Source organism: Pseudomonas sp. LB3P93 (genome assembly GCF_054898025.1).
Map to the genome: position 1 here is coordinate 519,045 of NZ_CM142713.1, position 922,746 is coordinate 1,441,790.

Annotated in this window: 790 protein-coding genes, 9 tRNA genes, 3 rRNA genes, 1 other RNA gene and 13 pseudogenes (1 of these 816 cut by a window edge); 441 read left to right on the plus strand and 375 right to left on the minus strand. The window is 58.7% G+C overall.

Annotation, left to right across the window (positions count from 1 at the left end; all coding sequences use genetic code 11):
- The 6 genes from motB to ACYZT8_RS02290 all read left to right on the plus strand — a co-directional run.
- Nucleotides 1–984, plus strand: partial view of a flagellar motor protein MotB gene (gene motB, locus ACYZT8_RS02265; protein ID WP_461978902.1) — the 3' portion only. 45 nt of this gene lie to the left of the window's left edge; the window shows 984 of its 1,029 coding nt (coding positions 46–1,029); its start codon lies off the left edge, out of view; the stop codon is at nt 982–984.
- 293 nt (nt 985–1,277) lie between these two features.
- Nucleotides 1,278–3,371 (plus strand): type VI secretion system tip protein TssI/VgrG, encoded by a 2,094-nt coding sequence (gene tssI, locus ACYZT8_RS02270; protein WP_461978904.1) that lies wholly within the window; start codon nt 1,278–1,280, stop codon nt 3,369–3,371.
- Nucleotides 3,368–3,934, plus strand: coding sequence for a DUF4123 domain-containing protein (locus ACYZT8_RS02275; RefSeq protein ID WP_461978906.1), 567 nt, complete (start codon nt 3,368–3,370; stop codon nt 3,932–3,934). Before tssI ends, ACYZT8_RS02275 begins: the two co-directional genes overlap by 4 nt.
- Nucleotides 3,931–6,624, plus strand: a complete 2,694-nt coding sequence (locus ACYZT8_RS02280; RefSeq protein WP_461978908.1) for a toxin VasX — start codon at nt 3,931–3,933, stop codon at nt 6,622–6,624. Before ACYZT8_RS02275 ends, ACYZT8_RS02280 begins: the two co-directional genes overlap by 4 nt.
- Entirely contained in the window at nt 6,621–7,559 is a 939-nt protein-coding gene (locus ACYZT8_RS02285; protein ID WP_461978910.1) for a hypothetical protein, read from the plus strand. Before ACYZT8_RS02280 ends, ACYZT8_RS02285 begins: the two co-directional genes overlap by 4 nt.
- Before the next feature lie 378 nt (nt 7,560–7,937).
- Nucleotides 7,938–8,207 (plus strand): hypothetical protein, encoded by a 270-nt coding sequence (locus ACYZT8_RS02290; protein WP_461978912.1) that lies wholly within the window; start codon nt 7,938–7,940, stop codon nt 8,205–8,207.
- A 42-nt stretch (nt 8,208–8,249) separates the two neighbouring features.
- On the opposite strand, the gene ACYZT8_RS02295 is transcribed toward ACYZT8_RS02290, so the two are convergent.
- The 4 genes from ACYZT8_RS02295 to rsgA all read right to left on the minus strand — a co-directional run bounded on the left by ACYZT8_RS02295 (nt 8,250) and on the right by rsgA (nt 11,349).
- A complete protein-coding gene (locus tag ACYZT8_RS02295; protein WP_461978914.1) occupies nt 8,250–8,735 on the minus strand; it encodes a toll/interleukin-1 receptor domain-containing protein in 486 nt (161 codons plus the stop codon).
- On the minus strand, nt 8,735–9,694 hold the full coding sequence (locus ACYZT8_RS02300; protein WP_461978916.1) for a caspase family protein: 960 nt from the start codon (nt 9,692–9,694) through the stop codon (nt 8,735–8,737). The genes ACYZT8_RS02295 and ACYZT8_RS02300 overlap by 1 nt, the downstream gene beginning before the upstream one ends.
- Before the next feature lie 3 nt (nt 9,695–9,697).
- Nucleotides 9,698–10,105 carry a TIR domain-containing protein gene (locus ACYZT8_RS02305; protein ID WP_461978918.1) on the minus strand — a complete coding sequence of 136 codons (408 nt, stop codon included), beginning with the start codon at nt 10,103–10,105 and terminating at the stop codon, nt 9,698–9,700.
- A gap of 212 nt (nt 10,106–10,317) precedes the next feature.
- A complete protein-coding gene (rsgA, locus tag ACYZT8_RS02310) occupies nt 10,318–11,349 on the minus strand; it encodes a small ribosomal subunit biogenesis GTPase RsgA (protein WP_461978920.1) in 1,032 nt (343 codons plus the stop codon).
- 107 nt (nt 11,350–11,456) lie between these two features.
- Between rsgA and orn the strand changes: the two genes are divergently transcribed.
- The 3 genes from orn to ACYZT8_RS02325 all read left to right on the plus strand — a co-directional run bounded on the left by orn (nt 11,457) and on the right by ACYZT8_RS02325 (nt 14,063).
- A complete protein-coding gene (gene orn / locus ACYZT8_RS02315; protein ID WP_046056848.1) occupies nt 11,457–11,999 on the plus strand; it encodes an oligoribonuclease in 543 nt (180 codons plus the stop codon).
- Between the two features lie 236 nt (nt 12,000–12,235).
- The gene (locus ACYZT8_RS02320; protein WP_007945604.1) at nt 12,236–12,847 is read left to right on the plus strand and encodes a trimeric intracellular cation channel family protein; all 612 of its coding nucleotides are present in this window, start codon (nt 12,236–12,238) and stop codon (nt 12,845–12,847) included.
- Nucleotides 12,848–13,013: 166 nt separating this feature from the next.
- Nucleotides 13,014–14,063, plus strand: a complete 1,050-nt coding sequence (locus tag ACYZT8_RS02325) for a Fic family protein (protein WP_461956890.1) — start codon at nt 13,014–13,016, stop codon at nt 14,061–14,063.
- Nucleotides 14,064–14,071: 8 nt separating this feature from the next.
- On the opposite strand, the gene queG is transcribed toward ACYZT8_RS02325, so the two are convergent.
- Entirely contained in the window at nt 14,072–15,148 is a 1,077-nt protein-coding gene (gene queG / locus ACYZT8_RS02330; protein ID WP_461978923.1) for a tRNA epoxyqueuosine(34) reductase QueG, read from the minus strand.
- Nucleotides 15,149–15,211: 63 nt separating this feature from the next.
- Here queG and ACYZT8_RS02335 point away from each other — a divergent pair, with 63 nt between their 5' ends.
- The 12 genes from ACYZT8_RS02335 to ACYZT8_RS02390 all read left to right on the plus strand — a co-directional run bounded on the left by ACYZT8_RS02335 (nt 15,212) and on the right by ACYZT8_RS02390 (nt 30,217).
- On the plus strand, nt 15,212–16,711 hold the full coding sequence (locus tag ACYZT8_RS02335) for an NAD(P)H-hydrate dehydratase (RefSeq protein WP_461978925.1): 1,500 nt from the start codon (nt 15,212–15,214) through the stop codon (nt 16,709–16,711).
- A complete protein-coding gene (gene tsaE, locus ACYZT8_RS02340; protein WP_461978927.1) occupies nt 16,699–17,169 on the plus strand; it encodes a tRNA (adenosine(37)-N6)-threonylcarbamoyltransferase complex ATPase subunit type 1 TsaE in 471 nt (156 codons plus the stop codon). Before ACYZT8_RS02335 ends, tsaE begins: the two co-directional genes overlap by 13 nt.
- 48 nt (nt 17,170–17,217) lie before the next feature.
- The gene (locus tag ACYZT8_RS02345) at nt 17,218–18,597 is read left to right on the plus strand and encodes an N-acetylmuramoyl-L-alanine amidase (RefSeq protein ID WP_461982350.1); all 1,380 of its coding nucleotides are present in this window, start codon (nt 17,218–17,220) and stop codon (nt 18,595–18,597) included.
- Nucleotides 18,594–20,504 (plus strand): DNA mismatch repair endonuclease MutL, encoded by a 1,911-nt coding sequence (mutL, locus tag ACYZT8_RS02350; protein ID WP_461978929.1) that lies wholly within the window; start codon nt 18,594–18,596, stop codon nt 20,502–20,504. Before ACYZT8_RS02345 ends, mutL begins: the two co-directional genes overlap by 4 nt.
- The gene (gene miaA / locus ACYZT8_RS02355) at nt 20,504–21,475 is read left to right on the plus strand and encodes a tRNA (adenosine(37)-N6)-dimethylallyltransferase MiaA (RefSeq protein ID WP_461978931.1); all 972 of its coding nucleotides are present in this window, start codon (nt 20,504–20,506) and stop codon (nt 21,473–21,475) included. The genes mutL and miaA overlap by 1 nt, the downstream gene beginning before the upstream one ends.
- 94 nt (nt 21,476–21,569) lie before the next feature.
- Nucleotides 21,570–21,830, plus strand: a complete 261-nt coding sequence (hfq, locus tag ACYZT8_RS02360) for an RNA chaperone Hfq (RefSeq protein WP_007902656.1) — start codon at nt 21,570–21,572, stop codon at nt 21,828–21,830.
- Between the two features lie 12 nt (nt 21,831–21,842).
- The gene (gene hflX / locus ACYZT8_RS02365) at nt 21,843–23,144 is read left to right on the plus strand and encodes a ribosome rescue GTPase HflX (RefSeq protein ID WP_461978933.1); all 1,302 of its coding nucleotides are present in this window, start codon (nt 21,843–21,845) and stop codon (nt 23,142–23,144) included.
- A gap of 96 nt (nt 23,145–23,240) precedes the next feature.
- The gene (hflK, locus tag ACYZT8_RS02370) at nt 23,241–24,413 is read left to right on the plus strand and encodes an FtsH protease activity modulator HflK (protein WP_131058812.1); all 1,173 of its coding nucleotides are present in this window, start codon (nt 23,241–23,243) and stop codon (nt 24,411–24,413) included.
- On the plus strand, nt 24,413–25,282 hold the full coding sequence (gene hflC / locus ACYZT8_RS02375) for a protease modulator HflC (RefSeq protein ID WP_131058813.1): 870 nt from the start codon (nt 24,413–24,415) through the stop codon (nt 25,280–25,282). The genes hflK and hflC overlap by 1 nt, the downstream gene beginning before the upstream one ends.
- 315 nt (nt 25,283–25,597) lie before the next feature.
- Complete coding sequence (locus tag ACYZT8_RS02380; protein ID WP_461978935.1) at nt 25,598–26,785, plus strand: ATP phosphoribosyltransferase regulatory subunit; 1,188 nt, start codon at nt 25,598–25,600, stop codon at nt 26,783–26,785.
- Nucleotides 26,786–26,839: 54 nt separating this feature from the next.
- Entirely contained in the window at nt 26,840–28,132 is a 1,293-nt protein-coding gene (locus ACYZT8_RS02385) for an adenylosuccinate synthase (protein ID WP_010464193.1), read from the plus strand.
- A gap of 150 nt (nt 28,133–28,282) precedes the next feature.
- On the plus strand, nt 28,283–30,217 hold the full coding sequence (locus tag ACYZT8_RS02390; protein WP_461978937.1) for a methyl-accepting chemotaxis protein: 1,935 nt from the start codon (nt 28,283–28,285) through the stop codon (nt 30,215–30,217).
- A gap of 123 nt (nt 30,218–30,340) precedes the next feature.
- Here the strand turns inward: ACYZT8_RS02390 and ACYZT8_RS02395 are convergent, their stop codons facing one another.
- From ACYZT8_RS02395 to ACYZT8_RS02410, 4 genes are all read right to left on the minus strand, one after another.
- Nucleotides 30,341–31,906, minus strand: coding sequence for an ABC transporter permease (locus ACYZT8_RS02395; protein WP_461978939.1), 1,566 nt, complete (start codon nt 31,904–31,906; stop codon nt 30,341–30,343).
- Nucleotides 31,906–32,916: an extracellular solute-binding protein gene (locus ACYZT8_RS02400; protein ID WP_461978941.1), complete on the minus strand. Its 1,011-nt coding sequence runs from the start codon at nt 32,914–32,916 to the stop codon at nt 31,906–31,908. Before ACYZT8_RS02400 ends, ACYZT8_RS02395 begins: the two co-directional genes overlap by 1 nt.
- A gap of 217 nt (nt 32,917–33,133) precedes the next feature.
- Nucleotides 33,134–33,220, minus strand: a tRNA-Leu gene (locus ACYZT8_RS02405).
- Between the two features lie 166 nt (nt 33,221–33,386).
- Nucleotides 33,387–33,473: transfer RNA gene (locus ACYZT8_RS02410), tRNA-Leu, on the minus strand.
- A gap of 224 nt (nt 33,474–33,697) precedes the next feature.
- Between ACYZT8_RS02410 and rnr the strand changes: the two genes are divergently transcribed.
- The 11 genes from rnr (at nt 33,698) to ACYZT8_RS02465 (ending at nt 50,528) form a co-directional block, all read left to right on the plus strand.
- Nucleotides 33,698–36,328, plus strand: coding sequence for a ribonuclease R (gene rnr / locus ACYZT8_RS02415; protein ID WP_461978943.1), 2,631 nt, complete (start codon nt 33,698–33,700; stop codon nt 36,326–36,328).
- Nucleotides 36,325–37,092 carry a 23S rRNA (guanosine(2251)-2'-O)-methyltransferase RlmB gene (rlmB, locus tag ACYZT8_RS02420; RefSeq protein WP_461978945.1) on the plus strand — a complete coding sequence of 256 codons (768 nt, stop codon included), beginning with the start codon at nt 36,325–36,327 and terminating at the stop codon, nt 37,090–37,092. Before rnr ends, rlmB begins: the two co-directional genes overlap by 4 nt.
- 314 nt (nt 37,093–37,406) lie before the next feature.
- Complete coding sequence (gene rpsF, locus ACYZT8_RS02425) at nt 37,407–37,829, plus strand: 30S ribosomal protein S6 (protein ID WP_461978947.1); 423 nt, start codon at nt 37,407–37,409, stop codon at nt 37,827–37,829.
- Nucleotides 37,830–37,857: 28 nt separating this feature from the next.
- On the plus strand, nt 37,858–38,088 hold the full coding sequence (gene rpsR, locus ACYZT8_RS02430; RefSeq protein WP_002551829.1) for a 30S ribosomal protein S18: 231 nt from the start codon (nt 37,858–37,860) through the stop codon (nt 38,086–38,088).
- Nucleotides 38,089–38,124: 36 nt separating this feature from the next.
- Nucleotides 38,125–39,018, plus strand: coding sequence for a hypothetical protein (locus ACYZT8_RS02435; protein ID WP_461978949.1), 894 nt, complete (start codon nt 38,125–38,127; stop codon nt 39,016–39,018).
- A gap of 19 nt (nt 39,019–39,037) precedes the next feature.
- Complete coding sequence (gene rplI / locus ACYZT8_RS02440) at nt 39,038–39,484, plus strand: 50S ribosomal protein L9 (RefSeq protein ID WP_003197251.1); 447 nt, start codon at nt 39,038–39,040, stop codon at nt 39,482–39,484.
- A 120-nt stretch (nt 39,485–39,604) separates the two neighbouring features.
- A complete protein-coding gene (dnaB, locus tag ACYZT8_RS02445) occupies nt 39,605–40,999 on the plus strand; it encodes a replicative DNA helicase (protein WP_131058822.1) in 1,395 nt (464 codons plus the stop codon).
- 184 nt (nt 41,000–41,183) lie between these two features.
- Nucleotides 41,184–43,487, plus strand: a complete 2,304-nt coding sequence (locus ACYZT8_RS02450) for a YgiQ family radical SAM protein (protein WP_461978951.1) — start codon at nt 41,184–41,186, stop codon at nt 43,485–43,487.
- A gap of 300 nt (nt 43,488–43,787) precedes the next feature.
- Nucleotides 43,788–47,063 carry a transglutaminase family protein gene (locus ACYZT8_RS02455; RefSeq protein WP_461978953.1) on the plus strand — a complete coding sequence of 1,092 codons (3,276 nt, stop codon included), beginning with the start codon at nt 43,788–43,790 and terminating at the stop codon, nt 47,061–47,063.
- An 88-nt stretch (nt 47,064–47,151) separates the two neighbouring features.
- Complete coding sequence (locus ACYZT8_RS02460; RefSeq protein ID WP_461978955.1) at nt 47,152–49,638, plus strand: circularly permuted type 2 ATP-grasp protein; 2,487 nt, start codon at nt 47,152–47,154, stop codon at nt 49,636–49,638.
- Nucleotides 49,638–50,528, plus strand: coding sequence for a transglutaminase family protein (locus tag ACYZT8_RS02465; RefSeq protein ID WP_461978957.1), 891 nt, complete (start codon nt 49,638–49,640; stop codon nt 50,526–50,528). Before ACYZT8_RS02460 ends, ACYZT8_RS02465 begins: the two co-directional genes overlap by 1 nt.
- Nucleotides 50,529–50,781: 253 nt before the next feature.
- Here ACYZT8_RS02465 and ACYZT8_RS02470 read toward each other — a convergent pair whose 3' ends face one another.
- Together ACYZT8_RS02470 and ACYZT8_RS02475 are read right to left on the minus strand one after the other, a co-directional pair.
- Entirely contained in the window at nt 50,782–50,970 is a 189-nt protein-coding gene (locus ACYZT8_RS02470; protein WP_007947526.1) for a hypothetical protein, read from the minus strand.
- A 68-nt stretch (nt 50,971–51,038) separates the two neighbouring features.
- On the minus strand, nt 51,039–51,626 hold the full coding sequence (locus tag ACYZT8_RS02475; protein ID WP_461978959.1) for an LOG family protein: 588 nt from the start codon (nt 51,624–51,626) through the stop codon (nt 51,039–51,041).
- Between the two features lie 343 nt (nt 51,627–51,969).
- Between ACYZT8_RS02475 and azu the strand changes: the two genes are divergently transcribed.
- Nucleotides 51,970–52,416 (plus strand): azurin, encoded by a 447-nt coding sequence (gene azu, locus ACYZT8_RS02480; RefSeq protein ID WP_461978961.1) that lies wholly within the window; start codon nt 51,970–51,972, stop codon nt 52,414–52,416.
- A gap of 235 nt (nt 52,417–52,651) precedes the next feature.
- Entirely contained in the window at nt 52,652–53,836 is a 1,185-nt protein-coding gene (locus ACYZT8_RS02485; protein ID WP_461978963.1) for a hypothetical protein, read from the plus strand.
- 82 nt (nt 53,837–53,918) lie between these two features.
- Here the strand turns inward: ACYZT8_RS02485 and nadE (ACYZT8_RS02490) are convergent.
- Nucleotides 53,919–54,178 (minus strand): annotated as a pseudogene (gene nadE, locus ACYZT8_RS02490) (ammonia-dependent NAD(+) synthetase); the annotation flags it as partial.
- 145 nt (nt 54,179–54,323) lie between these two features.
- Between nadE (ACYZT8_RS02490) and ACYZT8_RS02495 the strand changes: the two are divergent.
- Entirely contained in the window at nt 54,324–55,220 is an 897-nt protein-coding gene (locus ACYZT8_RS02495) for a hypothetical protein (protein WP_461978965.1), read from the plus strand.
- Nucleotides 55,221–55,290: 70 nt separating this feature from the next.
- On the opposite strand, the gene nadE (ACYZT8_RS02500) is transcribed toward ACYZT8_RS02495, so the two are convergent.
- The 3 genes from nadE (ACYZT8_RS02500) to ACYZT8_RS02510 all read right to left on the minus strand — a co-directional run bounded on the left by nadE (ACYZT8_RS02500) (nt 55,291) and on the right by ACYZT8_RS02510 (nt 58,435).
- Nucleotides 55,291–56,118: an ammonia-dependent NAD(+) synthetase gene (nadE, locus tag ACYZT8_RS02500; protein ID WP_461978967.1), complete on the minus strand. Its 828-nt coding sequence runs from the start codon at nt 56,116–56,118 to the stop codon at nt 55,291–55,293.
- Nucleotides 56,119–56,122: 4 nt separating this feature from the next.
- A complete protein-coding gene (gene pncB, locus ACYZT8_RS02505) occupies nt 56,123–57,358 on the minus strand; it encodes a nicotinate phosphoribosyltransferase (RefSeq protein WP_461978969.1) in 1,236 nt (411 codons plus the stop codon).
- Nucleotides 57,359–57,523: 165 nt separating this feature from the next.
- Nucleotides 57,524–58,435: a LysR family transcriptional regulator gene (locus ACYZT8_RS02510; RefSeq protein ID WP_461956998.1), complete on the minus strand. Its 912-nt coding sequence runs from the start codon at nt 58,433–58,435 to the stop codon at nt 57,524–57,526.
- A gap of 175 nt (nt 58,436–58,610) precedes the next feature.
- Here ACYZT8_RS02510 and amaB point away from each other — a divergent pair, with 175 nt between their 5' ends.
- From amaB to ACYZT8_RS02550, 8 genes are all read left to right on the plus strand, one after another.
- On the plus strand, nt 58,611–60,101 hold the full coding sequence (amaB, locus tag ACYZT8_RS02515) for an L-piperidine-6-carboxylate dehydrogenase (protein ID WP_461978971.1): 1,491 nt from the start codon (nt 58,611–58,613) through the stop codon (nt 60,099–60,101).
- Nucleotides 60,102–60,255: 154 nt separating this feature from the next.
- Nucleotides 60,256–61,539: an L-pipecolate oxidase gene (gene amaA / locus ACYZT8_RS02520; protein ID WP_461978973.1), complete on the plus strand. Its 1,284-nt coding sequence runs from the start codon at nt 60,256–60,258 to the stop codon at nt 61,537–61,539.
- Between the two features lie 365 nt (nt 61,540–61,904).
- Entirely contained in the window at nt 61,905–63,038 is a 1,134-nt protein-coding gene (locus ACYZT8_RS02525; protein ID WP_461978975.1) for an ABC transporter substrate-binding protein, read from the plus strand.
- Between the two features lie 172 nt (nt 63,039–63,210).
- Nucleotides 63,211–64,125 (plus strand): ABC transporter permease subunit, encoded by a 915-nt coding sequence (locus ACYZT8_RS02530; protein ID WP_230151632.1) that lies wholly within the window; start codon nt 63,211–63,213, stop codon nt 64,123–64,125.
- 3 nt (nt 64,126–64,128) lie between these two features.
- On the plus strand, nt 64,129–65,412 hold the full coding sequence (gene livM, locus ACYZT8_RS02535) for a high-affinity branched-chain amino acid ABC transporter permease LivM (protein WP_131058839.1): 1,284 nt from the start codon (nt 64,129–64,131) through the stop codon (nt 65,410–65,412).
- Entirely contained in the window at nt 65,409–66,284 is an 876-nt protein-coding gene (locus ACYZT8_RS02540; RefSeq protein WP_461978978.1) for an ABC transporter ATP-binding protein, read from the plus strand. The genes livM and ACYZT8_RS02540 overlap by 4 nt, the downstream gene beginning before the upstream one ends.
- Complete coding sequence (locus ACYZT8_RS02545; protein WP_213940976.1) at nt 66,281–66,997, plus strand: ABC transporter ATP-binding protein; 717 nt, start codon at nt 66,281–66,283, stop codon at nt 66,995–66,997. Before ACYZT8_RS02540 ends, ACYZT8_RS02545 begins: the two co-directional genes overlap by 4 nt.
- Before the next feature lie 842 nt (nt 66,998–67,839).
- Complete coding sequence (locus ACYZT8_RS02550; protein WP_090176198.1) at nt 67,840–68,607, plus strand: SDR family oxidoreductase; 768 nt, start codon at nt 67,840–67,842, stop codon at nt 68,605–68,607.
- Between the two features lie 134 nt (nt 68,608–68,741).
- Here the strand turns inward: ACYZT8_RS02550 and ACYZT8_RS02555 are convergent, their stop codons facing one another.
- The 7 genes from ACYZT8_RS02555 to ACYZT8_RS02585 all read right to left on the minus strand — a co-directional run bounded on the left by ACYZT8_RS02555 (nt 68,742) and on the right by ACYZT8_RS02585 (nt 73,940).
- Complete coding sequence (locus ACYZT8_RS02555) at nt 68,742–69,869, minus strand: AGE family epimerase/isomerase (RefSeq protein WP_461978980.1); 1,128 nt, start codon at nt 69,867–69,869, stop codon at nt 68,742–68,744.
- Between the two features lie 167 nt (nt 69,870–70,036).
- Nucleotides 70,037–70,609: a HupE/UreJ family protein gene (locus ACYZT8_RS02560; RefSeq protein ID WP_461978982.1), complete on the minus strand. Its 573-nt coding sequence runs from the start codon at nt 70,607–70,609 to the stop codon at nt 70,037–70,039.
- Between the two features lie 29 nt (nt 70,610–70,638).
- Nucleotides 70,639–71,253 (minus strand): urease accessory protein UreG, encoded by a 615-nt coding sequence (ureG, locus tag ACYZT8_RS02565; RefSeq protein WP_059405780.1) that lies wholly within the window; start codon nt 71,251–71,253, stop codon nt 70,639–70,641.
- Between the two features lie 23 nt (nt 71,254–71,276).
- A complete protein-coding gene (locus ACYZT8_RS02570; protein ID WP_461978985.1) occupies nt 71,277–71,951 on the minus strand; it encodes an urease accessory protein UreF in 675 nt (224 codons plus the stop codon).
- Entirely contained in the window at nt 71,948–72,448 is a 501-nt protein-coding gene (gene ureE, locus ACYZT8_RS02575; RefSeq protein WP_461978987.1) for an urease accessory protein UreE, read from the minus strand. Before ureE ends, ACYZT8_RS02570 begins: the two co-directional genes overlap by 4 nt.
- Nucleotides 72,449–72,750: 302 nt before the next feature.
- Nucleotides 72,751–73,383, minus strand: a complete 633-nt coding sequence (locus tag ACYZT8_RS02580; RefSeq protein WP_010464134.1) for a TetR family transcriptional regulator — start codon at nt 73,381–73,383, stop codon at nt 72,751–72,753.
- Between the two features lie 173 nt (nt 73,384–73,556).
- Complete coding sequence (locus tag ACYZT8_RS02585; protein ID WP_461978989.1) at nt 73,557–73,940, minus strand: hypothetical protein; 384 nt, start codon at nt 73,938–73,940, stop codon at nt 73,557–73,559.
- Nucleotides 73,941–74,326: 386 nt separating this feature from the next.
- Between ACYZT8_RS02585 and ACYZT8_RS02590 the strand changes: the two genes are divergently transcribed.
- Complete coding sequence (locus ACYZT8_RS02590; RefSeq protein ID WP_461978991.1) at nt 74,327–76,402, plus strand: AsmA family protein; 2,076 nt, start codon at nt 74,327–74,329, stop codon at nt 76,400–76,402.
- A 175-nt stretch (nt 76,403–76,577) separates the two neighbouring features.
- Here the strand turns inward: ACYZT8_RS02590 and ACYZT8_RS02595 are convergent, their stop codons facing one another.
- Nucleotides 76,578–77,480: a LysR substrate-binding domain-containing protein gene (locus ACYZT8_RS02595; RefSeq protein ID WP_461978993.1), complete on the minus strand. Its 903-nt coding sequence runs from the start codon at nt 77,478–77,480 to the stop codon at nt 76,578–76,580.
- Nucleotides 77,481–77,603: 123 nt separating this feature from the next.
- Here ACYZT8_RS02595 and ACYZT8_RS02600 point away from each other — a divergent pair, with 123 nt between their 5' ends.
- From ACYZT8_RS02600 to ACYZT8_RS02610, 3 genes are all read left to right on the plus strand, one after another.
- Nucleotides 77,604–78,242, plus strand: a complete 639-nt coding sequence (locus ACYZT8_RS02600; RefSeq protein ID WP_461978995.1) for an FMN-dependent NADH-azoreductase — start codon at nt 77,604–77,606, stop codon at nt 78,240–78,242.
- A complete protein-coding gene (locus tag ACYZT8_RS02605) occupies nt 78,243–78,548 on the plus strand; it encodes a DMT family transporter (protein WP_461978997.1) in 306 nt (101 codons plus the stop codon).
- A 108-nt stretch (nt 78,549–78,656) separates the two neighbouring features.
- The gene (locus ACYZT8_RS02610; protein WP_461978999.1) at nt 78,657–79,547 is read left to right on the plus strand and encodes an alpha/beta fold hydrolase; all 891 of its coding nucleotides are present in this window, start codon (nt 78,657–78,659) and stop codon (nt 79,545–79,547) included.
- A 42-nt stretch (nt 79,548–79,589) separates the two neighbouring features.
- Here the strand turns inward: ACYZT8_RS02610 and ACYZT8_RS02615 are convergent, their stop codons facing one another.
- A complete protein-coding gene (locus tag ACYZT8_RS02615; protein ID WP_461979001.1) occupies nt 79,590–80,477 on the minus strand; it encodes a DMT family transporter in 888 nt (295 codons plus the stop codon).
- A 98-nt stretch (nt 80,478–80,575) separates the two neighbouring features.
- Here ACYZT8_RS02615 and ACYZT8_RS02620 point away from each other — a divergent pair, with 98 nt between their 5' ends.
- From ACYZT8_RS02620 to ACYZT8_RS02635, 4 genes are all read left to right on the plus strand, one after another.
- Nucleotides 80,576–81,358, plus strand: a complete 783-nt coding sequence (locus ACYZT8_RS02620; protein ID WP_461979003.1) for an AraC family transcriptional regulator — start codon at nt 80,576–80,578, stop codon at nt 81,356–81,358.
- A 152-nt stretch (nt 81,359–81,510) separates the two neighbouring features.
- Nucleotides 81,511–85,929 (plus strand): dermonecrotic toxin domain-containing protein, encoded by a 4,419-nt coding sequence (locus ACYZT8_RS02625; protein WP_461979005.1) that lies wholly within the window; start codon nt 81,511–81,513, stop codon nt 85,927–85,929.
- 98 nt (nt 85,930–86,027) lie between these two features.
- Nucleotides 86,028–86,333, plus strand: coding sequence for a PsiF family protein (locus ACYZT8_RS02630; RefSeq protein ID WP_461979007.1), 306 nt, complete (start codon nt 86,028–86,030; stop codon nt 86,331–86,333).
- 178 nt (nt 86,334–86,511) lie between these two features.
- Entirely contained in the window at nt 86,512–87,525 is a 1,014-nt protein-coding gene (locus ACYZT8_RS02635) for an AI-2E family transporter (protein WP_282376737.1), read from the plus strand.
- Between the two features lie 143 nt (nt 87,526–87,668).
- On the opposite strand, the gene ACYZT8_RS02640 is transcribed toward ACYZT8_RS02635, so the two are convergent.
- Nucleotides 87,669–88,943 carry an Hsp70 family protein gene (locus ACYZT8_RS02640; RefSeq protein ID WP_461979009.1) on the minus strand — a complete coding sequence of 425 codons (1,275 nt, stop codon included), beginning with the start codon at nt 88,941–88,943 and terminating at the stop codon, nt 87,669–87,671.
- A 297-nt stretch (nt 88,944–89,240) separates the two neighbouring features.
- On the opposite strand from ACYZT8_RS02640, the gene ACYZT8_RS02645 reads away from it, so the two are divergent.
- Nucleotides 89,241–90,191, plus strand: coding sequence for a DnaJ C-terminal domain-containing protein (locus ACYZT8_RS02645; protein WP_461979011.1), 951 nt, complete (start codon nt 89,241–89,243; stop codon nt 90,189–90,191).
- A gap of 23 nt (nt 90,192–90,214) precedes the next feature.
- The gene (locus tag ACYZT8_RS02650; protein ID WP_461957018.1) at nt 90,215–90,520 is read left to right on the plus strand and encodes a chaperone modulator CbpM; all 306 of its coding nucleotides are present in this window, start codon (nt 90,215–90,217) and stop codon (nt 90,518–90,520) included.
- Between the two features lie 157 nt (nt 90,521–90,677).
- Here the strand turns inward: ACYZT8_RS02650 and ACYZT8_RS02655 are convergent, their stop codons facing one another.
- Complete coding sequence (locus ACYZT8_RS02655; protein ID WP_461979013.1) at nt 90,678–91,805, minus strand: sensor histidine kinase; 1,128 nt, start codon at nt 91,803–91,805, stop codon at nt 90,678–90,680.
- Nucleotides 91,806–92,042: 237 nt separating this feature from the next.
- Here ACYZT8_RS02655 and ACYZT8_RS02660 point away from each other — a divergent pair, with 237 nt between their 5' ends.
- Nucleotides 92,043–97,331, plus strand: coding sequence for a dermonecrotic toxin domain-containing protein (locus ACYZT8_RS02660; RefSeq protein ID WP_461979015.1), 5,289 nt, complete (start codon nt 92,043–92,045; stop codon nt 97,329–97,331).
- A 48-nt stretch (nt 97,332–97,379) separates the two neighbouring features.
- Here ACYZT8_RS02660 and ureC read toward each other — a convergent pair whose 3' ends face one another.
- The 11 genes from ureC to urtA all read right to left on the minus strand — a co-directional run bounded on the left by ureC (nt 97,380) and on the right by urtA (nt 107,675).
- A complete protein-coding gene (gene ureC / locus ACYZT8_RS02665; protein ID WP_461979017.1) occupies nt 97,380–99,080 on the minus strand; it encodes an urease subunit alpha in 1,701 nt (566 codons plus the stop codon).
- A 164-nt stretch (nt 99,081–99,244) separates the two neighbouring features.
- On the minus strand, nt 99,245–99,553 hold the full coding sequence (locus tag ACYZT8_RS02670) for an urease subunit beta (protein ID WP_461979019.1): 309 nt from the start codon (nt 99,551–99,553) through the stop codon (nt 99,245–99,247).
- Nucleotides 99,553–100,086, minus strand: a complete 534-nt coding sequence (locus ACYZT8_RS02675; protein ID WP_461979021.1) for a GNAT family N-acetyltransferase — start codon at nt 100,084–100,086, stop codon at nt 99,553–99,555. The genes ACYZT8_RS02670 and ACYZT8_RS02675 overlap by 1 nt, the downstream gene beginning before the upstream one ends.
- Before the next feature lie 6 nt (nt 100,087–100,092).
- Nucleotides 100,093–100,626, minus strand: coding sequence for a GNAT family N-acetyltransferase (locus ACYZT8_RS02680; RefSeq protein ID WP_461979023.1), 534 nt, complete (start codon nt 100,624–100,626; stop codon nt 100,093–100,095).
- A gap of 9 nt (nt 100,627–100,635) precedes the next feature.
- Nucleotides 100,636–100,938: an urease subunit gamma gene (ureA, locus tag ACYZT8_RS02685; protein WP_103495230.1), complete on the minus strand. Its 303-nt coding sequence runs from the start codon at nt 100,936–100,938 to the stop codon at nt 100,636–100,638.
- Nucleotides 100,939–101,112: 174 nt separating this feature from the next.
- On the minus strand, nt 101,113–101,952 hold the full coding sequence (locus ACYZT8_RS02690; protein WP_461979026.1) for an urease accessory protein UreD: 840 nt from the start codon (nt 101,950–101,952) through the stop codon (nt 101,113–101,115).
- Nucleotides 101,953–101,982: 30 nt separating this feature from the next.
- Nucleotides 101,983–102,681: an urea ABC transporter ATP-binding subunit UrtE gene (gene urtE, locus ACYZT8_RS02695; protein ID WP_461979028.1), complete on the minus strand. Its 699-nt coding sequence runs from the start codon at nt 102,679–102,681 to the stop codon at nt 101,983–101,985.
- Nucleotides 102,682–102,820: 139 nt separating this feature from the next.
- Nucleotides 102,821–103,690 (minus strand): urea ABC transporter ATP-binding protein UrtD, encoded by an 870-nt coding sequence (gene urtD, locus ACYZT8_RS02700; protein WP_461979030.1) that lies wholly within the window; start codon nt 103,688–103,690, stop codon nt 102,821–102,823.
- Nucleotides 103,687–104,766, minus strand: coding sequence for an urea ABC transporter permease subunit UrtC (gene urtC, locus ACYZT8_RS02705; RefSeq protein WP_461979032.1), 1,080 nt, complete (start codon nt 104,764–104,766; stop codon nt 103,687–103,689). The genes urtD and urtC overlap by 4 nt, the downstream gene beginning before the upstream one ends.
- Nucleotides 104,766–106,268 carry an urea ABC transporter permease subunit UrtB gene (gene urtB, locus ACYZT8_RS02710; protein ID WP_461979034.1) on the minus strand — a complete coding sequence of 501 codons (1,503 nt, stop codon included), beginning with the start codon at nt 106,266–106,268 and terminating at the stop codon, nt 104,766–104,768. Before urtB ends, urtC begins: the two co-directional genes overlap by 1 nt.
- A gap of 141 nt (nt 106,269–106,409) precedes the next feature.
- Nucleotides 106,410–107,675, minus strand: a complete 1,266-nt coding sequence (gene urtA / locus ACYZT8_RS02715) for an urea ABC transporter substrate-binding protein (RefSeq protein ID WP_461979036.1) — start codon at nt 107,673–107,675, stop codon at nt 106,410–106,412.
- A 293-nt stretch (nt 107,676–107,968) separates the two neighbouring features.
- On the opposite strand from urtA, the gene ACYZT8_RS02720 reads away from it, so the two are divergent.
- Nucleotides 107,969–112,525: a hypothetical protein gene (locus ACYZT8_RS02720; protein ID WP_461979038.1), complete on the plus strand. Its 4,557-nt coding sequence runs from the start codon at nt 107,969–107,971 to the stop codon at nt 112,523–112,525.
- Between the two features lie 58 nt (nt 112,526–112,583).
- Here the strand turns inward: ACYZT8_RS02720 and ACYZT8_RS02725 are convergent, their stop codons facing one another.
- The 10 genes and pseudogenes from ACYZT8_RS02725 to ACYZT8_RS02770 form a co-directional block, all read right to left on the minus strand.
- Nucleotides 112,584–113,594, minus strand: a complete 1,011-nt coding sequence (locus tag ACYZT8_RS02725) for a FecCD family ABC transporter permease (protein WP_461979040.1) — start codon at nt 113,592–113,594, stop codon at nt 112,584–112,586.
- On the minus strand, nt 113,591–114,538 hold the full coding sequence (locus tag ACYZT8_RS02730; protein WP_461979042.1) for an ABC transporter substrate-binding protein: 948 nt from the start codon (nt 114,536–114,538) through the stop codon (nt 113,591–113,593). The genes ACYZT8_RS02725 and ACYZT8_RS02730 overlap by 4 nt, the downstream gene beginning before the upstream one ends.
- Nucleotides 114,535–115,323, minus strand: coding sequence for an ABC transporter ATP-binding protein (locus ACYZT8_RS02735; protein WP_461979044.1), 789 nt, complete (start codon nt 115,321–115,323; stop codon nt 114,535–114,537). Before ACYZT8_RS02735 ends, ACYZT8_RS02730 begins: the two co-directional genes overlap by 4 nt.
- A 142-nt stretch (nt 115,324–115,465) precedes the next feature.
- A pseudogene (locus ACYZT8_RS02740) lies at nt 115,466–115,610 on the minus strand (hypothetical protein); the annotation flags it as partial.
- 145 nt (nt 115,611–115,755) lie between these two features.
- The gene (locus tag ACYZT8_RS02745) at nt 115,756–117,135 is read right to left on the minus strand and encodes a PepSY-associated TM helix domain-containing protein (protein WP_461979046.1); all 1,380 of its coding nucleotides are present in this window, start codon (nt 117,133–117,135) and stop codon (nt 115,756–115,758) included.
- A 142-nt stretch (nt 117,136–117,277) separates the two neighbouring features.
- Entirely contained in the window at nt 117,278–119,395 is a 2,118-nt protein-coding gene (locus ACYZT8_RS02750; protein ID WP_461979048.1) for a TonB-dependent copper receptor, read from the minus strand.
- Between the two features lie 84 nt (nt 119,396–119,479).
- Nucleotides 119,480–119,929 carry a DUF2946 domain-containing protein gene (locus ACYZT8_RS02755; protein ID WP_461979050.1) on the minus strand — a complete coding sequence of 150 codons (450 nt, stop codon included), beginning with the start codon at nt 119,927–119,929 and terminating at the stop codon, nt 119,480–119,482.
- A gap of 20 nt (nt 119,930–119,949) precedes the next feature.
- Nucleotides 119,950–120,429 carry a copper chaperone PCu(A)C gene (locus tag ACYZT8_RS02760; RefSeq protein ID WP_461979052.1) on the minus strand — a complete coding sequence of 160 codons (480 nt, stop codon included), beginning with the start codon at nt 120,427–120,429 and terminating at the stop codon, nt 119,950–119,952.
- Nucleotides 120,430–120,477: 48 nt separating this feature from the next.
- Nucleotides 120,478–120,876, minus strand: coding sequence for a DUF2946 domain-containing protein (locus tag ACYZT8_RS02765; protein ID WP_461979054.1), 399 nt, complete (start codon nt 120,874–120,876; stop codon nt 120,478–120,480).
- 48 nt (nt 120,877–120,924) lie between these two features.
- Nucleotides 120,925–121,236 carry a hypothetical protein gene (locus ACYZT8_RS02770; protein ID WP_461979056.1) on the minus strand — a complete coding sequence of 104 codons (312 nt, stop codon included), beginning with the start codon at nt 121,234–121,236 and terminating at the stop codon, nt 120,925–120,927.
- 256 nt (nt 121,237–121,492) lie between these two features.
- On the opposite strand from ACYZT8_RS02770, the gene ACYZT8_RS02775 reads away from it, so the two are divergent.
- On the plus strand, nt 121,493–122,551 hold the full coding sequence (locus tag ACYZT8_RS02775) for an IS110 family RNA-guided transposase (RefSeq protein ID WP_461982331.1): 1,059 nt from the start codon (nt 121,493–121,495) through the stop codon (nt 122,549–122,551).
- Between the two features lie 381 nt (nt 122,552–122,932).
- Here the strand turns inward: ACYZT8_RS02775 and ACYZT8_RS02780 are convergent, their stop codons facing one another.
- The 3 genes from ACYZT8_RS02780 to cbiE are packed head-to-tail and all read right to left on the minus strand — an operon-like array spanning nt 122,933 to nt 125,959.
- Nucleotides 122,933–123,661 (minus strand): cobalt-precorrin-6A reductase, encoded by a 729-nt coding sequence (locus tag ACYZT8_RS02780; RefSeq protein ID WP_461979058.1) that lies wholly within the window; start codon nt 123,659–123,661, stop codon nt 122,933–122,935.
- The gene (locus ACYZT8_RS02785) at nt 123,658–124,755 is read right to left on the minus strand and encodes a cobalt-precorrin-5B (C(1))-methyltransferase (RefSeq protein ID WP_461979060.1); all 1,098 of its coding nucleotides are present in this window, start codon (nt 124,753–124,755) and stop codon (nt 123,658–123,660) included. Before ACYZT8_RS02785 ends, ACYZT8_RS02780 begins: the two co-directional genes overlap by 4 nt.
- Complete coding sequence (gene cbiE / locus ACYZT8_RS02790; protein ID WP_461979062.1) at nt 124,748–125,959, minus strand: precorrin-6y C5,15-methyltransferase (decarboxylating) subunit CbiE; 1,212 nt, start codon at nt 125,957–125,959, stop codon at nt 124,748–124,750. The genes ACYZT8_RS02785 and cbiE overlap by 8 nt, the downstream gene beginning before the upstream one ends.
- Before the next feature lie 247 nt (nt 125,960–126,206).
- Here cbiE and ACYZT8_RS02795 point away from each other — a divergent pair, with 247 nt between their 5' ends.
- From ACYZT8_RS02795 to ACYZT8_RS02825, 7 genes are all read left to right on the plus strand, one after another.
- Nucleotides 126,207–126,860, plus strand: coding sequence for a hypothetical protein (locus ACYZT8_RS02795; RefSeq protein WP_461979064.1), 654 nt, complete (start codon nt 126,207–126,209; stop codon nt 126,858–126,860).
- Between the two features lie 157 nt (nt 126,861–127,017).
- A complete protein-coding gene (gene cobG, locus ACYZT8_RS02800; RefSeq protein WP_461979066.1) occupies nt 127,018–128,325 on the plus strand; it encodes a precorrin-3B synthase in 1,308 nt (435 codons plus the stop codon).
- Nucleotides 128,318–128,944 (plus strand): precorrin-8X methylmutase, encoded by a 627-nt coding sequence (locus ACYZT8_RS02805; RefSeq protein WP_131058887.1) that lies wholly within the window; start codon nt 128,318–128,320, stop codon nt 128,942–128,944. The genes cobG and ACYZT8_RS02805 overlap by 8 nt, the downstream gene beginning before the upstream one ends.
- On the plus strand, nt 128,944–129,675 hold the full coding sequence (locus tag ACYZT8_RS02810) for a precorrin-2 C(20)-methyltransferase (RefSeq protein WP_461982352.1): 732 nt from the start codon (nt 128,944–128,946) through the stop codon (nt 129,673–129,675). Before ACYZT8_RS02805 ends, ACYZT8_RS02810 begins: the two co-directional genes overlap by 1 nt.
- The gene (gene cobJ / locus ACYZT8_RS02815; RefSeq protein WP_461979069.1) at nt 129,675–131,378 is read left to right on the plus strand and encodes a precorrin-3B C(17)-methyltransferase; all 1,704 of its coding nucleotides are present in this window, start codon (nt 129,675–129,677) and stop codon (nt 131,376–131,378) included. Before ACYZT8_RS02810 ends, cobJ begins: the two co-directional genes overlap by 1 nt.
- A 289-nt stretch (nt 131,379–131,667) precedes the next feature.
- A complete protein-coding gene (locus tag ACYZT8_RS02820; protein WP_461979071.1) occupies nt 131,668–134,319 on the plus strand; it encodes a TcdA/TcdB catalytic glycosyltransferase domain-containing protein in 2,652 nt (883 codons plus the stop codon).
- A complete protein-coding gene (locus tag ACYZT8_RS02825) occupies nt 134,204–138,763 on the plus strand; it encodes a TcdA/TcdB pore-forming domain-containing protein (protein ID WP_461979073.1) in 4,560 nt (1,519 codons plus the stop codon). Before ACYZT8_RS02820 ends, ACYZT8_RS02825 begins: the two co-directional genes overlap by 116 nt.
- Nucleotides 138,764–138,783: 20 nt before the next feature.
- Here ACYZT8_RS02825 and ACYZT8_RS02830 read toward each other — a convergent pair whose 3' ends face one another.
- Nucleotides 138,784–139,380 (minus strand): MarC family protein, encoded by a 597-nt coding sequence (locus ACYZT8_RS02830; RefSeq protein WP_007937197.1) that lies wholly within the window; start codon nt 139,378–139,380, stop codon nt 138,784–138,786.
- Between the two features lie 247 nt (nt 139,381–139,627).
- Here ACYZT8_RS02830 and ACYZT8_RS02835 point away from each other — a divergent pair, with 247 nt between their 5' ends.
- Entirely contained in the window at nt 139,628–140,416 is a 789-nt protein-coding gene (locus tag ACYZT8_RS02835) for a hypothetical protein (protein ID WP_461979075.1), read from the plus strand.
- 57 nt (nt 140,417–140,473) lie between these two features.
- The gene (locus ACYZT8_RS02840) at nt 140,474–141,211 is read left to right on the plus strand and encodes a hypothetical protein (RefSeq protein ID WP_461979077.1); all 738 of its coding nucleotides are present in this window, start codon (nt 140,474–140,476) and stop codon (nt 141,209–141,211) included.
- On the opposite strand, the gene ACYZT8_RS02845 is transcribed toward ACYZT8_RS02840, so the two are convergent.
- From ACYZT8_RS02845 to gcbA, 14 genes are all read right to left on the minus strand, one after another.
- Nucleotides 141,199–143,976 (minus strand): hybrid sensor histidine kinase/response regulator, encoded by a 2,778-nt coding sequence (locus ACYZT8_RS02845; RefSeq protein WP_461979079.1) that lies wholly within the window; start codon nt 143,974–143,976, stop codon nt 141,199–141,201. The genes ACYZT8_RS02840 and ACYZT8_RS02845 overlap by 13 nt on opposite strands.
- 99 nt (nt 143,977–144,075) lie before the next feature.
- Complete coding sequence (gene purD, locus ACYZT8_RS02850) at nt 144,076–145,371, minus strand: phosphoribosylamine--glycine ligase (protein WP_461979081.1); 1,296 nt, start codon at nt 145,369–145,371, stop codon at nt 144,076–144,078.
- 153 nt (nt 145,372–145,524) lie between these two features.
- Nucleotides 145,525–147,132, minus strand: coding sequence for a bifunctional phosphoribosylaminoimidazolecarboxamide formyltransferase/IMP cyclohydrolase (gene purH / locus ACYZT8_RS02855; protein ID WP_461957052.1), 1,608 nt, complete (start codon nt 147,130–147,132; stop codon nt 145,525–145,527).
- Between the two features lie 81 nt (nt 147,133–147,213).
- On the minus strand, nt 147,214–147,534 hold the full coding sequence (gene fis, locus ACYZT8_RS02860; RefSeq protein ID WP_007907419.1) for a DNA-binding transcriptional regulator Fis: 321 nt from the start codon (nt 147,532–147,534) through the stop codon (nt 147,214–147,216).
- A complete protein-coding gene (gene dusB, locus ACYZT8_RS02865) occupies nt 147,531–148,541 on the minus strand; it encodes a tRNA dihydrouridine synthase DusB (RefSeq protein WP_438659739.1) in 1,011 nt (336 codons plus the stop codon). The genes fis and dusB overlap by 4 nt, the downstream gene beginning before the upstream one ends.
- Nucleotides 148,542–148,726: 185 nt before the next feature.
- Nucleotides 148,727–149,944, minus strand: a complete 1,218-nt coding sequence (locus ACYZT8_RS02870; RefSeq protein WP_461979083.1) for a DUF3426 domain-containing protein — start codon at nt 149,942–149,944, stop codon at nt 148,727–148,729.
- 30 nt (nt 149,945–149,974) lie between these two features.
- Nucleotides 149,975–150,853 (minus strand): 50S ribosomal protein L11 methyltransferase, encoded by an 879-nt coding sequence (gene prmA, locus ACYZT8_RS02875; protein WP_461979085.1) that lies wholly within the window; start codon nt 150,851–150,853, stop codon nt 149,975–149,977.
- Between the two features lie 203 nt (nt 150,854–151,056).
- Nucleotides 151,057–152,610: a Fic family protein gene (locus tag ACYZT8_RS02880; protein WP_461979087.1), complete on the minus strand. Its 1,554-nt coding sequence runs from the start codon at nt 152,608–152,610 to the stop codon at nt 151,057–151,059.
- A 156-nt stretch (nt 152,611–152,766) separates the two neighbouring features.
- A complete protein-coding gene (accC, locus tag ACYZT8_RS02885) occupies nt 152,767–154,125 on the minus strand; it encodes an acetyl-CoA carboxylase biotin carboxylase subunit (RefSeq protein ID WP_131058899.1) in 1,359 nt (452 codons plus the stop codon).
- Nucleotides 154,126–154,142: 17 nt separating this feature from the next.
- On the minus strand, nt 154,143–154,604 hold the full coding sequence (gene accB, locus ACYZT8_RS02890; protein ID WP_054044024.1) for an acetyl-CoA carboxylase biotin carboxyl carrier protein: 462 nt from the start codon (nt 154,602–154,604) through the stop codon (nt 154,143–154,145).
- Nucleotides 154,605–154,650: 46 nt separating this feature from the next.
- The gene (gene aroQ / locus ACYZT8_RS02895; RefSeq protein ID WP_109627783.1) at nt 154,651–155,103 is read right to left on the minus strand and encodes a type II 3-dehydroquinate dehydratase; all 453 of its coding nucleotides are present in this window, start codon (nt 155,101–155,103) and stop codon (nt 154,651–154,653) included.
- Nucleotides 155,104–155,234: 131 nt separating this feature from the next.
- On the minus strand, nt 155,235–156,986 hold the full coding sequence (locus tag ACYZT8_RS02900; RefSeq protein ID WP_461979090.1) for a protein-disulfide reductase DsbD: 1,752 nt from the start codon (nt 156,984–156,986) through the stop codon (nt 155,235–155,237).
- Between the two features lie 190 nt (nt 156,987–157,176).
- Nucleotides 157,177–159,123: a methyl-accepting chemotaxis protein gene (locus tag ACYZT8_RS02905; protein ID WP_461979092.1), complete on the minus strand. Its 1,947-nt coding sequence runs from the start codon at nt 159,121–159,123 to the stop codon at nt 157,177–157,179.
- A gap of 52 nt (nt 159,124–159,175) precedes the next feature.
- Nucleotides 159,176–160,846, minus strand: a complete 1,671-nt coding sequence (gene gcbA / locus ACYZT8_RS02910; RefSeq protein WP_461979094.1) for a diguanylate cyclase GcbA — start codon at nt 160,844–160,846, stop codon at nt 159,176–159,178.
- Nucleotides 160,847–161,254: 408 nt separating this feature from the next.
- On the opposite strand from gcbA, the gene ACYZT8_RS02915 reads away from it, so the two are divergent.
- The 6 genes from ACYZT8_RS02915 (at nt 161,255) to ACYZT8_RS02940 (ending at nt 167,920) form a co-directional block, all read left to right on the plus strand.
- Nucleotides 161,255–162,322 carry a DUF2333 family protein gene (locus tag ACYZT8_RS02915; RefSeq protein ID WP_461979096.1) on the plus strand — a complete coding sequence of 356 codons (1,068 nt, stop codon included), beginning with the start codon at nt 161,255–161,257 and terminating at the stop codon, nt 162,320–162,322.
- Between the two features lie 3 nt (nt 162,323–162,325).
- Entirely contained in the window at nt 162,326–162,883 is a 558-nt protein-coding gene (locus ACYZT8_RS02920) for an NUDIX hydrolase (protein WP_131058908.1), read from the plus strand.
- 178 nt (nt 162,884–163,061) lie between these two features.
- Complete coding sequence (locus ACYZT8_RS02925; protein WP_131058909.1) at nt 163,062–163,433, plus strand: translation initiation factor Sui1; 372 nt, start codon at nt 163,062–163,064, stop codon at nt 163,431–163,433.
- A 223-nt stretch (nt 163,434–163,656) separates the two neighbouring features.
- Nucleotides 163,657–165,570 carry an arginine decarboxylase gene (gene speA / locus ACYZT8_RS02930; RefSeq protein ID WP_461979098.1) on the plus strand — a complete coding sequence of 638 codons (1,914 nt, stop codon included), beginning with the start codon at nt 163,657–163,659 and terminating at the stop codon, nt 165,568–165,570.
- A gap of 233 nt (nt 165,571–165,803) precedes the next feature.
- Nucleotides 165,804–167,126, plus strand: coding sequence for a contractile injection system protein, VgrG/Pvc8 family (locus tag ACYZT8_RS02935; protein WP_461979100.1), 1,323 nt, complete (start codon nt 165,804–165,806; stop codon nt 167,124–167,126).
- The gene (locus ACYZT8_RS02940; RefSeq protein WP_461979102.1) at nt 167,123–167,920 is read left to right on the plus strand and encodes a DUF4123 domain-containing protein; all 798 of its coding nucleotides are present in this window, start codon (nt 167,123–167,125) and stop codon (nt 167,918–167,920) included. The genes ACYZT8_RS02935 and ACYZT8_RS02940 overlap by 4 nt, the downstream gene beginning before the upstream one ends.
- A gap of 38 nt (nt 167,921–167,958) precedes the next feature.
- On the opposite strand, the gene ACYZT8_RS02945 is transcribed toward ACYZT8_RS02940, so the two are convergent.
- The gene (locus tag ACYZT8_RS02945) at nt 167,959–169,308 is read right to left on the minus strand and encodes an MATE family efflux transporter (protein WP_461979104.1); all 1,350 of its coding nucleotides are present in this window, start codon (nt 169,306–169,308) and stop codon (nt 167,959–167,961) included.
- A gap of 339 nt (nt 169,309–169,647) precedes the next feature.
- On the opposite strand from ACYZT8_RS02945, the gene ACYZT8_RS02950 reads away from it, so the two are divergent.
- The gene (locus ACYZT8_RS02950; protein WP_461973989.1) at nt 169,648–170,916 is read left to right on the plus strand and encodes an IS110 family RNA-guided transposase; all 1,269 of its coding nucleotides are present in this window, start codon (nt 169,648–169,650) and stop codon (nt 170,914–170,916) included.
- A 101-nt stretch (nt 170,917–171,017) separates the two neighbouring features.
- On the opposite strand, the gene ACYZT8_RS02955 is transcribed toward ACYZT8_RS02950, so the two are convergent.
- Entirely contained in the window at nt 171,018–171,311 is a 294-nt protein-coding gene (locus ACYZT8_RS02955) for a hypothetical protein (RefSeq protein ID WP_109627794.1), read from the minus strand.
- A gap of 260 nt (nt 171,312–171,571) precedes the next feature.
- Between ACYZT8_RS02955 and ACYZT8_RS02960 the strand changes: the two genes are divergently transcribed.
- The 5 genes from ACYZT8_RS02960 (at nt 171,572) to ACYZT8_RS02980 (ending at nt 176,580) form a co-directional block, all read left to right on the plus strand.
- Nucleotides 171,572–171,874 carry a MazG-like family protein gene (locus ACYZT8_RS02960; protein WP_461979106.1) on the plus strand — a complete coding sequence of 101 codons (303 nt, stop codon included), beginning with the start codon at nt 171,572–171,574 and terminating at the stop codon, nt 171,872–171,874.
- Nucleotides 171,874–172,623 (plus strand): methyltransferase domain-containing protein, encoded by a 750-nt coding sequence (locus ACYZT8_RS02965; RefSeq protein WP_461957064.1) that lies wholly within the window; start codon nt 171,874–171,876, stop codon nt 172,621–172,623. Before ACYZT8_RS02960 ends, ACYZT8_RS02965 begins: the two co-directional genes overlap by 1 nt.
- 12 nt (nt 172,624–172,635) lie before the next feature.
- Nucleotides 172,636–173,253 (plus strand): DUF4136 domain-containing protein, encoded by a 618-nt coding sequence (locus ACYZT8_RS02970; protein ID WP_461979108.1) that lies wholly within the window; start codon nt 172,636–172,638, stop codon nt 173,251–173,253.
- A gap of 54 nt (nt 173,254–173,307) precedes the next feature.
- Nucleotides 173,308–173,862 (plus strand): DUF4136 domain-containing protein, encoded by a 555-nt coding sequence (locus ACYZT8_RS02975; protein ID WP_461979110.1) that lies wholly within the window; start codon nt 173,308–173,310, stop codon nt 173,860–173,862.
- A 330-nt stretch (nt 173,863–174,192) separates the two neighbouring features.
- Entirely contained in the window at nt 174,193–176,580 is a 2,388-nt protein-coding gene (locus ACYZT8_RS02980; protein ID WP_461979112.1) for an autotransporter family protein, read from the plus strand.
- A 148-nt stretch (nt 176,581–176,728) separates the two neighbouring features.
- Here the strand turns inward: ACYZT8_RS02980 and ACYZT8_RS02985 are convergent, their stop codons facing one another.
- Nucleotides 176,729–177,583, minus strand: a complete 855-nt coding sequence (locus tag ACYZT8_RS02985) for a MaoC family dehydratase (RefSeq protein WP_461979114.1) — start codon at nt 177,581–177,583, stop codon at nt 176,729–176,731.
- A gap of 3 nt (nt 177,584–177,586) precedes the next feature.
- Nucleotides 177,587–178,939, minus strand: a complete 1,353-nt coding sequence (locus tag ACYZT8_RS02990; protein WP_461979116.1) for a 3-oxoacyl-ACP reductase — start codon at nt 178,937–178,939, stop codon at nt 177,587–177,589.
- Between the two features lie 282 nt (nt 178,940–179,221).
- On the opposite strand from ACYZT8_RS02990, the gene ACYZT8_RS02995 reads away from it, so the two are divergent.
- Nucleotides 179,222–180,499 (plus strand): acetyl-CoA C-acetyltransferase, encoded by a 1,278-nt coding sequence (locus ACYZT8_RS02995; RefSeq protein WP_461979118.1) that lies wholly within the window; start codon nt 179,222–179,224, stop codon nt 180,497–180,499.
- On the opposite strand, the gene ACYZT8_RS03000 is transcribed toward ACYZT8_RS02995, so the two are convergent.
- Nucleotides 180,486–181,514, minus strand: coding sequence for a bile acid:sodium symporter family protein (locus ACYZT8_RS03000; RefSeq protein WP_461979120.1), 1,029 nt, complete (start codon nt 181,512–181,514; stop codon nt 180,486–180,488). The two genes, ACYZT8_RS02995 and ACYZT8_RS03000, sit on opposite strands and share 14 nt — an antisense overlap.
- 84 nt (nt 181,515–181,598) lie before the next feature.
- On the opposite strand from ACYZT8_RS03000, the gene ACYZT8_RS03005 reads away from it, so the two are divergent.
- Entirely contained in the window at nt 181,599–182,390 is a 792-nt protein-coding gene (locus tag ACYZT8_RS03005; RefSeq protein ID WP_461979122.1) for an AraC family transcriptional regulator, read from the plus strand.
- Nucleotides 182,391–182,518: 128 nt separating this feature from the next.
- Here ACYZT8_RS03005 and ACYZT8_RS03010 read toward each other — a convergent pair whose 3' ends face one another.
- Both ACYZT8_RS03010 and ACYZT8_RS03015 read right to left on the minus strand, forming a co-directional pair.
- Nucleotides 182,519–183,286 (minus strand): methyl-accepting chemotaxis protein, encoded by a 768-nt coding sequence (locus tag ACYZT8_RS03010; RefSeq protein ID WP_370655161.1) that lies wholly within the window; start codon nt 183,284–183,286, stop codon nt 182,519–182,521.
- Between the two features lie 138 nt (nt 183,287–183,424).
- Nucleotides 183,425–184,465: pseudogene (locus ACYZT8_RS03015) on the minus strand (cache domain-containing protein); the annotation flags it as partial.
- A 447-nt stretch (nt 184,466–184,912) separates the two neighbouring features.
- Between ACYZT8_RS03015 and ACYZT8_RS03020 the strand changes: the two are divergent.
- Both ACYZT8_RS03020 and ACYZT8_RS03025 read left to right on the plus strand, forming a co-directional pair.
- Nucleotides 184,913–185,806, plus strand: a complete 894-nt coding sequence (locus tag ACYZT8_RS03020; RefSeq protein WP_461979124.1) for a PA4780 family RIO1-like protein kinase — start codon at nt 184,913–184,915, stop codon at nt 185,804–185,806.
- A 218-nt stretch (nt 185,807–186,024) separates the two neighbouring features.
- Entirely contained in the window at nt 186,025–187,245 is a 1,221-nt protein-coding gene (locus ACYZT8_RS03025; RefSeq protein ID WP_461979126.1) for an MFS transporter, read from the plus strand.
- Here the strand turns inward: ACYZT8_RS03025 and cueR are convergent.
- The 3 genes from cueR to ACYZT8_RS03040 all read right to left on the minus strand — a co-directional run bounded on the left by cueR (nt 187,199) and on the right by ACYZT8_RS03040 (nt 190,600).
- Nucleotides 187,199–187,612 carry a Cu(I)-responsive transcriptional regulator gene (cueR, locus tag ACYZT8_RS03030; RefSeq protein ID WP_461957074.1) on the minus strand — a complete coding sequence of 138 codons (414 nt, stop codon included), beginning with the start codon at nt 187,610–187,612 and terminating at the stop codon, nt 187,199–187,201. The genes ACYZT8_RS03025 and cueR overlap by 47 nt on opposite strands.
- A complete protein-coding gene (locus ACYZT8_RS03035) occupies nt 187,609–190,002 on the minus strand; it encodes a heavy metal translocating P-type ATPase (protein ID WP_461979128.1) in 2,394 nt (797 codons plus the stop codon). Before ACYZT8_RS03035 ends, cueR begins: the two co-directional genes overlap by 4 nt.
- Before the next feature lie 214 nt (nt 190,003–190,216).
- Nucleotides 190,217–190,600 (minus strand): hypothetical protein, encoded by a 384-nt coding sequence (locus tag ACYZT8_RS03040; protein ID WP_074873510.1) that lies wholly within the window; start codon nt 190,598–190,600, stop codon nt 190,217–190,219.
- A gap of 148 nt (nt 190,601–190,748) precedes the next feature.
- On the opposite strand from ACYZT8_RS03040, the gene ACYZT8_RS03045 reads away from it, so the two are divergent.
- Entirely contained in the window at nt 190,749–190,946 is a 198-nt protein-coding gene (locus tag ACYZT8_RS03045; RefSeq protein ID WP_461979130.1) for a heavy-metal-associated domain-containing protein, read from the plus strand.
- 217 nt (nt 190,947–191,163) lie between these two features.
- Nucleotides 191,164–192,360 carry a multidrug effflux MFS transporter gene (locus ACYZT8_RS03050; protein WP_461979132.1) on the plus strand — a complete coding sequence of 399 codons (1,197 nt, stop codon included), beginning with the start codon at nt 191,164–191,166 and terminating at the stop codon, nt 192,358–192,360.
- Nucleotides 192,361–192,368: 8 nt separating this feature from the next.
- Here ACYZT8_RS03050 and ACYZT8_RS03055 read toward each other — a convergent pair whose 3' ends face one another.
- The 3 genes from ACYZT8_RS03055 to ACYZT8_RS03065 form a co-directional block, all read right to left on the minus strand.
- The gene (locus ACYZT8_RS03055; protein WP_461979134.1) at nt 192,369–192,542 is read right to left on the minus strand and encodes a hypothetical protein; all 174 of its coding nucleotides are present in this window, start codon (nt 192,540–192,542) and stop codon (nt 192,369–192,371) included.
- Between the two features lie 151 nt (nt 192,543–192,693).
- On the minus strand, nt 192,694–193,707 hold the full coding sequence (locus tag ACYZT8_RS03060; RefSeq protein WP_461979136.1) for a zinc-binding alcohol dehydrogenase family protein: 1,014 nt from the start codon (nt 193,705–193,707) through the stop codon (nt 192,694–192,696).
- A 32-nt stretch (nt 193,708–193,739) separates the two neighbouring features.
- A complete protein-coding gene (locus ACYZT8_RS03065; protein WP_461979138.1) occupies nt 193,740–194,033 on the minus strand; it encodes a putative quinol monooxygenase in 294 nt (97 codons plus the stop codon).
- A gap of 117 nt (nt 194,034–194,150) precedes the next feature.
- On the opposite strand from ACYZT8_RS03065, the gene ACYZT8_RS03070 reads away from it, so the two are divergent.
- On the plus strand, nt 194,151–195,080 hold the full coding sequence (locus ACYZT8_RS03070) for a LysR family transcriptional regulator (RefSeq protein ID WP_461979140.1): 930 nt from the start codon (nt 194,151–194,153) through the stop codon (nt 195,078–195,080).
- A 317-nt stretch (nt 195,081–195,397) separates the two neighbouring features.
- The gene (locus tag ACYZT8_RS03075) at nt 195,398–196,132 is read left to right on the plus strand and encodes an ArsR/SmtB family transcription factor (RefSeq protein ID WP_461979142.1); all 735 of its coding nucleotides are present in this window, start codon (nt 195,398–195,400) and stop codon (nt 196,130–196,132) included.
- A gap of 151 nt (nt 196,133–196,283) precedes the next feature.
- Here the strand turns inward: ACYZT8_RS03075 and ACYZT8_RS03080 are convergent, their stop codons facing one another.
- From ACYZT8_RS03080 to ACYZT8_RS03090, 3 genes are all read right to left on the minus strand, one after another.
- A complete protein-coding gene (locus ACYZT8_RS03080) occupies nt 196,284–197,237 on the minus strand; it encodes an adenosine deaminase (RefSeq protein WP_131058934.1) in 954 nt (317 codons plus the stop codon).
- A gap of 82 nt (nt 197,238–197,319) precedes the next feature.
- Nucleotides 197,320–198,285 (minus strand): 2-oxoglutarate and iron-dependent oxygenase domain-containing protein, encoded by a 966-nt coding sequence (locus ACYZT8_RS03085; protein WP_461979145.1) that lies wholly within the window; start codon nt 198,283–198,285, stop codon nt 197,320–197,322.
- Nucleotides 198,286–198,423: 138 nt separating this feature from the next.
- Nucleotides 198,424–199,506, minus strand: a complete 1,083-nt coding sequence (locus ACYZT8_RS03090; protein ID WP_461979147.1) for a BMP family ABC transporter substrate-binding protein — start codon at nt 199,504–199,506, stop codon at nt 198,424–198,426.
- A gap of 296 nt (nt 199,507–199,802) precedes the next feature.
- On the opposite strand from ACYZT8_RS03090, the pseudogene ACYZT8_RS03095 reads away from it, so the two are divergent.
- Nucleotides 199,803–200,129 (plus strand): annotated as a pseudogene (locus tag ACYZT8_RS03095) (calcium:proton antiporter); the annotation flags it as partial.
- Nucleotides 200,130–200,682: 553 nt separating this feature from the next.
- Nucleotides 200,683–201,603, plus strand: a complete 921-nt coding sequence (locus ACYZT8_RS03100; RefSeq protein WP_461979149.1) for a DUF808 domain-containing protein — start codon at nt 200,683–200,685, stop codon at nt 201,601–201,603.
- Nucleotides 201,604–201,682: 79 nt separating this feature from the next.
- Here the strand turns inward: ACYZT8_RS03100 and ACYZT8_RS03105 are convergent, their stop codons facing one another.
- Nucleotides 201,683–202,156, minus strand: a complete 474-nt coding sequence (locus tag ACYZT8_RS03105; protein WP_461979151.1) for a helix-turn-helix domain-containing protein — start codon at nt 202,154–202,156, stop codon at nt 201,683–201,685.
- Nucleotides 202,157–202,509: 353 nt separating this feature from the next.
- On the opposite strand from ACYZT8_RS03105, the gene ACYZT8_RS03110 reads away from it, so the two are divergent.
- The 4 genes from ACYZT8_RS03110 (at nt 202,510) to ACYZT8_RS03125 (ending at nt 204,644) form a co-directional block, all read left to right on the plus strand.
- Nucleotides 202,510–202,980 (plus strand): hypothetical protein, encoded by a 471-nt coding sequence (locus tag ACYZT8_RS03110; RefSeq protein ID WP_461979153.1) that lies wholly within the window; start codon nt 202,510–202,512, stop codon nt 202,978–202,980.
- Between the two features lie 17 nt (nt 202,981–202,997).
- Nucleotides 202,998–203,726, plus strand: coding sequence for a metallophosphoesterase (locus tag ACYZT8_RS03115; RefSeq protein ID WP_461979155.1), 729 nt, complete (start codon nt 202,998–203,000; stop codon nt 203,724–203,726).
- Nucleotides 203,727–203,833: 107 nt separating this feature from the next.
- On the plus strand, nt 203,834–204,238 hold the full coding sequence (locus tag ACYZT8_RS03120) for a DUF6957 family protein (RefSeq protein WP_461979157.1): 405 nt from the start codon (nt 203,834–203,836) through the stop codon (nt 204,236–204,238).
- A 49-nt stretch (nt 204,239–204,287) separates the two neighbouring features.
- Nucleotides 204,288–204,644, plus strand: a complete 357-nt coding sequence (locus ACYZT8_RS03125; RefSeq protein WP_461979159.1) for a hypothetical protein — start codon at nt 204,288–204,290, stop codon at nt 204,642–204,644.
- Between the two features lie 110 nt (nt 204,645–204,754).
- Here ACYZT8_RS03125 and ACYZT8_RS03130 read toward each other — a convergent pair whose 3' ends face one another.
- The 3 genes from ACYZT8_RS03130 to ACYZT8_RS03140 all read right to left on the minus strand — a co-directional run bounded on the left by ACYZT8_RS03130 (nt 204,755) and on the right by ACYZT8_RS03140 (nt 206,834).
- A complete protein-coding gene (locus ACYZT8_RS03130; protein WP_461979161.1) occupies nt 204,755–204,970 on the minus strand; it encodes a hypothetical protein in 216 nt (71 codons plus the stop codon).
- Nucleotides 204,971–205,438: 468 nt separating this feature from the next.
- Nucleotides 205,439–206,143: a DUF5677 domain-containing protein gene (locus tag ACYZT8_RS03135; protein ID WP_461979163.1), complete on the minus strand. Its 705-nt coding sequence runs from the start codon at nt 206,141–206,143 to the stop codon at nt 205,439–205,441.
- A gap of 94 nt (nt 206,144–206,237) precedes the next feature.
- On the minus strand, nt 206,238–206,834 hold the full coding sequence (locus ACYZT8_RS03140) for a hypothetical protein (RefSeq protein WP_461979165.1): 597 nt from the start codon (nt 206,832–206,834) through the stop codon (nt 206,238–206,240).
- 493 nt (nt 206,835–207,327) lie between these two features.
- Between ACYZT8_RS03140 and ACYZT8_RS03145 the strand changes: the two genes are divergently transcribed.
- The 5 genes from ACYZT8_RS03145 to ACYZT8_RS03165 all read left to right on the plus strand — a co-directional run bounded on the left by ACYZT8_RS03145 (nt 207,328) and on the right by ACYZT8_RS03165 (nt 213,220).
- Nucleotides 207,328–207,762 (plus strand): LexA family protein, encoded by a 435-nt coding sequence (locus ACYZT8_RS03145; protein ID WP_283188608.1) that lies wholly within the window; start codon nt 207,328–207,330, stop codon nt 207,760–207,762.
- Nucleotides 207,749–209,029: a translesion error-prone DNA polymerase V subunit UmuC gene (gene umuC, locus ACYZT8_RS03150; protein WP_461982354.1), complete on the plus strand. Its 1,281-nt coding sequence runs from the start codon at nt 207,749–207,751 to the stop codon at nt 209,027–209,029. The genes ACYZT8_RS03145 and umuC overlap by 14 nt, the downstream gene beginning before the upstream one ends.
- 282 nt (nt 209,030–209,311) lie before the next feature.
- Nucleotides 209,312–210,307: an AAA family ATPase gene (locus ACYZT8_RS03155; protein ID WP_461979168.1), complete on the plus strand. Its 996-nt coding sequence runs from the start codon at nt 209,312–209,314 to the stop codon at nt 210,305–210,307.
- Nucleotides 210,308–210,326: 19 nt separating this feature from the next.
- On the plus strand, nt 210,327–212,819 hold the full coding sequence (locus tag ACYZT8_RS03160; protein WP_461979170.1) for a S8 family peptidase: 2,493 nt from the start codon (nt 210,327–210,329) through the stop codon (nt 212,817–212,819).
- 35 nt (nt 212,820–212,854) lie between these two features.
- On the plus strand, nt 212,855–213,220 hold the full coding sequence (locus ACYZT8_RS03165; protein ID WP_461979172.1) for a histone-like nucleoid-structuring protein, MvaT/MvaU family: 366 nt from the start codon (nt 212,855–212,857) through the stop codon (nt 213,218–213,220).
- A gap of 207 nt (nt 213,221–213,427) precedes the next feature.
- On the opposite strand, the gene ACYZT8_RS03170 is transcribed toward ACYZT8_RS03165, so the two are convergent.
- On the minus strand, nt 213,428–213,676 hold the full coding sequence (locus tag ACYZT8_RS03170) for a hypothetical protein (RefSeq protein ID WP_461979174.1): 249 nt from the start codon (nt 213,674–213,676) through the stop codon (nt 213,428–213,430).
- 1,565 nt (nt 213,677–215,241) lie between these two features.
- Between ACYZT8_RS03170 and ACYZT8_RS03175 the strand changes: the two genes are divergently transcribed.
- Together ACYZT8_RS03175 and ACYZT8_RS03180 are read left to right on the plus strand one after the other, a co-directional pair.
- Complete coding sequence (locus ACYZT8_RS03175) at nt 215,242–217,482, plus strand: hypothetical protein (RefSeq protein WP_461979176.1); 2,241 nt, start codon at nt 215,242–215,244, stop codon at nt 217,480–217,482.
- Between the two features lie 444 nt (nt 217,483–217,926).
- On the plus strand, nt 217,927–220,332 hold the full coding sequence (locus ACYZT8_RS03180; protein WP_461982356.1) for a DEAD/DEAH box helicase: 2,406 nt from the start codon (nt 217,927–217,929) through the stop codon (nt 220,330–220,332).
- A gap of 305 nt (nt 220,333–220,637) precedes the next feature.
- Here ACYZT8_RS03180 and ACYZT8_RS03185 read toward each other — a convergent pair whose 3' ends face one another.
- Nucleotides 220,638–221,090, minus strand: a complete 453-nt coding sequence (locus ACYZT8_RS03185) for a hypothetical protein (protein WP_461979178.1) — start codon at nt 221,088–221,090, stop codon at nt 220,638–220,640.
- Between the two features lie 50 nt (nt 221,091–221,140).
- Nucleotides 221,141–221,752, minus strand: a complete 612-nt coding sequence (locus ACYZT8_RS03190) for a hypothetical protein (protein WP_461979180.1) — start codon at nt 221,750–221,752, stop codon at nt 221,141–221,143.
- A gap of 515 nt (nt 221,753–222,267) precedes the next feature.
- Between ACYZT8_RS03190 and ACYZT8_RS03195 the strand changes: the two are divergent.
- Nucleotides 222,268–222,493: pseudogene (locus tag ACYZT8_RS03195) on the plus strand (hypothetical protein); the annotation flags it as partial.
- A 14-nt stretch (nt 222,494–222,507) separates the two neighbouring features.
- Here the strand turns inward: ACYZT8_RS03195 and ACYZT8_RS03200 are convergent.
- On the minus strand, nt 222,508–223,554 hold the full coding sequence (locus tag ACYZT8_RS03200) for a hypothetical protein (protein WP_461979182.1): 1,047 nt from the start codon (nt 223,552–223,554) through the stop codon (nt 222,508–222,510).
- A gap of 284 nt (nt 223,555–223,838) precedes the next feature.
- On the opposite strand from ACYZT8_RS03200, the gene ACYZT8_RS03205 reads away from it, so the two are divergent.
- Genes ACYZT8_RS03205 through ACYZT8_RS03225 form a run of 5 tightly spaced genes read left to right on the plus strand, consistent with a single transcriptional unit; the run spans nt 223,839 to nt 232,437 of the window.
- On the plus strand, nt 223,839–224,036 hold the full coding sequence (locus ACYZT8_RS03205) for a hypothetical protein (RefSeq protein ID WP_461979184.1): 198 nt from the start codon (nt 223,839–223,841) through the stop codon (nt 224,034–224,036).
- 2 nt (nt 224,037–224,038) lie between these two features.
- Entirely contained in the window at nt 224,039–225,808 is a 1,770-nt protein-coding gene (locus ACYZT8_RS03210) for an N-6 DNA methylase (protein WP_461979186.1), read from the plus strand.
- Nucleotides 225,809–225,860: 52 nt separating this feature from the next.
- Nucleotides 225,861–227,930 (plus strand): HsdM family class I SAM-dependent methyltransferase, encoded by a 2,070-nt coding sequence (locus ACYZT8_RS03215; RefSeq protein WP_461979188.1) that lies wholly within the window; start codon nt 225,861–225,863, stop codon nt 227,928–227,930.
- Entirely contained in the window at nt 227,927–229,210 is a 1,284-nt protein-coding gene (locus ACYZT8_RS03220) for a restriction endonuclease subunit S (protein ID WP_461979190.1), read from the plus strand. Before ACYZT8_RS03215 ends, ACYZT8_RS03220 begins: the two co-directional genes overlap by 4 nt.
- Nucleotides 229,207–232,437: a type I restriction enzyme subunit R domain-containing protein gene (locus ACYZT8_RS03225; RefSeq protein WP_461979192.1), complete on the plus strand. Its 3,231-nt coding sequence runs from the start codon at nt 229,207–229,209 to the stop codon at nt 232,435–232,437. Before ACYZT8_RS03220 ends, ACYZT8_RS03225 begins: the two co-directional genes overlap by 4 nt.
- Before the next feature lie 207 nt (nt 232,438–232,644).
- On the opposite strand, the gene ACYZT8_RS03230 is transcribed toward ACYZT8_RS03225, so the two are convergent.
- Together ACYZT8_RS03230 and ACYZT8_RS03235 are read right to left on the minus strand one after the other, a co-directional pair.
- Nucleotides 232,645–233,973 carry an anti-phage deoxyguanosine triphosphatase gene (locus ACYZT8_RS03230; RefSeq protein WP_461979194.1) on the minus strand — a complete coding sequence of 443 codons (1,329 nt, stop codon included), beginning with the start codon at nt 233,971–233,973 and terminating at the stop codon, nt 232,645–232,647.
- 661 nt (nt 233,974–234,634) lie between these two features.
- Nucleotides 234,635–235,021, minus strand: coding sequence for a hypothetical protein (locus ACYZT8_RS03235; protein WP_461979196.1), 387 nt, complete (start codon nt 235,019–235,021; stop codon nt 234,635–234,637).
- Nucleotides 235,022–235,305: 284 nt separating this feature from the next.
- Here ACYZT8_RS03235 and ACYZT8_RS03240 point away from each other — a divergent pair, with 284 nt between their 5' ends.
- From ACYZT8_RS03240 to ACYZT8_RS03250, 3 genes are all read left to right on the plus strand, one after another.
- On the plus strand, nt 235,306–235,779 hold the full coding sequence (locus ACYZT8_RS03240; RefSeq protein ID WP_461979198.1) for a hypothetical protein: 474 nt from the start codon (nt 235,306–235,308) through the stop codon (nt 235,777–235,779).
- Nucleotides 235,780–236,263: 484 nt separating this feature from the next.
- A complete protein-coding gene (locus ACYZT8_RS03245) occupies nt 236,264–237,304 on the plus strand; it encodes a hypothetical protein (RefSeq protein ID WP_461979200.1) in 1,041 nt (346 codons plus the stop codon).
- A gap of 194 nt (nt 237,305–237,498) precedes the next feature.
- Nucleotides 237,499–237,729 (plus strand): hypothetical protein, encoded by a 231-nt coding sequence (locus tag ACYZT8_RS03250; RefSeq protein WP_461979202.1) that lies wholly within the window; start codon nt 237,499–237,501, stop codon nt 237,727–237,729.
- 175 nt (nt 237,730–237,904) lie between these two features.
- Here the strand turns inward: ACYZT8_RS03250 and ACYZT8_RS03255 are convergent, their stop codons facing one another.
- The 8 genes and pseudogenes from ACYZT8_RS03255 to ACYZT8_RS03290 form a co-directional block, all read right to left on the minus strand.
- On the minus strand, nt 237,905–239,095 hold the full coding sequence (locus tag ACYZT8_RS03255) for a hypothetical protein (RefSeq protein WP_461979204.1): 1,191 nt from the start codon (nt 239,093–239,095) through the stop codon (nt 237,905–237,907).
- Nucleotides 239,096–239,370: 275 nt separating this feature from the next.
- Nucleotides 239,371–241,422 (minus strand): DUF262 domain-containing protein, encoded by a 2,052-nt coding sequence (locus tag ACYZT8_RS03260; protein ID WP_461979206.1) that lies wholly within the window; start codon nt 241,420–241,422, stop codon nt 239,371–239,373.
- A gap of 46 nt (nt 241,423–241,468) precedes the next feature.
- A pseudogene (locus tag ACYZT8_RS03265) lies at nt 241,469–241,748 on the minus strand (type ISP restriction/modification enzyme); the annotation flags it as partial.
- A 79-nt stretch (nt 241,749–241,827) separates the two neighbouring features.
- Entirely contained in the window at nt 241,828–242,769 is a 942-nt protein-coding gene (locus ACYZT8_RS03270; RefSeq protein ID WP_461979208.1) for a protein NO VEIN domain-containing protein, read from the minus strand.
- A gap of 106 nt (nt 242,770–242,875) precedes the next feature.
- Nucleotides 242,876–243,085: a hypothetical protein gene (locus ACYZT8_RS03275; RefSeq protein WP_461982358.1), complete on the minus strand. Its 210-nt coding sequence runs from the start codon at nt 243,083–243,085 to the stop codon at nt 242,876–242,878.
- Nucleotides 243,086–243,142: 57 nt separating this feature from the next.
- Nucleotides 243,143–243,400, minus strand: a pseudogene (locus tag ACYZT8_RS03280) (hypothetical protein); the annotation flags it as partial.
- 68 nt (nt 243,401–243,468) lie between these two features.
- On the minus strand, nt 243,469–244,335 hold the full coding sequence (locus tag ACYZT8_RS03285; RefSeq protein WP_461979210.1) for a patatin-like phospholipase family protein: 867 nt from the start codon (nt 244,333–244,335) through the stop codon (nt 243,469–243,471).
- Between the two features lie 854 nt (nt 244,336–245,189).
- The gene (locus ACYZT8_RS03290) at nt 245,190–246,155 is read right to left on the minus strand and encodes a Fic family protein (protein ID WP_461979212.1); all 966 of its coding nucleotides are present in this window, start codon (nt 246,153–246,155) and stop codon (nt 245,190–245,192) included.
- A 50-nt stretch (nt 246,156–246,205) separates the two neighbouring features.
- Between ACYZT8_RS03290 and ACYZT8_RS03295 the strand changes: the two genes are divergently transcribed.
- A complete protein-coding gene (locus ACYZT8_RS03295) occupies nt 246,206–246,643 on the plus strand; it encodes a GIY-YIG nuclease family protein (RefSeq protein ID WP_461979214.1) in 438 nt (145 codons plus the stop codon).
- A gap of 111 nt (nt 246,644–246,754) precedes the next feature.
- A complete protein-coding gene (gene parS / locus ACYZT8_RS03300) occupies nt 246,755–247,216 on the plus strand; it encodes a type II RES/Xre toxin-antitoxin system antitoxin (RefSeq protein WP_461979216.1) in 462 nt (153 codons plus the stop codon).
- A gap of 18 nt (nt 247,217–247,234) precedes the next feature.
- Here the strand turns inward: parS and ACYZT8_RS03305 are convergent, their stop codons facing one another.
- Nucleotides 247,235–247,642: a hypothetical protein gene (locus ACYZT8_RS03305; protein WP_461979218.1), complete on the minus strand. Its 408-nt coding sequence runs from the start codon at nt 247,640–247,642 to the stop codon at nt 247,235–247,237.
- The gene (locus tag ACYZT8_RS03310; RefSeq protein ID WP_461979220.1) at nt 247,642–247,848 is read right to left on the minus strand and encodes an AbrB/MazE/SpoVT family DNA-binding domain-containing protein; all 207 of its coding nucleotides are present in this window, start codon (nt 247,846–247,848) and stop codon (nt 247,642–247,644) included. Before ACYZT8_RS03310 ends, ACYZT8_RS03305 begins: the two co-directional genes overlap by 1 nt.
- Nucleotides 247,849–248,153: 305 nt before the next feature.
- Between ACYZT8_RS03310 and ACYZT8_RS03315 the strand changes: the two genes are divergently transcribed.
- Entirely contained in the window at nt 248,154–248,396 is a 243-nt protein-coding gene (locus ACYZT8_RS03315) for an AbrB/MazE/SpoVT family DNA-binding domain-containing protein (RefSeq protein WP_461979222.1), read from the plus strand.
- Here the strand turns inward: ACYZT8_RS03315 and ACYZT8_RS03320 are convergent, their stop codons facing one another.
- From ACYZT8_RS03320 to ACYZT8_RS03335, 4 genes are read right to left on the minus strand one after another with little or no spacing between them, the layout of a single operon-like run.
- The gene (locus tag ACYZT8_RS03320; protein WP_461979224.1) at nt 248,397–249,902 is read right to left on the minus strand and encodes a hypothetical protein; all 1,506 of its coding nucleotides are present in this window, start codon (nt 249,900–249,902) and stop codon (nt 248,397–248,399) included.
- Nucleotides 249,899–250,450 carry a hypothetical protein gene (locus ACYZT8_RS03325; RefSeq protein WP_461979226.1) on the minus strand — a complete coding sequence of 184 codons (552 nt, stop codon included), beginning with the start codon at nt 250,448–250,450 and terminating at the stop codon, nt 249,899–249,901. The genes ACYZT8_RS03320 and ACYZT8_RS03325 overlap by 4 nt, the downstream gene beginning before the upstream one ends.
- Nucleotides 250,431–252,725, minus strand: a complete 2,295-nt coding sequence (locus ACYZT8_RS03330) for a hypothetical protein (protein WP_461979228.1) — start codon at nt 252,723–252,725, stop codon at nt 250,431–250,433. The genes ACYZT8_RS03325 and ACYZT8_RS03330 overlap by 20 nt, the downstream gene beginning before the upstream one ends.
- 9 nt (nt 252,726–252,734) lie before the next feature.
- Nucleotides 252,735–254,648: a hypothetical protein gene (locus tag ACYZT8_RS03335; RefSeq protein ID WP_461979230.1), complete on the minus strand. Its 1,914-nt coding sequence runs from the start codon at nt 254,646–254,648 to the stop codon at nt 252,735–252,737.
- A 489-nt stretch (nt 254,649–255,137) separates the two neighbouring features.
- On the opposite strand from ACYZT8_RS03335, the pseudogene ACYZT8_RS03340 reads away from it, so the two are divergent.
- Nucleotides 255,138–255,920, plus strand: a pseudogene (locus ACYZT8_RS03340) (calcium:cation antiporter); the annotation flags it as partial.
- Nucleotides 255,921–256,040: 120 nt separating this feature from the next.
- On the opposite strand, the gene ACYZT8_RS03345 reads toward ACYZT8_RS03340, so the two are convergent.
- From ACYZT8_RS03345 to ACYZT8_RS03355, 3 genes are all read right to left on the minus strand, one after another.
- Nucleotides 256,041–257,399 carry an 8-oxoguanine deaminase gene (locus ACYZT8_RS03345; protein ID WP_461979232.1) on the minus strand — a complete coding sequence of 453 codons (1,359 nt, stop codon included), beginning with the start codon at nt 257,397–257,399 and terminating at the stop codon, nt 256,041–256,043.
- 286 nt (nt 257,400–257,685) lie between these two features.
- On the minus strand, nt 257,686–258,372 hold the full coding sequence (locus ACYZT8_RS03350) for an SDR family oxidoreductase (RefSeq protein WP_461979234.1): 687 nt from the start codon (nt 258,370–258,372) through the stop codon (nt 257,686–257,688).
- 25 nt (nt 258,373–258,397) lie between these two features.
- Nucleotides 258,398–258,748 (minus strand): MerR family transcriptional regulator, encoded by a 351-nt coding sequence (locus ACYZT8_RS03355; RefSeq protein ID WP_438659797.1) that lies wholly within the window; start codon nt 258,746–258,748, stop codon nt 258,398–258,400.
- Between the two features lie 83 nt (nt 258,749–258,831).
- Here ACYZT8_RS03355 and ACYZT8_RS03360 point away from each other — a divergent pair, with 83 nt between their 5' ends.
- On the plus strand, nt 258,832–259,266 hold the full coding sequence (locus ACYZT8_RS03360; protein WP_461979236.1) for a hypothetical protein: 435 nt from the start codon (nt 258,832–258,834) through the stop codon (nt 259,264–259,266).
- 44 nt (nt 259,267–259,310) lie between these two features.
- On the opposite strand, the gene ACYZT8_RS03365 is transcribed toward ACYZT8_RS03360, so the two are convergent.
- The 6 genes from ACYZT8_RS03365 to ACYZT8_RS03390 all read right to left on the minus strand — a co-directional run bounded on the left by ACYZT8_RS03365 (nt 259,311) and on the right by ACYZT8_RS03390 (nt 265,819).
- The gene (locus ACYZT8_RS03365; protein ID WP_461979238.1) at nt 259,311–260,237 is read right to left on the minus strand and encodes an ABC transporter permease; all 927 of its coding nucleotides are present in this window, start codon (nt 260,235–260,237) and stop codon (nt 259,311–259,313) included.
- Entirely contained in the window at nt 260,237–261,343 is a 1,107-nt protein-coding gene (locus ACYZT8_RS03370) for an ABC transporter permease (RefSeq protein ID WP_461979240.1), read from the minus strand. The genes ACYZT8_RS03365 and ACYZT8_RS03370 overlap by 1 nt, the downstream gene beginning before the upstream one ends.
- An 11-nt stretch (nt 261,344–261,354) precedes the next feature.
- Nucleotides 261,355–262,920, minus strand: a complete 1,566-nt coding sequence (locus ACYZT8_RS03375; protein WP_461979242.1) for an ABC transporter ATP-binding protein — start codon at nt 262,918–262,920, stop codon at nt 261,355–261,357.
- A 531-nt stretch (nt 262,921–263,451) separates the two neighbouring features.
- Entirely contained in the window at nt 263,452–264,033 is a 582-nt protein-coding gene (locus tag ACYZT8_RS03380; RefSeq protein WP_461979244.1) for an IMPACT family protein, read from the minus strand.
- 7 nt (nt 264,034–264,040) lie between these two features.
- Nucleotides 264,041–264,691 carry a TetR/AcrR family transcriptional regulator gene (locus ACYZT8_RS03385; RefSeq protein ID WP_109627829.1) on the minus strand — a complete coding sequence of 217 codons (651 nt, stop codon included), beginning with the start codon at nt 264,689–264,691 and terminating at the stop codon, nt 264,041–264,043.
- 207 nt (nt 264,692–264,898) lie between these two features.
- Entirely contained in the window at nt 264,899–265,819 is a 921-nt protein-coding gene (locus ACYZT8_RS03390; protein WP_008006295.1) for a LysR family transcriptional regulator, read from the minus strand.
- 124 nt (nt 265,820–265,943) lie between these two features.
- On the opposite strand from ACYZT8_RS03390, the gene aptA reads away from it, so the two are divergent.
- The 13 genes from aptA to ACYZT8_RS03455 all read left to right on the plus strand — a co-directional run bounded on the left by aptA (nt 265,944) and on the right by ACYZT8_RS03455 (nt 286,563).
- Entirely contained in the window at nt 265,944–267,293 is a 1,350-nt protein-coding gene (gene aptA, locus ACYZT8_RS03395) for an omega-aminotransferase AptA (protein ID WP_208670133.1), read from the plus strand.
- A gap of 65 nt (nt 267,294–267,358) precedes the next feature.
- A complete protein-coding gene (locus ACYZT8_RS03400) occupies nt 267,359–268,852 on the plus strand; it encodes a CoA-acylating methylmalonate-semialdehyde dehydrogenase (protein ID WP_461979247.1) in 1,494 nt (497 codons plus the stop codon).
- Between the two features lie 627 nt (nt 268,853–269,479).
- A 16S ribosomal RNA gene (locus ACYZT8_RS03405) occupies nt 269,480–271,018 on the plus strand.
- A gap of 82 nt (nt 271,019–271,100) precedes the next feature.
- Nucleotides 271,101–271,177, plus strand: a tRNA-Ile gene (locus ACYZT8_RS03410).
- Between the two features lie 30 nt (nt 271,178–271,207).
- Nucleotides 271,208–271,283 (plus strand) — tRNA-Ala (locus tag ACYZT8_RS03415).
- A 248-nt stretch (nt 271,284–271,531) separates the two neighbouring features.
- Nucleotides 271,532–274,423, plus strand: a 23S ribosomal RNA gene (locus tag ACYZT8_RS03420).
- 159 nt (nt 274,424–274,582) lie between these two features.
- Nucleotides 274,583–274,698 (plus strand): 5S ribosomal RNA (gene rrf, locus ACYZT8_RS03425).
- The 16S, 23S and 5S rRNA genes sit together here with 2 tRNA genes alongside, the layout of an rRNA operon.
- Nucleotides 274,699–274,852: 154 nt before the next feature.
- The gene (gene recC, locus ACYZT8_RS03430; RefSeq protein ID WP_461979249.1) at nt 274,853–278,305 is read left to right on the plus strand and encodes an exodeoxyribonuclease V subunit gamma; all 3,453 of its coding nucleotides are present in this window, start codon (nt 274,853–274,855) and stop codon (nt 278,303–278,305) included.
- Nucleotides 278,302–281,991 (plus strand): exodeoxyribonuclease V subunit beta, encoded by a 3,690-nt coding sequence (gene recB / locus ACYZT8_RS03435; protein WP_461979251.1) that lies wholly within the window; start codon nt 278,302–278,304, stop codon nt 281,989–281,991. Before recC ends, recB begins: the two co-directional genes overlap by 4 nt.
- Nucleotides 281,988–284,096: an exodeoxyribonuclease V subunit alpha gene (gene recD, locus ACYZT8_RS03440; protein ID WP_461979253.1), complete on the plus strand. Its 2,109-nt coding sequence runs from the start codon at nt 281,988–281,990 to the stop codon at nt 284,094–284,096. Before recB ends, recD begins: the two co-directional genes overlap by 4 nt.
- A gap of 117 nt (nt 284,097–284,213) precedes the next feature.
- A complete protein-coding gene (locus tag ACYZT8_RS03445; protein ID WP_461979255.1) occupies nt 284,214–284,789 on the plus strand; it encodes a YfiR family protein in 576 nt (191 codons plus the stop codon).
- Nucleotides 284,786–286,057, plus strand: a complete 1,272-nt coding sequence (locus ACYZT8_RS03450) for a diguanylate cyclase domain-containing protein (RefSeq protein WP_461979257.1) — start codon at nt 284,786–284,788, stop codon at nt 286,055–286,057. Before ACYZT8_RS03445 ends, ACYZT8_RS03450 begins: the two co-directional genes overlap by 4 nt.
- 53 nt (nt 286,058–286,110) lie before the next feature.
- A complete protein-coding gene (locus ACYZT8_RS03455) occupies nt 286,111–286,563 on the plus strand; it encodes an OmpA family protein (RefSeq protein WP_461982360.1) in 453 nt (150 codons plus the stop codon).
- Here the strand turns inward: ACYZT8_RS03455 and ACYZT8_RS03460 are convergent.
- A complete protein-coding gene (locus ACYZT8_RS03460; RefSeq protein WP_109627838.1) occupies nt 286,560–287,507 on the minus strand; it encodes a LysR family transcriptional regulator in 948 nt (315 codons plus the stop codon). The two genes, ACYZT8_RS03455 and ACYZT8_RS03460, sit on opposite strands and share 4 nt — an antisense overlap.
- Before the next feature lie 149 nt (nt 287,508–287,656).
- Between ACYZT8_RS03460 and ACYZT8_RS03465 the strand changes: the two genes are divergently transcribed.
- Nucleotides 287,657–289,183, plus strand: coding sequence for a CoA-acylating methylmalonate-semialdehyde dehydrogenase (locus ACYZT8_RS03465; protein ID WP_461957110.1), 1,527 nt, complete (start codon nt 287,657–287,659; stop codon nt 289,181–289,183).
- Nucleotides 289,184–289,193: 10 nt separating this feature from the next.
- A complete protein-coding gene (mmsB, locus tag ACYZT8_RS03470) occupies nt 289,194–290,081 on the plus strand; it encodes a 3-hydroxyisobutyrate dehydrogenase (RefSeq protein WP_461979260.1) in 888 nt (295 codons plus the stop codon).
- 47 nt (nt 290,082–290,128) lie between these two features.
- On the opposite strand, the gene ACYZT8_RS03475 is transcribed toward mmsB, so the two are convergent.
- Nucleotides 290,129–290,473, minus strand: a complete 345-nt coding sequence (locus ACYZT8_RS03475) for a cupin domain-containing protein (RefSeq protein WP_007946320.1) — start codon at nt 290,471–290,473, stop codon at nt 290,129–290,131.
- A 531-nt stretch (nt 290,474–291,004) separates the two neighbouring features.
- Here ACYZT8_RS03475 and ACYZT8_RS03480 point away from each other — a divergent pair.
- The 11 genes from ACYZT8_RS03480 (at nt 291,005) to ACYZT8_RS03530 (ending at nt 305,704) form a co-directional block, all read left to right on the plus strand.
- On the plus strand, nt 291,005–291,574 hold the full coding sequence (locus ACYZT8_RS03480; protein ID WP_461979262.1) for an acyl carrier protein: 570 nt from the start codon (nt 291,005–291,007) through the stop codon (nt 291,572–291,574).
- 8 nt (nt 291,575–291,582) lie between these two features.
- A complete protein-coding gene (locus ACYZT8_RS03485; RefSeq protein ID WP_461979264.1) occupies nt 291,583–292,857 on the plus strand; it encodes a beta-ketoacyl-[acyl-carrier-protein] synthase family protein in 1,275 nt (424 codons plus the stop codon).
- A 1-nt stretch (nt 292,858) separates the two neighbouring features.
- Nucleotides 292,859–293,917: a beta-ketoacyl synthase gene (locus ACYZT8_RS03490; RefSeq protein WP_461979266.1), complete on the plus strand. Its 1,059-nt coding sequence runs from the start codon at nt 292,859–292,861 to the stop codon at nt 293,915–293,917.
- Nucleotides 293,914–295,209, plus strand: coding sequence for a beta-ketoacyl-[acyl-carrier-protein] synthase family protein (locus ACYZT8_RS03495; RefSeq protein WP_461979268.1), 1,296 nt, complete (start codon nt 293,914–293,916; stop codon nt 295,207–295,209). Before ACYZT8_RS03490 ends, ACYZT8_RS03495 begins: the two co-directional genes overlap by 4 nt.
- Entirely contained in the window at nt 295,206–296,423 is a 1,218-nt protein-coding gene (locus tag ACYZT8_RS03500) for a beta-ketoacyl synthase N-terminal-like domain-containing protein (protein ID WP_461979270.1), read from the plus strand. The genes ACYZT8_RS03495 and ACYZT8_RS03500 overlap by 4 nt, the downstream gene beginning before the upstream one ends.
- A gap of 46 nt (nt 296,424–296,469) precedes the next feature.
- Nucleotides 296,470–299,340: an aminotransferase class III-fold pyridoxal phosphate-dependent enzyme gene (locus tag ACYZT8_RS03505; protein WP_461979272.1), complete on the plus strand. Its 2,871-nt coding sequence runs from the start codon at nt 296,470–296,472 to the stop codon at nt 299,338–299,340.
- A 9-nt stretch (nt 299,341–299,349) separates the two neighbouring features.
- Nucleotides 299,350–300,087: a 3-oxoacyl-ACP reductase family protein gene (locus tag ACYZT8_RS03510; RefSeq protein WP_461979274.1), complete on the plus strand. Its 738-nt coding sequence runs from the start codon at nt 299,350–299,352 to the stop codon at nt 300,085–300,087.
- The gene (locus tag ACYZT8_RS03515) at nt 300,084–300,848 is read left to right on the plus strand and encodes an SDR family NAD(P)-dependent oxidoreductase (RefSeq protein WP_461979276.1); all 765 of its coding nucleotides are present in this window, start codon (nt 300,084–300,086) and stop codon (nt 300,846–300,848) included. The genes ACYZT8_RS03510 and ACYZT8_RS03515 overlap by 4 nt, the downstream gene beginning before the upstream one ends.
- 2 nt (nt 300,849–300,850) lie before the next feature.
- Entirely contained in the window at nt 300,851–302,149 is a 1,299-nt protein-coding gene (locus ACYZT8_RS03520; protein ID WP_461979278.1) for a DUF1302 domain-containing protein, read from the plus strand.
- Nucleotides 302,150–302,218: 69 nt separating this feature from the next.
- Nucleotides 302,219–303,055, plus strand: coding sequence for an outer membrane lipoprotein-sorting protein (locus ACYZT8_RS03525; protein WP_461979280.1), 837 nt, complete (start codon nt 302,219–302,221; stop codon nt 303,053–303,055).
- A gap of 33 nt (nt 303,056–303,088) precedes the next feature.
- Entirely contained in the window at nt 303,089–305,704 is a 2,616-nt protein-coding gene (locus ACYZT8_RS03530) for an efflux RND transporter permease subunit (RefSeq protein WP_461979282.1), read from the plus strand.
- A gap of 66 nt (nt 305,705–305,770) precedes the next feature.
- Here ACYZT8_RS03530 and ACYZT8_RS03535 read toward each other — a convergent pair whose 3' ends face one another.
- The 3 genes from ACYZT8_RS03535 to ACYZT8_RS03545 all read right to left on the minus strand — a co-directional run bounded on the left by ACYZT8_RS03535 (nt 305,771) and on the right by ACYZT8_RS03545 (nt 307,900).
- Nucleotides 305,771–306,181, minus strand: coding sequence for a MerR family transcriptional regulator (locus tag ACYZT8_RS03535; RefSeq protein WP_461957122.1), 411 nt, complete (start codon nt 306,179–306,181; stop codon nt 305,771–305,773).
- A 197-nt stretch (nt 306,182–306,378) separates the two neighbouring features.
- Complete coding sequence (locus ACYZT8_RS03540; protein ID WP_461979284.1) at nt 306,379–306,954, minus strand: NAD(P)H-dependent oxidoreductase; 576 nt, start codon at nt 306,952–306,954, stop codon at nt 306,379–306,381.
- A 55-nt stretch (nt 306,955–307,009) separates the two neighbouring features.
- Nucleotides 307,010–307,900: a LysR family transcriptional regulator gene (locus tag ACYZT8_RS03545; RefSeq protein ID WP_461979287.1), complete on the minus strand. Its 891-nt coding sequence runs from the start codon at nt 307,898–307,900 to the stop codon at nt 307,010–307,012.
- Nucleotides 307,901–308,108: 208 nt separating this feature from the next.
- Here ACYZT8_RS03545 and ACYZT8_RS03550 point away from each other — a divergent pair, with 208 nt between their 5' ends.
- Complete coding sequence (locus tag ACYZT8_RS03550; RefSeq protein WP_461979289.1) at nt 308,109–308,873, plus strand: sulfite exporter TauE/SafE family protein; 765 nt, start codon at nt 308,109–308,111, stop codon at nt 308,871–308,873.
- Here ACYZT8_RS03550 and ACYZT8_RS03555 read toward each other — a convergent pair.
- The gene (locus ACYZT8_RS03555; protein WP_461979291.1) at nt 308,863–309,177 is read right to left on the minus strand and encodes a putative quinol monooxygenase; all 315 of its coding nucleotides are present in this window, start codon (nt 309,175–309,177) and stop codon (nt 308,863–308,865) included. The two genes, ACYZT8_RS03550 and ACYZT8_RS03555, sit on opposite strands and share 11 nt — an antisense overlap.
- A 160-nt stretch (nt 309,178–309,337) precedes the next feature.
- Here ACYZT8_RS03555 and ACYZT8_RS03560 point away from each other — a divergent pair, with 160 nt between their 5' ends.
- From ACYZT8_RS03560 to ACYZT8_RS03595, 8 genes are all read left to right on the plus strand, one after another.
- Nucleotides 309,338–309,928 carry an NAD(P)H-dependent oxidoreductase gene (locus ACYZT8_RS03560; RefSeq protein WP_461979293.1) on the plus strand — a complete coding sequence of 197 codons (591 nt, stop codon included), beginning with the start codon at nt 309,338–309,340 and terminating at the stop codon, nt 309,926–309,928.
- Nucleotides 309,929–310,152: 224 nt separating this feature from the next.
- Nucleotides 310,153–311,064 carry a LysR substrate-binding domain-containing protein gene (locus ACYZT8_RS03565; RefSeq protein ID WP_461979295.1) on the plus strand — a complete coding sequence of 304 codons (912 nt, stop codon included), beginning with the start codon at nt 310,153–310,155 and terminating at the stop codon, nt 311,062–311,064.
- 103 nt (nt 311,065–311,167) lie between these two features.
- Nucleotides 311,168–312,061: an NAD-dependent epimerase/dehydratase family protein gene (locus ACYZT8_RS03570; protein ID WP_461979297.1), complete on the plus strand. Its 894-nt coding sequence runs from the start codon at nt 311,168–311,170 to the stop codon at nt 312,059–312,061.
- Between the two features lie 202 nt (nt 312,062–312,263).
- Complete coding sequence (locus ACYZT8_RS03575; RefSeq protein ID WP_461979299.1) at nt 312,264–313,709, plus strand: SulP family inorganic anion transporter; 1,446 nt, start codon at nt 312,264–312,266, stop codon at nt 313,707–313,709.
- Between the two features lie 314 nt (nt 313,710–314,023).
- Complete coding sequence (locus ACYZT8_RS03580) at nt 314,024–315,373, plus strand: GntT/GntP/DsdX family permease (RefSeq protein ID WP_461979303.1); 1,350 nt, start codon at nt 314,024–314,026, stop codon at nt 315,371–315,373.
- A 15-nt stretch (nt 315,374–315,388) separates the two neighbouring features.
- Nucleotides 315,389–316,249 (plus strand): MurR/RpiR family transcriptional regulator, encoded by an 861-nt coding sequence (locus ACYZT8_RS03585; RefSeq protein WP_461979305.1) that lies wholly within the window; start codon nt 315,389–315,391, stop codon nt 316,247–316,249.
- A 1-nt stretch (nt 316,250) separates the two neighbouring features.
- Nucleotides 316,251–317,726 carry an N-acyl-D-amino-acid deacylase family protein gene (locus ACYZT8_RS03590; RefSeq protein ID WP_461979307.1) on the plus strand — a complete coding sequence of 492 codons (1,476 nt, stop codon included), beginning with the start codon at nt 316,251–316,253 and terminating at the stop codon, nt 317,724–317,726.
- Between the two features lie 158 nt (nt 317,727–317,884).
- Nucleotides 317,885–318,253 (plus strand): glyoxalase superfamily protein, encoded by a 369-nt coding sequence (locus tag ACYZT8_RS03595; RefSeq protein ID WP_461979309.1) that lies wholly within the window; start codon nt 317,885–317,887, stop codon nt 318,251–318,253.
- A gap of 12 nt (nt 318,254–318,265) precedes the next feature.
- On the opposite strand, the gene ACYZT8_RS03600 is transcribed toward ACYZT8_RS03595, so the two are convergent.
- The 6 genes and pseudogenes from ACYZT8_RS03600 to ACYZT8_RS03625 form a co-directional block, all read right to left on the minus strand.
- Nucleotides 318,266–321,058: an RHS repeat-associated core domain-containing protein gene (locus tag ACYZT8_RS03600; protein WP_461979311.1), complete on the minus strand. Its 2,793-nt coding sequence runs from the start codon at nt 321,056–321,058 to the stop codon at nt 318,266–318,268.
- Nucleotides 321,055–325,557 carry a SpvB/TcaC N-terminal domain-containing protein gene (locus ACYZT8_RS03605; RefSeq protein WP_461979313.1) on the minus strand — a complete coding sequence of 1,501 codons (4,503 nt, stop codon included), beginning with the start codon at nt 325,555–325,557 and terminating at the stop codon, nt 321,055–321,057. Before ACYZT8_RS03605 ends, ACYZT8_RS03600 begins: the two co-directional genes overlap by 4 nt.
- Nucleotides 325,554–329,402: a Tc toxin subunit A-related protein gene (locus ACYZT8_RS03610; protein WP_461979315.1), complete on the minus strand. Its 3,849-nt coding sequence runs from the start codon at nt 329,400–329,402 to the stop codon at nt 325,554–325,556. The genes ACYZT8_RS03605 and ACYZT8_RS03610 overlap by 4 nt, the downstream gene beginning before the upstream one ends.
- A 20-nt stretch (nt 329,403–329,422) precedes the next feature.
- Nucleotides 329,423–332,392, minus strand: a complete 2,970-nt coding sequence (locus ACYZT8_RS03615; protein WP_461979317.1) for a Tc toxin subunit A — start codon at nt 332,390–332,392, stop codon at nt 329,423–329,425.
- A 211-nt stretch (nt 332,393–332,603) separates the two neighbouring features.
- On the minus strand, nt 332,604–333,467 hold the full coding sequence (locus tag ACYZT8_RS03620; protein ID WP_461982362.1) for a methyl-accepting chemotaxis protein: 864 nt from the start codon (nt 333,465–333,467) through the stop codon (nt 332,604–332,606).
- 42 nt (nt 333,468–333,509) lie between these two features.
- Nucleotides 333,510–334,523 (minus strand): annotated as a pseudogene (locus tag ACYZT8_RS03625) (methyl-accepting chemotaxis protein); the annotation flags it as partial.
- Between the two features lie 262 nt (nt 334,524–334,785).
- Between ACYZT8_RS03625 and pmrG the strand changes: the two are divergent.
- Both pmrG and ACYZT8_RS03635 read left to right on the plus strand, forming a co-directional pair.
- Entirely contained in the window at nt 334,786–335,457 is a 672-nt protein-coding gene (gene pmrG, locus ACYZT8_RS03630; protein WP_461979319.1) for a lipopolysaccharide core heptose(II)-phosphate phosphatase PmrG, read from the plus strand.
- A gap of 26 nt (nt 335,458–335,483) precedes the next feature.
- Entirely contained in the window at nt 335,484–336,347 is an 864-nt protein-coding gene (locus ACYZT8_RS03635) for a phosphatase PAP2 family protein (protein ID WP_461979321.1), read from the plus strand.
- Here the strand turns inward: ACYZT8_RS03635 and ACYZT8_RS03640 are convergent.
- From ACYZT8_RS03640 to ACYZT8_RS03680, 9 genes are all read right to left on the minus strand, one after another.
- On the minus strand, nt 336,298–337,737 hold the full coding sequence (locus tag ACYZT8_RS03640) for an ArnT family glycosyltransferase (RefSeq protein WP_461979323.1): 1,440 nt from the start codon (nt 337,735–337,737) through the stop codon (nt 336,298–336,300). The two genes, ACYZT8_RS03635 and ACYZT8_RS03640, sit on opposite strands and share 50 nt — an antisense overlap.
- 83 nt (nt 337,738–337,820) lie before the next feature.
- A complete protein-coding gene (locus tag ACYZT8_RS03645; protein WP_461979325.1) occupies nt 337,821–338,408 on the minus strand; it encodes a GNAT family N-acetyltransferase in 588 nt (195 codons plus the stop codon).
- A gap of 57 nt (nt 338,409–338,465) precedes the next feature.
- A complete protein-coding gene (locus tag ACYZT8_RS03650) occupies nt 338,466–339,488 on the minus strand; it encodes a sensor histidine kinase (protein WP_461979327.1) in 1,023 nt (340 codons plus the stop codon).
- 9 nt (nt 339,489–339,497) lie between these two features.
- Nucleotides 339,498–340,955 carry an ATPase domain-containing protein gene (locus ACYZT8_RS03655; protein ID WP_461979329.1) on the minus strand — a complete coding sequence of 486 codons (1,458 nt, stop codon included), beginning with the start codon at nt 340,953–340,955 and terminating at the stop codon, nt 339,498–339,500.
- Nucleotides 340,952–341,386 (minus strand): hypothetical protein, encoded by a 435-nt coding sequence (locus ACYZT8_RS03660; protein WP_461979331.1) that lies wholly within the window; start codon nt 341,384–341,386, stop codon nt 340,952–340,954. The genes ACYZT8_RS03655 and ACYZT8_RS03660 overlap by 4 nt, the downstream gene beginning before the upstream one ends.
- Before the next feature lie 263 nt (nt 341,387–341,649).
- Nucleotides 341,650–343,989, minus strand: a complete 2,340-nt coding sequence (locus tag ACYZT8_RS03665; RefSeq protein ID WP_461982364.1) for a TonB-dependent siderophore receptor — start codon at nt 343,987–343,989, stop codon at nt 341,650–341,652.
- A gap of 175 nt (nt 343,990–344,164) precedes the next feature.
- Complete coding sequence (locus ACYZT8_RS03670) at nt 344,165–345,127, minus strand: FecR domain-containing protein (RefSeq protein ID WP_461979333.1); 963 nt, start codon at nt 345,125–345,127, stop codon at nt 344,165–344,167.
- On the minus strand, nt 345,124–345,645 hold the full coding sequence (locus tag ACYZT8_RS03675; protein WP_461979335.1) for a sigma-70 family RNA polymerase sigma factor: 522 nt from the start codon (nt 345,643–345,645) through the stop codon (nt 345,124–345,126). Before ACYZT8_RS03675 ends, ACYZT8_RS03670 begins: the two co-directional genes overlap by 4 nt.
- Before the next feature lie 90 nt (nt 345,646–345,735).
- Nucleotides 345,736–347,142 (minus strand): DUF2252 domain-containing protein, encoded by a 1,407-nt coding sequence (locus tag ACYZT8_RS03680; RefSeq protein ID WP_461979337.1) that lies wholly within the window; start codon nt 347,140–347,142, stop codon nt 345,736–345,738.
- A gap of 132 nt (nt 347,143–347,274) precedes the next feature.
- On the opposite strand from ACYZT8_RS03680, the gene ACYZT8_RS03685 reads away from it, so the two are divergent.
- Nucleotides 347,275–348,204 carry a YeeE/YedE thiosulfate transporter family protein gene (locus ACYZT8_RS03685; RefSeq protein WP_461979339.1) on the plus strand — a complete coding sequence of 310 codons (930 nt, stop codon included), beginning with the start codon at nt 347,275–347,277 and terminating at the stop codon, nt 348,202–348,204.
- Between the two features lie 85 nt (nt 348,205–348,289).
- Here the strand turns inward: ACYZT8_RS03685 and ACYZT8_RS03690 are convergent.
- The 5 genes and pseudogenes from ACYZT8_RS03690 to ACYZT8_RS03710 form a co-directional block, all read right to left on the minus strand.
- Nucleotides 348,290–348,698: pseudogene (locus tag ACYZT8_RS03690) on the minus strand (PIN-like domain-containing protein).
- Nucleotides 348,695–349,336 (minus strand): DUF433 domain-containing protein, encoded by a 642-nt coding sequence (locus tag ACYZT8_RS03695; protein ID WP_461979341.1) that lies wholly within the window; start codon nt 349,334–349,336, stop codon nt 348,695–348,697. Before ACYZT8_RS03695 ends, ACYZT8_RS03690 begins: the two are co-directional and overlap by 4 nt.
- Nucleotides 349,333–350,664: an IS4 family transposase gene (locus ACYZT8_RS03700; protein ID WP_461974571.1), complete on the minus strand. Its 1,332-nt coding sequence runs from the start codon at nt 350,662–350,664 to the stop codon at nt 349,333–349,335. Before ACYZT8_RS03700 ends, ACYZT8_RS03695 begins: the two co-directional genes overlap by 4 nt.
- A gap of 490 nt (nt 350,665–351,154) precedes the next feature.
- Complete coding sequence (locus tag ACYZT8_RS03705; protein WP_461979343.1) at nt 351,155–351,412, minus strand: hypothetical protein; 258 nt, start codon at nt 351,410–351,412, stop codon at nt 351,155–351,157.
- A 34-nt stretch (nt 351,413–351,446) separates the two neighbouring features.
- Nucleotides 351,447–351,830 carry a DUF6124 family protein gene (locus ACYZT8_RS03710; protein ID WP_461979345.1) on the minus strand — a complete coding sequence of 128 codons (384 nt, stop codon included), beginning with the start codon at nt 351,828–351,830 and terminating at the stop codon, nt 351,447–351,449.
- Between the two features lie 546 nt (nt 351,831–352,376).
- Between ACYZT8_RS03710 and ACYZT8_RS03715 the strand changes: the two genes are divergently transcribed.
- A complete protein-coding gene (locus tag ACYZT8_RS03715) occupies nt 352,377–353,135 on the plus strand; it encodes an NYN domain-containing protein (protein WP_461979347.1) in 759 nt (252 codons plus the stop codon).
- A 61-nt stretch (nt 353,136–353,196) separates the two neighbouring features.
- On the opposite strand, the pseudogene ACYZT8_RS03720 reads toward ACYZT8_RS03715, so the two are convergent.
- Nucleotides 353,197–353,659, minus strand: a pseudogene (locus tag ACYZT8_RS03720) (cysteine hydrolase family protein).
- A gap of 247 nt (nt 353,660–353,906) precedes the next feature.
- On the opposite strand from ACYZT8_RS03720, the gene ACYZT8_RS03725 reads away from it, so the two are divergent.
- The 9 genes from ACYZT8_RS03725 to ACYZT8_RS03765 all read left to right on the plus strand — a co-directional run bounded on the left by ACYZT8_RS03725 (nt 353,907) and on the right by ACYZT8_RS03765 (nt 367,627).
- Nucleotides 353,907–354,839 carry an NAD-dependent epimerase/dehydratase family protein gene (locus ACYZT8_RS03725; protein WP_461979349.1) on the plus strand — a complete coding sequence of 311 codons (933 nt, stop codon included), beginning with the start codon at nt 353,907–353,909 and terminating at the stop codon, nt 354,837–354,839.
- A gap of 62 nt (nt 354,840–354,901) precedes the next feature.
- Entirely contained in the window at nt 354,902–357,715 is a 2,814-nt protein-coding gene (locus ACYZT8_RS03730) for an endo alpha-1,4 polygalactosaminidase (protein WP_461979351.1), read from the plus strand.
- Nucleotides 357,693–361,286, plus strand: coding sequence for a tetratricopeptide repeat protein (locus ACYZT8_RS03735; RefSeq protein WP_461979353.1), 3,594 nt, complete (start codon nt 357,693–357,695; stop codon nt 361,284–361,286). Before ACYZT8_RS03730 ends, ACYZT8_RS03735 begins: the two co-directional genes overlap by 23 nt.
- Before the next feature lie 28 nt (nt 361,287–361,314).
- Nucleotides 361,315–361,833: a penicillin-binding protein activator LpoB gene (locus tag ACYZT8_RS03740; protein WP_461979355.1), complete on the plus strand. Its 519-nt coding sequence runs from the start codon at nt 361,315–361,317 to the stop codon at nt 361,831–361,833.
- Nucleotides 361,834–361,838: 5 nt separating this feature from the next.
- Nucleotides 361,839–363,206 (plus strand): PelD GGDEF domain-containing protein, encoded by a 1,368-nt coding sequence (locus tag ACYZT8_RS03745; RefSeq protein ID WP_461979357.1) that lies wholly within the window; start codon nt 361,839–361,841, stop codon nt 363,204–363,206.
- Entirely contained in the window at nt 363,184–364,173 is a 990-nt protein-coding gene (locus ACYZT8_RS03750) for a HEAT repeat domain-containing protein (protein WP_461979359.1), read from the plus strand. The genes ACYZT8_RS03745 and ACYZT8_RS03750 overlap by 23 nt, the downstream gene beginning before the upstream one ends.
- The gene (gene pelF / locus ACYZT8_RS03755) at nt 364,170–365,684 is read left to right on the plus strand and encodes a GT4 family glycosyltransferase PelF (protein ID WP_461979361.1); all 1,515 of its coding nucleotides are present in this window, start codon (nt 364,170–364,172) and stop codon (nt 365,682–365,684) included. Before ACYZT8_RS03750 ends, pelF begins: the two co-directional genes overlap by 4 nt.
- The gene (gene pelG, locus ACYZT8_RS03760; protein ID WP_461979363.1) at nt 365,685–367,055 is read left to right on the plus strand and encodes an exopolysaccharide Pel transporter PelG; all 1,371 of its coding nucleotides are present in this window, start codon (nt 365,685–365,687) and stop codon (nt 367,053–367,055) included. It begins immediately after the preceding gene.
- A 149-nt stretch (nt 367,056–367,204) separates the two neighbouring features.
- Nucleotides 367,205–367,627, plus strand: a complete 423-nt coding sequence (locus ACYZT8_RS03765) for an organic hydroperoxide resistance protein (RefSeq protein ID WP_461979365.1) — start codon at nt 367,205–367,207, stop codon at nt 367,625–367,627.
- A 118-nt stretch (nt 367,628–367,745) separates the two neighbouring features.
- On the opposite strand, the gene ACYZT8_RS03770 is transcribed toward ACYZT8_RS03765, so the two are convergent.
- From ACYZT8_RS03770 to ACYZT8_RS03825, 12 genes are all read right to left on the minus strand, one after another.
- On the minus strand, nt 367,746–368,141 hold the full coding sequence (locus ACYZT8_RS03770; protein ID WP_461979367.1) for a DUF6124 family protein: 396 nt from the start codon (nt 368,139–368,141) through the stop codon (nt 367,746–367,748).
- Nucleotides 368,142–368,526: 385 nt separating this feature from the next.
- Nucleotides 368,527–368,730, minus strand: a complete 204-nt coding sequence (locus ACYZT8_RS03775) for a hypothetical protein (protein WP_461979369.1) — start codon at nt 368,728–368,730, stop codon at nt 368,527–368,529.
- Nucleotides 368,731–368,854: 124 nt separating this feature from the next.
- On the minus strand, nt 368,855–369,622 hold the full coding sequence (locus ACYZT8_RS03780; protein ID WP_461979371.1) for a DUF1828 domain-containing protein: 768 nt from the start codon (nt 369,620–369,622) through the stop codon (nt 368,855–368,857).
- Nucleotides 369,619–370,113, minus strand: coding sequence for a DUF6978 family protein (locus ACYZT8_RS03785; protein WP_461979373.1), 495 nt, complete (start codon nt 370,111–370,113; stop codon nt 369,619–369,621). Before ACYZT8_RS03785 ends, ACYZT8_RS03780 begins: the two co-directional genes overlap by 4 nt.
- Before the next feature lie 194 nt (nt 370,114–370,307).
- Nucleotides 370,308–370,511 (minus strand): hypothetical protein, encoded by a 204-nt coding sequence (locus tag ACYZT8_RS03790; protein WP_461979375.1) that lies wholly within the window; start codon nt 370,509–370,511, stop codon nt 370,308–370,310.
- 115 nt (nt 370,512–370,626) lie between these two features.
- Nucleotides 370,627–371,024, minus strand: a transfer-messenger RNA (tmRNA) gene (ssrA, locus tag ACYZT8_RS03795).
- 95 nt (nt 371,025–371,119) lie between these two features.
- Nucleotides 371,120–371,395 (minus strand): hypothetical protein, encoded by a 276-nt coding sequence (locus ACYZT8_RS03800; RefSeq protein ID WP_461979377.1) that lies wholly within the window; start codon nt 371,393–371,395, stop codon nt 371,120–371,122.
- Nucleotides 371,396–371,607: 212 nt separating this feature from the next.
- Nucleotides 371,608–374,418: an FAD-binding and (Fe-S)-binding domain-containing protein gene (locus tag ACYZT8_RS03805; protein ID WP_461979379.1), complete on the minus strand. Its 2,811-nt coding sequence runs from the start codon at nt 374,416–374,418 to the stop codon at nt 371,608–371,610.
- A complete protein-coding gene (locus tag ACYZT8_RS03810; protein ID WP_461979381.1) occupies nt 374,415–375,086 on the minus strand; it encodes a LutC/YkgG family protein in 672 nt (223 codons plus the stop codon). The genes ACYZT8_RS03805 and ACYZT8_RS03810 overlap by 4 nt, the downstream gene beginning before the upstream one ends.
- Nucleotides 375,086–376,540 (minus strand): LutB/LldF family L-lactate oxidation iron-sulfur protein, encoded by a 1,455-nt coding sequence (locus tag ACYZT8_RS03815; protein WP_461979383.1) that lies wholly within the window; start codon nt 376,538–376,540, stop codon nt 375,086–375,088. Before ACYZT8_RS03815 ends, ACYZT8_RS03810 begins: the two co-directional genes overlap by 1 nt.
- Nucleotides 376,537–377,361 carry a (Fe-S)-binding protein gene (locus ACYZT8_RS03820; RefSeq protein ID WP_461957168.1) on the minus strand — a complete coding sequence of 275 codons (825 nt, stop codon included), beginning with the start codon at nt 377,359–377,361 and terminating at the stop codon, nt 376,537–376,539. Before ACYZT8_RS03820 ends, ACYZT8_RS03815 begins: the two co-directional genes overlap by 4 nt.
- Nucleotides 377,362–377,512: 151 nt before the next feature.
- Nucleotides 377,513–379,207, minus strand: coding sequence for a lactate permease LctP family transporter (locus ACYZT8_RS03825; RefSeq protein ID WP_461979385.1), 1,695 nt, complete (start codon nt 379,205–379,207; stop codon nt 377,513–377,515).
- Between the two features lie 262 nt (nt 379,208–379,469).
- Here ACYZT8_RS03825 and ACYZT8_RS03830 point away from each other — a divergent pair, with 262 nt between their 5' ends.
- Entirely contained in the window at nt 379,470–380,237 is a 768-nt protein-coding gene (locus ACYZT8_RS03830; protein ID WP_438657954.1) for a GntR family transcriptional regulator, read from the plus strand.
- 173 nt (nt 380,238–380,410) lie between these two features.
- Here the strand turns inward: ACYZT8_RS03830 and smpB are convergent, their stop codons facing one another.
- Complete coding sequence (gene smpB / locus ACYZT8_RS03835) at nt 380,411–380,893, minus strand: SsrA-binding protein SmpB (RefSeq protein WP_131060797.1); 483 nt, start codon at nt 380,891–380,893, stop codon at nt 380,411–380,413.
- Between the two features lie 118 nt (nt 380,894–381,011).
- Here smpB and ACYZT8_RS03840 point away from each other — a divergent pair, with 118 nt between their 5' ends.
- Genes ACYZT8_RS03840 through ACYZT8_RS03850 form a run of 3 tightly spaced genes read left to right on the plus strand, consistent with a single transcriptional unit; the run spans nt 381,012 to nt 383,164 of the window.
- On the plus strand, nt 381,012–382,415 hold the full coding sequence (locus tag ACYZT8_RS03840) for a sodium-dependent transporter (RefSeq protein ID WP_461979387.1): 1,404 nt from the start codon (nt 381,012–381,014) through the stop codon (nt 382,413–382,415).
- Nucleotides 382,416–382,422: 7 nt separating this feature from the next.
- The gene (locus ACYZT8_RS03845) at nt 382,423–382,857 is read left to right on the plus strand and encodes a type II toxin-antitoxin system RatA family toxin (protein WP_461979389.1); all 435 of its coding nucleotides are present in this window, start codon (nt 382,423–382,425) and stop codon (nt 382,855–382,857) included.
- On the plus strand, nt 382,850–383,164 hold the full coding sequence (locus tag ACYZT8_RS03850) for an RnfH family protein (protein ID WP_461979391.1): 315 nt from the start codon (nt 382,850–382,852) through the stop codon (nt 383,162–383,164). The genes ACYZT8_RS03845 and ACYZT8_RS03850 overlap by 8 nt, the downstream gene beginning before the upstream one ends.
- A gap of 61 nt (nt 383,165–383,225) precedes the next feature.
- Here ACYZT8_RS03850 and ACYZT8_RS03855 read toward each other — a convergent pair whose 3' ends face one another.
- Nucleotides 383,226–383,753, minus strand: a complete 528-nt coding sequence (locus ACYZT8_RS03855; protein ID WP_109627901.1) for an outer membrane protein assembly factor BamE — start codon at nt 383,751–383,753, stop codon at nt 383,226–383,228.
- 97 nt (nt 383,754–383,850) lie between these two features.
- Here ACYZT8_RS03855 and fur point away from each other — a divergent pair, with 97 nt between their 5' ends.
- The gene (gene fur / locus ACYZT8_RS03860) at nt 383,851–384,255 is read left to right on the plus strand and encodes a ferric iron uptake transcriptional regulator (protein WP_003197684.1); all 405 of its coding nucleotides are present in this window, start codon (nt 383,851–383,853) and stop codon (nt 384,253–384,255) included.
- Nucleotides 384,256–384,330: 75 nt separating this feature from the next.
- On the opposite strand, the gene recN is transcribed toward fur, so the two are convergent.
- Nucleotides 384,331–386,004 (minus strand): DNA repair protein RecN, encoded by a 1,674-nt coding sequence (recN, locus tag ACYZT8_RS03865; protein ID WP_461979393.1) that lies wholly within the window; start codon nt 386,002–386,004, stop codon nt 384,331–384,333.
- Nucleotides 386,005–386,244: 240 nt separating this feature from the next.
- Here recN and grpE point away from each other — a divergent pair, with 240 nt between their 5' ends.
- The 8 genes from grpE to ACYZT8_RS03905 all read left to right on the plus strand — a co-directional run bounded on the left by grpE (nt 386,245) and on the right by ACYZT8_RS03905 (nt 396,709).
- Nucleotides 386,245–386,811 carry a nucleotide exchange factor GrpE gene (grpE, locus tag ACYZT8_RS03870; protein ID WP_461979395.1) on the plus strand — a complete coding sequence of 189 codons (567 nt, stop codon included), beginning with the start codon at nt 386,245–386,247 and terminating at the stop codon, nt 386,809–386,811.
- Between the two features lie 102 nt (nt 386,812–386,913).
- Nucleotides 386,914–388,830, plus strand: a complete 1,917-nt coding sequence (gene dnaK / locus ACYZT8_RS03875; protein ID WP_461957175.1) for a molecular chaperone DnaK — start codon at nt 386,914–386,916, stop codon at nt 388,828–388,830.
- A 296-nt stretch (nt 388,831–389,126) separates the two neighbouring features.
- Complete coding sequence (gene dnaJ / locus ACYZT8_RS03880; RefSeq protein ID WP_059403177.1) at nt 389,127–390,251, plus strand: molecular chaperone DnaJ; 1,125 nt, start codon at nt 389,127–389,129, stop codon at nt 390,249–390,251.
- A 10-nt stretch (nt 390,252–390,261) separates the two neighbouring features.
- Nucleotides 390,262–391,065, plus strand: a complete 804-nt coding sequence (dapB, locus tag ACYZT8_RS03885) for a 4-hydroxy-tetrahydrodipicolinate reductase (protein WP_109627907.1) — start codon at nt 390,262–390,264, stop codon at nt 391,063–391,065.
- A gap of 258 nt (nt 391,066–391,323) precedes the next feature.
- Nucleotides 391,324–392,460: a glutamine-hydrolyzing carbamoyl-phosphate synthase small subunit gene (carA, locus tag ACYZT8_RS03890; protein WP_461979398.1), complete on the plus strand. Its 1,137-nt coding sequence runs from the start codon at nt 391,324–391,326 to the stop codon at nt 392,458–392,460.
- Nucleotides 392,461–392,581: 121 nt separating this feature from the next.
- Entirely contained in the window at nt 392,582–395,803 is a 3,222-nt protein-coding gene (carB, locus tag ACYZT8_RS03895) for a carbamoyl-phosphate synthase large subunit (protein WP_461979400.1), read from the plus strand.
- Nucleotides 395,800–396,276 (plus strand): transcription elongation factor GreA, encoded by a 477-nt coding sequence (greA, locus tag ACYZT8_RS03900; protein ID WP_131060787.1) that lies wholly within the window; start codon nt 395,800–395,802, stop codon nt 396,274–396,276. Before carB ends, greA begins: the two co-directional genes overlap by 4 nt.
- Nucleotides 396,277–396,304: 28 nt before the next feature.
- Nucleotides 396,305–396,709 carry an MFS transporter gene (locus ACYZT8_RS03905; RefSeq protein ID WP_461982367.1) on the plus strand — a complete coding sequence of 135 codons (405 nt, stop codon included), beginning with the start codon at nt 396,305–396,307 and terminating at the stop codon, nt 396,707–396,709.
- 9 nt (nt 396,710–396,718) lie between these two features.
- Here the strand turns inward: ACYZT8_RS03905 and ACYZT8_RS03910 are convergent, their stop codons facing one another.
- Nucleotides 396,719–397,027: a YhbY family RNA-binding protein gene (locus tag ACYZT8_RS03910; RefSeq protein ID WP_008057408.1), complete on the minus strand. Its 309-nt coding sequence runs from the start codon at nt 397,025–397,027 to the stop codon at nt 396,719–396,721.
- A gap of 105 nt (nt 397,028–397,132) precedes the next feature.
- Here ACYZT8_RS03910 and rlmE point away from each other — a divergent pair, with 105 nt between their 5' ends.
- From rlmE to ACYZT8_RS03990, 16 genes are all read left to right on the plus strand, one after another.
- A complete protein-coding gene (gene rlmE / locus ACYZT8_RS03915) occupies nt 397,133–397,762 on the plus strand; it encodes a 23S rRNA (uridine(2552)-2'-O)-methyltransferase RlmE (RefSeq protein WP_008005470.1) in 630 nt (209 codons plus the stop codon).
- A gap of 202 nt (nt 397,763–397,964) precedes the next feature.
- Nucleotides 397,965–399,878, plus strand: coding sequence for an ATP-dependent zinc metalloprotease FtsH (gene ftsH / locus ACYZT8_RS03920; protein WP_109627910.1), 1,914 nt, complete (start codon nt 397,965–397,967; stop codon nt 399,876–399,878).
- Between the two features lie 8 nt (nt 399,879–399,886).
- The gene (gene folP / locus ACYZT8_RS03925; RefSeq protein WP_461979403.1) at nt 399,887–400,738 is read left to right on the plus strand and encodes a dihydropteroate synthase; all 852 of its coding nucleotides are present in this window, start codon (nt 399,887–399,889) and stop codon (nt 400,736–400,738) included.
- A 16-nt stretch (nt 400,739–400,754) separates the two neighbouring features.
- On the plus strand, nt 400,755–402,092 hold the full coding sequence (gene glmM / locus ACYZT8_RS03930) for a phosphoglucosamine mutase (protein WP_461979405.1): 1,338 nt from the start codon (nt 400,755–400,757) through the stop codon (nt 402,090–402,092).
- A gap of 66 nt (nt 402,093–402,158) precedes the next feature.
- Nucleotides 402,159–402,914, plus strand: a complete 756-nt coding sequence (gene tpiA / locus ACYZT8_RS03935) for a triose-phosphate isomerase (protein ID WP_461979407.1) — start codon at nt 402,159–402,161, stop codon at nt 402,912–402,914.
- Between the two features lie 4 nt (nt 402,915–402,918).
- Nucleotides 402,919–403,302 (plus strand): preprotein translocase subunit SecG, encoded by a 384-nt coding sequence (secG, locus tag ACYZT8_RS03940; RefSeq protein WP_017336473.1) that lies wholly within the window; start codon nt 402,919–402,921, stop codon nt 403,300–403,302.
- Between the two features lie 22 nt (nt 403,303–403,324).
- A tRNA-Leu gene (locus ACYZT8_RS03945) sits at nt 403,325–403,410 on the plus strand.
- 96 nt (nt 403,411–403,506) lie between these two features.
- Nucleotides 403,507–403,583, plus strand: a tRNA-Met gene (locus tag ACYZT8_RS03950).
- 138 nt (nt 403,584–403,721) lie between these two features.
- A complete protein-coding gene (gene rimP / locus ACYZT8_RS03955) occupies nt 403,722–404,180 on the plus strand; it encodes a ribosome maturation factor RimP (RefSeq protein WP_010463487.1) in 459 nt (152 codons plus the stop codon).
- A gap of 47 nt (nt 404,181–404,227) precedes the next feature.
- A complete protein-coding gene (gene nusA, locus ACYZT8_RS03960) occupies nt 404,228–405,709 on the plus strand; it encodes a transcription termination factor NusA (protein ID WP_008024459.1) in 1,482 nt (493 codons plus the stop codon).
- Between the two features lie 27 nt (nt 405,710–405,736).
- On the plus strand, nt 405,737–408,265 hold the full coding sequence (gene infB / locus ACYZT8_RS03965; protein ID WP_461957184.1) for a translation initiation factor IF-2: 2,529 nt from the start codon (nt 405,737–405,739) through the stop codon (nt 408,263–408,265).
- Between the two features lie 159 nt (nt 408,266–408,424).
- Entirely contained in the window at nt 408,425–408,826 is a 402-nt protein-coding gene (rbfA, locus tag ACYZT8_RS03970) for a 30S ribosome-binding factor RbfA (RefSeq protein ID WP_461979409.1), read from the plus strand.
- Nucleotides 408,827–408,829: 3 nt separating this feature from the next.
- Entirely contained in the window at nt 408,830–409,747 is a 918-nt protein-coding gene (gene truB / locus ACYZT8_RS03975) for a tRNA pseudouridine(55) synthase TruB (RefSeq protein ID WP_429513668.1), read from the plus strand.
- A 117-nt stretch (nt 409,748–409,864) separates the two neighbouring features.
- Nucleotides 409,865–410,134 (plus strand): 30S ribosomal protein S15, encoded by a 270-nt coding sequence (gene rpsO / locus ACYZT8_RS03980; protein WP_003176135.1) that lies wholly within the window; start codon nt 409,865–409,867, stop codon nt 410,132–410,134.
- 195 nt (nt 410,135–410,329) lie between these two features.
- Nucleotides 410,330–412,435 (plus strand): polyribonucleotide nucleotidyltransferase, encoded by a 2,106-nt coding sequence (gene pnp / locus ACYZT8_RS03985; RefSeq protein ID WP_007942868.1) that lies wholly within the window; start codon nt 410,330–410,332, stop codon nt 412,433–412,435.
- Between the two features lie 137 nt (nt 412,436–412,572).
- Nucleotides 412,573–412,648: transfer RNA gene (locus ACYZT8_RS03990), tRNA-Thr, on the plus strand.
- Nucleotides 412,649–412,656: 8 nt separating this feature from the next.
- On the opposite strand, the gene ACYZT8_RS03995 is transcribed toward ACYZT8_RS03990, so the two are convergent.
- Nucleotides 412,657–413,214: a hypothetical protein gene (locus ACYZT8_RS03995; protein WP_461979412.1), complete on the minus strand. Its 558-nt coding sequence runs from the start codon at nt 413,212–413,214 to the stop codon at nt 412,657–412,659.
- A gap of 315 nt (nt 413,215–413,529) precedes the next feature.
- Here ACYZT8_RS03995 and ACYZT8_RS04000 point away from each other — a divergent pair, with 315 nt between their 5' ends.
- Nucleotides 413,530–413,835 carry a DUF6388 family protein gene (locus ACYZT8_RS04000; RefSeq protein ID WP_461979414.1) on the plus strand — a complete coding sequence of 102 codons (306 nt, stop codon included), beginning with the start codon at nt 413,530–413,532 and terminating at the stop codon, nt 413,833–413,835.
- Between the two features lie 40 nt (nt 413,836–413,875).
- Here ACYZT8_RS04000 and nadC read toward each other — a convergent pair whose 3' ends face one another.
- A complete protein-coding gene (gene nadC / locus ACYZT8_RS04005; RefSeq protein WP_461979416.1) occupies nt 413,876–414,724 on the minus strand; it encodes a carboxylating nicotinate-nucleotide diphosphorylase in 849 nt (282 codons plus the stop codon).
- Between the two features lie 284 nt (nt 414,725–415,008).
- Between nadC and ACYZT8_RS04010 the strand changes: the two genes are divergently transcribed.
- From ACYZT8_RS04010 to ACYZT8_RS04025, 4 genes are all read left to right on the plus strand, one after another.
- On the plus strand, nt 415,009–417,216 hold the full coding sequence (locus ACYZT8_RS04010) for a DUF1631 domain-containing protein (protein ID WP_461979418.1): 2,208 nt from the start codon (nt 415,009–415,011) through the stop codon (nt 417,214–417,216).
- Nucleotides 417,217–417,280: 64 nt separating this feature from the next.
- A complete protein-coding gene (ampD, locus tag ACYZT8_RS04015; RefSeq protein ID WP_461979420.1) occupies nt 417,281–417,841 on the plus strand; it encodes a 1,6-anhydro-N-acetylmuramyl-L-alanine amidase AmpD in 561 nt (186 codons plus the stop codon).
- Complete coding sequence (gene ampE, locus ACYZT8_RS04020) at nt 417,838–418,674, plus strand: regulatory signaling modulator protein AmpE (protein WP_461979422.1); 837 nt, start codon at nt 417,838–417,840, stop codon at nt 418,672–418,674. The genes ampD and ampE overlap by 4 nt, the downstream gene beginning before the upstream one ends.
- Nucleotides 418,675–420,312: 1,638 nt before the next feature.
- A complete protein-coding gene (locus tag ACYZT8_RS04025) occupies nt 420,313–421,017 on the plus strand; it encodes a methyl-accepting chemotaxis protein (protein WP_371928437.1) in 705 nt (234 codons plus the stop codon).
- 128 nt (nt 421,018–421,145) lie between these two features.
- Here the strand turns inward: ACYZT8_RS04025 and ACYZT8_RS04030 are convergent, their stop codons facing one another.
- Both ACYZT8_RS04030 and cra read right to left on the minus strand, forming a co-directional pair.
- A complete protein-coding gene (locus ACYZT8_RS04030) occupies nt 421,146–421,922 on the minus strand; it encodes a TatD family hydrolase (protein WP_461979424.1) in 777 nt (258 codons plus the stop codon).
- Nucleotides 421,923–421,925: 3 nt separating this feature from the next.
- Entirely contained in the window at nt 421,926–422,921 is a 996-nt protein-coding gene (gene cra / locus ACYZT8_RS04035; protein ID WP_461982369.1) for a catabolite repressor/activator, read from the minus strand.
- Nucleotides 422,922–423,204: 283 nt separating this feature from the next.
- Here cra and ptsP (ACYZT8_RS04040) point away from each other — a divergent pair, with 283 nt between their 5' ends.
- From ptsP (ACYZT8_RS04040) to ACYZT8_RS04055, 4 genes are all read left to right on the plus strand, one after another.
- Entirely contained in the window at nt 423,205–426,066 is a 2,862-nt protein-coding gene (gene ptsP / locus ACYZT8_RS04040) for a phosphoenolpyruvate--protein phosphotransferase (protein WP_461979426.1), read from the plus strand.
- Entirely contained in the window at nt 426,066–427,007 is a 942-nt protein-coding gene (gene pfkB / locus ACYZT8_RS04045; protein ID WP_461979428.1) for a 1-phosphofructokinase, read from the plus strand. The genes ptsP (ACYZT8_RS04040) and pfkB overlap by 1 nt, the downstream gene beginning before the upstream one ends.
- A gap of 11 nt (nt 427,008–427,018) precedes the next feature.
- Nucleotides 427,019–428,758: a PTS fructose-like transporter subunit IIB gene (locus ACYZT8_RS04050; RefSeq protein WP_461979430.1), complete on the plus strand. Its 1,740-nt coding sequence runs from the start codon at nt 427,019–427,021 to the stop codon at nt 428,756–428,758.
- A 186-nt stretch (nt 428,759–428,944) separates the two neighbouring features.
- Nucleotides 428,945–430,486 carry an alkaline phosphatase D family protein gene (locus tag ACYZT8_RS04055; RefSeq protein WP_461979432.1) on the plus strand — a complete coding sequence of 514 codons (1,542 nt, stop codon included), beginning with the start codon at nt 428,945–428,947 and terminating at the stop codon, nt 430,484–430,486.
- Nucleotides 430,487–430,636: 150 nt separating this feature from the next.
- Here ACYZT8_RS04055 and ACYZT8_RS04060 read toward each other — a convergent pair whose 3' ends face one another.
- Both ACYZT8_RS04060 and ACYZT8_RS04065 read right to left on the minus strand, forming a co-directional pair.
- Nucleotides 430,637–433,165, minus strand: a complete 2,529-nt coding sequence (locus ACYZT8_RS04060) for a PepSY domain-containing protein (protein WP_461979434.1) — start codon at nt 433,163–433,165, stop codon at nt 430,637–430,639.
- Nucleotides 433,166–433,333: 168 nt separating this feature from the next.
- Nucleotides 433,334–435,658 carry a TonB-dependent receptor gene (locus tag ACYZT8_RS04065; RefSeq protein WP_461979436.1) on the minus strand — a complete coding sequence of 775 codons (2,325 nt, stop codon included), beginning with the start codon at nt 435,656–435,658 and terminating at the stop codon, nt 433,334–433,336.
- A 206-nt stretch (nt 435,659–435,864) separates the two neighbouring features.
- Here ACYZT8_RS04065 and ACYZT8_RS04070 point away from each other — a divergent pair, with 206 nt between their 5' ends.
- The 4 genes from ACYZT8_RS04070 (at nt 435,865) to ACYZT8_RS04085 (ending at nt 440,770) form a co-directional block, all read left to right on the plus strand.
- Complete coding sequence (locus tag ACYZT8_RS04070; protein ID WP_461957201.1) at nt 435,865–436,545, plus strand: Fe2+-dependent dioxygenase; 681 nt, start codon at nt 435,865–435,867, stop codon at nt 436,543–436,545.
- The gene (locus ACYZT8_RS04075; RefSeq protein ID WP_461979438.1) at nt 436,542–437,297 is read left to right on the plus strand and encodes a tetratricopeptide repeat protein; all 756 of its coding nucleotides are present in this window, start codon (nt 436,542–436,544) and stop codon (nt 437,295–437,297) included. The genes ACYZT8_RS04070 and ACYZT8_RS04075 overlap by 4 nt, the downstream gene beginning before the upstream one ends.
- Nucleotides 437,298–437,634: 337 nt before the next feature.
- The gene (locus ACYZT8_RS04080) at nt 437,635–439,845 is read left to right on the plus strand and encodes an alpha-xenorhabdolysin family binary toxin subunit A (RefSeq protein ID WP_461979440.1); all 2,211 of its coding nucleotides are present in this window, start codon (nt 437,635–437,637) and stop codon (nt 439,843–439,845) included.
- Between the two features lie 88 nt (nt 439,846–439,933).
- Entirely contained in the window at nt 439,934–440,770 is an 837-nt protein-coding gene (locus tag ACYZT8_RS04085) for a hypothetical protein (RefSeq protein WP_461979442.1), read from the plus strand.
- Between the two features lie 41 nt (nt 440,771–440,811).
- Here ACYZT8_RS04085 and ACYZT8_RS04090 read toward each other — a convergent pair whose 3' ends face one another.
- From ACYZT8_RS04090 to ACYZT8_RS04110, 5 genes are all read right to left on the minus strand, one after another.
- Nucleotides 440,812–441,975, minus strand: coding sequence for a type III PLP-dependent enzyme (locus tag ACYZT8_RS04090; RefSeq protein WP_438658037.1), 1,164 nt, complete (start codon nt 441,973–441,975; stop codon nt 440,812–440,814).
- 469 nt (nt 441,976–442,444) lie between these two features.
- The gene (locus ACYZT8_RS04095; protein WP_438658036.1) at nt 442,445–443,602 is read right to left on the minus strand and encodes an osmoprotectant ABC transporter ATP-binding protein OsmV; all 1,158 of its coding nucleotides are present in this window, start codon (nt 443,600–443,602) and stop codon (nt 442,445–442,447) included.
- Nucleotides 443,599–444,252 carry an ABC transporter permease gene (locus ACYZT8_RS04100; RefSeq protein WP_007942812.1) on the minus strand — a complete coding sequence of 218 codons (654 nt, stop codon included), beginning with the start codon at nt 444,250–444,252 and terminating at the stop codon, nt 443,599–443,601. Before ACYZT8_RS04100 ends, ACYZT8_RS04095 begins: the two co-directional genes overlap by 4 nt.
- 12 nt (nt 444,253–444,264) lie before the next feature.
- Entirely contained in the window at nt 444,265–445,158 is an 894-nt protein-coding gene (locus ACYZT8_RS04105; protein WP_461979445.1) for a glycine betaine ABC transporter substrate-binding protein, read from the minus strand.
- Between the two features lie 20 nt (nt 445,159–445,178).
- The gene (locus ACYZT8_RS04110) at nt 445,179–445,895 is read right to left on the minus strand and encodes an ABC transporter permease (RefSeq protein ID WP_461979447.1); all 717 of its coding nucleotides are present in this window, start codon (nt 445,893–445,895) and stop codon (nt 445,179–445,181) included.
- Between the two features lie 492 nt (nt 445,896–446,387).
- On the opposite strand from ACYZT8_RS04110, the gene ACYZT8_RS04115 reads away from it, so the two are divergent.
- The 3 genes from ACYZT8_RS04115 to ACYZT8_RS04125 all read left to right on the plus strand — a co-directional run bounded on the left by ACYZT8_RS04115 (nt 446,388) and on the right by ACYZT8_RS04125 (nt 449,842).
- Complete coding sequence (locus tag ACYZT8_RS04115; protein WP_461979449.1) at nt 446,388–447,971, plus strand: peptide chain release factor 3; 1,584 nt, start codon at nt 446,388–446,390, stop codon at nt 447,969–447,971.
- A gap of 233 nt (nt 447,972–448,204) precedes the next feature.
- The gene (locus ACYZT8_RS04120) at nt 448,205–449,440 is read left to right on the plus strand and encodes an MFS transporter (protein ID WP_461979451.1); all 1,236 of its coding nucleotides are present in this window, start codon (nt 448,205–448,207) and stop codon (nt 449,438–449,440) included.
- A 156-nt stretch (nt 449,441–449,596) separates the two neighbouring features.
- A complete protein-coding gene (locus tag ACYZT8_RS04125; RefSeq protein WP_461979453.1) occupies nt 449,597–449,842 on the plus strand; it encodes a hypothetical protein in 246 nt (81 codons plus the stop codon).
- Between the two features lie 191 nt (nt 449,843–450,033).
- On the opposite strand, the gene ACYZT8_RS04130 is transcribed toward ACYZT8_RS04125, so the two are convergent.
- The 8 genes from ACYZT8_RS04130 to ACYZT8_RS04165 all read right to left on the minus strand — a co-directional run bounded on the left by ACYZT8_RS04130 (nt 450,034) and on the right by ACYZT8_RS04165 (nt 460,813).
- A complete protein-coding gene (locus ACYZT8_RS04130) occupies nt 450,034–451,014 on the minus strand; it encodes a peptide ABC transporter ATP-binding protein (protein WP_123365247.1) in 981 nt (326 codons plus the stop codon).
- Nucleotides 451,014–451,982 (minus strand): ABC transporter ATP-binding protein, encoded by a 969-nt coding sequence (locus ACYZT8_RS04135; RefSeq protein ID WP_461979455.1) that lies wholly within the window; start codon nt 451,980–451,982, stop codon nt 451,014–451,016. The genes ACYZT8_RS04130 and ACYZT8_RS04135 overlap by 1 nt, the downstream gene beginning before the upstream one ends.
- Nucleotides 451,983–451,992: 10 nt before the next feature.
- On the minus strand, nt 451,993–452,922 hold the full coding sequence (locus ACYZT8_RS04140; protein WP_371928440.1) for an ABC transporter permease subunit: 930 nt from the start codon (nt 452,920–452,922) through the stop codon (nt 451,993–451,995).
- 7 nt (nt 452,923–452,929) lie between these two features.
- A complete protein-coding gene (locus ACYZT8_RS04145; protein WP_131063110.1) occupies nt 452,930–453,940 on the minus strand; it encodes an ABC transporter permease subunit in 1,011 nt (336 codons plus the stop codon).
- Between the two features lie 74 nt (nt 453,941–454,014).
- Nucleotides 454,015–455,610, minus strand: a complete 1,596-nt coding sequence (locus ACYZT8_RS04150) for an ABC transporter substrate-binding protein (RefSeq protein WP_461979458.1) — start codon at nt 455,608–455,610, stop codon at nt 454,015–454,017.
- Nucleotides 455,611–455,688: 78 nt separating this feature from the next.
- The gene (locus tag ACYZT8_RS04155) at nt 455,689–457,107 is read right to left on the minus strand and encodes an OprD family porin (RefSeq protein WP_461979460.1); all 1,419 of its coding nucleotides are present in this window, start codon (nt 457,105–457,107) and stop codon (nt 455,689–455,691) included.
- A 172-nt stretch (nt 457,108–457,279) separates the two neighbouring features.
- Nucleotides 457,280–458,881 carry an ABC transporter substrate-binding protein gene (locus tag ACYZT8_RS04160; RefSeq protein WP_461979462.1) on the minus strand — a complete coding sequence of 534 codons (1,602 nt, stop codon included), beginning with the start codon at nt 458,879–458,881 and terminating at the stop codon, nt 457,280–457,282.
- Nucleotides 458,882–459,187: 306 nt separating this feature from the next.
- Nucleotides 459,188–460,813: an ABC transporter substrate-binding protein gene (locus tag ACYZT8_RS04165; RefSeq protein WP_461979464.1), complete on the minus strand. Its 1,626-nt coding sequence runs from the start codon at nt 460,811–460,813 to the stop codon at nt 459,188–459,190.
- 1,371 nt (nt 460,814–462,184) lie between these two features.
- On the opposite strand from ACYZT8_RS04165, the gene ACYZT8_RS04170 reads away from it, so the two are divergent.
- Both ACYZT8_RS04170 and ACYZT8_RS04175 read left to right on the plus strand, forming a co-directional pair.
- A complete protein-coding gene (locus ACYZT8_RS04170) occupies nt 462,185–463,453 on the plus strand; it encodes an IS110 family RNA-guided transposase (RefSeq protein ID WP_461973989.1) in 1,269 nt (422 codons plus the stop codon).
- Between the two features lie 454 nt (nt 463,454–463,907).
- Nucleotides 463,908–464,279: a DUF6124 family protein gene (locus ACYZT8_RS04175; RefSeq protein WP_461979466.1), complete on the plus strand. Its 372-nt coding sequence runs from the start codon at nt 463,908–463,910 to the stop codon at nt 464,277–464,279.
- Between the two features lie 221 nt (nt 464,280–464,500).
- Here ACYZT8_RS04175 and ACYZT8_RS04180 read toward each other — a convergent pair whose 3' ends face one another.
- Entirely contained in the window at nt 464,501–465,217 is a 717-nt protein-coding gene (locus tag ACYZT8_RS04180; RefSeq protein WP_461979468.1) for an SIMPL domain-containing protein, read from the minus strand.
- A gap of 374 nt (nt 465,218–465,591) precedes the next feature.
- On the opposite strand from ACYZT8_RS04180, the gene ACYZT8_RS04185 reads away from it, so the two are divergent.
- From ACYZT8_RS04185 to ACYZT8_RS04200, 4 genes are all read left to right on the plus strand, one after another.
- The gene (locus ACYZT8_RS04185; protein ID WP_131063121.1) at nt 465,592–466,854 is read left to right on the plus strand and encodes an ATP-binding protein; all 1,263 of its coding nucleotides are present in this window, start codon (nt 465,592–465,594) and stop codon (nt 466,852–466,854) included.
- On the plus strand, nt 466,847–467,407 hold the full coding sequence (locus ACYZT8_RS04190; protein WP_109627955.1) for a response regulator transcription factor: 561 nt from the start codon (nt 466,847–466,849) through the stop codon (nt 467,405–467,407). Before ACYZT8_RS04185 ends, ACYZT8_RS04190 begins: the two co-directional genes overlap by 8 nt.
- 96 nt (nt 467,408–467,503) lie before the next feature.
- Nucleotides 467,504–469,231: an ABC transporter ATP-binding protein/permease gene (locus ACYZT8_RS04195; protein WP_461979471.1), complete on the plus strand. Its 1,728-nt coding sequence runs from the start codon at nt 467,504–467,506 to the stop codon at nt 469,229–469,231.
- Between the two features lie 192 nt (nt 469,232–469,423).
- Nucleotides 469,424–470,170 (plus strand): FadR/GntR family transcriptional regulator, encoded by a 747-nt coding sequence (locus tag ACYZT8_RS04200; RefSeq protein WP_461979473.1) that lies wholly within the window; start codon nt 469,424–469,426, stop codon nt 470,168–470,170.
- An 8-nt stretch (nt 470,171–470,178) separates the two neighbouring features.
- Here ACYZT8_RS04200 and ACYZT8_RS04205 read toward each other — a convergent pair whose 3' ends face one another.
- The 3 genes from ACYZT8_RS04205 to ACYZT8_RS04215 form a co-directional block, all read right to left on the minus strand.
- Nucleotides 470,179–470,526: a hypothetical protein gene (locus tag ACYZT8_RS04205; protein ID WP_461979475.1), complete on the minus strand. Its 348-nt coding sequence runs from the start codon at nt 470,524–470,526 to the stop codon at nt 470,179–470,181.
- A 298-nt stretch (nt 470,527–470,824) separates the two neighbouring features.
- Entirely contained in the window at nt 470,825–471,016 is a 192-nt protein-coding gene (locus ACYZT8_RS04210) for a hypothetical protein (protein WP_461979477.1), read from the minus strand.
- A 14-nt stretch (nt 471,017–471,030) separates the two neighbouring features.
- Complete coding sequence (locus ACYZT8_RS04215) at nt 471,031–472,332, minus strand: phospholipase (protein WP_461979479.1); 1,302 nt, start codon at nt 472,330–472,332, stop codon at nt 471,031–471,033.
- A gap of 234 nt (nt 472,333–472,566) precedes the next feature.
- Here ACYZT8_RS04215 and kdgD point away from each other — a divergent pair, with 234 nt between their 5' ends.
- The 5 genes from kdgD (at nt 472,567) to ACYZT8_RS04240 (ending at nt 479,195) form a co-directional block, all read left to right on the plus strand.
- Entirely contained in the window at nt 472,567–473,478 is a 912-nt protein-coding gene (gene kdgD / locus ACYZT8_RS04220) for a 5-dehydro-4-deoxyglucarate dehydratase (protein ID WP_461957223.1), read from the plus strand.
- Between the two features lie 57 nt (nt 473,479–473,535).
- The gene (locus ACYZT8_RS04225; RefSeq protein WP_461979481.1) at nt 473,536–474,981 is read left to right on the plus strand and encodes an aldehyde dehydrogenase family protein; all 1,446 of its coding nucleotides are present in this window, start codon (nt 473,536–473,538) and stop codon (nt 474,979–474,981) included.
- A gap of 160 nt (nt 474,982–475,141) precedes the next feature.
- Nucleotides 475,142–476,512: an MFS transporter gene (locus ACYZT8_RS04230; RefSeq protein ID WP_461979483.1), complete on the plus strand. Its 1,371-nt coding sequence runs from the start codon at nt 475,142–475,144 to the stop codon at nt 476,510–476,512.
- An 11-nt stretch (nt 476,513–476,523) separates the two neighbouring features.
- On the plus strand, nt 476,524–478,077 hold the full coding sequence (garD, locus tag ACYZT8_RS04235) for a galactarate dehydratase (RefSeq protein WP_461979485.1): 1,554 nt from the start codon (nt 476,524–476,526) through the stop codon (nt 478,075–478,077).
- A gap of 176 nt (nt 478,078–478,253) precedes the next feature.
- Entirely contained in the window at nt 478,254–479,195 is a 942-nt protein-coding gene (locus ACYZT8_RS04240) for an AEC family transporter (RefSeq protein ID WP_461979487.1), read from the plus strand.
- Between the two features lie 153 nt (nt 479,196–479,348).
- Here the strand turns inward: ACYZT8_RS04240 and ACYZT8_RS04245 are convergent, their stop codons facing one another.
- From ACYZT8_RS04245 to gatC, 6 genes are all read right to left on the minus strand, one after another.
- Nucleotides 479,349–479,729 (minus strand): carboxymuconolactone decarboxylase family protein, encoded by a 381-nt coding sequence (locus tag ACYZT8_RS04245; RefSeq protein ID WP_095129461.1) that lies wholly within the window; start codon nt 479,727–479,729, stop codon nt 479,349–479,351.
- A complete protein-coding gene (locus ACYZT8_RS04250; protein ID WP_461979489.1) occupies nt 479,726–480,784 on the minus strand; it encodes a calcium/sodium antiporter in 1,059 nt (352 codons plus the stop codon). The genes ACYZT8_RS04245 and ACYZT8_RS04250 overlap by 4 nt, the downstream gene beginning before the upstream one ends.
- Nucleotides 480,785–480,834: 50 nt before the next feature.
- Nucleotides 480,835–481,209: a septal ring lytic transglycosylase RlpA family protein gene (locus tag ACYZT8_RS04255; protein WP_461979491.1), complete on the minus strand. Its 375-nt coding sequence runs from the start codon at nt 481,207–481,209 to the stop codon at nt 480,835–480,837.
- A 190-nt stretch (nt 481,210–481,399) separates the two neighbouring features.
- On the minus strand, nt 481,400–482,845 hold the full coding sequence (gene gatB / locus ACYZT8_RS04260) for an Asp-tRNA(Asn)/Glu-tRNA(Gln) amidotransferase subunit GatB (protein WP_461979493.1): 1,446 nt from the start codon (nt 482,843–482,845) through the stop codon (nt 481,400–481,402).
- A 10-nt stretch (nt 482,846–482,855) separates the two neighbouring features.
- A complete protein-coding gene (gatA, locus tag ACYZT8_RS04265) occupies nt 482,856–484,307 on the minus strand; it encodes an Asp-tRNA(Asn)/Glu-tRNA(Gln) amidotransferase subunit GatA (protein ID WP_461979495.1) in 1,452 nt (483 codons plus the stop codon).
- A gap of 16 nt (nt 484,308–484,323) precedes the next feature.
- Complete coding sequence (gene gatC / locus ACYZT8_RS04270) at nt 484,324–484,611, minus strand: Asp-tRNA(Asn)/Glu-tRNA(Gln) amidotransferase subunit GatC (protein ID WP_008026876.1); 288 nt, start codon at nt 484,609–484,611, stop codon at nt 484,324–484,326.
- Between the two features lie 214 nt (nt 484,612–484,825).
- Here gatC and mreB point away from each other — a divergent pair, with 214 nt between their 5' ends.
- The 9 genes from mreB to tldD all read left to right on the plus strand — a co-directional run bounded on the left by mreB (nt 484,826) and on the right by tldD (nt 497,666).
- Complete coding sequence (gene mreB, locus ACYZT8_RS04275) at nt 484,826–485,863, plus strand: rod shape-determining protein MreB (protein WP_002555108.1); 1,038 nt, start codon at nt 484,826–484,828, stop codon at nt 485,861–485,863.
- A 188-nt stretch (nt 485,864–486,051) separates the two neighbouring features.
- On the plus strand, nt 486,052–487,179 hold the full coding sequence (gene mreC, locus ACYZT8_RS04280; protein WP_461982371.1) for a rod shape-determining protein MreC: 1,128 nt from the start codon (nt 486,052–486,054) through the stop codon (nt 487,177–487,179).
- Nucleotides 487,179–487,670 carry a rod shape-determining protein MreD gene (gene mreD / locus ACYZT8_RS04285; RefSeq protein WP_461979497.1) on the plus strand — a complete coding sequence of 164 codons (492 nt, stop codon included), beginning with the start codon at nt 487,179–487,181 and terminating at the stop codon, nt 487,668–487,670. The genes mreC and mreD overlap by 1 nt, the downstream gene beginning before the upstream one ends.
- A 42-nt stretch (nt 487,671–487,712) precedes the next feature.
- Entirely contained in the window at nt 487,713–488,309 is a 597-nt protein-coding gene (locus ACYZT8_RS04290) for a Maf family protein (RefSeq protein ID WP_461979499.1), read from the plus strand.
- Nucleotides 488,310–488,366: 57 nt separating this feature from the next.
- On the plus strand, nt 488,367–489,824 hold the full coding sequence (gene rng / locus ACYZT8_RS04295; RefSeq protein ID WP_131061223.1) for a ribonuclease G: 1,458 nt from the start codon (nt 488,367–488,369) through the stop codon (nt 489,822–489,824).
- 75 nt (nt 489,825–489,899) lie between these two features.
- Complete coding sequence (locus ACYZT8_RS04300; protein ID WP_461979501.1) at nt 489,900–493,703, plus strand: YhdP family protein; 3,804 nt, start codon at nt 489,900–489,902, stop codon at nt 493,701–493,703.
- A 179-nt stretch (nt 493,704–493,882) separates the two neighbouring features.
- Nucleotides 493,883–494,941 (plus strand): IS110 family RNA-guided transposase, encoded by a 1,059-nt coding sequence (locus ACYZT8_RS04305; RefSeq protein WP_461982331.1) that lies wholly within the window; start codon nt 493,883–493,885, stop codon nt 494,939–494,941.
- A gap of 417 nt (nt 494,942–495,358) precedes the next feature.
- Nucleotides 495,359–496,219, plus strand: a complete 861-nt coding sequence (locus tag ACYZT8_RS04310) for a carbon-nitrogen hydrolase family protein (protein ID WP_461979503.1) — start codon at nt 495,359–495,361, stop codon at nt 496,217–496,219.
- 4 nt (nt 496,220–496,223) lie between these two features.
- Nucleotides 496,224–497,666, plus strand: a complete 1,443-nt coding sequence (tldD, locus tag ACYZT8_RS04315) for a metalloprotease TldD (RefSeq protein ID WP_461979505.1) — start codon at nt 496,224–496,226, stop codon at nt 497,664–497,666.
- Nucleotides 497,667–497,714: 48 nt separating this feature from the next.
- Here the strand turns inward: tldD and yjgA are convergent, their stop codons facing one another.
- Entirely contained in the window at nt 497,715–498,239 is a 525-nt protein-coding gene (gene yjgA / locus ACYZT8_RS04320) for a ribosome biogenesis factor YjgA (RefSeq protein WP_007901505.1), read from the minus strand.
- A 108-nt stretch (nt 498,240–498,347) separates the two neighbouring features.
- Between yjgA and pmbA the strand changes: the two genes are divergently transcribed.
- The 6 genes from pmbA to ACYZT8_RS04350 all read left to right on the plus strand — a co-directional run bounded on the left by pmbA (nt 498,348) and on the right by ACYZT8_RS04350 (nt 503,698).
- Complete coding sequence (gene pmbA / locus ACYZT8_RS04325; RefSeq protein ID WP_010463346.1) at nt 498,348–499,694, plus strand: metalloprotease PmbA; 1,347 nt, start codon at nt 498,348–498,350, stop codon at nt 499,692–499,694.
- Nucleotides 499,695–499,940: 246 nt separating this feature from the next.
- Nucleotides 499,941–500,348, plus strand: a complete 408-nt coding sequence (locus tag ACYZT8_RS04330) for a FagA protein (RefSeq protein WP_461979507.1) — start codon at nt 499,941–499,943, stop codon at nt 500,346–500,348.
- A complete protein-coding gene (locus ACYZT8_RS04335; protein ID WP_461979509.1) occupies nt 500,329–501,705 on the plus strand; it encodes a class II fumarate hydratase in 1,377 nt (458 codons plus the stop codon). Before ACYZT8_RS04330 ends, ACYZT8_RS04335 begins: the two co-directional genes overlap by 20 nt.
- Nucleotides 501,706–501,732: 27 nt before the next feature.
- The gene (locus ACYZT8_RS04340) at nt 501,733–502,161 is read left to right on the plus strand and encodes a hypothetical protein (protein ID WP_131061215.1); all 429 of its coding nucleotides are present in this window, start codon (nt 501,733–501,735) and stop codon (nt 502,159–502,161) included.
- Nucleotide 502,162: 1 nt separating this feature from the next.
- Nucleotides 502,163–502,774, plus strand: coding sequence for a superoxide dismutase (locus ACYZT8_RS04345; protein ID WP_461979511.1), 612 nt, complete (start codon nt 502,163–502,165; stop codon nt 502,772–502,774).
- A gap of 30 nt (nt 502,775–502,804) precedes the next feature.
- Nucleotides 502,805–503,698, plus strand: a complete 894-nt coding sequence (locus tag ACYZT8_RS04350) for a ZIP family metal transporter (RefSeq protein WP_461979513.1) — start codon at nt 502,805–502,807, stop codon at nt 503,696–503,698.
- A 170-nt stretch (nt 503,699–503,868) separates the two neighbouring features.
- On the opposite strand, the gene ACYZT8_RS04355 is transcribed toward ACYZT8_RS04350, so the two are convergent.
- The 10 genes from ACYZT8_RS04355 to ACYZT8_RS04400 form a co-directional block, all read right to left on the minus strand.
- On the minus strand, nt 503,869–504,144 hold the full coding sequence (locus ACYZT8_RS04355; protein WP_461979515.1) for an HPr family phosphocarrier protein: 276 nt from the start codon (nt 504,142–504,144) through the stop codon (nt 503,869–503,871).
- A 15-nt stretch (nt 504,145–504,159) separates the two neighbouring features.
- Entirely contained in the window at nt 504,160–505,017 is an 858-nt protein-coding gene (gene rapZ, locus ACYZT8_RS04360; RefSeq protein WP_461979517.1) for an RNase adapter RapZ, read from the minus strand.
- Nucleotides 505,018–505,019: 2 nt separating this feature from the next.
- Nucleotides 505,020–505,484, minus strand: coding sequence for a PTS IIA-like nitrogen regulatory protein PtsN (gene ptsN / locus ACYZT8_RS04365; protein WP_131061210.1), 465 nt, complete (start codon nt 505,482–505,484; stop codon nt 505,020–505,022).
- A gap of 12 nt (nt 505,485–505,496) precedes the next feature.
- Nucleotides 505,497–505,805 carry a ribosome hibernation-promoting factor, HPF/YfiA family gene (gene hpf / locus ACYZT8_RS04370; protein ID WP_007941242.1) on the minus strand — a complete coding sequence of 103 codons (309 nt, stop codon included), beginning with the start codon at nt 505,803–505,805 and terminating at the stop codon, nt 505,497–505,499.
- Nucleotides 505,806–505,879: 74 nt separating this feature from the next.
- Nucleotides 505,880–507,373: an RNA polymerase factor sigma-54 gene (locus ACYZT8_RS04375; protein WP_401356199.1), complete on the minus strand. Its 1,494-nt coding sequence runs from the start codon at nt 507,371–507,373 to the stop codon at nt 505,880–505,882.
- A gap of 184 nt (nt 507,374–507,557) precedes the next feature.
- Entirely contained in the window at nt 507,558–508,283 is a 726-nt protein-coding gene (gene lptB, locus ACYZT8_RS04380) for an LPS export ABC transporter ATP-binding protein (RefSeq protein WP_109627985.1), read from the minus strand.
- Entirely contained in the window at nt 508,283–508,831 is a 549-nt protein-coding gene (lptA, locus tag ACYZT8_RS04385; protein WP_461979519.1) for a lipopolysaccharide transport periplasmic protein LptA, read from the minus strand. The genes lptB and lptA overlap by 1 nt, the downstream gene beginning before the upstream one ends.
- Nucleotides 508,818–509,390 (minus strand): LPS export ABC transporter periplasmic protein LptC, encoded by a 573-nt coding sequence (lptC, locus tag ACYZT8_RS04390; protein WP_461979521.1) that lies wholly within the window; start codon nt 509,388–509,390, stop codon nt 508,818–508,820. The genes lptA and lptC overlap by 14 nt, the downstream gene beginning before the upstream one ends.
- An 8-nt stretch (nt 509,391–509,398) precedes the next feature.
- Nucleotides 509,399–509,923: a KdsC family phosphatase gene (locus ACYZT8_RS04395; protein ID WP_461979523.1), complete on the minus strand. Its 525-nt coding sequence runs from the start codon at nt 509,921–509,923 to the stop codon at nt 509,399–509,401.
- On the minus strand, nt 509,923–510,897 hold the full coding sequence (locus tag ACYZT8_RS04400; protein WP_403101191.1) for a KpsF/GutQ family sugar-phosphate isomerase: 975 nt from the start codon (nt 510,895–510,897) through the stop codon (nt 509,923–509,925). The genes ACYZT8_RS04395 and ACYZT8_RS04400 overlap by 1 nt, the downstream gene beginning before the upstream one ends.
- Before the next feature lie 277 nt (nt 510,898–511,174).
- Here ACYZT8_RS04400 and ACYZT8_RS04405 point away from each other — a divergent pair, with 277 nt between their 5' ends.
- From ACYZT8_RS04405 to hisC, 10 genes are all read left to right on the plus strand, one after another.
- A complete protein-coding gene (locus ACYZT8_RS04405) occupies nt 511,175–511,984 on the plus strand; it encodes an ATP-binding cassette domain-containing protein (protein ID WP_131061203.1) in 810 nt (269 codons plus the stop codon).
- Complete coding sequence (gene mlaE / locus ACYZT8_RS04410; RefSeq protein ID WP_010463310.1) at nt 511,984–512,781, plus strand: lipid asymmetry maintenance ABC transporter permease subunit MlaE; 798 nt, start codon at nt 511,984–511,986, stop codon at nt 512,779–512,781. Before ACYZT8_RS04405 ends, mlaE begins: the two co-directional genes overlap by 1 nt.
- Nucleotides 512,781–513,248 carry an outer membrane lipid asymmetry maintenance protein MlaD gene (gene mlaD / locus ACYZT8_RS04415; protein WP_010463308.1) on the plus strand — a complete coding sequence of 156 codons (468 nt, stop codon included), beginning with the start codon at nt 512,781–512,783 and terminating at the stop codon, nt 513,246–513,248. The genes mlaE and mlaD overlap by 1 nt, the downstream gene beginning before the upstream one ends.
- Before the next feature lie 11 nt (nt 513,249–513,259).
- Nucleotides 513,260–513,901 carry an MlaC/ttg2D family ABC transporter substrate-binding protein gene (locus tag ACYZT8_RS04420; RefSeq protein WP_461979526.1) on the plus strand — a complete coding sequence of 214 codons (642 nt, stop codon included), beginning with the start codon at nt 513,260–513,262 and terminating at the stop codon, nt 513,899–513,901.
- Nucleotides 513,898–514,203: an STAS domain-containing protein gene (locus ACYZT8_RS04425; RefSeq protein WP_461979528.1), complete on the plus strand. Its 306-nt coding sequence runs from the start codon at nt 513,898–513,900 to the stop codon at nt 514,201–514,203. Before ACYZT8_RS04420 ends, ACYZT8_RS04425 begins: the two co-directional genes overlap by 4 nt.
- 113 nt (nt 514,204–514,316) lie before the next feature.
- Nucleotides 514,317–514,556 (plus strand): BolA family protein, encoded by a 240-nt coding sequence (locus ACYZT8_RS04430; RefSeq protein WP_007912386.1) that lies wholly within the window; start codon nt 514,317–514,319, stop codon nt 514,554–514,556.
- Between the two features lie 22 nt (nt 514,557–514,578).
- Nucleotides 514,579–515,844 carry a UDP-N-acetylglucosamine 1-carboxyvinyltransferase gene (gene murA, locus ACYZT8_RS04435; RefSeq protein WP_461979530.1) on the plus strand — a complete coding sequence of 422 codons (1,266 nt, stop codon included), beginning with the start codon at nt 514,579–514,581 and terminating at the stop codon, nt 515,842–515,844.
- Nucleotides 515,845–515,972: 128 nt separating this feature from the next.
- The gene (gene hisG, locus ACYZT8_RS04440; RefSeq protein WP_007901570.1) at nt 515,973–516,608 is read left to right on the plus strand and encodes an ATP phosphoribosyltransferase; all 636 of its coding nucleotides are present in this window, start codon (nt 515,973–515,975) and stop codon (nt 516,606–516,608) included.
- A 125-nt stretch (nt 516,609–516,733) separates the two neighbouring features.
- Nucleotides 516,734–518,059, plus strand: a complete 1,326-nt coding sequence (hisD, locus tag ACYZT8_RS04445) for a histidinol dehydrogenase (protein ID WP_461979532.1) — start codon at nt 516,734–516,736, stop codon at nt 518,057–518,059.
- Between the two features lie 2 nt (nt 518,060–518,061).
- The gene (gene hisC, locus ACYZT8_RS04450; protein ID WP_461979534.1) at nt 518,062–519,114 is read left to right on the plus strand and encodes a histidinol-phosphate transaminase; all 1,053 of its coding nucleotides are present in this window, start codon (nt 518,062–518,064) and stop codon (nt 519,112–519,114) included.
- Between the two features lie 70 nt (nt 519,115–519,184).
- Here hisC and ACYZT8_RS04455 read toward each other — a convergent pair whose 3' ends face one another.
- From ACYZT8_RS04455 to algW, 4 genes are all read right to left on the minus strand, one after another.
- Nucleotides 519,185–519,586 (minus strand): hypothetical protein, encoded by a 402-nt coding sequence (locus ACYZT8_RS04455; protein WP_461979536.1) that lies wholly within the window; start codon nt 519,584–519,586, stop codon nt 519,185–519,187.
- 142 nt (nt 519,587–519,728) lie between these two features.
- Entirely contained in the window at nt 519,729–520,457 is a 729-nt protein-coding gene (locus tag ACYZT8_RS04460) for a DUF4198 domain-containing protein (protein ID WP_461979538.1), read from the minus strand.
- 12 nt (nt 520,458–520,469) lie between these two features.
- Nucleotides 520,470–522,575, minus strand: a complete 2,106-nt coding sequence (locus ACYZT8_RS04465) for a TonB-dependent siderophore receptor (RefSeq protein ID WP_461979540.1) — start codon at nt 522,573–522,575, stop codon at nt 520,470–520,472.
- An 86-nt stretch (nt 522,576–522,661) separates the two neighbouring features.
- The gene (gene algW / locus ACYZT8_RS04470) at nt 522,662–523,822 is read right to left on the minus strand and encodes a Do family serine endopeptidase AlgW (protein ID WP_461979542.1); all 1,161 of its coding nucleotides are present in this window, start codon (nt 523,820–523,822) and stop codon (nt 522,662–522,664) included.
- Between the two features lie 102 nt (nt 523,823–523,924).
- Between algW and ACYZT8_RS04475 the strand changes: the two genes are divergently transcribed.
- The 3 genes from ACYZT8_RS04475 (at nt 523,925) to cysN (ending at nt 527,764) form a co-directional block, all read left to right on the plus strand.
- Nucleotides 523,925–524,683, plus strand: coding sequence for a Nif3-like dinuclear metal center hexameric protein (locus ACYZT8_RS04475; protein ID WP_461979544.1), 759 nt, complete (start codon nt 523,925–523,927; stop codon nt 524,681–524,683).
- Nucleotides 524,684–524,938: 255 nt separating this feature from the next.
- A complete protein-coding gene (cysD, locus tag ACYZT8_RS04480; RefSeq protein WP_090175435.1) occupies nt 524,939–525,856 on the plus strand; it encodes a sulfate adenylyltransferase subunit CysD in 918 nt (305 codons plus the stop codon).
- 9 nt (nt 525,857–525,865) lie between these two features.
- Complete coding sequence (cysN, locus tag ACYZT8_RS04485) at nt 525,866–527,764, plus strand: sulfate adenylyltransferase subunit CysN (protein WP_461979546.1); 1,899 nt, start codon at nt 525,866–525,868, stop codon at nt 527,762–527,764.
- A 173-nt stretch (nt 527,765–527,937) separates the two neighbouring features.
- Here the strand turns inward: cysN and ACYZT8_RS04490 are convergent, their stop codons facing one another.
- Genes ACYZT8_RS04490 through ACYZT8_RS04500 form a run of 3 tightly spaced genes read right to left on the minus strand, consistent with a single transcriptional unit; the run spans nt 527,938 to nt 531,339 of the window.
- Nucleotides 527,938–528,840: an acyltransferase gene (locus ACYZT8_RS04490; protein ID WP_461979548.1), complete on the minus strand. Its 903-nt coding sequence runs from the start codon at nt 528,838–528,840 to the stop codon at nt 527,938–527,940.
- Complete coding sequence (gene pta, locus ACYZT8_RS04495; protein ID WP_461979550.1) at nt 528,841–530,940, minus strand: phosphate acetyltransferase; 2,100 nt, start codon at nt 530,938–530,940, stop codon at nt 528,841–528,843.
- Nucleotides 530,941–531,000: 60 nt separating this feature from the next.
- Complete coding sequence (locus ACYZT8_RS04500; protein WP_131061185.1) at nt 531,001–531,339, minus strand: DUF3565 domain-containing protein; 339 nt, start codon at nt 531,337–531,339, stop codon at nt 531,001–531,003.
- On the opposite strand from ACYZT8_RS04500, the gene ACYZT8_RS04505 reads away from it, so the two are divergent.
- From ACYZT8_RS04505 to ACYZT8_RS04515, 3 genes are all read left to right on the plus strand, one after another.
- The gene (locus tag ACYZT8_RS04505; RefSeq protein WP_027924551.1) at nt 531,308–531,793 is read left to right on the plus strand and encodes an FKBP-type peptidyl-prolyl cis-trans isomerase; all 486 of its coding nucleotides are present in this window, start codon (nt 531,308–531,310) and stop codon (nt 531,791–531,793) included. The two genes, ACYZT8_RS04500 and ACYZT8_RS04505, sit on opposite strands and share 32 nt — an antisense overlap.
- Before the next feature lie 123 nt (nt 531,794–531,916).
- Complete coding sequence (locus tag ACYZT8_RS04510; protein WP_461979552.1) at nt 531,917–532,399, plus strand: glutathione peroxidase; 483 nt, start codon at nt 531,917–531,919, stop codon at nt 532,397–532,399.
- Nucleotides 532,400–532,556: 157 nt separating this feature from the next.
- A complete protein-coding gene (locus ACYZT8_RS04515) occupies nt 532,557–533,660 on the plus strand; it encodes an NADH:flavin oxidoreductase (protein ID WP_461979554.1) in 1,104 nt (367 codons plus the stop codon).
- A gap of 111 nt (nt 533,661–533,771) precedes the next feature.
- Here the strand turns inward: ACYZT8_RS04515 and ACYZT8_RS04520 are convergent, their stop codons facing one another.
- Nucleotides 533,772–534,977 carry a glycosyltransferase family 4 protein gene (locus ACYZT8_RS04520; protein WP_461979556.1) on the minus strand — a complete coding sequence of 402 codons (1,206 nt, stop codon included), beginning with the start codon at nt 534,975–534,977 and terminating at the stop codon, nt 533,772–533,774.
- Nucleotides 534,978–535,017: 40 nt separating this feature from the next.
- Nucleotides 535,018–535,770, minus strand: a complete 753-nt coding sequence (cysZ, locus tag ACYZT8_RS04525; RefSeq protein ID WP_461979558.1) for a sulfate transporter CysZ — start codon at nt 535,768–535,770, stop codon at nt 535,018–535,020.
- Between the two features lie 316 nt (nt 535,771–536,086).
- On the opposite strand from cysZ, the gene trxB reads away from it, so the two are divergent.
- Nucleotides 536,087–537,049 (plus strand): thioredoxin-disulfide reductase, encoded by a 963-nt coding sequence (trxB, locus tag ACYZT8_RS04530; RefSeq protein WP_461979560.1) that lies wholly within the window; start codon nt 536,087–536,089, stop codon nt 537,047–537,049.
- 96 nt (nt 537,050–537,145) lie between these two features.
- On the opposite strand, the gene ACYZT8_RS04535 is transcribed toward trxB, so the two are convergent.
- From ACYZT8_RS04535 to ACYZT8_RS04565, 7 genes are all read right to left on the minus strand, one after another.
- Nucleotides 537,146–538,396, minus strand: a complete 1,251-nt coding sequence (locus ACYZT8_RS04535; RefSeq protein WP_461979562.1) for a 2-aminoadipate transaminase — start codon at nt 538,394–538,396, stop codon at nt 537,146–537,148.
- A 219-nt stretch (nt 538,397–538,615) separates the two neighbouring features.
- On the minus strand, nt 538,616–538,954 hold the full coding sequence (locus ACYZT8_RS04540; RefSeq protein ID WP_461979564.1) for a HopJ type III effector protein: 339 nt from the start codon (nt 538,952–538,954) through the stop codon (nt 538,616–538,618).
- The gene (locus ACYZT8_RS04545; protein WP_095129425.1) at nt 538,947–539,243 is read right to left on the minus strand and encodes a DUF1244 domain-containing protein; all 297 of its coding nucleotides are present in this window, start codon (nt 539,241–539,243) and stop codon (nt 538,947–538,949) included. The genes ACYZT8_RS04540 and ACYZT8_RS04545 overlap by 8 nt, the downstream gene beginning before the upstream one ends.
- Before the next feature lie 68 nt (nt 539,244–539,311).
- Nucleotides 539,312–539,683 (minus strand): dihydroneopterin triphosphate 2'-epimerase, encoded by a 372-nt coding sequence (gene folX / locus ACYZT8_RS04550; protein ID WP_007970304.1) that lies wholly within the window; start codon nt 539,681–539,683, stop codon nt 539,312–539,314.
- Nucleotides 539,684–539,685: 2 nt separating this feature from the next.
- On the minus strand, nt 539,686–540,261 hold the full coding sequence (folE, locus tag ACYZT8_RS04555; protein WP_046045887.1) for a GTP cyclohydrolase I FolE: 576 nt from the start codon (nt 540,259–540,261) through the stop codon (nt 539,686–539,688).
- A gap of 21 nt (nt 540,262–540,282) precedes the next feature.
- The gene (gene folM / locus ACYZT8_RS04560) at nt 540,283–540,993 is read right to left on the minus strand and encodes a dihydromonapterin reductase (protein ID WP_461979567.1); all 711 of its coding nucleotides are present in this window, start codon (nt 540,991–540,993) and stop codon (nt 540,283–540,285) included.
- Between the two features lie 81 nt (nt 540,994–541,074).
- On the minus strand, nt 541,075–541,644 hold the full coding sequence (locus ACYZT8_RS04565) for an antibiotic biosynthesis monooxygenase (RefSeq protein WP_461979569.1): 570 nt from the start codon (nt 541,642–541,644) through the stop codon (nt 541,075–541,077).
- Nucleotides 541,645–541,855: 211 nt separating this feature from the next.
- Here ACYZT8_RS04565 and ACYZT8_RS04570 point away from each other — a divergent pair, with 211 nt between their 5' ends.
- On the plus strand, nt 541,856–542,815 hold the full coding sequence (locus ACYZT8_RS04570) for a MerR family transcriptional regulator (RefSeq protein WP_461979571.1): 960 nt from the start codon (nt 541,856–541,858) through the stop codon (nt 542,813–542,815).
- A 2-nt stretch (nt 542,816–542,817) separates the two neighbouring features.
- Here ACYZT8_RS04570 and ACYZT8_RS04575 read toward each other — a convergent pair whose 3' ends face one another.
- Nucleotides 542,818–543,423, minus strand: a complete 606-nt coding sequence (locus tag ACYZT8_RS04575) for a hypothetical protein (protein ID WP_461979573.1) — start codon at nt 543,421–543,423, stop codon at nt 542,818–542,820.
- Nucleotides 543,424–543,477: 54 nt separating this feature from the next.
- The gene (locus tag ACYZT8_RS04580) at nt 543,478–543,957 is read right to left on the minus strand and encodes a PAS domain-containing protein (RefSeq protein ID WP_461979575.1); all 480 of its coding nucleotides are present in this window, start codon (nt 543,955–543,957) and stop codon (nt 543,478–543,480) included.
- Nucleotides 543,958–544,059: 102 nt separating this feature from the next.
- Here ACYZT8_RS04580 and ACYZT8_RS04585 point away from each other — a divergent pair, with 102 nt between their 5' ends.
- The 5 genes and pseudogenes from ACYZT8_RS04585 (at nt 544,060) to ACYZT8_RS04605 (ending at nt 547,470) form a co-directional block, all read left to right on the plus strand.
- Nucleotides 544,060–544,515, plus strand: a complete 456-nt coding sequence (locus ACYZT8_RS04585; protein WP_461979577.1) for a flavodoxin — start codon at nt 544,060–544,062, stop codon at nt 544,513–544,515.
- Between the two features lie 3 nt (nt 544,516–544,518).
- Nucleotides 544,519–544,632 (plus strand): annotated as a pseudogene (locus ACYZT8_RS04590) (LrgB family protein); the annotation flags it as partial.
- Between the two features lie 132 nt (nt 544,633–544,764).
- The gene (locus ACYZT8_RS04595; RefSeq protein WP_461979579.1) at nt 544,765–545,547 is read left to right on the plus strand and encodes a class II aldolase/adducin family protein; all 783 of its coding nucleotides are present in this window, start codon (nt 544,765–544,767) and stop codon (nt 545,545–545,547) included.
- Nucleotides 545,547–546,449: an alpha/beta fold hydrolase gene (locus ACYZT8_RS04600; RefSeq protein ID WP_461979581.1), complete on the plus strand. Its 903-nt coding sequence runs from the start codon at nt 545,547–545,549 to the stop codon at nt 546,447–546,449. Before ACYZT8_RS04595 ends, ACYZT8_RS04600 begins: the two co-directional genes overlap by 1 nt.
- A gap of 109 nt (nt 546,450–546,558) precedes the next feature.
- Nucleotides 546,559–547,470: an SDR family oxidoreductase gene (locus ACYZT8_RS04605; RefSeq protein ID WP_010463212.1), complete on the plus strand. Its 912-nt coding sequence runs from the start codon at nt 546,559–546,561 to the stop codon at nt 547,468–547,470.
- 45 nt (nt 547,471–547,515) lie between these two features.
- On the opposite strand, the gene ACYZT8_RS04610 is transcribed toward ACYZT8_RS04605, so the two are convergent.
- Complete coding sequence (locus tag ACYZT8_RS04610; protein WP_461979583.1) at nt 547,516–547,776, minus strand: bacteriocin immunity protein; 261 nt, start codon at nt 547,774–547,776, stop codon at nt 547,516–547,518.
- Between the two features lies 1 nt (nt 547,777).
- Complete coding sequence (locus tag ACYZT8_RS04615) at nt 547,778–550,183, minus strand: S-type pyocin domain-containing protein (RefSeq protein WP_461979585.1); 2,406 nt, start codon at nt 550,181–550,183, stop codon at nt 547,778–547,780.
- Between the two features lie 895 nt (nt 550,184–551,078).
- Between ACYZT8_RS04615 and ACYZT8_RS04620 the strand changes: the two genes are divergently transcribed.
- The 4 genes from ACYZT8_RS04620 (at nt 551,079) to ACYZT8_RS04635 (ending at nt 560,851) form a co-directional block, all read left to right on the plus strand.
- Nucleotides 551,079–552,872 carry a DUF1302 domain-containing protein gene (locus ACYZT8_RS04620; RefSeq protein WP_461979587.1) on the plus strand — a complete coding sequence of 598 codons (1,794 nt, stop codon included), beginning with the start codon at nt 551,079–551,081 and terminating at the stop codon, nt 552,870–552,872.
- Between the two features lie 23 nt (nt 552,873–552,895).
- Nucleotides 552,896–554,263 (plus strand): DUF1329 domain-containing protein, encoded by a 1,368-nt coding sequence (locus ACYZT8_RS04625; RefSeq protein ID WP_461979589.1) that lies wholly within the window; start codon nt 552,896–552,898, stop codon nt 554,261–554,263.
- Between the two features lie 140 nt (nt 554,264–554,403).
- Nucleotides 554,404–556,959 carry a LuxR C-terminal-related transcriptional regulator gene (locus ACYZT8_RS04630; RefSeq protein ID WP_461979591.1) on the plus strand — a complete coding sequence of 852 codons (2,556 nt, stop codon included), beginning with the start codon at nt 554,404–554,406 and terminating at the stop codon, nt 556,957–556,959.
- Between the two features lie 394 nt (nt 556,960–557,353).
- Complete coding sequence (locus ACYZT8_RS04635; protein WP_461979593.1) at nt 557,354–560,851, plus strand: dermonecrotic toxin domain-containing protein; 3,498 nt, start codon at nt 557,354–557,356, stop codon at nt 560,849–560,851.
- Between the two features lie 54 nt (nt 560,852–560,905).
- Here the strand turns inward: ACYZT8_RS04635 and ACYZT8_RS04640 are convergent, their stop codons facing one another.
- The gene (locus tag ACYZT8_RS04640) at nt 560,906–561,709 is read right to left on the minus strand and encodes an IclR family transcriptional regulator (protein ID WP_461979595.1); all 804 of its coding nucleotides are present in this window, start codon (nt 561,707–561,709) and stop codon (nt 560,906–560,908) included.
- 164 nt (nt 561,710–561,873) lie between these two features.
- Here ACYZT8_RS04640 and hmgA point away from each other — a divergent pair, with 164 nt between their 5' ends.
- Genes hmgA through maiA form a run of 3 tightly spaced genes read left to right on the plus strand, consistent with a single transcriptional unit; the run spans nt 561,874 to nt 565,140 of the window.
- A complete protein-coding gene (hmgA, locus tag ACYZT8_RS04645; RefSeq protein WP_461979597.1) occupies nt 561,874–563,178 on the plus strand; it encodes a homogentisate 1,2-dioxygenase in 1,305 nt (434 codons plus the stop codon).
- A 3-nt stretch (nt 563,179–563,181) separates the two neighbouring features.
- Nucleotides 563,182–564,486, plus strand: coding sequence for a fumarylacetoacetase (gene fahA, locus ACYZT8_RS04650; RefSeq protein ID WP_461979599.1), 1,305 nt, complete (start codon nt 563,182–563,184; stop codon nt 564,484–564,486).
- Between the two features lie 12 nt (nt 564,487–564,498).
- Nucleotides 564,499–565,140, plus strand: a complete 642-nt coding sequence (gene maiA, locus ACYZT8_RS04655; RefSeq protein WP_461979601.1) for a maleylacetoacetate isomerase — start codon at nt 564,499–564,501, stop codon at nt 565,138–565,140.
- 112 nt (nt 565,141–565,252) lie between these two features.
- Here the strand turns inward: maiA and ACYZT8_RS04660 are convergent, their stop codons facing one another.
- On the minus strand, nt 565,253–566,056 hold the full coding sequence (locus tag ACYZT8_RS04660) for a SirB1 family protein (RefSeq protein ID WP_461979603.1): 804 nt from the start codon (nt 566,054–566,056) through the stop codon (nt 565,253–565,255).
- A gap of 183 nt (nt 566,057–566,239) precedes the next feature.
- Between ACYZT8_RS04660 and ACYZT8_RS04665 the strand changes: the two genes are divergently transcribed.
- Nucleotides 566,240–567,259, plus strand: a complete 1,020-nt coding sequence (locus tag ACYZT8_RS04665; RefSeq protein ID WP_223516616.1) for a Glu/Leu/Phe/Val dehydrogenase family protein — start codon at nt 566,240–566,242, stop codon at nt 567,257–567,259.
- A 160-nt stretch (nt 567,260–567,419) separates the two neighbouring features.
- Here the strand turns inward: ACYZT8_RS04665 and ACYZT8_RS04670 are convergent.
- A pseudogene (locus tag ACYZT8_RS04670) lies at nt 567,420–567,674 on the minus strand (YebG family protein); the annotation flags it as partial.
- Nucleotides 567,675–568,009: 335 nt separating this feature from the next.
- Here ACYZT8_RS04670 and ACYZT8_RS04675 point away from each other — a divergent pair.
- Entirely contained in the window at nt 568,010–568,510 is a 501-nt protein-coding gene (locus tag ACYZT8_RS04675) for a phosphate-starvation-inducible protein PsiE (protein ID WP_461979605.1), read from the plus strand.
- On the opposite strand, the gene ACYZT8_RS04680 is transcribed toward ACYZT8_RS04675, so the two are convergent.
- The 3 genes from ACYZT8_RS04680 to ACYZT8_RS04690 all read right to left on the minus strand — a co-directional run bounded on the left by ACYZT8_RS04680 (nt 568,507) and on the right by ACYZT8_RS04690 (nt 571,781).
- On the minus strand, nt 568,507–568,824 hold the full coding sequence (locus tag ACYZT8_RS04680) for a DUF3509 domain-containing protein (protein ID WP_461957283.1): 318 nt from the start codon (nt 568,822–568,824) through the stop codon (nt 568,507–568,509). The genes ACYZT8_RS04675 and ACYZT8_RS04680 overlap by 4 nt on opposite strands.
- 216 nt (nt 568,825–569,040) lie before the next feature.
- A complete protein-coding gene (locus ACYZT8_RS04685) occupies nt 569,041–570,342 on the minus strand; it encodes a serine/threonine transporter (RefSeq protein ID WP_461979607.1) in 1,302 nt (433 codons plus the stop codon).
- A gap of 62 nt (nt 570,343–570,404) precedes the next feature.
- Entirely contained in the window at nt 570,405–571,781 is a 1,377-nt protein-coding gene (locus ACYZT8_RS04690; protein ID WP_461979609.1) for an L-serine ammonia-lyase, read from the minus strand.
- 135 nt (nt 571,782–571,916) lie between these two features.
- Here ACYZT8_RS04690 and ACYZT8_RS04695 point away from each other — a divergent pair, with 135 nt between their 5' ends.
- A complete protein-coding gene (locus ACYZT8_RS04695) occupies nt 571,917–572,864 on the plus strand; it encodes a LysR substrate-binding domain-containing protein (RefSeq protein WP_461979611.1) in 948 nt (315 codons plus the stop codon).
- A 213-nt stretch (nt 572,865–573,077) separates the two neighbouring features.
- On the plus strand, nt 573,078–573,485 hold the full coding sequence (locus tag ACYZT8_RS04700) for an HPF/RaiA family ribosome-associated protein (protein ID WP_461979613.1): 408 nt from the start codon (nt 573,078–573,080) through the stop codon (nt 573,483–573,485).
- 267 nt (nt 573,486–573,752) lie between these two features.
- On the opposite strand, the gene fecA is transcribed toward ACYZT8_RS04700, so the two are convergent.
- The 3 genes from fecA to ACYZT8_RS04715 form a co-directional block, all read right to left on the minus strand.
- Nucleotides 573,753–576,086 (minus strand): TonB-dependent Fe(3+) dicitrate receptor FecA, encoded by a 2,334-nt coding sequence (gene fecA / locus ACYZT8_RS04705; RefSeq protein ID WP_461979615.1) that lies wholly within the window; start codon nt 576,084–576,086, stop codon nt 573,753–573,755.
- Nucleotides 576,087–576,317: 231 nt separating this feature from the next.
- Complete coding sequence (locus tag ACYZT8_RS04710) at nt 576,318–577,256, minus strand: FecR domain-containing protein (RefSeq protein ID WP_461979617.1); 939 nt, start codon at nt 577,254–577,256, stop codon at nt 576,318–576,320.
- Nucleotides 577,253–577,741 carry a sigma-70 family RNA polymerase sigma factor gene (locus ACYZT8_RS04715; protein WP_461979619.1) on the minus strand — a complete coding sequence of 163 codons (489 nt, stop codon included), beginning with the start codon at nt 577,739–577,741 and terminating at the stop codon, nt 577,253–577,255. Before ACYZT8_RS04715 ends, ACYZT8_RS04710 begins: the two co-directional genes overlap by 4 nt.
- A gap of 178 nt (nt 577,742–577,919) precedes the next feature.
- On the opposite strand from ACYZT8_RS04715, the gene ACYZT8_RS04720 reads away from it, so the two are divergent.
- From ACYZT8_RS04720 to ACYZT8_RS04745, 6 genes are all read left to right on the plus strand, one after another.
- Complete coding sequence (locus ACYZT8_RS04720; protein ID WP_461979621.1) at nt 577,920–578,225, plus strand: DUF3649 domain-containing protein; 306 nt, start codon at nt 577,920–577,922, stop codon at nt 578,223–578,225.
- A complete protein-coding gene (locus tag ACYZT8_RS04725; RefSeq protein ID WP_461979623.1) occupies nt 578,222–579,802 on the plus strand; it encodes a PepSY-associated TM helix domain-containing protein in 1,581 nt (526 codons plus the stop codon). The genes ACYZT8_RS04720 and ACYZT8_RS04725 overlap by 4 nt, the downstream gene beginning before the upstream one ends.
- Nucleotides 579,803–580,126, plus strand: coding sequence for a DUF3325 domain-containing protein (locus ACYZT8_RS04730; protein WP_461979625.1), 324 nt, complete (start codon nt 579,803–579,805; stop codon nt 580,124–580,126).
- The gene (locus ACYZT8_RS04735) at nt 580,126–580,689 is read left to right on the plus strand and encodes an RNA polymerase sigma factor (RefSeq protein WP_461979627.1); all 564 of its coding nucleotides are present in this window, start codon (nt 580,126–580,128) and stop codon (nt 580,687–580,689) included. The genes ACYZT8_RS04730 and ACYZT8_RS04735 overlap by 1 nt, the downstream gene beginning before the upstream one ends.
- Nucleotides 580,686–581,675: a FecR family protein gene (locus tag ACYZT8_RS04740; RefSeq protein ID WP_461979629.1), complete on the plus strand. Its 990-nt coding sequence runs from the start codon at nt 580,686–580,688 to the stop codon at nt 581,673–581,675. Before ACYZT8_RS04735 ends, ACYZT8_RS04740 begins: the two co-directional genes overlap by 4 nt.
- 247 nt (nt 581,676–581,922) lie before the next feature.
- Nucleotides 581,923–584,352 (plus strand): TonB-dependent siderophore receptor, encoded by a 2,430-nt coding sequence (locus ACYZT8_RS04745; RefSeq protein ID WP_461979631.1) that lies wholly within the window; start codon nt 581,923–581,925, stop codon nt 584,350–584,352.
- A gap of 63 nt (nt 584,353–584,415) precedes the next feature.
- Here the strand turns inward: ACYZT8_RS04745 and ACYZT8_RS04750 are convergent, their stop codons facing one another.
- Nucleotides 584,416–584,895, minus strand: coding sequence for a hypothetical protein (locus tag ACYZT8_RS04750; protein WP_461979633.1), 480 nt, complete (start codon nt 584,893–584,895; stop codon nt 584,416–584,418).
- A 133-nt stretch (nt 584,896–585,028) separates the two neighbouring features.
- Nucleotides 585,029–585,901, minus strand: a complete 873-nt coding sequence (locus ACYZT8_RS04755) for a helix-turn-helix domain-containing protein (RefSeq protein WP_461979635.1) — start codon at nt 585,899–585,901, stop codon at nt 585,029–585,031.
- A gap of 283 nt (nt 585,902–586,184) precedes the next feature.
- Here ACYZT8_RS04755 and ACYZT8_RS04760 point away from each other — a divergent pair, with 283 nt between their 5' ends.
- The gene (locus ACYZT8_RS04760; protein WP_461979637.1) at nt 586,185–587,087 is read left to right on the plus strand and encodes a DMT family transporter; all 903 of its coding nucleotides are present in this window, start codon (nt 586,185–586,187) and stop codon (nt 587,085–587,087) included.
- Between the two features lie 21 nt (nt 587,088–587,108).
- Here the strand turns inward: ACYZT8_RS04760 and ACYZT8_RS04765 are convergent, their stop codons facing one another.
- Nucleotides 587,109–587,618 (minus strand): DUF2165 family protein, encoded by a 510-nt coding sequence (locus ACYZT8_RS04765; protein WP_461979639.1) that lies wholly within the window; start codon nt 587,616–587,618, stop codon nt 587,109–587,111.
- A 145-nt stretch (nt 587,619–587,763) separates the two neighbouring features.
- Nucleotides 587,764–588,738, minus strand: coding sequence for a 2-hydroxyacid dehydrogenase (locus ACYZT8_RS04770; protein ID WP_461979641.1), 975 nt, complete (start codon nt 588,736–588,738; stop codon nt 587,764–587,766).
- A gap of 786 nt (nt 588,739–589,524) precedes the next feature.
- Here ACYZT8_RS04770 and ACYZT8_RS04775 point away from each other — a divergent pair.
- On the plus strand, nt 589,525–590,793 hold the full coding sequence (locus tag ACYZT8_RS04775) for an IS110 family RNA-guided transposase (protein WP_461973989.1): 1,269 nt from the start codon (nt 589,525–589,527) through the stop codon (nt 590,791–590,793).
- A 1,297-nt stretch (nt 590,794–592,090) separates the two neighbouring features.
- On the opposite strand, the gene ACYZT8_RS04780 is transcribed toward ACYZT8_RS04775, so the two are convergent.
- Both ACYZT8_RS04780 and ACYZT8_RS04785 read right to left on the minus strand, forming a co-directional pair.
- Nucleotides 592,091–592,468 (minus strand): DUF6124 family protein, encoded by a 378-nt coding sequence (locus tag ACYZT8_RS04780; RefSeq protein WP_461979643.1) that lies wholly within the window; start codon nt 592,466–592,468, stop codon nt 592,091–592,093.
- Between the two features lie 325 nt (nt 592,469–592,793).
- Entirely contained in the window at nt 592,794–593,762 is a 969-nt protein-coding gene (locus tag ACYZT8_RS04785) for a LysR family transcriptional regulator (protein ID WP_010463147.1), read from the minus strand.
- A 237-nt stretch (nt 593,763–593,999) separates the two neighbouring features.
- Between ACYZT8_RS04785 and ACYZT8_RS04790 the strand changes: the two genes are divergently transcribed.
- The 6 genes from ACYZT8_RS04790 (at nt 594,000) to ACYZT8_RS04815 (ending at nt 600,208) form a co-directional block, all read left to right on the plus strand.
- Complete coding sequence (locus ACYZT8_RS04790) at nt 594,000–594,305, plus strand: transposase (RefSeq protein WP_461973777.1); 306 nt, start codon at nt 594,000–594,002, stop codon at nt 594,303–594,305.
- Nucleotides 594,302–595,138, plus strand: a complete 837-nt coding sequence (locus ACYZT8_RS04795; RefSeq protein ID WP_461973779.1) for an IS3 family transposase — start codon at nt 594,302–594,304, stop codon at nt 595,136–595,138. Before ACYZT8_RS04790 ends, ACYZT8_RS04795 begins: the two co-directional genes overlap by 4 nt.
- 178 nt (nt 595,139–595,316) lie before the next feature.
- Nucleotides 595,317–596,816, plus strand: coding sequence for an efflux transporter outer membrane subunit (locus tag ACYZT8_RS04800; protein ID WP_461979645.1), 1,500 nt, complete (start codon nt 595,317–595,319; stop codon nt 596,814–596,816).
- 138 nt (nt 596,817–596,954) lie between these two features.
- Nucleotides 596,955–599,147: an FUSC family protein gene (locus tag ACYZT8_RS04805; RefSeq protein ID WP_461979647.1), complete on the plus strand. Its 2,193-nt coding sequence runs from the start codon at nt 596,955–596,957 to the stop codon at nt 599,145–599,147.
- Entirely contained in the window at nt 599,137–599,337 is a 201-nt protein-coding gene (locus ACYZT8_RS04810) for a DUF1656 domain-containing protein (RefSeq protein WP_007896379.1), read from the plus strand. Before ACYZT8_RS04805 ends, ACYZT8_RS04810 begins: the two co-directional genes overlap by 11 nt.
- Nucleotides 599,338–599,347: 10 nt before the next feature.
- Nucleotides 599,348–600,208 carry an efflux RND transporter periplasmic adaptor subunit gene (locus tag ACYZT8_RS04815; RefSeq protein ID WP_461979649.1) on the plus strand — a complete coding sequence of 287 codons (861 nt, stop codon included), beginning with the start codon at nt 599,348–599,350 and terminating at the stop codon, nt 600,206–600,208.
- A 48-nt stretch (nt 600,209–600,256) separates the two neighbouring features.
- On the opposite strand, the gene ACYZT8_RS04820 is transcribed toward ACYZT8_RS04815, so the two are convergent.
- From ACYZT8_RS04820 to yaaA, 17 genes are all read right to left on the minus strand, one after another.
- Complete coding sequence (locus ACYZT8_RS04820; protein ID WP_461979651.1) at nt 600,257–600,946, minus strand: NHL repeat-containing protein; 690 nt, start codon at nt 600,944–600,946, stop codon at nt 600,257–600,259.
- A gap of 206 nt (nt 600,947–601,152) precedes the next feature.
- Nucleotides 601,153–601,551 carry a DUF4440 domain-containing protein gene (locus ACYZT8_RS04825; protein WP_461979653.1) on the minus strand — a complete coding sequence of 133 codons (399 nt, stop codon included), beginning with the start codon at nt 601,549–601,551 and terminating at the stop codon, nt 601,153–601,155.
- A gap of 119 nt (nt 601,552–601,670) precedes the next feature.
- A complete protein-coding gene (locus ACYZT8_RS04830) occupies nt 601,671–602,495 on the minus strand; it encodes an SDR family oxidoreductase (RefSeq protein ID WP_461979655.1) in 825 nt (274 codons plus the stop codon).
- A 33-nt stretch (nt 602,496–602,528) separates the two neighbouring features.
- Nucleotides 602,529–602,993 carry a multidrug transporter gene (locus tag ACYZT8_RS04835; RefSeq protein WP_131063464.1) on the minus strand — a complete coding sequence of 155 codons (465 nt, stop codon included), beginning with the start codon at nt 602,991–602,993 and terminating at the stop codon, nt 602,529–602,531.
- A 260-nt stretch (nt 602,994–603,253) separates the two neighbouring features.
- Entirely contained in the window at nt 603,254–604,705 is a 1,452-nt protein-coding gene (locus ACYZT8_RS04840; protein WP_461979657.1) for a mannose-1-phosphate guanylyltransferase/mannose-6-phosphate isomerase, read from the minus strand.
- A gap of 211 nt (nt 604,706–604,916) precedes the next feature.
- Nucleotides 604,917–605,570 carry an alginate O-acetyltransferase AlgF gene (locus ACYZT8_RS04845; RefSeq protein ID WP_461979659.1) on the minus strand — a complete coding sequence of 218 codons (654 nt, stop codon included), beginning with the start codon at nt 605,568–605,570 and terminating at the stop codon, nt 604,917–604,919.
- Nucleotides 605,571–605,587: 17 nt separating this feature from the next.
- Nucleotides 605,588–606,763 carry an alginate O-acetyltransferase gene (locus ACYZT8_RS04850; protein WP_461979661.1) on the minus strand — a complete coding sequence of 392 codons (1,176 nt, stop codon included), beginning with the start codon at nt 606,761–606,763 and terminating at the stop codon, nt 605,588–605,590.
- A gap of 11 nt (nt 606,764–606,774) precedes the next feature.
- Entirely contained in the window at nt 606,775–608,340 is a 1,566-nt protein-coding gene (locus tag ACYZT8_RS04855; RefSeq protein ID WP_461979663.1) for an MBOAT family O-acyltransferase, read from the minus strand.
- Nucleotides 608,341–608,550: 210 nt separating this feature from the next.
- Nucleotides 608,551–609,675, minus strand: a complete 1,125-nt coding sequence (locus tag ACYZT8_RS04860; protein WP_461979665.1) for a mannuronate-specific alginate lyase — start codon at nt 609,673–609,675, stop codon at nt 608,551–608,553.
- Between the two features lie 7 nt (nt 609,676–609,682).
- Entirely contained in the window at nt 609,683–611,131 is a 1,449-nt protein-coding gene (locus ACYZT8_RS04865; protein WP_461979667.1) for an alginate O-acetyltransferase, read from the minus strand.
- A 10-nt stretch (nt 611,132–611,141) separates the two neighbouring features.
- Nucleotides 611,142–612,731: a mannuronan 5-epimerase AlgG gene (algG, locus tag ACYZT8_RS04870; protein WP_461979669.1), complete on the minus strand. Its 1,590-nt coding sequence runs from the start codon at nt 612,729–612,731 to the stop codon at nt 611,142–611,144.
- Nucleotides 612,732–612,757: 26 nt separating this feature from the next.
- The gene (locus ACYZT8_RS04875; RefSeq protein ID WP_461979671.1) at nt 612,758–614,245 is read right to left on the minus strand and encodes an alginate export family protein; all 1,488 of its coding nucleotides are present in this window, start codon (nt 614,243–614,245) and stop codon (nt 612,758–612,760) included.
- On the minus strand, nt 614,242–615,744 hold the full coding sequence (gene algK, locus ACYZT8_RS04880; RefSeq protein WP_461979673.1) for an alginate biosynthesis TPR repeat lipoprotein AlgK: 1,503 nt from the start codon (nt 615,742–615,744) through the stop codon (nt 614,242–614,244). Before algK ends, ACYZT8_RS04875 begins: the two co-directional genes overlap by 4 nt.
- Nucleotides 615,745–615,759: 15 nt before the next feature.
- Nucleotides 615,760–616,929, minus strand: a complete 1,170-nt coding sequence (locus ACYZT8_RS04885; RefSeq protein WP_461979675.1) for a PilZ domain-containing protein — start codon at nt 616,927–616,929, stop codon at nt 615,760–615,762.
- A 36-nt stretch (nt 616,930–616,965) separates the two neighbouring features.
- Nucleotides 616,966–618,447, minus strand: a complete 1,482-nt coding sequence (alg8, locus tag ACYZT8_RS04890) for a mannuronan synthase (protein ID WP_461979677.1) — start codon at nt 618,445–618,447, stop codon at nt 616,966–616,968.
- 121 nt (nt 618,448–618,568) lie between these two features.
- On the minus strand, nt 618,569–619,885 hold the full coding sequence (locus ACYZT8_RS04895) for a nucleotide sugar dehydrogenase (protein WP_109628077.1): 1,317 nt from the start codon (nt 619,883–619,885) through the stop codon (nt 618,569–618,571).
- Between the two features lie 808 nt (nt 619,886–620,693).
- A complete protein-coding gene (yaaA, locus tag ACYZT8_RS04900; RefSeq protein ID WP_461979679.1) occupies nt 620,694–621,473 on the minus strand; it encodes a peroxide stress protein YaaA in 780 nt (259 codons plus the stop codon).
- Nucleotides 621,474–621,784: 311 nt separating this feature from the next.
- On the opposite strand from yaaA, the gene ACYZT8_RS04905 reads away from it, so the two are divergent.
- From ACYZT8_RS04905 to ACYZT8_RS04930, 6 genes are all read left to right on the plus strand, one after another.
- A complete protein-coding gene (locus tag ACYZT8_RS04905; RefSeq protein ID WP_461979681.1) occupies nt 621,785–622,909 on the plus strand; it encodes a polysaccharide deacetylase family protein in 1,125 nt (374 codons plus the stop codon).
- Between the two features lie 349 nt (nt 622,910–623,258).
- Nucleotides 623,259–624,653, plus strand: a complete 1,395-nt coding sequence (locus ACYZT8_RS04910) for a PhoH family protein (protein ID WP_461979683.1) — start codon at nt 623,259–623,261, stop codon at nt 624,651–624,653.
- A gap of 237 nt (nt 624,654–624,890) precedes the next feature.
- A complete protein-coding gene (moaC, locus tag ACYZT8_RS04915) occupies nt 624,891–625,364 on the plus strand; it encodes a cyclic pyranopterin monophosphate synthase MoaC (RefSeq protein WP_461979685.1) in 474 nt (157 codons plus the stop codon).
- A complete protein-coding gene (locus ACYZT8_RS04920) occupies nt 625,361–625,603 on the plus strand; it encodes a MoaD/ThiS family protein (RefSeq protein WP_461979687.1) in 243 nt (80 codons plus the stop codon). Before moaC ends, ACYZT8_RS04920 begins: the two co-directional genes overlap by 4 nt.
- Before the next feature lie 2 nt (nt 625,604–625,605).
- Complete coding sequence (moaE, locus tag ACYZT8_RS04925) at nt 625,606–626,058, plus strand: molybdopterin synthase catalytic subunit MoaE (RefSeq protein ID WP_461979689.1); 453 nt, start codon at nt 625,606–625,608, stop codon at nt 626,056–626,058.
- A gap of 306 nt (nt 626,059–626,364) precedes the next feature.
- Nucleotides 626,365–627,141, plus strand: a complete 777-nt coding sequence (locus ACYZT8_RS04930; RefSeq protein ID WP_461979691.1) for an ABC transporter substrate-binding protein — start codon at nt 626,365–626,367, stop codon at nt 627,139–627,141.
- Nucleotides 627,142–627,274: 133 nt separating this feature from the next.
- On the opposite strand, the gene ACYZT8_RS04935 is transcribed toward ACYZT8_RS04930, so the two are convergent.
- From ACYZT8_RS04935 to ACYZT8_RS04955, 5 genes are all read right to left on the minus strand, one after another.
- Nucleotides 627,275–627,916, minus strand: a complete 642-nt coding sequence (locus ACYZT8_RS04935) for a helix-turn-helix transcriptional regulator (RefSeq protein ID WP_131062850.1) — start codon at nt 627,914–627,916, stop codon at nt 627,275–627,277.
- Between the two features lie 90 nt (nt 627,917–628,006).
- A complete protein-coding gene (locus tag ACYZT8_RS04940) occupies nt 628,007–629,134 on the minus strand; it encodes an NAD(P)/FAD-dependent oxidoreductase (protein ID WP_461957327.1) in 1,128 nt (375 codons plus the stop codon).
- Nucleotides 629,135–629,287: 153 nt separating this feature from the next.
- On the minus strand, nt 629,288–630,235 hold the full coding sequence (locus tag ACYZT8_RS04945; protein WP_461979693.1) for an ornithine cyclodeaminase family protein: 948 nt from the start codon (nt 630,233–630,235) through the stop codon (nt 629,288–629,290).
- A 126-nt stretch (nt 630,236–630,361) separates the two neighbouring features.
- A complete protein-coding gene (gene rhlB, locus ACYZT8_RS04950) occupies nt 630,362–631,849 on the minus strand; it encodes an ATP-dependent RNA helicase RhlB (protein WP_461979695.1) in 1,488 nt (495 codons plus the stop codon).
- Nucleotides 631,850–631,934: 85 nt separating this feature from the next.
- Complete coding sequence (locus ACYZT8_RS04955; RefSeq protein ID WP_461979697.1) at nt 631,935–632,591, minus strand: alpha/beta hydrolase; 657 nt, start codon at nt 632,589–632,591, stop codon at nt 631,935–631,937.
- A gap of 468 nt (nt 632,592–633,059) precedes the next feature.
- Here ACYZT8_RS04955 and ACYZT8_RS04960 point away from each other — a divergent pair, with 468 nt between their 5' ends.
- The 4 genes from ACYZT8_RS04960 (at nt 633,060) to ACYZT8_RS04975 (ending at nt 637,218) form a co-directional block, all read left to right on the plus strand.
- Nucleotides 633,060–634,088, plus strand: a complete 1,029-nt coding sequence (locus ACYZT8_RS04960) for an amino acid ABC transporter substrate-binding protein (RefSeq protein ID WP_461957330.1) — start codon at nt 633,060–633,062, stop codon at nt 634,086–634,088.
- 65 nt (nt 634,089–634,153) lie between these two features.
- On the plus strand, nt 634,154–635,335 hold the full coding sequence (locus tag ACYZT8_RS04965; RefSeq protein WP_461979699.1) for an amino acid ABC transporter permease: 1,182 nt from the start codon (nt 634,154–634,156) through the stop codon (nt 635,333–635,335).
- Nucleotides 635,336–635,345: 10 nt separating this feature from the next.
- Nucleotides 635,346–636,443 carry an amino acid ABC transporter permease gene (locus ACYZT8_RS04970; RefSeq protein WP_461979701.1) on the plus strand — a complete coding sequence of 366 codons (1,098 nt, stop codon included), beginning with the start codon at nt 635,346–635,348 and terminating at the stop codon, nt 636,441–636,443.
- Between the two features lie 10 nt (nt 636,444–636,453).
- Nucleotides 636,454–637,218: an amino acid ABC transporter ATP-binding protein gene (locus ACYZT8_RS04975; RefSeq protein ID WP_149628833.1), complete on the plus strand. Its 765-nt coding sequence runs from the start codon at nt 636,454–636,456 to the stop codon at nt 637,216–637,218.
- Nucleotides 637,219–637,273: 55 nt separating this feature from the next.
- Here the strand turns inward: ACYZT8_RS04975 and ACYZT8_RS04980 are convergent, their stop codons facing one another.
- Together ACYZT8_RS04980 and ACYZT8_RS04985 are read right to left on the minus strand one after the other, a co-directional pair.
- Nucleotides 637,274–637,756: a type II toxin-antitoxin system MqsA family antitoxin gene (locus ACYZT8_RS04980; protein ID WP_461979703.1), complete on the minus strand. Its 483-nt coding sequence runs from the start codon at nt 637,754–637,756 to the stop codon at nt 637,274–637,276.
- Nucleotides 637,753–638,064, minus strand: a complete 312-nt coding sequence (locus ACYZT8_RS04985) for a type II toxin-antitoxin system MqsR family toxin (protein ID WP_461979705.1) — start codon at nt 638,062–638,064, stop codon at nt 637,753–637,755. The genes ACYZT8_RS04980 and ACYZT8_RS04985 overlap by 4 nt, the downstream gene beginning before the upstream one ends.
- A 166-nt stretch (nt 638,065–638,230) precedes the next feature.
- Between ACYZT8_RS04985 and ACYZT8_RS04990 the strand changes: the two genes are divergently transcribed.
- Both ACYZT8_RS04990 and ACYZT8_RS04995 read left to right on the plus strand, forming a co-directional pair.
- A complete protein-coding gene (locus ACYZT8_RS04990) occupies nt 638,231–638,890 on the plus strand; it encodes a FadR/GntR family transcriptional regulator (protein WP_461979707.1) in 660 nt (219 codons plus the stop codon).
- The gene (locus ACYZT8_RS04995) at nt 638,880–640,181 is read left to right on the plus strand and encodes a CynX/NimT family MFS transporter (RefSeq protein ID WP_461979709.1); all 1,302 of its coding nucleotides are present in this window, start codon (nt 638,880–638,882) and stop codon (nt 640,179–640,181) included. The genes ACYZT8_RS04990 and ACYZT8_RS04995 overlap by 11 nt, the downstream gene beginning before the upstream one ends.
- Nucleotides 640,182–640,362: 181 nt before the next feature.
- On the opposite strand, the gene ACYZT8_RS05000 is transcribed toward ACYZT8_RS04995, so the two are convergent.
- From ACYZT8_RS05000 to ACYZT8_RS05025, 6 genes are all read right to left on the minus strand, one after another.
- Nucleotides 640,363–640,983 (minus strand): DUF1120 domain-containing protein, encoded by a 621-nt coding sequence (locus tag ACYZT8_RS05000; RefSeq protein ID WP_461979711.1) that lies wholly within the window; start codon nt 640,981–640,983, stop codon nt 640,363–640,365.
- An 81-nt stretch (nt 640,984–641,064) separates the two neighbouring features.
- Nucleotides 641,065–642,207: a DUF1120 domain-containing protein gene (locus ACYZT8_RS05005; RefSeq protein WP_461979713.1), complete on the minus strand. Its 1,143-nt coding sequence runs from the start codon at nt 642,205–642,207 to the stop codon at nt 641,065–641,067.
- Nucleotides 642,208–642,217: 10 nt separating this feature from the next.
- Nucleotides 642,218–644,674, minus strand: coding sequence for a fimbria/pilus outer membrane usher protein (locus ACYZT8_RS05010; protein WP_461979715.1), 2,457 nt, complete (start codon nt 644,672–644,674; stop codon nt 642,218–642,220).
- A 117-nt stretch (nt 644,675–644,791) separates the two neighbouring features.
- Nucleotides 644,792–645,508 carry a fimbria/pilus chaperone family protein gene (locus ACYZT8_RS05015; protein WP_461979717.1) on the minus strand — a complete coding sequence of 239 codons (717 nt, stop codon included), beginning with the start codon at nt 645,506–645,508 and terminating at the stop codon, nt 644,792–644,794.
- 52 nt (nt 645,509–645,560) lie between these two features.
- On the minus strand, nt 645,561–646,181 hold the full coding sequence (locus ACYZT8_RS05020) for a DUF1120 domain-containing protein (protein WP_461979719.1): 621 nt from the start codon (nt 646,179–646,181) through the stop codon (nt 645,561–645,563).
- A 66-nt stretch (nt 646,182–646,247) separates the two neighbouring features.
- Nucleotides 646,248–646,877, minus strand: a complete 630-nt coding sequence (locus ACYZT8_RS05025; protein WP_461979721.1) for a DUF1120 domain-containing protein — start codon at nt 646,875–646,877, stop codon at nt 646,248–646,250.
- Nucleotides 646,878–647,230: 353 nt separating this feature from the next.
- Here ACYZT8_RS05025 and ACYZT8_RS05030 point away from each other — a divergent pair, with 353 nt between their 5' ends.
- From ACYZT8_RS05030 to ACYZT8_RS05045, 4 genes are all read left to right on the plus strand, one after another.
- The gene (locus ACYZT8_RS05030; protein ID WP_461979723.1) at nt 647,231–647,863 is read left to right on the plus strand and encodes a response regulator; all 633 of its coding nucleotides are present in this window, start codon (nt 647,231–647,233) and stop codon (nt 647,861–647,863) included.
- A gap of 103 nt (nt 647,864–647,966) precedes the next feature.
- On the plus strand, nt 647,967–648,437 hold the full coding sequence (locus ACYZT8_RS05035; protein WP_461979725.1) for a nuclear transport factor 2 family protein: 471 nt from the start codon (nt 647,967–647,969) through the stop codon (nt 648,435–648,437).
- Between the two features lie 39 nt (nt 648,438–648,476).
- Nucleotides 648,477–648,788 carry a GIY-YIG nuclease family protein gene (locus tag ACYZT8_RS05040; protein ID WP_461979727.1) on the plus strand — a complete coding sequence of 104 codons (312 nt, stop codon included), beginning with the start codon at nt 648,477–648,479 and terminating at the stop codon, nt 648,786–648,788.
- Nucleotides 648,789–648,876: 88 nt separating this feature from the next.
- A complete protein-coding gene (locus ACYZT8_RS05045; protein WP_461979729.1) occupies nt 648,877–649,812 on the plus strand; it encodes a glutathione S-transferase family protein in 936 nt (311 codons plus the stop codon).
- A gap of 147 nt (nt 649,813–649,959) precedes the next feature.
- Here ACYZT8_RS05045 and ACYZT8_RS05050 read toward each other — a convergent pair whose 3' ends face one another.
- The gene (locus tag ACYZT8_RS05050; protein ID WP_461979731.1) at nt 649,960–650,310 is read right to left on the minus strand and encodes a glutaredoxin family protein; all 351 of its coding nucleotides are present in this window, start codon (nt 650,308–650,310) and stop codon (nt 649,960–649,962) included.
- The gene (yejK, locus tag ACYZT8_RS05055) at nt 650,310–651,314 is read right to left on the minus strand and encodes a nucleoid-associated protein YejK (protein WP_010463075.1); all 1,005 of its coding nucleotides are present in this window, start codon (nt 651,312–651,314) and stop codon (nt 650,310–650,312) included. Before yejK ends, ACYZT8_RS05050 begins: the two co-directional genes overlap by 1 nt.
- Before the next feature lie 394 nt (nt 651,315–651,708).
- Here yejK and ACYZT8_RS05060 point away from each other — a divergent pair, with 394 nt between their 5' ends.
- On the plus strand, nt 651,709–651,990 hold the full coding sequence (locus ACYZT8_RS05060) for an HU family DNA-binding protein (protein ID WP_007905514.1): 282 nt from the start codon (nt 651,709–651,711) through the stop codon (nt 651,988–651,990).
- 207 nt (nt 651,991–652,197) lie between these two features.
- Here ACYZT8_RS05060 and rlmF read toward each other — a convergent pair whose 3' ends face one another.
- From rlmF to ACYZT8_RS05085, 5 genes are all read right to left on the minus strand, one after another.
- A complete protein-coding gene (gene rlmF / locus ACYZT8_RS05065; RefSeq protein ID WP_461979734.1) occupies nt 652,198–653,220 on the minus strand; it encodes a 23S rRNA (adenine(1618)-N(6))-methyltransferase RlmF in 1,023 nt (340 codons plus the stop codon).
- A gap of 177 nt (nt 653,221–653,397) precedes the next feature.
- Nucleotides 653,398–656,244 carry a valine--tRNA ligase gene (locus ACYZT8_RS05070; protein WP_461979736.1) on the minus strand — a complete coding sequence of 949 codons (2,847 nt, stop codon included), beginning with the start codon at nt 656,242–656,244 and terminating at the stop codon, nt 653,398–653,400.
- 266 nt (nt 656,245–656,510) lie between these two features.
- Nucleotides 656,511–656,897 (minus strand): DNA polymerase III subunit chi, encoded by a 387-nt coding sequence (locus tag ACYZT8_RS05075; protein WP_461979738.1) that lies wholly within the window; start codon nt 656,895–656,897, stop codon nt 656,511–656,513.
- Nucleotides 656,898–656,905: 8 nt separating this feature from the next.
- Nucleotides 656,906–657,334: a DNA polymerase III subunit chi gene (locus tag ACYZT8_RS05080; RefSeq protein WP_131062823.1), complete on the minus strand. Its 429-nt coding sequence runs from the start codon at nt 657,332–657,334 to the stop codon at nt 656,906–656,908.
- Between the two features lie 60 nt (nt 657,335–657,394).
- On the minus strand, nt 657,395–658,885 hold the full coding sequence (locus tag ACYZT8_RS05085; RefSeq protein ID WP_461979740.1) for a leucyl aminopeptidase: 1,491 nt from the start codon (nt 658,883–658,885) through the stop codon (nt 657,395–657,397).
- Nucleotides 658,886–659,193: 308 nt separating this feature from the next.
- Between ACYZT8_RS05085 and lptF the strand changes: the two genes are divergently transcribed.
- The 8 genes from lptF to pdxJ all read left to right on the plus strand — a co-directional run bounded on the left by lptF (nt 659,194) and on the right by pdxJ (nt 667,618).
- Nucleotides 659,194–660,312, plus strand: a complete 1,119-nt coding sequence (gene lptF / locus ACYZT8_RS05090) for an LPS export ABC transporter permease LptF (RefSeq protein WP_461979742.1) — start codon at nt 659,194–659,196, stop codon at nt 660,310–660,312.
- Nucleotides 660,305–661,366, plus strand: a complete 1,062-nt coding sequence (lptG, locus tag ACYZT8_RS05095) for an LPS export ABC transporter permease LptG (RefSeq protein ID WP_461979744.1) — start codon at nt 660,305–660,307, stop codon at nt 661,364–661,366. The genes lptF and lptG overlap by 8 nt, the downstream gene beginning before the upstream one ends.
- 171 nt (nt 661,367–661,537) lie before the next feature.
- Nucleotides 661,538–663,337 carry a translation elongation factor 4 gene (gene lepA, locus ACYZT8_RS05100; RefSeq protein WP_149628819.1) on the plus strand — a complete coding sequence of 600 codons (1,800 nt, stop codon included), beginning with the start codon at nt 661,538–661,540 and terminating at the stop codon, nt 663,335–663,337.
- Nucleotides 663,338–663,342: 5 nt separating this feature from the next.
- Entirely contained in the window at nt 663,343–664,197 is an 855-nt protein-coding gene (gene lepB / locus ACYZT8_RS05105) for a signal peptidase I (RefSeq protein WP_367372863.1), read from the plus strand.
- A 184-nt stretch (nt 664,198–664,381) separates the two neighbouring features.
- Nucleotides 664,382–665,071 (plus strand): ribonuclease III, encoded by a 690-nt coding sequence (gene rnc, locus ACYZT8_RS05110; protein ID WP_010463056.1) that lies wholly within the window; start codon nt 664,382–664,384, stop codon nt 665,069–665,071.
- Nucleotides 665,064–665,966 (plus strand): GTPase Era, encoded by a 903-nt coding sequence (era, locus tag ACYZT8_RS05115; RefSeq protein WP_059403406.1) that lies wholly within the window; start codon nt 665,064–665,066, stop codon nt 665,964–665,966. Before rnc ends, era begins: the two co-directional genes overlap by 8 nt.
- Nucleotides 665,967–666,137: 171 nt before the next feature.
- Nucleotides 666,138–666,824 (plus strand): DNA repair protein RecO, encoded by a 687-nt coding sequence (gene recO, locus ACYZT8_RS05120; RefSeq protein WP_461979747.1) that lies wholly within the window; start codon nt 666,138–666,140, stop codon nt 666,822–666,824.
- A 47-nt stretch (nt 666,825–666,871) separates the two neighbouring features.
- Nucleotides 666,872–667,618 carry a pyridoxine 5'-phosphate synthase gene (pdxJ, locus tag ACYZT8_RS05125; protein ID WP_461979749.1) on the plus strand — a complete coding sequence of 249 codons (747 nt, stop codon included), beginning with the start codon at nt 666,872–666,874 and terminating at the stop codon, nt 667,616–667,618.
- 128 nt (nt 667,619–667,746) lie between these two features.
- Here the strand turns inward: pdxJ and mltF are convergent, their stop codons facing one another.
- Nucleotides 667,747–669,207, minus strand: coding sequence for a membrane-bound lytic murein transglycosylase MltF (gene mltF, locus ACYZT8_RS05130; RefSeq protein WP_461979751.1), 1,461 nt, complete (start codon nt 669,205–669,207; stop codon nt 667,747–667,749).
- Nucleotides 669,208–669,481: 274 nt separating this feature from the next.
- Between mltF and purL the strand changes: the two genes are divergently transcribed.
- From purL to ACYZT8_RS05145, 3 genes are all read left to right on the plus strand, one after another.
- Nucleotides 669,482–673,378: a phosphoribosylformylglycinamidine synthase gene (purL, locus tag ACYZT8_RS05135; protein ID WP_461979753.1), complete on the plus strand. Its 3,897-nt coding sequence runs from the start codon at nt 669,482–669,484 to the stop codon at nt 673,376–673,378.
- 5 nt (nt 673,379–673,383) lie between these two features.
- A complete protein-coding gene (locus tag ACYZT8_RS05140) occupies nt 673,384–673,695 on the plus strand; it encodes an NGG1p interacting factor NIF3 (protein WP_461979755.1) in 312 nt (103 codons plus the stop codon).
- 186 nt (nt 673,696–673,881) lie between these two features.
- Nucleotides 673,882–674,169, plus strand: a complete 288-nt coding sequence (locus tag ACYZT8_RS05145) for a hypothetical protein (protein WP_461979757.1) — start codon at nt 673,882–673,884, stop codon at nt 674,167–674,169.
- Nucleotides 674,170–674,257: 88 nt separating this feature from the next.
- Here the strand turns inward: ACYZT8_RS05145 and nagE are convergent, their stop codons facing one another.
- The 7 genes from nagE to ACYZT8_RS05180 form a co-directional block, all read right to left on the minus strand.
- Nucleotides 674,258–675,973, minus strand: coding sequence for an N-acetylglucosamine-specific PTS transporter subunit IIBC (gene nagE / locus ACYZT8_RS05150; RefSeq protein ID WP_461979759.1), 1,716 nt, complete (start codon nt 675,971–675,973; stop codon nt 674,258–674,260).
- A 32-nt stretch (nt 675,974–676,005) separates the two neighbouring features.
- Nucleotides 676,006–678,522, minus strand: a complete 2,517-nt coding sequence (gene ptsP, locus ACYZT8_RS05155) for a phosphoenolpyruvate--protein phosphotransferase (RefSeq protein ID WP_461979761.1) — start codon at nt 678,520–678,522, stop codon at nt 676,006–676,008.
- 35 nt (nt 678,523–678,557) lie between these two features.
- Nucleotides 678,558–679,580, minus strand: a complete 1,023-nt coding sequence (locus tag ACYZT8_RS05160; protein WP_461979763.1) for an SIS domain-containing protein — start codon at nt 679,578–679,580, stop codon at nt 678,558–678,560.
- Nucleotides 679,561–680,667: an N-acetylglucosamine-6-phosphate deacetylase gene (nagA, locus tag ACYZT8_RS05165; protein WP_461979765.1), complete on the minus strand. Its 1,107-nt coding sequence runs from the start codon at nt 680,665–680,667 to the stop codon at nt 679,561–679,563. The genes ACYZT8_RS05160 and nagA overlap by 20 nt, the downstream gene beginning before the upstream one ends.
- Before the next feature lie 31 nt (nt 680,668–680,698).
- Nucleotides 680,699–681,430, minus strand: coding sequence for a GntR family transcriptional regulator (locus ACYZT8_RS05170; RefSeq protein ID WP_010463034.1), 732 nt, complete (start codon nt 681,428–681,430; stop codon nt 680,699–680,701).
- Nucleotides 681,431–681,881: 451 nt separating this feature from the next.
- Nucleotides 681,882–682,385, minus strand: a complete 504-nt coding sequence (locus tag ACYZT8_RS05175) for a L,D-transpeptidase family protein (RefSeq protein ID WP_461979767.1) — start codon at nt 682,383–682,385, stop codon at nt 681,882–681,884.
- A 64-nt stretch (nt 682,386–682,449) separates the two neighbouring features.
- Entirely contained in the window at nt 682,450–683,001 is a 552-nt protein-coding gene (locus tag ACYZT8_RS05180) for an NUDIX hydrolase (RefSeq protein ID WP_461979769.1), read from the minus strand.
- Between the two features lie 146 nt (nt 683,002–683,147).
- On the opposite strand from ACYZT8_RS05180, the gene ACYZT8_RS05185 reads away from it, so the two are divergent.
- The 5 genes from ACYZT8_RS05185 (at nt 683,148) to purT (ending at nt 686,501) form a co-directional block, all read left to right on the plus strand.
- Entirely contained in the window at nt 683,148–683,747 is a 600-nt protein-coding gene (locus tag ACYZT8_RS05185) for a CoA pyrophosphatase (protein ID WP_461979771.1), read from the plus strand.
- A gap of 57 nt (nt 683,748–683,804) precedes the next feature.
- Entirely contained in the window at nt 683,805–684,329 is a 525-nt protein-coding gene (locus ACYZT8_RS05190; protein WP_150701971.1) for a gamma carbonic anhydrase family protein, read from the plus strand.
- Nucleotides 684,326–684,541, plus strand: a complete 216-nt coding sequence (locus ACYZT8_RS05195; protein WP_461979773.1) for a DUF1289 domain-containing protein — start codon at nt 684,326–684,328, stop codon at nt 684,539–684,541. The genes ACYZT8_RS05190 and ACYZT8_RS05195 overlap by 4 nt, the downstream gene beginning before the upstream one ends.
- A 211-nt stretch (nt 684,542–684,752) precedes the next feature.
- Nucleotides 684,753–685,220 (plus strand): preQ0 transporter, encoded by a 468-nt coding sequence (locus ACYZT8_RS05200; RefSeq protein ID WP_461979775.1) that lies wholly within the window; start codon nt 684,753–684,755, stop codon nt 685,218–685,220.
- Between the two features lie 99 nt (nt 685,221–685,319).
- Nucleotides 685,320–686,501, plus strand: a complete 1,182-nt coding sequence (gene purT / locus ACYZT8_RS05205; RefSeq protein WP_461979777.1) for a formate-dependent phosphoribosylglycinamide formyltransferase — start codon at nt 685,320–685,322, stop codon at nt 686,499–686,501.
- Between the two features lie 114 nt (nt 686,502–686,615).
- Here the strand turns inward: purT and ACYZT8_RS05210 are convergent, their stop codons facing one another.
- From ACYZT8_RS05210 to ACYZT8_RS05220, 3 genes are all read right to left on the minus strand, one after another.
- Nucleotides 686,616–687,929, minus strand: a complete 1,314-nt coding sequence (locus ACYZT8_RS05210) for an MFS transporter (RefSeq protein ID WP_461979779.1) — start codon at nt 687,927–687,929, stop codon at nt 686,616–686,618.
- A 402-nt stretch (nt 687,930–688,331) separates the two neighbouring features.
- Complete coding sequence (locus tag ACYZT8_RS05215) at nt 688,332–689,567, minus strand: HlyC/CorC family transporter (RefSeq protein WP_461979781.1); 1,236 nt, start codon at nt 689,565–689,567, stop codon at nt 688,332–688,334.
- A gap of 12 nt (nt 689,568–689,579) precedes the next feature.
- Nucleotides 689,580–690,392 carry a cytochrome C assembly family protein gene (locus tag ACYZT8_RS05220; RefSeq protein WP_131062577.1) on the minus strand — a complete coding sequence of 271 codons (813 nt, stop codon included), beginning with the start codon at nt 690,390–690,392 and terminating at the stop codon, nt 689,580–689,582.
- Nucleotides 690,393–690,602: 210 nt separating this feature from the next.
- Between ACYZT8_RS05220 and ffh the strand changes: the two genes are divergently transcribed.
- The 11 genes from ffh (at nt 690,603) to ACYZT8_RS05275 (ending at nt 700,995) form a co-directional block, all read left to right on the plus strand.
- Entirely contained in the window at nt 690,603–691,979 is a 1,377-nt protein-coding gene (gene ffh, locus ACYZT8_RS05225; protein WP_461957372.1) for a signal recognition particle protein, read from the plus strand.
- Nucleotides 691,980–692,229: 250 nt separating this feature from the next.
- Nucleotides 692,230–692,481 (plus strand): 30S ribosomal protein S16, encoded by a 252-nt coding sequence (rpsP, locus tag ACYZT8_RS05230; RefSeq protein ID WP_007944872.1) that lies wholly within the window; start codon nt 692,230–692,232, stop codon nt 692,479–692,481.
- Between the two features lie 5 nt (nt 692,482–692,486).
- Nucleotides 692,487–693,023 carry a ribosome maturation factor RimM gene (rimM, locus tag ACYZT8_RS05235; protein WP_010463008.1) on the plus strand — a complete coding sequence of 179 codons (537 nt, stop codon included), beginning with the start codon at nt 692,487–692,489 and terminating at the stop codon, nt 693,021–693,023.
- On the plus strand, nt 693,005–693,778 hold the full coding sequence (trmD, locus tag ACYZT8_RS05240) for a tRNA (guanosine(37)-N1)-methyltransferase TrmD (protein ID WP_461979783.1): 774 nt from the start codon (nt 693,005–693,007) through the stop codon (nt 693,776–693,778). Before rimM ends, trmD begins: the two co-directional genes overlap by 19 nt.
- 45 nt (nt 693,779–693,823) lie before the next feature.
- Nucleotides 693,824–694,174: a 50S ribosomal protein L19 gene (gene rplS, locus ACYZT8_RS05245; protein WP_003175895.1), complete on the plus strand. Its 351-nt coding sequence runs from the start codon at nt 693,824–693,826 to the stop codon at nt 694,172–694,174.
- Nucleotides 694,175–694,273: 99 nt separating this feature from the next.
- Complete coding sequence (gene xerD, locus ACYZT8_RS05250) at nt 694,274–695,170, plus strand: site-specific tyrosine recombinase XerD (RefSeq protein ID WP_461979785.1); 897 nt, start codon at nt 694,274–694,276, stop codon at nt 695,168–695,170.
- Between the two features lie 252 nt (nt 695,171–695,422).
- Nucleotides 695,423–696,154: a bifunctional protein-disulfide isomerase/oxidoreductase DsbC gene (gene dsbC / locus ACYZT8_RS05255; RefSeq protein ID WP_131062580.1), complete on the plus strand. Its 732-nt coding sequence runs from the start codon at nt 695,423–695,425 to the stop codon at nt 696,152–696,154.
- 133 nt (nt 696,155–696,287) lie between these two features.
- Complete coding sequence (locus ACYZT8_RS05260) at nt 696,288–697,592, plus strand: homoserine dehydrogenase (RefSeq protein WP_027924910.1); 1,305 nt, start codon at nt 696,288–696,290, stop codon at nt 697,590–697,592.
- Nucleotides 697,593–697,658: 66 nt separating this feature from the next.
- Nucleotides 697,659–699,068, plus strand: a complete 1,410-nt coding sequence (gene thrC, locus ACYZT8_RS05265; RefSeq protein ID WP_401363818.1) for a threonine synthase — start codon at nt 697,659–697,661, stop codon at nt 699,066–699,068.
- A 121-nt stretch (nt 699,069–699,189) separates the two neighbouring features.
- Entirely contained in the window at nt 699,190–700,545 is a 1,356-nt protein-coding gene (locus tag ACYZT8_RS05270) for a transporter substrate-binding domain-containing protein (protein ID WP_461979788.1), read from the plus strand.
- Nucleotides 700,546–700,707: 162 nt separating this feature from the next.
- On the plus strand, nt 700,708–700,995 hold the full coding sequence (locus tag ACYZT8_RS05275; RefSeq protein ID WP_461979790.1) for a DUF3509 domain-containing protein: 288 nt from the start codon (nt 700,708–700,710) through the stop codon (nt 700,993–700,995).
- Nucleotides 700,996–701,164: 169 nt separating this feature from the next.
- On the opposite strand, the gene ACYZT8_RS05280 is transcribed toward ACYZT8_RS05275, so the two are convergent.
- Together ACYZT8_RS05280 and ACYZT8_RS05285 are read right to left on the minus strand one after the other, a co-directional pair.
- Nucleotides 701,165–702,124 (minus strand): TIGR02285 family protein, encoded by a 960-nt coding sequence (locus tag ACYZT8_RS05280; protein WP_461979791.1) that lies wholly within the window; start codon nt 702,122–702,124, stop codon nt 701,165–701,167.
- Complete coding sequence (locus ACYZT8_RS05285; RefSeq protein ID WP_461979793.1) at nt 702,072–703,271, minus strand: CaiB/BaiF CoA transferase family protein; 1,200 nt, start codon at nt 703,269–703,271, stop codon at nt 702,072–702,074. Before ACYZT8_RS05285 ends, ACYZT8_RS05280 begins: the two co-directional genes overlap by 53 nt.
- Nucleotides 703,272–703,418: 147 nt before the next feature.
- Here ACYZT8_RS05285 and ACYZT8_RS05290 point away from each other — a divergent pair, with 147 nt between their 5' ends.
- The 3 genes from ACYZT8_RS05290 to ACYZT8_RS05300 all read left to right on the plus strand — a co-directional run bounded on the left by ACYZT8_RS05290 (nt 703,419) and on the right by ACYZT8_RS05300 (nt 707,204).
- Nucleotides 703,419–703,961, plus strand: a complete 543-nt coding sequence (locus ACYZT8_RS05290; protein ID WP_008151638.1) for a YaeQ family protein — start codon at nt 703,419–703,421, stop codon at nt 703,959–703,961.
- A 67-nt stretch (nt 703,962–704,028) separates the two neighbouring features.
- Nucleotides 704,029–705,738, plus strand: coding sequence for a single-stranded-DNA-specific exonuclease RecJ (recJ, locus tag ACYZT8_RS05295; RefSeq protein WP_461979795.1), 1,710 nt, complete (start codon nt 704,029–704,031; stop codon nt 705,736–705,738).
- Nucleotides 705,739–706,097: 359 nt separating this feature from the next.
- Nucleotides 706,098–707,204, plus strand: a complete 1,107-nt coding sequence (locus ACYZT8_RS05300) for an NADH:flavin oxidoreductase/NADH oxidase (protein WP_461979797.1) — start codon at nt 706,098–706,100, stop codon at nt 707,202–707,204.
- Nucleotides 707,205–707,410: 206 nt separating this feature from the next.
- On the opposite strand, the gene ACYZT8_RS05305 is transcribed toward ACYZT8_RS05300, so the two are convergent.
- Nucleotides 707,411–709,036: a glucan biosynthesis protein D gene (locus ACYZT8_RS05305; RefSeq protein ID WP_461979799.1), complete on the minus strand. Its 1,626-nt coding sequence runs from the start codon at nt 709,034–709,036 to the stop codon at nt 707,411–707,413.
- Between the two features lie 392 nt (nt 709,037–709,428).
- On the opposite strand from ACYZT8_RS05305, the gene ACYZT8_RS05310 reads away from it, so the two are divergent.
- Nucleotides 709,429–709,614: a hypothetical protein gene (locus tag ACYZT8_RS05310; protein ID WP_438662641.1), complete on the plus strand. Its 186-nt coding sequence runs from the start codon at nt 709,429–709,431 to the stop codon at nt 709,612–709,614.
- A 59-nt stretch (nt 709,615–709,673) separates the two neighbouring features.
- Here ACYZT8_RS05310 and ACYZT8_RS05315 read toward each other — a convergent pair whose 3' ends face one another.
- The gene (locus ACYZT8_RS05315) at nt 709,674–710,186 is read right to left on the minus strand and encodes a BRO-N domain-containing protein (RefSeq protein WP_461979801.1); all 513 of its coding nucleotides are present in this window, start codon (nt 710,184–710,186) and stop codon (nt 709,674–709,676) included.
- Between the two features lie 442 nt (nt 710,187–710,628).
- Here ACYZT8_RS05315 and ACYZT8_RS05320 point away from each other — a divergent pair, with 442 nt between their 5' ends.
- Nucleotides 710,629–711,879, plus strand: coding sequence for an AAA family ATPase (locus ACYZT8_RS05320; RefSeq protein ID WP_461979803.1), 1,251 nt, complete (start codon nt 710,629–710,631; stop codon nt 711,877–711,879).
- A 2-nt stretch (nt 711,880–711,881) separates the two neighbouring features.
- The gene (locus ACYZT8_RS05325) at nt 711,882–712,508 is read left to right on the plus strand and encodes an RloB family protein (protein ID WP_461979805.1); all 627 of its coding nucleotides are present in this window, start codon (nt 711,882–711,884) and stop codon (nt 712,506–712,508) included.
- Between the two features lie 50 nt (nt 712,509–712,558).
- On the opposite strand, the gene ACYZT8_RS05330 is transcribed toward ACYZT8_RS05325, so the two are convergent.
- From ACYZT8_RS05330 to ACYZT8_RS05375, 10 genes are all read right to left on the minus strand, one after another.
- A complete protein-coding gene (locus ACYZT8_RS05330) occupies nt 712,559–714,043 on the minus strand; it encodes an APC family permease (protein ID WP_461979807.1) in 1,485 nt (494 codons plus the stop codon).
- Between the two features lie 248 nt (nt 714,044–714,291).
- A complete protein-coding gene (locus tag ACYZT8_RS05335; protein WP_461973779.1) occupies nt 714,292–715,128 on the minus strand; it encodes an IS3 family transposase in 837 nt (278 codons plus the stop codon).
- Nucleotides 715,125–715,430, minus strand: a complete 306-nt coding sequence (locus ACYZT8_RS05340; protein ID WP_461973777.1) for a transposase — start codon at nt 715,428–715,430, stop codon at nt 715,125–715,127. Before ACYZT8_RS05340 ends, ACYZT8_RS05335 begins: the two co-directional genes overlap by 4 nt.
- 96 nt (nt 715,431–715,526) lie before the next feature.
- Complete coding sequence (locus tag ACYZT8_RS05345; RefSeq protein ID WP_461979809.1) at nt 715,527–716,951, minus strand: gamma-aminobutyraldehyde dehydrogenase; 1,425 nt, start codon at nt 716,949–716,951, stop codon at nt 715,527–715,529.
- 161 nt (nt 716,952–717,112) lie between these two features.
- Complete coding sequence (locus ACYZT8_RS05350) at nt 717,113–717,922, minus strand: ABC transporter permease (protein ID WP_461979811.1); 810 nt, start codon at nt 717,920–717,922, stop codon at nt 717,113–717,115.
- Complete coding sequence (locus tag ACYZT8_RS05355) at nt 717,912–718,859, minus strand: ABC transporter permease (RefSeq protein ID WP_461979813.1); 948 nt, start codon at nt 718,857–718,859, stop codon at nt 717,912–717,914. Before ACYZT8_RS05355 ends, ACYZT8_RS05350 begins: the two co-directional genes overlap by 11 nt.
- 1 nt (nt 718,860) lies before the next feature.
- The gene (locus ACYZT8_RS05360) at nt 718,861–719,898 is read right to left on the minus strand and encodes an ABC transporter ATP-binding protein (protein ID WP_461979815.1); all 1,038 of its coding nucleotides are present in this window, start codon (nt 719,896–719,898) and stop codon (nt 718,861–718,863) included.
- A 209-nt stretch (nt 719,899–720,107) separates the two neighbouring features.
- Nucleotides 720,108–721,259 carry a putative ABC transporter substrate-binding protein YdcS gene (gene ydcS / locus ACYZT8_RS05365; protein ID WP_461979817.1) on the minus strand — a complete coding sequence of 384 codons (1,152 nt, stop codon included), beginning with the start codon at nt 721,257–721,259 and terminating at the stop codon, nt 720,108–720,110.
- 82 nt (nt 721,260–721,341) lie between these two features.
- Nucleotides 721,342–722,829, minus strand: coding sequence for a gamma-aminobutyraldehyde dehydrogenase (locus ACYZT8_RS05370; protein WP_461979819.1), 1,488 nt, complete (start codon nt 722,827–722,829; stop codon nt 721,342–721,344).
- Between the two features lie 100 nt (nt 722,830–722,929).
- Nucleotides 722,930–723,844, minus strand: coding sequence for a LysR family transcriptional regulator (locus ACYZT8_RS05375; protein ID WP_461979821.1), 915 nt, complete (start codon nt 723,842–723,844; stop codon nt 722,930–722,932).
- A gap of 175 nt (nt 723,845–724,019) precedes the next feature.
- Here ACYZT8_RS05375 and ACYZT8_RS05380 point away from each other — a divergent pair, with 175 nt between their 5' ends.
- The 15 genes from ACYZT8_RS05380 to ACYZT8_RS05450 all read left to right on the plus strand — a co-directional run bounded on the left by ACYZT8_RS05380 (nt 724,020) and on the right by ACYZT8_RS05450 (nt 740,704).
- Nucleotides 724,020–724,742, plus strand: coding sequence for a tellurite resistance TerB family protein (locus ACYZT8_RS05380; protein WP_461979823.1), 723 nt, complete (start codon nt 724,020–724,022; stop codon nt 724,740–724,742).
- Between the two features lie 321 nt (nt 724,743–725,063).
- Nucleotides 725,064–726,686 (plus strand): methyl-accepting chemotaxis protein, encoded by a 1,623-nt coding sequence (locus tag ACYZT8_RS05385; RefSeq protein ID WP_461979825.1) that lies wholly within the window; start codon nt 725,064–725,066, stop codon nt 726,684–726,686.
- Nucleotides 726,686–727,222 carry a chemotaxis protein CheW gene (locus ACYZT8_RS05390; RefSeq protein ID WP_461979827.1) on the plus strand — a complete coding sequence of 179 codons (537 nt, stop codon included), beginning with the start codon at nt 726,686–726,688 and terminating at the stop codon, nt 727,220–727,222. Before ACYZT8_RS05385 ends, ACYZT8_RS05390 begins: the two co-directional genes overlap by 1 nt.
- Nucleotides 727,219–728,484: a CheR family methyltransferase gene (locus tag ACYZT8_RS05395; protein ID WP_461979829.1), complete on the plus strand. Its 1,266-nt coding sequence runs from the start codon at nt 727,219–727,221 to the stop codon at nt 728,482–728,484. Before ACYZT8_RS05390 ends, ACYZT8_RS05395 begins: the two co-directional genes overlap by 4 nt.
- Nucleotides 728,481–729,164, plus strand: a complete 684-nt coding sequence (locus ACYZT8_RS05400; RefSeq protein WP_461979831.1) for a chemotaxis protein CheW — start codon at nt 728,481–728,483, stop codon at nt 729,162–729,164. The genes ACYZT8_RS05395 and ACYZT8_RS05400 overlap by 4 nt, the downstream gene beginning before the upstream one ends.
- On the plus strand, nt 729,161–731,449 hold the full coding sequence (locus tag ACYZT8_RS05405; RefSeq protein ID WP_461979833.1) for a response regulator: 2,289 nt from the start codon (nt 729,161–729,163) through the stop codon (nt 731,447–731,449). Before ACYZT8_RS05400 ends, ACYZT8_RS05405 begins: the two co-directional genes overlap by 4 nt.
- Complete coding sequence (cheB, locus tag ACYZT8_RS05410; protein WP_461979835.1) at nt 731,446–732,456, plus strand: chemotaxis-specific protein-glutamate methyltransferase CheB; 1,011 nt, start codon at nt 731,446–731,448, stop codon at nt 732,454–732,456. Before ACYZT8_RS05405 ends, cheB begins: the two co-directional genes overlap by 4 nt.
- A 48-nt stretch (nt 732,457–732,504) precedes the next feature.
- Nucleotides 732,505–733,506 carry a diguanylate cyclase domain-containing protein gene (locus tag ACYZT8_RS05415; protein WP_461979837.1) on the plus strand — a complete coding sequence of 334 codons (1,002 nt, stop codon included), beginning with the start codon at nt 732,505–732,507 and terminating at the stop codon, nt 733,504–733,506.
- 271 nt (nt 733,507–733,777) lie between these two features.
- Nucleotides 733,778–734,873, plus strand: a protein-coding gene (prfB, locus tag ACYZT8_RS05420) for a peptide chain release factor 2 (protein WP_102593528.1) whose coding sequence is annotated in 2 segments (ribosomal slippage) — nt 733,778–733,849 and nt 733,851–734,873 — 1,095 coding nt in all. Because the reading frame shifts where the segments join, the coding sequence is not laid out codon by codon here.
- 71 nt (nt 734,874–734,944) lie between these two features.
- Nucleotides 734,945–736,447 (plus strand): lysine--tRNA ligase, encoded by a 1,503-nt coding sequence (gene lysS, locus ACYZT8_RS05425; RefSeq protein WP_461979839.1) that lies wholly within the window; start codon nt 734,945–734,947, stop codon nt 736,445–736,447.
- 102 nt (nt 736,448–736,549) lie between these two features.
- A complete protein-coding gene (locus ACYZT8_RS05430) occupies nt 736,550–737,266 on the plus strand; it encodes a TetR/AcrR family transcriptional regulator (protein WP_461979841.1) in 717 nt (238 codons plus the stop codon).
- Between the two features lie 152 nt (nt 737,267–737,418).
- Nucleotides 737,419–737,985, plus strand: coding sequence for a hypothetical protein (locus ACYZT8_RS05435; protein ID WP_461979843.1), 567 nt, complete (start codon nt 737,419–737,421; stop codon nt 737,983–737,985).
- 36 nt (nt 737,986–738,021) lie between these two features.
- A complete protein-coding gene (locus ACYZT8_RS05440) occupies nt 738,022–739,299 on the plus strand; it encodes a flavohemoglobin expression-modulating QEGLA motif protein (protein ID WP_461979845.1) in 1,278 nt (425 codons plus the stop codon).
- Nucleotides 739,300–739,463: 164 nt separating this feature from the next.
- On the plus strand, nt 739,464–740,378 hold the full coding sequence (locus ACYZT8_RS05445) for an alpha/beta hydrolase (RefSeq protein WP_461979847.1): 915 nt from the start codon (nt 739,464–739,466) through the stop codon (nt 740,376–740,378).
- Nucleotides 740,375–740,704 (plus strand): hypothetical protein, encoded by a 330-nt coding sequence (locus ACYZT8_RS05450; protein WP_461979849.1) that lies wholly within the window; start codon nt 740,375–740,377, stop codon nt 740,702–740,704. The genes ACYZT8_RS05445 and ACYZT8_RS05450 overlap by 4 nt, the downstream gene beginning before the upstream one ends.
- A gap of 204 nt (nt 740,705–740,908) precedes the next feature.
- On the opposite strand, the gene ACYZT8_RS05455 is transcribed toward ACYZT8_RS05450, so the two are convergent.
- The 3 genes from ACYZT8_RS05455 to ACYZT8_RS05465 all read right to left on the minus strand — a co-directional run bounded on the left by ACYZT8_RS05455 (nt 740,909) and on the right by ACYZT8_RS05465 (nt 742,885).
- A complete protein-coding gene (locus ACYZT8_RS05455) occupies nt 740,909–741,697 on the minus strand; it encodes an OmpA family protein (RefSeq protein WP_461979851.1) in 789 nt (262 codons plus the stop codon).
- A gap of 55 nt (nt 741,698–741,752) precedes the next feature.
- The gene (locus ACYZT8_RS05460; protein WP_461979853.1) at nt 741,753–742,166 is read right to left on the minus strand and encodes a DUF4398 domain-containing protein; all 414 of its coding nucleotides are present in this window, start codon (nt 742,164–742,166) and stop codon (nt 741,753–741,755) included.
- A gap of 374 nt (nt 742,167–742,540) precedes the next feature.
- Nucleotides 742,541–742,885, minus strand: coding sequence for a pilin assembly protein (locus ACYZT8_RS05465; protein WP_094468905.1), 345 nt, complete (start codon nt 742,883–742,885; stop codon nt 742,541–742,543).
- A gap of 215 nt (nt 742,886–743,100) precedes the next feature.
- On the opposite strand from ACYZT8_RS05465, the gene ppc reads away from it, so the two are divergent.
- From ppc to ACYZT8_RS05500, 7 genes are all read left to right on the plus strand, one after another.
- A complete protein-coding gene (ppc, locus tag ACYZT8_RS05470) occupies nt 743,101–745,731 on the plus strand; it encodes a phosphoenolpyruvate carboxylase (protein ID WP_461979855.1) in 2,631 nt (876 codons plus the stop codon).
- A gap of 287 nt (nt 745,732–746,018) precedes the next feature.
- The gene (gene adk / locus ACYZT8_RS05475; RefSeq protein ID WP_218437095.1) at nt 746,019–746,666 is read left to right on the plus strand and encodes an adenylate kinase; all 648 of its coding nucleotides are present in this window, start codon (nt 746,019–746,021) and stop codon (nt 746,664–746,666) included.
- Nucleotides 746,667–746,759: 93 nt separating this feature from the next.
- Nucleotides 746,760–747,434, plus strand: coding sequence for a tRNA (adenosine(37)-N6)-threonylcarbamoyltransferase complex dimerization subunit type 1 TsaB (tsaB, locus tag ACYZT8_RS05480; protein ID WP_461979858.1), 675 nt, complete (start codon nt 746,760–746,762; stop codon nt 747,432–747,434).
- Between the two features lie 278 nt (nt 747,435–747,712).
- Nucleotides 747,713–748,018 carry a hypothetical protein gene (locus tag ACYZT8_RS05485; protein WP_461979860.1) on the plus strand — a complete coding sequence of 102 codons (306 nt, stop codon included), beginning with the start codon at nt 747,713–747,715 and terminating at the stop codon, nt 748,016–748,018.
- Complete coding sequence (locus tag ACYZT8_RS05490) at nt 748,018–748,878, plus strand: DUF72 domain-containing protein (protein ID WP_461979862.1); 861 nt, start codon at nt 748,018–748,020, stop codon at nt 748,876–748,878. Before ACYZT8_RS05485 ends, ACYZT8_RS05490 begins: the two co-directional genes overlap by 1 nt.
- 33 nt (nt 748,879–748,911) lie before the next feature.
- A complete protein-coding gene (locus tag ACYZT8_RS05495; RefSeq protein ID WP_461979864.1) occupies nt 748,912–749,733 on the plus strand; it encodes an isocitrate lyase/PEP mutase family protein in 822 nt (273 codons plus the stop codon).
- Nucleotides 749,734–749,735: 2 nt separating this feature from the next.
- Nucleotides 749,736–750,431 (plus strand): extensin-like domain-containing protein, encoded by a 696-nt coding sequence (locus ACYZT8_RS05500; protein ID WP_461979866.1) that lies wholly within the window; start codon nt 749,736–749,738, stop codon nt 750,429–750,431.
- Nucleotides 750,432–750,434: 3 nt separating this feature from the next.
- On the opposite strand, the gene ACYZT8_RS05505 is transcribed toward ACYZT8_RS05500, so the two are convergent.
- Nucleotides 750,435–751,055, minus strand: coding sequence for an energy transducer TonB (locus ACYZT8_RS05505; RefSeq protein ID WP_461979868.1), 621 nt, complete (start codon nt 751,053–751,055; stop codon nt 750,435–750,437).
- Nucleotides 751,056–751,148: 93 nt separating this feature from the next.
- On the opposite strand from ACYZT8_RS05505, the gene ACYZT8_RS05510 reads away from it, so the two are divergent.
- Complete coding sequence (locus tag ACYZT8_RS05510; protein ID WP_461979870.1) at nt 751,149–751,931, plus strand: class I SAM-dependent methyltransferase; 783 nt, start codon at nt 751,149–751,151, stop codon at nt 751,929–751,931.
- Between the two features lie 107 nt (nt 751,932–752,038).
- Here the strand turns inward: ACYZT8_RS05510 and ACYZT8_RS05515 are convergent, their stop codons facing one another.
- Nucleotides 752,039–752,683 carry a TetR/AcrR family transcriptional regulator gene (locus tag ACYZT8_RS05515; protein ID WP_461979872.1) on the minus strand — a complete coding sequence of 215 codons (645 nt, stop codon included), beginning with the start codon at nt 752,681–752,683 and terminating at the stop codon, nt 752,039–752,041.
- A 94-nt stretch (nt 752,684–752,777) separates the two neighbouring features.
- Between ACYZT8_RS05515 and ACYZT8_RS05520 the strand changes: the two genes are divergently transcribed.
- From ACYZT8_RS05520 to ACYZT8_RS05530, 3 genes are all read left to right on the plus strand, one after another.
- Nucleotides 752,778–753,878, plus strand: coding sequence for an efflux RND transporter periplasmic adaptor subunit (locus tag ACYZT8_RS05520; protein WP_461979874.1), 1,101 nt, complete (start codon nt 752,778–752,780; stop codon nt 753,876–753,878).
- A gap of 6 nt (nt 753,879–753,884) precedes the next feature.
- The gene (locus ACYZT8_RS05525) at nt 753,885–756,950 is read left to right on the plus strand and encodes an efflux RND transporter permease subunit (RefSeq protein WP_461979876.1); all 3,066 of its coding nucleotides are present in this window, start codon (nt 753,885–753,887) and stop codon (nt 756,948–756,950) included.
- Between the two features lie 547 nt (nt 756,951–757,497).
- A complete protein-coding gene (locus tag ACYZT8_RS05530) occupies nt 757,498–757,887 on the plus strand; it encodes a DUF6124 family protein (protein ID WP_461979878.1) in 390 nt (129 codons plus the stop codon).
- 69 nt (nt 757,888–757,956) lie between these two features.
- Here ACYZT8_RS05530 and ACYZT8_RS05535 read toward each other — a convergent pair whose 3' ends face one another.
- From ACYZT8_RS05535 to plsB, 5 genes are all read right to left on the minus strand, one after another.
- Complete coding sequence (locus tag ACYZT8_RS05535; protein WP_461957417.1) at nt 757,957–758,646, minus strand: DUF4197 domain-containing protein; 690 nt, start codon at nt 758,644–758,646, stop codon at nt 757,957–757,959.
- A 27-nt stretch (nt 758,647–758,673) separates the two neighbouring features.
- Entirely contained in the window at nt 758,674–759,072 is a 399-nt protein-coding gene (locus tag ACYZT8_RS05540) for a YbaY family lipoprotein (RefSeq protein ID WP_461979880.1), read from the minus strand.
- A gap of 76 nt (nt 759,073–759,148) precedes the next feature.
- Nucleotides 759,149–759,514 (minus strand): YbaY family lipoprotein, encoded by a 366-nt coding sequence (locus ACYZT8_RS05545; RefSeq protein WP_461979882.1) that lies wholly within the window; start codon nt 759,512–759,514, stop codon nt 759,149–759,151.
- A 153-nt stretch (nt 759,515–759,667) separates the two neighbouring features.
- Nucleotides 759,668–760,270, minus strand: a complete 603-nt coding sequence (locus tag ACYZT8_RS05550; RefSeq protein WP_461979884.1) for a hypothetical protein — start codon at nt 760,268–760,270, stop codon at nt 759,668–759,670.
- A gap of 105 nt (nt 760,271–760,375) precedes the next feature.
- Entirely contained in the window at nt 760,376–762,862 is a 2,487-nt protein-coding gene (plsB, locus tag ACYZT8_RS05555; RefSeq protein ID WP_461979886.1) for a glycerol-3-phosphate 1-O-acyltransferase PlsB, read from the minus strand.
- A gap of 235 nt (nt 762,863–763,097) precedes the next feature.
- Between plsB and ACYZT8_RS05560 the strand changes: the two genes are divergently transcribed.
- A complete protein-coding gene (locus tag ACYZT8_RS05560; RefSeq protein WP_010462862.1) occupies nt 763,098–763,307 on the plus strand; it encodes a cold-shock protein in 210 nt (69 codons plus the stop codon).
- A 135-nt stretch (nt 763,308–763,442) separates the two neighbouring features.
- Here the strand turns inward: ACYZT8_RS05560 and ACYZT8_RS05565 are convergent, their stop codons facing one another.
- The 4 genes from ACYZT8_RS05565 to ACYZT8_RS05580 all read right to left on the minus strand — a co-directional run bounded on the left by ACYZT8_RS05565 (nt 763,443) and on the right by ACYZT8_RS05580 (nt 768,670).
- Entirely contained in the window at nt 763,443–763,820 is a 378-nt protein-coding gene (locus tag ACYZT8_RS05565; RefSeq protein WP_461979888.1) for a hypothetical protein, read from the minus strand.
- Nucleotides 763,821–763,895: 75 nt separating this feature from the next.
- Nucleotides 763,896–764,705 (minus strand): putative RNA methyltransferase, encoded by an 810-nt coding sequence (locus ACYZT8_RS05570; RefSeq protein WP_461957423.1) that lies wholly within the window; start codon nt 764,703–764,705, stop codon nt 763,896–763,898.
- The gene (gene dapE, locus ACYZT8_RS05575; protein WP_010462857.1) at nt 764,705–765,856 is read right to left on the minus strand and encodes a succinyl-diaminopimelate desuccinylase; all 1,152 of its coding nucleotides are present in this window, start codon (nt 765,854–765,856) and stop codon (nt 764,705–764,707) included. The genes ACYZT8_RS05570 and dapE overlap by 1 nt, the downstream gene beginning before the upstream one ends.
- Nucleotides 765,857–766,078: 222 nt before the next feature.
- The gene (locus ACYZT8_RS05580) at nt 766,079–768,670 is read right to left on the minus strand and encodes a glycosyltransferase (protein ID WP_461979891.1); all 2,592 of its coding nucleotides are present in this window, start codon (nt 768,668–768,670) and stop codon (nt 766,079–766,081) included.
- Nucleotides 768,671–768,887: 217 nt separating this feature from the next.
- On the opposite strand from ACYZT8_RS05580, the gene tcdA reads away from it, so the two are divergent.
- Nucleotides 768,888–769,697: a tRNA cyclic N6-threonylcarbamoyladenosine(37) synthase TcdA gene (gene tcdA, locus ACYZT8_RS05585; RefSeq protein WP_461957426.1), complete on the plus strand. Its 810-nt coding sequence runs from the start codon at nt 768,888–768,890 to the stop codon at nt 769,695–769,697.
- Between the two features lie 116 nt (nt 769,698–769,813).
- Here tcdA and ACYZT8_RS05590 read toward each other — a convergent pair whose 3' ends face one another.
- From ACYZT8_RS05590 to map, 9 genes are all read right to left on the minus strand, one after another.
- Complete coding sequence (locus ACYZT8_RS05590; protein ID WP_461979893.1) at nt 769,814–770,218, minus strand: SufE family protein; 405 nt, start codon at nt 770,216–770,218, stop codon at nt 769,814–769,816.
- On the minus strand, nt 770,215–771,420 hold the full coding sequence (locus ACYZT8_RS05595; RefSeq protein ID WP_461979895.1) for an aminotransferase class V-fold PLP-dependent enzyme: 1,206 nt from the start codon (nt 771,418–771,420) through the stop codon (nt 770,215–770,217). Before ACYZT8_RS05595 ends, ACYZT8_RS05590 begins: the two co-directional genes overlap by 4 nt.
- A gap of 186 nt (nt 771,421–771,606) precedes the next feature.
- Entirely contained in the window at nt 771,607–772,641 is a 1,035-nt protein-coding gene (gene dapD / locus ACYZT8_RS05600; RefSeq protein ID WP_200667793.1) for a 2,3,4,5-tetrahydropyridine-2,6-dicarboxylate N-succinyltransferase, read from the minus strand.
- 32 nt (nt 772,642–772,673) lie between these two features.
- Nucleotides 772,674–772,982, minus strand: a complete 309-nt coding sequence (locus ACYZT8_RS05605) for an arsenate reductase (RefSeq protein ID WP_461982373.1) — start codon at nt 772,980–772,982, stop codon at nt 772,674–772,676.
- 449 nt (nt 772,983–773,431) lie between these two features.
- Nucleotides 773,432–774,187 (minus strand): M12 family metallopeptidase, encoded by a 756-nt coding sequence (locus tag ACYZT8_RS05610; RefSeq protein ID WP_461979898.1) that lies wholly within the window; start codon nt 774,185–774,187, stop codon nt 773,432–773,434.
- A gap of 32 nt (nt 774,188–774,219) precedes the next feature.
- Complete coding sequence (locus tag ACYZT8_RS05615) at nt 774,220–774,867, minus strand: zinc metalloprotease (protein ID WP_461979900.1); 648 nt, start codon at nt 774,865–774,867, stop codon at nt 774,220–774,222.
- A gap of 373 nt (nt 774,868–775,240) precedes the next feature.
- Nucleotides 775,241–776,440 carry a succinyldiaminopimelate transaminase gene (dapC, locus tag ACYZT8_RS05620; RefSeq protein ID WP_461979902.1) on the minus strand — a complete coding sequence of 400 codons (1,200 nt, stop codon included), beginning with the start codon at nt 776,438–776,440 and terminating at the stop codon, nt 775,241–775,243.
- A 154-nt stretch (nt 776,441–776,594) separates the two neighbouring features.
- Nucleotides 776,595–779,297: a [protein-PII] uridylyltransferase gene (locus tag ACYZT8_RS05625; RefSeq protein ID WP_461979905.1), complete on the minus strand. Its 2,703-nt coding sequence runs from the start codon at nt 779,295–779,297 to the stop codon at nt 776,595–776,597.
- 50 nt (nt 779,298–779,347) lie between these two features.
- Nucleotides 779,348–780,130, minus strand: a complete 783-nt coding sequence (gene map / locus ACYZT8_RS05630; protein WP_461979907.1) for a type I methionyl aminopeptidase — start codon at nt 780,128–780,130, stop codon at nt 779,348–779,350.
- Between the two features lie 373 nt (nt 780,131–780,503).
- Here map and rpsB point away from each other — a divergent pair, with 373 nt between their 5' ends.
- From rpsB to ispD, 23 genes are all read left to right on the plus strand, one after another.
- Nucleotides 780,504–781,241: a 30S ribosomal protein S2 gene (gene rpsB, locus ACYZT8_RS05635; protein ID WP_007907989.1), complete on the plus strand. Its 738-nt coding sequence runs from the start codon at nt 780,504–780,506 to the stop codon at nt 781,239–781,241.
- Between the two features lie 191 nt (nt 781,242–781,432).
- A complete protein-coding gene (gene tsf, locus ACYZT8_RS05640) occupies nt 781,433–782,296 on the plus strand; it encodes a translation elongation factor Ts (protein WP_010462832.1) in 864 nt (287 codons plus the stop codon).
- 209 nt (nt 782,297–782,505) lie between these two features.
- Nucleotides 782,506–783,249: a UMP kinase gene (pyrH, locus tag ACYZT8_RS05645; RefSeq protein ID WP_003172271.1), complete on the plus strand. Its 744-nt coding sequence runs from the start codon at nt 782,506–782,508 to the stop codon at nt 783,247–783,249.
- Nucleotides 783,246–783,803, plus strand: coding sequence for a ribosome recycling factor (gene frr, locus ACYZT8_RS05650; protein ID WP_338585033.1), 558 nt, complete (start codon nt 783,246–783,248; stop codon nt 783,801–783,803). The genes pyrH and frr overlap by 4 nt, the downstream gene beginning before the upstream one ends.
- Nucleotides 783,804–783,816: 13 nt before the next feature.
- Nucleotides 783,817–784,572: a polyprenyl diphosphate synthase gene (gene uppS, locus ACYZT8_RS05655; protein ID WP_461979908.1), complete on the plus strand. Its 756-nt coding sequence runs from the start codon at nt 783,817–783,819 to the stop codon at nt 784,570–784,572.
- Entirely contained in the window at nt 784,572–785,378 is an 807-nt protein-coding gene (locus ACYZT8_RS05660) for a phosphatidate cytidylyltransferase (RefSeq protein WP_461979910.1), read from the plus strand. The genes uppS and ACYZT8_RS05660 overlap by 1 nt, the downstream gene beginning before the upstream one ends.
- Nucleotides 785,375–786,565, plus strand: a complete 1,191-nt coding sequence (gene ispC, locus ACYZT8_RS05665) for a 1-deoxy-D-xylulose-5-phosphate reductoisomerase (protein WP_461979912.1) — start codon at nt 785,375–785,377, stop codon at nt 786,563–786,565. Before ACYZT8_RS05660 ends, ispC begins: the two co-directional genes overlap by 4 nt.
- Nucleotides 786,566–786,618: 53 nt before the next feature.
- The gene (gene rseP / locus ACYZT8_RS05670; protein WP_461979914.1) at nt 786,619–787,971 is read left to right on the plus strand and encodes a sigma E protease regulator RseP; all 1,353 of its coding nucleotides are present in this window, start codon (nt 786,619–786,621) and stop codon (nt 787,969–787,971) included.
- Nucleotides 787,972–788,045: 74 nt separating this feature from the next.
- Nucleotides 788,046–790,436 (plus strand): outer membrane protein assembly factor BamA, encoded by a 2,391-nt coding sequence (gene bamA / locus ACYZT8_RS05675; RefSeq protein ID WP_461979916.1) that lies wholly within the window; start codon nt 788,046–788,048, stop codon nt 790,434–790,436.
- A gap of 45 nt (nt 790,437–790,481) precedes the next feature.
- A complete protein-coding gene (locus ACYZT8_RS05680; protein ID WP_010462812.1) occupies nt 790,482–790,985 on the plus strand; it encodes an OmpH/Skp family outer membrane protein in 504 nt (167 codons plus the stop codon).
- A gap of 3 nt (nt 790,986–790,988) precedes the next feature.
- A complete protein-coding gene (gene lpxD, locus ACYZT8_RS05685; RefSeq protein ID WP_109628213.1) occupies nt 790,989–792,044 on the plus strand; it encodes a UDP-3-O-(3-hydroxymyristoyl)glucosamine N-acyltransferase in 1,056 nt (351 codons plus the stop codon).
- Between the two features lie 108 nt (nt 792,045–792,152).
- A complete protein-coding gene (gene fabZ / locus ACYZT8_RS05690; RefSeq protein WP_008154051.1) occupies nt 792,153–792,593 on the plus strand; it encodes a 3-hydroxyacyl-ACP dehydratase FabZ in 441 nt (146 codons plus the stop codon).
- A complete protein-coding gene (gene lpxA / locus ACYZT8_RS05695; RefSeq protein ID WP_131059164.1) occupies nt 792,590–793,366 on the plus strand; it encodes an acyl-ACP--UDP-N-acetylglucosamine O-acyltransferase in 777 nt (258 codons plus the stop codon). The genes fabZ and lpxA overlap by 4 nt, the downstream gene beginning before the upstream one ends.
- A 2-nt stretch (nt 793,367–793,368) precedes the next feature.
- Complete coding sequence (lpxB, locus tag ACYZT8_RS05700) at nt 793,369–794,499, plus strand: lipid-A-disaccharide synthase (RefSeq protein ID WP_461979918.1); 1,131 nt, start codon at nt 793,369–793,371, stop codon at nt 794,497–794,499.
- Nucleotides 794,496–795,134, plus strand: coding sequence for a ribonuclease HII (gene rnhB / locus ACYZT8_RS05705; protein ID WP_461979920.1), 639 nt, complete (start codon nt 794,496–794,498; stop codon nt 795,132–795,134). Before lpxB ends, rnhB begins: the two co-directional genes overlap by 4 nt.
- Nucleotides 795,135–795,210: 76 nt before the next feature.
- On the plus strand, nt 795,211–798,732 hold the full coding sequence (dnaE, locus tag ACYZT8_RS05710) for a DNA polymerase III subunit alpha (protein ID WP_461979922.1): 3,522 nt from the start codon (nt 795,211–795,213) through the stop codon (nt 798,730–798,732).
- A 139-nt stretch (nt 798,733–798,871) separates the two neighbouring features.
- Nucleotides 798,872–799,819 (plus strand): acetyl-CoA carboxylase carboxyltransferase subunit alpha, encoded by a 948-nt coding sequence (locus ACYZT8_RS05715; RefSeq protein WP_010462799.1) that lies wholly within the window; start codon nt 798,872–798,874, stop codon nt 799,817–799,819.
- A gap of 133 nt (nt 799,820–799,952) precedes the next feature.
- Nucleotides 799,953–801,281, plus strand: coding sequence for a tRNA lysidine(34) synthetase TilS (tilS, locus tag ACYZT8_RS05720; RefSeq protein ID WP_461979924.1), 1,329 nt, complete (start codon nt 799,953–799,955; stop codon nt 801,279–801,281).
- 274 nt (nt 801,282–801,555) lie between these two features.
- Complete coding sequence (locus ACYZT8_RS05725; RefSeq protein ID WP_131059170.1) at nt 801,556–803,187, plus strand: CTP synthase; 1,632 nt, start codon at nt 801,556–801,558, stop codon at nt 803,185–803,187.
- A 5-nt stretch (nt 803,188–803,192) separates the two neighbouring features.
- Nucleotides 803,193–804,038, plus strand: coding sequence for a 3-deoxy-8-phosphooctulonate synthase (gene kdsA, locus ACYZT8_RS05730; protein WP_461979927.1), 846 nt, complete (start codon nt 803,193–803,195; stop codon nt 804,036–804,038).
- Between the two features lie 156 nt (nt 804,039–804,194).
- Nucleotides 804,195–805,484 (plus strand): phosphopyruvate hydratase, encoded by a 1,290-nt coding sequence (eno, locus tag ACYZT8_RS05735; protein ID WP_131059171.1) that lies wholly within the window; start codon nt 804,195–804,197, stop codon nt 805,482–805,484.
- 170 nt (nt 805,485–805,654) lie between these two features.
- Complete coding sequence (gene ftsB, locus ACYZT8_RS05740) at nt 805,655–805,933, plus strand: cell division protein FtsB (protein ID WP_046029215.1); 279 nt, start codon at nt 805,655–805,657, stop codon at nt 805,931–805,933.
- On the plus strand, nt 805,930–806,637 hold the full coding sequence (gene ispD / locus ACYZT8_RS05745; protein WP_461979930.1) for a 2-C-methyl-D-erythritol 4-phosphate cytidylyltransferase: 708 nt from the start codon (nt 805,930–805,932) through the stop codon (nt 806,635–806,637). Before ftsB ends, ispD begins: the two co-directional genes overlap by 4 nt.
- Nucleotides 806,638–806,771: 134 nt before the next feature.
- On the opposite strand, the gene ACYZT8_RS05750 is transcribed toward ispD, so the two are convergent.
- Entirely contained in the window at nt 806,772–807,668 is an 897-nt protein-coding gene (locus tag ACYZT8_RS05750; RefSeq protein ID WP_461979932.1) for a LysR substrate-binding domain-containing protein, read from the minus strand.
- Nucleotides 807,669–807,775: 107 nt separating this feature from the next.
- Here ACYZT8_RS05750 and ACYZT8_RS05755 point away from each other — a divergent pair, with 107 nt between their 5' ends.
- From ACYZT8_RS05755 to rpoS, 8 genes are all read left to right on the plus strand, one after another.
- Nucleotides 807,776–808,888 (plus strand): S-(hydroxymethyl)glutathione dehydrogenase/class III alcohol dehydrogenase, encoded by a 1,113-nt coding sequence (locus ACYZT8_RS05755; protein ID WP_027924991.1) that lies wholly within the window; start codon nt 807,776–807,778, stop codon nt 808,886–808,888.
- Nucleotides 808,889–808,896: 8 nt separating this feature from the next.
- Entirely contained in the window at nt 808,897–809,742 is an 846-nt protein-coding gene (fghA, locus tag ACYZT8_RS05760; protein ID WP_461979935.1) for an S-formylglutathione hydrolase, read from the plus strand.
- Nucleotides 809,743–809,795: 53 nt separating this feature from the next.
- On the plus strand, nt 809,796–810,269 hold the full coding sequence (gene ispF / locus ACYZT8_RS05765) for a 2-C-methyl-D-erythritol 2,4-cyclodiphosphate synthase (protein WP_010462780.1): 474 nt from the start codon (nt 809,796–809,798) through the stop codon (nt 810,267–810,269).
- Nucleotides 810,266–811,324, plus strand: a complete 1,059-nt coding sequence (gene truD, locus ACYZT8_RS05770; protein WP_461979936.1) for a tRNA pseudouridine(13) synthase TruD — start codon at nt 810,266–810,268, stop codon at nt 811,322–811,324. The genes ispF and truD overlap by 4 nt, the downstream gene beginning before the upstream one ends.
- Nucleotides 811,312–812,061, plus strand: coding sequence for a 5'/3'-nucleotidase SurE (surE, locus tag ACYZT8_RS05775; RefSeq protein ID WP_131059177.1), 750 nt, complete (start codon nt 811,312–811,314; stop codon nt 812,059–812,061). The genes truD and surE overlap by 13 nt, the downstream gene beginning before the upstream one ends.
- 41 nt (nt 812,062–812,102) lie before the next feature.
- Nucleotides 812,103–812,738 carry a protein-L-isoaspartate(D-aspartate) O-methyltransferase gene (locus ACYZT8_RS05780; protein ID WP_172901226.1) on the plus strand — a complete coding sequence of 212 codons (636 nt, stop codon included), beginning with the start codon at nt 812,103–812,105 and terminating at the stop codon, nt 812,736–812,738.
- 211 nt (nt 812,739–812,949) lie between these two features.
- Nucleotides 812,950–813,807: a peptidoglycan DD-metalloendopeptidase family protein gene (locus ACYZT8_RS05785; RefSeq protein WP_461979937.1), complete on the plus strand. Its 858-nt coding sequence runs from the start codon at nt 812,950–812,952 to the stop codon at nt 813,805–813,807.
- A 105-nt stretch (nt 813,808–813,912) separates the two neighbouring features.
- Entirely contained in the window at nt 813,913–814,920 is a 1,008-nt protein-coding gene (gene rpoS / locus ACYZT8_RS05790; protein ID WP_056856224.1) for an RNA polymerase sigma factor RpoS, read from the plus strand.
- Nucleotides 814,921–815,390: 470 nt separating this feature from the next.
- On the opposite strand, the gene fdxA is transcribed toward rpoS, so the two are convergent.
- Together fdxA and mutS are read right to left on the minus strand one after the other, a co-directional pair.
- On the minus strand, nt 815,391–815,714 hold the full coding sequence (fdxA, locus tag ACYZT8_RS05795; protein ID WP_109628227.1) for a ferredoxin FdxA: 324 nt from the start codon (nt 815,712–815,714) through the stop codon (nt 815,391–815,393).
- A gap of 142 nt (nt 815,715–815,856) precedes the next feature.
- On the minus strand, nt 815,857–818,436 hold the full coding sequence (gene mutS / locus ACYZT8_RS05800) for a DNA mismatch repair protein MutS (protein ID WP_461979938.1): 2,580 nt from the start codon (nt 818,434–818,436) through the stop codon (nt 815,857–815,859).
- Between the two features lie 199 nt (nt 818,437–818,635).
- On the opposite strand from mutS, the gene ACYZT8_RS05805 reads away from it, so the two are divergent.
- From ACYZT8_RS05805 to recX, 24 genes are all read left to right on the plus strand, one after another.
- A complete protein-coding gene (locus tag ACYZT8_RS05805; protein ID WP_461982376.1) occupies nt 818,636–819,370 on the plus strand; it encodes an XRE family transcriptional regulator in 735 nt (244 codons plus the stop codon).
- Nucleotides 819,371–819,957: 587 nt separating this feature from the next.
- The gene (locus ACYZT8_RS05810) at nt 819,958–820,326 is read left to right on the plus strand and encodes a tail fiber assembly protein (protein ID WP_461979939.1); all 369 of its coding nucleotides are present in this window, start codon (nt 819,958–819,960) and stop codon (nt 820,324–820,326) included.
- A gap of 134 nt (nt 820,327–820,460) precedes the next feature.
- A complete protein-coding gene (locus ACYZT8_RS05815; protein WP_461979940.1) occupies nt 820,461–820,811 on the plus strand; it encodes a phage holin family protein in 351 nt (116 codons plus the stop codon).
- 47 nt (nt 820,812–820,858) lie between these two features.
- Nucleotides 820,859–821,371, plus strand: a complete 513-nt coding sequence (locus tag ACYZT8_RS05820; protein WP_461979941.1) for a hypothetical protein — start codon at nt 820,859–820,861, stop codon at nt 821,369–821,371.
- Between the two features lie 3 nt (nt 821,372–821,374).
- Nucleotides 821,375–821,986 (plus strand): phage baseplate assembly protein V, encoded by a 612-nt coding sequence (locus ACYZT8_RS05825; RefSeq protein ID WP_461979942.1) that lies wholly within the window; start codon nt 821,375–821,377, stop codon nt 821,984–821,986.
- A 10-nt stretch (nt 821,987–821,996) separates the two neighbouring features.
- The gene (locus ACYZT8_RS05830) at nt 821,997–822,329 is read left to right on the plus strand and encodes a phage baseplate protein (protein WP_461979943.1); all 333 of its coding nucleotides are present in this window, start codon (nt 821,997–821,999) and stop codon (nt 822,327–822,329) included.
- The gene (locus tag ACYZT8_RS05835) at nt 822,326–823,321 is read left to right on the plus strand and encodes a baseplate J/gp47 family protein (RefSeq protein WP_461979944.1); all 996 of its coding nucleotides are present in this window, start codon (nt 822,326–822,328) and stop codon (nt 823,319–823,321) included. The genes ACYZT8_RS05830 and ACYZT8_RS05835 overlap by 4 nt, the downstream gene beginning before the upstream one ends.
- On the plus strand, nt 823,318–823,977 hold the full coding sequence (locus ACYZT8_RS05840) for a phage tail protein I (RefSeq protein ID WP_461979945.1): 660 nt from the start codon (nt 823,318–823,320) through the stop codon (nt 823,975–823,977). Before ACYZT8_RS05835 ends, ACYZT8_RS05840 begins: the two co-directional genes overlap by 4 nt.
- 71 nt (nt 823,978–824,048) lie before the next feature.
- The gene (locus tag ACYZT8_RS05845) at nt 824,049–824,579 is read left to right on the plus strand and encodes a hypothetical protein (protein WP_461979946.1); all 531 of its coding nucleotides are present in this window, start codon (nt 824,049–824,051) and stop codon (nt 824,577–824,579) included.
- A gap of 80 nt (nt 824,580–824,659) precedes the next feature.
- The gene (locus ACYZT8_RS05850) at nt 824,660–825,280 is read left to right on the plus strand and encodes a hypothetical protein (protein WP_461979947.1); all 621 of its coding nucleotides are present in this window, start codon (nt 824,660–824,662) and stop codon (nt 825,278–825,280) included.
- Between the two features lie 10 nt (nt 825,281–825,290).
- Complete coding sequence (locus ACYZT8_RS05855) at nt 825,291–825,548, plus strand: tail fiber assembly protein (RefSeq protein ID WP_461979948.1); 258 nt, start codon at nt 825,291–825,293, stop codon at nt 825,546–825,548.
- Between the two features lie 87 nt (nt 825,549–825,635).
- Entirely contained in the window at nt 825,636–825,821 is a 186-nt protein-coding gene (locus tag ACYZT8_RS05860) for a hypothetical protein (protein WP_461957464.1), read from the plus strand.
- 2 nt (nt 825,822–825,823) lie between these two features.
- The gene (locus tag ACYZT8_RS05865) at nt 825,824–826,990 is read left to right on the plus strand and encodes a phage tail sheath protein (RefSeq protein ID WP_461979949.1); all 1,167 of its coding nucleotides are present in this window, start codon (nt 825,824–825,826) and stop codon (nt 826,988–826,990) included.
- Nucleotides 826,990–827,496, plus strand: a complete 507-nt coding sequence (locus ACYZT8_RS05870) for a phage major tail tube protein (protein WP_461979950.1) — start codon at nt 826,990–826,992, stop codon at nt 827,494–827,496. The genes ACYZT8_RS05865 and ACYZT8_RS05870 overlap by 1 nt, the downstream gene beginning before the upstream one ends.
- A gap of 179 nt (nt 827,497–827,675) precedes the next feature.
- Nucleotides 827,676–828,260: a phage tail assembly protein gene (locus ACYZT8_RS05875; RefSeq protein WP_461979951.1), complete on the plus strand. Its 585-nt coding sequence runs from the start codon at nt 827,676–827,678 to the stop codon at nt 828,258–828,260.
- A gap of 263 nt (nt 828,261–828,523) precedes the next feature.
- The gene (locus ACYZT8_RS05880) at nt 828,524–830,452 is read left to right on the plus strand and encodes a phage tail tape measure protein (protein ID WP_461979952.1); all 1,929 of its coding nucleotides are present in this window, start codon (nt 828,524–828,526) and stop codon (nt 830,450–830,452) included.
- On the plus strand, nt 830,452–830,835 hold the full coding sequence (locus tag ACYZT8_RS05885) for a phage tail protein (RefSeq protein ID WP_461979953.1): 384 nt from the start codon (nt 830,452–830,454) through the stop codon (nt 830,833–830,835). Before ACYZT8_RS05880 ends, ACYZT8_RS05885 begins: the two co-directional genes overlap by 1 nt.
- Nucleotides 830,828–831,040, plus strand: coding sequence for a tail protein X (locus ACYZT8_RS05890; RefSeq protein ID WP_461979954.1), 213 nt, complete (start codon nt 830,828–830,830; stop codon nt 831,038–831,040). Before ACYZT8_RS05885 ends, ACYZT8_RS05890 begins: the two co-directional genes overlap by 8 nt.
- Nucleotides 831,041–831,049: 9 nt before the next feature.
- Nucleotides 831,050–832,066, plus strand: a complete 1,017-nt coding sequence (locus tag ACYZT8_RS05895) for a phage late control D family protein (protein ID WP_461979955.1) — start codon at nt 831,050–831,052, stop codon at nt 832,064–832,066.
- Between the two features lie 65 nt (nt 832,067–832,131).
- Nucleotides 832,132–832,695: a glycoside hydrolase family 19 protein gene (locus ACYZT8_RS05900; protein ID WP_461979956.1), complete on the plus strand. Its 564-nt coding sequence runs from the start codon at nt 832,132–832,134 to the stop codon at nt 832,693–832,695.
- Nucleotides 832,677–833,213 carry a lysis protein gene (locus ACYZT8_RS05905; protein WP_461979957.1) on the plus strand — a complete coding sequence of 179 codons (537 nt, stop codon included), beginning with the start codon at nt 832,677–832,679 and terminating at the stop codon, nt 833,211–833,213. The genes ACYZT8_RS05900 and ACYZT8_RS05905 overlap by 19 nt, the downstream gene beginning before the upstream one ends.
- Before the next feature lie 80 nt (nt 833,214–833,293).
- Nucleotides 833,294–833,794 carry a CinA family protein gene (locus tag ACYZT8_RS05910; RefSeq protein ID WP_461957474.1) on the plus strand — a complete coding sequence of 167 codons (501 nt, stop codon included), beginning with the start codon at nt 833,294–833,296 and terminating at the stop codon, nt 833,792–833,794.
- An 83-nt stretch (nt 833,795–833,877) separates the two neighbouring features.
- A complete protein-coding gene (gene recA, locus ACYZT8_RS05915; protein ID WP_282376924.1) occupies nt 833,878–834,930 on the plus strand; it encodes a recombinase RecA in 1,053 nt (350 codons plus the stop codon).
- Nucleotides 834,931–834,938: 8 nt separating this feature from the next.
- Nucleotides 834,939–835,406 (plus strand): recombination regulator RecX, encoded by a 468-nt coding sequence (gene recX, locus ACYZT8_RS05920; protein WP_219096805.1) that lies wholly within the window; start codon nt 834,939–834,941, stop codon nt 835,404–835,406.
- Nucleotides 835,407–835,450: 44 nt separating this feature from the next.
- Here the strand turns inward: recX and ACYZT8_RS05925 are convergent, their stop codons facing one another.
- Nucleotides 835,451–836,569 carry an LOG family protein gene (locus ACYZT8_RS05925; RefSeq protein WP_461979958.1) on the minus strand — a complete coding sequence of 373 codons (1,119 nt, stop codon included), beginning with the start codon at nt 836,567–836,569 and terminating at the stop codon, nt 835,451–835,453.
- Nucleotides 836,570–837,050: 481 nt separating this feature from the next.
- Here ACYZT8_RS05925 and ACYZT8_RS05930 point away from each other — a divergent pair, with 481 nt between their 5' ends.
- Entirely contained in the window at nt 837,051–837,245 is a 195-nt protein-coding gene (locus ACYZT8_RS05930) for a hypothetical protein (protein ID WP_094468832.1), read from the plus strand.
- Here ACYZT8_RS05930 and ACYZT8_RS05935 read toward each other — a convergent pair whose 3' ends face one another.
- A complete protein-coding gene (locus ACYZT8_RS05935; protein ID WP_131059206.1) occupies nt 837,246–837,671 on the minus strand; it encodes a PA3611 family quorum-sensing-regulated virulence factor in 426 nt (141 codons plus the stop codon).
- Between the two features lie 189 nt (nt 837,672–837,860).
- Here ACYZT8_RS05935 and ACYZT8_RS05940 point away from each other — a divergent pair, with 189 nt between their 5' ends.
- From ACYZT8_RS05940 to ACYZT8_RS05950, 3 genes are all read left to right on the plus strand, one after another.
- The gene (locus ACYZT8_RS05940) at nt 837,861–838,619 is read left to right on the plus strand and encodes a tRNA-uridine aminocarboxypropyltransferase (RefSeq protein WP_461979959.1); all 759 of its coding nucleotides are present in this window, start codon (nt 837,861–837,863) and stop codon (nt 838,617–838,619) included.
- A 209-nt stretch (nt 838,620–838,828) separates the two neighbouring features.
- Entirely contained in the window at nt 838,829–839,479 is a 651-nt protein-coding gene (gene erdR / locus ACYZT8_RS05945; protein WP_010462704.1) for a response regulator transcription factor ErdR, read from the plus strand.
- Nucleotides 839,480–839,554: 75 nt separating this feature from the next.
- Nucleotides 839,555–839,917 carry a diacylglycerol kinase gene (locus ACYZT8_RS05950; RefSeq protein WP_008010143.1) on the plus strand — a complete coding sequence of 121 codons (363 nt, stop codon included), beginning with the start codon at nt 839,555–839,557 and terminating at the stop codon, nt 839,915–839,917.
- On the opposite strand, the gene ACYZT8_RS05955 is transcribed toward ACYZT8_RS05950, so the two are convergent.
- Nucleotides 839,914–840,840, minus strand: a complete 927-nt coding sequence (locus ACYZT8_RS05955; protein ID WP_461957480.1) for a LysR family transcriptional regulator — start codon at nt 840,838–840,840, stop codon at nt 839,914–839,916. The two genes, ACYZT8_RS05950 and ACYZT8_RS05955, sit on opposite strands and share 4 nt — an antisense overlap.
- 123 nt (nt 840,841–840,963) lie before the next feature.
- Here ACYZT8_RS05955 and fpr point away from each other — a divergent pair, with 123 nt between their 5' ends.
- A complete protein-coding gene (fpr, locus tag ACYZT8_RS05960; RefSeq protein ID WP_003443014.1) occupies nt 840,964–841,743 on the plus strand; it encodes a ferredoxin-NADP reductase in 780 nt (259 codons plus the stop codon).
- A 183-nt stretch (nt 841,744–841,926) separates the two neighbouring features.
- Here fpr and tsaA read toward each other — a convergent pair whose 3' ends face one another.
- From tsaA to rimO, 6 genes are all read right to left on the minus strand, one after another.
- Nucleotides 841,927–842,625 (minus strand): tRNA (N6-threonylcarbamoyladenosine(37)-N6)-methyltransferase TrmO, encoded by a 699-nt coding sequence (tsaA, locus tag ACYZT8_RS05965; protein WP_461979960.1) that lies wholly within the window; start codon nt 842,623–842,625, stop codon nt 841,927–841,929.
- 186 nt (nt 842,626–842,811) lie between these two features.
- Entirely contained in the window at nt 842,812–843,582 is a 771-nt protein-coding gene (locus ACYZT8_RS05970) for an SDR family oxidoreductase (RefSeq protein ID WP_109628252.1), read from the minus strand.
- Nucleotides 843,583–843,775: 193 nt separating this feature from the next.
- The gene (locus tag ACYZT8_RS05975) at nt 843,776–844,246 is read right to left on the minus strand and encodes a YehS family protein (protein ID WP_461979961.1); all 471 of its coding nucleotides are present in this window, start codon (nt 844,244–844,246) and stop codon (nt 843,776–843,778) included.
- 75 nt (nt 844,247–844,321) lie between these two features.
- Complete coding sequence (locus ACYZT8_RS05980; protein WP_010462687.1) at nt 844,322–845,032, minus strand: rRNA pseudouridine synthase; 711 nt, start codon at nt 845,030–845,032, stop codon at nt 844,322–844,324.
- Nucleotides 845,033–845,223: 191 nt separating this feature from the next.
- Entirely contained in the window at nt 845,224–845,697 is a 474-nt protein-coding gene (locus ACYZT8_RS05985; RefSeq protein WP_461979962.1) for a GNAT family N-acetyltransferase, read from the minus strand.
- 112 nt (nt 845,698–845,809) lie between these two features.
- Nucleotides 845,810–847,147, minus strand: a complete 1,338-nt coding sequence (gene rimO, locus ACYZT8_RS05990) for a 30S ribosomal protein S12 methylthiotransferase RimO (RefSeq protein ID WP_131059214.1) — start codon at nt 847,145–847,147, stop codon at nt 845,810–845,812.
- A gap of 289 nt (nt 847,148–847,436) precedes the next feature.
- On the opposite strand from rimO, the gene ACYZT8_RS05995 reads away from it, so the two are divergent.
- Entirely contained in the window at nt 847,437–849,338 is a 1,902-nt protein-coding gene (locus ACYZT8_RS05995) for a potassium transporter Kup (protein ID WP_461979963.1), read from the plus strand.
- A gap of 187 nt (nt 849,339–849,525) precedes the next feature.
- On the opposite strand, the gene ACYZT8_RS06000 is transcribed toward ACYZT8_RS05995, so the two are convergent.
- The 5 genes from ACYZT8_RS06000 to ACYZT8_RS06020 form a co-directional block, all read right to left on the minus strand.
- Entirely contained in the window at nt 849,526–849,852 is a 327-nt protein-coding gene (locus ACYZT8_RS06000) for a DUF3077 domain-containing protein (RefSeq protein WP_461979964.1), read from the minus strand.
- A gap of 571 nt (nt 849,853–850,423) precedes the next feature.
- Entirely contained in the window at nt 850,424–851,719 is a 1,296-nt protein-coding gene (locus tag ACYZT8_RS06005) for a virulence factor family protein (RefSeq protein ID WP_461979965.1), read from the minus strand.
- Entirely contained in the window at nt 851,719–854,361 is a 2,643-nt protein-coding gene (mprF, locus tag ACYZT8_RS06010) for a bifunctional lysylphosphatidylglycerol flippase/synthetase MprF (RefSeq protein ID WP_461979966.1), read from the minus strand. The genes ACYZT8_RS06005 and mprF overlap by 1 nt, the downstream gene beginning before the upstream one ends.
- 278 nt (nt 854,362–854,639) lie before the next feature.
- Nucleotides 854,640–854,716: transfer RNA gene (locus ACYZT8_RS06015), tRNA-Met, on the minus strand.
- A gap of 207 nt (nt 854,717–854,923) precedes the next feature.
- Nucleotides 854,924–855,000, minus strand: a tRNA-Met gene (locus ACYZT8_RS06020).
- A 300-nt stretch (nt 855,001–855,300) separates the two neighbouring features.
- Here ACYZT8_RS06020 and dinB point away from each other — a divergent pair.
- Nucleotides 855,301–856,362: a DNA polymerase IV gene (gene dinB, locus ACYZT8_RS06025; protein WP_461979967.1), complete on the plus strand. Its 1,062-nt coding sequence runs from the start codon at nt 855,301–855,303 to the stop codon at nt 856,360–856,362.
- Nucleotides 856,363–856,504: 142 nt separating this feature from the next.
- Here the strand turns inward: dinB and ACYZT8_RS06030 are convergent, their stop codons facing one another.
- The 4 genes from ACYZT8_RS06030 to ACYZT8_RS06045 form a co-directional block, all read right to left on the minus strand.
- Nucleotides 856,505–857,458, minus strand: coding sequence for a hypothetical protein (locus ACYZT8_RS06030; RefSeq protein WP_461979968.1), 954 nt, complete (start codon nt 857,456–857,458; stop codon nt 856,505–856,507).
- A gap of 17 nt (nt 857,459–857,475) precedes the next feature.
- Nucleotides 857,476–859,191, minus strand: coding sequence for a proline--tRNA ligase (locus ACYZT8_RS06035; RefSeq protein WP_461979969.1), 1,716 nt, complete (start codon nt 859,189–859,191; stop codon nt 857,476–857,478).
- Nucleotides 859,192–859,321: 130 nt separating this feature from the next.
- The gene (locus tag ACYZT8_RS06040; protein WP_461979970.1) at nt 859,322–860,881 is read right to left on the minus strand and encodes an AmpG family muropeptide MFS transporter; all 1,560 of its coding nucleotides are present in this window, start codon (nt 860,879–860,881) and stop codon (nt 859,322–859,324) included.
- Between the two features lie 44 nt (nt 860,882–860,925).
- Nucleotides 860,926–861,306, minus strand: a complete 381-nt coding sequence (locus tag ACYZT8_RS06045) for an MGMT family protein (RefSeq protein WP_461979971.1) — start codon at nt 861,304–861,306, stop codon at nt 860,926–860,928.
- Nucleotides 861,307–861,442: 136 nt separating this feature from the next.
- Here ACYZT8_RS06045 and ACYZT8_RS06050 point away from each other — a divergent pair, with 136 nt between their 5' ends.
- Entirely contained in the window at nt 861,443–862,450 is a 1,008-nt protein-coding gene (locus ACYZT8_RS06050) for a DUF481 domain-containing protein (protein WP_461979972.1), read from the plus strand.
- A gap of 109 nt (nt 862,451–862,559) precedes the next feature.
- Here ACYZT8_RS06050 and ACYZT8_RS06055 read toward each other — a convergent pair whose 3' ends face one another.
- Nucleotides 862,560–862,769 carry a cold-shock protein gene (locus ACYZT8_RS06055; protein ID WP_002554837.1) on the minus strand — a complete coding sequence of 70 codons (210 nt, stop codon included), beginning with the start codon at nt 862,767–862,769 and terminating at the stop codon, nt 862,560–862,562.
- A gap of 354 nt (nt 862,770–863,123) precedes the next feature.
- Here ACYZT8_RS06055 and dcd point away from each other — a divergent pair, with 354 nt between their 5' ends.
- Both dcd and ACYZT8_RS06065 read left to right on the plus strand, forming a co-directional pair.
- On the plus strand, nt 863,124–863,690 hold the full coding sequence (gene dcd / locus ACYZT8_RS06060) for a dCTP deaminase (protein ID WP_010462661.1): 567 nt from the start codon (nt 863,124–863,126) through the stop codon (nt 863,688–863,690).
- Between the two features lie 106 nt (nt 863,691–863,796).
- Entirely contained in the window at nt 863,797–864,006 is a 210-nt protein-coding gene (locus ACYZT8_RS06065) for a hypothetical protein (protein WP_017336784.1), read from the plus strand.
- A 47-nt stretch (nt 864,007–864,053) separates the two neighbouring features.
- On the opposite strand, the gene pdeM is transcribed toward ACYZT8_RS06065, so the two are convergent.
- The 11 genes from pdeM to ACYZT8_RS06120 form a co-directional block, all read right to left on the minus strand.
- Nucleotides 864,054–864,710: a ligase-associated DNA damage response endonuclease PdeM gene (pdeM, locus tag ACYZT8_RS06070; protein ID WP_461979973.1), complete on the minus strand. Its 657-nt coding sequence runs from the start codon at nt 864,708–864,710 to the stop codon at nt 864,054–864,056.
- On the minus strand, nt 864,707–867,196 hold the full coding sequence (locus tag ACYZT8_RS06075; RefSeq protein ID WP_461979974.1) for a ligase-associated DNA damage response DEXH box helicase: 2,490 nt from the start codon (nt 867,194–867,196) through the stop codon (nt 864,707–864,709). The genes pdeM and ACYZT8_RS06075 overlap by 4 nt, the downstream gene beginning before the upstream one ends.
- Nucleotides 867,197–867,377: 181 nt before the next feature.
- Nucleotides 867,378–868,142 carry an ABC transporter ATP-binding protein gene (locus tag ACYZT8_RS06080; RefSeq protein ID WP_461979975.1) on the minus strand — a complete coding sequence of 255 codons (765 nt, stop codon included), beginning with the start codon at nt 868,140–868,142 and terminating at the stop codon, nt 867,378–867,380.
- A gap of 13 nt (nt 868,143–868,155) precedes the next feature.
- On the minus strand, nt 868,156–869,274 hold the full coding sequence (locus ACYZT8_RS06085; RefSeq protein ID WP_461979976.1) for a succinylglutamate desuccinylase/aspartoacylase family protein: 1,119 nt from the start codon (nt 869,272–869,274) through the stop codon (nt 868,156–868,158).
- A gap of 9 nt (nt 869,275–869,283) precedes the next feature.
- On the minus strand, nt 869,284–869,994 hold the full coding sequence (locus ACYZT8_RS06090) for an ABC transporter permease (RefSeq protein ID WP_131059230.1): 711 nt from the start codon (nt 869,992–869,994) through the stop codon (nt 869,284–869,286).
- On the minus strand, nt 869,991–870,719 hold the full coding sequence (locus ACYZT8_RS06095; protein ID WP_131059231.1) for an ABC transporter permease: 729 nt from the start codon (nt 870,717–870,719) through the stop codon (nt 869,991–869,993). Before ACYZT8_RS06095 ends, ACYZT8_RS06090 begins: the two co-directional genes overlap by 4 nt.
- A gap of 56 nt (nt 870,720–870,775) precedes the next feature.
- Nucleotides 870,776–871,558 (minus strand): transporter substrate-binding domain-containing protein, encoded by a 783-nt coding sequence (locus ACYZT8_RS06100; RefSeq protein WP_461979977.1) that lies wholly within the window; start codon nt 871,556–871,558, stop codon nt 870,776–870,778.
- Nucleotides 871,559–871,782: 224 nt separating this feature from the next.
- Nucleotides 871,783–873,471, minus strand: coding sequence for an ATP-dependent DNA ligase (locus ACYZT8_RS06105; RefSeq protein WP_461979978.1), 1,689 nt, complete (start codon nt 873,469–873,471; stop codon nt 871,783–871,785).
- The gene (locus tag ACYZT8_RS06110; RefSeq protein WP_461979979.1) at nt 873,468–874,502 is read right to left on the minus strand and encodes a ligase-associated DNA damage response exonuclease; all 1,035 of its coding nucleotides are present in this window, start codon (nt 874,500–874,502) and stop codon (nt 873,468–873,470) included. Before ACYZT8_RS06110 ends, ACYZT8_RS06105 begins: the two co-directional genes overlap by 4 nt.
- 224 nt (nt 874,503–874,726) lie before the next feature.
- Entirely contained in the window at nt 874,727–877,177 is a 2,451-nt protein-coding gene (locus tag ACYZT8_RS06115; protein ID WP_461979980.1) for a penicillin acylase family protein, read from the minus strand.
- Nucleotides 877,178–877,451: 274 nt separating this feature from the next.
- Nucleotides 877,452–878,096 carry a glutathione binding-like protein gene (locus tag ACYZT8_RS06120; RefSeq protein WP_461979981.1) on the minus strand — a complete coding sequence of 215 codons (645 nt, stop codon included), beginning with the start codon at nt 878,094–878,096 and terminating at the stop codon, nt 877,452–877,454.
- A 146-nt stretch (nt 878,097–878,242) separates the two neighbouring features.
- Between ACYZT8_RS06120 and ACYZT8_RS06125 the strand changes: the two genes are divergently transcribed.
- Nucleotides 878,243–878,800 (plus strand): cysteine hydrolase family protein, encoded by a 558-nt coding sequence (locus tag ACYZT8_RS06125; protein ID WP_461979982.1) that lies wholly within the window; start codon nt 878,243–878,245, stop codon nt 878,798–878,800.
- A gap of 201 nt (nt 878,801–879,001) precedes the next feature.
- Here ACYZT8_RS06125 and ACYZT8_RS06130 read toward each other — a convergent pair whose 3' ends face one another.
- Genes ACYZT8_RS06130 through ACYZT8_RS06145 form a run of 4 tightly spaced genes read right to left on the minus strand, consistent with a single transcriptional unit; the run spans nt 879,002 to nt 880,727 of the window.
- The gene (locus tag ACYZT8_RS06130; protein ID WP_007906737.1) at nt 879,002–879,211 is read right to left on the minus strand and encodes an SEC-C metal-binding domain-containing protein; all 210 of its coding nucleotides are present in this window, start codon (nt 879,209–879,211) and stop codon (nt 879,002–879,004) included.
- Nucleotides 879,208–879,702 carry an LEA/WHy family protein gene (locus tag ACYZT8_RS06135; protein WP_461979983.1) on the minus strand — a complete coding sequence of 165 codons (495 nt, stop codon included), beginning with the start codon at nt 879,700–879,702 and terminating at the stop codon, nt 879,208–879,210. Before ACYZT8_RS06135 ends, ACYZT8_RS06130 begins: the two co-directional genes overlap by 4 nt.
- Before the next feature lie 46 nt (nt 879,703–879,748).
- On the minus strand, nt 879,749–880,225 hold the full coding sequence (locus tag ACYZT8_RS06140) for a YchJ family protein (RefSeq protein ID WP_461979984.1): 477 nt from the start codon (nt 880,223–880,225) through the stop codon (nt 879,749–879,751).
- A 4-nt stretch (nt 880,226–880,229) separates the two neighbouring features.
- Nucleotides 880,230–880,727, minus strand: a complete 498-nt coding sequence (locus tag ACYZT8_RS06145; protein ID WP_461979985.1) for a DUF6231 family protein — start codon at nt 880,725–880,727, stop codon at nt 880,230–880,232.
- Between the two features lie 189 nt (nt 880,728–880,916).
- Here ACYZT8_RS06145 and ACYZT8_RS06150 point away from each other — a divergent pair, with 189 nt between their 5' ends.
- From ACYZT8_RS06150 to ACYZT8_RS06165, 4 genes are all read left to right on the plus strand, one after another.
- Nucleotides 880,917–881,612 carry an OmpA family protein gene (locus tag ACYZT8_RS06150; RefSeq protein ID WP_461979986.1) on the plus strand — a complete coding sequence of 232 codons (696 nt, stop codon included), beginning with the start codon at nt 880,917–880,919 and terminating at the stop codon, nt 881,610–881,612.
- A gap of 90 nt (nt 881,613–881,702) precedes the next feature.
- On the plus strand, nt 881,703–882,416 hold the full coding sequence (locus ACYZT8_RS06155) for an OmpA family protein (protein ID WP_461979987.1): 714 nt from the start codon (nt 881,703–881,705) through the stop codon (nt 882,414–882,416).
- A gap of 146 nt (nt 882,417–882,562) precedes the next feature.
- The gene (locus ACYZT8_RS06160) at nt 882,563–882,841 is read left to right on the plus strand and encodes a DUF1145 domain-containing protein (RefSeq protein WP_461979988.1); all 279 of its coding nucleotides are present in this window, start codon (nt 882,563–882,565) and stop codon (nt 882,839–882,841) included.
- On the plus strand, nt 882,834–883,592 hold the full coding sequence (locus tag ACYZT8_RS06165; protein WP_461979989.1) for a collagen-like triple helix repeat-containing protein: 759 nt from the start codon (nt 882,834–882,836) through the stop codon (nt 883,590–883,592). Before ACYZT8_RS06160 ends, ACYZT8_RS06165 begins: the two co-directional genes overlap by 8 nt.
- Before the next feature lie 109 nt (nt 883,593–883,701).
- On the opposite strand, the gene ACYZT8_RS06170 is transcribed toward ACYZT8_RS06165, so the two are convergent.
- The gene (locus ACYZT8_RS06170; RefSeq protein WP_461979990.1) at nt 883,702–884,160 is read right to left on the minus strand and encodes a CopD family protein; all 459 of its coding nucleotides are present in this window, start codon (nt 884,158–884,160) and stop codon (nt 883,702–883,704) included.
- A gap of 99 nt (nt 884,161–884,259) precedes the next feature.
- On the opposite strand from ACYZT8_RS06170, the gene dinG reads away from it, so the two are divergent.
- The 5 genes from dinG to pdxH all read left to right on the plus strand — a co-directional run bounded on the left by dinG (nt 884,260) and on the right by pdxH (nt 892,303).
- Nucleotides 884,260–886,404, plus strand: a complete 2,145-nt coding sequence (dinG, locus tag ACYZT8_RS06175) for an ATP-dependent DNA helicase DinG (RefSeq protein ID WP_017336806.1) — start codon at nt 884,260–884,262, stop codon at nt 886,402–886,404.
- Nucleotides 886,405–886,498: 94 nt separating this feature from the next.
- A complete protein-coding gene (locus ACYZT8_RS06180; RefSeq protein ID WP_461979991.1) occupies nt 886,499–889,009 on the plus strand; it encodes a beta-galactosidase in 2,511 nt (836 codons plus the stop codon).
- A gap of 231 nt (nt 889,010–889,240) precedes the next feature.
- A complete protein-coding gene (locus ACYZT8_RS06185; protein ID WP_461982378.1) occupies nt 889,241–890,386 on the plus strand; it encodes a serine hydrolase domain-containing protein in 1,146 nt (381 codons plus the stop codon).
- Between the two features lie 114 nt (nt 890,387–890,500).
- On the plus strand, nt 890,501–891,631 hold the full coding sequence (locus ACYZT8_RS06190) for an OmpA family protein (RefSeq protein WP_461979992.1): 1,131 nt from the start codon (nt 890,501–890,503) through the stop codon (nt 891,629–891,631).
- A 24-nt stretch (nt 891,632–891,655) separates the two neighbouring features.
- Complete coding sequence (pdxH, locus tag ACYZT8_RS06195) at nt 891,656–892,303, plus strand: pyridoxamine 5'-phosphate oxidase (protein WP_461979993.1); 648 nt, start codon at nt 891,656–891,658, stop codon at nt 892,301–892,303.
- A gap of 5 nt (nt 892,304–892,308) precedes the next feature.
- Here pdxH and ACYZT8_RS06200 read toward each other — a convergent pair whose 3' ends face one another.
- Entirely contained in the window at nt 892,309–892,545 is a 237-nt protein-coding gene (locus ACYZT8_RS06200) for a hypothetical protein (protein ID WP_461979994.1), read from the minus strand.
- 165 nt (nt 892,546–892,710) lie between these two features.
- Here ACYZT8_RS06200 and ACYZT8_RS06205 point away from each other — a divergent pair, with 165 nt between their 5' ends.
- Nucleotides 892,711–893,175: an outer membrane lipoprotein gene (locus ACYZT8_RS06205; protein ID WP_461979995.1), complete on the plus strand. Its 465-nt coding sequence runs from the start codon at nt 892,711–892,713 to the stop codon at nt 893,173–893,175.
- Between the two features lie 98 nt (nt 893,176–893,273).
- Here the strand turns inward: ACYZT8_RS06205 and ACYZT8_RS06210 are convergent, their stop codons facing one another.
- From ACYZT8_RS06210 to nhaA, 3 genes are all read right to left on the minus strand, one after another.
- Entirely contained in the window at nt 893,274–893,576 is a 303-nt protein-coding gene (locus ACYZT8_RS06210; RefSeq protein WP_461982380.1) for a colicin E3-like toxin immunity protein, read from the minus strand.
- Complete coding sequence (locus ACYZT8_RS06215; RefSeq protein WP_461979996.1) at nt 893,536–894,762, minus strand: colicin E3/pyocin S6 family cytotoxin; 1,227 nt, start codon at nt 894,760–894,762, stop codon at nt 893,536–893,538. The genes ACYZT8_RS06210 and ACYZT8_RS06215 overlap by 41 nt, the downstream gene beginning before the upstream one ends.
- Before the next feature lie 120 nt (nt 894,763–894,882).
- Nucleotides 894,883–896,070 (minus strand): Na+/H+ antiporter NhaA, encoded by a 1,188-nt coding sequence (nhaA, locus tag ACYZT8_RS06220; protein ID WP_461979997.1) that lies wholly within the window; start codon nt 896,068–896,070, stop codon nt 894,883–894,885.
- A 247-nt stretch (nt 896,071–896,317) separates the two neighbouring features.
- On the opposite strand from nhaA, the gene ACYZT8_RS06225 reads away from it, so the two are divergent.
- Nucleotides 896,318–897,415: a PLP-dependent cysteine synthase family protein gene (locus tag ACYZT8_RS06225; RefSeq protein WP_461982382.1), complete on the plus strand. Its 1,098-nt coding sequence runs from the start codon at nt 896,318–896,320 to the stop codon at nt 897,413–897,415.
- Between the two features lie 159 nt (nt 897,416–897,574).
- On the opposite strand, the gene ACYZT8_RS06230 is transcribed toward ACYZT8_RS06225, so the two are convergent.
- The 3 genes from ACYZT8_RS06230 to ACYZT8_RS06240 form a co-directional block, all read right to left on the minus strand.
- Nucleotides 897,575–899,188 (minus strand): NAD(P)/FAD-dependent oxidoreductase, encoded by a 1,614-nt coding sequence (locus ACYZT8_RS06230; RefSeq protein ID WP_461979998.1) that lies wholly within the window; start codon nt 899,186–899,188, stop codon nt 897,575–897,577.
- 94 nt (nt 899,189–899,282) lie between these two features.
- Complete coding sequence (locus ACYZT8_RS06235; protein WP_461979999.1) at nt 899,283–899,939, minus strand: COG3650 family protein; 657 nt, start codon at nt 899,937–899,939, stop codon at nt 899,283–899,285.
- A gap of 182 nt (nt 899,940–900,121) precedes the next feature.
- Entirely contained in the window at nt 900,122–900,721 is a 600-nt protein-coding gene (locus ACYZT8_RS06240) for a short chain dehydrogenase (protein ID WP_461980000.1), read from the minus strand.
- Nucleotides 900,722–900,826: 105 nt separating this feature from the next.
- Between ACYZT8_RS06240 and ACYZT8_RS06245 the strand changes: the two genes are divergently transcribed.
- Entirely contained in the window at nt 900,827–901,735 is a 909-nt protein-coding gene (locus ACYZT8_RS06245; protein WP_461980001.1) for a LysR family transcriptional regulator, read from the plus strand.
- Between the two features lie 157 nt (nt 901,736–901,892).
- On the opposite strand, the gene ACYZT8_RS06250 is transcribed toward ACYZT8_RS06245, so the two are convergent.
- The 9 genes from ACYZT8_RS06250 to ACYZT8_RS06290 all read right to left on the minus strand — a co-directional run bounded on the left by ACYZT8_RS06250 (nt 901,893) and on the right by ACYZT8_RS06290 (nt 909,676).
- A complete protein-coding gene (locus ACYZT8_RS06250) occupies nt 901,893–902,387 on the minus strand; it encodes a DoxX family protein (RefSeq protein WP_461980002.1) in 495 nt (164 codons plus the stop codon).
- Complete coding sequence (locus tag ACYZT8_RS06255) at nt 902,384–903,145, minus strand: HvfC/BufC N-terminal domain-containing protein (protein ID WP_461980003.1); 762 nt, start codon at nt 903,143–903,145, stop codon at nt 902,384–902,386. Before ACYZT8_RS06255 ends, ACYZT8_RS06250 begins: the two co-directional genes overlap by 4 nt.
- Nucleotides 903,142–903,996, minus strand: a complete 855-nt coding sequence (gene bufB, locus ACYZT8_RS06260) for an MNIO family bufferin maturase (protein WP_461980004.1) — start codon at nt 903,994–903,996, stop codon at nt 903,142–903,144. The genes ACYZT8_RS06255 and bufB overlap by 4 nt, the downstream gene beginning before the upstream one ends.
- Before the next feature lie 26 nt (nt 903,997–904,022).
- A complete protein-coding gene (locus ACYZT8_RS06265) occupies nt 904,023–904,331 on the minus strand; it encodes a BufA1 family periplasmic bufferin-type metallophore (RefSeq protein WP_461980005.1) in 309 nt (102 codons plus the stop codon).
- Between the two features lie 342 nt (nt 904,332–904,673).
- Nucleotides 904,674–905,375, minus strand: a complete 702-nt coding sequence (locus ACYZT8_RS06270; RefSeq protein ID WP_083374874.1) for an ABC transporter ATP-binding protein — start codon at nt 905,373–905,375, stop codon at nt 904,674–904,676.
- Nucleotides 905,376–906,143 (minus strand): high-affinity branched-chain amino acid ABC transporter ATP-binding protein LivG, encoded by a 768-nt coding sequence (gene livG / locus ACYZT8_RS06275; protein ID WP_461980006.1) that lies wholly within the window; start codon nt 906,141–906,143, stop codon nt 905,376–905,378. It abuts the gene before it with no gap.
- A complete protein-coding gene (locus tag ACYZT8_RS06280; protein WP_461980007.1) occupies nt 906,140–907,396 on the minus strand; it encodes a high-affinity branched-chain amino acid ABC transporter permease LivM in 1,257 nt (418 codons plus the stop codon). Before ACYZT8_RS06280 ends, livG begins: the two co-directional genes overlap by 4 nt.
- Nucleotides 907,393–908,316 (minus strand): high-affinity branched-chain amino acid ABC transporter permease LivH, encoded by a 924-nt coding sequence (gene livH, locus ACYZT8_RS06285; protein ID WP_461980008.1) that lies wholly within the window; start codon nt 908,314–908,316, stop codon nt 907,393–907,395. The genes ACYZT8_RS06280 and livH overlap by 4 nt, the downstream gene beginning before the upstream one ends.
- Nucleotides 908,317–908,548: 232 nt before the next feature.
- On the minus strand, nt 908,549–909,676 hold the full coding sequence (locus tag ACYZT8_RS06290) for a branched-chain amino acid ABC transporter substrate-binding protein (RefSeq protein WP_461980009.1): 1,128 nt from the start codon (nt 909,674–909,676) through the stop codon (nt 908,549–908,551).
- Nucleotides 909,677–910,027: 351 nt separating this feature from the next.
- Between ACYZT8_RS06290 and ACYZT8_RS06295 the strand changes: the two genes are divergently transcribed.
- Nucleotides 910,028–910,333, plus strand: a complete 306-nt coding sequence (locus ACYZT8_RS06295) for a DUF2288 domain-containing protein (RefSeq protein WP_461957533.1) — start codon at nt 910,028–910,030, stop codon at nt 910,331–910,333.
- Between the two features lie 310 nt (nt 910,334–910,643).
- On the opposite strand, the gene ACYZT8_RS06300 is transcribed toward ACYZT8_RS06295, so the two are convergent.
- A complete protein-coding gene (locus tag ACYZT8_RS06300) occupies nt 910,644–912,845 on the minus strand; it encodes a hypothetical protein (RefSeq protein WP_461980010.1) in 2,202 nt (733 codons plus the stop codon).
- A 197-nt stretch (nt 912,846–913,042) separates the two neighbouring features.
- Between ACYZT8_RS06300 and ACYZT8_RS06305 the strand changes: the two genes are divergently transcribed.
- Nucleotides 913,043–913,939, plus strand: a complete 897-nt coding sequence (locus ACYZT8_RS06305) for an NAD(P)-dependent oxidoreductase (protein ID WP_461980011.1) — start codon at nt 913,043–913,045, stop codon at nt 913,937–913,939.
- Here ACYZT8_RS06305 and ACYZT8_RS06310 read toward each other — a convergent pair.
- Together ACYZT8_RS06310 and ACYZT8_RS06315 are read right to left on the minus strand one after the other, a co-directional pair.
- A complete protein-coding gene (locus ACYZT8_RS06310) occupies nt 913,830–916,112 on the minus strand; it encodes a putative bifunctional diguanylate cyclase/phosphodiesterase (RefSeq protein WP_461980012.1) in 2,283 nt (760 codons plus the stop codon). The two genes, ACYZT8_RS06305 and ACYZT8_RS06310, sit on opposite strands and share 110 nt — an antisense overlap.
- Nucleotides 916,113–916,243: 131 nt before the next feature.
- The gene (locus ACYZT8_RS06315; protein ID WP_461980013.1) at nt 916,244–916,609 is read right to left on the minus strand and encodes a YkgJ family cysteine cluster protein; all 366 of its coding nucleotides are present in this window, start codon (nt 916,607–916,609) and stop codon (nt 916,244–916,246) included.
- A gap of 273 nt (nt 916,610–916,882) precedes the next feature.
- On the opposite strand from ACYZT8_RS06315, the gene ACYZT8_RS06320 reads away from it, so the two are divergent.
- Nucleotides 916,883–918,232, plus strand: coding sequence for a spinster family MFS transporter (locus ACYZT8_RS06320; RefSeq protein WP_461980014.1), 1,350 nt, complete (start codon nt 916,883–916,885; stop codon nt 918,230–918,232).
- A 173-nt stretch (nt 918,233–918,405) separates the two neighbouring features.
- Here the strand turns inward: ACYZT8_RS06320 and rapA are convergent, their stop codons facing one another.
- Nucleotides 918,406–921,252 carry an RNA polymerase-associated protein RapA gene (gene rapA, locus ACYZT8_RS06325; RefSeq protein ID WP_461980015.1) on the minus strand — a complete coding sequence of 949 codons (2,847 nt, stop codon included), beginning with the start codon at nt 921,250–921,252 and terminating at the stop codon, nt 918,406–918,408.
- 218 nt (nt 921,253–921,470) lie between these two features.
- Between rapA and ACYZT8_RS06330 the strand changes: the two genes are divergently transcribed.
- The 3 genes from ACYZT8_RS06330 (at nt 921,471) to ccoM (ending at nt 922,303) form a co-directional block, all read left to right on the plus strand.
- Nucleotides 921,471–921,812 (plus strand): aspartate-semialdehyde dehydrogenase, encoded by a 342-nt coding sequence (locus tag ACYZT8_RS06330; RefSeq protein WP_131059291.1) that lies wholly within the window; start codon nt 921,471–921,473, stop codon nt 921,810–921,812.
- A 72-nt stretch (nt 921,813–921,884) separates the two neighbouring features.
- Complete coding sequence (locus tag ACYZT8_RS06335) at nt 921,885–922,046, plus strand: hypothetical protein (RefSeq protein ID WP_007935839.1); 162 nt, start codon at nt 921,885–921,887, stop codon at nt 922,044–922,046.
- A gap of 143 nt (nt 922,047–922,189) precedes the next feature.
- Entirely contained in the window at nt 922,190–922,303 is a 114-nt protein-coding gene (ccoM, locus tag ACYZT8_RS06340; RefSeq protein WP_010462558.1) for a cytochrome c oxidase subunit CcoM, read from the plus strand.
- The last annotated feature ends 443 nt before the right edge of the window (nt 922,304–922,746 follow it).

Here is a 922,746-nt window from a genome sequence, read left to right on the forward strand (position 1 = left end):
GCGGGCGGGCATCACGGGGGCTCCTGGAAAATCGCCTTCGCTGACTTCGCGACGGCGATGATGGCGTTCTTCCTGGTGCTGTGGCTGCTGTCCACCGCAACGCCGGAACAGAAGATCGCCATCGCCGGTTACTTCAAGGACCCGGTCGGCTTCACCGAAAGCGGCACGCCGTACATCATCGATCTGGGCGGTTCCCCAACCCTGGCGCCGGAGAACACCCTCAACCCCGAAGTGAAGTCTCAGCCGCAACCCGACCGAGTCACCGTCGACACCGAACAGGTCGAAGGCATGGCCGAGCAGGTCGAGAAGGAACGCCTGGAACTGTTGCTGCAAGAGTTGCAGAACAAGGTCGATGAGAACCCGCAGCTGCAAAAATTCAAAGACCAGATCCTGTTCGAGATCACTCAGGACGGCTTGCGCATCCAGATCATGGACGCGGAAAACCGGCCGATGTTCGACTCAGGTTCAGCGCGCCTGAAACCGTACTTCGAAGACATCCTGCTGGCCATGGCCGACACCATCAAAGCGGTGCCGAACAAGATCAGCATCAGCGGCCACACCGATGCCAAGCCGTACTCGGGCACCGGTGATTTCGGCAACTGGGAACTCTCGGCCAACCGTGCCAACGCCGCCCGCCGTGCGCTGGTCGCCGGCAGTTATCCGGATCAGCAAGTGGCGCGGGTGGTCGGTTATGCCTCCTCGGCGCTGTTCGACCGCGAGAACCCGTTCAACCCGGTCAACCGCCGGATCGACATTGTGGTGTTGACCAAGAAGGCCCAGCGCGCCATCGAAGGTTCGCAAGGTGCTGAACCGGCACCTGCGCCAGCCCAAGGGCAGGGTGGTCCGGGCGAAGTGCCGACCACGCCAGTCGATCCGAACGCATTGCCGGCGGATAAACAACCGCTGCCGGCCCATGAGCTGCGCGAGCGACTGAATATCTTCGAAGACCCGGCACCGAAACCGGCGGAACCGCCGAAGCAGTGACCCTGCTGCCGATCATTTTCGTGGCGTCACGAAAATGATCGAGATCAGCAAAACAGCACAAAAAAGCCGACAGAGATGTCGGCTTTTTTGTGCCTGTCATATCTGAGGTCTGGGTATGCCAGTCATTTGTTGAGAGGCCAACCTTAGGTAGAGAAAATTCCTTCCTGGTTTAAAGACGGGTCTTACATCTATCCGTTTTTTTCGTTGTTAACGTGCCCGCCAGTTTCGCGTGCACAGACCATGGACGGTTTGGACATCGCGCTTTTACATCCTCTTTGCTTAAGGATAAGCGTATGTTCGGTTCGGCCAATACGGTGCATTTTGCGCTGCACATCCCCGATGTTCGTCACGATTTCAAGGTTCTCGCCTTTGACGGTGTCGAGGTCATCGGCGCCTTGTACGCGATTCACGTTGAGCTGGTCAGCGAACACCCGGATTTTGATCTGGAGAGCCTGCTCAGCCAGCCCGCCTTTCTCCAGTTCGGTCATAACGGCGAAGGCCTTCATGGCCGTATCGAAGAGGTGTTCGTCGGGGAGTCCGGCAAACGCCTGACCCGTTACCACTTGACCCTGGTGCCTGCGCTGTATTACTTGCAGTTCAGCCACAATCAGCGGATTTTCCAAAACCTGGCGGTTCCGCAAATCATCGCTCAGGTGCTCAAAGGTCACGGCATTCAGGCCGATGCCTTTACCTTCCATGTCAGCACCAGCCCCGAGCGCGAATACTGCACGCAGTATGGGGAAAATGACTTCGAGTTCGTCCAGCGGCTGTGCGCCGAGGACGGCATCGCCTGGCATCACCAGCATTCGGCAGAAGGTCATTTGCTGGTGTTCACCGACGACCAGACCTGCTTCCCCAAACTGGGCAAAACCCCCTATCAACAAGACTCCGGGATGGTGGCGGAGCACCCGGTGGTCAGCCAGTTTTCCATGGGCTTTCGCAGCCGCACCAGCACGACAACGCGCCGACATTACGACTTCCAGCGCCCCAGCCTGCTGCTGGAGAGCCGCTTCACCGCCGAGTTCAACCCAGAGCTGGAAGACTATCGCTATCCGGTTTTGATCGAGAATGAAAAACGCGGCAAACAACTCGCGCGCCAGGCCCTGGAGCGCCACCGTGCCGATTACCAAGTGGTCGAGGGCGCCAGCGATCAGCCGTGCCTGCGCAGTGGGCACTTTTTTGACCTGGCCGAGCACCCGCGCAAAGCCTGCAACGATCTGTGGTTGTTACTCAGCGTGTCGCACGCTGGGAAACAACCCCAGTCACTGGAAGAGGCCATTACCAGCAACATCAAACCCGAAGACGGTTTTACCCAAGGCTATCGCAACCGCTTCAGCGCCGTTCCCTGGGATGTGTTTTATCGGCCACCGCTACCTGCACCAAGACCGGCATTGGTCTGCCAGACTGCCCGCGTTACCGGCCCGGCCGGTGAGGAGATCTATTGCGACGAATATGGTCGTGTGAAGGTCGAATTTCCTTGGTGCAGGGCCGAACTCAACAGTGAAAAAAGCAGTTGCTGGCTGCGGGTTTCCTCCAGCTGGGCGGGTGACAGCTTTGGGGCGGTGACCGTCCCGCGCATCGGCATGGAAGTGGTCATCACTTATCTGGACGGCAATCCTGACAATCCGCTCATTACCGGGTGTGTACCGAACAAGGTCACGTCTGTGCCGTATGCGTTGCCCGAGCACAAAACCAAAACCGTCTTGCGCAGCCACAGCTCCCCGCATACCGGCGGTTACAACGAGCTGTCGATTGAAGACCGCGCCGGGCAGGAACGCATCTACCTGCGCGCCCAACGAGACATCGAGCAACTGATCCTCAAAGACAGCAACACCAAGATAGGCAACGACCGCCGCGAGCAGATCACCCGCGACAGCCACAGCCTGATCAGCAACGACCGCTTCGAACAGGTCGACAACCACAGCGCCAGCCTGATCAAGGGCGACGAGTTGCACACCACTCAGGGTGAGCGCAACACGGTGATCGGCGGTAATGAACTGATCACCATCGCCGGCAATAGCAGCACCTCGGCAGAGGGCACGTTGGTGATTCAGGCTGGGGCGCATGCCCATGTCAGCGCCGCCAATGTGGTCATTAATGCCGGAACGAGCTTGACGCTTACGGCCGGTGGTCAGCACATCGTCATTAATTCCAACGGGATTTTCAGCAGTGTGGCCATTGCCGAGGGCGGTTCGCCGGTCGCGGGCCTGCCGGGGCAGGCGGCACTGTCAGTAGTTCCCCAAGCTGCCGAGGCAGTGGTTATCGACACCCTCCCCATGGAAGTCCTGCTCAAACAGAACATCGTCTTTCGTGAGGCCGATACCGGCATTTGCCCGATATGCGATGCCGCCCCGGAACATCAGTTAACAGAGAGGGCTGAAGCATGACCCCGATCACCCCGAACAAAGGCCTGCTCCTGCTTGACGGTTCCCAGTATGAGGACGCTTTCGATTGGCTTCACGAGCACTACGGCGCAGACGCTCCTCAATCGCTTTTCAAGGGAACCGCCTACGAGCGGATTGGCCCAGCGGGGCCATTTCTGCTCAATGCCTCACTGGGTAGCTCAGCCTACGCCGCTTGGTGGGGTGGCTCTGATTTGCAACACAGTGTTTGGCTGGCTACTCCACAGAGTGCCCAACAATGGCAACCGATCCTGCAGCGTCGGTTGCGCATATTTGATGAATACCAGCGAGAGCTATGGCTGCGTCTGGCGGATAGCTCGGTGCTGCTACGTGGCTGTTTGGCCGGAGCGCAATGGCCAGCAGGCTTTTGGTTTGGTGTGGAAAGCGTCTGGCTACGCCATGGCAACGCGCCAGTGTGCGCTTGGGAAAACCAGGCGCCGGAATTCGACTCAGCACCGGCCAATAAAGGTCTGGCCGCGCAAATCACCCTGCCTGAGCCGCTTCTGCATGCACTGAGCCTTCCCGCCAACCCGGAGAAAAACCCATGAGCGCCCAGAACAAAATCCGTGTTGGAACGTGCCCGCTGTTCGCTGCCGTTTTGCCACTGCGATACGCCCTCGGCCCAACCGTCGCGGTCGATACCGAAGCCTACGACTTGCCGGCGTTGAGTGGCTCGTTTCCCGAGTTGGGGCCTCGGCATCCTGATTTGACAGGGCACGCGCTCAGCTACACCTCGCGCTTGTTGCGCGACGGTTGGCTTTATGTCTTGGAGAGCAGTCCACCCAAGTTGGTGGAGTATCAGGTCGAAAAAGCTCAGCTTACCCAAACCCCACGTGCAGGCAGGGTGATCGACACCCGGATCAAACCGCATCTGGTGTTAAGAGCTGGCGACCCTGTCGGATTGGTCTGGTCGCCCGTTCGCTGGAGTGAGGTCCAATATCAGGCCGCCAGGAAAGACCCAGCGGTGCGTCAGCGCATCATGCGCAGTTTTGTGCCGGGCGTTGCGCCGTTCAGTGGCAAGGTTGACACCATCGCCAAGCGAATTGGCGAATACAACGATGCGAAGAGCTATGGCTGGAGCGCGGAGCCCGAGACGGAGCACGCACCCGATCGGTTGAAATTGCAGCGTCAGATGAAGGCCTGCGAGCAACAAACCTACGCGGTCATTGATGACGCATGGGGCGTTCTGCTCGACCTCGCTGCGCTGATGCGTGTGCGTAAAGAAGCGTTCGACAATTACCAGGAACATCACGTTGAAGAGTGGGCGATGGCCAGCGTCATCAAATCACTGAGCGAAGGCGACCGCCAACTGAGTGCACAACTGCCGTCTATCACTCGCTATGACGAACTCCAGCAGGCGTGGAAAGATCAAGAGATCCAAAACAATCGGTATACCGCCGACACGCGGCATCTGGCCCAACTCTGGGTGGCGTGGTTCAACACCCTGCAAGTGACCGGTCCATCGAGCATGGACACGGCTTGCGGTCATTTCGACATCACTCAGTCGATGGCGCGTGAGGCACTGGAATTGCATTTCGCAGCGGCGTGCCTGGGGGCGGCCAGCACCAGTATCGGAGCCGAGGCCATTACCCTCAGTCTGGAGAGTGACAAGGCCGGTAAGCCATGGCTGCTTTGGGCATTGCTCGGGTTGCCGTCACGGCTGGGTGTTGGCGAAATCAAATACCTTGTGGACTTCAGTGATGTGGCCCGCGATAACCAGGCTGCTGTTCAAGAAGGCGCCAGCAAACTCGCCAGAGCCTTTGGTTATGCCGATGCGCTGAACAAGACCGCCGACAAACTCAAGCAACACAAACCTGCAGCCAGCATCGAAGCGCTGTTTTTGGCCGTTGCGCCTGTCGCGGCGCTGCAATTGCACCACGCGGACAATGTCACCAGCCCAGTCGGGCGGGTGTACATGGCGGCAGCCCTTGCCCGCAGCGACCAACGCATCCAGACCTCCGGCGTCACACCGCGCCAAATGGGCGAGTGGTACAGCGATTTGATGGGGACTCGCCAGGCATTGCCCGCTCATCTGAACGTCGCGCCATTGGCCAGTGGAGTGACGGGCGGAATCCCGTTCATGCACCTGGTGCCAGCCAGTACCAAGCTGCCGCCGTTGCCGGTGAATCTGGCGGTGGGTGTTGAATTGGGCAGTGTGTTTGATTTGAAAAGTGCGCTGAGCAAGGCGCCGATCAAGTCGATTGTGACGTTGGTGGCGGGGGTGAATTTTGTTTGGGCTATGGATCAACTGGTGGATAGCGAAACGGCTAAAAAATGGATTGGTGGTTTTGGGGCCTTGGTTGGCGTTGGGGCAGCAGGTGCGGCCGTAGTTCAGCGAGTGGCGGAGGTTGATTGGGCTTCGGCTGTTCGCCAGAGCGGAAGCACGTCCATTTCATCACGTCTGCTTTTGGCCAGAGCGTTGGGCCGAGCAGCCAATGCAGCACTGGCACAAGGTGCTTTCCTTGCCTTCGACGTCGTACTTTATGGGATAGACGCCTTCGAGGCGTACCAAGCGGGTGACTTCGACACTATGTCTGCCAACCTGGCAGTAGTCGGTGCTTCGCTGGCTAGTATCAAAATCCAGGTCGAGGCTTTTCGCGCATTGCGAATCGCTCGGGCTGCGGTGTTAGCTGGGGATGCAGCGACGATTGCCCAAGGGCTAAATGCAGTGCCGCACTTTGGAGTCAAGCTGCTGGGGCTGACGGTCGTGATTGTCGGCGGGGTCATTGCCCGTCTCTACACGGCTGACTCGCGGCTGGAAAAGTGGGTAAAAAACAGCCACTTTGGTATCCGTCCGGACGACACTTGGTCCAACAGCTATGCCCTGTCCATGGATAATCTGTACCCCATTTTGTTCCCCATCAGTTTTGATGCCCGCCGGCTGGCAGAAATGCACCCCTACCAAGGCCAGGTCACCTCCACCTATCTGATGCTGAATCTCCCCGGAGAAAATGTGCCGTTGACAGATGCCATGATTCACTTCAAGGGACAGGAAGTCTGGGGCGATACACTCGGCTACCACCCTGAGCAGATAAAAAAGGTCGAGTGGACGGGCAAAGACTTTGCGCCACATAGCGGCACTCGTATTCCTGTACGAGCCGGCATCACCCCTTACCGTCGTGTCTACCATGAGAATGGTGTGCGGGACCTGCAACGTATCGAAGGCGAATTAATCTATTCCCCACAAGAAGGACTGACGCTGCCAGCGGTCAAAATCATGGAACGAGCTTGGATATGAATACGCCAGAACAATCGCACTTCAGTGCTGCACCCACGGCAATTCTTGAAGCGAACAAATCCACGGGTGAACAGCCGATGGAGTTGTTCATTACCGATGAGCACACCGAACATTACTTGGCGTTGCAAGCAGGTGGCGACTCGGATCGGGGGCAATTTACAGGTCTCGGCGGGTGGATTGGATTGGGTGGGCTAGGAATGGCTTTTTTGTTAATGATCAATGGAAAGTGGGAAAGCGTTCCCACGGGGCTGATCATGTCGGCAGCTTTTTTTCTTGTTCCTTTTCTATGGGAAACCCTGCGCCCTTTACCCCTGCCCATCCTGTTCAACCGCCGCACCCGCGAAGTGTATTTCGATCACGAAGGCGAGCTGTTTCACACCCCGTGGGATGGCATCTCAGCCGTAGCAAATGAATTTCAACTGGTGGGCGCCCAAATCGGTGCCATACAAAGCGCATCGCTTGAAATTCGAGTGTGGAAATTTGAACAACCGGAAACTGCATTGATGATCAGCCTCGGTGCACCTTTTGGAAAAACACTGGTGATGCAAAAAGGCTTTTGGGAATACATCCGTTCTTATATGAACAATGGCCCTTATTTTGACGAACAGGGCAATCACAGTGAGTCTGATGCATTCGTAAAAAGCCAATTGGCCGTGCGATTTAAAATGAGCGACAGCTTCAAACACACACTGGCGCAGTTGAAACAGGCGAAAAAGGAGGCGGGCGGCAAGAACTACTTGGGCGCCAGTGATGTTGCAAAGCTGATACTCGAACCGATGTTTTACCCCCAGGATCGAATTCAGGAATTCACCTACAGCCTCGCCAAACGCCGCTCCCGCAACTTGTGGCCTAAAGTTGTCACTGAACGCCTGAAAGCCAATGGCCCAGCTACGCGTCTTGTCGATCTGGAGCGTGAAAAAGCAGCGCCGAACTGAAGTCGATTGCTCATTTCTCCGCATGGGTCTGAATCTACCGGTGCGCAAAATTCAAGGTGTTAGCCAGTTTCGGAGAACGTTGTAGGACGTCTCCGAGACGCACAAACCGGGTTTTACTTCACCTAATGGCTCGCTTATAGTTCGCCCGTCGCCGACGAATCGGTGATCGATCTTAGCCGGTCAAACAAAGAGTGCACGGGCGCCCCCTGAAAGGAGGCGCTTTTTGCTGCCTATGTTTTTATATCTATGGCGGCTGTGCGTGGGACACCTTCGGGTGTGCCGGAGTTCTCTTTGTCCGGTCGGCTAACCCGCGTACAGCTGTCACCTAATTTGCTTAGCCGCAAATGGTGGGAGCTCTTAACTCAAAGAGAAGTCCCCATGTCCAAATACCACCCGCTCCAAGGCAATTTCAGCGTCGGCCCGACGTTGTTCATCGATACCGAAGCCAAAGCTTCCGACCTTCTTGAAACCGCCACACACCGCATAAAAGCCGCCCGTAATCTGCTCAACAGCGTGGTGTGTCTGTGTATAAAAGACGCCGAAGGTCACGACCTGGAGCATTTCGCCAATGCAGCCCATATGTTGCTTCAAGACGGCTGTGACGCCTTGGATGCCTTAGACTGGAAACTGGAAAAAGCCGTACTCTGAAGATCAGAAAGCCGCGAGATGATCGCGGCTTTTTTGTGCCTGTCAAAAGCCGCGACGGATGCGGTTTTTGAGCTGGTCGTGGAATAGATCGGCATCACTCTTGTAGGTGCCGCGAACGGATTCGCTGAAGGACTCCATGCCTATTGAACGTTTGGACATGGACTCTTTGCGGTAGGCATCGATGAAAAAGCTGAGGTCGACATCGTTGCTCAGTTTCGGCCATTTATCGAGGTACAGCGGCAGCGCGCTGGCCCCGATCTTGTAGGAGCAGATCCTTCGATCACTGATGGTCGCTTCACCGATTTCGAACGGCACCCACCAGGACATGGCAGTCTCCTGCGAGACCACTGCCAGCAAGTGCGTGCATTCGGTAATGTTGCGGGTGATGACGGTGGTAATGTCGTCGGTTTGCTGGGATTCGGTGTCCAGCACGTCGAGATAGGTTTTGATGTTCGCCTGTTTCAGGCGCGCATTGATGACCATTGCCTGGGCGCGGTCGGTGTGGCGGTAGCTGATAAATACTGGCATCAGAAATGTCCCTTGATCGCGAGTTCGCGGTAATAGGCGCCGAGGGCGGTGAGTCGGCAGCCGGTGGAATTCAGGGCGGCGTAATACATGTGCTCGGCGTCCACCGGCTCGATCAGGCTGTGTCGGTTGCACTTTTGCAGCTGGGCGAAAACTTCGCCGTGGTCCGGGTCGAAGGATGTTTCGGTGGGTTCGTAGCTGGGGTCGAGCGCAAACACCGATTCTGCCTCGGCGAACCAGTCGGGGAGCTTGCGCAGTATTTCCTTGGGGATCAGTGGTGAGACCTCACGCAATGAAATGAACTGCGACACATTGGTCTTGAATACCGGCCGCTGTTCCCAGGCATCGAGCGCGTTGTCGACGAAGGAATAAAGGCTGCCGGGGGTGATTTTCCCCAGAATATTGGCGGCGCCACCGTGCAATGCCTGAAGCAGCAGCCCGGTGAAGACGCCGTGACCTGAACCTTCCATTGCCGGTTGTTCTTTTTTACAGGCCGTGAGAATGGTCATGCCCTCGCCGATCACACTGCTTTCGCTACGCAAGGCCCGCATTTCCCCGGCAGCGCCGCCCTGACAGCAATCGAGAATGATGACTTTGTTTTTGATTTTCGTCGCTTTGGTGGCCCAGTTCAGAATGTCACTGAGCCGGATCCCGTCCTTGGCCGACTTGTAGTCTTGGGGCAGCAGCATGCCTTCGTCGGTATCGGTGTCGAAATTGCCGTGGCCGGCGAAATACAACAGGGCCACATCACAGTCCCCGGAAAACAAATCCTGGATGTGGCCTTCGAGTACCTCGCGGCCCAAGTGGTCTTCGGCTGAGGTCAGCACGATATTCTTGAAATTCGGGTCCCCGTCGGCGTCGGTTTTCAGCACCGAGGCCATGGCCATCGCGTCGTTGTTGCAGCCACTCAATTGGGAAACATGGCTGTAGTTGTTGATCCCGATGAACAATCCCTTGCGCATGGTTCAGCCCGCCGCGTGAGTGCGAATGGCACTGATGATGCTGTTGGTGTTCCAGGCGCACTCAGCATGTGCCGCCTGGCGTACTACGGTAGAAATCCGCTCCGCACCAAACGGTTTGACCGCAATGATCACCTTGCCCATGCGCCGGGCGATCTCGATTTCCTTGTTGATCCACTTGCTGTACGTCGAATACATGCCCGCCATGATCAGGACCGCCGAGCAGGGCCTGATCTTGTTTTCGATGGCTTCCTCCAGCTGTTTGTCGGTCTGGGCACCTATGATCGGGTTATGCGGAGGTACGGAGAAATTCTTGAAGGTGAACGTTGGATGCGCGGTCAGCAGTCTCACCAGATTGTCGTGGGCATCGGAGTAGTTCCACGAGTGGCTGATGAACAAATGATAGGTTTGCATGGATATCCCTCGGTATCGCCGGAATGCGAAGAGGGCTTGAATGTATGCACTTGGATGGCCGCAACAAGGCCTGTCCGGTTAAAGAGACGGGTCCTTCAAGCAGGCGCGCAAATGCCCTACAGAGCTGTCTGACGTTTAATCGGTGGGGGGATTTGCAGGGCGCAATGAACAACCCGCCGCTCCGTCTGCATCGGAGCGGCTGGAGTGTCTGTTTAGTAGCTGGTTTCGGGCAGGCTGGCGATGATCGAGCGGTAGCTGTTCATCCGTTGCTGCTGCACGCGGCCTTCTTCCAGTGCCTTGAGCAGGGCGCAACCCGGCTCGCGGTCGTGCTTGCAGTCGCGGAAGCGGCAGGTGCCGATCAAGTCGTTGAACTCGATGAAGCCGGCTTCGACGTCGCCGCGGCTGACGTGGCCCAGGCCGAATTCGCGGATGCCCGGGGAGTCGATCAACTCACCGCCACCGGGGAAGTGGAATAACCGGGCGGTCGTGGTGGTGTGGGTGCCCTGGCCGGACAGTTCAGACAACGGGCCGACACGGGCTTCGACTTCCGGCAGCAGGCTGTTGACCAGCGAGGACTTGCCGACGCCGGACTGGCCGACGAACACGCTGATGCGTCCATCCAGCTGCTTCTGCAGTTGCTCCATGCCGTTGCCGTGGTGCGCCGACACTTCCAGCACCGGGTAACCCAGCGTGCGGTAAACCGCCAGCAAGGCATTCAGCGCCGGAGCGTTCTGCTCGTCGATCAGGTCGAACTTGTTGAGCAGCAGCAGCGGACGAATACCTGCGTGCTCAGCAGCAACCAGGTAACGGTCGATCAGGTTCGCGTGAGGCTCGGGCAGCGGGGCGAAGACGATGACAATCATGTCGACGTTGGCGGCTACGGGTTTGAGCTGACCACGGCTGTCCGGACGGCAGAGTTCGGTTTTACGCGGCAGTTGCGCCACGATCACACCGATGCCCTGGTTGCCGGCACGCCAGACCACCTGATCGCCGGTCACCAGCGCAGGCAGGTTGGCGCGCAAGTGACAGCGGAACACCTCGCCGGCCAAATCGCCATCGAGCGCTTCGACTTCGACCTGCACACCGAAGTGCGCAATCACCAGGCCCGTCTGTTCCGGACCCAGGTCGCCACCCTCGAGTGCCTCGACAGCCGAGGACTCGCGTTTGGCGGCGCGGGCAGCGCGTTCGCCTTGGATCTTTTCGATGCGCCAGTTTTGACGACGATTGAGTTGGCGTTTGGCCATGGGTGTTCCGTATCAAGAATGCAGCGATTAGGTAAAACGGCCGCGAGTTTAGCACGCCCGGGCGCCGCCCTAGGCTAAACTGCGCAGCATTGCCTAGGAGCCGACACATGCAAAACCCGCAGAATCTGATCTGGATCGACCTGGAAATGACCGGTCTGAACCCTGATACCGACGTCATCATCGAGATGGCCACCATCGTCACCGACAGCGACTTGAACACCTTGGCCGAAGGGCCAGTGATCGCTATCCACCACAGCGACGAGATCCTCGCCGGCATGGACGAGTGGAACACCCGTCAACACGGCGGCTCGGGCCTGACCCAGCGGGTGCGCGACAGCCGCATCAGCATGGCCGAAGCCGAAGCCCAAACCATCGCCTTCCTGGAGCAATGGGTACCGAAGGGCAAGTCGCCGATCTGTGGCAACAGCATCTGCCAGGACCGCCGCTTCCTTTATACCCACATGAAATCCCTGGAAAGCTTCTTCCACTACCGCAACCTCGACGTGTCGACCCTTAAAGAGTTGGCCGCACGCTGGGCGCCGGACGTGCGCGACAGCTTCAAGAAGGGCAGCACGCACCTGGCCCTGGACGACATCCGTGAATCCATCGCCGAGCTGCAGCACTACCGCAAGCATTTCATCAAGTTCTGATTTGGCACCGAGAGGGCTTTTGTGGCGAGGGAGCTTGCTCCCGCTCGGCTGCGCAGCAGTCGTAAAGTCAGCAGGCACGGTTTATCTGAAGGAATGCGTTGTCAGGAAATAGGGGCTGCTGCGCAGCCCAGCGGGAGCAAGCTCCCTCGCCACAGGTATTCGGTGTCTGTTCTGGCCCTCTTTTGGTGCCGCGACTAAATGGCTAGACTGCGCGCCTTTCTGCAAGGACCGCCACCATGTTGCTGATGCTTTACCTGATCGCCATCACCGCCGAAGCCATGACCGGCGCCCTGTCTGCCGGCCGTCGCGGCATGGATTGGTTTGGTGTGGTGCTGATCGCGTGCATCACGGCGCTTGGCGGCGGTTCGGTACGTGACGTGCTGCTCGGCCACTACCCGCTGACGTGGGTCAAACACCCGGAATACCTGGTGCTGACCTCGATCGCGGCGATGTTCACCGTCTTCGCTGCACGTTGGATGCGCCACCTGCGCTCGCTGTTTCTGGTGCTCGACGCCGTGGGCCTGGTGGCATTCACCCTGATCGGCTGCATGACCGCCCTGGAAATGGGCCACGGCATGCTGGTGGCGTCGGTCAGCGGCGTGATCACCGGGGTTTTCGGCGGCATCCTGCGCGACATCTTCTGCAACGACATCCCGCTGATCTTCCGCCGCGAGCTCTACGCCAGCGTCTCGTTCGCCGCGGCGTGGTGCTACATGCTCTGCATCTACCTGCAATTACCCGGCGAACAGGCGATTCTGATCACGCTGTTTGGCGGCTTCCTGCTGCGGTTGCTGGCGATTCGTTTTCACTGGGAAATGCCGAAGTTCGTTTATAACGACGAAGCTTGATTTCAGTGGGTGCATGGACGGATAGGGGGATCTTCGAAATATCCTGTCGAGGAAGTCTCTTAGGTTGCTCGGAGAAAATAGGGTAAAAAGCTCCTAAATAGGGTAGTTAGCTATTTAGTTACCCTATTTAGCTTTGAATTACCCTATTTGGCAGGTAAAAACATAAATGCGATCACTCACTCCCGAATTTCTCGCAACGCTTCGCTACGACGGACTGCAGGTCGCGACGTTGCGGGCTCTCGGGGAGTACCGGGGCAAGCAACAATTGTTCGTTTCCCAGTCCCCAGAAATTCTCCAGGACCTGAAGCAGCTTGCAGTCATCGAGTCTACAGAGTCATCGAACCGATTGGAGGGAGTGGTTGTTTCGCCAAGTCGTCTGAAGTCGTTGATTATCAAAAATGCCGACCCGAAAAGTCGCTCCGAGCAAGAAGTCGCGGGGTACCGCGATGCGCTTTCTCTTATCCATGAAGCGGCAGAGGGGATGCCATTCTCCGAGGGCGTCATTCGGCAGTTGCACGGCATGCTTTATCGCTATTTACCGCAGGATGGCGGGGAGTGGAAAGCAACGAACAATGACATCATCGAGCGCCATCCGGACGGTAGTTCACGCATCCGCTTTCAACCGGTTGCGGCACATCTGACACCCATTGTAATGGTCGACATGGTCATGCAGTACCGAAAAGCATTGGATCAAAATCTGGCAGACCCGCTCGTATTGGTCCCGCTGAGTATTCTCGACTTTCTCTGCATCCACCCCTTCTCAGATGGCAACGGGCGCGTGGCTCGACTGCTTACCTTATTGTTGCTTTACCAGTTTGATTATCGCGTGGGCCGTTTCATAAGCCTTGAGCGGATCTTCGAGGAGTCAAAGGAAAGCTATTACGAAACACTTGAGGTCAGCTCTCAAGGTTGGCATGAAGGCAGACACGATGTTCAGCCATGGCTCAACTATTTCTGGGGTGCGCTACTTCGCGCTTACAAGGAGTTTGAGGAGCGTGTCGGTAAGATCGATAAGCGCCATGGAGGCAAAAGCGATCGAGTTCGAGTTGAAGCGTTGAAGCGCTCCCTACCGTTTTCCATTACTGAGCTTGAAGAAGCTTGCCCGGGCGTGAGTCGTGACACTGTACGTATGGTTTTGCGTTCATTGAAAGCCGAAGGGTTAATTGAGTCGACAGGGAAGGGGCGCAGTGCCAAGTGGATAAACTTGCATCGCTAAAGGCGAGTTTAGTGGCTGCCAGCGCGCTGCTCATGTTGTTTCAGGGCCCACTCGACGTGTTCACGAACCAGCTCTGACGGATACTCCCGTCGCGCCTTCAACGCTTCCAGCACCGGAATACTCGATGGCGCGTTCCCCAGCCCTACCGCGAGGTTTCGAAGCCAACGCTCGTAACCCGCGCGCCGCAGCGGTGAACCTTCGGTGCTGCTGAGGAACTTTTCCTCATCCCACATGAACAGTTCGGCCAGTTCGGCATTGTCCAGGTTGTGCCGTGGCTTGAAGTCGCTTTCGCCGGAGGGGCGGGCGAAGCGGTTCCACGGGCAGACGATCTGGCAGTCGTCGCAGCCGAACACCCGATTGCCGATTAGCGGACGCAAGTCTTCGGGGATCGCGCTTTTCAGTTCGATGGTCAGGTAGGAAATGCAGCGCCGGGCGTCCAGCACGTACGGGCCGACGAAGGCGTTGGTCGGGCAAATGTCCAGGCACGCGGTGCAGCGGCCGCAATGTTCGGTGATGTGCGGTGGATCGACCGGCAGCGGCAGATCAACAAAGAGCTCGCTGAGGAAGAAGTAACTGCCGGCCTTGCGATTCAACACCAGGGTGTTTTTGCCGATCCAGCCCAGGCCGGCCTTCTCAGCGATGGCTTTTTCCAGCACCGGCGCGCTGTCGACGAAGGCGCGGTAACCGAACGGCCCGATGACTGCCTGAATCTTTTCTGCCAGTTGTTGCACGCGTTTACGGATCAATTTGTGGTAATCGCGGCCCAAGGCATAACGCGATACGTAGGCTTTTTCCGGTTGGGCCAGCAATTGCGCCATTTGGGTATCGCCTGGCAGGTAGTCCATGCGCAGGGAAATTACGCGCAAGGTGCCGGGGACCAGTTCTTCCGGGTGCGAGCGTTTGCTGCCGTGGGCGCCCATGTACTCCATTTCGCCGTGGTAGCCGGCCGCCAGCCAGCGCTCCAGGTGCTGCTCATGCTCGGCGAGGTCCAGGCCGCTGATGCCGACTTGCTGAAAGCCCAGCTCGCGGCCCCAGTCCTTGATGGATTGGGCGAGGGCGGGCAGGTCTGTAGTAATAGCGGGCATGAGGCGAGAGAAACCGGAGCTGAGGTGCGTATAATTCTGCCAGACATCGGAGCCCGAAGACGCATGCCGCACACTAAAGATGATTTACCCGACGCGCTGTACAGCGCCGCGCACGTGCGAGCCCTCGATGCGAACCTGATCGCGGCCGGTACGCCGGGCTTCGAATTGATGCAGCGCGCAGCGCGGGCGACCTGGCGTGCGCTGGTCCGTCAGTGGCCGTCGGCGAATGAATTGACGGTGGCGGCCGGTCATGGCAACAACGCCGGTGACGGCTACCTGGTTGCGGTGTTGGCCCGGCGTGCCGGTTGGCATGTGCGTGTGTTGGCGGCTGGTGATCCTCAGCGTTTGCGGGGAGATGCTGCATTGGCCCATGCAGAGGCCATGTCCGAAGGCGTCGCGGTCCAAACCTTCACGATGCAGTCAGAGTTGCGCGGTATCGTGCTGGACGCCTTGCTCGGCACCGGTTTGACGGGGGAGGTACGAGAGCCCTACGCCAGCGTAATCGCGGCGATCAATGCCAGTGGCCTGCCGGTAGCGGCGGTGGATATCCCTTCGGGCTTGTGCGCCGATACGGGGCGTTTGCTTGGTGCGGCCGTTCGAACTGATCTGACAGTTACTTTCATTGGCTTGAAATTGGGATTGTTCACGGGCGACGCTGCGGATGTGGTTGGCGAGCTGGTGTTTAACGATCTGCAAGCCTGCGCCGAGTCGTTTAGCGGAGTTGTCGTGGATGCACGTCGCTTGACGGCCGGCAACTTGCCGCGGCTGGCGGGCCGCGTGCCAACCGCCCATAAAGGCAAATTCGGCCATGTATTGCTGATTGGCGGTGATCGGGGTTTTGGCGGTGCCATTCTGCTGAGCGCACAAAGTGCCCTGCGCAGTGGTGCGGGCATGGTGTCGGTGGCCACGCGCAGTGAACACGTGCCGGCGGCGTTGGCGAGAATCCCTGAAGCGATGGTGCTGGGGACGTCGTCGGCCAATCAGCTGATGGAACTGCTTCAAAAGGTTTCCGTGCTGGTGGTCGGTCCGGGCCTGGGGCAGGCTGCCTGGGGGCGCAGCTTATTGTCGGCGGCGGCCAATGCGCCGCTGCCGCAAGTCTGGGACGCCGATGCGTTGAATTTGCTGGCTTCAAATTACGTGAGTTTGCCCAAGGACTGCGTGATCACGCCGCATCCCGGTGAAGCCGCGCGGTTGCTGGGGATCAGCACCGCCGAGGTTCAGGCGGATCGCCCGGCGGCAGCTCACGCATTGAGCGAAAAATATACAGCTATCGTAATTCTCAAGGGCGCCGGCAGTCTCATCGCCAGCCCCGATGGACGCCTTTCGTTATGTCATCAGGGTCATCCTGCCATGGCCACCGCCGGTTTGGGTGATGTGTTGGCCGGTCTGGTCGGCGCTTTGCTGGCCCAGGGTATGGACGCGTTCGACGCGGCGTGCCTGGCGGTCTGGCTGCACGCCAATGCCGGCGCGCAAGAAGGTAAATCGGGCCGTGGGCTGGCGGCCAGTGATCTGATCCCAGCCATTCGTCAGTTGTTGGAGGAGCAAGCACCGTGTCTGAAGTAATCCTGTACCTGGCCGATGAAGAGGCGATGACCGCATTTGGCGCACGCATCGCACAAACCACCCAAGGGCATGGTCTGATTTTTCTGGAAGGTGATCTTGGGGCGGGGAAAACTACGCTGTCACGGGGCATCATCCGTGGTTTGGGGCATGTCGGGGCGGTCAAGAGCCCGACGTTCACCCTGGTTGAGCCTTACGAGATCGGCGACGTTCGGGCCTTCCATTTCGACCTGTATCGACTGGTCGATCCGGAAGAGCTGGAGTACCTCGGCATCCGTGACTACTTCGAAGACGACGCGTTGTGCCTGATCGAATGGCCCCAGAAGGGTGCAGGCTTTTTGCCAAAGCCCGACCTGACCATTACCATTAGGCCGCAAGACAGCGGGCGTTCGTTGAAAATTTTGTCCCAAGGCTCGCGTGGCGAGTCGTGGTGTGCCGCTTTGGCATTGGAAACCAATTAAATGATGGGGTCTGGTATGCGCTTTCGCGCGATGGTAGCTGCCGTAGGGATGTTGTTTTTGGCGGTGACCGTCGACGCTGTGGCCGAGACTAAGGTCAACAGCGTTCGCCTGTGGCGCGCGCCGGACAACACACGGCTGGTGTTCGACTTGTCCGGGCCGGTGCAACACAGCGTGTTCACCCTGACCGCACCGGATCGGCTGGTGATCGACATCAATGGCGCCACCCTGGGTGCGCCGTTGAACGTCAACAGCGCCAATAGCCCGATCACTGCCATGCGCTCGGCTCAACGCACGCCGACCGATCTGCGGGTGGTCATCGACCTGAAAAAAGCCGTCACGCCAAAAAGTTTTACCCTGGCGCCAAACGCCCAGTACGGCAATCGCCTGGTGGTCGATTTGTTCGATAACGCCGCCGATGCCGCGCCAATACCGGCGCCGACCAACGTCGCGACGGTGGCCCCGGTGCCAGTCACTCCGGTGGAACCCGCGGTCAAGCTGCCGCCTGCGCCTGCCGGCAAGCGCGACATCATTGTGGTGATCGACGCCGGCCACGGTGGCGAAGATCCGGGTGCCTCGGGCTCTCGCGGTCAGCGTGAAAAAGACGTGGTGCTGGCCATCGCCCGCGAATTGCAACGCCAGGTCAACGGCATGAAAGGCTTCCGCGCCGAACTGACCCGTACCGGCGACTACTTCATTCCGTTGCGCGGCCGTACCGAAATCGCCCGCAAAAAAGGCGCCGACCTGTTCGTGTCGATCCACGCCGATGCCGCGCCTTCGGCTGCTGCGTTCGGTGCGTCGGTGTTCGCCCTGTCTGATCGCGGCGCCACATCGGAGACCGCCCGTTGGCTGGCCGACAGCGAAAACCGTTCCGACTTGATCGGCGGTGCCGGCAACGTCAGCCTCGACGACAAGGACCGCATGCTCGCGGGCGTGCTCCTCGATTTGTCGATGACCGCCTCCCTGACGTCCAGCCTGAACGTTGGCCAAAAAGTCTTGAGCAACATCGGTCGCGTCACGCCGCTGCACAAACAACGCGTGGAACAGGCCGGGTTCATGGTGCTGAAGTCGCCGGACATTCCATCGATCCTGGTGGAAACCGGGTTCATCTCCAACGCCAACGAAGCCTCCAAACTGGCTGCCGCGAACCACCAGCAGGCGCTGGCGCGTTCGATCAGCAGCGGCGTGCGCCAGTTCTTCCAGCAGAACCCGCCACCGGGCACCTACATCGCCTGGCTGCGTGACTCCGGCAAAATCGCCCAGGGCCCACGTGACCATCGGGTAAGCCCGGGCGAAACGCTGGCGATGATTGCTGTGCGTTATCAGGTGTCTCCGGCCACCTTGCGCAGCGCCAATAACCTGCAAAGCGACGAGCTGAAAATCGGTCAGAACCTGACCATTCCCGGCACTGAACTGGCGTCCAAAGAATGAACCAGGTGCTGACCAATACGGCTCGCATCGAGCTGCTCAGCCCGCGACTGGCGAACCAGATTGCTGCCGGTGAGGTGGTTGAACGTCCGGCCTCGGTGATCAAGGAGTTGCTGGAAAACAGCCTCGACTCCGGCGCCAGGCGCATCGATGTCGATGTGGAGCAGGGCGGCGTCAAGCTGCTGCGGGTGCGGGATGACGGCAGCGGCATTTCTGCCGATGACCTGCCGCTGGCCCTGGCGCGACACGCCACCAGCAAGATCCGCAACCTCGAAGACCTCGAACAGGTCATGAGCCTCGGGTTTCGTGGTGAAGCCCTCGCTTCGATCAGCTCCGTGGCGCGTTTGACCCTGACGTCCCGCACCAAGGATGCCGATCAGGCCTGGCAGGTCGAGACCGAAGGTCGGGACATGGCGCCTCGCGTTCAACCGGCGGCGCATCCGGTGGGCACTTCGGTGGAAGTGCGCGATCTGTTCTTCAACACCCCGGCGCGACGCAAATTCCTCAAGACCGAAAAAACCGAATTCGATCACCTGCAAGAAGTGATCAAGCGTCTGGCGTTGGCGCGTTTCGACGTAGCGTTCCATTTACGTCACAACGGCAAAACCATCCTCAGCCTGCACGAAGCCCATGACGACGCGGCCCGCGCGCGGCGTGTGGCGGCGATTTGCGGTTCGGGTTTCCTCGAGCAGGCGCTGCCGATCGAAATCGAGCGCAACGGCCTGCATTTGTGGGGTTGGGTCGGGTTGCCGACGTTCAACCGTAGCCAGGCGGACTTGCAGTATTTCTTTGTGAACGGCCGTGCCGTGCGCGACAAACTGGTGGCCCACGCGGTGCGCCAGGCGTATCGCGACGTGCTGTTCAATGGTCGGCACCCGACGTTCGTGCTGTTTTTCGAAGTCGATCCGGCCGGTGTCGATGTCAACGTGCATCCGACCAAGCACGAAGTGCGCTTCCGTGACGGGCGCATGGTTCACGATTTCCTCTACGGCACCTTGCACCGCGCCTTGGGCGATGTGCGGCCGGATGATCATCTGGCGGCGCCTGTTGCGACGGCGATTGTTCGCCCGTCCGGTATCGATGCCGGCGAGTTTGGTCCGCAGGGCGAAATGCGCCTGGCGGCCAATGCGTTGCTGGAGCAGCCACAAGCGCAACCGTCGTTCAACACCGCGGCGGGCTCGGGCGCAGGCGTCGGTTATCAGTATCAGTACACACCGCGGCCTCAGTCCGGCGTGCCGGCGGCTGAGGCTCAGGCTGCGTACAAGGAGTTTTTTGCACCGCTGCCAGAAGCAAACGCTGCTGCACTTCCGGCCGGGCAGGACGATATTCCACCGCTGGGTTACGCCTTGGCGCAACTCAAAGGCATCTACATTCTTTCGGAAAACGCCCAGGGCTTGGTGCTGGTGGACATGCACGCCGCCCACGAGCGGATCATGTACGAACGCTTGAAAGTCGCCATGGCCAGCGAAGGCCTGAGCGGCCAGCCGCTGTTGGTCCCGGAATCGCTGGCTGTGAGCGAGCGTGAAGGCGATTGCGCCGAAGAGAACGTCGCATGGTTCCAGCGCCTGGGCTTTGAATTGCAGCGTCTCGGCCCGGAAACACTGGCGATCCGGCAGATTCCGGCGTTGCTCAAACAGGCAGAAGCCAACCGCTTGGTCAGTGATGTTCTGGCCGATCTGATGGAGTACGGCACCAGCGACCGCATTCAGGCGCACCTGAACGAACTGCTCGGCACCATGGCCTGTCACGGCGCGATTCGGGCGAATCGGCGTCTGGCGTTGCCGGAAATGAACGGTCTGCTGCGGGACATGGAAAACACCGAGCGCAGCGGTCAATGCAACCATGGCCGACCGACCTGGACCCAACTGGGTCTGGACGATCTGGACAAACTGTTCTTGCGCGGTCGCTGATGAGCCAGCTCCCTCCTGCGATTTTCCTGATGGGCCCGACCGCAGCGGGCAAGACCGATCTGGCCATCGAGCTGACCAAGGTCCTGCCTTGCGAACTGATCAGTGTCGATTCGGCGCTGGTCTACCGCGGCATGGACATCGGCACCGCCAAACCCTCGAAAGAGATTCTGACCGAGTTTCCGCACCGCTTGATCGATATTCTCGACCCGGCCGGGAGCTATTCGGCCGCCGATTTCCGTCGCGATGCGCTGGAAGCCATGGCCGAGATCACTTCGAGAGGCAAAATTCCGCTGCTTGTAGGCGGCACGATGCTCTACTACAAGGCTTTGGTCGAAGGGCTGGCAGAAATGCCGGCGGCCGATCCCGAGGTTCGCGCGCAGATTGAAGAAGAGGCTGAACGCCTTGGCTGGCAAGCCCTGCACGAACAGTTGGCGGTCATTGATCCGGTATCTGCGGCGCGGATTCATCCGAACGATCCACAGCGACTCAGTCGAGCACTGGAAGTTTATCGCGTCAGCGGTCAGAGCATGACCGAGCTGCGACTGAGACAAAGTGCGCAAAGTACTGAAGCAGCCGCTTCGGGACTGCAACAATTGCCCTATACTGTCGCGAACTTGGCCATTGCTCCGGCAAATCGCCAGGTACTGCACGAACGAATTAAACAAAGATTCACAGTTATGTTGGAACAGGGATTCATTGACGAGGTCGTAGCCCTGCGTAAACGCAGTGACCTGCATTCAGGGTTGCCGTCTATACGTGCGGTAGGCTACCGACAAGTCTGGGACTACCTGGATGGCAAGCTGACGCAAGCCGAGATGCAGGAGCGTGGAATCATTGCCACGCGCCAATTGGCAAAGCGTCAGTTCACCTGGCTGCGCAGTTGGGCTGATTTACACTGGCTGGACAGCCTGGATTGCGACAATCTGCCGCGCGCCTTGAAATACCTGGGGACCATCTCCATATTGAGCTGAGTCCTTGCAATTGCCGTCTATCCTTGGGGGTGTGACGGCCACAAGCCATCTGTTTACCTATTTTTTATATTGAATCCTTAAAGGAGTGCGGCACATGTCAAAAGGGCATTCGCTACAAGACCCTTACTTGAATACTTTACGTAAAGAGAAAGTTGGGGTGTCCATCTACCTGGTCAACGGGATCAAACTGCAAGGCACGATCGAGTCTTTCGACCAGTTCGTTATCCTGCTGAAAAACACCGTCAGCCAGATGGTTTACAAACACGCTATCTCTACAGTGGTGCCGGTTCGTCCAATTCGTCTGCCTAGCGCAACCGAATCCGAAGCAGGTGACGCTGAGCCAGGTAACGCCTGATAGGAGTCTCCTTTGTTCTTTGAGCGCCACGGTGGTGGTGAGCGAGTAATCCTCGTTCACTTGGATGGACAGGACCCTGAGGCGCGCGAAGATCCGCAGGAGTTTCAGGAGTTGGCTAATTCGGCCGGCGCCGAGACCGTTGCGTTTTTTAACGTGCCGCGTCATCGGCCAACCGCCAAATTCCTGATCGGCAGCGGCAAGGTCGAGGAACTACGCGACCTGGTCCATGCCGAAGAGGCCGATCTGGTGATTTTCAATCACATCCTCACGCCCAGTCAGGAACGTAACCTCGAACGTGTTTTCGAGTGTCGCGTGATCGACCGCACCGGTCTGATTCTCGATATTTTCGCCCAGCGTGCCCGTACCCATGAAGGCAAGCTCCAAGTAGAACTGGCCCAGCTTGACCACATGAGCACCCGCCTGGTTCGTGGCTGGACTCACCTTGAGCGTCAAGGTGGCGGTATCGGCATGCGTGGCCCGGGTGAAACCCAACTGGAAACCGACCGCCGTTTGCTGCGGGTTCGCCTGCGACAGATCAAAGGCCGGCTGGAAAAAGTGCGCAGCCAGCGCGAACAGTCGCGACGTGGTCGTATGCGTGCGGATATCCCTACCGTGTCTTTGGTGGGGTATACCAACGCCGGTAAATCCACGCTCTTCAATAACGTGACGAAATCCGACGTGTACGCGGCTGACCAGCTGTTTGCCACGCTGGACCCGACCTTGCGCCGTCTGGAACTGGACGACCTGGGGCCGATTGTCCTGGCCGACACTGTGGGTTTCATCCGCCACTTGCCCCACAAACTGGTCGAGGCATTTCGGTCTACGCTCGAAGAGTCGAGCAACTCCGACCTGCTGTTGCACGTGATTGATGCGGCCGAACCGGATCGCATGTTGCAGATCGAGCAGGTGATGGTGGTGCTGGGCGAGATTGGTGCCCAGGACTTGCCGATCCTCGAGGTCTATAACAAACTCGATTTGCTTGAAGGCGTGGAGCCACAAATCCAGCGCGACGAAAACGGCAAGCCCCAACGGGTCTGGCTTTCGGCGCGTGATGGCAGTGGTCTGGAATTGCTTGAGCAAGCCATTGCCGAGTTGCTGGGCAGTGAGATGTTTATCGGTACCTTGCGCTTGCCGCAACGATTCGCTCGACTGCGTGCGCAGTTTTTCGAGCTCGGAGCGGTACAGAAAGAAGAACACGACGAAGAAGGTGTCAGCTTGCTGGCCGTTAGATTGCCGCGCTCGGAGCTCAATCGACTGGTCAGCCGTGAAGGCGTTGTGCCGACGGAGTTTATCGAGCAACACACTTTGCAATAAAAGCCTGAGAAAGCGGTTGTGCCGCGGTGACAGGCATTCTGTAGCATTGGTCGGCGCGCCGTGGGTGCGTCTTTGCTTTATCAGATGGAGAGCGCTATGGCTTGGAATGAGCCGGGTGGCAACTCGAATAATCAGGATCCATGGGGTGGCAAGCGCCGCAATAACGGCGACCGCAAGGGACCACCGGATCTCGACGAGGCCTTCCGAAAGCTGCAGGAAAGCCTGAACGGGTTGTTCGGTGGTGGTAAGAAACGTGGTGATGACGGCGGTGGTTCGGGCAAGAGTGGCGGCTTCGGCGGCATTCTTGGCATCGGCCTTGTCGTGCTGGCAGCTGTTTGGCTGTACAGCGCGGTCTACGTAGTCGACGAGCAGGAGCAAGCCGTTGTGCTGCGCTTCGGCAAGTACTACGAAACCGTCGGCCCGGGCCTGAACATCTATTTTCCGCCGCTTGATCGCAAGTACCTGGAAAACGTCACGCGTGAGCGTGCCTATACCAAGCAGGGTCAAATGCTGACTGAAGACGAGAACATCGTCGAAGTGCCGCTGACCGTGCAGTACAAGATCAGCAATCTGCAGGACTTCGTGCTGAGCGTCGACCAGCCGGAAATCAGCCTGCAGCACGCGACCGAAAGTGCCTTGCGCCATGTGGTGGGTTCCACCGCGATGGACCAGGTGTTGACCGAAGGTCGTGAATTGATGGCCAGCGAAATCAAGGAGCGTCTGCAACGCTTCATGGATACCTATCGCACCGGTATCACCGTCACTCAGGTCAACGTACAGAGCGCAGCGGCACCGCGTGAAGTACAGGAAGCCTTCGATGACGTGATCCGCGCCCGTGAAGACGAGCAGCGTTCGCGCAACCAGGCTGAAACCTACGCTAACGGCGTCGTGCCGGAAGCCCGTGGTCAGGCCCAGCGCATCATCGAAGATGCCAATGGTTACCGTGACGAAACCGTCTCGCGCGCCAAGGGTGAGGCCGATCGCTTCACCAAGCTGGTCGCCGAGTACCGCAAGGCACCTGAAGTCACCCGCGAGCGTCTGTACCTGGACACCATGCAGGAAGTCTTCAGCAACACCAGCAAGGTTCTCGTGACCGGCAACAAGAATGGCCAGAGCAATCTGCTGTACTTGCCGCTGGACAAAATGGTCGAGAGTGGTCGTAGCACCGGCACTTCTGTGACCGGCGCGGCGGCAACCAGCAATGAAGCGAGCGCGCGTGCGGCAGCTGATCTGCAGCAACAGCCAGCACGTACCAGGGAGAGTCGCTGATGAGCAATAAATCGCTGATCGCCCTTATTGTCGGCGTCGTCGTGGCCATCGCTGCCTGGAACTGCTTCTACATCGTGGCTCAGACCGAGCGTGCGGTGTTGCTGCAGTTCGGTCGCGTGGTTCAGGCTGATGTCCAGCCAGGCCTGCATGTGAAAGTGCCTTACGTTAACCAGGTGCGCAAATTCGACGCACGCCTGATGACGCTGGATGCACCGACACAACGCTTCCTGACGCTGGAAAAGAAAGCCGTCATGGTCGATGCCTACGCCAAGTGGCGCGTGAAGGACGCTGAGCGTTACTACACCGCGACTTCCGGTCTCAAGCAGATTGCCGACGAGCGTCTTTCCCGTCGTCTGGAATCGGGCCTGCGTGACCAGTTCGGTAAGCGAACGCTGCACGAAGTGGTGTCCGGTGAGCGCGATGCGCTGATGACCGACATCACGGCTTCGCTGAACAAGATGGCGGAAAAAGAGCTGGGCATCGAGGTCGTCGATGTTCGGGTCAAGGCCATCGATCTGCCGAAAGAAGTGAACCGCAGTGTGTTCGAACGTATGAGCTCCGAGCGTGAGCGTGAAGCTCGCGAGCACCGCGCCAAGGGTAACGAGCTGGCAGAAGGCATCCGTGCCGACGCCGATCGTCAACGCCGCGTGCTGCTGGCTGAAGCCTATCGTGAATCTGAAGAGGTTCGCGGTGACGGTGATGCCCAGGCTGCTGCGATCTACTCTAAGGCCTACGGTCAGGATCAGGAGTTCTACGGTTTCTATCGTAGCCTGCGTGCCTACCGTGAAAGCTTCGCGAACAAATCCGACGTCATGGTCCTGGACCCAAGCAGTGACTTCTTCCGTTACCTGGAAAAAGCCAAGCCTTGATACGACGTTGACCTGAATCATCCCCCGCCTGGCGGCTAAAGCCTCGGGCGGGGTGATCCTTTGGGAAAACGTGTGTATGATGCGGCAGCCGGGAAATTCCCGGCTTTTTTGCGTCTGCACGTTTGATTGCTGTTTTTAAGCGGGCGCCCGAGTTGAATGACTCGACAGGTTTTTCGAGGAAAGTGGTGGGCGAAGCCGGTTTCAGGCTTTTCGCCACGTTGTTTATGCGCGTGGTTTGCACATGAGCCGATCATTTTCTGCTTCACTCAAGGCTCGCCCAACGGCTGGCCGCCCGGATCATAGGGGAATGGCGTAATGGCAACGGTAGACCGCTGGCTGCTGCCAGATGGCATCGAAGAAGTACTGCCACCAGAGGCGGCGCGCATTGAAGTAGCGCGTCGTCAGGTGTTGGATCTGTTCCAGAGCTGGGGTTACGAGTTTGTCGTGACTCCCCATATCGAGTACCTCGAATCCCTGCTGACCGGCGCGGGCTCGGACCTCGATCTGCGTACCTTCAAGGTCATCGACCCGCAATCGGGCCGGCAGATGGGCTTTCGTGCCGACATCACACCGCAAGTGGCGCGCATCGATGCGCACACCCTGCGTCGCGAAGGTCCGAGCCGTCTGTGCTATGCCGGCAGCGTGTTGCATGCCCAGCCACGCGCCTTGTCGTCCTCGCGCAGCCCGATCCAGCTGGGCGCTGAGTTATACGGCGACGCCAGTCCGAGCAGCGATGTGGAAGTTATCAGCCTGATGCTGGCCATGTTGCAACTGGCCGATGTGCCGGATGTGCACATGGACCTCGGTCATGTCGGCATCTACCGCGGCCTGGCCCGTGCGGCCGGTTTGTCCGGTGAAGTTGAACAGCAGTTGTTCGATGCGTTGCAACGCAAGGCAATCGACGAGGTCATTACCTTGACCGAAGGCTTGCCTGCCGATCTGTCGGGCATGCTGCGAGCGTTGGTCGATTTGTGTGGCGGTCGTGAAGTTTTGAGCGCTGCCCGCGAGCGTCTGGCGAAAGCACCGGCACCTGTTCTGGCAGCGCTGGACGATTTGCTGGCGATTGCCGAGCGTCTGTCCACGCGTTTCCCGGAATTACCGCTTTACTTCGATCTGGGCGAGTTGCGCGGCTACCACTACCACACTGGTGTAGTGTTCGCGGTGTTCGTACCGGGCGTTGGCCAGTCCATTGCCCAGGGCGGTCGTTACGACGACATCGGCGCCGACTTCGGTCGCGCGCGCCCGGCAACCGGCTTCTCTACCGATTTGAAAACCCTGGTGACCCTGGGGCGTGCTGAGATCGAGCTACCGTCTGGCGGTATCTGGATGCCTGACAGTACGGATGCGGCACTCTGGCAGCAGGTTTGCCAGTTGCGCAGTGAGGGTCAGCGTGTCGTTCAGGCGTTGCCTGGACAACCTTTGGCCGCCGCCCGTGAAGCGGACTGCGACCGGCAATTGATTCAGCAGAACGGGCTTTGGCAAGTATCGCCACTGGCTTCTTGAGTTTTCCCGCCGGCCGCGGCCGGCACCAAGTTTGCGCGAATGAGGACAAGTGTTATGGGTAAGAATGTCGTAGTCCTGGGCACCCAATGGGGTGATGAGGGCAAAGGCAAGATCGTTGATCTGCTGACCGAACATGCTGCCGCCGTAGTGCGCTACCAAGGTGGCCACAACGCTGGTCACACCTTGGTGATCGATGGCGAAAAAACCGTCTTGCACCTGATCCCGTCGGGCGTGCTGCGCGAAGGCGTGCAGTGCCTGATCGGCAACGGCGTGGTGGTTGCACCCGACGCTCTGCTGCGGGAAATCATCAAGCTGGAAGAGAAAGGCGTACCGGTGCGCGAGCGCCTGCGTATCAGCCCGTCCTGCCCGCTGATCCTGTCCTACCACGTGGCGCTGGACCAGGCCCGTGAAAAGGCCCGTGGCGAGCTGAAGATCGGTACTACCGGTCGCGGCATCGGCCCGGCTTACGAAGACAAGGTTGCACGTCGCGGTCTGCGCATCGGTGACCTGTTCCACCGTGAGCGTTTCGCCGCCAAGCTGGGCGAGTTGCTGGATTACCACAACTTCGTCCTGGTCAATTACTACAAAGAGCCGGCAATCGACTTCCAGAAGACTCTGGACGAGTGCATGGAATACGCCGAGCTGCTGAAGCCGATGATGCTCGACGTCACCGCCGAGCTGCACGAGCTGCGCCGCGCTGGCAAAGACATCATGTTCGAAGGCGCCCAAGGCTCCTTGCTGGACATCGACCACGGTACCTACCCGTACGTCACCAGCTCCAACACCACCGCGGGCGGCATTGCCACCGGTTCGGGTTTCGGTCCGATGTACCTGGATTACATCCTCGGCATCACCAAGGCCTACACCACTCGCGTCGGTTCGGGTCCGTTCCCGACTGAGCTGTTCGACGACGTTGGCGCCTTCCTGGCCAAGCGTGGCCACGAGTTCGGTGCTACCACCGGCCGTGCCCGTCGTTGCGGCTGGTTCGATGCCGTCATCCTGCGTCGTGCTATCGACGTCAACAGCATCTCGGGCCTGTGCCTGACCAAGCTGGACGTGCTGGACGGCCTGGAAACCATCAACATCTGTGTTGGCTACAAGAACCAGGATGGTGCAGTGATCGACGCACCGACTGACGCCGACAGCTACATCGGCCTGGAGCCGGTGTACGAAGAGATGCCAGGCTGGACCGAATCCACCGTCGGCGCCAAGACGCTGGAAGAGCTGCCGCAAGCTGCTCGCAACTACATCAAACGCGTCGAAGAGTTGGTCGGTGCGCCGATTGACATTATTTCGACGGGCCCGGACCGCAACGAAACCATCGTTTTGCGTCACCCGTTCGCTTAATAAGTCGTTGATGTAAAAAGCAAAGGGTCCTTAATTGGACCCTTTGTCGTTTATGCCTGCCGGACGGCATGACCTTTGCTGTGATGTTGAATAAAAGCATCGCTTCCAGCGCGCCATCAATTTAATGGCGCCAAAGCAGAGGGATTCCAAGTGTCGGCCGTTCTCTCATTGTTACAAAGCCGTTTGTTGCGGCCTGTGTTCGTTACCCTTGGTATCGCCCTTTTGGTGCAGGTGCTGGTGGCTGTCGCCCTGACTCGGAGCACAGTGACTGCGCTTGAGGCCGAACTCGGTGTGCGCCTGGGTGCCGACAGTCAAAAACTCTCTGGCGAGCTTGAGCAGGCCGGGCGTGAAGTCACGTCGAGCCTGGACAGCCTCTCCACCAGCACCCGTCAGCGACTCACTGCCGGCCTGTCTACGCGATTGAAAGACGAGCAGGTGCAACTGCGTGCAACGTTGGAAAAGGATCTGAAAGATTCTGCCAACGACATGGCGCAACTGTTGGCCTCGGTCGCCCCTCGCGCCATGTGGGACAGCGACGTTCCAACCCTGTCCGAATTCGCCCGCCGGGCGCAGCGCAATCCCAACGTGTTGTTCGTGGTGTATGACGACGCGACGGGTCAGCACCTGACGCGCTACCTCAACCGCGAAAACCCGATCAACAAGGCATTGCTGGAGAAAGGCCAGGGCGAGCGTGCGCTGGACAAGGTGCTGGATGCGGCGAAGAACGATCCGTCGGTCTACTACCTCGAAGCCTCGATCAACCCCAACGGCGTGGAAATCGGCAAGGTCTTGATGGGCGTTTCCACCGCTTCGGTGGAAACCGATCTGGCGGCTCTGGATAAACGTTTTGCGGCGCTGATCGCCAGTGGTGATCAGCTGGTCGGCGACAGCCTCAAAGGTGCGGCTGCCGACAGTGCCACGGCGATGCGTGCGCGTCTGACGTCCGCGCAGGCCACGGCGTCGGAAATGAAAGCCAACACCACCAGCACCGTGCAGGAAGCGGCGTCGACGTTGCGCTGGCGCATCGGGATGTTCCTGGCGTTGGTCGGTTGCGGTGTGCTGCTGTTGCTCGCTGTGGTGTTGGGCCGTCGAGTGGTCAATCGCTTGAAATTGCTCATCGCCGCGATGGATGACCTGGCGGCGGGCGAGGGTGACCTGACCAAGCGTGTGCAGATCAACAGCAAAGACGAAATCGGCGACATGGCCGCGGCGGTCAACCGCTTTGTGGATAAGTTGCAACCAATCGTGCGCGAAGCGGGCGATGTGGCTCAGCGCACCGGCGTGGAAATCGGCGCCATGACCCTGCGCAATGCCGGAGCCGATAAGGCTGCGGGCATGCAGCGCGATGAAGTGGCCGAGAGCTTGCGCGCGCTGTCGCAGATGGCGGATGAAGCGCAGTCAGAAAGCCACGCCATGCAGGCAGCGTTGCAGCAGGTGGTGGACATTCGTTCGGCCACCGATGAGAACACTCGGACCTCGGCGAAAGTCGGCAGCCTGATCGAGGCGTTGGCCGGGCAGGTCGATACCGGGTCGAAAGTCATCGAGCGTCTGGCGCAGCAGAGTGAGCAGATTGAAGTAGTGCTGACCGTGATCCACGGGATCGCCGAGCAAACCAACCTGCTGGCGCTGAACGCGGCCATTGAAGCGGCGCGTGCCGGCGAGACCGGTCGCGGCTTTGCGGTGGTGGCGGACGAAGTCCGGGCATTGGCGAGCAAGACCCAGAGCTCCACCGGCGACATCCAGGCGCACATCGTCGCCTTGCAGCAAGGTGCGCGCGAGGCGGTGGCAGCGATTGGCCAGGCCGGGCGTCAGGCCAATGAAGGTTTGCTGGTGTTGCGTGATAGCGCAAGGTTGCAGCAATCGGTGCAGGCGTCGGTCGAGCAGGTTCACGCGGCGATTGGTCTGGCGACGCAGGCAGCGGCCCATCAGGCTCAAGGCGCGCAAGCGGTGCGGGGTCGGGTCGAGACCATTCACGCGCAGGCCGAGAAAGCGGCTCAGGCGGTGGTGGAAACCACGGCCAGTGGCAAGGTGCTGGATGGCTTGGCGGCGCAGTTGAAGGCGAGCCTGGGGCAGTTCAGGGCTTAGGGTTTGTATCGGCTGGTCTGACGCCTTCGCGGGCAAGCCCGCTCCCACAGTGATTTCTGTCGAGCACACATTGTGTGTTCACTGGAGAACATTGTGGGAGCGGGCTTGCCCGCGATAGCGGCTTCAGCGACTCAGATACATCCGTGTCGTGAGTAGATAAACCGGCAACCCCGACACCAATATCAACAACGCCGCATAAGGCGCCGCCGCCGCAAACTCCACGTTCGCGGTATGCGCCCACACCTCAGTTGCCAACGTATTAAGCCCGGTCGGACTCAGCAAAAGCGTCGCCGTCAGTTCCTTCATCGCATCCAGAAACACCAGCGCGAACGCCGCACCCAGCGCCGGGAAGATGATTGGCAGCGTCACCCGACAAAACGCGTTGAAGGACGACGCCCCCAGCGTGCGTGCCGCCTCTTCCAGTTGCGGCGCGGCCTTGTTCAGTGCAGTACGAATCGGCGCCTGAGCCAGTGGCAAAAACAGCAGCGCATAGGCGATCAGCAGCAGTGCTGAAGTCTGGTACAGCGCCGGCACGTAGTGCAGGGCGAAATACACCAGCGTCAGCGCAATCACCAGACCTGGCAGCGCGTGCAGCAGATAGGGCAAGCGCTCGGCCCAGATCGCCAATCGGCCTTTATGACGCACCACCAGCAGTCCCACCGGCACCGCCAGCGCCAGGCACAGCGCCGCGCCACCCAGTGACAACGCCAGGGAGGACAGCAGCGCCTCGCTGATCGCCGCCACCGGGAATGCCGCCGAAGATCCCACTGCCAGCCAGTACGCGAGCATCCCCAGCGGAATACCGCTGCCGATGATTGCCAGCGCCAGACAATAAACTTGTCCGGCAACCGTCCACGGCCCCAATCGAACCTGCTCCGCACGCCGCGCAGCACCTTGGCCGGTGCGCACATGCCGACCTTTGCCGCGTACGCGCAGCTCAAGCCACAGCAGCACCAGGCAAAGCGCCAGAAGCACCGCCGACAGCATCGCCGCGTTGGCGTTGCTGAATTCGAGTTCAAATTGCTGATAGATCGCGGTGGTGAAAGTTTGTAGGCCAATGATCGACAGGGCGCCGAATTCCACCAGCATGTGCAGGGCGATCAGCAGCGAGCCGGCCAGTAATGACGGCCAGAGCAGCGGCAGGGTGATTCTGAAAAACACGCCCCAGCGATTCTGCCCCAGGGTCCGTGCGGACTCCTCAAGAGAGGGATCGAGATTGCGCAGGGTTGCCGCAACGGGCAGAAATATCAGCGGGTACTTCGACAGGGTCATCACCAGGATCGCCCCGCCCAAGCCTTCGAAATGCGCGCTCAGGGACACCCAGGTAAAACTGCTGACGAACGCCGGCACAGCGAACGGCAAGCACAGGATCACGCCCCACAACCGCCGTCCCGGCAGATTGCTGCGTTCCAGCAACCAGGCGAGGGACAAGCCGATCACGCCGCAAGCGACCGTCACGCCGACCATCAGCGCCAGCGAATTGCGCAGCAGCCCGAACACGTAAGGCCGCCACAGCAGGTGCAATGCTTCGGCCCAACCGGCCTGCCAGGTCTTGAGCCCGACATACGCCAGCGGCAAAAGGCTGAGCACCACCAACAGCAAAACCGGCAGCAGCAGCCAGATCGACGGCCGCTTGCGCCGTGGCACGTATCCCCCGCGCGAGGCGGGGGCGGATAACGAAGCGCTCATCAGTTCAAGCCAACGTCACGTTCCAGGTCCAGGGCTTCTTCGGCGTTGCCGAGGTCGGCCGGGGTAACTTTCGGTGCCTCGAGTTCGCTGAATGGCTTGAGCCCGCGATCGGATTGCATACCTTTGTGCAGTGGGTATTCGGCGGTGGTCTGGGTGATCACGCGCTGACCTTCTTCGCTGGCCATGTAGGCGAGGAATTGCTGGGCTTCCTTTGGATGTTTGCTGGATTTCAGCACCGCGGCGCTGGAAACGGTGATCAGCCCGCCGACATCGCCGCCGGTGAAGTAATGCAGTTTCGAATCGAGCTGGCCTTTTTCACGCTGCAAGGCGAACCAGTAGTAATTGTTCACCAGCACGGTGGCGACTTCGCCATTTTCCACGGCCTTCAGTGCAACCATGTTGTTGCTGTAAGTCTTGCCGAACGCGCGCAGCCCGGTCAGCCATTCTTCGGCCGCGTCCATGCCGTGCACTTTGATGATTGCCACGGCCTGTTCCTGGAACGCGCCGCTGGTAGGCACGAAGCCGACCTTGCCTTGCCATTTCGGATCGGAGAATTCCATGACCGACTTGGGCAGGTCTTTTTCATCGATCAGTTTCGGGTTGAACGCGACGACGCGAACCCGGGCAGTGATGCCGATCCAGGTGCCATTGCCGGCGACGTAGTCTTTCGGCAGAACGGCAAGGGTGGCGGCATCGGTCTGGGCCAGCAGGTCTTGTTCGCCGAGCTTGTTCAGTGGTGGCGATTCTTCGGTGTAGATCACGTCGGCAGGGGAGCGATCACCTTCTTCAACGACCTGGCTGGCGAGCTGGTTACTGCTGCCTTTACGTACGTTGACGTGAATGCCGGTCTTGGCTTCGAAGGCTTTGGCGATGGCGTCGCCGACTTCCTTGTGTTGGCCGTTGTAGAGAGTCAGGGAAACCGGGTCAGCAGCCTGGGTGAGGGGAGTGGCGAGGGCCAGGCCGAGGAGGGTGAAGGTCAGGCCTCGGCGCAGGGTATTTCGAAACATCATTCGCAGGGTTCCTCACTGTCGCATTGCAAAAACTTGAAACAATGATAAACGATATTGTTTCTCAAGTGCGCCTTGCGGGGCTGGGAAGCGTTTGCTAGAGCGGCTGCTACAGGTCGTGTGTTTCTCAGTGGGGGAGATTGTTTTCGGATGCCAGAAACGCAAAAACCCGCTTTCGCGGGTTTTTGTGAAATTCAAGATCGTGACCTTGAATTTGAATTGGTGCCCAGAAGAAGACTCGAACTTCCACGACCTTGCGGTCACCAGCACCTGAAGCTGGCGTGTCTACCAATTTCACCATCTGGGCATAATCTTCAGCGTTGCCGCTGTTGATGTGGCGCACTATACGGAGAGCATTTTGATCTGTAAACCCCTGATTTGGTTTTAATAAATCAGAACCTCAGAATGCAAAAAACCCGCTTTCGCGGGTTTTTGTGTGAGCCTTGAAATTGATCTAATCTCAAGCTCTGAATTGGTGCCCAGAAGAAGACTCGAACTTCCACGACCTTGCGGTCACCAGCACCTGAAGCTGGCGTGTCTACCAATTTCACCATCTGGGCAGTATCGGCAACGTCTCCGTCGTCGATGGCGCGCACTATACGGAGCGTCTTTTTAACTGTAAACCCCCGACATCAAAAAAACCTGGAAAATTTTACCAACGGCATTTAAATCAGCTTTGCGCGGTCGATATAAGGCTTTAGATGGGCTGTCACAGCCTGAAATTTCCCGTTTCATTACGCCTATGCCAAACTAACCCGCATATAGACAAGGTGAAAACTCTCTAATGGCCGATTGGCAGTCCCTCGATCCCGAGGCCGCTCGTGAAGCGGAAAAATATGAAAACCCTATTCCTAGCCGCGAACTGATCCTTCAGCATCTTGCTGATCGGGGTTCGCCTGCTAACCGCGAGCAACTGGTCGAAGAGTTTGGTCTGACCACAGAAGACCAGATCGAAGCCCTGCGCCGCCGTCTGCGCGCCATGGAGCGCGATGCTCAACTCATCTATACCCGTCGCGGCACGTATGCGCCGGTGGACAAGCTCGACCTGATCCTCGGCCGCATCAGCGGTCACCGTGACGGCTTCGGCTTCCTGGTCCCGGACGACGGCAGTGACGACCTGTTCATGAGCCCGGCGCAAATGCGTCTGGTGTTCGACGGCGACCGTGCCCTGGCCCGTGTTTCCGGCCTCGACCGTCGCGGTCGCCGCGAAGGCATGATCGTCGAAGTGGTCTCCCGTGCCCACGAGACCATCGTCGGCCGCTACTTCGAAGAGGGCGGTATCGGCTTCGTCGTTGCCGACAATCCGAAGATCCAGCAAGAAGTGCTGGTCACCCCGGGTCGCAACGCCAATGCCCACGTCGGTCAATTCGTCGAAGTGAAGATTACTCACTGGCCGACGCCACGCTTCCAGCCGCAAGGCGACGTGGTTGAAGTCGTGGGCAATTACATGGCACCGGGCATGGAAATCGACGTTGCCTTGCGCACCTACGATATTCCTCACGTCTGGCCTGAGGCAGTGCTCAAAGAAGCCGCCAAGCTCAAGCCTGAAGTCGAAGAGAAAGACAAAGAGAAGCGTATAGACCTGCGCCATCTGCCGTTCGTAACCATCGACGGTGAAGATGCGCGCGACTTCGATGACGCGGTTTACTGCGAAGCCAAACCGGGCAAACTGCGCCTGTTCTCCGGCGGCTGGAAGTTGTACGTGGCGATTGCCGACGTTTCCAGCTACGTGAAAATCGGTTCGGCCCTGGATAACGAATCCCAGGTTCGCGGCAACTCGGTGTATTTCCCTGAGCGCGTAGTGCCGATGCTGCCTGAGCAGCTGTCCAACGGCCTGTGCTCACTGAACCCGCACGTCGATCGCCTGGCCATGGTTTGCGAGATGACCATCTCCAAATCCGGCGAGATGACCGACTACTGCTTCTACGAAGCGGTGATTCACTCCCACGCTCGCCTGACCTACAACAAGGTCAGCGCCATGCTGGAAACGCCGAAAATCACCGAGGCGCGTCAGCTTCGCGGTGAATACAACGACGTTCTGCCGCACCTCAAGCAGCTCTATGCGCTGTACAAGGTTCTGCTGGCTGCTCGTCACGTACGTGGCGCGATCGATTTCGAAACGCAGGAAACCCGGATTATCTTCGGGACCGAGCGCAAGATTGCCGAGATCCGTCCGACCGTTCGTAACGACGCGCACAAGCTGATCGAGGAATGCATGCTGGCGGCCAACGTGGCCACCGCCGAATTCCTGAAAAAGCACGAAATCCCTGCGCTGTATCGCGTCCACGATGGTCCGCCACCGGAGCGTCTGGAAAAGCTGCGCGCCTTCCTCGGCGAGCTCGGCCTGTCCCTGCACAAAGGCAAGGACGGCCCGTCGCCGAAGGATTACCAGGCTTTGCTGGCCAGCATCAAGGACCGTCCGGATTTCCATCTGATCCAGACCGTCATGCTGCGCTCGTTGAGCCAGGCGGTGTACAGCGCCGATAACCAGGGCCACTTCGGCCTGAATTACGAAGCCTATACCCACTTCACCTCGCCGATCCGTCGCTACCCGGACTTGCTCACGCACCGGGCGATCCGCAGTGTGATCCATTCCAAGCAGGACACGCCGCACGTTCGCCGTGCCGGCGCGATGACCATTCCGAAAGCGCGCATCTATCCGTACGACGAAGCGGCGCTGGAACAGCTCGGCGAGCAATGCTCGATGAGTGAGCGCCGTGCCGACGAAGCAACCCGCGACGTGGTGAACTGGCTCAAGTGCGAGTTCATGAAAGACCGCGTGGGCGAATCGTTCCCGGGTGTGATCACCGCCGTGACCGGTTTTGGCCTGTTCGTCGAGCTGACCGATATCTACGTCGAAGGCCTGGTGCACGTCACCGCGCTGCCGGGCGATTACTACCACTTTGACCCTGTGCATCACCGCCTTGCCGGTGAGCGTACCGGTCGCAGCTTCCGCCTTGGCGACACCGTTGAAGTGCGTGTGATGCGCGTTGACCTCGACGAACGCAAGATCGACTTCGAGATGGCTGAAAAAACCATCAGCGCGCCGATCGGTCGCAAGAAGCGCGGTACTGAAAAGGCTGAGCCAGCTGCCAAGTCCGCAGCTAAAACCGCTGCAGAGCCGGCACCGGCGAAAACCGGTCGTCGTCCTGCCAAGGAAAAGGCTGTCGAAGCCTATCGCCCAAGCGATGCCGCGGCGAAGAATGCCGAGCTGCGTAAAAGCCGTGAATTGAAACAGGCGTTGCTGTCTGAAGCGAAAAGCGGCGGTAAAGCGGCGTCTGGGGGAAAGACCGGACGGTCGGCGCCTGACAAGGCTCCCGGCAGCAAGCCAAGCAAACACCGTAAAGGCCCGCCGAAAGCGGGTTCGGCTCCAGCCAAAAGCGGCGGGGCGCGTAAACCTAAGGCCAAGTCATGAGTAATTTGGAAAAGATCTACGGCGTGCACGCGGTAGAAGCATTGCTGCGTCACCACCCGAAACGCGTCAAGCAGATCTGGCTGGCTGAAGGCCGCAGTGATCCGCGTGTGCAGACGCTGATCGAGCTCGCTGCCGAAAACCGCGTGGCCGTCGGTAATGCCGAGCGTCGCGAGCTGGATGCCTGGGTTGATGGTGTGCACCAAGGCGTGGTCGCGGACGTGAGTCCAAGCCAGGTCTGGGGCGAAGCAATGCTCGACGAGCTGCTCGATCGCACCGAAGGCGCACCGCTGCTGCTGGTGCTTGATGGCGTGACCGACCCGCACAATCTCGGCGCTTGCCTGCGTTCGGCCGATGCGGCCGGCGCGCTGGCGGTGATCGTGCCGAAGGACAAGTCAGCCACCCTGACCCCGACCGTACGAAAAGTCGCTTGTGGCGCGGCGGAAGTGATTCCGTTGGTCGCCGTGACCAACCTGGCGCGCACCCTGGAAAAACTCAAGCAGCGCGGCTTGTGGGTCGTCGGTACGGCGGGCGAGGCTGAGCAGAGTCTGTATCAGCAAGACATGACCGGACCGACCATCCTGATCATGGGCGCGGAAGGCAGCGGCATGCGTCGTCTGACTCGCGATCTTTGCGACTACCTGGTGCACTTGCCGATGACCGGTAGTGTCAGCAGTCTCAACGTGTCCGTGGCTACTGGAGTGTGCCTGTTCGAGGCGCAGCGCCAGCGCAGCGTAAAAGCTGCTGGAGCCACCAAAAAGTCTTAAGTCAGTTGTAATCCCTGTGGGAGCGAGCCTGCTCGCGATAGCGGTGTAACATTCAGCATAAATATTGAATGTGATGCCCTCATCGCGAGCAAGCTCGCTCCCACAGTGGTTTGTGGTGTGGCGAAAATGGGTGAGTGAGCGAACTGCTCAAATAATCACCAATTGCCTTGCACCTCTCCTGTCCCTTCTCTACAATTGCGCCCCTTGCTGTGACGGCAGGCACTCATGTGTCTATCGCAAGCAAGTCCATAAGTGTCATTCACTCCTTGTCTGACCGCTTTTGAGCGGCAGGCTACAACCCGTAAGGAGCATTCATGCGTCATTACGAAATCATCTTTTTGGTCCACCCGGATCAAAGCGAGCAAGTCGGCGGCATGGTAGAGCGTTACACCAAGCTGATCGAAGAAGACGGCGGCAAAATCCACCGTCTGGAAGATTGGGGCCGTCGTCAACTGGCCTACGCAATCAACAATGTTCACAAGGCTCACTACGTGATGCTGAACGTTGAGTGCACTGGCAAGGCCCTGGCCGAGCTGGAAGACAACTTCCGCTACAACGATGCAGTGATCCGTAACCTGGTCATCCGTCGCGAAGAAGCCGTTACCGGCCAATCCGAGATGCTCAAGGCTGAAGAAAACCGCAGTGAGCGCCGTGAGCGTCGCGACCGTCCTGAGCACGAAGGCGCTGAAAGCGCTGATAGTGATGACAGCGACGCCAGCGATAACGCTGACGAGTAATCCACGGACCTTTTAAGGAGCCTATCAAATGGCACGTTTCTTCCGTCGTCGTAAATTCTGCCGCTTCACCGCTGAAGACGTGAAAGAGATCGATTACAAAGATCTCAACACTCTGAAAGCCTACGTATCCGAGACCGGCAAAATCGTTCCAAGCCGCATCACCGGTACCAAAGCTCGTTATCAGCGTCAGCTGGCCACCGCTATCAAGCGCGCCCGCTTCCTGGCCCTGCTGGCCTACACCGACAGCCACGGCCGCTGAGACCGGGCAGTCGACACGTAGCAAAGGATTGAATGCATGCGCGCCTTAGCTGAGTTCATCATGCGCGGCCGTATGCAGGCCACTCTGGTAGTGGCCGGATGCGCAATATTGCCGTTGTTGTATTGGTTGGGTGCTGCCGCTGGATGCCTCGTGCTTCTGCGGCGCGGATTGAAGGACGCCATTGGCGTACTTGCTCTGGGACTGCTGCCGGCGTTGATCTGGTGGCTTTACTCCGATGACCCACGGGCACTTCTGGTGCTGCTGGGGTCTTCGAGCCTTGCGTTGGTTTTGCGCGCAAGCGAGTCCTGGAACCGCGTGCTGCTGGTCAGCATAGCGATGGGAGTGGTGTTTGCAGTGGTGCTGGGGACAGTTTTTGCTCCCCAAATCGAGATGCTGGCGCAGGCTTTGATAAAAGTCATGCCGTCGCTCCTCGGTGATGTCTACCAGAAGTTGTCGGTAGACGAGCAAGCGCATTTTGCGTCCCTGATTGCACCGGTCCTGACCGGCCTGATTGCGGCCTTGTTGCAAATCGTCAGTGTGCTGAGCCTGCTTGTCGGGCGCTACTGGCAGGCGTTGTTGTACAACCCGGGTGGTTTTGGTCGCGAGTTTCGCGCCATCCGATTCCCGCTTTTACCAGCGATGTTGCTGCTGGCGTTCATGCTTCTGGGGCCGAACATCGGTCCACAGATGGCCATGTTGACGCCGTTGTGCAGCGTACCGCTGGTGTTCGCCGGGCTGGCCCTGATTCACGGGCTGGTGGCGCAAAAGCGACTGGCCAGGTTCTGGCTGGTGGGGTTGTACGTCACGCTGTTGCTGTTCATGCAGCTGATCTATCCGTTGCTGGTGGTCTTGGCCATCGTCGACAGCCTGATTGATTTTCGCGGTCGTTCGGCGCCGAAAGACGCCGATAGCGCGAACGGTGAAGGTTAAAAGTTAAGAGGATTTTCACATGCAACTGATCCTTCTGGAAAAAGTCACCAACCTGGGCAACCTGGGTGACAAAGTAAACGTTAAGGCTGGTTACGGTCGTAACTACCTGCTGCCTTACGGCAAAGCTACCGCTGCGACCGCTGCCAACCTGGCTGCGTTCGAAGAGCGTCGCGCTGAGCTGGAAAAAGCCGCAGCAGACCGTAAAACTTCGGCTGAAAGCCGTGCCGCCCAACTGGCTGAGCTGGAAGTGACTATCACTGCCACCGCTGGTGACGAAGGCAAGCTGTTCGGTTCGATCGGTACTCACGACATCGCTGATGCACTGACCGCCTCTGGCGTTGAAGTTGCAAAAAGCGAAGTTCGTCTGCCGAACGGCACCATCCGCAACGTAGGCGAATTCGACGTAGCCGTGCACCTGCACGCCGAAGTTGAAGCCACCGTACGCGTTGTCGTGGTAGCAGCTTAAGCAGCACTTGTCGGCTGGCACCCTCGGGTGCTTGCCGGTAACATCGGGCACGATCCTGTTTACAGGTCGTGCCCTTTGTCTTTCTGAACTCCCTGCTTTTCTCAAATAAACCAAGTGGCCATGAACGATATCTCCGCTCCCGAGCAATACGATCTACAAACCGCTTCCCTGAAGGTGCCGCCGCATTCCATCGAGGCCGAACAGGCCGTGCTCGGTGGTTTGATGCTGGACAACAACGCCTGGGAACGCGTGCTGGATCAAGTGTCGGACGGCGATTTCTATCGACATGACCACCGCCTGATCTTCCGCGCGATCGCCAAGCTCGCTGACCAGAACTCCCCGATCGACGTCGTGACCCTTGCCGAGCAATTGGACAAGGAAGGTCAGACCTCGCAAGTTGGTGGCCTCGGTTACCTGGGTGAGCTGGCGAAAAACACGCCGTCCGTCGCCAACATCAAGGCGTATGCGCAGATCGTCCGCGCGCGGGCGACGCTACGACAGTTGATCGGCATCGCCACCGAAATTGCCGACAGCGCTTTCAACCCGGAAGGCCGCACGGCTGAAGAGATCCTCGACGAAGCCGAACGGCAGATCTTCCAGATCGCTGAGGCCCGGCCAAAAACCGGCGGCCCGGTGAGCGTGAATGACCTGCTGACCAAGGCCATCGACCGCATCGATACTTTGTTCAACACCGACAACGCCATCACTGGCCTGTCGACTGGTTACACCGACCTCGACGGGATGACCAGCGGCCTGCAGCCTTCCGACCTGATCATCGTCGCCGGCCGTCCGTCCATGGGTAAAACCACCTTTGCGATGAATCTGGTGGAAAACGCCGTGTTGCGCAGCGACAAGTGCGTACTGGTTTACTCGCTGGAGATGCCAGGCGAATCGCTGATCATGCGTATGTTGTCGTCGCTGGGCCGTATCGACCAGACCAAGGTCCGCGCCGGACGCCTGGAAGACGACGATTGGCCGCGCCTGACCTCCGCGGTCAACCTGCTTAACGATCGCAAGCTGTTTATCGACGATACGGCGGGCATCAGCCCTTCGGAAATGCGCGCGCGGACCCGGCGTTTAGTCCGTGAGCACGGCGATGTCGGCCTGATCATGATCGACTACCTGCAGTTGATGCAGATCCCGGGTTCGGGCGGCGACAACCGGACCAACGAGATTTCCGAGATTTCTCGTTCCTTGAAAGCCCTGGCCAAGGAATTCAACTGCCCGGTGGTGGCGCTGTCCCAGCTCAACCGCTCCCTGGAGCAACGACCGAACAAGCGCCCGATCAACTCCGACCTCCGGGAATCCGGAGCGATCGAGCAGGATGCCGACGTGATCATGTTCGTGTACCGGGATGAGGTATACCACCCGGAAACCGAGCACAAAGGCATCGCCGAGATCATCATCGGCAAGCAGCGGAACGGCCCGATCGGCACGTCGCGGCTGGCGTTCATCGGCAAGTACACCCGCTTCGAAAACCTCGCGCCGGGCAGCTACAACTTCGACGACGAGTAATTCTCGTCGTCTGAACGGGCCCCATCGCGGGCAAGCCCGCTCCCACAGGGTTTCACTGTACCTGTGGGAGCGGGCTTGCCCGCGATGGGCGCGCCGCCGATTTCCGACCATAGCCGTCGGAATTGGTTGTTTTTTGTGCTATATTCCGCGCCCGCGATTTTTCATCTCAACACCGGTCATCGTCATGCAAACAGCCAAGCCGTTATTTGACTATCCCAAGTACTGGGCCGAATGTTTCGGTCCAGCGCCATTCCTGCCGATGAGCAGGGAGGAGATGGATCAGCTTGGCTGGGATTCCTGCGACATCATCATCGTCACCGGTGATGCGTACGTTGACCACCCGTCTTTCGGTATGGCAATCATCGGCCGGCTGCTGGAGTCGCAAGGCTTCCGCGTCGGGATCATTGCCCAGCCAAACTGGCAGTCCAAAGACGACTTCATGAAACTCGGCGAGCCGAACCTGTTTTTCGGCGTCGCGGCCGGCAACATGGATTCGATGATCAATCGCTACACCGCCGACAAGAAAATCCGCTCCGACGACGCCTACACCCCCGGTGGCATGGCGGGCAAACGTCCGGACCGCGCGAGCCTGGTTTACAGCCAGCGCTGCAAGGAAGCCTATAAGGATGTGCCGATCGTACTCGGTGGCATCGAAGCCTCCCTGCGCCGCATCGCCCACTACGATTACTGGCAGGACCGGGTGCGCAACTCGATCCTGATCGACGCTTGCGCCGACATCCTGCTCTACGGCAACGCCGAGCGTGCGATCGTCGAAGTTGCCCAGCGCCTGTCCTACGGTCACAAGATCGAAGACATCACCGACGTACGCGGCACTGCGTTTATCCGTCGCGATACGCCGAAAGACTGGTACGAAGTCGATTCCACGCGTATCGACCGTCCGGGCAAGGTCGACAAGATCATCAACCCGTACGTCAACACCCAGGACACCCAGGCCTGCGCCATCGAGCAGGAAAAGGGTCCGGTTGAAGATCCAAGCGAAGCCAAGGTTGTGCAGATTCTGGCCAGCCCGAAAATGACCCGCGACAAGACCGTGATCCGTCTGCCGTCGGTTGAGAAAGTCCGTGGCGACGCCGTTCTTTACGCTCACGCCAACCGCGTGCTTCACCTGGAAACCAACCCGGGCAACGCCCGTGCGCTGGTGCAGAAGCACGGCGAAGTCGACGTCTGGTTCAACCCACCGCCGATTCCGATGACCACCGAAGAAATGGACTACGTGTTCGGCATGCCTTACGCACGAGTCCCGCACCCGGCGTACGGCAAGGAAAAAATCCCGGCCTACGACATGATCCGTTTCTCGGTGAACATCATGCGCGGCTGCTTCGGCGGCTGTACTTTCTGCTCGATCACCGAGCACGAAGGCCGGATCATCCAGAACCGTTCCGAAGAGTCGATCATTCGCGAAATCGAAGAGATCCGCGACAAGGTGCCAGGCTTCACCGGCGTCATTTCCGACCTCGGCGGCCCGACCGCGAACATGTACCGCATCGCCTGCAAGACCCCGGAAATCGAATCCGCGTGCCGCAAGCCGTCGTGCGTGTTCCCCGGCATTTGCCCGAACCTGAACACCGACCACTCGTCGCTGATCCAGCTCTATCGCAGCGCCCGGGCCTTGCCGGGTGTGAAGAAGATCCTGATCGCTTCCGGCCTGCGTTACGACCTCGCGGTCGAGTCGCCGGAATACGTCAAGGAGCTGGTGACTCACCACGTCGGTGGTTACCTGAAGATCGCCCCGGAACATACCGAGGAAGGTCCGCTCAACCAGATGATGAAACCGGGCATCGGCAGCTATGACAAGTTCAAGCGCATGTTCGAGAAGTACACCAAGGAAGCCGGGAAAGAGCAGTACCTGATTCCATACTTCATCGCCGCCCACCCGGGCACCACCGATGAAGACATGATGAACCTGGCCCTGTGGCTCAAGGGCAACGGCTTCCGTGCCGATCAGGTGCAGGCGTTCTACCCGTCGCCGATGGCCACCGCCACCGCGATGTACCACTCGGGCAAGAACCCGCTGCGTAAGGTCACTTACAAGAGCGACGCCGTGACCATCGTCAAGAGCGAAGAGCAGCGTCGTCTGCACAAGGCGTTCTTGCGTTATCACGACCCGAAAGGCTGGCCGATGCTGCGCGAAGCGCTGACCCGCATGGGCCGCGCCGACCTGATCGGGCCGGGCAAGAATCAGTTGATCCCGCTGCACCAGCCGGCGACCGACAGCTACCAGAGCGCTCGTCGCAAGAACTCGACACCGGCCGGCAGCCATAAAGTGGCTGGCGAAAAAACCACCAAGATCCTGACCCAGCACACCGGCCTGCCGCCGCGTGCCAGCGATGGCGGCAATCCGTGGGACAAGCGTGAACAGGCCAAGGCGGCGGCATTCGCCCGGAACCAGCAGGCGGCCAAGGAGCGCAAGGATGCGGCCAAAGGCAAAGGTCCCAAACCTGCGCGCAAGCCGGTTGTGCCGCGCTAAGCCTCGCTTGAGCTGAACAGAACGCCAACCTGATCGTTCCCACGCTCCGCGTGGGAATGCCTCAAGGGACGCTCCGCGTCCAGTGACGCGGAGCGTCACGGGCTGCATTCCCACGCGGGAGCGTGGGAACGATCAAGCCTCTCTTCGCAACATTTCCGTGCAACTCCTCCCAACCAATTTCCCGCATCGCCCGATTTTGGTGCTGTACTGCCTCAAGCAACCGAAGAAAGCGCCAGCGCCGCTGGATGGCATAAGTCTTGCGCGCTTTCCAATACGCTTAAGGCTCGCAGGAGGCACGCCGTGTCGATTCATGTCGCATTGCACCACGTCACGCATTACCGCTACGACCGCGCCGTCGAGCTCGGTCCGCAGATCGTTCGCCTGCGCCCGGCTGCCCACAGTCGCACGCGGATACTGTCGTATGCGCTGAAAGTCTCGCCCGAGCAGCACTTCATCAACTGGCAGCAGGACCCCCAGGGAAACTACCTGGCGCGGTTGGTGTTTCCGGAGAAAACCGATGAACTGCGGATCGAGGTCGATCTGCTGGCGGAGATGGCGGTCTTCAATCCGTTCGACTTCTTCCTCGAACCCTACGCAGAAAAGATCCCGTTCACCTACGCCGCGGACGAGCGCAAAGAACTGGCGCCGTACCTGGAAACCTTGCCCCTGACGCCGACGTTCAAGGCTTATCTGGACGGCATTGACCGCACGCCGCTGCCGAGCGTGGATTTCCTGGTGGCACTCAACCAGCGCTTGAGCGAAGACATCGGCTACCTGATCCGCATGGAGCCGGGGGTGCAAACACCCGAGCACACCCTTGAGCAGGCTTCCGGTTCCTGCCGCGACTCGGCGTGGTTGCTGGTGCAATTGCTGCGCAACCTCGGGTTGGCGGCGCGTTTCGTCTCCGGCTACCTGATTCAACTCACCGCCGACGTCAAAAGCCTCGACGGCCCCTCGGGCACTGAAGTGGACTTCACCGATTTGCACGCCTGGTGCGAAGTCTATTTGCCGGGTGCCGGCTGGATCGGCCTGGACGCGACGTCAGGGCTTTTTGCTGGTGAAGGACACATTCCGTTGGCGTGCAGTCCCGATCCCGGCTCTGCGGCACCGATCAGTGGCCTGGTGGAACCGTGCGAGTGCGAATTCACCCACGAAATGTCCGTGGAGCGGATTTGGGAAGCGCCGCGGGTCACCAAGCCCTACACCGAAGACCAGTGGCTGGCGATCCAGGCACTGGGCCGGCAAATCGATGCCGACCTGCTGGAAGGCGACGTGCGCCTGACCATGGGCGGCGAGCCGACTTTCGTTTCCATCGATGACCCGGACGGCGCCGAGTGGAACACCGCCGCGCTCGGGCCGGACAAGCGTCGTCTGTCCGCAGAGCTGTTCCAGCGCATGCGCAAGCACTACGCGCCCAAAGGGCTGGTGCATTTCGGTCAGGGCAAGTGGTACCCCGGCGAGCAACTGCCGCGCTGGTCGCTCAATTGCTACTGGCGCCGCGATGGCGTGCCGATCTGGCACAACAGCGCGCTGATCGCCGATGAACAGGAAGACTACGGCGCCGACGGCGAGTTGGCCGGGCGTTTTCTGTCGAGTGTCGCCGAACGCCTGAAAATTCCGACGCGCTTCGTTTTCCCTGCCTACGAAGACAATTTCTACTACCTCTGGCGCGAAGGTACGTTGCCGCAGAACGTCAGCGCCGAAGACTCACGTCTCGAAGAACCGCTGGAGCGCGCGCGCCTGCGTAAAGTCTTCAGCCAGGGCCTGGACAAGGTGATCGGTCAGGTCTTGCCGCTGGCGCGCACCGCCAAGGGTGATCAATGGCAAAGCGGTCGCTGGTATTTGCGCGACGAGCATTGTCGACTGGTGCCGGGGGATTCGCCGCTGGGTTATCGCTTGCCGCTGGGTTCGCAACCCTGGGTGAAAGCGGCCGAGTATCCGTTTATCTACCCGAATGACCCCAACCAGGAATTCCCCGCACTTCCAGACACTCAGCAGTTGAACAGTCCGGGCGCGTCGGCCGAAGCGGTCGAGCGGGATCTGGAGGTCGATGAATCCGCCGATTGGCTGACCCGCACCGCGTTCTGTGCCGAGGCTCGGGAAGGCCGGTTGTACCTGTTCATGCCGCCGCTGGAACGGGTCGAGGACTATCTGGAGCTGGTCACCGCAATCGAGGCCACGGCCCAGGAACTGCATTGCCCCGTGCTGCTGGAAGGCTACGAGCCGCCGAGCGATCCGCGCCTGAGCAACTTCCGCATCACCCCCGATCCGGGGGTGATCGAGGTCAACGTGCAGCCGTCCGCCACGTGGGATGAGCTGGTCGAACGCACTGAATTTCTATACGAAGAAGCACGCCAGACCCGACTGACCACCGAGAAATTCATGATCGATGGCCGGCACACCGGCACGGGTGGCGGTAACCATTTCGTCCTGGGTGGCGCGACGCCGGCTGACTCACCGTTTCTGCGCCGTCCCGATCTGCTGCGCAGCCTGATCAGTTACTGGCATAACCATCCGTCCTTGTCCTACCTGTTTTCCGGATTGTTCATCGGCCCGACGTCCCAGGCGCCGCGCGTCGATGAAGCGCGCAACGATGCGTTGTACGAGTTGGAAATCGCCTTCGCCCAAATGCCGGAACCGGGTGAGGAGTGCGCGCCATGGCTGGTTGACCGGTTGCTGCGCAACTTGCTGATCGACGTGACCGGCAACACGCACCGCGCCGAGTTCTGCATCGACAAACTCTATTCGCCCGATGGCGCGACGGGGCGTCTTGGCTTGCTCGAGTTGCGAGCCTTTGAAATGCCGCCGCATGCGCGTATGAGCCTGGCGCAGCAGTTGTTGCTGCGGGCACTGGTGGCGCGATTCTGGCGCGAGCCTTATGCGCCGCCGAAACTGGCGCGCTGGGGCACTGAATTGCATGACCGCTTTCTGCTGCCGCACTTTATCGAGCAGGACTTCGCCGATGTGATCGTCGATCTCAATGCCGCCGGCTATCCCGTGCGAGCGGAGTGGTTTGCCGCGCACCTGGAATTTCGCTTTCCCAAGGTCGGCGATTACGCCGTCAGCGGCATCGAACTGGAAGTGCGACAGGCGCTGGAGCCGTGGCATGTGCTGGGCGAGGAGGGCGCGGTCGGCGGCACGGTGCGCTACGTGGATTCGTCCCTGGAGCGCTTGCAAGTGAAACTCAACGGCTTGTCGCCGCAGCGTTATTTGCTGACGTGCAACGGCGTTCCAGTGCCATTGCAGCCGACCGGACGGGTCGGCGAGTTCGTCGCTGGCGTGCGCTTCCGTGCCTGGCAACCGGCCAACTGCCTGCAACCGACCATCCCGGTCCATGCGCCGCTGGTGTTCGACCTGCTCGACACCTGGATGCAGCGTTCGCTGGGAGGGTGTCAGTACCACGTCGCCCATCCGGGCGGGCGCAACTACGACAGTTTGCCGGTGAATGCCAATGAGGCCGAGAGCCGGCGGATGGCGCGTTTCTTTCGCATCGGACACAGCCCGGGGAAACTGCCTGTACCGCTTCTGGACATTAACGACGAGCTGCCGATGACGCTCGATTTACGACGTTTCTAAACCGTACGCGACGCTCGGATTTTTCGTATATCCGGGCGTCATGAGCCTGCGTTAGTCTGACCGTTCTTTGCTGTCTGCCGAGCTTTCCATGCCTGACCTGCTTGACCGCTACCCGCTCACGGCGGGCACTTATCACGAACTGCTCGACGACAGCGGCGCCGTGCGCCCGCACTGGCGCCGGTTGTTCGAGCAGTTGCAACGCAGCACGCCAGCGCAATTGGTGCAGCGTCAGGCACTGTTGACCCGGCAAATCCAGGAAAACGGCGTGACCTACAACGTCTACGCCGACCCCAAGGGCGCCGATCGGCCGTGGGAGCTGGACCTGCTGCCGCATGTGATTGCCGCGGATGAGTGGCAACAGTTATCGGCGGGGATCGCCCAACGGGCTCGACTGTTGAACGCCGTGCTGGCTGACCTTTACGGTCCGCAGCGCTTGATTGCCGAAGGGCTGCTGCCGGCTGAACTGGTATTCGGTCACAACAATTTCCTCTGGCCCTGTCAGGGCATTACGCCGCCGGACGGGGCCTTTCTGCATTTGTATGCCGTTGATCTGGCGCGTACGCCGGACGGCCGCTGGTGGGTGACGGCGGACCGAACTCAAGCGCCATCCGGTGCCGGGTATGCGCTGGAAAACCGCACCATCGTGTCCCGGGCCTTTCCCGAGTTGTACCGCGATTTGAAGGTGCAGCACCTGGCCGGGTTCTTCCGCACGCTTCAGGAAACCCTCGCCCGTCAGGCCCCTAGTGATGATGACGTGCCGTTGATCGTGCTGCTGACGCCGGGGCGTTTCAACGAGAGCTATTTTGAACATCTGTACCTGGCGCGCCAGCTCGGTTATCCACTGGTGGAAGGCGGCGACCTCACGGTGCGCGATGCCACGGTGTACCTTAAAACCCTCAGTGGCCTGCGTCGGGTTCACGCGATCATGCGTCGGCTCGATGATGACTTCTGCGATCCATTGGAGCTGCGGACCGATTCGGCCCTCGGTGTGCCGGGCTTGCTCGAAGCCGTGCGCCAGGGGCGGGTGCTGGTGGCCAATGCCCTCGGCAGCGGCGTGCTGGAGTCGCCGGGGCTGCTGGGCTTTCTGCCGAAGATCAATCAATTCCTGTTCGGCGAAGAACTGATCCTCCCCTCCATCGCGACGTGGTGGTGCGGCGAAGCGCCGGTGCTGGCCCAAGCGTTGGAGAAACTGCCTGAATTGCTGATCAAACCAGCCTTCCCTTCGCAAAGCTTTGCTCCCGTGTTTGGCCGCGATCTGAGTGAAAAACAGCGTCAGGCCTTGGCTGAGCGCATGCAGGCACGACCTTATGCCTATGTCGCGCAAGAATTGGCGCAATTGTCCCAGGCACCGATCTGGCAGGCGGAGGACGGTCAACTGCAACCACGAGCCATCGGTATGCGTGTGTATGCGGTGGCCAGTCGCGACGGTTATCGAGTGCTGCCCGGCGGTTTGACCCGGGTGGCCGCCGAGGCGGATGCCGAAGTGGTGTCGATGCAGCGCGGCGGTGCGAGCAAGGACACCTGGGTATTGGGGGATCGTCCTCCCAGCGGCGAGCAATGGAAAACCCAGCGCACGATCGGCGTGCATGACCTGGTTCGACGCGATCCGTACCTGCCGTCACGGGTGGTGGAGAACCTGTTCTGGTTTGGCCGCTATTGCGAGCGGTGTGATGACAGTGCGCGACTGCTGCGGATCATGCTGGCGCGCTACGTCGATGGCGATGATCCGCAAGCCCTGGAAGCGGCGGTCGATCTCGGCGAGCGACTGAATCTGTTGCCGGACGAAGGCGAGTTGCCCGAGCGATTGTTGGCCGCGCTACTGGGCGATGATTGGCCGTTCAGCCTGCGCTCCAACCTTCAGCGTTTACAGTGGGCCGCCTCGCAAGTACGCGGCAAGCTCTCGCGGGAAAACTGGCAGGCGCTGGTCGAATTGCAACGCGAAGCCATGGAGCTGGAAACCGAAGAACCGGATTTCGGCGAGTTGCTGGATTTCCTCAACCGCTTGGTGATGTCCCTGGCGGCGCTGTCCGGTTTTGCCTTGGACGACATGACCCGGGATGAAGGCTGGCGCTTCCTGATGATTGGTCGACGGATCGAGCGACTGCAATTTCTCAGCGCCAGCCTGGCAGCGTTTCTGCGAGGAGCCGGCGCCTTTGATCAGGCCGGGCTGGAATGGCTGCTGGAACTGGGCAACAGCAGCATCACTTACCGTTCGCGGTATCTGGCGGTGGCGCAGTTGATTCCTGTACTCGATCTTTTGCTGCTCGACGAGCAAAACCCTCACGCGGTGCTGTTCCAGTTGAAACTGGTGACCCGTACGCTGAAACGCTTGAACGACGATTTTGGTGCGCCTCCCGAAGCGGGTCTGCCGCAACTGGTGGAGCGCTTGGCGCGCTTCGATCTGGGCTGCCTGGAGAATTCACTGTTCGGCGAAGTCAGCGTTCGCGCCGCCATCAACGGTCTGGCGGATTTGCTGCAAGAGATCGCCGATGCCAGCGGGCAAGTGTCGGATCGTCTGGCCTTGCGCCATTTCGCCCATGTCGATGATGTCAGCCAGCGCACGGTGTCCGTCTGATGAGCGCCCATTACCAGATTCTCCACGACACCCATTATCACTACGACAGCCCGGTGTCCCTCGCCCAGCAACTCGCGCACCTGTGGCCACGGGCCTGCGCCTGGCAGCGCTGCACCGAGCAGCATTTACAGATCAGTCCCGACCCGACCTCGCGCCGGGACGAGCTGGATGTATTTGGCAATCCGCTCACCCGATTGGCATTCGAGCGGCCGCATGATGAATTGCTGGTCAACGCCCGGCTCACCGTCGAGGTGCTGGCCCGGCCAACGCTGGATTTCACTCAATCCCCCGCGTGGGAAGAAACCCGCAATGCGCTGACCTACAGCAGCCAGCCGCTTTCCCCTGAGTTGCTGGAAGCGTGCCGTTACCGGTTCGAATCGCCCTACGTGCATTTGAAACGCAACTTTGTCGAATTTTCGGAAAGCTGTTTTCCATCCGGGCAGCCGTTGTTGCTGGGCGTCCAGGCATTGATGGAGAAGATTTTCAGCGAATTCACCTTCGACGCCGAAGCGACCCAAGTGGCGACGCCGCTGGTGGAGGTGCTGGAACGTCGACGCGGGGTGTGTCAGGACTTCGCTCACCTGATGCTCGCTTGCGTGCGCTCCCGTGGCCTGGCGGCGCGTTACATCAGCGGCTACCTGCTGACCCAGCCACCACCCGGCCAGCCGCGACTGATCGGCGCGGATGCGTCGCATGCCTGGGTTTCAGTGTTTTGCCCGGTGCTGGGCTGGGTCGATTTCGATCCGACCAACAATGTGCAGCCTGCCCTCGAACACATCACCTTGGCCTGGGGTCGGGATTTCTCCGATGTTTCGCCGTTGCGTGGGGTGATTCTGGGGGGAGGCAGCCATGATCCGGAAGTCCGAGTCACCGTGATGCCACTGGATTAACGCAGATCCCCTGTGGGAGCGACGGTGCGACGATTCGACCTGCTCGCGATTACGGTGTGTCAGTCGATATGAATGTTGAATGACACACCGCAATCGTCGGAACGCCGCCCGGAGCAGGCTCACTCCTACAGGGGGCTGTGCATGTCAATTCGGGATGGGGTATTTCAGAGGGGACTGTGAGGGTCAGCAACATCGCTGCTGACCCTGGACACAGATCCGGTGGGCCTGATCAGATCATCGGGCCCTGAGGGTCTCAGGCGTCGGGCGCCTGATCTTTCGGTGCTTCAGTTTCGTCTGTAGCCACTTCGCCTTCGGCATCCGGGTTCAGTGCTGCTGCTTCTTCTTCAGCTGTAGCTTTCTTGCGCTGAAGCTTTTCCTCTTTCTTCTGCTCCTTGGCCAAGTCTCTCTGACGTTTGGCGAAGGAATAATTAGGTTTAGCCATGGGCGATCCTCTGGGGTCGAAGGTGAGGTTGAGCGGCGCATATTCTGCCCTGTATCGGTGCCGAGCCGTTAGCTGGGTTTTTGCTCTGTCCACTTCGGCACCACTGTCGGCTGCCAAGCGTCCAGGGCATCGAGCAGGGTTTGCGGCGATTCGCTCAATTGCAGCATGTCACGGTGCGCTTCGCGAACGAAGCCTTCGCCGACGATATGATCAAGAAAACCGGTCAATTTGCTGTAAAAACCATTCACTTCCAGCAGGCCGAGCGGTTTGCCGTGGTAGCCGAGCTGGCCCCAGGTCCAGACTTCGAACAGTTCTTCCAAAGTGCCCAGACCGCCAGGCAGCGCGATAAATGCGTCGCTGAGCTCGGCCATCCGCGCCTTGCGCGCATGCATGCCGTCGACCACTTCCAGGCGAGTCAGGCCGCTGTGGCCGATTTCCTTGTCTTTGAGGCTTTGCGGGATGATCCCGATCACTTCACCACCGGCTGCCAATGCCGCATCGGCGACGATGCCCATCAGCCCGACGGCGCCGCCGCCATAGACCAGGGTCAGCTTGCGCTCGGCCAGTGCTCGCCCGAGGGCGACAGCCGCTTCACGATAAGCCGGGTTGGTGCCGGTGCTGGCACCGCAAAATACACAAACGGACGCTAAAGACATGCCTTACTCCATGGTCAGGATGGCCACAGAGTAAAGGCAGGCGCACGGCGCTCCAAGGTCTAAACTTCGCGTTCAGGTGTTTCGTAGGTGCCGCTGGCGCCGCAGGCATAAGCGGCGAGCAAACTGCGTAACAGGCTGTTAAAGGACATGACAGGCGCTCCAGATGAGGGATGACGCCCTGATGATAGGGCCGGGCCAGACGTCTGGCTGGTAGATTGTTTCGATAGGTGTCATAGCCCGAAAGTTGTATACAATTTTTGATTCAGGTCATAGGAACTTGCGAAGTTTTCAGGCAGTCTTCTGTCCATTCGCACTTTTGTTAACCCTGCCTTGGAGATTCACCATGTTTGCCAAACTTGTTGCGGTATCCCTGCTGACACTGGCCAGCAGCCAACTGATGGCTGCCGAATGCAAGGTCACTGTCGACTCCACCGATCAGATGTCCTTCAACACCAAGGCCATCGAAATCGACAAAAGCTGCAAGACGTTCACCGTTGAACTGACTCACTCCGGCAGCTTGCCGAAAAACGTCATGGGCCATAACTGGGTGCTGAGCAAAGAAGCTGATATGCAGCCGATCGCCACCGCTGGCCTGGCTGCCGGCATCGACAAGCAATACTTGCCGGAAGGTGATGCACGCGTCATCGCCCACACCAAAATCATTGGTGCCAAGGAAACCGACTCGGTGACGTTCGACGTGTCGAAGCTCGATGCCAACGAGAAATACGGCTTCTTCTGCTCGTTCCCGGGCCACATCTCGATGATGAAAGGCACTGTGACGCTGAAGTAACGCTTTCGGCATCAACGAAAAACGCCGCTGCGAGGCTGTCGCAGCGGCGTTTTTTTGTCTGAGCGAAGCCTTTCTGTTCATTCGTTCTTCACAGAGCCGATTTGGCGAGCAAACCGTTGGTCGGCTAACAGCGTTGACCTGTTATTTCTGACAGTAGACGGCAAATTGGACGGGATGTCTGATGGACTGGATGTCGCACATTGGCGTGCGATAACTGTGGAAAAAAGGAGTTTTCATGAATGATTTAACCCTCGATCTCCAGAATAAAAAGGCAGGTTTGCAGCTTCCTAGTCGCCAGCGTCCCCGCTTCACCCCTGTTATCAGTTCGGTAACAACCTCATCAGGTGTCCCCGTTCAAAATGGCGGCGGTACTACCGAGACATCTTTGAGTCTCGTCGGCGTGGGGCCAGTCAACACAAAGGTGCAGATTTTTGACGGCTCTGTTTTGTTACAAACCGTCAATGCTGACGCCACTGGTCACTGGAGCGCTTTACTAAAAGATCTGCAAGTTAGTACCCATGCATTCTCGGCCGTCGGTGTTGATAATCAACACTCGCCGCTGTGGATTGTTCACATTGAAGCAGCAATCAGACCCGAAATCGTTAACGTAACAAATTCAAATGGTCAAATAATCGAAGACGGGGGCATTACTAATGATAGGTCTTTGCGTCTTTTCGGGAAGGCAGACCCTAAAAATAAAATTGCGGAGCTTTTTGACCTTGACTGCATAAAAGCTTACGCAGTCGTGGAAGAAGGCGGTGATTGGCATGTTCAACTTAATGATGTGGAGTATGGCCACCACACGTATCAGGTGGTGACGCCTGACGGTCAAGTGTCTGGCATATGGACAGTTATCGTAAATTCAACTGTCATTGAAACCATCAGCGATTCCAAGGGCAATATCCCGCACTTCGGCTCAACTACCGAGACGTCATTAACTTTCGTCGGAAGTGCCGAGGGTGATCAAAAGTTAAGCTTGTACGATAGCGGTGAACTAAAGGCGACCGTCAACGTAGTTAATCGCCACTGGAGTGCAAGACTTGACGGATTGAGTGTCGGCCCCCACGAGTTCGAGGCGATTTCCGAAGATGGAAATCGGTCGGAATCGCAAGTCATTTTCGTGGTAGCGGAAACCCCCAGCATCGTGTCTGTAAAAGATTCCACGGGGAAGTCGTTGGGTAGTGGTGATAGCACGAGCGAGACCACCGTGACGCTGGAGGGGCATGCGGCTCCAAATGAAGAGGGGCGGCTTGTTGACTACAACGGAACGCTTCAGCACTTTGTGACTAATCAGTACGGCCATTGGAGTGTTCAAGTAGAAGGCCTGGCGGTGGCTGTTCATACATTCAGAGTGGTCATGACCGGTGGTTTAACGTCTACTCCATGGATTGTCCAGGTTATCGAACCGACAAAGAAATAGGCCTAACTATTTTTAAAGCGCGCTAAAGAAAAAGCGCGCTGAAGATAAACTCTTCAGCGCGCTTTCTTGTTTCATTCAGAGCTCAAGGCGCAAACGGCATCACCCGCTTGTGATGCGTCTTCTTTATAGGTGTCGCAAATAATCTTGAACGCTTCCTCACGCACCGGCTTGCCGTGCAGGAACGCATCGATCTCGGCATAGGTAACGCCGTGGGACGCTTCGTCCGGTTTGCCCGGTGACAGGTCTTCAAGGTCGGCCGTCGGGTTTTTTCCTCCATCGATTCTGGCGCGCCGAAACTGCGGGCGATGTCGCCAGACCACTCAAGGGTGGCAGGTCGCAGGGGGACGTCGTGATTGATCGCAAGATGCCGCTGATCGGAACTACCGCTGACCTGTAAGTTCTGACAGTAGACGGAAAACTTGATCAGGTATCAGATTCAAGAAACCGCACGATCACGAAGATGTGCGCCTGGAAAAGGAAAATTGCTGTGAGCCAAAATCAATCTTCTCACTCAAAGAATGAAAAGAACCCGCCACTGCACATCATTAGATTCTTTAACCATTACGGCGACGATGTTCCTCTCAACGGTAGGAGCGACCATACCTCTTTTAGTTTCTACGGTGAGGGGAATCCGGAAGATGAATTACAGTATTTTGATAACGGTACGCCGATAGGAAGAGTCACCGTAAATGAGTTTGGTCGATTCGATGTTGGACTACGTAACTTGAAAGATGGTCTACACGCAGTGCACGTTCGGGCTCCTTTCGGGCAAGAGTCATTCCCGTGGAAATTCACTATCGACACGTCTGAATACCCCTTGCTCGACAAGATCATGGGCTCCGATTCATTTGTCGAGGACGGCGCAACGGTCGATGAAAACTCATTGGTTTTCCACGGGCGCGCGGACGCTTCAGAGACATTGCGGTTGTTTATTGATGACACGCCAGTGGCTACTGTCCGCGCAGGCGATAATGGACTTTGGCGAGCGTTGATTGTCGAACTCAACAACGGCAAGCATACGTTTAAGTTAACAAAGCCAAAGGGTCAGTCAACCCGGACAGTCACGCTACAAATAGTGCAGCGCCCGGCTTTGCCGGATTTTGTGATCACATCAGTGACCGACAGCGAAGGGCAGGGCGTGCCGCATGGTGGGGCTACCAGCGATACAGTCTTGAATTTGGAAGGCAAAGCTAGACCCAACGAAAACGGTACTATTTATGTAGGCCATATTGCCTATGCCGGGTTCCTTGCTGATAAAAATGGCAATTGGGTCGTCACACTTGAGAATCTGAACAAAGGGGTCCTCTTCTTCAAGGCAAAGTCTGGCATCGAAGACCGTGCCTCTGCAGCATTTGCTATCGACATACGTGAGGCTGTGGTTTAGTCAGACACTGCGAAACGCATCTCAAAATGCCCACAGAAATCTTCCTGTGGGCATTTTTTTACTTCCCCGCTTAAGGAGCAAACGGCATGACCCGCTTGTGATGCGTCTTCTTATACGTATCACAAATAATCTTGAACGCTTCCTCACGCACCGGCTCACCATGCAGGAATGCGTCGATCTCGGAGTAGGTCACGCCGTGGGACGCTTCGTCCGGTTTGCCTGGCGACAGGTCTTCAAGGTCGGCTGTCGGGATTTTTTCCACCAGCGATTCCGGTGCGCCGAAACTGCGGGCGATGTCTCGAACCTGGTTTTTCACCAGACCGCTTAACGGGGCCAAGTCGCAGGCACCATCGCCGAACTTGGTGAAGAAGCCCATCACCGCTTCCGCCGCGTGGTCGGTACCGATCACCAGGCCCTGCGCCGCGCCGGCGATGGTGTATTGGGCCACCATGCGCATCCGCGCCTTGGTGTTGCCGAGCACAAAATCCACCGAGACCGCGTGCTTGCCTTCGAAGGCCGCCACTTCATTGGCCAGGGATTTCACCGCCGGGCCGATATTTACGGTATGGCGTTCGTCCGGGGCGATGAAATCCACCGAGGCCTGAGCGTCGTGTTCATCGAACTGGGTTTCGTACGGCAGGCGCACGGCGATGAACTTGTAGCTTTTGTCGCTGGTTTGCTCGCGCAGTTCACGCATGGCGCGTTGGGCCAACAGGCCGGCGGTCAGGGAATCGACGCCGCCGCTGATGCCCAGCACCAAGGTCTTGAGCCCGGAATTGACCAGGCAATCCTGAATGAAACTGATACGCCGGGCGACTTCGGCCTCGAGGGCGGCATGGTCGGCGAACGGCGGTTGAACGTTGAGCTGCTCAGCAATCTCACGCTGTACGGCTTGCATGAATTCACTCCTTGCTAGTGGTGCCAGATGTGCTGGAAAGGGCGGCAGGTACTTTGAAAACGTGTCGCAAATAGGCGACGAAATTCGGGTCTTTGCAGTGAGTCTTGCCAGGCTCATCGGAAATCTTCGCCACGGGCTGGCCGTTGCAGGCCGCCATTTTAAGCACGATGCTCATCGGTTCGACACCCGGAATATCGCATGTCAGGTTGGTGCCGATACCAAAGCTGACATTGATCCGACCACGCAACGCCCGGAATATTTCCAGGGATTTGGGCAGTGTCAGGCTGTCGGAGAACGTCAGCGTCTTGCTCATCGGGTCGATGCCCAGCTTTTGATAGTGGGCTATCGCCTTTTCTGCCCAGATCACCGGATCCCCGGAGTCATGGCGCAGACCGTCGAAGAGTTTGGCAAAGAACAGGTCGAAGTCGTTGAGGAAGGCATCCATGGTGATGCAGTCAGTCAAGGCGATCCCCAGCAGGCCTCGATACTCGCGCACCCAGCAATCGAGGGCGGCAATCTGGCTGTCGATCAGCCGTGGGCCGAGTTGCTGGTGCGCCATGATCCATTCGTGGGCCATGGTGCCCAAAGGTTTCATGTCCAGCTCCCGTGACAGGTGCACGTTGCTGGTACCGACGAAACGCCCGGGAAAATCGTGCTTGAGCACGTTCACCACTTCTTCCTGCACACGATACGAAAAGCGCCGACGGGTGCCGAAATCGGCTACCTGCAGTTCGGACAATTCGTCTGTACTGGCGTTGGCGGTGAGCCAATCGAACTTGCGGTAGAGCTGCTCGCGCGCCTGCTCTAGAACGATTTCCCGGTAGCGATAGCGGTTGCGCACTTCGCTGACGATGGACAGCAGCGGCACTTCAAACAGGATCACATGCAGCCATGGCCCGCGCAGACGGATGAACAGCTCGCCGTTTTCAATCCCGGTGTGAACGTAGCGCAGGTTGAAGCGGAACAGCCCGAGAAAACGCAGGAAGTCCGGCTTCATGAAGCTGATGCGCTCCATGAAGCTCAACTGGTCGGCGCTCAGGCTCAACTCGGCCAGGCGCTCGATCTGAAAGCGGATCTCCGCCAGGTAGGGGCGCAAGTCCTCACTATTACGGCAACGAAACTCCCATTCGACTTCCACGTTCGGGTAGTTGTGCAGTACCGCCTGCATCATCGTCAGTTTGTAGAAGTCGGTGTCGAGCAGGTTCTGCACGATGCGATCGCCAAACACGCTCTCGCTCATAACGGGGGTCTCCAGGCTGGCCGCGGCCCGTGGCGGCGACGTTTCAGCTGTTTCAATGAATGGGGCTAGTGGCGCATATCAGTGACAGTTATTGCCAGCAATTTTTTAGACCGAAGCGGATTACTGTGGGAGCAGGCTCACTCCCACAGGGAAATGTATGAAGCTTCAAATCGGTGATGCGTCCGGGCTATCAATCTGCTCCAGCATCCACTTCACAAAATCCCGCACCTTGGGCACTTCCGCTGAATGCTCGGGATACGCCAGGTAATAGGCATCGGTGCTGGGCATCGCGTGCTGCCAGGGTATGACCAGTTTGCCGTCGGCCAATTCCTCTTCCACCAAAAAACGCGGCAACAACGCCACGCCGCAGCCAACCTGGGCTGCGCGGATGCACATATAAAAGGTTTCGAAGCGCGGGCCGTGGTAGCTGTGTTCGGTGTGGTAGCCCTGACTGTCGAACCAGTCGTGCCAGGCCTGGGGCCGCGAGGCGTTTTGCAGCAGGACCAGGTCGGTGAGTTGCGTAGGATCGGTGAACGGCGTGTCTGGCAGGCTGCCCGGGGCGCAGACGGGCACCAGTTCTTCGCCAAACAGCTTCAGGCATTCGGTGCCGGGACGGGAGCCCTGGCCGAAGTAGAACGCCAGGTCGCTGCGACCTTGCAGCAAATCATCGGCTTCCTGCTCGCTGCACAGGTCCAGGTGGATCGAGGGATGGCGCAGGCGCCAACCTTTCAAGCGCGGCACCAGCCAGCGGGCGCCGAAGGTCGGAGGGGTTGAAACGCGTAAGACTTCGGTCTCGCCGCCGTAGGAACGCAGGTAATGAGTCGACATCTCGACCTGCGTGAGGATTTTTCGTACCTCCACCAGGTACAAATCACCGGCCGGGGTCATTTGCAGGCGTCGGCGCACGCGGCGGAACAGCAGGTGCTGCAGCAACTCTTCCAGTTGCGCGACCTGTTTGCTGACGGCGCTCTGGGTCAGGTTCAGCTCTTCGGCGGCCCGGGTGAAGCTCAAATGCCGGGTGACGGCCTCGAAACACTGCAGTGCAGTGATCGACGGCAGGTAGCGTTTATTCAGCATGGACGGTCCTTTTTCTTGTTTCTTTTACTGCCAGCAATTCAAAGCATGAATAAACGGAATGATATCTCTCTTAAAGGTCGTTTGTTGGGTAACCTCCGGGGAGCTAAAACTACAGGTCTGATCAGCCGTGAATATCCGGCTGCACGTTTTCTGTTTTTTGCTTGAGGAGTGACCCATGGTTGCCGCATTGCTTGATCGTCTTGGTGTGAACCCGGCCCGGTACCAGAACGGCAAAGTGCCGGTGCATTCGCCGATCGATGGCAGTCAGATTGCCGCCGTGAACTGGGAAGGCGCTGCTGAAGTCGAGCAGCACATCAGTCGTGCAGATCATGCGTTCGAATTGTGGCGCAAGGTCCCGGCTCCGCGCCGCGGCGAACTGGTGCGTCAACTGGGCGACATCCTGCGCGAATACAAGGCTGACCTCGGCGAGCTGGTGTCCTGGGAAGCTGGCAAGATCACTCAGGAAGGCCTGGGTGAAGTTCAGGAAATGATCGACATCTGCGACTTCGCCGTCGGCCTGTCCCGTCAGCTGTACGGTTTGACCATCGCTTCCGAGCGTCCTGGCCACCACATGCGCGAAACCTGGCACCCGCTGGGCATCGTCGGTGTGATCAGTGCGTTCAACTTCCCGGTCGCGGTCTGGGCCTGGAACACCACGCTGGCGCTGGTCTGCGGCAACCCGGTGATCTGGAAGCCGTCCGAGAAAACCCCGTTGACCGCACTGGCCTGCCAGGCGCTGTTCGATCGCGTACTGAAGAACTTCAGCGACGCACCTCCACACCTGAGCCAAGTGATCATTGGCGGCCGCGATGCCGGTGAAGCCCTGGTCGATGACCCGCGTGTCGCGCTGATCAGCGCCACCGGCAGCACCCGCATGGGTCGTGAAGTGGCGCCGAAAATCGCCGCACGTTTCGCCCGCAGCATTCTGGAACTGGGCGGCAACAACGCCATGATCCTCGCCCCAAGCGCTGATCTGGACATGGCCGTTCGCGCCATTCTGTTCAGCGCCGTCGGCACCGCCGGTCAACGTTGCACCACCCTGCGTCGTCTGATTGCCCATGAGTCGGTGAAGGAAGAAATCGTCACCCGCCTCAAGGCTGCCTACTCCAAAGTGCGCATCGGCAATCCACTTGAGGGCAACCTGATCGGTCCGCTGATCGACAAGCACAGTTTCGACAACATGCAGGACGCGCTGGAACAAGCCTTGAGCGAAGGCGGCCGGGTGTTTGGCGGCAAGCGTCAGCTGGAAGACAAATTCCCTAATGCCTACTACGTTTCGCCGGCCATTGTTGAAATGCCGGAACAGAGCGATGTGGTCTGCAACGAAACCTTCGCGCCGATCCTGTATGTGGTCGGTTACAAGGACTTCGACGAGGCCCTGCGCCTGAACAACTCGGTGCCACAAGGCCTGTCCTCGTGCATCTTCACCACCGACGTGCGTGAAGCCGAGCAGTTCATGTCGGCGGTCGGCAGCGACTGCGGCATCGCCAACGTCAACATCGGCCCGAGCGGCGCGGAAATCGGCGGCGCGTTTGGTGGTGAGAAAGAAACGGGCGGCGGTCGTGAGTCGGGCTCTGATGCATGGCGCGGCTACATGCGCCGCCAGACCAACACCGTGAACTATTCGCTGGAGTTGCCGTTGGCTCAGGGCATTACGTTTGACTGATCCTCAAGTCGAACAGTGATCCCCTGTGGGAGCGGGCTTGCTCGCGAATGCAATCTGTCAGCCGACATCAATGGTGGCTGATACTCCGCTTTCGCGAGCAAGCCCGCTCCCACACTGATTTGTGTGTTGGTTAGGTTTCCGTTGGAGTCTGGCAATGCCGTTACGCGAAGAGTGTCTGTGGGAAAAACTGACGCCGCAAAGGCCTGACAATGCCGCGCTCAAGGGCGAAGTAACCGTCGATGTCTGCGTCATTGGTGCAGGTTTCACCGGTCTGTCGGCGGCGGTGCATCTGCTGGAAAAAGGTAAAACGGTCTGCGTGCTGGAAGCCCATCGCGCCGGTCATGGCGGTTCGGGACGCAACGTCGGGCTGGTCAACGCCGGGATGTGGATTCCACCGGACGAGATCGAAGCCGGGTTCGGCGAAGAAGTCGGCAGTCAGCTCAATCGCATGCTGGGTGCGGCGCCGTCCCTGGTGTTCAGCCTTGTGGATAAATACAACATCGATTGCCAGTTGCGCCGCGAAGGCACGCTGCACATGGCGCATAACGCCCGTGGCGAAGCCGATCTGCGCAGTCGTGAAGAGCAATGGAAGCGTCGCGGGGCGCCGGTCGAGTTGCTGACCGGACAAGCTTGCGAGCAAGCGACGGGCACCAAAAAGATCGCTGCCGCGTTGCTCGACAAACGTGCAGGCACGATCAACCCGATGGCTTACACCACGGGGCTGGCCAAAGCGGCCATCAGCCTCGGAGGTCAGCTGTTCGATCATTCTCCGGTCACCCGACTCGAACGTCAGGGCCAACGCTGGTCGGTACAAACCGCTCAGGGTTCGGTGCTTGCCGAGCAAGTGGTCATCGCCTCCAACGCTTACACCGAAGGCGACTGGACCGAGCTGCGACGCAATTTCTTCCCCGGTTATTACTATCAGGTGGCTTCGGTCCCGCTGACCGAAGACGCCGCGCAGCAAATCCTGCCCGGCGGACAGGGTTCCTGGGACACTCGCCAGGTGCTCAGCAGTATTCGTCGCGACAAGGACGGTCGTCTGTTACTTGGCAGTCTCGGCAATGGCAATCAGAAACCGGCCTGGTTTCTCAAGGCCTGGGCGGATCGGGTTCAGCAGCACTATTTTCCCTACCTCAAACCCGTGGAATGGGAATGCACCTGGACCGGTTGCATTGCATTTACACCCGACCACTTGATGCGTTTGTTCGAACCGGCGCCCGGTTTAGTGGCAGTCACCGGTTATAACGGCCGGGGCGTGACGACAGGGACGGTGGTTGGCAAAGCCTTCGCCGATTATCTGTGTAACGGAAATCCTCAGGCGCTGCCGATTCCCTTCGCCCCCATGCAGCCGCTGGCGGGGGTGGGTTTGCGCAGCTGTCTGTACGAGGCCGGGTTCTCGCTGTATCACGCAGGCCAGTGCTTGCGGATCGTTATTTGATTGTTGAAATTTGTTGCTGGAAGCGGCGCTTTTCGGCGCAGCGACTAGCCTGTAAAAGGTGCGGGTTGTAGCAGTACCGCACCAGCAGTGTGCACTTCGGTGACGCACGTTGTTACAGGCTGGTTGCACGTCGTTTGGCGCCGCGGTTGCAATGATGGCGCGTGCGGGTTGCGCCTTTAAAAATAAATGGTTTCACCTTCCGCGGTTTAGACGGTTGCACGCCCAATGAAAATGGGATCGAAACAGTCGAAATAACAATAAAGCAGCGACTTTTTTCAGAATAAAAAACCGATGGCACGGCACTTGCTCTGAGCATTCAGAGAAGTCGAAGTGCCAACTAAAAAAAAACCTTGGAGCACCACCTCATGTCCCAGACGTTTTACAAGAAAGGCTTTCTGGCCCTCGCAGTGGCAACTGCGTTGGGTGTTTCTGCGTTTGCACAGGCTGATGTGAAAATCGGTGTGGCGGGTCCGATGACAGGTGCCAACGCGGCATTTGGCGAGCAGTACATGAAGGGTGCACAGGCTGCAGCCGACGCGGTCAACGCGGCGGGCGGCGTCAACGGGGAAAAAATCGTACTGGTGAAGGGCGATGACGCCTGCGAACCGAAACAGGCTGTGACGGTCGCCAAGGACCTGACCAACCAGAAAGTCGCCGGCGTGGTCGGTCACTTCTGCTCCTCGTCGACCATCCCGGCCTCCGAGATCTACGACGAAGCGGGCATCATTGCAATCACCCCGGGTTCCACCAACCCGGCAGTTACCGAGCGCGGCCTGAGTGCCATGTTCCGTATGTGCGGGCGTGACGATCAGCAAGGCATCGTGGCCGGTGACTACATCGTCGACGTGCTCAAGGGCAAAAAAGTCGTCGTCCTGCACGACAAGGACACCTATGGTCAGGGTCTGGCGGATGCAACCAAGGCCCAGCTGGAAAAACGCGGCGTGAAGCCGGTGCTGTATGAAGGCCTGACCCGTGGCGAGAAAGACTTCAGCACTATCGTCACGAAAATCCGCGGCGCTGGCGCCGATGTCGTCTACTTCGGTGGCCTGCACCCGGAAGCCGGTCCACTGGTTCGTCAACTGCGTGAGCAAGGTCTCAAAGACGTCAAGTTCATGTCCGATGACGGCATCGTGACCGACGAACTGGTGACCACCGCTGGCGGCCCGCAATTCGTGGACGGCGTACTGATGACCTTCGGTGCCGACCCACGCCTGCTGGCAGACAGCAAAACCGTGGTAGACGCATTCCGCAAGGCCGGTACCGAGCCTGAAGGCTACACCCTCTACGCTTACGCTTCGGTCCAGACACTGGCGGCTGCTTTCAATGGCGCCAAGTCCAACAAGGGTGAAGAAGCTGCCGCATGGCTGAAGAAGAACCCGGTCAAAACCGTCATGGGCGAGAAGACCTGGGACGCCAAGGGCGACCTGAAGGTCTCCGACTACGTGGTTTACCAGTGGGACAAGGACGGCAAATACCACCAACTGGAAAAACAGAAGTGATATGACCTGCTGATTTGCCCGGTGCCTTGTGCGCCGGGCAGATCAAAGAACATGTCCGTGCAGTACCTGTCTTTTCTCGTAGAGCTGCACACAACCGTGTTGCCCCGGCGGCTGAACCCCGGTCCGTTGCACCCGGCTTCTGTGCAGTCTCTCAAATGCGTGAGATTGCGTTATGGATGGTATTTTCCTGCAGCAACTGGTCAACGGTCTGACCCTCGGGTCGGTCTATGGCCTGATCGCCATCGGCTACACAATGGTCTATGGCATCATCGGCATGATCAACTTCGCCCACGGCGAGGTTTACATGATTTCCGCTTACCTCGCGGCAATCAGTCTGGCTCTGCTGGCATACTTCGGTATTGAATCCTTCCCGCTACTGATGCTCGGCACCTTGATCTTCACCATCATAGTCACGGCGGTGTATGGCTGGGTCATCGAGCGTGTCGCCTACAAACCCCTGCGCAACTCCACCCGACTGGCACCGCTGATCAGCGCCATCGGGATTTCGTTGATCCTGCAAAACTATGCCCAGATTGCCCAAGGCGCCAAGCAACAAGGTGTGCCGACCTTGCTGACAGGAGCCTGGCGCGTCGAAATCGGCACCGGCTTCGTGCAATTGACCTACACCAAGGTGTTCATCCTGATTGCCGCATTCGCCGGCATGGCGCTGCTGACCTACATCATCAAGTACACCAAGCTCGGCCGCATGTGCCGCGCCACCCAGCAAGACCGCAAGATGGCCTCGATCCTGGGGATCAACACCGACCGCGTGATTTCCTACGTGTTCATCATCGGTGCAGCGATGGCGGCCCTGGCCGGCGTGCTGATCACCATGAACTACGGCACGTTCGACTTCTATGCCGGCTTCATCATCGGTATCAAGGCGTTCACCGCCGCGGTGCTCGGCGGTATTGGTTCGCTGCCTGGCGCGATGCTCGGCGGGATCATTCTCGGGATCTCCGAGTCGCTGTTCTCAGGTTTGGTCAACTCGGACTACAAAGACGTTTTCAGCTTCTCGCTGCTCGTTCTCGTTCTGGTCTTTCGGCCCCAAGGCCTGCTCGGCCGTCCTCTTGTGTCGAAGGTGTAAGCGATGTCTTCAACCACTAAAAAAACCATTGATCTCAAAAGAAGCCTGGTTGACGCGATTCTTGCCGGCCTTGTCGCCCTGATTGTGTTCGGCCCGATTGTCGGCGTGGTCCTCGACGGCTACGGCTTCAATCTGGAAACGACCCGGGTGGCATGGATTGTCGCCATCGTCATGGCTGGCCGGTTTGCTCTGAGCCTGTTCCTGCAAACGCCCAAGGGCCTGAAAATTCTTGAAGGCTTTGAAAGCACCGGCTCCGGGGTTCATGTACTGCCACCTGATTACAAATCCCGGTTGCGCTGGATCATCCCGCTGGTGATCGTCGTTGCCGTGGTGTTCCCGTTTTTCTCCAACTCCTACCTGCTGGGCGTGGTTATCCTGGGGCTGATCTACGTATTGCTGGGCCTGGGCCTGAATATCGTGGTTGGCCTGGCCGGCCTGCTGGACCTGGGTTATGTGGCGTTCTACGCCATCGGTGCCTACGGATTGGCGTTGGGTTATCAATACCTCGGACTGGGTTTCTGGACGGTACTGCCGCTGGCGGCCATTACCGCGGGCCTTGCCGGTTGCATCCTCGGGTTCCCGGTGTTGCGTCTGCACGGTGACTACCTGGCGATCGTGACCCTCGGTTTCGGCGAAATCATTCGCTTGATCCTCAACAACTGGCTGTCCCTGACTGGCGGCCCGAATGGCATGGCGGCTCCGTTGCCGACGTTCTTCGGCCTCGAGTTCGGCAAGCGTGCGAAGGAGGGGGGTGTCCCGTTCCATGAGTTCTTCGGCATCGCTTACAACCCCGACGTGAAGTACTACTTCATCTATGCGGTGTTGTTCCTGGTGGTGCTGGCCGTGCTGTACATCAAGCATCGTCTGGTCAAGATGCCGGTCGGTCGCGCCTGGGAAGCCTTGCGTGAAGACGAAATCGCCTGCCGCTCCATGGGCCTGAACCACGTACTGGTCAAGCTCTCGGCGTTTACCATCGGTGCATCGACTGCCGGCCTGGCCGGTGTGTTCTTCGCCACCTATCAAGGCTTCGTCAACCCGACCTCGTTCACATTCTTCGAATCGGCACTGATCCTCGCCATCGTGGTACTCGGCGGCATGGGCTCGACCATCGGCGTAGTGATTGCAGCGTTCGTGCTGACCGTGGCCCCGGAGCTGCTGCGTGGCTTCGCGGAATACCGCGTGCTGCTGTTCGGCATCCTGATGGTGTTGATGATGATCTGGCGACCGCGCGGCCTGATTCGGATCAGCCGTACCGGTGTGACCCCTCGTAAAGGAGTAGCGCCATGAGCGAAGTCGTACTCTCGGTCGAGAAGCTGATGATGCACTTCGGCGGCATCAAGGCGTTGAGCGATGTCAGCCTCAAGGTGCATCGCAACTCGATCTTCGCCCTGATCGGCCCCAACGGCGCCGGCAAGACCACCGTATTCAACTGCCTGACCGGGTTCTACAAGGCCTCCGGTGGCAAGATCGAACTCAATACACGCGGCCAGCGCACCGATGTCATCCAGCTGCTGGGTGAATCGTTCAAAGCCACGGATTTCGTTTCGCCGAAAAACTTCATCACCCGGCTCCGCTACAAGATGTTCGGCGGCACCCACTTGGTGAACCGTGCCGGCCTGGCGCGGACATTCCAGAACATTCGCCTGTTCAAGGAAATGTCGGTGCTGGAAAACCTGCTGGTGGCCCAGCACATGTGGGTCAATCGCAACATGTTGGCCGGCATCCTCAACACCAAGGGCTACCGCAAGGCCGAAAGCGATGCGCTGGACCACGCCTTCTACTGGCTGGAAGTCGTGGACCTGGTGGACTGCGCCAACCGCCTGGCCGGTGAACTGTCCTACGGCCAACAGCGTCGTCTGGAAATCGCCCGGGCGATGTGCACCCGGCCGCAGATCATCTGCCTCGACGAACCCGCCGCCGGCCTCAACCCTCAGGAAACCGAAGCGCTGAGCGCGATGATCCGTCTGCTGCGCGACGAGCACGATCTGACCGTGGTGCTGATCGAACACGACATGGGCATGGTAATGAGCATTTCCGACCACATCGTGGTGCTGGACCACGGCATCGTTATCGCCGAGGGTGGACCTGAAGCGATTCGTAATGACCCGAAAGTGATTGCGGCCTACTTGGGCGCTGATGAAGAGGAAGTGGTGCTATGAGCCAACCCATCCTCGAACTCAAGGATCTGGATGTGTTTTACGGGCCGATTCAGGCCCTGAAAAAAGTCTCGCTGCATATCAACGAAGGTGAAACTGTCAGCCTGATCGGCTCCAACGGCGCCGGCAAATCGACCCTGCTGATGTCGATCTTCGGCCAGCCGCGCGCGGCTGACGGGCAGATCATCTATCAGGGCGTGGACATCACCCACAAGTCGTCGCACTACATCGCGTCCAACGGCATCGCTCAGTCGCCTGAAGGCCGGCGGGTGTTCCCCGACATGACCGTCGAGGAAAACCTGCTGATGGGCACCATCCCTATCGGTGACAAGTACGCCAAGGAAGACATGCAGCGCATGTTCAAGCTGTTTCCGCGGCTAGAAGAACGACGTACTCAACGGGCCATGACCATGTCCGGTGGCGAGCAACAAATGCTCGCCATCGCCCGTGCTTTGATGAGTCGGCCCAAGCTGTTGTTGCTCGATGAGCCAAGCCTGGGGCTGGCGCCGATCGTGGTGAAACAGATCTTCGCGACCCTGCGCGAACTGGCAAGTACCGGCATGACCATCTTCCTGGTCGAGCAAAACGCCAACCACGCCCTCAAGTTGTCGGACCGGGCGTACGTGATGGTCAACGGTGAGATCCGCCTCACCGGCACCGGCAAGGAGCTGCTGGTCAACGAGGAAGTGCGTAACGCTTATCTCGGCGGGCACTGACAAGCCGCCGAAATATCCACAGCCCCGGCGAGCAATCGCCGGGGCTTTTTTACATCCCCAATACACCTCTAATCCCTGTGGGAGCGAGCTTGCTCGCGATGGCGGCGGCACAGTCGGCATCGAGGTGTCTGACCCACCGCTATCGCGAGCAAGCTCGCTCCCACAGGTGTCCGCAGTGTGCTTTTTGGAAATTGTGGAAAACAATATTCACAAGCTCTCAAACCGCGACATAAAGCCGCTGCAAATAGTTGTTTTGTCACGGTTTTGACTTGTCCCCGTTTGCTGTGGAGCTGGCTGTGAATAACGTGGGAGTAGCTGGCTGAGAGCCTTTGAATACGTGGCTTGCAGCGATGTGGTTGTTTTTTGATCAAGCGTTTTTGCTGAACCCGGAGTCGGCTTTGTCAACCTTTTTGTTGGTGAGCAAACCGGCTCGAAATGTGATGGGCAAGCCTGTGGATAAGTCTGTGGTTAAACTCTGGAAAGACTTGGCTGAGGGCCGTGGTTACTGGCTTGGCGCCATCGTCGGTTCGATCTTCCCATCGTGCAAAATGCCTTGGGCTACACAGCTGGCACCCGAGGGTCAAGCAAAAAACTTTGTAATCTGCCCGCAAAGCCTTGTGGACAGCGGCTTCCAGCTTTTTCACTTGCCCCCGGAAACTGTGGACCGGCCTGTGGATAAGGTGCGTGTACATGGCTGCAGGCCACGGCGTCTATGGCGTTCGGGCTGTTGCTCGATTTTTGTACAGTTTTTACGGTGGTTGCCGCTGTGGGCAAGGCCGGGCATGCTGCCAGCTGATTTTCTATTCCAATGGCTCTCGATCAGCCGAAGCAAGGAGAACACGATGTCCAACACCCTGTTTATTACCGGCGCGACCTCCGGTTTTGGTGAAGCCTGTGCCCGTCGTTTTGCCGAGGCCGGTTGGAAACTGGTGCTGACAGGCCGTCGTGAAGAACGTCTCAACGCCCTGTGCGCCGAGTTGTCGAAGCAGACCGAGGTCCATGGCCTGGTGCTCGACGTGCGTGATCGCAAGGCCATGGAGGAGGCGATCGCCAACCTGCCGCCGTCCTTTGCCAAACTGCGCGGGCTGATCAACAACGCAGGTCTGGCGCTGGGCGTTGACCCGGCACCAAAGTGCGACCTTGACGATTGGGACACCATGGTCGACACCAACATCAAAGGCCTGATGTACAGCACTCGCCTGTTGTTGCCACGCCTGATCGCCCACGGTCGCGGTGCCGGTATCGTCAACCTCGGCTCCATCGCCGGCAACTACCCGTACCCGGGCAGCCACGTGTATGGCGCGAGCAAAGCGTTTGTTAAACAGTTCTCGCTGAACCTGCGCTGTGACCTGCAAGGCACTGGCGTTCGCGTCAGCAACATTGAGCCGGGCCTGTGCGAGAGTGAGTTCTCGCTGGTGCGTTTCGCGGGAGACCAGGAGCGTTACAACGCGACCTACGCCGGTGCCGAGCCGATCCAGCCGCAGGACATCGCCGAGACCATTTTCTGGGTGCTCAATGCGCCGGCGCACATCAACATCAACAGCCTTGAGCTGATGCCGGTGAGTCAGACGTGGGCCGGGTTTTCGATTGAGCGTAATGCCAAGGCTTAAAACCGCGTAACGGCCATCGCGGGCAAGCCACGCTCCCACAGGTTTTGTGTTGAATCGCTATATTGCGAACGACACAAAATCTGTAGGAGCGAGCGATGCGGCGATCCGACTTGCTCGCGATGGCGGTCGATCAGTCAGGGGAGATAATCGACCAACCCGCGATAGCAGGTCGCCAAGTGATAAGGCGTCGTTGAAGGCATGTCTTTGCGGCTGACTTCGCCCTGCTCATCGCGACATTCATACCATCCGTCCACATGCAGAAAGCGTTGCTGCAACGCCTGCAATTGGCGTTGTACCAAGGCTTCGCTGTCCGGCCGCAAGGTCAGGGCGCGCAGGTATTCAGCCTGGGCCCAGATTCGTTGGGTGGCATCTTTCGCAGAACCATTCAGATCGAGCATCGCCGCCACCGCGCCCGTTTGCGGATCGACACCCAGTTGCTCAGTGAGCGCAAATGCACGCTCAAGCGAAGCATGCAGTTTTGATCCTCGCAGCAATGGCGAAGACTCCAGCAGGAAAAACCACTCAAACTGATGCCCCGGTTCAAACCAGTTATCCACAGCACCCAGCGGTTTCTCCATCAATACGCTGTGTTGCGAGTCGATAAAACGCATCTGCATGGCTGTGCATAACTCGACAAGCGCGCGTTGCACAGCGATGTCTTCGCGTATCGACAGGGTCGCGAGGAAGGCTTCGGCCAAGTGCATCAGGGGATTTTGCAGGGGACCGGAGTTGAGCGAGGACCAGTCACGATCGAGGCTGGCTTCATACAGGCCGTCGCCCGTGGCGAAGCGTCGCGCCAGCACTTCCAGTGTGGCGTTGAGCACCGACTCCACCAGCGGTTCGCGAACCTTGTCCCAGTAAAGGGCGCACGCGAACAGGATGAAGGCATGGGTGTAGAGGTCTTTGCGCTGATCCAGTGGCGCACCTTGCGGGTCGATGCTGTAGAACCAGCCGCCGTGTTCGGCGTCGTGGAAATGCTGTTGCAAGGAACGAAACAGCGCCGCGGCACGCTCCTCGGCGGCCGGCACTTGGCCGATCAGGCTGGAAAACAGATACAGCTGCCGCGCGCAGGCCATCGCGCGGTAGCGCTGGGGTGGCAACGGCTGATGCCCGGCGTCCAGCGCTTCATAAGGCAACGCCATGTCGGCATTCCAGCCGGGACCTTGCCAGAGCGGCACGATCACGTCCTGGAAATGCTGTTGCACCGAGGCGAACAGGGCGGTCAATTCAGGCTGGGAGGCGGAGCGGGAAACAGGCGGCATTGGCTGGCGTCGTCACGGCAGGGTTGATTGCGCGACATGTTAGCAGAGTGAGCGGGGCGATCGTTCCCACGCTCTGCGTGGGAATGCAGCCCGTGACGCTCCGCGTCACTGGACGCGGAGCGTCCCTAGAGGCATTCCCACGCGGAGCGTGGGAACGATCTGGGGGCTTAGCCCGCCAACAACCAAACCCCGGTCGCCGCCGAAGCCGCACCGGCCAATCGAACCAACGGCGCCGCCGCTTGCGGCAACACGCGCACCACGCCATAACCCGCTGCATGCAACGCCGCCGTCGCTGCGACAAACCCCGCCGCATAAGCCCAAGGGCTCGACATATCAGGCAACTCCAGCCCATGGGCAACACCATGGAACAGCGCGAACAAAGCAGTCGCCCCCACCGCCACGCTCAACGGCGGACGCACCACCAAGGCGACCGCCAGGCCAAGCGCCAGCACCGAGGCCGCAATTCCGCTTTCCAGCGCTGGCAGGTTCAGTCCTTCAAAACCCAGCAGCCCGCCAATCAGCATGGTGCCGACGAATGTGCACGGCAGCGCCCAGCGCGCGGCGCCTTTCTGCTGCGCTGCCCACAGCCCGACTGCAACCATCGCCAGCAAGTGATCGAGGCCGCCAATCGGGTGGCTGATGCCGGCGAGCAAACCGTTGTCGCCGTGTCCCGGGTGGGCGAAAGCGATGGCCGGAGTCAGTAGCAGGGCGATGGCGCCCAGAATGCGTTTAAGGGTCATGGATAAGCTTCCTTGTTGATAAGTCGTGATCAGGCCGCGGTCAGCAAGCCCTGGCGTTCGATGAAAGCGATGATCTCTTCCAGGCCCAAACCGGTTTTCTGGTTGCTGAAGACAAACGGCTTGCCGTTGCGCATGCGTTGGGTGTCGCTGTCCATCATTTCCAGCGAAGCGCCCACCAGCGGCGCGAGGTCGACCTTGTTGATCACCAGCAAGTCGGATTTGCAGATCCCCGGCCCGCCCTTGCGCGGCAGCTTGTCGCCGGCCGAGACGTCGATCACATAGATGGTCAGGTCGGACAGTTCCGGGCTGAAGGTCGCCGAGAGGTTATCGCCACCGGACTCCACCAGAATCAGATCCAGGCCCGGAAAGCGCCGGTTCAGTTGATCCACCGCTTCGAGGTTGATCGAGGCGTCTTCGCGAATCGCCGTGTGCGGGCAGCCGCCGGTTTCCACGCCGATGATGCGCTCAGGCGCCAGGGCTTCGTTGCGCACCAGGAAATCAGCGTCTTCGCGGGTGTAGATGTCGTTGGTGACAACGGCCAGGTTGTAGCGGTCGCGCAGGGCAAGGCAAAGCGCCAATGTCAGGGCAGTTTTACCGGAGCCGACCGGGCCGCCAATGCCGACGCGCAGGGGTTGTGTGTTCATGTGACTCTCCAGATTTAAAGGCCCTAGGAACGGAACAGACGGCTGTACTGACGTTCATGGGCCATGCTCGCCAGGGACAGGCCGAACGCGGCGCTGCCATAGTGTTCGGGGTGGATTCGTGTGGCGTTCTGCTGGGCTTGTTGCAGTAACGGCAGCAGTTCGCTGGTCAGGCGTTGAGCGGCTTGCTGGCCGAGCGGCAAGGTTTTCATCAGCACCGCCAATTGATTTTCCAGCCAGCTCCAGAGCCACGCCGCCAGCGCATCTTGGGGACTGATCGTCCAGGCGCGGGCGGCCAGCGCCCAGCCGAGGGCCAGGTGTGGTTCGGCGCGCTGTTCGAGAAAGGCGCGGGCCGGCGCATCGAGTTCCGGCAAACCGTTGAGCAGTTGCTGCAGCGAATAGCCCATCTGCCGGCTCTCCTGATGCAGCTCGCGGGTTTCCCGGCTGGCGCGGTGTTCTTCGCAGCGTTGCAGCAACTCAGCCCAGTTTTCTTCGGCTGCGGCCTCGCAATGGGCGAGCAGCAGCGGCGCTTCGAAACGCGCCAGGTTCAGCAGCAGCTGATCGCTGATCCAGCGTCGCGCGCTGTCTGCGTTAGTCACCCGCCCGTTATCCACCGCCATTTCCAGGCCTTGCGAATAGCTGTAGCCGCCAATCGGCAGTTGTGGGCTGGCCAGGCGCAGCAACGCCCAGGCCGGGTTCATAAACGGACGCCGAACTGGTGCAGTTTCGGCGGATAGTTGAAGTCCTCGTCGCCGTGGCGGGAATGGTGATGGCCGCCGCCATAGGCGCCGTGTTCCGGCTGGAACGGCGCTTCGATGTTTTCGACACGGGCATCCAGCTGTTCGAGCATAGCCTTGAGCACGTAATCGTCGAGCAGACGCAGCCAGCCATCGCCGACTTGCAGGGCGACGTGCCGGTTGCCCAAGTGATAGGCCGCGCGAGTCAGTTCGAATGCGTTGGCGCACGTGACGTGCAGCAATTGTTCGGGGCGGGCGCAGACACGGACGATGCGCCCGTCTTCGGCTTGCAGACATTCGCCGTCATGCAGCGGCGGCTGACCACGCTCCAAAAACAACCCGACGTCCTCGCCTTCGGCACTGAAACAGCGCAAACGGCTTTTGCTCCGGGCTTCGAAGGTCAGGTGCAACTCGGCGGCCCAGACGGGTTGAGGGACGATTCTGCGATGAATCACCAGCATCGGGAGGCTTCCAGCAATGGACAATGCTCAGGCTAGAGCAAGGGGCTTGCCAATCGGGCGATACGTAGGAAATACCTGTCGGAGTGAAGGTGGATGATTCAGGAATTGGCGGGCTTTGGCTGAGATTGGTGCGCGAGGGGAGGGTTTTGCGCAAAGTTGGTGCGTAGACGGTGCTCCAGATCGTTCCCACGCTCTGCGTGGGAATGCAGCCAGTGACGCTCTGCGTCACATTTTGGAGCTGACGCAGAGCGTCCATTGAGGCATTCCCACGCAGAGCGTGGGAACGATCAGCGCAAGTAGCGTTACTCGGTGCTGCCCAGGCCTTGCCAATGCTTCAGGCCGATGAAGATGAAGCGCAGCTGCTGGGTGATTTTTGCCTGTGGCGTCAAATGCTCAGGCAACGCCTCCGCTGGCGGATCGATAATGTCCGGAAGGGTCGCGAACACGCTTTTGACGATCAAATCAGCCATAACGCTCAAACCGGCGATATCCAGATGCTGCAACTTCGGCATCAAGGACAAGTCAGCTGCCAGGTCCGAGCTGATGTCTTCACGCAAACGTCCGATAGCCTGACGCACCGGCAACGATCCGCCATACTGCTCGCGGGCCAGGAACAGGAACTGCGAGCGATTGGCCGAGACCACGTCGAGAAAGATCCGTACCGAAGCGTCGATGATGCCGCCCATGACGAACTCGTTATGGCGCACCAGGCGAATGGTTTCGCGAAAGGTCTGGCCGACTTCGCTGACCAGCACCAGGCCCAGTTCATCCATGTCGGCGAAATGCCGGTAGAAACCGGTGGGCACGATGCCAGCGGTTTTCGCGACTTCGCGCAGGCTTAAGCTGCCGAATCCTCGGCCACATTCCATCAGGTGACGGGCAGCGTCCATCAGGGCGTTGCGGGTTTGTTGTTTCTGTTCGGCGCGGGGCAACATCGCAAGGGTGTTTTTCTGGACAGGGACAGCGGCGCACTCTAGCAAATCGGCTTCGCTGGCGTCGAACGACTATCGAGGGATCAAGCGGGGATTTGCAGCTTCTATAGGGTCAAACCCGATAAAGTCAAAAGCCCAATCCGGGGATTGGGCTTTTTTTCAGGGCCACCATGGGCTCAGCTCACAGAGCTGTTGCGTTCGATTACACGGTCACCACCACCTTCGGCAAGGGTTTGACCTGGGGTACGGTCGGAACCGTCAGCAGCCAGAGTTTGACCTTGTGGGGTGCGATCGGAACCGTCAGCGGCAACGGTTTGGCCTTGTGGAGTTTTGTCGTAGCCGTCTTCAGTGATCAAGCCTTTTTCTTTCAGGCGATCATTGCCGCCTTCGGCAAGGGTCTGGCCTTGTGGAGTGCGGTCGGAACCATCGGCAGCAACGGTTTGGCTGAACACCGAGTGGCTGTTTTTGACTTGCGGAGTGGCTTGGTCAGCAGCGGGCAGAGCGAAAGCGGTGCTGGCCAGCATTGAGAGGGTAAGGCTAAGCAGTAATTGGCGTTTCATGATGGGTTGCTCCTTGGGGGGGCGATAAAGTGGGTACGAGGGCAATGCTACTCTCGATAAGTCGATATAAAAGTTCATAAACGCAATGGTAATAATCAACGGAATTGATTGTTCTGCCGCAGCGCTCTAGAACGGGCGTCTCCGGCGAACGTTTTTGCCCTGCGGTGGGTATTTTCAACCCACTCGTGCCGCACAAAAGTGCGGGTCGGTAACGCCGGATGACGAGCGCAATGTGTCCCTGACCGATTATTTGAGCGTTAACAGGCTATTCGGTTAAACCTGAGCGCCATTTCCAAGTCCTAGATTTCATGGCAGGCCGGTTTAGGCCTAACGTTTCACACGTGCGTCGCAGTCAGGGCGCTCAGTCGTATCAGGAGCCCTGTGCAATGACGCGCACTCGTAAAATTGTTACCTGGACCTTCGCCAGCCTGATTGTCTTGCTGGCGGTATTGTTTCTGATCATCGCGTTCTTCGATTGGAACCGGATCAAACCGCCCCTTAATGCCAAAGTCTCTGAAGAGCTGCATCGTCCGTTTGCCATCAATGGCAACCTCGCGGTGGTCTGGCAGCGCGAGCCCGACGAGGGCGGTTGGCGGGCCTGGGTGCCGTGGCCGCACGTAGTGGCCGAAGACCTGAGCCTCGGCAACCCGGACTGGTCGAAGAAGCCGCAGATGGTCACCCTCAAACGCGTCGAACTGCGCATTTCTCCCCTGGCGCTGCTGGCACAGCGGGTGGTCATCCCGCGCATTGACTTGACTGAGCCCAATGCTGACCTGCAGCGCCTGGCCGATGGCCGTGCCAACTGGACATTCAAATTCGACCCCAAAGACCCGAACGCCGAGCCTTCAAGCTGGGTGGTGGACATCGGTGCCATCGGCTTCGACAAGGGCCACGTCACCCTCGACGACCAGAACCTCAAGACTCAGCTCGATGTACTGATCGATCCGCTGGGCAAACCGATTCCGTTCAGCGATATCGTCGGCGACAAAGCAGCGAAAACTGCCCTGGAGAAAGGCGCAGCACCGCAGGATTATGCGTTCGCGCTTAAGGTCAAAGGCCAATACCACGATCAGAAACTCGCAGGCGAAGGCAAGATCGGCGGGTTGCTGGCGTTACAGGACGCGGCCAGGCCGTTCCCGCTTCAGGCGCAAGTGAAAATAGCCGACACCCGCGTAGAACTCGCCGGCACGTTGACCGATCCACTGAACCTCGGCGCCCTGGATTTGCGCCTGAAACTGGCCGGCACCAGCCTGGGCAATCTGTATCCGCTGACCGGTGTGACACTGCCGGATACGCCGCCGTATGCGACCGATGGGCATTTGATCGCCAAGCTGCATGAGCCGGGCGGCGCGGTGTTCCGTTATGAAGAGTTCAACGGCAAGATCGGCGAGAGCGACATCCACGGCAGCCTGGCTTATGTCGCCAGCCAGCCGCGGCCAAAACTCAGCGGGTCGCTGGTTTCCAATCAACTGCTGTTTGCTGACATGGCACCGCTGATTGGCGCCGATTCCAACGCCAAGCAAAAGGCCCGGGGTGGCGAAAGCAAGCAGCCGACGGACAAGGTGTTACCGGTCGAGGAGTTCAAGACCGAGCGCTGGCGCGACATGGACGCTGATGTCGAATTCACCGGCAAGCGCATCGTCCACAGTGAAAAACTGCCGTTCAAGGATCTCTATACGCATCTGGTGCTGACCGACGGTGTCCTCAGCCTCGAGCCCCTGCGTTTCGGCGTGGCGGGTGGCACCCTGGATGCGCAGATTCGCCTCAATGGCCGGACCGAACCCTTGGAAGGCCGGGCCAAACTGACCGCGCGCAAGTTCAAGCTCAAGCAGCTGTTCCCCACCTTTGAGCCAATGAAAACCAGTTTCGGCGAGCTCAATGGCGATGCCGACATCACCGGTCGTGGCAACTCGGTGGCCAAGCTGTTGGGTAGCGCCAATGGCAATCTGAAAATGCTGATCAACGACGGCGCCATCAGCCGCGAGTTGATGGAACTGGCCGGGCTGAACGTCGGCAATTATGTGGTGGGCAAGATTTTTGGCGACAAGGAAGTGAAGATCAACTGCGCGGCGGCCGACTTCGACATCAAGACCGGATTGGCCACCACGCGACTGTTTGTCTTCGATACCGAGAACGCGATCATCTACATCGATGGCACCGCGAACATGGCGACGGAGCAACTGGACCTGACGATTACTCCGGAATCCAAGGGCTGGCGGTTGATTTCATTGCGGTCGCCGCTGTATGTGCGGGGCAAGTTCATCAAGCCGGATGCGGGTGTGAAGGCGGTGCCGCTGATTTTGCGTGGGGCGGGGATGGTTGCGTTGGGTGTGATTGCAGCGCCGGCGGCGGGGTTGCTGGCGTTAGTGGCACCGAGTGGCGGTGAGCCGAATCAGTGTGCTCCGTTGCTGGAGCAGATGAAGGCGGGCAAGGCGCCGGTGACCGTCAAACCCACCAGGTAAATCTGCGGCGTCGGTGAAGACGCCATCGCGGGCAAGCCCGCTCCCACAGTTATCGGGTTGAACACACTATCTATGATCAACCTGATACCTGTGGGAGCGGGCTTGCCCGCGATGGCAATCTGACAGGCGCTACAGAGCTTGTAGCGCAACACGCAGACCACCGTGGCCGAGCCGATCACGCCAGCGCATGCCCGGACAGCAACGCCTCCTCGCGCAACCACTCAAAGAAAGCCCGAACCGGTGGATGTCGCTCGCGCCCAGGCACGCAAAGCGCGCTGTAGCCGGCGCCATCCACCTGAATCTCGCCCCGGTAAGCGACCAGCAAACCGCTGGCCACGCTTTCCGACACCAGAATGTTGCTTGCCAGCACCAGGCCTTGCCCGGCGATGGCCGCTTGCAGGGCGTAATGCTCTTCGTCGTACTCACGGACCGCCGGTTCTCCCGTCAGCCAGGTCTCGCCGGACTGCGCACACCAGGCCGCCCAGCCGTGGGCGTACAGTTTGGAGTTATGCCAGCGCACGCTAATCAGCGTGGGCGCTCGTTCAGCCGCCAGGGCCACTTGCCCGGGTGAGCCATAGACACCGAACGATTCGTCGAACAGGCACAGCCCATAAAGGTTCGGGTAGTCACCCAGGCTGTAGCGCACCACCAGATCGACGCTGGCGTCCTGATGCAGATCGATGACCTCGCAATGGGTATCCAGGCGCAGGCTGATGTTCGGATGACGGGCGTAGAACCGACCCAGTCGCGGTACCAGCCACAACGCCGCGAAGGCGGCCGTGGTGGAAATCGTCAGGCTCGCGCCGCTGCGTTGCGGGCGCAGGGTGTCGACACTTTGTGCCACTTCCAGCAACGCACCGTGCAGGCTGCGGAACAGCCGTTCGCCGCAGTCGGTCAGGCGAACTTGCCGTGGCAGCCGCTCGAACAGCGGCACGCCGAGCCAGCTCTCCAGGGAGCGAATCTGATGGGACACCGCTGTCGGTGTCACTGAGAGTTCTTCGGCGGCAGCCTTGAAGCTCAGCAGGCGTGAGGCGGATTCAAAGGCGCGCAGGGCGGTCAGAGGCAGCGAGGCAAACATTCAAACACTCCATGGATGAAATTAACTCATCCAGACTGATTTCTGCTCAGTTGAAGAAGGGCGGCTACGCGCTCCAAGCTGCAAGCCACAAGCAGTTTGAGTTTAGCCCTTAAGGAGTTTCAGATGAGCAAAATTCTTGCAATACACGCCAGCCCGCGCGGCGAACGTTCCCACTCCCGGCGTTTGGCCGAAGTGTTTCTTTCTGCCTGGCAGGCGCGACATCCTCAGTCTCACCTGACTCGCCGGGAAGTCGGTCGGGCGTTGATACCGCCGGTCAACGAGGCCTTTGTGGCCGCGGCGTTTTACCCCGAGCCTAATGCACGACCGCTGTCGATGCAGGCCGACCTGGCGTTCAGCGATGAACTGGTCGGCGAGTTGCTGGGTAATGATTTACTGGTGATCTCCACGCCGATGCACAACTTCAGCGTGCCCAGCGGCCTCAAGGCCTGGATCGATCAGATTGTGCGGCTCGGGCTGACGTTCAATCACACGCTGGACAATGGCGTGGCTCAGTACGAGCCGTTGGTGCGAGGCAAAAAAGCCCTGATCGTCACCAGTCGCGGCGGCTTCGGTTTCGGGCCGGGCGGTGATCTGGAGGCGATGAACCATGCCGATCCGTTGCTGCGCACCGCGCTTGGATTCATCGGCATTACCGACATCACCGTGGTGGCGGCCGAAGGGGAAGAGTCGGCAGCGCGGACGTTCGAGATTTCGGTGGCCGAGGCCGAGCAGCGCCTGCTCACGCTGGCCAGGGAATTTTAGGTGGCCTGGCTGTTTCTGCTGATCGCCGCCGGGTTCGAAGTCACCTTCGCCATGGGCATGAAGTACGCCGAAGGCTTCACCCGGCTTTGGCCATCGCTGGTCACAGTGGTGGCCGCCGTCGGCGGGATTTACTTCCTGACCCTGGCCATGCGCGAGTTGCCGGTGAGCATCGCCTACCCGATCTGGACTGCCATCGGTTCACTGGGCACGGTGTTTCTCGGCTTTGCGCTGCTGGGCGAAAGCCTGACAGCGGTCAAGTTGGTGTCGGTGGGGCTGATCGTGGCGGGCGTGGTGGGGCTGAAGTAGGGCGGATGTCATAGACTGGTCGTCGAGTTGTCATCTTGGGTGACGATGCTTGGCTGATGTCTTGCATCCAGCCTTGCTTCATCTCACCGATCACAAGGATGTTCGCCCATGTCGCAAGGTTCCGCTACGCGGTATCCGTTGGTGCTGGTCCCGGGAATGCTCGGGTTTATCCGTCTGGTGTTGTACCCGTACTGGTACGGGATCATTTCAGCGTTGCGCCGGGGCGGGGCGACAGTGTTTGCGGTGCAGGTTTCGCCGCTCAATTCCAGCGAGGTGCGCGGTGAGCAGCTCCTGGCGCGGATCGAAGAGATTCTGCGGGAAACGGGAGCCGAGAAGGTCAACCTGATTGGCCACAGCCAGGGCTCGCTCACGGCCCGATACGCGGCGGCCAAACGCCCGGATCGCGTGGCTTCCGTCACTTCGGTGGCCGGGCCGAATCATGGCTCGGAGCTGGCGGATTATCTGGAAAAACACTACCCGGCCGACACCTTCAAAGGCCGGGTTCTCAGCGTGTTGCTGCGCTGGATCGGCGCATTGATGAGCCTGCTCGAAACCGGCTATCGCGGGCCGAAATTGCCTGTGGATATCCCGGCTTCGCATCATTCGCTGACGACTCAAGGCGTGGCGCTGTTCAATCAGCGTTATCCACAGGGCTTGCCTGAAACGTGGGGCGGTCACGGGCCGGAGGAGGTCAATGGCGTGCGCTATTACTCCTGGTCCGGGACGCTGCAACCGGGCAAGACGGATCGCGGGGGTAACCTGTTCGACGGGACGAATCGCAGTTGCCGTCTGTTTGCCAGAACCTTTGTGCGCGAAACCGGGCATTGCGACGGGATGGTCGGGCGTTACAGCTCTCACCTTGGGACGGTGATTGGCGATGAATATCCGATGGATCACTTCGACATCGTCAATCAGTCGCTGGGGCTCGTTGGGAAAGGGGCTGATCCGGTGCGGTTGTTTGTCGAGCATGCGGCCAGATTGAAAGCGGCAGGGGTTTAGACCGCATTGTGGCGAGGGGATTTAGCGAACCGTCGCCACAGTTCAGGCGACGCTAATCTTGCGGCCCAACACGGTGGTCCAACGCTCCGAAAGCACCACCCCACCCAACGTCAACACCCCGCCCACCAAGTGGTACATCGCCAGCTGTTCATGCAGCACCACCGCGGCAATCAGCGCGGTAATCAACGGCAGCAAATTGAAAAACAGCGTGGTCCGGCTCGGCCCCAAGCGCACCACGGCCTGCATCCACGCCAACGGCGCCAGCATCGAAGCCAGCAAACAGGCATAAAGCACCAGCGGAATATTCTGCAGGGTCGGCCCAACTTTCGGTGAAGCGACAAACAACGGAAACAGCACCACCACCGCCACCAGCACCTGCAAATACAACAACACCAGCGGCGGCAAGCGAAGCTGCCATTTCTTCAGCAGCGTGCTGTAAATCGCGTAAGCCAGTGTGGCGACCAGCATCATCGCGTCACCCAGGTTCACGCCATGCTCCAGCAGCGCGCCCAGGCTGCCGGACGACACCACCACCAAAACCCCGGCGAAAGACAATACCGCGCCGGCCAGTGCGCCTGCCGTCAAACGCTGGCCGAGACTGACAATCGCCATGGCCAGCGACATCAATGGCATCAGCGACAAAATGATCCCCATGTTGGTCGCCGTGGTCAGCGTCGCAGCGAAGTACGCCAGGCTCTGATAGACCGCCATGCCCAGCACGCCAAGGATGAAAATCTTGCCCAGGTTCGGGCGAATCAGCGGCCAATGGGCGATTACCGGTTTGAGCATGAACGGCGTGAACAGAATTCCGGCCAGCAGCCAACGGTAGAAGCCGATTTCCGCCGGGAAGATCGCGCCGACCGCCAGTTTGTTGATCACGGTGTTGCCGGCCCAAATGAAAATGGCCAGCAGGGGATAAGCGTATTGCATCAGAAAAAACCAGAAACGTAAGTGAGGGGCAATTATCCGCCTGTCTGGATACAAGCCTATACTTCGATCCAGACAACCTGCCCCCGATGACGGACAGCATGAACAGTAAACACATCGACCTGCTCGACTTCGCGGAACTGCCGTCCCCCGTGTATTTCCGTTATGCCGACTTCGACACCCACGAATACGCTTCGACCCATCGGCACCCGTGGGGCACCCTCGAGTATTCGGCCAATGGTGTGCTGCACATGGAAATCGGCAGCCGCCGCTTCATGTCGCCGCCGCAATACGCCGTGTGGGTGCCGCCCGAGACCGAGCACAGTTTCTACAGCAATCAACCGATCAACTATCGCGCGGTCTGCCTGGCGCCGATGTTGTGCCACGCGTTGCCCCGGGAAGCCTGCACGCTGGCAATCAGCGACATTCTCAAGGCGATCCTCAAGGACTTTGCCGCCCGTGACGTGAAAATTCCCGAGCAGGAGGCGGACACACGCCTGGCGCAAGTGCTGGTGGACCAACTGCAACAGGCGCCCATCCACGAGTGTTATTTGCCTTACGCCAGCAGTTCGGGATTGCTCGGGATTCTTGAAGCCCTGCAAGCCGAACCTGGGGACAATCGGCCATTGGCGCACTGGGCCGCACAAATCCATGTCAGCGAACGCACATTGGCCCGGCAGTTTGTCCGCGAACTGGGCATGAGTTTCGGCGAGTGGCGGCAACGCTTGCGTTTTCTAGCGGCAATCGAAGCGCTGGACAGTCAGCGCAGTATTCAGAACATTGCCTTCGACATGGGGTACAGCACGGGCTCGGCATTTATCGCGATGTTTCAACGCCAGGCTGGATGTACGCCAGAGCAGTATCGGCGAGAGCGAGTTGTCTGAATTTTTTATAGAGAGTCGTTGTAAGTTTCGGAAGTTGTGGGAGACGTTTCTTACAGATTAATCAGAAATGCACTTCATTTGGCCGCAGGGTTAACGCTGTACGCTGGTTGCATAAGCTGTTCCTGTTTAACTTACTTATGCAGAGTGTAAATGTGGCCACTATTATTCCGATCCGTGAAGTGCTGATATCCGCAGCGAAAGAAAAAAGCGTTCATCACGATTTTATAAAAAGCGCTATTCCAGAGTGGATCGACCAGGCTTCGCCACACAGAATAAGCGCATTAAAAGGTGCCATTGTCCCACTTCCGGAATGGACTAAAACGGCCTCGTCGATCGAGCATGGACTTCTCAAAAGTGCCATCGAGGAAAGTTGGCGCGCGCAAAACGATGTCGACCGCATACTGCGCGAAGCACAAGATGTGCACGCCTTTGCCGAGCCTCTGCTCCGTCAGGCGCTGAAGAATCAATATGGTGTTGATGTCGACGTCAAAGAAACTTTTTTGCAGTTGTTTTCCCCTGTCCATTTATCCCCATGGGCCATGAATTTCAATAACGGAGTAGCCTCCCGCGTGGTGTCGCTGCTTGATGCGGCATTGCATAATTTTTCCGAGAAGGAGGTGTTAACTTCCGATTCGCAATTTATTACTCGGCCTGACAACTCGAATCGATTCGAAATAACCGATGTCCGCAACAAAATGAGTATTGAACAGTTTAAGGCGCTTTGTCGCAGCCTGGACATCGGAGCCCAATATAAGACCTATCTTGAAAGCTATGTACGTCCCGTCGATGGGGTGGCGCGTGGCGTGTTGCAACGCAAAGTTATCAGAAGCCAAAAAGCTGCCCTGAACGCAGCCCTGTCTCTGGCTATCCTGAAAAAAGATATTTCGGCGGTTGGCTTACTAGCGGTAAAAAGCCTGCTCAAGGACGTTAAAGAGTCGACGCTGGATGGCCTGCCCGTTCGCTACTATCAGCTTAAAATGCTCGATGTGCAGTTGAGAGGGATCGTGCTGATTGCGACTGATCTTAATATCCACGACGCCGCCGCCCAGCGAGTCATTGCCTATGTACCGCACGATCCAGACCACCCACTGAAAGAGTACGCTTCAAAGGCCGAGTTCGCCCGGGAGCTCACTCGCCAGTTACGTGACACCGCAAAGGACCCCGCGGACTCTGCCACCCGCTATCAGCAGTTCTTCAGCCGTTTTGTCGACCATCAGCAACGGGGACGCTTCTTTGCAGCGCTCAACGCTGCGCTGGTAGAAATAACCCAGCACGACAAAGTCCCGGGCGTCGATCAGCCGGTATGGCGCGAAACGCCCGTGGAGCATCCGCGGCTGCACTTTGATCTCATTCGATTCGAGAACGACACCCATACCTTTTTTACTGGCGATCCTTGGTTATATCTCTATCAGCAACTGCAAAACAAAATCCTCAACGATGCCCGGGAGATGGTCATCTCGACGCAAGATGCTGATCGCATGGAGCGCTGGGCGTGGTTCGATAATCTGGAAAAAATGCTCTCCGATATCTTCAATGCAGCGTTGATGGTAGTGGGGCCGTTCATACCCGGTGTGGGCGAGATAATGATGGGCTACATGGTTTATCAGTTGGTCAGTGAGGTCGTCGAAGGCATCGTGGATCTGGCTGAAGGTCTGTATCTGGAAGGGGCCGAGCACATCATTGGTTTTGTCGAAAGCGTGATCCAGTTGGTGGCATTCGCCGGCGGCATGAAAATCGGCAGCGAGGTGGTACTGCCCAAACTGTCCTCGTTCATCGAGTCGACAAAACCGGTCACGCTTCCCAACGGCGCCAAACGCCTGTGGAGCCAGGACCTCGAACCCTATCAGAAACAAAACCTGACCCTGGCTGCGGATTCAAAGCCTGATGCAAGCTGGCTGCACCAGCATGAGGGCAAGCCGATTCTCAAACTGGACACCAGGCACTTCGAACTCACGAAAGATCGGCAGACCGGCAAACACAGGATCAAGCATCCGACCCGGCCCGATGCCTATCAACCCGAGTTGAACAGCAACGGTGAAGGTGCATTCGTGATTGAAGGCGAGCAGCCTCATACATGGGATGACACTACCTTGCTGGCGCGACTTGGGCCGGACATGGGTGAACTGGCCGAATCCTACGGGGACATCCGCGCGGTCAGCCAGACCGATGCGAATGCGATCCGCCGGATGTATGCCAACAATGAACGGCCCCTGCCTTTACTCAGCGATACCGTGACCCGGTTCCGTATCGACCGCGACATTCAAACCTTCATCGAGCAGTTGGGCAGTGAACAGGCGAAAGACTATTCAAGCGCCGATGCCGACATGCAATTTCAGCTGCTCGACGGCGTGTGGCCCGGTAAGGCGATTGAACTGGTAGACGCCAGTGGTGAAGTACTTCGAGTCATTGGTCGAGCGGGCGGATCGCGTGTCCGGATCAACAGCAATCGTCTGTCCGGCGTCGATCTGGTCAAGACGCTGTTATCGCACCTTGATGATGCGCAACTGAACACCTTGTTGAACGTCGAGTTTCGCATTGAACTCAGCACGCCAGAAATGAACGCCAAAAATCTGCGGGCAGAATTGGTGAAGCTGGCCAAGAGCAAGCGTACGTCGCTGTTCGACGGGCGTTATCGTCGTATAGAGGCCGCCACGAGTGGCAATGCAAAAACGGTCCAGACCAAAGTGCCGGGCCTGCCTGGCACTGTCGCCCGCGAGTTGCTGTCGATCGCCACACGTTCAGAAGTTCAGGCGCTTGAGCGCGGGCAGTTACCCGCGCGGCTGGAAAACCTCGCGCGCTGGGGCCTTCGAGACGTGCGGATCAGTCGCGCTTATGAGTGTTTTTACCTGGACTCGGTCGACAGTCCCGACATGGACAGACTGGCGCTGCACTCGCTTGAGAATCTTCGCGGCTGGAATCCCGATGTCCGCATTGAAGTCCGCCAGTTCGAGTACGGTGGTCGCCTGCTCGACAGTATCGGCAAGAGCGACGCGGGGATTCGGCGCACGCTCGTGGAGCTTCATGACTCAACGTTCGTCGCCTATGACGAGGAGGGTAACGCCCTGCATTCGGGAATGGATTTGTTTTCCTCCATTTTGCAGGCGTTGCCGGATGCCGAGCGTAATGCGCTGAACATCCATATCGGCCAAGGGCCAAAACTGAAGCTGGCCCTGCGGGACAACGCGTTGAAGCCCTATCAGTTGTTGAAGGTGCTGGACGATCTCCCGGTTCTTGATCGCGTCACTTACGATCCTCGATTCATGCGCCTGCGTGGTGGTGCGCCTAACGCCGGTGGTGAGCGGGCAGCTTTGCAAGAAATCGGCGAACTGTATGGGGATCTGGTGATAGGGGCGTTTCATCCTTCTGTTTCAGAGTTCAAAAGATTCGATTACCTGCGTGGCCTGAAACTGATGCACGAGAGCTTTGCGCAGGATTATTTCTACGATCTGGAGGATGCACTGAACGCAGCCAATGCTACCGGCGAGGCCGGGCCGGGCCTGGAAATCGTACAAAGTATTGAGGCATTGCCTGATCTGCAGAAGCTGATGCTGCCTGAGCAATTCGACTCATTAATCGGCCGGCTGTTTACCGAAGAAGGCCTGGTGCCGCTCACGGAGTCGGAACGAAACCTGGGTATGAATGCGCGGAATCTGGAACAGACCGGGCGCGCAAATGAATACCAGGCGCTGTTACGCTCAGTTCGGGAGAACGCTGTAACGCCAAGTTCCGAGTTGTCGGATTTAAGTAGCTATGGAGAGTTGCTGTCCCAGGCAGTAGCCACAGCCGAGGAACCGATTCAGGTTCCGGCTCAAACCATGGCCAACTTGAAAATGGCACAGGAAGCGATCTATCGAGCCAAGGAACTCCTGCCGTTGTCGGGTAATCAGTTGCCGAGCATGTGGGAAAAGGGCGGTTCGGCAATCGCGAAAATAAAACGTCTCAGAGGGCTGGACTTGGAGGACGGCAACTTCACTGCAAAATTGACCACCGCCGAAGCCGCTCGCAAAGCCATCGAAATCAAGGGAGGCAATTGCTCGGAGAACTCGAAGGTAACGTTTTCGATCCTCGCCAACCAACCCCGGACGTCCAGCATTCATATCGTCAAAGTCTCCGATTTTGATCATCAATATGTGGTGATTGGTGATGACTTGAACAATCTCAATGGACTGGTCGTAGCAGACTCCTGGCCGGAATTCCCCGCTGCGCACCTGGCCAGCAATGGCTACTTCCAGTTTGACAGAACGCCATTGATGACACTGCCCCCCGGCCCCGCCGTGGCCGATTACAACTTTATCAATGAAGTACCGCCAGGCCCGGCGACATTGCCTGCGGTTTCCGAGGCGAACACGTACCGGCAGATAAAAATCGACAAGCTGTATAAGAAGGGAGCGGCGGCATACGCGCAATGGACGTCATTGGGTGAGCTTGGGCAAACCTATGCTATCAACGGTGGCACACCGGTTTCGTTCGAGCGGATGCCCGCGTCGGTCATTGAAAACCGGGTTGATGCCTACAATCGATACCTGGACGCTTTCAAGGACATTCTGGACGCTCAAACGGATGCCGATTGAGGTCAATCTGATGCTTTCGTGGATGAAGGTGTAACAGCGCTTGTATACACTCCACAATGAGGCCGCACCCCTCGGTGCGGTAACAAGGAGAAAACTCCATGAAGATGTTGCGTATCCCTTTGTTGATGATCGGTTTGCTGCTTTGCGCCCAGGGCTTCGCCGCCACTGAGCAACAGAACAAGATGACCACCTGCAACGCTGACGCTACCGCAAAAAGCCTCAAGGGCGATGAGCGCAAAACTTTCATGAGCACCTGCCTCAAAGCGGCACCAGCCGCCAATGACGCGAAAGCGCTGACACCTCAGCAAGAGAAGATGAAAACCTGCAACGCCACTGCGGCTACTCAGGCGCTGAAGGGCGATGCGCGTAAAGCCTTCATGAGTGATTGCCTGAAGAAAAAATAAACGTCTGGCTGGGAGCGGCTACTTGCGGTGAGCGTACGGACCTCATCGCGGGCTTGCCCGCGATGAGGCCAGAAAGGACACCGAAAGCCCCACTAAGGTCGACCTACACAATCCCTAGTGCTGGCCTGCGAACGCTGGCAGACTGCCAATCCTTTTACGTCGTTCGTTTTGAGGCTGTATGCCAACGTTTTCTCAACGCCAAGTTCTGCTGCTGATCAGTTGGGTCATCATCTTTGGTGGCTTGCTGCTGGTGATCCCGCTGCGACTGCTGCCCAGCCTGCTGGCCGGGTTGCTGGTGTTCGAACTGGTCAACATGCTCACCCCGCAATTGCAGCGGCTGATCGAAGGTCGGCGGGCGCGCTGGCTGGCGGTGGCGTTATTGGGGACGCTAGTGGTCAGTGTGTTGACGCTGATCTTTGCCGGTGCCATCAGCTTTCTGCTGCATGAAGCGGAAAACCCCGGCGCATCTCTCGACAAATTCATGGTTGTGGTCGACCGTGCGCGCGGGCAATTGCCGCCGTTCATTGACGTCTATCTGCCGGCCAGTGCCGCCGAGTTCCGCGTGGCGATTGGCGAGTGGATGAGTAAGCACCTCAGCGACTTGCAACTGGTCGGCAAGGACGCGGCGCACATGTTTGTGACGCTGCTGATCGGCATGGTGCTGGGGGCGATCATTGCCTTGCAGCGCGTGCCGGACTTGACCAAGCGCAAGCCATTGGCCGCCGCGCTGTTCGATCGCTTGCACCTGCTGGTCCAGGCGTTTCGCAACATCGTGTTCGCCCAGATCAAGATTTCCCTGCTCAACACCTTCTTCACCGGGATTTTCCTGGCGGTGGTCCTGCCGATGTTCGGGATCAAGCTGCCGCTGACCAAAACCCTGATCGTGCTGACGTTCCTGCTAGGGCTGCTGCCGGTGATCGGCAACCTGATATCGAACACCCTGATCACCATCGTCGGCCTGTCGCTGTCGATCTGGGTGGCCGTGGCGGCGCTGGGTTACCTGATTGTTATCCACAAGCTCGAATACTTCCTCAACGCGCGCATTGTCGGCGGGCAGATCAGTGCCAAGTCGTGGGAGTTGCTGCTGGCGATGCTGGTGTTCGAGGCCGCGTTCGGCCTGCCGGGGGTGGTGGCGGGGCCGATTTATTATGCGTACCTGAAGAGCGAGTTGAAGCAGGTGGGGATGGTTTGATCAGGTAGATGTGTGTTGCCTGATCTGACGCTTTCGCGGGCAAGCCACGCTCCCACAGGTTTTGTGTCGTTCGCCGAAAAGGGTTACGACACAAAACCTGTGGGAGCGTGGCTTGCCCGCGAAGGGCTCAACTCGGTTTTGGATCAGTCCATCGTGCCGTAACGCTTCATCGCCTCAATCGCCAATCCACTGCCGATGCTGCCAAAGATGTTCCCTTCCACATGCCGCGCGTTCGGCAACATCGCCGACACGCTGTTGCGCAGTGCCGGAATCCCGCTCGAACCGCCGGTGAAGAACACCGTGTCGACCTGATCGACGCGCACGTTGGCATCGTTCAGCAATTGCGTGACGCTGTTGCGCACGCGCTCCAGCAAGTTGTCGATGGCCGATTCGAACAGTGCCCGGCTCAGATCCACGCTCAAACCCGGCTCGATGCGGTCCAGCGGCACGTGGCGGCTGTCGGCGTGGGTCAGCTGGATCTTGGTTTCTTCCACTTCCATGGCCAGCCAGTGGCCGGCGCGCTGGTCGATCAGCTTGAACAGACGGTCGATGCCGCCCGTGTCTTCGATGTCGTAACGCATGCTGCCCAGCGCCAGGGTCGACTTCTGCGAGTACACCGAGTTGATGGTGTGCCAGGTCGCCAGGTTCATGTGGTGGCTGGTCGGCATATAGGCGCCGCTCTTCATGCGGCTACCGTAGCCGAACAGCGGCATCAGGCCTTGCAGGCTCAACTGCTTGTCGAAATCGGTCCCGCCGATGTGCACGCCGCCGGTGGCGAGGATGTCATCGTGACGGTTGTCGTGGGTGCGACGCTCCGGGGACAGGCGCACCAGCGAGAAGTCGGACGTACCACCGCCGATGTCGACGATCAGTACCAGCTCTTCCTTTTCGATGGTCGACTCGTAGTCGAATGCTGCTGCAATCGGTTCGTACTGGAACGACACATCCTTAAAGCCAATGGCGCGCGCCACGTCCACCAGGGTGTTCTCGGCTTCCTGGTCGGCCATTTCATCGTCGTCGACGAAGAACACCGGACGGCCGAGTACCACTTCATCGAACTCCCGACCGGCGGCGGTTTCAGCGCGCTTCTTCAGTTGACCGATAAACAGACCGAGCAGGTCCTTGAACGGCATCGCGGTGCCGAGGACGCTGGTGTCGTGCTTGATCAGCTTGGAACCCAGCAGGCTCTTGAGCGAGCGCATCAACCGCCCTTCATAGCCTTCCAGGTATTCGTGCAGCGCCAGCCGGCCGTACACCGGGCGGCGTTCTTCCATATTGAAGAAGACCACCGAGGGCAGGGTGATCTTGTCGTCCTCCAGCGCGATCAGCGTTTCCATGCCGGGGCGCAGCCAGCCGACGGTGGAGTTGGACGTGCCGAAGTCGATACCACAGGCACGGGCTGGAGATGCGTTTTTCATGTCTTTCGAGTTCCGGTTAAAAAACGGCCGCGCAGTGTATGTCAGTGTGGCGAATATTCGAAGGCCGACTATCCGCTAAATCTCAGCTATTAGCGCCTTGAAAGACTATCCTTTGCCCCAAACTTGTCTGCATTGGGCCTGGCAGCCACAGGACGGTCGCAAGAACCGTCCGCCGCTGCCGATAAACTTCTGATGCGCTGCCCGGTCAACAACATGAGATCGGTCAACCTGGCGGCTGGCAATGAGTGCAGACTGCCGGTGGCGGCGCGATATCGATAACGGATGGTGATTCCCTCGATGGACTTCAAAGACTATTACAAGATTCTCGGTGTGGAGCCGACGGCTGACGATAAGGCGATCAAGGCCGCCTATCGCAAGCTGGCGCGCAAATACCACCCGGACGTCAGCAAGGAAAAGGACGCCGAGTCCAAGTTCAAGGACGCCTCGGAAGCTTATGAAGCGCTGAAAAGTGCCGACAAGCGCGCCGAATACGACGACTTGCGTAAATACGGTCAGCACGGCCAGCCGTTCCAGGGGCCGCCGGGTTGGCAGGGTCGTGGCGGCGGTGGTTTCGGTGATGGCGGTCAGGGCACGGGCGATTTTTCGGACTTTTTCAGTTCGATTTTCGGCAACCGTGGCCCGGGCTTTGGTGGTGGACAGTCGGGCCGCAGCGCCGGGCGTCGAGGGCAAGACGTGGAAATGGAACTTGGGATTTTCCTGGAAGAAACCCTCTCGAACGAGTCGAAGAAGGTCACCTTCCAGGTGCCGCAGTACAACGCTGCCGGCCAGCACGTCAGCAACACCAGCAAAAGCCTGAACGTGAAAATCCCCGCTGGCGTGACCGACGGCGAGCGCATCCGCCTCAAGGGCCAGGGTGCACCGGGCACTGGTGGCGGGGCCAATGGCGACCTGTTCCTGATCATTCGCTTTGCGCCGCACCCCAAATTTGATGTCGAAGGCGAGAACCTGATCATTACCTTGCCGCTGGCGCCGTGGGAATTGGCGCTGGGCACCGAAGTGGCAGTGCCTACACTGACAGGCAAGATCAACCTCAAGGTGCCGGCCGGCAGCCAGAATGGCCAGCGCATGCGCGCCAAGGGGCACGGTCTGCTGAACAAGGCTGGCGAGCGTGGCTACCTGTTCGTGCAATTGAAGGCGGTGATGCCCAAGACCTCGAGCGATGAGGTCAAGGCGCTGTGGCAGGAACTGGCGAAAAAAGCCGCGTTCGACCCAAGAGAAAATTTCTGATCCAAGAGACGGAGTAGCCCATCATGAGCAACCCCCTGATCGTTCAACTGGACATGGCAGAATTCTGTGAGGCGACCGACCTGTCGGACGTCTACGTGATCGAAATCGTCGAGCACGGCATCCTCGAACCTCAGGGCACGCAGCCCAAGGATTGGCGTTTCAACGATTATGAATTGGCACTGGCCAAGCGTGCCGCCAAGCTGCGGCGCGATCTGGAACTGGAGTGGGAAGGCGTCGCCCTGGCGCTGGACCTGCTTGAAGAGGTCCAGCAGCTGCGGGCCGAGAATCGCATGCTCAAGCAGCGGTTGGGGCGGTTGGTGGTTGAGTAGGTGTTCTGATGTTTTTGCGTTGTCTGTTCGGGCGCTATCGCGAGCACGCTCGCTTCCACATTGGATCGGGTTCTTCCAGAAGGAATACGGTCAACTGTGGGAGCGAGCTTGCTCCGGGCGGCGTTCCGACGATGAACGATGACGCGGTCTCACGCCGTTAGATCTTGCGGGGCAACACCACGGTAAACATCGTGCCATCCGCCTCACTGGAGCTGACCTCAATCGTCCCACCGTGAGCGTCGACCACTTCCTTGACGATAAACAACCCCAGGCCAAGGCTAGTGGATGGCTGGCCGAGCTCCTCGTCGACACTGCGTACCAGCGGATCGAAAATCGTGCCGATCGCGTCTTCGGAAATCGGTACACCGTGGTTATGCACCGTGAGGCGAACCGTGTCTGGCTCGCCTGTCAGGGTCACCGTGACGTCACGCTTGTTCAAACCATGCTGCAACGCGTTGCCGATCAGGTTCTGCAACAGTTGGCGGACCCGTCCGGCATCCCAGGCACCTCGGGTGTCTCCCGCTACATTGACGATGGGGTCGCATTCCGGGTTACCGGCACAGGCTTCGGCAATCGCCGCATGGGCGGCATCGGCCAGGTCCATGGGCGCCGGTTCGATCGGCAGGCTTTTACCCAGGCGACTGCGCACCAGCTCCAGCAAATCGCTGACCATCACCGCCATGTGCCGCGCGCCATGCTTGATGTTGACCGCGCAGGCCAGTGCATCGCCTTCAAGCGCTACTTTGCGCATCAGCATTTCAGTGGACATGCTCACCGCTTGCAACGGTGCCCGCAGGTCATGCCCGAGGATCGCCAGAAAGATATCCCGCGAACGATTGACCTGTTCGGCGTAGGCCGCAGTGGATTCGGCAAGTGCTTCGTCAATGGCTTCGTTGAAACGGATCATGTCCTGGAAATAGGCCAGGTCCGGTGATTCCAGGCTGGCGACCCACAGCCGGATGACACAGGCGCGCAGATGACGGAACTCCGACGTCATCTGCACCAGATCAAACCCCACGGTATGCCGCAATTCGCCATGACTGGCAGCGGCCTCGTCCAGGCTCGGGGTTTTTTCCGGGCCTTCGCCTTTGGCCTTGGCAATTTGTTCGCTGGCGGTTTGCGCGGTGGTCATGTCTCGCGCCGCAGCCAACAAAATGGCCTTGGCGTGATCGCGCAAGGCGACCCTGTCCATGTGCTCGGCCGCCGGGGTGATGGTGCTGGCGAACTGCTCCCATTCATCGACGATACGGTCCACGTGTTGCCTGATGAATTCGGGTAGGCGCATGTGCGGGTTCCTGGTGGGAAGTCTGGCGCATCTTAGCCCCTTTCCAGACCGCTAAAAACTACCATTACGCGGCGGGGCTCTTTTCGACGGCGTTCGGGCGGTAATTACTTATTTTTCAGATTCTGAAATCAAATGTGATCTTGATGTAATCCTGATGTTCACGCTGTTTTTTGATCTTTTGTTTTTGCTGCCAATCAATAATCTGGTCGCTCCTTTCATCGCATAAGGATTTGCGAAATGAACGAGCCTTCGGGTACTCCGGTGTTACAAATAATCACCGGGTATGTAGGAGAAGAGGGAAAACGCGATGTTTATCGTGATTATCTTCTGAGCAAACTGCCCTCGCCGGTAAAAGACGCACCCGCCTCGCGCCTTGTTGCATTGGCCCATTCGAAACCGGAATTCCCTGAATGGTATTTGAATTCAAGCGCTATTGATCGCCAGTACCTCAAAGCGTTGATCGACGAGCACTGGCGCGTCCAGGGTCCATTGGACGATACGCTGGAGAATGTGCAGAAGGATATTCACGCCTTTGCCGAGCCCTTGCTTGTTCAGGCATTGAAAGAGCAATTGAATCTGGAACTGGACGTCAACGCGACGCTGATTCGACTGTATATCCCGGCCAAACTGGGTATTGGCATCGATACCAATGCCAGTCGACTCAGAGAATCCTCATTGCTGGACGCTGCGTTGCACAATTTTGAAGAGCCTGAAACGCAGGAGGGGGCGTTTCGCGAGGGTTCAGGCATCTTCATCAGGGGCGAAGAAAACCAACTTCAGCGGCAGGCGCTGACGGTCGAAAGATTTGCCGCCTTGTGTCGGGCGCTCGATATCGGTGCGCAATATCAGCAGCACATCAAGGCATTACTGGCACCCGAGGAGGCCGCAGCCAAAGCGACAGTTGTGCAGCAATGCACGGCCAGTGAAAAAGCTGCTTTCAACGAATCGGCGCTTATCGCTTATCTGAAAAAAGACATCACTTCCCATGGCTACGGGAAACTTCGGCAGATTCGTGACAATGAACAAGGCATTTTGATGGGGCGTCGTCCCTTGCACTGCCATCGGCTCTCGATCATGGGTTTCAGGCTGTCCGGAATTGTGTTGTTCAGCGCCGTAGCAGACCCTTCTAAAATCAAAAGAATTTACGACGGTCTCATTCCACAGCATCAGCGAACGATGCTGGAATGGTCGCGCCGTCTGGCACTGCTCCCGGGGCAGGAATTTGAACAGTTCAAGTTGCTCGAAGCGTTTTTCGCCAATGGCCCCAGTGGTCTTGTCGACGCCATGTTGCAAAGGAATGATGTTTATCAACAAAGCCGACTCGAGGGGACGTTGATTGCGTATGTCCCCGATGATCCTGAGCATCCCTTGAAAGAGTACGCGTCCTTCACTGATTTAATGAAGGAACTGACGGGCCAGTTGCGCTCACCCGGCTATCAAGAGTTTTTCAGCCGTTTTGTGGCGCAAAAAGACAAGGGCAAGTTTTTTGCCCGGGTTCGCGAGCGCCTCTCGACGTTCACCTGGCAACAGCGTGAACCCCTGGACATGGGGGCGTGGTGGCGAGAAACCGCGGTCGAGAATGCCGATGCAGAGCCTGTCACAAATATCATCCCCGGCGATCTCTGGCCGCAAATGGGCTTATGGCGCAGGGAAAAAGCGATTGCAGATGCGCGGCAAATCGCCGTACCAGCCGGCGATGAAGACGCCACGACCCGCTGGAACCGCCTGAGCAGTTATCTGAACATCGGCTGGAACGTGTTCAACTTTGGCGCCATGTTGGTTCCCTACCTGGGCGAAGCGATGCTTGCCATCATGGTCGGTCAGATGCTCTTCGAAACCATGGAAGGTATCGAAGACTGGAGCAAGGGAGACAAGGAAGAAGCGGCGGCCCATCTCACTGGGGTCATGATCAATTTCGCACAGTTGGCAATCATGGCGGCCGGGCATGTCTTGCCCTCCGGTGCGGCTTCGTCAGTCAAACCTTCGGCTTTTATCGACCAGTTGAAAAACGTCGAGCTGCCCGACGGCAAGACGCGCCTGTGGAACCCGGACCTTTCGCCCTACGCCCATGACCTGGCGTTGTCCGATGAGGCGAAACCAAATGAACTGGGCCTGTACCGGCACAGTGAAAAAGACATCCTCAAGCATGAAAACAAACACTTCGAAGTCATAAACGATCCAGGCACCGGTCAGCCGCGATTGCGTCATCCGAGCCGGCCACAGGCCTATCAACCGAAACTGGAACACAACGGTGCCGGCGTCTGGAAAACAGAACTCGACCGCCCCCTCGAATGGGACAAAACCACACTCATGCGGCGCATGGGGCCGACGGTCGAGGGTTTCTCTGACAACACGCTTGAGCAGATTCGCCTCGTCAGTGGACTGGAAGAGGACGAATTGCGCAGGTTGCATGTCGTCAACGATCCGCCGCCAGCGTTGCTGACCAACACCATCGAACGATTCAAGACTTGGGCTGATGTGCAAAAGCTGCCCGGGCAGATAAGGCTCAATGAGGTTCCGCAAGCGTTCGTCGAACAGGTGCCCAGGTTGATGGTTGAACTGCCGAGATGGCCCGAGCAAAAAAGTATCGAACTCGTTGATGGCGCCGGGCACGGGGGAAGCTCGATAAAGTTTGGCAACATCGATGCGTTGCCGGCCAACACGCTGAAGATAAGCCGTGCCGAGGTCAGTGCAGGGAAACTGCCGGAGCTTGCCGTGAAGTTTGCGAACGAGACCGACATCCACGCAATGCTCGGTCAGGGCATTTCTACTGACGCGCAAATCCGCATCGATGCCTTGAAAAGCCAGCTTGCCGAGCGGGCGGGCAATCGGCGCGGCCCTCTGTTTGAGGCGCTTGATCGTCGCCTGCAACAGACCAACGACCCGCAGGTGCTCGTGCTTCAGGACGCGTTCAACGGCCTCCCCACGGTGATAGCCCGGGAGTTGCTGGCCGACATTGAACCGCAAGAACTGTTTAGCATCACCGAGCCGTCGCGCATCCCCTTGCAGCTCAGGGAGCGTGTGAGAGCCACCTTACAGGCGATACGAACCGCGCGCGCTTATGAAGGGCTCTTCCTCGACTCGCCATACGGTGTCGACACCGAGCGGCTGGCGTTGCACTCGTTGCAAGCATTGCCCAACTGGCCCGAAAACGTTCGGATCGAAATCCGTGAACACTCATTCGACGGACCGTTGCGCGAGAGCGTCGGCCCGGCAGATGCCACTCACCGCAGAATCCTGGTCAGCGAGGACGGTCAGTACCAGGCGCGCGATGCCGATGATGTTCATTTGCACGGCGCCGATACTCTTTACGCCTCGGTGTTGCACGCCCTGCCTGATGCCGAACGAAACGCGCTGGGGTATCACATCAATCAAGGCACCGCGCTCAAGCACGCCATTCAAAAAACGCCGTTGCCACGAGAGACGTTCAGTGCACTTCTCGCGGATAACCCTTTTCGCAAACCGACGTACGACCCGGCCACGATGCGCCTGCGTGGCGGCATGCGCGGGGTTGCTCAGGGGGGGCGTCAAGTCACCGGGCCAATAACGCCGCAAGAGCGGGTCCGTGTCGTCCGCCCCGGATGGACGGAGGACGAAGCCCTGGCTTATCTGCAGGCAGGTGGCAGCGAAGTCAGTCTGGAGCAGAGGGCGAGCGCACTCGAAGTGGAATTCGATCGGCTCAACGCCAGTTTTCAACGCTGGCTGAACTCGCCAACCAACGCGTTTCGCTTCACGCCCGCCGGCATCGCCGAATGGCAATCCAGAAACGCGTTATACAAGGCGGTCAGGGAGTGCTGGCAGCAAACCGGGTTGCGCGATGTGGATTCGTTCGGCGACCTGCACGGCGCGGTGCTCGACCTGGAAAACTTTCCGCTGGGGCGTCATCTGGGCACCCTGCCCTCACTGGAAGGTAATTTCGATCATGTCACTCGCCTCAATCTGAACGGGACCCAACTGACCGACGCGCATATTTCCTTCCTCGATCATTTTCCTCGCTTGCGTTCGCTCAACGTCAACGGCAATTCGCTCACGCGGTTTCCTCGGGCTATAGGCCGAATGCGCACGTTGACGGAACTGAACATGCGAGGAAACCGGATTGTGCTGGATGCGCAGGCGATCGCTGGCCTGCGCAACCTGACGCGGCTTCATATCCTGGACCTGCTCGGCAATCCGTTGGGGCGAGTCCCGGATATTGGCAGCATGAGGATGTTACATACGCTGATCCTGGCTGATACCGGCGTTCATGCCTGGCCCGATGGATTATTTGCACAGCCCCGATTCCGACATTTTTTCCTGGATTTGCAGCGTAACGAAATCACGCAAATTCCAACGGTGCCCCGTGGCTCTGTCCAGGCGGAACTGCTGGCGCGCACGCTGTTGAGCCGGGAACCGCAGTGGTTGGCGGAGGCCAATCTGCAGACGCTCAGAGATTACATCGAGTCCGTCGGCATGGACCCTGATCGACCGTACCCCCCGCGCGGTGTGCGCGACAGTCTTGACTGGGAAGCCGGTATGACACGGCCGGAATGGGTGGCAAAACAGGAAGTCTGGAACAGCGTCGAGGATGAGATCGGTTCGGTCGGGTTTTTCAATGAGATTCGTAAACTCACCGAGTCGGGGCATTTCAGGCGCGACCCAGGATTCCGTGTCGATGTAACTGCCAAGGTCTGGCGAATGCTCGAGGCCATGGCCAAAAACACCGGGTTACGGCAAAAGCTCTTCACGATGTCCACCGTGCCCACGGCGTGCGTCGATGCCGGCGCGCAGCTGTTCAACGCCATGGGAATGGAAGTCCTGATTCATGAGGCCTATGAACTGGCCAATCCCGCGTTGGTCGAGGGTGAGTTGGTGTCGCTGGCGAGGGGCAAGTCACGTCTGGATGAACTGAGCAGGATTGCCCGCAAAACGATTGCCGAGCGCGAGGCACTGGGCGAGCAGTTCCGGCGCCTTGATGCGACGGGCGAGGTGACGGGCACGATTGATGAGGTTGAAGTTCACCTGGCATTCATGACGGATCTTGCCGACCGGCTGGATCTACCCTGGCAGTCCCGAAACATGCAGTTCAGAGGGATCGCCGGCGTAACGTCAGAGATGATCGAGTCTGCATTCCGACGTGTGTTGGACCTTGAAGAAGGTGAACTGCTCGGTGATTTGCTCGTCGAGCAGCCATTCTGGTCATCCTACGTCGAGGGCTCCAACCGAAGTGCTTTCAAAGGCTTCAGGCGCCGGATCGATGCCACGACAGAGTTCTACATGGCGTTGGACGAGCGCGCGACCGACACCACGCTTTCCCTTGAGCAAAAGGCTCGGTTGAAGGAAGAGCTAAGGGTGCTCGGCGCTGAACTGAACAAACCGGAAAGCGCGTTTGCGCCGGGACGGGTCATGACCGAAGCGGAATATGCCGCTGAGTTGAATGTCATCGATGAAGACAAAAAGGCGTTGGTCAAAACCCTCACACAGCAGGCGATCGACCGGGCAAAACTACAAAGGGTAGACATCCCCTTCGCCGTGCAGCCGAACACCTGATCGCGGTTGCTTTTCGCAGGGGCCTGGCGTGTCAGGCCCCTCGAACGATCAAAACAGGAAGTAACGCTGGGCCATCGGCAGAACATCCGCTGGCTCACACCACAACAAAACCCCATCAGCCTTGACCTGATAAGTCTGCGGGTCGACATCAATCGTCGGCAGATAGTCGTTGTGGATCAAGTCGGTTTTCTGCACGTCGCGGCAGCCTTTGACCACGGCGATTTTCTTCTTCAAACCCAAGGCTTCAGGCAGCCCGGCCTCCTGCGCTGCCTGACTGATGAAGGTCAGGCTGGTGGCGTGCAACGAGCCGCCGTAGCTGGCAAACATCGGGCGGTAATGCACCGGCTGCGGAGTCGGAATCGACGCATTGGCATCGCCCATCAGGCTGGCCGCGATGGCGCCTCCCTTGAGGATCAAGGTCGGTTTGACGCCGAAAAACGCCGGGCGCCAGAGCACCAGATCTGCCCATTTCCCCACTTCGACCGAACCCACTTCATGGCTGATGCCATGGGTGATCGCCGGGTTGATCGTGTACTTGGCGATGTAGCGTTTGGCGCGGAAGTTGTCGTTGCCTTCGCCATCACCGGGTAGGGCGCCGCGCTGTTTTTTCATCTTGTCGGCGGTCTGCCAGGTGCGCGTAATCACTTCACCGACGCGGCCCATGGCCTGGCTGTCGGAGCTGATCATCGAGAACGCGCCGAGGTCGTGCAGGATGTCTTCGGCGGCAATGGTTTCGCGGCGGATACGGCTTTCGGCGAAGGCCACGTCTTCGGCAATGCTCGGGTCCAGGTGGTGGCAGACCATCAGCATGTCGAGGTGTTCGTCGATGGTGTTGCGGGTGAACGGCCGGGTCGGGTTAGTCGAGCTCGGCAGCACGTTGGCGAAACCGCAGGCCTTGATAATGTCCGGGGCATGACCGCCCCCCGCACCTTCGGTGTGATAGGTGTGGATGGTGCGGCCCTTGAAGGCAGCGAGGGTGGTTTCGACGAAACCCGATTCGTTGAGGGTGTCGGTGTGGATGGCGACCTGCACGTCGTATTGGTCGGCGACGGTCAGGCAGTTGTCGATACTCGCCGGGGTGGTGCCCCAGTCTTCGTGCAGCTTGAGGCCGATGGCGCCGGCTTTGACCTGTTCGATCAACGGCTCCGGCAGGCTGGCGTTGCCCTTGCCAGTGAGGCCGATGTTCATCGGGAACGCGTCGGCGGCCTGGAGCATGCGCGCCAGGTGCCACGGCCCGGACGTGCAGGTGGTGGCGTTGGTGCCGGTGGCCGGACCGGTGCCGCCGCCGATCATGGTGGTGACGCCGCTCATCAGCGCTTCTTCGATCTGCTGTGGGCAGATGAAGTGGATGTGGGTGTCGATGCCGCCGGCGGTGAGGATCATGCCTTCGCCGGCAATGACTTCGGTGCTGGCGCCGACCGCGATGGTCACGTTCGGCTGGATGTCCGGGTTGCCGGCCTTGCCGATGCCGGCAATGCGACCGTCCTTGAGGCCGACGTCGGCTTTGACGATGCCCCAGTGGTCGATGATCAGCGCGTTGGTGATCAGCGTGTCAACAACCTCTGCGGCCAGGAGTTGGCTCTGGCCCTGACCGTCTCGGATGACTTTGCCGCCACCGAATTTCACTTCTTCGCCGTAGGTGGTGAAATCTTTTTCCACTTCGATCCACAGCTCGGTATCGGCCAGACGGACCTTGTCGCCGACGGTGGGGCCGAACATGTCGGCGTAGGCCTGACGGGAAATCTTCATCGCAATTCCTTGCACAAATTATTGTGGCGAGGGGGCTTGCCCCCGTTCGGGTGCGAAGCACCCGCCAATCAAACAATTAGGTACAACCGACAAAATGCGGTGCCTGGATTCAGGGCTGCTGCGCAGCCCAACGGGGGCAAGCCCCCTCGCCACAGGGGCCGGTGTCAGTCGAGGTGACCCATGATCCTGCCGGCAAACCCGAACACCCGGCGATGCCCGGCCAGGTCTACCAACTCAACCTCACGACTCTGCCCCGGCTCGAAGCGCACGGCGGTGCCGGCGGGGATGTTCAGGCGCATGCCGCGACTGGCCGCGCGGTCGAAGGTCAGGGCGTCGTTGGTTTCGAAGAAGTGGTAATGCGAGCCGACCTGGATCGGCCGGTCGCCGCTGTTGGCCACTTTCAGGCTGACAGTGCGGCGGCCCACATTGAGTTCGATGTCGCCGGGCTGGATCTGGTATTCACCGGGAATCATCAGTGCGCTCCCTGGAGAATCTTGTAGTAGAGGGCGGTCGGTTTGTACTGGCCGGTCGGGTCGCAGGCGTAGTCAGGGATTTCACCTGATTTGGTGTAACCCAGGGCTTTGTAGAAGTCTTCGGCGGGGGAACCGGCCTCGGTGTCGAGGTAGAGCATGCCGCGTTTGTGCTGGAGCGCGGCCTGTTCCAGCGCGCTCATCAATTGTTGGCCCAGGCCACGACGGCGCGCATGCTCGCGCACCAGCAGCTTCTGCACTTCGGCACGGTTCAGGCCATTGGCTTTCTGGCACAGGGTCAATTGCACACTGGCCTGCACTTGCTCGTCCTTGACCACCACCCACAGTAGCACGTTGCCTTTGTTCAGGTTGTCCTGAACGTCATCGAAATAGGCGCGGGCTTGAGTGGCGTCCAGATTGGCCATGAACCCGACACTGGCGCCATAGCCGACAGCGTCGAGCAGCAGATCAATCAAACCCTGACGATAGTGCGCAAAGCTTTCAACATTGACGCGGCGCAGTTGAGCGGCGTTCATCGTGAGTTACTCCTTGTTGGCGGGTGGCGGCTCCGCGCCAGGATTGAGGGTCAGTTGCATGAAGGTCAGGTCCAGCCAGCGGCCGAATTTGGTGCCCACTTGCGGCATCTCACCGGTGATCACGAAACCGGCCCGTTCATGCAAACGAATGGAAGCAGCGTTGCCGCTTTCGATGGCCGCGACCATCACATGCTTGTCGCAGCCTTTGGCGCGCTCGATCAGCGCCGTCATCAATTGCGGGCCGAGACCATTGCCACGCTGGTCGCTGCGCACGTAGACCGAGTGCTCCACGGTGTGGCGGAAACCGTCGAACGGCCGCCAGTCGCCAAATGAAGCGTAGCCCAGCACGCTGTTATCGCCGTCGACAATCACCAGGATCGGATAACCCTGGGCTTGCCGGGCGCTGAACCAGGCCTGGCGGTTGCCCAGGTCCACGGCCTGTTCGTTCCAGATCGCCGTGGTGTTGAGCACGGCGTCGTTGTAGATGTCACGGATCGCCGGCAGGTCGGCGCGCAGCGCATCGCGGATTTGATAAGTCATGGCGCGTCCTCAGGCGATGGGTTGGTGAACGGTGACCAGTTTGGTGCCGTCGGGAAAGGTCGCTTCGACCTGGATCTCCGGGATCATTTCCGGGATGCCTTCCATCACTTGTTCGCGGTTGAGCAGGGTGGTGCCGAAGTGCATCAGCTCGGCCACGGTCCGGCCGTCACGCGCGCCTTCGAGCAGCGCTGCGGAGATGTAGGCCATGGCTTCCGGGTAATTGAGTTTCACGCCGCGCGCCAAACGCCGCTCGGCCACGAGGCCGGCGGTGAAGATCAGCAGCTTGTCTTTTTCGCGTGGGGTCAGGTCCATCGTTTGGAATCCATAATCGGCAGTTAATAAATCGCAAGCGAATTGTGTTCTGTAGCAGCTGTCGAGGTACGAGGCTGCGTTGCGTGTCCGCAGGACCGCCCTCTGGGGCCGCTGCGCAACCCAACGCAGCCTCGTACCTCGGCAGCTGCTACATCGATCGTGTGTGCAGTGATGTCACGTGCTCCAGATTCTTGGCGGTGTCGCCTCGCGGCCAAGTAAGGCCGGACGTAATAATTTCCAAAGCGCAATCATCCAACCGCGCGCAAGCAGGGCTTCACTGGCCAGGCACCGCGCCACCAAAAGTCCGGGCAATTGCGTCAGATCCCCGCGCACGTCATTGGGCAGCGAGCGACAGGTTTCCAGCAGCTCGCTATCAACCTCCCCCGTCACCAGCAACGTCGCAAACACCGGTTGCCCATCCAGGCCAATCGGCGAGTCGAGCAGACCGTCATCCCCGACAATGCGCTGGCGTTCGTGCCAGAGCAACTGGCCGTCGCGGCGGATATCCAGTTGCGCCTGAAAATGCCCGAGGTCGAAGCGCTCGCCACTGGCCGGTCGGCCCAGTGCCACGACGTCCCAGTAAAACAACCGTGCGTCGCCCTCCAGATCAATGGAGGTGCTGAGCTCGGCCTGAGCGTCGCTGAAGATGATCGTCTCTTGCGGCAGCCATTCCAGTGTCGCACCGGGCGCCACTTTCAACGCCAACCGCTGATAGGCGGGCCCCGCCGCGCGATACCACTTGGCGGCACCCGGGCTGGTGATTTGCGCCCAGGCGTCCGTACCGACGCTCGCCGAGATATCCAGTCGATCCCCGCCGGCAATGCCCCCGGGCGGATGAACGATGATGTGCTGGCACACGTGCGGCCCTTCGGCGTACAGGTGCTTTTGCACCCGCAATGGGCCTTTGTGCCGGCGCTGGACCGGGCGTGTGCTGTCGCCGAAACGGGCGTAGCCCAGTTCCAGCTCGGCGTGCCAGCTGGGGGTGAACAGGACAGTGGGTACAGGTAAATTCATATTTTCTAATTATCGTCAGGACGCTTCAGATTAGATCGTAACCAGACCACGTACACCCTCGGCTTCCATGTTTTCGCCGCGACCTTGCTGCACGATCTCGCCCCGGGACATCACCAGGTATTGATCGGCCAGTTCTGCGGCGAAATCGTAAAACTGCTCTACCAACAGAATCGCCATGTCGCCACGGGCCGCGAGTTTCTTGATCACCACGCCGATCTCCTTGATCACCGACGGCTGGATGCCTTCGGTGGGTTCATCAAGAATCAACAGCCGTGGAAGGCTGGCCAGTGCGCGACCGATCGCCAATTGCTGTTGTTGGCCGCCGGACAAGTCACCGCCGCGTCGTTGCTTCATTTGCAGCAGCACCGGGAATAGCTCGTAGATGAACGCCGGTACTTCCTTGGCTTCAGAACCAGGAAATCGTGACAGGCCCATCAGCAGGTTTTCTTCCACGGTCAGCCGACCGAAAATCTCGCGCCCTTGAGGCACATAAGCGATCCCGGCATGCACTCGCTGGTGCGGCTTGAACGTGGTGATCGGTTTGCCTTCCCAGTTCACCGCGCCTTCTTTGGCTGGCAGCAAACCCATCAGGCATTTGAGCAACGTGGTTTTGCCCACGCCGTTGCGCCCCAACAGGCAAGTGACTTCACCGACCTTCACGTCAAACGTCAGGCCCCGCAGGATGTGGCTACCGCCGTAGTACTGGTGCAGCTTGTCGACTTGCAACATCTTCAAATTCCTTCTGTGTCACACAGAACCCTGTGGGAGCTGGCTTGCCTGCGATAGCGGAGTATCAGTCAACAAATATGTTGGATTCACCGGCCTTATCGCGGGCAAGCCCGCTCCCACAGGTTTTTTATTCGCATACCTAGCGGCCGAGATAAACCTCGATCACGCGCTCATTGTCCTGCACCTGCTCCAGCGACCCTTCGGCCAGCACGCTGCCCTGGTGCAACACGGTGACGTGGTCGGCGATGGAACCGACAAAACCCATATCGTGTTCCACCACCATCAGCGAATGCTTGCCCGCGAGGCTCTTGAACAGTTCGGCGGTGAACTCGGTCTCGGCGTCGGTCATGCCCGCCACCGGCTCGTCGAGCAGCAGCAATTGCGGGTCTTGCATGAGCAGCATGCCGATTTCCAGAAACTGCTTTTGACCGTGAGACAACAACCCCGCCGGGCGATTGACCGAGGCCGCCAGGCGAATGGTTTCCAGCACCTCGCTGATGCGGTCTTTCTGTTCGCCACTGAGGCGAGCCCGCAGGCTGGCCCACACCGACTTGTCAGTTTTCTGCGCCAGTTCCAGGTTCTCGAACACGCTCAAGGCTTCGAACACCGTCGGTTTCTGGAACTTGCGACCGATGCCGGCCTGGGCGATTTGCACTTCGCTCATCGACGTCAGGTCCAGGGTTTCACCGAACCAGGCTTTGCCGTGACTGGGTCGAGTCTTGCCGGTGATCACATCCATCAGCGTGGTCTTGCCGGCTCCGTTGGGACCGATGATGCAGCGCAATTCGCCGACGCCGATGTACAGGTTCAGATCGTTGAGGGCTTTGAAGCCATCGAAGCTGACACTGATGTCTTCCAGGGTCAGGATCGTGCCGTGGCGCGTATTCAGTCCGGGGCCGACGCGTTGTCCGAGGCCGATGGCGTCGCGGCTGCTGCCGGCGTCCTTGTTGGGCTCCACTGGGAAAAACGCCGGTTCGAGCATGAATTCCGCCGTCGCAGTGACTCTCATTGCTCACCTCTCTTTTTCAGCAGACCGATCACGCCTTTGGGCAAATACAAGGTCACGACAATGAACAATGCGCCGAGGAAGAACAGCCAGTACTCGGGAAACGCCACGGTGAACCAGCTCTTCATCCCGTTGACCACGCCCGCGCCAAGCAGCGGCCCGATCAGCGTGCCGCGTCCACCCAGCGCCACCCAGACGGCGGCTTCAATCGAGTTGGTCGGCGACATTTCACTCGGGTTGATGATCCCGACCTGCGGCACATACAACGCCCCGGCCAGGCCGCACAAAACCGCACTCAACACCCAGACGAACAGCTTGAAACCCCGCGGGTCGTAGCCGCAGAACATCAGGCGGTTTTCCGCATCCCTTAGCGCCGTCAGCACGCGTCCGAATTTGCTTTGCGCCAGGCGCCAACCGATAAACAGACTCGCTACCAGCAACACCACCGTGGCAAAGAACAACACTGCGCGGGTGCCCGGTTCGGTGATGCCAAAGCCGAGAATCGTGCGGAAGTTGGTGAAGCCGTTGTTGCCGCCAAACCCGGTTTCGTTGCGGAAGAACAGCAGCATCCCGGCGAAGGTCAGGGCCTGGGTCATGATCGAAAAATACACGCCCTTGATCCGCGAGCGGAAGGCGAAGAACCCGAACACCAGCGCCAGTAAACCCGGCGCTAAAACCACCAGGCACATCGACCAGAGAAAGCTGCTGGTGCCGGTCCAGTACCACGGCAATTCGGTCCACGACAGGAAGGTCATGAACGCCGGCAAGCCATCGCCCGACGCCTGGCGCATCAGGTACATGCCCATCGCGTAACCGCCGAGGGCGAAGAACAGGCCGTGGCCGAGGGACAACAGACCGGCGTAACCCCAGACCAGATCCAGCGCGAGGGCGACGATGGCGTAGCACAGAATCTTGCCCACCAGCGTCAGCGTGTAGGCCGAGACGTGGAACACGCTGTCCGGCGACAACAACGACAGCAACGGCAACGACAGCAATAGAACGAGGATCACTGCGCCAACGGCGATCGTGACTTTGGGGCCGGCCTTTTGCGTGGCCGTGAGCATCAGGGGCTGGTTCATCAGTCGATCACCCGTCCTTTCAGTGCGAAGAGGCCTTGCGGACGCTTCTGGATGAACAGAATGATCAGCGCGAGGATCAGGATCTTGCCGAGCACGGCGCCGATCTGCGGTTCGAGAATTTTGTTGGCGATCCCTAAGCCGAACGCGGCCAGCACGCTACCGGCCAACTGACCGACACCCCCGAGCACCACCACCAGGAACGAGTCGATGATGTAGCTCTGGCCGAGGTCCGGGCCGACGTTGCCAATCTGGCTGAGCGCCACGCCGCCAAGGCCGGCAATGCCGGAGCCGAGGCCGAAGGCGAGCATGTCGACGCGCCCAGTCGGCACGCCGCAGCAGGCGGCCATGTTGCGGTTCTGGGTGACGGCGCGCACGTTCAAACCCAGGCGCGTCTTGTTCAGCAGCAGCCAGGTCAGCACCACTACAAACAGGGCGAAGGCGATGATCACGATGCGGTTGTACGGCAGCACGAGGTTGGGCAGCACTTGAATCCCGCCCGACAGCCACGCCGGGTTGGCCACTTCAACGTTCTGCGCGCCGAACAGCAACCGGACAAGCTGAATCAGCATCAAACTGATGCCCCAGGTCGCCAGCAGGGTTTCCAGCGGGCGGCCGTAGAGGTGACGAATCACCGTCCGTTCCAGTGCCATGCCGATCGCTGCGGTGACGAAAAATGCCACCGGCAACGCGATCAGCGGGTAGAACTCGATGGCTTGCGGGGCGAAGCGCTGGAACATCAGCTGCACCACGTAGGTCGAGTAAGCGCCGAGCATCAGCATCTCGCCGTGGGCCATGTTAATCACGCCGAGCAGGCCGAAAGTGATCGCCAGACCCAAAGCCGCGAGCAGCAAAATCGAACCCAGGGACATGCCGCTGAAGGCTTGGCCGAGGATCTCGCCGATCAGCAGTTTGCGTTTGACTTGAGCCAGGCTGGTTTCGGCGGCGGTGCGCACAGTAGCGTCGGCTTCGACGCCCGGCTCGAGCAGGCTTTCGAGGCGGGTGCGCGCCAGTGGATCGCCGGTTTCACCGAGCAGACGCACCGCCGCGAGGCGCACGGACGGGTCGGTGTCGACCAGTTGCAGGTTGGCCAGGGCCAGACTCAAAGCGGCATGAACGCTTTCATCTTTTTCACCCGCCAGTTGATGGTCGAGGAATTTCAGCTGCGCGGGTTTGGCGCTTTTCTGCAATTGCTGCGCGGCGGCCAGACGGATTTTGGCGTCGGCGGCGAGCAATTGGTGGCTGGCCAGCGCGGTGTCGATCAGACCCCGCAGGCGATTGTTCAGGCGCAGGGTTTTCGGTTGGCCGTCGACGGTCAACTCGCCTTGTTGCAGGGCGTTGATCAATTCGACACGGGCCGGGTCGGGCTGCGCGGCCCAGGATTCGAGAAGCTTGGCTTGCTGCACGGGATTGGCGGCGACGAAGTCTTCGGCGTCGCCTGAATGTGCGGCCATCGGCAGTAAAAGCGCGAGGGCGAGAATAAGACGGTAAAGGGCGATGCGCATAGCGGGAGTCCTGTATTGATCGTTCCCACGCTCTGCGTGGGAATGCCTCACCGGACGCTCCGCGTCCGCTTTTGGGACGCGGAGCGTCCCTGGCTGCATTCCCACGCAGAGCGTGGGAACGATCAGGCTGTGCGAGGTGGCTTAGTTGCTCTTCACCGCATAATCCGGCCGCTTGTCGTTACCCGAAATAAACGGGCTCCACGGCTGGGCGCGGATCGGCCCCTCGGTCTGCCACACGACGTTGAACTGACCATCGGCCTGGATCTCGCCGATCATCACGGGCTTGTGCAAATGGTGGTTGGTCTTGTCCATGGTCAGCGTGTAGCCCGACGGTGCGGCAAAGGTCTGGCCGGCGAGGGCTTCGCGGACTTTGTCGACGTCGGTGGACTTGGCTTTCTCAGCCGCTTGCGCCCACATGTGGATGCCCACGTACGTGGCTTCCATCGGGTCGTTGGTCACCGCTTTGTCGGCGCCTGGCAGGTTGTGTTTCTTCGCGTAGGCTTTCCAGTCGGCAACGAACTTTTTGTTCGCCGGGTTCTCGACCGATTCAAAGTAGTTCCATGCCGCGAGGTTGCCCACCAGCGGTTTGGTGTCGATGCCGCGCAGTTCTTCTTCGCCGACCGAGAACGCCACGACCGGGACGTCGGTGGCTTTCAAGCCCTGGTTGGCCAGCTCTTTATAGAACGGCACGTTGGAGTCGCCGTTGACGGTGGAGATGACCGCTGTCTTGCCACCGGCCGAGAATTTCTTGATGTTGGCCACGATGGTTTGGTAATCGCTGTGGCCGAACGGGGTGTAGACCTCTTCGATGTCCTTGTCCGCCACGCCTTTGGAATGCAGGAACGAGCGCAGAATCTTGTTGGTGGTGCGCGGGTAAACGTAGTCAGTGCCCAGCAGGAAGTAACGCTTGGCGCTGCCACCTTCTTCGCTCATCAGGTATTCCACCGCCGGGATCGCCTGCTGGTTCGGCGCGGCACCGGTGTAGAACACGTTCGGCGACATCTCTTCGCCTTCGTATTGCACCGGGTAGAACAGCAGACCGTTGAGCTCTTCGAACACCGGCAATACCGATTTACGCGACACCGAAGTCCAGCAACCGAACACCACGGCAACCTTGTCCTGAGTCAGCAACTGACGACCCTTTTCCGCGAACAGCGGCCAGTTCGACGCGGGGTCGACGACCACGGGTTCCAGCATCTTGCCGTTCACTCCGCCCTTGGCATTGATCTCGTCGATGGTCATCAACGCCATGTCTTTGAGCGAGGTTTCGGAGATCGCCATGGTCCCGGACAACGAATGCAGAATACCGACCTTGATGGTCTCGGCGGCCTGGACGGTCCAGGTCATGCCCATCGCGGCAATACTTGCCGTGAGTGTGAAAGCCTTGATCAAGCTGCGACGCTTCATTGTGCGATCTCCATGAACGTTAGTAATTTTTCTGGGTTGGCAGATGCGGACTACTAAAGGGTCTTTAGCAAGGGCTGTGCCTGTTCGGCAGAGGCAGGGAAATAGCGTAATAGAGCCTTCCGTAAACACGGAGGCGCACCAGACTGGGGCTTGATCAAGGCGCGGGTGCATCGTCGTGCGCAGCATTGGTGCCGGCAGCGTCAAAAGCCGAAACCCTGCGGGCGATAAATATGTACCACCTGCGGCGCTCCAGGATCTTGATCATCGTGGTTTCTCAATCCAGTGAGCAGCGCATGGACAGCACCTCTATCAGCACACCTTCAACACTTCGAGGGACGGCCAGATTTCCTGCCCTGGGTCCGACATTCATCAGTGCAGATGATGCCGCCTACTGGGTACACCGGCAGATCGGCGCACGCCGTGACAGGGCTTACGGCGGTGTGATCGTGCAACGTGGCGACGGAAAATTTCAGCCCACGTTACCTGTAGCAGGCATGAAAGGGCGTTTCGATTTCGACACCCTGCTGTCTACCGATAACCCCGGGGAACTATTCGTCCCCCAGGGCTACAGTGGCGCGGCGTATTACCTGTCTCTTTCGGCAAATCACGCTGAAGTCCTGCGTGTTCACCCGGGCTGGACGGCCGAGCAGATCAAGTTGAGCCTCGGTTTTTTTCCGAGACACCATATTCTGAGCCACATGCAGGACCCGGGCCCCTATGGCCAGCGTCACTATCTGTCGGGGCCGGATGGTTCACTGATCAAGTACGAGTCGACTCAGCCGACTGAGGAGAAGAAGCTCTTTGAGCAGGGATTCAAGTCGTTCGGGCCATTCACCGACGTCGAGCTTTTGATTCAGAAGGTAGCCACGACCGGCACGCTGAGCGTACTGGTGCCAAATGATCAGTGGGGCGGTGTACGTGGAAACGTGTCGGCGAGCTGGACCCTCGGTACCGCGTTGGGGCACAACCGACCCGTTTCACAGCCTTTTTTTTGTGCCGTGTCCGATCAAGTGGACAAGGCCATCGAAGCCGCAGCAACGAGCGTATCCACAACCTCCGGCAGCGTGTATCTGGGTTTTGTAGTGACATCTGCCGGCAGTTCGGAGTGCATGGCGACCTATCCGGTTCTCTCCAGTCAGCTGGAGGTGGCCATGGAATTGTTCAACACCTTTCCGAGGAAAGCTGATCACAAGCTGGAGAGGTTGCTCGATTTCGACCTTCACGGCGTTTATTTCCTATCGCACAGTGATGGCGCGCAGAGCGCCAGCGAGCCTTGGCTTTATGAGCGATTTTTTTCACCGGACGAGTTGGCTGCGGGCATCAAGTTTTCGCTATGGGATGTCTATCGGCAGGAATACCCCGACTATCTGAGGGTGTACGCCCGGACTCGAGACGGAGCCGTATTGCAATACCGCCCCTCGGCGCACCTCGATGAAGATCCGCTGAAGGACAGCGCGGGTCTCAACGCTAAGCTGAAGGCTGGCACGCTCAAGCCCGGGGATTACATCAGGCAGGTGGCTGCAGCCGGCGAGCTGACAGTGCTGAAGGACAGCCCGCTGTGGGATGTTGTCGGGAACGTTGGCGCCGACTGGCAACCCTATGCCAGGTTGCGGCGTTTAAGTCCCGCTTTCCTCGTGGCGGACGATGCCGCACGTTTCGCGCACGAGTACATCGGCAGCCGTCGAGAGCAAGGCTTCGCCGGGATGATTTTGCAGGATCAGAACAAACGCTTTGTCGCCACAGAACCGATGGTTTGCGCAAAACCACGGTTTGCGCTGGACAGGCTCTGCCCCCTCGATGCCTCCGGCGCGCCGATCATGTTGGTCGAGGGGTACTCGTTTCATGGGCTGTATGCCTCGCGTTGGCAAACCGACTCCGTGTCAATCGCACGTGACGACGCTCAAGAGCAGCTGACGGAGGCGCAAATGTTCACCGCCGAAGACATTCATTCGGTGCTAGACAATAGCGCACATGTTGTCGATTTCTACCTGTCCGGCTCGGCCGACAGCCTGCTGGTTTACAGCCCCGACGCCTCGAAAGTGGCGGCTCGCAACAGACTGCAAGGACGGGTTGTCGTGCTCGCTGATGGCAAAACCCTGATAGATCAGGCGTTGGCGGCCGGCACACTTGAGCCCAGTGCAGTGGTCGACGAACTGGCCGGCACTGGCAAATTGCGTGTGGTGGTTGGCAACGACGTGTGGGGCCCTCGAGGAACCGTGCTGGGTGATGAGACAAATAATCAGGCAGCCCGTACAGACGTTTCCGCTCCGGTACTCGGGGCGATTTTTTCCAGCGCCGAAGAAGCGGTGCTGAACGCCCGTCATCGCGCCAGGCTCGACTACCGCACGGCTGCGGCGGGTTGGGGATTCATTCTTAAACACAAGGACCGCGATGAGTACGTGGCGACCGATACGGTGCCTGTCGGACGCCTGGGTGCATTGAATCAGGCGAGCGACTTTGGCGCGCCGGTGTTGATCGACGAGTTTCGCACTCTCGCGCTGTATTACTCGGCATGCTGGATCCATGACGGGTTATCGACAGCGGATGCCTGGTTCGCCCGACATTTTGCTTCCATAACCGATCTGGCGGCGGCCATCTATGACGACGAGGGCACGCAACGTCTTACGCATTTACAAGACCTGAGCGTTTTCGTCGCGACCCTGGATGGGGCCTTGTTGCGGTATCAATTCTCGGCCACCTCAACACAGTTCGACACTAAAGGTTTGCAGCAACTGAGGTCGGTGTTGCTCAACGGCACGCCACCCTATGCCAACGTCCTTCAATTGATCGCCAAGGCCGGAGAACTGAAGGTGCTGCGCACCAGTGAGCTATGGGACGAGGCGGGCGTTGTCGGCACTGACTGGAAACCTTTCGTACAGATCCAGCGACGAGCCCTCAGCCCGGTCTTTCTGTCGCCGGATGATGCCGCACGCTATGCGCTGGCGCAGTTGGGCTCTCGGCGTGAGCGGATCTACGGTGGCTTGGTGCTGCGTCGCGTCGATGGTTTGTTTGTCGCGACGTTGCCGGTGGCCGTCGAGGTCGAGAACTTCCCGGCCAGCTGGATTCGTCTGGATGAATTGACTGACGAAGGGTTGTTTCTGGCCGGGAGTACGGTCGTTGCCCGTTACCACTCCCGAATGCAGGTCGAGCCGATTTTCGCGCTGTCGAACCGCGAACGGGACGTGTACCTCAACATGTTCTCCACCGATTTTCTTGGGGATATCCTGACCGGCTCCGGGCTTTCAACCTCTCTGTCACCCGGCAAGGAATATCTGCTGGGGCTCGATGGCAGCCTGATCAGCTACACCGTCAGCGCAAGTGCTGTCGAAAAACAACTTGCCGGGGCTTTGGCACCACCCAGCCAATTGCAGCGCAGGCATACCCCGATAGAACTGCAAATGCGCAACGGCACGCTAACCCCGAGTGGATACGTCAATCAGGTTGCAAGAGCCGGCAGGTTGCAAGTGATCGCGGGTAGTCGGCTGTGGGGCAAGGCCAGGCAGTTGTCACAATGGAGTGCTTATTCCAGGGAAGCCCTATCGCAGGTGCATCGGTCGGCCATCGCTGATCCGGCGCTCAGTCCGGTCTTCACGCAAATGGACGACGCCGTACGGCATGTCCATCGAGCGGCTGGAACTCGAACCCGATTGATGTTCGGGTTCGTGCTCAAGTCGCTTAAGGCCGAGCAGTATGTGACGACGTTGCCGATCGACGGGAGGCAAGGAAGTCTCGCCGTCGAGCGGGTATTTCCCGATGGGCTATTACCCCTGGGGTATCGCGTTGAGGGAATCTATCTGTGTCCGTCGACCGGGGCGGGACGACTGCCGCATGACTTGAATCAGAGCTTCATCTCGCCTCGGGATCTGACGTACGGGTTGGAAGCTGTTCGTGTGCGCACGGGGGCAGTGACTACTTTTCTCAACGTCTTTGTGTCCTGCGCCGATGGTGCCTTGTTGCGATACAAGCCCAAGGCCAGCGCACCGGAGTGGACCCGGTTAAATGCCGCCGTCGCGTACGAGAAAGTACTGCAATCAGGGCACGAATCGCTAATCGAGTATCTGCGCAAAGTGATCGCCAACGGTGAGTTGCAGGCCGTGGTGCGCAGCACTTTCTGGTCGCCGTTCAGGGTTGATGCCCGGGGTGTCAAAACCGGCATCGGGTTGGTGAGATGGGCGCTGGATAACCGCTTTGCCCTCGGGCCGGTATTCGCACATGCCGATGATGCGGCACGCTCCGCCCAAAGACAGATTGGCGAGTACGTCGGCAAGCAGTATCTGGGGGGTGTTTTGATGCATGAGGCGACGGCTTCGTTCGTTGCCGTCGAGCCGCTTGAAGACGGCCTCGACAGCGGCGCTGCCAGCGCGCTGTTTTATTCCGGGCCGGGCGGGCCAATTGCACCGGTCACGGCGCCGGGTGCGCAGCCCTTGCCATTACCTGTTTTTCCCGAGGACTACAAATGGGTGGCTGTTCATCAGTTCTACAAACGCTTCAGTCTGTTCGTGACGGACCCCAGCGAGTCTGATCGATTGCTTCTGGATAACCTGGCCCTGGCCGACCTGTGGTTCAGCAGAGACGTTTTGAAAAAGAGTGGGGTCTCCGGGGGTAGTTGCTATTTCACCGGTCGTGGAGGGGCTCTGTTCAAGTTCACCCCCAGCTTCTCGCAGCAGGAAGCGGTATTGTTCAGCGAGGAGGCAAGGGACGGGGTCGCGGCATACCTCGCCAGACTCGCAAGCGTCGGCCGGCTTGAAGTATTGGACACCGATGATTACTGGCACCGTCGCGGGCGACTGAATGCGACCTGGAAGCCACCTGTGCAACCGGCGGCGACGCCGGATCGTGACGAACTGTGAAGCGCAGCGTTCAATGATCTGAACGCCTGTTGAGCCGCGCTTTACGGGCGGGCGCGGCTCAGCGGCGTCGCATAAGGCCGATGAAAAACAACCCGCCAATCGCCGCCGTGGCCACGCCAATCGGCAAGTCTTCGGGAGCGATCAGCGTGCGCGCAGCAACATCGACCCACACCAGAAACACACTGCCCAGCAATACACACACCGGCAACAATCGCCGGTGTTCGGCCCCGACCAGACGACGGGCAATGTGCGGCACCATCAGCCCGACAAACCCGATGGAGCCACTGATCGACACCAGCACGCCCGTCATCAACGACGCAATCAAAAATACGCGCAGGCGTACGGTGCGGGCGTTGAGCCCAAGGGTCACGGCCGTCTGTTCACCAGCCATCAAAGCGTTCAGCGGTCGGGCCATGCCCAGCAACAAAACCAGCCCCAGCAACACACTGGCGGCCGGCACCGCAAGCAACTCCCAACGCGCCAACCCGAGCCCGCCCAGCATCCAGAACATCACCGCAGAACTCGCCCGGTGATCGCCGAGGAACAGCAGCAAATTGGCAATCGCCATCATCACGAACGACACCGCCACGCCGCACAACAGAAGCCGGTCACTGTCCAGCCGACCGTTGCGATTGGCGATCAGCAATACGATCAACATGCTGAGCAGCGCGCCGATAAACGCCGCAATCGGCAAGGTCAGCAGGCCGACGATTTCACCGACGTGCAGCACCACGATCACTGCGCCAAGGGTGGCGCCGGAAGTGACCCCGAGCAGGTGCGGATCAGCCAGTGGATTACGCGTCACCGCTTGCAACACTGCGCCGATCAGCGCCAACCCGGCACCCACCAGCGCGCCCAACAGCATGCGCGGTACTCGTATCAGCCAGACGATATGTTCCTGTCCTGCGGCCCAGTCCGGAGCGCCGAAACCAAACATCTTGTGCAGCAGGATCCGCCACACCACGTCCACCGGAACCCGCGCCGGACCAAAGCCCAGCGACACTACGCACGACACCAGCAACAGCGCACCGAGCGTCACCAGCAGCAAGGCATAGCGACGATCCATCATTCGCCGTGGAACCCTTTGGCCAGGGTTTCAACCGCCAGCACGTTGTCGATGCCCGGCGTGGCCTGCACATACGGAATCACGATGAAGCGCTGGTTCTTGATCGCGTCCACTGATTGCAGCGCCTTGTTATTGAGCAGAAATTGCTCCTTCTGCTCGGCGGTGACTTCGCCGTAGTCGACGATCACGATCACCTGCGGATTGCGCTCGACCACGTTTTCCCAATTCACACGGGTCCAGCTCGCCTCGACGTCGTCCAGAATGTTGCGCCCGCCCGCCGCGTCGATCAGTGCCTGCGGCATGCCGAGGCGGCCGGAGGTCATGGCGCGGTCTTCGCCGCTGTCGTAGAGGAACACCCGCGGCTTATCGGCAGGCAGATCCTTGTGCACCTCGGCGACTTGCGCCTGCATGTCGGCGATCAGGGTATTGGCGCGATCCTGCACGTCGAAGATTTTGCCGAGGTTGCGCAGGTCGTTGTAAGTGTCTTCCAGGCTGGCCGGTGGACGCTTCATGACGAAGGCGCAGGACTCGGTCAGCTCGTAGACATTGATGCCCAATGGCTGGAGCGTTTGCGGCGTGAGGTCGCCGCCCACGCGCATGCCGTAATCCCAACCGGCGAAGAAGAAATCGACGTTGGCGTTGAGCAGGGTTTCCACCGACGGGTATTTGGCTGCCAGCTCCGGCAAACCGTCGAGGATGGTCTGCATCTCGGGCGTGACCGACTTCCAGCCCGTCACGCCGCTGTAGCCGGCCATGCTCGGCTTGAGGCCGAGGGCGAGCATCATCTGGGTCATGTTGATGTCGTGGCTGACTGCGTGTTTCGGCGCTTGCTTGAACGTCACTGCGCGGTTGCAGCTGTGGATCGTCAACGGATACTTCGTGGCCTCGGCCAACGCTTGGGCACTGCCCAGCAGCAAGGCGACGCAAAGCAGGGAACGCAAAGTCATGGTTGGGTTATCCAGGTGATTCGTGGGTAGCCGTGCAAGGGGTGTTGATCGATCAGCGCTTCGACGCCGAATACTTCGCGCAGCAGCGGGGCGGTCAGGACTTCTTTCGGTGTGCCGCTGGCGACGATGCGACCGTGATTGAGCACGTACAAACGATCGCAGAAAGCGGCGGCCAGATTGAGGTCGTGGATGCTGGCTAACGTGCCGATCTTCAGGCGTTTGACCAGTTGCAGCAGTTCAAGCTGATAGCGCGGGTCGAGGTGGTTGGTCGGCTCGTCGAGAATCAGCAATTGCGGTTGTTGAGCGAGGGCGCGGGCAAGAATCACACGCTGTTTTTCACCGCCGGAGAGGGTGGCGAAGGCGTGGTCTTCGAAGCCTTTGAGGCCGACGGATTCGAGGGCCTGGGTCGCGAGATTCCGGTCTTCGAGGGTGTCGCCGTCGAACAGGCCTTTGTGTGGCGTGCGGCCCATGGCGACCACTTCATCGACGGTCAGGCCGAAGGCGTCTGGGAATTCCTGCAACACCACGGCGATACGTTGGGCGCACCAGCGCGAGGATTGCTTCCAGACGTTGTGGTGGTCGAGCCGGACCTCGCCGCTCTCCGGTTTACTGAAGCGATAAGCGCAACGCAGCAGGCTGGTCTTGCCGCTGCCGTTGGGGCCGATCAACCCGACGAACTCGCCAGCGGCCACGTGCAGGGAAGCATCACGCAGCTGGAACTGGTGATGGCAATGGCCGTGGCCCAGAGGAGTCCAGGCGAGGTTTGTGAGGTTCAGCGAGGTCATGCATCTACTCTGAAATTTTTTGTGTTGCTGAGGGCCCTATCGCGGGCAAGCCCGCTCCCACAGGGATCTCCAGTGTGCACAAATAGTGTGTGAACACTGGAGACCTTGTGGGAGCGGGCTTGCCCGCGATGGGGGCCTTGAATCAAAAGGTGTAATAAGCAGTGACAAAGAACGACCGCGGCTCACCCAGGATCCACTGCTGCCCCTCATTGTATTGGCTTTGCGCATACTGCCGGTCAAAACAGATTGTTCACCTGAAACCCCAGCGTCGTATTACGCAACGCCTTCCTGTGAATCACTTCTTCAAAAGAAACCCGCAGCCAGGGCTGCGGGTTAGGCGGTGCATTTAGAGTTATACAGTAACACTAAAATTCACTGGGAGATAAGCGCGGGAAGTCTACAGATCCCTCTAAACCGCGCATCTCGCCTGTTTCATGATGAAGATGAGGCCGATTCAGTTTGCCGGGTGAATCGCGAAAACAGCACGCGATCCAGCACCCACACCACCACCAACGAAGCACCCACCAACGGAAACGCCACGGCCAGGGCGAACATGATGACCATCGCGGTTTTCCATTTCGGCAGGTCGTGGCGCAGCGGTGGAACACCGAACTTGCCTTGCGGGCGACGCTTCCACCAGATCACTACGCCGCTGACCGCGCTGAGCAAAATCATCAGGCAGATCAGCAACACGATGATCTGGTTGAACACGCCGAACATCTTGCCTTCATGCAACATCACGCCGGTTTCCGTGGCGCGGGCCACGGTGCCGTATTGCTCCCAGCGCACATCGGCAAGCACATCGCCGGTGTACTGATCGACATGCAACGTGGCGTCGTTACGTGGGTCGTCGGCAAACACGGCGATGGTGAACACGCCCGTCGCGGTGGTTGGCAAGGTGATGCTGTAACCCGGTTCGACCTTGCGTTGCACGGCGATGTTCTGCACGTCTTGCAGGCTAATGGTCGGTGCGGCGGGGCCAGCTTGTGCGCCATTGTGGGCCATGTGTTCGGCGTGGTCGCCGGACATCGGCATCGGCGTGTTTTCCATGGCCCATGGCACGGTCTGGCGGGTGGCGGTGTTGAGGCTGCGAGCCTCGACGTCGGACTTGGGCACGTTGTCCCACATCGCCGCCGGGAACACGTTCCACACTTGCGCGTATTGCTGGCCCCAGAACCCGGTCCAGGTCATGCCGCTGAGCAGCATCACCAGCAAAAACGCGGCGCCCCAGAAACCGGTGACGGCATGCAAATCGCGCCACAGCACGCGACCGCGACTGGTCAGACGTGGCCACAAAATACCGGCGGCTTGCCCGCGCGGCCACCACAGAAAGACGCCGGAAACCACCAGCACCACGGCCCAGCCGGCGGCCAGTTCGACCAATCGATCACCGACGGTGCCGATCATCAATTCACCGTGAATCGCTCGCGCCACCGCTTGCAGATTCTTCTTGGCGTCTTGCTCGCCGAGGATGTCGCCCTGGTAGGGGTCGACGAACACGTTGAGCTCGTTGCCTTCATTGATCACGACAAATTGAGCGCTGCGTTCGGCGTTGACTGGCGGCAGGTACTGCTTGATCGTGGCTTGTGGATACGCCAGTTTCACCCGCTTGAGCAGGTCGTCGGCCGGGACGGTGTGATGCCCGGCCGGGACGTTCATCAAACTGCCGTACATCAACGGATCGAGTTGCGGCTTGAACAGGTAAATGACGCCGGTCAGGGCCAGCATCACCATGAATGGCGCGACGAACAGACCGGCATAGAAATGCCAGCGCCAGGCCAGGTTGTAGAAATTTACTTTGGGCTGTTTCATCACGTGTGCTCCGCTTTGGCTTGGTTCTTTTGTTGTTGTCCGGTGACTGCTGCGCAGTCATTCGCGGGCAAGCCCGCTCCCACATGGACGGCGTTGAACCTGTGGGAGCGAGCTTGCTCCGGGCGGCGTTCCGACGATGCTTTTAGAAGCTCATGTCCACCTTGGTCCAGAGCGTTCGCCCCGGTTCTTTAATGGCCTGCGGGTCATTGGCCGGGTAGCCAAAACCGGCGTTGCCGGCCAGGTTCAAATGCTCGGCGTACGCCTTGCCGAACAGGTTGTCGACGCCACTGCTGACCTTCCAGTTTTTGTTGATCCGATAGGCACCATTGAGCGAGAACACGCCAAAACCTGAGGTCTTGTCGAAGTCCTTGCCGACCACGTTGCCCTTGTTCTGGTCGATGCGGTTTTGCGCCGCGACCACGCGCCACAAGGCCCCGGCGCTCCAGTTGTCTTCGCTGTAGGTCAGGCCGAAACGCGCGTCCAGCGGCGGCATTTGCGGCAATGCGTTGCCGTCGCTGCTGTTCTTGCCCCAGGCATAGGCCAGGGTCGCGTCGGCTTTCCAGTTGGAGGTCAGTTGATAAGCCGCGCCGAGTTCGCCGCCCATGATTCGCGCGTCGATGTTCTGAGCCTGAGAGGTGGTGCCCATCATCGTCGGGGTGTAGTTGAACAGGATGTAATCGCGCACCTGGCCGACGTAACCCGAGGCCCAGGCTTCGAGGTCTTCGGTCTTGTATTGCAGGCCGAAGTCGAGCTGGGTGGTTTTTTCAGGCTTGATCGAATCGAAGGCATTCACCGATCCGGCGGGGCCTGACTTGGGTGAAAACAGTTCCCAGTAATCCGGGAAGCGCTGGGTGTGACCGAGGCCCGCATACAGCGTGGTCGGGCTGTCCGCCAGGTCGTGCTCGTAGCGGATGAAGCCGCTCGGCAAGGTGTCGGCGCGGGTGTCGTCGGCGGTCGGGTTGGGGCGAGTCATCATCCCGGAGCCGGTGGTCTGCCGATAATCCTTGGCCGAGGCGCGGTCCAGGCGTGCGCCAGTGATCAGCCGGTCACGGTCGGCGGCGTACCAGGTCAATTCGCTGAACACACCGTAGTTATGGAAGTCGGCATCCTTGGTGTACGGCAGGTCCTTGTAGGTGTCGATGCCCATGCTGCCGCGTTGACGATGCTCGTTGGTCTGCGCATCGATGCCGCTGATCAGCTGCACATCGGCCCAGCGCCAGGTGGCCTTGATGCGCGCGCCGAGTGTGCGGCGGTCGACGTTGGAGGCCATCGGGCCGGCCATCATCCCCGTCCCGGACGGCGTGCGCAGGGTGTAGTTGTCCATCACGTGGTCGGCGTAGTTGTAGTAGATCTGCGCTTCGACCTTGTCCAGCACGTCGCCGATGTTGGACTTCTCGAACCGCAGGCCCAGGCTTTCACGCTTGAACTGCGACCCGTCCATACCGCGCCCGGCGTAACGCGCTTCGCCGTCGCCCTTGCCTGCGGTCAGTTCCAGCAAGGTGTCGGCGTCGGGCGTCCAGCCGAGCGCCACGTCGCCGTTCCATTTGTCGTAGCGCGACGGCACGGTGTCGTTGTTGCCGTCCTTGTAGTCATCGGCGTGCGCGGTGTTGCCGATCACGCGCACGTAGCCCAACGGCCCGCCGGCTGCGGCGTCCACCACTTTGTCGAAGCGGCCGTTGGAGCCGGCCAATACGCTGGCGTTCACTCGCGTACCCAGTTCGCCGAAGCTTTCCGGCTCACGGTCGAAGAGGATCGTACCGGCTGATGCGCCCGGCCCCCAGAGCACGGTTTGCGGGCCTTTGATGACGGTGAGTTTGTCGTAGGTTTCCGGCGAGATGTAGGAGGTGGGCGCGTCCATCCGGCCGGGGCAGGCGCCGAGCAATTGGCCGCCGTTGGTGAGGATGTTCAGCCGCGAACCGAACATGCCGCGCAGCACCGGATCACCGTTGGTGCCGCCGTTGCGGACCAGGGCAAAGCCGGGGATGGTTTTCAGGTAGTCGCCACCGTCGCTGGCCGGCACCGGTTGGCGCGGGTCCTTGGGGTTGGTGACGATGGTCAGCGGCGAACTCGGCGCGATGGCGGTGATCACCGTCGGGCTCAGTTCTTCACTGTGGCCCGCGTGTTCGTTAGCCAACACCGAGGGTGTCAGCAATGCGCCGCAAAGGACGGCGGTGGCGTGCCTGAAACGAATACTCGATTCGTTCGGGGCAAAAGTAGCTTGGGCAGGGCTCAAGCGTGTGTCAGCAGTAAACCTGGACATGACAATTTCCATCGAACAGTCGTAAACGACACGGCCGGCAGCCTGTGGCTGTCTTCGAAACCGTGTGAACTCAGAGGTGCGTGTTTACGCGACGATGGGTGGCGCGCGGGTTCGGGCGCCTGGGAAGAAGGCTTGCCGGGCATGGCCCAGGCGAGGGGAGGGTGTAGTGAAAGTGTTGGCTGTCGGCGTGTCAAATGCGGCGAAGGACTGGCCGCCGGTCAGCGCCGGGCAATTGAACAACAGGCTGCAATAGCCGCATTTTTCCCAGAGCGCATGGTGCGAGGCTTTGGGCGGGCAGTGCTCGGCGGCGGGTTGCGCGCCGTGGTCGGCGTGCTCCATGGCCGACATGTCCATGCTCATGTCCATCGACATGCTCATCGACATCGACGAGGCGCGTTGATCCATCGGCATCGACTGAGAAATCAGCGGGCCGATAAAGATCATCAGCATGGCGAACAGGCTGATCCAGCTGCCGTGCGTCAGGCTCGACGACTGACGACGGTGTGCGGATGACCTGGCGCTAAGCGGGCGCATGGCGTTATTTGCTCAGTCGATTACTGGGCGTGGGCGTGCATCTGTGTGCCTTCCGGCGGCTTCTTCTGCACCGAGACTTCGACCGTCACGTCACCGGATTTTTCGAAGTGCATGGTCAGTGGGAAGCGTTTGCCGTCGCTCAGCAGGCTGCGGTCTTTCAGGTTAACCAGCATCACGTGATAGGCCATCGGCGCAAACGTGACGTTGCCACCGGCAGGAATATCAACGCTCGGCACTTGCTGCATTTTCATCAGATCGTTTTGCATGAGGTGCTCATGCAATTGCGCTTCACCAGCAATTGGCGAGTCGACGCTGAGCAGGCGGTCAGCGGTTTTGCCTGGGTTCTGAATGACAAAATAGGCCGCGACGGTTGGCGCGTTGGGCGGCAACTCCTGCGACCACGGGTGAGCGATCTCCAGCTCGCCCGCCTTGTATTCGTGGGCATTGGCAAAGCAGGCAGGCAGCAGCAACGCAGCCAGAACGATGAGTTTGTTCAACATGGCAGTTCTCCAGAACGATTCAAGACGCAGGTCAATTGCGAGAAAGAATCACACCAGAGGGGACGCGCGGGGGTTGAGGCTCGGCCATTGCTGGCGCGGGGTAGGTGTTTCGAGAGAGGTGGCAGGCACGCTTCGATTGGCCTCGAAACGGGCGAAATACAGCTGCGGCACATGCCCGGGCAACGCCACCAGCGGTGCAGAGCCGGAGCAGCACCAGCAATGCTGCATGTTGGAATGATCGTCGCTCTGCGGGGCTTTTTGCTCGAGGTCGCCTAGGGAAATCGCCACCATCTTCGTGCCGCTGGACGTACAGAAACTGCCCCACAACAATTGCTCGGCGGGTGATTTCGCCGACTGCGCCATGGCTCCGGTCATCGGCATGGCGAGCATGTTGAACAGCACTGCGAAGCAGGCGATCCAGGCAATTGCGAGCCGTTGTCGGGACATGGGACAAAATCCGTTGGGTGGGCGATCAGGCGCGGCTATTTAGCCTGATCAGGGCCGATAAGTAAAAAAGCGGCGTGCGGTGTGGTGTCGCAGCGCCTGAGTTAATAGAAGCAACAGGCTGTGAGCCATTTCCGTTTCGCCATTATGAAAGAGTGTAGCGACTTCGATTCGGATTGCCTGAGCAAAATGTGGGTCACTTTGAATTCGTGCACGGATGGTGTGTTTGACGTCCCTGAACGCTAAACGGATGAAACCTCCGTCTCCCGAGTCCTCCTCTTCACTAGCCTTGAGGTAGTTCCACATATCGGTAGGTGTATGGAGAAACTCCGCAATATCGAAACGAGAGAATTTTTCAGTCATTTGTACTCCGAGCGTTGCATTGATGGCGCTCGGAAATATAGGGGTGGGGTTACGACGCGACTAGTCAGCCACATTGGATGATGCTGTGTGTGCGGTCCGATAGAGATGTAGGGCATTGCGCATTTCCTGTAATTGGATGGACTCGCCCAAGCCGAGGCGTCAATGCGCCACGATGGCAGTCTAAACAGCCAACGACAGCGAGGGCGAGTCCATGAAAAAGCATACTTCGATTGATCAATCCCTGTCTTCTTCCGATTTGTCGGCCTGCACAACCGTGGCGGTCGATCTGGCCAAGCAGGTCTTTCAGGTCGCCGGTGAAGACGTCCTCGGCCAAGTGCACTACGAGCAACGGATCAAGTCGCGCGAGGCGTTTTATGAGTTTCTACGCCAGTTGCCGCCTCATGTCGTGGTTCTGATGGAGACCGGTCCGGGTGCTCAAGCCTGGGCCCGGCAGCTGCAAGACCAAGGCAATCTGGCGCGGATTCTTCCAGCCCGTTTGGTGGCCACACATCGTAGCGGGCCTAAAAATGATCGCAACGATGCGCTGGCGATTCTGCGCGCTGGTCGCGATGAAAAGATCTACGCAGTGCCGGTCAAAAGCGTTGCGGCGCTGGCAATGCAGGCGTTGCATCGCGCCCGCCAAGGCTATGTGCGTCGACGCACGGCGGTGAGCAATCAGATGCGCGGCCTGCTGCTCGAGCATGGCGTGGCCTTGGCGCAGGGCGATGTTGCGATCAGCCAGAAAATTCCGCGGGTACTGGAAGATGCCACCCAGCCGGTGCCGGGCCTGCTGCGTGAACTGATCGACGAACTGTTGGCCGAGTGGCACCATTTGGGCGAACGCATCAGCGTGCTGACGGGGCGCCTGGAAGTGGCCGCCAACGCCGACATGACGGCGAAGCGACTGATGACTGTGCGCGGCATCGGCCCAGTCACTGCCACGGCACTGGTGGCCAAGGAAACCAAGCCTGAGCGATTTCCCAATGCCCGCAAGTTTGCCGCGTACTTTGGCATGGTGCCTGACCAGCACAGCAGCGGGCAGACGGTCCGGCTGGGGGACATGACCAAGCGAGGCGATGTTTATTTACGCAGCCTGATGATCCAGGGAGCCCATGCGGTACTGCAACAACTACGACCTGATTCCCAGCAACCCGATGACCGCCGCTTGTTGCGCTGGATGAGCCGGCTGGGTCGTAAGGAGGCTGCGATCAGGCTAGCCAACCGCAACCTGCGAATCGTCTGGGTGCTTCTACAGAATGACCAGACTTATCGTCGCCAGGCGGGTGATGGCCAGCAAGCGACGATGAGCCACTGAGCGACAGAGTTCTGCCACCGAGGTACCAACTGTCCGACCCTTTGCTGAAAAACATTGACCCCAGGTAAGACCGGCGTGGATTGATGCCTTAGCTGCTACTGGCCTTCGAGGCCTGACTGTAATCGGCATACCACGAGCTCTTCCAATTTTGGCCAGAAGCCGAAGACGGCTTCCTCGAATAGGCCTAATACATAGATGCAACGGGGCGGCGGTTTTTCAAAAGCGGGTAGACAGTGGGGGCGAGTCCATACATAGCAGCTGGCGAAGCCTGCGTTCGGCTGCGCAGCAGTCGTAAAATCATGCACCGCGATTCTGGGTAAACCGTGGTGTCAGGATTTACGACTGCTGCGCAGCCGAACGCAGGCTTCGCCAGCTGCTACGTCATGTGGTGGATTCTGCGGTTAGGGTCGCCAGCACGTCTGCCACCGACCCAAACTCCCGATCCACCCCCGGCAACGCCGGCCGCTGCAACACAATCACCGGCACCCCACGCTCCCGTGCCACTTCCAGCTTCGGTTCGGTCGCCGTGCTGCCGCTGTTCTTGCTGATCAGCACATCAATCTGCCGCCGCTCGAACAGCTCTCGTTCATCTTCGATCAGAAACGGCCCGCGTGCGCCGATGACTTCGCAGCGTTCGTTGCCGGGGTAAACGTCCAGTGCGCGCAAGGTCCAGAATTGCTCCGACGGAATTTCATGCAGGTGCTGCAACGGTTCGCGGCCGAGGGTGAACAGCGGCCGGCGGAAGGGTTTCAGGGCTTCAATCAGTTCGGCCCAGGCGCTGACGTCCCGCCAGTCATCCCCAGCCTGCGGCTGCCAGGCAGGACGGCGCAACGCCCAACAGGCGATGCCACTCAGCTGCGCGGCGGTCGTGGCGTTGTGGCTGATTTGTGCGGCGTAGGGATGGGTCGCGTCCAGCAGCAGGTCGATCCCTTCATCGCGAATGAACTGCGCCAGGCCTTCGGCACCGCCGTAACCGCCGACGCGAACCTGGCAGTTCAGGTCCGTCGGCACTCGACCGACACCGGCCAGGCTGTAGATGTGTTCCGGCCCCAGCGTGCGGGCGATGGCCAAGGCTTCCGTCACGCCGCCAAGCAGCAAAATACGCTTCATTGAAAAGCTCCTGCATGACCGACAATCCCGCCCTGGCGATCGATGGCAAATACTTCAACCTGAACCTGCGCCGGCACCACGCTGCGGGCAAAATCCAGCGCGTGCCGACACACCTCATCGCCGAGGGCGATGCCCGCCGCGCTGGCCATGGCCAAGGCTTGCTGGCTGGTATTGGCCTCGCGAATGCCTTGCTGCAACGCCTCATCGGCGCCAATCGCGGCAGCCCAATCGGCCAGTTGCGGCAGGTCGATGCTGGAATGCCGACTGTGCAAATCCATGTGCCCGGCCGCCAGTTTGCTGATCTTGCCGAAGCCGCCGCACAGGCTGAGTTTTTCCACGGGCACTTTACGCAAGTGTTTGAGGACGGCGCCGACGAAGTCGCCCATTTCGATCAGGGCGATTTCCGGCAGGTCGTAGACGCGGCGCATGGTGTCTTCGCTGGCGTTGCCGGTACACGCGGCGATGTGCAGGTAACCGTTGGTTTTGGCGACATCGATGCCCTGGTGAATCGAGGCGATGTAGGCCGCGCAGGAAAACGGCCGGACGATGCCGCTGGTGCCGAGGATCGACAGCCCGCCAAGAATGCCCAGTCGCGGGTTCATGGTTTTCAAGGCTAGCGCCTCGCCGTCCTCGACGTTGACCGTGACCTCAAAGCCGCCGCCGTAGCCGAGCTCTTCGGCCAGCAACGTCAGGTGTTCGGTGATCATTTTGCGCGGTACCGGGTTGATCGCCGGCTCGCCGACACCCAGCACCAGCCCCGGCCGGGTGACTGTGCCGACGCCGCGACCGGCGTTGAAACGGACACCCGGCGCGCGACTCAATCGCACCTGGGAATACAACAACGCGCCATGGGTCACGTCCGGGTCATCCCCGGCATCCTTGATTGTCCCGGCTTCGGCGCCGTTGTCGATCAGTCGGCAGAACTCCAGGCGCATCTGCACCTGCTTGCCCTTGGGCAACACGATTTCCACAGCGTCTGCGCTCATCCCGCTCAACAATAAACGGGCCGCCGCCAGACTGGTCGCGGTGGCGCAGCTGCCGGTGGTCAGGCCGCTGCGCAGCGGTGCGGGTTGTTCGGCGGTTTCGTCACGCATCGAAGGGCTTCGTCACGTCCAGCAAAGTAATCGGCAACGCCTGACGCCAGGTGTCGAACTCTCCTAGAGGCTGGGCCTGGGCAACATGAATACGGGTCAGTTCACCGCCGTGACGTTCGCGCCAGGCCATCAGGGTCACTTCGCTTTGCAGCGTGACCGCGTTGGCGATCAGTCGGCCGCCGGGTTTGAGTTGCGCCCAGCAGGTGTCGAGCACCCCTTCCCGGGTGACCCCGCCGCCGATAAAGATCGCATCCGGACGTTCAAGCCCAGCCAAGGCCTGCGGCGCACTGCCTCGAATCAGCTGCAAACCGGGCACGCCGAGAGCATCGCGGTTGTGTTCGATCAGCTGTTGCCGACCTTCATCGGCTTCGATCGCCAGCGCGCGGCAACCGGGGTGAGCGCGCATCCATTCGATGCCGATCGAGCCGCTGCCGGCGCCGACGTCCCACAGCAGTTCGCCGGGGACCGGGGCGAGGCGCGCAAGGGTGATCGCGCGGACGTCGCGTTTGGTCAGTTGACCGTCGTGCTTGAAGGCCGAGTCCGGCAGACCGGCCAATCGCGAGAGTCGCGCAGTGTTCGGCTCCGCGATGCACTCGATAGCGATCAGGTTCAGATCGGCGACCGCTGGAGCGTTCCAGTCACTGGCAACGCCATCAATGCGCCGCTCAGCGGCACCGCCCACATGTTCCAGCACGCTGAGACGGCTCGGACCGAAACCGCGTTCACGCAGCAGTGCTGCAATGGCGGCCGGGCTTTGGCCATCGTTGCTCAGCACCAGTAAACGCACGCCGCTGAACAACTGCGCGTTCAGTGCGGCGATCGGCCGGGCAACCACCGAAAGTGTCACCACCTCCTGCAACGGCCAGCCCATGCGCGCCGCCGCGAGCGAGCAGGAGGAGGGCGCGGGCAGGATCAGCATTTCATCGTTGGGCACTTGCCGGGCAAGGCTGGCACCGACGCCAAAGAACATCGGATCGCCGCTGGCCAGCACGCAGACCGGTTCGCCACGCAGCGCCAGAACCGGCTCGAGGGAAAACGGACTGGGCCACAAATGCCGCTCGCCACGGATGCAGGCCGGCAGCAAATCCAGTTGCCGCTGACCGCCAACGATCCGCGAAGCGCGCAACAGGGTATGCCGGGCGTTTTTGCCCAGGCCCTTGAAGCCGTCTTCACCGATTCCCACTACTGTCAGCCAGCAGGCCATGTTGTTCCTTAACCCAATGTTCATATTCAAAAGCGGCATGATAGCGCGGCTTCTGTCGTCTGACGCGGGTCTATGGCCGGGACAGGAATATTTCGAATGGCCGACACTTCATGTTGAGGAAAAATTGCTTGTTGAAATGATGGTTTTGGTAGTTTGTTATTTCTCAAATTAAGCAATCTTATATGTATTAACTTCCGGCCAATAGTTGATGTTGGTCGCGACATTATCAAGGATGAAAGAAAATTATATGGATGAAGGGTTAGCTAAAGGTGTCACCGAACATGGTGCGCTGATGATGAGTAATGTTCTGCTGGTCGGCATGGCTGGCCAGACCGCCGCTGACAATGACTTTGTGAAAAACTGCATTTTTCTGGCCCAGCATGGCGCCGATAAAGTCGCAAAGAGCGAGACGCAGCCGGGGCCTTGGTTCGATCATTACACCGGTATGTTCTGGTCAATGGATTGGACGCTTGACGAGCCTGTCGAGTACATCAAGCCGCAGTTCTCGGGCAGCTTGAAAGAGGCCTGGTTGAAAGTGGCACAGCCTTACCTCGCGAGCGCTCAAATAGCACAGGTTGAAGCAGTACTTGGAAAGCTGGAGAGTGATGCCAGGTTACTGACGAAGATGGCGGGTTTAAGTGGGAAATTGTTCGGGTTCAACATCGTACCGGTCAGTTTTAAACCCAACGGAGATCTGGAGATGGTGGTCAGTCATGTCAGGATGATCAAGTCGGGCATCGCGACACCCTACCTGTTCTGGACGATAAACCAGAGTATGTCCCAATTGGATATCCGGATTCGACGGTTGGAGATCAAGCGTCGAAACATGGACGCCATTCGACAAAGCGTGGAAGAAGCCACGCGAGACCTGGCGCTAGAGTTCAGCGAGTACGAACTCTAATCCACACAGGCGCAGGCATTCTTTTGTTCGATTGATTTATTTTGGCAGCGTTTCCGACCGGCAGACTTTTCATGCGCTCGGGCAAAGCAGGCATAATGGCAGCCCTTCGCCCTTCACGTGTATCCAGTCAGCCGGTCACTCATTGAACGAACGCCAGATGTCCACCGCTTTACGCCCCTCGGCCTGCCCGGGGTTGCTGCGTATCGTCCAGGCGTTGGACGGCGGCATCTGCCGGATCAAACTCAATGGTGGTTCGATCTCGGCTGATCAGGCCGAAGCAGTGGCCGATGCGGCCGAGCTTTACGCTGGCGGGGTGATCGAGGCAACCAACCGCGCCAACCTGCAAATCCGCGGAGTAGGCAGTGAGCACGGTGCGTTGATCGACAGACTGATGGCGGCGGGTCTCGGCCCGACCAGCGCGGCGGGCGACGATGTGCGCAATCTGATGCTCAGCCCCGGCGCCGGCATTGATCAGCAGATGCTGATCGATACGCGCCCACTGGCCGAACAGATCCTCGCCACGCTGCAAAGCGATGAACGTTTCCACGACCTCAGCGCCAAGTTCGCCGTGCAACTGGATGGCGGCGAAGGTCTTGCAATGCTCGAACACCCTCATGACCTTTGGTTGTCTGCGGCTGAACGAGACGGAGAGCGGGTGTTTGCCTTCGGTCTGGCGGGTTGCCTTGTCGACGCACCCGTAGGCGCGGTTTTGCTGGAACAGGGCCACGGGTTGGTGGTCGCGGTGCTGGAGTTGTTCCTGGAATTGGCGCGCCCCGAGCAGACCCGCATGCGGCATCTGCTCGCCGAGTGTTCGCTCGACACGTTTCTCGCGCGCCTCGCCGAGCGTGTACCGTTGATGTCTATTGAGGGTTGGCAGCGCAAGGCAAATCCAAATGTGCTGCACATCGGCGCTCATTCACAGCGTGACGCCGGGAGTGTGTACATCGGCGCAGTACCGCCGCTAGGTCGCCTGAATCCGGCGATGCTCAGGGGCGCCGCACAACTGGCGCGCGAACAGGGCGACGGCACTTTGCGTTTCACTCCTTGGCAAAGCCTGATATTGCCCGGTGTCTTTGGCGACGATGCGCCTCACGTTATCCACAGCCTTGAACACCTCGGCCTGCGTTGCTCGGCCGACGATGCCCTGGCGCACCTCATCGCCTGCACCGGCTCGACAGGTTGTGGCAAAGGCCTGGCCGACACCAAGGGCGATGCCCGACAGTTGGCGGCACTGCTGCAACGCCACGGGCAGATGCTGAACGTGCACCTGTCCGGCTGCCAGCGTTCCTGCGCGGCCGCGCACGTCGCACCGGTCACTTTGCTGGCGGTTTCCCCCGGTCACTACGACCTCTATTTTCGCGATGCAGCGCAGCCGGGTTTTGGCGCGTTGCACGCACGCAACCTTACTATTGAAGCGGTCGCGGCCTTGCCCGACGCCCGCTCACGGAGCCCCCTTGATGCTTGATTACATCCGCGACGGTCAGGAGATCTATCGCAACTCCTTCGCGATCATTCGTGCCGAGGCCAACCTCGAGCGAATCCCGGCCGATCTGGAAAAACTCGCGGTGCGGGTGATCCACGCCTGCGGCATGGTCGATGCCATCGACGGGCTGCAATTTTCCGCAGGCGCGGGCAAGGCCGGGCGTGAGGCGCTGGCCGCCGGCGCGCCGATTCTGTGCGACGCACGGATGGTCAGCGAGGGCGTGACCCGCACGCGCTTGCCGGCCAACAACCAGGTGATCTGCACCCTGCGCGATGAAAGCGTTCCGGAACTCGCGCGTGAGTTGGGCAACACCCGTTCCGCCGCCGCGCTGGAATTGTGGCGTCCACATCTGGAAGGCAGCGTGGTGGTGATCGGCAACGCGCCGACCGCTTTGTTCTATCTTTTGGAAATGCTCGATGCCGGCGCACCGAAACCGGCATTGATCCTCGGCTTTCCGGTGGGCTTCGTCGGCGCCGCCGAATCCAAGGCAGCGCTCGCGGCAGACAGTCGCGGCGTGCCGTTTGTGATCATGCAAGGCCGGCTGGGCGGTAGCGCCATGGCCGCCGCCGCCGTCAACGCCCTCGCCACGGAGATCGAATGATGCAGTCACCTGGACGCTTGATTGGCCTGGGCGTCGGCCCCGGTGATCCGGAACTGATTACCGTCAAAGCCCTTCGCTTGCTGCGCGAATCGCCGGTGGTGGCGTACTTCGTCGCCAAGGGCAAAAAGGGCAACGCCTTCGGCATCATCGAAGCGCATTTGCAGGACGCGCAAACGCTGTTGCCGCTGGTGTATCCGGTGACCACAGAAGCGCTGCCGGCACCGCTGTCATACGAGCAAGTGATCAGCGATTTCTACGATGCGGCCGGCGAAGAACTCGCTGCGCACCTGGATGCCGGTCGTGACGTGGCGGTGATCTGCGAAGGCGATCCGTTCTTCTACGGCTCCTACATGTACTTGCACGATCGCCTGGCAGAACGCTACGAAGCCGAAGTCGTACCAGGTGTGTGCTCGATGCTCGGCGGCGCTTCGGTGTTGGGTGCGCCATTGGTGTATCGCAATCAGAGCCTGTCGGTACTCTCCGGTGTGCTGCCTCACGAAGACCTCAAACGTCGTCTGGCCGATGCCGACGCGGCGGTGATCATGAAGCTGGGGCGCAACTTTCCCAAGGTCCGTCAGGTGCTCGAAGAACTTGGTCTGGCAGAGCGTGCGCTGTACGTCGAGCGCGCGACCATGGCCAATCAGAAAATCGTCCCGCTGGATCAGGTCGAATCGATGTCCTCGCCGTACTTCTCGCTGATCATTGTTCCCGGCGAACGGTGGCAAGGCTGATGGCCCGTCCAGTTCCGGCAATTGTCATTCTTGGCAATGGCAGCCTCGCGACCGCGCGCAAGATCCAGCAGGTCTACCCCGGCGCCTTGATCCATGGCCTCGCCGAGCGGGTTGAAGGCGCGGACCGTGTCTATCACGAGTTCGGCGCGACCTTGCGCGAGTTCTATCAGCAAGACACGCCGATCATTGCCTTGTGCGCAGCGGGCATCGTGATCCGCACGCTGGCGCCGTTGCTGCTGGAAAAGGGCGCCGAACCACCGGTCCTGGCCGTGGCCGAAGACGGCAGCGCCGTGGTGCCGCTGCTTGGCGGTCTCGGTGGCGTGAACGTCATGGCGCGGGAGATTGCTGCCGGCCTAGAGGTCGCGGCGGCGATCACCACCAGCGGTGAATTGCGCTTCGGCACCTGCCTGCTCAATCCACCCAGCGGTTACGCCCTCGGCGATCTTGAGCTGGGCAAGCGTTTCGTCTCGGATTTGCTCGCCGGCCAAAGCGTGCGCATCGAAGGCGCCGCACCGTGGCTGGCGCAAGCGCAGTTGCCAGAAGACCCGCAGGCGCCGTTGTCGATCCACATCGGCAGTGCCGAGCGCACACCGTCCGCCAATGAATTGTTGATCTACCCGCGCAACATGCTGGTGGCGGTGAACGCCGATGTGGCGGATTTGCCGAATGCGATTCGCGCGGCACTGCATCAATCGAACATCGCTGCGCAATCGCTGGCCTGCTTGCTGGCCAGCGATCTGCACATGGCCAACCCTTCGTTGCGCGAAGCCGCGCTTGAGTTGGGCGTGCCGCTGCGGTTTTCCTCAGTCAGCGGTGGCGTCAGCGAACTTGTCCGGCACACCGTGCCTAACGCTACCGTCGTGACGGCGGATACCGGCATCGCCATCGCGGTGGCCGGTCAGCCACTGGAGCTTGCGCAGATCGGTCGTGCGCGCGGTCGTTTGGCCGTGATCGGCCTGGGCCCTGGCGCTGCCGAACTGATGGTGCCGGCGGTCAAGGCCGAGCTGGCGCGCGCCAATGATGTGCTCGGTTATGAGACCTACGTGCGCATGGCCGGGCCGTTCCGCGATGATCAGGTGCTGCATTGCACCGACAACCGCGAGGAAATGCAGCGCGCTCGCCACGCCTTTGAACTGGCGGCTCAAGGGCGGTCGGTGGTGGTGGTTTCGTCGGGGGATCCGGGCGTATTCGCCATGGCGGCAGCGGTGCTTGAAGCGTTGCACGAGTCGAGCGATCCGAACTGGCACAGCGTTGATCTGGAGATTCTTCCGGGCGTCTCTGCGTCCCTGGCAACGGCGGCTCAGGCCGGCGCGCCACTGGGGCATGACTTCTGCGTGATGTCGCTGTCGGACAACCTCAAGCCATGGTCGATCATCGAGAAACGGCTGGATTTGGCGTCTCAGGCCGACCTGGCGCTGGCGTTCTACAACCCGATCTCGCGTTCGCGCCCTTGGCAATTGGGCCGGGCACTGGAGATTGTCGGGCAGCACCGCACTGCTGAAACGCCGGTGGTGTTGGGGCGCGATATTGGTCGTCCAGGCCAGACGTTGCGTGTCACCACACTCGGTGAACTGACCCCCGATCAGGTCGACATGCGCACCATGGTGCTGATCGGCTCTTCCACCACCTGCGTGTTCCCTCGTGCCGAGGGAGGCAAGTGGGTGTATACGCCTCGTTGGTATGGCGACAAGCCAGCTTCGTAAATGTCGGCGGCCTCTTCTTGAGGCCGCTTTTCTAACGGCTGGTCGTGAATGAACAGGAAGTCGTTGCGGCAGACGGTTCGAAGTCTTGATGTAAGTTAATGTTTGCTTTGGTGTAAAGAGAACTGCCGCGTTTGTGGGTGGCTGTCTTTTTGTTTGTGGTTTTGGACGGGTTTAAAGTTTCTGGATGTTCGGTTGGTCATCAATTGTTTGTTTTCTACTTTGAGGATGAAAGTTCGTTCGGTTAGTGTTTTTTGAGAAAGCCAGCCTATTTTTACAGGGAAGTATATTTATGGGTGAACAAGCTGCTCGTCGTGTGAACGGCTATGTCGATTTTATCGATCTGTTTAAACTGTCTGATCTTGAGCAAGCGTTACAGGAACATAAAGACACAGAAGAATACGATGCGGTATTTCGATATTACTTCGCTTGTATCGCCATGCTCGACTTTCCGAGAATGCTTGAGCCGTTGGGTTTGCTGCGCGAGGCGCTCGGTTCTTTTGTTGAGCCCAAGCGCCGGCGTCGACGTGCGGCAGGAATGGAAACGCCAACTGCACAACAGGGCCCTGCCGCTCCGGGTCTGACTGAAATCCGCGACAGGATCGAAGACTTTCAGGTGCGCCTGTCCGACAGCATTGAACAGCTGAGTGCCGCGGCCACGGAAGTGCCGAAAAATCTTCACTTCGTCTGGCTTGGAGGTGGCCTCGGAACTATCCAGCGTGACTACATTGATGTCTGGAACAAAGTGTTGGCCGGGCAGGGCTATGCCGTGAAGCTCTGGTACGACAGCGATGCGTTACTGGCCTATGAAACCAACCGGATCGTTGTCGAGGCCGCGAAAGCCGATGCGATGATTAATGGCGGACATAGCACTGAATCCAGTATTGAACTTGGTGATAAATACGAGGAGCGGGCCATTGTTCTCAAACAACAAATGTTCGCCCATATCAATAACACGGTAGGGCGTGGTGTTAACCCGGATGACGCACGTATTGATCTTCTGGTTCGTGGATATGGCCAGAATGAAGCAAGCCTGAAGGCCCTGCGGGACAAAAATGGCCAGAGTATTTCGGCACTGGGCGAGGCCGGAGTGGAACTTCGTGATCTTGCGGCGAATGTAATACCGCTTCACTTGCAGGACATTTACCAACGGGAAATCAGTCTGCGAGGCAATTTTGCCGCGGCCTCCGATGTGGTTCGCATTGAGGCCTTGATGACTGAAGGCGGAATTTATGCGGATGTCGATAACCTGCCACCGCTTTTAAAAATGCTCGGCGATGTGGACATCGGTCAATTGAGCAGCGATGCGCGCCTGGGCGTATTGCAGTTGGTGCTGGATCGAAACCCACACTGGATGCCCGGTCGCGAAGCATCAAGGAGCCAGTACAAAAGCTACTTTGAGCATATTCCTGTGGAACATCGCCCGGCGCTGGAACGTTTCGCTAAAAGTCGTCCGCAGTTGACTAGCGTTTTTAGCGCGCCCGCAGAACGTCTCGTTCGTCTGAACGGACTGCGAGCGGTTGCCGAGGAGGGCAGTCTGAGTAATGCGTTTCTCATGGCACATCCTGGATCGGCGATGGTGAGCGCCATGATCGATCGCTTCAAACTCAATTATGAGATCGTTGATGCCACAGCCCGTTTGGCCATGGAGCACCAGGTTTCCGCTATCGACGCTGAGGCCATGAGTCGTATTGCGATAGAAGTCGTCGAAGAAAAGCTCGCCCATTTGCGTACTCTACCGGGGCATGTAGATCCTGAGCAGTATCTTCTGGCCCTGGCTGCAACTTCTTACTACAGCGATGGCATTCGCCCCCAAAGCGAAGTGACCATCTATCTGACCGGGCCCGCTGCGATGCGCGATGCGCTCGCGGATTACGCAAAAATGCACTTCACCCCTCGTGCCGCGGGCGCCTGGCGAAAGGATGTGGCTATTGACGCCACCGCAACGGTGAATCGGGATACCGAGGAGGAGCAGGACCATTCCTGGAAAGAAAACGAAAGTGACGCCGATGATTGGCTCAAGAACGAAAATCAACGGTGGGAGGCCGGGCAATTCAAGGCGCGTTACGTGGGGAAAGTGGATCAGTTGCTAAAGAGCCAGACGCTCCATTTCGATCATGGCTGGCCAATCGTTGAAGGTCGACATGTGTTGTCGACCGAATTGCTGCAATCCCTGGCGCAACAACTTGGTGAACCCCTTTTGCGAGCGATGAGTCAGCGGACCACCGGTGAGGTGACTTTCGACAAGCCGTTGCAGCTGAGTTTTGACGAGCGTCAATCCATCCTCGCACAGGAAATCGCGGTGCCGCCGTCGTTGGTCGGCGAGCCGGCGGCCGGGGATTTACCTCTGGACGAATTGCTTCACCGCATTGGCCGGGGCACGTTTCAGGTCGAGCAGCTTGACCCCCGGCAGCGGTTGTTGATCGGCTCGTTGCTGGGCGCGCGGGCAATGGATCAACGCAACTTTGATCAGGTCAGTGCGCGGTTGGAAAACCTTGCCAACAACGTGTCTGAACTGGGTGTGTCACACCGTTACGGGGCCATTGAACGGGAGTTGTTAAAAGAAAATCACCCCGCGTTCGTTGACGGTTTGGCCAGTGCCTCGACACCCTCCATAGCGTTGTCCGAAACCAGCATTGAGTTGAAGAAACAGGCGCTGGAGCAGTCTCTGACCTTGCTGCAATGGGGGCGTCAGGTCGCCCGTATTCAGCAGGTCGCAAAACTCGAGTTCCGTGACCGGATTGGCGAGCGCATGACCGATGTACTGGAAAGCTTCGATCAAGGCAGCTTCAAACTGGTGCCACAGGATTTGTTGCTGCAGGGGGGCGGTGACCGGATCGCCGGGGCGTTGCTACCCGTTGGCATTGGCCATGGCGGCTGCAATCAGCAAAGGGAACGAAGCGGGCAACATCCTTCGCGAGCGGTTTTACCTGGCGGTCATTGAGCCCGGTACCCACGATTCGACTGCATTCGTGAGCATTCTCGAAGAGCTTCGTGATGTCGACATTCATGACTTGGGCGGGCCAGTGGTGCGCTCTGATCTGGCACAGGTGATTGCAACGCTCGAAGAGAAAACCGCCGGCAGCACGTTGATGCTCAACTCGGATAACCACTCGATGCTGGTGGCCAAAAGTGTCGTTGGCGAGGGCAGTACCTACCATTTCTACGATCCGAACTTTGGCGTTTTCGAGTTCGATACTGCTGAGACGCTCAGCACTGCGCTGACCCATTTTTTCGTTCGCCAGGAGATGGCCTGGCCCTACGCCGCTTATGGCGTACCTGCTCGTCCGACCTTTGATCTGATTGAACTCGACGCGGGTCGACTCAATGCAACGGTACTGTCGTCGGGGGTCCGAGTGTCCAGTCTTTCCGATTCGGGCAGCCTGCCTGAACAGGCACCTCGGGTCAGACAGCGGCTGGCCAGCGCGCGCGGGCAGTCGCTGGTCAGCAATGGGGTGCTGGGCAATTCGTTACTGGAACTGGACGCACACTGGTGGGGCGGGCAGATCGCGCAGGCGATACGGCAGTTGCAGGAGCAACACGGGCTGTCGTCAGGTGCCGTCGCGTTGTTCGAGACACTGGAGATCACTCCGGCAGGCGAGTACAAAATCAGTCTGGTCGATACCGATCCAGCGCAGACCGTTGTGCGCGTCACCACCGAGGACCCTCGATTCCTGAGGATCAAGAAATACCTCTCGGAAACCTTCCATACGTTGGCAGCGCAACCGCATGAACCGGCCGGCTCGGCTGACCCGACGGACGCCGGCAGCGTCCATACGCTCAATGCCGGTTTTACCGTACAAGCCTTGATGAACGCGTTGCGCCATCACGAAGGCGAGGTCAGCGGTGGTGACAAGGCACTGACCACTGCCATTCGTTTGCATGCCTACGTCAACTACGCCCAGCTGGTCCACGGCAACGTGGTGGACGTGATTGGCGTTGTGGCACTGGTGCGTCAGGCGCTGGACGATGAAAAGCTGATCGCCCGTACCAGTGCGCCGTTGGTGCAAAAGGCATTGGGTCATGTGGCCAATGAAGGCGTCGGTACGGTGTTGGGAATGGTGAATGTCGGGTTTGATATTTACCAGTTGAGCCATGCCACCAATGACATTGAAAAGGCGCAGTTCGGGACGCAGCTGGCATTCGACTCCGCGAGCGCCGTATTGGGCGCAGCCGGGCTGGGTGCCGCATTGGCTGGCGCGGGTACCGTGGCGGCGGTGCTCGGCGGCGTCGGGGTGATTCTGGGCGGGCTGGCGGTGGGCGTGTCGGCGCTGGCGGAAGGGTTTGCGACCATCGCCGAGGAAGCCAAAGAGGTTGGCCGGTTTTTTGAAGGGCTGGAAAAGGCTTATCTGCAGGGCGGCTACCAACTGGACAAGGCATCAAATGCCTGGATTGCGCAACCTTTGCTGGTGTTCGCCGATCTTGATTTGCGTGCCTCCAGCGTCCGTTTCGACAGCCCCAAGCTGTTCCCGCTTCGGGACCATTTCGGGGTTCCGGATTTCGATGTGGATTACGACCGCGCCACCGATATCCGAGTGGGCCTGGGGTTGCCCGACTCGGCGTCTTTTTCGCCGCAGCCCGGGCAGACGATCGTTTTACCCTGCACACCCAAGACCTGGTACGGCTATGAGTACAAGTTGCTGCCGTTTGTCTCGTTTCGTCATGCCGGCGGATTCGATACGGCCCGTCGACTGGAGAAAAAGAATGCACAGGGGCAATGGCAGTTTCTGTTTTCGTTTTACTCGTTTCCCGGCGAGTACGTGGTCAACCGTCTGAACCCGGTCTACAAGCCAACGGTGTTCAGCGTTCGTCTCGACAATATCGAGCGTTCGCTGGTGGTGCCTGCCCTGCCGAAGGCGTGGCACGGCCTGGTCTCGTATCGAATAGAAGGCGCAGGCGCCCGCTGTTCCATACTGCTCAATCCCGGGGTGAGCGTTGAACTCAACGCGCCCGGCCATACGGCCATGCGCTGGGTGCTGCAGGCTACCTGGCTGGCCGAGGCAGGCATCCGCATAGCTGCTGCGGGTAACCTCGTTGCGGATACGTTGGGTGTGAAGTTCAGTGGCGGCGGCGTTCACGATGTGTTGCTCAAGCTTGCGGGGAACAAAGTCATGCGCGTTGACCTTGTTGCCCTGACGCTGGAGGTGGTCGAAGAAGAGGCCGATCCGGCGCTCGGGGAGCAAGCGTTGCTGGACCACTTCAAGTCACTGGCGCGTGAACATCGGCTGGCCATGCCTTACACCCCCGTTCACAACTTTGTGGTGCCGTTTGAAAAGCCGGACGAGCCGAGGACGGTGGCTGCGTATTACGACTCGGTTCAGGATCGTTTTCTGTACATCCGCGACCCGAATGTCTTGTTGGCCGATGAGGTCGTGTTGGGAGCGGTGGTCGAGGGCTCGGCGTATTTCTATCACCCCGACAACTTCGATGTCTGGCAGGTCGACGCGATCACCGGCACGCTGGTCCAACGCTATCGTTTGCTGCTAAAGGATGGCTTGGCGATTGCCCGCTGTGAGGCCGTGGCCAACGGCGGCATTCAGATCGTGCAGCGGTCCACTCCAAAGGAGGGGCCGCACGATGAGCTGACTTACTTGATCCATGACGGGGCAGTGTTGCTTGGCTCAATCACCCGCGGTCACGATCCAGCATTGCAGGCTGTTTTACAGGTCGACACGCTTACGGACTGGAAGCAGGTACTGGGCGATTATGTGTTGCCGGCAGAGTCCATCGATACCGTGAATTGGCGCCCTGGGGCGCTGGTTTCGATTTGTTGGCAGTTCGAAGACTCTTCTCGTGATTTGGTCTGGGTCCGCAGTGTTGACGGGATGATCATCCGTGCAACTGCCCGGCGTCATCATGCGCGGGGATGGACGGATTCGGTCAAGGCCTTGGATACCCTTTTACTGATTGCTCCCGCCGGTGTCGAGGGCGAGGTTTTCGTGACCTACGACAAGCCCGTTGGAAGCCTCGTGCGACAGCAATGGTCGATGGTTCACGGGCGTGCGCAATGGTCTTCCCAGGAAATTGCCCCCACAGGGCTGAAAAATGTTGTCGCCGTTGAGCAGGGCCACCTCGCCCTGACCGACATGGGTCTGTTCTTCAATATGACGCCGGACGGGTATCTGCGCTTGGGCGGACTGACCGAAATCTGGTTCAAGGATCGAGCCCAGTGGTGGTCCGCATTGCCAGCGGTGTCGACGCGGTACCCGGTGTCGAGTTTCGCCCTCCTTGGTTTGACCAACTTTACCGGGGACGCCGGTTTGTGCGCCTGGTACCTGGACGATCGGTTGTTGCTTGCGGATCTTGGCCACGGCAAAGAAGTGCGGTTGCTGGGTATCGATCCAGACAATCAGGCCGCCTGGGTGTTTGATCTTCCAACAGGCAAGATTTTCAGTCAGCGCTTTATCGATTCGAAACTGTTGAGCGCTGCATTCGGCCAAGGAACCAGACTTTTGCAAGCTGAGGCATTGCCCGCCCCGGTGCAGGAATGGGCACCCTGGATCTTTACCGACGTGAAAGTGGAAGGTGCTGGCCTGAGGGCGACGACGCTCGATGGCCTGGTGGTGGATTTACAGCACAACGAACCGTTACGGATTACGGGGGTGGACAGCCGCTGGGTCACGGCACAGGAAGGACCGTTGAGTGAGGGGCTGGCGGCGCTGGCGAACGAACATCGATGCGCCGATTTTCTGTCCGTAAAAGCCCCAGGCAGCCTTCAGTGGTATGTGGTCCGGACGGGACGATTGATCCGGATTCCGAAAGCCGCCACTACTGCGCAATACACGCTGGTAGGCACCCGGAATCAAACCAATGTGATGCTGCACGAGCGCGGAGATGGTTTGTTGCACACCTATCCGCGAAACAGCACATTCGGGCCGCTCGACTATGTCCAGCGTAACGCCGAAGTCCTGGTGGTTGAGGGGCCAAAGACAGCCCATGACCTGCTCCCGTTGATTGCGGATGATGTCAGTATCCTGGTGCTCAAAATGGGCCAGGGTGCAACGACTGGCCGGCTGACCCGGGCGGCCTGGTTGAAACTTGAATCGGTCATTGTCGATTGTCGTTATCCACTTGAGCGCCCACCCTTGATTCCGGGGAAACTGATTCTGGACGCCTCGATCATGGATCAGTTATGGGTCAGCCTGGTCGATGAACACTTGGTGATGAATGGCCTTGATAGCGGGCATAGCCTGATTTTTCGCGGCGTTTACTCAGCGGATGTGGCATTGCGGGGGGATGTTTTCCTTTCGCTCAATGGCTATCGATCACGTGCGGTGTCGGAGATAGTGGCCGAGTTGCTGAGGCAAAAGGGTGTTTCCGGCAGCGCAACGTTAACGGAGCTGATGTCGAATTATCAGGTCGAGGTGATCGCAGAACCGGCTATTTAGAGCGTGCGCTACCTGGCGGATTACGGCACCAGATAGCCTTTCACGCCCGTGAAGATAATCTGTGCCGCCAGCGCGCAGACGAACAGCCCCATCAACCGGCTGACAATCTGCAACCCCTGATCACCGAGAATCCGCTCGATACGGTTCGACAGATACAACACTACGCCGACCGTAAAACTGGCCAGGGCAATACTGAGAATGGCCGTGAGTTTGTCGTCCCAATGCGGCTGGCTCACGCCCATGACCAGCAAGGCACCAATGGTGCCGGGGCCGACCGTCAATGGGATGGTCAGCGGGACGATGGTCACGTCCTGCTGCACATTGTCGGTCTGCACCGCCGACTTGCCCTGGGCCATGCCCAGCGCCGAGATAAACAGCACGCTGCCGGCACCGATGCGGAAGGCGTCCACGGTGATGCCGAAGACACTGAAAATCACACGCCCGAACAGGTATAGCAAAACGCTGGACACCAGCGTGGCGGTTGCCACTTTCCAGGCCAGCCGACGCTGTTCCTTGCGTGAATAACCGCGGGTCAGGCTGATGAAGCAGGACAACACGAAGAACGGGCTGTAGAGCACCAGCATCTTCAGGTAAACGCTAAATAACACGTGGAGCATGATTTCGGCTCGCAGCAAGAGAGTGGTGAGGCGAAGTCTATCAGTCGATCAATTGCGTGTGGGTATCGGCGTCAAAGACTTTGTTGATTTAGTATTTGTTAGTGGTGTTATTAACTAAGGTTTGGATAATTTAACAGTGGGCTGGGTATGGAGTTACATATTTGCGTTTGTTAGTGTTGGTTTGATTGGATATTGTTTGTTTGCCAGCTCATGAAGAGCTGGCTTAACTATTAAAAAGGAGTCTTTTGTGAATAATCAGGTCTTTGGCGAGCACTATATTTCTGACTGTATTAAGTGTTTGCAGGCGTATGAGATTGATGATGTATTGACTATTCGCCCTCGTAACAAGTTTTCGGTGGGTGACACCGTTGCAGAACCATCGAAAGCCTCCATTGTGGGCGAAGGCGTATTGTCTTTCAGCAGTGGCCTCAGTGGTGAAAACCGGTCGGATGCACAGAATGCCTATCTGTATGCAACCCTTGTAGCGAACAAGGCATTTCCGGAGGACTACCAAGGAAAAGAATGGTATGGGCTGTTTAAGGAAGTCATGGGCAAAGCGGGCTGGTCAAGCATCAGCCTTTACTACAATGACTTGAATATCAGCGGAACCAGTGTTCGCATGGACAAACTGGTGTTGGAGATTCTTGGCTCTGTAGTCGCAGGCGTTGCGCTGCCTGGTCCGACGACTGCATTGATGCTGAAAGTGGCAGGGGATGCGATTACCGCCCTGCAAAAACGCGATACGGCACTGACCGTTTATGAACGAAATTTGTTGCAGCACGGCGTGGGCGGAATAGCGGCCGGTGCGTGCATTGAAAATAATGGCGTCGCCACGATGGCGCTCGGTGCGGTGCGGTTTTTACGCAGGAACGGGTCGCACAAAGTGTTGTTTGTGGATGTGGATACTCGCGAAGTGAAGCTGTATCGCGGGGAAGCAGTATTTGAGAAAAATGAGCTGGTCGCCAAAGCCACTCGTGATCTTATTGCGAACAAACTAATCGCTCATTCCGGCAAAGTTGCCGATTACGACATCTAATTAAATGGGATGGGTAGTCGGTTGTCGGCTGCCCTTCTTTATTGGTGAGTGGATAATATGAATTGCGATTACTCAGTGGTGGTTGTTGGGGGGGCAATCGTGATTGTTCCTGTATCTGATGGGTTGGCAGCTCATGATGATTTGGTCAATTCAGTATTCCTGGCGCAGTTGGTTGCCAACAAACAAGTTGAAAAAGACTCGGCAGCTGATTGGTACAACGCCTATGTGGCGGTTTTGGATGATTTCTGGCTGCGGCATACAAAGGTGCGAGAGGAAAAGCTTATAACCCGGCACAGCGGCGAATCCGCGATCGACTGGGTTACCGCTGCGATGGCAACGGGTGCTTCAGACGACGGGCGAGTGGCTGCCGCAATATTGGCGCGGGTGGTGAATGTGTCGGGCACTGAACCTGCAATGAGCTTGCTGTGCAGTCACATGCAAAAAGCTTGCGTAGATGAATCAACTGAAGTGACTGCGCCACCCAAGGTTATGCGTCTACTGGTGATCCTTGCGAGAACGCCGACCTCGATGACAAGCGTGTACCTGGAGTTCAATACTCCTTTGGAGATTAGCCCCAATCCTTTGGCGCAATTGTATCGGGCCGAGGATGTGCAAGGTGTTGTCAGCCTGCGTTACGCTCGGGCCAATCTGTCCGAAGTCCTCTACGGTCCTGCGCGTGCGGCTGTCGCCTTCAAGATCAGGGAAAAGCTTGAGGGTCAGGTTGCGGTGCTGAGCCTGACCGAAGACGCCTCGGGTCTGATCGAATTGCACCACAAGGCGGCTCAGGAGATCTGAGCCGTCGCCCTATTCTGCTGATCTCGCTGTGCAACCCAATGCTCGATCAGGTCGCGCAACTGCGACAGCTCGACCGGTTTGGCCATGTGCCCGTCCATTCCGGCCTGGCGCGCACGCTCCTTATGCTCGGCAAGGATGTGTGCGGTCAGCGCCACCACCGGCGTGCGAATCCTCTGATTGCCGACTTCCCAGGCACGCAGCTGCTGGGTGGCAGAGAAACCATCGAGGATCGGCATTTCACAGTCCATCAGGACCAGGTCGTAACGCTGGGCTTTCATTGCCTGCAACGCTTCTTCGCCATTGCTGGCGGTGTCCGGTTGCAGGTTGAGCTTGCCGAGCATGCCGCGAATCACCTTGGTCGAGATGTTGTTGTCTTCGGCCACCAGAATGCGGAAATCACTCGGAACCTTGACCGGCAGGGTCGGGCCGGTGGGCAGATGCTGCGAGACGGCAAGGCCCTTGTTGCGCTGGTTCAACTCGTCCGCCAGGGTGGTCTTGAGGGTGTAGCCGGCCACCGGTTTGGCGAGGATGCGCTTGATCCCGGAGTTGCGCGCGATGATCTTGCTCGGTGCGTTGCTGATGCCGGTGAGCATGATCAGCAGAATATCGTGGTTCAGGCTCGGGTCTTCCTTGATCTTGGCCGCCAGTTGCATGCCGGTCATGCCGGGCATGTTCTGGTCCAGCAGGACCACGTCGAAATAATCGCGCAGGTGAGCCTTGGTGCGCAGCAGCGCCAGCGCCTCTTTACCGGATGGCACGGCGCTGACGTTCAGGCCCCAGGCGCTGCATTGCTGCACCAGCACTTTGCGGCAGGTGTCGTTATCGTCCACCACCAGCACGCGCGCACCTTGCAGCGGCCCATCGAGGTCGGAGGTCGGGTGTTCGAGACGATCAGGGTCCAGCGGCAGGGTCAGCCACAAGGTGCTGCCCTGGTTGGCGCCGCTCTTGATGCCGAATTCCCCTTGCATCAAACGGATCAGTTGACGGGCAATCACCAGCCCCAGATTGCCGCCCAGGCTGGTTGCGGAGAGGAAGTGCTTGCTGTGCAGTTCGGCGTGCATCAGGGCGTCGCGCTCTTCGGCCTCCATCGGCACACCGCTGTCTTGCACGGCGATGCGCAAGCGCGGTTTGGCGCTGCGTTCGTCAAGGGCAACGACGATCAGGATCTCGCCCTCGTCGGTTTTCTTCAGGGCGTTTTCCAGCAGGCTCAGCAAGGTCTGGCGCAGTCGCGTAGGGTCACCGCTGATGACGCGCGGCACTTGCGGCTGGATGAAACTGATCAGCTCGACGTTCTGCTGTTCAGCCTTGGCGCGGAAGATGCTCAGGCAGTCTTCGATCAAGGCGTTGAGGTCGAACTGCACGTCGTCCAGTTCGATTTGCCCGGACTCGAGCTTGGAGATGTCGAGAATCTCGTTGATCAGGGTCAGCAGTTCGTTGCCGGCGCTGTGGATGGTTTGCACATAGTCGCGCTGCTTGACCGACAGTGGCGTGCCCAGCAGAAGCTCGGTCATGCCGAGCACGCCGTTCATCGGGGTGCGGATTTCGTGGCTGATCTTCGCCAGGAACTCGGCCTTGGCGTTGATCTCGGCGTTGCTGGCCGCCAGGTCGCGGCTGACGCTGAAACGATCTTCGGTGATGCTGCGCTGACGTTCGCCCAGCGCAATGCTCATCAGCAGGCCGCTGATGCAGATGAACACCAGCAGCGTGATGATCAGGCCTTGAGGTGCGACCAGGGTCAGCCCCAGCAGGGCGGGCAACATGATCAGCGTACCGATGTTGAACACCACCATCGCCGCCACGAACAGACGCGCCGGGCGATAACCCTTTTGCCAGTGATAGGCGCCGACGAACAACATGCTCAGACCCGCCAGGGCGACCAAGGCGTAGGTAATGATGTTCAGCGGCAACGTGTTGACGAACAACAGCAGCAAGCCGCAGACCACGATGAACAGAATGTCCCCCAGCAACAGCTTGTTCAGCGGGTGCGACCCGAGCGGGGCGAAAAAACGATAGGCGAACATCAGGCCGCAGGGCGCCGTCAGCAGCAAGGCGAGATAAGCGCCGGGGGTCTGCACCGCGTGCCAGTTGGGGAGCCAGGGCCCTGCCAGATTCAGCAATAGCAACAGGCTGAGCATCAACAAGGCTTCGCATCCGGCCAGCCACAGGCTGCTGCGTGAGCGGGTATAGGCATAGCGGACGAGGTTGTGCAGGATCAGCATGCCGATGCAACCGAACAGCAGGCCGTAAATCAGCATCTGGTTCTGATTGGCTGCGGTCATGACCGCCGATTGCAGGGTGATATACGGCCGCAACTGGTGTTCAGACACCAGTCGCAGGTAGACGTCGAGGGGTTTGTCGCTTTGCGGCAGCGGCAACATGAAATCGCTGCTGGGCAGGGGACGGTCAGTCTGGGGCTGGCCGGTGCCGGTGTTCAATTGATCGATCAGCGTGTCGCCGTCGAGCACGTACAGATTGAGGTGCGACAGGTCGGGGGCGAACACTCGAAGCAATTGCTCGTGCTTGCCGGGCGTGAGCTTGAAACGCAGCCACAACGCACCTTCGGGCTCGGCCGCGGTGAGGCGGTCGAGATCGATGGGGCTGAATTGATTGGTGTAGCGAGCGGAACGGATGTCGCTCAGCTGCAGGTCGCCCTGTTCGTCAAGCAATACCGCCCAACCACTGCCTTGCGCGGCCTGGGCCGGGAGCATGCAGAGCAAGGTCAGCAACGTGACGGTTAAACCTATGGCAATCCTGAGCCAGCGCACGGCGAAATCCCTTCGTAGGTTGATGCCAGATTATAACTATGCGCGGCGTCGGAACAGTCCGGCAAGGGCCTGAAGCTCAAGCCCTGCCGAACGGATCGCTTATTCCTGATTTTCGCCACGCTCGCGGGCAATGGCACGGTAGCCAATGTCCTTGCGATAGAAACTGCCTTCCCAGTCAATCTTCGCCGCCAGTTTGTAAGCCTGCTGCTGAGCAGCATCAACGCTGGCGCCCATGGCGGTTGCGCAAAGCACACGACCACCGGCTGTCACCACCTGACCGTCTTTGAGCGCAGTACCGGCGTGGAAGACTTTGCCTTCCAGTGCAGCGGCTGCATCCAGACCGTTGATGGCGACGCCTTTAGCGTAGTCGCCAGGATAGCCGCCCGCTGCCAGTACGATACCGACGCTCGGACGTGGATCCCATTGCGCTTCGACCTTGTCCAGGGCTTGCGCCAGGGCCGCTTCGACCAGCAATACCAGGCTCGACTGCAAACGCAGCATCACCGGTTGGGTCTCAGGATCACCGAAACGGCAGTTGAACTCGATAACTTTTGGGTTACCAGCCTTGTCGATCATCAGGCCGGCATACAGGAAACCGGTGTAGACGTTGCCTTCATCGGTCATGCCACGCACGGTCGGCCAGATCACCAGGTCCATGACCCGCTGATGGACGTCAGCGGTGACCACCGGAGCAGGGGAGTAAGCACCCATGCCGCCGGTGTTCGGACCGGTGTCGCCGTCGCCGACGCGTTTGTGGTCCTGACTGGTGGCCATCGGCAGCACGTTCTTGCCGTCGACCATGACGATGAAGCTGGCTTCTTCGCCGTCCAGGAATTCTTCGATCACGACACGGGAACCGGCGTCGCCGAACGCATTGCCTGCGAGCATATCGCGTACGGCGTCTTCGGCTTCGGTCAGGGTCATGGCAACGATCACGCCTTTACCAGCGGCCAGGCCATCGGCCTTGATCACGATCGGCGCGCCTTTTTCACGCAGATAAGCCAGGGCTGGCTCGATCTCGGTGAAGTTCTGGTAATCGGCCGTCGGGATCTTGTGGCGCGCCAGGAAGTCCTTGGTGAAGGCTTTCGAACCTTCAAGTTGGGCAGCGCCGGCCGTCGGACCGAAGCAATCCAGGCCGCGGGAGCGGAACAGATCGACAACACCGGCAACCAGCGGGACTTCCGGACCCACGATGGTCAGGGAAACGTTCTTCTCGGCAAAATCTGCCAGTTGCTCAAGGGCCAGTACGTCGATAGCGACGTTCTCGCACTTGGCTTCAATGGCGGTGCCGGCGTTGCCCGGGGCAACAAACACTTTCTGCACACGCGGATCCTGAGCCACTTTCCAGGCCAGGGCGTGTTCACGGCCACCGCTGCCAATGATCAAAACATTCATTTCAAAAACCTCGGATGACGCTAATTCTGGAGGCAGCACTGAAGCTGCTTTTCTGTGGGAGCTGGCCTGCCGGCGATGCAGACAGCTCGGTTTATCAGCTAAACCGAGGGGATGCTATCGCTGGCAGGCCAGCTCCCACAGTGGATCGTGTACTTAGTGACGGAAGTGGCGCATGCCGGTGAAGACCATGGCGATGCCGGCTTCGTCGGCAGCTGCAATCACTTCAGCATCACGCATCGAACCACCCGGCTGGATCACCGCAGTGATGCCGACCTTGGCCGCGTTGTCCAGGCCGTCGCGGAACGGGAAGAACGCGTCGGATGCCATGACCGAACCGGCCACTTGCAAACCGGCGTGTTCAGCCTTGATCGCAGCAATACGTGCCGAATTCACGCGGCTCATCTGGCCAGCGCCGACGCCGATGGTCTGACGGTTCTTGGCGTAGACAATGGCGTTGGATTTAACGTACTTGGCCACTTTCCAGGCGAAGATCAGGTCGTTGATTTCCTGTTCGGTCGGCGCACGCTTGGTCACGACTTTCAGGTCTTCGCTGCCGATCATGCCGATGTCGCGGCTTTGTACCAGCAAACCGCCGTTGACGCGTTTGTAGTCCCAGGCAGCGGCGCGGTCGGCCGACCACTCGCCGCAGGCCAGCAGGCGCACGTTGGCTTTGGCAGCCACGATGGCGCGGGCTTCTTCGCTGACGCTTGGGGCGATGATCACTTCGACGAATTGACGCTCGACGATCGCCTTGGCGGTTTCAGCATCCAGTTCGCGGTTGAACGCGATGATGCCGCCGAACGCCGACTCGGTGTCGGTGGCGTAAGCCAGTTCGTACGCCTGACGGATACCGCCTTCAGCGTCCGGGCTGACCGCAACGCCGCACGGGTTGGCGTGCTTGACGATCACGCAGGCCGGCTTGACGAAGCTCTTCACGCATTCCAGTGCGGCGTCGGTGTCGGCCACGTTGTTGTACGACAGTTCTTTGCCTTGCAGCTGGGTCGCGGTGGCAATGCCGACTTCGGCAGGCTTGGCTTCCACGTAGAACGCCGCGCTCTGGTGCGGGTTCTCGCCGTAGCGCATTTCCTGGGCCTTGACGAACTGGCTGTTGAAGGTGCGCGGGAACTCGCTGCGACCTTCGGTGCTGAGGGTGTCAGCGGCCTGGTTCACGGTGCCCATGTAGTTGGCGATCATGCCGTCGTAGGCTGCGGTGTGTTCAAAGGCCTTGAGCATCAGGTCGAAACGCTGAGCGTAGGTCAGACCGCCGGCCTTCAGGCCTTCGAGGACGCTGGCGTAGTCGCTGGCATTCACCACGATGGCCACGTCTTTATGGTTTTTTGCTGCCGAACGGACCATGGTCGGGCCGCCGATGTCGATGTTTTCGATGGCGGTCGGCAGGTCGCAGCCTGGCTTGTTGATGGTGGCTTCGAACGGGTAAAGGTTGACCGCGACCAGATCGATCGGCTTGATGCCGTGCTCGTTCATGATGGCGTCATCGATACCGCGACGACCCAGGATCCCGCCGTGGATTTTCGGGTGCAGGGTCTTGACCCGACCGTCCATCATTTCTGCGAAACCGGTGTAATCCGCGACTTCCACTGCGGCAACACCGTTGTCGCGCAGCAGCTTGAACGTTCCGCCGGTGGAGAGGATCTCGACGCCCAGGGCTTCAAGCTCTTTGGCGAATTCGAGGATCCCGGTCTTGTCGGAAACGCTGATCAAGGCGCGGCGGATCGGCAGGCGGGTAGTCTGGTCGGTCATTTCAATTTCCATCAAAAGCAAAGGAGTCAGCAAAAAAGGCGACCGTTTTTACGCGGGCGCCTTTCTGGTTTGATTGAATGCTTACAGCAAATCGTACTGCTTGAGTTTCTTGCGCAGCGTGCCTCGGTTCAGCCCGAGCAGCTCGCTGGCCTTGGTCTGGTTGCCCTTGACGTAGTTCATCACGCACTCGAGCAGGGGCGCCTCGACTTCGGAGAGCACCAGGTTGTACACATCCGTGACGGCAGCGCCCTCAAGGTGGGCGAAATAATTGTGCAGCGCCTTCTCGACACTCCCGCGAAGGGTCTGACCTTCTTCGCTCGGCGTATTGAGGTGCTGTTTCAAATTCACGTTGTCGCTCACGGGTGTTGTTCCACTCACTAAAGTCTCGGTCATCATCGTCATGCGGCCACCTCGTCTTCGTCCCCTGTCAGGCTCTTATAACGTTCGGCGAAGAAGCCCTGAACGTTGGCGCATTGTGCTTCCGTATCTTCCAAACGATTGAAGTGGGCGCGAAACTCCCTGGCGCCCGGCAAGGTTGCGAGATACCAGCCCACATGCTTTCGAGCGATACGGACGCCCATGACGTCTCCATAGAAGACGTGCAGCGCAGCCAGATGCTCTAGCAGAATGCGTTCCACCTCGATCAGTTCCAGCGCCGGGAGTTTCTCGCCGGTACGCAGGAAATGATCGATCTCGCGAAAAATCCATGGCCGCCCCTGGGCAGCCCGGCCTACCAACAGGCCATCGGCACCAGTCGCGTCGAGCACGTACCGGGCCTTCTCGGGTGAATCGATATCGCCATTGGCGAAGACCGGAATCGACACCGCCTGCTTGATCGCGGCGATGGTGTCGTACTCGGCTTCACCGGTGTACAGATCGGCACGGGTGCGGCCATGGACCGCCAACGCCGTAATGCCTGCCTGCTCGGCGATCTTCGCCACCGTCAGGCCGTTCTTGTTGTCCCGGTCCCAGCCGGTACGGATCTTCAAGGTGACCGGCACATCAACCGCAGCCACCACGGCCTGCAGGATCTCGGTCACCAATGCTTCATCCTTCAACAGGGCGGAACCGGCGGCCTTGTTGCAGACCTTCTTCGCCGGACAGCCCATGTTGATGTCAATAATCTGTGCGCCCAGTTCGACGTTGGCCCGGGCCGCATCCGCCAGCATCTGTGCATCACCCCCGGCGATCTGTACCGAGCGTGGCTCGGGATCACCTTCGTGGATCATGCGCATCCGCGATTTGCGGGTGTTCCACAAACTCATGTCGCTGGTGACCATTTCCGAGACTACAAGCCCTGCGCCCAGTCGCTTGCACAGCTGACGAAAGGGCTGGTCGGTGACGCCCGCCATGGGGGCGAGAATCAAGCCGTTGTGCAATGTATATGGACCGATGCGTACCGCCGACATAGGACTTCCCTGTTGTGGGGCCGGATCATGAGAGTTCGAAAAAGGGTTGGCATGATACCCGCTCTCGATGACTGGATAAAGGCTGAATTGAACAAAATCTGAACAGTAATTCTGTTATCGCCAGCGGTTTGGTATGAGCGGTCAAAGTCAGAAATATGCCGTCAACGCCGTAGCACTGAACCGTTTCACTCGGGCGAATGGAAGCTCAGGCTGTAATTCACCGCTTTGGCGCCTGGATCGAGGATATCCAGTGCGATGTGTATCGGCGTTTGCGGCGGCATCTCCGCCATGCCTTCGAGGTCGCCGTTGAGGTACTCGCCGGGCTTGAAGCGACGGCTGGCGATCAGGTGGCCATTAAGGTCGGCGAAACGCAGTTCCAGCAGCGGGAAGGGCTGGGAGAAGGGTGCACGGTTGTAGATGATCGCATCGACCACCAGGGCGCCGTTGAACTCCGGGTGGCTGCGGACCACCAGGTTGCTGCTTTTTATTTTCGCGATATCAACTTTGGATGGCACCGTGCAACCGAGTTGCGGGCACAGTTGCTGGAACCATGGGCGGTACTGGTCCTGACGGGCCAGTTCGTCGAAATGATAAGCGATGTATTGACCGGCGAGTGCGGCGGCACCGAGCAGCACCAGCAGCAGCCAGAAAAGCCGTCGGCCCCAGGGGGAGCGACGTCTTTGCCAATCGAGTTGCAGCGGATCGTCGGTCAGGTCCTGCAAGGCGTCGGCACGCTCGGTTGCCTCACTGCGTTCGTGTCGCTTGCGCAAGGGGACAATCGGGGGCAGGTCGTCGTCAGGTGCATCGGTTGCCGACAGGCGATCATGGTGCAGAGGCATGTCGAGCGGATCATTCAGGCGCAGTTGCGGCACCTGGGGCTCTTCGTCCAGATCAACCGGTTCCAGCGAGAACGAAGGTTCAGTGCGCGAGTGCTTGCCCGGTTCTGTCTGCGTTTCCGGTGGGTCGGCTTCGACCGCCTGGGCGCGATCAGCTGCCGATTCGCTGAAGAGGCTGTCGGACCAGGGTTCATCGTCGTGCTCGACAGAGTCGCGGCGAGCACTGAGACCGTTTTCGCGATGCCGGCCGAATTCCGTGGTCGGCTGGATTTCCCGCTGTTCGAGCCGGGCGAGTTCTTCGTCCAGGTCCAGGCTGTCCAGGTCCAGTTCGGTGGCGGACCATTGCTTTTGGCTGATGGCGCGCTGTGCTGGCGGTTCGACAATGGCCGGGGCGACCGGTTTGACCGCGTCCTTGTCGGCCCGTTGCTCAAGCAGCTGCTTGGCGGCGTTGAACACCTGCAAGCACGAGCCGCAACGAACCACTCCGCGGGCCACGCTCAATTGAGCATGGCTGACGCGGAAACTGGTTTGGCAATGCGGGCACTGGGTGACGAAGCTGTCGGTCATGCGGCGATCCGGTTTATGCAGGCGCTCATTCTAGCGCCGACGGCCAGTGATACGCACCCAGCCATCGCGATTGGCGATCGGGTCCAGATCGAAGTCTTTAGCGTAGGCTTTGGCGACGTCTTCACCTTGCTCGGCGAGGATGCCCGACAGCGCCAGACGACCACCGGGTTTGACCAGGCTGGACAATTGCGGCGCCAGGGAAACCAGCGGACCGGCAAGAATGTTGGCCACCAGCACATCGGCCTGAACCTGCGGCAGGTCTTCCGGCAGGTACAGCGGGAAGAGGGCTTCGGCAATGTTGTTGCGCCCGGCGTTGTCGCGGGACGCTTCCAGTGCCTGCACATCGATGTCGGTGCCGACAGCTTCCTTGGCGCCCAGCAGCAGGGCGGCAATCGCCAGAATCCCCGAGCCGCAACCGAAGTCGAGGACGTTGCAGCCTTTGAGGTCCTGACCGTCGAGCCATTCCAGACACAGCGCGGTGGTCGGGTGGGTGCCGGTGCCAAACGCCAGGCCCGGGTCCAGCAGAATGTTCACGGCGTCGGGTTCAGGGGCAGCGTGCCAGCTTGGAACGATCCACAGGCGTTGACCAAAGCGCATTGGCTGGAAATCGTCCATCCAGCTGCGTTCCCAGTCCTGGTCTTCGATGACTTCGCTGTGATGCTCGGGCAGCGGGCTGCCGGTCAGCAGTTCAAGATGGGCCAGTACGCTGGCGGCTTCGGTGCCACCTTCGAACAGGGCCAGCAGGTGCGTGTGCGACCACAGCGGCGTGGTGTTGAGTTCCGGCTCGAAGATCGGCTGGTCTTCGGCGTCCATGAAGGTCACCGACACGGCGCCCACTTCAAGGAAAGCGTCTTCGTAGGTTTCGGCTTGTTCTGGGCTGATGGCGAGACGGACTTGCAGCCAAGGCATGGCGGGCACCTTTGAAAAATATTGATTGCAGCCTAGCGGGCTGCGAGAAGCGCGCAAGTTTACGCGAGCGCGGAGGTTTTGTGGGAGTCCGCTGTACCGGTGTGAGCGAGCTTGCTCACACAGGGGCATGGCGACAGGTTGGATGAAACCTCCAGAAACAACAAAGCCACTGGAAAGTAGCTTTTGTTGGCCTGGGTCACATCTCAATACGGATTCATTGCATGATTGGCTTTGAGCCATTGCAGGCCTTTGCTGGTCAGGCGATACCGTTGCAGTCGGCTTTTAGGTTGTCCGGGCAATGTCATTTCAAGGACCTCGGCAGCGATGGCCGGCAATATGTAAGCCTTGCGGAAGTGGTCGGCGTTTTTAAGAGTCATGGCGGTTTGTAATTCTTGCCTGCTCATTTCACCATCAACGACTTTCAGCAGGGCAGCGACTTCCATGGTGACTTCCATGGTGACTTCCATGGTGGTTTTCCCAGTCGCAATTTCTGTTCTTTGCGTTTGCGGGTGTGCGGGCAGCCGTACGACGTAAGAAATACGCTCGTCGTCGGTTTCAAACAGCGGCGCAGGTGAGCCATTCGCGGCCATGACCTTGAGGATTTTTGGAATGCCCGTCGAACGGCCTTCAGTCAGATCCAGTTCTTTCAGAAACTCACCAATTCGCCTGTTACGGTAGCGACGGCTTACCGCGCGGCCCAAGCGCAGGTCCTCCATTCGAATCGAACGGTCTGGTCCGGGAAAGCTCAATATCACCAACTCTTCCTGACTGATGCGGACCTCGATGGGCTCGCGCTCCTCATAGGAGCGGTGATAAACCGCATTGACCAATGCCTCTTCAATCGCAGTAAACGGGAAGTTCCAGACTCGTGTGGACTCGGCACGATCTGGGTGTTTGATCACTGTTTCATGCAGAAAATTGCGCTGGATATAGCCCAAGGCCTCGCGGGTAATGGTGGCCAGAGGACCTTTAAAGATTTTTTCGTCAAAGCGGTCGCCATCTGCGCCTTCGGGGAACCACAGCACATCAATTTGTGTTCCGGGAAAGAACTGCTCGGGGGTATCACTGAAAAACATCAGTCCCACATTCTTGGGCCACGGCGATTCGATCGGGCCGCCCACGATGTTCATTTGACGGCCCAGTGCCTCGATTGACAGGTTGTCTGCATCGTCTGCGAGTGCACTGCCAATTTCTTGCAGGAAGCTATGCATCAACAGTTTGGATAGATCGCCGGCACGGGCACTCAGGTTGAAGCGGTCATCGAATGGAACCTTGGCAGCAAGGCTCAAGAGTTCCTGTTCGGTTTCTCCCTTGGCCTCTACCGTGCTGCTGTAGCGACGGATGTAGTAGTGAAGGCTTCTGTGTTTGGCGGTCACTGCGCAAGGGGCTTTGTAGGGGCGATTTTGCCCGCCCGGTGCCCACAGTACGATTAACTTGCAGCCTTCGACCTCTTCCACACTCAATACTGGAAAGTAGGCGGGCTGAATTGATTGGCAAGCGGCCAGCAGTTCGAGCTGTATTTTGTCGAGGATGTTGTCGGCAATGCCACACGGAGGAAAGATCGGCTGACCGTTGGCATCGCAGTCCTGCCCAATTACTACGTACCCGCCGCCCAGGTTTTCAAAGTCGTTGGCGAACGCGCACAGCGTGCGAATGATCGGGTCAGGATTCCAACCCGCTTTGTATTCGATTCGCTCGCCTTCGACTGTCCGTTGACGCAGGAGGTCGTTGAGATTGATAGGCAATTTTTGAGGCATCGGCAGGCTCTGGTTCGTCAACGTGGCGTTGATTAGTGGGCGATTATAGTCAGCTCGGATTGGCTGGCACCTGTCATCTAAGCCCCTCCGGGTGCGGATGAAACCTCCAGAAACAACAAAGCCGCCCGAGGGCGGCTTTGTTGATCGGGCTAAAGCTTAGTGCTTGTCGCCAGCCAGCTTGTGTTCCAGGTAGTGGATGTTGATTCCACCTTTGCAGAAGCCTTCATCGCGGACCAGATCGCGGTGCAGCGGGATGTTGGTCTTGATCCCGTCGACAACGATTTCGTCCAGCGCATTGCGCATGCGCGCCAGCGCTTCGTCACGGGTTGCGCCGTAGGTGATCAGCTTGCCGATCAACGAATCGTAGTTCGGCGGAACAGCATAGCCACTGTACAGGTGGGAATCGACGCGAACGCCGTTGCCACCTGGCGCGTGGAAATGCTTGACCGTGCCTGGGCTCGGCATGAAGGTTTTCGGGTCTTCGGCGTTGATTCGGCATTCCAGTGCATGACCGCGGATAACCACGTCTTCCTGGGTGTACGACAATTTGTTGCCAGCGGCGATGCTGAGCATCTCCTTGACGATGTCGATGCCGGTAACCATTTCCGAAACCGGGTGCTCAACCTGAACGCGGGTGTTCATTTCGATGAAATAGAACGCGCCGTTCTCGTACAGGAACTCGAAAGTACCCGCGCCACGGTAGTTGATGTCGATGCACGCCTTGACGCAGCGTGCGAGGACTTCCGCGCGAGCCTTCTCGTCGATGCCCGGTGCCGGCGCTTCTTCGAGAACCTTCTGGTGACGACGTTGCAGCGAGCAATCGCGGTCGCCCAGATGGATGGCGTGGCCCTGGCCATCGGAAAGCACCTGGACTTCCACGTGGCGTGGGTTAGTCAGGAATTTTTCCAGATAGACCATCGGGTTGCCGAACGCTGCGCCCGCTTCGGTGCGGGTCAGTTTTGCGAAGGAGATCAGGTCTTCTTCTTTATGCACAACGCGCATGCCGCGACCACCACCGCCGCCAGCGGCTTTGATGATCACCGGGTAACCGACTTCGCGACCGATGCGCAGAGCGGTTTCTTCGTCTTCAGGCAGTGGGCCGTCGGAACCCGGAACGGTTGGAACGCCAGCAGCGATCATGGCGTGCTTGGCCGAAACCTTGTCGCCCATCAGGCGAATGGTGTCGGCTTTCGGGCCAATGAACGCGAAGCCGGAGTTCTCGACCTGTTCAGCGAAATCAGCGTTTTCCGCAAGGAAACCGTAGCCTGGGTGAATGGCGGTAGCGCCGGTCACTTCGGCCGCAGCGATGATTGCCGGGATATGCAGGTAAGACTTTGCCGCCGAGGCCGGACCGATGCAGACGGATTCGTCCGCCAGGCCCAGGTGCATCAGCTCTTTGTCAGCCGTGGAGTACACGGCGACGGTCTTGATGCCCATCTCTTTGCAGGCGCGCAGGATTCGCAGGGCGATCTCACCGCGGTTGGCGATCAGAACTTTTTCCAACTTCGCAGTCATCAAAGTTTCTCCGCGGTTCAAACGATGGTGAACAGCGGTTGGTCGTACTCAACCGGCTGGCCGTCTTCGACGAGGATGGATTCGATCACACCGCTGGTTTCAGCTTCGATGTGGTTCATCATCTTCATGGCTTCGACGATGCACAGGGTGTCGCCTTTCTTCACGGTCTGGCCGACTTCAACGAAGGACGGCGAGCTTGGCGAAGACTTGCGATAGAAGGTGCCAACCATCGGCGAACGGGCAACGGTGCCGTTCAGAACAGGCGCGGCCGGAGCGGCAGGCGCTGCAGCGGCAACCGGGGCGGCAGCAACAGGCGCTGGAGCCGGAGCGTGCATTGGCGCAGGAGCGTAGTACTGCTGAGCCGGGGTTTTGCTGTGACGGCTGATGCGTACGGACTCTTCGCCTTCCTTGATCTCGAGCTCGTCGATGCCGGACTCTTCCAGCAGTTCGATCAGTTTCTTAACTTTACGGATATCCATGAATCATCAACTCCCAAGGGTCGGTCAGGGGCGTTACGCTTGTTGTTCAAGCCGTTGCCGGTCTTTCAAGCTGTTCCAGGGCGGCCTCCAGGGCCAGTCGATAACCGCTGGCGCCAAGGCCGCAGATCACTCCCACCGCTACGTCGGAGAAGTAAGAGTGATGGCGGAAAGGTTCGCGTTTGTGCACGTTAGACAAATGCACTTCGATGAATGGGATGCTCACCGCCAGCAGCGCGTCACGTAATGCGACACTTGTGTGCGTAAAAGCTGCTGGGTTGATCAGAATGAAGTCCACACCTTCGCCTTTTGCGGCGTGGATACGGTCAATCAATTCGTACTCGGCGTTGCTTTGCAGGTACAGCAAATGGTGGCCGGCTTCACGGGCGCGGCGTTCCAGGTCCTGGTTGATCTGCGCCAGCGTCGTAGCGCCATAGGTGCCCGGTTCGCGGGTGCCGAGCAAGTTCAGGTTGGGTCCGTGCAGAACTAATAGCGTCGCCATCTGCTGTTCCTTGTTATCTGTGTGCAGTTGTCAGAACCCGGCGACTATGCCGCAAAGCCTTTGTGACTGTCCAGTTCTATGCAATAGCCAGCACGATGGCCGATGTTTGCGCGAAATATGTGACCGGGTTATTAAATCCGGTCATTTGCTTTCGCAACACGTTCGGCGAAGTCTTTCGCGCTGATCTCGCCAATCACGCGCACATCGGCGCGTTCGACACCGTCCTTGCCGAAAAACATGAGGGCCGGAGGGCCGAACAATTTGTAGCGATCAAGCAGTGCGCGTTGCTCGGCATTGCTGGCGGTGATGTCGAAGCGCACGAGGCGATAGTCTTTCAGGCGTTCGACGACGGTGGCGTCGTTGAGTACTTCACGCTCGATGACTTTGCAGCTGATGCACCAGTCGGCGTACCAGTCGAGCAGCAGCGGGGTGCCAGAAGACTTGGCATCGGCGAGGACCCGATCGAGGTCGGCCGGGGTGCTGATGGTTTGCCAGGCGCTGGTGTTTTGCGACGGTTCGTTGCCGGCAACAATGCGCGGTTGACCAATCGGGTTGAGCGGGTCGGTCTGGCCGCTGAATGCTCCGAACCAACAGGCCAGTGCGTAAAACAGCAGGAACATCCCAAGCAGTTGGCCGAGGCGTTTTCGAGGAGGTTTGTAGACGAATTCCAGCGCGCCCATGAACAAGCCGACGCCGCCGGCCAGCAAACCGATCAGCAGCAAGGTGATCTGGCCCGGCAATACGCGACTGACCAGCCCGATCGCCAATCCCAGCAACAACACGCCAATCGCGTTTTTCACGTAGACCAGCCACGGCCCGCTTTTTGGCAGCCAGGCTGCGCCACCGGTGGCCACGAGCAGCAGCGGTGCGCCCATGCCGAGGCCGAGCATGAACAGTTTCAATCCGCCCCCCAGCGCATCGCCGCTGGCGCTGATGTAAAGCAGCGCACCGGCCAGCGGTGCCGAAACGCAGGGCGACACCAGCAGGCTGGAGACCACGCCCAGCACCGCGGCGCCCCATAGCGAACCGCCTTCGGTGCGACCGGCGATCCGGTCCAGGCGACTGCTGATGGCCTGTGGCAATTTGAGTTCGAACACGCCGAACATCGCGAGGGCAAACACCGCAAAAAACATCGCGAACGGCACCAGCACCCACGCCGATTGCAGGCGCGCCTGAAGGTTGAGCTGAGCGCCGAACATCCCCATCAATGCTCCCAGGAGGGCGAAACAGGCGGCCATTGGCAAGACGTAAGCGAGCGACAGGTTGAAGCCGCGCAAACCACCGACCTGACCACGCAACACTACGCCGGAGAGGATCGGCAGCATCGGCAGTACGCACGGGGTGAAGGTCAGGCCCAGACCGGCGAGAAAGAACAAGGCGAGTTCGCGCCAGCTCCAACTCTGTGTCGTGGCGGGCGTCGGTGCGCCAATGCCATCAATGTTCAGGCGTTCGGTTTCGGGTGGATAACACAGGCCTTTGTCGGCGCAGCCCTGATAGGTCACCGCCAACGTGAAGGCGCGCGGGTCGGTGCGCGGCACTACGACGTCGAGAATGCCGTGATAGACCTCGACATCGCCAAAGTACTCATCGTGCTTCTGTTCGCCCTTGGGTAACTGCGCCGCGCCAAGGCCAACCTCGGCCGGATCGGCGCGAAACTGAAAGCGATGACGATAGAGGTAATAACCCTCGGTCGCGACAAAACGCAGCTTGATCGATTGCGGCGTGCTTTCTACCAGGCTCAGCTGAAACGCCTCGCGCACCGGCAGGAAGTCGGCGCTGTTGTTGATCGAGCCCAAGGTGGAACTGGGCCGACTCTCCAGCAACCCGGCGGCGGTGGCCGGCAGGGCGAGCATTAAAAGCAGCAGGCAGAGCAAACGGCGCATGACAATCTCGCGTATCGGAATTGGGGGCATGATAGCGGACAGTCGAGGGGTGTGCAGGGCCAGGAGTCTTTGATCGTTCCCACGCTCCGCGTGGGAATGCAGCCCGGGACGCTCCGCGTCCCAAAAGCGGACGCAGAGCGTCCACTGAAGCATTCCCACGCAGAGCGTGGGAACGATCATCAGGAAGCCATCAAACGCGGAAGGCTTGAACGGCGGTATGCAGTCGCCCGCCCAACACCAGCAGATTCTCCCCTTGCACGCGACCTTCACCGATGCGCAGCAAGTTATCCCCACCCAATTGATGAATCCGCTCGCTGTGATCGCGGATCTCACTGACGGCCCCACTCTGCTGCGCAGTGACATCGGCGATGCGCACGGCGGTGTCGGAAATGGTCTGGATCGCCCCGACGATTTTATCCAGTGCACCGTCGGCCGCCTGAGCCTGATTCGCCGTGGCTTCGGCGTGTTCGACCTGGGCGCGCATGCCTTCCACCGATTGCCGCGCGGCGGTTTGCAGGCCGGCGATCAGGGTCTGGATTTCTGCCGTGGCCCCGGCCGTGCGTTGCGCCAGTGAGCGAACCTCTTCCGCCACCACCGCAAACCCGCGACCCATCTCCCCGGCGCGGGCGGCTTCGATGGCGGCGTTCAGGGCCAGCAGGTTGGTCTGGTCGGCAATCGAGCGGATCACCGTCAACACGCCGCCGATGGTCGCCGATTCTTCAGCCAGGTGCTCGATCATCTGTGCATTGCCTTGCACTTCACCCACCAGCGCGTGCAGGCCGGTGAGGCTCAGGCCGATGACTTTCTGGCCATGCTCAACCGCCAATCCGGCATGGCGACTGGCGTCGGCTGCCTGGCTGGCATCGCCGGCGACCTGTTGGATCGTGGCTTCCAGTTCGCCGAGAGAATCGCGGATCAGCGCGGTGTCGCCAGCCTGGTGTTCGGCGCCGCTGTGCAAGTCATTGCTCAATTCGGCCAGAGTGCGGCTGCTGCCGGCGACCTGTTCGGCATTGAGGCGAATGGTCCCCACCAGGTCCACCAGATACGCGCGCAAGCGATTGAGTGACGCTTCAATGTCGTGCAGTTCACGATTGGTTTTGCCCAGTTGAATGTCCTGGCTGAAATCACCCTCGGCCCAGGTCGAAAGGGCGGGGGCTAGGTTGGTCAGCGTCCTGGCCAGCTTCCGTTGCAAGGTGTCGATCAACAGGGCGATCAGCAGAATCAGGCCGATCATCACGCCCTGCATCAAGCGCACTTCGCCCTGGATCTGCCCGTGCTGGGCGCGGACCACCGGCTCCAGTCCGGCGATGGCCTGCTGCACGTCGGCGATTTTCAGGTGCGTCGCGGTGCTGAGGTCGGTGCGCTTCTGGATCTGCTCGCGTGTGCGCGCCAGTTCGGCTGGATAGCGCGTCAGCAGGCTGTTGAGTTCCCGTTTGAGGCCGACGCCGGCATCTTCGGCGACGGCTTTTTCAGTGTTCTCCAGGCCCATCATCGCCGCGAAATCATCCGTGCCGGTTTCGCTGCTGGCAGCCACGCCGAGCAGTGGCAACGCACCAATCAGCTCAGACTGCGCGCGGATGCTGGCGACTTCGCGCTCGACATCGGCGGCCAGTTCACTGCGACCGCTGCTGACCAGTTTGTCCCGGGCCAATGACAGTTTGCCCAAGTGCTGGGATGCGGCGAGCAGGGGCGCGAGGTACGCCGCGTTGCCGCTGGCGTATTGGCTGAGTTGGTCGAGGCTGGCGCCCAGTTCACGTTCGGCTTGCAGCAACAGCGCTTGAGGGTCACCGGCGAGTTTGCCGGCAGCCAGCAGGTCGGTTTTGCTGAATTCATTCAGGTTCGACAGGCTCGGGCGCAACGTGTCGGCCAGGGCCGGCGGCAGTTCGCCGAGTTCCTTTTGCAGGTTTTCGATGGCTTGGCTGGCGCTGCTCAGGCGCAGGGCATCGCCGCTGGCGAGGTAGTCCTCGACGTTGCGCGCCACTTCATTTTGAAATTGTTGGGACAACCCTAGGTAACGCTCCATCAACAGGTATGGGCGTTCGAGGGCTTTTTGCGACCACCAGAGCGTCGCGCCAAGGGCCACGCACACGGCAACTAAAAGGAGGGTATTGAGATTGGTCAGCAGCTTCAGGCGCATCGCGGGTCTACCAACGGCAGAATGGTAAGCGCCTGAAGTTATTGCGTTTCTGTTACAGGGTTATGACGGAATGGGTCCATTCCGATGAAAAAGTGGCACTTTGCTTTGACGTCCGCGCGGCCTGCACGCGGTTACGTCCGCCGTCCTTGGCGCGGTACAGCGCCTCGTCTGCCTGGCTGGCCATCATCAGGCTGTCGGAGTGTTCGCACAGCTCCACCACCCCGGCGCTGAACGTACACCACAGATCCTGAGGTTGGGCCGGGTAGTGGATTTCGGCAAATCGCTGACGGATTTCATCCAGCACTTTGTGCGCCGATTCGAGGTCGGTGTCCGGCATGACGATGGCGAATTCTTCACCGCCGTAGCGGCCAATGAAGTCGGTCTTGCGCAACCGCTGCTTGAGGAACAGCGCCAGACTCTTGATGACCCGGTCACCCATGGGGTGGCCGTGGCTGTCGTTGACCCGTTTGAAGTGGTCGATGTCGAGCATCGCAAAACTCAATGGCTTGCTCTCGCGGCGGGCGCGGAAGCTGCAGTCCTCGAGCAATTGCAGAATGTGGGTGTGGTTGTACAAACCGGTCAGGCTGTCGCGGACCATCCGCGCTTTCAGATTGCGCGCCCGCGCCGCGCGGTTGCGCACGGTGGTGATCAGGTGCCGCGGCTTGATCGGCTTGGTCAGGAAGTCGTCGCCACCTTCGCTCATGGCGTCGAGTTGCTTGTCCAGATCGTCTTCGGCCGAGAGGTAAATGATCGGCACGCTGACGTAGCGGTCGTTGTGGCGGATCACCTTGGCCAGTTCAGTACCGGTGCAGGTCGGCATGTACATGTCGAGGATGATCAGGTCTGGCTGAAAGTCCGCCAGTTCGGCCATGGCCTGAATCGGATCGATCAAGGTGCGCGTGACAATCCCGGCGCTGTTCAGCAGGCGCTCGGTGTGCAAGGCCTGGGCGCGGGAGTCGTCGATGATCAGCACTTTATAAGGTTCGTACTGGGCGACACAGGTCAGGACTTCGATCTTCTCCAGCAGGCTTGAGGCTTCGAGGGTGCCGGTGAGGAATTCCTGGCCACCGGCACGCACGGCGGCGAGGCGGGTAGGGGTATCGGTTTCAAGCAAACTGAAGAATAAAAGCGGCAGTCGATGATCGAGACCTTCCTGGGCCTCGGCGGCCAGTTTCAAGCCGATGCCGGGGCCACTGAAGTCCACGTCCATGACGATTGCCGCGGGAAGGCGCTCGACCATCGAGGAGCGAAACGCAGCAACGCTGTCCAGGGACTGGGCGCTGAGCCCGAAAAATTCCAGCTGCTTGGCCAGGCGTTCGGCGCGGTCGTGATCCTGCAGCATCACGTAGATGGGCTTGCGCAGCGGTGGCAGAAAGGTTTGATCGAGTTGATCGCCGTGGCGCAGGCCGGTGCGCGACAGGCGCTGCATCAAACGATTGAGGTCGGTGATCAGTCCGCTGCTCAGGCGTCCGCGATTGGCATCGACAGCCTCCAGCGACAGACCGATGTGGCGCGCCAGCTGAGTGTGTTCCGGTTGTTCGAAGCGCTCGGCAAACCGCAGCAGGCGCAGGTTGGCCTCGCTCAGTTCGGACAAATCGGTGGTGGACCATTCGCTGCGTTGCAGGCGCTGCCATATCTCAAGAATTTGACGTGCCTGATGAATTACCCGCTGGGCAAAGTGGTGCTTGAGGCGCTCACGGCTGGGGTCTTCTGGCTCGGTCATATCCTGACTACTAGTTAGGGTGCATGCTGAGATCGACTGGTGGCTCTATGCTAGCACCTCTTTTCAATCCCATGAGTGTCGTGTGTCAATAATCTGCAAAGCGGCATCATTCAGTTTCTGACTGTCTGGTCGCATAGGCTCGCCGCTGTGCGCAATCATGTAGCAGCTGGCGTAGCCTGCGTTCGGCTGCGAAGCAGTCGTGAAATCAGTCGATACGGTGTTTCAGAAAGACCTCACGCTCAGGTTTTACGACTGCTGCGCAGCCGAACGCAGGCTTCGCCAGCTGCTACAAAGGTGTGTGCTTCATTTATAGTGGCGCCTCGACGATGCGATTGTGTGGCAAACGAGGCACGATGGCGTAGGGTTGTGGTCGAACCGATGAACTCAAGTGATTGAAAGGATATCGCCATGCTGGACTGGAAGAATCGCGCGGGCAGCGCGCCTGAACGTGCCGCTGAACCGAAATCGGCCGCCCGCAGTTACGTTGGCGGGCTGTTGTTCAGCCGGGCGCTGGCCACACTGATTGCCCTTTACCTGCTCGTTGCGATTGCGCTGGGTTGGTATTGGAGCCAGGAGCCTGCGCTGTTCCCGGTTCAACAAAATGCTCAAGCGGCTGCCGAGAAAGAAGGCAAGCAGATGGTCATCGGGTACACCACGGTGGAAACCCTCAAGACCGTCGCCGGTACTTTGCTGAGCAAGCCAGGTGGCTATATTTCCAACGACCGTTTCCCGCCGGGCCTGTGGATGGACAATACGCCGAGCTGGGAATATGGCGTGCTGGTCCAGGTCCGCGACCTGAGTCGTGCCATGCGTAAAGACTTTGCGCGTTCCCAGTCGCAGTCCACCGAAGACGCCGACCTGGCCAAGGCCGAGCCGCGTTTCAACTTCGACAACAAGAGCTGGGTGCTGCCTTCCAGCGAGTCCGAATACCAGGAAGGCATCAATTCCCTGAGCCGTTATCAGGCACGTCTGTCCGACCCGAGTCAGAAGAGCGCTCTGTTCTATGCCCGCGCCGACAACCTGAACAACTGGCTGGGCGATGTCGGCACCCGTCTGGGCTCGTTATCGCAACGGCTGTCGGCCAGCGTTGGCCGGGTCAAGCTCAACACCGCGCTGAAAACTGAAGTCCTGGCGCCGGGCCAGGTGCCACAGGTCGATGAAGAAATCGTCGAAACCCCGTGGATGCAGATCGACAACGTGTTCTACGAAGCTCGCGGTCAGGCTTGGGCCTTGTCCCATCTGCTGCGCGCCATCGAAGTCGACTTCGCCGATGTGCTCGCGAAGAAGAACGCCACGGTCAGCGTGCGTCAGATCATTCGTGAGCTGGAAGCTTCGCAAGAGCCGGTCTGGAGCCCGATGATCCTCAACGGCAGCGGCTTTGGCGTTCTGGCCAACCACTCGCTGGTCATGGCCAACTACATCTCCCGGGCCAACGCCGCAGTGATCGATCTGCGTCAATTGCTCAATCAAGGCTGAGTCATGGTCGATACCGCCAAAGAGGCTGCCCACCGCGCGGCCTCGGATGCCGAACAGATTGCCTGGGTCGACGAGCAGGACAACCTGCTCGGTGCCCTGGTCCGTTCCGACCTGCGCGAGCGCGGGCTGATCGGGCGTGGCACCTACATCATGCTGTTCAATTCGGCCGGTGAACTGTGCGTTCATCGTCGAACCCTGAGCAAGGCCATTTACCCCGGTTACTGGGACGTGGCGGCGGGCGGCATGGTGCTCGCCACCGAGACGTATGCCGAATCGGCGGCACGTGAACTGGAAGAAGAACTGGGTGTGAGCGGTGTGGAACTGACTGCCCATGATCACTTTTTCTTCGAGGACACCGGCAATCGCCTCTGGTGTTCGGCGTTTTCGGCGGTGTGGGATGGCCCGTTGATCCTGCAGCCGGAGGAGGTGCTGGAAGCGCGCTTCATCCCCATCGATCAGGTCCTCCTGGAAATTCAGCAAAAGCCTTATTGCCCGGACTCTTTGGCCGCGTTGAAGCGCTATCTGCGCGCCCGAGGCGAGAACGTCGCAAAAGAGCTATAAATTGGCGCCGATTGGCTCTTAGCAAGTCGGCTTTTTGCCGTTACACTGCGCGACCTTTTCAAGCTGAGCCAACATTACCTGGCTCAGTAGCGCTGCCCCTGCCTGAGTGGGGCTTCGCGGTCGATGGCACCTGCCCAGGTTGCTGCGACCAGTCTTTGTCCTCCCAAGAGGATTGCCGGTGGCCAAAAAAGCCGCATCCTTCGCCGCCCTTGGTGGCTTGGTATTTTCCACCGACGCAGGTCGTCATTGCCCCGATTGCAGTAAACCGGTGGACGCCTGTATCTGCAAACAGACCGTTATCCCGGCCGGCGACGGCATCGCTCGCGTGCGTCGCGAAAGCAAGGGTCGCGGCGGCAAGACGGTGACCACCATCACTGGCGTGCCGTTGGCGGAAGAAGCGCTCAAGGACCTGGCCACCACGTTGAAGAAACGTTGTGGGACCGGGGGAGCGTTGAAAGACGCAATCATCGAAATCCAGGGCGATCATGTCGAGCTACTCTTGGCTGAACTGATCAAGCTGGGTTTCAAAGCGAAGAAATCCGGCGGCTAGCAGCCTCTGTGAAAACCACCCTCGGCTTGATCCAGTCCCGATTCAACTCTGGCCTGGCGTCGTCTACATGGTTTTCACAGAGCCTGTTCTGACCGGTTTCTAAACTCAGCGCTGAATGTGAGGTCTATGGCCCTTGCATGCAGGCTAATCGTCATTTTCATTCTTTAGACTGCGCCGGCCTGAACCCAGGCGACGCTCTATGACTTCTTTATAGGGGACTTCAATGTCCGTACGACGCACACGCAAAGACGATGGCAGCCAATGGACAGTTGCGGACAGCCGCAGCGTTTACGGGATTCGCCATTGGGGGGCCGGGTATTTCGCGATCAATGACGCCGGTCGCGTCGAAGTTCGTCCGAACGGTCCGACCAGTTCGCCTATCGACCTTTTCGAGCAAGTCGACCAGCTGCGCCAAAGCGGCCTGTCCTTGCCATTGCTGGTGCGCTTCCCGGACATTCTGCAAGACCGCGTGCGTCAGCTGACCGGTGCGTTCGACGCCAACATCGAGCGCCTGGAATACCAGAGCAAGTACACCGCGCTGTACCCGATCAAGGTGAACCAGCAAGAAGCGGTGATCGAAAACATCATCGCCACCCAGGACGTTTCCATCGGTCTGGAAGCCGGCTCCAAGCCTGAACTGCTGGCCGTATTGGCCCTGGCGCCGAAGGGCGGCACCATCGTGTGCAACGGTTACAAGGACCGCGAGTTCATCCGCTTGGCGCTGATGGGCCAGAAACTCGGCCACAACGTGTTCATCGTGATCGAGAAAGAATCCGAAGTCGCCCTGGTGATCGAAGAAGCGGCCTCGCTCAAGGTCAAGCCGCAGGTTGGTTTACGCGTGCGTCTGTCGTCGCTGGCTTCGTCGAAGTGGGCGGACACCGGCGGCGAGAAATCCAAGTTCGGTCTGTCGGCGGCGCAGTTGCTGTCGGTGGTCGAGCGTTTCCGCGCGGCCGGCCTGGATCAGGGCATCCGCTTGCTGCACTTCCACATGGGTTCGCAGATCGCCAACCTGGCGGACTACCAGCACGGATTCAAGGAAGCGATTCGTTACTACGGCGAACTGCGCAACCTCGGCTTGCCGGTTGACCACATCGACGTCGGTGGCGGTCTGGGCGTCGACTACGACGGTACGCACTCGCGTAACGCCAGTTCGATCAACTACGACATGGACGATTACGCCGGTGTCGTGGTCGGGATGCTCAAGGAGTTCTGCGACGCGCAGAACCTGCCGCACCCGAACATCTTCTCCGAAAGCGGCCGCTCGCTGACCGCTCACCACGCCATGCTCGTGGTGCAAGTGACCGACGTCGAGAAACACAACGACGACGTGCCGCAGATCGAGAACAAGGAAGAACTGCCGGAAACCGTGCAATGGCTGGTTGACCTGCTGGGCCCGACCGACATCGAGATGGTCACCGAAACCTACTGGCGCGCGACGCACTACATGAGCGACGTGGCCACCCAGTACGCCGATGGCAAGCTGACCCTGGCGGAAAAAGCCCTGGCCGAGCAATGCTATTTCGCCGTGTGCCGTCGCCTGCATAACTCGTTGAAGGCCCGTCAGCGTTCGCACCGTCAGGTGCTCGACGAACTCAACGACAAGCTTGCCGACAAGTACATCTGCAATTTCTCGGTATTCCAGAGCCTGCCGGATACCTGGGCTATCGGCCAGGTGCTGCCGATCCTGCCGCTGCACCGCCTCGATGAAGAGCCGCTGCGCCGCGCCGTTCTGCAGGATCTGACCTGCGACTCCGACGGCAAGATTAAGCAATACGTCGACGAACAAAGCATCGAAACCAGCCTGCCGGTACACGGTTTGAACGAAGGCGAAGACTACCTGCTGGGCATCTTCCTGGTCGGTGCCTATCAGGAAATCCTCGGCGACATGCACAACCTGTTCGGTGACACCGACTCGGTGAACATCTACCAGAACGCCGACGGCAGCGTGTACCACGCCGGTATCGAAACCCACGACACCATCGAAGACATGCTGCGTTACGTGCACTTGTCGCCGGAAGAGCTGATGACCCACTACCGCGACAAGTGCGCGAGTGCCCGCATCACTGCCGCCGAACGCACCCAGTTCCTCGACGCTCTGCGCCTGGGCCTGACCCGTTCGTCTTACCTGTCGTCTTGAGGTAAGGCACTGCTCTCATCAGGTTGTCTGAAAATGTTCCGCACGCTTCGGAAATTTCAGATGACTTGGTGGGACGCTTCCCTGATTTCAAGCGAAATGACTCACATCCCCGTCTATCCAAGCGATGTGGTCCTCTTTTCGCGTAGGTCATTTCCTAAGTTGTACTTCGGCACTCTACTCGGCCAACTCTCTCAGAGAGAATCCCCGGCCGCCCCTCCTGTAGAGAATCGCCGATGTTCGATCCAGTCAACGAGCTGTCATTTCGTCTGGATGTAGAGGGTCTGCCCGACCCCGTTGAGGTCTTGGCCTTTACCGGCAGTGAAGCGATCAGCGAACCCTTCGTGTTCGACATTGATCTGCTGATCGATGACCCGACATTGGACCTGGCAAGCCTGCTGTACCGCCCGGCCTTTTTGCATCTAGGGCCGCCGGGGACCGGTTTTCACGGACAGCTGCATGAGCTCGTCCAGGCTGGCCATGGCGCTGCCCCGAGGCTTTGTCGTGTGCGTCTGAGGCCGAAACTGGCCTGCCTGGCCCAGCGTTTCAGCCAGCGCATCTTCAGCAACCGTTCTGTACCCGAGATCCTCTCCCAGGTGCTCAAAGAGCATGGCATTGCCGGCAAGGATCGGCGCTTTGATTTGAGCGGCGATTACCCGCCCCGTGATTTCTGCACGCAATACCGGGAATCGGATCTGCAGTTTCTTCAGCGTCTGTGTACTCAGGAACAGCTTCACTACCACTTCGAGCATCGCCGGGGCGGGCACTGTCTGGTTTTTGGTGACGGGCAGGGACAGTTTCAGCGGGGAGCCGAGATGGTCTTTGAGCCCGACACCGAACAGCTTGGCTTGCAGCAGTTCAAGGTTGAAGGCAAGACGCAGGCTGGCGTAGGTCAGACGAACCTGATGACGCTGCGCAGCGGTCAACGCGTTCTGCTATCCGGCCATCCGTGCTCCGACTGGAATCGTCTCTGGTTGCTGACCCATGTCGAGCATCAGGGCGGGCAGACGCCGGGTTTTGCTTACGGCAACCAGATTCGCGCTGTTGCCGGGGCGCTTCCTTTCGCGGCGCCTCATTCGGCCATGAAACCCCGGATGCACAGCCTGCAGCAGGCCTGGGTGGTCGACGTCGATGAGCCGCAACCCGATTCATCCAGGCCTGTTGCCGTGCAATTTGACTGGGTCTATCAGGGCGAAGGCGCTGCGCCCAGCCACTGCTGGTTGCCGTTGTCGCCGGAGCTGGACGGCACGCACATTATGCCGTTGAGTGAAGGTGCGCAGGTGCTGGTGAGCTTTATCGAAGGTGATCCGGATCAACCCTTAATCACCGGATTCCTTCCCGGCCCACCCTTCACCCAAGCGCCAGGCTTGCCCGAGCTTCCATCCGCCGCGGCGACAGATGAAAACACTGCGGTCGACGGATTGTTGCGTTTGTTGCAATCCAGCGAGCCGCTCGTGCTGCTGTGCCTGTTGCCCGGTGGGGGCAGTTTCAGCCATTGCGCGCAAGCCTTCTGCACTTGCCGGGCAGCTACACAGCTTGGCCAGAGCGGTGCGGCATGATCGTCGCCCAGGCGCCGGACCCAACCGCGCAATGGCTGTTGCTCGATGTGCCTGGGGAGTCCCGGGGCGGGGCGGCACTGCGCCAGCAGTTTGCGCAGGCCCGACGGTTCCAACTGTTCGATGGCACCGAATTTCAGCCGTTACGCGAACACGGGCCAGTCTTGGTTGACCTCAAGGGCTGCCCGGCGCTGGCCGAGTTGTGCCTGCGCGAACCGCACATCTGGAGCGGTTTGTTGCTGGTCAGTGAGGCGTCGTCAGCGCAGTTGCTCGAGCACCTGCGCCGCATGCTCACGGTCACCTTTGGCCTGCATCACCGCGCGTTGTTGAGTTACTACAATCCACACACCGCGAGCTACTTTTTCGACGCCTGCGATGCCTTGGAACTGAGTCGCTGGCTGGGGCCGATCAGTCAGTTGCGCTGGTTCGGCGGAACCTGGGCCGACCGGGCAATCGGCAGTCAGGGCTGGCAGCAGTTGTTCAATCCGGGGCTTGCCGTCAGTCCGTTGGCCATCGAGGAAAATCTGACGCCTCGTCAGCGGGACTCTTTGCAAACCTGCTTGCTTGAGCAGCATGCCTGGCATTGGAGCCGGTCCACCGGGAACGATTACCACAGCCTGTGGACCCACCTGCTGGAAGGGTTGGCGCTGGGTTTCAGCGAACGCCCGGTGCTCGATGGCTGGTTATGGCTGCGCTTGCAGTACCCTGGCGCTACGCCTGTGCAGACATTGCCGGGAGTTACCCAGCAGGAACGTCTCGATAGTCTGCGCAACCTGTGGCAGAACGGTCAAACCTGAACTCAGGGTTCGACAGTTCCTATCCAGCGCACGCCGACTCAGTCAACCCGACCTCTGAACCAGCCGTCGTTCTTGCGCAGCAACCAGGCAAACGCGCCGAGGGTCAGGCTGCGCAGCGCCATGAACAACAGGAACGTTATCCACAGTCCGTGGTTGCCCAAGCCTTGCAGTGCCCAGGCGAACGGCAGCAGCAGAATGACCGTCAACAGCATGCCGTTGCGCATTTCCCGGGCGCGCGTGGCGCCGATGAACAGCCCGTCGAGCAGATAACTCCACACGGCAATCAGTGGCAGCGCGGCGAGGTAGGGCAGGTAGATAAACGCGGTGTCGCGCACGCTCTGGATGTCGGTCTGCATCTCGATGAACAGGTGCCCGGCGAAGGCGAACAGCACGGCAAAGCCCAGGCTCGCCAGCAACGACCAGCCGCAGGCAACCACCAGTGAGCGACGCAGCGCTTCTCGATCGCGCGCGCCGATGGCATGCCCGCACAGGGCTTCCACGGCATGGGCCAAACCATCCAGCGCGTGGGCGGTCAGCAGCAAGCCATTGAGCAGCAAGGCGTTGGCGGCGACGGTGGCATCACCGAGCCGCGCGCCCTGTACGGTGATCAGGAAAAACACCGATTGCAGCGCCAGGCTGCGGATAAAAATGTCGCGGTTGACGGCCAGCAGTGGCCGCCAGCTTTGCCACAACGCCAATGCGGCCCAGGCGATGTGGCCGGGATAGGCGCGCAGGGCTTTGCGAGTCATCAGCAGGCCGATTACGGCGCCGGTCCATTCGGCAATCACCGACGCCCTCGCCGAGCCGACCACGCCCCAGTCCAGTCCGAGGACGAACCACAGGTTCAGCGCGATGTTCACCAGGTTGGTACTCAACAGAATCGCCAGCGGTGCCCGGGCGTTCTGGGTGCCAAGGAACCAGCCGACCAGCGCATAACTGGCCAGCGCTGCGGGCAAGCCGAATAGCCGTGTGTGGAAAAAATCGCGGGTGAGTTGGTCGAGCTCGGCGGAGGGTTGCATGAAGTGCAACGCGACGCCGCTCAACGGGACGCCCAAGGCGCCCAGGACAATCGCCAGCCCCATCGCCAGCAACAAGCCCTGCAACAAAATCTGCCGCAACGCCGCGCCATCCCCACGACCGGCAGCCTGGGCAGCGAAACCGGTCGTGCCCATGCGCAGAAAGCCCATGCCCCAGGCCAGAAAGGTGTACAGGCTGGCCCCGACCGCGACGGCGCCCAACTGATGGGCGTGGGGCAGGTGACCGATGACGGTACTGTCGACCAGTGCCACCAGCGGAACGGAAATGTTCGAAAGAATCATCGGCGCAGCCAGCGCCCAGACCCGACGATGGGTAGGGCGGTCGCGCCAGTCGGCAATCAGGTTGGACATGCAGGCTCCTTGGGGGAGCGGGCATTGTAGCGATACATTTGAGATCTACAGCGATCCAATGTGGGAGTGAGCCTGCTCGCGATATAGGTAGTCCGTTCCTTTCTCTTCCATACTGACTTCGCTGGAAGTTCGCTGTCGGCGAGGAAGGAACATGCACCTGCGGGCTACGAATATGCTCGCGAAGCACTCGATGATTACGCCATCACCTTCGAGCCCACAGGTGCGCTTGCGCCCTCTAACGAATTCTCAGGGAAAGCCCGACACGGCTCTCTATATCGCCTTCGCTGGACGCAAGCATGCATGTCCCTGCATGTACTTTAGCGCCTGTGGAGGTGTTCCATGCAAACGCTCCTGTCTCAGAGGTTCACTGCTTATATCGGAATTGATTGGGCAGATGCCAAGCACGACATCTGTTTGCAGATAACTGGAGAGGCTCAGCGGAGTTTCGAGGTCATCGACCACAAGCCCGAGTCGATTGATCGCTGGGCCAAGTCGCTGCATCAACGTTACGGTGGCCCGATCGCGGTCGCCGTGGAGCTGAACAAAGGGCCACTGATAGCGGCTCTGCAAAAATATGAGTTTTTTTGTATCTTTCCGATCAATCCGAGCACCTTGGCCCGGCACCGTAAAACCTTCGTCCCCAGTGGCGCCAAGGATGATCCAACGGATGCTCAATGGGCGCTTGAGCTGTTGCTGAATCACCCAGAACGGTTTCCTCAACTGGTCCAGCAAAGCTCCGCCATGCGTTCGCTCGCCAGTCTGACCGAACATCGCCGTGGGCTGGTCGATGACCGGGTCAAGATCAGCAACCGTCTGGTCTGCATGCTCAAACAGTATTATCCGTTGGCTCTTGAGCTGTTTCATGACCATGACACGCTGGTTTTCTGTGAGTTTTTGGCGCGCTGGTCGACATTTGAAGTGCTTAAGCGCGCTCGGCCGGCCAGCGTTTTGAAGTTCCTTCACGCGCATAATGTTCGCCATGCTGAACTCAATCAGCAGCGTTTGGCGTTGATCACCAAAGCCATGCCGTTGACTGAAGATCCAGGCGTGGTCAGTCCTTCAGCGCTGTATGTGCTGGCCCTGGTCTCGCAACTGAAAGGGGTCATCACGGCGATCAAAGACTTTGATCGGGAGATCGAAAAAACCGCCAATACCCTGGCCGACTACCGCCTCTTCCAGGCCTTGCCCGGCGCGGGGCAGCAGCTTGCGCCACGGTTGATGGTGGCTTTTGGTGAGCAGCGAGATCGCTTCAAGGATGCCAGTTCGATGCAGCGATACGCCGGGATCGCACCGGTTACCGAACGTAGCGGCAAGAAAAAAGTCGTTCATTGGCGCTATCAATGCGCAACTTTTTTGCGCCAGACCTTTGTTGAGTGGGCTGCACACAGCATCAATCAATCGGTGTGGGCAGAAGCTTATTATCGCCAGCAAAGGGCCAAAGGCTGCTCTTACCAAGCCGCCCTCAGGGCCTTGGCGTTCAAGTGGATCCGGATCGTTTATCGGTGCTGGAAGACCAGCACCGTGTACGACGAAAAGGTTTATTTACAGGCCTTGCTCCGGCACGGCTCGCCGTTGACCAGCGAGCTGAACACAGCAAAATCGCGTTGACGGAAAGGCTCAGGGCGTGATGGCGGTCTTAGATTCAACATGGATATTGAATGTGCTGGCCTCATCGCGAGCAGGCTCGCTCCCACAGGGGGATGGTGGTGTTAGTGGATAATCCAGCTCAGCAACCAAAGGCCCAGCAGCAACCAGATGATCCCCATGATGATCGACGCATTCATGAATGCCCGGATCGCCGACCACAACAGCATCAACCCCAGAATCAGCGCAATGATGCTGATGATCGAAGTATCCATCCCCAATGCACGGGACAAGCCTTCGACAAAATTGCTGCCGGCATGGCTCAACAGGTTGAACAAGCCGCTGAGGCCATCAACGATAAACCGAATGACCGAACCGAGTGCCTGGCCGAGCCATTCGAAAAAACTTTCTACCTGCATGTCGTGAACGTCCTGATGTAAGTGGTGGCGTGCTGCCGGATTTGAGCCTTGGGCCATGGATCACGGTGCCGAGTTCCCCACAAGCATAGAGGGTTGCATAGACCCTGTGGGAGTGAGCCTGCTCGCGATTGTGGTCTGTCAGTCAACATCCATGCTGAATTTGAATCCGCTATCCGCGAGCTCGCTCGCTCCCACACTAAATCTGCCCACTTGCCATCCCCGGCCATCCCCCCGAAGCTATACGCCTTCAGGAGAGCCCGATGAACCTTGTTGAACTGACCGAACGCCTGCACGCTATCCGTGACCGCAATGACTGGCGGCAATTTCACAGCCCGAAAAACCTGGCCATGGCCGCGAGCGTGGAAATGTCCGAGCTGGTGGAGGTCTTCCAGTGGCTGACCGAAGACCAGTCGCGCCAGTTGCCGGCGGACAAACTCGCCCACGCCGGGCAGGAAATCGGCGACATCGTCCTCTATCTATTGCTGCTGTGCGGCGAGTTGGGGTTGGACATGAATGAAGTGGTGCGCAGCAAACTCGCGGACAGCGAAAAGAGGTTCAGCTGATGAGCGATCGTCATTTCGATCAACTGGCGACCCGGTTTGCCGAAAAAATCTACGGCGGTGCCAAAGGCGCGATCCGTCTGGCGGTGCTTCAGGCCGACCTGGCCGAAACCCTGCCGGACCGGCCGCTGCGTGTGCTGGATATCGGTGCGGGCCTGGGCCACATGTCGTTGTGGCTGGCCCAGCGCGGTCATGACGTCACACTGGCCGAACCCGCCGAACCGATGCTCGAAGGCGCCCGCCAACGTTTCGCCGACGCCGGGCAGACCGCCACGTTCATTCAGGCGCCGTGGCAGGAATTGCTCGGTCAGCTCACCGAACCTTACGACCTGGTGCTGTGCCACGCCGTGCTGGAGTGGCTGGCCGAACCCCATGCGATCCTGCCGGTGCTGCATCAGTTGACCAAGCAGGATGGGTGGCTGTCCCTGGCCTTCTACAACCGCGATGCACTGATTTATCGCAACTTGCTCAAAGGTCATTTCCGCAAGATGCGCAAGAACGACATGGCCGGGGAAAAGCAGAGCCTGACCCCGCAGCAGCCGCTTGATCCGCGTGAATTGGCGGCGCAACTTGAGGGCCTGTGGCAGGTCGAAACCCAGAGCGGGGTGCGGGTTTTTCACGATTACATGCCGGTGGAATTCCAGGCCCGCGCCGAACTTGTGGACTTGCTCGAAATGGAGCTGGCCCACCGCCGTCACCCAAGCTTCGCCGGGCTTGGGCGCTATTTGCACTGGATCTGTCGGCCGGTCTGATCGGAGCGCAACATGAAAAGTCGTTCAGGGTTACTGGTGATCTGTCTCGGGTTGGCGGCCTGCCAGGGCAGCAACCCTTATGTGGCGACATCCAATCCCTTGCCGCCCGCACCGCCTCAGGCGGCCAACACGTTCGACCGCAGCGCCTACCCGGCACCGCCGCGTGACTATGGGCGTTACCGCAGCTGGGCCTGGCTCAACGGTCAGCTGCCACCGGGCAGCGCCTGGGCGGACTCGGCCCAGGTCGCCGAAGCGGTCAGCAACGCCCTCGATCAGCGCGGCTTGCGCCCGCTGCACGATAACGCCCGACCGGCCGACCTGTTTGTCAGCGCCGATCTGCATCTGGAAACCCGTTTGCGCCAGGTTCAGGACGACTACGGTTATTACGGCGGCGGTTATGGTGGCTACAACCGCTACGGCAATGGTTATGGCATCTACAACACGGTGCCGATCGTACGGACTTATCAGGAACAGGTCGTGGTGGTGAGGGTCGATTTGTTCGACGCTCAAAGCGGTCAACCGGTGTGGAGTGCCAGTGCCGAAACCGGTAATCGGGGCAGCCAGAGCGAGCGTGCCGATGCAATACGGGAGGCTGTAGAAAAGGCCATGTCGGCGTATCCTCCTAGTTAGCTTCTGTTGTCAGGAAGCCTTTCACAGGTTCATGCCTTCAACCGGAGAACCATCATGATCCGCCGTTTCGCTTTACTGGCTGTGGCCGCGTTGCTCAGTGCCTGCGCCAGCCAGGTCAATAATGACTTCGATGCCAGCCGCGACTTCGCCGCCTATCGCAGCTGGACCTGGAAGGAACCCGCCCTGCAATATCGTCCCGATGACCCACGAATCAAGAGCGACCTGACCGAGCAGCGCATCCGCCAATCGGTTGCCGATCAACTGGATCAGCGTGGCCTGCGTCCGGCCGCGGCCGGCAGCAAGGGTAATTTGAATGTTCAGACTTATCTGATCATCGAAGAACGCCAGCAACAGGTGACCACCAATTACGGCGGAGGCTGGGGTAACCCCTGGAATGGCTACTGGGGCGGGCCGATGTACAACGAAACCCGCAACGTGACCTATAAGGTAGCGACCATCCAGATCGACCTGCTCGATGGCAATGACGGCAAACTGGTGTGGCGTGGCAGCGATGAGCAAATGCTCAGCCGTACAACAAATCCGTCGGACCGCAGCACGGCGATACGCGAAACCGTCGGGCGGATCCTCGCCAACTATCCACCGCACTAACGCCAAGCCTCAAACACCACAATCCCCTGTGGGAGTGAGCCTGCTCGCGATGACGGTCGTTCAGTCGATACAGATGTCGCCTGATGAACCGCCATCGTGAGCAAATCGGATCGCTGCACCGTCGCTCACACATTGGGTGCGCTGCTTTTTCTCCCCGCTTGCAGCGCTTGATAAATTGACGCCATCACTTTGACATTTGTGTAGTGTCTAAATGATGGCTCATGTACATTTGCCGCGCCTGAACCAGCACCCCGCTGGCAGGACGGTGGGGAAGCCTGATTGAAACTGTGAGCCCTGCTGGAACATTTACGTTTCGGAAGGGATTCTCGATTGAACACTTCTTGCCTGCGCCGCTCCCTGCTGGCGCTGTCTGTTGCTGCCGCTTCTCATTCCTCGGCGGTCGTTGCCGCGAATCTTGACTACAACGTGGGCAATGGACCTTATTCAACACTTCAGGATAACTGGCAAACCCTGACGTTTTCCGGCAATGCCAATGTCGTGACCGTTGCTTCCCCGGGTCTTACTTTTGCTGTGCGCCTGAACGGCCTGACCACGCAAAATGACCTGATCAATAGAAGCTCGATCAGCATTGACGGCGCCACGTCGGGTGTCGGGATCGTGGTGGGGACAAGTGGTGGTAGTGCCTCGGTCATCGGCGGCAATCTGGTCAATGACGGTTCAATCAAAATCAACGGCGCAGCGGGAGGCAATCTCTTCAGGGGCCTGTACGACATTGGTAGCCAGGTGACCGGCAGCCTGATCAATCGCGGCGAGATTTCAGTCAGCGGTACGGAAGCGTCCGGCATTTTGCTTTCGCACACGGCGCTGGCGGGTATCGACAACCAAGGGACGATCAGTGTCAGTGGTGATGACGCCGTGGCGGTGCTGATAGACCGCGCAAACCTGCGCGCAACCGTCAATAACAGCGGCAGTATTCGTGCCACTGGAAACAATGCCGAAGCGTTGAGCTTCTACGGGGTAATCTCTCCGGTCACCAATCGCTACGACGTGTGGAACTCGGGCACGATCTCCGGCCAGTCCATTGGTATTCATGTCAGCCATCAACCTGCGGGTCAGGGCTCATTCAATATTTATCAAAGCCAGGGGCTGATCGAAGGCGGTGCGGTGGCCATTCAGGTCGACGATGGCTTCAGCTATTTCTACTGGAATGGCGGTGATGTGAAAGGCAACCTGATGGGGCTTTCCGGGGTGCTCATCGACAATGATGTGACCTTTGACGGTACGACGATCCAGTCCGGTTATGTGGATGTGCAGTACGGCAAACTGACGCTGTTGCGCCCGCACACGACGATCATCGGTGATCTGGACATGCAGGATTCCAATTCGGTACTGGGGATGTTCCTGGGCAACGATACCGACGTCAATCAACCGGTGTTGAAGGTCACGGGCACCACGGAAATCGGCGCTGGCGCACGTCTTGAACTACAGGCCCGTTCCAGCGATTTCCGCACAACCGCGGACGGTAATCGCTACACCCTGATCAGCTCGGGGGAACTGATTGGTGGCGAGAACCTGAACATTTCTTCGACCTCGGCCTTACTGGACGTCAAAAGCTTCGGGGTCGAAGGAAACGACGTGAAGGCGCTGGTCAGCGCCAAGTCGGAAGAGGTACTGGCGCAAAACACCCTGGTTGCCGGCGGCACCCGTAACGCCGCCACGGCAGTCGGACGTTTTTCTTCGGCGGTCATGCCCGGACTCGACGAACAAGACCCGGTGTTCCAGGCATTCGCCAATGCCGGCACCGATGCCGAGCTGGCAAAACTCGCCGAAAAACTCAGCCCCGACATGAGCCGTGGCGTGCTGCACGCCGCCACTAACAGTCAGACGCTGGTGTCGAGCGTGATCAACGACCGTTCCAGCCGCGCACGCACACTGAACTCATCCACTGAAAAAGGCGTGTGGCTGCAAGCGCTGACGAGCAATGCCGATCAGGACGCTCGCCGTGGTGTCGATGGCTACGACGCCGACAGCCAGGGCATCGCCGTGGGTGCCGACGGCCAGCTGAACGCTGATACCACCCTCGGTCTGGCATACAGCTACCTCAACACCGATGTGAAATCCGACGCCGGCAGCAAAACCGACGTGACCGGCCATGCGCTGACGCTGTACGGCAACTGGACCCACGACAACTGGTTCGTGGACTCATCGCTGATGTACGGCTGGAACGACAATGAGTCCAAGCGTTACATCGCCGGCACACGCGCCAAGGGCGATTACGACAGCGATATCTTTGGCGTGAGTGCGCTGGCCGGCTACAGCTTTCGCCTCAATCACAGCCTTCTGCTGGAGCCTCAGGTCGGTGCGCGTTATGCCAACGTAGGCATGGATGCGTATCGCGAGAAGGGCAGCTCGGCGTCGCTGAATGTCGGCAGTCAGCGGTATGAAGTCGGCGAGATGGGGGTTGGTGCGCGGCTGGCCGCTGCGTTTGATGTCGGCGCGGGCAGTCTCGAACCTGAAGCCAAGGTCATGGCCTGGCACGACTTCATCGGTGACAAGACCGCCACCACCTCGGCGTTCGTGCTAGGTGGCGATTCGTTCACCACGCGCGGCACGACCCCGGTGCGTGACAGCTATGAAGTGGGCCTCGGTGCCAATTACCGACTGGGCGCCTGGAGCGTGGGTGGTTCGTACAACTACGTGACCGGCAGCGATTTCAATGCCGATACTTTTACAGCGAAGGTGCGGTTCGCGTTCTGATCGGGTTCGGTGGTGCCTGACCTACCGCCATCGCGAGCAGGCTCACTCCCACAGTGAATCGTCGGCGTACACAAAATTTGTGAACGCTTGAGTTCAGTGTGGGAGTGAGCCTGCTCGCGATGGCGGTGGTTCAGGCACCAGAGATCAATCAGGCAATCGGCCGCCAATGCCCCACCATGTGCTCCAGATCCCCCGCACCCACCAGCCGAAAGTCCCCACTGGACCCCGCCACGCTGGCCAGCAACGTCACCTCGCTCGGCAACCGCACCGGTTTTCTGAATTGCACCGCAATCTCGACATTCGCCGTGGGCAGATGCTCGCTCAACGCCGCCAATGTCCGGGCCTTGTTCCACAGCCCATGGGCTATGGCTGTCGGGAACCCGAACAATTTGGCGCTGACGGCACTCAGGTGAATCGGGTTGTAGTCACCGGATACCTTGGCGTACTGCCGGCCAATGTCCGCCGGCGCTTTCCAGCGAGCCACTTCCAGCATTTCCAGGGTGGATGCCAGGACCTCCTCGACAGGTTCGCCTTCCAGCTTGACCCCGCGACACAACATCTGGCTTTCAGCCTCCCACAGCGGCCCCAACTGATCGTCGAGCGACGTCACCAGATCGAACGTTGCACCCTTGGCGTGGGGTTGCAGGTTCTGCACCTGCACACTGACCCGCACGCGGTTCACCCCGCCCATGGGGCGCAATACGCGAATACGATTGCTCAGGTGAATCAGCCCCAGCAGCGGGAACGGAAATGCCTTGGCCGTGAGCAATTGCATTTGCAAGGCAAACGCCAGGATGTGTGGATAGGTCGGCGGCAGCAAACCGTTGTCGGCAAAACCGCAGACCTTGCGATACGCCGCCAGGCGTTTCGGATCGACCTCGACCCAGCAGCGCAAACCCGTGTCGGGCAAGGTGGTGCCGGTGATTTTGCGCCGTGTCGCTGCCTGCACGTACAGACCCGTCAGGCTCGGTTCGCGGTTGAGTGTGTGCCAATCGGTGATCATTTTTTATGCCCCCAAGACACTTTGTCCGCAGACCCGCAACGCTTGCCCGGTGAACGCGCCGGTCCCCGGTTGAGCGAGCCACGCGACCGCTTCGGCAACGTCTTGTGGCAGGCCGCCCTGGCCCAGTGAACTCATACGTCGCCCGGCCTCGCGGATGCCGAACGGCAGGTGCGCGGTCATCTGGGTTTCGATGAACCCCGGCGCCACCGCGTTGATGCTGATACCGCGCTGACCCAACAGCGGCGCCCAGGCCTGGGCCAGCCCGATAAGCCCGGCCTTGCTCGCCGCGTAATTGGTCTGCCCGCGATTGCCGGCGATGCCGCTGATGGAAGCCAGCAAAATCACTCGGCCGTTGTCATGCAAGGCGCCGCTGTCGAGCAGTGCCTTGGTCAGCACTTGCGGCGCGTTAAGGTTGACCGCGAGTACCGCGTCCCAGAATTCCGGGGTCATGTTGGCCAGGGTTTTATCGCGGGTGATGCCGGCGTTGTGGACCACGATGTCGACGCCGTCGGGCAGCAGTTCGACCAACTGCGCGGCGGCGTCTTCGGCGCAAATGTCCAGGGTGATGCTGCGCCCGCCAAGGCGTGCGGCGAGTGCATCGAGGTCAGTTTTGGCCGGTGGCACGTCGAGCAGAATCACTTCGGCACCGTCACGGGCCAGGGTTTCGGCGATGGAGGCGCCAATGCCGCGTGCTGCGCCCGTGACCAGCGCCTTGCGCCCGGCCAGTGGGCGAGTCCAGTCCGACACCTGGGTATCGCAGGCCTTCAAGCGGACGACCTGCCCGGACACGAACGCACTTTTGGGCGAGAGGAAAAACCGCAGCGGCCCTTCAAGTTGATCCTCGGCGCCTTCACCGACATAGATCAGTTGCAGGGTGCCGCCGCTGCGCAGTTCCTTGGCCAGCGAACGGCTGAAACCCTCTATTGCACGCTGAGCACTGGCGGCGAACGGGTCGGTCAATGTCTCCGGCGCACGCCCCAGAATCACCAGGTGCGCGCTGTGATCGAGGTTTTTCATCAGCGGCTGGAAGAACTCGCGCAGCTGTTTGAGCTGGTCGGTTTGCGCCAACTCGCTGGCGTCGAACACCACGGCTTTGAGCTTGGGGCCGTGGCCGGGAATCCACGCGGTGGCCAGGGATGGCTCGGCGCCGTAGCTGTAGATCGCGTCGGTCAGGCGATTGGCGAAGGCACTGACTTTCTCCGCCAATGGGCCGCCGCCAATCAACAGCGCCCCTTCGACAGGCCGCAGCCGGCCTGCTTGCCAGCGCTCCAGGCGCACCGGAGACGGCAGTCCCATGGCCCCGACCAGACGATGGCCGATGGACGAATTGGCGAAGTCGATATAACGGTCAGACATGGAACGCACTCCGGCAGCTGGGGTTCAAAGTGTGGACCACGAATGGCAATCAGTCGTTCGATCCACGAGATAAGGCCTACGCTTGAACTCAGCAGATTAGTTCGTCGCAGGACTTTCAGGCGACCACAGACCTGAATTGGAATGCAGTCCCTGTGGGAGTGAGCCTGCTCGCGATAGCGGTGCATCAGCCGCCATTGATGTGACTGACATACCGCTATCGCGAGCAGGCTCGCTCCCACAGGGGATCGGTTTTCAAATTGAATATTTCACAAGGAGCTTTTCATGACTCAGCTGCGCCGCGTCGCGATTATTGGCGGTAACCGTATCCCTTTCGCCCGCTCCAACGGGCCGTACGCCACCGCCAGTAACCAGGCGATGCTCACCGCAGCGCTCGAAGGCTTGATCGAACGCTACAACCTGCATGGCCTGCGTATCGGCGAAGTGGTCGCGGGGGCGGTCCTCAAGCTGTCGCGAGACATGAACCTGACGCGCGAATGTGTGCTCGGTTCACGGTTGTCCCCCTACACGCCGGCCTATGACATCCAGCAGGCGTGCGGCACGGGTCTTGAAGCGGCGTTGCTGGTCGCGAACAAAATTGCCCTGGGACAGATCGATTGCGGCATTGCCGGTGGCGTCGATACCACCTCGGATGCGCCGATCAGCGTCAGTGAAGGTTTGCGCAGGGTGCTGCTGCAAGCCAATCGCGCCAAGACCACCGGCGACAAACTGAAAACGTTTCTGCAACTGCGTCCCCGGGACTTGATCCCGGAGTTCCCTCGCAACGGCGAACCGCGCACAGGTTTGTCCATGGGCCAACACTGCGAATTGATGGCCCAGACCTGGAACATCCCCCGCGAAGAACAGGATCAGCTGGCGCTGGAGAGCCATCGGAATCTGGCCGCGTCTTACACCGAAGGCTGGCACAACGATCTGATGACGCCGTTCCTCGGCCTGACCCGCGACAACAACCTGCGCCCGGACCTGACCCTGGAAAAACTCGCCTCGCTGAAACCAGCCTTCGAGAAAAGCGCCAAGGGCACGATGACGGCGGGCAACTCCACGCCGCTCACCGATGGCGCGTCACTGGTATTGCTGGGCAGTGAAGAATGGGCGAAGGAACGTGGCTTGCCGATCCTCGCGTATTTGCGTGATGGCGAGGCCGCGGCGGTGGATTTCGTCAACGGCGCCGAAGGGCTGTTGATGGCCCCAGTGTATGCGGTGCCACGTTTGCTCGCGCGCAACGGCCTGACCTTGCAAGACTTCGACTACTACGAAATCCACGAAGCCTTCGCCGCGCAGGTGCTCTGCACATTGAAGGCCTGGGAAGATCCGGAGTACTGCAAAACCCGTCTCGGGCTTGATGCGCCGTTGGGCTCCATCGACCGCAGCCGCCTCAACGTCAAAGGCAGTTCATTGGCGGCCGGGCATCCGTTTGCCGCGACCGGCGGACGTATCGTCGCCAACCTGGCGAAGCTGCTCGACGCGGCAGGCAAGGGCCGAGGCCTGATCTCGATCTGCGCCGCCGGTGGTCAGGGCGTGACGGCGATTATCGAGCGCTGATCAGCTCGGCGTTCTGCTGCGCGATACGCTCGCGGTTGCAGTTCGCGTAATTCTCGGCCATCACCGAGCAGACGATCAGCTGCAACGGGTGATAGATCATGATCGGCAGCAGAATCAAGCCGAGGCCCGGGTTGGCGCCGAAGATCAACGCGGCCATCGGCGCACCCGCCGCCAGGGATTTTTTGCTGGCGCAGAACACCGCCGCGACCTCATCGGCCGGGCTGAACTTCAAGGCGCGGGCGGTGCGGGTGGTCATCCACAGGATGATCGCCAGCAGGATCGCACTGCCGATCAGCGCGCTGAGAATCACGCTGTTGCCCTGTTGCTGCCACATGCCCGAGACCATCGAATTGCAAAAAGCCGAGTAGACCAGTAGCAGGATCACCAGCTTGTCGACGATGTTGGTGTAGCGCTTGTGGCGGGCAAAGAATTTGCCGAGCAACGGCCGCACCAATTGGCCGAGTACCAGCGGCAACAGCAACATGGCGCAGAGGTCGAGCAGGGTCGAACCCAGATCGATGCCGCCGGCTCCGCTGCCGACCACCAGACTCACCAGCAACGGCGTCAGAAAAATCCCCAGCACGCTGGTCAGGCTCGCGTTGAGAATCGCCGCCGGCACGTTGCCGCCTGCACTGCCGGTCAGGGCCACGGAAGAAGAAATGGTCGAAGGCAGGGCGCACAGGTAAAAGAAGCCGAGCATCAGCAGCGACGGAATGTGCGAACCCAACAGCTTGTCGCTCAGTAACCAGATCAGCGGGAACACCGCGAAGGTGAAGCCCTGGACCATCACATGCAGCTTCCAGTTCTTCAGACCATGGCTGATCTGTTCGCTGGACAGGTTGACCCCGTGCAGGAAGAACACCAGGAACACGCCGATGTTGATCACGTACTCGGCGTGCATTCCGCCGCCCGTGGCACCGAAGACCGGGAAGAAATACGACAGCAGCGTGGCGATCAGCATGCCGCACAAGAACCAGTCGGTGACCACACGTTTGAGGTGTTTGAAGGCATGCATAACAGGCACCGGATACATTTGTAAGAATTGATGACTTAGCCTAACGTCGCCCCTATCTGCCGTCTTGCGACATAAGGCCAATCAATGCCGACTAACGGACAACTTTCCCTCGAACGAACAATTCCGACGCTCAAGGCGTTGCCGCGTCCGCTGTTCGCGCGGGCGGAAAGTTTGAATGCCGGGTCGTGGACGCCACCTCATCGTCACGATTGGGTGCAGTTTTCCTACGCCATCAGCGGCGTACTTGGAGTGCACACTGCTGAGGGCAGCTTCTTTGCGCCGCCGCAGTGGGGGATCTGGATTCCGGCGGATCTTGAACACCAGGTGGTGACCTCGATGCGCGCCGAGATGCGCAGCCTCTATGTACGCCGTGAGGATTGCGAATGGGCAGACGGGCGTTGCCGGGTGCTGGAAGTCACGCCGCTGGCCCGGGAGCTGATCAAGAGTTTTTGTCTGCTGCCGGTGGAATATCCACAGGGCGACAGCCAGGAGGCACGGCTGGTGAATGTCCTGCTGGATCAGTTGGCGAATCTGCCGGAGGTGGGATTTTCCCTGCCGTTGCCGCGGCATGAACGGTTGCTCGGGTTGTGCAATGAGCTGATCGAAAGCCCGGAGCGCAACGTGACGTTGCAGGAATGGGCGCAGCGCCTGGGGACCTCGGAGAAGACGCTGATGCGCTTGTTCCAGCGCGAGACCGGGTTGAGTTTTCGAGGGTGGCGGCAGCGGATGCGGTTGCTGTCGTCGTTGAGCTTGCTGGAGGAGGGCGACAGCGTGACCAATGCGGCGCTGTCTTGCGGGTATGACTCGACGTCGGCCTTTATTGCGGCGTTCAAGGGGTTGTTTGGGTTTACACCGGGGGAGTTGTTCAAGCAATAACGGCCTCATCGCGGGCAAGCCCGCTCCCACAGTGAATTTCGATGTTTCACGATTTGTGTGGACACCCAATAACCTGTGGGAGCGGGCTTGCCCGCGATTGGCCGCGAAGCGGCCACCGGGATTCTGGATCAGGTTCTGAACCGGCGAACCAACCCATCCAGCTCATTCGACAATCCAGCCAGGCTCTGCGAATCCAGCCGCGCCGAGTTCGCCAGTTCCGCCACCAATTGCGCATCGCCATGGATCTGGCTGATGTGCCGATTGATGTCTTCCGCCACCTGATGCTGTTCTTCCGCCGCCGTGGCGATCTGCGTGTTCATGTCGCGGATCACATCCACCGATTCACGAATCAGCCCGAAACTGCTGCGCGCTTCGCCGATGCGGGTCACCGATTGTTGCGACACTTCCAGGCTCGCATGCATCTGCTGAGTCACTTGGCTGGTGCGCTTGGCCAGGTTGCCCAGCAAGCCATCGATTTCCGCGGTGGAATCCGCCGTGCGTTTGGCCAGCGCCCGTACTTCATCCGCCACCACCGCAAACCCGCGACCTTGCTCACCGGCCCGAGCCGCTTCAATGGCCGCGTTCAGGGCCAACAGGTTGGTTTGTTCGGCAATCGAGCGAATGGTCCCCAGGATCGACTGAATGTCGTTGCTGTCGCGTTCAAGCTGTTGCATCGATTGCGCCGACTGTTCGATTTCCTGGCTCAAGCGATCAACGCTGGTCACTGCCGCATCAATCTGCTGCTGACCTTGACGCGCCTGGCGCTGCCCACTGTCGGCGGATTCCGCCGCTTGGCTGCAAGAACGCGCGACTTCGTTGGCAGTGGCGACCATTTCGTGGAACGCCGTGGACACCATGTCCACCGCTTCACGCTGGCGCCCGGCGGCTTCAGCCATGTCGCTGGAGACCTGGGTCGAGCTCTTGGAGGTGGCGAGGATTTTGGTCGCGGCGCCGCCGATGCTTTGGATCAGGTTGCGAATCGCCGTCAAAAACTGATTGAACCAGTTGGCCAGCTGTGCGGTTTCGTCGCTGCCACGGATTTCCAGGTTCTTGGTCAGGTCGCCTTCACCTTGGGCGATGCCTTCCAGGCCGCTGGCCACGCTGCGGATCGGCCGCACGATGACACTGGCGAAACTGGCACCAAGGATGGCGAAGACCACTGCCAGCACGGCTGCAATGATTGCGATCAGCCAGGTCAATTGGGTCGCCGAACTCATCACGTCGTTTTGCTTGATCAGGCCGATAAAGGTCCAGCCCAGTTGCTCTGACGGCCAGACGTTGGCCATGTAGCGTTCACCGTTCAACTCGACTTCCACCAGGCCTTTGCCGGCCTTGGCCAGTTGCGCGTAACCCTCGCCCAGGCTGCTCAGTGCCTTGAAGTTGTGTTCCGGCCGCTTTGGATCGACCAGTACGGTGCCGGTGTTTTCCAGCAACATCAGGTAGCCGGTTTCACCGAGCTTGATCTGCTTGACGATTTCGGTGAGCTGCTTGAGTGTCACGTCGATACTGACCACGCCGCCGTTGCTGCCCAATTTGTTGTCGATGGTGCGCACGGTGCTGACGTAGGTCGCATCATCCTGGGCCCAATAATAGGCCTCGGTGCGAAACGGTTTGCCCGGTTTGGCTTGGGCCGCCTTGTACCAGGGGCGCTGGCGCGGGTCGTAATTGCTAAGTTTTGCATCGTCCGGCCAGGACACGTAACCGCCCGCTGCGGTGCCGAGGATGGCATAGGCGTAGGACGGATGGCTGTTACCCAGGTCCTGCAGGAGGCCGAAGACTTTTTTGTCCATCTCGCCTTGGGGAATGCTCTCGGCGTTGGCGCCCATGTAGGTCTTGAGGCTGTCGTCGGATTCCTTGATCAGGGGCTGCTTGGCCAGGTAATCGACGTTCTGGCTGATGCCGTCGAAGAACAGTTGCATGGCGTTGCTGACCTGACGAATCTCGCGACCACTGCCGTCGACGAAATTTTCCTTGGCGTCACTGCGCAAGTTCAGCACCACGAGAGTGGCGACCAGCACCACGGGCAAGCAGGCGATGATTGCAAACGCCCAGGTCAACTTCTGTTTGATGTTCATCCGCGCTCCAGATTGTTCTTGTAGGCCCACGCAGTGCAGATGACTCGCGGATTATTGGCAGGCGAAAACGGTGTTGATCCACCCGTATCCCTGAGTGCGCCATCGTTATTGTTGTCGGAACGATTGTCGGACAAATTACTCTGTCACTGAGGACTTCGGCTGAATGAAGGGGAAATTGAGGCTTGCTGAGAAAAATCCTACGAAGGGTATGAATTCGGGTGTCAGCTTCTGTCGCAAATGCCCTCACACCCCTTCGTCACCAAGTGGTGCCGGCTCAGCTATGATCTCGGGCGGCCGATGACGACCGGCGGCGGTTGACCGATTTATTCGGCACATTGTGTGCATCACGACGTTCATAGGTCGGCAACCCCTCCCCCGAACGAGTGGATTGCCGTATAACGAATGACTTTCGCGTGTTTGGTAATAAAGGACCCACAATAAAAGCTGATGAAGACTCCAAAACGCATTGAACCCCTGATCGAGGACGGTCTGGTCGACGAGGTGCTGCGCCCACTCATGAGTGGTAAAGAAGCAGCTGTTTATGTGGTGCGCTGCGGTAACGAGCTACGTTGCGCGAAGGTCTACAAGGAGGCGAATAAACGCAGTTTCCGTCAGGCGGCCGAGTATCAGGAAGGCCGCAAGGTGCGCAACAGCCGTCAGGCTCGAGCGATGGCCAAAGGCTCGAAATTCGGCAAGAAAGAAACCGAAGACGCCTGGCAGAACGCCGAAGTGGCGGCGTTGTTCCGTCTGGCCGGTGCTGGCGTCCGGGTTCCAAAACCGTACGACTTCCTTGAAGGCGTGCTGCTGATGGAACTGGTGGCCGACGAGTACGGTGATGCCGCGCCGCGTCTGAACGACGTGGTGCTGGAGCCGGATCAGGCGCGTGAATACCACGCGTTCCTGATTTCGCAGATCGTGCTGATGCTGTGTACCGGTCTGGTGCACGGTGACCTGTCCGAGTTCAACGTGCTGTTGACCCCGACTGGCCCTGTGATCATCGACTTGCCGCAAGCGGTCGACGCGGCGGGCAACAACCACGCGTTCAGCATGCTGGAGCGGGACGTGGGCAACATGGCGTCTTACTTCGGCCGGTTTGCGCCGGAGTTGAAAAAGACCAAATACGCCAAGGAAATGTGGGCGTTGTACGAAGCCGGCACCTTGCACCCGGCCAGTGCGTTGACCGGTGAGTTCGACGAGCCGGAAGAGTTGGCTGACGTGGGCGGGATCATGCGCGAGATCGAGGCGGCACGCCTGGATGAAGAGCGCAAACAAGCGGTGCGCGCGGCAGATGATGCGCCACCGGGCAAAACCGAAGAACCGCCTCCACCGTGGATGCAGTGATCGGTTAACGAAAAACCCGGCTTCGGCCGGGTTTTTTGTGAATCCGGAACAAGTCGATACCGAGTCGTCTGCATCGCGGGCAAGCCACGCTCCCACAGGTTTTTTGTCGATTATGGAATTCGGGGTCGACAAAAAACCTGTGGGAGCGTGGCTTGCCCGCGATGGCGTCAGACCAGACAATCCACAACGACCATGCTTCCCACACTCAAGGATTGAATGTGAACACCCTATCCACCCGCAATGCTCAGTTGATCATCGCCGCCCGTCTGGTCTCGGACTTCGGCGCGTTCCTCAACATGGTCGCCCTGGCCACTTACGTTTACCTGCTCAGCAACAGCGCCATGAGCGTCGGGATTTTCCTCGCCAGCCGTGTGGGCGGTGGGGTGTTCGCCAGCCTGATCGGCACTTCGTTCTATCGTCGTTGGGTCGGGCGCATTCCGCTGATTGCCTTTGATCTGATGCGCGCTGGGTTGTTGGGCCTGCTGCTGGTGCTGCCGGTCGCCCAGCAAGCACTGCTTTTACCCTTGATCGCGTTCGGCTTGGGATTCGGCAACTCAATGTTCGCCATCGGCCTCAACAGCCAGTTACCGCACTTGATCGAAGGCGAGCATCTGCTCAAGACCAACGCCTGGATCACTTCGGCATCGTCCGCTGCCATGGTCGGCGGAAGTCTGGTGGCTGGCCTGTTGGTGGCGGCGTTTGGCTTTGAAACGGTGTTTGCGTTGAACGTGGTCACTTATCTGCTGGCCGCGTTGTTCATCCTGCCGTTGCGGTTTTCCCGACCTGCGTCCAGTACTGAGCCAAGCCACCCCAAGGGTGAATGGTCGGCCCTGCGCCAAGGTCTGCGCAGCACACCCGTGGTGGCCGCGATGCTCGCCGTCACCATGGCCGACACCTTGGGCAGCGCCGCGCACAACGTTGGCTTCCCGATCATTTCCAGATTGCTGACTCCCGAGTCGGCCAGCACCACGCTCGGCCTGATGCTGGCGGTCTGGGCCTGCGGAAAACTGATCGGCGCGCGAATCGCCAGTCGCCTGAAAGGTTCGGGCAATGCACACCTGGAGCGGCGATTTTTCTTCGGGGTGTTGCTGATGTCCTGCGGCTTCATCCTGATGTTTCAGCAGCAGACCCTCTACGGTTTGCTGCTGTTCTCGTTACCGGCGGGGTTGGGTGACGGCTTCTCCGAGGTCGGCCTGATGTCGCGTCTGCAACGTGAGCCGGACAGCCTGCGCCTGCCGATCTTCAGCTTGTTGACGCTGCTGCAAATGACCGGGTTCGGCGTCGGCATGTTGATCGCCGCGCCGTTCTATTCGTGGTGGACGCCGGGGGCCGTGGTGCTGCTGTTCCACGGCATTCCCCTCACCACGTTGCTGGTGGTGAAGGCACTCGCGATCAGGGGCGGACGGGTTGCGCGCAGCAGCCCGACTCCAGGTTCTTGAGGATCGGGCAGTCGGGGCGATGGTCGCCCTGACAGTGCTCGACCAGGTCCTGCAAGGTGTCGCGCAATTGACCGAGTTCGCGGATCTTCTGGTTCAATTCGTCGATGTGCTGGCGGGCCAGGGCCTTCACGTCGGCACTGGCCCGCTGGCGGTCCTGCCAGAGGGTCAGCAGTTTGCCGACCTCTTCGAGTGAAAAACCCAGGTCCCGGGAGCGCTTGATGAACGCCAGCGTATGCAAGTCGTCGTCACCATAAACGCGGTAGCCGCTGTCGGTGCGATGGGCAGCCTTGAGCAAGCCGATGGACTCGTAATAACGAATCATCTTTGCGCTCAGGCCGCTGTGGCGGGCTGCTTGGCCGATGTTCATCGGTTGTCCTCCAGATCCTTGGGTTTCCAGGTTTTCAACAGTAGCGCATTGCTCACCACGCTGACGCTCGACAACGCCATCGCCGCGCCGGCCAGCACCGGGTTGAGGAAGCCGAATGCTGCCAACGGAATGCCGATCAGGTTATAGACGAACGCCCAGAACAGGTTTTGACGAATCTTCGCGTAGGTCTTGCGGCTGATTTCCAGTGCGGCGGGTACCAGCCGTGGATCGCCGCGCATCAGGGTGATCCCGGCCGCGTGCATGGCTACGTCGGTGCCACCGCCCATGGCGATGCCGATGTCGGCGGCCGCCAGGGCCGGGGCGTCGTTGATACCGTCACCGACCATCGCCACCACGCCGGTTTTCTTCAGTTCGGCGACGGTGGCAGCTTTGTCTGCGGGCAAGACTTCGGCGTGGACATCGGTAATGCCCAGGGCTTGCGCAACCACTTTGGCACTGCCGCGGTTGTCGCCGGTCAGCAGGTGGCTGCTGATGTTCCGTGCGCTGAGCTGTTGCACCGCGTGCAAAGCGCCGGGTTTGAGCGTGTCACCGAACGCGAACAGACCCAGTACGGTTGGCGCGGGGTTTTGTTCGATCAACCAGGAGAGGGTGCGGCCTTCGGTTTCCCATGCGGTTGCGGAGTCAGCCAATGGGCCTGCGCTCAAACCGCTTTCCTCCAGCAGCCTGCGATTACCCAGCGCCAAACGACGACCGCCGAGCGTGCCGGCGATGCCTCGTCCGGTCAGCGACTGGCTATCGCTGACATCCGCCACGATCAAACCGCGTTCGGCGCAAGCGTCCAGCACTGCCTTGGCCAGCGGGTGTTCACTGCCGCGTTGCAGCGCGCCGGCCATTTGCAGCAGGGCGGCTTCGTCACCGTTGATGGCACTCAAATGAGCGATTCGGGGTGCGCCCGAGGTCAGCGTGCCGGTCTTGTCGAACACCACGGCGCTGACTTCATGGGCACGTTCCAGTGCTTCGGCGTCCTTGATCAGAATTCCGTAGCGGGCGGCGACGCCGGTGCCGGCCATGATCGCGGTTGGCGTGGCCAGGCCCAATGCACAAGGGCAAGCGATGACCAGCACGGCGACGGCGTTGATCAACGCGGTTTCCATCGGCGCGCCATACAACCACCAGCCGATCAAAGTCGCCAGCGCGATCAACAGAACGGTCGGCACAAACACCTGACTGACTTTATCCACCAGTTTCTGGATTGGTGCCTTGGCGGCCTGGGCATCTTCGACCAGACGGATGATCCGCGCCAGCACGGTTTCGGCGCCCAGGGCCAGGGTGCGAACCAGCAACCGGCCTTCGCCATTGATCGCGCCGCCAGTGACTTTGTCACCGGGTTGTTTGGGCACCGGCAGGCTTTCGCCGCTGATCAGCGCTTCGTCGGCGAGGCTCTGACCTTCGACCACTTCACCGTCCACCGGGAAGCGTTCGCCGGGTTTGACCATGACCAAATCATTGAGGCGCAAGGCGCTGATGGCGACGTCCTGCTCGCGGCCATCGATCACCTGAATCGCGCGCTCCGGGCGCAAGGCTTCGAGGGCGCGGATGGCGCTGGCGGTCTGGCGCTTGGCGCGGCTTTCCAGGTATTTGCCCAGCAACACCAAGGCGATCACCACCGCCGAGGCTTCGAAATACAAGTGCGGCATGCGCCCGGCCGCCGTGGCCCATTCATAAAGACTCAAGCCATAGCCGGCGCTGGTGCCCAGGGCGACCAGCAAATCCATGTTGCCGGCACCGGCCCGCACGGCTTTCCAGGCGGCCACATAAAAACGGGCGCCGAAAATGAACTGCACCGGCGTGGCCAGCGCGAATTGCGCCCAGGCCGGGAGCATCCAGTGCACGCCAAACGGTTGCAGCAGCATCGGCAACACCAGCGGCAAGGCAAGGGCAATCGCCATGATCAACGCCCAGCGCTCACGGTGCAGGCGCTGTTGTTGCTGATCGGTTTGCGGGTGTTCGACTTCCCAGACGCTGGCGCTGTAACCGGCCTTGGTCACAGCGGCGATCAAGGCTTGCGGATCGATTTGTCCTAGCAGTTCCAGGTGTGCCCGTTCGTTCGCCAGGTTGACGCTGACGCTTTTCACCCCAGGCACTTTCGCCAGTGCGCGTTCGACGCGGCCGACGCAGGAAGCGCAAGTCATGCCGTCGATGCTCAATTCCAGGCTGTGCTGCGGCACGCTGTAACCGGCCTGCTGCACCGCGTCCATCAACGCCGGCAGGCTGTCGCTGGGCGCCTGGACCCTGGCCTGCTCGGTGGCGAGGTTGACGCTGACGGCAGAGGCGCCGATGACTTTGCTCAAGGCACGCTCGACACGCCCGGCGCAACTGGCGCAGGTCATGCCGGCAATCGGCAGATCGAAAGTGGTGGATTCGGACATCGGTCGCGCTCCCTGTAGTAGATGCCTACAGGATCAACCTTGCCATGCTGGCAAGGTCAAGCGCCATGTCTCAGATCAAAAGATCGGCACCTGATCGTTCCCACGCTCTGCGTGGGAATGCCTCAACGGACGCTCTGCGTTCGGCTTTTAAATGGGACGCGGAGCGTCCCGGGCTGCATTCCCACGCAGAGCGTGGGAACGATCGGCGGGGCGATTAGTAGTCCAGGGCAGTGGGTTTCAGGTACATACCTTCCTGCGTCATCGCAATCCGGAACTTCAACACGTCCCCGGCCTTGAGCGTGATGTTCTGCGAACCCGGTGCGAGCATGCCCGGGTTGCAACCCGGGGCCTGGCCCGGCAACAGTTTGAGGCGCAGGGACACATTGCCCGGTGGCAGGTTGAACGAGGTGCTTTGTTCCTGGAACAGCCGCGCCGACAGTTGATCCTGGATGTACACGCCGATCTCGCAGGAGGTCGCGACTTCCAGGCGCTCGCGGGAAATGATCAGTACGCCATAGTCCTCCCCGGCGGCTTGAACCGAAGGTGTCGCGGCAAAGAGGCTGAGGAAGCCAAACAGGCTGAGAGCTGACCAGCGCATGGCTGAATCTCCTGAAATCGAGTCATTGATGCACGCAGCTTGGCCGAGCGCGACGCCGATTGCCAGCCCGGCAGATCTCTTCAGAACTTGACCTTGCCATGGTGGCAAGCTCGAGACTGCTGGCAACCCTCATAAAAGGAGCCACACCATGCAAGTGTTCAACGTTCAAGGCATGTCCTGCGGTCACTGCGTCAAAGCCATTACCCAGGCGCTGCAAGCCAAGGATCCTGCGGCCAGCGTGCGGGTCGATCTGGCGGCGAAAGAGGTTGGCGTTGAAAGCGCGTTGACGAACGAGCAGGTGATTGCAGCGATCACCGAAGAAGGCTACGAAGCGAAAGTCGTCTAAAGCACACCACAAATCCCTGTGGGAGCGAGCTTGCTCGCGATAGCGGTGTGTCATTCACCATTAATATCGACTGACACTCCGTCATCGCGAGCAAGCTCGCTCCCACAGGTTTTGTATTTTCAGAGGTATTTAATAGTTAGCGAGCTATCGGAATGTTCAAGGCGTCGATGCGCGGCTAGACTGTCGGGCTGCCGACTTATGCCCAACTGGATGCCTGATGAACTTCCGTACCATTTTGATTCTTGGCGCCCTCAGCGCTTTCGGCCCGCTGGCGATCGATTTCTATCTGCCGGCGTTCCCGGCGATGGCGCTCGCTTTCGGCACCGATGAGAAACATGTTCAGCTGACACTGGCCGCGTATTTCCTGGGCCTTTCCCTCGGTCAGCTGGCGTACGGACCGGTCGCGGATCGCTTCGGGCGACGGATTCCTTTGTTGACGGGCGTCGGATTGTTCACCGCCGCCTCCCTGGCCTGCGCGTTTGCGCCGAATCTGGAATGGTTGATCGGTGCGCGGTTTATTCAGGCGCTCGGTGGATGCGCTGGGATGGTGATCTCCCGTGCGGTGGTCAGCGACAAATGCGATGCGGTGGGTTCGGCGAAAGTCTTTTCGCAGCTGATGCTGGTGATGGGCCTGGCGCCGATTCTTGCGCCCATGCTGGGCGGGCTGCTGGTCAACACCACAGGTTGGCAGTCAATCTTCCTGGTGCTGACCGGTTTCAGTGCACTGGCGGGGTTGGCCGTGGCGATCGGATTGCCGGAAAGCTTGCCGGCCCATGTACCGCGTCAGCCGCTGTCGGGAGCGTTGCGTCAGTACGGTCGCCTGTTGTCGGATCCGGTCTACCTCGGCCACGCCTTGACCGGCGGTATTGCCATTGCCGGGATGTTTGCCTACATCGCCGGTTCACCCTTCGTCTTCATCAAACTCTACGGCGTACCGGCCGAGCATTTCGGCTGGCTGTTCGGGACCAACGCGGCGGGTTTCATTTTGGTGGCGCAGGTCAACGCGCGACTGCTGGCCAAGCGTGGCCCGGCGTTCCTGCTGGTGCGTACTGTGTGGATTTACTTGGGTGCGGGCCTGGCGCTGCTCGCCGTCAGTGCGCTGCACACCGAGCAGTTATGGCCGCTGCTGATTCCACTGTTTATCTGCATCGCCAGCCTCGGTTGCATCCTCCCTAACGCCTCGGCCTGCGCCATGAACGGGCAGGGCGCACGCGCCGGCAGTGCGTCGGCGATGCTCGGTTGCCTGCAATTCAGCGTCGCCGCCGGAGCGGCAGCGTTGGTCGGTGTTTTACACGATGGCAGCGCAGTGCCGATGGCCATGGTCATCAGCCTGTGCGGAATTCTGGTGGTGAGCGCCGCGATGCTCACCCGGCGTTTGCAAAATGCCCGGGCATTGGTGCAAGCCCAGGTCTGAGGACGGACTCAGCCAGCGGCGCGTTGCTGCTGCTGGTCGGGAAATTGATGAGGCGCAAGCAAGCGTGCTTCAAGGGTTCGAGTGAAGGCGCGAGCTTCGGCTTCGCTGCGGAAGGTGACGGCGTGTTGGTCCAGGCGGACCTGCCATTGGGATTTAGCCACTTCTTTTATCAGGATCTTCATTGCTGATCTCTCCTCTCGTAAAAGATGTCACGTAAAAAGATTGTGTCGCAGAGATTTCGATTGTAGACCCGAATACGATCGCAATTGTGACAAGGGTCAACTCTCGGACTGACGGTGTCGTCCAGAGGGACGACACCTGTTTCATTTTGTTTCAGAAGCCTTCGAGTACAATTTTGCCCTTGGACTTGCCGCTTTCCAGCAGCTCATGGGCGCGACGCAGGTTGGCCGCGTTGATGGTCCCGAAGTGCTCGCCGACCGTGGTCTTCAGCGTACCGGCGTCGATCAGCCCGGCCACGCGGTTGAGCAGTTTGTGCTGCTCGATCATGTCCGCCGTTTCGAACAGCGAGCGGGTGTACATGAATTCCCAGTGCAGCGACAGGCTCTTGCGCTTGAGCTTGGTCACGTCCAGCGCTTTCGGATCATCGATCAGCGCCAGTTTGCCTTGCGGTGCCAACGCCTCGACCAGTTGATCCAGGTGATGATCGGTCTGGGTCAGGCTGGCGACGTGAGTCACCTGCTCGATGCCTGCACGTTTGAGTTCTTCACTCAGCGGCTGGCTGTGATCGATCACCAGATCGGCCCCCAACTCACGTACCCAGCTCTGGGTTTGCGCACGGGAAGCGGTGCCGATGACGTTCAGCCCGGTGAGCTGGCTGGCCAGTTGCGTGAGGATCGACCCCACACCGCCAGCCGCGCCGACGATCAGCAGGCTTTGGCCTTCATCAGTTTTACCTTCACGCACTTGCAGGCGTTCGAAGAGCAATTCCCAAGCCGTGATGGCGGTCAGCGGCAGCGCAGCGGCTTCGGCGAAACCGAGTGTTTTCGGCATATGGCCGACGATGCGTTCGTCCACCACGTGCAATTCGCTATTGCCCCCGGCACGGGCGATGGACCCCGCGTAGAACACCTTGTCGCCCGCCTTGAACAGCGTGACTTCGGTGCCGACAGCCTTGACCACACCGGCCACGTCCCAACCCAGCACTTTCGCCGCGCCGCCTTCAGGCTGGACGTTCTGTCGGACCTTGGTGTCGACCGGGTTCACCGAGATGGCTTTGACTTCCACCAGCAGATCCCGCGGACCGGCGACCGGTTCTGGCAGTTCGATGTCTTGCAGGGCATTGGCGTCGCTGATCGGCAAAGAGGCGTAGTAGGCGATGGCTTTCATGTGAGGTTCCTGAACAGTCATAGAAGAAGGGATCAAGCCACGGTACGCAGGCGCTTGAGTTCGAAGTGCTCGAGAAAGTCGCCGGCCTTGGCGCGAAAGTTCTGGACATGGGCGCTGGCGTCATGGGCTTGCAGGGCCTCGTCGCTGCTCCAGTGTTCAATCATGTAGAAAGCCAGCGGATTGGCCAGGTCCTGGTGCAGGTCGTATTGGCTGCAACCGGCCTCGGCCCGGGTCGGTTCGAGCAGCGCACGCAGGTGCTGTTCGAGGGCGTCTTGCTGACCTGCTTTGGCGATGAGGGTGGCAATGGCGGTGAAAGGCTGGGACATGGTCGACTCCGGAAGCGGGATGATTTCGATGGGATGGATGATTGGCTATTTCTCTGCAAGATAAAACCCGCTAAAAGAGCAGTCTCTTTCAATATTTTTTTGATAATCGGGGCTGTAATGCTGCGTTTCGATGACTTGCAGTTGTTCGTCCGTGCTGCGGATTTGGGCAGTTTGTCCGCGGCGGCACGGGTGATGGACATGTCGGCGGCGGTGGCCAGTGCGGCGTTGAAGCGCATCGAACAGCAACTCGGCGCGCGATTGCTGGCGCGTTCCACCCGCAGTCTGCGCCTGACTGCCGAAGGCGAAGGCTTTCTGGAATATGCACGGGCTGCTCTGAGCAATCTCGATGAAGGTCGTCGTTTGCTGGCCAGCGGTCAGGACCAGGTCAGCGGGATTTTGCAGTTGTCGGCACCGTCGGACTTTGGCCGCAACCTGTTGCTGCCCTGGCTCGACGAATTCCAGCGTGAGCATCCCAAACTGACCGTGCGCCTGTTGCTGGGTGATCGCATCGCCGACCTGTTCCGCCAACCGGTGGACATTGCCCTGCGTTACGGCGAGCCGGAAGACTCAAGCCTGGTGGCACTGCCCATTGCAGCGCAAAACCGCCGTGTGCTCTGCGCTGCCCCGAGTTATCTGGCCAGGCATGGCGAGCCGCGGCATCTGGAGCAACTGGCTCAGCACAATTGTTTGTTGTTCATGCTCGGCAGCCGGGTCCATGACCACTGGAGCTTCCACGACGGCAAACGCGAAGTCGGCCTGACCGTCAGCGGTGATCGTTTCAGCGACGATGCCGATGTCGTGCGGTTGTGGGCAGTGGCGGGGGCGGGGATTGCTTATAAGTCCTGGCTCGATGTCGCCGCCGATGTGCTCGCCGGCCGATTGAAAGTGCTGATGCCGGAGTTGCTCTGCGAGCGCGCACCGCTGAATCTGCTGTGCGCCCATCGCGCACAATTGAGTAAGCCGGTGAACCTGTTGCGGGAAATGCTTGCCAGCCGATGCGCTCATTTAGGCAGCCAATTTCCGACGATATCGGGCATCGATCATTAGTCGCAGGCAAATAGCGAAATTTCTGTCAGGAACTATCACCACCCGCGCTTTCCCAAGGGCAGGAACCGGCGGTTAACCCGCTTATACTAGCGCCCGCCTCATGTACGCACCGTCGATCTCGCGATGGCGAGTCCGCGTTCAAGTCGGCCCGGCCCCTCGGTCAAACACCAGACCTTCGCGAAACCTGCGAAGCAATGGCACAGGTCAGTGAGGGACTTTGCCCGGCTTATGGCGGTTTCCGCGTCTTGGCCGACGACACATAACTGGTCAAGATGTCTCTGAGCAGCAGACGAAACGATTCAACAGGGAGTGAATACATGGAACATGCACCTTGCATCAGCCAGATCGCCACGTTGCTGGCTGACCCCAAGCGCAGCGCAATGATGTGGGCCTTGATGGATGGCTCGGCGCGGCAGACCGAAGAGCTGGCGCTATTGGCCGGCCTGTCACCGTCTTCGGCCAGTGCACACTTGGGGCGTTTGTCCGCCGGAGGTCTGTTGAAAGTCGAAATCCGTGGGCGCAAGCGCTTTTTCCGCCTGGCCGCGCCTGAAGTCGGCGCGGCAATCGAAGCGTTGGCCAGCGCGACGCTGGCCAGTACTCCGCAGCCAGTCCCGGACGTTTTCAAACGCCCCAGCCCCATTGCCAAGCCTCAGGCGGCGCCTTCGTCGTTGTTGCGGGCCAGACTGTGCGATGACCATTTGGGAGGCACGCTGGCGGCTGATCTTTACCAGCGGCTGCTGGATGCGGGCTGGATCGAGCAGTTCGAGCAGCGCGTCATGATCACCCACAAGGGCTCCACTCAACTAGCCTCGCGCGGGGTGTTCATCCAGGCCCTGGCCCATCGCAACAGCAGAGTGGCCTGCGCGTGTCCCGACTGGAGCGAAAGACGCCCGCACATGGGCGGTTCGCTGGGCGCCGCGCTGTTGCAGCTGTTCATGCAGTCCGGCTGGTTGAGCCTGCCGAGCGATTCGCGAGCCTTGCAGATCACCGCCGCCGGGCAGCGGGAAATCCATCGGTTCGCCAAGGAAACCGAGCTGGAAATGGCGCTTTAGCGCTGTTTGATGGACTAAACCGGTAGCGGGCTGAACAAAGGACCTGTGGGAGCGGGCTTGCCCGCGATAAGGCCATCAGCTTCAACATCACGTTGCCTGACAGACCGCCATCGCGGGCAAGCCCGCTCCCACAGTGGTTTTGCGGTGATGCTTATGGTTTGACCAACCGCGCATCCAGGCTGTTCTGCGCCAGTCGCTTGGCCTGATCCTGGGTCATGCCCAGATCGGTATACAGCGCATGGAAGTTCTCGGTCACATACCCGCCGAAGTACGCCGGGTCATCCGAGTTCACCGTGACTTTCACGCCACGCTCAAGCATGTCGAGGATGTTGTGCTGGGACATGTGGTCGAACACGCAGAGCTTGGTGTTGGACAACGGGCACACGGTCAGCGGGATCTGCTCGTCGATGATCCGCTGCATCAGACGCTCGTCTTCGATGGCGCGCACGCCATGGTCGATGCGCTGGATTTTCAGCAGGTCGAGGGCTTCCCAGATGTACTCGGGCGGGCCTTCTTCACCGGCGTGGGCGACGGTCAGGAAACCTTCGTGGCGGGCACGATCGAACACGCGCTGGAACTTGCTCGGCGGGTGACCCATTTCCGAACTGTCCAGACCCACGGCCACAAACGCCTCGCGAAACGGCAGCGCCTGGTCGAGGGTTTTCTGGGCTTCTTCTTCGCTCAGGTGACGCAGGAAGCTCAGGATCAAACCGCTGGTGATGCCCAGTTGCTGCTCGCCATCCTTGAGCGCCGCTGCGATGCCGTTAAGCACCACTTCGAACGGCACGCCACGGTCGGTGTGGGTTTGCGGGTCGAAGAACGGTTCGGTGTGAATCACGTTCTGCGCCTTGCAACGCAACAGGTAGGCCCAGGTCAGGTCGTAGAAATCCTGGGAGGTGCGCAACACGTCGGCGCCCTGGTAATACAGGTCGAGGAATTCTTGCAGGTTGTTGAAGGCATATGCCTTGCGCAGGGTTTCGACATCGCTCCACGGCAGGGCGATCTTGTTGCGTTCGGCCAGGGCGAACAGCAACTCAGGCTCCAGCGAACCCTCGAGGTGCAGGTGCAGTTCTGCCTTGGGCAGGGCGTTCAGCCAGTCGTACATAGTCTTTTCTCATCAGGTGCAGATGGCGAGCATTCTACAGATGCTCGTAGAAACAATTAGCAAAACCTGACCAGCCGGTTCATCACACGTCTGCCTGTTCCCGTCGATAGGCGTAGGTCTCGGCGAAGCGCGAGAGCAGGAATTCGGCGCAGGTGGTGGCCGGGTACTTCGCCGGGTGCAATTCGTCCTGGCAACCGGGCAGGCATTCAATCGGTGTGTCGGGGTGAGGTTCGGCGAAGAACGGCATCGAATAACGATCGACGCCTAGCGGGCTGATCACCCGGTGCGGTGTCGACAAGTATCGGTCGTTGCTCCAGCGCGCCATCATGTCGCCGAGGTTGACCACGAACGTGCCTTCGATTGGCGGCGCGTCGATCCACTCGCCTTTGACGTTGCGCACTTGCAGGCCGCCGGCGGCGTCCTGATACAACAAGGTGATGCAGCCGTAATCGGTGTGGGCACCGGCACCTTGCTGATCGACGGAACTGGCAGTGTGGCGCGGCGGGTAGTGAATCATCCGCAGGACGCTGACCGGCTCATGGAAGCGCGTGTCGAAGAAATCGCGCTCAATGTTCAGCGCCATCGTCATGGCCCGCAGCAGGGTTTGGGCGAGCGCTTGCATGTCGACGTAGTGTTGCTCCATCAGCGCTTCCCACCCAGGGATTGACGGATGACGGTTGGGACCGCGCAACGGTTTTTCCGCCAGCACTTGCGGGTGATCGGCCGGCAAGTGCAAGCCCATGTCGAAGGTTTCTTTGAGGTCGCTGGGTTTGCTCGGGTCCAATTGCTCGGTGGCGATGGCGCCGTAGCCGCGATGGTGTCGGGTTTGGGTGATGTCGATCTTGAGCTTTTCGGCGACGGGCAGGGCGAAGAAGCGTTGGGCATGGTCGAGCACGGCTTCGATGCGCGAAGGGCTGATCGGGTGGCCCTTGATGTAGAAAAAGCCCCATTCGCGGCAGGCGCGGTCGATTTGCATGGCGACGGATTGCCAGGCGTTTGCGTCATCGCTGTAGAGCGGGGTGATGTCGATGATCGGGAGTTGGTTCATGTCGCGCTAACTCGGTAATGATCGTTCCCACGCTCCGCGTGGGAATGCAGCCCGGGACGCTCCGCGTCCCCAAAGCGGACGCGGAGCGTCCATTGAGGCATTCCCACGCAGAGCGTGGGAACGATCCTGTGAAAGGGATTACTTCGGAATGTCAGCCTTCATGCCTTCAACGTAGTAGTTCATCGACGCCAGTTCCGCATTGCTCGCCGTTGCGCCCGCCGCGATTTTCTCGGTGCCGGCCTGATCCTTGATCGGCCCGGTGAACGGGTGGAAGGCGCCGCTCTTGATGTCCGCAATGATCTGCTCGGCTTCGGTTTTCACCGCCGCTGGCACCAGATCGCTGATCGGCAGTTCAACCGTGCCTTCTTTCAACCCACCCCAGTAGTCCTGCGACTTCCACGTGTGATCGAGCACGCTTTGGGTCGCTTGAATGTAATGCGGGGCCCAGTCGTTGACGATCGAAGTCAGCACCGCTTTCGGCCCGAAGTGCGCCATGTCCGAAGCGTAGCCGACGGCGTACACGCCGCGACGTTCAGCCGCCTGAATCGGCGCCGGGCTGTCGGTGTGCTGGAACACCACGTCCACGCCCTGGTCGATCAGCGCGTTGGCGGCGTCGGCTTCCTTGCCCGGATCGAACCAGGAATTGACCCACACCACCTTGATCTCGGTGCCGGGGTTGTACTTGTTCAGGGCCAGTTGAATGGCGTTGATGTCGCGGATCACTTCCGGGATAGGGAAGGAGGCGACATAGCCGATCTTCTTGGTCTTGGTCATCTTCGCCGCGAGGAAACCGCCGACGTAGCGACCTTCATACGTGCGCGCCAGGTAGGTGCCGAGGTTCTTGTCCTGTTTGTAGCCGGTGGCGTGTTCGAAGGTCACCTTGGGAAATTGTTTGGCGACTTTCAGGGTCGGGTTCATGTAGCCGAAAGACGTGGTGAAGATCAGGTTGTAGTTGTCCTTGGCCATGTTGCGGATCACCCGCTCGGCGTCGGCCCCTTCGGCGACGTTCTCCACGTAGTTGGTGGTGATCTGATTGCCGAACTTTTCGGCCAGCGCCTTGCGCCCCTGTTCATGCTGATACGTCCAGCCGTGGTCACCGATCGGACCGATGTAGACGAAGCCGACTTTCAGCGGGTCGGCGGCACTGGCGGTCAGGCTCGCGCTCAGACCGATGGCCGCGGCAACGGCGCAAAGCAGCTTCTTCAACGGACGTTTGTGCATGAATTCGAACTCCATGTTGTTGTGAGGTTGGCAGGGGTAATGCAAATTGCTGACCAACAGGACAACAAAACCTCCTAAACCGCAGGATGGCCATCGCGGGCAAGCCCGCTCCCACATGACCTGCGCAAATCCTGTGGGAGCGGGCTTGCCCGCGATGAGGCCCTTGAGGCCAATAAAAGTGCATCGTCTGAAACGGCCGCCACCCGCTGGTGCGCTAAGGTGTAACGAAACGTTAGCGCCGCCTCGCAGTCAGTAGCTCGTCACTCTGTTCGCTCCATTCGGCAAAAAGGCCCGCGATGCTCACACTCCTCAAGCAAGAAAAGTTTCTGCTGCTGGCCCTGATTGCCGCCTTCATCGCCTACCCGCTGGAACACTGGATGCTGCACAGCGGCCAGCCCATCGCGCTGACCGCCGGCCTGGTGCTGATCGCGTTCATCGTCGTCGCCTCCATGCGCGTAGCCCATCACGCCGAACTGCTCGCTGAGAAAGTCGGCGACCCTTACGGCACGATGATCCTGACCCTGGCCGCGGTGCTGGTGGAAGTGGTGATCCTGGCGATCATGATGAGCAACGAAGCTTCGCCGACCCTGGTGCGGGACACGATTTATTCGGCGGTGATTTTGTAGACAGTCGCCATTCTGGTATCAAAAAAGAAGGCTGATCTGTTCTGCGTAGAAGGAATGCTTGGCGCCAACTTCTCTAGATACCCAATGAATCCTGGGGTTGGTAGCGGTAGTTGCTCTTGAAGATGTTGCCGAAAACTGGAGAAACTTCGTGTTTCATTCTGGCGAGAGAAGGTGTCAAAAGGCGGTGTCAAAACCCTGAGCCCTCCATCTCTGATACTGCGCATTTCTGAATGCCACCCGCATTAACCGCGAGTCGACTGCTAAAGCGGTAGCGGCTTTTTCGAAGCCTGGGGGCACCGATGGGGCTCCACCGCATACCTTGTAAGCTGTGATCTGAAACCCGATGTAATTCGCATCCGTATGACGTCTTGATCGAACGGCATTCGCCACGGGAGGTCTAGTACGAAGCACTGTGAAACTAGCGGGTTCCAACGAAGTTAAGGTCAGCTCGTGATTGGTATGAACCCGATCAGCCCTGTTTGGTCGGTGGGTGATCCCGAAGCCGATCTATCTGCTTATAGTTCCGTCAATTCAACTCAAGGAGCTTTAAATGGCTGGAAGTAGCCTGTTCGCACTTCTTGACGACATCGCAACTCTGCTAGACGACGTCTCACTCATGAGCAAAGTCGCTGCAAAGAAGTCAGCTACTGTATTGAGCGATGACTTGGCGGTGAATGCTGAGCAGGTCATTGGGATGAAGGCTGACAGGGAACTTCCCGTTGTATGGGCTGTGTTTAAAGGTTCGATGAGGAACAAAGCTATCCTTGTCCCTTGCGCTCTGATTTTGAATGCTGTGCTGCCAGGAGCTGTTCATTGGTTGCTGATGGCCGGTGGCGCATACCTGTGCTACGAAGGATTCGAGGCCATAAAGGAGAAGCTGACCCGTGATCGTATCGATGGGAAAGGAACAAAAAAGCCCACGAAGCCCAAGACACCTGAAGAGATGGCTGCGTTTGAGAAGCGAAAGGTCAGTGGGGCGATTCGTACTGATTTTATCCTCAGCGCTGAAATCATTGTCATAACCCTGAACATCGTCGCCGAAGCATCTCTTCTGCAACAGATCCTGACATTGGTCACCATCGCTATCGTGATGACGATTGGGGTGTATGGCTTGGTCGCGGGTATTGTCCGGATGGATGATGCAGGCCTGGTTCTTGAGAAATCACGAGCTCAGGGTACATGGGGAGCAGTCGTCAGAAAGCTAGGCGGAATACTTCTCTCTGCTGCCCCCATATTGATGAACTCATTATCTTGGATAGGCACCATTGCGATGTTTTTGGTCGGCGGCACGTTCATAACGGACGGCATCGAGCCTCTCACGCATTTTGTAGATGGCCTCATAGAAAGTGCGAGAGATTGGGAGCTTGCTGTGACTCTAGGAATTCACTGTGCAATTGGTGCTTTGGTCGGCATGGCGGTGGTTGCGCTGGTTAAAATCGTCTCGACGATCTCAGCCAAAGCAACACGATAGCAGGTGCACTGACCATTGTATGGCTTCCAAATTACTGGCTCTCTCTGCTAACGCCTCAAGCCTTGCACCTGAAAATGCGCTACGTAGTTTGCTGCCAGTACCGATACACCGTTGAGCTCGCCAATCCAAGCCTCCGCGCCACCTCCGCCTGACTCAATCCTAAAGCCTTCAGTTCTCTCACAGCATCGGCATTCTTGGTTTTGCCAGGCTTACCCGAAGGCCTCTTTTTCAGCTCTTTGCCCACAAATTGACTCCGGACAAGCTCCTCTCCTCCGCCTGCTTTGAATGAGTCAAGCTCTGCACGTGCTCGCTCTAGAGTGGTGTCGGTAGGTTCATCCTTCTGAATAGCGACGCAGAGGGCCATAAGAGCAATAGGATCGAACTGGAGGGCCTCTGCTAACTCGAACAATTTCGCAACCGTGATATTGCTCTTTCCTTGCTCCAGCTTTCCTATGTTTGCTTTTGCACTGACCTCTGCCAAATCACCGTAGTCAAATCCTCTGATTGTCCTGATTGCCCTGAGTGCTCCGGCGATCTCATTCTTAAGCGACATGGTCTGCCCTAAAATCGAGGATAGAGCCATAACGCCTGTCTTCCGATAAACCACGTTTAGTAGTAGTATTGGAAGTGTGCGGTGACGCCTTCTCAGAGCTAAGCCGCAAAATCATATGTTCAGAGTCTTTTGGAGATGGGCATCAGGCAGTTTTAGCGACCTGAGCACCAAACATATCACATGTATTGTCAGGCGCTTTTTGATTGGGGTTTGTAGAAAACCCACCACCAAACGAGGATCGCTCCAGCATTGAGGTCGGCTCGATCTGGACTGATAGAAAGGCAATCTTTGAAAGGTCGTCAGTGAGTCAGCATGAGATTACTCACTGCGCGGGATAGGAAGGAAATCGCGAAATGTTTATTACTCATGAGGCTTACTTAGACAGCGAGCCAGACTCTCTTGGCCCTGACCGTACTGCTTGGAGAATGGTGGAGTTTGAATCTGTGGATCCTTGTTATTACGTGACCGTCCGCTTCTATGAAGGGATCAAGCACCGCACCAAGAAGATGATGCCAGCGAACGTGTCCATGCTGTCCGATGTGCTCGCGACACAAGATCCAACACTCTCAGTGGAGGAGGTTCAGGTCGTGACCTCACCTCGACTGAACGGAAGCAATTCAGAACGTATGGAGAAGCTAATTAGCCTATTCGTCGGATATGACCAAAACGGTGAGCCCGTCTTGTTGCTTCACAAAGTTGCGAGCGGAGCTGTTTACAGCAGTGCTGCAGATATTCTCGACGCTCGTTCAGTCATCGACATTCGCATGATCTACGAGGATATGCAGATTGCTCATCCATCAGCTCAGGAATGTGCGGAGCACTGAACTACACGGTGGCTCCGATGAAGCTTCAAATCTATTCAGATCTGCATCTCGAGTTCGCTCGGTTCGATCCCACCCCAAGCGCTGCAGACGTGGTCATCCTCGCTGGCGACATCGATCTGAAATCACGTGGCGTGAAATGGGCTAACGAAGCGTTCCAGTGCCCGGTGATCTACATCTGCGGAAATCATGAGTACTACGGCGGCCACACCGAGCGCACGCTCCGCAAAATGAAAGAAGCGGCAGCTCCTCATGTCCACGTTCTCGAAAACGAAGCCTTGATACTGAACCAAACTAGGTTCTTGGCCACTACAGCATGGACAGATTACTCGTCGACCGGAGATGTCGTTGCCGCGAAACGCGTCGCCTGGGAGTGGATGAACGACTACACCGTCATCAGAACTGATGAGAGTTACCGTCGCCTCCGTCCAGATGACTTGATCGTTAAATCCAAAGCGGCCTATGCCTGGCTCACACAGGAATTGGATAAGCCATTCGATGGCAAAACTGTTGTAGTTACACACCATGCGCCAGCGTTGGATCACGTGGCTGATGATCTTCCCGCACACCTGATCGCAGCCTACGCCAACGATTGGCCGGAGCTTCTGGGCAAGGCGGATCTTTGGATTTACGGACATACCCACATTGCAGCGGATTTCTTAAAGCGTGGATGCCGAGTCGTTTCCAATGCTCGAGGATATCCAAATCAACAGACTGGTTTCGATCCGGATTTTTTGATCGAGCTTTGATATGCAATCGGTCAGTCATGACCCTCAGCGGTCAGAATTTCGCTGCATGTAGGCGTCGGGCTCCGCTATCGGTGTCAGCTGCACCTGAATCGAATTCGAGAAATTACATGGTTACGTTAGAAGAGATTTCCCAGCTCCTTTACGGCGCAGGGGAGGTGATGGCTGGCTGGCAGGGCACCCAGGATGAGCTGATTGCATTGGCTGTAAAAGCGTTCCCAGGGAAAGCATTTTGCGTAGTGCGGCAGTGGATTTTGATCGACCTCACAGTGACACCTGATGAAAAAGTAAAACTTACAAAGCTCGGTCTACTTCCCGCCACGCTTTACGCTCATGAGGTAGTCCTGGACAGCAGAGGTCGTTTTCAACCAGCCATGTGGGTACGCAGCAATTTTGGAGTGTCCTTCACCGCAGGCTGTATGTTTGAAACCAAAAATACGGTGTACCTGCTTCATGCCGCAGGCCAAAGAAAAAAAGCTAGCTTGGCTGCCGCGTTTTCGATGTCCGCTGGGTGAGCTGTGACTACGAAAAACACATATTGAATCGTTTTGGAGCTATGGCCGGATGCTAGAAGAAATTGCAGTGGATATCCACGGTAAGGATGTGAGTGACTTTCAGCTGAGTCGCTTGGTGCGAGCGAGCCTGCGAAAATACAGCGTGCCGATTAGTGCTTTCATCAGTGATGCTTTCATCGCTGAGGATACGTGCGTAGGTGTTTCTTTTGACCACGTAGAGAAACACGAGGGATACCTTAAAGCAGATGGCGCCATCCTCCGGACAGGAAAAATTCACACCGTACGGAAAGAAGGGCGTTTCTGGCTGCTTGAAACACGAGAAGGCAATTACGTAATTGGCAGCTTTCTGCGGGGTGTTGGGCGGGTGAGTTTTCTTAAGTTTTTGCGCACCGGCGAGCGTATCTGAGTATTCAGTCAAAGAGCTCCGAAACCGTATTTCGGAGCCCTTCATTTGATCGGCTCTATCTTGTGATTCTCATCATCTATTGGCTGTTGCCGCGAGACTAGAGACCGGGCTCAGTAGCCGAACTCGCTCAACAATTTCTGCAAAAACTCGCGCCGCCTTTGCACGATACACAGGATCAAATAGTCCCGGTCAGTGTCTCTCGTCGACAGGTGTCCAGCGTCCAAAAGGCCGTGAATGTAGCCCTCAGCTTTGCCCCTTGCTTCGAGCAATGCCTCGATGGATGTGCTTTTGTAGATGTTGCCAGCGATGAGCTGCCACCGCTTCATTTGACGCTATCCAACCGCGTCGTCCGAAAATTTTGGTGCGTTGATCAGTGCGTGGAAATCGTTGGGTAGGCTAGCTGTGCTCAAGTTGGGTTCTCAGAACAGTGATGTCTGAGCCGAGGCTATCATGCGCACACTTAATCGCCTGTTGCTGGTGGGTTTATAGTTAAACCACCTACCTGATTGGATTATTCCCCCGGTACAGCCAGCCGCTTGCGCGAAGAAGCGATTGCCTTTCTGCCGGGAAATTGCACAGGATCGCACGCCAGCTTAAATCCATTCTGACCACCTTTTTGTATCGAATTTGACGCTGAATCTAGATGAGCGACCGGCAGAGATCGACCCCAAGCGGTCGGTGGCAACGGCAACAAACGCCCAAAACAGGCCGGATATACGAATGCAACCGCCCTGGCGACAGGGGTTAGAAAATGCTTTGCTCGCTACTTGTGGGGAGAGTCCATGTACGTCTCGCTAGCCATGCCCATATGGCTTGCTAACTTCAAATGGAACCCCTAATTCTTCACAGATTCTGGATATAGAGTCGTATGCATATAACTGGGCATGGATTTGTAGCGTTTTTTGGTTTTCGTTGGATGAAGCACCATTATAATCATTTATTAAATATGAACTGGGGTGGACTAGTTTGGAATACAACTTAAATAATGCATTGTGTTCATCTTCTAGCCCTACGGTTTTGGCTAGGTTTCCTGTACTAATAGGCTGCTTAATAATCGGAAGTTCGTATTTGGTTACTAGATCCTTCAGGCGCTCTATTTCTTGTTTTAGTATGTTTTGCTCATTGAGGTTTTCCGATCCGCTAGCTAGTAATAAGATGCCCTCTAATACTTGGACTTTATCTGTGACTGCTTCAGACTGCCATTTCCTTAAGTTTTCTTGATTTTCTATCAACGACCTAATGCGGACGTTGATTTCATAAATGCTTCTTGTCGATAGGGCAAGAGCTGAAATGTGAGAGTCCAATGAAGACTTAGCTAACTCCAAATAGTCTGCTGTGGAGCTCAGTAGATTATATAAAATTATTTTTTGCTCGGTTTTATGGATATTTTTCTCAATCCAGCGATTTATGAATCTGCATTTTTTTATTATTTTATCCAGGTTTTTCTTTAACTCGACTTGGTTGCTCTCTACTACATAGTCTCTCAATTTTTTACTCATGAACTGAGAATTCTCCTAGTGCCTAACGTTTGTTAAGGGGTGGGCTTTAGTCCGTCCAAGTGAGCGCAGCGAACGATTTTAATCAATTATACGCTTAGTGTTCGATGCATACCCGAAGCTTCGCTATTTCAAAAGAAAATATAAAGCCAAACGTTGCTAGCAAACCTATACATTTGGATTTTTCATCTTCGCAGTCTTTGAAGCTTGCGTGCATGTCCGGTCGTCGCTTCTTAACATAAGAATCCACTTGCTTAAGCGAACCATAACCAAATATAGGCTGTGTGATATCGTGAGCCATTGAGTTTCGGATGCTCTTTATTTCGTTTAGAGGCTGTATCAGTAAACGATACCCTTCAATGTTTTCATCTTCTTCTGGCTCATACTGTTTCAAGAAGTCTTTGAAGACATCGATTTTTTCACCAAGCATTCTATTTTCAATGGATTCATCAATAATTGCTAAAAGGTTGATCATTTTGTGTTCTATGAGAAGCACGATTGTGAAGAACATGCCTATAAGCTGGTAGTCATCTTTTTCTTTGTTTCTAGCCCACTCATTGCCTTGTACTGTAAGCTCAATAAGGCGCTGGCTGTTTTCTTCAGGAGTGCCTGGGGTCTTGTACTGAATTTTTTTGTACTGTCTTTCTGGCTTATTTCTTTTGTAGTAACCAAATTTATTCAGGATTTTTTCCAATTGTACTCCGACGATATATAACGTTTGGTCAAACCCGACAGGCTGTCGTATAACGACCCTGACCGCAACCTAAACCTTTGGTAGATATCAAAGCGTTCGTAACAAATACGACAGGCCTCAAAAAAACGCGACATGGGAGCTAAACGATTTGGAGAATTTCTAACGGCAAGCTACCGTTTTGCCGATATTCTGTCCACCGACCGGTTTTGGCCGATTTCTGCCTGTCACATGCCTTGTTCCTTGCCCAATTTGGTTTAGGGAAAAACCAATGCGATTGGTGAGTTGAATGCAAACCGGTTAGAAGTGGAATGCAGTTCGCAACCTCAGACGGCACATCGAAATTCGGTCAGGTTTCAGCCCTCATGACTCCCGGCCAACCTCCAAACGTCTTCCAAGAAAACCCATCGGTCGCAATTTTCCTCGCCCGAGATTGACCGCAAGCATGCTTCGACGTTAACTGTATGTATATACAGTCTAGGTTAAGGCATACTTCATGAGCGTCACCATCCTCGGCCCAATTGCAGAAGGGGGAGTTCAGCTTCCCTTCTACTCCTTCAAAGTCCCTGCGGGGTTCCCATCGCCGGCTGCGGATCACCTTGAGCAACACATCTCCATCGACGAGCTTCTGGACATTCGAGCACCGCATATCTACCTGGTGCGCATCGAGGGAAGCAGCATGGAAGGTGCTGGAATATTCGATGGTGATATGGCCGTGGTGGATCGCTCGATCACCGCTGAGCACGGACACATAGTGATTGCGGCGGTGAACTGCGAGCCCGTATGCAAACGACTGTGCAAGCGTGGGCCCAACATCATCTTGATGTCCGAGAACGTAGGTTACCCGCCGCGATACATTCTCGAAGGCGATGAGCTGATCATCTGGGGTGTGGTGACATTCAGCGTGCGTGCACATGATCCGAAAGCCTGATCCTGTCTTCGCGCTTATCGACTGCAACAGCTTCTACGCGAGCTGCGAGCGCGTCTTCCGGCCTGACTTGGCCAAGACACCCATTGTGGTGCTGTCGAACAACGACGGCTGCGTAATTGCCCGTAGTGCGGATAGCAAGCCGTTCGTGAAAATGGGAGAGCCGTACTTCCAGATCAAGCACAAACTCAAGCAGCACGGCATTGTGGCCTTCTCGTCGAACTATGCGCTGTATGGCGACATGAGTGAGCGTGTGATGAGTGTAATCGAGTCGCTTGTTCCGAAGGTCGAGGTCTACAGCATCGATGAAGCGTTCGCAGATTTGGCCGGCGTACCGGGTGATATCGAAGCGCTAGGGCGACGGATCCGTGCACAGGTTTATCGCAGCACTGGCATCCCTGTCGGTGTAGGAATCGCCGGCACTAAAACCCTCAGCAAGCTTGCCAACTTTGCTGCTAAAAAATGGCAGGCGCAGAGTGGCGGTGTCGTTGATCTGCGTGACCAAATCAAGCGCGACTGGGTGCTGAAAAAATGCTCGGTCTCGGATGTCTGGGGTGTGGGACGGAAGATGACGCTCCACCTCGAAGGCATGGGCATCAAGACAGCTTGGGATCTGTCCAAAACTGATCCCTGGATGCTGCGCAAAAAATTCAGTGTAGTGATCGAAAAGACGGCCCGTGAATTAGCCGGCACGCCGTGCCTTGAGCTCGATGAGCCTGATCCCCCCAAGCAAGAGATCTGCTGCAGTCGGATGTTCGGCAAACGTCTCACCGAGATAGCGCCAATCAAAGAGGCCGTGGCCACATACATGCAGCGTGCTACGGAAAAGCTTCGAGCCCAACAGTCGCTGTGTAAGAAAATTCGAGTCAGCATACGTACCGGCATGTTCAATCCAGAGGAGGCGAAGTACGCCAACGGTGTGTTGGTGGAATTGCCTTATCCAACGGACGACGTTCGCTTGATGACAAAAGCTGCGGTGGACGCGGTGGATCGAGTCTTCAGACCAGGGTTCAAATACAGCAAAGCCGAGGTGCTCTTGGTAAACCTCTGCCAAAAAGGCGAGTACACCGAAGACCTCTTTTCGGTCTCTCAGCCGGAAGCGACTGAGAAAGTGATGGGCGTTTTGGACGCCATTAATGGCCGCTGGGGTAGAGGAACGATGCGTCTCGCTAGTGTCCCAACCGATCCGGATTGGGGGATGCGTAGGGAGATGATGAGTCAAAGCTTCACGACGCAGGTTGATCAGCTGTGGACGGTGCACTGCAAATAGCAGTTTGCTATTTTTGAACGAGGCAAGGGATTAATTGCACCCAATTGCTGCGCCTGTGGTCTGATCAATTAACACCGCTGATCGCTTATTTGCCTACAAAGGATCAATAGATTGCTGGGTGGTTTCTTTCCACATTTGTTCAGTACCCACAGGGCCTAAGCCGTGCAACCATAGGGTACATGGAGCCGAGTACCCTCGGCTGCTGGGTATTGGAAAGGATGCGAGTTTTCTGCAAACGAAGGCCAATGAGGCCTATAATGCCCGGCTTGTATGAGGTCAAATATGGCAAGCGCAGAACAGGTCAAAGCACTGCTGAAATCGCATATCACTGGTGATGAGAGTCACTTCTTCTCTGTGGCTATGCAGGTTGCGGCGCACGAGGCCAAGCTAGGCCACGGAAAGTTAGCAGATGAGCTTAAAGCTCTCATCGATGCTGCGAAGGCACGCCCGACTTCAAAAAGCACAAGTAAAACAGTTCCCATCAGCCAACCCCGTGGTGAACTGGCTGACCTTCTTCAAGCGTCCTATCCCCAAGCTCGACTATCCGACATGATATTGGACGAGCACGTTGCGATGCGCCTAAATCGGATCATCAAAGAGCAGCAAAGCCATGCAAAAATTCGTGCGCATGGCCTGTCACCAAGACGTAAATTGCTCTTGGTCGGCCCACCAGGTACGGGTAAAACGCTGACCGCTTCTGCGTTAGCAGGTGAGCTGGGTATCCCTCTATTTGTAGTACGACTGGACGCGTTAATTACCAAATACATGGGTGAGACTGCCGCTAAACTTCGTCAGGTATTCGATACGATCTCTGAAGTTCGTGGTGTCTATTTCTTTGACGAGTTTGATGCAATCGGCTCGCAACGGGGATTAGCTAACGACGTTGGCGAGATTCGCCGCGTGCTAAACAGCTTCCTGCAAATGCTTGAGCAGGATCAATCCCACAGTCTTGTGATCGCAGCCACAAATCACCCTGAGATTCTAGATTACGCTTTGTTTCGCCGCTTTGATGACATGATCCAATATGGTCTTCCCGAACCTGAGCAAATTATAGCAGTTCTCAAAAATCGCTTAGCCAGCTTCAAACCCAAGCGGTTGTCTTGGATGAAGCTTGCTGAGAGAGCAATAGGTTTGAGTTACGCAGATATTGCACGTGCTGCTGACGATAGTCTTAAGGATGCGATCATTCATGACCGTGCAGTAATTACCGATGCGGATGTCTTTCGAATGCTGGAAGAGCGGAAGCTGATCAGCAAAAAACTCGTAATCGACACTTAACTTAAAGAGCTGTATCGCGATGACGGATCAACGCCAGGCCAATCTTCCCCATCTATTCCCTCAAAATACATCAGCAAAAGAGCCGTTTACGTCTCATAGGGTTAATGTTAGGCCCGCCCCCTTGCCTGATCGAGATCGCGCCCGGCATGGCAGTTCATTGCAAGGGCAGGTTCAACAGCTCCAGCCCTTTGCGGAGCAAGCCAAAGTTGAGCAGCAGGCTTTGGGTATCCAAGACGGAATTGGCCTGCGTGTTCAGTTTGAAAGCTTCAGTGATGTTAAGTTGGCGTTTGAAAGCCTAGCCAATAAACCTCAAGGTATCGAGCTTCTCAATTATAAAGAGGAAGGAGAGCAGAGCTTTGCAACTGTATTCGTCCCCGACGGAAAGCTCGCCTATTTTGAAAAAGTTATTGTTGAGTATCTCAATGATCGCAAGGGAGCTAAGGGGCAAAGTCTTGATCACAAAGCTTTGATAAATACCATAAGATCTATCCATGTTGCTCAACTTGAAGCACTTTGGACAGACGACCTTGAGCTACTGCCAGCAGATGAAGATGAAATTATTTGGTGGGAAGCTTGGTTGCCGATCAGGGATAGTCGAGAGGCTACGCTTGAAACGTTTACTAGAGTTGCAGAAATGCTTGGGATTAGGGTGTTAAATGGAACGCTTAAATTCCCTGAGCGAACCGTAGTCTTAATTCAAAGTAGCAAAGCACAATTACAACGCTCCGTTCTGACGCTCAATTGCATAGCAGAACTGCGACGCGCAAAGGAAACAGCAGATTTCTTCGATTCCTTTACTCCCGCCGAACAACATCAGTGGGGGCAAGAGCTATTGGAAAGAACAAGTTTTTCTGAACATAACAACGTACCTTATGTTTGTATCATCGATACCGGAGTCAATCACGGCCATCCTTTATTGATTCCTGCCTTATCAGATGAGGATTTACACTCCATTGAGCCTGATTGGGGGGTAGATGATCGCAATGGGCATGGAACCAATATGGCGGGCTTGGCCCTATACGGAGATCTTTCAGCCACTCTCCACTCAGCGGATCCGCTAGTCATTGGACACCGTTTAGAGTCAGTAAAGTTACTTCCGAGTAGCGGTGTGAGCACCGGTGACGAAAAGCAATACGGTGTCAACACCATTGAAGCTGTAGCCAGAACTGAAATAACCGCACCCTTTAGAGCTCGCGTGTTCAGCATGGCAGTTACGACACTGGATGGTCGAGATAGGGGCCGTCCTTCTTCATGGTCTTCCTCGCTCGACCGCCTTGCGTTCGATGCAGATGAACAAGGGGCCAATCCAAGACTGTTCGTTGTGTCGGCAGGCAATATACGAAATCCGTCTGATTGGGCGACTTACCCTGACAGCAATACTCTGATGGGTATTTGTGATCCTGCGCAATCTTGGAATGCGCTGACGGTAGGCGCCTTTACTGATCTGGTAGACCTCCCGCGTGGCTTACGCGCAGTTGCCGAGCAAGGAGCGCTCAGCCCATTCAGTACCACGTCTCAAACATGGGTAAATTATTACCCCCTGAAGCCTGACGTGCTATTTGAAGGTGGAAATCTTATCCAAGATGACCTCATAGGGCCCGCAACAGCCGGCGAGCTATCCCTGCTCACAACGCACCATATGCATATCGAAAGGCCTCTAACGCTCGTCACCGCAACCAGTGCTGCGACAGCGCTCTGTTCGCGCATGACAGCTCAGCTTATGGGGGCATTTCCTCAGCTATGGCCGGAAAGCATCCGAGCCTTGGTCGTTCACTCAGCAAAGTGGACAGATGCGATGAGGAATATGTTTCTTCCTCCTGACCGCTCGCCAACAAAACAAGATTATGAACGCCTCGTTAGACATTGTGGATTTGGGGTACCCAATCTTGAGAGAGCGATGTGGAGTGCTTCTGATTCGCTGACACTCATGATTGAGGATTCTCTCCATCCCTTCAAAAAGTTGAAGGGGAAGGAGCCATCCCTTTGCGACATGCACCTGCATGCATTGCCATGGCCAAAGGATGAACTTGAAGCGTTGGGAGCTACTCCTGTTGAGATGACTGTCACGCTATCTTATTTTATCGAGCCCAATCCCTCAGCAAGGGGGCGTTCTCGTTATCGCTATGAATCACACGGTCTTCGCTTCGACGCAAAGCGGCCCGCTGAAGATCTTGATCATTTTAGGTCAAGGATAAACGCCGCAGCACTTGATGATGAGAATGGTGTGACTAGCCGTGATGGTGATCCTGCATGGATTTTAGGCAAGCTCAAACGTCATCGTGGCTCTCTTCATCAGGATACGTGGTGCGGTACCGCTGCGGAGCTAGCAAGTCGAGGTTTTATCGCTGTTTATCCATCGCTAGGATGGTGGAAGACCAGAGCAGCTCTCGCGCGATATGACACCCCTGCTCGTTACTCGTTAATAATTTCGATCAGAACACCTGGGGTCGATACAGATATTTACAATGTCGTCGCAGCCAAGGTTGCGGCTAAAAATGTTATCCAGGTTTAAGCGATAACTAAACGCCAATATTGAAGAGGCCTTCTATGTCTAAACTCGCAGAATTCCGTCAGCTCGAAAAACACCTGGCAGAGCAGCTCGAAGCTCTTGAAGCCTTGAAGGGCGACGCTGGCCTGAAGAAAGAAATTGAATTTGAAACAAAGCTGCGCGCTTTGCTCGCCGAGTACGGCTATAGCCTGCTGAAAGTGATTGCTCTGCTTGATCCTCAAGCTGGTCGTCGCGCTCCAGCCGTCGAGTCCAAAGCCGGTAGCCGCAAACCGCGCCAGGTAAAGGTCTACAAAAACCCTCACACCGGCGAAGTCGTCGAAACCAAAGGCGGTAATCACAAGACCTTGAAAGAATGGAAAGCAGAACACGGCTCCGCCACAGTTGAGTCCTGGCTGACCAAGTGAGTTTGGTTTGAGTACAAAAGGGCCCTTCTGGGGTCTTTTTGTTTCTATCCAATTAGAGGAGGGTCGTCAGCTTGTACGAGTTGCGTACTCTCGAGGCGCGCAGTCTGATTTAGGAAGTTATCTCAATGACTCAGACACAGAAGGAGACGCAGTTCGTCTTGAGCAAAAAAAAGCCCGGTCAATGTCCGGGCTTAATTAAGTGCTACCTCATCGTTCGTTAGATGACTGCGATACAACCGAAGCAGCCAGCGTTCGAGTCGTTTCTGACGATCTCTTGTCTTGCAACGCTTGGCTAGCTTTCGCTTCCATCCCTGCTCCCGTTTGCTTATCGGGATCAGCCTGAGAGATGACAGATGCTGCCAAGCTCTTGGCAATTGCCGACGATTGATTGTCCCTTAGGACTTTTGAAGCGAGGGACGAGACGCTGGGTGAGGATTTCTTGGAGTTTTTGCTCATTGCTGATCTCCTTTTTTGCGACGTACACGTAGGCGCCAGGCTTGCAGCCCATATGCTCGGGCATCAAGCAGCTTCTTTCCGCAGCGGCGGAAACGGCAGTAAATGTATTCGTAATCGTCTGACTCTGGGGTTTGCATAAATCACCATATAGAGGTGTATTCAGCCCAAATCAGAAGGAGAGAGGGGAATGTAGTATTTTTCGCTCAAGCACTTGACCCTTCGGTCGCGTAGACCTAAAAAGTAGTTGTGTGACCTCGGGCGAATCCATACTATTCGTTCCCCTAACCGCTTTCCTTTTTGGACTGTGGTTGATGCGCCCTTGGGTAGGCCCTTCGAAAACTTCCCCTTGGTGCGCGCTGAAAGCCCTGTCTGCTCATTGAGCAGGCGGGGCTTTTTCTTTTGCGGAGAAAATCTCCGCGTTAATTACATGGGCAATCAGCCCTAAATCCTTTCTTTACAACAGTCATTCGAAGCTTTTTGCTCAGTGAGCTGCTGCCTTTGAAATCATAGTATCCCAAAAACACTACATGTTGTGGTGGTACGTAGATTTTTGCACGTCATGTGGTGTTTTGTTGGAGATGTAAACCAAACCTACTGTCCGACATCTCAAAAAAACGTTTCAGCACGGGCCCTAGGTTCTCCACGGATCCAATGTGAAGCATCGTACTGTATGTATTCACAGAAAATCAACTAAAAGCTCCTGTGGGCCATCCATTAGCGTTTTTATGTTTTTTGTAGTGGTACCCAGTAGGTTGTGAGCGTTATCCGTCACGCGGGGTTGTAGGTGGCTTAGCGTGACTGTCACGTTTTCATTCAGTTTTCGAATGTGACATGTCACGTTTCGTTTCTGACTGGTTTAGATGCGTTACTGAACACCCCAGAAACTCCAGCTGAAGAGGGTCATCGAGATTCAACCCAGAGCCATCCGAGCGTGTTCCACTCGTCGAACACCATCTGCACGCTCAGGCATTTTCCGAGAAAAGCCTGGCCCAGGTTAAAGCCAACCCCGACACCAGCCATCAGCTGTCGATCCTTCTGCCCCATGGCGTGCCGATCACCCTCACAGCCTTCCTGCTGCTAGCGGATGCGCGAAGTGACCTAAATCAGCGGATCCAGGCGAAGAAAGCCCAAACGAGCTGCGCCCATTCCACCGTCGCGGCGCAATCGAGCAAACGCCCGAGCGCCCTCAGCCGTCAGCCAAACCGCCTCCCCCCGCCACCTCCTGCCAAGACGACGATGGCCCTTGCCTTCAGGAAGGCGCAAGAGCAGAAGGACAAAACCTAAGCCCGCTCACCCGCTCATCGACCGGCCTGCGCGTAATAGACGTTATGGTCAGACTCCTAGTCTGGCTAAGTGCCGGTCGACACATAGAGAAATGCCAATCCGGCAACTAGCAATCGCTGGCTAGACTAGAATTTAACCTCCTAATGGCTGTTTGCCTTTACCCACAAGGTCGGTCTGGATAATGTGACGGACGACACAGGCTAAAAACCTATAGGGCTGTGCTCTCTCCTACCGCGCCACGATCTTGCGCACGGCCAGGGCAGTGTCGTCACGGAGTCGGTATGGAAATGGATTGGGAATCACTGTTAGACGAACTGTGGAGTTATGCGGCATCGGATCCTATGGAGCTGGAGACGAAGATCCGTTCGAGCCTGAAAGGCCATTCCTCAGAAGGCCTGCTCCAAGCCATTTCGCTTCTGATTACTCAGGGGCAGCACGCCACAGCCAGAGCACTCCTCAGCGAGTTCCTAAAAAACCATCAGGCTGCGGAAGATATTCAGCGCAGGCTTGAACTGATCCTTCATTTCAAAAAACATCGCGCGCCGCAAATGCTCTCAATCAAGAGCAAGCAACGCAGCAAAGAGCTGCTCCTCAAAGACGTCAACGACCTGGTCGCGTCTGGCAAGTTACAAGCTGCCGAGTCGCTCCTCCTGGAAGCAATTGATACGTTTGAGGAGCCTGACTATCTAAACCTGCTCAGTCGCGTTTACATGCGACAACGCCGCCCCATAGATGGGGCCGCTGCCATGCAGCGCGCTCTAGTGCTGAGACGCCAAAAGCAGGCCTTTGTCGAAATAGCGCCTGAAGAGTCGACGGATGACCTTCCAACAGCCAGTGACCTGGCTTTCCTCAACGACTCAGCTGAACGTCTAACGACCTTAGAAAGCCCAACAGCCTCGACCAACAGGGCGTTGACCGAAACAGTCGATGATTCGCTCAACTTCATTCAGCACACGGCATCTCAATACCCCTCGTTGAAAACTGACGGCTGGTGGGAAGGCCAATCAGAATCAACGCCTTCTGAAGCTCCAATGTGCCTCAGTAAACCTGAAGCCGGTGATGCACCTGATATGGCTTCAGCAGCTACAGACGACTCCACCGAAGAGCACGCGGCTGAGGACGAGACCGCTCCGTCCGCCCCCATAAAAACTATTCTCAAACTCACCCATCCGAGGAAAGAGACAGAGGCTGGAGAGGGATTAACCAAGGTCAAGGTATTCAACAAATCAGGGCGCTCATTAACCTCTATTCAGCCAACAAGATTGGACACTCCAGAACCATTGGATTCTGATGGCCCTCCCTCACAAGTCATACCATCGCTAGTCACGAAGGCTTCTGCTCCCAGGTCTCCAATTCAAGATGAGATATCTGATGAGAACGATGAGGATGAGGATGAGGATGAGGATGGTGCAGACCTCGCATTAACCGATCTGGAGCTAGACCTCCCTACTACGCCCCATCTGAACTTGGGGCTTGAAGCCCTTGAAGATGACCTCGACCTCAATCATGACTTGTATGATCTGACCATTATCGAACTTGGGGCAGGCCTCGAAGAAGAAACTCGCACTGATCTAGATGACTTCCGTGATCTTGATGATGACTATGCGGCTTATGCCTTTGACCCGGATGAAGTCTTTGACGGCGAGGAGGCTGTAACTGCAGAGCCAAATGATTGGCTCGCTGACAAACTCTCACGCGAAGAGCGTGCGCTTCAGAAAGCCGCTGAGTTGATCGGAAAGGCCAACTGGCCGCTCAGCACACTCTCTCTTGTTCAACAGATTTTTGTGATGAGTGGCTGGGGACAGACTCGTCTCGCACTTGAGAGAGAAATCGAGAAAGGACTCGTCCCTCAAGAGCTGATCTTGGCTGCTCATATCAAAGTGATCTGGTCTGAGAATGATATCTACTGGATCGCTTTTGATAAAAATGGCAGTAGTAGCCTGTCCTACTACGCGTTGTCATGGCCGACAGCCTTGCTGATCGTCCGCTCTTTTGAATCACTGCCACAGGTGGAAGAAATAGAGGTTTTCCTAGAAAGTCTCTTTGCTTCCTGGTACGAGAACACTGTTCTGCGCCGCGCATTTAAAGCATTTTCTCGGTATTTGTGGTTCAGGTTTGCCAATTTGGAAGGCTGCCTACCTGCTAATCAGCCCTTTGACTTCTGCGATCCTCACGAACTACCTGCTGAGGAATACAGTGATTTGGGGCTATGCGATGTGCTGGAAATCGAAAAAACCGAGATCCTTCGGGCCTACGGCGTATTTAAAACCAAACATCCGCAAGAGCCTGGTTGCTATTTGAGTGACAAACCACAGGTAGAAGAAAAGCCACCGCTTAATGCCGAAAAGCGAACTAAGAAACAACAACCTGAGGACACGAATACTCCTCAAGAAACTGAGGTTGAAGATGAGACTCTTGACGATTGTGCTTATGAAGCGCCATCACAGTGGTCAGCAGAGTCGCTCACATCTGCCTTGCATGCACAGCATACCGACCTAACCTTGCCAAACATTGAACCGTAACGGATATAGGATTAGCGCATGAAGCCCCTCAGACTTACACATGTACCAGGTTGCTGGGTCAGCCAAAAATTACCCAGCGGCCAAGAGGAGCGTCGGGGCATCGTCAAAATGGCTATTGCTAAAGAATCCGAAGATCAACTTCAGGTTCACTGGTTTAGCCCTGAGAAAAAGCTGGCCTATGTCGATGCTTCCGCCGTGCGCTCAGGCTTTCAAAATGGCATGGACGTGGTGGATGAGACCCCTGGCAGCGGCGTCCTCTCGCTAGGGCTGGGCGTCATCATGCAACAACGCACCTTGGCAGGTAGCGAACAAGTGTTGGTGGACTTTCCAGAACGTGGTGAGCGCCATTGGTTGCCTTATCAATACCTGCGTCAGGTGAAAGGCGTTAAGCATCGGTTTGTCACAGCCAGCAAAGGGGAACCAATCGATGCCGAGCGTATGCGCATGCGCATGCTGGCTCATGCCATTAAGGTGTGGAATGAAAACACTGGCGCTCTTTCTCACCTGGAAATTGAGCCGCTGCCTCACCAGATTCACCTGGTGCACCACATCCTCGCATCCGGCAACTTCAACTGGTTGATTGCGGATGATGTGGGATTGGGTAAGACCATCGAGACTGGAATGTTGCTGCACGCCCTGCAGCAACGAGACCTGGCCAAACGCATCCTGCTGATCACGCCCGCAGGCCTGACCAAACAATGGCAGGAGGAGCTGTACCACAAGTTCAAACTGGAAGACTTCGAGATCTATGGGGAAGACTTTTTCATCAATGAACCCCGCCAATGGAAGATGCACGACTGCGTCATCGGCTCCATGGATCGTCTAAAACAAGTCGGCCACCTGGAAAGCCTGCTCCAGGCAGAGCCATGGGATCTGGTGATCTTTGACGAAGGGCATCGACTCAGCCGCCGCCAGTACGGACAGAAGCTGGACAGCTCTGAACGCTATGACTTGGCAAAGCATCTACGCAGCCAAACCAAACACATGCTGTTACTGAGCGCGACTCCTCATCAAGGCATGCAGGACAAGTTCGTGGCACTGCTAGAGCTACTACGCCCTGAGCGTCGCACCGAGCTGATGATGCTCAACCTGAATCCAGAAATTCTGCATGACATGGTGTTCCGCAACCACAAAGCCGACGTCACCGATGCGGAAGGGAACTTCATCTTCCAGGGCAAAATAACCAGTGCCTTGCAGGTGCCCAGCAGCCATGAATCCATCGAGTTCGACAAAACGCTTCAAGCCTATCTGCGCAAAGGCTATGACGCAGGTGAAGCGCTAGGCCGTACCGGTAACGCCATTGGTTTCGTCATGACTGTTTATCGCAAGCTGGCCGCCTCCAGCGCAGCAGCCATTCACCGGGCGCTGTCTAATCGTCTTCAGAGGCTTCTTGACGATGAAGCCAAGGGCACCTCAAAAGACGAACCCAGCGATGACCGCTACCTGGGTGAGTGGGAAGAGCAATTTACCAGCGATGCCCGCGAGTTCTTTGCCGGTGAAGTCCAGTTGTTGAAAGATCTTATTGATGAGGCCGCTGCGCTGAAAGCCAACGACCTCAAGCTGAAGCGATTCATCGATGAGATCATCGGCAAAATCCACACAGCCAACCCCGACGAGAAAGTGCTGATTTTTACCGAATATCGCACCACTCAAAACTATCTGCGTGATGCCTTGGCCACCCACTATGGTAGCGACCAGGTCGATCTAATTAATGGCTCCATGCAGCATGCTGAACGGCGTGAAGCCATCAAGCGCTTTGAAGAGCAAGGGCGATTCCTGATCTCGACCGAGGCAGGCGGGGAAGGCATCAACCTCCAGAGTAAGTGCCACGTCATGGTCAACTACGACCTGCCCTGGAACCCCATGCGTCTCGTACAACGCATCGGTCGTTTGTATCGCTATGGTCAAAAGAAGAAGGTCGTCGTGTTCAACATCCAGCAAGCTGACAGTCTGGATCAGAACATCGTCGATCTGATGTATGAGCGGATCGACAGCGTGGTGAATGACCTCGCCGAAGTTCAGCAGCATGAATTCAACGATGGCCTGAAAGACGAAATCCTCGGTCAGGTAGCCGAGTTGATCGATGTGGAAGACATCCTGCAACAAGCCACAAAGCTCGGAATCGACCGAACCCGAGAGCGCATCGATGAAGCGTTAAAGCAGGCACGTACTGCTGCCGCTAAACAACGAGAGCTGTTTGCCCACGCCGCCACCAGTGACCCAAACGAACTGCGCGACGAGCTAGAGATCACCGTCGATCACCTTTACAGCTTTGTCCTGGGCATGTTCGATCAACTTGGCATAGAGGTGACAGAACGCAGCCATAAAGAGCGGCTATTGCGTATTCGCTTATCTGATCAAGTGATGCGTGAAATGGGCCTATCACCCAAAGCCTCACAACGCATGGACGTTACCCTGGATCGCATGCTGGCCTCTAATCGCCCTGACACCCATATGCTCGATCTCAACTCCAAGCTCATGCAGTACCTACTGGGTAAAGCCTGCGAGTATGACTTCGGCGGTTTGGCTGCAATGCTTCAAGCACCCGAGCTCGGTGAAGGTGCACTGCTCGGTGCCATGCTGCGCTGGCAAGGCCCTCAGGGCAAACGCATGCGGCAGGAGTTTGTGGTCATTCAGGTTAACGATGGCAAAGCCAAACTCAACCATGCAAAAGTTAGCCAATGGCTAATGAGACCAGCGGAATACAGCGTCCTGAACCCGGATGGCCAAGCCTCCAAATTATTGTTCAAGGCCGCAGAAGAGATGGCAAACCAACGCCTGGCTGATGCAAGTAACCGCTACCTGATACCAGAGAATTTGGACTGGGCTGCCGCCGGCTGGACGCATTAAGCGACAGTTTGCACACTTTAGGCATCGGTGCGGCGCCGATTATTAAAGAGGATGAACACTATGAATAAAGGCCTTAACCGGATGACGATTCGTCGAGGCCTGCCCCGATACAACGCTGAAAGGTTCCACGACATGCATGGATGCTTGGTGCGGAAGTGAGGCCACGGCCTCACTTTGCAATGCGTTTATCTTCGCTTACCCCAAAGCTCTTACAGAGCGGGCAACGGACTAGCAGCCTGCGTTCAGCCATGAAGTGATGATCACACCTCTTGCAAATGAAGAAGTACGGCGGGGCAGAGCGGAAATTAGACATTGCGCTTGATCTTCAAGTGCGCGGATGTTTTTCCTTTGGGGATTCCGCCTTCAAGACCTGACGAGCTAGCTGAAAAACCGGCTTCGAAATCATAGTCTTTCACCATGGCCAGAGCCGAAATACCGAGAGCCGCTAAAAGCACCAGTACGCCGCCAATGATCGCGGCGATACCCGTAGTAATACCTGCCGCAGCTGCGGCGCTTGCAACCACGCCAACCCCTGCTGCGCTACCAGCTGCCGCGCCGAACCAGCCGACAGGGTTCCAGAATGCTACGGCAGATGCTCCAGCCACACCGATAATGGCAGCGAGTGTTTTGTAGGGGATATTTGAAGCCACTTTGACGCAGGTAGCTAACTTGGCATCAGTGATAATGATGTCGCCGATCTTATCATCAATGGCCTTCTTAAGTTCCTTTGTTGTACTTACCGTTCGGCTGCTGTTCATTGCTCGTTCCTTCATTCTAAGGCTCCCATGGGGACAGGAAGTAAGTTGTTTCAATCGAACAGCAGGGCCTCGGTCAGCCCCTTGTCGGGATCCGGTTCATCGATGAGGTGGGCCATGCCGACCAGGCTGCGAGCCAGCTTTTCGTATGCGACCCACTGAGTATGCAGGTGATCGAACACCTGGTTGATCAGTCTTGTGGTTTCGACTTCCAGGCTGTCTTCATCGAATGCGAACACCTGATCGAATCGAACAGACTCCAAGTGTTCGTTAAGTATCTCTTGCTGTTCGAGCAGTGAGTCATAGCCGTCGCGGCACTCTTCGCGAATTTCATCGGCGAATTCGGTGAATGCCTTGTCTGTCTTGTCGAAGTGCTCCCGCATGTGGGGGGGGATGTCGTTCAGACTTGTAAAACGCTTGCGTCCTCCGTCCCGGCGGATCTCTCCAACCAGTGCCTCCAGTTCATCGAAATCGCCGAAATCCGGCAGCCAGCCGCACAAGGTATTGGCATCCCAAGCATTGGAGACGCACTCACTGATCTCGTTCATGCTGGCCGCCAGGGGAGTGCGGCGAAAGAACGGAGCCAATAGCGCGTGCAAGTCGTTGAAAGCTTGTACACGTGCTTGGTAGCGCTGGGCGATGAGGTTGGCTTCTCGGGCGTTCATAAGGCCTCACTGGCATTGGTTGGACGTTCAGAATGCGTAGGACGTCGACGACCTGCAGCTGACGTGTATATGGCTGCTTTGGCCCTGATCCGGGTCATAGTGGCGAAATGCCCGGAGGCTGTCGAGAGCCGTCGCCGACCTTTCGGGGAATGACGGCTGAGCGCTTTCTGGCGTCTGCTCGAATGCGCAGGGAAGATTGAATTATCGCCGGTCGTTTAAGGCAGTGTTGGCGTTAACCAACGCCAGGCGTTCTGGCCAAGCTGCATCGCCCAGCGGCCTCCCGACCAGAACACAATGGCCCGTGCCTTCAGGCAGTCGCAAGCAGGAGGACAACGCCCAAGCCCGCACATCCGGTCATCATCCGGCCTGCGTGTAATTGGCCCTTACGTTAAATCAGCCCCCACCGTTATCCACCGCCTGGTGACACTGCCGGGGCAATCTGGTCGCCGGACTCCGCGATTGCGCTATACCAGAAGGGTGGAGCATGGCGTAGCAGTGGAACGAAGGGGCGGCCCATGAAAAGAGCCATCGAACAGGAGACGTTGCAGGCATTGGTCGAAACTGGGGCGGCACGGGAGTTTCGGGTGCTGCGCGAGGGCGAGGCCTGGCGCGGAACTGCGCCTCGGCAGCAAGTGGCTACCGGTGCGCTGAAGGCGCGAACCGATCAGACTCTGGCGCTCATTGACCGCCGTGGGACGGTTCTGCGAAACCGTGGGTATCAAGGTGCTGAGCGTCGAGCTACGAGTCCGCTTCTCCTATCGCGGGCGCGCCCACCAAATCGCCTCGATATCCAGACTTTCCTGGGCTTCACGCATTCGTCTGAACGCATTGTCAGAAAAACAGGGATGTCTGGTCGAACCAAATTCAAAGACATGACGGCAGGCCACATCCTCATCGATCCCCAAATGGGCTCGCAATGCTTTGGCCTTGGGCTGCGTCAGACCGAGCTTTTCCGCGAGCTGTGCCGCCCCTAAGTAAAACTTCTTCTGGAGATCTAGCTCACGCACCGCCGCCGCATCGGCAGGATCGTCACCCCCTATGTACCGGACAGGTGCGCCTTCCTTCTTGGTGAAATGAACGACCAAGTTCACCCCTTCACCATCCGTCCGTGTGCCTACCGTCGCCAGCCGAGGAAATACCTCATGGATTCCTTGCCCGGCACGCACGGCTTTCTCGATGCGGTCAATGTCGCGCTCTGAAACTTCAACCTCTTCGACCGCAATCGACTCCATCGCGAGCAAGGCACGAATGCGTGCGCGTGCCTCGTCACGATGCCTTCGGCCTGGCTCCAGCAACTCCGTGACCAAGCGATACTCCCGATTCACCAGAAACTCGAAATCGCCTGGGGGCATGGTCGAGACGGGCAATACCCGAGCTGGGATATGCTCGATCAAGGCATCTTCCAAGGCTCGCTGAAGGTAGGCGTCAAAGGCGGTAATCAACGCCCGCGTATTGAGGTACAACAGATCCTCGGCAACCACAACGAACCAGTGTTGAGCCGCATCACGCAGGCTATCGACGGCGCGCATGACACCCGCTTCTTCGGCTGTCAGTCCGTGGTGAGCGATGCACAAACCGAGGCTCTTATCGAAGGAGATAGAGCGTCCGGTTATGTTATCGAACACCTTGGCTTTCTTCTGAACCAACACCGCCTTTAACAGCATCTCGCAGGCATGCTGGAGATGCAGAAGCACTGTGGTGATTCGCCCATCGTCATCAAGGCTGTTAAAGACCTGCATCCCGGTGCGTAGGGAGCTGATGGACTTGTTTTTTAAGGTTCGAGCATCCCGGACTAGCTTCATAGGCAATCCCTTCAAAGTTCTGACAAAGCACTAGAGCCGTCTTAGTCCCTCTCTCATCCGAGAGCCCTGACGACAGTAGATCCAGCATATGCGCAAGACACAAAAAATCAATAAATCCAAATAAAAGGATTTAATCCTTATTGACGAACAAAAATCCGTAGCCTATCTTGGTCACAGATTCGTGTTTCATCGGAGGTTCGCCATCATGCATACCACCCACCACTGCAAGGTCAGACAGTCACAGCGCGGGATCACGCCCAGCATGGTCGAATATGTGCTCATGCATGAGCACCACATGGACGCGGGACAGAGTCGTTCTTGGTAAGAAGAATGCTCAGAAACGACTGATAGAGCTTGAGGCTGAGAAGCGACTGCTGATGAAAATTACTAATAAAGGTGGCGTTGTCGTCATCCAAGAACGGGATGCCCTGATCACTACTACAACTGCTCTGGCCATCACTGAGCCAACAACACCGGAATGAACATGAACGAGAAAATTTTCTACCAACTGCTGGATACGGCTCGCGGATACGCCACGGCTTCCAACGACTCTGCCCTGTCGCTAATCCTCCAGCTGCTGTGCTGGTGGAAGCTGTCAAAGGAGGAACGTATTCCAGAGAGTCTCCGCTTTGAAACTTGGGCCTTCGAACCGATTGCCGCGCAGCTGGATGCACTTCGACAAGCTCAAGATTCGCTTCCTTATTCGTTCATTTATGAAGGTGCATGGCAGTTCGCATTGCAAACACCTAATGGCCTACGCCCAGTATCGGAAAAAATCTTGCAGCTGGAAAATCAAGGCTTTCTCGACAACCTAGACCTCCGGGACGCAGGCTTCTGGATGGCTAGCGAGCCAAGCAGCGATATGGCCATTTCGCCCAGCCTGGCGGATCTCGTGGTTGCATTAGCCAAACTGAAGGGCGAAGACGACGTCTACGTCCCTTGGGATCGCTCGGGCCAACTTGCTGCACGCATCATCCAAACCGGAGCCAGCACTTGGGTAGAAACCCAAAATCCAACGCTACTTTCCCCCCTGCTTTGTGCAGCAGCAAGCACTGGCTGGACACTCCATGTCACAGAGCCCCTTGCCAATCCTTCAGCGCTGGAAAAGGGCCAACTCAAACATTTCGGGTGCGCGGTTTGCTTTCCTCCAATGGGTCTTCGCTATCGTCCCGAGGTCATCAGCAACGACCTGCTGGGACGGTTCACGGAAAAGTCGCCGGTTGGCGACGTTCTTCAAATCCGTCATCTACTTGCACAAGTGAAAGGTAGAATAGTTACCGTGGTATCCAAAGCTCTCTTGTTTGGCACCGGCTCCGAACGCCAACTCAGAGAGTACCTCGTAGAGTCTGGCCTGATAGAAGCAGTGATCTCCATGCCTGCGGGCCTCTGTACCCATACAAATATCCCGGTAGCCATTCTGATATTGAACACCGCCAAGCCCTCGAAGCAGGTTCGCTTCGTGAATGCCGACGACGATGGCTACCGGACAACCGGTGCCAAAAGAAAAACTACGCTCATCAACCTAGATAAGCTGATCTATCTGGCAGAGTCATCCGAGCAGACGGAAATATCTGCCTCCGTATCTTTATCAGCAGTCTCTGCCAATGATTACAACCTAGAGGTATCTCGCTACATCTTTGACGACAAAGCACGTCGTTTAGCAGTTGCGCTTAGGGAGCATTCCTTTTCTCGATTGGGCGATCATTTCGAGATCATCCGCCCTCGGCAACACACGACCGCCTCTAGTGGCTGTAACGTCCTTGAAGTGCAAACCCTCGACTTGCCCGAGTTTGGATATCTCACTAAAGCCAGCAAAGAAGCATTGTTCGACCTAGATTCTCCCAAAGCCAATACTTACTTCCTGCAAGAAAAAGACATCCTACTTAGTTTTCGGGGTGCCATTGGTAAGGTGGCTATAACCAACGATGTACCTCCAGCAGGAGAGGGCGGATGGATTGCTGGTCAATCCTTTGTGATCTTGAGAGCTAGCAAACAAGCCAAGTATCTACCTGAAGCGCTAGCCGTGTACCTGCGTTCGGAAATTGGTCAGGTTTTACTCAACCGCATGGCGGTGGGAGTAGCCATGTCCTCCATCCAGCTCTCCGCCCTCAAGGAGCTGACGATTCCTATCTCCTCAGCAGAGGAAATGAACAGGATGGTTCAAGTTTTCAAGCAGGAAGCGCAGATCCAAATCGAAATTCAGCATTTACGAGACAAGCAATCCACATTAGCCGAAGGCTTCTGGCGCCTATAACTCGCTTAGCACCAGAACTGCACACTTATTGAAATTATTCGAGACCAGTTCAATGGACATCCTCCAATACGAATCAAAAATCTGGGCCACTGCCGACTTACTGCGTGGCTGTGGCATCAAAGAATCTGAATGGCCATCCTTCATGATGCCGTTCTTTGCACTGGCTATGATTGAAAGCCGCTTGGTGCGCATGTTCGATGAGCTCAAGGCCGAGATTGGGCAGGATGCGTTTCCCAAGATTCACAAAGACGATCTGTACGACCTGATCAAAGACAAAGGCCAGGGCTATAACATTTTTATTTTTGAAAAATCCCAATCTCTGACGGATATTTGCAAGAACGATAAGTCATTTGATATCGACTTCGATGCTTACCTGAAAGGCTTTGATGGCGAAACCAAAGACCTACTGGGAGTTGATGCCTCCGAGGGTGAAAAATTCCTCGACATTAAAGGTGTCATCACTAAGCTCAAAGCAAAGAAGGTGCTGCTTGGTTACACCAAACTGTGGGCAGATATTGACCTTAAACCCTTCAACAATTCAGAAATCACCACGCTGGAAGAACACATCAAGCGCAAGTGGGCGGACATTTCTGCCGAGACCGCCGGAGAGCAATACACCCCGGACGACGTGATCGCACTGATCGCCGAAATCATCGCCTCCAAAATCGAAGAGTCCGATAGGCTCCTCAAAATCTACGACTGCACCTGCGGTGGCGGCAATATGTTGTTTGGGGTCGAAGACCGCATCAACCAGAAGTTCAAGCGCCTCACGCAGACCTATGGCCAGGACTGGAACGATGCGCTTTATGCGTTGGCCAAGATTGAAAGCCGCTTTCGCCCAGATTCCAAAATCGAACACGGCAACACGCTGGTAGAAGACAAATTCGACAACGAAGAATTCGATGTCGTCATCGCCAACCCACCTTATGGCGTGAGCTGGAAGGGCTATCATAGAGACATCGAAAACGACAAAACGGGGCGTTTCAAATACTTGCCCTCCATTTCAGATGGGCAACTACTGTTCATGCAACACCTCATCTCCAAGCTCGACAACGTTGGCATGGGCGTGGTGGTACACAACGGCTCGACCCTGTTCAGTGGTGATGCGGGCACAGCTGAAAGCAATATCCGCAAATGGATGCTCGATAGCGATATTGTCGAAGCGGTGATCCAACTGCCTACCGATGAATTTTTCAACACAGGCATTTACACCTATCTGTGGGTGCTGAATAAAAACAAGCAGGCGCATCACAGGAACAAAGTGATGCTCATTAACGCCAGCGAAAAATTCAAACCTTTAAAGAAGAGCAAGGGCTCCAAACGCAAAGAAGTGGACGAAACCAACCGGCTAGACATTGTCGCCACGCTCACTGCCTACCAAGACAATGATTACGCCCGCGTATTTGACAAAGAATTTTTCTACTTCAACAAACAAGCGATCATGCTCACCAATGTCGATGAACAGGGTCGCAGCTTTGAAGCACACTTACCGCTGAAGGAAGACAAGTTCGGCGAAATAAAGCGCACCAGCTCACTCGAATTGATACCCACCAAGATCGAGCAGGGTGACATTGCGCTGACTGAATTCAGTATCACGAATTATGATGCAACCCAGTATGCCGCGCTAGATTGCTACTATATGGTTTCTATAAAGCCTCTGATTGCTAACTTTGACTATAAAGAACAACCCTTGGTCATTACTACGCTGGATGCAAAATATTATTACGACGCTGATCAAGAAACTCTTATCAAAGAAGCTGGGGGCAATAAAGAAGCGCTTGGCTGCGGTAAAATTATCGTTACCGCTAACTACAAAAATGCCACCAAGAAACTGGACAAGCGCATTGATATCAGTGTAGCGCTAACGGCGGACTACCAAAAAGATTACGAAATCATTCCCTTCCACAAAGATCCCGATGCCAACCAAGCTGCCATCGAAGCCTTTATGGCGAACTACATCAGCAAGCCGTTTGTTTATCTGGAAAACGTGGTTGGGGTGGAGATGAACTTCAACAAAATTTTCTACAAACCAGAAACACTGCGTTCCGCAAGTAAGATTGCGGCAGAGATTTCTGCGCTGGATAAGGCATTGCAGGCACTGGAAGCGGAGCTGGCGTTATGAGTGCAGTGAAAATGCAACGCTATGCGGAATACAAGGATAGTGGGGTTGAATGGGTAGGTGAAACCCCTTCACATTGGCTACTGACTAGAAATAAGGAGATTTTTTTAGAAAGAGGTAGCCTGAGCCAAAATGGAGATGAAACGCTATTAACGGTCTCACATATAACTGGTGTTACTCTGCGTTCAGAAAAAAATGTGAATATGTTTATGGCTGAAACGATGGAAGGCTATAAGCATTGCAAAAAAGGTGACTTGGTTATCAATACCATGTGGGCCTGGATGGGCGCGTTAGGTACAGCAAATGAAGATGGTATTTGCAGCCCTGCCTATGGTGTTTATGCGCCTAGGCGGTTTATGCCATACAACCCAAGGTATTTTGATTATTTATACAGAACACCCAGTGCAATTTCTGAAATGACAAGAAATTCAAAAGGAATTGTCTCTTCACGGCTTCGACTTTACCCGAAGGATTTTTTCCAGATATTAACGGCCTTGCCGCCATATCAAGAACAAACCGCCATCGCCAACTATCTCGACATCAAAACCGCGCAGATTGAGCGGCAAATAGATTTGCTAAGCCAAAAGGCGACCCAGTATGGCAAGCTCAAGCAATCGCTGATCAACGAAACCGTCACCCTTGGTTTGGATAAACTCGTGCCAATGAAAGACAGTGGGGTTGAGTGGTTGGGAGAAATACCGTCTAGTTGGAAACTGCAACGACACAAAGATGCTTTTCAACTAATTTCATCAAGATGCTTAAACCCATCTTCCTTGAAAGTTGCTTTAGAAAATATTGAAGGCAAAACTGGGCGCTTTATTTCATCGGACACTGAGTTCGCTGGAGATGGTGTTCAATTCAAAAAAAATGACATTTTATTTGGAAAATTAAGGCCTTATTTGGCCAAGGTGTACTTGGCAGAATTTAGCGGGAATGCCATAGGAGATATTTTTGTGTACCGCTCACGACCAAAGGTCTCGCCACAGTTCGCAGCTTATCTAATGCGTTCAGATCGCTATATCGACGTAATTAACAGTTCTACCGCTGGAGCAAAAATGCCTCGCGCCAGTTCTGGATTTATTGCAGATTTGCCTGTCGCAATTCCATTAATAGCAGAACAAACCGCCATCGCAGCCTATCTCGATTCCAAAACCGATCATATAGATCGCATTGTCACAGCGATAAACACACAGATAGACAAGCTGAAAGAGCTGCGAAAAGCGCTGATCAACGATGTAGTGACAGGAAAAATAAAAGTCGTGAGCAAAGGAACTGCCGCATGAACGAACTCCATCTACAAAACAAGTTCCTGATTCCGTTCTTTCGGGAGGGTTTGGGCTACAAGGAGGTCAAAGCCAATACGGTTACCCAGTCGCTGATTATTGAAGAAGACTTGCAGGCGTTTATTGCCGCGAGTTCGCTCAACCAAAAGCCCTACGAGACTTTGCTCAAAAAATACAAGGGCGATAAAAAGGCCTTACTGCAAGACCTGATGGCATTGATTGCCGAGCGTATTGCCAGCAGCCGAAATATGGCTTTGTTCATCAACGCTAATAAGTCGATTGGCTTGCAAGGCGTCAAACTGCATTTGTTCTACACTAGTGACAGCGTGATTCACGGCAATGCCTTGTTTGATGAAAATATTTTCTCGGTGGTGCAAGAACTGCCGTACAAGTTTAACCATCAAGGCGCGCAGATCTTTTCGTTCCGCCCCGACCTAGTGATTTTTGTAAACGGCATTTACCTCGGCTACAGCGAGTTAAAAAGTAACTATACCAGCCAGAGCGCCAGCAAGAACGGGCGCGGCAAGGTACTGAAAGATTATTTTGAAGCAGTAAAGGTCTATCACCAGCATATCGACAGCAATGCCATGCTGAGCGACAAAGAAAAGCAGAGTGTGCGCAAAGACTTTCTCAAAATTTTCGAGAGCGCCGTTAACATCACCACCACCGACATTAGCGAAACCTATGTCATCCGCACAATTGCCGATTACTTTGACGAGATATTGGCTACCTGCCGTGAGGGAAAATTCGACCGGGAAGAAATAGAGAAAAAAGCCCACGGAGTATTCAAGCTCTATCCCTTGCTCAAGCCCGATGCCGAAAAAAAGGACAAGCTCAAAGAGCTGTTTTCCGCTTTGTACGGCAAGCTAATGATCGAGAAAGAAATCCTGTATTACAACTTTATCGAGCGTGACGTCTACGTCAACAAAGGGGTTAGGGAGATAAAAGATCAGACAGGACATTTGATTTCACCACGCCCGAAGCAGAAGTTCGGCACTGACAAAATCATGGCCAAGATCGACGAATTTTTGGCTCACGAGCAAGAGCCTGACTATTTTGAAAAGCTGCTAGAGCAGCAATTATTGGGCGTTGGCGAAGCCAAAAAGAAAGAGCTGCTGGATAAGCGCAAGGCCTACTCCAATAACAAAAATGTATATTCACTGCTAATGCAATACGCCGCCGGGTTCGGAAAATCCAATATCATCGGATGGTCAGCCTTGCAGTTAAAGGACTTACGCCGCCCAGATAACGACGGCAAAGCGCAGTATGTGTACGACAAAATCATGATCGTGGTGGATCGTCTGCAACTGCGCAGCCAGATTGATTCGCTCATGCTGAACATGAACATCGACAAGCGCATGGTGATCGAGGCAACCAGCAAGAAGACTTTTCAAGAAGCGCTGGCATCCGACACCCGATTGGTGATTGTTAATTTGCAGAAGTTTGGCGCGGTAAGGGAAATGCTCGACGCCGAGGTGCTGAAAAAACTGGCGGGCATGCGCATTGTGTTCCTGATTGACGAGATCCATCGTTCTAACAGCGGCGATCAGCATGAAGAGATGGTGAGCATTTTTGACGAACTGCAGAGCCCGTTTGATGGTGATGCCTATACCGGACAGGCCACCAAGAAGAACCTGATCATCGGTTTTACCGCCACGCCAGATGACCACACCCTGGCCCGCTTTGGCGAGTTCAGTGGCTATGCCGAAAGCGAGAAACTCTGGCGGCCTTTTGATAGCTACACCATGAAGGAAGCTATCGAGGATGGCTTCATCCTGAATCCGCTCAAAAATATTGTGCCTGTCGCGTCCAAGATGCTGTTTGATTTACCTGCGAATCCGCTCGAAGGTTTTACCGCGAAGGAATACAAGGACGCGCAGAAAAAGCAGGTCTATGAAAACCGAGATCGTATTGATGCTATTGCTAAGTATGTAGCGGACTTATTAGTCAAAGACGTGTACCGTCAAATACGGGGTACCGGCAAAGCGATGCTAGCGGTGTACTCAATCAAGGCGGCCATAGCGTATCAAGGTGCAGTGACGAAGCACTTCAACGCCTTGGTGAAGAATCCCAAGTACGAAAAGTACGCCGATGCGCCGATCCATGTGGTGTATTCCAGCAACCAAGATGAACAAAGCGCTACCGGACTCAATGGTGGCTTGACGGAAGAAAAGGTGCTGGAGAGTTTTGCGCTCAGTAAAAATGGTTTGATGATTGTTGTCGCTAAGTTGCAAACCGGTTTCGACGAGAAGAAATTGCACACCTTATTCCTGGATAAAGAAATCAAAGGAATCAGCGCCATTCAAACCATTTCTCGCGTGAACCGTACGACGAAATACAAGAACGACTGCAAGATTGTTGATTTTTCCTACAACAACGTGAATGTGCAAAACATCAAGGATGCTTTCGAGCATTTTTCTGATGTGGTGGTGAGTGACTTCGACCCGTTCGGCGACAAAAAGGTACTGGACGTATTGCTGAGCGAATTGAAAAAGTCTGATACCTACGACAAATTCTTTGCGGTATTCATGGGTATCTACAATGACGCCGCTAAGCGCGACGATCCAGAGAGCTATTTGGACTTTGAAAGCAGCCTGAAGAAATACATCGACGCCAATCCGCAGCGCACCGCCGATACCAAAGCCAAGGCATCGCAGTATTTCACCATTCTCAATCGCATTGAATACGTGATTGAGTTGGATGCGAAGTACAGCGAACCGAGCTTTTTATTCTTCTGGCGCAAGTTCAATACGCTCTACAACATGCTGCATAGAAGCGAGGACATTAAAGACCCGATTGAAGTGTATTTTGACAACCAGATTGGCATGATTGAAGTGCTGCCAGATGATCAAAAAAAGAAGAAGAGAAAGCCAACAGAAGTTGCTGTGGGCACACCACCGGGCCCTGGTGGACAGTTTGATATTTTGGCCATCATTGCCGCCCGTAACGAACAGGAAGCAAAGACGGGAACATTGATCAAGGACTTCGAAGCCAAAATCGTTGATTTCTTCCGCTACGTGCGTGAGTCCAGCGAGGGCGAACGGTTGATCGTCAAGATCAAATCACACGTTTCCGAGCATGAAATTTACGACGACTTTGCCAAAATTTATCGTCGGTACAAAGCGCTCCATAGGCAGACTGTTGGCGACTATTTTTTCAAGGAAACTGAAGATCTGGTTGAAAAGCTGTGTGATGACTTTGAAATCACCGTACGAGACGCGCAGTGAATTTGCCAAGCAGTTATGTGGTAATCCCTACATTTTCGCTACTTAGGCCGTGAGAGCAGTTCATGCGTCCAACGCCATGTACTGCATTTCCGCGTATTCTTGATTGACCAGAACACTGAGTCACCCCCCTCATAAATGACAAAACCCCGGCAGATCTTAGGATCTGGCGAGGTGTAGTCAGCAGGGCTGATTTAACAGCGTACCAATTTACAGCCTGTCAAAAATCGACCCTTTATGAGGGTAATAGATCTTTTCGTACAGACGGGTTGCATATTCATCTGTCATCCCAGAGATGTAGTCACAAACAACTCGCATCTTTTGGCTGGCACTATCCACGCTGACATATCGTTTCCGCGTTGAGGATGGCAAAAGCCTCTCTGGATCAGAGTTCAGCGCATCAAACAGTTCGATCACCAGTTTCTGACCTTTGAACTCCAACTGCTGAACATTGGGGCTCTCGATTACCTTGGTCATTACAAGGTTGAAGATATGCTCCAGCAATTTTTTATGATTTTCATCCATACATGCATTCCATTTGATCAGCCGTGTGGTTGCTGATGGCATTCCGGATTCTTTAACCACTGTATTGAGGATGAATTGGTGAACCAGCCCACCGATAGCTTTTTTGCGTTCGTAGCTTTCATCCGAGAACAGCTGATCAGCTAATTGGTTAACATCCCGCTCACAATTTATGAACAACACCGCCTTCCCTTGATTATGTTCATCCCAATACTTTCGGGTAATCATTCCTAAAGAGATAGCATCTTCAAGATCATGCAGGCTGTACGAAATATCATCCGCCAGCTCCATAATCGACGTATCAAGCCCCTTGTAGATTGGCTTCATGTGACCTGACTTATGCTTACGCCACGTCGTGAACTCGGCTTTTTCTGCCTCTGCTAGAGGTGCCAAAACCCAGTCCACTACATCCCGCTCATCATCCAGATAACACTTGGGCGGGTGCTGCTCTTTAGCTTTACACAGCCAGCGCTGAGCAGGGACTTGTCCGTACGCAGTCTCACCTACCAGTTCACTATACGGTGCGGGATACTTCAGTACGCCTAAAAGAAGGCGACGAGTTGGGTTTAGACCATCATCAGCAGTGTACTTATCCAGTCTCGACAGGATGCGTAATGTCTGGCCATTGCCCTCAAAACCACCGGAATCACGCATACACATGTTCAACGCAACTTCGCCACCATGCCCAAAAGGAGGGTGCCCAATATCGTGTGCCAGGCAAATAGAACTCATAAGTGCTGAACGCGGCAGAGCTTCGATGATTTCCTCTTTATCCTTATGGCGCTCTTTAAGCCATCGCACAATTCCAACACCAATCTGTGCCACTTCCATCGAATGGGTAAGGCGCGTACGATAGAAATCGCTTTCCCCTAAACCCAACACTTGTGTTTTGGATTGCAAACGACGGAATGCCGACGAGTGAATCAGGCGGGCGTAATCACGCTCCCACTCCGAGCGAACCTCACCGGTACGGCGCGGATCTTCTAACCGACGTTTTTCCCAAATATTTTCATTCATCAAAAACCTTCCCTGTCAGTTAATTTGAACTCTGCAACTGTCAACTGCGAATATTGCTGATCTGAGGAGTTAGTTGGACTCGATTGTACCAAACACCCTAACCAAGCCCGCCATAGGCCAGCCCCTCATAAATCAAAAACCCCCGGCGCTCTCGTGAGCAGGCGGGGGTTTTATCAGCAGGGCAGTGGACAGTTAACTCTGGCCGAACCGCTTAACTTTGGCCGAAGTGGCAAAACTTTGTCCACCTACAAACACCTACAGCAGCCAAGCAGCCAAGCAAGGATGCGATTTGTTTCGATGAAACCACAGCCATGCTCCATCACTTCGCCCATCAAATCGTCAGAAAGGGGCTCAGAGCATGGCGTGTGCCGTAGCTTCGGCTAAACAGAGCCTCTGTCCAAACTGAGACTCCATAAAGAAAAAAAACCGGCATTCGCCGGGGTTCTCAGTCTTGAGATGCGACACTAATTCCGCTGAAGTGCGACATTTAATATACCCGTCGACACTGGCGGTGTCATTCGAGCTTTCGGCAAAGCGGCGGATCAACTCTTCAAACACCAGGCCCATGTCGTGGTTGGAACCACTAGGCGTGTATTACCTTGAGAGCTGTAGTCCAGCGTTCAGTAAACGTCCGGCCAATACATCTTCCTGATCCCAATGCTTACTCGCAAGCACCGCCGGCTTCCGAGACGGCGCTCTCATAAGTGTCATGATCTGCGCGCACTTCTCGAAATTGGCGCGAACAGTCGTCGTTTAGGTCATGCCGCTTCGCGCAAGCCACCACATCCTCTGCTGCATCTTTCAGCAGGTTTACGGCTTCGCACGCAGCTACACACTGTTCCGATAGATTGCTGCAACTCCGCTTGACTGCGTCCATCACCTTAGCTACTAAGGTCTTTTCTTCCTGGGAGAGCGAGTCAAATTTACGCTTTCCGCTGACCACATCCGAATAGATCTGAAATGCATGTCTATTATTTGGGGGCATCGGGGTACCACTGAAAGTGACAGAAGCGAAGAGCATGAGTGCGCAAAGCAGGAGCAGCCGCATTGGTATGTCCTTCGATCTAGTGTCTGACGCCTTAGTCTGGACGAAGAAGCCAGGGTCGCATTCTCCTGACCTCAATGGGTAGACGAGAAATCGCTCCGATCAAAGCAGCGTGGCCACCTATAAACCAGTGCACCGTCAGCTGTCCTTGCCCGTATGGAGCATCAATGCTGATCGATATCTCGGCGCGCGCTTAGCTGTAGCATTCACTACGACTATGCTGTTGAGGTCAGCCGGGGAGTTAGCTAATCCTATCCACAGGCTGGCGGTTTCTGGTGGAGGTCGCTATGACCCGTACAGCCCAGCACAAATCTAATACTCGGCGAGGCCGTCCTCGGCTCGAAACACAACGGGCCCTCTATCAAATCAAGCTGTCGGGTTGGGATTTTACGTGGTCGTTCAGCCTAGCCCTGCCCAATAATTCGAGGGCTAACGAAGGTCATTATCACGAATATATGATCCTGACGCTGAAAGGCGAAGTGCTCTACCCCGAGGGTTTCAAATACCCAGAGGTCGAGTGCCAGCTCTATGCAGATCCTCGATTGGCGCAAGACTTAGATCCACCAAAAGGAATAGGGTCTATGTCAGCAAGCGGGACACGGTTGGTTGCGTATATAGCAGTACCCCGCGAGCGGATTGACGCTTTGGTTGGTGCAGCCGACCGACTACTGTCCTTAGAGTTGAACGCCACCCCTTTGCATTACCGCCGTGCGCGGGTTATGTCGATTCATTTAAGTACAGAGCCAGAGCCTGATTGGTGATCCCATTACCGGCTTAACTGGATGCCCTCTAGATGGGGCAAGCTTCCGGGACTTGACCCCAGTGTCGGTCGGTTGTGGTGCGCGAAATTTTCAGCTCTCCATCTCCGCATTAAACTGGTCACGGTGCTCTGTTCGGCATGCATCATGGATACTAAAAATTTGATTACGCGCTTTCTGGCGGTTCTTGGCCGAACTCAGCCTGTCATTTTCGGAAGCTCCGGTGCGGTAAATTAGTAATGCAGCTCTGCATCAGGAGGACACCGGCTAGTATCGTAAGGACGTATGAGTCCGGCAAAGTCACCTCGTCATCTGGCTGCCTCCGCCAAGTCCATACATGTCCACCTAAATGGGGCTCCATGTCTGGCTCTTTAAGCTGATTCCTCATGCAGCCAAAGCGATCTTTTGACCCTGTGAGAGGCGCTACATACGAAGTTTCTCAGCTATGGTCTATGAATGCCTGCAGAGCAATCGCAGTGAGATTCAAATGAGACTGATTGGAAGCTACATAAAGGGACTTTTCTACATTTTTGGCGCTTTTGCTCTCATCGGATCGCTACCAAAATGCAGCCCGCCACCACCTCGTGTCGACACCGCGAACATAGGTTCCGTTGGCGATTGCTTGCTACCTGGTATCCACGGTTCAGCTAGGTACTATAAGAACAAGGATGGTGTTGAATTCTGCGTAATGGCGGTGCTTGAGGGGGGGTGGAGCGCTGACGGTACTTACTACGGCCCAGAGTCGTGCAGACTTAACACCTACAATTTTGAAGGCCTCAGGTCAAAAGCAGATTTTGTCATTGGGAGACAGATGCTTTTGCCGGTCTCGCAGTCTGAAAACGTCTGTTCGACGTTTGTTCCCTACGCCGAATGGAAAGTTTTGAATACTGTTGTACAAGGTAAAATCAAAGCTCCTTCTCCACTGCTCGATACCAAGACTACAACCATTAAAAATCATGGTGACAGAGTTTCGTTCGGCGTTCAGACCCCACAGCTCGACACCTCCAATGAAGCTGTGCAGGCTCTGAAATTCCAAATCGAACGCGAGATACAGGACTTCATCCGCTACTACCGTACTGACTCGCCATTGGTTCAGGTTAGCATCACACCACCGAGTAAAAGTATCCTCGTGAAGCACTCAGTTTTGTGCCAGGGGGAGGGGCAAGCGGGTGCGCTTGCGTGGAAGTGTGACGATTCGCAACGAGTATTTTTGGACAACTCCACCAAGAAAATTATGGGAATGGAGCCTCAGATCCGCAAACAAGTCTACGATTTAATGGAAGCTCACATCTTGAGTAGTGCGGTCGTAAAGGCGGGAGCCAGTCCCGAATACCATCGCGACCATATGCTTACAGCTATCATCATCGCCTCGAACAAAATGAACCTTCGTCCTGAGAAGGAGCAGAAAATTCTGAAGGAATTTAAAATTACCCCAGCACAGCTGGCATATGTCAAATCTGAAGGCGAAGCCATTGGCTGGTTCGATGATTTCATCTCAGAGTACGAAAGCCATTTAATCCATAAGTGACAATACGCTGCTTCAGCGTGTCGGTTCTGCGCAGTGGCAGTCATCAGCCTCATCCAGTCGGCACGGTTGAATAGGCATGATTCATAATCCTATTAAAAGGATGTACTGGTAGGGTTGCCTATTCAGCGAACGAGCTGCCGCCGCGTAAGGACGCCTATACTCCGCTGGCAAAGCAATCGGAAACGGTGGATTTGATGAGCAAGGATAGAAATAGCCGGGAAGACCAGAGCCTGGGCGACAAGATGAAGGCCGGCGAGCCGATGATGGAGCGCGCGGTGCAGGCGTTACGTCGGTACCACGAAACGCAAGAAACGCAGCCTGCGGAGAAAGTGGAGAAGCTGCGCCACGAGACGGAAGCGCTGTTCGCTGTTGTTCACGAGTATCAGTGCCTAGCTCTTGGCGGGCCTTCACCTCGGTTGCATTGAGCGAAACCTACGATAGCGTATCTCGTCTCAAGCCGAACTCCTGAGCGAGCACCTAAACGCTGAACGCATTTAGTAAGTGGGTGGCCGACGCAGATTTCATTACCACCCGCGAGCACGGCCTAATACTCCTAGCGATCATGAGCTGTGAACCCGAAGCGGTAAACAGATGTGTTTTTCATTCTGACCACCAGTCCTTTTCCGCGCGCATCATTCCATATCCGTTGAACCAGCTCTCGATAGAAACGGTGAGTGATGTGACTGATGAGGTATCCGGGTAAAGAGGATCGAGCAGGTTCGCTTGTGCTGTTGCCCAGGCCGCCCATAGCGCAGTTTGTTGTTGAGTTTGATCCGGGGTATCGCCACCACCGGCATCGCAGGTTGCCTGGATGAATGCTCTCAGTCGCTGAGCCAGCTCCCAACGTTTTGTATTTTCCACGAGTCTGTGGCGTAGGCGCCTATGACTTTCTTCACGCTTGGTGCGCTCAAGTCGTACCGCTTCTTCAGCTATTCGCTCACGACGAGCCTCTTCATTCTTCAAACGCAGAGTTTTCACCGATTCGGCTATCGCCTCGAAACCGTCGAGAATGCTCGCCAGTTTCTCCTCGATTTTTCCGGTCTTGGTATCTGTCCAGTTTTTCCGCTTTCCGTAATCAGTACGTGCGTCAATCTGCAGGCTTAATTCGCCGGTGGAAGACCATTCAAATTGGGGCGAACGCAGCAACGAGAAATTAGGTTCCCATCGAGCATTGCGCTTTGGAGGGGGTGGAGGAGGTGGCGGGATAGCGTGTTTATTCAAGCGCTCCACAAGTTTGATTGCGAGGTGTTCGCCGTCGACCTCGACCAACGTTTTGTCGTCCGTGACCCTCCACCTGAAGCCGAGTACCTCGCTCTGTTTTATCAGAGTGTCGAAAATTAGTGCGCAGCGATCAATTAGTTCGGAGGAAATTCTCGCGTCGAGCACATGTTTGTCCGTGGTCACGAGATGGCCTTCATGGATCTTGGCCGATTTAACGCATTTCAACCACTTGATCACCAGTGGGTGAGGCGCAAGAAGGGTGTGAGGTACTTCGATGGTTGAACGGATTGTTTTCGGTTTTATAGGCGCAGCGTTTTGCAATGGAAGGGTGCTTCGATCCAAGACTCTAAAGCTGATGGACTGTCCGCCGACGGGAGGCTTAGGTTTGCCTGGGCGTTTTGAAACTGGTTTTGCCCAATGTCCTCGAGGGGGCAGAGCTAGGCCGGCTTTGCGACAGGCTTTGGAAAGCGCAACGTCTGAAATACCGATTTCTTGAGCCAGTTTCAGTACAGGTGTTTCCCAAGCTTTGTCGAACAGCTCCTTGGGAGTGAAGGTTACGATCTTGTACATAAACTTATCCGGCGTTTGGCGTTCCGGTACCAGCGTAGATTCCCTCGCTCCAATCTCAAGTCGAAGCCTGCGAGTCATTTCAAGTCTACGAGGGCGTAACTTTAGCTACCCAAGAGGCTTCTTTCGACGCGTGGGGTTAATTGGATTGAGATCAGGTGAACCAATCAGCCCCCACTTAAGCACAGCTCCTGGCGACCGCCACCATCCACCAGGAATCCAACGCTATACCAATTCCCCAGGGGCTGGTTCCCACGTCCGAGCGAGAGGAGGGTAGGTCAGTTCCCTGAGATCGCCGATGCCACAGCTACGGGTGCAACGCTGCCGCCTACAGGCTTCGGCCACACGAGTAACGCTGCTTTAAGCAGGGCTTTAGAGCGGTTCGCAATGGCATCGTCATCCCATGCTGCAAGCGCTGTCTGCTGAAAATAGGTATTCAACAGCAGAGCGCTTTGACCCAGTCGAGACCGTTTACCCAGAACCTGTTCACTACCTACACACTGGGTGTCGGCAAAGGGGCCGTTGCTGATAGAGCTGTTCAGCGGCTGAGTAAGTAACGTCAGGTTCCCAAAACCATGAACTACCGTCTCTCTGAACTGACGCTGTGCCTCGGTCATGTCTGTTATCTGGTATGTAGGCAGCTTTTCCCAGCTTTGCGGTATCACATGCTCGACGGTCAAATCAGACTGGGCTGGCACATGATTGCTCCCTTGCTGAGAGCCACGAGCCGCATACTCTAGCGCCCGCAGGACACCGCACGTTTTAACGGGGCGAAGCTCCTTGTAAACCGGACGATGACACCACTTGTCACTAAAGAGGCTGTCATCCGGCCAAACCTCGCTGAGTGCTGTCGCTGCTAGAAGCACTTTGCGTAAAGCTATGTGTGGGGCCTCGGGGGCGCTCAACACAGCTTGCAGTACACGCATGAAAAAGCGGTTATAGCCCTTGGTAGTCAAGCCGCAGACAGCGCGTCGTGTCAGATAGGAGGCCAAGTCGCCGAGAGCCTGTTTCAGCTCCGCGCTGTCGCTTGCCAACCGCTCGCGCAGTGCAAGGTAAACCGGTGTAACCGTACCCACGTCAAGTGATTTAACCAAGCGTGCAAACTCAGCCAAGTGCCCGGTACCCTCTGGAGATACCAGCTCCTGGAAGTGCTGGCTGGATGCAACAAGCTGCGCCAGCTCCACTTCAAGATCGCGTAGCTGCTTTAGCCACCATGCTTTGAATGACTGAAACACATGACTGGCTAGGGTAATTTCGTGGCTGCGCAGGATCGTGTAGTTGTAGAAGAACAGATCAATGCGCGGATAGGTCAAGCGACCCTGTCGCTCCTTTTCCCGCCAGTAGGCATTTGCCGAAACGCCCTGGCTGGTGGTCGCAACAAGATCAAATGGGCTCCAGTACCGTTCATATAGCTGTGGCACAGCTTGTCCCTGGCGAGCGGCTTCAAGGAACACGAAATTGCGTACTAGGTCAGACGCCAGCAGCGGTTCTCCACGCGCATTGAGCGTTTCGAAGATGACTTGAGGGTCGTCCTCGGCTTCCAAGGTCAGGGTCATGATCTGCACGTGGTCGGCCAATGCCATGTAAAGCGCCTGAGCGCGCTTCGACTCGAGCGGCATATGGGCTTGCAATGGCGACACGTCGTTATTACGGCGGATATCCGCGATCAGCGTATCCCCGAACGTGGGGTCGGCTGTAGGATTGACAACATCAGTGAGGTCAACACCCCGCATATAGGCCAGGCAGGCGTGGTAGAGGTACAGGTAGGTCTGCACCATCAGGGGCCGCTCAATCCGAGTGCGTACATCTCGTGCCGGATAAGTCGTGTACACGTCCTGAGCGTAAGTGGCGGTATCGCTCAGGTGGCGCATCTCGTCCTGCCCCGCCTGGGTTGGCCAAACTTTGTAATGATCTTCTGCGCGCTGGTAAGGGCCTGGGTTTCGCACCAAGCCATCGAGCATTTGCGGTATGGGGCTGTCTATCAGCTCACGCGCTGCCTGGCGGAAGGCGAGTAGTAGGAGATGTAAGGTCGTCGAACGCTGTTGGCCATCAATCACCTCGAAAGCTGGCGCTCTGCCGAAGCTGTTGGGCACAGGAGTCATCACAATTGAACCCAGAAAGTGCTTCTGTAACGGCTTCAATGCCGCCGTGGTGCCCGTTGATGCTAGCGACTGTTGCTCCAGCACGGCATCTGCACGGTCTTGGATGTCAGTCCACAGCGGGCCAACCTGCTTTTCCAGCGTCCAGACGTAACCCCGCTGAAAAATGGGAATCTGATACTGATGAGGGGTACTGAACAGGCCGGTGACGGTGGTTTTACTGGGTTGCATCCTGAAATCCTTGTCCGAGTTTCAAAAATAGGTGACCTCAGTCGTCTTATTCGATGTTGAGGGCAGGCAGAGCCTTGACGACCTTTTGGGTTTCCAAACTTACCGCCACCACACGCAGGAACAGCTCCAGTGGGTGCTTAGAGTTGCCCATAGTTTTCTATGGCCCAATTGTTGTGTCGTTGACGATACCGCTGGCTTTTTCCGTTTTTTACGCACTGGCGCTCCATCACCCAGTCCAGCGCGGCCTTGCCGTTGACCACATAGTCCCATGCCTCAAGCGGGATGCCGCGTAGAGTGATGCGCTGATTGTAGATCACGGTGGTCTGCGCAGTGTATTGGAAGCGTACTTCGATCCGACACTCTGAAGCGTCTCTTAATAACAGTTACAGCAATGCGGTTTTCGCATTAAGGCAACTGCTTAGCAACGCCCTCGAAGGCGAATGGCTTAACGTCAAACGCATCCTCCAGTTCATCCAGAGTGAGCAACCGACCTTTTGGTTTGTCGAGCGCCTGGGTGACCATGAGCATGCGCCAACGAGGATTTTCGAGGTATCGGTACTCATTCCTAGTCATGAAAAAATGGGGTATCGCATTGCTGGTTCCCTTTACCTCTACGTGTAGTTCTTCACCTGTTTTACGATCCCGAAAAATCAGGTCGTAGCCAAGGTTGAGCAGCTGGACATCCTGAATTTCATAACGTTTTCCATAGGCTGTAGATGCGTAGTCCACAGCCGCCATTTCCACCGCCTTTCTATGCTCGGCATCAGGAAAAGAAAACGTTGGTATTTGTACGTCAACAACGTCGACTTCAGAGGAGACGCTTACTATTTCCTGTGCAATCTCGGCGAAGTGCTGACGCCACTCTTGATCCTGACCAGGTCTGTTACCTCGAACGTAAACGATAGGCGACCTTTTAAAGTGAGCACCTGAAATTTCTGTCTGACGCAAAGGTAAGGGAATGATATTGGCTTTGTCGGCGCTAACGATGTAGCTAAAATTCTGTCCGTCTGCGTCTTTCGGAAATGAACCGTAGCGATACTCAGGCCGGTCGCGATAGCCCGTTTCAAAAGTCGCATTTTCGTAGTGCCCGACTACGGTCAAAGGGCCATCGCCATCTCGTGCCGCGACTAAAATGATTGTCCACCCGCTAAGGCGTAAGGGCTTCGGCGTTGCCTCATGCTCACCCATCGGAGGTATGTAGCCGTAGTAACGTCCGTCCGGAGCTTTTCTGAAATTGAAGCGTTCGTGCGCTTCAGCATAATCATTGATGTGGCGATGTCTGCCGACTACCTCTTCTCCTTGGTAGTCGACGGCCCAACCTGTTTTTAAAAATGCAATTCTGTCCATATATGCCTTTGAAATTTCTCACCGAAGCGTGAGTGAAATAATCGGTGTTTTGATTAGGTAATAGCACCTTCGTACCCAACAGGCTTCTTTCAACATAAGGGGTGAATTACTCCGGTGTCATCAACACAGCGAGCGTCATGTTGATGAACTCTTCATTTGTTCTGATCGTGTCCAGCGCACCGCGCACATTGCCTCCAACCTCACCCGATCCACGCTGCTCGACCCAGAGCGTAAGCTCCATGATCGCGGCTTCCAAGGCGAGCTGATTTTGATTGATCTTGACCAGTAGGGGCGGGAGTAGGTCTGCGTTCGACATTGTGATTCCTCCGTGGAAGAGATCAGCGTAGCAGGAGGAAAAATGAGGGGGGACGCTTTCAGAAGCCCATCCGCACCGAGCGGGCAGATCAGTGTCATCGAAGATCCCCGTTGTACGAAAAAATCCTGTGGTATCCGGGTAATGGATACCTGCCAACGAGACCTTGGCAATGCCTGATTCTCGATCAAAGTACGACAGGAAATGCCATCCACCCGTAGTGTCTCCAGTGGCTGGAAAATTGATTACGGCTTTCCCGGTGATGTAGTGCTCACGGGACACTCGGCATAGGTCAACATCGAAGTGAGGCATGCTCAACCTCTCCAGGTACTCTTGCAACATTGCACTGAGTGTTGAGGGCCTCTTTTATAGGTAATTCACATCACTCAATGCTCATGGGCATGTGAATGGATGGTCAGGGCACCAGGTACCTTGGTGCGTTCGAGCCCCCCACGTTCCAGCCACCGGAGGGTTTGCTCATAGGCGCGCTGCAGCAAAGACTCGGTCTGGTCAAAGTTGAACACCGAGACATCCACAGGGCACAAGGGCGGGACGATGTGCAGGCTGGTGAGAGTGCGGAAGTGTTCGATGTCGCTCACCAGTTGGCGCATGCTCATCAGATTGACGGTGTGCAGGGCTAAGGCGACCAGGCCTCGGGGCGGTTGTGTAAGGGCGCAACTCACGCCGGTGGGGATTACCACGACATTGGTGGCTCCTAAGGCTACGGCAGTCGAGATAGGTGTATTGCTTGCCACGCCGCCGTCAACCAGGAACTGATCGGCGATTTGTACGCAGGGGAACACCAGCGGGATAGCAGCGCTGGCCAGTAACGCCTGTTTGAGTTCGCCACTGGACAGAACAGTCTCGGCACCACTGAGCAGGTCGGTGGTGACGATGTAGAGGGGCAGCGTCGCCTCTTCAATGCGATGAATGGGCAGTGCCTGATCCAGCAATCGGTTCAAGGCCGCCGGCTGCAACAGAAAGCCACGCCGTTTGATCAGTCCCCTACAGGTATCGAGCCAGGAGAGGGGGAAGATGTCAGATTTACCTAGCCCGCGCCAGAAACCAGCGAGGGCCTCGACGCCATCTGAATCTGGCCTTGCGGCAAAGTAGGCACCATTGATAGCGCCTACCGAAGCGCCAACCACAATATCGCATCGAACATTGGCCTCGACCAAGGCCCGCAACATGCCCACCTGCACCGCACCCAAACTGCCGCCGCCAGCGAATACGATTGCGGTTTTGGTCGCCATGGTCGAGGTCTCGGTGCAGAAATGTATCGAATTAGTGTAGCTGGCGGGTCGGCGTTACTTCCGGATGCTCGCCACATGCTCGAGACGTCGCAAGCTCGGAGTTCCGAACGATGCCGAATCCCAATGGAAACGGGATCAATGCATAACGGAGCGCACTTCTACTGCGAGACTGCGCCCTGAGGGTTTAGCTGTCTGTGACAGCGAAGAGAAACTACGCCTCAAGACCACCTATCAGGCTCAAGAGGAAGCCGAGGTTGAGTGTCAGCGACTTAGCCTGGAGCACCTTCAAAACGTACTTTTTGAGCGTGAATCCACGACTGCGTTATAGGCATGCGGCTGTCCTATAAAGTCATCCGGCGCTTGGCGTTCTGGAACGGGTGGATCATAGGCTTAGGGACGCACGACATTCACCATTCCGACGTGGATGCTCGGCATTCAGGAGCGAACAAACAGCCTCTGCCTCCGTCCTGACTTTGAACACGCCATGCTTGCTGGCTGAACCTCCTTCGACAAGATCAACAACCCTGTATCGCTTGCTGCCATCCTCCAGTGTGGTGGTTTTAATCACTCTGAATCTTGCGTGCATGGTTGCTTTCCGTGCATGACATTGGTGACTTAGAAGTACCGGTAAAACAAGACGATTTCAAGAACGGGGCGGGCTTCAGCTGAGACAATTTATGACAGTGCACTGCGCTCGTCTTTGCGGGAGAGCGGCTTAGCAGTAGGTGGCTTGTCGAGGCATTTTCTAATAGTCGCTGCTTCGGGCCTCATGGCCCGGCTCGACGTAAACCCTGGACAGCAATTCTGCCTGAAGCATCCGTCGTATCTGGCAGGCTGCATCTTGGCGATCAGAACTACCAACTCTTGTGCAAATCCGGAAGGAGCTCACTTACCAACCAGTCTGGTAAGGCAACCTCAAGTGTGAGGAGGTCAGATGGCGAGCGCACTACGATATCGAGATTGATCAACCTGTTGAGCTGATCGCTTGCGTCTTCAGACTGAAGTCCGGTAAAAATCACGAACTCAGAGCGAGGAAGCGCGCCCTGGATCAACAGCGCGAGGAATGCTGGCGCAGTTTCAAATTTGATCCCTGCCTCTGTTAAGTACGGGTTTGCGCTGAACGCATGCGTAACAGATTCACGAAGTTTGGAACGACTCAGGGCTGCAGTCATGTAGTCCACCTCTTCATGGCAGACATCAAGCATGAACTCGATGAAGCCGAGAAGGGTTTTGTCTGATTGCTGGGCACCACCAGCAAGTTGACACTCCTGCGTACCACCAGTCATGTCCAGGGCGGCGTGATACTCCTCCCGTCTACGAGCTATGCCGCGAGACAGCGACCACAAGTGCGGATGCAACCCAATCTGAGCGAAATGCATATGAACGATAATTCTCGCCACAGCCGCATTGCCGTCAGAAATCGGGTAGTTTTGTAGAAGGTGATAATGGTGGGCTAGTGCCACCAGAATACGTCGACGGAGCTCAGTGCTTGCCCCCAGCGTAGACTGCTTGTTCGCTAAGTTGAGTGCATCCTTTAGAACCACCGACTCAATGTGGTGCCCGTCGATGATCTTTGAGTAATCGGCGTCAGAGTCCATCAGCAGGCTACTCACGCATGCTGCAGTTTCAGGTGCGAGCAGGCCGGCAAGGAAAGCAGTTTTCGTTACAAGCGCGTCTGCTCTCGCCAGTATCGACGGAGGAATCGAGTCGGGGAGGGCCGGGTTTGAGACATTCATGCCGCTGACATTATTCGCGCCTGGGTTGAAAGGCAATCCGAATGCCGCTGCAGCTGGCGTTCTTATACGAAGGTGGCTGCCCATCCTCAATAGTGCTTTGATTCAGGCAGTAAGGCCCGAATGGATGTCACCACATGATTGAACAGAGTTTTAAAATTAGATTTTCCGAGATCGAAACCGCAGTGCCATTGGCGCCAGGTCTCTATGAGATCGTAACTGACGAAGGAAAGCTGCTGAAGGTAGGAATCAGCGGCAATCTACGTCGGCGGCTAATTCAGCACAGGCAATCCAAGCAATCTCGTCTCAAGCTTAAGCACGGAGGAGATTGGAGCAATCCTAGTGACGTCATGAGCAAGCAGTCGATACTCGCGAAGCACTTGTACTTCTACTCGCCTGTCACTGTCTACGATTTGAAAACTGAAGCAGGTAGGCAAGCCTTTCTGGAGCAGCAGTGCCATCTGTTGGTAACCGTAGCCTTGACTCGGGGGGAGGCTCGCGAGATGGAAAGGCTGAAGGAGCAAAGCGGTGCATATCAGTTCGTGGGAGTCACGAAGACGCCTAAGCTAGGATGACTACGTTACCCGTCGAAATCACATTGTCCCGTGTCTGATAGGCCTACGCAGCGGGCAATGGGGATATCGCTAATTCGGGCCACCTGGCACGGCGTGGTGGTAGGTTTTCAGATGGAGGTGAAAGTGCTGTCATCGATCAAGGAATACCAACCAGGGCCCCAGATCCCACAAGGCATTTGGATTACCCTCGGGCTGCCGTCACGCGGTACCAGGCTTCATGACCTCGTTCACGAAGGACTGCCTTTCGAATACCTCGAACGGATAGCAAGCCTCTTGCAGGTGCCGCGAGGGGTTATCTCCAAAGCTATTTGCATGTCTCCCGCAACGATGGCCCGTAGGGCGAAAGCAGGGCGGTTTGACACCGTAGAAAGCGACCGCCTGGTTGCATTGGTAAGTCTCTTCAAAGAAGCCCTTTCCCTCTTCGAAAACGATAAGGCGGCAGCAACGAAATGGATGAGTTCTCCGGTTCGAGGGCTTGGATCGAAGCGTCCAATCGACATGCTGGGGACGAGGGTGGAAACGAAAGCTGTCCTGGATCTTATCGGTCGATTGGAGAGAGGAATTCTTGTGTGAGACTCGTTAGGCCAGGGCTTAGCGCATCTCTCTATGTGCTGCGAGGTGCTGCATCTCGGCTGTCCATAGTCGTAAAAACCGACGCCAATCTCTCGCATAGCAACCCTGCCGTAAACGGGTAGACCCAGTACTCGCTTCTTCAAAACGCGTCTTCCACGGTTCTGGTATGTGCTCGTCAAGCACGACTACAAAGTGGGATCCGCTGACGCCCTCGATCTCGGTTTCAGGGACACGTTCTCGTAGCTCATCAACCGACATGTCGACCGCATCGCCAATAGGGTCATCTCGATCTTGGCGCTCAATTTCATCAAGAATCGCAAGGTACAGAATCGCTCGATCAGATCCAGGCTGCAGTTTTTCTAAATCCCACAAAGCGTAGCGCCGTTTGCGTTCGCGTTGCCAGAGACGATTCGCGTCAATCATCATTATTGTCCGCTATTCCAGGCCACAGTGAGTTCGTCTATTCGATCCGCAATTTGAGGCTTTTTCGATAGGACAAGGCAGCGTGTGTTGCCGACAAATTCTTCTATCAGGTACACAGCGTCGCCGACATCCAGTTCGAGCTCCTGCAGCGCTTCATCAGGAATTCGAATCGCCCCGTCACCATCCCATTCTTCGATCATGATTTTCATAGGTGGCTTTCTCACGTGTGGTCTCCGTTGCTTTGAATCGGCAATGGTAAACCGCTTTTGCACACGGACTCAGAGCTCAGCGTGCAACCGTTCGAGCTGTTAACGCCCCCCAAGTACATAATAGGTCGACAGGATCAGCTCCGTCCCGCTGTCTGGATTCATGCGGCGGCCTACAGGGCAGGAGAGCTGAAGCTATCTAGGAAGTCGTGATTTCGGGCCCTCGGGCCCGGCTTGCGGTCACTTGCTACCAGATCTCAAAGCACGGTTCGGCCATACTGTCAGTTTTCAATTCTTTAGGTGTCCCCATGGCTACCGCAACGGTTAACTCACGAGGTCAAATCACAATCCCTGCTGACGTACGAGCTGCATTCGGGCTGCACCAAGGGGATAGAGTTGAGCTCGTTGAGCTGGAGGGCGGGCAGTTCGCGATGGTTGTTGTTACTCAATCTGTCCACCGGTTCAGGGAGATGATCCAAAAGCCGAAGACCACTGTGATTCCATGTTTATGGGCGAAGGTAATCCGTAGTTTTAGAGTGTTTAAGGGTTGATTATATTTGATGATTTTTGGTGTGATAAGATTTCATATCAAATTTCTCTTGCCAGGTATCTTGAAATTCTTTCAGTGCTGCAGGGAAAAGGCTATCTCCCTCTAGTCTGGCTTGATAGGAAAGTGCACTAATTCTATATCGAATAGAATCTACTTCAACAAAATTATAATCATCGTTCGCGGTGTTAAATGCTTTTGAAAAAATTTTGTATGTTTCATCATAGTATGGTGTTAGAGAGTTCACGCTCGCATGGCCTGTGAGTTTTATTATTTCTTCGCAAATTTTAATCTGGTAAGTTGGCGACCATAAATCACGAACTGAAACTTTATTCGCTCGATATTTTTCCATCGCAAACATGATTTGGCGGGTGATGAATCGATGTCTGTACATCGAAGCGCAAATCTTGACCTCAGATAGTCCAGCTGCATGAGCAAGTCTCCGAAAGTCAGCGAGTAATGACGCAGTCCTGATCGGGTTACCCTTTTCGCCGAGCATCATTGTACCAGGATCGCAGGTTATTATTTTGGCATTTATAAGAGCCTTAACATAATCTTTGCGTGCATCAAGATATTGGTTGAAATCAATAGAGTCTATAAGCGAGATCGGGAAGTTTCTAACCGGCGGGATTTTGCTTCTCTTCTTTTTGGTGGGTATCAGCAATTTTAACGTTATTGAGGTGTTAGAATTTTTTGCCAATGACATTTCAACTATTTCCGAAGGCCGGCAGCCGGTTCTATCTAGCATCCAGTTAAAAAAGACGCGGCGGCTATATAAGTACAGACGAGTTGCTTTTAAAATTGGGCACGCTTCGTTTTTATTGAAGCGAGATTTGGGTGAGCTAAGTGATAATTCAAGCTTTTTAAAAATCTCGTCTTCAATAAGAGAAATATAGCTTTCAGGCATCGCATGCTTATCACCAATAGTCGCTCCAAGCTTCGGTATCGATGCATGAGAGTTGTGGTATGTTCCCGTGTGTTTATTGAATTTTCTTTTAACCGTAATTGGTGCGCCGCTACCAGTTTCACCTATCAAATTTGTCTTGTGGTTCCGAAACGATCCTTGGTACCAGGTTAGGAATTCAATGGCTCTGCTACCAATATGACTGACTTGGTTAGTTCCTCGAGAGTTCTCAGTTGATTTATCCGTCAGCTCAGGGGGGGTATTTGGCTTGATATCCTTTTCAAGCTTGTTAACCCACTTCGATATCAGGCGATCTGATAAGTCATCAAAAGTTAGATTTTCTGAATAACAAAACCTAAGAAGGTGTGTAAGTTGAGATGCTAACGTGGCGCAAGAATCCCCAGTAGCATATGTCTCTTTTTCCATCAACCACAAGTTGATGAGAGTGCAAGGTTTACCATTGGGCCAGACCATAAGTGTTAAGGTAGGCATGATTTTAAAGTTTTTCTTGTCCTTGGTTTTTGTTTTCGGAGCATGTGTGGGGCTGATGTCGCTATTAGCCGGTAACACAACGTTTTTAAGTGTCCGATAAAGAGGGATGTTCATGGCATGCCACCCTGAATAACAGAAAAGTTTTTATGGGTAGAGACAAATGGGGAGCTTATCGCATCAAATTTTTCGCTAGACTCAGCAATTTTTCGCGCAATATTAAGTGAGGTAGACTCAGAAAGCGTGAAGTCTTTGTTTATGAGATCATTCAAAAAGCGGAGTAGTTCTATGTACGCAAGTGCGCAAATGTGGGCGTGAAGTAAAGCTGAGTTCTCTTGCTGTTCAAGTGTAAAGCTAGCATCAGTTTTTTTTGAGACGGGGATTGGACACAACTGTTCGTATGCATCTGATCGTAACTTTTTCAATAAAAGCCAGTGATCGGTTATGGCTGTTGCAAATGCTCTAGGGATGCCTACTTCCTGTGCACATGCTTTCAATGAATTGTATGCGATTTCTTCAAATACGCCAGGTACCGCAAGTGCGCAAAAAGTTCGCATGCTCTTAAGTGATGAAATTGCAGATTTCGATGCGGAGGCGTTTGAGTTTATTAATTGGGTAAGCCAATCATATCTTCTGCCAAGGTTTTCAATTGTTGAATTGCGCATCTGATTTACCTTCATATCTTATAGCAATGTCAGTTTCAAAAACTTCACCAGGGTAGCTCTCGAGCTGAATCATATAGCTCGTTATTTGAATATCGTTGTTAGCGAGCAATGACTCAATGAACGGTAGATACTCAGTTTGACGGCTTGCTCCAAGTTTGGAAACTTTGAAGTGTTTAATTACAGAGTTATAGAGCTTGGTTATCCCGGAATTACCTTCTGCAGGGATTTTTCCCAGTTCGTATGCTAGTAGCTTCTCGTCGATTGATTGGACTTGATATTTATTAATTTCGTCATCGTAAGGGTCACCAGCCAGGTAATCATCGAGGTGCTCTGTGGAGGTGTGTGCCATATGATATTGGAGGGCGTCGCGGACATTTAACTGCTCGTGATAATAAACAGTCATAACGAAGAATTTTCTAAGCTCATGAATCGCGGGGTACCAGCGCCGACCGTATTCGTCTAATGGCACACTTATCATGTCGCCAAAATAATTTATGCATCGGTCAATTCTTGCAGACGTTGTTTTTCCAGTGGGTTTACTGAAAGAGGAGATGTTTGGGAAGTAAAATAGATCCTTTCCATGGCTGGAAGAGTCATTGAAGATGGCCGATAAACGATCTCCTAGTCGCTGAAGTTTTTGAATGGTTATGGTTGCGACGTAAGGAATTGGTCTGCGTACAAGAGAGTTATAACCATGGCTACCAGATTTTTGATTTATATGAGTTAGAAACGCCCCGCTATCGCTGAATCTCGACTGCGCGTCTACCTCATCAAAGCCTAAGGAATGTATCTGGAGTTGTAGATTGCTTTCATTTTCATAATTTTCTTTATAGGCATTGATACTTAAAGCGTTTCGTTTGAGTTTACTAACCTCTTGTTCGCGCATCGGCTTCATAAGCGCAATTACTATAACGCATGCGCCTATAAATGCCTGTATGACTGCGGTGAAGCATCTCTGTCCGTCCACAGTGTTTCTTTTTATTTTAGCGTTAAATTTGGTGATATTTAGAGCAGAGGTGAGAGGTTCGGCGGGAGTGTCGTCGAATGATCTAGTGTGAAATCTTGATGTTAGCATTTCGAAATAGGGTTCAATATTCTTTTCGATAGCATATGTAGGGATAGGCCCGTCATTAGATTTCTTAGCGTGTTCAAGTTCTTCAGCAAACATTATTGTTGCATCAATAATTGCATCGCCGTAACGCATAATCCACTCGATTGCTTTTTCCAGATAAAGTATTCCTATTGTGTAAGGGATTTTCAGTGTGTGCCCGCTAGGGGCCAGATTTTCAGAGAATTTATGTATTAAGGGTTTGGGCTGGATTTCGAGTTTTGGAATTGAGTTCGGATTGAAAGTGCTACCTAAAAAAAAGGTTTGGAAAGCGTATATATGTTCTTTGAAAGACTTTATATCTACCTTGTGCCTAGATGCATCGTTCAAAGTGAGTGTTTTATGTGAAAAGCATTCAGAGTCTGGACGGGCGGAGTCCACCAGCAAAAAAGCATTAGCTATTTTGGGCTCAAATTGTCTGAGAAACAAACGAAATGGGATGCTTTTGAAGGCACTCCAGTGCGTCCCTAAGAAGCTGCAAAGTAATTTTCTGGAGAATGTTCCAATTACAATCGACTTGCCAACTCCTTGGCTCCTCGCTTTGGTGTAATTCCCGCTTTTTTCTAGCCAATCACATGTGTCGCTAATGAAGTTTTCTGGTAAGTTATTAATATCTTCGTAGAGATATTCAGGTGCTGGGGTTCCGTATACTTTTATATGAAGAAAATTTATAACTCGGTCTGGAAATTTTAGCGCGCAAGCCCAGCTACCAATACTTAAATCGTGAAAAATTATTTGTATGTTGTTCTCATTGATTAAGCTAAAGCCATGTGTTTTTGGCTTAAATTCTTCTTCGTATAGTATGACAAGGTGTGCAAGGTTGATCATCCATTTTATTTTTTTTCGCCACAGTTTTGGTGCGATATTTACAGGGAGTAGGCCACTCCGTAATTCAAATGCTAATTTTTGTAACGGTTCCAGGATTGCTCTATTTCCATCATTCGTCAGAAGGGTTCCGTCAGGCAGCATATATTCGAAGTCGATAACTATTGTTTTCTCATCTGTGCCTGATGTGGTTATCCACTTTTTACTGCCGATACCACCCTCGAGTAGCCACGATGACTTATAAATAATACTTTTCTGCTCAAGAATCTTTCTAGACCGCTCTATTAGCAATGCTATGTGTTTCTCGGTGTTTAAAACGCGTCTTGCGTTTCTCGTGGCCATTTTGGTTTCTCATAGACTGAAAATGTTTGAAACTTTTATGTTCCTCACTCGTTGTTCCGCAATCCTTAGAGCCTTTTTATGCGTTAAGGAAAACTCCAAAAGAGATTTGCCCTTAATTGACGATTGAATGGCGTTCTCTACTTCGCTTGAATACTTATTTTCAGCTGCGTCCGAAATCAAATCCGCAAGGTAAATAAAAGACTGGGGCGTCAATCCAGTTGCTTCGTCGGTTAAGTTGAGCTGGTCATGGTCTAAATTCTTTTTTGAATATTCGGCATAGGCGTACAAATTCCCTAAACTTTCAGGGCACAGATTTATTCGTAGATTGCGTTCTATTAGCGGTGTGAACATAATTTCTGAATGAGGAACACTGCCGGATAATTTTCTGTGTATGTCTGCTGCCATAGCATCTTGGCCGGTAGCTTCAGTTAACATTTTTGCAATGAATTTTAGAAGGTCTTTTTCGCTCTCAAAATCACTTATCTCTAAGAGCCATGGCTTATTGGCGGTTGAAACTATCACCATTTTTTGTTGAAATACTCTTACTCCTTTTATTGCATGCCGTGCAATCAACCAGTTGGGTATGTAGCTGCTTAAGACTGTTTGTGCTGTATTTCCCAGCAGTTTCGCTACCGCGTTAATGCTTCCGGTGTTTAAAAACTCAATGATTCCTTGAGTCACGCGTATACTTGAAAGGTTGAACGTGTCTTTGCTCAGGTTAATCTTTGCAAGATCATTTTTTATCGTGTCATATAGATTTAGGCCTATATCGCCAGTGATTATCTTGTCGATATTTCCTGGGCTCATGGCTCCATATCTCGTAACAGTTATAAATAAGTATCGAAAAGAACTCGAGTTCGGGCTGTTCTTTATTTTTTCACGGCCTTTTTTAGTCGCTTCAACGAGCTGTTTGAAAATTTTTGCGCTTTTCCCGTTAAGGATTGATATTTTTCTAGATCTGGCCCGAGGTTTATCAACTCCGAATATCAACTGCTTCTCATCTGAAGCTAAGTGTAGGTATGGCTTGTTCCCCACTGTGAGTAAATTTGCCGACTGCAGTCCCATAGATGGGAAGCAGGGGTTGTCCTTGATGATTATGCATGCAGCGGCGGCACAGTCTCGAGCTGATAACATGCCTAAGGCTCGGCATATTTTTTCATTTGATGAGGTTTCTAGAAAGCAGTAGTTGTCGAGTATTTCGTTCAGGCCATTTGTGATGTCCTTTTTTTTTGCAGTGGTTGTCATTGCTTTCAATAGAGGTATTTTACTCATCGACTCGAATGATATGGCATTGAGTAATTTTGTTTTTGTAAAGTAGTAATCAACAACAGCGAGAAACCAAGCTGTACGTTCCCTTAAAGGAAGTTTTGATATTTTCTTTGCTTCCTGTACTGGGCTAGCAGAGTTTATGATAAGTGATATTTTGTAAGTTGGAATGTTTTTGATAAGTTCGCGTCCTATTTCGTGGGCGCTGATAAGGTTGTTCCAGTATTTCTGGCAAGCGCTGTAAACGGTTTCGTTTATTAAATTTAGCTCGCGTAAGATGTCGCCTAAAAACTCTTCGTCCGTTTTATTTAGCTCGGTGCTAATGAAGCATCTTTTTGGCCATTCAGATAACGAGCAAGCTGGGGTGGGGGAGATTAAACAACCTGCACCAAGAGGTGGCGTATCTTCTTTTCCCGCTTCAATGATTTCGGACTTTCCACTGGCAGTTGGTATTATGATGTTGTGACAAATGACTTTATCAATTATTAGTCGTTCATAAAATCTTGTAGATCTCTTCCAGTCTTCCTTCCAAGTTTCAAAGGTGATGTCCACGTTTATTCTTTTTGCTGAGAAGGCAAAATGATCAACGATGAATATTTGCCACTCTTCTGAGAGCTTGGCCGGCAAGTCTTGTTTTGTTTCTTCAGAAAACAGCATTACTTGCTTCAATGGTTTTAAATTTGCACTGAATGTGTCAAGTGCTGCTGTATGACACATATGTATAATCGAACTGCAAAGCAAGTGGATGTTAGACTCGCTCATGTACTTTGAGGCTAATACGCTCGAATCTCTACGCCCTTTACCTGATCGTGGGGCCGGATGAGTAAATGTTATCTCGCCGTTGTAATCGTAGGTGTAAGTAGTCATGGGTTTTTGAGGGCTCGAAATGATTCGAGCTAACAAAGTTAGCTGTTTGAAGTATTGATTGCGGGTTGCTGACTAACCTACTGCCCTGATCCAGGGTTGTCAAATTTTAACTATATGTTAGACGCTAGAGATAATATTTTGACTATATGTTAGACGCTAGGGGTTAAATGTTAACTATATGGCTCGCTATGAGTTAGATATAAACTATCGATCCTAGTGTGAGTGTTAGGTGTGAGGTTTTTTCTTCACTCATACTTTGAATTTGACACTGATTTCTGTGTATACAAAATTATCATGCTCGACATCAACGGCATTCTCGGCCTGGCCGCGTTGATGGGCGGGATCAAGCATGGCGAACAGTCTTATAACGACGACTCGGCCCGCAGTTACAGCGTGATGATCCTCACCGCCATGGGCGTTTCCATGGTGGTGCCGGAGTTCATCCCCGAGGCCAACTGGAAGCTGTATTCGGCATTCACCATCGGCGCGATGGTCGTGCTCTACACCCTGTTCCTGCGCATGCAGGTCGGGCCGCACAGTTACTTCTTCAGTTACAGCTACCCGGAAAAACGTCGCAAGAAAGCCCCGGAGGAGGAGCCTGAACCGGTCAATCTGGCGCTGAGCATCGGCACGTTGGTTTTCGGCGTGGTGGTCATCGGCGCGTTGGCCGAAGTGATGTCCAAGACCCTTGATCTAGGCCTGGAAGGAACGGGCGCACCGCCGGTGATTACGGCGATCCTGGTGGCGGCCATTTCTGCAGCGCCGGAGATTCTGACCGCGTTGCGCGCGGCCCTGGCCAATCGCATGCAGTCGGTGGTCAACATCGCCATGGGCGCGTCACTGTCGACGGTGATCCTGACGGTGCCGGTGATGGAAGCGATGGCGCTCTACACCGGCCAGCCGTTCCAGATGGCAATGACCCCGGTGCAGACGGTGATGATCTTCCTCACCCTGATCGTCAGCGCGATCAACCTTAACGACGGCGAAACCAATGCCATCGAAGGCATGACGCATTTCGTGTTGTTTGCGACGTTCATCATGTTGTCGCTGCTTGGCCTTTAGAGCTGCCACAAACCAATGTGGGAGCGGGCTTGCCCGCGATGAGGCCATCACATTCAACATCTCTGTTGACTGACAGACCGCCATCGCGGGCAAGCCCGCTCCCACAGGGTTAGTGTTGTGTCAGGTGCCGGCGATCAACTGCCGGGCCGCCTGGCTGTGATCGGCAATCAACCCCTTCAGATCCAGCCCCTCAACCTGCCCATCAATCACTCGCCACTTGCCGCCAATCATCACCCGATCCGCCCGGTCCGCGCCGCACAGCAGCAACGCCGATACCGGATCATGGCTGCCGGAGAAGCGCAGCTCATCCAGCTTGAACAACGCCAGATCCGCCTGCTTGCCCACCGCCAGCTCGCCGATGTCGGTGCGCCCCAGCAAACTCGCCGAGCCCTTGGTCGCCCAGCCCAAAACCAGTTCCGGCGTGATCTTTTCCGCGCCATAACGCAGCCGCTGAATGTAAAGCGCCTGACGGGTTTCGAGCATCATGTTCGACGCATCGTTGGACGCCGATCCATCCACGCCCAGACCTAGTAACGCGCCCGCAGCGGTCAGGTCCAGCGTCGGGCAAATGCCGGAAGCCAGGCGCATGTTTGAACTCGGGCAATGGCAAATCCCTGTGCCCGCGGCGCCGAGGCGGGCGATTTCGTCCGGGTTGAAGTGGATGCCATGCGCGAGCCAGGTGCGTGGGCCGAGCCAGCCGACGCTGTCCAGGTAATCCACGGTGCGCAAGCCGAAGCGTTGCAGGCAGAAATCTTCTTCGTCGAGGGTTTCCGCGAGATGTGTGTGCAGGCGCACATCGAGTTTGTTCGCCAGTTCGGCGCTGGCGGACATGATTTCCGGGGTCACCGAGAACGGCGAGCACGGTGCCAGGGCGATCTGGATTTGCGCGCCATCGCCGCGCTCGTGGTATTCGGCGATCAGACGCTGGCTGTCGTCGAGAATCACTTCGCCTTCCTGCACGGTCTGCTGCGGTGGCAGGCCGCCGTCCTTTTCGCCGAGGCTCATGGAACCGCGCGTGAGCATGGCGCGCATGCCCAGTTCGCGGACGCTCTCGACTTGCACGTCGATCGCGTTTTCCAGGCCTTCAGGAAACAGGTAATGGTGATCGGCGGCGGTGGTGCAGCCGGACAGCAGCAACTCGGCGAGCGCGACTTTGGTGGCGAGGGCGAGTTTTTCCGGGGTGAGTCGCGCCCAGACCGGGTACAGGGTTTTCAGCCACGGGAACAACGGCTGATTGACCACCGGCGCCCAGGCGCGGGTCAGGGTTTGATAGAAGTGGTGATGGGTGTTGATCAGTCCCGGAAGGATCACGTGCTCGCGGGCATCGAACACTTGTCCACAGGGTGCGGACGGTTGCTGGCCAGCGGCGAGCACTTCGACGATCACGCCGTCTTGCACCACCAGACCGCCACGGGCATCGAGGCCATTGGCAGTGAAGATCGCGAGGGGATTTTTTAACCAGGTACGGGTCGCAGGCATGTTGGCCGGCTCCTCTGAAAGTGGGTTCAGGTTAGCCAGCTCAGTGATTACCCTGTCTGCTGATCCAGGGTCGCCGCGGGGACGAAGTGCGGAGTTTCAAACAAAACGGCTTTGCCGGCAAGCCCGGCCCGACCAGACGACGCAAATCCTGGGTATGCAATGATCCCCTGTGGGAGCGAGCTTGCTCCGGGCGGCGTTCCGACGATGACGGAGTGTCAGTCGACATCAGTGGTGTCTGACACTCCGCTATCGCGAGCAGGCTCACTCCCACAGGGGGCGGCGGTGTTTACCAGGGAATCGTTTCACCCCGGTAGTTCACAAAATGATGCCCACCCTTGCCGACATAGGCATTCACCTGATCAACCAACCCACGCGTGCTGGTTTCCACATCGATGTCGGCGCCTTCACCGCCCATGTCGGTCTTCACCCAGCCCGGGTGCAACGACAACACGGTAAGTTTTTGCTCGCCCAACTGAGTCACGAAGCTGTTGGTCATGGAATTCAGCGCCGCTTTACTGGCCTTGTACAACGCCAGCTCCGGCGCGTCCGGCATGGTCACGCTACCCAGTACCGAACTCATGAACGCCAGCACGCCGGTATCCGGGCGAATCTGCCCGGCAAAACGTTGTGCCAGGTTGATCGGCGCCACGGCATTGGTGAAGAACAATTGACCGACCTCGGCCAGCGTCGCACCGCCCGGTGTCTGCACCTCCGGTCCCTTGACCCCGGCATTCACGAACAGCAAATCAAACACTTCGCCCTTGAGCTGTTGGCTCAGGGCGATGACGGCCTGCTGATCGTCCATGTCGAGCTTCTCGATCCGCACCTTGCCCAACGCTTGCAGCGCCTCGGCGTTTTGCGGATTGCGCACGGTGGCGGTGACTTGCCAGCCGTCGGCCAGCAGGGTTTTCACCAGACCGAGGCCCAAGCCCCGGGAGGCACCGATGATGAGTGCGGTTTTTGCCTTGGACATGAGTGGCTTCCTTGATAAATGAGGATCATGGACGCAGTGGACAGCGTTGCCCGAGCCGTTGTTGCAACTCGTGGCGCAATGCACCGAGTTCGTCCATACGGGTTTCAATCAGCTTGAGCTTGTCTTGCAGCAATTGCGTGACGGCGGTGTCAGGGTCTGGCGATTGCCATATCGCGGCGACGCTGTTGCCGATCTCTCCAAGCGTAAAGCCCAACCGCTGAGCCGTCTTGATGTACAGCACCAGTTGCACCATGTCTGGCGGGTAATCGCGATAGCCGTTGGCACTGCGTTGCGCCGCGATCAGTCCGCGTTGCTCGTAGAAACGCAGTGTGTCGCGGCTGACGGCGCTGGCCTGGGCTAATTCACCGATGCGCATCATGACGTCTCGAGAGGGGCTTGACCCTGGAGCATACTCCAGGCTTTAGCCTTGTTGCTCCCTGAATTTATGGAGCAAGAGGCATGTGGACTTCAACGCAATATCGCCGGTTGGTGCGGGGCAGCGCCTGGTATGACTTGATCGTGACGGCGGCGTTTATCACGCCGTGGAGTTTTGCTGCGTTGCATGGGCTGCTGTTGAGTGTGAGTCAGGCTTTCGATTTGCCTGGAGAGCTTCCGGCGTTTGAGCCGATGCACATGCTGATGGCGAATCTGTTGGGGTCGATTGTGTGTGTCTGGGCGGTGCTGCGGATTCGTGATCCGCAGCAGGTGTTTGGGCGGTATGACGCAGTCGGCAGATTCCTGTTCTCTACTTGGCAGCTCTATGCCTTGCTCCACGGGGCCAGTTCATTGTTGGTGATTTTCCTGGTCTTTGAATTGGCGTGGGGCGTTGTTCAAGTGTTGCCTGTCAGGCAGTCATCGCGAGCAGGCTCGCTCCCACAGGGGAACGCTGTCTAATGTGGGACCGAGCCTGCTCGGGATGAGGCCGGCGCAGGCAACCACTAATGCCCAGCCCGCCACGGCTGCCCCAACGACACCGGCGCATACAACCGCGTGCGCACCGCATCCCGCGACAACAGCACCAACACCACAATCGTCGCGACATACGGCAGCATCGCCAGCAGACTCGACGGAATCGCCAGCCCCAACCCCTGCGCCACCAGGTGCAGGATGCTGGCGAGCCCGAACAGGTACGCACCCAGCAGCAATCGCCACACGCGCCAACTGGCAAATACCACCAGGGCCAAGGCAATCCAGCCACGCCCGGCGCTCATGTTTTCCGCCCACATTGGCGTGTAAGCCAGGGACAAATACGCGCCGGCCAAACCCGCCATTGCGCCCCCGAACAGCACCGCCAGCGCACGCACGCCCAACACTGGCAAGCCCATGGCGCTGGCCGCATCGGGGCTTTCCCCGGCGGCCTGAATGATCAGCCCGACACGACTTTTCAGGATCACCCACGCCACCAGCGCAAACAGTGCGAACGACAGATACACCAGCAGATCCTGCGCAAACAGCATCCGCCCGATCAGCGGAATCTCACTCAGCCACGGAATCGCTACCGGCTCAAAACCCGCCAGCGGTTTACCGACCCACGCCGCGCCGACAAACGTCGACAGCCCCACGCCGAAAATCGTCAGCGCCAATCCGGTGGCCACCTGATTGGCGTTGAACACCAGGGCCACCAGCGCAAACAACGACGACAAGAGCATTCCGGCGAGCATCGCCAGCAACACGCCGAGCCACAAGTTGCCGCTGTTCAACGCGACGATAAAACCGATCACCGCGCCAAACAGCATCATGCCTTCCTGGCCCAGATTCAGGACGCCGCTTTTCTCGCAGATCAATTCGCCCAGCGCCACCAACAGCAACGGCGTGCCGCAACGGACCATGGCGTAGAAAATATTACTCAGCAGATCGATATCCATCACAGCGCTCCTGCGTGTACGACGGTGGCTTGCGCGCGGCGAGTCCAGCGCAGGTTCAAACGCGGTCGGTAGAGAATCAGCACGTCACTGGCCAGCAGGAAAAACAGCATCATTCCCTGGAACAATTGGGTGATCGCTTGCGGCAGATTCATGCTCATCTGCGCGCTTTCGCCGCCGATGTACAGCAACGCCATCAGCAGGCTGGAAAACAGAATGCCGATGGGGTTGAGTCGCCCAAGAAACGCTACGGTGATCGCGGCGTAGCCATACCCCGGCGAGACTTGCGGCACCAGTTGGCCGATCGGCCCGGTGACTTCACACACCCCGGCCAGCCCGGCCAATCCGCCGCTGATCAACAGCGCCAGCCAGATCAGCCGCTTCTCGCGAAACCCGACGAAACCCGCCGCACGCTTGTCCAGCCCAAGCACTTTGATCTGGAAGCCGACAAAGCTTTTCTGCAATAAAACCCAGACCGCTACCAACGCGAGCAGGGCGAAATACACCCCGGCGTGAACCCGGCCGTCCTCCATCAACAGCGGCAAGCGGCTGGCATCGCCGAACATCGCCGATTCCGGAAAGTTGAACCCGGCCGGGTCCTTCAGCGGTCCATGCACGCAGAACAGCAGCAGGTTCAGCGCGATGTAATTGAGCATGATGCTGGTGAGGATTTCGTTGGCATTGAAATGCGTGCGCAACCACGCCGTCAGCCCGGCCCACGCGGCACCGGCCAGGGTGCCGACGAGCAGGATCAGCACCAGCGCCCAGCGACTTTGCATGTCGATGATGTTCACCGCCAGCGCACTGCCGGCCAGGGCACCGAGCAGCAATTGGCCTTCGGCGCCGATGTTCCAGATCCGCGCCTGATACGCCACCGCCAGCCCCAGCGCGCAAAGCAGAATCGGCAAGGCTTTGACCAACAACTCGGAGACACCATACAAGTCGCTGACCGGCGCGATCAGCAGGGTGTGCAGGGTGAGCAGCGGATCATGGCCCAGCGCAATAAACAGCAGCGAGCCGCAGCCCAATGTCAGGACGGCGGCCAGCAACGGCGAGCACCACAGCATCAGGCGCGATTGCTGGCCACGGGGTTCGAGAGAAAGCAGCATGGAAAACTCCGTTAAACCGTTGCGGATGCGAGTGATTGAGGGGCGTCAAACTGGCCGGCCATCCAGCCGCCGACATCGATCAGGCGGGTGTCGACCGTGGCCCTGAGCGGCGACAGACGTCCGCTGCACAAGGCGCCGAGGCGGTCGCTGATCTGGAACAATTCGTCGAGGTCTTCGCTGATCACCAGGATCGCCGTGCCGGCATCGCGCAGGGCAATCAGCGCACGGTGAATGGTGGCGGCGGCGCCGACGTCCACGCCCCAGGTCGGGTGCGCGGCCACCAACAATTTCGGTTGTTGAAGAATTTCACGGCCGAGGATAAATTTCTGCAAGTTGCCGCCGGACAGGCTGCGGGCCGGCGCTTGGGTATCGGGTGTCTTTACGCCAAAGCGTCGAATGATGTCTTGCGCCAACGCTTCGACTTTGGCGCGCTGAATCAGCCCGTTGCTGACCAGCCCTTGTTGAAACGCGGTGAGCAAGGCGTTGTCGGCGAGGCTCAATTCGGGCACCGCACCGTGGCCCAGCCGCTCGGCGGGAACGAACGAGAGACCGAGTTTGCGTCGTGCGTCGGGCCGCAAATCGGCGACCGGTTGCCCGCCAAAACTAATCGTCGCGTTGTGGTTTCGGCTCAACCGTTCTTCGCCGCTGAGCAAGGCCAGCAACTCATCCTGACCGTTGCCTGCAACGCCGGCGATACCGACGATTTCTCCGCTGCGCACGTCGAGGTCAATGTCCGTCAGGGAGCAGCCGAACGGGTCCGCGTTGTGCCACGACAAGCCGCTTACGTTCAAAAATCCATCACCGCCAATCACCTTTGGATAATCGGTAATCAGTTCGGCGGCCTCGCCCACCATCAGCGTTGCCATTTGCTGATCCGAACACTCAGCCGGCACGCAATGCCCGGCCACTCGACCGCCGCGCAGCACCGTGGCGCTGTGGCACAACGCGCGCACTTCACCGAGCTTGTGGCTGATAAACAAAATGCTGCAGCCCTCGGCCGCGAGTCGGCGCAGGGTGACGAAGAGTTCGTCGGCTTCCTGTGGTGTGAGCACCGAAGTCGGCTCATCGAGAATCAATAGACGAATGTCCTGCATCAGGCAGCGAATGATTTCCACCCGTTGCCGCTCGCCGATCGACAGGCTGTGGACAAGTCGCTCCGGTTCCAGCGCCATGCCGTAGCGCCGGGAGACTTCACGAATCTTTGGCTCTAGCTGTTTCGGCGTGCCGGCCGCCGCCCCCATCGCCAAGGCAATGTTCTGCGCCACGCTGAGTGTTTCGAACAGCGAGAAATGCTGGAACACCATGCCGATCCCCAGTCCGCGAGCCTGCGCCGGGTTGCGCATGTTCACGCGCTGGCCTTGCCAGATCATTTCGCCAGAGTCGGCATGGGTGACGCCGTAGATGATTTTCATCAACGTACTTTTTCCCGCGCCATTTTCACCGAGCAGGGCGTGGATTTCACCGGGAGCAATGTTCAGGTCGATGGCGTCGTTGGCCAGGCAGCCGGGGTAACGTTTGCTGATTCTGCGCAATTGCAGGCGGGGTGTTTGATCGGGGATCGGCGCGGGGTTGGGCATGACTGGCTCGGGTCGACAGGAGTTATGCCTGTGGATAAAGCAATTTCCTGGCCATTGAGTCAGGAAAGCCGAAAATCCTTGGTGGCAAAGGCATTGGGGGCAGGGCTTCGGCATTTTCGAATCCCGATCAGGCACTACTTGAGGGCAAAGTCTTTGATCAGGCTCTGATTTTGCTCGCTGGGAATTGGTCAAAAAACGATCAGTGCGCGGCGACCTATGCCGGGTATAGGGCTGCGCCAGCCATGAACGGGTTATCCACAGGTTGTTCCACAGTATTTGTGCGCAAGCCGAAAGCACGGGCATAAGCACTGTGCGGCTATCTTCTAAAGGTGATAACCGACGCTAACTGTTTGTTTTCCCGCGGAATTAGTCGTTGGTGTGGAAAATTGGACGAAAAATGAGCAAAGCCCGCAAAGCCGCATTACAGAAGGGTTACAGCAGGATATGCGCAGGTTATCCACAGCCGGGTGCACAGCAGATGTGGGCAAGTGAACAGGCTCTACGAAAGGGCATTGACCGTTGTTGGTGCGATCAGTGCTGCAACACAATGCGCCCGCGACTCAAGTCGGCGAGCTGCGTTTGCAAGGCAGCGATTTGCTCTTTGCCGATCGCCAATTGCAGTTCCACGCCATTGGCGGTGAAGGTTTCCTCCACCACCAAACCGCCCGACTCCGCGACGCGCAGTTTCACCAGCGCCAACTCGCCGAATGCACAGGCGCAGCTCACCGGTACCCGACTGATCAGCTCGACTTTCGCCGCGCCTTGCAGGCACTTGTTCGCGCCGCCGCCGTAGGCTCGGGCGAGGCCACCAGTGCCCAGTTGAATGCCGCCATACCAACGAATTACCAGCACCGCGACCTGATCGCAATCCTGCGCTTCGATGGCCGCCAGAATCGGTCGTCCTGCGGTGCCGCCCGGTTCGCCATCGTCGTTGCTGCGGTATTGATCGCCGAGCTTCCACGCCCAGCAATTGTGCGAGGCGTTCAAGTCGCTGTGCTGGTCAATGAATGCCTGGGCTTCCGCGGGGCTGGAGATCGGCGCGGCGAAGGTAATGAAACGGCTTTTGCGAATCTCTTCGCGGTATTCGCAAAAACCGCTGAGGGTAAAAGGCATAAGTGTCTTAGATAGCTGGCGTGAGGCCGCAGCCTTTGAGGATGATGCGGATCAGGTTGTTGCCGGCGTCTTCCATGTCTTGTTTGGTCAGCTTGGTGCGGCCGCTGACACGGCAGATCTGTGTGGCGAAGTCGGCGTAATGCTGGGTGCTGCCCCACAACAGGAAGATCAGGTTCACCGGGTCGACCGGGTCCATCTTGCCGGCGTCGATCCATGCCTGGAACACCGCCGCCCGACCCTGAAACCAGGCGCGATAGTCCTGGTTGAAATACTCGGTCAGGCATTCGCCGCCACTGATCACTTCCATGGCGAAGATTCGCGAGGCTTGCGGCTGGCGACGGGAGAATTCCATTTTGGCGCGGATGTAACGCGTCAACGCTTCGGCCGGATCATCCTCGGCGGTCAGGGTGTTGAAAGTGCTGTCCCACAACTGGAGGATGTTGCTCAACACCGCCACGTACAAACCGAGTTTGTTGGTGAAGTAATAATGCAGGTTCGCCTTGGGCAACCCGGCATTCAGGGCGATGGTATTCATGCTTGTGCCTTTGAATCCGTGACGGGCGAACTCGTCTTCGGCGGCTTTGATGATGGTCTCTTCGTTCTTCTGACGAATGCGGCTGGCAGGTTTGCCGCCGTGAGCGGGGACTTCAAAGGTCATAGGCACTTCCGGACAGGGTGGGTGGGTGCAACCAAATGCGTTGATAGCGCACCCACAGGCTCCAGACAAGTCCCGACGCGATAAAACCTGAACACCGCATCCCTGTGGGAGCGAGCCTGCTCGCGATGGCGGCTTAACATTCAGCATTGATGGTGGCTGAACTGACGCCATCGCGAGCAGGCTCGCTCCCACAGGTTCTTCGGTTGTTCAACGGGTCGCGGCCAGGCTTTCGAGGAAGCTTTCCAGCACCAAATGCGGGCGACGGCCCTTGCGCGTGACCGATGCGAGGCTCAAATCATAAAAACGCGCCTTGGGTTTCAGCGCGCGCAATCGACCTTGCTGCACCCAGAGGCTGGCGTAGTGGTCCGGCAGGTAGCCGATGTAGCGCCCGGTGAGAATCAGGAACGCCATGCCTTCGCGATCCGAGGCACTGGCAGTGCAATTGAGCGCCTGGTAGTGCGCCTGGATTTCTGCCGGCAAGCGGAAGGTCGGCGCGATGGCGTCCTGACTGTTGAGGCGCTCGTCGTCCAGCTGCTTGTCGTCGACATAAAACAAGGGGTGGCCGACCGCGCAATACAGCAGCGAGCGTTCGCTGTAGAGCGGCTGATATTCCAGCCCCGACAGCGCGCTGGCCTGCGGCACCACTCCAACGTGCAAGCGGCCGTCGAGCACGCCTTGTTCGACTTCATTGGGCGCGATCATGCGGATCTGAATCTGCACGTCCGGCCCGCGCTCCTTCAACTGCGCGAGGGCATGGGTGATGCGCATGTGGGGCAGGGTGACAAGGTTGTCGGTCAGGCCGATGGTCAATTCGCCGCGCAGATGCTGGTGCAGACCGTTGACCTCGGTGCGGAAACTCTCCAGCGCACTCAATAGCTGCAACGCCGATTGGTAAACCTCACGACCTTCTTCGGTCAGGGAAAACCCGGCGCGACCGCGTTGGCATAAACGCAGGCCGAGGCGCTGTTCCAGATCGCTCATCTGCTGACTGATGGCCGAGCGACCGATCCCCAGTACCGATTCCGCCGCGGAGAAGCCGCCGCATTCCACGACGCTGCGGAAGATCCTCAATAAGCGGATATCAAAGTCGCTGACTTGTGCGAGTGGATCGGGGCGGCGGCTGCTCATAGTTTAGTGCTGGCCTGACTGAACGTTAGAAAAGTTGGATTTCACCGACTTTATCCCCGTGGCAATTTAGCTGCAAGAACGCTTTTGATCTCTATGCCGCTTATTGCCCTGCGAGGTTTTGCCCATGAACTTGCCCGAAAACGCCCCGACTTCCCTGGCCAGCCAGCTCAAGCTCGATGCTCACTGGATGCCCTACACCGCTAACCGCAATTTCCAGCGCGATCCGCGACTGATCGTTGCAGCGGAAGGAAGCTGGTTGACGGACGACAAGGGTCGCAAGGTCTACGATTCGCTGTCGGGTCTGTGGACCTGTGGCGCCGGGCACACTCGCAAGGAAATCCAGGAAGCGGTTGCCAAGCAACTCGGTACCCTCGATTACTCGCCAGGCTTCCAGTACGGCCATCCTTTGTCTTTTCAACTGGCCGAGAAAATCACTGACCTGACCCCGGGCAATCTGAACCACGTGTTTTTTACTGACTCGGGTTCCGAGTGCGCAGACACGGCAGTGAAGATGGTGCGTGCTTACTGGCGCCTGAAAGGGCAGGCCACCAAGACCAAAATGATCGGCCGTGCCCGTGGTTATCACGGTGTGAACATCGCCGGCACTAGCCTCGGCGGTGTGAACGGCAACCGGAAAATGTTCGGTCAGGCGATGATGGACGTTGATCACTTGCCGCACACATTGCTGGCGAGCAATGCCTACTCCCGTGGCATGCCGACAGAGGGTGGAATCGCGCTGGCCGATGAACTGCTCAAGCTGATCGAGTTGCATGACGCTTCGAACATCGCAGCGGTGTTCGTCGAGCCAATGGCCGGTTCCGCTGGCGTGCTGGTTCCGCCGCAGGGCTACTTGAAGCGTCTGCGCGAGATCTGTGATCAGCACAACATCCTGCTGGTGTTCGACGAAGTGATCACCGGTTTCGGCCGTACCGGTTCGATGTTCGGCGCCGACAGCTTTGGCGTGACCCCGGACCTGATGTGCATCGCCAAGCAAGTCACCAACGGCGCGATCCCTATGGGCGCAGTGATTGCCAGCTCCGAGATCTATCAAACCTTCATGAACCAGGCGACGCCGGAGTACGCGGTCGAGTTCCCGCACGGTTACACCTACTCCGCACACCCTGTTGCTTGCGCCGCTGGCCTGGCCGCACTCGATCTTCTGCAAAAGGAAAACCTGGTGCAGAGCGTAGCTGAAGTCGCGCCGCATTTCGAAAACGCGCTGCACGGCCTGAAGGGCTCGAAAAATATCATCGACATTCGTAACTACGGCCTGGCTGGAGCAATCCAGATCGCACCACGTGACGGCGATGCCATCGTGCGTCCGTTCGAAGCGGGCATGGCGCTGTGGAAAGCCGGGTTCTACGTGCGCTTTGGCGGCGACACCCTGCAGTTCGGCCCAACCTTCAACAGCAAGCCGCAAGACCTTGATCGCCTGTTCGATGCGGTCGGCGAAGTGCTGAACAAGATCGACTGATTTTCCCCCTCTATATAGAGGCGCCCTTTAAAGGGCGCCTGTGGACAACTTTTCTGGAGCCCCGCATGAGCCTTATCCCGCATTTGATCAATGGCGAACTGGTGACCGAAGACGGTCGCACGGCTGACGTGTTCAACCCGTCCACCGGCCAGGCTATCCACAAGCTGCCGTTGGCCAGCCGCGAAACCATTCAGAAAGCCATCGACTCGGCCAAGGCTGCGTTCCCGGCCTGGCGTAACACGCCGCCGGCCAAACGTGCGCAGGTGATGTTCCGCTTCAAGCAATTGCTTGAGCAGAACGAAGCGCGCATCGCTCAGTTGATCAGTGAAGAACATGGCAAGACGCTGGAAGATGCGGCGGGCGAGTTGAAGCGTGGTATCGAGAACGTCGAGTTCGCTTGCGCCGCGCCGGAAATCCTCAAGGGCGAGTACAGCCGTAATGTCGGCCCGAACATTGATGCCTGGTCGGACTTCCAGCCGCTGGGCGTAGTTGCCGGTATCACGCCGTTCAACTTCCCGGCGATGGTGCCGCTGTGGATGTATCCACTGGCGATCGTCTGCGGCAACTGCTTCATCCTCAAGCCGTCCGAGCGTGATCCAAGCTCGACGTTGCTGATCGCTCAGCTGTTGATCGAAGCAGGTCTGCCTAAAGGCGTACTGAGCGTGGTGCACGGTGACAAGGCTGCGGTGGACGCGCTGATCGAAGCGCCAGAAGTCAAGGCGCTGAGCTTTGTCGGTTCGACGCCGATTGCCGAGTACATCTATGCCGAAGGCACCAAGCGCGGCAAGCGCGTTCAGGCACTCGGCGGCGCGAAGAACCATGCGGTGCTGATGCCGGATGCGGATCTGGATAATGCGGTCAGCGCACTGATGGGCGCGGCGTACGGTTCTTGCGGTGAGCGTTGCATGGCGATTTCGGTGGCCGTGTGTGTAGGCGACCAAGTGGCGGATGCATTGGTGGCCAAGTTGGTACCGCAAATCAAGGCGCTGAAAATCGGTGCCGGGACGACCTGTGGTCTGGACATGGGGCCACTGGTTTCCGGTCAGGCTCGCGACAAAGTCAGTGGCTATATAGAAGATGGCGTTTCTTCGGGTGCCTCCTTGGTTGTGGATGGTCGTGGTCTGAGCGTTGCCGGTCATGAGGAAGGCTTCTTCCTGGGTGGCTGCCTGTTCGATAACGTCACGCCAGAGATGCGCATCTATAAAGAAGAGATCTTTGGGCCGGTGCTGTGTGTCGTCCGGGTCAACAGCCTGGAAGAGGCGATGCAGCTGATCAATGATCACGAGTATGGCAATGGCACCTGCATCTTCACCCGTGATGGGGAAGCAGCGCGGTTGTTCTGTGACGAGATCGAAGTCGGTATGGTCGGCGTCAACGTGCCGTTGCCGGTGCCAGTGGCTTATCACAGCTTTGGCGGCTGGAAGCGTTCGTTGTTTGGCGATCTGCATGCGTATGGTCCGGATGGTGTGCGTTTCTACACCCGACGCAAAGCCATTACCCAGCGCTGGCCGCAGCGTGCGAGCCATGAAGCATCGCAATTCGCATTCCCTAGCTTGTAAGTAGAACGGAAGAAGGCCGAGCCCCTAGGGGCTCGGCCTTCGTGTTTTCGGGCTTTTTTGACCTATATGACAGAATTATGAAAATAGGAGTTGACGGCAGATTCTGGAAGTCTATAATTCGCCCCACTTCCGGCGCAGTCGAAACGGAAAACTCCTTGGTAAACAAAGAGTTACGCAGTTTTCGGCAGCGAGTTGCTTCAGGTCATCGAAGCCCAGAAGGAGTTGGTCAAGCGGGGTTGTAGGGCTTGATTGACGGTTCGATCTTCTCGGTCGAAAGCGGAGAAAAAGAGGTGTTGACAGCAGCGAGTAACGCTGTAGAATTCGCCTCCCGCTAACGAGAGATCGGAAGCGCAAGTGGTTGAAGTTGCAAAGGAAACTTTGAAAACTTCTGAAAATAACCGCTTGACAGCAACAGAGGCTGCTGTAGAATGCGCGCCTCGGTTGAGACGAAAGATCTTAACCAACCGCTCTTTAACAACTGAATCAAGCAATTCGTGTGGGTGCTTGTGGGGTCAGACTGATAGTCAACAAGATTATCAGCATCACAAGTTACTCCGCGAGAAATCAAAGATGTAACCAACGATTGCTGAGCCAAGTTTAGGGTTTCTTAAAAACCCAAAGATGTTTGAACTGAAGAGTTTGATCATGGCTCAGATTGAACGCTGGCGGCAGGCCTAACACATGCAAGTCGAGCGGCAGCACGGGTACTTGTACCTGGTGGCGAGCGGCGGACGGGTGAGTAATGCCTAGGAATCTGCCTGGTAGTGGGGGATAACGCTCGGAAACGGACGCTAATACCGCATACGTCCTACGGGAGAAAGCAGGGGACCTTCGGGCCTTGCGCTATCAGATGAGCCTAGGTCGGATTAGCTAGTTGGTGAGGTAATGGCTCACCAAGGCGACGATCCGTAACTGGTCTGAGAGGATGATCAGTCACACTGGAACTGAGACACGGTCCAGACTCCTACGGGAGGCAGCAGTGGGGAATATTGGACAATGGGCGAAAGCCTGATCCAGCCATGCCGCGTGTGTGAAGAAGGTCTTCGGATTGTAAAGCACTTTAAGTTGGGAGGAAGGGCAGTAAATTAATACTTTGCTGTTTTGACGTTACCGACAGAATAAGCACCGGCTAACTCTGTGCCAGCAGCCGCGGTAATACAGAGGGTGCAAGCGTTAATCGGAATTACTGGGCGTAAAGCGCGCGTAGGTGGTTTGTTAAGTTGGATGTGAAATCCCCGGGCTCAACCTGGGAACTGCATTCAAAACTGACAAGCTAGAGTATGGTAGAGGGTGGTGGAATTTCCTGTGTAGCGGTGAAATGCGTAGATATAGGAAGGAACACCAGTGGCGAAGGCGACCACCTGGACTGATACTGACACTGAGGTGCGAAAGCGTGGGGAGCAAACAGGATTAGATACCCTGGTAGTCCACGCCGTAAACGATGTCAACTAGCCGTTGGGAGCCTTGAGCTCTTAGTGGCGCAGCTAACGCATTAAGTTGACCGCCTGGGGAGTACGGCCGCAAGGTTAAAACTCAAATGAATTGACGGGGGCCCGCACAAGCGGTGGAGCATGTGGTTTAATTCGAAGCAACGCGAAGAACCTTACCAGGCCTTGACATCCAATGAACTTTCCAGAGATGGATTGGTGCCTTCGGGAACATTGAGACAGGTGCTGCATGGCTGTCGTCAGCTCGTGTCGTGAGATGTTGGGTTAAGTCCCGTAACGAGCGCAACCCTTGTCCTTAGTTACCAGCACGTCATGGTGGGCACTCTAAGGAGACTGCCGGTGACAAACCGGAGGAAGGTGGGGATGACGTCAAGTCATCATGGCCCTTACGGCCTGGGCTACACACGTGCTACAATGGTCGGTACAGAGGGTTGCCAAGCCGCGAGGTGGAGCTAATCCCAGAAAACCGATCGTAGTCCGGATCGCAGTCTGCAACTCGACTGCGTGAAGTCGGAATCGCTAGTAATCGCGAATCAGAATGTCGCGGTGAATACGTTCCCGGGCCTTGTACACACCGCCCGTCACACCATGGGAGTGGGTTGCACCAGAAGTAGCTAGTCTAACCTTCGGGAGGACGGTTACCACGGTGTGATTCATGACTGGGGTGAAGTCGTAACAAGGTAGCCGTAGGGGAACCTGCGGCTGGATCACCTCCTTAATCGACGACATCAGCTGCTCCATAAGTTCCCACACGAATTGCTTGATTCATTGAAGAAGACGATAAGAAGCAGCCCGAAATTGGGTCTGTAGCTCAGTTGGTTAGAGCGCACCCCTGATAAGGGTGAGGTCGGCAGTTCGAATCTGCCCAGACCCACCAATTTTGTGTGGGAAACGCCTGTAGAAATACGGGGCCATAGCTCAGCTGGGAGAGCGCCTGCCTTGCACGCAGGAGGTCAACGGTTCGATCCCGTTTGGCTCCACCACTAACTGCTTCTGTTGTTGAAAGCTTAGAAATGAGCATTCCATGGTGACATGGTGAATGTTGATTTCTAGTCTTTGGCTAGATCGTTCTTTAAAAATTTGGGTATGTGATAGAAAGATAGACTGAACGTTACTTTCACTGGTAACGGATCAGGCTAAGGTAAAATTTGTGAGTTGCTCTTAATTGAGTATTATCGAATTTTCGGCGAATGTCGTCTTCACAGTATAACCAGATTGCTTGGGGTTATATGGTCAAGTGAAGAAGCGCATACGGTGGATGCCTTGGCAGTCAGAGGCGATGAAAGACGTGGTAGCCTGCGAAAAGCTTCGGGGAGTCGGCAAACAGACTTTGATCCGGAGATGTCTGAATGGGGGAACCCAGCCATCATAAGATGGTTATCTTAAGCTGAATACATAGGCTTAAGAGGCGAACCAGGGGAACTGAAACATCTAAGTACCCTGAGGAAAAGAAATCAACCGAGATTCCCTTAGTAGTGGCGAGCGAACGGGGACTAGCCCTTAAGTGGCTTTGAGATTAGCGGAACGCTCTGGAAAGTGCGGCCATAGTGGGTGATAGCCCTGTACGCGAAAATCTCTTAGTCATGAAATCGAGTAGGACGGAGCACGAGAAACTTTGTCTGAATATGGGGGGACCATCCTCCAAGGCTAAATACTACTGACTGACCGATAGTGAACTAGTACCGTGAGGGAAAGGCGAAAAGAACCCCGGAGAGGGGAGTGAAATAGATCCTGAAACCGTATGCGTACAAGCAGTGGGAGCCCACTTTGTTGGGTGACTGCGTACCTTTTGTATAATGGGTCAGCGACTTATTTTCAGTGGCGAGCTTAACCGAATAGGGGAGGCGTAGCGAAAGCGAGTCTTAATAGGGCGTCTAGTCGCTGGGAATAGACCCGAAACCGGGCGATCTATCCATGGGCAGGTTGAAGGTTGGGTAACACTAACTGGAGGACCGAACCGACTACCGTTGAAAAGTTAGCGGATGACCTGTGGATCGGAGTGAAAGGCTAATCAAGCTCGGAGATAGCTGGTTCTCCTCGAAAGCTATTTAGGTAGCGCCTCATGTATCACTGTAGGGGGTAGAGCACTGTTTCGGCTAGGGGGTCATCCCGACTTACCAAACCGATGCAAACTCCGAATACCTACAAGTGCCGAGCATGGGAGACACACGGCGGGTGCTAACGTCCGTCGTGAAAAGGGAAACAACCCAGACCGTCAGCTAAGGTCCCAAAGTTATGGTTAAGTGGGAAACGATGTGGGAAGGCTTAGACAGCTAGGAGGTTGGCTTAGAAGCAGCCACCCTTTAAAGAAAGCGTAATAGCTCACTAGTCGAGTCGGCCTGCGCGGAAGATGTAACGGGGCTCAAACCATACACCGAAGCTACGGGTATCACTTAGGTGATGCGGTAGAGGAGCGTTCTGTAAGCCTGTGAAGGTGAGTTGAGAAGCTTGCTGGAGGTATCAGAAGTGCGAATGCTGACATGAGTAACGACAATGGGTGTGAAAAACACCCACGCCGAAAGACCAAGGTTTCCTGCGCAACGTTAATCGACGCAGGGTTAGTCGGTCCCTAAGGCGAGGCTGAAAAGCGTAGTCGATGGAAAACAGGTTAATATTCCTGTACTTCTGGTTATTGCGATGGAGGGACGGAGAAGGCTAGGCCAGCTTGGCGTTGGTTGTCCAAGTTTAAGGTGGTAGGCTGGAATCTTAGGTAAATCCGGGATTCTAAGGCCGAGAGCTGATGACGAGTGTTCTTTTAGAACACGAAGTGGTTGATGCCATGCTTCCAAGAAAAGCTTCTAAGCTTCAGGTAACCAGGAACCGTACCCCAAACCGACACAGGTGGTTGGGTAGAGAATACCAAGGCGCTTGAGAGAACTCGGGTGAAGGAACTAGGCAAAATGGCACCGTAACTTCGGGAGAAGGTGCGCCGGTGAGGGTGAAGCATTTACTGCGTAAGCCCATGCCGGTCGAAGATACCAGGCCGCTGCGACTGTTTATTAAAAACACAGCACTCTGCAAACACGAAAGTGGACGTATAGGGTGTGACGCCTGCCCGGTGCCGGAAGGTTAATTGATGGGGTTAGCTAACGCGAAGCTCTTGATCGAAGCCCCGGTAAACGGCGGCCGTAACTATAACGGTCCTAAGGTAGCGAAATTCCTTGTCGGGTAAGTTCCGACCTGCACGAATGGCGTAACGATGGCGGCGCTGTCTCCACCCGAGACTCAGTGAAATTGAAATCGCTGTGAAGATGCAGTGTATCCGCGGCTAGACGGAAAGACCCCGTGAACCTTTACTATAGCTTTGCACTGGACTTTGAATTTGCTTGTGTAGGATAGGTGGGAGGCTTTGAAGCGTGGACGCCAGTTCGCGTGGAGCCAACCTTGAAATACCACCCTGGCAACTTTGAGGTTCTAACTCAGGTCCGTTATCCGGATCGAGGACAGTGTATGGTGGGTAGTTTGACTGGGGCGGTCTCCTCCTAAAGAGTAACGGAGGAGTACGAAGGTGCGCTCAGACCGGTCGGAAATCGGTCGTAGAGTATAAAGGCAAAAGCGCGCTTGACTGCGAGACAGACACGTCGAGCAGGTACGAAAGTAGGTCTTAGTGATCCGGTGGTTCTGTATGGAAGGGCCATCGCTCAACGGATAAAAGGTACTCCGGGGATAACAGGCTGATACCGCCCAAGAGTTCATATCGACGGCGGTGTTTGGCACCTCGATGTCGGCTCATCACATCCTGGGGCTGAAGCCGGTCCCAAGGGTATGGCTGTTCGCCATTTAAAGTGGTACGCGAGCTGGGTTTAGAACGTCGTGAGACAGTTCGGTCCCTATCTGCCGTGGACGTTTGAGATTTGAGAGGGGCTGCTCCTAGTACGAGAGGACCGGAGTGGACGAACCTCTGGTGTTCCGGTTGTCACGCCAGTGGCATTGCCGGGTAGCTATGTTCGGAATAGATAACCGCTGAAAGCATCTAAGCGGGAAACTAGCCTCAAGATGAGATCTCACTGGGACCTTGAGTCCCCTGAAGGGCCGTCGAAGACTACGACGTTGATAGGTTGGGTGTGTAAGCGCTGTGAGGCGTTGAGCTAACCAATACTAATTGCCCGTGAGGCTTGACCATATAACACCCAAGCAATTTGACTACTCGAAAGAGCATCAGATTGCGGTGTGTGAAGACGAAACGAACCGAAAGTTCGAGATACTCGCAAAACACCGAAAGCTGTCACATACCCAATTTGCTGAAGCGAGACCAACAGGTCACGACTCAGTACCCGAATTTCTTGACGACCATAGAGCATTGGAACCACCTGATCCCATCCCGAACTCAGCAGTGAAACGATGCATCGCCGATGGTAGTGTGGGGTTTCCCCATGTGAGAGTAGGTCATCGTCAAGATTAAATTCCGAAACCCCAATTGCGCAAGCAGTTGGGGTTTTGTTTTGCCCGCAGGAAAGTTCGTACAGCAACATCGGACGGGTCCCGGCTGTCACAGTCTCCCGACAATGCTAAGGTTCGGCCCTAGCTTTTGTATTTTCCCAAGGAAGCCCTTATGCCGGACGCGACGTCCCTCAGTGCTGGTTTTATGGTGGTTCACGGTAATCGCCTGGACGAGTTACGCAGCCTGGTGGTCAGCTGGATGCGTCGCTACCCGCTGGCTCCCTTGGAAAATGAAATCGCCCTGGTACAGAGTAACGGTATCGCCCAGTGGCTAAAGCTGGCTCTGGCCGAAGACCCGGAAGACGACGACATGGGCGGCTGCGGAATTGCGGCAGCCATTGACGTTCAACTCCCGGGCAGCTTCATGTGGCAGCTCTATCGCATGGTTCTGGGGCGTGATGAGATCCCTGTCAAATCCCTGCTCGATAAGGCCCCACTGACCTGGCGACTGATGCGTCTGCTTCCGCAGTTGATCAATCAACCGCATTTCGAACCACTGCAACGCTTCCTTACCAACGACACCGATCTACGCAAGCGCTATCAGTTGTCTGAGCGGCTGGCGGATCTGTTCGACCAATACCAGGTATACCGGGCCGACTGGCTCGAAGACTGGGCGGAAGGTCGTCATCAATTGCGAAACGGCAGAGGCGAAGCCAAGCCCCTGACCCCAGCCAACTGCTGGCAGGCAGAGTTGTGGCGCGCTCTGTTGTTGGATGTGGGTGAGCAAGGCATGGCGCAAAGTCGTGCAGGTGTTCATCAACGGTTCATCGAACGTATCAACAGCCTCGACGTGGCACCCAGTGGTTTACCTTCTCGGGTGATCGTTTTCGGGATCTCCTCTCTCCCGGCGCAAGCCCTGGAAGCACTTGCCGGACTGGCCCGGTTCAGCCAGGTTCTGCTCTGTGTACACAACCCATGTCGTCACCATTGGGCAGACATCGTCGCCGATAAAGACCTGTTGCGACATCAATACAAGCGTCAGGCTCGCAAGAGCGGCATGCCAGTTGTGCTCGATCCGCAAACCCTTCACCAACATGCTCACCCGTTATTGGCGGCATGGGGCAAGCAGGGGCGGGACTACATCAATCTGCTCGACAGCTACGACGATCCAAACAGCTACCGCTCTGCATTTCGCGATGGGCGCATCGACTTGTTCAGCGATAGCCAGCCCCAGAACATGCTCAACCAGCTGCAGGACGACATCCTTGAACTGCGCCCCCTGAACGAAACTCGCGAGCGCTGGCCGGCTATCGATCTGCAACAGGACGAGTCGATTCGTTTCCACATCGCCCATAGCGCCCAGCGCGAAGTGGAGATCCTTCACGATCAGTTGCTCGCACGCTTCAGTGCAGATCCAGACTTGAAGCCACGCGACGTGATCGTGATGGTCCCGGACATCGACAGCTACGCACCGCATATCCGTGCAGTGTTCGGTCAACTTGATCGCTTCGATCCGCGCTTCATTCCCTTCACACTTGCGGACCAAGGCCAACGCGGTCGTGACCCGCTGCTGATTGCTGTCGAGCATCTGCTCAAACTGCCCGACAGCCGCTTCCCCGTCAGCGAGATCCTCGATTTGCTGGACGTTCCTGCACTGCGCGCTCGCTTCGGTGTCGAGGAGCGTGACCTGCCAACCCTGCACCGCTGGATCGAAGGCGCTGGTATTCGCTGGGGTATGAATGCCGAGCAGCGTGCGGGTTTGGGCCTGCCTGAAGAACTGGAGCAAAACAGTTGGCGTTTCGGCCTGCGCCGGATGCTCCTTGGTTATGCCGTCGGCAGCGCGACTGCCTGTGAAGGCATTGAGCCTTATGACGAGATCGGCGGTCTGGATGCTGCGCTCATCGGTCCTTTGGTCGCACTGCTGGACGCGTTGGAGATTGCCCACCAGGAACTGACTCAACCTGCATCGCCCAAGCAATGGGGCATCCGGTTGCAAGCGTTGGTGCAGCTATTCTTCCAGGCCAGTCATGAGCATGACGACTACTTGCTGGCCCAACTCGAAGAACTGCGGGAAACCTGGCTCGAGACCTGCGAGTCAGTCGGCTTGCTTGATGAGCTGCCGTTGACCGTGGTCCGTGAAGCCTGGCTGGCAGGCCTCGATCAGGGCCGCCTGTCCCAACGTTTTCTGGCCGGAGCGGTTAACTTCTGCACCTTGATGCCTATGCGAGCGATCCCGTTCAAACTGGTGTGCCTGCTCGGGATGAACGACGGAGATTACCCGCGAGCGCAACCGCCGCTGGACTTCGACCTTATGGGCAGCGATTACCGCCCAGGTGATCGTTCCCGGCGCGAGGATGACCGCTATCTCTTGCTGGAAGCCCTGTTGTCGGCACGTGACCAACTCTATATCAGTTGGGTCGGCCGCAGCATTCGGGACAATAGTGAGCGCCCGGCCTCGGTGCTGATTGGCCAGCTCCGCGATCACCTTGCAGGTGGCTGGCGATTACAAGCCGACAGTGAAAAGCTGCTTGAGGCCATGACTCAGGAACACCCACTGCAACCCTTCAGCGCCCGCTATTTTCATGAAGGTGACGACCTGTTCAGCTTCGCAAACGAGTGGCAGGTGCTTCATCAAGACAGTGAACAGTCGGCTGATATCCAGGCTCTCGATGCCTATGTTCAAGAAGAGCCGCTGAGCCTCGGTCAATTGCAGGATTTCCTGCGCAATCCCGTGCGGCATTTTTTCAGTCAGCGACTCAAGGTGTTCTTTGAAGCGGCTGAAGCCCCCTTGGCTGATGAAGAGCCCTTTGTACTCGACGCTCTCCAACGCTATAGCCTCAGTGACAGTCTGCTCGAAGCGGCGCTTGGGCAACTGGATCACGCCGATCATGCGCTTGAGGCCCAGGCAAAACGTCTGCAAAACAGTGGGCTCTTGCCCATGGCCGGTTTTGGCGAATGTCTGCAGCGAGAATTGATCGAGCCATTGCCGGATCTGTTGCAGCGCTACCAACAACTTCTGGCGTTGTGGCCGACACCGCTCACCAGCGCGTTGCCAGTCAACCTGGAACTGGAAGGTCTGCGCCTGGAAGGCTGGCTCAGTGGCCTGCATCAACGTGCGGACGGCGGCTTGCTGTCGGTCACCACGATTCCGAATAGCATCGGTTCGATCAAGACCCGCAAGTGGCATCGTCTTACGCGACCTTGGGTCAATCACTTGGTCGCTTGCGCCAGCGGCATGTCGATGACCACCGCGTTAGTGGCCAGTGACGACAGTCTGCTACTGGCCCCTTTGGAGGAGGGGGCAGCGCGTCATGCCTTGAGTAATCTGTTGCAAGCCTGGCAAACGGGCATGCGCCAACCCCTTCCGATTGCTGTGAAAACCGCCTTCGCGTGGCTCTCTCAAACTGACCCGGTCAAAGCCAACGCCGCCGCTCGTAAGGCCTATGAAGGCGACGGTCAAACCACCGACGGCGAACGCCGCGAAAGTCCGGCACTCGCCCGGCAATTTGCCGACTATGACGCTTTGACCGCCGACGAGACCTTTCCCGATTGGTGCAATGCTTTGTACAAACCGATGCTTGAAGCCCCTTGGCGTTCATTGACCAGCGAGGAGGCGCGCTCATGACCACGAAGACACCGCTGGCCCTGGCATTCCCCCTGAGCGGCAGCCAACTGATCGAAGCCAGCGCCGGTACTGGCAAGACCTTCACCATTTCCGCCCTGTACCTGCGTCTGGTCCTCGGTCACGGTGGCGAATCGAGTGGGTTCGGGCGTGAACTGTTGCCGCCGCAAATCCTCGTTGTAACGTTCACCGATGCCGCGACGAAAGAGCTGCGTGAACGTATTCGCACCCGTCTTGCCGAAGCGGCGCGATACTTTCGTGATGAGACCGAGGCACCCGATAGCCTCATCGCTGATTTGCGTGATCAGTACCTTCCCGAACAGTGGTCCGGTTGTGCAAACCGTTTGGACATTGCTGCGCAGTGGATGGATGAAGCTGCCGTCTCGACCATCCACAGTTGGTGCCAGCGCATGTTGCGCGAGCACGCATTCGACAGTGGCAGCCTGTTTACCCAGACCCTGGAAACCGATCACAGCGATTTGCTGGGCGAAGTCCTGCGCGATTACTGGCGGCTGTTCTGCTACCCGATGCAGGGTGATGCGCTGAGCTGGGTGCGGGGTAATTGGGGTGGGCCGGCGGCGTTATTGCCGCGTGTACGCAGTTTGTTCGCCAGCGAGCGTGACAGCGTTGAAGGTAAAGCGCCGGCAGATCTGATCACCGAGTGCTTGCAGGAACGGCGAATAGCCTTGCTTGAACTCAAGATGCCTTGGCGCCAATGGGCGGATGAGCTGCTTGCCATCTGTCATCAAGGTGTTGCGAGCAAAAGCGTCGACGGTCGAAAGATGCAAGCCCGTTATTTCGAACCCTGGTTCGAAAAACTCAAAGCCTGGGCCGAAGATGAGTCCCTCGAGCAACTGGATATCGGCACGGGCTTCACTCGCCTGACGCCTGACGGTATGGCCGAAGCCTGGAAAGGCGAAGCCCCCAGTCATCCGGGGCTGGACGCGATGCCTGGGCTCAAGGCCAGCCTCGACGGATTGCCAACCCCCGACGCTGCCGTTCTGCAGCATGCCGCTCAGTGGGTCGGTGCTCGGTTTGAGGAAGAAAAGCGTCGCCGCGCGGAGATGGGCTTCGATGACATGCTGTTGCGCCTTGATGCCGCTTTGCAATCCGATGGCGGCGAACGCCTGGCGACCCTGATTCGCGAGCAGTTTCCGGTGGCGCTGATCGATGAATTCCAGGACACCGATCCGGTGCAGTACCGGATTTTCGAAAGCATTTATCGCATCGAAGACAACAACCCCGAATGCGGGCTGTTTCTGATCGGCGACCCCAAGCAAGCGATCTACGCGTTCCGCGGTGCCGACATCTACACCTACCTGCGCGCCCGTCAGGCCACCGCCGGACGTCTGCATACCCTGGGTACGAACTTCCGTTCCAGCCATGGCATGGTCAGTGCGGTTAACCATGTGTTCGAGCGCGCCGAGTCTCGTGAGCTGGGACGAGGTGCGTTCCTCTTCCGTGAAAAGAGTGGTGAGAATCCGGTACCGTTTCTGCCCGTCGAATCCCAAGGGCGCAAAGAAGTGCTGCACATCGATGGCCAGCTCGTGCCCGCCCTGAACATCTGGCACTTGTCCGCCGATCAGCCACTGTCCGGCGCCGATTACCGACAACAACTCGCCGCTGCCTGCGCCAGTGAAATCACCGCATTACTCAATGGCGGCCAGGAAGGTCGGGCAGGTTTCACAGAGAAGGACAAAGCCTTCAAAGGCCTGCTGCCAGCGGACATCGCGATCCTGGTTCGCGACGGCAAAGAAGCCCAGGCCGTGCGCGGTGAACTGTCTGCACGCGGTGTGCGCAGCGTTTATCTGTCGGACAAGGATTCGGTATTCGCCGCTCAAGAAGCCCACGACCTGCTGACCTGGCTCAAAGCCTGCGCCGAGCCGGATGTCGAGCGGCCGCTGCGAGCCGCGCTGGCCTGCATCACGCTGAACCTTTCCCTGGCGGAACTGGAGCGACTGAATCAGGACGAACTGGCTTGGGAAGCGCGGGTCATGCAGTTCCGCGGTTATCGTGAGCTGTGGCGCAAGCAAGGCGTGCTGCCAATGCTGCGGCGCTTGCTGCATGACTTCCAGTTGCCTCGATCACTGATCGCGCGCAGCGACGGCGAACGTGTACTGACCAACTTGCTGCACCTGTCCGAATTGCTGCAACAAGCCGCTGCCGAGCTTGATGGCGAGCAAGCGCTGATTCGTCATCTGTCCGAGCATCTGGCATTGTCCGGTCAGGCCGGCGAAGAACAGATCCTGCGTCTGGAAAGCGACGAGCAACTGGTCAAGGTCGTGACCATTCACAAGTCCAAGGGGCTTGAGTATCCCTTGGTGTTTCTCCCGTTCATCTGCTCGGCAAAACCCGTGGATGGCAGCCGTCTGCCGCTGCATTATCACGATGCACACGGCAAGGCGCAGGTGACCTTGAAGCCGACTGCCGAGTTGATCGCCCAAGCCGATGATGAGCGTCTGGCCGAGGATCTGCGTTTGCTCTATGTCGCCCTGACCCGGGCGCAACATGCCTGTTGGCTCGGCGTGACCGATCTCAAGCGCGGCAATAACAACAGCTCGGTGCTGCACCTTTCTGCGTTGGGTTACTTGCTAGGCGGCGGTTCCCCCCTGGCCGAATCTGCAGGATTGAAACGCTGGCTCGAAGACCTTCAACAGGATTGCCCGGCACTTCTTTACGGTGATATGCCGCAAGCAACGGCCGAGCATTACCATCCCCCACGCAATGACGCGAGGTTGCTTGCGCCGCTGATACCCAAGCGCGAGGCCAGCGAAAACTGGTGGATCGCCTCGTACAGTGCCTTGCGCATCGGCGACAGTCTGAGCGTGGGCAGTGACGAAGCCCCGGAGAACCCGCAAGCGCAAAAGCTCTTTGACGACGAACGTCTCGATCCGGAGGCGCCACGAGAAGTGGCCGCCGGTGGTGCCGATATCCATCGATTCCCCCGTGGCCCGAACCCCGGCACCTTTCTCCATGGTTTGCTGGAATGGGCCGGTGATGAAGGTTTTTCTGCTGCTTCGCAAGTCGTGGAAGACGCCATTGCCCGTCGCTGCAATCGCCGTGGCTGGGAAGGCTGGATCACCACGCTGAGCGACTGGCTGCAACACTTGCTCAAGTCTTCGTTGCACCTCGGCGGGGGGCAGGCTCCGGTGGTGTTCGAGCAGCTCACCCAATACCGCGTCGAGATGGAATTCTGGTTCGCCAGCCATAAAGTCGACGTGCTCAAGCTTGATGAGCTGGTGCGTAAACATACCCACAACGGCGTCGCCCGGGTGGCCGCTGAGCCGGTATTGCTCAACGGCATGTTCAAGGGCTTCATCGACCTGACGTTCGAGCACGACGGCCGATATTACGTCGCCGACTACAAATCCAACTGGCTGGGGCCCGATGACGCGGCTTACACCGAACAGGCCATGGAACAGTCGATTCTCGACAATCGTTACGACCTGCAATATGTGTTGTACCTGTTGGCCCTGCATCGCCAGCTCAAGGCGCGGCTTGCCGACTACGATTACGACCGGCATGTCGGTGGCGCGCTGTACCTGTTCTTGCGCGGCACGCGGGCATCCACCCAAGGCGTGTATTTCGCCCGTCCACCCAGAGAGCTGATCGAGCATCTGGATCGTCTATTTCAGGGCAAAGCAGAACCGAAGGCCGAACCCGCCTGGGAACAGGGAGTACTGCTATGAGTCGCACCTTCGCCGATTTGCTGCCCACGCCATTGGCAGCCGAAAGCCTGGCGGATCTGGCGCCCCTGAGCCGCGCCGATGATTTGTTGCTGTTGCTGACGCGCTGGGTGGAGCGCGGCTGGCTGCGAGCACTGGACAAGGCCTTCGTTGCCTTCCTCCACGAACTGGCCCCCGACGATGATCCCTTGGTGTTGCTCGCCGCCGCATTGACCAGTCACCAATTGGGTCACGGCCATGTCTGCCTGGACCTGTTCGAGACGCTCAAAGCGCCGGATTTCGCCCTGTCGCTGCCACCCGAAGGCGATCTGCAAAGTGGCGCGATGTTGTTGCCGTCGCAATTACTTGAAGCGCTGGACGGCGCCCATTGGTGCAAGGTCCTGGCGTCCAGCCGTCTGGTGGCGCTGGCCGTCGATGGTCGTGAGGCTGCGCAATCCCGGCCCTTGGTTTTATCGGGCAAACGCCTGTATCTGCGTCGCTACTGGGTTTACGAACGACGCATCGACAATGCCCTGCGCCTGCGCCTGGCTGAACACGAAACAACGCCGAATGATTTACTCCTACGCCTGACAGGTTTGTTCGGTCCAGCCCAATCCGGCGACGTGATCGACTGGCAAAAACTCGCTTGTGCCCTGGCGACCCGCAGTGCGTTCAGTATCGTCACCGGCGGCCCGGGGACCGGCAAGACCACCACAGTCGTGCGGTTGCTGGCATTGCTCCAGGCCCCAGCGGTGGAAGCTGGCAAACCGCTACGCATCCGTCTTGCCGCTCCCACCGGCAAAGCGGCGGCGCGGCTGACAGAGTCCATCAGCCAGCAAGTCCGGACGCTGGAAGTCGCTGAAACCGTCAGAGGCAAGATCCCGTCTGATGTCACTACCGTGCACCGGTTGCTTGGCAGTCGCCCCGGCACCCGACACTTCCGTCACCATGCCGGTAATCGCTTGCCACTGGACGTACTGGTGATAGACGAAGCCTCGATGATCGACCTGGAAATGATGGCCAACCTGCTCGATGCGATGCCGGCCCATGCCCGGCTGGTGTTGCTCGGTGACAAGGACCAGTTGGCATCGGTGGAGGCCGGTGCCGTGCTGGGTGATCTTTGCCGCGATGCCGAGGCCGGCTGGTACAGCCCGCAGACCCGCCAGTGGCTGCAGTCGGTCAGTGGTGAAAGCCTGGGGGCCAGCGGTTTGCAGGAAGACGCTGACGGAACACACCCCTTGGCCCAGCAAGTCGTGATGCTCCGTCACTCACGTCGGTTCGGTGAGGGCAGCGGCATTGGTCAGCTGGCCCGATGGGTTAACCAGCAGCAGCCGGAAGAAGCCCGCCAGTTGCTGACTGCTCGAAGTCACGACGATGTGTTTTCCCTGCCCCTCAAGGGCGAGCAAGACCGGGCGTTGGAACGCTTGTTGCTTGAAGGCCATGGCGACGGGCCGCAAGGTTATCGTCACTATTTGAGCCTTCTTCGCAGCCAACGGCCACCGCTTGACAGCCTGCTCGAAGATTCACGCTGGACCGATTGGGCGCGTCAGGTGTTGCAAGCCTTCGACGCCTTCCAATTGTTATGCGCCGTACGCAAAGGGCCGTGGGGCGTGGAGGGGTTGAATCAACGTGTGACCGCCGCGCTGCTCAAGGCTCGACTGATCGACAGTGACCAGCAGTGGTACGAAGGCCGACCCGTTTTGATGACGCGCAATGACTATGGCCTGGGTTTGATGAACGGCGACATCGGCATTGCCCTCAAACTGCCGGAACGTGACGGGCCCGTAGCAGGGAAGCACGTGCTGCGTGTCGCGTTTCCGCGCAATGACGGCCAAGGCGGTGTGCGATTTGTTCTACCCAGTCGACTCAACGATGTCGAAACGGTTTACGCCATGACCGTCCACAAATCCCAAGGCTCGGAGTTTGCCCATACGGCGTTGATTCTGCCGGATGCCCTCAACCCTGTGCTCACCAAGGAATTGATCTACACCGGGATTACCCGGGCCAAGAACTGGTTCACCCTGATCGAACCTCGTGCCGGGGTGTTTGAGGAGGCGGTGCGGCGCAAGGTCAAGCGCTTGAGCGGGTTGATGCTGGAGTTGGAAGATGGGATCGATACGAGCCATTGAAAGGGTGGCGCTGGACGACGGAAACTGTCCGAAGTGCCGTAGTGCGCAACCTCGCTGGGGTTTAAACGCTATGTTATCGTTGCGGCATCATTTCGTAATATCGAAGAGAATCCCTGCATGAAGGTGGCTGTCTGGACGACAGGGTGTGTCGTTGGCCGCAAGCAAGTGCTGCTCGCGGGACTTCTCTGCATGCTGACCGGTGTTGTGTTTGCTCAATCGCAAACCCCGGTGAGCATGGCCGACCAGCGAGCCAAATCGGTCACTCAGGTCGTCCTCGGGATTCTCAGTTACGCGCGTTGGCCTGTTGAGCCTGCGCAACTGCGCCTGTGCGTGGTCGGCCCCACCGAATACACCGACGACCTGGTCAAGGGCACGACCCAGGCCACCGGCCGGCCCGTCACCGTGCGGCGGCTGTTGGCCGACAACCCGTCGATTGTCGGTGAGTGCGATGCGGTGTACATCGGCACATTGACTGGCGACGAGCGCAGCCAACTCTTTGCGTCGCTGACAGGGCGTCCGGTCCTGAGCATCAGCGAAAGCGATGATCAATGCACCGTCGGCAGCCTGTTTTGCCTCAGGGTCACTGATGATCAGGTGTCTTTCGAGGTCAACCTCGACTCCGTCGCCCGCAGCGGTGTGCGCATTCACCCCAGCGTGCTGCAACTGTCCCGCCGCAAGTCGGCGGCGCCATGAGTCTGTTCAAACCGGGTAGTCGCCCAACCTTGCGCTCGGTCATCGGCCGCGGGCACTTGATCGTTGCCCTGGTCGGCGTGGCCATGGCCAGCATCTCGCTGACACTGCTGGGTGTGTTGGCGTTGCGGGTGTATGCCGACCACAACCTGCACTTGATCGCGCGTTCGATCAATTACACGGTGGAAGCCGCTGTGGTGTTCAACGACAAAGTTGCGGCCACTGAGGCCCTGGCATTGATCGCCTCCACCGAAGAAATCGCCGACGCCCAGGTGCTGGACCAAAAAGGCACGTTGCTCGCGCGTTGGCAGCGACCGGAAAGCGGGTTGTTCTCCGATCTGGAATTGCAGATCGCCAAAACCTTTCTGGAAAAACCCATCGACATGCCGATCGTCCATCAAGGGCGGGAAATCGGCAGCATTCAGCTCACCGGTCACGGTGGCAGCCTGATGCGCTTTCTGCTCAGTGGCCTGATAGGCATTATTCTGTGCACGGCCATCAGCGCCTGGGTCGCCCTTTATCTGGCGCGCCGACAACTTCGTGGGATCACGGGGCCTCTGCGCAGTTTGGCCGCCGTAGCCCACGCCGCTCGCAGCGATCGGGCGTTCGACCGTCGTGTACCGCCCGCCGACATTGCCGAACTCGACAATTTCGGCAACGACTTCAATGCCCTGCTCGATGAACTTGAGTCCTGGCAAACCCACCTGCAAAGCGAAAATGAAACCCTGGCGCACAAGGCGAGCCACGACAGCCTCACCGGGTTGCCGAATCGGGCGTTTTTCGAAGGCCGACTTATTCGTGCGCTGCGCAATGCCCAAAAGCTCAATGAGCGCGTGGCCGTGCTGTTTCTCGACAGCGACCGGTTCAAGGAAATCAATGACAGCTACGGTCATGCCGCCGGCGATGCCGTGCTGGTTGCAGTGGCCAGCAGGGTTCGGGCGCAGTTGCGTGAAGAGGATCTGGTGGCGCGTCTGGGCGGCGATGAATTTGCGGTCCTGCTGACGCCACTGCACAAAACCGAGGACGCCGAGCGGATTGCTGACAAGATCCTCGCCAGCATGGAACTGCCGATCCCGCTGCCGGGTAATACCCAGGTCTCGACCTCACTCAGTATCGGCATTGCCGTGTACCCGGATCATGGCGCCACGCCGGGCACGTTGCTCAATGCCGCCGACGCAGCGATGTACCAAGCCAAGCGTCTTTCCCGAGGTGCACAACACACGTCCGGGTCGGAGCACCCGGTCGCCCACGTTCAAATCAGGAGCAAATAGTTGTGTACTCAATCACCCCGCGTTCCCTGCGATTTTTTGCGATCACCTTGTTCATGGCCGTGCTGGCATTGACCGGGTGCCAGACCGCCCCGCAAAAGGGCCTGACCCCGGCGCAAATCGCTGTACTCAAACAGCAAGGTTTTGAGCTGACCGATGAAGGATGGGCGTTTGGTCTATCCGGCAAAGTGCTGTTTGGCAGTGACGACGACAGCCTGAACGCCGCCAGTACCGAGATCGTCCAAAAGATCGGCAAGGCATTGCTCGGTGTAGGCATCGAGCGAGTGCGGGTCGACGGTCACACCGATGCCTCGGGCAAAGAGTCCTACAACGAACAACTCTCCCTGCGTCGCGCGAAAAGCGTCGGCAAGGTCCTGATCACGGTCGGCATGAAAGAAGAAAACATTCAGCTGCGCGGTCTCGGCAGCAGTCAGCCGGTGACATCGAACACCACGGCGGCGGGTCGCACCGAGAACCGCCGAGTATCGATCGTGGTGAGCGCCGACTAGTCGGCGAACAGCATCTCCCGGCTTTCGCCCATCAACAGGCCCTGATTCTGCTCAGTGACGGCGCGGATGTAATCCCACAACAGGGTGATCCGCTTGAGCTTGCGCAGGTCTTCGCGGCAGTACATCCAGAATTGCCGGGTGATGTTGATCTCTTCCGGCAACACCGGCAGCAAGCGCGGGTCCTGAGCCGCCAGGAAACACGGCAGAATCGCCAGCGACCGTCCTTGCTGCGCCGCCACGAATTGCGCGATCACACTGGTGCTGCGCAAGTTGGCGCTGGCACCGGGCAACACGTTCGCCAGGTACAACAGCTCCGAGCTGAACGCCAGGTCGTCGACATAACTGATGAATGAATGCTTGCCCAAGTCTGCCGGGCGGCGGATCGGTGGGTGCTTGTCCAGATAGTCCTGAGTCGCGTAGAGCTGCAATTTGTAGTCACAGAGTTTGCAGCAGACGTACGGGCCATGCTCCGGGCGCTCCAGGGCGATGACGATGTCCGCCTCGCGCTTGGACAGGCTGATGAAATGCGGCAGCGGCAGGATGTCCACCGAGATCGCCGGGTAGGCATCGACGAAATGGCTCAGCTGCGGGGTGATGAAAAAGCTGCCGAAGCCTTCGGTGCAGCCCATGCGCACATGCCCGGACAACGCCACGCCAGAACCTGAAACCTGTTCGCAGGCCATGTGCAGCGTGCTTTCGATCGATTCCGCGTAACCCAGCAAACGCTGACCTTCGGCGGTCAGGACGAAACCGCTGGTCCGGGATTTCTCGAACAGCAAAGTGCCCAATGCCGCTTCCAACGAGCTGATGCGTCGCGACACGGTGGTGTAATCCACCGCCAGGCGCTTGGCTGCAGTGCTGGCCTTGCGGGTGCGGGCGACTTCGAGGAAAAACTTGAGGTCATCCCAGTTCAACGAGCCTAAAGACGTGATGTTTTTTTGCATGATGGACCGGCTTTTATGTGCGTTCTTATTAGAAGTTTGCACATCTATACTCCAAAAACAGTCCGACAACCAATTCGCGACACACGCCTCATCTCAAGGCGACTTATCCGCCTTGGCTCCCTGCATAACAACAAGTCCAGGAGACCAGCATGAACGCATCGCTCACGCCCAACGAAACCACTGTCCAGAACGTCAAGCTGTTGATCGACGGCGAGTGGGTCGAGTCCCAGACCACCGAGTGGCACGACATCGTCAACCCGGCGACCCAGCAAGTGCTGGCCAAGGTTCCGTTCGCCACCGCGCAGGAAGTGGACGCCGCGATCAGCGCCGCCCACCGCGCCTTCCAGACCTGGAAGCTGACGCCGATCGGCGCGCGGATGCGCATCATGCTCAAGCTCCAGGCGTTGATTCGCGAACACTCCAAGCGCATCGCCGTGGTGCTCAGCAACGAACAAGGCAAAACCATCGCCGACGCTGAAGGCGACATTTTCCGTGGCCTGGAAGTGGTCGAACACGCCTGCTCCATCGGCAGCCTGCAAATGGGCGAATTCGCCGAGAACGTCGCTGGCGGCGTCGATACCTACACCCTGCGTCAGCCCATCGGCGTCTGCGCCGGCATTACTCCGTTCAACTTCCCGGCGATGATTCCGCTGTGGATGTTCCCGATGGCCATCGCCTGCGGCAACACCTTCGTACTCAAACCGTCCGAACAGGACCCGATGTCGACCATGCTCCTGGTGGAGCTGGCAATTGAAGCCGGCGTCCCGGCGGGCGTGCTCAACGTGGTTCATGGCGGCAAGGATGTGGTGGACGCGCTCTGCACCCACAAGGACATCAAGGCTGTTTCCTTCGTCGGCTCGACCGCGGTTGGCACTCACGTATACGACTTGGCCGGTAAACACGGCAAACGTGTGCAATCGATGATGGGCGCGAAGAACCACGCTGTGGTGCTGCCGGATGCCAATCGCGTACAAGCACTCAATGCGCTGGTCGGTGCCGGTTTCGGTGCCGCCGGGCAACGCTGCATGGCCACGTCCGTGGTGGTGCTGGTGGGCGCGGCCAAACAATGGCTGCCAGACCTGAAAGCACTGGCGCAGAAACTCACAGTGAATGCTGGCAGCGAGCCGGGCACTGATGTGGGGCCGGTGATATCCAAAAAAGCCAAGGCCCGGATTCTCGATCTGATCGAGAGCGGCATCAAGGAAGGCGCCAAGCTTGAGCTGGATGGTCGCGACGTGACCGTTCCAGGTTTCGAGAAGGGCAACTTTGTCGGCCCGACCCTGTTCTCCGGCGTGACGCCCGAGATGCAGATCTACACCCAGGAAATCTTCGGCCCGGTGCTGGTGGTGCTGGAAGTCGATACCCTCGATGAGGCCATCGCCCTGGTCAACGCCAACCCGTTCGGCAACGGCACGGGCCTGTTCACCCAGAGCGGTGCGGCGGCGCGTAAGTTCCAGACAGAAATCGACGTCGGCCAGGTCGGCATCAACATCCCGATTCCGGTGCCGGTCCCGTTCTTCAGCTTCACCGGTTCGCGCGGCTCCAAACTCGGCGACCTCGGTCCGTATGGCAAGCAAGTGGTGCAGTTCTACACTCAGACCAAGACGGTCACCAGTCGCTGGTTCGATGACGACAGCGTCAACGACGGTGTGAACACCACCATCAACTTGCGTTAAGGAGCCAGGCATGAAAATCGCTTTTATCGGTCTCGGCAACATGGGCGCGCCGATGGCGCGCAACCTGATCAAGGCCGGCCACGCGCTGAGCCTGGTCGACCTGAACAAAACCGTTCTGGCCGAGCTGGAACAACTGGGCGGCAGCATCAGCGCTTCGGCCCGTGAAGCGGCACAAGGTGCAGAACTGGTGATCACCATGCTGCCCGCCGCTGTGCATGTGCGCAGCGTCTGGCTGGGTGAAGATGGCGTACTCGCCGGTATCGGCAAAGGCGTGCCAGCGGTGGATTGCAGCACCATCGATCCGCAGACTGCGCGAGATGTGGCGGCTGCTGCGGCCAAGCAAGGCGTGGCCATGGCCGATGCGCCGGTCTCTGGCGGTACTGGCGGTGCGACGGCCGGGACGCTGACCTTCATGGTCGGCGCCACCCCTGAACTGTTCGCCACCCTGCAGCCAGTGCTGGCGCAGATGGGGCGCAACATCGTTCATTGCGGCGAAGTCGGCACCGGACAAATCGCCAAAATCTGCAACAACCTGCTGCTGGCGATTTCCATGGTCGGCGTGAGTGAAGCCATGGCGCTGGGTGATGCACTCGGCATCGACACTACGGTGCTGGCCGGGATCATCAACAGTTCCACCGGACGTTGCTGGAGTTCGGAGATGTACAACCCGTGGCCGGGCATTGTTGAAACGGCGCCGGCCTCGCGCGGTTATACCGGCGGTTTCGGTGCCGAACTGATGCTCAAGGATCTGGGGCTGGCCACTGAAGCGGCACGTCAGGCGCACCAACCGGTGGTGCTCGGCGCGGTGGCCCAGCAGTTGTATCAGGCGATGAGTCAGCGTGGGGAGGGTGGTAAAGACTTCTCGGCGATCATCAATAGCTATCGCAAACCCCAGTAAGGGGTTTTTCCGGGAACCCGCGTCGGGCGGGTTCCCGGTTTTTTGCATCAGGCAAACACGAAATACTTGCGCACGGTTTCAACCACTTCCCACGTGCCTTTCATCCCCGGCTCAATCACGAAAATATCACCGGCACGCAGGTGGATTGGCTCTTTGCCTTCCGGGGTGATGATGCAGTACCCCTCGCGGAAATCGCAGTATTCCCACTTCACGTATTCCACATACCACTTGCCTGGCGTGCAGATCCAGGTGCCCATGATCTTGCTGCCATCTTCGCTGGTGTAGGCGTTGAGGTTGACAGTGTGCGGGTCTCCTTCGAGTTTTTCCCATTTGCAGGCGTCGAGCACCGGCAGTGGGTGGGTGTCGCGAAGAACGGTAATAGGTGCGGTCATGTGGACTCCGGGCAGTGGGTTCAAGAACTGAAGTCGCACCCTATAGCGCCCCGCACTCGGTCGGTTGTCTGTGCTCGACACTCAGTTACCCAGAAGCGCTGTGCCGGTTTGCCCGGTTCGGCTAGTAATCCCACAAGACGCATTATTTAACGGCTGCGCTGATATAGAACAATGGTTATGAAGTTATAACTATTTTACTTGTCAGGTTTCTATTATTTGTACGTCTGTGCTGTAAGCCAGAAGTTAATACTTTCGGGCCCCTCTCTGTTTAGCCAGCGATACAGTGCGTGCCCCACCATACGCAGCCTTTGTTAAGTAAATAAGTCGACTGGCGCGAGGCTTCGCACCAATCGAGTGCGGTGTGCCGGCCCATTCGGACGCCCGTCTCAAGTTGTTAAAAAACTTTAAAGAGTTCGTTGACTCTCCCCTTAAGGGCAGAGTTTAGATTTCCGCCGCGTGAGAAGTTGCTGTGGGAATAGTTACTTCTCACATACGGAATTCATGAAGCAATCACGATATAGGGAGATAGAGATGAACAATCCATTGGAGTTGGAAAACGTCATTGCCAGCACCCGCGAGATCCTCGCGCAACTGTTGGTGATGAGCGCTGATGATATCGATGAGAACAGCAGCATCGTCGAGGACCTCGGCGCCGATTCGCTGGACATCGTCGACCTGAGCTTTCAACTCGGTCGTCAATATGGCTGCACCTTGCCCAAAACCAGCGTGCTGGATCACGCCGTTGCTGTCTGCGGCGATGCCAGCGAGTTCCTGGCCAGCGGTCGCATCACCGAAAGCGGCAAGGACTTGCTCGAACAGAGCCTGAGCGACTACTCCCCGGATCAGCTCAAGGCCGGCATGCAACCGGCGCAGGTATTTGCTGCCACCACCGTGCGCAATTGGGCGCAGCAGTGCCGCAACCTCTTCAACTACCTGCCGCAAAGCTGCCCCGATTGCGGCGCTCATCAAGCCGTGCTGAACGAACGCCAGCAAGTGGTCTGCGGCGCTTGCAGTGCACGGTTGGTGCCGGCTGACGGCGACGAGGTTTCGCGCCGTCTGGTGGAGCAATTCGTGGCCACTCATGCCCAAGAGACGGTGTAGGAGTTCTCATGCGGACACGAGAAGTCTATGTGACCGGATTCGGTCTGGTGGCGCCCATGGCGCTGGATGCCGCCACGTTGTTCGAGCGGATCTGCCAGAAGCAGTCCTGTGTTCGCGAACATCCACGGTTCAAGGCGTTGGGGTTCAATAATAGCGCCGCCGGGTTTATCGACGACGGCCAGTGGCAGCAGATCGCCGCCGGTTTCGGCGGCAATGCCGCGCTGCATCCTCGGCAGAGTGTGCTGGCCGAATTTGTCGCCCGACAAGCCTTGCAGCACGCAGGCCTGACCCCGGTAGCCTTTGCTCACAGCCGCAGCGGATTGTTCCTTGGGGCCAACAAGTACTGCGCGGACAGTCACGATCTGCATCGCGCCAGTCGCTGCATGGATGAGGCCGGGCGTGTCGATCTGGATCAACTGCTGGATAACCCGGCGCCATCGAGCGCGGTCTTCGGGCGCCGGGTCGATCAGCAGACCCTGCACCTGGCCGAGACGCTCGGTATCCGCGATCACATCTCGACCCACTCCGATGCCTGCGCCGCCGGCACCATGGCAATCGGCAGCGCCTACCGGGCGATCGAGCGCGGCGAAATCGACCTGGCTATTTGCGGTGCCGTCGAACTGATGGCCAACGAGTTGCCGTATTACATGTTCAACAGCCTCGGCGCGCTGTGCCAGGCCGACCTGCCGGCCAGCGAGCAGAGTCGACCGTTCATGCCGGACCGTTGCGGTTTCGTGATCAGCGAGGGCGCGGCCATGGTCATTCTCGAATCCGCCGAACATGCCCAGCGTCGCAAAGCCACCCCGTTGGGGCGAGTGCTGGGCTACGCGAATGTGTGCGAGGCACAAAAAATGACCTCCAGCAGCCGGGATGGCAGCAAATACGAGGAATGCATGGAAGCTGCAATCGAAGACGCCGGGCTGCTCAGCAGCGCCGTGCAACACGTCAACACCCACGGCACGTCCACCCAGGCCAACGACAGCTGCGAGGCCTTGGCCTTGCAGCGGGTGTTCGGCGAGTGCCAGGAACACGTGACGTTCACCGCCAACAAATCGGCCATCGGTCATTCCCTGGCGGGCAGCGGCGCGATTGAAGCGGTGCTGTCGCTGATCAGCCTGCGGGACGGCGTGCTGTTGCCGACCCTGAACTACGATCACGACCGCGCCGAATACCCCTCGCTGAAATTTCTCAGCGAGCCGATGCGCCAGTCGATCAACGTGGTGATGTCCAACTCGTTCGGTTTCGGCGGCGTCAACAGCTCGCTGGTCCTGGGGAGGGCATGACATGAGCATTGCCGTTTACATCCATTCGGCGGCCGTATTGAACGCCGCCGGCAGCGAATGTGCCGACCTGCTCGGGACGCCGCCTTCGCCGCAACCGCTGGCATTCGATGCGACGCGACGGGCTTATTCGCTGCCAGCACCGCGCCTGGTTAGCGATCTGTTCGACCGCAAGATTCAGCGCAGCGTCGAACCCCAAGGCTTGCGTCTGTTGCACTGCGTGGCACGCCTGGCCCCCGCGCTGGCGGCCCTGCAACTGCCGCCGGCACGGATTGCCCTGACGGCGGCCATTCCTGAGGTCGACGCGCCAAGCCCTTGCTGGGACGCGGTGCAAGCGATTGGCGAGCAACCGCAAAAACCTCTGGCGCAACTGTTGGCCAACACACCGCCGTTGCATGCCTTGACGCTGCTCAACAGCAGCGTGATGGCCTACGTGGCCGAAGCGTTGCAATGCCACGGGCCGATGGGCGGGTTCTGTTCCCAGGACAACGCCGGGCTCGATGCCCTGATCGAAGCCTGCCAGCAAATTGTCGAGCAACGCGCCGACGCCGCGCTGGTGGTCAGCAGCAGTCCAAACCTGACGCCGGCGCTGTATCTGCGTGAACCCCATCCGGCAAACGAGGCGATTTTTGGTGAAGGTGCGGCCGCGCTGCTGCTCGGCTCGGCACCTGCGCCCGACACCCCGAACGCCTTGCGCATCGCCGGTTTCGGCCGGGGTTACAGCGCTGATCCGCAACGTGGTGCAGCGGTTGCCCGGCGGGTCATCGCCCAGGCGTTGAGCCTGGAAAAACTGTGCCTCGGTGACGTCGAGCAGATCGTCGCCAACCCCGAGGATGCGCAATTGATGAGCCTGTTTGCCGAACACCCACGGGACGTTCGCAGCGCCCGGGCCATGACCGGCGATCTTGGCGCCAGCGCCTTGCTGACCGAGATCGCGCTGGCCTTGCACCACACCCAAAACGCCTCGGCGACACCGGGCTACACGCTGTTTGTCAGCCATAGCCGCGCCGGACATTGGGGCGCCTTGCTGCTGGCCAGTGAAACCATGGAGAAGCACACATGAGTGCGACACGGATTGTGATTACCGGCATGGGCGCCGTTACCGGGTTTGGTTTCGAATGGCAGACCCTCTGGGAAAAAATGCTCGGCGCCGAACACTGTGTACGTCCGTGGCAGCCCGACGGGGTGGACGACGGCACGTTCCCGGTGCGCTACGCCGCGGCCGTGGATATGACCCTGTTGCCCGAGGCCTTGAAAGACCATCCGGCCTGGACCGTTGACCTGGAAAAACGCAGCCGCTTTGGCTGGGTGGCCGCCACCCAAGCGGTGAAAGACAGCGGACTCGCGCCTGAGCAGCTGCGTGAAGCCGCCGTGCTCTGCGCCTCGGGCGCGCCCCAACACATGCTGGCCGACATGCTGTTGACCCAGGCACCGGATGGCCACGCCCCGGGCTGGCAGCACCTGATGCCCCATGCCGGGCAGGTCAATGCCGAGGGCTCGTTGCGCCAGAGCAATGATCGACTGGCGCGGGTGATTGCCGATGGACTGGGCTGCGAAGGGCCAGTCATCAATATCAGCAGCGCGTGCGCCGGAGCCTCCCAGGCCATCGGCAATGCCTTCCAGATGATTCGTCGCGGTGAAGTGAACGTGGCGATTGCCGGTGGCGCCGATTCGGTGCTGAACCTCGACACCATGGCCGCGCTGTACCTGCTCGGCGCGGCATCGAGCGAACAGCGCTGGGGCGTCGATGTGTGCCGGCCGTTCGACCGTGATCGCAGTGGCCTGATTGCCGGCGAGGGCGGTGGTTTCGTGGTGCTGGAAAGCCTTGAACACGCACTGGCGCGAGGGGCGACGCCCTATGCTGAAGTGCTCGGCTTTGGCAGCAGCCTGGACGCCTACAAAGTCACCGCCCCGCAACCGGAAGGCCGGGGCGCGGCGCTGGCGATGCAAGCTGCGCTGGACGACGCCGGTCTGCGTGCGCAACAAATCGATCTGATCAACGCCCACGGTACTTCGACGCCGCTCAATGACGTCGCGGAAACCCTGGCGATCAAAAATGTGTTTGCCGAGCACAAGCACTACCGGTCCCTGGCCGTCAGCGCCAACAAGTCGCAGTTCGGGCATTTGATTGCCGCCGCTGGCGCACCCGAATGCATGGTCACGGCGCTGGCGTGCCTCAACGATCTGGTCACGCCGACCGTGAACTTGCATGACGTCGATGAGCAGTGCGACCTGGATTATTGCGCCGGGCAAGCGGTCAGCCGCCGAGTGGATTTTGCCTTGAGCAACTCCTTCGGTTTTGGCGGCCTCAACACCTCGCTGGCCCTTGGTAAATATCGGGAGCACGGACAATGACTGGCGCTACTGTGCGCGTTGCCATCGCCGGCAGCGGTTGCGTATTACCCAGCGGCTGGGGCGTGCAACGCTTCTGGTCGGCGGCCAGTGAAGCGCGCAGCGGCATCGCTTTGCTGCAGTCGAAATTGTTTCACAGCGAGCGCGTGACGGCCTTCGGGCATGTCAGTGATGAAGACCATCAAACCAGTCGCCAGGACGTGGCCCAGAACCTCCAGCGTTACTGCCCGCCGGCCGTGATCTGGGGTGTCAGCGCGGTGCGCCAGGCCTTGGCTGAAGCGGGGCTTGAACCGGGCAATGACGGTCTGCGTTATGGCCTCTATTGCTGTCAGGGCGGTTACACCCATCCGTCGTTGGCGGCCTATGGCGAGTTGCTCCACGAGTGCCGCGATGAGTCCGGCGCCGACATGCGGCGCCTCGCTCGACGGGTGTTGCAGGAGCGCGCACTCGACCCGTTCCTGGTGCTCAAAAGTCTGAGCAACGGCTTGCTCGGGATTGTCAGCCTGGCGCTGAAACTGGAGTGCGAATGCAACGCTTACATGCAAGGCGTGGCCGGCAATCTGGCGGCATTGCGCGAGGCGTGCGCGGCGTTGCAAAGCGGTCGTATCGATGCGGCGATTGTGGTCGGCGCCGGCAGTGAACTCGATCCGCTGGCGCTGGCCGCTCTGGCCGAGGCTGGCGTGATCAGCACCGACGGCTCTCAAACCCTGCGTGCATTCGATCGCCAAGGCACAGGCGGGATTGCCGGCGAAGGGGCGGCGGCGTTGATTTTGCGCCGGGCCGACGATCTAGGGGGTGGACCGCAGACCTGCCTGGCGGGTCTCTCCGCCCATCCGCGCCTGGGGTCGTTGAACCTGCCGGACAAGCAAGTCGATCTGCTGGTCAGCAGCGCCAGCGGCGATCCGCACAAGGACGCCGACCTGGCCCGCACGCTGGCCCGCACCGGTGCCACCCACATCACCAGTGGCGTGCCGGTGACCGGCATTCTATGCGGTGCGCCGAGCCTGGTTGATCTGATCCTGGCCCGCAACGCACTGCATGCCCAGCGTGTGCCGCCGATCATCGGGCTGCAGCAATCGGTGGATCCGTACCTGCCGTTTGTGGTCGGCGAGGGACGGAGCGCGGTGCTGCGTGACTGCCTGATCATCAACCGCGACGACAACGGTTTCAGCGCCTGTTACCAACTCGATTATCAGGCGGCCCACGAGCCGTTTTGAGCACATTGAATCGCTTCTATTTTTCTAATCAAGGGATATGACTGTCATGGATTACCGCGATTACGTACGACCAAAATTCGTTGAGCTGATGCAGGCCCTGGGCCTGGAATGCCAGTTCCATCGGGCGTTGGGCAGCAAGCTGTTCTACCGCGACAAACAGGGCGCCGAGGTGACCGTCACCGATTTTCTCGGCGGTTACGGCGCTGCGTTGTATGGCCACAATGACCCGCAGTTCGTCGATCAACTCTGCGGCCTGTTGCGCGCCGATGTGCCGTTCAATGCGCAGATGTCCGTGCGTGGCGCGGCCGGTATGTTGGGGCGCGAACTCAGCGAGGCGTTCAACCGTGAGCTGAACAACAGCGAGCGTTACATTTCGACTTTCTCCAACAGTGGCGCCGAGTCGGTGGAGATCGCCGTCAAGCACGCTGAATACCGCCGCCAGAAAACCTTGCAGAAGCAATTCGACGAACGGGATTTCGCCCTGGCCAACCTGACCGCCAGCGACAAGGCCTACGTCGAACTGGACGTCGACGACCTCGATCTGCCCGCCGGGTTGCTGCCGGATAATCTGTCTTACGTGACCGTTCGCCAAGTGGTGGAAGCGGTGCGTCAACACAACCTTGCGCAGTTGCATGTCGAGCCGGTATTCGTCGCCCTTCGCGGCAGCTTCCACGGCAAATTGGTGAACACCGTCCAGCTGACTTACGGCAAACAGTACCGCCAGCCATTCGCCCGATTTGGTCTCAACGTCGAGTTCATCGACCCGCAACAACCCCAACAACTCCAGGATTTGCCGGCCCGTCACACACGGCATTGGCTGAGCCTGGAGTGGAGCGGCGAGACCTTGCAGGTGCGCCGTGAAGCTTTCAGTGCGATCACTGCGGTGTTGCTGGAGCCGATCCAGGGCGAGGGCGGCATCAACGAGTTCGCCAGCGAGTTCTACCTGGGCCTGCGTCGCCTGTGCAACGAGCAGCAATGCCCGCTGATCATCGACGAAGTGCAATCGGGTTTCGGCCGCACCGGCACTTTGCTCGGCGCCAGCCATTTCAACTTGCAGGGCGATTACTACTGCCTGTCCAAAGCGTTGGGCGGTGGCCTGATGAAAATTGCCGCGACGGTCATCCGCGCCAGCCACTACGAAAACGACTTCAGCTACATCCACAGTTCGACCTTCGCCGAAGACGATGCCTCGTGCCATATCGCCCTGTCGGCGCTGCGCCGCTTGTTCGAGAACGACAGCGCGATGCTCAAGGATGTGAACAAGAAAGGCGAGTACCTCAAGTCCTCGTTGCTTGAACTCAAAGCCGCGTACCCGGACGTGATCGCCGATGTGCGCGGTCGCGGGTTGTTGCTGGGGTTCGAACTGCACGACCTGACCGGCACCAGTTCACTGGTCCAGGCGTCGGCGCAGTACAACGATGCGCTGGGTTACATCATCGCCGGCTACCTGCTGCAATTCGAATCGCTGCGGGTCGCGCCGTCGGGTAGCAACGCCAACGTGATTCGCCTGGAGCCGCCGGTGTGCATCACCTTCGAGGAAATCGACGGTTTGATCGGCTCGTTGCAAAAGGTCTGCGACATGCTGCGTCGCCGCGATGCCTTCCCGCTGGCGGCCGGGGTGTGCGCCGACAGTATCCGCGAAGTGCCGGCACGCGAGGTGAGCTTCAAGGAACCTGAAAATCTCCCAAAGCCTGATGAGAGCGTTCGCGTGGTGGCGCGCGTGGCGTTCATCAATCACCTGATCGATTCGGACATGCTCAGTGATGTCGATCCGTCGCTGTCCACCCTCAGCGCCGAACAGAAACGCGAGTTCATCAAACGCATGGCCCCGGAGCGGCGTGCCGCGCCAATCGGCCCAGTGCTGATTCGCTCGAAACTCGGCACCGCCGTGGAGTTCACCCTGTACCCGTTGTGCATGGACTCCGATGCCATGGCCGCGTACATCGCCAGTGGCGACCTGGAGACCATTCGTGATGAAGTCGGCAATCGCATCCGCGATGCCCGTGCCGATGGCTACAGCGTGGCCGGCCTGGGTATGTACACCTCGATCGTCACCAACAACTGTCAGGCGCTGAAGATCCCCGACATGGCACTGACCTCGGGCAACGCGCTGACCATCGGCATGGGCCTGGAAGCGATCGAGCAGGGCTGCAAGCAGCAAGGCCTGGAACTGAGCCAACAGACCGCTGCGGTGGTTGGTGCGGCGGGCAACATTGCCTCGACTTACGCCTCGCTGCTGTCCACCAGTGTCGAACACCTGATCCTTATCGGCAGCGGTCGCGACGGCTCCCTGCGGCGTCTGGAGAAGACCGCACAGCTGATTTACGCCGAGGCCGCCCGCGCGATTCTCAAGGGTGTCGCCGAGCACGACCGCCTCGCCAGCCGCTTGCAGAAACTCGACGGCATTGACGCATTGTTGCAGGCCCACGGTGCCGGCGCCGACCTCGGTCAGCGGGTTCAGCACCTGGTCGAAGAGCACTTGGGTGCGAATGCGTTCATCACCGTCAGCAATGACCTTGATGTGCTGAAGCAGGCGCGCATTGTGCTCTGTGCAGCGAACGCGCCCCAGCCGTTTCTCGGTGCCGGACATTTCGCCGAAAACAGCGTGATCTGCGACATCGCGGTGCCACTGAACGTCGATCAGAACCTCACCAGCCAACGGCCCGACGTGCTGTACATGCACGGCGGGATTGTCCAGACCCCGATGGGCGATGGCCTGGTCCGCAACGTGCGCGCCTACCTCAAGGAAGGTCAGTTGTATGCCTGCATGGCGGAGTCGGTGTTGATGGGTTTGTCCGGGATGAAACAGCACTACTCCTACGGCGATATCAGCCGCGAGCAGGTGCAGCAGATTCGTGCCCTGGCCGCGACCCATGGTTTCAGCCTCGCGCAGTTCAAGACTGACAACTCACTCTAAGGAACGGTCATGCCGAATAAAGTAGCAGTGGTGACCGGTGGCAGTCGTGGCATCGGCCGGGCGATCGTCCTGGCCCTGGCTGGCGCGGGCTATCAGATTGCATTCAGTTATGTGCGCGACGAAGTGGCCGCTATGTCGTTGCGTGATGAGGTGCAGACATTGGGCCTCGAGTGTCTGGCACTGCAATGCGATGTCAGCAGCGGCGACAGCATCAAGAGCTTTTTCGAGCGAGTCGACCAGCATTTTCAGCGCGTCGATCTGCTGGTCAACAACGCCGGCATCACCCGTGACGGGTTGCTGGCGACGATGCCGAGCCGCGACATCATCGAGGTGATCCAGACCAACCTGATCGGCACCTTGCTCTGCTGTCAGCAGGTGGTGCCGTCCATGATGCGCCAGCGCAGCGGTTGCATCGTCAACATCAGTTCGGTGGCTGCGCAGAAACCCGGCAAGGGTCAAAGCAACTATGCCGCGGCCAAGGGTGGTGTCGAAGCGCTGACCCGTGCCCTGGCGGTGGAGTTGGCGCCGCGCAACATTCGGGTGAATGCGGTGGCCCCGGGCATCGTCAACACGGAAATGAGCACGGCACTGATTGGCAGTCAGGAACAGGAAATCCAGTCGCGCTTGCTGATCAAGCGTTACGCCGAACCCCATGAAATCGCCGAGGCGGTGCTGTACATCGCCGATCGCGGTTTGTACCTGACGGGTGAGGTCCTGCCGGTCAATGGCGGGTTGAAAATGCCATGAGCCGGACCATTCTGATTACCGGTGCCGCCAAGGGCATCGGCCGGGCGGTGGCGGAGAATTTTGCCGCCGACGCAGGGCACCGCTTGATCCTGCTGGACCTGGATTTGCCGGAACTGCAACGCTGGGTCGACGAGCAGCAAGGGCAGATCAAGGCCCGGGTCGAAACCCATGCGGCCAACATTGCCGACCTGCCGAGCATGGAAGCGTTCTTCAAGAGGCTGGCCAAACAAGTGGATTACGTCGATGTGCTGGTCAACAGCGCCGGCATCTGCAACGAGAATGAACCGGAAGATTTGCACAACTGGCACAAGGTGATTTCGGTCAACCTCAACGGTACGTTCTACGTCACGGCGTTGTGCCTGCCGTTGATGCCGGATCGCGGGCGGATCATCAACATGTCGTCGATCCTCGGCCGCGCGGGCAAGGTCCGCAACACCGCGTACTGCGCTTCCAAGCACGGCATCGTCGGTATGACCAAGGCTCTGGCGATGGACCTGGCGCCACGGTTGATCACCGTCAACGCGATTCTGCCCGCGTGGATCGATACGCCAATGCTGCAAGGTGAACTGGCGGCGCAAGCGGCCATTGCCGGGCTGACTCAGGAACAGATCCTGCGCAACGCCAAGAAGAAACTGCCGATGCGGCGCTTCATTCAAAGTGAAGAAGTCGCGGCAATGGTGCGTTACCTGGCCAGCCCCGAAGCGGGCGGGGTCACCGCCCAGAGCCTGGTGATCGACGGCGGTGTCGGGTTGGGAATGTAACCATGCACGGATCACACATCTGCCGCACCACGTGGGCGGTTTTGGCGTGCATGGCCGCACAGCCGGCGCTGGCTGAATTGACGGTCGATGACCTCAAGCCGGATTACGCCGACGCCGAAGTCGGCGTGGCCACCGCATTGCGCTTGCACGCTGACGACCAGGTCACCCAGAAAGCCGTGTATTTCAAGGCCAACCTGGAAGACAACTGGGACGGCGGTTACTACAAGGCCAAGGGGCGAGTGCGTTACGACGCCCGTTACGACGGCAACAATCCGTACAGCGAACGGGCGCGGGACAAATACCGCTTCGACGCCGACTGGCGGCATTTGTACTGGGGCCAGTCGGTGGGCGACGGCGAGGTGACCATCGGTTGGCAGCAAGTGGTCTGGGGCCGTGCCGATGAGTTGCGGGTGCTCGATCAGGTCAACCCGGTGGACTATCGCGATGGCCTGACTCCGCTACTGGAAGACAGCCGGATCGCGGTGCCCATGGTGCGATTTGCGCAACCGGTGGGCGAGTGGGAACTGGAGGCATTGTGGGTCACCGACTTTGTGAAAAACCAGCCACCGGTGTCGGGCAGCGAGTTCGACGCGCCGCTGTTTGCCGTGCCGGACCCGCAGTACTTTCTGCTGGATTCCAAGCCCGGCTACGACGGTGACAAGGGCTACTCGTATGGCCTGAGCGCCAACGGCCGGATCGGTTCGGTGGACACCAGTTTCGTCGCACTGAACGCCCGCCAGAAAGACCCGGTGTACGCCGTCGAAGGCCTGGCCGATGACGGTCGCACTCGGCTGGAGCGCCAGTTTCCCCGTTACACCATGGGCGGCGCAGGGCTGGCGATTGACGCCGGTCACAGCATCGTGGTGCGCAGCGAAATTGCCTGGTTCGACAACTGGCGGGTAACCAACCCGACCCGCGCCAACGGCGCCGACAGCACCTCGATGGTCAAGTCGTTGCTGGGTGTCGATTACCTGCTACGCGACTGGCTGATTTCCCTGCAATGGCAGGAGCAGCAACTGCTCGACTGGCAGGAGGGCATGCTGCAGGACAAGCGCGAGCACCTGTTCACCCTGTCGGCCGAAGGCACCCATTGGCAGGACCGACTCAAGAGCCGGCTGGTGGTCGCCGCTTCGCCACCGTTTAACGACGATGCGCTGTTGCAAGGCATCTTCACCTACAAACCGGTGGACTGGATCAAGCTCGGGCTGGAAGTGGATGTGTTCTTCGGCAAGCCCGACAAACCCTTCGGCGAGTACGAAAACCGCGATCAAGTGCGGCTGTCCGCCGGTTACCTGTTTTAACCCCATGACGCCTGCGTGCCCCTGGCGCTTTGGCTCGACCGTACTTATCTGACGAAAAGGGAAGTTCCCATGTTGCCGCTATTCAAAAGTCTGACCGTTGCCGCGCTAATCCTGAGCGGCGCCTGCGCCACCGCCGCCGACGGCAAGAATGCCGACGAAATCATCCGCCAGGTGCGTGATCGCAATGACGGTAAAAGCTTCATGTCCCAGGTGTCGTTGATCCTCCACGACAAGAAGGGCAATACCCGGGTTCGCGAGTTCACCTACTTGCAAAAGGATTACCCGGACAGCGACAAATTCAGCATGTATTTCTCCGCCCCCACCGACGTGCGCGACGTGGCCTTTCATATCGAAAACCCCCACGAAACCCTCGGCCTGGAAGACAGCCAGTGGATGTACTTGCCGGTCAGCCGTCAGACGCGGCGGATTTCCACCACCGACAAGCGCGGTTCGTTCATGGGCAGTGAGTACTCCTATGCCGACCTGGACAAGGTCCGGGTCAAGGATTACACCCAGACGCTGATCGGCGAAGAGCAGATCAAGGGCCGCGACTGCTACGTGATCGAGCGTGAGCCCGCATCGCCCGAGGTGCTGGCCAAGACCGGCTACAACAAACTGAAAGTGTGGATCGACAAGCAGAATTTCCTGGTCATGCGTCAGGACTTCTTCGACGTCAAAGGCGTACTGGTCAAGCAGATGCGTACACAGAAGGTCGACACCATCGACTCGATCGACAGCATCGTGCTGAGCGAAACCGAACACTTCATCGATGGCACGCGTTCAGAGATGCGCTTCAACCATCTGCAATACAACGTGCAACTGGAAGACCGTTTGTTCACCCAGACCGCGATCAAGCGCGGGCTGAAAACCGGCGACGTGCCGGACTTTGCCGTGTCTGCCCGCTAAGCGCCGACCCTGACGACTCTGGAACGCATGCTCATGGAAAGATACCTGAACTTCGTCGAGCGCTATGCGCGGGCGATCGTTTTCCTGCTGGTGGCGGTCACGGCGTATTTCACCTATACGCTGGGCGCGCTGATCTCCGACACCAACCCTTATCTGCTCAAGGAAACTCATCCGGCGCGCAAGACCATCATCGATCTGCAAAGCGAGTTCACCGGCACGTTCGACTCGGTGATGGTGGCGCTGAACAACCCGCAGACGGTGTTCAACAAGCCGACCCTCAACGCACTGTTTTCGATGTCGCAATCGGTGCGCAAGATGATCCTGGCCAACGACGCCGACAAGGAGCAGTTGGCGCAAATCGTCGCCAGGTATCCGGATGACAGCCGTGCGCAGTTGTTGGCGCGGGACATTCTGGAGAACGGTTTTTCTCAGAACGACTACGGCCAGGCCAAGGCCCTGCGTGATTACGCCCAAAGCCAGAACTGGGATGCACATGATCAGCTGTTCCTGAGCTTTCTCGCCGAGCGAATCAACCCGATCCGCGAGATGGCGTCCATGGGCGACCTGGAAAACATCGTACTGACCGGCGATGGCGAGTTGCTGATCCACAAGACCCTCAACGCCTACGACATGGACCCGGCGCTGGTCGAGTCGCAGATCATGGGCAATGAGCTGATGGTCGACGGGGTGGTCTCCAAGGACAAGAAAGTCGCGATGCTGGTGGCCGAGTTGGGCACCAAGCAAGACGATGCCCAGGCGCAACTGCGCGCCTACCAGATTGTGCGTGGCATCGTCGCGGACTATCAGGCGGCGCACCCCGAGTTCAAGGACGAGATATTCATCGCCGGCATGCCGATCTTCATCGCGGCCCAGCAGGAGATCATCGACCATGACCTGGCGGTGCTGTTTCCGATTGTCTTTCTGCTGATCACCCTGCTGTTGATTTTCTTTTTCCGCAAACCGCTGGGCGTGCTGTTGCCGCTGTTCAATATTCTGTTCTGCACCATCTGGACGCTCGGCCTGATGGCTCTGTTGCGGGTGCCTTTCGACTTGCTGACCAGCGTACTGCCGGTGTTTCTGTTCACCATTTGCTGTTCGGATGCGATCCATGTGATGGCCGAGTATTACGAGCAGAAAAACGCCGGTAAAAGTAACCGCGAAGCCAATCGCGAGACGCAACGGCTGATGGTGGTGCCGGTGGTGTTGACGACGGTGACTACCATTGCCACCTTCATGATTTCCACCACCAACAACATTGTCAGCATCCGCAATTTCGGCGTGTTCATGTCCATCGGCCTGACGGCTGCGCTGATCATTTCGCTGTTGCTGATTCCGGCCTGGATCTCGATCTGGGGCAAGGATCAAACCCCGAAAACCCTGGCCGCGGTGCACAAGGAATCGATCATCTCGCGCTATCTGGTGGCGTTTTGTGCGCGACTGATTCAGTGGCGCAAACCGATCCTGATGGTGACCCTGCCGTTACTGGCCCTGATGACGGTGTTCACCTTCCGTGTCGATATCGAAGACTCGGGCATCGCCTACTTCAAGCCCGAGAGTCATATCCGCGTATCGGACCAATTCATCAACCAGGCCAAGGTCGCGGGCACGGCACCGGGCTGGATCGCCATCGACAGCAAAGAGCCGCGGGGCGTGCTGACCACGGAGGTGGTGCAGTTCATCGACAAGCTCGACCACTTCATCAAGCAGCAACCGCATGTCAGTTACGGCTATTCCCTGGCCACCTACGTCAAGCGCATGAACCTGGTGCTCAACGACATGAACCCCGACTACTTGCGCGTGCCCCAGGCGCTGGAGCAGGTGACGTCGGTCAATGACGAGGGACAGGTCGAGCGGTTCGAGGTGCCGGGTAATTCGCTGATCGAGCAACACGTGATGCTGTTCGAGAACGGTGGCGGTTCGGACCTCAACAACGTGCTCAACGCCGACTATTCCAAGGCGCTGACGCTGTACACCATGACGTCATCGGTGGCCAGCGACTACCAGGGCATGCTGGATCGGCTCGATGCCTGGTTGCTGGTGAACAAACCGGCCAACCTCGAAGTGACGCACGCCGGCACGCCGTTGATCTGGACCGGTGTGTTGCAGGAAATCACCCAGGGTCAGGTCCTGAGTTTTTCCCTGGCATTGGTGGTGGTCACGCTGATGATGATGTATTGGCTCAAGTCGGTACGGTTGGGCGTTCTCGGCATGCTCACCTTGTTGACCACTTCGGTGACGGTCTATGGCTTCATGTTCCTGTTCGGCATCGAGCTGAACATCGGCACGACGCTGGTGACGTTCCTGGTGGTCGGCGTGGTCGATTACGCGGTGCACTTGCTGTCACGGATCAAACTGCTGGTGGAGCAAGGGATTCATATCGATGCAGCCATTTTGCAGGCGATGCACAGCGTCGGCCGTTCGACTGTGGTCAACGTGGTGATTTTCTCCGTGGGCTTCATGGCGCTGCTGTTTTCCGACTTCAAGCCGATTGTCGATCTGGGCGCGCTGGTCGCGATGGCGCTGTTTTCCAGCGGTGTCATGACCATTCTGCTGGTGACGCTGGTGTCGCCGTGGTTCTTCGCGGCGATTGTTCCGGTCGCGCCGGTGCCGGGACAAGATCGATCCGTGGGAAAACCCGCCTTGAGCTGACTTGACGACCGGCACCGCAGGCGCCCAGGTGGCCTGCGAGCCGGTTTATCCAGCGAAGCAGAGTATTCAGTTCAGTGTATTGCTTGGGTTTTTTTCGCCATAGCGGGCGATGCGCTCGAACTGACATTCCTCTCGGGCATCGTTGAGGTTGTTTTCGAATTCTTCGAGGCCGTCGTGCAATTGCTTGAGAGCGCCGATCTGGGAGACCAGCTCGGCCTTTTTTTCGGCGATCGCTTTTTGCGCCATGTCCCACGGGAATTCATCACCGTGGTAGTTGTTCAACATCACCTGCAGCTCTTTGAGCTTGAAACCCAGTTGCTGGGCGCACTTGATGAACGTCAATACCTCGACACTCTGCTGGCTGTAGATACGGTATTTGCCTTCACGCTTGGGCTCGGGCAACAGGCCGATTTCTTCGTAATGGCGAATGCTTTTGACTGTGGTGCCCGACAGCTGGGCGGCTTTGCCGATATACATAAAGATCCGTCTCGATGATCAAACAGGGCCTAGCGCGACCAGACCTCATGCCTGATCGGAGGGAATAATATAGTGAATAACATTCAAAGGTTGCAGCTGTGCGTAAATGACACGCACAAGCGACGAACGATCGTTTGAAGGGGGCGTGGGGAGGCTGACGACGTCGAGCGCGTCGCCAGCAAACAACGAGGGGTACGTCAGCTGCCGGCGGTGACCCGGGCCTGCTCCAGCCAGGCGTCGCGCTGGGTCGGCTTGGAACCCAGGATCGGCCCGAAAGTCAGGGTCTTCAACGGCTTGATGCCGCAGAACTCCAGGGTCGTCTTGCGCATCTGGTGCAGGCCGGGCATGCGATAAACCCATTTGTAATACCAGGGCGGCGTGTCCATGGTCACCAGCAGATGCGCGGTCCGGCCCTTGAGCAGTTTGTCGGGGAAGGCCTTGCCCTCACGGTATTTGAAGGCAAAACCGGGCAGGAAAATGCGGTCGAGAAAGCCTTTCATCAAGGCCGGTATCCCGCCCCACCAGATCGGATAAACGAACGTCAGGTGTTCGGCCCAGGTGATATCGGCCTGGGCTTGCAACAGGTCCGGCTCCAGCGGCTGGATGGTGTGATAGCCCTCATGCAAGACCGGATCGAAGTCCAGCGCATCCAGACGCAGCAGACGCACGTCATGACCGGCATCTTTGGCGGCCTGGACGTATGTTTCGCTCAGCGCCCCGCAGAAGCTGTCGGTGGAGGGGTGACCCAGAATCACGAGCATTCGTTTGCTCATCGCGTGTACTCCTGAAATGAAGCCCGCAGCATAGAGTCTGCCCCTAACGGTAGAGTCAAGGCGTTCTCGGCGTCAGCGCCTCCAGCAAGGCCCGGGCGTAACCGGGCAGGCTGTCGAAGTCGCGGGCACAGATTTTCAGTGTGCGGTTGGCCCAGTCTTCTGGAAGAGACCGGATCGTGACCGCTTTTACCTGCGGCCAGCGCTCAATGGCCATCCGCGGCACGATGGCCAGCCCTGCGCCGCGAGCGACCATGCGAATGACCCCATCGAAGCCGTCGGCGCGAATGCGGATCGCCATGCGCTGGCCAATGTGCAAGGCCTGTTCTTCCAGGTGGATCGCCAATGCACTGCTGGCGCCCAGCGCCACATAGTCATGGCTCAAGGTGTCGGCGAAGGTCAGTGACGGTTGTTCTGCCAGAGGATGGTCAGAAGGCAGGATCAACACCAGCGGGTCATCGCGAAACGGCCGGGTTTGCAGATCATCAGTGTCCACCGCGTCGGACACGATCCCGAGGTCAGCCGCCCCCTGACGCAACGCATGGGTGATGCGGGCGCTGGGCAACTCCTGAAGGTCGATGTCGAGATTCCGATGTTCGCGCAGAAAGTCGGCGAGCAACTCCGGCAAGTATTCAGTGATCGCCGTGGTGTTGCACAGCAACCGCACCTGACCTTTGACGCCCTTGGCGTATTCGGCCAGGTCCTGTTGCATGCGCTCGGCTTGTTGCAACAGTGCTCGGGCGTGTTTCGCCAGGGCGTTGCCTGCCGGTGTCGGCGTGACACCGCGACGACCGCGGTCCAGGAATTCGATGCCGAGCGAAGATTCCATCGAGCGGATGCGCGCACTCGCTGCCGCCAGGGATAAATGGCTGCGGGCGGCACCGGCGGTGATGTTGCCGGTGTCGAGGATGTTCAGGTAGAGGCGCAGGTCGGTCAGGTCGAAGTGCATACAGTGTCCCGAAGATCGTTCCCATGCTCTGCGTGGGAATGCCTCAATGGACGCTCCGCGTGCGCTTCGGCATGTGACGCGGAGCGTCACGGGCTGCATTCCCACGCAGAGCGTGGGAACGATCAAAGTCCAAGCCTCTATCCAGACAAGAGGCAGCCTCAGTATATGGCAGATTTTCAATCGGCCAATCCAGGCTCACGATAGCCCCATGAATACTCTCGCCGCGTTCTATCAAAACCTTGGTCTTACCCTTTCTCTGCTGGTCATCGCCACCTTTTTACTGGCCGGCATGATCAAAGGCGTCATCGGCCTCGGCCTGCCAACCATCGCCATGGGCCTGCTCGGTCTGGCTATGGCACCGTCGCAGGCTGCCGCGCTGTTGATCATTCCGGCCACCCTCACCAATGTCTGGCAACTGGCATTCGGCGGGCATTTACTTGGTTTGATCAAACGGTTGTGGCCAATGCTAGTGGCGATCTTCATCGGCACCGCGGCGGGCACGGTGTGGATCGGCATGGCCGGAGGTCATTGGGTGGTGCGGGCGTTGGGAGGGGCGCTGTTGCTTTACGCGTTGAGCGGTTTATTCCTGCCGACCTTGCGTGTCAGCAGTCACACCGAACGCAGGCTCGGTCCGCTGTGCGGCGTGCTGACAGGCGTTATCACATCAGCCACCGGCGTCTTCGTGATTCCGGCGGTGCCATACCTGCAAGCATTGGGTTTGAGCAAAGATGAACTGGTGCAGGCGCTGGGCCTGTCGTTTACCGTCTCGACCCTCGCCCTGGCTGCCGGCCTGTTATGGCACGGCGCCCTCGGCGGTGGCGAGTTGAGTGCGTCGGTGCTGGCGTTGATCCCGGCAGTGCTCGGCATGTTGCTAGGCCAATGGCTGCGCCAACGGATCAGCGCCGTGCTGTTCAAGCGCGTGTTCTTCATCGGCCTCGGCGTACTCGGCGGCCACTTGCTGATCAGCGGGTAGCGGAAGACGGGCTAAGCATTTCTATGGCGCGAATATCGAAATCCCGCTCCAGGTACTCCATGCGCATGCCACGGAACTGCTGCATGTGCGGCAGGTTCGAGTGCACGTCGAGATGTTCCTGGGACTGCCAGATCTCGTAGAAGATAAACAGCGTCGGGTCCTGTTTGTCGCGCAGCATGTGGTACTCGATGCAGCCGGGCTCGGCGCGACTGGCTTCTACGTAGCCGCTGAAAAACGCTTCGAAGGCGTCGGATCTTTCCGGGCGGGTCTTGGCGTGCAGAATGAAGCCTTGCATTTCACTCATCAGAAATCTCCTCAAGTTCAGAATCGGCGCAAGTCTATGGCAACAATCGCGTGTCGATTCGTGCGTATTAGTCAAATGAATTTTGCGAATTCGACGCTTATTCCGCGCGAGGCAGATCGCTACTCTGCCGTCATCGAATTCCAAACTTCCGAGAATCCCCATGAAAAAAGTCCTGTTGCTCAATGGCGGCAAAAAGTTCGCCCACTCCGATGGCCGCTACAACACCACCCTGCATGAAGCCGCGCTGAGCGTGCTGGATCGTGGCGGCGTCGATGTCAAAGCCACCTTCATCGACGAGGGTTACGACGTTGCCGAAGAAGTCGCCAAGTTCCTCTGGGCCGACGTGATCATTTATCAAATGCCCGGCTGGTGGATGGGCGCGCCGTGGACCGTGAAGAAGTACATCGACGAAGTGTTCACCGAAGGTCACGGCAGCCTCTACGCCAGCGACGGCCGCACCCGTTCCGACGCCTCGCAAAAGTACGGCAGTGGTGGATTGGTGCACGGTAAGCAATACATGTTGTCGCTGACCTGGAACGCGCCGCAGCAAGCCTTCGACGACCCGACCGACTTCTTCGAAGGCAAGGGCGTGGACGCGGTGTATTTCCCGTTTCACAAGGCCAATGAATTCCTCGGCATGACTGGTTTGCCGACCTTCCTGGCGGTCGATGTCATGAAACGTCCGAACATCGAGGGTGATGTCACACGCTATGAACAGCATTTGACCGAGGTGTTTGGCCTCAAGCCTTAAGGCTCGGCTACTATCGATGCCTTGAGCGGACGCTGATTTGTGGCGAGGGAGCTTGCTCCCGCTCGGCGGCGAAGCCGTCGTCAAACCAGTCGACGCGGACTGCATGAACCACCGCGTTGGCTGGTTTTGGGTCCGCTTCGCGCACCAGCGGGAGCAAGCTCCCTCGCCACATTGGATTTCCTCTGTACAGTAGAGCTGCGCTGAATGATCGATAAGGGACGCCCGTGAAAGCCAGATCCGATGAGTTGCAGATTTTCGTCTGCGTGATTGAGTGCGGGTCGATCTCCGCGGCGGCCGAACAGGTCGGGCAAACGCCTTCGGCGGTCAGCCGCACGCTGTCTCGGCTGGAGGCCAAGCTCGATACCACCCTGATCAACCGCACCACGCGGCGCATGGACCTGACGGAGGAGGGCAAGTATTTCTTTGAACACGCCAAGCTGATTCTCGATCAGATGGACGAGCTCGAAGAACGCCTGACCTCACGCCAGCAAACCCCGTCCGGGCGTCTGCGGATCAACGCCGCGTCGCCGTTCATGCTGCACGCCATCGTGCCGTACATCGACGAGTTCCGCCGCCTCTACCCGGACATCCAGCTCGAACTCAACAGCAACGACCTGATCATCGACTTGCTCGAACAAAGCACCGACATCGCCATCCGCATCGGCACACTGGCCGACTCGACCCTGCACGCACGCTCGCTGGGTTGCAGCCCGCTGCACATCGTCGCCAGCCCGGCGTACCTTGAGCAACACGGCACGCCGACGGCTGTTGCGGATCTGACCGGGCATGCGTTGTTGGGCTTTACCCAGAACGAGGGCCTCAACCAGTGGCCGCTGCGGTATGTGCACGGTGATCGTTGGCCGATTCAGGCGTCGATCAGCGCTTCCAGCGGCGAGACGATCCGGCACCTGGCGCTGGAAGGCCAGGGCATTGCCTGCCTGTCGCACTTCATGACGATCGACGACATTCGTGCAGGGCGATTGAAGGTGCTGCTGGCGGATTTCAACAGCGGCTATCGCCAGCCGATCAACGCGGTGTATTACCGAAACTCGCAACTTGCCCTGCGGATCCAGTGCTTCCTGGACTTCATCCAGGGCAAATTGGCGGCTTATGCGAATGCGGACTTCAAAGGCTGATTCGTGACTTCTGCGCAAGAGTGATTTGGGTCAGCGGGTCTGTTTCGCCACGGGACGGTCCTCGATACTCAATGCATCACTTATTCACGCAGGGAGTTTCTCCATGAACGTATTCGTTACCGGCGCCGCTGGATTCATCGGCGGCTCCATCGCCACCGGTCTCGTCCGTGCGGGCCATACGGTCACCGGTCTGGTTCGCAACGCCGAACAAGCCACTGAACTGAGCGCACTGGGCATCATTCCGGTGATCGGCACTCTTGACGACAGCGCACTATTGGCCGAACAGGCTCGCGCTGCCGATGCCGTGATCAACGCCGCCAGCAGCGACCATCGTGGCGCGGTGGAAGCCTTGCTCAGTGCCTTGCGCGGCGCCAACAAAGTCTTCCTGCACACCAGCGGTTCGAGCATCGTCGGCGATGCGTCGGGCGGCAAATCCAGCGACGTTATCTACTTCGAAGACAACCTGCCGGAGCCAACTGTCGACAAGGCTGCCCGCGTGGCCATCGACAACCTGATCCTCGCGGCGGCGAAGGACGGCGTGAACTCGGCCGTCATTTGCAACACCCTGATTTACGGCCACAGCCTGGGCGTCAATCGCGACAGCGTGCAGCTGCCGCGTTTGCTGAAACAGGCGCGTAAAAGCGGCGTGGTGCGCCATGTCGGCACGGGCCAGAACATCTGGTCCAACGTACACATCGAAGACGTGGTGTCCCTGTATCTGCTGGCGCTGAGCAAAAACGTACCGGGCACGTTCTACTTCGTCGAAAGCGGTGAGGCGTCGTTCATCGACATGACCACCGCCATGGCTGAGGCCTTGAAGCTCGGCAAGGCGCAAGACTGGCCTTTGAAAGAAGCAGAAGCCGAATGGGGTTATGAAATGGCCAATTATGGTTTGGGCTCCAACAGCCGGGTTCGCGGCAAGCATGCGCGTGAATTGCTGGGCTGGGCACCGAAGCGGACGTCGGTAGTTGAATGGATTCGTGACGAAATGGTTTGAGTTCGCCTTAAACCGCGTCATCGTTCTTCGCGGGCAAGCCACGCTCCCACAGGATTTATGTCGTCCCCGAAACTGGCGAACGACACAAATCCTGTGGGAGCGTGGCTTGCCCGCGATTGCGTTTTCGGCAACCCGACAACTGGCCGGGCCGCCCTCAATTCCGTAACATCCGCTCCCTCTTTCCCTGCTGTGTCCGGTCTCCATGAAACCAAAACGTCTGCGCGCCGATGTCCTGGCCGGACTCACCACGTCTTTCGCCCTGCTACCCGAATGCATTGCCTTCGCGCTGGTGGCTCACCTCAATCCGCTGATGGGGCTTTACGGCGCTTTCATCATTTGCACCCTGACCGCGCTCTTCGGCGGACGGCCGGGGATGGTGTCCGGTGCAGCCGGTTCGATGGCGGTGGTGATCGTCGCGCTGGTGGTGCAACACGGTGTTCAGTATTTGCTCGCGACGGTGTTGCTCGGTGGCTTGATCATGCTGGCGTTCGGGTTGCTGAGGCTGGGCAAACTGGTGCGGATGGTGCCGCACCCGGTGATGCTCGGCTTCGTCAACGGCCTGGCGATCATCATTGCGCTGGCCCAACTCGAACACTTCAAAAGGGGTGACGACTGGCTCAGCGGCATGCCGTTGTACATGATGACCGGGTTGGTGGTGCTGACGATGGCGATCGTTTATCTGCTGCCGCGCCTGACGCGTGCCGTGCCGCCGGCGCTGGTGGCGATCTTGGGTGTCGGGCTGGCAGTTTTCCTGCTCGGTCTGCCGACGCGCACCTTGGGCGACATGGCGCATATCGCCGGCGGCTTGCCGACGTTTGCGCTGCCAGACATTCCGTGGAACCTGGACACCCTGCGCGTCATTGCGCCCTACGCGATCTTGATGGCGCTGGTCGGTCTGCTGGAAACCTTGCTGACCCTGAACCTCACCGACGAGATCACCGAGAGCCGTGGCTTCCCGGATCGTGAGTGTGTGGCGTTGGGCGCGGCCAACATGGTCTCCGGCGTGTTTGGTGGCATGGGTGGCTGCGCGATGATCGGCCAGACCGTCATCAACCTCAGTTCCGGTGGTCGTGGGCGGTTGTCCGGTGTGGTGGCCGGGGTGCTGATTCTGCTGTTCATTTTGTTTCTGTCGCCGCTGATCGAGCGCATCCCGTTGGCCGCACTGGTTGGCGTGATGTTTGTGGTGTCGCAACAGACGTTTGCCTGGGCTTCGTTAAGGGTGGTGAACAAGGTGCCGCTGAACGATGTCTTGGTGATCGTTGCGGTCACGGTCATCACGGTGTTCACCGATCTGGCCACCGCCGTGCTGTGCGGGATCATCATTGCGGCGCTCAATTTTGCCTGGCAGCAGGCCCGCGAGCTGTATGCCGACGCTCATATCGAGGCCGATGGCAGCAAGTTCTATCACCTGCACGGCACGCTGTTCTTTGCCTCGACCGCGCCTTTTCTCAATCAATTTGATCCCGCCAACGATCCGCCTGTCGTGACCATCGACTGCCGTCACCTGAGCTTTGTCGACTACTCGGCCATCGCCGCGCTCAAGACGCTGCGTGAACGCTACGCCAAGGCCGGCAAGCATTTGCGCGTGCTGCACTTGTCCGAGCGCTGCAAGAAACTGCTCAAGCGTGCTCGCGTGAATCACGACTGAACGTCTTCCCGCCGATCGTTCCCACGTCGAGGCGTCGAACCGTCCGCGTGGGAATGCCTCAACGGACGCTCCGCGTCCGCTTTTTGGGACGCTGAGCGTCCCGGGCTGCATTCCCACGCAGAGCGTGGGAACGATCAGCGTGAAGATGATGTAAATCCGCCTGCCTGATTTTCATATCCACCGACCTTGCATGCCTCTGCGCGACATCCCTTATCCCTCCACGAAAATAACTTTCACCTCGTTTGAGTTTCACGCCTCGAAATGTTTTAAGAGTTTCACAAAACTTTCGACGTGACCCTTTCGAGGAGTACCGCATGACCCTGTCCTTCGGCTATTGGCTGCTGGTGTATGCCGCCATCGCCATTATTGCGCTGATCGTTCTGATCGCCCGTTACCGACTCAATCCCTTCATCGTGATCACCCTGGTGTCCATCGGCCTGGCGCTGCTCGCCGGCATGCCGCCGTCCGGCGTGGTCGGTGCGTACGAGGCCGGGGTCGGCAAGACCCTGGGGCACATTGCGCTGGTGGTGGCGCTGGGCACGATGCTCGGCAAGATGATGGCCGAGTCCGGTGGCGCCGAGCAGGTAGCGCGGACCTTGATCGACCGGTTCGGCGAGAAGAACGCGCACTGGGCCATGGTGTGCATCGCCTTCCTGGTCGGGTTGCCGCTGTTCTTCGAGGTCGGTTTTGTGTTGCTGGTGCCGATCGCCTTTACCGTGGCGCGACGGGTTGGGGTGTCGATCCTGATGGTCGGCTTGCCGATGGTTGCCGGTCTCTCGGTGGTCCATGCGCTGGTGCCGCCGCACCCGGCGGCGATGCTGGCAGTGCAGGTGTATGGGGCGTCGGTGGGGCAGACCTTGCTCTATGCGATTCTGATCGGCATTCCGACCGCGATCATCGCCGGCCCGTTGTACGCCAAGTTCATCGTGCCGCGCATTCAATTGCCGGCGGAAAACCCGCTGGAACGCCAGTTCCTCGACCGCGAACCGCGCGATAGCCTGCCGGGATTCGGCATCACCATGGCGACCATTTTGTTGCCGGTGGTGCTGATGCTGATCGGCGGCTGGGCCAACCTGATTTCCACGCCGGGCAGCGGTTTCAACCAGTTCTTGTTGTTCATCGGCAACTCGGTGATTGCGCTGCTGCTGGCGACGTTGCTGAGTTTCTGGACCCTCGGCCTCGCCCAGGGTTTCAACCGCGAATCGATCCTCAAATTCACCAACGAATGCCTGGCGCCAACCGCCAGCATCACCTTGCTGGTGGGTGCCGGCGGCGGGTTGAACCGGATTCTGGTGGACGCCGGGGTCACCGATCAGATCGTCAGCCTGGCCCAGGTCTTTCACCTGTCGCCGCTGCTCATGGGCTGGCTGTTTGCCGCGTTGATGCGCATCGCCACCGGGTCCGCCACGGTGGCGATGACCACCGCCTCGGGAATCGTAGCGCCGGTGGCCATCGGTCTGGGTTATCCGCATCCAGAGTTGCTGGTGCTGGCGACCGGCGCCGGGTCGGTTATCTTTTCCCACGTCAACGACGGCGGCTTCTGGTTGATCAAGGAATACTTCAACATGACCGTCACCCAGACCTTCAAGACCTGGACTGTGCTCGAGACCATTATTTCGGTGGTCGCTTTCGCGCTGACCGTGGGTCTTTCTTACCTGATTTAACCGGAGCCGCCTGCCATGGACATCCTCTATCAGATCCGCGCCCGCCAGGATTCCTTCAGTGCCGGTGAAGGACGCATTGCGCGGCTGATGCTCGACGACGTAGGTTTTGCCTCCGCCGCCAGCCTCGATGAGCTGGCGCAGCGAGCGGAGGTCAGCACTGCCACGCTGTCGCGGTTTGCCCGCACGGTGGGCTGTCGCGACCTGCGCGATCTGCGCCTGCAACTGGCCCAGGCCAGCGGCGTCGGCAGCCGTTTCCTCGACCCGGCGGGCACGCCTGACCAATCGGCGTTTTATGGGCAAATCGTCGGCGATATCGAGTCGACCTTGCGTCAGCATTTGTCGGCGTTCGACGAGTCGCGTTTTGCCGATGCGGTGAAACTGCTGGGCAAGGCGCGGATGATTCATGCATTCGGCATGGGCGGTTGCTCGACCTTGTGCAGCGATGAACTGCAAGTGCGGCTTGTGCGATTCGGCTACCCGATTGCGGCGTGCCACGACCCGGTGATGATGCGCGTCACCGCCGCCAGCCTCGATGCCGAACGCGCCGTGATTGCCTGCTCGCTGACCGGCATCACCCCCGAACTCATCGAAGCCGTCGAACTGGCCCGCAACTACGGTGCACGGATTATCGCCATCACCCGCGCCGATTCGCCGCTGGCGCAATTGGCGGATGTGCTGCTGCCGCTGCAAGGCGTCGAGACCTCGTTCATCTACAAACCCACGGCGGCGCGCTACGGCATGCTGCTGGCCATCGACGTGCTTGCCACCGAGCTGGCGCTGGCCAATCCTGAAGACAATCAAGAACGTCTGCGGCGGATCAAACTCGCCCTCGACGATTACCGCGGCGGCGACGATCACTTGCCGCTGGGAGACTGACATGATGTACGACACGCTGATCCGCAACGCCCTGATCATCGACGGCAGCAACGCGCCCGGTTATCCCGCCGATGTGGCGATTCTGAATGGCCGCATCGAGCGCATTGGCGACTTGCACGATGCCACCGCCCGCGAAGAAATCGACGCCGCCGGCCGTGTGCTGGCACCTGGTTTTATCGATGTGCACACCCACGACGACACGGTGGTGATTCGTCAGCCGCAGATGCTGCCCAAGCTCAGCCAGGGCGTGACCACGGTGATCGTCGGCAACTGCGGAATCAGCGCGTCGCCGGTGAGTTTGCGCGGTGATCCGCCAGATCCGATGAACCTGCTTGGCACCTCGGCGGCCTTTGTTTATCCGACCTTCCGTGATTACCGTGCAGCGGTCGAAGCGGCGAACACCACGCTGAACGTCGCCGCACTGGTGGGCCACACCGCGTTGCGCAGCAACCACCTCGACGACCTTTTTCGTACCGCCACGGCGGATGAAATCAGCGCGATGCGCGAGCAACTGCGCGAAAGTCTGGAGGCCGGCGCCCTGGGCTTATCCACCGGTCTGGCCTACGCCAGCGCGTTCTCGGCGTCCACCGATGAAGTGATGCAACTGACCGAAGAACTGACGGCATTCGGCGCGGTGTACACCACCCATTTGCGCAGCGAATTCGAACCGGTGCTGGAGGCCATGGACGAAGCGTTCCAGATCGGCCGGCATGCAAAATCCCCGGTGATCATTTCCCACCTCAAATGCGCGGGGGCCGGCAACTGGGGGCGCAGTCCGCAACTGCTGGCTTCGCTTGAGGAGGCTGCAAAAACTCATCCGGTGGGCTGCGATTGTTATCCCTACGCGGCGAGCTCTTCGACGCTGGACCTCAAGCAAGTCACCGATGCTCATCGCATCACCATCACCTGGTCCACACCGCACCCGGAGCTGGGCGGTCGCGACCTGATGGACATCGCCGCCGAATGGAACGTGCCGCTGCTCGAAGCGGCCCGCCGACTGCAACCGGCCGGCGCGGTGTACTACGGAATGGACGAGTCCGATGTGCGAAGAATCCTCGCTCATCCGTTGTCGATGGTGGGGTCTGACGGCTTGCCGGAAGACCCGTTCCCGCATCCGCGCCTGTGGGGTGCCTTCCCACGGGTGCTTGGGCATTTCAGTCGCGACGTCGGGCTGTTTCCGCTGCACACCGCCGTGCACAAAATGACCGGGCTGTCGGCGGCGCGTTTCGGCTTGAAGGAACGGGGTGAAATTCGTGAAGGACACTGGGCGGATCTGGTGTTGTTCGACCCGCTGACCATTCGCGACGTGGCGGACTTCAATGACCCGCAACGGGCGGCGGAGGGGATTGAGGGTGTGTGGGTCAACGGGGTATTGAGTTACAGCGAAGGCCAGGCGAACGGCAAACGGGAAGGGCGTTTTCTGGCAAGGGAAGGGGATCTGCGCGCGGGTTTTCAGAGCCTCCACAATCCCCTGTAGGAGCCAGGCTTGCCGGCGAAAGCGATCAGCCAGTCGACAAATCTTTTTGAACTGCTTCGCGTAGTAGCACATTGCAATTAAAGAAAGCCATCGCCAAGCCGAAGCGCTGACATCCAGCCCAACTACAATGGGTGTCTTTTCAGTCAGGGAGCAACCCCATGAGCTTCGGCAAAACCACCCCGATCCTGCGGATTTTCGACGAAACCAAGGCGTTGGAGTTCTACATCGACTTCCTGGGATTCACCGTCGACTGGCAGCATCGCTTCGAAGCGAATTTCCCGTTGTACCTGCAAGTCTCCCGTGGCGAATGCGTGCTGCACCTGTCCGAACACCATGGCGACAGCACGCCGGGTTCGGCGTTGCGGATCGAGACCGACGAACTTGAGGCATTTCAGCAGCAACTGCTGGCCAAGGAATATCCGTTTTCCCACCCGCAGATCCAGGCCATGCCCTGGGGAAGCCAGGACATGACCATCAGTGATCCGTTCGGTAACCGGTTGGTGTTTACCAACGCGATCTGCATGTAAATCAACACCGGTTTACGGATTGGCGGCGTGCAGGTAATGGGTTCTGGATGACCGCATCGATTGCACATGCGCGGCGTAGTCGGTGGGCTCCAGTCGGCCGGTGGGGATGTTGATGTCCCTGGGGATCAAGGCATTGCAGTTCATACAGGTAGGGAAATCGGTTGCTGACTCAGAATTGGAAATTCCCTTGAGTCGTTGAGTCATCACAAAGATGTTTTCAGGCAGGACGCTTGCACTCGGCGATTGATTGAGCAAAGCGTTCCTGCTCCGCACTTCCGCATGACGCCCGGGAGTGCCGGACTGGATGGGGAATAAATGTCCGGAGTGACCTAAATGGTCGCGAATGTCCCTGGCGAGCGCCGGGTGGAGGGCTACGTCATTCTGATTGGCGTAATCGCGTTCAACTTGAGCCATGAAGGTTTCTGGTTGGGTGACTTCAAAGATCCCCACGTCCCCTGGCCCGCTTGTTGAGGGGAAAGGATTGCGATAGAGGGCGATCCCTGGATAGGGCCTGTCCCCCAGCTGTTCAGGGAAGTTGAAATGCTCCCAGGACGAAAAGCTTCCGTCTGCGGTAGTGACGGCAGCGTGTGCGGTGTACTCATTCAGTTTCTTTTTCGTATAGGCCTTGAACGCTGGACGAGTCGCTTCGATCCCGGCAATTTCCTTGGAGGTCAGAAGATTCGTTCGATTGGGAAATTGAGCTTTCAGCGAGGCCAGTTTCCCTTCCTTCGCTTCTGCCAGTTGCCTTGGGGCGTCTGTCATCGAAACGGTTTTTTCTGAAAACCGATCGTAGTAGTCCTGCACGATGGGAACGTTGACCAGATCATCGCGTACCAGCCCCCGCGAATCCGCAAAGCGCACCGGGTTGTTCCCCACCATGCAATACAGGTTCAACCCGTCAGTCGTGCCCGCCGGGTCCGGGCTGATCCATCGTTGCAACCATGGCGCGTAATATCGCTGGCCGTAGTAATACAGCCCGCTGGCATCACGCTCCTTTCCCGAGTAACGAAGGGTTCTGTATTTCGCTTCCAGCACATTACGCGCCGCTCTCCACGCCGTGCCGCCAAAGGGGTAATAGCCTTCCTCGCTGATCAGGTTGCCTTCACTATTCAGCTCCATTGTGTTGGAACCCAAGTGATCGTCGAAACTGAAGCGCAAGCTGTTATTGGTGATGCCTGACGGTGTTCCCAGGCTCCAGTGCAGGCACCGAACGTTGCAGTTCGCCGCCTGAACGGTGATGACCTCGAGTTTTTCCATCGTACTTTCCCGGATCTCCAGGCCAGGCAAATACAGGACGTCGCGGCAGTGGGTGAGGGCGTGGGCCTTTTGGGTTTGCCGTTTGCGAACGCGCTGGCCGCTGCCGTCGTAGAGGTAGCTTTCCGTATCCGCCTCCTGCTCTGTGCGCTCCACCAAGGTCACGCTTTGCAATTGGTTGCGCGCGTTCCATACCAGCGGTTGCCCGGCTTGCAGTGCTTGCAGATTGCCGTTGGCATCGAAGCCGGTTGCCAAGTCGGGTGGCGGATCTCCTGCATTCCATGACAGCCCACGATTGTTGTTGGGGGCGATGCGCATCTCGCGGGTGTAATTATTGCCTTCGCGCTGATGCTGCAGCTTGGTCAGGTTGGCGCGTTCATCATAGGTGTAATGCTGAGTGAAATTGAGCAGTCGGCTGCGGTCTGCCGGGCTGGATAGCCAGGCAGGCATCGTCGCGCGGATGCTTGCTGTCTGCTCTTCCCGGCCGGTCGCCTTGACCAACTGATACAGACTGTCGTAACCATAAGTGCTGCCCGGACTTACGCGTTGATTAGCATTGTGCTGCTCGGGTTTGCTGTGGTCTTCGACACTCAACACATTGCCGACTGCGTCGTAGGCGTAATGCAGTTTCTGAAGCACGTGGGTGTTTGTACGTGAAAGGCTTCGCTGGATCATGCGGCCGTTTTCAGGCGCATACATCGCCGCGTTGGTGATCTTGCCGCCCAGCACCTGGGATTCGATCTGACCCTGCGCGTTATAGCTGACTTGATCGAGAACCAGCCTCTGTTGATCGGTGCCACTAAGTTGCAGGGAGACTTTCTCCAGCTGACCGGCGACATCAAACCAGAAGCGTTGCGTATGCCCTTTGGCGTCTATTTGCTCGAGGACTTCGCCGGTCGGAGCGTAGCGCCAGGTGGTGGTATGGCCGGTACCGCTTTCGAGCAAACCCGTGCGCTCATCGAGATCTTCCGGCCAGTGGGCGGCCTGCTGTTCTTTTAGCAGATGGCGCGTTTGGCTGAGCAGTTTTCCCGCCAGGTCAAACTCGGAAAAAATCACGCTGCCTGCCGGATCGTCATGGCGAATCAACCTTCCGCACCGGTTGGTTTTCACATCGTCGGTTGAGCTGGCAGCGTAGGTGAAACGCTCGATGGCCTGGCGGGATTGTTGTGTGGATTCTTCGTGGATTGTCAGTGGGCGTAGTTGGTTGTCGTAGTCGGTTTGCCAATGGCTACCGCGCGAGTCCCAGGTGTCCAGCGCCTGGCCAGCCTCGCCAAAAAGTGTCAGACGCCAGCCGGCATCGATGCTGTCGATCAGAAGCGTGGCCCCCGACAGGCTGCTGACTTGCCTTGAGTCCGCGGTGTTCAAGTCCATACGGGCCGCGGGCGAGTAATGCTCAACGATCTGTCCGCTGATGTCATGCCGGTTACGCGTGATCCGGGCTTCTGGCGTCTTGATCGATTCATTGCACAAGTAACGAACTTCGCACAGCGCAAGACCACGGCCATTGATGACGTTCAGGGTTGGAGTGTGGCGATGGACATTGACGTTCATTGCGCACCTCCTTGAGCCGGCAACTCAGGCTGGGTGTCGTTCTCGTCTTCGGTGATGGAATACCAGGGGTGCCAGGTGTGACGACGCTCGTCACCCTTGGCATCAATGACGCGAATGAGTCGACCCATGGGATCATGAAAATACTGATCGCAAAGGCCTGATTTGCGCAGGGATTCATCATTGATATAGCGATGCCGGTCGCTGAAGTACGGCCGATATGTGCGAGTCACCAGGCCCTTGTTGTTGTATTCAGTGCGCTCGGTGACACGCCAGCGAACGCTGACTTCGTGTTCCTGCGGTTTGCCGTTTGCCCATGCCAATGTGCCGTCTTCTTTGACCGCTAACGCTGCTCCTCGCCCAACCCTCTGTTTGCTTTGTAGCGGCCGGCCCAAGCCGTCCCAACAAGCGATAACGATGCGAATTTGTTTCGTTTCGGGATCGCGCAGGTATCGATCAGCCTGCAACGTGGCGCAGTGGACTGGTTCGCGCTGAGCACTCTCGATCTTCGCCTGGAGTGCTTGCTCGTAAGGTGTTTTCTTGATGCGCGCACGGGCGCTGGCGCGGATGTACCCACCGGGCAGCAGATCGCCTTTGGCAATTGCAGCTTTGCACCATTCCTGGTCCTGCGGTGTTGCGACCTCAATGCGACCCATCCAGCTGAACGCATCGTAGAAGTAAGCGCTGGCGACTTGCTGTAACGCTTGCTCCGGGTTTTCGATAGCGAGGTCAGGCCGGCCGTGATAGCGAGGGATATAGGTGGAGAGTGGTGCGAACCCGATACTGCCATCGGCGCTGCTTTTTAAATGGGTGATGGCGTGAGCCTGCCCGAATGCATCGTACGACGCTTCCTGGACAACGTTGTTGGGGTCAGTGACCCGAGTGGGTTGGAGTATTCGGTAGTCGATATTGGAAGCTGTGGTCGTGCAGTTGTCCGGCAGTTTGACGCTGGTGGTCATGCAGAAATATGGGTCTTGGGTGAAGTCGGTTGGATCTTGTTGCGGGCTCTGTTTAAAACTCAACGGTTTGAAAAAACCATTCAGTTCGTTATACGTGACGAAGTGGCGGCGTACCGACCAAAGTTTGTCCCGCTTATCCCACTCAGCATCGCCCGGTAAGGCGATGGGCATTTTTTTATAGCCAGCGTTTTCCAGGCGTCGGATCAAATCAAAAGACGGAGCCTGTGATTTGAGTACGTCGTAAACCTTCAGCGCCAACTCATTAAGCTCGGCTGTTTCCGTGTGATCGACCAACGCTTCGACACTGGCCTGCCCATCCGCAAAGGGACCACTGGCATCTGGTTTTCCATAACGCTGCAAAGACAGGCCGGTCATGACCAGTCGCGCTTTCCATGCAGCCGAAGCACTCAGGATCAGCAACGCCTCATGGTTGATGGCCGAAGGAACCAGGCCTCCGGCCAGCGGTGCTTTTGGCAGTTTCAACGCATTCGTGCGTTGCAGATAAGGCAGGCCCAACCGCCTGTTCTGCGTGGTGGTGATGTGAATGAATTGGGCTTTATGTTCGGCCACGTAGAAGAACTGCTGGGCTTCGTCATGGGCGTCGGCCCACCATTTTTTCTCCCAGGGATCGGTGAAAGGGCTGGCATCGACCGTTGTTGTGCGCCGGGCGTAGCTGACCTCCAGATGGTGGGTCAGGTAACCGTAAGCGTCCCAGTTCAGATTGATCGTGTGGGTACAGCGCGGATCTTGCGGGAAGCGCTCGTACTGATAGTGAATCGACTCCACCAGCACCGGGTGCAGGATCGAATAAGGGCTGTGCTTGCCCATTCCCTTGAGCTCATTGACCTTGTAGCGATGTTGTTGCACCGAATACGGAAGCTTTGACTGGTTACCCTGATCATGGCCGTAAACTTCTACCCGCAAAATACGTCCGTTAAGCGCCCGGGCGATTTCACGCCGACGGGCTCTGGACCAGGTGTTGGCCGGAACATGCCGGTCGCTGCGCGGCGTCCAGCTTTCGCCCAGGTTCTGGATAGTGCCTTTGAGCAGCACGGATTTTTCGTCGCTGTAGTCTCGATCATGGATCATCAGATCAACTTCGTTGCCGACGTGGAACCAGGTTTTGGTCAGTGTCGGCACAGAGTGCAGATTGCTTGCTTTATCACCACCCATATCGGTTTGCACGAGCAGGCCGAACCCCCGAAATTCACGTTCGGTGCCGTCGTAGAAACCGCGCCGATACTTGAATTTCCGGGTTAGAACACTCCCGGTGATTTCATCGAATCGAGTCTGCTGCTTGACCAGAAACAGCGGAAACGGCAAGCGTGAAACCGCCGTTTTCTTGTTTTTGAGCACCTGTTTTTTTTCGTCCAGCCACTCTTGTGCCGAACTGCGGTAGCTGATGCTGCCGCTGGCACCCATGTTGTTGTTGGTCGTTTGCAGCAAGTAGGGTTTGTTGCTGACGAAATCGCATCGCCAATGCCGTGGCGTTGCCCCCGGCACGCTAAAAACCAGGCTGGAGCATCCGAGTCCTTGCAGGTCGGTGGCGCTGACCTGGCAGAACCGGTCATAGCTAAAACCTGCGGGCCATGGCACGTCGATCGCCGGGCTCAGGCCATTGCCGCACAGATTCATGAAGATCCGCGCGCAGCGGGGTTCCAGATAAATAAGGTCTGCGCCTCCAGAACCGTCCAGGTCGGCCAGCAAAAGACGCGATGCGTCGAATTCTTCCAATGAAAGATCCGGTGTGGCGATCACCCGACCTTTGCCGAAGCGTCCGCGACCGAGGTTGGGCCAGCATTTAACTTCGTTATGGCGGATACGAACCAGATGCTGTTGTCCGCTGCCCAGAATGTCGCTGAAGGCCACCAGTTCGCGGGATGAGTTGCCAGGCAGCGGCAAGTCATCCTCATCAGCCCCGCGATTGACTTCGGCTGCGGAGGTGAAGCCCCTGCCTTTCTGGTTGGCATACAGGCGAACACTGCGCGGGCCAAGCATGACCAGATCGTTGAGCCCGGCGCCCATCAGGTTGGCGAGTTGTCCGTGTGGATGGAAGAACTCTGTCGGAACGGCGTCAAGCGAGGTGAAATTCGACCAGCTGCCGTTGGGTTTCAGCGTGAAGAATCCACCGAGCCCCGGTTGCGCCAGGATCCAGTCCGGGCGACCGTTTGCATTGAGATTACCGAGAAACTGTCGGACGGGTTTGCGGCTGTCGGCTAACGGGAAGTGCGGCAAATCGCTCAACGCCCTATACGTGACGTGATCCCCTCCAAGGTCATCGCGCACCGGTTGGCTATACCGCCAGCTTTTGTCGGAACGGTGCAGCACTCCGGGCAGTCCTTCTCCCAGCAGATCGACGAATTGAAAGCGCTGTTGATGATTGAGCCCGGACAGCGTCTCGAATGGCTTGAAGCGCTGAACGTCAGGTTCAAGCGAGAAGTCGGTGTAGGTGAATTCGAGGGGAGGATGGAGTTGAGCGGTGTTCTCGTCGTAAGCCTGGTCCAGTGCTGCGCTCAGGCAGCTATAGGAATGGGGGCTGGTCTGATACTCGATCACGCTGCGGCGGACCAATACCGGCTCGGGTCCCATCGATGTTTCATCGGGGAAGTGATGAAACATCAGAATCTGCCGGCATAAACGTCGGGTTCTCAGCTCAAACCCATAGGAGAAATCCGAGAAGGGATCGCTACGTTCCGGCGACGTTTTTGTTGCCCGATACGCGGATTTTTCATCCAGTGTCGTGCTGCGTTCACCGTAGTCGAAGCACAATTCGAAATGCCAACGTACTTCGTCGAGCCCCCCGATTTTGCCTAAGTACAACTGAGCGTCAGCTTCAAAATTGCCATAGCGTATCCGCCCAAGGTAACGCTGGGCGCGGCTATCGGAAGGGCCCTTCGTCGAGGTAGGGTCCACGTTGTACTCATACACAATATGCTCGCCATGAGGGTTCATGCTCTCTTCAAGCAACCACTCGCTCACATGCGACAGCGCATCGGGATCTGCACGACGTGCCGATGACGTTTTTCCAAAAAGATGCTGGCTGCCGTCGGCGTTGTGTATCAGCCAGAAGCCCGATTCGTCAGCAGGGCTGGACCAATGCTCGATCAGGTTGAAAGCGGTTTCGATGCGCGGTCGATAGCGCACGACCGTGTGCTCCACCTGCCGTGTGCCGTCGCTGTAAAGCTTTTGGCTGGACTCGATCACGCCGGTGGTGCGGTTCCGCTCAGGCATCAACACTTCACCGTCGGGGCCGACGAACAAATCATCGCGGGTATAGGCCGGAGCGCCCAACTGTGTGCGCCGTGTGACGGTCGGCAGAGACAGTTTCCAACCGAGGCCGAACACCCCGTTGCCTTGAGCACTGCTGTAGCGCAAGGCAATGGCCGGGGCGTATCCGCGACCGGGTGAAATGGGCAGCGGAATTTCGCAGGAAGCGCTCCCGCTGGAGCCGATTGCACCCAGGCCGTCACCGATGCTTTGAATCGCCCCTCCGCCCTTGGGCAAGGCCGGAGGCGTGACAGGGAGGGCGCCGTGATCGCTCATTGCGCACCTCCATTTGCCCTGGCGGTGTACTGCACGTGCACGATGATGTCGGTCAGGGATTCGAGCATGCTTTTCTGAGCCGCATGATTGGGGAATGACAACTGCCATTTCGACACCGCTCCGGTGTATTCGAAGGGCAGGTAGCGTTCGTCCTGAAAGCTCAAAGTGAACAGACCACTGTCGTCGATGCCTGTCGACAGGGCAATTTGCTGATTGGCGCGCAGACTTTTCATGACCGTCTTGTCGGCGCCGGGCAGGACGACGTCGCTGCCGGTCTGGGTCAGCGTGGCGCGGATATCTTCATAAGGGCCGAGGACGGCCGGCAAGGAAACACTGATGGTCTTGATCCGGCGCAGGCAGTGCCCCGGGTAATCGTTATCAAACAGGGCCTGCGTCAATTCAAACTCGCATATGCCCGTCTCCAGCAGGATGGCCTTCATTCCTTTGATGAGCGTGTTGTCTGCTGCGAGCGTACCTTCCCAGGGTTTGTTGATCGACGGCGTGACGTTTTCCTTCAGGTGGAGTTTGCTTAACGACACGGTCTTGCGGATTTCCAGCTCGCGCTCGTTGCCCAGCAACCAGGCATTTTTCATCTTCATCAAGCCCAGCTTCATACGCTCGCCGGGGCCGAGTCCACGGTAGGTGCTGTTCCAGGTCTGGTTCTGGAAGAACGGTTGAGTGGTGGTGTCGGCCGTCTCGTAGCGCCAGCTGCGTTCGGTGAACTGGCACAGCGAAAACGTCGAGTCATACACCTGGTAGTAGAAGCTGGAGAGTTGGTGGGTGAACCACTGGTAAAGCTGTGAGTTGGTAAAGCGCTGGCTAAGAAAGTCGTAAGAGGTCCGGGCTTGAGTCAGCGACGTCTGAGTCTGTTGTAACAACAGTCGTGACGCGGTCTCTCGTTCAACTTCCAGTGCAAGCTGCGCATCAATCTGGGCGATTTCGAGTGTTGACTGATCGAGGGAGAGGGTCCAATCCTGATGGCGGCGTCGATACTGCGCGGCACGTTCCAGGGCTTCGCCCGCGCCATAGGCAGCGGTAGCCACCCCTTGCGCCATGGCCATCATGGCGAGCGGCCCGCCTTCAAGGCGAGCCCCGCCGTCTGCCAGGCCAAAAATGTTGGGCACCACTTTCAGGCACTGACCGCCGGCATGCGCCGCATGGGCGCCTGCTTCAGCGATACGCCCCTCCAGATGGAACGCGGCGGCCATCACTTCTTCCGGATTGACGACCTCGTTGACCCGCTGACTGTAGTAGTCACGACGGTTTTCGACGATGGCTTTACTGGCCAGTAACGCCTCCCGGGTTTTCTGATCGATCTTCAGGGCCTGGGTCTGCAGGTCTACCGCCATGGTGGCGATATCCCAGAGGTGCTGTTGCTGAAGTTCCTGATAGCTGGCCTGCTCACTGCGCTCGATGAACGACATCAGCGTTTCGCCGAACTGAATCACCGTGTCTACCGCACTCAAGGCATGGGCAAGCAGGGCACTGAAACGGTAAGGCGGGATCTCTGTGCCCAGACGTTGAGCCAGACCGGGTTCCGCAGCGCGAGAAGGGTTGGTGCCGAGTTGTTTGTCTGAAGCGGCTGGAGCCGCGAAGAGCGCAAGCCTCAGGGGGCGACCCACAATGTCCAGGTTATGTCGCAGGTTATGCAGACGGCTTTCGAGCTTTTCCCAGCGTGGGAGCAACACGGGGTTGAAGGGCAATCGCGAATGCGGTGCGTCAATCGCATGGGCAGAATGTGAATGGACGTAGGGGCGAACACACACTTGAGGGGCCTGCTCTGGGGCGACGGTTGTCGACAGGTGCTTGCCTGCATCTCCCAAGGTTTTTTCAAACGCACGCAGTTTTGTATTGGGCTCCTCGCTGAACGCTTTCAATGTGATCGTTGCCCAGAGATCGGTTTGCCTGACATCCGGTCGCGGGCCCAACAGATCCTGTGCGCGCAGGTACCAGAGCTTTGCGTCGGTCAGGTTGTCGGGAGTCAATTGGCGGTAAGCGGTGTCGCCACGATTGAGCAGAATATCGAGGTAGAGCATGTACAGGGCTTTGCGAAAGTGCACGGGATGACTCAGTGCAATCTGGTGCGGATCCTGTGGTCCCTGCAGGGCGTAGCTGGGTTGGCCGGGCTTGGGCGTGCCGGTGATCAGGGGCACTGCGCTCCAGTAGTCAGGGTTACTGCCACTGACTGCTTTTCGGGCCGGATTGAACAGGTACTGCAACCAGCGTTCGGCTTCGCCGTATTGGCGCTCCTGGTTAAAGCGGTGTGCCACCAGCCAGGGCAGGTAGAGGAACAACTCCACAAAGTAGCGACCGTAGGCGCCGTAGAAGTCCAGTTGCTCGGGCGGTTTGCCGCTTTCGAAGGGGGGCTCTTGCAGGTGCTGAGAGGACCAGCTCAGCAAGGTGTCCATGCTGTCTTCTGCGCGCTCGATCAGGTGCCTGGCGAAGGTGATGTTCATTCGGATGGGGGCACGCATCAAGGCAGTGCTGGTTTCGCTCTCTGCTATTCCAGACGCTGCAAAGTCGATGAAATTAGTCGTGCCTAGTTCAGAGTCCTTCCAAGTGCCAATCCAGGGCGTTTCTTGTCTCAGCGATTGATCAGTTTCGGACGTTAATCGGGAGAGAGGGCACTGGAGCGATCTCCTCCATTTGGCTGGCCACAGCTCGGCAAGTGTTACCAGTCCAGCGTCCTCCGATTTTTTTATTCCGGTGGGTCGAAGTGTCCGAGTTGCCACGCAATCCTTGTCGATATGGGACGAGATCCAGAAAATATGGGTGAGCGGCGTCAGAGCCCGGGGATCTCCGTTGACATACAGCGCAATGAGCAATGATGTCGAGGCAGACGATTTATCATGAACAGCAATGGTCTGTGTACTCTCAAGTAACTGCGCCAGGGTCTGCTCGCGAATCGGGTCCGAGTCCGCGTAACTTTGCACGCAGGTCTGCGGTGTACTCCAACTCCCCTCATATGTTTTGAAACAGAAGTTCAGACGAAACAAGGGAAAGGTTTTGTTCTTGTTATCTTCTTTGCTCGCCTGATCCTGATGAATACATTCCGCCCAAATCACGTATAAGCGATTGTTAAACATGACCGGGCGAATGGTGTGTTCGATGGTGCTGTCGGAAACCGGCAGATTGATGCGGTGCCAGTCGGACCACGCTTGCGGTTCCGGCGCATCATATTTGGCAGTCCGGGAGCCGGCCACGAAGGGGCGGCAAGCCATATCCAGTGAGCGCCAATACCACGTATCGGCAGCACGGGATTTGGCAATGAAGTAGTAAGTGCTGTTGGCGAAATCGCTGCCGTCGATGTAACCGTTGACGATTTGCAGGTTGGCCACTTCCTCCAGCCTTGTCAGATAGGCCAGCACAGCCGTTTGCACGGACTCGGCCGTGAGCTGGTTGCGGTTGAGGTCATTTTCCAGTTGCCCGAAGCTCGCGGTTCGGGTCTTGCGCAGCGTGGGATCAAGGTAGGACGCCGGGAAATAGTACAGACGCTGATTGGTCGCCCAGGCCTGATAGTGATGCAGGACCGTGCGCCAGGTGTCGACTTGATCGTTGGGAATCTGCGCGGTGTGATAACCCGGTTCCATGTTGGCCAGAATGCTGTTGATGTACTGCTGAAGACTGGCAATCGCGCAGGCGACCGGGCTCGTCGGCACGTCCTGGCTGACCAGCACATCAAGCAGCCAATAGTGGTAAAGGTCATCGGCCGTCTTGAGGTGTTTTGCGATCTTCAACGCTTGCAGTGTCTTGTCTTGCGGAACAATCGCCGAAAGATAAAGCCCGAGCTGTGCATCACGCAGGCTTTCGTTAAGTTGTTTTTCAATAGCAACAGACATGTTCATTCCTTGAGCATGTATCGAGATTAGTGACTGGCCGCCATGATGGCTTCACCGACCGTTTTCCATTGAGCGGCCGAACTGTTGTTGTCGAGCGCCGCAGCACCGAGCAGCGCGGTCGTGCCAAGCCCGGTGGCTTTACAGGCGTCGTGACAGCGCATGACCCAATCGATGTCCTTTATGGTTTGGGCCTTTCTGAGCGGCAGATACGACGTGAGCACGCTGACTTCTGCCACTGTCCAGTTCAGGAGTTGGGCCAGGCGTTCGTTGACTGCGCTTGCCTCGCGACCATAGAAGTTGGCGAACTCCAGGTAGCTCAGCAGGTTTTCTTCCGACTGCTGATAAGTGCTCATGAAGTGATTAAAGCGATCGAACAGATACAAGGTTTTGAACGACAGCCTCAGTTGTCCATCCGGTGTGTCCAGCCAGCGAGCAGTGCTCAGAAGTGCACGCAATGCCTTGTTGCTCAACTGCAACCGGACAGCAGCCTCGGTATGGCGCAGCAGCGGATGCAATGTGCGCGCAAGGTCATGTGAGTCTTTAGACACCAGGGCCGCGGTGAGAATCTGATGGACCGAGGTACTCGCCCAAATCACTACGTCTTTTGCGCAGTTCATGGGCAGCAGGAATGTTTCCTGCAGAAACGCTTCGATCAGATGCTGCTGACGGTCGTGGGCCAGCAAGAGCAACTTCTTGAGTTTCTGCTTGCACTCGTCTTTGGCCTTCCGGTTTTTTTCGGGATCCTCGTCCAGTTTGAGGGTGGCGTCATCGACTACTTGGTTCAGTGCAACGGCCAACGCCTGCGGTACATCGTGTTTGATCGTGGGGGCGAAATTTTTTACCAGCCCTTTGTCATCAAGCAGGGTACTGGCCAGCTTCGCCCGCCAGTCAACGTTCCCCGGCAATGCCAACGCCGCCCACTCTTGTACCGTGACCACACGCTCGCGCGTGTCGGCCCTGAATTTGGTGAGGTATTGCTGCAAATCTCCCAACGGATAATCGGCGCTGGTTTGCAATTCAAGAACACGTTGCAGCATGGGGATGTCGTAGGCGGATTCTTTGATCCAGCGGGTCATCCAGTCCAACTGCATCAGGACGTCGAGGAGGTTGTCGCCGGTTGCCAGACTCCTGGCAATGCTTTCCCCTCCCAGCAGATTTTCCAGCGTCGAGCTTTCGCTGATCGAGACACCGAACATCCGCGCGATGCGTGCCTGGCGATAGATAGACGACAGCGTGGGCAAATCACATTTGAGTGAACCCAGGTGTTTCTGCGTACTTCTGACGACCCGCAATAGCGAGTCCTCTGTCAAAGGCAAGCCAAGGCTGATGCTCAAGTGTTGGAGAATGGTGTGGGAGGCGGGGTCTGAGTTATCCGCGAGGAAGGCGCGACCATCGAGCTTCAACGGTGTGTCGAATACCCGGGCCTGATTGAACACCTTATCGAACAGGGCGATGTTATCGCCGGTCGCACAGGGTGATACCTGATGCAGCAGCGCGGCAAACTCCTCAGCCGTGATCGAATACTTTCGATTCAGGTAACGATAAATACCGAGAGCCCGGATGGCATAGCCGTCGAGTTGCATCGGGGCGTTGCGTGGCCGCTTCGATTCAAATGCGCTGCATAGCAGGCTGTCCAAGTCGGCGAAAGGGATGTTGAGCCAGCGCTGGAGGCGAATCATTCGATGCACGCGTTCGAGTTGGTCCTCGGTCGCATTCGCAATTTCCCCGGGGCCTTTATCGCTGTCCAGCGCCATGCTTTTTTCAGCGACCACGAGCGGACCGTTTACGTAACGGGCGCCATAGGGCTGGGAGTAAGGCGCCGACAAAAAATAATGCTCAGACGTGTATGGCGCGTGTTTGCCTTGCGCCAACAATGCCTCCAGTTGCTCGGCTTTGAGTTCGGTTCGCTCAAGGAAGGGTTGTATTTTTTTCAGCTCGGAAATGGAGGCCGTGCCGTAGATCTTTTCCCAGTAATTGTCCTTTTGCTTGCCCTGTTCTTCGGGGGAGAGTTTGGCAAACGCCGTATCTGTCAGGATCCTTTGGGCCCATGGAAGTTCTATCAGCAGCGCCTGTTGTTGCGGGCCCAGCCCGGACATCAGCCGCTGAGCCTGATCGGAGGAGGCGTTCTGCACCGTGCCAAACCGGGAGCCGTAGTAGCGCGTGACAGGAAGGTATTCGCTGGCGAGGTAATTCAGCTCTCCAAGCGACGGTTTGTTCGAGCCCAGTCCCAGCAGGCACTGATGATGAAAAAACTCGTACGGAAGGGCGAAGGGGTAACACCGTTGCGCTAAAACGTCATAGGTCGATTTTCCCTGGTCCTCGGTGGTCTTCAGCGCGTCCTGAATATTTTGGTCGAGGATTGCATTGACGATCCCGAGCATCGGTTGCGCGGTGAAGGTGCTTTGCTGATCAATCGACAGATCAGTGAGATCCGGACGGCGTTTTGCCAGTGCAATCCGGTTGGCTTTTTCTTGCGCTGATGACGAGGCGCTGGATTCCAGTTGCAGGGCAAACCGGTACAGCGCTCTGAGGTAGGCGACCGGTGAATCGATGGCGGCGATCGAGTCGTTCTTGCACGCGTCGTCCCAGTTCTCTTTGAACAGATGGGTGTAGGTGGGGCCCTGTTTCTCGACCGCACGAATGCCCAACGGGTGCCACTGATCCTGCGCCGTTCCATCCGACGTCCGCTGCTCCCGGTAGAGGTGGCTGATCTGGGCGGCGTAACATCTGGCGTCTTTGTAGAGTGCTGCGGTGTCGATGCTGGCCGAATGCGTTTTGAGGCTCTCGTCATTATTGATCGCGGTGTCCAGACGATCCTTGAATTCGGCTTCGGTCATCTCGGATAGGTCGAACACCGAAGTGATGTTCAGCTTTTCTTTGAAGAGTTTTTCAAAGGCTATCGATTCACCCTCGGGAGCGAAGGCCCCGATCAACGTATCGAGCAAGGATTTTTCTTTGTTATCGGTAGGTGTGTTAACTGCGGGATTGTCGTCCATGCCGATGAATCTCCAATGTGGAGATATCGACATTACGGATTAGCAGGGGGGAACGCTGTCAGCTCTTCTGTTCAGGGGAGGCTGGAAGTTTCGTCACTGGGCAGGGGAAGAGGGGCAGTAAGACTGTAGGATTTTGAAGGGTGATGGCAATGGAATTCGCCAGTAAGCCACTGCCCCTCCAGCAAGGTACTGAAGGGGCAGGATCGAGGCGTTACACGCGGAAGTGACTCACCATCTGCTGCAACTGCCCCCCCAACCGCGCCAGTTCAACACTGGACGCAGCCGTTTCATCACTGGCGGCGGCGGTCTGTTCTGACACGTCGCGCACGTTGATGATGCTGCGGCTGATTTCTTCGGCCACGGCGCTTTGTTGCTCGGCAGCGGCAGCGATCTGCTGGTTCATCGACTGGATGTTGGACACCGTGCGGGTGATGTTTTCCAGTGACACGCCAGCCTTGCGGGTCAGGGCGACGCTGCTGTCGGTCAAGGCACGGCTGTTGTTCATCACGGTCGACACTTGTTGGGTGCCATTTTGCAGACCGGCCACCAGGCCTTCGATTTCTTCGGTGGATTTCTGTGTGCGCTGGGCCAGGCCGCGGACTTCGTCGGCAACCACCGCAAAACCACGACCGGCTTCACCGGCACGCGCGGCTTCAATCGCGGCGTTGAGGGCCAGCAGGTTGGTCTGTTCGGCGACGGCTTTGATCACGTCCATGACGCTGCCGATCTTGTCGCTTTCCTGTTGCAGCACGCTCATGGCTTCGGTGGAACGCGCCACTTCGCTGGCCAGACGTTCGATCTGGGCGATGGCTTCGTTGACCACTTTATCGCCTTCGCGAGCTTCGCCGTCTGCGGCGGCTGCGGCCTGGGAGGCTTCTTCAGCGTTGCGCGCGACTTCCTGAACGGTGGCAGTCATTTCGTGCATGGCGGTGGCCACTTGATCGGTTTCGATCTTCTGGCTGTTGACGCCGGCGCTGGTTTGCTCGGTGACGGCGGACAATTCTTCAGCGGCGCTGGCGATCTGAGTGACACCGTCGCGGATGCCGGTGATCAAGTCACGCAGGGTCACGCCCATGCGCGCGATACCTTGCTGCAACACACCGAGTTCGTCGCGGCGCGTCACTTTGACGTCCTGGGACAGATCGCCGCTGGCGATGCGCTCGACCACGGCCAGGGTGTCGCGCAACGGGCCGGTGATCTGACGGGTGATGATCACGGCAGCAATGATACCCACCAGCAACGCCAGCAATGTGCTGATCAGTTGCAGTGTGCGCGCCTGGGCGCTTTCGACGTCACGACGATCGAGCTGGATCTGATACATCTGATCGCTCAGGGTCACGATGGCGGCGCCCTGGTCGGTCATTTCCTTGCGGGCCTGCACGGCATCGGTGTTGGCCGCTTTATAGGCGTGCAACGCGCTGCGGTAGTTGCCTAGCGCGGTTTCCAGTTGACGCAGGGCGTCTTGCTGGGTCTCGGCAAACTGTACGTTGAGCGGTTTCAGGCTGGCAATTGCTGAATCCAGTTGGACGACGGCCTTTTGCTCGGTCTCGGCATTGGTGGTGGCGGTGTAGCCGCGCACTTCGTAGCGGGCCAGGATGAACGCTTCCTTGGCGGCGGTGACGGCCTGGAATTGCTCGAATCGCTGATCGCTCAGGGGCATCTGTTGCACGCGAGTGCTGATGGCGTCGATCAGCGTGCTGGCCGTTTCAGCATTGGCGGCCATGGCGTCGCGGGCGCTATTGCCAGTGCGGTAAGCGCTGCGCATTTTGTTCAGCGACGTTTTATAGGCGTCGATGTAAGAGCCTTGCTCTTTGAGCAGCTTGAGGTTTTCCGGGCTCTTGAACTTCGACAACAGCGATTGTTGCTGAGCGGAAAAGGCGTCAAGGGTGGTCTGTACGTTCTGAGCGGCGGTTTCATCGCCGTTGGTCAGCATGTATTGCAGGCGAACTACACGAAGCTTGGTCAAGCCGGAGTTGAGCTGGGTGATGTCGCTCATCCAGTTACTGCGGTCAATCAACCCGCCCAGGCTCGTCCAGCCGGTCAGGGCCAGTACGCAGGTGAGTGCCAGGACCAAGCCGAACCCCAGGCCCAGTTTCATGTTCACGCTGATGTTGCCGAACCAGCTATTCATCAAATTCCTCCAGGAACGTTGCGCTTTCGATCGTCGGTTGGCTGGAAGATTGTTGTTTTTAGGTGCCAGCAAAGGGTGTGTAGCAGGCCTTTATCGGCAGCAATCGCGAGAGCTGAAAGGTTTTTGTCGGACAGATTCTGTAACAAGGTTTTTGTGGGCGGCTTAAGCTTTTTTTCACATGGGTTTCACTGGCTGTCGACGCGCGCCTCTCTACCCTCGTGGCATCGAATGACAGTGATGCATGCGGGTGAGGCCGTTTGATGTGGAATTGAGACTGAATCTGTTCGGGATCAAACGCTCGATCAATCTGAGCGTTTTGTCCCGTTATCGAAATACCTCGGTGGTGCTGGCCTCGGCGCTGCTGGTGATTCCATTGACCGTATGGCTGTTGCAGCCGGCCGCAGTGCCGGACCTGGCGCATGGCAACGTGGCGGGCGCGCGAGCATTGGCCAAGGGTTGGGCCAAAGGCGAAATTATCGTGCTGGTACGCCATGTCGAGCGTTGCGATCACTCGAAAGCCGCGTGCCTGAGCGGCAACGATGGCATTACCGATCGTTCGCGCAGCGTCGCGGTGAGTGTCGGGGCGCAGTTCGAACAATTGGGGCTGGAAAAGGCCGATATCTACAACAGCCCCATGATCCGTACGTCACAGACGGCCGGCTACATGTTCAACAAGGTCGGTGTGGGCGAGGACTGGCTGATCAGTTGCCGAGGCACGATGTTGCGTGATGCCCTTGCGCACAAAGTGGCCGGTCGCAATCTGATTCTGGTGACCCACAGCGAATGCATGGCGCAACTCGAAAAAGACCTCAAATTGTCGACCTCCACGCTCGGTTACGGCGCGTCTCTGTTTATCTCCGCCAAAACGTCTAAAGCACCGCGCATGCTCGGTTTCATCGAAGCCTCCGACTGGCGCTCGGTGACCTCCGAATGAGTATTTCCTCTGGATCAGGACACACCATGCTGACGTCTTCCCGCAACCGGTTTTACTGGGTGAATTTCGGTATCCCGCTGGCCTGCGCGGCCGTGGTGTTCCTGATGTTCGACATGACTAACATCGACATCGCCTTCAGTAACCTGCTGTTCGATCCCGTCGCCCAGATCTTTCCGCTCGACAAGGTTCACTTCTTTGAAAAGCTCACTCACAAGTGGGCGCGCATCATTCCGAACTGGACTGGCGAGATTGCCTTGATCGGCGCGATGCTGTCGTTTGTCTGGCCGCTGGCCAACACGCAAAAGCATCCGCGTCTCGGCCACTTTCTGGAACGCAGCAAAGCGGCGGCGGTGCTCCGATTTGCCTATAAACATCGTCGGGATTTTCTGTTTGTGGTCTTCGCGTTTGCCATTTGCACCGGCGTGATCCATTTCCTCAAGTCGCATACCAGCGTGTACTGCCCGATTGAAACGACCCTCTACGGTGGGAAAATGGCCCATGTGGAGTGGTACAACAACTTCCAGCTGTTCAAGGAAGCCGGTGATGGCCGTTGCTGGCCGGGTGGCCATGCTTCCGGCGGTTTTACCATGCTCGCGCTGTACTTCGTGGCTCGCCGGTACCGCTGGCGCTATTCCAAAGCGCTGATGTACGGCGCGTTGCTGCTCGGTTTCGTCTACGGCACGACGCGGGTTCTGCAAGGCTGGCACTACATGTCCCACACCTTCTGGGCCGGGATCTTCGTGTGGCTGGCGTGTTTGCTGACGGCATTGGCGTTTTACGGCCGAGCGCGGCTGGAGATGCCGGTTCTGCAAAAAGCTGAACGGCCGATCGCTGAGCCGCTTACTGGTTTACAAAGTAGTAAGCCTGACGCCCCACCTTCATGGTCTTGAGGACTTTCAGCGGCGCGGCCGGTTCGGTTTCACCGGACATGACCGCCACGTTGGAAGGAGAGGCGGTCAGAAACTCATGCAGTTGCGCCTCGGTGTCCAGGCCCTTGAGCACTCGCTGGGTGTAGAACACGCTGGCGCCGCCCACCCGCTCGTTGGCCTGGAACAAGGCGATGTGTTGCCCGTTGGCCTGCATCGTCTGAATCTGCGCGGTCAACGGCAAGAACGATAGTTTGCGATCGGCATGGGGCAGTGCCCATTGGGCGGCGGCCAGGTAGCTGCCGATCACCAACCCGATCACGCCAATGGCCACGCCGCGTCGATGCCGAGCGATGCGACCCAGCAGGTTCGAAGCCCCTTCGCGTACCTTCAGACGCTCGAACAGAACACTCGCGTACTCCGCGGCAATCACTGCCGCCGCTGGCGTCATCGACATGAGATACACCGTGCGCTTGCTCGACGCCAACGTCAGCATCACGAACTGCGCCACGATCCACAGGGTGAAAAACAGCAAATAACGATTGGCCATCAGGCTTTTTCGGAAATGCCACAACCCCAGGTACACCAGAATATTCCACGGCAGAAACGCTTGGGGCAGCTTGGCCAGGTAGTAGTAGAACGGCTCGTAATGCCCGGCCTCGACGAAAGATCCGCTGAAGCGACCGACGCTGTTGGTCAGCAGCACTTCCCCCACGGCCTGCGCGCCACCGCGCTGATACAGCACGGCGAGCCAGATCATCAGCGGGATCAGTCCCGCAAGCGTCAGTAAACCGGGGCGCAACCAATCCGCGAGTTTCAGGCGCTTGTCCATCAACGTTTCGGCCAGCAGATACGTGAAGATCACCACGCCCGGCATCGCCAGGCCCAGCACGCCTTTGCTCAAGGTGGCGATGGCAATTCCCGAGGCAAACAGCGACGCGTTGCCGAGCGTCGACTGTCGTTGCCCCTGAAAGAACGCCAGCAGCGCCATGGACACGCCAAGAGCGAGCAACGCGTCTTCGCCGACGCCGCGCACGTTGCTCCAGTAACTGGCCATGGTCGCGAGCAGGATGCCGGCGGTCCAGGCAATCGCCTTGGGCCGGCCGAACCGCCGCAGCATCGCGTACAACAGCATCACGCTGAACAACCCGGCGAACGCCGATGCCAGCCGCACCGCCCACGGTGTGCCGCCGAATGCGCGGATGGCGCCGGCATCCAGCCACAAGCTCAAGGGCGGTTTTTCCAGAAACGGTTCGCCGAACAAGCGTGGCGTCACCCAGTTGTTATCCAGGTGCATTTCCATGGCGATCCCGGCAACCCGGGCCTCCGTGGAACCTTGCAACTGATGATTGCCCAGGGCAAAGAAAAACAGCACAGCGGCAAGCAGAAACAGTGAAGTGGCGGGACGCGTCATAGACTTCTGGCTACCGAGAGGTGGACCGGGAAGCTCGAGCATACGGGGCGAATGCTTAACGAATTGTGAACGGCCTGTGAGTATTACGAGAGACGTCTGGACCAGCGCTGTTCCGGGGCTTCAAAACGGTCATTGATTAACGCCGTCAACACATGATCCTGCCAGCGCCCGGCGATACTCAGGTAGGCCTTGGCGTAGCCCTCACGTTCAAATCCCAGGCACTCCAGCAGCCGTGCACTGCGTTCATTGCCGGGGATGTAATTGGCCATGATCCGGTGCAGTTTCTGCTCATCGAACATGTAGCCGATGCCCGCTTCCAGCGCTTCCTGCATCAAGCCCTGGCCCTGACGGGATTCGTCGATGTGGTAACCGAGATAGCAGGCCTGAAACGCCCCGCGATTGATGCCGCTGAAGTTGCAGGCGCCGATCATCTGGCCGTTGTCCGGATCCAGCAGCGCGAAATGCACCGCCAGGCCCGCCAGGAAAGCGCTGGCTTGCACTTCAAGGCGCGGACGGATGTTTTCAGCACTGTGGTAATCGGTGGGGCGAATCGGCGACCACCGGGCGAGGTGCCTTTGGTTGCGCCGGTAGAAGTCGCTTTCCAGTGCCGCCTGTTCAGGGTCGAGCACCGCCAGCGTCAAGCGTTTACAGGGCAGGGACAACAGCGGCATGGGGCGCTCCGGTTCGTGGGGATCGTCGCGCAAGCATTACGTGGCCAACGGGAAAACTCAAACCGCCAGCGGCAATGTCACGATAAAGGTGCTGCCTTTGCCGTCGCCGTCACTCTTGCCGATCACCGTGCCGCCATGGGCTTCCACCAGTTCGCGAACAACCGTCAGGCCAATGCCAAGGCCTGCACCGTTGAAACCGACGGCGTGCACGTCTTGCACAAACGGCTCGAAGATAAACGGCAGGGCTTGAGCGGAAATACCGATGCCGTCATCGCAAATGCTCATCTCCAGCACGTTGTCCCTGGCCGTGACCGACAGCGTGACATGGCCCTGCGCGGGGGTGTACTTGGCCGCATTGCCCAGCAGGTTGCCGAGGATCTGCGTGAGCCGCACCGGGTCGCCGTTTACCGACAGCGGGCACGTGGGCAGTTCGGCGCTGAAGCGCAGGTCTCGGGTGTTCATCACCGGGCTGCACACATCGATGGCCTCATGGATGATCTGCACCATGTCGACGATTCGGCAATCGAGGCGCAGCTTGCCGGTACTGGCGCGGGACACGTCGAGCAAGTCATCCACCAGCCGCGTCATGTGCTGCACCTGGCTCTCGATCAACGCCTGCATGCGCGGCAGCTCTTCGCTGGGAACCCGAACCAGTCGGCCGGCGATCATGCTGATGGGCGTCAGCGGGTTGCGCAGTTCATGGGCAACCAGTGTGAGGATGTTGCGTTGCTGCGCCAGCGTGTGTTCCGCCGAGGCTTGCAGGTTTTGCGCGCTGAGGGCGGCGATCACCAATTGCGCGTTGGCTTCGCGCATCTCCAGGAACAGCTGCTGCTCTTCATGCGAGCGTTGGGGTTTTTCCGCATCCGATTGCGCCAGCAGAATGGCCAGCACCAATTGCTGATTGGCTTCGACCAATTGCTCGATTTGCTGGGCATCCACCAGCCGGTTGTTGGTATCGCTCAATTCTTTTTGCAGCGCCGCCAGCACAGCACGGGCTTCGACAGTTTTCTGGCCGATCAGGAACAACTCACGAGCGGCCGTGGCCATCGTTTGCGCGTTCGTGCCATTGGCCTCAGTCATAGTCCCGGTTTACCCCTCGTCCTTGCTGAGCTGCCGGGTTGGCCGGCCTCCCAGTAACCCTTCCTGATCCGGCAGCATCTCGCCGATCTGCAGGCCGTTATTGTCGATGCGGTACAGGCGCAACTCATCGGAGTGGGCGCTGGCCCGAACCTTGACCACCGCCATGATGCGCAACAAACGGCTCTGCACTTCAATATAGCGCTGGACGACGATTGCGTCGGTGAGAAACGCCGTGCCGTAGGGGCTGAAGCGCAGGTCGGTGTAGCGGTCTTCCAGTTCCGAGGTCAGCAACACACTGACTCCGATGCTGGTCAGTGCGGTGACCATGCGCGACAGCGATTCGCGAAAGTCTTCGCGGAAGGTCGGTGCCAGCGCCAGTTCGAAACCCGACAATGAATCGATCACCACACGGGTGGCTTTCAGTCGGCTGATCTCGCTGAGCAGCAAATGCACGATTTCGTCGATGGACAGGTCCGGCGCACGGCTGTCCACCAGACCGACCTGGCCGCTCTGAATCAGCCCCGCCAGTGTGGTGTTCTGGGAGTGATTCGGCCGTTGTTCAAACACCGCGATCACACCGGTTTCGCCATTGCGCGCACCTTCGGCCAGGAAGGTCGCCGCCAGAATGCTTTTGCCCGAGCCGGACGGACCGGCCACCAGCAAGGAATACCCCCGGGGCAGGCCGCCGCCGAGCATTTCATCGAGCTGCGGCACGCCCATTTTCAGGCGTTTGATCGGGAATTCCAGAGGTGCTTCAACGGGGTTGACGGCGGCAGGTGCAAAGACCTTGATCCCCGACGTCGCAATTCGGAAGGTATGCAGCCCCGGCAACGTCGGCTGGCCGCGCATCTTCATGATTTCCATCTTGCGCACCATGGAGTTGCGCTGAACGCTCTGGCGCAGCCAGATCAGGCCATCGGCCACGGTAAAAATCGGGTTGGTGTCGGATTCGGTGAAGTATTCGCCGATCAGAAAGGTCGTCGCCTGCCAGGTGGTCATCAACATGCCCAGTTGCTGAACGAACTGCGGCAGGTTGTTGTTGGGGTTGTCCTGGGTCTGGCTGGCCAGCACCACAGAGCGGAACGAGTCGACAAACACCAGCCCTGGTGAGTGAGCCTCCACCTCGCTGACGATGCGCCGCAGCACCTCGTCCAGATTCCCCGCCAGGGTGTCGTCGGCCAGGTTGATGTAGCGAATCGACTGGTTGATCGCTTCGCTGTCGAAAAAATCGAATTGCTGCTGATAGCGCAGCATCTTCAACGGCGGCTCTCCCAGCACGGTGAAGAACAGCGCCGGGCGCTCGGGGGTCGCCAGGGCGAACATCATCTGATGCGCCAGAGTGGTTTTGCCACAGCCAGGCGGGCCGGCGATCAGGTTGAACGAAAACTCCGGTAATCCCCCGCCCAGCACCTCGTCCAGTCCTGGCACGCCGGTGGCCAGGCGGTTGATAGTCACTTTGGTGCTCATGGCGAATTTTCCTGCGAAGGGGTGTCGCTCAAAGAAGGTTCCCACATGCCACGAAGCAAACGTTCGGTGAGCGAGGGCCCGATGAGCGTGGACAGCAGCTCGTAAAAGGTAGTCAGCAACACTTCACCGAAAAACAGCGCATCGGCGTTGCTTAGCTCAACAATTACGGACTTGAGGGCCGTCAGGTCCATGCCGGCCGGCACTTTGTCGCAGGTACCGGCTAAACGCGGATGAGTAGAGGCGCACAGGTGAAGGCTGCGGCGATAAAGCGCGGCAACCCCTTGCTGGCCGATGATGGGCGTGAGGGCTACTTCCATATCCCGCAAGGTTGACATGATCGCCTGGGCGATCCTTGCGATGTCAGCGTCGGGGCCAACACGGTGCGCCAGAGAAGCTACGATCTGGCGGCTCTCTTCGCTTAGCGTGGACATGGCTAACTGATATCTGATGGACAGACATCGATGGTACACCCAATAAAGCGCTCGGGTGCGATTTGCATCCAGGGCGCAGGGTTTGGATGACAACCTGCAGCTAATCAATCGGAAGGCCAAAAAAAAAGCCCGCGGGAGGGCGGGCAAACCGTAGTTTCTTGAATGAGCGAGCGCACTGTACCGGTAGGAGAGGGGCGGTGGGGTGAAGAAAAATTTAGGTAGATGCCCCGTCAGCATCTACCCGATGCGCGCACTCCTGCGCGTCAGAAGCTGTATTTGAAACTGGTCATGACGTTGCGCGGCGCCCCGTAATTGCCGGAAAGCGCGGGTGAGCTGTAGTACTCGCGATCGAACACGTTATTAAGGTTCACCGAAGCACTCAGGTTGCGGCTGATGTCATAGCGTGCCAGCAGATTGGCGATGGCGTAGCTGCCTTGGCTGAAGGTGTGCAGGTCGTTGCCGGTTTTGCTTTGCCAGTTGACGCCGCCGCCCACGGTCAGCTTGTCCAGCGGGCCGTGCAGGCGATAGCTGGTAAACGTCTTGAGGCTGTTGCGCGGCAGTATGGTGTTGATGCGACTGTCGTCGGCATCGGTGGTGACCGAGTACGCGTACCCAGCCGACGCTTGCCAGCCTTCGGCCAGTTCGCCGTTGAGTTCCAGCTCGATGCCTTTGGACGTGGTGTCCTGCTCGGCGCTGTACACGTTGTCGTGTTGCCAGATCGCCAGGTTGTCCTGTTCCAGTTTGAACAACGCCAGGCTGGAGTTCAGCTTGCCGTCCAGGTGCGTACCTTTAAGGCCGATCTCGTAGCCTTTGCCTTCCATCGGATCGAGCGGCTTGTTGTTCTCATCAGTGACCCACGAAGCCTGCGGGTTGAAGATGCTGGTGTAGCTGGCGTACACGGACCAGGTGTCATTGAGGTCGTAGACCACGCCGGCGTAAGGAATGAAGACACCGTTTTCTTCGCGATTGACCTCGGTTTCGGGGCCGTTGTACGGACGATCCGAGGTGTCGCGTTTCCAGTCGATAAGTCGGCTGCCGATGATCAGGCTCAGGTTGTCGGTCACGCTGAAGCGCGAGGTCAGGTAAGCCGCGTATTGTGTCTCGTCGATCGACGATTTGCCGCTCTCGGTGAAGGTCGGTTTGACCGAGTTGCCGTCCCAGTCAAACAGATTGCCGATACTGCCCGCTGGGGAGCTGGCGTAGTCGTATTGCCAACTGCCCCAGCCCGGCACGTTCTCTTTGTACTTGGACAGGGTCATGCCGCCGATCAGTTCATGTTCGCGACCGAACAGGCTGAAGGGGCCGGTGACATACAGGTCGAGGTTGTTCTGGCGCGGCGTGCCCGAAAAGCGCACCGGTAATTGCGACGTGCCGCTGCCATCCTTGTTGAGATCGCCCATGACATAGTTGAAGACTTCGTCGAATTTGTTTTCGGCGTGGGTGAACTCGATCTTGCCGCTCCAGCCGTTGGCAAACTGCTGCTCGATCGAGGTGAAGAAACTGGTCTGCTCGTGATCGTTGTACGACCAGTCCGGAGCGCCGTTGATCGAGCGGCTGAGGTTGGTGCGCTCACCGGTGCTGAAGCGGGTGGGCAGACCGGTGCGCAGCGGCGAGTCGACATCGGTGCGCTGGTAGCTGAAGCCCATGGTCAGCAGGGTGTCTTCGGTCAGGTCGAATTCGCTGATGCCGTAAACCAGCTGTGATTGCTGATTGAAACGATCAATCCAGGCGTTCTCGGTCTTGTAGTCCGCGACCAGCCGCCCGCGTACATTGCCACTGTCTGTCAGCGGCCCGGAGACATCGAAACCGGTGCCATATCGGTCCCACGTGCCTGCCTGGCCAGTGATGCTGGCCTGGGCATCGCTGGTGGGGCGTTTGCGGATCAGGTTGATAGTCGCGGAAGGGTTGCCCATGCCGCTGATCAGGCCGGTGGCGCCGCGCACGATTTCCACACGGTCGTACATCGCCATGCTTTGGGAATAGTTGTCCAGGCGTGTGTTGGTGGGGACACCGTCGATCTCGTAGTTCTGGATCGTAAAGCCGCGGGAATAGTAACTGTCCGTCTCTGCGCCCAGACCGTCACGTACCACGGTAATGCCGGGTGTGGCTTCCAGAGTGTCGGTCAACGTGGACAGGCGCTGGTCATCCAGACGTTGACGGGTCATCACGGTCAGCGATTGCGGGGTTTCCCGGGGCGTGAGGTTCAGGCGCGTCGAGCTGCTGGACGAATAGGTGGTGTAGAGCCCGGTGCCTTCGGTGGTCGACCCCGGTGCCTTGCCGGAAATGGACACTGCGCCCAGTTCCAGCCCACCACCGGTACTGGCCTGCAGCGAGTAATTGCCGTTGATGCCGCGACTGGCCTCAAGGCCCGTGCCCGCCAGCAGCATCGCCAGCCCTTGATCCACCTCATAGCGGCCATTGAGACCTGAAGTCGTTTGCCCTTCGGTCAATGCGGTCGAGTACGACAGCAGAATGTGCGCGGTCTGACCGAAGCGGGTCAGTGCCGGAGCCAGAGGCCCTGGCGCAATGTCGAAATCCTCCTGCGCTTGCTCCGCGGCGTGGGCCCAGTTGGGCAACGTCAGCAATACAGTGCTCGCGGTCATGCAGGCGATGCCTTGAACCACGGCGCCGGCCAGGTTTTGCTTGAGTGAAAAGTGCCAGCCCTGGCGTTTGCGTGTGGTGAGATTCACGAGTTACTTCCCCATAAAATTGAGTGTCTGGGGTTTAAGTCTCGTGAGCATCGAAAACGGACCACCCAACCGCAAAAAAAAATCAGTGTCAGGCCTGTCGAGGCTTCAACGTGACCCAGTAACGGGTGAATTGCTGGACGTCGAGTTGCAGCGTGTCGGCGACGGCGTAGATGATTCGCTCAGTGTTTGCGAGGGGGAACGTTCCCGAAACGCGAACGTTCGCCAGGGACGGATCACAGGCCAGATGACCACGGCGATAGCGACTCAACTCATCAAGGAAATCCTTGAGCGGCTGACCCTGGGCCACCAACATGCCTTGAGTCCAGGCGGACGATGCCGGTGTTACGGCTTGGCGGGAAATCAGCCCGTTGGCCTCGAAGTTGACCTGTTCGCCTGCCTTCAACGGAATCGAGGTGCTGACTTGCGCCCAGGGGGTCAATGCCACGGCACCTTCATAGACGCTGACTTGAGTGACTCCCGCACGCTGCCTGACGCTGAACCTCGCCAGCGCTGCCTCAAGGCGTCCTTCGGCGGTTTCCACTGACAGTATGCGGCCCTCGGTGATCTTGTCCCGGGTGACTAACATCTCTCCACGCAACAGTTTGATGCGCCGAGTCTCCCGCTCGAAAACCACGTTGATGGCGCTGTCGGTGTTGAGTTGTACGTGCGTGTTGTCGGTCAGCGCGATACGCCGTTGTTCGCCGATCAGACTGTGGTAATCGGCCGTCAGGTCTTGCAGGAGCGCCGCGTCCTTCATGCTCCACGCGCCTGCGCCTGCTGCCAGCAACACACTCAACTGCTTGATCACCGTGCGCCGTGACATCGTTGGCCTGAGGGCGGCGTGGGCCAGCGCTCGTTGATTGGGGGAGCGAATTTCGCTCATGCGTTGAGCGAAAGCCTCGGCCCGTTGCCATGCGCGCTCGTGCACCGGGTGTGCCTGGCGCCAGTTCATCCAGGCGGCCAGGGTTTCTTCGCTGACATCGCGTTCCTGAAGCTCAAGGTGCCAGTGCATGGCTTGCTCGGCGACGTCGCCGGATATTGGCTGTTTCAAAACGGCTCCAGACTCTCATCGAGCACAATGCACATCGCGCCCGCCTTGACGATATAGCGCTTGACCGTGGTGATCGAAATGTCGAGCCGTTCAGCGATTTGCGCGTGGCTCAGCCCATCCACCTGCGACCACAGGAACGCCTCGCGAACCGGGCGATCCAGGCATTCGAGCGCTGCGTCGAGGGCGATGAGGGTTTCCAGCAGAATCGCCTGGGCTTCCAGGCTCGGCGCCACCTGCTCTGGCATCGCCGCCAGCGCTTCCAGGTAGGCGCGTTCGAGTTTTTGCCGGCGGTAATGATTGGATAAAACGCTTTGCGCCACCTTCGCCAAAAAAGTGCGCGGGGCATGCAGTTCCGGCACCTGCTCTTTGGCCAGCAACCGCATGAACGTATCCTGGGCCAAGTCCGCCGCACTTTGCGAGCAGTTCAGCCGGCGCCGTAGCCAGTTGTGTAACCAGCCGTGCTGTTGTCGATACAGCACGGCCAAGTCGCAGAAGCCGGTTTGCGGGGATGGAGACATGGTGAGGAGGCGCCGGATGAGTAAATATCACAAATGATAATACTTATCATATAGATCGGCTGGGTGAGGCGGCAAGTGGAGAGTGTGGGCCTATGGCAAATGGTCAGCCGCAAAGTCCGCCTCCGAACGAGCCCGCAACCGCCCTTTGCGACAAGCCTGCTGGAAGCGTTCGAAGTCGCGTTCATTCTGTACAGCGTAGCTATTCGCATACTTAAACAGCGCGTCGGCCAGCGCATCGCTTTTACCGATGTATCCGCTGATCTGCGCGGCCTGCCCGGACGATTTGGCATGTGCGCGGGCGAGGGCGCGGCCACAGACGCGTCCATACTCCGCGAAGGTGTCCGCATCGAAGGTCTCGAGTTCGGCCGAGATTTTCATGTCGCGCAACTGCCTCACATAGAAGTGTCGACCGCTGGGGCCGGTGGTCCAACCGAGGAACAGATCACTGGCCGCCTGCATCAGCCGTTGACCATCGACCACCCGCTGACCGTTGTGCCGCTCTTTTGATTTTGTCTTCACGTAATCGGCCAGCACCGAGCGCCGTGCTTCCTTGAATTGCAGGAACAGCGGAAATTCCTGATCGTCAGTCAGCAGAGCCACCAGACACCGAGTGCCGACGCTGCCCACACCCACCACTTTGAACGCCATGTCCTGAACGTGAAACCGCGACAACAACGCTCGACGGTCAGCCTGCAGCGTGCCGGGATAATCGCGCATGAAGGCGTCGTAGAGCGGCCGCCAATCCGAGAGGCGTAGCCAGTCATCGTCGGCGTCCAGCAGCGTAGTGCTTTTGTGCAGGTGGAAAATTTCCGGCAGATCATCACGAATAGTCAGACGGCCATGGGCGTCACGCTCGCTGATTTTCGGCAGCAGTTCAGCATGGGAGCGACCTTTGGCTTTTTCGATGGCGCGTTCGATATGCTCGAGCGTTTTTTTGTTCGCCTGCTTGCGCAGGTCGTCGTAACGGATGGACTCGTACCAGGTTTCCAGAACGCTTTGTCCGGCGCACTCAAGCATCGTTTCCTGATAGGCGCCGACCGCTTCGCGGCAGACCGTTTCTTCGACTGTTTCGCTATGACGCAAGTCGCGGGCGGCCACCACGATACTCGCCACCAGCCGTTTAACGTCCCACTCCCAGGGGCCGGGATGGGCCTCGTCGAAGTCGTGGACGCTGAACAGCAGATTGCGTTCGGGCGTGGCGAAACCGCCGAAGTTCATCAGGTGGGAATCGCCACAGATTGGCGATGTCAGCCCCATGTTCGGTGTGGTGGCCAGGTCATGGGCCTGCAAAAGCGCGTTGCCGCGATAGAACGTGAAGGGGGCATCGAGCATTCGACCGTAGCGTAACTCGACCAGGGATTTGATCCGGCCTTCGCTGGACGCTTTGATCAGCGGGAGCGGGTCGCGGGTCGCTTTTCCCGTCGACGCTTGAGCATTGCGGGGGCAGTTCTTGCGAGCATCCTTGCCTTGCTTCAAGCGGTCTTTGAGGGTTGTCATAGGGGCTCGTTTGGTGGGGGCGTATGCGGGATTAGTGTAGAAGGCCTTCGCGGGTTCATCCGAAGTTTGGGCTGCGGCTGATCTATCCTTCAAGAACCTGTTCGATGTCGTGGTCCGGAAACAAGGAGGCCTGTGCTTTTCCTGCTGATTTCGCTGCTGTTGGCCTTCCTGATCGGTTGGGTGTCCCAGCGCATGGGCATGTGCCTGGTCAATGCCACCGGGTTGTTGCTCAGGCGCCGGCCGACGCTGTTTGTGTCGCTCATCTCTTGCGGTCTGTTCGGCCTGTTACTGGCACCGTTTTACGGACTGTTTGGCGTCAGTCAGCCGTTGTTTGTTCCTGACGTCGGCTACGTTTCGCTGGTCGGGGGAGGGTTGCTGTTCGGCATCGCCTCGGTTCTCAACGACGGTTGCAGCGTCGGCACCCTCACCAAACTCGCCAGCGGCAACCTCAGCAAAGCCTTCACGATTATTGGCTGGGTGGTAGGGATCGTCCTCTGGTATCACCTGAACATGCTGACCGAACACAAAACCCTGCAAATGCCGACGATCTCCAGCCACCAATACTGGCTGACCATCGGCATCGTGCTGATGGCCTTACTCTTCCTGATCCGCGTTCACGGCGACAAACACCTGGTGCTGTCCAGCATGCTCTTGGGCGCCCTGACCAGCGCCCTCTACACCTTCGAACCGCTGTGGACCCCGAGCGTGTTCTTTTACAACCTCTCGCAAATGTTCTGGGCCTCGGGCGACAACTCGCTGACCAGCCAGCGCGTGGCGGTGTTCGTCATGCTCTTGGTGGGGATGCTCAGTTACACGCTGCGTCGACGGACTTTCAACTATCAGCGGTTTGAATGGAGGGCCGCGGGGAAGCATTTAGTGGCGGGGGTGCTGATGGGGATTGGTGCGTCGATGATGCTGGGGGGAAATGATTCGCAGATTTTGCTGGTGTTTCCGACGATGACTTGGGTGAGCGCGGTGCCGTTGGGGGCGATTGTAGTGGGGATATTGGTGGGGATTGGGGGGAAGCGGGTGAGGGGGCGGATTCGTGAAAGCAGAGTCTGAAGTGGATGTAATGTTGTTTGGATATCACGTTTGGCTATCAGTGTTGCGGTAACTCAAAGGCAACAACTTAAGTGAATGGCGAGCGTTAAATCTTTATCTGCTCAAATTTCCCGTGTGCGGGAAGCGTCCATGGCACGCGAAAGGCTGCTCCGCCTCTGATAAGGTTTGCTTGAGTCGTGATGGCGGGCCACCAACGCACCAGATTATAGGCTTTGTTCCAATAGGATTCGTTTCCCCAGTGCTTAGCCAGGCAAAACACGGGTAGTCCACATTCGCGGAATGCTCGTTTTTCAATATCACCTTTTGTGAATTCATCTTGTGATGATTACCGCCCAGCCGCCTTCGTTACTCAGGACTGAAATCCAATGAACATCGGAAGTCTCTTGCGGGAATTTGTCTCTCAGTGGCAATACTGAATGGCCTTCCACTTTACTCAGCTCATTCAATGCGCGGGCCAGGGCGGGGGGGAGGTTGTTGTCCAGTAAGAAATTCAAGCGGCATTCCTTTGCTCAAAATTGACCGCTGCTTCAACTGCTGCGGTGGGAATCTCGTAGAGAAGTGCCACACGCTTGGTGTTTTCCCCTTCTGTCTTGTAGGCGCTAAAAATTGCCGCCGTATCGATTCCCGTGTTTGCGAGAACGGGTTTGCCGAAGTTCCGGGAGGGGTCCAGAACGATGGCTTTGCTACGTTTTACCGGATACCAGCGCTGTGCGGCATCTGATCCTGTGTAGTCAATGCCTTCATACAACGATGGTTTGATGACCTGCTCAAACGCGTACTGTCGCTTGATCAGGTCGAGAAGGGACTCATCCCCTGTTTCGCTCATGACCGTGGCGAAAATGCGCCGACCATCGGTTTGAAAACGTTTGCAGGTAAATGGATAGGCTTGATTGAACAGCTCTTTTGCTTGCTGCGAGGCATTGCGGATGGCTTGCAGGCTTACACCATGCTGGCGGAAGGCATGGACGAAACGAATTTCCAGGAGGTCATGAAAGCCTAGTACGCATTCATCCAGGTCGGTCAGTTCCGAGCTCCAAAGCCCCGAATGCTGAACACCGTGCGCGGTATATCCGAAAAGCCAACGGCGGATATCGGCAGCTGGAATCCCTGTGTATAGGGTAATGCTGTTCACTTAAGCGGAGCAGCCTTACGGTCCACTGGAAACCGGGTTTTTGAAATTTTCACTGTCCTTGGCCTCGAAGGCCTTGGGCGGTGATCCAGAAACAATCCCCCTATCCCTGCTCTCAACTCAGCCAAGCGTCTTCCTGTGGCTGAAATCGGATTAGCCGCCGCCATCACGATCAGTTGCACGGCGATGTACTGACAAACGGGTTTGAAACGGATGTCCGAGGGAGCCCGGCCAAACGTCACCGCCGCCTGACTGGCCTCTCGACGAATCACGTTGTAAGCCAGCAAAAGCCCCCACACTTCCTGATAGACCAGCTCGACTTTTTTACTGCGCAAGGTCATCGCGTTCTGTTGCATCGAACTCTTGATGTCCCTGAAGCCCAACTCGATTTCCCAACGCTCCTGGTAAAGTTTGGCAACGGCTTGAGTGTTGTAGATCTTGGCCGGCAACGACGTCATGACGGTCTTCACCTTGCCTTTAATTTCATAACTGACTTCGCGTACTTCCCAGTGCGTTGGAAGATCCGGGTTTCGCTTTCTGGCCTGCGGCGAGACTTTCATACGCACTAAACGGTCGTACTGGCTGTAACGGGCCACTTCCTCGCAGATCAGTCCTTTTTTTGCCGGGATCAACCAATGACGGTTGATGCCTGCTCCGCTCAGGCTCGACAGCAGCTCGGCACCCCAGAAACCTTTGTCGAACAGCGTCACCGAGTGGTCGGGGATCTGCTGCAAAAATTCGTCGGCCAAGCGCATTTCACTGCGTCGATAAGGGCTCAATTGAGCATCCATGATCACGTGCGAACGCACATTCATCAGGGCCACCAGGCGCAGCATCGGAAACGGCGTCTGGCGGTCGCTTGGAGTGTTTCCCGACCCGAAGTGATCTCGAAGCTCGGGCGTATCCGGAGTACGCAAAAGTGCACCGTCCACCGCGAATACCTGCAGATCATGCCAGGCATCGTCGTCATAGCGCTCCGCCCCCCATTGGGTCCCGGTCTTGCGGAATAACCACTCAACAGGATCGGCACCGAGTCGCTTGCGCGCCTCGGTTACACCACTGCGGGCCAATAAGTGGTCGGTGGCCAGGCCTTGAGCGCAGATGTTCAAACGTCTGGCCACCTCATGAACCGGCTCGTCACGAAACAACGCCATACCGAGCACCAACCAGAGCACTTGGTCAGCGGGCAGGCGACGTCGGCGAATGGTCGCCTGACTGGAAAGATCCAGCGCAGACGCTACCCACTCGATGGGAATGTTTTGGGTGAAAGTACTCAGGTCACAAAAGTTGAAAAGGTCGCCGAGGTCGAGCAGATCTTGTTGAACAGACATAAAAAATCCGATGCCAGAAGTCTGGCATCGGATTTTCGGATAAGCCCGGCTTGGACTCAAATACTTAAGTGAACAGCATTATGTGTATAGGGAGGCTTCTGCCGGTGTGTATAGGCCAACACCGACAAGGCGGCTAGGCAGTTTGATGTTTTGCATGTTGGCCTCCTTGTCATCAGGTGATTCGGCGAGGGGATTCTGGTCGTAAGGATGAGCTCAAGCAACCAGTCGGGGACGAATAGCCGTTTTGTTTGTTCAGCGTAGATTTAAAGCGTGATCAGCACAATCAGCTCGAAGTCGATATGACTTGCAGGAAATTTCCGAAGAACCTGTCCTGTAATTCGCTCCTGCGACGGCTTGAAGTGGGAAGTCTATTGAGTCGACAGAAAGTTACAGTTTATGAAACCTTCTGTTGAGTCAAAGCCCAAAAAGGCACCTGCGATATTCTCGTCAGGTGCCTTTTTTGTTGTGGGCAGATTCGATGGTTTTGTCTTTACATCGACGAAACCTGCGCCTGCAATCGTCGGCCGACGACATCCATCAAATCGCAGCCATCGCGCAGTGATGTCACCAACACTCGCGCCAATTCACTATGAACCCCCTCGCTCACAGCAAAGCTCTCCAGCAATTGAGTCGCGGTGCGGATGCGGTAAGCCGCGGTTTCATGCAGTACGTCCAGTGGTGCTTGGGTGTCGATCAGCAGCGACGCGATGGTGCAGTCGATGCCGGTGACAGGCATGTATCGATCCATGACAAACCTCCATTCGATAGAAAAGCGCGACCACTCAGTGGTGGCTGGCGGACTGGGCTTCGGACAGGCCATCGGGCGGGTCGAGGTTGTCCAGCGCTCGGTTTACCAACAATTCGGCCAGCACCGCCAACTGCTGAATCGCCAGTGCCACGTTGCGGCGCGAGCCTTCGAGTTCGCAGGTGAGGTCGGTGGTCATGACGTTGAGTGAGGCCAGTGTTTCGCAGGCGTGAGCGAGCAGGGTTGGCGTGTCGACGTCGGGGAGGATGGTGAAGACGTGGCTGATGGGGTCGGGGTGGTTTGGGTTGCGGAGGCGGGCGCTGATGATGCGTTCGGTGGTTTCGGAGAGCTGGCTTAAATCGGGCGCGTCTGCATTTGAATGTGCCGCAGATTCGGGCGGATTTGGGGTGATCTTCTTCATGATGGAACTCCTTGCGTTGTTTGGGAGCTGCCAGTCCCCTGCTGTCAAACAGGATTGGGTGGCGGCTGTACGCGGGTTGACAGACCGGAAACGCAAGCATCCAGTGCACCCGAAGATGCCCCACGCACAGCCACCAAAACGAAACTGCACACGTGAAAGCATGCCGTTTTATCCGGGGGAGTGAAAGCTTGCGGTTCTTCAGCCTGTCAAAGCCGTTCGCTGTTTTTGCAGCGACACCGGAAGGCTATCGATGCAGAACGCCTTCCGCCAGTTCATGAAAGTCGACAGGAGTTGCGGGAAGTTTCCTAGGACGCGGACTACGTTCTTACAATAAAAGTCATTTGTCAGATTTTACTAAAAGCTAACGCTTCGAAAATCGCCCCTCATAACCAACCTACGCCTAACAGAGGTAATTCCTACACAGTCTGGCGGTTGACGAAGAAGTAGGGCGCGGCCTAAAGTTCTCCCATCAGCTCAGTACAGCGTGCAGTCAATTGTTAGATCTGCCCAGCAGTCCTGGGCTTTTTTTCGCCCAGAGAAAAGTGAATGAAACGAACAGCCATCCTCATAGACGGGGGATTCTTCTTCCAGCGCGTGATGTACTTTACTCGTAAATACTTCGGTCGGAATCTGATGCTCACTGCCGAGCAGCTTATTCAGATCATCAAGATAATCGCGAGGCATCACTTGGAGGATGAGCGATCTCCCTGCCGAGAGTTGTATCGGATCTACTTCTACGACTGTCCTCCTCCTTCAAATCAGGTTCGTCTGCCGATCATTCCGCATGGCCATAAAACCTCGGGGTACATGAATTTCAATACGCATGGTCCCTATCAGCTTCGGCGTAATTTGCATGCTTACCTTCGAACCAATCGCAAGACCGCACTTCGATTAGGAGAACTGGCGAAAAAAGGAGAATGGCAGCTCAATACTCATTCGCTTAAAGCCCTGCTCAATGGTCAGAGAGCATGGGGCGATCTTACAAACGATGATTTTCACTACAAAATTGAACAGAAGACAGTCGACACCAAGCTTGGGATGGATATCACCACGTTGGCACTGGACAAGCTTGTCGACGTAATTGTGTTGGTGGCAGGCGACTCGGACTTTGTTCCAGCAGCCAAGCTTGCCAGGACGAAAGGAATCGATTTTGTGCTTGACCCCTTGTGGGCAAATACCACGGAAAGTCTGAGCGAGCATGTCGACGGGATCAGATCATTTGATTTGGTGCGAATTCTTCAGCATATGACCGACTATGAACTGGTTCAGCAGCCGGAGTGGTGGGACGTGGTTCAGCTTTACTAGCTTCAGTTTCGATGCGCGTAAAAAGTCTGACACTCCCCCTTAGAACAGCGCTCCCGGTTGATTACAGCTCATCCGACCTCACCGTGTGCTTAAAGTGATGCTCCCAAACCCTCACCCCCAGCGCCCCCGTCCGATCCAGCGATGACCCCACGGTCAAATCCGTAATCAACGTCGGCTGCAACCCCGCATCAAACAGCGCAAACCCGGCCGTCAGGCAGCATGTATCGGTCTGAAGCCCGCACACCAATACGCGATCCACCTTCAGGCTTTTCAAATACTCAATGGTCTCAAGGGATGGCGCATAGCCGTGCTTGATAAAGATGCGATCAGCCTCGATCAGGCTGTCATCGTCCGGAGCAGAATGCCATCCGAGTTGTTTCTCAAACGGCGTTATTGATTCGTCGTGACGTTCAACAGTGGCGACGCTGGGCAGGTTGCCAATGAGTTTGCGAATGCCGTCGATAAGCCATTGAGGCGGGAAAAAGCCGGGGCTGGACATCGACTATAAGAAGGGCTTGATGCATGGCGAGAGTTCCGGTCTAGACGTAGTTTGACGGTCTGGAATGGCAATTGTATGACAGCTTGTAGCTAATAAATGTCGTCAAATAAGTGACGTTTTTCGAGGTAAAATACCGCCCGGCGATATATTAGACAAAGTATTGACAGTGCCCATTTGATCTCCCATTATCGGCCGCGTTTTGATGGCCTTGCGCCACAAACTCGGCGGACTTTAACCACTCGTATCCGCTCTACTGTTCAGGGAGAGATTTCATGTTTGTTGAGCGAATACTGGTGACTGGCGGTGCAGGGTTTATTGGCTCGCACCTCGTAGAAGCGTTGCTTGGTAAAGGCTACAAAGTCCGCGTGCTGGATAATTTGTCGACCGGCAAGGTCAGCAATCTGCCGATGGATAATGCCAGTCTGAGCTTGGTCATCGGTGATGTCGCCGACGGCGCCGTGGTGGCACAGGCCATGCGCGATTGCGGCGCTGTTGTTCACCTGGCGGCGGTGGCCTCGGTGCAAGCGTCCGTGGATGATCCAGTCAGCACCCATCAAAGCAACTTCGTCGGCACGCTCAACGTATGCGAAAGCATGGTGAAGGCCGGGATCAAGCGCGTGGTATTCGCTTCCAGCGCGGCCATCTACGGCAACAATGGCGAAGGCACGGCGATTCACGAAGACACGCCAAAATCCCCGCTCACGCCGTATGCCAGCGACAAACTGGCGAGTGAGCAATACCTCGATTTCTATCGCCGCGAACATGGCCTGGAACCGATGATCTTTCGGTTCTTCAACATCTTCGGCCCGCGCCAGGATCCTTCATCGCCGTACTCCGGCGTGATCAGCATTTTTACCAAGCTGGCCATGGCGGAGCAGTCGGTGGCGATTTTCGGCGATGGTGCGCAAACCCGCGACTTCGTCTATGTCCAGGACCTGGTGAGCATTCTCGTTCAGTCCCTGGAAGTCAGCGAGCCGAGCCCCGGCGCGGTGAACGTTGGCCTGAGTCGTTCCACCAGCCTCAACGACCTGATCACTGAATTGGGCACCGTCACCGGCAGCCCGCTGAAGGTAATTCATCACGCGCCACGTCAGGGCGACATTCGCCATTCGCGCGCCAACAACAGCCGCCTGCTCGAGCGTTTCACGCTCCCGGAACCGACCGCCATCGGCAAAGGCCTGGCGCAGCTTATCCGCAGCCTCTAACCCGGCCGGTTCTACTGTCCGACTTCGAAGCAGTATCGGTTCAGTCAATTCAAGAGTGAGTTATGGAAATCGTTTTTCGCAGGACGCGTGTCCGCGCGGCCGCTAAACGGCTGCTCGCCGCTTTAGCGTTGTTCGTGAGCGCACCCGCCGTCCAGGCCGCAGCATTACCGCAACCCGCCAGCGTGGTTTTTTGGTACGCCGATCAACCGCCCATTTCCGAATTGGCCCAGTTCGACTGGTCGGTGGTCGAGCCGGGGCATATGACCGTAGGCGACGTCAAAACCCTGCGCAAATTGGGCAGCCAGCCGTTCGCCTATCTGTCGGTGGGTGAGTTCCACGGTGGCAAGGCCGAACTCGACAAGGCATCCCTCTCAGGGGCCGTCAGCCCGGTGCGCAATGGCGCGTGGGACAGTCAGGTCATGGACCTCGCGGCACCGGCCTGGCGTGAACACCTGTTCGGTCGAGCCAAGGCGTTGCAGGCCGAAGGCTACGCCGGTCTGTTCCTCGACACCCTCGACAGCTTCCAGTTGCTGCCGGAATCGTCGCGAGAAACACAGCGTGTGGCACTCGCAGGTTTTCTGCGGGAATTGCACCAGCGTCAGCCGAACCTGAAGCTGTTTTTCAACCGTGGATTTGAAGTGTTGCCCGACCTCGATGGCGTGGCGGCCGCGGTGGCTATCGAATCCATTCACGCCGGCTGGGACGCTTCCGCCAAGCGCTATCGCCCGGTGCCTGAAGCCGACCGCGAATGGCTGGAAACCCAGATCCAACCGTTGCGCGCCAAAGGCATCCCGCTGGTAGCCATCGACTACTTGCCGCCGGAGCGTCGCGATGAAGCGCGCAAACTGGCCAAGCGTCTGCGCGATGAGGGCTTCATTCCCTACATCGGCACGCCTGAGCTGGATTCGATGGGCATCAGCAGCATCGAAATCCAGCCGCGCCGAATCGCACTGCTTTACGATCCGCGCGAAGGTGACCTGGTGCGCAACGCCGGGCACACCTTGCTCGGCGGTTTGCTCGAATACCTCGGTTACCGGGTGGATTACCTGCCTGTCGACAGCTCCCTGCCGGAGCACCGTTTCAGCGGTTTGTACGCAGGGATCATTACTTGGATGACCAGCGGCCCGCCGCAGGACGCACCGGCCTTCAATAGCTGGATCGGCAAGCGTCTGGACGAACAAGTCCCGGTGGTGTTCTTTTCCGGCCTGCCGATTCAAGACCCGCTGCTACTCAAGCGTCTGGGCCTGAATCGCGCGGCACCGATTGGCACTCAAGCGTTGACCATCAGCTACCAGGACAAGGCGCTGATCGGCGCTTTCGAAGCACCGGTGCAGCCCCGATCCCGTGACCTGACCGCGATTTCCCTGCTGCCCAAAGGTCCGAAAGCCGCGTTGCTGCTGACCACTGCTGACGGCCAGACATTCGCCCCGGTGGCGACAGCCGAGTGGGGCGGTGTAGCCCTGGCACCGTACATTCTCGAAACGAACAACGAGCGCAGCCGCTGGATTCTCGATCCATTCGCCTTCCTCCAGGCCAGCCTGCGCCTGCCGGTGCAGCCGCGTCCGGACACCACCACCGAAAACGGCCGCCGCATCGCGACCGTACACATCGATGGCGATGGTTTCCCGTCGCGCGCCGAAGTGCGCGGCACGCCGTATGCCGGCAAGCAGGTGCTCGACGATTTCATTCGGCCCAACCCGTTTCTGACCTCGGTGTCGGTCGTCGAAGGCGAGATTTCACCGCGCGGCATGTTCCCGTTCCTGGCTCGCGAACTGGAGCCGATTGCCCGTGAGTTGTTTGCCAACCCGAAAGTCGAAGTCGCCAGTCACACCTTCAGCCATCCGTTTTTCTTGCAGCCGGAAGTGGCGCAGAAACGTGAGAATTTCAAACCGGAATACGGCTTGAAAATGGCCATCCCGGGCTACGACAAAATTGATTTTCGCCGTGAGATTTTTGGCTCGCGCGACTACATCAACCAGCAGCTCACTACCCCGGAAAAACCGGTGAAGTTGATCTTCTGGCCGGGCGATGCCTTGCCCTCGGCCGCCACGCTGAAGCTGGCTTACGACGCGGGTCTCAAAAACGTCAACGGCGCCGAGACCATGCTGACCAAGGCTAACCCGTCGCTGACCGGCCTCAACCCGTTACTGCGCCCCACCGAAGGCGGCTTGCAGTACTACGCGCCGATCATCAACGAGAACCTCTACACCAACCTGTGGAAGGGGCCGTATTACGGCTTTCGCGATGTGATCGACACCTTCGATCTCACCGACAGCCCACGGCGTTTGCGCGGCCTGCACCTGTATTACCACTTCTATTCGAGCACCAAGCAGGCCTCGATCAAGGCGATGGACGAGATCTACGGCTACATGAAGGACCAGCAACCGATGTCGCTGTGGATGAGCGACTACCTCGATCGTGTGCACGGTTTGTATCAGGCCAGTCTGGCGCGCACCGCCGAGGGCGACTGGCAGGTTCGCGGGATGGACGCGCTGCGCACCCTGCGACTCGACCCGCAGATGGGTTGGCCGGATCTGCTGCGCTCGCAAGGAGTCGCCGGTGTTCGCGACTTGCCGCAGGGCCGATACGTGGCGTTGAGCAGCGACCAGGCGTTGCTGGTGTTGCGCCCCGACCGAGATGAACGGCCGGCGCTAGAGGAGGCCAATCTGCCGTTGGTGGACTGGAAATATGTGGACGAAAGGCACGTGAGCTTTTCGTTTGCCGGGCAGGTCGACCTGACTTTCTCCGTGCGTTCGGCGAGCAGCTGCCGGGTTGAAGTGGACGGGCAACAATTTGCAGGCAAGGCATCCGCCGGCCTGTGGACTTTTCAATTACCAATGAAGCAGGTGAGTCATGGTCAGCTCTACTGCATCTAACGCCTCGGCTACTAAAAGCAGCCGTCTGCTCAATCCTTGGGCATTGGCGGTGGTGGCGGTGGCCGTGGGCGGCCTGCTGTGGGTGACGTTCCAGCGCGAAGAAGTGTTCCAGCCCGATGGCCGCGAGCCGGATGCGGTCTCGGCCAATTACGCCGAATTGCTATTGGCGGCGCACCCGGATGACGATCACCTGCGCTTGCAGCTGGTCGATCTGTTGATCCGTCTCGGCGACTACCCGAAGGCGCGCCAGCACCTTGAGAACTGGCCGAAACCGGTCGTCGAGTTGCAGGCGTATTACCGGTTGGAACTGGATGCGCTGGAAGCGGCGAAGGCCGACGATCCAATCGCGCAGAAAGCCTTGATCGAACGCCTGCAAAGCTTCGATCACCGCCTGCTGCCGCTGCCGCAATTGCAGAACCTGGCCAAGCTGGCGCTGACATTACAGGCGCCAGCCTTCGCTGCCAGCGTCTACGAAGAAATCGCCGATCGCGATCCGGCTCAGCGCATTGCTTCGCTCAAGTCCGCCGCGCAGTGGTACCTGGCGGGTGAACAACCTGGCCGCGCCGCCGACATTTATCTGCTGCTCAAGCAAGACAGCCAGCAAGCGTCCGAGCGTCGTGAATACGCGCAACTGGCCTTCAACAGTCTGTTGGCCGCCGGCCGTGGTGATCAGGCCGCGCGCGTACTGGCTGATGAGCTGGATCAACTCAAGGACCCGCAAACCGATTCGCCGTGGCTGGAGCAAGGCGTCGATGTCGCCGTCGGCAGCAAGCGCTTCGATCTGGCGCAGCGCTTTCTTGATCAGTGGCGCGTGTTGCAGCCGGACAATCCGCAAATCCTCCGCAAAGAATTCAGCATGCGCCTGGCCCTAGGCGACCTGGCCGGTGCGTGGGACAGTGGGCTGCAACTCGTGGCTGAACATCCGGATGACCTGGCGTTGCTCGAGCAAATGGGGCAGCTGGGCGAATGGCGTGGCGACAGTCAGGCCGCTCTTGGCTACTGGATTCGCCTGCTGAAACTGCACGAAGACCCGCAAACCCGTGAACACGCCTGGCGTCTGGCAAGCCAGCAGTACGATTTTGACCGGGCGATTCCCTTGCTCGCCGAGATCATGGAGCAGCGGGCGCTGACTGACGTCGAACTCGATGCGCTGAACTACGGTCACGAATCCCGCGGCACACCGACGCAAGCCGAAGCCTGGTTGCACGCCTACTTGCGCAAGTACCCGGCGCATCGTCTGGCCTGGACACGCCTGCTGCAAAACCTCGAAAACACCGGGCAGTTTGCGCAGAAAACCGAAGTCTACAAGCGCTACTCGAAACGCTTTGCGCTGACCACGACCGAGCGCATCGACTGGGCCAATACCGACCTGAAGCTGTTTGATAATCAGGCGGCGTGGGACGTGTTGCAGGTCGACAACCGCAAGATCACCGATGAGGGTTACTGGCGCCTGCGCGCTGCTTTGGCGTGGGATCTGGAGCTCGACAACGAGCTGCAGGTTTCCCTGGAAAGACTCCTCGCGCTCAAGGGCTCGCTCAACAGCGGCGACGAAAGTCAGCTGATCACCATGTATCGCAGCAGCGATCCGAAGCGCGCCCTGACCATGATGGTCGGCAGTTGGAAACGCAGCCGTGATCCGCAGCGTCTGGTTGAATCCTTACAGCAAGCCCAGGAATTGCAGGACTGGCCGCAAGTGGTCGCGCTGCTCAAAGACGCCGAGCAATTCCCGGACGCCAACGAGCAGGCACAAGTGCTGGCGATACGCGGTGCGCTGGCCGTGCAGCAGGGAAATATCGACGAAGCGCAGCGCTTGTACCTGTTGGGCCTTTCGCGTTTCCCGGATGACAACCTGTTCCGCGAACGCCTGATGTGGCTGTACGTCGATCAAGGCAACACCGCCGCGCTCAAGCCGTTGCTGACGGAGTGGAAACCCCAGGCACGTCAGGACCGAATCCTCTGGCTGCCGTTTGCCAGTGCCAGTCAGATGCTCGGTCGCGATGCCGAAGCGTTGGCCTGGTATCGCCTGTACCTCAAGACCAGTCCGCAGGATTGGCTGGTGCGCGCGGCCTACGCCGATGCCCTCGAAAGCGCCGGTTATCAGGACGCGGCGCAACGGTTGCGCCTGAAGCTGCTGCGCAGTCCCGAAGGCGAAAACATTCTGCCTTCGTCTCAACGTTACGCGATCTGGTTGCGCTTGATGGCCAGCAGTTATTCGCCGGCCAAGGCGCAGCAGGAAGTGGCGAAGTGGAAGGACGGCTCGCCGGCGATGCTGCAATTGTGGTTCGAACGGTTGCTGGCGCGTCTCGACGCAACGAACCAGGAATCGCAGAAAGACCAGTGGCTTGATTGGGCGCGCAGCCAGGGCTTGAAGGTCCAGCGTTACGAAGAAATTCAGCAAGCCTTGCGCAGCCGAAACAAGGCGCAAGTCGAAACGCTGTTGGCCAGTAGCGACCTGAATCCGGCGCAACGCGCTCAGGCCCTCAGCCGTCTCGGCCGCTTCGACGAAGCCCTCGACCTCAGCCAGTCCGCACTGGGTGACGATCAGCCGGCCGCCGTGCGCGAGCAACTGCGCCGTCAGGCTGTTGAGCTCCAAGAGTTGACGCCACAAGGCGCGCAGCTGTCCTGGCATCAGCAGGATTTCGGTGGTTTGGAATTCAACGGGCCGCGCCTGCAAATCGCGCACAACCTCGGCAGTCAGTGGTACGCCAACCTTGAGCTGGAGAACGGCACTTACAACAGCGATCAACTGATCGAGTCGCGCATGGGCGATGAGCGCAATGCCGCGCTGACCCTGCAACGCTCGGTGGAGGACGGCGGCTACAAACTGTTCGCCGACACCAGTCAGCGCGATGACGACGACCGCACCGGCCTGGGCCTGTCCCGGACCTGGCAGTTGAGCGCCAGTGACCAGATCGAGACCGGCCTGGATTGGCATCGCAAGAGCGAAGACAGCGGCCTGATGCGCGCTTTCGGCCAGCACGACAGTGTGTGGGTCGGCGGTCGTCACGGGCTCTCGGCGCGGGATCAGATCAGCTGGGAAGTGGCACAGAAATCGTTCTCCACCCGAGCTGGCGACTCCCTGGGCAACGGCCAGGCGCTGAAGATGGAATACAACCACACGCTGGAATTCGCCGGGCCGAACTGGACCGTACGCAGCGGTGTCGATTATCAGCACAACAACGTGAAGGACCGCACGTTGGACTACCTGTCCAGCGCCAACGACGGTCCGGTGAAAAGCGTTGATGACTCGGACGATCCCGCGATCGTGACGGCCGACGATCTGCTGCAAAGCCGTTATGGCCAACTGTATGTCGGCAGCTCATGGCGTCGCGGTTTGCCGGGCGCTCTGGTGCGCACTCGCCCGCAATACACCTGGCTGGTGGACGTGACGGCGGGCTGGCAATGGCTGGATCAAACCTTCAACTACGGCATCAACACCGGGATCGGTGTTGAAGTGCTGGGCGGTGACGAATTGGCCCTCACCGTCGGCTACCAATCCGCCCCACAGGGCGGGGACGGTCAGGCGGGCGGAACACTGGGTGTGAGCTACGGCGTGCGTTTCGGACGCTGATCATGAAATGTTTACAGGAGAAAAACTGATGCAAGCAATTCGTAATCTGAGCCTGGCTCTGGCAGTCCTGTTCGTCGCCGGTTGCGCCAGTTTCACCGGCGACACCAGCCCGAATCTTCCGCGTACTGCGAAGTGGGGCACCGTGCCGATGATCAACTATTCGCAAACTCCGCAGGCCGGTGAACGCGCCGAGCAGATTCTGCTCAGCGTGCTCAGCAGTCATGGTCTGCAACCACGGGTTTACCCGGTCAGCACTCAGGGCGAACAAGCGCTGATGGATGACAACGAACGCCTGGCTGGCGCTCTCGACTGGGCGCGTGATCAGAAGCTCGATTACGTGGTCGCCGGCAGCGTTGAAGAGTGGCAGTACAAGAACGGTCTGGACGGCGAACCGGCCGTGGGCATCAGCCTGCGCGTGCTCGAAGCCAGCAGCGGTCGTGTGCTCTGGAGCAAAAGCGGCGCGCGCGCGGGCTGGTCCCGTGAAAGCCTCGCCGGCACCGCGCAAACGGTGCTCGACAAACTTGTTGGCGCCCTTCGGTTCGAGTGAATGCAATGAATTCTCCTCACATGGATTACAGCCTCGCGCCGCGTGCCAGCGGTCCGGTGTCTTGGCTGGAAACGCTGTTGGTCACCGGCGCAGCCATCGGCCTCGGCTTGTGGCTGACCCCCGAAGACCCGTTGCAAATGCACGGCGGTTTTCCTTGGCCAGTGTTGGCGCCGTTGTTGTTAGGCGTGCGCTACGGTTTCGTGCGCGGCTTGCTCAGCGCTAGCCTGTTGGTGGCGGCACTGTTCGCCCTGCGCTACATCGGGCATGAGGCCTACGCCCAGCTCGATCCGTCCTTCATTGTTGGCGTGCTGGTCAGTGGCATGCTGGTGGGCGAGGTTCGCGATCTGTGGGAGCGGCGCTTGCAGCGGCTGCAGATGGCCAACGATTACCGCCAGTACCGACTCGACGAATTCACCCGCGCGCACCAGATTCTGCGGGTCTCCCATGACCTGCTGGAGCAGCGCGTGGCCGGCAGCGATCAGAGCTTGCGCAGTTCGTTGCTGGGCTTGCGCGAAAAGCTTCGAGTGATGCCGGACGAAGGCGATGCACTGGCCGCGCTGGCCGACCCGATCGCGGCCATGCTGGGACAGTACGGCACGTTGCGTGTGGCTGGGCTGTACCGCGTCGATGAGCGTGAAGAGAACGTGTTGCCCGAAGCCTTGGCGACCATCGGCGTCATGGGGCCTTTGGGCACCGAAGACGGCCTGGTCAAGCTGTGCCTGGAGCGTGGCGAACTGGTCAGCGTGCGTCAGGAGTTGATTGATGCCGGCAGCTCGGCGCAGTTCTCGTCGTTGCAGGCTTGCATCCCGTTGATCGACGCCGAGGGGCGTTTGCTGGCGATTCTGGCGGTGCGGCAGATGCCGTTTTTCGCTTTCCAGGATCGAACGCTGAGCCTGTTGTCGTTGCTTGCCGGGCACATCGCCGACCTGCTGCGCCGCGACCCGCAAGTGCTGCAATTGGCCGACGCCGATGCGCAGCAGTTCACGCTGCAGCTCAAGCGTTCGCTGGTGGACGTCGAGCAACACAAACTGGCTGCCGGTCTTTTCGCTTTTGAAATCACCCGTCCCAACGATGAGCTGTCGCGTTTGTTCGAACGCAGCCAGCGTGGCCTCGATCTGCAATTGCCGCTGCGTAACAACCGCGATCATCAGCTGTTGTTGGTGCTGTTGCCGTTGACCAGTCCGCAAGGCACTGAAGGTTATCTGGCGCGGATGAACCTGATGCTGCACGAACACTTTGGCATTGAAAGCAGCCTCGACAGCCTCGGCGTGCGCGTGTTGCCGTTCAACCTGGAGCCTGGCTGTGAACGCAACGGGCTGCGTAATTTCCTGTTCAACGAGTGTGGCCTGAATGATCAGCAAGTGGCTGTTTAGCGGAGCCTTGTTGTTAGAGGCGGGCAGTTGGGCCAGTTTGTGGCTCGCGGCGCCCGAGTTACAACAATTGCTGGTGTTCACCCTCAGCCATGGCCTGGCCTGCGTGATGTTGTGCGCGGCCGTGTGGCTGTTGCTGCCGGCGCGCTACCGTTCGCCGCTGCCGTGGAGCCCGCTGTTTATTTTCAGCCTGGCGTTCTTCGTGCCGGTGCTCGGCGCGGTCGGCGTGGTGGCGGCGATCTTCCCGGCGCTGTACCTGCCGCGCAAACGCGACAAGCAAGCGTGGCAAGCAGTGGGCATCCCGAAACTGCCGTTTCGGGCACAGTCGCAACTGCACTCGCCGATCTTTGCCGATGGCGGTTTGCAGGACGTGTTGCGTCACGCGCCGGATCCGGATCAACGTCTGGCCGCGCTGTTGGCCACTCGGCGCATGCCCGGCAAAGAAGCGGTGCCGATCCTCAAACTGGCCCTCGCTGACCCGAGTGACGACGTGCGGCTGCTGGCGTATTCGATGCTCGATAAACAGGAAAGCGACATCAACCTGCACATCCAGATCGCGCTCGGCGAACTGGTCGACGCCAATGCCAAAGCCGCGGGTGCGCTGCACGGAAGGCTGGCGCGCTGGTACTGGGAGCTGGCGTATCTGGGCCTGGCCCAAGGCAGCGTGCTCGACCACGTGCTCAATCAAGCCAGCGAACATGCCGAGCTTGGCCTGGCCGCGGGCGAGGGCGGTGAGTTGGTTTTGCTGGCCGGGCGCATCGCGCTGGAGCGTGGTGACGTCGGGCGTGCCGAGGTGCTGCTCAGTCAGGCTCAGGAAAACGGCATGGGCGCGGCACAAGTGCTGCCGTTTCGCGCCGAACTGGCGTTCGAGGCCGGCCGTTACCACGAAATCCCCGCACTGCTCGCACGCCTTCCCGAGGAAACCCGTCAGCGGCCGCCGTTCGCCGCATTGGTCAGGAGCTGGACATGAGTCACAAGGAACAGGCACCGGATGCCGACATCTGTCTGCTGCTCGAAGGCACCTGGCCTTACGTGCGCGGCGGTGTTTCCAGCTGGATTCACCAGATGATCCTCGGCCTGCCGGAACTGACCTTTTCGGTGATGTTCATCGGCGGCCAGCGTCAGGCCTATCCGACCCGGCGCTACGAAGTGCCGGCGAACGTGCTGCACATCGAAGAAGTGTTCCTCGAAGATGCGACGCATCCGGCCGACACGCTGCTGGTGCCCCGAGAGGCCGACGAGCAGCAGTTGCAGGACTTGTATCGTTTCCTGCATCACCCGGATGCGCCGGATCCGGCGCTGGGTGAACGCTTGCTCGACTGCATCGCCCAGGGCCGCATGACCCTCGACGATGTGCTGCGCAGCCGTGCCAGTTGGGAGTCGTTGAGCGAAGGTTATCGGCAGCATTGCGCCGACCCGTCCTTTGTCAATTATTTCTGGACCCTGCGCGCGATGCAGTCGCCGTTGCTGATGCTCGCCGAAGCCGCGCAACGCATGCCGAAAGCGCGGGTGCTGCATTCGATTTCCACCGGGTATGCGGGCTTCCTCGGCTGCATCCTCAAGCAACGCTGGAACTGCACCTATCTGCTCAGCGAACACGGGATCTACACCAAGGAACGCAAGATCGACCTGGCCCAGGCCAGCTGGATCGCCGAGAGTTCCGGCCAGGCGCTGAACCGCAGCCTCGATGCCGGCTCGGGTTACATTCGCACGTTGTGGGTGCGTTTCTTCGAGCGCATCGGCCAGCTGACGTACAACAGCGCCGACAACATCATCGCGCTCTACGACGGTAACCGTCAGCGGCAGATCAAGGACGGCGCCCTCGCGGCCCGCACCCAAGTCATTCCCAACGGCATCGACCTGCCGGTGTGGACCGCCGCGCTGGAATCCCGCGCTCACGGGATTGCGCCCGTGGTCGGTTTGATCGGGCGTGTGGTGCCGATCAAGGACGTGAAAACCTTTCTGCGGGCGATGCGCGGCGTGATCAGCGCCATGCCGCAAGCTGAAGGCTGGATCGTCGGCCCCGAAGAGGAAGACCCGGAATACGTCAGCGAATGCCGCAGCCTGATGGCCAGTCTGGGCCTGGAAGGCAAGGTGCATTTCCTCGGTTTCCAGCGCATTCAGGACATCCTGCCGAAACTCGGCCTGATGGTGCTGACCTCGATCAGTGAAGCGCAGCCGCTGGTGATCCTCGAAGCCTGGGCCGCCGGTACGCCGGTGGTCAGCAGCGACGTGGGTTCGTGCCGCGAATTGATCGAAGGCGGCAGCGCCGAAGACCGAGACCTGGGGCACGCCGGCAAAGTGGTGGCGATTGCCGATCCACAAGCCACGAGCGCCGCGATCCTTGAACTGTTGCGCAGCCCGCGACGCTGGCAGGCCGCCCAGGCCAGCGGCTTGTTGCGGGTCACTCGTTATTACACCGAAGCCTTGATGCTGCAGCGTTACCGCGACCTGTATCAAGCCGCCATGGAGAACAGCTAAATGGCCGGTATTGGCTTTGAACTGCGAAAAATCCTTTCGCGCGATTCGTACACGGCGACCTTGCACGCCTACGTCTACGCCGGCCTGATCAGTTCCGGGCCGTGGGTGCTGTCGATCATCAGCGTGATGCTGGTGGGCATCATCAGCATCGGCCTGCTGCTGCCGAACATGCTGGTCGGGCAGTTCCTGGTGACGGTGACGTACCTGATGGCCACCTCGTTGATCCTGACGGGTGGCTTGCAGTTGTTCTTCACGCGCTTCGTGTCCGACCGCTTGTTCGAACACAAATACGATCAGATCCTGCCCAACCTGTTGGGCGTGTTGTTGCTGGTCACGCTCGGCGCCGGGTTGTTGGGGATCGTCGTGCTGGGCTTGTTGTTCGACCAGCCGCTGATTTACCGCGTGCTGGTGTTGGCGAACTTCGTGGTGCTGTGCAACTTGTGGCTGGTGATCATCTTCCTCTCGGGGATGAAGGCCTATAACCGCATCCTGCTGGTGATGCTGGTGGGGTACACGCTGATGGTCGCGAGCGCCTACGTGCTGAGCTTTTTGCAGATGCCGGGCTTGCTGCTGGCGCTGTTGATCGGGCACAGCACGCTGCTGTTTCTGTTCCTCTACGACATCCTGCGCGAGTACCGCGCCGAGAAACTGATCGCCTTCGATTTCCTCGACCGGCGCAACGTTTTCCTCAGCCTGCTGGCCACCGGTTTCTTCTACAACCTGGGCATCTGGATCGACAAATTCCTGTTCTGGTTCAACCCCGGCACCTCCAACGAAATCGTCGGCCCGCTGCGCGCCTCGATCCTTTACGACTTGCCGATCTTCCTCGCGTACCTGGCGATCATCCCCGGCATGGCGGTGTTTCTGGTGCGCATCGAGACTGATTTCGCCGAGTGGTACGACCGCCTGTTCCGGGCGATCCGCGAAGGTGAAACCCTGCAACACATCGGCCAGCTGAAAACCGAAATGACCTTGTCGATCCGCCAGGGTTTGCTGGAAATCTGCAAAGTGCAGGGGCTGACGGCGGTGCTGTTGTTCCTGTTCGCGCCGCGCCTGCTGGAGTGGCTGGGCATCTCCAGTTATTACCTGCCGCTGTTCTACATCGATCTGATCGGTGTGAGCATTCAGGTGGTGTTCATGGCGTTGCTCAACGTGTTCTTCTACCTCGACAAACGTACTGTGGTGCTGGAGCTGTGCGTGCTGTTCGCGGTGTTGAACGCCATGTTGACGCTGTTCAGCATGTACCTGGGGCCAAGCTTCTTCGGGTACGGGTTTACGTTGTCGTTGCTGATTTGTGTATTGCTGGGTTTACACAGGCTTACAACGGCGCTGGAAGATCTGGAGTACGACACGTTTATGTTGTCGCGCTGATCGTTCTTTCAGACGTGAAAAAAGGCACTGGCGGTTATCGCTCAGTGCCTTTTTTTCGTCCGACTGACGTCACTTGTCAGTCTGGGTTGCGCTGCTAGGCTTGAACTCCCGGCCCCATCATCTGTTGCTTCCCATCAGGAGTCACGATCATGAGCACTGCACTGGAAACCGTTCTCTACACCGCCAAAACCCACACCGTCGGCGGCCGCACAGGCACTGGCAAATCCAGCGATGGGGAGCTTGATGTCAAATTCAGCTCGCCGGGATCGGGTAAACCCGGCACCAACCCGGAGCAACTGTTTGCACTGGGTTATTCCGCCTGCTTCATCGGCGCGATCCAAGTGGTGGCGGGCAAGATGAAAATCAAACTGCCGGAAGACACGTCGGTGGATGCCGAGGTGGATTTGGGCAAGATCGGTAGCGGGGACTTTCAGTTGGCGGTCAGGTTGAACGTCAACATTCCCGGGTTGGAGGAGGGCGTGAAGCGGGAACTGGCGGAGGCTGCGCATCAGATCTGCCCGTATTCGCGGATGACGCGGGGGCATGTGTCGGTGGATTTGAAAGTGCTTTAAACCCCAACCGTCCACCGGACTAATGTGGGAGTGAGCCTGCTCGCGATAGCGATTGTTCATTCAACATGGATGTCGACTGACACACCTATATCGCGAGCAAGCTCGCTCCCACAGGGGATCAACTGTGTGGCGCAGATTTCGGCACCACAACGTTATCCAGCATCCGATTCACCGCCAGTTCCGCCAGCATCACAATCTGCTGAATCGCCATCGCCATCGCCATCGCCATCGCCGTATGCCTATGCGGACCTTCCAGATACCCCGCAAAATCACCCGCCATCACACTGGCCTGGGCTAACGATTCACAGGTATGGGCGAGCAGGTCTTCGTCCTTGATGTCCGGTGCAACGAGAAACATCGTGCTCGGCTTGCGGGAAACGGGGGATTTCAGGGCGGAGGGATTGAGGTAGTGATCGAGCGCGCGGTCAGCGGCTTCGTGGAGTTTTTTTGAATCGATGGATTCGTAGGGGGAAACGTCGTCCGGGGCAGGCGGATTTGGTGTTTCTTTGATCATGGCAATCGTCCTTTTAAGTCATTGGAGCTGCCACTCTTCCGATTCCACTCGAATAGGTGGCAACTGTGCGCGGGGTGGAAAAACCGAGATAAACGGACAAAACCCGGCAGACCCGAAGGCCTCCCACGCACAGCCGCCATAACTAGAACCTGCGGCCGAAAAAAGCGCCACAGTATGCCATGGGGGCACGTGTGTTTATCTTCGCGTTTCCACACCCGGTCGCTGATGTGCAGCGACCGACAAAGCCTATCCACTCACCTTCCTACCCGACAACCGCCGTGACCTGTCGGAAACCTCCCCGAAAATCACAGCGTCTGTAGGATCGGCGCAAGATTTATTGTTTAAAAAACGCCTCAATACCAGCGGTTTCCTGAAAGACCAGAGTCTAGTTCGAAGGCCCAACCCCAAACTTCAACCCACCCCAATTCCAGTCCTTCGACTGCTTCGTATAGCAGCCAGCCTGATTCTTGGGCTCGGCCTCACAGGCAATCCGCTCGTTCTTGTTGGTGTCAGTGGTGCGGTCGTTGTAGTGCGCACAACCGGACATCAGGGAAAGGGTCAACGCGGCAATCAGTACTTTGAACTTCATGGCTGCTTCCTTGCGGGTAGATCGCCAGCGTAGGTCTGGTTGTGTTTAATCACAAATCACCAACCCCCGGATGCAACAAAACCCGCACCGGGCGGGCTTTTTGTTTAAAAAGTTGTGGGTTCGGCTATGCCATGCGGTGCTGAACTTTTTCGATTATAGATGCCGTGTCTAAAATCGACGGGGCGACATCGTTGGCTGCCGACATCAGTCGTGAGGCATCCTTTTTGGGAAGGTCGTAGAAGTCGCTGCACACAATAATTGAGTCGAATTTGACTCCGACCTGCTTGAGGTGAAGCAGCGTAATTGTCGTCAAACGAGCCTTGTCCTTCCCGTTTACGCCGAAAAGAAACACAGGCTTGCCATCGGTTTTTATCCGGAAATCAACTGCGTAATCCTCACCACCGTATATTTCTGGGACGTAGCCTTCCTGGATGATTTCCTTGGGAACAAACGAATACAACAACTCTCGCAGATCGTGAGTAAATGTCGAACCCACTCGACTTTTCGTCCAGAGGGCGATGTCCTCGACTCTGCTCAGGCCTTGGCCTAGCGCAAAAATCCCTCGAGAGAGCTTGTCAGCAGGAACGTCGATATAGATCTCGCCATCATCCTCAAACAAGCCGCTTTCGGCCAAAATTGACTCGTAAAGCTTTGCCCTTGGGCCTGTCAGCAATTTGGCCAAGTCATTTTCATAGCTAAGCCGCATCATCGTGTTGGCGGCATCGGATACGCGCCAACCTCCATTTTTTCGGCTCAAATATGCGGTAAAGCAATCCCCATCCCGAGCAGTAAGTGGGATTGATACGGTCAGCAAGTCGCCTCGCTCACTGATCACCACGTCCTCGCAGAACGCCGTGCATAGCGATTTTCGTATTGCTGCCAAGTCGTTCATTCGAAGAGAGGTATCTGGAGTGAGTGATCATCTGCCTTGGAGTCTAGCTCCAGGCCAGTGATGTTGCAGTCAGAGAGCAAGCATGTCAAAGCACCACTGAGGTCATTGTATCGGGTGGTTGTCTCGGCGAACTTATCGCCCTTGCCTAGCTCCATGTAGCGCTCTGTTGCCAGATGGATGTGACAAAGGTTGCGGATTTCTTCATCGCCCTCCAGTGGATTGCGATGGACGTGATAACCACCGTTGTACCGTGTAAGCGTGATCCCCTTGTCACCAGGGCTTGGATAGTACGTCAGACCACAGGAGAAGGCGTTCGGGTCCATCTGATTCTGTCGCATGTAGAGCTCAAATGAGTGCTTGTCGTCGGAAGATTGCACGGTGTAGTTGAATCTCAGCGACTTCTTGAACAGAGTTGGTTTGGCTCCGGAGTTTTTTACCACCTTGTCCATTGTGAGGAGCTGTGCAATCAAAGCATCGCTGAGTAATGTCATCTGAATGTCCCTATCTACTTGCAAGTCCAACGGAGTCATTTGGTCCGAGCCAGCATTCTGATGACACCCTTCAGGGAATGGTTTCCAACCAGTGCCGGCAGGTCCCAAAGCCTACGGGCTCTTATTCCCACCCGGCAACCGTCAAAACCTGTCGGAAACTTACCCAAAATTACGCCGTCTGTAGGACTCCGAGCCTAGTTCGACGGCCCAACCCCAAACTTCAACCCGCCCCAATTCCAGTCCTTCGACTGCTTCGTATAGCAGCCAGCCTGATTCTTGGGCTCGGCATCACAGGCGATCCGCCCGGTCTTGTTGGTGTCAGTGGTGCGGTCGTTGTAGTGCGCACAACCGGACGTCAGGGAGAGGGTTAACGCGGCAATCAGTACATTGAATTTCATGGCTGCTTCCTTGCGGGTAGATCGCCAGCATAGGTCTGGTTGTGTTTAACCACAAATCACCAACCCCCAGATGCAACAAAACCCGCACTTGGCGGGTTTTGTCTTGCTTCGTGTTTGGTGGAGCCGGGGGGATTTGAACCCCCGTCCGCCAGTACTCCGCTGTCGGTACTACATGCGTAGCCGTTTCTATTAAGTTAACCCTCAGCGACCCGAAGGGCAGGGTGCTTTGGGCGAGTTGTGTAAGTTTTAGCCGCTTCGTCCACAACGTACTGCACGGCGATTCTGTTCTATATGACAATCACTTTGGGTTTACAGACATCCCCTGGTGATTGCTGGACCCGAAGGTACCAGAAGCTCAGGATCTAAAGCTGCTTACGCAGCGAGAGAGAATTCCTGGCCGTAGGTTTCGTCATTGGCAACTATAAGTAGTTGCAACAGTGGATTTACGAGTTCTGTTACCAACTCGGCATGCACCTAAAGTTTCGCGACCGGCGTCGAATCCTAAACGGCCCCGTGCCTGTTGCTCGGTGAATCAAAATGAGCAACAAGCCTGCGCAGTGTACGCCAAACGGTCACGGAAGGCCAACCCGAAGGTTGGCCTGCCGGGTTTACTTGGCTGGCTCGCTGGCCAGTTTGTCCACGCGGGACAACGCTTGAGTGGCTGAGGCGACGCATTTGTCGTCATCACCGGCCTTTTGCGCTGCTTCGGCATCCGCCTGCATGCGCTTGATATCCATCGTGGTGTTTTCGGACGTGGCCGGGATCGTAGTGACTTTGTTTTTCAGCTCCTGAAGCTTCACTGTGCACAGGTCAGCGGCGGCGAAAACGGGAGAGGCCAGCATTGCAACAGAAATAAACAAACCAGCAAGAGCGGTACGTTTCATGGGTATCTCCTTGAACTGATGGTCTCGGTGTTGCCGAATCAGCTGGCGGCTCGGCCGAGTCTTATTAAGCCACGTTCGTTGAGGCCTAATTTAATGACTACGCCGTCGCGCAAGAATTCGGTTTTTTCTCAACAGGCTATGAAAAATTTCTCAGTGGGTGAAAAACGCACTAAAAAGGGGCGCAATTGCCCCTTTTCGCTGGTGAAAATGCATCAGGCCGACTTGGCTTGAGTGACCCGATCCACCAGATAGACCAGCCCGTGGTAGTCAATTCCACCGTGTTGAGTCAGACCGATCTCACACGTGCGGCTGGTGGTAATCCCCTCGCTGCACTGCTGCACCGCATCCTTCAACGTCCTTAAAGAATGAGCGTTCAGCTCCGGCGTGGTGAAACCTTTGTCCCCGGCGAATCCACAGCAGTGAATGCCCTCGGGAATGACTACGTTTTTGCTGCATTTGCGCGCCAGATCGATCAGCGCTTGGCTCTCGCCGAGGTGTTGAGTGCTGCAGGTGACGTGCACCGCAATTGGCGCTTCCTGCGGTGTGAAATCGAGACGATCCATCAAATACGTACGAATGAATCGCACCGGGTCGTACAGGTCCAGTCGAACTTCGCCCAAATCCTGAACCAGCCGCAACGTACACGGACTGGTGTCGCAATAGATCGGATCGAGCCCGCCGCGACTGGCATGCAGCAACGCGCCGATCAGTTCCTGTCGTTTGTGTTCGGCCTGTTCGGCGTAACCCTTGGAGGCAAACGGCTGACCGCAGCAAAGGCTGTCCTGGTTGTCCGGAAAGACTACCTGGTAACCGGCCTTTTCCAGCAGCCCACGGGTTTTGTCGTACAGCGACATCTGCTCTTTATCACCCGCCGCCGGGCCCATGACTCGCGAGACACATGCCGCGAGATACACCACTCGAGGGCGCTCGTCCGATACGACCGGGCTGAAGCGAATGGCTTTTTCCGGCTGCGGCATGGCGTTGGTCCATTGCGGGACCTGGCCTTTCGACAATTTAGTCAGCGTCGCCGACAGCTTCGCCAGACGCGGCGCCCCGAGCAGCATTCGGGCGCCGTTAGCCACATGCAGGGTGAAACGTGCGCCTTGCAGCGCGGTGGCGAAATTTCCTTCCAGCCAGTTGGCGGTTTTCGTATGTGTTGCTTTGCGGCTGCGGAGCTTTTTCACCAGCTCGCCGGTATTGATGCCTACAGGACAGCGTTGCGCACACAACCCTGTGGCGGCGCAGGTGTCGATGCCCTGGTATTCGTAGGCGGCTTCAAGCTCGGAGGTGTCGACGCCCGCGCGTTTCTTCGCCTGAATATCACGCCAAATCACGATGCGTTGACGCGGGCTCAGGGTCAGACCTTTCGACGGACACACCGGTTCGCAGAAACCGCACTCGATGCACTTATCCACAATCTCGTCGGCGGCCGGCAGCGGTTTCAGGTGCTTGAGGTGGATCTGCGGATCCTCGCTGAGCACCACGTCCGGGTTGAGAATGCCGTTGGGATCGAGCAGGCGCTTGAGTTGCCACATCAGCTGATAGGCATCGCTGCCCCATTCCAACTCGACGAAGGGCGCCATGTTGCGGCCGGTGCCGTGTTCGGCCTTCAGCGAACCGCCGAACTCCACCGCCACCAACTGCGCCACGTCGTCCATGAACGCCTGGTAGCGTGCGACTTCTTCCGGGTTGTTGAAGCCTTGGGTGAAGACGAAGTGCAGATTGCCTTCCAGCGCGTGTCCGAAAAGGATCGCTTCGTCGTAGTGATGTTTATCGAGCAGCTCGATCAGTCGGTTCACACCGATGGCCAGTTGCTCAACCGGGAAGGTCACGTCTTCGATGATTACCGTGGTGCCGGTTTTTCGCACCGCTCCGACGGCAGGGAAGGTGTCCTTGCGGATCGCCCAGAGTCGGGCGTTTTCTAGCGGGTCTTCGGTGAAGTCGACTTGTTTCTCCACCGGAAACGAAGTCAACGACGCCATGATCTGCGCCAGTTGTTCCTGTAGCAAAGTGGACGATGCGGCGCGGGATTCAATCAGTAGCGCGCAGGCATTGTTCGACAGCTGTTGTACGAAAGCCGGCATGCCGGGTTTGTCCTGCACCGAACGCAGACTGCGACGGTCCAGCAGTTCGACGGCCGACACTGGTTGGCTTTTCAGCACGGTGACGGCGTTACAGCAGGTTTCCACATCCGGGAACACGATCAGCGCCGAGGCTTTGTTCGGGTGGTCGATCACAGTGTCGTAGGTCACCGCGCTGATGAAGCCGAGGGTGCCTTCGGAGCCCACCAGCAAGTGGCTCAAGATATCCACAGGCTCGTCGAAATCCACCAGTGCATTAAGTGACAGGCCAGTGGTATTTTTCAGACGGTATTTGTGGCGGATTCTTGCAGCCAGTTCGGCATTGGCGCGGGTCTCGCGGCCCAAGGTCGCCAGACGTTCGAGCAGCGAAGCATGACTCTGGCGAAACGCCGCGACGCTTGCCGCATCTTCGGTATCGAGACGACTGCCGTCGGCCAGCACCAGACGAATGCCGGCCAGCGTGTGGTAGGTGTTTTGCGCCGTGCCGCAGCACATGCCGCTGGCGTTGTTGGCGACGATGCCGCCGATTTTGCAGGCATTGATCGAGGCCGGGTCCGGGCCGATCTTGCGTCCGAACGGCGCCAGCCAGGCGTTGGCCTGCGCGCCGATCACCCCCGGTTGCAGGCGTATTTGCGTGCCTTGGCCGCGGATCTCGCGACCGTTCCAGTTATCCCCAAGCACGATCAGCACTGAATCGCTGATGGCCTGGCCGGACAAGCTGGTGCCGGCCGCGCGGAAGGTCACCGGGACTTGATCCCGCTGCGCCAGTTTGAGCAGCGCGACCACTTCGTCTTCGGACTCGACACGGATCACCAGTTTCGGAATCAGCCGATAGAAACTGGCGTCGGTGCCGAAGGCCAAAGTCGACAGCGGGTCGTCGAAACGTCGCTCTTGGGGAATCAGTTGCTGCGCATCTCGCAGGAAAGCCGCCGGTAGATTCATTGGTCCTCCAGAATCAAAACCACCAGGTCTTTCGGACCGTGCGCGCCATAGGCCAGGACTTGCTCAATGTCAGCGGTTTTCGACGGGCCGGACACCAGCAAGGCGTTGGTCGGCATGCCTTGCGCCCAGTTGAATTCCTGCTGGACCTGATAGAAGTTGTCGCGGATCTCACTGGCCTTGAGCAGGGCGAAATGCACCGGCGGCACCAGGCTCATCAGGCGCGGTTCTTCCCGTGTCGGCCAGAGAATCAGACTACCCGTGGCAGCGATTGCACCAAGGGTGGTGGTCAGGCTGGCCGGGGTGTCGTTGAACAGCTCGGCTTTCCATTCTTCAACCGGGCGGTCGTAGGACTTGAGTGTCGGCAGACCAGGATTATTCGCCCAGTGCTGCGTGACGTGTTGCCCGTGACGCGTAGTCGGCGCGATCAACAGGCTCGGCAGCTGACGGTCTCGCAGCAATTGCGCCAGCAGCGCCGGCCAACCTTCGCCGGACGTCAGGTGGATTTCGGTGTGTACCGCTTCCATCAGTTTGCGCAGTTGCGGGATGCGTTGCTCGGCGGTGTAGGTGTAAGGCGCCGTCACCAGTTCGACGTTGAACTCGTCAGGCACCGGTGTGGTGCCGGTCAGACTTTTCCGTAACTTGGCGAGGATGTTTTGCTTGGCGCTCATCAACGATCTCCCTGTTTGGCCAGATGCTCGCGGGCCATGTCGTGCAGTGAGCGGGCAGCGGGTTTCGGTGCGCTGTGGTTTTGTGTCCACGGGCCAACATTATTCGGTGCCAGGGCGCGCAGCCGTGTGGCGAAAAAGCCGAACAGACGATACAGCGTCGGCGAACTGTTGAGCCTAGCCCAGGCGTTCCAGATAAAACGTTCTTTGCGCGAGTATTTGCTGCCCTGGCCGCGCAGGACTTGATGCGGGCTGTCCGGCGCTTTAACGTTTTCTTCCCGTAGGCGACGCAGCAGTGCCGGGATAGGAATTTTTACCGGGCAGACTTCACCGCAAGCGCCACACAACGATGACGCGCTAGGATGGTCCGGGACGTTTGCCAGGCCCACCATGTGCGGGGTGATGATTTTTCCGATAGGCCCGGGGTAAACCTCCCCATAGGCGTGGCCGCCGATTCGGGTGTAGACCGGGCAATGATTCATACAGGCGCCGCAGCGAATGCAGTTCAGGGTCTGGCGCAATTCGCTGTCGGCGAAGGCCTGGCTGCGACCGTTGTCGAGCAGGACCAGGTGCACTTCCTGCGGGCCGTCGAGTTCGTGCTCTTTGCGCGGGCCGGAGATCATGTTGACGTAGGTGGTGATGGGCTGACCAAGGGCCGAGCGCGTCAGCAGCGACAAGAGCGGCACCACGTCGCGCAGGTTTTCCACGACTTTTTCGATGCCGGTGACGGCGATGTGTACCGGCGGCACCGTGGTGGTCATGCGCCCGTTGCCTTCGTTTTCCACCAGCAGCAGGGTGCCGGTTTCGGCCACGGCGAAGTTGACGCCGGAGACGCCGATGTCTGCTTCGAAGAATTTCTGTCGCAAGACCTTGCGACCGATCTGAATGAGTTGGTCAACGTCCTTGGTGTATTCCACGCCAAGTTTGTCGTGGAACAAGGACGCGACCTGACCGGCATTCTTGTGGATCGCCGGCATAATAATGTGTGAAGGCTTCTCGTGGTCGAGCTGGACGATGTACTCGCCCATGTCCGATTCCAGGCATTCAATGCCCCGATCAGCGAGGAAGTGATTCATCTCCATCTCTTCGCTGACCATCGATTTGCCCTTGATCACTTGCCGCCCCTCGTGAGCGCGGATGATCGAGAGGACGATGCCATTGGCCTCGTCCACCGTTTCCGCCCAGTGCACTGTCACACCGTTGCGGGTCAGGTTCTGTTCAAGCTGCTCGAGCAGGTCGGGCAACTTGGATAACGCACGGGCGCGGACAGCATTGCCCAGCGCTCGCAAATGTTCTCTTTCGTGGGCATCGCTGAAGGACGCTGCCCGTTTTGTCATCAGAGAATCCATCGCAGTGCGAAAGTTGTTTCGCAGCTGCTTGTCACCCAATGCCTTGTGGGCCCGGGTGCGAAAATCTTCTTCCACGGCAACCGTAGGAATAATCGCGGAAGCGTTCATAGAACACCTCCGGTTCGCTGCCAAAGGAAACTGGCCAGGTGTTGGCCACGTAACGCTTCCTTCTGTTTCTCCAGTGAGCCGTTGATGTTCATCAGGCAACCGCAATCGGCACTCAGTACCTGGTGCGCGCCGGATTCCTTCAACGACCGTGTCTTGTCAGCCACCATCGCGCCGGAAATGTCTGGCATACGGACGCTGAAAGTCCCACCGAAGCCACAGCATTCACTTTCGTGGCTGTGGTCGACTCGCTCCACGTTGCTCAGTTGCGACAACAACTCGCGACCGTGCAAATGGGTATTCATTTCACGACGTGCCGAACACGAGGTGTGCAGCGCCACTTTCACCGGCGTGCCGCTGTCCTTGAGTTGCACCTTGCAGACAAACAGCAGGAATTCGGCCAGTTCATAAGTCCGGGCGGCCAGCGCCTGAACTTGCTTCAACGTTTGCGGCTCGTCCTTGAACAAGTCGGCGTAGTGTTCACGCAACATCCCGGCACACGATCCCGACGGCACCACCACCGGATAGTCTCCGGCGAACAGCGCCAGTTGCGAGCGCGCCACGGTCCGGGCCTGCTCGGTGTAACCCGAGGTGTAGGCCGGTTGTCCGCAGCAGCTTTGCCCTTGCGGGTATTCGACACGGATGCCTTCGCGCTCCAGCAGGTGGATCGCGTCCATCCCGGCTTCGGGGTAGAACAGATCGACCACGCAGGTCCCGAACAGGTAGACCCGTGACGGTTTCTCGCTGGGGTATTGCCGAGGCTCAGGCAGTGGCGGGGCGACACGGGTCGCGTTCGGCACGGCGTTGTAAAAAAGCTCGCTCATCAGGCGTGTCTCCGGGTGGGCCCGGTTATCCGTCCGCTGAGGCTGCTGAATATAGAGAGGGAAGCTTTCAGCAGCCTTACAGACCGGGTTGTGAATAGCTGACGCCGGAATCGTGGTCCGGCGTCGGTTTTTGCGTTTTGTCGTGTAGGACTTAGTGCACCAGCATGCCGGTGAGCCAATAGGCCTGGATGTAGGTAATCAGGCCGACGATCGTTGCGAAGAACAGGCTGTGCTTGAGGGTGAAGCGGAACAGGTCCGATTCCTTGCCCACCAGACCGGTCGCAGCGCAGGCCACGGCGATCGATTGCGGCGAGATCATCTTGCCGGTCACGCCGCCGCTGGTGTTTGCCGCCACCAGCAACACATCGCTCACGCCGATCTGGTGCGCGGTGGTCGCTTGCAACGAACTGAACAGCGCGTTGGACGACGTATCGGAACCGGTCAGGAACACGCCCAGCCAGCCGAGGAATGGCGAGAAGAACGGGAATGCCGCGCCGGTGCCTGCCAATACCAGCGCCATGGTCGAAGACATGCCCGAGTAGTTGGTGACGAAGGCGAAGGCCAAGACCATGCCGATCGACAGAATCGGCCAGCGCAGCTCGTAAAAGGTCTCTCTCAAAGTGGTCAGACCAGTTTTGATGTTGATCTTCAGCACCAGCATCGAGATCAGCGCGGAGAAGAAAATCGCCGTGCCGGTCGCGGAAATCGGATCGAGCTTGAACACCGCCGGGATGGCGGTCGGCGCGGTCACGATCGGTGCGACCTTGATCACCATTTGATCCAGGTGCGGGATGGCAAAGTTGAACACCCAGCTGTACATCGAACCGCCAGCGGCGAACATTGCCTTGAACGGTTTCAGGGTCCAGATGGTGACCAGCACGGTGAGGATCAGGAACGGCGACCAGGCTTTGACGATTTCGAACAGGCTGTAAGGCGACGCCACGCTGGTGCGCGGTTGGCCGAAACCACCGGCACTGGCGGTCACCACGGACGCCGAGACGGCTCCAACGATGTGTTGGCCGGCGGCGCGTTTCGGCTGCCAGACTTTCAGGAACAGCGTCAGGGAGATCAGGCTGGCCAGGGCCGAGGTGATGTCCGGCAACTCAGGGCCGATGAAGTTCGACGTGAAGTATTGGGTGATGGCAAAGCTCAAGCCGGCCACCAGCGCAGCAGGCCAGGTCTCCCGAACGCCGCGCAGGCCGTCCATCATGAACACCAGCCAGAACGGAACGAACAGCGACAGCAGCGGCAGTTGGCGACCGGTCATGGCGCCGATCTTGAACGCGTCGATGCCGGTCACTTGCCCGGCCACGATGATCGGAATCCCCAAGGCACCGAAGGCTACCGGCGCGGTGTTGGCGATCAGGCACAGGCCTGCGGCGTACAGCGGGTTGAAGCCCAGTCCTACAAGCAATGCGGCGGTAATCGCTACCGGCGCACCGAAACCGGCGGCACCTTCCAGGAATGCACCGAAGCAGAAACCGATCAGCAGAACCTGCAGACGCTGGTCGTCGGTGATCGACAACACTGAGCTGCGGATCACTTCGAACTGACCACTCTTGACCGTCAGTTTGTAGAGGAACACGGCCGCGACGATGATCCACGCAATCGGCCACAGACCGTAGGCGAAGCCATAACCGGCGGCGGCGAAGGCCATGTCGACTGGCATCTGGAAAGCGAAGATTGCGACCGCGATGGACAACGCCAGCGTGATGCTGCCGGCCACGTGCCCTTTGAGGCGGAACACCGCCAACGCCAGGAAGAAAAACACGATGGGGATAACGGCTGCGAGCGCGGAAACGCCAAGGCTGCCGAGCGGGGTATAGAGCTGTTGCCAGGTTTGCATATGGGGTGGCCCCTAATTGTTGTTGGTCAGGCACTGGTCAGCGTTCTTGGATAATTGGTAATACCAATTTACAATCGCTGTTGGCTAGGGTAAAAGCCTTGTAGGCGGCGTGTCAATTTGTCGCCCTAAAACTTTTGTCGAATAAGCGCTGTGGCGCGTGCTTGATCCGCTTTAACAAATGCCGTCTGGTAGGTGCCGGCACAGCGCCGATAGGCCAGAATAGAGAGCCCGGCGAGCCGTCGGGACCGTGGAGAATTGAGTTATGGGGTTTGATCAGATTCGTCAGCGCCGTTTGTCTGACGATATTGTCGAGCAGCTCGAGGGGATGATCCTTGAAGGCACGTTGAAGTCTGGCGAGCGCTTGCCGGCCGAACGCGCGTTGGCCGAGCAGTTTGGCGTGTCACGCCCTTCGTTGCGCGAGGCAATCCAGAAACTGGCGGCCAAGGGCTTGCTGGTCAGTCGCCAGGGTGGCGGTAATTATGTGGTGGAATCGCTGGGTTCTACTTTCAGCGATCCGCTGTTGCATCTGCTGGAAAGTAACCCCGAAGCCCAGCGCGATCTGTTGGAGTTTCGCCATACGCTGGAAGCGTCCTGTGCCTATTACGCGGCACTGCGCGCCACCGATGTCGATCGCGAGCGATTGACGGCAGCCTTCAATGAGTTACAGGACTGCTATACGCGTCATGACGAAGTGAGCCGGGCGGAAGAGGGCGCGGCGGATGCAAAATTTCACCTGGCGATTGCCGAAGCCAGTCATAACGCTGTGCTGCTGCACACCATTCGCGGGCTGTTCGATCTGCTCAAACGTAACGTGGTGACCAACATTGGCGGCATGTACAAACAGCGCACGGAAACCCGCGACATGCTGATCACGCAGCACCGGGAGTTGTACATGGCGATTATCGAGGGAAGGGCGGAGCAGGCGCGGGAAGTCTCCAGCCGACACATCTTGTATGTGCAGGAAGTGCTGGAAGAGGTGCGTCAGGAAGTGCAGCGCATGGCCCGGGCGGAGCGGCGCAAGGGGATGTAGTCAGGTGACCGATGACCTGATGACCTGATGACTTGTGGCGAGGGAGCTTGCTCCCGCTGGGGCGCGAAGCGGCACTCGCTTTTCGCCGCCGTCATGACGACAGCTGACGACTGCTGCGCAGTCGAGCGGGAGCAAGCTCCCTCGCCACAGTGATCTCGATCAAGGATAAGGAGTTACTCTTCCTTGCCCTTATTGCGCACCGCACGCTGCAACTCGCGACCGGCATCGCGTTCGCGTTCGGTATCACGCTTGTCGTATTCCTTCTTGCCCTTGCCCAGAGCGATCTCGCACTTGACCATGTGCTTGCTCCAATACCAGGACAGGCACACGCAGGCGTAACCTTTTTGCTGCACGGCGGCGGCGAGTTTTTCCAGCTCGCGGCGGTTGAGCAGCAATTTTCGGGTGCGGGTCGGATCAGCGATGACGTGAGTGCTGGCGGTCATCAGCGGCGTAATGTGGCTGCCGAGCAGCCAGGCTTCGCCATCCTTGAGCAGCACGTAACTGTCAACCAGTTGCAGCTTGCTTGCCCGCAGACTTTTTACTTCCCAGCCGGCCAGGACCAGACCAGCCTCGAACCGATGCTCGATGAAGTAATCGTGTCGCGCCTTTTTATTCTGCGCGATGGTCCCTGTTGGGTGTTTCTTCTGTTTAGCCATAGGGGCGGCATTATAGGGAGTTGCAAGCGAGTCGGCTACGGTATCGCTACGTGCTTGAGCAGGTTGATTGAATCCCGGACAATGCGCCCTCTTTTTTGAACGCTTGGGCGTGATAACGATGTCGACAGACAAGGTTTCTGTCCACGGCAGTTGGGCTAGCCGCTGGGTCTTCATACTCGCCGCGACCGGTTCGGCCGTGGGCCTGGGTAGTATCTGGAAATTCCCGTACATGGTTGGCGTCTACGGCGGCGGCGCCTTCGTGCTGATGTTCCTGGCCTGTATCGCGCTGATCGGTGTGCCGGTCATGCTGGCCGAAACCCTGATCGGCCGCCGCGCGCGGCAGAGCCCGGCCAACGCCTTGAAGGTGTTGGCGGTGGAGGCGGGGCATTCGGGCAAGTGGTCCTGGGGTGCATTCGCCGGGATGATCACGGCGTTACTTATCCTGTCTTTCTATAGTGTGGTCGGCGGCTGGTCGCTGGATTACATCATCGACATGGGCCGTGGCGACTTCCAGGGCGCAACGCCTGATCAGGTTGGCGCGTACTTTGGCAATGTGATCGCCGATCCGTGGCGCCTGACACTTTGGCACACGATTTTCATGCTGCTGTCTGCCGTTGTCATCGCCAAAGGCGTGGTCGCCGGGCTTGAACGCAGCCTGCGGATCATGATGCCGCTGCTCTTTGTGATGATTCTGGTGTTGCTGGGTTACAGCATGACCACCGGACATTTCATGGAAGGTGTGCATTTCATGTTCGACTTCCACCCGGAAAAAGTCCTCGACGGCTTGTTACCAGCCATGGGGCACGCCTTTTTCTCCCTGAGCGTGGGCGTCGGGTCGATCATGATTTATGGCGCTTACATGCCCAAGCATTCGTCGATCTCCGGCACCGTCGTCGGCGTGGCGCTGCTCGACACCTTCGTTTCGCTGGTGGCCGGTCTGGCATTGTTTCCGATTGTGTTTGCCGCGGGCCTGAACCCGAGCGAAGGCCCGGGCCTGATGTTCGTCAGCCTGCCATTTGCCTTCGGCAACGTAGCGTTCGGCCAGTTGATGGGCGTAGTGTTCTTCGTGCTGGTCGCGGTGGCTGCCTGGAGTTCAGCGATTTCCTTGCTTGAGCCGATGGTGGCTTACCTGGTTGAGCGCACAAAAGTCAGCCGCGCCTGGGTGACTTTCTGGCTGGCGTTTATCTGCTGGTTCGTGGGCCTGGGTACGGTGTTTTCCTTCAATATCTGGAAGGAAGCCAAGTTTTTCGTGAACGAAGGCGGGCTGTTCCATCTCTATCAATGGGGTGCGGCCGGTGGTCTGGACTTCTTTGGCGTGATCGATTTCTTCACTTCGCGGATCATGTTGCCACTCGGTGGTTTGTGTTTCGTGGTGTTTGCGGGCTGGGTGATGGGGCGTGAAGCGGTACGCGACGAGTTGTCGATCCGCAACCCTGCGTGGTTCACCCTCTCCTTGTTCTTGATGCGCTATGTGGCGCCCATCGGCATTCTCGTAGTGTTTGCCGCACAGCTGTGGAAGTGACGCTGACATGACGACACACATTCAACGTTCGGCTCTGCTGCCATACCCGGCGCAAGCGCTTTATGACCTGGTCAACGACGTGGCGCGTTACCCGGAGTTTCTGCCGTGGTGTTCGACCGCCGAAGTGCTGGAAAGCACGCCTGAGCATATGCGCGCTAGCGTAGGCGTGGCCAAAGGCGGTCTCAGTCAGCATTTCGTAACGCGTAACACGCTGGTTCCCGGGCAATCGATCGAGATGAACCTTGAAGAGGGCCCGTTCAATCAGTTGCATGGCATCTGGACGTTCAAGCCGCTGGGTGAAAAGGCCTGCAAGATCAGTCTGGACCTGTCGTTCGATTACGCCGGGCCGATTGTTCGCGCGACCTTGGGGCCGCTGTTCAATCAAGCCGCGAATACGCTGGTGGACGCGTTTTGCCAGCGCGCCAAGCAAATACATGGTTGAGGCGATGGTTGACGTCGAGGTGGTGTACGCCGCTGTCGATCGTCAGGTGCTTCTCTCGGTGTCTGTGCCAGCGGGAACGAGCGTGCGGGCGGCTTTGCTGAAGTCAGGCGTTGGCGAGGCCTTTGCGGAGCTGGATCTGGCCGATTGCCCAGTGGGGATCTTCGGCAAAGTGATCGCTGACCCGGACAGTCGTCCCGTCCAGTCGGGTGATCGCATCGAGATATACCGGTCATTGCTGGCAGATCCGAAAGAGGTTCGTCGTCTGCGTGCTGCCAAGGCTGCCGAGGCCAAAGCCCGGAATCAGTGAGCTGCCCAAACGCCAGACAATAAAAAACCCGGACATGCCGGGTTTTTTATTGCGTCGCAAATTATTGCGGCGAGGTGTCCAGCGGTTCTGGCGTCGGGACCGGAACGGTTTCTACACCGTCTACGTCCTTCTGGATCTGGTCCAGCAACGAACCTGGCTTGACCGGTTTTTCCGGTTTCGGCTTCTCGGCGTTTTCTGCCGGTGCAGTGACTGTTGTGCCACTGTCCTTGCCGAGAATGGCTTCGTCGCGGCTCACGCCTGGCATGAAATCACCAGAGAGGCTGACAAGCTGATCATTTGGGTTGAAGATAACGCTAATGCGTTCCTGTTGGCGTTCACCGCCACCCGGTTGCAGGCTGTACAGATAATCCCAGCGATCGGCATGGAACGTGTCGGTCAACAGGGGATTGCCCATGATAAACCGTACTTGCTTACGGGTCATTCCCGGGCGTAACTGGTTTATCATGTCCTGCGTGACGACATTGCCCTGCTGGATGTCGATTTTGTAAACCCCGGGGAATGAACAACCGGCGAGTGCGAGCAGTCCCACAAAGGTGAAACTGGTTAGCAAGAGCTTGGTGTTTTGCATCGGTGGGCGACTTCCACTATCTTGGCTGGGACAACGTAAACGCCGATCATACCCGCATTAAGAGAAGCTGCGAAGCAGCATCGCGAGAAAGCTGACCATGGTTGAAAATAGCGAACTACGCAAAGCCGGTCTCAAAGTGACCCTGCCACGGGTCAAAATTCTGCAAATGCTCGATTCCGCCGAGCAACGCCACATGAGTGCCGAGGATGTTTACAAGGCACTGATGGAAGCTGGTGAGGACGTCGGTCTGGCCACGGTTTACCGTGTACTGACTCAGTTCGAGGCAGCTGGCCTTGTGGTGCGGCACAACTTCGACGGAGGCCATGCGGTCTTCGAGCTGGATGACGGCAAGCATCACGACCACATGGTCAACGTCGAAACCAGCGAAGTGATCGAATTCTTCGACGAAGAAATCGAGCGCCTGCAGAAAGCCATCGTCGATAAGTACGGCTTCGAGATGGTTGATCACAATTTGGTGTTGTACGTACGCAAGAAAAAGTAAGCATGTCGCGCGAATTACACATTCGCGAAACGAGCGAAGGCGACCCCAGGGTCGCCTTCGTGCTGTCTGCCGTTCTTAAATTTTTGCGGTGACGACCATTTTTTTCGCGTGAGCCAGTGATTCCTTGGTCAGGTCGATGCCGCCGAGCATTCGCGCCACTTCTTCGACGCGATCATTCTTGCTCAACTTGGAAACAGCGGTGTGGGTCGCCTCTTCGCCACGCACCTTGTGCACAAATAGATGTTGATGGCCCTGCGCAGCGACTTGCGGCAAGTGAGTCACCGTCAGAACCTGCCCGCGCTCCCCGAGTCGACGCAGCAACTGGCCCACGATCTCGGCTGTCGGGCCGCCGATACCCACGTCCACTTCATCGAATACCAGTGTCGGTACGCGCGAGGTCTGCGCGGTGATCACCTGAATAGCCAGGCTGATCCGTGACAGCTCGCCACCCGAGGCCACTTTGGCCAAGGCTTTCAATGGTTGTCCAGGGTTGGCGCTGACAAGCAGTTCGACCTGTTCAAGCCCATTGGGCAGCAGTTCATCACTGCTGTTGGGGCGTAATTCGATAGTGAAACGCCCACCGGGCATGCCCAGTCGCTGGATTTCCTGCTCCACGGCGCTGGCCAGGCTGTTTGAGGCTTGATGGCGCAGGTCGCTCAGTTCGCGAGCCTTCTCCTGATAATGACGGGCATAAGAGGCCAGCTCATCGCTCAGTCGCTCGATGGACTCGTCGTTGGCGTTCAGGGTTTCGATTTCATCCAGTAAGCGCTGCTGCATCTCTGCGACTTCGGTCGGCTGGATGCGGTGCTTGCGCGCCATGGTGTAGATCGCATCCAGGCGTTCTTCCAGGTACTGAAGTCGCGCCGGATCAGCGTCGAAGTTGTCGAGGAAGCGGTTCAGTTCGCCGACGGCCTCTTCAACCTGTATCTGTGCGCTGGTCAACAGGCTGCTGGCTTCACCCAGCGCGCCGATCGAATTGTTGACGCTCGAAAGACGGTTGAGGCTGGCCGTCAGGGCGTTCAGGACATTCCCGGAATCACTTTCGCTGCATTGCTCGACCACTTGCCGGCAGATGCCCAGCAGGGTTTCGGCGTTAGTGAGGTTCTTGTGTTCGTGTTCCAGCTGCTCCAGCTCGTTTTCGCCGAGGCCGAGATTTTCCAGCTCTTCGAGTTGATAGCTGAGCAATTGATGACGAGCGCGCTGCTCATCGCCGGAGTTGGAGAGGCGTTCCAGCTCCTGACGAGTCTGGCGCCAGCGTTGGGCGGCCAGTTGCACTTGGCGGGCAAGGTCGGTGGCGCCGGCGTATTCGTCGAGCAGGCGGCGGTGAGTGTCGGTCTTCAGCAGGGATTGGTGTTCGTGCTGGCTGTGGATATCGATCAGCAGCTCACCCAGGGCTTTGAGATCGCCGAGCGGGCAGGGCGTACCGTTGATATAGCCGCGCGAGCGTCCTTCTGCGGTGATCACCCGACGCAGGATGCACGGGCCATCGCTCTCCAGGTCGCGATCTGCCAGCCAGGCGCTGGCTTCGGGTATGTCGATCAGGTCGAAAGTCGCCAGGATATCGGCCTTGTCGGCGCCGGGGCGGACCACGCCGCTGTCGGCGCGATCGCCCAGGGTCAGGCCGAGGGCGTCGAGCATGATCGACTTGCCGGCGCCGGTTTCCCCGGTTATCACGCTCATCCCGCGATCGAGCTCGAGATCGAGATGTTCAACGATGGCGTAGTTATGTACGGACAGGTGCACCAGCATAAAGGCCGCTCCCAGGCTTTAGGTCTGGTTATTTATACAGTGTTTTATTTGTGGCTGACAATGCCCTCGCTTAGCTCGATTTACTCGGCCTGACGAAATGCCTGGTCCGTCGAGTCATCGCAATGCAGCGTTTTTTGTAGGGTTAATCGCAACCGGCCCCTTGAAGCTGATTTTTGCGGCCCCATATACCGGGACAGAAGCGCGAGTTGAGCTCGCGGACGTTATTGAAAGGAGAATTCTATGGCTGACGAACAGACAGTGGATACGCAAAATCTAGACGCCGATCAGGCTGCCCAGAATTCGGGTGATGAACTGGCGGCTCGTGTACAAGTGCTCGAAGAGCAATTGGCTGGCGCTCATGATCAAGCTTTGCGTGTAGCGGCTGATCTGCAGAACGTCCGCCGTCGCGCCGAGCAGGATGTAGAAAAAGCGCACAAATTCGCTCTGGAAAAATTTGCTGGCGATTTGTTGCCGATCATCGACAGCCTGGAGCGTGGTCTGGAGTTGTCCAACCCGGACGACGAAAGCATCCGCCCAATGCGCGAAGGCATCGAACTGACCCTGAAAATGTTCCAGGACACCCTGAAGCGTTATCAGTTGGAAGCGATCGATCCGCATGGCGAACCGTTCAACGCCGTTCAGCATCAGGCAATGGCCATGCAGGAAAGCGCCGACGTCGAGCCAAACAGCGTGCTCAAGGTGTTCCAGAAGGGCTATCAGCTCAACGGTCGTCTGCTGCGCCCGGCCATGGTCGTGGTCAGTAAGGCTCCAGCGCCAGTTTCGCCTTCGATTGACGAGCAGGCTTGAAATTGGCCGCAAGGCCCCCATTTATAAGTCAAGCGTTTAAGTGCTACCGCAGTTAGCCACCACTGCTGCGGCAACCAAATCCAAAGTTTCGGGAGAGTGAACATGGGCAAAATTATCGGTATCGACCTGGGGACTACCAACTCCTGCGTCTCCGTGATGGAAAACGGCAAAGCCAAAGTTATTGAAAACGCTGAAGGCGCGCGTACCACGCCGTCGATCATCGCGTACGCCAACGATGGCGAAATCCTGGTTGGCCAGTCGGCCAAGCGTCAGGCTGTGACCAATCCGCATAACACCCTGTACGCGGTGAAGCGTCTGATCGGTCGTAAGTTCGACGAAGAAGTCGTACAGAAAGACATCAAGATGGTGCCTTACAAAATCGCCAAGGCTGACAATGGCGACGCGTGGGTAGAAGTGAACGGCCAGAAAATGTCGCCGCCACAGATCTCGGCTGAAATTCTGAAGAAAATGAAGAAGACCGCCGAAGACTACCTCGGCGAGCCAGTGACTGAAGCGGTGATCACCGTTCCGGCCTACTTCAACGACAGCCAGCGTCAAGCCACCAAAGACGCCGGTCGTATTGCGGGTCTGGACGTAAAACGCATCATCAACGAACCAACCGCAGCCGCTCTGGCTTACGGTATGGACAAGGCGAAGGGCGATCACACCGTGATCGTTTACGACTTGGGCGGCGGTACTTTCGACGTCTCCGTAATCGAAATCGCTGAAGTCGATGGCGAGCACCAGTTCGAAGTGTTGGCCACCAACGGTGACACGTTCCTGGGCGGTGAAGACTTTGACATTCGTCTGATCGACTACCTCGTCGACGAATTCAAGAAAGAAAGCGGCATGAACCTCAAAGGTGATCCGCTGGCCATGCAGCGCCTGAAAGAAGCTGCTGAAAAAGCCAAGATCGAGCTGTCCTCGAGCATGTCGACCGACGTGAACCTGCCGTACATCACAGCAGACGCCACCGGTCCTAAGCACTTGAACGTGAAAATCTCCCGCGCCAAGCTCGAAGCGCTGGTAGAAGACCTGGTTCAACGCACCATCGAACCTTGCCGCATCGCTCTGAAAGACTCCGGCATCGACGTTGGTGCGATCAACGACGTGATCCTGGTAGGCGGTCAGACCCGTATGCCACTGGTTCAGAAGCTGGTGACCGAGTTCTTCGGTAAAGAAGCACGTAAAGACGTGAATCCGGACGAAGCCGTTGCCATGGGTGCTGCCATCCAGGGCGCCGTATTGGCTGGTGACGTGAAAGACGTTCTGCTGCTCGACGTCAGCCCGCTGACCCTGGGTATCGAAACCATGGGTGGCGTGATGACCGCGCTGATCGAGAAAAACACCACGATTCCTACCAAGAAATCGCAAGTGTTCTCGACTGCCGACGACAACCAGGGCGCCGTGACCATTCACGTGCTGCAAGGTGAGCGTAAGCAAGCGGCTCAGAACAAGTCCCTGGGCAAGTTCGACCTGGCCGAGATTCCACCAGCACCACGTGGCGTACCACAAATTGAAGTGACCTTCGACATCGACGCCAACGGCATCCTGCACGTAGGCGCCAAAGACAAGGCCACCGGCAAGACTCAGTCGATCGTGATCAAGGCCAACTCCGGTCTGTCCGAGGAAGAAATTCAGCAGATGATTCGCGATGCTGAAGCCAACGCCGAGGAAGACAGCAAGTTCGAAGCGCTGGCCGCGGCTCGCAACCAGGGTGATGCGCTGGTTCACTCGACACGCAAAATGGTCGCTGATGCTGGCGATAAAGTGACTGCTGAAGAGAAGACTGCAATCGAAGCTGCTGTTGTTGCGCTGGAAGCCGCTGTCAAAGGCGACGACAAAGCTGCAATCGAAGCGAAGGTTGAAGAGCTGTCGAAAGTCTCCGCTCCAGTGGCGCAGAAGATGTACGCCGAACAGGCCCAGCCTGCTGAAGGCGCGGCACCGCAGGACGACAAGGCTGAAAAGGCTGATGACGTTGTCGATGCCGAGTTCGAAGAAGTCAAAGACCACAAGTAAGTTGTTGGTCGCCCGGTTGACTGCCTTCAGGCGGTGACTGGTAGGATGTCGCCGCGCGGGAGCTTGCTCCCGCGTTGGCGTGTCTGGAGTTAGCGAATTTTTACAGCATGCGACAACGCTCGGATGCTGCCGGTATGGCCGAAGATGCTCCTGCTTTTCGAGCCGAAAGTACCGAATGAATCAAAGACCAGGATCGTTGAATTGACGTGAGTTGGGTCCGGGCCTGTATTGGGGCTCAACGAGTTTGGCAAGGCTCAGGAGAGGTTTGCCGAACGTCCTTAAGAGTGCAAAGACTTATGGCAAAGCGTGACTATTACGAAGTATTGGGTGTTGAGCGTGGCTCAAGCGAAGCAGACCTGAAAAAGGCCTACCGTCGCCTGGCGATGAAGCACCACCCGGACCGTAATCCCGATGACAAAGCGTCGGAAGATATGTTCAAGGAGGCCAACGAGGCCTACGAAGTGCTGTCCGATTCCAGCAAGCGCGCGGCGTACGACCAGTACGGTCATGCCGGCGTCGACCCGAGCATGGGTGGCGGCGGTGCCGGTTTTGGCGGTCAGAACTTCTCCGACATCTTTGGTGATGTCTTCAGTGACTTCTTCGGTGGCGGTCGCGGCGGTTCCCGTGGCGGCGCTCAGCGCGGCAGCGACTTGCGTTACACCCTTGAGCTGAATCTGGAAGAAGCGGTGCGCGGCACGACCGTGAATATCCGCGTTCCGACGCTGGTCAACTGCAAGCCGTGCGATGGCTCGGGTGCCAAGAAAGGCTCTTCGCCAGTGACCTGCCCGACGTGCGGCGGTATTGGCCAGGTGCGCATGCAGCAGGGCTTCTTCTCGGTGCAGCAGACCTGCCCGCGCTGCCATGGCCAGGGCAAGATCATTTCCGACCCGTGCAACTCCTGCAACGGCGAAGGTCGTGTAGAAGAGTACAAAACCCTCTCGGTGAAAGTGCCGGCCGGTGTTGATACCGGTGATCGCATTCGTCTGTCCGGCGAAGGTGAGGCGGGTGCTCAGGGCGGTCCGACGGGCGACCTGTACGTGGTCATCAATGTGCGCGAGCACGCGATCTTCCAGCGTGATGGCAAGCACCTGTTCTGCGAAGTGCCGATCAGTTTTGTCGATGCGGCGCTGGGCGGCGAGCTGGAGATTCCGACCCTTGATGGTCGAGTCAAACTGAAAATCCCTGAAGGGACTCAGACCGGCAAGCAGTTCCGTGTTCGCGGTAAAGGCGTCGCGCCTGTGCGTGGCGGCGGTGCCGGTGACTTGATGTGCCGTGTGGCGGTCGAAACCCCGGTCAACCTGGGTCGTCGTCAGCGCGAATTGCTGGAAGAATTCCGCAGCTCGCTGGCGGACGACAACAGCCATTCGCCGAAAACCACCGGCTGGTTCGAAGGCGTGAAGCGCTTCTTCGGCGATTTGTAAGGAGACAGGCATGCGACGTATTGCAGTGATGGGCGCCGCCGGGCGCATGGGCAAAACCCTGATCGAAGCCGTGCAGCAACAGCCGGGCGCGGGTCTGACGGCTGCCATTGATCGTCCGGACAGCTCGCTGGTCGGTGCTGATGCCGGTGAGTTGGCTGCGCTGGGTCGTATCGGTGTGCCGCTGTCGGGTGATCTGGATCGCGTGGTTGATGAATTCGACGTGCTGATCGACTTCACGCATCCGACGGTAACTCTGAAAAACCTCGCGTTCTGCCGCAAGCATCACAAGGCGATGATTATTGGCACCACCGGTTTCAGCGTTGAAGAGAAGCAGTTGCTGGCGGAAGCGGGCAAGGACATTCCGATTGTCTTCGCGGCTAACTTCAGTGTCGGCGTCAACCTGTGCCTGAAGCTGCTCGACACCGCGGCTCGGGTGTTGGGTGATGATGTCGATATCGAGATCACTGAGGCCCACCATCGGCACAAAGTCGATGCGCCGTCCGGTACAGCCGTACGCATGGGTGAGGTGATTGCTGATGCGCTGGGGCGTGATCTGAAGAAAGTGGCGGTTTATGGTCGTGAAGGTCAGACCGGCGCCCGCGCTCGCGAAACCATCGGCTTCGCCACTGTGCGTGCCGGCGACATCGTGGGTGATCACACCGTGCTGTTCGCCGCCGATGGTGAGCGTGTCGAGATCACGCACAAAGCGTCCAGCCGCATGACCTTCGCCAAGGGTGCCGTACGTGCCGCTTTGTGGCTGGACGGTCGTGAGCCAGGTCTTTACGACATGCAAGACGTGCTCGACCTGCGTTAAGAAGTGCCCGAAATCGGGTTCAAACCCAGTGTTTGAGCCCGGTTTTACTCCGCCAAGCGACGTCCTGTCGCATTCTCCGGCCTTTAAGGCTCATTGGCGGTAGACCAAAAATGCCTTTTTCTGTAAGCTACAGCTTTAGTGTGTTCACTAAAAGCGCGCAGAATAATTCAGTGAATGAGCGGGGTGACGTGTCCATACGTCACTCCGCTTTTTTACACCTGCGATCGCCCTTTCAGGCTTTATTTACGGGAGGTCTTCTTGACTAAGCCAGCCATACTCGCCCTTGCTGACGGCAGCATTTTTCGCGGCGAAGCAATTGGAGCCGACGGGCAGACCGTTGGAGAGGTGGTGTTCAACACCGCCATGACCGGCTATCAGGAAATCCTTACCGATCCTTCCTACGCCCAACAGATCGTTACCCTGACTTACCCGCACATCGGCAACACCGGCACCACGCCGGAAGACGCCGAGTCTGACCGCGTATGGTCCGCTGGCCTGGTCATCCGTGACCTGCCACTGGTTGCGAGCAACTGGCGTAACACGATGTCCCTGTCCGACTACCTGAAAGCCAACAACGTTGTGGCAATCGCCGGTATCGACACCCGCCGCCTGACGCGCATCCTGCGTGAGAAAGGCGCGCAGAACGGCTGCATCATGGCCGGTGACAACATCTCCGAAGAAGCCGCCATCGCTGCTGCCCAGGGTTTCCCTGGCCTCAAAGGCATGGATCTGGCGAAAGTCGTCAGCACCAAAGAGAAGTACGAGTGGCGCTCGACTGTCTGGGATCTGAAAACCGACAGCCACGCGACCATCGAAGCCTCCGAACTGCCGTACCACGTGGTTGCCTACGACTACGGCGTCAAGCTGAACATCCTGCGCATGCTGGTCGAGCGCGGTTGCCGCGTGACCGTGGTGCCGGCTCAAACGCCAGCCGCCGATGTTCTGGCGATGAAGCCGGACGGCGTATTCCTGTCCAACGGCCCTGGTGACCCGGAGCCTTGCGACTACGCGATCCAGGCGATCAAAGACGTGCTGGAAACCGAGATTCCGGTATTCGGTATCTGCCTCGGTCACCAGCTGCTGGCCCTGGCCTCCGGCGCAAAGACCCTGAAAATGGGTCACGGCCACCACGGTGCCAACCACCCGGTCCAGGATCTGGACACCGGCGTTGTGATGATCACCAGCCAGAACCACGGTTTTGCGGTAGACGACGCGACCCTGCCAGCCAACGTTCGCGCGATCCACAAATCGCTGTTCGACGGCACTCTGCAAGGCATCGAACGTACCGACAAGAGCGCCTTCAGCTTCCAGGGTCACCCTGAAGCCAGCCCTGGCCCGAACGACGTAGCGCCATTGTTCGATCGCTTCATCAACGAAATGGCCAAGCGACGCTAATCGCTCGCCTTGATGTTGCAAAGCTTGAGGGGCGGTCCCGACAACCGGCGACCCCCCTCAAGGCTTCAAAGATTGAACAAGACGGCTTGCCGACTGACCTGCGGATTTGAGTGACAAACCCATGCCAAAACGTACAGACATTAAAAGCATCCTGATTCTCGGCGCTGGCCCGATCGTGATCGGCCAGGCCTGCGAATTCGACTACTCCGGCGCCCAGGCCTGCAAAGCCCTGCGCGAGGAGGGTTATCGCGTCATCCTGGTGAACTCCAACCCAGCGACCATCATGACCGACCCGGACATGGCTGACGCGACCTACATCGAACCGATCAAGTGGCAGACCGTTGCCAAGATCATCGAGAAAGAGCGTCCGGACGCGCTGCTGCCGACTATGGGTGGCCAGACCGCTCTGAACTGCGCCCTGGACCTGGAGCGTGAAGGCGTTCTGGAGAAGTTCGGCGTAGAAATGATCGGCGCCAACGCTGACACCATCGACAAGGCTGAAGACCGTTCGCGCTTCGACAAGGCGATGAAATCCATTGGTCTGGACTGCCCGCGTTCGGGTATCGCCCACAGCATGGAAGAGGCCAACGTGGTCCTCGAGAAGCTTGGCTTCCCGTGCATCATTCGCCCGTCCTTCACCATGGGCGGCACCGGTGGCGGTATCGCTTACAACCGTGAAGAGTTCGAAGAAATCTGCGCTCGCGGTCTGGACCTGTCGCCGACCAAAGAGCTGCTGATCGACGAATCCCTGATCGGCTGGAAAGAGTACGAGATGGAGGTTGTCCGCGATAAGAAGGACAACTGCATCATCGTCTGCTCCATCGAAAACTTTGACCCGATGGGTGTGCACACCGGTGACTCGATCACCGTTGCTCCGGCACAAACCCTGACGGACAAGGAATACCAGATCATGCGTAACGCCTCGCTGGCGGTACTGCGTGAGATCGGCGTGGAAACCGGCGGCTCCAACGTTCAGTTCGGCATTTGCCCGGACACTGGCCGTATGGTCGTGATCGAGATGAATCCGCGTGTATCCCGCTCTTCGGCGCTGGCCTCGAAAGCCACTGGTTTCCCGATTGCGCGTATCGCTGCCAAGCTGGCGATCGGCTACACCCTGGACGAACTGCAGAACGAAATCACCGGCGGCGCTACTCCTGCGTCCTTCGAGCCGTCGATCGACTATGTCGTGACCAAGCTGCCACGTTTCGCCTTCGAGAAATTCCCGAAAGCCGACGCACGCCTGACCACTCAGATGAAGTCGGTCGGTGAAGTCATGGCCATCGGCCGGACCTTCCAGGAATCCCTGCAGAAAGCCCTGCGCGGTCTGGAAGTGGGCGTTTGCGGTCTGGACGAGAAGCTCGACCTGAGCAATCCGGAAAGCATGAGCATCCTCAAGCGCGAACTGACCGTGCCGGGCGCCGAGCGCATCTGGTACGTGGCTGACGCCTTCCGTGCCGGCCTGTCGGTCGAAGACATCTTCGGCATGAACATGATCGACCCGTGGTTCCTGGTGCAGATCGAAGATCTGATCAAGGAAGAAGAGAAGGTCAAGACCCTGGGTCTGGCCAGCATCGACCGCGACTTGATGTTCAAGCTCAAGCGCAAAGGCTTCTCCGACATGCGTCTGGCCAAGCTGCTGGGCGTGACCGAGAAGGCTCTGCGTCGCCACCGTCACAAGCTCGAGATCTTCCCGGTCTACAAGCGCGTTGATACCTGCGCGGCCGAGTTCGCCACCGACACCGCCTACATGTACTCGACTTACGAGGAAGAGTGCGAAGCCGCGCCGTCGGGCCGCGACAAGATAATGATCCTTGGCGGCGGTCCAAACCGTATCGGCCAGGGCATCGAGTTCGACTACTGCTGCGTACACGCGGCATTGGCGCTGCGCGAAGACGGTTACGAGACCATCATGGTCAACTGCAACCCGGAAACCGTTTCCACCGACTACGACACCTCCGATCGCCTGTACTTCGAACCAGTGACCCTGGAAGACGTACTGGAAATCGTCCGCGTCGAGAAGCCGAAAGGCGTGATCGTCCAGTACGGCGGCCAAACTCCGCTGAAACTGGCTCGCGCCCTGGAAGAGGCCGGCGTGCCGATCATCGGCACCAGCCCTGACGCCATCGACCGTGCCGAAGACCGTGAGCGCTTCCAGCAAATGGTTGAGCGCCTGAACCTGCGTCAGCCGCCAAACGCCACCGTGCGCAGCGAAGACGAAGCGATTCGTGCCGCCGCCAAGATCGGTTACCCGCTGGTGGTTCGTCCGTCCTACGTGCTGGGCGGCCGCGCGATGGAAATCGTCTACGAAGAAGAAGAACTCAAGCGCTACCTGCGTGACGCGGTGAAAGTGTCCAACGACAGCCCGGTGCTGCTCGATCACTTCCTCAACTGCGCCATCGAAATGGACGTGGATGCGGTCTGCGACGGCACCGACGTGGTGATCGGCGCGATCATGCAGCACATCGAGCAGGCTGGCGTTCACTCCGGTGACTCCGCATGCTCCTTGCCGCCGTACTCGCTGCCGGCTCACATCCAGGACGAGATGCGCGAACAGGTCAAGAAAATGGCCCTGGAACTGGGCGTTGTCGGCCTGATGAACGTTCAGTTGGCGCTGCAAGGCGAAGACATCTACGTCATCGAAGTCAACCCGCGCGCTTCCCGTACCGTACCGTTTGTGTCCAAGTGCATCGGTGTTTCCCTGGCAATGATCGCGGCTCGCGTCATGGCGGGCAAAACCCTGAAAGAAATCGGCTTCACCAAAGAAATCATTCCGAACTTCTACAGCGTGAAAGAGGCGGTGTTCCCATTCGCCAAATTCCCTGGCGTGGATCCGATCCTGGGCCCAGAGATGAAGTCCACCGGTGAAGTGATGGGTGTGGGCGACACCTTTGGCGAAGCGTTCGCCAAGGCCCAGATGGGCGCCAGCGAAGTGCTGCCGACCGGCGGTACCGCGTTCATCAGCGTGCGTGACGACGACAAGCCACTGGTTGCAGGCGTGGCTCGTGATCTGATCAACTTGGGTTTCGAAGTGGTCGCCACCGCCGGTACTGCCAAGCTGATCGAAGCCGCAGGCCTGAAAGTGCGTCGTGTGAACAAGGTGACCGAGGGTCGTCCGCATGTGGTCGACATGATCAAGAATGACGAAGTTACCTTGATCATCAACACCACCGAAGGTCGTCAGTCGATCGCTGACTCGTACTCCATTCGTCGTAATGCCTTGCAGCACAAGATCTACTGCACCACCACCATTGCTGCTGGCGAAGCCATCTGCGAAGCGCTGAAGTTCGGTCCCGAGAAGACCGTGCGCCGCTTGCAGGATCTACACGCAGGATTGAAGGCATGATCAAGTACCCAATGACCGTCCAGGGCGCGAAAGCCCTGGAAGAAGAACACGCTCACCTGACCAAGGTCGTCCGTCCGAAGCTCAGCCAGGACATCGGGACGGCCCGCGAGTTGGGTGACTTGAAGGAAAACGCCGAATACCATGCTGCCCGCGAGCAGCAGGGGATGGTCGAGGCACGGATTCGTGACATCGAAGGCCGGATTCAGAATCAGGTCATCATCGACGTCACGTCCATTCCTCATACCGGCAAAGTGATTTTCGGCACCACCGTTGAAATCGCCAACGTCGAGACGGATGAAAGCGTCACTTACCACATCGTGGGTGAGGATGAGGCTGACTTCAAACTCGGCAAGATTTCGGTGGGTTCGCCACTGGCTCGCGCCTTGATTGCCAAGGAAGAGGGTGATGTGGTTGCCGTGAAGACGCCGAGTGGCGTTATCGAGTATGAGATTGTCGAAGTCCGCCACATCTGAAAGAAGGCGCCCGCTCCGTGCGGGCGCCATGCTTTGGCAGCTGACTCAGATGTTGTGGGTTGGTGGCCTGTGGCTGTTACACATCGGTCTGCTGCCGGTGCTGGGCCAGATAGGTCTGGCGCCGCTGCTGATCGACGAAATTGCAGGCATGCTGAATGCGCTGACGGTGGGTTTCGCCGCAGCATGTGTGATTTTTCAGGCTTTGGTGCTGATTCAGGCCGAGGGCCTTGCCAGTCTATGGCGCGATATTCGTGGGCAACTGCTGCTGATGGCGCTGTATGCGTGCGGGATGTTTTTCGCGGTGCGCGTCGGTTGGCCGGATGCAGTGCGCTGGCAGGTGTTTAGCTATCTTGTTCTGGGCTTTTCCGGGCTGGTGCTGGTGTTGCAACCGATGCCTGGATGGAGTGGCAGGGTGCGCGAAGCACACCCTTGACCCTTGTCATCACTTGAAGCGATGGACGTTCGACAGCTGCTTGTTGACGCTGAAGTTCTTGCGGTAAATCAGTGCCATCTTGCCGATGACCTGAACCAGGTCCGCTTTGCCGACCTTGCACAGTTCTGCAATGTTCGCCAGGCGCGACTCGCGATCGAGGATGTTGAGCTTGATTTTGATCAGCTCGTGATCCGCCAAAGCGCGTTCAAGTTCGGCTAACACACCTTCAGTCAAACCGTTGTCAGCCACGATCAAAACCGGTTTCAGATGGTGGCCAATGGATTTGTACTGTTTCTTCTGCTCTTGAGTGAGCGGCATAATCTGACCCCTGCGTCTGATCTTGTAAAAAGCGGCGGCCAGTTTACCCGAGCGAGTCCGGGACCGCCCAGTTAATCACGACCCGTTTTATTTTCGAGGTGGCCCGTGGCCCGTTCCAAGACAAGCCTTAAGTGGCTGCAAAGACATGTCAATGATCCCTATGTGAAGCAGGCGCAGAAGGATGGTTACCGCTCGCGTGCGAGTTATAAACTTCTGGAGGTTCAGGAGAAATACAAACTGATCCGTCCAGGTATGAGTGTTGTCGACCTGGGAGCGGCGCCCGGCGGCTGGTCGCAGGTCACTAGTCGGCTGATCGGTGGTCAGGGGCGTCTGATTGCCTCGGACATCCTGGAAATGGACAGCATTCCGGACGTGACTTTCATCCAGGGTGACTTCACCCAGGATGAAGTGCTCGCTCAGATCCTTGAAGCCGTGGGTAATTCGCAGGTGGACCTTGTGATTTCCGATATGGCCCCCAATATGAGTGGTACGCCTGAGGTAGACATGCCAAAAGCCATGTTTCTATGTGAGCTGGCTCTTGATCTGGCGGCTCGGATACTCAAGCCGGGTGGTAATTTCGTGATCAAGGTGTTTCAGGGCGAAGGGTTTGATGCTTACGTGAAGGACGCTCGTCAGAAATTCGACAAGGTCCAGATGATCAAGCCGGACTCTTCCCGTGGCAGTTCCCGCGAGCAATACATGCTGGCTTGGGGCTACCGCGGCCGTAGTGAGTAAATCGAGGTTTTTTTGCTCGTCGATAGGATTTTCGTATTTCGCCCTGTGGGAAATAGCGAATATTGTGTAGAAAGTGTTTCACAAAGGGTTACAGACGGCGCCTGCCAGAGCCGTAGGTAATGTAGTAAGTTAGGCCGGTGAATATCATGCGAAGCGCGCGCCATTAGCGGAGCTTGCTTCAGAGGGTAGTTAATTGAACGATATGGCAAAGAATCTGATCCTGTGGTTGATCATCGCGGCTGTCCTGGTGACGGTGATGAACAACTTCTCCAGCCCTAACGAGCCGCAGACCCTCAACTATTCCGACTTCATCCAGCAGGTCAAGGATGGCAAGGTCGAGCGCGTAGCAGTTGACGGCTATGTGATTACCGGCAAACGCAACGATGGCGACAGCTTCAAGACCATTCGTCCTGCAATCCAGGACAACGGTCTGATCGGCGACCTCGTGGATAACCACGTTGTGGTCGAAGGCAAGCAGCCTGAGCAGCAAAGCATCTGGACTCAACTTCTGGTTGCAAGCTTCCCGATCCTGGTGATCATCGCCGTGTTCATGTTTTTCATGCGGCAGATGCAGGGCGGTGCTGGTGGCAAGGGCGGACCGATGAGCTTCGGCAAGAGCAAGGCACGCCTGCTCTCCGAAGATCAGGTGAAAACCACCTTGGGTGACGTTGCCGGTTGCGACGAAGCCAAGGAAGAAGTCGGTGAGCTGGTCGAGTTCCTGCGTGATCCGGGCAAGTTCCAGCGCCTGGGCGGCCGCATTCCGCGCGGCGTGTTGATGGTGGGTCCTCCAGGTACCGGTAAAACCTTGCTGGCCAAGGCGATTGCCGGCGAAGCCAAAGTGCCATTCTTCACCATTTCCGGTTCCGATTTCGTCGAGATGTTCGTCGGTGTCGGTGCCAGCCGTGTTCGCGACATGTTCGAGCAAGCCAAGAAGCACGCGCCATGCATCATCTTCATCGATGAAATCGACGCCGTCGGTCGCCATCGTGGCGCCGGCATGGGTGGCGGTCACGACGAACGCGAGCAGACGCTCAACCAATTGCTGGTTGAGATGGATGGTTTTGAAATGAATGACGGCATCATCGTCATCGCCGCAACCAACCGTCCAGACGTACTGGACCCTGCGTTGCTGCGTCCGGGCCGTTTCGACCGTCAGGTCGTGGTGGGTCTGCCGGATATTCGTGGTCGTGAACAGATTCTCAAGGTGCACATGCGCAAAGTGCCAATGGGTGACGACGTCGCTCCAGCGGTGATTGCACGTGGTACCCCAGGCTTCTCCGGTGCTGATTTGGCCAACCTGGTGAATGAGGCTTCGTTGTTCGCTGCCCGTACCGGCAAGCGCATCGTCGAAATGAAAGAATTCGAGCTGGCCAAAGACAAGATCATGATGGGCGCCGAGCGCAAATCCATGGTCATGTCCGAGAAAGAGAAGCAGAACACCGCTTATCACGAAGCAGGTCACGCCATCGTCGGTCGTGTCGTGCCAGAGCATGATCCGGTGTACAAGGTTTCGATCATCCCGCGCGGTCGTGCGCTGGGTGTGACCATGTTCCTGCCGGAAGAAGATCGCTACAGCCTGTCCAAGCGCGCACTGATCAGCCAGATCTGCTCGCTGTACGGTGGCCGTATCGCTGAAGAAATGACCCTGGGCTTCGACGGTGTTACCACCGGCGCCTCCAACGACATCATGCGTGCCAGCCAGATTGCACGGAACATGGTGACCAAGTGGGGCCTGTCGGAAAAACTCGGTCCGTTGATGTATGCCGAAGAAGAGGGCGAAGTGTTCCTCGGTCGCGGCGGCGGTGGTCAGGGTGCAAGCTTCTCCGGCGAGACAGCCAAGCTGATCGACTCCGAAGTGCGCAGCATCATTGACCAGTGCTACGGCACGGCCAAGCAGATCCTCACGGATAACCGCGACAAGCTCGACGCCATGGCCGATGCCTTGATGAAGTACGAGACGATCGATGCCGATCAGATCGATGACATCATGGCCGGTCGTACGCCTCGCGAACCACGCGACTGGTCGGGTGGCGGTACCGGTACTTCCGGTACACCTCCGGTGGTGCAGGATGAGCGTCCGGAAACTCCGATCGGCGGTCCGGCTGCTGACGTATAAGGCTTGAAATGACTTCTGTTCAGTCCTCGACCCGGTTGCCTTGCGGCAACCGGGTTCTTGATTTGGCCCAGACGCATGTCATGGGCATTCTCAACGTCACTCCCGATTCCTTTTCTGATGGTGGCCGATACAGCCAGCTCGACGCGGCCCTGCGCCATGCCGAGTCGATGGTTGCCGCGGGCGCAACGCTGATCGATGTCGGTGGCGAGTCGACCCGGCCCGGTGCGCGGGCGGTTTCGCCTCTGGAAGAACTGGAGCGCGTCGCGCCTATCGTTGAGCGTATCAACCGCGAGTTGGATGTGATCATTTCGGTCGATACTTCCACTCCTGCGGTCATGCGCGAAACCGCACGGCTGGGAGCGGGTTTGATCAATGATGTGCGCTCGCTACGTCGAGACGGCGCCCTGGATGCGGCGGCTGCCACCGGATTGCCGGTATGTCTGATGCATATGCTCGGTGAGCCGGGCGACATGCAGGACAATCCGCTCTACCAGGATGTGACTAGAGAAGTCGGCGAGTTTCTCGCCGAGCGCATGGCCCAATGTGCGTTGGTGGGAATCCCGGCTGAGCGGATTATTCTTGATCCAGGCTTTGGATTCGCGAAAACCTTGCAGCACAATCTAAGCTTGTTCAAACATATGGAAGAGCTGCGTGCCTTGGGGCGGCCCCTGTTGGTCGGGGTTTCGCGAAAGAGCATGATAGGCCAGGCCTTGAATCGCCCGGTTGGAGAGCGCTTGTTTGGTGGTCTGGCGCTTGCGGCGCTGGCTTCGGCCAAGGGTGCGCGTATATTGCGCGTCCATGATGTAGCCGAAACAGTGGACGTGGTGCGGATGATCGCCGCAGTGGAATCAGCCGAATAAGAATGATGGAGCACTTATGAGCAAAAAATACTTTGGCACCGACGGTATTCGTGGTCGGGTCGGCGAATACCCGATTACTCCTGATTTCATGCTAAAGCTGGGTTGGGCTGCGGGCATGGCGTTCCGTAAAATGGGCGCCTGCAAGGTGCTTGTCGGCAAAGATACCCGGATCTCCGGTTACATGTTTGAGTCCGCGCTCGAGGCCGGGCTGACGTCGGCAGGTGCTGATGTGATGCTGTTGGGCCCGATGCCGACTCCGGCGATCGCTTACCTGACGCGTACCTTTCATGCTGAAGCCGGTATTGTGATCAGTGCCTCACACAATCCTCACGATGACAACGGCATCAAGTTCTTCTCCGGAAAAGGCACCAAGCTGCCGGATGAAGTCGAGCTGATGATCGAAGAGTTGCTCGACACCCCGATGACCGTGGTTGAGTCGAGCAAGATCGGTAAGGTGTCGCGAATCAATGACGCCTCTGGCCGCTATATCGAATTCTGCAAGAGCAGCGTACCGACCGGTACCAACTTCACTGGCTTGAAGATCGTGATCGACTGCGCTCACGGCGCAACCTACAAGGTAGCGCCCAGCGTGTTCCGTGAGTTGGGTGCCGAAGTCGTTGTGCTTTCCGCTCAGCCTAACGGCCTGAACATCAATGACAATTGCGGTTCGACCCATATGGGGCAATTGCAGGCTGCCGTATTGGCCGAGCACGCCGATCTGGGTATAGCCTTCGACGGTGACGGTGATCGCGTCTTGATGGTCGATCACACGGGCGCCATTGTTGATGGTGATGAGCTGCTGTACATCATCGCTCGCGATTTACACGAGCGCGACAAGCTGCAAGGCGGCGTGGTCGGTACATTGATGAGTAACCTCGGGCTGGAATTGGCCCTGGCGGATTTGTCGATTCCTTTCGTGCGTGCCAACGTTGGCGACCGCTATGTGATCGCCGACTTGCTGGAGCGCAACTGGCTGGTAGGCGGTGAGAACTCGGGTCATATCGTCTGCTTCAATCACACCACCACGGGTGATGCGATCATCGCTGCACTGCAGGTGCTGATGGCGCTGAAGACTCGCTCCGAGGGTTTGGCTCAGGCTCGTCAGGCACTGCGCAAGTGCCCTCAGGTGCTGATCAATGTCCGGTTCGGTGGCGGGGCAAGTCCGCTCGATCATCCGTCGGTCAAGGAGGCCAGCGCCCGTGTCACCGAGGCTATGGCTGGCCGCGGGCGCGTGTTGTTGCGCAAGTCCGGGACGGAGCCGCTGGTGCGGGTCATGGTCGAAGGCGAGGACGAAACACAGGTTCGTGGTTACGCCGAAGAGCTGGCAAAACTGGTTAGTGAAGTTTCTGCCTGAATTCGGCTTGCCAGCCATGATTGTGTTGGGTAACATCTGCGCCCACTTTGACCGACGAGGTACAGCATGCGTCGCCCTATGGTAGCTGGTAACTGGAAGATGCACGGTACCCGCGCCAGCGTCGCTGAGCTGATCAATGGCCTTCGTCATCTGGCCTTGCCGAGCGGTGTTGATGTAGCGGTATTCCCGCCTTGCTTGCATATCAATCAAGTGATTGATGGCTTGGAAGGTAAGTCGATTTTGGTCGGCGCGCAGAATTCTGCGGTGGAATCCATGCAAGGTGCACTGACCGGTGAAGTCTCGCCGAGTCAATTGGTGGATGCAGGGTGTTCCCTGGTACTTGTCGGGCACTCCGAACGCCGCCAGATTATGGGCGAGCAGGACGGTACGCTGATTCGCAAGTTCGCAGCGGCACAGGCATGTGGCTTGATTCCGGTGTTGTGCATAGGGGAAACCCTTGAGCAGCGCGAAGCCGGTAAAACTCTTGAGGTTGTCGGGCGTCAGCTAGGCAGTATCATAGAGGAGCTGGGTGTCGGTGCCTTTGCAAATGCAGTAATTGCTTACGAGCCGGTCTGGGCCATTGGCACCGGGCTGACTGCTTCGCCGCAACAAGCGCAGGATGTGCATGCAGCCATTCGCGCGCAGTTGGCGGCAGAGAATTCTGAGGTTGCACAAGGTGTGCGGCTTCTATACGGCGGCAGCGTGAAGGCGGCCAATGCGGTCGAACTGTTCGGCATGCCGGATATCGATGGGGGGCTCATTGGTGGAGCTTCCCTGAATGCAGATGAGTTCGGTGCGATCTGTCGCGCCGCGGGAAACTGAAAAAATGCTGGAAACAGTCGTAGTCGTTTTTCATCTGCTGGGTGCATTGGGCGTAGTTGCTCTGGTATTGCTGCAGCAGGGTAAAGGTGCGGATGCTGGCGCGTCTTTCGGAGCAGGTGCTTCAAATACTGTGTTCGGAAGCCAAGGTTCCTCTACCTTTCTTAGTAAGTTTACTGCTATACTTGCCGCCGGTTTCTTCATAACCAGCTTAGGGTTAGGTTACTTTGCTAAAGAGAAAGCTCACCAGCTGACTCAAGTAGGTTTGCCAAACCCGGCAGTGTTGGAAGTTCCAAAGCAACAACCGGCTTCTGATGATGTCCCGGTGCTTCAAGAGCAAAAGTCGGCTACTCCAGCGACTGACGTGCCTCCAGCTCAAGAGCAAAAGTAAGAAGGGTTTCAAACGTAGTATTGCCGAGGTGGTGGAATTGGTAGACACGCAACCTTGAGGTGGTTGTGCCCATAGGGTGTAGGGGTTCGAGTCCCCTTCTCGGTACCAATTATCAGGAGAGCCCGCTGTTGCGGGCTTTCTTGTAGGTGGAAGGTTACATTGACCCTGTCAGGGATCGGTCGTATACTTCCGCCCCAGCTTTGTCGCGGGGTGGAGCAGTCTGGTAGCTCGTCGGGCTCATAACCCGAAGGTCGTCGGTTCAAATCCGGCCCCCGCAACCAGTTTAAGGAGCCCCTTTTAAGGGGCTTTTTGTTAGCTGGACACTTTCTACGCCGCTGTTCGACGGCGTTTCAAGGATGGGCGTTTCGCCCATTTTTTTATTTTGCATAGCATGCACATACATGCACGAGGGGGTTCAGGTGTCGAGCAAGCTAGAAGAGTTGCAGGCCTTGTTGGCCCCGGTGGTCGTGGCCCTGGGCTATGAATGCTGGGGTATTGAGTTTTCGGCTCAAGGTCGCCACTCAATGTTGCGCGTTTATATTGATAAAGAGGGCGGTGTGCTGGTGGACGATTGTGCCATCGTCAGCCGTCAGATCAGCGGTGTCCTGGATGTTGAAGATCCAATCGCCGTTGAATACACCCTTGAAGTTTCCTCGCCTGGCATGGAACGCCCACTGTTCACTATTGAGCAGTTTGCAAAATTTGCCGGTGAACAAGTGAAGATCAAGCTGCGCTCGCCTTTTGAAGGACGACGCAACTTTCAGGGCCTTCTGCGCGGTGTAGAAGAGCAGGACGTCGTGGTGCAGGTAGAAGACCACGAGTTCCTGTTGCCGATCGATATGATCGACAAGGCCAACATTATTCCCAGTTTTGACTGAGACGCGGATCCCGCGGATCCAATGGCTTGCGAAAGGCGAGGCGTACGATGAGCAAAGAAGTACTGCTGGTTGTTGAGTCGGTATCCAATGAAAAGGGCGTACCGGCAAACGTAATTTTTGAAGCGCTGGAGCTGGCTCTGGCCACTGCTACCAAAAAGCGTTTCGAGGACGAAGTCGATCTGCGTGTGGAAATCAATCGCCACACAGGTGCTTACGAGACATTCCGTCGCTGGACGGTCGTCGAAGAAGCAGACCTGGATGATCCGGCCATCGAAACCTGGCCGAGCAAGGTTGCCGAAACGCATCCTGGCGCCCAGGTCGGCGATGTAGTCGAAGAAAAAATTGAATCCATCGAGTTCGGCCGCATCGCTGCACAGACTGCCAAGCAAGTCATCGTGCAGAAAGTTCGCGAAGCCGAGCGCGCTCAAGTCGTTGACGCCTATCGCGAGCGCCTGGGGGAAATCATCTCCGGCACCGTGAAGAAAGTCACCCGCGACAACGTGATTGTCGACCTGGGCAACAACGCTGAAGCGTTGCTGGCTCGTGAAGACATCATCTCTCGCGAAACCTTCCGGGTTGGCGTGCGCCTGCGTGCGCTGCTCAAGGAAATCCGCACCGAGAACCGCGGCCCGCAGCTGATCCTGTCGCGTACTGCGCCGGAAATGCTGATCGAGTTGTTCCGCATCGAAGTGCCGGAAATCGCTGAAGGCCTGATCGAAGTAATGGCTGCGTCCCGTGACCCGGGTTCGCGCGCCAAGATCGCGGTCCGCTCTAAAGACAAACGCATTGACCCGCAAGGCGCTTGCATTGGTATGCGCGGTTCGCGCGTCCAGGCAGTGTCGGGTGAGTTGGGCGGTGAGCGTGTGGACATCGTCCTGTGGGACGACAACCCGGCTCAGTTCGTAATCAACGCCATGTCCCCGGCTGAGGTTGCGGCAATTATCGTTGACGAAGATGCCCATGCAATGGACATCGCCGTTGGCGCAGACAATCTGGCTCAGGCCATCGGTCGCGGTGGTCAGAACGTGCGTCTGGCTAGCCAGTTGACTGGCTGGACCCTGAACGTGATGACCGAATCGGACATCCAGGCTAAGCAGCAAGCAGAAACCGGCGACATCCTGCGCAACTTCATCGACGAGCTGGAAGTCGACGAAGACCTGGCACAGGTGCTGGTAGATGAAGGCTTCACCAGCCTGGAAGAGATTGCCTACGTACCGTTGGAAGAAATGCTCAACATCGACGGCTTTGACGAAGAAACCGTCAACGAGCTTCGCGCTCGCGCCAAGGATCGTTTGTTGACCAAAGCCATCGCTACTGAGGAAAAGCTGGCAGACGCCCATCCGGCCGAAGACCTGCTCTCGCTTGAGGGTATGGACAAGGATTTGGCGATGGAACTGGCGGTGCGCGGCGTAATTACCCGCGAAGACCTGGCCGAGCAGTCTATTGACGATCTGCTCGACATCGACGGCATTGACGATGATCGTGCCGGCAAGTTGATCATGGCCGCCCGAGCCCACTGGTTCGAGTAATTAGGCGCGGCCTGAGGAGAGAAGTGCATGACGCAAGTCACGGTGAAACAACTGGCCGATGAGGTCAAAACACCGGTAGAGCGCCTGTTGCAGCAGATGCGTGAGGCAGGTCTGCCGCACACCGCCGCCGATGAAGGTGTGAGCGATAGTGAGAAGCAGTCTTTGCTGACTCACTTGAAGAGCAGCCACAAGGCGAAAGTGGAAGAACCGCGCAAGATTACATTGCAGCGCAAAACCACCAGCACCCTGCGTGTTGCTGGCAGCAAAAGCATCAGCGTTGAAGTACGCAAGAAGAAAGTCTTCGTACAGCGCAGCCCGGAAGAAATCGAAGCCGAGCGCAAACGCGAACTGGAAGAACGTCGCGCAGTAGAAAATGCTGCTCGTCAGAAGGCTGAAGAAGAAGCCAAGCGTCGCGCCGAAGAAGAAGCGCGTCGTCAGCCTGCTGCTGCGCAAACCGCTACTAACGACGCCGTTGCAGCACCTGCTGCAGTTGCCGAGCCAGTACGCGAAAGCGCGCCGGTTGTAGCCGCTGCTCCAGCACCGTCTGCAGACGTTCGCAACAAGCAGAACGAACAGCGCCGTCCGGACAAACCACGTGCCGACGATAACAATCGTCGTGGCAGTGGCGATGGTGAGCGCAAAAACGCTCCACATCGTGCTTCGGTTAAAGAGAAAGCGCCTGCTCCACGTGTTGCGCCACGTACTACCGACGAAGAAAGCGATGGCTTCCGTCGTGGTGGTCGCGGCAAGGCCAAGCTGAAGAAACGCAACGCTCACGGTTTCCAGAACCCAACCGGTCCTGTCGTGCGTGATGTGCAGATCGGCGAGACCATCACTGTTGGCGATCTCGCCCAGCAGATGTCGGTCAAGGCAGCTGAAATCATCAAGTTCATGTTCAAACTGGGTACTCCAGCGACCATCAACCAGGTACTGGATCAGGAAACTGCCCAACTGGTTGCTGAGGAACTGGGCCACAAAGTGACCCTGGTCAGCGACACCGCCCTGGAAGATTCCCTGGCCGAGTCCCTGAAGTTTGAAGGTGAATCGTTCTCCCGTGCTCCGGTCGTGACCGTAATGGGCCACGTTGACCACGGTAAGACCTCGCTGCTCGACTACATCCGTCGTGCCAAGGTAGCTGCTGGCGAAGCCGGCGGTATCACCCAGCACATCGGTGCGTACCACGTTGAAACTGATCGCGGCATGGTCACTTTCCTCGATACCCCGGGTCACGCTGCGTTTACCGCAATGCGTGCCCGTGGTGCCAAGGCGACTGACATCGTGATCCTGGTCGTTGCAGCGGACGACGGCGTTATGCCGCAGACCATTGAAGCTGTCCAGCACGCCAAGGCTGCCGGTGTTCCACTGGTCGTTGCTGTGAACAAAATCGACAAGCCGGGCGCCGATCTCGATCGCATCCGTAGCGAACTGTCGGTTCACGGCGTGACCTCGGAAGAGTGGGGCGGCGACACCCCGTTTGTATCGGTTTCGGCGAAAGTCGGTACTGGCGTGGACGAGTTGCTCGAAGCTGTTCTGCTGCAAGCTGAAGTTCTGGAACTGAAAGCAACGCCTTCGGCTCCAGGCCGTGGTGTTGTGGTTGAATCGCGTCTCGACAAAGGTCGTGGCCCGGTTGCAACCGTTCTGGTTCAAGACGGTACCCTGCGCCAAGGCGATATGGTGCTGGTCGGTTCGAACTATGGCCGTGTACGTGCCATGCTCGACGAGAACGGCAAGCCAATCAAGGAAGCCGGTCCATCCATCCCTGTCGAGATTCTCGGCCTGGACGGTACCCCGGACGCTGGCGACGAGATGAGCGTGCTGTCAGACGAGAAGAAAGCCCGTGAAGTGGCTCTGTTCCGTCAAGGCAAGTTCCGCGAAGTCAAACTGGCTCGCGCTCACGCTGGCAAGCTGGAAAACATCTTCGAAAACATGGGCCAGGCAGAGAAGAAGACGCTCAACATCGTCCTCAAATCTGACGTCCGTGGTTCCCTCGAAGCGTTGAACGGCGCCTTGAATGGCCTGGGTAACGACGAAGTGCAAGTGCGTGTTGTTGGTGGCGGCGTGGGTGGTATCACCGAGTCCGACGCTAACCTGGCACTGGCCTCCAACGCTGTACTGTTCGGCTTCAACGTGCGTGCCGATGCTGGCGCTCGCAAGATCGTCGAGCAGGAAGGTCTGGATATGCGTTACTACAACGTGATCTACGACATCATCGAAGACGTCAAGAAAGCCCTCACCGGTATGCTGGGCAGCGATGTTCGCGAGAACATCCTGGGTACCGCTGAAGTGCGTGACGTGTTCCGTTCGCCGAAGTTTGGCGCGATCGCCGGTTGCATGGTTATCGAAGGTGTTGTTCACCGTAACCGTCCAATCCGTGTACTGCGTGAAGACATCGTTATCTTCGAAGGCGAGCTGGAATCCCTGCGCCGCTTCAAGGATGACGCTTCCGAAGTACGTGCCGGCATGGAATGCGGTATTGGCGTCAAGAGCTACAACGACGTCAAAGCTGGCGACAAGATCGAAGTCTACGAGAAGGTTCAGGTTGCTCGCAGCCTCTAACTCGCGCACTTCAAGGGCCACGCCAAGCCGCCGCATGCAAGTGCGCGGCACAGCGTCAGGACTCTAAACGCAACGCCCGGTCTGGCTTTTGTCAGGCCGGGCGTTTGCCGCTTTCAGACCCCTCGGGTTTCACCGTGGGGCAGTAACAGGTAACAAGACATGGCAAAAGAATACAGCCGTACCCAACGTATCGGCGATCAGATGCAGCGTGAGCTGGCACAGCTGATCCGTCGTGAAGTCAAAGACCCGCGCGTCGGCCTGGTCACCATTACCGCTGTTGAAGTCAGCCGTGACGTCGGTCACGCCAAGATCTTCATCACCGTGATGGGGCAGGACAACGCCGAAGACATCGCACAAAGCATCAAGGTGCTCAACTCCGCCGCCGGTTTCCTGCGTATGCAGTTGGCTCGCGAAATGAAGTTGCGTAGCGTTCCTCAGCTGCACTTCCACTACGACGAAAGCGTCGTGCGTGGCGCGCACCTGTCCGCCCTGATCGAACGTGCAGTGGCTGAAGACAGCCAGCGCCCGGAAGCGGCTGCACCCGAAGACGCCAAGGAGTAATCGGTGGCTCAGGTCAAACGTATCCGTCGTAACGTCAGCGGTATCATTCTGCTCGACAAGCCGTTGGGGTTTACCTCCAACGCTGCGTTGCAGAAGGTTCGCTGGTTGCTGAACGCCGAGAAGGCCGGTCATACCGGCAGTCTCGATCCGCTGGCCACCGGCGTGTTGCCGTTGTGCTTCGGTGAGGCCACCAAGTTTTCGCAATACCTGCTCGATTCCGACAAGGCTTATGAAACCCTGGCGCAACTGGGCAAGACCACCACCACGGCCGATGCCGAGGGTGACGTTTTGCAGGAACGCCCGGTGACCGTTGGTCGCGCCGATGTCGAAGCCGTATTGCCGGGTTTTCGTGGGCAAATCAGTCAGATACCGCCGATGTACTCGGCACTGAAGCGTGATGGCCAACCGCTGTACAAGCTGGCCCGTGCAGGCGAAGTAGTGGAGCGCGAACCGCGTTCTGTTACTATTGCGCGCTTGGAATTGCTCGCCTTTGAGGGTGATACTGCGCGGCTTGCGGTGGATTGCAGCAAAGGCACCTATATTCGCACCCTGGTGGAGGATATCGGTGAGCAACTCGGTTGTGGTGCTTACGTGGCTGAATTGCGGCGTACCCAGGCCGGGCCTTTCACGCTGGCGCAGACGGTCACGCTTGAAGAGTTGGAAGCGGTACATGCCGAAGGCGGCAACGAAGCGGTCGACCGCTTCCTGATGCCATCGGACAGCGGCCTGCTGGATTGGCCACTGTTGCAGTTCTCGGAGCACAGCTCGTTCTACTGGCTCAACGGCCAACCGGTACGAGCCCCGGACGCACCGAAGTTCGGCATGGTACGGGTACAGGATCACAACGGTCGCTTCATCGGTATCGGTGAAGTGAGCGAAGACGGGCGCATCGCGCCGCGTCGACTGATTCGGTCAGAATGACCGGACGAGGGTGGCTGTTAACAGGCACGGTCACTACTCATTTTTAGATACAGGGATTTGTCCCTGGCCTGTTGAAGCTGTTTCTTTGAAACAGTTTCCTGATAAAAGGATTGCCTCATGGCTCTCGACGTTCAAGAAAAAGCTCAAATCGTTGCTGACTACCAGCAAGCTGTTGGTGACACTGGTTCGCCAGAAGTGCAAGTTGCACTGCTGACTCACAACATCAACAAGCTGCAAGGTCACTTCAAGGCCAACGGTAAAGATCACCACTCCCGTCGTGGTCTGATCCGCATGGTAAACCAGCGCCGTAAGCTGCTGGACTACCTGAAAGGCAAGGATCTGGGTCGTTACCAGGCTCTGATCGGTCGCCTGGGTCTGCGTCGCTAATAAGCGATTGCGCTAGAGGTTGGTTGTTTGCTGTGTGTCAGCGGGTTTCCCGCTGGCACATGGCAGGCTCCCAGCCTCAAGTTTTATCTGGATAGTCGTTTTACCCTGGACAGGCGTTGGGCCGATTCCCGACATTGCCCAAGAATTTCGCAAGAAGACAAGTTCCCCAAGAGCCACAAAAGAAGGTAGGACACCGTGAACCCGGTAATCAAAAAATTCCAGTTCGGTCAGTCGACCGTTACCCTCGAGACCGGCCGTATCGCCCGTCAGGCCTCCGGCGCAGTATTGGTCACCGTTGACGACGACGTCAGCGTATTGGTGACCGTAGTCGGTGCCAAGCAAGCCGATCCAGGCAAGGGCTTCTTCCCTCTGTCCGTTCACTACCAGGAAAAGACTTACGCTGCCGGTAAGATCCCTGGCGGTTTCTTCAAGCGCGAAGGCCGTCCTTCCGAGAAAGAAACCCTGACTTCCCGACTGATCGACCGTCCGATCCGTCCGCTGTTCCCGGAAGGCTTCATGAACGAAGTGCAGGTTGTCTGCACCGTCGTTTCCACCAGCAAGAAGACCGATCCGGACATCGCTGCGATGATCGGTACCTCGGCTGCCCTGGCCATCTCCGGCATTCCTTTCGATGGCCCGATCGGCGCTGCCCGCGTTGCGTTCCACGAAAGCACCGGCTACCTGCTGAACCCGACTTACGAGCAACAGAAAGCTTCGAGCCTGGACATGGTCGTTGCCGGTACTTCGGAAGCCGTTCTGATGGTTGAATCGGAAGCCAAAGAGCTGACCGAAGACCAGATGCTGGGCGCGGTACTGTTTGCTCACGACGAGTTCCAGGTTGTGATCAACGCCGTTAAAGAACTGGCTGCCGAAGCTGCCAAGCCGACCTGGACCTGGGCTCCACAGCCAGAAGCCACCGCTCTGCTGGGCGCTATCCGTGCCGAGTTCGGCGACGCGATCTCCCAGGCTTACACCATCACCATCAAGGCCGACCGTTACGCTCGTCTGGGCGAACTGAAAGACCAGGTGGTGGCCAAGCTGTCCGGTGAAGAAGGCCAGCCTTCCTCCAGCGAAGTCAAAGCGGCTTTCGGCGAAATCGAATACCGCACCGTTCGCGAAAACATCGTAAACGGCAAGCCACGTATCGACGGCCGCGACACCAAGACCGTACGTCCTTTGAACATCGAAGTCGGTGTTCTGCCAAAGACCCACGGTTCGGCGTTGTTCACCCGTGGCGAAACCCAGGCTCTGGTCGTTGCAACACTGGGCACCGCCCGTGATGCACAGCTGCTGGACACCCTGGAAGGCGAGAAAAAAGACCCGTTCATGCTGCACTACAACTTCCCTCCGTTCTCGGTAGGTGAGTGTGGTCGCATGGGTGGCGCTGGTCGTCGCGAGATCGGTCACGGCCGTCTGGCCCGTCGTTCGATTGCAGCCATGCTGCCTGCTGCTGACGTGTTCCCGTACACCATCCGTGTTGTATCGGAAATCACCGAATCCAACGGTTCGAGCTCCATGGCTTCGGTCTGCGGCGCTTCCCTGGCCCTGATGGATGCCGGCGTTCCGATGAAGGCACCGGTTGCCGGTATCGCCATGGGTCTGGTTAAAGAAGGCGAGAAGTTCGCCATCCTGACCGACATCCTGGGCGACGAAGACCACCTGGGCGACATGGACTTCAAAGTAGCCGGTACCGCCAAAGGTGTTACCGCGCTGCAGATGGACATCAAGATCAAAGGCATCACCGAAGAAATCATGGAAATCGCTCTGGGCCAAGCCCTGGAAGCGCGCCTGAACATCCTCGGTCAGATGAACCAGATCATTGGCCAGTCGCGTACCGAACTGTCGGAAAACGCTCCGACCATGATCGCGATGAAAATCGACACCGACAAAATCCGTGATGTCATCGGTAAAGGCGGCGCGACCATCCGTGCGATCTGTGAAGAGACCAAGGCTTCGATCGACATCGAAGACGACGGCTCGATCAAGATCTTCGGCGAAACCAAGGAAGCGGCTGAAGCAGCACGTCAGCGCGTTCTGGGCATCACCGCAGAAGCTGAAATCGGCAAGATCTACGTTGGTAAGGTTGAGCGCATCGTCGACTTCGGCGCATTCGTCAACATCCTGCCTGGCAAGGACGGTCTGGTTCACATCTCCATGTTGAGCGACGCTCGCGTAGAGAAAGTGACCGACATCCTGAAAGAAGGCCAGGAAGTGGAAGTACTGGTACTGGACGTGGACAACCGCGGCCGTATCAAGCTGTCCATCAAAGACGTAGCAGCGGCCAAGGCTTCGGGCGTTTAATTACCCCCCACGCCTTACCGCTTCAACGTTATAAAAAATGCCCCGCAGTGAAAGCTGCGGGGCATTTTTTTGTCTGCAATAAACCGAGATGGGCTTGCGGTGGCGACTCGCGAAAGCTGTGCTAGGTTTAGCTCACCGCCCGTGTAGCTCAGTTGGTAGAGCAGCGCACTCGTAACGCAAAGGTCGCAGGTTCGATTCCTGTCTCGGGCACCATTCCCCAGTTATTTCACCTTTCTGCTCAAATCCTCCACGGTGCGTTTGAGCTGATCGAGTTGATTGTCCTGATCGCTGACTTCCCGTTTAAGGCTGGACAGGTCGCTGGAGCTCGAGCTTGAACTGGAGTTCGAGCCGCTGGTGCGTTTGAGATCGTCCATCTGACTGGCGAGTTTTTTCAACCCGTTGTCCTGTTCGCTGACGGTGCGCTTGAGTTTGTCCACTTCACTGGCATTCGAGCTTGAACTGGAACCCGTGTTCTTTTTGAACTCTTCGATCAGTCGCGCCTGCTCACTGACGGTTTTTTTCAGCGTTTCAATTTCAGCCGTATTGGTTTTGACAATGCGTTGCAGTTGTTCCACGTCATCAGCACTGACGTCGGATCTGGCCATCACGTATGTGCCGTAATAATTGTGGTAGGCGAGGAGTTTATCGGAAGAGTTAGCGCCGTCGGATTTGTATTCCAGACCAGCTTGAGCCGAATTGGGCAGTGCCAGGCTGCCGAGAAGAAGGGCGGCCATGCCGGTTGCAAACAGGCTAGACGGAAGCTTGGAAAAATTGCGCATCACCGGGTTCCTTGTGAAGTGCCTAGATGGCACATCGCTATGACTTTGCCTTTTGAACGTTGTTCCTGGGTAGCGAAGGAAAATTTGCAGAAAGCCCGACTGACGGTTTTTTTGTAGATTTGATGTAAAAGTCCATATAAATCGTCGACCAAACGTCCTATATTCGAACGTTGAACACGCACCACTTTGCAGTTTTCAGATGATCCCCGAATGGTTCTGAAGGCCAGACAAACCGGGCTTCAAACGGTTTTTTGCGTCAGAGAGATCCTTGATGATCCAGATCCATCTTCCATTCCCCAGATCAGCGAGAACGACATGACCGTTAAAGAATTGACTCAAGAAGCCAGACACGAAGAAGCGCTGAAAAAGTACTTGCTGGATTCGCCCCAGCTAGCCGATGAGATCAAGGACTTGCCAGCCGACGATCAAAAAGACCAGATCCAGTGGGCGTTCGAGGATGAGGCGGAATCCCAGGGCTTGCAGCCTTGGGAGCTGACGCTCAAGTACACCTCAAGCCCTGAAGAGTTCGAGGCTGCGCGCCTGGTGCTGCACAAGGAGGCGGCCGAGGTGTTGGGCGTCGAGTGGGAAGAATACTGTGAGATGAACAATCTGGTGGTCTGACAAAAGCGCCAGCCTCAATGAGGCTGGCGTTTTTTCATGCTCAGAGGCTTAAACGCATCGACAGGTCGACAGCCTTCACATCCTTGGTCATCGCACCAATCGAAATGTAATCCACCCCGGTTTCGGCGATCGGCAGCAGCGTGCTTTCGTTGATACCGCCGCTGGCCTCCAGTTTGGCCTTGCCTGCGTTCAGGCGTACGGCTTCACGCATGTCATCCAGGCTCAGTTCATCGAGCATGATGATGTCTGCACCCGCCGCCAGGGCTTCCTTGAGCTCATCCAGGCTTTCCACTTCAATCTCGACCGGTTTGCCCGGGGCGATCTTGTGCGCAGCGTTAATGGCTTCAGGAATGCCCCCGCAGGCAGCGATGTGGTTTTCCTTGATCAGGAAGGCGTCGTACAGACCGATACGGTGGTTGTGACAACCGCCGCAGGTCACGGCGTACTTCTGCGCCAGACGCAGCCCTGGCAGGGTTTTACGGGTGTCAAGCAACTTCACCTGCGTCTCGGCGACAAAATCCGCCAGGTATTGCGCGCGCGTGGCCACGCCCGAGAGCAATTGCAGGAAGTTCAGCGCAGAGCGTTCGCCGGTCAGCAGCGAGCGTGCCGGGCCTTCGAGGTGGAACAGCGCCTGATTGGGTTTCACCCGTTCGCCGTCGCGCACCTGCCAGTGCACCGCGACCCGTGGATCGAGTTGCCGGAAAACGGCATCGACCCACGCGGTGCCAGCGATGACCGCAGCGTCGCGGGTGATGATGGTGGCTTTGGCCAGGCGTTCGGCCGGGATCAACTGCGCGGTGATGTCGCCGCTGCCGATGTCTTCGAGCAACGCACGGCGCACGTTGGCTTCGATTTCGGCGGTCAAATCGGCGAGACGTAGATTCGGCATAACGGGCTCCACAAACAAAGTGGCCCGATTATAGGGCCATGGCGCGAGGCAACCCAAGGCATCAGAGCCGTTCCGGTCGCATGCAAACCTGCATTTGGTCGATTCCCTTGAATCATCGGCACTAAGTCAACGTCTTCCCTACGCGTCTATTTCAATGCGAAGCACAGAGTCTGCTGGCACAGGGGGGCGCTTTTGCAAGATAATCCGCCTTGCTTTTGACGTCATGGGTTTGACGTGTTTTGGGTTCACGATTATTCGCAGAATCACCGTTTCAGGAGGCTCGGATGCACAACGACGGGAATGTAGTGCCTTTGCACAAGGCGGCTACTGATCAGGCGATTCAATCGCCGCTCGCCCGCCTGCCTGTGATTCTGCTTCAGGTTCGCGACAAGGCCACTCAACAGCTCAGGCATGGTTTGCAGGAGCTGTTTGATAACGCCGACGACACGCTGTTCGAAATGGCCGATCGGGCCCGCAACGATGTCGAGCAGAACCGATTCTTCGAAGCCATGCGCGACTTGCGCCTCAAGCGAAAAAGCATCGAGCGCGGCTTTCTAGAGCAATTCTTCGAGGCGTTCATCAGCCTCTCGCAGTACGACAGCACTCAGGCGGCCTTGCCTCAGGCATTGGCATTCGATGCCGGTGCAGCGCCCAATGACGATCTGGAGCGTCGCGTTGCAGTCGAGGCCATGGTCAGCAAAGTGCTGAACCGCGACGGTTTCGCCCTTGACCAATTGACGGCTCGACTCAGTGCTCTGCTGGGAAAACCACTGGACGATCAGCACAACCCGTTGGGGCCGGAGAGGCTCTGTGAGTATTTCTTGCAGGCCTGGCGCAACCTGGGGGTGGAGATCAAGGTCAAGCTGATCATTCTCAAGCTGTTCGACCGCTACGTACTCAGCAGCGCTGATCAGTTGTACGCCGAAGCCAATCAACTGCTCATCGCTACTGGCGTGTTGCCTGACCTCAAGCCCGCGCCCACGCGGCGAGCCACCGATCATGCGGCCGCCAGCGCCCGTGCCGATCCCGTCGAGGGTAGCGTCCACTCAGGCGATACGCCGATCGACGACGGTGTGCAGGAAGTCTTTGCTGCATTACAGGAGTTGCTGTTGCACGTGCGCGGCAGTGTTGCACCCACCCTCGAAGCCAGTGCCCAGACCCAGCCCATTTCTACTCGCGACCTGTTGCGCCTGCTCTCGCACTTGCAGCAATACGTGCCGACGCTGGCGACACAGGACGACTTCGATCTGCGTAACCAGCTCGAACAACTGCTGACCCGGGTCAGCGTCAAAAGTGGCAAGTTGCGTGTGGTCGGCGTGGCTGACGAAGACGTGATCAACCTGATCGCGATGCTCTTCGAATGCATCCTTGACGACCGCAACCTGCCGGACTCCCTCAAGGCGCTGATTGGCCGTTTGCAGATCCCGATGCTCAAAGTGGCGGTGCTCGACAAGAGCTTCTTCAGCCGCGCCAGCCACCCGGCCCGGCGCCTGCTCAACGAAATCGCCGCTGCCGCCATGGGTTGGGGCGAGTGCGATGACCACGAGCGCGACAGCCTGTACCTGCGCATCGAGCAAGTGGTGCAGCGCCTGTTGAACGACTTTGTTGACGATCCGGCGATCTTTTCCGAGTTGCTCGCGGATTTTCTCGCCTTCACCAGTGACGAGCGCCGTCGCAGTGAACTGCTGGAGCAGCGCACCCGTGACGCCGAAGAGGGCCGCGCCAAGGCCGAACTGGCTCGCCAGCGTGTCGAGCAGGCGCTGAATCACGCGTTGTTGGGCAAAGTGCTGCCGCAAAGCGTGGTGGTCTTCGTCCAGGAAGCCTGGAGCAAAGTGCTGCTGTTGACTGGCCTCAAACACGGTGACGCGTCGGCTGAATGGCATGCCGATGTGCAGACCATGGAGCAATTGATCTGGAGCGTGCAGCGTCATGACGAACCCGATGCCGGCCTGCGTCTGTTGGCGCTGGTGCCCGGGTTGCTGAAGTCCTTGCGCGACGGGCTGAGCAGCTCGGCCTTCGATCCGTTCGCCACCAGTGAGTTTTTCAGTGAGCTGGAAACCTTGCACGTGCAACTGTTCGAACGCCCGGACCATGCGGTTGATCAGTCTGTCGAGCCGCCGGAGATGGTCGTAGTGCTGCAGCAAATTGTGCTGCGAACCACCGACGAGGGACCGCCCGAAACGGTGTCAGTACGGTTGCCGGCGGACGATGCCGGTTTGTTTCAGGTCGATCAATTGCGCCCCGGTAGCTGGGTCGAATTCCAGGAAGAGGATGAAAACACCTTGCGTTGCAAGCTGGCGGCGATCATCGATTCCACCGGGAAATACATCTTCGTCGACCGCACCGGAATGAAAGTATTGGAGCGCAGCCGCACCGGCCTGGCCCTGGAATTTCGTCGCGGCGCGGTACGGGCGCTGGACGACACCTTGCTGTTCGACCGGGCCCTGGAGTCGGTGCTGGGCAATCTGCGGCGTCTCAATCGCGGCAAGTGATCGCGCCCCGAGGGCCTATCACGGCATACTGGGCGCCAACACAATCGTCGTTGAAGGAACCTGTATGCAGTTGGACCCCGCGAGCGGTTGGTGTCAGGGCGTGCGTGTATGCCCCTCGCCCAACTTCAATGCGCGCCCCTCGGGCGAAATTTCCCTGCTGGTGATCCACAACATCAGCCTGCCGCCCGCGCAGTTTGCGACCGGCAAGGTGCAGGAATTGTTTCAGAATCGTCTGGATGTCACGGAGCATCCCTACTTTGAAGGGATTGCTGACCTGCGGGTGTCTGCGCACTTTCTGATTGAGCGTGACGGCACCGTCACTCAGTTTGTCTCTTGTCTTGAGCGCGCCTGGCACGCCGGTGTCTCGAGTTTCGAGGGGCGTGAAACCTGTAACGATTTTTCCGTGGGCATCGAACTCGAAGGCACGGATGATCTGCCGTTCGAGGACGCCCAGTATCACGCGTTGACGACGCTGACCCGACAGCTGCAAAGCACGTTTACGGCGATCACCGCACAGCGTATCTGTGGGCATAGCGACATCGCGCCGGGGCGCAAGACGGATCCCGGACCCGCGTTCGACTGGGCACGCTATCGCGCAGCCCTGGCAAAAGAGGAAGGACAATGAGTTTTCTGGTGTTGCTGTTGGCTGTCTGGATCGAGAAATTCTCGGCCCTGCGCCATCGGGTCCAACGTGATGGCGGTTGGGTGCGTGAACTGAACAAGCTGGAAGTCAGTCCACGTCTGATCAATCGGCCATGGCTGATTTTGGTGGTGCTGGTGTTGCTGCCAGTAGCGCTGCTGGGTTTGTTGTTGGTGGTGCTGGAACCGGTGGCCTACGGGTTGCTGGCGTTGCCGGTGCACCTGCTGGTGGTGATTTACAGTCTGGGCCGCGGCGACTTGCTGGCCGGTCTCGGGCCGTTTCGCGATGCCTGGCGCCGAGAAGACCTGCAAGCGGCTGCCCATGTGGCGAAGCGCGACCTGGACATCTGCGCCGATAACGGCGAGCAGCTGCTTGAGCGGGTCGAAGGTCATTTGCTGTGGGAGGCTTACCAGAGCTTCTTCGCGGTGATTTTCTGGTACTTCGTGCTGGGGCCGGTCGCGGCCCTGAGCTACCGACTGCTGGCGTTGGCCGAAGAGCACGGGCAGAACCCGGCCGTGGTCGAACGCGCTGCGCAGTTGCGTCACGCGTTCGATTGGGTGCCGGTGCGTCTGTTGGCGGCCAGTTTCGCGTTGGTCGGAAACTTTGTGGCGGTCAGTCGGGTGATGTTGCATGAACTGCTGAACTGGAACATCAGCGCCGCCCAACTGATCGAGAAAGTCGGGCTGGTGGCTGGTGAAATTCCTGCGCCGGTCGTCGGACCGGACGGCATCAACAGCCTGGACCGGATCTGGGAGTTACTGCTGCGTGCGGCGGTGCTCTGGTACGCAGGTTTTGCGTTGTGGACCGTCCTCCCGTAACCCAATATCTGTCTGAAGTGAATGACATTGTGGCGAGGGAGCTTGCTCCCGCTGGGCGCGCAGCGCCCTCAAACGGCCACGCGATATGTCAGGAAACCCCGCTCGCCGGCATTGCGTCTGCTTCGCAGACGAGCGGGAGCAAGCTCCCTCGCCACACGATGTTCATCTGATTCAAGACCGGCGATCTGCCGTTAACCTTAAGTTACAAAACCCCCTGCCGATTTAAGCTATACAGAGTCAGCGCTAAATAGTGGCTATCTGCCGTCGATCCGCGCCTGCCAATAAAAATAAGAATCAAAAGGGAGACTTCCAGTGAAGAGCTTGCTCTATCCCGCCGTCGCGCTGATGAATCGCCTGAGCTTCGGCATGAAGTTCAGCCTGATCAGTGTGCTGTTCCTCGTGCCGATGCTGGTGACCAACTTCTATCTGGTGCGCGATTCCTATCGTGAGTTCCAGGGTACCCAAATCGAACTGCAAAGCCTCGACCTGCTCGGCAGCAGCCTGACCCTGCGGCGTGATCTGGAAACCCTGAACAATCTGGTGCAAATCAACGTCACCCTCGGCCAGTCCGGCAAGGCCGGCAATGTCGAGACGAAGATCAGTACGTTGGAACAAGGTGTTCTGGCCCGCCTGCAAGGGCTGACGGCGATGACCACTGACCCGGAGCAGATCTCCGTTTTCGACGGCAAACGCGATGAAATGATTGCCGGGTTCAAGGCCCAGCAAGCGGAAACCTCCCTGCAAAGTAAAAGTGCGCTGATCGGCAAATTGCTCGGCAATGCACAGATTTTCAGTCAGATCATTGCCACTCAGGCCGGCCTGAGTCGTGACAGTCAAAGCGACATGCGTCAGCTCAGCGAACTCATTACCAATGTCACTCCACCGGTGACCCAGATCCTGGGCGACGGCCGGGCGATGGGCTCCTATTCGCTGGGGCAGGGCTTCCTCAATTCGTCGTCGAGCACCCGATTTGATGAGCTGCTGGCGCAGATCGAAAAGCTCCAGGCTGAATACGGTCTGAAGCTCAATGACGCATTGGGCTCCAGCAAAGCGGCGCGTGACACCCTGACGGCCCAGGCCGACAGCAGCAAGGCCTCCCTGAAAAAGGCCAGTGAACTGTTCGAAGAACAGGTGGTGATGGCCGACACCCTCGATGCGCCGTGGCAGGCCTTTTACGATCAGGTCACCGGCCTGATGGACCAGACCTACCAACTCAACGAAGCCACCCTGACATTCCTTGGCACCCAGTTACAGCAGCGACTGGAGCAGAACCGCACCCATATGGTCTTGCAGGCCGTGGCGCTGTCGGTGGTGTTTGTGTTGATTTTTTACCTCTACGGCGGCTTCTACGCCTCGACCCGCACCACCCTCAAGCGCCTTGGCGCGACGCTGGACAAGGTTGCAGCGGGCGACATGACGGTGACCTTCCGCGCCGAAAGTCGTGATGAGTTGGGCGAGTTGGGCGAGGTGTTCAACGGCACCGTGAAGAAAATCCATGACCTGATCGAACGGGTAGGCCAGACCGTCAATGAGGTCGAGCGTCAGGCCGGGCAGGTCGAGAGTGTTTCTGCCCAAAGCAACCAGGCGGTGGCGGGGCAGCGCTCGCAGATCGAGCAGGTCGCCACGGCCATGAACCAGATGTCGGCCACTTCACTTGAAGTGGCGCGCAGTGCCGCCGCAGCGGTCAGCAGCGCTCACAGCGTCAACGACGAGACCATCAGCGGTCGTGGCCTGGTGGCGTCCCAACAGGGCAGCATCGCGCAACTCGCCAGTGAGATCGATCAGTCGGTACGGGTGATCAATCAATTGGCCAGCGACAGCCAATCCATCAGCCGCGTGCTGGAAGTGATCAAAAGCATCGCCGAGCAGACCAACCTTCTGGCGCTCAACGCCGCGATCGAAGCCGCTCGGGCCGGTGAGCAGGGGCGTGGATTTGCGGTGGTGGCCGATGAGGTCCGGACCCTGGCCAAGCGCACCCAGCAATCGACCGAAGAAATCGAGCAGATGATTACCAAGCTGCAAAATGGTGTCGGCGCGGCGGTGAAGGCCATGGGCGTCAGCCATCAAGTGGCCGATGGCACCGTCGGGCAGTCGGAAAAGGTCCAGCAGGCGCTGGAAAACATCCTCGGCGCCGTCGGCATGATCGTCGACCAGAACCAACAGATCGCCGCGGCGGTGGAGCAGCAGACCGCGGTGGCCCACGACATCGACCAGAACATCGTCGAGATCAACCGCGCTGGCGAACGCACCGCCGAAGGTGCGCACCAGACCGAAGATGCCAGTCGCGCGCTGTCGGCCCAAGTGGTGGAACTCAAGCAACTGATCAGCGCGTTCCGGGTCTAAAAACACACCGGGAGCAAATGTGGGAGCGGGCTTGCTCGCGAAAGCGGTCTTTCAGTCGACATCAGTGTCGGCTGTCATACCGCTATCGCGAGCAAGCTCGCTCCCACAGGTTTTTGTGCAGGGCTGATTTACCAGTTGAACAACTCGCAGGCATTGGCGGTGCTGGCGGCGGCCAATTGCTCCGAAGTGATTTCCATGATCCCGGCCAGTGCCGAGCAGATCGCCGGCAGGTGCGCCGGGCTGTTGCGTTGACCGGGAAACATGACGGGCGCCATGTCCGGCGAGTCGGTTTCCAGTACCACCGAGTCAAGCGGTAGCTCGGCGAGCACGCGGTGCATGCGCAACGCCTGCGGCCAGGTGGCGGCACCGCCCAGGCCCAGTTTGAAACCGAGCTTGATGTACTCGCGAGCCTCTTCCTTGCTGCCGGCGAAGGCATGAATGATGCCCGCGCGTTTCAGTCGAAACCGTTTGAGCGTGGCAATCACCGCCGCATGGCTGCGCCGTACATGAATCAGTGCCGGAAGATTGAAATCCACCGCCAGTTGCAGTTGCGCGTCGAACAAGGCCTGCTGGCGTTCGCGGTCGAGGGTTTCGATGAAGTAATCCAGACCGATCTCGCCCACCGCACACAATTGCCGATGACCCGCCAGGCGGGTCAGCCAATCACCGAGTTCGGGTAAGTCTTCAGGGCGATGTTGATCCAGATACACCGGGTGCAACCCGAACGCTGCATGCAGATCGGGATCGCTTTGCACCAGGTCCCAGACCCGCTGCCAATTGCCCTGATAAACCCCCAGCACCACCATCCGCCGGACCCCGAGGGCGCGGCTCTCGGTGAGCAACGCCGCGCGGTCCTCGTCGAAGTCCGGAAAATCCAGATGAGTGTGGCTGTCGATCAGCTCCACGGTTCAGTCCTGGCGAATACGCTGCTTGAAGGTCCGCGCGATGGCCTGCACGCCGGGTTGGTAATCGGACTGCTCGATGGCGGCCAGTGCCAGTGCCAGGGCCTTGTCGGCAATCAACTGATGCTGCTGGGCCATGGCGTTGACCGGCAACGGCAGGAAGTCCAGCAACTGCGTGTCGCCGAAGGTGCCGAGGCGCAGCGGGCGGGTTTTCAGCGGAAAGTCGTGCAAAGCATCGAACACGCCTTGAAGCAGCACGTAGGACGTGGTCACCAGCGCATCCGGCAAATGCCCCAGACGCTGAAGCAGTTCTTCCATCAACTGCTTGCCGCACTCGCGACTGAACGACTCGGCGTGCTCGATCAGCACCTCGCCTTTGAACCCGGTCAGGGCTTCCTTGAACCCGGCGGCACGTTCCTGGCTGATGCTCAGCTCGGGACGGGCACCGATCAGGGCGATTTGCTTGGGCAGCGGATCGAGCAGGCTTCGGGTCAATTGCAGGCTGGCCTCGCGATCATCGCTGATCACCGAACAGAAATGCTCAGGCTCCATCACCCGGTCGATGGCGATGATCGGCATGCCTTTGGCTTGCAGCTGACGGTAGCTGTCGTCACCGGCCGGCAGGCAACTGGCGACGATCAACGCATCACAGCGCCGGGCGCGGAACAGTTGCAGCAATTGCCGTTCGCTGTCCGGCGCATCGTCGGAGCTGGCGATCAGCAATTGATAACCGCGAGCCCGGGCGCCTTGCTCGAGCAGTTTGGCAATTCGTGCGTAACTGGGGTTTTCCAGGTCCGGCAGAATGAAGCCCAAGGTGCGCGTGTGCCGACTGCGCAGCCCGGCGGCCTGGGGGTTGGGTGTGAAGCCATGTTGTTCGACGACCGCACGAACGCGCTCGACGGTGGCACTGCTGATCCGTTGCTGTTCGGCCTTGCCATTAATGACATAACTGGCGGTGGTAACGGACACACCGGCCAATTGTGCGATATCACTGAGTTTCAACGCGGGCTTTCCTTGTTTTTCGGCCGACATTTTCGCCAATCCTAACCGATTCCGTTAGACGACCATTGTCGCAACGCTTCCGACAAGTTGGACTTCAAGGATGGGACATAATCGAGTAACGTGCCAATGATTCTAGATTAAACGTTTCAGCAAGCGTATTTTCTACGTTATAAGCGCATTTGGCCGGTTCTGCCGCGAAACCGCCAAAAGTGAAGACTAAGCGCCTAAGCTGGAATCATTCAAAACAATACCTGGCGCCCACAGACGCCAAAAAGGAGAAAGCATGCTCGAGCTCACTATAGAGCAGATATCCATGGGCCAGTCGGCTGTGGATAAGTCCGAAGCCTTGCAGCTGCTGGCCCGGCATCTGGTCACCGATGGCCTGGTGGCCGAGGGGTACCTTGCCGGTTTGCAAGCGCGCGAAGCCCAGGGCTCGACCTTTCTCGGTCAAGGTATTGCCATCCCCCACGGTACGCCGGAAACCCGCGATCAGGTGTTTTCCACTGGCGTGCGACTGATGCAGTTCCCAGAAGGCGTGGATTGGGGCGACGGTCAGATCGTCTACTTGGCGATCGGTATTGCCGCCAAATCCGATGAACATTTGCGACTGCTGCAACTGCTGACCCGGGCCCTCGGTGAGACCGACCTGGGCCAGGCCTTGCGTCGCGCCAGTTCCGCCGAAGCTTTACTGAAGCTGCTGCAAGGCGCACCGCAAGAACTGGCGCTGGATGCACAGATGATCGGCCTCGGTGTCTCCGCCGATGACTTCGAAGAACTGGTGTGGCGCGGTGCGCGTTTGCTGCGCCAGGCGGATTGCGTGAGCAACGGTTTCTCCGCCGTGTTGCAGCAAGTCGAGGCGCTACCGCTGGGTGATGGCTTGTGGTGGTTGCACAGCGAGCAAACTGTAAAGCGTCCGGGCCTGGCCTTCGTCACGCCGGACAAGCCCATGCGCTACCTCGGCCAGCCGCTCAGCGGCCTGTTCTGCCTGGCCAGCCTCGGCGAGGCGCATCAGGCTCTGCTTGAGCGTCTTTGTGCATTGTTGATTGAAGGCCGTGGCCATGAATTGGGCCGCGCCACCAGCAGCCGTAAAGTCCTCGAAGTGCTGGGCGGTGAACTGCCGGCGGATTGGCCGAGCGCTCGTATTGCGTTGGCCAACGCCCACGGCTTGCACGCCCGCCCGGCGAAGATCCTCGCGCAATTGGCGAAGAGTTTTGAAGGGGAAATCCGCGTGCGCATCGTTGATGGCCAGGACAGTGCCGTGTCGGTAAAAAGCTTGAGCAAATTGCTCAGCCTCGGCGCCCGTCGCGGTCAGGTGCTGGAATTCGTCGCCGAACCGAGCATCGCCGCCGATGCCTTGCCAGCCTTGCTCGCCGCCATCGAAGAAGGCCTGGGCGAAGAAGTCGAGCCGTTGCCAGCCGTGAGCCAGCAGCGCGAAGTGTTTGCCGATGTGGCCGAAGTGCTCCTCGCGCCAGCGTCCGGCAGCCTGGTCCAGGCCATTGCCGCTGCACCGGGCATCGCCATCGGCCCGGCGCACATTCAAGTGCTGCAAACCATCGATTACCCGTTGCGTGGCGAGTCTGCCGCGATCGAGCGCGAGCGTCTCAAGCAGGCGTTGGCGCACGTGCGTGGCGACATCGAAGGCCTGATCGAACGCAGCAAGTCCAAGGCCATTCGCGAGATTTTCATCACCCACCAGGAAATGCTAGACGACCCGGAATTGACCGATGAAGTCGACACCCGCCTCAAGCAAGGCGAAAGCGCCGAAGCGGCGTGGATGGCGGTGATCGAAGCGGCGGCCAAGCAACAGGAGTCGCTGCAGGATGCGTTGCTCGCCGAGCGTGCTGCCGACTTGCGCGACATCGGCCGTCGGGTGCTGGCGCAACTCTGTGGCGTCGAAACCCCGAGTGAACCCGACCAACCGTACATTCTGGTGATGGACGAAGTCGGTCCGTCCGACGTCGCCCGTCTCGATCCGACCCGCGTCGCCGGTATTCTCACGGCCCGTGGCGGCGCGACCGCTCACAGCGCGATTGTCGCCCGGGCGCTGGGTATTCCGGCCCTGGTCGGCGCCGGTGCGGCGGTGTTGTTGCTGGCGCCGGGCACGCCGTTGCTGATTGATGGTCAGCGCGGTCGCCTGCACGTGGACGCCGACGCAGCGACCTTGCAGCGTGCCACCGAAGAACGCGACACCCGCGAACAACGCCTGAAAGCGGCTGCCGAACAACGCCATCAATCGGCACTGACCACCGACGGTCACGCGGTCGAAGTGTTCGCCAACATCGGCGAAAGCGCCGGCGTGACCAGCGCGGTGGAGCAGGGCGCCGAAGGCATTGGTTTGTTGCGCACCGAACTGATTTTCATGGCCCATTCCCAGGCACCGGACGAGGCGACCCAGGAAGTCGAGTACCGTCGCGTCCTCGATGGCCTGGCCGGTCGTCCCTTGGTCGTTCGCACTCTCGACGTCGGTGGCGACAAACCGCTGCCGTACTGGCCGATCGCGAAAGAAGAAAACCCGTTCCTCGGTGTGCGTGGCATCCGCCTGACCTTGCAGCGTCCGCAGATCATGGAAGCGCAATTGCGCGCCTTGCTGCGTGCTGCCGACAACCGCCCGCTGCGGATCATGTTTCCTATGGTCGGCAGCGTTGATGAGTGGCGCCAGGCGCGGGACATGACCGAGCGACTGCGCCTGGAAATTCCGGTCGCCGACCTGCAACTGGGGATCATGATCGAGGTGCCATCGGCGGCGCTGCTTGCTCCGGTGTTGGCCAAGGAAGTCGACTTCTTCAGCGTCGGCACCAATGACCTGACCCAATACACCCTGGCCATCGACCGGGGGCATCCAACCTTGTCGGCCCAGGCTGACGGCTTGCACCCGGCGGTGCTGCAACTGATCGACATCACCGTGCGCGCGGCTCATGCCAACGGCAAGTGGGTCGGTGTGTGTGGCGAGCTGGCGGCTGATCCGCTGGCGGTGCCGGTACTGGTGGGCCTCGGCGTGGATGAGTTGAGCGTGTCGGGCCGCAGCATTGCCGAGGTCAAGGCGCGCATCCGTGAACTCAGCCTGAGCCAAACCAAAATTCTCGCCCAGCAGGCCCTGGCCGTGGGCAGCGCCAATGAAGTGCGCGCATTAGTGGAGGCCCTGTAATGGCCAAGATCCTGACCCTGACCCTCAACCCGGCACTGGACCTGACGGTGCAGTTGCCACGCCTTGAGCCCGGCCAAGTCAATCGCAGCGACGAAATGCACACCCACGCCGCCGGTAAAGGCGTGAACGTGGCGCAGGTGTTGGCCGACCTCGGGCATCAGCTGACGGTCAGCGGTTTTCTCGGTGAGGACAACCTTCAAGCGTTCGAAACCCTGTTCGCCAAGCGCGGATTTGTCGATGCGTTCATTCGGGTTCCCGGCGAGACGCGCAGCAACATCAAACTGGCGGAAAACGATGGGCGCATCACCGACATCAACGGTCCGGGGCCGATGGTCAATGAGGCGGCGCAGCAGGCATTGCTGGATCGACTCGATCAGATCGCGCCCGGTCATGACGCGGTCGTCGTGGCTGGCAGCCTGCCTCAAGGGATCAGTCCCCAGTGGCTGCAGGCGTTGATTGAGCGTTTGAAAAACCTCGGTTTGAAGGTCGCCCTCGACACCAGCGGCGAAGCCTTGCGTGTGGCGCTCAAGGCTGGCCCGTGGCTGATCAAGCCGAACACAGAAGAGCTGGCCGATGCGCTGGGCTGCGAGGTGATCTCGGTGGCGGCACAAGCCGAAGCGGCGAGCCGTTTGCACGCTCAAGGCATCGAGCATGTGGTGATTTCCCACGGTGCCGACGGCGTGAACTGGTTCAGTGTTGGGTCGGCGATGCACGCCACGCCGCCCAAGGTCAGCGTCGTCAGCACGGTGGGCGCGGGCGATTCGTTGCTGGCCGGCATGCTCCACGGTTTGCTCAGCGCCGACACGCCTGAACAGACCCTGCGCACCGCCACGGCGATTGCCGCGATGGCGGTCACCCAGATCGGTTTCGGCATTGGCGATGCAGCGCAGTTGGCGCGGCTCGAACAGGGTGTGCGCGTGCGCCCCCTGACAGAACAATAAGAGGGTTTGTCATGAAGTTAGCCATTGTTACGGCTTGCCCGAACGGCATGGTCACCAGTGTGCTGTGCGCCCGTTTGCTTGATGCAGCGGCCCAGCGTCAAGGCTGGAGCACCAGCGTCGAAGTGGTGGATGCCGCGCATCCGGAACGTCAGCTATCCGCGGCCACGATTGAAGCCGCCGAGTGGGTGTTGCTGGTCACCAGTGCGCCGGTGGACATGTCGCGGTTTGTTGGCAAACGCGTGTTCCAGAGTACGCCGGCCCAGGCGTTGCAGGATGTCGAAGCGGTGCTGCGCCGTGGTGCTGAAGAAGCTCAGGTGTATGTCGCGCCCGAAGTTGTCGCGCAACCTGCCGTCACTGTTCAAAACGCACCGCGATTGGTGGCGATCACCGCGTGCCCTACCGGCGTCGCCCATACCTTCATGGCCGCCGAAGCCTTGCAGCAAGCAGCCAAACGCTTGGGCTACGACCTGCAAGTGGAAACCCAGGGCTCGGTCGGTGCGCGCAATCCACTCAGCGCCGCAGCGATTGCCGATGCCGATGTGGTGCTGCTGGCCTGCGATATCGAAGTCGCCACCGAACGTTTCGCCGGCAAGAAGATTTACCGTTGCGGCACTGGCATTGCCCTGAAGCAAGCCGAAGCGACGCTGAACAAGGCGCTGGCCGAAGGCAAGCAGGAAACCGCTGCGACCGGTGCTAAAGGTCCGACCAAGCAGGAGAAGACTGGCGTCTATAAACACCTGCTCACCGGTGTGTCGTTCATGCTGCCGATGGTGGTGGCGGGCGGTTTGATGATCGCGTTGTCGTTCGTGTTCGGCATCACCGCGTTCAAGGAACCAGGCACGTTGGCGGCGGCGCTGATGCAGATCGGCGGCGAGACGGCGTTCAAGTTGATGGTGCCGTTGCTGGCGGGTTACATCGCCTACTCGATCGCCGACCGCCCAGGCTTGGCGCCGGGAATGATCGGGGGCTTGCTGGCGAGTACCCTGGGCGCCGGTTTTATCGGCGGGATCATTGCCGGTTTCATCGCCGGCTATGCGGCGCAGGCAATCAATCGTTATGCGCGTTTGCCGCAAAGCCTTGAGGCGCTGAAACCGATCCTGATCATCCCGTTGCTGGCGAGCCTGTTCACTGGCCTGGTGATGATTTACATCGTCGGCAAACCGGTGGCCGGGATGCTTGAAGGGCTCACGCACTTCCTAGACAGCATGGGCACCACCAACGCGATTCTGCTCGGTGTGCTGCTCGGCGGGATGATGTGCGTCGACCTTGGCGGGCCGATCAACAAGGCTGCGTATGCGTTCTCGGTCGGGCTGCTGGCTTCGCAAAGTTACGCACCGATGGCCGCGACCATGGCCGCCGGCATGGTGCCGCCGATTGGCTTGGGGATCGCCACGTTTATCGCGCGGCGCAAGTTTGCCCAGACCGAGCGCGAGGCGGGTAAAGCGGCGCTGGTGTTGGGACTGTGTTTCATCTCCGAAGGCGCGATTCCGTTTGCCGCCAAAGACCCGCTGCGGGTGATTCCGGCGAGCATCGCCGGTGGTGCGCTGACCGGTGCGTTGTCGATGTATTTCGGCTGCAAACTGATGGCGCCGCACGGTGGGTTGTTCGTTCTGGCGATCCCGAATGCGATCAACCATGCGCTGTTGTATCTGTTCGCGATTGTGGCGGGGAGTTTGTTGACGGCGGTGGCGTATGCGCTGCTCAAGCGGCCGGAAGTTGTTGAGATGGCACTGGAACCCGCCAAAGCCTGACACACCGCAGAACCTGTGGGAGTGAGCCTGCTCGCGATAGCGATGTGTCAGTTAACAATGATGGTGTCTGACACACCGCAATCGCGAGCAGGCTCGCCCACAATGGATCTGTGGTGTTTACAGATTTTGGTGTCACACCGGTTTCATGCGCACGTGTTTTAGTTTCTCCTTTTCAGGGAGATCACCATGAGCGAATTCGACCTCGGCCGCCGCCGTGTCATGCAGGCTGTCGGCGCCGGGCTTTTGCTTCCAGGCCTGGCGCCAGCCGTCATCGCCTCGGTCAAGGATCGTCCGCTACTCACCGATGGCGTGCAGTCCGGCGATTTGCTGGGCGACCGGGCGATGATCTGGAGTCGCAGCGACCGGCCGGCGCGGATGGTGGTGGAATGGGATACCCGCAGCCTGTTCGGCAACCCTCGTCGATTCGTCTCACCATTGGCCGATGCGCGCACCGATTTCACCGCGCGGGTCGAACTCACGGGCCTGCCGGCTGATCAGGCGATTTTCTACCGCGTTTATTTCGAAGACGCCCAAAGCGGTGTCGCCAGCGAACCCTGGTTTGGCCACTTGCGCAGCGTGCCGCAAACCCGGCGCGACCTCCGTTTCGTCTGGAGCGGCGACACTGTCGGCCAGGGCTTTGGCATCAACCCTGACATTGGCGGCATGCGCATCTACGAAGCCATGCGTTTGCGCCTGCCCGACTTCTTTATCCACAGCGGCGACACCATCTACGCCGATGGCCCGGTGCCGGCGCAACTGACCACCGAGAGCGGCCGAGTGTGGCGCAACATTACCAGCGAAGCCAAGAACAAGGTCGCCGAGACCCTCGATGACTATCGTGGCAATTACCGCTACAACCTGATGGACGAAAACGTCCGTCGCTTCAACGCCGAAGTCCCGCAGATCTGGCAGTGGGACGACCACGAAGTGGTGAATAACTGGTCGCCGGGCAAGCAGTTGGATGAGCGCTACAAGAGCAAAGATATCCACAGCCTGGTGGGCCGCGCCCGGCAGGCCTGGCTCGAATATGCGCCCATGCGCTTGCAGAGCGCCGATGGCTGCGGGCGGATTTATCGCCAGCTTGGTTATGGGCCGATGCTGGATGTGTTTGTGCTGGACATGCGCAGCTATCGCGAAGCCAATGACGACAACCTCGGCGCCGACAAACCCTTTCTCGGTCGTGAGCAACTCGACTGGCTCAAGGCTTCGTTGAAAGCCTCCAATGCGCAATGGAAAGTCATCGCCGCCGACATGCCGATCGGCCTCGGCGTCCCCGACGGAGAAGTCAGCCCGGGTGTGGCGCGTTGGGAAGCGGTGGCCAACGGTGATCCCGGACCGGCCCAGGGACGTGAACTGGAAATCGCTGAACTGTTGGGCTTTTTGCGGGCGCAGCAAGTGCGCAATTTTGTTTTCCTGACGGCGGATGTGCATTACTGCGCAGCGCATCATTACCACCCGGATCGCGCCGCGTTTCAGGATTTCGAACCGTTCTGGGAGTTTGTCGCCGGGCCTTTGAATGCGGGGAGCTACGGGCCTAATCCGCTGGACAAGACGTTCGGCCCAGAGGTGGTTTTCGAGAAGGCACCACCGGCGCAGAACACCTCACCGTTTGCCGGGTTTCAGTTTTTTGGCGAGGTGAATATTGATGGGCAGACGGGGGAGATGAGCGTGGTGCTGCGGGATCTGGATGGGGTGGCGGTGTTTGAGCAGAAGTTGCAGCCTGTCTGACAGTTTTTCACTGATCATTCCCACGTCGAGGCGTCGAACCGTCTGCGTGGGAATGCCTCAACGGACGCTCCGCGTTCGGCTCTGGAAGGGACGCGGAGCGTCCCGGGCGGCATTCCCACGCGGAGCGTGGGAACGATCAGGCGAGGGGTGTCAGTAGACATCCCGTCGATATCTGCCTTGCTCGATCAGGCGGTCAACTTCTTCAATCCCGAGCACTTCGTTGAGCACGTGATCCACGCCTGAAGCCATCCCCTGCAAGCTGCCGCAGATGTAAATCACGGCACCGTCGGCCAACCATTGCTTCAGTAGATCGGCCGATTCACGCAGTCGATCCTGCACGTAAACCTTCTCTGCCTGATCCCGCGAGAACGCCAGGTCCAGTCGCTCCAGGTCGCCTGAAATCAACCATTCCTCAAGCTCATCGCGGCACAGGTAGTCGTACTCCCGATTGCGTTCGCCGAACAGCAACCAATGCCGTTGCTGGCCATCGGCAATTCGCGCCTTGAGCAGACTGCGCAGCCCGGCCAGCCCGGTGCCGTTGCCCAGCAGGATCATCGGCACCGGCTCGGTCGGCAGGTGGAAGCCACTGTTGCGCCGCACCCGCAGACTGACGGTGCCACCCACCGGCGCGTGTTCGGTCAGCCAGCCGGAGCCGATACCCAGGCTGCCGTCGGCATGCATTTCCTGACGCACGATCAGTTCCAGCACGCCGTCGGCGGCGATCGAGGCGATGGAGTATTCGCGCATGGCCAAGGGCACCAGGGCGTCTACCAGCGCTTGCGCGTGGAGGCCGACCAGGTGAGTTCTGTTCTCGGGCAGTTGGCGACTGGCGAGGGCTTGCTCCAGCGGTTGCGACAGGCCGTCGAAGGTCACCATGGCCCGGCCTTCAATACCCAGGCCATCAAGGAAATGCTCGATCGCCCACGGGCAATTGCGTGGCAGGACTTCCACCAGATCCCCCGCCAGCCAACTGCTGGTCGTCGGAGCGGTGAGGCCCAGCAAGTACACCGGCGAGCCGCTGCTGTCCGGGTTCATCAACTCGCGGCGGGTCAGGGTCCAGTTGTCATAGCTTGGCGCTTGCCAGGTGTCGATGGGCGCTTGCCCGGTCAGCAGGCCGAGTTGCTGCTGCCAGTGACGCAAGGCGTAAGGATCACCGCTATCGACTTCCACCGGCGCGAACAGAGTCTTGCCGCCATGCTCGCCGAGCCAGGTGTGCAAGCGTCGAGCGAAGCCGCAGAAGTGTTGATACTGGCGATCGCCGAGACCCAGTACCGCATAGTTCAGGCTTTCCAAGCTCGGTGCTCGTCCCAGCACTTTGCGCTCAAAACCTCGGGCGCTGTCCGGCGCTTCACCATCACCGAAGGTGCTGACCACAAACAGCGCGTTGCTGGATTCACGCAAATCCTGTTCGCTGACATTCGCCAGCGGCTGCACCTTCACCGGCAGGCCGGCAGCCTGCAATTGCCCGGCGGTCTGCCACGCCAGTTGCTCGGCAAAACCGCTTTGGCTGGCGAAGCCGATCAACCAGGCCGGTGTGTTGCTGCCCGTTTGCGCGAAGTCTTTGCGCGCGTCCTTGATCTGCTTTTTCTTGCGGCGACGATCCAGGTACAACAACCAGCCGGTGACGAAGAACAGCGGCATGGTCAGCGCGGTAATGGTCAGGATGATGCGTCCGACGATGCCGAAGTAGCTGCCCACGTGCAACGCGTAGATGCTCGTCAGCAGTTGCGCCTTGAGGCTCTTGTCGCTGTAACGGTTATGTCGTTTGACGACGCCGGTGGCCGGATCGAGGCTGATCTGGTTCAACGCGCGGTCATGGGGCGAGGTGTTCAACAGGTAGAAAACCGTGGCCGGTTGGCCAGCCACTGGCGGCATGCGGATGTTATAGGCACTGAGTGCCGGACCTGCAGCGCTATAAATGCTGCTCCACATGACGGCGTAGTCGGCGGTCGGCGCCGGGCCGCTCGGTGCAGGGCCACGACCGCCGCGAACGCGCTCGTTTTGCGGTGAGTCGGAAAGCAGTTGGGTCAGGCCCTTGTTGTACCACTCATAGGACCAGGACAACCCGGTCAACGCCGACAAAAGGTAAAACACCAGGCACCAGGTACCGGCCACCGAGTGCAGGTCCCAGTTGAAGCTGCGACCCTTTTTCTTCCAGTCGAGGGTCAGCCAGGCGCGCCAGCTTTTCCATTGGCGCGGCCAGCGCAGGTACAGGCCGGACAGGCAGAAAAACACCAGGATCAGCGTACACGCACCGGTGATCTGCCGACCGGTATCGCCCATGGCGAGGAAGCGGTGCAGTTGCAGCATCAGCCCGAAGAAATCCTGCCCGGTGGCCTCACCCATGAACTCGGCGGTGTACGGATCGAAGTAGCGCATCTCGCCACGGCGTTCGCCCGGTGGCGGCGTGAAGCTCACCCGCGCGGCGTTGCCGCTATCGGTCTCGACCCAGAGCATCGCGACTTTTTTGCCGGAGGCTCCTTCGATTTTTTCAACCAGTTCGGCGGGCGGCAGGACGCCGGCAACCTGCTTCTCGACTTGCAGCACGGAAGGATTGAGCACGCTGAGGATTTCATCCTCAAACGAGACCATCGCCCCGGTGATGCCCATCAGGGCCAGGACCAGTCCGGCACTGATGCCGAAAAACCAGTGCAACTGGAACAGGGTTTTCTTCAACACGTCGCTCGCCTTGTTCGTTCGAAATAATCATCACGGCGCGCATTATGCCGTGGGTTGCTGAGAAACATTCTTTTTTACGCACAAAAGCCCCGTTCATATTGATGAACGGGGCCTGATCCTCATTTCAGCCTTCGCCCACATTCCATGTGGGAGCGATGCGGCTGGCAATCAGAAGTGGAAGTTGGTGCTCAGCAATGCCGTACGGCCCGCCGCCTGGTTGGCGAAGTGGGTCGAGAAGGCTTTGTCGTAGTAGGTTTCGTCGGTCAGGTTTTGCACGTTCAGTTGCAGGTCGACGTTTTTGCTCAGCTTGTAGGCGGCCATTGCGTCGTAACGAACATAGGAATCAACCATGGTGGTGTTGGCCGCGCTACCAAATACGTCGTCGACATAGAACGCACCGCCACCGATGGTCAGCTTCGGCGTGACCTGATAGGTCGTCCACAGGCTGGCACTGTTTTTCGGGGTGTTTGGCAGTTCGTTGCCGTTGTTGGCCTTGTTGGCCGGCAGATCACCACCATCGACTTGCTCGCTGTCCATGTAGGCGTAACCGGCGAAGACCTGCCATTTATCGGTGATCTTGCCGGTGGCCGACAGTTCGATACCTTGAACGCGGGTTTTGCCGGCGTTTTCATAAGACGTGGTGTCGACTTGAACGCGGGCGTTTTCTTTCTCGGTGCGGAAGATATCGGCGGTCAGCGACAGGCGATCATTGAGCAGATCCCACTTGGTACCGATTTCGTAGTTCTTGGTGGTTTCCGGCTCCATGTCGCTGCTCAGCAGGTTGCCGTTGCGATCCGGAGTGCCGCCCAACGGGTTGCCTTCCTGGCCTTCGCCCAAGGTGTTGCCCGGCGGAGTGGCAGAAGTGGCGTAGGACGCGTAGATGCTGCCGTTTTCAGCCGGCTTGTAGACAACGCCGAACTGACCGGTCACGAACTCGCTGACGTCATCCCCTTTGGACGTGGTGACGCTGGAGGCGTTGAAGGTCTTGTACTTGGTGTCGAAATGGTCGTAACGCAGGCCCATGTTCACCAGCCACTGCTCGGACAATTCCAGGGTGTCGAACACATACAACGCGTAGGTATCGGACTGGGTGTCGGTGCCGGCGTAGTTGCGCGAGATCGCACCGTTCCACGGATCGTTCGGGTTCGGGTTGGCCAGCGAGGTGCAGTTGTAGCCGCTTGGCGCGCCGATCAATGCCGGTGAGCAGTTGGTGGTCGAGGCTGCTGTTCTCGGGGTGGTGTCGACGTTGACGTTGTACGAGGATTTCTGGCTTTCCTCATGGCTCAACTCGATACCGGTGGCGAAGCTGTTCTTGAACCCGGCGATGTACACGTCACCAAACAGATCGGTCTGGTTAGTGGTGGTCTCGGTGTTGCTGACGCGGGTGTTGGCCCGACGCCAGACGCTGCCGTTATTGACGTTACCCTTGCTGTCGTCCGGCTGGGTCAGGATGTAATCCTGCATGCTGTTGCCGTGGCGCAAGGTGTTTTTAACGGTCAGTGCATCGTTCAGGTCGTGCTCGATGGCGAAGGTTGCCGTGTCGGTGCGGCCCTTGCGGAAGTCGCGATCTTCCAGGCCGTAGAAGTTGCTGTGATCGCCACCGGAGAACGGCTTGTCCGGGTTCGATTTGGTGCGGGCGGCCGAACCTGCGGCAGGGATGGTGTACGGAATGCCCGAGTCTGGCGTGTCGTTGCTTTCCAGATGGTAGTAATCGAGGTTGACCCGGGTGTCGGTGCCCAGGCCGAACGCCAGCGACGGTGCGATGCCCCAGCGGTCGTAGTCGACGCTGTCACGGCCGGCAACGTTGCTTTCGTGGCTCATCAGGTTCAGTCGGCCAGCAGCGGTATCGGTGAACTGGTAGTTGCCGTCCAGGGTGTAACGCTGGGTCTGGTCCGACCCCCAGGTAAAACCACCGTCAAACGAGTCGCCCAGGTGGGCCTTTTTGCTCACCAGGTTAATGCTGCCGCCAGCCGCGCCACGGCCGCCAATGGCCGAGTTCGGGCCTTTGCTGACTTCGATCGACTCGACGGCGAAGATCTCGCGGCTCTGCGAACCGGTGTCGCGCACGCCGTCCAGATACGTATCGCCCTGAGCGTCGAAACCACGAATGAACGGACGATCGCCTTGCGGGTTGCCACCTTCACCGGCACCGAAGGTGATGCCCGGAACGGTGCGCAGTGCGTCCTGCATATTGAGGGCGCCGGTATCCTTGAGTACCTGCTGCGGGATGACGGTGATCGAACGCGGTGTGTCGACCAGCGGCGCGGTGTACTTGGGCGAAGAGGCTTTTTCGACGTTGTAGGAAGTCGCATCCTGGGCTTCGCCGGTGATGGCGGTAGCCCCCAGGGAAATCGCATTGCTCGGTGCTTTTTCGTCGGCCTTTTCAGCTGCGAAAACCATGTGGCCGGCAGAGCTGGCAGTGAGCGCCACGCCAATTGCAGACGCGAGCAAACGCGGTGAACTGACTGGTAATTGTAATTGTTGGCGTGACATGTGAATTCCCCTCCCCAAGGATTTGAGGCCGCGGAATATAGGGTAGACGCGTATTTGTATCAATTGCGAAACGTTACTATTCGCGAAGAATTTACATTCTTTACAATTTAACCTTACGGTTTTTGATGATTCATTCGTCACGGGGGTTTTACACAGTCAATAAGAATCAATACCATTGCCGCTTCTTTGCCTTCAGGTGTCATCCAATGCTGCTGCACATTCCCGGCGTGTTCGCGAAAGAAGAAGTGCAGCGCATCCGCGAGGCTCTGGAACAAGCCGATTGGGCCGACGGCAAAATCACCGCCGGCTACCAGTCGGCCAAGGCCAAGCACAATCTGCAGTTGCCTGAAGGCCACCCGCTGGCCAAGGAAGTGGGCGCGGCGATGCTTGAGCGGCTATGGAAAAATCCGCTGTTCATGTCCGCGGCGTTACCACACAAAGTTTTCCCTCCGTTGCTGAACTGTTACACGGCCGGTGGCAGTTTCGACTTCCACATCGACAACGCCGTGCGTCAGCCCAAAGGTGGTATCGAGCGGGTTCGCACCGATCTTTCAGCGACGCTGTTTTTCAGCGAACCGGACGACTATGACGGCGGCGAACTGGAAATCCAGGACACCTTCGGCACCCAGCGCGTGAAGTTGCCGGCCGGGGACATGGTCCTTTATCCCGGTACGAGCCTGCACAAGGTCAACGCCGTCACGCGCGGCACCCGCTATGCCTCGTTCTTCTGGACCCAAAGTCTGGTGCGCGAAGACAGCCAACGTGCGTTGCTGTTCGAGATGGACGGGGCGATCCAGCAGTTGACTCAGGACATGCCCGATCACCCATCGCTGATCCGCCTTACGGGCACTTATCACAACCTGTTGCGCCGCTGGGTCGAGGTATGAGTTATCAATTGCGCCGCGAGGAAGTCCTCGACGGCGATTCGCTCAAGGCCATGCTTGAAGAAAGCCCCGCTCGTGCGGCGCAGGCGATTCTGATCGCTGCCCGCGAAGGCGTGCTCGACGCTCAAGCCTTGCTCGGGCAGATTCTGCTGGACGGGCAGGGCATAGAGCAGGACCAGCCACTGGCGGTGCGCTGGTTCGAAATCGCCGCCCGGCGCGGGCACCTGATGGCGCGCAACATGCTCGGCCGTTGTCATGAGCATGGCTGGGGTTGCGTTGCCGATGCATCGATTGCCGCGGGGCATTATCGAGTTGCGGCAGACGCCGGGCTGGATTGGGCGATGTACAACCTTGCCAACCTGCTCGCCACCGGGCGTGGCGTCGTCGAGGACCAGACGCAAGCGCTGGCGTTGTATCGCCGCGCGGCAGCGTTGGGCCACGCCAAATCCATGAACCTGTTGGGTCGCTATCTGGAAGAAGGACGCCACTGCTTGCAGGATCTGCTGGCGGCGCGGGAGTGGTATCGACTCTCGGCTGAGGGTGGGGATTTTCGCGGCCAGTTCAGTTATGCAGCAGTACTGGCTGATGATGGGCGGGTCGATGAAGCACTGGGCTGGTTGCGCAAGGCGCTGGCCGGGGGAAACGTCAATTTCTTGCGTGTGAGCAGTGAGTCATTGCTAAGTGCAGATCATCCAGAGGTTCGCAGGATGGCTGATGCTTATCAACGACGGCTTTCTCAGTTAACCGCGTTGTAATGGTTTGTTGTTTCGGTTAACTGTCTTTATAACGTGATTTTGTTTTATTCGGAATGTTGCGTGATATAGAGCATTGCTTGATGAAGTTCATGCGCTGGTCGAGTGTGCGTAATGTATGCGTCGAAGTGACGGTCGTAGTGGTTTGATTTCAATCCGATACAAATCTATTCGGTAAATGAGTTGTCTTGAATTTTAATATTTGAACGCTTGTGAGTGATTGTCATGGTGCTCTAAGGTTTGGCACTTCGATATCTGTAATTTGGTTGCATGAAGCGACTGGTCAGTATTGAGGGTAAACTTAAATAATATTAGCGTCTGGAAAGACAAGGAGTCTCAGATGGCGTTCAAGATAGATGATAAGGTAGTAGAGGCCGCTGCAAATGCGCCCAGGATATTTGTGGAAGCATCGCTTGGTGAGGGCGAGGAATATAATCGAGAGCCCGGTATTCAGCTAACCACAGCGCAGATTATTAGTTTGAGAAAGTATGAGGTCCTGGGGCTTTCTCTTCCCGTTCGGCTTGCGGATGTAGTTGCTTATTTAAATTATGGTGCCGGTGATACTGGCGGCACGGGACTTGCTGCAAAGGATTTTCTTCGCACTTTCACAATGACGTATGACCATGCGAAGCGCTGGTCGCCATTGCGCGAGAAAATAATGCTGACAGGAACCGACCTTAAAGTTTTCGCTGGCAGTATTATCAGAACGGGTAACGCAATTGTAGAGGTCTACGAAGACCACAGGGCATCGAAATACCTGGAAGAGCATAATATCAATACACCTGAGGAGTTTCAGAAACTCCCGTTCCCGAATCTTCCCGATCTAGAGTTGCCTTCGGGGGATGTTCCGGATATCAAGGCCTACCTCAATGACATGCTTGCGAAGGTTAAGCAGTGTCATGAAAAAGCCGAGAGGGTAAGAGCAGAACTTGATAGTTTTGGTGCCGATATGCGCGCGCAAGTGCTGCCGGAAATAAAATTACGATTGGAGTTTGTTACCAAAAATACGTATCAGAAAGATGTTCAGGATTTGCAGAATGAAATTGACCAGCGCTCGAAAGAGATTGATGAGCTCAATAAACAATATGACCAACTTGTTCAGGAAGCGATCAAGGCGGCTGCGACTCTCAACATTGGTGGGTTGATTCTCGGTATCTATCAGGGTGTCAAGGCTGAAAAAATACGCAAGGAACGAAATGGTCTCAAGGAAGCACAACAAGTCGCCAATCAAAAGATGGGCAGCAAAAACCAGACGCTGAACTCTTTGAATAAAGTGCGTGATGATCTTCAGAACCTGACTTCCATTACGATCGAAGCTGAGGCCGCCACTCAAAATCTTATGCTGGTGTGGAATGCGCTGAGTTTATATATCGCTGCCTCCATTCAAGAGGTCGATGGGTTGGAGGAGGCGACTTCTTTGAGGCGGTTCAAAAATCAGATACTTAGCGTCATTGATCCTTGGGAACAAATCAAAGTCAGTTCGGATCAACTGCTTGGTGTGTTCGCAGAGGCGGATAGAGAGTATGGGAATGGTAGTTTGATTTTTAAGAGTAAGATAAACATGCAGTCGCTGTTTAACAATTCGGAACATCCAGTTTTCAGTGTCGCAAACCTGCGTGGACATAATGTCGCGCTGCAAGACACGAACACGACGGCACTAATGCTTGTACAGCAATACGATTACTTGCCGGGCACAGTAGGAACAATGAATGATCTGGCGCTTGCGATCAACAAGACAACGTCCGATCTACGTACCCGGGCCCAGGCAAGCAGTATCATTTTTGAGCGTTCAGAGAAAAAATTGAAAGGCTATCAGGCAGAGCTTGCGTATCCGGACGATGCGGATGAAGTCCGTGAGGACATGGAGGCAGAGCTCAAAAATATGTTCGACAAGGTGTCCGCACAAACTGCAGATTTCAAAAGTATCCATAAAAGTATTAGTGTCCACTATGACCGGGCTACCTCGGAACAATGGGTTGTTACGCTACAGCAGGATCGGGCACTCACTGAAGACCTCAAAAGTAAATCCGAAGAAAAATTGACTGAACTGAATAACCAGATGAAATCCGTGTCTGAAGCGATTGATTTGATCGGGAAAGCCGGAGTCGAAAAAATTGGGGAGGAAGCTCAGCTATCGCTGGATAATCTGAAAGCACTGGGTTTGGCGCCGCCGCAGATTGCAATTGCACTGTTGGCGATTGATGCGCTTAAAAAAATGATCACGGGTATTGGGGAGGCTATTAATTATCTGAACATGTTGGAGGCATACAACAGGCTCAAGGAAAAAGCCGGTGATCTGAAGGGGCAGTTGCAAAAATACAACAGGGATATCGCCCAGATTGATGGAAAGATTGAGTTGGTAATGACGCTGGACGCGTTGGACGATGGGCGCTGGGCATATGTGAAAGAATTTTCGAATCTGGTGGCCGATTTCGAAAGGTTTTCCCGCGAACTCAAGCAAGATAAGTCGCTGCCCGTCGAGGAGCGAGCGGATGTCGCGATTGTGCGGATCGCAGACCTTATCAAGTACTTGAAGACTATTCAACAGTAATAAGGAGTCGAGGAGGTGGGCCGCGCGCCCGCCCCTCTCATAGGATATGAATATACTTGCATATGAATTTACCGCGTCGCAGCGGCGAATGTTAGACCGTTACACCCATTTCCTTGGTTCCCTGCACTCGACATTCAACAATATACCAGTTGTGTTTGAGCGCCGTAGAATCAGCGGCCACCAACTCGCGGTTCTGGCCAAGGATTCGCGCCTGAATAATGCCAGGTTTAATGAGCGATATTTGCAGGAGTTTTGGGGGCGTACTGAAGAAACAAGACTGCTATGCGATGGTTATGTTGAGGATCTCGCAATGTTCACCCGCGAGTCGCTGGAACTGACTAAGCAAACTTCCAGAAGCGAACCTGTTGATCAGGTGGATTTCAGGATGTACACGTTGTCCAGATCCCCGACATGGAAATTGTTTCCACCACGGAATGTGCAAAACCTGGTTCACGAGTTATTTCTTCGCTTTGATGAGTTGAAATCTGCTGTGCGGCAACTGAAGTTTACAACCACGGAACTGTTTCAGGAGTCGTTTGGGTTGAACTCGGTATTCACAGGGGCAATGAACCATCGGTCTTGTCAATGCCATATACAACCGACTGTGGTGGCGGAATTGTTTCGCGAGGTTGGTACCACGCCGGTCTGGGACATCACTTACTCTTCCGGAGATGCTTCGGTCAGGGCGGCAGAATATAAGGCCGATATTGCAGCGTTATTTAACAGCTTCGCTTCTGTGAACTCGCAGATGGGGGTGTTTATCGAGGAAATATATCAGCGTATAGATGGCGTGATCAGAGAGCTCTTGAGAGCAAGGAGCGCGTCCAAACTCGGGGAGTTGAATTTCAGTTTGGGCGCGGCTATGGAGGGCGCTAATGAGTGTATGGCGATGATGAAACATTTTGAGGGATGGCTGCGGAAATAAAAAAAGGTCCATATGTTATGGACCTTTTTTCATGAGATTGCTTATACGTAGAAGGATTTCAGCGGCGGAAAGCCATTGAATTCAACTGCGCTGTAGCTGGTGGTGTACGCACCGGTCGACAACCAGTACAAACGATCACCGATCGCCAGGTTCAACGGCAAACCATACTTGTAGTTTTCATACATGATGTCGGCGCTGTCGCAGGTCGGGCCGGCGATGACCACTTCTTCCATCTCGCCTTTCTTCTCGGTCCAGATCGGGAACTTGATGGCTTCGTCCATGGTTTCGATCAGGCCGGAGAACTTGCCCACATCCGTGTACACCCAGCGCTCTACCGCGGTACGGGATTTACGCGCGACCAATACGACTTCGCTGACCAGGATGCCGGCGTTGGCAATCAACGAACGGCCTGGTTCCAGGATGATTTCCGGCAGTTCGTCGCCGAAGTCTTCCTTGAGGAAACGGATGATTTCTTCAGCATAGGTTTCCAGGCTGTTGGTGCGGGTGATGTAGTTGGCCGGGAAGCCGCCGCCCATGTTGATCAGCTTCAGGTGAATGCCGTCTTCTTCTTTCAGGCGCTCGAAGATCACTTTGACCTTGGCGATCGCCGCGTCCCAGACGCTGATGTCACGCTGTTGCGAGCCAACGTGGAACGAGATGCCGTAAGGCACCAGGCCCAGGTCACGGGCGAGGATCAGCAGGTCCATGGCCATGTCGGTCTGGCAGCCGAATTTGCGCGACAAAGGCCAGTCAGCGGTGGTCGAGCCTTCGGTGAGGATGCGCACGTAGACTTTCGAGCCCGGTGCAGCCTTGGCGATGTTGCGCAGGTCGGCTTCGGAGTCGGTGGAGAACAGACGCACGCCCTTCTCGTAGAAGTAGCGGATGTCCTTGGATTTCTTGATGGTGTTGCCGTAGCTGATACGGTCAGCGCTGACACCACGGTCCATAACCTTGTCCAACTCGTAGATCGAGGCGATGTCGAAGCTCGAACCTTTTTCTTTGAGCAGGTCGATGATTTCCACGGCCGGGTTGGCCTTGACTGCGTAATAGACCTTGGCAAATTCGAAACCGGCGCGCAGGTCGTCGTAGGCCTGGCTGATCATCGCGGTGTCGATGACCACGAACGGGGTTTCTTGCGTGTCGGCGAAGGCTTTCAATTTATTGAAGGTATCGCGCGCGTAATAGTCTTCGACGTTGATCGACATGCTGGGAACTCCTACTGGCAAACTGAGATTAACAATGGGTGCAAATGAACGTCCTCCGTATCCCCACTTTGGTTCGCCTACTTCCCAAGGCATGTCGCCGAAAGCAAAAAGGCCATGGGAGCGGTGCTTCCCTTGGCCTTGCTGTCTCGTCGTCAGTACTTGAGCCGGATGGATCGTTTCCAGCATGGACGTTCGGCGCGAACTTTAGGGCGTGAGGGGCTTGAGATCAACAAAAAATGTCGCGTTTTTGCACGCTTCCGTCGTGCGGTCCCCGACAGTTACTGATGTAACCGACCTGCATGACAGTGTGATGTTCCCGTGGGTGGGAGATTTGAGGTGTTTCAGGCGGGAATTGTGTTTGCCCCAATCGCTAGCAGGCTAGCTCCCACAGGGGATTTATGTTGTTGCACAGATTGCATGCACACCACAGATCCAATGTGGGAGCTAGCCTGCTAGCGATGGCGTCAGGTCAGGCGACAGCAGTCTCGGCAGGCGAAACAATGCTGGTCTTGCCCCCACGAGACTTGCCGGAGCTCAAATACTCGGCAATCGATTCCTGCGTCACTTCCCCCAGGAACACCCGCTCGGCATCCATCACCGGCAACCACGAGCGGTTGAACTCGTACATTCGCGACAACAGGATGCGCAAATGCTCGTCGTACGCCGCTGTGGCATTGAACTCGCGCAAGTACTGCGCGCAGGTACCGGTCTGACGATGCAGGTCTCGACGTCGTACATAACCCAGCGCCTTGTTCTCACCGTCAGTGACCACCACATAGCGACGGTCCAGTTCGTCCATCAACTCCAGGGCTTCAGCCACCGGCGTTTCCGGGCTCACCGACGGCGCGTTGTCCGCCGCGTCTTCAGCCTTCACCAGCAACAGACGTTTGAGGGTGCTGTCCTGGCCAACGAAGTTGCTGACAAAATCATCCGCCGGATGCGCCAGCAGGGTGTCCGGGTGATCGATCTGCAGCAACTTGCCCGCACGGAAGATCGCAATCTTGTCGCCCAGCTTGATGGCTTCGTCGATGTCGTGGCTGACCATGATCACGGTCTTGTTCAGCGCGCGCTGCATCTCGAAGAACTCGTTCTGGATCATCTCGCGGTTGATCGGGTCGACCGCGCCGAACGGCTCATCCATCAGCAACAACGGCGCATCCGCCGCCAGTGCGCGAATCACGCCGATCCGCTGCTGCTGACCGCCCGACAACTCACGCGGATAGCGAGTCAGATACTGCTTGGGTTCCAGCTTGATCATGCTCATCAACTCGCGGGCGCGGTCGTGGCATTTCTGTTTGTCCCAGCCCAGCAGGCGCGGAACGATGGTGATGTTTTCCTCGATGGTCATGTTCGGGAACAGACCGATCTGCTGGATCACATAACCGATGTTGCGACGCAGGGTCACGGCGTCGAGGTCGGTGGTGTCTTCGCCGTTGATCAGAATCTTGCCCGAGGTCGGCTTGATCAGGCGGTTGATCATCTTCAGCGTGGTGCTTTTGCCGCAGCCCGATGGCCCGAGGAACACGCAGATCTCGCCTTCATTGACGGTCAGGCTTACCGAGTCCACGGCTTTCACATCTTTGCCGTTGCTTTGGAAGGTTTTGCTGAGGTTTTGAAGTTCGATCATTTGAGCAGTCCTTTTGGAGTCAGCGTGCGTTGCAGCCATTGCAGAAGCAGGTCGGCGAAGATGGCCAGGAGACTGACCAGCACGGCGCCGACAATCAGCATCGACATGTCGCTGCGGCTGATTGAAGCGAGAATGAGTACACCGAGGCCACCGGCGCCGATGGTCGCGGCGATGGTCATGACACCAATGTTCATGACCACGGCGGTGCGCACGCCGGCTAGGATCACCGGCACCGCAATCGGCAGTTCGACCATTCGCAGGCGCTGGCCGAAGGTCATGCCGATGCCGCGAGCGGCTTCGCGAATGCCTGGTTCGACGCCGGTCAGGGCGAGGTAGGTGTTACGCATGATCGGCAGCAGCGAGTACAGAAACACCGCCGTGATCGCCGGCATCGGGCCCAGGCCCTGGCCGAATTTTGAGTAGAACGGCAGCAGCAGGCCGAACAGCGCAATCGACGGCACGGTCAGCAGCACGGTGGCGCTGGCTTGCAGCGGCCCAGCGAGTGTCGGGAAACGCGTCATCAGGATGCCCAGCGGCACACCGACCAGAATCGCCAGGGTCACGGCGATGCCGACCAGGGTGATGTGCTGCCAGGTCAGGTGCAGCACCAGCGGCCAGTCGAGATGGGAAAAGGCGTTCAGAAATTCCATGTCTTCTCCTCCTCAGTTGATGGGGTGCTGGCGCAGGAAATCTGCGGCAACGGATGAAGGACTTTCGTGCCCGACGTCGACCCGCGCATTCAGCGCACGCATGGTCGCGTCGTCGAACAGTTCGGCCAGTGGCTTGATCTCTTCGGCGAGTTTTGGATGGGCGTCGAGGTAAACCTGGCGCACCACCGGTGCGGCGGTGTAGTCCGGGAAGTAGTGCTTGTCGTCTTCCAGCAACTTGAGCTTGAAGGCATTCAGGCGACCGTCGGTGGTGTAAACCAGGCCAGCGAACACCTGGCCATTGCTCAAGGCCGTGTAGACCAGGCCGGCGTCCATCTGGCGGGTGTTCTTGCGGGTCAGGCTCATGCCGTACAGCTCAACCATGCCCGCCAGGCCGTCGGAACGGTTGGCAAACTCGGTATCGAGCGCCACCAGGTGATTGTCCTTCTGCTCGGCCTGCAGCACCGTGTTCAGCTCGCTGATGGTGTTGATCTGCGGGTAAGCCTTCGCCGTTTTTTCCGGCAAGGCCAGGGCGTAGGTGTTGCTGAACTTCGACGGGGTCAGCCAGATCAGGCCTTTTTTCGCGTCGAGTTCTTTCACCTTGGCGTAGGACTGTGCGCTATCGAGTTTTTCGGTGACGTGGTTGTAAGCCACCAGCGACACGCCGGTGTATTCCCACATCAGGTCCAGTTGGCCACTTTCGTGGGCGCTACGGGCCAGGTTGCTGCCCAGACCGCCGGTCACCTGGGTGTCGTAACCCTTGGTGCGCAGGTATTGGGAGGTGATTTCCGCCAGCAGGGTTTGTTCGGTGAACACCCGGGCTCCGATGCGGATCACCGGTTTTTCAGCGGCTTGGGCCAATCCTGCGAACAGCAAGGCGCAGCCTATTAATAAGCTAAGTTTTTTCATAAATATTCCTTTGCCGAGGCTTAAGACGGGCGCAAGCCGCGTTCGAGCCAGAGGCGGCTGGTGAGTGTCACCAGACCGTCGAGCAGCAAGGCCAGCAGGGCGGTGCAGGCCGCGCCGAGCAGCAGTTGCGGCTGATTGTTCAGGGCGATGCCCGGGAAAATCAGACTGCCCAGACTGTTGGCGCCAATCAGGAATGCCAGCGGTGCCGTCCCGACGTTGATCGCCAGGGCCACGCGCACGCCACCGATGATGATCGGCACAGCGTTCGGCAATTCGACTCGCCACAGCACTTGAGTCGGCGTCATGCCAATGCCGACGGCCGCTTCCTTGAGCGATCCCTGGACGTTTTTCAGGCCTTCATAGGTGTTGCGCACGATCGGCAACAGCGAGGCGAGGAACAGGGCGAAGATCGCGGGACCGCTGCCGATGCCGAGGATCCCCAGGGCGATGGCCAGTACGGCAAGAGGCGGCACGGTGTTGCCGATGTTGAAGATCTGCATGAAGCGTTCAGCGCGGCCAACCATCGTCGGGCGGCTGAGAAAGATACCGGCGGGGATGCCCACAACAAGGGCGGCCAGCATGGAGACAAGGACGAGAATCAGATGAGCTTGCAGGTAAAACAACAAATCGTCGCGGTAATGTTCGATCGTGTTGATGCCAATCCAATGGACCAGCAGGGCCAGGAGGGCGACGACAACCGCACCTCCTATCAGCCCCTTGCCATAGCGAATAGCCACAGGCGGACTCCTTTTTTCTTTGTCGGCAAACGCAGTCCCGTGTGGCATGCCATTCCTGGCTGCCGGGATAAAAGCGTTCGCGAGAAGCAGCGCGTTCTATGTCCTCAAAGGGACATGAATCGAGCCATAAGCGCAGCCTCGTCAGGCCAACTTGCTGATTTTTCAGCCCCTGGTACGAGTGCAGTAACAGGGGAGTGGACGTCTGCACCTTTTAAAAGGTTCCATATTTAGCAGCATTTAGCTACCACGCATCTCGTTTGCCTCCCGTAGCAGCTGTCGAGCTTGCGAGGCTGCGTTCGGCGGCGAAGCCGTCGTCGAGTCACCCATCGCGGTGTGTCTGATACACCGCAGCGTCTGGTTTTACGACGGCTGCGCCGCCGAACGCAGCCTCGCGCTGCTCGGCAGCTGCTACACGGGCGAACGGTGGTCCGTAAGGCAGTGTTTGCGCTATACTCGCCGCCCTTTTTTGAATCACCTGCCAGGCGATTTCCCATGACCAAACAGGCCGCCGAAGTCGCGAAACGCCGCACTTTCGCCATCATTTCCCACCCCGATGCCGGTAAAACCACCATCACCGAGAAGCTCTTGCTGATGGGCAAGGCGATTGCGATTGCTGGCACGGTGAAATCCCGTAAATCCGACCGCCATGCCACCTCCGACTGGATGGAAATGGAAAAACAACGGGGTATTTCCATTACCACGTCGGTCATGCAGTTCCCGTATCGCGACCACATGATCAACCTGCTCGACACCCCGGGCCACGAAGACTTCTCCGAAGATACCTACCGCACCCTGACAGCGGTGGACTCGGCATTGATGGTCCTCGACGGCGGTAAGGGCGTAGAGCCACGGACCATCGCGCTGATGGACGTCTGCCGTCTGCGTGACACGCCGATTGTCAGCTTCATCAACAAACTCGACCGTGATATCCGCGACCCGATCGAACTGCTCGACGAAATCGAAGCGGTCCTGAAGATCAAGGCGGCGCCAATCACCTGGCCGATCGGCTGCTACCGCGATTTCAAAGGCGTTTATCACCTCGCCGACGACTACATCATCGTGTACACCGCGGGCCACGGCCACGAGCGCACCGATATCAAAATCATCGAGAAGCTCGATTCCGATGAAGCTCGCGCGCACTTGGGCGACGAGTACGATCGCTTCGTCGATCAGCTGGAACTGGTGCAGGGTGCATGCCACGAATTCAATCAACAGGAATTCCTCGACGGCCAACTGACCCCGGTGTTCTTTGGTACTGCACTGGGCAACTTCGGTGTCGATCACGTGCTCGACGCCGTGGTCAACTGGGCGCCGAAACCGCTGGCCCGTGTCGCCAACGAACGCACCGTGGAACCGGTCGAAGAGAAATTCGCCGGCTTCGTGTTCAAGATCCAGGCGAACATGGACCCGAAACACCGTGACCGCATCGCCTTCATGCGTATCTGCTCCGGCAAATACGAAAAAGGCATGAAGATGCGCCACGTGCGCACGGGCAAAGATGTGCGGATCGGCGATGCGCTGACCTTCTTCTCCTCCGAGCGTGAGCAACTGGAAGAAGCGTTTGCCGGCGACATCATCGGTTTGCACAACCACGGCACCATCCAGATCGGCGACACCTTCACCGAAGGCGAAGTCCTCGGTTTCACCGGTATCCCGCACTTCGCCCCGGAACTGTTCCGTCGCGTGCGCCTGCGTGACCCGCTGAAATCCAAGCAACTGCGTCAAGGCTTGCAGCAATTGGCGGAAGAGGGTGCCACCCAGGTGTTCTTCCCCGAGCGCAGCAACGACATCATCCTCGGCGCCGTCGGTGTGCTGCAGTTCGATGTGGTCGCCAGCCGCTTGAAAGAGGAATACAAGGTTGAGTGCTCTTACGAGCCGATCACCGTTTATTCCGCGCGCTGGATCGATTGCGAAGACAAGAAGAAGCTCGAGGAATTCTCCAACAAGGCTGTGGAAAACCTTGCAGTCGACGGCGGTGGTCACCTGACCTATCTGGCCCCGACGCGGGTCAACCTGGCACTGATGGAAGAGCGCTGGCCGGACGTGAAATTCCGTGCGACGCGTGAGCATCACTAAGCGCTGAGCGATAACACCCCAAAGCCCACTGTGAACACAGTGGGTTTTTTTTTGACCATTAAACGGGTTCGAATCGACGACCGGGTAAGACTTTCCTGTAGGTCTTTTTTCCTGATTTCGTAGCTTGACTCTGGTTTTGCATTGTTGGCGTTTTTACTCGCGACAACCAAGTCGTAGCCGTCTACTGTTCGAAAGGCAATTCACAAATAGCTGCCTTTTCAAGGATCAATGGAATGACGAGTCGGCTGACTCACCTGCTGCGGCTGGACGGCTATTTCTGCACCATGGCCTGGGTGCTGGCGGCGCTGCTTTTCATCAATCGCTTGAGCAGCATGGTCAAGCTGTTCATGGCGCTGTACCTGCGTCAGGAACTCGGGCTGTCGATTGAAACCGTCGGCTGGCTGCTATCCGCTTACGGAGCCGGGCTGCTGATCGGCTCGATGCTGGGCGGATGGCTCAGCGATCATGTGTCCACGGCGCGGCTGACGGCGGCGCTGTTTTTTGCCTCGGTGTGGACGCTGGTCTTGCTCGGGCTGACCACGCAGGTGCCGCTGCTGGCGGGTCTACTTTTGCTCAGCGGGACACTCGACGGGTCGATTCGTACGCTGCATCAGCGGCTGATCATGGAGTACTGCGAGGTGGCGCAGCGTCCTCGCGCGCAGGCATTGAGCCGTGTCGCCAGAAACCTCGGGATGGCTGCCGCCGGCCTGGCGGGCGGGGTGCTGGCGCAGGCCGATTTTCGTTGGGTGTTTTTTGTCAGCGCGGCGATGACGCTGCTGGCGTTGCTTTGGTTTGTCCGCACGACATGGCACCGACCGGTGCTGATTCCTGACGAAACGCCTGATGCCGGCGCAGGCACAGGCGTCCCTTATCGAGATCGACCGTTCCTCTGGTTGCTGGCTGCGGTGATCCTGCTCGGCATGGCGTTCGACTCGATCTACAGCATGCTCGGCAATTACCTGCGCGATTACTACCGATTGAGCACGGAAGCCATCGGCTGGCAATTCGGGCTCAATGCGATGCTGATTGTGGTCTTGCAAATACCGCTGTCGCACTGGGGCGAACGCTGGGGCGCGCGCCGGCAACTGGTGGCGGGATGTGTGTTGCTGGCGGTCGGACTCGGCATGTTGCCGCTCGGTTCCGGGGTGTTTTACGCCTGTCTTTCGACGGTGGTCTGGACGCTGGGGGAAGCCCTGTTCATGCCGCCGCTGAATGTACTCGTCATGCAGCACGCGCAAGCCGGAAAAAGCGGCCAGTACTTCGGCCTGTTCTTCATGTGCTGGAGTGCAAGCGCACTGCTTTCACCGGTACTTGGCGGTCAGCTCTATGGCCATTTCGGTGGGCACATGGTCTGGTTCGTCAGCGCCGCGCTGGCCTTGCTGTCTACCCCGCTGATTTATCAGGCCACTCGTTTGGGCGACTTGAAAGTGCTTGATCCACAAACGGGGCGCGCCACTTCGCTTAGCTGATTCGGTTATGGGGGTTATCAGAAACCAATCTGGCCGCTGACGGCATTTCCGCCCGTTAGTTAGCGTCCTATCTGGAGAACCTGTCTGAGCGCTACTAGATTTCATACAGCGCCAGTCAGGCACTAGTGTTTCACCCGCAAAAGGATGGAATCGGCTATGAACAGATTGTTCCGGATTTTATTGCTGTTGAAGGTGGTGGTGATGTTGTCCCTCGGCAGTTCGGCGGTGTGGGCCGGATGTGAGGATCATGATACTCAGGCGTCGAGCGGGACGGTGGTGCAGGGTGATCTGATGCTTGCCAAGTCCGAGTCCGAACCGGGTGATCAGGGGCAGGGCGGCAGTGCGGACGATGACGATTCGACCACTGAGGAGCCCGACAGCGACGATGACAGCCAGACGTAAACCGCAGGCAAAAGAAAACCCCTTCTTCCCCGACTGATGCGCAGCCGGGGCAGAAGGGGTTATTGAACAGATCGCAAATCCCTGTGGGAGCGACGGTGCGACGATTCGACCTGCTCGCGAAGGCGATATTTCAGTCAACATCTTATGTCGACTGAGAGACCGCTATCGCGAGCAGGCTCGCTCCCACATTTTTACGCGGCGCCGTCGAGGAATTGCTCGGCGTAGTGGCAAGCCACCTGGCGGCTGTCGAGCAGGCGCAGGGCCGGCTCTTCGGTGCTGCAGCGCTCGGTCGCGTACGGGCAGCGCTTGTGGAAAGCGCAGCCCGACGGCGGGTTCAACGGGTTTGGCAACTCGCCGACGATCTTGATTTTCGGCTTGTTCGGGTCCGGGTGAATGGTCGGGGTGGCCGACAGCAACGCCTGGGTGTACGGGTGCAGCGGACGCTCGTAGATGTCGTTCTTCGGGCCCATTTCCACCGGGCGGCCGAGGTACATCACCATCACGTCATCGGCAACGTGTTGCACCACTGCCAGGTTGTGCGAGATGAACACGTAGGCGGTGTTGAACTCTTGCTGCAGATCCATGAACAGGTTCAGCACCTGCGCCTGAATCGACACGTCCAGTGCCGAGGTCGGTTCGTCCGCCACCAGCACTTTCGGTTGCAGCATCATCGCGCGGGCCAGGGCGATCCGCTGGCGCTGACCGCCAGAGAACATGTGCGGATAACGCTGGTAGTGCTCGGGACGCAAGCCCACCTGCTTCATCATCGCCTGGACTTTCTCGCGACGTTCCGAGGCGCTCAGGTTGGTGTTGATCAATAAAGGCTCTGCAAGCTGATCACCGACTTTCTGCCGTGGGTTCAGCGACGCGTACGGGCTCTGGAATACCATCTGCACATCTTTGCGCAGCTGTTTGCGTTGAGCCTTGTCAGCACCGGTGACTTCCTGCCCGGCGATTTTCAAAGAGCCGGAGGACGGTTCTTCGATCAGCGTCAGGGCACGGGCCAGGGTGGATTTGCCGCAGCCCGATTCGCCTACAACGGCGAGGGTCTTGCCGGCTTCCAGTTCGAACGACACACCGTTGAGGGCGCGCACGGTCGCATGGCCCTTGAACAGGCCCCGGGACACTTCGTAGTGGCGGGTCAGGTCGCGGGCGGTAAGTACGACGGCCATTACGCCACCTCCTGATTCAGCGGGTAGAAGCAGCGGGCGAGGCTGTTGCTTTTCGGGTCGAGGGTCGGACGCTGCGCGCGGCAGCTGTCTTGCACATACGGGCAGCGTGGCGACAGCAGGCAACCCTGCGGACGGTCATAGCGGCCGGGAACGATACCCGGCAGCGTGGCCAGGCGCGTGGCACCCAGGCTGTGTTCCGGAATCGCCTTGAGCAGGGCTTCGCTGTACGGGTGCGCCGGGATGTCGAACAGTTGTGGCACCTGACCGACTTCCACCGCTTGACCTGCGTACATCACGCACACGCGCTGAGCGGTTTCGGCCACGACCGCGAGGTCGTGAGTGATCAGCACCAGGCCCATGTTCTGCTCTTTCTGCAGTGCCAGCAGCAGGTCCATGATCTGCGCCTGAATCGTTACGTCCAGTGCGGTGGTCGGTTCGTCGGCGATCAGCAGTTTCGGCTCGCCGGCAATGGCCATGGCGATCGCAACACGCTGGCTCATGCCACCGGAGAGTTGATGCGGGTAAGCCTCCATACGGCTGGCGGCACCCGGTATTTCAACTTTTTCCAGCAGTTCGATGGCGCGCTTGCGGGCTTGCTTGCTGGACATTTTCAGGTGCAGGCGCAGCACTTCTTCGATCTGGAAACCGACGGTGTAGCTCGGGTTCAGCGCGGTCATCGGGTCCTGGAAGACCATGGCCAGGTCTTTGCCGACGATTTGCCGACGCTGACGGTTGCTGAGCTTGAGCATGTTCTTGCCATCGAAATTCAGGGCGTCGGCGGTGACGATCCCCGGATGTTCGATCAGGCCCATCAACGCCATCATAGTCACGGACTTGCCGGAACCCGACTCGCCAACGATGGCCAGGACTTCGCCCTTGTCCACGGTAATGTCGAGACCGTCAACCACCGGAACGGCGTTCTTGTCGCCGAAGCGAACGTTGAGATTCTTGATTTCTAACAGTGACATTTGAATCTCCTCAGGCGGCGTTCTTGAGTTTCGGGTCCAGCGCATCGCGCAGACCGTCGCCCATCAAGTTGATTGCCAGCACGCTGAGCAAAATGGTCAAACCAGGCAGGCTGACGACCCACCAGGCGCGTTCGATGTAGTCGCGAGCCGAAGCCAGCATGGTGCCCCACTCAGGGGTTGGCGGTTGAACGCCAAGGCCGAGGAAGCCCAGTGCCGCGGCATCGAGAATCGCCGAGGAGAAGCTCAAGGTGGCCTGAACGATCAGCGGCGCCATGCAGTTTGGCAGCACGGTGACGAACATCAGGCGCGGCAGACCGGCACCGGCCAGGCGCGCGGCGGTCACATAGTCGCGGTTCAATTCGCCCATCACCGCAGCGCGGGTCAGACGAACATAGGACGGCAACGAAACCACGGCGATGGCAATAATGGTGTTGATCAGGCCAGGGCCGAGGATGGCGACAATCGCCACGGCCAGCAGCAGGGACGGCAGGGCCAGCATGATGTCCATCAGACGCATGATGGTCGGGCCGAGCAGGCGTGGGAAGAACCCGGCGAACAGACCCAGAAGGATGCCCGGAATCAGCGACATCACCACCGACGACAAGCCGATCAGCAGGGACAGGCGCGAACCGTTGATCAGCCGCGACAGCAGGTCGCGACCCAGTTCATCGGTGCCCAGCAGGAACTGGATCTGCCCACCTTCCAGCCAGGATGGCGGGGTCAGCAGGAAGTCACGGTATTGCTCGCTTGGGTCATGCGGGGCAACCCACGGCGCGAAGATCGCGCAGAAAATCACCAGCAGCATGAACATCAGGCCGGCAACGGCGCCTTTGTTCTTGGAAAACGCTTGCCAGAATTCTTTGTACGGAGACGGGTACAGCAGGCTTTGATCGACTGTTACCGCTTGATTTGTAGTTGAAGCTGGAGTGGTCATGGTCATGATGATCTCAGCGCTGGTGACGGATGCGTGGGTTGGCGAAGCCGTAGAGGATGTCCACCACGAAGTTCACCAGAATCACCAGGCAGGCGATTAACAGGATGCCGTTCTGCACCACGGGATAGTCCCGTGCGCCAATGGCTTCGATCAGCCATTTGCCGATGCCGGGCCACGAGAAGATGGTTTCGGTCAGAACCGCACCCGCCAGCAATGTGCCGACTTGCAGGCCGACCACGGTCAGTACCGGGATCAGTGCGTTGCGCAGACCGTGAACAAACACCACGCGCGACGGCGACAGGCCTTTGGCGCGGGCGGTACGGATGTAGTCTTCACGCAGTACTTCGAGCATCGAAGAACGGGTCATCCGCGCAATTACGGCCAGCGGGATGGTGCCGAGCACGATGGCCGGCAGGATCAGGTGATGCAGGGCATCGAAGAACGCACCGACGTCATCGGCAAGCAGCGTGTCGATCAGCATGAAGCCGGTCCGCGGCTCGATGTCGTAGAGCAGGTCGATCCGCCCGGACACTGGGGTCCAGCCCAGGGATACCGAGAAGAACATGATCAGGATCAGGCCCCACCAGAAGATCGGCATCGAATATCCCGCCAGGGAGATGCCCATCACCCCATGGTCGAACAGGGATCCTCGCTTGAGTGCCGCAATCACCCCGGCCAGAAGGCCCAGGATGCCGGCGAACAACAGCGCGGCCATGGACAGTTCCAGGGTCGCGGGGAATAGAGAGCTGAATTCGCTCCAGACGCTTTCACGGGTACGCAGGGATTCGCCAAGGTCGCCGTGGGCCAACTTGCCGATGTAGTCCAGGTACTGGGCATACAGCGGTTTGTTCAGGCCAAGGCGTTCCATTGCCTGAGCGTGCATTTCGGGGTCGACCCGACGTTCGCCCATCATCACTTCCACGGGGTCGCCAGGAATCATGCGAATCAACGCGAAAGTCAGCAAGGTGATGCCGAAGAATGTGGGGATCAATAACCCCAATCGGCGGGCAATAAAACTAAACATCTTGTGGTGTACCTCATCAGCCGGTTAGGCGTGCCTGGTGTCCCTGGAGTCAGGGACACCGGGAGTTTTCTTATCTACTTCACCTGGGTGGTGGCGAAGTTATTAGTGGTGAGGGGGCTAATGTGATAGCCCTCTACGTTGTTGCGCATTGCGGTGAACATTCTAGTGTGCGCCATGCTGATCCATGGCTGGTCCTGGTTAAAAATAACCTGAGCCTGTTCGTATAGCGCTGCCCGCTCGGCCGGGTCGGTCTTTTCACGGGCCTGGTCGATCAGCGTCTGGAACTTGGTGTTGCACCAGCGTGCGTAGTTTTCGCCGTTCTTCGCGGCTTCGCAACTGAGCATAGGCGTCAGGAAGTTATCCGGGTCGCCGTTATCGCCCGCCCATCCGGCGGAAACCATATCGTGCTCGCCGTTTTTCGCGCGTTTGAGCATTTCGCCCCATTCCATCACGCGGATGTCGATCTTGATTCCGACCTTGGCCAGATCCGCCTGCATCATCTGCGCGCCGAGCATCGGGTTCGGGTTGGTCGGGCCGCCACCGTTGCGGGTGAACAGGGTGAAGGTGGTGCCTTCCGGCACGCCGGCTTCCTTGAGCAGGGCGCGGGCCTTGTCCAGATCACGGGCCGGGTTCTTCAGGCTGTGGTTGTAGCCCAGCAGCGTGTCCGGGAACGGATTGACCGCCACCGTCGCATTGCCTTTACCAAACAGCGCGTTGACATAAGCCTCTTTATCGAAGGCGATGTCGATGGCTTTGCGCACCCGCACATCACTCATGTACTTGTGCGTGGTGTTCATGGCGATGTACGAAACGGTCATCGCGTTCAGTTCATCGACGCTCAGTTTGGCGTCTTTCTTGATGCTCGGGATGTCATCCGGTTTCGGATACAGCGCGATCTGGCACTCGTTGGCCTTGAGTTTTTGCAGGCGCACGTTGTTATCGGTGGCGATCGCGAGGATCAACGAGTCCGCCGGCGGCTTGCCACGGAAGTAATCCGGGTTGGCCTTGAAACGAACCTGCGCGTCCTTGGCGTAACGCTGGAAAATGAACGGACCGGTGCCGACCGGTTTGTTGTTCAGGTCGCCGGTCTTGTTCGCCTTGAGCAGCTGGTCAGCGTACTCGGCGGGGTAGATCGAAGAGAACGCCATGGCGATGTCCGCCAGGAACGGCGCTTCGCGACGGGTCAGGGTGAATTTGACGGTGTTGTCGTCAACTTTCTCGACGCTTTTCAGCAGTTCCTTGAAGCCCATGCTTTCAAAGTAAGGGAAGCCCACGCTCGACAGTTTGTGCCATGGGTGGTTCGGGTCCAGCTGACGCTGGAAGCTCCAGACCACATCGTCGGCATTCATGTCGCGGGTCGGCTTGAAGTATTCGGTGGTGTGAAACTTGACGCCTTTACGCAGGTGGAACGTGTAAGTCAGACCGTCCTCGCTGATGTCCCAGGAGTCGGCCAGTGCCGGAATCACTTCAGTGGTGCCGGGCTTGAAGTCCGCCAGACGATTGAAGATGGTTTCGGCCACCGCATCGGCTGTGACTGCAGTTGTGTACTGGACCATATCGAAGCCTTCCGGGCTGGCTTCGGTGCAGACCACCAGGGGTTTGGCCGAGACGCCAACAGCGACACTCAGCAACGCGGCTGCAATGGCCGCACGTAGGGGAAGCATTTTCATCAAGAACCCTCTGCAATCGGTTAAAGGACAAAAGCCGAACGGCCGATTCGTCACTGAATCAGCCGTTCGGCGGGTGCATTACAAAATGTTGAACGGGATGGTGGTCACGAGACGGAACTCGTTGAGGCTGCCATCCGCCTGGTTTTCGCTGGCGCGGTGAGCGGTGTAGGTCGCGCGAACAGTGGTGGCCTTGAGCGGGCCGCTCTGCACGGCGTACGAAGTACCGATGCCGTATTCGTAATGGTGCTCGCCGTCCATCCCCTTCACGTCGCCGTAGCCGGTGCTGTTGTAGTGAGTACCGTCGATGCCCCAACCGCGAGCCTGGTAAATGTTGAATTTCAGGCCTGGAATGCCGTATTCAGCCATGTTCAGGCCGTAGGCGATCTGGAAGGATTTCTCGTTCGGGCCGTTGAAGTCCGACAGCAAGGAGTTGGCCAGGTAGATGCCGTTGGTTTCGTGCAGGTAGTCGAAGTACTCGTTACCGTTCACTTCCTGGTACGAGAAGGTCAGGCTGTGGGCCTGGTGGGTCAGGCCGAACGACAGGGAGTAGGTGTCGTTGTCGATTTCGCCCAGCAGTTTTTTGCCTTCGTCGACGGTCTTGTAGTAGTTCAGGCCGGTGGTCAGGCTCAGTACCGAGCTGTCACCCAGAACGTGGGTAGCGCCGAAGTAGTACTGGTTCCACAGGTCTTCAGCCTGGGTGCCCCACAGGCTGGTGGTCAGGCTGGCAAACGGCTGGTAGGTGATACCGGCGGTGTTGACGTGATCCGCTTCGGCAGTACCGTCGCCGTATTCGGAACGGAACTTGCGCTGGCTCTGTTCGGTACGCGGCGAGTTACGGTCGAAAGTGGCGATGTCGAAAGACAGGTTTTCCAGCTCTTCGCTGTGCAGGCTGACACCTTCAAAGCTCGAAGGCAGTGGACGGTTACCGATGACATCCACTTGCGGGCTGCTGAAGTTCTGGCGACCGGCCGTCAGCGTGGTGTTGGAGAAGCGTGCCTTGACGTTGGCCAGGCCCAGTTTGCTCCACTGATCAACCGCGTCACCGCCGTTTTCGGTCAGCGTACGGTTGTTGCCACGGCCACTGCGGCCTGGCTCAGGAGCACCACCGTTGCCGGACGCGAGATCTTTGCGATCACGGTCCAGGGCAATGGCGTTGTAGGCAGCCACTTCGGTGCTGAAACCTACAGTGCCCTCGGTGAAGCCCGAGTTGTACTTGATGATTGTGCCTTGCACCCAGTTGATACGACGGTCAGTGGTGCGAGTCTCACCATTTTTACGATAGTTGAGCGTCGCGCCCCGTTTGAACGACTCGTTCGCATACCAGTTACGCGTGGAACCGGTGACTGATTGGCCTTCGACGAAACCAGTGGCTTCGCTTTGGGCGCTTTTTTCTTTCACGGTAACCGGCGTGAACGCCTGGCTTTGGGTTTCTGCGTAAGCCGTGGCGGTTACGCTGCTGATGGCCAGGGCCAATAACGCGGTGCTGCTCAGTTTCATGGGTGAAGCTCCTTACTTTCTTTTTTTTAATGCCGGTCTTTTTTGGTGATCCGGCTATTTGGTTTAGAACTCAATTAAGGCTTCGCAAACGTTTGCTGTGGGCCGGATTAGCGAATTACGGCAATACGCTTGCGTGAGGGCGCAATGCGCCCCCAGCGTTCTGGCTAATCGGTTATTGGTCGATACTGACGCCCGAGAACACGTTGCGACCGAATGGACTCACCTTGAATCCTTCGATTTTGGCGCTCAACGGCTGGTTGACCGTCGAATGGGCGATAGGCGTGATCGGCACTTGTTGCTTGAGGTAGTGCTGCGCCTGTTTGTAGAGCACGGTGCGCTGGTCGCGGTCGGTGACGACCTTGGCCTGCTTGATGAACTTGTCGTAAGCCGGATCGCACCACATGGAGTAGTTGTTGCCGCCAATGGCGTCGCAGCTGTAAAGCGTGCCGAGCCAGTTGTCCGGGTCCCCATTGTCACCGGTCCAGCCAATCAGGCTGACGTCGTGCTCGCCATTCTTGGTGCGCTTGATGTACTCGCCCCATTCGTAGCTGACGATCTTCACTTTGAGACCGATTTTTGCCCAGTCAGCCTGGAGCATTTCGGCCATCAACTTGGCGTTCGGGTTGTAAGGGCGCTGCACGGGCATCGCCCACAAGGTGATTTCGGTGCCTTCTTTCACGCCGGCAGCCTTGAGCAATTCCTTGGCTTTTTCCGGGTTGTAGACGGTGTCCTTGATGGTGTCGTCGTAGGACCACTGGGTCGGCGGCATGGCGTTGACGGCCAGTTGGCCGGCGCCCTGGTAGACGGCGTTGAGAATGCCTTGCTTGTTCACCGCCATGTCCAGCGCCTGACGCACTTCGAGCTGGTCAAACGGTTTGTGGCGGACGTTGTAGGCGATGTAGCCAAGGTTGAAACCGGGCTTCTCGATGAGCTTGAGTGCCGGGTCGTTCTTCAGCGCTGGTACGTCGGCGGGGCGCGGGCTCAGGGTGATCTGGCACTCATTGGCCTTTAGTTTCTGGACACGCACCGATGCGTCGGTGTTGATCGAGAAGATCAGGTTGTCGAGCTTGACCCGGCTCGGGTCCCAGTACTGCTTGTTGCCGGTGTAGCGGATGTTGGAATCTTTCTGGTAGCTCTTGAACGCGAACGGGCCAGTGCCGATCGGCTTCTGGTTGATGTCGCTCGGTTTGCCTTCGGCCAGCAGTTTGTCGGCGTATTCGGCGGACAGAATGGCGGCGAAGCTCATGGCGATGTTCTGGATGAACGCGGCATCGACGCTGTTGAGCGTCATGACCACGGTCAGCGGCCCGGTCTTCTCGACCTTGGCGATGTTCTTGTTCAGGCTCATCCCGTTGAAATACGGGAACTCGGTCGGATAAGCCTTACGGAAAGGTTGCTGCGGATCGAGCATGCGATTGAACGTGAACAGCACGTCATCGGCGTTGAAATCACGGGTCGGTGTGAAGTATTTGGTTGTGTGAAATTTCACCCCTTCGCGCAGGTGAAAGGTGTACTTGAGGCCGTCCTCGGAAATATCCCAGCTTGTCGCCAGGCCTGGTACGACGTTGGTGGCGCCTTTTTCAAACTCTGCCAATCGGTTGTACAACGGCTCGGCGGCATCGTTGTCCGTCGATGTCGTGTACTGCGCAGTGTCGAAGCCAGCGGGGCTGCCCTCGGAGCAGAACACCAGGCTGTTATTGGCGGCCTGGCTGATGGAAGTGGCGGCCAGCAGGCCGGTGCCCAGCAATGCGGATAAAACCAAGGTATGGCGCATGACGCTCCCTTTTCTCGTTCGCTAAGTGTTTTCAATGAGCCGCCGTCCCGTCCGGGGACGTGGAAGCATCACTGAGTTCAAACCATGGCATGCAACAAACCGAGAACCCACGCATGCACTGGTCAGATCCCGACGGTATGAGCCGTGGGTCTGGCAGTAAATGCGTAGAGTCCGAAAGACTTGTGGGAAAAGGCAACGCATCCGATATCACGGCGGTCATCCGCGACGGAATTGGATGTAGGCGGTTTCCTACTTTCTCGGCAGATAAAGCAACGGCGACGTTAAAAACGTCGCCGTTGCAAAACCTTATTTGCTGACGCTGACGCCGTAGAAGGAGTTCAAGCCAAACGGGCTGATCTTGAAGTCTTCAACGTTGTTGCGCATGGGTTGGAACACCGTCGAGTGAGCGATAGGTGTCATCGGAACAGCGTCTTTGAGGACGTGTTGCGCCTGTTTGTACAGTTCGGTGCGCTTGCCCTGATCGGTTGTGCGTTTAGCTTCTTTGACGATGCCGTCAAACTTCTTGTCGCACCACTTGGAGAAATTGTTGCCCTGCAGCGAGTCGCAGCCGAACAGCACGTTCAGCCAGTTGTCCGGGTCACCGTTGTCGCCGCTCCAACCAATCAGCATCGCGCCGTTTTCGCCGCCTTTGGAGCGCTTGATGTACTCGCCCCACTCGTAGGTCACGATCTTGGCTTTGATGCCGACCTTGGCCCAGTCGGACTGCAGCATTTCAGCCATCAGCTTGGCGTTCGGGTTGTACGGACGCTGCACCGGCATCGCCCACAGGTTGATCTCGGTGCCTTCCTTGATGCCGGCTTCCTTGAGCAGCTCTTTGGCTTTCTCAGGGTTGTACGGAGCATCCTTGATGGTGGTGTCGTAAGACCACTGGGTTGGCGGCATGGCGTTGACGGCCAGTTGACCAGCACCCTGGTAAACGGAGTCGATGATCTGCTGCTTGTTGACGGCCATGTCCAGTGCCTGACGCACTTTCAGTTGGGCCATCGGGTTCGGCTGATCGCTGCCCTTGATTTTGTCCATCACGTTGTAGGCGATGTAACCCAGGTTGAAACCAGCCTGGTTAGGCACCTTCAAGGTCTTGTCTTCTTGCAGCGCTTTCAGGTCGGCCGGACGTGGGAACAGAGTGATCTGGCACTCGCCCTTTTTCAGCTTCTGAATACGTACCGACGGGTCGGTGGTGATGGCGAAGATCAGGTTGTCGATCTTGACGTCGTCAGGCTTCCAGTAGTCCTTGTTCCCGGTGTAGCGGATGTTGGAATCTTTCTGGTAGCTCTTGAACACGAACGGGCCAGTGCCGACCGGCTTCTGGTTGATATCGGCGGCTTTGCCTTCTTTCAGCAGCTGGGCAGCGTACTCAGCAGACTGGACCGACGCGAAGCTCATCGCCATGTTCTGAATGAACGCGGCATCAACTTCTTTGAGGGTGAACTTGACGGTGTGGTCGTCGACTTTATCGATCTTGGTGATGTTGGTGTCCATCCCCATGTCGGTGAAGTACGGGAATTCGGTCGGGTACGCTTTGCGGAACGGGTCGTTCTTGTCAATCATGCGATTGAAGGTGAACAGCACGTCGTCGGCGTTGAACTCACGAGTCGGCTTGAAGTACGGGGTGGTGTGGAACTTCACGCCTTCACGCAGGTGAAAGGTGTAAGTCAGGCCATCATCGGAGATGTCCCACTTGGTCGCCAGACCAGGAATCACAGCGGTGCCGCCGCGCTCGAACTGGGTCAGGCGGTTGAACATGGTTTCTGCAGAGGCGTCGAAGTCGGTTCCGGTGGTGTACTGACCAGGATCAAAACCGGCCGGGCTCCCTTCGGAGCAGAACACCAGGTTAGTCGCCGCTTGGGCGAAAGGTGCGGCAGCTAACAAGCTGGCGCCGACTAAAAACGGAATGACCGCGTGTTTAAGCATGTTGGCCTCATGATTTGTTGTCATTTTTGGAATTAGAGGACGACCTCGTGAGTCGTGCCTGCGGATACTTATGCAGGGGCCATACCCATTGCAAGATCCTGAACGACCACAGGCCTTAAACAGTGGCACGAACGTACCTTAATGTCGCATATGTATAAATTCGCGCGCATTTGACCGTTTGCGCAGGGTTTTTTCGGTGCAACTGACGCACCGTGGCGGGGCAATTGGCTTGGCTTTCGCACCCGGTTGGAGCGCGGTGTTACTTATTTATACCCCTCATTGAGGGGCTGGCGGGCGTGAATGAGATTGAGTTCCAGTTCGGTGGGTAGGTGTTTGTTGTTTAAAGGGTTGTTGTGTCTGAGGGGGCAGATTGTTTCGTTACTGTTTGTCGGTGGACATCTGTGGGTGGTCTTTGGATTTTGGATTTGGTGGGGGGTGCGTTGGTGTGTTGGTAGTACCGGAGGTGCAACCCGTTGTTGCTTGCGGTAGCGCTTTTGGTTTTTTCCAGAGGGTGAGCGTCTGATAAATGATCGCTTTCGAACAGATGTGCAGTGGTCAAATGGTGGGAGCGAGCCTGATAGCACACCAATAATCTTGCAGGCGTACATCATTCCCCTGTGGGAGCGGGCTTGCTCGCGAAGGCGGCCTGACAGCCAACCCATCTCCTTCAGATGTCCGCCGATTTAATGTGGGAGCTGGCTTGCCTGCGATAGCGGCCTGACAGCCGACTAATCTCTTTGAGGTGTACATATCCATTCCTGCGGTAACGGCCGCTTATGGTTCCGCCCTTACGGCGTGTCACTTTGGCAAACGCCCCAAAGTAACCAAAGGTCTCGCCCCAAGCGTCCGGCCCCTCGCCTAGGCTCGGCGTTCCTTCGCTCCGGTATCCATCCGGGGACACTGCCCTCCGGTTGGCTTCGCTGCACCTACATGCAGCGTGTTCGACTGCGTCGAACGGCGCTGCGCGCCACTCCCCGGATGAACACCTCCACTCAGCCTCCCGAAAGGGGCGGGTAGATCAAGATCAAGAGCTGCAGGCGAGCTAACGCTCGGCCTGTTGAGTGGTGAAAAGCGGGTGTACGCCGGGCCCTTGTAGGAGTGAGCCTGCTCGCGATATAGGTAGTCCGTTCCTTTCTCTTCCATACTGACTTCGCTGGAAGTTCGCTGTCGGCGAGGAAGGAACATGCACCTGCGGGCTACGAATATGCTCGCGAAGCACTCGATGATTACGCCATCACCTTCGAGCCCACAGGTGCGCTTGCGCCCTCTAACGAATTCTCAGGGAAAGCCCGACACGGCTCTCTATATCGCCTTCGCTGGACGCAAGCATGCATGTCCCTGCATGTACTTTAGCGCCTGTGGAGGTGTTCCATGCAAACGCTCCTGTCTCAGAGGTTCACTGCTTATATCGGAATTGATTGGGCAGATGCCAAGCACGACATCTGTTTGCAGATAACTGGAGAGGCTCAGCGGAGTTTCGAGGTCATCGACCACAAGCCCGAGTCGATTGATCGCTGGGCCAAGTCGCTGCATCAACGTTACGGTGGCCCGATCGCGGTCGCCGTGGAGCTGAACAAAGGGCCACTGATAGCGGCTCTGCAAAAATATGAGTTTTTTTGTATCTTTCCGATCAATCCGAGCACCTTGGCCCGGCACCGTAAAACCTTCGTCCCCAGTGGCGCCAAGGATGATCCAACGGATGCTCAATGGGCGCTTGAGCTGTTGCTGAATCACCCAGAACGGTTTCCTCAACTGGTCCAGCAAAGCTCCGCCATGCGTTCGCTCGCCAGTCTGACCGAACATCGCCGTGGGCTGGTCGATGACCGGGTCAAGATCAGCAACCGTCTGGTCTGCATGCTCAAACAGTATTATCCGTTGGCTCTTGAGCTGTTTCATGACCATGACACGCTGGTTTTCTGTGAGTTTTTGGCGCGCTGGTCGACATTTGAAGTGCTTAAGCGCGCTCGGCCGGCCAGCGTTTTGAAGTTCCTTCACGCGCATAATGTTCGCCATGCTGAACTCAATCAGCAGCGTTTGGCGTTGATCACCAAAGCCATGCCGTTGACTGAAGATCCAGGCGTGGTCAGTCCTTCAGCGCTGTATGTGCTGGCCCTGGTCTCGCAACTGAAAGGGGTCATCACGGCGATCAAAGACTTTGATCGGGAGATCGAAAAAACCGCCAATACCCTGGCCGACTACCGCCTCTTCCAGGCCTTGCCCGGCGCGGGGCAGCAGCTTGCGCCACGGTTGATGGTGGCTTTTGGTGAGCAGCGAGATCGCTTCAAGGATGCCAGTTCGATGCAGCGATACGCCGGGATCGCACCGGTTACCGAACGTAGCGGCAAGAAAAAAGTCGTTCATTGGCGCTATCAATGCGCAACTTTTTTGCGCCAGACCTTTGTTGAGTGGGCTGCACACAGCATCAATCAATCGGTGTGGGCAGAAGCTTATTATCGCCAGCAAAGGGCCAAAGGCTGCTCTTACCAAGCCGCCCTCAGGGCCTTGGCGTTCAAGTGGATCCGGATCGTTTATCGGTGCTGGAAGACCAGCACCGTGTACGACGAAAAGGTTTATTTACAGGCCTTGCTCCGGCACGGCTCGCCGTTGACCAGCGAGCTGAACACAGCAAAATCGCGTTGACGGAAAGGCTCAGGGCGTGATGGCGGCCTGACAGCCGACCAATCTCTTTCTGCTTCCCCCGATTGATCGTTCCCTACGCTCTGCGTGGGAATGCAGCTCGGGACGCTCTGCGTTCCATTTTTGAATGTTGAACAATGTGTAAAAGACACAGCGCTTTCCCACGCATTTTTCAGGTTGCCGGGTAGGAAGCAGTCCTTCTAACCTTTGCCCGTCGCTGCAATTTCAGCGACCAGGCGTGGAAACCTGGATCTCTTAGTAGCCGTATAGCTGGACCATCGTATTCGTTGCCGACGTCTTCTTTCGTCTGCAAACTGCGTCATGGCGGCTGTGCGTGGGCAGACTTCGGTCTGGCCGGGTCCTACTAACCGGTATTTCCACCCTGCGTGCAGCCGCCACCTATTTGTCGTGTGGAAACGACAATGGATGGCTCCCATTTTTAAGTAGGAGTTTTTACATGGATAAGTTAATCCCCGATCCACCCGTCAACACCACCACTCCCAATCCCGAATCCACCGAAGCCGAAGCGCTCCTAAGGGACCGCGAAGCCATAAAACGCGCCCTCGATTACTACCTCGATCCCCCCGACCAATACGCCCCCAAACCCCGTCGTCCCAGCACCATGTTCATGATCACCCCGGACGCAGATAGCGAAAGTCTCCTGGCACAAGCTTGCGAGTCGTTGGCGTCGGCGAGTGTGATGGCCAGTGATTTCGCCGCTAACCTGATCGGCCCGCAGCGCCATACGGTGATGGCGATTCAGCAGATCATCATGCTGGCGGAACTGGCGGTGAATCGCGCGTTGGATAACGTTGATCCGCGGGGCTGATCAAAGACCGAGTCATCGTTCATCGCGAGCAGGCTCGCTCCCACATTTGATCTTTGTCGTACACAAAATCCGTCTACACACTCGACCCCTGTGGGAGCCAGCCTGCTGGCGATGGCGGTAGATCATTCACCACAAAACTGACGGGTTCACCTGACTTTTGGCAGGCAATAAAAAACGGCGACCACTTCAGTGATCGCCGTTCCTGTGTCCGTGTTATCGAATCAAGGCATCAACACTTCAATCGCGCCGTCCGCCGTCATGCTCACCTGGCTCGTGCCCGCCTCAACTTCCGGCGTCACCGGCGCACCGTCCATGCCGGCCGCTTTCATCATCATCGGCCCGCGCATGAACGGTTGTGGATAACCGTTGCTGTTCAGATTCAGGCTGACGATTTTGTAACCCTTGCCGCCCAACGCGTCGGTCGCCAGTTGGGCGCGGGCCTTGAAGGCGGTCACGGCTTCTTTAAGCAGCGTGTCTTCGCTGGCCTTGCGGGTTGGTGTGGCGATGGCGAAGTCCATGCCGCCCATTTTCAGGTCGGTCAGCAGTTCGCCGGTCAGCTTCGACAGCGCGGCGAAGTCGGAGCTTTCCAGGCGCAGTTCGGCGCGTTCACGCCAGCCGGTGATTTTCTGGCCCTTGGTGTCGTAGATCGGGTAGCTGTTGCGGCTGCCCTGACGCAGGGTGACTTCCTTGACCTGTTTGGCCTGGGCCAGCGCTTTGTTCATGGTGGTGCTGACGTCGGCGGCGAGTTTGGCCGGGTCGGTGTTTTGTTCTTCGGTGTAGAGGGTCACGATCATCAGGTCGCGAGCCACTTCCTGGCTGACTTCGGCACGCAGGGAGATCTGGTTGTAATGAAGCTCGTCGGCGGCCAGGGCCGGGAGGCTGGCGACGGTGCCAACGCTAAGGGCAAGAAGGGCGGCGCTGCGGCGGAAACTGTGCATGAAAACTCCTTGGGCGGTGCGCAGGGGTTAAGGTCCGAGCCTGCGTGAAACCATCAGACTCTAGCTTTAATGATCCGGTTCGCACAGTTACAACTTCTATACAGATGTCGGTGACCCTGTGGCGAGGGAGCTTGCTCCCGCTGGACTGCGAAGCAGTCCTAAAACCTGCCACCGCGATTCATCAGGCAAAACGCGTCAGCCGAGTTGCATCTGCTGCGCAGCCGAGCGGGACGGTGCGGCGATCCGACAAGCTCCCTCGCCACAGACGAATACCAGCTCGGTAGACTGTGGCGGTTTGCCGCACTTTTGCCTGCCAGCCCCCGTGCTTGGTTATACTCCGTGCGATCCGCCTGGAGCGCTCATCAGGAGAGCTCATGCTCGCCCCCGTTCAAATCACTTCCGCCACTCGCCAGAATCTCTGGCGGCTCACGTTCATCCGCACTTTAGTACTCGCCGCCCAAGCCGGTTCTGTGGGGCTTGCCTACTGGTTCGATCTGCTGCCATTGCCGTGGGTGCAACTGGCAATGACCCTGGGTTGCTCGACGCTGCTGTGCGCGTTCACGGCGGTTCGGCTGCGCACCTCGTGGCCGGTGACCGAGCTGGAATATGCCCTGCAACTCGCCTGCGATCTGTTTATCCACAGTGCGTTGCTGTATTTCTCCGGCGGTTCGACCAACCCGTTTGTCTCGTATTACCTGGTGCCGCTGACCATCGCCGCCGTGACGTTGCCGTGGCGCTATTCGGTGATTCTGTCCGGTATTGCGCTGGCGCTGTATACGTTGTTGCTGGCGCAGTTCTATCCGCTGGAAACCTTCCCCATCGCCCGGGAAAACCTGCAGATCTACGGCATGTGGCTGAGTTTCGCCCTCGCTGCAGCGGTCATCACGTTCTTCGCCGCGCGCATGGCCGAAGAGCTGCGCCGTCAGGAAGAATTGCGCGCCATCCGTCGTGAAGAAGGCCTGCGCGACCAGCAATTGCTGGCCGTTGCGACTCAGGCGGCGGGCGCCGCCCATGAGCTGGGTACGCCGTTGGCGACCATGAGCGTGCTGCTCAAGGAAATGCGCCAGGACCATCACGACCCGCTGTTGCAGGACGATTTGAGCGTGCTGCAGGATCAGGTCAAACTCTGCAAAGAGACCTTGCAGCAACTGGTGCGCGCCGCCGAGGCCAATCGTCGTTTGGCGGTGGAGATGCAGGACGTCACCGACTGGCTCGACGAAGCCCTGAACCGCTGGCACTTGATGCGCCCGGAAGCCAGTTACCGCTTTCAGCGCCTGGGCCAGGGCACCGTGCCGCGCATGGCACCGCCGCCAGACCTGACGCAAGCGCTGCTGAATTTGTTGAACAACGCCGCCGATGCCTGTCCCGAAGGATTGCAGGTGACGCTGGACTGGAATGCCGAGGACCTGACCATCAGCATTCGCGACCACGGCGCCGGTGTGCCGCTGGCCATCGCTGAACAGATCGGCAAACCGTTTTTTACCACCAAGGGCAAAGGTTTCGGCCTGGGCCTGTTTTTGAGCAAGGCCAGCGTGACACGCGCCGGCGGCTCAGTGAAACTCTACAGTCATGAGGAAGGCGGCACGCTCACCGAGCTGCGCCTGCCCCGTGTCGCCCGAGGAGACGAACATGAGTGACGAGATCCAAGTTGAAGGCGAAGAACTGCCGCATTTGCTACTGGTAGACGACGATGCCACCTTTACCCGCGTGATGGCCCGTGCCATGGCCCGCCGTGGTTTTCGCGTCAGCACCGCCGGTTCCGCTGAAGAAGGTCTGGTCATCGCCCAGGCCGACATCCCGGACTACGCCGCCCTGGACCTGAAAATGGACGGCGACTCGGGCCTGGTGTTGCTGCCGAAATTGCTCGAGCTCGACCCGGAAATGCGCGTGGTGATCCTCACCGGTTATTCGAGCATTGCCACCGCCGTCGAGGCGATCAAGCGCGGCGCCTGCAATTACCTGTGCAAACCGGCCGATGCCGACGACGTGCTGGCTGCGCTGCTCTCCGAGCACGCTGACCTCGACACTCTGGTGCCGGAAAACCCGATGTCGGTGGATCGCCTGCAGTGGGAGCACATCCAGCGCGTGCTCACCGAACACGAAGGCAACATCTCCGCCACTGCCCGCGCCCTGGGCATGCACCGGCGCACGCTGCAGCGCAAACTGCAGAAGCGCCCGGTCCGTCGCTGAACGGACGCTGAACGATTATCGCCAGCCCTCGCGATAACCCGAACCGATCATCTATGATCGGTTCGTGTGTGTTCTTTTCTTTATCGAGCCTTTTCCATGAATCAGAACGCTGAGTATTCCGCGGTCAACGATGCTGTGCACGGGCAGTTTTTTCGCAAAGTCTGGGCGATGATCACGCCTTATTGGCGCAGCGAGGAGAGGGTCAAGGCCTGGACGCTGCTGATCGCGGTGATTGCGTTATCGCTGATCAGCGTGGGGATCTCGGTGTGGTTCAACACCTGGTACAAGGACTTTTACAACGCTCTGCAGCAAAAGGATGAGGCGGCGTTCTGGCGGCTGATTCTGTATTTCTGCGGGATTGCGGCGGTGGCGATTATCGGTGCCGTGTACCGGCTCTATCTGACCCAGATGCTGACCATTCGCTGGCGTGCCTGGCTCACGGAAAAGCATTTCGCCCGCTGGCTCGGCAACAAAAACTACTACCAGTTGGAGCAGGGCGGTTACACCGACAACCCGGACCAGCGGATTTCCGAAGATCTCAACAATTTCACCTCCAATACCCTGGAGTTGGGCATTGGTTTACTGCGCAACATTGTCAGCCTGGTGTCGTTCTCGATCATTTTGTGGGGCGTGTCGGGCAGTATCGAAGTGTACGGTTTTACCATTCCCGGCTACATGTTCTGGTGTGTGCTGGTCTATGCCGTGATCGGCAGTTGGCTGACGCATTTGATCGGTCGTCGCTTGATCGGCCTGAACAACCAACAACAACGTTTTGAAGCCGACCTGCGTTTCTCGATGGTGCGGGTTCGCGAAAATGCCGAGAGTATTGCGCTGTACAACGGCGAACCCAATGAAAACCGTCGCTTGAGCAACCGCTTCGGGCTGGTCTGGCACAACTTCTGGGACATCATGAAGGTGTCCAAGCGTCTGACGTTCTTTACCGCCGGTTACCAACAGGCCGCCATCATCTTTCCGTTCATCGTCGCTTCGCCGCGTTACTTGTCCGGCAAGATCGAACTCGGTGAGCTGATGCAAATCAGTTCGGCGTTCGGCAATGTGCAGGAGAGTTTCAGCTGGTTTATCAGTGCGTACCAGAGCCTCGCGTCGTGGCGTGCCACCTGTGATCGACTGCTGAGTTTCCGCCAGGCCATGACCGACAACGAAGAGCGTGTACCGGCCATCGATGTGCAGAATTCGGGTACGGCATTGAAGGTGCACAACCTGGGCCTCGATCTGGCCGACGGCCGTCACCTGCTGACCAACGCCGACATGACCGTGGAGGAGGGCGAGCGCGTGATGCTCAGCGGCCGTTCGGGCAGTGGCAAGTCCACGCTGCTGCGGGCGATGGGGCATCTGTGGCCTGCTGGCCATGGCAGCATTCGTCTGCCGGCGGCGCGCTATTTGTTCCTGCCGCAAAAACCTTACCTGCCGATTGGCACACTGCGCGAAGCGCTGAGTTATCCACAGCCCGGCGAGACCTATCCGCACGAGCGTTATGTTCAAGTGCTGGAAACCTGTCGTTTGCCGCACCTGGTTTCGCGCCTGGATGAAGCGAATCACTGGCAACGCATGCTCTCTCCGGGTGAACAGCAACGCCTGGCCTTTGCCCGTGCGCTGCTCTATGCACCGCAGTGGTTGTATATGGACGAAGCGACGTCGGCGATGGACGAAGAGGATGAAGCGTCGCTGTATCAGGCGTTGATCGATGAGATTCCGGGGCTGAGCATTGTCAGCGTCGGGCATCGCAGTAGCCTGAAGCGTTTCCACCCACGGCATGTGCGTATCGACAACGGCCATTTGGTGGACCAAACCGTGACCGCATAAACCATACCGCCCTTGTAGGAGCGAGGCTTGCCCGCGAAGAACGATTACGCGGTTCTGATCTGGAGCCGCGTTGTGGTCTTCGCGGGCAAGTCGGATCGCCGAACCGCTCGCTCCTACAGGGGCGGGGTGATCGTACAACCGCGTTGAGCTATGATGCGGTTTCAGCCGCAATTTTCGAGACAGACGTTCACCATGGAAAACCCGATCGACGCACCACGCCTCCCTCGCAAGCGCCGCAGCCTCGCACAGGAATTGGTGACGGTGCTGTCCGAGCAGATCCGCGACGGTCACCTCAAGCGTGGCGACAAATTGCCCACCGAGTCGGCGATCATGGATGCCCATGGCGTCAGCCGCACCGTGGTGCGCGAAGCGATTTCCCGTTTGCAAGCGGCTGGTCAGGTGGAAACCCGCCACGGCATCGGCACCTTCGTGCTCGACACCCCGAGCCCGAGCGGTTTCCGTATCGACCCGGCGACCGTGGTCACCTTGCGGGATGTGCTGGCGATCCTGGAACTGCGCATCAGCCTCGAAGTTGAATCCGCCGGCCTCGCCGCACAACGCCGAAGTGCCGAGCAGCTGGCCTTGATGCGCGCCGCGCTGGACGCCTTGAATGAAAGTGTCTCGCATGCCAGCGATGCCGTGGCGTCCGACTTCCAGTTCCACCTGCAAATCGCCCTGGCGACCGGCAACCGTTACTTCACCGACATCATGACTCACCTAGGCACCAGCATCATTCCGCGCACACGTCTGAACTCCGCGCGCTTGGCTCATGACGACCAGCAGCACTACATGAGTCGTCTGAGTCGTGAGCACGAAGAGATCTACGACGCGATTGCGCGCCAGGATTCAGATGCGGCGCGGGCGGCGATGCGGTTGCATTTGACGAACAGTCGGGAGCGGCTGCGTCATGCGCATGAAGAGGCTGAGGCGCAGCGCTGATTGCGGTTTTATGGTTTTAATTGAACAACCAGATCAGGGGAATCAGCCTGATTACCCGAGGCGCTGGTTACTCTGTATCGCAGCTTGGCAGTGGCATCTGGCACCAGACCTTTTTCAAAGGTCTCTTTCGGGATCGCAAACACCATTACCAAAGGGACGGACTCCACCCGTTTCGTACCACTCCAGTGGTTTCCAGTTGAGGTCTGTACCGTAAACTCGACCTTATCGCCTACAGTCACATCTCCGTGCACCCAAACCTCGCCGCTTGCGGGGCCTGTCAGCTTGCCAACATAAAGAACACCATTGACGGCTTCTTTAAGGCTAGGTGCAGGCAAAGTCTTCTCTTGTGCAGTCATGATCAAATTCCTTTTAACAATCAATCAAACCGTTTGAAAGACGCGAGATAGAACGCTTCGCTGACGGAGCCGGTTTGTTAACTCCGGAGCCATTTAGGCTGTGTTGGCAATCGCTCGGCTACTGTCAGAAATTACAGTTCAGACGAACGGTCAGCGGCTATCTGATCAATCAGATGCGTCAGGGGAAATGCCATCGCAAGCAGGCTCGCTCCTACATCGGGTAAATGGCGCCCACAAATAATGTGTTCACCAAAGATCCCTTGTAGGAGCGAGCCTGCTCGCGATGGGGCCATTAACTTCAGCCAGTCTTCAGAATCGAACGATCCACCCGCACCGCCATCTCAGTCGCAGCAGATTTAACATCGAACCTCACACTTCCATGCTTATCCACAACACCCCGAGCAATCGGCACGCCCTTGGACAACAACTCCAACGGCGCTCCCTCCAGCGATTGCCCCGAAGCCAGTTCCAGTTTCAATTTGATGGTCATCATCGATCTCCTTATCAGGCTACGTTGCCAGTGGGTTTGTAGTCCTTGAGCAGCAAGTAAGTACTCCAGCCCCACCAGTCATCGACGGTGGCGGTGTCGTTCAGGTTGTTGACGTCCTTGCGCCGCAGCACTTTGCTGCCCTCAATCCGGAACAGCGGTGAAAAGTTGTTCGTCAGGTTCAGCACGGCTTGCAGATCCGGCGTCTTTTTCAAGGCGCCGAAGTTACCGGGCGACGGTGCGTTGCCGCTGAGATACGCCGCAAACACTTCGTCCGCAGAAATCTGTACCGCCTGATTGACCTGGACGCGATTGGCGCTGTCGATGGCGTCGAAATAGCGTTTATCGCCATAGGCCCGCCATTGATCGCCGTTGCCGTTGCGCACATTGAGGCCGAACTTGTTGTCTTCATCGTGCATGAAGCGGGTAATCAACGAACCCAGATCACTCGGCGTCACCACCGCTGCGAGCTGTTTACGCGGCACGCGCAAATGGCCGGCAGAAAACAGGTCGGTCAGGTAATGATCGGCAAACGCATTCATCGCGTAGGCCAGTTCCAGCTGCTTTTCATCGCCGCTGTTGTGAGCTTTCACCGCTTGTTGCAGCGCCGCGCCATGCCCGGCGATGTAAGCCAGAAGCGCCCACTCGGCAAAGTGATCGGCATTGTTGGCGGCCAGTTTCAGATAGCGTCCCAATGGGAAGAGCGCTGAGACGAAACTGCCGCCGCCGGTGATTTTGTTCCACTCTTCGGACAATGTATCTCCGAGCGCGTCATACGCCTCATGAGGCTGTTTGCCGTCCTTGATCGCTTGCTTAACGGCGGCGATTTCCTTCTGCATGACGCCGAGGATCAGCTTCGCTTCGGCATTGGATGCAGGCAATACCGCCAGCGAGTTGAAGGCGTTGGTGAACCGCTGGATGCGATCGGCCGCGGTGGCGCCTTCGCTGATCGGTTGATCGGGAATGCCATAAAAATCGCCGCCCAGGGCGACGATCTGGCCATAGGTCAGCGCCAGTCCGTTCGGTAAATGCAGCTGCACCTGAGAGGCCGGGACAGCGGGGGCGTCCTTGATGAAACGCAGCACCGTGCTGTCACCGATGGCGGTGTGCTCGCCGCCCTCGAACCTCAGCTGCGGCTTGCCTTTCAAGGCTTTGCCGGGCGTAGCTTTAATTGTTTGAGGTGCGTCGTGATGTTCGCTGAGCTGGAGCATAAGCAAACTGTCGGCGGTGATGGCGATTCCGTTTTCGGTAAAAAGATCATCCAGATTCGCGATGATCTGCTTGGGTTTTTCCTGCGGTTGCGTGTGTAGACCTGACATTTCTAGCTCCTTGATATGTCGTCGGTATGATTCAAATTAACTGTACGTATATACAGCTATTCGGAGCATAGAAGAGAATTTTCCTACGTCAAGAAAATCCCTTTCCGACACAAATTCCGGGCACACCGATGAAATGCAGTTGACGGTTATTATTTAAGTTGTACGATGACCTACAACTCGGCCACAGGCTGAACGCTTTTCTCACACAACGTCGCTATCCAGGGTGTTCGAATAATGAATCCACAAGAACTGAAGTCCATCCTCTCTTCCGGCCTGCTGTCTTTCCCGGTCACCGATTTCAATGCTCAGGGCGATTTCCATCGCGCGGGCTACATCAAACGTCTCGAATGGCTGGCCCCATACGGCGCCACGGCGTTGTTCGCCGCGGGCGGCACCGGTGAGTTCTTCTCTCTGGCGGCCAGCGAATATTCGGAAATCATCAAGACGGCCGTCGATACCTGCGAAACCAGCGTGCCGATTCTGGCCGGCGTGGGCGGTTCGACTCGTCAAGCCATCGAATACGCACAGGAAGCCGAGCGTCTGGGTGCCAAAGGCCTGTTGCTGCTGCCGCACTACCTGACCGAAGCCAGCCAGGACGGCGTCGCCGCCCACGTTGAGGCCGTGTGCAAATCGGTGAAAATCGGCGTGGTGGTTTACAACCGCAACGTCTGCCGCCTGACCGCTCCGTTGCTGGAACGCCTGGCCGAGCGCTGCCCGAACCTGATCGGCTACAAGGATGGCCTGGGCGATATCGAGTTGATGGTGTCGATCCGTCGCCGCCTCGGTGATCGCTTCACTTACCTGGGCGGTTTGCCGACAGCCGAAGTGTATGCCGCTGCTTACAAGGCACTGGGTGTTCCGGTTTACTCCTCGGCGGTATTCAACTTCATCCCGAAAACCGCGATGGATTTCTACCACGCCATCGCCCGCGAAGATCACGCCACCGTCGGCAAGATCATTGACGACTTCTTCCTGCCATACCTGGACATCCGTAATCGCAAAGCGGGTTACGCGGTGAGCATCGTCAAGGCCGGGGCAAAAATTGCCGGCTATGACGCAGGTCCTGTGCGTGCGCCGCTGACCGATCTGCTGCCAGAAGAGTACGAAGCTCTGGCCGCGCTGATCGACAAGCAGGGCGCGCAGTAAAAACCGACTAAACAAGGCCGCTGAGCAATCAGCGGCCTTTTGCGTGAGGAGATTGTTGTGGCTGATACAAAGCGTTTTGATAACTACATCAACGGCGAATGGATAGCGGGCAGTGATTACTGCGCCAACATCAACCCGTCCGAACTGACCGATACCATCGGCGACTACGCCAAGGCTGATCTGGCCCAGGTCCACGCCGCCATTGACGCCGCCCGTGCCGCGTTCCCGGCCTGGTCCACTTCGGGCATCCAGGCTCGCCACGATTCGCTGGATAAAGTCGGTACCGAAATCCTCGCCCGTCGCGAAGAACTCGGCACCTTGCTGGCCCGGGAAGAGGGCAAGACCCTGCCCGAAGCCATCGGCGAAGTGACCCGCGCCGGTAACATCTTCAAGTTCTTCGCCGGTGAATGCCTGCGTCTGTCCGGCGACTACCTGCCGTCGGTACGTCCGGGTGTGAACGTCGAAGTGACTCGCGAAGCGCTGGGTGTGGTCGGTCTGATCACACCGTGGAACTTCCCGATCGCGATCCCTTCGTGGAAAATCGCTCCGGCTCTGGCCTACGGCAACTGCGTCGTGCTGAAACCGGCCGACCTCGTTCCGGGTTGCGCCTGGGCGCTGGCCGAAATCATCTCCCGCGCAGGCTTCCCGGCCGGCGTGTTCAACCTGGTGATGGGCAGCGGTCGTGTGGTTGGCGATGCACTGGTGCAGAGCCCGAAAGTCGACGGCATCAGCTTCACCGGTTCCGTCGGTGTCGGTCGTCAGATCGCGGTCAGCTGCGTTTCGCGCCAGGCCAAGGTTCAGCTGGAAATGGGTGGCAAGAACCCGCAAATCATTCTCGACGACGCCGACCTCAAACAAGCGGTCGAGCTGTCGGTGCAGAGCGCGTTTTACTCCACCGGTCAGCGTTGCACGGCGTCGAGCCGCTTCATCGTTACCGCCGGCATCCACGACAAATTCGTCGAAGCCATGGCTGAGCGCATGAAGTCGATCAAGGTCGGCCACGCGCTGAAAACCGGCACCGACATCGGTCCGGTGGTCTCGCAAGCCCAGCTTGAACAGGACTTGAAATACATCGACATCGGCCAGTCCGAAGGTGCTCGTCTGGTCAGCGGTGGCGGCTTGGTGACTTGCGATACCGAAGGCTACTACCTCGCGCCAACGCTGTTTGCCGACAGCGAAGCCGCGATGCGCATCAGCCGTGAAGAGATTTTCGGCCCGGTGGCCAACATCGTTCGCGTTGCCGATTACGACGCTGCGCTGGCCATGGCCAACGACACCGAATTCGGTCTGTCGGCGGGCATCGCCACCACGTCGCTGAAGTACGCCAACCACTTCAAACGCCACTCCCAGGCCGGGATGGTGATGGTCAACCTGCCGACGGCGGGCGTGGATTACCACGTTCCATTCGGCGGGCGTAAAGGTTCATCCTATGGCTCACGTGAGCAAGGTCGCTATGCACAAGAGTTCTACACCGTGGTGAAAACCAGCTACATCGGTTCCTGATCCACCGCAATACCTGTGGGAGCTGGCCTGCCAGCGATGGCATCACCGTGGTGTGACTGACACACCGAGTGGCCTATATCGCTGGCAGGCCAGCTCCCACAAAAGACAGACCAAAGAAGATTCACCCGCGCATAAAAATAATCAGTGGGAGTACATCTACATGCAATCGACCCAGAAGCCGACTCACGTCCGCTATTTGATCCTGCTCATGCTGTTTCTGGTGACCACGATCAACTACGCCGACCGGGCTACCATCGCAATCGCCGGCTCCAGCCTGCAAAAAGACCTCGGCATCGACGCGGTCACCCTCGGTTACATCTTCTCTGCATTCGGTTGGGCCTACGTGGCCGGGCAAATTCCCGGTGGCTGGCTGCTGGACCGTTTCGGTTCGAAAAAAATCTACGCGATGAGCATCTTCACCTGGTCGCTGTTCACCGTGCTGCAGGGTTATGTCGGTGAGTTCGGCATGTCCACGGCGGTGGTTGCGCTGTTCATGCTGCGCTTCCTGGTGGGCCTGGCCGAAGCGCCATCCTTCCCCGGCAACGCACGCATCGTCGCGGCCTGGTTCCCGACGGCTGAACGCGGTACGGCGTCTGCGATTTTCAACTCGGCGCAGTACTTCGCCACCGTGTTGTTCGCACCGCTGATGGGCTGGATCGTTTACAGCTTCGGTTGGCAGCACGTGTTCATCGTGATGGGCGTTATCGGCATCATCTTCTCCGGCATCTGGCTGAAAGTGATTTACAGCCCGCGCCAGCACCCGATGATCAACGATGCCGAGCTCAAGCACATCGCCGACAACGGCGGCATGGTCGACATGGACCAGGACAAAGGCAAAGGCACCAAGGCTGACGGTCCGAAGTGGGACTACATCCGTCAATTGCTGACCAACCGCATGATGCTCGGCGTGTACCTGGGCCAGTACTGCATCAACGGCATCACCTACTTCTTCCTCACCTGGTTCCCGGTGTACCTGGTGCAAGAACGCGGCATGACCATCCTCAAGGCCGGTTTCATCGCCTCGTTGCCGGCGATCTGCGGCTTCATCGGTGGTGTGCTCGGCGGGGTGATTTCCGACTACCTGCTGCGCAAAGGCCATTCCCTGACCTTCGCCCGCAAGGCGCCGATCATCGCTGGCTTGCTGGTCTCCAGCAGCATCGTGGCGTGCAACTATGTCGATGTTGAATGGATGGTTGTCGGCTTCATGGCCCTGGCCTTCTTCGGCAAAGGCGTGGGTGCGCTGGGCTGGGCCGTGGTGTCTGACACCTCGCCAAAACAGATCGCCGGTCTCAGCGGTGGCTTGTTCAACACCTTCGGCAACATCGCTTCGATCACCACTCCGATCGTCATTGGCTACATCATCAGCTCCACCGGGTCGTTCAAATGGGCGCTGGTGTTTGTCGGTTGCAACGCACTGGTCGCAGTGTTCAGCTACCTGGTGATCGTCGGTCCGATCAAGCGTGTGGTGCTTAAAGAGCCGCCAGTCAACGGCCCTGAAACCAACAACAAATTGTCACAAGCGCATTCCTGAGGAGCGGCGTCATGCAGTTGATTGAACATTCCGACTCGCCGCGCTACATCCGCCTGCACGAGCGCGACAACGTCGTGATCGTGGTCAATGACCAGGGCGTACCGGTCGGCACCGAGTTTCCCGATGGCCTGGTGACGGTGGACTTCGTGCCGCAGAGCCATAAAGTCACCCTCGAAGACATTCCCGAGGGCGGCCAAGTGATTCGTTACGGCCAGACCATTGGCTACGCGTTGCAGCCGATTCCGCGCGGCAGCTGGGTCAAGGAAGATCAACTGCGCATGCCCACCGCGCCACCGCTGGACAGCCTGCCGCTGTCCACCGAAGTGCCGGCGGCGCAGGCACCGCTGGAAGGCTATACGTTCGAGGGTTATCGCAACGCCGACGGTACCGTCGGCACGCGCAACATTCTGGGGATTACCACGACCGTTCAGTGCGTGACCGGTGTGCTGGACCATGCGGTCAAGCGCATCAAGGATGAGTTGCTGCCGCGTTATCCGAATGTCGATGACGTGGTAGCGCTGACCCACAGTTACGGTTGTGGCGTGGCGATTACCGCCACTGATGCGTACATCCCGATTCGTACCGTGCGCAACCTGGCGCGCAACCCGAACCTGGGTGGCGAAGCCTTGGTCATCAGCCTGGGCTGCGAGAAATTGCAGGCCGGGCAGGTGATGCACGAAGGCGACAGCTCGGTGGATTTGAGCGAGCCGTGGCTGTATCGCTTGCAGGATTCGAGTCACGGATTCACCGAGATGATCGAGCAGATCATGGCGTTGGCCGAGACCCGTTTGAAGAAGCTCGATCAACGTCGCCGGGAAACCGTGCCGGCGTCCGAGCTGATTCTCGGCATGCAATGCGGGGGGAGCGATGCGTTTTCCGGCATCACCGCCAACCCGGCGCTGGGCTATGCCTCGGACCTGTTATTGCGCGCTGGTGCGACGGTGATGTTTTCCGAAGTCACCGAAGTGCGCGACGCGATTTACCTGCTGACTTCCCGTGCGGAGACTGAGGAAGTTGCTCAGGAACTGGTGCGGGAAATGGACTGGTACGACCGTTACCTGGCCAAGGGTGAAGCGGACCGCAGCGCCAACACCACGCCGGGCAACAAGAAGGGCGGGTTGTCGAATATTGTCGAGAAGTCCCTGGGTTCGATCGTCAAATCCGGCAGCAGCGCGATCAACGGCGTGCTTGGTCCTGGCGAGCGTTTCAAGCGCAAAGGGCTGATTTTCTGCGCAACCCCGGCCAGTGATTTTGTCTGCGGGACGTTGCAGTTGGCAGCGGGGATGAACTTGCATGTGTTCACCACGGGGCGTGGCACTCCGTACGGTTTGGCGATGGCGCCGGTGGTCAAGGTGTCGACCCGGACCGAACTGGCGCAGCGCTGGCCGGACCTGATCGACATTGATGCCGGGCGGATTGCGACCGGGCGGGCTTCGATCGAGGATCTTGGCTGGGAGTTGTTCCATTACTACCTGGACGTGGCCAGCGGCAAGAAGCAGACGTGGGCCGAGCAGCACAAGCTGCATAACGACATCACCCTGTTCAACCCTGCGCCGATCACGTAAGACCGCGTTGATCGTTCCCACGCTCTGCGTGGGAATGCAGCCCGGGACGCTCTGCGTCCCAAAAGCGTGACGCAGAGCGTCACAAGAGGCATTCCCACGCAGAGCGTGGGAACGATCCGGGTGAAAGTGGCTTATCATTAGCCCCCTAACGACGCTCACCCAAGGTTACCCCCGGCATGCTGGCTATCTTCCTCGAAACCCTGAACATCACCGCGCCGGTGTTTGCCATGCTGTTTCTCGGGGTGGTGCTCAAGCGCATCAACTGGATCAACGACAACTTCATCCACACCGCGTCGGCCCTGGTGTTCAACGTCACCATGCCGGCGTTGCTGTTTCTGGGCATTCTGCATGCCGACCTGCACGCCGCGCTGCAACCGGCGCTGCTGATCTATTTTTCGCTCGCTACCCTGGTGGGTTTCGCCATCGCCTGGGGCTGGGCGATCTGGAAGTGCCCGCGGGAAGACCGGGGGATTTATACCCAAGGTGCTTTTCGCGGCAACAACGGCGTCATCGGCCTCGCGTTGGCGGCCAGCATGTACGGTGATTACGGAATTTCCCTGGGAGCCATTCTCGCGGCGCTGGTGATACTTTTTTACAACACGCTCTCGACTATCGTGCTGGCGGTGTACAGCCCGGTGATCAAGTCCGATCCGTGGAGCATCTGCAAAAGCGTGATGGTCAACCCGCTGATCATCAGCGTGTTTGCGGCGGCACCGTTTGCTTATTTCAAGATCGGCTTGCCGGGCTGGCTGGAAACTTCCGGTCAGTACCTGGCGCAAACCACGTTGCCATTGGCGCTGATCTGCATCGGCGGCACCTTGTCGCTGGCGGCGATGCGCAAAAGCGGTTCGATGGCGTTGAGCTCAAGCCTGGTGAAGATGATCGGCCTGCCGGTGCTGGCGACGCTGGGGGCGTGGCTCTGGGGTTTTCGCGGGGCGGAGTTGGGGATTCTGTTTCTGTACTTCGGCAGCCCGACGGCGGCAGCCAGTTTTGTCATGGCCCGTCAGGCGGATGGCAATCACGAACTGGCGGCGGCGATCATCGTCATCACCACGTTGATGGCGGCGGTTACCACCAACATCGGGATCTTTTTGTTGCAGTGGGGTGGGTGGATTTAGCTGGGTTTAGAGGTGCGCTTCAGGACCTCATCGCGGGCAAGCCCGCTCCCACAAGGATCTGCTTAGTTGCACACATTGGGTTAACACCGAAGACCCTGTGGGAGCGGGCTTGCCCGCGATGACGGCCGATCAGTCACCGCAAAATACCAGGAGTTACTCAGGCTTCTGGTAGGTATCGATCACTTCCTGCGCCGCCCGAAACGCATCGATCGCCGCCGGCACACCGGCATACACCGCGCAATGCAGCAACGCTTCACGGATCTCTTCCACGGTGCAGCCGTTGTTCAGCGCGCCACGCACGTGGCCCTTCAATTCCTGCGGGCACTTCAACGCGGTCAGCGCGGCAAGGGTGATCAGGCTGCGGGTTTTCAGCGGCAGGCCTTCGCGGTTCCACACGCCGCCCCACGCGTGTTCATTGACGAAATCCTGCAGCGGCTGGGTAAACTCGGTGGCATTGCCCAGCGCGCGGTCGACGAACGCATCGCCCATCACTTGGCGGCGGACTTCAACGCCAGGCTTCTTATTGTCGGTCATGGCATTTCCTTCTTGTGGTGTTGGCGACGCCAGGCGCGCAGCGACGTGAACAGCAGATACGCCACCAGCGCCGGCAGAACGAAAAACAGCATCAGGTGTTCAAGCTTGCCGGCCAGTGGCATGCCGGTGGTGAACGACACCACATGCAGACCGTAAGCGAGATACAAGCCCAAAAACAGCAGACCTTCGGCGCGAGTCACTCGGTAGCCGGTGTAGAACAGCGGCAGACACAGCACCGCGACACCAAGCATCACCGGCAGGTCAAAATCCAGTGCGTTGGGCGAGACCGACAGCGGCGAGGGTGCGACGAGCGCAGTCAGGCCAAGCACGCCCAAAAGGTTGAACAGGTTGCTGCCGATCACGTTGCCCACGGCAATATCCCGTTGACCGCGTAGTGCGGCGATCAATGAGGTGGCCAGTTCCGGCAGGGACGTGCTGATGGCGACGATGGTCAGGCCGATGACCCGCTCCGACAGCCCCAGATCGGTCGCGACCGCCACTGCGGCACCCAGCAACAAGTGCCCGGCGTAGACCAGCATCGCCAGTCCGGCGACGATCATCAGCACGCTGCTGAACCACGGTGCCCGCGGTGTTCCGTCATGGGAGGGCGGACGGGCCGAGTGCCGCGACTGACGCAGCAGTAAGCCTAGATACAGCGCCAGGGCGGCCAGCAGAATCATGCCGTCCACGCGGGTCAGCTCTTCATTCCACGCCAATAAAAACACCAGCAGGCTGGCGCCGATCATCAGCGGAATATCCAGGCGCACCAGTTGCCGCGATACCCGCAACGGAATGATCAGCGCCGAAAGTCCGAGGGTGACAAGGATGTTGAAGATGCTGCTGCCGATCACGCTGCCGACGGCGATGTCGGCGTTTTGCGCCAGGGTGGCTTGCAGGCTGACCGCCATTTGCGGTGCGCTGCTGCCCAGGGCGACGATGGTCAGGCCAATGATCAGCGGCCGCACCTGCAACCGCGCAGCGAGGCGCACAGCTCCACGGACCATCAGCTCGGCACCGGCGATCAGCAACAGCAGGCCGCCGAGCAACTCAATCACGCTGATCAGGGGTAAATCGGCAAGTCCGAAAATGGTCGGGGCTCCGTCTGTTAATCGTCGATGGCTTGCACGCGAACCCGTGCGGTGCCGCTACGGAGCATACCCAGTTGTTCGGCGGCTTCGTGTGAAAGATCAATCAGGCGCCCACGGGTGTGTGGCCCGCGATCGTTGATACGGACCACACAGGATCTGTCGTTATTTAGATTGGTGACCTTCACCCGCGTGCCGAACGGCAACTGGCGGTGGGCGGCGGTCAGGGAATTCTTGTTGAAAACCTCGCCACTGGCGGTGCGTTTACCTTGGTGTTTGGCGCCGTAATACGAGGCAACGCCGGTCTTGTCATAGCCGTGTGGATCGATGGCATCGGTGCTGGCGCAACCGGCCAGCAGGGAGAACAGGGCGCAGGCGCCGAAGAGACGCATCATTCAAAGGTTTCCCAAAATAAATGTGGCGAGGGAGCTTGCTCCCGCTCGGCCGCGAAGCGGTCGCAAATCGGCTGATGCATTTTTACTGAAAGAATGCGGTTGCCAATTTGGGTCTGCTTCGCAGACCAGCGGGAGCAAGCTCCCTCGCCACAGAGGATGGAGCCAGTAGTCAGAGCTGGCTCCATTCCGGTCAGCCTTCGAGCTTGCTTTTCAGCAGTTCGTTGACCTGTTGCGGGTTGGCCTTGCCTTTGGAGGCTTTCATGGCCTGGCCGACGAAGAAGCCGAACATCTTGCCGCGTTTGGCTTCGTCTGCCGCGCGGTATTGCTCGACCTGCTCGGCGTTGGCCGCGAGCATTTCGTCCAGCACCGCCGAGATCGCGCCGCTGTCGGTCACTTGCTTCAGGCCGCGCTTGTCGATGATCTCGTCCGCGCTGCCTTCGCCGTTGGCCATCGCTTCGAACACGACCTTGGCGATTTTGCCGGAGATGGTGTTGTCCTTGATGCGCAGCAGCATACCGCCCAGTTGCTCGGCCGAGACCGGCGACTGCTCGATTTCCACGCCTTGCTTGTTCAGCAGGCTGCCCAGTTCAACCATGACCCAGTTGGCCGCCAGCTTGGCGTCGCCGCTGATGCTCACGACTTTCTCGAAGTAATCGGCTTGCTCGCGGCTGGTGGCCAGGACGCTGGCGTCATACACCGACAGGCCGAATTGCTCCTGGAAGCGCTCGCGTTTCTGCGGTGGCAATTCCGGTAGGGTGGCGCGGACTTCGTCGAGGAACGAGTTCTCGATGACCACCGGCAGCAGGTCCGGATCGGGGAAGTAACGGTAGTCGTTGGCTTCCTCTTTGCTGCGCATCGGACGGGTTTCGTCCTTGTTCGGATCGTACAGACGGGTCTGCTGGATCACTTTGCCGCCGTCTTCGATCAGCTCGATCTGACGCTGCACTTCGCTGTTGATCGCCTTCTCGATGAAGCGGAACGAGTTGACGTTCTTGATCTCGCAGCGGGTGCCATATTCAGCCTGGCCTTTCGGACGGATCGACACGTTGCAGTCGCAACGCAGCGAGCCTTCGGCCATGTTGCCGTCACAGATGCCCAGGTAACGCACCAGCGCGTGGATGGTCTTGACGTAGGCCACGGCTTCCTTGGCGCTGCGCATGTCCGGCTCGGAAACGATTTCCAGCAGCGGCGTGCCGGCACGGTTCAGGTCGATGCCGGTGGCACCGTTGAACTCTTCGTGCAGGCTTTTGCCGGCGTCTTCTTCCAGGTGCGCACGGGTGACGCCGACACGTTTGATCGTGCCGTCTTCCATGGCGATGTCCAGGTGGCCCTTGCCGACGATCGGCAATTCCATCTGGCTGATCTGGTAGCCCTTCGGCAGGTCCGGGTAGAAATAGTTTTTACGGGCGAACACGTTGTGCTGGCCGATTTCAGCATCGATGGCCAGGCCGAACATCACCGCCATGCGCACCGCTTCCTGGTTCAGCACCGGCAATACGCCGGGCATGCCGAGGTCAACCAGGCTGGCCTGGGTGTTCGGCTCGGAACCGAAAGTGGTGGAGCTACCGGAAAAGATTTTCGACCGGGTGGTGAGCTGGGTGTGAATCTCCAGCCCGATCACGACTTCCCATTGCATGTGTTTCTCCTCAGAAGCCGGTTGGGGTGCGGGTGTGCCAGTCAGTGTTCAACTGATACTGGTGCGCAACGTTGAGCAAGCGGCCTTCCTGGAAATACGGGGCGAGCAGTTGCACGCCGACCGGCAGACCATCGACAAAACCGGCTGGCATGGACAAGCCCGGCAGACCCGCGAGGTTGGCGGTGATGGTGTAGACGTCTTCCAGGTACGCAGCCACCGGGTCGCTGTTCTTGGCGCCGAGCTTCCAGGCCGGGTTCGGCGTGGTTGGGCCGAGGATGATGTCGACCTCATTGAAGGCCGCCATGAAGTCGTTCTTGATCAAGCGACGGATCTTCTGCGCCTTCAGGTAGTAGGCGTCGTAGTAGCCGGCCGACAGCGCGTAGGCACCGACCATGATCCGGCGCTGCACTTCCGGGCCGAAACCTTCGCCACGGGAACGCTTGTAGAGGTCTTCGAGGTTTTTCGGGTCTTCGCAGCGATGGCCGAAACGCACGCCGTCGAAACGCGACAGGTTGGAAGAGGCTTCCGCCGGGGCGATCACGTAGTACGCAGGGATCGCGTGCTGCATGTTCGGCAGGCTGATTTCCTTGATCACGGCGCCGAGCTTTTTCAGCTCTTCGACACTGGCCATGACCAGGTCGGCGATACGTGAGTCCAGGCCGGCGCTGAAGTATTCCTTCGGCACGCCGATGCGCAGGCCTTGCAGCGAACCGTTGAGGCTGGCGCTGTAATCAGGCACGGGCTCGTCGATGCTGGTGGAGTCCTGCGGGTCGAATCCGGCCATGCCTTGCAGCAGGATCGCGCAGTCTTCGGCCGTGCGCGCCAGAGGGCCGCCCTGATCGAGGCTGGACGCGTAAGCGATCATGCCCCAGCGCGAAACACGACCGTACGTCGGTTTCAGGCCAGTAAGGTTGGTCAGTGCGGCGGGCTGACGAATGGAGCCACCCGTGTCGGTGCCGGTAGCGGCAGGCAACAGACGAGCGGCAACGGCTGCAGCGGAACCGCCGGACGAACCGCCCGGAACGTGTTCAAGGTTCCACGGGTTTTTCACCGGGCCGTAGTAGCTCGACTCGTTGGCCGAACCCATGGCGAATTCGTCCATGTTGGTCTTGCCCAGCGTCACTGCGCCGGCAGCGGCCAGCTTGGCAACGACCGTGGCGTCGTACGGGGCCTTGAAGTTGTCGAGCATCTTCGAGCCGCAGCTGGTGCGGATGCCCTGGGTGCAGAACAGGTCTTTGTGGGCGATCGGCGCGCCGAGCAGGGCGCCGCTCTCACCGTTGGCGCGGCGTGCGTCAGCGGCTTTCGCCTGCTGGAGCGCCAGGTCTTCGGTGAGGCTGATGAAACTGTTGAGCTGAGGATCGAGCTGGGCGATACGCGCCAGCAGGGTTTTGGTCAGCTCTTCGGAAGAAAACTTTTTATCGGCGAGTCCGCGGGCGATCTCGGCCAGAGTCAATTGATGCATTGCAGGCTCTTTCCCTTTAGTCGATGACTTTCGGAACCAGGTACAGGCCGTTTTCGACCGCTGGTGCGATGGACTGATAGGCCTCGCGATGATTGGTCTCGGTCACGACGTCTGCACGCAGGCGCTGGCTGGCTTCCAGTGGGTGGGCGAGCGGTTCGATACCGTCGGTATTGACCGCCTGCATTTCGTCGACCAGTCCCAGAATGCTGTTCAGGGCCGAAGTGATGTGTGGAAGATCGGCATCATTGAGGCCCAGACAGGCCAGATGAGCGATTTTTTCCACGTCGGAGCGTTCAAGCGTCATGGGATTCTCCAGTGGAAGGAAAACAGAACGGATGCTATCCGTGTGTTAGATTGTCGGAACACTACCGCATTTCTACGGTCATAAGGCCGCGATTGTGGGGGTTGGTGCACAGAAAAGCGGCCAATTTAACATATTGGCGCCTTGCCCAAAATCCCTGTCGTTGTTAGAGTTTGCCGCACTTTTTTACCCACGCGTTGCCTAGGGTCCCTTTCCCATGTTCAAGAAACTGCGTGGCATGTTTTCCAGCGATCTCTCCATTGACCTGGGCACTGCCAACACCCTTATTTACGTGCGCGAGCGCGGTATCGTCCTGAATGAGCCATCAGTTGTGGCTATTCGGACACACGGTAACCAGAAAAGTGTCGTTGCTGTCGGCACCGAGGCGAAGCGCATGCTCGGCCGTACGCCGGGCAACATTGCTGCCATTCGTCCGATGAAGGACGGCGTCATTGCCGACTTCAGCGTCTGCGAAAAGATGCTGCAATACTTTATCAACAAGGTTCACGAAAACAGCTTCCTGCAGCCAAGCCCGCGGGTGCTGATTTGCGTTCCGTGCAAATCCACTCAGGTTGAGCGTCGTGCCATCCGTGAATCGGCACTTGGTGCCGGTGCTCGCGAAGTGTTCCTGATCGAAGAGCCGATGGCTGCTGCGATCGGTGCCGGCCTGCCGGTTGAAGAAGCACGCGGTTCGATGGTCGTCGATATCGGTGGTGGTACCACTGAAATCGCGCTGATCTCCCTGAATGGTGTGGTCTACGCCGAATCCGTACGGGTTGGCGGCGACCGCTTCGATGAAGCGATCATCACCTACGTGCGTCGCAACTACGGCAGCCTGATCGGTGAATCCACCGCTGAGCGCATCAAGCAGGAAATCGGTACGGCCTACCCGGGCGGCGAAGTTCGTGAAGTCGACGTTCGTGGCCGTAACCTGGCCGAAGGCGTTCCACGTGCCTTCACCCTGAACTCCAATGAAGTGCTGGAAGCTCTGCAAGAGTCCCTGGCCACCATCGTTCAGGCCGTGAAAAGCGCGCTGGAGCAATCGCCTCCTGAGCTGGCTTCCGACATCGCCGAGCGTGGCCTGGTGCTGACCGGTGGTGGCGCGTTGCTGCGTGACCTCGACAAGTTGCTGGCCCAGGAAACAGGTCTGCCGGTGATCGTTGCCGAAGATCCGCTGACCTGCGTTGCTCGCGGCGGTGGCCGTGCATTGGAAATGATGGATAAACACACCATGGACCTGCTTTCCAGCGAGTAAGTCGCCGGATCGCTTCTATGCTGTTGAGCGCGCAGGCGGCACTTTGCAGTGCTGCCTGTTTGCGTTTACCTTCTGTCAGTCTGTATCCAGGCCGGTCTGCCGTATGAATAAAGAAAACATTTGCCTGGGAGGAGCGGCTTATTAAACCGCTTTTCACCAAAGGGCCTTCACTGGGCGTGCGCTTGTTGGTGCTGGTCGTGCTATCGGTCGCGCTGATGGTGGTCGATGCCCGCTTCACACTGCTCAAGCCAGTGCGTAGCCAAATGTCGCTGGTACTGATGCAGTCTTACTGGATCACCGACCTGCCGCAGCGGCTATGGCAGGGTGTGGCCAGCCAATTCGGCAGCCGTACCGAGCTTGTCGCCGAAAACGAAAAACTCAAGACCGAAAACCTGCTGTTGCAGGGTCGCATGCAAAAGCTTGCCGCCCTCACCGAGCAGAACGTTCGGCTGCGCGAGTTGCTCAATTCCTCTGCGCTGGTCAACGAGAAGGTCGAAGTGGCCGAGTTGATCGGCATGGACCCCAACCCGTTCACCCATCGCATCATCATCAACAAAGGTGAGCGCGACGGTGTGGTCCTCGGTCAGCCGGTGCTCGATGCCCGCGGCCTGATGGGCCAGGTGGTCGAGTTGATGCCTTACACCTCCCGTGTATTGCTGCTGACCGACACCACTCACAGCATTCCGGTGCAGGTAAACCGCAACGGGTTGCGGGCGATTGCCAGCGGCACCGGCAACCCGGAACGCCTGGAATTGCGTCACGTTGCCGACACGGCTGATATTAAAGAAGGCGATCTGCTGGTCAGTTCCGGCCTCGGTCAGCGTTTTCCAGCCGGGTATCCGGTGGCGACAGTCAAGGAAGTGATCCACGATTCCGGTCAGCCGTTTGCCATTGTGCGTGCCGTGCCGACCGCCGCGTTGAACCGCAGCCGTTACCTGCTGCTGGTGTTCACCGACGGCCGCACCGCTGAAGAGCGCGCCAACGACGCTGCCCAGGCGCAAGAAGCGCTGGACCAGCACGGTGGTGGCCCGATCATTCCGGCGACCGTTCCAAAACCAGTGCCAGCCACCGTGGTGGTGCCCGCCGCAGCCGCAGCCGCAGCCGCTGCACCTGCACCTGCACCTGCACCTGCACCTGCACCTGCTGCACCTCCGGCGGCACCGGCTCCGGCGACAACCCCGGCCAAACCTGCAGCCGCCAAGCCGCCAGCATCGCAACCTGCCGCAACCAAACCGCCAGCCACTCAACCGGCTGCGGTGAAACCTGCCGCCAAACCGCCTGTCTCCGCACCGGCTTCCACTGGGGGACGAGAATAATGGTTGGTGCTACCGCATCCCGAAATGGCTGGATGATCTGGCTGACGTTTGCCATTGGCCTGCTGCTCAGCGTTTCGCCACTGCCGCAATTCATGGAAATCCTCCGTCCGCTCTGGCTGGCCCTGCTGTTGGCTTTTTGGGCGTTGTACTTGCCGCAGAAGGTCGGGATGGTCACCGCATGGTGTCTGGGCCTGGCCGAAGACGTTCTTTACGGCACGTTGCTGGGCCAGAACGCTTTGATCCTGACCCTGATCACCTTCCTGGTGCTGTCGTTGCAACAGCGCTTGCGCATGTTCCCGATGTGGCAACAGAGCCTGGTGATCCTGGTGATCTTCGGCCTCGCTCAACTGGTCCAGTTGTGGCTGAGCGCCCTGACCGGCAACCGCCAGCCAACCCTGGCGCTGGTCTTGCCGGCACTGGTCAGTGCATTGCTCTGGCCATGGGTCAGCTACGGTTTGCGCGGTTTGCGTCGACGTTACAAAATCAATTGATTCGGTCAGGCATTGGCCCGCACCAGACAGGGAGATGTCTTGATGACACAGCTGTACCTCGCCTCAGGCTCGCCGCGTCGGCGTGAACTGCTCACGCAGATCGGCGTGCCGTTCTCCGCCATCAGCGCGGACATCGATGAAACCCCCTTGAAAGATGAATCCCCGTCGGCCTATGTCGAGCGCCTGGCGCGCGGCAAAGCCGAGGCCGGGCGCGGCACGGTCGTGTCCGCCGCCGATTTTTGCGTGCTGGGCGCCGACACCGCAGTAGTGCTCAACGGGAAAATTCTCGGCAAACCGGTGGACGAAGCTGACGCGTGCGCCATGCTTATGATGTTGGCGGGGCAAGAGCACGAAGTGCTGACCGCCATTGCAGTGCTTGACGGCGAGCGTTGTGAGTCCCGGGTGGTGCGCAGTCTGGTGCGCTTTCGCAACATCGCTCGCGATGAAGCGGCGGCTTACTGGGCCAGTGGCGAACCCCGTGACAAGGCGGGTGGCTATGGCATTCAAGGACTGGGCGCGGTGTTTGTCGCCGGGCTCGATGGCAGCTACTCGGCGGTGGTCGGACTGCCGCTGTGCGAAACCGCTGAGCTGCTCGGCCATTTCGGCATACCCTGTTGGCAAACCCTTAACGCGCGCTGAGCGTCGTACTGACAAGATGCGGCCATTATCGTGAACATGCCTGAACGAGACCCTGCCATGAGTGAAGAGATCCTGATCAACATCACGCCGATGGAATCGCGCGTGGCGGTGGTCGAAAACGGTGTCCTGCAAGAGGTCCACGTCGAGCGCACGCAAAAACGCGGGATCGTTGGCAACATCTACAAAGGCAAGGTGGTGCGGGTATTACCGGGCATGCAGGCGGCCTTCGTCGATATCGGTCTGGACCGCGCCGCGTTCATTCACGCTTCGGAAATTTCCCTGCGTGAAGGCCCTACGGTGGAGAGCATCAGCGCGCTGGTTCACGAAGGCCAGAGCCTGGTCGTCCAGGTCACCAAGGACCCGATCGGCTCCAAGGGCGCACGCCTGACGACTCAACTGTCGATTCCGTCGCGCTATCTGGTGTACATGCCGCGCACGGCCCACGTTGGTATTTCTCTGAAGATTGAAGACGAAGCCGAGCGCGAACGTCTCAAGCAAGTCGTCACCGATTGCGTGGCCAAAGAAGGCATCAAAGAGGCGGGCGGTTTCATTCTGCGTACCGCTGCCGAAGGGGCCGGTGCCGATGAGATCCTCATGGACATCCGCTACCTGCGCCGTCTCTGGGATCAGATCAACGAACAGATCAAAACCATCGGCGCACCGAGTGTGATCTACGAAGACCTCGGTCTTGCGCTGCGTACCTTGCGCGACCTGGTGAGCCCGAAGATCGAGAAAATCCGCATCGACTCCCGGGAAACCTTCCAGAAAACCACGCAGTTCGTCGCCGAACTGATGCCGGAAATCGCCGATCGTCTTGAGCATTACCCGGGCGAGCGTCCTATTTTCGATCTGTACGGCGTCGAAGACGAAATCCAGAAAGCCCTCGAGCGCAAAGTGCCGCTCAAGTCCGGCGGTTATCTGGTGGTCGATCCGGCCGAAGCCATGAGCACCATCGACGTCAACACCGGGGCGTTTGTCGGCCATCGCAACCTCGAAGAAACCATCTTCAAGACCAACCTCGAAGCCGCGACCGCCATCGCCCGCCAGCTGCGCCTGCGCAATCTGGGCGGGATCATCATCATCGACTTCATCGACATGGAAGACGAAGAGCATCAGCGCCAGGTCCTGCGCACGCTGGAAAAACAACTGGAGCGCGACCACGCCAAGACCAACATCATCGGCATCACCGAGTTGGGCCTGGTGCAGATGACGCGCAAGCGCACCCGCGAAAGCCTCGAACAAGTGCTGTGCGAGCCGTGCAGCAGCTGTCAGGGCCGCGGCAAGCTGAAGACGCCGGAAACGGTCTGCTACGAAATTTTCCGCGAAATCCTCCGCGAGGCGCGTGCCTATCAAGCGGAAGGCTATCGTGTATTGGCGAACCAGAAAGTCGTCGACCGGTTGCTCGATGAAGAGTCGGGAAATGTCGCCGAGCTGGAAGGATTTATCGGACGCACCATTCGGTTCCAGGTGGAAACCATGTATTCCCAGGAACAATACGACGTGGTGCTGCTCTGAATCGCTGTGTTTCAAACTTACTAGAACGGCTGGCCTCAGCTTTTTGCAGTATTTTCGCTATGGGAGCCAACTGACATGGAACGTCTGACACGCATTTTGGCCGCACTGACCCGCTGGGGTCTTGGCCTGTGCGCGTTGGTCCTGGTGTTGATGGCGTTGTACGTCAGCCTCGGCCGGGAGCTGACGCCCCTGGTGGCCGAATACCGTGCCGACGTCGAAACCAAAGCCAGCGCCGCCTTGGGCATGCCGCTGCAAATCGGTAAGCTGGAAGGAAACTGGAGCGGCTTCGCGCCGATTTTGCTGGCCCACGATGTGACAGTCGGCGAGGGCGCCAACGCCCTGCATCTGGATCAGGTGCGAGCGGTGCCGGACCTTTGGGAAAGCCTGCTCGCTCGCGACGTTCGCATCGCTCACCTGGAACTCAACGGCCTGAAGATCAGCCTCAAGGAAGGCGCGGACGGACATTGGGCGCTGGAAGGGTTGCCGGTGCAACAGGACCAGCCGCTTGATCCGGAGCAGTTGCTCAATCGCATGCAAATGGTCCAGCAACTGTCGGTGATCGACAGCCAGGTGACCTTGCAGCCACAGGACCATCCGCCGCTGACCTTGACCTATGTCGGCCTGAACCTGAAAACCGGCGTCTCCCGTCAGCGCCTCGATGCCCGTTTGACCCTGCCTGACGGCCAGCCGGTGGCCATGACGGTGCGTACCCGTCTACGCGCCAGCCAGTGGAAGGATGGCGAGGCCGAGGCCTACCTGAGCCTGCCGCAAAGCGACTGGTCGAAATGGCTGCCCGAGCGCGTGACCCGTCAATGGAACTTCTCCGAGCTCAAGGCCGGTGGTGAACTTTGGGTGAACTGGGCCAAGGGTGTGCTGCAAAGCGGCGCCATTCGTTTGAACGCGCCGCAACTCAAGGGCGCCTACGCCGAGCGCAAGCCGATCCAGATCAATAATCTGGCGCTCAACGGCTATTTCCAGCGTAGCTCCGAAGGCATGCTGGTGACCCTGGACTCCCTGGCCATGAACTTCGGCGAGACCCGCTGGGAATCACACCTGCAACTTCGACAGACCGCTGCCACCGACAAGGCTGAAGAACTCTGGCACTTGCAAGCCGATCGCCTCGATCTCACCCCGCTTACTCCGCTGATAAACGCCTTGGGGCCGTTGCCCGAAGGTGTCGCCACGGCGGTCGAGCAACTCAAGGTAACTGGTGGACTGCGCAACGTGCTGATCGATCTGCGGCCCAATGCCACCGATGACAGCAAGTTCAGCTTCGCCGCCAACCTCGATCAGGTCGGCTTCGATGCCTATCACGGCGCTCCGGCAGCACGGAATGTCAGCGGCAGCATCAGCGGCGACCTCGGTCAGGGCGAACTGCGGATGGACAGCAAGGACTTTGTCCTGCACCTGGACCCGATTTTCGCCAAGCCATGGCAATACATCCAGGCCAATGCCCGGTTGACCTGGAAGCTCGACAAAGAACGCTTCACCCTGATCGCGCCGTACCTGAAGGTGCTGGGCGAGGAGGGCAAGATTGCCGGTGACTTCCTGATCCGCCTGCATTTCGATCACACCCAGGAAGACTACATGGACCTGCGGGTCGGCCTGGTGGACGGCGACGGTCGCTACACCGCCAAGTACCTGCCGACCATGCTCAGCCCGGCGCTGGACGAATGGCTGCGCACGGCGATTCTCAAAGGCGCGGTAGACCAGGGCTTCTTCCAGTATCAAGGTTCGCTGAACCACGGCGCCGCCGACGCTGCCCGCAGCATCAGCCTGTTCTTCAAGGTTCACGATGCCGAACTGGCGTTCCAGCCGGGTTGGCCGCATGTCAGCAAAGTCACCGGTGACGTGTTTGTTGAAGACAGCGGCGTGCGGGTCCTGGCCAGTAAGGGCCAGTTGCTCGACACTCAGGTTCGCGACATTTACGTCAATATTCCCCATGCGCCGGAAGGGCAAAGCGTTCACCTGTTCCTCGACGGCGGGTTTTCCGGCGGGTTGGGTGATGGCTTGAAGATTCTCCAGGAAGCGCCGATCGGCACCGCTGAAACCTTTGCCGGATGGGAGGGCGAGGGCGATCTGCAAGGCAAGCTGAAGCTGGATATCCCGCTGGTCAAAGGCGAGCAGCCGAAGATTCTCGTCGACTTCAAAACCGCCAAGGCGCGTTTGAAGCTGGCCGAGCCCTCGTTGGAGCTGACGCAACTCAAGGGCGATTTCCGTTTCGACAGCGCCAAGGGTTTGAGCGGACAGAACATCACCGCACGCGCCTTCGATAAACCGGTCACCGCGCAGATTTTTGCCGACGGCAGTGCGGGTAATCTCAAGACCCGCGTCACTGCATCCGGTCAGGTCGAGGTCAAGAAACTCACTGACTGGTTGAGCGTCACCCAGCCGTTGCCGGTGTCCGGCGTGATCCCGTATCAGCTGCAACTGAGCCTTGATGGCCCCGACAGCCAGTTGATGGTCAATTCCAGCCTCAAAGGCGTGGCGATCGATTTGCCGGCGCCGTTTGGCATGGCCGCCGATGTCGGCCGCGACACCACGTTCCGCATGACCTTGCAGGGACTGGAACGGCGCTACTGGGTCACCTACGGTGAGCTGGCAGACTTCACGTTTGCGGCGCCGCCCGGCAATTTTGCCGACGGTCGTGGCGAGTTGTTCCTGGGTGGCGGCAATGCCGTGCTGCCCGGCGCCAAAGGGCTGCGAGTGCGCGGCGTGCTGTCCGAACTGGACGTCGGTCCGTGGAAGGATCTGGTGGACAAGTACGCCGGCCAGGATCCGGGCGGCAGTGCCAAGCAGTTGCTCAGCAGCGCGGACTTCAAAGTCGGCAAACTCAGCGGTGTCGGCCCGACGCTCGACCAGGCGTCGGTGCAGTTGAATCGCAAAGCCGCGGCGTGGGCGTTGCAACTCGACAGTCAGCAGGTCAAAGGCAGCGCGAGCATCCCCGATGCGAAAGGCGCGCCGATTGCGATCAATCTGCAAACCGTGCGGTTGCCGGCGCCGGATCCTACGGTCCTGGCCGACGAAAACTCGCCGGATCCGCTGGCCTCGGTGGACCCGACCAAGATTCCGGCGCTGGACATCACCATCAATCAGCTGTTCCAGGGGCAGGACCTCGTAGGCGCCTGGTATCTGAAAGTCCGTCCGACCGCCAGGGGTATTGCGCTTAACACATTGGATCTGGGCCTCAAGGGCATTCTGTTGCAGGGTACTGGTGGCTGGGAAGGCATCCCCGGCAGCTCCAGCAGTTGGTACAAAGGGCGGATCAGCGGCAAGAATCTCGCTGACGTGCTGAAAGGTTGGGGCTTTGCGCCGAGCGTCACCAGTGAAGAGTTTCATATGGACGTCGACGGTCGCTGGCCGGGTTCACCCGCGTGGCTGGCCACCAAACGTTTCTCCGGTACGCTCGATGCTTCGCTGAATAAAGGCCAGTTCGTTGAAGTCGAGGGCAGCGCCCAGGCCCTGCGAGTATTCGGCTTGCTCAACTTCAATTCCATCGGTCGCCGTCTGCGCCTGGACTTCTCCGACCTGTTCGGCAAAGGCTTGAGTTATGACCGGGTCAAAGGTCTGCTGGTCGCGACCAACGGGGTTTATGTGACGAAGGAGCCGATTCTGCTGACCGGCCCGTCGAGCAACATTGAACTGAACGGTACCTTGAATCTGGTGGGCGATCAGATTGACGCGAAACTGCTGGTGACGTTGCCTGTGACCAACAACCTGCCGATTGCCGCGTTGATTGTCGGCGCACCGGCCATCGGCGGTGCGCTGTTCTTGATCGACAAGCTGATCGGCGACCGCGTGGCACGTTTCGCCAGCGTCAAATACACGGTCAAGGGTCCATGGAAAGAGCCGAAAATCACCTTCGACAAGCCTTTTTGACCACGCCACGCCTCAGGCCGATGGAGTAGCATGGCCGTAAGCAGGCCCCTTGTAATTGGATGGACTCGCCCAAGCCGAGGCGTCAATGCGCCACGATGGCAGTCTAAACAGCCAACGACAGCGAGGGCGAGTCCATGAAAAAGCATACTTCGATTGATCAATCCCTGTCTTCTTCCGATTTGTCGGCCTGCACAACCGTGGCGGTCGATCTGGCCAAGCAGGTCTTTCAGGTCGCCGGTGAAGACGTCCTCGGCCAAGTGCACTACGAGCAACGGATCAAGTCGCGCGAGGCGTTTTATGAGTTTCTACGCCAGTTGCCGCCTCATGTCGTGGTTCTGATGGAGACCGGTCCGGGTGCTCAAGCCTGGGCCCGGCAGCTGCAAGACCAAGGCAATCTGGCGCGGATTCTTCCAGCCCGTTTGGTGGCCACACATCGTAGCGGGCCTAAAAATGATCGCAACGATGCGCTGGCGATTCTGCGCGCTGGTCGCGATGAAAAGATCTACGCAGTGCCGGTCAAAAGCGTTGCGGCGCTGGCAATGCAGGCGTTGCATCGCGCCCGCCAAGGCTATGTGCGTCGACGCACGGCGGTGAGCAATCAGATGCGCGGCCTGCTGCTCGAGCATGGCGTGGCCTTGGCGCAGGGCGATGTTGCGATCAGCCAGAAAATTCCGCGGGTACTGGAAGATGCCACCCAGCCGGTGCCGGGCCTGCTGCGTGAACTGATCGACGAACTGTTGGCCGAGTGGCACCATTTGGGCGAACGCATCAGCGTGCTGACGGGGCGCCTGGAAGTGGCCGCCAACGCCGACATGACGGCGAAGCGACTGATGACTGTGCGCGGCATCGGCCCAGTCACTGCCACGGCACTGGTGGCCAAGGAAACCAAGCCTGAGCGATTTCCCAATGCCCGCAAGTTTGCCGCGTACTTTGGCATGGTGCCTGACCAGCACAGCAGCGGGCAGACGGTCCGGCTGGGGGACATGACCAAGCGAGGCGATGTTTATTTACGCAGCCTGATGATCCAGGGAGCCCATGCGGTACTGCAACAACTACGACCTGATTCCCAGCAACCCGATGACCGCCGCTTGTTGCGCTGGATGAGCCGGCTGGGTCGTAAGGAGGCTGCGATCAGGCTAGCCAACCGCAACCTGCGAATCGTCTGGGTGCTTCTACAGAATGACCAGACTTATCGTCGCCAGGCGGGTGATGGCCAGCAAGCGACGATGAGCCACTGAGCGACAGAGTTCTGCCACCGAGGTACCAACTGTCCGACCCTTTGCTGAAAAACATTGACCCCAGGTAAGACCGGCGTGGATTGATGCCTTAGCTGCTACTGGCCTTCGAGGCCTGACTGTAATCGGCATACCACGAGCTCTTCCAATTTTGGCCAGAAGCCGAAGACGGCTTCCTCGAATAGGCCTAATACATAGATGCAACGGGGCGGCGGTTTTTCAAAAGCGGGTAGACAGTGGGGGCGAGTCCATACATAGCAGCTGGCGAAGCCTGCGTTCGGCTGCGAAGCAGTCGTAAAGTCAGCCAGCGCGGTCATTCAGACAAACCGTGCAATCCGGATTTACGACTGCTGCGCAGCCGGACGCAGCCTTCGGCAGCTGCTACACGGTCGGTGTAGACATCTCAAGTAAGGAGGGGCCATGCCTTTCGCGGTGATTCAAATGGTCAGCCAGAGCGATGTGCTGGCCAATCTGACCCAGGCCCGGCGTCTGCTCGAAGAGGCGGCGGCCGGTGGTGCGCAGCTTGCTGTGTTGCCCGAAAACTTCGCCGCCATGGGCCGTCGCGATATCGCTGACATCGGCCGCGCCGAGGCGTTGGGTGAAGGTCCGATCCTGCCGTGGTTGAAACAGGCCGCCCGCGACCTCAAGTTATGGATAGTGGCCGGCACATTGCCGTTGCCGCCGGTGCACCATCCGACCTCCAAAGCGCATGCCTGCTCGTTGTTGGTCAATGATCAGGGCGAAACGGTGGCGCGCTACGACAAGCTGCACCTTTTCGACGTGGACGTGGCGGACAATCGTGGACGTTATCGCGAGTCCGATGACTATGCTTATGGCAGTGGGGTCGTGGTGGCGGACACGCCCGTCGGCCGGGTCGGCCTGACGGTGTGTTACGACCTGCGCTTCCCGGAGTTGTACAGCGAATTGCGTGCCGCGGGCGCGCAATTGATTACCGCACCGTCGGCGTTTACCGCGGTGACCGGCGCCGCGCATTGGGATGTGCTGATTCGCGCGCGGGCCATCGAGACTCAGTGTTACGTGCTCGCGGCCGCCCAGGGTGGGACGCATCCGGGGCCGCGGGAAACCTGGGGGCATGCCGCGATTGTCGACCCTTGGGGCCGGGTGCTGGCACAACAGGATCAAGGCGAGGCCGTGCTGCTGGCCGAACGCGATAGCAGCGAACAGGCGTCCATCAGGGCGCGGATGCCGGTGTCCAGTCACCGGCGCTTTTTCTCGCAGGGCGCACAGCGACCTGCCCGGAACGACGAATTTAAGGCGTAAACATATGAGCGAGTTGTTGTCCTCCGTCAGTGAACACCTCCTGGCGCCCGGTGGCGTAACGATCGAGAGCCTGCAAGGTGTGCTCGGCGATCTGGCCGGCCCGGGCATCGATGCCGCGGACCTGTATTTCCAGGGGCAGATTTCCGAGTCCTGGGCGCTGGAAGACGGGATCGTCAAGGAAGGCAGCTTCAACCTCGACCAAGGTGTGGGCGTGCGTGCGCAGTCGGGTGAAAAAACCGGTTTCGCCTACAGCAATGCCATTACCCTCGAAGCTCTTGGCGCGGCGGCTCGCGCGGCCCGTTCGATCTCCCGTGCCGGGCAGAACGGCACGGTGCAGGCCTTCACCACTGCGGATGTCGCCCAGTTGTACGGGCCGGACAACCCGCTGGAAGTGCTGAGCCGCGCCGAAAAAGTCGAGCTGCTCAAGCGCATCGACGTCGCGACTCGCGCCCTCGACCCACGCATCCAGCAAGTCACCGTCAGCATGGCCGGGGTCTGGGAACGCATTCTTGTCGCTTCGACCGACGGCAGCCTGGCCGCCGATGTGCGGCCGCTGGTGCGCTTCAACGTCAGCGTGATTGTTGAGCAAAACGGCCGTCGCGAGCGCGGTGGTCATGGCGGTGGCGGGCGTACCGATTACCGTTATTTCCTCAGCGATGACCGCGCCATGGGCTACGCCCGTGAAGCGCTGCGTCAGGCGCTGGTCAACCTTGAAGCCATTCCCGCGCCGGCCGGTACGTTGCCGGTGGTGTTGGGTTCGGGCTGGTCCGGCGTGCTGTTGCACGAAGCGGTCGGCCATGGTCTGGAAGGCGACTTCAACCGCAAGGGCAGTTCGGCCTACAGCGGGCGCATGGGCGAGATGGTTGCGTCCAAGCTGTGCACCATCGTCGATGACGGCACGCTGGCTGGTCGTCGCGGTTCCCTGAGCGTCGACGACGAAGGCACCCCGACCGAGTGCACCACGCTGATCGAAAACGGCGTACTCAAGGGTTACATGCAGGACAAGCTCAACGCGCGCCTGATGGGCGTGGCCCGCACCGGTAACGGTCGTCGCGAATCCTACGCGCACCTGCCGATGCCACGGATGACCAACACCTACATGCTGGCGGGCGAAAGCGACCCAGCGGAAATTATCGCCTCGGTGAAACGCGGCATCTACTGCGCCAACCTCGGTGGCGGGCAGGTGGACATCACCAGCGGCAAATTCGTGTTCTCCACCAGTGAGGCGTACCTGATCGAGGACGGCAAAATCACCGCCCCGGTCAAAGGCGCGACGTTGATCGGCAACGGCCCGGAAGCCATGAGCAAGGTGTCGATGGTCGGTAACGATCTGGCGCTGGACAGCGGCGTGGGGACGTGTGGCAAGGATGGGCAGTCGGTGCCCGTGGGTGTCGGCCAGCCAACGCTGAAAATCGATGCGATCACTGTGGGTGGCACAGGATCATAAAGGATGGAGCTTCGGGTGAATCGCTTGGCGATTCACCCGATTCGGGACTTAACGCAGACCGCGTTGAGTCTCGTCCAGCTCACGGATGTACTTGAAGATTTTACGGCTCGATGCCGGTGGCTTGTTGGTCGCCAGTTCGTGCTGGGCCTGACGGATCAGGGAGCGCAACTGCTGACGATCAGCCTCCGGGTAGTCGAGCACGAACTTTTCCAGGACTGCATCGTCGCCCGCGATCAAGCGATCGCGCCAGCGTTCCAGGCCATGGAAACGTTCGTTGTACTGCCGGGTGGAGGCATCGAGTTGATCGAGCAGAGTCAGAATGGCGTCAGTGTCCTGATCGCGCATCAGTTTGCCGATGAACATGAGGTGCCGTTTACGCGCGATGTTCGCGGTGTGCTTGGGCGCATCGGCCAGTGCCCGGCGCATAGCGTCGGTCAACGGCAGTTTTGCCAGCAAGTCAGGCTTGAGCGTTGTAAGGCGCTCGCCGAGGTCAACCAGAGCATGAAGCTCGCGTTTAACCTGGGATTTGCTTTTTTCTCCCGTATCGAGGGAGTCGTCGTAAGAATCAACCATGGTGGCCGTCCGCAAAGAAACGCCGCCATGATAACCAGTCGGGGGCCGCTTGTCCGGCCCGGTCGCTCGAAGGCCCCAGCCGAAAGCAGAATTTGAGTGGAGAACAGCATGAGTGCAGTTGAAAGCGTCGGCCCACAAGCGTTGCCGGCACTGCAAGAACAAGTCGAGCAGATCATCGCTGAAGCCAAGCGTCAGGGTGCCAGTGCCTGTGAGGTCGCCGTGTCCCTGGAGCAGGGCCTGTCCACTTCGGTGCGCCAGCGTGAAGTCGAAACCGTCGAATTCAACCGCGACCAGGGCTTTGGCATCACCTTGTACGTCGGTCAGCGCAAAGGCTCGGCCAGCACCTCGGCCAGTGGTCCTGAGGCAATTCGTGAAACCGTCGCGGCTGCGTTGGCCATCGCCAAGCACACCTCCGAAGACGAAGCTTCCGGCTTGGCAGATGCCGCGCTGATGGCCAGGGATCTGCAGGATTTCGATCTGTTCCACGAATGGGACATCACCCCGGAGCAAGCCATCGAGCAGGCCCTGACCTGTGAAGCAGCGGCGTTTGCTGCCGACAGCCGGATCAAGAACGCCGACGGTACCACCCTCAGCACCCATCAAGGCTGCCGTGTCTACGGCAACAGCCACGGTTTTATCGGTGGATATGCGTCGACCCGTCACAGCCTGAGCTGCGTGATGATCGCCGAGGCCGACGGCCAGATGCAGCGCGATTACTGGTACGACGTCAACCGTCAGGGCAACTTGTTGGCCGACCCGGTGAGCATCGGCCAGCGTGCCGCACAACGTGCCGCGAGCCGACTGGGCGCGCGTCCGGTGCCGACCTGCGAAGTGCCGGTGTTGTTTTCCGCTGAGCTGGCCGGTGGCTTGTTCGGCAGTTTCCTCTCGGCAATTTCCGGCGGCAGCCTGTACCGCAAATCATCGTTCCTTGAAGGCACGCTGGGTCAGAAACTGTTCCCGGAATGGCTGACCATCGATGAGCGTCCGCACTTGATGCGCGCCATGGGCAGTTCGGCGTTCGATGGCGATGGCCTGGCGACTTACGCCAAGCCGTTCGTCGAAAAAGGCGAGTTGGTGTCCTACATCCTCGGCACGTATTCCGGTCGCAAGCTGGGCATGCCGAGCACCGCAAACGCGGGTGGCGTGCACAACCTGTTTGTCACCCATGGTGATGAAGATCAGGCCGCCTTGCTGCGCCGCATGGGTCGTGGCTTGCTGGTTACTGAGCTGATGGGCCAGGGCCTGAACATGGTCACCGGCGATTACTCCCGTGGCGCGGCGGGTTACTGGGTCGAGAACGGTGAAATCCAGTTCGCGGTCCAGGAAGTGACCATCGCCGGCAACATGCGCGACATGTTCAAGCAGATCGTTGCAGTGGGTAATGATCTGGAGCTGCGCAGCAATATTCGTACAGGTTCGGTGTTGATCGAGCGGATGACTGTCGCGGGTAGCTGACCCTTACCGCTACACCAAAAGGCGCGGCACCCAATGGGTGACGCGCCTTTTTTTATTGGGCTTACGCAAAATCCTGTGGGAGCGAGCTTGCTCGCGATGGCGGCCGAACATTCAATATGTGTGTCGTCTGACACGCCGCTATCGCGAGCAAGCTCGCTCCCACAGTGATTGGTCGCATGTCTCTGGGGTTGTTTTGGTTCTCATTATCATCTAATAATAAATCTCATTACCGAATGAGCCCGGATCATGAGTTCTGCCTTGCACGAGATGCCTTACCTCGAAAGCTGGCGCTGGATGAGTCGCCAGATCCGTTGCGCGATGGACCCCGATGAACCGCGCCTGATCGAACATTACCTGGCTGAAGGCCGGTATCTGGCGTGTTGCACGGCCACTTCTGCCTGGACCATCGCTGAAACGTCTTTCCGCTTGTTGCTCGACACCGCCGCCGATGTCGCGCTGCCCTGGCACTGGCGGACCTATTGCCTGGACCAGGCCTGGCGCCCTTTGCGCGATCTGGAACGCCTCTCTCTATGCAAGTGCCGCCTCAAGCGCTGGCAAAGCTACACCTGGCAACTGGCGATCTGCGAGTTGCAGCCCTCGATTCCCCTCATAGAACTGGTGCAAGGATTTTCTGATGACCAAGACACGCATTGAACGCGACAGCATGGGCGAGCTTCAGGTCCCGGTGGATGCGCTCTATGGCGCGCAGACCCAGCGCGCAGTGGATAACTTCCCGATCAGCGGCAAGCCGATGCCTGTGCAGTTCATCCGCTCGCTGATCCTGGCCAAAGCCGCCGCTGCCCGCGCCAACGTCGAGCTCAAGCAAATCAGTGAATCCCAGGGCAAAGCCATCGTCGATGCGTCGCTGGGTCTGCTTCAGGGCGACTTCATGCAGCATTTTCCGGTGGACATCTTCCAGACCGGCTCCGGCACCAGTTCCAACATGAACGCCAACGAAGTGATCGCCACCCTGGCAAGCCGTTTGCTCGGCGAGCCGGTGAACCCTAACGACCATGTGAATTGCGGCCAAAGCAGCAACGACATCATCCCGACCACCATCCATGTCAGCGCTGCACTCGCGTTGCATGAGCAACTGCTGCCGGCGCTGGTGCGTCTGGTGCAGGTGATCGAGCGCAAGGCTGAAGAGGTTCATCACCATGTCAAAACCGGTCGCACACACCTGATGGACGCCATGCCGGTGCGCATGAGCCAAGTGCTCAATGGCTGGGCGCAACAGCTCAAGGCCAACATCAGCCATTTGCAGGACTTGCTGCCGAGCCTGCAATCCCTGGCTCAGGGCGGCACGGCGGTGGGCACCGGGATCAATGCCCATCCGCAATTCGCTACGCGTTTCAGCCAACAGCTGAGCGAGCTGACCCACGTTCAATTCACACCGGGCAAGGATCTGTTTGCGCTGATCGGCTCCCAGGACACCGCGGTTGCGGTCTCCGGGCAGCTCAAAGCGACAGCGGTGTCCTTGATGAAAATCGCCAACGACCTGCGCTGGATGAACTCCGGCCCGTTGGCTGGCCTGGGCGAAATCGAACTCGAAGCCTTGCAGCCGGGTTCTTCGATAATGCCCGGCAAGGTCAACCCGGTGATCCCGGAAGCCACCGCCATGGTCGCCGCCCAGGTGATCGGCAATGACACGGTCATCACCATCGCCGGTCAGTCGGGCAATTTCGAATTGAACGTGATGCTGCCGATCATCGCCCAGAACCTGCTGAGCAGCATCGAATTGCTGGCCAACTCCAGTCACCTGCTGGGTGAGAAGGCCATCGCCAGCTTCAAGGTCAACGAGGCGCGGATTAAAGAGGCGCTGTCGCGCAATCCGATTCTGGTGACCGCGCTTAACCCGATCATCGGTTACCAAAAAGCCGCTGAAATCGCCAAGAAGGCCTATCAGCAGGGCCGACCGGTGATTGATGTCGCCCTCGAACACACCGACCTGACGCGCAGCCAACTGGAAGAGTTACTCAACCCAGAGAAGCTCACCGCAGGCGGCGTGTAATCACCGCTACCGCTTTGGAGGCTCACCATGGAGCACTGGAAACGCACGATCGAAAGGGCTAATCGCCATTTCATGCTGGGCGAACTTGTCGATGCCCGCGAGGCTTACTTGCAGGCCTTGGCCCTGGCCCAAGTGTTGTTCGAGCGCTGGGCGGATGCCGACGAAGCGGTGGCGGCCTGCGTGATTTCCCATCACAACCTGGCAGATCTGCATCTGCGTCTTAACCAGCCGGAGGAGAGCGCCGAATACTTGTGCGCAATCCATCAGCGGTTATTGCAAACCATGCAGGACCCGCGCCTGGCCCCGGCCCTGCGCGAAGCCGCGTTACGCCAGAGCAGCAAAACCTATGTCGAGCTGCTGAATTTCATCAGCGAGCATGGCGAATACCCGCGCACACACCGTTTGCTGCACACCGATACCGCATCGCCTGCGCCTCTACATCATGGAGTCCATTGAAATGGCTTTTACCTTGCCTGCCTTGCCTTACGCTTACGATGCCCTGGAACCGCATATCGATGCGCAGACCATGGAGATCCACTACACAAAGCACCACCAGACCTACATCAATAATCTCAACGCTGCGGTCGAAGGCACCGAATTTGCCGAGTGGTCGGTGGAAAAACTGGTCGCCAGCGTCCAGCAACTGCCGGAAAAACTCCGCGCGGCGGTGATCAATCAGGGCGGTGGTCACGCCAACCATTCGCTGTTCTGGGAAGTGATGGCGCCTCATGGTGGTGGCAAACCCGACGGTGCGCTGGCCACGGCGATTGATGAGCAACTGGGTGGTCTGGACAGTTTCAAGGACGCCTTCACCAAAGCCGCGCTGACCCGCTTTGGCAGTGGCTGGGCCTGGCTAAGTGTGACCCCACAAAAGACCCTGATCGTGGGAAGTAGCGGTAACCAGGACAGCCCGTTGATGAGCGGTAACACTCCGATCCTCGGCCTGGATGTCTGGGAACACGCTTATTACCTGCAATACCAGAACCGCCGTCCGGAATACATCAACGCGTTCTACAACGTCATCAATTGGCCCGAAGTCGCTGCGCGTTATCAGGCTGCGCTGGTTTAAGTCCTCTATAAAAACAATCCAAGGCTGACTATGGGCACTGAAACACTGGCGATCGGAAGCGGGCGAATGTTTCGTTACGCGTTGGGATCGTTGTTGCTGCTGGCGGGCATGACGTTGTTGGTCGCCCATGGATTGGCGTGGCTCGATCTCGAACCCAAACTGCTGCGCGCGCTACAGGGCGGGGCGATTTGTGCCTTGGGCACTGCGTTGGGCGCAGTGCCGGTGCTGGTGATTCGGCGGATGCCGCAGGCGGTCAGCGATACGCTGCTCGGTTTCGGTGCCGGGGTCATGCTCGCGGCGACGGCGTTTTCGCTGATCGTTCCGGGTATCTCCGCCGCTGAAAGTCTGGGGCTGACACCTTGGGCGGCCAGCGGCCTGATCAGCTTCGGCATCATGCTCGGCGCGTTCGGGCTGTTTCTGGTGGATCGAAAGGTGTCTGGCGCTTCGCCGGAAATGCTCGTGGGAACGCTGGAGCGGCCGGTCATCCCACCACGGATCTGGTTGTTTGTGTTTGCCATCATTGCCCACAACATTCCTGAAGGCATGGCGGTCGGTGTCTCGGCCGGTGGAGGAATGCCGGATGCTGACAGCCTGGCGATGGGCATTGCGTTGCAGGATGTGCCGGAAGGTCTGGTGATCGCGCTGGTGTTGGCAGGAGCGGGGATGTCGCGGGTCAAGGCGTTCCTGATCGGCGCGGCATCAGGGCTGGTCGAACCGGTCTTCGCGCTGTTGTGCGCCTGGCTGGTGAGCCTGGCCGAATTGCTGTTGCCGTTGGGATTGGCGCTGGCGGCGGGGGCGATGCTGCTGGTGGTCACCCATGAAGTCATTCCCGAGTCGCGACGCAATGGTCATGACAAGCTGGCGAGCCTTGGGCTGCTGATCGGGTTTTGTTTGATGATGGTGATGGATACTGCGTTGGCCTAGAGTCTGGCGCGGAATGTGTAGCAGCTGGCGAAGCCTGCGTTCGGCTGCGCAGCAGTCGTAAATCCGGAATACACGGTTTACTTGAAAGACCGCGGGGGCTGATTTTACGACTGCTTCGCAGCCGGACGCAGCCTTCGGCAGCTGCTACAGAAGGCTGCGGTGTTTGAGCGTTACTCGCCTTCGTCGAAGTAATTGTTGATTAACGCCACCAGCGCATGCAGCGCTTCCTGTTCCTGATGACCTTCAGTACTCAGGTAAATTTTGGTGCCCTTGCCGGCCGCAAGCATCATCATGGCCATGATGCTTTTGCCATCGACCGTGGATTCCGGTGTGCGTCCCACTCTGATCGTGCAATCCGGGAACTGACCCGCAACGCCAACGAATTTTGCCGAAGCGCGGGCATGCAGGCCCAGCTTGTTGATGATTTCGATTTCCAGAGCAGGCATCGCGATGTGAATCCTTTAGCTGAGGTCGCGGTGGCGAACCTGGACGTTCTTCAGGGATTGTTGCAGGACCTGGCCCAGACGTTCGGTCAGGTAGACGGAGCGGTGATGCCCGCCGGTGCAGCCAATGGCAATGGTGACATAAGCGCGGTTGCTGGCGGCAAAGCGCGGCAACCACTTGAGCAGGTACGTGGAAATGTCCTGGAACATCTCTTCGACGTCCGGTTGGGCCGCCAGGTACTCGGCCACCGGTTGATCCAGCCCGGACTGCTCGCGCAATTCCGGCTTCCAGTAAGGGTTGGGCAGGCAACGCACATCGAAGACCAGGTCCGCATCTACCGGCATGCCACGCTTGAACCCGAAAGACTCCACCAGGAACGCAGTGCCGGCTTCCGGCTGGTTCAACAGCCGCAGCTTGATGGTATCGCGCAGCTGATACAGGTTCAGGTTGGTGGTGTTGACCTTGAGGTCGGCCAGGTCGGCGATAGGGCCCAGCAACTGGGACTCGTCTTGAATCGCCTCGGCCAGCGAGCGATTGGCGTTGCTCAATGGGTGGCGACGACGGGTTTCCGAAAAGCGTTTGAGCAGCGTTTCTTCGTCGGCGTCCAGATACAGCACATCACACTTGATATGCCGACTGCGGACTTCTTCCAGCAGTTCCGGAAACCGCGACAGATGACTTGGCAGGTTGCGCGCATCGATGGATACGGCAACCAGCGGTTGTGCCAGCTCGGTATGAATCAGCGCGCGCTCGGCCAGTTCCGGCAGCAATCCGGCGGGCAGGTTGTCGATGCAGTAGTAGCCGTTGTCCTCGAGAACATCGAGTGCGGTACTTTTACCTGAGCCGGAACGGCCACTGACAATGATCAAGCGCATGATTACTGACCGTTTTGCTCGTCCAGGACAACCTGATACAAGGCTTCATTGCTCGGGGCGCTGCGCAGTTTTTCGCGCACTTCCTTGCGATCGAGCATGCTGGCGATCTGGCGCAGTAGCTCCAGGTGCGCATCGGTGGCGGCTTGCGGGACCAGCAGAACGAACAGCAGGTCAACCGGGGCGCCGTCGATGGCGTCGAAATCGATGGGGGCGTCCAGGTGCATCAAGGCACTGATGGGCGAGTTACAACCCTTGAGGCGGCAGTGGGGGATGGCGATGCCGTTTCCAAAACCGGTCGAGCCAAGTTTTTCACGGGCGATCAGAGCCTCGAAGACATCTTGCATCTCCAGATCCGGGACTTCTTTATGGATAAGGTTGGCAATTTGCTCGAGGGCTTTCTTTTTGCTGCCGCCCGGCACGTTCACGAGGGAACGGCCGGGGGTCAGGATGCTTTCAAGTCGGATCATGGGTTGGGAGTGTTAACGACCGGTCGCGCCCTGGAGGAGGCTCTGGGTCTTTTCCTTATGCTTTTTGAGTTGTTTATCGAGCTTGTCGGTGAGTGCGTCGATCGCCGCGTACATATCAGTATGTTCCGCGTTGGCGACCACTTCATTCCCGGGAATATGCAGCGTGGCTTCGATTTTCTGCTTGAGCTTTTCGACCGTCATCGTGACCTGCACGTTGGTGATCTTGTCGAAATGCCTCTCTAATCGTTCGAGTTTTTCGCCGATGTAGGTGCGAAGAGGTTCGGTCACTTCCAGTTGGTGTCCACTGATGTTGACTTGCATACAGCTTCTCCTTCGTTGCCAGTGCATAAAGCGGCAGGCAGAAATGCCTGCCACTGGAACGCTGTGGCGTGGCTCTACATCAACCGCTTGCGTTCGCTCGAAGGCGCGATCCCGAGGGATTCGCGGTACTTGGCGACGGTGCGGCGAGCCACCTGAATGCCTTGTGCCTCCAGTAAACCAGCGATCTTGCTGTCACTCAACGGCTTTTTCTGATTTTCCGCAGCAACCAGTTTTTTGATGATCGCGCGGATCGCTGTGGACGAGCATTCACCGCCTTCGGAGGTGCTGACGTGGCTGGAGAAAAAGTATTTCAGTTCATATATGCCCCGAGGGGTATGCATGAATTTCTGCGTGGTCACCCGTGAAATCGTTGACTCATGCATCCCCACCGCTTCGGCGATGTCATGCAGCACCAACGGTTTCATCGCTTCGTCGCCGTATTCCAGGAAGCCGCGCTGATGCTCGACAATCTGGGTGGCTACTTTCATCAGGGTTTCGTTGCGGCTTTGCAGGCTCTTGATGAACCAGCGGGCTTCTTGCAACTGATTGCGCATGAACGTGTTGTCGGCGCTGGTGTCGGCGCGGCGCACAAAACCGGCGTATTGGGCGTTGACCCGCAGCCGTGGTACGGATTCCTGGTTCAGCTCGACCAGCCAGCGCTCGTTGTCCTTGCGCACGATCACGTCAGGAACAACGTATTCGGCTTCGCTGGATTCGATCTGCGAGCCTGGACGCGGGTTGAGGCTCTGCACCAGCTCGATCACCTGGCGCAGTTCATCTTCCTTGAGCTTCATGCGGCGCATCAGCTGGCTGTAGTCGCGGCTGCCGAGCAGGTCGATGTAGTCGCTGACCAGACGCTTGGCTTCGGCCAACCAAGGCGTCTTGGCGGGCAGTTGGCGCAGTTGCAGCAGCAGGCATTCGCCCAGGTTGCGGGCGCCAATGCCGGCAGGTTCGAATTGCTGGATGCGGTGCAGGACGGCTTCGATCTCGTCCAGTTCGATGTCCAGTTCCGGATCGAAGGCCTCGAGAATTTCCTCGAGGGTTTCGTCCAGGTAGCCCTGATTGTTGATGCAGTCGATCAGGGTCACGGCGATCAGACGATCGGTGTCGGACATCGGTGCCAGGTTCAGTTGCCACAGCAAATGGCTTTGCAGGCTTTCGCCGGCCGATGTGCGGGTGGTGAAATCCCACTCGTCGTCATCGTTGCTCGGCAGGCTGCTGGCGCTGGTCTGGTAGACGTCTTCCCACGCGGTATCGACGGGCAGTTCGTTGGGAATGCGCTCGTTCCAGTCACCTTCCTCGAGGTTATCCACCGTGGGGGCGGTTTCCTGGTAGGAGGGTTCCGAAACATCGGCGTTGGGTAGTTGTTCGGCTTTGTCGGCCAAGGGGTCGGCGTTATCGAAGTCGTCGCCTTCTTCCTGGCGTTCGAGCATCGGATTGGACTCCAGGGCCTCCTGGATTTCCTGTTGCAGGTCCAGGGTCGACAATTGGAGCAGGCGGATGGCCTGTTGCAGCTGCGGTGTCATCGTCAGCTGCTGGCCCATTCTCAAGACTAGCGATGGTTTCATGGCAGGGGCTTAACACCTTATTCGCCGGCGCACATGCGCCATCCACTACAGGGCGCCGGAGCGCCAAACATAAGCAAATTATATGCCCGAAACTGCAGCGTTTGCCTAGAGCGCTGTAACAATAAAAAAGTATTGATTTTTTATCGAGACAAGCGCTCGGACAATCAGCCAGACACCTCAGTGCTTAAAGGCGGAACTCATGGCCCAGATACACTTCCTTGACCAGTTCGTTGGCCAGGATGGTGGCGGAGTCACCTTCAGCGATCAGCTGGCCATCATTGACGATGTAGGCGGTTTCGCAGATGTCCAGGGTTTCACGGACGTTGTGGTCCGTGATCAGCACGCCAATGCCTTTGGCCTTGAGGTGATAGATGATCTGTTTGATGTCGCCCACCGAAATCGGGTCCACACCGGCGAAAGGTTCGTCGAGCAGGATGAATTTCGGGTTGGTGGCCAGTGCCCGGGCGATTTCCACACGGCGACGTTCACCACCGGACAGGCTCATGCCGAGGTTGTCGCGGATGTGGCTGATATGGAATTCCTGCAGCAGGCTTTCCAGCTCCTTGCGACGATCGGCTTTGTCGAGTTCCTTGCGGGTCTCGAGGATGGCCATGATGTTGTCGGCCACCGACAGTTTGCGGAAGATCGACGCTTCTTGCGGAAGATAGCCGATACCGGCCTTCGCACGACCGTGCATCGGCTGGTGGCTGACGTCCAGGTCGTCGATCAGTACGCGACCCTGATCGGCCTGCACCAGGCCAACGATCATGTAGAAGCAGGTGGTCTTGCCGGCGCCGTTAGGACCCAGCAGGCCGACGATCTGACCGCTGTCGATGGACAAGCTGACGTCACGCACGACCTGTCGGCTCTTGTAGCTCTTGGCCAGATGCTGAGCTTTCAGAGTTGCCATTACTGGGCCTTTTTCTCGTCGGTTTTCGGCTTGGGCTGGATCACCATGTCAATGCGCGGACGCGACTCGGTGACCTTGCTGCCCGTAGCACGCCCGGCGCTCGCAAGCTTTTTCGCGGTGTCGTAGACGATTTTTTCACCTTGGGTGACGTTGTTGTCCTTGTCGACAACTTTTGCCTTATCGATCAGCACGACGCGATTTTGCGAGGCGTGGTACTGGATAGTCACACCCCAGCCCTGAACAGGCTTGGTGTCACCGGCAGTTTGCAGTTGCTCGAAGTAGGCGAGGTTGCCCACCGAAGTCACCACGTCGATGTCGCCAGCCGCAGTGCGGGTGATGGTCACGGTGTTGCCGGTGACCTTCATCGAGCCCTGAGTAATGATCACGTCACCTTTATAGGTGGCAATGCCATTCTTGTCGTCCAGTTGGGCGTCGTCGGCCTGAATGCGGATAGGCTGCTCTTGATCGTTCGGCAGAGCCCAGGCGCTCACGCTTCCCAGTGCTGCGCCCAGACTGAGCAAAATAGGGAGAGTTTTAACGAGCCTCATACTGTCCTCTTACGTTCGATAGCAGGTGTATCCTGCTTTCTTTCAAGTACGCTTTCATTCCGTTGCCTGTCGATACACCGCCAGCGCCGTCGATTCTAACGGGTTGATCGGTCTGCGCATATTGCTGCTGCGGGAACACTGTCATTCGGGTGGTGGTAATCAGGGTTTTGCGGTTTTTCTCGTCAAAACGCGTGATGCGTACCGAGTCGATCAGTTCGACCTGAGTGCCGTCCGGGTTGACTTCGCCGTGCTCACTCTGCACGTGCCACGGGAACTCGGTGCCGCGGAACATGTTCAGGTCAGGGTTGGTCAGCAACGTCACCTCGCTCGCTTTCAGGTGTTCGACCTTGTCGGACGTCATTTCGTACTGCAATTTGCCGTCCGGCAGGAACTGCACGCTGTGAGCGTTGAGGGCGTAATAGTCGATCGCGCTTTCATCGACCGTCACCACCGGCTTGTCGAGGAAGCGTTCCGGGCTGATGTTCCAGTAGCCGACCGCGGCAAACAGCGCCGCGATGCAACCGAACACCAGGATGTTGCGAATCTTTTTGCTCAGCATAATGGGGCTCACAGGTACGCGGCGTTGGCCGCATCGAGGCGGCCCTGGGCGCGCAGGATCAATTCACAGAATTCGCGAGCAGCACCTTCGCCACCACGGGCCTGGGTGATGCCATGGGCGTGTTCACGCACGAAGCTGGCGGCGTTTGCTACAGCCATGCCCAGGCCAACGCGGCGAATCACCGGCAGGTCCGGCAAGTCGTCGCCCAGATAGGCGACCTGCTCATAGCTCAGGTTGAGTTGAGCCAGAAGTTCGTCGAGTACCACCAGTTTGTCTTCGCGCCCCTGGTAAACGTGAGGAATGCCGAGATTCTTCGCTCGACGTTCGACCACCGGGGTCTTGCGGCCGCTGATGATAGCTGTCTGCACGCCGGCTGCCATCAACATCTTGATGCCTTGACCGTCGAGGGTGTTGAACGTCTTGAATTCGCTGCCGTCTTCGAGGAAGTACAGGCGCCCGTCGGTCAGCACGCCATCGACGTCGAACACTGCGAGTTTGATCTGTTTGCCGCGTTGCAGCAGGTCCGTGCTCATTACATTACTCCCGCACGCAGCAAGTCGTGCATGTTCAAGGCGCCGACCGGGCGGTCTTCGCTGTCGACCACGACCAGTGCGTTGATCTTGTGGTCTTCCATGATTTTCAGGGCTTCGGCGGCGAGCATCTCGGCGCGAGCGGTTTTGCCATGCGCGGTCATGACCTGATCGATGGTGGCGCTGTGGATATCGATGCTGCGGTCCAGTGTGCGGCGCAAATCACCGTCGGTGAAGATTCCGGCCAGTTTGCCGTCGGCTTCCAGGATCACCGTCATGCCCAGGCCCTTGCGGGTCATTTCCATCAGCGCGTCCTTGAGCAGCGTGCCGCGCTGAACCTGCGGCAGCTCTTGACCGGCGTGCATGACGTTTTCAACCTTCAGCAGCAGGCGTCGGCCCAGCGCGCCACCCGGGTGGGAAAACGCGAAGTCTTCAGCGGTAAAGCCGCGGGCTTCCAGCAGTGCAACGGCCAGGGCATCGCCCATGACCAGCGCGGCGGTGGTCGACGAAGTCGGTGCCAGGTTCAGCGGGCAGGCTTCGTGCTCGACGTGAACGTTGAGGTTGACCTCGGCGGCCTTGGCCAGTGCCGAGTCCGGATTGCCGGTCACGCTGATCAATTTGATGCCCAGACGCTTGATCAAGGGCAGCAGGGTGACGATTTCATTGGTGGAACCGGAATTCGACAGGGCCAGGATGATGTCGTCGCGAGTGATCATGCCCATGTCGCCGTGACTGGCTTCGGCTGGGTGCACGAAAAACGCTGTGGTGCCGGTGCTGGCCAGGGTGGCGGCGATTTTGTTGCCGATGTGCCCCGATTTGCCCATGCCGACCACGACCACGCGGCCTTTGCTCTCCAGAATCATCTCGCAAGCGCGTACGAAATCTGCGTCGATATGGGGCAGCAAGCCTTGTACGGCTTCCAGTTCGAGGCGGATGGTGCGTTGTGCAGATTGAATCAGGTCGCTGGATTGGCTCATGTCAGAAATCGTATAGCCTGATGAAAAGGCGGCGATTATAGCGGTAATGATCAAAACCCTCACGCAAGTTCGTCACGCTTTGTCATTCCCTGTTACCTAATCCCCTCCGGATGAGGCTTTTTGCCTGTCATGTTGCTGAACATGGGCGGGCTTGGGCCTTGGGCGCTTGGCCTTTGCAGTGATATAGTTCGCCGCCAGTTCGGCCTGCCCGGGGAGGTATGTGCTTTCGTCAGGAAGCCAGGCGTCCGAGTGTGAGGCTGCATCGCAAGGAGTTTAGATGAGTGCCGATAACGCCTACGCGGTCGAGCTGAAGGGACTGTCCTTCAAGCGCGGTGCGCGCAGCATTTTCAATAACGTCGATATCCGTATCCCGCGCGGCAAGGTCACCGGCATCATGGGGCCTTCCGGGTGTGGCAAGACCACGCTGTTGCGATTGATGGGCGCACAGTTGCGACCCACCAAGGGCGAGGTCTGGGTCAATGGCCAGAACCTGCCGAAGCTGTCGCGCAGCGATCTGTTCGATGCGCGCAAGCACATGGGCGTGCTGTTTCAGAGCGGCGCGCTGTTTACCGACCTCGATGTGTTCGAGAACGTCGCCTTTCCGCTGCGCGTTCATACCGAGCTGCCGGAAGAAATGATCCGTGACATCGTCCTGCTCAAATTGCAGGCCGTGGGGTTGCGTGGCGCTATCGACCTGATGCCCGACGAACTGTCCGGTGGCATGAAGCGCCGTGTCGCGCTGGCGCGGGCGATTGCCCTCGATCCGCAGATCCTCATGTATGACGAACCCTTTGTCGGCCAGGACCCTATCGCCATGGGCGTGCTGGTGCGCCTGATCCGATTGCTCAACGATGCGCTGGGCATCACCAGTATTGTGGTCTCCCACGATCTGGCCGAGACAGCCAGCATTGCCGATTACATTTATGTGGTGGGCGACGGACAAGTATTGGGGCAGGGCACTCCCGAGGAGCTGATGAACTCGCAGGAGCCGCGTATTCGTCAATTCATGACCGGCGATCCCGACGGTCCGGTCGCATACCACTTTCCAGCGACGGATTACCGCGCAGATCTTCTGGGGAAGCGTTGATGCGCAAGATTTCACTATTGGAACGCGTGCGTCGTTTCGGCCATGCCGGCATCGATGTGCTGGCGGTGTTCGGGCGTTCGGCGATTTTCCTGTTTCATGCCTTGCTCGGCCGCGGCGGTATCGGCGGCGGTTTTGGCCTGCTGATCAAGCAACTGCACTCGGTGGGCGTGATGTCCCTGGTGATCATTGTGGTCTCCGGGGTGTTCATCGGCATGGTGCTGGCGCTGCAAGGCTTCAACATTCTGTCCAGCTACGGTTCGGAGCAGGCGGTCGGGCAGATGGTTGCACTGACGCTGTTGCGTGAACTTGGCCCCGTGGTCACGGCATTGCTGTTCGCCGGGCGCGCAGGTTCGGCGTTGACCGCCGAAATCGGCAACATGAAGTCCACCGAACAGTTGTCCAGTCTGGAAATGATTGGCGTCGACCCGCTCAAGTACATCATTGCCCCACGCCTGTGGGCCGGCTTCATTTCCCTGCCGGTGCTGGCGATGATTTTCAGCGTGGTGGGCATCTGGGGCGGTTCGTGGGTGGCAGTCGACTGGCTGGGTGTCTATGAGGGTTCCTACTGGTCCAACATGCAGAACAGCGTGACGTTCACTGACGATGTGCTCAACGGCATCATCAAAAGCATCGTCTTCGCCTTCGTCGTGACCTGGATTGCCGTATTCCAAGGCTATGACTGCGAGCCCACTTCCGAGGGGATCAGTCGTGCCACTACCAAGACCGTGGTGTATGCCTCATTGGCTGTACTCGGCCTGGACTTTATTCTGACCGCCTTGATGTTTGGAGATTTCTGATGCAAAACCGCACCCTGGAAATCGGTGTCGGCCTTTTCTTGCTGGCTGGCATCCTGGCTTTGCTGTTGCTAGCGTTGCGGGTCAGTGGCCTGTCCCCAAGTGCCACCACCGATACTTATAAACTTTATGCCTATTTCGACAATATCGCCGGTTTGACGGTCAGAGCTAAAGTGACCATGGCCGGTGTGACCATCGGCAAGGTCACGGCGATCGATCTGGACCGCGACAGTTTCACCGGTCGAGTGACGATGCAGCTGGAAAAGCGCGTAGATAACCTGCCGACTGACTCCACTGCATCTATCCTGACTGCTGGCCTGTTGGGCGAGAAGTACATCGGTATCAGCGTGGGCGGCGAGGAAGGCTTGCTCAAGGATGGTGGAACCATTCACGACACCCAGTCGTCGCTGGTGCTCGAGGACCTGATCGGTAAATTCCTGCTCAATACCGTTAGCAAAGACGCCAAATGAGGAGCTTTTGAATGATCTCTACCTTGCGACGTGGTCTGTTGGTATTACTCGCGGCCCTGCCGTTGATGGCTAACGCCGTGGCAGCGCCCTCAGCGCACGAAATCGTGCAGGACACCACCAGTCGGTTGCTGGCCGATCTGTCGGCCAATAAAGAGAAATACAAGCAGGACCCGCAAGACTTTTACACGGCGCTGAACACCATCGTCGGGCCAGTCGTGGATGCCGAGGGCATTTCCAAAAGCATCATGACGGTCAAGTACTCGCGTAAAGCCACGCCTGCGCAGATGAAGACCTTTGAAGAAAACTTCAAAAAGGGTCTGTTCCAGTTCTATGGCAACGCCTTGCTCGAGTACAACAACCAGGGCATCACCGTCGATCCTGCCAAGGATGAGTCGGGAGACCGTACCAGCGTCGCCATGACGGTCAAAGGCTCCAACGGCTCGATCTATCCCGTGTCGTACACACTCGAGAAGATCAATGGCGAGTGGAAACTGCGCAACGTGATCATCAACGGTATCAACATCGGCAAGCTGTTCCGCGATCAGTTCGCTGATGCGATGCAGCGCAATGGCAATGACCTGGACAAGACCATCAACGGTTGGGCCGGGGAAGTCGCCAAGGCCAAGGCATCGACTGAGAAGCCAGCCCAATGAGTGTGTCGGCCATTCGCATGAGCGATTCCGGCGAACTGCGGCTTAGCGGCATGCTGGATTACCGCACCGGCCCTGGTCTGCGCAAGCAGGGGCAGGCGTTGATCAAGTCCAGCAAGGCTGCCGAAGTGGTGGTCGATTGTTCGGCGGTGTTGAAGTCCAGCAGCGTGGGCTTGTCCCTGCTGCTGTGCTTCATGCGCGATGCTGAGGCGGCCGGCAAGGCGCTGACCATCCGCGGGATGCCAGAAGACATGCGCGAAATCGCTCAGGTCAGTGAATTGACCGAGCTGTTGGCGCATCCCTAACCGCATCTATAAAGAAGCCCCCCGTCAGAGTCCTGCTTCGCGGGGTTCGCAGGCGCGGGGCTTTTTTGTATGATGTCCGACCCGCGCGCACAGGGCGCCGATTGAGGTTGAGCATGCAGGCCGTAGAAGTGAAGAGCTTCCTTGAAGGAAAGCTGCCCGGAACGTTGGTAGAAGTTGAGGGCGAAGGCTGCAATTTCCAGCTGAACGTGATTAGCGATGAACTGGCGGCGTTGAGCCCGGTGAAGCGTCAGCAGCAGATCTATGCCCATTTGAACCCATGGATCACCGATGGCAGCATCCATGCGGTCACTATGAAATTTTTCAGCAGCGCGGCCTGGGCCGAGCGCACCTGAGCCCAAGGGCGTCGAGATTCTTATGGATAAATTGATTATTACTGGCGGCGTTCGTCTTGATGGCGAAATCCGCATCTCCGGGGCAAAGAACTCTGCCCTGCCGATCCTGGCTGCAACCCTGCTGTGCGATGGCCCGGTAACCGTTGCCAACCTGCCGCACCTGCACGACATCACCACGATGATCGAGCTGTTCGGTCGCATGGGCATCGAGCCGGTAATCGACGAGAAGCTCAGCGTCGAAATCGACCCGCGCACCATCAAGACCCTGATCGCTCCGTACGAACTGGTGAAGACCATGCGTGCGTCGATCCTGGTGCTGGGCCCGATGGTTGCCCGTTTCGGTGAAGCCGAAGTCGCACTGCCTGGCGGTTGCGCCATCGGCTCGCGTCCGGTTGACCTGCACATCCGTGGTCTCGAAGCCATGGGCGCGGTCATCGATGTCGAAGGCGGCTACATCAAGGCCAAGGCGCCAGAAGGCGGCTTGCGCGGTGCGCACTTCTTCTTCGACACCGTCAGCGTAACCGGTACCGAAAACATCATGATGGCCGCCGCTCTGGCCAAGGGCCGCAGCGTTTTGGCCAACGCCGCGCGCGAGCCTGAAGTCGTCGACCTGGCGAACTTCCTGATCGCCATGGGTGCCAAGATCACTGGCGCCGGCACCGACACCATCACCATCGATGGCGTTGAGCGTCTGCACCCGACCACCTACAAAGTGATGCCTGACCGTATCGAAACCGGCACCTACCTGGTGGCAGCAGCCGTGACCGGCGGTCGTGTGAAGGTCAAGGACACTGATCCGACCATCCTCGAAGCCGTTCTTGAGAAACTCAAGGAATCGGGTGCGGAAATCACCTGCGGCGAAGACTGGATCGAGCTGAACATGCACGGCAAGCGGCCAAAAGCCGTCAACGTGCGGACCGCTCCTTACCCGGCGTTTCCGACCGACATGCAAGCGCAGTTCATCTCCCTCAACGCCATTGCCGAAGGCACGGGCGCAGTGATCGAGACGATCTTCGAAAACCGCTTCATGCACGTTTACGAACTGCACCGCATGGGCGCGCACATCCAGGTCGAAGGCAACACCGCCATCGTTACCGGCATCGAAAAGCTCAAGGGCGCGCCAGTCATGGCCACCGACCTGCGTGCTTCGGCCAGCCTGGTGATCTCGGCACTGATCGCCGAAGGCGACACCCTGATCGACCGCATCTACCACATTGACCGTGGTTACGAGTGCATCGAAGAGAAACTGCAGATGCTCGGCGCCAAGATCCGCCGCGTACCGGGCTAGTTTCTGCTGCATGGGCACAAGGATGCGCCCGTTGAATTTGTTTCAAGTCGAGCCTGTTTCAGGCTCGATGTGTGTCCGGCGCCGTTTGCGACCGGGCATCAGTAGCCTGATAAGGACTGACGTTTCCCATGTTGACCATCGCACTGTCCAAGGGCCGCATCCTTGACGACACCCTGCCGCTTCTGGCTGAAGCGGGCATCGTGCCGACCGAGAATCCGGACAAGAGCCGCAAGCTGATCATCCCCACGACTCAGGCCGATGTGCGTCTGCTGATCGTGCGCGCCACCGATGTGCCGACCTACGTCGAGCATGGTGCCGCGGACCTGGGCGTCGCCGGTAAAGATGTGCTGATGGAATATGGCGGCCAGGGCCTGTACGAACCTCTGGACCTGCGAATTGCTCTTTGCAAGCTGATGACCGCCGGCCGTGTCGGCGACGTCGAGCCCAAGGGCCGCCTGCGCGTTGCGACCAAGTTCGTCAACGTTGCCAAGCGTTACTACGCCGAGCAGGGCCGTCAGGTCGACATCATCAAGCTTTACGGTTCGATGGAACTGGCGCCGCTGATCGGTCTGGCGGACAAGATCATCGACGTGGTCGACACCGGTAACACCTTGCGTGCCAATGGCCTGGAACCTCAGGATTTCATTGCCGACATCAGCTCCCGGCTGATCGTCAACAAAGCTTCGATGAAAATGCAGCACGCCCGTATCCAGGCGTTGATCGACACCCTGCGCAAGGCAGTGGAGTCTCGACACCGCGGCTGATTCACCTGCGCGACGTCAAGTCGCGCCGTCTATCCGCCTCATAGCCAGAATTCTCAGGTGCCCAAGCGGATCGAATGTTAGCTTCGGGCGCCTGAGATTTTTGCCAATCCTATGAGGCTCTCGCTATGACCGCACCGACTGCAATTCGCCGACTCAACGCTGCTGACCCGGATTTCGCGCATCATCTGGATCATCTGCTGAGCTGGGAAAGTGTGTCTGACGACTCGGTCAATCAGCGAGTGCTGGACATCATCAAAGCCGTGCGCGAGCGTGGCGATGCAGCGCTGGTGGACTTCACCCGGCAATTCGACGGCCTGGACGTTGCGTCCATGGCGGATCTGATCCTGCCGCGCGAACGCCTGGAATTGGCCCTGACCCGGATCACCGTGCCTCAGCGCGAAGCGCTGGAAAAAGCCGCGACCCGAGTCCGTAGCTACCACGAAAAACAGAAGCAGGATTCCTGGAGCTACACCGAAGCCGACGGTACGGTGCTCGGTCAGAAGGTCACGCCGCTGGATCGCGCCGGCCTGTACGTCCCGGGCGGCAAGGCGTCGTACCCGTCCTCGGTGCTGATGAATGCGATTCCGGCCAAGGTCGCCGGTGTGACCGAAGTGGTCATGGTGGTGCCGACCCCGCGTGGTGAAATCAACGAATTGGTGCTGGCCGCGGCCTGCATCGCCGGTGTCGACCGCGTCTTCACCATCGGCGGCGCGCAAGCGGTTGCCGCGTTGGCTTACGGCACCGAAAGCGTGCCGAAGGTCGACAAGGTGGTCGGTCCGGGCAACATCTATGTCGCCACCGCCAAGCGCCACGTGTTCGGCCAGGTCGGCATCGACATGATCGCCGGCCCATCGGAAATCCTCGTGGTATGCGACGGCCACACCGATCCGGACTGGATCGCCATGGACCTGTTCTCCCAGGCCGAGCACGACGAAGACGCCCAGGCGATTCTGGTCAGTCCGGACGCCGAGTTCCTCGACAAAGTCGCGGCCAGCATCGCCAAACTGCTGCCGACCATGGAGCGCGCCGAGATCATCGAAACCTCGATCAATGGCCGTGGCGCGTTGATCAAGGTTCGCGACATGGAACAAGCCATCGAAGTGGCCAACCGCATTGCGCCGGAGCACCTGGAGTTGTCGGTCGCCGATCCGCAAGCCTGGCTGCCGCTGATCCGTCACGCGGGCGCGATCTTCATGGGCCGTCACACCTCCGAAGCCCTGGGCGATTACTGCGCAGGTCCGAACCACGTTTTGCCGACGTCCGGCACTGCGCGCTTTTCCTCGCCGCTGGGTGTGTACGACTTCCAGAAACGCTCATCGATCATCTTCTGCTCCGAGCAGGGTGCGTCCGAACTGGGCAAAACCGCTTCCGTGCTGGCCCGTGGCGAGTCGCTGACCGCCCACGCCCGCAGCGCCGAATACCGCATCGTTGACGAGCAAAAGGGGAACTGAACATGAGTAAATTCTGGAGCTCGTTCGTCAAGGATCTGGTGCCTTACGTGCCGGGCGAGCAGCCGAAACTGGCGAAGCTGGTAAAGCTCAACACCAACGAAAACCCTTACGGCCCATCGCCAAAAGCCTTGGCGGCGATGCAAACCGAACTGAACGATAACTTGCGTCTGTACCCGGACCCGAACAGCGATCTGCTGAAAAACGCGGTGGCTGCGTATTACGGCGTGAAGGCCAATCAGGTGTTCCTCGGCAATGGTTCCGATGAAGTCCTGGCGCACATCTTTCACGGTTTGCTCCAACACGATAAACCGCTGCTGTTCCCGGACATCAGCTACAGCTTCTATCCGGTCTACTGCGGTTTGTATGGCATCAAGTTCGAGGCGGTGCCGCTGGACGAGCGGTTCCAGATCAACCCCGCGGACTACGCCAAGCCAAACGGCGGAGTCATCTTTCCGAACCCGAACGCGCCAACCGGCTGCCTGCTGGCACTGGACGCGGTGGAGCAAATCCTCAAGGCCAGCCCGGATTCGGTGGTTGTGGTGGATGAGGCTTACATCGACTTTGGCGGCGAGACGGCGATCACGTTGGTAGACCGTTATCCGAATCTTCTGGTGACTCAGACCCTGTCCAAGTCCCGCTCGCTGGCTGGGCTGCGCGTTGGTCTGGCAGTGGGGCATCCGGATTTGATCGAGGCGCTGGAGCGGATCAAGAACAGCTTCAACTCCTACCCGATTGATCGCATGGCGAATGTCGGTGCAGCCGCCGCGTTCGAGGATCGCGAGTACTTCGACAAGACCTGCCGGTTGGTCATCGAGCATCGTGAGTGGGTCGTTGCGCAACTGGAAGGGAAGGGCTTTGAAGTGCTGCCTTCGGCGGCGAACTTCATTTTTGCTCGTCATCCGAAGCACGATGCGGCCGGGCTGGCGGCGAAGTTGCGCGAGCAAGGTGTGATCGTCCGGCACTTCAAGCAGGAGCGGATTGCGCAGTTCCTGCGGATCTCGATTGGTACGCCTGAACAGAATCAGGCGCTGGTCGACGGCCTCGGCGACCTTTAAATCAACACCATTTTGTGGGAGCGTGGCTTGCCCATCACGCTCCCACAATATGATGTGATGTAACAGAACACTATTGCCAACGAACATCAAACGTACCCGTGTAATTTTTACGTTCCTTGTCGATGAATTTAAATGTACCCGTGGCCTCTAGATTGGATGAGAACGTAACGGTAACTTCCCCAGTTTCTGCGTTATGGCGCGTCCCTGCATTTTCGAAAAACCACTCAACGTATGGCTTGCCTTGGAAATCAGTCGGGTAATGATAGGTTTCTGTTGTCCGTGGTTTAGCTTCCTTTGCGTACCCGATCCAAACACCCGCTTCATTACCCCGACTTCCTCTTAAATAACCTCCGTTGTCCTCAACATAAGCATGGCGCTCGACATCGGTGAAGGTCATTGGGATCGGGTTGCCTTGAATGTTTACGACGAATTCGCCGACTCGTTGTAATTTTTCCGGTTTTTCTGGATTCATGTTCGATCTCTCAATGGATTAACTGCTTTTAGCAGAGTGACCGTGCTGGAAACTCTGTCCTGGCAACGTTAATCTCGCCCCTATAGGGGAATCTACTGTCAGAAATGACAGTAGATTAGATCGTTTAGAAATAGCTCATTGATCATTCGTGATGCGGTTCGCCGAGGAACGTCAGTGAGCTGAATACCCCGCGCGTTGCTACATCTGGATTGTCCTTCAGCACAATCTCCATCTGCGCCGAAATCACATTCAACCCCTCATTACGCACCACCACCTGCGCCCGACCATCCTTATCCGTCTCAGTGCTCAACGTATTCGGCGCACTTCGATAGTCGCCAATCAATTTCACACCCGCCGCCGGTTTCCCATCCAGTAGCACCCGCACTGGCAGCAATTTGCCCGGCCCGACCGTCAGCGGATCAACCTCCGGCAGAATCAGCAGTTTCATCTGATCAAGCTTCGGCAACTTCGCCCCGGGCTGATAAATCGCCAGGCTGTATTTGAAGGTCTGTGTCGACTCGATCGCTCCCGGCACTTTGCTGCGGCCTTCGTTGATCCATTTTTTATCCGCCGTCTGCGACCACATGCCATTGTCCAGCGCCACCGCCATCACGGCGGGCGGCTTCAGCGGTTGCAGGCGTGCGTGATCGGCCAGGCGCTGCACGGTCACCGGGATCATTTTGCCGCTGACGTCATACGCCCAGGCGCCGCTGATTTTCTGCGCCTTGAAGGCGTTGTCTTCGGCGCCGTGGCCGTAAATCACTTCGATGTTGCCGCGACGTTGTTCGGTCCAAAGGCCATGGGCCGAGACCTGGCCGGTAAACAACAGGCCGAGCAGCAGGCTGAGCAGTGCGGGTTTGAGGTGTTGCATGGGAACTTCCTTTTACAGATTGAGTGTGAGGCTGACGGTGAAATTGCGCGGCTCGCCGGGGTTGACCCAGTAGTTGCTGTACGAGCGCTCGTAGTATTTCTCGTCGAACAGGTTGTTCAGGTTCAGGCCGACAGTGACGTTTTCACTGGCCTTGTAATGGGCCAGCAGGTCGACGGTGTGGTAGGCCGGCAACTCGAAATCGCTACCGGATTCGCCCGAGCGATCGCCGACGTAGGTGAACGCCGCGCCGACGTCGGAACCGCGCAAATGGCCATTCTGAAATTCATAAACGCCCAGCAGACTGCCGCTGCGTTTGGCGACGCCGAGGATTCGGCTGCCGGTGGGAATAACTTTGTCGCCCTGGGTGACCTCGGCGTCGATGTAGGCGAAGGCACCGATCACCCGCACGGCGTCGGTGACTTGCCCGGTGACTTGCAGGTCGAATCCCTGGCTGCGGGCCTTGCCCATGGCGCGGCTGGTGTCCGTGCCCGGGTCGAGTGCGAGCACATTTTCCTTTTCGATATGAAAGGCGGCGAGGGTGGTGCTCAAGCGGTCGTCGAACAGCTCGCTCTTGATCCCGACTTCGTATCCGACGCCTTCTTCCGGGTCGAAGGATTTGCCACCCGCGTCCAGACCATTGTTTGGTTTGAACGAGGTGGAGGCGTTGGCAAACAGACCGACTTCGGGTGTCAGCTGATAGAGCAGGCCGGCCCGCTGGGTCAACGCGTCGTGGCTCTGACGGCTGGTGGCGCCGCGGCTGTGATCGTCGATGCTTTGCTCGAAGTGTTCGAAGCGTGCACCCAGCATGCCGCGCAGTTTGTCGGTGAAGACGATCTGATCCTGCAGGTTCAGCGCCTGGCTTTCGACGTGTTCAAACAAATCAGTGCCGGAGCGCGTGCCGTTGGGTTTTGGCTGGCCGTAGACCGGCTGATAGATATCGATGGCGTAGGGGCCACCGGCAATGGTCGTGACCCGTTCGTTTTTACGGAAGTTCTCGTACTCGGTGCCAATCAGCAGTTCGTGCTGCCAGCTGCCGAGGTCGAACAGACCGCGTAATTCGAGTTGGGTGATGCTGTCGTGCCAGTTCGTATCGCGCTCACGATAACGTCGATTGAGCGTGTGGCCGTCGGCATTCAACGGGCGGTTTTCCGAGGCGTAGCCCCAGAGTTTGCCTTCCTTGTAATGGCTGGCCAGGCGCAGTTTCCAACTGTCGTTGAGATGGTGTTCGAGCGTGGCTTGCAGCAGGTTGTTGTGGTTATCGATGTTGCCGTCATTGGGTTCGCCGAGGAAGGTCGAACGAGAAACGCCGCTCCACGTGTTGTTCGGCGCGACGATGCCGCGATCGAACGTGGAGCTGTGACGGACGAATTCGCTCTCCACCAAGAGGCTGGTGTCCGGGTTCAGTTGCCAACTGAAGGAGGGCGCGACGAACACTCGCTGGCTGTCTACGTGATCGCGGAAGCTGTGGTTGTCCTCGACCGCCAGGTTGATTCGGGACAGCACGTTGGCGTCGTCATCCAGCGGCGTGTTGACGTCCAGCGCAGTTCGATAACGATCCCAACTGCCGGCGCTGGTTTGCAGGGTGGTGAAGGCTTCAGGCTGGGGTTTCTTGGTGACGATGTTGACCGTGCCGCCTGGATCGCCGCGTCCGTAGAGACTGGCGGCGGGGCCTTTGAGCACTTCGATGCGCTCGATGTTGGCCACGTCCGGCGTACTCGGGTAACCCCGGTTGGCGCTGAAGCCATCCTTGTAGAACTCCGACGTGGTGAAGCCGCGCACGCTGTATTCATAAAGCGTCAGACCGCCGAAGTTGTTTTGCTTCGACACGCCGCCGGCAAAATCCAGGGCACGCTCGACGCTGGTGCTGCCCAGGTCGTTGAGCACGCTGACGGGAATGACGCTGATGGATTGCGGGATATCGCGAATGGCGGTGTCGGTTTTGGTCGCGCTGGAAGAACGCGTTGCGCGGTAACCCGTGACCGGGCCGGTGGGGGATTCGTAGTCGGAGGTGACGCTGATCGCATCCAGTTCGAGGGTGCCGGGCTCTTCGGCGAAGACCGGATCACCCAGCAGGCCGAGGGCAAGACTTGCCACGGAAGCCATTTTTCGAGATGACATGTTATGTTGTTCCAATAGAGATATTGAAACAATATAACATGCCTAATGAGAATGTCTGCTGTTAGCCGGAGAGCCTCGGGCTGGCTTCAGTTTTCTTCTTTTTCTTTGACCGGCGCCGGTGGCGGTCGCAGGCCGATTTCAGCGGTGAGCTTCAGCTCTTTGCCGTTGCGCATCACCTGAATCGTGACTTTGTCGGTCGGTTTGATCCGCGCGACCTGGTTCATCGAACGACGACCATCGCCGGCCGGTTCGCCGTCGATGCTGAGAATCACGTCACCCAGTTGCAGGCCGGCCTTCTGCGCCGGACCGTCACGGAAAATCCCCGCGACCACAATGCCCGGTCGCCCCGACAGACCAAACGATTCCGCCAGTTCCTGGGTCAACGGCTGCACTTCAATGCCCAGCCAACCGCGAATCACCTGGCCGTGTTCGATGATCGACTTCATCACTTCCATGGCCAGTTTGACCGGGATCGCAAAACCGATGCCTTGCGAGCCGCCGGACTTGGAGAAGATCGCCGTGTTGATCCCGGTCAGGTTGCCGTTGGCATCCACCAGTGCGCCACCGGAGTTGCCAGGGTTGATCGCAGCGTCGGTCTGGATGAAGTCTTCGTAGTTGTTCAGGCCCAGCTGGTTACGCCCGGTGGCGCTGATGATGCCCATGGTCACTGTCTGGCCGACGCCAAACGGGTTGCCGATGGCCAGGGCAACGTCACCGATGCGGATGTTGTCGGAGCGGCCGACGGTGATCGACGGCAGATTCTTCAGATCGATCTTCAGGACCGCGAGGTCGGTTTCCGGGTCGCTGCCGATCACGCGGGCCAGGGTTTCACGTCCATCCTTGAGCGCGACCACAATCTGGTCGGCGCCGCTGGTGACGTGGTTGTTGGTCAGCAAATAGCCTTCCGGGCTCATGATCACGCCGGAACCCAGGCTCGACTCCATGCGCTTCTGCTTGGGCGAGTTGTCGCCGAAGAAACGGCGGAACTGCGGATCTTCGAACAGCGGATGATTTGGTTTGTTGATGACTTTGGTGGTGTACAGGTTCACCACCGACGGCGCGGCCGTGGTCACCGCGTCGGCATAGGACACCGGACCCTGTTGCGCGGTGGTGCTTTGCGGCGCTTGCTGCAGGTTGACGTCGAGACTCGGCAGCCCGACCCACTCCGGAAAACGCTGGATGATCAGTAAAGCGATAAGCACGCCGGCCAACAGCGGCCAGCCGGAAAAACGCAGCGCCTTGAGCATTAAGCACGTCCTGAAAGGTTGCAGGCGGTATGAGACCGCCCATAATGTCGCGCATTATACGAGGCGCAGCTCGCCTCTGAACGGGATATTTAGGAGTCTTTTATGGCCGTCGCCCTGAGCACACTGGTCGAAGAAGCCGACCGTTACCTTAACAGCGCCAGGATTGCCGATTACTGCCCCAACGGCTTGCAGGTCGAAGGCCGGCCGCAGGTGATGCGCATCGTCAGTGGCGTGACCGCCAGCCAGGCGTTGCTGGACGCCGCCGTCGAAGCCGAGGCCGATCTGGTGCTGGTGCATCACGGCTATTTCTGGAAGGGCGAGAACCCGTGCATCACCGGCATGAAGCAGCGTCGGTTGAAAACCCTGCTCAAGCACGACATCAGCCTGTTGTCCTATCACCTGCCGCTGGATCTGCACGCGGAAGTCGGTAACAACGTGCAGTTGGCACGTCAGCTCGAGATCACGGTCGAAGGCCCGCTGGATCCGGACAATCTCAAAGTTGTCGGCCTGGTTGGCTCGTTGAGCGAACCGATGACGCCCCGTGATTTCGCCCGTCGTGTGCAGGAAGTCATGGGTCGTGAGCCGCTGCTGATTGAAGGCAGCGAGATGATTCGCCGCGTGGGCTGGTGCACCGGTGGCGGCCAGGGTTACATCGATCAGGCGGTGCTGGCCGGTGTCGATCTGTACCTCAGCGGCGAGGCCTCCGAGCAAACTTTCCACAGCGCCCGGGAAAACGACATCAGCTTCATCGCCGCCGGCCATCACGCCACCGAGCGGTACGGAGTGCAGGCGCTGGGTGATTACCTCGCGCGTCGGTTTGCCGTTGAGCACATCTTCATCGATTGCCCGAATCCGATCTGAGATCACGCAGATCAAAATGTGGGAGCGAGACCGGCTTGCCGGCGATGGCTGCATCACATGCGACATCGATGTGACCGATACACCGCAATCGCGAGCAGGCTCGCTCCCACAGGGTCTTCGGCGCCCAAACGAGGGGGTATATTCATATACCCTTTCGATCTAGCCCACGTCCTGATTAGAAGAGGTCGCTGTGCTAGGATTCCCCGCTCGAACACGGCCCGCTGGCCGTCCATAAGATCGTTTTCGTGAGTAGCCATGGTCGACAAACTGACGCATCTGAAACAGCTGGAGGCCGAAAGCATCCACATCATCCGCGAGGTCGCCGCCGAGTTCGATAACCCGGTGATGCTGTACTCCGTCGGTAAAGACTCCGCCGTGATGCTGCACCTTGCGCGCAAGGCATTCTTCCCGGGCAAACTGCCGTTCCCGGTGATGCACGTCGACACCCGGTGGAAGTTCAAGGAGATGTACGCGTTCCGCGACCGCATGGTCGAAGAGCTCGGCCTTGACCTGATCGTGCACGTGAACCCCGATGGCGTCGCGCAGGGCATCAACCCGCTGACCCACGGCAGTGCCAAGCACACCGACATCATGAAAACCGAAGGCCTGAAACAAGCCCTCGACAAGTACGGTTTCGACGCCGCTTTCGGTGGCGCTCGCCGCGACGAAGAGAAGTCCCGCGCCAAAGAGCGCGTGTATTCCTTCCGCGACACCAAGCACCGCTGGGACCCGAAAAACCAGCGTCCAGAGCTGTGGAACGTCTACAACGGCAACGTCAACAAGGGCGAATCGATTCGCGTGTTCCCGTTGTCGAACTGGACCGAGCTGGATATCTGGCAGTACATCTACCTCGAAGGCATCCCGATTGTGCCGCTGTATTTCGCCGCCGAGCGCGACGTCATCGAGATGAACGGCACCTGGATCATGATCGACGACGAGCGCCTGCTCAATCATTTGAGCGATGAAGACAAGGCGCGCATCGTCAAGAAGAAGGTCCGTTTCCGTACACTCGGCGATTACCCGCTGACCGGTGCGGTCGAGTCCGAGGCCACCAGCCTGACCGACATCATTCAGGAAATGCTCCTGACGCGAACTTCCGAACGCCAGGGCCGGGTCATCGACCATGATGGCGCAGGCTCGATGGAAGAAAAGAAACGTCAGGGTTATTTCTAAGGGGTTGTCATGTCGCACGCATCTGATTTGATCAGCGAGGACATCCTCGCCTACCTGGGCCAGCACGAACGCAAGGAAATGCTGCGCTTTCTGACCTGTGGCAACGTCGACGACGGCAAGAGCACCCTGATCGGGCGCCTGCTGCACGACTCCAAGATGATCTACGAAGATCACCTGGAAGCCATCACCCGCGACTCGAAAAAAGTCGGCACCACCGGCGAAGACATCGACCTGGCGTTGCTGGTCGACGGCCTGCAGGCCGAGCGTGAACAAGGCATCACCATCGATGTCGCGTACCGCTATTTCTCCACCGCCAAACGCAAATTCATCATCGCCGACACCCCTGGCCATGAGCAGTACACCCGCAACATGGCCACCGGTGCGTCCACCTGTGACTTGGCGATCATCCTGGTCGACGCTCGTTACGGCGTGCAGACCCAGACCCGTCGCCACAGCTTCATCGCCTCGTTGCTGGGCATCAAGCACATCGTGGTTGCCATCAACAAGATGGACCTCAACGGCTTCGACGAAACCGTCTTCGAGTCGATCAAGGCCGATTACCTGAAGTTCGCCGAAGGCATCGCCTTCAAGCCGACCACCATGGCCTTCGTGCCGATGTCGGCGCTCAAGGGCGACAACGTGGTGAACAAATCCGAGCGCTCGCCGTGGTACACCGGCCAGTCGCTGATGGAAATTCTCGAGACCGTCGAGATCGCCAACGACCGCAACTACACCGACCTGCGTTTCCCGGTGCAGTACGTCAACCGTCCGAACCTGAACTTCCGTGGTTTCGCCGGTACGCTGGCCAGCGGTGTCGTGCACAAGGGCGACGAAGTCGTTGTGTTGCCGTCGGGCAAGAGCAGCCGTGTGAAATCCATCGTCACCTTCGAAGGTGAGCTGGAGCACGCCGGTCCAGGTCAGGCTGTAACGCTGACCATGGAAGACGAGATCGACATCTCTCGCGGCGACTTGCTGGTGCACGCCGATAACCTGCCGCAAGTGACCGACGCCTTCGACGCCATGCTGGTGTGGATGGCCGAAGAGCCAATGCTGCCGGGCAAGAAATACGACATCAAACGCGCCACGAGTTACGTGCCGGGTTCGATCACCAGCATCGTCAACCGCGTTGACGTGAACACCCTGGAAGAAGGTCCTGCCAGCTCGTTGCAGTTGAACGAGATCGGTCGGGTCAAGGTCAGCCTCGACGCCGCGATCGCGCTGGACGGTTACGCAAGCAACCGCACCACCGGTTCGTTCATCGTGATTGATCGTTTGACCAACGGCACTGTTGCCGCCGGGATGATCATCGCTCAGCCGTTGGCGCATGGCAGCAGCACGCACCACGGCAAACTCGCGCACGTTGCCACCGAAGAACGCGCCCAGCGTTTCGGCCAGCAACCGGCCACCGTGTTGTTCAGCGGTTTGTCGGGCGCGGGCAAAAGCACCCTGGCCTATGCGGTTGAACGCAAGCTGTTCGACATGGGCCGTGCGGTGTTCGTACTCGATGGCCAGAACCTGCGTCACGACCTGAACAAAGGTCTGCCACAGGATCGCGCCGGGCGTACCGAGAACTGGCGCCGTGCAGCACACGTTGCACGTCAGTTCAACGAAGCCGGCCTGGTGACCCTGGCGGCCTTCGTTGCGCCGAGTGCTGAAGGGCGTGAGCAGGCCAAGGATTTGATCGGCAAGGAGCGTCTGCTGACGGTCTACGTCCAGGCCTCGCCGACGGTCTGTGCCGAGCGTGATCCGCAAGGTCTGTACGCGGCGGCCGGGGATAACATCCCGGGCGATTCCTTCCCGTACGACGTGCCGCTGGACGCCGACCTCGTGGTCGACACCCAGTCGCTGTCGCTGGAAGAAAGCGTCAAGCAAGTGCTGGATCTGCTGCGCAAGCGTGGCGCGATCTAAGCCTTAGCTGCGAATAAAAAACCCGCCGATGAGTGATCATCGGCGGGTTTTTTTGTGTCCCTGAAACCGCCATCGCTGGCAAGCCAGCTCCCACAGGTGGTGCGCCAATTTTGAAAACGCAGAGATCTTGTGGGAGCTGGCTTGCCAGCGATGAGGCCGATGCAGACGACAGATTATTTCGCGGGATACTCCCGGTGCATCTGCGTCAACAACGCATCCTTGTCTTCCCACAGCTGATTGATCCAGCCCTGAAACTGCAATCGATACTCCCCATCCTGGTCGTAGTTCTTGCCTATAAACTGCGGCGGAATCTTCAGCTCCTGAAAATGCACCACCACATCTTTCACATTCCCGCACAACAGATCCCAATACCCAGGACGCCCGCCCGGATAGTGAATCGTCACGTTGACGATCGACTCCAGCTGTTCACCCATCGCATCCAGCACAAACGCAATGCCGCCAGCCTTGGGCTTGAGCAGGTACTTGAACGGTGATTTCTGCTGCGCATGCTTGCCTTCCGTGAAGCGCGTGCCTTCGACAAAGTTGAAAATTCCCACCGGATTGTTGCGGAACTTGTCGCAGGTCTTGCGGGTGGTTTCCAGATCCTTGCCTTTCTTCTCCGGATGCTTTTCCAGATAGGCCTTGGAATAACGTTTCATGAAAGGAAAACCGAGCGCCCACCAGGCCAGGCCAATCACCGGCACCCAGATCAGTTCCTGTTTGAGGAAGAATTTCAGCGGCTGGATGCGCCGGTTGAGCACGTACTGCAACACCATGATGTCGACCCAGCTCTGGTGGTTGCTGGTGATCAGGTAGGAGTGTTGATAATCCAGCCCTTGCAGGCCGCTGAGGTGCCAGCGGGTGCGGCAGACCAGGTTCATCCAGGCCTTGTTGTTGCTGATCCAGGCTTCATGGGTATGGCTCATCAACCAGAGCGTGAAGCGCTGGGTGAGGGCGAAGGGCAATACCTTGAAGATCGCCACGCAGAACAGGAACGAGCACAGCAGAATGGTATTCAACGCCAGCAGCAACGATGCAATCACGCCGCGCACGGCGGCAGGTAGAAAAGCCAGCATTTAAAGATCCATAGGTCGGTTGGCAGCTTGAATCGCGGTCAACGCGATGGTGTACACGATGTCATCGACTTGCGCGCCGCGCGGCAGGTCGTTCACCGGTTTGCGCAGGCCTTGCAGCATCGGCCCGAGGCTGACGCAGTCGGCACTGCGCTGTACGGCTTTGTGCGTGGTGTTGCCAGTGTTCAGGTCGGGGAACACGAACACTGTGGCGCGACCGGCGACCTGGCTGTTCGGCGCCAATTGCTTGGCCACGGTTTCGTTGGCGGCGGCATCGTACTGCAACGGGCCGTCGATCAGCAGCGAGTTCTGCTGTTCGTGGGCGAGCAGCGTCGCTTCGCGAACCTTCTCGACTTCTTCGCCGCTGGCCGATTCGCCGCTGGAATAACTGATCATCGCCACGCGCGGGATGATGCCGAATGCTGCAGCCGAGTCAGCGCTTTGCAGGGCAATCTCGGCCAGTTCGCTGGCGCTCGGGTGCGGGTTCATCACGCAGTCGCCGTAGACCAGCACTTCTTCCGGAAACAGCATGAAGAATACTGACGACACCAGGGTGCAGCCCGGCGCAGTCTTGATCAGTTGCAGGGCCGGGCGGATGGTGTTGGCGGTGGAGTGGATGACCCCGGACACGAGGCCGTCGACCTCATCCAGCGCGAGCATCATGGTGCCGATCACCACGGTATCTTCCAGTTGCTGCTCGGCCATCGGTGCGTTGAGGCTTTTGCTTTTGCGCAGCGCAACCATCGGCTCGACATAGCGCTCGCGAATCAGGTCCGGATCGAGAATCTCCAGCCCCGGCGGCAACTCGATACCTTGAGCGCGGGCCACGGCTTCGACGTCTTCCGGTTTCGCCAGCAACACGCACCGAGCGATGCCCCGCGCCTGACAGATCGCCGCCGCTTGCACGGTCAGCGGCTCGCTGCCTTCAGGCAAAACGATGCGTTTGTTGGCGGCCTGGGCGCGCTGAATCAATTGATAGCGAAACACCGCTGGCGACAGGCGCATCTCACGCGGGGTGCCGCAGCGCTGGTGCAGCCAGTCGGCATCCAGATGACTGGCGACGAAGTCGGTGATGATTTCCGCGCGCTCGCGGTCGTCGATCGGGATTTCCTTGTTCAAACCGTTCAACTGGTTGGCGGTGTCGTAGGAGCCGGTGCTCACCGACAACACCGGCAAGCCCGCCTGCAGCGCGCCGCGGCACAGGTCCATGATGCGCGGGTCGGGCAGGGTGTCGCTGGTCAGCAACAGGCCGGCCAGCGGCACGCCGTTCATGGCGGCAAGGCTGACGGCAAGGATGATGTCGTCGCGATCGCCGGGCGTCACCACCAGCACGCCGGGTTTGAGCAACTCCACGGTGTTGCGCATGGTGCGGGCGCAGATGATGATTTTGGTCATGCGCCGGGTTTCGTAATCGCCGGCATTGAGGATTTGCGCGCCCATCAGGTCGGCCACGTCGCGGGTGCGTGGCGCGTTCAGTTCCGGCTGGAAAGGAATGCAGCCGAGCAAGCGGAAATCCCCGCTGCGCAGCAACGGCGAATGCTCTTTCAGGCGTGAAGCGAAGGCCTCCATGCTTTCTTCGGTCTTGACCTTGTTGAGGATCACGCCGAGGACTTTCGGGTCTTTCGGACCGCCAAACAATTGCGCCTGCAATTCCACCCGGCCAGACAGTTCAGTCAGCACTTCGTTTTCCGGCGCCGAGACCAGGATGACTTCGGCATCGAGGCTCTTGGCCAAATGCAGATTGACCCGGGCGGCGTAACTGGCGCTGCGGGTCGGGACCATGCCTTCAACGATCAGCACGTCCTTGCCGACGGCGGCTTGCTGATAAAGGGTGATGATTTCTTCGAGCAGCTCATCCAGCTGACCGTCGCCGAGCATGCGCTCGACGTGAGCCAGGCCGAGCGGCTGAGGCGGTTTCAAACCGTGAGTGCGCGCCACCAGTTCGGTGGAACGTTCCGGGCCGGTGTCACCCGGATGCGGCTGGGCAATCGGTTTGAAAAAACCGACTTTGAGGCCGGCTCGCTCAAGGGTACGTACCAGCCCGAGGCTGATGGAGGTCAGACCCACACCAAAATCGGTGGGTGCGATAAAAAAAGTTTGCATGCGGATTCTCTAAGGGAGCATGGCAATGGTGAGGACCTATGACTGGCCGTCTACCGAAATTCAGTCGCCAAGGTTATCGCTAACCGAGCCTTGTGCGCACCAACCGCAATCAAAGGGCTGGCCTATTTTTTCAATACGTTGCGCAGGGTCCAGGACCCAGGCGCGCGATTGCCACGGTGGCTGGTGGCGCAGGTGCTGAGTGTGGCCGCAGGAAAGCTCGGCCACCCAATGCCCGTCCTCATCCTGATGGAAACCTGTGACCGTTGAGCCTTTCGCCGCAATCCGTCTGTCCGGGTTGTGTTCGCTTTCGGACGATTGCTTCGCTAAACTTGGCCTTTCTTCATTCTTATGCAAAAGGTCTCGCCCCATGCTGATCGCCGCCAATAAGGCTGTCTCCATCGACTATACCCTGACCAACGACGCTGGTGAGGTCATCGACAGTTCCGCCGGCGGCGCGCCGCTGGTCTACCTGCAAGGCGCAGGTAACATCATCCCGGGCCTGGAAAAGGCACTGGAAGGCAAAGCAGTCGGCGACGAGCTGACCGTAGCCGTTGAACCTGAAGATGCTTACGGCGAATACGCTGCCGAACTGGTCAGCACCCTGAGCCGCAGCATGTTCGAAGGCGTCGACGAGCTGGAAGTGGGCATGCAGTTCCACGCTTCCGCGCCGGACGGCCAGATGCAGATCGTCACCATCCGCGATCTGGACGGCGACGAAGTCACCGTCGACGGCAACCACCCGTTGGCCGGTCAGCGCCTGAATTTCCAGGTCAAGATCATCGACATCCGTGACGCCAGCCAGGAAGAAGTCGCTCATGGTCACGTCCATGGCGAAGGTGGCCATCACCACTGATTTTCTGCGCTAAGCTCAGAGAACTGGAGAGGCGCCCGAGGGGCGCCTTTTTAGTCCGCGGCTGTCCCTGGCGACATCGCCAAGTGGCTGTTTCGAGTAGAACACGGGAATCTGGAGTTCGTCATGAGTGCTTTTCACGACCTTAAATTGACAGCCCTGGATGGACAGGAGCTACCGCTGGCGCCCTTCAAAGGGAACGTCGTGCTGGTGGTCAACGTCGCCTCCAAATGTGGCTTGACCCCACAGTACGCGGCACTGGAAAACCTTTACCAGAAATACAAAGGCCAGGGTTTCAGTGTGCTGGGCTTGCCGTGCAACCAGTTTGCCGGGCAGGAACCGGGCTCCGAGCAAGAGATCCAGGATTTCTGCAGCCTCAACTATGGCGTAACCTTTCCGTTGTCCAGCAAGCTGGAAGTCAACGGTCACGATCGTCATCAGCTGTACCGTCTGCTGGCGGGCGAGGGCGCGGAGTTTCCGGGGGACATTACCTGGAACTTCGAGAAATTCCTGCTCGGCAAAGACGGGCGGGTGTTGGCGCGGTTTTCGCCGCGTACGGCGCCGGATGATCCGACGGTCATCCATGCGATTGAAAAAGCGCTGAGCTGACCCCCAAAAAATCGCAGCCACCGAGCTGCGATTTTTTATGCCTGCCTTTTGACCCTTAATCACCCAGATCAATAGTGCTGTGCATCGTCTTCGACTCAACATATTATCGCCGTCATAAAATTTGTGTCCCGTCGATATCGTTTTCGTGGAGCGTCCCATGCCAGTCAAAGCCCTGTTCAAACCGTTCCACCTCGGCACCCTCGAACTGCCGACCCGCGTCGTCATGGCGCCGATGACTCGCTCGTTTTCGCCGGGTGGCCTGCCTAATTCCAAAGTGATCGAGTACTACCGTCGCCGCGCTGCCGCAGGCGTCGGCCTGATCATCACCGAAGGCACCACCGTCGGCCACAAGGCTTCCAATGGCTACCCGAACGTGCCGCATTTCTACGGTGATGCAGCGCTGGCCGGCTGGAAGAAAGTGGTCGACGCGGTCCACGCCGAAGGCGGCAAGATCGTTCCTCAGCTGTGGCATGTGGGCAGCGTGCGTCGCATCGGCACCGAGCCGGACGCCAGCGTGCCGGGTTACGGTCCGTCGGAGAAATTGAAGGACGGTCAGGTCGTGGTTCACGGCATGTCCAAACAAGATATCCAGGACGTCATCGCCGCGTTCGCCCAAGCCGCTAAAGACGCCCAGAGCATCGGCATGGACGGCGTGGAAATCCACGGTGCCCACGGCTATCTCGTCGACCAGTTCTTCTGGGAAGGCAGCAACCAGCGCACCGACGAATACGGTGGCGACCTGGCCAACCGTTCGCGTTTCGCCATCGAACTGATTCAAGCCGTGCGTGCAGCGGTCGGTGACGGCTTCCCGATCATCTTCCGTTTCTCGCAGTGGAAGCAGCAGGATTACACCGCGCGCCTGGTGCAAACTCCGGAGGCGCTGGGTGAATTCCTCAAGCCGTTGTCCGACGCAGGCGTGGACATTTTCCACTGCTCGACGCGTCGTTTCTGGGAACCGGAGTTCGACGGTTCCGAACTGAACCTGGCCGGCTGGGCCCGCAAGCTCACTGGCAAGCCGACCATCACCGTGGGCAGCGTTGGCCTGGACGGCGAGTTCCTGCAGTTCATGGTCAGCACCGACAAGATCGCGCAGCCAGCCAGTCTGGAAAAACTGCTGGAGCGGTTGAACAACGATGAGTTCGATCTGGTGGCGGTAGGGCGTGCGCTGCTGGTCGATCCGGACTGGGCGCAGAAAGTGCGTGACGGCCGTGAAGAAGACATCCTTCCGTTCAGCCGTGAGGCGTTGATGACCTTGGTTTAATCGGCGACTGGCAAGGCCTCATCGCCAGCAGGCTGGCTCCCACAGGGGTTCTGCGGTGTACACGGAACCTGTGGGAGCCAGCCTGCTGGCGATGACTGACTCAATGTCACCCTAGGCTCGGGGCAAGGTTGGTGCATTCGGCACCACCTGCTCCCCCACACAAGCCCCCCGCAACTGCCCCTCAAACTGCTCGATAATCGCCGCCCAGCCCTGCCGACTCGCATGCTGGCGCGCATTGAGCCGCACGCACCGCAAGGTTTCGCGCTCCTCCAGCAGCCACGTTGCTGCATCGCAGAACGCCTCTTCATCTCCCGGCATCGCCAACACGCCGTTGTAGCCATGGCGAATATGCTGAGCCGCTGCCGCCTGATCGTAAGCCACCACGCCCAAACCAGACGCCAATGCCTCAAGCACTACATTGCCAAAGGTTTCGGTCAAACTCGGAAACAGAAACACATCCGCCGACGCGTAGTGGCTGGCCAACACCTCGCCGCGTTGAGATCCACAGAAAATCGCATCAGGGAGTGCCTGCTCCAAGGTACCTCGCTGCGGACCGTCGCCGACCACAATCAGCTTCATGTTGCGCTGGGGATAAGTCGTTTTCAGCGCGTCGAAGCAGCGCTTGAGCAAGCCAAGATTTTTCTCCTGCGCCAGACGTCCTACGTGGATGACCGCGATGTCCTTCTCGCCCAGACCCCAATGTTCGCGTAGGGATTGCAGGCGTTTGACCGGATGAAACAATTGGCTGTCGACCCCTCGCGACAACAACGCAAGACGTTCGAAATGTCGCCGCTCCAGTTCCAGTCGCTGGCTGATGCTGGGCACCAGCGTCAACGTAGAACGGTTGTGAAACCAGCGCAGGTAGTGAGTCAGCAAACGCGACAGCAATCCGAGCCCGTACTGATTGGAATACTGTTGGAAATTGGTATGAAAGCCGCTGACCACCGAAATCCCCAAACGCCGCGCCGCCCGCAATGCCGACAACCCCAGCGGGCCTTCCGTGGCGATGTAAAGCACGTCCGGCCGATTGCGCTTCCAGCGCCGCAGCAGCTTGTGCATCGACGACTGACCCCATTGCAAACCGGGATAGCCGGGCAGCGGCCAGCCACGACACAGCAACAACTCGTCGTTGCTGCCCAACTGCTGATCGCAGCCCTGACGTGGCCGCACAAGTTCGACCTGATGCCCGCGCGCGCGCAAGCCATCGCACAAACGGCCGAGGGTATTGGCCACGCCATTGATTTCCGGTGGGAAGGTTTCGGTGATCAGAGTGATATGCAGAGCTGTCGTCATGACCCCAGTGTCTGCTGGGGCCATGTCGTCATTGTGGCGATTCGATGATGGATTTGTGACGGTGTCAGCGTTGGGTCACCAGATTCTCCGCGCCGCGCTCACGCACCCAGAACAGAGTCGCACCCGCCACAGCCGCCGGCATCATCAGGATGTTGACCACCGGAATCAGCAGTACCAGGTAAACACTCCCGCCAAAACTCATGCTCTGCCAGCGTTTTTCACGCAGCCAGGCGAGCATTTCGTTCCAGCCCAGTTTGTGGTTGTCCGCCGGGTAGTCGATGTACTGGATCGCCATCATCCACACCCCGAACAGCAGCCACAGCGGCGCAGCAATGATGTTCACCACGGGAATGAACGAGAGAATGAACAACCCGGTCGCTCGCGGCAGGAAATAGCCGAGTTTGCGCATCTCCCGAGACAAGGTGCGGGGAACCATGGCGATCAGTTCACCCCAACTGAACGCCGGAAAGTCATCGGTGCCACGTACCACCACTTCGACCTTTTCTGCCAGGAAGCCGTTGAACGGCGCGGCGATGACGTTGGCGAGCATGGTGAAGGTGAAAAACACCATGAGCACCACCAGCACGACAAAGATCGGCCAGAGGACGTAACTGAGAAAACTCAGCCAGTCGGGCAGGGACGGCATCAGCGTATCGACCCACAGGCTGAATTGATGGCTGGCCAGGTAGATCAATCCGACGAACAGCACCAGGTTGATCACCAAGGGCAGCAACACGAACAAACGCAGGCTTGGGCTCAAGACCAGCTTGAGGCCTTCGCGCAGGTATTGCGGGCCGGACAGAACGGGGGCGGGCATAACGTGCTCCGAGCAGAGGGAAAACGCGCCGACCTTACCGGCTTTGCCTGACAGGCGAAAGCGCGGTCGAAGCATCGACATCAACTGTAACAAAGGCGTCTCTGTATTCAGCGTGACGGGATAGAGACCACCTATGAGCTGGATTGTTAAACCGTATTTCCTTAATCTTCGCCCCCTCGATACGCTGCACCCAATCTTTTTTACAGGACTGTCGAGTTCAAGCCTTCCCCAAGTGCTTTCAACGGTCCTTTTTTATTCCCGCCGGCAACCCGGCGTTCCGCGCCAGGTGTTCCGGGCCGGTCAACAGGAGCAGGTCATGTCTGAAGTCCGTCATTCGCGAGTGATTATTCTCGGTTCCGGCCCTGCCGGTTACAGCGCCGCGGTCTATGCCGCCCGTGCCAACCTCAAGCCGCTGCTGATCACTGGCATGCAGGCCGGCGGTCAACTGACCACCACCACTGAAGTCGACAACTGGCCGGGCGACGTCCACGGTCTGACCGGCCCGGCGTTGATGGAGCGCATGAAAGAGCACGCCGAGCGCTTTGAAACCGAGATCGTTTTCGATCACATCAATGCCGTGGACTTCGCTGCCAAGCCGTACACCCTGATCGGCGACAGCGCGACTTACACCTGCGACGCCCTGATCATCGCCACCGGCGCCAGCGCTCGTTACCTCGGTCTGCCGTCGGAAGAAGCGTTCATGGGCAAAGGCGTTTCGGCCTGCGCAACCTGCGACGGTTTCTTCTACCGCAACAAGCCAGTGGCTGTAGTGGGTGGCGGCAACACCGCTGTCGAAGAAGCCCTGTACCTCGCCAACATCGCCAGCACCGTGACCCTGATCCACCGTCGCGAAACCTTCCGCGCCGAGAAGATCCTGATCGACAAGCTGAATGCACGGGTTGCCGAAGGCAAGATCATCCTCAAGCTGAACTCGAACCTGGACGAAGTCCTGGGCGACAACATGGGCGTGACCGGTGCCCGTCTGAAGAACAACGACGGCAGCTTCGACGAGCTGACAGTCGACGGCGTGTTCATCGCCATCGGCCACACCCCGAACACTTCGTTGTTCGAAGGCCAGCTGACGTTGAAAGACGGCTACCTGGTTGTGCAGGGCGGCCGTGATGGCAACGCAACGGCCACCAGCGTTGAAGGCATCTTCGCTGCCGGCGACGTGGCTGACCACGTTTACCGTCAGGCCATCACCTCGGCCGGCGCCGGCTGCATGGCGGCACTGGACACTGAGCGTTACCTCGACGGTCTGCAGAACGCTTCGTTCTGATTCTGTTGAAATGAAAAAACCGGCGTCGGCCGGTTTTTTTGTGCCCGCGATTTATTGCTTGATCACATTCCCTGTGTGGGTCGCAAGACTTTGGGGTCAGGCCAGTTTCTTCAGGCACGCCTCGAGGATGTCCAGCCCTTCTTCCAACACGGCAGCCTCGGTGGTCAATGGCGCCAGCAGCCGAATGATGTGGCGCGATTTGCCGCTGGGCATCAGCAACAAGCCTGCGTCTCGCGCCAGGCTCAGCAGTTGCGTCAGCTGCGCCGATGCAGGAGAGCCGTCGGCGTTGATCAGTTCGATACCGCGCATCGCACCAACGCCGGTCAAGCGGCCCAGGTACGGCGACAGCTTCCTGGCGCGCCAGGATTCGTAGCGGCTGACAATCGCTTCTTCCTGTTGTGCGCCCCAGGCTTGCAGGTTCGTGTCAGTCATTTCGTCCAGGGTCGCCAACGCGGCGGCGCAGGCGATGGGGTTACCCGAATAGGTGCCGCCCAGTCCACCTTTGGGCAACGTGTCGAGCAGCGACTTGCGCCCGACCACCGCGCCCAAAGGCACACCGCCGGCAATGCTTTTGCCCAGCAGGATCAGGTCCGGTTCAATGCCCAGCCGCGAAAATGCAAACCGCTGGCCGGTGCGACCGAAGCCGGACTGGATTTCATCGGCAATCAGCAGAATGTTTTTCTCATCACAGAACTGACGCAGCGCTTGAGCGAACTCTACATCCATCGCCAGGAATCCCGATTCGCCCTGCACCGGTTCGACGATAAAGCACGCCACATCTTCAACGTCGATCTCGACACTGAATAGTCGATCCATGGCCTTCAAGGCTTCGGCGCAGGTCACGCCGTTGTCCTTGCTCGGGTACGGCAAATGAAACACTGGCCCCGGCAGCACGCCGACTTTCTGTTTGTAAGGCGCGACTTTGCCATTGAGGTTGAGTGTGGCGAGGGTGCGGCCGTGGAAAGCGCCGTCGAAAGCGATGACCGCCGTGCGAGCCGTCGCGCCACGCACGATCTTCAGGGCGTTTTCCGCTGCTTCCGCGCCGCTGTTGGTGAGCATGCCGCTGACCGGGTAGTCCACTGGCATGAACGCGGTGAGACGATCCATCAGTTCGATGTACGGCATATGCGGGGCGGCGTTGAACGCGTAGTGAGTCAGCCGGGTGGCTTGTTCGCGAATGGCTTCGACGATACGCGGATGGCAATGGCCAAGGTTCAGCACGCCGATGCCGCCGACAAAGTCGATATAGCGTTTGCCATCGGTGTCCCAGACCTCGGCATTTTTGCCGTGGCTGAGCGTGACGGGATGAACGACGTTGATCGACTGGCTGATGGTTTCGTTGCTCATGGATGACCGACTCTGAAGAAGGGATGCTTCTTTTTATCTAAGCCGTGAGCAGTGGTTCCGGGCAAACGAAATAAAGTGGCCGGGTCAATCTTAAAAGTCGGGATGTGCGGTGGAAGATCAAAAGATCGCAGCCTCGTTTCACTCGACAGCTCCTACAGGGATCGTATTTCTCTGTAGGAGCTGTCGAGTGAAACGAGGCTGCGATCTTTTGATGTTGAGTCAGCGGCGGGTCAGCGGTTGCTGCGAGAACTTCACACCGGCCAGACCCTGCGCAATCAGCGCACGAATATTGCCGTGGTCACTGCCTTCAGGCGTGGCCACGACCGAGCGGTAATGCTCGCCAAATGCCAACAGCGCTTCTTCATCGCTCAGACCTTCCAACAGCGCCAGACCCAGTGTCTTGCACGAACCTTCGTTCTGCCCTGCAGCGTTTTCCACGCCACCGTTGTTGAACGCCTGAGGCTGGTAGTCGTAGCCGGCGGCGATGAACGCCAAGGTATCGGCGAAAACGTGTTCACCGCTCTTGAGGCTGGCGCGCAGGGTGTTCAAATCACTCATTGGGTTTTCCTTTGGCGAACGCCGCTTGTTGTTCGGCGTTGGCTTCTTGCTGGTATTGGGCTTTCCACTCGGCGTACGGCATGCCGTAGACCACTTCGCGGGCGTCATCGAGGCTGACCTCGATCTGGCGTTCGTCGGCGGCGGCCTTGTACCACTTGGACAGGCAGTTGCGGCAGAAACCGGACAGGTTCATCAGGTCGATGTTCTGCACATCCTTGCGGCTGTCCAGGTGGGCGACCAGCCGGCGAAAGGCGGCGGCTTCAAGTTCCAGGCGTTGTTGATCGTTCATGGCGGGCTCTGTGCAATCCAATCGTGGCGCGGATGATAAAAGTCTGACGGACAATGCGCCAGACGCGGTCAGCGGCTCGCGGCCAGGGTAATCGACACCGACTCGGCGAATCGCAGGGCGTGCGGCTTGTCGACTTCAACCTCGGCGTACAGCACCGACGCGTTGGCCATGACCAGATCGAGAATTTCCTGGGTCAGGCGTTCGAGCAGGGCGAAGCGATTGCCCTCCACGTGGGCGATGATTGCCTTGGTGATTGTTCGGTAATTCAGCGCGTGATCGATGTCGTTGTCACGCACCGCTTCCTGAGCGGCATACAGAATGGTCAGATTGATCAGCACATCCTGCTTGTTGAGGATTTCATCCTCGTTGATCCCGATGAAGGTCCGCAGGCACAGGTCCTTGACCCGGATGCGTGCCATTCCTGGTTGAAGTTGTGGCATTGCTACTTGCTCCGTCCAATCAATTGCAGGAACTCCTGACGGGTGTTGCTCGACTCGCGGAAGGCGCCGAGCATCACTGAGGTGTTCATGGTCGAATTCTGTTTTTCGACGCCGCGCATCATCATGCACATGTGCTTGGCTTCTATGACCACCGCGACTCCGGCCGCGCCGGTCACTTGCTGCACCGCGTCGGCGATTTGCCGGGTTAGGTTTTCCTGGATTTGCAGGCGACGGGCGAACATGTCCACCAGCCGCGCGATTTTCGACAGGCCCAGCACCTTGCCCGTTGGAATATAAGCCACATGAGCCTTGCCGATGAAGGGCAGCATGTGATGTTCGCAGAGCGAGTACAGCTCGATGTTGTCGACGATGATCATTTCATCGTTGTCGGAAGCGAACAGCGCGCCGTTGACGATCTCTTCGACGCTTTGCTCGTAACCATGGCAGAGGTACTGCATGGCTTTTGCCGCGCGGGCGGGGGTGTCTTGCAGGCCCTCGCGGTCGGGGTTTTCACCGAGGCCGATGAGGATCTCGCGATAGCTCTGGGACAGGGCGTTCTGGGGCAGGGATAACGTCATGGAACATCCTCGCGGGGGCGCTTATTTGATGTGCCGTCCGCCGTTGACGGTCAGGGTCGTGCCGGTGACATAGGGGTTGTCGAGCAAATAACGCAGGCTCTGGTAGATCACTTCGCTGCCGGGTTCGATGCCCAGCGCGGACTTGGCCAGGGCCTTGGCGCGGTACGCGGCGTCGTCGTCGGGGTTGAACATTAGCAGGGCTGGCGCGATACCGTTCACCTTGATTGTCGGCGCGTATTTCGCGGCGAAGGACAGGGTGAGGCTGTCGAGCCCGGCTTTGCTGGCGCAGTAGCCGATGTGTTTGCTGCTGCCCTTGCGGGTCACGTCATCGCTGATGTGCACGATGTCGGCGGGGCTTGAGCGTTCGAGCAAGTCGGCACAGTGCAGGTTGATCAAGTAGGGCGCGAGCATGTGCACACTGAACATGCGGGTGAAGGCCTCGGCGTCGGTGTCGGGTGTTTCGGCCAGCCATTCGGAAGCGTTATGGACAATGGCGCGCAGGCTATCGGAGTGGGTTTTCAGTTCGGTGATGAAGGCGAGGATTCCTGCTTCAGTAGAGAAGTCAGCGAACACCGCGGTTGCGCCCAGGTCGCGCAATGTCTGCACGCCGGGGCGTTCGCTGCGGTAGCTGAAGATCACGGGATGGCCGTCTTCGAGCAAACGCTGCGCACAGTGCAGCCCGACACGCTGGCCGGCACCGGTGATGAGAATCGGAGCTGCGGAAGAGGTCATGAACGGCTCGCGTCACGGTAAGAGCAAAACTATACCAGCGCGCAGCGGCATTCACCTATCGCGGGACTTTTCCTGTGGACGTCAGTGATTTTGTGGGGTGGGCTCGGCGGGCAACGGACGTGCTGGTGTACCGTTCAGCCAGCCGGCCAGCATGCGGGTCGACAGTGGAATAAAGAAGTAGACCATCAACGGCGTCAGGCACAGAGTGCTGATGAGCACGCGAGGCAGCAGGCTCATTTCGCCGAGCAACGGCCCCAATACAAAGTTGAACAGCAGGGAAACCGGAAAGAACGCCAGCCAGATCGCCACGGCCTGTTTCCAGCGTGGTGGACGTTGGCCGACGGCACCGAACCAGCCTTCGATGCCACTGACCCGATGTTCCATCTTGTGCGCAAACAGATCGCTGCCGCGCGCCAGCCATGCGGTACGCGAAACGGAATGCTCCCAGGCGTGCATGGTTTGCTCGTCGGCAAAGCGGAAAATAATCTGGAATTCGTTATCTTGGGGCGGCGGAGCGAGCACGCCTGAGCCCAGATAACCGGGAAAATCGGTGGCCAGTTGTTCGCCTTCGCGCAACCAGACCATCAGGTCCTGATAACGCCCATCGGCGACGCGGCGTGAAACCATCAGCGTGACGGGTGAGGTAGACATTGTGTATCTCCGTATGACAAACGCGTTACTCCGGGTAGGAGTTTCGCCAGGCGCAACGCCGGGGTGATGGGCTGCGTCTTGAGACAAGCAAGGATTATTCCTGATTATGGGAATTACACCAGCGGCATTCGTCGTTTATCAATGTCTTGAATAATTATGGGGCAAGAGGGTTAAATAGGATCCAATTCCGCACATGGACGTTGATTGCCACATGCCTGTTCTGACTGAGCGTGGTTCCGCCTCACAGGCGGATCTTTCCATTGAGCGTGAAGATCTGTTCCCTATTCGTGAGGTAGCACGGCTGACGGGTATCAATCCTGTCACGTTGCGGGCGTGGGAGCGGCGGTATGGCCTGATCCAGCCCACACGCACCGAAAGCGGGCATCGCCTGTACTCGATGGCGGATATCGAAAAGGTTCGCAGCATTCTCGGCTGGATCGACCGTGGAGTTGCGGTCAGCAAGGTCGGAAAGATACTGGCCAAGACCGAACCGCTCAAAGCCCTGGCGAACATCATTCCGGATGAACTCGTTCAGGCCGACTACGCCCAGTGGCAGCACCAGGTTCAGGTGGCGGTGACGGCGTTTGACGAGGTGCAACTGGAGCAAGTCTATGGACAGATTTTTTCCAGTTACCCCCTGACCGTGGTGTTCCAGGACATCCTGTTGCCGATCTGGAAGCTGATGCTGCAGCGCCATGAAGCGTTCGGTCAGACCAGTGAATGGCTATTTCTGGATGGCTTTCTGCGGTCTCGCGTATTGCAACGCATGCTGCTGGTGCGCGTCATGCAACCACGACGCGTGATTGTCTGCGTCTTGGCCGATCAGGCTCATGAACTGGAAGTGCTGGTCACGGCGCTGTACCTGAGCAGTGTCGACTCTGCTATCCAATTGCTGGCAATCGGTCAGCCATTCGATGAGCTGACCCTGGTTTGCGAGCGGATCAAGCCCTCGGCTTTGGTGCTGGTGTCCAATCACGCGCCAGCCCCTGAGTTGCCTCGGCGTTTGAATCGACTGGCTCTGAGCCTGGATTGTCAGTTGTTGCTGGCCGGCGATGCGTCGGACCTGGCACAGGACAGCCTGGCCGGGACGTCGATAGGGTGTCTGGGAAATGAGGGGATGGTGATGCGTCAGCGTCTGAAACAGTTCCTGGCAGGAAATCTTGATACCTGAATTCAGTTGTGCAGTGCGGGATGTGTCAGACGATGCTGCTGAAGGATGTACTGGCGCAGGCGCTCGGTCTCGTCCTTGTCCGTCTGGCTCAATTCGTAGGCGTAGAAACCTTGTTCGGTTTCACGCTCGAAAGTGCCGCGCAATGCAATCCGCTCATAGCCTGACGGGCTGAACCACAACGCGAAATGCTTGGGCGGTTTGGTCTTGTTGCGGACTTCCAGCAAAACGCCTTTGAACGAAATTTCGTGCACCCACATCGTGCCGGGTTGGCCTTTGGCATTTTCCAGCGCCACCGGCTCTTCAAGCGTCAGGCGCCATGGCCGTACCATTGGCCCGTCTTCATAAATACTCGGCACGCCCAGGCGCAAATGCAGCGCGTGAAATTCGTCTTCCACCAGGTGCAGCGGAAAGGTCATTTGCTGGTTTTCGAAATTGGCCTGGATGGTGACTTGCTCATGTGCCGCCAGGCGCGTGAGCAAATCACGGATTTGCGATCCACCGTTGACGAGCAGACTCGACGTCGCATCCCGCACATTGAGTTGCGGGTTGTGTTGCATGGTCTGGATAAAATCCAGCTCATCCTGTGTCAGGAGTGCGTCGCGTTGCATGGCTAACTCGAAAGAAAAAGTTACAAAGTCATCGGTGATTGTAGTTAATGACAATTAATTCGCTGTTTTGTTTTCGCCGTTCGTCGCTTTAAGCGCAGCAACCTCGGCTTGCACCTCAGCCAATTGCGCTTCCAGTTGCGCTACCCGCTGCTGTGCCTTGACCTGGACCGTGACGTCTTTCTGTACGCCAACAAAATAAGTTTGTCCGTCAGCCGGGTTTTTCACTGTAGAAAGGGACAGCTCATTCCAGAACGGCGTGCCGTCCTTGCGGTAATTTCTCAGGATTTCCCGGCAGGAGCCGCCACTGGCCAACGACTCGCGAATCGCTTTGAGGGCCTTTTCTTGATCCCGGTCACCGGACTGCAGGAAACGGCAATCCTGGTAGAGGATTTCTTCGCTGGTGTAACCCGTCAGACGCTCGAACGCCGGGTTTACATAAATCAGGATGTTGTCCTGATCGCCTTCCTTTTCGGCAATCACGATGCCGTCGTTGGAAGCTTTTATCACCATTTGCAGCAGTTGAGCGTTGATCATCGGAGAGTCCTTTCCGTATTGATAGGGATTTGCATTCTAAAAGATCAAATGAGCCTGTGCTGTTAATATCTGTATTTTTAACTCAGCTTCAGGATCAGTTTGATGAAAGTTGCCATCATTTCCGGCTCGGTGTACGGCACGGCTGAAGAAGTTGCCCGCCACGCCGCAACGATTTTAAACGCCGCCGGTTTCGAAACCTGGCACAACCCGCGCGCGACACTGGCCGATGTCCAGGCCTTCGGCCCGGAAGCATTTCTAGCGGTGACTTCGACCACCGGCATGGGTGAGTTGCCGGATAACCTGCAACCGCTGTATTCGACGATTCGCGATCTGCTGCCCGCCGACTGGCGTGGTTTGCCGAGTGCTGTGATTGGCCTCGGAGATGCCAGTTACGGCGATACGTTCTGCGGTGGCGGTGAGCAGATGCGTGAATTGTTCGGCGAACTGGGCCTGCGCGAAGTGCTGCCGATGCTCCGCCTGGACGCGAGCGAAAGCGTGACCCCGGAAACCGATGCCGAGCCGTGGCTGGCAGAGTTGATTACCGCGCTGCGGGGCTGACCGGTCAGTCGAGCCTATGAAGTTGGCGGTAATGAAGGATGGGTGGCGAAGCTTGTCATGGTGCTGACGGCGCTTTTGAATCTGTTTGCCGCCCCCTTGTTGGCGGCGGTCCTTTGACATGGATCCAGCCTTTCTTATGAACTGACTCGTTAGGCCATCAAGCTGGCTGCCAATGCAACTACACGAAAACCTGGCGCTGACTAGACTGCTGTAACGACAGTAAAACAATAAGAACAGGAGGTCCTTGCCGTGAACGTTGCTCCCGTCCAATCCCCCCACAGTGTCAAAGACCAGGTCAGTGCCGCCGAGTGGCAGACTCGCGTCGATCTGGCTGCCTGTTATCGCCTGGTCGCCTCGCATGGCTGGGACGATCTGATCTTTACGCACATATCGGCCAAGGTGCCGGGCACCGAAGATTTTCTGATCAACCCGTTCGGGTTGATGTTTCACGAGATCACCGCGTCGAGCCTGGTCAAGGTCGATCAGGCCGGTAACAAGCTGATGGACAGCCCTTACGAGATCAACCCGGCGGGTTACACCATTCACAGCGCCGTGCATGAAGTGCGTCACGATGTGGTCTGCGTGCTGCACACCCACACCGCTGCGGGTGTGGCGGTGTCCGCGCAAAAACAGGGCATTTTGCCAATCAGTCAGCAGTCATTGTTTGTGCTGTCCAGCCTGGCTTATCACGCTTACGAAGGCGTTGCCCTGAACCATGAAGAGAAGGCGCGCCTGCAAGCCGACCTCGGTGAAAACAATTTCCTGATGCTGCACAACCACGGCTTGCTGACCTGTGGCAGCACCATCGCCGACACGTTCCTGATGATGTTTACCTTCCAGCGCGCCTGCGATATCCAGGTGCTGGCGCAGAACGGTGGTGCCGAGCTGATTGCCATCGAACCGCAGATCCTGGCGGGCGCCAAGGCAATGATCGCCGGCGTGACCAAAAGTGCTCAAGGGATGGGTGGTGCGTTGGCCTGGCCGGCGTTGCTGCGCAAACTCGATCAACAAGACCCGGGTTATAAACTCTAATGGAACTTGCCGAGATCCCGCTGTGTGTCTGGCGCAAACGGGGCCAGACGTTCGTATTCCGAGGTCAGACCATTCGTTACTGGACGGCGGGACAGGGTGAGCCGCTCCTGCTCATTCATGGCTTCCCGACCGCCAGTTGGGACTGGCATTACCTGTGGCAACCGCTGACGCAGCGCTATCGGGTGATTGCCTGCGACATGCTCGGCTTCGGCGACTCAGCCAAACCCGTCAACCATGAATACAGCCTGTTGGAGCAGGCCGATCTGCAACAGGCCTTGCTCGCGCATCTGAACGTCGAGGAGCCGGTGCATCTGTTGGCTCACGATTATGGCGACAGCGTGGCTCAGGAATTGTTGGCCCGGCATTACGAAACCCGCATCGATCTCGCCAGTTGTGTATTCCTCAACGGTGGCCTGTTTCCTGAAACCCATCGCCCGGTGTTGATGCAAAAGCTGCTGCTCAGCCCCTTGGGCTGGATGATTGGTCGAGCTTTTACCCGCGACGGTCTGGTGAAAAGTTTCCGGCGGATCTTCGGTCCGCAGACGCGGCCCAGCGAAAGCGAGATGGATGATTTCTGGGGGCTGATCGACAGCAATCACGGCCCGCGGATCATGCACAAACTCATCGCCTACATCCCTGAGCGGCGTGTCCAGCGCGAGCGTTGGGTCAGCGCCATGCAGCGCGGTGAAGTGCCGCTGCGGGTCATCGATGGAGAGGTCGATCCGATTTCCGGCGCTCACATGGTCAAGCGCTATCGGGAGCTGGTCCCCGACCCGGACACGGTCCTGCTGCCTGATATTGGCCATTACCCACAGACCGAAGCGCCGGCGCAGGTGCTCAAGCATTACCTGGTGTTTCGGGATCGGTTGGTTTCACCGCCACGCAAGGCGGCCTGTTCCTGACTATCCCCCAGCCTTATCGGGCACCATTCAGCTCTACCCGTGTTTATTGTGACCAGCAGCCTGGTGCCTGACACTCGGACTTATTGTCCCTGGTCTGCTGGAGTTCCCCATGAATGAGTCTGTGCGCTTCGAAGATAAAGTAGTGATCGTCACGGGTGCCGGCGGCGGCCTGGGCCGGGCTCACGCGCTGCTGTTCGCCAAGCAGGGCGCCAAAGTTCTGGTCAATGATCTTGGTGGCTCGGCTCAAGGGGAAGGCGCCAACGCGTCGGCAGCCGACCGCGTAGTGGCGGAAATTCGCGAAGCGGGTGGCATCGCCGAAGCCAACCACGATTCCGTCACCGATGGCGACAAAATCGTCCAGCACGCCCTCGATGCGTTCGGCCGCATCGATGTCGTGGTCAACAACGCAGGGATCCTGCGCGACAAGACCTTCCACAAAATGGACGACGCCGATTGGGACCTGGTTTACCGCGTCCACGTCGAAGGCGCCTACAAAGTCACCCGTGCCGCCTGGCCGCACATGCGCGAGCAAAACTATGGCCGCGTGATCTTCACCGCCTCGACCTCGGGCATCTACGGCAACTTCGGCCAGTCCAACTACGGCATGGCCAAACTCGGCCTCTACGGCCTGACCCGCACACTCGCCATCGAAGGCCGCAAGAACAACATCCTGGTCAACGCCATCGCGCCCACCGGCGGCACTCGCATGACCGAAGGCCTGATTCCGCCGCAAGTGTTCGAGCAACTCAAGCCCGAACTGGTGAGCCCGTTGGTGGTGTACCTGGCCAGTGAGAACTGCCAGGAGACTTCCGGATTGTTTGAAGTCGGCGGCGGCTGGATGGGCAAGGTGCGTTGGGAACGCAGCCTGGGCGCCGGGTTTGATCCGCGGGTGGGGTTCTCGCCGGAGGATGTGGCGGCGCAGTGGGAGCAGATTTGTGATTTCGAAGGAGCGGCGCATCCTAAGGACAATATTGAGGCGTTGAAGGAAATGATGGGGAATTTGCAGAGGTATTCGATTTAAGAGTGGTGAAGAGGGAGCAAGCACGAATACTTGCTCCCTTATTTTTTATTCTTCGGGTTTAAAGCCTGGTTTACCTTTGATGTTTCGCCAAGTTTTCACTTTCGCAACGATAGCCTCGGGTGTTGATTCTTCGTCTGAATCTGCGTAGTAAATCAAGTCGGATCCGTCCGGATGCTCTGTTATTTCTTCAAACAAAAGTACGGCGTCAATCTGTTCCTTCTCTGTCGGGTATTCTGATTGGCAGATTCTGGAAACGAACTTAAGAAATTCTGTTTCGGTGTAGTCGGAGAGGTCAAAGAGGCTCATGTCATTTATCTCCTTTGTGTATTTCTGAGTGTCGTTTTTGGGTGACGATTCGGATGTTGTCCATGTCAAATATCTCGCCATCTTTCGAAACATGCTTCACATGGTGTAGCTCGAGTTTTACTTGGCCACCTAATCTATCCGCTTTACGAGAAAAAGGGGCTCGGCCGTTACTCATTTCTTGAACATTGTTGGCGGTGAATTGTGTCGCCAACTCCAGATCGTCTGAAACCGCTCTCCAGAGCGCTTCCCTGAACGCTCTGAAATTCGAAAACTCCCACTCCCGAAGTTTATCCGCAATCTGCTTGGGAATCGGTGCACCTCCCGACCGTGACCTCGTCCCTAGCCAGATTCCTGAAACGAACTCTCCATTCCCGCTGGCAATTCCAGGGTCCTGCCGTCGATCCCTAAGCAGCATGAAAATTGGAGGAAGGCCGGAGTCCATTGGAAAGACGGTGATGAAGCCGCCAAATCCATAGAGATCCACCTCTGGAAACGGATCGACTCGTCCGGTGTTGGGAGTGACAGTGGCACCTTCATAGATCGGCAGATCTGTTTCGTTCAGCGGAAAATCAGTCGAAGGGTTTAGTGGGTCTTCCAGCGGCGTCCAAGTGATGATGGGACCGTTGGCGACGGTGCTACCGGATACGTAAACATTTTTCCGGGCATCAAAGTGGGCAAGGTTTACCGGAACGCTGGCGGGTACTGTCACGCCGTCAGTGGCAACGACGACGATCTCTACTTTGTTGCCTATCGTCTTTGAACCGAGTGTCAATGGCAGATCGACCGCTCCTCCGGTGACTGCCAGTTCGTAAAGATCGGCGGTTGGAAATGGAGCAAGTTCTGACAGCGGAACACTGACAGAAAACAGATCACCATTACCCAGCCGTGAGGGAACTAGAAGGCCTGCGAATCCCACGAGCACTGGAGCGGATACTGTCGCAAGAGTCGCGGTAACAGCGGAGACCGCAGTGCGAAGCGCGGCCCTTAACGCCAGTGACGTCGCAGGACTAGTACCGATGGTACCGGCCGTGCCGGTAAACGCTGGGCCGAATGCCGCCGTCGAACCGGCATTGGCAAACGTAGGGTTTTGCCAGCGTGCTTCAGTTTCGGCTCGCCATTGTGCTTCGAGACGAGCCTGCTCGGCTCGCCTTTGAGGCTCAGCCAGCGCTTCCAACTGAGCCTGTTGCCGAGTTAACGCCTGCGCTTCTTCTATCGCTTGCTGGTGTCTTTCAAGGCGCGCCCTTTCAGCTTGTCGTTGATAGACCGCTTGTTCCGCAAGCAGGGATTGTTGGCGACGGTGATCTCGTTCCTCCGACTGTGCTTTCTTTTGCTGTTCAAGGCGAAACCGCTCGGCTTCGGCTTCGGCCTTGGCCTTTTCTGCGAGAACGGACTGTTGGCGGGCGAGGTCTTGCGCCTTGCGCTCTGCTTGCTGCATTTCAACACGTAGCTGCTCGGCTTGCCGTTTACTCTCTGCTTGCGCTTCAAGACGAGCCCGTTCCGCAGCGACCTGCTGCGCTGCCGCTTGCGCCGCAACCCGTGCTTGCTCCTTTTCATTTGCTAATGCGGCTCTCCTTGCCGCCAGATCTTTTTCTATAGCGCGATGCTTTTCTAGCGTAGCTATCGCCCACCAGTGAAGCTCCAGCCCTTTTAGCGATGAAGGGTCCTGTACTTGTGCAGCAGCAAACTTTGCTTCCTGTTCGGCAGCCACCCGCCGCGCGTTTTCCAATGCTGCAAGTCGCGCTTGTTCTTGAGCTCTTGCCGCGGCTTCCTCGTTTATGCGTACCAATTCAGCGGCGGCTCTCTGTGCTTCTTCGTTGGCTTGAACGACCCTAAGGAAGTTCTGCACATCGGCGGTTCGCTGGTTAAGCAACTGCAGGGTTTGAGTCAGCAATCTGACATCGTTAGCGGCTTGGAGCGATTGAACCAAGGCCTGCATGGCAATGCCGTTCGGTCCCGGCCACTTTTCCAGCGTCGTGGCTTTTTTCATGAAGTCATTGATATGTCGATTAAATGGATCACCCCCATAAAACGCATTGGCAGTAACGGTTTTATTTTGAAGCTCGACGGTTTTCCGGTGGGTAAGTGTGTTGAGTACTCCCAGTTCTCTGGCGATTGATTGCACAGGTGGAAGGGGGGCAGTAGAGCCTTCAGATCGGGTTGCTGCCAGTTCGGCTTCGATGGATTGCGGTAGTTGACTGACCTTGGTCTGATAATCCTGGTCCAGTGCTTTGGAAGTGGTTTGGACTTTAAGCTGGTTTTGGTTATAGGTACTTACACCGTGGCCGATTGGCCCGGCTCTATTGTCATTTGATGTTAGAGGTGCGGGTATTATGTGATCGGGAGCAACGTCTATCGTGTGAATGGGCGTGCGAATATCAAGATAGCCTGGTCTCGGTGGCTTTTGCATATTCATATCCTTTTGAATGTGCATTGGGGTTGAGAGAAATAACGTGTTGGCGGTAAGCCATTAACTATGTGCATTCCCGCGACTGCTTCCTGCCATTAAAAGTTACAACGGAAATTGAATGTCCGGGTCCGAGATAGGCGTCGGTTTTTACATATAAAGGGGAGAGAAATTTCGATGATGTGAGGATAAAGGCAGGATTATCTTTCGCGTAAGAGATATTTCTTAGGCTGTTACAGGAAACATCCTGTAGGAATGTCGCCCATAAAAAAGGCCGCTGCAAACGCAGCGGCCAAAGTAAGACGTTGGATCAAGGAGCTACAAATCAACGTCAGTGAACACGGGGTGATGAATCGAATAGCGTCGATTCATCTGGATTCTGTCGCCAATGGCGCGGGCTCATCACACACCATCGCTTCGCGCTTCCAGGCTGTTCACCGTGAAAGCCCGGCAAGAATAAGGCCTTGAGCCCAAAGGAAAAATAGCGATTCGCGACATGAACTGTTGCAGCATGAGTAACAGTCTGCGGCACCACGTCCCCTGTAGCAGCTGCCGAGCAGCGCGAGGCTGCGTTCGGCGACGAAGTCGTCGTAAAACCTGCGCATGAGGTCTTCCTGATGTACCGCATTGCCAGAAATTACGACTGATTCCTTCTCGAGCGCGGCCTGAACCGAACGCAGCCTCGCGCTGCTCGACAGCTGCTACACGATCGATGCCATCCCTGCCCATGCATCTGACTGATAACCCTCCATCCAGCCCATCCATACCCGGCGCAAACCTTCGACCCATCAGGCCATTCATCCTTTAGAGGTACACCACGAATACCTCCTTGGTGCGCTTATCGCTCCCCACGTGCGGCAGTAGGGTGGGGCCTTCTGTCACTCACCGGGGAAGACGCATGACAAAAACAACAATGCGCGCCATCTTCACACCGCAAGCGCTGGCCGCTGCGGTTGCCTTGGGCTGCTGTGCCCAGGCGCAAGCGGTTGCATTCAACATCGGCGAAATCGAGGGGACGTTCGACTCCTCGCTGTCCGTCGGCGCGAGTTGGGGCATGCGCGATGCCGATAAGTCTTTGGTGGGCACTGTCAACGGCGGGACCGGTCAGTCTTCGACCGGTGATGACGGCCGGCTGAACTTCAAGAAGGGCGAAACCTTCTCCAAGATCTTCAAGGGGCTGCACGATCTTGAATTGAAATACGGCGACACCGGCGTGTTCGTCCGTGGCAAGTACTGGTACGACTTCGAGCTCAAGGATGAAACCCGCGAGTTCAAGCCGATCAGCGACAGTGGCCGCAAGGAAGGCGCCAAGTCGTCCGGCGCGCAGATTCTCGATGCCTTCGTTTATCACAACTATTCCATCGCCGATTTGCCGGGCACCGTACGTGCCGGCAAGCAGGTGGTCAGCTGGGGTGAAAGTACCTTCATCGGCAACTCGATCAACAGCATCAACCCGATCGACGTATCGGCGTTCCGTCGTCCGGGTGCCGAGATCAAAGAGGGTCTGATTCCGGTCAACATGCTGTTCGCCTCCCAGGGCCTGACCGATCAGCTCTCGGTGGAAGGTTTCTATCAACTGGAATGGGACCAGACCGTTGTCGACAACTGCGGCACCTTCTTTGGCAACGACGTGGTGGCGGATGGTTGCAACAACAACTACACCGTCGGCAGCCCCGCGATTGCCCCATTGGCGCCATTGGCGGCTGCCTTCGGTCAACCGATCCAGGTGACCCGCGAGGGCGTGGTCGTTCCCCGTGGCGGCGACCGCGATGCGCGGGATTCCGGGCAGTGGGGCACGGCGTTGCGCTGGCTCGGTGACGACACCGAGTACGGCCTGTATTTCATGAATTACCACAGCCGCACACCGACTGTCGGCACCACCACCGCCGGCCTGTCGACGCTGGCCAGCCTGCCGGGGATGGTGAGTATTGCCAACCGTCTGGCACCGGGCAGCGGTGCGGGCCTGGCGCAAAGCGTGATGCTCGGACGCGGTCAGTACTACCTCGAGTACCCGGAAGACATTCGTCTCTACGGTGCGAGTTTCTCCACCACGTTGCCGACCGGCACCGCGTGGAGCGGCGAGATCAGTTATCGCCCGAATGCGCCGGTGCAAGTCAGCACCAACGACCTGACCCTGGCAATGGTCAACCCGATTGCCGGCGGTGCCGCATCACCGATCGCCACCTCCCCTGGCGCTGACAACAAGGGCTATCGCCGCAAAGAAATCACCCAGATCCAGAGCACCCTCACGCAGTTCTTCGATCAGGTGTGGGGCGCTCAGCGATTGACCCTGGTTGGCGAAGCGGCGGTGGTTCACGTCGGTGGTCTGGAGTCGCGCAGCAATCTGCGTTACGGCCGCGACTCGGTCTACGGCCAGTACGGTTTCGGCGGCGATACCGAAGGCTTCGTCACCTCGACCTCCTGGGGCTACCGCGCCCGGGCGATCCTCGATTACGCCAACGTGATCGGCGGGATCAACCTCAAACCCAACCTGTCCTGGTCCCATGACGTCGCTGGCTACGGCCCCAACGGGCTGTTCAACGAAGGCGCCAAGGCAGTCAGCGTCGGCGTCGATGCCGATTACCGCAACACCTATACCGCGAGCCTGAGTTACACCGATTTCTTCGGCGGTGACTACAACACCCTGGAAGACCGCGACTTCCTGGCACTGAGCTTCGGCGTGAACTTCTGATCTGGCTGAGAAGGATGAATTTGATGCGCAAGATGATTCTGCAATGCGGCGCCCTGGCTTTGAGCCTGCTGGCGGCCAACGTAATGGCGGCGGTGTCGCCGGACGAAGCCAACAAACTCGGGACTACCCTCACGCCGCTGGGCGCCGAGAAGGCCGGTAACGCCGACGGCTCGATCCCGGCGTGGACCGGTGGCATCCCGAAAAATGCGGGCGCGGTGGACAGCAAAGGCTTCCTGGCTGACCCGTTCGCCAGCGAAAAACCGCTGTTCGTGATCACCCCCGCCAACGTCGACAAGTACAAGGACAAACTCTCGGAAGGCCAGGTAGCGATGTTCAAGCGCTACCCGGAAACTTACAAGATCCCGGTCTACCCGACTCACCGCACCGTGGCCGTGCCACCGGAAATCTACGAGTCGGCCAAGCGCAGCGCGCTGAATGTCACCAGCATCAACGAAGGTAACGGCCTGTCTAATTTCACCGGCAACCGCTACTACGCGTTCCCGATTCCGAAGACGGGCGTGGAAGTGTTGTGGAACCACATCACCCGTTATCACGGCGGCAATCTGCGCCGCATCATCACCCAAGTGACGCCGCAAACCAACGGCAGCTACACGCCGATCCGCTTCGAGGAAGAGATTGCCGTCCCGCAATTGATGAAGGACCTGGACCCGGAAAAAGCTGCCAACGTGCTGACCTTTTTCAAGCAATCGGTCACCGCGCCGGCGCGTCTGGCGGGTAACGTGTTGCTGGTGCACGAGACCCTCGATCAGGTGAAAGAACCGCGTCTGGCGTGGATCTACAACGCCGGCCAACGCCGTGTGCGCCGTGCGCCGCAAGTGGCCTACGACGGGCCGGGTACTGCCGCTGACGGCCTGCGCACTTCCGACAACTTCGACATGTTTTCCGGCGCGCCGGATCGCTACGACTGGAAACTGGTCGGCAAGAAGGAAATGTACATACCCTACAACAGCTACAAACTCGACTCGCCGAGCCTCAAGTACGACGACATCGTCAAGGCTGGGCACATCAACCAGGACCTGACCCGCTATGAACTGCACCGCGTCTGGGAAGTGATCGGCACAGTCAAGCCGAGCGAGCGGCACATCTATGCCAAGCGCCACATGTACATCGACGAAGACAGCTGGCAGGTCGCGCTGGTGGACCACTACGACGGTCGCGGTCAACTGTGGCGAGTGGCCGAGGGGCACGCGCAGTACTACTACGATCACCAGGCCCAGGCGTACACCCTGGAAGCGCTCTACGACATCATTGCCGGTCGATACATTGCGCTGGGGATGAAGAACGAAGAGAAGCACAGCTTTGAATTCGGCTTCGAAGCCAAGGCGGCGGACTACACGCCATCGGCGTTGCGTGCCGAGGGTGTCCGGTAAGGGAGTTGATACATTTGCAGTGCAGAAGGCGACCGGTGGGTCGCCTTTTTTATGGCTGCCAATCAGCGTCCTGAATACTTCTCAACAAGCGGGCCAGAGAGGGCTAGGGTTGCCGGACAATTATAAAAAGGCACGCCGCAATGACCGCCATGACCCCGTGTCTTGACCGTTCTGGATTCCTGCCCCGTCTGTCCTCTCATCACCTGTCGCGTGATCGTTTGACCGAGCCCTTGCTGGCGTCCACATCCCGGGTGAAATTGCTGTGCGCGCCAGCTGGCAGCGGCAAGACCGCGCTACTCGCCGACTGCCTCTTGCAGGCGCCGCCGCAATGCCGGGTGTGCTGGTTACCGTTGTCTGGCGTGGTAATGAGTGCGGCGGATTTTCGTCAGCGTGTGGCAGAAGCGCTGGGGCTGGCCTCCTCAGAAGAGTCGGCAATGCTCGGCGCGCTGGCTCGATTGCAGGCGCCGACCTGGCTGTTTCTCGATGACTATTGCCGCGTGCCGAACCCGGAACTCGATCACCTGCTCGATCGCATGCTGGCCGTCAGCAGTCCGATGCTGACCTGGTGGCTGGGTGCCCGCCGTCGTCCGCAATGCAACTGGCCACGCTTGTTGCTCGATGACGAATTGTACGAATGCGAGCGCGCCACGCTGGCCTTCAATCAAACTGAAATCGCCTCGCTGTTGCGTCACCTGACACCGGCCGACGCCGGTACCGCCGCCAGCAAAATCATCCTGCGCAGTGGCGGCTGGTGCGCCGGTGTACGCGTTGCGCTGCTGCAAAAATGCGACTGGTCGCGCAACGACCCGCATCACAGCCGACCGGACACCTTGCTCGATTACCTCGAGCACGAACTGTTCACCAGCCTGACTCCGGAGTTGACGGAAGTCTGGCGGGTGCTCGCGCATTTGCCACGCTTCAATGCACGGCTGTGCGATCACCTGTTTGGCGCGGGGGAGGGCGCGCAATGCCTGAAGACGTTGCAGGACCTGGGGTGCTTTATCGAGCCGTGGCAGGACTCGGCCGACTGGCTGCAGATCTTCCCTCCACTCACACAATTGATGCGCGATGAGCAATGGCCGGCCGGACGTTCCTGGCATCGCCGCGCCTGTCAGTGGTTCGCCGCTGAGCTGGACTGGAAAGCAGCTTTCGAACAAGCCTTGCTCGCTGAAGAATTCGAGGTCGCGGTCAGCCTGTTGCAGCATTTCAGTTTCGAGCATTTGTTCGAGGAGCAGACGGTCGTGCTGTTGTTGCGGTTGTACGAGCAACAAGGCGAAGCGCTGATGTTCGGCTCGCCGCAATTGGTCGGGTTGATCACGGCGGCGTCGTTGTTTGCCGGGCGGTTCGAGCAAGCCGGCGATTGCATCGAACAACTGGCGCGATTCACCCCGCAGCCGTCGGCGGTTCTGCAGCGGCAACTGATTGCACGGTGGCAGGCTCAGCAGGGTTGGCTACTGCATTTGCAGGGGCGGATGGAGGGGGCACGCGCGCATTTTATCGACGCGCTGACGGTGCTCGGTCCTGACCTCTGGCCCGTGCGCTTGATGTGTCTGTCGGGTTTAACACAACAAGCCCTGCTCAGGGCCGAACTCGATGTGGCGCAGGCGATAAACCGTGATGCGCTGTGTCTGGCGCGAGCACAAGGCTCGCTGGTGTTCGAAGGGCTGCTGGAACTCGATCATGCGCAGTTACTGGAGCAACGTGGGGCCCCTCAACGCGCCGAAAGTTTGCTCGCCAACATCCATGGCATGCTCACTCAACAGCAACGGATTGCCGAGCCCCTGCTGGGGCGAATAGCCCTGCATCGAGGGCGCTTGAGTTTGTGTCAGGGCATGGATGCGCAGGCTGCCGAGTATTTCGAAGCGGGGCTTCATATCTGTTTGCGCAGCCACGACAAACGGGTGCTTTATGGTTTCCTCGGGTTGGCGCAGATAGCAGCCAATCAGCGCGACTATGCCCAAGCGTTTGTCCATCTGCGCGACGCCGAGCGCCTGATGCAGCAACGGCAGATTCCCGACACTGTTTACCGTGGTGCGCTGTTGCAGATCAGCAGCCAATTCTGGCTTCAGCAGGGCCGCCCGGAACTGGCCCATGAGGCGCTCAGTCGAGTACTGCGCCACTATCGCGGCCCGCATGCGCGGCAAGCTCCTCCCGCGACACTGATGTTGATCGCACGAATCGACTATCTGTTGATGTTGGCAAAGGTTGATCTGCACCAGGCCAAAGACCCGCTGACCCATTTCGCGCAGGTAACCGAACAATCGCAACACGCAGGCATGCTGGCGCTGGAGGTGGAATTGCTGTTCGCCGCGGCCGAAGTAGCGTGGCAGACCGGTGACATGGCCGGTGCGCGGGATTGGTTGTGTAAAGGATTGAATCTTTCTGAGCAGCATGGACTTCGCCAGGCGCTGGTTGAGTTGCAATTGCGAAAGCCTGATCTTCTGCCCGCATTGAATGTTGCCGGGGATCGCACTGAAAAAAATCCGCTGGTGAGTGAAATCAATCCGCTCAGTCAACGTGAGGTTGAAGTGCTGAAGCTGATTGCTCTGGGTAATTCGAATCAACAAATAGCCGAGCAGTTGTTTATCTCTTTGCATACGGTAAAAACCCACGCGCGGAGAATTCATGGGAAGTTGGGGGTGGAGCGCCGGACTCAGGCAGTTGCGAAGGCCAAGAGCGTCGGTTTATTAGATTGAGGAGTGAGCAGCAATTTACATGTCGGGCAAAATCACTCAGGGAGTGCCGAGAATAGTTCTTTGTTCGTTTTTTTTTGTGATTAATTGGTCATGCTGCGGTCGGGAGGTGTTTCATATTATATGTAGTTTTTTATGTTTGATTGTTGAATTAAAGTTAAGGCTGGGCGGGCGCTGTAGTTTAAGTTGCGTGATGACTGCGTGTAGTGGGGTGTGGCGGAGAATGCCTGGCCATGCTTTGTTTCTTTCTTGATGTGTCTTTGCTGAGATCAAGTTTTACTTACACGTATTGAAAAGTGTTTTGAGTTTTCACGGTGCGGTTATCTGATTTAGTTTGATTTCAAGTTAGTTGGCGGCGGCATGCCGTTCTTTTTGATCAAACTAGATGGGATGAATAATGCAAGTCGAAGTGGAAAAAAATACAACGCTGGATCTGATGCGTGAGACTCGGGATAATTTGCTGGAAGCACTCAGGCGCATTCCTTCATTCAAAACGATTCTTTACGGTTGTCTGATTGACGAGTATCAAAAGCTGGAATTGGGTGTCTCGGTAGAACGCCGTTTTATTAATGTTCGATCAGGTGTAAGACCCTCACCTTCGGAACCTACTGGTAGTCTATTAGAGGTGTTTTTGGAATGCTGCAAGCGCGGCAGCCCCCCGAAATTCACCGCTGATAAATATGGCATGTATGAGTTAGCTGATCTGGTAGATGAAAAATTCAGACTCAAGCATCTGGATGTGACAAAAGTCGGAAGTATGATTGCCGGGCTGATGCAAAACCTGCCTGAAAAATGCAGTTCCAGATTAAGTAAGTACTGGGTCGACTCCACTACGGTTGATAGTCTTGGTCGCCCTTTGGCGTCGCCTAAACGTGAGATGCGCAATCTCCAGGCGCGACTTTTTTGGCGCGAGCTGGATATGGCTGCCAGTGAGAACCTGATGCCCAAAGGAGACGTCGCGACAATCAACAATTTAATCGGTTCGGGGCTACCAAGTTCTTGCTATGCCGTCTCTTTGGAAAAACAACAGGGAGGTTTTTTCACGCTGGCATCCACCTTTGTTATTTCTCTTTCCGGTGCTGTCGGAGATGAACTGAACCCGGCAGGCAGTCATGAGGTTGTTCTTTATTCCCCGTTTGGTGGGATAGAGAAATTCAACACCGCGAGAGCACTTCACCAAACGTTGCAAAAACGTCTGTCCGATTCATCGACCCGTACCGAACTTTTGTATGGTTTGCCGGAGGAGGAGCGCGCGCTGGTATCGAGTGCTCCAGCGATTCGTTACACGAGAATCCTCGAAGATCTGTTTGAACATTGCAATGACAGTCTGCTTGCAAAGCAAAGTCGTGATGTCGTCTATCAGGTGCGAAAGGTGATGGCCGCCGGCGCGCATACCGAGAAGGCATGGGCGACGGTGAATGCAGTTCTGTCCATGGAGACGATCGTACGCTCTGAAAACGCGCGGAATGTGTTCCTGATCAAGGCTCTGCAGAACAATGCCCGGCCCGAATGGTTTAAAAAAGCCTATGTCACAAATCAGGAGCTTTATGTCGGTCTGGAGAGGAACCTGCTTGAAAGCCAGATTCAGCTTCATGAATTGACGAAAGACGTGGCGACCCTTACAACCTATGCCCGACAGGCCGTAGAGGATTTCATCTCGCCGGGAACCGACGAACGAGTCAACCCTGACACGGTGTTCGTGAATATTCAGCATTCGGTCCGGATGGCGGATGGCAAACGGATAGACCTCAATGAGCGGAAAACGCTGACCCAGGCTTTCATGTATGGGGCGCATGATCGGGCAGGGCTTTACACCATTACGCTGGACAAGAACTACGGCATCGCCAAATTGACGCCTGAAAACATAGTGCGGGCCATTGAAACGCTGGATCTGCGACTGGCGTATGGACCCGCAAGGCTGAGGGTGTATGGCCAGGAGAACGTCAAGGAAGCAATGCGGGAAGTGTTGGGGCGAAAGACAGCATTGACGCTGTTCGGCGCAATTCTGCAAAAGCACATCACCTCGACTGCGCAGGATATTGTTCAGCGATACAACTTTGGTGATCCTTCTATTGAGGCGTCTGGCATTGCGTTAAGAGCTTTCTATAACTTTAAGCCCTTGAAGGATCTCATTGTCTACCGGAGAAAAGGGGGAGACCCGAATCGCAAACCTTACGTGCTCTATGCGCCGGGCTCCCCGTCGGATAAAGACTGGTACGAATTCTCCGATCGGGACAGCCTGCAAAGGCATATAGGATTGTGGGCACTTGAAGAATATGGTCGCGCTTACCTTCGCACCCAAGTACATGATAGTGATCGACATAACCTTGAACATGAAGTATTCCGCAAGGAGTGGCCACGTGGGGAACCGACGGAGAGGATCCAGGGCAGAGCGTGGTGGGACCAGGTCAATCTTGTTGCCTGGACCGATAGCAATGGGTTAAAGGACAGTATTCAAAATATCCTTAACTGGGAAGAGGCCGAAGAAAAGGTAGTAACACCCCATTGGTACCGAAACGCTCCTGCGGCTGATCGTCACCTGTTCAATCGTTTGAGTACGGACTTCAAGGCGATTTATGACGCGTCAAAAGAAAAACTTCATATAGAGGGTTTTTACAAGTTTTCCCATGCGTTGGTCATGAATCGGTTGAATGAGTATCTGGGCCGTACTGGCGATCGCAAGATTGATCCAGATCACGTTATGGTGAGATTTCATAAAGGTGTAATGACGCTGACACAGTTGTTTGTCAATTGGCATTTGTGGCGCAGCGACAATAGCGTGTTCGAGAAGATTCTGGTGCCTGGATCTAATACATACAGGGACCATATCAGGATTTCTGAGTTTTGGTGGAAAGATACAGGCAAGCCAATGACTGAGCTGAATTCCAATACTCTCAATAAACTTGTCGACCTGATGCCAGGCGAGCATTACAGCCATTACCTGAAATCAAACTTTCTATGGAACCCGGATGATTTGAGGGTAAACCTTTACCGGGAGCTGAAAAAAAATGAGATGTTCAGGGCGGCGCTGACGCAAAAGCTCAATGGCACGTTGCCGCAGCCGCATTATGACTGGCTGATACAGGCGATCAAGGGGCTGGATCGAGACACAATGACTCCACCGGGTGTTTCACCAGGCAGTAAACCTGGCGAAGGGGTTTACGAGTTCTGGCTTGAAGGTGCGCGGATAGCAGGGGGGTATGTTTTTGGTGAGAGTCATGTGAGGTATGCCTATATCCCGAATTCGCCTAGTGGTCACGCTTTTGTCTGGGTCGGTGAGTTATCCAAGGCTATCGAGAGTGACCGTTTGTTGGGCGAGCATCTTCGAAGTCTGGCCGGGTTGCGTGGGCAGAGTAGGGTCGGCGATTACATCAGCAAGTCCCGTGATCCCCGAGGTCCGCTGCCAGTACCCAATTTGGGCGGAGCTAATCCGGTCTACAACTTCAAAACCGAATTCGAAAGCAGGATTGATCGCGCTCTTGATGATCTGGACGTTCTAACCACCACTCCAGCCGAAGCGTTCTGGCAGGATACGAAGATTCTTCTCGAACTGGCATTGGATGTGATCTCGATCTTTGTCCCGCCGGTAGGGTTCGCGGTCAGCGTGTTGAAGATCTCTCACTCGATCGTGCAAGGAATTATTGCATCCAGCCAAGGGGATTCTGCAGGCGCCAATGCCCATTTTGCTACCGCATGGCGCGGGGCAATCGTCATGTACCTGGGTAAAGTCGCATCGGCAGGATCGGCGGCATCTGCACTTGGCCTACTGTCTTCAATCAGGGATCTGTCCGACGTGCTCTCGGCCGTCACGGGCGTTCCGGTTGGAATCAGTTATGTCACTGCGGTGGCTGTGCCGCACTGGACCCCCGAGACTACGACTCGCGTGATCGGTTGACAGTCGGGGTCCACATCAAGGAGTAACTCGTAGCGGATGAATGATCGGAGTTGATCAGTTCTGGTCTTGAGACTTTGATGATGTCTCATACCCCATCCGCCAACTCACGGCCCGCGTCGCTGCCAGCAATCGCTGCGCCGCCGGGCCGTTTTCGTCGGCGTGGAATAACGAGGTCGGGCCGACAATGGTCAAGACCGCCGCGACATTCCCCACGGCGTTGAATACCGGTGCCGACAAGGCGTCCACCCCAGGCATCAACAACCCATGTACATGATGCAGGCCGCGTTCGCGGATCTGTTCGCATAAGGCCATATAGGTCTGATCGTCCGCCAATACGTGGTCGGACGCGTTTAGCAGCTCCTGATCGCGCAAATCCACAGTTTCCCGTTTCGGTAGAAATGCGCCAAACACCAGGCCAGTGGACGAGCTGAGCAACGGCAGCACCGAACCCAACTGCGTCACCACCGTCACCGCACGCACCGCCGGCTCGATATGCACCACGGTCGCGCCTTGATTGCCCCACACCGCCAGAAAGCAGGTCTCGTTCAGTTCATCGCGCAACTCGGCCAAGGGCAGGGCGGCGACTTTCAGCACGTCCATACTGTTGAGTGCGGCAAGGCCGACGCGCAAGGCTTCACGGCCCAGGCCGTAGTGGTTGGTCGCTGCGTTCTGCTCGGCAAAACCGCTGGCGATCAGCGCCTGTAAATACCGATGAACCTTGCTTGCCGGCATTCGCACATGTTCTGCCAGGCGCGACAACGAGGTTGAGGGCGACAACTCGGCCAAGGCCTTGAGGATGTCAGTACCGACCTCGGCCGAGCGAACTTTCTGCTTATCGTTGTTGCGCGGCGTTTCCATGAGGCGGTCTGATCCCGGGACGAATGGGCGTCTTTATAGCTTGACGGTCAATACCAATCAAATTACGTTATGCGTAATCGAATTACGACAAAAATAACCCAGGCGTGCCGAGACCTCTGCAGCAGAGCGACAGGCCATTGCCTACTCCCTGTTCAGGAGGCTCCATGAACCTCGATTCAACGGCGCCAGCGCTGGCTTATCAGTCAGGCTTCGGCAACGAATTCAGCAGCGAAGCGTTGCCCGGCGCACTTCCCGTCGGCCAGAACTCCCCGCAAAAAGCCCCTTACGGCCTCTATACCGAACTGTTCTCCGGCACCGCGTTCACCATGGCCCGCAGTGAAGCGCGGCGCACCTGGATGTACCGGATTCAGCCGTCGGCCAATCACCCTGCGTTCGTCAAGCTGGATCGGCAACTGGCCGGAGGTCCGTTGGGTGAAGTGACCCCCAATCGCCTGCGCTGGAACCCGTTGGACATCCCGACCGAACCGACCGATTTCATCGACGGGCTGGTGAGCATGGCCGCCAACTCGGGCGCCGACAAACCGGCCGGGATCAGCATTTACAACTACCGCGCCAACCGTTCCATGGAGCGCGTGTTCTTCAATGCCGACGGTGAACTGCTGCTGGTGCCTGAGCAGGGTCGCCTGCGTATCGCCACCGAACTGGGCGTGCTGGAACTGGAACCGCTGGAAATCGCCGTGCTGCCGCGCGGTCTGAAATTCCGTGTTGAATTGCTGGACCCGCAAGCCCGCGGCTACATCGCCGAAAACCACGGCGCGCCGCTGCGCCTGCCCGACCTGGGGCCGATCGGCAGCAACGGCCTGGCCAATGCCCGGGACTTCCTGACGCCCGTCGCGCATTACGAAAACCTCAGGCAACCAACCACCCTGGTGCAGAAATTCCTCGGTCAGTTGTGGGGCTGCGAGCTCGATCATTCGCCGCTGAACGTGGTCGCCTGGCACGGCAATAACGTGCCGTACAAATATGACCTGCGCCGTTTCAACACCATCGGCACGGTCAGTTTCGACCATCCGGATCCGTCGATTTTCACCGTCCTGACGTCGCCGACCAGCGTCCACGGCCTGGCCAATCTGGACTTCGTGATCTTCCCGCCGCGCTGGATGGTCGCCGAGAAAACCTTCCGTCCGCCGTGGTTCCACCGCAACCTGATGAACGAATTCATGGGCCTGATCAAGGGCGAATACGACGCCAAAGCCGAAGGCTTCGTGCCTGGCGGCGCGTCGTTGCACAGCTGCATGAGCGCTCATGGCCCGGACGGCGAAACCTGCACCAAGGCGATCAACGCCGAACTCGCACCGGCGAAAATCGACAACACCATGGCGTTCATGTTCGAGACCAGCCAGGTGCTGCGCCCGAGCCGTTTCGCGCTCGATTGCCCGCAACTGCAAAACAATTACGATGCCTGCTGGGCCACGCTGCCCGCCACTTTCGACCCGACCCGGAGATAACCCATGACTCAGACTTCCACTACTCGCAGCTGGGTTTCTTCCGCCAACGGCCATGCTGATTTCCCATTGCAGAACCTGCCGCTGGGTGTTTTCAGCGTCAACGGCTCGGCACCGCGAAGCGGTGTGGCGATTGGCGAACACATTTTTGATCTGCAAGCTGCACTGGACGCTGGCTTGTTCGAAGGCGTCGCAAAAACCGCAGTCGAAGCCACCCGTGGCGGTCAACTCAATGCGTTCTTCGAACTGGGTCGCGAGGCTCGCGTTGCACTGCGCGAACGTCTGTTGGAACTGTTCACTGAAGGCAGCACCCTGCACGGCAAGATCGAAGCCCAAGGCGCAAAACTGCTGCCGCTGGCGGCGAATTGCGCGATGCATCTGCCGGCGAAAATCAACGATTACACCGACTTCTACGTCGGCATCGAGCATGCGCAGAACGTCGGCAAACTGTTCCGTCCGGACAATCCATTGCTGCCGAACTACAAGTACGTGCCGATCGGCTACCACGGCCGTGCCTCGACCATTCGCCCGTCCGGCACCGACGTTCGCCGCCCGAAAGGCCAGACCTTGCCGGCCGGTCAGACCGAGCCGACGTTTGGCCCGTGCGCACGTCTGGATTACGAACTGGAACTGGGCATCTGGATCGGTCAAGGCAACGAGATGGGCGACTCGATCGCCATTGGCGACGCTGCCGATCACATCGCCGGTTTCTGCCTGCTCAACGACTGGTCGGCGCGCGATATCCAGGCCTGGGAATACCAGCCGCTGGGGCCGTTCCTGTCGAAGAGCTTTATCACCAGCATCTCGCCATGGGTCGTGACGGCCGAAGCGCTGGAGCCGTTCCGTCGTGCTCAACCGGCGCGCCCGGAAGGTGACCCGCAGCCGTTGCCGTACCTGTTCGACAAGCGTGATCAAGCTGCTGGCGCGTTCGATATCGAGCTGGAAGTGCTGCTACTTACCGAAGGCTTGCGCGAGCAAAAACTGCCGGCCCATCGCCTGACCCTCAGCAACACCAAACACATGTACTGGACCGTGGCACAAATGGTTGCGCACCACAGCGTCAACGGCTGCCAGTTGCAGGCCGGTGACTTGTTCGGTTCGGGCACGTTGTCGGGGCCGGAAAACGGTCAGTTCGGCAGCTTGCTGGAAATCACCGAGGGCGGGAAAAAGCCGATTGAGCTGGCGTCGGGCGAGGTGCGCAAATTCCTCGAAGACGGCGACGAAATCATCCTGCGCGCCCGTTGCAGCCGCGACGGTTTTGCCTCCATCGGTTTCGGCGAATGCCGTGGCAAAGTGATCGCAGCGCGCTAAGAGGATTGGGTCATGGAGCTCTATACCTACTACCGTTCGACGTCCTCTTACCGGGTGCGCATCGCGTTGGCGCTGAAGGGCCTGGATTACCAGGCACTGCCGGTCAACCTGATCGCACCGCAAGGTGGCGAGCATCGGCAAGCACCGTACCTGGCCGTCAACCCGCAAGGCCGGGTGCCGGCCTTGCGCACCGATGAAGGTGAGCTGCTGATTCAGTCACCGGCCATCATCGAGTACCTGGAGGAGCGTTATCCACAGGTGCCGCTGCTGTCCAAAGACCTCGCCGCACGCGCTCACGAGCGTGGCATCGCGGCGGTGATTGGTTGCGATGTGCATCCGCTGCACAACGTCAGCGTGCTCAACAAGCTGCGGCAATTGGGCCACGATGAGCCGCAGGTGGTGGAGTGGATCGGGCACTGGATCAGCCAGGGGCTGGCGACGGTTGAACAGTTGATTGGGGATGAGGGTTATTGCTTTGGGCCGCTGCCGGGTCTGGCGGACGTCTATCTGATCCCGCAGCTGTACGCGGCCGAGCGGTTCAACATCTCACTGGAGCCGTATCCAAAGATTCGTCGAGTGGCGGCACTGGCGGCGCAGCATCCCGCGTTCATGAAAGCCCACCCGGCCAACCAGCCAGACACCCCTCAGGCCTAACACCGCTACCCCTGTGGGAGCGGGCTTGCCCGCGATGGCGGTGTGTCAGCTGCATGAATGTCGACTGACACACCCTCATCGCGGGCAAGCCCGCTCCCACAAGGAGTTGCGATCAGTGGACGATCGAGTTGGGTGGTAGATGTCCCAAGCGTTCCGTCAGGCGTATCCGCTGGATCGGGTCGTCACTGAGCAGCAGCGCATGCTCCAGGTCGAAGCGCTCGGCGTTCGGGCAGTCCAGCCGTTGATAGAGGCTCGCCCGGGCCAGGTAATCGGCTGCGTTGGCGTTACCCAGTTCCAGCACGCGTTCGGCGTCGATCAGGGCGCCGATGTAGTCATCGTGGGAAAGGTGCAACTGGCGCAGGTTGCGTGACAGCCGTTGCAGCATCTGCGTCGGTTCGGCGGTCAGCATGTGCTCGGCGTTAAGTTGCATGTTCGGGCCGTACTGGCGTTGCAGCAGTTCACGGCAATCGTTGGGGTACAAGCGGCGCCCGCCGCACGGGTCCAGCAGATGATCGGCCCCCGGCACCCGCAGCAGGAAGTGCCCGGGGAAATTGACCCCGACCATGGGGATCTCCAGGCGTTTGGCCAACTCCAGCGCGATCAACCCAAGGGACAGCGGCTGGCCGCGCCTGAGTTCCAGTACCTTATTGAGCAGTGCCACTTGCGGACGCAGCGGCGTGAAATCGTCCTGGGCGAACCCCAAATCATTCATCCGCCGCAATAGCGGCTGGGCCAATTCGCTCACCGGCAGCATCGGCAAGCCATAGCTGACCCGCTGTTGCAGGTCCCGAAAGTCTGCCAGTACTTTCTCGGGATCCACCTCTTTGTCGTGCTCGGCCGCCATCCACAGCGCCGCCTCGAACAGCGCGGGCGGTGATCGTTGCAGGCAGTCAAAAAAACGTTGGCGAGGCGTCATCAAAATCTCCTGGGCATGCCTCGTTTTAGCCTCGTCTACGGCGTTCGTCCAGTGCTGCACCTATGCGGTTTCGGGTTATGTCCGAAAGCGTGCATCGCGGCGCTGCTTATTCCGGTGCGCTTCTGCAAATTTTGGGCGCAAGCCTATACTGGCGACTACAAGAAGTGATTCGGGAGCCCGACGATGTTCGCTCTCATGCAAAGCACTCGCCTTGAATCGCTGCATCTGAGCGTCGACTCGGTCACCGGGTTGAAGGCGGTCATTGCCATCCATAACAGCCGTCTGGGGCCCGCCCTGGGGGGATGTCGTTACCTTGCCTATCCCAGCGACGAGTCTGCGGTCGAGGATGCCATTCGCCTGGCTCAAGGCATGAGTTACAAGGCTGCGCTGGCCGGCCTGGCCCAGGGCGGCGGGGTGGCGGTGATTGTTCGACCGGTCCATGTGGAAAACCGCGCCGCGCTGTTTGAAGCTTTCGGTCGCTGCATCAATCAGCTCGACGGGCGCTACATCACTGCGATCGACAGCGGCACCTCGGTGGCGGACATGGATTGCATCGCCCAGCAGACCCAACACGTCACCAGCACCACTTCAGCGGGCGACCCGGCACCGCATGCAGCGATGGGCGTGTTCACCGGCATTCGTGCCACCGCCATGGCCCGTCTGGGCAGCGATAACCTCGAAGGCCTGCGAGTGGCCATCCAGGGTTTGGGCAACGTCGGTTATGCCTTGGCCGAACAGTTGCACGCCGCCGGCGCCGAACTGTTGGTCAGCGACATCGATCACGGCAAGGTGCAATTGGCGATGGAGCAACTGGGTGCTCACCCGATTGCCAACGAAGCGCTGCTCAGTACGCCGTGCGACATCCTTGCGCCCTGCGGCCTGGGCGGCGTGCTCAACAGCCACAGTGTGACGCAACTGCGCTGCTCGGCGGTGGCAGGTTCTGCGAACAATCAGCTGACCCATCTGGAAGTCGCCGATCAATTGGAGCGGCGCGGGATTTTGTATGCGCCGGACTATGTGATCAATTCCGGCGGGCTGATCTACGTTTCACTCAAACACCGTGGCGAAGAACTCACGACCATCACCGCACACCTGTCGAAAATCGCCTCGCGGCTGACCGAAGTCTTCGCCCATGCCCAGGCGGAAAAACGTTCCCCGGCACGGGTAGCGGACGAGCTCGCGGAGAAAGTGCTGTACCGCTGAGTCCTGCCTTTACTGCAGGCATGAAAAAGGCCCTGAGCCATTTGACTCAGGGCCTATTCAATTCGGGCGTTGCTTACTTCGGTGTCTTGGCAGCTTTGGCTGGCTTGGTCGGCTCAGCGGCTTCAGCCACTTCTACCGGTTCAGCCTTTTCAACCACTTCAGCCGGCGCATTCAGCAGTTCGGACAACGCGTCCGGCTGGCTCTTGAATGCCTTGGCAAATACATCGCGATTCTTCGCCATGTAGATCCCGGCTTCTTCCACTTGCTGTTCGGTCAGGGACGGAACGGCTTTTTGCAACACTTCAGCCAGCAATTCAGCCAGTTCGAGCATTTTGTCATGACGGTCAGCTTCGGCTTTATCCATGAACAAGCGCTCCAGATCTCGGCTGCTGCGGTATACCACTTCGACGGCCATTCACCACCTCACATGCCTTCACGATAGTTGTCTGTTTCGACCACTGTATTTATATACAGCGAAAAGGATAAGCGAATCCCTGCGCTTTGGGTAGTGGCTTTTTAATGTAGACCGAAATCAGGGTTTGTCAGGTGGACCGAGGTGCTTCAATCGCGAGCAAGCTCGCTCCCACAGGTTTGGAGGTGGCCGGGAGGGGTGCGACCAAACGCCACGGAGCGCGTTTTAGAGCACCTCGCCATCATATGACGGGTGCCTCTGGCCTTTTTTCTGCATGCAGAACAACCGTCACGTCAAACCCGCATCATCCGCTCGAACCGAGCTAAGGAAGAATCATCGTGAAAATCAACTGGGCCGAGAACCTGCGGCAGAACGTGCACGAACTGGCCGAGTCCCTGGGTAACCTGTTCGTCGAGACCTTCCATTACCTGGCGCTGTTCGCCATCGGTGCAGTGACCGCCTGGGCGGCGGTGATGGAATTTCTGGGGATGATCGAAGAAGGGGACATCAAGATCGATGACATCTTGCTGCTGTTCATCTACCTGGAACTGGGGGCGATGGTCGGGATTTACTTCAAGACCAACCACATGCCGGTGCGCTTCCTGATCTACGTGGCGATCACGGCGCTGACGCGGCTGCTGATTTCCAATGTCTCGCACCACAATCCGCCGGACCTCGGCATCATCTACCTGTGCGGCGGGATTCTGCTGCTGGCATTTGCGATTCTGGTGGTGCGTTACGCCTCGTCGCAATTCCCTTCGGTGAAAATCGAACACCCGCAACGCAAGATCGGTGCGGGTTCCGGTGAACATCCAGAAGTCGAGAAGGGCGAGATTTAAAGCCCCATGGTCGGGCGGGGCCGGGCTTTGACTTGGGGTGGCGGCGGATTGCGATTGTCGCCATCGGTCATCGCTTCGAGGATGGCCACGGCACTGTGGCCCTGTTCGATGGCGATGCCGAACTGAATGCTTTGCACCAGGCGTTTGAGGCGCTTGGGGTCATTGCGTTGTTCGGCGCTGATCATCCGCTTGGCAACCACATGGCCGCTGTTGGAGAGGGTCAGCATGATGCTGCCGTCCAGCCCCTGAATGCTCAGGTTGATCTGATAGTCCGCTGCAAAGGCATCGGTAATGAGCTGAAAAGGGTTGTCCATGATGCGTCACCGCCTGATTGAACGTGCAGTTGTTGACCGGCCATGATCGGGTTGGTTCGCACTACCAGACCATCGGCAGGCCGCTCGCTGAGGTTTTCAAAAGTCCTTTTGCCTCGCAGGTGATGTAGCAAGGGACGTGCCGGAAAAATTGTCGAACAATGATCGTGGCAAAAAAGAGGCGGGCCCTGGGGCCCGCCTTCTTTTTGCCTGCCCGATTCAGGGCATGAACGAGTAAATGATCGCAGACAGTGCAATCAAACCGATCAACACCACGAACACGTTCGACGCCTGGCCCGAGTACTGGCGCAAGGCCGGCACGCGGCGGATGGCGTACATCGGCATCAGGAACAGCAGGCACGCAATGACCGGCCCGCCGAGGGTTTCGATCATGCGCAGGATGCTCGGGTTGAAGGTCGCCACGGCCCAGCAACTGAGGATCATGAACAGCGCGGTGAGACGATTCAGCCAGCTCGCCGACATCACCCGGCCACGGCCGCGCAGGCTTTTCACGATCAGGCCCTGAAAGCCTTCGCTGGCGCCGATGTAATGGCCGAGGAAGGATTTGGTGATCGCCACCAGCGCAATCAGCGGCGCGGCAAACGCGATGACCGGGGTCTGGAAATGGTTGGCCAGGTACGACAGGATCGAGATGTTCTGTGCCTTCGCGGCCACCAGATCGGCGGGGGACAAGGCCAGTACGCAGCTGAAGCAGAAGAACATCACCGTCACCACCATCATGGCGTGGGCGATGGCGAGAATACCGCTGCTCTTGCGCTCGGCGTGCTCGCCGTAGCGCTGTTTCTGGTCAACGGCGAAGGCAGAAATGATCGGCGAATGGTTGAACGAAAACACCATCACCGGGATTGCCAGCCACAAGGTCTTGAAGAACAGCGGCAGCGGCATGCCTTCGCTGGCGGTGGCGAAAAACGCGCCGTTCCAGTTTGGGATCAGGCTCAAACCGAGCAGCAGCAACGCCGCGACGAACGGGTAAACCAGCACGCTCATGCATTTGACGATGACGCCCTGGCCGCAACGCACGATCGCCATCAAGCCGAGGATCAACACCAGCGACAGTATCGCTCGCGGTGGCGGGGCGATGTGCAATTGATGCGCCATGAAGCTGCTCAAGGTGTTGGTCAGCGCCACGCTGTACACCAGCAGAATCGGGAAGATCGCGAAGAAATACAGCAGCGTGATCAACTTGCCGGCGCCAACGCCGAAGTGTTCTTCCACCACTTCGGTAATGTCTCCGGAGCGACCGGACAGCACGAAGCGGGTCAGGCCTCGGTGCGCAAAGTAGGTCATCGGAAATGCCAGCACCGCCAGGATCAGCAGCGGCCAGAAACCGCCCACGCCGGCATTGATCGGCAGGAACAGCGTGCCGGCACCAATCGCTGTGCCGTAAAGGCCAAGCATCCAGGTGGTGTCGTGTTTGCTCCAGCCCTTGGTGGCTGTTGCTGTGTCGCGTCTGAGTTCTACAGCAGGATTATCGGCAGCAGGTGTACGTACATCGGTCATCGTTTGGCCTCGTTATTGTTCTTGCTCGGGCTCACGTGTTGCGGGCGGTCAGGGAATGCTCCTCAGCACTCCACCCAGCTGACAGCCAGGCCGCCCCGTGAAGTCTCTTTGTATTTGTCGTGCATGTCGGCGCCGGTATCGCGCATGGTGCGGATCACCCGGTCCAGGGAGATGAAGTGTTTGCCGTCACCGCGCAGGGCCATTTGCGTGGCATTGATCGCCTTCACGGCGGCGATAGCGTTGCGTTCGATACACGGCACTTGCACCAGGCCGCCGACCGGGTCGCAGGTCAGGCCGAGGTTGTGTTCCAGGCCGATTTCGGCGGCGTTTTCCAGTTGCTCGGGCGTGGCACCGAGTATGTCGGCCAGACCGGCAGCGGCCATGGCGCAGGCGGAGCCGACTTCACCCTGGCAGCCGACTTCGGCACCGGAGATGGACGCGTTTTTCTTGCAGAGGATTCCTACGGCCGCAGCGCCCAAAAAGAACGCGACAACGTCATCATCCGACGCGTCCGGGTTGAATTTCATGTAGTAGTGCAGCACCGCCGGAATTATTCCGGCCGCGCCGTTGGTCGGCGCCGTCACCATGCGCCCGCCTGCGGCGTTTTCTTCGTTCACGGCGAGGGCAAACAGGTTGACCCACTCCATGGCCGACAACGTGGAAGTGATGACATTCGGTTTGCCGATTTCCAACAGGCTGCGGTGCAGTTTCGCAGCTCGACGGGGAACATTCAGCCCGCCCGGCAGGATGCCTTCGTGGCGCATGCCTTGCTCGACGCACTCGCGCATCACCGACCAGATGTGCAGCAAACCCTGACGGATCTCGGCTTCGCTGCGCCAGGCCAGTTCGTTGGCCATCATCAACTCGGAAACGCGCAGACCGTGCTGGTTGCAGAGTTTGAGCAGTTCGGCGGCACTGGAAAAATCGTACGGCAGCACCACGTCGCTGGCCGGCGCGATGCCGGACTCGGCTTCCGCCGCTTCGATGATGAAACCGCCGCCAATCGAGTAGTACGTTTGCTCCGACAGTTCTCCGGTTTCGCCGAAGGCTGTCAGGGACATGGCGTTAGGGTGGTAAGGCAGGCTCTCGTCGAGCAGCAGGAGATCGCGTTGCCAGTTGAAGGCGATGGTCTTTTGGCCGGCTAGAGGCAGTTCGCCGGTTTCGCGCAGGGTCTGGATTCGGCTATCGATGGTGGTCGGATCGATGCTGTCTGGCCATTCGCCCATCAGGCCCATGACGCAGGCTCGATCAGTGGCGTGGCCGACGCCGGTGGCAGAGAGGGAGCCGTAGAGGCGGATTTCTACCCGACGGACGGCGTCGAGCAAACCCTGTTCCATCAGTGCCTGGGCGAAAGTCGCCGCGGCGCGCATCGGGCCGACGGTGTGGGAGCTGGACGGACCGATGCCAACTTTGAAGAGATCGAAAACACTGATAGCCATGCTAAAGCCTATACAAGCAATGGAAGAGAAATCGCTGCCATTTTTGTAGGACAAGCGCAATGTCGGCGATACTGCCTACCTCGGTCCTACGTGACCAACGAAACTTCCTAAGACAGCCTTTAGCAGGACTAAACAATGAGTCGCCAATTGCATGCCCAGACTTACGTCTGGCTGCACGTGTTTTCCTGTGCCGCGCGGCACTTGTCGTTCACCCGTTGCGCTGAAGAGCTGCACATCACGCCGGGTGCCGTCAGCCAGCAAATCCGCCAACTGGAAGAACGGTTGGGTTTTCGACTTTTCCACCGCCGCGCTCGCGGTGTGGAATTGAGCGCCGAAGGCCAGCGACTGGCCATTACGGTCAACGAGGCTTACGGCAGCATCGACGCAGAATTGCGACGACTGGACGCGGGAATGATCAGCGGGATTCTACGGGTGCGTTCGATTCCATCGTTCCTGAGCAAGTGGCTGACCCCACGCCTGCCGCGCTTGCAGCAGCGCTTTCCGGACATTCAATTGCGCCTGGTGGCCGAGGACAGCAGCGTGCCGTTGCACGAGGGTGATTTCGACCTGGCGATCGACCTGAATGACGGCAGTTATCCCGGATTGTTATCCACAACCCTGTTGGACGAGCAGATCTTCCCGGTCTGCGCCCCGAGCCTGTTGCGCGGGCGTCCACCGCTGCACGGTCCGGCGGACTTGGTGCACTTTCCGCTGCTGCACGACATCACCGCCTGGCGCGGCAGTTACGAGTACGCGGAATGGGAGTTCTACCTCAACGCTATCGGCTTCGAAGGCGCCGACGTGCGGCGCGGACACACCTTCAATCGCAATCACCTGACCATTGAAGCGGCGATTGCTGGCATGGGGGTGGCGATTGCGCGGCGAACGTTGCTCAACGATGAGTTGGAGCGGGGGACGTTGATCGTGCCGTTCGGCCTGGCGGTGCCCAATCACAAGCGATACGTGCTGCTCTATGCGCCCGGCGCACTGAGCCATCCGGGCGTGCGGGCGGTGCATGACTGGCTGGTAGAAGAGGCGGGGGTTTTCCGGAGTCTGCACCCACTGGCGGAGCGGCAGATGTGAGCAATTGTGACTGAAGAGAGGGGCGATCCAACTCCCGACCTTAACAGCGCTTTTGGCGGTTGTCCGACTTTTTTTGCGAATCCATATTTATCTTTTTTTAGGGGTTGAAATGTTCTGCGCGCAGACCGATTGTGTAAGTAAGAGGTCACGGTGATGACGCCCAAGGGCTAGCCGATGTGCCTCTCGCAAGCTAGCTGAAATAAGGGATGAACTATGCAAATCCAAGTCAACAGCGATAACCATATTCAAAGCAGCATCCGACTGGAGGAGTGGGTACGTACTACCATTGAGAGCACGCTTGAACGTTATGAAGAGGACCTGACACGCGTCGAGGTTCATCTGAGGGACGAAAACGGCGACAAGCCAGGTCCCCATGACATGCGCTGCCAGCTGGAAGCGCGGCCAAAAGGCCACCAACCGATTTCTGTCACTCATAAAGCCGACACCCTGGAGCAAGCCATCGACGGTGCGGCGGAAAAACTTGAACACGCGCTTGAGCATCTGTTCGGCAAACTGCGGGGCAAACCACGTGCCGCTGTGGTGCCGTTCGAAAGGGCCACCGCTGACAAGCTGCTGGAAGACGAGTTTCTCGAGAACGAACAGGCTGCACAAAACGGCTGAAGCCTGATTCACTTTCTACCTTCCCACTGAAGACGGGCCTGCTGATGCAGGCCCGTTCTTGTTTGTACTGTTCACCAAATCCGCTGGCTCTACGATTACCTGTGGCGAGGGAGCTTGCTCCCGCTGGACTGCGGAGCAGTCCCAAAACCTGCAACCGAGTTTTATCAGGCAAACCATGTCAGCCGGTCTGCGACTGATTCGCAGCCGAGCGGGAGCAAGCTCCCTCGCCACAGGGGCTACGGCAAACTCAATGAATGTCGGCAGTAATCAAAACGCCACGGATGTCTGCACATAAACCGTCCGCGGTTCCCCCACGTACTTGCCCTTGTTGTTGTCATCAAACGACCGGGTGAAGTACTGGTGGTTGAAGATGTTCTTCACCCCCACCGCCACAGTCAAATCCTGCAATTTCGGCCCGAAGTCATAGGCCGCACGGCTACTGAACAGCATGTACCCGGGAATCTTTCCCGTGCTGCCGTCAGCGCTTTCTGCCGAGGTGTTGGCGTTGTCGGCAAACTGGTCGCTCTGGTAGCTGCTGTCCAGGTTCAGCTTCCAGGCGCCTTCGGTGTAACCCACCCCGATCGTGCCTTTGTGTTTGGAGGAGAACGGCACACGATTGCCCTTGTTCGGCCCGTCTTCGCGGATGGTTGCGTCCACATAGGCGTAAGTGGCGTACACATCGAAGCCTGCCAGCGACGGGCTCAAATCATCGAGTGAATAATTGATGCTGCTTTCAATGCCTCGATGACGCGTCTCGCCGCGGGCGATCACCGAATCGTTGGTCTGATTACTTTCGTATTGGTTGTCGAAGTTGATCAGGAATGCACCGATCTCGGCTCTCAGCGCACCGTTGTCGTAGCGAGTGCCCAGCTCCCAGGTCCGCGCCTTTTCCGGTTTGACTTCGCCGCTGGTCACCCGGTTTGGCATCTGGCTGTACTGCACGCTGCCGAACGAGCCTTCGGTGTTGGCGTAGAGATTCCAGGAGTCAGTCACGTGATAGAGCACGTTCAGCGCCGGCAGTGCGGTGTTGTAGTCGCCCTTGTACTTCACGTTCGTCAGGTTGTTGGTCTGCTGCGAATCGATCATCTCGTAGCGAATGCCTGGGGTGATCGTCCACTTGCCGATGTCGATACGGTCGTCGACGAAGAATGCGTTGGCCTCCGTGCCCCCACGGGTGTCGCGGTCATTGCGGCTGTTGGTGGTCGGGAAGGTATTGCTGGCGATCGGCTCGCGATAGCGCAGTTCGTGGCCGGCTTCGTTGATGTAGCGATAGCCGACGCCGACTTCATGGCTGGTCGGGCCGAGGTCAAAGCCTTGGGCGAAACGGGTTTCCAGACCACGCACCCAATACTCGCGCGGCGACAGTGACAGGAATGTGCCCTGATCCAGATAACCGCTGCGCAGGGTTTTGGTGAAGAAGGTGTTGGCGGTGAATTCGCGGCGATCTTCCTGATAGCGATAGCCGAAGTTGAACATGGTCCGGCGACCCCAGAACTGGTCTTTCGGGCGGGTCGACTGGTACGGATCGGCGTCGTAATCGGCAACGTTCAGACCGCCGGGCATGTCCGCCTTGCCTTCGTAATACTGAGCCATCGCGTTGAAGCTGTTGGCATCATCGAGCTGATACTTGCCCTTGAGAATCAGGTCGTCGATTTCAGTGTCGCTATGTTCACGCCAATCGCCGCCACGGGTGCCGGAATACAACAGCGCGCCGCCCAGACCGTTGTCGGCCGTGCCGCCAGCCAGCAAGTTGCCGGTGGTTTTGAAGCCGTCGTGACTGGAGGATGGGCTGGTCTCGGTCTGGAAACCGCCTTTCACGGTCGGCTCATCGGGAATCGCACGGGTCACGAAGTTGACCACGCCGCCGACGTTTTGCGGGCCGTAACGCACCGCGCCTCCGCCGCGCACCACGTCCACCGCATCCATGTTGCCGATGCTCACCGGGGCGAATGACAGCTGCGGCTGGCCATAGGGCGCGAAGGGCACCGGGATGCCATCCATCAACACGGTCGAGCGGGATGCCAGGCGCGGATTGAGGCCGCGAATGCCGAAGTTCAGCGCCATGTCATGGCTGCCGGTGCCGTTGTTGTCCGGCGCGTTCACGCCGGGAATGCGATTGAGCACGTCCTTGGCTTGGGTCGCGCCTTGTCGCTCGAACTCCTCGCGACGAATCACATCCCGTGCGCCGGGATGCTCGAAGACGTTGATTTGCGCCGCATCGCCGAGCCAGTCGCCGACCACTTTCGAGGTGTCCAGCTCCAGCGCGGTGTCGCCCGCCGGTTGCAGGCTGAAGGCATTGTCGCCCTCGGCGCGAGCTTGCAGGCCGGTGCCTTCGAGCAAAGCGTTCAAGCCCTGCGAAGGGGTGAAGTTGCCTTCCAGGCCACGACTCTGCACACCGCGGGTGACTTGCGAACCAAAGGTAATCAACACGCCGGCTTCACGGCCGAACTGGTTGAGGGCGTTTTCCAGCGAGGACGGTGCGATGTGGTAAGGCTTGGCATCGGCGGCGAGTGCGAGGGGCAGCACGCCGAAGCTCAGGCTGGCGCCCAGCAAGAGTTGGCGCAAGGTGCGGGCCAGCGGAGTGAGGCGGGTGGGGTGCATGGACGACGATCCTGAGAAGGTGGAATCAAGGGGGCTTTCCTTCTCTGTCACGCCAGATCTGAAAAACGGCTCACGCTGGATGAAAACTTTTTTGCTGGGCTGACACTGGCTGGCTTTTGTGGCGAGGGAGCTTGCTCCCGTTCGGCTGCGCAGCAGTCGTAAATTTGGGGCCGCTTCGCAGCCCAGCGGGAGCAAGCTCCCTCGCCACAGGTATTGTGTCGCGCTCCAGAATTACACCTTCGCCTCGACCGTCACCCAATACCGCGTAAAGCGCTTCACCTTCACCGGCAAGCTGATTTCCAGCAGATCAAGAATCCGCTCGCTGTCCTCCAGCGGATACGTCCCGGAGATCAACAAATCCGCCACCTTCGCATCGCACTTAAGCTGACCGCGACGATAACGCCCGAGCTCGTCGAGAAAATCCCCGAGGCGCATGTGCGCGGCCACCAGCATGCCGTCGGCCCAGGCTCCGCTGTTGGCGTCCAGCGGCAGCGGTTTGCCCACGCCTCGCGGGCCGAAACCCAACTGCTGGGCGGCTGGCAGTACCAGCGGCGTCCCACCGTCCGAGGTCAACTCGACGCTGCCCTCGAACACCGCCACCTGCGTCCGATCAGCAAACTGCCGCACGTTCAATCGCCCACCTTGGGTGGTCAAAACACCGTGCGCGGTCTGCACCTGATATGCCTGGGTGGCGGTCAACAGCAGTTCGCCCTCCAGCAAACGGATCAGCCGTTGCTGGCCCTCCAACCGCACATCCGCTGAACTCGCGGTATTGAGCTGCAACTGACTACCTGCGCCGAGCGACACCTTGCGCCGTTGACCGATGGGGCTGCGGTAATCAGCGAGCAGCGGCGGCAGCACGTTGTGTTCGCGCAGGCCCCAGGTGAGCGCAGAACCGGCGCCAAGAATCAGCAACAGTTTCAGCGCCTGACGTCGGCTGGCGGATTTCGGTGCATTGAGCGCCGCGTGGGCCAGCGGTGAGGACAAAGCGCGGAGTCGCTGATTGACCCGCTGCATATGTTCCCACGCCCGTTGATGTTCGCTGTGCGCATCGTGCCATTGCTGCCAGGCTTGTTGCTGACGCGGGTTCAGCGGGCCTTGCTGCATTTCCATCAGCCAGTGCACCGCCTGCTCGGCGACTTGGGAAGAAAAATCCGGAGTGCCGTTCATAGGGCGAAGTAGCAGCGCATGGCTGCTTTACTCAAATGGCGTTTGACCGTGGCGATGGAAATCCCCAGTTCGGCCGCGATCTGTGGATAAGTCAGGCCATCGACCTGCGCCAGCAGAAAGGCGCGTTTGACGAGTCGCGGCAAACCGTCCAGCAACTGGTCCAGCTCCATCAGGGTTTGCAGGATGATTGCCCGCTCTTCCTCGGACGGCGCGTAGACCTCAGGCAGCTGCGCCAGTGCTTCGGCGTAGGCGTGTTCCAGATCCTGACGACGGTAATGGTTGAACAGCACGCGTTTGGCGATCGTGGTGAGGAATGCTCGCGGCTCGATGATCTGCGGGGTTTCCCGCGCGGTGAGCACGCGAATGAACGTGTCCTGAGCCAGGTCAGCCGCGCTGTCCGGGCAGCCAAGCCTGCGCCGCAACCAACCGGTGAGCCAGTTGTGGTGGGCGTGATAGAGGACTTCGACGGGATTGGCGGGCTGCAACAGAACCACTCCGACACAAACGGATACGTTAGAGAACAAGAATTGTTCGCATTGTAGGGGTGTGCAACGCCCCCCGGCAATCGGATCTGTTTTGCGTATGAGAATATTTATCATTAATATTGCGCGCTTGCTGGCCCCGTGACCTTCACGCGGCCTCACCCGGTTTCAAGGTCGAAACATGAAAGGCAAAATCAGCACGCTCCCCGTTTCTTATCGATTGGCCGTCACTTCGCGCGTGCTGGCCGCGGTGTTGGGCGGCTACATCGTCGCGGCGCTGGCCAGCGTCAGCCTGAGCTTATGGCTGCCGATGGCCCGGGCTGAAGCGGTGGTGACCGGGATGATGACCTCGTTTCTGGTCTATCTGGTCGCAGTGCTCTGGTGTTTTGCCTGCCGCAGCGCGTGGCAGGCCTGGTTCGGGCTGATTGTGCCGGGCCTGGTACTGGCGGCGGTATCCGGTGTGGCGTATTGGATGGGCCACGCATGAAAGAGGGATTTCGTCAGGCGATGGCCTGGTTGCACACCTGGGCCGGGTTGATCTTCGGCTGGTTGCTGTTTGCGATATTCCTGACCGGCACGCTCGCCTATTTCAAGGACGAGATCAGTCACTGGATGCAGCCTGAAATCCCGGCGCGTTCGGTGACCTCCGAAGCCAGTCTGACGCTTGCGCAAAACTACCTTCAGCAACACGCACCGGGTGCCTCACGCTGGCTGATCGATTTGCCGAGTGCCCGAGAGCCAGGCCTGTCGGTGCGCTGGCAGCAGTCGCCGGCCAAACCCGGCGAGCGTGGGCGATTCACCGAAAAACTCCTCGACGCGCAAACCGGCAGCGAAGTGCAGGGCCGCGAATCCATGGGCGGCGACTTCTTTTATCGCTTCCACTTCCAGCTGCAAATGCCCTATCCGTGGGGCCGCTGGTTGTCGACCATCGCGGCCATGGTGATGTTCATCGGCCTGATCACCGGGATCATCACCCACAAGAAAATCTTCAAGGACTTCTTCACCTTCCGCCCCCGCAAAGGCCAGCGTTCCTGGCTGGACGGGCACAATGCGGTGGGCGTTCTGGTGTTGCCGTTTCACCTGATGATCACTTACAGCAGCCTGGTGATTTTCATGGCGATGGTGATGCCGGCGAGCATCCTGGCCTCGTACAAGGGTGATGCCCGCACGTTTTACGCGGAGGTGTTCCCGGCCTCCGGCACCCCCGAGCTTGCCGGCAAACCGGCTGAACTCGCGCCGATGGCGCCGCTGTTGGAGCGGGCGCGTGCGCAGTGGTCGGGCGGTCGGGCGGAACGTTTATCGGTGAACAATCCGGGGGATGCAAATGCCTCGATTGTTGTCTCAAGGGACGACGCCGACCGCGTGATTTATGACGCCAGCAGCGCGGTGACCTTCAATGGCGTGACCGGCCAGCAACTCAGCGCCACGCCGCAGCAACCGCTGCCGATGGCCATCGCCGGCAGTTTCTATGGTTTGCACATGGGACATTTCGCCAGCCCCGTGCTGCGCTGGCTGTACTTCATTTGCGGTTTGGCGAGCACGGCGATGATTGGTACCGGGCTGGTGATCTGGCTCGGCAAGCGCCAGCTCAAACATGCGAAAAGCGGCGTGATGCCCTTCGAGCTGCGGTTGGTGGAAGTGCTGAACATTGCCAGCATGTCCGGGCTGGTGGTCGCGGTGGCGGCGTTCTTCTGGGCCAATCGGTTGCTGCCGGTCGAGATGGCCACCAGGGCGGATTGGGAAGTGAACAGCTTCTTCATCGTCTGGGGCTTGAGCGTGATTCATGCGGTGGTGCGCCGAGGCCGCGTGGCGTGGGTCGAGCAACTGACCGTGGCCGCGGTGTTGTTCTGTGGCGTGCCGCTATTGAACGCACTGACCACGCCGTACCACTTGGGCGTGACGCTGGCGCAGGGTGACTGGACACTCGCCGGGTTCGATTTGACGTGCCTGGGCAGCGGCCTGTTTCTAGCCTGGGCTGCATGGAAAATGCAGCGCGCCGGGCAGAGCGTTCGCGTTGCCAAAGAACGAGCCCGACCGATCACGCTTGAGCAGAAGGTGAACTGAATGTTGTTGGCCCTGTTGCTCTGCTACGGCGGTTTCACCGCGCTGTGTTTATCGATGGATCGGCATCACGCCGAACTGCTGGGGCGCAAGTCGTCGGCTCGACGGCGCAAAACGTTCAAGCTGAGCGGCTGGTTGATGCTGGCGGTTTCGTTATGGGCGGCGGTGTCGAAAACCGGTTGGGGTCTCGGGTTGGTGGAATGGTTTGCGGTGTTGATGCTCAGCGCTTTGCTGCTGGTGTTGTTGATGCCGTATCGCCCCCGCCTGGCCCTGGCGTTGGCCGGGTTGAGCGTACTCGCCAGCCCCGTCGCCGTGTTTGCGCAGTGATGGTCACTAATCCCCCGGAATCCCGCGACGACGAACATGGAGGCGCCCGCGCGCATTTCCTCCAGGTGTTCCTGTCCCAGCGCTCGCAGATGGAAGCACTGGTGAGCAGGCGTGTCGGCTGCCGGGCGACCGCCGCTGATCTGGTGCAGGACTTGTTCCTGCGTTTCTGGCGGCGTCCGCTTGTGCAGGTCGAAGAACTCAGCACTTACCTGCTGCGTTGCGCCGGCAACATCGCCATCGACCATTTGCGCAGTGAAGGCACGCGGGTGCGGGTCAACGAAGGCTGGATGCCGGATCAGCCGGACAGCCAGGGCAGCGAACCACAAGCGGCGCTGGAGGCGGGTAACGACCTGCGTCATGTCGAAGCGGCGTTGCGCGCGTTGCCTGAGCGCACCCGGCAAATCTTTCTGCTCAACCGGATCCACGGGCGCAAATACGCCGAGATCGCCAAGGCCATGGGCCTGTCCCAAAGCGCCGTGGAAAAACATATGATGCGCGCCCTCGATGCCTGCAAGGCCAGCCTGCGGGAACCGCCAACGCGCACGCCAGGGAAAGCACCGTGAACCCACTCGACCGCGTCACCCCGACGCCCGCTCAGGAGCAGGCTGCACTCGCCTGGTTGAGCCTGCTGCACGATCAACCCAGCAGCGGCGATCAACTCACCTTCAGTCGCTGGTTGCAGGCCGATCCCGCCCACGCCGAGGCTTACGCCCAGGCGCAAGTGGTGTGGGAATTGAGCGAAGGGCCGGCGCGAACCCTGGCCGATGAAGAGGCGTTTGCCTTGCAGGGTTACCTCAATGCCATGAACCGTTCTCGTCGCTCCAGCGTGCGGCGCTGGTCTGGCGCGCTGGCCATGGCCGCGTGCCTGGTGTTGATGATCGGCCTCGGCGCAGGTTGGCAGCCGACGCGCTGGATCGATGATCTGGGGGCCGACTATGTGTCCGCGCCGGGAGAAATTCGCACCGTGACGTTGGCCGATCAGTCGCAAGTCACGCTGGATGCCGACAGCGCCATCGCCGTGGATTTCAGTCGCGGTGAGCGCCACGTCCAGCTGCGTCGCGGTGCCGGATTTTTCAGTGTGACCCACACGGGCGATCCGTTTGTGGTCGACGCTGAAAAGGGTCAGGCGCGGGTGCTCGGCACGCAGTTCGAAGTGCGCCTGCAACCCCATGGCGCGCAAGTCACGGTGTTGTCCGGACGGGTCGGCGTGATTGCGGACAAGCACGCCGAGCAGCAGATTCTCACCGCCGGTCAGCAAGTGGCATATGGCGAAGGCGCGGCGCAAAAGCTGCACGCGGTGGACAGCGAAGCGCAGCTGGCCTGGCGTCAGGGTTGGCTCAATTACTACAAGGCCACGCTGGCCGATGTGGTGCAGGACTTGGGGCGTTACTATCCGGGGCGGATTGTGTTGCTCAATGATGAACTGGCGGCGCGGCGAGTGAGTGGCAGTTTTCCGAGCAAGGACCCGCAGGCGGTGTTGGGTTCGTTGCAGGGGGTGTTGGGGTTTGAGCAGACCAGTCTGATGGGGCATCTGATTATTTTGCGTTGAGGCAACTGGCCTCATCGCGGGCAAGCCCGGCTCCCACAGGGATAGGTGTTGATCACAGAAATGTGGGTCCAACTTCAATCCCTGTGGGAGCCGGGCTTGCCCGCGATGACGGCAGATCAGGCACCACATCTCCCAAGGCAAAAAATTATTTTCAGAATTTTGATGAGGTAAACCCGACCCCCATCCGTGTAGTGACTGAAACTGCGAGTCATTCGCATCCCGTAGGTTCTACACAGGTCATTGAGCAATGAAGTCCAGGGCAAAATCGGGTTCGGTCAAACAGTGGTTGGGTGCTTCTGCACTGGGCATGTCGGCGTTGGCGTTACTGCCATCAAGCGTCGCATCGGCCGCTGAGGCTGCCAACACGCAGCAGCGCACGCAGTTCAGCTTCGCTATCGCTGCCAAACCGCTGCCCCAGGCCTTGAGCGACTTCAGCCGGGTCACCGGCATCAGCGTGGTCTACACCGATGAAGCGCCGTACGGTCTCATTGCCCCAGCGATCAATGGCCAGTTGAGCGCCGAGCAAGCCCTGCAGCGTTTGCTCAGCGGTTCGGGCTTCACCTTCCGCCGTAGCGATGCCCACACGCTGGTGCTTGAACCGGTGCCCACCGCCGGCACGTTGAATCTGGGCACCACGACGATCAACTCGGTGGCCGATCAATCCATGAGTTATCAGCCGCCGCCCACCAGTTCGGTGATGCGCTCGTCGGCCTTGCTCCAGGAAATCCCGCAGACAGTCAACATCATCCCGGCCCAGGTCATTCGCGATCAGGCACCGCGCAATCTGGATGACTCACTGGCCAACGTCAGCGGCATCACCCAGGGCAACACGCTGGCGAGCACCCAGGATTCGGTGATGACCCGCGGTTTCGGCGACAACCGCAACGGCTCGATCATGCGCGACGGCATGCCGATCGTGCAGGGCCGCGGCATGAATGCAACCGTGGACCGGGTCGAAGTCCTCAAGGGCCCGGCATCCTTGCTTTACGGCATCCAGGACCCGGGCGGCGTGGTCAACATGGTCAGCAAGAAACCCGAGCTTGAGCAATACAACGCCCTGACGCTGCGCGGTTCGACCTACGGCGACGGTAAAAACGGCAGTGGCGGCGGCCTCGACAGCACCGGTGCACTCGGTGACTCTGGTTTCGCTTACCGTATGGTGCTGGACCACGAAGATGAAGATTACTGGCGCAACTTCGGCACCCACCGCGAGACGCTGGTGGCGCCGTCGCTGGCCTGGTTCGGCGAAAGCACCACGCTGTTGTTCTCCTACGAACACCGTGAGTTCCTGACCCCGTTCGACCGTGGCACTGTCATCGATCCGCGCACCAATCACCCGTTGGATATCTCGCGCAATGAGCGCTTGGACGAGCCTTTCAACAACATGGAAGGCCGTTCGGACCTGTACCACTTCGAGGCCGATCACGAGCTCAACGACAACTGGAACGCCCACTTTGGCTACAGCTGGAACCGTGAAACCTACGACGCCAGCCAAGTGCGCGTCACCGCCATCGACACCCGACGGGGCACGCTGACCCGCAGCATGGACGGCACCCAGAACGCCATCAGCACTGACCGTTTCACCACCGCCAGCCTCGAAGGCAAGGTGAACGTTTTGGGCATGCAACACGACCTGGTGTTCGGCGTCGATGACGAATACCGCAAGATCTACCGCGAAGACCTGATCCGCCAGAGAAGCCTGAACACCTTCAGCTACGTCAACCCGGTCTATGGCCGCGAAGTCGCCGGCACCACTGTCAGCCCGGCCGACAGTGCGCAGACTGATGAGCTGCGCAGCGATTCGATCTTCCTGCAGGACTCGATTCACCTCACCGATCAATGGATTTTCGTCGCGGGCGCACGCTTCCAGGAATACGACCAGTACGCCGGCAAAGGCGTGCCGTTCAAGGCCAACACCGACAGCAACGGCCAGAAATGGGTGCCCCGCGCCGGTCTGGTCTATCGCTTCACCGATGAGCTGTCGTTCTACGGCAGCTACACCGAATCGTTCAAACCCAACTCGACCATCGCACCGTTGAGCGGCAGCAGCACCGTGCTCGACGGCAGCGTTGCGCCGGAAGAAGCCAAGTCCTGGGAAGTCGGCGCCAAGCTCGATATGCCGGGACGCGTGACCGGTAACGTCGCGCTGTTCGACATCAAGAAACGCAACGTGCTGGTGGCCAACTCCGAAGGCCCGGTGACGATTTACAGCGCCGCCGGCGAAGTGCGTTCCCGTGGACTGGAAGTGGATTTGAGCGGCCAGCTCAGCGACCGCTGGAGCATGATCGGCAGCTATGCCTACACCGACGCCGAAGTCACCGAAGACCCGGACTACAAGGGCAAAAAACTGCAAAACGTCGCGAAGAACAGCGGCTCGCTGTCGGCGGTCTACGACTTCGGCACCATCATCGGCGGCGATCAATTACGGGTCGGCGCGGGGGCACGTTATGTCGGCGAGCGAGCGGGTAACGCCGTCAACGATTTCGACCTGCCGAGCTACACCGTGGCCGATGCCTTCGCCACCTACGACACCAAGGTCGAAGGGCAGAAGGTCAAGTTTCAGCTCAACGTGAAGAACCTGTTTGACCGCACCTACTACACCTCGGCGGCGAGCCGGTTCTTTGTGTCGATGGGGGATTCACGGCAGATTTCGTTGTCGAGTACGTTGGAGTTCTGATGTCTGGTGCGGGTAATTTGAAAACTCGAGTAGCCCTTGTCGTTTTGGCGACAAGGGCGTCGATCACAACTTAGAGGTGGATGCAGGTGGTGTTTGTTGCATTCCCGAAACATCAACCGTACCGCCCGCTTTAGTCCTCGGGCCGGGATAATCTGGCTGCCATAAGATGACGTCGAAGTTGAATTTAAGTATGCCCTTCGGAAAATCAACCTCGGTGACTGTCACTTTTCCACTTTCAGACAAAAAGACGTGGTCGTATTCGGGATCATGTGTGATTTGTTGAACGTACACGACGTTGTTGATTATCGGGTTTTTAATATCATATTCGCCGAGTGTGATGTTGTCCTTGACTATGAACTCCCAGTGTCTGCTGCCACCCCCCATTAATCCTATGATTTGGATGAAGTCTGTAGCAATCCGCCTGAAGATAATGCGGGTGCTTTCAAAGTCGGGGCGACTTTCAATCGTTGCTTTCACAGTGCCGGAAGCAAAGGGGCCATTGTTTAAAAGCTCGTGGTCAATCGTGTAGTTGCCTGAAGACATTTTTATCTCTCCATAGATAGAGTTAAAAATAGTCCGCCTTCGGTAGCTATTTATCTACTGTCAGATCTGACAGGTAGGAGTGAGTGTTAATAACATCTCGCAATAAGAAAACTATTTATGGCTCAAGTGGCTTCTAGCGAAATGCTTGCCGATACTCCCCAGGCGTCCCGCCCAATACCTGCCGAAACCGATTGGTGAAATGACTCGCACTGGCAAACCCGCACGCCAGCGCAATCTCCCCCAACGGCTGCGACGTCGTACGCAACAACTCCCGCGCCCGGCTCATACGGCGAGCCAACACATACTGATGCGGCGGCAAGCCAAAGCTCTCGCGAAACATCCGCGCAAAGTGATACTCCGACAGCGCACACAACGCCGCCAATTGCCCAAGGCTGATCGCCTCGGCCAATTGATTGTCGATGAATTCCACTAACTGCCGCCGCTGATGCGCCGCCAGTCCACCCTTGAGCCGCAAGCCCTCACGCATCCCGACCTGACCGAGCAACACGTGGGTGAGCATTTCATGGGCCAGGCTGCTGGTGAGCAGGCGTTCGCCGGGTTCGTTCCAGTTAAGGGTGAGCATCTGCCGAAAGCGCCGGGCTTGCGCCGGATCGTCAAGGAAGGTGGCTTCGCGCAACTGCAATTCGCGAGGCTCGCGGTCCAGCAGCGTGACGCAGCCGAGGGCGAATTGCTCGGGGCTGAAATACACGTGGGCCAGGCGAATGTCGCCGTTGATCACCCAGCCCGATTGATGCTCGGCCGGCAGAATGCACAGCTTGTCCGGGCCGCCCTTGGTGCCGGGCTGGTCGCGGCGGAAGGTGCCGGTGCCGCCGGCGATGTAGCACGACAGCGTGTGATGGCTCGGCGCCTCGTAGTCTTGCGCATCGTGATGGTTGCTCCACAAGGCTGCGGCCATGCCGTCACCGAGCTCGGCGCTGTGCTCCAGGCGAGCATTGGGCGAGCGGTTGAGGGCTTGAAAGACTTGCAGTGTTTCCAGTGCGGGCATGATCGCTTCTCTCTAACGCCTTGCATCCTACTCCGTAGACCTTGCGCTGCCAGCCTCTGCCACGACAAAAGCGCAAGTTTATGCAAGTGTGCCCACACTTGGCGCAGCACACTGGATCCCTAATCAGGCAATGCACTGTGGCGAGGGAGCTTGCTCCCGCTTGAGTGCGCAGCACTCACAAAACTGGGGAAATTTTCCAGGATTTGGGGCCGCTACGCAGCCCAGCGCGAGCAAGCTCGCTCGCCACAAAGTGAACTGCATTGCCCATCCCGGAGCTGTCGCCATGAACCTTTCGTTGTATTTGCTGACCGTGCTGATCTGGGGCACCACCTGGATTGCCTTGAAATGGCAGCTGGGGGTGGTGGCCATTCCCGTGTCGATCGTCTATCGCTTCGGCCTGGCTGCGCTGGTGCTGTTCGTCCTGTTGCTGCTCAGTCGACGCCTGCAAGTGATGAACCGTCGCGGGCATTTGATCTGCCTGGCACAGGGCTTGTGCCTGTTCTGCGTCAACTTCATGTGTTTCCTGACCGCCAGTCAGTGGATTCCCAGCGGCCTGGTCGCCGTGGTGTTCTCCACCGCCACCCTGTGGAACGCGCTTAACGCACGCGTATTCTTCGGCCAGAAAATCGCCCGCAACGTATTGATGGGCGGTGCGTTGGGCCTGTCCGGGCTTGGCCTGTTGTTCTGGCCGGAACTGGCCGGCCACACCGCCAGCCCAGAAACCCTGCTCGGGTTGGGCCTGGCGCTGCTCGGCACCCTGTGTTTCTCGGCCGGCAACATGCTCTCGAGCCTGCAACAGAAGGCCGGTTTGAAGCCGCTGACCACCAATGCCTGGGGCATGGCGTATGGCGCCGCGATGTTGTCGGTGTGGTGCCTGATCAAGGGCATCCCGTTCGACATGGAATGGAATACGCGCTACATCGGTTCGCTGCTGTACCTGGTGATTCCGGGTTCGGTCATCGGATTCACCGCTTACTTGACGCTGGTCGGGCGCATGGGCCCGGAGCGTGCGGCCTATTGCACCGTGCTGTTCCCGGTCGTGGCATTGAATGTCTCGGCATTTGCCGAAGGCTATCAATGGACCGCGCCGGCATTAGTGGGGTTGGTGTTGGTGATGTTGGGTAACGTGCTGGTGTTCCGCAAACCCAAGGTGCCGATGGCCCAAGGCAATGGCAAGCTTGCTTGAAACACTTGGGCCCAAGCGCACTTAGCGCTCGGTCCTGAGGGCGACGAATATCAGCAGCGGAAATATGAAATCGACAATATGCCGGGCCCAGTCCTTCGCGTTCCATACTTGCGATTCATCCATGTTGAACCATTCGACGCCGATCACTTGCAGACAAACGTAATAGACAAAGATGGCGATCAATAATCCGATTATTGAAAACTTTTTAGCCTCATGAAACTTTTCGGCAGGCGCGTTTATGTTTCGGTATAGGTGATAGGCACCTACCAGGCAAAAGGCTGTATAGATAACTTCCAGGGTAATAATGAACCAGTAGATCCGGTGGTGGAGCATGGGCGAGGTGATTGCCCGGTAGTTTAGGTTAATGTTTTCCCGGGTGGTGTCCATGCTCAGGACGTGACCAACGTATTCATAGTTTGATGAGTAGTCGGTGAAGTTGCTGTACATTACCAGCAAGCCAAAAAAGCTGATGTATGCCATTAGTAAAAACTTGCTGTGTCTAATGATTTTGTCGGTGCTAAGGCTATTCAAGTTGAGTGTGCTCCATCACTGTTTTCCGACGGGTCGGATAAGTAGTGGGGAGTGTATCGCGCTTAATTGATTTTAGTTTGTTGACTGAATTGCAAGTTGTGTAAAAAAGCGGGCAGATACTTTAGAAGTGTCTGCCCGTTTTAAGTTAGCCTTTCCAGACTTGCGGGTTGACTAGATCTTGCGGCCGCTCGCCCAGCAGTGCGCTGCGCAGGTTATCCAATGCACGGTTGGCCATGGCCTCGCGGGTTTCATGGGTAGCGGAGCCGATATGCGGCAATGTCACCGCGTTTTTCAATTGAAACAACGGCGACTCGGCCAGCGGTTCTTTCTCGTAGACGTCCAGCCCGGCGCCGCGAATGCGGTTGTTTTGCAGGGCTTCGATCAGGGCGGGTTCATCCACGACCGGACCGCGGGCGATGTTAATCAGGATGGCACTTGGTTTCATCAGTGCCAGTTCGCGGTGGCTGATCAGGTGTCTGGTTTTCTCGCTGAGCGGCACGACGAGGCAGACGAAATCGGCTTCGGCCAGCAATTGATCGAGGCTGCGGAACTGCGCGCCGAGCTCTTGCTCCAGCCCGGTCTTGCGACTGTTGCCGCTGTAGAGGATCGGCATGTTGAAGCCCAGCCGTCCGCGACGGGCAATGGCCGCGCCGATGTTGCCCATGCCGACGATGCCCAGGGTTTTGCCGTGCACATCACAACCAAACAACGGTGCGCCGACGGTGGCTTGCCACTGGCCGGCCTTGGTCCAGGCATCGAGTTCGGCGACGCGGCGGGCGCTGCTCATGAGCAGGGCGAAGGCCAGGTCGGCGGTGCTTTCGGTGAGGACATCCGGCGTGTTGGTCAGCATGATCCCGCGTTCGTTGAAGTAAGCGACGTCGTAGTTGTCGTAGCCGACGGAGACGCTTGAAACCACTTCGAGTCTGGCGGCGTTTTCCAGTTGCGCGCGGCCGAGTTTGCGACCGACACCAATGAGGCCGTGGGCGTGGGGCAGGGCTTCGTTGAATTGGGCGTTGATGTCGCCGTTTTTCGGGTTGGGCACGATGACGTCGAAGTCTTGCTTCAGCTGTTCGACCATTTCCGGGGTGACGCGGCTGAAGGCGAGGACGGTCTTTTTCATGGGAGGAGGGCTCGTCGGGGCTGGGTGAATGCCAAGCACGCTAACATTCTTTTCCGGCGTTGTGCGAGTGCTCGGGTTCGCGGGTATCTGTGGGAGCTGGCCTGCCAGCGATGGCGGCCTTCGGGCCGACCATGTTGTGGTTGACCGGGTACATATCCATTCCTGCGGTAACGGCGGCTGGCGGTTTCGCCCTTACGGCGACTCACTTTTTTTACAAGCGCCTAAAAAAAGTAAGCAAAAAAACGCTCGCCCCAAGCGTCCGGCCCCTCGCCTAGGCTCGGCGTACCTTCGCTCCGGTATCCATCCGGGGACACTGCCCTCCGGTTGGCTTCGCTGCACCTACATGCAGCGTGTTCGACTGCGTCGAACGGCGCTGCGCGCCACTCCCCGGATGAACACCTCCACTCAGCCTCCCGAAGGGGCGGGTGGATCAAGATCAAAAGCTGCTGGCGAGCTAACGCTCGGCCTGTTGAGTGGTTAGAAGCGGAAGGCGTACGCCGTCCCATTGTGGGAGCGAGCCTGCTCGCGATATAGGTAGTCCGTTCCTTTCTCTTCCATACTGACTTCGCTGGAAGTTCGCTGTCGGCGAGGAAGGAACATGCACCTGCGGGCTACGAATATGCTCGCGAAGCACTCAATGATTACGCCATCACCTTCGAGCCCACAGGTGCGCTTGCGCCCTCTAACGAATTCTCAGGGAAAGCCCGACACGGCTCTCTATATCGCCTTCGCTGGACGCAAGCATGCATGTCCCTGCATGTACTTTAGCGCCTGTGGAGGTGTTCCATGCAAACGCTCCTGTCTCAGAGGTTCACTGCTTATATCGGAATTGATTGGGCAGATGCCAAGCACGACATCTGTTTGCAGATAACTGGAGAGGCTCAGCGGAGTTTCGAGGTCATCGACCACAAGCCCGAGTCGATTGATCGCTGGGCCAAGTCGCTGCATCAACGTTACGGTGGCCCGATCGCGGTCGCCGTGGAGCTGAACAAAGGGCCACTGATAGCGGCTCTGCAAAAATATGAGTTTTTTTGTATCTTTCCGATCAATCCGAGCACCTTGGCCCGGCACCGTAAAACCTTCGTCCCCAGTGGCGCCAAGGATGATCCAACGGATGCTCAATGGGCGCTTGAGCTGTTGCTGAATCACCCAGAACGGTTTCCTCAACTGGTCCAGCAAAGCTCCGCCATGCGTTCGCTCGCCAGTCTGACCGAACATCGCCGTGGGCTGGTCGATGACCGGGTCAAGATCAGCAACCGTCTGGTCTGCATGCTCAAACAGTATTATCCGTTGGCTCTTGAGCTGTTTCATGACCATGACACGCTGGTTTTCTGTGAGTTTTTGGCGCGCTGGTCGACATTTGAAGTGCTTAAGCGCGCTCGGCCGGCCAGCGTTTTGAAGTTCCTTCACGCGCATAATGTTCGCCATGCTGAACTCAATCAGCAGCGTTTGGCGTTGATCACCAAAGCCATGCCGTTGACTGAAGATCCAGGCGTGGTCAGTCCTTCAGCGCTGTATGTGCTGGCCCTGGTCTCGCAACTGAAAGGGGTCATCACGGCGATCAAAGACTTTGATCGGGAGATCGAAAAAACCGCCAATACCCTGGCCGACTACCGCCTCTTCCAGGCCTTGCCCGGCGCGGGGCAGCAGCTTGCGCCACGGTTGATGGTGGCTTTTGGTGAGCAGCGAGATCGCTTCAAGGATGCCAGTTCGATGCAGCGATACGCCGGGATCGCACCGGTTACCGAACGTAGCGGCAAGAAAAAAGTCGTTCATTGGCGCTATCAATGCGCAACTTTTTTGCGCCAGACCTTTGTTGAGTGGGCTGCACACAGCATCAATCAATCGGTGTGGGCAGAAGCTTATTATCGCCAGCAAAGGGCCAAAGGCTGCTCTTACCAAGCCGCCCTCAGGGCCTTGGCGTTCAAGTGGATCCGGATCGTTTATCGGTGCTGGAAGACCAGCACCGTGTACGACGAAAAGGTTTATTTACAGGCCTTGCTCCGGCACGGCTCGCCGTTGACCAGCGAGCTGAACACAGCAAAATCGCGTTGACGGAAAGGCTCAGGGCGTGATGGCGACCTGACAGCCGACCAAGATTTTGCTGATGTACCCGATTCAATTGTGGGAGCTGGCTTGCCAGCGAAGACGGCCTGACAGCCGACCAATATCTTGCGGATGTAAAAAATTCCATTGTGGGAGCTGGCTTGCCAGCGATGGCGGCCTGACAGTCGACCAGTCAATTGCAGGTGTCCACCAAACCCTTGTGGGAGCTGGCTTGCCAGCGAAGACGGCCTGACAGCCGACCAGGATTTTGCTGATGAACCCAATCCAATTGTGGGAGCTGGCTTGCCAGCGATGGCGGCCTGACAGTCGACCAGTCAATTGCAGGTGTCCACCAAACCCTTGTGGGAGCTGGCTTGCCAGCGAAGACGGCCTGACAGCCGACCAGGATTTTGCTGATGAACCCAATCCAATTGTGGGAGCTGGCTTGCCAGCGATGGCGGCCTGACAGTCGACCAGTCAATTGCAGGTGTCCACCAAACCCTTGTGGGAGCTGGCTTGCCAGCGAAGACGGCCTGACAGCCGACCAGGATTTTGCTGATGAACCCAATCCGATGTGGGAGCTGGCTTGCCAGCGATGGCGGCCTGACAGTCGACCAGTCAATTGCAGGTGTCCACCAAACCCTTGTGGGAGCTGGCTTGCCAGCGAAGACGGCCTGACAGCCGACCAGGATTTTGCTGATGAACCCAATCCAATTGTGGGAGCTGGCTTGCCAGCGATGGCGGCCTGACAGTCGACCAGTCAATTGCAGGTGTCCACCAAACCCTTGTGGGAGCTGGCTTGCCAGCGAAGACGGCCTGACAGCCGACCGGGATTTTGCTGATGAACCCAATCCAATTGTGGGAGCTGGCTTGCCAGCGATGGCGGCCTGACAGTCGACCAGTCAATTGCAGGTGTCCACCAAACCCTTGTGGGAGCTGGCTTGCCAGCGAAGACGGCCTGACAGCCGACCAGGATTTTGCTGATGAACCCAATCCGATGTGGGAGCTGGCTTGCCAGCGATGGCGGCCTGACAGTCGACCAGTCAATTGCAGGTGTCCACCAAACCCTTGTGGGAGCTGGCTTGCCAGCGAAGACGGCCTGACAGCCGACCAATATCTTGCGGATGTACAAAATTCCATTGTGGGAGCTGGCTTGCCAGCGATGGCGGCCTGACAGCCGACCAGTCACTTGCTGATGTACCAAATTCAATTGTAGGAGTGAGCCTGCTCGCGAAGGCGGGGTGTCAGACGACATTAATGTTGAATGACACACCGCCTTCGCGAGCAGGCTCACTCCTACAAGTAATCAGCTGTGCGGCGAAGGTTTTGGTACGGCGACGTTATCCAGCATCCGGTTCGCCGCCAGTTCGGCCAGCATGACGATCTGTTGAATGGCCATTGCCTTGTGCCGGTGCGGGCCTTCCAGATAGTCGGCGAAATCACTCGCCATCACACTGGCCTGGGCCAGCGACTCGCAGGTGTGGGCCAACAGGTCTTCGTCTTTGATGTCCGGTGCAATCAAAAACATGGTGCTGGGTTTGCGGGTGGCAGGGGATTGAAGGGCGGCGGGGTTGAGGTAGTGATCCAACGCGCGCTCGGCGGCTTCGTTGAGTTTTTTGGAATCGAGGGATTCGTAGGGGGAAACGTCGTCGGTTTCCGGGGGATTCGGAGTTTCTTTAATCATTTGGCAAAGATCCTTAGAGTCGAGGAGCTGCCACTTTTCGTTTTCCAGACGAAAGGGTGGCAGCTGTACGCGGACTGGAAAAACCGAGAAAGGATCAAACCCGGCAGACCCGGAGGTCTCCCACGTACAGCCGCCATAACTTAGATCGCGGTGCTGAAAAAGCGCCGCATTATGTCATGTGCTGTGATCCTTCTTCGGGTTTTCCAGACCCGATCGCTGAAATGCCAGCGACCCACAAAGCCTACCCATTTCCCGTCCGACCCAACAACCGACAGAACCCGTCGGAAACATTCCCCAAAATCACCGCGTCTGTAGGACCGTGAAATCAGTTCGCCACCCGAACCCCACCCAGACTCCCACTCAATTCATACGCCACCAATTCCGCCTGATGCGCCGCCAATATCTCCGGCAACGACCCACGCAAGTACTCGACCCACGTCTTGATCTTCGCATCCAGATACTGGCGCGACGGGTAGATCGCATACAGATTCAGTTCCTGCGAGCGGTAGTTCGGCATCACCCGCACCAGCGTACCGTTGCGCAACCCTTCGATCGCCGCATACACCGGCAACACGCCGACGCCCATGCCGCTGATGATTGCCGTCTTCATCGCATCCGCCGAGTTCACCAAAAACGGCGAGCTGTTGATGGTGACCATTTCCTGGCCTTCGGGACCGTCGAAGGTCCATTTCTCCAGCGGGATCACCGGGCTCACCAGGCGCAGGCACGCGTGGTTGAGCAAGTCGCTGGGTTTGTGCGCGCAGCCGTTGGCTTTCACATAGGCCGGCGAGGCGCAGACGATGCTGTAGGTGATGCCCAGACGCTGGGAGACGAAGCCCGAGTCCGGCAGTTCGCTGGCGAGCACGATGGACACGTCGTAGCCCTCGTCGAGCAGGTCCGGCACGCGGTTGGCCATGGTCAGGTCGAAGGTGACGTCGGGGTGGGTCTTGCGATAGCGGGCGATGGCGTCGATCACGAAGTGCTGACCGATGCCGGTCATGGTGTGCACTTTGAGCTGCCCGGCCGGGCGTGCATGGGCGTCGCTGGCCTCGGCTTCGGCTTCTTCGACGTAGGCGAGGATCTGCTCGCAGCGCAATAGATAGCGCTTGCCGGCTTCGGTCAGGGCGATGCGACGGGTGGTGCGGTTGAGCAGGCGGGTTTGCAGGTGGGCTTCCAGGTTGGAGACCGCGCGCGAGACGTTGGCCGTGGTGGTGTCCAGTTGCACGGCGGCGGCGGTGAAGCTGCCGGCCTCGGCCACGTAACTGAAGGCGCGCATGTTTTGCAAAGTGTCCATGGGGTGCTCTCGGGTGCGATGGCAAATTGTGACACGAAGTTACGGGGGCGGTGACCCCGACCAAGGGATTATCACGTTAACGGTAACAAAGATTCACAGGATTCCCAGCTTATCGCCATTCGGGGCGCACCCTAGAATTGCCGCACTGCAGGAAACCCTGTGGGAGCGAGCTTGAACTGGCCTAATAATTCCGGACACCTCTTAAGGGCGATATGATTTCGCCAATTTGGAGGTTCCATGAACGAAAGAAAGGTCTATTCCCGCGAATTCAAGCATCGTGCAGCCAGCATGGTAATTGACGATAATTGCCCCGTTCCAGATGTCTGCGCGTCTTTAGGTATTGGACCTACCGCCCTGCGGCGGTGGGTCGAGCAGGTTCGCAAGGAGCGCAAAGGGCAACCCGTTCAGGGCACCAAGGCAATTACTGAGGATCAGCGCCAGATTCAGGAATTGAAAGCCAAGATCAAACGCCTGGAACTGGAAGCCGAAATCTTAAAAAAGGCTACCGCTCTCTTGATGTCGGACCCCGATCGTTTTCGATGATCGCGGAGCTAAGAGAGTCATTTCCGACCGCCACCCTGTGTCGCGTTTTCGATGTGAAGCGCAGCAGCTTTTATGAATGGATGCAGCGGCGCGCCAAGCCAAAGATCAGACGCGAAGAACTCAAAGAGAAAGTGGTCGAGTTGCACAGCGAAAGTCGGGAAGCCCTGGGCTCCAGAGCGATCAGCAAAAACCTGAAGGCACTAGATATATCTGCCGGAAGAAGCCTTGTTAGAGCATTGATGAGAGAGGCCAACATTGTCAGTAAACAACGCCAGCCGCACCTATTCAGATCCAAAGGGGTTGAAGCATTCGTCGCACCCAATTTGCTCAAGCGCAATTTCAAACCGACCGCAGTCAATCAGGTCTGGTGTGGCGATGTTACAAGCCTGATGGTGGGTAAACGTTGGGTTCATCTGGCCATCGTGATCGACTTGTATGCACGCCGGGTCATCGGTTGGGCATTCTCTCTGGTCAACGACGCGAACCTGGTCAGCAAGGCGCTACGGATGGCGACAGAGCTTCGTAAATGCCCGTCAGGAGTAATGTTCCATTCGGATCAGGGTTGTCAGTACACCAGTCGCAAGTTTCAAGAAGAGCTGAGACGCCATGACATTTTGCAAAGCATGAGTCGTCGCGGGCAGTGCTGGGACAATGCGCCGACAGAACGCTTTTTCGGCACGCTAAAGTCAGAATGGGTCCCTCGTAACGGCTACAGCACGGTCAAGGAAGCCGAAACTGATATGACGCGTTTCTTCATGTACTACAACCGCACCAGGCTCCACAGCTACAACAACTACCTGTCGCCACTAGCTATGGAGCAAAAAGCGGCATAAGCACCGTAACCGGTGTCCGGATTTACTTGACCAGTTCAGCTTGCTCGCGATGGCGGTGGGTCAGACGACATCAATGTCAGCACTGACGGCCCCATCGCGAGCAAGCTCGCTCCCACAAAGAATGCGGTGCCCGTTCTCGCAAAACTTCGTGCCTTCTCCATTTCAGGAATTTTCAGCAGTGCCGCGTCGCATCAGCAGAGCGCTTCAGACGCTCAGTGTTTTGGCCTTGTCCCTCGCAATCAGCGGCTGTATCGGAACCGGAGGTATTGCCCCGCAGGGCAAGGCACTGGAGGCCAATTCACTGGCCACCGACGAAGCTATTCAGAGCGCCGCGCAGGACGCTCACTGGCCCACTGCTCAATGGTGGCAGGCCTATGGCGACCCGCAACTGAACCGCTGGATCGACCTCGCCGTGCAAGGCAGCCCGACCATGGCCATGGCCGCCGCGCGGGTGCGACAGGCCAAGTCCATGGCAGGTGTCGCCGAGGCTGCCGAGTCGTTGCAGGTCAATGGCGAATCCACCCTCAAGCGCCACAACTGGCCCACCGATCAGTTTTATGGGCCGGGCGAGCTGGCGAACACCACGACCTGGGACAACAACGCCGCGCTGGGTTTCAGCTACGCCCTCGACCTCTGGGGTCGCGAAAGCAACGCCACCGAGCGTGCTGTGGACATGGCGCATATGAGCGCCGCCGAAGCGCGTCTGGCCCAGCTCGAATTGCAGAACAACCTCGTGCGCGCCTACATCGAACTGTCGTTGCATTACGCGCAGCGGGACATCGTCACCGCGACCCTGAGACAGCAGCAGCAAATTCTCGATCTGGCGCAAAAACGCCTGAACGGCGGCATCGGCACGCATTTTGAAGTCAGTCAGGCCGAAACGCCGTTGCCGGAAACCCATCGTCAGATCGACGCGCTGGACGAAGAAATCGCCCTGAGTCGTAACCAACTGGCAGCTCTCGCGGGCAAAGGTCCAGGGGAGGGTGCGCAGTTGCAGCGACCCACGCTGTCATTGTCCGCGCCGCTGAAACTGCCGTCGTCTCTGCCTGCGCAATTGCTCGGTCAACGCCCGGACGTGGTCGCCAGTCGTTGGCAAGTTGCGGCCCAGGCGCGGGGCATAGATGTCGCCCATGCCGGTTTCTACCCGAATGTCGACCTGGTCGGCAGCCTCGGCTACATGGCCACCGGCGGCGGGGCGCTGGAGTTTTTGACCGGCAAGAAACTCAACTACAGCGTCGGCCCGGCGATCTCGTTGCCGATCTTTGATGGCGGCCGCTTGCGTTCGGAACTGGGCGAAGCCTCGGCCGGGTATGACATCGCCGTGGCCAGGTACAACCAGACGCTGGTCAATGCGCTGAAGAACATCTCTGACCAGTTGATCCGCCGCGAGTCCATGGACAAGCAGCAAACCTTCGCCGCCGAGTCCGTGGCCACCGCGCAGAAGACTTACGACATCGCGATGATCGCCTACCAGCGCGGCCTCACCGATTACCTCAACGTGCTCAACGCCCAGACGTTGTTGTTCAAGCAGCAGCAGGTTCAGCAGCAGGTTCAGGCGGCGCGCCTGAGTGCCCATGCTGAATTGGTGACGGCATTGGGCGGTGGACTGGGTGCGGGCGAAGACGTGCCGAAAGACAGCCAGACCCAGGCACCGAAAACCCCGACGCTTCTCAAGTGAACACAAACCCTGTGGGAGCCAGCCTGCTGGCGATTGCGGTGTGTCAGGTGACATCAGCATTGACTGACACACCGCTATCGCCAGCAGGCTGGCTCCCACAGGTTCTCCACCTGACTGAATTAAAGTGAACAGGACTCCATGACTCCCTTGCCCGCACCTCTGCGCTGGCTGTATTCCCTCGAATGGCGCCGGGGTTTTTTCGACTGGGCGCGCAGCGATGGCGTGACCTGGGTCTACATTTTCAAAGTGCTGTTCGCCGCGTTCCTGACGTTGTGGCTGGCGATGCGTCTGGAGTTGCCGCAACCGCGCACGGCGATGATTACCGTGTTCATCGTCATGCAACCGCAAAGCGGTCAGGTGTTCGCCAAGAGTTTTTACCGCTTTCTGGGCACCTTGACCGGGTCGGCGGTGATGGTGGCGTTGATTGCCTTGTTCGCCCAGAACACCGAACTGTTCCTCGGTTCGCTGGCGATCTGGGTCGGCATCTGCTCGGCTGGCGCGGCGCGGTATCGCAACTTTCGCGCCTACGGTTTTGTGCTCGCCGGGTACACCGCCGCGATGGTCGGTCTGCCCGCATTGGCCCACCCGGACGGCGCGTTCATGGCGGCGGTCTGGCGGGTGCTGGAAATCTCCCTGGGGATTCTCTGCGCCACCGTGGTCAGCGCCGCGATCCTGCCGCAAACCACCAGCGCGGCGATGCGCAACGCCTTGTATCAGCGCTTCGGCGTGTTCGCCTTGTTCGTCACCGATGGCCTGCGCGGCCGAAGCAAACGGGATGCTTTCGAGGCGAGCAACGTGCGCTTTATCGCCGAGGCCGTCGGGCTGGAAGGGTTGCGCAGCGTCACCGTATTTGAAGACCCGCACATGCGTCGGCGCAACGGTCGGCTCAGTCGTTTGAACAGCGAGTTCATGGGCATCACCACGCGGTTCAACGCCTTGCACCAATTGCTCGAACGCCTGCGCAGCAGCGGCACCGACCACGTGGTGGCGGCGATCAAACCGGGGCTGCAGGATCTGGCGGAATTGCTCGATGGCTTCAGCGGTCGCGCCTTGACCAGCCCCGACGCCGCACGCCTGACCAGCGCGTTGACGACCTACAAGGAAAACCTGCCGGCGCGGGTTCGCAGCCTGCGGGCGACCTTTCAAGAGAGCGAGCCGAGTGACGCCGAGCAACTCGATTTCCACACCGCGTACGAACTGCTCTATCGCTTCGTCGACGAGCTGCACAGTTATGCACAGACCCACGCCTCGCTGGCCGATCACAGCCATGCACGGGAGCAATGGGACGAGCCGTTCACCCCGCAAACCAACTGGATGGCCTCGGCCGCGTCGGGGATTCGTGCGGCGTTCATTCTGGTGGTGCTGGGCAGTTATTGGGTCGCCACAGCATGGCCGAGCGGGGCAACGATGACGTTGATCGCCGCTGCCACCGTCGGCCTTTCCGCCGCGACACCCAACCCGAAACGCATGGCATTCCAGATGGCGTGCGGGACGTTCCTCGGGGCACTGATCGGCTTCGTCGAGATGTTTTTCATCTTCCCGTGGATCGACGGTTTTCCATTGCTGTGCGTGATGCTCGCCCCGGTGATCGTGCTCGGCTCGTTCCTCACTTCGCGGCCGCAATACGCCGGTGTCGGCCTCGGTTTGCTGATCTTCTTCAGCACCGGTTCGGTGCCGGACAACCTCACCGTCTACAACCCTTACGCGTTTATCAACGATTACATCGCCATGGTGCTCGGCATGCTGGTGTGCGCGGCAGCGGGGGCGATCATTCTGCCGCCGAACAGCCGCTGGTTGTGGCGCCGGCTCGAGCAGGATTTGCGCGGGCAAGTGGTGTACGCGATCAGCGGCAAGCTCAAGGGCCTGGCCTCGAGTTTTGAAAGCCGCACACGGGACTTGCTGCACCAGGCTTACGGTCTTGCGGCGGGTCAGCCGCAGGTGCAACGGGACTTGCTGCGCTGGATGTTTGTGGTGCTGGAGGTCGGCCACGCGATCATCGAGTTGCGCAAGGAACAGGCGATTCTGCCGGTGCATCCGGCCTACGCCGAATCCCAGCCGTGGCGCCAGGCGATCCGCGTGATGGGCCGCTCGCTGGTGCGGCTGTTTCTGCAACCGAGCCAAAGCAATCTGGAGCGCGGATTGATCGCGGTCGACCATGCGATCAGCCGCGTGCAAGCCACCGACGAACCGTTCGCGCCGCACTTCGACACCTCCGCGTTGCGTCGGGTGAAGAGTTATTTGCACTTCATTCGCACGTCATTACTGGACCCGCAATCGCCACTTGCCGCTTACGCAATCACTCAGCCCCAAGGAGTAGAACATGCCGCGTGAAATCGCCTTCCACGGCGTGTACATGCCGACCATGACGCTGATGTTTTTCATCGCCGCGGCGCTGGCCTGGGCGCTGGACCGGTTTCTGTCCGGGTTCGATCTGTACCGCTTCTTCTGGCACCCGGCGTTGCTGCGCCTGAGTCTGTTTACCTGTCTGTTCGGCGCCCTGGCGCTGACTGTCTACCGTTGAGACCACCCTGATGAAAAAGCTTTTCAGCCTGCTCGCCACCCTACTGGTGCTGGCCCTCGCGATATGGATCGGCCGGACCCTCTGGGTGCATTACATGGACACGCCGTGGACCCGCGACGGCCGGGTGCGCGCCGACATCATCAACGTCGCCGCCGACGTCACCGGTGAAGTGGTGGAGGTGCCGGTACGCGACAACCAGTTGGTGAAGAAGGGTGATCTGCTGATGCGCATCGACCCCGAGCACTACCGCATCGCGGTGAAACAGGCGCAGTCGCTAGTGGCCTCACGCAAGTCGACATGGGAGATGCGCAAGGTCAACGCCCATCGCCGCGCTGACATGGACGCGCTGGTGATCTCCAAAGAAAACCGCGACGACGCCAGCAACATCGCCGACTCGGCCATGGCCGATTACCAGCATGCCCAGGCGCAACTGGAAGCGGCTGAATTGAACCTCAAACGCACCGAGGTCCGCGCAGCGGTGGACGGCTACGTCACCAACCTCAACGTGCACCGCGGCGACTACGCGCGCATCGGCGAAGCGAAAATGGCCGTAGTCGATATGAACTCGTTCTGGGTGTATGGCTTCTTCGAAGAAACCAAGCTGCCGCACGTGCGAGTCGGCGACAAGGCCGACATGCAGTTGATGAGCGGCGAAGTGCTGAAGGGGCATGTGGAAAGCATTTCTCGCGGCATCTACGACCGTGATAACCCGGAAAGTCGCGAACTGATTGCGGACGTGAACCCGACGTTCAACTGGGTGCGCCTGGCACAGCGAGTGCCGGTGCGGATTCACATTGATGAAGTGCCGGAGGGGGTGCTGTTGGCGGCGGGGATTACGTGTACGGTGGTGGTAAACCAGCGTTCCGAATAACAGACAACATTCGCTGAACCGTGGCTCTGGATCAGGTGGCCTGCAACCTCACTTGTCGCCAGGTTTTCCGCAATTGCGCATCGCGTCGAATTCGGTGTCTGCATTTTGGCCATCAACCAGAAGGATTCCGGCATTGCCGAACGTTGAGCTGAGCGTTCCGTCGGGATTGAGCATTGCCACAAAACCGCGTTTCATTTCGTCCTGCGCCAGCGCATGGCCGGCGATCAGAATCCGACCATTGGACAGGATGTGGCAATCGTTCAAAACGGTGGGGGTTGTTACATCGGGTAGTTTTATTTCAACCCGCCCCTCTTTGCCGAACGTTTTTACCGGGAAGCCCAGTGCGTCAAATTTGAGAAGCGTTGCTGTTTCGATGTTGGGCACGCCTGTTACATAATTGGCCCCGGCGATAATGCTTCCGCCTGCAAGGGTTCTAATCACTGGCGATCCGCCAATGCAGGGATGGCTACCGTTCGTGTTTTTGATGATGACTCGTCCAATGTCACCAAAGTTTTTGTCCCAGGCTCCGCGACTATCAATGCACAGAATCTGTATGTGCGGATCCAGGGCGTCAGGTGATGTTGACCAGCCAGCCATAAAGACCCGGCCGTTGCCTATGGCAGTTTTAATGGTCTCGGCATTGCCAGGCGCAGCGAATTTAATCTGTTGCGGATCCCGGGTTTCATAGCGGTATTGCGCAATGCCGTGGGAAATATCGGGTAGGGGCTGAGCCGTCATGTCGACTCCCTCCTTCATCAAGCTTCAGTTGCCGGGACGTAAACTGATCTCAGATGAGGCGCCGAGCCCTTGGCCCATCCTCATTACTCGCCTGTTTTCAGCGTCTCAACTTTGAGCTGATGTGATGGAGGTCGTCTACTGTCAACTCTGACAGTAGACAAGCACTAAATGGTGTGTTTGGTGGCTGCGATCCGACGCGCCCCGGCTTACTGCTTACAAAACGTCTCATGCAAATGCTGCCAGATCACTTGGCCGGACGCCTGCTTCTCAAACACCACCGTTGATCGCCGATCTGAATGCAGCCCCGTCGCATCCGTCTGCTGCTCGCGATAACTCACCACCGCGCCACCGTCGTACAGTGCGATACCCCGTAAATTGCTGAGCTCAATTCTGAAGCCGAGCTTCCTTCCGCCCGCCAGCAGGAACAACTCGTTCAACGCGGCGAAATCCAGCACCCGGCCCAAGGGCGAGATCATGGAAAACTGTGGCGAAAAACGCGTGAGCAGGCGCTCAAGTGCGTACTCGTCCTGGTCCTCGGCCAGCCATTGCTCGATGGCGATGTGGGCCTGGATTACTTCGTCGAAGTACTCGGTGTAGTCGGTCATGTTTGATTCCTGAAATTCTGCGGCGTCTGGTCTGACGTCTTCGCGAGCAAGCCCGCTCCCACATTTGAAATGCATTTCCCTGTGGGAGCAGGCTTGCTCGCGAAGGGGGCGACTCGGTCTCAGAGTTGCCCGCGCAACCCAAACCGCTTCATCAATCCCGCTTCCAACAACCCTTTAGGCAACAAGCCCGCCAACAACGGCAACGCCCGGCTGCCATTGCCCAGGCGAATCAGCCTCGGTGGTTTGCTCTGCTGCACAGCCTTGAGCAGTCCAACGGCAAACTCCCTGGCCGGCGTTGGTTTGTCCTGAGAGGCCTTGGCCCGCGCGCGAATGCCTTCACGCAGCGGAAACCACGGTGATTGCTCGGTGATCAACTGCTCCGCCTCATGCCCGGCATTCTTGGCGAAGCTCGATTCGATCGCACCTGGCTGCACCTCCATCACGCGCACACCAAACGGTGCCAACTCCATGCGCAATGCGTCGCTCAACGCATGCACCGCTGCTTTCGAGGCGCAATACGCACCGGCAAACGGCGTGACCAACACCCCGGAAACGCTGCCGATGTTCACCACGATTCCTTTGGCGCGGCGCAGCACTGGAAACAGCGCGCGTGTCACACCGACGATCGCAAACACATTGGTTTCGAACTGGCGCTGCATCGCCGGTACGCCGCCGTCCAGCAGCGGCCCCATGGCGCCATAACCGGCGTTGTTGATCAGCACATCGAGGCCGCCATGTTGCTGGTTGATCTGCTCGCTGAGTTGTTCGAGTGCGGCACCGTCATTGACGTCTAGCTGCACGGCGGTGAAGCCGGCGGCGGCCAGAGCAGCCACGTCTTCAGCCTTGCGGGCGCTGGCCCAGACTTCGTATTCGGCACTTTTGAACACATCGGCGAGGGCGCGGCCAATGCCGCTGGAACAACCGGTAATCAACGCAACGGGCATGGCGCGGTCCTTGTGCAATAAGAAGTAAGGGGATCAGTCGGAGAAACTACCCTGCAAACGCTCGGCGCGAAACTCCAGGGTTTGCGGGCGATAGCCAGGACGCAGCGGCGGCAGGGGCAAGCAGTCTTCCCAATTGGCGCCGGCCTGCAGTTCGCCGGGGCCGCGATAGCGCGGGGCGGCGTATTGATTGTCGGCCAGGTTGACCGTATCGCCCGGCGCATAGGCGGCGACACGCCAACGCAACTCGGTCAGCGGCACGTCGTTGCCGTTGTTCATTGTCAGCTGCAACGGGCGGTCCGCCGGGCAGTGTTCCGGCGCGTAGGTGATGCGCAACTCCAGGCGCGCCAGTTGCTTGACCTCGCGGTTGTCCATCCAGATCACCCACGTGGCTACCAGACCCAGGCCGATGGCAGCCGCTACAGAGACGGGCAACGCCTTGGCCGGGTAGCGCAGCAACAGGATCAGCCAGGTAATGACCAGCAGGACGCCGATGAACATGACGCAAAACCTCGGGAGGGGAGACGGTCATCCTACCTAAGCGCAGGTGTGATTGGCGATGGGCGATCGTTCCCACGTTCTGCGTGGGAATGCCTCAAGGGACGCTCCGCGTTCCAATGGGACGCGGAGCGTCCCGGGCTTCATTCCCACGCGGAGCGTGGGAACGATCACCTTTCAGACAAAAAAAAGCCCCCGCCCAACCCGCTGCGGATAGGGAAAACGCAGCGGACTGGACGGGGGCTTCTGGTTTTACTGAACGCTTACTGCGCGATGGTTTTCACCGACACGCCACGTTCGATCGGGGTGGAGCGACCGTAGATATCTTCAAACCGCTCGATATCGTCTTCGCCCAGGTAGCTGCCCGATTGCACTTCGATGATCTCGAGTGGAATCTTGCCCGGGTTGCGCAGACGGTGAACCGAAGCGATCGGGATGTAGGTCGACTGGTTTTCGCAGAGCAGGAACACGTTGTCGTCGCAGGTCACTTCGGCGGTGCCACTGACTACGATCCAGTGTTCGGCGCGGTGGTGGTGCATTTGCAGCGACAGGCACGCGCCCGGTTTGACCGAGATGTGCTTGACCTGGAAACGACCGCCCATGTCCACCGAGTCGTACGAACCCCACGGACGATAGACTTCGCAGTGGTTCTGGGTTTCGCTGCGGCCCTGCTCGTTGAGGGTGTTGACCATCTGTTTCACGCCTTGGACCGAGTCCTTGTGGGCGATCATCATGGCGTCCTTGGTTTCGACGACCACGATGTTTTCCAGGCCGATCACCGACACCAGTTTGCCGTTGCCGTGGATCATGCAGTTCTTGCTGTCCTGAATGACCACGTCGCCTTTGGTGACGTTACCGTTTGCGTCTTTTTCGTTCACTTCCCAAAGCGACGCCCAGCACCCGACATCGCTCCAGCCGGCGGTCAGCGGTACGACGCAGGCGCGCTGGGTTTTTTCCATCACGGAGTAATCGATGGAATTGTCCGGGCAGCAGGCGAAGGTGGCTTCGTCGATGGTGATGGTGTCGGCATCCTGTTCGCTGCGCTCAAGGGTCAGCAGGCAAGTGTCGTAGATGTCCGGATCGTGTTTTTTCAGCTCTTCCAGGAAGCGGCTGGCGCGGAACAGGAACATGCCGCTGTTCCAGAAATAACCGCCGGACTGGACGAACTCGGTGGCGCGTTTCACGTCCGGTTTTTCGACGAAGTGCGAGACACGGCTGACGCCTTCGGGCAGCAGCGAGTCATTGGTGGATTTGATGTAGCCGTAGCCGGTTTCCGGTTTGGTCGCCGGTACACCGAACAGCACCATTTCGCCGTTTTCGGCAGCGACGGTGGCCAGGGCCAGGGCGCGTTGCAGGGCTTTCTGGTCTTCCAGTACGTGGTCGGCCGGCAGCACCAGCATCAACTCGTCACGACCTTCGTTGACCAGCATCATCGCGGTCAGGGCCACGGCCGGCGCAGTGTTGCGGCCGAACGGTTCCATCAGGATGCGCTGGGTTTCCAGTTTACGGTTGGTCAGCTGCTCGTTGACGATGAAGCGGTGGTCTTTGTTGCAGACCACGATCGGGGTGTCCATGCCTTCAAACACCAGGCGTTCCAGGGTTTGCTGGAACAGCGTGTGTTCGCCGGTCAGGGCGAGGAACTGTTTAGGGAACTGCTTACGGGAAAGCGGCCAAAGACGTGAGCCGCTACCACCTGACAAGATCACCGGAATCATGTTGTTACTCCTTGAAAATCGTATGGGTCAGAGCTACTGCGTTCTGTCGTTTCACTCTTGTTCTTATTCCGTGTCCCAACTGACACCTCGGTCCCTGTGGGAGCTGGCTTGCCAGCGATGCAGACGACTCGGTCCAACAGATGCACCGAGTCGATGCCATCGCGGGCAAGCCCGGCTCCCACAGGGTTATGGGTCAACCGGGAAAAATTGATCAGCGTGTCGAAACCGGGCGTTTTACCCAGACTGGCGACAGGCTGCTGCCTTTACCGGTGACGTACAGCACGGCGGCTTCACCGCGCTCCAGGGCAACCGGCTTCACGTCGCCGACTTTGGTGGCGCCGTCATACAGGGCCAGGCTGACTTTGACCGGGTTGATTTCACGCTCGCCACGGCTTTTGGCCGCCACGGACGGAACCACTTCGGTCTTGCCGTCAGCGGTTTTCAGGGTCAGGGCCTTGTCGCTGAGGTTCTGTACGCGAACCAGGGACTTCTGCTTGTTCTTGAACGGCGGCTCTTCGATCAGTTGCGGCGCGCCGCTGGCGTTGTTGACCAGGGTGTAATAGTGGTCGCCGGCCAGTTTCACCGGCAGGGTCTGGCTGCCGACCTTGGCGCTGTAGTCGCCGCCGGGCATGAAGCTGAAGTCGGTGCTGGACAGCGGCGCGACTTCGGCCAGGTTGGTGGTGCCGACGGTGGCGCTGACTTCAGCGTTACCGGCGTTGTAGACACGTACGAAGCTCGAACCTTTCGGTGCAGTCGGGCCATAGAGTGCGGCGTCGCCAGCGAAGGCGGACATCGAAAACACGCTCATGCCAGCAACAAGTGCAAAGGTCTTGGCGAGACGGCGAGGAGTAGTAGTGAAAGTCATGGTAGTACCTCTCTCTTTCAGTTTTGCGCCCGGTCGGGCGTCTCGGATTTAGTGTTTGCGGCTACGTTTTGTTGGCGTGCGCCGGCTTCTTTGAGCTCTGCGACCCACTGCGGGTCGGCGTCGCCGATTTCGTTGTTCACAGGCAGATAACGTTCAGGAAACTCCCAGATCAGCACCTGTGGCGGGCTGTTCTTGAAAGCATCACTTTTCAGGTAGCTGAGCATCGGCAGAATCGGGCCGTGGCCGTCTTCGGCGTAATTGACCACGTCGCTGTTCAGCGCTTGTTTCAACGCTCCGACGAAGTTCCAGTTAGGGTTTGCGCTGTAGCTGGTGCCGATCAGGGCCACCGGCACTTCAGTGTTGGCGAACAGCGCGTCGTCACCGGCAGGCTGGTCTTGCGCCGCCACGGTGTTGCGCTTTTGCAACGGTTCAGTCTTCGGCATCAGGTTTTCGAACAGCGGGTCCAGCGGCAGGAACAACCGCAGGTCGCCCTTGTGCGTGATTTTCTCCGCAGGTTCAGTGACGAAGTGTTGCGGCTCGCCGCTGAGCGGGGTTTTCTCGGCAATGGTTTTGGCCAGGGTCTCGGCAGCGATTTGCGCGCCTTCCGGAGTCCAGTGGGTATCGGTGCGCAAGAACACTTGCTGACCGTCGAGCTTGGCTTTCAGCATCGGGCCGAACAGGTCGGGCGCGATGATTTTGTTGGCCGCCACACGAGCGTGGAAGTCTTCATAGAGGTTGGCGTGAATGCTCGAAGGCTTCACTGCACCCAGGTGTTCCGGGTACAGGCGAGTCTTGGCCGGCACAATCGCCATCACCAGTTTCACGCCCTTGGCTTTCAATTCCTGACGTACGCCTTCTACGAGCGCGTAGTTGCCTTGCAGGTTCAACTCTTCGTTGACGATCGGGTTGAATTCTTCATCGCTGTACAACCATTGATCGCGACCGAGCACCACGCCCGGACGACCTTCGTTGAACAGTTTGAAATCCAGCGCGGCCCAAAGGTTGGTGCCCAGGCGCTTGATCGGGAACTCGTCGTCGTAATGCGTTTCCACGGCTTTGGCCCAGCGGCCGTTGAGCACCGTCGCATCGGCGTTGGTGCTGAAGCCGAAGAAGCTGCGCGTCGACCACAGGCCCAGCACCAGCAGGGTCACCATGAACAGGGCGATGTAGAAGATACGTAATGAGCGGGTCATGGTCAGATCCCTCAGAACTGGAAGTAAAGGAACGGCGAGAAGCTTTGCGCCGAGAGTTTGAAAATCGAGGCGATGAACAGCACCAGTACCAGCGTGCGCATCACATAGCGGGACCAGTCAGCGGTCCAGTAGGCCGGTTGCACGGTGGCTTCAACGCCGACGGTGTAACCAGGCTCGTGGATGCTGGCCGGGTTGTCACCCGGTACGGCTTTGATCATTCCAGGCTGAGCGGCGGCCGGGCCATCGGCCTCGACGTTCACCACAGGCTTGGTCTTCTCGGGCGGCAGGTTGCTGTAGAAATCACGGATGCCGAAGAACGCCAGGGTCATGTAAGCCACCACCAGGGTTGCCACTTGCAGGCCGGTGAGGCTGGCCGCGTTGAGTTCCGACAGCGACCATTCGCCGAAGCTGAACATCGCACCGTACATACGACCGGCGACGTGCAGGTTTTCCGAGCGGAAGATCACCCAGCCCATCACCACGAGCAGGAAGGTCAGCGCCCAGCGGATCGGGTTGATGCTACGCGGCGACGTGTTCAGGCCCAGGGCCTTTTCGATCGCCAGCCACATGCCGTGCCACGCACCCCAGACGATGTAGGTGATGTTCGCGCCGTGCCACAGACCACCAAGCAGCATGGTCAGGAACAGGTTGCGATAGGTCATCATCGTGCCTTTACGGTTACCGCCCAGCGTGATGTACAGGTAGTCACGCAACCAGGTCGACAGGCTGATGTGCCAGCGACGCCAGAACTCGGTGATCGACTGGCTGATGTACGGCTGCTTGAAGTTCTCCATGAAGCGGAAACCCATCATCAAGCCCAGGCCGATGGCCATGTCGCTGTAACCGGAGAAGTCGAAGTACAACTGCGCGGTGTAGGCGAGGGCGCCGAGCCAGGCGTCGCCCGTGGTCGGGTTTTGCAAGGCGAAGCAATGGTCGGCCACCACCGCGAGGGTGTCGGCGATGAAGACCTTTTTGATGAAACCCTGCATGAACCGCGTGGCACCTTCGGAGAACTTGTCGAGGGTGTGGGTGCGGTTGTTGAACTGATCGGCGAGGTCGCGAAAACGCAACACCGGGCCGGCGATCAAGTGCGGGAAGATCGCCACGAACGCGGCAAAGTCGATCAGGTTGCGAGTCGCCGGGGTATCACCACGGTAGACGTCGATGATGTAGCTGATGGACTCGAAGATGTAGAACGAGATCCCGATCGGCAACAGCACGTGGGTCAGGATGAACGGCGACAGACCGACCGAAGTCATCATCGCGTTGATGCTGTCGACGCCGAAGTTGGCGTACTTGAAGTAGCCGAGAATGCACAGGTCGACGCCCACGCCCAGGAGCAACCAGCGCTGTGCCGGTTTGGTCCGAACGCCTGCGGCACCGACTTTGAGGCCGATCCAGTAGTTCCACAACGTGACGGCTGCGAACAGCGCAAGAAAGTCCACACGCCACCAGGCATAGAACACGTAGCTGGCGAGCAGCAGCAGCAGGTTGCGATAGCGTATTCCGCTTAAGTAATACATGCCGAGAAAGATCGGCAAGAACAAAAACAGGAACACGTTGGATGAAAATACCATCCCGGTCTCTCCATGTTTAACCAACAGTCAAGGGCCAACGGCCCCCCCAAACCCCCCACCGAAAAACCTGGGGGATGTATTGCATTACATGATCGTTCCCACGCTCTGCGTGGGAATGCCTCACTGGACGCTCTGCGTCCGCTTCGGCATGTGACGCGGAGCGTCACGGGCTGCATTCCCACGCAGAGCGTGGGAACGATCACCGATGACTCAACTGCCTTTTTTGCCTTTCTCGTTGGCCGGGTCGTAGACCTTGGTCAGGTCACCCCCGAGGCGGAAGGTCTTGAACGGCTGCATCTCGTGTTTTTTCTCGAGCACATCCGGCGAGCAGGTGTAGAGCGTGCAGAACGGTTCGAGCCAGGCGAATTTCGAGTCGACCTTGAGGTCGGTCATGTCCTGTTCCTTGCCGTTCTTTTTCTCGAACTCTTCCGGGTCTTCGACACCCGCGAGTACTCGATCACCCAGGCGTTTCAGCGCGCCGTTGTTTTCCTGACGCAGATCCACACCGTTGACCAGCGCAAAACTGGCGATCATCGACAGCGGTGGCAGGGCGTAGTTGTGATAGGCGAGGGCGCGTTGCTCGCGCTTCAGCTCGTTAGGCAGGAAACCCTGGGCGTCAATCTGATTGGCGCCGACTTTGTATTCCTTCACCGACCAGTCAAACAGGTCGCGGCGGTTGGTGGCGATGGACGTTGCCATCACCGACCAGGCGGACCAGTACGAGTGGTTGTTGGTTTTTTCCAGCGGCAGGTTGTCCCAATCGCTGACCACCTGATCGGCCAGCTTGCTGAACCAGGCTTCAATCAACTGCGCCTCTTGCTGATGGTTGGCCAACGGGTGCGAGTCGGAGAACTTCAGGCGAATGTAGGACGACGCCATGCTGCCCAACGCCCATTTGCGCATGGACTTGCCGGTGTGGTTGAAGTCCTTGGACAGCAACGCATCGGCCTTGGCCCACGCGGTCAGCCAGTTTAGGGTGCATTCCAGCTGTTCCGGACGACCGTCACGCATGTACTGCATCACGCGCTTGCTGGTGCCGCGCTCAATCTTGGTGATGTCGGCAGTCGTGTCGCGGAAGGCTTTTTCCGAGGCCTCGTTCAGGGTCGAACGAGCCTTGTCGGAGCCTTCGTACTTGCTGCGAAACTGCAGCGAGCCGGTGTACGGCGTCGGTATCGCATCACAGCCTTCGCTCTTGTCGCCGGTTTTGACTTTTTCAATCGGCGCGAAGTAACCCTGTGGCGGGCGCAGTGGCGCGGCGGCCTGAGTGGCACCGGCAAACATGGCCAGGCTCAACAGGGACGGTGCGATCAATCTTTTCAAAGTTCGGGTTTGCATAATTGCCTCATTGCCCGGCCTGAGCGGTACGCTGCCCAGCGCCAGGGAATACGTTGCGTTTGCAGATTTTCGCTTCGACTTTCTGTGGCGTGGCACCTGCTTCAGGGCCCTGGATTTCGACGGCCAGCAGATTCTGCGAGGCCCAGTCTTCGTCCGTGCGCAACTCAAAGGCAAAGCGCCCGTCGGTGTCGGAAGTTTCCGGTTTTTCGATTTTGATGTCCTCGTGGCGACCGTTCATGTACCAGAGGGTGGCTTGCAGGACTTTCACCGACGCATCGGCGAACTGGATGTCGACCTGGTGACTGCCGTTTTGCAGGTTCAGGTTCTTGCTGTTGACCATTAATTCGTTCTTGCCCGGCTTCAATGTTTTGCTGCCGGTCATCTGTGCATCCTTTCCTTCGCAACCGTTGTCCAGCAACGCCATCATCTGGCGGTAGATGGTTTCCTGGTCGAGGCGATAGAGCGGCGAGAATTCCCAGATCAGAATCTTCGGTGGCTTGGTCTGGAACTCTTCGCTGCCCAGGTACTGCAGCATCGAACCTTCCAGGCCACCGCCGGGGAACGCCACGTTGAGGATGTCGGCGCCGATGGCCTCTTCGAGGAAACCGGCGAAGTTGTAGTTCTTGCCACTGTGGCTGGTGCCAACCAGGGTGACTTCCGGATTGCCGGAGTCACTGAACAGATCGCCATCAGCTGCTTCGCCTTTCGGCTCGGTGATGAACTGATCCATGTACTGGATCGCGTAACTGGTGCCACAGAGTTGACCGGCCATATTGTGTAACGTTCCGGTCTTGCCCATGCGACCCGACTTATGGCTCTCGAATTCGCGTTTCGGCACGTCGGCAAAGGCCGGCATTTTCTTGATTTGCTCACCGACGATTTTCGCCGTGCGCTGGGCGCCATACGGCGTCCAGTGTTGGTCGCCGCGGAAGTAAAAGTCGTGGGCCGGCAAGGTGTCAGGCAGCGACTCGTTGGTCAGCGGCGACAGGTCCGGCACGGTGTAGCCCATGGCGGCGAAACGCCCGAGCATGGTCTTGTAGTTTCTCAGGGCCTTGTCGAAATCGAACTTGGCTTTTTCTTCCGGATTTAGCTTGTTGCGGTTCACCAGGCCACGGGTCGGCTGGTAAACAACGACCAATTCCACGCCTTTGCTCTTGAACGCATCGTGCAGTTCTTTCATGCGTTTGTAGCCGGCGGGGGTGGTGTCGAATTCGGTGCGCAAGTCTTCTTGCGTACGGAACAGCCAGTCGCCCTGAGCCTGCACCAGCGTGGTGAAGTTCTGCTGGTAGCGCGTGGTGTAATTCTTCGCGTCGTGGGCTTCCGGGCACAGGTTGCAGCACGGCTCGGCGCTGAAGCTGGGCGCCTTGACTTCGTCGGCACGGACGCCGGCGCTGGCCGCGAGAATGCCGGCGGTCAGGGCCGACAGGCTGAGTAATTTGATCAAGTGTGGGTGCATAAAATTATCCTCAGTCCTGCATTTCGGTCTGGCGTTCGACAGGGTCGATCAGCACGGCTTTCTGCTGGCGTACCAACAGGTCGAGAATTTCATCCTGGCGCTCGCCAAGAATCCCGTTGAAGCTGATGCCGCTGGATTTGGTCGGGGCGAGCATGGACACGCGATACAACTCGACGCTCAGCGGCGAGTCGATGGACAGCGGTCCGCTGCCGTTGCCGGCCAGTTCGCCGCCGACGATGATCAGCGACACCTGGGCGTCGAACGGGTCAAGCTTGATGTCCCGGTCGGTGTCGCTCAGGTCCTTGATGTGGCCGTAGACACCGGTCAGGCCGTTGGCCATGGCGAGGTTTTCGTAGAGGCGAATGTTCACGCTGTTACGAATACGGATGCCGTGGCGACGGTTGCTGATCACCTTGTTGGCCCACAGCAGGTTGTCGCCACTCTCGTAGAGGGTGATGCCGTCCGTGTGGTTCTTGTAGATCTCGTTGTAGGCGATCAGGTTGTTGACGCTGTTACGGTCGATCACCAGGCCCGACAACTTGTTGTCGTAGCTGCGGTTGTTGAAGATGAAGCTGTCGTTGACCTCACGGGAAATAATGATCCCGTGCTTCTTTTTGGTCCCGAAAACGGTGTTGTCGGCGATGATCAGACCGTGGGAACGGTCATGCGGGTCAATGCCGTAGACGATGTTGTCTTTGTAGGTGTTGCCCTTGACCACGAAGTCGCGGGTTTCGTAGCAGTAGAAGCCGTACCACATGTCCGAGAACTCGGAGCCGACGATCCAGCCAGTCGGTTCAGGGCGCTTGAGGACCTTGGCCATGTTCGGCGTGTATTGGGAAATACTCACACCGTACGACTTACTGTTGGCGTAGCCGAAACTGGCCATCTTGCTGTTGGCGATGTAAGTCTGGGTGCCGCCCCAGGCCAGCAGGAACGGACGAAATTCCTTCGGTGACTTGAACGTCGCCGGGCCGTTGTCCTTCTCACGCCAGCCGGTGATCTTGGTGTCGCGCACAAACAACTGGCCGTCGTTGACCAGGAACGAACCGGCCTCCTGGGACAGGCGCAATTCCTGGGTCTGCTTGTCGATTTCCAGGATGCCGTTCTTGCCGACCACGATCGGCAACTTCGCCAGGAACACGCCCGGCGAGGTTTCACTGAAGTACTGCTTGGGTACTTTCTTAGCCAGGTCCTTGAGGTTCATGTAGCCGTCGTCGACGAAGATCGCCTGCGGGATACCGTGCTGACGCACCACCCACTCGGCCATCTTGTTGTCGCCGCCGATGAAGTCCTTCAAGGCGTCTTCCTGCATCATCCGGCGCACGCTGATCTTGCCGGCCTTGGTGCGCACGATTTTCGCGGCGATGGCTTCGGCGGTGTAGCCGGAAGTGTCCGGCAGTTTCGGCGCAGCCAGTTCCAGCGGCTCGGTCGGTGCGCTGCTGACGGTGTAGGTCTTGGCCTGTTGCAGACCTTTGGCAATGGTCGCCGGCTGCCCTTTTTGAACGGGCGCGGCCGGCTCCACGCTGGCGAAGGCCGCCGAGCTTGCCAGCAGCATCGCGCCGGCCAGCAAGGTCAACGAGCCTCTCTTCGGACTGTTCATGTCAGGAACTCCCTTCGCGCTTCGCATCAGAAGCGCCAGATCACGTCGATAAACGCGCGGTGCATGTACGAGTCGACGCCTTTGCCATACGCATCACCCGGCTTGAATACACCGCCACGCAAACGCACGAGGGCCGAAGGCTCATCGATCGACTGACTCAGGGAGGCCGGCAGCAGGCCTTGCTTGAAGTACTTGGTGACGACCACGTCCATTTCCTGGCCGAGGTCTTTGTTGCCATCTTCCAGCGGCAGGGACGTGCTGGAGAGCACGGCGCCGGTCACGTCGTCGGTGTCGTTCTGCACGGCGTTGATGCCGTTGCTGCCGACGGGCTTGTTGCCGTCGACGCGCCAGAATTTGTGGTAGATCACGCTGGCGTCGTATTCGTCGTTGAGCATCCACGAACCGAACAACGTGGCGGTCTGCATGTTGTTCATTTCGCCACGGAAGGCTTCGCCGAAACGGTGAACCCGCGAACGGGTACCGGTGTAGTTCGAGCGGTTGCTTTCCAGGCCGTTCTGTTCGTAATCGGCGCTGGCACGGGCATAGGCTGCACCGACTTGCCATTGCGGATCGAGGCGCAGACGCACGCCCAGGTCAGTGGCCCAGCCATCGACGTTGCCGCTGGTCTTGGCCTGTGCCGGCGGAGTGCCGTCGGCGTTCAGCGGGTTGACCGTGTCGCGGTCGCCGCTCATGCCGGTGACGCTGCCCCAGTAATTGACGGTGTTGGTGTTGCGCCAGTTGTAGGCGTCGCTGTCGGCGGTCAGGCCGATCCAGCTGATGTCGCCGTTCTCTTTCTTGTCCAGAGAATCGGCGGGAACACCGGGCTCCGGATAGTCGAGCTTGCCGTCATCGTGGGTGTGATGACCACGAATGCCCACCCAATTGCCCGGCGTCCATTGATACGCCGCATCGGCGTAAGCGTGCAGGCGATCCTTGTCTTTTGGCGCCAGTTCGGTGAGGTCGGTGCGGTATTCGCTGAAGCGTTCGGCGACACCGGCGTTGGCACGCAACAGGGTGGTGTCGAAGGTCCAGTTCAGGGCTTCGATGTTGGTGTCGCGCCATTGGCCGTCGTCGTTGCGCAGGCGTTGGCGACCCAACTTGAGGATCTCGCCAGGGTACGGCGTCAAGCCGCTGTAGCCGACCCAGAACTCGCGCATCGCCAGGTAGTTTTTCTTGCTCTTGCGATCACCGTTGTCGGTGGCCTGGGTGCCGTCGCTGTCGGACTGCTGCAGGGTGTCGGTCTCGATGATGTCGGTGGACGTCACGGCCTGACCCATGGCGTAGCCGCTCCACGCGCCGCTCTCGCCGTAGATCCATGGACGCAGGTCGAGGCCGACGCCGTTGACGTCGCCGCCGCTTGCCGTACCCAGGTCAGTGTCGTCTTCGGACTGGGCGGTGACTTTGACGTCAAGGCCGTAGTTCTTGCTTTCAGTCAGGGCCGCCAGGGTCGGGCACGACCACAAGAGGGCGAATGACAGGCCAATACCGGCCTTAACGAATGGATTCAACTTCATAGGGATTCCTCGCCGTCTTCTTCTTCCAGGGCATGCAGTTCCAGCGTGTTCTGGCTCAAGGCACCACGAACGGCCTGTTCTTGTTTCAACAGGCGTTGGGCCTCGGCGAGCTGGGCAGGCGGCAGTTGCGCTTCGAGTGTTTGTGCAAGCTCGGTGGCTTGCGGGGTGTTCTGCGCCTTGGCCAATTGGCTGAAGACGTAAGCGTTAAGCGGGTCGGGCTTGGTGCCCTTGCCTTGGGAAAACAGTTGGGCAATGGCGAAGTCGGCGCTGTTCTGGCCGTTGCGCGCAGCCTTGAGCAGGTGGTCCAGCGCTTTCTGCGAATAGACCTTGCCCAAGTAACCGCGACGGTAGATCTGGCCGAGGTAGTAATCGGCGGCCACTTCTCTGTCGACGGCTTTTTTGAAGTGTTCTTCGGCGGCCTTCGCGTCGGCCGGCACCATTTTGCCTTCGTAGTAGAGCTTGCCCAGCAACAGCTCGGCACGCGGCTGGTCCGCGGCGCGGCCGTTGTCCAGGTACTTCATCATCGTGTCGACATCGCCCAGTTCCGGGAAGTCGTAGAGCAATTGCGCAAGGCTGACCCAGGAAGCGGGGTAGCCCGGAGCGATGCCTTCGAGCAGCGACTGAGCGGTTTTCTCGTCGGTCTTGCCCAAGTTTGCATCGCCCAATACGCGAGCCACGCTGTCCACCCGCTGGGCGGAAACCACGCCGCGAGCCTGAGCGGCTTGCATCTGCTTGATCAGCTCGGCCTGTTGCTCAGGCTTGGCCTGTTTCTGATAGACCGTGGCCAGTTCGACGTAGCAGATGTCGGTGGTGTTCAACGCGGCTTTGCAGATGGTTTCCACTTCGTCCAGGTGCTGGTCGTAAGTGCCTTGGGTGCGATAGAGCAGCACTTGGGCCAGGCCCGCTTCCGGTTTGCCTTCGGCGCGCCATTGGCTGATCTGCTGCTGAGCGTTCACATTCGGGAAGCTGTGCGGGTACTGCAGGTACAGCATCGCCAGCGGGATCAGGGTGTTGCCTTCGCCAGCGGCCGAGGCTTTTTTCAACAGGCCTTCGGCTTCGTGCTGTTCGGCTTCGGTGGAACCCGGTTTGGCCACCAGCAGGCGACCCAGCCGAGCCTGGGCTCGCGGCGAGACGCTGGCCGCGGCACGGTAAGTCGCCTCGGCCTGTTTGATTTGTGCCGGGTCATGGCTGTCGACCTGGATATCGGCCAGGCCAACCTGTGCTTCGCTGTAACCCAGGTCTGCCAATTGCTGGTAATTCTGCGCCGCCAGCGCGGTGTCGCCGCGCTTGAGGGCTTCGTTGGCCAGACGCTGGTCGGGCAGGCCGGCGCAACCGGCCAGACTGACTGCCAATGCCAAGGCACACACTGTTCCAATGTGGGAGCCAGCCTGCTGGCGATTCAGGCAGCGCGGTGAATCAGATGAACCGCGTTGATCCCATCGCGAGCAGGCTCGCTCCCACAGGGTATGCGGTGTGCTGAGGATATTTGGAGTCGTCACGGGCATGTCCTCTGCTTAAAGACCGGAAGCCATGGCTTTGTCGATCAGCCAGTTCAGGTTCGGACCACGGGTGCTGTTCACTTCAACCGGGCGACCGGCGAACTTGCTGTCCAGCGGCTCGTCGGGCTGGATCAGCACGCGGATGTCGGAGGAAAGGTCGGCGCTTTTCAGGCTGGTGCTGCTGACGATCTTGCCGCTGCGGGTGGTGTCTTCGCCGGCGATCTGGAAGCTGACCGTGTTGCCCGGACGCACATCGGCGAACTGGCGATAGGAGAAGCGCGCTTCAACGTTGGCTTCGCTGTTACGCGGCACCAGTTGGAAGATCACGTCACCCTTGCTGGCGTACTGACCGTTAGCGACCAGTTGCTGGGCCACAGTGCAATCGCACGGCGAGGTCAGGGTGCCGGTCATTTGCTTGCCGAACAGCTCTTCAACCTTGGCCGGTTGCAGTTGATTGTCGTCAAGATGGCCCTTGAGCACATCGAGCATGCTGGTGCTGAACGTCGCGAGCGGAGCGCCTTTGGCGGCAACGCCGTCGGCCTTGATCAGGCTCTGCACGGTGCCGTCACGCGGCATGGTGATGTTCATGCCCGGCACGCTGACCAGACCGGCCTGGGCGTGGCTGACGAAGTACATGCCGTACACCGACTTGAAAATGAAACCGAACGCCGCCAGGCCGACGAGGAAAATCGCCAGGCTGAACGTCACGGCGCGCAGGCGACCGAACGCGGTCATGCCGTGGCCGCCGTCCTTCATCTTGCGCGCCTTGGTGAAGTTGTCGCGCTGCAGGGTTGCCAGCATTTCACCCATGCTGACGATGTCGCCGGCCAGGTGCGAGGTGATCAAGTGGCGCAGGGTCGAGATGTCTTGTGGTTCCAGGTTCTGGAACTGGCAACCGGCACGACCGGTCGGGCGGTCGAAGGAGCGCACTTGCAACTCCACGTCCATGGCCAGGCCGAGGTTATCGATGACGAATTGCAGGCGAGCCTTGTACACGTCGCCGATTTTCAGTGGCAACTGACCGGCGTTGAAGGCCAGACCGCCAGCGGAGAGATCGATCACTCGAGCTTCCATCGGGGTCCGGTCGGGACCGAAGAAGCGCAGCTTGGCCGGGATTTTCACTCGGGCGTGTTGGCGCTGGGCTTCTGACTCATGCACTACGTTGGCGTTGACGGCGGTATTCATAGGGGCGTTTTCCTGGTTAATTCAATAAGGGGGCGGTCAGACCATCATCAGCAGCACGGCAACAAAGATGCTGCCGGCGGAGAAGGTCATGGTCCGAGACGACCAGGTGTTGAACCAACGTTGAAAGCTGGCGAGATCACGGGTCAGGGAAGTGGGCTGGCGAGTCCAGGACTGTTGGTCGAGGCGGAAGAACACGTAGATCTTCACCAGGGCGCCAACGATCTGGTTGTAATAGAGAATCGCCGGGTAGGCCGGGCCGATCCGGTGACCGGACAAGGACAGCAGCACGGTAAGGATCAGGCGGGTAATGCCGATCCACAGCAGGTACACGAGGATGAACGCGGTGCCGTACTTGAAGCTGGCGATCAGCGCGACGGTCAGGCCCAGCAGCGAGGTCCACATCGACACGCGCTGATCGAACAGCACCACCGAGGTGAACAGGCCGAGGCGTTTAACCCCCAGGCCCAGGGCTCGGGCGTTCTGGCGCAGGTTGTTGCCGTACCAGCGGAACATCAGTTTGCGACTGGCCTTGATGAAGCTTTTTTCCGGCGGGTGTTCCACGGTGTGGATCGCGGCGTCCGGCACGTAGAACGTGTCGTAACCCAGGCGCATCAGGCTGAACCAGCTCGACTTGTCGTCACCGGTCAGGAACTTGAAGCGGCCCAGGCGCCAGTGTTGCAGCGAGTCGCTTTCCACGTCGGCGATGAAGTCCGGGTTGGTGACCACGGTCGCGCGAAACACCGACATCCGGCCGGTCATGGTCAGTACGCGCTTGGACAGGGCCATCGAGCACATGTTGATGTGGCGCTGGGCGAATCGCAGTTTGTGCCATTCGCTCATGATGTAGCCGCCGCGCACTTCGCAGAACTCGTTGGTGGTCAGGCCGCCGACATTGCCGAACAGCTGGAACCACGGCACGGTCTTGAGCACGGTGCCCTCGGCGAGCACGGTGTCGCCATCGATCACCGCAACGACTGCGCGGTCGTCCGGCAGGTGGCGGGAGATGGCACGGAAACCGTAAGCCAGGCCATCGCGCTTGCCGGTACCGGGAATGCGCACGAAGTCGAGCTTGACCCGATCCGGCGGATTCATCCGGGACCAAAGGCTTTTCACCAGCTTCTCATCGGACATTTCCACGATGGAGCAGACCATGGTGGTCGGCAGGCCGCAGTCGATCGCTTCGCGGATCACCGAGGCGTAGACCTGTGCGGTGGTCAGCGCGTCGATACGGAAACTGGTGACCATCAGAAACACATGGGACGGGTTTGCCGCGTCACCCAGCTTGCGCACTTTGCGCCGCAGGTGCGGGTAGACCACGTACAGGAACAGCATGCCGCGCAGAAAGTGCGTGGCGCCCATCGAGTAGCGCCAGATGCCGATGAAACCGATGAGGAAGATAAAGTCCTTCGAATCGGAATCGAATGTGGACGCAGGCAACGCCATGGCGATGCCCATCAATAAACTTAGGTAAAACAGCCAACCGGCGGCCTGAAGTAGGCCGTGCTTTAGCCTGTGCATAATCTGCATCCGTCTCTATCTCGGGCGAGCCTGTGAGGTGGCCCGATGGGGTTAAGGCAGGCGAAAAAGCCGGGAGGGATGCGGGCCTTGTGAGCGCCGCAATCCCTCCCGATACCGCTTGTTACCAGCAGATGCCTTCGGTGCGGCCGCTTACGCTGGTGGCTTTGGACATGAAGCCAACCAGGTCGACGACTTGCTTGCCGTGTGGAGCGTTCTGCGCCAGGGCGCGGAATTTTTCGTCACGGTTGCCGAGGATGATCACGTCGGAGTTGGCGATCACGTCGTCGAAGTCAGCGTTGAGCAAGGACGAGACGTGAGGGATTTTCGACTCGATGTAATCCTTGTTCGCGCCGTGGACACGGGCGTATTCGACGTTGCTGTCGTAGATGCTCAGGTCGTAACCCTTGCCGATCAGCATTTCCGCCAGATCAACCAGCGGGCTTTCGCGCAGGTCATCGGTGCCGGCCTTGAAGCTCAGGCCCAGCAGGGCGACTTTGCGTTTGTCGTGGCTGGAAACGATGTCGAAGGCGTTCTGCACCTGGGATTCGTTGCTGCGCATCAGCGAGTTCAGCAGCGGCGATTCCACGTCGAGGGCGCCGGCGCGGTAGGTCAGGGCCCGCACGTCTTTCGGCAGGCAAGAACCGCCGAATGCGAAGCCTGGGCGCATGTAGTACTGGGACAGGTTCAGTGTCTTGTCCTGGCAAACCACTTCCATCACTTCCCGACCATCGACGCCGCACGCCTTGGCGATGTTGCCGATCTCATTGGCGAAGGTCACCTTGGTGGCGTGCCACACGTTGCAGGTGTACTTGATCATCTCGGCGACAGCGATGTCCTTGCGGATGATCGGTGCGTCGAGCTCTTCGTACAGCGATTGCAGAACGTCGCCCGAAGCCTTGTCGAACTCACCGATGACGGTCATTGGCGGCAGGTCATAGTCGGCGATCGCGGTGCTTTCACGCAGGAACTCAGGGTTCACTGCAACGCCGAAGTCGACGCCGGCTTTCTTGCCGGAGCAGTCTTCGAGGATCGGGATGACAACGTTTGCGACCGTGCCCGGCAAAACGGTGCTGCGAACCACGATGGTGTGGCGGGTGGTCTTGTCACGCAGGACAAAACCGATCTCGCGGCACACGGCTTCGATGTAGTTCAGTTCCAGGTCGCCGTTCTTCTTGCTCGGCGTACCGACGCAGATCATCGACAGGTCGGTGTCGCGAATCGCCTCGGCGAAGTTGGTCGTGCCGCGCAATTTGCCCGTCTCGATGCCCTTCTTCAGAAGTTCGCCCAGACCCGGTTCAACGATCGGCGATTTACCGGCGTTGATCATATCGATTTTGTCTTTGGCAACATCGACGCCAACGACGTCATGGCCCCGTGCAGACAGGCAGCCGGCACATACTGCGCCGACGTAACCCAAACCAAATATGCTGATGCGCATCGCAATTACCTCTGTGTTTTATCAAGCCATTACATGGCCGGAGTTAATGGTGTTCAGCGGTATAGTGCACTCGAAAGTGCGGCTTACAGGCGCCACAGTGCCGCGTGCAGGCATACAAAGTTCCGAGTGTCTAAATAAGTGCACTCAAGATGTGCGCAACTAGGCCTTATTATTCTGATGTGCCCTGTTATGCAGCCAATCTTCTAATCAGAAGACATTCGTGCAATGGTCTTGCGCGCTCAATGCCAGGCAGAAGCCCGTAAATCAAGCGGTTGGGTGCTCAGCTGAGCACGTTTATAGGGGCGCTGCCTTGGCCTTGAAGGGGATATTGATAAGCGTATCTCCTGTCCTTTTTGTGTTGCCCAAATCAGAGGTCCAGTGTGCAGAAGTTAATGTGACAACTTCGCTAGGTGAATCTCTTCTTTGCGTAAGTTATCTCGCACAAACGCTGGGAGAATCGTTACCGATGGTATGAGCTACGCATTTTGACATAGTTCCAGTCCGCCCATCGCGAATTCTGAAATTTCTTGAAATATTGAGAAAGATGGCACTGCTCTCATATTGATAGCACTTGCCGTTTGGGCCTTTATATATAGGCCGATTATCGGGACAGATACTTTTGTGCCACTACCGCTAAAAATTCTCAGTGCCACTACTGAAAAAAAACATCAAAGTCGAGTGAAACTAAAGTTAGAAAATCGAGTGATGGGTTTATGGCGCCAATAAATCGACGAATGAGGCGGGGAATTGTTGGACGATCAGACGGCGGCGCACGACCTTTTTTCGCTGTCGTGCACCGACCGGGTGCTTACTCTGGCGCGTGATCGCGCAGGAATACCAAATGGTCCGGTTTGGACTGCTCGGCGCTGTAGCGATACCCTTGAACGTCAAATTTTTTGAGGTCTGCCGGGTCGTTGACGCGCTCTTCAATGACAAAACGACTCATCATTCCACGCGCTTTTTTGGCATAGAAACTAATGATCTTGTATTGGCCGTTCTTCAAATCCTTGAAGTCGGTATTAATGATGCGCGCGTTCAGGGCGCTGCGTTTGACCGCCGAGAAGTACTCGTTGGAAGCCAGGTTCAGCAGCACGTCGTCGCCCTGATCGACCAAGGCTTCGTTCAGCCATTCGCTGATGCGCGTACCCCAGAACGCATACAGATCCTTGCCGCGGGCATTCGCCAGTTTGGTGCCCATTTCCAGTCGATACGGCTGCATCAGGTCCAGAGGTCGCAGCAAGCCGTACAGGCCTGAGAGCATGCGCAAGTGCTGTTGGGCGTAATCGAAATCGGCTTCGCTGAAGGTTTGTGCGTTGAGGCCGGTGTATACGTCGCCCTTGAACGCGAGCAACGCCTGCTTGGCGTTTTCCGGTGTGAACGCGGGCGTCCAGCTGCCGAAGCGCGCGGCATTGAGGCCGCCGATCTTGTCGGAGACGTGCATCAACTCACTGATCTGCGCTGGCGTCAGGTCGCGCAGCTGCATGATCAGCTCCTGGGAATGGTCGAGGTACTGCGGCTGGGTGAAGCGCTGGATCGCCGGCGGTGTTTCGTAGTCGAGGGTCTTGGCGGGGGAAATCACCATCAGCATGAAGTCGTCTCCTTTAATCGTGGGGGCGATTCTAGGGGGTTGGGCCGGTTGACTCCAGCTATCAGCGTCATAGGTGATCGGTGGTTTGACTGGATGGGCTTTTGTGGCGAGGTAGCTTGCTCCCGCTCGAGCGCGAAGCGGTCGCAAGATGGGGGCACAGGTTTCAGCTGAAGGAATGAGGTCGCAGGTTTGGGGCCGCTTCGCAGCCCAGCGGGAGCAAGCTCCCTCGCCACAATGAGTTTGGCAGTGCTGCGGGAGTTGGGGCCGGATCAGCTATAGTGCCGCGCGGGTTTTGTTATGGAGACATCCCATTGCGTATCGTTTTTCTATTATCGGTCTGGCTCTTGAGCTTCGGTGCCATGGCGGCGCCGGGTGATGTGGCGACGCTTGATCGCAGCACCTGGCCAGAGCAGCTCAGCAGCCCCACGCTGTTCGACGTCGCATCACGCGCCGAAATCCTCATGTTCGCGCGCGTGCTGCTGGCCAGCGAGTCGCTGGATGAAGCGAGCCTGGCCCAACGCCTGAGCCTGCGAACCATCAATCTGGAGGCCGTCAACAGCCTGCGCCAGCGCATGTGGCAGCGGCTGCTCGCCAACTACAACTTCGCCCAGCAGAGCTGTGATCAGGATGCTTCCTTTTGTTTCCTCGTCGAGGACATGGACACCCTGCGCCAGCAAGCGGCCAAGTTTCAGGTCAGCGACGACAGCTACTACATAAAGTGGTCGGAGCCGAGCCGGTTGTTCCACGCCCAGTACCTCGACGAGCAACTGCGCAAGGCTGCACTGTTTCCACAGAGCAGCAGCGAAGTCGATCGTTTTGGCGACTATGAACGCAACGGCGACGAGATGCATGACCGGCTGTTTTTGCTGACCTTCGACAGCGCCGCCAATGTCACGCCGGACAACACCGGTTGGGTGACGGAGTACCTGCGCAAGTCGAACATGAGCGGCACGTTCTTCGTGCTTGGCAAAGACATCCAGGCGCGTCTGGCCGAGCGATCGGTGGCCAGTTTGCAAGCGACCTATTCAGCGCAGTGCATCGGCGTGCAAGGCTGGGAGTTTCGTTCTCACAGCCACTGGCAGGACTGGCAGGATTCGGTGCGCCGCAGCGTCGATCTGGTGAAAAGCAAACTACCGGAGAATTACGTGCCGCTGTTTCGCCCGCCCGATGGCCAGCGTCGCTCGGATGCCGAAGGCTTCTTCAAGTCGCAGGGCTTGCAGGTGGCTTTGTGGGACATCGATGCCCAGGACGGCGCCGGAAAGCTCAAGGGCAACCCGAGCGCGCAACGCGTGTTGACGCTGATGCTGCTGTGGCGACACGGTGTGATTAACTTCAATGTGAAGCAAGATGCTGTGAAAACGGCGATGCCTTGGCTCATTACGCAAACGGCGCAAAGCGGGATCGGTTGGGAGGACTGTCAGGACGCGTTTCGCTGAAACCGTAAAAAGCCCGGAATCATTGGGGAGGAGGGCAAACCGGGGTGAATTTCGTGAAGATTTCGATTCAGGCGGACTTCCGACTTTAACGGGGTGATGGCAATCCGCCTAGTGCTATTGGTCACTCTGAAAAATAAACTTCAAAAAAGCGTCAAAGTACTTTTTTCTGTCATGGGTTTTGGAGTATTACGAAGACAGACCGCCGAAACCTGCAACACAGGTGGCGTCTCCCAAGACCCAGTTTGTGTGAGCAGTTCACTTGAATCATCACAGGTGAATTCGGCAGTCACTTCGAGGCGCAGCACCGCCAAGGTATTGCGTCGAATGGCTCCCACAAAGGTGACCGAGTATGGATGATCACGGACGTAGTTCTTCCTCCAACCAGCCAATCCTTTATGTACTCGATACCAACGTATTGATTCACGATCCAAACGCCCTGCTTAACTTCGAAGAACACCACGTTGCCATCCCGATGACCGTGCTTGAGGAGCTGGACAAGCTCAAGAGTGGGCATCACAGCGTGGCTGCAGAATGCCGTCAGGCAATTCGCCTGATCGACAAGACGCTGGGCGATGCCAGCCCCGAAGACGTCGAGCTTGGCGTGCCGATCCAGCGTGGCAAAAGTGGGCCCAAGGGTTTGCTGTCAATTCTGATGAGCAAACGTGCTGAACCGAACATCATTCTTCCCGAACACCTGAACGACAACATCATCATCAACCAGTTGATCGACTTGCACGCGCGCGAACCAAAGCTGCCCGTCGTGCTGGTCACCAAAGACATCAACATGCGCCTCAAGGCCCGGGCGTGCGGAATCGCGGCCGAGGACTACAGCACCGATCAACTGGTCGATGACGTTTCGCTGCTGCCCAACGGTTATCACAACATGGACGGCTCCTTCTGGGACCGTGTGAGTAATGTCGAAACCCGCCAGGACCACGGCCGCACCTGGCACCAGGTGAAACTGATCGACAACCTGCCGGCGGTACACATCAACGAGTTCATCATCGATGAGCAGGGCTTTGTCGGCTGGATCAAGGAAATCGACGAAGACAAGCTGCTGATTCTCGACTTGCATCAGGAACCTCTGTTGCACCAGGAAGCCTGGGGCCTGAAACCCCGTGACATCTATCAGAGCCTGGCGCTGTACGCCTTGCTTGACCCGGATATCCACCTGGTCAACCTGACGGGCGCTGCCGGCTCCGGCAAAACCATTCTGGCGCTGGCCGCGGCGATCGAGCAGACCATGGTCAGCAAGCGCTACCGCCGGATCATCGCAACGCGTAGCGTGCAGGGTCTGGACCAGGAAATCGGCTTCCTGCCCGGCACTGAAGCGGAAAAAATGGAGCCTTGGCTCGGCGCCATCACCGACAACCTCGAAGCCTTGCACATGGATGACGAAAACACCCATGGCAGCGTCGATTACATCCTCAGCAAAGTGCCGTTGCAGTTCAAATCCCTCAACTACATTCGAGGCCGCAGCTTCCAGCAGAGTCTGATATTGATCGATGAATGCCAGAACCTGACACCGCACCAGATGAAAACCATCATCACCCGTGCCGGCGCCGGTTCCAAAGTGGTATGCCTGGGTAACCTGGCGCAGATCGACACCCCTTACCTGTCCGCGACCAGTTCCGGACTGACGTACCTGACCGAGCGCTTCAAAGACTTCCCGAACGGTGTACACATCACCCTGCAAGGGGTGCCACGTTCGATTCTGGCCGAATACGCCGAATCGCATTTGTAACCACGTCACCGAAACCGGGCGGCCCCAAAAGCCGCCCGGTTTTTTATGCCCGACACAAAACCCTGTGGGAGCGAGCTTGCTCGCGATAGCGGTGTATCAGTCGAAATCAATGCTGAATGTCAGATCGATATCGCGAGCAAGCTCGCTCCCACAGGGTTCTGCGGTGAACAAATAATCAAACGTGCGCAAGTTTGACCCACAGGTTTACAATCGACGCTCCTGATCAGGAGTAACCCTGTGCTGACTCATCTCGATTCCCAAGGTCGCGCCCACATGGTCGACGTCACCGAAAAAGACGTGACGTTCCGTGAGGCGACAGCCCAAGCGCTGGTGCGCATGCTGCCCGAAACCCTGCAAATGATCGTCAACGGCGGTCACCCCAAGGGTGATGTGTTCGCCGTGGCGCGCATCGCCGGCATTCAGGCCGCGAAGAAAACCAGCGATCTGATTCCTCTGTGCCATCCGCTGATGCTCACCGGCGTCAAGGTCGAGCTCAGTGCCGAAGGCGATGACACCGTGCGCATCGTCGCGCGCTGCAAGTTGTCCGGGCAGACCGGCGTCGAGATGGAAGCCCTGACGGCCGCCAGTGTTGCCGCGTTGACCATTTACGACATGTGCAAGGCCGTGGACCGTGGCATGACCATCGAAAGCGTGCGCTTGCTGGAAAAACTCGGCGGCAAGAGCGGCCATTTCCAGGCAGATCAGCCATGAACGTCACCGTGAAGTTTTTTGCTCGTTACCGCGAAGCGCTTGGCGTGGATTCGGTCAGGGTTGAAGGCGATTTCGCCACGGTCGACGATGTGCGTGCGCTGCTGGCTCAACGGGACGGTGCCGATGTGCTGCGCGAGCAGAACCTGATGTGCGCTCGCAACGAGAACCTCTGCCAGCTCGACGAACCGGTGACTGACGGTGACGAAGTGGCGTTCTTTCCGACCGTGACCGGAGGCTGATCATGGCGATTCGCGTGCAGTCCACGGCGTTCGATCCGGGCGCTGAAGTCAATGCCATGCACGCCGCCAATGTCGGCGTCGGCGCGGTGGTGAGTTTCGTCGGCTACGTGCGCGACTTTAATGACGGGCTTGATGTGGCCGGGATGTTTCTCGAGCACTATCCGGGCATGACCGAAAAAGCCCTCGGCAAAATCGCCCTTGAGGCTGAACAGCGCTGGCCGCTGCTCAAGCTTGAAGTGCTGCACCGGATCGGCGCCCTGGAACCGGGCGAACCGATCGTCTTCGTCGGCGCCGCCAGCGCCCACCGCCAAGCGGCGTTCGACGCCTGCGCCTTTGTCATGGACTACCTGAAAACCCGTGCGCCGTTCTGGAAGAAGGAAAACACCCGTGATGGATCGCGTTGGGTTGAAGGTCGGGACAGTGATCATGCGGCGGCGGATCGCTGGAAACAGTAGATCTTCAGTGTTCTCAAGTACGCCATCGCGAGCAGGCTCGTTCCCACAGTTGATCTCCAGGAACACAAATTTTGTGTAAGACGAAGATCCCCTGTAGGAGCGAGCCTGCTCGCGATGGGGCCATCCGCTTCACCCAATAATTTCCTGATTCACCACCCGACCATCGGCCAGTGACAACTGTGTCCGCCCGATTGACGATCCATACATAAAAGTCCAGTATGGAATTATAAGTACAAAAAAGGCGTTCCCCGTTTCAGCTTTTTCTTCTGTCTTGCCAAACCAACAACAACCCGCGAGAGAACGAACATGAAGAAATTCCCCCTCATCACCGGTCTGGCGCTGAGCTTGTTGGCGTGCAGCACGCTGTTCGCCGCCGACAAAACCCTGCGCATCGGTATCGAAGCCGCTTATCCGCCCTTCGCGTCCAAGACCGACAAAGGCGAGATCGTCGGTTTCGACTACGACATCGGTAATGCCCTGTGCGCGCAGATGAAGGTCAAGTGTGTGTGGGTCGAAGGCGAATTCGACGGTCTGATTCCTTCCCTGAAAGTGAAGAAAATCGACATGGCGCTGTCGTCCATGACCATCAACGAAGACCGCAAGAAGTCGGTGGACTTCACCCACAAGTACTACTTCACCTCATCGCGTCTGGTGATGAAGGAAGGCGCGGCCGTGGATGACCAGTACGCCAGCCTTAAAGGCAAGACAGTCGGTGTGCAGCGCGCAACCACCACCGACCGTTACGCCACCGAGGTTTTTGAACCGAAGGGCATCAACGTCAAGCGCTACGGCAACAACGAAGAGATCTACATGGACCTGGCAGCCGGTCGCCTCGATGCCATTTTTGCCGACACCATTCCGCTGAGTGACTTCCTGGCGATGCCGCGTGGCAAGGGCTATGCCTTTACCGGGCCGGAGCTCAAGGATCCGAAGTACGTGGGCGAGGGCGCCGGGATTGCGGTGCGCAAGGGCAACAGCGAGTTGGTCGCTGAACTGAACACGGCCATCGACGGAATTCGTGCGAGTGGCGAGTATCAGAAGATTTCCGAGAAGTATTTCAAGTCCGACATCTACGGCGATTGATCAATCGCCTTCGCGGGCAAGCCTCGCTCCTACAGGTTTTCACGTCGTTCATCCATCTTATGAACAACACTGAAACTGTAGGAGCGAGGCTTGCCCGCGAAGGGGTCTGAATAGTCCGTACATCTCTGAAGGTTCAGCCCTTCAATTCCTTCAAATGCTTGTAAACCGTCGCCCGCCCCATGTTCAGCACATTGGCCACATAGTTTGATGCGCTTTTGCCTTTGAAAGCCCCTTCGGCGTGCAGCGCCAGCACCAGTTCGCGTTTGTGATCGCGCGTCAGCAGGTTCAGGCTCAGCTGACGTTCGCGCAGCCAGGCGTGCAGAAAGGTATTGATCCGTTCCTGCCAGTCATCGCGAAACAGTGAGTCCGGCTGCGGAATCAACTTGCTCGGCGACAGGAACAGATCCAGCGCAGCCTTGGCATTTTCGAACAGCGAAATGTTCAGGTTGATGCACAGCACGGCCAGCGGGTGGCCGTCGCTGTCGCGCAAGACACTGCTCAGACTGCGAATCTTCTGGCCATCCCAATTGAGCTTTTCGTACGGCCCGATGTTCCGTTCGCTGACATCGTCGCTGAGCATGTCCTCCAGCGCCGAGTCGTCACCTATTTCCCGCTTGGACAGGTTGTTGGCGATGTAATCGACTTTTTGCGTGCGCAGGTCATGCAGCACCACTTCGGCATGGGGGAAGAACAGCGTTGCGATCGCATCGGCGATCGCGCGGTAGTTGTCCAGAGAGGCGTTATCCACAGCCGGGTCTTTTTCAGGTGCGTTCATTCAGTGGAGCTCCAGGCAGCGTCAGCGCCCTGCAAAAAGGGCGCTGGAAGTTTGCCGCAATCGTGTCGACACGTCACCTGAGGACGAAAATCAGCCCAGGCGGGCAGGGGAGAGCATCTCGGCGTCCAGGCCGAAGCGGCTGAGCTGTTCGGGCAAGGCTTCACCGCGTACCAGCGCCGCGCCGGCTTGGCCCATGGCGGGTGATGTCTGGATGCCGTAGCCGCCTTGCGCCGCGACCCAGAACAGCCCTGGCACCTGTTGATCGAAGCCGCAGATCAGGTCTCCGTCGGCGACGAAGCTACGCAAACCGGCCCAGGTGCGGGTCGGACGGCGGATGGTCAGGGTGGTGGCTTCTTCGATCTGGTAGATGCCCATCGCAATGTCCAGCTCTTCGGGCTGCACGTCGTGGGGTTCGACCGGATCGGCGTTGGCCGGCGAGCCGAGGAACATCCCCGCGTCGGGCTTCATGTAGAAGGATTCGTCGAGGCTGACCAGCATCGGCCAATGGTGGATGTCCACGCCCTCGGGGCCGGCAAAAATGAACGCCGCACGACGCTTCGGTTGCAGGCCCAGCGGCTTGGCGCCGGCCAGCTCGCCGATCTTGTCGGCCCAGGCGCCTGCCGCATTGATGATGATCGGTGCGCTGAAGGTCTGACCGTTGGTTTGCACCTGCCACAAGCCTTCGGCAGTGCGGGTCAGGCTCAACACTTCGCTGTCGGTATGGACTTCGCTTTTATTACGACGGATGCCGCGCAGGTAACCCTGGTGCAGGGCATCGGTGTCAATGTCGCTGGCGGTCGGGTCGTAGATCGCGCCATGGACTTTTTCCCGGCGCAGGATCGGCAGGCGTGCACAGGCTTCGTCGGCGCTGAGCAGTTGCATCTCCGACACCGTGGCCTTGGCGCTGAGGTATTGATTGTTCAGCTCGGTCGGGTCGCCGGTGAAGTCCACGGTCATCTCGCCGCGCGGGGTCAGCAACGGGTGTTCGCAAAAACCGGTTGGCGGCGCGTCGAAGAAGTCGCGGCTGGCTTGGGTCAGCGCACGAACCTGCGGTGTGCCATAGGCCGCGGTATACAGGGCGGCGGAGCGCCCGGTGGAGTGATAGGCCGGATGGGATTCGCGTTCGAGCACGATCACCCGTGCGTGCTGCGACAGCCAGAAACCGGTGGAAGCGCCGGCAATCCCGCCGCCGATGATGATGAAATCTGCCTGGCTCATGAACGTCTCCTGTCGAGCGCAAATGCCATGGTTCATGGTTATAGATAAACCCTGTGGGAGCCGGGCTTGCCCGCGATTGCATCACCGCGGTGTGCCTGACAGAGCGCGGCGCTTGCATCGCGGGCAAGCCCGCTCCCACAGGGGATCGTGGTGTTATTGCTGTAGGCGGTAGATGGCATTGGCCAGAGCGATGTCTTCCAGGCCGAGACCGATAGAGCGGAAGAACACGTGACGGTTGTAGTCAGGGCGTTGCACCTTGCCGCTGAGCAGATCAGGCAGGTCGCCGACGATCGCGTTCTTGTCCCATCCATGTTGCTCACCGGCAATCAGCATTTCGCCCGCCGAGCCCGGAGTTGTCTGACGATAGTCGCAGAACACCTGCATGTCAGTGAGGCTCTGCGGCGGGACTTCATGGGCGCGCGGGGCATTGGTGCTTATGGAGGTGATCAGCGCCGGTTTGTTCAAGCTTGATGGATCGATCACCGGGCCTGCGGACGAAGTGCAGAGCATGATCACGTCGGCGTCCTGAATCGCCGCTTTGCGACTGTCGGCGATGGTCAGGCGTGGATCGAGGCTTTTGAGCTGTGCCAGGGTTTCAGGGTTTTTATCGCTCAGGCTCGGCGAGTAAAGGCTGATGCTCTGCCAGTCACGCAGATTCTTGACGTAATGCAGATGTGCCTGAGCGACCTTGCCGCTGCCGATAATCGCCAGGCGCTGCGCCTTCAGCGGGGCCAGGGCATCGACGGCGACGGCGGTGGTCGCGGCTGTGCGTGCGGTGGTCAGTTCACCGGCATCGCACAGCAGCAACGGTTGGCCGGTCTGCATCGACATCAACAACGTCCAGGCGGTCACCAACGGGCCTTGCTCACGCACAATGTAAGGCGAAGTCTTGACCCCGTAGACACCGTCTTCCGCCAGCACGCCCAGGTAGTTGATGAAGTCGCCAGCACCCTGAGGGAATTCCACCAGCTGTTGCGCCGGTTGCACCGCTTGCCCGGCAGCCAGATCGCTGAACAGCTTGCGCAAGATCTGCGGCACGTCGACCTGCGCCAGCAGTTCGCGGGCCTGGGGTTGGGTGATCACGTAAGGCGTACTGGACATGGTCGGCTCCGGGCGCTGAAAGTAAACTAATTTGTCCATTATGGACTTTTAGTTGTTTCGGGCAACATCGAAACGAAAAAAAAGCGCAGTCCGTTGCCGGCTGCGCCCTTTTCAGTAAGGCCCGAGTTACGGGCGCTTACGCTCAACCGCCCGCAGTAGATGCGTCGGTGGCGTCTCACAGCTGATTTTCCGACCCAGCAACGCCTCGATAGACGGTAGCTGGTAGGAGTCATCTTCACCGGCAAAGCTGATGGACACGCCATCCGCGCCGGCACGACCGGTACGACCGATGCGGTGCACGTAATCGTCCGGGACTTCCGGCAAGGTGAAGTTGATCACGTGGCTGATGCCATCGATATGGATACCGCGACCCGCCACATCGGTGGCGACCAGCACGCGAATCTTGCCTTCGCGGAAACCTTCCAGGGTCTTGATGCGCTTGTGCTGCGGCACATCGCCGGACAGCTGCGCTGCGTTGACGCCGTCACGCACCAGGCGCTCTTCGATGCGCCGCACTTCATCCTTGCGGTTGGCGAAGACCATCACCCGCTCCCAACCGTTGTCGTTGACCAGGTTGTAGAGCAGTTTGTATTTGTCGGCACCAGCCACGGCGTAGATGTGTTGCTCGACGTTTTCGCTGGCCACGTTCTGCGACTCGATCTCGACGATCGACGGGTCGGTGGTCCATTGCTTGGCGAGGTTCATCACGTCTTCGGTGAAGGTCGCGGAGAACAGCAGCGTCTGACGTTCGTTCTTCGGTGGTGTCTGGCGAATGATCTGACGCACTTGCGGGATGAAACCCATGTCGAGCATCCGGTCGGCTTCGTCCAGCACCATGACTTCGACCATGTCCAGATGCACATCGCCGCGCTGGTTGAAGTCGAGCAGACGGCCCGGGGTGGCCACGAGAATGTCGCAGTGACGGGCTTCGAGGTGCTTGAGCTGCTTGTCGAAGTCCATGCCGCCGACAAACGTCATGACGTTGAGGCCGGTGTACTTGGTCAGGTCGGCCGCGTCTTTGGCGATCTGCACCACCAGTTCGCGGGTCGGCGCGATGATCAGTGCCCGCGGTTCACCCATGTAGCGTTCCTTGGGTGGCGGGGTTTCCAGCAGTTGGGTGATGATCGAGATCAGGAACGCAGCGGTTTTGCCGGTGCCGGTCTGGGCGCGACCGATGGCGTCTTTGCCCGCGAGGGTGAAGCCCAGCACTTGCGCCTGGATCGGCGTGCAATACGGGAAGCCCAGGTCCTGGATGGCGTGCATCAGTTCCGGGGCGAGTTTGAAATCGTGGAAACGGGTTTTGCCTTCCTGGGGTTCGACGGCGAAGTCTTCGAGTTTCCAGGGAATGACCGGTGCTTTCGGTTTAGGTTCGCGACGCGGTTTTGCAGGTTTCGGCGTTTCACTGCGCGGTGGCTCGGCGGCGAAAGACTCGACAGGTTGGGCGGCCGGTGTGGTCACAGGCTCGTGTTTCGGTGCCGCTACGATTGCGGTCCGGCCAGGCTGATTACCGTCGGTGCGGTGGCTGGGGGCGTGAGAAGGAGCGCTGGGAACTGGCGCGAGCTGCTCAGTCTCGCTTTTACCGAACATTTTCTTGAGTGCTTTGAGCACGGTCATCTCATCGATTGGTTAAGGAATATACGCCGGCCAGTGTAATGCAAGAATCGGGCGCGGCGTAGTGGGATGGATCAATGGGTAGCTTTTAGCGTAAACGCTCGGCCAGCCAGACGCCGATGTCACGAATTTCCTCGGGTAACACTTCGTGGCCCATTGGGTATTCCTGCCATGTCACGGTGACACCATGCTGCTTTAAATACTCGTAGGCAGACCGGCCCATGGCGTTTTGAACGACGTCATCGTACTGGCCGTGCAAAGACAACACGGGAATGCGCTGCTGGCTGGCGGAAAGCTCCAGTTCATCATTGAACGTCGGTGCATAAGTGGAGAGGGCAAGTACGCCACCCAGCGGCCCCTGCCATTTCAGGAAAGCGGTGTGCAACACGACGGCGCCACCCTGGGAAAACCCTGCCAGAAATATCCGCGAGGCGTCTATTCCGCTGGCCTTCTGTTCTTCAATCAAATCAAACACTCTTTGCGCCGACGCCTCAAGCTGCTCACGACTGATCGCGCGCGCCGGGCTCATGGCCAATATGTCGTACCAGCTCGGCATCTCGTAGCCGCCGTTGATGGTGACAGCGCGGGTCGGTGCCTGGGGAAGAACGAAGCGGGTGGTCAGCAGGCTCTCCTGCAAGGCTTCGGCCACGGGCAGGAAGTCGTAGCGGTCGGCGCCCAGGCCGTGCAGCCATATAACGCAGGCGTCTGCGGGCTTGACGGGTTGAAGAATCAAGGGCTCGGTCATGGCTGCTCCAATTTTGTGCGTGCGCTCTCATTGAGTGCGAGAGGTGAGTGCGCGTCAGGTTGATCCGTTAAGAAGATGTCGCAAGGGTACAAGTTTTGCTATTGACCTGTCGCCGAACGGCTTCGGCGAGCGGTCTGGTACGGGCTTTGCTATAGGAAAGCCTGTACTGAAAATCCCACGCCTGTCGGTAACACTATCAGGCCATTGTGGTTGGTGGGATAGCAAAGAATCCGGTGATGGATGTTCGCCAGTGGCCGCTACGGGCTTCGCGAACGTGAAAGGGCTACAGCCCGTTCGGCCGATTGGTGAGAAGTGAGTGGTCCATGATTTGGATTTTCTCCTACTAGACTCATAGCGCAGGTCCTACGTCGGTTGACCCCAAAAAAAGCCAACACGGGTCGACTACGCCTCATAAGGGTGCGACAGGACTCAAGCTCCGACACAACAAAAGCAAAACTGGAGGTTTGAATGAAGATGTTGAAATCCACCCTGGCCATCGTGACTGCAGCCGCAGTACTCGGTGTCAGCGGGTTCGCTCAGGCGGGTGCAACCCTGGATGCAGTGCAGAAGAAAGGTTTCGTACAGTGCGGTGTGAGTGACGGTCTGCCGGGCTTCTCGGTTCCAGACTCCACTGGCAAGATCATCGGTATCGATGCTGACGTCTGCCGCGCTGTGGCCGCTGCCGTATTCGGCGACGCGACCAAGGTCAAATTCAGCCAGCTGAACGCCAAAGAGCGCTTCACCGCGCTGCAGTCCGGCGAAATCGACGTGCTGTCGCGTAACACTACCTGGACCAGTTCCCGCGATTCGGGCATGGGCCTGGTGTTTGCCGGCGTGACTTACTACGACGGCATCGGCTTCCTGGTGAACAACAAGCTGGGCGTGAAAAGCGCTAAAGAGCTCGACGGCGCGACCATCTGCATTCAAGCCGGTACCACCACTGAGCTGAACGTTTCCGACTACTTCCGCGGTAACGGTCTGAAATACACCCCGATCACTTTCGACACCTCCGATGAAAGCGCCAAGTCGCTGGAATCCGGTCGTTGCGACGTGCTGACCTCCGACAAATCCCAGCTCTACGCACAACGCAGCAAGCTGGCGACGCCGACCGACTACGTCGTTCTGCCGGAAACCATCTCCAAGGAGCCTCTGGGCCCGGTCGTGCGTAAAGGCGACGAAGAGTGGTTCAGCATCGTCAAGTGGACCCTGTTCGCGATGGTCAACGCTGAAGAAATGGGCATCACCCAGAAAAACGTTGAAGCTGAAGCCAAAGCCACTAAGAACCCGGACGTTGCTCGTCTGCTGGGCGCTGACGGTGAATACGGCAAAGACCTGAAAGTGAAGAAAGACTGGGTCGTGCAGATCGTCAAGCAAGTAGGTAACTATGGTGAAGTGTTCGAGAAAAACCTCGGCAAGGGCACTCCACTGGCCATCGACCGCGGGCTGAACGCTCTGTGGAACAACGGCGGCATTCAATACGCACCACCAGTGCGCTGATGGTTCTATCACCCGGTGGGCCAACCACCGGGTGATGTTCTGTTCCATTACATCCGGGGCACTTCATGCAAAATTCAATCGGCGCACCAAAGCAGAGGCTCAGCCTCAGCGATCCCAAAGTGCGTGCGTGGTTATTTCAGATCATCACCATTGTGGCGGTGGTCTCGATGGGCTGGTATCTGTTCGATAACACACAGACCAACCTTCAACACCGGGGCATTACCTCCGGTTTCAGTTTTCTGGAGCGCAGTGCCGGTTTCGGCATCGCTCAACACCTGATCGACTACACCGAATCGGACAGCTATGCCCGGGTGTTTGTCATCGGCTTGCTCAACACGTTGCTGGTGACCTTCATCGGCGTGATCCTGGCGACGATCCTCGGGTTCATCGTTGGTGTGTCACGGCTGTCGAAGAACTGGATCATTGCCAAGCTGGCGACTGTTTATGTGGAAGTCTTCCGCAACATTCCGCCGCTGCTGCAAATCCTGTTCTGGTACTTCGCGGTGTTCCTGACCATGCCGGGACCACGCAACAGCCATAACTTCGGGGACACCTTCTTCGTCAGCAGCCGCGGCCTGAACATGCCGGCGGCGTTGACGGCAGAGGGTTTCTGGCCGTTTGTGGTCAGCGTCGTCGTGGCCATCGTCGCCATCGTGCTGATGTGCCGCTGGGCTAATAAACGTTTCGAAGCGACCGGCGTACCGTTCCACAAGTTCTGGACCGGCCTGGCGCTGATCCTGGTGATCCCGGCGCTGTGCGCACTGATCTTCGGCGCGCCTGTGCACTGGGAAATGCCGAAGCTGCAAGGTTTCAACTTCGTCGGTGGCTGGGTGTTGATCCCGGAACTGCTGGCGCTGACTTTGGCCCTGACCGTGTACACCGCGGCGTTTATCGCCGAGATCGTGCGTTCGGGCATCAAGTCGGTCAGCCACGGCCAGACCGAAGCGGCGCACTCGTTGGGCCTGCGCAACGGTCCGACCCTGCGCAAGGTGATCATCCCGCAAGCCCTGCGCGTGATCATTCCTCCGCTGACCAGCCAGTACCTGAACCTGGCGAAGAACTCCTCGCTGGCGGCCGGTATCGGTTATCCGGAGATGGTGTCGTTGTTTGCCGGTACGGTGCTGAACCAGACCGGGCAGGCGATCGAGGTGATTGCCATCACCATGAGCGTGTACCTGGCGATCAGTATCAGCATTTCCCTGCTGATGAACTGGTACAACAAGCGCATTGCGCTGATCGAGCGGTAAGGAAAAGCGCATGAGTACTCATACATTCAAACCTGACATGCCTCCACCGAGCAGCAGCATCGGTGTGGTCGCATGGATGCGCGCGAACATGTTCTCCAGCTGGCTCAACACCCTGCTGACCCTGTTTGCGTTCTACCTCATCTATCTGGTGGTTCCGCCGATCCTGCAGTGGGCAATCCTGGACGCCAACTGGGTCGGCACCTCCCAGGCCGACTGCACCAAAGAAGGCGCCTGCTGGGTGTTCATCCAGCAGCGCTTCGGCCAGTTCATGTACGGCTACTACCCGGTGGATCTGCGCTGGCGCGTGGACCTGACCGTGTGGCTGGCGGTCATTGGCGTGGCACCGCTGTTCATCTCGCGCTTCCCGCGTAAAGCGGTGTACGGGCTGAGCTTCCTGGTGCTGTACCCGATCATTGCCTGGTGCCTGTTGCATGGCGGCGTTTTCGGCCTGACCCAGGTGGCGACCAGCCAATGGGGCGGCCTGATGCTGACCCTGGTGATCGCCACCGTCGGTATTGCCGGTGCATTGCCGCTGGGGATCGTGCTGGCGCTGGGTCGTCGCTCGAACATGCCGGCGATTCGGGTGGTCTGCGTGACCTTCATCGAATTCTGGCGCGGCGTGCCGTTGATCACGGTGCTGTTCATGTCCTCGGTGATGCTGCCGTTGTTCCTGCCTGAAGGCATGAACTTCGACAAACTGCTGCGGGCGCTGATCGGCGTGATCCTGTTCCAGTCGGCCTACGTCGCCGAAGTAGTGCGTGGCGGTCTGCAAGCGATTCCCAAAGGTCAGTACGAAGCGGCTGCAGCGATGGGCCTCGGTTACTGGCGCAGCATGGGCCTGGTGATTCTGCCGCAAGCCCTGAAGCTGGTGATCCCCGGCATCGTCAACACCTTCATTGCGCTGTTCAAGGACACAAGCCTGGTGATCATCATCGGCCTGTTCGACCTGCTCAACAGCGTCAAACAAGCCGCTGCCGACCCGAAATGGTTGGGCATGGCCACTGAAGGCTATGTGTTCGCGGCCCTGGTGTTCTGGATTTTCTGTTTTGGTATGTCGCGCTATTCCATGCATCTGGAACGCAAGCTCGACACTGGCCACAAGCGTTAGGAGTTCTGTAATGAGCGAAGCAATCAAAAAGCCTGTCAGCCCTGAAGGCATTATTCAGATGCAGGGCGTGAACAAGTGGTACGGCCAGTTCCACGTGCTGAAAGACATCAACCTGAACGTCAAGCAGGGCGAGCGAATCGTCCTGTGCGGCCCGTCGGGTTCCGGCAAGTCGACGACCATTCGTTGTCTCAACCGTCTGGAAGAACACCAGCAGGGCCGCATCGTGGTCGATGGCGTGGAACTGACCAACGACCTCAAGCAGATCGAATCGGTCCGCCGTGAAGTCGGCATGGTGTTCCAGCACTTCAACCTGTTCCCGCACCTGACCATCCTGCAGAACTGCACGCTGGCGCCGATGTGGGTGCGCAAGATGCCCAAGCGCCAGGCCGAAGAAATCGCCATGCATTACCTGGAACGCGTCCGCATTCCGGAGCAGGCGCATAAATTCCCGGGGCAACTGTCCGGCGGCCAGCAACAGCGTGTAGCGATTGCCCGTGCCTTGTGCATGAAACCGAAAATCATGCTGTTCGATGAGCCGACTTCGGCACTCGACCCGGAAATGGTGAAAGAGGTTTTGGACACCATGATCGGCTTGGCCGAAGACGGCATGACCATGCTCTGCGTGACTCACGAAATGGGCTTCGCCCGCACCGTGGCCAATCGCGTGATCTTCATGGACAAGGGTGAAATCGTCGAGCAGGCTGCGCCGAACGACTTCTTCGATAACCCGCAGAATGAGCGGACGAAGCTGTTCCTGAGCCAGATCCTGCATTGATACCAGGATGACTGGTAAAACAAACCCGGCCTCACGCCGGGTTTGTTTTTTACGCTCAGGAAACAGTTAGGGTTTCGTGCTCTTTGTGGTCTGTATGCTTGAACCCCCTCAAATCCGCCCCTTCACCCAGTGACTTCACATCTGCGAGCAAATGCGGATAGCGGTCAAGCAGGCGCATCAGCAGTACCAATGTTTTCGGAGGAAGTACTTCGCCACGCTCGTAACGGGAAAACGCGTTGTGCCCGCCACCGGACAGAATTTGCACGGTTTCTTTTTGCGTCAGATGCAGTTTGCGACGGATTCGCTTCATCTCGTCGCCGATCATCTGCCTTGCTGCGATAACCAGTTCGTCGCCCGCATCTGAATGACGCTCTGAACAACTGTCGTCTAACTCGACCTCGCCACACATCTGGCATTCCCAGCCAGATAGATCATCTACGCGGCGCTCCATACCATTGACGCTCATGGTTTCGCCGCGACCCTCGAAATGTCGCATTCCTTCCCGGGCTCCACAGCTAAAACACTGCTGGGTTTTCATTGGGATTTCTCCTTGAAGGAGATTACGGGTGGGCCACCGCTGGGGCGATACGTCACCTTGATATAAATCTCCAGACCGTATGAGTTGATGTGGTAAACGTCTTGCCAGACGCGATGATCGTCATAGGTGGTCATCGACTTGAACAGCATCTTTCTCTGGAGCTCGAAAATGATCTCCCGCATCTCCACCAGGGTTAAGCCAAGTACCCTGCCGTCGTTTTTAGCCGTGCTGGTGAATGCTTTGCCCCCAAGTCGCCTGACATCCGCTTTGATCACCGCCAAGTCGTAATGGGGTGTGCTCTTTTCCATAAGAAACCAAACCCCTGCCCCTGAAATTACCCTTAAAGGGTAATTTTGACCAATCGAAAATCCCGCTCCCTTCCCCTCTACCTGACAGTAGGCGGTTGCCGCCCTACATGAATCTGACTAACATGTCAGAAAATTCATCCTATGATTGGATGAAAGGGCGAATTCCATGTCAGACATTTCTCCATTAGTTAAGCGATCGTTGGTCGACCAGGCGCTGGACCAGCTCCGCCAGCGCATCAATGCAGGCGTCTGGGTTGTTGGCCAGCGATTACCCACCGAACCAGAGCTGTCCGCCGAACTGGGCATCAGCCGCAACACCGTCCGTGAAGCCATGCGCGTACTAGCGTTTTCCGGGCTGATCGAAATCCGTCAGGGCGACGGCAGTTACTTGCGGGCGGTGATCGATCCGCTGGACACCATGAAAGCCTTGTCGCGCTGCTCCCATGAACAGGCCCGCGAGACCCGGCACATCCTTGAAGTAGAGGCCATCGGCCTCGCCGCCCTGCGCAGAACGGACGAGGACCTGGTGGCATTGCGCGAAGCGCTGGGCGTCAGCGGGAGTCACTACCACGGCGATCTCGACAGCTACATCGCCTGCGATCTGGTGTTTCACCGCCGTCTGGTGGACGCCGCGCACAACCCGACCCTCAGCGAGCTGTATCGCTATTTCTCCAGCATCGTCGGCGCGCAATTGCGCCAGACCTTGAACATCACCCCGCGACGCCAAGAGGTGTTCGACCTTCATATCGAACTGCTTGATGCCGTCGAGCAACGCGACCCGGAAAGGGCTAAAGCCCTGTCGAGGCAGTTGATCAATGAACCTTGAAACCGAGAATTCCATGTCCAGCCACAACATCACTCAACCCAAGCGCACAGCCGAACTGGAAGAACTGCTGATAGACGCCGAGGCCGATGACGAAGAGGTCCAGCAAAGTCACCCGATCCTGCGTCGTCCGTGGCTGTTGCTGCTGGGTTTGATTCTGGTGGCACTGAACCTGCGCCCGGCGCTGTCGAGCATGGCGCCAATGCTCAGCGAAATCTCGAAGACCCTCGGTTTGTCGGCGGCCCAGGCCGGGTTGCTGACGACGTTGCCAGTGCTTTGCCTGGGCTTGTTCGCTCCGCTGGCGCCCTTGCTGGCGCGACGTTTTGGCGCCGAGCGCGTGGTGTTGGGGATTTTGCTGATGCTGGCCGGCGGGATCATCCTGCGCAGTTCGTTCGGTGAGATCGGCCTGTTTGCCGGCAGTGTGCTGGCCGGCGCGAGCATCGGTGTGATCGGCGTTTTGTTACCCGGTATCGTCAAGCGCGACTTCCCGAAACAGGCCGGGACCATGACGGGCGTCTACACCATGGCGCTATGCCTTGGCGCGGCGATGGCGGCGGGTGCGACCGTGCCGTTGAGCGAGCATTTCGACCAGAGCTGGGCCCTGGGGCTTGGCTTTTGGGTGTTGCCGGCGCTGGTCGCGGCGATTTTCTGGTTGCCGCAAGTCGGTCAGAAACACGGCGCACATAACGTCGCGTATCGGGTTCGCGGCCTGTTGCGTGATCCACTGGCCTGGCAAGTCACGTTGTACATGGGCCTGCAATCATCGCTGGCGTATATCGTTTTTGGCTGGTTGCCGTCGATCCTGATCGGTCGTGGGCTGACACCGACTCAGGCCGGCCTGGTGCTCTCGGGGTCGGTGATCGTCCAACTGGCCAGTTCGCTGGCGGCACCTTGGCTGGCGACGCGCGGCAAGGATCAGCGGCTGGCGATTGTGGTGGTCATGCTGCTGACACTCGGCGGTCTGTTCGGCTGTCTCTATGCGCCGATCGAAGGCCTGTGGGGTTGGGCGATTCTGCTCGGCCTGGGGCAGGGCGGTACGTTCAGTCTGGCGCTGACCCTGATCGTGCTGCGCTCGCGCGATTCCCATGTTGCGGCCAACCTGTCGAGCATGGCTCAGGGCTTCGGTTACACCTTGGCATCGATGGGGCCGTTCGCGGTCGGTATTGTGCATGACTGGACCGGCGGCTGGACGGCGCTGGGCTGGATCTTCGGCGTGATCGGTCTCGGTGCAATCATCGCCGGCCTCGGCGCCGGGCGTTCGCTGTACGTTCAGGTGGTCAGCGAAAAGGTCTGACTACAGGTAAACAACGTCCAGCGTCGCCGAACCGTCGAGTTGCACTTCGGCGCTCAGGTCCGGTGTGGAGAAAAATCCTTTTCGTGGGTTTGCCGTGTGCCGGTGCCGCATCACCGTTGCGCTGATTATGGTGAGCGGAGTCGTCCTTGCCCGAAGCGTGACTTCGGGCAAGGTGCATGGCTTACAGGTACTTCATTTCAAATGTTGCTGAACCGTCGATAGTGACATCGTCGGTTAGGGTGAGGCTGTCGGCGCGGGCAATGAAGGTCAAAATCGTCAGCTCCATGCTGAGGTCTTTCACGGCGATTGGAATGAGAGTGCCAACAGCGCTTGTCGATGTGAGGTTGTCCTTGAGGATCTGATAGATGCGCGTCCAACTCGCACCGTTATCAATTGATCTGATCGAGTGCACAGGTTGTCCGTCTGCGAGAGCGCTTTTGATCGATGGCGTGAAATAACCGATTTTTTCGTTATTGCTGGTCAAGCCCAATCCGAAATACGAGTTGGACGATGATGTTCCGGCTTTGTTATCTATACCGTTAAGTGCAAACAGAGTTGACGCATCACACGCGACGGTCAATTGCATCGGATGACTGCCTACTCTCGTGTAACTCGTCAGGTTGAGGTCTTTTGCCTGCACCTGGCCGACGTCGACCATTCCTCCGTCGGACAGCGAAGGTGTACACGCTTTCGGTGTAATGAGACCTGTGACAGTCAAATCAGTGCTCGAAGCCGCCATTGCATAAGGCGCCACGCCAATCAACGCGGTGGTGGAGAGTGCTGCAAAGTACTTTTTAATCATTGTTTACTCACTTCTAGGGTTGTGTCCTGACTGCCCCGAGCCGCTCAAGTGCGCCCCGGATCCAGCAGGAGGGGTTGGGTGTTACAGATAAATAATCTCGATCGTCGCCGCGCCATCGAGGTCGATGGCGGTACTCAGGTCGAGGCCGTTGGTGGGGGCGATGACGGCGTTGACGGTCACCGTGGTGCTGAGGTTCTGTATCAGCACCGGGCCGGCGCTGCTGCCGGCGCTGTCGGTGAACGCCAGGTAACGGGTCTGTCCGATGGCGATCGGGTGGGCGCTGCCGATGCTCCAGGCTGTGCCGGCGATGGAGGAGTCGGTTCGATAGAGGCGGGCGAAGCCATCGGCATTGGCGCCGGCCGGGTCCACGCTCAGGGAATAACGACCAATCTTGTTGCCGCGGCTGTCCTTGCCCAGACCGTAGTCAATCTCACTGTCGAGCGTCGCCGAACCTGAGCGGTTGTCATGCATGATCAAGGCGAAAGCAGCCGGCGCGTCGCAGCCGACCATCAGCGTCAACGACCTGGGGGGCAGGCGTGTGTCCTTGTCCGCGTGCAGGTCTTTTTTCGACAGGGTGCCGAAGTCGACCACACCACCGTTGGACAACACCGGCTCACAGGCTGCCGGAGCGAAGCGGGCGCGCAAGGTCGCCTCACGGGTGCGCCCGGCGGCGATGGCGTCGAACACCCCGAAGGCTTCCCAGGTCACTGCGTCACGCACCTGCATCCCTTGCTCTTGAACCCAGGCGGTCAGCTCAAGTTGCGCAGAGAAACTGCGACCCTGCACCGGCACACCAGCCCGCATCGGCACGATCCCGTGTTCCGGTCGCCAGATCAGGTTCGACGCCGTTTCTGCCGGCGGCTGACCGGCCCCGGCAATCAACCCGATTTCCACCGACTGGCCGTCAAGCACGGCGTCGCGAATACGCACCTGATAGCTGCTGCGTTCGGTAAAGTGAAAACGTTCGGCGGTCGCGGCCATGGCCCTGTAGAACAGGCTCATGTCGATGGGCTGCGGACAGCTCAAGGTCAGGCTGAGCGGGCGCTCACCGAGGTTTCGTTCCAGTGCCGAATCGGGGCGGATCGCCCGGTTCATCAGCCCGTAATCGAGCACCGGCGGGCTCAGGTTGAACTGACATTCGTCAACGGACGCCGAGGCCAGTGGAGTCAATCCACTCAGAGAGAAAGGAGCGAGGGTCAGCAGCAGATAGCGTGACAGGTTCATGAAGTCATCCTCAGGGGGCTCGGCACTGGGCGGGGGCGGTTTCGTAGTACGCGTGGGTGTCGGCGTCGGCGGGCAGTTCGAAGCGCAGTTCGCAGCGTTCCAGCCCCGGCGCGCTGATCCACAGCGGGCGCCGTTCGAGGACGTTGGGCAAAAACACCAGGCCGCCGTCCTGCACCAAGGTCACGAATTCGCCATCCTCGGTGTTCACGGCGGCACCGCGTGGCAGGGGGGCGCCGTTGGCGGTGGTGGCCTTGAGCAGGGCTCGACGGGTCATCGTGATGCCGAATTCAACGTTGTCGACGGCACCGCGACCGGCCGAAATCACCGCCAACCCGTTGTGAATGTCGGCGTTGCGCGGCAGGGTTTTGGTGTCGACTTCCACTGGGCTGCGGCCGTATGCCGCCACCTGCGGGATCACCGCCTGACCTTGCCAGTCGGTCCACACCGGACCGCTGGGCGTCGACACTTTGATCGAACCCATGTCGCCCACCGATAGCAGGGCGAAGGTGTCGCTCACCGGATAGGGTGACAGCGTCACGCCTCCACCGTGGAGGACGGCACCGCCACGAGCGCTGGCCTGATAGCTGGAGCGTTCGGCGTCGGTGCGGGTGTAGTTGAGATCAAGCTGGGTGTAGCGCGGCAGCAGCGAAACGCCGGTCGTGGACTGCACCTGTTTATCGCGCGTGTCGTGTTCGACGCCGACCCTGTATGCCAGTTGATCGTTTATTTGTTCACTCAGGCCCACGCCGCTGCGGTATTCGCCGGCAGAACTGCGCACCCAGGTGCGCGCCCGGCGGTTCTCGCCCAACGGAATGCTGAGGTTCAGGTAGACGCTGTCATCGTTGCGGTTCGCGCCACTGACCTGCCATTCGGCGGTCGCCGAGACCGACACCCCACCGAGGCTGGTGCCCCACGAGGCGAAGGCGCGGCTGCTGCTTTGGCCATCGAACGAGCTGGATCGGCTGAAGCCGCTGCTGAAGGCGCCGAGCCATGGATGCGACCACGACAGGGTTGCGCTTTGTTGATCGCGGTAACGGGACTTGCTGTTGTCGGACGTGTTGGCGAACACCGCCTCTTCCAGTTCCCGGTAGCCCAGGGTTCGGTAGGAGCTGCCGGCATTGAGCGCCCACTGTTCGCTCAACCGGTGCGAGACGCTCAGGTCAGCCTGAAGACCCTGACTGGCTTGTCTGCCACCGGCATCCGCGCCGGTCAGCGTGGCTTGCACCTGGGTGGCGGGCGAGGGCAACAGGCCGACGCTGGCGCCCGCCGCGCGGTAGTCGGCGGCGCCGGTCAGGCCGGCGCTGAGCAACACTTGCGGGGTGAGCGTACCGCTCCAGCCGCCGCTGATGACCCAGGGATCGCCATCCTGCGCGTTACCAATACTGCGCACCTGACCGGCGCCCAGTGAATAACCGGGCGCTGGCAAACTGACCCCCAGCATCGCGGCAGGCACGGTAAAACTGCGCTCGCTGCCATCGGCCTCCTTGATCGTGACCTCAACGTCGGAGCGCGTGTTGAGCCGTCGCACGTTGGTGAGCGCGAACGGGCCGGCGGGCACCACCGTGGAATGGATCAGCGAACCGTTCTGGCGGACCTCGACCTGAGCCTGGCTGTTGGCAATTCCTTCGATGACCGCGCTTTGACTTTCGACCTGCAGCGCTTGCTCATTCAGCACTTGCACGCCGCTGATCTGCGCACCGGCGAGCACCGGGTTGTAGAGGTTGATCTGACCCGCCTGCAGCACCGCTTCCTGACTGGCGAAGGTTCGCTGGGCGTAGGCCGCAATGTGCGTGGTGCGGGAAATGTCGTCCTGCCAGGTCTGTACCTGACGGCTGCGCACGATCCAGTCGCCGGCATTGAAGCCGAGTTCGGTGTTGGCCGAGGCGTAGCGGTTCGAACTGTCCCCTGAACGGCTGTGCAAACCGGTGACGTCGTAGTTGAGCAAACCGGCAATGCCGCCGGTTTGATAGCCGGAAAAATCCCGGGCAACGGGGCGTATCGCATCGGTGGGCACGATCAACGACAGGGCGAGGTTCGCGGGGTCCGGTTCGATGATGGTTTGCGGCGCGGAGCCAAGAAAATCGTGGCACTGGCCACCCTCCAGCGTAAGCGCGGGAACCTTCAGGTTCGCCACATCAAGCAGCGCGCGATCGAAGCACAACGCCCCTTCGCGATCGAACGTGACGTCGACCCGGCCCTGGCGCTGGCCGTTGACGCTGAGCGTGACCGGGTGCCGACCGGCCGTGAACCGCGGTGCCTGCATCAGCAACGTCGCCAGCGCCGGATCAATGCCTCGCTGCTGCAGCGTGTCCCTGTCGAACGACGCCTCACCGTGGGCGTCGAGCATCATCAGCGCGTTGCTCAGCAGCAATGCCATCGTGGTTCGCCGCCGCCATGGATGAGGGCGAGCGTCGGTCCGAATAACGGGCACGGCTTCGCCATCACGGTAAATCGATACTGTGGTCATCGGGTTCACTTGGGTTATTGCGGTGTGCGGTTACAGGCACGCCTGTGGCAACGGCCAAGCGGCCGTCGCCTTGAAACATGGGTGCTCATCGTTCCTTGATGACGCCGTCAGGGTGGTTCAGGACTGGATGGGCGCCTCGTAATGTGGCACCGCAAAGCCGTAGACCGTCGCCGGTTGAAAACGCACTTGCGTGGCGGCGCCTTCGGGCACCTTGATGCTGATGTGCTCACCGGGCAGCACGTAGGTTTTCGGTAACATCGCGTTGCCCGCCGCCGGCAACAATTGCACTTCCTGGCCCAGGCGGACCACATAAGGCGTGTCGTTGCGCACGGTCAGTTGCCCGTCCTTCAGTGACCATTGCAGGTCGGTCCACGGCGTGCGATTGGGTGCCAGACCTTTGGGGTGCAGGATTACCGGCAGGTTCTGGCGCACTGTCACGCCGACTCGTGCCTGCCCCGCCCCGGCAGCGGCTTTGCCCTGGGGGATGCCCTCAAAGATCACCCGCTTCAAACGCTGAGTGAGCAGGGGTTTTTCCGATTGCAGAATGAACCGCACCAATTGGGTTTTGCCCGCTTCGACGCGCGCCAGCGGTGGCGTCACGAACACCAGCGATTCGCTGTCTTCGGCAATGTCTTCGAGGGTGACGTGCATCAACGCCACGTTGGCATCGGTGTTGGTCACCGACACGGACGCTTCGCCGTCGGCCTCGTTGACGATGACCACAGAAGTGTTCGGCACCATGCCGTCGGCCTGAGCCTGTGCGGTCAGCAGAAGGGCGAATGCGCCGATGCCGGAATGGAGCAGATGACGGGTGACTTTGGAAAACATCGTCATGACGTGTCTCGTTGAATGTTCAATAAAAAATGGAGCAGGGATCACTGACCTATCAATAGTTCAGCTGCACGGTGACATGCCCGTCGATGGGGATTTCATCAGTCAGCGTCAGGTCGTTCGCGCGAACGATGGTGGTAAAGGCTGTGAGCCGAGCGCGCAAATCCTTGATGGCAATCGGTGTGCTCAGGTCGCTCAACGCCGCGAACGCGGTCAGGCCGGCGTGTCCCAGGTAGGAGGACACTCGCCAAGAGGCACCGTCGTTGAGGGAAATGATGGTTTTCACCGCCGCCCCATCGGCCACCGTATCGAACAGGCCGAACGCAACACTGCCCAGGTTCTGGTCGTCGTTGATGACGCCCAGCCCGTGACTATTGGGGTGGAAGGCGGAAGAGCCTTCGCGGTTGTCGATCGTCGTCAGGGTAAACGGCGTGGCGCCTTCGCAGTTCACTTCCAGATACAGCGTGCCGTTTTCCAGGGCCGTGGGCTGGTCCGGTCTCAGATCTTTCACCGTCACTTTGCCGTGGTCGACGATGCCGCCGCCGGACAGGCTGGGTGTGCACGCGCTGGGTGTGATCAGGCCGGTGACGCTCAGGTCGGCGCTGCTGGCGGCGAAGGCTGCGGGCGCGTCGATGAGCAACAGGAGAGTCAATGGAGCAAGGGAGCATCTGTCCATGATGGGTCGTCCTTTGAGTGAGCGGGCATCGCCGTGTGCCGGGCGTTGCACGTTGATGACGGAGGGTTACAGGTACTTGATCTGGAGGGTTGCGGAACCGTCGAGTGTGACTTCGTCGGTCAGAGTCAGGCTGTCAGCACGAGCGATGTAGGCATCTACTTCCACGTTCATGGCCAGATTACTGGTCACAACCGGATACCAGCTTCCAGTGGAGGTGTCGCCCACTGCGGCCCAGCTAGAAGGGTCGACCGGGATGTGATGATTGTTCCGCCAGGTTTTGCCCTCATCGAATGAAACGATGACTTTTTTCGGGCCGCTGTCGGTAATGGCGTCGAGGTAGGTCACAGTGAACCCGCCGAGATTTTCATTGGCACTGGTCTTGCCCAGGCCATATTGATAGGGGTTGTGGGTGGAGCTGGAGCGATTGTCCTGCAGTGTCAGCGCAAAGGTAGTTGCGGCGTCGCAACCCACATTGACTTGTAATTTTTCCGTGCCCAAATGGGTGACGCTGGTCTGGTTGAGATCCTTGGCCGATGTTTTTCCAAAATCAACGGTTCCGTTGTTGGACAGAACAGGGGTACAGGCCGCCGGAGTGATGATGCCCGTTACGGTCAGGTCAGTACTGGAAGCCGCGAACGCCGACGAGGCGCCGGTCAGCAGCAAAGCAGCGGTCAGGAGGGATACATTTTTGTTCATATGTCGGCTCTTCCTTGATGAAAGATTGTTGGGAGTTTGCCCTGTGCAGGCAGGGCGCAATCTATCGGTCGGGGTAGCCGGGCGGAATGCAACTAATACGAAAAAGGAGGGCCGGGTGTATGAAAGTTCATGGCGAGCTACAGATCTCATTTTTCGACATGTTGTCTGTAGTCTTTTGGTGTGAGCTGCGTAGCTTTAAAACGTAGGGCGGTTCCTTTTGTTTTATCAGAGAAAGGACAGAGTCCCGGATACGTTGGGGGAAGTGGTTATGCGGTCGAGATTGGTCGTTGTGGTCGGAATAGGACGGCGTTACTTTTCGCGTATTCCAGTCGCCAAACAGGATAAATCCGACAATGCGCGTAATTATTGCTGACGATCATCCTGTCGTCCGCATCGGGTTACGGATGCTCATCGATCTGAGCCGGACGTGTGTGGTCGTGGGTGAGGCCGATGGTCCGGACAGCCTGTTGAACCTTCTCTCAACCACGCCTTGCGATCTATTGATCACGGACTTCTCCATGCCGGGCAACCAACAGGCCGATGGACTGAAGATGCTCAGTACGGTTCGACGTCACTACGCTTCGACGCCGATTATTCTGGTCACGATGTTTGCCAATGTTGCGACGCTGAGAGTGGCATTCGCTCAAGGCGTGATGGCGATCGTCGCCAAGGATGCCTCGGCGACGGAGCTTCCCCTGGCGATCAAATCGGTGCGCGAAGGGCGACGTTTCATCAGCGAGTCCTTGCGCACGGCGCTGGCTCAGGCAGACACCGCGGCTCAGTCGCGCTCCCCTTTGCTGTCGGCCAAAGAACATGAAGTGGTGAGAATGCTCGCCAGCGGCATGACCGTCAGTGAAATCGCCAGCTACTTCAAGCGCAGCGTTTCGACGATCAGTAAACAGAAAAGCATGGCCATGCAGAGGCTGGGCATTTCCACGGATGTGGATCTCTTTGCTTATGCCCGTGACAGCGGCATGGTGCATTAGGTTTTGGCGCACCTCGGGGTATTCCCGCCACGAATGCCAATAGTGTTCCGAGCATTTGCAGACTATCGTGCAGGCAATCCTGTAAAAACTTCGGAGCCTGTCCATGACTGACGCCAACCGCGCATTGATCACCCAGTTCTACCAAGCCTTCCAGCGGCTGGATGCCGAGGCCATGAGCGCCTGCTATACCGACGATGTGCTGTTCAGTGATCCGGCATTTGGCGAATTGCACGGGCGCGATGCCGGCGACATGTGGCGCATGCTCACGACTCGGGCGAAGGATTTTTCCCTGACATTCGACAACGTTCGGGCCGAGGAACGCACGGGCGGCGCGCATTGGGTCGCGACCTACCTGTTCAGCCAGACCGGCAACACGGTGGTCAACGATATTCAGGCGCAGTTCGTCTTCCGTGATGGGAAGATTTGCGAGCACCATGACAGCTTCGATATGTGGTCCTGGTCGCGGCAGGCGCTGGGCTTCAAGGGGTTGCTGCTGGGCTGGTCGCCAGCGGTGAGGAATGCCGTTCGCGCTCAAGCGTTGAAGGGGCTGAAGGCATTCCAGGCCAGTCGCTGATAAGATCGCGGCTTGTTTCCTACAAGCCTTGATCGCTACGTGACTACCCTCAGCGAAATCCCTGCCGACGCCGACACGCCGGTGAGCAAACCCTGGTTCGTCTACCTCGTTCGCGCGGCCAATGGTTCGCTGTACTGCGGGATCAGCGACGATCCCGTCCGCCGCTTCGCCACCCACCAGAGTGGCAAGGGCGCACGCTTCTTCCTTTCCAGTCCTGCTGTGGCCTTGGTCTACACAGAGGTCTGCCGCGACAAAAGCGAAGCATTGCGGCAAGAGCGCTTGATCAAAAAACTCAAGAAAAGCGCCAAGGAATGTCTGGTCGCAAGCGCTGTCGCGGGCTTATCAACCTGACTGATAAGTGCCCATCAGGCAGATCTGTAGGCTGCCCGCAGATTGCGCGCTAAGCTGCGGATTCCTTATCCGTGCGGCGGAGCCGAGCATGTCCGAGTTGATTCTGCATCATTACCCGACGTCCCTTTTCGCCGAAAAGGCCCGCCTGCTGCTGGGCTTCAAGGGGCTGTCGTGGCGCTCGGTGAAGATCGCACCGATCATGCCAAAACCTGATCTGACCGCCCTGACCGGTGGCTACCGCAGGACGCCAGTGCTGCAGATCGGTGCTGATATTTATTGCGACACCTCGCTGATTGCCCGTCGTCTGGAACAGGAAAAAGCCTTGCCGGCGTTCTTCCCGGAAGGTCAGGAAATGATCGCTGCGACCTTCGCTGCCTGGGCCGATTCGGTGGTATTCCAGCATGCCGTGAGCCTGGTGTTTCAGCCGGAATCGATAGCGGTGCGTTTCGGCCATTTACCGCCGGAAGCGATCAAGGCATTTCTGGCTGATCGCGCCGGACTCTTCAGCGGTGGCAGCGCGACCAAGTTGTCCGCCGAGCAAGCCAGGCATCAATGGCCAACAATCATGGCGCGCCTGGAGCAGCAGCTTCAGCGTGAGCAGGGCGACTTCCTGTTTGGCGAGCCGTCGATTGCCGACTTTGCCCTGGCCCATCCGCTGTGGTTTCTCAAGGCCACGCCCGTGACCGCTCCGTTGGTTGATGCCTATCCGGCGGTGTCGGCGTGGTTCGGTCGCGTGATGGGGTTCGGGCATGGCGCGTTCAGCGAGATGTCGTCCGAGGAAGCGCTGGAGGTTGCGCGCAACGCGACACCGGCCGCATTGCCGGATGAGCAGTTCGATGAGCCGAATGGTTTTGAGGTTGGTCAGCAGGTGGTCATCGCGGCAACGGATTACGGCGTTGACCCGGTGGCGGGTGAGTTGCTGTTTGCGGGGCGCGAGGAGTTGATTCTGCGTCGGGAAGACGAGCGGGGCGGTGTGGTGCATGTGCACTTTCCGCGGTTCGGATTCCGCATCGAAGCGCAGTAAGCGCTAACCACTAATTTTCTGGTCATGCACTAACCTGTGGGAGCTGGCTTGCCTGCGATAGCGGAGTGTCAGACAACATCGATGTTGTTGGGCTGACGTCATCGCAGGCAAGCCAGCTCCCACAGGGGACGGTGTCGGCCTGATCAGCTATTTCAGGGCAGCGAGGATCGCATCCGGGTCATACCCGCGAATCAACGTCCCGTTCACATCGATGACTGGAATCCCGCCGCCGCCCAGCGCCTCATAGGCCTTGCGCGCCTCGGCGTCTTTCTCGATATCGAATTCCTTGAACGGAATACCTTTCTGGTCAAGAAAGCGCCGCGTCAGTTTGCAGTAACCACACCAGTCGGTCGCGTAGAGCACGACGTTGGCTTTGGTCTGAGTCTGCTCTGACACCACTTGGCTCGGATTGAATAGCCGCTCGATCTTGCCCCAGTTCTGGTAAACCACGACCACCAGCAGGATCAGCAGGAATTTTTTCAGCAGGCCGTTCAGCATCAGTTGCGTCGCTTGAGCTGATCGGTCAGCTGCGTAGGCAGGCCCTTGATGATCAGCGTGCCGGCCTCTTCGTCGTATTCGATCTTCGAGCCCAGCAGGTGCGCTTCGAAGCTGATGGACAGGCCTTCGGCGCGGCCGGTGAAGCGACGGAACTGGTTCAAGGTGCGTTTATCCGCCGGGATCTCCGGAGACAGGCCGTAATCCTTGTTGCGGATGTGATCGTAGAAGGCTTTCGGGCGCTCTTCATCGATCAGTTCCGAGAGTTCTTCCAGACCCATCGGCTCGCCGAGCTTGGCCTGGCTGCTGGCGTAATCCACCAACGTTTTGGTTTTCTCGCGGGCGGACTCTTCCGGCAAATCTTCGCTTTCAACGAAATCACTGAAGGCCTTGAGCAGAGTGCGGGTTTCGCCCGGGCCGTCTACGCCTTCCTGGCAACCGATGAAGTCGCGGAAATACTCCGAAACCTTTTTCCCGTTCTTGCCTTTGATGAACGAAATGTACTGCTTGGACTGTTTGTTGTTCTGCCACTCGGACACGTTGATCCGTGCCGCCAGGTGCAGCTGGCCCAAATCCAGGTGGCGGGACGGGGTCACGTCCAGCTGATCGGTCACTGCAACGCCTTCACTGTGGTGCAGCAGCGCGATCGCCAGGTAATCGGTCATGCCCTGCTGGTAATGCGCGAACAGCACGTGGCCGCCCACAGAGAGGTTCGACTCTTCCATCAGTTTTTGCAGGTGTTCCACCGCCACCCGACTGAACGCCGTGAAGTCCTTGCCGCCCTCGAGGTACTCCTTCAGCCAGCCGCTGAACGGATGCGCCCCGGACTCGGCATGGAAGAAACCCCAGGCCTTGCCTTGTTTGGCGTTGTAGCTCTCGTTGAGGTCGGCAAGCATGTTCTCGATGGCGCTCGACTCGGCCAGTTCCGAGTCGCGGGCGTGGAGAACTGCAGGCGTGCCGTCGGGTTTTTTGTCGATCAGGTGGACAATGCAATGACGGATCGGCATGGGCTTCTCGGCTGAATGAAGAGAGGAGGGCGTGCTCCCCCAAAAAGTGCCAAGTGTACCGCAACCACTGGTTTTGGCGCGGCTCGAAGGGCAATTCGCAGCCGTCCGGCGGCCCTTATGAAGTTTTTTGCCGTTTTAGAGCAATAAAGCTGACCAAATGGGTAGCTAGAGGCGGATATTTCCCCGTCTCTGTGCTAGTTTTGCCCCGTCTTACGCGAAGTCACTGCGTTAAGCGTGCATTCAGCATTTGTCAGGTCGAACCAAACCCTGATTTCGGTATCTATAACCCCGATCCCGTGGTTATTGGCCGAGGGTGCCAGATCCAGAAGATCGGGCTCGATGGCTGACACTGCACTCTGCAATCCATATGAATTTGATAGGGAAGGAACACTACATGGCTCTTACTAAAGACCAACTGATCGCCGACATCGCTGAAGCTATCGACGCGCCAAAAACCACCGCGCGTAACGCTCTGGACCAACTGGGCCAAATCGTTGCCGATCAGCTGGAAAACGGCGGCGAAATCACTCTGCCAGGTATCGGCAAACTGAAAGTGACCGAGCGTCCTGCCCGTACCGGCCGTAACCCTTCGACTGGCGCTGCCATCGAAATCGCTGCCAAGAAAGTTATCAAGCTGGTTGTGGCCAAAGGCCTGACCGACGCTGTTAACAAGTAAGACGCAGTAAAAAAAGCCGTGCTCCGGAGCAATCCGGGCACGGCTTTTTTGTGTCTGCGATTCAGCGAATGACCTGAAAACACCTATAAACCAATGTGGGAGCGAGCCTGCTCGCGATGGCTGCGTGTCAGTTAACGATGATGTCGACTGATGCACCGCCATCGCGAGCAGGCTCACTCCCACAGTTGATCTGCGGCGGTCAGTTACTCAGCTTTTTTTAACCCAACGCTCGCGCCACACCTGCTGCTCGGATTTGGTCTGGAAGGTCCACGCGACGAAGCGGCTTTGCTTCTGGCCCTGGGACATTTCCACCACCTGGCTTTCCAGTACGCCGGCCTTTTTCAGCGCCGTCTGGATCGAAGGCAGGTTTGACGCCTTCGAAACCAGCGTGCTGAACCACAATACTTTGTGCTGGAAATGCGCACTTTCGGCGATCAACTGCGTCACAAACCGTGCTTCGCCACCTTCACACCACAATTCGGCCGATTGACCGCCGAAGTTCAACACCGGCAGTTTGCGTTTCGGGTCGGCGCGGCCCAGAGCGCGCCATTTACGCTCGCTGCCCTTGGTCGCCTCATCCATCGAGGCATGGAACGGCGGGTTGCACATGGTCAGGTCAAAACGTTCGCCGGGTTCAAGCAGGCCCAGCAGAATGTGCTTGGGATTGCTTTGCTGGCGCAGTTGAATGGCCTTGTTCAGCCCGTTGGACTGCACGATGGCTTTGGCCGCAGCCACAGCCGTCGGGTCAATTTCCGAGCCGAGGAAGTGCCAGCGGTAGTCGCTGTAGCCGATCAACGGATAGACGCAGTTGGCGCCCATGCCGATATCGAGCACCTTGACCGGCGCGCCGCGCGGGATTTCACCGTCGTTGACGCTGGCCAGCAGGTCGGCCAGAAAGTGCACGTAGTCGGCGCGGCCCGGAACAGGCGGGCAGAGGTAATCGGCCGGAATGTCCCAATGGGCGATGCCATAAAACGATTTGAGCAGCGCCCGGTTGAACACACGCACCGCATCGGGGCTGGCGAAGTCGATGCTTTCCTTGCCGTACGGGTTGATGATCACGAACTTCGCCAGTTCCGGCGTGGTTTTGATCAGCGCCGGGAAGTCGTAGCGACCTTGATGGCGATTGCGCGGGTGCAGGCTGGCCTTTTCACGCGGCTCAACGGCTTTGGCCGGGGTCGCGGTGTCAGGCTTCTTGCGCGCAGGTCTTGGAGTGCGGGGGGCGTTCATGGGCGTTGTCGATTCGGGTATGGCTGAAAGTGGCGGGTATTGTCCCACATCCCGGCCTTGTGAACGCAATTGTGAAGATCAGCACGAATCCCACAGGGTGTTGTGGTGTTTGTAGGCACGTTGCAGGCACAAAAAAGGGAGGCCGCATGGGCCTCCCTCTTTCATTGCGACTAGCCGTTACAAGCTGGCAATCCGCGCATGCTGCTCGGCCAACTTGCCCAAAGCCTGTTCAGCTTCAGCCAGTTTGGCGCGTTCCTTCTCGATGACTTCGGCCGGGGCCTTGTCGACGAAACCGGCGTTGGACAGCTTGCCACCCACGCGCTGAACTTCGCCCTGCAAGCGCAGGATTTCCTTGTCCAGACGCGCCAGTTCGGCGTCCTTGTCGATCAGGCCAGCCATCGGCACCAGCACTTCCATCTCGCCAACCAGTGCGGTGGCGGACAGCGGTGCTTCTTCGCCGGCAGCCAGTACAGTGATCGATTCGAGGCGAGCCAGCTTCTTCAGCAGGGCTTCGTTCTCGGTGAGACGACGCTGGTCTTCGGCGCTGACGTTTTTCAGATAGATCGGCAGCGGCTTGCCCGGACCGATGTTCATCTCGCCACGGATGTTACGCGTGCCGAGCATCAGTTCCTTGAGCCATTCGATGTCGTTCTCGGCCGCCGGATCGATGCGCTCTTCATTGGCCACTGGCCAAGGTTGCAGCATGATCGTCTTGCCCTGAATGCCTGCCAGCGGCGCGATGCGCTGCCAGATTTCTTCAGTGATGAACGGCATGAACGGATGCGCCAGACGCAACGCGACTTCCAGAACCCGAACCAGTGTGCGGCGGGTGCCACGCTGACGTTCGACCGGGGCGTTTTCGTCCCACAGCACAGGCTTGGACAGTTCCAGGTACCAGTCGCAATACTGATTCCAGATGAACTCGTACAGCGCTTGCGCTGCCAGGTCGAAACGGAACTGATCGAGTTGACGGGTCACTTCGGCTTCGGTGCGTTGCAGCTGCGAGATGATCCAGCGATCCGCCAGCGACAGTTCGTAAGCCTCGCCGTTCTGGCCGCAGTCTTCGCCCTTGTCCAGAACATAACGCGCGGCGTTCCAGATCTTGTTGCAGAAGTTGCGATAGCCTTCGACGCGGCCCATGTCGAACTTGATGTCGCGACCGGTGGACGCCAGCGAGCAGAAGGTGAAGCGCAGGGCGTCGGTGCCATAGCTGGCGATGCCATCGGCGAACTCGTCGCGGGTCTGCTTCTCGATCTTCTTCGCCAGTTTTGGCTGCATCATGCCCGAGGTGCGTTTCTGCACCAGGTCTTCGAGCTCGATGCCGTCGATGATGTCCAGCGGGTCCAGGACGTTGCCCTTGGACTTGGACATCTTCTGGCCCTGGCCATCACGCACCAGACCGTGCACGTACACAGTCTTGAACGGAACCTGCGGCGTGCCGTCCTCATTCTTCATCAGGTGCATGGTCATCATGATCATCCGGGCAACCCAGAAGAAAATGATGTCGAAACCGGTGACCAGCACGTCGGTGGAATGGAATTTCTTCAGGAACTCGGTCTGCTCAGGCCAGCCGAGGGTCGAGAACGTCCACAGGCCCGAACTGAACCAGGTATCGAGAACGTCGTTGTCCTGTTGCAGCGCAACGTCCGGGCCAAGGTTGTGCTTGGCGCGTACTTCGGCTTCGTCGCGACCGACGTAGACTTTGCCCGACTCGTCGTACCAGGCCGGAATCCGGTGGCCCCACCACAGCTGACGGCTGATGCACCAGTCCTGGATGTCGCGCATCCACGAGAAGTACATGTTTTCGTATTGCTTCGGCACGAACTGGATACGACCGTCTTCAACGGCGGCAATCGCAGGCTCGGCCAACGGCTTGGTCGACACGTACCACTGGTCGGTCAGCCAAGGCTCGATGATCGTGCCGGAACGGTCGCCTTTCGGCACTTTCAGCGCGTGATCGTTGACGCTGACCAGCAGGCCGGCGGCGTCGAACGCAGCCACGATTTGCTTGCGCGCTTCGAAGCGGTCGAGGCCAACGTATTCGGCCGGGATCTTGCCGTCGATGCTTTCATTCAGCGTGCCGTCGAGGTTGAACACCTGACAGGCTGGCAGTACGGCAGCGTTCTTGTCGAAGATGTTCAGCAGCGGCAGGTTGTGGCGCTTGCCGACTTCGTAGTCGTTGAAATCGTGGGCCGGGGTGATTTTCACGCAACCGGTGCCGAATTCAGGATCGCAGTAATCGTCGGCAATGATCGGGATACGGCGGCCGACCAGCGGCAGCTCGACAAATTTGCCGATCAAGGCTTTGTAGCGTTCATCGTTAGGGTTCACAGCGACGGCGGCGTCGCCGAGCATGGTTTCCGGGCGAGTGGTCGCGACGATCAGGAAATCGTTGCCTTCAGCGGTCTTGACGCCGTCGGCCAGCGGGTATTTCAGGTTCCACAGGAAACCTTTCTCGTCGTGGTTTTCCACTTCGAGGTCGGAAATCGCCGTGTGCAACTTGGTGTCCCAGTTGACCAGACGCTTGCCGCGGTAGATCAGGCCGTCTTCGTGCAGGCGCACGAACGCTTCTTTAACCGCTTCCGAGAGACCGTCGTCCATGGTGAAGCGCTCGCGGCTCCAGTCGACGGACGAGCCGAGGCGGCGGATCTGACGGCTGATGTTGCCGCCGGATTGATCCTTCCACTCCCAGACTTTCTCGAGGAATTTCTCACGGCCCAGGTCGTGACGATTCTGGCCTTGGGCTTCGAGTTGGCGTTCCACCAGCATTTGCGTGGCGATACCGGCGTGGTCGGTGCCCGGCTGCCACAGGGTGTTGCGACCCTGCATGCGGCGGAAACGGATCAGGGCGTCCATGATCGCGTTATTGAAGCCGTGACCCATGTGCAGGCTGCCGGTGACGTTCGGCGGCGGGATCATGATGGTGTAGGACTCGCCCACGCCTTGCGGGGCGAAGTAATTCTCTGACTCCCAGGTGTTGTACCAGGAAGTTTCAATGGCGTGCGGCTGGTAGGTCTTATCCATGCGCGGCGGGACCCTATTGGCATTTATTCAGGAAAAGCCGGCAAGTATAGCGGGGCATGGGGCGTAGGGCGAGCAGGGGCGGACGGCGCGCAGGTCAAATGTGGGAGGAGCCTGTGGCGAGGGAGCTTGCTCCCGCTGGGGCGCGAAGCGGCCCCGACATCAGCAAGTCAGGTGTGTCAGGGTGCATCGAGTGTTCAGGCTTTGCGGCTGCCTCGCAGCCGAGCGGGAGCAAGCTCCCTCGCCACAGAAGCCCTCTTGGCTTGGGATTACTCGTACTGGCTTAGCAACCGTTCCATCCGCGCATCCAGCCGGCGCTTGATCTCGGTTTCAATGTGCGGTGCAAAATCATCGATCACGTCTTGCATGATCAACATCGCGGCAGCGCGCAGTTCGCTGTCCAGGTGCAGCAGGGCGTCGGGGCCTTTGCTGGCCGCCGGTGCCGGTTGCGCGACAGGGGCGGGCGGTGTCGGTTCGACGGTCTGCGGCGCGCCGCTGACGGAATCGAACAACATCGGAATCTGTTCCTGATCACCGTCATTGACCGTGTCGGTCAGCAACGGCGGTTGCAGGTTGTCATCGCCAAGCAGTTGGCGGATCGACTCGAGGTCATCCAGCAAGTGCGCGGACTTCTGTTGCGGTTTTGGAGTGTCCATCGGAATGCTCAGAGTCGCTGTAAACGGTGATCTTGCAGAGGATAGCCCTGTTCGCGATAGAAACGGAAACTCTCCCGCGCGGCCGCACGAATCGTCGGATCTTCCACCACCACTTCCGCCACGCGGGCGAACTGTTTGGCGAATACCGGCACTTTCAGGTCGAGATTGACCAGCAGATCCTGATGCGGACCGCAGTCATCACCCAGCCCCAGCACAATCAAACCTTCTGGTTCGCTTTCGGCAGGACCGTGAGGCACGAAGCTTTCACCCTTGAAGGCCCACAAACGTGCATCGAGATCCTCACGTTGGGCGGCATCGCTGCAATGCAGGTAAATGCGGTGGCCCATGCGCCAGGCTTTTTCGGTGAGTTTGCAGGCGAAATCCAGCCGTGCCGACGGATCGGCACTGGGCAGGATATAGAAGTCGACTTTGGTCATTACGGTTCCTGAACCACGAACGGCGTCACCGGAAAGTGACGCCGTCCGAGGTCATCGGTTTCAGGCTTTGGCGCGGTCCAGCAGGTATTGGGTCAGCAACGGAACCGGACGGCCAGTGGCGCCCTTGTCCTTGCCGCCGCTGGTCCATGCGGTGCCGGCGATGTCCAGGTGCGCCCAGTTCAGGTTCTTGGTGAAGCGCGACAGGAAGCAGGCCGCAGTGATGGTGCCGGCTTTCGGCCCGCCAATGTTGGCGATGTCGGCGAACGGGCTGTCCAGTTGCTCTTGATACTCATCGAACAGCGGCAGTTGCCAGGCGCGGTCGTCGGCAGCCTTGCCGGCGCTCAGCAGTTGACCGATCAGCTCGTCGTTGTTGCCCAGCAGGCCGGAAGTGTGGGAACCCAGGGCGACGACGCAAGCGCCGGTCAGGGTCGCGATGTCGATCACGGCTTGCGGCTTGAAGCGCTCGGAGTAGGTCAGGGCGTCACACAGCACCAGACGGCCTTCGGCATCGGTGTTGAGGATTTCAACGGTCTGGCCGCTCATGGTGGTGACGATGTCGCCTGGGCGCGAAGCATTGCCGCTCGGCATGTTCTCGGCGCACGCCAGGATGCACACCAGGTTGATCGGCAGTTTCAGCTCGAGCACGGCGCGCAGGGTGCCGAACACGCTGGCAGCGCCGCCCATGTCGTACTTCATTTCATCCATGCCGGCGCCCGGTTTCAGGCTGATGCCGCCGGTGTCAAAGGTAATGCCTTTGCCGACCAGTGCGTACGGCTTCTCGGATTTCTTGCCGCCGTTGTATTGCATGACGATCAGGCGCGGTGGCTGGGCGCTGCCCTGGCCCACGGCGTAGAACGAGCCCATGCCCAGGTCCTTGATCTTCTTCTCATCAAGGACTTCGACTTTCAGGCTCTTGAATTCTTTACCCAGGTTCTTGGCTTGTTCGCCGAGGAAGGTCGGGTGGCAGATGTTCGGTGGCAGGTTGCCCAGGTCACGGGTGAACGCCATGCCGTTGGCAATCGCAGTGGCGTGGGCCGCGGCGCGCTCGACTTCAGCCTGTGCAGCCTTGATGGTCACCAGGGTGATTTTCTTCAGGGAGCGCGGTTCGGCCTTCTGGCTCTTGAACTGGTCGAAGGTGTATTCGCCGTCCACCAGGGTTTCGGCCAGCAGGCGGGTCTTGCCGTAGCTGTCGCGGCCTTTGACCACGACTTCGTCCAGCGCCAGCACGGCGTCGGTGCCGCCCAGACCTTTGAGGGTGTTGAGGATGCCAGCGATGATTTTACGGAACGGGCGGTCACCCAGCTCTTCGTCCTTGCCCACGCCGACCAGCAGAACGCGTTCGGCCTTGAGGTTCGGCAGGCTGTGCAGCAACAGGCTCTGGCCGACCTTGCCGGCCAGGTCGCCGCGCTTGAGTACCGCGCTGATGACGCCGCCGCTCAGTTCGTCGAGTTGTTTTGCCACGGCGCCGAGCTTGCGGTCTTCGCCGACGGCGACCACCAGAGTGGCGGTCTTCAACGTTTCTGGGCTAACGCTTTTTACAACCAGTTCCATGTCCGGGTCCCTGAATTAATGGTCAACGTGCGCGGGCAAAACGGCGGCGCACAGACGCTTGCTTATAAATAGAAAGACGCAGGTCACGGCCCGCGACAAAGGCCGCAGTTTGAACCTCGCTCACTGCGCCTGACAACCCTCGGTTGTACGATCTTCAACGCCATTACCCGCCTGCTTGAGCATGCGCAGTGACAGGCGCACCCAATCACAGGATAATGCGCCAACTTTTTCGGCGGCTCCGTCCTGCGGGCTGTCTGATACGTTTGCTTGTTTGGCCGCCTTAGCCTGACAACCCTGGAGTGTCTGGTTTGATTGTCTTCCGTTATCTGTCCCGCGAAGTCCTGTTGACCTTGAGCGCCGTCAGCGCCGTGCTGCTGGTCATCATCATGAGCGGGCGCTTCATCAAATACCTCGCCCAAGCGGCCTCGGGCCTGCTGGATCCGGGCTCCCTGTTCCTGATCATGGGCTTTCGTCTGCCGGGTTTTCTGCAGCTGATCCTGCCGCTGGGCCTGTTTCTCGGGATCCTGCTGGCCTACGGTCGGCTGTACCTCGAAAGCGAAATGACCGTGTTGTCGGCCACCGGCATGAGCCAGCAGCGTCTGCTTGCCATGACGCTGTTTCCGGCCACGCTGGTGGCGCTGGTTGTGGCCTGGTTGAGTCTGAGCCTGGCGCCACAAGGTGCCAATCAGTTCCAACTGCTGCTGAACAAGCAGGATGCGCTGACCGAGTTCGATACCCTTGAGCCGGGTCGCTTCCAGGCCCTGCGCGACGGTACCCGGGTGACCTATACCGAGCAGCTGTCGGATGACCGCATCAATCTGGGCGGTGTGTTCATTTCGCAAAAAAACATCAGCTCCGACAAGAAGGATCGCGGGATTTCCGTGCTGGTGGCCGAGAAGGGTCGTCAGGAAATCCGCCCAGACGGCAATCGTTACCTGATTCTCGACAACGGCTATCGCTACGACGGTAACCCGGGGCAGGCTGACTACCGGGCGATCAAATACGAGGAATACGGCGTATTGCTGCCCAAACCGGACGTCAGCGACGAAGTCACCGACCGCGATGCAATGACCACCCGTTCCTTGATCGGCAGCGATGACATTCGTTCGCGTACTGAGCTGCAATGGCGTCTGTCCCTGCCGTTGCTGGTGTTCATTGTGACCCTGATGGCGGTGCCGCTGTCGCGGGTCAATCCACGCCAGGGTCGTTTCCTCAAGCTGCTGCCGGCGATTCTTCTTTATATGGCTTACCTGAGCATCCTGATTGCCGCACGCGGCGCCCTCGAAAAAGGCAAGATTCCGCCGGCGCTGGGGTTGTGGTGGGTGCACGCGATTTTCCTGGCCATTGGCCTGGGCTTGCTCTACTGGGAGCCGTTGCGCTTGAAGATGGCGAGTCGCCGCGCCGCACTGGAGGTGGCCCGTGGTTAAGCTGGATCGCTACATCGGTAGCAGCGTATTCGTCGCAATCCTGGCGGTACTGGGGATTATTCTTGGCCTGGCGACGCTGTTTGCCTTCATCGATGAGATGAGTGATGTCAGCGATACCTACACCTTGACGGACGTTTTGAGCTACGTCTTGCTGACCGCGCCACGTCGTTTGTACGACATGTTGCCAATGGCGGCACTGATTGGCTGCCTGATCGGCCTTGGCAGCCTGGCCAGCCACAGCGAGCTGACCATCATGCGCGCCGCCGGTGTATCGGTCGGCCGGATCGTCTGGGCGGTCATGAAACCGATGCTGGTCCTGATGGTGGTGGGTGTGCTGATTGGCGAATACGTTGCGCCGGCCACCGAGGTTACCGCTCAGGCCAACCGTTCCCTGGCTCAGGGTGGCGGCGATGCGCAGAGCGCCAAGCATGGTTTGTGGCACCGCCAGGGTGACGAGTTCATTCACGTCAACTCTGTGCAACCGAACGGCCTGCTTTACGGCGTCACCCGTTATCGTTTCGACAATGAGCGTCATATGCTGTCCTCCAGCTTCGCCAAGCGGGCGAAGTTCGATCAGGATCACTGGCAATTGAGCGACGTCACCACCACGGTGTTCCATGAAAAGAGCACCGAAGTGGTCACCACCCCCGACGAGCGTTGGGATGTCGCCTTGAGTCCGCAACTGCTGAGCACGGTAGTGATGTCGCCTGACACCCTGTCGATCAGCGGCCTGTGGGGCTACATCCACTACCTGGCTGACCAGGGCCTGAGCAATGGCCGTTACTGGCTGGCGTTTTGGGTCAAGGTGTTGCAGCCGCTGGTGACCGCGGCGCTGGTATTGATGGCGATTTCCTTCATCTTCGGTCCGCTACGCTCGGTGACCCTCGGTCAGCGGGTGTTCACTGGCGTGCTGGTCGGCTTTACCTTCCGCATCGTCCAGGATTTGCTGGGGCCTTCGAGCCTGGTATTCGGATTCTCGCCGCTGTTTGCGGTGCTGGTTCCGGCCGGCGTCTGTGCCCTGGCCGGTGTCTGGCTGTTGCGCCGAGCCGGCTGATCAGGGGTTTTTCCCGACGTCGCTGGTGATAAAAAACGCCCCTGTCGCAAGACCGGGGCGTTTTTGTAGGTGCCGTCTGACCTGCGAACGTGACGCTTGCGCCGTGGATCAGGTACAATTCCCGGCTATTTTTCGGCGGGCTATGCCTGCAGCCTTTTTGAGTGTTGATCCGTGAGTGATTTGAGTCATATCCGCAATTTCTCCATCATCGCCCACATTGACCATGGCAAGTCGACGCTGGCCGATCGCTTCATCCAGATGTGCGGCGGCCTTGCCGAGCGCGAAATGGAAGCCCAGGTGCTGGACTCCATGGACCTGGAACGTGAACGCGGGATCACCATCAAGGCCCACAGCGTCACCCTGTATTACACCGCTCGCGATGGCATCAAGTACCAGCTGAACTTCATTGACACCCCGGGCCACGTTGACTTCACCTACGAAGTCAGCCGGTCGCTGGCGGCCTGTGAAGGTGCGTTGCTGGTGGTCGATGCCGGTCAAGGCGTTGAAGCGCAATCGGTTGCCAACTGCTACACCGCGATTGAGCAGGGCCTGGAAGTCATGCCGGTCCTGAACAAGATCGACCTGCCGCAGGCCGATCCGGACCGCGTCAAAGAAGAAATCGAAAAAATCATCGGCATCGATGCCACCGATGCGGTCGAGTGCAGTGCCAAGACCGGTCTGGGCGTCGACGAAGTGCTTGAGCGCCTGGTCAAGACCATTCCTGCGCCGACCGGCAACTACGAAGATCCGCTGCAAGCGTTGATCATCGATTCCTGGTTCGACAACTACCTGGGCGTTGTTTCCCTGGTGCGTGTGCGCCACGGTCGCGTGCGCAAGGGCGACAAGATCCTGGTCAAATCCACCGGCAAGATCCACCTGGTGGACAGCGTCGGTGTCTTCAACCCGAAACACACCGCCACCGTTGACCTGAAGGCCGGCGAAGTGGGCTTCATCATTGCCGGCATCAAGGACATTCACGGTGCACCGGTCGGTGACACCCTGACCTTGAGCTCCACGCCAGACGTTGACGTGCTGCCAGGCTTCAAACGCATTCAGCCGCAGGTTTACGCCGGCCTGTTTCCGGTCAGCTCCGACGACTTCGAAGATTTCCGTGAAGCCCTGCAAAAGCTCACGCTGAACGACTCGTCCCTGCAGTACACCCCGGAAAGCTCCGATGCCCTGGGCTTCGGCTTCCGTTGCGGCTTCCTCGGCATGCTGCACATGGAAATCATCCAGGAGCGCCTGGAGCGCGAGTACGACCTGGACCTGATCACCACGGCGCCGACGGTTATTTTCGAGCTGTTGCTGAAAACCGGTGAAACGATTTACGTCGACAACCCGTCGAAGCTTCCAGACCTCTCCTCGATCGAAGACATGCGCGAACCGATCGTGCGGGCCAACATTCTTGTGCCGCAAGAGCACCTGGGCAACGTCATTACCCTGTGCATCGAGAAGCGTGGCGTGCAGCACGACATGTTGTTCCTCGGTACGCAGGTCCAGGTGACCTACGATTTGCCGATGAACGAAGTGGTCCTCGACTTCTTTGACCGTCTGAAGTCCACCAGCCGCGGCTATGCTTCGCTGGATTACCATTTCGACCGTTATCAATCAGCTAATCTGGTGAAACTGGATGTGCTGATCAACGGTGACAAGGTCGACGCCCTGGCGCTGATCGTGCACAAGGATAACGCGCACTACAAAGGTCGCCAGTTGACCGAGAAGATGAAAGAACTGATTCCGCGCCAGATGTTCGACGTCGCGATCCAGGCCGCCATTGGCGGGCAGATCATTGCGCGGACCTCCGTCAAGGCTCTCAGAAAGAACGTATTGGCCAAATGCTACGGCGGTGACGTAAGCCGTAAGAAAAAGCTGCTTGAAAAGCAGAAGGCCGGTAAAAAACGCATGAAGCAAGTCGGCAACGTGGAAATTCCACAAGAAGCCTTCCTTGCGGTGCTCAGGTTGGATAGTTAGGTCCTATGTCACTAAATTTCCCGCTGTTGCTGGTCATCGCCGTGTTCGTCTGCGGCCTGTTGGCGTTGCTCGATCTGCTGTTCCTGGCGCCTCGGCGCCGGGCTGCCATCAACTCCTATCAGGGGAGCGTCAGCCAGGCTGACATGGTGGTCGTCGAGAAACTGAACAAAGAGCCGCTGCTGGTCGAATACGGCAAGTCGTTCTTCCCGGTGTTGTTCATCGTGCTGGTGCTGCGTTCGTTCCTCGTGGAACCGTTCCAGATTCCTTCCGGCTCGATGAAACCGACCCTGGACGTCGGTGACTTCATTCTGGTGAACAAGTTTTCTTACGGGATCCGCCTGCCGGTGCTCGACAAGAAAGTCATCGAAGTCGGTGATCCACAGCGCGGCGATGTGATGGTGTTCCGCTATCCAAGCGATCCGAACGTCAACTACATCAAGCGTGTGGTGGGCCTGCCGGGCGACCAGATTCGTTACACCGCCGACAAGCGTTTGTTCGTCAACGGCGAATCGATTGCCGAACAACTGGTCGGCTCCGAGCCGGGCACGCTGGGCAGTGCCGAGCTCTACAAGGAAAAACTCGGAGTGGCCGAGCACTTGATCCGCAAGGAAATGAGCCGCTACCGCGCAACGCCGGACCATTCGTGGACCGTGCCGGCCGGGCACTACTTCATGATGGGCGACAACCGCGACAACTCCAACGACAGTCGCTACTGGGATGATCCGAGCATTCCCAAGGATCTGCTGGGCATGGTTCCCGACAAGAATATCGTCGGCAAGGCCTTCGCAGTCTGGATGAGCTGGCCGGAACCCAAACTCAGTCACCTGCCGAATTTCTCGCGGGTTGGCCTGATCAAGTAATCACACACGGCGCTGTTGAACACAGCGCCGAATGCATTTCTGGAGTCGACACAATCGGCGCCGAAAGCATGAAAACAATGATATTCAGGACGTAATTTTTGAACACAGCGTTAATTGTCCCAAGCCTGCGCCGCTCCACGGCCATGGCGGTGGAATCCAGCCACGAACTCAGCGTGGGTAAACCGTGAGCGTCTCCTTAAGCCGTCTAGAGCGTCAGCTCGGCTACACCTTCAAGGATCAGGAACTGATGGTCCTGGCCCTGACTCACCGCAGTTTTGCCGGGCGCAACAACGAACGCCTGGAATTCCTCGGTGATGCCATCCTCAACTTCGTCGCTGGCGAGGCGCTGTTCGATCGCTTCCCGCTGGCTCGCGAAGGCCAGTTGTCGCGTTTGCGCGCACGCCTGGTGAAAGGTGAGACGCTGGCCGTACTGGCCCGCGGTTTTGACCTGGGCGAATACCTGCGCCTGGGCTCCGGTGAGTTGAAAAGCGGCGGCTTCCGTCGCGAGTCGATTCTGGCCGATGCCCTTGAAGCGCTGATCGGTGCGATCTACCTCGATGCCGGTATGGACATGGCGCGCGAGCGCGTACTGGCCTGGCTGGCTGGTGAGTTCGAAGGCCTGACGCTGGTCGACACCAACAAAGATCCAAAAACCCGCCTGCAGGAATTCCTGCAATCGCGTGGTTGCGAGCTGCCGCGTTACGAAGTGGTGGATATCCAGGGTGAGCCGCATTGCCGGACGTTCTTCGTCGAATGTGAAATCACCTTACTGAATGAAAAAAGCCGAGGTCAGGGTGTGAGTCGTCGTATTGCCGAACAGGTAGCGGCCGCCGCAGCACTGATTGCCCTGGGTGTGGAGAATGGCAATGACTGATTCAACTGCAACTCGCTGTGGCTATGTTGCCATCGTCGGCCGTCCCAACGTGGGCAAGTCCACGCTGCTGAACCACATCCTGGGTCAGAAGCTGGCGATCACCTCGCGCAAGCCGCAAACCACCCGCCACAACATGCTGGGCATCAAGACCGAAGGCGCCGTGCAGGCGATCTACGTCGACACCCCGGGCATGCACAAGGGCGGCGAAAAGGCCCTGAACCGCTACATGAACAAGACCGCTTCGGCGGCGTTGAAAGACGTCGACGTGGTGATCTTCGTGGTGGATCGCACCAAGTGGACCGACGAAGACCAGATGGTCCTCGAGCGCGTCCAGTACGTGACCGGCCCGCTGATCGTGGCACTGAACAAGACCGATCGTATCGAAGACAAAGCTGAACTGATGCCGCACCTGAGCTGGTTGCAGGAACAGCTGCCGAACGCGCAGATCATGCCGATCTCGGCCCAGCACGGGCACAACCTCGAAGCGCTGGAGCGTGTAATTGCCGGTTACCTGCCGGAAAACGATCACTTCTTCCCGGAAGACCAGATCACCGACCGCAGCAGCCGCTTCCTCGCCGCAGAACTGGTGCGCGAGAAAATCATGCGCCAGATGGGCGCCGAGCTGCCGTACCAGATCACCGTCGAAATCGAAGAGTTCAAGCAGCAGGGCAAAACCCTGCACATCCATGCCTTGATTCTCGTCGAGCGTGACGGCCAGAAGAAAATCATCATTGGCGACAAGGGCGAGCGGATTAAACGCATCGGCACCGAGGCGCGCAAGGACATGGAATTGCTGTTTGACTCCAAGATCATGCTCAACCTCTGGGTGAAAGTGAAAGGCGGCTGGTCCGACGACGAGCGTGCTCTGCGTTCGCTGGGTTACGGCGACCTGTAAACCCGATCGACGCTGCACCGCAGAACCTGTGGGAGCGGGCTTGCCCGCGATGAGGATGTAACATTCAGCATAGATGTTGGATGTAAGTCCGCCATCGCGGGCAAGCCCGCTCCCACATTGGTTTTTGTTGTTTGTAAAACTGCGCTCTTTCATTGAGAACTCTGACTTTCCATGTCTCAAGCACCCATCGGCCAACCCGCCTACGTCCTCCACTCCCGCGCCTACCGCGAAAGCAGCGCGCTGGTGGACTTCCTCACGCCGCAAGGTCGGCTGAGGGCGGTATTGCGCAGTGCGCGGGGCAAGGCCGGGACATTGGCCCGGCCATTCGTGCCGCTGGAAGTGGAGTTTCGCGGGCGTGGCGAGCTGAAGAATGTCGGGCGCATGGAAAGTGCAGGTACTTCTACATGGCTCATCGGTGAGGCCCTGTTCAGCGGCCTCTACCTCAACGAACTGCTGATCCGCCTGTTGCCCGCCGAAGACCCGCACCCAGGCGTTTTCGATCACTACGCCGCGACGTTGCTCGCGCTGGCCGAAGGGCGTCCACTGGAGCCGTTGTTGCGATCCTTCGAATGGCGCCTGCTCGACGACCTCGGTTACGGTTTCGCCCTGACCACCGACATCCACGGCGAGCCCATCGCCCCGGACGGACTTTACCGCTTGCAAGTGGACGCCGGTCTGGAGCAGGTGTACTTGCTGCAACCCGGCCTGTTCAATGGCACCGAGCTGTTGGCCATGGCCGACGCCGACTGGACCGCGCCCGGCGCATTGTCCGCTGCCAAACGTCTGATGCGCCAGGCGTTGGCCGTTCACCTGGGCGGTCGTCCCCTCGTCAGCCGCGAACTGTTTCGCAAGCCGTAGTCTCCCCGTATGCTGTGCGCCGAATCTTTAAATTCAGGAGCGCTTCCGTGACCACCAGCAATCGCATTCTTCTTGGCGTGAACATCGACCACGTTGCCACCCTGCGTCAGGCCCGGGGCACTCGCTACCCGGATCCGGTCAAGGCAGCACTGGACGCGGAAGAGGCGGGCGCTGACGGCATCACCGTGCACCTGCGCGAAGACCGCCGGCACATCCAGGAACGCGACGTGCTGTTGCTCAAGGACGTGCTGCAAACCCGCATGAACTTCGAAATGGGCGTCACTGAAGAAATGATGCTGTTCGCCGAGCGCATCCGCCCGGCGCATATTTGCCTGGTCCCGGAAACCCGTCAGGAACTGACCACCGAAGGTGGCCTGGACGTGGCGGGACAGGAAGCGCGGATCAAGGCTGCGGTGGATCGCCTGGCGAAGATCGGCTGCGAAGTGTCGCTGTTCATCGATGCGGACGAGCGGCAGATCGAAGCGTCCCGTCGTGTGGGAGCGCCGGCTATCGAGCTGCACACCGGTCGATATGCCGATGCCGAGACGCCGACAGAAGTGGCTGAAGAACTCAAGCGTGTGGCGGATGGCGTAGCGTTTGGCCTGGCTCAGGGATTGATCGTCAATGCCGGTCACGGCCTGCATTATCACAACGTTGAAGCGGTAGCCGCGATCAAGGGCATCAACGAACTGAACATCGGCCATGCGCTGGTGGCCCATGCGTTGTTCGTGGGCTTCAAGTCGGCTGTGTCCGAAATGAAAGCGCTGATCCTGGCCGCGGCGTTAAAAGGCTAAGACCGAGGCGCTGCCATCGCGGGCAAGCCACGCTCCCACAGGTTTGCGTTGAACCAAAATTGTATGTTCGACGCGGACCTGTGGGAGCGTGGCTTGCCCGCGATGGCGTCTTTGAAGGTTGCGAAGATTTAAAGCTGCGGGGTTTCCTGGCTCGGCTTGGTCTTGTCGACCCCTGGCACATGCAGGTTGCCTTCAGCCACCTGATTACCCTCAAGCTGCGGCTGCGTAACCCACGTCAGGATGTCGTAGTAACGACGGATGTTCGCCACAAAATGCACCGGCTCGCCCCCCCGGGCGTAGCCATAACGCGTCTTGCTGTACCACTTCTTTTCTGACAACCGCGGCAGGATCTTCTTCACGTCCAGCCACTTGTCCGGGTTCAGTCCTTCTTTCGCCGCCAGTTTGCGCGCGTCATCCAGGTGACCGCTGCCGACGTTGTAGGCTGCCAGTGCAAACCATGTGCGATCCGGCTCCTGGATCGACTCGTCCAGCTGATCCTTCATGTAGGCCAGGTATTTGGCGCCGCCCATGATGCTTTGCTTGGGGTCGAGCCGGTTAGACACGCCCATGGCCTGCGCCGTGTTCTGGGTCAGCATCATCAGGCCGCGCACGCCGGTCTTCGACGTGACGGCCGCTTGCCATAACGATTCCTGATAGCCGACAGCGGCCAGCAGGCGCCAATCGACTTTCTCTTTCTTGGCGTACGCCTTGAAGTGCTGTTCGTATTTGGGCAGCCGTTGCTGCAAGTGCTGGGCGAAGGTATAGGCGCCCACGTAGCCGAGAACATCGACGTGCCCGTAGTAACGGTCTTTCAGGCGTTGCAGGGTGCCGTTTTTCTTGACCTTGTCGAGGTAGGCATTGATCTCGTTGAGCAGGCTGTTGTCATCACCGGCGGCCACGGCCCAGCTCTGATCGCTGGCGTCACCGAGGTCGAAGGCGACCCGCACTTTGGGGAAATAGACCTGGTTCATCGCGACTTCGTTGGAGTCGACCAGGGTCAGGTCGATCTGGCCTTCATCGACCATGCGTAGCAAGTCGACGACTTCAACCGCGTCGGACTCTTCGTATTCAATGCCGGGATATTTCTTTTTCAGCTCCGCCAGTTGCCCGGCGTGGGTGCTGCCCTTGAGCACCATGATCTTCTTGCCGACCAGGTCACCCGCGTCGGTCGGCCGCGATTGGCCGTTGCGGTAGATGACCTGTGGGGTGACTTCCAGGTAGGAGTGGGAAAACCGCACCTGTTGTTTGCGTTGCTCGCTGCTGACCAGACCGGCAGCAGCCAACACCGGGCCGTTGGGCTTGCCCACCTGACTGAACAGGTCGTCAAGGTTGTCGGCGGTCTCGATCTTGAGCTCCACCCCCAGATCGTCGGCGAAGCGCTTCACCAGCTCGTATTCGAAGCCGGTTTCACCGTTGCGATCCTGAAAGTAGGTGGCAGGGCTGTTTCGGGTAACCACCCGCAGCACACCATCCTCCTTTATGCGCTCAAGCGTGTTGGGTTTATCAACACAGCCACTGAGCATCAGGAAGAGTCCGGTTGCGATCAGCCATTTGGCGTACCGCGGACGCAAAGCCGTTGGGGAAAACATCTGCGCAGTATACGCAAAGGACCACGAGCGCCATATCTCGACAGCGAAGGGCTTGTCTGCTAGGGAGTTGAAAACCCGCGTGGAGCCCGCAGGAATGGGCCCAAACGGTAATTTGTGACATAAAAAATAACCCTCGACGAGCCGCTGATGAAGGCCCAAATACCCGGCCCGACGTTCGGGTACGGCCGTGCGCACCGTTTCGGGTGATGTCGCGGGCGGTTTAGGCTAGAATGCACGGCCTCAAAGCACACCCCTTCCCGAGGCTGTCCCGAAGATGTTGATCCTGCGCGGCGCTCCTGCCCTTTCTGCCTTTCGCCACAGCAAACTCCTTGAGCAACTGAGCCAGAAGGTCCCGGCTGTCAGCGGCTTGTATGCTGAATTCGCTCACTTCGCTGAAGTTACCGGCGTCCTGACCGGCGACGAACAGCAGGTGCTCGCGCGCCTTCTGAAGTACGGCCCAAGTGTTCCGGTACAAGAGCCGACCGGTCGTCTGTTCCTGGTGTTGCCGCGTTTCGGCACCATCTCGCCATGGTCCAGCAAGGCCAGCGACATCGCTCGCAACTGCGGCCTCAGCAAGATCCAGCGCCTGGAGCGCGGCATCGCGTTCTACGTGGCCGGTCAGTTCAGCGACGCCGACGCGCAGCTGATCTCCGACGTTCTGCACGACCGTATGACCCAGATTGTATTGGGCAACCTCGAACAAGCCGCCGGCCTGTTCAGCCACGCCGAGCCGAAACCGCTGACCGCGATCGACGTGCTGGGTGGCGGCCGCGTCGCGCTGGAAAAAGCCAACACCGAGCTGGGCCTGGCCCTGGCCGAAGACGAGATCGACTACCTGGTCAACGCCTTCGTTGGTTTGAAGCGCAACCCGCACGACATCGAACTGATGATGTTCGCCCAGGCGAACTCCGAGCACTGCCGTCACAAGATCTTCAACGCCAGTTGGGACATCGACGGTCAGAGCCAGGAAAAAAGCCTGTTCGGCATGATCAAGAACACCTACGTGATGCACAGCGAAGGCGTGCTGTCGGCTTACAAGGACAACGCTTCGGTGATTGTCGGTAACGTCGCTGGCCGTTTCTTCCCGGACCCTGAAACCCGCCAGTACGGCGCGGTGCAGGAACCGGTGCACATCCTGATGAAAGTCGAGACCCACAACCACCCGACCGCGATTGCCCCGTTCCCGGGCGCGTCCACCGGTTCCGGTGGCGAGATTCGCGACGAAGGCGCTACCGGTCGTGGCGCCAAGCCAAAGGCTGGCCTGACCGGTTTCACCGTATCGAACTTGCAGATCCCGGGCTTCGAACAGCCGTGGGAAGTGCCGTACGGCAAGCCTGAGCGCATCGTGACCGCGCTGGACATCATGATCGAAGGCCCACTGGGTGGCGCCGCGTTCAACAACGAATTCGGTCGTCCGGCCCTGACTGGTTATTTCCGTACCTTCGAACAGTCGATCACCACCCCGCGTGGCGACGAAGTTCGCGGTTACCACAAGCCGATCATGCTGGCCGGCGGTATGGGTAACATCCGTGCCGAACACGTACAGAAAGCCGAGATCACCGTGGGCTCCAAGCTGATCGTGCTCGGCGGCCCGGCGATGTTGATCGGTCTGGGTGGCGGCGCGGCTTCCTCCATGGCCACCGGCACCAGCTCGGCCGACCTGGACTTCGCTTCGGTACAGCGCGAGAACCCGGAAATGGAACGTCGCTGCCAGGAAGTCATCGACCGTTGCTGGCAGTTGGGCGACAAAAACCCAATCAGCTTCATCCACGACGTGGGTGCGGGCGGTCTGTCCAACGCCTTCCCGGAACTGGTCAACGACGGCAACCGTGGCGGTCGCTTCGAACTGCGCAACATTCCAAACGACGAGCCGGGCATGGCCCCGCACGAAATCTGGAGTAACGAATCCCAGGAACGCTACGTTCTGGCAGTCGGCCCGGCTGACTTCGAACGCTTCCAGGCGATCTGTGAACGTGAGCGTTGCCCGTTTGCCGTCGTCGGCGAAGCCACTGCCGAGCCGCAACTGACAGTCACCGACAGTCACTTCGGCAACAGCCCGGTAGACATGCCGCTCGAAGTGCTGCTGGGCAAAGCCCCGCGCATGCACCGTTCGGCCGTTCGTGAAAACGAACTGGGCGACGACTTCGATCCGTCGACCCTCGAGATCGCAGACTGCGTCGAACGCGTTCTGCATCACCCGGCCGTGGCGAGCAAAAGCTTCCTGATCACCATCGGCGACCGCACCATCACCGGCCTGGTTGCACGTGATCAGATGGTCGGCCCGTGGCAGGTTCCGGTAGCCGACGTTGCCGTCACCGCCACCAGCTTCGACGTCTACACCGGTGAAGCCATGGCCATGGGCGAGCGTACTCCGCTGGCACTGCTGGACGCTCCGGCGTCGGGACGCATGGCCATCGGCGAAACCCTGACCAACATCGCCGCTTCGCGCATCAACAAGATCTCCGACATCAAACTGTCGGCGAACTGGATGTCCGCTGCCGGTCACCCGGGCGAAGACGCGCGTCTGTACGACACCGTGAAAGCGGTCGGCATGGAGCTGTGCCCTGAGCTGGGCATCACCATTCCGGTGGGCAAGGATTCCATGTCCATGGCCACGCGCTGGAACGACAACGGCGAAGACAAGACCGTCACCTCGCCAATGTCCCTGATCGTGACCGGCTTCGCGCCAGTGGCTGACATCCGTCAGACCCTGACCCCGGAATTGCGCATGAACAAGGGCACCACCGATCTGATCCTGATCGATCTGGGCCGTGGCCAGAACCGCATGGGCGCCTCGATCCTGGCTCAGGTTCACGGCAAGCTCGGTTCGCAAGCACCGGACGTCGATGATGCCGAAGACCTGAAAGCCTTCTTCGCCGTGATCCAGGGCCTCAATGCCGACGGTCACCTGCTGGCGTACCACGACCGTTCCGACGGTGGTCTGCTGACCAGCGTGGTGGAAATGGCCTTCGCTGGTCACTGCGGTCTGAGCCTGAACCTCGACGGTCTGGCAGAAACCTCCGCCGACATCGCCGCGATCCTGTTCAACGAAGAACTCGGCGCTGTGATCCAGGTTCGCCAGGACGCTACGCCAGACATCCTCGCGCAGTTCAGCGCGGCCGGTCTGGGTGATTGCGTTTCGGTGGTCGGTCAGCCGATGAACAACGGCCAGATCAACATCACCTTCAACGGCGAAACCGTCTTCGAAGGTCAGCGTCGTCTGCTGCAACGTCAGTGGGCTGAAACCAGCTACCAGATCCAGCGTCTGCGTGATAACGCCGACTGCGCCGAACAAGAGTTCGACGTGCTGCTGGAAGAAGACAACCCGGGCCTGAGCGTCAAGCTGAGCTACGACGTCAACCAGGACGTCGCCGCGCCTTACATCAAGAAAGGCATCCGCCCACAGGTTGCCGTGCTGCGTGAGCAGGGCGTCAACGGTCAGGTGGAAATGGCGGCCGCATTCGACCGCGCCGGCTTCAATGCGATCGACGTGCACATGAGCGACATTCTGGCCGGCCGAGTCGACCTGAACGAGTTCAAAGGTCTGGTGGCTTGCGGCGGCTTCTCCTACGGCGACGTACTGGGTGCCGGTGAAGGCTGGGCCAAGTCCGCGCTGTTCAACAGCCGTGCTCGCGATGCGTTCCAGGGTTTCTTCGAACGCACCGACAGCTTCACCCTCGGCGTGTGCAACGGTTGCCAGATGATGTCCAACCTGCACGAGCTGATCCCGGGCAGCGAGTTCTGGCCGCACTTCGTGCGTAACCGTTCCGAGCAGTTCGAAGCGCGTGTGGCGATGGTCCAGGTCCAGGAGTCGAACTCGATCTTCCTGCAAGGCATGGCCGGTTCGCGCATGCCGATCGCTATCGCTCACGGTGAAGGTCATGCCGAGTTCGCCAGCGAAGAAGCGTTGCTGGAAGCCGATCTGTCGGGTTGCGTGGCGATGCGTTTCGTCGACAACCATGGCAAGGTCACCGAGAACTACCCGGCCAACCCGAACGGCTCGCCGCGCGGGATCACCGGTTTGACCAGCCGCGACGGTCGCGTAACGATCATGATGCCGCACCCGGAACGCGTGTTCCGCGCCGTGCAGAACTCGTGGCGTTCGGAAGACTGGAACGAAGACGCACCTTGGATGCGTATGTTCCGTAACGCGCGCGTCTGGGTGAACTAAGGGCTGTGTATAAGCTCAGCTTTTTCGTTCCGGCCAGTCATGTCGAGGTGGTCAAGAGTGCTGTGTTCGCTGCCGGTGGTGGGCGGATCGGGGCTTATGATCACTGCGCGTGGCAGGTGTTGGGCCTGGGTCAGTTTCGGCCTTTGGATGGCAGTCAGCCGTTTATTGGTGAGGCGGGGCAGGTCGAGCAGGTGGAGGAATGGAAGGTTGAGCTGGTGGTCAGCGATGAGTTGATTCGGGACGTGGTGGTGGCTCTGAAGCAGAGTCATCCCTATGAGACGCCGGCTTATGAGGTGTGGCGGTTGGAGGATTTCTGATCTTCCGGACCGTTTAAATGAGGAAACCCGCTGAACCAGTCAAGGTCAGCGGTTTTTTTTTGCGTGCAAATTGAACGGTACCGTTGGTCGGGGAACTGTGCATACCTGTCAACTCTGACAGTAGTGGAGGAGGGGGGATTTAGGCCTAATGGAGCTTCAATCCAAGTCAATAAAAGGAGATACACCATGACCAAGGCTATCGCACCCTCAATCTACAAAGTTACCGACCACAATGGCGAAGAGCTTCCGAACGGTGGTACTACTTCGAGAAAATCGGTGTCTGTTTACGGGAAGACCGGGGTTGGTCAGGTGGGTGTCTTAAAGAATGGTGACGATGAGCTCGCTAATTTTGAAGGGGGCAGCGATATGCGTTGGAAAGTGGATTTCAACGTAACAGAAGGGACGTATAAATTAAGGGCTACCAGCGGAGATGGTACATCTCCGGAGCGAGTATTTTTTGTGATCAAAGGCTAAAACAAACGCTCCCGCATTAGATCTATAAACACCGATCCAATGTGGGAGTGAGCCTGCTCGCGATGACGGACTATCAGGCACCCAAAATCTAAACCTTGGCACTCACCTCACTGCGATTAACCAATGCTTCCAAGGCATCACTCAAACTCGCTGCCTTGTCACCAATCAGCAAGTGCCAAACACCCCCCTCAAGCTGACTGACCCCCTGGCAACCCAGCGCCTTCAAATCAACCTCCGACAACGCCTTGCCATCCGCCAGTTGCAGGCGAATCCGGGTCATGGCCACGCAATCCATCTGCAACACGTTATCTCCACCGCCCAAAGCCTTCAGCCATTGCTGCGCCTCTGAACTCGCCACAGCGGCAGGTTTCGGTGCGTCGATAACAGCGGGAGGGGAGGAGACCAGCGCACGACCCAACGCCGGCATCGCCAACCGAATCTCATCGGCAATGCTGTCCGCCATCGGCCCGACCACCACCTGCAAACTCCCGCCCTTGCCCGGACGCACAACCGCCATCGCACCCAGCGCTTTCAGCTCCGCATCGTTTGCCTTGTTGCGATCCACCATGTCCAGGCGTAACCGTGTGGTACACGCCCCAACGGTGATCAAATTCTGCGCGCCACCGAGCGCCTTGATGTAAGCCCCGGCCCGCTCATTTTCGGCAACCACGACCTTGTCACCGGTCGGCACCTCTTCACGGCCCGGTGTCTTGAGGTTGAAGCGGCGAATGCAGAAATCAAACACCACGTAGTAGACCACCGCATACGCCAACCCCACCGGCACCACCCGCCAGCCGTTGGTGGATTCGCCCCAGCCGAGCACCATGTCGATGAAGCCGCCGGAGAAGGTGAAACCCAGGTGGATGTTGAGCGCATTGGTGATCGCCATCGACAGACCTGTCAGCAGCGCATGGAGCAAAAAGAGAAATGGCGCGAGGAACATGAACGCAAATTCGATGGGCTCGGTGACGCCGGTCAGGAATGAGGTCAGTGCCATGGACAGGAAGATCCCGCCCATGATTTTGCGGCGTTCCGGCAGGGCGTTGCGGTACATCGCCAGGCACGCGGCGGGCAGGCCGAAGATCATCACCGGGAACATGCCGGTCATGAACTGGCCGCCTTTCGGGTCACCGGCGAAGTAGCGCGACAGGTCGCCGGTGACCATGGCGCCCGTATTCGGGTCGGTGAAGTTGCCGAAGACGAACCACGCCATGTTGTTGAGGATGTGGTGCAGGCCGGTGACGATCAGCAGGCGGTTGAACACGCCAAAAACGAAGGCGCCAATGCTGCCGCTCTCCATCATCAATGTGCCGAAGCCATTGATGCCATGCTGGATTGGCGGCCAGATCAAACCGAAGATCACGCCCAGGCCGACAGCGGCGAACCCGGTGACGATCGGGACGAAGCGCCTGCCGCCGAAGAACGCCAGATACTCCGGCAGCTTGATGTCCTTGAAGCGGTTGTACAGCGCACCGGCCATCAAGCCGCTGACGATCCCGGCGAGCATGCCCATGTTGATGCTCGCATCGAGCACCTTGAGCGTGGAGATCATCACCAGGTAACCAATGACCCCGGCGAGGCCGGCGGTGCCGTTGTTGTCCTTGGCGAACCCGACCGCGATGCCGATGGCGAAGATCATTGCCAGGTTGGCGAAGATCACCTGGCCGGCATCGTGGATGATCGCGATGTTCAGCAGATCGGTATCGCCCAATCGCAGCAGCAAACCCGCAATCGGCAGGATTGCGATGGGCAGCATCAGCGCGCGTCCGAGGCGCTGCAGGCCCTCGATGAAGTATTGGTACATGGCGGATCTCCCTGGATTCTTGTAGTTGTTGTTCAGCTCAGAGGCCATTGCTGGTGACAGGCGTGACGCACGGCGCTGGCGCTGCTCAGCTTGAGCAGGTCGTGGCTGATGCGTCGGCATTCGGCAGCGTCGAGGTGGCGCACGCGGTCCTTGATTTCACCGATCTGCACCGGGCTGACCGACAGCTCGCTGACACCGAGGCCGATCAGTACCGGCGTGGCCAGTGGGTCGGAGGCGAGTGCGCCGCAGACGCCCACCCAGCGGTTATGCACAGCCGCACCGGCGCAGGTCTGGGCGATCAGCCGCAGCAGCGCCGGGTGCATCGCGTCGACTCGCGAGGCGAGGCCGGCGTGGTCGCGGTCCATGGCCAGGGTGTATTGCGACAAATCGTTGGTGCCGATGGACAGGAAGTCCGCATGTTCGGCCAGTTGCTCGGCCAGCAGCGCGGCGGCCGGGACTTCGATCATCACCCCCAGCTCCGGACGTTCGCTCACACCGAGTTCAGTGCACAACGCATCAAGTCGCTGGCGGATGTGCAGCAGCTCATCGACCTCGGTCACCATCGGCAACAGGATCCGGCAGCGTGACAACGGGCTGACGTGCAACAGCGCGCGCAGTTGCTGATCGAGCAATTCCGGACGCACCTGAGCCAGACGAATGCCGCGCAAGCCGAGCACCGGATTGGCCTCGACCGGCAGCGGCAGGTAATCGAGTTGCTTATCGCCGCCGACGTCGATGGTGCGGATAATCACCGACTTGTCGCCCATGGCGTCGAGCACAGCTTGATAGGCGAGGTGTTGTTCGTGTTCGTCCGGCGCGGTGTTGCGGTCCACGAACAGAAATTCGGTGCGCAGCAGGCCGACGCCGTCGGCGCCATTGGCCAGTGCGTCGGCCGCTTCTGCGCTGGAGGCGACATTGGCGGCGACTTCGATGTGCACACCATCGAGCGTCAGTGCCGGGGTGTGAGCCTGAGACTGTTGAAGCGCACGACGTTGCTGATGATCGAGTTGAGCCTGATGCACGTCGGCCAGACGTTCGGCCGTCGGCGCCAATTCTAGGCGACCGCCGTCGGCATCCAGCACCACCGCCTGGCCTTGCGCCTGATCCAGCAGCGTTGGGCCCAGCGCAACCATGCACGGCAGACCTTTGCCGCGCGCCAGAATCGCGACGTGGGAAGTCGCGCCGCCCTCGGCCATGCACAACCCGGCGACCCCTTGCTGGCTCAGTTGCAGCAGGTCCGACGGCGTCAGTTCATGGGCAGCAACGATGGCGCCGGCCGGCACGTCGTAATGCCAGGCTTCGCCGAGCAAGGCGCGGAGCACCCGCTGTTTGAGGTCCCGCAGATCGTTGGCGCGTTCGGCCAGCAATGCGCTGCCGAGTTGCTGGAGTACGTCGCACTGCGCATCGATCGATTGGCTCCAGGCGTGCGTCGCGGCCATGCCTTGAACGATGGAGACGTTGGCCGCGTCCAGCAACGCCGGGTCTTCGAGCAAGGCGAGATGCGCGGCGAAGATCGCTTCTTCGTCAGTGTTCTTGTGTTTCCTGGCCTGGGTCAGGGTGTGGTCGATTTCGCTGCGCACGACAGTCAGCGCGGTCTCGAGGGCGCACAGTTGTTGCGCGGGATCGTGGTGGCCGGCATCTACCGGCAGGCTGATGGTGTTCAAGCGAAACAACGGCCCACCGACCAGGCCGGGAGCGGCGCACACACCGTGCAGCACGCCCGCTTCGGCTGCCCGATTGCGTCGGTTAATCGGTGTCGGCACGGCGGAGTGGCTGTCTTCGGCCAACGCTGTGGACAGGGCGATCAGCAAGGCTTGCAACGCCGCTTCGGCATCCGGGCCCTGACAGCTGACCTGGACCTCGTCCTGCTCGCCGACGGCCAGGCTCATCAGCCCGATCAAACTGTCACAGGTCGCCGATTTGCCAGCGAAATGCAGCTGCGATTTGCTCTTGAACCCTTGCGCGGTCTGACGAATCAGCGCGGCCGGGCGAGCGTGCAGACCGCCGCGATGGGCGATGCACACGTGGCCGAAAAATTCTTCGCCCGACAGGTCCACGTCCGCTTGAGCACCCGGTGCCAGCCGGCGAATGATGTGCAACAGCGGGTCGCCGACTTTCACCGATTTCAGCGTAATGGGCCGCGCCTGAAACTCCTGGCTGTTGGTCAGGATCATCAGGCTGACCAGGCTTTTGCACTGCTGCGCGACCTTGTCCACGTCATAGCGCAACAGCGGCTGGCCGTTGCTGACGCGCGCGCCTTCCTTGACCAGCATCGAGAAGCCATCACCCTGCAACTCGACCGTATCGAGGCCCAGGTGCAGGAGCAATTCGGCGCCGTTATCGGCACGCAAGGTCATGGCGTGACCGCTGCGGGCGACGTGCACCACCACGCCGGCGCAGGGGGCGTGAAGGGTGTCGTTCAGTGGGTCGATGGCGATCCCGTCGCCCATGGCACCGCTGGCGAACACCGGGTCCGGGACTTTGGCGAGCGTGAGCACCGGGCCGCTGAGCGGGGCGCTGAGGGTCAGCTCTTTATTGTTGTTATGCATGGCTCGGTCTCATCAGGAAATCGTTCGGGGCAGACTTAGTGCGTACGCGTCACTTTGCTTAAATGACGCGGCTGGTCCGGGTCCATGCCACGGGCCACGGCCAAACCGGCGGCCATGACGTAGAAACTCTGGATCGCCAGAATCGGATCAAGGGCCGGGTGTTCGGCGCGGGTCAGGGTGAGATCGCGTTCGGCGATGTCATCCGGCGCCGCCAGCAGAACGCGAGCGCCACGCTGGCGCATGTCCGCAGCAAGGCTCAGCAAACCGGCCTGCTCGGCACCGCGTGGGGCAAAGATCAGCAGAGGGTAATTTTCATCGATCAATGCCATTGGGCCGTGACGCACTTCGGCGCTGCTGAACGCTTCGGCCTGAATCGCCGAGGTTTCCTTGAACTTAAGGGCTGCTTCCTGAGCAATGGCAAAACCGGCACCACGACCGATTACCATCAAGCGTTGGCAATCGTGCAGGGCGTCGATGGCCAGGCTCCAGTCCTGTTGCGCCGCCTCGCGCAGACCTTCCGGCAAGGCGTTGCCGGCTTCCAGCAATTCCACATCTTCTTTCCAATGGGCAATCAGACGAGCGCTGGCGCTGAGGGTGGCGATAAAACTCTTGGTCGCCGCGACGCTGCTTTCAGTGCCGGCGCACAGCGGCAGGCTGAATTCGCACGCCGCTTCCAGCGGCGAACTTTCAGCGTTGACCATGGAAATGCTCAGGGCGCCGCGCTTGCGCAACAGACGCAGGCTGTTCACCAGGTCCGGACTTTGCCCCGACTGCGAGAACGCAAACGCCACCTGACCGCTGACCTTCAACGGTGCTTGCAGCATGGTCACCACTGACATCGGCAATGACGCCACCGGGAAGCCCAGTTGTTGCATGGTCAGGTAGGCGAAATAACTGGCGGCGTGGTCGGAGCTGCCGCGAGCAACTGTCATCACCACTTGCGGCGGCTGACGGCGCAGGCGCCCGGCGATCTCGATCATCTGCGGGTCGAGTTGCTGCAGTTGGGCTTGCACGGCCTCGAACGAGGACAGCGCCTCTTCAAGCATTTTTGAAGTCAATGTCTTCTCCTTCGACCATGACGGCGGTGAGTGTGAGTGAGCGATCCAGCCGCACGCAGTCGGCCCAGCTGCCAGGTGCAAGGCGGCCGCGTTCTTGAAGGCCGAGGTAATCGGCGGGGAATTGCGAAAGACGTTGCGACGCCTCGGCGATCGGCAAACCGATCTTCACCAGATTGCGCAGTGCCTGATCCATGGTCAGGGTGCTGCCGGCAAGCGTGCCGTCGGGCAAGCGCACGCCGCCCAGGCATTTGGTCACGGTGTGGCTGCCGAGCTTGTATTCACCGTCGGGCATGCCGGCGGCGGCGGTGGAATCGGTGACGCAATACAGGCACGGGATCGCACGCAGGGCCACCCGCATGGCGCCGGGATGCACATGCAGCAAGTCCGGAATCAGCTCGGCGTATTTGGCGTGGGCCAGCGCCGCGCCGACGATGCCTGGCTCGCGGTGATGCAGCGGGCTCATGGCGTTGTAGAGGTGAGTGAAACTGCTGGCACCGGCGGCCAGCGCAGCGACACCTTCCTCGTAGCTGCCGAGGGTGTGGCCGATCTGCATACGGATGCCGCGCGCACTGAGGGTGCGGATCAAGGCATCGTGGCCGGCGATTTCCGGGGCGATGGTGATCACCCGGATCGGTGCCAGCGCCAGGTACTCCTCGACTTCGGCCATCAACGCCGTGTGGGCGAAATTCGGCTGGGCGCCGAGTTTTCCGGGGTTGATGTAGGGGCCTTCAAGGTGCACGCCGAGTACTCGGGCGCTGCCAGTTGGCCGCTGCTCGCAGAACTCTCCGACGGCTTTCAGCACGCTGGAAATCTCTGCCGGCGGCGCGGTCATGGTGGTCGCCAGCAACGACGTGGTGCCGAAGCGCACGTGGGTTTTGGTGATGGTTTCGAAGGCCGGTGCACCTTCCATGATGTCTTTGCCGCCACCGCCGTGAACGTGCAGGTCGATGAAGCCGGGCAGCAGATAGGGCAAGTCGTTGTCGGCCGGATCGCAGGGCACGCCTTCGATGGACACGACCTTGCCGTGTTGGTGAATCAGCCGGCCGCGAACCCAGCCGTGGGCGGTGAGGATGTTGTCTTCGGACATGATCGGTTCTCGGTTTTAGCAGCGAAGCTCTTTATCGACGAAGCTCTGCGACAAAGTCGTAGTAGTCGTTGCGGCAGTAGGTGTCGGTGACTTCTATCGGTGTGTTGTCTTCCAGGTAGCCGACCCGGGTCATCAGCAGCATGGCGGTGCCGGGGGCGATGCCGACGAGAGCGGCGAACTCGTCCGAGGCGTTGATCGCCTGGATGTGCTGCAGCGCGCGGACGATCGGCTTGCCGATGCCGTCGAGGTACTCGTAGAGGGAATCGCCCACCGCTTGCGGCTTGGGGATGATCGAGGCGGGCAGGGTGCTCATCTCGATCGCCATCACCGTGTCGTCGGCTTTGCGCAGTCGCTTCAGCCGCGCGACCTTGTCGTTGGGCGAGAGGCCGAGACGGATCAGTTCTTCGTGGGTTGGCGGGGTGATCTCACGTTCCAGCCATTGCGAGCCGGGGACGAAGCCCTTGAGGCGCAACATTTCGCTGAAACCCGAGAGGCGCGACAGCGGTTGTTCCAGGCGCGGCGTGATGAACGTGCCGGAACCCTGGTTGCGGCGGATCAGGCCCTGCTCGAACAAGACTTCCAGCGCCTTGCGTGCCGTCACGCGGGAGATGCCCAACAGCTCGCTGAGGTTGCGCTCCGAGGGCATTGCCTGTTCGGCTTTCCACTGGCCGGCATGAATCGCCGCTTCCAGATTGCGCGCCAGTTGCAGGTACAACGGCGTGGGCTGGGTGTCGTCAGGGCGTAAGGCCTGGAGGTCGTTCATGGGCGATGTCCGATGCGGATATTGGAGTGTTGTTTTCCGCGAATGGCTGAAAACTAATACCACTTGAATACCATGTCAATGCCACCACTTTGCTGTTGGCGCAGAAAAGCCTGCCCTGTTGAGCGCAGTCAAGGGAGGTTGGTTTGAAGTGGTATTAAAGGTGGGGGATTTGAGTGCAAAGATCGCAGCCTGCGGCAACGCCTGCCGGGGGGATTGGTATCTTCCCGTCCGGCGCCACCGCAGGTTGCGATCTTCTGAATTTATTTTTCGAGGAGCGACCGGAGGTAGCGCTCAAAAGGAGAAGTTACGGCTGGCGCGATCCATTTGATCGTTCCCACGCTCTGCGTGGGAATGCCTCAACGGACGCTCCGCGTTCGGCTTTAAGACGGGACGCGGAGCGTCCCAGGCTGCGTTCCCCACGCGGAGCGTGGGAACGATCATAGGAGGGCGGTTACGGGCGGATTTCGATCATCGTGCCATCCGGCACCAGGCCCCACACCTCACGCATGTCCATGTTGCGCATGGCGATGCAGCCGTCGGTCCAGTCCAGGGTGTGGAACAGGTCTTCCGGGGTGTCTTCGGTGTCGGGAGTACCGTGGATCATGATCATGCTGCCAGGCGGGACGCCTTCGCGCCGCGCGCGGGCAGAGTCGCTGACGTTCGGGTAGGAGATGTGCATCGCCAGGTTGAATTTATCGCTGACCTTACGCCAGTCCAGCCAATAGAAACCTTCAGGCGTGCGTTTGTCGCCTTCCATCAGTTTCGCTCCCTTGGGCGATTTGCCCAGGGAAATGCGATAGGTCTTGAGCGGCTTGCCGTCATTGATCAATTGCAATTGGTGGGCGGATTTAAGCACCAGAACTTTTTCGATGACTTTGCCGTTCAGGGTTTCCGCAACGGAAGCCTGTGACATGGCGACGAACGACAAGCAAAACACGGCAAGCAACCAGCGCATTGAAACGATATCCCTGAAAGGTGTCGCGACTATTTAGTTATAGGTGATTTTGAAGCCAGGAGCTTTATGTGATGGCAGGCTGAGCAAGCGGCGGGATCGATTCGGACCGCACGGGGTAGACCTCGGTCCGCCGGTCAGCGAAGAAGCATTCTAAGGTACGGCCCACCGTGCGGAAAGCCAACTCGGACCACGGGATGTCGGCTTCGTCGAAAAGCTGCACTTCCAGGCTCTCGGGGCCGGCGGAAAAATCCAGGTCCACCAGCTCTGCGCGAAAGAACACATGCACCTGACTGATGTGCGGCACGTCGATCAACGTATAAATGCTCAGGTTGCGCACCCGCGCGCAGGCTTCTTCGGCCGTCTCGCGAATGGCTGCCTGCTCGATGGTTTCACCGTTTTCCATGAAACCGGCGGGCAGAGTCCAGTAACCGAGCCGAGGCTCGATGGCGCGTCGGCACAGCAACACCTTCGAGCCCCAGGTCGCGACGCAACCGGCGACGATATTAGGGTTCTGGTAGTGAATCGCCTGACAGCCGTCACAGACATAACGCAGGCGCGAATCGCCTTCGGGAATGCGCTGGGTGACCGGGTTGCCGCACTGACTGCAAAATTTCATGCTTGGGTTCCTGAATGCTGCGCCTATCTTGGCGTGCGACGGTGTCAGTCGGCAAGTTGTCGTTTAGCGACATGCAGTGGTTATGGGGTTGGGCGGTCGGTGTGATTGGTGCATGATGCGAAGTAGAGAATAAATCGAGAAGACTCATGCTGGACGAGCTACTTCACCGGGTAAGCAACCACACACCGCGTACCCTGGAAACCGATCGACGTTTTCCCGAGGCCGCGGTACTGGTGCCCATCACCCGCAGTGACGAACCGGAACTGGTTCTCACCCTGCGCGCCAGTGGGCTCTCGACCCATGGCGGTGAAGTCGCCTTCCCCGGCGGGCGGCGCGATCCCGAAGACCCGGACCTGATTTTCACCGCGCTGCGTGAGGCCGAAGAAGAAATCGGCTTGCCGCCGGGGCTGGTCGAAGTGATCGGCCCGTTGAGCCCGCTGATCTCCCTGCACGGCATCAAGGTCACCCCTTATGTCGGGGTGATTCCGGATTTTGTCGAGTACCTGGCCAACGATGCCGAGATCGCCGCCGTGTTCAGCGTGCCTCTGGAGTTCTTCCGCGAGGACCCTCGGGAACATACCCATCGCATCGATTACCAGGGCCGCAGTTGGTACGTGCCGAGTTATCGTTACGGCGAGTACAAAATCTGGGGCCTGACAGCGATCATGATCGTCGAGTTGATCAACCTGCTCTATGACGCCGACATCAGCCTGCACCACCCACCTAAAAGCTTTATCAATATTTGAAGCCATCGTTCGTATGGCGTGAAACGCGGCTGCCTGAGCCTTGAGGACAATAAAAAGATGAAATATCGCCTGGGCGACGCCCGTGTCGAAACCCATCCGCAGAGCTGGGTCGCACCCAATGCCGTGCTGGTGGGCAAGGTCAAACTGGAAGAGGGCGCCAACGTCTGGTTCAACGCCGTGTTGCGTGGCGACAACGAACTGATCCTGATCGGCAAGAACAGCAACGTCCAGGACGGCACGGTGATGCACACCGACATGGGCTACCCGCTGACCATCGGCACCGGCGTGACCATTGGCCACAACGCCATGCTTCACGGTTGCACCGTGGGCGATTACAGCCTGATCGGCATTAATGCGGTGATTCTCAACGGCGCGAAAATCGGCAAGAACTGCATCATCGGCGCCAACTCGCTGATCGGTGAGGGCAAGGAGATTCCTGACGGTTCGCTGGTCATGGGCTCGCCGGGCAAGGTGGTTCGTGAGCTGACAGAGCAGCAGAAGAAGATGCTGGAGGCCAGCGCCGCCCACTATGTGCATAACTCCCAGCGTTACGCCCGCGATCTGGCCGAGCAGGAAGAATGAACACGCCCGAACGCCCGGTGCGATCGCCCTGCGTGAATATCTGTGCGCTGGACGACGATGACGTTTGCACCGGGTGTCAGCGCACGGTGGAGGAAATCACGCGCTGGAGCCGGATGGACAACGAAGAGCGCCGCAAGGTGTTGGGGTTGTGTCATGAGCGGGCGAAATCGAGTGGGTTGATCTGGATGTTGCCGTCTAAATCCAATAACTGAAGAGTGAGGGGCTTTTGTGGCGAGGGAGCTTGCTCCCGCTGGGCTGCGAAGCAGCCCCAAAGCAGATAAACACTTTCAATCTGACACACCGCAACCGCTGATTTCAGGGCCGCTTCGCGCCCCAACGGGAGCAAGCTCCCTCGCCACAGGTTATTTGTGAGCCTGAGATAAAGTAATCTGTGCGCCAAATTGACAGGTATCCCGCCATTCCATGTTCTTCCTGATCGCCTACATCAGCAGCGTCGTACTGATTAACTACGCCTTCTCCACCGCTCCGCACCTGGACGTCATCTGGTCGGCCTGGGGCGGGTTGGTGTTTGTCCTGCGCGACATGGTGCAAACCCGCTTCGGCCACGGTGCCATCGCGGCGATGCTTGCGGCGCTGGTCTTGTCCTATGTCACCTCCGATCCGTCCATCGCTTTGGCCAGCGCCACAGCCTTCGCGGTGTCCGAATGCATCGACTGGCTGGTGTTCAGTATCACCAAGCGCCCGCTGCACGATCGCCTGTGGATAAGTTCGGCCCTGAGCATTCCCCTCGATACCTTCATCTTCTTCGGCATGATCGACGCGTTCACCCCGGCCGTGATTCTCACCGCCATGGGCTCCAAGTTCGCTGGCGTGACGGTCGTGTGGCTGATCATGGCCTGGCGCTTGCGCAAACAGGCCGTCGCCAGCTGAAGCCAAACCCTTCGGTTCATGTAAAATGCCGCGCTTTCTCCCCATGGGAAGCGCGCGTGGCGTTGCATCCCTCGATGATCCGCTTCTTGAGGACCTGAGATGACCCGTATCGGAACTCCATTGTCGCCAACCGCGACCCGCGTATTGCTGTGTGGCTGTGGCGAGTTGGGCAAGGAAGTGGTGATCGAGCTGCAACGCCTGGGCGTTGAAGTGATTGCCGTCGACCGTTACGCCAACGCGCCGGCCATGCAAGTTGCGCATCGCAGCCACGTGATCAACATGCTCGACGGCGCCGCCCTGCGTGCCGTCATCGAAGCCGAGAAGCCGCACTTCATCGTGCCGGAAATCGAAGCCATCGCCACCGCGACCCTTGTCGAACTGGAAGCCGAAGGCTTCACCGTGATCCCGACCGCGCGCGCCGCGCAGCTGACCATGAACCGCGAAGGCATCCGTCGCCTGGCCGCTGAAGAACTGGACCTGCCGACCTCGCCGTACCACTTCGCCGACACCTTCGAGGACTACAGCAAGGCCGTCCTGGACCTGGGCTTCCCGTGCGTGGTCAAGCCAGTCATGAGTTCGTCGGGCAAAGGCCAGAGCCTGCTGCGCAGCGCCGATGATGTGAAAACCGCGTGGGATTACGCTCAAGAAGGCGGTCGCGCCGGTAAAGGTCGCGTGATCGTCGAAGGTTTCATCGACTTCGACTACGAAATCACCTTGCTGACCGTGCGTCACGTTGGCGGCACTACGTTCTGCGCGCCAGTCGGCCACCGTCAGGAGAAGGGCGACTATCAGGAATCCTGGCAGCCACAAGCCATGAGCCCGATTGCCCTGGCTGAATCCGAGCGCGTTGCCAAAGCCGTCACCGAAGCCTTGGGTGGCCGTGGTCTGTTTGGTGTCGAGTTGTTCATCAAAGGTGATCAGGTGTGGTTCAGCGAAGTCTCGCCGCGCCCGCATGACACCGGTCTGGTGACCCTGATTTCCCAGGACCTGTCGCAGTTCGCGCTGCACGCACGGGCGATTCTAGGCCTGCCGATTCCGTTGATCCGTCAGTTCGGGCCATCGGCTTCGGCGGTGATTCTGGTGGAAGGGCAGTCGACCCAGACTGCTTTCGCCAATTTGGGTGCTGCGCTGAGCGAGCCGGACACGGCGTTGCGTCTGTTTGGCAAGCCAGAGGTCAATGGCCAGCGCCGGATGGGCGTGGCGTTGGCGCGGGATGAGTCGATTGAAGCGGCTCGTGCAAAAGCGACCCGCGCTTCTCAGGCTGTCGTAGTCGAGCTGTAAACCGAGTCGCGGCAATCGCTAGCAGGCTAGCTCCCACAGGGTTATTGGTTGATCACAGATTTTGTGTACACCCAATTTCCATGTGGGAGCCAGCCTGCTGGCGATGCTTTTGATTCATGCCACCCGATTCAAATCGTTATGCCGCGTCTCCTTCAGGCACAACACCGCAATCAAACTCAGCACTGCCGCCCCCGACACATACCCGCCGACATAACTCAAACCACCCATCGCCACCAGCTTCTGCGCGAAGAACGGCGCCGCCGAGGCCCCGACAATGCCGCCCAGGTTGTAGGCTGCCGACGCGCCGGTATACCGCACGTGCGTTGGAAACAGCTCCGGTAGCAGCGCGCCCATCGGCGCAAACGTCACGCCCATCAGAAACAGCTCGATGCACAGGAACAGCGCCACGCCCCAGGTCGAGCCTTGAGTCAGCAACGGTTCCATCAAGAATCCGGACAGAACTGCCAACACGCCGCCGATGATCAACACCGGTTTGCGCCCGTAACGGTCGCTGGCCCAGGCCGACAACGGTGTTGCCGCCGCCATGAACAGGACGGCGAAGCACAGCAGGCCGAGGAAGGTTTCGCGGCTGTAGCCGAGTGTCGATACGCCATAACTCAACGAAAAAACGGTCGAGATGTAGAACAACGCGTAGCACACCACCATCGACCCGGCACCCAGCAGCATCGGCACCCAGTACTGGCTGAACAGCTCGACCAACGGGATCTTCACTCGCTCCTGACGGGCCATGGCGTTAGCGAACACGGGTGTTTCGTGGAGTTTGAGTCGCACGTAGAGGCCGACCATCACCAGCGCGGCGCTGAGCAGGAACGGAATCCGCCAGCCCCACGAGCGGAACTGCTCGTCATTCAGGGTCATGGCGAGCGTCAGGAACAGGCCGTTAGCCGCTAAAAAGCCAATCGAAGGGCCGAGCTGCGGAAACATGCCGAACCAGGCACGCTTGCCCTTGGGCGCATTCTCCGTCGCCAATAACGCCGCACCGCCCCATTCACCGCCCAGGCCAAGGCCTTGGCCGAAACGCAGCACGCAGAGCAGGATCGGCGCCCAGGCCCCGATGCTGTCATAACCCGGCAAGACGCCGATCAGCGTGGTGCACACGCCCATCAATAGCAGCGAAGCGACCAGAGTCGATTTGCGCCCGATGCGGTCACCGAAGTGCCCAAACAGCGCAGATCCCAATGGTCGAGCAAGGAAGGCGATGCCGAAGGTGAGGAACGCCGACAGCATTTGGGCGGTGCCGGAGGTCTGCGGAAAGAACACCGGGCCGATCACCAGCGCAGCGGCGGTGGCATAGACGTAGAAGTCGTAAAACTCGATAGCAGTGCCGATAAAACTCGCCGTGGCCACACGGGTGGCGGAGTTTGTCGGTTGGGTGGGTGCGTCGCTATAAGTCGTGCTGGTTGTCATGCGGTTATCCCTGACAGTCATGTGCCCCAGTGGAGCGAATTATTATGGTCGAACACCCAGGGATGTGGGAGTGAGGCGCGGCCGCTGTTCAAGGTAGGAACAGTCGTCGGTGTAGTGCGGATATTGCCGATGGACTGGCCGGAACCTGCTGCGTGCTGGGTAAGCACGTGGTCCGACGGGGCTTGGGTAAGCGGGTTTGATTATAGGAAGGTGGCTAACGATCAAACAAGTGGCTTGAATTGAGCGACGGCTTTTGTGGCGAGGGAGCTTGCTCCCGCTCGGGCGCGCAGCGGCCGCAAATGGCTGGAAGGGTGCTGTCAGGATAATTGCAGCGTCTTTTGTTGGGCCTGCTTCGCAGTCCAGCGGGAGCAAGCTCCCTCGCCACAGGTTGGGGGGCAGGGTTTAGATAACGACTGGAACCGAGCTGGTATGCCAGATCAAAACCCGCGTGACGCGATTGTCTTCCGTCTCCAGAATCTCCAGCCGATAACGCCCGATCTTCAGGCACACCGCACTGTCCGGAATCGTCTCCAGCGCCTCGGTCACCAACCCGTTGAGGGTTTTCGGGCCGTCGCTGGGCAGGTGCCAGCCCAGGCTCTTGTTCAATTCGCGAATCGACGCAGCACCTTCGATCACCAGGCGCCCATCGGCCTGCGGATGGATGTGCGGGTTGTCCAGGCTGTGCTGGCTTTCGAATTCGCCTACGATTTCTTCGAGAATGTCTTCCAGGGTCACGATGCCGAGCACTTCGCCGTATTCGTCGACTACCATGCCCAGGCGCCGCTGCTGTTTGTGGAAATTCAGCAGTTGCAGTTGCAACGGAGTGCTTTCCGGCACGAAGTACGGTTCGTGACTGGCGGCCAGCAACGCTTCGAGGGTCAGGCTGGCATCGGCCAGCAAGTGGCGGATCTGCCGGGTATTGAGCACCGCTTCAACCTGGTTGATGTCGCTGTGGAACACCGGCAGGCGCGTGCGCTTGTTGTTGCGCAGTTGCTCGATGATCTCTGCGAGGGTGTCGTCGAGGTTTATCCCGTCGACGTCACTGCGCGGCACCAGGATGTCGTTGACCGTGATGTTGTCGAGCGCGTGGATGCCCGACAGCGGGTGCGGGCGGCAGACGGCTTGATCGTAATCGTCCTGCCGGTCGTTCGGGCCCTCGTCTTCGCTCTGTTGCACCACTTTGACTTTGCGGGCAAACGGTCGCATCAGCAGCTGAGTGAAGCCATTGAGCAGCCAGGCGGCCGGATAGATGATTTTCAGGGGCGTGCCGAGCAGCGTGTTGCCCAGAGCCAGGACGGCGTCGGGATAGCGCACGGCGAGGGTGCGCGGCAGGTAGTCGGCGAACACCAGAAGCGCGGCGCCTGCACCCAGGCAAGCAATCCACGGACCGTTTTCCGCCCAGATGAAAATCGCCAGCAAGGTGCTGATGACCACTGCCAGTGCGCGGCACAGGGTATTGCAGAAGATCAGGCTGTTGAGCGGGAAGCTCAGCTTCGCGACCGGTTTGTCGCTGGAACGCGAGGCGGTGCGCTGGGCCAACAAGTACTGTTGCGCGGTTTCGATGGCGGTAAACAGCCCCGACCATAAAATCAGCAGGGCCAATACCGCGAGCATCGGCCCTATGGGCAAGTCGTCCATTAATGCCGCCCGTCAGATGTGCAGGATGTATTCACGGACCAGCTTACTGCCGAAGTACGCCAGCATCAGCAGGCAGAAACCGGCGAGGGTCCAGCGAATGGCCTTGTGTCCGCGCCAGCCGAGGCGGTTACGGCCCCAAAGCAGCACGCTGAAGACGATCCAGGCCAGGCAAGCCAGTAGAGTTTTGTGCACCAGGTGCTGGGCGAACAGGTTGTCGACGAACAACCAACCGGACAGCAGCGACAGCGACAGCAGGGTCCAGCCGGCCCAGAGGAAGCCGAACAACAGGCTTTCCATGGTTTGCAGCGGCGGGAAGTTCTTGATCAGCCCCGACGGGTGCTTGTGCTTGAGCTGATGGTCTTGCACCAGCAGCAGCAAGGCCTGAAACATCGCGATGGTGAACATGCCGTAAGCGAGGATCGACAGCAGGATGTGGGCGAGAATGCCCGGCTCTTCGTCGATGATCTGCACCGTGCCGGCGGGGGCGAACTGCGCCAGCAGCACCGTGGCTGCACCGAGCGGGAACAGCAATATAAGCAGGTTTTCCACCGGGATCCGCGAGCAGGCCAGCAGGGTCAGGGCGATGACCGCCGCGGCAATCAGGCTGGCGGCACTGAAAAAGTCCAGGCCCAGGCCGATCGGTGTCAGCAGGTGGGTGAACAGGCTGGCGCTGTGAGCCAGCACGGCAAGCACGCCGAGCGTGACCAGCAGGCGCTTGTTCGCCTTGGCTCCGGTGGCCAGACGAGTGCCTTGATAGAGGGTCGCAGCGGCATACAAGCAGGCGGCGGCGAGGGTAGTCAGCAAACTGGGTGACAAGGGGAGCATAAATCCTGTTAGGCAAGCCCGAAAGGCGCTGAGTTTGGCATAGAACCCCCACAGCACGAAAGACCATGCAACCTGACGATGAGGTGTCCGCCAGACGCAGTCTTCGCTATAATCCGCGACCTGCCCACGCCGCAGGCTCGCCGAGCACATGTTTATTCCGGTCTGGGCCGCCATTATCCCGGTCTACACAGGGCCTGAAAGGATCGCGCAATGTTTGAAAACTTAACCGACCGTCTCTCGCAGACGCTGCGCCATGTCACCGGCAAGGCCAAGCTGACCGAGGACAATATCAAAGACACCCTGCGCGAAGTGCGCATGGCGTTGCTCGAAGCCGACGTCGCCTTGCCGGTGGTGAAGGACTTCGTCAATTCGGTCAAGGAGCGCGCCGTCGGCACCGAGGTGTCACGCAGCCTGACGCCGGGCCAGGCCTTCGTGAAGATCGTTCAGGCCGAGCTCGAAAGCCTGATGGGCGCGGCCAACGAAGACTTGAACCTGAGCGCCGTTCCGCCAGCCGTCGTGCTGATGGCCGGTTTGCAGGGTGCGGGTAAAACCACCACCGCCGGCAAACTCGCGCGCTTCCTTAAAGAGCGCAAGAAGAAGTCGGTCATGGTCGTGTCTGCGGACGTTTACCGTCCGGCGGCGATCAAACAGTTGGAAATGCTCGCGGGTGAAGTCGGCGTTACCTTCTTCCCGTCCGACCTGAGCCAGAAGCCGGTCGACATCGCGCAAGCAGCTATTAAAGAAGCAAGACTGAAATTCATCGACGTGGTCATCGTTGATACCGCCGGTCGTCTGCACATCGACGAAGAGATGATGGGCGAGATCAAGGCATTGCACGCCGCGATCAATCCGGTCGAAACCCTGTTCGTGGTCGACGCCATGACCGGCCAGGACGCCGCCAACACGGCCAAGGCCTTCGGCGACGCATTGCCGCTGACCGGTGTGATCCTGACCAAGGTTGACGGTGACGCCCGTGGCGGTGCCGCACTTTCTGTCCGTGCCATCACTGGCAAGCCGATCAAGTTCATCGGTATGGGCGAGAAGAGCGAAGCGCTCGAACCGTTCCATCCCGAGCGTATTGCTTCGCGCATCCTCGGCATGGGCGACGTGCTCAGCCTGATCGAACAGGCGGAAGCGACCCTCGACAAGGACAAGGCCGATAAACTGGCCAAGAAGCTGAAGAAGGGCAAGGGCTTCGACCTCGAAGACTTCCGCGATCAGCTGCAACAGATGAAGAACATGGGCGGCCTCGGCGGCCTCATGGACAAACTGCCGAACATCGGCGGCGTGAACCTGGCGCAGATGGGCAACGCCCAGGGCGCGGCAGAGAAACAATTCAAGCAGATGGAAGCCATCATCAATTCCATGACCCCGGCCGAGCGCCGCGACCCTGAGCTGATCAGCGGTTCGCGCAAACGCCGGATCGCCATGGGCTCCGGCACCCAGGTGCAGGACATCGGTCGCTTGATCAAGCAGCACAAGCAGATGCAGAAGATGATGAAGAAATTCTCCGCGAAAGGCGGAATGGCCAAAATGATGCGCGGCATGGGCGGTATGTTGCCCGGCGGCGGCATGCCGAAAATGTAAAGAATCCGCGCCGTCAGTCATGTCGGCGCAGACCCACAGCGATGTGGGATCAACAGCAAACCCGCACTTGGCGGGAGCTGACTGGCCGTTTTCAACGACGGCTCTATAGCAAATCTGCATGGCGTCCGATAGGCCGCCGGAAAAAGACATTTGCAAAAGTCCGGATATTCCTTAGAATATGCGGCCTTTCGGGCACCTATGCCCGCTGTGCCTTTAGATTTGCAGCACCGACTACAGGAACGATGTTCACATGCTAACAATCCGTCTTGCCCTTGGCGGCTCCAAAAAGCGCCCGTTTTACCACTTGACCGTAACCGACAGCCGCAACCCGCGCGACGGTTCGCACAAGGAACAGGTTGGTTTCTTCAACCCTGTTGCTCGTGGTCAAGAAGTCCGTCTGTCCGTGAACCAAGAGCGCGTAGCCTACTGGCTGAGCGTTGGTGCACAACCTTCTGAGCGTGTTGCTCAGTTGTTGAAGGACGCTGCTAAGGCTGCGGCCTGAGCAATATGAACGCGACGCCTGCTATTGCTGATGATTTGATCGTTATCGGCAAGATTTATTCTGTTCATGGCGTTCGCGGCGAAGTGAAGGTTTATTCCTTTACTGATCCGACTGAAAACCTGTTGCAGTACAAAACCTGGACGCTCAAGCGCGAAGGCAATGTGAAACAGGTCGAGCTGGTCAGCGGACGTGGGAACGACAAGTTCCTGGTCGCAAAGCTCAAGGGTCTTGATGATCGTGAAGAAGCTCGTCTTCTGGCCGGTTATGAGATCTGCGTGCCGCGCAACCTGTTCCCTGAATTGACCGACGGCGAGTACTACTGGTACCAGCTGGAAGGTCTGAAGGTTATTGATCAACTCGGGCAATTGCTCGGGAAAATCGATCATCTTCTGGAAACCGGCGCCAATGATGTAATGGTGGTCAAGCCTTGCGCTGGCAGCCTGGATGATCGCGAACGCCTGTTGCCCTATACGGAGCAATGCGTGTTGGCCGTCGACCTCGCAGCAGGCGAGATGAAGGTGGAATGGGATGCGGACTTCTAAGCGTGGCTAACTTGCGCGTAGAAGTGATCAGTTTGTTTCCCGAGATGTTCTCCGCCATCAGCGAGTACGGCATCACCAGTCGTGCGGTGAAACAGGGGCTGTTGCAGCTCACCTGTTGGAATCCGCGAGACTACACGACGGATCGACATCACACTGTGGACGATCGCCCATTTGGCGGTGGTCCGGGCATGGTGATGAAGATCAAGCCCCTGGAAGATGCTCTGGTTCAGGCCAAGGCAGCAGCCGGGGAGGCGGCGAAGGTGATTTACCTGTCCCCCCAAGGCCGTCAACTGAGTCAGTCGGCGGTACGCGAGTTGGCGAATCTGGATGCATTGATCCTGATTGCCGGCCGCTATGAAGGCATTGACGAGCGTTTTATTGAGGCTCATGTCGATGAAGAGTGGTCGATTGGCGACTATGTACTGTCTGGCGGCGAGCTGCCGGCGATGGTCCTGATCGATGCGGTTACACGACTGCTGCCTGGAGCTTTAGGGCATGCGGACTCCGCCGAGGAAGATTCCTTTACGGATGGTTTGCTGGATTGCCCGCACTACACCCGACCTGAGGTGTATGCGGATCAGCGTGTTCCCGACGTGTTGCTAAGTGGCAATCACGCGCATATCCGGCGTTGGCGTTTACAGCAGTCCCTTGGTAGGACCTTTGAACGACGCGCCGATCTTCTGGAAAGCCGCTCGCTTTCTGGAGAAGAGAAGAAGCTGCTCGAGGAATACATCCGCGAGCGGGACGATAGTTAACAACGTATCGATGGTAAGTCCGTTGATTTACCTTAGGAGCACAGCATGACTAACAAAATCATCCTTGCACTCGAAGCAGAGCAGATGACCAAAGAGATCCCTACCTTTGCCCCGGGCGACACCATTGTCGTTCAGGTGAAAGTGAAGGAAGGCGACCGTTCGCGTCTGCAAGCGTTCGAAGGTGTTGTTATCGCCAAGCGTAACCGCGGCGTAAACAGTGCTTTCACCGTTCGTAAAATCTCCAACGGTGTTGGCGTAGAGCGTACTTTCCAGACCTACAGCCCGCAAATCGACAGCATGGCCGTTAAACGTCGCGGTGACGTACGTAAAGCCAAGCTGTACTACCTGCGTGACCTGTCCGGTAAAGCAGCTCGCATCAAGGAAAAACTGGCTTAAGTCCAGCTTCCGATGCAGAAAAAAGCAGCCTACGGGCTGCTTTTTTGTTGCCTGCGATTTATCTTCCCTGACCGTACTGTCGGTCTTGCCTGAGTCTTTATGCCCGCCATCGATCATCCTTTGATAGACCAGTTTCTCGACGCGTTGTGGCTGGAGAAAGGTCTTTCCGATAACACTCGCGATGCCTATCGCAGCGACCTGGCCTTGTTCAACGGCTGGCTGCAGGAGAAGGGGCTGGAGTTGATCAACGCCGGCCGTGAATTGATCCTCGATCACCTGGCCTGGCGTCTGGAGCAGAACTACAAACCCCGTTCCACAGCGCGATTTCTCTCCGGTGTGCGTGGGTTTTATCGCTATCTGCTGCGGGAAAAGCTGATCGCTGTTGACCCGTCGTTGCGTGTCGATATGCCCCAACTGGGTAGGCCGTTGCCTAAATCCCTGTCGGAAGCAGACGTAGAGGCGCTGCTGAAGGCACCGGACTTGAGCGAAGCCATCGGCCAGCGTGACCGCGCCATGCTCGAAGTGCTTTACGCCTGCGGCTTACGGGTGACGGAACTGATCAGCCTGACACTGGAGCAAGTCAATCTGCGCCAGGGTGTGCTGCGGGTGATGGGCAAGGGCAGCAAGGAGCGGCTGGTGCCGATGGGCGAGGAGGCGATTGTCTGGGTCGAGCGTTACATGCGTGATGGCCGCCAGGAGCTGCTCGGTGGACGTCCCAGCGATGTCATGTTTCCCAGTCAGCGTGGCGAGCAGATGACCCGTCAGACCTTTTGGCACCGCATCAAGCACCAGGCCAAGGTCGCCGGGATCGGCAAGTCGCTGTCGCCGCATACATTGCGTCATGCTTTTGCCACGCACTTGCTCAACCACGGCGCCGACTTGCGGGTGGTGCAGATGCTGCTCGGCCACAGCGACCTGTCCACCACCCAGATCTATACCCACGTCGCCCGCGCACGCTTGCAGGACCTGCACGCCAAACATCACCCACGCGGTTGAATACAATCCCTGTGGGAGCGGGCTTGCCCGCGAAGGCGATGTAACAGTCAACATCTACTCTGAATGTTATGGCCTCTTCGCGGGCAAGCCCGCTCCCACAGGTTTAGCGTTGTCCCAAGTGTTGCGACAGGCGCATTCGGCCACAAGGGCCTTATGTGGTAGGCTTTGCCGGTTTGCACGATGGGCGGTTATGACCCGGTGTTTCGGCACGGGCGTTCTGATCGTCCCATTTGTCCGTCTTCAGGAGTTCTCATGCGTCTGACCCAGATTTTCGCCGCCGCAGCCATTGCGTTGGTCAGCACCTTTGCCGTCGCCGATGACGCGGCCGACAAAGCGATTCGTAAAAGCCTGGAAAACCTCCAGCTCGAAGTGCCGGTAGAAAGCATCTCCGCCAGCCCTCTGCCGGGCCTGTACGAAGTCAAACTGCAAGGCAGCCGCGTGCTCTACGCCAGCGCCGACGGCCAATACGTAGTTCAGGGCTACATGTTCCAGCTCAAGGACGGCAAACCGATCAACCTGACCGAGAAGACCGAACGCCTGGGCGTGTCCAAACTGGTCAACGCCATTCCAGTTGCGGAAACCGTGGTCTACCCGGCGATCGGCGAAACCAAATCGCACATCACCGTGTTCACCGACACCACCTGCCCGTACTGCCACAAACTGCACGCCGAAGTGCCCGAGCTGAACAAGCGCGGCATTGAAGTGCGTTACGTCGCGTTCCCGCGCCAGGGCCTGGGCTCGCCCGGTGACGAACAGCTGCAAGCGGTCTGGTGCTCGAAAGACAAGAAAGCCGCCATGGACAAGATGGTCGATGGCAAGGAAATCAAGGCCGCCAAGTGCGATAACCCGGTTTCCAAACAGTTCGCCCTCGGTCAGTCGATCGGCGTGAACGGTACACCGGCCATCGTTTTGGCGGACGGTCAGGTCATTCCGGGCTACCAGCCTGCGCCACAAGTCGCCAAACTGGCGCTGGACGCGAAATAATTCGCATCGTCACGGCCAGCCTTTGACGATCATGGTCCGGCGGTAACATTTGTCGGGCCATTAATAGAGAGCCGCGAGCATGCGGCTGTTTTCACGGCCGGCCTTGAGTCGGCCGTTTTATGGGGAGTTCACAGTGAAACCGGTCAAAGTAGGCATCTGTGGGTTAGGGACCGTCGGTGGCGGTACCTTCAACGTACTTCAGCGCAACGCCGAGGAAATTGCTCGTCGTGCCGGGCGTGGAATTGAAGTGGCACAAATTGCCATGCGCACGCCAAAGCCTCAGTTCCAAACGACCGGTATTGCGATTACCAACGATGTCTTCGAAGTGGCCACGAACCCTGAGATCGACATCGTTATAGAGCTGATGGGCGGCTACACCGTTGCCCGCGAGCTGGTACTCAAGGCCATCGAGAATGGCAAGCATGTGGTCACCGCGAACAAGGCGCTTATCGCTGTTCACGGTAATGAAATTTTCGCCAAGGCTCGCGAGAAGGGCGTGATTGTGGCGTTCGAAGCGGCTGTGGCCGGTGGCATTCCGGTGATCAAGGCGATCCGTGAAGGCCTGTCCGCCAACCGTATCAACTGGGTCGCCGGGATCATCAATGGAACCGGCAACTTCATCCTTACCGAAATGCGTGAGAAGGGTCGCACCTTCGAAGACGTACTCGCCGAGGCGCAAGCCCTGGGTTACGCCGAAGCCGATCCGACCTTCGACGTTGAAGGCATCGATGCGGCCCACAAGCTGACGATCCTGGCGTCCATCGCGTTCGGCATCCCGCTGCAATTCGACAAGGCTTACACCGAAGGCATCACCAAGCTGACCACGGCTGACGTGAACTACGCCGAAGCGCTGGGCTATCGCATCAAGCACCTCGGTGTTGCCCGCAGCACTGCGGCTGGCATCGAGTTGCGCGTGCACCCGACGCTGATCCCGGCCGATCGTCTGATCGCCAACGTCAACGGCGTGATGAACGCGGTGATGGTCAACGGTGATGCTGCCGGTTCGACCTTGTTCTACGGCGCGGGTGCTGGCATGGAGCCGACCGCTTCGTCGGTGATCGCCGACCTGGTGGACGTGGTTCGCGCCATGACCTCCGACCCGGAAAACCGTGTGCCGCACCTGGCCTTCCAGCCGGATTCGCTGTCGGCGCACCCGATCCTGCCGATCGAAGCCTGCGAAAGCGCCTACTACCTGCGTATTCAGGCCAAGGACCATCCGGGCGTATTGGCTCAGGTTGCGAGCATCCTGTCGGAGCGCGGCATCAACATCGAATCGATCATGCAGAAAGAAGTCGAAGAGCATGACGGTCTGGTACCGATGATCCTGCTGACTCATCGCGTGCTGGAACAGCACATGAATGACGCGATCGCCGCTCTGGAAGCCCTTACAGGTGTGGTCGGTCCGGTCGTACGGATCCGCGTCGAGCACCTGAACTAAGCCGTTATCGTTCACCGGGCCTGCGTGCGGGCCCGGGTTTGCGAACACTGTCTATTGGAGCCAGTCATGCGTTATATCAGTACCCGCGGCCAGGCACCGGCCCTGAATTTCGAAGATGTCCTGCTGGCCGGTCTCGCCACCGACGGCGGTCTGTACGTCCCGGAAAACCTGCCACGTTTCACCCAGGAAGAAATTGCTTCCTGGGCCGGCCTGCCGTATCACGAGCTGGCCTTCCGCGTGATGCGCCCGTTCGTCACCGGCAGCATCCCGGATGCCGATTTCAAAAAGATTCTTGAAGAAACCTACGGTGTGTTTTCCCACAACGCCGTGGCACCGTTGCGTCAGTTGAACGGCAACGAATGGGTGCTCGAGCTGTTCCACGGCCCGACCCTGGCGTTCAAGGATTTCGCCCTGCAACTGCTCGGTCGCTTGCTCGACTACGTGCTGGAAAAACGCGGCGAGCGCGTGGTGATTGTCGGCGCCACCTCTGGTGATACCGGTTCGGCCGCCATCGAAGGCTGCAAGCACTGCGAAAACGTCGACATCTTCATCCTGCACCCACACAACCGTGTGTCCGAAGTGCAGCGTCGCCAGATGACTACCATCTTCGGCGAGAACATCCACAACATCGCCATCGAAGGCAACTTCGATGACTGCCAGGAAATGGTCAAGGCGAGCTTCGCCGACCAGAGCTTCCTCAAAGGCACGCGTCTGGTGGCGGTGAACTCGATCAACTGGGCGCGGATCATGGCCCAGATCGTTTACTACTTCCACGCAGCCCTGCAGTTGGGCGGCCCGGCACGTTCGGTGTCGTTCTCGGTGCCGACCGGCAACTTCGGCGACATCTTCGCCGGTTACCTGGCGCGCAACATGGGCCTGCCGATCAACCAATTGATCGTCGCCACCAACCGCAACGACATCCTGCACCGCTTCATGAGCGGCAATCAGTACGTCAAGGAAACCCTGCACGCCACGCTGTCGCCTTCGATGGACATCATGGTCTCGTCGAACTTCGAACGCCTGCTGTTCGACCTGCATGGTCGCAACGGCGCCGCGATTGCCGGTTTGATGGATACGTTCAAGCAGGGTGGCGGTTTCAGCGTCGAAGAGGAGCGCTGGACCGAAGCCCGCAAGCTGTTCGATTCCCTTGCCGTGGACGATGCACAAACCTGCGAAACCATCGCCGAAGTCTACGAGCAAACCGGTGAGCTGCTGGATCCGCACACCGCCATCGGTGTGAAGGCTGCGCGCGAATGCCGTCGTAGCCTGGATATTCCAATGGTGATTCTCGGCACCGCCCATCCGGTCAAATTCCCGGATGCAGTGGAGAAAGCCGGCGTAGGAAAAGCGCTCGAACTACCTGCACATCTTTCTGATTTGTTTGAGCGAGATGAGCGTTGCACCGTGTTGCCGAATGATTTGAAAGCCGTGCAGGCCTTTGTCAGCCAGCATGGCAACCGCGGCAAGCCTCTGTAACCGCTAAAAGCTGTCACATTTTGAAGCCCGTCTCCTGACGGGCTTTCTCATTTCTGCATGCCACACTTGTCGCGTTTTCGCCCCAGGAAGGACGGGCGAGTGGATCGCGAAGGAAGTGGTAATGCTGTTTTTCAGAGGATTAAAGCCAGCCGTGTGCTGGATGTTTTTGATCGGCGTCCTGGGTTTTGCCCAAGGGGGGGCGGCCGCCCAATTGGCGATTCCTGAGTCCAGGGGCTCGGCAGCTGGCGCAACCATCGAGCTGGATGCTCAGGAATCAACGTGGATTGCCGAGCACCCGCAAGTCATTGTTGCGTCGGTGCAATACCCGCTTTATCTGTTCAAGGATGAGCACGGTCAATGGAGCGGTTTGAACAACGACCTGCTCAATCGCATCAGTGCCATGACGGGTTTGCAGTTTGTTCACGAAGAGTCGTTTTCTACCGATCAACTGCTCGGGCGTCTGGAGAGTGGCGAGGCGGATATGAGCACCACCCTGGCAATGAATGAGGAGCGCAAGGCGTTCCTGGATTTCAGTCATGCGTTCGGTGGCGCTGGTTGGGTGGTTGTCGGGCGGGCAGATGCACCTGTCGTGCACTCCCTTGAGCAGTTGGTAAAAAGAGTGCTGGTGTTGCCGGCCCGGCACGCCCTCGAAGGCACGATTCGCCGCGACTACCCGGCGATCGAGTTGCGCACGGTCAAGACTTACGCCGAAGCCAGGGCGCTGGTTGAAAGTGGTGAAGCCTTTGCCACCATCGAAAATGAAATCGGGGCGCAACTCTATCCGTTGGGACAACTCAAGTTCGGGCGGGCAGTGGAGGGCAAATGGGAGGCTGATCACCTCGCGGTTCGCAAAGGTCAGTCGCCGTTGCTGAGCATTCTGAACAAGGCGCTCGAGGCTTTCCCTGCGGAGGAATTACGCGCCATTCGCCTGAAATGGCTCAATGGGATCGCTCCCGTTCAGCCACCGTCTCCCTGGCGGCAGATGACTCACTGGGTTTGCTGGGGCATGTTTATCGTCAGCCTGTTCGGCCTGCTTTCCCTGCTCTGGAACCGCAGGCTGGCAGCGCTGATCAAGCAGCGTATAGACGCTGAGAAAGGTCTGGGGGACCAGCTTGCGTTCCAGCAAGCCTTGATGGACGCCATGCCCGATCCGATGTTTGTTCGTGATCTGGAAGGGCGCTTGATCATGTGCAACAAGAGTTACGAGGAAAGCCTCGGCACCCGATTTGATCAGGTTCAGGGCCGACAGCTGATTGAACTCGATGTGTTGCCCAAAGAGACCGCAGCGCTGCTGCATGCCGAATTCGTGGCTCAGCTGGAGACTCGAAAGCAACGCTTCAGTGAACGTCAACTGATGTTCAACAACGGTGTCAGGGACATCTACCAGTGGACAGTGCCGTTCTACAGCGCCGACGGTCAATTGCGAGGGTTGCTGGGGGGATGGACGGATATTGGTCACCGGACAAGGTCAATGTGAATCGGCTGTTTTTTCCTTGTCATCTTTGCCGTGCATGCTCTATCGACCAGGGACGCCGACGCGTCTGCGCCTGGAATCCAGAACTTTCTTCTCGGGCCAGTGGTCACTTACTGTGAACACGCCCCAGGCACTTTGTTTTCGGACTATTGAGTGGTGATCGAGATGGAAAGTATCAGTCTATTGCTCGGTGAGGCTCTGAGCCCGTATCAGGTCACGCTGACCCCGTCGGGCGCCCATGGCGAATGCCTGGTGACACTGAAGAATGCGACCGGCGCGATCGTGGTCGAACGGGCGTTCAATCAAGCCCAGTTAACCGATTACCGTCTGCTGACGGATGTCGTCGACGGCTTGCACCGCGACGTGTTGATTGCCGAAGGACGGCTGGAACCCTGCGTCATCGCGGCTTTGCGTCATGCTGCCCAGGACAAGGTTCTGGCCCGCCGAAATTGAATTTTTTTTTGTGGGAACCTTCCGGCTCTCAGGTCAGTCAGAGCATGTAACAGCAGGATCAAGCATTGTGCTCCGGTGCTTGTAGCTTGCTGTTACTGGTCTTTATGTAGGCCACGTTTAACCCCGAGTCGTCTCCCCACTTCTCGGGGTTTCTTTTGCCTGCGATTTGTCATTGCCCGATTTGTTGCTCGAAAAAGGCTTTGGTTTCTTTCAGGTAATCGTCGCGTCTTTCCGGGTCAAGCCAGTCAGCGTACAGCTGATCCAATCGATCATGGGGCAGGGTGCGCAACAGCCGATTGATCTCGAGGATGGCTTGTCGACCCTGGGGCGTATTGGAACAACCTATGTGCCCGGACAGGTATTTACCCGTGCCCTTGACCGGGAAAAACTCTAGCTGATCGTTGGCGATGTGCTCTCGATTGGCCTGATAACGAATCTCCGGCCAATATCCCAAGACCATTTGCAAACGGCCCAGGCGCTGCATCTGCAACAGGCTGGCGAGGGCATCGTTGCCGAAATGGGGAGTCAGCGCGTCCGGTGGCGCCAGTTTCAGCAGCGTGTCGAGAACTTGGCCATAACTGCGCTCGGCGACGACGCCGATTTTTTTCCCGCCACTGGCCAGCAGTGTCGCGAGATCGACTTCGCCGTCGATCAGAAAAGGATCCAGCACCGCACGGTCTGCCCGGCGGACGACAAGTCCATTGCTCACCGCGCGGAAGGCCGGAATCGAGAACGCAATCCACTGTTCACGCGCCTTGGTCCAAACCAGCGAGGGATCGCAGGTAAACGATTCTTCCTGGAGCATCTGCATGCCGCGGGCCCGGTTGACCCGCATCAGGGCATGCTCGTACTGCGGCATGCCGGCAATCAACAGCGGCAGGATCTGATCGACAATCCCCTGGCCTTTTTTCGGACCTTCGAAAATCATCGTGGGCGGCAAGTCGCGCAGTAACCAGATCAGCGTCTCTTTGGGTTGCGCCAAAACCGGTGTCGCCAGTCCGGCCAATAGCCCCAGCACCGCTGCTGTACGCCAGTTGCGGGTGGTGTGAATGGCTGTTGAAAGCAGGCGTTTCAGCTTAGATAGCCCCGTCTCCGCGCAGCTTGGCAATCTGGTGCTGGTCGTAACCAAGTTCGTTGAGTACCTGTCCGTTGTGCTCACCCAGTTGGGGCCCGACCCATTCGCAATCGCCGGGTGTCTCAGAGAGTTTCGGCACAATCCCCGGCATCTTGAAGTCTTTCCCGTCCGGCAGCTTGGCCTGAAGGAACATTTCCCGGGCCAGGTATTGCGGATCGCTGAACATGTCTTCGGCGCTGAAGATCCGGCTGACGGGCACATCGGCCTGATTCAGCAGCGCGAGTACGGTGTCCAGCGGCTGCGAATTGACCCAGCGATCGATCACCCCGTAAATCTCGTCGCGGCGGCTGTCGCGTCCGTCGTTGCTGGCGAGCAGCGGGTCGTTGGCCAGGTCTTCGCGACCGATGATCAGCATGAAGCGTTTGAAGATCGCGTCGCCATTGGCGCCGATCTGCACATGCTTGCCGTCGGCGCTGGTGTGGATCGAGGAGGGCGTGATGCCCGGCATGATGTTGCCGGTGCGCTCACGGATGAAGCCGAACACGTCGAACTCCGGCACCATGCTTTCCATCATGGCGAAGATCGCTTCATACAGCGCGACGTCCACCACCTGGCCCTGGCCGCCGTTGACCTCGCGATGACGCAACGCCATCAGCGCGCCAATCACGCCCCACAGTGCGGCAATCGAGTCACCGATGGAAATCCCGGTGCGCACTGGTGGTCGGTCTTCGAATCCGGTGATGTAACGCAGGCCACCCATGGATTCACCAACGGCACCAAAACCTGGCTGATCTTTCATCGGCCCGGTCTGGCCAAACCCCGACAGCCGCACCATCACCAGTTTCGGGTTGAGGGCGTGCAAGACGTCCCAGCCCAGACCGAGCTTTTCCAACACGCCAGGGCGAAAATTCTCGATCAGGATGTCCGCTTCGCTCAGCAGCTTTTTCAGAATCGCCAGCCCGTCCGGGTGTTTCAGGTTCAGGGTCAGGGACTTTTTGTTGCGGGCCTGGACGAACCACCACAGCGAGGTGCCTTCATACAGTTTTCGCCATTTGCGCAGCGGATCACCGCCGTCGGGGGATTCGATCTTGATCACTTCGGCGCCGAACTCACCGCAAATGCGCGAGGCAAACGGCCCGGCGATCAAGGTGCCCAATTCGATGACTTTCAGACCTGAGAGCGGTTTGGCGGAGAACGGCATGCTGGATCCTGTAGGACAAAGGCTGAGCGGATATAGCCTTTTAACATAGCCGAATGTCAGACGACCAAGGTTGATCGCCTTCAATTCGTTGATTGCCTACTGCATCGGTTAGACTTGCCGCCTTTCCCCGTATCAAGAAGCCCGTTCATGGCCCAGCCGTCCACGACCTACAAGTTTGAACTGAACCTCACCGACCTCGACCGCAGCGTCTACGAGAGCGTGAAGCAGACCATCGCCCGTCACCCTTCGGAAACCGAAGAGCGCATGACCGTGCGGCTGCTGGCCTACGCCTTCTGGTACAACGAGCAGCTGTCGTTCGGACGCGGTCTGTCAGACGTGGACGAACCTGCCCTGTGGGAAAAGAGCCTGGACGACCGTGTCCTGCACTGGATCGAAGTCGGCCAGCCAGACGCTGATCGCCTGACCTGGTGCTCGCGCCGTACCGAGCGCACCAGCCTGTTGGCCTACGGCAGCCTGCGCGTCTGGGAAACCAAAGTGATCCCGGCGATCAAGAACCTGAAAAACGTGCACATCGCGGCTGTTCCGCAGGATGTTCTGGAAACCCTGGCCAAAGACATGCCCCGCGTTATCAAGTGGGACGTGATGATCAGCGAAGGGACGATTTTCGTCACCGACGACCGTGGTCAGCATGAAGTCCAGTTGCAGTGGCTGAGCGGCGAACGCGGCTGATTTTTTCGCCGTTCGTTCGCGTTATCCGGTTTTATCCTACGTATTCAAGAGAAGCACCTGTCACCCCATGCGCATCGAACCTCGCCTGTTGCCCGACACCCTGCCATTCCTCGGTGATCTGCCGCCGCTGCTGACGCGTCTATACGCGGCGCGGGGCGTGCAATCGGAGGCAGAACTGGACAAGAGCCTGGCGCGGCTGATTCCGTTCCAGCAGCTCAAGGGCATCGATGCGGCGGTGGATTTGCTGGTGACGGCGCTGGAGCAGCGCCAGCGGATTCTGATTGTCGGCGACTTCGACGCCGATGGCGCGACCGCCAGTACCGTGGGCGTGCTGGGGTTGCGGCTGCTGGGGGCGGCGCATGTCGATTACCTGGTGCCGAACCGATTCGAGTATGGCTATGGCCTGACCCCGGAAATCGTTGAGGTGGCGCTGACGCGCACGCCCCAGTTGCTGATCACCGTGGACAACGGCATCTCCAGTGTCGAAGGCGTGGCGGCGGCGAAAAAAGCTGGCCTGAACGTGCTGGTCACCGACCACCACTTGCCCGGCGACGAACTGCCGCTGGCGGATGCCATCGTCAATCCGAACCAGCCGGGTTGCGAGTTTTCGAGCAAGGCATTGGCCGGCGTCGGGGTGATTTTCTATGTATTGATGGCCCTGCGCGCACGGTTGCGCAGCCTCGGCTGGTACGCGAACACGCCGCAGCCAAACATTGGCGAGTTGCTGGACCTGGTGGCGCTGGGCAGCGTCGCCGACGTGGTGCCGCTGGATGCCAACAACCGGATTCTGGTGCACCAAGGCCTTGAGCGGATTCGCGCCGGCCGTGCCCGTCCGGGGATCAAGGCGATTCTCGAAGTGGCCAAGCGTGAACCGGCGCGCATCACCTCGACCGACCTGGGCTTCATTGTCGGCCCGCGCCTGAATGCGGCGGGGCGCCTGGACGACATGAGCCTGGGCATCGAATGCCTGATCACCGACGACGCAGGTCTGGCGCGGGAAATGGCCGTGCAGCTCGACGGCATGAACCAGGACCGAAAATCCATCGAGCAGGGCATGCAGCGTGAAGCGCTGGCTCAGCTCAAGGATCTGCCGGTTGAATCGATGCCGTTTGGCTTGTGCCTGTTTGATCCCGAGTGGCACCAGGGTGTCATCGGAATCCTCGCCTCGCGTATGAAAGAGCGTTATTTCCGTCCGACCATTGCCTTTGCCGATGCCGGCGATGGGTTGCTCAAGGGCTCGGGGCGTTCGGTTCAGGGTTTCCATATTCGCGATGCCTTGAGTGTGGTGGCAGCGCAGCATCCAAACCTGATCAGTAAATACGGCGGCCATGCCATGGCGGCCGGTTTGACTTTGCCGGAAGCGAATTTTCCGTTGTTCGCCGAGGCCTTTGACGCTGAAGTGCGCAGGCAATTGCGCGAAGAAGACCTGACCGGGCGTCTGCTGTCGGATGGCACGCTGGCGGTCGAGGAATTCCACCTGGAACTGGCCCGCGCGCTGCGGCATGCCGGACCTTGGGGGCAGCACTTCCCGGAGCCGCTGTTCCATGGCGTGTTTCAGTTGGTTGAACAGCGGGTCGTTGGTGAGCGACATCTCAAAGTGGTGCTGAAAAGCGAATGCGGCTCGGTGAAACTTGATGGCATTGCCTTCGGCATTGACCGCGACATCTGGCCGAACCCGACTATCAAATGGGTGGAACTGGCCTACAAACTCGACCTCAACGAGTTTCGCGGGAACGAGACGGTGCAGCTGATGATTGCCCACATCGAACCCAGATAATGGCCCATTGCTTATGTGGCGAGGGAGCTTGCTCCCGCTGGGCTGCGCAGCAGCCCTAAAGCCTGCTATCGAATTTTGCCAGACACACCGCACCGAATGGTTTTACGACTGCTGCGCAGCCGAACGGGGGCAAGCCCCCTCGCCACAGGTTCTGCGTTGATCTCTAATTTGGGGTGTTTCAATTCTTGAACCCTCCCTCATCCCCCGATGTCGACTAGGCTCTAAGCACTGCTTGATTGGCCTTGTGACGTCTTGTCGAATGTTTTGCCCGCGGGGGCGGGTGCTGCGCCTTTTTCCTGTCACTCGTCGACTTTTCAAACAGAACCCTGGAGCCTGCCCACTGATTCGAGAGGTGCCCCATGAGTCTGCTGCTTGAACCCTATACCCTTCGTCAATTGACCCTGCTCAACCGCATTGCCGTTTCACCGATGTGCCAGTACTCCAGCGTCGATGGCCTGGCCAATGACTGGCACCTGGTCCACCTCGGCAGCCGTGCCGTCGGCGGCGCCGGTCTGGTTTTCACCGAAGCCACGGCGATCACAGCCGACGGGCGCATCACCGCCGAGGATCTCGGCTTGTGGAATGACGAACAGATCGAACCCCTGCAACGCATCACGCGCTTCATCGCCGCTCAGGGCGCGGTGGCCGGCATTCAATTGGCGCACGCCGGGCGCAAGGCCAGCACCCATCGGCCGTGGATCGGCAAGCATGGCAGCGTCAAGCCAGAAGACGGTGGCTGGGTGCCGGTGGGGCCTTCGCCGATTGCTTTCGACCCGCAGCACACGCACCCGACACAGCTCGATGAAGGCCAGATCGCAGAAGTCATTCAGGCTTTTGTCGCCGCAGCCAAGCGAGCGCTGACCGCCGGTTTCAAAGTGGTCGAAATACACGCCGCTCACGGATACCTGTTGCATCAGTTTCTTTCACCGCTGAGCAATCAGCGACGCGATCAATATGGCGGTTCGTTCGAGAACCGGATCCGGCTGGTGCTGCAAGTCACCGAAGCGGTGCGTGCTGTCTGGCCTGAAGAACTGCCGTTGTTCGTGCGAGTGTCGGCCACCGATTGGGTGGAAGACGGCTGGAACCCGGATGAAACGGTGGAGTTGGCGCGACGCCTGAAAGACCTGGGCGTGGACTTGATAGACGTTTCGTCGGGCGGTACGGCGGCCAACGCTGAAATCCCTACAGGGCCGGGCTATCAAACCCGCTTCGCCGAACGTGTGCGCAAGGAGTCAGGCATCGCCACCGGTACGGTAGGAATGATTACCGAGCCGGCCCAGGCCGAGCACATATTGCGCACCTGCCAGGCGGACATCATCTTCCTCGCGCGGGAACTGTTGCGCGATCCGTATTGGCCGCTGCATGCGGATGATGATTTGGGTGGTCGCAAGGCGATCTGGCCGGCGCAGTATCAGCGGGCGACGCATCGGGATCAGCCGATTCATGAGTCGGATTTGCGGGACTGAATGCGGCTGTAAAACCAAAAAGCCCCGATCGAGTTGATCGGGGCTTTTGTGTTTCTGGGCCGGGATGTTTGTTGTCTGGGCTGGCCCCATCGCGAGCAGGCTCGCTCCCACATTGGATCTCCATGTGACACAGCTTGTGTCCGACGAAGATCCCCTGTGGGAGCGAGCCTGCTCGCGATGGGGCCAGCCCAAACAACCTTTTACTATCAGGTGTACTTACGCTTATCCGGAGCCGGAGGGAAATACTGGTACAACCAGGTCTCACTCAACGTCCGGTCATTGGTGCGGATGAACAACCGCAGCTCAACCGGCGCCACGCTGTCGTTGGTCGGGTACCAATCGAAGGTAATCCGATAGCCTTTGATGTCATCCAGCACCAGCACATTGAAGTCCTTCACCTCGCCGTTCGAACACGTAACCACCGGCTCGATCCCCGCGCCTTCCGGCAAACGGTCCAGACCGCCACCGGTGAAGTCCACGGCAAACCGCCGTGCCCAGACTTCCGGGTAATGCTCGCCCGGTGCCCAGCCTTCGATGAAGCCGCCCATGCCCGAACGGGTCGCGTTGACCCGCGCCAACGGTGTGCCCACGGGTGGCAGGGCGCTCCAGTAGAGCTTGTAGCCATAGTTCAGGGAATCACCGGCCGCGACCGGTTTTTTCGGGGTCCAGAACGCGACGATGTTATCGAGGGTTTCGCCAGTCGTAGGAATTTCCAACAAATCGATAGAGCCTTCGCCCCAAGCGGTCGTAGGTTCTACCCACAGGCTCGGGCGCTTGCTGTACCAGTCGACGGTGTCCTGATAATTGGCGAACTCGTGATCGGTCTGCAGCAGGCCGAAACCTTTCGGATCGGTGTCGGCGAAGGCGTTGAATTGCAGGGTCGCCGGGTTGTTCAGCGGCCGGCAGATCCACTCGCCGTTACCGCGCCACATCGCCAGGCGATCCGAGTCGTGGATTTGCGGGTGAATGGTGTCGCACATGCGGCGCTCGTGGGTGCCGCAGCTGAACATGCTGGTCATCGGTGCGATGCCCAGTTGTTCGATGGCGGTGCGCGCATTGATGTGGGCGTCAACCTCCATCACCACGCGTTCGGCCTGGCAATCGATGTCGAAGCGGTACGCACCGGTGGCGCTCGGCGAATCCAGCAGGGCGTAGACCACGAACCGGGTACTGTCCTTGGTCGGGGTTTCGAACCAGAACTTGGTGAAGTCCGGGAATTCCTCACGCTTCTTGGCGTAGGTATCGACCGCCAACCCGCGCGCCGACAGGCCGTACTGGCCGGTGGCGTCTACCGCACGGAAATAACTGGCGCCGAGGAAGGACAACACGTCATGCCTGTCCAGTTCCGGTGCCTTGAACAGCTTGAACCCGGAAAACCCCAGGTCGCCGGTGAGCTGTTTGGTGTCGACCGTGGTTTTTTCATAGTTGAACAGGGAAGGGCGGAAATGCACTTCACGTGCCTGACGCGTCTTGGGATCGACGCTGTACATGCGCACCGGCTGCTTGAAGCCCATGCCGACGTGGAAAAACTGCACGTCCAGCTGACCGTTCAGGTCCTTCCACAGCGAGTGGTTGCCGTCGTAGCGGATCGCGTTGAAATTCTGCGGCGTCATGGTCGCCAGCGTCGGCGGCAGCACCTGCTTGGTGTCCTGATAGCGATTGCCGGCGAGTTGCTTGGCCTGAATCTTCAGCGCCTCGAAATCGAACGCCTGGGCCTCGCCATCAGCAGCGCCGTTGCCCGCCCAGGCACGCGCTGCCAGCAGGCCGGAGGCTGACAAGCCGGTATAGGCAGCGATGGCCATGGACGCTTTGAGCAAATTCCTGCGATGCATAAGTACAACCTGTCGTTAACAATCCCGCGCCGTTCCTGGCACGTGCTGGATCAAAAATATCGGTTCGGACATGCCTTCGGCCAAACGCAACGGACTTTAAACAGATAACAAATAGCTTAAACCGTTCGGTTGCAGAGAAAAAATGATTGGTAGCACTTTGATGATGCGGCAATGAAACAAGAAATGTCGGTTAAGTTTTCCGACAGCACTTTCTGATTTATAGGGCATTTCTGCTTTTTTTGACTAATTACTCTAAAAACTGCTTTTCAGCGTCGGGAATGTTCCTATTCTGTGTTCATGACCGGTTTCTGCCCTTCAGGCCGGCGACTAATGAAAAGGATAGGGCGATGCGGTTTTTGAAGTTTTCTCGGTCTTATAGAAGGACGTCGTCCATGACGAAAGTACAAGGCATCACCGAAATGTTAGGAATCTTTCCCTGCCTGGCGACCGGGCGGCGAAGGCATCGCCTCAATTCGGACGAAATGAAGCTGTTGGAGCGGTATCGCGAGTTATCGGAAAGCGACCGGATTGCGATGCGGTATCTGGTGGATGCGATGCGGAGTGTTTCGCGGTTTTGAGCGATAAACAAAGGGGCGGACTGTGAAGTCTGCCCCTTTTTCATTTTTTCACCCTTTCTTCAACGGCAAGTGCCCACGATCGTGAACGGTCGTTGTGACTGCATCAGATCGGGCATGTCCCGCCACTTGATCCACGCTTGATGCTGCCAGTGCAACAGCGGCACCGAGATGCCTGCCCACTGCAACGAACTCAGGCTTGGAATGTTATCCACAGGTGGCGCACTCGAATTACGCAGCATGGGGATGACTTCGTTGCTCAGCCACTGACGCAGATTTCGGTTTTCCGGGATGAAATGATGAACCAACAGGGCGTACATACCTGACTCGCTGACCATCAGCGATTCGACGGTTTTGCCGTCCTTCAGCAACCAGACGTATCGACGTTGATCGGGATCGAGTTTAAGAGTGAGGCGTTGGTCCATCGGACGGCCCATCAGGCGGCCGAGATCCTGGACGCAGAACCAGGCTTGGTTGTCCTGCATGAACGCGTGGAGAAAGCGGTTGTGGCGGGTGAAGACGGTGGGGGTGAAATGAGGATGGGTTTCAGACGGATTTAGCGTGTGCTTAAGCATTTTTTCGACTCCATGTTGAAAAAGGAGCCGCCACTAATCCTTCGACAGATTTGGGGTGGCGGACCGTGCGGCGTTCGAAGTCGGGACATTCTCGATCAACATGCAAGCCAAGAGGCCCGCGCCACACGGCCCACCATAAAGCGAAACTGAAAGGCAAAAAATTGCCCCAGTTCATATGGGGGCGCGGATGCGCCATGTTGATGATTTCCCGGCTTCGACCCCGGGTCGCTGATTTGGCAGCGACGAGGTAAAGCCTATCGGTCAGGCGCTCGCGGCGCCAAGTCTACTCTGGCGCCGCATGTTGTAGGAATTGGAGCTTTTACCGGAAGGTTCGGTCTGTAGGAATTTCCTGTTTTCGCCCGAAGTGCAGGCAAGTCGCATCAATGCCTTGGTTTTTCCTATAGTTTTTTCTGCCTTCAGGAACGAACTGCAGGTTTGCTACATGTTGATCGAATTTTCAGTTTCCAATTACCGCTCCTTCCGTGACAAGCAAACCCTGTCCATGACAGCGACGCCGCGCCTGAGCAAAAAGCGCAACATCTTCAAGCCGCCGGTGAATGGAGAGAAGTTGCCGGATTTACTGAAGGTCGCTGCGATATACGGGCCGAACGCCTCGGGTAAATCGTCGCTGATCCGGGCGATGGGAATCATGGGACGTTTGCTCGCTTCGCCCCCTGTCTCAAATGAGGAGCCACTGCCGGTTTCCCCGTTTCGTTTTGACCCGCAGCTTAACGACGAGCCGAGTTGTTTCGAATACAACTTTATTCAAGGCGCACTCCGCTATCGGTTTGTACTGCGCATGACGGTTCAGCGAATACTCGAGGAACACCTCGTTTCATACCCCAAGGGCAAGGAAACACTGCTGTATCAGCGGTGTTTGGGGGAGGAGGGTGAGCAGTACGTTTTTGGTTCAAGCCTCGAGGGGGGTAAAGAGGTTCACAATGCCTGGCGACGTTTGACCAGCCCGAAAATGTTGTTCATTGCGCAAGCCGTTGCGAACAGCAGCGAAGAGCTGACGCAATTACGAGAACCCTTTACCTGGTTTCAATCCGGCCTTCTCGTCATTGAGCAGAACAACATGATGGAATTGTCGGCGGCATCCATCAGGTTTCTTCAGATGGCATCGGACTACACCAGCGACTTGAGAGATTTTCTAAAGGAGGTCGATATTCCAGTCTCGGACATTCAGCTCAATACTGACGCAGACTCTGCTCCAGCCAATAAAAAACTTACGCTTAAAGAGTTCTTCGCCGCAGCGCGAAAAGACAAAGTGACCCTGACGCATACGAGTCATTTGGGGAAAGCGGAGTTTGATTTTTCTGAAGAGTCCGGCGGCACGAAGAACCTGATTGGATTCTGGTTGCCCTGGTTCATGATCAATCACACAGACGGGAGCGGGATACTGGCCGTCGATGAGTTGGACAGCAGCCTCCATCCAGCAATAGTGGCTGATCTGATTGCAAAACACTTGGGCAGCGGGCAGAACACCCAGCTGATTTTTACAACTCACGACACCCATTTGATGAATACCCAGACGCTTCGGCGAGATCAATTCTGGATCACCGAGCGCGATGCCAATGGTGCAACTTGCCTTTTTTCCGTCCACGATTTTGACGGGCGCGAGGGAGAGGATGTCGAAAAGCGTTACTTCGAAGGCCGTTACCGTGGTTTGCCGCTAATCAGGCGGAGGTGACCATGGTGCGCACGGCACGCTTATTTGATCGAAAGAAATCGCGGTTCAAACCGCAACCCAACGTACTGATCCTTTGTGAGGACAGTCAGTCAGGAAAGCGATACCTGGAGGATGCGGCATTTCACTTTCGAGCCAATGCTCAAGTTGAGATTGCTCATTGCGGCGTGACTCATCCAAGCGGAATTGTCGAAAGGGCAATTGCACGGCAAAAAATCTTCGATAAGGTTTTTTGTGCCTTGGACCGCGACACTCATCTTTGCTTCGACCGTGCGGTCGACTTGGCAAAGCCGCATCCGAAGATAAAGGTGATAGCGTCTTTTCCCTGTTTCGAGTTTTGGTTGCTACTGCACTTTGGCTACAACAGAAAGCCATTCGCCGCAGCGGGTGGGAAATCCCCGGGCGAACTTGTCACTAAGAGTCTTAGGGGCCAGCCTCTGATGGAGGGCTATGAGAAGGGAAAAAATGTCAGTCATTTTGATCTGTTGAAGGGAGAACCTTTCAATACTGCCAGGACACTCGCCCCTCGAGTTCTTCTCGATGCTGTTAACAGCGGTGAGCCCAATCCCAGTACGGAAATCCATTTGCTGATGAATGAGTTCGAAACCCTTTCCAAGCCTCAATCGATCTAACCTCGAAACAACTCGCCCCGGCACCGCAACCAGCACCGGGGCGAACGCATTTACCGACTAACCTTCCACGCATCCCCCGCAGGCGCCGTCCCGTGGTCATACGGCTTGGCAATCCACATGTACAACAACCCCAACCCAATAACAATCGCCGTACTCAGCACCATCGCGTAGTTGATGTACCACGCCGCATCCGGCGTGCGCGGCCAGGCCATGTTGATGATTGCGCCGACGCCATAAACCAGCGCGCCGATGTTCACCGCCCAGCCCCATCCACCGAGGGTGAATTTGCCGCTCGGTTTCCAGCCTTTCATGCGCGCATACAGCGCTGCGAGCACGATCATCTGGAACGCCAGGTAGATACCGATGGCCGCGAAGCTGACGATGGTGGCCACCGCATCTTGCAGGAAGAAGCCGAGGATGATGATCAGCGCCGGCAAGACGCCAGACACGAATAGCGCAGCAACCGGCACCTGAGTCGTAGGAGAGATCTTCTTCAGCAGTGAGCTGCCGATGACCATTTCATCCCGGGCGTAGGAATACAGCAGACGACTCGCCGCCGCTTGCAGGCTGATGACGCAGGAGATGAAGGAAATCATCACCACGCCCATCACCACTTTCGAGCCGACCGGACCGAACGCGTTGTTGAGGATGGTGGTGACCGGGTCTTTGTCGGTGCCGTTGATCACGGCTTGCATGTCCGGCACGGCGAGGATCAGCGCCAGGCAGGCGAACATTGCCGCGATGCCGCCGATGTAGATGGTCATGCGCATGGCCACCGGGATCTGCTTGCTCGGGTTCGGGGTTTCTTCGGCCACGTCGCCGCAGGCTTCGAAGCCGTAGTACAGGAACATCCCCGCCAGCGAGGCGGTGAGGAAGGCCGGCAAGTATGAGCCATCGATGCTGATATCGAAGGTGTTGAACAACACGCTGATCGACTGGTGACGCTCGAAGATCAGCAGGTAAACGCCAACAATCACAGCGCCGACCAGCTCGCAGAGGAAGCCGAACATGGCGATCCGCGCCAGCACTTTGGTGCCGCTGAGGTTGACCAGGGTGGCGAACAGCGTCAGGAACAATGCGATGACGATGTTGGTGTTGTTGCTCGGTTCAAAGCCCATCATTGCGGCCAGGTAAGGGCCGGCACCGACGGCAACGGCGGCGATGGTGACGCACAGGGCGATGGAGTAGATCCAGCCGACCATCCACGCCCAGCGCTTGCCGACCAAGCGACGAGCCCACGGGTAGACGCCACCGGAAATCGGGAACTGCGAGACCACTTCACCGAAGATCAAGCACACCAGCAACTGGCCGCAACCGACCAGCAAATAGGCCCAGAACATCGGTGGCCCACCGGCGGCGAGGCACAGGCCGAAGAGGGTATAAACCCCTACGACCGGCGAGAGATACGTGAAGCCCAGGGCGAAGTTTTCCCACAGGCTCATGCTGCGATTGAAGTTTGAGGTGTAACCCAACTTGCGTAGCTGCTCGGCGTCGCTGTCCGCGACGGGTACAGCGAGTTCGGGTGTTGTATCCATGGTGTTAGCTCCGGAAAATCGGCAGATTTCGGATGTCCGAAACCGTGGCGGGGCCGTGAAGGCGCTGCCCGGATCGGTGGTTATTGTTTTGTTTGTCTGGCTTTGGAACCTGGTGGCGCGTGGTGCCGGTTTCTGCCTTGAAACCGGGGTGACACCATCGCCAGCAAGCCGGCTCCTACAGGGGAATGCGATCACCTGTAGGAGCCGGCTTGAACTGGTCAAGTAAATCCGGACACCGGTTACGGTGCTTATGCCGCTTTTTGCTCCATAGCTAGTGGCGACAGGTAGTTGTTGTAGCTGTGGAGCCTGGTGCGGTTGTAGTACATGAAGAAACGCGTCATATCAGTTTCGGCTTCCTTGACCGTGCTGTAGCCGTTACGAGGGACCCATTCTGACTTTAGCGTGCCGAAAAAGCGTTCTGTCGGCGCATTGTCCCAGCACTGCCCGCGACGACTCATGCTTTGCAAAATGTCATGGCGTCTCAGCTCTTCTTGAAACTTGCGACTGGTGTACTGACAACCCTGATCCGAATGGAACATTACTCCTGACGGGCATTTACGAAGCTCTGTCGCCATCCGTAGCGCCTTGCTGACCAGGTTCGCGTCGTTGACCAGAGAGAATGCCCAACCGATGACCCGGCGTGCATACAAGTCGATCACGATGGCCAGATGAACCCAACGTTTACCCACCATCAGGCTTGTAACATCGCCACACCAGACCTGATTGACTGCGGTCGGTTTGAAATTGCGCTTGAGCAAATTGGGTGCGACGAACGCTTCAACCCCTTTGGATCTGAATAGGTGCGGCTGGCGTTGTTTACTGACAATGTTGGCCTCTCTCATCAATGCTCTAACAAGGCTTCTTCCGGCAGATATATCTAGTGCCTTCAGGTTTTTGCTGATCGCTCTGGAGCCCAGGGCTTCCCGACTTTCGCTGTGCAACTCGACCACTTTCTCTTTGAGTTCTTCGCGTCTGATCTTTGGCTTGGCGCGCCGCTGCATCCATTCATAAAAGCTGCTGCGCTTCACATCGAAAACGCGACACAGGGTGGCGGTCGGAAATGACTCTCTTAGCTCCGCGATCATCGAAAACGATCGGGGTCCGACATCAAGAGAGCGGTAGCCTTTTTTAAGATTTCGGCTTCCAGTTCCAGGCGTTTGATCTTGGCTTTCAATTCCTGAATCTGGCGCTGATCCTCAGTAATTGCCTTGGTGCCCTGAACGGGTTGCCCTTTGCGCTCCTTGCGAACCTGCTCGACCCACCGCCGCAGGGCGGTAGGTCCAATACCTAAAGACGCGCAGACATCTGGAACGGGGCAATTATCGTCAATTACCATGCTGGCTGCACGATGCTTGAATTCGCGGGAATAGACCTTTCTTTCGTTCATGGAACCTCCAAATTGGCGAAATCATATCGCCCTTAAGAGGTGTCCGGAATTATTAGGCCAGTTCAGCTTGCTGCGGGCGGCGATCCGACGATGTTTTTAGTGCTTGAACATCACATGCCGAACGACGGTGTAGTCCTCCAGCCCGTACATGGACATGTCCTTCCCGTAGCCGGACAGTTTCTGACCGCCATGGGGCATTTCGCTGACCAGCATGAAGTGCGTATTCACCCAGGTGCAGCCGTACTGCAAGCGTGCAGACAAGCGATGGGCGCGGCCGACGTCCGAGGTCCAGACTGACGACGCCAGGCCGTAGTTCGAATCGTTGGCCCAACCCAGCACCTGTGCTTCATCAGTGAATTTGGTCACCGACACCACCGGGCCGAACACTTCACGACGGACGATTTCGTCGTCCTGCTGAGCGTCCGCCAACACGGTCGGTTCGAAGAAGAAACCATTGCCCTCCACAGACTTGCCGCCGGTGACCAGACGGATATGCGGTTGCGCCACGGCACGCTCGACAAACCCGGCCACGCGGTCACGATGCTGCGCCGTGATCAAAGGCCCCAGCTCGGTCGACGGATCATCCTGCAACCCATACTTGATGCTGCTGACCGCCTCGCCGAGTTTCTCGACGAATTTGTCGTAGATGCCTTCCTGCGCATAGATGCGGCAAGCCGCGGTGCAGTCCTGGCCGGCATTGTAGAAACCGAAGGTGCGAATGCCTTCTACGGCGGCGTCGATATCGGCGTCGTCGAAGATGATCACCGGGGCCTTCCCGCCCAGTTCCATGTGCATGCGTTTGACGCTGTCGGCAGTGCTGGAAATGATGTTCGAACCGGTGGCAATCGAACCGGTCAGCGAGACCATGCGCACTTTCGGGTGGGTGACCAGTGGGCTGCCCACTGTAGGACCCCGACCAAACACCAGGTTGAGCACACCAGCCGGGAAAATTTCCGACGCCAATTCAGCCAGACGCAGTGCAGTCAGAGGGGTTTGTTCCGACGGCTTGAGCACCACGGTATTACCCGCCGCGAGGGCTGGGGCGATTTTCCAGGCGACCATCATCAGCGGGTAGTTCCACGGCGCGATGGAGGCGATCACGCCGACCGGGTCGCGGCGGATCATCGAGGTGTGGCCGGGCAAGTATTCGCCGCCCGCCGAACCGCTCATGCAACGGCTGGCGCCGGCGAAGAAACGGAACACGTCGGCAATCGCCGGGATCTCGTCGTTCAGCGCGGCGCTGTAAGGTTTGCCGCAGTTGTCCGATTCCAGTTTGGCCAACTCTTCGCCGTGGGCTTCGATGGTGTCGGCAAGTTTGAGCAGCAGCAGCGAACGTTCTTTTGGCGTGGTTTGCGACCAGCCTTCAAAGGCGCTGTCGGCGGCGCGCACGGCGGCATCGACCTGGGCTTCGCTGGCCTCGTTGATTTCCACCAGCACACGACCGAGGGCCGGGTTGAATACGGGTTGGGCGGGGCCGTCGCCGTCGATCAGTTGGCCGTTGATCAAGAGTTTGGTTTGCATGGCATTTGTCCTCTTCAAAGCAGTTCTTGTTTTGAAACCCGACCCCTGTGGGAGCGAGCCTGCTCGCGATGGCGGTGTGTCAGCCACCATCCATGCTGAATGTGATGGCCTCATCGCGAGCAGGCTCGCTCCCACAGGGGATAGTGGTGTCTGTTATGAATTTATTTCCCGCCACTGCCCGCAACGCTTTCACCGCCCCGGGTCAGGTAATACGCGCCGAGAATCGGCAGCATGGTCACCATCATCACCAGCATCGCGACGACGTTGGTCACCGGCACATCCCGTGGGCGACTGAGTTGATTGAGCAGCCACAGCGGCAACGTACGTTCATGCCCGGCGGTGAAGGTGGTGACGATGATTTCGTCGAACGACAGCGCAAAGGCGAGCATGCCGCCGGCCAGCAGCGCCGAGCCGAGGTTCGGCAGGACGATGTAGCGAAAGGTCTGCCAGCCATCGGCACCGAGGTCCATCGAGGCTTCAATCAAACTGTGCGAGGTGCGGCGCAAACGGGCGATGACGTTGTTGTAGACGATCACCACACAGAAGGTCGCGTGGCCGACGATGATGGTGAACATCCCCGGTTCGATCCCCAATGTCTTGAACGTCGCCAGCAGCGCGATCCCGGTGATGATCCCGGGCAGCGCAATCGGCAGGATCAGCATCAGCGAGATGCCTTGCTTACCGAAGAAATCCCGCCGGTACAACGCCGCCGAGGCGAGGGTGCCGAGGACCATCGCGATCAACGTTGCGATGGCGGCAATTTCAGCCGACAGCTTGATCGCCTCCAGCACGTCGGGACGGGAGAACGCCACGCCGATCCACTTCAGGGTGAAGCCCTTGGGCGGAAAGCTGAACGCCGCGTCTTCGGTGTTGAAGGCGTACAGGAAGATGATCAGGATCGGGAAGTGCAGGAACACCAACCCGCCCCAGGCCGCAATGCGCAGACCGATAGAGGCTTTGTCAGAGTGCATCGAAGGCCCCCAGTCGTTTGACGATGGTCAGGTAAATAGCGATCAACACAATCGGCACCAGCGTGAAGGCCGCCGCCATCGGCATGTTGCCGATCGCGCCTTGCTGGGCATAAACCATGCTGCCGACGAAGTAGCCCGGCGGCCCCACCAGTTGCGGCACGATGAAGTCGCCCAGGGTCAGCGAAAAGGTGAAGATCGAACCGGCCGCAATGCCCGGAATCGACAACGGCAGAGTTACCTGCATGAACGTCTGGCGTGGCTTGGCACCAAGGTCGGCAGAAGCTTGCAGCAGAGACGGTGGCAGGCGTTCCAGTGAAGCCTGGATCGGCAAGATCATGAACGGCAGCCAGATGTAGACGAACACCATGAAACGGCCCAGGTGCGAGGTCGACAACGTGCTGCCGCCCACCCCCGGAATGCCCAGCACAAACTGCAAGACCGGCTCCAGTCCCAAGTGTTGAACGAACCATTGCGCTACGCCGCCCTTGGCCAACAGCAACGTCCAGGCATACGCCTTGACGATGTAACTGGCCCACATCGGCATCATCACCGCGATGTAGAAAAACGCCTTGGTCTTGCCGGTGGTGTAGCGCGCCATGTAATAGGCAATCGGAAACGCGACGACGGCGCTGGCGATCGACACGGCAACGGCCATGCCCAGGGTGCGCAGGATGATGTCGAAGTTCGATGGCTGGAACAGCGCTGCAAAGTTCGCCAGGGTCAGGTCGGGGGTGACCGCCATGGTGAAGTCATCGAAGGTGTAGAAGCCTTGCCACAGCAGAACCAGCAGCGAACCGAGGTAAATCGCGCCGAACCACAGCAGCGGCGGCACCAGCAGCAGCGACAGGTAAAAATTCGGTCGGCGATACAGCAGGTTGGAAAACCTGCGCAGCGGCGAACCGCCGGCCGGGGTTTGAGGGATAACCACGCTGGTCATCTCACACCCCGCCGACAACGGTGTCGTGCAGCGGGATCATCGCCTCGCGCGCCCAGCGTGCGCTGATGCGTTGCCCGGTCTGGTGCTGGGCGCTGACGTCCAGCCACTGCACGTTGGCCTGGCTGATATTGAGGGTCTGGCCGTTTTCCAGTTTCAGCTCATAGCGCGTGGCGCTGCCTTGGTATTGGATGTCGTGAAGCAAGCCGGTGACTTCGATCTCGTGACTGGCCAGTGGACCTTCGGCGAAACGCACGTGTTCCGGGCGAATCGAAAACGGCTGTGGATTGCCGCTCAATTGCTTCGCCAGATCACCGCGAATCACGTTGGACGTGCCGACGAATTCAGCGACGAATGTGGTGGCCGGTTTCATGTAGAGGTTTCGCGGTGTGTCGACCTGCTCGATGCGACCCTTGTTGAATACGGCCACGCGGTCGGACATCGACAGCGCTTCGGTCTGGTCGTGGGTGACGAAGATAAAGGTGATGCCGAGCTGGCGTTGCAGCTTTTTCAACTCGCTCTGCATTTGTTCGCGCAGCTTCAAATCGAGGGCACCCAATGGTTCGTCGAGCAGCAAGACGCGAGGCCGATTGACCAGGGCGCGGGCCAGGGCCACACGCTGGCGCTGACCGCCGGACAGTTGCACCGGTTTACGCTCGCCGTAGCCGCCGAGGGCAACCATGTCGAGGGCTTCTTCGGCGCGTTTCTGCCGTTCGGCTTTACCGACGCCTTTGACTTTCAAGCCGTAGGCGACGTTGTCGAGCACGTTCATGTGCGGGAACAGCGCGTAATCCTGAAAAACCGTGTTGACGTCACGCTCATACGGCGGCAGCCCGGCGGCTTCTTCGCCATGAATTCGAATAGAACCTGCGCTCGGTTGTTCAAAACCGGCGATCAGGCGCAAACACGTGGTTTTGCCCGAGCCGGAAGGGCCCAGCATGGAAAAGAACTCGCCGTCCTGGATATCGATGGAAACCCGGTCAACGGCCTTCACTTCGCCGAACTGACGGGAAACGTTGGTGAACTGGACTGCAAGCGTCATGGTGCGGAACTCCAAAAATCTGAATCTTCAAAAGCATCGTCGGATCGCCGTCGGAGCCGACTCGCCCCCACAGATTTTGCGGTGATCTTGTGGGAGCGATCTGTAGCAGCTGCCGAGGAACGAGGCTGCGTTGGGCTGCGCAGCGGCCCCGAGGGCGGTCCTGCGGACACGCAACGCAGCCTCGTACCTCGGCAGCTGCTACAGGGGTGTTAACGACCGCCCATGATTGCGATGTAGTCCTGGGTCCAGCGGCTGTACGGTACGAACTTGCCACCTTCAGCCTGAGGGGTTTTCCAGAAGGCGATCTTCTCGAACTGGTCGAAGCCGTTGGTTTTGCAACCCTCGGCTCCGAGCAGTTCGCTCGCTTTGCAACCCTCAGGAACCGCCGGCAACGAACCGAACCAGGCGGCCAGGTCACCCTGGACTTTCGGTTGCAGCGACCAGTCCATCCACTTGTAAGCACAGTTCGGGTGCTTGGCGTCGGCGTGCAGCATGGTGGTGTCGGCCCAACCCGTTGCGCCTTCTTTTGGAATGACCGAAGCCACCGACTGCTTGTCCGCCACCAGACCGTTGACCATGTAGCCCCAGGTGCTGGACGCCACGACGCCTTCGTTCTTGACGTCACTCATCTGGACCGTTGCGTCATGCCAGTAGCGGTGGATCAAGGGTTGTTGCTTGCGAAGCAGGTCCAGCGCCGCTTTGTATTGCACTTCGTTGAGCTGGTACGGGTCCTTGATGCCCAGCTCCGGCTGTTTCGATTTGAGATAAAGCGCCGCATCGGCGATATAGATCGGGCCGTCATAGGCTTGAACCCGACCCTTGTTGGACTTGCCGTCCGGCAGGGTTTGCTCTTCGAACACCACACTCCAGCTGTCCGGTGCCGTCTTGAACACGTTGGTGTTGTACATCAACACGTTCGGGCCCCACTGATACGGAGTGCCGTAGGTTTGGTTATTGACGACGTACCAAGGGCCATCCTTGAGGCGAGGGTCTATGTTCTTCCAGTTCGAAATCAACGCCGTGTTGATCGGCTGCACACGCTTGCCAACGATCAACCGCAGCGACGCATCGCCCGACGCGGTCACCAGGTCGTAACCGCCCTTGGACATCAGGCTGACCATTTCATCGGAAGTGGCGGCCGTTTTGACGTTCACCTTACAGCCGGTTTCCTTCTCGAAACCGGTCACCCAGTCGTACGCCTTGTCGCTTTCGCCACGTTCGATGTAGCCGGGCCACGCCACGATATCCAGCTGACCTTCGCCGGCACCGACGGCTTTCAGCGGTTCGGCGGCCTGGAGGCTGGCGCTGGCCAACAGCGCTGTGGTGATTGCACTGAGCAGTGCGGTCTTGTGCACGAACATGGGAATTCCCTCTTCTTTAATTATGGTCGGGGCAGTTGTGAACGTGGTGAAGCATGCCGTTAGCGGCTTGTTATTAGCGTAGTCAGAGATGCTGTCCGTGGCGCGCCATGATGTGCCTCACCACGCTGTAGTCCTGAAGCGAATCGCTGGATAAGTCTTTGCCATAGCCCGAACGTTTCAGGCCGCCGTGGGGCATTTCGCTGACCAGCATGAAATGGCTGTTGATCCAGGTGCAGCCGTACTGCAACCGCGCCGCGACCTGCATGGCTTTGTCGAGGTTCTGGGTCCAGATCGACGAGGCGAGGCCGTATTCCGAGTCGTTGGCCCAGTCCACCGCTTGTTCGAGTTGATCGAAACGGGTCACGGTGACCACCGGCCCGAAGACTTCGCGCTGGACGATTTCATCGTTCTGTTTGCAACCGGCCAGCAAGGTTGGCTGGTAATAGAAGCCGGCGCCGGAATGCACCGCCGCGCCGGTCACCCGTTCGATGTGTGGCTGGCCGAGGGCACGCTCGACGAAACTGGCCACGCGGTCGCGCTGGCGGGTGCTGATCAGCGGGCCGATTTCGTTGTCGGCGTCGCGTTTACCGGCAAAGCGCAGGCTGCTGACCGCCGCGCCGAGTTCAGCCACCAAGCGGTCGTGAATCCCGGCCTGTGCATAAATTCGGCAAGCCGCGGTGCAATCCTGGCCGGCGTTGTAATAACCGTAAGTGCGTACGCCTTCGACCACCGCCTGAATATCCGCATCGTTGCAGACGATCACTGGCGCTTTGCCGCCGAGCTCAAGGTGCGTGCGTTTCAGGGTTTTTGCCGCGGCCTGGAGGATTTTTTGGCCGGTGACGATATCGCCGGTCAACGACACCATGCGCACTTTCGGATGGCTGACCAAGTGGCTGCCGACGCCTTCACCGCCGCCGCAGACGATGTTGATCACGCCGCGTGGAAGGATCTCGGCCAGCGCAGGCGCGAGAGCCAGGATCGACAGCGGCGTGTGTTCGGAAGGTTTGAACACCAGCGTGTTACCGGCGGCGAGGGCCGGGGCGATTTTCCACGCGGCCATCATGATCGGGTAGTTCCACGGCGCAATCGACGCGACCACGCCAATCGGATCGCGACGGACCATGCTGGTGTAGCCCGGCAGGTATTCGCCGCTGAGCTGGCCGGTCTGGCAGCGCACGGCACCGGCGAAGAAGCGGAACACATCGACCGTCGCGCTCAAGTCATCCTGACGGGCCAGGTGCAACGGCTTGCCGCAGTTCAGGGATTCGAGGCGGGCGAGGAGGTCGGCTTGTTTTTCGATGGCGTTGGCGATGTCCAGCAACAGGTTCGAGCGTTGCTGCGGCGTGGTCCGCGACCAGCCGGCGAAGGCGCGGTGGGCGGCGAGGATGGCGGCTTCGACTTGCTCTGTGCTGGCTTCTGCGATGTGGGTCAGCACTTCCCCGGTGGCCGGGTTGAGGATCGGTTCGACAAAACCCTGGCCCGCGACCAATTCGCCATCGATCAACAACGCGGTGAACAACGGGGTCTGCGCGCCAGCCATTTTTCGGGTTCTCTTTTCTTGTGTGGCCATGGTGCTCCCTGTGACTGGGGCCCGGCCGTCTTATTGATGTACCAAGACTAGTTCGCGGGCCCGAGGTCGACAAATTCTAAATACTGAAGGTGGCGTTCGATTAAATAGATGGCTTGCGCCCGCCGTGGGGTTGCTCGCGGGCGACGGTCAAGAACGGGTCCACCAACGCCGGGCGCGCGGTGCCACGACGCCAGGCCAGGCCGACGTCGAGGGTCTGGCTCAGGTCGGCAATCGGCCGTGCTTCGATGATGTCGCCCTCCAGAGACCACGGGCGGTAGGTCATGTCGGGCTGGATCGATACGCCCAGGCCTGCAGCCACAAGGCTTCGAACGGCTTCCGTCGACGCGGTTTTCAGCGTAATGCGCGGTTGCAGTCCGGCCCCGGACCACATGCGCTGGGCGTTGCGGTCCATTTCGTCGACGTTCAGCTGAATCAGCGGCTCACGGGCCACATCGGCGAGGTTGATGCTGTCGTGTTCCAGCAGCGGATGCTGGGCCGGCAGCCACAGCCGATGGGGCGAATGAGTCAGCACTTCGGTCTGCAAGGCGTGGCGATCTTCGAGGTTGGAAAGGATCAATACGCCGACGTCGATCTCGCCGCTGACCAGCAAATGCTCGATGTACGGCCGCTCGTCCTCCATCACGCGGATTTCGACGTTGGGGTAGGCGCGCTGGAAACGAGTGAGTAGATCCGCGAGGTAGTAACCGGCCACCAGACTGGTCACGCCGATGATCAGCTGGCCGGCGACCTGGTCGGTACTTTGTTGCAGGCTGCGTTTGGCGTTGTCCACGGTGGCCAGAATCAGGTGCGCCTGGCGCAGGAATTGATGGCCCTGGTGCGTCAGGCTCATGCCCTTGGCGTGTCGGTTAAACAGGCCGACACCGATCTCTTCTTCCAGTTGCTGGATCGCCAGGGTCAATGTCGATTGGGAAATGAACGCGGTTTGCGCGGCGGCGGAGATCGAGCCAGTCTCGGCCACGGCGATAAAGTGACGAATCTGACGCAAGGTCATCATGGGGAATTACCCGGTGGGCGGTTTTTATAGATTCGCTTGAGTGTATATCGCTTTAATCGATAGCCATGTTTTTCCAGGCAACATCCAGAAGCACTCTCGTCCCCGGTCGCCGGGCACTTTCGTTCTAGGCTGGTGGCCTTAGTGTCCGGATAACCCCTTTCGTGGAGACGGCAAAATGAATACGCGTGGATTGCTCGATCAACTACTCAAGTCCGGTCAGGACATGTTGCAGAACAAGGCCGGTGGCGCTCAAAACAAGGCGTCCAGCGGTGGATTGGGCGGATTGCTCGGTGGCAGCGGTGGTTCGGGCGGCCTCGGCGGTTTGCTCTCCGGCGCGGGCGGCGGTGCCTTGGCGGCAGGTGCGATGGGCCTGTTACTCGGCAGCAAAAAGGCCCGCAACGTTGGCGGAAAAGTCGCCATCTACGGCGGCCTCGCCGCGCTTGGTGTCATTGCCTACAAGGCTTATGGCAACTGGCAGGCCCAACAAGGCACTGCGCCGAAAACCGAGCCGCAAACGCTTGATCGTCTACCCCCGGCCCAAGTCGAGCTGCATAGTCAGGCGATTCTCAAGGCGTTGGTTGCCGCGGCCAAAGCCGATGGCCACGTTGATGACCGTGAGCGTGCATTGATAGAAGGCGAATTCACCAAACTCGACAACGATCAGGAGTTGCAGCAGTGGCTGCACGCCGAACTCAGCAAGCCGCTCGACCCGACAGAAGTGGCCCGCGCGGCCAGCACCCCGGAAATGGCTGCCGAGATGTACATCGCCAGCGTGATGCTGGTGGATGAGGAGAGCTTCATGGAGAAGTCCTACCTGGATGAACTGGCGCGGCAATTGAAGCTGGAGCCTGGGTTGAAGCTGGAGTTGGAGAAGCAGGTGCGCCAGGCTTCCATGTAATTTCAAGATCGCCTTCGCGGGCAAGTCGGATCGCCGCCCGCTCGCTCCTACAGGTACTGCGCTGAACCCGTAGGAGCGAGCGGGCGGCGATCCGACTTGCCCGCGAAGGCGTCTGCAGCCTCACTACATCCCGATGGCCAATCTACGGCCCATTTCTTCCACCTTGCCCCTGCGGTTCACCACCCGTTCCAACGCAAGTCCCCCTCCAGAGGCACTCCCGCCGTATTCCCACCTACAGTCGAGAACTGCCAATCCCCCGTCTTATAAATGAAACACCCTCAGCTATACTCCGCAGCATTTGAATCGCCCCGAGGACTGACTGTGAAGAACTGGACGTTGCGCCAACGCATCTTGGCGAGCTTTGCGGTGATTATCGCCATCATGTTGCTGATGGTCGTCGTCTCGTATTCCCGGCTGTTGAAGATCGAAACCAGCGAAGCCAGTGTCCGTGAGGACGCGTTGCCCGGGGTCTATTACAGCTCGACGATTCGCGGCGCCTGGGTCGACAGTTTTCTCCATATTCAGAAATTGCTGGGCCTGAAGGAAGGGCAGGGCATCAGTGCCGAAGACGCCGCAGACTTCAAAAGCTACGAAGCGCGTGTGCAGGAAGCGATGGGTAACTATCGCGCCACCGTGACTACAGAGGAAGACAAGGTCGAATTCGCGACATTCGAAAAACTCCATGCGGAGTACGGCAAGCTCCTGGCCGCGGTGCTCGACCTGCACAAGCGCAATCAAGAGGCCGATGCCATCAAGTTGTTCAACGAACAGTTGACCCCGGCCTGGACGGCGGGACGCATGAAGCTCAATGACATCCTGCGCGAAAACAAAGCGGTGGCCGACCAAGACATCGCATACATCGATGACGCCGTGGTCACCGCCAAAATCATCATGGGCGTTTCCCTGCTGGTCGCCGTGTTAGCCGCCGGTCTCTGCGGTTTGCTGTTGATGCGCGCAATCATGGCGCCGATGAACCGGATCGTGCAGATCCTCGAAATCATGCGCACTGGCGACCTCAGCGGCCGTCTGAACCTGGAGCGCAAAGACGAATTCAATGCGGTGGAAACCGGCTTCAACGACATGATGACCGAGCTCACCGCTCTCGTGTCTCAGGCCCAACGCTCCTCCGTCCAGGTCACCACATCGGTGACCGAGATCGCCGCCACCTCCAAGCAACAGCAAGCCACCGCCACCGAAACCGCCGCCACCACCACCGAAATCGGCGCGACGTCCCGTGAAATCGCGGCCACTTCTCGCGATCTGGTGCGCACCATGACCGAAGTCTCCACCGCCGCCGATCAGGCTTCGGTAGCGGCCGGTTCCGGGCAGCAAGGCCTGGCGCGGATGGAAGAGACCATGCACTCGGTGATGGGCGCGGCCGATCTGGTCAACGCCAAACTGGCGATCCTCAATGAGAAGGCCGGCAACATTAACCAAGTGGTGGTGACCATCGTCAAAGTCGCCGACCAGACCAACCTCCTGTCGCTGAACGCCGCCATCGAAGCTGAAAAGGCCGGTGAATACGGTCGTGGGTTTGCCGTGGTCGCCACCGAAGTGCGGCGTCTGGCGGATCAGACCGCCGTCGCTACGTACGACATCGAGCAGATGGTGCGTGAGATCCAGTCGGCGGTGTCGGCCGGGGTCATGGGCATGGACAAATTCTCTGAAGAAGTGCGTCGCGGCATGTCCGAAGTGCAGCAGGTCGGCGAGCAGCTGTCGCAGATCATCCACCAGGTTCAGGCGCTGGCGCCGCGGGTGCTGATGGTCAACGAAGGCATGCAGGCCCAGGCCACCGGCGCCGAACAGATCAACCACGCGCTGGTGCAGTTGGGCGATGCCAGCAGCCAGACCGTCGAGTCCTTGCGCCAGGCCAGTTTCGCCATTGACGAGCTGAGCCAGGTGGCCGTGGGGCTGCGGGGCGGCGTCTCGCGATTCAAAGTCTGATGAGCGAACTCGTGGTCAAACGCGGCGGGGTGATGCCGGCGAAACACGCGTTGTTTCTGCTGTTTCGCATCGGCAACGAGCGCTATGCCTTGCAGGCGCGCGAAGTGGCCGAAGTGCTGCCGCGCCTGCCATTGAAACCGATTGCCAAGGCCCCGCACTGGGTCGCCGGGGTATTCGCCTATCGCGGCGCGGTGGTGCCGGTGATCGACCTCAGCGCACTGACCTTTGGCGAACCGGCGCAAGCCCGCACCAGTACGCGGCTGGTGCTGGTGCACTATTGGCCGGATGAGGAGACGCCTTCGCAGTTGCTCGGGCTGATTCTGGAGCAGGCCACCGACACCTTGCGCTGCAACCCGGCGGACTTTAAACCCTATGGCCTGGATAATCGCCAGGCGCCTTACCTGGGGCCGGTCCGTGAAGATGCCCAGGGTTTGCTGCAATGGGTGCGGGTGGCCGATCTGCTTGATGATCAGGTGCGGGCGCTGCTGTTTCCTTCGCCGCCGCTGGACCTGGCGCTGCTTGAGGAACGGCCATGAGCAGCGATCAGCGCTTCTTCGATTTCCTCAAGGAACGCATTGGCCTCGACGTCACGTCGGTGGGGCCGGCGATCATCGAGCGCGCGGTGCGCCAGCGCAGCACGGCCTCCAGGGCGCTGACGGCTGATGAGTATTGGCACACGCTGCAAGGTTCGCAGGACGAACAGCAGGCGTTGATTGAAGCGGTGATCGTTCCTGAGACCTGGTTTTTCCGCTACCCCGAATCCTTCGCGACGTTGGCGAAACTGGCCACCAAACGCTTGGCCGACATCAACAACCTGCGCGCACTGAGGATTCTCAGCCTGCCCTGTTCCACTGGCGAGGAGCCGTACTCCATCGCCATGGCCTTGCTTGATGCCGGGCTCAAGCCGCATCAGTTCAAGGTCGAAGGCATGGACGTCAGCCCGTTGTCGGTGGAAAAAGCCAAACGTGCGCTGTATGGCAAGAATTCGTTTCGTGGCCAGGACATCGAGTTTCGCGAGCGCCATTTCAGTGCCGAAGAAGACGGCTACCGCCTCAGCGAGCGAGTGCTTGAACAAGTGCGTTTGCAGGTCGGCAATCTGCTGGATCCTGCGTTGCTGGCCAGCGAGCCGCCTTATGATTTTGTGTTCTGCCGCAACCTGCTGATCTATTTCGATCTGCCCACCCAGCAGCAAGTTTTCGAAGTGCTCAAGCGTCTGACGCATGTCGACGGCGTGCTGTTTATCGGCCCGGCCGAAGGCAGTTTGCTCGGTCGTTTCGGCATGCGCTCGATTGGCATCCCGCAGTCTTTTGCGTTCAGCCGTCAGAGCGCGCCTGTACCCGAGCCTCTGCCAGTCTTCGTCCCGACACCGCTGCCGGTGCGCCAACCGCTGCGCAGCGTGGCACCGCCACCTGTGCGCAATCGTCCGTTCACAACTATTACGCCACCGACCGTCACCTCGAAAGCCTCGGACGCTGCCACCTTGTTGGCGAACATCACCGCGCTGGCCAACGAAGGCAAAAGTGCCGATGCCCGCGCAGCCTGCGAAACTTACTTGCGCAGTCACGAACCGGTAGCCCAGGTGTTTTATTGGCTGGGGCTGCTCAGCGATGTCGCCGGCAGAGTCCTCGAAGCCCAGGGTTTTTATCGCAAGGCGTTATACCTCGAACCGCAACACCCCGACGCGTTGATGCACCTGGCGGCCTTGCTGCAATCTCTGGGCGACACGGCGGGTGCCAAAAGATTGCAAGACCGCGCCGCCCGCAGCGAACGCGCCGCCGACAGTGAGCGTAAACGATGAAGGCCTCCGACACCTTGAGCGTCACCCATAAAGATGCCCAGGCCATCGACGACTGCTGGAACCGCATCGGTATCCACGGCGACAAGTCCTGCCCGCTGCTGATCGAGCATATTCACTGCCGCAACTGCGCGGTGTACTCCGCCGCTGCCACGCGCTTGCTCGACCGCTACGCTTTGCAACAGGACGATCGCGAGCAGGTTTCGACGGCGGCCGAAATCGACGTGAAAACCCGCTCGCTGCTGATGTTTCGTCTTGGCGAAGAATGGCTGGGCCTGGCTACCCGCAGCCTGGTCGAAGTGGCGCCCCTGCAAGCGATTCATTCCTTGCCACACCAGCGCTCCCGGGCCCTGCTGGGAGTGGCGAACGTGCGCGGAGCTTTGGTGGCGTGCCTGTCGCTGGTGGAGCTGCTCGGTCTCGATGGCACCAGCAGCGTGGCTTCTGGCGCGCGGGTGATGCCGAGGATGCTGATCATCGCTGCCCACGGCGGGCCGGTGGTGGTGCCGGTGGATGAAGTGGACGGCATTCACGCCATCGACGAGCGTATTCTCGATGCCGCGTCGCAGTCCGGTACCCAGGCCAGTGCCAAATACACCCGGGGCGTGCTGCAATTCAAAGGTCGCAGCCTGCGTTGGCTGGATGAAGAACAGCTGTTGTCCGCCGTGACCCGGAGCCTCACATGACCCCCGAGCAAATGCGCGACGCCTCGTTGCTGGAGCTGTTCAGCCTCGAAGCCGAAGCCCAGACCCAAGTGCTGAGCGCAGGCCTTTTGGCGCTTGAACGCGATCCGACGCAGGCCGATCACCTTGAATCGTGCATGCGCGCAGCCCACTCGCTCAAAGGCGCGGCGCGGATTGTCGGGGTCGATGCCGGCGTGAGCGTCGCGCATGTGATGGAAGATTGCCTGGTCAGCGCGCAGGAAGGGCGCCTGTACTTGCGGCCCGAGCACATTGACGCCTTGCTGCAAGGCACCGATCTGCTGATGCGCATTGCGACGCCGAATAACAATCCCGGGGCGGCGGATATCGAGGCCTATGTGGCACTGATGGCTCGGTTGCTGGATCCGCTGGCGTTGGCCATGCCGATCAGCACGCCGATAGCGCCCTTCATGACCGAGTCAGAGCCCGAAGCGCTCGCGCCAAAGGTCGAAGAGCTGGTTCCGGTCGCCGAACCGTCACCCGCAGAACCACCGAAAAAAAACCGGCGCACCACCGAAGGCGGCGAACGCGTGCTGCGTGTCACGGCCGAACGCTTGAACAGCCTGCTCGACCTGTCGAGCAAATCCCTGGTGGAAACCCAGCGACTCAAGCCGCACCTGGCCACGATGCAGCGCCTCAAGCGAATGCAGAACAATGGCCTGCGGGCGCTGGAAAACCTCAACGTCCACCTCAAGGAACATGCCTTGAGCCTCGAAGCCCAGGAAGCCCTGAGCGATGCCCGGCGGCTGCTGGCCGAGTCCCAGCAATTGCTGGTGGAAAAAAACGCCGAACTGGATGAGTTTGCCTGGCAGGCCAGTCAGCGGGCGCAGGTGTTGTACGACACCGCGCTGGCCTGTCGCATGCGGCCGTTTGCCGACGTGTTGAGCGGGCAAGTGCGCATGGTCCGCGACCTCGGTCGCAGCCTCGGTAAACAGGTGCGGCTCGAGATCGAAGGCGAGAAAACCCAGGTTGATCGCGACGTCCTGGAAAAGCTCGAAGCGCCGCTGACGCACTTGCTGCGCAACGCCGTGGATCACGGCATCGAGTCCCCCGAGCAACGCTTGCTGGCCGGCAAGCCTGAAGAAGGCCTGATTCGGCTGCGCGCCTCCCATCAAGCCGGCCTGCTGGTGCTGGAGTTGAGCGATGACGGTCACGGCGTCGATCTGGAAAAGGTCCGCCGCAGCATCATCGAGCGGCAGCTATCCCCAGCCGAAACCGCCGCCCAGTTAAGCGAAGAAGAGCTGCTGACGTTCCTGTTTCTGCCGGGTTTCAGCCTGCGCGACACGGTGACCGAAGTGTCCGGGCGTGGCGTCGGCCTGGACGCGGTTCAGCACATGGTCCGTCAATTGCGCGGCGCGGTGGTGCTGGAGCAGACGGCGGGCGAGGGCAGCCGCTTTCACCTCGAAGTGCCGCTGACGCTGTCTGTGGTGCGCAGTCTGGTGGTCGAGGTCGGTGACGAGGCGTACGCCTTTCCGCTGGCGCACATCGAGCGCATGTGTGATCTGGAGCCGGCGGACATCGTTCAGGTCGAAGGGCGTCAGCACTTCTGGCACGAAGGCCGGCATGTCGGGCTGGTCGCCGCCAGTCAGCTGCTGCAGCGGCCGGCGAGCCCGGGCGGTCAACAAACCCTGAAAGTCGTGGTGATTCGTGAGCGTGAAGCGATTTACGGCGTGGCGGTCGAGCGGTTTGTTGGCGAGCGGACATTGGTCGTTTTGCCGCTGGACGAACGTCTGGGCAAGGTGCAGGACATTTCCGCCGGGGCCTTGCTCGACGATGGGTCGGTGGTGCTGATCGTCGACGTCGAAGACATGCTGCGTTCGGTGGACAAACTGCTCAACACCGGGCGTCTGGAGCGGATTGCCCGTCAGGGCAGCCAGGCGGTCGAGGCAGCGCGCAAACGGATACTGGTGGTCGACGATTCGTTGACCGTTCGCGAGTTGCAGCGCAAGTTGCTGCTCAATCGCGGTTACGACGTAGCCGTGGCGGTCGACGGTATGGATGGCTGGAACGCCCTGCGTTCGGAGGATTTCGATCTGCTGATTACTGACATTGATATGCCGCGCATGGACGGCATCGAACTGGTGTCTTTGTTGCGCCAGGACAATCGCCTGCAATCGCTGCCGGTTATGGTGGTGTCCTATAAAGATCGCGAAGAAGACCGTCGTCGTGGACTGGACGCCGGAGCCGACTATTATCTAGCCAAAGCCAGTTTTCATGACGACGCCCTGCTCGATGCAGTGGTTGAGCTCATCGGAGGAGCGCGGGCATGAAAATAGCCATCGTCAACGATATGCCCATGGCGGTGGAGGCCCTGCGCCGCGCCTTGGCATTCGAACCGGCGCATGAAGTGGTCTGGGTCGCCGGCAATGGCGCCGAGGCGGTGCAACGTTGCGCCGAATTCACCCCGGACCTAATTTTGATGGACCTGATCATGCCGGTGATGGACGGCGTGGAGGCGACCCGGCGGATCATGGCCGAGACCCCCTGCGCCATCGTCATCGTCACGGTCGACCGTCAGCAGAACGTGCACCGGGTGTTTGAGGCCATGGGTCACGGCGCGCTGGACGTGGTCGACACCCCGGCCCTCGGTGCTGGCAATGCCCAAGAGGCGGCGGCGCCGTTGTTGCGCAAGATCATGAACATCGGCTGGCTGATTGGTGACAAGGGCAACCGGGAGCGACCAGCCCCCAGCCCGCTGCGCAGTTCGGCTTCACGCCAGCGACTGGTCGCGATTGGCTCGTCCGCAGGCGGGCCGGCGGCGCTGGAAGTCTTGCTCAAGGGCCTGCCAAAGGATTTTTCGGCTGCCATCGTGCTGGTGCAGCATGTTGACCAGGTGTTCGCCGCCGGCATGGCCGAATGGCTCAGCAGCGCCAGCGGCCTGAAGGTGCGCCTGGCCCAGGAAGGTGAGCCGCCGTTAGCCGGCACGGTGTTGCTGGCGGGCACCAACCACCATATTCGCTTGTTGAAAAACGGCACGCTGGCTTACACCGCCGAACCGGTCAACGAGATCTATCGGCCCTCGATCGATGTATTTTTCGAGAGCGTGGCCAGTTACTGGAACGGCGATGCCGTGGGTGTTTTGCTCACCGGCATGGGGCGTGACGGCGCGCAGGGGCTTAAACTCATGCGCCAGCAGGGCTACATGACCATCGCTCAGGACCAACAAAGCAGTGCGGTTTACGGAATGCCGAAAGCGGCGGCGGCCATCGATGCCGCCGTGGAAGTTCGCCCACTGGACAAGATAGCGCCACGATTGCTGGAGATTTTCCTCAAATGAAGACTTTTCGCAGCAATCCTGGCCCAAGCAGTATTCAGGTGACCGCACATGAATGACTTACAACTCGACGACTTCAAGACTGACGAAAACGCTGCCATGGTGTTGTTGGTGGACGATCAGGCGATGATCGGCGAGGCGGTGCGCCGCGGGTTGTCGAACGAAGAGAATATCGACTTCCACTTCTGCGCCGACCCGCACCAGGCCATCGCGCAGGCGATCCGCATCAAGCCGACGGTGATCCTCCAGGATCTGGTGATGCCCGGTCTGGACGGCCTCAGCCTGGTGCGTGAATACCGTAACCATCCGGCGACCAAAAACATTCCGATCATTGTCCTGTCGACCAAAGAAGACCCGCTGATCAAGAGCGCGGCGTTTGCGGCCGGGGCCAATGATTACCTGGTCAAGCTGCCGGACAACATCGAACTGGTGGCGCGCATTCGCTATCACTCGCGCTCCTACATGACCTTGTTGCAGCGCGATGCGGCGTACCGCGCGTTGCGGGTCAGCCAGCAGCAGTTGCTCGACACCAACCTGGTGCTGCAACGGTTGATGAACTCCGACGGCTTGACCGGGCTGTCGAACCGCCGGCACTTCGACGAATACCTGGAACTGGAATGGCGCCGTTCGCTGCGCGATCAGAGTCAATTGTCGCTGTTGATGATTGATGTCGACTATTTCAAGTCCTACAACGACAGTTTTGGCCACCTTGAAGGCGATGAAGCCCTGCGTAAAGTTGCCACCGCCATTCGCGACGCCAGCTCCCGACCGTCGGACCTGCCAGCCCGGTACGGCGGCGAAGAATTTGTCCTGGTGCTGCCCAATACCACGCCGGGTGGCGCACGGCTGGTGGCGGAAAAACTGCGCATGACCGTGGAAGCGCTGAAGATTCCGCACATTTTCCCCAGCGAAGGCTCAAGCCTGACCATCAGCATCGGCCTGTCGACCATGATCCCGCAGCAGGGCAGTGACTGTCGGCAATTGATTTCCGCGGCGGACAAGGGGCTGTACCTGGCGAAAAACAATGGGCGTAATCAGGTTGGCATCGAATAGCGGGCGACCAGGTTTGTAAATATAGATCCCCTTGCTGGCCGATACCCTTGTGGCGAGGGAGCTTGCTCCCGCCGGGCAGCGAAGCGGCCCCCTTATCAGCAAAAAGAAGGGGACTGCTTCGCAGTCCAGCGGGAGCAAGCTCCCTCGCCACAGATTTACTCGGCGTTCGCTTTAATCATTCGCCCCTAAAGCCGCCAGGCGGGCTGCCGTGACAGCTTGATTACGTTATACTCGCCGGCTTTCAAAAGTTCGCCAACGAGTGCTGCCCGCCATGGAAATCAACCCGATCCTTAACAGTATCAAGGACCTGTCCGAGCGCTCCGAAACTATTCGGGGGTATCTTTGACTACGATCAAAAGCATGAGCGTCTGACTGAAGTCAATCGCGAGCTTGAAGATCCGGCTGTCTGGAACAACCCGTCGTACGCTCAGGAACTGGGCCGCGAGCGGTCGCTGCTGGCTCAAATCGTCGAAACCCTCGACGAAATGCACAGCGGTCTGGCCGACGCCAAAGATTTGCTGCTGATGTCCGCCGAAGAAGAAGACCAGGCCGCCGTCGATGACGTCGCTGCCGAAGTCGAGCGCCTGCGCGAGTCGCTGGAAAAACTCGAATTCCGTCGCATGTTCAGCGGTGAAATGGACGCCAACAACGCCTACCTGGACATCCAGGCCGGCTCCGGCGGTACCGAAGCCCAGGACTGGGCCAACATCCTGCTGCGCATGTACCTGCGCTGGGCTGACAAACGCGGTTTCGACGCGACCATCATGGAACTGTCCGCCGGTGAAGTCGCCGGGATTAAGGGCGCCACGGTCCACATCAAGGGCGAATACGCCTTTGGCTGGCTGCGCACCGAGATCGGCGTGCACCGTCTGGTGCGCAAGAGCCCGTTCGACTCCGGCAACCGCCGCCACACCTCGTTCTCGGCCGTGTTCGTGTCGCCGGAAATCGATGACAACATCGAAATCGACATCAACCCGTCGGACCTGCGCATCGACACCTACCGCTCCTCGGGTGCCGGTGGTCAGCACGTAAACACCACCGACTCGGCCGTACGGATTACTCACGTACCGACCAACACCGTGGTCAGCTGCCAGAACGAACGCTCCCAGCACGCCAACAAAGACACCGCGATGAAAATGTTGCGGGCGCGCTTGTACGAGCAGGAAGTGCAGAAACGCAACGCCGCCTCCCAGGCCCTGGAAGACACCAAGTCGGACATCGGCTGGGGTCACCAGATTCGCTCTTACGTGCTCGATGCGTCGCGAATCAAGGATTTGCGCACTAACATCGAACGCAGTGACTGCGACAAGGTACTCGACGGCGATATCGACGAATACCTGGTGGCGAGCCTGAAACAAGGGCTGTAAACCGCCAGTCAAGACCTTAAGTCCCCTGCCCTCGGTGGGGGCAACGAACCTGTGATGGAATTTTTAAAGACATGAGCGACCTACAACTCGACCCGCAAGCCCTGCAACAGGAAGAAAACTCCCTGATCGCCCTGCGCAAGGAAAAGCTTGCTGCCGAGCGCGCCAAGGGCAATGCCTTCCCCAACGACTTCCGCCGCGACAACTACTGCGAAGACTTGCAGAAACAGTACGCGGACAAGACCAAGGAAGAGCTGGCAGAGGCTGCGATCCCGGTCAAGGTTGCCGGTCGCATCATGCTCAACCGTGGCTCGTTCATGGTGATCCAGGACATGACCGGGCGGATTCAGGTCTACGTCAACCGTAAGACCCTGTCCGAAGAAACCCTGGCCGCGGTGAAAACCTGGGACATGGGCGACATCATTGCAGCCGTTGGCACCCTGGCCCGTTCCGGCAAGGGCGACCTGTACGTTGAAATGACCGAAGTGCGCCTGCTGACCAAGTCGCTGCGCCCGCTGCCGGACAAGCACCACGGCCTGACCGACACCGAACAGCGCTATCGCCAGCGCTACGTTGACCTGATCGTCAACGAAGAGGTGCGCCAGACCTTCCGCGTGCGTTCGCAAGTGATTGCGCACATCCGCAGCTTCCTGATGAAGCGTGACTTCCTGGAAGTCGAAACGCCGATGCTGCAAACCATTCCGGGTGGCGCTGCGGCCAAGCCATTCGAGACGCACCACAACGCGCTGGACATGGAAATGTTCCTGCGTATCGCGCCTGAGTTGTACCTCAAGCGCCTCGTTGTCGGCGGCTTCGAGAAAGTGTTCGAGATCAACCGCAACTTCCGCAACGAAGGCGTTTCGACTCGTCACAACCCTGAATTCACCATGTTGGAGTTCTACCAGGCGTACGCCGACTACGAAGACAACATGGACCTGACCGAAGAACTGTTCCGTGAACTGGCGCAGCTGGTTCTGGGCAGCACCGACGTGCCGTATGGCGACAAAGTGTTCCACTTCGGCGAACCGTTCGTGCGTCTGTCGGTGTTCGACTCGATCCTCAAGTACAACCCCGAGCTGAGCGCTGACGACCTGACCGACATCGACAAGGCTCGCGCCATCGCCAAGAAGGCCGGCGCCAAAGTGCTGGGCTTCGAAGGTCTGGGCAAGTTGCAGGTGATGATTTTCGAAGAGCTGGTCGAGCACAAGCTGGAGCAGCCGCACTTCATCACCCAGTACCCGTTCGAAGTGTCGCCGCTGGCCCGTCGTAACGACGACAACCCAAGCGTCACCGACCGCTTTGAGCTGTTTATCGGTGGCCGCGAAATCGCCAACGCCTACTCCGAGTTGAACGACGCGGAAGACCAGGCCGAGCGCTTCATGGCGCAGGTGGCCGACAAGGACGCAGGCGATGACGAAGCCATGCACTACGACGCCGACTTCGTTCGCGCGCTGGAGTACGGCATGCCGCCAACGGCGGGTGAAGGTATCGGCATCGACCGTCTGGTGATGTTGCTGACCAACTCACCGTCGATCCGCGACGTGATCCTGTTCCCGCACATGCGGCCGCAAGCGTAAGTGTTTCGATAAAAAAGCCGCCTATAACAGGCGGCTTTTTATTGCCTGTCTGGTACAAACGTATCAAATGGTTACTTTTGAAGTAAGAGAGGAATACCTGTCGTGAACCGTGCAATTGCTCAAGAAGGTGCAGCGGGCATCGCCACTGCGGTCGCTGAAAGCGTTCAGTACCAGGGTCGCAAGGCCAGCCGGCAGGGCAGCGAGCAGCGTCGACAGGACATTCTCGATGCGGCGATGCGCATTGTCGTGCGTGATGGCGTGCGGGCCGTGCGTCACCGTGCAGTGGCGGCAGAGGCCGGCGTGCCACTGTCGGCCACCACCTACTATTTCAAGGACATCGATGACCTGCTCACCGATACCTTCGCCCAATACGTGGAACGCAGCGCGGCTTTCATGGCCAAATTGTGGGTGAACAATGAGGGCCTGCTGCGCGAGATGGTGGTCAGCGGCGACGGCAGCCCCGAGTCACGCTCGCAACTGGCGGACGACATTGCGCGGTTGATGGCGGACTATGTCCACCGGCAACTGATCAACCGCCGCGAACACTTGATGGCCGAACAGGCGTTCCGTCAGGAAGCGCTGCTGAACCCGCGCCTGGCACTGTTGGTGCGCTCCCATCAGCAAATTCTGCTCCAGGGGACGTGCCAGCTTTTTGAGGTGTTGGGTTCGCGCGAACCGCAACAGGATGCCAAGGTGTTGACGGCGATTATCGGACGGATGGAATATCAGGGCCTGCTCAACGACGCCGAGCCTGTCGCCGAAGCTGAAATGCTCGGTATCCTCAATCGCTACATGCACCTGGTACTCGCGTCGGTGTAACCCGGTCCTCTGATCGTTCCCACGCTCCGCGTGGGAATGCCGCCCGGGACGCTCCGCGTCCCTTACGGTGTGACGCAGAGCGTCACTGGATGCGTTCCCACGCAGAGCGTGGGAACGATCATGAGGCGAACTGTGTTCATAGGGAGTGTTGAATGAAAGCCTGGCGTGTCGTTGTGATCGCCTTGTCGTTCCTGCTGCTCAGTGGCTGTCTGGTGACCTTCAAGGACCCACTGCCCGCCAGCGACCCCGCGCCCAAAGGTCTGCTCGGCAAATGGACCAGCACCAACGCCTGGGGCGAACCGATGAACCTGGAGCTGACGCGTCTGGGCGACAATCGCTACCAGGCGGTCAGCTACTTCAAGGCCAACCCCAAGGAGCGTGAAGCTTATCCCTTTACGGTGTCGCGCCATGGCAGCCGCTGGTACCTGTCGGCGAAGGTCCCGGCGCAATTCGGCGGGCATTTCACCCTCTTCGGATTTGAACTCAACGATAAGCACGAATTGGTGGTCTACAACCTCGATCTCGAGCAGATCAATCAGGCCCTGGGGCAAAAAGTCCTGAGCGGCGAAGGCTTCCAGACCGATGATGGCGACGGCGTGTTGATCAATAACAGTATGGACCAGGTCTTTGCTTACCTCGATGATCCGGCCAATTCCGATGTATTCGTCGAGGCGGCGCGCTATCAGCGCCTGGCCAAAGCCAAAGCTAAAGTTAAATAAAGCCAGCACATAACGGTTTTTCTACAGGAGTTTCGGGTGGACGATTACCAGCAGACGATACGCATTTTGTCCGATCGCATTGTGCTGGCGCAGACGCCGATTCGCGTCCTCGATGCGGTCAAGTGGGACGACGGCATCCGCAAGGGTTTCCTCAAGGCCAAGGGCAAGGAAATGCCGGCGGTGGACCGCGACTATTACCTCAACCGGCCGCTGTCGTTTGATTCGAGCAAAGTGAAGCTGGAATTCCAGAACATCGAGCGCGACATCACCCGTCAGCTCGGCCAGTTCAACCCGGTCGGCCAGATCATGCGGCGCATGTGCAAGGAATACCGGATGGTGGTGCGCATGCTCGAAGCACGCGGCACCGAGGATTTCGGGCTGATTTCCCAGGAGTTGTACGGCGCCGCGTCCGACGCGTTCCATGCCGGCGACCCGACCCTGTCCGACCTCGGTCTGATGCTCTCCGATTACCTGAACAACATCGATGGCCGGGGTGACCTGAAGGACGAGCCGAAAATCCTCACTGCCAAAGACGCCGTGCATTTATTGCAAACCCGGCTGAGCAAGGTGTTTGGTGAGGCCGAAGAAACCATTCGGGTATTCGAGTCTGACGGTATCGTGGCCGATGCGGCGGCCGGCGCCGACTACATCAAGATCCGCACCGACGCGATGTTCAACGAACGTGACGTGCGCGCCCTGGAAGTCCATGAAGGGCTGGTGCACGTCGGCACCACGCTCAACGGGTTGAACCAGCCGATCTGCACCTTCCTGTCCAAAGGCCCGCCGTCGTCGACGGTGACTCAGGAAGGGCTGGCGATCCTGATGGAAATCATCACCTTCGCTTCCTATCCGAGCCGCCTGCGCAAACTGACCAACCGCACCCGTGCCATTCACATGGTGGAGGAGGGCGCGGACTTTTTGCAGGTCTTCGAATTCTTCCGCGAACAAGGCTTCGAAATGGCTGAAAGCTACGGCAATGCCAGTCGGGTGTTCCGTGGCTCGATACCGACCGGTCTGCCGTTTACCAAAGACTTGTCCTACCTCAAGGGCTTTATCATGGTTTACAACTACATTCAGTTGGCCGTGCGTAAAGGCAAGCTTGAGCAGATTCCGCTGCTGTTTTGCGGCAAGACCACGCTGGAAGACATGCGAACCTTGCGCCAGTTGGTGGACGAAGGGCTGGTGGTGCCACCGAAGTATTTGCCGGATCAGTTCCGCGACCTGAACGCACTGTCGGCGTGGATGTGCTTCTCCAACTTCCTCAACCACCTGAGCCTGGACCGGATCGAAGCGGATTACTCGAACATCCTTTAGATCCCGACACAAAACCTGTGGGAGCGGGCTTGCCCGCGATTGCGATTTCACTGTCAACATCAATGCTGAATGTTGAGCCGCCATCGCGGGCAAGCCCGCTCCCACAGGTTTATTTTTTCTCCACCAGACCCTGTTCCAACCTATATCTCGCGAGGTTTCAACGGATGAGAATCCTCGGCATCCTCTGCCTTCTCCTGACCCTGAGCGGTTGCAGCTCCCTGCTGTTCTACCCCGAGCCCGGCCAGATATTCACCCCGGAAAAAGCCAAGCTCGACTACCGCGAGGTGACCCTGACCACCGCCGACGGCCTCAAGCTGAACGCCTGGTGGCTGCCGGCGAAAAAAGGCGTCGAGGTCAAGGGAACGGTGCTGCATCTGCACGGCAACGGCGGTAATTTGCCCATGCACCTGGGCGGCAGCTGGTGGTTGCCGGAGGAAGGTTATCAAGTGCTGCTGATCGATTATCGCGGCTACGGATTGTCCGAGGGCGAGCCGAGTCTGCCGGCGATCTATCAGGACATCGACGCCGCGTTCAAGTGGCTCGATCAGGCCCCCGAAGTCAAAGGCAAACCGCTGATCCTGCTCGGCCAGAGCCTCGGTGGTTCGATGGCCGTGCATTACCTGGTTCAACATCCCGAGCGTCAGAAACAACTCAAGGCCTTCGTCCTCGACGGCGTGCCCGCCAGCTATCGCAGCATCGGCCGATTCGCCCTGAGCAATTCCTGGCTGACCTGGGCGTTCCAGGTGCCGTTGTCCTGGCTGGTGCCGGACGGCGACAGCGCGATCAATTCCATGGCGCAGCTCAACGGCGTGCCGAAACTGATCTACCACAGCATCGACGATCCGATCGTGCCCCTTTCCAACGGCATCCGTCTGTATCAAGCTGCGCCGCCGCCGCGTGTGCTGCAATTGACCCGGGGTGGTCATGTGCAGACATTCGCCGACCCGGTCTGGCGCAAAGTGATGCTGCGTTATCTCGACGATCCGCAGCATTTCAACGGCCTGCGCCGCCTGGGTGAAATCCCCAATTACCCGGCACCCAAGCATTCAGAAGATGAACCATCAGAGAGTCCGCAATGAGTGAAGAACGTAACGCCATCCCGCTGATCATCACCGGTATCTGCAGCATCCTCGGCACCGTCGGGGCCCTGTGGTTCTACGGTTACCTGCACTTCGCCAAACCCGAAGATGCGCTGCTGCTCAGCGATTTCACCATGCTCAAGACCGTGCCGGGCGAAGACTACAAAGTCTCCCTGGAACCCGCGGCGCAAGTGGCCCAGTGCATCGATGGCGTGCTGGTGATGTTCGACACCGAACAAAAAGGCCTGAGCGGCGTATTGGTCAACAGCAAGAAAAAAGCGGTGCGCTGCATGGGCGAAGAAACCCCGCAAAAGCTGGAGCAGTAACCCGATCCTGGGTTCTCTGACGATCCAATGTGGGAGCGGGCTTGCCCGCGATGAGGCCTGCACCTTCAACATCTTTGTTGACTGACAGTCCGCTATCGCGGGCAAGTCGAATCGTCGCACCGCCGCTCCCACAGGTTCTATGAAGACCAAAAAAGCCCCGCCTGATCGACTCGGGCGGGGCTTTTGTGTTTCAGCAGGTGAGGCTTAGTTCGAGCTGACAGCCGAACGCGGGATCACGGGCTGGTTGTCGTTGGAAATGGTCACTTCCACACGACGGTTCATCGCACGACCCGAGGTGCTGGTGTTTTCCGCAACCGGGTATTCCTTGCCATAACCCTGCGCAACGACGCGTGCTGGATCAACGCCCATTTTCACCAGCGCCATGCGCACGGAACCGGCACGACGCTCGGACAGCGACTGGTTGTGGCTCGCAGTGCCGGTGCTGTCGGTGTAACCCTCGACGATCACTTTGCGATCAGGGTTTTCCGAGAGGAACTGCGCCAGTTTGTTGATGTTCACCAGACCGCTGGATTTCAGGTCAGCACGGTCGGTCGCGAACAGCACGTCACCGAACGTCACCAGCGTACCGCGGTCGGTCTGCTTGGCGTTCAGGCTGTCCTGCAATTGCTTGATCTGCTGATCGCGAGCATCGAGACGCGCCTGGGCACGTTGTGCGGCAGCGTTTTTCAGGTTGGCTTCAGCAGTGCGCAGGGCGATGGTTTGCTTCGCCACTTCAACACGCTGATTGGTCAGATAGGCCAGTTGGTCGACCTCGTTCGGATCTTTCTTGTCCAGATACGCCTTGTCGGCTTTGTCCAGGTAATCGCTGGCGTCTTTGGTTTCCAATGCCGCCACTTTGCTGGCTTGCGGGTTGGCTTGCAGGCCGCTGTAATTGGTGCGGGCCTGTTCCAGGTTCGCGTTAGGCGGGGTGGAGCAGGCAGCCAGTGCAACGCTTGCGGCCAGGAGAGCGGGGATCATCAATTGTGTACGCATAATAATTCGTCCTTTCTATCGATAAGAGCTTCAGGTCTGTGGTCTGGATGCGCGCTTACTGCACGGTGCGCTGGCTTTCCTGACGCAGTTCCTGAACCCCTTTCTGGGAGTCCTTCACAGCTTGTTCGGCTTTCAGTGCCTGGGCTTTGCGTTCAGCGACGCGAGCGTCCCACTCAGCTTGTTCGGCCAGAACCTTGGCCTCGGCATACTTTTTGTCATGCATGGCAATTTCGGCTTGTTTGAGCTTGTCCTGTGCGGATTTCATTTCCACGGCGGCAAACTCAGTACCGCCGGCGCTGACGGCGCCATTCACAGCGGATTGGGTCACGGCGAATTGCTCGGTCGGCGGATTGCCTGCACAACCGGCCAGTACGAAGCTGCTGCCGATTGCCAGGGCAGCCAGTTTCAAACCGCGCAGGTTATTGAACGAGGACTTGGCAGTGCTGATCTTCATGGTCTTCAACTCCATTGGTATAACTCCTGAAAAACTTAAAATTCCATGCTGGGCAAGGAGCCGTAACCGTCAATTTCCGGGGTGTTTTGAAACGGCCGTCCCAGGCGTGGTTAATGGCTGTGACCCGAGGCGTTTTTCAAAAGTTCAGAGAAGATGGCCTATCGCCTGAAAATACTTTGACCGAACGGACAAGGCTCTAGATCGGGAACTTTGGCGAGGTACGGTGGTATGCCCGACCATTCAACGGTCTGGGAACACGCAATAATCGAAGGGATATGCAGGCTAAATGTGGGAGCGAGCCTGCTCGCGATAGCGGTGTGTCAGGCGACATAAATGTCGGATGTCAGACCGCATCGCGAGCAGGCTCGCTCCCACAGGTATTGGGGGGATCAGTGTTTTTGCTTGTCGTCACCGGATGACAAATCGTGCAGATGGCGACGGGACAACGCGAGAAAACGCGGAGTCGGGCCAACGTCCTCGTACAGCGGATCACCTTCTTCATCGGTGGCCACCACGGTCGATCCTTTCACGTACGGAAAGCTCTTTTCGAGCTCTTCCAGCGCGGCGCCGATCAGCTCGCCAAGCAGTTCTTCGGGCTGGCGTTTGGGGTACATCTCGGTAATCGCCGCCAGCCGTGCGGCGGCTTCCATGTCCAGATGAATCCTGTAACCGGTATCGGTCAGGCGACCCTTGGCGTTTTCTTCCCAATGCTGGGCAAGTTCGCGGATTTTCATAAAAACCTCATTGCGCTCCTGCTCGTGGCAGGCGGTGTGAGTGTCCGCCTATGCTCGGCGGCAAGCCGTTGTACGGCTTACTCTTCAGACTAGCTTGAACGCACAAGGTTTAACGTCCCTTCGTCGTCTGCTTGTAAGAAGCGCTTTAGAGCGGCACTCTCTGCTATCAGAGCATGGCATTCCAAGACACCCGGATTTTCGCTGGAGAACTGCTGATGACCGATATTGATGCACGCTTGCGCGAGGACGTTCACCTGCTGGGTGAGCTGTTGGGCAACACCATTCGTGAACAGTACGGGGACGGCTTTCTCGACAAGATCGAGCAGATCCGCAAGGGCGCCAAAGCCGACCGTCGTGGTTCGATGGACGCTGAACTGAGCGCCAGCCTCAACCAATTGAGCGAAGAAGAGTTGCTGCCGGTGGCGCGGGCGTTCAACCAGTTTCTCAACCTGGCCAATATCGCCGAGCAGTATCAGCTGATTCACCGCCGTGAAGAGTCGCAGCCGGCCCCGTTCGAATCGCGAGTGCTGCCTGAACTGCTCGCGCGCCTGCGCGCCGAAGGCCATAGCGCCGAATCCCTGGCCCGGCAACTGGGACGACTGGAGATCGAACTGGTCCTCACCGCTCACCCGACAGAAGTGGCGCGCCGCACGCTGATCCAGAAATACGACGCCATCGCCGCACAACTGGCCGCCCAGGACCATCGTGACCTGACGACTGCCGAGCGCGAACAGATCCAGGCGAAGTTGCAGCGCCTGATCGCCGAAGCCTGGCACACCGAAGAAATCCGCCGCACGCGTCCGACGCCGGTCGACGAAGCCAAATGGGGTTTCGCAGTGATCGAGCATTCTCTATGGCAGGCAATCCCGAACTATATGCGCAAGGCCGACAAAGCCCTGCATGCCGCCACCGGCCTGCATTTACCGCTGGAAGGCGCACCGATCCGCTTCGCCTCGTGGATGGGCGGCGACCGAGACGGCAACCCAAACGTGACGGCCGCCGTGACCCGCGAAGTCTTGCTGCTGGCGCGCTGGATGGCCGCTGATTTGTACGTGCGTGATGTCGATCACCTCGCTGCCGAACTGTCGATGCAGCAGGCCAGCGATGCGCTGAGAGTAAAGGCCGGGGACAGCGCCGAACCTTATCGCGCAGTGCTTAAACAGTTGCGTGAACGTCTGCGGGCGACGCGTAACTGGGCGCACGCTTCATTGACGGCCACCACCCCGGTGCCGGCAGATGTGCTGATCAATAACCGTGACCTGCTCGATCCGCTGGAGTTGTGCTACCAGTCTTTGCACGAGTGCGGCATGGGCGTGATCGCGGATGGTCCGTTACTCGATTGCCTGCGGCGCGCGGTGACCTTCGGGCTGTTCCTGGTGCGACTCGATGTGCGCCAGGACTCGTCGCGGCATACCGCGGCCATGACCGAAATCACCGATTACCTCGGCCTCGGTCGCTACGAAGACTGGAGCGAAGAGGAGCGCATCGCCTTCCTGGTGCGTGAACAGAACAACCGTCGGCCGTTGCTGCCGGCGTACTTCAAGCCATCGGCCGACACCGCCGAGGTGCTGGCGACGTGCCGGGAAATTGCGGCGGCCCCGGGGGCTTCGCTCGGCTCTTATGTGATCTCCATGGCCGGCGCCGCTTCCGACGTGCTGGCCGTGCAACTGTTGCTCAAAGAGTCCGGCGTGTTGCGGCCGATGCGCGTGGTGCCGTTGTTCGAAACCCTCGCCGACCTCGACAACGCCGGTCCGGTGATTGAAAAGCTGTTGCTGCTGCCGGGCTATCGTTCGCGCCTGCAAGGGCCGCAGGAAGTGATGATCGGCTATTCCGACTCGGCCAAGGACGCGGGCACGACAGCGGCGGCCTGGGCGCAATATCGGGCGCAGGAGCGCTTGGTCGATATCTGCCGCGAGCAACAAGTGGAGTTGCTGTTGTTCCATGGTCGTGGTGGCACCGTAGGTCGCGGCGGCGGCCCGGCGCACGCGGCGATTCTGTCGCAGCCACCCGGTTCTGTTGCGGGACGTTTTCGCACCACCGAGCAGGGGGAAATGATTCGTTTCAAATTTGGCCTACCGGACATCGCCGAGCAGAATCTCAATCTGTACCTGGCGGCGGTGCTGGAAGCGACTTTGCTGCCGCCGCCTCCACCGGAACCGGCCTGGCGCCATCTGATGGACGAATTGGCCGCTGACGGGGTCAAGGCTTACCGCGCCGTGGTGCGGGAAAATCCGCAGTTCGTCGAGTATTTCCGCCAATCCACCCCGGAGCAGGAACTGGGTCGTTTGCCATTGGGCAGCCGCCCGGCCAAGCGCCGTGCCGGCGGCATCGAAAGCCTGCGCGCCATTCCATGGATCTTCGGCTGGACCCAAACGCGCCTGATGCTTCCGGCCTGGCTTGGCTGGGAAGCGGCGCTGAGCAAGGCGTTGGAGCGTGGCGAAGGCGAACTGTTGGGGCAGATGCGCGAACAGTGGCCGTTCTTCCGCACGCGCATCGATATGCTGGAAATGGTCTTGGCAAAAGCCGATGCCGACATCGCCCGATCCTACGATGAGCGGCTGGTCGAGCCGGATTTGCTCCCTTTGGGTGCGCATTTACGCGACCTATTGTCGCAGGCCTGCGCCGTGGTCCTTGGGCTGACCGGCCAGTCTCAGCTACTGGCACATAGCCCAGACACCCTCGAATTCATCCGGTTGCGCAACACCTATCTTGACCCGCTTCATCTATTGCAGGCCGAACTGTTGGCGCGCTCGCGGCAACAGGAAGTGACACAGGGCAGCCCTGTAGAACAGGCGCTGCTGGTGTCTGTGGCGGGGATTGCTGCCGGTTTGCGAAATACCGGCTAAGGTTTTCGTCGTGGGGGAAGGTGCCCGGCGCGAGCGTCGGGTGCCTGCGGGCGATGGGCAGAAAAGGTCTGCAAGGCGACAGTTAATGATGGGGTTGCGACTTGGGGTACCCCGTCGAAAGGTCACGCGTGGCGCAGGTTTCTCCGACTTTCGGCGGCTTGTGTGGTCCGGGCCTGCTGTGTATCTTGATCAGCCTTTGGCCGTTTGGGCGGCCACGACCCTGTTTTGAGATTGGCCCCACGAGGCGAATCCGTTGTTATCTATATAAAAAATTGAGGAGCACATCGATGCGCGTCATTCTGCTGGGAGCTCCCGGGGCCGGTAAAGGTACTCAGGCTAAGTTCATCACCGAAAAGTTCGGCATCCCGCAAATCTCCACCGGCGACATGCTGCGTGCTGCGGTCAAGGCCGGCACCGAGCTGGGCCTGATCGCCAAGAGCGTCATGGACAGCGGTGGCCTGGTTTCCGATGACCTGATCATCAATCTGGTCAAGGAACGCATCAGCCAGGCGGATTGCGCCAACGGTTTCCTGTTTGACGGTTTCCCGCGCACTATTCCTCAGGCTGAAGCCCTGGTGAAAGCCGGCGTCGAACTGGATCACGTGGTCGAAATCGACGTCAAGGACGAGGACATTGTCCAGCGTATCGCCGGTCGTCGCGTGCATGAGGCTTCCGGCCGCGTGTACCACATCGTCTACAACCCGCCGAAAATTGCCGGTAAAGACGACATCACCGGTGAAGAGCTGGTGCAGCGCAAAGACGATACCGAAGAGACCGTGCGTCATCGTCTCTCCGTTTACCACGCTCAGACCGAGCCACTGGTGAAGTTTTACCAGGAACTGTCCGCTGCTCAGGGCAAACCGAAGTACAGCCACATCGAAGGTGTTGGCTCGGTTGAAGCGATCACCGGCAAGGTGCTTGAAGCGCTGAACTGAAAAGACTGATCCGCTTCATCTTCTACGGCCCGCTTGCGGGCCGTAGTTGTTTATACTGGCGCACTTTTTCTGACCTCTCTTACGGAAACATCGATGAGCACCTTGCTGGCCCTGGACACCGCGACTGAAGCTTGCTCCGTTGCCTTGCTGCATGACGGCAAAGTCACGAGTCATTACGAGGTGATCCCGCGCCTGCATGCGCAAAAACTGTTGCCGATGATCCAGCAGTTGCTCACCGATGCCGGGACCACCCTGCAAGCGGTCGATGCCATCGCCTTCGGTCGTGGGCCGGGCGCCTTCACCGGCGTGCGGATCGCCATCGGCGTGGTCCAAGGCCTGGCATTTGCGCTGGATCGCCCGGTGTTGCCGGTCTCCAACTTGGCGGTGCTGGCGCAGCGGGCGTATCGCGAACACGGCGTCAGCCAGGTCGCGGCCGCCATTGATGCGCGGATGGATGAAGTGTATTGGGGTTGCTACCGCGAAACGGCGGGCGAGATGCGCCTGGTCGGTAACGAAGCGGTATTGCCGCCGGAAGTGGCCGCATTGCCGGCCGATGCCAGCGGTGAATGGTTCGGCGCCGGTACGGGTTGGGGATATGCCGAGCGCATCGCCGTCAACCTGAGCGGGCAGGATGCAGGCATGTTGCCGCACGCTGAAGACCTGCTGACGCTGGCGCGGTTTGCCTGGGAACGCGGTGAGGCGATTGTGGCGGATGAGGCTCAGCCGGTTTACTTGCGGGATAAAGTGGCGACACCCAAGGCTCGTTGATCCACGCGGTTCTGTGGCGAGGGAGCTTGCTCCCCTCCGGCTGCGAAGCAGTCGTAAAAGCAGACTGCGCAGAGTACCTGTCTATAATTGGGGCCGCTTCGCAGCCCAGCGGGAGCAAGCTCCCTCGCCACAATAAACATTCCAAACGCAGCCAATCGTCAGTTTCTGCACCCGGCTTTTAAACCTTTTCGTATTTCTGTGTTCTAGTTATCACTCGGCCGTTTGCGAAGTGGGTTATGTGCCACTAGACTGCCACTACTGATACCGGACATGTACTCATGCGTATAGACGGCCTTTCCTCCCAGTCCTACCCCATCAAGCGCAAGCCCCGCAAAGGCCCTGTGGCGGATGACGACTACGTCGATATCGACGGTGAGCTGGAAATTCCGTCTGAAGAGCAACTGGCCGCCCGTGCCGCCAAAGCTTCCGCGCAGCGCCTGAGCAATCTTCCGGCTCGTCAGCAAGACATGATCTACCATCGCGCCATGAAGAAAAGCGTAGCCATGGCACTCGCCAGCTACCTGAGTACCGCCGGTTTTGTCGATTGGGATGCGGATGTGCTGGGCCTCGACCTGTACATCTGATGGTGCTGCCTTACTACCTCGGTTGCCCGTCCTGGAGTGAAAACGCCTGGCGCGATTATCTGTATCCGCCGGACGCCAAACCCGCCGAATTTCTAAATCTCTATTCCCAAGTGTTCAACGCCGTAGAAGGCAATACGACCTTCTACGCGAGCCCGGCCGCCAGCACCGTACAGCGTTGGGCCGAGACCATGCCCGAACATTTTCGCTTCACCGCCAAGTTTCCCGGCGACATCAGCCACAGCGGTGACCTGCGCGAACAACTGACCGCCGCCGAAACCTTCCTGCAATTGCTCAGCCCACTCGGTGAACGGGTTTCGCCCCTGTGGCTGCAATTGTCGAAAAGCTTCACCCCGCACCGATTGCCCGAACTGGCCGGTTTCATCGATGCGCTTGAACGACCGCTGGCCGTTGAAGTGCGCCATGACGAGTTCTTCGCCAAAGGTGATAGCGAGCGCATGCTCAATCGCCTGCTGCTGGATCGTGGCGTAGAACGTATCTGCCTCGATCCGCGAGCGCTGTTCAGCTGCACGTCGACCGATCCGTCGGTGCTCCACGCCCAATCGAAAAAGCCCAGGGTGCCGCCGCGTCCGGCAGCGTTTACCCAATTTCCACAGGTGCGTTTCATCGGCCATCCACAGCTTGAGGCGAATGATCCGTTCCTGGAGCCGTGGGTCGAGAAAATCGCCGTGTGGATCGAAGAGGGTCGTACGCCCTACATCTTCCTGCACACCGCCGATAACCTGCTGGCCGCCAAGCTGGCGCAACGTTTTCACGCAAAACTGATGCTGCGTTTGCCTGGCTTGCCGCCGTTGCCTGAGCTATACAGAGAGCCCGCCGCCGAGCAACTTGGCCTGCTCTGAGGCGGATTCGTTCCCCTTTTCAGGAGCCTGCCAATGGATGCGCAAACCCTTCGAGCCCAGGCGTTCAAAGCACTGCACGAACGCGAGGGCGCTTTTGTCATTCCCAACCCGTGGGACGCCGGCTCGGCGAAGATGCTCGTCAGCCTGGGTTTCGAGGCGCTGGCGACCACCAGTGCCGGTTATGCCTTTTCCAACGCCCGGCCTGATGGCGCATTGACGCTGGACGATACGCTGGCGAACGTCCGCGCGATTGTCGCGGCAATGGACCTGCCGGTGGCGGTGGACCTGGAAAACGGCTTCGCGGACGATCCGGCCGAGTGCGCACAAAGTATTTTGCAGGCCGCGGCGGCCGGTGCTGTCGGTGGTTCAATCGAAGACGCCACCGGTCGTGAAGAGGCGCCGATCTACTGCTTCGAGCATGCCGTGGCACGGATCGAAGCCGCCGTCGCAGCCGCTCGCAGCTTGCCTTTCCCCTTTATGCTGACCGCCCGTGCCGAGAATTTTCTGCACGGCAATCCTGACCTGGCCGATACCATTCGCCGTTTGCAGGCGTTCGCCGAGGCGGGCGCCGACGTGTTGTACGCGCCGGGTCTGCGCAGTGCTGAAGACGTGTTGGCGGTGGTCCGCGCCGTGGCACCGAAACCGGTTAACGTGTTGATGTCCGGCGGGCTCAAACTGACGGTCGAGCAGTTGAGCGAGATGGGCGTCAAACGTATCAGTGTCGGTTCGGCCCTGGCGTTAGCGGCCTACGGCGAGTTTTTCCGCGCCGCCGAAGAGATCAAGACGTCGGGCACCTTCGGATTCACGTCGCGGTCCATGCCGTACGCCAAGGCCAATCAATTGTTCAAAGGCTGACGATGCGGTTTCGGTGGTGGCTGTTGCTGATGCTGTTGATCATCGGTGCGGCGGGCGTGAGCGTCTGGCGCGGCTGGATCTTTCTGCCACCCCAGTGGAACCCTTGGGCGCCGCTGGACGTGAAGGCCGAACCGAACTTTTTGACGCGCTACAAGCTGATGCGCCTGCGCGATGATCCGCAATTGTGTGATCAGGCCTTGAGCAGCTCCGGATTACGCGTTGCGCATCAAGCCGATAGCCCCGGTGCGACGTGTCCATTGATCAACACCTTGCGTGTGCAGGGCGGCGATGTGGCGCTGAGCAGCAGCTTTCTCGCCAGTTGCCGCCTGGCGGTGTCGTTTGCCCTGTTCGAACACCATGCCCTGCAACCCGCCGCACAAGCTGTGTATGGGCAGCCCGTCAGCCGTGTCGATCATATCGGTAGCTTTGCCTGTCGCAACGTCTACGGTCGCGAAAACGGCAGGCGAAGCCAGCATGCCAGCGCCGATGCACTGGACATTGCCGGTTTCCGCCTGGCTGACGGTCGATCCATCAGCGTGCTCAAGGATTGGCCGAAGGATAATCAGGACGCACGGTTTCTGCGCCAGGTTCGCGATGGTGCCTGTGACATGTTTAGTGTGGTGTTGAGTCCGGACTACAACGCCGCCCATCGCAATCACTTTCATGTCGATGTCGGGCCGTGGTGGGTGTGTCGTTGAGGCTTAAGCGGCGATGCGCAGGTTCTGCAGGACGATCGGGCGAGCCCAGCCGTTGTCGAAATCGAGTTGTTTCTGTTGCTCCACCATTTCTTCAGGGGAGAACGGCGGGAACGGTTTGTCCAGCAGGTCCATTTCGAATTCGGCGATCGGCAAGTGCAGCGGACGCGGTTGTGGCGCCGGGCCGGCTTCGGGCACAGGCTGACCGGCGGTGAGCACGATCGGACGGACCCAGCCGCTTTCGAAGTCTTGTTGCTTCTGTTGAGCGACGATTTCTTCAGTCGGGAACGGCGGGAAAGGTTTGTCGGCCAGGTCCATTTCGAACTCGGCAATCGGCAGGAACAGCGGTTCGGGTGGCTTGACTACGGTTTCTTTCACATCGCATTCGCGCTGGCTGACGATGTGCGCCAGCAGCTCGCTGCCGACAGTAGGCTCGACCGGGCTTTCAAGATCAACCGGTGGGAAAGTCCCGCACGCCGGCACCACATCGGTCGACTGTTCGGCCAGGGCCTGGGCAAAAAAATCCTGCCACAGGTGACTGACGCCGCTCAGTGCCTGTGAATTTCGCAGACCATAATCGCCATGACGCGATAGGTAGCCTACGGATGTGGATTGAATGCCTGACATTTTTCTCGGTCGACGCTCAGCTCTGGCAAAATGCTCGTTAGTTTTGTTATCGGCCGTTTTTGCCGATCATTAATTTTTTGAGCGTGTTTTCCCATGATTGAGCAACCTGCGGCCTGCCGCATCCACGTCGAGGCCTCGGCCCCGGCATTTCAGCCACAAGCCGAGCAATGGGCCGAACGCCTGGGCTTGCCTTTGCAAGTGGATGACGGCGAGTTTGCCTTGCAGGTGGGCGAACAGGGTTTGCAGCTGCAACAACTGGGGCCGGACGCCCCGGGGCCGGTGCGGGTGGACTTCGTCGAAGGTGGCGCAGCGCATCGCCGGTTGTTCGGCGGTGGCACGGGGCAGATGATCGCCAAGGCGGTTGGCATTGCCCAAGGCGTGCGTCCTCGGGTGCTGGATGCCACGGCAGGGCTGGGCAAGGATGCGTTCGTGCTGGCGAGCCTGGGCTGCGAGATGAGCCTGATCGAGCGGCAGCCGCTGATCGGTGCGTTGCTTGAGGATGGACTGGCCCGTGGTGCGGAAGATTTCGATGTCGCGCCGATTGTGGCGCGGATGAAGCTGCTCAAGGGCAACTCCATCGAGGTCATGCGCAATTGGGAAGGGGAGCCGCCGCAGGTGATCTACCTCGACCCGATGTTTCCCCATCGTGAGAAAACGGCGTTGGTGAAGAAGGAAATGCGTCTGTTCCGGCCATTGGTCGGCGATGATCCGGATGCGCCGGCCCTGCTCGAAGCCGCATTGGCACTGGCCAGCCATCGGGTGGTGGTCAAGCGGCCGCGCAAGGCGCCGTGCATTGCGGGGCCAAAGCCGAGTCATGCGCTGGATGGGAAATCCAGCCGGTATGACATCTACCCGAAGAAAGCGCTCAAGCCTTGAGACCAAGTCGCCCCCAATCGCGAGCAGGCTCGCTCCCACAGGATCTGCGCTAACCCTGTGGGAGCGGGCTTGCCCGCGATGGCGCCAGACCAGACAACCAGAATCTATCAAGCTGTCTCTGGTCGATAAGCCCGCATAAACAACCCCACCACTTCCCGCACATGCTCCTCGGCCGCATCGCCGGTCACCGGCTCGCCGCAGCCATACAGCAAGCGAAAATTCCCCGCGCCCTTGAGCAGGCAGAAGAAATGCTCGGCCGCATTGCGCGGTTTATCGATGCTCAACGCGCCGCTCTGATCAACCTTGGTCAGCAACCGCTCCATGCCATGCAACATGCGCTGCGGCCCGGCCTCGAAGAAGATCAGCGAGAGCTTCGGGTCCTGGCTGCCCAAGGCCATCATCAGCCGATGCAGGTTCACCGATTCATCGCTGTTGATCAGATGATGAAAACCACGCGCGATGTTCAGCAGTACCGTTTCGACTGAAACACCGTCCGGCAACTCGAAAAACAGTGTTGGCAACTGCTCTTCGCACTTGGCCATCACGGCGGCGGAGAACAGGGTCTCCTTGTCGTTGAAGTGGCTGTAGACGGTCAGCTTCGACACGCCGGCTTCAGCCGCCACGGCATCCATGCTGGTGCTGGCGTAACCATTACTCAGAAACAGAATTTTCGCCGCATCGAGGATGGCCTGGCGCTTGGCCAGATCCTTGGGACGGCCCGGACCGTTGGGTGCTGAAAGATTGTTCGACATTCTTCGCTTTTAATACTGGACTGGTGAGTTTGCTATTAATAACATACTCGTCAGTATAATTATTCCAAGCACCATTAGCGAAAGGTCCTTCACCATGTTCCGCTATGCCTTGCCCCTCGCGTTGCCAGTCAGTCTGGCGTTTTTATTGTCTGCGTGTGGCCATGAAGAGGCGCCTCAAGTCACGGTCCGCCCGGCCATGGTCGTGCAGCCAGAGCCTTCGGCGCAGGCAATGGAAAGCTACCCGGGTGAAGTGCGGGCTCGTTACGAGCCGGACCTGGCGTTTCGCATCGGCGGCAAGGTCAGCCGACGACTGGTTGAAGAAGGGCAGCGAGTCAAGGCAGACCAGCCGCTGGCTGAACTCGATCCTCAGGACGTACGCCTGCAACTGGAAGCCACCCGTGCCCAGGTGGCCGCCGCCGAGGCCAATCTGAGCCTGGTGCGCGCCGAGCGTGATCGCTACAAGACGCTGATGGACCGTCAGATGGTCAGCCGTTCGCAGTACGACAATTCCGAAAACCTTTACCGATCCGGTGAAGCGCGCCTCAAGCAAATCAAAGCCGAATTCAACGTCTCGACCAATCAGGCCAGTTACGCGGTGCTGCGTGCGCCTCAGGATGGCGTGGTGGCTAAACGCGCGGTGGAAGTCGGGCAAGTGGTGGCAGCCGGGCAAACCGTGTTTACCCTCGCCACCGATGGCGAGCGCGAAGTGTTGATCAGCCTGCCGGAGCAGAGTTTTGGCCGCTTCAAGGTTGGTCAGCCGGTGTCGGTAGAGCTCTGGACCCAACCCGATCAGCGTTTCGCCGGGCGCATTCGTGAGCTGTCGCCTGCTGCCGATCCGAAATCTCGTACCTTCGCTGCGCGAATTTCATTCACCGGCGGCAAGGTCCCTGCCGAACTCGGCCAGAGCGCCCGGGTATTCGTCCAGACCGCTGACGTGATACCGCTGTCTGTGCCGCTGTCGGCATTGACCGCGGAGAACGGCGCGACCTATGTCTGGGTCGTCAGTGCCAACAATACCTTGAAGAAAACCCCGGTCCGGGTCGGTGCCTTCGGCGAGAAAACCGTACCAGTGCTCGAAGGCCTGAATGCCAGCGACTGGGTGGTCGCCGCTGGTGTCCATGTCCTGCTTGAAGGGCAGCAAGTGCGCCCGGTGGATCGCTCCAACCGCGTGGTCAATCTGGCCGACAAGGAGTAATCCCCGATGGGTTTCAATCTTTCCGAATGGGCGCTGCGTAATCGCCAGATCGTACTGTTCCTGATGCTCTTGCTGGCTATCGTCGGCGCGCTTTCCTACACCAAGCTCGGCCAAAGCGAAGACCCGCCGTTCACCTTCAAAGCCATGGTGATCCGTACCAACTGGCCGGGCGCCACGGCGCAGGAAGTCTCGCGTCAGGTCACCGAGCGCATTGAAAAGAAACTGATGGAAACCGGCGAATACGAGCGCATCGTCTCGTTCTCGCGTCCCGGCGAATCCCAGGTGACCTTCATTGCCCGTGACTCCATGCATTCGGTGCAAATACCGGAGCTGTGGTATCAGGTCCGCAAGAAGGTCAGTGACATCCGGCACACTTTGCCGCCGGGTATTCAGGGACCGTTTTTCAACGATGAATTCGGCACCACCTTCGGCAATATCTACGCCCTGACCGGCGACGGTTTTGATTACGCGGTGCTCAAGGATTACGCCGATCGCATTCAGATCCAGCTGCAACGGGTGAAGGATGTGGGCAAGGTCGATCTGCTCGGGTTGCAGGACGAGAAGATCTGGATCGAGCTCTCCAACGTCAAACTTGCGACGCTCGGTTTGCCATTGGCCGCCGTGCAGCAAGCCCTTGAAGAGCAGAATGCGGTGTCCACGGCCGGGTTCTTTGAAACCACCAGCGAGCGATTGCAGCTACGGGTGTCGGGGAATTTCCAGACCGTCGACGAGATCAAGAACTTCCCGATCCGCGTCGGTGATCGCACCTTCCGCATCTCCGATGTGGCAGATGTGCGTCGCGGCTTCAACGATCCACCGGCACCGCGCATGCGCTTCATGGCGGAAAATGCCATCGGCCTGGCGGTGGCGATGAAGGAGGGTGGCGACATTCTGGTGCTGGGCAAGGCGCTGGAAATCGAGTTTGACCGCATCCAGAAAAACCTCCCGGCGGGCATGCAGCTGCGCAAGGTCTCCGATCAGCCTGCCGCAGTGAAAACCGGGGTCGGCGAGTTCGTTCAGGTGTTGGTGGAAGCCCTGGCGATTGTGTTGCTGGTGAGCTTTTTCTCCCTCGGCGTGCGCACCGGCATGGTGGTGGCGCTGGCGATTCCGCTGGTGTTGGCGATGACCTTCGCCTGCATGTATTACCTCGGCATCGGCCTGCACAAGATTTCCCTCGGTGCGTTGGTGCTGGCGTTGGGTTTGTTGGTGGATGACGCGATCATCGCCGTGGAAATGATGGCGATCAAAATGGAGCAGGGTTTCGACCGCATCAAGGCCGCCAGTTACGCCTGGACCAGCACCGCGTTCCCGATGCTCACCGGCACCCTGATTACCGCTGCCGGGTTCCTGCCGATCGCCACCGCGCAATCGGGCACAGGCGAATACACGCGTTCGATCTTCCAGGTGGTGACCATCGCATTGCTGGCTTCGTGGATTGCGGCAGTGGTTTTTGTGCCGTATCTGGGGGAAAAACTCCTGCCGGACCTGGCGAAGATTCATGCCGCCAAACATGGCGCGGGTCAGCCCGACCCTTACGGCACGCCTTTCTATCAGCGGGTCAGACGCTTGGTGGAATGGTGCGTGCGCTGGCGTAAAACCGTCATCGTGCTGACCGTGGTGCTGTTCATCGGCTCCATCGTGCTGTTCCGCTTTGTGCCGCAACAATTCTTCCCGGCCTCGGGTCGACTCGAATTGATGGTCGATCTGAAACTCGCTGAAGGCGCGTCCCTGAGCAACACCGCCGACGAGGTCAAACGCCTTGAAGCCTTGCTGAAGGATCACGCCGGCATCGACAACTACGTGGCCTACGTCGGCACCGGATCGCCACGTTTCTACCTGCCGCTGGATCAGCAACTGCCGGCAGCGAGCTTCGCCCAGTTTGTCGTTCTGGCCAAGACCATCGAGGAGCGCGAAACCCTGCGCACCTGGCTGATCGAAACCCTCAACGAACAATTCCCGGCCCTGCGCTCGCGGGTCACACGTCTTGAAAATGGTCCGCCGGTTGGCTATCCCGTGCAGTTCCGGGTGACCGGTGAACACATCGAGGAAGTCCGCGCACTGGCCCGTAAAGTGGCGGTCAAGGTTCGCGAGAACCCGCACGTGGTGAACGTGCATCTGGACTGGGAAGAGCCGAGCAAAGTCGTGTACCTGAACGTTGATCAGGACCGCGCCCGGGCGCTGGGCGTGAGCACGGCGAACCTGTCGAAGTTTCTGCAAAGCTCACTGACCGGTTCGAGTGTCAGTCAGTATCGCGAAGACAACGAGTTGATCGAAATCCTCTTGCGCGGCACCTTGCACGAGCGCACCGAACTGTCGTTGCTGCCAAGCCTGGCGGTGCCGACCGACAACGGTCGCAGCGTGGCGCTGTCGCAAGTCGCGACCCTGGAATATGGCTTCGAAGAAGGCATCATCTGGCACCGTAATCGCCTGCCGAACGTTACGATCCGCGCTGACATCTACGGCAAGGAACAACCGGCGACGCTGGTGCAGCAAATCATGCCGACCCTCGATCCAATCCGCGCCGAATTGCCCGATGGCTACTTGCTGGACGTCGGCGGCACGGTGGAAGACTCGGCCCGTGGGCAGAACTCGGTGAAGGCCGGTGTGCCGCTGTTCATCGTGGTGGTGCTGACCTTGCTGATGCTGCAATTGCGCAGCTTCTCACGCACGGTGATGGTGTTCCTGACAGCGCCGCTGGGCTTGATTGGGGTGACGCTGTTCCTGATGGTGTTCCGCCAGCCGTTTGGTTTTGTCGCCATGCTCGGGACCATCGCGTTGTCCGGGATGATCATGCGTAACTCGGTGATTCTGGTGGACCAGATCGAGCAGGACATTGCCGCCGGGCTCAAACCGTGGCAAGCGATTATCGAAGCCACCGTGCGGCGTTTCCGACCGATCGTGTTGACGGCGCTCGCGGCAGTGCTGGCGATGATCCCGTTGTCACGCAGCGTGTTCTTCGGGCCGATGGCGGTGGCGATCATGGGCGGATTGATCGTGGCGACGGCATTGACGTTGCTGTTTTTGCCGGCGTTGTATGCAGCGTGGTTCAGGATCAAGAAAGAGTCGGTTTAATCTCGGCGGCCTTCGGGCCGCCCCCTCTCTCGCTGACGTTCACTGCTCAAATTGTGGGAGCGAGTCTGCTCGCGAAGGCGTCGTGTCAGACGATGCATTTGTCGCCTGGACGGCCGCTATCGCGAGCAGGCTCGCTCCCACAGTTGATCTTCATGTACTCAAACACCGAGTACGACACAAAACCCTGTGGGAGCGGGCTTGCCCGCGATGGCTATTTGGCAGGCGACTATGTTTAAAGAACTGCCAAAACATCAGAACCTTCCCACGAGATTTTCAGGTTGTCTGTCGGAAGCGAGACCTCTAGGCTTTTGAGTGTCGCTGCAAAAAGCAGCGACCGGGTTTCGCAGCCCGGTTAAACTTCAGACGCACAGCGTCCACCATCCGAAAGCGGGCGCTTTTTTATGCCTGTGTAATGGCGGCTGTGCGCGGGAGATCTTCGGGTCTGCCGGGTTCCTGAAGTCCCGGTCTGCGAACCTGCGTACAGCTGCCACCTTAATGTTCGTTTCGCAGCGAACGGTGACAGCTCCACTACTTCAGGAGCTACACAATGATTAAAGACAGTCCAAATCCTCCAGACACGGAAGCAGAGCTGGAAATAGAAACCGACCCGGTTTCTCCTTACGCCTTTCTCGATTCCAAAAAACTCCACGACGCCGCAATTCGCGCTCTCGATCACTATTTGGCATCACCGACGGAAGAAAAGGCTAAAGCCGACCGTCGTCCCAGCTCGGTTTTCGTAATCGCCCCCAACGTCGATTCCGAAACCCTTTTGGCTCACGCCTGCGAAACCCTCGCTTCGGCAAATGTGATGGCCAGTGAGTTAGCCTTCGGTCTGAACGGCCCGACATGCAATCTCATGTTGGCAGTTCAACAGATGATTTCGCTGGCGGAGTTATCGATAAATCGCGTTCTGGATCAGGTTGATCCGCACCAGTAGCGCAAAATGAAAAAGCCCGCTGACCTGTAAAGGCCAGCGGGCTTTTTTGCGAGTTTCAGTTGCCTGGAGTTAGAGCGTACCGAAAACTTTCTTCGCCAGACTCGTCGCCGCCGCCGCAGGGTTCTGGCGGATGGTTTCTTCCTGTTTGCCGATCATCTCGAACAAACCGTTCAGCGCCTGCTCGGTGACGTAGCTTTCGATGTTGGCGTTCTTGGTATCCAGCACACCCATGGTCGCCGCCTGGCCCGCGAACGTGTTGTATTGCTTGGCCAGGCCGACCTGGTCGGTGGCTTGCTTGACGATCGGCAGGAACTTGAGGCGAATCTGTTCGCGGCTGGTTTTGCTCAGATATTGGGTGGCCGAGTCGTTGCCGCCGCTGAGAATCCCTTTGGCGTCCTCGACGCTCATCTTCTTCACAGCGTCCACGAGGATTGGCTGGGCCTGGGTCACAGCGGTTTCGGCCGCTTTGTTCATGCTGGCTTCCAGCTGAGTGACCTGATCGCCCATGCCGAACTGTTTCATTTTGCTGGCGACTTTGCCCAGTTTGCCCGGCAGTTCGATTTTCACGTCCGGGTTGTTGCTGAAACCGCCCGGCGTGCCGAGTTGTTTGACGGCCAGTTGCGCGCCTTGGGTCAGGGCATCCTTGAGGCCGCCGGTGGCGTCTTTTTGTGACAGGTCACTGAGCGACAGTGCCATCGCGCTGGCGGAGATCATCAAGCCTGCGCAGAGGCCGGCGAAGCGAAGGGTAGGGCGGAGCATGGCGGCTTCCTAGTTCTAAAGAGGAAATTAGCGAACGGCGTCGACGCGGATTTTCAAAGGCTGCGGATCGCTGCCATCAAGCTGTACGGCGTGGTGTTCGGTGCTGATGAACATCAGTTCGCCGTTGACTTCGATGCGCGCGCTGACGGAATAGCGATGGCCGGGTTTGACCTGGGCCGGATCGTAACTCAGATGAAACGGCAGCGGCACCTGGCTTTTGACCGGGCCTTTCTGTTCGTCGAGGATAACGGCGGGCGCGTCGGCGAGGGACACGTCCTGCAGGCTGACGCTCAAGGTGGCGCTCGGCGGCAGGGCGATGCGTTGCAGGTAGAAGACTTCGCCATCGAGGCTGGTTTTTGCGGCAGGTTGTAGCGATTGGCAGGCTGCGAGTAGAGCGGTAAGCCCAAGAAGCGAAAGTTTTTTCATGAATTGAATCCCTGTCGTTGGCGCCCGAAGAAGACCGGCGCCAACGACAATTTAACGGATTTTTTCAGCTGAGGGCTTAGAAGTTACTGTCCGGTTTTGTACGGACATTGCGGACGATGACGTCCTCAGGGCGCAGGTGATCGACACCCAACTCCACTGCGTGATCTTTAGTGGTCGCGAAGATCACTTGTTCGGTGGTTTCGATCCGTGCACGGATTACATATCGGTGGCCAGGCAGCACATCGGCCATCTTGTACAGCAAGTTAAAGTCCAACCCTGTTGTTTCTGCGTGGGGAATGACTTGCTGGGCGAGTTCTTTGGCCGGGGCATCCGCTGTAGTGATATCCAACAGATTGACGTGAAGTGTCGAGTTTGTTGGTAACTCAATTCTGAGCAGGTAGTGCACAGTGCCACTGATGCTCTTTTCGTGATCGTTGCTCATTTTGATGTCCTTATCAAGTTAATCGTCGGGAATGACGAGTCGTCAGCATATAGCCAAGAGCAACGAACGCTATGTAGGGCATTTCCGGACTTGCTGAGCGAATAGGCAGCAAGATAGATAACGAGCAATGAAGGTTGATTTGTCGAACTTATTTCAAGTCGTACTAAAGGGCTTCAATACAACGGATCCCGGATAGACCGCGATTGAATTCCGGTATTCGTTTTCGGTGGCGGTCAGGGTATAGCGCTTGCCGGGAACGACAGTGGCTGGATCGTATTCCAGATAAAATGCCTCCGCCATTTTTTCGCTGATATGTATCTGAGTGACAAATGCATCGCTGTCGTCGTGCTCGTGGGCAACAACGGTGACAGCGTGCTCGGGTTCGACCGGTCGAGGCGCTTGCGCCTGGATATAGAGGCGGCCGATCGGGCTGAGATGCAGGATCTGTCGGTGCGGCACACGATGGACAATCACAAAGTAGTCCAGATCAATCAACAGGGGAACTCCATTGTGGGTCATGTTGATCGTCACAAGGTATTTGACGCTGACATCGGAATAGTTGTGCGCAAATGAAAAGTTCCAACGCCCGCTATACAGTTCCGGCTTGCGGGATTGCGCCACTGTGACGGGAGATAAAACATTGGCGGTTTGAACGCTTATATAGGTTTCACCTAATCCATCGCTTGGCGGCAAAAAGTCTTCAGGCAAACTAAAAGTGAGGGTGACGTATGGGTTGACGTCTTCCAATGGGTTCATTGCGATATCCGTATCTGGATTAAAGAGGGTTCTATTAATCCATAACTGACCGATTATAAGAACATCCTTGTTCCTATAGTCATTGTCAGAAAGTTACGGGCTACTTCAACTAGCCTGATCCGCCGCATCTTCACTTCGATGCAACGCCACCTGACGGATCGACAAACGAATCTCCGCCGGCAACACCCGCTTGGCCGCACCTTCTGCCAGTTCCCCCAGCAGTTCGTGGTAGCTCAACTTGCCGGCCTCGTCGCGCTTGAGCACGTCGAGATCCAGCAGGGTCTGGATGAAGTGCCGGAACAGGCTCTTGTCGAAGAACTCCGGGGCGTTCAGCCCGTGCAGGATCGACAGGCGCTGGGCCATGACCGTGCACAGGTCTTCCAGTTCTTCGGCGCTGATGCTGTTCTGGCCGCTGTTGAGCAGCAGGGACACGGTCATATAGAAGCGTTGCAGGGTTTGGGCGATGCTCTTCGACAGCAAGGTCAGCAACACAAAATGCCGCGAGCTTGGCGCCGGTCGCAGGTAGACGTCGTTCTCGAAACGCAACAACCCTTGCTCGACGAACGCTTCGAGCCATTGATCGATCACGCCATCCAGCTCGTCCAGTGTCCAGCGAATGAACAGCTCCGATTGCAGGTACGGATATAGCGCCCGGGTGTAGCGCTGGATCTGTTCGCGGCTCATGCGCGACGCACTCTGGAAGAAACTCGCGAGCAGCGCCGGCAAGGCGAAGATGTGCAGCACGTTGTTGCGGTAGTAGGTCATCAGGACGGCGTTCTGCTCGTCCAGATACAGAATCTTGCCCAGGGCATCGCTCTGCTCGGACAGCAAGTCCATGTCCTTCACATGCTCGATCAGAGCCCGGCCGTCCCCTTCCGGCAGCGTGGTGTGCGGCGAGTACGGCACCTTGCGCAACAGCGCCAGATACAAATCAAGCACCCGCGCCATGGCCCGATCATCCAGCGCCAGACGGCTGGTGGACAGCAATGCCAAGGCCACCAGGTTGACCGGGTTGATCGCCGCCGCTTCGTTCAGGTGTTGCGCGACTTTCTCGCCAAGACGGTTGGTGGTTTCGTTGAGCCAGGCCGGTTTGAACTGCGGACCGAGTTCCTGTTTACGCCAGTCGGGCTGTTCGCTGTCGAGGAATTCCGCGAGTTTGATCGGCTCGCCGAAGTTCACCGCCACCTGGCCGAAGCGCTGCTTGAGCGCACCGATGACTTTGAAGATGTCGAAGATCGATTCTTTCTTCTTGCTCGCGCCACGCAGTTCGCCGAGGTAAGTCCGGCCTTCCAGTACACGCTCATAACCGATGTACACCGGGATGAACACGATGGGCATGCGCGACGAACGCAGGAAGCTGCGCAGGGTAATCGCCAGCATCCCGGTTTTCGGTTGCAGCATGCGCCCGGTGCGCGAGCGGCCGCCTTCGACGAAGTACTCGACCGGGAAACCTTTGGTGAACAGGGTGTGCAGGTATTCGTTGAACACCGAGGTGTAGAGCGGGTTGCCCTTGAAGGTACGGCGCATGAAGAACGCACCGCCGCGACGCAGCAGGCCGCCGATGCCCGGCATGTTGAGGTTGATCCCGGCGGCGATGTGCGGCGGGGTCAGGCCGTTGCGAAACAGCAGATAGGACAGCAGCAGGTAGTCGATATGGCTGCGGTGGCACGGCACATAGATCACTTCGTAACCCGGGGCGACCTTCTGCACGCCTTCGATGTTGTTGACCTTGATGCCGTCGTAGATTTTATTCCAGAACCAGCTCAGCACCACTTCCATAAAGCGGATCGCGGTGTAGGTGTAGTCCGAGGCGATCTCGTTGCCGTAGCGCAAAGCCTGGGCCTTGGCTTTCTCCGGGGAGATGTTTTCGCGCTCGGCTTCATCGAGAATCGCTTGCTTGACCAGCGGCTGATTGAGCAGGCCTTTGACCAGGTTGCGGCGGTGGGAAATGTCCGGGCCGATCACCGCGGCTTTCAGATTGCGGAAGTGAACGCGCAGGATCCGCTGGGCCATGCGCACGGTGCGCTCGTGGCCTTTGTCGTGGTCGATCAGCTCGCGCAAGTGAATCGGCGCCGAGAACTGCACGCGGGTTTTGCGCCCCAGCACGATGATGCTCAGCAACCGGCGCAGGCGACCGGTCACGGCCCAGCTGTCAGCGAAGAGCAATTTCCACGGGCTCGATTCGCTGTCGGGCGACTGGCCCCAGAACACGCTGACCGGAATGATCTGCGCGTCTTCGGCGGCGTTCTGGCTCAAGGCACTGACCAGACGGGTCAGGGTTGGCGGCGCACCGCGTTTGTCTTGGCGGCCGAGCCAGTCGGGCTCCGGCGTCAGGTAGAAAAACGCGGCGGGTTCCACCAGGTTGCCCACCGACACGGGCAGCACCGGACGGGGCAGGCCGGCCTTGCTGCATTCGGTGTCGACCACGGCCAGGTCGGTCAGCGAAGGATTTTGCAGGACGTAGAACACCGGACGACTGCGGTCGAGGTTGAGGGTGAACGACGACTGATTGATCGTCTCCGAGCGAACCCAGAGATAGAGCAGTCGGCGCAGGGTGCCAAACACAAGACGGCGGAACGGGGAACGGGTCATACGGCATCTGCGTGAGTGAGTAAAACCGAGCAAATGCTCGGGCGGCCGATAGTGTGCCGGATTCGTCGAAAATCGGCAAAAAAGCACGCAAGTAAACTCCAGTTGAGAGTTTTAGCGCCTGACATATACTCGGCGTGCCCGCACTGGCCAGACAGTGGCACTTCTCAGTGCAAGCAATGTTCCCGAGGCTTTCCTGCGAAAAGCCCGATCAATAATAAGAAAGGAGTATGAACAGATGGCAACACGTGAAACCGGCAATGTGAAGTGGTTCAACGACGCCAAGGGTTATGGCTTTATCCAGCGTGAGGACGGGGTGGACGTGTTCGTGCACTACCGCGCCATCCGCGGCGAAGGGCATCGTTCGCTGGCTGAAGGTCAGCAGGTTGAATACGCCGTGGTGACTGGCGAGAAGGGCTTGCAGGCTGAAGACGTTGTAGGGTTGTAAACCCGATCTTCAGGTCACCAAAAATCACTGTGGGAGCGAGCTTGCTCGCGATGACTGACGGACATTCAACATTGATGTTGACTGACAGGGCCCCATCGCGAGCAAGCTCTCTCCCACAGGTTTTGTGTACTGGTTTTAAGCGGTTTTCCAGGTGATCTCTTCTTCACCATCAGCGCTGATGCGCATCCAGCGATCTGCTGTTTCTTCGCCTTCTTCCTCGACCCAAGTACCCGGTGCGCAACGCACCTCGACATTCAGCGCGGCAAAGGCTGCGCGGGCGCAGGCGATGTCGTCGTCCCACGGGGTCTGGTCGCTTTCCAGGTACAGGCTGTTCCACTTGCCTACCGCCTTCGGTAGCCAAGTGATGGGCACGTTGCCGGCCTTGCACTTGAACGTCTGTCCCTTTTGAACCCAGTCGCTGCACGGGCCGATAGCGGCACCGAGCCAGGCCGCGATGGCCTTGTAGTCGACGTCGGCGTCTTTCAGGTAAATCTCGATATCGGGTTGGCGCATGGATGTCCTCACTGCGGGTCTGAAAAATCCATTCGCGGATTTAGCCGGCCTCGAGCCATTGCTCGAAACCAAAAATTATTGAAGTACGAAATAATCGTAGCGCATCGATACGGTGACCTCGAACGGCTCGGCCTGTTCGATCACTGCTGTCCGACGTTCAGCACTGGCGCGCCAGCCGTGAGGGGTCATCGCCAGCAGGTTCGCCCGGTCCTGACCCTTTGAAAGCGTCAGTTTGAACTCCAGGGTTTCGCTGTGTTGCAGCGCCATGCCTTCCGGCACCAAGGCCAGATGCTTATCGTCGGTGTATTCACGGACTTCGTCGTACAGCCGTTCGCGCAATTCCATCAGATGGCCGCTGGTCGGCCCGACTTTCATCAAACCGCCGCCGGGGCTGAGCAAGCGCTTGGCTTCTTCCCAATCCAGCGGGCTGAAGACACTGGCGAGAAACTGGCAGCTACCCGAGGCCAACGGCACCCGCGCCATGCTGGCGATCAACCAGGTCAGCTGCGGGTTGCGTTTGCAGGCGCGTTTGACCGCTTCCCGGGAGATGTCCAGCGCGTAACCGTCAGCATTCGGCAAGGCCTCGGCGATTTGCGCGGTGTAGTAACCCTCGCCACAACCGATGTCCAGCCAGCGCTGCGGCGCGTATTGCGCCGCCAGTTCGGCCAGGCGCTTGGCCACCGGCGCGTAATGGCCGGCGTTCAGGAAGTCACGACGGGCTTCGACCATGGCGAGGTTATCCCCAGGGTCGCGGCTGTTCTTGTGCTGCACCGGCAGCAGGTTCAGGTAACCCTGCCGCGCACGGTCGAAACGATGCCCGGCGGGGCAGGCCACGCCGTTGTCCACCGCGTTCAGCGGTTCGCTGCAGATCGGGCAGGCGAGCATCAGGCGAGCAACTTGATCAGGGTCTGGTAGTAAATTTCGGTCAGCACGTCGAGGTCGGCAGCGAGTACACGCTCGTTGACCTGGTGGATCGTCGCGTTGACCGGGCCCAGTTCAACCACTTGTGTGCCCATGGTCGCGATGAAACGGCCATCGGAGGTGCCTCCGCTGGTGGACGCCTTGGTTTCGCGGCCGGTGATGTCCTTGATGCTCGACGCCACGGCATCCAGCAACGCACCCGGCTCGGTCAAGAACGGCAGACCGGACAGCGCCCAGTCGATGTGCCAGTCCAGGCCGTGCTTGTCGAGGATGTCGGCGACACGCTTTTGCAGGCCTTCGACAGTGGACTCGGTGGAGAAGCGGAAGTTGAACACCGCCACCAGATCACCCGGAATGACGTTGGTCGCGCCGGTGCCGGAATTGACGTTGGAAATCTGGAAACTGGTCGGCGGGAAGAAATCGTTGCCGTGGTCCCAATGCTCGGCGGCCAGTTCGGCCAGGGCCGGGGCGGCGAGGTGGATCGGGTTTTTGGCCAGATGCGGATACGCCACGTGACCCTGCACACCGCGCACGGTCAGCTTGGCACCGAGTGAGCCACGACGGCCGTTCTTGACCACGTCACCCACCAGCGTTGTGCTCGACGGTTCGCCGACGATGCACCAGTCCAGACGTTCCTTGCGGGCGGCGAGGCGTTCGACCACAGCCTTGGTGCCGTGGTGCGCCGGGCCTTCTTCGTCGCTGGTGATCAGGAAAGCGACCTTACCCTTGTGATCCGGGTAGTCGGCGACGAAGCGTTCGGCGGCCACGGTCATGGAGGCGAGGCTGCCTTTCATGTCTGCCGCGCCACGGCCGCAGAGCATGCCGTGTTCGTCGATCAGCGCGTTGAACGGGTCGATCTGCCAGGCGGACACCGGGCCGGTCGGTACCACGTCGGTGTGACCGGCGAAGCACAGCACCGGGCCGTCGTGTTTGCCGTGGGTCGCCCAGAAGTTATCCACATCTTCGATGCGCATCGGTTCCAGGGTGAAACCGGCATCGCCCAGGCGCTGCATCATCTGCTTCTGGCAATCGGCGTCGACCGGCGTCACGGACGGACGGCGGATCAGGTCGATGGCGAGTTGAAGGGTCGGCGAAAGGTCGGCGTGGGCCGTCATGGAAAACTCCGGAAAACTTGAATATGGGCACGGACTATAAATGTGGGAGCCAGCCTGCTGGCGATGGCGGTGTGGCAGTCAACATAAACGGTGATTGTTACATTGCCATCGCCAGCAGGCTGGCTCCCACAGGGATGGATATCACGCCAAGGCCTGCAAAATGGCGGTTATCTTAAAGCAAAACGGCGGCCATTGGCCGCCGTTTAGTGCATCTGCGCAGATTTAGACTGCCGGTGCCGTTTCGGCCTTGGGTGCCGGTTTCGGCAGCGAAGACAGGAACGCCATGATCAGCGCCGCCAGGTACGGCAGCGACTGCACCAGCAACATGGCCACCCAGAAGCGCATGTCGTTGCTCGGCATGCCGTTCACCAGGTATATCCCCAGCGCCGCGCCCCACAACAGCAACATGATGAACACTTCTTCGCGTGCTTCCGAAATCGCGACCCAGAAGCCGTGGTTATCGGCGTTCTTCGGTGTGCGGAAAAACGGAATGCTGCTGGTGAAGAAGCCGTACAGCACCGCTTTGGCGATGGTGTGCGACAACGCCAGCCCGGCCAGTGCCGCGCAGAACGCATCCTTGAGGTTGACCCCGACCGCACGACGGTAGAGGAAGATGATCTTGCCCACCTTGAACACGAATAGCGCCAGTGGCGGGATCGCGAAAATCAGCAACGGCGGATCGACCCGCTGCGGCACGATGATCATCGCCGCCGACCACAACAGGGCGCCGACGGTGAAGAAGATGTTCATGCCATCCGCCACCCACGGCAACCAGCCCGCGAGGAAGTGGTAACGCTGGCCACGGGTCAGCTCGGTGCCCTTGCCGCGCAACAGGCTGGTGGTGTGACGCTTGATGATCTGAATCGCACCATAGGCCCAGCGGAAACGCTGTTTCTTGAAGTCGATAAAGGTATCGGGCATCAGGCCTTTGCCGTAGCTGGTGTGGTAATACGCCGCCGACAGACCTTTTTCGAACACGCGCAGGCCCAACTCGGCGTCTTCACAGATGCACCAGTCGGCCCAGCCCAGTTCCTCGAGCACCGAACGCCGGGTCATGGTCATGGTGCCGTGCTGGATGATCGCGTCACGGTCGTTGCGGGTGACCATGCCGATGTGGAAGAAGCCTTTGTATTCCGCGTAGCAGAGCTTCTTGAAGGTGCTTTCGTTCTGATCGCGGTAATCCTGTGGCGACTGCACCACAGCGATTTTCGGGTCGGCGAAGTGCGGCACCATGTGCTTGAGCCAGTTCGGGTCGACGCAGTAGTCCGAATCGATCACCGCAATCACTTCGGCATCCTTGGCGGTGTGCGGAATCAGGTAATTCAGCGCGCCACCCTTGAAACCGGCCAGCGGGGCGACGTGGAAGAACTTGAAGCGCGGGCCGAGGGTTTCGCAGTAATCGCGCACCGGTTCCCAGACCGCCGGGTCCTTGGTGTTGTTGTCGATGATCAGGACTTCGAAGTCCGGATAGTCGAGGTTGGCCAAGGCGTTGAGGGTCTGTTTGACCATCTCCGGCGGCTCGTTGTAGCAAGGGACGTGAATCGACACTTTGGGTCTGTAGTCCGATTCGCCCACCACCGGCAGGAATTCACGCCGGCGCTTGTGAGTCCATACCGCTTCGGCCAGTTCATGCGCCTCGGTCAGCAGCACAATAAAGACCCCGAGTGCGCCGAGGGCGAGGAGGCCTCCGACCGTCAGGCTGAACCAGGTGCTGTATTGCAGGCTGTAGTCGTAACCGATCCACACCAGTACCGATCCACACAGGAAGGCGATAAAGGTCAGGAAGGTACGGCCCCGTTGACGCAAGGCCGAGCCATCGATCATCAACAGGGTCAGGGACAGCAGGGCCAAGACTACCGAACCGACCGCCAGCACGCGCCATTGCGGGATCGCAACGACCGGGCCGTCGAAGTTGAATTTCTGCTGGCGCGCGGCGTTGAAAACACCCCAGTAAGCGCCCACCGAACCTTCGTCGCTGGCCTTCCACGGTTGGTCAAACGCTTCGATCACGAAGTAGTTGAAACCCTGGCGGTTGAGCTTGTTCACCAGCGTGCGCAGGTAAATCGCCTGATCCGCCGGTGATGCATCGGCGCCACCGCGCATGCGGCCGTTACTCGGCCAGCCGACTTCCGAGAGCAACAGCGGCTTTTTCGGGAACATTTTTTTCAGATCACGGGCACGGTCGAGTACGAACTGTCCGGCCTGCTCCATCGGCACATGTTCCCAGTACGGCAGGACGTGGGCAGCGATCAGGTCGACGTGCTTGGCCAGGCTCGGGTTTTCTTCCCAGACGTGCCATTGTTCGGACGTCGTCACCGGCACTTTCACCGCTGCGCGAACGCGATCCAGAATGATGCTGAGTTCTGCGGCAGTAATTTCCTTACGGAAGATTGCCTCGTTGCCTACAACCACGCGAACCACGCTGCGGGAGGTGTTGGCGAGTTCGATGGCGCGCAGGATCTCACGCTCGTTGCGTTCCTCGTCCGGACTGATCCAGATACCGAGAGTGACCCGCAGACCGAATTCTTCCGCCAGTTTGGGAATGTCTCCCAGGGAACCGTCGACCGAGTAAGTACGGATGTTGTCCGTCAGCTTGCTCATGATCTCCAGGTCGCGACGCATTTCATCGTCGGTCGGGTACTGCTCTTTTTGTGGGTACTGGCCTTGCTGAAACGGCGAGTATGAAAAGCCGGAGATCTGTTCAGGCCAGTTGGGGGCGGTGACCGGGCGATTGATCAGCGCCCAGAAGCCGGTAAACAAGGCAGCGATGGCAAGCACCACGACCAGGTTGAGTCCAAATTTACGCGATGACATAGCTATTTCAGGTTCCAAAGGCTGTGGAACGAAGGACCGGTCGGCGATTGCCAGGGGGCGCGCATCCTACACCGGGCATTCCCTGAGCGTACAGCTGGCAGGGAAATGCCCTACGTTTGGCAATCCCGTTTCGCATAAGTTCTTTCACTTGTCGCGGTAACTTAGATCTTGTTGGCCGGTAGCCCTATAATGCGCGCCGGTTTTTAAGGTTATGGTCATGAGTACAGAAGATCCGCGGTTTGCAGGCATCGCCCGTTTGTATGGCATCGACGGCCTGGAGCGCCTGCGCGCCGCCCATGTGGCCATCGTCGGCGTCGGTGGTGTCGGTTCCTGGGCGGCGGAAGCCATTGCCCGTTGTGGCGTGGGCGAAATTTCCCTGTTCGACCTCGATGACGTCTGCGTCAGCAATGCCAACCGTCAGTTGCACGCGCTGGACAGCACCGTCGGCAAACCCAAGGTCGAGGTCATGGCTGAGCGTTTACGCGGGATCAACCCGGACTGCACGGTGCACGCCGTGGCGGATTTCGTGACGCGCGAGACCATGGCCGAGTACATCACGCCGAACATCGACTGCGTGATTGATTGCATCGACAGCGTGAATGCGAAAGCTGCGCTGATTGCCTGGTGCAAACGCCGCAAGATCCAGATCATCACCACCGGCGGGGCAGGCGGGCAGATTGACCCGACGCTGATTCAGGTCTGCGATCTGAACCGGACCTTCAATGACCCGTTGGCCTCGAAGGTGCGCTCGACCCTGCGTCGTGATTACAACTTCTCACGCACCGTGACCCGTCATTACAGCGTGCCCTGCGTGTTTTCGACCGAACAACTGCGCTACCCGAAACCGGATGGCAGCATTTGTTTGCAGAAGAGTTTTGTCGGCGATGGCGTGAAGCTCGACTGCGCCGGCGGGTTCGGCGCGGTGATGATGGTGACGGCGACGTTCGGGATGGTCGCGGCGACCAAGGCTGTGGATAAGATTGTGGCGGGTGTGCGGCGCCCGGCGGATCGGGTTAAACCTGCCTGACCTGATCGTTCCCACGCTCTGCGTGGGAATGCAGCCCGGGACGCTCCGCGTCCCTTTCGAGCTGGAACGCGGAGCGTCCCTTGAGACATTCCCACGCAGAGCGTGGGAACGATCAGTTACTGAGCCAACTCATTCATTCGCTGTAGCACGGCATTGAGGCCATTGCTGCGCGACGGAGAGAGCTGGCGACTCAGCCCCAGCTGATCAAACCACCCCGGCAAATCCACCTGCCGCAACTCATCCGCCGACAACCCGTTAACCCGAGCCAGCAGCAACGCCACCAACCCGCGAATCATCCGCGCATCGCTGCTGGCCGCAAACTGCCAGTGACCGTCATCCAGCGAAGCCATCAGCCACACCTGGCTTTCGCAGCCATGCACACGGTTGGCATCCACCTTGTCCACATCACTCAACGCAGGCAGGCGGTCGCCCCATTGCATCAACAGCCGCGCCCGCTGTTCCCAGCCTGCGGCATTCTGAAAGGTTTCGAGTGCGACAACGGCAGCGGCCGGCAGGCTCATCGCAACAACTCCAGCGCCTGATCCAGCGCTTCAAAGAACCGCTCCAGGTCTTCGGAATCGTTGTACAGCGCCAACGACACCCGAATCGCCCCGGCCAGTTCGAAGCTCTTGAGCAACGGCATGGCGCAGTGATGTCCGGCGCGCACCGCGATGCCCTGTTCCGTCAGCAAATGCGCCAGATCAGAGTTATGCACACCCTCGACGACAAAACTGGCCAGCGCCAGTTGCGGCTTGCCCAACAGTCGAATGCCATTGCGCGCTTCAAGACCCTTCAACAAATAGTCGTGCAGTGCCGCTTCATGGGCAGACACAGCGTCCTGATCCAGCCCCGCGAGATAATCCAGCGTAGCCCCCAAGCCGATCACACCGGCAATCGGCGGTGTGCCCGCCTCAAACCCCAGTGGAGCGGGGCGAAAGCGTGCGCTCTGGTAATCCGCATCTAGCACCATCTCGCCGCCGAACTGCCAATGGCGCAGTTGTTTCAGCGCTTCATGGCGACCGAACAGCACGCCCAAGCCGTCGGGGCCATAGAGCTTGTGGCTGGAGAACACATAAAAGTCGCAACCCAACGCCTGCACGTCATGCCGGCCATGAACCACGCCTTGCGCGCCATCGACCACGGTCAACGCGTCGTGCGCCTTGGCCATCGCCAGCAAGGCGGGCAGCGGCTGCCAGGCGCCGAGCACGTTCGACAGCTGACTGACCGCCAGCAAACGGGTTCGCGGACCGATCAATTGCGCAGCGGCATCCAGGTCGATCAAACCGTCAGCGTCGAGCGGCAAGATCACCAGTTTCAAATCAAGACGCAGGGCCAGTTGCTGCCACGGCAGCAGGTTGGCGTGATGCTCCAGGGCGCTGATGACAATCTCGTCGCCTGGAGTGAACAAATGATCGAGGCCATACGCGAGGAGGTTCAGCGCGGAGGTCGCGCCGTGGGTAAAGATGATCTGCCCGCAATCGCCAGTATTCAGCCAGTGGGCGACTTTGCTGCGGCTGGCCTCGAACGCCTGGGTGGCATGGGCGCCGGGCAAGTGTTGCGCCCGATGCACGTTGGCCGCGCCATTGGCGTAGTAATGCGCCAGGGCATCCAGCAGGGCTTGGGGTTTTTGCGTGGTGGCGGCGTTGTCCAGATACGTCTGGTCTTGCCGTTGCAAAGCGGCGATGGCCGGAAAATCGGCGCGCCAGGGAGAGGGAATCATCATGCTATCGGGCCCTGGTCAACATGGGCGGGTGTACGCCTGACCTTGTGGAGGCGGGCTTGTGTGGCGAGGGAGCTTGCTCCCGCTGGGTCGCGAAGCTGCCCCAAAAGCTTTGCGACTGCTTCGCAGCCGAGCGGGAGCAAGCTCCCTCGCCACACAAGCCCGCTCCCACAGGTGTTTATGTAGCGCTTAGTTGTGAGCGTGCAGCGCTTCGTTCAATTCGATCGCCGATTTGTGGGTTTTGCATTCCACGGCACCGGTTTCCGAATTGCGGCGGAACAGCAGGTCAGGCTGGCCGGCCAGTTCACGGGCCTTCACGACTTTAACCAGCTGATTTTTTTCGTCCAGCAGCGCGACTTTGGTACCCGCGGTCACGTACAGGCCCGACTCAACGGTGTTGCGGTCGCCCAACGGAATGCCGATCCCGGCGTTCGCGCCGATCAGGCAGCCTTCGCCGACCTTGATCACGATGTTGCCGCCACCCGACAGGGTGCCCATGGTCGAGCAACCGCCGCCCAGGTCCGAGCCCTTGCCGACGAACACGCCAGCGGAAACGCGGCCTTCGATCATGCCCGGGCCTTCGGTGCCGGCGTTGAAGTTGACGAAACCTTCGTGCATGACGGTGGTGCCTTCGCCGACGTAGGCGCCCAGACGAATACGTGCCGCGTCAGCGATACGGACGCCGGCCGGAACCACGTAGTCGGTCATTTTCGGGAACTTGTCTACCGAGAACACTTCCAGCAGCTCGCCGCGCAGACGGGCTTCCAGTTGATGCTCGGCCAGTTCGGCCAGGTCGATTGCGCCCTGGCTGGTCCAAGCCACGTTCGGCAGCAACGGGAACACGCCCGCCAGGTTCAGGCCGTGAGGCTTGACCAAACGGTGGGACAGCAGATGCAGCTTGAGGTAAGCCTCAGGCGTGGAGGTCAGCTGAGCGTCTTCAGCCAGAATGGTCGCGACCAGCGGCTTGTGGCTCTCGGCCAGACGGGTCAGCAAGGCAGCCTGTGCAGCGTCGACGCCTTTCAGCGCTTCAGCCAGTTGCGAGGCCTGAGCGGTGCTGAATGCGATGGCCTGATTGCCTTCGGTGTAACCCAGAACCGGCGCGATGGCCGCGACCAGTTCGGCCGACGGGTTGAGCAGTGGCTGTGCGTAAAACACTTCCAGCCATGCGCCTTGACGGTTTTGAGTGCCGACACCAAAGGCCAGGCTGAACAGAGTAGTGGACATGTTGATACCTCTAACAAAATGGAACGGGCTGCTTACTTGAGCGCTGCCGCGTAGATATCTGGCTTGAAGCCAATCAGGGTTCGGTCACCGAGATCAAGCACCGGGCGCTTGATCATCGAGGGTTGTGCGAGCATCAGTTCGATCGCTTTCGCTTGGTCGAGATCGGCTTTGCGTTCGTCATCGAGTTTGCGAAAGGTCGTGCCTGCACGGTTCAACACCACTTGCCAGCCGTGCTCATCGCACCATTGGGTCAGGTGTTCACGGTCGATTCCGGCCGTCTTGTAATCATGGAAGTCATAGCCGACAGCGTGTTCATCGAGCCAGGTGCGCGCCTTTTTCATGGTGTCGCAGGCTTTGATGCCGAAAAGGTGCAACGTTTTGCTTGAAACGGTCAAGGAATTGCCCCCTTTGCAGGTGCTGGAAATTAAAGGTGACGGATTATGCCATGACCGGACGGTTTCGCGTCGGCCGTGGTCGTTAAGTCATCGCAAACCCTGTGAGAGCGAGCAGTTCGCCATTGCGTGCGACATGGGTGCAACGGCCAGCCCGCAGTCTAAGCGACTAATATGGCACTTCAATGCTGTCAGTTTACTGGGGTATCGCGGCTGATTTGCTGCTGCGGCGATTACGCTTGAAAGCGCTGCGGGCGCAGCGCCAGGATTTGTATGGCTTTAGCTGTCATCACCAGAACGGCTATAACGTGCTGCGGCAGGTGTGGAGTGAGCTGGATCTGAGCGAGTCGAGTCTGAGGCAGGTCAGATAGCGACCTCCCGATTATCAAGAAACTCGATTACACATTCTTCCAGGGCACATCGTTCGGATCTTCCGGATAAGTGCGTTTCGCCATTTTTATATCCAGTTCACTCAGTACAGTATTTTTGCTGACTTCCCAGACACCGTCGGTCAGCTCTTTATCAACCGCGTAGTGCATGATGGAGTGCTTATCGTATTCGGTGTCGACTATCGCGCCCGAATAGGGCATCAGCACGTTTTCATCGACGCGCTGTTTGTCCCATCCGTAATGCTCGAAATAATGTTCGTAGACTTTTTCTCGGTTCCAAGGGATGGTTGCGTCTCGGTGCAAGTGCTCGTGCAGGTAGCCAAGTGCGTGTCCCATCTCATGAAGTACGGTTGACTCAAAGTATTCGTCGCTTGGGGTTGTTTCTAGGTGCATTGTCGCTTCGTTTTGAGCAAAAGTCAGGGCGTCGGTGCCTATCAACGATTTGTTGTGTTCGCTGACTGTTGTTATTCGGATGTCTGCGTAACCCTTCGGCACTATGACGAATTTTAGATTTACGTGTTTTATCCAGTGGGTAATTGCCTGGGAAAAGGTTCGTAAGAAGCTTGGCGAAACATCTTCAAGAAAACGAATTTTAAGTACGCGACCAGGTGTCCATAATTTTTGGTAGTCACCAATGCCTGATATGGATATTTCGTCGTTTGAAGCGTTATTTGAGGCGTTGTTCGGGTTTTCTGTAATGGCTGCAATATAGGATGCAGTTTGATCTTTTGGTGGAATTATAGAGCAGGGCTTTGTGTTTCTCATTTTGGTTCTCATCAAATTTAAAGTCGGTGGATTCATTCGTTGTCGGGATACGGATAGGCCTTGGCCATGAAGGCCTTGTCTTTTTCGCTGAGATCAAGATTGAGAAAAATCTGGAAGTCGCCTTCGGTCCAATCCTGGTAGATTTTGTAGTGCATGATCGACTTTCGGTCGTACTCTGAATAGATGCTTGCGTCGGGGTCTGCGCGATCCAGGTACCATTGGTGCAGTCTTTCTCGCGTCACTTTGGCTTGGTAGTCGTCTGCTTCAGGGGTGTCGGTTATTCCATGTCCTGCATAAATGGCTGACGTGTTCCAGGGGATGTTTGCTGTCGGGTTTGTCTGCTCATGTTCTGCCCCCAGCATATGACCGAATTCATGCATTACATTGGCTGCAAAATAACGGGCGTGGATGGGGTCGTGTGGCCAGAGCCTCATTGTCGGCTCAACTGTAGATAACAGTGCGTCTGTGCCAACGGTGGACGAGAACGTTCCTTCCTCGCTAAGTATGCGGATGTCGCCTTCTTTACCTTCCACGAATTCGAAATTTAAATTGATGTGCGGCAGCCAATTGTTGGCTGCCGCGATGGTCGCGGTCTTGAATTCTTCGGTGCCATTGAGAAAGGCAATGCGAAGCGTGCGACCGGGAGTCCAGAATTTGGAAGGGTTTTTCTTGGCCCACATTATTCTGCTACTCCTGGAAAAACCTGAGTAGGAGTGTGCGCTGTAATTGCAAAGTTGCAGGAGGCTTCGAAGTCTTTGGATGCAGTTATAGGCAAAGTTGCTGTGAAGCACATGATTTAACTTCCTTGTTTGTTAGTGGGGGTGCACGTTGTTCTGAGGAAGTAGAATCTAGTGTTGGTATTGGATTTGGTAAAGTGGAAAACTTGCGGGTGTGTTACTTGGTGTTGTTAGAGTTGCGGAGTGTTGCACTGGATGCACAATTTTGCAGTGTAAGAACTTTGGTGTCTTAGGGTGGGGTAGGGTTGGTTTTTATTGAAGTAGGATGCTGGTAGTACAAGTTGCCGTGCCAGGTTGACTGGCACGGCTTCATGGATTACTGCTGGCGGGTAATAAACGCGCGAATACGTTCGGCTGCCTCTACACATTCAGCCAGCGGCGCAACCAACGCCATGCGTACACGGCCTGCGCCAGGATTAAACCCGTCCACTTCACGGGACAAATAAGAGCCCGGCACCACCGTCACGTGTTCTTCAACAAACAGATCTCGACAGAAAGCCTCGTCGTCGCCTTCAACATTCGGCCACAAGTAAAAGCCGCCATCCGGACGTTGCACGTCCAATACCGGGCCGAGGATTTCCAGCACCGCATCGTACTTCTCGCGGTACAGCGCACGGTTGGCGCGTACATGCACTTCGTCATTCCACGCGGCGACGCTGGCCAGTTGGGTCTGAACCGGCATCGCGCAGCCGTGGTAGGTGCGATAGAGCAGGAAGCCTTTGAGGATGTCGGCATCACCGGCCACAAAACCCGAGCGCAGGCCCGGCAGGTTGGAGCGCTTGGACAGGCTGTGGAACACCACGCAACGCTTGAAATCCTTGCGGCCCAGTTCGACGCAGGCACTGAGCAGCCCAGCCGGTGGGGTTTGTTCGTCGAAATACAGTTCGCTGTAGCACTCGTCGGCGGCAATGACGAAGTCGTATTCGTCAGCGAGGGCGATCAGTTTCTTCAGGGTGTCGACCGGAATCAGCGCGCCGGTGGGGTTACCTGGCGAGCACAGGAACAGGATCTGGCAGCGTTTCCAGATGTCCGGCGAAACTGCGTCGAAATCCGGGTTGAAGCCGTTTTCGTCCAAGCATGGCAGGTAGTGAGGCTTGGCCCCGGCGAGGAAGGCTGCACCTTCGTAGATCTGATAGAACGGGTTCGGGCTGACGACCAATGCATCATCGCCACGGTTGACCACGGTCTGGGTGAAAGCAAACAGCGCTTCGCGGGTGCCGTTGACCGGCAGCACGTTGCGCGCCGGGTCGAGCCAACCAGTCGGGACGCTGAAGCGGCGTTCGCACCATGCGCCGATGGCTTCACGCAGGGCCGGGATGCCGAGGGTCGTCGGGTACACGGCCATCTGATCCAGATTGCCTGCAAGGGCTTCGGCGACGAAGCTTGGCGAACGATGCTTCGGCTCGCCGATGGACAGCGCGATGGCGCGCTTGTCCGGGTTTGGCGTTACGCGGCCGAGCAGTGCACGGAGCTTCTCGAACGGGTAGGGCTGCAACTGGTTCAGAGCGTTGTTCATCGTCGATCTCGTTCAATGTGGAGGCCTGCACTCTGTAGGAGCCGGCTTGCTGGCGATAGCATCACCTCGGTGTGTCAGGTGCACTGGAGTGATGCCATCGCCAGCAAGCCGGCTCCTACAAAGGGCTGACCTCCCCAGGGGGAAATTTGTTGGGTCAGATGCTGAGTCGGGACAATTTGATATCGGGTTCCTGACTGACGCTCAGCTGTTCAACGATCGCATCCTGCAAGCGGGTGCACAGCAGCGGGTCGGACAGCGGCTGATTGTGGGCGTCGGTGATAAAGAACACGTCTTCCACGCGTTCGCCGAGGGTCGCAATCTTGGCGTTCTGCAGCGACAGGTCGAACTCGAGGAAGATCGTGCCGATTCGGGCCAGCAGCCCCGGGCGATCCGGAGCGCTGAGTTCCAGCACCGTCACCGGACGCTGAGCGTCGTTGTGGATCGTCACCTGTGGCGCAAACGCGAAGTGCTTGAGCTGACGCGGCACGCGGCGCTGGATGATGGTCGGGTAGTCATCCGGGTTGTGCAGGGCTTCGGTCAGGCCGTCGCGGATCTGTTTGACCCGCGCCGGGTTATCGCCGATCGAGTCGCCGTCGGTGTCGAGCACGATGTAGGTGTCGAGGGTGAACTGGCTGCTGGAGGTGATGACCCGGGCGTCGTGAATGTTCAGGTTGAGCTGGTCCATCGCGGCCACGGTCACGGCGAAAAAGTCATGCTGGTCGGGTGCGTAGATGAATATCTGCGTGCCGCCCTCGAATTCGCGCTGGGTGGTTTCCTTGATCAACACCAGCGGCCCGCCATCGGCCGGTTGCTGGAGGATCGCGTCACTGTGCCAGGCGACGTCGCCGGCGGTGTGACGCAGGAAATAGTCATCGCCCAATTGCGACCACAGCTGTTCGACGTCGTCCGGATCGGTACCGCCGCGCACCAGAATGTCCAGGGCTGCGCTCTGGGTCTGACGGATCTGCATTTCGCGGTCCACCGGGTTTTCCAGGCCGCGGCGCAAGGCGCGCTTGGTCTCGGTGTAGAGCTGACGCAAGAGGCTGGCCCGCCAGGAATTCCACAGGGTCGGGTTGGTGGCATTGATGTCGGCAACGGTCAGCACGTACAGATAATCGAGACGGGTTTCGTCGGCGACGGCTTGTGCGAAATCGTGGATCACCTGCGGGTCTGACAAGTCCTTGCGCTGGGCGGTGGTCGACATCACCAGGTGGTTTTGCACCAACCAGACGATCAGGCGGCTGTCCCATACCGGCAATTGGTGGCGCTGGCAAAAGGCTTCGGCATCCACCGCGCCGATTTCCGAGTGGTCGCCGTGCCGGCCCTTGCCAATGTCGTGGTACAGGCCGGCCAGGTAAATCAGCTCGGGTTTGGGCAGCTTGCCCATGAGCTTGCTGGCCAGCGGGAATTTTTCCGACACCTGGGTGTACTGCAACTTACGCAGGTGCTTGATCAGATTCAGGGTGTGGGCGTCGACCGTATAAATGTGAAACAGGTCGTGCTGCATCTGCCCGACAATGAAGCCGAACTCCGGCAGATAACGCCCAAGGATGCCGTAACGGTTCATCCGGCGCAGATTGCGGTGGATACCGAACTTGCACTTGAACAGTTCTATGAACAGGCTGGTGTTGCGAATGTCATTGCGGAAATCGTCGTCGATCAGGTGACGGTGCTCACGCAGCAGACGAATGGTATCGGCACGCACGCCCTTGATTTCCGGCTGCTGGGCCATCAACACGAAGATCTCGAGCATGGCGAACGGCGTACGACGGAACACGTTGTCGTTGCGCGCCTCGATGTAGCCATCGTGCAACTGGAACCGCGAATTGATCGGCTGCGGCGGCGCTTCGTCTTCCGGGGCGAGGATGACTTCCTCGAAGTGCTGGATGATCAGGTCGCTGAGCTGGGCAATGCTCATGACCACCCGGTAATACTGTTGCATGAAGTTTTCGATGGTGTGCTTGGCGTCATCGCCCTCGAAACCCAGCAGCCCGGCAATCGAACGCTGGTGATCGAACAGCAAGCGGTCTTCGGAGCGACCGGCGAGCATGTGCAGCGCGTACCGGACCTTCCACAGAAACTCCTGGGACGAAGCCAGCAGGGCGTTTTCGCTTTCGACCAGGAAACCTTCGCCGGCCAGGGCCCGCAGGTTCAGGGTGCCGTATTCGCGGCGGGCCACCCACAGAATCGTCTGAATGTCCCGCAGGCCGCCGGGCGAGCCTTTGACGTTGGGTTCCAGGTTGTATTCGGTGTCGTTGTATTTGTGGTGACGGGCCTTTTGCTCGGCACGCTTGGCCAGGAAGAACTCCTTGCTCGGCCACATGTGCGCGGTGCTGGTGACGTCGAGCATGCGCTGGCGCAGGCGCTCGGGGCCGCAGATGGTGCGGCTTTCCATCAGGTTGGTGACCACCGTCAGGTCGGCGCGGGCTTCAACGGCGCATTCGTCCACGGAGCGAACGCTCTGGCCGACTTCCAGGCCGATGTCCCACAACAGCGTCAGAAAACGCTCGATGGAATCACGGAAAACTTCGTGATCGGCGCTGTCCAGCAGGATCAACAGGTCGATGTCGGAATAAGGGTGCAACTCGCCGCGACCGTAGCCGCCGACCGCGACCAGCGCGATGTCGGCGTCTTCGCTCCAGTTGAACTGCTCCCAGGCCTTTTGCAGGATGTTATCGACGAACCAGGCGCGATCCTCGATCAACCGGCGAATGTCCCGGCCGCTGCGAAAGCGCCCGTCGAGCACCTCGCGGGCCTGGCGGATCGCCTTCTTGAAGGCCGCGATCGGGCTTGCCTTCAGGGCCAGTTCAGCCTGGAACTGGCCGCGGTCGAAGAGTTCGGGATCCACCTGCGGCATCGATTGGCTTTCCTATCTATCTATAAGGCTGGGTGCTGCCTGGGTTCGGATCAGGCCGAAACGCGCGGGATGGTGTCATCGGCGCGCAAGGTGAAGATCTCGTAACCGGTCTCGGTCACCAACAGGGTGTGTTCCCACTGGGCCGACAGCTTGCGGTCCTTGGTGATCGCGGTCCAGCCGTCGCCCAATACCTTGGTGTCGGCCTTGCCCTGGTTGATCATCGGCTCGATGGTGAAGGTCATGCCCGCTTTCAGTTCCATGCCGGTGCCGGCGCGGCCGTAGTGCAGGATTTGCGGCTCTTCGTGAAACACCTTGCCGATACCGTGACCGCAGAACTCGCGAACCACCGAGAAACCGTTCTTTTCAGCGTGTTTCTGGATGATTTCACCGATGTCGCCCAAGCGGCAGCCGGGTTTGACGATTTCGATGGCCTTGTACATGCACTCCTGGGTGATTTGCGACAGGCGCTCGGCCCAGACCGGCACGGTGCCGACGTGGAACATGCGGCTGGTGTCGCCGTGGAAACCGTCCTTGATGACGGTGACGTCGATGTTCAGGGTGTCGCCATCCTTCAGCGGCTTCTCGTTCGGGATGCCGTGGCAGACCACGTGGTTGATCGAGGTGCAGATCGACTTCGGGTAGCCTTTATAGTTGAGCGGGGCAGGGATGGCTTTCTGCTCGTTGACGATGTAGTCGTGGCAGATGCGGTCCAGTTCTTCGGTGGTGATGCCCGGCTTGACATGTTCGGCAATCATTTCCAGCACATCGGCGGCCAGTTTGCCGGCGACACGCATCTTCGAGATGTCCTCGGGGGTTTTGAGGGTGACGGTCATACAGGCTCTCTCTGCGCTCGATGGCGCTTGTTCAAACGAAATGGGCATTGCGCGATCGATCTTCGCGGCCCTGAAAAACGCGATTCTAACAGACGATCAGCGCAAATCTGAGCCTCTGTGCATCGCTTCTCTCTATAGATTGGCGCATTCTTGGGAGATTCCAAGGGCGCGGTTGAAGTCTCGCATCAGGAATTGAGAATCCGGGTTCCGTTTTTTGCAGCCCTGTGATATAAAATGCGCCGCTTTCCGGGGATACCCCGAAAGGCTTAAATCCACACACGTGTCGACACGATGACCTGGGTGCCTTCAGCTGATGCTGCTGGTTGGTCATTGGGATACGTGGAGGCCAAACCCGACTTATTAAGGAACTATCATGTCCCAAGTCAACATGCGCGATATGCTGAAGGCCGGTGTGCACTTCGGTCACCAGACCCGTTACTGGAACCCGAAAATGGGTAAATACATTTTCGGCGCGCGTAACAAGATCCACATCATCAACCTTGAAAAAACCCTGCCAATGTTCAACGAAGCTCTGACTTTCGTAGAGCGTCTGGCCCAGGGCAAAAACAAGATTCTGTTCGTCGGCACCAAGCGTTCCGCTGGCAAGATCGTTGCTGAAGAAGCAGCACGTTGCGGTTCGCCGTACGTCGATCACCGCTGGTTGGGCGGCATGCTGACCAACTTCAAAACCATCCGTGCTTCCATCAAGCGTCTGCGTGACCTTGAAGTTCAAGCCGAAGACGGTACTTTCGCCAAGCTGACCAAGAAAGAAGCGCTGATGCGCACTCGCGATCTTGAGAAGCTCGATCGTTCCCTGGGTGGTATCAAGGACATGGGCGGTCTGCCAGACGCTCTGTTCGTTATCGACGTTGATCACGAGCGCATCGCGATCACCGAAGCCAACAAGCTGGGCATCCCGGTTATCGGCGTAGTCGATACCAACAGCAGCCCGGAAGGCGTTGACTACATCATCCCAGGCAACGATGACGCAATCCGCGCTATCCAGTTGTACATGGGTTCGATGGCTGACGCAGTAATCCGCGGTCGCAACCACGTTGCTGGTGGCACCGAGCAGTTCGTTGAAGAAGCTCCGGCGGCTGCAGCTGAGTAATTGACGCCTTGGCGTTGACTCAGTAAGCAAAAAGGGGGCTTGGCCCCCTTTTTGCCACCTCGAAAACCGTTTGTGAGCGGCGCAGCTACAGCCTCTGTAACGTGCAGCTGCTAACAAGTGGGTTCGGGAAGAATTGATCGCCCGTTCGATCGGGTGGAATGGTTGAAAACCTATCCAAGAGGAATTTTGAAATGGCAGAGATTACTGCAGCGTTGGTCAAAGAACTGCGCGAGCGTACTGGCGAAGGCATGATGGACTGCAAAAAGGCCTTGACCAAGGCTGGCGGCGACATCGAGAAAGCCATTGATGACATGCGTGCTTCGGGCGCCATCAAGGCTGCCAAGAAAGCAGGCAACGTAGCTGCTGAAGGCGCTATCGCTCTGAAAGAAGACGGTAAAACCGCCGTTCTGCTGGAAGTGAACTCGCAGACCGACTTCCTGGCTTTGCAGGACGACTTCAAGGCATTTGTTGCTTCCAGCGTTGAAAAAGCATTCGCTGACAAGCTGACTGATGTTGCTCCGCTGATCGAAGCTCAAGAAGCTGATCGCCTGGTTCTGGTCGGCAAGGTTGGCGAAAACGTCAACATCCGTCGCCTGGCTCGCGTTGAAGGTGATGTAGTTGGTGGTTACCTGCACGGTAACAAGATCGGTGTTGCGGTTGTTCTCAAAGGCGGCACTGTTGAGCTGGCCAAAGACATCGCTATGCACGTAGCGGCCACCAACCCTGAATTCCTGCTGCCATCGGAAGTTTCCGCTGAAGCGGTCGAGCGCGAGAAAGGCGTCTTCCTGACCCTCAACGCTGACAAAATCGCCGGCAAGCCGGAAAACATCGTTGAAAACATGGTCAAAGGCCGTATCAGCAAGTTCCTGGCTGAAGCGAGCCTCGTTGAACAGGCGTTCGTCAAGAACCCTGAAATCAAGGTTGGCGAACTGGCCAAGAAAGCCGGTGCAGAAATCGTTTCTTTCACCTACTTCAAAGTAGGCGAAGGCATCGAGAAGCCGGTCGACAACTTCGCTGAAGAAGTTGCTGCCCAGCTGGCTGCCGCCAAGCAATAAGACGGTTTTTTAACTGTCGCCCTGAAGAGGCTGCCCGCTTACGCGCGCAGCCTCTTTTCAGATGGGCCACCAATTTTTAATTGGTTTCCCTTTGGAACTGGCTTACAAAGCCATGTTCCGATGGCGCTGAAGCAGCGCCAAGCTAGAGTGAACGCCAGCTGTAAACAGCTCGCAAAGAATTTTAAAATACGCCGCAGGAGAGATTCGCAATGGCTCAGCAGGGCAGTGGTTATCAGGCTCGCTATAAACGCATTCTACTCAAGCTTAGCGGCGAGGCCCTGATGGGCTCGGAAGAGTTCGGGATCGATCCGAAAGTTCTGGATCGCATGGCGCTTGAAGTCGGCCAACTGGTCGGCATCGGTGTTCAGGTCGGTCTGGTGATCGGCGGTGGCAACCTGTTCCGCGGTGCAGCGCTCAGCGCGGCCGGCATGGATCGGGTAACTGGCGACCACATGGGCATGCTGGCCACTGTGATGAACGCCCTGGCCATGCGCGATGCGCTGGAACGTGCCAATATCTCGGCCATCGTAATGTCGGCCATTTCCATGGTTGGCGTGACCGATCACTACGATCGTCGCAAAGCCATGCGCCACCTGAACGCCAAGGAAGTCGTGATCTTTGCGGCCGGTACCGGCAATCCGTTCTTCACCACGGATTCGGCAGCCTGCTTGCGAGCGATCGAAATCGACGCCGATGTCGTGCTCAAGGCGACCAAGGTCGATGGCGTCTACACCGCTGACCCATTCAAAGACCCGCATGCCGAGAAGTTCGATCATCTGACCTACGATGAAGTGCTGGATCGCAAGCTGGGTGTGATGGATCTGACGGCCATTTGCCTGTGCCGCGACCACAAGATGCCGTTGCGCGTCTTTAACATGAACAAGCCCGGCGCCCTGCTGAATATCGTGCATGGCGGCGCTGAAGGGACCCTGATCGAGGAAGGCCAACAATGATCAATGAAATCAAGAAAGACGCTCAAGAGCGTATGAAAAAATCCGTGGAGTCGCTGACCCACAACTTCGGCCGTATTCGTACCGGCCAGGCGCACCCAAGCATTCTTGAAGGCGTGATGGTGCCGTACTACGGTTCCGACACTCCAATCAAGCAGGTCGCGAACATCACCGTCAAAGACGCCCGTACCCTGCAAGTCGTTGCCTTTGAGCGCAACATGCTGGGTGCCGTCGACAAGGCCATCGGCAGCGCTGGTCTGAACCTCAACCCGACCAACCTGGGTGAGTTGCTGCTGATCTCCATGCCGGCCCTGACCGAAGAAACCCGCAAGGGCTTCACCAAGCAGGCTCGCGATGTCGCTGAAGATGCCCGTGTTGCAGTGCGCAACATCCGTCGCGATGCCAACAGCTCGCTGAAGGATCTGGTCAAGGAAAAAGAAATCAGCGAAGACGAAGAGCGTCGTGCCACTGGCGAGATCGACGATTTGACCAAGAAGTACGTGGCTGAAATCGACGCAAATCTGGCGCAGAAAGAAAAAGACCTGATGGCCGTATAAGGGTCGCGTTTTCATGGAAAAGACTAAGCAGACTGCGCCGTCCGCGGTGCCGCGCCATGTCGCGATCATCATGGATGGTAATAATCGCTGGGCGAAAAAACGCTTTATGCCGGGTGTCGCCGGGCATAAAGCGGGCGTGGATGCGGTTCGCGCAGTGATCGAGGTGTGCGCCGAGGCCGGGGTCGAGGTACTGACCCTGTTCGCCTTCTCCAGTGAGAACTGGCAGCGCCCGGCCGATGAAGTCAGTGCCTTGATGGATCTGTTCTTCAAGGCGTTGCGTCGCGAGGCCAAGCGCCTCAATGACAACAACATCAGTCTGCGCATCATTGGTGATCGCTCGCGCTTTCACCCAGAGCTTCAGGCTGCCATGCGTGAAGCCGAGGCGATGACCGCCGGTGCCAACCGCTTTGTCTTGCAGATCGCCGCCAACTACGGTGGTCAGTGGGACATCGCGCAAGCCGCGCAGCGTCTGGCGCGTGAGGTTCAGGCCGGGCATCTGCGTCCGGAGGACATCACGCCCGAGCTGTTGCAGACCTGTCTGGCCACCGGCGATCTGCCGTTGCCGGACTTGTGCATCCGCACGGGTGGCGAACACCGCATCAGCAACTTCCTGCTGTGGCAACTGGCTTATGCCGAGTTGTACTTCTCCGACCTGTTCTGGCCGGACTTCAAACACGACGCCATGCGTAACGCGCTGGCCGATTTCGCTTCTCGTCAGCGCCGCTTCGGTAAAACGAGCGAGCAGGTCGAGTCTGGAGCCCGGGTTTAATGCTTAAACAACGAATCATCACCGCGCTGATCCTGCTGCCGATCGCCTTGTGCGGGTTTTTCCTGCTCGAAGGCACAGGCTTTGCGCTGTTCATCGGGCTGGTCGTGACCCTCGGTGCGTGGGAGTGGGCTCGCCTGGCAGGCTTCAACGCCCAGCCGATTCGCGTGGCCTATGCGGTTGTGGTCGCATTGATGCTGTTTGTCATGCACATCCTGCCGGGGCTCGCGCCCTGGGTGTTGGGTGCTTCGGTGCTCTGGTGGGGCGTGGCGACGTATCTGGTGCTGACTTACCCGCGGTCCAGCGGACACTGGTCCAGCGCCGCCTGCAAACTGGTGATCGGTCTGCTGATCCTGTTGCCGGCCTGGCAAGGCCTGATTCAGATCAAGCAGTACCCGTTGGGTAACTGGTTGATCATGGCGGTGATGGTGCTGGTCTGGGGTGCCGATATCGGTGCGTACTTTTCCGGTCGGGCCTTTGGCAAGCGCAAGCTGGCGCCACAGGTCAGCCCCGGCAAGAGCTGGGAAGGCGTGTATGGCGGTCTGGCGCTGAGCCTGGTAATCACCGTCATTGTCGGCCTGGTTCGCGACTGGACGGTTGCCGAGCTTTTCAAAGGGTTGATCGGTGCGGCAATTATCGTATTCATCTCGGTTGTGGGCGACCTCACCGAAAGCATGTTCAAGCGTCAGTCGGGCATCAAGGACAGCAGTAATCTGCTGCCGGGGCATGGCGGTGTGCTGGATCGCATCGACAGCCTGACGGCCGCGATCCCTGTCTTTGCCGTGCTGTTGTGGATGGCTGCACCGTGAGCCGCCCACAACAGATTACCGTTCTGGGCGCGACCGGCTCGATCGGTCTGAGCACCCTCGACGTGATCGCTCGCCATCCCGAGCGCTATCAGGTATTCGCCTTGAGTGGTTTCACCCGCCTGAGTGAGCTGCTGGCCTTGTGCGTGCGTCATGTGCCGCGGTTTGCCGTCGTGCCGCAAGCGAGCGCTGCCCGAACCTTGCAGGACGACTTGCGCGCCGCAGGCCTGTCGACCCGCGTGTTGGTGGGGGAGGAGGGCCTGTGCCGGGTTGCTTCCGACCCAGAGGTCGATGCAGTCATGGCGGCCATCGTTGGCGCGGCGGGCTTGCGTCCGACCCTGGCGGCGGTCGAGGCGGGCAAGAAAATCCTGCTGGCCAACAAAGAAGCGCTGGTCATGTCGGGCGCCCTGTTCATGCAGGCCGTGCGCAAAAGCGGCTCGGTGCTGCTGCCGATCGACAGCGAGCACAACGCGATTTTTCAGTGCATGCCACAGGATTTCGCCCGTGGGCTTGGCGCAGTCGGTGTGCGTCGGATTCTGCTGACGGCCTCTGGTGGCCCGTTCCGACAGACACCGATGGCCGAGTTGGCGCATGTTTCCCCTGAGCAAGCGTGCGCTCATCCGAACTGGTCCATGGGTCGCAAGATTTCGGTCGACTCGGCCAGCATGATGAACAAAGGGCTCGAGTTGATTGAAGCCTGCTGGCTGTTCGACGCGAAGCCGTCCCAGGTCGAAGTGGTGATTCACCCGCAGAGCGTGATTCACTCTCTGGTCGACTATATCGATGGCTCGGTGCTGGCGCAGTTAGGCAATCCGGACATGCGCACGCCGATCGCCAACGCCCTGGCCTGGCCGGAACGTATCGATTCGGGCGTAGCCCCCCTGGATCTGTTTGCCATCGCCCGCCTGGACTTCCAGGCGCCCGATGAAGAGCGTTTCCCTTGCCTGCGCCTTGCGCGTCAGGCCGCGGAAGCGGGCAATAGCGCTCCGGCCATGCTCAATGCAGCGAATGAAGTGGCTGTCGCGGCGTTTCTCGACGGGCGGGTTCGCTACCCGGAAATCGCGAGTATCATCGAGGAAGTGTTAAACCTCGAACCGGTCGTTGCGGTGAATGATCTCGAGGCGGTGTTTACGGCCGACGAGAAAGCGCGAGTACTGGCCGGGCAGTGGTTGAGTCGTCACGGGCGGTGAGTGCTGCAATACGTTGGCCCATGCAGCACTGGATAGGATTGCGGAGAAAGTAGATGAGCGCGCTCTATATGATTGTCGGCACCCTGGTTGCACTGGGCGTGCTGGTCACCTTCCACGAATTCGGCCATTTCTGGGTCGCACGTCGCTGTGGGGTCAAAGTGCTGCGTTTCTCCGTAGGCTTCGGCATGCCACTGCTGCGTTGGCACGACAAGAAAGGCACTGAGTTCGTGGTGGCGGCCATTCCGTTGGGCGGCTACGTGAAGATGCTCGACGAGCGCGAAGGCGAAGTGCCAGCCGATCAGGTCGATCAATCCTTCAATCGCAAATCTGTCCGTCAGCGTATTGCCATCGTGGCCGCGGGACCAATCGCCAACTTTTTATTGGCAATGGTGTTTTTCTGGGTGTTGGCCATGCTCGGCAGCGAGCAGGTGCGGCCGGTTATCGGCGCGGTCGAATCCGGCAGCATCGCCGCCAAGGCCGGTCTGGGTGCCGGTCAGGAAATCATTGCGATCGATGGCGAGCCGACTTCCGGCTGGGCCGCGGTGAATCTGCAACTGGTCCGTCGTCTTGGCGAGAGCGGTTCGCTTCAATTGTTGGTGCGTGAGCAAGGTTCCACGGCGGATTCGCCGCGTGAGCTGATGCTGGATAAATGGCTCAAGGGTGCTGACGAGCCGGATCCGATTCGTTCGCTGGGTATTCGCCCTTGGCGCCCGGCATTGCCCCCTGTTTTGGCCGAAATTGATCCGAAAGGGCCAGCCCAGGCGGCGGGCCTGAAGACGGGTGACCGACTGTTGGCCCTCGATGGCAAGCTGGTTGATGACTGGCAGCAAGTGGTCGATACGGTCCGTATGCATCCGGATACCAAAATCATGCTGCGCGTTGAGCGTGATGGTGCTCCAATCGACGTCCCTGTGACCTTGGCCGCTCGTGGCGAGAAAAAGGCGCCTACCGGTTATATGGGCGCCGGGGTGAAGGCGGTCGATTGGCCGCCAGAGATGATTCGCGAAGTCAGTTATGGCCCGGTGGCCGCAATTGGCGAGGGTGCTCGACGCACCTGGACCATGAGCGTACTGACCCTCGATTCGCTCAAGAAAATGTTGTTCGGCGAGCTCTCGGTAAAAAACTTGAGTGGACCGATAACCATTGCTAAAGTGGCGGGCGCTTCTGCCCAGTCGGGTGTCGCTGATTTCCTGAATTTCCTTGCTTATCTGAGTATTAGCCTGGGAGTTCTGAATTTGCTGCCCATTCCTGTACTGGATGGGGGGCATTTGTTGTTTTATCTGATCGAGTGGGCGCGTGGTCGTCCCTTGTCAGATCGGGTGCAGGGTTGGGGGATACAGATCGGTATCAGTTTGGTGGTCGGGGTGATGTTGCTTGCTCTGGTCAATGATTTGGGCCGTCTGTAACACTTCGCTGAATTGCGAATCTGCCGCATTTTGCGGCAGTTTGTTTATTGCCAGTTGGAATAAGAAAGGACTTCATGAAACGTCTGCTGCTAACTGCGGTTCTCACCGTATTGATGATCGCCGAAGTTCACGCCGAGTCCTTCACTATCTCTGATATTCGCGTCAATGGCCTCCAGCGGGTCTCCGCGGGTAGCGTCTTTGGTGCTTTGCCGTTAAACGTCGGTGAACAGGCGGATGATCGTCGCCTGGTGGAATCCACTCGTGCGCTGTTCAAAACCGGGTTCTTTCAAGATATCCAGCTGGGCCGCGATGGCAACGTCCTGGTCATCACGGTAGTCGAGCGTCCGTCGGTCGCCAGTATCGAGATCGAAGGTAATAAGGCGATCTCTACTGAAGACCTGATGAAGGGCCTCAAACAATCCGGTCTGGCCGAAGGCGAAATCTTCCAGCGTGCCACCCTCGAAGGTGTTCGTAACGAACTGCAGCGCCAATATGTCGCTCAGGGTCGCTACTCGGCCACCGTCGACACCGAAGTGGTGCCGCAGCCGCGTAACCGCGTCGGCCTGAAGGTCAATATCAACGAAGGCACCGTTGCGGCTATCCAGCACATCAACGTGGTGGGTAACACGGTCTTCCCTGATGAAGACCTGATCGACCTGTTTGAATTGAAGACCACCAACTGGTTGTCGTTCTTCAAGAACGATGACAAGTACGCTCGTGAAAAACTGTCGGGTGACCTGGAGCGTCTGCGCTCCTACTACCTGGACCGTGGCTATATCAACATGGATATCGCTTCGACCCAGGTGTCCATTACGCCGGACAAGAAGCACGTCTATATCACCGTCAACGTCAACGAAGGCGAGAAGTACACCGTTCGTGACGTCAAGCTGAGCGGCGACCTGAAAGTCCCTGAAGAGCAGGTCAAGTCCCTGCTGCTGGTTCAGAAAGGCCAGGTGTTCTCGCGCAAGCTGATGACCACCACGTCCGAGCTGATCACCCGTCGCTTGGGCAACGAGGGCTACACCTTCGCCAACGTCAATGGTGTACCTCAGCCTAACGATGAAGACCACACGGTCGACATCACTTTCGCAGTCGATCCGGGCAAACGTGCTTACGTCAACCGCATCAACTTCCGTGGCAACACCAAGTCCGAAGACGAAGTGCTGCGTCGTGAAATGCGTCAGATGGAAGGCGGCTGGGCTTCGACCTACCTGATCGACCAATCCAAGACCCGTCTTGAGCGTCTGGGCTTCTTCAAGGAAGTCAACGTTGAAACACCAGCCGTACCGGGTGTTGACGACCAGGTTGACGTGAACTACAGCGTTGAAGAACAGGCTTCTGGTTCGATCACCGCCAGCGTCGGTTTCGCGCAGAGCGCCGGTCTGATCCTCGGTGGTTCGATCACTCAGAACAACTTCCTGGGTACCGGTAACAAGGTCAGCATCGGTTTGACCCGCAGTGAATACCAGAGCCGCTATAACTTCGGTTATGTCGACCCGTACTGGACTGCTGATGGTGTGAGCCTGGGTTACAACGCTTTCTATCGCACCACTGACTACAAAGACCTCGACGTCGACGTAGCAAGCTATGCCGTAGACAGCCTGGGTGCTGGCGTGAGCGTCGGTTACCCGATCAGCGAGACTTCGCGTCTGACCTTCGGCCTGACTGCGCAACAGGACAAGATCAAGACCGGTCAGTACACCGTTGACGAGATTTTCGACTTCGTTAACCGTGAAGGCGACAACTACCTGAACTTCAAGGCGTCTGCCGGCTGGTCCGAGTCGACTTTGAACAAAGGCGTATTGGCGACCCGTGGCCATTCCCAGAGCCTGACTCTGGAAACCACCACGCCGGGCAGCGACCTGTCGTTCTTCAAACTTGATTACCGTGGTCAGCTGTTCCAGCCAATCACTGAAAACTACACCGTTCGTCTTCACACCGAACTGGGTTATGGCGATGGCTACGGCTCCACCGATGGCTTGCCATTCTATGAAAACTACTATGCTGGTGGTTTCAACTCGGTTCGTGGCTTCAAGGACAGTACCCTTGGTCCGCGCAGTACACCTAGCCGTGGTCAGGCTGTAACGGGTAACACCGGTACGCTCGCCGACCCGGACCAGGATCCGCTGCCGTTCGGTGGTAACGTCCTGATCCAGGGTGGTGTCGAGTTGCTGTTCCCGCTGCCATTCGTCAAGGATCAGCGTTCCCTGCGTACTTCGGTATTCTGGGATGTGGGTAACGTATTCGATTCCAAGTGCGACAAAACGACGAACGCCAATGTCGGTTCGACTTCTCAGACAGAGTGCAACGACATCAGCCTGAGCAACGTCGCGAGTTCCGTCGGTGTAGGCGTGACCTGGGTCACCGCACTGGGTCCTCTGAGCTTCGCGTTGGCCATGCCGATCAAGAAACCGGATGACGCTGAGACTCAAGTGTTCCAATTCTCTCTCGGCCAGACGTTCTAAGCGTCTGCCCCACAATAACGACAATGGATTTTGTAGGAGTGCATCGTGCGTAAGTTGACTCAATTGGTTCTCCTGGCAACCGTTCTGGTAGCAGGTCCGGCTTTTGCCGACATGAAAATCGCCGTTCTGAACTATCAGATGGCCCTGCTGGAATCCGACGCAGCCAAGAAATACGCCGTGGATGCCGAGAAGAAGTTCGGCCCGCAACTGTCCAAGCTCAAGACTCTGGAAAGCAGCGCCAAAGGCATCCAGGACCGTCTGATGGCGGGCGGCGACAAAATGCAGCAAGGCGAGCGTGAACGTCTTGAGCTCGAGTTCAAGCAAAAGGCCCGTGACTTCCAGTTCCAGTCCAAGGAACTGAACGAAGCCAAAGCCGTTGCTGACCGTGAAATGCTGAAGCAGCTCAAGCCGAAACTGGACAGCGCTGTGGAAGAAGTCATCAAGAAAGGTGCTTTTGACCTGGTCTTCGAGCGTGGCGCAGTGATTGATGTCAAACCTCAGTACGACATCACTCGCCAGGTTATCGAGCGCATGAATCAGCTGAAGTAATCCATGACAGCGACTATAAAGCTCGGCCAATTGGCCGAGTTCCTGGGCGCCACGCTACGTGGCGACCCGGAGAAAGAAATTACTGGGCTAGCCACTTTGCAAGAGGCTGGCCCAGCTCAGTTGAGCTTTCTCGCAAACCCCCAATACCGTAAATACCTTGTGGACTGCCGGGCCGCAGCCCTGTTGCTGAAGGCCGCTGACGCTGAAGGTTTTGCCGGCGATGCATTGGTGGTGCCTGATCCGTATCTGGCCTACGCGCGTATTTCCCATCTGTTCGATCCCAAGCCCAAGGCGCCTGCCGGTATTCACCCGACAGCGGTAGTGGCCGTGGACGCAGTGGTTGATCCGGCGGCGAGCATCGGTGCCTTTGCGGTGATCGAAAGCGGCGCGCGTATTGCTGCAGGTGTGACCGTGGGTGCGCATTGCTTCATCGGTGCCCGTTGCGAAATCGGCGAGGGCGGCTGGCTGGCCCCGCGGGTCACGCTGTACCACGACGTGCGCATCGGCAAGCGGGTCGTGATCCAGTCCGGTGCCGTGCTCGGTGGCGAAGGCTTCGGTTTCGCCAATGAGAAAGGTGTCTGGCAGAAAATCGCCCAGATCGGTGGTGTATTGGTTGGTGATGATGTGGAGATTGGCGTAAATACCGCTATCGACCGCGGCGCGCTGGCCGATACCGTTCTTGGTAATGGTGTGAAGCTCGACAACCAGATTCAGATTGCCCACAACGTGCAGGTCGGTGATCACACCGCCATGGCCGCGTGTGTGGGGATCTCCGGCAGCACCAAAATCGGCAAGCATTGCATGCTCGCCGGTGGCGTAGGGCTGGTGGGGCATATCGAAATTTGCGACAACGTTTTTATCACCGGGATGACCATGGTGACCCACTCGATTACCGAAAAGGGTTCCTATTCTTCCGGTACGGCGATGCAACCAGCGGCCGAATGGCGCAAAAGCGCGGCCCGTATCCGTCAGCTCGATGACATCGCGCGACGTTTGCGACAGCTGGAAAAGCGTGTAGGGGACGTGACCCCTGACGGTAATGCTTCATCAGATGGCTGATACCATTTCCATATCAAGTGTGCACAGCCGCTAGACTGCCTCCTTGATTTGCTAGAGGGGTGCGCGTCAGTCGCGCGCTCCCAATCTTTACATAGGCTTCCCCCCGAAATGATGGACATCAACGAGATTCGCGAATACCTGCCTCACCGTTACCCGTTCCTGCTGGTGGATCGGGTCGTGGATCTGGATGTGGAAGGCAAGCGCATTCGCGCCTACAAGAATGTCAGCATCAACGAACCGTTCTTCAATGGTCACTTCCCTGCGCATCCAATCATGCCGGGCGTACTGATCATCGAAGCGATGGCTCAGGCTGCCGGTATCCTTGGCTTCAAAATGCTCGACGTGAAGCCCGCCGACGGCACGCTTTACTACTTCGTAGGCTCCGACAAGCTGCGTTTTCGCCAGCCCGTCACCCCAGGCGATCAGTTGATCCTCGAAGCCCGCTTCATCAGCTGCAAGCGCCAGATCTGGAAGTTCGAGTGCCAGGCTTCGGTCGATGGCAAACCAGTCTGCTCCGCTGAAATCATCTGCGCGGAACGCAAACTATGAGTTTGATTGACCCTCGCGCAATCATCGATCCGACGGCCGTTCTGGCCGAAGGTGTCGAGGTCGGCCCATGGTCGATCGTCGGCGCAGGTGTGGAAATCGGCGAGGGGACAGTGATCGGGCCGCATGTGATTCTCAAGGGCCCGACCCGAATCGGTAAGCATAACCGCATCTACCAGTTTTCTTCGGTAGGTGAGGACACGCCCGATCTGAAATACAAAGGTGAAGAAACCCGCCTGGTCATCGGTGACCACAACGTCATCCGTGAAGGCGTGACGATTCACCGCGGGACCGTTCAGGACCGTTCGGAAACGACCCTGGGCGATCACAACCTGATCATGGCCTATGCCCACATCGGCCACGACAGCGTGATCGGCAACCACTGCATCTTGGTCAACAACACCGCGTTGGCGGGTCATGTGCACGTGGAAGACTGGGCGATCCTGTCCGGTTTTACCCTGGTCCATCAGTATTGCCACATCGGCGCCCACAGCTTTTCCGGCATGGGTACCGCCATTGGCAAGGACGTTCCAGCGTACGTCACGGTGTTCGGCAACCCCGCCGAAGCCCGCAGCATGAACTTCGAAGGCATGCGCCGTCGTGGTTTCAGCGAAGACGCGATCCACGCCCTGCGTCGTGCCTATAAGGTGGTTTACCGCCAGGGCCTGACGGTTGAGCAGGCACTCGCCGAGTTGGCCGAACCGTCGGACCAGTTCCCGGAAGTCGCGGTGTTCCGTGATTCCATCCAGTCTTCGACCCGCGGCATCACACGTTAATCATGGCTAATCTGCGTATTGCGCTGGTGGCGGGTGAGGCTTCCGGTGACATTCTGGGCGCGGGTCTCATGCGCGCACTGAAGGCTCAGCATCCGGCAGTGGAGTTCATTGGTGTCGGTGGTCCGCTGATGCAGGCCGAAGGCCTGACTTCGTATTTCCCGATGGAACGTCTTTCGGTCATGGGCCTGGTGGAAGTGCTGGGTCGATTGCGCGAGCTGATGGCGCGTCGCAAAAAGCTGATCGCCGACCTGATCGCCGAAAAGCCGGACGCGTTTATCGGCATCGATGCCCCGGACTTCAACCTCAATATCGAACTCAAGCTGCGTCAGGCCGGGATCAAGACTGTGCATTACGTCAGCCCGTCGGTGTGGGCGTGGCGGCAAAAGCGGGTGCTGAAGATTCGCGAAGGCTGCGACCTGATGCTGACGCTGTTTCCGTTCGAAGCGAAGTTTTACGAAGAGAAGGGCGTACCGGTGCGATTTGTCGGGCACACCCTGGCCGATGCGATACCCCTTGAAGCTGATCGTCTCGCCGCACGCGCCGAACTCGGTTTGCCTGATGGGCCATTGGTCGCGCTGATGCCGGGCAGTCGCGGTGGCGAAGTCGGGCGCCTGGGCGCGTTGTTCCTTGATACCGCCGAGCGTTTGCGCGCCATGCGCCCAGGCGTGCGGTTCATTATTCCGTGCGCCAGCCCTCAGCGCCGCGCGCAGCTTGAAGAGTTGCTCGCCGGTCGCGATCTGCCGCTGACCCTGCTTGACGGCAAATCCCATCTGGCGCTCGCCGCCTGCGACGCGGTGTTGATTGCTTCCGGAACGGCTACCCTTGAAGCGTTGTTGTACAAGCGGCCGATGGTCGTCGCTTATCGCCTGGCGCCACTGACGTTCTGGATTCTCAAGCGCATGGTCAAGAGCCCTTACGTGTCGTTGCCGAACCTGTTGGCCCAGCGCCTGTTGGTGCCCGAGTTGCTGCAGGATGATGCGACGGTTGAAGCGCTGGCCCAGACGTTGTCGCCGCTGATCGAAGGTGGCGAAGAACAGACCCGCGGCTTCGATGAAATCCACCGTACCTTGCGTTTGGACGCCTCCAATCAGGCAGCGGACGCGGTACTGAATCTGATCGGCAAAACACAATGACAAAAGCACAACAGATGGGCCTCGATTTCACCCTGGTCGCTGAAGTCGAAGACCTGGTTGCCGGCGTTGATGAAGTCGGCCGCGGCCCGCTCTGCGGTGCCGTGGTTACAGCCGCTGTGATCCTCGATCCGAATCGGCCGATCCTTGGTCTCAATGATTCGAAGAAGCTCACCGAAGCCCGCCGCGAAAAGCTCTACGACGAAATCTGCGAAAAAGCCCTGAGCTGGTGCATCGCCAGGGCCGAAGTTGAAGAAATCGATGAGCTGAACATCCTGCATGCCACCATGCTGGCCATGCAGCGCGCGATCGAAGGCCTGCACATCCAGCCGAAACTGGCGATGATCGACGGCAACCGTTGCCCGAAACTGACCATGCGCGCCGAAGCGGTGGTGCAGGGCGACGGCAAGGTGCCGGCCATCGCGGCGGCATCGATCCTGGCCAAAGTCAGCCGTGACCGTGAAATGGCTGCTTTCGAATTGATTTACCCGGGTTACGGGATCGGCGGCCACAAAGGCTACCCGACGCCCGTTCATCTGGAAGCCTTGGCACGCCTGGGCCCGACCCCAATTCACCGTCGCTCGTTCGCCCCGGTACGCCTGGCTTATGAGGCGCGGGAAAACCTGATCGAGAGTTAGTTGCAAGGCTGATGTTTTTGCCAAGGCCCGGTACAATCCGGGCCTTGTTGTCTTCACGTTTCTAGACAGGATCACTATGCCGGCTTCATTCGTTCATCTACGCCTGCACACTGAATATTCCCTGGTCGACGGTCTGGTGCGGATCAAACCGCTGGTCAAGACCCTGGTCGGCATGAACATGCCTGCCGTAGCGGTCACCGACCAGAACAACATGTGTTCCCTGGTCAAATTCTATAAAGCAGCCATGGGCGCAGGCATCAAGCCGATCTGCGGCGCCGACTTGTGGCTGTCGAACAAGGATCCGGACAACGCCTTGAGCCGGATCAGCCTGCTGGCGATGAACGCCGTGGGCTATCGCAACCTTACCGAACTGATTTCCCGCGGCTTCATCGACGGCCAGCGCAATGGCTCGATCATCATCGAGCGCGAGTGGGTGGCCGAAGCCAGCGAAGGCTTGATCATGCTGTCGGCGGCCAAAGAGGGCGAGATCGGCCTGGCTATGCTCAGCGGCAATCCGGCTGAAGCGGAAAACCTCGCACGCGAATGGATGGCCGTGTTCCCGGATCGTTTCTATCTGGAGATCCAGCGCACCAACCGTCCCAACGACGAAGAGCAGTTGCACGGCGCCGTGGCCTTGGCCGAAAAGATCGGTGCGCCGCTGGTCGCCACCAACGACGTGCGCTTCATCAAGCAGGAAGACTTCGCCGCTCACGAAACCCGCGTCTGCATCGGTGAGGGCCGCGCCCTTGACGATCCGCGGCGTTCGAAGAATTACAGCGATCAGCAATACCTCAAAAGCGCCGAGGAAATGGCCGAGCTGTTCAGCGACATTCCCGAGGCGCTGGCCAACACCGTCGAGATCGCCAAGCGCTGCAACATCGAAGTGAAGCTGGGCACTCACTTCCTGCCCAACTTCCCGATCCCTGATGGCATGACCATCGACGAGTATTTCCGCAAGGTCTCGTTCGACGGTCTGGAAGATCGCCTCAGCGTACTGCTGCCCAGGGACACCACCGAAGACTACGAAACCAAGCGTCAGGTCTATGTCGACCGGTTGAATTTCGAGCTGGATATCATCATCCAGATGGGGTTCCCGGGTTACTTCCTGATCGTTATGGACTTTATTCAGTGGGCCAAGAGCAACGGCGTGCCGGTGGGCCCTGGCCGGGGGTCGGGTGCCGGGTCGCTGGTGGCCTATGTGCAGAAGATTACCGACCTCGATCCGCTGGAATATGACCTGCTGTTCGAACGTTTCCTTAACCCGGAACGGGTCTCCATGCCCGACTTCGACGTCGACTTCTGCATGGACGGTCGTGACCGCGTGATCGACTACGTGGCCGAGAAATACGGCCGCAACGCGGTGAGCCAGATCATCACCTTCGGTTCCATGGCCGCCAAGGCTGTGGTCCGCGACGTGGCGCGGGTGCAGGGCAAGTCCTACGGTCTGGCGGATCGTCTGTCGAAGATGATTCCGTTCGAAGTCGGCATGACCCTGGAAAAAGCCTACGAGCAGGAAGAGATCCTGCGCGACTTCATCAAGGTCGATGAAGAGGCGGCGGAAATCTGGGAAATGGCGCGCAAGCTCGAAGGCGTTGTGCGTAACGTGGGCAAGCACGCCGGTGGCGTGGTTATCGCCCCGACCAAGCTGACGGACTTTTCGCCGATCTATTGCGATGAGGCCGGCGACGGTCTGGTGACCCAGTTCGACAAAGACGACGTTGAAGCCGCCGGCCTGGTGAAGTTCGACTTCCTCGGTCTGCGGACCCTGACGGTTATCGACTGGGCACTGAAAACCATCAATCGCGACCGCGCCAAGGTCGATGAGCCCCCGCTGGACATCGCGTTCATCCCGCTGGATGACAAACCGACGTACCAACTGCTGCAAAAAGCTGAAACCACCGCGGTGTTCCAGCTCGAGTCCCGCGGCATGAAAGAGCTGATCAAAAAGCTCAAGCCCGACTGCCTGGAAGACTTGATCGCACTGGTGGCCTTGTTCCGTCCGGGCCCGCTGCAATCGGGCATGGTGGACGACTTCATCAACCGTAAGCACGGCCGCGCCGAACTGGCGTATCCGCACTCGGACTACCAGTACGAAGGCCTCAAGCCCGTATTGGCACCGACTTACGGCATCATCCTGTATCAAGAACAGGTGATGCAGATTGCCCAGGTCATGGCCGGTTACACCCTCGGCGGTGCGGACATGCTGCGTCGGGCCATGGGTAAGAAAAAGCCCGAAGAAATGGCCAAGCAGCGCGGCGGTTTCATCGAAGGTTGCACCGCTAACAATATCGACGCGGACCTGGCCGGTAACATTTTCGATCTGGTAGAAAAATTCGCCGGTTACGGCTTCAACAAATCCCACTCCGCCGCTTACGGCCTGGTGTCGTACCAGACCGCGTGGCTGAAAACGCACTACCCGGCGCCGTTCATGGCCGCGGTGCTGTCGGCGGATATGCACAACACCGACAAGGTCGTGACCTTGATCGAAGAAATTCGCACCATGAAGCTGCGTCTCGACGCGCCGGATGTGAATACTTCAGAGTTCAAGTTCACGGTGAACGACGAAGGCCGGATTATTTACGGCCTCGGCGCGATCAAGGGTGTGGGCGAAGGTCCGGTGGAAGCGATCACCGAGGCGCGCCAGGACGGTCCGTTCAAGGATCTGTTCGACTTCTGCGCCCGGGTCGACCTCAAGCGGATCAACAAGCGCACGCTGGACGGTTTGATCCGCAGCGGCGCGCTGGATCGTCTGGGGCCTTATTTCCATGACGAGCCGAAAGCCTATCAAGCGAGCATCGACCAGAACCGCGCCGTGTTGCTGAATGCGATGGAAGGGGCGATCAAGGCCGCCGAACAAACCGCACGCACCCACGACAGTGGCCACGCCGACTTGTTTGGCGGGCTGTTCGTCGAGGCAGACGCCGATGTCTACGCCAATCACCGTAAGGCGAAAGAGCTGACCTTGAAGGAACGCCTGAAAGGGGAGAAAGACACCCTGGGCCTGTACCTGACCGGTCACCCGATTGACGAATACGAAGGCGAGATCCGCCGTTTTGCCCGTCAGCGCATCATCGACCTGAAACCGGCTCGCGATACCCAAACCGTCGCAGGCATGATCATCGCCCTGCGGGTGATGAAGAACAAAAAGGGCGACAAGATGGGTTTCATCACCCTCGATGACCGCTCTGGCCGGATCGAAGCTTCGCTGTTTGCCGAGGCGTTCCATTCGGCGCAATCGCTGTTGCAGACCGACGCGATGGTGGTGGTCGAAGGCGAAGTCAGCAACGACGACTTCTCCGGCGGCCTGCGGCTGCGGGTCAAGCGGGTGATGAGCATGGAAGATGCGCGCACCAACCTCGCCGAAAGCTTGCGCTTGAAGCTGCAGACCAAGGATTTGAAGGGCGATCAGCTACGCTGGCTGGGTGAGTTGTTCAAGCGTCACCGCGGCGCGTGCCCGATTACCATGGAATACACGAGCCCCGATGCGAAGGCCTTGCTGCAGTTTGGCGAGACCTGGCGAATCGACCCGGCGGATGCGTTGATTCAAGCCTTGCGTGACCAGTTCGGGCGAGACAACGTCTTCCTCCAATACCGTTGACGGTCAGGTTCCGCAGAAGGCCCTGATCTCGACCTGAATTTTTAATCTCGACCTGAACGCGCCTGTCCCTTAAGGTAGGGCGCGAATAGACAACCGGCCGGCCCAAGCTCTCTTGGACGTCGACCCAAGACGGACGCCTATGAACCCGAATTTTCTAGATTTCGAACAGCCGATCGCCGACCTGCAAGCCAAGATCGAAGAGTTGCGCTTGGTCGGTAACGACAATTCGCTGAATATCGGCGATGAGATCTCCCGCCTGCAGGACAAAAGCAGCACGCTGACCGAAGACATCTTCGGCAAGCTGACCAGCTGGCAGATCGCACGTCTCGCGCGTCACCCGAAACGTCCGTACACCCTGGACTACATCGAACACATCTTTACCGAGTTCGACGAACTGCACGGCGACCGTCACTTCTCCGACGACGCTGCGATCGTTGGCGGCATTGCCCGTCTGGACGATCAGCCGGTGATGATCATCGGTCACCAGAAAGGCCGTGAAGTGCGCGAGAAAGTTCGCCGCAACTTCGGCATGCCGCGTCCGGAAGGCTACCGCAAGGCTTGCCGCCTGATGGAAATGGCCGAACGTTTCAAAATGCCGATCCTGACCTTCATCGACACCCCGGGCGCCTACCCCGGCATCGACGCTGAAGAGCGCAACCAGAGCGAAGCGATTGCCTGGAACCTGCGCGTCATGGCTCGCCTGAAAACCCCAATCATCGCCACCGTGATCGGTGAAGGTGGTTCGGGTGGCGCTCTGGCGATCGGCGTTTGCGATCAGCTGAACATGCTGCAGTACTCGACCTACGCGGTGATCTCGCCGGAAGGTTGCGCTTCGATTCTGTGGAAAACCGCCGAGAAAGCGCCGGACGCTGCTGAAGCCATGGGCATCACCGCTGAGCGCCTGAAAGGCCTGGGCATCGTCGACAAGGTGATCGGCGAGCCATTGGGTGGCGCTCACCGCGATCCTGCGGCTGCGGCGGCATCGATCCGTGCCGAGCTGAGCTCGCAACTGGCGATGCTGAAGAAGTTCGATAACGAAGCGCTGCTGGCCCGTCGTTACGAGCGTCTGATGAGCTACGGTCTCTAAGCCGAGCGCGCAATACCCATGTGGGAGCGAGCTTGCTCGCGATTGCGGTTTAACATTCAACGAATCAGTTGGCCGTTAAACCGCAATCGCGAGCAGGCTCGCTCCCACATTTGATTTGTGCACAGGGATAGATATGGATCAGCCCTCAAATGATTTGCCTTCCCGGCTTCTGCTGAATCTAACCCCTTGGCGGACCGCCAAAACCTGGCGCATCGCCTTCTCCGGCGGGCTCGACTCCACCGTTCTGCTGTACCTCCTCGCCCATCTCGCAAAAAACCAATCCCTGCCCGAACTTCAAGCCATTCATATCCACCACGGCCTTCAGGCAGCGGCTGATGCGTGGCCGCAACAGTGCCAGTCGGTCTGTGACGCGCTGGGTGTGCCGCTACAGGTGGTTCACGTTCAGGTTCAGCCCGGCGCCAGTCTTGAGCGTGCGGCCCGGGATGCGCGCTATGGCGCGTTCATTGAAGCCACTCAAGCGAATGAACTGCTGCTGACCGCACAGCACCGCGACGATCAGGCGGAAACCCTGTTGTTTCGGCTATTGCGCGGAGCAGGGGTGAGGGGCTTGTCGGGCATGCCTCGCGAGCGCGTCCTGGGTCGCGGGCATCTTCTGCGCCCGTTGCTCGACGTCACGCGCACCGAGCTTGAGGCCTACGCGGCCGAGCATCAGTTGAGCTGGATCGAGGACCCTTCGAACCAGGACCGACAGTTCTCGCGCAATTACCTGCGGCATCAGGTGTTCCCGGTGTTGACCGAGCGCTGGCCGCAAGCGACGGCGACCATGGCCCGCAGCGCCGCGCATCTGAACGAAGCGCAGGGGTTGCTCGATGACCTGGCGCAAATCGATCTGGCCAGTGCCCGTACCGTCAGTGATTTCGATTGGCTGGGGTTGCCGTCCCTGGAGCTGGCGCCGCTGGCAAAACTCTCTGCCGCACGACAACGCAACGCCTTGAGTCACTGGCTCACAGCGCTGACGCAACTGCCGGATAGCGACCATTGGTCGGGTTGGGGCGATTTGCGCGATGCCACTGGCGATGCCCGTCCGGTCTGGCGATTGGCAGAGGGTGAATTGCATCGGGCGGGTGGGCGTATCTGGTGGCTTTCCGGCTGTTGGCTGCGTATTCCGCCATACGCCGGCGTCTGGGCTGATCCCTCGAAACCGCTGGCATTACCGAAAAATGGCGTCCTCACCTGCACTGGCCAAATCCCCGATGGTCCGCTGCATATCCGCTATCGTGAGGGAGGAGAGGTCATGAATCTGCCCGAACGTGGCCATCGGGATCTCAAGCGTTTACTCAATGAACGCGGGGTTCCGGGGTTCGTCCGTGGCAGATTGCCGCTGGTCTATCGCGGCGAACAATTGCTGGCGGTGGCCAGCGTGCGGGGCTTGAGTGGCAGTGAACAGGGCGGCTGGCATTTGCATTGGCAGCCACTTGGCGAAGATCAAGGTTTGAGCTGAAAGGGGCTTTCCGGTAGACTACGCTCCCTTCTTGATACAACTTCTGTGGATTCGCCTGAATTGCAGGAGTTGCCGATTACCAAGCAGTCTTTGCTGGGCGATTCCAAAAAATGTGTAGCGAGCAACGTACCGGTGTTTCATCTGCCGGTCTGTCCCAACGCGGCGGTTTTTTTGAAAGGTGCACTGTGATTAATGCAGGTGATCGGGGGCTTCGGCCTTCCTTCGCTTTCCCCGGCGGCTCGGACCGCTTTAACGCAGACTTCTAGGGTTTTTCATGACGCGCTACATATTCGTCACGGGCGGTGTTGTTTCTTCATTGGGGAAAGGCATTGCCTCGGCTTCATTGGCGGCCATCCTGGAGGCGCGGGGACTTAAGGTCACCATGCTGAAGCTGGACCCGTACATCAACGTTGACCCGGGCACCATGAGCCCGTTCCAGCACGGTGAAGTGTTCGTCACCCACGACGGCGCCGAGACCGACCTGGACCTGGGCCACTACGAGCGGTTCATCCGCACGACCATGACCCAGAACAACAACTTCACCACCGGCCGTGTCTACGAACACGTCCTGCGCAAAGAGCGCCGTGGTGACTACCTGGGTGCAACCATCCAGGTGATCCCGCACATCACTGACGAAATCAAGCGCCGCATCATCAAGGGCGCGGGCGATGCCGACGTGGCCATGGTCGAGATCGGTGGCACCGTGGGTGACATCGAGTCGCAACCGTTCCTCGAAGCCATCCGTCAATTGCGTTTCGAAGTCGGCGCCAAGCGCGCGATGCTGATGCACCTGACGCTGGTGCCGTACATCGCCACCGCCGGCGAAACCAAAACCAAGCCGACCCAGCACTCGGTCAAGGAACTGCGTTCCATTGGCCTGCAGCCGGACGTGCTGGTGTGCCGTTCCGATCACCCGATCGACATCTCGTCGCGTCGCAAGATCGCGCAGTTCACCAACGTTGAAGAACGTGCGGTGATCGCGCTGGAAGACGCCGACACCATCTACAAGATCCCGGGCATCCTGCATTCCCAGGGCCTGGATGATTTCGTTGTCGAGCGTTTCGGCCTGCAATGCGGCAGCGCCGATCTTTCCGAGTGGGAAGCCGTGGTTGACGCCAAGCTGAACCCGGAGCACGAAGTCACCATCGCGATGGTCGGCAAGTACATGGAACTGCTGGACGCCTACAAGTCGCTGATCGAAGCGATGAGTCACGCCGGCATCAGCAACCGCACCAAGGTCAACCTGCGCTACATCGATTCCGAAGACATCGAAAACCAGGGCACCGCGCTGCTGGAAGGTGTCGACGCGATCCTCGTACCGGGCGGCTTCGGTCTGCGTGGCGTGGAAGGCAAGATCACCGCCGTTCAGTACGCTCGCGAAAACAAGGTTCCGTACCTCGGCATCTGCCTGGGCATGCAAGTGGCCGTGATCGAGTTCGCTCGTAACGTGCTGGGCTGGAAAGACGCCAACTCCACCGAGTTCGATCGTGCAAGCGGTCACCCGGTCGTGGGTCTGATCACCGAGTGGGAAGATGCCACCGGCGCCGTCGAAACCCGTACCGAAACGTCTGACCTGGGCGGCACCATGCGCCTCGGCGCTCAGGATTGCCTGCTTGAGCCGGGTTCCCTGGTGCACGATTGCTACGCCAAGGATGTGATTGTCGAGCGTCACCGTCATCGCTACGAAGTGAACAACAACCTGCTGCCGCAAATCATGGAAGCCGGCCTGAAAATCTCCGGTCGTTCCGGTGATGGCGCGCTGGTCGAAGTGGTTGAAGCCCCGGATCATCCATGGTTCGTCGCTTGCCAGTTCCACCCTGAGTTCACCTCGACACCACGCGACGGTCACCCGTTGTTCAGCGGTTTCGTTAAAGCAGCTTTGGTCCAACACCAGAAGAAGGCGTAAATCCGATGGCGCAGAAGATCATCCGTGTAGGCGATATCGAGATTGCCAACGACAAGCCTATGGTGCTTTTCGGTGGCATGAACGTGCTGGAAAGCCGCGACATGGCGATGCAGGTCTGCGAAGAATACGTAAAGGTCACCGAGAAACTCGGTATCCCTTACGTGTTCAAGGCCAGCTTCGACAAGGCCAACCGTTCCTCCGTGACCTCTTACCGTGGTCCCGGCCTGGAAGAGGGCATGCGGATTTTCCAGGACATCAAGCAAGCCTTCGGCGTGCCGATCATCACCGACGTCCACGAGCCTGATCAGGCCGCGGTCGTCGCTGAAGTCTGCGACATCATCCAGCTGCCGGCCTTCCTGTCGCGCCAGACCGACCTCGTGGTCGCGATGGCCAAGACCGGCGCGGTGATCAACATCAAGAAAGCCCAGTTCCTCGCCCCGCATGAGATGAAGCACATCTTGAGCAAGTGCGTGGAAGCGGGTAACGATCAGTTGATCCTCTGCGAACGCGGTTCGAGCTTTGGCTACAACAACCTGGTCGTCGACATGCTCGGCTTCGGCATCATGAAGCAGTTCGAATACCCGGTGTTCTTCGACGTGACCCACGCGCTGCAAATGCCCGGCGGTCGCTCCGATTCCGCCGGCGGTCGTCGGGCCCAGGTCGCTGACCTGGCCAAGGCGGGCATGAGCCAATCGCTGGCCGGTCTGTTCCTCGAAGCCCACCCGGACCCGGACAACGCCAAATGCGACGGCCCTTGCGCCTTGCGTCTGGACAAACTGGAGCCATTTCTGGCCCAGCTCAAAGCTCTGGACGAACTGGTGAAGAGTTTTCCGACGGTAGAAACCGCGTAAACCTCATTTCTCCGGTAAAGTACCGCACGATTTGTTGCTCAGGCCCTCGGGCCTGAGCCTTATCGTCCGCAAGTCTGCCCGCTGCGCCCCACTTGCCGACGGTAAAAGATTTCCTCTAGCTGCGTCGTTTTCGTCAACTTTGGAGTGTTTACAACAATGGCAAAAATCGTCGACATCAAAGGTCGTGAAGTTCTCGACTCCCGTGGCAATCCCACCGTGGAAGCGGACGTGCTTCTCGATAACGGCATCATCGGTAGCGCTTGCGCGCCGTCCGGTGCTTCCACTGGCTCGCGTGAAGCGCTCGAGCTGCGTGATGGCGACAAGAGCCGTTACCTGGGCAAAGGCGTACTCAAAGCCGTCGCCAACATCAACGGTCCGATCCGCGACCTGTTGAAAGGTACAGACCCAAGCGACCAGAAAGCGCTGGATCACGCGATGATCAAGCTCGACGGTACTGAAAACAAAGGCTCCCTGGGCGCCAACGCGATCCTCGCCGTTTCCCTGGCCGCGGCCAAGGCAGCAGCACAGGACCAGGACCTGCCGCTGTACGCTCACATCGCCAACCTGAACGGCACCCCGGGTGTTTACTCGATGCCGGTTCCGATGATGAACATCATCAACGGTGGCGAGCACGCCGATAACAACGTCGACATCCAGGAATTCATGGTTCAGCCGGTTGGCGCCAAGTCTTTCTCGGAAGGTCTGCGCATGGGCACCGAGATTTTCCATCACCTCAAGGCTGTTCTGAAGGCCCGTGGCCTGAGCACTGCCGTGGGTGACGAAGGTGGTTTCGCACCGAACCTGGCTTCCAACGAAGACGCTTTGAAAGTGATCTCCGAAGCTGTGGCCAATGCCGGTTACAAGCTGGGCACCGATGTGACCCTGGCACTGGACTGCGCGGCGAGCGAATTCTACGAAGACGGTAAATACAACCTGTCCGGCGAAGGCCAGGTGTTCACCGCTGAAGGTTTCGCTGACTACCTCAAAGGCCTGACCGAGCGTTACCCGATCATCTCGATCGAAGACGGTCTGGACGAGTCCGACTGGGCTGGCTGGAAAATCCTCACCGACAAAATCGGCGAGAAGACTCAGCTGGTAGGTGACGACCTGTTCGTGACCAACACCAAGATCCTGAAAGAAGGCATCGATAAAAAGATCGCCAACTCGATCCTGATCAAGTTCAACCAGATCGGCACCCTGACCGAAACCCTGGAAGCCATCCAGATGGCCAAGGCTGCTGGTTACACCGCCGTTATCTCGCACCGCTCCGGCGAAACCGAAGATTCGACCATTGCCGACCTGGCTGTGGGCACCGCGGCTGGCCAGATCAAGACCGGTTCCCTGTGCCGTTCGGACCGCGTTTCCAAGTACAACCAACTGCTGCGTATCGAAGAGCAGTTGAATGGCAAAGCCAAGTACAACGGTCGCAGCGAATTCCGCGGTTAATCGTTAACTGGTAAAAAGACACCGGATTGTGTCGGAAAAATCGCTACAGCGATGTTTTTGCCACTAATCTGATGCCTTAAGAGCACAAGCCTGGATCTTCCAGGCTTCGTGCTATCAGAAGCTTCACGTTTTGGCATGGCTGTCTTTTTCCACTGGATACCTGATATTCGATGCGCAGTCCCAATTGGTTGTTCCTCGTCTTGCTCTTGCTGCTGGCTGGCCTGCAATACCGCCTGTGGGTGGGTAATGGCAGTCTGGCGCAAGTGGCCGAGCTGACTCAGCAGATCGCGGATCAACAGGCTGAGAACGAAGGGTTGCTGGAACGCAATCGGGTCATGGACGCTGAGGTCAGTGAACTGAAAAAAGGCATGGAGACCGTTGAAGAACGGGCTCGCCATGAGTTGGGCATGGTCAAGGACGGTGAAACCCTTTACCAGTTGGCCCAATGAATTCCTCGTTACCGGCCTTCTGGGCCGTGATTCCTGCCGCGGGCGTCGGTGCCCGTATGGCCGCGGACCGTCCCAAGCAATACTTGCAACTGGGCGGGCGCACTATTCTCGAACACAGCCTTGGCTGTTTCCTTGATCACCCTGCCCTGAAGGGGTTGGTGGTCAGTCTTGCTGTTGATGATCCTTACTGGCCGAACCTGGCGTGTGCTGCCGATCCGCGTATTCAGCGGGTAGACGGTGGCGACGAGCGTTCCGGTTCGGTGCTCAATGCCTTGCTGCATTTGCATGCTCAGGGCGCGGACGATGAAGATTGGGTGCTGGTTCACGACGCCGCACGACCGAATCTGAGCCGTGATGATCTGGACAAATTGCTGACAGAGCTGGCTGACGACCCAGTGGGTGGACTGCTGGCGGTGCCGGCACGCGATACCCTGAAGCGTGTCGACAAGCACGGTCGCGTGGTTGAAACCGTGGATCGCAGTGTGATCTGGCAGGCGTACACGCCGCAGATGTTTCGCCTTGGGGCGTTGCATCGGGCGTTGGCTGACAGTCTGGTGGCGGATGCGGTTATCACTGATGAGGCGTCGGCGATGGAGTGGTCTGGTTTATCGCCACGCCTTATCGAAGGGCGTTCGGATAACCTGAAAGTCACTCGCCCGGAAGATCTCGAATGGCTGAGACAGCGTTGGGCTAATCGCCGCTGATTTTTCAGTGCCTGATAGATTGTCATCGCGGGCAAGCCCGCTCCCACAGGTTTCGGTAATCCCTGTGGGAGCGGGCTTGCCCGCGATGGCGGCGGTCCAGACAACCAGCATTCCGCTGACACCCCGAACCTCTATTAGCTCCGGTATTCAGGCCGCTCGGCCAACCCTTCCTTCAAATAATCCACCAACTTGCGCACCTTCGGCGACAGATGCCGCTGCTGTGGGTAAAGCGCCCAAACAGCCGTGTTCGGCGGTTGGTGCGCTTCCAGCAGCGAAATCAATTCACCGTTTTTCAAGTACTCCAGTACGTAATAGTCCGGCAGCTGACACAAACCCACACCCTGTAGCGCCGCATCCAATACCGCTTGCCCACTGTTACAGCGCCAGTTTCCCTGTACCCGTTGCGAAAATTCCCGCCCGTTCTGTTCCAGTTGCCACATGTCCGAACTGCCGATCAGGCAATTGTGGCGGCTGAGTTCCGACAGGCTGTGCGGGCGACCATACCGTTCCAGGTAGGACGGTGATGCGCACAAATACATGCGTCGCGGTGCCAGGCGTGTGGCAACCAATCGAGAATCCTGAAGGCGACCGAGACGGATCGCCAGGTCCAGCCCTTCGTGCACCAGATCAAGAGGGCGGTTGCTCAGTTCAATGTCGACGCGCAGTTGCGGGTAGAGGCCCATGAAGCGCGTCACCAGCGGCACGATGAACCGTTCGCCGTACGCCACGGCGCAGGTCATGCGCAGCATGCCTTTGGGTTCGCTGGTCAGGTCGCCGACCGCGCGCAAGGCTTCTTCGCGACCGTCCTGCAAGCGCTGGCAATGCTGCAGAAAGGTTTGCCCGGCTTCGGTCAACGTGACCCGTCGGGTGCTGCGATAAAGCAGACGGGTCTGAAGGCGCTCTTCGAGGCGTACGATTTGTCGACTGATGTGAGAGGAAGAAACCCCTAGTCGCTCCGCAGCCGCCGTGAATTGGCTGCACTCGGCCACGGCGACGAACTCGTCGATCCCTTCCCAGCGATTTTCGGACATCAAGGATTATCCCTGTATGGCAATAATGTTTTGCTTTTGTCCGGATTATTCCTCGTAAAGAGGTGTATTACACTCCCTGTCTCGTTTTTATTCACTGGAGAATCCACATGATCAAGTCGCGCGCTGCCGTTGCCTTCGAGGCCAAGAAACCCCTCGAGATCGTCGAAGTCGATGTCGCCATGCCCAAGGCCGGTGAAGTTCTGTTGCGTGTGGTTGCCTCCGGTGTTTGCCATACCGATGCCTACACCCTGTCGGGCGCTGACCCGGAAGGCATCTTCCCGTCGATCCTCGGTCACGAAGGTGGCGCGGTGGTTGAAGCGATCGGCGAGGGCGTCACCTCCGTCGCCGTCGGCGACCATGTGATCCCGCTGTACACCCCGGAATGCCGCCAGTGCAAATTCTGCCTGTCGGGCAAAACCAACCTGTGTCAGGCGATTCGTGCGACCCAGGGCAAAGGCCTGATGCCGGACGGTACTTCGCGCTTTTCCTACAAAGGTCAGCCGATTTTCCACTACATGGGTACCTCGACTTTTTCCGAATACACCGTGCTGCCGGAAATCTCCGTCGCCAAGATTGCTAAAGAAGCGCCACTGGAAAAAGTCTGCCTGCTGGGCTGCGGTGTCACCACCGGCATCGGCGCGGTGCTCAATACCGCCAAGGTAAAACCGGGTGATACCGTGGCCATTTTCGGTCTCGGCGGCATCGGTCTGTCGGCCGTGATCGGCGCGGTCAAAGCCAAGGCTGCGCGGATCATTGCCATCGACATCAACCCGGCCAAGTTCGAGATTGCCAAACAGCTCGGTGCAACCGACTGCGTGAACCCGAAAGACTTCGACCGTCCGATCCAGGAAGTCATCGTCGACATGACCGATGGCGGCGTCGACTTTTCCTTCGAGTGCATCGGAAACGTCCAATTGATGCGCGCCGCACTTGAGTGCTGCCACAAGGGGTGGGGCGAGTCGGTGATCATCGGCGTGGCCGGTGCCGGCCAGGAAATCTCTACCCGTCCATTCCAGTTGGTGACCGGTCGCGTCTGGCGCGGTTCGGCATTCGGCGGCGTACGCGGCCGTACCGAGTTGCCAAGCTACGTCGAAATGGCCGAGACCGGCGAAATCCCGCTGGATACGTTCATCACCCACACCATGGGCCTGGAAGACATCAACAAGGCATTCGACCTGATGCACGAAGGCAAAAGCATCCGTAGCGTCATCCATTTCTGAGGTCGGTCATGAGCCTGGAAAATATCTCCTGCCAGAAAAGCTTCGGCGGCTGGCACAAACGCTACAAGCACCGCTCCGATGTCCTCGGCTGCGACATGGTGTTCGCCGTGTACCTGCCGCCGCAAGCGGAGCAGGGCGGCAAGCTGCCGGTGCTGTATTGGTTGTCCGGCCTGACCTGCACCGACGAGAATTTCATGCACAAGGCCGGCGCGATGCGCATGGCCGCCGAGCTTGGGTTGATCATCGTTGCGCCGGACACCAGCCCGCGCGGCCCGGATGTGCCGGGCGATCCGGATGGCGCCTGGGACTTCGGTCTCGGTGCCGGGTTTTATCTGAATGCCACGCAGGAACCGTGGTCGCGTCACTATCGGATGCATGACTATGTCGTGCAGGAATTGCCGGCATTGGTCGAAGCCCATTTCCCGGCATCGGACAAACGCGGCATCAGCGGTCACTCCATGGGCGGCCACGGTGCGCTGGTCTGTGCCTTGCGCAATCCGGGGCGTTATCAGTCGGTGTCGGCGTTCTCGCCGATCAACAATCCGATGGATTGCCCGTGGGGCCAGAAAGCCTTTTCCCGTTACCTGGGTGAAGACCGGTCGAAGTGGCGCGAATGGGATGCCTGCGCATTGATTGCCGAGGCCGACGAGAAGTTGCCACTGCTTGTCGATCAAGGTGATCGCGATGATTTTCTGGCCACTCAGCTCAAGCCTGAAGCCCTTCAACAGGCGGCCAAACTGGCCGGTCATCCACTGACGTTGCGCCTGCAACCGGGCTACGACCACAGTTATTTCTTCATCGCCAGTTTCATCGACGACCACTTGCAACATCATGCGCGCGCTCTAAGCGCCTAATGTCCGACAAAGCAGGTAGAATCACGCCCTGACAAAAATCGGGGCGTTTTTTTATGCGTATTGGCCACGGCTATGATGTGCACCGTTTCGCTGAAGGCGATTTCATTACTCTGGGCGGCGTGCGTATTGCACACGGCTTCGGGCTGCTCGCTCACTCCGACGGTGACGTCCTGCTGCACGCCTTGAGCGATGCCTTGCTCGGCGCCGCGGCGCTGGGTGATATCGGCAAGCACTTCCCGGACACCGACCCGACATTCAAGGGCGCCGACAGCCGGGTGCTGTTGCGTCACGTCGTCGCACTGATCCACGCCAAAGGCTGGAAAGTCGGCAACGTCGATAACACCATCGTCGCCCAGGCGCCGAAAATGGCCCCGCATATCGAATCGATGCGCGCGCTGATTGCCGCGGATCTTCAAGTTGAGTTGGATCAAGTGAACGTGAAAGCTACCACCACCGAAAAGCTCGGCTTTGTCGGTCGCGAAGAAGGCATTGCCGTGCATTCCGTTGCCTTGTTGCTGCGCGCATGAACGAAGCGCAATTGCTCGGCCCACGGGCCTATGGTGAAGCCCTCGGCACCGCGGTTTTAAAAGCCACGGCGGAAGATTTTCAGGTCGATGAAGTGCTCGATATCCCCCTCAGTGGTGATGGCGAACACCTGTGGATCTGGGTGGAAAAGCGCGGCTTGAACACCGAAGAAGCGGCACGGCGGATCGCCAAGGCGGCGGGTGTGCCATTGCGCACCGTCAGTTATGCGGGCCTGAAGGATCGCCAGGCGTTGACCCGCCAGTGGTTCAGCGTGCAACTGCCGGGCAAGGCTGATCCTGATTTGTCCGCGGCCGAAAATGACACGCTGAAAATCCTCAAGACCGGTCGGCACAAACGCAAGCTGCAACGCGGTGCTCATTCGGCCAACGGCTTCACCTTGCGCCTGACGCAATTTGCTGGCGACGCAGCAGCCATCGAAGCGAGGCTGCAACTGATCGCCAAGCAAGGAATTCCGAATTATTTCGGCGCCCAGCGTTTCGGCTTTGACGGCGGCAACGTGGTCGATGCCCGAGCCTGGGCCGCGCGTAAAGCGTTGCCGGAGCAGCGCAATGTACGTTCGCGTCTGCTCTCCACTGCCCGCAGTTTTCTGTTCAACCAGGTGTTGGCGGCGCGTGTGGCCGATGGCACCTGGCAGCAAGCGCAGGTGGGCGACCTGCTGGCCTTCACCGACAGCCGCAGCTTTTTTCCGGCAGGTGAAGCCGAGTGCAGCGACCCGCGCCTGGCGATTCTCGACCTGCACCCGACCGGTCCTCAGTGGGGCGAAGGTGACTCGCCGGCGACCGGCGCTGTCCATGTACTGGAGCAGGCAATCGCCGCGCGCGAAGCGGATCTGCGCGATTGGTTGATTAACGCCGGAATGAGCCACGAACGTCGCATCCTGCGGCTGCCCATTGGTGGGTTGACGTGGCATTATCCCGAGCCTGACATTCTGCAACTGGAATTCGTCCTCCCGGCCGGATGCTTTGCCACCGTATTGGTGCGCGAGCTTGTTGATCTGGTGCCGGTGGGGCAGACGGACAGCCCATGCGTATTCTGATTTCTAACGACGATGGGGTAACCGCACCCGGTCTCGCCGCGCTTTATGCTGCGCTGGCGGATTACACCGAATGCGTGGTTATCGCCCCGGACCAGGACAAAAGCGGCGCCAGCAGCTCGCTGACGCTCGACCGTCCGTTGCACCCGCAAACCCTGGCCAACGGCTTTATCAGCCTGAACGGCACACCGACCGATTGCGTGCACCTTGGCCTTAACGGCTTGCTGGAGCGCGAACCGGACATGGTGGTTTCCGGCATCAACCTGGGCGCCAACCTGGGTGACGACGTGTTGTATTCCGGCACCGTCGCTGCGGCACTTGAGGGACGTTTCCTTGAGCGTCCTTCGTTCGCCTTCTCGTTGGTCTCACGGCAAGTGGAGAACCTTCCCACAGCCGCTTACTTTGCGCGCAAACTGGTCGAGGCCCACGCTGACCTCGACTTGCCACCGCGCACGGTATTGAACGTGAACATTCCCAATTTGCCGCTGGATCACATTCGCGGTATCCAGCTGACCCGCCTCGGGCACCGCGCACGCGCGGCGGCGCCGATGAAAGTGGTCGACCCTCGCGGCAAATCCGGTTACTGGATTGCCGCCGCCGGGGACGCCGAAGATGGCGGCCCGGGCACTGATTTCCATGCAGTGATGCAGGGCTATGTATCGATTACCCCGCTGCAACTGGATCGCACCTTCAATGATGCCTTCAGAAGTCTCGATGGCTGGTTGGAGGGGTTGCGCTAATGGCTCGTGAACAAGACGACATGCTGCGTCGCGGCATCGGCATGACCTCGCAACGGACCCGCGAACGCCTCATTCAGCGTCTGTATGAAGAGGGCGTAAGTAACGCCAAGGTGCTGGAAGTCATCCGTCGTACACCGCGTCACCTGTTCGTCGACGAAGCGCTGGCTCATCGCGCCTACGAAGACACGGCGCTGCCGATCGGACACAACCAGACCATCTCCCAGCCTTATATGGTGGCTCGCATGAGCGAACTGCTGCTGGAGGCCGGTCCGTTGGACAAGGTGATGGAGATCGGCACCGGCTCGGGCTACCAGACGGCGGTGCTGTCGCAGCTGGTTGAACGGGTGTTCTCTGTGGAGCGCATCAAGGTTTTGCAGGACCGGGCCAAGGAACGCCTGGTGGAACTGAACCTGCGCAACGTGGTGTTTCGCTGGGGCGATGGTTGGGAAGGGTGGCCGGCACTGGCGCCGTACAACGGCATTATCGTCACCGCAGTGGCCACCGATGTACCTCAGGCGCTGCTCGATCAACTGGCGCCAGGGGGGCGATTGGTGATTCCTGTCGGCTCCGGTGAGGTGCAGCAACTGATGCTGATCATCCGCGAAGAACAAGGCTTTTCCCGTCGTGTTCTGGGGGCGGTGCGCTTCGTGCCACTGCTCAACGGGCCGCTCGCCTGAGCATTTGTTCAGGCGCGCTGAATTCTCTTCGATTGCCCGGGTCTTACAGCGGGATCGATGTGTTAAACGGGATTCATCGGCGGGCAGCAAACGTGTGCGCGAAGCGTTTTCGCTTCATTAAAGGTAAAGCCCGTCCGGCCCGTTATACTTGCGACATTTCGTGCCGAAACACGGCAATCCACAATTTCAGCCACCACAAAGGGAGCGGCGGGTGAGTCTCACAGTCATTGCGCAGCGTATGGGTACAAAGAGTTTTCAGCGCCTGGTGACTGGCCTCGTCTTGAGCACCTTGCTGGTCGGTTGCTCCAGTTCCAAAACGAGTGACGTGCGTGTCGTCGATCGCAACAAAGGTGTCGCCCAGCGTCCGGCGGTGACCACGGGTCAGTATGTCGTTCGACCAAAAGATACGTTGTTCTCGATCGCTTTTCGCTACGGCTGGGACTACAAAGCCCTCGCCGCACGGAACAATATTCCTACGCCGTATACGATCCATCCGGGTCAGACAATTCGCTTCGATGGTCGCACCGGTTCAACCCCGACACCGATGGCGAGCGCTACCGATTCAACGCCTTCGTCGACGCTGAAAACCACGGTAATCCGGCGCCAGCCGAATGGCGCAACTACGAGCACAACGGTGGTTGCACCGTCCGTCGGCAGCAAGCCGACCCCTGCTCCGATGCCCCCAGCCGGTCCGGCCCCGACCGGCTGGGGATGGCCTTCTAATGGCATCCTGATTGGAAAATTCTCTTCAAACGGCAGTTTGAATAAAGGAATTGATATCGCCGGGGATTTGGGACAGCCTGTTTTAGCTGCGTCTGATGGGACGGTGGTATACGCCGGGAGTGGCTTAAGGGGCTACGGCGAATTAGTCATCATCAAACACAGCGACACCTACGTCAGTGCCTACGGACATAACCGCAGGCTGTTGGTTCGGGAGGGGCAGCAGGTCAAGGTCGGACAGACAATTGCCGAAATGGGGTCAACGGGTACAGACCGGGTGAAGCTGCATTTTGAGATTCGCCGACAAGGTAAACCTGTAGATCCACTGCAGTTCCTGCCACGTCGTTGATTTGTTTCCAGCCTGTTCCGTCACGTAGAGGGGACAGGCTCCAGCGTTGCCAAGGATAAAGGCGCCGCTTGAGCTTGAGGTCGAACTCACCAAAGGACTATAACAATGGCTCTCAGTAAAGAAGTGCCGGAGTTTGACATCGACGATGAGGTTCTCCTTATGGAGACCGGCATCGGTACGGATTCGATGTCGAATGATGAAGGGGCTGCTCCACCTTCCGTTCGTGCCAAATCCAAACACTCCGCTTCGTTAAAGCAACACAAGTACATCGATTACACGCGGGCACTCGATGCCACGCAGCTGTACCTCAATGAAATCGGCTTTTCCCCATTGCTCTCCCCGGAAGAAGAAGTTCATTTTGCGCGCTTGTCGCAAAGTGGTGATCCGGCCGGGCGCAAGCGCATGATTGAAAGCAACCTGCGGCTGGTGGTGAAAATCGCCCGACGTTACGTCAATCGTGGGCTGTCGCTGCTGGACCTGATCGAAGAGGGCAACCTCGGACTGATCCGGGCAGTGGAAAAGTTCGACCCTGAACGCGGCTTCCGCTTTTCGACCTACGCTACCTGGTGGATTCGTCAGACCATCGAGCGCGCGATCATGAATCAGACCCGGACCATCCGGTTGCCGATCCATGTGGTCAAAGAGCTTAACGTGTACCTGCGGGCTGCACGGGAGCTGACTCAAAAGCTCGATCACGAACCCTCACCCGAAGAAATCGCCAACCTGCTGGAAAAACCAGTGGCAGAGGTCAAGCGCATGCTCGGCTTGAACGAGCGGGTTTCTTCGGTCGACGTCTCACTGGGTCCGGATTCGGATAAAACCCTGCTGGACACCCTCACTGATGACCGCCCAACCGATCCATGTGAACTGTTGCAGGACGACGACCTGTCACAGAGCATCGATCAATGGCTTTCGGAACTGACCGACAAGCAACGCGAGGTGGTGGTACGCCGCTTCGGCCTGCGCGGTCACGAGAGCAGTACGCTTGAAGATGTGGGCCTGGAAATTGGCTTGACCCGGGAACGGGTCAGACAGATTCAGGTGGAAGGCCTGAAACGTCTTCGGGAGATTCTCGAGAAGAACGGCCTGTCGAGCGAGTCGCTGTTTCAGTAAGCGACAAGCTTGAGAGGCATAAAAAATCCCCGACTGGTTCGGGGTTTTTTATGCCTGGGAGAAGGGAGCATGCGACTCAGGTTTGTAGTCTTGCGCTGTAAGTCTTGGCTTACTCTTTCGTAAGTGTTCGTTATTTTTACAGGGTGGCAGTCATCCATCTTCCTGCGTTCGTATAACTATCTAGTTGATTTGTATGATTATTATTTAATATTAAAAGTATATGACAAAGAGTTTTGGTGATTTTGGCCGATTGCGGTTGGTGGGGAATTCTCTAGTATCTGAACTGTGTCGACGGACAGACACGCCCTTCAAGGATGAGGGGAAAGGACATCGCAGGAAGCGATTCATCAGGACGATGAAAAGGAATACAGGGAATAGGGAAAAAATGTGGGCGGGTCAAACCGCCCCTTTTTTCGCCTGCAGAAAAGCAAAAAGGCCCGCGAGGGGCCTTTTCAAGAACGCGTGGGTAATCAGCGTTCGAGGTGTTCGATCTTGCCTGGCTTGCCATCCCAGTCAGCGGAATCGGGCAATGGATCTTTGCGCTCGGTGATGTTTGGCCAGATTTCGGCCAACTCAACGTTCAGCTGAATGAAGTTTTCCATGCCGGCAGGTACTTCATCTTCAGAGAAGATGGCCACGGCAGGGCATTCTGGTTCGCACAGTGCGCAGTCGATGCACTCATCCGGGTGAATCACCAGGAAGTTCGGGCCTTCGTAAAAGCAGTCCACCGGACAGACTTCTACGCAGTCGGTGTACTTGCACTTGATGCAGTTGTCGGTGACGACGAAGGTCATTTCTAATTTTCTCCTCAGGCGGCGGCAGCGGAGCCCCTTCACGTTGGGGTCGCCAGGTTTGGGAGCGATAGTCTGCAGGCCAGGCTATTAGCCTGCAGCATCCCAAACCGCGCGAGATTCTAACAGCTTGCAGGCAAGTGCGTTAGATCCGTGTCTTTAGTGTATAGAGCATTTCTAGCGCGCGACGCGGTGTCATGTCGTCCAGATCCAGTTTAGCCAGCTCATCCAGCACCGGATGCGGCAGGCTGGCGAACATATCGCTCTGCTGCGGCGCGGCCGGTTTGCCTTTGCCTGGCTTCGGAACTTCATGCGGAAGTGCGGTGGCTTCCAGTCGACCCAAGTGCTCGCGAGCACGCACGATCACTTCGCTTGGGACGCCGGCCAATTGCGCAACCGCCAGGCCGTAGCTCTGGCTGGCAGGCCCGGGTAGCACGTGGTGCAGGAACACGATGCGCTCGTTGTGCTCGGTGGCATTGAGGTGAACGTTGGCCACCAGCGGTTGCGCCTCCGGTAGCACCGTCAGCTCAAAATAGTGGGTAGCGAAGAGCGTGTAAGCCCGCAGATAGGCCAGGCGTTCGGCGGCGGCCCAGGCCAGGGACAGGCCGTCGAAGGTGCTGGTGCCGCGACCGACTTCGTCCATCAGCACCAGGCTGCGTTCGGTGGCGTTGTGCAGAATGTTCGCGGTTTCGCTCATTTCGACCATGAAGGTCGAGCGCCCGCCCGCCAGGTCATCGCTGGAACCGATCCGGGTGAAGATCCGGTCCACCAGCGACAATTCGCAACTGGCCGCCGGCACGAAACTGCCGATATGCGCCAGCAGCACAATCAAAGCCGTCTGACGCATGTAGGTGGATTTACCGCCCATGTTCGGACCGGTGATCACCAGCATGCGCGTGTTGTCGTCCAGGCTCAGGTCGTTGGCCACGAACGGCGTGGTCAGCACTTGCTCGACCACCGGGTGACGACCCTGGGTGATGCGCATGCATGGCTCGTCGACGAAGCGCGGGCAGTTCAGGTCGAGGTTCAGGGCGCGCTCGGCAAGGTTGCTCAGTACGTCCAGTTCGGCCAGTGCGGCGGCGGTGTCTTGCAGCGGCGGCAACTGGGCGATCAGGTCTTCGAGCAGCGCTTCGTAAAGCATCTTCTCGCGGGCGAGGGCACGGCTCTTGGCCGACAGCGCCTTGTCCTCGAACGCTTTCAGCTCCGGGGTGATGAAGCGCTCGGCACCTTTCAGCGTCTGACGGCGAATGTAGTCGGCCGGCGCTGACTCGGCCTGCTTGCTCGGCAACTCGATGAAGTAGCCGTGAATGCGGTTGTAACCGACCTTCAGGTGAGACAGGCCGGTGCGAGCCTTTTCGCGTGCTTCCAGATCGATCAGGAATTGCCCGGCGTTTTCGCTGAGCGATTGCAGATCGTCGAGTTCGCTGTCGTAACCGGTCTTCAACACGCCGCCGTCCCGGATTACCGCCGGCGGGTTGTCGATGATGGCTTTTTCCAACAGTGCCGCGAGTTCGGGGTAGGTGCTGGTGGTCTTCGCCAGTTGAATGATGTGCGGCGCTTCAAGTTCAGTCATCGCCACTTGCAACTCAGGCAGTGCACCGAGCGCATCGCGCAGGCGAGCCAGGTCACGAGGACGCGCATTACGCAGGCCGATCCGCGCCAGAATGCGCTCGATGTCGCCGATTTCCTTGAGCTGCGGTTGCAGTTTTTCGAATCGGTAGCCGTCGAGCAGGCAGGTGATGGAGGTCTGGCGTGCCAGCAATATAGTGAGATCGCGCAGCGGACGGTTCAGCCAACGCGTCAGCAGACGGCTGCCCATGGCCGTCTGGCAACGATCGACCACCGATTGCAGCGTGTTGTCGCGCCCGCCCGCCAGGTTGGTGTCCAGTTCCAGGTTGCGACGGCTCGCGCCGTCCAGCACCACGGTGTCGTCCAGGCGTTCATGCCTCAGGCTGCGCAAGTGCGGCAGGGCGGTGCGCTGGGTTTCCTTGGCGTAGCTGAGCAGGCAACCTGCGGCGCCGATGGCCAGGGTCAGGTTTTCGCAGCCAAAACCCTTCAGGTCCTGGGTGGAAAATTGCTGGCAAAGACTTTTCAGCGCCGAGTCGCGCTCGAAATCCCACGGCGCACGGCGACGAACCCCACGACGTTTTTCCGCCGGCAGGTCTTTTGGCCAGTCATCCGGGATCATCAGCTCCACCGGATTGACCCGCTCCAGTTCCGCCAGCAGGTTTTCCCAGCCTTTGATTTCCAGCACGGTGAAGTTGCCGCTGGTGATGTCCAGCACGGCGAGACCGAACAGACGTTCATCACCCAGCACCGCCGCGATCAGGTTGTCCCGACGCTCATCCAGCAGCGCCTCATCACTGACCGTACCCGGCGTGATGATCCGCACGACCTGACGATCCACCGGCCCTTTACTGGTCGCCGGATCGCCGACCTGCTCACAAATCACCACCGACTCGCCGAGCTTGACCAGTTTCGCCAGGTAACCTTCGGCGGCGTGGTAAGGAATCCCACACATCGGAATCGCCTGACCGGCGGACTGCCCACGGGCGGTCAGGGTTATGTCCAGCAACTTGGCAGCCTTCTTCGCGTCTTCGTAGAAGATCTCGTAGAAGTCGCCCATGCGATAGAACATCAGCTGGTCGGGGTGCTGGTTCTTCAGGCGCCAGTATTGCTGCATCATTGGCGTGTGGGAGGACAGATCGGAGAGTGCTTTATTCATCGGATATCAGGCAAATTCGTTGAAAGGTGTAGGGCAAAGGAGGGTCATCGGCCCGGCTTTTCCGCGATGGGCGCAAGGTTAACATGAGCGGTCTGCCGGACGCAGGCATGAAAGCCCTGCTGCACATTTCTGCTGTTTATGCACTTTTTATGCGAATCAGCATTTGTCTTCCGAAAAAAGATCAAGCACTATGCCCGTTATGCAAAAACGCAATGTTTCTACCGTCTTAAGAGCGCTGCTCGATCAGCACGGGATCTCCCCCACGGAGCTTCACCGTCGCACCGGCGTGCCTCAATCCACTCTCTCGCGGATCCTCAGCGGGAAGATCGTCGATCCTTCGGATAAACACATTTCGAAGATCGCCGAGTACTTCGCCGTGAGCACCGATCAGTTGCGGGGGCGTGCGGATGTCGCTGCCACCGCCACTACCGGGCGCGATCAATTGCATTCCGAACTCAAGGACATAAGTCTGTGGGACGACGATACGCCCGTCGATGATGACGAGGTGTCGGTCCCCTTTCTTCGCGAGGTTGAATTGGCTGCTGGATCAGGAAGATTCGTCATCGAAGAAAGCGAGCGCTCTAGCCTGCGCTTCGGCAAGCGCAGTCTGCGCCACAACGGTGTGCAGTTTGATCAGGCCAAATGCGTGACGGTGCGTGGCAACAGCATGTTGCCGGTGCTGCGCGATGGCGCCACCGTTGGGGTGAATGCGGGGAAGTGCGGGATTGGCGACATCATTGATGGCGACCTGTATGCCATCAACCACAACGGCCAGTTGCGCGTGAAACAGCTTTATCGCTTGCCCACCGGCATTCGCCTGCGCAGCTTCAATCGCGACGAACATCCGGACGAGGACTACACCTTCCAGGAAGTCCAGGAAGAGCAAATCGTCATCCTCGGTCACGTTTTCTGGTGGGGCATGTACGCCCGTTAACCCCACCGCTGTCCGCTAAAACCCGCCGAGAGCGGGTTTTTTTTCGCCTGCCAAAAACCGTCAGCGCCTTTGTTTTCGGGATGTCTATGCGCGCGTGCATTCATTGCGCATAAATAAATGCATTTATGCATTGACTGTATATGCATACATGCATAATCTTTGTCTCAAGCCGCTCAACAAAGCAGCTCGAAACGAAGCTCTTTAGTTCCACCACAAAGGCAGCGATGAACCGGCCTCAACGGTTCAGAGGGTTGGCAACTGACCCGGGTGTGCAGCGTAAAGCACCAGAAGCAGTTATCCGGCGGGCAGGGACCGCGGTCGGAAAAACAATGTGAATGGATCCGTACCGCGCCAGTAGCGCCGAAAGATCAACGCGAAGGACCGCATTACTGAAAAGCCCGGCAAGCGCCGGGCTTTTTGGAATGCCTACCTGAATTCTTCCTCCGGGCAAGCGTGCGAAGGGACTGTCGTTGCACGATCAGGTGCGCAGAAGTAAAGGCATCATCCGCTGCAAATCACAGATAAGGAGTAAGACGATGTATCGATATGCACGAGTAGACGGGGGCATTGGGAAGGTCGTCCAGATCATGGACAGTGATCAATCCATGCCAGCAAACGATCCAAATGTCCCTTGGGTTGTATGGGCTGATGTTACGGGTAACACGGACGTTCAAGTGGGATGGAAGGCAGAGCAAATCAACGGTGTCTGGACATTTACCGAACCGACTTACGAAGAGCTGCTCAATCAGGCGCTTGGTCGCACACAGCAACTGCTGGAAGAAGCAGGCCGTTGGCTGATGTTCAATCCTTTGCCATACAAAATTGATCTCGGCATCGCCACACCATCGGACGAAGCGTTGCTGCTGGCATACAAACAATATTTCGTTGCAGTGAGTGAAGTGAAAAATCAACCGAGTTATCCGCGAAACATCAATTGGCCTGTCGTTCCCTGGTAATCCATCAGTACGTTCAAGCCATTGCAACGGATAGCAATGCATTACCGAAGAACCCGGCGCTCGCCGGGTTTTTTTTCAAGGCCTTTTCACGTCGTGCCGTTCAAGCACGCATCAATCACCCCGGGAGGCGTGACATGACAAACGAGCAACAAGCGTTGCTGGACATGCCTGTCTGGCTACTCATCGTCCTCGCGCTGGTGGGTGGGGTGTCCGGCGAAATGTGGCGCGCTGACAAGGAGGGCGCCCGCGGCTGGTCGCTGCTGCGGCGCCTGGCGTTGCGATCCGGAGCCTGCATGATCTGCGGGGTGTCGGCCATCATGCTGCTGTACGCGGCGGGTATGTCGATGTGGGCCGCTGGTGCGTTTGGCTGTCTGACAGCGATGGCCGGGGCGGACGTGGCCATCGGACTTTATGAGCGCTGGGCTGCCAGGCGGATAGGTGTTTGCGAGGTGCCGCCGCGCGACTCTGGCCCTGATCGACAGTGAGCAGGCCTCGTTGATCTTCGCATTGCAAAAGGAACAGGAGGCCATTAATGCCCGCCATCATCGAAAAACCTTCGCAGCTGGTTTACGCCATCACCGAGGCGCTGCGCACTGCATTTGCAGGTTTGAAAGTAACCAGTCATCAAGACTTCGACAGCACGGACGATTCCGCCTCGGTTCTGATTGCACTGGAACACGACGCACCCGGTGACCGTGGCAATGACGGACGCATCGCTCATGCAATGACAGTTTCTCTGCAGGTCGTGTCGCCCGTTTCCGCGTTGGCCGCCTGCGATATGGGCAGCCAGCTTAAACACCTGATCACTGACAACCGCTGGAAACTGCCCGCCGATCAATGCGATCTGCCGATGGGTATCGATGGCATTGCGTCCACATTCAACAGCGGCGTCCGGGTATACGCCACCTGGACCGTCTCCTTCACCCAGACTTTGTACCTCGGCCCGTTGTTGCTGGACGACCCGGAGGGCACTCCGAAATTCGCCGGTACCTGGGAGGTGTCGAACATTGACGATCCGGACCAGTACCAGCCACTCGAGGCGTAATCCATGTTCGATGCACTGTTCAACCAGCAACTGGGCCCGATCATCGAGCGTCTGGCCGAAATGGAAGCCGAGATCGAAGACCTGCATCGGCGTGCCGACAGCCTCTGCCGCATTGGCGTGTGCGAGGAAGTCGATGCGAGCAGCAACACGTGCAGGGTCCGCCACGGTGAGTTGCTGACCCCGGCCATCCGCTTTTTCAACCCGAGTGCCGGTGCTCAAAGCGAGTCGCGCATTCCCTCCGTCGGTGAACAGTGCGTGTTGCTGAACCATGGCGGCGGCGACAGCAGCGGTCAGTCCGTTGCGTTGTTCGGCCTCAATGGTGGCCAGTTTCCGCCGGTCTCAACGCAGGCTTCGCTGACGCGTCGCCGCTATCAGGACGGCACCGAAAGTGGCTACGACGACGCCAGTCATACCCTGCGCTGGCAAAACGCCCCGGCAGCATTTACCGGCACTCGCGAATCGCTCGAGCTGAGCATCGGCCCGGCCCGGTTGGTCATGACGCCTGAGGCGATCCAACTGCAACTTGGCGCGACCGGTTTACTGCTCGACGCATCCGGTGTGCACCTGAGCGGCCCCTTGGTGGATCACCAGGGTCGAGTCATTAGCACTGCATAAAGAGTTTTCCATGATCGGAATCGATAGAAACACCGGAGCAACGGTCGACGACTGGCTGCAGTTCGTACAGCGCGCAACCCGGGCGCTGACCACTCCTTTGGGCACTCGCCAGAAACGCCCTTTTTACGGCTCCCTGATCCCGGACCTGCTGGGCCAGAACCTCGGCGACGACCTGTTGATGCTTGCCCAGAGCCATGCGGCGCAGGCGTTTTACAACCAGCAGAACGGCATTGGCGATTTCCAGCCTCAGGTCATTGTTGCCAGCCGCCACGGGGCAGGGCTGCTGTTGCGCTTCGCCGGCCTCTGGAAAAACCGTAACCAGACATTTGAGGTGGTGACATGAGTATGTTGATCCCTGGCCAGAATCAACTGGCCGAACCTGCGATCGTCACCGTCGAAGCGTTCGAGGATTTGCTCGCGGAGTTCAAGACGTTTGTCGTCGAGTACGTCGCAGCCCGCTCTCCTGAGCGTGCGGCAAAACTCAAAGTCAGCCTCGACAACGAAAGCGAGTTGCTGACCCTGGCCCTTGAAGCCTTTTGTGTGCGTCTGCAAATCCACGAACGCAAGTACAACGCCCGCATCAAGCAGATGCTGGCGTGGTGGGCGACCGGTAGCAATCTCGACGCGCGACTGGCGGACATGGGCCTTGAAAGACAGTTGCTGGAACCGGGCGATCCGGCTGCATTTCCGCCCGTGGCTCCGGTTTATGAAAGCGACGATGACGCCCGGTTGCGTTACTACCTGGCCCCCCATGCACCGGCGGCCGGGTCGCGCATGCAATACCGTCGTGAGGTGTTCACCCTCGGTGAGCGACCCTCCGTGAAGGTGCAAACCACCGCCGCAGGCGTGGTGACGGTCACCTACACGTTTGACCCGGACGGCTACGCGGCCCAGGTCAAGGACGGCAATGGACGCCGCACCGCCCCCGGCGAAGTGATGGTCACCGTACTTGCCCGCGAGGGTGATGGCACGCCATCCGAAGCACTGCTTGATGGCGTCCGGCAGCATTTCGCCCGGCCTGATGTGCGCCCCGAAACGGACCTTGTCACGGTGCAGGGAGCGCACATCAAGACTTACAAAATCCGGGTCGTGGCGAAGATCAACGCCGGGCCTGATTCCGGGTTGACCAAGGTGGCTGCGCAACAGCAGTTGCAAGCGTATGCCGATGCCTGTCATCGACTGGAAGGACGGGTGGATCCGAGCTGGATCGACTACACGTTGCACAGTGCCGGCGCGGTTCAGCTTGAGATTCTCGAACCGGTCGAGCCGATTGTGACAACCGCCTTTGAGGCACCGTTTTGCACGGGCGTCGAGGTCGAGGTGAATACGTTATGAGTGATGACTCGCCTCGTCCGAGCCTGCTACCTGCCAACAGCTCACCATTGGAAAAAGCCCTCGATCTCGGCTTTGGCACATTGCTTGATCGTATCGCGCCTCCGTTTCCGGAGTTGATGGAGCCAGCCACGACGCCCTTTGCGTTCCTTCCTTATCTTGCGCTGGATCGTGGCGTCGGCGAGTGGGACGCCGACGCCAGCGAATCAGAAAAACGCCTGACGGTTGAACTTTCCTGGCAAATCCAGCGCCTGGCCGGCACTGACAAAGCGTTGAGTCACGCCGTCGAGTCCATGGGGTTTACACCCTACATCTCGCCCTGGTACCAGCAGCGACCGCGCGGTACTCCGTATACCTTCGACGTACAGGCAACTATCGGGCGCAGTTGGTCTAGCGGCGATCACAAACGCTTGATACGCCGTATCAATGCGGCCAAAAGCGAGCGCGACGAAGCAACCATCACCATCGTTCATGAAACACACGGTGGTTTGCGGATGACTGCCGCGACCGATGCTGGGCTGACTATCCGCGACGACAGTCAGCCAGTCGCTTTGCCTGACGTAAAACTCAGCGGCTCGCTGGTGTGGAGCAGTGCGATGTGGGCACCGCTTTCAGATGGCGAGTTGCCTCTTCGCGCCGCATTGCCCGGTCAAGGTTAAGGGCCGGACTTACCTGCGCCGGGGCCTCCTGGCGCTAAAACATTAACGAACGACGACCTCAAGGCGCTGCCATGACAGATGAAATTACGCGCTTGGTTCGCTTCACTTCCGCCGGCCTGGCAGAAGTGTTACAGGCAAAGAACCAAGGCTTGAAAGGAGAAATTACCCATATCGGGGCCGGCACGGCTCGCTATGACCCGAATGGCTCGGAAACGGCCCTTCGTGATGAGCGCCAGCGGGTGGCAATTGTTGATTATGAGGACCTGGGCATCGGGGAGCTCAGGATGGGGGCGCTGTTCAGTGGCCCCGACGAATATGAAATTGGTGAATTTGGCTTCTACCTTGCCAGCGGTACTTTGCTGGCGGTTTATTCCGTTGCCGGCAAGTTGCTGACGTATAAGGCCGCCGCCGCTCGTGTTCTACAAAAGTTCACGCTGGATGTTTCACCGTTGCCAGCGGAAAGTGTAACGGTGATTGTGGGGTCGGAAAACCTCAACATCCTGTTGAGCGAGGAGTTTACAGCACTCGCCTGTGCCGACATTGACAACATGGCACGCCATGTCGAGTTGTTGCTTCGAGTGATGTCGCTGCAAACCAAGTAAGACGATACGAAGTGTCCACATGGAAAGTATTTGTACCTGAATACTATGCCGACCTGATTAATTGCATAGGAATCTGAAACGTGAGTTTAGAAACTACTGTCGCATCGCTGGTGACGGCGGCCAATAACTTGACCACTGTCGTCAATGGAAAGATTGGCAGCATCAACAGCACCATGGCCACCGCATTGAGCCAATTCAATGAATGGCGCAATCTCAAGGACGTTGAAGGGGACCCGGCAGCACTCGGCACGATTCGCCGTAATTTGCTGCAAGGATTTGTCACCGGGACGGGAGGTGTACAGACCGTGGGCTCGCAGGGCGACTTTGTTTCGACCGACCTCGGCATCAGCGCCAATGTCTACATGCATTTCAAAGTGCCGCTAAACATCAACGTCAATTCGGAGATGTTCTGGTTCAATATCAAGGGTTACAGCTACGGAACTGCAAAGATCATTGAAGAGACGCTGGTTGGCTATTGCTACCAACCCACTCGTACACTGCAAAACGTTTCGACGTTCGGCAACATGGCACCTGCTGTTTATGCTGATTCTAATGGGAACGTTATTATGCGTATTCTGATCCCGAATATTTATTACACAACAGTACGCATCGACACCATGCGAGTGGGTAACGGACGTTTGTTTAATTTGGGTGATCTTAAAACCAAGTTGTCGCTCGCTGAAACCGTAGCATTTAGTTAAGGAATTAATAATGTCTGATACACCTGTCATCAGCAGCACGCAATTGCCGCTCGCAATGCCTTTGCCTGAAATCGAATGGGCGGCGGTTCGTACCCGTCGCGATCAGCTTCTGCGCGCGACGGATTTTACCCAGTTGCCGGATTATCCGGTCACTGCTGCCCAGCTGGCCCAGGTCACCGCTTACCGTAAGGCGCTGCGGGATATTCCTGAAATGGCTGAACACCCTGACAAGTTGGTGTGGCCGGAGCTCCCGGCCTTCGTGAAGTAACCCCCCACCGCGAAAGCGGTTTTTTTTCGCCCGCACAACACCCCCATGACGGGGTTTTTGTGTTTTTGCGTCTGGAGAAATTCGCAAATGTCTATCCGTCAAACCTACACCGTCCTCGTCCCGTTCCCCGTCGGACGCGGTCACTGGTCCGCCTCCGGCCAAGAGTTGGACCTGCTCGACGTCGAGGCCAATGCACTGCTCAGCGCCGGTCGCCTGGAGCTGAAATCCACATCCACCAAGGCCGTGAAGGCCGCTGCCAAGAAGGCTGAATAACCATGGCTGAGGTTCTGAACTTCGAGCACAACGGCATTACCGTCAATGCCACTGAATCCCCCGAGGCCATGGGCGGCCTGGGTGACAACGTCATCGGTCTGATCGGCACCGCGCCGAAGGCCGATCCGCTGATTCCGCGCAATGCCCCTTTCCGCATCAACAGCTTCACCACTCAGGCGCTGCTCGATCCGACCGGCACTGAGTCGGGCACGCTGTTCCACGCGGTGTTCCAGATCCTGAAAGTGGTCAAGGTGCCGGTCTACGTGGTCATCGTCGAAGAGGGCGCAACCCCGGCGGACACTCTGAATAACGTGATCGGCGGCGTCGAGCCTCTGACCGGTCGCAAACTGGGCCTGGCCGCACTGAGCGGCGTGCCCGAAGACTTGACCATCATCGGTGCGCCAGGCTTCACCGGCACCAAAGCCGTGGCCAGTGAATTCGCTTCGTTCGGCAAGCGCATCAAGGCGCGGGTGGTGCTCGACGGCAAGGACGCCGCGGTGGCCGATCAAGTGACCTACAGCCAGGAACTGGGCGGTGCGGACCTCGGTTTTGACCGTTGCCTGCTGGTGCACAACATGCCGTCGGTGTACTCCAAGGCAGCGAAGAAAAACGTCTTCCTGTCGCCATCGAGTCTGGCCATCGCCGCCTTGGCCAAGGTCAAGCAATGGGAAAGCCCGGGCAACCAGGTGACCTTCGCCGAAGACGTGTCGCGGGTCGTGGAATACAACATCCTCGACAAATCCACCGAAGGCGATCTGCTCAACCGCTACGGCATCAGCTACTACGCCCGGACCATCCTCGGTGGCTTCTCGCTGCTGGGTAACCGCTCCATCACCGGCAAGTTCATCAGCTACGTCGGCCTCGAAGATGCGATCAGCCGCAAGCTGGTCAAGGCCGGCCAGAAAGCCATGGCCAAAAATCTGACCAAGTCGTTCATGGATCAGGAGGTCAAGCGCATCAACGACTGGCTGCAAACCCTGGTCGCCGACGAAACCATTCCCGGCGGCAGCGTGTACCTGCACCCGGAATTGAACAGTGTCGAGAAATACAAGAACGGCACCTGGTTCATCGTCATCGACTACGGCCGCTACGCGCCGAACGAACACATGGTTTATCAACTCAACGCCCGCGATGAAATCATCGAGCAGTTCCTGGAGGACGTTCTCTAATGTTTACCAACCGCGTAAGACAGGCCATCGCGGCCACCCTGCAAGGCCTGCCGTTGTCGGCGACGGTGGAAAGTTTTACTCCGCCGAAGATCGAGTTCGGAATGGAAACCATGACAGGCGGACGCTTTATCGGCGAGGAAATGATCAAGAACGGCACTGTGCTGACGGCTAATCTGGTCCTGCAAGGCATGGGGCCGGAGGTGATGCTGGCCTTGGGTGTGAAACTGGGAGACGACATTCTGCTGAACGTGCGCGAGGCCGGTCAGGATCAGGATGGCAACACTTGGTTTACCTACCACACCGTTGGCGGCAAGCTGAAGTCCCTGGTCGAAACAGCTCTCAAGATGGGTGAAAAACCCATCACCACGCTCGAACTCTCCTGCCGCACCTACAACCGTCTCGAAAACGGTATTCCGGTGATCGACATCGACGTGCGCACGCAAAAGTTCGTGCTCAACGGCGTCGACATTCTCGGCAGCGCCCGCCGCGCTGTGCTGATCACGTAACACCAGGTCCCGCCAAGGCGCACTACCTGTGGGAGTGAGCCTGCTCGCGATGAGGGCTTTACTTTCAACACCATTGTTGACTGCCCCGACGCTATCGCGAGCAGGCTCGCTCCCGCAAGGATTGTGGCGAACAGCTCCCTGCGCAGCACCCCTCCATGAATCACCAAGGAATTTCTTCCATGTCCTGGATGCCACCCAAGCATGAACTGTTGTCACCGATTACCGGTGATGACGGATCCGAGATCGAGCAGATCCAGCTCAAACCGTTGTATTACGCCGCGCAGAAGGAAGCCCTGGCCCGTGCCGGCGATGATGAAGACGATCAGTTCTTCGAGCTGGCCAAATTGGCCACCGGCCTGTCGGTCAAGGAACTCGACCAGCTCAAACGCCCGGACTACGTGAGCATCGCGCAGTACGTTCATGAGATGTCGACTCGCCCGGCGTCGTATTTTCTACAGCAGGACAGCGAAGCTGACGCCGCATCGGACGATCCCGATCAAGTGCAACTGCTGCAACCGCTCAACGCAGCGGGCCGCAGCCTGACTTCGCTCACCCTGGAAATGCCGGTACTGCGCGCCACCAAGGCGATGAAAAAACTGAAAACGGCCAAAGAACGCGCCGAGTTCATCACCGCTCACTGCACCGGCCTGATGATTCCCGATCTGGACCTGTTGACCGTGCCCGACTGGACACAGCTTCAGGTACGCATCGACGATTTTTTAAACAAACCGGCGGACTACTTTCGGAGCGCGACATCGAAGTAATCCTCGATGTGGTGCCGCTCATTTACCCGGTAAGTGAGGCGGAAATTCTCGAATGGAACGCCGGCAAGGCATTGCGCCGCTACGACATCGCGATCACTCGCCTTGGCGTGAAACAGGAGTAGAGCGGGATGGCGGACGATAGATATTCACTTAAATACGCAGCCATCGATAACGGTGGGTTGGCGTTCGCAAATACCAGCCTGACTACCGCAGTCACGAGCGTTATGTCAGCACAAGGTACGGGGCCCTCCGCCAGGGATCAAATGCCTGGCCTCGGTCTGGCCCTGGAAAACGTCGGGCTCAAGCTCGGTCTGCTGACGAAGGCTATTGAGTCGTTGACCTTGAAACTCTCGTCGCAACGTTTGTTGTCGCAGGCAACGGGAGCCAGTGAAAAGTGTGAGTCGACCTGCGAGCAGAAGAGTGCGGGCAAGTCGGGTATCAGTGTCGAACCGCCGGACCTGCTTAAACCCTCGATAGCGATGGATTCGGCCAGGGCCGATCTGAAGCAGGCAGGCCAATTTACCCCGCGCCAGAGCGAAGAGATGGCGCAGGCAACCCAGCACATCGCCAGCGCTCCGCTGGTGGCGGCCGGAGGGACAAAAGCAGTTGATTTGGTGCGGATTGGAAGTCTGGCCGCCAAGGCAGGAATCGCTGCCGATCTGCCCAATGCATCGGACCGACAGTTTGAGCTGCTGCGCTTCGCCAGTGACGCTGGCGTCGCCGCGTCGGCGTTCACAATGCCGGCCATGGATGTCGCAGAGATGATGGTCGACTGGCGCACCTCCATGAAGCTCAACGGTGCTCAAGCCTTTGACCTGGCGGATGCAGTCAACCAGTTGGGCAAGATACCCCGTGGTGCGAAAGCAGCTGACATCGGCGCCGTCTTGCAGCGTGATGGTGGCGCTGCAGCAGGACTGGCACCCGCGCAAGCCGCCGCGTTAACGACGGCATTGTTGAACACCGGTACGCAAAAGGCTGAAGCCGGCGTAGCACTGAAAGACATCGCTACTGCCATGGGCAAGGGGGATCAGGTCTCAAAAACCGAGCAGGCAGCCTGGAAGCAGCTGGGTCTGGAGCCGAAAGCGGTGGCGAACGGCTTGCGTGACAAGGATGCGGCACCCGGCACGGTGATGTCGGTGCTCGCGGCCTTGAACGCGCAACCTGCCGAGAAACGCCCGGCGCTTGCCACCACCCTGTTTGGTAATGGTGATGAGGCGGCATTGCGCATGGCGCAAAACCTTGCCGACGTGAATGCCGCGTTCTGGCAGGTGAAAGACAAAACCCAGTACGCCACGTCGGAACTGGGTGACAAGGGCTCAGTAAGGCAAGACGCACTCGCGCTGTCGAAAACCCGGCAAGGCCAGTTGAACGTCTTGAATGCACGCACCGATCATCTGTCGGTGGCCACGGGCGATGCGCTGGCACCTGCGACGGATAGCTCGATTCACGCACTTGGTTCGCTGGTTGATAGCTTGAGTGAATTTGCTGAAACCTCGCCTAAAGCCACTGCTGCAATTGTGCTGGTTGCAGCAGCGATCAAGCCGCTGGTGGGGGCACTGTTCAACGCCGTAAAGGATGAGATGACCAGCCAGGCGGCCAAGCGAGTATTGGGCGGCGGGGCTCCCCGTCTTCTCGGCGATTCGCTGAAAGGCATTTCTCCATTAGGCATATCCAAGCGTTTTTTACCTGGAGCATTTGCGATAGAGGCCGCCCCCGATGTGATTGAAGGCACGATGAACGGCGACCTCAAGAGGGTCGGCACTGGCCTGGGAGCCGCTGGCGGTGGCTGGGCGGGGGCTTCGGCAGGTGCCTCCATGGGCGCTGCTGTGGGTACCTTGTTTGGTCCGGTCCTTGGCACAGCCATTGGCGCAGCGGTAGGCGCAGTCGTCGGCGGACTGGCAGGGAGCTGGATCGGTGGGGAGTCGGGCAGCTGGCTGGGTGAAAAACTCGCCGCGCCTGCCGACCAGCTCGCCGCTCCGGATCAGGTCAGCAAAGACCTGAGCAGCGCCCGGACGAGCAATCAGCAGAACTCGATGACGGCGAACATCTACATCAATGGCCAGGATCAGGCCAGCGCCAGTCAGTTGGCGAACCTGGTGGTACAGCAGATTACCGGCCAATTCGGACTTATGACCCTGCCCAACTCACTCTCCATGCGAAGTGACGCGGCCCTGACCGACGGAGGTACCTGATGCGTCAGCAAATGGTGTTGGGCAATTTCATTTTCGGCCTGTCCAGAGACTTCGCTTACAGCAGCTTGGCGCGCGGGGCGGATGGTGGCTGGAAAAGCATCGACATTGTCACCGGTAAACCCATCTCGAGTCAGACCGGCCAAGGGCTGCAAACGCTGAAGATATCGGGCAAATCGATGTACGCGACGGCGATGGATCGGCTTGACGAATTGCGTGCATTGCAGGCGCTGCGCGTCCCTGTGCCGCTGGTTGACGGCATCAGCCGCAATTGGGGTCTGTGGCAGATCATCACGGTGTCGGAAACCCAGGGCTGTGTGATTGATGACGGCACTGCGATGGTGGTCGAGTGGGCCATCGATTTATTGGAGTTCGCCAATGCGTAATGTTCGAAGTATTGCCGGTGATTCGGTGAATCTGCTGCTGTACCGGGCGCTTGAGCGTTGTGACGATGTCGCCGAGGAGGCGCTTTGGCGTCTCAATCCGGGGCTCGCCGAATATGGCCCGGTATTGCCGGCGGGCGTGCGGGTGCTCCTGCCCGAGCTGGGTTCAAAACCCATCGCACCCAAGCCGGCTTCGGCTTGGGATTAAGGAGGCAACATGTCACTTGGTTTCACACCCTCGGTGGAGGTTTACGGCGCGAACGCTGCGCTGCTCAACGAGCGACTGATTTCATGGCAGCACATCGATGCGGCAGGGATAGAGTCCGATCAACTGACGCTTACAATTAACCTGGAAGGGCTCGAAGGATTACCGAGCCTGGGCGGAAAAATCGGCTTGCGAGTGGGCTATGTGGAGTCGGGCCTGGTTGATAAGGGTGAATTCGTCGTTACCCGGCGTACGCCGACGCTGTTTCCCCTGCGTATGACGCTGGTGGCCACGGCGGCACCGTTCAGTGCCGCGGATGAGACCGGCTTCAAGCAACGCCGATCAGTCAGCCACGGTCCGACAACGGTGGGGACGCTGTTTCGCCAGTTGACCTCCAGGCATGGATTTTCACCGCGGGTGGCCCCGGATCTGGCGCAGATCAAGATTGAACATATCGACCAGTCCAACGAAACAGACATGGGGTTTCTGACCCGGCTTGCCTGTCTCCATGACGGGGTCGCGAAGCCGATCAACGATCTGTATGTGCTGGCACGACGTGGTCAAGCCAAGTCGCTGTCGGGCCACGTCATGCCGGACATCAAGCTCTCTGTGACGACCAACAATCGTCCAGGCGAGCAGTCTTTTATCGCGGCAACACTCGAAGAAACCGCGCGGGCAAAGTACCAGGGCTGCAAGACCAGTTGGTGGGATGCAGCCGCCGGCAAGGTGCGTGTCGAGGAAAGCGGCATCGCGCCGTTCAAGACCCTTCGGCAACGCTATCAAAGCGCAGGCGATGCCCGGGCCGCCGGTGAAGGCGAGGTGCGCCGCATGATGCGTGAAGCATTGAAGGTGAAGATCGACTGCCCCGGCAATCCGGGATTGTCCGCCGAAGGTCTGGTGCTGCTGGACAGTACGTGGCCCGATTTCATGCGCGGTCGTTGGTCAATCGACAAGGTGACGGCCAGCGGCAGTCGTCAGAACAGCTATCGCTGTTCGATCGAGGCGACCTGTCTGGATGCCCAGTCCTGAAGACATGAACTGATTTTTACCGGTGGCGGCCGAATAACTTTTCCATCCTGTCTATGGGTATAACCATGTCTCTTACGCAACACCTGCTGGAAACCATCATGCCCAACGCCCGCTCCCAAGCGGGCGTTTTCATTTCCGTTCTCAACACCGCCATGGTTCGCTTCAGCATCAATACGCCGAAACGCATCGCCGCCTTCCTCGCGCAAGTCGGTCATGAGTCAGGCCAGTTACAGTACGTGCGTGAACTCGGCAGTGACCAATATTTGAGCAAGTACGACACCGGCAGGTTGGCCGCCCGTTTGGGTAATACACCCGCGTTAGACGGCGATGGCCAAAAGTATCGTGGCCGAGGCCTGATCCAGATCACCGGTCGTGACAATTACCGCCAATGCAGCCTCGGACTGTTCGGCGATGATCGTTTGCTGTTTTTGCCTGAGCTGCTGGAAAAGCCTAAATGGGCCGCCGAATCAGCCGCCTGGTTCTGGCAACAAAACGGCCTCAATGAACTGGCCGACCGCGATCAGTTCAACAGCATCACCCGTCGCATCAACGGAGGTCTGAACGGTTTGCAGGATCGCCTGCAACTGTGGGCGCGGGCGAGGGCGGTGCTATGCCAGCCCTCGGTCTGATCCCGATTTCTTACCGGGCAATCGGCCTTGTTGTGTTACTGGCCGTGTTGGCCGGCGGTTCGGCGGCGCTGGCCTGGCACTTTCAGGATTGGCGGTACGGCCGGCAACTGGCGCAACAGGCCAGGCTGCACGCCGAGGCACTCAATCGGCTGACGCTGGCCGCCGCAACGCAGCAACAGGCCGAGCAGGACAAGCGTCTGGCGCTGGAACAACGTCTGTCGGCCAGTGAACAAACCCACTATCGAGCGCTAAGCGATGCCCAACGTGATCAAGGTCGTCTGCGCGATCGTCTTGCCACTGCTGATCTGCGCCTGTCAGTCCTCCTCGATACCGGCGACGCTGCCTCAGGCGATTCAGTGCCAGCCTCCGCCAGCGCCCGCAGCCTGGATAATGGCGCCCCGCGAGCCCGACTTGACCCGGCGCATGCTCAACGAATTATCGCCATCACCGACGCCGGCGACAGTGGACTGATTGCCTTGCAGGCTTGTCAGGCCTATGTCAGAGCCGTCGTTCGCTAACATTTTGATCGATCCTGTGCCTTGCAAGCGCAATCTGCTCGTGTACGGTAGTGCTCATTCCGCTCGCTCAGGAGATGACCGTGAAAGAAATCACTCAACTGGCCGCTGAACTTGGCAGGCGCTTGCAGGTTCTGAATGCCCACGTCACTGCTGCCGAGTCCTGTACCGGCGGTGGGATCTCAGAGGCGATCACTCGCATTCCAGGGAGTTCGGCGTGGTTTGAGGCCGGTTATGTGACGTATTCCAACCGGCAGAAAACCGAGCAGTTGAACGTGCCTTCCGAATTGTTCCCTGTGGTGGGCGCGGTCAGTCGCGAGGTGGTCGAGGCGATGGTTCGCGGCGCGCAGGAAAAGAGCCGGGCGTACTTTGCCGTGGCGGTCAGCGGTGTGGCCGGCCCGGATGGTGGTTCTCCGAACAAACCGGTCGGCACGGTGTGGCTGGCCTGGGGCGTCGGTGAGCAGGTGTTCAGCGAGGTGCAGCACTTCGCCGGTAACCGCGATGAGGTCCGCCGACAAACGGTTAAGGCCGCGCTAGAGGGGCTGCTGCGTCATGCCGCTGGAGAAATCTCAAATCAGGGGTAGGCGATCCTGAAACGCTGTGGAATAATACTGGCTACTTATACAGGTGTTGGCCGTCAGGCCTTATTGATTACGTGAGGACTTTAATGGACGACAACAAGAAGAAAGCCTTGGCTGCGGCCCTGGGTCAGATCGAACGTCAATTCGGCAAGGGTGCCGTAATGCGTATGGGCGATCAGGACCGTCAGGCGATCCCGGCTATCTCCACTGGCTCTCTGGGTCTGGACATCGCGCTCGGCATTGGCGGTCTGCCAAAAGGCCGTATCGTTGAAATCTACGGTCCTGAATCCTCCGGTAAAACCACGCTGACGCTGTCGGTGATCGCCCAGGCTCAAAAAGCCGGCGCGACCTGCGCATTCGTCGATGCTGAACACGCCCTCGACCCTGAATACGCCGGCAAACTGGGCGTCAACGTCGACGACCTGCTGGTTTCCCAGCCGGACACCGGCGAGCAAGCCCTGGAAATCACCGACATGCTGGTGCGTTCCAACGCGGTTGACGTGATCATCGTCGACTCCGTGGCCGCCCTGGTTCCGAAGGCTGAAATCGAAGGCGAAATGGGCGACATGCACGTGGGCCTGCAAGCCCGTCTGATGTCCCAGGCGCTGCGTAAAATCACCGGTAACATCAAGAACGCCAACTGCCTGGTGATCTTCATCAACCAGATCCGTATGAAAATCGGCGTGATGTTCGGCAGTCCGGAAACCACCACTGGTGGTAACGCGCTGAAGTTCTACGCCTCGGTCCGTCTGGACATCCGTCGTACTGGCGCGGTGAAAGAAGGTGATGAAGTCGTCGGTAGCGAAACCCGCGTTAAAGTTGTGAAGAACAAGGTAGCTTCGCCGTTCCGTCAGGCCGAGTTCCAGATTCTTTACGGCAAGGGCATCTACCTCAACGGCGAGATGATCGACTTGGGCGTGCTGCACGGTTTCGTTGAGAAGTCCGGCGCGTGGTATGCCTATGAAGGCACCAAGATCGGTCAGGGCAAGGCTAACTCGGCCAAGTTCCTGGCAGACAATCCGGAAATCGCCACCAAGCTCGAGAAGCAACTGCGTGACAAGTTGCTGACTCCAGCGCCGGACGTCAAAGCATCGCCGGTCAAAGAGACGGCTGATGACCTGGCTGACGCTGATATCTGATTGATCCGATGACCGCCGTACTCGATACACTCGTCGCGGTGCGGCGAACCGCCATGGACCTGCTCGCACGACGCGAGCACGGTCGAGTCGAGCTGACGCGTAAACTGCGTCAGCGCGGCGCTCTCCCTGAAATGATTGACACAGCACTCGACCGTTTGACGGAAGAGGGCCTGCTGTCCGAATCCCGTTACCTCGAAAGCTTCGTTTCCTACCGCGCTCGTTCCGGCTACGGTCCTTTGCGTATTCGTGAAGAACTGAGTCAGCGCGGCCTGCAACGTAACGATATCGAACTCGCCTTGCGCGAGAGCGGTATCAATTGGCAGGAGCAACTGGAAGAGACCTGGCGACGCAAATTTGCCGGGCATCTGCCGATAGACGTCCGGGAACGCGCCAAGCAAGGGCGTTTCCTGAGTTATCGGGGATATTCCATGGAAATGATCGGCCGCTTGTTCAGCGGTCGGGGAATGGATGATTAATAAAAACGGCCCGCTATTTCGATAGCGGGCCGTTTTTTTTTGCCTCATGTCACCTTGGACGGTTCTCTTGTGCGCTGTTGCGCCTGGGGTTTGGTATCGGCCCAGTTTTCCGGCAGGTTGATGTAGTCCACCAGCTCCCGCAGGCGGCCATGGTCCCTGGCATTGAAGTTGAAGGCCAGTCGCGCCAGATGACTGAACTGCGCTTCATCGTGCTCTTCGCCGTTATAGGCATGTTGATGAAAGTGGTCGCTCAGGCACAGGTCGGCGAACGCTTCCTGCATGTCTTCGAGCGCCTGGTCGCTGAGCTTGTGGTTCATGCGGATCACGAACTGATGCTTGAGCCAGCGACTGGAGTGGAAGTTGCCGTAGAACTGATTGATCTGCTCCACCGCTTCTTCGGCGCTGTAGACCAGGCTCACCAGCTTCATGTCGGTCGGCAGGATGTAGCGGTTTTCCTCCAGTTGATGGTGTATGAAGTCCAGCGCGCCTTGCCAGAACTTGCCACCCGGCGCGTCCAGCAGCACCACTGGCACCAGCGGGCTTTTGCCGGTCTGAATCAGCGTCAGCACTTCGAGCGCTTCATCCAGGGTGCCGAAACCGCCTGGGCACAGGACCAGCGCATCAGCCTCTTTGACGAAGAACAGCTTGCGGGTAAAGAAGAAGTGGAAGGGCAGCAGGTTGGCGGTGCCCTGGACGGTGGGGTTGGCATGCTGCTCGAAGGGCAGGGTGATATTGAACCCCAGACTGTGTTCCAGGCCGGCACCCTCATGGGCCGCCGCCATGATGCCGCCACCGGCACCGGTGATGACCATCAGGTCCGAGCGCGCCAGCGCGGCGCCGAGCTCCCGGGCTAGGCCATACAGCGGGTGTTCGATCGGTGTGCGCGCCGAGCCGAAAACGGTGACCTTGCGTCGCCCCCTGAACTGCTCGAGCACGCGGAAGGCATGCTCCAGTTCGCGCAGGGCTTGAAGGGTGATCTTGGCATTCCAGCGGTTGTGATCTTCCTGGGCCATGCGCAGCACGGTCAGGATCATGTCGCGGTAAATCGGGATGTTGGGGCTGTTGGGTGAAACCAGGTTGAGTTGCTCTTCGACCTTGCTGATGAGGTCGTGGCCGCTTTCTTCGAAATGACGGCTCAGGAGGTCATTCGGTTGGTAAGGCATTCAACTACTCCTTCTGCACAGAACCCTTGGCACCGACAAAGCAGTCGCCCGCGCCGCGACACCTCATGTATCGCTGTCTGCCCAAGCCCATGCCTGGGCGATCCACCCGACCCGGTTGTAATCGAGTCGTCCATACAGGCTCTGTTTTTCCCTTGGATGAAAGAAACGTTCGCACAACAAGACACGCGACGGGCAGCCCCTTTCCTGCCCTGAAAAATGATCGTGAACACTCTGAATCTAGACCCTTGCAGAGATTCTCGCTGACTTGATCATTGCGCCGCAAAGTCTTTCCTGGCAACCGCTTATTGACGATTTGCAAGGTGAATTCACCGTTCGTCTGAACGTAAGCCACGGGCTCACCGCTCTGATTTACTAAGTTACAGGCGTGACACGACAACTTTGCGTCAAAGGCAGGGCGCACGGTTCAAGCAGTTCAAGGATTTTTCGCCCAAACAGGGCGAGGTGCAGGGAGGCTGGAACGATGGCCAGAGTCATTCTGGAAATCGATACGCAACTGTATCGATTACTGAAGTCATCCGCCGAGACCAATCATTTGAGTCTCGAAGAGGAGTGCTGCCGACGTTTGGAGGGCGGTGAGCGGCGTTCGCGTTACTTGCAGGCGTTGGTGGCAGAACTGCGCGCCGAGGATGAACAGCGGCGCGCCAATTCCCGATGATTACTTCTTCTTGGCCGGGGCCGCTTTCGGGCAATCCGATTCCTGATAGCTGGCGGAACCGACTGAGCGGTTGGTTTTCACTTCAGTGAAGTCGTAACGCATGACCGCGCCCTTGGCCATCAGTTTGCGGAACGATGGGTTGTTGCACACAGAGGCGCCCAACTGGAAATACACGGCTTTGGGATCGGCACGCATCTTGTTGGCGTGGCTGCTTTGTACGCTCAAGTGGTTGATCAGCGTATTGCCTTCGGCGGTGTAGCCTTGATCAAGAATGTCTTCGTTGATCGCCCGTGGAGTGCCAACACTGCTTTGTGCGGCGACGTTTCGCAGTTCTCGGTTGAGATTCTGCTCACTCAAGGAAGCAGCCTGAGCGCTGAAAGACGACGCCAGCAAAATGGCAGCGGTGGGAACGATAAGGCGCAGCATGAAACTCTCCTGGTTCAGTGACTGGTGGTTCGACCTGTCACATGACTGTGCGTTCAGTGGCGGCGAATTATAGGGGACGAGGCCTGGACGGTACAGGCTTGCGCCGGCTGCTCTGATAAACTGCCGCGTCTTTGTGCCCTGTCGAGTGTTCTTCGTGTCGATTTTCTTTCCCCTCCGGTGCTGCCTGCGATGAGCCCTGTAACCCCACCCTTTGCTGCAAACGCCGTCGCCCGCTTGCGCGACGAGCGAGAGGAGGAGGGCATCAAGCCGATCCAGGCCCGTGGCTGGAGGGCACCGCGTTGCCGCGCCTGCCGCGTGATCGAGAGTCACTGCCTGTGCGCCTGGCGCCCGCAGGTCGAGGCTCGCTCGGGCGTGTGCCTGATCATGACCAACAAAGAAGTGTTCAAGCCGAGCAACACCGGCTGGCTGATCGCCGACGTGGTACGCGACAACCATGCCTTTATCTGGTCCCGCACGGAAACTGATCCGCAGTTGCTGGCGTTGCTGACCGACCCGCAATGGCAACCGTACCTGGTCTTTCCGGGTGAATACGTCGAGCCTGAGCGAGTGACTAACACCGTCGAGGCCGATAGCACCAAGCGGCCATTGTTCATTCTGCTCGACGCCACCTGGACCGAAGCCCGGAAGATCTTCCGCAAGAGCCCGTATTTTGATCGGCTGCCGATCCTGAGCCTGTTGCCTGAAAAACTGTCGCGCTACCGGTTGCGCCGGTCGACCCGCAGCGAGCACTTGTGCACCGCCGAAGTGGCGGCTTTGTGTCTGGATCTTGCGGGCGATACTGAGGCGGCATCGGCGCTGGACGCTTATTTCGACGTGTTCAGCCAGCATTACCTGGACGCGAAACACCAGCTGGACATGAACGTTGCCACGCCCGCCCACACAGAACTGATGCCTTTCGTGCGGAACACGGCCCCGGACATCTGCTGATTGTCGCCCATACTGCAAAGAACTGTACCGGCCAGGCACCTTGACCACCCCGGTTTCGCTGGGCATGCTTGGCGCCGATTGGGGCGCGGCCAAAGTTTGATACGCCGTATTCTTTACGTGATAGCCACGTAATTGGCGTTGAACGTGCCCTGTTGGTTCAGCTCCGTGGCTGTGCCTTGAGTTGTTTGAAAAACAGGATCATTAGAAAAATGGCCACATACGAAATCCTGATTGCCGATGACCACCCTCTTTTTCGTAGCGCCCTGCATCAAGCGTTGACCCTGGGCCTGGGCCCGGATGTCCGTCTGGTGGAAGTGGCGAGCATTGCCGAGCTGGAAACCCGACTGGACGAAAAGTCTGACTGGGATCTGGTGCTGCTGGACCTCAACATGCCGGGGGCGTACGGTTTTTCCGGGCTGGTGCTGCTACGCGGTCAGTACCCGCAGATTCCGGTGGTGATGGTGTCGGCCCAGGAAGAAGCCTCGATCATGGTGAAATCCCGTGAATTCGGCGCCAGCGGTTTCATTCCCAAGTCCAGTGATCTGAGTGTCATCCAGAAAGCCGTCCGTGCAGTGCTCGATGGCGATGTGTTCTGGCCGCCCCAGGCGTTTGAAGCCGTGAGCGTTTCCGCTGAAGCCAAGGCAGCCAGTGAAGGCCTTGCCAGTCTGACGCCTCAGCAGTTTCGGGTGTTGACCATGGTTTGCGAAGGGTTGCTGAATAAGCAGATTGCTTACGAGTTGAGCGTCTCCGAAGCGACGATCAAGGCGCATGTCACGGCGATTTTCCGCAAGCTGAATGTGCGCACTCGCACCCAGGCTGCGTTGCTCCTGCAACAACTTGAGTCAATTTCGAGCCACTAAGAGTTGGCCTGTTCACGCTTTTTTGACTTTGGTTGATCTAGCTTTCCCACTCCTTTTTGGTCAGTTGCCTACTCTATGTCTCCATTCAAAGGCCAAACCGGCCTCAAACGCATCCTCAACGCTTCCGGCTACTCGCTGGACGGCCTGCGCGCAGCCTTCACCGGTGAAGCGGCTTTTCGGCAACTGGTGTTGCTCAACGTCATCCTGATCCCGCTTTCGTTCTTTCTGAACGTCAGCCGTGTCGAGCAGGCGTTGCTGATCGCGGTCTGCCTGTTGGCGTTGATCGTCGAGTTGCTGAATTCGGCAGTGGAAGCGGCCATCGACCGCATTTCCCTTGAGTTGCACCCGCTGTCCAAGAACGCCAAGGACATGGGCAGCGCCGCTCAGTTCGTGGCGTTGAGCATGATCGCGCTGGTGTGGGCGGTGATTCTGCTTTAAGCGATGGTGGGCAGCACGATCTCGTCGCTGCGCTGAACCCCGGCGGTGAAGGCGCGGCACAGGTCGAGGAATTCGCGCATCGCTGATGTCTGATATTTCTGTTTGTGCCAGATGAAATAGAACTGCCGCGCCAGGTCCAGATCCGGTGTTTCCACCGGCACCAGGCTGCCGCGGCGGAACGCATCGCGCAGCGCCAGGCGAGAAATGCAGCCAATCCCCAGGCCTGATTCCACCGCGCGCTTGATCGCTTCGGTGTGTTCCAGTTCCAGACGGATATTCAACGCGCTGCGATGATGACGCATGGCCTGGTCAAAGGTCAGCCGCGTGCCAGAACCTTGTTCCCGCAGAATCCAGGCCTCGTGGGTCAGTTCTTCCATGGTCGCGCTGCCCCGCTTGGCCAGCGGATGCTGCGGCGCGCAGAACACCACCAGCTCATCCTCGACCCAGCTCTGCACTTCGATGTCCGGATGGCTGCAATCGCCTTCGATTAGACCCAGATCAATTTCATAGTGGGCGACTTGCTGCACGATGTTGGCAGTGTTCTGCACGTGCAGCTTTACCTGGCTTTCGGGATGGCGCTGCATGAAGCTGCCGATCAGCAAGGTGGCCAGGTAATTGCCGATGGTCAGGGTCGCGCCGACCGCCAGAGAGCCGAAACCGGACTTGCCGTTAAGCAGGTCTTCGATTTCCTTGGCCTGATCGAGCAGGGCCACCGCTTGCGGCAATAACTGTTTGCCGAGGGCGTTGAGGCTCAGCCGTTTGCCGGCGCGGTCGAACAGCTGGCAGCTGGACTGGCGCTCTAGCTCGGTGATCGAGGTGCTCGCCGCCGATTGCGAGAGGTTGAGCGTCAGGGCAGCACGGGATACGCTTTCCTGCTGGGCGACGGCGACGAATACTTGAAGTTGACGGAGAGTAAATCGCATATCTATATAACCGATAACCATTATCTTAATAATCCATTTAACAGATATTGTCGCTGCCATTAGAATGCGATGCAATTGCGCACATCAGTGGCACAGGCAAAATCTCCCAGGAGTCCCACGTACATGAGCAACATGAACCACGAGCGTGTCCTCAGTGTTCATCACTGGAACGACACTCTGTTCAGCTTCAAGTGCACCCGCGATCCGGGCCTGCGCTTCGAGAACGGTCAGTTCGTGATGATCGGCCTGCAACAGCCCAACGGCCGGCCGCTCATGCGCGCTTACTCGATTGCCAGCCCGAACTGGGAAGAGCATCTCGAGTTCTTCAGCATCAAGGTGCCTGATGGCCCGCTGACTTCCCAACTTCAGCATCTGAAGGAAGGCGACGAGATCATCATCAGCAAAAAGCCAACCGGCACCCTGGTGCTGGATGACTTGAAGCCTGGCAAACATTTGTACCTGCTCAGCACCGGTACCGGTCTGGCGCCGTTCATGAGCGTCATCCAGGATCCGGAAACCTACGAGCGTTTCGAAAAAGTGATCCTGTGCCACGGCGTACGTTACGTCAACGAAGTCGCTTACCGCGAGTTCATCACCGAGCACCTGCCGCAGAACGAGTTCTTCGGCGAGGCGTTGCGTGACAAGTTGATTTACTACCCGACCGTGACCCGCGAGCCATTCGAGAACGAAGGTCGCCTGACCGACCTGATGCGCAGCGGCAAGCTGTTCAGCGACATCGGTCTGCCTCCGATCAACCCGCAGGACGACCGCGCCATGCTGTGCGGCAGCCCGAGCATGCTCGACGAGACCAGCGAAGTGTTGAACAGCTTCGGCCTGAAAGTTTCGCCGCGGATGCGCGAGCCGGGTGACTACCTGATCGAGCGAGCGTTCGTCGAAAAGTGACCGCAGGTCACTTGTAGGAGCTGGCTTGCTAGCGATGGTCGTTAACGATGATGTATTTCTTGCTGGTTAAATGCGGTGAGTTCACGTCCATCGCTAGCAAGCCAGTTCCTACAGTAGATTTGTAGTGCACAGAAAAGCCCGCATGACCTGAGAAGGTCATGCGGGCTTTTGCGTTTCTGGTGTTCAGGTTTTTGCGGGAATGACTTCGAGGACGCGGATCACGCCCGCCTCGGGATAATGCCAGCGCACATCCAGATCCCAGAATTGCGCGCCATATTCTCGTTCCGGTTTTGGCGTTTGGTAAGCCGGCCGTGGATCTTGCGCCAGGCATTGCTCGATCAGTTCGACCAAGGGCTCTTCAAGGCGCTGAGCGTGCTCGTGAGCCTGTACCAGTGCTGCATCCGTCCACTGCACGGGAATCAGCAGTGGCGCGGCGCTGGCGATGCTATTGGAGGCTGTGTCGATGATGTCCGCGTAAGGCACGTACGGTTTGATGTCGAGAATCGGCGTGCCGTCGAGCAGGTCGATTCCCGATATCCACAGCCGATTGGCCTCGACCTTATCCAGCTTCACCACGGATTGACCGATGCCATTGGGCCGGTGTGTCGCGCGGGTGGCGAACACACCCATGGATTTGTTACCGCCCAGGCGAGGAGGGCGGACTTTCAGGCGTGGCTTTTCTTCCAGGGCCTGATGAAACAGGAACAGCAGCCAGACATGGCTCACCTGTTCCAGCCCTTGCACGGCGTCACCCTGATCGAACGGTGCCACCAGTTCCAGCACGCCACGGGCGGCCGGGGCCAGTTGCGGCTGGCGCGGGATGGCGAACTTCTCCTTGAAGCAGGAGCGCACAAAGCCGATGGGGGAAACGCTGTAGGTCATGGTTTGGGGTCGAGGCGGGAATTTGGGCGGGCATGATAACCCGACGAGCCTCAAGTCTGATGGTGGCAGAGCCGGCCTCATCGCGGGCAAGCCACGCTCCCACAGGTTCTATGGCGTACACAAAATTTGCGCTCGCTCGAGAACCTGTGGGAGCGTGGCTTGCCCGCGATGGCCGCGCCGCCAATTTCAGAGACTGAACCCGCCATCAAGAGGAATAATATTCCCGGTCATATACGCCCCAGCCGTACTCGCCAGACTGATCGCCAACGCTGCCATTTCTTCCTCGCGCCCCCAGCGTTTCATCGGAATCAACGCCGTATCCTCGGCCAGTGCCTGCTCATCATTACCAATGTGCTGGGTCATCTTGCTCGGGAAACGCCCCGGCGCAATCACGTTGACGTTGATGTGTTGGCTCACCAGTTCCCGCGCGAGAATCCGCGACAGTTGATGCAGGGCGGCCTTGCTCGGCCCGTAGGCATATGCCTGTTCGCCAAAGGAAGAAATCCCCGCCACCGAACCGATGTTGATGATCCGCGCCGGATTGGCTTCTGAACCGGCCTTGCGCAGCAGTGGCAAAAACTGCTGGATGCAGTTGAATACCGAGGTCACGTTGAGCTGCATGACCTTCTCCCAGCCCTTGACCGGGTAGCTTTCCAGCGGCGCGCCCCACGTGGTGCCGGCGTTGTTCACCAGAATGTCCAGATGAGGAATCTGTTCACCAAGTCGCGTGGCCAGTTGCAACACGCCTTCTTCATTGGCCAGGTTGGCCGCCACGCCGTGGCAAGTCCCGAAGGCGCTCAATTCGTCAGCCGTTTGCTGACACGCTTCGGCATCCCGCGCGCAGACGTAAACGGTAGCGCCGGCCTCGACATAAGCCTTGGCGATCATTTTGCCGATACCACGGGTGCCGCCGGTCACCAGAGCGGTGCGGCCTTGCAGGGAAAAGTACGGGTGCATGACGAATCCTGAGAGCTGAGGGTCAATACACCCTAGTCGTCAGCCGCCAGAAGCGGAGCCACTATTTTTGCGAGGAATGAAGGTCTATACAGCCCGGCCTGCGGCTGCCCTTTGTAGGAGCCGGCTTGCTGGCGATGGCGTTTTGAAGATCGCCTTCGCCAGCAAGCCGGCTCCTACAGGGCGCGCGGCGCGCTTATTGCGGGCGAACGCGCAAGGTCAGGCCCTTGAGGAAGTTGCGCAGCAACTGGTCGCCGCATGGGCGATAGTTGGTGTGGCCGAACTTGCGGAACAGTGCGCTCAGCTCAGGCTTGGACACCGGGAACTCGGACGCTTTGAGGATCGCGTGCATGTCGTCTTCTTTCAGTTCGAAGGCCACACGCAGTTTCTTCAGGATAATGTTGTTGGTCACCGGCACTTCGATCGGCTGCGGCGGACGGCTTTCGTCCTTGCCGCGCTTGAAGGTCACCAGGCCGTCGAGGAAATGCGCCATGACTTCGTCCGGGCAGCGTACGAAGCCTTCCTCGTCTTCCTCTTTCTTGTCGAGGTATGTCACCAGGTCTTCCAGGGACACGTCCATGCCGCCGAGCTTGATGATCTCGATGACTTTCTTGTCACTGATGTCGAGCATGTAGCGCACGCTGCGCAGTACGTCGTTATGAATCATGGTGTGCAATCCTGATATTCAGCAGTGGGCGCCGCGTAAACAGCGGCGCCGAAATGTGTGGCGGCGTGAAAAGTCTTAGAACTTCTCTTTGCCGGACAGGTAACGCCATTGCCCCAACGGCACTTTGCCGATGGACACGCCGCCGATGCGGATGCGGCGGATGGCGACGACCTTCAGGCCAACGGCCTGGCAAAACAGGGCGATCACGCCCGGTTGCGGGTTCTTCATCGCAAAACGCAGGCGGTTTTCGTTCTGCCAGCTGGCCTTGACCGGCGGCAGTTCCTTACCTTTGTAAGTGAGGCCGTGGTTCAGGCGGTTGAGGCCGTGAGCCACCATGTCGCCTTCGACCTCGACCACATACTCTTGCTCGATCTTGGCGGAGTCAGCGGTCAATTTGCGCAAGATCTTCCAGTCCTGGGTGAACACCAGCAGGCCGCTGGCATTGGCCTGCAAGTCGGTGCTGGCGGTCAGGCGCAGGAAATGGCCCTTGAGCGGACGTTTGCTGAAGCGGTGTTCTTCGCTCAGGGTCTCGGCGCTGATGGTCGCCATCGCCGTTTCCGCGTCCATGCCCACGGGCACATTCAGCAGGATGGTCACCGGCTCCGGTGCAGTGGCCTTGGCCTCTGGATCGAGCTCAACTTTCTGGGTGTCGACCTTGAATTGCGGCTCATCGATGACTTCGCCGTCCACGGTGACCCAGCCGCCCTCGATGAACAGCTCAGCCTCCCGACGGGAACAGCCGACGAGTTCGATGAGGCGTTTGGAGAGACGAATCGGGTCAGTCATGACAGGGCCGTAACAAAAAAGGGGTGGGCATTGTACCTGCGTGGCGCCGGTTAATCCCGGCTCCATTTGCCGCAGGTGCTTTTAATGTGGGAGCGGGCTTGCTCGCGAAAGCGGTGGATCAGTCAACTTATCTGGTGAATGACACACAGCATTCGCGAGCAAGCCCGCTCCCACATTGGTTCCTCGTGGTGTCAGCCGTGCTGTGAGTGTTGCTGGTTTTGGCGCAAGCGCATGTGCAACAGCGGATAAGGCTGGCCCATGCCATCGACTTCCGAACGGCCAATCACCTCGAAGCCCTGCTTGAAGTAGAACCCCAGCGCTTGCGGGTTCTGCTCGTTGACGTCCAGTTCGTAGGCGTTCAGGTGTTCCATGGCATAACGCAGCAACCTTTTGCCCAGACCCTGGCCGCGGTGGGCCGGGTCGATGAAGAGCATTTCGATCTTGCCTGCTGCCACACCGGCAAACCCGGTGATGCGCTGGCGCGAGTCCCTGGTGCAGATCAGCATCACCGCGTCGAGGTAGCGGGTCAGCACCAGGTTCTTCAGCAATTCAATGTAGCTGTCCGGCAGAAAGTCGTGGGTGGCGCGCACCGAGGCTTCCCAGACTTGCGTGAGTTCTACGTAGTCGCTCTGTTTCGGCGTGTGGATAACCGAATGTTGGCGCATGGCCGAATGCCCCTTTTCCTGTGAGTGTCGAGAATCCTTTCCTCACAAAACGATAGACGTAAAAAAGCCCCGCATCTCGTCAAGAGAGCAGGGCTTTTCGTATTTTTTGCGTTTAGATCTGTTCAGCCCACAGGTCGTATTCGTCGGCGTCGGTCACTTTGCACCAGACTTTGTCGCCTGGCTTGAGATTGCTGCCGTTGTCGATGAATACGTTACCGTCGATTTCCGGGGCATCGAAGAAGCAGCGGCCAACGGCGCCTTGCTCGTCGACTTCATCGACCAGCACTTCGATTTCACGGCCGACACGCATTTGCAGACGGGCCGAGCTGATGGCCTGCTGGTGCGCCATGAAGCGGTCCCAACGGTCTTGCTTGACGTCGTCCGGAACGACTTCCAGGTCCATATCGTTGGCCGGAGCGCCATCCACCGGCGAGTACTGGAAGCAGCCGACGCGGTCGAGTTGGGCTTCGGTCAGCCAGTTCAGCAGGTACTGGAAGTCTTCTTCGGTTTCGCCCGGGAAGCCGACGATGAAGGTCGAGCGGATGATCAGGTCCGGGCAGATTTCGCGCCAGTTCTTGATCCGCGCCAGGGTCTTGTCTTCGAAGGCCGGGCGTTTCATCGACTTCAGGACTTTCGGGCTGGCGTGCTGGAACGGGATGTCCAGGTACGGCAGGATTTTCCCGGCGGCCATCAGCGGGATCAGCTCGTCGACGTGCGGGTACGGGTAAACGTAGTGCAGACGAACCCAGACACCGAGGGTGCTCAGGGCTTCGCAGAGTTCGGTCATGCGGGTTTTCACCGGCGCGCCGTTCCAGAAACCGGTGCGGTATTTCACGTCGACGCCGTAGGCGCTGGTGTCTTGCGAGATCACCAACAGCTCTTTGACGCCGGCCTTGACCAGGCGCTGAGCCTCGTCGAGCACGTCACCGACCGGACGGCTGACCAGTTTGCCGCGCATCGACGGGATGATGCAGAAGCTGCAGCTGTGGTTGCAGCCTTCGGAAATCTTCAGGTACGCGTAGTGGCGCGGGGTCAGCTTGATGCCTTGCGGCGGCACCAGGTCGATCAGCGGGTTGTGATCCTGACGTGGCGGCACGGCGTCGTGCACGGCGTTGACCACTTGCTCGTACTGCTGCGGACCGGTCACGGCCAGCACGCTTGGGTGAATCTTGCGAATGTTGCCTTCTTCGACGCCCATGCAGCCGGTCACGATGACCTTGCCGTTTTCCTTGATGGCTTCGCCAATCACTTCCAGGGATTCAGCCTTGGCCGAATCGATGAAACCGCAGGTGTTGACCACCACGACATCGGCGTCCTGGTAGGTGGACACAACGTCATAACCTTCCATACGCAGCTGGGTAAGGATGCGCTCGGAGTCGACCAGTGCTTTGGGGCAACCCAGGGATACGAAGCCAACCTTTGGATTGGCCGGCGCAGGAGTGGTGGACATGTCTAACCTCGGTATTTGAGACGCCTCCAGCCGAAGACGGCAAGGCGACTGACGGGCGCTATGTTGCGCCTCTGGTCAAAAAGTGCGCAATTCTAGCGATGAGAGGCGCACTTGACCAGCTTTATGCAGGGAAATACGACGAGTGCTGCGCTATGCTTCGCGCCGTTACGCTTTACCGATTCTTTACAGTCAACGAAACGTCTGTAACGTCATGTAAAACAGCGCATGCTGCGTGGCAAAGCATAGTGCTTCTTTCAAAGAAGCCCGGTCTGGGTAGTAGGAGTGGTGGATGGGTCAGGCAAGTAGTCAGGCGGCGGGTGCCGAGCATTCGGCGGCGAAGCCGATCGGCATGCTGGTCGCGGCGGTCGGGGTGGTTTATGGCGATATCGGCACGAGCCCGCTGTACACCCTCAAAGAAGTGTTTTCCGGTCACTATGGTGTACCGGTCGACCATGACGGCGTGTTCGGGATTCTGGCGCTGATTTTCTGGTCGCTGATATGGGTTGTCTCAATCAAATATGTGCTGTTCGTGCTGCGTGCCGACAACCAGGGCGAAGGCGGGATCATGGCCTTGACCGCCCTGGCTCGGCGGGCTGCGGCCGGGCATCCGAAGCTGCGCATTTTTCTGGTGGTCTGCGGACTGATCGGTGCGGCGCTATTTTACGGCGACAGCATGATCACGCCGGCGATTTCCGTACTCTCGGCAATTGAAGGCCTGGGACTGGCGTTCGATGGCATCGACCATTGGGTGGTGCCGTTGTCGCTGGTCGTGCTGGTGGCGCTGTTCCTGATCCAGAGCCACGGTACCGCGCGCATCGGCATCCTGTTCGGGCCGATCATGGTCACCTGGTTCCTGGTGCTGGGTGCGCTGGGTGTCTACGGCATCCTGCAGCATCCGGAAGTGTTGCAAGCGATGAACCCGGTCTGGGGCGTGCGCTTCTTCATCGTGCACCCGGGCATGGGCGTAGCCATCCTCGGCGCGGTGGTGCTGGCACTGACCGGCGCCGAAGCGTTGTACGCCGACATGGGCCACTTCGGTCGCAAGCCGATTGCCCGCGCCTGGTTCATCCTCGTGCTGCCGGCGCTGGTGCTGAACTACTTCGGTCAGGGCGCCTTGCTGCTCGGTAATCCGGAAGCCGCTCGCAACCCGTTCTACCTGTTGGCGCCGAGCTGGGCGTTGATCCCGTTGGTCGGTTTGTCGACCCTGGCCACGGTGATTGCCTCGCAAGCGGTGATTTCCGGCGCGTTCTCCCTGACCCGTCAGGCGATCCAGCTTGGTTACATTCCGCGCATGCACATCCAGCACACCTCCAGTGCCGAACAAGGCCAGATCTATATTGGCGCGGTGAACTGGGCGCTGATGGTCGGCGTGATCCTGTTGGTGATCGGCTTCGAATCCTCCGGCGCCCTGGCCTCGGCTTACGGGGTGGCCGTGACCGGGACCATGTTGATGACCACCATCCTGGTCTCGGCGGTGATATTGCTGCTGTGGAAATGGCCTCCGATCCTCGCGGTGCCGCTGTTGCTCGGTTTCCTGCTGGTGGATGGTCTGTACTTCGCCGCCAACGTGCCGAAAATCTTTCAGGGTGGTGCGTTCCCGGTGATCGCCGGTATCGCGCTGTTTGTATTGATGACCACCTGGAAGCGCGGCAAACAGCTGCTGGTGGAGCGTATGGACGAGGGCGGGCTGCCGCTGCCGATTTTCATCAGCAGTATCGCCGTGCAACCGCCGCATCGGGTCCAGGGCACCGCCGTGTTCCTCACTGCGCGCCCGGACGCCGTGCCCCACGCGCTGTTGCACAACCTGCTGCATAACCAAGTGCTGCACGAGCAAGTGGTGCTGCTGACCGTGGTCTACGAAGACATCCCGCGGGTACCGCCGACACGGCGCTTCGAAGTTGAATCCCACGGCGAAGGGTTCTTCCGCGTGATTCTGCACTTTGGCTTCGTTGACGAACCGGACGTGCCGCAAGCGCTGAAGCTGTGTCATCTCGATGACCTCGACTTCAGCCCGATGCGCACCACCTACTTCCTCAGCCGCGAGACGGTGATCGCCTCCAAACTCGAAGGCATGGCCCGCTGGCGCGAGGCGTTGTTTGCGTTCATGTTGAAGAATGCCAATGGCAATTTGCGGTTCTTTAATTTGCCGTTGAACCGGGTGATTGAGTTGGGTACTCAGGTAGAGATGTAAGCCCCCATCAAATAGCCCCCGTTGCCTTTGCGGCAGCGGGGGCTTTTTTGTGGCTGGCATTTGATCCCAATCCAACAAAGCACCCTGTGGGAGCGGGCTTGCCCGCGATAGCGGTATGTCTGTCACATCAATGTCGGATCTGCCGCCGTCATCGCGAGCAAGCTCGCTCCCACAGGGATTTGCGGTGTTACTGGCTGTCGGGCAGCTCTTCTTCAGATTCAGTCTTCGTCCGGGCCGGTCGCGGCGTGAGCACCTTCACCACATCGTCAATCACCGCCTTACCCATCGCCGTCAGATAGTGAGCAGCCCAGGCATGACGGTCGGTGTCTCTTGCGTAGGCGGCATCTTCGCTAAATGATTTGGCGAGGAACAGCAGATCGGAGGCTTGTGACAATGCATCAACGATGGGAACGCCGGCACGGACGTTGAACAACGCCTGATCCGGGCAGTAGATGAGTGGGGTGAAGCCGATGGTTTTTAATTCTGAAATCGCGGAAGCATCAATTTTAGTCATGTCTATTCCCTAAGCTTGAGGAGCTGCCACGTTCGTTTCCAAGCGAATGGGTGGCAGCTGTGCGCAGGTTGGAAAACCGGGAGCTTAGGAAACCGGCACGTCCGAAGACGTCCCACGCACAGCCACCATGACACAAGATTGCAGCCGTAAAGGTCCGCAGTCATGTTGGGCACGTTGTTGCAATTCGCTCGTCGGGTTTCCAAGCCCGATCGCTGAATGGTCAGCGACGTCCGGAGAGTATCCCGTCGAAGAAAAACGCAACAAGGCGGCAAAGTGCCCAAATGCGAGATTCGGAGTTTGCCTACAAGGTCCGCGGGCGTCATCCGATAATGCGACACCTTAAGTAAACGAAACTAAACAGGGCGAGAAGATCTGGATCTTCAGGGCGACGAACATTCCCTGTGGGAGCGAGCTTGCTCGCGATGGGGGACTGTCAGTTAACGCAGATGTTGAATGTAATGGCCTCATCGCGAGCAAGCTCGCTCCCACAGGTGATGGTGGTGTTTGCTGGAAATGAAAAAGCCCCCGCAACCAAACGGCTCCGGGGGCTTTTTCGTGGATGGGCCTCAGATCACTCCTGAGCCGTCTCGTCCTTGGCTTGCCGCTTCTCGATGATGTCCACCAAACGCTTTGCCAGCGCCGGGTAGTTCTCGTCGAAGTGGTGGCCGCCAGGCAGTTTCATCGCTTCGCCCACCGCGCTCTTGTCGGTGCATCCGCTTTCGTCGACTTCTTCTTCGCCGTAGATGCACACCACTTTTTCCGGTGGCAGCTTGGCCATTTCCGGGCCGGTGGCGGCTTCTTTGCCGGCGTTGCCGAGCCAGCCTTCGACTTCGATTTCGAAGCTGCCGGTGCGGGCGAAAGCCAGCAGGATGATTGCGTCGACGCGTTGCTGTTCCGCTGGCTCCAGGCGGTTGTAGATCGCCGGCAGGACGTCGGCGCCGAACGAGTAGCCGGTCAGGATGAAGCGCTTGGTGCCCCATTTCTGCCGGTAGTGTTGCATCAGCTCAGCGAGGTCCAGAGCGCTTTGCTCTGGGCTCTTGTGCTGCCAGTAGTAGCGCAGGGTGTCGATGCCGACCACCGGGTAGCCGATCTTGGCCATCTCGCCCGCGACGTCGCGGTCGAGGTCGCGCCAGCCGCCGTCACCGGAGAGGAACAGGGTCACGGTGTCCTTGGCCTGGCCGGCCGGGACTTCGACCACCGGGATCTGCAGGCCGCCAGCGGCTTTGTCGCCACCGACGAGGAGCTTGCGCAGTTCGTTGTTCAGCACTTGCGGCAGGTTGATGTCGTAGTCGCTGATGCTGGTTTCGGCGTTGGCTTGGTCGCGCACGAAGCCGGCGCTGGTGTCGTCCGGGTTGTCGTTCCAGGCCACCAGCCAGTGACCGTGGGCGGCGCTTTTCGGCAGCAGGTGGGTGCAGCCGGGTTTTTCCAGGGCCAGGTCGACGGAGACAGCTTGAGCCTTTTCGTCCTTTTGCTCGGACAACCAGCGCCACGCGAGCACGGCGCCAGGGCCAATGCCGCTGACCAGGGTCGCCGGGCCTTTGAGTTCGCGCAGGCCCGATTGCAGGGCGCGGCTTTGCAGCAGGCAGTCTTTGGGCAGGATCACCTGAACAATCTGCGCCGAGCCGGTGCGGCTCAGGGTCATCAATTGTTTGTCGCTGAGTTTCTGGTCTTCGTTGACCGCCACCAGCACCTGGGCGCGCGGTGTGTTGCCGGGGATGACGCGGGTCATCGCCGCGCCATCGGCCGGTGTCAGCTGTTGGAGGGTCGGTTCGGGTGCCGGGCGTTTCAGGTACCAGTAACCGCCACCGACAATCAGGGCCAGCACGACCAGCGTGCCCAGTACGTACCGCAAGGAGCGTTGAATCATCAGCGTTTCACCAATCCAGTCAAGCCGCCCGCAATCAGGGCAGCAGTATCGGCCAGGGCAACCAGCGGATCGAGTCCGGCGGGCACGGCCATATAACGGGGTTCCCAGTCAGGCTGGAATTTGTCTTTGAAGCGGCGCAAGCCTTGGAAGTTGTAGAGCTGCTCACCACGGCGGAAAACCATCGAGCCCAGACGCTGGGTCAGCGGTGCGCCACGCCGGGGTTGTAACCCCGACAGCGGTACCATGCCCAGGCTGAAGCGCGCGAATCCATGATTTTTATAATGTTGAATCAGGCCGACCATCATGAACTCCATGGTCAGCTTGGGGGCGTCCGGGTGCGCGCGCATCAGGTCGAGGCTGGCCAGGTCATGGCCGTACGTCTCGAGCAGGTTGGCGAACGCCACCGGGCGGCCTTCGAAACGAATCACCGCCACGCGAAAATGCTTGATGTAGTCGTCGCTGAAACGGCCGAGCGAGAAGCCTTTCTCGCGCACGTTCTTGCCGGTCAGCCAGGCATCCGAAATCACCCTGAGCTCATCCATCGGCGCATGGCCCGGTTCAAAGATCTCCAGCGACAGGCCATCGCGGGTGCCGCGGTTCCACGTGTAGCGCAGGTCTTTCATCTCTTTGCCCTTGGCTTCGAGATCAAAGCGCTGCAGATCGACCCGGGCTTCTTCGCCGAGCTTGATCGCGGTCAGGCCGATGTCCATGTAGTACGGCAGGTTCTCGGCGCGCACTTGATAGAACACGGGGCGAGCGTGGTGGATGTCACAGAGGTCGCGAAACTGCCAGATCATTTCCGCCCGTTGCTGGGTCGGACCGATCGGGTCGTACAAGGCCACCAGACTGCGGCCACGGCGGGCGTACATCAGGAACGCCTCGTCGTTGGGGTGAAACAGCAGCGCCTTGTCACCGGTCAGGGCCAGGCCACCGTCCGGTTGCGAGGAGGCCATGAGAATCTTTACCGCGCGATCCAGTTCGTCAGGCGTCGGCAAGTGAATCACCGGACGCGCGGTGCGCAGCAGCCAGGTCAGGGACACCACGACCAGCAGCACTGCGGCGCCGAGCAGCGAACGCAAGCCACGCGGGGCATCGGCGTCGAGGGTGAACTGCCACCAGAGTTGATGGCTGTACGGAACGTCCTGATAGGCGAACAGCAGCAACCAGATCGACGCGCCGAGCACGCACAGGCTGGACACTAGGTACAGCGGCGAGAACGGCAATTCAGTGAGGCGGCTCGGGCGATAGAACGAGCGCCGGAAAACCCCCAGCAGGCTCGCCGTCAGGGTCATCAAGCAAGCTTCTTCCCAGTCAAAACCCTTGAGCAAGGAGAGCAGGGCGCCGACCAGCAATAGGATGGTGGTCAGCATCCACGCGGCGGAGAGCCGACGACGCAGACCTTGAGCCAGCAGCAGGCACAGCACGCCGATCAGGCTGGCGCCGAAGTGCGAAGCATCGACCAGTCGATGCGGAATCAGAAAGCCGATGTGTTCCAGGCGGGTGTCGATTTCCGGCGTCACGCCGGAGAACAGCAGCACCACGCCGGACAGGAACACCAGCACTGCCAGAATCGGCGCCGCCAGACCGGAAGCGGCCCGCAGGGACTGGCGCGACTGAAACAGGCGCTGGCCTTCGTTGATCAGCAGGAACACACACGCCACCAGCAGCGGCAGCACCACATAGATCAGGCGATAGAGCAGCAGTGCGGCGGCCAGTGGGGCGGCGCCGAGTGTGTCGGCGAAAGCGGCCAGCAAGATGGCTTCAAACACGCCGACACCGCCGGGCACATGGCTGAGCACGCCGGCGGCCAGAGCCAGCAGGTACACCAGCAGGAACGCACCGAAGGGCGGCGCTTCCGGCAGCAACAAATAAAGCACGGTTGCGGCGGCGGCCACGTCCAGGGCTGTGATGATCAATTGCAGGAAGGTCAGGCGCCGGCCGGGGAGGCGCAAGGTGCGGCGTCCGACCTTGACCAGCAAGTTATCCTTGGAAGGCTGTTCCGGAAGACGACGGCGATAGATGCCGATGGCCAATACGCTGAAGAGCAGCAAAACGGCCGCGGCCACTGCGCCCAGCAAACCTTCGGACAGCCCCAGGGCAGACGAGGCGGCAGGCAGGTTGCTGAGGGTTGCCAAGGCGGCCAACGGTGGCAGGGCGCAGCCGAGCGAGAGGCTGGCGAACAGCGTCATGTGAGCGACTTCGGACGCTCCCAGACCATGACGTGCATATAAACGGTAGCGGACCGAGCCCCCCGAGAGCATCGAAAGCCCGATGGCGTTGCCGATGGCAAACGCAGTGAAACCGCCCAGCGCCAGGATGCGCGGCGCCAGTGTTACGCCCGCGTAACGGCTGGCCGACCATTCGTACCCCAGCAGAATGATGAAACCGACCACGGTCGCACCCAATGCGCCCAGCACTGCCGGTTTAGGTACTTCCAGGATCGAGTCATGCAAAGCGTACAGATCGAGTTCGCTCAGCAGATGACGACAGGCAATCAGCGCGATAGCGAACAACAGCAGAGTGACCGCCAGGCCGATGGGCTGACGGTACTTGCTGACCAGATCCAGCAAGCGCAGACGCTCGACCTTGATCGGTTGTGTCGCTGTGACGGTGTCTTGTGGATCAGACGAGTTGGCGCGCATCAATCACCTCTTGGATTGTGCGCGACAGGATGGGGGTATCCAGCCAAGTTACCAATCCCTGTAGAAAAAAATAATCACAAATATTAACGCCTCTCACCGGTTATCGGCGATGGCATGTCATGAGTCGTAGAGGGTTCTGACTGCGATTCAGCATGGTCTGAACTCACAGCATGGGTGACCCCGAACGCTTCTCTACACAATGACAGGTCATTGTTGCGAAAGGACTTTTTCGACAGATACAAAAAAGGCCACTCTTTCGAGTAGCCTTTTTTGATGTTTGGTTGCGGGAGCCGGATTTGAACCGACGACCTTCGGGTTATGAGCCCGACGAGCTACCAGACTGCTCCATCCCGCGTCTGTGTGGCGGCATTCTATAGAGATACGCCTGTGTGTCAACCGTTAATCTGGAACCAGGTCAAATAAGCGTGAATAAGCGGCGAACGGTCGCAGGGCAGACTTAAGTTTCGGAATCAGAACGATTTCTCCGTCTGGTAAGTATAGAGGAGCACAAAACAGTCACGCACAAAAAAGGCCACTCTTTCGAGTAGCCTTTTTTGATGTTTGGTTGCGGGAGCCGGATTTGAACCGACGACCTTCGGGTTATGAGCCCGACGAGCTACCAGACTGCTCCATCCCGCGTCTGTGTGTCGGCATTCTACAGAGGATCGCCGGGCTGTCAACCTTCAATCAAGATAAAACCTCTTCTGGTTCAATCGCTTAGCTGGGATATGGGGTGGGACGAACGGCTGCGAGTCAGGTATGGCAAGGCTTGCAGCTCTATCGAGTGGCGCTTTTCGATTGAGAAAATAAATTCACCGGTTACTTTTCCTACGAGTGGGGAAGAAGATTCAGACTACTGGTGCTATATACAGGTGTCAGTGAGATACTGCCGATCCGACACGCCAATACGCCATTTTCCAGCATGAACACCGCTTTTATATGACCCAGCGTAAAATCATCCACGTCGATTGTGACTGCTTCTACGCTGCCATCGAGATGCGTGACGACCCGCGCCTGGCAGGTAAACCCCTGGCGGTGGGTGGTTCGGCGGATCGGCGCGGGGTGATCGCCACCTGCAACTATGAGGCGCGTGCCTATGGTGTGCGCTCGGCGATGTCTTCCGGGCATGCCCTGAAGCTGTGCCCGGACCTGACCATCGTCAAGCCGCGCATGGACGCCTATAGAGAAGCGTCGAAGGAAATTCACACGATCTTTCGCGACTACACCGACCTGATCGAGCCACTTTCCCTCGACGAGGCTTACCTGGACGTGTCGGACTGTGCGCATTTCGGTGGCAGCGCCACGCGCATCGCCCAGGACATTCGCCGCCGAGTCTCCAATCAGTTGCACATCACGGTCTCGGCCGGCGTCGCGCCGAACAAGTTTCTGGCCAAGATCGCCAGTGACTGGAAGAAGCCCAACGGTTTGTTTGTGATCACGCCGGATCAAGTAGAAGACTTTGTCAGCGGTTTGCCCGTGAGCAAGCTGCACGGCGTGGGCAAAGTCACCGCGGACAAATTGGGCAAGCTCGGCATCGTCGATTGCTCGCATCTGCGCGAGTGGGACAAGTTGGCGCTGGTGCGTGAATTCGGCAGTTTCGGCGAGCGACTCTGGAGCCTGGCCCGTGGGATTGATGAGCGTTTGGTGCACAACGACAGCCGTCGGCAGTCGATCAGTGTCGAAAACACCTACGACGTGGACCTGCCCGATCTGGTGAGCTGCCTGGATAAATTACCCGAGCTGCTGGAAACCCTGGCGGGCCGCATGGCGCGGATCGACAGCAGCTACCGGCCGGGTAAGCCGTTCGTCAAAGTGAAATTCCATGACTTTACCCAGACGACGCTGGAACAGGCCGGGGCAGGGCGGGATCTTCAGAGTTATAAGCTGTTGCTGACCCAGGCGTTCAATCGTGGCGGGAAACCGGTGCGGTTGTTGGGGGTCGGCGTGCGACTGGAGGATTTGCGCGGTGGGTTTGAGCAGATGGAGTTGTTTGAGCGGTAGTGGCAAGGTTTTGATGTGATGGTGAATGTCAGGCCGTCATCGCGAGCAGGCTCGCTCCCACATTGGATTTGCTGTGGACACATAATTTGTGACCGCCTCAAATCCCCTGTGGGAGCTAGCCTGCTAGCGAAGCTTTCCAGCCTTAATTCGGGTTTGGATCCGCCACGAGTCGCCCGGCATCCTTGGTCAACGACTTGAGGAATTCGGTCTGCAACTCTGGGTCATTGCGGGTCAGTTCGATCAGGCTTTGTTCCAGCTCGCTGGCTTCTTCTTCCAGACCCAGTTCCGACAAACGCTTGACCCGGTGTACCCACTGGCTCACTTCGTCGTCTTCGAGGTCGTCATAAATCAGGCCGTGCGCTTCGAGCAGTTTGCCGCGCAAGCCGCTGCTGACCGCGAGGGACGAGTCGGTGTGCACATCGTCCCGACCGTCTTCGACACTGATCAGCAGTCGGCTCAGATGGTTGATGTCATGTTCCGCGAACGGGCTGTCCAGCAGGTTAATGCGTAAAACACCGTTTTTGTCGGTGCTCAGCTCGAACGTTTCCTTGCCGGCCTTCACCACCACCGGACGCTCGCTCCAGGGCAGGCTCGAGTATTCGGTGCGTTTGTCGAGCTGCACTTCGTCGATGCCGGCCAGGTTTTGCTGCGCCCGACCGTTGGACTGCACGTTCATGAACGGGTTGAGCCCGGCAAACCCGTAGCTCAGCCAATCCTTGGTGACGCTGTCCGGCAGGTTGCCGAGGGTAAACACGTTGACCACGTTGGCGCCGACACCCCCGACCACCGCCACCGCGCCCAGCGGAATCTCGTAGACCTCGCGCCAGGGTTGGTAAGGTGTGTAGCGATCGTAGTGACGCGTGACTTCGAATTCGGTGACTTCGAACGTCTTCTGCTCGTGGATCTTCACCCGCCGTTGCGGCAGCTCAAGCACCTTGGGCTCACCGACATCGATCTGCAGGCTGTGATCGAGCAATTTGCGCTCGACACGTTCCTCGTGCTCGCTGCGTTGCGACATGTGATTGGCACAGCCGCTGACCAGCAGGGTGCCGCACAGGGCGGCACCACCGAGGCCTAAGGTGTTTCGCTTGAACATGACTTCTCTATCTGGTGTCAGCGGCGGATACGGGCCTGGAGGAAAGACAGCACGTCAGCAACCGGCAGCGCTTGCGCTTCAGGTTCGGTACGGCTCTTGTATTCCAGATTGCCTTCGGCGAGGCCGCGGTCACTGACCACGATCCGGTGAGGAATGCCGATCAGCTCCATGTCCGCGAACTTGATGCCCGGGCTGGTTTTCTTGTCGCGATCGTCCAGCAGTACTTCGAAGCCGGCTGCAGTCAGTTCTGCATACAGCTTGTCGGTGGCTTCGCGAACCTGTTCGGTTTCGTAGCGCAGCGGCACCAGGGCGATCTGGAATGGAGCCAGTGTGTCGCTCCAGATGATGCCCTTTTCGTCGTTGCCCTGTTCGATGGCCGCAGCCACCACGCGGGAAACGCCGATGCCGTAGCAACCCATTTCCAGGGTGACCGGCTTGCCGTTCTCGCCCAGCACTTCGCACTTCATCGCTTTGCTGTACTTGTTGCCCAGCTGGAAGATGTGTCCGACTTCGATGCCGCGCTTGATTTCCAGGGTGCCCTTGCCATCCGGGCTTGGGTCGCCGGCGACCACGTTACGCAGGTCGGCAACGGTCGGAACTGGCAGATCACGCTCCCAGTTCACGCCGAAGTAGTGCTTGTCGTCGATGTTGGCACCGATGCCGAAGTCGCTCATCAGCTCGACGGAGCGGTCGATGATGATTGGCAGTGGCAGGTTCAGTGGGCCCAGGGAACCTGCACCGGCGCCAATGGCGTCGCGCAGTTCGCTTTCGGAAGCCATGACCAGCGGGCTGGCAACGCCTGGCTGGTTGGCAGCCTTGATTTCGTTCAGCTCGTGGTCGCCACGGATGATCAGGGCAATCAGCTTGCCTTGTTCTTCAGCGTGAACCACGAGAGTCTTTATGGTCTTTTCGATCGGCAGGTTGAAGCCTTCGACCAGTTGCGCAATGGTCTTGGCGTTCGGGGTGTCGACCAGGCGCAGTTCTTCAGCCGGTGCGGCGCGGGAAGTTTCGCGTGGCACGGCTTCGGCTTTCTCGATGTTCGCGGCGTAGTCGGAACCGTTGCTGAAGACGATGTCGTCTTCGCCGGACTCGGCCAGTACGTGGAACTCGTGGGAGCCGGCGCCGCCGATGGAGCCGTTGTCGGCTTCTACAGGACGGAATTTCAGGCCCAGACGAGTGAACACGTTGCAATAGGCCTGGTGCATGCGGTCGTAGGTGACCTGCAGCGAAGGCTGATCAGCGTGGAAGGAGTAGGCGTCCTTCATGATGAACTCACGGCCGCGCATCAAACCGAAGCGTGGGCGGATTTCGTCACGGAATTTGGTCTGGATCTGGTACAGGTTGATTGGCAGCTGTTTGTAGCTGCTCAACTCGTTGCGCATCAGGTCGGTGATCACTTCTTCGTGAGTCGGGCCGGCGCAGAAGTCGCGACCGTGGCGATCCTTGAAGCGCAGCAATTCAGGGCCGTACTCTTCCCAGCGACCTGATTCCTGCCACAGCTCAGCCGGTTGGGTGCTCGGCATCAACACTTCGAGAGAGCCCGCGGCGTTCATTTCTTCACGAACGACGGCTTCGACCTTGCGCATCACTCGCAAGCCCATCGGCAGCCAAGTGTAGAGGCCCGAGGCGAGTTTGCGGATCATGCCGGCGCGCAGCATCAGCTGATGGCTGATGACGACCGCGTCGGAAGGCGTTTCTTTCTGTGTGGCGAGCAAAAATTGACTGGTGCGCATGGTTGGCCGTTGTCGGTTGCTGATGACGAGAAATGACGGAGCATTGTACGGGCGAGATCCGCTGGCGTACAGGCGTGCGGTCGGCGGTGTGGCACGAGGGCGGGAATCTCCGCGCCCTCTGCGAAATGTCCTACGATTCTTCCGCGACCTGGGTCGGCACCGGTTCGGGTGTCGGCGTCGGACCTGCACGGCGGCTCTCCTGGTACCAGTGCAAGGCGATCAACAGTAGGGTCGGGACGCCCAGCAGCGCCGTGATCAGGAAGAAGTTGTGGTAACCGAATTTCTCCACCATGACCCCTGAATAGCCGCCGATCAGGCGTGGCAGCAGGAGCATGATCGAGCTGAGCAGGGCGTATTGAGTGGCCGAGAACTTGAGGTTGGTCAGGCTCGACAGGTACGCGACGAACGCCGACGTCGCCAGGCCCGAGCTGAAGTTGTCCAGGGAAATGGTCAGGATCAGCATGTTCAGGTTGGCGCCCATGTCGGCGAGCATCAGGAACAGCAGGTTGGTGCCGGCCGACGCAATACCGCCGATCAGCAGAATCGGCAGGATGCCGAAACGCACGATCAGCAAGCCGCCCATGCCGGCGCCGACCAGGGTCATGATCAGGCCGAAGATCTTGCTGACGCTGGCGATCTGATCCTTGGTGAAGCCCTGGTCGATGTAGAACACGTTGGCCATCACACCCATGACCGTATCGGACATGCGGTACGTGGCGATCAGCCCGAGCAACAGGAACGCCTGCCAGCGGTAACGCAGAATGAAGTCGTTGATCGGTGTCAGCACTGGCGCCAGGCCGCGACGGCCCATGGCTGAAAGGCACATAAACGTGAGCGTGGTGTAGAGGATGGCCCGCAGGAAGGCACGGTCTTCTAGCAGCAGGTCGAGCGGGCTCACGCCTTCGAACAATACGCTGGCGAAGTCGGTGTTGTAGAGCTGGGTGAACATGGCCGGTACGGACACCAGCAGCACGATCAGCACGAACACCGACATCAGTTGATGCATAAAGCTGTAGCGCCCGGCCTGAAGTTGAGTGCGCAGGGGCACGGGCGGTTCGCGCATGAACAGTGTGGTCAGCAGCGCGGGGATCATCAGGGCGCCAAACAGGATGTAGGTGCCGGCCCAGGCCGAATGCTTGTAGTTGAAACCTGTAGAACCGAAACCTTCAGCGAAGAACAGCGCGCCGGCCGTCGCCAGCAGGGCGGCGATCCGATAGCCAGACATATAGCTGGCAGCGAGCGCGGCCTGGCGGGTGTCGTCGGCGATTTCCAGGCGATAGGCGTCGACCGCGATGTCTTGCGTCGCCGAAGCGAAGGCGACGACCACCGCGATGGCGATCAGCCAGGACAAATGTTTTTGTGGGTCGCAGAAACCCATGCCGATCAGGCCGAGGATCACCAGCGCCTGGGAAAGTACCAGCCAGGAGCGGCGTCGACCGAGCTTGCCGAGAAATGGCAGGCGCCATTGGTCGAGCAGCGGGGACCAGACCCATTTAAAGGCATAGGCCAAACCGATCAGGCTTGCATAACCGATGGTTTCGCGGGCCACACCGGCCTCACGCAGCCAGACGGAAAGCGTCGAAAACACCAGCATGTAGGGCAGGCCGGCGGCGAAACCAAGCAACAACAACACAAGCGTCGAGGGGCTGGCATAGGCGGCGAGCGCGGCGCGCCAGGTTTTACGGGGCATGGGCTGGAGTCTGCCTCAAGAATTACGGAAACAAAGCGCGCACTCTAACCGCTGTGCTCTACCGGGCGCCAGCCATGGCGCTGAATATCAACACGATTGTTCAGGATACTGACACCTTCGGAGCGCAATCGCGCGCGCTGCTCATCACCTGAAGGACTGCCCACAGGCAGACTGATCCGACCGCCGGCGCCGAGTACGCGGTGCCATGGCAATTTGGTGTCGCCGGGCAGTTGGCTCAATGTGCGGCCCACCCAGCGCGCGGCGCGGCCGAGTCCGGCCAGCTCGGCGAGTTGACCATAACTCACCACTTTGCCCACGGGCACCTGCGCGAGGGTCAGGTAGAGTGCCGTGCGTCGGATTTGCGCCGCACTTTCGGTTTCAGCGGGTGAGTCGGTCACGTCCGTGGTTCCTGATGAAGTTCGCATTACCGTCGGTAGAGTAAGTCCTGGATTGGCAATTGAGAAATGAACTCAATAGAAATAGTCGGGTCAGTCCTTGCTAGGGTCTTATTCTCAGGGATAATGCCGACTTTTTTTCGCAAACTTGAGCCTGTATTTGCTTATGGTGTCCAGAACCCTGCTGTGCCTCGCTGTTCTCAGCGCCTCCACGCCGTTGCTCGCTGATACCGTCTGGTTGAAGAACGGTGACAAATTGAGCGGCAAGATCACGCTGTTCGATGGCGGTAAATTGCTGATCCAGACCGAGTACGCCGGTGCGGTCCCGATCGACTGGAAACAGGTCAAGACCCTGGAAAGTGATCAGGAGCTGCTGGTCAAGCAGGATGCCTACACCGGCGAGAAGGCCAAGTCGCTGCATGCGGCAGACGACGGCAAGGTGACGCTGGAAAACAGCGAGGCGCCGAAGACGGTCGAGCTGGCCAGTATCCAACAGATTCTCAAGCCCAAGCCGGTGGTCGAAGACCTGGTGTGGAAAGGGAATATCGACGCGGCGCTGGATTACCAGCGGGCGGAAAAAGATACCGATGACTACGACATCGACTTCAAGACCACCGCGCGCCATGGCAAATGGCGGCATATCGCGGAAGGTGAGTACAACCGCGAATTCCAGGATGACGTGGTCACCACTGACAACTGGCGGGGTGAATACTCACTCGACCGCTTCCTGACCGAGAAATGGTTCTGGCAGGGTCGCGCGGTCTATAAACGCGACAAGGTTGAAGACCTCTCCCGTCAGCGCACGGTCGGTACCGGTCCGGGTTACCAGTTCTGGGATAACGAGCTGGGCGCCTTCTCCCTGGGCTCGCTGGTCAACCGCACGGACTATGAGTTCTCCGACGGCAGCAAGGAAAACTTTTATTCCCTGGCAATGAAGTGGGATTACAACCGCTACCTGATCGGCAAGAAGGTGGAGTTCTTCACCAACGGCGAAGTGGGCAAGCCGTTGTCGGGCGTGGCCGATTACGCGCTCGATGCCGAAATGGGCTTGCGCTACAAAGTCACCGAGTGGGCATCGCTTAACTTGAAGGCTGAGCGAGACATCATCAGCGGTACCGACGATGCCGATCTGGACAAGACCCGCTACACCGCAGGGTTTGGCGTGGCCTGGTAAGACGCAAAAAATCGCAGCCACTGGCTGCGATTTTTTTTGCCTGCAAAACACACAGGCACAAAAAAACCCCGCTTTTGAGGGCGGGGCTTTTTACTAAAGCAAGTACAAGTTAGATAACTTGAACTTCTTCAGCTTGCATGCCTTTCTGACCGCGGGTAGCGATGAAAGAAACCTGTTGGCCTTCTTTCAGGCTTTTGAAGCCGTCGGATTGGATAGCTTTGAAGTGAACGAACAGGTCGTCACCGGATTGTGGAGTGATGAAGCCGAAGCCTTTTTCATCGTTGAACCACTTAACGGTACCAGTTTGGCGATTAGACATGGTGTAACTCCTTGAACAAAGATAACTGCGACTCAGGAAGAACCCTGGCCGAGACTGAGTGCAAAGAGCAGGAAAAATTCTTGTAGATGGTTGGATCGAAATTCAACATATCGTGTAGAGATTCTCAGTGACACAAGCAGCACAGTGGCGCCACCTTAACCCTTTTTCCGGAACGTGCCAATGCTTGCGACGAAGGTTTCTCTGTTTTCATGACTGACGGTGCATCGGATTCCGACGAAGGCCCAGTTATCACGGGGGATCGGCGAGAATTATGCCCTGGACTTTGAACCCGGAGCGCGCGCCCGGTAAGATGCCGGACAGAATTTTTCCACCTCGCTATTCAGGACACCCGCCATGAGCATCAAATCGGACAAGTGGATTCGCCGCATGGCGCAGGAACACGGCATGATCGAGCCGTTCGTCGAGCGTCAGGTTCGCGGCAGCGACGATAACCGTGTGATCTCCTACGGCGTGTCGAGTTACGGCTACGACGTTCGCTGTACGAGTCATTTCAAGGTGTTCACCAACATTAATTCGGCCATTGTCGACCCGAAAAATTTCGATGCCGGCAGCTTCGTCGACATCCACAGCGACGTCTGCATCATCCCGCCGAACTCTTTCGCCCTGGCCAGCACCGTCGAATACTTCCGTATTCCGCGCAACGTATTGACCATCTGCCTGGGCAAAAGCACCTACGCCCGCTGCGGCATCATCGTCAACGTCACCCCGCTTGAGCCTGAGTGGGAGGGGCACGTGACTCTGGAATTCTCAAACACAACTAACCTCCCGGCGAAAATCTACGCCAACGAAGGCGTGGCGCAGATGCTGTTCCTTGAATCCGACGAAGAGTGCGAAGTGTCCTATAAGGACCGTGGTGGCAAGTATCAGGGCCAACGCGGCGTAACCCTGCCACGCACCTGATCGATCCATCTGGCAGGTAGCGGGAATTCTTGAGCGGGTAGACACTCTATTGGGTGTACTGCCCGGTTCGCGCACAGCGAACGGGGCCATCGCTCAGGAGTGCTTTATGAAGATCGATCCGCGAATAAGTGCCGAACTGGCAAGGCTTGAGCCCAATCAGGTTGGCGTCCTGGCCTGGTCCTTGTTGGCACATCCACCCATCAGCATGGCAGGGGGCATCCCCGGTCAGCCTGATCCCGATACCCCCAACGAACAACCTACAGAGCCCGGTGAGCCCACCCTGCCGGATGAGCCGCCTCCTGCGCCTGTAGCCTGATCGGCCCTCGAAAATGAATGGCCAGTCAGCTGTAGTCTTTGAAGACTTCAGCTGACTGGCCATATTTCGTTGTCGCCGATGACAAAGATCCTGCAGCTGTCGTCCCGATCGACCTGATAACCGCCGGTAAACGCGCCGAAGGCCGGTAGCAGGCTGATGTCCTCTCCCAATCTGAAACACGCCAGTCGCAGACGCTGTCGACCTCTGCCGTTCAGCCGATAAACCGGATGCACATGCCCGGCGAGCACATGCCGGTGCGGATGCGGATCGGGCTCATGTTGCAGGGCAAACGGTCCGAGCAACAACGGCTCAGGCATCACACGAATGTTTAACGAGGCTGGCGGGTCGCCGGCGCGTTTGTCGTGGTTGCCGCGGATCAGCGTCATCGGCAGATCAGTGTGGCGCGCTCGCCACTCTGCCAGTGCGCTTAATGTGCCAGTAGCATGAGAGCCCGGCCCGTGCAGAAAGTCCCCGAGGAAAATCAGCTGACGGCAGGGCAGGGCGGCCAATAACTTGTCCAGCACAGCGATATTGCTGGCGGTGGTGCCATGAGGCACCGGCTGACCAAGGCTCCGATACGCCGCCGCTTTGCCAAAATGCACATCGGCGATCAGCAGCGCTTGTTGCGCTGGCCAGTAAATGGCTTTTTCCGGCAGCAGCCACAGTTCTTCGCCGGCCAGTCGCACGGGATAGGGCGTACTCATCGGGTTTTTCCGGTTTCGGCGGTTTTCTCAAGGTCGGTGACCATGCGTCGGATACGGTCGGCGAGTTTTTCCGAGCTCATGCTTTCCCGCATGCGCTCCACCAACAGCGGAAACCCTAGCGGTGTAGGACGTTTGATCTGATGCAGGTCCAGTTTCAGCTGATTGATCCGCTCCAGCGTCTGTTCCAGGCGATGAATATCCAGTTCTTCCCGTAGGACTTCTTCCCCGGCCTGAGCCAGCAACAGATTCCCGGCGTCGTACTGTTTGAACACTTCGAAGAACAGTCCGCTGGAGGCTTGAACCTGGCGTGTGCTTTTCGGCGCGCCGGGGTAGCCGGCAAACACCAGTCCGGCAATACGTGCGATTTCCCGAAAGCGGCGCAGCGCGAGTTCGCCAGCATTCAAACTGGCAAGCACGTCTTCCAACAAGCGCTCGGGGCTTAACAGCCCAGGGTTCAACACCTGCGACCAGTCCACGTCAGTGGCGCTGAGCAACTCCAGCCCGTAATCGTTGACCGCGATGGAAAACGTCACCGCTTGCTGCTGACTGACTCGCCATGCCAGCAAACTGGCCAGCCCCAGGTGCACTTGGCGCCCGGCAAACGGGTACAGGAACAGGTGCCAGCCTTCGCGGGATTTCAGCGTTTCAGCCAGCAACGTATTGGAGGTTGGCAGCCCGGACCAGCGTTGTTGCACCTCCAGCAGCGGACGCAGTGCGCGCATCTCCGGGCCGATGAACTCGCCTTGTTCCGCCGCACTGAAACGCGCGACCACCGCTTGTGCCAGTTCGTTGGAAAGCGGCATCCGCCCGCCATTCCAGCGCGGCACCGCGGCTTTTTTCGCAGTGCTGCGTCTGACGTAAGCGGTCATGTTTTCCACCCGCACCAACTCCAGCAAGCGCCCCGCGAACAGAAAACCGTCGCCCGGTTTGAGTCGCGCAATAAACCCTTCCTCGACACTGCCCAACTGCTTGCCGCCACCACCCTTGCTCCAGAACTTCAGCTGAATGCTCGCATCGCTGACGATGGTGCCGATGCTCATGCGATGTCGCCGTGCCAGTCGCGCATCCGGCACGCGCCAGACGCCCTGCTCGTCAGGCTCGACCCGGCGATAATCCGGATAGGCTGTCAGGGAAAGCCCTCCGTTGCGTACGAAAGCCAGCGCCCAGGTCCAATCCGCTAGGGTGAGGTCTCGATAAGCCCAGGCGCCACGGACTTCTTCATACAACTCATCGGGCACAAACCCTCCGCCCAAGGCCATGCTGACCAAGTGTTGAACCAGCACATCCAACGGTTTTTGCGGCGATTCGCGGGGCTCAATGCGGCGTTGCGCCACGGCGTCTTGAGCCGCCGCCGCTTCGATCAGCTCCAGGCTGTGGGTCGGCACCAGCGTCACTCGTGACAGACGCCCCGGCGCATGGCCGGAACGTCCGGCACGCTGCATCAGGCGCGCGACGCCTTTGGCCGAGCCGATTTGCAGCACCCGCTCCACCGGCAGGAAATCCACCCCCAGGTCCAGGCTCGAGGTGCAGACCACCGCTTTAAGCTGGCCTTCCTTCAGCGCTCGCTCGACCCAGTCGCGGGTGTCTCGTGACAGTGAACTGTGATGCAAGGCAATCAGCCCGGCCCAATCAGGGCGAGCCTCCAATAAGGCCTGATACCAGATCTCGGATTGCGCGCGGGTATTGGTGAACACCAGGCTGCTCGGGCTGGACTCTATTTCGGCGACGACCTGCGGCAACATCTTCAACCCGATGTGCCCGGCCCATGGAAATCGCTCGATGGCCGGCGGCAGCAACGTATCGACCCGAAGTTCCTTGGACGTCTGGCCCTGAACGCTGATGCCGCCACCCTGTGGGATCAATACCTGTTCAGCGTGGGCTTGATTACCCAGCGTCGCGGAAACGCCCCACACGATCAGATCCGGATTCCACCGGCGCAAACGGGCGAGTGCCAGTTGCAGCTGCACGCCACGCTTGTTGCCGAGCAGTTCGTGCCATTCGTCGACCACCACCATGCGCAAGGTCGATAACGCTGTTTGCGCATCGGCACGGGCGAGCATCAGGGTGAGGCTTTCGGGCGTAGTGATCAGCGTTGTTGGCAGGCGCCGGCTCTGTCGCGCACGTTCGCTGCTGCTGGTGTCGCCGGTGCGCAGGCCGACGCTCCACGGAATCTGCAGATCTTGCAGCGGCGCTTCCAGGGCGCGAGCGGTGTCGGCTGCCAAGGCGCGCATGGGGGTTATCCACAACACCGTCAGCGGTTGGGCCAGAGGTTTTCGTTTGCGAGGGGTTTCAACAGGAGCCATCGACGAGGCGAAGCGATTGAGCGCGGCAAACCAGACTGCATAGGTTTTACCGGCGCCCGTGCTGGCGTGCAGCAAACCGGACTCACCGCGTTTTACGGCCGTCCACACCTGCTTCTGAAAGGCGAATGGCTTCCAGCCGCGGGCGTTGAACCATTGTTTTGCGTAGTCGGGGGAGGTTCCCATGCCGGCGGTGTGCGCTCTGAAAGTGTTCTTTCAGTGACCGCTGCGCGGGTGAACAAGTTTAATTGCTTTGCTTTTTGTGGGAGCGAGCTTGCTCGCGATAGCGGTGTGCCAGTCACCAACTCAGGCGACTGACAGTCCGCTATCGCGGGCAAGCCCGCTCCCACAGGTTTATCGGCGACTGTTACTTGAGGTTGCCGCTCAGGAATTGCTTCAGCCGCTCGCTCTTCGGATTGCCCAGCACGTCTTCCGGCGCGCCTTCTTCCTCGACCAGGCCCTGGTGCAGAAACAACACCTGGCTCGATACTTTGCGGGCGAAGCTCATTTCGTGAGTCACCATGATCATGGTCCGGCCTTCTTCAGCCAGGCCTTGAATCACTCTGAGCACTTCACCCACCAGTTCCGGGTCGAGTGCCGAGGTCGGTTCGTCGAACAGCATGACTTCCGGTTCCATGGCCAATGCGCGGGCAATCGCCACGCGTTGTTGCTGGCCACCGGAAAGAAACGCCGGGTATTGATCTGCCACGCGGGCTGCCAGCCCGACCTTGTCGAGATAACGTCGTGCACGGTCTTCGGCTTCCTCTTTGCTGCAACCCAACACCCGGCGCGGGGCCATGGTGATGTTTTCCAGCACGGTCATGTGGCTCCACAAGTTGAAATGCTGGAACACCATGGCCAGGCGCGTGCGGATTTTTTGCAGTTCATCGGGGTTGGCCACATGCATGCCGTGGCGATCCTTGACCATGCGGATGTTCTGGCCGTCCAAGGTCATGGCGCCGTCGTTGGGTTGTTCGAGAAAATTGATGCAGCGCAGGAAGGTACTTTTGCCCGAGCCACTGGCGCCGATCAGGCTGATGACGTCGCCGGTGTTGGCCTTGAGTGAAACGCCTTTGAGCACATGATGATCGCCATAGCTTTTATGCAGGCCGTCGATGGTCAGTTTGTACATGGGGCATGCATCCTCAAGGCGAAAGTAGGTAGCCGCTGCGATAGGCCTCGGCGCCCGCGACGTGCGCGATCACCATGCCGGCAGTGGCCATGCGCCGCAGCGAGCGGGCGTACATCAGCCCGGCGGCGGTGCAATGAACAGGGGTGACGCGATCAGCGATCGGGTCGATGATTTCGGCGATCAGTTGCCCGGCTTCGAGGTATTCCCCCGGCAGCGCGGTGAACACCAGCAGACCGCCCACCGGTGTAGACACCGGCTCGACGCCGGCCAGCGGGGTGGCGGGGTAGGGCAGTTCGGGCAATGGCGCCGGTTCGCCGGCAATGGCGCCGAAGTGAATCAGGTAATCGATCAGTGCCCGGCAATCGAGGCTGGCCAACGGGTGATTGACGTCGCCCTGGCCGCGCAATTCCACGGTGACCGAGAAGCTGCCGAGCGGAATGTTGAACTGTTCGCCGAAGCGTTCTTTCAACTGCCACCAGAGCAGGGTGAAGCATTCATCGAACGACTGACCGCCGGAGTCGGTCGCCAGCAGGCTCGCTTCGGCGCCGATGTAACGCGCCAAAGGCTCGACCTGCGGCCAGGCTTCGGGTGTGGTGTAAAGGTGGGCGACCGCTTCGAAATCGCAGTGCAGGTCCAGCACCATGTCCGCATCGCAGGCCAGTCGTTGCAGGGTCAGGCGCTGGGATTGCAGTTGAGTGCCGGCGGTTTGCCGGGCCAGCGCATTGCGCAGGCTGGTGCGAATGACCTCAAGGTTGTGCTGCGGATCATCGCCCAGCTGGCCTTCGATCTCGTTGCCTACCGCTTCGCTCAAATCGACGAACCAGCGATTGAAGTTCTGCCCGCTTTCCAGGTCGTAGCGGCCCAGCGGGACATCCATCAGTACCTGTTCCAGGCCAACCGGGTTGGCCACCGGCACCAGCACGATTTCGCTGCGCAGGCGGCCGGCGGCTTCAAGTTCCGCCAGACGCTGCTTGAGGTGCCAGGCCACCAGCATGCCGGGCATTTCATCGGCGTGCAGGGACGACTGGATGTAGATTTTGCCTTTGGCCGCCGATGGGCCGAAATGGAAGCTGTGAATCTGTCGTGCAGTCCCCGGCAGCGGGGCCAACAGGTCGTGTGTTTGGTGGCGCATTTGCAAGTCCTAGTGGGTCGGCCCGAGGAAGGCCAGCCATCGGCGTTCAGCGAGGCGGAACAGGCCGACCAGCGCAAAGGTAATGGTCAGGTAAATCAGCGCGGCAATACCGAACGACTGGAAGGTCAGGAAGGTCGCCGAGTTGGCGTCCCGCGCGACTTTCAGGATATCCGGGATGGTCGCGGTGAACGCCACGGTGGTCGAGTGCAGCATCAAAATCACTTCGTTGCTGTAATAAGGCAACGAGCGACGCAGGGCTGACGGCATGATCACGTAGGCATACAGCTTCCAGCCTGTCAGACCGTAAGCCTTGGCCGCTTCGACTTCACCATGGGCCATGCTGCGGATCGCCCCGGCGAAAATCTCCGTGGTGTAGGCGCAGGTGTTCAGGGCGAACGCCAGGATCGTGCAGTTCATCGCATCGCGAAAGAACGCATCCAGCACCGGTTGCGCACGCACGGCGGCCAGGCTGTAGATGCCGGTGTAGCAAATCAGCAACTGGATATACAGCGGCGTGCCGCGAAACAGGTAAGTGTAGAACTGCACCGGCCAGCGGACGTAGAAGTGCGGCGACACCCGGGCGATGGACAGCGGGATCGACACCAGGAAACCGATGACGATCGAGGCGGTCAGCAGCCACATGGTCATGGCCAGGCCGGTGATGTTGTAGCCGTCGGTATAAAGGAAGGGTTTCCAGTACTCCTGCAAGAGTTCGATCATCGTACGGCCTCCCGGGATCCGGCGGCGTAGCGGCGTTCGAGCCAGCGCAGGACGAAGTTGGAGGCGCTGGTGATGAGCAGGTAAATCAGCGCGGCAAGCACCAGGAAGTAAAACAGTTGATAGGTGCTTTTACCGGCGTCCTGCGCAGCCTTGACTAGGTCGGCGAGGCCGATGATCGAGACAAGTGCGGTCGCCTTGAGCATCACCATCCAGTTGTTACCGATCCCCGGCAGGGCGAAACGCATCATTTGCGGGAACACCACGATTCGAAAACGCTGGCCGCGTTTAAGGCCATAAGCGGTAGCGGCTTCGACTTGGCCCCGAGGCACGGAGAGAATCGCTCCGCGGAAGGTTTCGGTGAAATACGCGCCATAGATGAAGCCCAGGGTGATGACCCCGGCACTGAACGGGTTGATCTCGATGTATTCCCATTCCATGAAATCGGTAAACGACGTCAACCAGGTTTGCAGGCTGTAGAAAATCAGCAGCATCAGCACAAGGTCCGGTACGCCGCGAATCAGCGTGGTGTAGATCTGGGCCGGAACCCGCACCAGTTTGACTTTTGACAGTTTGGCGGTGGCGCCGAGCAAGCCGAGCAATACGGCCACCAGCAGCGACAATGCCGATAATTTAATGGTCATCCAGGTGCCTTCCATCAGCAACGGACCGAAGCCCTTGAGGCTGAAGGCTGAGAGCCCCAAGTTTTGTAATAGGTTTTCGAACATAAATCAGCAACCTGATCGGGTGAAAAAAGCGCCCATCGCGAGATGGGCGCCGGGCATTATTTGCCGCTGTACAGATTCAGATCGCCAAAGTGTTTCTTCTGAATGGTGGCGTAGGTGCCATCGTCGTGTAACGCTTTGATACCTTTATCCAAAAGTGCCTTGAGGTCTTTGTTACCTTTAGAGATACCGATAGCTGTTTTGGCCGGCAGCAATTCGCTGTCAACCGGCTTGCTGACTTCGTAGCCTTCGCCCTTTGGCGACTTCAAAAAGCCCAGCTCGGCTTGCAGCATGTCCTGGATCGCAGCGTCGAGACGACCCGACATCAGGTCGGAATACACCTGATCCTGGTTCTGATAGGCCTGGGTTTTCACGCCAGCCTTGTCCAGCACGGCCTTGGCGTAAGCTTCCTGGATGGTGCCTTGCTCGTAGCCGACGGTCTTGCCCTTCAGTGAAGCGACGTCTTCGCTCAGGCCGGAACCCTTCTTGAACACATAAGCGGTTGGACCGGAGAACAGCTCGTTGGAGAAGTCGATGACTTTTTCGCGGGCCGGGGTGACGGTCATCGAAGAGATCACACCGTCGAATTTATTGGCCTTCAGGCCCGGAATCATGCCGTCGAAATCGCTTTCGACCCATTTGCACTTGACCTTCAGCTCGGCGCAGATCGCGTTCCCCAGATCGATGTCGAAGCCCACCAGGCTGCCGTCGGCCGCTTTCGACTCGAATGGCGCATAGGAAGGGTCAACGCCAAAACGCAGTTCTTTGTATTCCTTTGCCATGGCGGAGCCAGCAGCCATGCACAACGCCAGTGCAGAAAGGGTCAGCAATGCTTTTTTCATTATTCAATCCCTAAGAACCAATATGAGCGCTTGTGGCGCAGAATTATTGTTACTGGAAAGCGTAAGACCTAATGAAAGTAGCAATTTCCGAACCAGAGTCCCGAACAAGCGTTTTAAAAGGTGATTCAAGAAATGGCAATCGGGGATTTGTGCACGAAATCGGGCGTCGGAAAATTGCTGCACCATCATGGTTCAGGATGGCACAAAAAACTGTGGGAGCGAGGTCAGCCCAGCAAATCTTGCAGTGTTGCGAGGTTGTCAGCTTCTTCCACCGATTTGTCCTGTCGCCACCTCAACATCCTCGGAAACCGCACGGCAATCCCGCTCTTGTGGCGCTTCGACAAAGCAATGCCTTCAAACCCCAGCTCAAACACCAGGCTCGGTTTCACACTGCTTACCGGCCCGAATTTCTCCACCGTGGTCTTGCGCACAATGCTGTCGACCTGGCGCATTTCTTCGTCGGTCAGCCCTGAATAGGCTTTGGCGAACGGCACCAGCGTTCGTTCACTGGCGTCGGGTGGGCCGTCCCAGACGGCGAAGGTGTAATCACTGTAGAGATTCGCCCGGCGACCATGGCCGCGCTGGGCATAAATCAGCACTGCATCGACGCTGAAGGGGTCGACTTTCCATTTCCACCAGACGCCCATGTCCTTGGTCCGACCGACGCCATACAGCGCATCCCGAGCCTTGAGCATCATGCCTTCGACACCGAGGCTGCGAGAGGCTTCGCGTTGTCTGGCGAGGTCGAACCAGTCTTGGCCGGTGAGCACTGGCGAGGCGAGTAACACCGGGTTGTTGCAGGTCGTGATGAGCTGATCCAGTTGAGCGCGGCGCCTGGCCTGAGGCTGACTGCGCCAGTCCTCGCCTTGCCATTCCAGCAAGTCGTAGGCGAGGACCACCACCGGCACTTCTTCGAGAATTTTTTTGTCGAGGGTTTTACGGCCAATCCGTTGCTGCAACAGCGCGAACGGCAGCACGGCGGGAGAGGCCGGCGATTGCGGGTCAAAGGCATCGTCGGTGTTTGGTCGTGCGGATTTCCAGGCGACGATTTCACCATCGATCACCGTACCGTCAGGCAGGCTGTGCAACAGACTGTCGAGTTCAGGAAAGCGCTCGGTCACCAGTTCTTCGCCGCGCGACCAGATCCAAAGCCGACCGTCACGCTTGACCACTTGGGCGCGAATCCCATCCCACTTCCATTCCACTTGCCACTGGCTCGCCGGCCCGAGCACGTTTTCGAATTGCTCGACCGGTTGCGCCAAGGCATGGGCCAGGAAAAACGGGTAAGGCTGGCCACCGCGCTGGGCATGTTCGTCGGCCGATTCGGCCGCGATCAATTTCAGATAACTGGCAGCACTCGGACGATTGGACAGGTCGGTGTACCCGACCAATCGCTGGGCCACCCGTTTGCTGTCGATCCCGGCCATGGCCGCCAAGGCGCGCGTCACCAGGAGCTTGGAGACGCCGACGCGAAAACTGCCGGTAATGAGTTTGATGCAGAGCATCAGGCTGTGACGGTCCAGTTGCGCCCAGAGCGCAGGCAATCGCTCGGCGAGGACTTCCGGGGATTCACCGCGCAGTGGCAGCAATTTGTCTTCAATCCATACCGCCAGCCCGTCGGTGGAGCTGTGTTGGGCCTCGGGCAGGACCAGCGAAATGGTTTCCGCCAGATCGCCAACCGCCTGGTAACTCTCTTCGAACAGCCAGGGCTGAAGGCCGGAATACGCGACCGCCAACTCACGCAGCACGCGCACCGGCACCAACTGCCGAGGTCGCCCACCGGACAAAAAGTACACCGCCCATGCGGCGTCTTCGGGTGCAGCGTGGGCAAAGTAGGACTGCATGGCGGCCAGTTTGGCGTTGCTTGACGTGGTGGCGTCGAGTTCGGCGTACAGCTCGGCGAAGGCCTTCATGGCGTCACCTCGGCGCTGTCGGTTTCGACGGCGGCGTTGTCTTCCTCATCGTCGCCGTATTCGGTGCTGAACCCCATGGCGTCAAGGCCCTGTTCGCGCAGATGACGCACCAGCACCCCGACGGAACCATGGGTGACCATCACCCGTTCGGCGCCGGTCTGCTCGATGGCCCAGAGCAGGCCGGGCCAGTCGGCGTGATCGGACAAGACAAAGCCACGGTCCACACCGCGTCTGCGCCGCGTGCCACGCAAGCGCATCCAGCCACTGGCGAAGCCATCGCTGTAATCGCCAAAGCGGCGCATCCAGGTGCTGGCGCCCGCCGACGGTGGGGCGATGACCAGCGCCTTGCGCATCATCGGGTCACTCTTCAGGACATCGCCGGCATAGATCGTCGGCGGTATAAAAACGCCACTCTCGCGATAAACCCGGTTCAACGGTTCCACCGCGCCATGCACCAAAATGGGGCCGAGGCTGGCGTCGATGCCGTGAAGAATTCGTTGGGCCTTGCCGAAGGAATAGCAGAACAGGACGCTGGTTTTGTCGGCGGCGGCATTGGCCTGCCACCACTGATTGATCTCGGCAAAAATCTGCGCCTGGGGTTGCCAGCGGTAAATCGGCAGGCCGAAAGTCGACTCAGTGATAAAGGTATGGCAACGCACAGGTTCGAACGGCGCACAGGTGCCGTCGGGTTCGATTTTGTAATCCCCCGAGGCAACCCAGACTTCACCGCCGTATTCCAGACGCACCTGGGCGGAGCCTAAGACATGGCCGGCAGGATGAAAACTCAGGGTGACGCCGTGGTGCTGCAAGCGCTCGCCATAGGGCAGGGGTTGCAGGTTGATGTCCTGGCCCAGTCGCGCGCGCAAAATCCCTTCGCCGGGGGCCGCCGCCAGATAATGCTGGTTGCCGGTGCGGGCATGGTCGCCGTGAGCGTGGGTGATCACTGAACGTTCGACCGGCCGCCACGGGTCGATATAGAAATCGCCGGCGGGGCAGTACAAACCTTCAGGACGCGCGATAACAAGATCCATGTTGTTACCAAAATGGAGGGACTTGTTAGGTATGAGGTTTGCGCGAAGGCAGAAGTTCTATTGATTTTTTGAAGCTTGACGATTGTTCCCACGCTCCGCGTGGTAACGCCTCAAGGGACGCTCCGCGTCCAGTGACGCGGAGCGTCACGGGCTGCATTCCCACGCAGAGCGTGGGAACGATCAGTACGGGTGAAATATTTCCCCGTGTGGGAGCGGCGGTGACCTTATTTACCGGGTGTGAGGGTCAACCGCGTTTTGCCGTACACCTTGTCAAAGTTCTGCGGTTGCATCGGCAGGCTCATGTATTGCCCCTTCAGCCATGGATCAATGCTATCGAGATAATTCGGGCTCGCCGGGTTGCCGGACTGGCCGGTGCTGTTCTGCCCCATCAGCGGTTCCGCCTGGCTGAAATCAACGATAAAGCGCATGGCCGGGGCCAGCGTGGTGTTGAAGTCCTGACCCCAGGTGAACGCCGCGGTGTTCAGCGTGGTGTGATCGCCCCCGGCCGCCAACGGTCCGCGAACGGTCTGGCCGCTGGCGTTCTTCCATTCGTAGCGGTGCAATTTGCCCCACTGCCAGGCTTTGTGATCGCCACCCAATTGACTGTCGCCGGCGCTGATCGCCGCCGCCAGGCTGCGGGCGAGGATCGCTGGTTTGTCTTCTTTCTGCGGCGTGCGGGCGTCATCCCAGAACGGACTGTCCTCACGGCCCAGCAGGTGATCGGCTTGAGCCGCGTAGGACAACTTGCCGTTGGCAATAAAGGCTTTCCACGCCGGGCTGCTTTCCGGGCCCAGTTCGTCGAGGAAAATCTGTTTGGTGCTTTCCTGCAAGAACAACTCGTAGATCGCCGCGTCCGCGGAAGTCGGGCTGAGTTTGCCGTCGAACGCCATCAAGCGGGTGTAGGCCTCGCGAGCCTTGCCGCGATCAGACACCGGCAGCGCTTCAATGGCCTGTTTGAGCGGCTGGGACATGCCCGGTGCTTCAAACATTTTCTTCAGTTTGGCGGCGAACGTCGTGGTCTGGTCGTATTGCATCGCGATCACGCTGCGCGTGTCGTGTTTGCCCACACCCGCCAGTTCGGCCAGGCGTTCGCCACGCTCCGGCGCCGACCAGGAATTGGACAGCTGCATGCCGTAGCCATGGGGAATGACCCGCTGGTTGGCGGTGCCGAGCCAGCCTTGGGCCGGGTCCTGGTCATACGGATGGAGCATCGGGTCGGCGTAACCGTCCCAATCGTAACGACCTTCCCAACCCGGCGACGGCAGCAGGCCTTCACCTTCGCGACGGTTCGGGTAACGCCCGGTGACTTGCCAGCCGATGTTGCTGGCGTCAGCGAACACCAGGTTCAAGGCAATGGCGCGGATTTCACGGCTGGCGTCCGAGGCTTTCTCGACGGTCTGGGCCCGGGACAGGTCGAAAAACGCGTCCAGGGTTTTGTCGTCCGTGAAGTTCGGCGTCTGCAAGGCCAGGCCGAAGCCATTGGCCAGCGTCGTGCCTTGGGCGCTGTTGAGCAGAGGGCCGTGGCGGGTTTCGTACACGACTTCGCGAATCGGCCGCTGGCCTTTGACGAAGTAGGTTTCGTTACGCACGATTGCCGGCTGCCATTTGCCGCCGACTTCATACGTGAGGCCGTTGCCCTGGCGTTTGATTTTTTCCAGGAACAGGTCCTGGTTGTCGCCCATGACCGAAGTCATGCTCCACGCCACTTTGCCGTTGAAACCGCCGAGCACCATGGGCAAACCGGCGATCGTCACGCCAGAGGCCTGGTATTTCGGCGCGCGAATCTGCACGTAACTGAATAACGACGGCACGCCCAACGGGCCATGACTGTCGCTGGCCAGCAGGCTTTTGCCACTGCGGCTGCGTTGCGGGCCGATGGCCCAGTTGTTCGACGAGGTGGCGCCCAACAGATTGAGGTCGGACAGTTGCCCGGTGGCTTTACTGATTTCAGCCAGGCCCGGGATTGCTCCGTTGAGCTTGATGCCCTGAAGTTTATCGGCTTCACCCAGCGGCAGTTTTTCGTCGGGAGCGGACGGCGTCAGCCACCCGAGTTTGTCGGTGGTGACGGTCTGGGCCAGCATCAGCGCGGCGATTTCTTCCGGCAGGTTGGCGGACTGGCTGAAATTCAGCAGGCAGAAAATCAGCGCAGAATCTTCCGGTTGCCAGTATTCAGGCTTGTAACCGGAGGCCATGAGGTCGGCCGGCAGTTTGTCGCGGTAGCGGAACAGGTAGGCGTTGACGCCGCGCGCATAAACTTCGATGAAACGCTTGAGACGTGGCGAAGACGCCTTGTACAGCTCGCCGGCGCTTTTCTTCAGGTTGACGGCGCGCATGTAGCGGTCGGCGTCCAGCAGGTCGGAACCGGACATCTCCGACAAACGGCCCTGGGCCAACAGGCGCAGGGTGACCATTTGCGTGATGCGGTCGCTGGCGTGGACGTAGCCGAGGGCGAACAGGGCGTCGTGGAAGCTGTTGCTTTCGATCAGCGGCATGCCCATGGCATTGCGGCGCACCGAAACGTTCTGCGCCAGGCCCTTGAGCGGCTGTACGCCGGTGGTTGGCGGGAGGGTGTCCTGGGTGTTCCAGGTCTGACAACCGGTCAGGCTCAAAACACCGGCCACTGCTGCGGCAACGCCGAACCGGGGAAGAAAATGTGTAAGGGCTGGCGAGGCCATGGCAAAGCTCCTGCGGGGGTAGAGGCGCAATAAAGGCGCTACGTTAGAGAGCAGGAGGAGGGCGCGCAAGCGGGGTATCAGGTTATTTCAGGATTTGTCCGATAAACCAGAGGCCGGCATGGCTCTTGTGGCGAGGGAGCTTGCTCCCGCTGGTCTGCGGAGCAGACCCAAAAGCCTTCACCGCGTTTTAACAATAAGATTGCGGTTGCAGGATTTGCGACTGCTGCGCAGCCGAGCGGGAGCAAGCTCCCTCGCCACAGAGTTAGCATCGGGGTCAGGGTTTGGGTGGATTGACCTTGGCCGCCAAGGCATAGGCTTTTACGGTCGCCGGACGGTTCTGGATGTGGTTGAACCAGCGCAGCACATTCGGGAAATCTTCCAGGTTTTGGCTCTGCCACTTGTGGGAAACGATCCACGGGTAAATCGCCATGTCGGCAATGCTGTATTCACTGCCTGCGACAAACTCATGGTTGGCCAGTTGCTTGTCCAGAACCCCGTACAGGCGCGCCGTTTCATCGATATAGCGCTTGATCGCGTAAGGGATCTTCTCGGGCGCGAACTGGCTGAAATGATGGTTTTGTCCGGCCATCGGCCCGAGGCCGCCCATCTGCCAGAACAGCCATTGCAGCGCTTGCTGGCGACCGCGCAGGTCTTTGGGCAGGAACTTGCCGGTCTTCTCCGCCAGGTACAGCAAAATCGCCCCCGACTCGAACACCGACAACGGCTCACCACCATCGACGGGCTCATTGTCGACGATGGCAGGGATTCTGTTGTTCGGGGAGATTTTCAGAAAGTGCGGCTGGAACTGCTCGTTCTGGCTGATGTTGATCGGGTGCACGTTGTACGGCAGGCCGGCTTCTTCCAGAAAAATCGAGATTTTGTGGCCGTTGGGGGTGGTCCAGTAATACAGGTCGATCATGAAGTACTCCACATCAAGAGACGTCGATAGGGTCGGACAGCGACCGCGGGCATCAGGTCGTCCTGTTTGCGTTCGATGGCTTGCCTGTAAGAGGAGGTGATGCTGAAGTGCGTGAAATTCAATGACCTTGTGTGGGAAAAGTCGGCATGGAGCTAAAGACCAACGCAGCACTGATCATCATCGACCAACAAAAAGGCATCCTGCACCCCAGACTCGGTCGCCGAAATAATCCTCAGGCCGAAGAACGAATTCTTGATTTGCTCGCGTATTGGCGTCGAACCGTGCGGCCGGTGATTCATGTGCAGCACCTGTCCCGCTCACCGGATTCAGTGTTCTGGCCGCAGCAATCGGGTGTGGAGATTCAGGAACGTTTTCAGCCATTGGCCGGCGAGCAGCTGATTTCCAAACAGGTGCCGGATGCGTTTTGTGCGACGGGGCTGGAGGCGAGTTTGCGCGAGGCGGGGATCGAGCAATTGATCATCGTCGGCGTTGCGACCAACAACTCGGTGGAGTCCACGGCGCGAACGGCCGGGAATCTGGGGTTTGAGGCGTGGGTGGTGGAGGATGCGTGCTTTACGTTCGACAAGGCTGATTATTTTGGCAATGCGCATTCAGCTGAAGAAGTGCATGCGATGTCGCTGGGGAATTTGCACGGGGAATATGCGACGGTCGTGAGCACCGCACAGATTTTGAACGCTGACTGAATTCCCTGTGGGAGCGAGCTTGCTCGTGATGGCGGTGTAACTGACACGTTGATAGTGAATGTGCCGCAGTCATCGCGAGCAAGCTCGCTCCCACAGAGATTTGCAATGGCCCCAAAGTTTGGTGCTCGCGCAATTCAAATGTGGGAGCGAGCCTGTTCGCGATAGCAATTCAACCGGCGAAGAAGATCTTCGCCAGAAGCATCAAGCGCCGTGGCACTTCTTGAATTTCTTGCCGTTGCCGCATGGGCAAGGGTCGTTGCGGCCGACGTCTTTCAGGGCGTTGCGCACCGGCTCCTGGTGAGCGTGGCCGCAGTTCGGGCCGTGGACATGGCCATGGTCGTGATCATGGTGGTCGTGATGGTCATGATCGTGGTTGCAGTCAGGGCCATGGACATGGGGTTGCTGGGTCATCGGGTTTTCTCCGGAATTAAATCGGCGGGGATTATCACGCCATTGCGCGCCAGGTGCACGTAATGCGCGATGAATAAACCGGTTTCCAGTTCACCTTCCAGACGATAGGGGATCGGTTGATCGGGTTTTTTCAGCATTTTCACCAGATCCCGCACCTTGGGCCACAGGTTGGTGCGGATCGGTACTTTGAAATAGGCGCTGCGCTTGGGACCGACCGTGAACCAGTGTTCGTGCTCGCCTTCGGCCAGCAACATGTCGCCCAGATGAATGCGGTATTCGAGGCCACGTACTGTCAGGTCGCTGTCGTTGGGGTTGTCGACGCGAAAGTGCAGGATGAATTTCTGCTCCAGCAACTTGGCCCGAACCACTTCGACCTTGGCCAGATGCACCTGCGGATCCGGCAGATCGTCACCGAACCAGGACGCGCAGCCGCCGAGCCCCAGAAAGAGCATCGAGATGAGCCAGTAAAGTGCAACGCGCCGGGTGATCATGGTCGTGTTTCTCCCTTGAACCCCAGTCTAGCCCTTTGCAATCACCTCACACGCCGAAATACCCCGCACAACACTTCTTGAACTTCTGCCCGCTGGCGCACGGGCACGCATCGTTGCGACCAGCCTTGAGTTGCACGGTGGGGTCGATGAAGTACCAGTGCCCGGCGTTCTGCACGAACGAGGAGCGCTCGCGGTGGCTGTGTTCACCGCCACCGTCATGCCAGCGTGCGGTGAACGTGACGAACGCGTGTTCTGGCTGACCGCCGAAGACCTCGGAGCTTTCCACCTCAAGACCCAGCCAGGTACTTTGCGCACTCCAGTCGCTGATGGACTGACGATCCAGGCCGGACTGTTGGGCGGGCAGGGTGGTCCCCACCAGATAGTCGATCAGCCCCAGCACATAGGCGCTGTAGCGCGAGCGCATCAAGGCTTCGGCACAGGGCGCCGGATGTCCGGCATGGTAATGGCCGCAGCAGGCATCAAGCAGGGTGCCGCTGCCGCAAGGGCAAATGGATGTACTCATTGCGTTACCACCAATATTTCCCGAAGTTTTCCGGATTGGCCCAGAATCGCGAGTTGAGCCAGTCGGGTACCTGTTTATAGTCAAGCAGATCATAGGTGAACAGCGTCAGCACTTGTTCGTCGCGCTGGAAACGTTCACTGGCTTGCAAGGCCAGGGAAAAGAAATCCGTCTCCTGCCAACCGCTCGCCGGCAAGTCCGCCAGCACCGCAATGCGACTGGCGTTCAGATTACGGATCCCGCCTAACAAATTCAGACCGTCGCGCTTTGGCAGGTGTTCAAGGCAATCGACCACCAGCGCCAGGTCAAACCGCCGTGCCGCCAGTTCGGCAGGCAGCGGCCCGGGCTCAGCAAGGGCAATGCAACAATCCGGATGCGCCAGCTTGAATGCCTCAAGCGCGGGAAATTCGCTGGCGCCGATCAACAACAGGCGCGCGGGGGCGTATCGATCAAGCAAAGCGGCCAACGCCTGCTGGGGCGTGCGCGAAGAAATACCTGCAATCATCAGAGATCCTCAATCAGAGCACCAAGACTAGCCTGCCCGAACGCTCGGGCCTAGAGCGGGTTTCCCGCAAAATCGGCGAACTACCGTGAACACGGGGCAAAACAGCGGTGGCCTATTGCTGGCGGAGATTAAAACTCCGGTCTTTACTCCCTGAATCGGTTCTAAGCCGATCCCTCAGGAGAAAACTAGATGAGCATAGTTCGGACAGCATTACCCTTGGTTCTGCTAACCAGTGTGTTGACTGGTTGCGCAGGTTTGCAGAAAACCGACTGGCCGACCTGTGCGGCGGTCGGCGGTGTCATCGGTGCCGGTCTCGGTGCGACCGAGAGTTCGGCATGGGCGGGGTATGGCGCGCTGGTCGTCGGCGGTACGGCCGCAGCGTATTGCTGGGTGCATGGCGATGGCGACGAAGACGGCGATGGTGTGCCGGACAGTCGCGACAAGTGCCCGGGTACGCCTAGAGGCGTGAAGGTCGATGCTGACGGTTGCCCTCCACCGGTGCCTGCGCCAGTGGTCGAAGAAGCCGTGGTGGTCAAGGAAGAAGTCATTGTCATCCGCGATGTTCACTTCCAGTTCGACAAAGCCACACTCACTCCTTCTGATAAAGATGTACTCAACACAATCGCTACTCGCCTGAAACAGGAAGCCAGTACCGCCCAGTTGACCGTGACCGGTCACACCGACAGCGTGGGCAGTGATGCCTACAACCAGAAACTGTCGGATCGTCGTGCGCACTCGGTGGTGGAATACCTGATTTCCCAAGGCGTGCCACGCAGCAGCTTCGTGTCTGTGGCCGGTGCCGGTGAAAGCCAGCCAGTCGCCGATAACAAAACCGCTGACGGTCGTGCGCAGAACCGTCGTACTGAAATCAAAATCAACCGCTAGGCCCCATCCGCTCCGCGGCTTGTGCAGTCGCGGATGCGGGTCTTTACTCCTGTGTAACCGGTATGGGCCGGTGACACAGGAGCTTTCCATATGAGCGTTCTCACACGGACCGTCTTGCCGGTTCTGCTAATAGGCAGCCTGTTGACCGGCTGCGCAACCCACAGCGATGGCACCGCCCCCCTCAATCAACGTACCTGGCCAATCTGCAGCGTCATCGGCGGACTGGTCGGCGGAGGCTTGGGCGCAATTGAAAGTGCCGGCTGGGCAGGCGGTGGGGCAGCGCTCGGTATCTTGGCCGGTGGCTTGATCTGTTACGCCCAGGATGGCGATGAGGACGACGATGGTGTCTTCGATCGACGTGATCGTTGCCCCGATACACCCGCCAACACACCTGTCGAACATCACGGTTGTCCGCTACCGCAATATCCGGCCAGCGTGAAACCTGTCGAAGTGGTGCAACCCGAAGTCATCACACTGCCCGGCGACGTACTGTTTGCATTCAACAAGTCTGACCTGACGCCCGGTGCGCGCAGTCAGCTGGATGCGCTGATGGGCAAACTGCAGAACGCCGATGTGGTGAGCATCAAGGTGATCGGCCACACCGACAGCGTGGGTTCGGATGAATACAACCAGGCACTCTCGGAGCGCCGCGCCAGCAGCGTGGCGGCCTATCTGTTGAGCCAGGGGCTGGCGCCGGACAAACTCACCAGTGAAGGCAAGGGCGAAAGCCAGCCGGTAGCCGACAACGAAACGGATGAAGGACGCGCGAAAAACCGTCGGGTGGAGTTGCACATCAATCGCTAAACCGCGAACTAGAGCCGTCGGACGATATTTCGATTGATCCGACGGCCATTCGGCGGCCTTCATGAAGAATTTTCTGTTGCCCTCTGGCTTATCCCTCGCGGAAGCCGTTACTGTGCGCGCAAAGAATAATTCTCAACGGGGGGCGTATGAAGGTGATCTGGGGGCTGGGGAAGTTATTGACCCTGCTGTTCTGGCTGGTGGTGCTGGTCAATCTGCTGATGCCGTTCGTCAACCCGCTGCACCAGTTGGTCGATCTGGCCGGCGGTGTGTTGGCATCCCTTCATCTTCTTGAGGCGGTGTTCTGTTTCCGCAGCCTCAGAGGTCGCGCCCACCCATGGCGTGATCGCTTGAAGATCCTGTTTTTCGGCGTATTCCACCTGCAAACCCTCCCGGCTCCGACCGTATCGAAGGCTTCCCATGCGTAAACTCTGTCTGCTCGCCGCACTCATCAGCCCATTGGCCTGCGCACAGGTGGTCAGTGTCGAAACCAATTCGTTGATGCGCCTGCCCAACACTACCAGCACCTTGCAACTCGAACGCCTGGAAGTCGCCGATTACGGCACCTTGTTGATTCCTTCGAACGTGACTGAAGTGACCGTCGGCGAATTGCATCTGGGTCGTGAGGCGCGGATTGCCATCGTGCCGAGTGAACAGGCACTGGAATTGAAAGTCAGCCGGGCCGAGTTGTCCGAAGGCAGCCAGATCACCGCTCGGGGGGCGCCGGGGACTTACCTCAAGGCTGCCCGTTCGGGGCGCAACCTGAATTTGCAGATCAAGGCACTGAATGCGCCGCAGTTGTCGGTGGACGCTCGCGGTGGCGCGGGCGCGCCAGGTTTTGTCGGTCTCGACGGGGCCAACGGTCAGGCACCGGGTTGCACTTGGGGCCAGGCGGGGCGCGGTGCCGATGGCAGCAATGGCAGTGATGGTCAGCCAGGGGCGCCAGGTGCGCTGGTCAGGCTGGAAGTGCCACGTGATTATCCCGTGGAACAGATCAAGGTTCAGGTGGCGGGCGGTGCCGGTGGCGTTGCGGGGCCCGGCGGTAAACCGGGTGCCGGTGGCAAGGCCAAGGGCTGTCTGGTCTACGAGGCTGATGGCGGAAAAAGCGGCCGCCCTGGTGTGGATGGCCAGCCGGGACCTGCGGGCGCGACGGGTTCTGTGACCGTTCAAAGGTTGTAAGAACTGTCCGATAGTTCCCACGCTCTGCGTGGGAATTCAGCCCGTGACGCTCCGCGTCACTGGACGCGGAGCGTCCCTTGAGGCATTCCCACGCAGAGCGTGGGAACGATCACGGTCTGGCCGCAGCAATCGCCACCAGCACCAACCCGACAATCAGATTGATCCCCACCAATTTGCGAATCTTCCCAAGCGTCGCGGCCCCGGTCGGCCAATCCTGTGCCGCCACCGCCGTGCGCAACTCCGGCAGCAGTAGCGCCTGAATTCGGATAAACAGTGCGGTCATCACCACGTACAACCCCATCATCACCTGCACGTACCGTGGCGCGGCCTCAAATCCGGCGTATTGCAGATGAATCATGCCCACCCCGCTGATCGGCAACAGCACTACCGCGATCCAGACCCAGCGGAAAAAACCTTGAAACACTTCCACCCACAGCTTCAACCGCGCGGGACCTTCCAGGGCCTTCATCGCCGCGGGCCGCAAGACCATCCAGGCGAAAAACATACCGCCGACCCACACCAGGGCGGACAGGACATGCAGGGTGTAAACGATGCCAAAAGGTGTCATTGAGGTACTCCGTTCTGCGCGGGATTAATTAGCGGGGTATGATAGCGGCCGAACCGAACCACTGAAAATTTATCCAGCGTTTTTTGCGCCCGACAAACCATGATCAGCACCGAACTCAAAACCACGATCCAGGGCGCCTACTCGCGTTTTCTTGAAGCCAAGAGCCTCAAACCGCGCTACGGCCAACGCCTGATGATCGCCGAAATTGCCAAAGTCCTCGGTGACATCGACACCGACGACGAAGGCCGGCGCAGTGGCGACCCCGCGATAGTCGCGGTGGAAGCCGGCACCGGTACCGGCAAAACCGTGGCCTACAGCCTGGCGGCGATCCCCACCGCCAAGGCGGCCGGCAAACGCCTGGTGATTGCCACGGCCACCGTGGCCCTGCAAGAGCAGATCGTCTACAAGGACTTGCCCGACCTGATGCGTAACAGCGGGCTGAATTTCAGCTTCGCCCTGGCCAAGGGTCGCGGGCGCTACATGTGCCTGTCCAAGCTCGACATGTTGCTCCAGGAAGGTCACGCGCAAACCGCCACGGCGCAGCTGTTCGAAGAAGAAGGTTTCAAGATCGAGGTCGATGAGGCCAGTCAAAAGCTGTTCACCAGCATGATCGAGAAGCTGGCCGGCAATAAATGGGACGGCGACCGCGACAGTTGGTCCACCGCCCTCGAAGACGCCGACTGGGCGCGCCTGACCACCGATCACAGCCAGTGCACCAACCGTCATTGCCCGAACTTCGGCCAGTGCGCCTTCTACAAGGCCCGCGAAGGCATGGGCAAGGTTGATGTGATCGTCACCAACCACGACATGGTCCTGGCCGATCTGGCCCTGGGCGGCGGCGCGGTGCTGCCGGACCCGCGCGACACCATCTACGTGTTCGACGAAGGCCATCACCTGCCGGACAAGGCCATCGGCCACTTCGCCCACTACACACGCCTGCGTTCCACTGCCGACTGGCTGGAAACCACCGCCAAGAACCTCACCAAACTGCTGGCCCAGCATCCATTGCCGGGCGATCTGGGCAAGTTGATCGAGCAGGTGCCGGAACTGGCCCGCGAGATCAAGACCCAGCAGCAGTTCATGTTCAGCGCGTGTGAGCAGGTTGCCGATTTCAAACCCGGCGAAGACGTCGAAGGCCGCGAGCGGCCGCGTCACCGTTTCGTCGGCGGGGTGATTCCCGAGCACATGCGCGAGATGGGCGTCGAGCTGAAAAAGGGCTTTGCCCGCCTCACCGACCTGTTCACCCGGCTCACCGAACTGCTCAAGGAAGGCATGGACGGCGAGGTCAACATCGGCATTGCCAGTAATCAGGCTGAAGAGTGGTATCCGCTGTTTGGCAGCCTGTTGTCGCGCTCGTCGGGCAACTGGGAATTGTGGGTCGCGTTCACCGCTGAAGACCCGGAAGACAACCCGCCCATGGCCCGTTGGCTGACGTTGGCTGAAAGCGGTTCGCTGTTCGACATCGAGGTCAACGCCAGCCCGATCCTCGCGGCGGAAATGCTCCGTCGCAATCTGTGGAACGTGGCTTACGGCGCGCTGGTGACCTCGGCGACCCTGACCGCACTCGGCACGTTTGACCGCTTCCGCATGCGTGCCGGCCTGCCGAAAAAAGCCGTGACCGCCGTGGTCCCGAGCCCGTTCCATCACGCCGACGCCGGTGTGCTGCGAGTGCCGGACTTGAAAGCCGATCCCCGTGATGCACCGGCGCACACCGCGGCGATCATCCGTGATCTGCCGCAACTGGTGGAAGGTTCGCGCGGCACCCTGGTGCTGTTCTCCTCGCGCAAACAGATGCAGGACGTGTTCGACGGCCTGGACCGCGACTGGCGCAAGCAAGTGTTCATTCAAGGCAACCTGTCGAAACAGGAAACCCTGAACAAGCACAAGGCGCGGGTCGATGGCGGAGACTCCAGCGTGCTGTTCGGCCTGGCGAGTTTTGCCGAAGGGGTCGACTTGCCCGGTGCGTATTGCGAGCACGTGGTGATCGCGAAGATTCCGTTCTCGGTGCCCGACGATCCTGTCGAAGCGGCGCTTGCCGAGTGGATCGAAGCCCGTGGCGGCAATCCGTTCATGGAAATCTCGGTGCCGGATGCCTCGCTGAAACTGGTCCAGGCCTGCGGTCGCTTACTGCGCACCGAAGAAGACCGCGGCACCATCACCCTGCTGGATCGGCGCCTGGTCACCCAGCGCTATGGCAAAGCAATCCTCAACGCATTGCCGCCATTCCGTCGCGAAATTTCCTGAAACACCGGTGGGCTTTTTAGTCCGCCGCGTTGTCTATCTTTCAGCCACCGATTTTCCATTGGCCCATTTGGTCGTTAGGGAGAACCACGTTCCTATGATTCGCCGTTCGTTGCCTGCTGTATTCGCCTTGATGTTCGCAGCCCCGTTGCTGGCAGCCCCTGCCGGCCAACAGACGCTGTTCAACTTTGTGCGCCCCGCCGATGTGGTTCAGGTGGCGACTCAGGATGCCAGCCTGCCGCAATCCAACGCGGAGCAAACGGCCGAAGGTGAAGTGTTGCGTCGGGTGACGTTCAACCCGGTGGCGCAACCGACTTTGCGTCTGACCCCGCAAACCGGCGCCTGGGACTGGTCGCAATCCGGCGTCATGAGCTTGCGGATCCAGAGCGCGATGGACTGGGCCGTAACCCTGTACGTGAAAATCCAGAGCAACGATGGCAAGACGCTGATCAGTCGTGTCGATTTGCCGGCCGGACCGGCGCAGACCCTGCTGGTGCCTCTGCAACCGAGTTCGCCGCTGAGCCTGGGCATGAAGGCCGGGCCGCCAATGCCGATGACGTTTGACGGCCAGCGCGTATTGCTGGCCAGCAGCGCCGGTGAGCTGGACCGCAGCCAAGTGGTGTCGGTCACGTTGTCGATGGATCAGCCGAAAGTGGCCCAAAGCATCTTGCTTGAACGCTTTGGCGTGCAGGACGGTGACGCGGTGACCAAGGCCGCTTATGGCGGCCTGGTGGACGCCTACGGTCAATCGACACGGGCCAAATGGCCGGAAAAAGTCAGTAGCGATGAGCAACTAAAAAGCGCCGCTGCCAAGGAACAGCAACAAACCAAAACCTGGCTCGCCGAGCGTGAGAAGTTATCCCTGGATAAATTTGGTGGCTGGAACAAGGGCCCGGTGTTCAAGGCCAGTGGCTTTTTCCGCACTGAAAAGCGTGACGGTCGCTGGTACCTGGTGACCCCGGAAGGGCATCCGTTCTATTCGCTGGGGGTCAACACCGTGACCCCGGACGTCAACCAGACCTACGTCGCCGGCCGCGAGTGGATGTTCGAATCCCTGCCAAAACCGGAAGAGCCGATGGCCAGCCACTTTGGCGAAGGTGACAACCGTGGCGGCAACGGCGCCGACCAGGGCCGTGGCTATAACGCCGGTCGCTGGTACGACTTCTATGGCGCTAACTTGCAGCGCCTGTATGGCGAACCTTGCGCGCTGGGCAGCGAAACCAAGGCGGGCGTCGCCGAAGCGGCCAAGGCTGACGCGGTTGAGGCCACGGCCGATAAGGCTGCTGAGCAACCGGTCGCACCGACGACTGCCGAATCCGGCGTCGCCGAAGCCGCCAAGACCGGCGCAGTCGAAGCCACCGTCGCGAAAGCTGTTGAGCAAGCCCCCGCCGAACCCTGCAAAGCGGTGGTTGATGAAAAACGCTGGGCCAGCCACACCCTGGACCGCCTGCAAGCCTGGGGTTTTAACACCGTCGGCAACTGGAGCGCCCCGGCGCTGGCCAATGCTGACCGCGTGCCGTACACCTTGCCGCTGTCGATCGTCGGTGATTACGCCAGCATCAGCACCGGCACCGACTGGTGGGGCGGCATGCCTGACCCGTTTGATCCGCGTTTCGCCATGGCCACCGAACGGGCCGTGGCCATCGCTGCCCGGGACCATCGCGACGACCCATGGCTGATCGGTTACTTCGCCGACAACGAACTGGCCTGGGCCGGCCCGGGTGATGATCCGAAAGCCCGTTACGCGTTGGCGTATGGCACCTTGAAAATGACCACTGACGTGCCGGCCAAACGTGCGTTCCTCAAGCAATTGCGTGACAAGTATCGCAACCAGGCCGGCCTTTCCAAGGCCTGGGGCATCGACTTGCCCGCCTGGGAACTGATGGAAGACCCGGGCTTCGTACCGCCGCTGCCAAGCGCCGAACATCCGGAAATCGAGGCCGATTTCAAATACTTCCAGAAGGTCTTCGCCGATACCTACTTCAAGACCCTCTCCGATTCGCTCAAGTGGCACGCGCCGAATCAGCTGTTGCTGGGCGGTCGCTTTGCCATCAGCACCCCGGAAGCCGTGGAGTCCTGCGCGCAGTACTGCGACGTGCTGAGCTTCAACATGTACACCCTGCAACCGCAAGACGGCTATGACTTCGCCAAATTGCGCAGCCTGGACAAACCGGTGCTGATCACCGAGTTCAACTTCGGCTCTGCCGATCGCGGCCCTTTCTGGGGCGGCGTCACGCAATTGGCCAAGGAAGAAGACCGTGGGCCGGCGTATGCCAACTTCCTCAAACAAGCGCTGAGCGAACCGTCGATTGTCGGGGTGCACTGGTTTCAATACCTTGATCAACCCGTGACTGGCCGTCTGCTGGATGGCGAGAACGGTCACTTTGGTCTGGTGGGCATTACCGATCTACCGTTCCAGGGTTTCGTCGACAGCGTGCGCAAGAGCAACCTGGCGACCGTCGATCAGTTGGGTAAAGAGGCCGAGAAGGCCAGGGCTGAAGCGGATAAGGCCAGCCATGAAAGCGAGGGCGGCAGAAAAGCTGACGCCGGCAAAGGTGCGGGGCAGGGTGCGGGTCATGCGGGCGGGCATTCCGCTAACGGCCATTAATCGCTGATATCCCTGTGGCGAGGGAGCTTGCTCCCGCTGGACTGCGCAGCAGTCCCTTTTTAGGGGCCGCTTCGCCCGAACGCGGACCGGCCCAGCGGGAGCAAGCTCCCTCGCCACAAAAGGTTTCTTATTAAATCTATGGACGGATACACCGCCCAGCCCGCACCTGTTCCCAAATCCCCCAAGGGCTGGAACAATGCGGACCACTTTGTAGAATTCGGGGAGTTGCGGGTGCAGATTCAGGGTCATTACGAGCTTAAGTTCGAAGCAGTACGCGAAGCTTTCGCAGTGCTGTTCGACGATCCTCAGGAACGTGGCGCGGCATTGTGTATTCGGGTCGGTGGCGAAACCGTCCTCGACCTCTGGGCCGGTACCGCCGACAAGGATGGCCTGGAAGCCTGGCACAGCGACACCATCGCCAACCTGTTCTCCTGCACCAAGACGTTTACCGCCGTCACAGCCCTGCAATTGGTGGCCGAGGGCAAGCTGCAACTGGATGCCCCGGTGGCTCGCTACTGGCCCGAATTCGCCGCCGCCGGTAAGGAATCCGTGACCTTGCGTCAGTTGCTCTGCCATCAGGCCGGCCTGCCGGCGTTGCGCGAGTTGCTGGCGCCCGAAGCGCTTTACGACTGGTACACCATGGTCGATGCCCTGGCCGCTGAAACGCCGTGGTGGACACCGGGCGAAGGCCACGGTTACGCGGCGATCACCTATGGCTGGCTGGTGGGCGAGTTGCTGCGTCGCGTCGACGGTCGTGGGCCGGGCGCGTCGATTGTGGCGCGGGTTGCGAAGCCTCTGGGGCTGGATTTCCACGTTGGCCTGGCGGACGAAGAGTTCCACCGCGTGGCGCACATCGCCCGTGGCAAGGGCAACGTTGGCGATGCTGCGGCCCAGCGCTTGCTGCAAGTGACCATGCGTGAGCCGACCGCCATGACCACCCGGGCCTTCACCAACCCGCCGTCGATCATGACCAGCACCAACAAACCCGAATGGCGCCGGATGCAACAACCGGCCGCCAATGGCCACGGTAACGCCCGTAGTCTTGCTGGTTTCTACGCCGGCCTGCTCGACGGCAGTCTGCTGGAAAGCGACATGCTCGAGGAGCTGACTCGCGAACACAGTATTGGCGAAGACAAGACTTTGTTGACCCGGACCCGTTTTGGCCTGGGTTGCATGCTCGATCAACCGGATGTTCCCAATGCGACCTACGGCCTCGGCCCACGGGCATTCGGCCACCCGGGCGCTGGCGGCTCCATCGGTTTCGCTGACCCGGAACACGATGTGGCCTTCGGTTTTGTGACAAATACCCTAGGGCCGTACGTCTTGATGGATCCGCGCGCGCAGAAACTTGCGCGGGTACTGGCCACTTGTCTGTAAAACGCACTCTCGGGCTCCAGGGCCGGAACCCGAAAGCTTTTATGGTTTCCAAGCGTCTGTTTATCCGGGTCACGCCGGCCTGATTTTTTATGACTTCATTTTTGTGGATATCCAATGTCATTCAATAAAACCACCCTTGCCTTGGCCCTGTGCGTCGCTATCACCGGTTGTGCACAGACTCCACAAAGTGATTCCGATGGCAGCAGCTGGTGGCCGTTCGGCTCCTCCGACAAAGTCGCCGCCAAAGATTCCGCCCCGGCACCGACTCCGGCCCCCGCTGCCGTGAAACCTGCCGCTCCCGCTCCAGTGGCAAAGGCTGAAAGCTCGAGCCCATGGTACTGGCCGTTCGGTTCCGATGAAGTGGCCGACAAAAAACCGGAAGTAAAACCTGAAGCCAAGCCTGTGGAAGCCGCCAAACCTGTGGAAGTGGCCAAGGCTGAAGCCGATGCCGGTGGCAAATGGTGGTGGCCGTTCGGTGGTAAAGAACAACCGACCGCCAAAGCCGTGCCGATGCCGGATCCTAAAGTCACTCAGGCCTGGCTCGACGATTACGAGCCGCGCCTGCGCGATGCGATCAAGGACAGCAACCTGAAACTTGAGCGCCGTGAAAACGTGTTGGTGGTCATCGCTCCGGTGGAAGGCTCGTTCAACCCGGACCGTCCGGCCATGTTGCTGCCGGTGACCCTCGGCCCGTTCACTCGCGTCGCGAAAATCCTTGAAGTCGATCCAAAGACTGCCGTGCTGGTGCTCGGCCACAGCGATACCTCGGGCGCCGCACCGGCCAACGTCAAACTGAGCCAGGAACGTGCTCAAGCCGTGGCCGCGATCTTCCGCCTCAGCGGTTTGCAGCGTGATCGTCTGATGCTGCGCGGCATGGGTGGCGAAGCTCCGCGTGCTGCCAACGACAGCAATGAAGGCCGCGCCTTGAACCGTCGTGTGGAACTGCTGGTCACTCCGCAAAACACCATGGTCGCGCTGCTGAGCAAGTACAACATGCCAGCGCCGGCGCCAGTGAAGTTGGTCGCTGCTCAGGACGTTAAGCCAGTGGTCAAGCCGGTTACTCCAGCGCCAGCCGCGAAGAAAGCGGCTGTGCCTGCTGCGAAAAAAGCCCCGGCCAAGAAAGCGGCCAAGGCTCCAGCCAAGAAAACACCGGCTAAAACGGCAACGCCTGCGAAAAAAACGGCGCCAGCCAAAGCCGCAGCGGCTGACAAGAAAGTCGTTGCCGCCGATGCGGACAAAAAGTAATTCGTTAACCAAAAGGAATGCGCCATGACCCAGGGCCTGGCTGATATGCGTCGCGACTACACCCGTGACGGCCTGACCGAGGCGCAAGCCCCGGCCGAGCCGTTCGGGCTGTTCCATCAGTGGTTTGCCGACGCGGTGAAAACCGAGCAACCGCCGGTGGAGGCCAATGCCATGACCCTGGCCACGGTCGATCAGGACGGTCGACCGCATTGCCGCATTCTGCTGCTCAAAGGCCTGGACGAAGAGGGTTTCACCTTCTTCACCAACTACGACAGCGCCAAAGGCCAGCATCTGGCGGCGAACCCGTTCGCTGCCATGACGTTTTTCTGGCCGACCCTGGAGCGTCAGGTGCGCATTGAAGGGCGAGTGGTGAAGGTCACGGCTGAAGAGTCCGACGCCTATTTCCAGGTCCGCCCGCTGGGCAGTCGCCTCGGTGCCTGGGCTTCGCCCCAGAGCCGAGTGATCGCCGATCGTGCTGAGCTGGAGGCGCTGCTCAAGAACACCGAACAACGCTTCAGCGACACTCAGCCGCACTGCCCGGAACACTGGGGCGGTTACCGCTTGCTACCCGAGCGCATCGAGTTCTGGCAAGGCCGTTCGAGCCGCCTGCACGATCGCCTCAACTACCGTCAGCAAGGCGCCGACTGGATTCTTGAACGTCTGGCACCTTAAGCAGTCTACCGATCGGGATAGCCCGCCGCAGCGGCTTCAAGCCACTGCGGCAGGTCCCGGCGCTTGATCTTCTGCGCCTGAGCGCTTGCCAGTTGCTCGAGCATGAACGCTTTTTTCTGCTCGTCGTTACCCGCCAGAGCCAACGCCAGATCGCGGTCCATCCAGCGTTTGATCCGTACGTACAGCCACCAATGGAAGTACAAACCGGCGACAGTGGTGACGACAATGATGAAGTAATCCATGAAAATCCTTGGGTCGGTGGCGCAGATTTTTCAATTTGCCGCTACTGTGTGGTGAGTCCGAGGCGCCTGTACCGGGCCTGAATGAAACCATTTTTATCCGGGCGATGCCGTGACAGGCGTCAAGCTGCGGAGTTTAATGAATACCTGTCCTTTGGAGTTGATGCTATGCGTAAGTCTGTTCTGCTGGTTGCTTCCTTTTCCACGATGGCGATGTTGCTCACTGGCTGCCAATCGAGCCTGACCGGTGACTCCTACTCCCGTGACGAAGCGCGTCGTGTGCAGACCGTTCGCATGGGCACCATCGAATCCCTGCGTCCGGTGAAAATCGAAGGCACCAAGACCCCGATCGGCGGCGCAGCAGGCGCAGTGGTCGGCGGTGTCGGCGGTAGCGCCATCGGCGGCGGTCGTGGCAGCATCGTCGCAGCGGTCATCGGCGCCGTCGCCGGCGGCCTGCTCGGTTCGGCCACCGAAGAAGGCCTGACCCGCACCCAGGGCGTCGAAATCACCGTGCGTGAAGATGACGGCAGCATTCGCGCCTATGTTCAGCAGGTTCAGGAGAATGAAGTGTTCCGTGTGGGTGAGCGGGTGCGGATTGCTACTGTGGATGGGACTAGCCGCGTTTCGCACTAAGCGAGAACGAGCGGTAAAAGAAAACCCCGACCGGGTGACTGGTTGGGGTTTTTTTGTGTCTGCTGCCTTTACCCATTGCCGCCAGCGTACTTGTTCGATTACCAATTTTCGCGGTAGTCAAAAGAGATTTGGTAGTCAGAATCGGTGATTTCAATCGTGTGGCGAAAGTAAGGTTGGATAATGGCGACCCATTGGCTACCAACATTAAAACCTCCGTTGTTGATGTTGTTCTCTACAGGGATTCCGAGAGCATTAAGTACTGATTCATCATCGCCCAAATCATCAGAGAACTCCTCGCCCTGAAAATTTTCCGTTCGCTTGTCAAACCATTCCAGCCTTAGTTTTAATCCCATCTTCGTCTCACAAGTACTTTTTAGGAATGTTTCGTTTAGATTGAGCATCGTCACGTCGCTCACCTGTTACAGGGTCAAACGCTCCCAGGTGGCTGCCATCACTTGCGCGGTACTCTTCCAACTCGCCATGCATAGAGTCCCACTCATAGATCTTTTTACCTTTCGCATCTGTCCACCGGGGTCTTAAACCACCACCTCCTTGTACAGGGTTCATTTTTTTGGCTGGTTTTAGGCCAGGAAACGCAACGATTTCTTCGGTCTTCGGTACTGGATGGTAGCTGTGACCTGCTGCAGGCAAACCTTTACGAGGAGTACTGAGAACAATATAAACCGGCTTCACCCCCGAATCCGCCGGAAACACCAGAATGAAATCCTTGTACTCAGGCGGATAAACCGGATTCACAATAATCCCGTCAGCCGCTTTCGTCGGCGGATAAACCCAAATATGCGGCGCTTGCGGTGCAGCTTCCAGCGCTGGAATCCCGAGAATGTCGGAACCATCCACAGCCGGTGTCCAGATCAGCTCAATCCCACCTCCCAGATACGCCACCTGCTGACTCTCGCGCAGTGTGAACTGCACAACATCAACCATTTCCCAATCGCGATTCTTGCCGGTGTAGAAACCGTAGCCCTTGAGGCTGCCGTCAGTCTGTTGTTCAACTCGCAGGCGAACGCGGGTCCTGGCCTGTTTCAGGGCGCGCAACTGATCTTCTGTATAAAGCGCACTGTCGCCCAGGCTTGGCGTCCAGAACAGCGCGACCACCGTGGCCAATGCGGCGGCACCACCCGCGCCGATTGCTGCGACCGGAGCAGCGAGCGTCGGGGCATTCAATGCAAGTCGGCCAATACCAAGCGAGACGGTACTGCCACTGATGGTTTCGAGATTCAGCAGCCCGGCATCGTCTGCTTCACGGGCGCCGAGCCAGGCGACTTCCCCGTAGTCCTTGAGGCCGTCGGTGGGCACCATGCCCGAAGGATTCGAGTAATCGATGATGGCGTCCGGCAGTTTGCAGGACTTGGCGAAGACGCATCCGGCACGAACGGACTTGTCCTTTTTTGCGACGACCTCACGGCTGCGCTCGAAGGCGTCTTCCCTGGCAAGCATGGAGTCGTAAGCATGTTGTCGGGCCTCACGCTCGGCCAGTTCGGTGGCCGTCATGAAGCGGTGAGTGACGTGATGTCCGTCGCCGGACGGCGGGTTTTTAACCCTGGGGATTTCCTTGTTGCCAGCCACTGATCTTCCTTGCGTTCGTACGTCGGCAGCCCCCAGAAAGGGACTGTGCGACGTTAACGAACGAGGTCAAACGTGGCTGTAGGACGAATCCTGAATGTCGTTAAGAGTGTTCTCTATCACTCAGGATGGCAGCGCGGTGCGCTTGCGACTCGCTGCCGCCGTCACCGCATAACCGATCAAGGCCGCCAGAATCGAACCGGTCAGAATGCCCATCCTGTCCATCCCGGCGTATTCGCTGACACCCGGCTCAAACGCCAGGGACCCGACAAACAAACTCATGGTGAAGCCGATTCCGCAGAGGATCGCCACACCCAGTACCTGGCCCCAGTTGGCACCTTGGGGCAGGGCGGCGATGCCGATTTTCACGGCCAGCCAGGTCAGGCCGAACACACCGAGGGTCTTGCCCAGCAGCAGGCCCACCGCGATGCCCATCGGCACATCGTGGGTGAAGCTCTCCATGGTCACGCCACTCAGGGACAGGCCGGCGTTGGCGAAGGCGAACAGCGGCAGGATGCCGTAGGCCACCCAGGGATGCAGGGCGTGTTCGAGGGTCAGCAGCGGCGACGGTTCGGCGTTTTTCGTGCGCAACGGAATGCAGAACGCCAGGGTCACACCGGCCAGTGTCGCGTGGACACCGCTCTTGAGCACGCAGACCCAGAGGATCAAGCCGATGATCATGTACGGCCCGAGCTTGACCACGCCGAGCCGGTTCATTGCGATCAACGCGACGATGCAGCTTGCGGCCAATGCCAGGGAAAGCGTCGACAACGTGCCGGAATAGAAGATCGCAATGACGATGATGGCGCCGAGGTCGTCGATGATCGCGAGGGTCATCAGGAACAGTTTCAGCGACACCGGCACGCGCTTGCCCAGCAGGGCGAGGACGCCGAGGGCGAAGGCGATGTCGGTGGCCATCGGGATGGCCCAGCCACTCAGGGCGGCCGGGTTGTCACGATTGAGAAACCAGTAGAGCAGCGCCGGAACCACCATGCCGCCAATCGCTGCCGCGCCGGGCAGGACGATCTGCGAAGGTTTCGACAGTTGACCGTCGAGGACTTCGCGCTTCACTTCCAGGCCGATCAGCAGGAAGAACAGCGCCATCAGGCCGTCGTTGATCCACAGCAGCGCCGGTTTGGCGATTTGCAGCGCCCCGACCTGCGCCACCACGGGCGTGTCCAGAAAGCTGCTGTAAAGCCACGACAACGGGGAGTTGTTGATGATCAAAGCCAGGGCTGCCGCAGCGATCAATAACAGACCGCTGGCAGCTTCCAACTGAAAGAAACGCGTGAAAGTGCTACGCAGAGGCAAGGTCGCTCTCCATCGAATAATCAAAAAGGTGGCACACCCTAACCCGTACCGTTAGTTGTTAAAACAAAAGTTATATTCTTTTTTGTTATATGCCGTTACAACGCGAAGGGCCGGCACGGACCTGAGCCTAGCAGTTGCCAGACGTATTGGGCCTCAGCTGTATCTGTGCGTGGCGTGGGATTTTTCCTAAGCTTATTGGCTGAGCCTTGCGACAAGGCCGACTCTTGTCCGATTCAACGAGAAAACCATCATGAGCGACAACCGACAGTGGGCCCGCGAAGCCATCCGGATCATCGAAGCCGACTTCCAGCGCAGCGCCGACACCCACCTGATCCCCTTGCCGCTGCCGGGTTTTCCGGGTATCGAGTTGTATTTCAAGGATGAGTCCAGCCACCCCACCGGCAGCCTCAAGCATCGGTTGGCGCGCTCGTTGTTCCTCTACGCCTTGTGTAACGGCTGGCTCAAACCCGGCGCGCCGGTGATTGAAGCGTCCAGTGGTTCGACGGCGATCTCCGAGGCGTACTTCGCCAGGTTGCTGGGGTTGCCGTTCATTGCGGTGATGCCGGCGACCACGTCCAAAGAGAAGATCGCGCAGATCGCTTTTTACGGCGGCAAGAGTCATCTGGTCGACGATCCGACGCAGATCTACGCCGAATCCGAGCGTCTGGCTCGCGAGCATGACGGGCATTTCATCGATCAGTTCACCTACGCCGAACGTGCCACCGACTGGCGGGCGAACAACAACATCGCCGAGTCGATCTTCCAGCAGATGCGTTTCGAGCGGCACCCGGAACCGAGCTGGCTGATTTCCAGCCCTGGCACCGGCGGCACCACCGCGACCCTCGGTCGATACGTGCGTTATCGCCAGCATTGCACCCGCGTGTTGTGCGCCGATGCCGAGCGTTCGGTGTTCTTCGATTACTACAAGACCGGCGATGCCATGCTGCGACTGGATCATGGTTCGCGGATTGAAGGCATTGGCCGGCCACGGGTCGAGGCTTCGTTTTTGCCCAAGGTGATTGATGCGATGGTCAAGGTGCCGGATGCGTTGTCGCTGGCGGCCATGCATTACCTGGCGCAGCACTTGGGTCGTCGTGTCGGCGGGTCGAGCGGGACCAATCTGATCGGCGCCTTGATGGCGGCGGGGCAGATGGCGGCAGCGGGGGAGTCGGGATCGATCGTGGCGATTCTGTGCGATGGCGGCGAGCGTTATGAGACCAGCTATTACGATCAGGACTGGCTGAAGGCCCAGGGGTACGAGTTGAGTGGGTTGATGGATGTTGTGGCGGCGAGTGTGGAGCGTGGAGAGCCGTTGCCGGATACCGTATTGCGCGCCAATATCTAAAATCTCTCAGACGCTGAAAGTCCTTGTGGGAGCCGGCGGTGCGGCGATCCGACTTGCCCGCGATGACGGATTCAAATTCAACAGAGATGTTGACTGATCCACCGCCATCGCGGGCAAGCCCGGCTCCCACAGGTTTTGTGTTGTGCCAAAGGAGTTGTATCAGGCCTCGAGGCCGAGGATATCGCGGGCGACGGCTTCGGCGATGCGAATGCCATCGACACCCGCCGACAGAATCCCGCCCGCATAACCCGCGCCTTCACCCGCCGGGAACAGGCCCTTGACGTTCAGGCTTTGCATCGACTCGTTACGGGTAATCCGCAGCGGCGACGAGGTGCGCGTTTCGATCCCGGTCAACACCGCGTCGTGCAGCGAGTAGCCGCGAATCTGCTTCTCGAATGCGGGCAGTGCTTCACGAATCGCTTCAATCGCGAACGCGGGCAGAGCCAGCGCCAGATCACCCAACGCAACGCCTGGTTTGTAGGACGGTTCAACGCTGCCCAACTCGGTGGACGGTTTGCCCGCAATGAAATCGCCAACCAGTTGCGCCGGCGCTTCGTAGTTGCTGCCGCCCAGCACAAAGGCGTGGGATTCCAGGCGCTCCTGCAACTCGATACCCGCCAGCGGGCCGCCCGGGTAATCGACTTCCGGGGTGATCCCGACGACGATTCCGGAGTTGGCGTTGCGCTCGTTACGCGAGTACTGGCTCATGCCGTTGGTGACCACGCGGCCCGGTTCGGACGTTGCCGCCACCACGGTGCCGCCCGGGCACATGCAGAAGCTGTAGACCGAACGGCCGTTCTTGGCGTGGTGCACCAGTTTGTAGTCGGCAGCCCCGAGCTTCGGGTGGCCGGCGTATTTGCCCAGGCGCGCACGGTCGATCAGCGACTGCGGGTGCTCAATGCGGAAGCCCACCGAGAACGGCTTGGCTTCCATGAACACGCCACGGCCGTGGAGCATGCGGAAGGTGTCCCGAGCGCTGTGACCAAGGGCCAGAATCACGTGTTTCGAATGAATCTGTTCGCCGCCGTTGAGCTCGACGCCGACCAGTTGGCCGTCCTCGATCAACACGTCGGTGACCCGCTGCTGGAAGCGCACTTCGCCGCCCAGCGCGCGAATCTGCTCACGCATGTTTTCCACAACGCCGGTCAGGCGGAACGTACCGATGTGCGGTTTGCTGACGTAGAGGATTTCTTCCGGCGCACCGGCCTTGACGAACTCGTGCAGGACTTTGCGACCGATGAATTTCGGGTCCTTGATCTGGCTGTAGAGCTTGCCGTCGGAGAACGTCCCCGCGCCGCCTTCGCCAAATTGCACGTTGGACTCAGGGTTAAGCACGCTTTTACGCCACAGGCCCCAAGTGTCTTTAGTGCGCTGGCGCACTTCGGTGCCACGTTCGAGGATGATCGGCTTGAAGCCCATTTGCGCCAGCAGCAGCCCGGCGAAAATCCCGCACGGACCGAAACCCACGACGACGGGACGTTGCTCGAGATCAGCCGGCGCCTGGCCGACAACCTTGTAGCTGACATCCGGCGCCACGTTGACGTTACGGTCATCGGCGAACGTGTGCAGCACCGCGGCCTCATCGCGAACGTTGAGGTCGATGGTGTAGATGAAGCACAGTTCAGAGGACTTTTTGCGCGCATCGTAGCTGCGCTTGAACAAGGTGAAATCGAGCAGGTCATCGCTGGCGATGCCCAGGCGCTGCACGATGGCAGGGCGCAGGTCTTCTTCGGGATGGTCGATCGGCAACTTGAGTTCGGTGATTCGTAACATGACAGGATCCGGTTCGCGGGGCGCACAACTGCGCCAAGGCGTTTGAAGGCGGCGATTATAAGCCCCAAACGCCGTTCCCGTGAGGCAAAAGCGATCAGTCGTTGCGCGAGCCGCCGAAATACCCGCAACCGCGTTGCACCTGACCATCGATGCGCAGCTCGGCGCTCATGTGCTGGACGCTGCCGGTGGTGCTGTCGACGCAGCGTTGCGGCGCGACCCACAGTTCGATGTGCTGGTTATTGGCTTCGGTGCTGAGATTGAAGCGGCCATCGCCCAGTTGTTCTTCAACGTACGGCACGGCCAGGGGGGGCTGACCGGCGCGGTCGATGACCATGCCTTTGCCGCTGACCTTGACGTTCCACTCGGGCGAGTGGCCGGCGGCGCGCAGGATCAGCAGTTTGAAATTGGGATCATCGCACGCGGTGCCCGAACGTTCGACGCGGTACAACTGCTCCAGGTCCAGGCGGCTATCGGCAACGATGTTCCCACGCACGTCGGCGAACAGCTTGCCCTGAGCATCGGCGAGGGACGCAGCCTCTTGCAGGACGCTAGTGCCGCCGGTGTCATTGACCACATAACTGCGCTGCTCATTGCACGGCTGGAACAGCAGCTTGCCGTCCGCCGCCGTCAACTGACCCTGCATGCGGGTCTGGCCCACGTGGGAGGCATTTTCACGCGGGCCATCCAGCAACTGGCAGGCGGCGAACAACGGAAGCAGGGCAACAAGGACTAAGGAACGGGCAACACGCATCTTTGGCACTCCAGACAAGTGCCGCCACGTTACGCAGCCTGACCGTTCATCACAACCCCGCGGAGGCAGGTTAACCCACCTGTAGGAGCCGGCTTGCTGGCGATGGCGGAGTAACATTCAAAAGAAATGTTGGCTGATACACCGCTATCGCCAGCAAGCCGGCTCCTACAGGTTGTGGTGTGTCAGCCGACGTGAAAGGTCTTCCCGGTCTGTAGGCCCTCGACGCTTTTGGCGTAGGCCAATGCCACATCCGCTGCCGGAACCGGCTTGTAACCACGGAAGTACGGCGCGTAACTGCCCATGGCTTCGACCAGCACGGTTGGGCTGATCGAGTTTACCCGCAGGCCGCGTGGCAGTTCGATGGCCGCCGCACGGACGAAGCTGTCCAGCGCACCGTTGACCAATGCAGCCGAGGCGCCGCTGCGAATCGGGTCGTGGCTGAGCACGCCAGTGGTGAAGGTGAACGAGGCGCCGTCATTGGCGAATTCACGTCCGATCAGCAGCAGATTGACCTGGCCCATCAGCTTGTCTTTCAGGCCCAGCGCAAAACTTTCTTCGGTCATTTCATCCAGCGGCGCAAAGGTGACGTTGCCGGCAGCGCAGACCAGGGCATCGAACTTGCCGGTTTGCTCGAACAGCTTGCGGATCGAGGCGCTGTCGCTGATATCAACGTTGAAGTCGCCGCTGTTACGGCCGATGCGGATGATTTCGTGACGCTGGGACAGCTCTTTGTCGACCGCTGAACCGATGGTGCCGCCTGCGCCTATCAAAAGAATTTTCATCGTGCTGTTCCTCGAAGTGGTTGAACGAGGTTGCAGTCTAGAGTGGTTTTTTCTGTTGATAAGCGCGCTAATAGGCAACCTTTGGTTTTCAAATGGAAACAATCCATGAGCGAGATGGATGATCTGGCGGCGTTCGCGGTGTTGATCGAAGCGGGCAGTTTCACCTTGGCGGCGCAGCAATTGGGCTGCAGCAAGGGGCAGCTGTCCAAGCGCATCAGCCTGCTGGAAACACGGTTCTCCGTGGTCCTGCTGCAACGCACCACCCGCCGTTTGAGTTTGACGGCGGCAGGCGCGGCGCTGTTGCCTCAAGCTCAGGCGCTGGTCGTACAAGTCGAGAAGGCGCGTCAGGCATTGGCGCGGTTGAAGGACGACATGGCCGGGCCGGTGCGCATGACGGTTCCGGTATCGCTGGGGGAAACGTTCTTCGATGGTTTGTTGCTGGAGTTTTCCCGCCAGTATCCCCAAGTGCAGATCGAGCTGGACCTCAACAACAGCTTTCACGATTTGTCCCGAGACGGTTTTGACTTGGCCATCCGATCCGAAGTGGCCAATGACCAACGACTGGTCGCGCGTCCGCTGTTGGCCTGGCACGAAATGACATGCGCCAGCCCGGCCTATCTCGAACAATACGGAGAGCCGCAGACGCCCCAGGCGTTGGCCGAGCATCGCTGTCTGCTCAACAGCCATTACAGTGGTCGCGAAGAATGGCTTTATCACCAGCAGCACGAATTGCTGCGGGTGCGGGTCTCGGGGCCGTTCGCCAGCAATCACTACAACCTGCTGAAAAAAGCCGCACTGGCCGGCGCCGGCATTGCGCGGTTGCCTTCTTACCTGCTGCAAGCGGAATTGGCTGACGGACGATTGCGATGGCTCCTGCGCGATTATCAGACGCGGAGCATGCCGATGTACCTGGTTCATCCGTATCAGGGCGGCCTGCCAAAACGCACTCAAGTGTTGGCGGACTACTTGATTGACTGGTTCAAACGCAGCGGCGAGGCGTTGGCCCGTCTTTAACTTTGCACGGACTTTGTAGCAGCTGCCGAGGGCTGCGTTCGGCTGCGCAGCAGACGTGAAATCAGTCGCTGCGGTTTGTCAGGTGAACCGTATTTCTGGGCTTTGCGACCGCTTCGCGTTCGAACGCAGCCTGCGGCAGCTGCTACATAGGGCTGCGTTAGCGGGTGAAATGTCGGGCAATCAGATGATCAATCGACAATTTCCCCGGCCCGGTCGCCATCAGGTACAGCAACACGGCCGCCCAAGTGCCATGGGTTGGATAAGCATCGGGGTACACAAACAGTTGAATGGTCAGGGTCATGCCTAGCAGGGCCAACGCCGAAAACCGCGTGGCGAAGCCGATCAGGATCAGCATCGGGAAGAAATGCTCGGCGAAGGCTGCCAGGTGCGCCGCCAGTTCCGGGGACAGCAACGGCACGTGGTACTCGCTCTGAAATAGCGGGATGGTTGAGTCCGCCAGGTGTGGCACGCCCAGCTGGAAGGAACCGTCGAACAGGTCGATGGCCAAGCCTTCGACCTTGGTTTGCCCGGACTTCCAGAACACCGCGGCGATGGAGAAGCGCGCAATAAAGGCGATCAGGCTGTGGGGAATCATCTCCAGTAACGCGATGGCGCGGGTAATGGGGTTCCGTGATTCAGTCCGGGTGTTCATGACGATACCTTGTTGTTGTGTAAATGAGTGATGGCGTTACGGCTGATCAGCAGCGCCAGGGTTTGGCTAAGGTCGAAGGCGGGCGCCGCTTCCAGCGCCTGCATCAGTGACTGGCCGTTTTGCAGGTTCTGAATGAATGCGCTGGCGCCGTGTTCGATGGCAAATACTTCAACGTCCAGACCGTTACGCAGCACCAGTGCGTGTTGCCCAAGGTCCAGATCAATCCCCGCCAGCGTCGCGTCCTGTTGATGCGCAGCCCAGATCGCGACCACGGCACAGGCTGAACTCAACAGGTTGAGGGAGGGATGAAGTTCGACGGTGAACTCGCTCAGGGCTTGCGGATCGGCGAGCGCTGCGGCGATCTGTTCATGACCCACGCCTTGCGCATCGGCCGCGTGATAGGCCATGACTCGCAGGCGCTCCAGTCGGGCGACATCGGCCAGATAAGGCACGCTGGCTGCGGGCGCAAAGCCTTCGATGAAGGCTGCGAAATCATCGCCGTAGCCATTCATCAACGGACTCCGTGGCGGGGTGCTATGCACATAGATCCCGCCCATGGCGCGGAAAAACTCCTCGCCGACCAATTGCAAAACCACGGGATAACTGTCCGCCAGTACGTTGATCAACGAGCTCTGCACGTTGTTGCGATACACCGCAAAACGGCTGGCTGGATCGGCGCCATTTGCGCTGAATAATCCGTCGGGGCAGGGCCGTTGCGGATTGAGCAGGGCGGCGGCGAAATCGGCTTGATTGCTCATGGCCGGCTCTCGGCGCACAGCAACAACTCATCGGCCTGACGCGCTTCGGCGTGCAGCACGCTGAAGGCCGGCAACTGATTGTCGCGTTCGATCAATGTCGCCATCGGACCGACGCGCTCCAGCACTTGCACGTACAACGCCCACACGGCGTTGTCGATGGGGGCACCGTGATCGTCGATCAGCAGACGGTCACCGAGGCTGTCAGTGTCTTCGGCAAATCCGGCCAGATGAATTTCACCGACCGCGTGAAGGGGCAGGGCGTCGATGTAGGCCAAGGGATCGCGTTGATGATTGATGCTCGACACATAGACGTTGTTCACGTCCAGCAATAACCCGCAACCGGTGCGGCGAATGACTTCGCTGATGAAGTCGGCTTCATCGATCGTCGAGCGCTTGAACGCCAGGTACGTCGCCGGGTTCTCCAGCAGCATTGGGCGTTTGAGCGTGGTTTGCACCTGATCGATGTGTTCGCAGACGCGGCTCAGCGTGGCGTTGTCGTAAGCCAGAGGCAGCAGGTCATTGAGGAACACCGGGCCATGGCTGGACCAAGCCAGGTGTTCGGAAAAGGAGTGAGGTTGATAGCGCTTGATCAGCTCGGCAAGGCGTTGCAGGTGTTGAAGGTCCAGCGGACCTTCGGCACCGATGGACAGGCCAACGCCATGCAGCGACAGCGGATACTGCTCGCGGATCAACCCCAGATAGTGATGAAAAGGGCCGCCGGCCACCATGTAGTTTTCGGCGTGGACTTCGAAGAAGCCGATGTCCGGTTGTGCACCGAGCACTTCACGAAAGTGCCCGGTCTTGAGCCCCAGCCCGGCGCGGGGCGGGAGCCCGAACGGTAGATTGTTCATGGTCGACACTCAGGCTGGGAGGCAGATCAGGCTTTGGCTTTGAAGGCTTCCATCTGACCGAAACCGGTCGGCGAGGTCTTGCTTTCGGTGGTGGCGCAGGTGCCTTTTGGAACGAATTTCCAGGCGTTGGTCTGGTGGTCGGTTTTCGCGGTGCCTGCGCACGTGGTGCCAGCACCGGCGGCGCAATCGTTATGACCTTTCATGGCCACGCCGAAACATTTTTCCATGTTGCTGTTGTCGGCGGCCTGGACGGTGGAGACAGCGGCCATGCTCAGCGCAGAACCGAGGGCCAGAACGAGGGCGGTGGCGGACAGGGTGCGGGTGGTAGCAGTCATGATGTTTCTCCGAAAGTGGTCTTGGTTTGGCAAGCGTTTGTGCTTGCTTACCCCACTAGAGAGAGGTCATCGCGATGCGTTACAGCTGACTGCAAACTTTTTTTGAAATGTGCAGAACACGGCAATCCCAAACAACACAAATCCCTTGTGGGAGTGAGCCTGCTCCGGGCGGCGTTCCGACGATAGCTGTTTCAGATTCAACAGTTTTGTTGACTGACACACCGCTATCGTCGGAACGCCGCCCGGAGCAGACTCACTCCCACAGGGGATTTTCATCGTTAGCGAGTTTGTGTCTGGCACAAAAAAACGGCCCGAAGGCCGTTTTCTGTTTACCGCAAAGACTCAACCACCCAGATACGCCTCGCGCACTTTCGGATCAGTCAGCAGTGCTTCGCCAGTGCCTGTCATCACCACCCGGCCGTTCTCCAGAACGTAGGCACGGTCGGCAATTTTAAGCGCCTGGTTAGCGTTCTGCTCTACCAGAAACACGGTCACGCCATCCTTGCGCAGCTGTTCGATGATGTCGAAGATCTGCTGGATGATGATCGGTGCCAGGCCCAACGATGGCTCGTCGAGCAGCAGCAGTTTGGGTTTGCTCATCAGCGCACGGCCGATGGCGAGCATTTGCTGTTCGCCGCCGGACATGGTGCCGCCGCGTTGGGCAAAGCGTTCTTTCAGGCGTGGGAAAAGTCCGAGGACCTTGTCCATCTGTTCCTGATAATCGCCCTTGTTGGTGAAGAATCCGCCCATGGACAGGTTCTCTTCCACGGTCAGGCGGGCAAACACCCGACGACCTTCCGGCACCACCGCAATGCTTTTACGCATGATCTGCGACGAGTCCTGGCCGACGAGCTCTTCACCCATGTAGCGGATGCTGCCGCTGTGGGCTTGCGGCGAGCCGCAGAGGGTCATCAGCAGGGTCGACTTGCCGGCACCGTTGGCGCCAATCAGGGTCACGATCTCGCCCTGGCGGACTTCGACGTTGACGCTGTGCAGCGCCTGGATCTTGCCGTAGAAGGTGGAAACGTTTTCGAATTGCAGCATTTACGCTTCCCCCAGGTAGGCTTTGATCACTTCAGGATTGTCGCGGATCTGTTCCGGCGTGCCGTCGGCCAGCGGGGTGCCCTGGTTGATCACGACGATGTGGTCGGAAATGCTCATGACCAGTTTCATGTCATGTTCAATCAGCAGCACGGTGACGTTGTGCTCTTCACGCAGCATGCTGATCAGCGCTTTCAGGTCCTCGGTTTCCTTCGGGTTCAGGCCGGCGGCCGGTTCGTCGAGCATGAGGATCCGCGGGCGGGTCATCATGCAGCGGGCGATTTCCAGACGACGTTGCTGACCGTAGGCCAACGTGCCGGCCGGACGGTTGGCGAACTGCGTGAGGTTGACCTTGTCCAGCCAGAACTCGGCAAATTCCATGGCCTCGCGTTCGCTTTTGCGGAACGACGGGGTCTTGAACAGGCCGGACAGGAAGTTGGTGTTCAGGTGACGGTGCTGCGCGATCAAAAGGTTCTCGACCGCAGTCATGTCCTTGAACAACCGCACGTTCTGGAAGGTGCGCACCACGCCTTTGAGGGCGATCTTGTGGCCCGGCAGGCCTTCGATCGGCTCGCCGTCCAGGAGGATTCTGCCGCCACTCGGCTTGTAGAAACCGGTCAGGCAGTTGAACACGGTGGTTTTGCCGGCGCCGTTAGGGCCGATCAACGCAACTACCTGTTTTTCTTTCACGGTCAGGGCCACGCCGTTGACCGCCAGCAAGCCGCCGAAGCGCATGCTCAGATTTTCGACTTTAAGGATCTCGCGGCTCATTTGCGCAGCTCCATGTGAGGACGTTGCATGGGCAGCAGGCCTTGAGGTCGCCAGATCATCATCAGCACCATCAAGGCGCCGAACATCAACATGCGGTATTCACTGAACTCACGCATCATTTCCGGCAACAGGATCATCACCACGGCCGCGAGGATCACGCCCAGCTGCGAGCCCATGCCACCCAATACGACGATGGCGAGAATGATCGCCGACTCGATGAAGGTGAACGACTCCGGTGTCACCAGGCCCTGACGGGCAGCGAAGAAGCTGCCGGCAAAACCGGCGAAGCTGGCGCCCAGGGTGAAGGCCGAGAGCTTGATGACCGTAGGGTTGAGACCCAGCGCACGGCAGGCGATTTCGTCTTCACGCAACGCTTCCCAGGCACGACCCAGCGGCATGCGCAGCAAGCGGTTGATGACGAACAGCGCGCCAAGGGCCAGCAACAGGGCAACCAGGTACAGGAAAATTACCTTGTTGATCGAGTTGTAAGCGATGCCGAAGTACTCGTGGAAGGTCTGCATGCCTTCGGCCGCTTTACGCTCGAAGGTCAGGCCGAAGAACGTTGGCTTCTCGATGTTGCTGATGCCGTTCGGGCCACCGGTGAGACCGGTCAGGTTACGCAGGAACAGACGGATGATTTCACCGAAGCCCAGGGTCACGATCGCCAGGTAGTCACCGCGCAGACGCAGGACCGGGAAGCCGAGCAGGAAGCCGAAGGTGGCCGCCATCAGGCCGGCGATCGGCAGGCAGATCCAGAAGCTCAAACCGTAGTAGTGCGACAGCAGCGCATAACTGTAGGCACCGACGGCATAGAAGCCGACGTAACCCAGGTCGAGCAGACCGGCCAGACCGACCACGATGTTCAGGCCCAGGCCGAGCATCACGTAGATCAACACCAAAGTGGCGATATCCACCGCACCGCGAGAGCCGAAGAACGGCCAGACCAGGGCGCCGGCGATCAACGCAATGATGATCCAGCGCTGAGTGGTCGGCAGGGTCAGGAAGTTACTGGCCTTGGCTGGGATCAGCGGCATGTTTGGCGACGAGCGCCAGGCCGAGCTGATCTGCTGATCGAACAGCACACGCAGGAACATCAGCACCGAGCACACGGCGATGGTGATCAGCGTTGCATCGCTGGTGCCATGGACTTCGAGGTTGATGCCGACGATGGTCAGTTTCAGACCCAGTACCGGGTAGGCAACGGCCCACACCAGCAAGGCGCTGAACAACGCCTGTTTAAGATTCCTAGTCATACTTTCTCAACCTCCGGACGGCCCAGCAGGCCGGTTGGCCGGAACAACAACACCAGAACCAGCAGACCGAACGCCACGACGTCCTTGTACTGGTCGCCGAAGATATCGGCACCGAACGCTTCCGCGACACCGAGCACCAGCCCGCCGAGCATGGCGCCAGGGATGCTGCCGATACCGCCCAGAACCGCGGCGGTGAAGGCCTTGAGGCCGACGAGGAAACCGGCGTTCGGGTTGATCACGCCGTATTGCATGCTCAACAGCACGGCCGCGATGGCCGCCAGGGCGGCACCGATGACGAAGGTCAGGGCGATGATGTTGTTGGTGTTGATACCCAGCAGGTTGGCCATCTTGATGTCTTCGGCGCAGGCGCGGCAGGCGCGACCCAGGCGAGAGCGTGAGATGAACAGCGTCAGGCCGAGCATGGCGAGCAACGTCACCACGAACACCACGATTTGCATGTAGGAAATCAGCACTTCATGTGCGCCACCTGGCCCGAATGCAAAGTTGCCCGGGATCAGGTTGGGGATGGATTTGTCCTTGGAGTCTTGCGCCAGCAGAACCGTGTTCTGCAGGAAGATCGACATGCCGATGGCGGAGATCAGCGGGATCAGACGGTTGCTGCCGCGCAGGGGGCGGTAGGCGATCCGTTCGATGCTGTAACCGTAGGCACTGGTCACGACGATGGTCGCGAGGAAAGCGGCAGTCATCAACAGCGGAACGCTGTCGAGTCCCAGCATGGCCAGCCCGGCGATGGCGATGAACGCCACGTAGGAGCCGATCATGTACACCTCGCCGTGGGCGAAGTTGATCATTCCAATGATGCCGTAAACCATCGTATAGCCGATGGCGATCAGGGCATACGTACTGCCAATGGTCAGACCATTAACCAGTTGTTGGAAGAAGTGATAGATGTCAGGCATTACAGCGCTCCTAAAAACCTGATACGCATTTCACTGGTGGAGTCATTTTCCCGCTCGAGCCCCGTGGATCTGCATCCACTTCGAACGCGAGGTTTGCCAGCGAACCGCTGATGACGGTTTTGAGATTTTCAGGTGGGGAGACTGGCGGATCACGCCAGCGCGGCCCAATACGTTCGTAAAACAAAGCCCACGGCACGCCGTGGGCTTTATTGGCAGTCAGTCAGGCAACGCCTTACTGAGGCTTGGCTTCAGTTTTTGGTTTGCCGAAGTGCCACTCGTAAACCACAAATTTGAAGTCTTTCAGGTCGCCCTTGTCGTCGAAGGCCAAGTCGCCGGTAGGCGTCTTGAAGGTGCCTGCGTGGATGGCAGCAGCCACTTTGGCAGTGTCTTCGGACTTGGCAGCCTTGATGCCGTCAGCAATCACGGTCACAGCCGAGTAGGCCGGGAACACGAACGGACCGCTCGGGTCTTCTTTCTTCGCTTTGAACGCATCAGCCAGGGCGATGTTGGCCGGATCCTGGTCGAAGGATTTCGGCAGGGTTACCAGCAGACCTTCGGAAGCGTCTTTGGCGATCTGCGAAATGGAGTCGTTACCCACGCCTTCCGGACCCATGAACTTGGCTTTCAGGCCTTTTTCCTGTGCTTGACGCAGGATCAGACCCAGCTCCGGGTGGTAGCCGCCGTAGTAGACGAAGTCGACGTTGGCTTGCTTGAGCTTGGAGATCATCGAAGAGAAGTCTTTGTCGCCGGCGTTGATGCCTTCGAAAACGGCAACCTTGACGTTTTTGCCTTCCAGGGTTTTCTTCACGGCGGTGGCAATGCCTTCACCGTATTGCTGTTTGTCGTGCAGAACAGCAACGATCTTCGGTTTTACGAAGTCGGCGATGTAGTTACCGGCGGCAGGGCCTTGGGCGCTGTCCAGACCGATGGTGCGGAACACCATTTTGTAACCACGGGCGGTGATGTCCGGGCTGGTGGCAGCCGGGGTGATCATGATCACGCCTTCGTCTTCGTAAATGTCCGAAGCCGGTTGAGTGGAGCTGGAGCACAGGTGACCGACCACGAACTTGACGCCGTCGTTGACGACTTTGTTCGCGACCGCTACCGCTTGTTTTGGATCACAGGCGTCATCGTATTCAACGGCGACCAGTTGCTTGCCGTCTACGCCGCCTTTGGCGTTGATCTGTTCAATGGCCATTTTGGCGCCACTGAACTGCATGTCGCCGTATTGGGCTACAGGACCGGTTTTAGGGCCGGCGATGCCGATCTTGATGGTGTCAGCTGCGAACGAATGGCTGGCAACCCCGGCCAGAACCATAGCGGCAAACAGTTTGGAAATCTGCTTAGTAGCCTTAGTCATAGTGCTCCACTCTTACTGTTGTAGTTTTTATAGTCCTGGCGCCGTAGCAGCAGAACCGGGTCAGATATCTTCGATATCCTCCGGAAAATGCCCCCGGCAACTGTACCGGTACAGTGTAGAGCGCCAATTGTTAGCCTGGGAAGCTGGCGCCAGGGGGCAAAACCAGAGGGTGTCGCTTTATTGAAAGAAAAAGACAGAATAGCGGCGGGATGTTAGCTGGCTAATTGCTTGATTCAGCAGCATTCCCTGGCTTTCCTGCTCTTTTTCTTTCGGTGACTCAATTGCATCCGGGTTTTGCTGCCAGACCACCGACGTTATCATTCGCGTCGATTTCTTTTCCGGACAGCGCCCATGAATAAAGAACCTAGCACCCTCTATGCCAAGCTGCTTGGTGAAACCGCATCTATTACGTGGAAAGAGTTGGAGCCCTTCTTCGCCAAGGGTGCCCTATTGTGGGTCGATCCCGGCCTGGATTTGATCGCCGCCGCCGAAGCGGTGGCCACGGATGAAGGCGAGAAAGTGGCTGCCTGGCTGGCTGCCGACACGGTCGCCAAGCTGTCTGAAACACGGGCGCTGGATCTTTTCGAGCGCGACCCCGAGCTGTGGGCAGTGGTGGTTTCGCCGTGGATTCTGATCCAGGAAAGGGCGACGAGCTGACTGCCTGCACTTTATTGGTGCGCGTGTCGGGCGACTAAAAGTGTGTAGGTGAGTAGCGTGATGGCACGTTGCCGTAGAGAAAGGCCACAGAAGGGTCTTGGCGAGGGTGACGTAAACGTAACGGGAACAGTTTATTGAGCAGCCTTTGGGCTGCTTAATTGTTTCTGGATGTTGGAATTTGTGTTGAATGTGAAGCCGTCATCGTTGGCAAGCCAGCTCCCACAGTGTCCGTGTCGAATACAGCATTTGTGATCGACACAAAATCTGTGGGAGCTGGCTTGCCAGCGATCCGCCGCGACGCGGTGTCAGGTCAGACGGTAAACGTCTTGCCAGTATGGTTATTCAGCGAAATAACCTTGGTCTTGCCAATCCGGTGACGGTAGATCTCACGCAGGTACTTGATCGCCTTCTTCACGCAATCACGCGACAAGCGAATGTCGTTGATCGAGACAAACTTGTCCTTGTCGTTGATCAGTTCGCGGTACTTCTTCTCGTACATCGGCTTGATCGCGTACCAGTTGGTGTCGAGGATCTTCGCCGGGTTCTCGAACTCATTGAGCAAGTCGTCGATCAGGTCTTCGTCGAAGTCTTCATTGATGATGAAGTCCAGGATCGAGTTATCCAGCGTGTCGTCGAAGCGGTACGGGTTTTTCGCGAAGCAGCGCTTGATGAACGCCACGATCAGCGTCAGGAAGTCGTCCGACAGGCACGGGCTCTTCGCGATCAGGGTGGTCAACGACAAGTTGGCCGACGCGCCGATCACCAGCGCATAACGCTTGAGCGTGGTGTTCGGGAACAGGCTGTTGAGGTGAGTCTTCAACCGGTTCAGGTCCATGTAGGACAGCTTGTAGTCTTTGGGCAACGAAACGATCGAGACCACCGACGAGCAGTTCTTGAAGAAGTGCAGGTCGTGCAACGCAGCCGCGTCATAACCGGAATTCTTGTACTGCTCCAGCGAGGCGCGATAACGCTTGGACTCGATCGGCAGCAGGCTGATGCCTTCGATCGCTTGGGTCACTTTGTTGAAGTGCGGCAGGTCGATGGAGCGGAAGAACAAGTCGTCGATGTTCAGACGCTGTGGCTCTTTCTCGAACACCTTGAACTTGTCGCTGCTAGGCGGCGGGGTTTCCGGCACCACGGATTCGGCGTAGGCAATCGCCACCGGGCCGGCCAGACTCATGAAAAGGTCGTTGGCGTCGAGGCGAATGGTTTCGCCGATGTCGATACCGGCACGACGGAAATAGTTCTGGTCGTAGTCGGTCGTGACCGCCTGCGCCGTCAGAATGTTGAAGATCTGCTGTGAGATGTATTGGTTGGCGTGCTTTTCCATCGCGTTGACGTCGATGTTCTGGATGTTGCCGTCATCGCTTTCTTCGGCATAACGCATGATGTCGTTGGAGATCAGCATCATGGCGTTCCATGGGCGAATACGGCCCATGACGCTGGCTTCGCTGCTGTCTTCGTTGGCGAAGTTGTAGGAGAAGTCCCACTCTTCCGACAGGTATTTGCACAGCAGGCGACCGGCGTTGATGTGCAGCGCCTCGGACATTTCACTGCGGTGATCGGAAATGTTCGGCAGCACACAGATGCCGCTGGTGAAGATCGGCTCGAAGACGAAGGAGTGACCGCTCTTGCCGTCGTGTTCATCCATCGGCTTGGTGTCGAACGTCTTGTTCATGTACGAGTGCTGCTGGGCCAGGCCGAACTCCGAAGCCATGCCCGAACCGGTACCGCCGCCGGCACTGAAGATCGAGAAATACAGGCGCGACTGGTTGGCCTTGATGCCGCAGCTGTCGATCAGGTACGAGTGAATCATCTTCCAGTCAGGGCTGGAGAAACGCTGGGTGTCCTTGTTCAGGATGATCTTGGCCAGGTACTGACCGAGGATCGGCGCGTTACCGGCGCCACCGGCGTGGACTTCCGACAAGTCCATGATCTTCATTTTGCTGTAGTCGCGCAGGAAGCCGCTCTTTTCGCCCTTGCGCGAGAAGCGGATGCGTCCGGCGATGTCTTTGTCCAGGTCGCCGAGCATCACCAGCGGCTCGACCAGGAACACCGGCTTGGTGGCCTTGTTCGGCCCCAGGCGCAGGTTGTTGCGGATCCATTGTGCCGGGCTGTAACCCTTTTCGGCGTAGCGTTTGTCCGGCGACAGACGGTCTTCGTTATTGAATTCGTTGAGGTAGAACTTGCGGGCGTTGTACACCAGCTCCGCGACGTCCAGCGCAATGTTGGAACCGCAACGTCCCAGACCGATCAGGCACACCGAGGGGAATTCCTGGTCGTTGTGCTGTTCGTTGTCGCCTTCCAGATGCGGTGGGCGCGGGAACACCATGTCGCGCAGGCCATCGAGGTTATCGAGGATGCGGTCGGTGTTGGTTTCGGTGAAATACAGGTATTGCTGACTGGCCAGCGGACGCGACGGGATCAATGGCTTCGACGATGAGGGGCTGTTTGCCGCGGGACTCAGTGTCAGATCGGAAACCGTAGTGGCCGGATTATTTTTAGAAGTCATTGGGCGCCATGTACCTGGGCTGGTTAGCTCGCCGACACGGTGTCGTCGAACCTTCACGGAATAGGAACTCGCGGCTTTTTTAGCGCGTATTTTGCCCAAGCGTCAGGGTCAAAGCCTGAGCATCACTCGGGGGAATCCTTTCCTTAGTCATGATGAATCGGCCAATATTCGGCGATCTTTAATCAAAAGGAGGCTAAATGATGTCAATTCTACCTTCGTTGGGTTTTGCCGGGATCGGCCTGATGGGCTTACCCATGTGTCGGCGCCTGTTGGCGGCGGGGTATCCGCTGACGGTGTGGAATCGCAATCCGGCCAAGTGCGCAGCGTTGGTCGAGGCCGGCGCCCGGCAAGTGGCGACAGCGGCTGAACTATGCCAGCACGCCGACGTGGTGATGCTGTGCCTGGCGGACACGGCGGTGGTGCGCGAGGTGGTTTTCGGCCCGGCCGGCATTGCCGAGGGGGCGATAAGTGGTCAGTTGCTGGTGGATTTTTCCAGTCTGGAACCGACAGCAACGCGGGAAATGGCCTCGGCGCTTGTCAGCCAATGCGGCATGCACTGGCTGGACGCTCCGGTGTCCGGCGGGGTCGTCGGCGCCGAGGCGGGCAGTCTGGCGATTATGGTCGGCGGCGAAGCGGCAGACCTTGAGCGCGTCAGGCCGGTGCTGTTGAACCTCGGTCAACGGGTGACGCACATGGGCGGAGTCGGCGCCGGGCAGGTGACCAAAGCCTGCAATCAGATGATCGTGGCCTGCAATGCGCTGGTAATTGCTGAAGTGGTGGCGCTGGCCGAGCGTTCCGGGGTTGACGCCAGCCTGATCGCCGAGGCGCTGGCGGGAGGGTTCGCCGATTCAAGACCGTTGCAGATCCTTGCCCCGCAAATGGCCGAGAGTCGTTTCGAGCCAGTGAAGTGGCACGTGCGCACGCTGCTCAAAGACCTCGACACCGCGGTGAAATTCTCCCGCGAACAGGGGTCGGCCACGCCGATCAGCGGATTGGCCGCACAACTGATGCGCCTGCATGGGGGCCAGGGCTTTTTGGAAAAGGATCCGTCGACGTTAGTGCAGTTGTACCGCACGCCAGGCTCAGAGGACTGACACTGCGTGCGTGTTTGCGCTGATTGATCTCCTCCAGTACCGCATGCAGCTCGGCCATAGGCACCGGACGGCTGAGCAGATGGCCCTGAACGAAATCGCAGCCCTGGCGTTCGAGAAAGTCATATTGCTCGGACGTTTCGACGCCCTCGCTGATGACCTGTAAATGCAGGGTGTGGGCCATGATGATAATGGCGTGGACGATCTCCATGTCCTGGGTGGCCTTGGGGACGTCCTGAATGAACGAACGGTCGATTTTCAGTGTGTTCAGCGGCAGGCGCTTGAGGTAGGCCAGGGATGAATAACCAGTGCCGAAGTCGTCGATCGACAGTGAGACCCCGAGGGAGCGGATCTGCTTGAGCAGCACCAGGGTGTTGGCGAGGTTGCCCATCAGCGCGTTTTCAGTCACCTCCAGCTCCAGCCGGTGCGGTGCCACCCCGGCGATGCGCAGGGCGTTTTCGATTTCATCGGCCAGATCCTCGCGGGCGAGGTTCAGCGGCGAGCAATTCACGGCGATCTTGAGATTTTCACGCCCTTGACGGGACAGCTCGCCAAGATCCTCGCAGGCCTTGCGCAACACCCAATTGTCCAGTTCGGCAATCAGGCCGTTGGCCTCGGCAATGGCAATGAATCGATCCGGTGCCAGCAACCCGTGAACCGGGTGTTGCCAGCGAATCAGCGCTTCGAGTTTGGTGACCTGCCCGGTTTTCAGCTCGTAGATCGGCTGGTAATAGAGGATCAATCCGTCGTCATTGTGCAGGGCGTGCCGCAGTTCTTCTTCGAGTTGCAGCTCCAGCGTGGCACGGGTTTTCATGTGTGGGCTGAAAAAATGCAGCCCGTTGCGCCCGCTGCCCTTGGATTGGTACAGCGCCAGGTCGGCGTTCTTCAGCAGCTCCTCGCAGGTCGTGCCATCCTGCGGAAACACGCTGATGCCGATGCTGGTGGTCATGACCATGCTGCGTCCGGCCAGCTCGATGGGCTCTTTCATTTTCAGCATGATGCGCTGGGCCAGGTGCCGTGCTTCTTCACGGTCATGCAGGCCGATAAGGATGCAGAACTCGTCCCCGCCGAAGCGCGAAACCACCTCGTCGTGGCTGCGTACCGAGCTCTTGATATGGCTGGCCAGAACCTTGAGCAATTCGTCGCCGGCGTCATGGCCAAGGCTGTCGTTGATCCGCTTGAAGTGGTCGATGTCGAGGAATATCACCGCGAGCATGCCGCCTTCGTTGGTCTTCTCGAGCAGTTTTTCGGAGAAAATCTGGTTGAAACCACGGCGGTTGATCAGATTGGTCAGCGCGTCGTAGTGCGCCACTTGTTGCAGCGACAGGCGTGCCTGATCCAGCTGGCCGAGCAGGGTGTTGACCCGCTGCAGGTCGCATTCCTTGTGTTGCAGCTTCTTGTCGGCGAGCGCCGCGCTGATGCTGCTACCGATGATCAGCAGCGTCATCATCGCCACCGTCAATCCCAGTTGCAGGTGGTTGTTGTCGCCGGGCAGGGGCTGGAGGCTATCGATGGGAAGCACCAGGTTGAGCGCCGCCATGCCGGTGAAATGCATGCTGACGATGCCGGCGCCGAGCACCAGGCTCGCGGTGTATTTGAGCAGTTGATGAGCCACGCCGCTGCCTTCGCGCAGGTGACGGGAAATCAACAGGGCGGCCAGGCTGGCGCCAATCGCGATCACGATGGAGAGGGCGAACAGGCCGGGGTTGTAATAGGCCGTCGCATTCGATTGCATGGCGGCCATCCCTACGTAGTGCATGGTCGCAATACCCAGACCGATCCACACCGCGGCCCGCAGGGTTTGCCAGAAACTCGGATGTGGATGGCTGAGGGTGTGCATCGCCAGCCACGAGGCGGTCAACGCGAATAACAGTGAGATCAGGGTGATGGGCAACTGGTAATGGATTTCGATCGGCGCCTGGAAGGCCAGCATGCTGATGAAGTGCATGGCCCAGATCCCGCCCGCCAGGCACGCGGCACCGACCCAGCGCCAGAGACGCTGGGACGCGGGTTTTTCGGCATGGCCGACCCGTTCGGTGATGTCCAGTGTGGCGAAGCCGGTCGCACAGGCGACCACATAAGCCAACAACACCAAAAAGGGGTTATGGGCGCAATTGAGTATGACCTGGCCGGTTTCTGGCAGTTGGGTCGTGAAATATAAAGCAGGCCACTCCATCGGACGCCCCGTATGTATCCAACCGACACCATGAACCCTGGCGAATGTGTTGGAGTATAGAAGTCATACAAAGAGTGCAAACGGTAGTGGCCTATTGCTGCTTATGATTTTGTAATTACTTGTACGGAGCCTTAGGCGATCTGCTCATAAGGGAACTCGAATTCCGGTATCAGGGCCGGCAATCCGAACGCTGCCCGTGCCGCATCGCAATCCACGTTGGCCTCGCCATTGGCCCAGGAGGCGTCGAACTCGCGGCAGGTGCTGGAGCGCTGATCGTAAATCGAGCACTGCACGGTGCTGCCGACTTCGCCGACCAGACTGACACAGCGGGTGGGTTTGCAGTCGGTGCCCAGCATGGCCACCCGGCTGGGGCTGATGGGCGCGACGAGCTCGTCAGGCACCGTTCCCCCGGCCGAGGTGCATTCACCCCAGAAAAAAGACACGCGAAAATGAGAACAGCAGGCACCGCAATTCAGACACGGACTGGCTTCGGACATGGGCGATAATCAAAGGAGGGATGGGGGACACGGTGGGGCAGACAAGGCCGCTATTCTAGGCTTCGCCTTGGGCTTGGGAAGGGGGGCGCGAAGGTATTTTTCAAGGTGACCAATGGCGGTGAAGTACCGACCTGACTGACCCCACAGGTTTGGGCTTGGAGCCATGGGTAGGTATCAGCATTACGAATAATTACAGACAGCTTTGGCGGACCTGACTAGATTGAAAGTTCCGGGGACAGCGAGGCCCCAATAACAATAAAAGAGACGGACCCCATGCAGAACTCGACCCAAGCGGCGAATGCCTGGCGCATTCTGTTCCTGCTGTTCCTGGCCAACCTGTTCAACTTCTTCGATCGCACCATCCCGGCCATCATCATTGAACCGATCCGCATGGAATGGCACCTCAGCGACTTTCAGCTGGGCATCATCGGTACTGCATTCACCATCGTTTATGCCATAGCCGGCCTGCCGCTGGGGCGAATGGCCGATACCGGTTCGCGCAGCAAACTGATGGGCTGGGGCCTGGCGGCGTGGAGTGGCCTGACGGCGGTCAACGGGCTGGTGGGCAATTTCTGGGCGTTCCTGATCGTGCGCATGGGCGTCGGCATCGGCGAAGCCAGTTACGCACCGGCCGCCAACTCGCTGATCGGCGACCTGTTCCCGGCTCACCGTCGCGCGCGGGCCATGGGCATTTTCATGCTCGGCCTGCCGCTGGGCCTGCTGCTGGCCTTCTTCACCATTGGCGCCATGGTCAAGGCGTTCGACAGCTGGCGCGCGCCGTTCTTCATCGCGGCGGTACCGGGGCTGATCCTGGCGATCTTCATGTTCTACATCAAGGAGCCGAAACGCGGCGCCGCGGAGAGCGTGCAAGTCTCCCAGGAACGCATCGACCGGCCGATCCGTCGCGTGTTGGCGGTGCCGACCTTCCTGTGGTTAGTGATGGCGGGGCTGTGTTTCAACTTTGCCACCTATGCCTGCAACTCGTTTATGGTGCCAATGCTGCAGCGTTACTTCCTGATGCCGTTGCAGGAAGCCGCGGTGGCGACCGGGGTGATCGTCGGCGTGACCGGGTTGTTCGGATTGACGCTCGGTGGCTGGGTCGCCGACAAGATTCACCAGCGGGTGGCCAATGGACGCCTGCTGTTTGCAGCGTTCAGCCTGATCATCTCGACCGTGTGTACGGCGTGGGCGCTGCATGCCGGGCGGGTCGAAATCGGGGTATTCGTCGCGGTGTTCAGTCTGGGATGGCTGTTCGCTTACAACTTCTACACCTGCGTTTACACGGCGATTCAGGACGTGGTCGAACCGCGCTTGCGGGCCACGGCGATGGCGCTGTTCTTTGCCGGGTTGTACCTGCTGGGCGGCGGATTGGGGCCGGTGGTGGTGGGCGGTTTGTCCGACCACTTTGCGCATACGGCGATGGCCGCGGCGGGCGTCGAGCAGATGACCGAGGCATTCAAGGCGGTCGGGTTGCATGACGCGATGTATCTGATCCCGGTGGCGCTGTTTTTCACCATGGTGTTTCTGTTCCTGGCGTCGCGGTGTTTTGTTCGGGATGCCAAGCGGATGAAGGATGGGTTGGTCGCTGTGGGTGAACCTGATGTTGCAGTGGCGACTGCATAATCGCTATCGCCAGCAGGCTGGCTCCCACATTGGATCTACAGCGTTAACAAATCCCCTGTGGGAGCTAGCCTGCTAGCGATGCGGCCATCAGCATCACTGCATCAAATTTCAGGCAATAAAAAAGGCCCGCATCGCTGCGGGCCTTCTTGTTTTCAGCGGTGGAGCAGGGCGGTTTAACCCGCCACCAACACCCGAATCGCTTCCAGTCGCAACGCAGCCTTGTCGAGCATGGCCAAACCTTGCTCACGCTGTTTGCGCAACGCAACCAGCTCGCTGTCACGCACGGTCGGATTGACCGCTTGCAACGCGGTCAGGCGCGCCAGTTCTTCGTCGGTATCGGCCGCCAGACGACGTTGCGCTTCGGCAACTCGCTCGGCGTGACGCGGGAAGATTTTCTCTTCGCCCGCGTTGATCCGTGGCGTCAGTTGATCGCGCTGAGCCTGGATGAACTTGTTGGCGCTGGCACGGGGCACGCTTTCCAGTTGGTCGTTCAAGGTCTCGAACGACACACGGGCCGACAAGTCATTGCCATTGGTATCGAGCAGGCAGCGCAGGGCGGCTGGCGGCAGGTAACGGCCCAATTGCAGCGAGCGCGGTGCAACCACTTCGCTGACATAGAGCAGTTCCAGCAACACGGTGCCAGGTTTCAGCGCCTTGTTCTTGATCAGCGCCACGGCGGTGTTGCCCATCGAGCCGGACAGCACCAGATCCATGCCGCCCTGCACCATCGGGTGCTCCCAGGTGATGAACTGCATGTCTTCGCGAGACAGTGCCTGGTTACGGTCGTAAGTGATGGTCACGCCTTCGTCGTCGCCCAGCGGGAAGCTGGCGTCGAGCATTTTTTCGCTCGGCTTGAGGATCAGGGCGTTTTCCGAATGGTCTTCGCTGTCGATACCGAAGGCGTCGAACAGGGTTTCCATGTAGATCGGCAGGGCGAACTGATCGTCTTGCTCGAGGATGTCCTCGACCAGCGCATCACCTTCGCCAGCGCCGCCGGAGTTGAGTTCCAGCAAACGGTCACGGCCGGTGTGCAGCTCGGCTTCCAGACGCTCGCGTTCGGCGCGGGCCTCGTCAATCAGCGCTTGCCACTCGCCATCGTCGGCATTTTCCAGCAGTGGCAGCAGGCGCGGGCCGAACTGATGCTGCAAGGCGTTGCCGGTCGGGCAGGTATTGAGGAACGCGTTCAGCGCCTCGTGGTACCACTGGAACAGACGTTCTTGCGGGCTGGTTTCCAGGTACGGCACGTGCAGTTCGATGATGTGCTTCTGGCCGATCCGGTCCAGACGACCGATACGCTGCTCCAGCAGGTCCGGGTGCGAGGGCAGATCGAACAGCACCAGGTGGTGCGAGAACTGGAAGTTGCGACCTTCACTGCCGATTTCCGAGCAGATCAGCACTTGCGCACCGAACTCTTCGTCGGCGAAATAAGCGGCAGCGCGGTCACGCTCAAGGATGTTCATGCCTTCGTGGAACACCGTGGCCGGAATGCCGGAGCGCACGCGCAGGGCGTCTTCCAGGTCCATGGCGGTTTCGGCGTGGGCGCAGATCACCAGCACTTTGGTGCGCTTGAGCATCTTCAGTTGATCGATCAGCCATTCCACGCGCGGGTCGAATTTCCACCAGCGTTCTTCTTCGTTGGCGTCCGGCTGGGCCTGGAAGCTGACTTCCGGGTACAACTCGGCGTGATCGCCCAGCGGCAGTTCGAGGTATTCGTCCGGGCATGGCAGCGGGTACGGATGCAGTTTGCGTTCCGGGAAACCCTGCACGGCGGCGCGGGTGTTGCGGAACAGCACGCGGCCGGTGCCGTGGCGGTCCAGCAGTTCGCGGACCAGGCGGGCGCTGGCTTCGGTGTCGCCATCGTTCACGGCGGTCAGCAAGGCTTCGCCTTCGTTGCCGAGGAAACCGTGAATGGTCTTGTGCGCTTCGGGGGACAGGCGCCCCTTGTCCAGCAGCTCCTGAACGGCTTCGGCCACCGGGCGATAGTTCTCGCTCTCGGCGCGGAAGGCGTGCAGGTCATGGAAACGGTTCGGGTCAAGCAGGCGCAGACGCGCGAAGTGGCTGTCCTGGCCCAGTTGTTCCGGGGTGGCGGTCAGCAGCAGTACGCCGGGAATGACTTCGGCAAGTTGTTCAACCAGCGAGTACTCCGGGCTGGCTTTTTCTTCGTGCCACACCAAGTGGTGCGCTTCGTCGACGACCATCATGTCCCAACCGGCGGCGAACAGCGCGTCCTGGGCTTTCTCGTCGCCCACCAGCCACTCAAGGGCAACCAGCGCAAGCTGAGTGTCTTCGAACGGGTTGGCGGCATCGCTTTCGATGAAACGTTCTTCGTCGAACAGCGCGACTTGCAGGTTGAAGCGGCGGCGCATCTCGACCAGCCACTGGTGCTGCAGGTTCTCCGGAACCAGGATCAGCACGCGGTTGGCGCGGCCCGAGAGCAGTTGGCGGTGGATGATCAGGCCGGCTTCGATGGTTTTGCCCAGGCCCACTTCGTCGGCCAGCAGAACCCGCGGCGCAATGCGGTCGGCGACTTCACGGGCGATGTGCAGCTGGTGCGCGATCGGCTGCGCACGCACGCCGCCCAGGCCCCAGAGCGAGGATTGCAACTGGCGGCTGGTGTGTTCCAGGGTGTTGTAGCGCAGGGAGAACCAGGCCAGCGGGTCGATCTGCCCGGCGAACAAACGGTCGCTGGCCAGTCGGAACTGAATGAAGTTCGACAGCTGGGTTTCCGGCAGGGTAACCACTTCGTTTTGCGCGTTGAGGCCGTGGTAGACCAGCAGGCCGTCGACGTCGTCGACTTCCTGGACGGTCAGTTTCCAGCCTTCGAAGTGAGTGATCGAGTCACCCGGCGAGAACCGCACGCGGGTGAGGGGCGCATTCCGTAGCGCGTACTGGCGAGTCTCGCCAGTGGCCGGATAGAGCACGGTCAACAAGCGGCCGTCCTGTGCCAGAACGGTGCCTAAACCCAGCTCGGCTTCGCTGTCACTGATCCAGCGTTGCCCCGGTTGATACTGCTGCGCCATGCTGCCTGACTCCCACCTTGAAAAAGCGGGCTATCTTAACGGAATGAGGGCTTCAGGGCCAAAGGACTCTCATAAAAACTCGCAGTCTTACGTTAGCCCAGCGATGCGATGCTTGCAGGTCGGGGCACCAATCGGTGCCAAACCGGTCACAGTTTGCGACCGATGGCTCAAGTCGCCATCCCCGCAGCCGACAGCCTGCTGACAGGAGACTAATAATTATGCTGCCACCGATGCTCCCCTTGAGTGCCGTGCCGATCACGTCACAGCAGGACCCGATCCGCCAGCGCCCGGATATTCCGCCTGTCGTGCCGGTGCAGGAAAGCTCCAACGAAAGCACCATCGACCTGCAACAGCGTGATCCCGAGGAAGCGGCGTTTCAGCTGCGCGAGGAGCAGCGTCGCAAGCAGGAGCGGGACCGGCGTCGCCGTGAGGCCGATGAAGATCCGGAGGAGCATCTGGCGGTTCCGGGTGTCGAGCTCAATGCCGACAATACTGTGCCGGTGGCGCCGTTGATGGAAGATCAGCCGCGCCAGGGGTTGTGGGTCGATATCCAGATTTGAGGTTGTGGCTGGTCAGCGCTGCTGCGAGACCGCATTATTGCGAAAACCCTGCCATACGATGTACTGAGCACCATGAGCCAAGATGACAAGCTGATTGATCTCAATTCTGAACGCGCCAAGCGGGTTCATGACCTTAATGAAAAGCGTCTGAATGAAGTGCGCCAGGCGTTTGAGCAGGCGATGCCGTTGGGTAAAGCCAAGAAGAAGCCGAAGAACAAGCCGAAAAAGCGCTGAAACACCCTGCATCCTTTGATGCAGGTCAGTTATTTCCCTCCTTTACGCCCTGTCTCGGGCGACATTGATCCCGGTCAATTTTCTCTTCTGCCTGATTGGTTAACTTAGCCCTATCGCAACAGGGCAAGTGCAGGAGAGCCGTCATGTTTTTCGATAACGTGGTGATCGCCGGAGTGCTGACAGTCGGCCTCATGGTTCTGTTTTTCGCAGGGTTCGGATTTTTTATCTGGAAGGATTCGCATAAGCGTAAACCGTAGTTCTTTCTGGATGTAATGAGCACGCAAGGCATTTTGGGCAACTTCGGTTGCCCTTTTTTTTGCCCACGAAATCTCACTGACGATAAAGAGCCCTGTGGGAGCTGGCTTGCCTGCGATGGCGGCCTGACAGCCGACCATGTTCTTTCAGGTGTGCATATCCATTTCTGCGGTAACGGCCACTTATGGTTTCGCCCTTACGGCGAGTCCCTTTTGTCAAACGCGGTACGTGTCAAGGTAGCTGTCGCCTAGGCTCGGCGTTCCTTCGCTCCGGTATCCATCCGGGGACACTGCCCTCCGGTCTGCTTCGCGACGACCTACATGCAGCGTGTTCGACTGCGTCGAACGGCGCTTCGCGCCACTCCCCGGATGAACACCTCCACTCAGCCTCCCGAAAGGGGCGGGCAGATCAAAATCAAAAGCAGGCGAGCTAACGCTCGACCTAA

Bases quoted from the DNA above. Each gene is read 5' to 3' on its own strand.
- ACYZT8_RS05370 (WP_461979819.1), bottom strand. From the start codon at position 722,829: ATGGCCACACAAGAAAAGAGAACCCGAAAAATGGCTGGCGCGCAGACC.
- ACYZT8_RS03310 (WP_461979220.1), bottom strand. From the start codon at position 247,848: ATGAAAATCATGATCGAAGAATGGGATGGTGACGGGGCGATTCGAATT.
- ACYZT8_RS04600 (WP_461979581.1), top strand. From the start codon at position 545,547: ATGGAACTTGCCGAGATCCCGCTGTGTGTCTGGCGCAAACGGGGCCAG.
- yejK (WP_010463075.1), bottom strand. From the start codon at position 651,314: ATGCCGATCCGTCATTGCATTGTCCACCTGATCGACAAAAAACCCGAC.
- ACYZT8_RS02510 (WP_461956998.1), bottom strand. From the start codon at position 58,435: ATGCTGAATAAACGCTACCTGCCGTCGATCACTGCACTGCAGTGTTTC.
- ACYZT8_RS03285 (WP_461979210.1), bottom strand. From the start codon at position 244,335: ATGGCGACCAAAACCGCAATCGTATTCGCTGGCGGCGGCAGTTTGGGT.
- ACYZT8_RS02555 (WP_461978980.1), bottom strand. From the start codon at position 69,869: ATGCCGCCTGTTTCCCGCTCCGCCTCCCAGCCTGAATTGACCGCCCTG.
- ACYZT8_RS05905 (WP_461979957.1), top strand. From the start codon at position 832,677: ATGCCAGCCCTCGGTCTGATCCCGATTTCTTACCGGGCAATCGGCCTT.
- mmsB (WP_461979260.1), top strand. From the start codon at position 289,194: ATGAAAATCGCTTTTATCGGTCTCGGCAACATGGGCGCGCCGATGGCG.
- ACYZT8_RS04995 (WP_461979709.1), top strand. From the start codon at position 638,880: ATGAACCTTGAAACCGAGAATTCCATGTCCAGCCACAACATCACTCAA.
- ACYZT8_RS05070 (WP_461979736.1), bottom strand. From the start codon at position 656,244: ATGGATAAGACCTACCAGCCGCACGCCATTGAAACTTCCTGGTACAAC.
- tsaB (WP_461979858.1), top strand. From the start codon at position 746,760: ATGAGCACCTTGCTGGCCCTGGACACCGCGACTGAAGCTTGCTCCGTT.
- algW (WP_461979542.1), bottom strand. From the start codon at position 523,822: ATGCTCAAGGCGCTGCGTTTTTCCGGCTGGCCGCTGTTGGCCGGCGTG.
- ACYZT8_RS05515 (WP_461979872.1), bottom strand. From the start codon at position 752,683: ATGTCGAACAATCTTTCAGCACCCAACGGTCCGGGCCGTCCCAAGGAT.
- ACYZT8_RS05380 (WP_461979823.1), top strand. From the start codon at position 724,020: ATGAATACGCGTGGATTGCTCGATCAACTACTCAAGTCCGGTCAGGAC.
- livG (WP_461980006.1), bottom strand. From the start codon at position 906,143: ATGAGCCGCGAGATCCTTAAAGTCGAAAATCTGAGCATGCGCTTCGGC.
- ACYZT8_RS03675 (WP_461979335.1), bottom strand. From the start codon at position 345,645: ATGTCTCCATCCCCGCAAACCGGCTTCTGCGACTTGGCCGTGCTGTAT.
- ACYZT8_RS04090 (WP_438658037.1), bottom strand. From the start codon at position 441,975: ATGTCGATCAACGTCGAAGACTATTACGCGCGCGATACCTTCAATAAA.
- ACYZT8_RS05805 (WP_461982376.1), top strand. From the start codon at position 818,636: ATGCAAAAACGCAATGTTTCTACCGTCTTAAGAGCGCTGCTCGATCAG.
- ACYZT8_RS05080 (WP_131062823.1), bottom strand. From the start codon at position 657,334: ATGACCAAAGTCGACTTCTATATCCTGCCCAGTGCCGATCCGTCGGCA.
- ACYZT8_RS05940 (WP_461979959.1), top strand. From the start codon at position 837,861: ATGAGCCCTGTAACCCCACCCTTTGCTGCAAACGCCGTCGCCCGCTTG.
- ACYZT8_RS05435 (WP_461979843.1), top strand. From the start codon at position 737,419: ATGAAAGCCTGGCGTGTCGTTGTGATCGCCTTGTCGTTCCTGCTGCTC.
- rpsP (WP_007944872.1), top strand. From the start codon at position 692,230: ATGCTAACAATCCGTCTTGCCCTTGGCGGCTCCAAAAAGCGCCCGTTT.
- ACYZT8_RS05445 (WP_461979847.1), top strand. From the start codon at position 739,464: ATGAGAATCCTCGGCATCCTCTGCCTTCTCCTGACCCTGAGCGGTTGC.
- ACYZT8_RS03825 (WP_461979385.1), bottom strand. From the start codon at position 379,207: ATGCAAACCTGGCAACAGCTCTATACCCCGCTCGGCAGCCTTGGCGTT.
- ACYZT8_RS04720 (WP_461979621.1), top strand. From the start codon at position 577,920: ATGAAAGGCAAAATCAGCACGCTCCCCGTTTCTTATCGATTGGCCGTC.
- ACYZT8_RS03490 (WP_461979266.1), top strand. From the start codon at position 292,859: ATGAGCATTGCCGTTTACATCCATTCGGCGGCCGTATTGAACGCCGCC.
- ACYZT8_RS03590 (WP_461979307.1), top strand. From the start codon at position 316,251: ATGATGTACGACACGCTGATCCGCAACGCCCTGATCATCGACGGCAGC.
- ACYZT8_RS03235 (WP_461979196.1), bottom strand. From the start codon at position 235,021: ATGCGGCTGCTCCTGCTTTGCGCACTCATGCTCTTCGCTTCTGTCACT.
- trmD (WP_461979783.1), top strand. From the start codon at position 693,005: ATGGGATGCGGACTTCTAAGCGTGGCTAACTTGCGCGTAGAAGTGATC.
- lptA (WP_461979519.1), bottom strand. From the start codon at position 508,831: ATGAGGCTCGTTAAAACTCTCCCTATTTTGCTCAGTCTGGGCGCAGCA.
- ACYZT8_RS02595 (WP_461978993.1), bottom strand. From the start codon at position 77,480: ATGTTTGCCTCGCTGCCTCTGACCGCCCTGCGCGCCTTTGAATCCGCC.
- rnr (WP_461978943.1), top strand. From the start codon at position 33,698: ATGGCCGATTGGCAGTCCCTCGATCCCGAGGCCGCTCGTGAAGCGGAA.
- ACYZT8_RS05035 (WP_461979725.1), top strand. From the start codon at position 647,967: ATGACTGACGCCAACCGCGCATTGATCACCCAGTTCTACCAAGCCTTC.
- ACYZT8_RS04690 (WP_461979609.1), bottom strand. From the start codon at position 571,781: ATGGCTATCAGTGTTTTCGATCTCTTCAAAGTTGGCATCGGTCCGTCC.
- ACYZT8_RS04725 (WP_461979623.1), top strand. From the start codon at position 578,222: ATGAAAGAGGGATTTCGTCAGGCGATGGCCTGGTTGCACACCTGGGCC.
- ACYZT8_RS04980 (WP_461979703.1), bottom strand. From the start codon at position 637,756: ATGAAAACCCAGCAGTGTTTTAGCTGTGGAGCCCGGGAAGGAATGCGA.
- ACYZT8_RS02385 (WP_010464193.1), top strand. From the start codon at position 26,840: ATGGGTAAGAATGTCGTAGTCCTGGGCACCCAATGGGGTGATGAGGGC.
- ccoM (WP_010462558.1), top strand. From the start codon at position 922,190: ATGTTTTTCGATAACGTGGTGATCGCCGGAGTGCTGACAGTCGGCCTC.
- ACYZT8_RS05560 (WP_010462862.1), top strand. From the start codon at position 763,098: ATGGCAACACGTGAAACCGGCAATGTGAAGTGGTTCAACGACGCCAAG.
- ACYZT8_RS04050 (WP_461979430.1), top strand. From the start codon at position 427,019: ATGAAGTTAGCCATTGTTACGGCTTGCCCGAACGGCATGGTCACCAGT.
- lpxA (WP_131059164.1), top strand. From the start codon at position 792,590: ATGAGTTTGATTGACCCTCGCGCAATCATCGATCCGACGGCCGTTCTG.
- ACYZT8_RS02615 (WP_461979001.1), bottom strand. From the start codon at position 80,477: ATGCAATACGCTTATCCCCTGCTGGCCATTTTCATTTGGGCCGGCAAC.
- dnaE (WP_461979922.1), top strand. From the start codon at position 795,211: ATGCCGGCTTCATTCGTTCATCTACGCCTGCACACTGAATATTCCCTG.
- ACYZT8_RS03800 (WP_461979377.1), bottom strand. From the start codon at position 371,395: ATGAAACGTACCGCTCTTGCTGGTTTGTTTATTTCTGTTGCAATGCTG.
- ACYZT8_RS04710 (WP_461979617.1), bottom strand. From the start codon at position 577,256: ATGAACGGCACTCCGGATTTTTCTTCCCAAGTCGCCGAGCAGGCGGTG.
- ACYZT8_RS02735 (WP_461979044.1), bottom strand. From the start codon at position 115,323: ATGACCTCGCTGAACCTCACAAACCTCGCCTGGACTCCTCTGGGCCAC.
- ACYZT8_RS05350 (WP_461979811.1), bottom strand. From the start codon at position 717,922: ATGCACTCTGACAAAGCCTCTATCGGTCTGCGCATTGCGGCCTGGGGC.
- lpxB (WP_461979918.1), top strand. From the start codon at position 793,369: ATGGCTAATCTGCGTATTGCGCTGGTGGCGGGTGAGGCTTCCGGTGAC.
- ACYZT8_RS04730 (WP_461979625.1), top strand. From the start codon at position 579,803: ATGTTGTTGGCCCTGTTGCTCTGCTACGGCGGTTTCACCGCGCTGTGT.
- ACYZT8_RS05890 (WP_461979954.1), top strand. From the start codon at position 830,828: ATGCGTAATGTTCGAAGTATTGCCGGTGATTCGGTGAATCTGCTGCTG.
- ACYZT8_RS04095 (WP_438658036.1), bottom strand. From the start codon at position 443,602: ATGATCGAACTTCAAAACCTCAGCAAAACCTTCCAAAGCAACGGCAAA.
- ACYZT8_RS04460 (WP_461979538.1), bottom strand. From the start codon at position 520,457: ATGCAACACCTCAAACCCGCACTGCTCAGCCTGCTGCTCGGCCTGTTG.
- tcdA (WP_461957426.1), top strand. From the start codon at position 768,888: ATGAGTACAGAAGATCCGCGGTTTGCAGGCATCGCCCGTTTGTATGGC.
- ACYZT8_RS05395 (WP_461979829.1), top strand. From the start codon at position 727,219: ATGAGCAGCGATCAGCGCTTCTTCGATTTCCTCAAGGAACGCATTGGC.
- ACYZT8_RS05755 (WP_027924991.1), top strand. From the start codon at position 807,776: ATGATCAAGTCGCGCGCTGCCGTTGCCTTCGAGGCCAAGAAACCCCTC.
- ACYZT8_RS02920 (WP_131058908.1), top strand. From the start codon at position 162,326: ATGGTCGATACCGCCAAAGAGGCTGCCCACCGCGCGGCCTCGGATGCC.
- ACYZT8_RS02585 (WP_461978989.1), bottom strand. From the start codon at position 73,940: ATGAAACGCCAATTACTGCTTAGCCTTACCCTCTCAATGCTGGCCAGC.
- ACYZT8_RS05930 (WP_094468832.1), top strand. From the start codon at position 837,051: ATGGCCAGAGTCATTCTGGAAATCGATACGCAACTGTATCGATTACTG.
- ACYZT8_RS04135 (WP_461979455.1), bottom strand. From the start codon at position 451,982: ATGTCACTGTTAGAAATCAAGAATCTCAACGTTCGCTTCGGCGACAAG.
- ACYZT8_RS03260 (WP_461979206.1), bottom strand. From the start codon at position 241,422: ATGCAACCCAGTAAAACCACCGTCACCGGCCTGTTCAGTACCCCTCAT.
- ACYZT8_RS03645 (WP_461979325.1), bottom strand. From the start codon at position 338,408: ATGCCGCTGTTGTCCCTGCCCTGTAAACGCTTGACGCTGGCGGTGCTC.
- ACYZT8_RS02900 (WP_461979090.1), bottom strand. From the start codon at position 156,986: ATGCGCCGTTTGCTCTGCCTGCTGCTTTTAATGCTCGCCCTGCCGGCC.
- ACYZT8_RS04455 (WP_461979536.1), bottom strand. From the start codon at position 519,586: ATGAATCCAGAAAAACCGGAAAAATTACAACGAGTCGGCGAATTCGTC.
- era (WP_059403406.1), top strand. From the start codon at position 665,064: ATGACTGATTCAACTGCAACTCGCTGTGGCTATGTTGCCATCGTCGGC.
- ACYZT8_RS03710 (WP_461979345.1), bottom strand. From the start codon at position 351,830: ATGAAGAAGATCACCCCAAATCCGCCCGAATCTGCGGCACATTCAAAT.
- ACYZT8_RS03745 (WP_461979357.1), top strand. From the start codon at position 361,839: ATGAATTCTCCTCACATGGATTACAGCCTCGCGCCGCGTGCCAGCGGT.
- ACYZT8_RS03460 (WP_109627838.1), bottom strand. From the start codon at position 287,507: ATGCAAAAAAACATCACGTCTTTAGGCTCGTTGAACTGGGATGACCTC.
- ACYZT8_RS02795 (WP_461979064.1), top strand. From the start codon at position 126,207: ATGGATGAAGGGTTAGCTAAAGGTGTCACCGAACATGGTGCGCTGATG.
- ACYZT8_RS05505 (WP_461979868.1), bottom strand. From the start codon at position 751,055: ATGTCAGGCATTCAATCCACATCCGTAGGCTACCTATCGCGTCATGGC.
- ACYZT8_RS04835 (WP_131063464.1), bottom strand. From the start codon at position 602,993: ATGTTCATCGGCGTCCTGCTGGTCATTACCTGGCTGATCCTGTTGCTG.
- ACYZT8_RS04195 (WP_461979471.1), top strand. From the start codon at position 467,504: ATGAATCAGAACGCTGAGTATTCCGCGGTCAACGATGCTGTGCACGGG.
- grpE (WP_461979395.1), top strand. From the start codon at position 386,245: ATGGCTGACGAACAGACAGTGGATACGCAAAATCTAGACGCCGATCAG.
- ACYZT8_RS02530 (WP_230151632.1), top strand. From the start codon at position 63,211: ATGGATGGTATTTTCCTGCAGCAACTGGTCAACGGTCTGACCCTCGGG.
- ACYZT8_RS02970 (WP_461979108.1), top strand. From the start codon at position 172,636: ATGAAAAGTCGTTCAGGGTTACTGGTGATCTGTCTCGGGTTGGCGGCC.
- ACYZT8_RS03510 (WP_461979274.1), top strand. From the start codon at position 299,350: ATGCCGAATAAAGTAGCAGTGGTGACCGGTGGCAGTCGTGGCATCGGC.
- rpsB (WP_007907989.1), top strand. From the start codon at position 780,504: ATGTCCCAAGTCAACATGCGCGATATGCTGAAGGCCGGTGTGCACTTC.
- mprF (WP_461979966.1), bottom strand. From the start codon at position 854,361: ATGCGCGCCAACTCGTCTGATCCACAAGACACCGTCACAGCGACACAA.
- ACYZT8_RS03390 (WP_008006295.1), bottom strand. From the start codon at position 265,819: ATGAGCAGCCGCCGCCCCGATCCACTCGCACAAGTCAGCGACTTTGAT.
- ACYZT8_RS03360 (WP_461979236.1), top strand. From the start codon at position 258,832: ATGTGGACTTCAACGCAATATCGCCGGTTGGTGCGGGGCAGCGCCTGG.
- ACYZT8_RS04960 (WP_461957330.1), top strand. From the start codon at position 633,060: ATGAAGATGTTGAAATCCACCCTGGCCATCGTGACTGCAGCCGCAGTA.
- ACYZT8_RS03240 (WP_461979198.1), top strand. From the start codon at position 235,306: ATGACCCGTACAGCCCAGCACAAATCTAATACTCGGCGAGGCCGTCCT.
- ACYZT8_RS04680 (WP_461957283.1), bottom strand. From the start codon at position 568,824: ATGGACAACCCTTTTCAGCTCATTACCGATGCCTTTGCAGCGGACTAT.
- ACYZT8_RS05715 (WP_010462799.1), top strand. From the start codon at position 798,872: ATGAACCCGAATTTTCTAGATTTCGAACAGCCGATCGCCGACCTGCAA.
- ureG (WP_059405780.1), bottom strand. From the start codon at position 71,253: ATGAACACACAACCCCTGCGCGTCGGCATTGGCGGCCCGGTCGGCTCC.
- ACYZT8_RS03110 (WP_461979153.1), top strand. From the start codon at position 202,510: ATGTTTATTACTCATGAGGCTTACTTAGACAGCGAGCCAGACTCTCTT.
- ACYZT8_RS04935 (WP_131062850.1), bottom strand. From the start codon at position 627,916: ATGAACGCACCTGAAAAAGACCCGGCTGTGGATAACGCCTCTCTGGAC.
- ACYZT8_RS03160 (WP_461979170.1), top strand. From the start codon at position 210,327: ATGACGGATCAACGCCAGGCCAATCTTCCCCATCTATTCCCTCAAAAT.
- ACYZT8_RS06110 (WP_461979979.1), bottom strand. From the start codon at position 874,502: ATGGATCTTGTTATCGCGCGTCCTGAAGGTTTGTACTGCCCCGCCGGC.
- ACYZT8_RS05050 (WP_461979731.1), bottom strand. From the start codon at position 650,310: ATGCTGAACGGCCTGCTGAAAAAATTCCTGCTGATCCTGCTGGTGGTC.
- ACYZT8_RS04025 (WP_371928437.1), top strand. From the start codon at position 420,313: ATGTCGGCCACTTCACTTGAAGTGGCGCGCAGTGCCGCCGCAGCGGTC.
- ACYZT8_RS04085 (WP_461979442.1), top strand. From the start codon at position 439,934: ATGTTAGACCGTTACACCCATTTCCTTGGTTCCCTGCACTCGACATTC.
- ACYZT8_RS05530 (WP_461979878.1), top strand. From the start codon at position 757,498: ATGATTAAAGACAGTCCAAATCCTCCAGACACGGAAGCAGAGCTGGAA.
- ACYZT8_RS05625 (WP_461979905.1), bottom strand. From the start codon at position 779,297: ATGCCGCAGGTGGATCCCGAACTCTTCGACCGCGGCCAGTTCCAGGCT.
- ACYZT8_RS03620 (WP_461982362.1), bottom strand. From the start codon at position 333,467: ATGGGCGTGACCCTGCGTGACTTGATCACCGGCATCCGCGACGGTGTC.
- ACYZT8_RS03120 (WP_461979157.1), top strand. From the start codon at position 203,834: ATGGTTACGTTAGAAGAGATTTCCCAGCTCCTTTACGGCGCAGGGGAG.
- ACYZT8_RS04145 (WP_131063110.1), bottom strand. From the start codon at position 453,940: ATGTTTAGTTTTATTGCCCGCCGATTGGGGTTATTGATCCCCACATTC.
- ACYZT8_RS06170 (WP_461979990.1), bottom strand. From the start codon at position 884,160: ATGACACCTTTTGGCATCGTTTACACCCTGCATGTCCTGTCCGCCCTG.
- ACYZT8_RS03070 (WP_461979140.1), top strand. From the start codon at position 194,151: ATGCTGCGTTTCGATGACTTGCAGTTGTTCGTCCGTGCTGCGGATTTG.
- amaA (WP_461978973.1), top strand. From the start codon at position 60,256: ATGCCGTTACGCGAAGAGTGTCTGTGGGAAAAACTGACGCCGCAAAGG.
- ureC (WP_461979017.1), bottom strand. From the start codon at position 99,080: ATGAAGATTTCCCGTCAGGCCTACGCCGACATGTTCGGCCCCACCGTC.
- pyrH (WP_003172271.1), top strand. From the start codon at position 782,506: ATGGCTCAGCAGGGCAGTGGTTATCAGGCTCGCTATAAACGCATTCTA.
- ACYZT8_RS02810 (WP_461982352.1), top strand. From the start codon at position 128,944: ATGCAGTCACCTGGACGCTTGATTGGCCTGGGCGTCGGCCCCGGTGAT.
- pta (WP_461979550.1), bottom strand. From the start codon at position 530,940: ATGCAAACTTTTTTTATCGCACCCACCGATTTTGGTGTGGGTCTGACC.
- ACYZT8_RS04255 (WP_461979491.1), bottom strand. From the start codon at position 481,209: ATGATGCGTCTCTTCGGCGCCTGCGCCCTGTTCTCCCTGCTGGCCGGT.
- ACYZT8_RS04065 (WP_461979436.1), bottom strand. From the start codon at position 435,658: ATGTCACGCCAACAATTACAATTACCAGTCAGTTCACCGCGTTTGCTC.
- ACYZT8_RS05595 (WP_461979895.1), bottom strand. From the start codon at position 771,420: ATGATGATTCCCTCTCCCTGGCGCGCCGATTTTCCGGCCATCGCCGCT.
- recO (WP_461979747.1), top strand. From the start codon at position 666,138: ATGTCTCAAGCACCCATCGGCCAACCCGCCTACGTCCTCCACTCCCGC.
- ACYZT8_RS04850 (WP_461979661.1), bottom strand. From the start codon at position 606,763: ATGACCCGCTCATTACGTATCTTCTACATCGCCCTGTTCATGGTGACC.
- ACYZT8_RS04585 (WP_461979577.1), top strand. From the start codon at position 544,060: ATGAAAGTTGCCATCATTTCCGGCTCGGTGTACGGCACGGCTGAAGAA.
- eno (WP_131059171.1), top strand. From the start codon at position 804,195: ATGGCAAAAATCGTCGACATCAAAGGTCGTGAAGTTCTCGACTCCCGT.
- ACYZT8_RS02870 (WP_461979083.1), bottom strand. From the start codon at position 149,944: ATGACCGACAGCTTCGTCACCCAGTGCCCGCATTGCCAAACCAGTTTC.
- ACYZT8_RS03820 (WP_461957168.1), bottom strand. From the start codon at position 377,361: ATGAGCGAGCTTTTTTACAACGCCGTGCCGAACGCGACCCGTGTCGCC.
- folM (WP_461979567.1), bottom strand. From the start codon at position 540,993: ATGACCTCTTCCGCAGCTCCGATTCTCATCACCGGTGCCGGCCAGCGT.
- ACYZT8_RS04610 (WP_461979583.1), bottom strand. From the start codon at position 547,776: ATGAGCCTCTTTGACCTCTCCGACTACACCGAAACAGAATTTCTTAAG.
- ACYZT8_RS04245 (WP_095129461.1), bottom strand. From the start codon at position 479,729: ATGACCGACAATAAGAAGCCTGGCGTTGAAGTCCGCCGCCAAGTGATG.
- ACYZT8_RS03085 (WP_461979145.1), bottom strand. From the start codon at position 198,285: ATGAACCAACTCCCGATCATCGACATCACCCCGCTCTACAGCGATGAC.
- ACYZT8_RS03115 (WP_461979155.1), top strand. From the start codon at position 202,998: ATGAAGCTTCAAATCTATTCAGATCTGCATCTCGAGTTCGCTCGGTTC.
- mreB (WP_002555108.1), top strand. From the start codon at position 484,826: ATGTTCAAGAAACTGCGTGGCATGTTTTCCAGCGATCTCTCCATTGAC.
- ACYZT8_RS04940 (WP_461957327.1), bottom strand. From the start codon at position 629,134: ATGAGCCAGGCAGATTTCATCATCATCGGCGGCGGGATTGCCGGCGCT.
- ACYZT8_RS06265 (WP_461980005.1), bottom strand. From the start codon at position 904,331: ATGACTGCTACCACCCGCACCCTGTCCGCCACCGCCCTCGTTCTGGCC.
- ACYZT8_RS04630 (WP_461979591.1), top strand. From the start codon at position 554,404: ATGACCGCCATGACCCCGTGTCTTGACCGTTCTGGATTCCTGCCCCGT.
- mreD (WP_461979497.1), top strand. From the start codon at position 487,179: ATGGTTGGTGCTACCGCATCCCGAAATGGCTGGATGATCTGGCTGACG.
- ACYZT8_RS06120 (WP_461979981.1), bottom strand. From the start codon at position 878,096: ATGATCGACCTGTATTACTGGACCACCCCCAACGGCCACAAAATCTCG.
- ACYZT8_RS06235 (WP_461979999.1), bottom strand. From the start codon at position 899,939: ATGCGTGTTGCCCGTTCCTTAGTCCTTGTTGCCCTGCTTCCGTTGTTC.
- ACYZT8_RS05605 (WP_461982373.1), bottom strand. From the start codon at position 772,982: ATGAAAAAGGCGCGCACCTGGCTCGATGAACACGCTGTCGGCTATGAC.
- ACYZT8_RS05315 (WP_461979801.1), bottom strand. From the start codon at position 710,186: ATGCTTAAGCACACGCTAAATCCGTCTGAAACCCATCCTCATTTCACC.
- ACYZT8_RS05310 (WP_438662641.1), top strand. From the start codon at position 709,429: ATGACGAAAGTACAAGGCATCACCGAAATGTTAGGAATCTTTCCCTGC.
- ACYZT8_RS05495 (WP_461979864.1), top strand. From the start codon at position 748,912: ATGGATGCGCAAACCCTTCGAGCCCAGGCGTTCAAAGCACTGCACGAA.
- ACYZT8_RS06330 (WP_131059291.1), top strand. From the start codon at position 921,471: ATGCTGCCACCGATGCTCCCCTTGAGTGCCGTGCCGATCACGTCACAG.
- ACYZT8_RS05045 (WP_461979729.1), top strand. From the start codon at position 648,877: ATGTCCGAGTTGATTCTGCATCATTACCCGACGTCCCTTTTCGCCGAA.
- ACYZT8_RS06135 (WP_461979983.1), bottom strand. From the start codon at position 879,702: ATGATCACCCGGCGCGTTGCACTTTACTGGCTCATCTCGATGCTCTTT.
- recC (WP_461979249.1), top strand. From the start codon at position 274,853: ATGCCGGACGCGACGTCCCTCAGTGCTGGTTTTATGGTGGTTCACGGT.
- ACYZT8_RS02335 (WP_461978925.1), top strand. From the start codon at position 15,212: ATGCCGCACACTAAAGATGATTTACCCGACGCGCTGTACAGCGCCGCG.
- ACYZT8_RS02770 (WP_461979056.1), bottom strand. From the start codon at position 121,236: ATGACTGAAAAATTCTCTCGTTTCGATATTGCGGAGTTTCTCCATACA.
- ACYZT8_RS04490 (WP_461979548.1), bottom strand. From the start codon at position 528,840: ATGCTGGCTTTTCTACCTGCCGCCGTGCGCGGCGTGATTGCATCGTTG.
- ACYZT8_RS04620 (WP_461979587.1), top strand. From the start codon at position 551,079: ATGACAAAAACAACAATGCGCGCCATCTTCACACCGCAAGCGCTGGCC.
- ACYZT8_RS02590 (WP_461978991.1), top strand. From the start codon at position 74,327: ATGACGCGCACTCGTAAAATTGTTACCTGGACCTTCGCCAGCCTGATT.
- ACYZT8_RS02780 (WP_461979058.1), bottom strand. From the start codon at position 123,661: ATGAAGCGTATTTTGCTGCTTGGCGGCGTGACGGAAGCCTTGGCCATC.
- ACYZT8_RS05565 (WP_461979888.1), bottom strand. From the start codon at position 763,820: ATGCGCCAACCCGATATCGAGATTTACCTGAAAGACGCCGACGTCGAC.
- ACYZT8_RS04895 (WP_109628077.1), bottom strand. From the start codon at position 619,885: ATGCGCATCAGCATATTTGGTTTGGGTTACGTCGGCGCAGTATGTGCC.
- ACYZT8_RS06245 (WP_461980001.1), top strand. From the start codon at position 900,827: ATGAGCGAGATGGATGATCTGGCGGCGTTCGCGGTGTTGATCGAAGCG.
- ACYZT8_RS03275 (WP_461982358.1), bottom strand. From the start codon at position 243,085: ATGTCGAACGCAGACCTACTCCCGCCCCTACTGGTCAAGATCAATCAA.
- ACYZT8_RS03635 (WP_461979321.1), top strand. From the start codon at position 335,484: ATGCTGACGTCTTCCCGCAACCGGTTTTACTGGGTGAATTTCGGTATC.
- ACYZT8_RS05375 (WP_461979821.1), bottom strand. From the start codon at position 723,844: ATGATGACCTTGCGTCAGATTCGTCACTTTATCGCCGTGGCCGAGACT.
- ACYZT8_RS04760 (WP_461979637.1), top strand. From the start codon at position 586,185: ATGAACCTTTCGTTGTATTTGCTGACCGTGCTGATCTGGGGCACCACC.
- recX (WP_219096805.1), top strand. From the start codon at position 834,939: ATGACCGCCGTACTCGATACACTCGTCGCGGTGCGGCGAACCGCCATG.
- ACYZT8_RS06290 (WP_461980009.1), bottom strand. From the start codon at position 909,676: ATGACTAAGGCTACTAAGCAGATTTCCAAACTGTTTGCCGCTATGGTT.
- ACYZT8_RS03855 (WP_109627901.1), bottom strand. From the start codon at position 383,753: ATGCAAAACACCAAGCTCTTGCTAACCAGTTTCACCTTTGTGGGACTG.
- ispD (WP_461979930.1), top strand. From the start codon at position 805,930: ATGAATTCCTCGTTACCGGCCTTCTGGGCCGTGATTCCTGCCGCGGGC.
- ACYZT8_RS03060 (WP_461979136.1), bottom strand. From the start codon at position 193,707: ATGAAAGCCATCGCCTACTACGCCTCTTTGCCGATCAGCGACGCCAAT.
- ACYZT8_RS02450 (WP_461978951.1), top strand. From the start codon at position 41,184: ATGCAAACAGCCAAGCCGTTATTTGACTATCCCAAGTACTGGGCCGAA.
- ACYZT8_RS05270 (WP_461979788.1), top strand. From the start codon at position 699,190: ATGCTGTTTTTCAGAGGATTAAAGCCAGCCGTGTGCTGGATGTTTTTG.
- ACYZT8_RS04475 (WP_461979544.1), top strand. From the start codon at position 523,925: ATGGCCGTCGCCCTGAGCACACTGGTCGAAGAAGCCGACCGTTACCTT.
- ACYZT8_RS05450 (WP_461979849.1), top strand. From the start codon at position 740,375: ATGAGTGAAGAACGTAACGCCATCCCGCTGATCATCACCGGTATCTGC.
- ACYZT8_RS06240 (WP_461980000.1), bottom strand. From the start codon at position 900,721: ATGAAAATTCTTTTGATAGGCGCAGGCGGCACCATCGGTTCAGCGGTC.
- ACYZT8_RS02985 (WP_461979114.1), bottom strand. From the start codon at position 177,583: ATGATCACCGATTGGCACACACTCAACCGCGAACCGAGCCTGACGGGT.
- ACYZT8_RS04840 (WP_461979657.1), bottom strand. From the start codon at position 604,705: ATGATTCCGGTGATCTTGTCAGGTGGTAGCGGCTCACGTCTTTGGCCG.
- dapB (WP_109627907.1), top strand. From the start codon at position 390,262: ATGCGACGTATTGCAGTGATGGGCGCCGCCGGGCGCATGGGCAAAACC.
- ACYZT8_RS04405 (WP_131061203.1), top strand. From the start codon at position 511,175: ATGAGTGCCGATAACGCCTACGCGGTCGAGCTGAAGGGACTGTCCTTC.
- ACYZT8_RS05175 (WP_461979767.1), bottom strand. From the start codon at position 682,385: ATGCGCTGGTTGCTTGCCGTGTTTTGCTTGTCGTTCGTCGCCATGTCA.
- ACYZT8_RS02730 (WP_461979042.1), bottom strand. From the start codon at position 114,538: ATGACTTTGCGTTCCCTGCTTTGCGTCGCCTTGCTGCTGGGCAGTGCC.
- ACYZT8_RS04775 (WP_461973989.1), top strand. From the start codon at position 589,525: ATGCAAACGCTCCTGTCTCAGAGGTTCACTGCTTATATCGGAATTGAT.
- ACYZT8_RS04510 (WP_461979552.1), top strand. From the start codon at position 531,917: ATGAGTGCTTTTCACGACCTTAAATTGACAGCCCTGGATGGACAGGAG.
- urtA (WP_461979036.1), bottom strand. From the start codon at position 107,675: ATGAAGCGTCGCAGCTTGATCAAGGCTTTCACACTCACGGCAAGTATT.
- ACYZT8_RS05355 (WP_461979813.1), bottom strand. From the start codon at position 718,859: ATGACCAGCGTGGTTATCCCTCAAACCCCGGCCGGCGGTTCGCCGCTG.
- ACYZT8_RS03130 (WP_461979161.1), bottom strand. From the start codon at position 204,970: ATGAAGCGGTGGCAGCTCATCGCTGGCAACATCTACAAAAGCACATCC.
- carB (WP_461979400.1), top strand. From the start codon at position 392,582: ATGCCAAAACGTACAGACATTAAAAGCATCCTGATTCTCGGCGCTGGC.
- uppS (WP_461979908.1), top strand. From the start codon at position 783,817: ATGGAAAAGACTAAGCAGACTGCGCCGTCCGCGGTGCCGCGCCATGTC.
- gatC (WP_008026876.1), bottom strand. From the start codon at position 484,611: ATGACGCTTGAACGCTCCGACGTGGAAAAAATCGCTCATCTGGCCTGT.
- murA (WP_461979530.1), top strand. From the start codon at position 514,579: ATGGATAAATTGATTATTACTGGCGGCGTTCGTCTTGATGGCGAAATC.
- ACYZT8_RS04825 (WP_461979653.1), bottom strand. From the start codon at position 601,551: ATGACCGACTACACCGAGTACTTCGACGAAGTAATCCAGGCCCACATC.
- ACYZT8_RS04640 (WP_461979595.1), bottom strand. From the start codon at position 561,709: ATGGAAACGCCGCGCAACAACGATAAGCAGAAAGTTCGCTCGGCCGAG.
- plsB (WP_461979886.1), bottom strand. From the start codon at position 762,862: ATGACCCGTTCCCCGTTCCGCCGTCTTGTGTTTGGCACCCTGCGCCGA.
- ACYZT8_RS04910 (WP_461979683.1), top strand. From the start codon at position 623,259: ATGGATGATCACGGACGTAGTTCTTCCTCCAACCAGCCAATCCTTTAT.
- ACYZT8_RS04125 (WP_461979453.1), top strand. From the start codon at position 449,597: ATGAACAGATTGTTCCGGATTTTATTGCTGTTGAAGGTGGTGGTGATG.
- hflK (WP_131058812.1), top strand. From the start codon at position 23,241: ATGGCTTGGAATGAGCCGGGTGGCAACTCGAATAATCAGGATCCATGG.
- ACYZT8_RS03270 (WP_461979208.1), bottom strand. From the start codon at position 242,769: ATGGACAGAATTGCATTTTTAAAAACAGGTTGGGCCGTCGACTACCAA.
- ACYZT8_RS03250 (WP_461979202.1), top strand. From the start codon at position 237,499: ATGAGCAAGGATAGAAATAGCCGGGAAGACCAGAGCCTGGGCGACAAG.
- ACYZT8_RS02675 (WP_461979021.1), bottom strand. From the start codon at position 100,086: ATGAACGCCGCTCAACTGCGCCGCGTCAATGTTGAAAGCTTTGCGCAC.
- ACYZT8_RS03005 (WP_461979122.1), top strand. From the start codon at position 181,599: ATGCCGACTAACGGACAACTTTCCCTCGAACGAACAATTCCGACGCTC.
- ACYZT8_RS02600 (WP_461978995.1), top strand. From the start codon at position 77,604: ATGAGCAAAATTCTTGCAATACACGCCAGCCCGCGCGGCGAACGTTCC.
- ACYZT8_RS04625 (WP_461979589.1), top strand. From the start codon at position 552,896: ATGCGCAAGATGATTCTGCAATGCGGCGCCCTGGCTTTGAGCCTGCTG.
- ACYZT8_RS03845 (WP_461979389.1), top strand. From the start codon at position 382,423: ATGACGACACACATTCAACGTTCGGCTCTGCTGCCATACCCGGCGCAA.
- ACYZT8_RS06045 (WP_461979971.1), bottom strand. From the start codon at position 861,306: ATGCGAACTTCATCAGGAACCACGGACGTGACCGACTCACCCGCTGAA.
- ACYZT8_RS03600 (WP_461979311.1), bottom strand. From the start codon at position 321,058: ATGAACGTCAATGTCCATCGCCACACTCCAACCCTGAACGTCATCAAT.
- ACYZT8_RS04770 (WP_461979641.1), bottom strand. From the start codon at position 588,738: ATGAAAAAGACCGTCCTCGCCTTCAGCCGCGTCACCCCGGAAATGGTC.
- rpoS (WP_056856224.1), top strand. From the start codon at position 813,913: ATGGCTCTCAGTAAAGAAGTGCCGGAGTTTGACATCGACGATGAGGTT.
- ACYZT8_RS03465 (WP_461957110.1), top strand. From the start codon at position 287,657: ATGAACGCATCGCTCACGCCCAACGAAACCACTGTCCAGAACGTCAAG.
- folE (WP_046045887.1), bottom strand. From the start codon at position 540,261: ATGACGTTATCCCTGCCCCAGAACGCCCTGTCCCAGAGCTATCGCGAG.
- ACYZT8_RS05405 (WP_461979833.1), top strand. From the start codon at position 729,161: ATGACCCCCGAGCAAATGCGCGACGCCTCGTTGCTGGAGCTGTTCAGC.
- ACYZT8_RS02960 (WP_461979106.1), top strand. From the start codon at position 171,572: ATGAACCTTGTTGAACTGACCGAACGCCTGCACGCTATCCGTGACCGC.
- rplS (WP_003175895.1), top strand. From the start codon at position 693,824: ATGACTAACAAAATCATCCTTGCACTCGAAGCAGAGCAGATGACCAAA.
- ACYZT8_RS03055 (WP_461979134.1), bottom strand. From the start codon at position 192,542: ATGAAGATCCTGATAAAAGAAGTGGCTAAATCCCAATGGCAGGTCCGC.
- ACYZT8_RS02915 (WP_461979096.1), top strand. From the start codon at position 161,255: ATGCTGGACTGGAAGAATCGCGCGGGCAGCGCGCCTGAACGTGCCGCT.
- ACYZT8_RS02435 (WP_461978949.1), top strand. From the start codon at position 38,125: ATGCGCGCCTTAGCTGAGTTCATCATGCGCGGCCGTATGCAGGCCACT.
- ACYZT8_RS04205 (WP_461979475.1), bottom strand. From the start codon at position 470,526: ATGACTGCACAAGAGAAGACTTTGCCTGCACCTAGCCTTAAAGAAGCC.
- ACYZT8_RS04520 (WP_461979556.1), bottom strand. From the start codon at position 534,977: ATGGCCCCAGCAGACACTGGGGTCATGACGACAGCTCTGCATATCACT.
- ppc (WP_461979855.1), top strand. From the start codon at position 743,101: ATGACCGATATTGATGCACGCTTGCGCGAGGACGTTCACCTGCTGGGT.
- ACYZT8_RS03665 (WP_461982364.1), bottom strand. From the start codon at position 343,989: ATGACCGCGAGCACTGTATTGCTGACGTTGCCCAACTGGGCCCACGCC.
- rsgA (WP_461978920.1), bottom strand. From the start codon at position 11,349: ATGGCCAAACGCCAACTCAATCGTCGTCAAAACTGGCGCATCGAAAAG.
- rng (WP_131061223.1), top strand. From the start codon at position 488,367: ATGAGTGAAGAGATCCTGATCAACATCACGCCGATGGAATCGCGCGTG.
- ACYZT8_RS04665 (WP_223516616.1), top strand. From the start codon at position 566,240: ATGTTCGCTCTCATGCAAAGCACTCGCCTTGAATCGCTGCATCTGAGC.
- rnhB (WP_461979920.1), top strand. From the start codon at position 794,496: ATGACAAAAGCACAACAGATGGGCCTCGATTTCACCCTGGTCGCTGAA.
- ACYZT8_RS03065 (WP_461979138.1), bottom strand. From the start codon at position 194,033: ATGTCCCAGCCTTTCACCGCCATTGCCACCCTCATCGCCAAAGCAGGT.
- ACYZT8_RS04750 (WP_461979633.1), bottom strand. From the start codon at position 584,895: ATGTCTTCAGGCAACTACACGATTGACCACGAGCTTTTAAACAATGGC.
- ACYZT8_RS04965 (WP_461979699.1), top strand. From the start codon at position 634,154: ATGCAAAATTCAATCGGCGCACCAAAGCAGAGGCTCAGCCTCAGCGAT.
- rapZ (WP_461979517.1), bottom strand. From the start codon at position 505,017: ATGCGCTTGATCATTGTCAGTGGCCGTTCCGGCTCAGGTAAAAGTACC.
- mutS (WP_461979938.1), bottom strand. From the start codon at position 818,436: ATGAATAAAGCACTCTCCGATCTGTCCTCCCACACGCCAATGATGCAG.
- cheB (WP_461979835.1), top strand. From the start codon at position 731,446: ATGAAAATAGCCATCGTCAACGATATGCCCATGGCGGTGGAGGCCCTG.
- ACYZT8_RS04335 (WP_461979509.1), top strand. From the start codon at position 500,329: ATGACCAAGACACGCATTGAACGCGACAGCATGGGCGAGCTTCAGGTC.
- ACYZT8_RS05830 (WP_461979943.1), top strand. From the start codon at position 821,997: ATGATCGGAATCGATAGAAACACCGGAGCAACGGTCGACGACTGGCTG.
- ACYZT8_RS04975 (WP_149628833.1), top strand. From the start codon at position 636,454: ATGAGCGAAGCAATCAAAAAGCCTGTCAGCCCTGAAGGCATTATTCAG.
- ACYZT8_RS02725 (WP_461979040.1), bottom strand. From the start codon at position 113,594: ATGATGGATCGTCGCTATGCCTTGCTGCTGGTGACGCTCGGTGCGCTG.
- ACYZT8_RS04700 (WP_461979613.1), top strand. From the start codon at position 573,078: ATGCAAATCCAAGTCAACAGCGATAACCATATTCAAAGCAGCATCCGA.
- livH (WP_461980008.1), bottom strand. From the start codon at position 908,316: ATGCCTGACATCTATCACTTCTTCCAACAACTGGTTAATGGTCTGACC.
- moaE (WP_461979689.1), top strand. From the start codon at position 625,606: ATGGCGATTCGCGTGCAGTCCACGGCGTTCGATCCGGGCGCTGAAGTC.
- recB (WP_461979251.1), top strand. From the start codon at position 278,302: ATGACCACGAAGACACCGCTGGCCCTGGCATTCCCCCTGAGCGGCAGC.
- ACYZT8_RS04545 (WP_095129425.1), bottom strand. From the start codon at position 539,243: ATGAACGATCAACAACGCCTGGAACTTGAAGCCGCCGCCTTTCGCCGG.
- ACYZT8_RS04660 (WP_461979603.1), bottom strand. From the start codon at position 566,056: ATGACGCCTCGCCAACGTTTTTTTGACTGCCTGCAACGATCACCGCCC.
- ACYZT8_RS05465 (WP_094468905.1), bottom strand. From the start codon at position 742,885: ATGAAAATCCGCGAACTTGCCCAGCATTGGGAAGAAAACGCCAAGGGT.
- ACYZT8_RS05860 (WP_461957464.1), top strand. From the start codon at position 825,636: ATGTCTATCCGTCAAACCTACACCGTCCTCGTCCCGTTCCCCGTCGGA.
- ACYZT8_RS04350 (WP_461979513.1), top strand. From the start codon at position 502,805: ATGGGCACTGAAACACTGGCGATCGGAAGCGGGCGAATGTTTCGTTAC.
- ACYZT8_RS06050 (WP_461979972.1), top strand. From the start codon at position 861,443: ATGGTGTCCAGAACCCTGCTGTGCCTCGCTGTTCTCAGCGCCTCCACG.
- pfkB (WP_461979428.1), top strand. From the start codon at position 426,066: ATGGCCAAGATCCTGACCCTGACCCTCAACCCGGCACTGGACCTGACG.
- ACYZT8_RS03995 (WP_461979412.1), bottom strand. From the start codon at position 413,214: ATGCGCAATTTTTCCAAGCTTCCGTCTAGCCTGTTTGCAACCGGCATG.
- ACYZT8_RS02275 (WP_461978906.1), top strand. From the start codon at position 3,368: ATGACCCCGATCACCCCGAACAAAGGCCTGCTCCTGCTTGACGGTTCC.
- ACYZT8_RS03585 (WP_461979305.1), top strand. From the start codon at position 315,389: ATGGACATCCTCTATCAGATCCGCGCCCGCCAGGATTCCTTCAGTGCC.
- dcd (WP_010462661.1), top strand. From the start codon at position 863,124: ATGAGCATCAAATCGGACAAGTGGATTCGCCGCATGGCGCAGGAACAC.
- ACYZT8_RS03650 (WP_461979327.1), bottom strand. From the start codon at position 339,488: ATGACTGAGGCCAATGGCACGAACGCGCAAACGATGGCCACGGCCGCT.
- ACYZT8_RS03735 (WP_461979353.1), top strand. From the start codon at position 357,693: ATGGTCAGCTCTACTGCATCTAACGCCTCGGCTACTAAAAGCAGCCGT.
- ACYZT8_RS02720 (WP_461979038.1), top strand. From the start codon at position 107,969: ATGGACAGCACCTCTATCAGCACACCTTCAACACTTCGAGGGACGGCC.
- ACYZT8_RS03810 (WP_461979381.1), bottom strand. From the start codon at position 375,086: ATGAGCGCCAAGCAAAACATCCTCGCCAAGTTACGGAAAAGTCTGACC.
- greA (WP_131060787.1), top strand. From the start codon at position 395,800: ATGATCAAGTACCCAATGACCGTCCAGGGCGCGAAAGCCCTGGAAGAA.
- ACYZT8_RS05520 (WP_461979874.1), top strand. From the start codon at position 752,778: ATGTTCCGCTATGCCTTGCCCCTCGCGTTGCCAGTCAGTCTGGCGTTT.
- ACYZT8_RS05985 (WP_461979962.1), bottom strand. From the start codon at position 845,697: ATGCGCCAACATTCGGTTATCCACACGCCGAAACAGAGCGACTACGTA.
- ACYZT8_RS03010 (WP_370655161.1), bottom strand. From the start codon at position 183,286: ATGGCTGAAGCCGCCGGGCGCCAGCGTGAAGCGGTGGACATGGTGTCC.
- ftsH (WP_109627910.1), top strand. From the start codon at position 397,965: ATGGCAAAGAATCTGATCCTGTGGTTGATCATCGCGGCTGTCCTGGTG.
- ACYZT8_RS04685 (WP_461979607.1), bottom strand. From the start codon at position 570,342: ATGACCGATGTACGTACACCTGCTGCCGATAATCCTGCTGTAGAACTC.
- ACYZT8_RS06315 (WP_461980013.1), bottom strand. From the start codon at position 916,609: ATGTCCGAAGCCAGTCCGTGTCTGAATTGCGGTGCCTGCTGTTCTCAT.
- ACYZT8_RS03035 (WP_461979128.1), bottom strand. From the start codon at position 190,002: ATGTCCGAATCCACCACTTTCGATCTGCCGATTGCCGGCATGACCTGC.
- ACYZT8_RS02320 (WP_007945604.1), top strand. From the start codon at position 12,236: ATGTTGCTGATGCTTTACCTGATCGCCATCACCGCCGAAGCCATGACC.
- ACYZT8_RS05835 (WP_461979944.1), top strand. From the start codon at position 822,326: ATGAGTATGTTGATCCCTGGCCAGAATCAACTGGCCGAACCTGCGATC.
- rplI (WP_003197251.1), top strand. From the start codon at position 39,038: ATGCAACTGATCCTTCTGGAAAAAGTCACCAACCTGGGCAACCTGGGT.
- ACYZT8_RS03000 (WP_461979120.1), bottom strand. From the start codon at position 181,514: ATGCATGCCTTCAAACACCTCAAACGTGTGGTCACCGACTGGTTCTTG.
- ACYZT8_RS02690 (WP_461979026.1), bottom strand. From the start codon at position 101,952: ATGAATTTACCTGTACCCACTGTCCTGTTCACCCCCAGCTGGCACGCC.
- ACYZT8_RS04150 (WP_461979458.1), bottom strand. From the start codon at position 455,610: ATGAAAATGCTTCCCCTACGTGCGGCCATTGCAGCCGCGTTGCTGAGT.
- ACYZT8_RS03575 (WP_461979299.1), top strand. From the start codon at position 312,264: ATGAAACCAAAACGTCTGCGCGCCGATGTCCTGGCCGGACTCACCACG.
- rpsF (WP_461978947.1), top strand. From the start codon at position 37,407: ATGCGTCATTACGAAATCATCTTTTTGGTCCACCCGGATCAAAGCGAG.
- ACYZT8_RS04395 (WP_461979523.1), bottom strand. From the start codon at position 509,923: ATGAGCACGGACCTGCTGCAACGCGGCAAACAGATCAAACTCGCAGTG.
- ACYZT8_RS02280 (WP_461978908.1), top strand. From the start codon at position 3,931: ATGAGCGCCCAGAACAAAATCCGTGTTGGAACGTGCCCGCTGTTCGCT.
- ACYZT8_RS05510 (WP_461979870.1), top strand. From the start codon at position 751,149: ATGATTGAGCAACCTGCGGCCTGCCGCATCCACGTCGAGGCCTCGGCC.
- ACYZT8_RS06190 (WP_461979992.1), top strand. From the start codon at position 890,501: ATGTCATTCAATAAAACCACCCTTGCCTTGGCCCTGTGCGTCGCTATC.
- ptsP (WP_461979426.1), top strand. From the start codon at position 423,205: ATGCTCGAGCTCACTATAGAGCAGATATCCATGGGCCAGTCGGCTGTG.
- ACYZT8_RS05580 (WP_461979891.1), bottom strand. From the start codon at position 768,670: ATGTCATCGCGTAAATTTGGACTCAACCTGGTCGTGGTGCTTGCCATC.
- ACYZT8_RS03790 (WP_461979375.1), bottom strand. From the start codon at position 370,511: ATGAAATTCAATGTACTGATTGCCGCGTTAACCCTCTCCCTGACGTCC.
- ACYZT8_RS03320 (WP_461979224.1), bottom strand. From the start codon at position 249,902: ATGAACATCCCTCTTTATCGGACACTTAAAAACGTTGTGTTACCGGCT.
- rlmF (WP_461979734.1), bottom strand. From the start codon at position 653,220: ATGAACGCCCCCCGCACTCCAAGACCTGCGCGCAAGAAGCCTGACACC.
- ACYZT8_RS05325 (WP_461979805.1), top strand. From the start codon at position 711,882: ATGGTGCGCACGGCACGCTTATTTGATCGAAAGAAATCGCGGTTCAAA.
- ACYZT8_RS04210 (WP_461979477.1), bottom strand. From the start codon at position 471,016: ATGACCATCAAATTGAAACTGGAACTGGCTTCGGGGCAATCGCTGGAG.
- ACYZT8_RS04970 (WP_461979701.1), top strand. From the start codon at position 635,346: ATGAGTACTCATACATTCAAACCTGACATGCCTCCACCGAGCAGCAGC.
- ACYZT8_RS04755 (WP_461979635.1), bottom strand. From the start codon at position 585,901: ATGCCCGCACTGGAAACACTGCAAGTCTTTCAAGCCCTCAACCGCTCG.
- lptB (WP_109627985.1), bottom strand. From the start codon at position 508,283: ATGGCAACTCTGAAAGCTCAGCATCTGGCCAAGAGCTACAAGAGCCGA.
- cueR (WP_461957074.1), bottom strand. From the start codon at position 187,612: ATGAACATCGGCCAAGCAGCCCGCCACAGCGGCCTGAGCGCAAAGATG.
- ACYZT8_RS06005 (WP_461979965.1), bottom strand. From the start codon at position 851,719: ATGATTCAACGCTCCTTGCGGTACGTACTGGGCACGCTGGTCGTGCTG.
- ACYZT8_RS04540 (WP_461979564.1), bottom strand. From the start codon at position 538,954: ATGAGTGATTTGAACACCCTGCGCGCCAGCCTCAAGAGCGGTGAACAC.
- ACYZT8_RS02475 (WP_461978959.1), bottom strand. From the start codon at position 51,626: ATGTCTTTAGCGTCCGTTTGTGTATTTTGCGGTGCCAGCACCGGCACC.
- bufB (WP_461980004.1), bottom strand. From the start codon at position 903,996: ATGAACAATCTACCGTTCGGGCTCCCGCCCCGCGCCGGGCTGGGGCTC.
- ACYZT8_RS04575 (WP_461979573.1), bottom strand. From the start codon at position 543,423: ATGCAACGCGACGCACTCCTGACACAGGATGAGCTGGATTTTATCCAG.
- ACYZT8_RS04695 (WP_461979611.1), top strand. From the start codon at position 571,917: ATGAGTCGCCAATTGCATGCCCAGACTTACGTCTGGCTGCACGTGTTT.
- ACYZT8_RS04805 (WP_461979647.1), top strand. From the start codon at position 596,955: ATGACTCCCTTGCCCGCACCTCTGCGCTGGCTGTATTCCCTCGAATGG.
- ACYZT8_RS06300 (WP_461980010.1), bottom strand. From the start codon at position 912,845: ATGACTTCTAAAAATAATCCGGCCACTACGGTTTCCGATCTGACACTG.
- orn (WP_046056848.1), top strand. From the start codon at position 11,457: ATGCAAAACCCGCAGAATCTGATCTGGATCGACCTGGAAATGACCGGT.
- ACYZT8_RS05750 (WP_461979932.1), bottom strand. From the start codon at position 807,668: ATGTCCGAAAATCGCTGGGAAGGGATCGACGAGTTCGTCGCCGTGGCC.
- ACYZT8_RS03075 (WP_461979142.1), top strand. From the start codon at position 195,398: ATGGAACATGCACCTTGCATCAGCCAGATCGCCACGTTGCTGGCTGAC.
- ACYZT8_RS04185 (WP_131063121.1), top strand. From the start codon at position 465,592: ATGCTCGCCCCCGTTCAAATCACTTCCGCCACTCGCCAGAATCTCTGG.
- ACYZT8_RS05660 (WP_461979910.1), top strand. From the start codon at position 784,572: ATGCTTAAACAACGAATCATCACCGCGCTGATCCTGCTGCCGATCGCC.
- ACYZT8_RS05615 (WP_461979900.1), bottom strand. From the start codon at position 774,867: ATGTGGGCCAAGAAAAACCCTTCCAAATTCTGGACTCCCGGTCGCACG.
- ACYZT8_RS05525 (WP_461979876.1), top strand. From the start codon at position 753,885: ATGGGTTTCAATCTTTCCGAATGGGCGCTGCGTAATCGCCAGATCGTA.
- ACYZT8_RS03370 (WP_461979240.1), bottom strand. From the start codon at position 261,343: ATGCTGCTTTCTCTCGAACCCCGTGGCCAGCAATCGCGCCTGATGCTG.
- ACYZT8_RS03740 (WP_461979355.1), top strand. From the start codon at position 361,315: ATGCAAGCAATTCGTAATCTGAGCCTGGCTCTGGCAGTCCTGTTCGTC.
- folP (WP_461979403.1), top strand. From the start codon at position 399,887: ATGACTTCTGTTCAGTCCTCGACCCGGTTGCCTTGCGGCAACCGGGTT.
- rhlB (WP_461979695.1), bottom strand. From the start codon at position 631,849: ATGACCGTGCTCAAAGCACTCAAGAAAATGTTCGGTAAAAGCGAGACT.
- cysN (WP_461979546.1), top strand. From the start codon at position 525,866: ATGTCGCACGCATCTGATTTGATCAGCGAGGACATCCTCGCCTACCTG.
- ACYZT8_RS03220 (WP_461979190.1), top strand. From the start codon at position 227,927: ATGAGTGCAGTGAAAATGCAACGCTATGCGGAATACAAGGATAGTGGG.
- frr (WP_338585033.1), top strand. From the start codon at position 783,246: ATGATCAATGAAATCAAGAAAGACGCTCAAGAGCGTATGAAAAAATCC.
- ACYZT8_RS03480 (WP_461979262.1), top strand. From the start codon at position 291,005: ATGAACAATCCATTGGAGTTGGAAAACGTCATTGCCAGCACCCGCGAG.
- ACYZT8_RS02940 (WP_461979102.1), top strand. From the start codon at position 167,123: ATGATCGTCGCCCAGGCGCCGGACCCAACCGCGCAATGGCTGTTGCTC.
- ACYZT8_RS05590 (WP_461979893.1), bottom strand. From the start codon at position 770,218: ATGAGCCTGCCGGCCGCTGCCGTTGTCGCACTCGAAACCTTTCAGAAT.
- parS (WP_461979216.1), top strand. From the start codon at position 246,755: ATGGAGGTGAAAGTGCTGTCATCGATCAAGGAATACCAACCAGGGCCC.
- ptsN (WP_131061210.1), bottom strand. From the start codon at position 505,484: ATGATCCGACTTGAAAGCATCCTGACCCCCGGCCGTTCCCTCGTGAAC.
- ampD (WP_461979420.1), top strand. From the start codon at position 417,281: ATGCAGTTGGACCCCGCGAGCGGTTGGTGTCAGGGCGTGCGTGTATGC.
- ACYZT8_RS06155 (WP_461979987.1), top strand. From the start codon at position 881,703: ATGAGCGTTCTCACACGGACCGTCTTGCCGGTTCTGCTAATAGGCAGC.
- ACYZT8_RS04310 (WP_461979503.1), top strand. From the start codon at position 495,359: ATGCCTTTCGCGGTGATTCAAATGGTCAGCCAGAGCGATGTGCTGGCC.
- ACYZT8_RS06310 (WP_461980012.1), bottom strand. From the start codon at position 916,112: ATGGAGTGGCCTGCTTTATATTTCACGACCCAACTGCCAGAAACCGGC.
- ACYZT8_RS05455 (WP_461979851.1), bottom strand. From the start codon at position 741,697: ATGCGTACACAATTGATGATCCCCGCTCTCCTGGCCGCAAGCGTTGCA.
- ACYZT8_RS05995 (WP_461979963.1), top strand. From the start codon at position 847,437: ATGGGTCAGGCAAGTAGTCAGGCGGCGGGTGCCGAGCATTCGGCGGCG.
- ACYZT8_RS05980 (WP_010462687.1), bottom strand. From the start codon at position 845,032: ATGACTGACCCGATTCGTCTCTCCAAACGCCTCATCGAACTCGTCGGC.
- ACYZT8_RS05780 (WP_172901226.1), top strand. From the start codon at position 812,103: ATGACCTCGCAACGGACCCGCGAACGCCTCATTCAGCGTCTGTATGAA.
- ACYZT8_RS02610 (WP_461978999.1), top strand. From the start codon at position 78,657: ATGTCGCAAGGTTCCGCTACGCGGTATCCGTTGGTGCTGGTCCCGGGA.
- hpf (WP_007941242.1), bottom strand. From the start codon at position 505,805: ATGCAAGTCAACATCAGTGGACACCAACTGGAAGTGACCGAACCTCTT.
- infB (WP_461957184.1), top strand. From the start codon at position 405,737: ATGACGCAAGTCACGGTGAAACAACTGGCCGATGAGGTCAAAACACCG.
- ACYZT8_RS03525 (WP_461979280.1), top strand. From the start codon at position 302,219: ATGTTGCCGCTATTCAAAAGTCTGACCGTTGCCGCGCTAATCCTGAGC.
- ACYZT8_RS03475 (WP_007946320.1), bottom strand. From the start codon at position 290,473: ATGACCGCACCTATTACCGTTCTTCGCGACACCCACCCACTGCCGGTG.
- ACYZT8_RS04420 (WP_461979526.1), top strand. From the start codon at position 513,260: ATGATCTCTACCTTGCGACGTGGTCTGTTGGTATTACTCGCGGCCCTG.
- ACYZT8_RS04170 (WP_461973989.1), top strand. From the start codon at position 462,185: ATGCAAACGCTCCTGTCTCAGAGGTTCACTGCTTATATCGGAATTGAT.
- hfq (WP_007902656.1), top strand. From the start codon at position 21,570: ATGTCAAAAGGGCATTCGCTACAAGACCCTTACTTGAATACTTTACGT.
- ACYZT8_RS06210 (WP_461982380.1), bottom strand. From the start codon at position 893,576: ATGCTCAATCTAAACGAAACATTCCTAAAAAGTACTTGTGAGACGAAG.
- ACYZT8_RS02880 (WP_461979087.1), bottom strand. From the start codon at position 152,610: ATGCCTCAAAAATTGCCTATCAATCTCAACGACCTCCTGCGTCAACGG.
- urtC (WP_461979032.1), bottom strand. From the start codon at position 104,766: ATGAACCAGCCCCTGATGCTCACGGCCACGCAAAAGGCCGGCCCCAAA.
- dsbC (WP_131062580.1), top strand. From the start codon at position 695,423: ATGCGTCTGACCCAGATTTTCGCCGCCGCAGCCATTGCGTTGGTCAGC.
- ACYZT8_RS06180 (WP_461979991.1), top strand. From the start codon at position 886,499: ATGATTCGCCGTTCGTTGCCTGCTGTATTCGCCTTGATGTTCGCAGCC.
- ACYZT8_RS02325 (WP_461956890.1), top strand. From the start codon at position 13,014: ATGCGATCACTCACTCCCGAATTTCTCGCAACGCTTCGCTACGACGGA.
- accB (WP_054044024.1), bottom strand. From the start codon at position 154,604: ATGGATATCCGTAAAGTTAAGAAACTGATCGAACTGCTGGAAGAGTCC.
- ACYZT8_RS06295 (WP_461957533.1), top strand. From the start codon at position 910,028: ATGAATAAAGAACCTAGCACCCTCTATGCCAAGCTGCTTGGTGAAACC.
- ACYZT8_RS05190 (WP_150701971.1), top strand. From the start codon at position 683,805: ATGAAATATCGCCTGGGCGACGCCCGTGTCGAAACCCATCCGCAGAGC.
- map (WP_461979907.1), bottom strand. From the start codon at position 780,130: ATGACCGTCACCCTCAAAACCCCCGAGGACATCTCGAAGATGCGTGTC.
- ACYZT8_RS05075 (WP_461979738.1), bottom strand. From the start codon at position 656,897: ATGGACACTCCAAAACCGCAACAGAAGTCCGCGCACTTGCTGGATGAC.
- ACYZT8_RS04985 (WP_461979705.1), bottom strand. From the start codon at position 638,064: ATGGAAAAGAGCACACCCCATTACGACTTGGCGGTGATCAAAGCGGAT.
- ACYZT8_RS06085 (WP_461979976.1), bottom strand. From the start codon at position 869,274: ATGCGCCACCAAACACACGACCTGTTGGCCCCGCTGCCGGGGACTGCA.
- dapC (WP_461979902.1), bottom strand. From the start codon at position 776,440: ATGAACAACGCTCTGAACCAGTTGCAGCCCTACCCGTTCGAGAAGCTC.
- ACYZT8_RS03610 (WP_461979315.1), bottom strand. From the start codon at position 329,402: ATGAACATGTCTGTTGCTATTGAAAAACAACTTAACGAAAGCCTGCGT.
- hisC (WP_461979534.1), top strand. From the start codon at position 518,062: ATGAGTAAATTCTGGAGCTCGTTCGTCAAGGATCTGGTGCCTTACGTG.
- ACYZT8_RS05000 (WP_461979711.1), bottom strand. From the start codon at position 640,983: ATGATTAAAAAGTACTTTGCAGCACTCTCCACCACCGCGTTGATTGGC.
- ACYZT8_RS05300 (WP_461979797.1), top strand. From the start codon at position 706,098: ATGAGTCTGCTGCTTGAACCCTATACCCTTCGTCAATTGACCCTGCTC.
- ACYZT8_RS02380 (WP_461978935.1), top strand. From the start codon at position 25,598: ATGGCAACGGTAGACCGCTGGCTGCTGCCAGATGGCATCGAAGAAGTA.
- ACYZT8_RS04565 (WP_461979569.1), bottom strand. From the start codon at position 541,644: ATGTCTACCTCACCCGTCACGCTGATGGTTTCACGCCGCGTCGCCGAT.
- ACYZT8_RS05400 (WP_461979831.1), top strand. From the start codon at position 728,481: ATGAAGGCCTCCGACACCTTGAGCGTCACCCATAAAGATGCCCAGGCC.
- ACYZT8_RS05010 (WP_461979715.1), bottom strand. From the start codon at position 644,674: ATGACCACAGTATCGATTTACCGTGATGGCGAAGCCGTGCCCGTTATT.
- recD (WP_461979253.1), top strand. From the start codon at position 281,988: ATGAGTCGCACCTTCGCCGATTTGCTGCCCACGCCATTGGCAGCCGAA.
- dapD (WP_200667793.1), bottom strand. From the start codon at position 772,641: ATGTCCACTACTCTGTTCAGCCTGGCCTTTGGTGTCGGCACTCAAAAC.
- ACYZT8_RS03225 (WP_461979192.1), top strand. From the start codon at position 229,207: ATGAACGAACTCCATCTACAAAACAAGTTCCTGATTCCGTTCTTTCGG.
- ACYZT8_RS03785 (WP_461979373.1), bottom strand. From the start codon at position 370,113: ATGACATTACTCAGCGATGCTTTGATTGCACAGCTCCTCACAATGGAC.
- ACYZT8_RS03540 (WP_461979284.1), bottom strand. From the start codon at position 306,954: ATGAGCAAACGAATGCTCGTGATTCTGGGTCACCCCTCCACCGACAGC.
- ACYZT8_RS02830 (WP_007937197.1), bottom strand. From the start codon at position 139,380: ATGCTCCACGTGTTATTTAGCGTTTACCTGAAGATGCTGGTGCTCTAC.
- ACYZT8_RS05195 (WP_461979773.1), top strand. From the start codon at position 684,326: ATGAACACGCCCGAACGCCCGGTGCGATCGCCCTGCGTGAATATCTGT.
- ACYZT8_RS03570 (WP_461979297.1), top strand. From the start codon at position 311,168: ATGAACGTATTCGTTACCGGCGCCGCTGGATTCATCGGCGGCTCCATC.
- ACYZT8_RS06095 (WP_131059231.1), bottom strand. From the start codon at position 870,719: ATGTTCGAAAACCTATTACAAAACTTGGGGCTCTCAGCCTTCAGCCTC.
- ACYZT8_RS03715 (WP_461979347.1), top strand. From the start codon at position 352,377: ATGAAACGAACAGCCATCCTCATAGACGGGGGATTCTTCTTCCAGCGC.
- ACYZT8_RS03215 (WP_461979188.1), top strand. From the start codon at position 225,861: ATGGACATCCTCCAATACGAATCAAAAATCTGGGCCACTGCCGACTTA.
- smpB (WP_131060797.1), bottom strand. From the start codon at position 380,893: ATGGCTAAACAGAAGAAACACCCAACAGGGACCATCGCGCAGAATAAA.
- ACYZT8_RS05200 (WP_461979775.1), top strand. From the start codon at position 684,753: ATGTTCTTCCTGATCGCCTACATCAGCAGCGTCGTACTGATTAACTAC.
- ACYZT8_RS04430 (WP_007912386.1), top strand. From the start codon at position 514,317: ATGCAGGCCGTAGAAGTGAAGAGCTTCCTTGAAGGAAAGCTGCCCGGA.
- ACYZT8_RS02750 (WP_461979048.1), bottom strand. From the start codon at position 119,395: ATGTCCAGGTTTACTGCTGACACACGCTTGAGCCCTGCCCAAGCTACT.
- ACYZT8_RS03730 (WP_461979351.1), top strand. From the start codon at position 354,902: ATGGAAATCGTTTTTCGCAGGACGCGTGTCCGCGCGGCCGCTAAACGG.
- ACYZT8_RS05895 (WP_461979955.1), top strand. From the start codon at position 831,050: ATGTCACTTGGTTTCACACCCTCGGTGGAGGTTTACGGCGCGAACGCT.
- ACYZT8_RS03495 (WP_461979268.1), top strand. From the start codon at position 293,914: ATGAGTGCGACACGGATTGTGATTACCGGCATGGGCGCCGTTACCGGG.
- ACYZT8_RS06230 (WP_461979998.1), bottom strand. From the start codon at position 899,188: ATGTTACGAATCACCGAACTCAAGTTGCCGATCGACCATCCCGAAGAA.
- ACYZT8_RS02395 (WP_461978939.1), bottom strand. From the start codon at position 31,906: ATGAGCGCTTCGTTATCCGCCCCCGCCTCGCGCGGGGGATACGTGCCA.
- purL (WP_461979753.1), top strand. From the start codon at position 669,482: ATGTTGATCCTGCGCGGCGCTCCTGCCCTTTCTGCCTTTCGCCACAGC.
- livM (WP_131058839.1), top strand. From the start codon at position 64,129: ATGTCTTCAACCACTAAAAAAACCATTGATCTCAAAAGAAGCCTGGTT.
- ACYZT8_RS03045 (WP_461979130.1), top strand. From the start codon at position 190,749: ATGCAAGTGTTCAACGTTCAAGGCATGTCCTGCGGTCACTGCGTCAAA.
- ACYZT8_RS03520 (WP_461979278.1), top strand. From the start codon at position 300,851: ATGCACGGATCACACATCTGCCGCACCACGTGGGCGGTTTTGGCGTGC.
- ACYZT8_RS06305 (WP_461980011.1), top strand. From the start codon at position 913,043: ATGATGTCAATTCTACCTTCGTTGGGTTTTGCCGGGATCGGCCTGATG.
- ACYZT8_RS03080 (WP_131058934.1), bottom strand. From the start codon at position 197,237: ATGTACGACTGGCTGAACGCCCTGCCCAAGGCAGAACTGCACCTGCAC.
- ACYZT8_RS05925 (WP_461979958.1), bottom strand. From the start codon at position 836,569: ATGCCTTACCAACCGAATGACCTCCTGAGCCGTCATTTCGAAGAAAGC.
- ACYZT8_RS05815 (WP_461979940.1), top strand. From the start codon at position 820,461: ATGACAAACGAGCAACAAGCGTTGCTGGACATGCCTGTCTGGCTACTC.
- ACYZT8_RS04515 (WP_461979554.1), top strand. From the start codon at position 532,557: ATGCCAGTCAAAGCCCTGTTCAAACCGTTCCACCTCGGCACCCTCGAA.
- maiA (WP_461979601.1), top strand. From the start codon at position 564,499: ATGGAGCTCTATACCTACTACCGTTCGACGTCCTCTTACCGGGTGCGC.
- yjgA (WP_007901505.1), bottom strand. From the start codon at position 498,239: ATGGTTGATTCTTACGACGACTCCCTCGATACGGGAGAAAAAAGCAAA.
- urtE (WP_461979028.1), bottom strand. From the start codon at position 102,681: ATGTTGCAAGTCGACAAGCTGCACCAGTACTACGGCGGTAGCCACATC.
- ACYZT8_RS05025 (WP_461979721.1), bottom strand. From the start codon at position 646,877: ATGAACAAAAATGTATCCCTCCTGACCGCTGCTTTGCTGCTGACCGGC.
- ACYZT8_RS03705 (WP_461979343.1), bottom strand. From the start codon at position 351,412: ATGGATCGATACATGCCTGTCACCGGCATCGACTGCACCATCGCGTCG.
- ACYZT8_RS04635 (WP_461979593.1), top strand. From the start codon at position 557,354: ATGCAAGTCGAAGTGGAAAAAAATACAACGCTGGATCTGATGCGTGAG.
- ACYZT8_RS03555 (WP_461979291.1), bottom strand. From the start codon at position 309,177: ATGAGTGAAATGCAAGGCTTCATTCTGCACGCCAAGACCCGCCCGGAA.
- ACYZT8_RS03090 (WP_461979147.1), bottom strand. From the start codon at position 199,506: ATGCACAAACGTCCGTTGAAGAAGCTGCTTTGCGCCGTTGCCGCGGCC.
- pdeM (WP_461979973.1), bottom strand. From the start codon at position 864,710: ATGAGTACGCCCTATCCCGTGCGACTGGCCGGCGAAGAACTGTGGCTG.
- dnaB (WP_131058822.1), top strand. From the start codon at position 39,605: ATGAACGATATCTCCGCTCCCGAGCAATACGATCTACAAACCGCTTCC.
- ACYZT8_RS02820 (WP_461979071.1), top strand. From the start codon at position 131,668: ATGGGTGAACAAGCTGCTCGTCGTGTGAACGGCTATGTCGATTTTATC.
- ACYZT8_RS04155 (WP_461979460.1), bottom strand. From the start codon at position 457,107: ATGAAACTGAGCAGCACCGCGTTATTGGCCCTGGCCATCAGCAGCGTA.
- pmbA (WP_010463346.1), top strand. From the start codon at position 498,348: ATGAGTGCAGTTGAAAGCGTCGGCCCACAAGCGTTGCCGGCACTGCAA.
- ACYZT8_RS03580 (WP_461979303.1), top strand. From the start codon at position 314,024: ATGACCCTGTCCTTCGGCTATTGGCTGCTGGTGTATGCCGCCATCGCC.
- ACYZT8_RS05060 (WP_007905514.1), top strand. From the start codon at position 651,709: ATGGCTCTTACTAAAGACCAACTGATCGCCGACATCGCTGAAGCTATC.
- urtB (WP_461979034.1), bottom strand. From the start codon at position 106,268: ATGCGCATCGCCCTTTACCGTCTTATTCTCGCCCTCGCGCTTTTACTG.
- ACYZT8_RS05085 (WP_461979740.1), bottom strand. From the start codon at position 658,885: ATGGAACTGGTTGTAAAAAGCGTTAGCCCAGAAACGTTGAAGACCGCC.
- ACYZT8_RS04845 (WP_461979659.1), bottom strand. From the start codon at position 605,570: ATGACTTTCACTACTACTCCTCGCCGTCTCGCCAAGACCTTTGCACTT.
- ACYZT8_RS03535 (WP_461957122.1), bottom strand. From the start codon at position 306,181: ATGTATATCGGCAAAGCCGCCCAGCTGTCGGGCACCACAGTCAAAAGC.
- ACYZT8_RS04375 (WP_401356199.1), bottom strand. From the start codon at position 507,373: ATGAAACCATCGCTAGTCTTGAGAATGGGCCAGCAGCTGACGATGACA.
- mutL (WP_461978929.1), top strand. From the start codon at position 18,594: ATGAACCAGGTGCTGACCAATACGGCTCGCATCGAGCTGCTCAGCCCG.
- ACYZT8_RS02905 (WP_461979092.1), bottom strand. From the start codon at position 159,123: ATGCGCCTGAAGCTGCTGACCAATCTCAATACCCTCCTTTTAGTTGCC.
- dnaJ (WP_059403177.1), top strand. From the start codon at position 389,127: ATGGCAAAGCGTGACTATTACGAAGTATTGGGTGTTGAGCGTGGCTCA.
- ACYZT8_RS04120 (WP_461979451.1), top strand. From the start codon at position 448,205: ATGACGAGTCGGCTGACTCACCTGCTGCGGCTGGACGGCTATTTCTGC.
- ACYZT8_RS03295 (WP_461979214.1), top strand. From the start codon at position 246,206: ATGATTGAACAGAGTTTTAAAATTAGATTTTCCGAGATCGAAACCGCA.
- ACYZT8_RS03770 (WP_461979367.1), bottom strand. From the start codon at position 368,141: ATGATCAAAGAAACACCAAATCCGCCTGCCCCGGACGACGTTTCCCCC.
- gatA (WP_461979495.1), bottom strand. From the start codon at position 484,307: ATGCATCAATTGACTCTGGCCGAGATCGCCCGCGGACTCGCCGATAAA.
- ACYZT8_RS02300 (WP_461978916.1), bottom strand. From the start codon at position 9,694: ATGCGCAAGGGATTGTTCATCGGGATCAACAACTACAGCCATGTTTCC.
- ACYZT8_RS05975 (WP_461979961.1), bottom strand. From the start codon at position 844,246: ATGATTCATAACGACGTACTGCGCAGCGTGCGCTACATGCTCGACATC.
- ACYZT8_RS04860 (WP_461979665.1), bottom strand. From the start codon at position 609,675: ATGCAAACCCGAACTTTGAAAAGATTGATCGCACCGTCCCTGTTGAGC.
- ACYZT8_RS04465 (WP_461979540.1), bottom strand. From the start codon at position 522,575: ATGTCATCTCGAAAAATGGCTTCCGTGGCAAGTCTTGCCCTCGGCCTG.
- ACYZT8_RS02285 (WP_461978910.1), top strand. From the start codon at position 6,621: ATGAATACGCCAGAACAATCGCACTTCAGTGCTGCACCCACGGCAATT.
- ACYZT8_RS03640 (WP_461979323.1), bottom strand. From the start codon at position 337,737: ATGACGCGTCCCGCCACTTCACTGTTTCTGCTTGCCGCTGTGCTGTTT.
- ACYZT8_RS05320 (WP_461979803.1), top strand. From the start codon at position 710,629: ATGTTGATCGAATTTTCAGTTTCCAATTACCGCTCCTTCCGTGACAAG.
- ACYZT8_RS05840 (WP_461979945.1), top strand. From the start codon at position 823,318: ATGAGTGATGACTCGCCTCGTCCGAGCCTGCTACCTGCCAACAGCTCA.
- ACYZT8_RS05610 (WP_461979898.1), bottom strand. From the start codon at position 774,187: ATGAGAAACACAAAGCCCTGCTCTATAATTCCACCAAAAGATCAAACT.
- ACYZT8_RS03775 (WP_461979369.1), bottom strand. From the start codon at position 368,730: ATGAAGTTCAAAGTACTGATTGCCGCGTTGACCCTTTCCCTGATGTCC.
- fpr (WP_003443014.1), top strand. From the start codon at position 840,964: ATGAGCAACATGAACCACGAGCGTGTCCTCAGTGTTCATCACTGGAAC.
- ACYZT8_RS06200 (WP_461979994.1), bottom strand. From the start codon at position 892,545: ATGGATTACTTCATCATTGTCGTCACCACTGTCGCCGGTTTGTACTTC.
- pdxH (WP_461979993.1), top strand. From the start codon at position 891,656: ATGACCCAGGGCCTGGCTGATATGCGTCGCGACTACACCCGTGACGGC.
- ACYZT8_RS03805 (WP_461979379.1), bottom strand. From the start codon at position 374,418: ATGAATCTACCGGCGGCTTTCCTGCGAGATGCGCAGCAACTGATTCCC.
- fdxA (WP_109628227.1), bottom strand. From the start codon at position 815,714: ATGACCTTCGTCGTCACCGACAACTGCATCAAGTGCAAGTACACCGAC.
- ACYZT8_RS03040 (WP_074873510.1), bottom strand. From the start codon at position 190,600: ATGCGCTGGTCAGCTCTCAGCCTGTTTGGCTTCCTCAGCCTCTTTGCC.
- ACYZT8_RS04300 (WP_461979501.1), top strand. From the start codon at position 489,900: ATGGAACGTCTGACACGCATTTTGGCCGCACTGACCCGCTGGGGTCTT.
- ACYZT8_RS06145 (WP_461979985.1), bottom strand. From the start codon at position 880,727: ATGATTGCAGGTATTTCTTCGCGCACGCCCCAGCAGGCGTTGGCCGCT.
- rapA (WP_461980015.1), bottom strand. From the start codon at position 921,252: ATGGCGCAGCAGTATCAACCGGGGCAACGCTGGATCAGTGACAGCGAA.
- ACYZT8_RS05865 (WP_461979949.1), top strand. From the start codon at position 825,824: ATGGCTGAGGTTCTGAACTTCGAGCACAACGGCATTACCGTCAATGCC.
- tpiA (WP_461979407.1), top strand. From the start codon at position 402,159: ATGCGTCGCCCTATGGTAGCTGGTAACTGGAAGATGCACGGTACCCGC.
- ACYZT8_RS03530 (WP_461979282.1), top strand. From the start codon at position 303,089: ATGGAAAGATACCTGAACTTCGTCGAGCGCTATGCGCGGGCGATCGTT.
- ACYZT8_RS04340 (WP_131061215.1), top strand. From the start codon at position 501,733: ATGGAGCACTGGAAACGCACGATCGAAAGGGCTAATCGCCATTTCATG.
- ACYZT8_RS06080 (WP_461979975.1), bottom strand. From the start codon at position 868,142: ATGTACAAACTGACCATCGACGGCCTGCATAAAAGCTATGGCGATCAT.
- aptA (WP_208670133.1), top strand. From the start codon at position 265,944: ATGAACTTGCCCGAAAACGCCCCGACTTCCCTGGCCAGCCAGCTCAAG.
- ACYZT8_RS02525 (WP_461978975.1), top strand. From the start codon at position 61,905: ATGTCCCAGACGTTTTACAAGAAAGGCTTTCTGGCCCTCGCAGTGGCA.
- rpsR (WP_002551829.1), top strand. From the start codon at position 37,858: ATGGCACGTTTCTTCCGTCGTCGTAAATTCTGCCGCTTCACCGCTGAA.
- ACYZT8_RS06160 (WP_461979988.1), top strand. From the start codon at position 882,563: ATGAAGGTGATCTGGGGGCTGGGGAAGTTATTGACCCTGCTGTTCTGG.
- ACYZT8_RS04535 (WP_461979562.1), bottom strand. From the start codon at position 538,396: ATGAGCAACGAAACCATCAGCCAGTCGATCAACGTCGTTCATCCCGTC.
- ACYZT8_RS03100 (WP_461979149.1), top strand. From the start codon at position 200,683: ATGGCTGGAAGTAGCCTGTTCGCACTTCTTGACGACATCGCAACTCTG.
- ACYZT8_RS02650 (WP_461957018.1), top strand. From the start codon at position 90,215: ATGAGCAACCCCCTGATCGTTCAACTGGACATGGCAGAATTCTGTGAG.
- ACYZT8_RS06140 (WP_461979984.1), bottom strand. From the start codon at position 880,225: ATGAGTACATCCATTTGCCCTTGCGGCAGCGGCACCCTGCTTGATGCC.
- ACYZT8_RS05540 (WP_461979880.1), bottom strand. From the start codon at position 759,072: ATGAAAAAACTTTCGCTTCTTGGGCTTACCGCTCTACTCGCAGCCTGC.
- ACYZT8_RS04875 (WP_461979671.1), bottom strand. From the start codon at position 614,245: ATGAAGTTGAATCCATTCGTTAAGGCCGGTATTGGCCTGTCATTCGCC.
- ACYZT8_RS04570 (WP_461979571.1), top strand. From the start codon at position 541,856: ATGCCTGTTCTGACTGAGCGTGGTTCCGCCTCACAGGCGGATCTTTCC.
- aroQ (WP_109627783.1), bottom strand. From the start codon at position 155,103: ATGGCGACGCTATTAGTTCTGCACGGACCCAACCTGAACTTGCTCGGC.
- ACYZT8_RS03375 (WP_461979242.1), bottom strand. From the start codon at position 262,920: ATGCCCAACCCCGCGCCGATCCCCGATCAAACACCCCGCCTGCAATTG.
- ACYZT8_RS04200 (WP_461979473.1), top strand. From the start codon at position 469,424: ATGGAAAACCCGATCGACGCACCACGCCTCCCTCGCAAGCGCCGCAGC.
- alg8 (WP_461979677.1), bottom strand. From the start codon at position 618,447: ATGCACAGGCTAAAGCACGGCCTACTTCAGGCCGCCGGTTGGCTGTTT.
- rseP (WP_461979914.1), top strand. From the start codon at position 786,619: ATGAGCGCGCTCTATATGATTGTCGGCACCCTGGTTGCACTGGGCGTG.
- ACYZT8_RS04290 (WP_461979499.1), top strand. From the start codon at position 487,713: ATGACACAGCTGTACCTCGCCTCAGGCTCGCCGCGTCGGCGTGAACTG.
- ACYZT8_RS03105 (WP_461979151.1), bottom strand. From the start codon at position 202,156: ATGTCGCTTAAGAATGAGATCGCCGGAGCACTCAGGGCAATCAGGACA.
- adk (WP_218437095.1), top strand. From the start codon at position 746,019: ATGCGCGTCATTCTGCTGGGAGCTCCCGGGGCCGGTAAAGGTACTCAG.
- ACYZT8_RS04215 (WP_461979479.1), bottom strand. From the start codon at position 472,332: ATGTCAGGTCTACACACGCAACCGCAGGAAAAACCCAAGCAGATCATC.
- ACYZT8_RS03655 (WP_461979329.1), bottom strand. From the start codon at position 340,955: ATGAGCACCAAAGTGACTATCAACCGCCTGGCCACCGGCGTGCCAGGA.
- ACYZT8_RS03170 (WP_461979174.1), bottom strand. From the start codon at position 213,676: ATGAGCAAAAACTCCAAGAAATCCTCACCCAGCGTCTCGTCCCTCGCT.
- ACYZT8_RS03245 (WP_461979200.1), top strand. From the start codon at position 236,264: ATGAGACTGATTGGAAGCTACATAAAGGGACTTTTCTACATTTTTGGC.
- ACYZT8_RS02545 (WP_213940976.1), top strand. From the start codon at position 66,281: ATGAGCCAACCCATCCTCGAACTCAAGGATCTGGATGTGTTTTACGGG.
- pelF (WP_461979361.1), top strand. From the start codon at position 364,170: ATGAGTCACAAGGAACAGGCACCGGATGCCGACATCTGTCTGCTGCTC.
- ACYZT8_RS05460 (WP_461979853.1), bottom strand. From the start codon at position 742,166: ATGGAGTTGAAGACCATGAAGATCAGCACTGCCAAGTCCTCGTTCAAT.
- ACYZT8_RS02540 (WP_461978978.1), top strand. From the start codon at position 65,409: ATGAGCGAAGTCGTACTCTCGGTCGAGAAGCTGATGATGCACTTCGGC.
- rlmB (WP_461978945.1), top strand. From the start codon at position 36,325: ATGAGTAATTTGGAAAAGATCTACGGCGTGCACGCGGTAGAAGCATTG.
- ACYZT8_RS03595 (WP_461979309.1), top strand. From the start codon at position 317,885: ATGAGCTTCGGCAAAACCACCCCGATCCTGCGGATTTTCGACGAAACC.
- ACYZT8_RS03180 (WP_461982356.1), top strand. From the start codon at position 217,927: ATGCGCATGCTGGCTCATGCCATTAAGGTGTGGAATGAAAACACTGGC.
- ACYZT8_RS04165 (WP_461979464.1), bottom strand. From the start codon at position 460,813: ATGCTTAAACACGCGGTCATTCCGTTTTTAGTCGGCGCCAGCTTGTTA.
- nusA (WP_008024459.1), top strand. From the start codon at position 404,228: ATGAGCAAAGAAGTACTGCTGGTTGTTGAGTCGGTATCCAATGAAAAG.
- ACYZT8_RS05330 (WP_461979807.1), bottom strand. From the start codon at position 714,043: ATGGATACAACACCCGAACTCGCTGTACCCGTCGCGGACAGCGACGCC.
- ACYZT8_RS03200 (WP_461979182.1), bottom strand. From the start codon at position 223,554: ATGAAGCTAGTCCGGGATGCTCGAACCTTAAAAAACAAGTCCATCAGC.
- cobG (WP_461979066.1), top strand. From the start codon at position 127,018: ATGTCCACCGCTTTACGCCCCTCGGCCTGCCCGGGGTTGCTGCGTATC.
- ACYZT8_RS04180 (WP_461979468.1), bottom strand. From the start codon at position 465,217: ATGCACAGTTTCCGCCGCAGCGCCGCCCTTCTTGCCCTTAGCGTTGGC.
- ACYZT8_RS03020 (WP_461979124.1), top strand. From the start codon at position 184,913: ATGAAGACTCCAAAACGCATTGAACCCCTGATCGAGGACGGTCTGGTC.
- ACYZT8_RS02755 (WP_461979050.1), bottom strand. From the start codon at position 119,929: ATGCGCCCGCTTAGCGCCAGGTCATCCGCACACCGTCGTCAGTCGTCG.
- ACYZT8_RS06105 (WP_461979978.1), bottom strand. From the start codon at position 873,471: ATGAAGGCCTTCGCCGAGCTGTACGCCGAACTCGACGCCACCACGTCA.
- ACYZT8_RS05535 (WP_461957417.1), bottom strand. From the start codon at position 758,646: ATGCTCCGCCCTACCCTTCGCTTCGCCGGCCTCTGCGCAGGCTTGATG.
- ACYZT8_RS03135 (WP_461979163.1), bottom strand. From the start codon at position 206,143: ATGAGTAAAAAATTGAGAGACTATGTAGTAGAGAGCAACCAAGTCGAG.
- ACYZT8_RS03815 (WP_461979383.1), bottom strand. From the start codon at position 376,540: ATGAACGCTTCCGCGATTATTCCTACGGTTGCCGTGGAAGAAGATTTT.
- ACYZT8_RS03305 (WP_461979218.1), bottom strand. From the start codon at position 247,642: ATGATGATTGACGCGAATCGTCTCTGGCAACGCGAACGCAAACGGCGC.
- ACYZT8_RS02965 (WP_461957064.1), top strand. From the start codon at position 171,874: ATGAGCGATCGTCATTTCGATCAACTGGCGACCCGGTTTGCCGAAAAA.
- ACYZT8_RS05210 (WP_461979779.1), bottom strand. From the start codon at position 687,929: ATGACAACCAGCACGACTTATAGCGACGCACCCACCCAACCGACAAAC.
- ACYZT8_RS03765 (WP_461979365.1), top strand. From the start codon at position 367,205: ATGAGCACTGCACTGGAAACCGTTCTCTACACCGCCAAAACCCACACC.
- erdR (WP_010462704.1), top strand. From the start codon at position 838,829: ATGGCCACATACGAAATCCTGATTGCCGATGACCACCCTCTTTTTCGT.
- ydcS (WP_461979817.1), bottom strand. From the start codon at position 721,259: ATGTTCGTGCACAAGACCGCACTGCTCAGTGCAATCACCACAGCGCTG.
- ACYZT8_RS06065 (WP_017336784.1), top strand. From the start codon at position 863,797: ATGAAGATCGATCCGCGAATAAGTGCCGAACTGGCAAGGCTTGAGCCC.
- ACYZT8_RS05900 (WP_461979956.1), top strand. From the start codon at position 832,132: ATGTCTCTTACGCAACACCTGCTGGAAACCATCATGCCCAACGCCCGC.
- ACYZT8_RS02345 (WP_461982350.1), top strand. From the start codon at position 17,218: ATGTTGTTTTTGGCGGTGACCGTCGACGCTGTGGCCGAGACTAAGGTC.
- ACYZT8_RS05875 (WP_461979951.1), top strand. From the start codon at position 827,676: ATGTCCTGGATGCCACCCAAGCATGAACTGTTGTCACCGATTACCGGT.
- ACYZT8_RS06055 (WP_002554837.1), bottom strand. From the start codon at position 862,769: ATGTCTAATCGCCAAACTGGTACCGTTAAGTGGTTCAACGATGAAAAA.
- ACYZT8_RS03290 (WP_461979212.1), bottom strand. From the start codon at position 246,155: ATGGGCAGCCACCTTCGTATAAGAACGCCAGCTGCAGCGGCATTCGGA.
- fis (WP_007907419.1), bottom strand. From the start codon at position 147,534: ATGACGATGATGACCGAGACTTTAGTGAGTGGAACAACACCCGTGAGC.
- thrC (WP_401363818.1), top strand. From the start codon at position 697,659: ATGCGTTATATCAGTACCCGCGGCCAGGCACCGGCCCTGAATTTCGAA.
- ACYZT8_RS04990 (WP_461979707.1), top strand. From the start codon at position 638,231: ATGTCAGACATTTCTCCATTAGTTAAGCGATCGTTGGTCGACCAGGCG.
- ACYZT8_RS02660 (WP_461979015.1), top strand. From the start codon at position 92,043: ATGAACGAGCCTTCGGGTACTCCGGTGTTACAAATAATCACCGGGTAT.
- ACYZT8_RS04140 (WP_371928440.1), bottom strand. From the start codon at position 452,922: ATGACCATGACCACTCCAGCTTCAACTACAAATCAAGCGGTAACAGTC.
- ACYZT8_RS06320 (WP_461980014.1), top strand. From the start codon at position 916,883: ATGCAGAACTCGACCCAAGCGGCGAATGCCTGGCGCATTCTGTTCCTG.
- recJ (WP_461979795.1), top strand. From the start codon at position 704,029: ATGCGCATCGAACCTCGCCTGTTGCCCGACACCCTGCCATTCCTCGGT.
- ACYZT8_RS05275 (WP_461979790.1), top strand. From the start codon at position 700,708: ATGGAAAGTATCAGTCTATTGCTCGGTGAGGCTCTGAGCCCGTATCAG.
- ACYZT8_RS04240 (WP_461979487.1), top strand. From the start codon at position 478,254: ATGCTGGCTATCTTCCTCGAAACCCTGAACATCACCGCGCCGGTGTTT.
- cysZ (WP_461979558.1), bottom strand. From the start codon at position 535,770: ATGCCCGCCCCCGTTCTGTCCGGCCCGCAATACCTGCGCGAAGGCCTC.
- ACYZT8_RS02760 (WP_461979052.1), bottom strand. From the start codon at position 120,429: ATGTTGAACAAACTCATCGTTCTGGCTGCGTTGCTGCTGCCTGCCTGC.
- ACYZT8_RS04175 (WP_461979466.1), top strand. From the start codon at position 463,908: ATGGATAAGTTAATCCCCGATCCACCCGTCAACACCACCACTCCCAAT.
- tldD (WP_461979505.1), top strand. From the start codon at position 496,224: ATGAGCGAGTTGTTGTCCTCCGTCAGTGAACACCTCCTGGCGCCCGGT.
- ACYZT8_RS03485 (WP_461979264.1), top strand. From the start codon at position 291,583: ATGCGGACACGAGAAGTCTATGTGACCGGATTCGGTCTGGTGGCGCCC.
- fabZ (WP_008154051.1), top strand. From the start codon at position 792,153: ATGATGGACATCAACGAGATTCGCGAATACCTGCCTCACCGTTACCCG.
- ACYZT8_RS04070 (WP_461957201.1), top strand. From the start codon at position 435,865: ATGCTGCTGCACATTCCCGGCGTGTTCGCGAAAGAAGAAGTGCAGCGC.
- ACYZT8_RS03350 (WP_461979234.1), bottom strand. From the start codon at position 258,372: ATGTCCAAGGCAAAAACCGCACTCATCATCGGTGCCTCCCGGGGCTTG.
- tssI (WP_461978904.1), top strand. From the start codon at position 1,278: ATGTTCGGTTCGGCCAATACGGTGCATTTTGCGCTGCACATCCCCGAT.
- ACYZT8_RS03050 (WP_461979132.1), top strand. From the start codon at position 191,164: ATGAACTTCCGTACCATTTTGATTCTTGGCGCCCTCAGCGCTTTCGGC.
- ACYZT8_RS04130 (WP_123365247.1), bottom strand. From the start codon at position 451,014: ATGGCCGTCGTACTTACCGCCCGCGACCTGACCCGCCACTACGAAGTG.
- yaaA (WP_461979679.1), bottom strand. From the start codon at position 621,473: ATGCTGATGGTGATTTCCCCCGCCAAGACCCTCGACTACGAAACACCG.
- ACYZT8_RS02745 (WP_461979046.1), bottom strand. From the start codon at position 117,135: ATGAAACAGCCCAAAGTAAATTTCTACAACCTGGCCTGGCGCTGGCAT.
- ACYZT8_RS03450 (WP_461979257.1), top strand. From the start codon at position 284,786: ATGAGTCTGTTCAAACCGGGTAGTCGCCCAACCTTGCGCTCGGTCATC.
- trxB (WP_461979560.1), top strand. From the start codon at position 536,087: ATGTCTGAAGTCCGTCATTCGCGAGTGATTATTCTCGGTTCCGGCCCT.
- ACYZT8_RS05880 (WP_461979952.1), top strand. From the start codon at position 828,524: ATGCCTGGCCTCGGTCTGGCCCTGGAAAACGTCGGGCTCAAGCTCGGT.
- ACYZT8_RS04355 (WP_461979515.1), bottom strand. From the start codon at position 504,144: ATGCCTGCTCTGGAAATCGAAATCATCAACAAGCTGGGCCTGCATGCC.
- fur (WP_003197684.1), top strand. From the start codon at position 383,851: ATGGTTGAAAATAGCGAACTACGCAAAGCCGGTCTCAAAGTGACCCTG.
- ptsP (WP_461979761.1), bottom strand. From the start codon at position 678,522: ATGCATAACAACAATAAAGAGCTGACCCTCAGCGCCCCGCTCAGCGGC.
- surE (WP_131059177.1), top strand. From the start codon at position 811,312: ATGCGTATTCTGATTTCTAACGACGATGGGGTAACCGCACCCGGTCTC.
- ACYZT8_RS04345 (WP_461979511.1), top strand. From the start codon at position 502,163: ATGGCTTTTACCTTGCCTGCCTTGCCTTACGCTTACGATGCCCTGGAA.
- ACYZT8_RS02950 (WP_461973989.1), top strand. From the start codon at position 169,648: ATGCAAACGCTCCTGTCTCAGAGGTTCACTGCTTATATCGGAATTGAT.
- ACYZT8_RS02460 (WP_461978955.1), top strand. From the start codon at position 47,152: ATGCCTGACCTGCTTGACCGCTACCCGCTCACGGCGGGCACTTATCAC.
- ACYZT8_RS02805 (WP_131058887.1), top strand. From the start codon at position 128,318: ATGCTTGATTACATCCGCGACGGTCAGGAGATCTATCGCAACTCCTTC.
- ACYZT8_RS05345 (WP_461979809.1), bottom strand. From the start codon at position 716,951: ATGCAAACCAAACTCTTGATCAACGGCCAACTGATCGACGGCGACGGC.
- ACYZT8_RS02400 (WP_461978941.1), bottom strand. From the start codon at position 32,916: ATGATGTTTCGAAATACCCTGCGCCGAGGCCTGACCTTCACCCTCCTC.
- ACYZT8_RS03605 (WP_461979313.1), bottom strand. From the start codon at position 325,557: ATGAGCGATCACGGCGCCCTCCCTGTCACGCCTCCGGCCTTGCCCAAG.
- ACYZT8_RS06255 (WP_461980003.1), bottom strand. From the start codon at position 903,145: ATGAGCAATCAAGCCGATTTCGCCGCCGCCCTGCTCAATCCGCAACGG.
- fghA (WP_461979935.1), top strand. From the start codon at position 808,897: ATGAGCCTGGAAAATATCTCCTGCCAGAAAAGCTTCGGCGGCTGGCAC.
- nagE (WP_461979759.1), bottom strand. From the start codon at position 675,973: ATGTACCAATACTTCATCGAGGGCCTGCAGCGCCTCGGACGCGCGCTG.
- ACYZT8_RS04115 (WP_461979449.1), top strand. From the start codon at position 446,388: ATGACCAAACAGGCCGCCGAAGTCGCGAAACGCCGCACTTTCGCCATC.
- xerD (WP_461979785.1), top strand. From the start codon at position 694,274: ATGCCCGCCATCGATCATCCTTTGATAGACCAGTTTCTCGACGCGTTG.
- hisG (WP_007901570.1), top strand. From the start codon at position 515,973: ATGTTGACCATCGCACTGTCCAAGGGCCGCATCCTTGACGACACCCTG.
- ACYZT8_RS03840 (WP_461979387.1), top strand. From the start codon at position 381,012: ATGTCGACAGACAAGGTTTCTGTCCACGGCAGTTGGGCTAGCCGCTGG.
- ACYZT8_RS03380 (WP_461979244.1), bottom strand. From the start codon at position 264,033: ATGCCTTTTACCCTCAGCGGTTTTTGCGAATACCGCGAAGAGATTCGC.
- ACYZT8_RS02935 (WP_461979100.1), top strand. From the start codon at position 165,804: ATGTTCGATCCAGTCAACGAGCTGTCATTTCGTCTGGATGTAGAGGGT.
- gatB (WP_461979493.1), bottom strand. From the start codon at position 482,845: ATGCAATGGGAAGTCGTGATCGGGCTGGAGATTCACACCCAGCTCACC.
- ACYZT8_RS05820 (WP_461979941.1), top strand. From the start codon at position 820,859: ATGCCCGCCATCATCGAAAAACCTTCGCAGCTGGTTTACGCCATCACC.
- ACYZT8_RS04500 (WP_131061185.1), bottom strand. From the start codon at position 531,339: ATGGAGACAGCCTTATTGGCGGCGATCAGCATGGGGCGAGACCTTTTG.
- tsaA (WP_461979960.1), bottom strand. From the start codon at position 842,625: ATGACCTACAGCGTTTCCCCCATCGGCTTTGTGCGCTCCTGCTTCAAG.
- ACYZT8_RS06125 (WP_461979982.1), top strand. From the start codon at position 878,243: ATGGAGCTAAAGACCAACGCAGCACTGATCATCATCGACCAACAAAAA.
- ACYZT8_RS04580 (WP_461979575.1), bottom strand. From the start codon at position 543,957: ATGATCAACGCTCAACTGCTGCAAATGGTGATAAAAGCTTCCAACGAC.
- ACYZT8_RS04230 (WP_461979483.1), top strand. From the start codon at position 475,142: ATGCAATCGACCCAGAAGCCGACTCACGTCCGCTATTTGATCCTGCTC.
- ACYZT8_RS05145 (WP_461979757.1), top strand. From the start codon at position 673,882: ATGACCAAGGCTATCGCACCCTCAATCTACAAAGTTACCGACCACAAT.
- rbfA (WP_461979409.1), top strand. From the start codon at position 408,425: ATGGCAAAAGAATACAGCCGTACCCAACGTATCGGCGATCAGATGCAG.
- ACYZT8_RS02990 (WP_461979116.1), bottom strand. From the start codon at position 178,939: ATGTCTGACCGTTATATCGACTTCGCCAATTCGTCCATCGGCCATCGT.
- ACYZT8_RS04080 (WP_461979440.1), top strand. From the start codon at position 437,635: ATGGCGTTCAAGATAGATGATAAGGTAGTAGAGGCCGCTGCAAATGCG.
- ACYZT8_RS02630 (WP_461979007.1), top strand. From the start codon at position 86,028: ATGAAGATGTTGCGTATCCCTTTGTTGATGATCGGTTTGCTGCTTTGC.
- ACYZT8_RS03385 (WP_109627829.1), bottom strand. From the start codon at position 264,691: ATGACCTTTGAAGTCCCCGCTCACGGCGGCAAACCTGCCAGCCGCATT.
- ACYZT8_RS04075 (WP_461979438.1), top strand. From the start codon at position 436,542: ATGAGTTATCAATTGCGCCGCGAGGAAGTCCTCGACGGCGATTCGCTC.
- ACYZT8_RS02295 (WP_461978914.1), bottom strand. From the start codon at position 8,735: ATGCCAGTATTTATCAGCTACCGCCACACCGACCGCGCCCAGGCAATG.
- ACYZT8_RS05845 (WP_461979946.1), top strand. From the start codon at position 824,049: ATGACAGATGAAATTACGCGCTTGGTTCGCTTCACTTCCGCCGGCCTG.
- ACYZT8_RS06075 (WP_461979974.1), bottom strand. From the start codon at position 867,196: ATGGGAACCTCCCCCGACTACGCAAAACAATGGTTCAACGCCCGCGGC.
- ACYZT8_RS03325 (WP_461979226.1), bottom strand. From the start codon at position 250,450: ATGCGCAATTCAACAATTGAAAACCTTGGCAGAAGATATGATTGGCTT.
- ACYZT8_RS05490 (WP_461979862.1), top strand. From the start codon at position 748,018: ATGGTGCTGCCTTACTACCTCGGTTGCCCGTCCTGGAGTGAAAACGCC.
- ACYZT8_RS02645 (WP_461979011.1), top strand. From the start codon at position 89,241: ATGGACTTCAAAGACTATTACAAGATTCTCGGTGTGGAGCCGACGGCT.
- ACYZT8_RS03365 (WP_461979238.1), bottom strand. From the start codon at position 260,237: ATGGATATCGATCTGCTGAGTAATATTTTCTACGCCATGGTCCGTTGC.
- ACYZT8_RS03615 (WP_461979317.1), bottom strand. From the start codon at position 332,392: ATGGACGACAATCCCGCAGTTAACACACCTACCGATAACAAAGAAAAA.
- ACYZT8_RS04815 (WP_461979649.1), top strand. From the start codon at position 599,348: ATGAAAAAGCTTTTCAGCCTGCTCGCCACCCTACTGGTGCTGGCCCTC.
- ACYZT8_RS02765 (WP_461979054.1), bottom strand. From the start codon at position 120,876: ATGTCCCGACAACGGCTCGCAATTGCCTGGATCGCCTGCTTCGCAGTG.
- ACYZT8_RS05185 (WP_461979771.1), top strand. From the start codon at position 683,148: ATGCTGGACGAGCTACTTCACCGGGTAAGCAACCACACACCGCGTACC.
- nadC (WP_461979416.1), bottom strand. From the start codon at position 414,724: ATGCCGAATCTACGTCTCGCCGATTTGACCGCCGAAATCGAAGCCAAC.
- ACYZT8_RS04920 (WP_461979687.1), top strand. From the start codon at position 625,361: ATGAACGTCACCGTGAAGTTTTTTGCTCGTTACCGCGAAGCGCTTGGC.
- hmgA (WP_461979597.1), top strand. From the start codon at position 561,874: ATGAACCTCGATTCAACGGCGCCAGCGCTGGCTTATCAGTCAGGCTTC.
- ACYZT8_RS02560 (WP_461978982.1), bottom strand. From the start codon at position 70,609: ATGACCCTTAAACGCATTCTGGGCGCCATCGCCCTGCTACTGACTCCG.
- mltF (WP_461979751.1), bottom strand. From the start codon at position 669,207: ATGTTTTCCCCAACGGCTTTGCGTCCGCGGTACGCCAAATGGCTGATC.
- dinB (WP_461979967.1), top strand. From the start codon at position 855,301: ATGACCCAGCGTAAAATCATCCACGTCGATTGTGACTGCTTCTACGCT.
- ACYZT8_RS04820 (WP_461979651.1), bottom strand. From the start codon at position 600,946: ATGACGGCTCAGCCCCTACCCGATATTTCCCACGGCATTGCGCAATAC.
- bamA (WP_461979916.1), top strand. From the start codon at position 788,046: ATGAAACGTCTGCTGCTAACTGCGGTTCTCACCGTATTGATGATCGCC.
- ACYZT8_RS04945 (WP_461979693.1), bottom strand. From the start codon at position 630,235: ATGTCCAGTACGCCTTACGTGATCACCCAACCCCAGGCCCGCGAACTG.
- ACYZT8_RS05285 (WP_461979793.1), bottom strand. From the start codon at position 703,271: ATGCCGTTCTCCGCCAAACCGCTCTCAGGTCTGAAAGTCATCGAATTG.
- ACYZT8_RS03515 (WP_461979276.1), top strand. From the start codon at position 300,084: ATGAGCCGGACCATTCTGATTACCGGTGCCGCCAAGGGCATCGGCCGG.
- ACYZT8_RS02785 (WP_461979060.1), bottom strand. From the start codon at position 124,755: ATGCGTGACGAAACCGCCGAACAACCCGCACCGCTGCGCAGCGGCCTG.
- ACYZT8_RS05005 (WP_461979713.1), bottom strand. From the start codon at position 642,207: ATGAACCTGTCACGCTATCTGCTGCTGACCCTCGCTCCTTTCTCTCTG.
- purH (WP_461957052.1), bottom strand. From the start codon at position 147,132: ATGACCGACCAGACTACCCGCCTGCCGATCCGCCGCGCCTTGATCAGC.
- ACYZT8_RS03910 (WP_008057408.1), bottom strand. From the start codon at position 397,027: ATGCCGCTCACTCAAGAGCAGAAGAAACAGTACAAATCCATTGGCCAC.
- ACYZT8_RS05550 (WP_461979884.1), bottom strand. From the start codon at position 760,270: ATGAACCCATTGGAAGACGTCAACCCATACGTCACCCTCACTTTTAGT.
- ACYZT8_RS06130 (WP_007906737.1), bottom strand. From the start codon at position 879,211: ATGACCCAGCAACCCCATGTCCATGGCCCTGACTGCAACCACGATCAT.
- ACYZT8_RS04190 (WP_109627955.1), top strand. From the start codon at position 466,847: ATGAGTGACGAGATCCAAGTTGAAGGCGAAGAACTGCCGCATTTGCTA.
- ACYZT8_RS03455 (WP_461982360.1), top strand. From the start codon at position 286,111: ATGGCCGTGCTGGCATTGACCGGGTGCCAGACCGCCCCGCAAAAGGGC.
- ACYZT8_RS03560 (WP_461979293.1), top strand. From the start codon at position 309,338: ATGAAAAAAGTCCTGTTGCTCAATGGCGGCAAAAAGTTCGCCCACTCC.
- ACYZT8_RS02945 (WP_461979104.1), bottom strand. From the start codon at position 169,308: ATGTCCAACCTGATTGCCGACTGGCGCGACCGCCCTACCCATCGTCGG.
- ACYZT8_RS04735 (WP_461979627.1), top strand. From the start codon at position 580,126: ATGGTCACTAATCCCCCGGAATCCCGCGACGACGAACATGGAGGCGCC.
- ACYZT8_RS03500 (WP_461979270.1), top strand. From the start codon at position 295,206: ATGACTGGCGCTACTGTGCGCGTTGCCATCGCCGGCAGCGGTTGCGTA.
- recA (WP_282376924.1), top strand. From the start codon at position 833,878: ATGGACGACAACAAGAAGAAAGCCTTGGCTGCGGCCCTGGGTCAGATC.
- ACYZT8_RS06335 (WP_007935839.1), top strand. From the start codon at position 921,885: ATGAGCCAAGATGACAAGCTGATTGATCTCAATTCTGAACGCGCCAAG.
- lepB (WP_367372863.1), top strand. From the start codon at position 663,343: ATGTCACTAAATTTCCCGCTGTTGCTGGTCATCGCCGTGTTCGTCTGC.
- accC (WP_131058899.1), bottom strand. From the start codon at position 154,125: ATGACTGCGAAGTTGGAAAAAGTTCTGATCGCCAACCGCGGTGAGATC.
- lptC (WP_461979521.1), bottom strand. From the start codon at position 509,390: ATGCTGAGCAAAAAGATTCGCAACATCCTGGTGTTCGGTTGCATCGCG.
- ACYZT8_RS05415 (WP_461979837.1), top strand. From the start codon at position 732,505: ATGAATGACTTACAACTCGACGACTTCAAGACTGACGAAAACGCTGCC.
- ACYZT8_RS05290 (WP_008151638.1), top strand. From the start codon at position 703,419: ATGGCCCAGCCGTCCACGACCTACAAGTTTGAACTGAACCTCACCGAC.
- ACYZT8_RS03165 (WP_461979172.1), top strand. From the start codon at position 212,855: ATGTCTAAACTCGCAGAATTCCGTCAGCTCGAAAAACACCTGGCAGAG.
- ACYZT8_RS06100 (WP_461979977.1), bottom strand. From the start codon at position 871,558: ATGAAAAAAGCATTGCTGACCCTTTCTGCACTGGCGTTGTGCATGGCT.
- ACYZT8_RS03660 (WP_461979331.1), bottom strand. From the start codon at position 341,386: ATGTCCACGCTAAGCGAAGAGAGCCGCCAGATCGTAGCTTCTCTGGCG.
- ACYZT8_RS02290 (WP_461978912.1), top strand. From the start codon at position 7,938: ATGTCCAAATACCACCCGCTCCAAGGCAATTTCAGCGTCGGCCCGACG.
- mlaD (WP_010463308.1), top strand. From the start codon at position 512,781: ATGCAAAACCGCACCCTGGAAATCGGTGTCGGCCTTTTCTTGCTGGCT.
- ACYZT8_RS05015 (WP_461979717.1), bottom strand. From the start codon at position 645,508: ATGACGATGTTTTCCAAAGTCACCCGTCATCTGCTCCATTCCGGCATC.
- ACYZT8_RS05180 (WP_461979769.1), bottom strand. From the start codon at position 683,001: ATGAAATTTTGCAGTCAGTGCGGCAACCCGGTCACCCAGCGCATTCCC.
- ACYZT8_RS05215 (WP_461979781.1), bottom strand. From the start codon at position 689,567: ATGGACGACTTGCCCATAGGGCCGATGCTCGCGGTATTGGCCCTGCTG.
- dinG (WP_017336806.1), top strand. From the start codon at position 884,260: ATGATCAGCACCGAACTCAAAACCACGATCCAGGGCGCCTACTCGCGT.
- fecA (WP_461979615.1), bottom strand. From the start codon at position 576,086: ATGCACCCCACCCGCCTCACTCCGCTGGCCCGCACCTTGCGCCAACTC.
- ACYZT8_RS03190 (WP_461979180.1), bottom strand. From the start codon at position 221,752: ATGAACGCCCGAGAAGCCAACCTCATCGCCCAGCGCTACCAAGCACGT.
- pelG (WP_461979363.1), top strand. From the start codon at position 365,685: ATGGCCGGTATTGGCTTTGAACTGCGAAAAATCCTTTCGCGCGATTCG.
- rpsO (WP_003176135.1), top strand. From the start codon at position 409,865: ATGGCTCTCGACGTTCAAGAAAAAGCTCAAATCGTTGCTGACTACCAG.
- ACYZT8_RS06035 (WP_461979969.1), bottom strand. From the start codon at position 859,191: ATGCGCACCAGTCAATTTTTGCTCGCCACACAGAAAGAAACGCCTTCC.
- ACYZT8_RS02465 (WP_461978957.1), top strand. From the start codon at position 49,638: ATGAGCGCCCATTACCAGATTCTCCACGACACCCATTATCACTACGAC.
- lysS (WP_461979839.1), top strand. From the start codon at position 734,945: ATGAGCGACCTACAACTCGACCCGCAAGCCCTGCAACAGGAAGAAAAC.
- ACYZT8_RS02305 (WP_461978918.1), bottom strand. From the start codon at position 10,105: ATGCAAACCTATCATTTGTTCATCAGCCACTCGTGGAACTACTCCGAT.
- ACYZT8_RS03155 (WP_461979168.1), top strand. From the start codon at position 209,312: ATGGCAAGCGCAGAACAGGTCAAAGCACTGCTGAAATCGCATATCACT.
- ACYZT8_RS02640 (WP_461979009.1), bottom strand. From the start codon at position 88,943: ATGAAAAACGCATCTCCAGCCCGTGCCTGTGGTATCGACTTCGGCACG.
- ACYZT8_RS04400 (WP_403101191.1), bottom strand. From the start codon at position 510,897: ATGAGCCAATCCAGCGACCTGATTCAATCTGCACAACGCACCATCCGC.
- ACYZT8_RS05170 (WP_010463034.1), bottom strand. From the start codon at position 681,430: ATGAACGACCTCCAGGCCTTACGCCCTGACGACACCCAGCCCACGCCG.
- ACYZT8_RS02840 (WP_461979077.1), top strand. From the start codon at position 140,474: ATGAATTGCGATTACTCAGTGGTGGTTGTTGGGGGGGCAATCGTGATT.
- ftsB (WP_046029215.1), top strand. From the start codon at position 805,655: ATGCGCAGTCCCAATTGGTTGTTCCTCGTCTTGCTCTTGCTGCTGGCT.
- ACYZT8_RS05020 (WP_461979719.1), bottom strand. From the start codon at position 646,181: ATGGACAGATGCTCCCTTGCTCCATTGACTCTCCTGTTGCTCATCGAC.
- ACYZT8_RS03335 (WP_461979230.1), bottom strand. From the start codon at position 254,648: ATGCTGTTTTCTGAAGAAACAAAACAAGACTTGCCGGCCAAGCTCTCA.
- ACYZT8_RS02570 (WP_461978985.1), bottom strand. From the start codon at position 71,951: ATGAACCCGGCCTGGGCGTTGCTGCGCCTGGCCAGCCCACAACTGCCG.
- queG (WP_461978923.1), bottom strand. From the start codon at position 15,148: ATGCCCGCTATTACTACAGACCTGCCCGCCCTCGCCCAATCCATCAAG.
- ACYZT8_RS05955 (WP_461957480.1), bottom strand. From the start codon at position 840,840: ATGCGATTTACTCTCCGTCAACTTCAAGTATTCGTCGCCGTCGCCCAG.
- ACYZT8_RS05950 (WP_008010143.1), top strand. From the start codon at position 839,555: ATGTCTCCATTCAAAGGCCAAACCGGCCTCAAACGCATCCTCAACGCT.
- ACYZT8_RS06040 (WP_461979970.1), bottom strand. From the start codon at position 860,881: ATGCCCCGTAAAACCTGGCGCGCCGCGCTCGCCGCCTATGCCAGCCCC.
- urtD (WP_461979030.1), bottom strand. From the start codon at position 103,690: ATGAGAGTCACTGCGACGGCGGAATTCATGCTCGAACCGGCGTTTTTC.
- ACYZT8_RS04100 (WP_007942812.1), bottom strand. From the start codon at position 444,252: ATGGAATTTCTGAACGCCTTTTCCCATCTCGACTGGCCGCTGGTGCTG.
- gcbA (WP_461979094.1), bottom strand. From the start codon at position 160,846: ATGACCGAGCCAGAAGACCCCAGCCGTGAGCGCCTCAAGCACCACTTT.
- algG (WP_461979669.1), bottom strand. From the start codon at position 612,731: ATGAACAGTCCGAAGAGAGGCTCGTTGACCTTGCTGGCCGGCGCGATG.
- ACYZT8_RS02995 (WP_461979118.1), top strand. From the start codon at position 179,222: ATGACTCAGCTGCGCCGCGTCGCGATTATTGGCGGTAACCGTATCCCT.
- fahA (WP_461979599.1), top strand. From the start codon at position 563,182: ATGACTCAGACTTCCACTACTCGCAGCTGGGTTTCTTCCGCCAACGGC.
- ACYZT8_RS04055 (WP_461979432.1), top strand. From the start codon at position 428,945: ATGAGCGAATTCGACCTCGGCCGCCGCCGTGTCATGCAGGCTGTCGGC.
- folX (WP_007970304.1), bottom strand. From the start codon at position 539,683: ATGCCACAACTTCAACCAGGAATGGCACGCATCCGGGTCAAGGACCTG.
- ACYZT8_RS05855 (WP_461979948.1), top strand. From the start codon at position 825,291: ATGTCTGATACACCTGTCATCAGCAGCACGCAATTGCCGCTCGCAATG.
- ACYZT8_RS02635 (WP_282376737.1), top strand. From the start codon at position 86,512: ATGCCAACGTTTTCTCAACGCCAAGTTCTGCTGCTGATCAGTTGGGTC.
- ACYZT8_RS03850 (WP_461979391.1), top strand. From the start codon at position 382,850: ATGGTTGAGGCGATGGTTGACGTCGAGGTGGTGTACGCCGCTGTCGAT.
- cobJ (WP_461979069.1), top strand. From the start codon at position 129,675: ATGGCCCGTCCAGTTCCGGCAATTGTCATTCTTGGCAATGGCAGCCTC.
- ACYZT8_RS02550 (WP_090176198.1), top strand. From the start codon at position 67,840: ATGTCCAACACCCTGTTTATTACCGGCGCGACCTCCGGTTTTGGTGAA.
- hflC (WP_131058813.1), top strand. From the start codon at position 24,413: ATGAGCAATAAATCGCTGATCGCCCTTATTGTCGGCGTCGTCGTGGCC.
- ACYZT8_RS04745 (WP_461979631.1), top strand. From the start codon at position 581,923: ATGAAGTCCAGGGCAAAATCGGGTTCGGTCAAACAGTGGTTGGGTGCT.
- ACYZT8_RS05570 (WP_461957423.1), bottom strand. From the start codon at position 764,705: ATGCTCGCCTGCCCGATCTGCAGCGAACCGCTGAACGCGGTGGACAAC.
- ACYZT8_RS06000 (WP_461979964.1), bottom strand. From the start codon at position 849,852: ATGACTAAAATTGATGCTTCCGCGATTTCAGAATTAAAAACCATCGGC.
- purD (WP_461979081.1), bottom strand. From the start codon at position 145,371: ATGAATGTTTTGATCATTGGCAGCGGTGGCCGTGAACACGCCCTGGCC.
- ACYZT8_RS06165 (WP_461979989.1), top strand. From the start codon at position 882,834: ATGCGTAAACTCTGTCTGCTCGCCGCACTCATCAGCCCATTGGCCTGC.
- ACYZT8_RS04160 (WP_461979462.1), bottom strand. From the start codon at position 458,881: ATGCGCCATACCTTGGTTTTATCCGCATTGCTGGGCACCGGCCTGCTG.
- ACYZT8_RS05935 (WP_131059206.1), bottom strand. From the start codon at position 837,671: ATGCTGCGCCTTATCGTTCCCACCGCTGCCATTTTGCTGGCGTCGTCT.
- nagA (WP_461979765.1), bottom strand. From the start codon at position 680,667: ATGTCCGAAGACAACATCCTCACCGCCCACGGCTGGGTTCGCGGCCGG.
- glmM (WP_461979405.1), top strand. From the start codon at position 400,755: ATGAGCAAAAAATACTTTGGCACCGACGGTATTCGTGGTCGGGTCGGC.
- nadE (WP_461978967.1), bottom strand. From the start codon at position 56,118: ATGCAAGCCGTACAGCGTGAGATTGCTGAGCAGCTCAACGTTCAACCG.
- ACYZT8_RS06250 (WP_461980002.1), bottom strand. From the start codon at position 902,387: ATGAACACCCGGACTGAATCACGGAACCCCATTACCCGCGCCATCGCG.
- cysD (WP_090175435.1), top strand. From the start codon at position 524,939: ATGGTCGACAAACTGACGCATCTGAAACAGCTGGAGGCCGAAAGCATC.
- ACYZT8_RS06090 (WP_131059230.1), bottom strand. From the start codon at position 869,994: ATGATCGAACTCTTGCAGGAGTACTGGAAACCCTTCCTTTATACCGAC.
- purT (WP_461979777.1), top strand. From the start codon at position 685,320: ATGACCCGTATCGGAACTCCATTGTCGCCAACCGCGACCCGCGTATTG.
- ACYZT8_RS02670 (WP_461979019.1), bottom strand. From the start codon at position 99,553: ATGATTCCCGGTGAATACCAGATCCAGCCCGGCGACATCGAACTCAAT.
- ACYZT8_RS05335 (WP_461973779.1), bottom strand. From the start codon at position 715,128: ATGATCGCGGAGCTAAGAGAGTCATTTCCGACCGCCACCCTGTGTCGC.
- ACYZT8_RS03905 (WP_461982367.1), top strand. From the start codon at position 396,305: ATGCTTTGGCAGCTGACTCAGATGTTGTGGGTTGGTGGCCTGTGGCTG.
- ACYZT8_RS03680 (WP_461979337.1), bottom strand. From the start codon at position 347,142: ATGACAACCCTCAAAGACCGCTTGAAGCAAGGCAAGGATGCTCGCAAG.
- ACYZT8_RS05485 (WP_461979860.1), top strand. From the start codon at position 747,713: ATGCGTATAGACGGCCTTTCCTCCCAGTCCTACCCCATCAAGCGCAAG.
- ffh (WP_461957372.1), top strand. From the start codon at position 690,603: ATGTTTGAAAACTTAACCGACCGTCTCTCGCAGACGCTGCGCCATGTC.
- ACYZT8_RS03205 (WP_461979184.1), top strand. From the start codon at position 223,839: ATGAGCACCACATGGACGCGGGACAGAGTCGTTCTTGGTAAGAAGAAT.
- ACYZT8_RS03255 (WP_461979204.1), bottom strand. From the start codon at position 239,095: ATGTACAAGATCGTAACCTTCACTCCCAAGGAGCTGTTCGACAAAGCT.
- dusB (WP_438659739.1), bottom strand. From the start codon at position 148,541: ATGTCGGCGGTACGCATCGGTCCATATACATTGCACAACGGCTTGATT.
- ACYZT8_RS02620 (WP_461979003.1), top strand. From the start codon at position 80,576: ATGAACAGTAAACACATCGACCTGCTCGACTTCGCGGAACTGCCGTCC.
- garD (WP_461979485.1), top strand. From the start codon at position 476,524: ATGCAGTTGATTGAACATTCCGACTCGCCGCGCTACATCCGCCTGCAC.
- kdsA (WP_461979927.1), top strand. From the start codon at position 803,193: ATGGCGCAGAAGATCATCCGTGTAGGCGATATCGAGATTGCCAACGAC.
- rimO (WP_131059214.1), bottom strand. From the start codon at position 847,147: ATGTCCACCACTCCTGCGCCGGCCAATCCAAAGGTTGGCTTCGTATCC.
- ACYZT8_RS03230 (WP_461979194.1), bottom strand. From the start codon at position 233,973: ATGAATGAAAATATTTGGGAAAAACGTCGGTTAGAAGATCCGCGCCGT.
- dapE (WP_010462857.1), bottom strand. From the start codon at position 765,856: ATGACGGCCCACGCCGACCTTTCGCCGACCCTTCAACTCGCCATCGAC.
- ACYZT8_RS02485 (WP_461978963.1), top strand. From the start codon at position 52,652: ATGAATGATTTAACCCTCGATCTCCAGAATAAAAAGGCAGGTTTGCAG.
- ACYZT8_RS02655 (WP_461979013.1), bottom strand. From the start codon at position 91,805: ATGCGCCTACCCGAATTCATCAGGCAACACGTGGACCGTATCGTCGAT.
- ACYZT8_RS05305 (WP_461979799.1), bottom strand. From the start codon at position 709,036: ATGCATCGCAGGAATTTGCTCAAAGCGTCCATGGCCATCGCTGCCTAT.
- speA (WP_461979098.1), top strand. From the start codon at position 163,657: ATGTCCGTACGACGCACACGCAAAGACGATGGCAGCCAATGGACAGTT.
- ACYZT8_RS03210 (WP_461979186.1), top strand. From the start codon at position 224,039: ATGAACGAGAAAATTTTCTACCAACTGCTGGATACGGCTCGCGGATAC.
- ACYZT8_RS03750 (WP_461979359.1), top strand. From the start codon at position 363,184: ATGATCAGCAAGTGGCTGTTTAGCGGAGCCTTGTTGTTAGAGGCGGGC.
- ACYZT8_RS03550 (WP_461979289.1), top strand. From the start codon at position 308,109: ATGAATACTCTCGCCGCGTTCTATCAAAACCTTGGTCTTACCCTTTCT.
- ACYZT8_RS04105 (WP_461979445.1), bottom strand. From the start codon at position 445,158: ATGAAAAAACTTAGCTTATTAATAGGCTGCGCCTTGCTGTTCGCAGGA.
- ACYZT8_RS05825 (WP_461979942.1), top strand. From the start codon at position 821,375: ATGTTCGATGCACTGTTCAACCAGCAACTGGGCCCGATCATCGAGCGT.
- ACYZT8_RS04865 (WP_461979667.1), bottom strand. From the start codon at position 611,131: ATGCACCCACACTTGATCAAATTACTCAGCCTGTCGGCCCTGACCGCC.
- ACYZT8_RS04780 (WP_461979643.1), bottom strand. From the start codon at position 592,468: ATGATTAAAGAAACTCCGAATCCCCCGGAAACCGACGACGTTTCCCCC.
- ACYZT8_RS04010 (WP_461979418.1), top strand. From the start codon at position 415,009: ATGCACAACGACGGGAATGTAGTGCCTTTGCACAAGGCGGCTACTGAT.
- ACYZT8_RS02580 (WP_010464134.1), bottom strand. From the start codon at position 73,383: ATGTTGCCCCGCGCCGAACAGAAACAACAAACCCGCAACGCCCTGATG.
- ACYZT8_RS04955 (WP_461979697.1), bottom strand. From the start codon at position 632,591: ATGACCGAGCCCTTGATTCTTCAACCCGTCAAGCCCGCAGACGCCTGC.
- ACYZT8_RS06150 (WP_461979986.1), top strand. From the start codon at position 880,917: ATGAGCATAGTTCGGACAGCATTACCCTTGGTTCTGCTAACCAGTGTG.
- ACYZT8_RS06115 (WP_461979980.1), bottom strand. From the start codon at position 877,177: ATGGCCTCGCCAGCCCTTACACATTTTCTTCCCCGGTTCGGCGTTGCC.
- secG (WP_017336473.1), top strand. From the start codon at position 402,919: ATGCTGGAAACAGTCGTAGTCGTTTTTCATCTGCTGGGTGCATTGGGC.
- ispF (WP_010462780.1), top strand. From the start codon at position 809,796: ATGCGTATTGGCCACGGCTATGATGTGCACCGTTTCGCTGAAGGCGAT.
- ureE (WP_461978987.1), bottom strand. From the start codon at position 72,448: ATGCTGGTGATTCATCGCAGAATCGTCCCTCAACCCGTCTGGGCCGCC.
- ACYZT8_RS02680 (WP_461979023.1), bottom strand. From the start codon at position 100,626: ATGACTTATCAAATCCGCGATGCGCTGCGCGCCGACCTGCCGGCGATC.
- ACYZT8_RS05360 (WP_461979815.1), bottom strand. From the start codon at position 719,898: ATGACGCTTGCAGTCCAGTTCACCAACGTTTCCCGTCAGTTCGGCGAA.
- ACYZT8_RS06280 (WP_461980007.1), bottom strand. From the start codon at position 907,396: ATGACTAGGAATCTTAAACAGGCGTTGTTCAGCGCCTTGCTGGTGTGG.
- dnaK (WP_461957175.1), top strand. From the start codon at position 386,914: ATGGGCAAAATTATCGGTATCGACCTGGGGACTACCAACTCCTGCGTC.
- ACYZT8_RS04855 (WP_461979663.1), bottom strand. From the start codon at position 608,340: ATGGTATTTTCATCCAACGTGTTCCTGTTTTTGTTCTTGCCGATCTTT.
- ACYZT8_RS03780 (WP_461979371.1), bottom strand. From the start codon at position 369,622: ATGAACGACTTGGCAGCAATACGAAAATCGCTATGCACGGCGTTCTGC.
- ACYZT8_RS04885 (WP_461979675.1), bottom strand. From the start codon at position 616,929: ATGAATACCGCCGTCAACGCCAACGTAGTGCATGAGTCAGAAGCCCAG.
- ACYZT8_RS03175 (WP_461979176.1), top strand. From the start codon at position 215,242: ATGGAAATGGATTGGGAATCACTGTTAGACGAACTGTGGAGTTATGCG.
- mlaE (WP_010463310.1), top strand. From the start codon at position 511,984: ATGCGCAAGATTTCACTATTGGAACGCGTGCGTCGTTTCGGCCATGCC.
- ACYZT8_RS04505 (WP_027924551.1), top strand. From the start codon at position 531,308: ATGCTGATCGCCGCCAATAAGGCTGTCTCCATCGACTATACCCTGACC.
- ureA (WP_103495230.1), bottom strand. From the start codon at position 100,938: ATGGACCTGACCCCACGCGAAAAAGACAAGCTGCTGATCTTCACCGCC.
- ACYZT8_RS04810 (WP_007896379.1), top strand. From the start codon at position 599,137: ATGCCGCGTGAAATCGCCTTCCACGGCGTGTACATGCCGACCATGACG.
- ACYZT8_RS03830 (WP_438657954.1), top strand. From the start codon at position 379,470: ATGGGGTTTGATCAGATTCGTCAGCGCCGTTTGTCTGACGATATTGTC.
- ACYZT8_RS02470 (WP_007947526.1), bottom strand. From the start codon at position 50,970: ATGGCTAAACCTAATTATTCCTTCGCCAAACGTCAGAGAGACTTGGCC.
- ACYZT8_RS03125 (WP_461979159.1), top strand. From the start codon at position 204,288: ATGCTAGAAGAAATTGCAGTGGATATCCACGGTAAGGATGTGAGTGAC.
- ACYZT8_RS05725 (WP_131059170.1), top strand. From the start codon at position 801,556: ATGACGCGCTACATATTCGTCACGGGCGGTGTTGTTTCTTCATTGGGG.
- ACYZT8_RS04425 (WP_461979528.1), top strand. From the start codon at position 513,898: ATGAGTGTGTCGGCCATTCGCATGAGCGATTCCGGCGAACTGCGGCTT.
- ACYZT8_RS03725 (WP_461979349.1), top strand. From the start codon at position 353,907: ATGTTTGTTGAGCGAATACTGGTGACTGGCGGTGCAGGGTTTATTGGC.
- tilS (WP_461979924.1), top strand. From the start codon at position 799,953: ATGGATCAGCCCTCAAATGATTTGCCTTCCCGGCTTCTGCTGAATCTA.
- ACYZT8_RS03145 (WP_283188608.1), top strand. From the start codon at position 207,328: ATGAGCGTCACCATCCTCGGCCCAATTGCAGAAGGGGGAGTTCAGCTT.
- amaB (WP_461978971.1), top strand. From the start codon at position 58,611: ATGGTTGCCGCATTGCTTGATCGTCTTGGTGTGAACCCGGCCCGGTAC.
- hisD (WP_461979532.1), top strand. From the start codon at position 516,734: ATGACCGCACCGACTGCAATTCGCCGACTCAACGCTGCTGACCCGGAT.
- ACYZT8_RS03700 (WP_461974571.1), bottom strand. From the start codon at position 350,664: ATGTCTGTTCAACAAGATCTGCTCGACCTCGGCGACCTTTTCAACTTT.
- ACYZT8_RS03330 (WP_461979228.1), bottom strand. From the start codon at position 252,725: ATGGCCACGAGAAACGCAAGACGCGTTTTAAACACCGAGAAACACATA.
- recN (WP_461979393.1), bottom strand. From the start codon at position 386,004: ATGCTGGTGCACCTGTCCGTACATAACTACGCCATCGTTGAACATCTC.
- ACYZT8_RS04330 (WP_461979507.1), top strand. From the start codon at position 499,941: ATGAGTTCTGCCTTGCACGAGATGCCTTACCTCGAAAGCTGGCGCTGG.
- azu (WP_461978961.1), top strand. From the start codon at position 51,970: ATGTTTGCCAAACTTGTTGCGGTATCCCTGCTGACACTGGCCAGCAGC.
- ACYZT8_RS05390 (WP_461979827.1), top strand. From the start codon at position 726,686: ATGAGCGAACTCGTGGTCAAACGCGGCGGGGTGATGCCGGCGAAACAC.
- ACYZT8_RS04785 (WP_010463147.1), bottom strand. From the start codon at position 593,762: ATGGACACTTTGCAAAACATGCGCGCCTTCAGTTACGTGGCCGAGGCC.
- tsf (WP_010462832.1), top strand. From the start codon at position 781,433: ATGGCAGAGATTACTGCAGCGTTGGTCAAAGAACTGCGCGAGCGTACT.
- ACYZT8_RS03315 (WP_461979222.1), top strand. From the start codon at position 248,154: ATGGCTACCGCAACGGTTAACTCACGAGGTCAAATCACAATCCCTGCT.
- ACYZT8_RS03345 (WP_461979232.1), bottom strand. From the start codon at position 257,399: ATGCCTGCGACCCGTACCTGGTTAAAAAATCCCCTCGCGATCTTCACT.
- ACYZT8_RS02955 (WP_109627794.1), bottom strand. From the start codon at position 171,311: ATGCAGGTAGAAAGTTTTTTCGAATGGCTCGGCCAGGCACTCGGTTCG.
- ACYZT8_RS05030 (WP_461979723.1), top strand. From the start codon at position 647,231: ATGCGCGTAATTATTGCTGACGATCATCCTGTCGTCCGCATCGGGTTA.
- ACYZT8_RS03400 (WP_461979247.1), top strand. From the start codon at position 267,359: ATGAGCCTTATCCCGCATTTGATCAATGGCGAACTGGTGACCGAAGAC.
- ACYZT8_RS04615 (WP_461979585.1), bottom strand. From the start codon at position 550,183: ATGCAAAAGCCACCGAGACCAGGCTATCTTGATATTCGCACGCCCATT.
- prmA (WP_461979085.1), bottom strand. From the start codon at position 150,853: ATGCCTTGGCTGCAAGTCCGTCTCGCCATCAGCCCAGAACAAGCCGAA.
- ACYZT8_RS03505 (WP_461979272.1), top strand. From the start codon at position 296,470: ATGGATTACCGCGATTACGTACGACCAAAATTCGTTGAGCTGATGCAG.
- ACYZT8_RS03445 (WP_461979255.1), top strand. From the start codon at position 284,214: ATGAAGGTGGCTGTCTGGACGACAGGGTGTGTCGTTGGCCGCAAGCAA.
- ACYZT8_RS05500 (WP_461979866.1), top strand. From the start codon at position 749,736: ATGCGGTTTCGGTGGTGGCTGTTGCTGATGCTGTTGATCATCGGTGCG.
- cbiE (WP_461979062.1), bottom strand. From the start codon at position 125,959: ATGGCCTGCTGGCTGACAGTAGTGGGAATCGGTGAAGACGGCTTCAAG.
- ACYZT8_RS06205 (WP_461979995.1), top strand. From the start codon at position 892,711: ATGCGTAAGTCTGTTCTGCTGGTTGCTTCCTTTTCCACGATGGCGATG.
- ACYZT8_RS06030 (WP_461979968.1), bottom strand. From the start codon at position 857,458: ATGTTCAAGCGAAACACCTTAGGCCTCGGTGGTGCCGCCCTGTGCGGC.
- ACYZT8_RS05545 (WP_461979882.1), bottom strand. From the start codon at position 759,514: ATGAGCAACGATCACGAAAAGAGCATCAGTGGCACTGTGCACTACCTG.
- ACYZT8_RS03355 (WP_438659797.1), bottom strand. From the start codon at position 258,748: ATGCGCATCGGTGAATTAGCCCAGGCCAGCGCCGTCAGCCGCGACACA.
- kdgD (WP_461957223.1), top strand. From the start codon at position 472,567: ATGAATCCACAAGAACTGAAGTCCATCCTCTCTTCCGGCCTGCTGTCT.
- ACYZT8_RS05220 (WP_131062577.1), bottom strand. From the start codon at position 690,392: ATGCTCCCCTTGTCACCCAGTTTGCTGACTACCCTCGCCGCCGCCTGC.
- ampE (WP_461979422.1), top strand. From the start codon at position 417,838: ATGAGTTTTCTGGTGTTGCTGTTGGCTGTCTGGATCGAGAAATTCTCG.
- truD (WP_461979936.1), top strand. From the start codon at position 810,266: ATGAACGAAGCGCAATTGCTCGGCCCACGGGCCTATGGTGAAGCCCTC.
- miaA (WP_461978931.1), top strand. From the start codon at position 20,504: ATGAGCCAGCTCCCTCCTGCGATTTTCCTGATGGGCCCGACCGCAGCG.
- pncB (WP_461978969.1), bottom strand. From the start codon at position 57,358: ATGAGCGAGAGCGTGTTTGGCGATCGCATCGTGCAGAACCTGCTCGAC.
- rimM (WP_010463008.1), top strand. From the start codon at position 692,487: ATGAACGCGACGCCTGCTATTGCTGATGATTTGATCGTTATCGGCAAG.
- ACYZT8_RS02975 (WP_461979110.1), top strand. From the start codon at position 173,308: ATGATCCGCCGTTTCGCTTTACTGGCTGTGGCCGCGTTGCTCAGTGCC.
- ACYZT8_RS04830 (WP_461979655.1), bottom strand. From the start codon at position 602,495: ATGCCCGTTGCGTTGATTACCGGTTGTTCCAGCGGCATTGGCCGCGCC.
- ACYZT8_RS04930 (WP_461979691.1), top strand. From the start codon at position 626,365: ATGAAGAAATTCCCCCTCATCACCGGTCTGGCGCTGAGCTTGTTGGCG.
- ACYZT8_RS03185 (WP_461979178.1), bottom strand. From the start codon at position 221,090: ATGAACAGCAGCCGAACGGTAAGTACAACAAAGGAACTTAAGAAGGCC.
- ACYZT8_RS06270 (WP_083374874.1), bottom strand. From the start codon at position 905,375: ATGCTGCAATTCGAAAACGTTTCCACCTTCTACGGCAAGATCCAGGCG.
- ACYZT8_RS04000 (WP_461979414.1), top strand. From the start codon at position 413,530: ATGACCGTTAAAGAATTGACTCAAGAAGCCAGACACGAAGAAGCGCTG.
- ACYZT8_RS05970 (WP_109628252.1), bottom strand. From the start codon at position 843,582: ATGCACCCGTACTTTTCCCTGCAAGGCCGCACCGCTCTGGTGACCGGC.
- ACYZT8_RS04790 (WP_461973777.1), top strand. From the start codon at position 594,000: ATGAACGAAAGAAAGGTCTATTCCCGCGAATTCAAGCATCGTGCAGCC.
- ACYZT8_RS05870 (WP_461979950.1), top strand. From the start codon at position 826,990: ATGTTTACCAACCGCGTAAGACAGGCCATCGCGGCCACCCTGCAAGGC.
- ACYZT8_RS05340 (WP_461973777.1), bottom strand. From the start codon at position 715,430: ATGAACGAAAGAAAGGTCTATTCCCGCGAATTCAAGCATCGTGCAGCC.
- ACYZT8_RS05885 (WP_461979953.1), top strand. From the start codon at position 830,452: ATGCGTCAGCAAATGGTGTTGGGCAATTTCATTTTCGGCCTGTCCAGA.
- ACYZT8_RS04795 (WP_461973779.1), top strand. From the start codon at position 594,302: ATGATCGCGGAGCTAAGAGAGTCATTTCCGACCGCCACCCTGTGTCGC.
- ACYZT8_RS05810 (WP_461979939.1), top strand. From the start codon at position 819,958: ATGGACAGTGATCAATCCATGCCAGCAAACGATCCAAATGTCCCTTGG.
- lpxD (WP_109628213.1), top strand. From the start codon at position 790,989: ATGACAGCGACTATAAAGCTCGGCCAATTGGCCGAGTTCCTGGGCGCC.
- ACYZT8_RS03545 (WP_461979287.1), bottom strand. From the start codon at position 307,900: ATGCACTTCGACCTGACCGACCTGCGCCTCTACCTGAACATCCTCGAC.
- ACYZT8_RS04605 (WP_010463212.1), top strand. From the start codon at position 546,559: ATGAATGAGTCTGTGCGCTTCGAAGATAAAGTAGTGATCGTCACGGGT.